822 protein-coding genes, 10 tRNA genes, 3 rRNA genes, 10 pseudogenes and 1 riboswitch (2 of these 846 only partly in view) are annotated in these 922,746 nt (G+C 66.1%); of the genes and pseudogenes, 486 read left to right on the top strand and 359 right to left on the bottom strand.

The genetic code is table 11. The features are described from left to right. A protein-coding gene (locus OHQ90_RS09505; RefSeq protein ID WP_328409196.1) for a non-ribosomal peptide synthetase crosses the window boundary here: on the top strand, nucleotides 1-1,837 show its 3' portion. It extends 1,679 nt beyond the left edge of the window; the window shows 1,837 of its 3,516 coding nt (coding positions 1,680-3,516); the start codon falls outside the window, past its left edge; the stop codon is at nucleotides 1,835-1,837. Nucleotides 1,838-1,921: 84 nt separating this feature from the next. Here OHQ90_RS09505 and OHQ90_RS09510 read toward each other — a convergent pair whose 3' ends face one another. Next, complete coding sequence (locus tag OHQ90_RS09510) at nucleotides 1,922-3,301, bottom strand: SagB family peptide dehydrogenase (protein WP_328409198.1); 1,380 nt, start codon at nucleotides 3,299-3,301, stop codon at nucleotides 1,922-1,924. 45 nt (nucleotides 3,302-3,346) lie between these two features. Next, entirely contained in the window at nucleotides 3,347-4,327 is a 981-nt protein-coding gene (locus OHQ90_RS09515) for an ABC transporter substrate-binding protein (protein WP_328409200.1), read from the bottom strand. A 195-nt stretch (nucleotides 4,328-4,522) separates the two neighbouring features. Between OHQ90_RS09515 and OHQ90_RS09520 the strand changes: the two genes are divergently transcribed. Next, nucleotides 4,523-6,310, top strand: a complete 1,788-nt coding sequence (locus OHQ90_RS09520) for an MFS transporter (protein WP_328409202.1) — start codon at nucleotides 4,523-4,525, stop codon at nucleotides 6,308-6,310. Nucleotides 6,311-6,336: 26 nt separating this feature from the next. On the opposite strand, the gene OHQ90_RS09525 is transcribed toward OHQ90_RS09520, so the two are convergent. Beyond that, nucleotides 6,337-7,320, bottom strand: a complete 984-nt coding sequence (locus OHQ90_RS09525; RefSeq protein WP_328409204.1) for an ABC transporter substrate-binding protein — start codon at nucleotides 7,318-7,320, stop codon at nucleotides 6,337-6,339. A gap of 341 nt (nucleotides 7,321-7,661) precedes the next feature. On the opposite strand from OHQ90_RS09525, the gene OHQ90_RS09530 reads away from it, so the two are divergent. Next, the gene (locus OHQ90_RS09530) at nucleotides 7,662-8,891 is read left to right on the top strand and encodes an NAD(P)/FAD-dependent oxidoreductase (protein WP_328412740.1); all 1,230 of its coding nucleotides are present in this window, start codon (nucleotides 7,662-7,664) and stop codon (nucleotides 8,889-8,891) included. Between the two features lie 288 nt (nucleotides 8,892-9,179). Then, entirely contained in the window at nucleotides 9,180-9,761 is a 582-nt protein-coding gene (locus tag OHQ90_RS09535; RefSeq protein ID WP_328409206.1) for a Uma2 family endonuclease, read from the top strand. Nucleotides 9,762-9,783: 22 nt separating this feature from the next. Here the strand turns inward: OHQ90_RS09535 and OHQ90_RS09540 are convergent, their stop codons facing one another. Further along, nucleotides 9,784-10,182, bottom strand: a complete 399-nt coding sequence (locus tag OHQ90_RS09540; RefSeq protein ID WP_328409208.1) for a cupin — start codon at nucleotides 10,180-10,182, stop codon at nucleotides 9,784-9,786. A 22-nt stretch (nucleotides 10,183-10,204) separates the two neighbouring features. Next, a complete protein-coding gene (locus OHQ90_RS09545; protein ID WP_328409210.1) occupies nucleotides 10,205-11,650 on the bottom strand; it encodes an MFS transporter in 1,446 nt (481 codons plus the stop codon). Nucleotides 11,651-11,719: 69 nt separating this feature from the next. Between OHQ90_RS09545 and OHQ90_RS09550 the strand changes: the two genes are divergently transcribed. Further along, nucleotides 11,720-12,430 (top strand): TetR/AcrR family transcriptional regulator, encoded by a 711-nt coding sequence (locus OHQ90_RS09550; protein ID WP_328409212.1) that lies wholly within the window; start codon nucleotides 11,720-11,722, stop codon nucleotides 12,428-12,430. Between the two features lie 15 nt (nucleotides 12,431-12,445). On the opposite strand, the gene OHQ90_RS09555 is transcribed toward OHQ90_RS09550, so the two are convergent. Further along, nucleotides 12,446-14,479 (bottom strand): M13 family metallopeptidase, encoded by a 2,034-nt coding sequence (locus OHQ90_RS09555; RefSeq protein ID WP_328409214.1) that lies wholly within the window; start codon nucleotides 14,477-14,479, stop codon nucleotides 12,446-12,448. A 95-nt stretch (nucleotides 14,480-14,574) separates the two neighbouring features. Beyond that, nucleotides 14,575-16,620 carry a M13 family metallopeptidase gene (locus OHQ90_RS09560; protein ID WP_328409216.1) on the bottom strand — a complete coding sequence of 682 codons (2,046 nt, stop codon included), beginning with the start codon at nucleotides 16,618-16,620 and terminating at the stop codon, nucleotides 14,575-14,577. A 346-nt stretch (nucleotides 16,621-16,966) separates the two neighbouring features. On the opposite strand from OHQ90_RS09560, the gene rplN reads away from it, so the two are divergent. The 13 genes from rplN to map all read left to right on the top strand — a co-directional run bounded on the left by rplN (nucleotide 16,967) and on the right by map (nucleotide 24,086). Then, nucleotides 16,967-17,335 carry a 50S ribosomal protein L14 gene (gene rplN, locus OHQ90_RS09565; RefSeq protein ID WP_040686591.1) on the top strand — a complete coding sequence of 123 codons (369 nt, stop codon included), beginning with the start codon at nucleotides 16,967-16,969 and terminating at the stop codon, nucleotides 17,333-17,335. A gap of 1 nt (nucleotide 17,336) precedes the next feature. Continuing rightward, nucleotides 17,337-17,654: a 50S ribosomal protein L24 gene (gene rplX / locus OHQ90_RS09570; protein ID WP_328409219.1), complete on the top strand. Its 318-nt coding sequence runs from the start codon at nucleotides 17,337-17,339 to the stop codon at nucleotides 17,652-17,654. A gap of 1 nt (nucleotide 17,655) precedes the next feature. Continuing rightward, a complete protein-coding gene (gene rplE / locus OHQ90_RS09575) occupies nucleotides 17,656-18,219 on the top strand; it encodes a 50S ribosomal protein L5 (RefSeq protein WP_328409221.1) in 564 nt (187 codons plus the stop codon). 2 nt (nucleotides 18,220-18,221) lie between these two features. Next, nucleotides 18,222-18,407 (top strand): type Z 30S ribosomal protein S14, encoded by a 186-nt coding sequence (locus OHQ90_RS09580; RefSeq protein WP_188829844.1) that lies wholly within the window; start codon nucleotides 18,222-18,224, stop codon nucleotides 18,405-18,407. A 132-nt stretch (nucleotides 18,408-18,539) separates the two neighbouring features. Continuing rightward, nucleotides 18,540-18,938, top strand: a complete 399-nt coding sequence (rpsH, locus tag OHQ90_RS09585) for a 30S ribosomal protein S8 (RefSeq protein WP_014981717.1) — start codon at nucleotides 18,540-18,542, stop codon at nucleotides 18,936-18,938. Nucleotides 18,939-18,952: 14 nt separating this feature from the next. Further along, nucleotides 18,953-19,492 carry a 50S ribosomal protein L6 gene (rplF, locus tag OHQ90_RS09590; protein WP_328409224.1) on the top strand — a complete coding sequence of 180 codons (540 nt, stop codon included), beginning with the start codon at nucleotides 18,953-18,955 and terminating at the stop codon, nucleotides 19,490-19,492. Nucleotides 19,493-19,494: 2 nt separating this feature from the next. Continuing rightward, the gene (gene rplR / locus OHQ90_RS09595) at nucleotides 19,495-19,902 is read left to right on the top strand and encodes a 50S ribosomal protein L18 (RefSeq protein WP_328409226.1); all 408 of its coding nucleotides are present in this window, start codon (nucleotides 19,495-19,497) and stop codon (nucleotides 19,900-19,902) included. 31 nt (nucleotides 19,903-19,933) lie between these two features. Next, the gene (gene rpsE, locus OHQ90_RS09600; RefSeq protein WP_328409228.1) at nucleotides 19,934-20,593 is read left to right on the top strand and encodes a 30S ribosomal protein S5; all 660 of its coding nucleotides are present in this window, start codon (nucleotides 19,934-19,936) and stop codon (nucleotides 20,591-20,593) included. Further along, nucleotides 20,594-20,773 (top strand): 50S ribosomal protein L30, encoded by a 180-nt coding sequence (gene rpmD / locus OHQ90_RS09605; RefSeq protein ID WP_062983142.1) that lies wholly within the window; start codon nucleotides 20,594-20,596, stop codon nucleotides 20,771-20,773. It abuts the gene before it with no gap. Nucleotide 20,774: 1 nt separating this feature from the next. After that, on the top strand, nucleotides 20,775-21,218 hold the full coding sequence (rplO, locus tag OHQ90_RS09610) for a 50S ribosomal protein L15 (protein ID WP_328409230.1): 444 nt from the start codon (nucleotides 20,775-20,777) through the stop codon (nucleotides 21,216-21,218). Nucleotides 21,219-21,382: 164 nt separating this feature from the next. Next, complete coding sequence (gene secY / locus OHQ90_RS09615) at nucleotides 21,383-22,705, top strand: preprotein translocase subunit SecY (protein WP_328409232.1); 1,323 nt, start codon at nucleotides 21,383-21,385, stop codon at nucleotides 22,703-22,705. Further along, entirely contained in the window at nucleotides 22,702-23,247 is a 546-nt protein-coding gene (locus OHQ90_RS09620) for an adenylate kinase (RefSeq protein ID WP_328409234.1), read from the top strand. Before secY ends, OHQ90_RS09620 begins: the two co-directional genes overlap by 4 nt. 38 nt (nucleotides 23,248-23,285) lie before the next feature. After that, nucleotides 23,286-24,086, top strand: a complete 801-nt coding sequence (gene map, locus OHQ90_RS09625; RefSeq protein ID WP_328409236.1) for a type I methionyl aminopeptidase — start codon at nucleotides 23,286-23,288, stop codon at nucleotides 24,084-24,086. A gap of 729 nt (nucleotides 24,087-24,815) precedes the next feature. Here map and OHQ90_RS09630 read toward each other — a convergent pair. Together OHQ90_RS09630 and OHQ90_RS09635 are read right to left on the bottom strand one after the other, a co-directional pair. Further along, entirely contained in the window at nucleotides 24,816-25,598 is a 783-nt protein-coding gene (locus tag OHQ90_RS09630; RefSeq protein ID WP_328409238.1) for a class I SAM-dependent methyltransferase, read from the bottom strand. A gap of 196 nt (nucleotides 25,599-25,794) precedes the next feature. Beyond that, entirely contained in the window at nucleotides 25,795-26,373 is a 579-nt protein-coding gene (locus tag OHQ90_RS09635) for a helix-turn-helix domain-containing protein (RefSeq protein WP_328409240.1), read from the bottom strand. 67 nt (nucleotides 26,374-26,440) lie between these two features. Here OHQ90_RS09635 and OHQ90_RS09640 point away from each other — a divergent pair, with 67 nt between their 5' ends. Beyond that, nucleotides 26,441-27,418 (top strand): alpha/beta hydrolase family protein, encoded by a 978-nt coding sequence (locus OHQ90_RS09640; protein ID WP_328409242.1) that lies wholly within the window; start codon nucleotides 26,441-26,443, stop codon nucleotides 27,416-27,418. 7 nt (nucleotides 27,419-27,425) lie between these two features. On the opposite strand, the gene dtd is transcribed toward OHQ90_RS09640, so the two are convergent. Both dtd and OHQ90_RS09650 read right to left on the bottom strand, forming a co-directional pair. After that, nucleotides 27,426-27,869: a D-aminoacyl-tRNA deacylase gene (gene dtd / locus OHQ90_RS09645; RefSeq protein ID WP_328412742.1), complete on the bottom strand. Its 444-nt coding sequence runs from the start codon at nucleotides 27,867-27,869 to the stop codon at nucleotides 27,426-27,428. 51 nt (nucleotides 27,870-27,920) lie between these two features. Further along, complete coding sequence (locus tag OHQ90_RS09650; protein WP_328409244.1) at nucleotides 27,921-29,393, bottom strand: hypothetical protein; 1,473 nt, start codon at nucleotides 29,391-29,393, stop codon at nucleotides 27,921-27,923. A gap of 671 nt (nucleotides 29,394-30,064) precedes the next feature. On the opposite strand from OHQ90_RS09650, the gene OHQ90_RS09655 reads away from it, so the two are divergent. From OHQ90_RS09655 to OHQ90_RS09740, 18 genes are all read left to right on the top strand, one after another. After that, on the top strand, nucleotides 30,065-31,675 hold the full coding sequence (locus OHQ90_RS09655; RefSeq protein WP_328409246.1) for a hypothetical protein: 1,611 nt from the start codon (nucleotides 30,065-30,067) through the stop codon (nucleotides 31,673-31,675). Nucleotides 31,676-31,683: 8 nt separating this feature from the next. Further along, nucleotides 31,684-31,968 carry a hypothetical protein gene (locus OHQ90_RS09660; protein ID WP_328409249.1) on the top strand — a complete coding sequence of 95 codons (285 nt, stop codon included), beginning with the start codon at nucleotides 31,684-31,686 and terminating at the stop codon, nucleotides 31,966-31,968. Between the two features lie 218 nt (nucleotides 31,969-32,186). Then, nucleotides 32,187-32,504 carry a hypothetical protein gene (locus OHQ90_RS09665; protein ID WP_328409251.1) on the top strand — a complete coding sequence of 106 codons (318 nt, stop codon included), beginning with the start codon at nucleotides 32,187-32,189 and terminating at the stop codon, nucleotides 32,502-32,504. 73 nt (nucleotides 32,505-32,577) lie between these two features. Then, on the top strand, nucleotides 32,578-33,096 hold the full coding sequence (locus OHQ90_RS09670) for a YbaB/EbfC family nucleoid-associated protein (RefSeq protein WP_328409253.1): 519 nt from the start codon (nucleotides 32,578-32,580) through the stop codon (nucleotides 33,094-33,096). Between the two features lie 18 nt (nucleotides 33,097-33,114). Next, nucleotides 33,115-60,693, top strand: a complete 27,579-nt coding sequence (locus tag OHQ90_RS09675; protein ID WP_328409254.1) for an alpha/beta hydrolase — start codon at nucleotides 33,115-33,117, stop codon at nucleotides 60,691-60,693. 73 nt (nucleotides 60,694-60,766) lie between these two features. Next, nucleotides 60,767-61,261 (top strand): hypothetical protein, encoded by a 495-nt coding sequence (locus OHQ90_RS09680; protein ID WP_328409255.1) that lies wholly within the window; start codon nucleotides 60,767-60,769, stop codon nucleotides 61,259-61,261. Next, nucleotides 61,258-61,545 carry a hypothetical protein gene (locus OHQ90_RS09685; RefSeq protein ID WP_328409257.1) on the top strand — a complete coding sequence of 96 codons (288 nt, stop codon included), beginning with the start codon at nucleotides 61,258-61,260 and terminating at the stop codon, nucleotides 61,543-61,545. Before OHQ90_RS09680 ends, OHQ90_RS09685 begins: the two co-directional genes overlap by 4 nt. A 201-nt stretch (nucleotides 61,546-61,746) precedes the next feature. After that, entirely contained in the window at nucleotides 61,747-63,729 is a 1,983-nt protein-coding gene (locus OHQ90_RS09690) for a hypothetical protein (protein WP_328409259.1), read from the top strand. Further along, nucleotides 63,726-64,511, top strand: a complete 786-nt coding sequence (locus tag OHQ90_RS09695) for an ESX secretion-associated protein EspG (protein ID WP_328409261.1) — start codon at nucleotides 63,726-63,728, stop codon at nucleotides 64,509-64,511. The genes OHQ90_RS09690 and OHQ90_RS09695 overlap by 4 nt, the downstream gene beginning before the upstream one ends. A gap of 208 nt (nucleotides 64,512-64,719) precedes the next feature. Further along, on the top strand, nucleotides 64,720-65,040 hold the full coding sequence (locus OHQ90_RS09700) for a hypothetical protein (protein WP_328409263.1): 321 nt from the start codon (nucleotides 64,720-64,722) through the stop codon (nucleotides 65,038-65,040). Beyond that, a complete protein-coding gene (locus tag OHQ90_RS09705) occupies nucleotides 65,037-65,351 on the top strand; it encodes a YbaB/EbfC family nucleoid-associated protein (protein WP_328409265.1) in 315 nt (104 codons plus the stop codon). The genes OHQ90_RS09700 and OHQ90_RS09705 overlap by 4 nt, the downstream gene beginning before the upstream one ends. 168 nt (nucleotides 65,352-65,519) lie before the next feature. Beyond that, nucleotides 65,520-65,774: a hypothetical protein gene (locus OHQ90_RS09710; protein ID WP_328409267.1), complete on the top strand. Its 255-nt coding sequence runs from the start codon at nucleotides 65,520-65,522 to the stop codon at nucleotides 65,772-65,774. Further along, nucleotides 65,771-67,117 (top strand): hypothetical protein, encoded by a 1,347-nt coding sequence (locus tag OHQ90_RS09715; protein WP_328409269.1) that lies wholly within the window; start codon nucleotides 65,771-65,773, stop codon nucleotides 67,115-67,117. Before OHQ90_RS09710 ends, OHQ90_RS09715 begins: the two co-directional genes overlap by 4 nt. A 12-nt stretch (nucleotides 67,118-67,129) precedes the next feature. Next, nucleotides 67,130-67,426, top strand: coding sequence for a PE domain-containing protein (locus OHQ90_RS09720; RefSeq protein WP_328409271.1), 297 nt, complete (start codon nucleotides 67,130-67,132; stop codon nucleotides 67,424-67,426). A 9-nt stretch (nucleotides 67,427-67,435) separates the two neighbouring features. Further along, entirely contained in the window at nucleotides 67,436-68,416 is a 981-nt protein-coding gene (locus OHQ90_RS09725; protein ID WP_328409273.1) for a PPE domain-containing protein, read from the top strand. A 38-nt stretch (nucleotides 68,417-68,454) separates the two neighbouring features. Beyond that, nucleotides 68,455-69,234 carry an ESX secretion-associated protein EspG gene (locus OHQ90_RS09730; RefSeq protein WP_328409275.1) on the top strand — a complete coding sequence of 260 codons (780 nt, stop codon included), beginning with the start codon at nucleotides 68,455-68,457 and terminating at the stop codon, nucleotides 69,232-69,234. Between the two features lie 85 nt (nucleotides 69,235-69,319). Then, the gene (locus OHQ90_RS09735) at nucleotides 69,320-69,616 is read left to right on the top strand and encodes a WXG100 family type VII secretion target (protein WP_328409277.1); all 297 of its coding nucleotides are present in this window, start codon (nucleotides 69,320-69,322) and stop codon (nucleotides 69,614-69,616) included. A gap of 37 nt (nucleotides 69,617-69,653) precedes the next feature. Then, entirely contained in the window at nucleotides 69,654-69,941 is a 288-nt protein-coding gene (locus OHQ90_RS09740; protein WP_328409279.1) for a WXG100 family type VII secretion target, read from the top strand. Between the two features lie 59 nt (nucleotides 69,942-70,000). Here OHQ90_RS09740 and eccE (OHQ90_RS09745) read toward each other — a convergent pair whose 3' ends face one another. After that, nucleotides 70,001-71,722 (bottom strand): type VII secretion protein EccE, encoded by a 1,722-nt coding sequence (gene eccE, locus OHQ90_RS09745; RefSeq protein WP_328409281.1) that lies wholly within the window; start codon nucleotides 71,720-71,722, stop codon nucleotides 70,001-70,003. A gap of 129 nt (nucleotides 71,723-71,851) precedes the next feature. Between eccE (OHQ90_RS09745) and eccB (OHQ90_RS09750) the strand changes: the two genes are divergently transcribed. Continuing rightward, on the top strand, nucleotides 71,852-73,309 hold the full coding sequence (gene eccB / locus OHQ90_RS09750) for a type VII secretion protein EccB (RefSeq protein ID WP_328409283.1): 1,458 nt from the start codon (nucleotides 71,852-71,854) through the stop codon (nucleotides 73,307-73,309). Between the two features lie 87 nt (nucleotides 73,310-73,396). Here the strand turns inward: eccB (OHQ90_RS09750) and eccA are convergent, their stop codons facing one another. Beyond that, nucleotides 73,397-75,214, bottom strand: a complete 1,818-nt coding sequence (gene eccA, locus OHQ90_RS09755; RefSeq protein ID WP_328409285.1) for a type VII secretion AAA-ATPase EccA — start codon at nucleotides 75,212-75,214, stop codon at nucleotides 73,397-73,399. Nucleotides 75,215-75,336: 122 nt separating this feature from the next. Between eccA and eccD (OHQ90_RS09760) the strand changes: the two genes are divergently transcribed. The 3 genes from eccD (OHQ90_RS09760) to eccCa (OHQ90_RS09770) are packed head-to-tail and all read left to right on the top strand — an operon-like array spanning nucleotide 75,337 to nucleotide 82,354. Next, nucleotides 75,337-76,809, top strand: a complete 1,473-nt coding sequence (eccD, locus tag OHQ90_RS09760; RefSeq protein ID WP_328409287.1) for a type VII secretion integral membrane protein EccD — start codon at nucleotides 75,337-75,339, stop codon at nucleotides 76,807-76,809. Between the two features lie 19 nt (nucleotides 76,810-76,828). Further along, nucleotides 76,829-78,271, top strand: coding sequence for a type VII secretion-associated serine protease mycosin (gene mycP / locus OHQ90_RS09765; RefSeq protein ID WP_328409288.1), 1,443 nt, complete (start codon nucleotides 76,829-76,831; stop codon nucleotides 78,269-78,271). Nucleotides 78,272-78,274: 3 nt separating this feature from the next. After that, entirely contained in the window at nucleotides 78,275-82,354 is a 4,080-nt protein-coding gene (gene eccCa, locus OHQ90_RS09770; protein ID WP_328409289.1) for a type VII secretion protein EccCa, read from the top strand. Between the two features lie 28 nt (nucleotides 82,355-82,382). Here the strand turns inward: eccCa (OHQ90_RS09770) and OHQ90_RS09775 are convergent, their stop codons facing one another. Continuing rightward, a complete protein-coding gene (locus tag OHQ90_RS09775) occupies nucleotides 82,383-83,051 on the bottom strand; it encodes a GNAT family N-acetyltransferase (RefSeq protein WP_328409291.1) in 669 nt (222 codons plus the stop codon). Continuing rightward, the gene (locus OHQ90_RS09780) at nucleotides 83,048-83,860 is read right to left on the bottom strand and encodes a GntR family transcriptional regulator (RefSeq protein WP_328409293.1); all 813 of its coding nucleotides are present in this window, start codon (nucleotides 83,858-83,860) and stop codon (nucleotides 83,048-83,050) included. Before OHQ90_RS09780 ends, OHQ90_RS09775 begins: the two co-directional genes overlap by 4 nt. Nucleotides 83,861-84,070: 210 nt before the next feature. Here OHQ90_RS09780 and OHQ90_RS09785 point away from each other — a divergent pair, with 210 nt between their 5' ends. Further along, on the top strand, nucleotides 84,071-84,532 hold the full coding sequence (locus OHQ90_RS09785; protein WP_328409295.1) for a DUF4254 domain-containing protein: 462 nt from the start codon (nucleotides 84,071-84,073) through the stop codon (nucleotides 84,530-84,532). 52 nt (nucleotides 84,533-84,584) lie between these two features. Here OHQ90_RS09785 and OHQ90_RS09790 read toward each other — a convergent pair whose 3' ends face one another. Together OHQ90_RS09790 and OHQ90_RS09795 are read right to left on the bottom strand one after the other, a co-directional pair. Next, a complete protein-coding gene (locus tag OHQ90_RS09790) occupies nucleotides 84,585-84,968 on the bottom strand; it encodes a hypothetical protein (protein ID WP_328409297.1) in 384 nt (127 codons plus the stop codon). 18 nt (nucleotides 84,969-84,986) lie between these two features. Next, nucleotides 84,987-85,454, bottom strand: a complete 468-nt coding sequence (locus OHQ90_RS09795; protein ID WP_328409299.1) for a VOC family protein — start codon at nucleotides 85,452-85,454, stop codon at nucleotides 84,987-84,989. A 119-nt stretch (nucleotides 85,455-85,573) separates the two neighbouring features. Here OHQ90_RS09795 and OHQ90_RS09800 point away from each other — a divergent pair, with 119 nt between their 5' ends. Then, a complete protein-coding gene (locus tag OHQ90_RS09800; RefSeq protein WP_328409301.1) occupies nucleotides 85,574-86,548 on the top strand; it encodes a GlxA family transcriptional regulator in 975 nt (324 codons plus the stop codon). 4 nt (nucleotides 86,549-86,552) lie between these two features. Here OHQ90_RS09800 and OHQ90_RS39355 read toward each other — a convergent pair whose 3' ends face one another. Next, on the bottom strand, nucleotides 86,553-88,172 hold the full coding sequence (locus OHQ90_RS39355; RefSeq protein WP_442941452.1) for a nucleotide-binding protein: 1,620 nt from the start codon (nucleotides 88,170-88,172) through the stop codon (nucleotides 86,553-86,555). Nucleotides 88,173-90,443: 2,271 nt separating this feature from the next. On the opposite strand from OHQ90_RS39355, the gene infA reads away from it, so the two are divergent. The 8 genes from infA (at nucleotide 90,444) to truA (ending at nucleotide 95,481) form a co-directional block, all read left to right on the top strand. Further along, nucleotides 90,444-90,665 (top strand): translation initiation factor IF-1, encoded by a 222-nt coding sequence (gene infA / locus OHQ90_RS09810; protein ID WP_003418601.1) that lies wholly within the window; start codon nucleotides 90,444-90,446, stop codon nucleotides 90,663-90,665. Between the two features lie 126 nt (nucleotides 90,666-90,791). Beyond that, nucleotides 90,792-90,905 carry a 50S ribosomal protein L36 gene (gene rpmJ / locus OHQ90_RS09815; RefSeq protein ID WP_011207363.1) on the top strand — a complete coding sequence of 38 codons (114 nt, stop codon included), beginning with the start codon at nucleotides 90,792-90,794 and terminating at the stop codon, nucleotides 90,903-90,905. A 242-nt stretch (nucleotides 90,906-91,147) separates the two neighbouring features. After that, a complete protein-coding gene (gene rpsM / locus OHQ90_RS09820; protein ID WP_014981767.1) occupies nucleotides 91,148-91,522 on the top strand; it encodes a 30S ribosomal protein S13 in 375 nt (124 codons plus the stop codon). Between the two features lie 9 nt (nucleotides 91,523-91,531). Beyond that, nucleotides 91,532-91,945, top strand: coding sequence for a 30S ribosomal protein S11 (gene rpsK, locus OHQ90_RS09825; protein WP_040731638.1), 414 nt, complete (start codon nucleotides 91,532-91,534; stop codon nucleotides 91,943-91,945). Nucleotides 91,946-91,966: 21 nt separating this feature from the next. Then, a complete protein-coding gene (gene rpsD, locus OHQ90_RS09830) occupies nucleotides 91,967-92,572 on the top strand; it encodes a 30S ribosomal protein S4 (RefSeq protein WP_328409306.1) in 606 nt (201 codons plus the stop codon). A gap of 152 nt (nucleotides 92,573-92,724) precedes the next feature. Beyond that, nucleotides 92,725-93,783 (top strand): DNA-directed RNA polymerase subunit alpha, encoded by a 1,059-nt coding sequence (locus tag OHQ90_RS09835; protein ID WP_040686662.1) that lies wholly within the window; start codon nucleotides 92,725-92,727, stop codon nucleotides 93,781-93,783. A 156-nt stretch (nucleotides 93,784-93,939) separates the two neighbouring features. Beyond that, nucleotides 93,940-94,464: a 50S ribosomal protein L17 gene (rplQ, locus tag OHQ90_RS09840; protein WP_328409309.1), complete on the top strand. Its 525-nt coding sequence runs from the start codon at nucleotides 93,940-93,942 to the stop codon at nucleotides 94,462-94,464. Nucleotides 94,465-94,557: 93 nt separating this feature from the next. Continuing rightward, nucleotides 94,558-95,481 (top strand): tRNA pseudouridine(38-40) synthase TruA, encoded by a 924-nt coding sequence (gene truA, locus OHQ90_RS09845; RefSeq protein WP_328409310.1) that lies wholly within the window; start codon nucleotides 94,558-94,560, stop codon nucleotides 95,479-95,481. Nucleotides 95,482-95,627: 146 nt separating this feature from the next. Here the strand turns inward: truA and OHQ90_RS09850 are convergent, their stop codons facing one another. Beyond that, nucleotides 95,628-96,071 carry an Hsp20/alpha crystallin family protein gene (locus tag OHQ90_RS09850; RefSeq protein ID WP_328409312.1) on the bottom strand — a complete coding sequence of 148 codons (444 nt, stop codon included), beginning with the start codon at nucleotides 96,069-96,071 and terminating at the stop codon, nucleotides 95,628-95,630. Nucleotides 96,072-96,229: 158 nt separating this feature from the next. On the opposite strand from OHQ90_RS09850, the gene OHQ90_RS09855 reads away from it, so the two are divergent. The 6 genes from OHQ90_RS09855 to OHQ90_RS09880 all read left to right on the top strand — a co-directional run bounded on the left by OHQ90_RS09855 (nucleotide 96,230) and on the right by OHQ90_RS09880 (nucleotide 102,982). Continuing rightward, the gene (locus tag OHQ90_RS09855; RefSeq protein ID WP_328409314.1) at nucleotides 96,230-97,063 is read left to right on the top strand and encodes an LLM class F420-dependent oxidoreductase; all 834 of its coding nucleotides are present in this window, start codon (nucleotides 96,230-96,232) and stop codon (nucleotides 97,061-97,063) included. Nucleotides 97,064-97,430: 367 nt separating this feature from the next. Then, nucleotides 97,431-97,775: a hypothetical protein gene (locus OHQ90_RS09860; protein ID WP_328409316.1), complete on the top strand. Its 345-nt coding sequence runs from the start codon at nucleotides 97,431-97,433 to the stop codon at nucleotides 97,773-97,775. A gap of 282 nt (nucleotides 97,776-98,057) precedes the next feature. Then, complete coding sequence (locus OHQ90_RS09865; RefSeq protein ID WP_328409318.1) at nucleotides 98,058-99,476, top strand: MFS transporter; 1,419 nt, start codon at nucleotides 98,058-98,060, stop codon at nucleotides 99,474-99,476. Nucleotides 99,477-99,538: 62 nt separating this feature from the next. Next, nucleotides 99,539-100,198 carry a response regulator transcription factor gene (locus OHQ90_RS09870; protein WP_328412744.1) on the top strand — a complete coding sequence of 220 codons (660 nt, stop codon included), beginning with the start codon at nucleotides 99,539-99,541 and terminating at the stop codon, nucleotides 100,196-100,198. Nucleotides 100,199-100,217: 19 nt separating this feature from the next. Beyond that, a complete protein-coding gene (locus OHQ90_RS09875; protein ID WP_328409319.1) occupies nucleotides 100,218-102,074 on the top strand; it encodes an ATP-binding protein in 1,857 nt (618 codons plus the stop codon). Continuing rightward, a complete protein-coding gene (locus OHQ90_RS09880) occupies nucleotides 102,074-102,982 on the top strand; it encodes a TAXI family TRAP transporter solute-binding subunit (RefSeq protein ID WP_442941453.1) in 909 nt (302 codons plus the stop codon). The genes OHQ90_RS09875 and OHQ90_RS09880 overlap by 1 nt, the downstream gene beginning before the upstream one ends. Before the next feature lie 8 nt (nucleotides 102,983-102,990). Here OHQ90_RS09880 and OHQ90_RS09885 read toward each other — a convergent pair whose 3' ends face one another. After that, nucleotides 102,991-103,152 carry a hypothetical protein gene (locus tag OHQ90_RS09885; RefSeq protein WP_328409323.1) on the bottom strand — a complete coding sequence of 54 codons (162 nt, stop codon included), beginning with the start codon at nucleotides 103,150-103,152 and terminating at the stop codon, nucleotides 102,991-102,993. Between the two features lie 104 nt (nucleotides 103,153-103,256). Next, nucleotides 103,257-104,159 (bottom strand): LysR family transcriptional regulator, encoded by a 903-nt coding sequence (locus OHQ90_RS09890; protein ID WP_328409326.1) that lies wholly within the window; start codon nucleotides 104,157-104,159, stop codon nucleotides 103,257-103,259. A 117-nt stretch (nucleotides 104,160-104,276) separates the two neighbouring features. On the opposite strand from OHQ90_RS09890, the gene OHQ90_RS09895 reads away from it, so the two are divergent. Further along, a complete protein-coding gene (locus OHQ90_RS09895; protein ID WP_328409328.1) occupies nucleotides 104,277-105,110 on the top strand; it encodes an NmrA family NAD(P)-binding protein in 834 nt (277 codons plus the stop codon). A 361-nt stretch (nucleotides 105,111-105,471) separates the two neighbouring features. On the opposite strand, the gene tnpA is transcribed toward OHQ90_RS09895, so the two are convergent. Continuing rightward, nucleotides 105,472-105,780, bottom strand: coding sequence for an IS200/IS605 family transposase (tnpA, locus tag OHQ90_RS09900; protein ID WP_328409330.1), 309 nt, complete (start codon nucleotides 105,778-105,780; stop codon nucleotides 105,472-105,474). 23 nt (nucleotides 105,781-105,803) lie between these two features. Here tnpA and OHQ90_RS09905 point away from each other — a divergent pair, with 23 nt between their 5' ends. Together OHQ90_RS09905 and OHQ90_RS09910 are read left to right on the top strand one after the other, a co-directional pair. Then, the gene (locus OHQ90_RS09905) at nucleotides 105,804-107,024 is read left to right on the top strand and encodes an RNA-guided endonuclease InsQ/TnpB family protein (protein ID WP_328409332.1); all 1,221 of its coding nucleotides are present in this window, start codon (nucleotides 105,804-105,806) and stop codon (nucleotides 107,022-107,024) included. Between the two features lie 10 nt (nucleotides 107,025-107,034). Continuing rightward, nucleotides 107,035-107,322: an anthrone oxygenase family protein gene (locus OHQ90_RS09910; RefSeq protein ID WP_328409333.1), complete on the top strand. Its 288-nt coding sequence runs from the start codon at nucleotides 107,035-107,037 to the stop codon at nucleotides 107,320-107,322. A 7-nt stretch (nucleotides 107,323-107,329) separates the two neighbouring features. Here the strand turns inward: OHQ90_RS09910 and OHQ90_RS09915 are convergent, their stop codons facing one another. Next, a complete protein-coding gene (locus OHQ90_RS09915) occupies nucleotides 107,330-107,674 on the bottom strand; it encodes a metal-sensitive transcriptional regulator (RefSeq protein ID WP_406236406.1) in 345 nt (114 codons plus the stop codon). Nucleotides 107,675-107,922: 248 nt separating this feature from the next. On the opposite strand from OHQ90_RS09915, the gene OHQ90_RS09920 reads away from it, so the two are divergent. Then, nucleotides 107,923-108,732 carry an S-methyl-5'-thioadenosine phosphorylase gene (locus OHQ90_RS09920; protein ID WP_328409334.1) on the top strand — a complete coding sequence of 270 codons (810 nt, stop codon included), beginning with the start codon at nucleotides 107,923-107,925 and terminating at the stop codon, nucleotides 108,730-108,732. 111 nt (nucleotides 108,733-108,843) lie between these two features. On the opposite strand, the gene OHQ90_RS09925 is transcribed toward OHQ90_RS09920, so the two are convergent. After that, nucleotides 108,844-109,686, bottom strand: coding sequence for an NAD(P)H-binding protein (locus tag OHQ90_RS09925; RefSeq protein ID WP_328409336.1), 843 nt, complete (start codon nucleotides 109,684-109,686; stop codon nucleotides 108,844-108,846). Nucleotides 109,687-109,943: 257 nt separating this feature from the next. Between OHQ90_RS09925 and OHQ90_RS09930 the strand changes: the two genes are divergently transcribed. Next, nucleotides 109,944-110,504 (top strand): NADPH-dependent FMN reductase, encoded by a 561-nt coding sequence (locus OHQ90_RS09930; RefSeq protein WP_328409338.1) that lies wholly within the window; start codon nucleotides 109,944-109,946, stop codon nucleotides 110,502-110,504. Here OHQ90_RS09930 and eccE (OHQ90_RS09935) read toward each other — a convergent pair. Next, nucleotides 110,492-112,144, bottom strand: a complete 1,653-nt coding sequence (gene eccE / locus OHQ90_RS09935; protein WP_328409339.1) for a type VII secretion protein EccE — start codon at nucleotides 112,142-112,144, stop codon at nucleotides 110,492-110,494. The two genes, OHQ90_RS09930 and eccE (OHQ90_RS09935), sit on opposite strands and share 13 nt — an antisense overlap. Nucleotides 112,145-112,256: 112 nt before the next feature. Between eccE (OHQ90_RS09935) and eccB (OHQ90_RS09940) the strand changes: the two genes are divergently transcribed. Both eccB (OHQ90_RS09940) and OHQ90_RS09945 read left to right on the top strand, forming a co-directional pair. Further along, nucleotides 112,257-113,741, top strand: a complete 1,485-nt coding sequence (gene eccB, locus OHQ90_RS09940; RefSeq protein ID WP_328409341.1) for a type VII secretion protein EccB — start codon at nucleotides 112,257-112,259, stop codon at nucleotides 113,739-113,741. Nucleotides 113,742-114,103: 362 nt separating this feature from the next. Continuing rightward, entirely contained in the window at nucleotides 114,104-114,388 is a 285-nt protein-coding gene (locus tag OHQ90_RS09945) for a hypothetical protein (RefSeq protein WP_328409343.1), read from the top strand. A 117-nt stretch (nucleotides 114,389-114,505) separates the two neighbouring features. On the opposite strand, the gene mycP (OHQ90_RS09950) is transcribed toward OHQ90_RS09945, so the two are convergent. Next, complete coding sequence (gene mycP, locus OHQ90_RS09950) at nucleotides 114,506-115,918, bottom strand: type VII secretion-associated serine protease mycosin (protein WP_328409345.1); 1,413 nt, start codon at nucleotides 115,916-115,918, stop codon at nucleotides 114,506-114,508. After that, complete coding sequence (gene eccD, locus OHQ90_RS09955) at nucleotides 115,915-117,381, bottom strand: type VII secretion integral membrane protein EccD (protein WP_328409347.1); 1,467 nt, start codon at nucleotides 117,379-117,381, stop codon at nucleotides 115,915-115,917. The genes mycP (OHQ90_RS09950) and eccD (OHQ90_RS09955) overlap by 4 nt, the downstream gene beginning before the upstream one ends. Before the next feature lie 171 nt (nucleotides 117,382-117,552). On the opposite strand from eccD (OHQ90_RS09955), the gene eccCa (OHQ90_RS09960) reads away from it, so the two are divergent. Beyond that, complete coding sequence (eccCa, locus tag OHQ90_RS09960; protein ID WP_328409349.1) at nucleotides 117,553-121,593, top strand: type VII secretion protein EccCa; 4,041 nt, start codon at nucleotides 117,553-117,555, stop codon at nucleotides 121,591-121,593. Then, nucleotides 121,593-123,050: a type VII secretion-associated protein gene (locus OHQ90_RS09965; RefSeq protein WP_328409351.1), complete on the top strand. Its 1,458-nt coding sequence runs from the start codon at nucleotides 121,593-121,595 to the stop codon at nucleotides 123,048-123,050. The genes eccCa (OHQ90_RS09960) and OHQ90_RS09965 overlap by 1 nt, the downstream gene beginning before the upstream one ends. 106 nt (nucleotides 123,051-123,156) lie before the next feature. On the opposite strand, the gene OHQ90_RS09970 is transcribed toward OHQ90_RS09965, so the two are convergent. The 7 genes from OHQ90_RS09970 to OHQ90_RS10000 all read right to left on the bottom strand — a co-directional run bounded on the left by OHQ90_RS09970 (nucleotide 123,157) and on the right by OHQ90_RS10000 (nucleotide 130,992). Continuing rightward, nucleotides 123,157-123,456 carry a WXG100 family type VII secretion target gene (locus OHQ90_RS09970; protein WP_328409353.1) on the bottom strand — a complete coding sequence of 100 codons (300 nt, stop codon included), beginning with the start codon at nucleotides 123,454-123,456 and terminating at the stop codon, nucleotides 123,157-123,159. Nucleotides 123,457-123,486: 30 nt separating this feature from the next. Next, nucleotides 123,487-123,822, bottom strand: coding sequence for a WXG100 family type VII secretion target (locus OHQ90_RS09975; RefSeq protein ID WP_328409355.1), 336 nt, complete (start codon nucleotides 123,820-123,822; stop codon nucleotides 123,487-123,489). Nucleotides 123,823-124,230: 408 nt separating this feature from the next. Further along, entirely contained in the window at nucleotides 124,231-125,808 is a 1,578-nt protein-coding gene (locus OHQ90_RS09980; RefSeq protein ID WP_328409357.1) for a serine/threonine-protein kinase, read from the bottom strand. A 151-nt stretch (nucleotides 125,809-125,959) separates the two neighbouring features. Beyond that, nucleotides 125,960-127,216, bottom strand: coding sequence for a DUF7373 family lipoprotein (locus OHQ90_RS09985; protein ID WP_328409359.1), 1,257 nt, complete (start codon nucleotides 127,214-127,216; stop codon nucleotides 125,960-125,962). After that, nucleotides 127,217-128,413 carry a DUF7373 family lipoprotein gene (locus OHQ90_RS09990; protein WP_442941358.1) on the bottom strand — a complete coding sequence of 399 codons (1,197 nt, stop codon included), beginning with the start codon at nucleotides 128,411-128,413 and terminating at the stop codon, nucleotides 127,217-127,219. A gap of 7 nt (nucleotides 128,414-128,420) precedes the next feature. Beyond that, complete coding sequence (locus OHQ90_RS09995) at nucleotides 128,421-129,626, bottom strand: DUF7373 family lipoprotein (protein WP_442941454.1); 1,206 nt, start codon at nucleotides 129,624-129,626, stop codon at nucleotides 128,421-128,423. A 163-nt stretch (nucleotides 129,627-129,789) separates the two neighbouring features. Further along, complete coding sequence (locus OHQ90_RS10000; RefSeq protein WP_328409364.1) at nucleotides 129,790-130,992, bottom strand: DUF7373 family lipoprotein; 1,203 nt, start codon at nucleotides 130,990-130,992, stop codon at nucleotides 129,790-129,792. Nucleotides 130,993-131,137: 145 nt separating this feature from the next. Here OHQ90_RS10000 and OHQ90_RS10005 point away from each other — a divergent pair, with 145 nt between their 5' ends. Continuing rightward, nucleotides 131,138-132,433: an FHA domain-containing protein gene (locus OHQ90_RS10005; RefSeq protein WP_328409366.1), complete on the top strand. Its 1,296-nt coding sequence runs from the start codon at nucleotides 131,138-131,140 to the stop codon at nucleotides 132,431-132,433. A 69-nt stretch (nucleotides 132,434-132,502) separates the two neighbouring features. On the opposite strand, the gene OHQ90_RS10010 is transcribed toward OHQ90_RS10005, so the two are convergent. Further along, nucleotides 132,503-133,948 (bottom strand): metallopeptidase, encoded by a 1,446-nt coding sequence (locus OHQ90_RS10010; RefSeq protein WP_328409367.1) that lies wholly within the window; start codon nucleotides 133,946-133,948, stop codon nucleotides 132,503-132,505. Nucleotides 133,949-134,054: 106 nt separating this feature from the next. Here OHQ90_RS10010 and OHQ90_RS10015 point away from each other — a divergent pair, with 106 nt between their 5' ends. The 5 genes from OHQ90_RS10015 to glmM all read left to right on the top strand — a co-directional run bounded on the left by OHQ90_RS10015 (nucleotide 134,055) and on the right by glmM (nucleotide 141,060). Further along, the gene (locus OHQ90_RS10015) at nucleotides 134,055-136,544 is read left to right on the top strand and encodes an FHA domain-containing protein (RefSeq protein ID WP_328409368.1); all 2,490 of its coding nucleotides are present in this window, start codon (nucleotides 134,055-134,057) and stop codon (nucleotides 136,542-136,544) included. Between the two features lie 64 nt (nucleotides 136,545-136,608). Then, the gene (locus OHQ90_RS10020) at nucleotides 136,609-138,363 is read left to right on the top strand and encodes a hypothetical protein (RefSeq protein WP_328409370.1); all 1,755 of its coding nucleotides are present in this window, start codon (nucleotides 136,609-136,611) and stop codon (nucleotides 138,361-138,363) included. Nucleotides 138,364-138,507: 144 nt separating this feature from the next. After that, entirely contained in the window at nucleotides 138,508-138,951 is a 444-nt protein-coding gene (rplM, locus tag OHQ90_RS10025) for a 50S ribosomal protein L13 (RefSeq protein WP_328409372.1), read from the top strand. Further along, a complete protein-coding gene (gene rpsI / locus OHQ90_RS10030; protein ID WP_328409374.1) occupies nucleotides 138,948-139,463 on the top strand; it encodes a 30S ribosomal protein S9 in 516 nt (171 codons plus the stop codon). Before rplM ends, rpsI begins: the two co-directional genes overlap by 4 nt. Nucleotides 139,464-139,683: 220 nt before the next feature. Then, a complete protein-coding gene (gene glmM, locus OHQ90_RS10035) occupies nucleotides 139,684-141,060 on the top strand; it encodes a phosphoglucosamine mutase (RefSeq protein ID WP_328409375.1) in 1,377 nt (458 codons plus the stop codon). 87 nt (nucleotides 141,061-141,147) lie between these two features. Here glmM and OHQ90_RS10040 read toward each other — a convergent pair whose 3' ends face one another. Beyond that, nucleotides 141,148-142,806: an ABC-F family ATP-binding cassette domain-containing protein gene (locus tag OHQ90_RS10040; protein WP_442941359.1), complete on the bottom strand. Its 1,659-nt coding sequence runs from the start codon at nucleotides 142,804-142,806 to the stop codon at nucleotides 141,148-141,150. A 156-nt stretch (nucleotides 142,807-142,962) separates the two neighbouring features. On the opposite strand from OHQ90_RS10040, the gene OHQ90_RS10045 reads away from it, so the two are divergent. The 5 genes from OHQ90_RS10045 to OHQ90_RS10065 all read left to right on the top strand — a co-directional run bounded on the left by OHQ90_RS10045 (nucleotide 142,963) and on the right by OHQ90_RS10065 (nucleotide 146,347). Continuing rightward, complete coding sequence (locus OHQ90_RS10045; protein WP_328409379.1) at nucleotides 142,963-143,154, top strand: PspC domain-containing protein; 192 nt, start codon at nucleotides 142,963-142,965, stop codon at nucleotides 143,152-143,154. A gap of 120 nt (nucleotides 143,155-143,274) precedes the next feature. Continuing rightward, complete coding sequence (locus OHQ90_RS10050; protein ID WP_328409380.1) at nucleotides 143,275-143,583, top strand: DUF6802 family protein; 309 nt, start codon at nucleotides 143,275-143,277, stop codon at nucleotides 143,581-143,583. Nucleotides 143,584-143,809: 226 nt separating this feature from the next. Beyond that, nucleotides 143,810-144,148, top strand: coding sequence for a hypothetical protein (locus OHQ90_RS10055; protein WP_328409382.1), 339 nt, complete (start codon nucleotides 143,810-143,812; stop codon nucleotides 144,146-144,148). A 37-nt stretch (nucleotides 144,149-144,185) separates the two neighbouring features. Next, complete coding sequence (locus OHQ90_RS10060) at nucleotides 144,186-145,946, top strand: WXG100 family type VII secretion target (RefSeq protein ID WP_328409384.1); 1,761 nt, start codon at nucleotides 144,186-144,188, stop codon at nucleotides 145,944-145,946. A 47-nt stretch (nucleotides 145,947-145,993) separates the two neighbouring features. Next, complete coding sequence (locus OHQ90_RS10065; protein ID WP_328409386.1) at nucleotides 145,994-146,347, top strand: hypothetical protein; 354 nt, start codon at nucleotides 145,994-145,996, stop codon at nucleotides 146,345-146,347. On the opposite strand, the gene OHQ90_RS10070 is transcribed toward OHQ90_RS10065, so the two are convergent. Continuing rightward, complete coding sequence (locus tag OHQ90_RS10070; protein WP_328409388.1) at nucleotides 146,320-147,177, bottom strand: dienelactone hydrolase family protein; 858 nt, start codon at nucleotides 147,175-147,177, stop codon at nucleotides 146,320-146,322. The genes OHQ90_RS10065 and OHQ90_RS10070 overlap by 28 nt on opposite strands. A gap of 36 nt (nucleotides 147,178-147,213) precedes the next feature. Between OHQ90_RS10070 and glmS the strand changes: the two genes are divergently transcribed. Beyond that, nucleotides 147,214-149,097, top strand: coding sequence for a glutamine--fructose-6-phosphate transaminase (isomerizing) (gene glmS / locus OHQ90_RS10075; protein ID WP_328409390.1), 1,884 nt, complete (start codon nucleotides 147,214-147,216; stop codon nucleotides 149,095-149,097). 73 nt (nucleotides 149,098-149,170) lie between these two features. On the opposite strand, the gene OHQ90_RS10080 is transcribed toward glmS, so the two are convergent. Further along, nucleotides 149,171-150,370, bottom strand: a complete 1,200-nt coding sequence (locus OHQ90_RS10080) for an MFS transporter (RefSeq protein ID WP_328409393.1) — start codon at nucleotides 150,368-150,370, stop codon at nucleotides 149,171-149,173. A gap of 137 nt (nucleotides 150,371-150,507) precedes the next feature. On the opposite strand from OHQ90_RS10080, the gene OHQ90_RS10085 reads away from it, so the two are divergent. After that, nucleotides 150,508-150,999, top strand: a complete 492-nt coding sequence (locus tag OHQ90_RS10085) for a MarR family winged helix-turn-helix transcriptional regulator (RefSeq protein WP_328409395.1) — start codon at nucleotides 150,508-150,510, stop codon at nucleotides 150,997-150,999. Nucleotides 151,000-151,157: 158 nt separating this feature from the next. Here the strand turns inward: OHQ90_RS10085 and OHQ90_RS10090 are convergent, their stop codons facing one another. Further along, on the bottom strand, nucleotides 151,158-151,583 hold the full coding sequence (locus OHQ90_RS10090; RefSeq protein WP_328409397.1) for a cupredoxin domain-containing protein: 426 nt from the start codon (nucleotides 151,581-151,583) through the stop codon (nucleotides 151,158-151,160). Nucleotides 151,584-151,686: 103 nt separating this feature from the next. Here OHQ90_RS10090 and OHQ90_RS10095 point away from each other — a divergent pair, with 103 nt between their 5' ends. From OHQ90_RS10095 to tsaD, 7 genes are all read left to right on the top strand, one after another. Next, nucleotides 151,687-153,174 carry an NAD(P)H-hydrate dehydratase gene (locus OHQ90_RS10095; protein WP_328409399.1) on the top strand — a complete coding sequence of 496 codons (1,488 nt, stop codon included), beginning with the start codon at nucleotides 151,687-151,689 and terminating at the stop codon, nucleotides 153,172-153,174. Nucleotides 153,175-153,551: 377 nt separating this feature from the next. Further along, nucleotides 153,552-154,679: an alanine racemase gene (gene alr, locus OHQ90_RS10100; RefSeq protein ID WP_328409401.1), complete on the top strand. Its 1,128-nt coding sequence runs from the start codon at nucleotides 153,552-153,554 to the stop codon at nucleotides 154,677-154,679. Next, nucleotides 154,676-155,776, top strand: a complete 1,101-nt coding sequence (locus OHQ90_RS10105; protein WP_328409402.1) for an alpha/beta fold hydrolase — start codon at nucleotides 154,676-154,678, stop codon at nucleotides 155,774-155,776. Before alr ends, OHQ90_RS10105 begins: the two co-directional genes overlap by 4 nt. Next, nucleotides 155,769-156,221, top strand: a complete 453-nt coding sequence (gene tsaE, locus OHQ90_RS10110) for a tRNA (adenosine(37)-N6)-threonylcarbamoyltransferase complex ATPase subunit type 1 TsaE (protein ID WP_328409404.1) — start codon at nucleotides 155,769-155,771, stop codon at nucleotides 156,219-156,221. The genes OHQ90_RS10105 and tsaE overlap by 8 nt, the downstream gene beginning before the upstream one ends. A gap of 77 nt (nucleotides 156,222-156,298) precedes the next feature. Continuing rightward, nucleotides 156,299-157,015, top strand: coding sequence for a tRNA (adenosine(37)-N6)-threonylcarbamoyltransferase complex dimerization subunit type 1 TsaB (gene tsaB, locus OHQ90_RS10115; RefSeq protein WP_328409406.1), 717 nt, complete (start codon nucleotides 156,299-156,301; stop codon nucleotides 157,013-157,015). Between the two features lie 5 nt (nucleotides 157,016-157,020). Then, nucleotides 157,021-157,530 (top strand): ribosomal protein S18-alanine N-acetyltransferase, encoded by a 510-nt coding sequence (rimI, locus tag OHQ90_RS10120; RefSeq protein WP_328412748.1) that lies wholly within the window; start codon nucleotides 157,021-157,023, stop codon nucleotides 157,528-157,530. Then, entirely contained in the window at nucleotides 157,527-158,570 is a 1,044-nt protein-coding gene (tsaD, locus tag OHQ90_RS10125; protein ID WP_328409408.1) for a tRNA (adenosine(37)-N6)-threonylcarbamoyltransferase complex transferase subunit TsaD, read from the top strand. Before rimI ends, tsaD begins: the two co-directional genes overlap by 4 nt. Before the next feature lie 18 nt (nucleotides 158,571-158,588). Here the strand turns inward: tsaD and OHQ90_RS10130 are convergent, their stop codons facing one another. Continuing rightward, nucleotides 158,589-160,151, bottom strand: a complete 1,563-nt coding sequence (locus OHQ90_RS10130; RefSeq protein WP_328409410.1) for an Hsp70 family protein — start codon at nucleotides 160,149-160,151, stop codon at nucleotides 158,589-158,591. A 672-nt stretch (nucleotides 160,152-160,823) separates the two neighbouring features. Here OHQ90_RS10130 and groES point away from each other — a divergent pair. Together groES and groL are read left to right on the top strand one after the other, a co-directional pair. Further along, the gene (gene groES / locus OHQ90_RS10135) at nucleotides 160,824-161,123 is read left to right on the top strand and encodes a co-chaperone GroES (protein WP_014981824.1); all 300 of its coding nucleotides are present in this window, start codon (nucleotides 160,824-160,826) and stop codon (nucleotides 161,121-161,123) included. A gap of 134 nt (nucleotides 161,124-161,257) precedes the next feature. Further along, complete coding sequence (gene groL, locus OHQ90_RS10140) at nucleotides 161,258-162,871, top strand: chaperonin GroEL (RefSeq protein WP_328409413.1); 1,614 nt, start codon at nucleotides 161,258-161,260, stop codon at nucleotides 162,869-162,871. 189 nt (nucleotides 162,872-163,060) lie between these two features. Here the strand turns inward: groL and OHQ90_RS10145 are convergent, their stop codons facing one another. The 3 genes from OHQ90_RS10145 to OHQ90_RS10155 form a co-directional block, all read right to left on the bottom strand. After that, nucleotides 163,061-163,312, bottom strand: coding sequence for an RskA family anti-sigma factor (locus OHQ90_RS10145; protein ID WP_328409415.1), 252 nt, complete (start codon nucleotides 163,310-163,312; stop codon nucleotides 163,061-163,063). 1 nt (nucleotide 163,313) lies between these two features. Then, nucleotides 163,314-163,889: a sigma-70 family RNA polymerase sigma factor gene (locus OHQ90_RS10150; protein ID WP_328412749.1), complete on the bottom strand. Its 576-nt coding sequence runs from the start codon at nucleotides 163,887-163,889 to the stop codon at nucleotides 163,314-163,316. A gap of 391 nt (nucleotides 163,890-164,280) precedes the next feature. Then, a complete protein-coding gene (locus OHQ90_RS10155; RefSeq protein ID WP_040704593.1) occupies nucleotides 164,281-164,574 on the bottom strand; it encodes a WhiB family transcriptional regulator in 294 nt (97 codons plus the stop codon). Between the two features lie 624 nt (nucleotides 164,575-165,198). On the opposite strand from OHQ90_RS10155, the gene OHQ90_RS10160 reads away from it, so the two are divergent. The 3 genes from OHQ90_RS10160 (at nucleotide 165,199) to OHQ90_RS10170 (ending at nucleotide 167,980) form a co-directional block, all read left to right on the top strand. Then, a complete protein-coding gene (locus OHQ90_RS10160; RefSeq protein ID WP_328409420.1) occupies nucleotides 165,199-166,065 on the top strand; it encodes a hypothetical protein in 867 nt (288 codons plus the stop codon). Nucleotides 166,066-166,200: 135 nt separating this feature from the next. Beyond that, on the top strand, nucleotides 166,201-166,779 hold the full coding sequence (locus OHQ90_RS10165) for a sigma-70 family RNA polymerase sigma factor (protein WP_328409422.1): 579 nt from the start codon (nucleotides 166,201-166,203) through the stop codon (nucleotides 166,777-166,779). Further along, nucleotides 166,772-167,980, top strand: coding sequence for an anti-sigma-D factor RsdA (locus tag OHQ90_RS10170; RefSeq protein ID WP_328409424.1), 1,209 nt, complete (start codon nucleotides 166,772-166,774; stop codon nucleotides 167,978-167,980). Before OHQ90_RS10165 ends, OHQ90_RS10170 begins: the two co-directional genes overlap by 8 nt. A 143-nt stretch (nucleotides 167,981-168,123) precedes the next feature. On the opposite strand, the gene OHQ90_RS10175 is transcribed toward OHQ90_RS10170, so the two are convergent. Beyond that, nucleotides 168,124-168,537 carry a DUF5319 domain-containing protein gene (locus OHQ90_RS10175; protein ID WP_011207424.1) on the bottom strand — a complete coding sequence of 138 codons (414 nt, stop codon included), beginning with the start codon at nucleotides 168,535-168,537 and terminating at the stop codon, nucleotides 168,124-168,126. Between the two features lie 281 nt (nucleotides 168,538-168,818). Here OHQ90_RS10175 and guaB point away from each other — a divergent pair, with 281 nt between their 5' ends. Both guaB and OHQ90_RS10185 read left to right on the top strand, forming a co-directional pair. After that, nucleotides 168,819-170,363: an IMP dehydrogenase gene (guaB, locus tag OHQ90_RS10180; protein WP_328409426.1), complete on the top strand. Its 1,545-nt coding sequence runs from the start codon at nucleotides 168,819-168,821 to the stop codon at nucleotides 170,361-170,363. Between the two features lie 356 nt (nucleotides 170,364-170,719). Beyond that, the gene (locus tag OHQ90_RS10185) at nucleotides 170,720-171,877 is read left to right on the top strand and encodes a GuaB3 family IMP dehydrogenase-related protein (protein ID WP_328409427.1); all 1,158 of its coding nucleotides are present in this window, start codon (nucleotides 170,720-170,722) and stop codon (nucleotides 171,875-171,877) included. 245 nt (nucleotides 171,878-172,122) lie between these two features. Here OHQ90_RS10185 and OHQ90_RS10190 read toward each other — a convergent pair whose 3' ends face one another. Further along, nucleotides 172,123-172,929: an alpha/beta fold hydrolase gene (locus OHQ90_RS10190; RefSeq protein ID WP_328409428.1), complete on the bottom strand. Its 807-nt coding sequence runs from the start codon at nucleotides 172,927-172,929 to the stop codon at nucleotides 172,123-172,125. Nucleotides 172,930-172,986: 57 nt separating this feature from the next. Between OHQ90_RS10190 and guaA the strand changes: the two genes are divergently transcribed. Then, the gene (guaA, locus tag OHQ90_RS10195; protein ID WP_328409430.1) at nucleotides 172,987-174,570 is read left to right on the top strand and encodes a glutamine-hydrolyzing GMP synthase; all 1,584 of its coding nucleotides are present in this window, start codon (nucleotides 172,987-172,989) and stop codon (nucleotides 174,568-174,570) included. Nucleotides 174,571-174,813: 243 nt separating this feature from the next. Here the strand turns inward: guaA and OHQ90_RS10200 are convergent, their stop codons facing one another. The 4 genes from OHQ90_RS10200 to OHQ90_RS10215 form a co-directional block, all read right to left on the bottom strand. Then, complete coding sequence (locus tag OHQ90_RS10200) at nucleotides 174,814-174,984, bottom strand: hypothetical protein (RefSeq protein WP_328409432.1); 171 nt, start codon at nucleotides 174,982-174,984, stop codon at nucleotides 174,814-174,816. Nucleotides 174,985-175,015: 31 nt separating this feature from the next. Next, the gene (locus OHQ90_RS10205; RefSeq protein ID WP_328409434.1) at nucleotides 175,016-175,234 is read right to left on the bottom strand and encodes an LPXTG cell wall anchor domain-containing protein; all 219 of its coding nucleotides are present in this window, start codon (nucleotides 175,232-175,234) and stop codon (nucleotides 175,016-175,018) included. Next, entirely contained in the window at nucleotides 175,227-177,185 is a 1,959-nt protein-coding gene (locus OHQ90_RS39360; protein WP_442941362.1) for a PspC domain-containing protein, read from the bottom strand. The genes OHQ90_RS10205 and OHQ90_RS39360 overlap by 8 nt, the downstream gene beginning before the upstream one ends. A 505-nt stretch (nucleotides 177,186-177,690) precedes the next feature. Further along, nucleotides 177,691-178,335 (bottom strand): MspA family porin, encoded by a 645-nt coding sequence (locus OHQ90_RS10215; protein WP_328409436.1) that lies wholly within the window; start codon nucleotides 178,333-178,335, stop codon nucleotides 177,691-177,693. A 320-nt stretch (nucleotides 178,336-178,655) separates the two neighbouring features. On the opposite strand from OHQ90_RS10215, the gene OHQ90_RS10220 reads away from it, so the two are divergent. From OHQ90_RS10220 to OHQ90_RS10230, 3 genes and pseudogenes are all read left to right on the top strand, one after another. After that, complete coding sequence (locus OHQ90_RS10220) at nucleotides 178,656-178,946, top strand: hypothetical protein (protein ID WP_328409438.1); 291 nt, start codon at nucleotides 178,656-178,658, stop codon at nucleotides 178,944-178,946. Nucleotides 178,947-179,267: 321 nt separating this feature from the next. Then, nucleotides 179,268-179,912, top strand: a complete 645-nt coding sequence (locus tag OHQ90_RS10225; RefSeq protein ID WP_328409440.1) for a DUF4097 family beta strand repeat-containing protein — start codon at nucleotides 179,268-179,270, stop codon at nucleotides 179,910-179,912. Nucleotides 179,913-179,992: 80 nt separating this feature from the next. Further along, nucleotides 179,993-180,400 (top strand): annotated as a pseudogene (locus OHQ90_RS10230) (alkaline D-peptidase); the annotation flags it as partial. Here the strand turns inward: OHQ90_RS10230 and OHQ90_RS10235 are convergent. Together OHQ90_RS10235 and OHQ90_RS10240 are read right to left on the bottom strand one after the other, a co-directional pair. Continuing rightward, nucleotides 180,397-181,386: an IS481 family transposase gene (locus OHQ90_RS10235; RefSeq protein WP_328399578.1), complete on the bottom strand. Its 990-nt coding sequence runs from the start codon at nucleotides 181,384-181,386 to the stop codon at nucleotides 180,397-180,399. The pseudogene OHQ90_RS10230 and the gene OHQ90_RS10235 sit on opposite strands and share 4 nt — an antisense overlap. A 149-nt stretch (nucleotides 181,387-181,535) precedes the next feature. Beyond that, entirely contained in the window at nucleotides 181,536-184,709 is a 3,174-nt protein-coding gene (locus OHQ90_RS10240) for a BTAD domain-containing putative transcriptional regulator (protein WP_328409442.1), read from the bottom strand. 382 nt (nucleotides 184,710-185,091) lie between these two features. On the opposite strand from OHQ90_RS10240, the gene OHQ90_RS10245 reads away from it, so the two are divergent. The 3 genes from OHQ90_RS10245 to OHQ90_RS10255 all read left to right on the top strand — a co-directional run bounded on the left by OHQ90_RS10245 (nucleotide 185,092) and on the right by OHQ90_RS10255 (nucleotide 187,478). Then, nucleotides 185,092-185,292 carry a ferredoxin gene (locus OHQ90_RS10245; protein WP_328409443.1) on the top strand — a complete coding sequence of 67 codons (201 nt, stop codon included), beginning with the start codon at nucleotides 185,092-185,094 and terminating at the stop codon, nucleotides 185,290-185,292. Between the two features lie 41 nt (nucleotides 185,293-185,333). Next, a complete protein-coding gene (locus OHQ90_RS10250; RefSeq protein ID WP_328409445.1) occupies nucleotides 185,334-186,560 on the top strand; it encodes a cytochrome P450 in 1,227 nt (408 codons plus the stop codon). Between the two features lie 252 nt (nucleotides 186,561-186,812). Then, nucleotides 186,813-187,478 carry a hypothetical protein gene (locus OHQ90_RS10255; protein WP_328409446.1) on the top strand — a complete coding sequence of 222 codons (666 nt, stop codon included), beginning with the start codon at nucleotides 186,813-186,815 and terminating at the stop codon, nucleotides 187,476-187,478. 70 nt (nucleotides 187,479-187,548) lie between these two features. Here the strand turns inward: OHQ90_RS10255 and OHQ90_RS10260 are convergent, their stop codons facing one another. Beyond that, nucleotides 187,549-188,346 carry an AAA family ATPase gene (locus OHQ90_RS10260; protein ID WP_328409447.1) on the bottom strand — a complete coding sequence of 266 codons (798 nt, stop codon included), beginning with the start codon at nucleotides 188,344-188,346 and terminating at the stop codon, nucleotides 187,549-187,551. Nucleotides 188,347-188,522: 176 nt separating this feature from the next. On the opposite strand from OHQ90_RS10260, the gene OHQ90_RS10265 reads away from it, so the two are divergent. From OHQ90_RS10265 to OHQ90_RS10290, 6 genes are all read left to right on the top strand, one after another. Continuing rightward, entirely contained in the window at nucleotides 188,523-188,825 is a 303-nt protein-coding gene (locus OHQ90_RS10265; protein ID WP_328409449.1) for a WXG100 family type VII secretion target, read from the top strand. Between the two features lie 5 nt (nucleotides 188,826-188,830). Beyond that, nucleotides 188,831-189,133 carry a WXG100 family type VII secretion target gene (locus OHQ90_RS10270; RefSeq protein ID WP_328409451.1) on the top strand — a complete coding sequence of 101 codons (303 nt, stop codon included), beginning with the start codon at nucleotides 188,831-188,833 and terminating at the stop codon, nucleotides 189,131-189,133. Then, a complete protein-coding gene (locus tag OHQ90_RS10275; protein ID WP_328409453.1) occupies nucleotides 189,134-190,399 on the top strand; it encodes a polymorphic toxin type 34 domain-containing protein in 1,266 nt (421 codons plus the stop codon). 95 nt (nucleotides 190,400-190,494) lie between these two features. Beyond that, complete coding sequence (locus tag OHQ90_RS10280; RefSeq protein ID WP_328409455.1) at nucleotides 190,495-191,259, top strand: HEAT repeat domain-containing protein; 765 nt, start codon at nucleotides 190,495-190,497, stop codon at nucleotides 191,257-191,259. 176 nt (nucleotides 191,260-191,435) lie between these two features. Continuing rightward, nucleotides 191,436-192,860 (top strand): PspC domain-containing protein, encoded by a 1,425-nt coding sequence (locus OHQ90_RS10285; protein WP_328409457.1) that lies wholly within the window; start codon nucleotides 191,436-191,438, stop codon nucleotides 192,858-192,860. A gap of 157 nt (nucleotides 192,861-193,017) precedes the next feature. Beyond that, nucleotides 193,018-193,653, top strand: a complete 636-nt coding sequence (locus OHQ90_RS10290; protein ID WP_328412751.1) for a response regulator transcription factor — start codon at nucleotides 193,018-193,020, stop codon at nucleotides 193,651-193,653. A gap of 6 nt (nucleotides 193,654-193,659) precedes the next feature. Here the strand turns inward: OHQ90_RS10290 and OHQ90_RS10295 are convergent, their stop codons facing one another. Continuing rightward, nucleotides 193,660-194,781 carry a serine/threonine-protein kinase gene (locus tag OHQ90_RS10295; RefSeq protein WP_328409459.1) on the bottom strand — a complete coding sequence of 374 codons (1,122 nt, stop codon included), beginning with the start codon at nucleotides 194,779-194,781 and terminating at the stop codon, nucleotides 193,660-193,662. 290 nt (nucleotides 194,782-195,071) lie between these two features. Between OHQ90_RS10295 and OHQ90_RS10300 the strand changes: the two genes are divergently transcribed. Both OHQ90_RS10300 and OHQ90_RS10305 read left to right on the top strand, forming a co-directional pair. Beyond that, on the top strand, nucleotides 195,072-195,860 hold the full coding sequence (locus OHQ90_RS10300) for a hypothetical protein (protein ID WP_328409461.1): 789 nt from the start codon (nucleotides 195,072-195,074) through the stop codon (nucleotides 195,858-195,860). Between the two features lie 236 nt (nucleotides 195,861-196,096). After that, a complete protein-coding gene (locus tag OHQ90_RS10305; protein ID WP_328409463.1) occupies nucleotides 196,097-197,716 on the top strand; it encodes a DNA polymerase Y family protein in 1,620 nt (539 codons plus the stop codon). On the opposite strand, the gene OHQ90_RS10310 is transcribed toward OHQ90_RS10305, so the two are convergent. After that, nucleotides 197,707-198,414: a class I SAM-dependent DNA methyltransferase gene (locus tag OHQ90_RS10310; protein ID WP_328409465.1), complete on the bottom strand. Its 708-nt coding sequence runs from the start codon at nucleotides 198,412-198,414 to the stop codon at nucleotides 197,707-197,709. The genes OHQ90_RS10305 and OHQ90_RS10310 overlap by 10 nt on opposite strands. A 223-nt stretch (nucleotides 198,415-198,637) precedes the next feature. Here OHQ90_RS10310 and OHQ90_RS10315 point away from each other — a divergent pair, with 223 nt between their 5' ends. The 4 genes from OHQ90_RS10315 (at nucleotide 198,638) to OHQ90_RS10330 (ending at nucleotide 201,716) form a co-directional block, all read left to right on the top strand. Beyond that, nucleotides 198,638-199,396: an alpha/beta fold hydrolase gene (locus tag OHQ90_RS10315; protein ID WP_442941365.1), complete on the top strand. Its 759-nt coding sequence runs from the start codon at nucleotides 198,638-198,640 to the stop codon at nucleotides 199,394-199,396. A gap of 97 nt (nucleotides 199,397-199,493) precedes the next feature. Next, nucleotides 199,494-199,694 (top strand): hypothetical protein, encoded by a 201-nt coding sequence (locus OHQ90_RS10320; protein WP_328409467.1) that lies wholly within the window; start codon nucleotides 199,494-199,496, stop codon nucleotides 199,692-199,694. Nucleotides 199,695-199,718: 24 nt separating this feature from the next. Continuing rightward, entirely contained in the window at nucleotides 199,719-200,810 is a 1,092-nt protein-coding gene (locus tag OHQ90_RS10325; protein ID WP_442941366.1) for a sucrase ferredoxin, read from the top strand. Between the two features lie 417 nt (nucleotides 200,811-201,227). Continuing rightward, a complete protein-coding gene (locus OHQ90_RS10330; RefSeq protein WP_328409469.1) occupies nucleotides 201,228-201,716 on the top strand; it encodes a hypothetical protein in 489 nt (162 codons plus the stop codon). A gap of 43 nt (nucleotides 201,717-201,759) precedes the next feature. Here OHQ90_RS10330 and OHQ90_RS10335 read toward each other — a convergent pair whose 3' ends face one another. After that, nucleotides 201,760-202,743: an SDR family NAD(P)-dependent oxidoreductase gene (locus OHQ90_RS10335; protein WP_328409471.1), complete on the bottom strand. Its 984-nt coding sequence runs from the start codon at nucleotides 202,741-202,743 to the stop codon at nucleotides 201,760-201,762. Nucleotides 202,744-202,877: 134 nt separating this feature from the next. Between OHQ90_RS10335 and OHQ90_RS10340 the strand changes: the two genes are divergently transcribed. Further along, nucleotides 202,878-203,333, top strand: coding sequence for a hypothetical protein (locus OHQ90_RS10340; RefSeq protein WP_328409473.1), 456 nt, complete (start codon nucleotides 202,878-202,880; stop codon nucleotides 203,331-203,333). 93 nt (nucleotides 203,334-203,426) lie between these two features. Next, complete coding sequence (locus OHQ90_RS10345; RefSeq protein ID WP_328409475.1) at nucleotides 203,427-206,771, top strand: error-prone DNA polymerase; 3,345 nt, start codon at nucleotides 203,427-203,429, stop codon at nucleotides 206,769-206,771. Between the two features lie 3 nt (nucleotides 206,772-206,774). Here OHQ90_RS10345 and OHQ90_RS10350 read toward each other — a convergent pair whose 3' ends face one another. Next, complete coding sequence (locus OHQ90_RS10350; protein ID WP_328409477.1) at nucleotides 206,775-206,936, bottom strand: nuclear transport factor 2 family protein; 162 nt, start codon at nucleotides 206,934-206,936, stop codon at nucleotides 206,775-206,777. A gap of 160 nt (nucleotides 206,937-207,096) precedes the next feature. Between OHQ90_RS10350 and OHQ90_RS10355 the strand changes: the two genes are divergently transcribed. Both OHQ90_RS10355 and OHQ90_RS10360 read left to right on the top strand, forming a co-directional pair. Then, nucleotides 207,097-208,140, top strand: a complete 1,044-nt coding sequence (locus OHQ90_RS10355) for a DUF4349 domain-containing protein (RefSeq protein ID WP_328409479.1) — start codon at nucleotides 207,097-207,099, stop codon at nucleotides 208,138-208,140. Next, entirely contained in the window at nucleotides 208,103-208,333 is a 231-nt protein-coding gene (locus tag OHQ90_RS10360) for a DUF167 domain-containing protein (RefSeq protein WP_328409481.1), read from the top strand. The genes OHQ90_RS10355 and OHQ90_RS10360 overlap by 38 nt, the downstream gene beginning before the upstream one ends. Before the next feature lie 33 nt (nucleotides 208,334-208,366). Here OHQ90_RS10360 and OHQ90_RS10365 read toward each other — a convergent pair whose 3' ends face one another. Together OHQ90_RS10365 and OHQ90_RS10370 are read right to left on the bottom strand one after the other, a co-directional pair. Continuing rightward, entirely contained in the window at nucleotides 208,367-208,831 is a 465-nt protein-coding gene (locus tag OHQ90_RS10365) for a tRNA (cytidine(34)-2'-O)-methyltransferase (protein ID WP_328409483.1), read from the bottom strand. 105 nt (nucleotides 208,832-208,936) lie between these two features. Then, nucleotides 208,937-209,482, bottom strand: coding sequence for a carboxymuconolactone decarboxylase family protein (locus OHQ90_RS10370; protein WP_328409485.1), 546 nt, complete (start codon nucleotides 209,480-209,482; stop codon nucleotides 208,937-208,939). Between the two features lie 300 nt (nucleotides 209,483-209,782). Between OHQ90_RS10370 and OHQ90_RS10375 the strand changes: the two genes are divergently transcribed. Beyond that, nucleotides 209,783-210,028 carry a DUF3017 domain-containing protein gene (locus OHQ90_RS10375; protein WP_328412754.1) on the top strand — a complete coding sequence of 82 codons (246 nt, stop codon included), beginning with the start codon at nucleotides 209,783-209,785 and terminating at the stop codon, nucleotides 210,026-210,028. A gap of 122 nt (nucleotides 210,029-210,150) precedes the next feature. Here the strand turns inward: OHQ90_RS10375 and OHQ90_RS10380 are convergent, their stop codons facing one another. Further along, nucleotides 210,151-210,798, bottom strand: coding sequence for a nitroreductase family protein (locus OHQ90_RS10380; protein ID WP_328409487.1), 648 nt, complete (start codon nucleotides 210,796-210,798; stop codon nucleotides 210,151-210,153). Between the two features lie 69 nt (nucleotides 210,799-210,867). Between OHQ90_RS10380 and OHQ90_RS10385 the strand changes: the two genes are divergently transcribed. Both OHQ90_RS10385 and OHQ90_RS10390 read left to right on the top strand, forming a co-directional pair. Then, nucleotides 210,868-211,245: a winged helix-turn-helix transcriptional regulator gene (locus tag OHQ90_RS10385; protein WP_328409489.1), complete on the top strand. Its 378-nt coding sequence runs from the start codon at nucleotides 210,868-210,870 to the stop codon at nucleotides 211,243-211,245. 173 nt (nucleotides 211,246-211,418) lie between these two features. After that, entirely contained in the window at nucleotides 211,419-211,751 is a 333-nt protein-coding gene (locus OHQ90_RS10390; RefSeq protein WP_328409491.1) for a hypothetical protein, read from the top strand. Between the two features lie 4 nt (nucleotides 211,752-211,755). Here OHQ90_RS10390 and OHQ90_RS10395 read toward each other — a convergent pair whose 3' ends face one another. Then, complete coding sequence (locus OHQ90_RS10395) at nucleotides 211,756-212,478, bottom strand: oxygenase MpaB family protein (RefSeq protein ID WP_328409493.1); 723 nt, start codon at nucleotides 212,476-212,478, stop codon at nucleotides 211,756-211,758. On the opposite strand from OHQ90_RS10395, the gene OHQ90_RS10400 reads away from it, so the two are divergent. Beyond that, the gene (locus OHQ90_RS10400) at nucleotides 212,468-212,755 is read left to right on the top strand and encodes a hypothetical protein (protein ID WP_328409495.1); all 288 of its coding nucleotides are present in this window, start codon (nucleotides 212,468-212,470) and stop codon (nucleotides 212,753-212,755) included. The genes OHQ90_RS10395 and OHQ90_RS10400 overlap by 11 nt on opposite strands. A gap of 63 nt (nucleotides 212,756-212,818) precedes the next feature. Here the strand turns inward: OHQ90_RS10400 and metX are convergent, their stop codons facing one another. The 3 genes from metX to OHQ90_RS10415 form a co-directional block, all read right to left on the bottom strand. Next, a complete protein-coding gene (gene metX / locus OHQ90_RS10405) occupies nucleotides 212,819-213,904 on the bottom strand; it encodes a homoserine O-acetyltransferase MetX (protein WP_328412755.1) in 1,086 nt (361 codons plus the stop codon). A 74-nt stretch (nucleotides 213,905-213,978) separates the two neighbouring features. Continuing rightward, nucleotides 213,979-215,328 (bottom strand): bifunctional o-acetylhomoserine/o-acetylserine sulfhydrylase, encoded by a 1,350-nt coding sequence (locus tag OHQ90_RS10410; RefSeq protein ID WP_328409497.1) that lies wholly within the window; start codon nucleotides 215,326-215,328, stop codon nucleotides 213,979-213,981. Between the two features lie 86 nt (nucleotides 215,329-215,414). Continuing rightward, nucleotides 215,415-215,525, bottom strand: a riboswitch (SAM riboswitch). 52 nt (nucleotides 215,526-215,577) lie between these two features. After that, complete coding sequence (locus tag OHQ90_RS10415; protein WP_328409499.1) at nucleotides 215,578-216,327, bottom strand: TetR/AcrR family transcriptional regulator; 750 nt, start codon at nucleotides 216,325-216,327, stop codon at nucleotides 215,578-215,580. A 134-nt stretch (nucleotides 216,328-216,461) separates the two neighbouring features. Here OHQ90_RS10415 and OHQ90_RS10420 point away from each other — a divergent pair, with 134 nt between their 5' ends. Next, complete coding sequence (locus OHQ90_RS10420) at nucleotides 216,462-217,955, top strand: MFS transporter (protein WP_328409501.1); 1,494 nt, start codon at nucleotides 216,462-216,464, stop codon at nucleotides 217,953-217,955. A 360-nt stretch (nucleotides 217,956-218,315) separates the two neighbouring features. Continuing rightward, the gene (locus tag OHQ90_RS10425) at nucleotides 218,316-219,533 is read left to right on the top strand and encodes an NADP-dependent isocitrate dehydrogenase (protein WP_328409502.1); all 1,218 of its coding nucleotides are present in this window, start codon (nucleotides 218,316-218,318) and stop codon (nucleotides 219,531-219,533) included. A gap of 146 nt (nucleotides 219,534-219,679) precedes the next feature. On the opposite strand, the gene OHQ90_RS10430 is transcribed toward OHQ90_RS10425, so the two are convergent. After that, the gene (locus OHQ90_RS10430; RefSeq protein ID WP_328409504.1) at nucleotides 219,680-220,573 is read right to left on the bottom strand and encodes an NAD(P)-dependent oxidoreductase; all 894 of its coding nucleotides are present in this window, start codon (nucleotides 220,571-220,573) and stop codon (nucleotides 219,680-219,682) included. Between the two features lie 124 nt (nucleotides 220,574-220,697). On the opposite strand from OHQ90_RS10430, the gene OHQ90_RS10435 reads away from it, so the two are divergent. From OHQ90_RS10435 to OHQ90_RS10445, 3 genes are all read left to right on the top strand, one after another. Next, nucleotides 220,698-221,699 carry a helix-turn-helix domain-containing protein gene (locus OHQ90_RS10435; protein ID WP_328409506.1) on the top strand — a complete coding sequence of 334 codons (1,002 nt, stop codon included), beginning with the start codon at nucleotides 220,698-220,700 and terminating at the stop codon, nucleotides 221,697-221,699. Between the two features lie 203 nt (nucleotides 221,700-221,902). After that, on the top strand, nucleotides 221,903-223,045 hold the full coding sequence (locus OHQ90_RS10440) for an MFS transporter (RefSeq protein WP_442941455.1): 1,143 nt from the start codon (nucleotides 221,903-221,905) through the stop codon (nucleotides 223,043-223,045). Nucleotides 223,046-223,263: 218 nt separating this feature from the next. Continuing rightward, on the top strand, nucleotides 223,264-225,195 hold the full coding sequence (locus OHQ90_RS10445) for a primary-amine oxidase (RefSeq protein ID WP_328412756.1): 1,932 nt from the start codon (nucleotides 223,264-223,266) through the stop codon (nucleotides 225,193-225,195). A 16-nt stretch (nucleotides 225,196-225,211) separates the two neighbouring features. Here the strand turns inward: OHQ90_RS10445 and OHQ90_RS10450 are convergent, their stop codons facing one another. The 3 genes from OHQ90_RS10450 to OHQ90_RS10460 form a co-directional block, all read right to left on the bottom strand. Next, complete coding sequence (locus tag OHQ90_RS10450; protein ID WP_328409510.1) at nucleotides 225,212-226,009, bottom strand: LysR family transcriptional regulator; 798 nt, start codon at nucleotides 226,007-226,009, stop codon at nucleotides 225,212-225,214. Nucleotides 226,010-226,147: 138 nt separating this feature from the next. Beyond that, nucleotides 226,148-227,302 (bottom strand): epoxide hydrolase family protein, encoded by a 1,155-nt coding sequence (locus OHQ90_RS10455; RefSeq protein ID WP_328409512.1) that lies wholly within the window; start codon nucleotides 227,300-227,302, stop codon nucleotides 226,148-226,150. 49 nt (nucleotides 227,303-227,351) lie between these two features. After that, nucleotides 227,352-227,990 carry a TetR/AcrR family transcriptional regulator gene (locus OHQ90_RS10460; RefSeq protein ID WP_328409514.1) on the bottom strand — a complete coding sequence of 213 codons (639 nt, stop codon included), beginning with the start codon at nucleotides 227,988-227,990 and terminating at the stop codon, nucleotides 227,352-227,354. 170 nt (nucleotides 227,991-228,160) lie between these two features. On the opposite strand from OHQ90_RS10460, the gene OHQ90_RS10465 reads away from it, so the two are divergent. After that, on the top strand, nucleotides 228,161-228,721 hold the full coding sequence (locus tag OHQ90_RS10465) for a TIGR03086 family metal-binding protein (RefSeq protein ID WP_328409516.1): 561 nt from the start codon (nucleotides 228,161-228,163) through the stop codon (nucleotides 228,719-228,721). A gap of 266 nt (nucleotides 228,722-228,987) precedes the next feature. Here the strand turns inward: OHQ90_RS10465 and OHQ90_RS10470 are convergent, their stop codons facing one another. The 3 genes from OHQ90_RS10470 to OHQ90_RS10480 form a co-directional block, all read right to left on the bottom strand. Further along, nucleotides 228,988-230,133 (bottom strand): epoxide hydrolase family protein, encoded by a 1,146-nt coding sequence (locus tag OHQ90_RS10470; protein ID WP_328409518.1) that lies wholly within the window; start codon nucleotides 230,131-230,133, stop codon nucleotides 228,988-228,990. Nucleotides 230,134-230,550: 417 nt separating this feature from the next. Beyond that, nucleotides 230,551-231,189, bottom strand: coding sequence for a hypothetical protein (locus tag OHQ90_RS10475; RefSeq protein ID WP_328409519.1), 639 nt, complete (start codon nucleotides 231,187-231,189; stop codon nucleotides 230,551-230,553). A 409-nt stretch (nucleotides 231,190-231,598) separates the two neighbouring features. Further along, a complete protein-coding gene (locus tag OHQ90_RS10480; protein ID WP_328409521.1) occupies nucleotides 231,599-231,760 on the bottom strand; it encodes a hypothetical protein in 162 nt (53 codons plus the stop codon). 858 nt (nucleotides 231,761-232,618) lie between these two features. On the opposite strand from OHQ90_RS10480, the gene OHQ90_RS10485 reads away from it, so the two are divergent. The 7 genes from OHQ90_RS10485 (at nucleotide 232,619) to OHQ90_RS10515 (ending at nucleotide 239,703) form a co-directional block, all read left to right on the top strand. Beyond that, the gene (locus OHQ90_RS10485; RefSeq protein WP_328409523.1) at nucleotides 232,619-233,440 is read left to right on the top strand and encodes a GNAT family N-acetyltransferase; all 822 of its coding nucleotides are present in this window, start codon (nucleotides 232,619-232,621) and stop codon (nucleotides 233,438-233,440) included. A 198-nt stretch (nucleotides 233,441-233,638) separates the two neighbouring features. After that, nucleotides 233,639-234,289 carry a TetR/AcrR family transcriptional regulator gene (locus OHQ90_RS10490; RefSeq protein WP_328409525.1) on the top strand — a complete coding sequence of 217 codons (651 nt, stop codon included), beginning with the start codon at nucleotides 233,639-233,641 and terminating at the stop codon, nucleotides 234,287-234,289. 483 nt (nucleotides 234,290-234,772) lie between these two features. Beyond that, nucleotides 234,773-235,978, top strand: coding sequence for a lipid-transfer protein (locus OHQ90_RS10495; RefSeq protein ID WP_328409527.1), 1,206 nt, complete (start codon nucleotides 234,773-234,775; stop codon nucleotides 235,976-235,978). A gap of 68 nt (nucleotides 235,979-236,046) precedes the next feature. Continuing rightward, complete coding sequence (locus OHQ90_RS10500; protein ID WP_328409528.1) at nucleotides 236,047-236,484, top strand: type II toxin-antitoxin system Rv0910 family toxin; 438 nt, start codon at nucleotides 236,047-236,049, stop codon at nucleotides 236,482-236,484. 31 nt (nucleotides 236,485-236,515) lie between these two features. Further along, a complete protein-coding gene (locus OHQ90_RS10505) occupies nucleotides 236,516-237,394 on the top strand; it encodes a MaoC/PaaZ C-terminal domain-containing protein (protein ID WP_328409530.1) in 879 nt (292 codons plus the stop codon). A 137-nt stretch (nucleotides 237,395-237,531) separates the two neighbouring features. Continuing rightward, the gene (locus OHQ90_RS10510) at nucleotides 237,532-238,401 is read left to right on the top strand and encodes an SDR family oxidoreductase (RefSeq protein WP_328409532.1); all 870 of its coding nucleotides are present in this window, start codon (nucleotides 237,532-237,534) and stop codon (nucleotides 238,399-238,401) included. A gap of 39 nt (nucleotides 238,402-238,440) precedes the next feature. Beyond that, on the top strand, nucleotides 238,441-239,703 hold the full coding sequence (locus OHQ90_RS10515; RefSeq protein WP_328409534.1) for an acyl-CoA dehydrogenase family protein: 1,263 nt from the start codon (nucleotides 238,441-238,443) through the stop codon (nucleotides 239,701-239,703). 101 nt (nucleotides 239,704-239,804) lie between these two features. Here OHQ90_RS10515 and OHQ90_RS10520 read toward each other — a convergent pair whose 3' ends face one another. Then, on the bottom strand, nucleotides 239,805-240,674 hold the full coding sequence (locus OHQ90_RS10520) for an alpha/beta fold hydrolase (RefSeq protein WP_328409535.1): 870 nt from the start codon (nucleotides 240,672-240,674) through the stop codon (nucleotides 239,805-239,807). A gap of 68 nt (nucleotides 240,675-240,742) precedes the next feature. Between OHQ90_RS10520 and OHQ90_RS10525 the strand changes: the two genes are divergently transcribed. Continuing rightward, the gene (locus tag OHQ90_RS10525) at nucleotides 240,743-241,588 is read left to right on the top strand and encodes an exodeoxyribonuclease III (protein WP_328409537.1); all 846 of its coding nucleotides are present in this window, start codon (nucleotides 240,743-240,745) and stop codon (nucleotides 241,586-241,588) included. A 290-nt stretch (nucleotides 241,589-241,878) separates the two neighbouring features. Here OHQ90_RS10525 and OHQ90_RS10530 read toward each other — a convergent pair whose 3' ends face one another. Then, on the bottom strand, nucleotides 241,879-242,994 hold the full coding sequence (locus OHQ90_RS10530) for an IS701 family transposase (protein ID WP_328409539.1): 1,116 nt from the start codon (nucleotides 242,992-242,994) through the stop codon (nucleotides 241,879-241,881). Between the two features lie 1,493 nt (nucleotides 242,995-244,487). Between OHQ90_RS10530 and OHQ90_RS10535 the strand changes: the two genes are divergently transcribed. The 5 genes and pseudogenes from OHQ90_RS10535 (at nucleotide 244,488) to OHQ90_RS10555 (ending at nucleotide 246,915) form a co-directional block, all read left to right on the top strand. After that, a complete protein-coding gene (locus OHQ90_RS10535) occupies nucleotides 244,488-244,613 on the top strand; it encodes a hypothetical protein (RefSeq protein WP_328409541.1) in 126 nt (41 codons plus the stop codon). A gap of 16 nt (nucleotides 244,614-244,629) precedes the next feature. After that, nucleotides 244,630-245,412: an SEC-C domain-containing protein gene (locus OHQ90_RS10540; RefSeq protein ID WP_328409543.1), complete on the top strand. Its 783-nt coding sequence runs from the start codon at nucleotides 244,630-244,632 to the stop codon at nucleotides 245,410-245,412. Between the two features lie 300 nt (nucleotides 245,413-245,712). Continuing rightward, nucleotides 245,713-245,838, top strand: a pseudogene (locus OHQ90_RS10545) (exodeoxyribonuclease III); the annotation flags it as partial. A 58-nt stretch (nucleotides 245,839-245,896) separates the two neighbouring features. Continuing rightward, nucleotides 245,897-246,409, top strand: a complete 513-nt coding sequence (locus OHQ90_RS10550; RefSeq protein ID WP_328409545.1) for a ribonuclease domain-containing protein — start codon at nucleotides 245,897-245,899, stop codon at nucleotides 246,407-246,409. Further along, nucleotides 246,409-246,915, top strand: coding sequence for a barstar family protein (locus tag OHQ90_RS10555; protein WP_328409547.1), 507 nt, complete (start codon nucleotides 246,409-246,411; stop codon nucleotides 246,913-246,915). Before OHQ90_RS10550 ends, OHQ90_RS10555 begins: the two co-directional genes overlap by 1 nt. A 65-nt stretch (nucleotides 246,916-246,980) precedes the next feature. On the opposite strand, the gene OHQ90_RS10560 is transcribed toward OHQ90_RS10555, so the two are convergent. Beyond that, on the bottom strand, nucleotides 246,981-247,610 hold the full coding sequence (locus tag OHQ90_RS10560) for a TetR/AcrR family transcriptional regulator (RefSeq protein WP_328409549.1): 630 nt from the start codon (nucleotides 247,608-247,610) through the stop codon (nucleotides 246,981-246,983). A 107-nt stretch (nucleotides 247,611-247,717) separates the two neighbouring features. On the opposite strand from OHQ90_RS10560, the gene OHQ90_RS10565 reads away from it, so the two are divergent. The 3 genes from OHQ90_RS10565 (at nucleotide 247,718) to yhjD (ending at nucleotide 250,857) form a co-directional block, all read left to right on the top strand. After that, complete coding sequence (locus tag OHQ90_RS10565; RefSeq protein WP_328409550.1) at nucleotides 247,718-248,686, top strand: oxygenase MpaB family protein; 969 nt, start codon at nucleotides 247,718-247,720, stop codon at nucleotides 248,684-248,686. 21 nt (nucleotides 248,687-248,707) lie between these two features. Continuing rightward, nucleotides 248,708-249,742 (top strand): tryptophan--tRNA ligase, encoded by a 1,035-nt coding sequence (trpS, locus tag OHQ90_RS10570; RefSeq protein WP_328409551.1) that lies wholly within the window; start codon nucleotides 248,708-248,710, stop codon nucleotides 249,740-249,742. Nucleotides 249,743-249,822: 80 nt separating this feature from the next. Then, nucleotides 249,823-250,857, top strand: a complete 1,035-nt coding sequence (yhjD, locus tag OHQ90_RS10575; protein ID WP_328412758.1) for an inner membrane protein YhjD — start codon at nucleotides 249,823-249,825, stop codon at nucleotides 250,855-250,857. A 164-nt stretch (nucleotides 250,858-251,021) separates the two neighbouring features. On the opposite strand, the gene OHQ90_RS10580 is transcribed toward yhjD, so the two are convergent. From OHQ90_RS10580 to OHQ90_RS10595, 4 genes are read right to left on the bottom strand one after another with little or no spacing between them, the layout of a single operon-like run. Continuing rightward, on the bottom strand, nucleotides 251,022-251,732 hold the full coding sequence (locus OHQ90_RS10580) for an ESX secretion-associated protein EspG (RefSeq protein WP_328409552.1): 711 nt from the start codon (nucleotides 251,730-251,732) through the stop codon (nucleotides 251,022-251,024). Beyond that, nucleotides 251,729-253,108 carry a hypothetical protein gene (locus tag OHQ90_RS10585; protein ID WP_328409553.1) on the bottom strand — a complete coding sequence of 460 codons (1,380 nt, stop codon included), beginning with the start codon at nucleotides 253,106-253,108 and terminating at the stop codon, nucleotides 251,729-251,731. The genes OHQ90_RS10580 and OHQ90_RS10585 overlap by 4 nt, the downstream gene beginning before the upstream one ends. Nucleotides 253,109-253,110: 2 nt before the next feature. Further along, nucleotides 253,111-253,743: a DUF3558 domain-containing protein gene (locus OHQ90_RS10590; RefSeq protein WP_328409555.1), complete on the bottom strand. Its 633-nt coding sequence runs from the start codon at nucleotides 253,741-253,743 to the stop codon at nucleotides 253,111-253,113. Continuing rightward, nucleotides 253,740-254,114 carry a hypothetical protein gene (locus OHQ90_RS10595; protein WP_328409556.1) on the bottom strand — a complete coding sequence of 125 codons (375 nt, stop codon included), beginning with the start codon at nucleotides 254,112-254,114 and terminating at the stop codon, nucleotides 253,740-253,742. Before OHQ90_RS10595 ends, OHQ90_RS10590 begins: the two co-directional genes overlap by 4 nt. A gap of 357 nt (nucleotides 254,115-254,471) precedes the next feature. Here OHQ90_RS10595 and OHQ90_RS10600 point away from each other — a divergent pair, with 357 nt between their 5' ends. The 4 genes from OHQ90_RS10600 (at nucleotide 254,472) to OHQ90_RS10615 (ending at nucleotide 256,304) form a co-directional block, all read left to right on the top strand. Further along, complete coding sequence (locus tag OHQ90_RS10600) at nucleotides 254,472-255,350, top strand: helix-turn-helix domain-containing protein (protein WP_328409558.1); 879 nt, start codon at nucleotides 254,472-254,474, stop codon at nucleotides 255,348-255,350. Then, a complete protein-coding gene (locus OHQ90_RS10605; protein WP_328409560.1) occupies nucleotides 255,347-255,550 on the top strand; it encodes a DUF397 domain-containing protein in 204 nt (67 codons plus the stop codon). Before OHQ90_RS10600 ends, OHQ90_RS10605 begins: the two co-directional genes overlap by 4 nt. Nucleotides 255,551-255,843: 293 nt before the next feature. Then, entirely contained in the window at nucleotides 255,844-256,098 is a 255-nt protein-coding gene (locus OHQ90_RS10610; protein WP_328409561.1) for a hypothetical protein, read from the top strand. An 8-nt stretch (nucleotides 256,099-256,106) separates the two neighbouring features. Next, the gene (locus tag OHQ90_RS10615) at nucleotides 256,107-256,304 is read left to right on the top strand and encodes a hypothetical protein (protein WP_328409563.1); all 198 of its coding nucleotides are present in this window, start codon (nucleotides 256,107-256,109) and stop codon (nucleotides 256,302-256,304) included. A 1,384-nt stretch (nucleotides 256,305-257,688) separates the two neighbouring features. Here the strand turns inward: OHQ90_RS10615 and OHQ90_RS10620 are convergent. Further along, nucleotides 257,689-258,987, bottom strand: coding sequence for a D-alanyl-D-alanine carboxypeptidase family protein (locus OHQ90_RS10620; protein WP_328409564.1), 1,299 nt, complete (start codon nucleotides 258,985-258,987; stop codon nucleotides 257,689-257,691). A gap of 153 nt (nucleotides 258,988-259,140) precedes the next feature. Here OHQ90_RS10620 and OHQ90_RS10625 point away from each other — a divergent pair, with 153 nt between their 5' ends. Further along, nucleotides 259,141-260,682, top strand: a complete 1,542-nt coding sequence (locus tag OHQ90_RS10625) for an MFS transporter (protein ID WP_328409566.1) — start codon at nucleotides 259,141-259,143, stop codon at nucleotides 260,680-260,682. Further along, nucleotides 260,672-261,295 (top strand): acyl-CoA-like ligand-binding transcription factor, encoded by a 624-nt coding sequence (locus OHQ90_RS10630; RefSeq protein ID WP_328409568.1) that lies wholly within the window; start codon nucleotides 260,672-260,674, stop codon nucleotides 261,293-261,295. The genes OHQ90_RS10625 and OHQ90_RS10630 overlap by 11 nt, the downstream gene beginning before the upstream one ends. Nucleotides 261,296-261,310: 15 nt before the next feature. Here the strand turns inward: OHQ90_RS10630 and OHQ90_RS10635 are convergent, their stop codons facing one another. Together OHQ90_RS10635 and OHQ90_RS10640 are read right to left on the bottom strand one after the other, a co-directional pair. Further along, nucleotides 261,311-261,988 carry an ester cyclase gene (locus OHQ90_RS10635; RefSeq protein ID WP_328409570.1) on the bottom strand — a complete coding sequence of 226 codons (678 nt, stop codon included), beginning with the start codon at nucleotides 261,986-261,988 and terminating at the stop codon, nucleotides 261,311-261,313. 231 nt (nucleotides 261,989-262,219) lie between these two features. Beyond that, nucleotides 262,220-263,107, bottom strand: coding sequence for a phenylalanine 4-monooxygenase (locus OHQ90_RS10640; protein WP_328409572.1), 888 nt, complete (start codon nucleotides 263,105-263,107; stop codon nucleotides 262,220-262,222). A gap of 260 nt (nucleotides 263,108-263,367) precedes the next feature. On the opposite strand from OHQ90_RS10640, the gene OHQ90_RS10645 reads away from it, so the two are divergent. The 6 genes from OHQ90_RS10645 to OHQ90_RS10670 all read left to right on the top strand — a co-directional run bounded on the left by OHQ90_RS10645 (nucleotide 263,368) and on the right by OHQ90_RS10670 (nucleotide 269,087). Continuing rightward, complete coding sequence (locus OHQ90_RS10645) at nucleotides 263,368-263,574, top strand: type II toxin-antitoxin system VapB family antitoxin (protein WP_328409574.1); 207 nt, start codon at nucleotides 263,368-263,370, stop codon at nucleotides 263,572-263,574. A 181-nt stretch (nucleotides 263,575-263,755) separates the two neighbouring features. Continuing rightward, entirely contained in the window at nucleotides 263,756-264,433 is a 678-nt protein-coding gene (locus tag OHQ90_RS10650) for a JAB domain-containing protein (RefSeq protein WP_328409576.1), read from the top strand. 143 nt (nucleotides 264,434-264,576) lie between these two features. Further along, entirely contained in the window at nucleotides 264,577-265,821 is a 1,245-nt protein-coding gene (gene trpB / locus OHQ90_RS10655; RefSeq protein ID WP_328409578.1) for a tryptophan synthase subunit beta, read from the top strand. Between the two features lie 712 nt (nucleotides 265,822-266,533). Further along, nucleotides 266,534-267,493: a DMT family transporter gene (locus OHQ90_RS10660; RefSeq protein WP_442941367.1), complete on the top strand. Its 960-nt coding sequence runs from the start codon at nucleotides 266,534-266,536 to the stop codon at nucleotides 267,491-267,493. Further along, nucleotides 267,490-268,593, top strand: coding sequence for a phosphotriesterase family protein (locus OHQ90_RS10665; RefSeq protein WP_328409582.1), 1,104 nt, complete (start codon nucleotides 267,490-267,492; stop codon nucleotides 268,591-268,593). The genes OHQ90_RS10660 and OHQ90_RS10665 overlap by 4 nt, the downstream gene beginning before the upstream one ends. An 83-nt stretch (nucleotides 268,594-268,676) precedes the next feature. Next, a complete protein-coding gene (locus OHQ90_RS10670; RefSeq protein WP_328409583.1) occupies nucleotides 268,677-269,087 on the top strand; it encodes a hypothetical protein in 411 nt (136 codons plus the stop codon). A 114-nt stretch (nucleotides 269,088-269,201) separates the two neighbouring features. Here the strand turns inward: OHQ90_RS10670 and OHQ90_RS10675 are convergent, their stop codons facing one another. Further along, the gene (locus OHQ90_RS10675) at nucleotides 269,202-270,203 is read right to left on the bottom strand and encodes a sigma-70 family RNA polymerase sigma factor (RefSeq protein WP_328409585.1); all 1,002 of its coding nucleotides are present in this window, start codon (nucleotides 270,201-270,203) and stop codon (nucleotides 269,202-269,204) included. 162 nt (nucleotides 270,204-270,365) lie between these two features. Between OHQ90_RS10675 and OHQ90_RS10680 the strand changes: the two genes are divergently transcribed. From OHQ90_RS10680 to OHQ90_RS10690, 3 genes are read left to right on the top strand one after another with little or no spacing between them, the layout of a single operon-like run. Next, nucleotides 270,366-271,088 (top strand): SDR family NAD(P)-dependent oxidoreductase, encoded by a 723-nt coding sequence (locus OHQ90_RS10680; protein WP_328409587.1) that lies wholly within the window; start codon nucleotides 270,366-270,368, stop codon nucleotides 271,086-271,088. Beyond that, on the top strand, nucleotides 271,085-271,567 hold the full coding sequence (locus OHQ90_RS10685) for an SRPBCC family protein (RefSeq protein ID WP_328409589.1): 483 nt from the start codon (nucleotides 271,085-271,087) through the stop codon (nucleotides 271,565-271,567). Before OHQ90_RS10680 ends, OHQ90_RS10685 begins: the two co-directional genes overlap by 4 nt. Continuing rightward, nucleotides 271,560-272,306, top strand: coding sequence for an SDR family oxidoreductase (locus tag OHQ90_RS10690; RefSeq protein ID WP_328409591.1), 747 nt, complete (start codon nucleotides 271,560-271,562; stop codon nucleotides 272,304-272,306). The genes OHQ90_RS10685 and OHQ90_RS10690 overlap by 8 nt, the downstream gene beginning before the upstream one ends. A gap of 150 nt (nucleotides 272,307-272,456) precedes the next feature. On the opposite strand, the gene OHQ90_RS10695 is transcribed toward OHQ90_RS10690, so the two are convergent. From OHQ90_RS10695 to sdhC, 4 genes are all read right to left on the bottom strand, one after another. Continuing rightward, the gene (locus OHQ90_RS10695) at nucleotides 272,457-273,230 is read right to left on the bottom strand and encodes a succinate dehydrogenase iron-sulfur subunit (protein WP_328409593.1); all 774 of its coding nucleotides are present in this window, start codon (nucleotides 273,228-273,230) and stop codon (nucleotides 272,457-272,459) included. Next, a complete protein-coding gene (gene sdhA / locus OHQ90_RS10700; RefSeq protein WP_328409594.1) occupies nucleotides 273,230-274,996 on the bottom strand; it encodes a succinate dehydrogenase flavoprotein subunit in 1,767 nt (588 codons plus the stop codon). The genes OHQ90_RS10695 and sdhA overlap by 1 nt, the downstream gene beginning before the upstream one ends. Before the next feature lie 93 nt (nucleotides 274,997-275,089). Then, entirely contained in the window at nucleotides 275,090-275,521 is a 432-nt protein-coding gene (locus OHQ90_RS10705; protein ID WP_328409596.1) for a succinate dehydrogenase hydrophobic membrane anchor subunit, read from the bottom strand. Between the two features lie 5 nt (nucleotides 275,522-275,526). Then, complete coding sequence (sdhC, locus tag OHQ90_RS10710) at nucleotides 275,527-275,925, bottom strand: succinate dehydrogenase, cytochrome b556 subunit (protein ID WP_328409598.1); 399 nt, start codon at nucleotides 275,923-275,925, stop codon at nucleotides 275,527-275,529. A gap of 302 nt (nucleotides 275,926-276,227) precedes the next feature. Between sdhC and OHQ90_RS10715 the strand changes: the two genes are divergently transcribed. The 3 genes from OHQ90_RS10715 (at nucleotide 276,228) to OHQ90_RS10725 (ending at nucleotide 279,596) form a co-directional block, all read left to right on the top strand. Continuing rightward, nucleotides 276,228-276,629: a cytidine deaminase gene (locus tag OHQ90_RS10715; RefSeq protein ID WP_328409600.1), complete on the top strand. Its 402-nt coding sequence runs from the start codon at nucleotides 276,228-276,230 to the stop codon at nucleotides 276,627-276,629. 98 nt (nucleotides 276,630-276,727) lie between these two features. Beyond that, nucleotides 276,728-278,017, top strand: a complete 1,290-nt coding sequence (locus OHQ90_RS10720) for a thymidine phosphorylase (RefSeq protein ID WP_328409602.1) — start codon at nucleotides 276,728-276,730, stop codon at nucleotides 278,015-278,017. A gap of 481 nt (nucleotides 278,018-278,498) precedes the next feature. Beyond that, nucleotides 278,499-279,596 carry an adenosine deaminase gene (locus OHQ90_RS10725; protein ID WP_328409604.1) on the top strand — a complete coding sequence of 366 codons (1,098 nt, stop codon included), beginning with the start codon at nucleotides 278,499-278,501 and terminating at the stop codon, nucleotides 279,594-279,596. Nucleotides 279,597-279,652: 56 nt separating this feature from the next. Here OHQ90_RS10725 and OHQ90_RS10730 read toward each other — a convergent pair whose 3' ends face one another. From OHQ90_RS10730 to OHQ90_RS10755, 6 genes are all read right to left on the bottom strand, one after another. Then, nucleotides 279,653-280,315, bottom strand: a complete 663-nt coding sequence (locus OHQ90_RS10730) for a hypothetical protein (RefSeq protein ID WP_328409606.1) — start codon at nucleotides 280,313-280,315, stop codon at nucleotides 279,653-279,655. Next, nucleotides 280,312-281,580 (bottom strand): primosomal protein, encoded by a 1,269-nt coding sequence (locus OHQ90_RS10735; protein WP_328409608.1) that lies wholly within the window; start codon nucleotides 281,578-281,580, stop codon nucleotides 280,312-280,314. Before OHQ90_RS10735 ends, OHQ90_RS10730 begins: the two co-directional genes overlap by 4 nt. A 26-nt stretch (nucleotides 281,581-281,606) precedes the next feature. After that, nucleotides 281,607-281,954, bottom strand: coding sequence for a YbaB/EbfC family nucleoid-associated protein (locus OHQ90_RS10740; protein ID WP_328409610.1), 348 nt, complete (start codon nucleotides 281,952-281,954; stop codon nucleotides 281,607-281,609). Nucleotides 281,955-282,021: 67 nt separating this feature from the next. Then, the gene (locus tag OHQ90_RS10745) at nucleotides 282,022-282,372 is read right to left on the bottom strand and encodes a hypothetical protein (RefSeq protein ID WP_328409612.1); all 351 of its coding nucleotides are present in this window, start codon (nucleotides 282,370-282,372) and stop codon (nucleotides 282,022-282,024) included. A 73-nt stretch (nucleotides 282,373-282,445) separates the two neighbouring features. Continuing rightward, the gene (locus OHQ90_RS10750) at nucleotides 282,446-283,594 is read right to left on the bottom strand and encodes a bifunctional WXG100 family type VII secretion target/C40 family peptidase (RefSeq protein WP_328409614.1); all 1,149 of its coding nucleotides are present in this window, start codon (nucleotides 283,592-283,594) and stop codon (nucleotides 282,446-282,448) included. Between the two features lie 4 nt (nucleotides 283,595-283,598). Further along, complete coding sequence (locus OHQ90_RS10755) at nucleotides 283,599-283,913, bottom strand: hypothetical protein (RefSeq protein WP_328409616.1); 315 nt, start codon at nucleotides 283,911-283,913, stop codon at nucleotides 283,599-283,601. A 158-nt stretch (nucleotides 283,914-284,071) separates the two neighbouring features. On the opposite strand from OHQ90_RS10755, the gene upp reads away from it, so the two are divergent. Beyond that, nucleotides 284,072-284,695, top strand: a complete 624-nt coding sequence (gene upp / locus OHQ90_RS10760; protein WP_328409618.1) for a uracil phosphoribosyltransferase — start codon at nucleotides 284,072-284,074, stop codon at nucleotides 284,693-284,695. A gap of 183 nt (nucleotides 284,696-284,878) precedes the next feature. Here upp and OHQ90_RS10765 read toward each other — a convergent pair whose 3' ends face one another. Continuing rightward, the gene (locus OHQ90_RS10765) at nucleotides 284,879-286,381 is read right to left on the bottom strand and encodes a phospho-sugar mutase (protein ID WP_328409620.1); all 1,503 of its coding nucleotides are present in this window, start codon (nucleotides 286,379-286,381) and stop codon (nucleotides 284,879-284,881) included. Beyond that, entirely contained in the window at nucleotides 286,382-287,161 is a 780-nt protein-coding gene (locus OHQ90_RS10770; protein ID WP_328409622.1) for a purine-nucleoside phosphorylase, read from the bottom strand. A gap of 1,170 nt (nucleotides 287,162-288,331) precedes the next feature. Here OHQ90_RS10770 and OHQ90_RS10775 point away from each other — a divergent pair. The 3 genes from OHQ90_RS10775 (at nucleotide 288,332) to OHQ90_RS10785 (ending at nucleotide 291,611) form a co-directional block, all read left to right on the top strand. Further along, entirely contained in the window at nucleotides 288,332-289,036 is a 705-nt protein-coding gene (locus OHQ90_RS10775) for an enoyl-CoA hydratase-related protein (RefSeq protein WP_328409624.1), read from the top strand. Nucleotides 289,037-289,173: 137 nt separating this feature from the next. Further along, nucleotides 289,174-290,355, top strand: a complete 1,182-nt coding sequence (locus OHQ90_RS10780) for a M20 family metallopeptidase (protein ID WP_328409626.1) — start codon at nucleotides 289,174-289,176, stop codon at nucleotides 290,353-290,355. 95 nt (nucleotides 290,356-290,450) lie between these two features. After that, on the top strand, nucleotides 290,451-291,611 hold the full coding sequence (locus tag OHQ90_RS10785; RefSeq protein ID WP_328412760.1) for a M20 family metallopeptidase: 1,161 nt from the start codon (nucleotides 290,451-290,453) through the stop codon (nucleotides 291,609-291,611). Between the two features lie 79 nt (nucleotides 291,612-291,690). On the opposite strand, the gene OHQ90_RS10790 is transcribed toward OHQ90_RS10785, so the two are convergent. Next, nucleotides 291,691-292,167, bottom strand: coding sequence for a gamma-glutamylcyclotransferase (locus OHQ90_RS10790; RefSeq protein WP_328409628.1), 477 nt, complete (start codon nucleotides 292,165-292,167; stop codon nucleotides 291,691-291,693). A 169-nt stretch (nucleotides 292,168-292,336) separates the two neighbouring features. Here OHQ90_RS10790 and OHQ90_RS10795 point away from each other — a divergent pair, with 169 nt between their 5' ends. The 4 genes from OHQ90_RS10795 to OHQ90_RS10810 all read left to right on the top strand — a co-directional run bounded on the left by OHQ90_RS10795 (nucleotide 292,337) and on the right by OHQ90_RS10810 (nucleotide 297,494). Continuing rightward, nucleotides 292,337-293,737, top strand: a complete 1,401-nt coding sequence (locus OHQ90_RS10795; protein WP_328409630.1) for an NAD(P)H-quinone dehydrogenase — start codon at nucleotides 292,337-292,339, stop codon at nucleotides 293,735-293,737. Nucleotides 293,738-294,063: 326 nt separating this feature from the next. Then, nucleotides 294,064-295,062, top strand: a complete 999-nt coding sequence (locus OHQ90_RS10800) for a hypothetical protein (protein WP_328409632.1) — start codon at nucleotides 294,064-294,066, stop codon at nucleotides 295,060-295,062. A 73-nt stretch (nucleotides 295,063-295,135) separates the two neighbouring features. Continuing rightward, nucleotides 295,136-296,221, top strand: coding sequence for a hypothetical protein (locus OHQ90_RS10805; protein ID WP_328409633.1), 1,086 nt, complete (start codon nucleotides 295,136-295,138; stop codon nucleotides 296,219-296,221). A 91-nt stretch (nucleotides 296,222-296,312) separates the two neighbouring features. Continuing rightward, nucleotides 296,313-297,494 (top strand): aminotransferase-like domain-containing protein, encoded by a 1,182-nt coding sequence (locus OHQ90_RS10810; RefSeq protein WP_328412762.1) that lies wholly within the window; start codon nucleotides 296,313-296,315, stop codon nucleotides 297,492-297,494. Nucleotides 297,495-297,923: 429 nt separating this feature from the next. Here OHQ90_RS10810 and glpK read toward each other — a convergent pair whose 3' ends face one another. Next, nucleotides 297,924-299,423, bottom strand: a complete 1,500-nt coding sequence (gene glpK / locus OHQ90_RS10815) for a glycerol kinase GlpK (protein ID WP_328409635.1) — start codon at nucleotides 299,421-299,423, stop codon at nucleotides 297,924-297,926. A gap of 276 nt (nucleotides 299,424-299,699) precedes the next feature. Between glpK and OHQ90_RS10820 the strand changes: the two genes are divergently transcribed. Then, nucleotides 299,700-301,433 carry a glycerol-3-phosphate dehydrogenase/oxidase gene (locus OHQ90_RS10820; RefSeq protein ID WP_328409637.1) on the top strand — a complete coding sequence of 578 codons (1,734 nt, stop codon included), beginning with the start codon at nucleotides 299,700-299,702 and terminating at the stop codon, nucleotides 301,431-301,433. A gap of 4 nt (nucleotides 301,434-301,437) precedes the next feature. On the opposite strand, the gene OHQ90_RS10825 is transcribed toward OHQ90_RS10820, so the two are convergent. The 10 genes and pseudogenes from OHQ90_RS10825 to OHQ90_RS10875 all read right to left on the bottom strand — a co-directional run bounded on the left by OHQ90_RS10825 (nucleotide 301,438) and on the right by OHQ90_RS10875 (nucleotide 313,383). Beyond that, nucleotides 301,438-302,748 carry a sensor histidine kinase gene (locus OHQ90_RS10825; protein ID WP_328409639.1) on the bottom strand — a complete coding sequence of 437 codons (1,311 nt, stop codon included), beginning with the start codon at nucleotides 302,746-302,748 and terminating at the stop codon, nucleotides 301,438-301,440. Beyond that, nucleotides 302,745-303,419 (bottom strand): response regulator transcription factor, encoded by a 675-nt coding sequence (locus tag OHQ90_RS10830; RefSeq protein ID WP_328409641.1) that lies wholly within the window; start codon nucleotides 303,417-303,419, stop codon nucleotides 302,745-302,747. Before OHQ90_RS10830 ends, OHQ90_RS10825 begins: the two co-directional genes overlap by 4 nt. A 95-nt stretch (nucleotides 303,420-303,514) precedes the next feature. Then, nucleotides 303,515-303,715: a hypothetical protein gene (locus tag OHQ90_RS10835; RefSeq protein WP_328409643.1), complete on the bottom strand. Its 201-nt coding sequence runs from the start codon at nucleotides 303,713-303,715 to the stop codon at nucleotides 303,515-303,517. Between the two features lie 98 nt (nucleotides 303,716-303,813). Then, complete coding sequence (locus tag OHQ90_RS10840) at nucleotides 303,814-304,476, bottom strand: TetR/AcrR family transcriptional regulator (RefSeq protein WP_442941369.1); 663 nt, start codon at nucleotides 304,474-304,476, stop codon at nucleotides 303,814-303,816. Further along, entirely contained in the window at nucleotides 304,473-305,834 is a 1,362-nt protein-coding gene (gene hpnE, locus OHQ90_RS10845) for a hydroxysqualene dehydroxylase HpnE (RefSeq protein WP_328409644.1), read from the bottom strand. Before hpnE ends, OHQ90_RS10840 begins: the two co-directional genes overlap by 4 nt. A gap of 70 nt (nucleotides 305,835-305,904) precedes the next feature. Beyond that, entirely contained in the window at nucleotides 305,905-306,738 is an 834-nt protein-coding gene (locus OHQ90_RS10850) for an MBL fold metallo-hydrolase (protein ID WP_328409645.1), read from the bottom strand. Further along, nucleotides 306,738-307,291, bottom strand: a pseudogene (locus tag OHQ90_RS10860) (TetR/AcrR family transcriptional regulator). Before OHQ90_RS10860 ends, OHQ90_RS10850 begins: the two are co-directional and overlap by 1 nt. 41 nt (nucleotides 307,292-307,332) lie before the next feature. Further along, on the bottom strand, nucleotides 307,333-307,653 hold the full coding sequence (locus OHQ90_RS10865; protein ID WP_328409650.1) for a hypothetical protein: 321 nt from the start codon (nucleotides 307,651-307,653) through the stop codon (nucleotides 307,333-307,335). 12 nt (nucleotides 307,654-307,665) lie between these two features. Further along, entirely contained in the window at nucleotides 307,666-308,442 is a 777-nt protein-coding gene (locus OHQ90_RS10870) for a DNA-formamidopyrimidine glycosylase family protein (protein WP_328409653.1), read from the bottom strand. A 99-nt stretch (nucleotides 308,443-308,541) separates the two neighbouring features. After that, nucleotides 308,542-313,383, bottom strand: a complete 4,842-nt coding sequence (locus OHQ90_RS10875) for an ATP-dependent helicase (RefSeq protein WP_328409654.1) — start codon at nucleotides 313,381-313,383, stop codon at nucleotides 308,542-308,544. Between the two features lie 142 nt (nucleotides 313,384-313,525). Here OHQ90_RS10875 and OHQ90_RS10880 point away from each other — a divergent pair, with 142 nt between their 5' ends. After that, a complete protein-coding gene (locus tag OHQ90_RS10880; RefSeq protein ID WP_328409656.1) occupies nucleotides 313,526-314,071 on the top strand; it encodes a histidine phosphatase family protein in 546 nt (181 codons plus the stop codon). Here OHQ90_RS10880 and OHQ90_RS10885 read toward each other — a convergent pair. After that, a complete protein-coding gene (locus OHQ90_RS10885; protein ID WP_328409658.1) occupies nucleotides 314,061-314,690 on the bottom strand; it encodes a TetR/AcrR family transcriptional regulator in 630 nt (209 codons plus the stop codon). The genes OHQ90_RS10880 and OHQ90_RS10885 overlap by 11 nt on opposite strands. A 69-nt stretch (nucleotides 314,691-314,759) precedes the next feature. Between OHQ90_RS10885 and OHQ90_RS10890 the strand changes: the two genes are divergently transcribed. Together OHQ90_RS10890 and OHQ90_RS10895 are read left to right on the top strand one after the other, a co-directional pair. Continuing rightward, nucleotides 314,760-315,707 (top strand): patatin-like phospholipase family protein, encoded by a 948-nt coding sequence (locus OHQ90_RS10890; RefSeq protein WP_328409659.1) that lies wholly within the window; start codon nucleotides 314,760-314,762, stop codon nucleotides 315,705-315,707. Next, nucleotides 315,704-316,543, top strand: a complete 840-nt coding sequence (locus tag OHQ90_RS10895; RefSeq protein WP_328409661.1) for an SDR family oxidoreductase — start codon at nucleotides 315,704-315,706, stop codon at nucleotides 316,541-316,543. The genes OHQ90_RS10890 and OHQ90_RS10895 overlap by 4 nt, the downstream gene beginning before the upstream one ends. A 23-nt stretch (nucleotides 316,544-316,566) precedes the next feature. Here the strand turns inward: OHQ90_RS10895 and OHQ90_RS10900 are convergent, their stop codons facing one another. Both OHQ90_RS10900 and OHQ90_RS10905 read right to left on the bottom strand, forming a co-directional pair. Next, nucleotides 316,567-316,941 (bottom strand): DUF3761 domain-containing protein, encoded by a 375-nt coding sequence (locus tag OHQ90_RS10900; protein WP_328409663.1) that lies wholly within the window; start codon nucleotides 316,939-316,941, stop codon nucleotides 316,567-316,569. Nucleotides 316,942-317,186: 245 nt separating this feature from the next. Beyond that, the gene (locus OHQ90_RS10905) at nucleotides 317,187-318,344 is read right to left on the bottom strand and encodes a lipase family protein (protein ID WP_328412766.1); all 1,158 of its coding nucleotides are present in this window, start codon (nucleotides 318,342-318,344) and stop codon (nucleotides 317,187-317,189) included. Between the two features lie 771 nt (nucleotides 318,345-319,115). On the opposite strand from OHQ90_RS10905, the gene OHQ90_RS10910 reads away from it, so the two are divergent. The 3 genes from OHQ90_RS10910 (at nucleotide 319,116) to OHQ90_RS10920 (ending at nucleotide 325,033) form a co-directional block, all read left to right on the top strand. Next, on the top strand, nucleotides 319,116-322,601 hold the full coding sequence (locus tag OHQ90_RS10910; protein WP_328409665.1) for an indolepyruvate ferredoxin oxidoreductase family protein: 3,486 nt from the start codon (nucleotides 319,116-319,118) through the stop codon (nucleotides 322,599-322,601). Nucleotides 322,602-322,844: 243 nt separating this feature from the next. Beyond that, nucleotides 322,845-323,972, top strand: coding sequence for an acyl-CoA dehydrogenase family protein (locus tag OHQ90_RS10915; RefSeq protein ID WP_328409667.1), 1,128 nt, complete (start codon nucleotides 322,845-322,847; stop codon nucleotides 323,970-323,972). Between the two features lie 269 nt (nucleotides 323,973-324,241). Next, nucleotides 324,242-325,033, top strand: coding sequence for an SAM-dependent methyltransferase (locus tag OHQ90_RS10920; protein ID WP_328409669.1), 792 nt, complete (start codon nucleotides 324,242-324,244; stop codon nucleotides 325,031-325,033). A gap of 30 nt (nucleotides 325,034-325,063) precedes the next feature. Here OHQ90_RS10920 and OHQ90_RS10925 read toward each other — a convergent pair whose 3' ends face one another. Beyond that, the gene (locus tag OHQ90_RS10925) at nucleotides 325,064-326,104 is read right to left on the bottom strand and encodes a hypothetical protein (protein ID WP_328409671.1); all 1,041 of its coding nucleotides are present in this window, start codon (nucleotides 326,102-326,104) and stop codon (nucleotides 325,064-325,066) included. A 418-nt stretch (nucleotides 326,105-326,522) separates the two neighbouring features. Here OHQ90_RS10925 and OHQ90_RS10930 point away from each other — a divergent pair, with 418 nt between their 5' ends. After that, on the top strand, nucleotides 326,523-327,359 hold the full coding sequence (locus tag OHQ90_RS10930; RefSeq protein ID WP_328409673.1) for an alpha/beta hydrolase: 837 nt from the start codon (nucleotides 326,523-326,525) through the stop codon (nucleotides 327,357-327,359). A 22-nt stretch (nucleotides 327,360-327,381) separates the two neighbouring features. Here OHQ90_RS10930 and OHQ90_RS10935 read toward each other — a convergent pair whose 3' ends face one another. Then, nucleotides 327,382-327,981 carry a TetR/AcrR family transcriptional regulator gene (locus OHQ90_RS10935; RefSeq protein ID WP_328409674.1) on the bottom strand — a complete coding sequence of 200 codons (600 nt, stop codon included), beginning with the start codon at nucleotides 327,979-327,981 and terminating at the stop codon, nucleotides 327,382-327,384. Between the two features lie 55 nt (nucleotides 327,982-328,036). Between OHQ90_RS10935 and OHQ90_RS10940 the strand changes: the two genes are divergently transcribed. The 5 genes from OHQ90_RS10940 to OHQ90_RS10960 all read left to right on the top strand — a co-directional run bounded on the left by OHQ90_RS10940 (nucleotide 328,037) and on the right by OHQ90_RS10960 (nucleotide 333,690). Continuing rightward, nucleotides 328,037-329,395 (top strand): flavin monoamine oxidase family protein, encoded by a 1,359-nt coding sequence (locus tag OHQ90_RS10940; RefSeq protein ID WP_328409676.1) that lies wholly within the window; start codon nucleotides 328,037-328,039, stop codon nucleotides 329,393-329,395. A gap of 282 nt (nucleotides 329,396-329,677) precedes the next feature. Next, nucleotides 329,678-330,199: a TetR/AcrR family transcriptional regulator gene (locus OHQ90_RS10945; RefSeq protein WP_328409678.1), complete on the top strand. Its 522-nt coding sequence runs from the start codon at nucleotides 329,678-329,680 to the stop codon at nucleotides 330,197-330,199. A gap of 68 nt (nucleotides 330,200-330,267) precedes the next feature. Continuing rightward, nucleotides 330,268-332,196: an alpha/beta fold hydrolase gene (locus OHQ90_RS10950; protein ID WP_328409680.1), complete on the top strand. Its 1,929-nt coding sequence runs from the start codon at nucleotides 330,268-330,270 to the stop codon at nucleotides 332,194-332,196. Between the two features lie 6 nt (nucleotides 332,197-332,202). Beyond that, entirely contained in the window at nucleotides 332,203-333,441 is a 1,239-nt protein-coding gene (locus tag OHQ90_RS10955) for an amidohydrolase (RefSeq protein ID WP_328409682.1), read from the top strand. A gap of 45 nt (nucleotides 333,442-333,486) precedes the next feature. Then, complete coding sequence (locus tag OHQ90_RS10960; RefSeq protein WP_328409684.1) at nucleotides 333,487-333,690, top strand: hypothetical protein; 204 nt, start codon at nucleotides 333,487-333,489, stop codon at nucleotides 333,688-333,690. Here OHQ90_RS10960 and OHQ90_RS10965 read toward each other — a convergent pair. Both OHQ90_RS10965 and amaB read right to left on the bottom strand, forming a co-directional pair. Continuing rightward, a tRNA-Met gene (locus tag OHQ90_RS10965) sits at nucleotides 333,672-333,745 on the bottom strand. The two genes, OHQ90_RS10960 and OHQ90_RS10965, sit on opposite strands and share 19 nt — an antisense overlap. Nucleotides 333,746-333,808: 63 nt before the next feature. Beyond that, nucleotides 333,809-335,338 (bottom strand): L-piperidine-6-carboxylate dehydrogenase, encoded by a 1,530-nt coding sequence (gene amaB, locus OHQ90_RS10970; protein WP_442941370.1) that lies wholly within the window; start codon nucleotides 335,336-335,338, stop codon nucleotides 333,809-333,811. 110 nt (nucleotides 335,339-335,448) lie between these two features. Between amaB and OHQ90_RS10975 the strand changes: the two genes are divergently transcribed. From OHQ90_RS10975 to OHQ90_RS10985, 3 genes are all read left to right on the top strand, one after another. Beyond that, nucleotides 335,449-335,901, top strand: coding sequence for an Lrp/AsnC family transcriptional regulator (locus OHQ90_RS10975; RefSeq protein ID WP_040732134.1), 453 nt, complete (start codon nucleotides 335,449-335,451; stop codon nucleotides 335,899-335,901). Between the two features lie 65 nt (nucleotides 335,902-335,966). Then, a complete protein-coding gene (lat, locus tag OHQ90_RS10980) occupies nucleotides 335,967-337,316 on the top strand; it encodes an L-lysine 6-transaminase (protein ID WP_328409689.1) in 1,350 nt (449 codons plus the stop codon). A gap of 543 nt (nucleotides 337,317-337,859) precedes the next feature. Further along, nucleotides 337,860-338,969: a YVTN family beta-propeller repeat protein gene (locus tag OHQ90_RS10985; protein WP_328409691.1), complete on the top strand. Its 1,110-nt coding sequence runs from the start codon at nucleotides 337,860-337,862 to the stop codon at nucleotides 338,967-338,969. A 1-nt stretch (nucleotide 338,970) separates the two neighbouring features. On the opposite strand, the gene OHQ90_RS10990 is transcribed toward OHQ90_RS10985, so the two are convergent. Then, complete coding sequence (locus OHQ90_RS10990) at nucleotides 338,971-339,339, bottom strand: hypothetical protein (protein WP_328409692.1); 369 nt, start codon at nucleotides 339,337-339,339, stop codon at nucleotides 338,971-338,973. After that, nucleotides 339,339-339,758 (bottom strand): DUF1707 SHOCT-like domain-containing protein, encoded by a 420-nt coding sequence (locus OHQ90_RS10995; protein ID WP_328409694.1) that lies wholly within the window; start codon nucleotides 339,756-339,758, stop codon nucleotides 339,339-339,341. Before OHQ90_RS10995 ends, OHQ90_RS10990 begins: the two co-directional genes overlap by 1 nt. A 323-nt stretch (nucleotides 339,759-340,081) precedes the next feature. On the opposite strand from OHQ90_RS10995, the gene OHQ90_RS11000 reads away from it, so the two are divergent. Both OHQ90_RS11000 and OHQ90_RS11005 read left to right on the top strand, forming a co-directional pair. Continuing rightward, nucleotides 340,082-341,767 (top strand): protein kinase domain-containing protein, encoded by a 1,686-nt coding sequence (locus OHQ90_RS11000; protein ID WP_328409696.1) that lies wholly within the window; start codon nucleotides 340,082-340,084, stop codon nucleotides 341,765-341,767. Nucleotides 341,768-341,958: 191 nt separating this feature from the next. Beyond that, the gene (locus OHQ90_RS11005) at nucleotides 341,959-344,067 is read left to right on the top strand and encodes a serine/threonine-protein kinase (RefSeq protein WP_328409698.1); all 2,109 of its coding nucleotides are present in this window, start codon (nucleotides 341,959-341,961) and stop codon (nucleotides 344,065-344,067) included. A gap of 112 nt (nucleotides 344,068-344,179) precedes the next feature. Here the strand turns inward: OHQ90_RS11005 and OHQ90_RS11010 are convergent, their stop codons facing one another. The 3 genes from OHQ90_RS11010 to OHQ90_RS11020 form a co-directional block, all read right to left on the bottom strand. Then, nucleotides 344,180-345,130: a patatin-like phospholipase family protein gene (locus OHQ90_RS11010; protein ID WP_328409700.1), complete on the bottom strand. Its 951-nt coding sequence runs from the start codon at nucleotides 345,128-345,130 to the stop codon at nucleotides 344,180-344,182. Nucleotides 345,131-345,237: 107 nt separating this feature from the next. Further along, the gene (locus OHQ90_RS11015) at nucleotides 345,238-347,046 is read right to left on the bottom strand and encodes an acetyl/propionyl/methylcrotonyl-CoA carboxylase subunit alpha (protein WP_328409702.1); all 1,809 of its coding nucleotides are present in this window, start codon (nucleotides 347,044-347,046) and stop codon (nucleotides 345,238-345,240) included. 155 nt (nucleotides 347,047-347,201) lie between these two features. After that, nucleotides 347,202-348,116, bottom strand: coding sequence for a sulfurtransferase (locus OHQ90_RS11020; RefSeq protein WP_328409703.1), 915 nt, complete (start codon nucleotides 348,114-348,116; stop codon nucleotides 347,202-347,204). A 166-nt stretch (nucleotides 348,117-348,282) separates the two neighbouring features. On the opposite strand from OHQ90_RS11020, the gene OHQ90_RS11025 reads away from it, so the two are divergent. Continuing rightward, the gene (locus tag OHQ90_RS11025) at nucleotides 348,283-349,095 is read left to right on the top strand and encodes a helix-turn-helix transcriptional regulator (RefSeq protein ID WP_328409704.1); all 813 of its coding nucleotides are present in this window, start codon (nucleotides 348,283-348,285) and stop codon (nucleotides 349,093-349,095) included. Here OHQ90_RS11025 and OHQ90_RS11030 read toward each other — a convergent pair. The 3 genes from OHQ90_RS11030 to OHQ90_RS11040 form a co-directional block, all read right to left on the bottom strand. After that, on the bottom strand, nucleotides 349,021-349,656 hold the full coding sequence (locus OHQ90_RS11030) for a Maf family protein (RefSeq protein WP_328409706.1): 636 nt from the start codon (nucleotides 349,654-349,656) through the stop codon (nucleotides 349,021-349,023). The two genes, OHQ90_RS11025 and OHQ90_RS11030, sit on opposite strands and share 75 nt — an antisense overlap. A 78-nt stretch (nucleotides 349,657-349,734) precedes the next feature. Next, complete coding sequence (locus OHQ90_RS11035; RefSeq protein ID WP_328409708.1) at nucleotides 349,735-350,061, bottom strand: acyl-CoA carboxylase subunit epsilon; 327 nt, start codon at nucleotides 350,059-350,061, stop codon at nucleotides 349,735-349,737. A gap of 139 nt (nucleotides 350,062-350,200) precedes the next feature. Continuing rightward, nucleotides 350,201-351,841, bottom strand: a complete 1,641-nt coding sequence (locus tag OHQ90_RS11040) for an acyl-CoA carboxylase subunit beta (RefSeq protein ID WP_328409710.1) — start codon at nucleotides 351,839-351,841, stop codon at nucleotides 350,201-350,203. Nucleotides 351,842-352,057: 216 nt separating this feature from the next. On the opposite strand from OHQ90_RS11040, the gene OHQ90_RS11045 reads away from it, so the two are divergent. After that, nucleotides 352,058-352,246, top strand: coding sequence for a hypothetical protein (locus OHQ90_RS11045; protein ID WP_328409712.1), 189 nt, complete (start codon nucleotides 352,058-352,060; stop codon nucleotides 352,244-352,246). 85 nt (nucleotides 352,247-352,331) lie between these two features. Further along, the gene (locus tag OHQ90_RS11050; RefSeq protein WP_328409714.1) at nucleotides 352,332-353,132 is read left to right on the top strand and encodes a biotin--[acetyl-CoA-carboxylase] ligase; all 801 of its coding nucleotides are present in this window, start codon (nucleotides 352,332-352,334) and stop codon (nucleotides 353,130-353,132) included. A gap of 54 nt (nucleotides 353,133-353,186) precedes the next feature. On the opposite strand, the gene OHQ90_RS11055 is transcribed toward OHQ90_RS11050, so the two are convergent. Continuing rightward, complete coding sequence (locus tag OHQ90_RS11055) at nucleotides 353,187-354,140, bottom strand: acyl-ACP desaturase (protein ID WP_328409716.1); 954 nt, start codon at nucleotides 354,138-354,140, stop codon at nucleotides 353,187-353,189. Nucleotides 354,141-354,345: 205 nt separating this feature from the next. Between OHQ90_RS11055 and OHQ90_RS11060 the strand changes: the two genes are divergently transcribed. The 3 genes from OHQ90_RS11060 to OHQ90_RS11070 are packed head-to-tail and all read left to right on the top strand — an operon-like array spanning nucleotide 354,346 to nucleotide 356,930. Then, nucleotides 354,346-354,903 (top strand): PH domain-containing protein, encoded by a 558-nt coding sequence (locus OHQ90_RS11060; RefSeq protein ID WP_328409718.1) that lies wholly within the window; start codon nucleotides 354,346-354,348, stop codon nucleotides 354,901-354,903. A 40-nt stretch (nucleotides 354,904-354,943) separates the two neighbouring features. Further along, nucleotides 354,944-355,621, top strand: a complete 678-nt coding sequence (locus OHQ90_RS11065; protein ID WP_328409720.1) for a response regulator transcription factor — start codon at nucleotides 354,944-354,946, stop codon at nucleotides 355,619-355,621. A 1-nt stretch (nucleotide 355,622) separates the two neighbouring features. After that, nucleotides 355,623-356,930 carry an ATP-binding protein gene (locus OHQ90_RS11070; protein ID WP_328409722.1) on the top strand — a complete coding sequence of 436 codons (1,308 nt, stop codon included), beginning with the start codon at nucleotides 355,623-355,625 and terminating at the stop codon, nucleotides 356,928-356,930. A 1-nt stretch (nucleotide 356,931) separates the two neighbouring features. Here the strand turns inward: OHQ90_RS11070 and OHQ90_RS11075 are convergent, their stop codons facing one another. After that, a complete protein-coding gene (locus OHQ90_RS11075) occupies nucleotides 356,932-357,474 on the bottom strand; it encodes a GtrA family protein (RefSeq protein WP_328409724.1) in 543 nt (180 codons plus the stop codon). Between the two features lie 232 nt (nucleotides 357,475-357,706). On the opposite strand from OHQ90_RS11075, the gene OHQ90_RS11080 reads away from it, so the two are divergent. The 6 genes from OHQ90_RS11080 to OHQ90_RS11105 all read left to right on the top strand — a co-directional run bounded on the left by OHQ90_RS11080 (nucleotide 357,707) and on the right by OHQ90_RS11105 (nucleotide 363,042). Continuing rightward, nucleotides 357,707-358,882 carry a 5-(carboxyamino)imidazole ribonucleotide synthase gene (locus OHQ90_RS11080; RefSeq protein ID WP_328409725.1) on the top strand — a complete coding sequence of 392 codons (1,176 nt, stop codon included), beginning with the start codon at nucleotides 357,707-357,709 and terminating at the stop codon, nucleotides 358,880-358,882. Beyond that, on the top strand, nucleotides 358,872-359,375 hold the full coding sequence (gene purE / locus OHQ90_RS11085) for a 5-(carboxyamino)imidazole ribonucleotide mutase (protein ID WP_328409727.1): 504 nt from the start codon (nucleotides 358,872-358,874) through the stop codon (nucleotides 359,373-359,375). The genes OHQ90_RS11080 and purE overlap by 11 nt, the downstream gene beginning before the upstream one ends. A 30-nt stretch (nucleotides 359,376-359,405) precedes the next feature. Then, nucleotides 359,406-360,068: a TetR/AcrR family transcriptional regulator gene (locus OHQ90_RS11090; protein ID WP_328409729.1), complete on the top strand. Its 663-nt coding sequence runs from the start codon at nucleotides 359,406-359,408 to the stop codon at nucleotides 360,066-360,068. 170 nt (nucleotides 360,069-360,238) lie between these two features. Then, the gene (locus OHQ90_RS11095; RefSeq protein WP_328409731.1) at nucleotides 360,239-361,399 is read left to right on the top strand and encodes an acyl-CoA dehydrogenase; all 1,161 of its coding nucleotides are present in this window, start codon (nucleotides 360,239-360,241) and stop codon (nucleotides 361,397-361,399) included. A 390-nt stretch (nucleotides 361,400-361,789) separates the two neighbouring features. Beyond that, complete coding sequence (locus tag OHQ90_RS11100; protein WP_328409733.1) at nucleotides 361,790-362,614, top strand: DUF6875 domain-containing protein; 825 nt, start codon at nucleotides 361,790-361,792, stop codon at nucleotides 362,612-362,614. 14 nt (nucleotides 362,615-362,628) lie between these two features. Further along, complete coding sequence (locus tag OHQ90_RS11105) at nucleotides 362,629-363,042, top strand: hypothetical protein (protein WP_328409735.1); 414 nt, start codon at nucleotides 362,629-362,631, stop codon at nucleotides 363,040-363,042. 63 nt (nucleotides 363,043-363,105) lie between these two features. Here the strand turns inward: OHQ90_RS11105 and OHQ90_RS11110 are convergent, their stop codons facing one another. Together OHQ90_RS11110 and OHQ90_RS11115 are read right to left on the bottom strand one after the other, a co-directional pair. After that, entirely contained in the window at nucleotides 363,106-363,390 is a 285-nt protein-coding gene (locus OHQ90_RS11110; protein ID WP_328409737.1) for a GNAT family N-acetyltransferase, read from the bottom strand. Nucleotides 363,391-363,454: 64 nt separating this feature from the next. Continuing rightward, a complete protein-coding gene (locus OHQ90_RS11115) occupies nucleotides 363,455-364,813 on the bottom strand; it encodes an FAD-binding oxidoreductase (protein ID WP_328409738.1) in 1,359 nt (452 codons plus the stop codon). 231 nt (nucleotides 364,814-365,044) lie between these two features. Here OHQ90_RS11115 and OHQ90_RS11120 point away from each other — a divergent pair, with 231 nt between their 5' ends. After that, nucleotides 365,045-365,356 (top strand): hypothetical protein, encoded by a 312-nt coding sequence (locus OHQ90_RS11120; RefSeq protein ID WP_328409739.1) that lies wholly within the window; start codon nucleotides 365,045-365,047, stop codon nucleotides 365,354-365,356. A 71-nt stretch (nucleotides 365,357-365,427) separates the two neighbouring features. After that, entirely contained in the window at nucleotides 365,428-365,910 is a 483-nt protein-coding gene (locus OHQ90_RS11125) for a GtrA family protein (protein ID WP_328409741.1), read from the top strand. A gap of 7 nt (nucleotides 365,911-365,917) precedes the next feature. On the opposite strand, the gene OHQ90_RS11130 is transcribed toward OHQ90_RS11125, so the two are convergent. The 3 genes from OHQ90_RS11130 to OHQ90_RS11140 are packed head-to-tail and all read right to left on the bottom strand — an operon-like array spanning nucleotide 365,918 to nucleotide 367,890. After that, nucleotides 365,918-366,556 carry a Type 1 glutamine amidotransferase-like domain-containing protein gene (locus OHQ90_RS11130; RefSeq protein WP_328409743.1) on the bottom strand — a complete coding sequence of 213 codons (639 nt, stop codon included), beginning with the start codon at nucleotides 366,554-366,556 and terminating at the stop codon, nucleotides 365,918-365,920. A gap of 6 nt (nucleotides 366,557-366,562) precedes the next feature. Next, on the bottom strand, nucleotides 366,563-367,402 hold the full coding sequence (locus OHQ90_RS11135; protein ID WP_328409744.1) for a maleylpyruvate isomerase family mycothiol-dependent enzyme: 840 nt from the start codon (nucleotides 367,400-367,402) through the stop codon (nucleotides 366,563-366,565). Then, the gene (locus OHQ90_RS11140; protein WP_328409746.1) at nucleotides 367,399-367,890 is read right to left on the bottom strand and encodes an HIT family protein; all 492 of its coding nucleotides are present in this window, start codon (nucleotides 367,888-367,890) and stop codon (nucleotides 367,399-367,401) included. The genes OHQ90_RS11135 and OHQ90_RS11140 overlap by 4 nt, the downstream gene beginning before the upstream one ends. A 405-nt stretch (nucleotides 367,891-368,295) precedes the next feature. On the opposite strand from OHQ90_RS11140, the gene OHQ90_RS11145 reads away from it, so the two are divergent. The 3 genes from OHQ90_RS11145 to OHQ90_RS11155 are packed head-to-tail and all read left to right on the top strand — an operon-like array spanning nucleotide 368,296 to nucleotide 371,197. Further along, nucleotides 368,296-369,414, top strand: a complete 1,119-nt coding sequence (locus OHQ90_RS11145) for a Re/Si-specific NAD(P)(+) transhydrogenase subunit alpha (RefSeq protein ID WP_328409748.1) — start codon at nucleotides 368,296-368,298, stop codon at nucleotides 369,412-369,414. Further along, nucleotides 369,414-369,764 (top strand): NAD(P) transhydrogenase subunit alpha, encoded by a 351-nt coding sequence (locus OHQ90_RS11150; protein ID WP_328409749.1) that lies wholly within the window; start codon nucleotides 369,414-369,416, stop codon nucleotides 369,762-369,764. The genes OHQ90_RS11145 and OHQ90_RS11150 overlap by 1 nt, the downstream gene beginning before the upstream one ends. 17 nt (nucleotides 369,765-369,781) lie before the next feature. After that, complete coding sequence (locus tag OHQ90_RS11155) at nucleotides 369,782-371,197, top strand: NAD(P)(+) transhydrogenase (Re/Si-specific) subunit beta (protein ID WP_328412769.1); 1,416 nt, start codon at nucleotides 369,782-369,784, stop codon at nucleotides 371,195-371,197. A 135-nt stretch (nucleotides 371,198-371,332) separates the two neighbouring features. Here OHQ90_RS11155 and OHQ90_RS11160 read toward each other — a convergent pair whose 3' ends face one another. Together OHQ90_RS11160 and OHQ90_RS11165 are read right to left on the bottom strand one after the other, a co-directional pair. Beyond that, nucleotides 371,333-371,578 (bottom strand): hypothetical protein, encoded by a 246-nt coding sequence (locus tag OHQ90_RS11160; RefSeq protein WP_328409751.1) that lies wholly within the window; start codon nucleotides 371,576-371,578, stop codon nucleotides 371,333-371,335. A 41-nt stretch (nucleotides 371,579-371,619) separates the two neighbouring features. After that, nucleotides 371,620-372,159 carry a TetR/AcrR family transcriptional regulator gene (locus OHQ90_RS11165; protein WP_328409753.1) on the bottom strand — a complete coding sequence of 180 codons (540 nt, stop codon included), beginning with the start codon at nucleotides 372,157-372,159 and terminating at the stop codon, nucleotides 371,620-371,622. Between the two features lie 85 nt (nucleotides 372,160-372,244). Here OHQ90_RS11165 and OHQ90_RS11170 point away from each other — a divergent pair, with 85 nt between their 5' ends. Beyond that, nucleotides 372,245-373,189 (top strand): TIGR03620 family F420-dependent LLM class oxidoreductase, encoded by a 945-nt coding sequence (locus tag OHQ90_RS11170; protein ID WP_328409755.1) that lies wholly within the window; start codon nucleotides 372,245-372,247, stop codon nucleotides 373,187-373,189. 1 nt (nucleotide 373,190) lies between these two features. On the opposite strand, the gene OHQ90_RS11175 is transcribed toward OHQ90_RS11170, so the two are convergent. Both OHQ90_RS11175 and OHQ90_RS11180 read right to left on the bottom strand, forming a co-directional pair. Continuing rightward, nucleotides 373,191-374,426 (bottom strand): MFS transporter, encoded by a 1,236-nt coding sequence (locus tag OHQ90_RS11175; RefSeq protein WP_328409757.1) that lies wholly within the window; start codon nucleotides 374,424-374,426, stop codon nucleotides 373,191-373,193. A gap of 163 nt (nucleotides 374,427-374,589) precedes the next feature. Beyond that, nucleotides 374,590-375,516, bottom strand: coding sequence for an SDR family oxidoreductase (locus tag OHQ90_RS11180; protein WP_328409759.1), 927 nt, complete (start codon nucleotides 375,514-375,516; stop codon nucleotides 374,590-374,592). Nucleotides 375,517-375,596: 80 nt separating this feature from the next. On the opposite strand from OHQ90_RS11180, the gene OHQ90_RS11185 reads away from it, so the two are divergent. Both OHQ90_RS11185 and OHQ90_RS11190 read left to right on the top strand, forming a co-directional pair. Further along, nucleotides 375,597-376,562 carry an AraC family transcriptional regulator gene (locus OHQ90_RS11185; RefSeq protein WP_328409761.1) on the top strand — a complete coding sequence of 322 codons (966 nt, stop codon included), beginning with the start codon at nucleotides 375,597-375,599 and terminating at the stop codon, nucleotides 376,560-376,562. Next, nucleotides 376,559-376,981, top strand: a complete 423-nt coding sequence (locus OHQ90_RS11190) for an acyl-CoA thioesterase (RefSeq protein WP_328409763.1) — start codon at nucleotides 376,559-376,561, stop codon at nucleotides 376,979-376,981. The genes OHQ90_RS11185 and OHQ90_RS11190 overlap by 4 nt, the downstream gene beginning before the upstream one ends. A 91-nt stretch (nucleotides 376,982-377,072) precedes the next feature. Here OHQ90_RS11190 and OHQ90_RS11195 read toward each other — a convergent pair whose 3' ends face one another. Both OHQ90_RS11195 and OHQ90_RS11200 read right to left on the bottom strand, forming a co-directional pair. Continuing rightward, entirely contained in the window at nucleotides 377,073-377,876 is an 804-nt protein-coding gene (locus OHQ90_RS11195; RefSeq protein ID WP_328409765.1) for an SDR family oxidoreductase, read from the bottom strand. A 157-nt stretch (nucleotides 377,877-378,033) separates the two neighbouring features. Further along, the gene (locus OHQ90_RS11200; protein WP_328409767.1) at nucleotides 378,034-378,567 is read right to left on the bottom strand and encodes an Lrp/AsnC family transcriptional regulator; all 534 of its coding nucleotides are present in this window, start codon (nucleotides 378,565-378,567) and stop codon (nucleotides 378,034-378,036) included. 145 nt (nucleotides 378,568-378,712) lie between these two features. Here OHQ90_RS11200 and pdhA point away from each other — a divergent pair, with 145 nt between their 5' ends. The 4 genes from pdhA to OHQ90_RS11220 all read left to right on the top strand — a co-directional run bounded on the left by pdhA (nucleotide 378,713) and on the right by OHQ90_RS11220 (nucleotide 382,926). Beyond that, nucleotides 378,713-379,825, top strand: coding sequence for a pyruvate dehydrogenase (acetyl-transferring) E1 component subunit alpha (gene pdhA / locus OHQ90_RS11205; RefSeq protein WP_328409769.1), 1,113 nt, complete (start codon nucleotides 378,713-378,715; stop codon nucleotides 379,823-379,825). Then, nucleotides 379,822-380,796 carry an alpha-ketoacid dehydrogenase subunit beta gene (locus OHQ90_RS11210; RefSeq protein WP_328409770.1) on the top strand — a complete coding sequence of 325 codons (975 nt, stop codon included), beginning with the start codon at nucleotides 379,822-379,824 and terminating at the stop codon, nucleotides 380,794-380,796. The genes pdhA and OHQ90_RS11210 overlap by 4 nt, the downstream gene beginning before the upstream one ends. A gap of 28 nt (nucleotides 380,797-380,824) precedes the next feature. Beyond that, on the top strand, nucleotides 380,825-382,189 hold the full coding sequence (locus tag OHQ90_RS11215; protein WP_328409771.1) for a dihydrolipoamide acetyltransferase family protein: 1,365 nt from the start codon (nucleotides 380,825-380,827) through the stop codon (nucleotides 382,187-382,189). Nucleotides 382,190-382,431: 242 nt separating this feature from the next. Beyond that, nucleotides 382,432-382,926 carry a nucleoside 2-deoxyribosyltransferase domain-containing protein gene (locus OHQ90_RS11220; protein WP_328409772.1) on the top strand — a complete coding sequence of 165 codons (495 nt, stop codon included), beginning with the start codon at nucleotides 382,432-382,434 and terminating at the stop codon, nucleotides 382,924-382,926. 3 nt (nucleotides 382,927-382,929) lie between these two features. Here the strand turns inward: OHQ90_RS11220 and OHQ90_RS11225 are convergent, their stop codons facing one another. Further along, nucleotides 382,930-384,192 carry a benzoate/H(+) symporter BenE family transporter gene (locus OHQ90_RS11225; protein WP_328409773.1) on the bottom strand — a complete coding sequence of 421 codons (1,263 nt, stop codon included), beginning with the start codon at nucleotides 384,190-384,192 and terminating at the stop codon, nucleotides 382,930-382,932. Nucleotides 384,193-384,604: 412 nt separating this feature from the next. Here OHQ90_RS11225 and OHQ90_RS11230 point away from each other — a divergent pair, with 412 nt between their 5' ends. After that, entirely contained in the window at nucleotides 384,605-385,423 is an 819-nt protein-coding gene (locus OHQ90_RS11230) for a sulfurtransferase (RefSeq protein WP_328409775.1), read from the top strand. A gap of 253 nt (nucleotides 385,424-385,676) precedes the next feature. Here OHQ90_RS11230 and OHQ90_RS11235 read toward each other — a convergent pair whose 3' ends face one another. Further along, the gene (locus tag OHQ90_RS11235) at nucleotides 385,677-386,039 is read right to left on the bottom strand and encodes a hypothetical protein (protein ID WP_328409777.1); all 363 of its coding nucleotides are present in this window, start codon (nucleotides 386,037-386,039) and stop codon (nucleotides 385,677-385,679) included. A 192-nt stretch (nucleotides 386,040-386,231) separates the two neighbouring features. On the opposite strand from OHQ90_RS11235, the gene OHQ90_RS11240 reads away from it, so the two are divergent. Then, complete coding sequence (locus OHQ90_RS11240) at nucleotides 386,232-389,162, top strand: DEAD/DEAH box helicase (protein ID WP_328409779.1); 2,931 nt, start codon at nucleotides 386,232-386,234, stop codon at nucleotides 389,160-389,162. Next, nucleotides 389,159-389,926 (top strand): SWIM zinc finger family protein, encoded by a 768-nt coding sequence (locus OHQ90_RS11245; protein ID WP_328409781.1) that lies wholly within the window; start codon nucleotides 389,159-389,161, stop codon nucleotides 389,924-389,926. The genes OHQ90_RS11240 and OHQ90_RS11245 overlap by 4 nt, the downstream gene beginning before the upstream one ends. A gap of 7 nt (nucleotides 389,927-389,933) precedes the next feature. Here OHQ90_RS11245 and OHQ90_RS11250 read toward each other — a convergent pair whose 3' ends face one another. After that, the gene (locus OHQ90_RS11250) at nucleotides 389,934-390,422 is read right to left on the bottom strand and encodes an LIC_13387 family protein (protein ID WP_328409783.1); all 489 of its coding nucleotides are present in this window, start codon (nucleotides 390,420-390,422) and stop codon (nucleotides 389,934-389,936) included. 74 nt (nucleotides 390,423-390,496) lie between these two features. Between OHQ90_RS11250 and OHQ90_RS11255 the strand changes: the two genes are divergently transcribed. Further along, on the top strand, nucleotides 390,497-391,027 hold the full coding sequence (locus OHQ90_RS11255; RefSeq protein WP_328409785.1) for a TetR/AcrR family transcriptional regulator: 531 nt from the start codon (nucleotides 390,497-390,499) through the stop codon (nucleotides 391,025-391,027). Between the two features lie 223 nt (nucleotides 391,028-391,250). Next, complete coding sequence (locus OHQ90_RS11260) at nucleotides 391,251-392,060, top strand: helical backbone metal receptor (protein ID WP_442941371.1); 810 nt, start codon at nucleotides 391,251-391,253, stop codon at nucleotides 392,058-392,060. Nucleotides 392,061-392,166: 106 nt separating this feature from the next. Here OHQ90_RS11260 and OHQ90_RS11265 read toward each other — a convergent pair whose 3' ends face one another. From OHQ90_RS11265 to OHQ90_RS11275, 3 genes are all read right to left on the bottom strand, one after another. Then, complete coding sequence (locus OHQ90_RS11265; protein WP_328409787.1) at nucleotides 392,167-392,574, bottom strand: DUF3224 domain-containing protein; 408 nt, start codon at nucleotides 392,572-392,574, stop codon at nucleotides 392,167-392,169. A gap of 251 nt (nucleotides 392,575-392,825) precedes the next feature. Further along, nucleotides 392,826-394,322 (bottom strand): flavin-containing monooxygenase, encoded by a 1,497-nt coding sequence (locus tag OHQ90_RS11270; protein WP_328409789.1) that lies wholly within the window; start codon nucleotides 394,320-394,322, stop codon nucleotides 392,826-392,828. A 136-nt stretch (nucleotides 394,323-394,458) separates the two neighbouring features. Then, nucleotides 394,459-394,779, bottom strand: coding sequence for a hypothetical protein (locus tag OHQ90_RS11275; RefSeq protein ID WP_328409791.1), 321 nt, complete (start codon nucleotides 394,777-394,779; stop codon nucleotides 394,459-394,461). Between the two features lie 24 nt (nucleotides 394,780-394,803). On the opposite strand from OHQ90_RS11275, the gene OHQ90_RS11280 reads away from it, so the two are divergent. Then, the gene (locus OHQ90_RS11280; RefSeq protein ID WP_328409793.1) at nucleotides 394,804-394,959 is read left to right on the top strand and encodes a hypothetical protein; all 156 of its coding nucleotides are present in this window, start codon (nucleotides 394,804-394,806) and stop codon (nucleotides 394,957-394,959) included. 71 nt (nucleotides 394,960-395,030) lie between these two features. Here OHQ90_RS11280 and OHQ90_RS11285 read toward each other — a convergent pair whose 3' ends face one another. Beyond that, a complete protein-coding gene (locus OHQ90_RS11285) occupies nucleotides 395,031-396,110 on the bottom strand; it encodes an amidohydrolase family protein (RefSeq protein WP_328409795.1) in 1,080 nt (359 codons plus the stop codon). A gap of 80 nt (nucleotides 396,111-396,190) precedes the next feature. Between OHQ90_RS11285 and OHQ90_RS11290 the strand changes: the two genes are divergently transcribed. After that, nucleotides 396,191-397,159, top strand: a complete 969-nt coding sequence (locus tag OHQ90_RS11290) for a DUF2157 domain-containing protein (protein ID WP_328409797.1) — start codon at nucleotides 396,191-396,193, stop codon at nucleotides 397,157-397,159. A gap of 285 nt (nucleotides 397,160-397,444) precedes the next feature. On the opposite strand, the gene OHQ90_RS11295 is transcribed toward OHQ90_RS11290, so the two are convergent. Beyond that, nucleotides 397,445-398,071, bottom strand: coding sequence for a TetR/AcrR family transcriptional regulator (locus OHQ90_RS11295; protein WP_328409799.1), 627 nt, complete (start codon nucleotides 398,069-398,071; stop codon nucleotides 397,445-397,447). A gap of 110 nt (nucleotides 398,072-398,181) precedes the next feature. Between OHQ90_RS11295 and OHQ90_RS11300 the strand changes: the two genes are divergently transcribed. Further along, nucleotides 398,182-398,583, top strand: a complete 402-nt coding sequence (locus OHQ90_RS11300; protein ID WP_328409801.1) for a Dabb family protein — start codon at nucleotides 398,182-398,184, stop codon at nucleotides 398,581-398,583. Between the two features lie 6 nt (nucleotides 398,584-398,589). Here the strand turns inward: OHQ90_RS11300 and icmF are convergent, their stop codons facing one another. Next, nucleotides 398,590-401,808, bottom strand: coding sequence for a fused isobutyryl-CoA mutase/GTPase IcmF (gene icmF / locus OHQ90_RS11305; protein WP_328409803.1), 3,219 nt, complete (start codon nucleotides 401,806-401,808; stop codon nucleotides 398,590-398,592). Between the two features lie 485 nt (nucleotides 401,809-402,293). On the opposite strand from icmF, the gene OHQ90_RS11310 reads away from it, so the two are divergent. Genes OHQ90_RS11310 through OHQ90_RS11330 form a run of 5 tightly spaced genes read left to right on the top strand, consistent with a single transcriptional unit; the run spans nucleotide 402,294 to nucleotide 407,732 of the window. Further along, nucleotides 402,294-403,793, top strand: coding sequence for a CoA-acylating methylmalonate-semialdehyde dehydrogenase (locus OHQ90_RS11310; protein WP_328409805.1), 1,500 nt, complete (start codon nucleotides 402,294-402,296; stop codon nucleotides 403,791-403,793). A gap of 4 nt (nucleotides 403,794-403,797) precedes the next feature. Next, nucleotides 403,798-404,937, top strand: a complete 1,140-nt coding sequence (locus OHQ90_RS11315; RefSeq protein ID WP_328409807.1) for an acyl-CoA dehydrogenase family protein — start codon at nucleotides 403,798-403,800, stop codon at nucleotides 404,935-404,937. Next, on the top strand, nucleotides 404,934-406,007 hold the full coding sequence (locus OHQ90_RS11320; RefSeq protein ID WP_328409809.1) for an enoyl-CoA hydratase/isomerase family protein: 1,074 nt from the start codon (nucleotides 404,934-404,936) through the stop codon (nucleotides 406,005-406,007). The genes OHQ90_RS11315 and OHQ90_RS11320 overlap by 4 nt, the downstream gene beginning before the upstream one ends. A 32-nt stretch (nucleotides 406,008-406,039) precedes the next feature. Beyond that, entirely contained in the window at nucleotides 406,040-406,900 is an 861-nt protein-coding gene (mmsB, locus tag OHQ90_RS11325; protein WP_328412771.1) for a 3-hydroxyisobutyrate dehydrogenase, read from the top strand. 46 nt (nucleotides 406,901-406,946) lie between these two features. Further along, entirely contained in the window at nucleotides 406,947-407,732 is a 786-nt protein-coding gene (locus OHQ90_RS11330) for an enoyl-CoA hydratase (RefSeq protein WP_328409811.1), read from the top strand. 53 nt (nucleotides 407,733-407,785) lie between these two features. Here the strand turns inward: OHQ90_RS11330 and OHQ90_RS11335 are convergent, their stop codons facing one another. From OHQ90_RS11335 to OHQ90_RS11345, 3 genes are all read right to left on the bottom strand, one after another. Continuing rightward, nucleotides 407,786-407,938 carry a hypothetical protein gene (locus OHQ90_RS11335; RefSeq protein ID WP_328409813.1) on the bottom strand — a complete coding sequence of 51 codons (153 nt, stop codon included), beginning with the start codon at nucleotides 407,936-407,938 and terminating at the stop codon, nucleotides 407,786-407,788. A 207-nt stretch (nucleotides 407,939-408,145) separates the two neighbouring features. After that, entirely contained in the window at nucleotides 408,146-409,213 is a 1,068-nt protein-coding gene (locus OHQ90_RS11340; protein WP_328409815.1) for an Hsp70 family protein, read from the bottom strand. Between the two features lie 119 nt (nucleotides 409,214-409,332). Next, nucleotides 409,333-409,881 carry a MarR family winged helix-turn-helix transcriptional regulator gene (locus OHQ90_RS11345; RefSeq protein WP_328409817.1) on the bottom strand — a complete coding sequence of 183 codons (549 nt, stop codon included), beginning with the start codon at nucleotides 409,879-409,881 and terminating at the stop codon, nucleotides 409,333-409,335. Nucleotides 409,882-410,025: 144 nt separating this feature from the next. Between OHQ90_RS11345 and OHQ90_RS11350 the strand changes: the two genes are divergently transcribed. Beyond that, a tRNA-Cys gene (locus OHQ90_RS11350) sits at nucleotides 410,026-410,097 on the top strand. A gap of 72 nt (nucleotides 410,098-410,169) precedes the next feature. On the opposite strand, the gene OHQ90_RS11355 is transcribed toward OHQ90_RS11350, so the two are convergent. From OHQ90_RS11355 to OHQ90_RS11380, 6 genes are all read right to left on the bottom strand, one after another. Further along, nucleotides 410,170-411,228, bottom strand: a complete 1,059-nt coding sequence (locus OHQ90_RS11355; RefSeq protein WP_328409820.1) for an ABC transporter ATP-binding protein — start codon at nucleotides 411,226-411,228, stop codon at nucleotides 410,170-410,172. Continuing rightward, nucleotides 411,225-412,778, bottom strand: a complete 1,554-nt coding sequence (locus OHQ90_RS11360) for an ABC transporter permease (RefSeq protein WP_328409821.1) — start codon at nucleotides 412,776-412,778, stop codon at nucleotides 411,225-411,227. Before OHQ90_RS11360 ends, OHQ90_RS11355 begins: the two co-directional genes overlap by 4 nt. A 2-nt stretch (nucleotides 412,779-412,780) precedes the next feature. Continuing rightward, the gene (locus tag OHQ90_RS11365) at nucleotides 412,781-413,803 is read right to left on the bottom strand and encodes an iron ABC transporter substrate-binding protein (RefSeq protein WP_328409823.1); all 1,023 of its coding nucleotides are present in this window, start codon (nucleotides 413,801-413,803) and stop codon (nucleotides 412,781-412,783) included. A gap of 205 nt (nucleotides 413,804-414,008) precedes the next feature. Continuing rightward, entirely contained in the window at nucleotides 414,009-415,424 is a 1,416-nt protein-coding gene (locus OHQ90_RS11370) for a metallophosphoesterase (protein WP_328409825.1), read from the bottom strand. A 16-nt stretch (nucleotides 415,425-415,440) separates the two neighbouring features. Beyond that, nucleotides 415,441-416,076: an Rv0361 family membrane protein gene (locus tag OHQ90_RS11375; protein WP_328409827.1), complete on the bottom strand. Its 636-nt coding sequence runs from the start codon at nucleotides 416,074-416,076 to the stop codon at nucleotides 415,441-415,443. Between the two features lie 115 nt (nucleotides 416,077-416,191). After that, nucleotides 416,192-416,695, bottom strand: coding sequence for a MarR family winged helix-turn-helix transcriptional regulator (locus tag OHQ90_RS11380; RefSeq protein ID WP_328409829.1), 504 nt, complete (start codon nucleotides 416,693-416,695; stop codon nucleotides 416,192-416,194). Between the two features lie 62 nt (nucleotides 416,696-416,757). Here OHQ90_RS11380 and OHQ90_RS11385 point away from each other — a divergent pair, with 62 nt between their 5' ends. Then, the gene (locus OHQ90_RS11385) at nucleotides 416,758-417,975 is read left to right on the top strand and encodes an amidohydrolase family protein (RefSeq protein WP_328409834.1); all 1,218 of its coding nucleotides are present in this window, start codon (nucleotides 416,758-416,760) and stop codon (nucleotides 417,973-417,975) included. A gap of 138 nt (nucleotides 417,976-418,113) precedes the next feature. Here OHQ90_RS11385 and OHQ90_RS11390 read toward each other — a convergent pair whose 3' ends face one another. Beyond that, nucleotides 418,114-418,572, bottom strand: a complete 459-nt coding sequence (locus OHQ90_RS11390; RefSeq protein WP_328409836.1) for an MmpS family transport accessory protein — start codon at nucleotides 418,570-418,572, stop codon at nucleotides 418,114-418,116. 85 nt (nucleotides 418,573-418,657) lie between these two features. Beyond that, the gene (locus OHQ90_RS11395; RefSeq protein ID WP_328409838.1) at nucleotides 418,658-419,350 is read right to left on the bottom strand and encodes a class I SAM-dependent methyltransferase; all 693 of its coding nucleotides are present in this window, start codon (nucleotides 419,348-419,350) and stop codon (nucleotides 418,658-418,660) included. A gap of 338 nt (nucleotides 419,351-419,688) precedes the next feature. On the opposite strand from OHQ90_RS11395, the gene OHQ90_RS11400 reads away from it, so the two are divergent. The 3 genes and pseudogenes from OHQ90_RS11400 to OHQ90_RS39365 all read left to right on the top strand — a co-directional run. Next, on the top strand, nucleotides 419,689-419,865 hold the full coding sequence (locus OHQ90_RS11400; protein WP_328409840.1) for a helix-turn-helix domain-containing protein: 177 nt from the start codon (nucleotides 419,689-419,691) through the stop codon (nucleotides 419,863-419,865). Between the two features lie 11 nt (nucleotides 419,866-419,876). Further along, complete coding sequence (locus OHQ90_RS11405) at nucleotides 419,877-420,188, top strand: Arm DNA-binding domain-containing protein (protein ID WP_328409842.1); 312 nt, start codon at nucleotides 419,877-419,879, stop codon at nucleotides 420,186-420,188. Nucleotides 420,189-420,298: 110 nt separating this feature from the next. Beyond that, nucleotides 420,299-420,730, top strand: a pseudogene (locus tag OHQ90_RS39365) (tyrosine-type recombinase/integrase); the annotation flags it as partial. Nucleotides 420,731-420,912: 182 nt separating this feature from the next. Here OHQ90_RS39365 and OHQ90_RS11410 read toward each other — a convergent pair. The 3 genes from OHQ90_RS11410 to OHQ90_RS11420 form a co-directional block, all read right to left on the bottom strand. After that, a tRNA-Arg gene (locus OHQ90_RS11410) sits at nucleotides 420,913-420,985 on the bottom strand. Between the two features lie 132 nt (nucleotides 420,986-421,117). Further along, nucleotides 421,118-421,969, bottom strand: a complete 852-nt coding sequence (locus OHQ90_RS11415) for a DUF305 domain-containing protein (RefSeq protein WP_328409844.1) — start codon at nucleotides 421,967-421,969, stop codon at nucleotides 421,118-421,120. Continuing rightward, on the bottom strand, nucleotides 421,970-422,968 hold the full coding sequence (locus OHQ90_RS11420; protein WP_328409846.1) for a DUF3105 domain-containing protein: 999 nt from the start codon (nucleotides 422,966-422,968) through the stop codon (nucleotides 421,970-421,972). A 91-nt stretch (nucleotides 422,969-423,059) separates the two neighbouring features. On the opposite strand from OHQ90_RS11420, the gene argS (OHQ90_RS11425) reads away from it, so the two are divergent. The 31 genes from argS (OHQ90_RS11425) to OHQ90_RS11575 all read left to right on the top strand — a co-directional run bounded on the left by argS (OHQ90_RS11425) (nucleotide 423,060) and on the right by OHQ90_RS11575 (nucleotide 456,634). Beyond that, nucleotides 423,060-424,712 (top strand): arginine--tRNA ligase, encoded by a 1,653-nt coding sequence (argS, locus tag OHQ90_RS11425; RefSeq protein WP_328409847.1) that lies wholly within the window; start codon nucleotides 423,060-423,062, stop codon nucleotides 424,710-424,712. Nucleotides 424,713-424,758: 46 nt separating this feature from the next. Continuing rightward, nucleotides 424,759-426,174 (top strand): diaminopimelate decarboxylase, encoded by a 1,416-nt coding sequence (lysA, locus tag OHQ90_RS11430; RefSeq protein ID WP_328409848.1) that lies wholly within the window; start codon nucleotides 424,759-424,761, stop codon nucleotides 426,172-426,174. A gap of 76 nt (nucleotides 426,175-426,250) precedes the next feature. Then, nucleotides 426,251-427,606 (top strand): homoserine dehydrogenase, encoded by a 1,356-nt coding sequence (locus tag OHQ90_RS11435; protein ID WP_328409850.1) that lies wholly within the window; start codon nucleotides 426,251-426,253, stop codon nucleotides 427,604-427,606. Nucleotides 427,607-427,700: 94 nt separating this feature from the next. Continuing rightward, on the top strand, nucleotides 427,701-428,795 hold the full coding sequence (gene thrC / locus OHQ90_RS11440) for a threonine synthase (RefSeq protein ID WP_328409852.1): 1,095 nt from the start codon (nucleotides 427,701-427,703) through the stop codon (nucleotides 428,793-428,795). A 43-nt stretch (nucleotides 428,796-428,838) separates the two neighbouring features. Further along, complete coding sequence (thrB, locus tag OHQ90_RS11445) at nucleotides 428,839-429,798, top strand: homoserine kinase (protein WP_328409854.1); 960 nt, start codon at nucleotides 428,839-428,841, stop codon at nucleotides 429,796-429,798. A 437-nt stretch (nucleotides 429,799-430,235) separates the two neighbouring features. Then, nucleotides 430,236-432,236: a transcription termination factor Rho gene (gene rho / locus OHQ90_RS11450; protein ID WP_442941372.1), complete on the top strand. Its 2,001-nt coding sequence runs from the start codon at nucleotides 430,236-430,238 to the stop codon at nucleotides 432,234-432,236. Between the two features lie 175 nt (nucleotides 432,237-432,411). Continuing rightward, complete coding sequence (locus tag OHQ90_RS11455; RefSeq protein ID WP_328409857.1) at nucleotides 432,412-432,738, top strand: hypothetical protein; 327 nt, start codon at nucleotides 432,412-432,414, stop codon at nucleotides 432,736-432,738. Nucleotides 432,739-432,995: 257 nt separating this feature from the next. Further along, nucleotides 432,996-433,238, top strand: a complete 243-nt coding sequence (gene rpmE / locus OHQ90_RS11460) for a 50S ribosomal protein L31 (protein ID WP_328409859.1) — start codon at nucleotides 432,996-432,998, stop codon at nucleotides 433,236-433,238. Nucleotides 433,239-433,400: 162 nt separating this feature from the next. Further along, nucleotides 433,401-434,417 (top strand): peptide chain release factor 1, encoded by a 1,017-nt coding sequence (gene prfA, locus OHQ90_RS11465; RefSeq protein WP_328412772.1) that lies wholly within the window; start codon nucleotides 433,401-433,403, stop codon nucleotides 434,415-434,417. Nucleotides 434,418-434,442: 25 nt separating this feature from the next. Further along, nucleotides 434,443-435,315 carry a peptide chain release factor N(5)-glutamine methyltransferase gene (gene prmC / locus OHQ90_RS11470; RefSeq protein WP_328409860.1) on the top strand — a complete coding sequence of 291 codons (873 nt, stop codon included), beginning with the start codon at nucleotides 434,443-434,445 and terminating at the stop codon, nucleotides 435,313-435,315. A gap of 860 nt (nucleotides 435,316-436,175) precedes the next feature. After that, nucleotides 436,176-436,841 (top strand): L-threonylcarbamoyladenylate synthase, encoded by a 666-nt coding sequence (locus OHQ90_RS11475; protein WP_328409861.1) that lies wholly within the window; start codon nucleotides 436,176-436,178, stop codon nucleotides 436,839-436,841. Nucleotides 436,842-437,046: 205 nt separating this feature from the next. Then, nucleotides 437,047-437,172: a hypothetical protein gene (locus tag OHQ90_RS11480; protein ID WP_328409863.1), complete on the top strand. Its 126-nt coding sequence runs from the start codon at nucleotides 437,047-437,049 to the stop codon at nucleotides 437,170-437,172. Further along, a complete protein-coding gene (locus OHQ90_RS11485) occupies nucleotides 437,169-438,323 on the top strand; it encodes an MraY family glycosyltransferase (RefSeq protein ID WP_328409866.1) in 1,155 nt (384 codons plus the stop codon). The genes OHQ90_RS11480 and OHQ90_RS11485 overlap by 4 nt, the downstream gene beginning before the upstream one ends. A gap of 10 nt (nucleotides 438,324-438,333) precedes the next feature. Next, a complete protein-coding gene (locus OHQ90_RS11490) occupies nucleotides 438,334-438,789 on the top strand; it encodes a hypothetical protein (protein ID WP_328409868.1) in 456 nt (151 codons plus the stop codon). A 249-nt stretch (nucleotides 438,790-439,038) separates the two neighbouring features. Further along, nucleotides 439,039-439,887 (top strand): F0F1 ATP synthase subunit A, encoded by an 849-nt coding sequence (atpB, locus tag OHQ90_RS11495; RefSeq protein ID WP_328409870.1) that lies wholly within the window; start codon nucleotides 439,039-439,041, stop codon nucleotides 439,885-439,887. 72 nt (nucleotides 439,888-439,959) lie between these two features. Beyond that, complete coding sequence (locus OHQ90_RS11500; RefSeq protein ID WP_040687112.1) at nucleotides 439,960-440,208, top strand: ATP synthase F0 subunit C; 249 nt, start codon at nucleotides 439,960-439,962, stop codon at nucleotides 440,206-440,208. Nucleotides 440,209-440,215: 7 nt separating this feature from the next. After that, the gene (locus OHQ90_RS11505; protein WP_328409872.1) at nucleotides 440,216-440,776 is read left to right on the top strand and encodes a F0F1 ATP synthase subunit B; all 561 of its coding nucleotides are present in this window, start codon (nucleotides 440,216-440,218) and stop codon (nucleotides 440,774-440,776) included. A gap of 19 nt (nucleotides 440,777-440,795) precedes the next feature. Beyond that, a complete protein-coding gene (locus tag OHQ90_RS11510) occupies nucleotides 440,796-441,605 on the top strand; it encodes a F0F1 ATP synthase subunit delta (protein ID WP_328409874.1) in 810 nt (269 codons plus the stop codon). Nucleotides 441,606-441,670: 65 nt separating this feature from the next. Beyond that, nucleotides 441,671-443,308 carry a F0F1 ATP synthase subunit alpha gene (atpA, locus tag OHQ90_RS11515; RefSeq protein ID WP_328409876.1) on the top strand — a complete coding sequence of 546 codons (1,638 nt, stop codon included), beginning with the start codon at nucleotides 441,671-441,673 and terminating at the stop codon, nucleotides 443,306-443,308. Between the two features lie 55 nt (nucleotides 443,309-443,363). Further along, nucleotides 443,364-444,335, top strand: a complete 972-nt coding sequence (locus OHQ90_RS11520; protein WP_328409878.1) for a F0F1 ATP synthase subunit gamma — start codon at nucleotides 443,364-443,366, stop codon at nucleotides 444,333-444,335. 16 nt (nucleotides 444,336-444,351) lie between these two features. Further along, nucleotides 444,352-445,794 (top strand): F0F1 ATP synthase subunit beta, encoded by a 1,443-nt coding sequence (gene atpD / locus OHQ90_RS11525; protein ID WP_328409881.1) that lies wholly within the window; start codon nucleotides 444,352-444,354, stop codon nucleotides 445,792-445,794. 6 nt (nucleotides 445,795-445,800) lie between these two features. Next, nucleotides 445,801-446,178 carry a F0F1 ATP synthase subunit epsilon gene (locus OHQ90_RS11530; protein WP_328409883.1) on the top strand — a complete coding sequence of 126 codons (378 nt, stop codon included), beginning with the start codon at nucleotides 445,801-445,803 and terminating at the stop codon, nucleotides 446,176-446,178. Between the two features lie 197 nt (nucleotides 446,179-446,375). Next, entirely contained in the window at nucleotides 446,376-446,798 is a 423-nt protein-coding gene (locus OHQ90_RS11535; RefSeq protein ID WP_328409885.1) for a DUF2550 domain-containing protein, read from the top strand. Between the two features lie 38 nt (nucleotides 446,799-446,836). Next, nucleotides 446,837-447,421: a cob(I)yrinic acid a,c-diamide adenosyltransferase gene (locus tag OHQ90_RS11540; RefSeq protein WP_328409887.1), complete on the top strand. Its 585-nt coding sequence runs from the start codon at nucleotides 446,837-446,839 to the stop codon at nucleotides 447,419-447,421. Between the two features lie 175 nt (nucleotides 447,422-447,596). Continuing rightward, nucleotides 447,597-448,856 carry a UDP-N-acetylglucosamine 1-carboxyvinyltransferase gene (gene murA, locus OHQ90_RS11545; protein ID WP_328409889.1) on the top strand — a complete coding sequence of 420 codons (1,260 nt, stop codon included), beginning with the start codon at nucleotides 447,597-447,599 and terminating at the stop codon, nucleotides 448,854-448,856. Nucleotides 448,857-449,364: 508 nt separating this feature from the next. After that, a 16S ribosomal RNA gene (locus tag OHQ90_RS11550) occupies nucleotides 449,365-450,881 on the top strand. Nucleotides 450,882-451,221: 340 nt separating this feature from the next. Beyond that, nucleotides 451,222-454,354 (top strand): 23S ribosomal RNA (locus OHQ90_RS11555). A 120-nt stretch (nucleotides 454,355-454,474) separates the two neighbouring features. After that, nucleotides 454,475-454,591: ribosomal RNA gene (gene rrf / locus OHQ90_RS11560) — 5S ribosomal RNA — on the top strand. Together the 16S, 23S and 5S rRNA genes form the textbook arrangement of a ribosomal RNA operon. Before the next feature lie 189 nt (nucleotides 454,592-454,780). Beyond that, nucleotides 454,781-455,509, top strand: coding sequence for a rhomboid-like protein (locus tag OHQ90_RS11565; protein ID WP_328409891.1), 729 nt, complete (start codon nucleotides 454,781-454,783; stop codon nucleotides 455,507-455,509). Nucleotides 455,510-455,566: 57 nt separating this feature from the next. Continuing rightward, nucleotides 455,567-456,253: an endonuclease NucS gene (gene nucS, locus OHQ90_RS11570; RefSeq protein ID WP_328409893.1), complete on the top strand. Its 687-nt coding sequence runs from the start codon at nucleotides 455,567-455,569 to the stop codon at nucleotides 456,251-456,253. Between the two features lie 78 nt (nucleotides 456,254-456,331). Next, nucleotides 456,332-456,634, top strand: a complete 303-nt coding sequence (locus tag OHQ90_RS11575; RefSeq protein WP_328409895.1) for an ATP/GTP-binding protein — start codon at nucleotides 456,332-456,334, stop codon at nucleotides 456,632-456,634. A 264-nt stretch (nucleotides 456,635-456,898) separates the two neighbouring features. Here OHQ90_RS11575 and OHQ90_RS11580 read toward each other — a convergent pair whose 3' ends face one another. Continuing rightward, nucleotides 456,899-457,900 carry a hypothetical protein gene (locus tag OHQ90_RS11580; RefSeq protein ID WP_328409898.1) on the bottom strand — a complete coding sequence of 334 codons (1,002 nt, stop codon included), beginning with the start codon at nucleotides 457,898-457,900 and terminating at the stop codon, nucleotides 456,899-456,901. Nucleotides 457,901-457,986: 86 nt separating this feature from the next. Further along, nucleotides 457,987-458,448 carry a methylmalonyl-CoA epimerase gene (gene mce / locus OHQ90_RS11585; protein ID WP_328412773.1) on the bottom strand — a complete coding sequence of 154 codons (462 nt, stop codon included), beginning with the start codon at nucleotides 458,446-458,448 and terminating at the stop codon, nucleotides 457,987-457,989. A gap of 347 nt (nucleotides 458,449-458,795) precedes the next feature. Between mce and OHQ90_RS11590 the strand changes: the two genes are divergently transcribed. The 3 genes from OHQ90_RS11590 to OHQ90_RS11600 all read left to right on the top strand — a co-directional run bounded on the left by OHQ90_RS11590 (nucleotide 458,796) and on the right by OHQ90_RS11600 (nucleotide 461,404). After that, entirely contained in the window at nucleotides 458,796-459,974 is a 1,179-nt protein-coding gene (locus tag OHQ90_RS11590) for an acetyl-CoA C-acetyltransferase (protein WP_328409900.1), read from the top strand. 151 nt (nucleotides 459,975-460,125) lie between these two features. Next, a complete protein-coding gene (locus OHQ90_RS11595; protein ID WP_406236717.1) occupies nucleotides 460,126-460,494 on the top strand; it encodes a DUF3817 domain-containing protein in 369 nt (122 codons plus the stop codon). A 61-nt stretch (nucleotides 460,495-460,555) separates the two neighbouring features. Further along, complete coding sequence (locus tag OHQ90_RS11600) at nucleotides 460,556-461,404, top strand: tetratricopeptide repeat protein (protein WP_328412775.1); 849 nt, start codon at nucleotides 460,556-460,558, stop codon at nucleotides 461,402-461,404. A 22-nt stretch (nucleotides 461,405-461,426) separates the two neighbouring features. On the opposite strand, the gene OHQ90_RS11605 is transcribed toward OHQ90_RS11600, so the two are convergent. The 5 genes from OHQ90_RS11605 to OHQ90_RS11625 form a co-directional block, all read right to left on the bottom strand. After that, on the bottom strand, nucleotides 461,427-461,798 hold the full coding sequence (locus tag OHQ90_RS11605; RefSeq protein ID WP_328409904.1) for a VOC family protein: 372 nt from the start codon (nucleotides 461,796-461,798) through the stop codon (nucleotides 461,427-461,429). Nucleotides 461,799-461,885: 87 nt separating this feature from the next. After that, the gene (gene glgB / locus OHQ90_RS11610) at nucleotides 461,886-464,057 is read right to left on the bottom strand and encodes a 1,4-alpha-glucan branching protein GlgB (protein ID WP_328409906.1); all 2,172 of its coding nucleotides are present in this window, start codon (nucleotides 464,055-464,057) and stop codon (nucleotides 461,886-461,888) included. After that, nucleotides 464,054-466,057, bottom strand: coding sequence for an alpha-1,4-glucan--maltose-1-phosphate maltosyltransferase (locus OHQ90_RS11615; protein ID WP_328409908.1), 2,004 nt, complete (start codon nucleotides 466,055-466,057; stop codon nucleotides 464,054-464,056). The genes glgB and OHQ90_RS11615 overlap by 4 nt, the downstream gene beginning before the upstream one ends. Nucleotides 466,058-466,095: 38 nt before the next feature. Next, complete coding sequence (locus OHQ90_RS11620; RefSeq protein WP_328409910.1) at nucleotides 466,096-466,737, bottom strand: LysE family translocator; 642 nt, start codon at nucleotides 466,735-466,737, stop codon at nucleotides 466,096-466,098. Nucleotides 466,738-467,043: 306 nt separating this feature from the next. Continuing rightward, nucleotides 467,044-467,640 (bottom strand): TetR/AcrR family transcriptional regulator, encoded by a 597-nt coding sequence (locus OHQ90_RS11625; RefSeq protein ID WP_328409912.1) that lies wholly within the window; start codon nucleotides 467,638-467,640, stop codon nucleotides 467,044-467,046. Nucleotides 467,641-467,718: 78 nt separating this feature from the next. Here OHQ90_RS11625 and OHQ90_RS11630 point away from each other — a divergent pair, with 78 nt between their 5' ends. The 8 genes and pseudogenes from OHQ90_RS11630 to OHQ90_RS11665 all read left to right on the top strand — a co-directional run bounded on the left by OHQ90_RS11630 (nucleotide 467,719) and on the right by OHQ90_RS11665 (nucleotide 475,468). Next, nucleotides 467,719-468,159, top strand: coding sequence for a VOC family protein (locus tag OHQ90_RS11630; RefSeq protein WP_328409914.1), 441 nt, complete (start codon nucleotides 467,719-467,721; stop codon nucleotides 468,157-468,159). A gap of 73 nt (nucleotides 468,160-468,232) precedes the next feature. Continuing rightward, the gene (glgP, locus tag OHQ90_RS11635) at nucleotides 468,233-470,836 is read left to right on the top strand and encodes an alpha-glucan family phosphorylase (RefSeq protein WP_328409917.1); all 2,604 of its coding nucleotides are present in this window, start codon (nucleotides 468,233-468,235) and stop codon (nucleotides 470,834-470,836) included. Between the two features lie 207 nt (nucleotides 470,837-471,043). Further along, nucleotides 471,044-472,405, top strand: coding sequence for an NCS2 family permease (locus OHQ90_RS11640; protein ID WP_328409919.1), 1,362 nt, complete (start codon nucleotides 471,044-471,046; stop codon nucleotides 472,403-472,405). A 113-nt stretch (nucleotides 472,406-472,518) separates the two neighbouring features. After that, the gene (locus OHQ90_RS11645; RefSeq protein WP_328409921.1) at nucleotides 472,519-473,058 is read left to right on the top strand and encodes a DoxX family protein; all 540 of its coding nucleotides are present in this window, start codon (nucleotides 472,519-472,521) and stop codon (nucleotides 473,056-473,058) included. A 168-nt stretch (nucleotides 473,059-473,226) separates the two neighbouring features. Continuing rightward, nucleotides 473,227-473,622 (top strand): RidA family protein, encoded by a 396-nt coding sequence (locus OHQ90_RS11650; protein WP_328409923.1) that lies wholly within the window; start codon nucleotides 473,227-473,229, stop codon nucleotides 473,620-473,622. Between the two features lie 12 nt (nucleotides 473,623-473,634). Beyond that, nucleotides 473,635-473,826, top strand: a pseudogene (locus tag OHQ90_RS11655) (Tn3 family transposase); the annotation flags it as partial. A 74-nt stretch (nucleotides 473,827-473,900) separates the two neighbouring features. Next, nucleotides 473,901-474,110: a Tn3 family transposase gene (locus OHQ90_RS11660; RefSeq protein ID WP_328409925.1), complete on the top strand. Its 210-nt coding sequence runs from the start codon at nucleotides 473,901-473,903 to the stop codon at nucleotides 474,108-474,110. An 8-nt stretch (nucleotides 474,111-474,118) separates the two neighbouring features. Further along, entirely contained in the window at nucleotides 474,119-475,468 is a 1,350-nt protein-coding gene (locus OHQ90_RS11665; RefSeq protein WP_328409927.1) for a phosphotransferase, read from the top strand. A gap of 72 nt (nucleotides 475,469-475,540) precedes the next feature. Here the strand turns inward: OHQ90_RS11665 and OHQ90_RS11670 are convergent, their stop codons facing one another. From OHQ90_RS11670 to OHQ90_RS11680, 3 genes are all read right to left on the bottom strand, one after another. Next, nucleotides 475,541-476,209, bottom strand: a complete 669-nt coding sequence (locus OHQ90_RS11670) for a site-specific integrase (RefSeq protein ID WP_328409929.1) — start codon at nucleotides 476,207-476,209, stop codon at nucleotides 475,541-475,543. A gap of 275 nt (nucleotides 476,210-476,484) precedes the next feature. Beyond that, on the bottom strand, nucleotides 476,485-476,652 hold the full coding sequence (locus OHQ90_RS11675) for a hypothetical protein (RefSeq protein WP_328409931.1): 168 nt from the start codon (nucleotides 476,650-476,652) through the stop codon (nucleotides 476,485-476,487). Nucleotides 476,653-476,850: 198 nt separating this feature from the next. After that, a complete protein-coding gene (locus tag OHQ90_RS11680; RefSeq protein ID WP_328409933.1) occupies nucleotides 476,851-478,896 on the bottom strand; it encodes an ATP-dependent DNA helicase in 2,046 nt (681 codons plus the stop codon). A 358-nt stretch (nucleotides 478,897-479,254) separates the two neighbouring features. Here OHQ90_RS11680 and OHQ90_RS11685 point away from each other — a divergent pair, with 358 nt between their 5' ends. After that, nucleotides 479,255-479,461 (top strand): hypothetical protein, encoded by a 207-nt coding sequence (locus OHQ90_RS11685; protein WP_328409935.1) that lies wholly within the window; start codon nucleotides 479,255-479,257, stop codon nucleotides 479,459-479,461. Here the strand turns inward: OHQ90_RS11685 and OHQ90_RS11690 are convergent, their stop codons facing one another. Continuing rightward, nucleotides 479,462-480,775 (bottom strand): nicotinate phosphoribosyltransferase, encoded by a 1,314-nt coding sequence (locus OHQ90_RS11690; protein WP_328409937.1) that lies wholly within the window; start codon nucleotides 480,773-480,775, stop codon nucleotides 479,462-479,464. A gap of 121 nt (nucleotides 480,776-480,896) precedes the next feature. Here OHQ90_RS11690 and clpS point away from each other — a divergent pair, with 121 nt between their 5' ends. From clpS to rdgB, 10 genes are all read left to right on the top strand, one after another. Then, the gene (gene clpS, locus OHQ90_RS11695) at nucleotides 480,897-481,217 is read left to right on the top strand and encodes an ATP-dependent Clp protease adapter ClpS (RefSeq protein WP_328409939.1); all 321 of its coding nucleotides are present in this window, start codon (nucleotides 480,897-480,899) and stop codon (nucleotides 481,215-481,217) included. A 23-nt stretch (nucleotides 481,218-481,240) separates the two neighbouring features. After that, nucleotides 481,241-481,810 (top strand): oxidative stress transcriptional regulator AosR, encoded by a 570-nt coding sequence (gene aosR, locus OHQ90_RS11700; protein WP_328409941.1) that lies wholly within the window; start codon nucleotides 481,241-481,243, stop codon nucleotides 481,808-481,810. Nucleotides 481,811-481,886: 76 nt separating this feature from the next. Beyond that, nucleotides 481,887-482,942 (top strand): P1 family peptidase, encoded by a 1,056-nt coding sequence (locus tag OHQ90_RS11705; RefSeq protein ID WP_328409943.1) that lies wholly within the window; start codon nucleotides 481,887-481,889, stop codon nucleotides 482,940-482,942. A 74-nt stretch (nucleotides 482,943-483,016) separates the two neighbouring features. Then, complete coding sequence (locus tag OHQ90_RS11710) at nucleotides 483,017-483,439, top strand: M67 family metallopeptidase (RefSeq protein ID WP_328409945.1); 423 nt, start codon at nucleotides 483,017-483,019, stop codon at nucleotides 483,437-483,439. A 36-nt stretch (nucleotides 483,440-483,475) separates the two neighbouring features. Continuing rightward, nucleotides 483,476-483,748 carry a MoaD/ThiS family protein gene (locus OHQ90_RS11715; protein WP_328409947.1) on the top strand — a complete coding sequence of 91 codons (273 nt, stop codon included), beginning with the start codon at nucleotides 483,476-483,478 and terminating at the stop codon, nucleotides 483,746-483,748. Between the two features lie 8 nt (nucleotides 483,749-483,756). Continuing rightward, entirely contained in the window at nucleotides 483,757-484,719 is a 963-nt protein-coding gene (locus OHQ90_RS11720; protein WP_328409949.1) for a PLP-dependent cysteine synthase family protein, read from the top strand. A gap of 140 nt (nucleotides 484,720-484,859) precedes the next feature. After that, complete coding sequence (locus OHQ90_RS11725) at nucleotides 484,860-485,618, top strand: rhomboid family intramembrane serine protease (RefSeq protein ID WP_328409951.1); 759 nt, start codon at nucleotides 484,860-484,862, stop codon at nucleotides 485,616-485,618. Nucleotides 485,619-485,687: 69 nt separating this feature from the next. Then, nucleotides 485,688-486,452 (top strand): cyclic nucleotide-degrading phosphodiesterase, encoded by a 765-nt coding sequence (locus OHQ90_RS11730; protein WP_328409953.1) that lies wholly within the window; start codon nucleotides 485,688-485,690, stop codon nucleotides 486,450-486,452. Nucleotides 486,453-487,036: 584 nt separating this feature from the next. After that, nucleotides 487,037-487,807: a ribonuclease PH gene (rph, locus tag OHQ90_RS11735; RefSeq protein ID WP_328409955.1), complete on the top strand. Its 771-nt coding sequence runs from the start codon at nucleotides 487,037-487,039 to the stop codon at nucleotides 487,805-487,807. Continuing rightward, nucleotides 487,807-488,415, top strand: coding sequence for an RdgB/HAM1 family non-canonical purine NTP pyrophosphatase (rdgB, locus tag OHQ90_RS11740; RefSeq protein WP_328409957.1), 609 nt, complete (start codon nucleotides 487,807-487,809; stop codon nucleotides 488,413-488,415). The genes rph and rdgB overlap by 1 nt, the downstream gene beginning before the upstream one ends. A gap of 12 nt (nucleotides 488,416-488,427) precedes the next feature. On the opposite strand, the gene OHQ90_RS11745 is transcribed toward rdgB, so the two are convergent. Both OHQ90_RS11745 and OHQ90_RS11750 read right to left on the bottom strand, forming a co-directional pair. Beyond that, nucleotides 488,428-488,778, bottom strand: coding sequence for a DUF3817 domain-containing protein (locus tag OHQ90_RS11745; RefSeq protein ID WP_328412777.1), 351 nt, complete (start codon nucleotides 488,776-488,778; stop codon nucleotides 488,428-488,430). A gap of 29 nt (nucleotides 488,779-488,807) precedes the next feature. Continuing rightward, nucleotides 488,808-489,266 carry a transcriptional regulator gene (locus OHQ90_RS11750; RefSeq protein WP_328409959.1) on the bottom strand — a complete coding sequence of 153 codons (459 nt, stop codon included), beginning with the start codon at nucleotides 489,264-489,266 and terminating at the stop codon, nucleotides 488,808-488,810. Between the two features lie 198 nt (nucleotides 489,267-489,464). Between OHQ90_RS11750 and OHQ90_RS11755 the strand changes: the two genes are divergently transcribed. The 5 genes from OHQ90_RS11755 (at nucleotide 489,465) to OHQ90_RS11775 (ending at nucleotide 506,088) form a co-directional block, all read left to right on the top strand. Then, a complete protein-coding gene (locus OHQ90_RS11755; protein WP_328409961.1) occupies nucleotides 489,465-489,929 on the top strand; it encodes an AMP-binding protein in 465 nt (154 codons plus the stop codon). A gap of 370 nt (nucleotides 489,930-490,299) precedes the next feature. Next, complete coding sequence (locus OHQ90_RS11760; RefSeq protein ID WP_328409963.1) at nucleotides 490,300-503,493, top strand: non-ribosomal peptide synthetase; 13,194 nt, start codon at nucleotides 490,300-490,302, stop codon at nucleotides 503,491-503,493. Then, nucleotides 503,490-504,464 carry an ATP-binding cassette domain-containing protein gene (locus tag OHQ90_RS11765; RefSeq protein ID WP_328409967.1) on the top strand — a complete coding sequence of 325 codons (975 nt, stop codon included), beginning with the start codon at nucleotides 503,490-503,492 and terminating at the stop codon, nucleotides 504,462-504,464. Before OHQ90_RS11760 ends, OHQ90_RS11765 begins: the two co-directional genes overlap by 4 nt. Continuing rightward, complete coding sequence (locus OHQ90_RS11770) at nucleotides 504,461-505,279, top strand: ABC transporter permease (RefSeq protein ID WP_328409969.1); 819 nt, start codon at nucleotides 504,461-504,463, stop codon at nucleotides 505,277-505,279. Before OHQ90_RS11765 ends, OHQ90_RS11770 begins: the two co-directional genes overlap by 4 nt. Further along, a complete protein-coding gene (locus OHQ90_RS11775; RefSeq protein ID WP_328409971.1) occupies nucleotides 505,279-506,088 on the top strand; it encodes an ABC transporter permease in 810 nt (269 codons plus the stop codon). Before OHQ90_RS11770 ends, OHQ90_RS11775 begins: the two co-directional genes overlap by 1 nt. Before the next feature lie 18 nt (nucleotides 506,089-506,106). Here OHQ90_RS11775 and OHQ90_RS11780 read toward each other — a convergent pair whose 3' ends face one another. Both OHQ90_RS11780 and OHQ90_RS11785 read right to left on the bottom strand, forming a co-directional pair. Then, nucleotides 506,107-506,475 (bottom strand): type II toxin-antitoxin system death-on-curing family toxin, encoded by a 369-nt coding sequence (locus OHQ90_RS11780; RefSeq protein ID WP_328409973.1) that lies wholly within the window; start codon nucleotides 506,473-506,475, stop codon nucleotides 506,107-506,109. Further along, complete coding sequence (locus tag OHQ90_RS11785; RefSeq protein WP_328409975.1) at nucleotides 506,472-506,666, bottom strand: ribbon-helix-helix protein, CopG family; 195 nt, start codon at nucleotides 506,664-506,666, stop codon at nucleotides 506,472-506,474. Before OHQ90_RS11785 ends, OHQ90_RS11780 begins: the two co-directional genes overlap by 4 nt. 92 nt (nucleotides 506,667-506,758) lie before the next feature. Between OHQ90_RS11785 and OHQ90_RS11790 the strand changes: the two genes are divergently transcribed. Then, the gene (locus OHQ90_RS11790) at nucleotides 506,759-506,983 is read left to right on the top strand and encodes a hypothetical protein (RefSeq protein ID WP_328409977.1); all 225 of its coding nucleotides are present in this window, start codon (nucleotides 506,759-506,761) and stop codon (nucleotides 506,981-506,983) included. Nucleotides 506,984-507,135: 152 nt separating this feature from the next. On the opposite strand, the gene OHQ90_RS11795 is transcribed toward OHQ90_RS11790, so the two are convergent. Both OHQ90_RS11795 and OHQ90_RS11800 read right to left on the bottom strand, forming a co-directional pair. Next, nucleotides 507,136-508,011 carry an oxidoreductase gene (locus OHQ90_RS11795; protein ID WP_328409979.1) on the bottom strand — a complete coding sequence of 292 codons (876 nt, stop codon included), beginning with the start codon at nucleotides 508,009-508,011 and terminating at the stop codon, nucleotides 507,136-507,138. 120 nt (nucleotides 508,012-508,131) lie between these two features. Beyond that, on the bottom strand, nucleotides 508,132-508,302 hold the full coding sequence (locus OHQ90_RS11800) for a hypothetical protein (RefSeq protein WP_328409980.1): 171 nt from the start codon (nucleotides 508,300-508,302) through the stop codon (nucleotides 508,132-508,134). Between OHQ90_RS11800 and OHQ90_RS11805 the strand changes: the two genes are divergently transcribed. Further along, entirely contained in the window at nucleotides 508,292-508,924 is a 633-nt protein-coding gene (locus OHQ90_RS11805; RefSeq protein ID WP_328409981.1) for a TetR/AcrR family transcriptional regulator, read from the top strand. The genes OHQ90_RS11800 and OHQ90_RS11805 overlap by 11 nt on opposite strands. 19 nt (nucleotides 508,925-508,943) lie before the next feature. Here OHQ90_RS11805 and OHQ90_RS11810 read toward each other — a convergent pair whose 3' ends face one another. Both OHQ90_RS11810 and OHQ90_RS11815 read right to left on the bottom strand, forming a co-directional pair. Next, nucleotides 508,944-509,912 carry a sigma-70 family RNA polymerase sigma factor gene (locus OHQ90_RS11810; RefSeq protein WP_328409983.1) on the bottom strand — a complete coding sequence of 323 codons (969 nt, stop codon included), beginning with the start codon at nucleotides 509,910-509,912 and terminating at the stop codon, nucleotides 508,944-508,946. A 101-nt stretch (nucleotides 509,913-510,013) separates the two neighbouring features. Then, nucleotides 510,014-510,328 carry a hypothetical protein gene (locus tag OHQ90_RS11815; RefSeq protein ID WP_328409984.1) on the bottom strand — a complete coding sequence of 105 codons (315 nt, stop codon included), beginning with the start codon at nucleotides 510,326-510,328 and terminating at the stop codon, nucleotides 510,014-510,016. Between the two features lie 109 nt (nucleotides 510,329-510,437). On the opposite strand from OHQ90_RS11815, the gene OHQ90_RS11820 reads away from it, so the two are divergent. The 6 genes from OHQ90_RS11820 to OHQ90_RS11845 all read left to right on the top strand — a co-directional run bounded on the left by OHQ90_RS11820 (nucleotide 510,438) and on the right by OHQ90_RS11845 (nucleotide 517,334). Then, complete coding sequence (locus OHQ90_RS11820; protein WP_328409986.1) at nucleotides 510,438-511,124, top strand: TetR/AcrR family transcriptional regulator; 687 nt, start codon at nucleotides 510,438-510,440, stop codon at nucleotides 511,122-511,124. A 128-nt stretch (nucleotides 511,125-511,252) separates the two neighbouring features. Further along, nucleotides 511,253-511,933: an alpha/beta fold hydrolase gene (locus tag OHQ90_RS11825; RefSeq protein ID WP_328409988.1), complete on the top strand. Its 681-nt coding sequence runs from the start codon at nucleotides 511,253-511,255 to the stop codon at nucleotides 511,931-511,933. Nucleotides 511,934-512,012: 79 nt separating this feature from the next. Then, nucleotides 512,013-514,049 carry an MDR family MFS transporter gene (locus tag OHQ90_RS11830; RefSeq protein ID WP_328409990.1) on the top strand — a complete coding sequence of 679 codons (2,037 nt, stop codon included), beginning with the start codon at nucleotides 512,013-512,015 and terminating at the stop codon, nucleotides 514,047-514,049. Between the two features lie 60 nt (nucleotides 514,050-514,109). Continuing rightward, a complete protein-coding gene (locus OHQ90_RS11835) occupies nucleotides 514,110-514,757 on the top strand; it encodes a PadR family transcriptional regulator (protein ID WP_328409992.1) in 648 nt (215 codons plus the stop codon). Between the two features lie 214 nt (nucleotides 514,758-514,971). Further along, entirely contained in the window at nucleotides 514,972-516,174 is a 1,203-nt protein-coding gene (locus tag OHQ90_RS11840; protein ID WP_328409994.1) for an FAD-dependent oxidoreductase, read from the top strand. A gap of 236 nt (nucleotides 516,175-516,410) precedes the next feature. Then, the gene (locus OHQ90_RS11845) at nucleotides 516,411-517,334 is read left to right on the top strand and encodes a LysR family transcriptional regulator (protein WP_328409996.1); all 924 of its coding nucleotides are present in this window, start codon (nucleotides 516,411-516,413) and stop codon (nucleotides 517,332-517,334) included. Nucleotides 517,335-517,608: 274 nt separating this feature from the next. On the opposite strand, the gene OHQ90_RS11850 is transcribed toward OHQ90_RS11845, so the two are convergent. Then, nucleotides 517,609-518,418 (bottom strand): helix-turn-helix domain-containing protein, encoded by an 810-nt coding sequence (locus OHQ90_RS11850; RefSeq protein ID WP_328409997.1) that lies wholly within the window; start codon nucleotides 518,416-518,418, stop codon nucleotides 517,609-517,611. Between the two features lie 132 nt (nucleotides 518,419-518,550). Between OHQ90_RS11850 and OHQ90_RS11855 the strand changes: the two genes are divergently transcribed. Together OHQ90_RS11855 and OHQ90_RS11860 are read left to right on the top strand one after the other, a co-directional pair. Further along, nucleotides 518,551-518,994, top strand: coding sequence for a hypothetical protein (locus OHQ90_RS11855; protein ID WP_328409999.1), 444 nt, complete (start codon nucleotides 518,551-518,553; stop codon nucleotides 518,992-518,994). A gap of 91 nt (nucleotides 518,995-519,085) precedes the next feature. Continuing rightward, nucleotides 519,086-520,105: a zinc-dependent alcohol dehydrogenase family protein gene (locus OHQ90_RS11860; RefSeq protein ID WP_328410001.1), complete on the top strand. Its 1,020-nt coding sequence runs from the start codon at nucleotides 519,086-519,088 to the stop codon at nucleotides 520,103-520,105. 108 nt (nucleotides 520,106-520,213) lie between these two features. Here OHQ90_RS11860 and OHQ90_RS11865 read toward each other — a convergent pair whose 3' ends face one another. After that, nucleotides 520,214-520,732, bottom strand: coding sequence for a hypothetical protein (locus OHQ90_RS11865; protein WP_328410003.1), 519 nt, complete (start codon nucleotides 520,730-520,732; stop codon nucleotides 520,214-520,216). A gap of 56 nt (nucleotides 520,733-520,788) precedes the next feature. Beyond that, nucleotides 520,789-521,568 carry an HNH endonuclease family protein gene (locus OHQ90_RS11870; protein ID WP_328410005.1) on the bottom strand — a complete coding sequence of 260 codons (780 nt, stop codon included), beginning with the start codon at nucleotides 521,566-521,568 and terminating at the stop codon, nucleotides 520,789-520,791. 708 nt (nucleotides 521,569-522,276) lie between these two features. On the opposite strand from OHQ90_RS11870, the gene OHQ90_RS11875 reads away from it, so the two are divergent. The 3 genes from OHQ90_RS11875 (at nucleotide 522,277) to OHQ90_RS11885 (ending at nucleotide 524,588) form a co-directional block, all read left to right on the top strand. Beyond that, a complete protein-coding gene (locus tag OHQ90_RS11875) occupies nucleotides 522,277-523,149 on the top strand; it encodes a haloalkane dehalogenase (protein WP_328410007.1) in 873 nt (290 codons plus the stop codon). Between the two features lie 206 nt (nucleotides 523,150-523,355). After that, entirely contained in the window at nucleotides 523,356-524,240 is an 885-nt protein-coding gene (locus OHQ90_RS11880) for an RNA polymerase sigma factor (RefSeq protein WP_328410009.1), read from the top strand. Between the two features lie 204 nt (nucleotides 524,241-524,444). Beyond that, nucleotides 524,445-524,588, top strand: a complete 144-nt coding sequence (locus tag OHQ90_RS11885; protein ID WP_328410011.1) for a hypothetical protein — start codon at nucleotides 524,445-524,447, stop codon at nucleotides 524,586-524,588. Nucleotides 524,589-524,608: 20 nt separating this feature from the next. On the opposite strand, the gene OHQ90_RS11890 is transcribed toward OHQ90_RS11885, so the two are convergent. Next, complete coding sequence (locus OHQ90_RS11890) at nucleotides 524,609-524,737, bottom strand: hypothetical protein (protein ID WP_328410013.1); 129 nt, start codon at nucleotides 524,735-524,737, stop codon at nucleotides 524,609-524,611. Nucleotides 524,738-525,867: 1,130 nt separating this feature from the next. Beyond that, a complete protein-coding gene (locus OHQ90_RS11895; protein WP_328410015.1) occupies nucleotides 525,868-526,299 on the bottom strand; it encodes an ATP-binding protein in 432 nt (143 codons plus the stop codon). A gap of 506 nt (nucleotides 526,300-526,805) precedes the next feature. Between OHQ90_RS11895 and OHQ90_RS11900 the strand changes: the two genes are divergently transcribed. Together OHQ90_RS11900 and OHQ90_RS11905 are read left to right on the top strand one after the other, a co-directional pair. Continuing rightward, nucleotides 526,806-527,183: a helix-turn-helix domain-containing protein gene (locus tag OHQ90_RS11900; protein ID WP_442941375.1), complete on the top strand. Its 378-nt coding sequence runs from the start codon at nucleotides 526,806-526,808 to the stop codon at nucleotides 527,181-527,183. A 583-nt stretch (nucleotides 527,184-527,766) separates the two neighbouring features. Continuing rightward, entirely contained in the window at nucleotides 527,767-528,588 is an 822-nt protein-coding gene (locus OHQ90_RS11905) for an alpha/beta fold hydrolase (protein WP_328410016.1), read from the top strand. 570 nt (nucleotides 528,589-529,158) lie between these two features. On the opposite strand, the gene OHQ90_RS11910 is transcribed toward OHQ90_RS11905, so the two are convergent. Then, entirely contained in the window at nucleotides 529,159-530,400 is a 1,242-nt protein-coding gene (locus OHQ90_RS11910; RefSeq protein ID WP_328410018.1) for a TDT family transporter, read from the bottom strand. Nucleotides 530,401-530,911: 511 nt separating this feature from the next. On the opposite strand from OHQ90_RS11910, the gene OHQ90_RS11915 reads away from it, so the two are divergent. After that, nucleotides 530,912-531,820 carry a LysR family transcriptional regulator gene (locus OHQ90_RS11915; RefSeq protein ID WP_328410020.1) on the top strand — a complete coding sequence of 303 codons (909 nt, stop codon included), beginning with the start codon at nucleotides 530,912-530,914 and terminating at the stop codon, nucleotides 531,818-531,820. 25 nt (nucleotides 531,821-531,845) lie between these two features. On the opposite strand, the gene OHQ90_RS11920 is transcribed toward OHQ90_RS11915, so the two are convergent. After that, the gene (locus OHQ90_RS11920) at nucleotides 531,846-532,508 is read right to left on the bottom strand and encodes a phosphate signaling complex PhoU family protein (protein ID WP_328410022.1); all 663 of its coding nucleotides are present in this window, start codon (nucleotides 532,506-532,508) and stop codon (nucleotides 531,846-531,848) included. A 126-nt stretch (nucleotides 532,509-532,634) separates the two neighbouring features. Between OHQ90_RS11920 and OHQ90_RS11925 the strand changes: the two genes are divergently transcribed. The 6 genes from OHQ90_RS11925 (at nucleotide 532,635) to OHQ90_RS11950 (ending at nucleotide 537,341) form a co-directional block, all read left to right on the top strand. Beyond that, nucleotides 532,635-533,438, top strand: a complete 804-nt coding sequence (locus tag OHQ90_RS11925; RefSeq protein WP_328410024.1) for a transglutaminase-like domain-containing protein — start codon at nucleotides 532,635-532,637, stop codon at nucleotides 533,436-533,438. Nucleotides 533,439-533,545: 107 nt separating this feature from the next. After that, nucleotides 533,546-533,908 (top strand): nitroreductase/quinone reductase family protein, encoded by a 363-nt coding sequence (locus tag OHQ90_RS11930; protein ID WP_442941376.1) that lies wholly within the window; start codon nucleotides 533,546-533,548, stop codon nucleotides 533,906-533,908. Nucleotides 533,909-534,135: 227 nt separating this feature from the next. After that, complete coding sequence (locus OHQ90_RS11935) at nucleotides 534,136-535,227, top strand: calcium:proton antiporter (RefSeq protein WP_328410028.1); 1,092 nt, start codon at nucleotides 534,136-534,138, stop codon at nucleotides 535,225-535,227. Nucleotides 535,228-535,329: 102 nt separating this feature from the next. Beyond that, nucleotides 535,330-535,494 carry a hypothetical protein gene (locus OHQ90_RS11940; RefSeq protein ID WP_328410030.1) on the top strand — a complete coding sequence of 55 codons (165 nt, stop codon included), beginning with the start codon at nucleotides 535,330-535,332 and terminating at the stop codon, nucleotides 535,492-535,494. Between the two features lie 145 nt (nucleotides 535,495-535,639). Next, nucleotides 535,640-536,437, top strand: a complete 798-nt coding sequence (locus OHQ90_RS11945; protein ID WP_328410032.1) for a hypothetical protein — start codon at nucleotides 535,640-535,642, stop codon at nucleotides 536,435-536,437. Between the two features lie 22 nt (nucleotides 536,438-536,459). Continuing rightward, nucleotides 536,460-537,341, top strand: coding sequence for an aminoglycoside phosphotransferase family protein (locus OHQ90_RS11950; RefSeq protein WP_328410034.1), 882 nt, complete (start codon nucleotides 536,460-536,462; stop codon nucleotides 537,339-537,341). A gap of 210 nt (nucleotides 537,342-537,551) precedes the next feature. On the opposite strand, the gene OHQ90_RS11955 is transcribed toward OHQ90_RS11950, so the two are convergent. Continuing rightward, complete coding sequence (locus tag OHQ90_RS11955) at nucleotides 537,552-538,178, bottom strand: TetR/AcrR family transcriptional regulator (RefSeq protein ID WP_328410036.1); 627 nt, start codon at nucleotides 538,176-538,178, stop codon at nucleotides 537,552-537,554. Between the two features lie 231 nt (nucleotides 538,179-538,409). Here OHQ90_RS11955 and OHQ90_RS11960 point away from each other — a divergent pair, with 231 nt between their 5' ends. Next, on the top strand, nucleotides 538,410-539,642 hold the full coding sequence (locus OHQ90_RS11960; RefSeq protein WP_328410038.1) for a cytochrome P450: 1,233 nt from the start codon (nucleotides 538,410-538,412) through the stop codon (nucleotides 539,640-539,642). Nucleotides 539,643-539,711: 69 nt separating this feature from the next. Here OHQ90_RS11960 and OHQ90_RS11965 read toward each other — a convergent pair whose 3' ends face one another. Further along, nucleotides 539,712-540,446 (bottom strand): SDR family NAD(P)-dependent oxidoreductase, encoded by a 735-nt coding sequence (locus OHQ90_RS11965; RefSeq protein WP_328412781.1) that lies wholly within the window; start codon nucleotides 540,444-540,446, stop codon nucleotides 539,712-539,714. A gap of 643 nt (nucleotides 540,447-541,089) precedes the next feature. Between OHQ90_RS11965 and OHQ90_RS11970 the strand changes: the two genes are divergently transcribed. The 3 genes and pseudogenes from OHQ90_RS11970 to OHQ90_RS11980 all read left to right on the top strand — a co-directional run. Beyond that, complete coding sequence (locus OHQ90_RS11970; RefSeq protein ID WP_328410040.1) at nucleotides 541,090-542,076, top strand: sensor histidine kinase; 987 nt, start codon at nucleotides 541,090-541,092, stop codon at nucleotides 542,074-542,076. Nucleotides 542,077-542,374: 298 nt separating this feature from the next. Then, nucleotides 542,375-543,043: a response regulator transcription factor gene (locus OHQ90_RS11975; protein ID WP_328410042.1), complete on the top strand. Its 669-nt coding sequence runs from the start codon at nucleotides 542,375-542,377 to the stop codon at nucleotides 543,041-543,043. Nucleotides 543,044-543,080: 37 nt separating this feature from the next. Beyond that, nucleotides 543,081-543,217 (top strand): annotated as a pseudogene (locus OHQ90_RS11980) (acyltransferase); the annotation flags it as partial. A gap of 63 nt (nucleotides 543,218-543,280) precedes the next feature. On the opposite strand, the gene OHQ90_RS11985 reads toward OHQ90_RS11980, so the two are convergent. Then, nucleotides 543,281-543,655, bottom strand: coding sequence for a DUF5313 family protein (locus OHQ90_RS11985; RefSeq protein WP_328410044.1), 375 nt, complete (start codon nucleotides 543,653-543,655; stop codon nucleotides 543,281-543,283). Continuing rightward, the gene (locus tag OHQ90_RS11990) at nucleotides 543,652-544,146 is read right to left on the bottom strand and encodes a MarR family winged helix-turn-helix transcriptional regulator (protein ID WP_328410046.1); all 495 of its coding nucleotides are present in this window, start codon (nucleotides 544,144-544,146) and stop codon (nucleotides 543,652-543,654) included. Before OHQ90_RS11990 ends, OHQ90_RS11985 begins: the two co-directional genes overlap by 4 nt. A 118-nt stretch (nucleotides 544,147-544,264) precedes the next feature. On the opposite strand from OHQ90_RS11990, the gene OHQ90_RS11995 reads away from it, so the two are divergent. Next, complete coding sequence (locus OHQ90_RS11995) at nucleotides 544,265-545,302, top strand: DUF418 domain-containing protein (protein ID WP_328410048.1); 1,038 nt, start codon at nucleotides 544,265-544,267, stop codon at nucleotides 545,300-545,302. 7 nt (nucleotides 545,303-545,309) lie between these two features. On the opposite strand, the gene OHQ90_RS12000 is transcribed toward OHQ90_RS11995, so the two are convergent. Further along, nucleotides 545,310-546,482 (bottom strand): cytochrome P450, encoded by a 1,173-nt coding sequence (locus OHQ90_RS12000; RefSeq protein WP_328410049.1) that lies wholly within the window; start codon nucleotides 546,480-546,482, stop codon nucleotides 545,310-545,312. A 100-nt stretch (nucleotides 546,483-546,582) separates the two neighbouring features. Beyond that, nucleotides 546,583-546,774 (bottom strand): hypothetical protein, encoded by a 192-nt coding sequence (locus OHQ90_RS12005; protein WP_328410050.1) that lies wholly within the window; start codon nucleotides 546,772-546,774, stop codon nucleotides 546,583-546,585. A gap of 112 nt (nucleotides 546,775-546,886) precedes the next feature. On the opposite strand from OHQ90_RS12005, the gene OHQ90_RS12010 reads away from it, so the two are divergent. Next, nucleotides 546,887-547,330 carry a hypothetical protein gene (locus tag OHQ90_RS12010; protein WP_328410052.1) on the top strand — a complete coding sequence of 148 codons (444 nt, stop codon included), beginning with the start codon at nucleotides 546,887-546,889 and terminating at the stop codon, nucleotides 547,328-547,330. 2 nt (nucleotides 547,331-547,332) lie between these two features. Then, on the top strand, nucleotides 547,333-547,488 hold the full coding sequence (locus tag OHQ90_RS12015) for a DUF6131 family protein (protein WP_328412783.1): 156 nt from the start codon (nucleotides 547,333-547,335) through the stop codon (nucleotides 547,486-547,488). Nucleotides 547,489-547,507: 19 nt separating this feature from the next. On the opposite strand, the gene OHQ90_RS12020 is transcribed toward OHQ90_RS12015, so the two are convergent. The 4 genes from OHQ90_RS12020 to OHQ90_RS12035 all read right to left on the bottom strand — a co-directional run bounded on the left by OHQ90_RS12020 (nucleotide 547,508) and on the right by OHQ90_RS12035 (nucleotide 551,749). Further along, a complete protein-coding gene (locus OHQ90_RS12020; protein WP_328410054.1) occupies nucleotides 547,508-548,242 on the bottom strand; it encodes a VIT1/CCC1 transporter family protein in 735 nt (244 codons plus the stop codon). Between the two features lie 10 nt (nucleotides 548,243-548,252). After that, nucleotides 548,253-549,845: a GMC family oxidoreductase gene (locus OHQ90_RS12025; protein ID WP_328410056.1), complete on the bottom strand. Its 1,593-nt coding sequence runs from the start codon at nucleotides 549,843-549,845 to the stop codon at nucleotides 548,253-548,255. A gap of 96 nt (nucleotides 549,846-549,941) precedes the next feature. Beyond that, nucleotides 549,942-550,559: a YdcF family protein gene (locus OHQ90_RS12030; RefSeq protein ID WP_442941456.1), complete on the bottom strand. Its 618-nt coding sequence runs from the start codon at nucleotides 550,557-550,559 to the stop codon at nucleotides 549,942-549,944. 173 nt (nucleotides 550,560-550,732) lie between these two features. Next, a complete protein-coding gene (locus tag OHQ90_RS12035) occupies nucleotides 550,733-551,749 on the bottom strand; it encodes an AraC family transcriptional regulator (protein WP_328410058.1) in 1,017 nt (338 codons plus the stop codon). A gap of 69 nt (nucleotides 551,750-551,818) precedes the next feature. Between OHQ90_RS12035 and OHQ90_RS12040 the strand changes: the two genes are divergently transcribed. Further along, complete coding sequence (locus tag OHQ90_RS12040; protein ID WP_328410060.1) at nucleotides 551,819-553,330, top strand: flavin-containing monooxygenase; 1,512 nt, start codon at nucleotides 551,819-551,821, stop codon at nucleotides 553,328-553,330. A 17-nt stretch (nucleotides 553,331-553,347) separates the two neighbouring features. Here OHQ90_RS12040 and OHQ90_RS12045 read toward each other — a convergent pair whose 3' ends face one another. Next, a complete protein-coding gene (locus OHQ90_RS12045; RefSeq protein WP_328410062.1) occupies nucleotides 553,348-554,565 on the bottom strand; it encodes an FAD-dependent oxidoreductase in 1,218 nt (405 codons plus the stop codon). An 82-nt stretch (nucleotides 554,566-554,647) separates the two neighbouring features. On the opposite strand from OHQ90_RS12045, the gene OHQ90_RS12050 reads away from it, so the two are divergent. Further along, nucleotides 554,648-555,121: a MarR family winged helix-turn-helix transcriptional regulator gene (locus tag OHQ90_RS12050; protein ID WP_328410064.1), complete on the top strand. Its 474-nt coding sequence runs from the start codon at nucleotides 554,648-554,650 to the stop codon at nucleotides 555,119-555,121. Between the two features lie 218 nt (nucleotides 555,122-555,339). Then, nucleotides 555,340-556,044: a hypothetical protein gene (locus OHQ90_RS12055; RefSeq protein ID WP_328410066.1), complete on the top strand. Its 705-nt coding sequence runs from the start codon at nucleotides 555,340-555,342 to the stop codon at nucleotides 556,042-556,044. Between the two features lie 46 nt (nucleotides 556,045-556,090). Here OHQ90_RS12055 and OHQ90_RS12060 read toward each other — a convergent pair whose 3' ends face one another. Together OHQ90_RS12060 and OHQ90_RS12065 are read right to left on the bottom strand one after the other, a co-directional pair. After that, nucleotides 556,091-556,564 (bottom strand): hypothetical protein, encoded by a 474-nt coding sequence (locus tag OHQ90_RS12060; protein WP_328410068.1) that lies wholly within the window; start codon nucleotides 556,562-556,564, stop codon nucleotides 556,091-556,093. A 35-nt stretch (nucleotides 556,565-556,599) separates the two neighbouring features. Then, nucleotides 556,600-557,673 (bottom strand): DNA polymerase III subunit beta family protein, encoded by a 1,074-nt coding sequence (locus tag OHQ90_RS12065; protein ID WP_328410069.1) that lies wholly within the window; start codon nucleotides 557,671-557,673, stop codon nucleotides 556,600-556,602. A gap of 139 nt (nucleotides 557,674-557,812) precedes the next feature. On the opposite strand from OHQ90_RS12065, the gene OHQ90_RS12070 reads away from it, so the two are divergent. Further along, nucleotides 557,813-557,886, top strand: a tRNA-Met gene (locus OHQ90_RS12070). A 77-nt stretch (nucleotides 557,887-557,963) separates the two neighbouring features. Here the strand turns inward: OHQ90_RS12070 and OHQ90_RS12075 are convergent. From OHQ90_RS12075 to argS (OHQ90_RS12085), 3 genes are all read right to left on the bottom strand, one after another. Next, nucleotides 557,964-558,668 (bottom strand): hypothetical protein, encoded by a 705-nt coding sequence (locus tag OHQ90_RS12075; RefSeq protein WP_328410070.1) that lies wholly within the window; start codon nucleotides 558,666-558,668, stop codon nucleotides 557,964-557,966. A 317-nt stretch (nucleotides 558,669-558,985) separates the two neighbouring features. After that, nucleotides 558,986-559,423, bottom strand: coding sequence for a DUF6196 family protein (locus OHQ90_RS12080; RefSeq protein ID WP_328410072.1), 438 nt, complete (start codon nucleotides 559,421-559,423; stop codon nucleotides 558,986-558,988). Nucleotides 559,424-559,668: 245 nt separating this feature from the next. Beyond that, entirely contained in the window at nucleotides 559,669-561,435 is a 1,767-nt protein-coding gene (gene argS / locus OHQ90_RS12085; protein ID WP_328410074.1) for an arginine--tRNA ligase, read from the bottom strand. A gap of 165 nt (nucleotides 561,436-561,600) precedes the next feature. On the opposite strand from argS (OHQ90_RS12085), the gene OHQ90_RS12090 reads away from it, so the two are divergent. Then, the gene (locus OHQ90_RS12090; RefSeq protein ID WP_328410076.1) at nucleotides 561,601-562,182 is read left to right on the top strand and encodes a TetR/AcrR family transcriptional regulator; all 582 of its coding nucleotides are present in this window, start codon (nucleotides 561,601-561,603) and stop codon (nucleotides 562,180-562,182) included. 17 nt (nucleotides 562,183-562,199) lie between these two features. On the opposite strand, the gene OHQ90_RS12095 is transcribed toward OHQ90_RS12090, so the two are convergent. Continuing rightward, on the bottom strand, nucleotides 562,200-563,216 hold the full coding sequence (locus tag OHQ90_RS12095; RefSeq protein WP_328410078.1) for a cation diffusion facilitator family transporter: 1,017 nt from the start codon (nucleotides 563,214-563,216) through the stop codon (nucleotides 562,200-562,202). 304 nt (nucleotides 563,217-563,520) lie between these two features. Between OHQ90_RS12095 and OHQ90_RS12100 the strand changes: the two genes are divergently transcribed. From OHQ90_RS12100 to OHQ90_RS12110, 3 genes are all read left to right on the top strand, one after another. After that, entirely contained in the window at nucleotides 563,521-564,330 is an 810-nt protein-coding gene (locus OHQ90_RS12100; protein ID WP_328410080.1) for an SAM-dependent methyltransferase, read from the top strand. Between the two features lie 33 nt (nucleotides 564,331-564,363). After that, the gene (locus OHQ90_RS12105; RefSeq protein WP_328410082.1) at nucleotides 564,364-565,662 is read left to right on the top strand and encodes a diguanylate cyclase domain-containing protein; all 1,299 of its coding nucleotides are present in this window, start codon (nucleotides 564,364-564,366) and stop codon (nucleotides 565,660-565,662) included. 240 nt (nucleotides 565,663-565,902) lie between these two features. Next, the gene (locus OHQ90_RS12110) at nucleotides 565,903-566,403 is read left to right on the top strand and encodes a CGNR zinc finger domain-containing protein (protein ID WP_328410084.1); all 501 of its coding nucleotides are present in this window, start codon (nucleotides 565,903-565,905) and stop codon (nucleotides 566,401-566,403) included. Between the two features lie 54 nt (nucleotides 566,404-566,457). Here OHQ90_RS12110 and OHQ90_RS12115 read toward each other — a convergent pair whose 3' ends face one another. Then, nucleotides 566,458-567,165 (bottom strand): TioE family transcriptional regulator, encoded by a 708-nt coding sequence (locus tag OHQ90_RS12115; RefSeq protein WP_328410086.1) that lies wholly within the window; start codon nucleotides 567,163-567,165, stop codon nucleotides 566,458-566,460. 238 nt (nucleotides 567,166-567,403) lie between these two features. After that, a complete protein-coding gene (locus OHQ90_RS12120; RefSeq protein ID WP_328410088.1) occupies nucleotides 567,404-567,856 on the bottom strand; it encodes a hypothetical protein in 453 nt (150 codons plus the stop codon). Between the two features lie 369 nt (nucleotides 567,857-568,225). Here OHQ90_RS12120 and OHQ90_RS12125 point away from each other — a divergent pair, with 369 nt between their 5' ends. The 5 genes from OHQ90_RS12125 to OHQ90_RS12145 all read left to right on the top strand — a co-directional run bounded on the left by OHQ90_RS12125 (nucleotide 568,226) and on the right by OHQ90_RS12145 (nucleotide 573,645). After that, nucleotides 568,226-569,488 (top strand): sugar ABC transporter substrate-binding protein, encoded by a 1,263-nt coding sequence (locus OHQ90_RS12125; protein ID WP_328410089.1) that lies wholly within the window; start codon nucleotides 568,226-568,228, stop codon nucleotides 569,486-569,488. A 10-nt stretch (nucleotides 569,489-569,498) separates the two neighbouring features. Continuing rightward, nucleotides 569,499-570,272, top strand: coding sequence for an ATP-binding cassette domain-containing protein (locus tag OHQ90_RS12130; RefSeq protein WP_328410091.1), 774 nt, complete (start codon nucleotides 569,499-569,501; stop codon nucleotides 570,270-570,272). Nucleotides 570,273-570,304: 32 nt separating this feature from the next. Further along, nucleotides 570,305-571,723 (top strand): sugar ABC transporter permease, encoded by a 1,419-nt coding sequence (locus OHQ90_RS12135; RefSeq protein WP_328410093.1) that lies wholly within the window; start codon nucleotides 570,305-570,307, stop codon nucleotides 571,721-571,723. A 26-nt stretch (nucleotides 571,724-571,749) separates the two neighbouring features. Beyond that, nucleotides 571,750-572,916, top strand: a complete 1,167-nt coding sequence (locus tag OHQ90_RS12140; RefSeq protein ID WP_328410095.1) for an ROK family protein — start codon at nucleotides 571,750-571,752, stop codon at nucleotides 572,914-572,916. 402 nt (nucleotides 572,917-573,318) lie between these two features. Next, complete coding sequence (locus OHQ90_RS12145) at nucleotides 573,319-573,645, top strand: Rv3235 family protein (RefSeq protein WP_328410097.1); 327 nt, start codon at nucleotides 573,319-573,321, stop codon at nucleotides 573,643-573,645. Between the two features lie 33 nt (nucleotides 573,646-573,678). Here the strand turns inward: OHQ90_RS12145 and OHQ90_RS12150 are convergent, their stop codons facing one another. Beyond that, on the bottom strand, nucleotides 573,679-574,116 hold the full coding sequence (locus OHQ90_RS12150; protein WP_328410099.1) for a nuclear transport factor 2 family protein: 438 nt from the start codon (nucleotides 574,114-574,116) through the stop codon (nucleotides 573,679-573,681). A gap of 111 nt (nucleotides 574,117-574,227) precedes the next feature. Between OHQ90_RS12150 and OHQ90_RS12155 the strand changes: the two genes are divergently transcribed. Continuing rightward, nucleotides 574,228-575,274: a helix-turn-helix domain-containing protein gene (locus OHQ90_RS12155; RefSeq protein WP_328410101.1), complete on the top strand. Its 1,047-nt coding sequence runs from the start codon at nucleotides 574,228-574,230 to the stop codon at nucleotides 575,272-575,274. On the opposite strand, the gene OHQ90_RS12160 is transcribed toward OHQ90_RS12155, so the two are convergent. The 9 genes from OHQ90_RS12160 to OHQ90_RS12200 form a co-directional block, all read right to left on the bottom strand. Beyond that, nucleotides 575,259-576,746, bottom strand: a complete 1,488-nt coding sequence (locus OHQ90_RS12160; protein ID WP_328410103.1) for a mannitol dehydrogenase family protein — start codon at nucleotides 576,744-576,746, stop codon at nucleotides 575,259-575,261. The two genes, OHQ90_RS12155 and OHQ90_RS12160, sit on opposite strands and share 16 nt — an antisense overlap. 137 nt (nucleotides 576,747-576,883) lie before the next feature. Further along, complete coding sequence (locus OHQ90_RS12165; protein WP_328410104.1) at nucleotides 576,884-578,308, bottom strand: WGR domain-containing protein; 1,425 nt, start codon at nucleotides 578,306-578,308, stop codon at nucleotides 576,884-576,886. A gap of 177 nt (nucleotides 578,309-578,485) precedes the next feature. Continuing rightward, the gene (locus tag OHQ90_RS12170; RefSeq protein WP_328410106.1) at nucleotides 578,486-579,097 is read right to left on the bottom strand and encodes a nucleoside deaminase; all 612 of its coding nucleotides are present in this window, start codon (nucleotides 579,095-579,097) and stop codon (nucleotides 578,486-578,488) included. A 37-nt stretch (nucleotides 579,098-579,134) separates the two neighbouring features. After that, entirely contained in the window at nucleotides 579,135-580,352 is a 1,218-nt protein-coding gene (locus tag OHQ90_RS12175) for a L,D-transpeptidase (RefSeq protein WP_328410108.1), read from the bottom strand. Between the two features lie 118 nt (nucleotides 580,353-580,470). Then, a complete protein-coding gene (locus OHQ90_RS12180; protein WP_328410110.1) occupies nucleotides 580,471-582,114 on the bottom strand; it encodes an LCP family protein in 1,644 nt (547 codons plus the stop codon). A gap of 176 nt (nucleotides 582,115-582,290) precedes the next feature. Continuing rightward, nucleotides 582,291-582,446 (bottom strand): hypothetical protein, encoded by a 156-nt coding sequence (locus tag OHQ90_RS12185; RefSeq protein ID WP_328410112.1) that lies wholly within the window; start codon nucleotides 582,444-582,446, stop codon nucleotides 582,291-582,293. A gap of 102 nt (nucleotides 582,447-582,548) precedes the next feature. Next, the gene (locus OHQ90_RS12190) at nucleotides 582,549-583,097 is read right to left on the bottom strand and encodes a YceI family protein (protein WP_328410114.1); all 549 of its coding nucleotides are present in this window, start codon (nucleotides 583,095-583,097) and stop codon (nucleotides 582,549-582,551) included. Between the two features lie 93 nt (nucleotides 583,098-583,190). Then, nucleotides 583,191-583,802 carry an FMN reductase gene (locus tag OHQ90_RS12195; protein WP_328410116.1) on the bottom strand — a complete coding sequence of 204 codons (612 nt, stop codon included), beginning with the start codon at nucleotides 583,800-583,802 and terminating at the stop codon, nucleotides 583,191-583,193. Further along, complete coding sequence (locus OHQ90_RS12200) at nucleotides 583,799-584,893, bottom strand: LLM class flavin-dependent oxidoreductase (RefSeq protein ID WP_328410118.1); 1,095 nt, start codon at nucleotides 584,891-584,893, stop codon at nucleotides 583,799-583,801. The genes OHQ90_RS12195 and OHQ90_RS12200 overlap by 4 nt, the downstream gene beginning before the upstream one ends. Before the next feature lie 171 nt (nucleotides 584,894-585,064). On the opposite strand from OHQ90_RS12200, the gene OHQ90_RS12205 reads away from it, so the two are divergent. After that, nucleotides 585,065-585,301, top strand: coding sequence for a hypothetical protein (locus OHQ90_RS12205; RefSeq protein ID WP_328410120.1), 237 nt, complete (start codon nucleotides 585,065-585,067; stop codon nucleotides 585,299-585,301). Between the two features lie 69 nt (nucleotides 585,302-585,370). On the opposite strand, the gene OHQ90_RS12210 is transcribed toward OHQ90_RS12205, so the two are convergent. Beyond that, complete coding sequence (locus OHQ90_RS12210; protein WP_328410122.1) at nucleotides 585,371-585,787, bottom strand: nuclear transport factor 2 family protein; 417 nt, start codon at nucleotides 585,785-585,787, stop codon at nucleotides 585,371-585,373. 339 nt (nucleotides 585,788-586,126) lie between these two features. Between OHQ90_RS12210 and OHQ90_RS12215 the strand changes: the two genes are divergently transcribed. Together OHQ90_RS12215 and OHQ90_RS12220 are read left to right on the top strand one after the other, a co-directional pair. Beyond that, nucleotides 586,127-586,585 (top strand): SRPBCC family protein, encoded by a 459-nt coding sequence (locus OHQ90_RS12215; RefSeq protein WP_328410124.1) that lies wholly within the window; start codon nucleotides 586,127-586,129, stop codon nucleotides 586,583-586,585. A gap of 302 nt (nucleotides 586,586-586,887) precedes the next feature. Then, nucleotides 586,888-587,856, top strand: a complete 969-nt coding sequence (locus OHQ90_RS12220; RefSeq protein WP_328410125.1) for a serine hydrolase domain-containing protein — start codon at nucleotides 586,888-586,890, stop codon at nucleotides 587,854-587,856. Nucleotides 587,857-587,863: 7 nt separating this feature from the next. Here the strand turns inward: OHQ90_RS12220 and OHQ90_RS12225 are convergent, their stop codons facing one another. Continuing rightward, the gene (locus tag OHQ90_RS12225) at nucleotides 587,864-588,571 is read right to left on the bottom strand and encodes a TetR/AcrR family transcriptional regulator C-terminal domain-containing protein (RefSeq protein ID WP_328410126.1); all 708 of its coding nucleotides are present in this window, start codon (nucleotides 588,569-588,571) and stop codon (nucleotides 587,864-587,866) included. A gap of 53 nt (nucleotides 588,572-588,624) precedes the next feature. Between OHQ90_RS12225 and OHQ90_RS12230 the strand changes: the two genes are divergently transcribed. Both OHQ90_RS12230 and OHQ90_RS12235 read left to right on the top strand, forming a co-directional pair. Next, on the top strand, nucleotides 588,625-590,082 hold the full coding sequence (locus OHQ90_RS12230; protein WP_328410128.1) for an MFS transporter: 1,458 nt from the start codon (nucleotides 588,625-588,627) through the stop codon (nucleotides 590,080-590,082). Nucleotides 590,083-590,379: 297 nt separating this feature from the next. Continuing rightward, a complete protein-coding gene (locus tag OHQ90_RS12235; RefSeq protein ID WP_328410130.1) occupies nucleotides 590,380-591,150 on the top strand; it encodes a hypothetical protein in 771 nt (256 codons plus the stop codon). On the opposite strand, the gene OHQ90_RS12240 is transcribed toward OHQ90_RS12235, so the two are convergent. Then, nucleotides 591,151-591,735, bottom strand: a complete 585-nt coding sequence (locus OHQ90_RS12240) for a TetR/AcrR family transcriptional regulator (protein ID WP_328410132.1) — start codon at nucleotides 591,733-591,735, stop codon at nucleotides 591,151-591,153. 54 nt (nucleotides 591,736-591,789) lie between these two features. Here OHQ90_RS12240 and OHQ90_RS12245 point away from each other — a divergent pair, with 54 nt between their 5' ends. From OHQ90_RS12245 to OHQ90_RS12255, 3 genes are all read left to right on the top strand, one after another. After that, a complete protein-coding gene (locus tag OHQ90_RS12245; RefSeq protein ID WP_328410134.1) occupies nucleotides 591,790-592,638 on the top strand; it encodes an alpha/beta fold hydrolase in 849 nt (282 codons plus the stop codon). Nucleotides 592,639-592,813: 175 nt separating this feature from the next. Beyond that, the gene (locus OHQ90_RS12250) at nucleotides 592,814-593,677 is read left to right on the top strand and encodes an NAD-dependent protein deacetylase (RefSeq protein WP_328410136.1); all 864 of its coding nucleotides are present in this window, start codon (nucleotides 592,814-592,816) and stop codon (nucleotides 593,675-593,677) included. A gap of 10 nt (nucleotides 593,678-593,687) precedes the next feature. Continuing rightward, nucleotides 593,688-594,527 carry a DUF72 domain-containing protein gene (locus OHQ90_RS12255; RefSeq protein ID WP_328410139.1) on the top strand — a complete coding sequence of 280 codons (840 nt, stop codon included), beginning with the start codon at nucleotides 593,688-593,690 and terminating at the stop codon, nucleotides 594,525-594,527. 172 nt (nucleotides 594,528-594,699) lie between these two features. Here the strand turns inward: OHQ90_RS12255 and OHQ90_RS12260 are convergent, their stop codons facing one another. Then, entirely contained in the window at nucleotides 594,700-595,071 is a 372-nt protein-coding gene (locus tag OHQ90_RS12260; protein ID WP_328410141.1) for a DoxX family protein, read from the bottom strand. Nucleotides 595,072-595,300: 229 nt separating this feature from the next. Then, a complete protein-coding gene (locus OHQ90_RS12265; protein WP_328410142.1) occupies nucleotides 595,301-595,768 on the bottom strand; it encodes a YybH family protein in 468 nt (155 codons plus the stop codon). Between the two features lie 516 nt (nucleotides 595,769-596,284). Between OHQ90_RS12265 and OHQ90_RS39370 the strand changes: the two genes are divergently transcribed. Continuing rightward, nucleotides 596,285-596,539 (top strand): hypothetical protein, encoded by a 255-nt coding sequence (locus OHQ90_RS39370; protein ID WP_442941378.1) that lies wholly within the window; start codon nucleotides 596,285-596,287, stop codon nucleotides 596,537-596,539. Here OHQ90_RS39370 and OHQ90_RS12275 read toward each other — a convergent pair. Both OHQ90_RS12275 and OHQ90_RS39375 read right to left on the bottom strand, forming a co-directional pair. Continuing rightward, nucleotides 596,517-597,794, bottom strand: coding sequence for an APC family permease (locus OHQ90_RS12275; RefSeq protein WP_442941379.1), 1,278 nt, complete (start codon nucleotides 597,792-597,794; stop codon nucleotides 596,517-596,519). The two genes, OHQ90_RS39370 and OHQ90_RS12275, sit on opposite strands and share 23 nt — an antisense overlap. A gap of 96 nt (nucleotides 597,795-597,890) precedes the next feature. Continuing rightward, nucleotides 597,891-598,448 carry a Scr1 family TA system antitoxin-like transcriptional regulator gene (locus OHQ90_RS39375; protein WP_442941380.1) on the bottom strand — a complete coding sequence of 186 codons (558 nt, stop codon included), beginning with the start codon at nucleotides 598,446-598,448 and terminating at the stop codon, nucleotides 597,891-597,893. Between the two features lie 160 nt (nucleotides 598,449-598,608). Between OHQ90_RS39375 and OHQ90_RS12280 the strand changes: the two genes are divergently transcribed. Continuing rightward, nucleotides 598,609-600,273, top strand: a complete 1,665-nt coding sequence (locus tag OHQ90_RS12280) for a tetratricopeptide repeat protein (protein ID WP_328410145.1) — start codon at nucleotides 598,609-598,611, stop codon at nucleotides 600,271-600,273. Nucleotides 600,274-600,367: 94 nt separating this feature from the next. On the opposite strand, the gene OHQ90_RS12285 is transcribed toward OHQ90_RS12280, so the two are convergent. From OHQ90_RS12285 to OHQ90_RS12300, 4 genes are all read right to left on the bottom strand, one after another. Then, on the bottom strand, nucleotides 600,368-601,405 hold the full coding sequence (locus tag OHQ90_RS12285; protein ID WP_328410147.1) for an LLM class flavin-dependent oxidoreductase: 1,038 nt from the start codon (nucleotides 601,403-601,405) through the stop codon (nucleotides 600,368-600,370). After that, nucleotides 601,402-601,917: an SRPBCC family protein gene (locus tag OHQ90_RS12290; RefSeq protein ID WP_328410150.1), complete on the bottom strand. Its 516-nt coding sequence runs from the start codon at nucleotides 601,915-601,917 to the stop codon at nucleotides 601,402-601,404. The genes OHQ90_RS12285 and OHQ90_RS12290 overlap by 4 nt, the downstream gene beginning before the upstream one ends. Before the next feature lie 78 nt (nucleotides 601,918-601,995). Continuing rightward, complete coding sequence (locus OHQ90_RS12295; RefSeq protein WP_328410152.1) at nucleotides 601,996-602,496, bottom strand: winged helix-turn-helix transcriptional regulator; 501 nt, start codon at nucleotides 602,494-602,496, stop codon at nucleotides 601,996-601,998. Between the two features lie 56 nt (nucleotides 602,497-602,552). After that, nucleotides 602,553-604,025 (bottom strand): putative glycoside hydrolase, encoded by a 1,473-nt coding sequence (locus tag OHQ90_RS12300; RefSeq protein ID WP_328410154.1) that lies wholly within the window; start codon nucleotides 604,023-604,025, stop codon nucleotides 602,553-602,555. A 244-nt stretch (nucleotides 604,026-604,269) separates the two neighbouring features. Here OHQ90_RS12300 and OHQ90_RS12305 point away from each other — a divergent pair, with 244 nt between their 5' ends. Both OHQ90_RS12305 and OHQ90_RS12310 read left to right on the top strand, forming a co-directional pair. Beyond that, complete coding sequence (locus tag OHQ90_RS12305) at nucleotides 604,270-605,274, top strand: polysaccharide deacetylase family protein (protein WP_328410156.1); 1,005 nt, start codon at nucleotides 604,270-604,272, stop codon at nucleotides 605,272-605,274. Nucleotides 605,275-605,780: 506 nt separating this feature from the next. After that, complete coding sequence (locus OHQ90_RS12310) at nucleotides 605,781-606,650, top strand: hypothetical protein (protein ID WP_328410158.1); 870 nt, start codon at nucleotides 605,781-605,783, stop codon at nucleotides 606,648-606,650. A 53-nt stretch (nucleotides 606,651-606,703) separates the two neighbouring features. Here the strand turns inward: OHQ90_RS12310 and OHQ90_RS12315 are convergent, their stop codons facing one another. The 3 genes from OHQ90_RS12315 to OHQ90_RS12325 all read right to left on the bottom strand — a co-directional run bounded on the left by OHQ90_RS12315 (nucleotide 606,704) and on the right by OHQ90_RS12325 (nucleotide 610,380). Further along, entirely contained in the window at nucleotides 606,704-608,092 is a 1,389-nt protein-coding gene (locus OHQ90_RS12315; RefSeq protein WP_412001041.1) for an aspartate aminotransferase family protein, read from the bottom strand. Between the two features lie 143 nt (nucleotides 608,093-608,235). Continuing rightward, nucleotides 608,236-608,721 carry an Lrp/AsnC family transcriptional regulator gene (locus OHQ90_RS12320; RefSeq protein WP_442941381.1) on the bottom strand — a complete coding sequence of 162 codons (486 nt, stop codon included), beginning with the start codon at nucleotides 608,719-608,721 and terminating at the stop codon, nucleotides 608,236-608,238. Between the two features lie 132 nt (nucleotides 608,722-608,853). Then, on the bottom strand, nucleotides 608,854-610,380 hold the full coding sequence (locus OHQ90_RS12325; protein WP_328410162.1) for a PucR family transcriptional regulator: 1,527 nt from the start codon (nucleotides 610,378-610,380) through the stop codon (nucleotides 608,854-608,856). Between the two features lie 133 nt (nucleotides 610,381-610,513). Between OHQ90_RS12325 and OHQ90_RS12330 the strand changes: the two genes are divergently transcribed. From OHQ90_RS12330 to OHQ90_RS12350, 5 genes are all read left to right on the top strand, one after another. Further along, nucleotides 610,514-611,944, top strand: coding sequence for a gamma-aminobutyraldehyde dehydrogenase (locus tag OHQ90_RS12330; RefSeq protein ID WP_328410164.1), 1,431 nt, complete (start codon nucleotides 610,514-610,516; stop codon nucleotides 611,942-611,944). A 13-nt stretch (nucleotides 611,945-611,957) separates the two neighbouring features. Continuing rightward, nucleotides 611,958-612,848, top strand: a complete 891-nt coding sequence (locus OHQ90_RS12335) for a universal stress protein (protein WP_328410166.1) — start codon at nucleotides 611,958-611,960, stop codon at nucleotides 612,846-612,848. Next, nucleotides 612,838-614,397: an APC family permease gene (locus OHQ90_RS12340; RefSeq protein WP_328410167.1), complete on the top strand. Its 1,560-nt coding sequence runs from the start codon at nucleotides 612,838-612,840 to the stop codon at nucleotides 614,395-614,397. The genes OHQ90_RS12335 and OHQ90_RS12340 overlap by 11 nt, the downstream gene beginning before the upstream one ends. A 180-nt stretch (nucleotides 614,398-614,577) precedes the next feature. After that, nucleotides 614,578-615,921 carry a 4-aminobutyrate--2-oxoglutarate transaminase gene (gene gabT / locus OHQ90_RS12345; protein ID WP_328410169.1) on the top strand — a complete coding sequence of 448 codons (1,344 nt, stop codon included), beginning with the start codon at nucleotides 614,578-614,580 and terminating at the stop codon, nucleotides 615,919-615,921. A 55-nt stretch (nucleotides 615,922-615,976) separates the two neighbouring features. Further along, nucleotides 615,977-617,431, top strand: a complete 1,455-nt coding sequence (locus OHQ90_RS12350; protein WP_328412787.1) for an NAD-dependent succinate-semialdehyde dehydrogenase — start codon at nucleotides 615,977-615,979, stop codon at nucleotides 617,429-617,431. 108 nt (nucleotides 617,432-617,539) lie between these two features. Here the strand turns inward: OHQ90_RS12350 and OHQ90_RS12355 are convergent, their stop codons facing one another. The 3 genes from OHQ90_RS12355 to OHQ90_RS12365 all read right to left on the bottom strand — a co-directional run bounded on the left by OHQ90_RS12355 (nucleotide 617,540) and on the right by OHQ90_RS12365 (nucleotide 625,345). Continuing rightward, a complete protein-coding gene (locus OHQ90_RS12355; RefSeq protein ID WP_328410171.1) occupies nucleotides 617,540-618,505 on the bottom strand; it encodes an isopenicillin N synthase family dioxygenase in 966 nt (321 codons plus the stop codon). Between the two features lie 174 nt (nucleotides 618,506-618,679). Continuing rightward, entirely contained in the window at nucleotides 618,680-624,862 is a 6,183-nt protein-coding gene (locus tag OHQ90_RS12360) for a non-ribosomal peptide synthetase (RefSeq protein ID WP_328410173.1), read from the bottom strand. Nucleotides 624,863-624,967: 105 nt separating this feature from the next. Further along, nucleotides 624,968-625,345 (bottom strand): VOC family protein, encoded by a 378-nt coding sequence (locus OHQ90_RS12365; protein WP_328410175.1) that lies wholly within the window; start codon nucleotides 625,343-625,345, stop codon nucleotides 624,968-624,970. A gap of 210 nt (nucleotides 625,346-625,555) precedes the next feature. On the opposite strand from OHQ90_RS12365, the gene OHQ90_RS12370 reads away from it, so the two are divergent. Further along, on the top strand, nucleotides 625,556-626,410 hold the full coding sequence (locus OHQ90_RS12370) for an alpha/beta hydrolase family esterase (protein ID WP_328410176.1): 855 nt from the start codon (nucleotides 625,556-625,558) through the stop codon (nucleotides 626,408-626,410). A gap of 111 nt (nucleotides 626,411-626,521) precedes the next feature. On the opposite strand, the gene OHQ90_RS12375 is transcribed toward OHQ90_RS12370, so the two are convergent. The 3 genes and pseudogenes from OHQ90_RS12375 to OHQ90_RS12385 all read right to left on the bottom strand — a co-directional run. Beyond that, on the bottom strand, nucleotides 626,522-627,085 hold the full coding sequence (locus OHQ90_RS12375; protein ID WP_328410177.1) for a TetR/AcrR family transcriptional regulator: 564 nt from the start codon (nucleotides 627,083-627,085) through the stop codon (nucleotides 626,522-626,524). Then, nucleotides 627,078-627,929, bottom strand: coding sequence for an alpha/beta fold hydrolase (locus tag OHQ90_RS12380; RefSeq protein ID WP_328410179.1), 852 nt, complete (start codon nucleotides 627,927-627,929; stop codon nucleotides 627,078-627,080). Before OHQ90_RS12380 ends, OHQ90_RS12375 begins: the two co-directional genes overlap by 8 nt. Nucleotides 627,930-628,008: 79 nt before the next feature. Then, nucleotides 628,009-628,341: pseudogene (locus OHQ90_RS12385) on the bottom strand (MFS transporter); the annotation flags it as partial. A 96-nt stretch (nucleotides 628,342-628,437) separates the two neighbouring features. On the opposite strand from OHQ90_RS12385, the gene OHQ90_RS12390 reads away from it, so the two are divergent. Beyond that, on the top strand, nucleotides 628,438-629,016 hold the full coding sequence (locus OHQ90_RS12390; RefSeq protein WP_328410181.1) for a flavodoxin family protein: 579 nt from the start codon (nucleotides 628,438-628,440) through the stop codon (nucleotides 629,014-629,016). 259 nt (nucleotides 629,017-629,275) lie between these two features. Further along, nucleotides 629,276-630,259 (top strand): aldo/keto reductase, encoded by a 984-nt coding sequence (locus OHQ90_RS12395; RefSeq protein WP_328410182.1) that lies wholly within the window; start codon nucleotides 629,276-629,278, stop codon nucleotides 630,257-630,259. A gap of 34 nt (nucleotides 630,260-630,293) precedes the next feature. Here OHQ90_RS12395 and OHQ90_RS12400 read toward each other — a convergent pair whose 3' ends face one another. The 5 genes from OHQ90_RS12400 to OHQ90_RS12420 all read right to left on the bottom strand — a co-directional run bounded on the left by OHQ90_RS12400 (nucleotide 630,294) and on the right by OHQ90_RS12420 (nucleotide 634,668). After that, nucleotides 630,294-631,727, bottom strand: a complete 1,434-nt coding sequence (locus OHQ90_RS12400) for an ATP-binding protein (protein WP_328410184.1) — start codon at nucleotides 631,725-631,727, stop codon at nucleotides 630,294-630,296. Between the two features lie 170 nt (nucleotides 631,728-631,897). After that, a complete protein-coding gene (locus tag OHQ90_RS12405) occupies nucleotides 631,898-632,752 on the bottom strand; it encodes a class II glutamine amidotransferase (RefSeq protein ID WP_328410186.1) in 855 nt (284 codons plus the stop codon). A gap of 14 nt (nucleotides 632,753-632,766) precedes the next feature. Next, entirely contained in the window at nucleotides 632,767-632,898 is a 132-nt protein-coding gene (locus OHQ90_RS12410) for a hypothetical protein (protein ID WP_328410188.1), read from the bottom strand. A 93-nt stretch (nucleotides 632,899-632,991) separates the two neighbouring features. Then, nucleotides 632,992-633,396, bottom strand: coding sequence for a hypothetical protein (locus tag OHQ90_RS12415; protein ID WP_328410190.1), 405 nt, complete (start codon nucleotides 633,394-633,396; stop codon nucleotides 632,992-632,994). Between the two features lie 78 nt (nucleotides 633,397-633,474). Next, the gene (locus OHQ90_RS12420) at nucleotides 633,475-634,668 is read right to left on the bottom strand and encodes a TetR/AcrR family transcriptional regulator (protein ID WP_328410192.1); all 1,194 of its coding nucleotides are present in this window, start codon (nucleotides 634,666-634,668) and stop codon (nucleotides 633,475-633,477) included. A 271-nt stretch (nucleotides 634,669-634,939) separates the two neighbouring features. On the opposite strand from OHQ90_RS12420, the gene OHQ90_RS12425 reads away from it, so the two are divergent. Next, nucleotides 634,940-636,322, top strand: a complete 1,383-nt coding sequence (locus OHQ90_RS12425; RefSeq protein WP_328410193.1) for a serine hydrolase domain-containing protein — start codon at nucleotides 634,940-634,942, stop codon at nucleotides 636,320-636,322. Between the two features lie 98 nt (nucleotides 636,323-636,420). Here OHQ90_RS12425 and OHQ90_RS12430 read toward each other — a convergent pair whose 3' ends face one another. Continuing rightward, a complete protein-coding gene (locus tag OHQ90_RS12430) occupies nucleotides 636,421-636,756 on the bottom strand; it encodes a LysR family transcriptional regulator (RefSeq protein WP_328410194.1) in 336 nt (111 codons plus the stop codon). A 426-nt stretch (nucleotides 636,757-637,182) separates the two neighbouring features. On the opposite strand from OHQ90_RS12430, the gene OHQ90_RS12435 reads away from it, so the two are divergent. Beyond that, nucleotides 637,183-637,692: a mycothiol transferase gene (locus OHQ90_RS12435; RefSeq protein WP_328410196.1), complete on the top strand. Its 510-nt coding sequence runs from the start codon at nucleotides 637,183-637,185 to the stop codon at nucleotides 637,690-637,692. 73 nt (nucleotides 637,693-637,765) lie between these two features. On the opposite strand, the gene OHQ90_RS12440 is transcribed toward OHQ90_RS12435, so the two are convergent. Beyond that, nucleotides 637,766-639,199 (bottom strand): FAD-dependent monooxygenase, encoded by a 1,434-nt coding sequence (locus tag OHQ90_RS12440; RefSeq protein WP_328412788.1) that lies wholly within the window; start codon nucleotides 639,197-639,199, stop codon nucleotides 637,766-637,768. Nucleotides 639,200-639,339: 140 nt separating this feature from the next. Here OHQ90_RS12440 and OHQ90_RS12445 point away from each other — a divergent pair, with 140 nt between their 5' ends. Continuing rightward, on the top strand, nucleotides 639,340-639,993 hold the full coding sequence (locus OHQ90_RS12445; protein WP_328410198.1) for a TetR/AcrR family transcriptional regulator C-terminal domain-containing protein: 654 nt from the start codon (nucleotides 639,340-639,342) through the stop codon (nucleotides 639,991-639,993). A gap of 104 nt (nucleotides 639,994-640,097) precedes the next feature. Here the strand turns inward: OHQ90_RS12445 and OHQ90_RS12450 are convergent, their stop codons facing one another. Together OHQ90_RS12450 and OHQ90_RS12455 are read right to left on the bottom strand one after the other, a co-directional pair. Further along, nucleotides 640,098-640,553 (bottom strand): lytic transglycosylase domain-containing protein, encoded by a 456-nt coding sequence (locus tag OHQ90_RS12450; protein ID WP_328410200.1) that lies wholly within the window; start codon nucleotides 640,551-640,553, stop codon nucleotides 640,098-640,100. Nucleotides 640,554-640,682: 129 nt separating this feature from the next. Continuing rightward, nucleotides 640,683-641,387: a flavodoxin family protein gene (locus OHQ90_RS12455; protein ID WP_328410201.1), complete on the bottom strand. Its 705-nt coding sequence runs from the start codon at nucleotides 641,385-641,387 to the stop codon at nucleotides 640,683-640,685. 234 nt (nucleotides 641,388-641,621) lie between these two features. Here OHQ90_RS12455 and OHQ90_RS12460 point away from each other — a divergent pair, with 234 nt between their 5' ends. Then, nucleotides 641,622-641,987, top strand: coding sequence for a MerR family transcriptional regulator (locus OHQ90_RS12460; RefSeq protein ID WP_328410203.1), 366 nt, complete (start codon nucleotides 641,622-641,624; stop codon nucleotides 641,985-641,987). A 375-nt stretch (nucleotides 641,988-642,362) separates the two neighbouring features. On the opposite strand, the gene bla is transcribed toward OHQ90_RS12460, so the two are convergent. From bla to OHQ90_RS12480, 4 genes are all read right to left on the bottom strand, one after another. Continuing rightward, a complete protein-coding gene (gene bla / locus OHQ90_RS12465) occupies nucleotides 642,363-643,283 on the bottom strand; it encodes a class A beta-lactamase (protein ID WP_328410205.1) in 921 nt (306 codons plus the stop codon). A 368-nt stretch (nucleotides 643,284-643,651) separates the two neighbouring features. Then, on the bottom strand, nucleotides 643,652-645,010 hold the full coding sequence (locus OHQ90_RS12470; RefSeq protein WP_328410206.1) for a DUF5933 domain-containing protein: 1,359 nt from the start codon (nucleotides 645,008-645,010) through the stop codon (nucleotides 643,652-643,654). Between the two features lie 307 nt (nucleotides 645,011-645,317). After that, nucleotides 645,318-647,570: a hypothetical protein gene (locus OHQ90_RS12475; RefSeq protein WP_328410208.1), complete on the bottom strand. Its 2,253-nt coding sequence runs from the start codon at nucleotides 647,568-647,570 to the stop codon at nucleotides 645,318-645,320. Between the two features lie 683 nt (nucleotides 647,571-648,253). After that, nucleotides 648,254-648,715, bottom strand: a complete 462-nt coding sequence (locus OHQ90_RS12480; protein WP_328410210.1) for a hypothetical protein — start codon at nucleotides 648,713-648,715, stop codon at nucleotides 648,254-648,256. A 478-nt stretch (nucleotides 648,716-649,193) separates the two neighbouring features. Here OHQ90_RS12480 and OHQ90_RS12485 point away from each other — a divergent pair, with 478 nt between their 5' ends. Then, entirely contained in the window at nucleotides 649,194-650,030 is an 837-nt protein-coding gene (locus OHQ90_RS12485) for a hypothetical protein (RefSeq protein WP_328410212.1), read from the top strand. Between the two features lie 33 nt (nucleotides 650,031-650,063). Next, a complete protein-coding gene (locus OHQ90_RS12490) occupies nucleotides 650,064-650,189 on the top strand; it encodes a hypothetical protein (protein ID WP_328410214.1) in 126 nt (41 codons plus the stop codon). Nucleotides 650,190-650,430: 241 nt separating this feature from the next. Here the strand turns inward: OHQ90_RS12490 and OHQ90_RS12495 are convergent. After that, nucleotides 650,431-650,515, bottom strand: a tRNA-Leu gene (locus OHQ90_RS12495). Nucleotides 650,516-650,903: 388 nt separating this feature from the next. On the opposite strand from OHQ90_RS12495, the gene OHQ90_RS12500 reads away from it, so the two are divergent. Together OHQ90_RS12500 and acpS are read left to right on the top strand one after the other, a co-directional pair. Next, nucleotides 650,904-660,260, top strand: a complete 9,357-nt coding sequence (locus tag OHQ90_RS12500; protein ID WP_328410216.1) for a polyketide synthase — start codon at nucleotides 650,904-650,906, stop codon at nucleotides 660,258-660,260. An 11-nt stretch (nucleotides 660,261-660,271) separates the two neighbouring features. Next, a complete protein-coding gene (gene acpS / locus OHQ90_RS12505; RefSeq protein ID WP_328410217.1) occupies nucleotides 660,272-660,709 on the top strand; it encodes a holo-ACP synthase AcpS in 438 nt (145 codons plus the stop codon). 18 nt (nucleotides 660,710-660,727) lie between these two features. Here acpS and OHQ90_RS12510 read toward each other — a convergent pair whose 3' ends face one another. Continuing rightward, nucleotides 660,728-661,348 carry a TetR/AcrR family transcriptional regulator gene (locus OHQ90_RS12510; RefSeq protein ID WP_328412790.1) on the bottom strand — a complete coding sequence of 207 codons (621 nt, stop codon included), beginning with the start codon at nucleotides 661,346-661,348 and terminating at the stop codon, nucleotides 660,728-660,730. A 409-nt stretch (nucleotides 661,349-661,757) separates the two neighbouring features. Between OHQ90_RS12510 and OHQ90_RS12515 the strand changes: the two genes are divergently transcribed. From OHQ90_RS12515 to OHQ90_RS12525, 3 genes are all read left to right on the top strand, one after another. Further along, complete coding sequence (locus tag OHQ90_RS12515; protein ID WP_328410219.1) at nucleotides 661,758-662,933, top strand: hypothetical protein; 1,176 nt, start codon at nucleotides 661,758-661,760, stop codon at nucleotides 662,931-662,933. A 305-nt stretch (nucleotides 662,934-663,238) separates the two neighbouring features. Further along, nucleotides 663,239-664,444, top strand: coding sequence for a cytochrome P450 family protein (locus tag OHQ90_RS12520; RefSeq protein WP_328410220.1), 1,206 nt, complete (start codon nucleotides 663,239-663,241; stop codon nucleotides 664,442-664,444). A gap of 54 nt (nucleotides 664,445-664,498) precedes the next feature. Then, entirely contained in the window at nucleotides 664,499-665,482 is a 984-nt protein-coding gene (locus tag OHQ90_RS12525) for an AraC family transcriptional regulator (RefSeq protein ID WP_328410221.1), read from the top strand. 277 nt (nucleotides 665,483-665,759) lie between these two features. Here OHQ90_RS12525 and bcp read toward each other — a convergent pair whose 3' ends face one another. Beyond that, nucleotides 665,760-666,239 (bottom strand): thioredoxin-dependent thiol peroxidase, encoded by a 480-nt coding sequence (bcp, locus tag OHQ90_RS12530; RefSeq protein WP_328410222.1) that lies wholly within the window; start codon nucleotides 666,237-666,239, stop codon nucleotides 665,760-665,762. A 79-nt stretch (nucleotides 666,240-666,318) separates the two neighbouring features. Between bcp and OHQ90_RS12535 the strand changes: the two genes are divergently transcribed. Then, a complete protein-coding gene (locus OHQ90_RS12535; protein ID WP_328410224.1) occupies nucleotides 666,319-666,540 on the top strand; it encodes a DUF3618 domain-containing protein in 222 nt (73 codons plus the stop codon). A 57-nt stretch (nucleotides 666,541-666,597) separates the two neighbouring features. Here OHQ90_RS12535 and OHQ90_RS12540 read toward each other — a convergent pair whose 3' ends face one another. Both OHQ90_RS12540 and OHQ90_RS12545 read right to left on the bottom strand, forming a co-directional pair. After that, nucleotides 666,598-666,891, bottom strand: a complete 294-nt coding sequence (locus OHQ90_RS12540; RefSeq protein ID WP_328410226.1) for an excalibur calcium-binding domain-containing protein — start codon at nucleotides 666,889-666,891, stop codon at nucleotides 666,598-666,600. A gap of 126 nt (nucleotides 666,892-667,017) precedes the next feature. Beyond that, on the bottom strand, nucleotides 667,018-667,995 hold the full coding sequence (locus tag OHQ90_RS12545; protein WP_328412792.1) for a pirin family protein: 978 nt from the start codon (nucleotides 667,993-667,995) through the stop codon (nucleotides 667,018-667,020). Nucleotides 667,996-668,055: 60 nt separating this feature from the next. Between OHQ90_RS12545 and OHQ90_RS12550 the strand changes: the two genes are divergently transcribed. After that, a complete protein-coding gene (locus OHQ90_RS12550) occupies nucleotides 668,056-668,520 on the top strand; it encodes a MarR family winged helix-turn-helix transcriptional regulator (protein ID WP_328410227.1) in 465 nt (154 codons plus the stop codon). Nucleotides 668,521-668,526: 6 nt separating this feature from the next. Here OHQ90_RS12550 and OHQ90_RS12555 read toward each other — a convergent pair whose 3' ends face one another. The 3 genes from OHQ90_RS12555 to OHQ90_RS12565 all read right to left on the bottom strand — a co-directional run bounded on the left by OHQ90_RS12555 (nucleotide 668,527) and on the right by OHQ90_RS12565 (nucleotide 670,562). Beyond that, nucleotides 668,527-668,838 (bottom strand): hypothetical protein, encoded by a 312-nt coding sequence (locus OHQ90_RS12555; RefSeq protein WP_328410228.1) that lies wholly within the window; start codon nucleotides 668,836-668,838, stop codon nucleotides 668,527-668,529. A gap of 102 nt (nucleotides 668,839-668,940) precedes the next feature. Beyond that, nucleotides 668,941-669,558: a transglycosylase SLT domain-containing protein gene (locus tag OHQ90_RS12560; protein ID WP_328410229.1), complete on the bottom strand. Its 618-nt coding sequence runs from the start codon at nucleotides 669,556-669,558 to the stop codon at nucleotides 668,941-668,943. A gap of 533 nt (nucleotides 669,559-670,091) precedes the next feature. After that, nucleotides 670,092-670,562 (bottom strand): MarR family winged helix-turn-helix transcriptional regulator, encoded by a 471-nt coding sequence (locus tag OHQ90_RS12565; RefSeq protein WP_328410231.1) that lies wholly within the window; start codon nucleotides 670,560-670,562, stop codon nucleotides 670,092-670,094. Nucleotides 670,563-670,638: 76 nt separating this feature from the next. On the opposite strand from OHQ90_RS12565, the gene OHQ90_RS12570 reads away from it, so the two are divergent. Beyond that, entirely contained in the window at nucleotides 670,639-671,013 is a 375-nt protein-coding gene (locus tag OHQ90_RS12570) for a cupin domain-containing protein (protein WP_328410233.1), read from the top strand. 74 nt (nucleotides 671,014-671,087) lie between these two features. On the opposite strand, the gene OHQ90_RS12575 is transcribed toward OHQ90_RS12570, so the two are convergent. Next, nucleotides 671,088-671,375 (bottom strand): antibiotic biosynthesis monooxygenase family protein, encoded by a 288-nt coding sequence (locus OHQ90_RS12575; protein WP_328410234.1) that lies wholly within the window; start codon nucleotides 671,373-671,375, stop codon nucleotides 671,088-671,090. 488 nt (nucleotides 671,376-671,863) lie between these two features. Continuing rightward, nucleotides 671,864-671,936: transfer RNA gene (locus OHQ90_RS12580), tRNA-Lys, on the bottom strand. Between the two features lie 306 nt (nucleotides 671,937-672,242). Here OHQ90_RS12580 and OHQ90_RS12585 point away from each other — a divergent pair. Continuing rightward, nucleotides 672,243-673,454, top strand: coding sequence for a L,D-transpeptidase (locus OHQ90_RS12585; RefSeq protein WP_442941383.1), 1,212 nt, complete (start codon nucleotides 672,243-672,245; stop codon nucleotides 673,452-673,454). A 77-nt stretch (nucleotides 673,455-673,531) separates the two neighbouring features. On the opposite strand, the gene OHQ90_RS12590 is transcribed toward OHQ90_RS12585, so the two are convergent. The 3 genes from OHQ90_RS12590 to OHQ90_RS12600 all read right to left on the bottom strand — a co-directional run bounded on the left by OHQ90_RS12590 (nucleotide 673,532) and on the right by OHQ90_RS12600 (nucleotide 676,161). Beyond that, the gene (locus OHQ90_RS12590; RefSeq protein WP_328410238.1) at nucleotides 673,532-673,837 is read right to left on the bottom strand and encodes a hypothetical protein; all 306 of its coding nucleotides are present in this window, start codon (nucleotides 673,835-673,837) and stop codon (nucleotides 673,532-673,534) included. A gap of 171 nt (nucleotides 673,838-674,008) precedes the next feature. Further along, nucleotides 674,009-674,383, bottom strand: coding sequence for a MoaF-related domain-containing protein (locus OHQ90_RS12595; RefSeq protein WP_328410240.1), 375 nt, complete (start codon nucleotides 674,381-674,383; stop codon nucleotides 674,009-674,011). Between the two features lie 23 nt (nucleotides 674,384-674,406). Continuing rightward, nucleotides 674,407-676,161 carry a 3-deoxy-7-phosphoheptulonate synthase gene (locus OHQ90_RS12600; RefSeq protein WP_328410242.1) on the bottom strand — a complete coding sequence of 585 codons (1,755 nt, stop codon included), beginning with the start codon at nucleotides 676,159-676,161 and terminating at the stop codon, nucleotides 674,407-674,409. 351 nt (nucleotides 676,162-676,512) lie between these two features. Between OHQ90_RS12600 and OHQ90_RS12605 the strand changes: the two genes are divergently transcribed. From OHQ90_RS12605 to OHQ90_RS12615, 3 genes are read left to right on the top strand one after another with little or no spacing between them, the layout of a single operon-like run. Beyond that, nucleotides 676,513-677,649, top strand: a complete 1,137-nt coding sequence (locus OHQ90_RS12605; RefSeq protein WP_328410244.1) for a 3-oxoacyl-[acyl-carrier-protein] synthase III C-terminal domain-containing protein — start codon at nucleotides 676,513-676,515, stop codon at nucleotides 677,647-677,649. A gap of 5 nt (nucleotides 677,650-677,654) precedes the next feature. Further along, complete coding sequence (locus OHQ90_RS12610; RefSeq protein WP_328412793.1) at nucleotides 677,655-679,202, top strand: AMP-binding protein; 1,548 nt, start codon at nucleotides 677,655-677,657, stop codon at nucleotides 679,200-679,202. A gap of 32 nt (nucleotides 679,203-679,234) precedes the next feature. After that, entirely contained in the window at nucleotides 679,235-687,547 is an 8,313-nt protein-coding gene (locus OHQ90_RS12615) for a type I polyketide synthase (RefSeq protein WP_328410246.1), read from the top strand. Between the two features lie 152 nt (nucleotides 687,548-687,699). Here the strand turns inward: OHQ90_RS12615 and OHQ90_RS12620 are convergent. Together OHQ90_RS12620 and orn are read right to left on the bottom strand one after the other, a co-directional pair. Further along, a tRNA-His gene (locus OHQ90_RS12620) sits at nucleotides 687,700-687,772 on the bottom strand. A gap of 171 nt (nucleotides 687,773-687,943) precedes the next feature. Next, a complete protein-coding gene (orn, locus tag OHQ90_RS12625; protein WP_328410248.1) occupies nucleotides 687,944-688,579 on the bottom strand; it encodes an oligoribonuclease in 636 nt (211 codons plus the stop codon). A 159-nt stretch (nucleotides 688,580-688,738) separates the two neighbouring features. Between orn and OHQ90_RS12630 the strand changes: the two genes are divergently transcribed. After that, nucleotides 688,739-690,535 (top strand): helicase HerA-like domain-containing protein, encoded by a 1,797-nt coding sequence (locus OHQ90_RS12630; protein WP_328410249.1) that lies wholly within the window; start codon nucleotides 688,739-688,741, stop codon nucleotides 690,533-690,535. A gap of 163 nt (nucleotides 690,536-690,698) precedes the next feature. Here the strand turns inward: OHQ90_RS12630 and OHQ90_RS12635 are convergent, their stop codons facing one another. Beyond that, nucleotides 690,699-691,997, bottom strand: a complete 1,299-nt coding sequence (locus OHQ90_RS12635) for a diaminopimelate decarboxylase family protein (RefSeq protein ID WP_328410251.1) — start codon at nucleotides 691,995-691,997, stop codon at nucleotides 690,699-690,701. Between the two features lie 152 nt (nucleotides 691,998-692,149). Next, on the bottom strand, nucleotides 692,150-693,496 hold the full coding sequence (gene lysA / locus OHQ90_RS12640; protein ID WP_328410253.1) for a diaminopimelate decarboxylase: 1,347 nt from the start codon (nucleotides 693,494-693,496) through the stop codon (nucleotides 692,150-692,152). Nucleotides 693,497-694,014: 518 nt separating this feature from the next. Here lysA (OHQ90_RS12640) and OHQ90_RS12645 point away from each other — a divergent pair. Together OHQ90_RS12645 and OHQ90_RS12650 are read left to right on the top strand one after the other, a co-directional pair. After that, the gene (locus OHQ90_RS12645; protein ID WP_328410255.1) at nucleotides 694,015-694,494 is read left to right on the top strand and encodes a hypothetical protein; all 480 of its coding nucleotides are present in this window, start codon (nucleotides 694,015-694,017) and stop codon (nucleotides 694,492-694,494) included. Then, nucleotides 694,482-694,787, top strand: a complete 306-nt coding sequence (locus tag OHQ90_RS12650) for a transcriptional regulator (RefSeq protein ID WP_328410256.1) — start codon at nucleotides 694,482-694,484, stop codon at nucleotides 694,785-694,787. Before OHQ90_RS12645 ends, OHQ90_RS12650 begins: the two co-directional genes overlap by 13 nt. A 315-nt stretch (nucleotides 694,788-695,102) precedes the next feature. Here the strand turns inward: OHQ90_RS12650 and OHQ90_RS12655 are convergent, their stop codons facing one another. Continuing rightward, on the bottom strand, nucleotides 695,103-695,576 hold the full coding sequence (locus OHQ90_RS12655; protein WP_328410258.1) for a hypothetical protein: 474 nt from the start codon (nucleotides 695,574-695,576) through the stop codon (nucleotides 695,103-695,105). Between the two features lie 151 nt (nucleotides 695,577-695,727). Further along, a complete protein-coding gene (locus tag OHQ90_RS12660; RefSeq protein WP_328410259.1) occupies nucleotides 695,728-696,285 on the bottom strand; it encodes a cupin domain-containing protein in 558 nt (185 codons plus the stop codon). 269 nt (nucleotides 696,286-696,554) lie between these two features. On the opposite strand from OHQ90_RS12660, the gene OHQ90_RS12665 reads away from it, so the two are divergent. From OHQ90_RS12665 to OHQ90_RS12680, 4 genes are all read left to right on the top strand, one after another. Continuing rightward, complete coding sequence (locus OHQ90_RS12665; RefSeq protein WP_328410261.1) at nucleotides 696,555-697,556, top strand: AraC family transcriptional regulator; 1,002 nt, start codon at nucleotides 696,555-696,557, stop codon at nucleotides 697,554-697,556. Between the two features lie 141 nt (nucleotides 697,557-697,697). Beyond that, complete coding sequence (locus OHQ90_RS12670; RefSeq protein WP_328410263.1) at nucleotides 697,698-698,000, top strand: hypothetical protein; 303 nt, start codon at nucleotides 697,698-697,700, stop codon at nucleotides 697,998-698,000. A gap of 295 nt (nucleotides 698,001-698,295) precedes the next feature. Beyond that, the gene (locus tag OHQ90_RS12675) at nucleotides 698,296-698,847 is read left to right on the top strand and encodes a dihydrofolate reductase family protein (protein WP_328410265.1); all 552 of its coding nucleotides are present in this window, start codon (nucleotides 698,296-698,298) and stop codon (nucleotides 698,845-698,847) included. 222 nt (nucleotides 698,848-699,069) lie between these two features. Further along, the gene (locus tag OHQ90_RS12680) at nucleotides 699,070-699,801 is read left to right on the top strand and encodes an alpha/beta hydrolase (protein WP_328410267.1); all 732 of its coding nucleotides are present in this window, start codon (nucleotides 699,070-699,072) and stop codon (nucleotides 699,799-699,801) included. Nucleotides 699,802-700,390: 589 nt separating this feature from the next. Here the strand turns inward: OHQ90_RS12680 and cmrA are convergent. The 4 genes from cmrA to OHQ90_RS12700 form a co-directional block, all read right to left on the bottom strand. Further along, nucleotides 700,391-701,194 (bottom strand): mycolate reductase, encoded by an 804-nt coding sequence (cmrA, locus tag OHQ90_RS12685; protein WP_328410269.1) that lies wholly within the window; start codon nucleotides 701,192-701,194, stop codon nucleotides 700,391-700,393. 343 nt (nucleotides 701,195-701,537) lie between these two features. Next, complete coding sequence (locus OHQ90_RS12690) at nucleotides 701,538-703,568, bottom strand: NADPH-dependent 2,4-dienoyl-CoA reductase (RefSeq protein WP_328410271.1); 2,031 nt, start codon at nucleotides 703,566-703,568, stop codon at nucleotides 701,538-701,540. Between the two features lie 9 nt (nucleotides 703,569-703,577). Further along, nucleotides 703,578-704,147, bottom strand: coding sequence for a PadR family transcriptional regulator (locus OHQ90_RS12695; RefSeq protein WP_328410273.1), 570 nt, complete (start codon nucleotides 704,145-704,147; stop codon nucleotides 703,578-703,580). Nucleotides 704,148-704,261: 114 nt separating this feature from the next. Then, nucleotides 704,262-704,906 (bottom strand): TetR/AcrR family transcriptional regulator, encoded by a 645-nt coding sequence (locus OHQ90_RS12700; protein ID WP_328410275.1) that lies wholly within the window; start codon nucleotides 704,904-704,906, stop codon nucleotides 704,262-704,264. Between the two features lie 258 nt (nucleotides 704,907-705,164). Between OHQ90_RS12700 and OHQ90_RS12705 the strand changes: the two genes are divergently transcribed. From OHQ90_RS12705 to OHQ90_RS12715, 3 genes are all read left to right on the top strand, one after another. After that, complete coding sequence (locus OHQ90_RS12705; RefSeq protein ID WP_328410277.1) at nucleotides 705,165-706,100, top strand: metal-dependent hydrolase; 936 nt, start codon at nucleotides 705,165-705,167, stop codon at nucleotides 706,098-706,100. Next, nucleotides 706,100-707,260, top strand: coding sequence for a hypothetical protein (locus tag OHQ90_RS12710; protein ID WP_328410279.1), 1,161 nt, complete (start codon nucleotides 706,100-706,102; stop codon nucleotides 707,258-707,260). Before OHQ90_RS12705 ends, OHQ90_RS12710 begins: the two co-directional genes overlap by 1 nt. 212 nt (nucleotides 707,261-707,472) lie before the next feature. Then, nucleotides 707,473-708,807 (top strand): MFS transporter, encoded by a 1,335-nt coding sequence (locus OHQ90_RS12715; RefSeq protein ID WP_328410281.1) that lies wholly within the window; start codon nucleotides 707,473-707,475, stop codon nucleotides 708,805-708,807. A gap of 118 nt (nucleotides 708,808-708,925) precedes the next feature. Here the strand turns inward: OHQ90_RS12715 and OHQ90_RS12720 are convergent, their stop codons facing one another. Then, the gene (locus OHQ90_RS12720) at nucleotides 708,926-709,543 is read right to left on the bottom strand and encodes a TetR family transcriptional regulator (protein WP_328410282.1); all 618 of its coding nucleotides are present in this window, start codon (nucleotides 709,541-709,543) and stop codon (nucleotides 708,926-708,928) included. A gap of 199 nt (nucleotides 709,544-709,742) precedes the next feature. Here OHQ90_RS12720 and OHQ90_RS12725 point away from each other — a divergent pair, with 199 nt between their 5' ends. The 3 genes from OHQ90_RS12725 to OHQ90_RS12735 are packed head-to-tail and all read left to right on the top strand — an operon-like array spanning nucleotide 709,743 to nucleotide 712,304. Then, a complete protein-coding gene (locus OHQ90_RS12725; protein WP_328410284.1) occupies nucleotides 709,743-710,801 on the top strand; it encodes a ferredoxin reductase in 1,059 nt (352 codons plus the stop codon). Nucleotides 710,802-710,834: 33 nt separating this feature from the next. Next, nucleotides 710,835-711,983, top strand: a complete 1,149-nt coding sequence (locus OHQ90_RS12730; RefSeq protein ID WP_328410286.1) for a fatty acid desaturase family protein — start codon at nucleotides 710,835-710,837, stop codon at nucleotides 711,981-711,983. Beyond that, nucleotides 711,984-712,304 (top strand): hypothetical protein, encoded by a 321-nt coding sequence (locus OHQ90_RS12735; protein ID WP_328410288.1) that lies wholly within the window; start codon nucleotides 711,984-711,986, stop codon nucleotides 712,302-712,304. Here OHQ90_RS12735 and OHQ90_RS12740 read toward each other — a convergent pair whose 3' ends face one another. Then, nucleotides 712,305-712,838 (bottom strand): DUF4254 domain-containing protein, encoded by a 534-nt coding sequence (locus OHQ90_RS12740; RefSeq protein ID WP_328410290.1) that lies wholly within the window; start codon nucleotides 712,836-712,838, stop codon nucleotides 712,305-712,307. Nucleotides 712,839-713,227: 389 nt separating this feature from the next. Between OHQ90_RS12740 and OHQ90_RS12745 the strand changes: the two genes are divergently transcribed. Continuing rightward, nucleotides 713,228-713,554 carry a hypothetical protein gene (locus tag OHQ90_RS12745; protein ID WP_328410292.1) on the top strand — a complete coding sequence of 109 codons (327 nt, stop codon included), beginning with the start codon at nucleotides 713,228-713,230 and terminating at the stop codon, nucleotides 713,552-713,554. Nucleotides 713,555-713,888: 334 nt separating this feature from the next. Here OHQ90_RS12745 and OHQ90_RS12750 read toward each other — a convergent pair whose 3' ends face one another. From OHQ90_RS12750 to OHQ90_RS12765, 4 genes are all read right to left on the bottom strand, one after another. Continuing rightward, nucleotides 713,889-715,094, bottom strand: coding sequence for an MFS transporter (locus tag OHQ90_RS12750; RefSeq protein ID WP_328412795.1), 1,206 nt, complete (start codon nucleotides 715,092-715,094; stop codon nucleotides 713,889-713,891). Nucleotides 715,095-715,138: 44 nt separating this feature from the next. Next, a complete protein-coding gene (locus OHQ90_RS12755; protein WP_442941457.1) occupies nucleotides 715,139-716,302 on the bottom strand; it encodes a PLP-dependent cysteine synthase family protein in 1,164 nt (387 codons plus the stop codon). A gap of 233 nt (nucleotides 716,303-716,535) precedes the next feature. Then, complete coding sequence (locus OHQ90_RS12760) at nucleotides 716,536-716,952, bottom strand: hypothetical protein (RefSeq protein WP_328410296.1); 417 nt, start codon at nucleotides 716,950-716,952, stop codon at nucleotides 716,536-716,538. A 53-nt stretch (nucleotides 716,953-717,005) separates the two neighbouring features. Continuing rightward, a complete protein-coding gene (locus OHQ90_RS12765; protein WP_328410298.1) occupies nucleotides 717,006-717,299 on the bottom strand; it encodes an excalibur calcium-binding domain-containing protein in 294 nt (97 codons plus the stop codon). Nucleotides 717,300-717,537: 238 nt separating this feature from the next. Between OHQ90_RS12765 and OHQ90_RS12770 the strand changes: the two genes are divergently transcribed. After that, nucleotides 717,538-718,221 carry a DUF4389 domain-containing protein gene (locus tag OHQ90_RS12770; RefSeq protein ID WP_328410300.1) on the top strand — a complete coding sequence of 228 codons (684 nt, stop codon included), beginning with the start codon at nucleotides 717,538-717,540 and terminating at the stop codon, nucleotides 718,219-718,221. Between the two features lie 32 nt (nucleotides 718,222-718,253). Here OHQ90_RS12770 and OHQ90_RS12775 read toward each other — a convergent pair whose 3' ends face one another. The 3 genes from OHQ90_RS12775 to OHQ90_RS12785 are packed head-to-tail and all read right to left on the bottom strand — an operon-like array spanning nucleotide 718,254 to nucleotide 720,806. Beyond that, entirely contained in the window at nucleotides 718,254-719,246 is a 993-nt protein-coding gene (locus OHQ90_RS12775; protein ID WP_328410302.1) for an ABC transporter ATP-binding protein, read from the bottom strand. Between the two features lie 2 nt (nucleotides 719,247-719,248). Beyond that, complete coding sequence (locus OHQ90_RS12780) at nucleotides 719,249-720,082, bottom strand: ABC transporter permease (protein ID WP_328410303.1); 834 nt, start codon at nucleotides 720,080-720,082, stop codon at nucleotides 719,249-719,251. Further along, entirely contained in the window at nucleotides 720,075-720,806 is a 732-nt protein-coding gene (locus tag OHQ90_RS12785) for an ABC transporter permease (RefSeq protein ID WP_328410305.1), read from the bottom strand. Before OHQ90_RS12785 ends, OHQ90_RS12780 begins: the two co-directional genes overlap by 8 nt. 357 nt (nucleotides 720,807-721,163) lie before the next feature. Here OHQ90_RS12785 and ectB point away from each other — a divergent pair, with 357 nt between their 5' ends. Continuing rightward, the gene (gene ectB, locus OHQ90_RS12790; protein ID WP_328412797.1) at nucleotides 721,164-722,405 is read left to right on the top strand and encodes a diaminobutyrate--2-oxoglutarate transaminase; all 1,242 of its coding nucleotides are present in this window, start codon (nucleotides 721,164-721,166) and stop codon (nucleotides 722,403-722,405) included. A 6-nt stretch (nucleotides 722,406-722,411) separates the two neighbouring features. On the opposite strand, the gene OHQ90_RS12795 is transcribed toward ectB, so the two are convergent. Beyond that, a complete protein-coding gene (locus OHQ90_RS12795) occupies nucleotides 722,412-723,914 on the bottom strand; it encodes an alpha/beta fold hydrolase (RefSeq protein WP_328410307.1) in 1,503 nt (500 codons plus the stop codon). Nucleotides 723,915-724,647: 733 nt separating this feature from the next. Between OHQ90_RS12795 and OHQ90_RS12800 the strand changes: the two genes are divergently transcribed. Continuing rightward, nucleotides 724,648-726,078 (top strand): lipase maturation factor family protein, encoded by a 1,431-nt coding sequence (locus OHQ90_RS12800; protein ID WP_328410309.1) that lies wholly within the window; start codon nucleotides 724,648-724,650, stop codon nucleotides 726,076-726,078. Nucleotides 726,079-726,109: 31 nt separating this feature from the next. Here OHQ90_RS12800 and OHQ90_RS12805 read toward each other — a convergent pair whose 3' ends face one another. The 3 genes from OHQ90_RS12805 to OHQ90_RS12815 all read right to left on the bottom strand — a co-directional run bounded on the left by OHQ90_RS12805 (nucleotide 726,110) and on the right by OHQ90_RS12815 (nucleotide 728,165). Further along, on the bottom strand, nucleotides 726,110-726,988 hold the full coding sequence (locus OHQ90_RS12805) for a TIGR03619 family F420-dependent LLM class oxidoreductase (RefSeq protein ID WP_328410311.1): 879 nt from the start codon (nucleotides 726,986-726,988) through the stop codon (nucleotides 726,110-726,112). Next, nucleotides 726,985-727,716, bottom strand: a complete 732-nt coding sequence (locus OHQ90_RS12810; RefSeq protein WP_328410313.1) for a hypothetical protein — start codon at nucleotides 727,714-727,716, stop codon at nucleotides 726,985-726,987. The genes OHQ90_RS12805 and OHQ90_RS12810 overlap by 4 nt, the downstream gene beginning before the upstream one ends. A gap of 254 nt (nucleotides 727,717-727,970) precedes the next feature. Beyond that, nucleotides 727,971-728,165, bottom strand: a complete 195-nt coding sequence (locus tag OHQ90_RS12815; RefSeq protein ID WP_328410315.1) for a hypothetical protein — start codon at nucleotides 728,163-728,165, stop codon at nucleotides 727,971-727,973. On the opposite strand from OHQ90_RS12815, the gene OHQ90_RS12820 reads away from it, so the two are divergent. Then, nucleotides 728,155-729,045: an alpha/beta fold hydrolase gene (locus OHQ90_RS12820; RefSeq protein WP_328410317.1), complete on the top strand. Its 891-nt coding sequence runs from the start codon at nucleotides 728,155-728,157 to the stop codon at nucleotides 729,043-729,045. The two genes, OHQ90_RS12815 and OHQ90_RS12820, sit on opposite strands and share 11 nt — an antisense overlap. A gap of 644 nt (nucleotides 729,046-729,689) precedes the next feature. On the opposite strand, the gene OHQ90_RS12825 is transcribed toward OHQ90_RS12820, so the two are convergent. Both OHQ90_RS12825 and OHQ90_RS12830 read right to left on the bottom strand, forming a co-directional pair. Continuing rightward, complete coding sequence (locus tag OHQ90_RS12825; protein ID WP_328410319.1) at nucleotides 729,690-730,055, bottom strand: hypothetical protein; 366 nt, start codon at nucleotides 730,053-730,055, stop codon at nucleotides 729,690-729,692. Next, the gene (locus OHQ90_RS12830) at nucleotides 730,052-730,408 is read right to left on the bottom strand and encodes a hypothetical protein (protein WP_328410321.1); all 357 of its coding nucleotides are present in this window, start codon (nucleotides 730,406-730,408) and stop codon (nucleotides 730,052-730,054) included. Before OHQ90_RS12830 ends, OHQ90_RS12825 begins: the two co-directional genes overlap by 4 nt. 365 nt (nucleotides 730,409-730,773) lie before the next feature. Here OHQ90_RS12830 and OHQ90_RS12835 point away from each other — a divergent pair, with 365 nt between their 5' ends. Continuing rightward, nucleotides 730,774-731,406 carry an XRE family transcriptional regulator gene (locus tag OHQ90_RS12835; protein WP_328410322.1) on the top strand — a complete coding sequence of 211 codons (633 nt, stop codon included), beginning with the start codon at nucleotides 730,774-730,776 and terminating at the stop codon, nucleotides 731,404-731,406. 82 nt (nucleotides 731,407-731,488) lie between these two features. Here the strand turns inward: OHQ90_RS12835 and OHQ90_RS12840 are convergent, their stop codons facing one another. The 10 genes from OHQ90_RS12840 to OHQ90_RS12885 form a co-directional block, all read right to left on the bottom strand. Continuing rightward, a complete protein-coding gene (locus tag OHQ90_RS12840) occupies nucleotides 731,489-735,595 on the bottom strand; it encodes a lytic transglycosylase domain-containing protein (protein ID WP_328410324.1) in 4,107 nt (1,368 codons plus the stop codon). 296 nt (nucleotides 735,596-735,891) lie between these two features. Then, nucleotides 735,892-736,692: a hypothetical protein gene (locus OHQ90_RS12845; RefSeq protein WP_328410327.1), complete on the bottom strand. Its 801-nt coding sequence runs from the start codon at nucleotides 736,690-736,692 to the stop codon at nucleotides 735,892-735,894. Further along, the gene (locus OHQ90_RS12850) at nucleotides 736,693-736,851 is read right to left on the bottom strand and encodes a hypothetical protein (protein ID WP_328410329.1); all 159 of its coding nucleotides are present in this window, start codon (nucleotides 736,849-736,851) and stop codon (nucleotides 736,693-736,695) included. Further along, nucleotides 736,848-737,030 (bottom strand): hypothetical protein, encoded by a 183-nt coding sequence (locus OHQ90_RS12855; RefSeq protein ID WP_328410331.1) that lies wholly within the window; start codon nucleotides 737,028-737,030, stop codon nucleotides 736,848-736,850. Before OHQ90_RS12855 ends, OHQ90_RS12850 begins: the two co-directional genes overlap by 4 nt. A gap of 5 nt (nucleotides 737,031-737,035) precedes the next feature. Then, nucleotides 737,036-737,377, bottom strand: coding sequence for a hypothetical protein (locus OHQ90_RS12860; RefSeq protein WP_328410333.1), 342 nt, complete (start codon nucleotides 737,375-737,377; stop codon nucleotides 737,036-737,038). Next, entirely contained in the window at nucleotides 737,374-737,607 is a 234-nt protein-coding gene (locus tag OHQ90_RS12865; protein ID WP_328410335.1) for a hypothetical protein, read from the bottom strand. Before OHQ90_RS12865 ends, OHQ90_RS12860 begins: the two co-directional genes overlap by 4 nt. After that, nucleotides 737,604-739,085, bottom strand: a complete 1,482-nt coding sequence (locus OHQ90_RS12870; protein WP_328410337.1) for an AAA family ATPase — start codon at nucleotides 739,083-739,085, stop codon at nucleotides 737,604-737,606. Before OHQ90_RS12870 ends, OHQ90_RS12865 begins: the two co-directional genes overlap by 4 nt. A 209-nt stretch (nucleotides 739,086-739,294) precedes the next feature. After that, nucleotides 739,295-739,639 (bottom strand): hypothetical protein, encoded by a 345-nt coding sequence (locus tag OHQ90_RS12875; protein WP_328410338.1) that lies wholly within the window; start codon nucleotides 739,637-739,639, stop codon nucleotides 739,295-739,297. Between the two features lie 247 nt (nucleotides 739,640-739,886). After that, nucleotides 739,887-740,306 (bottom strand): DUF6907 domain-containing protein, encoded by a 420-nt coding sequence (locus OHQ90_RS12880; protein ID WP_328410339.1) that lies wholly within the window; start codon nucleotides 740,304-740,306, stop codon nucleotides 739,887-739,889. 92 nt (nucleotides 740,307-740,398) lie between these two features. Further along, nucleotides 740,399-740,599: a helix-turn-helix transcriptional regulator gene (locus OHQ90_RS12885; protein ID WP_328410341.1), complete on the bottom strand. Its 201-nt coding sequence runs from the start codon at nucleotides 740,597-740,599 to the stop codon at nucleotides 740,399-740,401. A gap of 99 nt (nucleotides 740,600-740,698) precedes the next feature. Here OHQ90_RS12885 and OHQ90_RS12890 point away from each other — a divergent pair, with 99 nt between their 5' ends. Further along, the gene (locus OHQ90_RS12890; RefSeq protein WP_328410343.1) at nucleotides 740,699-741,196 is read left to right on the top strand and encodes a helix-turn-helix domain-containing protein; all 498 of its coding nucleotides are present in this window, start codon (nucleotides 740,699-740,701) and stop codon (nucleotides 741,194-741,196) included. Next, nucleotides 741,183-742,379 (top strand): site-specific integrase, encoded by a 1,197-nt coding sequence (locus OHQ90_RS12895; protein WP_328410345.1) that lies wholly within the window; start codon nucleotides 741,183-741,185, stop codon nucleotides 742,377-742,379. The genes OHQ90_RS12890 and OHQ90_RS12895 overlap by 14 nt, the downstream gene beginning before the upstream one ends. A 59-nt stretch (nucleotides 742,380-742,438) precedes the next feature. On the opposite strand, the gene OHQ90_RS12900 is transcribed toward OHQ90_RS12895, so the two are convergent. Together OHQ90_RS12900 and OHQ90_RS12905 are read right to left on the bottom strand one after the other, a co-directional pair. Continuing rightward, nucleotides 742,439-742,512: transfer RNA gene (locus OHQ90_RS12900), tRNA-Arg, on the bottom strand. Nucleotides 742,513-742,615: 103 nt separating this feature from the next. Further along, complete coding sequence (locus OHQ90_RS12905) at nucleotides 742,616-742,990, bottom strand: DUF4345 family protein (protein WP_328410347.1); 375 nt, start codon at nucleotides 742,988-742,990, stop codon at nucleotides 742,616-742,618. Nucleotides 742,991-743,146: 156 nt separating this feature from the next. Between OHQ90_RS12905 and OHQ90_RS12910 the strand changes: the two genes are divergently transcribed. From OHQ90_RS12910 to OHQ90_RS12940, 7 genes are all read left to right on the top strand, one after another. After that, nucleotides 743,147-745,114: a cytochrome c oxidase assembly protein gene (locus OHQ90_RS12910; RefSeq protein ID WP_442941458.1), complete on the top strand. Its 1,968-nt coding sequence runs from the start codon at nucleotides 743,147-743,149 to the stop codon at nucleotides 745,112-745,114. After that, a complete protein-coding gene (locus OHQ90_RS12915) occupies nucleotides 745,111-746,079 on the top strand; it encodes a threonine/serine dehydratase (RefSeq protein ID WP_328410351.1) in 969 nt (322 codons plus the stop codon). The genes OHQ90_RS12910 and OHQ90_RS12915 overlap by 4 nt, the downstream gene beginning before the upstream one ends. 316 nt (nucleotides 746,080-746,395) lie before the next feature. Then, nucleotides 746,396-746,920: a single-stranded DNA-binding protein gene (locus tag OHQ90_RS12920; protein WP_328410352.1), complete on the top strand. Its 525-nt coding sequence runs from the start codon at nucleotides 746,396-746,398 to the stop codon at nucleotides 746,918-746,920. 79 nt (nucleotides 746,921-746,999) lie between these two features. Beyond that, nucleotides 747,000-748,676, top strand: a complete 1,677-nt coding sequence (gene ettA / locus OHQ90_RS12925) for an energy-dependent translational throttle protein EttA (RefSeq protein ID WP_328410354.1) — start codon at nucleotides 747,000-747,002, stop codon at nucleotides 748,674-748,676. 419 nt (nucleotides 748,677-749,095) lie between these two features. After that, nucleotides 749,096-754,036, top strand: coding sequence for an NAD-glutamate dehydrogenase (locus OHQ90_RS12930; RefSeq protein ID WP_328410356.1), 4,941 nt, complete (start codon nucleotides 749,096-749,098; stop codon nucleotides 754,034-754,036). Between the two features lie 92 nt (nucleotides 754,037-754,128). Next, nucleotides 754,129-754,500 (top strand): acyl-CoA thioesterase, encoded by a 372-nt coding sequence (locus OHQ90_RS12935; protein WP_328412799.1) that lies wholly within the window; start codon nucleotides 754,129-754,131, stop codon nucleotides 754,498-754,500. Nucleotides 754,501-754,543: 43 nt separating this feature from the next. Continuing rightward, nucleotides 754,544-755,209 (top strand): hypothetical protein, encoded by a 666-nt coding sequence (locus tag OHQ90_RS12940; RefSeq protein WP_328410358.1) that lies wholly within the window; start codon nucleotides 754,544-754,546, stop codon nucleotides 755,207-755,209. Nucleotides 755,210-755,215: 6 nt separating this feature from the next. On the opposite strand, the gene OHQ90_RS12945 is transcribed toward OHQ90_RS12940, so the two are convergent. Next, nucleotides 755,216-755,536, bottom strand: a complete 321-nt coding sequence (locus OHQ90_RS12945) for an AzlD domain-containing protein (RefSeq protein ID WP_328410360.1) — start codon at nucleotides 755,534-755,536, stop codon at nucleotides 755,216-755,218. 86 nt (nucleotides 755,537-755,622) lie between these two features. Further along, nucleotides 755,623-756,324: an AzlC family ABC transporter permease gene (locus OHQ90_RS12950; protein WP_328410362.1), complete on the bottom strand. Its 702-nt coding sequence runs from the start codon at nucleotides 756,322-756,324 to the stop codon at nucleotides 755,623-755,625. A 79-nt stretch (nucleotides 756,325-756,403) separates the two neighbouring features. Between OHQ90_RS12950 and OHQ90_RS12955 the strand changes: the two genes are divergently transcribed. Continuing rightward, nucleotides 756,404-756,973 carry a helix-turn-helix domain-containing protein gene (locus tag OHQ90_RS12955; protein WP_328412802.1) on the top strand — a complete coding sequence of 190 codons (570 nt, stop codon included), beginning with the start codon at nucleotides 756,404-756,406 and terminating at the stop codon, nucleotides 756,971-756,973. A gap of 16 nt (nucleotides 756,974-756,989) precedes the next feature. Here the strand turns inward: OHQ90_RS12955 and OHQ90_RS12960 are convergent, their stop codons facing one another. Then, nucleotides 756,990-757,724: an HNH endonuclease gene (locus tag OHQ90_RS12960; RefSeq protein ID WP_328412803.1), complete on the bottom strand. Its 735-nt coding sequence runs from the start codon at nucleotides 757,722-757,724 to the stop codon at nucleotides 756,990-756,992. A 190-nt stretch (nucleotides 757,725-757,914) separates the two neighbouring features. Here OHQ90_RS12960 and OHQ90_RS12965 point away from each other — a divergent pair, with 190 nt between their 5' ends. From OHQ90_RS12965 to OHQ90_RS12980, 4 genes are all read left to right on the top strand, one after another. Beyond that, complete coding sequence (locus OHQ90_RS12965) at nucleotides 757,915-758,337, top strand: globin (RefSeq protein ID WP_328410364.1); 423 nt, start codon at nucleotides 757,915-757,917, stop codon at nucleotides 758,335-758,337. A gap of 134 nt (nucleotides 758,338-758,471) precedes the next feature. Further along, nucleotides 758,472-760,076 carry a glycoside hydrolase family 13 protein gene (locus OHQ90_RS12970; RefSeq protein WP_328410366.1) on the top strand — a complete coding sequence of 535 codons (1,605 nt, stop codon included), beginning with the start codon at nucleotides 758,472-758,474 and terminating at the stop codon, nucleotides 760,074-760,076. Nucleotides 760,077-760,146: 70 nt separating this feature from the next. Further along, nucleotides 760,147-760,422: an aa3-type cytochrome oxidase subunit CtaJ gene (gene ctaJ / locus OHQ90_RS12975; RefSeq protein WP_328410368.1), complete on the top strand. Its 276-nt coding sequence runs from the start codon at nucleotides 760,147-760,149 to the stop codon at nucleotides 760,420-760,422. Further along, on the top strand, nucleotides 760,409-760,873 hold the full coding sequence (locus tag OHQ90_RS12980; RefSeq protein ID WP_328410369.1) for a DUF5130 domain-containing protein: 465 nt from the start codon (nucleotides 760,409-760,411) through the stop codon (nucleotides 760,871-760,873). The genes ctaJ and OHQ90_RS12980 overlap by 14 nt, the downstream gene beginning before the upstream one ends. A gap of 404 nt (nucleotides 760,874-761,277) precedes the next feature. On the opposite strand, the gene OHQ90_RS12985 is transcribed toward OHQ90_RS12980, so the two are convergent. After that, nucleotides 761,278-762,294: a helix-turn-helix domain-containing protein gene (locus tag OHQ90_RS12985; protein ID WP_328410371.1), complete on the bottom strand. Its 1,017-nt coding sequence runs from the start codon at nucleotides 762,292-762,294 to the stop codon at nucleotides 761,278-761,280. 358 nt (nucleotides 762,295-762,652) lie between these two features. Between OHQ90_RS12985 and OHQ90_RS12990 the strand changes: the two genes are divergently transcribed. From OHQ90_RS12990 to OHQ90_RS13015, 6 genes are all read left to right on the top strand, one after another. Further along, nucleotides 762,653-763,198: a carboxymuconolactone decarboxylase family protein gene (locus OHQ90_RS12990; RefSeq protein WP_328410373.1), complete on the top strand. Its 546-nt coding sequence runs from the start codon at nucleotides 762,653-762,655 to the stop codon at nucleotides 763,196-763,198. An 84-nt stretch (nucleotides 763,199-763,282) separates the two neighbouring features. Then, nucleotides 763,283-763,849, top strand: coding sequence for an NADPH-dependent FMN reductase (locus tag OHQ90_RS12995; RefSeq protein WP_328410374.1), 567 nt, complete (start codon nucleotides 763,283-763,285; stop codon nucleotides 763,847-763,849). A 103-nt stretch (nucleotides 763,850-763,952) separates the two neighbouring features. Next, nucleotides 763,953-764,576 (top strand): pyridoxamine 5'-phosphate oxidase family protein, encoded by a 624-nt coding sequence (locus tag OHQ90_RS13000; RefSeq protein ID WP_328410376.1) that lies wholly within the window; start codon nucleotides 763,953-763,955, stop codon nucleotides 764,574-764,576. Between the two features lie 162 nt (nucleotides 764,577-764,738). Further along, nucleotides 764,739-765,902, top strand: a complete 1,164-nt coding sequence (locus OHQ90_RS13005) for an MFS transporter (RefSeq protein ID WP_328410378.1) — start codon at nucleotides 764,739-764,741, stop codon at nucleotides 765,900-765,902. Nucleotides 765,903-766,048: 146 nt separating this feature from the next. Further along, complete coding sequence (locus OHQ90_RS13010; protein ID WP_328410380.1) at nucleotides 766,049-766,915, top strand: alpha/beta fold hydrolase; 867 nt, start codon at nucleotides 766,049-766,051, stop codon at nucleotides 766,913-766,915. A gap of 107 nt (nucleotides 766,916-767,022) precedes the next feature. After that, nucleotides 767,023-767,826, top strand: coding sequence for an NAD(P)H-binding protein (locus OHQ90_RS13015; protein ID WP_328410382.1), 804 nt, complete (start codon nucleotides 767,023-767,025; stop codon nucleotides 767,824-767,826). Here OHQ90_RS13015 and OHQ90_RS13020 read toward each other — a convergent pair. After that, nucleotides 767,804-768,739, bottom strand: coding sequence for a LysR family transcriptional regulator (locus OHQ90_RS13020; RefSeq protein WP_328410383.1), 936 nt, complete (start codon nucleotides 768,737-768,739; stop codon nucleotides 767,804-767,806). The two genes, OHQ90_RS13015 and OHQ90_RS13020, sit on opposite strands and share 23 nt — an antisense overlap. Before the next feature lie 76 nt (nucleotides 768,740-768,815). Then, nucleotides 768,816-771,398 carry an aminopeptidase N gene (pepN, locus tag OHQ90_RS13025; RefSeq protein ID WP_328410385.1) on the bottom strand — a complete coding sequence of 861 codons (2,583 nt, stop codon included), beginning with the start codon at nucleotides 771,396-771,398 and terminating at the stop codon, nucleotides 768,816-768,818. A 128-nt stretch (nucleotides 771,399-771,526) separates the two neighbouring features. On the opposite strand from pepN, the gene OHQ90_RS13030 reads away from it, so the two are divergent. Continuing rightward, on the top strand, nucleotides 771,527-772,357 hold the full coding sequence (locus OHQ90_RS13030) for a phosphoribosylaminoimidazolesuccinocarboxamide synthase (protein WP_328410387.1): 831 nt from the start codon (nucleotides 771,527-771,529) through the stop codon (nucleotides 772,355-772,357). A 79-nt stretch (nucleotides 772,358-772,436) separates the two neighbouring features. Here the strand turns inward: OHQ90_RS13030 and OHQ90_RS13035 are convergent, their stop codons facing one another. The 4 genes from OHQ90_RS13035 to OHQ90_RS13050 form a co-directional block, all read right to left on the bottom strand. Beyond that, the gene (locus tag OHQ90_RS13035; RefSeq protein WP_328410389.1) at nucleotides 772,437-772,925 is read right to left on the bottom strand and encodes an NUDIX domain-containing protein; all 489 of its coding nucleotides are present in this window, start codon (nucleotides 772,923-772,925) and stop codon (nucleotides 772,437-772,439) included. Nucleotides 772,926-773,113: 188 nt separating this feature from the next. Beyond that, entirely contained in the window at nucleotides 773,114-774,346 is a 1,233-nt protein-coding gene (locus tag OHQ90_RS13040; RefSeq protein ID WP_328410391.1) for an RNA polymerase sigma factor, read from the bottom strand. 293 nt (nucleotides 774,347-774,639) lie between these two features. Beyond that, the gene (locus tag OHQ90_RS13045; protein WP_328410393.1) at nucleotides 774,640-775,041 is read right to left on the bottom strand and encodes a YciI family protein; all 402 of its coding nucleotides are present in this window, start codon (nucleotides 775,039-775,041) and stop codon (nucleotides 774,640-774,642) included. A gap of 119 nt (nucleotides 775,042-775,160) precedes the next feature. Then, nucleotides 775,161-776,375: an NAD(P)/FAD-dependent oxidoreductase gene (locus OHQ90_RS13050; protein WP_328410394.1), complete on the bottom strand. Its 1,215-nt coding sequence runs from the start codon at nucleotides 776,373-776,375 to the stop codon at nucleotides 775,161-775,163. Between the two features lie 198 nt (nucleotides 776,376-776,573). Here OHQ90_RS13050 and OHQ90_RS13055 point away from each other — a divergent pair, with 198 nt between their 5' ends. Beyond that, on the top strand, nucleotides 776,574-777,212 hold the full coding sequence (locus OHQ90_RS13055) for a mycothiol-dependent nitroreductase Rv2466c family protein (RefSeq protein WP_328410396.1): 639 nt from the start codon (nucleotides 776,574-776,576) through the stop codon (nucleotides 777,210-777,212). A gap of 60 nt (nucleotides 777,213-777,272) precedes the next feature. Here the strand turns inward: OHQ90_RS13055 and OHQ90_RS13060 are convergent, their stop codons facing one another. Continuing rightward, nucleotides 777,273-778,397, bottom strand: coding sequence for a M48 family metalloprotease (locus tag OHQ90_RS13060; protein ID WP_442941388.1), 1,125 nt, complete (start codon nucleotides 778,395-778,397; stop codon nucleotides 777,273-777,275). Between the two features lie 310 nt (nucleotides 778,398-778,707). Between OHQ90_RS13060 and OHQ90_RS13065 the strand changes: the two genes are divergently transcribed. Both OHQ90_RS13065 and OHQ90_RS13070 read left to right on the top strand, forming a co-directional pair. Continuing rightward, nucleotides 778,708-779,181, top strand: coding sequence for a ribose-5-phosphate isomerase (locus OHQ90_RS13065; protein WP_328410397.1), 474 nt, complete (start codon nucleotides 778,708-778,710; stop codon nucleotides 779,179-779,181). A 23-nt stretch (nucleotides 779,182-779,204) separates the two neighbouring features. Then, nucleotides 779,205-780,020 (top strand): Fpg/Nei family DNA glycosylase, encoded by an 816-nt coding sequence (locus OHQ90_RS13070; protein WP_328410399.1) that lies wholly within the window; start codon nucleotides 779,205-779,207, stop codon nucleotides 780,018-780,020. Nucleotides 780,021-780,064: 44 nt separating this feature from the next. On the opposite strand, the gene OHQ90_RS13075 is transcribed toward OHQ90_RS13070, so the two are convergent. Then, nucleotides 780,065-781,021: a GGDEF domain-containing protein gene (locus OHQ90_RS13075; RefSeq protein WP_328410401.1), complete on the bottom strand. Its 957-nt coding sequence runs from the start codon at nucleotides 781,019-781,021 to the stop codon at nucleotides 780,065-780,067. A gap of 518 nt (nucleotides 781,022-781,539) precedes the next feature. On the opposite strand from OHQ90_RS13075, the gene OHQ90_RS13080 reads away from it, so the two are divergent. The 4 genes from OHQ90_RS13080 (at nucleotide 781,540) to OHQ90_RS13095 (ending at nucleotide 782,925) form a co-directional block, all read left to right on the top strand. Continuing rightward, a tRNA-Gly gene (locus OHQ90_RS13080) sits at nucleotides 781,540-781,613 on the top strand. A gap of 48 nt (nucleotides 781,614-781,661) precedes the next feature. Then, nucleotides 781,662-781,735 (top strand) — tRNA-Pro (locus tag OHQ90_RS13085). Between the two features lie 298 nt (nucleotides 781,736-782,033). After that, on the top strand, nucleotides 782,034-782,450 hold the full coding sequence (locus OHQ90_RS13090) for a hemophore-related protein (RefSeq protein WP_328410403.1): 417 nt from the start codon (nucleotides 782,034-782,036) through the stop codon (nucleotides 782,448-782,450). Nucleotides 782,451-782,520: 70 nt separating this feature from the next. After that, complete coding sequence (locus OHQ90_RS13095; protein ID WP_328410405.1) at nucleotides 782,521-782,925, top strand: DUF1801 domain-containing protein; 405 nt, start codon at nucleotides 782,521-782,523, stop codon at nucleotides 782,923-782,925. On the opposite strand, the gene OHQ90_RS13100 is transcribed toward OHQ90_RS13095, so the two are convergent. Beyond that, a complete protein-coding gene (locus OHQ90_RS13100) occupies nucleotides 782,919-783,620 on the bottom strand; it encodes an NAD(P)-dependent oxidoreductase (RefSeq protein ID WP_328410407.1) in 702 nt (233 codons plus the stop codon). The two genes, OHQ90_RS13095 and OHQ90_RS13100, sit on opposite strands and share 7 nt — an antisense overlap. A 97-nt stretch (nucleotides 783,621-783,717) precedes the next feature. Here OHQ90_RS13100 and OHQ90_RS13105 point away from each other — a divergent pair, with 97 nt between their 5' ends. Beyond that, the gene (locus tag OHQ90_RS13105; protein ID WP_328410409.1) at nucleotides 783,718-784,440 is read left to right on the top strand and encodes a TetR/AcrR family transcriptional regulator; all 723 of its coding nucleotides are present in this window, start codon (nucleotides 783,718-783,720) and stop codon (nucleotides 784,438-784,440) included. A gap of 161 nt (nucleotides 784,441-784,601) precedes the next feature. Here OHQ90_RS13105 and OHQ90_RS13110 read toward each other — a convergent pair whose 3' ends face one another. Next, nucleotides 784,602-785,831: a serine hydrolase domain-containing protein gene (locus OHQ90_RS13110; protein ID WP_328410411.1), complete on the bottom strand. Its 1,230-nt coding sequence runs from the start codon at nucleotides 785,829-785,831 to the stop codon at nucleotides 784,602-784,604. Nucleotides 785,832-786,156: 325 nt separating this feature from the next. Between OHQ90_RS13110 and OHQ90_RS13115 the strand changes: the two genes are divergently transcribed. Next, complete coding sequence (locus OHQ90_RS13115) at nucleotides 786,157-787,068, top strand: cupin-like domain-containing protein (protein ID WP_328410413.1); 912 nt, start codon at nucleotides 786,157-786,159, stop codon at nucleotides 787,066-787,068. Nucleotides 787,069-787,148: 80 nt separating this feature from the next. Here the strand turns inward: OHQ90_RS13115 and OHQ90_RS13120 are convergent, their stop codons facing one another. Both OHQ90_RS13120 and OHQ90_RS13125 read right to left on the bottom strand, forming a co-directional pair. Next, nucleotides 787,149-788,063 carry a hypothetical protein gene (locus OHQ90_RS13120; protein ID WP_328410414.1) on the bottom strand — a complete coding sequence of 305 codons (915 nt, stop codon included), beginning with the start codon at nucleotides 788,061-788,063 and terminating at the stop codon, nucleotides 787,149-787,151. Further along, entirely contained in the window at nucleotides 787,994-790,462 is a 2,469-nt protein-coding gene (locus tag OHQ90_RS13125) for a phosphoketolase family protein (protein WP_328410415.1), read from the bottom strand. The genes OHQ90_RS13120 and OHQ90_RS13125 overlap by 70 nt, the downstream gene beginning before the upstream one ends. A 290-nt stretch (nucleotides 790,463-790,752) precedes the next feature. Here OHQ90_RS13125 and OHQ90_RS13130 point away from each other — a divergent pair, with 290 nt between their 5' ends. The 7 genes from OHQ90_RS13130 (at nucleotide 790,753) to OHQ90_RS13160 (ending at nucleotide 797,213) form a co-directional block, all read left to right on the top strand. Further along, entirely contained in the window at nucleotides 790,753-791,328 is a 576-nt protein-coding gene (locus tag OHQ90_RS13130) for an FKBP-type peptidyl-prolyl cis-trans isomerase (protein ID WP_328410417.1), read from the top strand. 194 nt (nucleotides 791,329-791,522) lie between these two features. Continuing rightward, complete coding sequence (gene tig / locus OHQ90_RS13135; protein ID WP_328410418.1) at nucleotides 791,523-792,899, top strand: trigger factor; 1,377 nt, start codon at nucleotides 791,523-791,525, stop codon at nucleotides 792,897-792,899. Between the two features lie 295 nt (nucleotides 792,900-793,194). Next, entirely contained in the window at nucleotides 793,195-793,782 is a 588-nt protein-coding gene (locus tag OHQ90_RS13140) for an ATP-dependent Clp protease proteolytic subunit (protein ID WP_328412806.1), read from the top strand. Nucleotides 793,783-793,857: 75 nt separating this feature from the next. Then, nucleotides 793,858-794,526: an ATP-dependent Clp protease proteolytic subunit gene (locus OHQ90_RS13145; protein WP_328410420.1), complete on the top strand. Its 669-nt coding sequence runs from the start codon at nucleotides 793,858-793,860 to the stop codon at nucleotides 794,524-794,526. Between the two features lie 463 nt (nucleotides 794,527-794,989). Next, nucleotides 794,990-796,270, top strand: coding sequence for an ATP-dependent Clp protease ATP-binding subunit ClpX (clpX, locus tag OHQ90_RS13150; RefSeq protein WP_328410422.1), 1,281 nt, complete (start codon nucleotides 794,990-794,992; stop codon nucleotides 796,268-796,270). 26 nt (nucleotides 796,271-796,296) lie between these two features. Beyond that, entirely contained in the window at nucleotides 796,297-796,605 is a 309-nt protein-coding gene (locus tag OHQ90_RS13155; RefSeq protein WP_328410424.1) for a hypothetical protein, read from the top strand. A 185-nt stretch (nucleotides 796,606-796,790) separates the two neighbouring features. Next, nucleotides 796,791-797,213 carry an STAS domain-containing protein gene (locus OHQ90_RS13160; RefSeq protein ID WP_328410426.1) on the top strand — a complete coding sequence of 141 codons (423 nt, stop codon included), beginning with the start codon at nucleotides 796,791-796,793 and terminating at the stop codon, nucleotides 797,211-797,213. A 60-nt stretch (nucleotides 797,214-797,273) separates the two neighbouring features. Here the strand turns inward: OHQ90_RS13160 and OHQ90_RS13165 are convergent, their stop codons facing one another. The 3 genes from OHQ90_RS13165 to OHQ90_RS13175 form a co-directional block, all read right to left on the bottom strand. After that, nucleotides 797,274-797,849, bottom strand: coding sequence for a carboxymuconolactone decarboxylase family protein (locus OHQ90_RS13165; protein WP_328410428.1), 576 nt, complete (start codon nucleotides 797,847-797,849; stop codon nucleotides 797,274-797,276). Nucleotides 797,850-797,955: 106 nt separating this feature from the next. Continuing rightward, nucleotides 797,956-798,333, bottom strand: coding sequence for a nuclear transport factor 2 family protein (locus OHQ90_RS13170; RefSeq protein ID WP_328410429.1), 378 nt, complete (start codon nucleotides 798,331-798,333; stop codon nucleotides 797,956-797,958). Between the two features lie 306 nt (nucleotides 798,334-798,639). Next, nucleotides 798,640-798,867, bottom strand: coding sequence for a dihydrofolate reductase family protein (locus tag OHQ90_RS13175; RefSeq protein WP_328410430.1), 228 nt, complete (start codon nucleotides 798,865-798,867; stop codon nucleotides 798,640-798,642). A gap of 575 nt (nucleotides 798,868-799,442) precedes the next feature. Here OHQ90_RS13175 and mihF point away from each other — a divergent pair. Together mihF and OHQ90_RS13185 are read left to right on the top strand one after the other, a co-directional pair. After that, nucleotides 799,443-799,757: an integration host factor, actinobacterial type gene (mihF, locus tag OHQ90_RS13180; protein WP_328410432.1), complete on the top strand. Its 315-nt coding sequence runs from the start codon at nucleotides 799,443-799,445 to the stop codon at nucleotides 799,755-799,757. A gap of 25 nt (nucleotides 799,758-799,782) precedes the next feature. Beyond that, complete coding sequence (locus tag OHQ90_RS13185) at nucleotides 799,783-800,193, top strand: NUDIX hydrolase (protein WP_328410434.1); 411 nt, start codon at nucleotides 799,783-799,785, stop codon at nucleotides 800,191-800,193. A gap of 51 nt (nucleotides 800,194-800,244) precedes the next feature. On the opposite strand, the gene OHQ90_RS13190 is transcribed toward OHQ90_RS13185, so the two are convergent. The 3 genes from OHQ90_RS13190 to OHQ90_RS13200 form a co-directional block, all read right to left on the bottom strand. After that, a complete protein-coding gene (locus tag OHQ90_RS13190; RefSeq protein WP_328410436.1) occupies nucleotides 800,245-800,778 on the bottom strand; it encodes a hypothetical protein in 534 nt (177 codons plus the stop codon). An 81-nt stretch (nucleotides 800,779-800,859) separates the two neighbouring features. Then, nucleotides 800,860-801,723, bottom strand: coding sequence for a formate dehydrogenase accessory sulfurtransferase FdhD (gene fdhD, locus OHQ90_RS13195; RefSeq protein WP_328410438.1), 864 nt, complete (start codon nucleotides 801,721-801,723; stop codon nucleotides 800,860-800,862). Between the two features lie 51 nt (nucleotides 801,724-801,774). After that, the gene (locus OHQ90_RS13200) at nucleotides 801,775-804,084 is read right to left on the bottom strand and encodes an FdhF/YdeP family oxidoreductase (RefSeq protein ID WP_328412807.1); all 2,310 of its coding nucleotides are present in this window, start codon (nucleotides 804,082-804,084) and stop codon (nucleotides 801,775-801,777) included. 306 nt (nucleotides 804,085-804,390) lie between these two features. Here OHQ90_RS13200 and OHQ90_RS13205 point away from each other — a divergent pair, with 306 nt between their 5' ends. Then, a complete protein-coding gene (locus OHQ90_RS13205) occupies nucleotides 804,391-804,564 on the top strand; it encodes a hypothetical protein (RefSeq protein WP_328410440.1) in 174 nt (57 codons plus the stop codon). On the opposite strand, the gene OHQ90_RS13210 is transcribed toward OHQ90_RS13205, so the two are convergent. The 3 genes from OHQ90_RS13210 to OHQ90_RS13220 form a co-directional block, all read right to left on the bottom strand. Beyond that, nucleotides 804,549-805,736, bottom strand: coding sequence for an FHA domain-containing protein (locus OHQ90_RS13210; protein WP_328410442.1), 1,188 nt, complete (start codon nucleotides 805,734-805,736; stop codon nucleotides 804,549-804,551). The genes OHQ90_RS13205 and OHQ90_RS13210 overlap by 16 nt on opposite strands. Before the next feature lie 167 nt (nucleotides 805,737-805,903). Next, on the bottom strand, nucleotides 805,904-806,740 hold the full coding sequence (locus OHQ90_RS13215) for an SDR family oxidoreductase (RefSeq protein ID WP_328410443.1): 837 nt from the start codon (nucleotides 806,738-806,740) through the stop codon (nucleotides 805,904-805,906). Between the two features lie 49 nt (nucleotides 806,741-806,789). Then, nucleotides 806,790-808,211, bottom strand: coding sequence for a DHA2 family efflux MFS transporter permease subunit (locus tag OHQ90_RS13220; RefSeq protein WP_328410445.1), 1,422 nt, complete (start codon nucleotides 808,209-808,211; stop codon nucleotides 806,790-806,792). A gap of 128 nt (nucleotides 808,212-808,339) precedes the next feature. Between OHQ90_RS13220 and OHQ90_RS13225 the strand changes: the two genes are divergently transcribed. After that, a complete protein-coding gene (locus OHQ90_RS13225; RefSeq protein WP_328410447.1) occupies nucleotides 808,340-809,011 on the top strand; it encodes a TetR/AcrR family transcriptional regulator in 672 nt (223 codons plus the stop codon). 20 nt (nucleotides 809,012-809,031) lie between these two features. Continuing rightward, complete coding sequence (locus tag OHQ90_RS13230) at nucleotides 809,032-809,559, top strand: GNAT family N-acetyltransferase (protein ID WP_328410448.1); 528 nt, start codon at nucleotides 809,032-809,034, stop codon at nucleotides 809,557-809,559. Here OHQ90_RS13230 and OHQ90_RS13235 read toward each other — a convergent pair. Together OHQ90_RS13235 and OHQ90_RS13240 are read right to left on the bottom strand one after the other, a co-directional pair. After that, nucleotides 809,556-811,109 (bottom strand): glycerol-3-phosphate dehydrogenase/oxidase, encoded by a 1,554-nt coding sequence (locus OHQ90_RS13235; protein WP_328410450.1) that lies wholly within the window; start codon nucleotides 811,107-811,109, stop codon nucleotides 809,556-809,558. The two genes, OHQ90_RS13230 and OHQ90_RS13235, sit on opposite strands and share 4 nt — an antisense overlap. A gap of 126 nt (nucleotides 811,110-811,235) precedes the next feature. After that, the gene (locus OHQ90_RS13240; protein ID WP_328412808.1) at nucleotides 811,236-811,895 is read right to left on the bottom strand and encodes a TetR/AcrR family transcriptional regulator; all 660 of its coding nucleotides are present in this window, start codon (nucleotides 811,893-811,895) and stop codon (nucleotides 811,236-811,238) included. A 166-nt stretch (nucleotides 811,896-812,061) separates the two neighbouring features. On the opposite strand from OHQ90_RS13240, the gene OHQ90_RS13245 reads away from it, so the two are divergent. Together OHQ90_RS13245 and OHQ90_RS13250 are read left to right on the top strand one after the other, a co-directional pair. Beyond that, entirely contained in the window at nucleotides 812,062-813,639 is a 1,578-nt protein-coding gene (locus OHQ90_RS13245) for an FAD-binding oxidoreductase (RefSeq protein WP_328412809.1), read from the top strand. Continuing rightward, nucleotides 813,636-814,595 (top strand): diacylglycerol kinase, encoded by a 960-nt coding sequence (locus tag OHQ90_RS13250; protein WP_328410452.1) that lies wholly within the window; start codon nucleotides 813,636-813,638, stop codon nucleotides 814,593-814,595. Before OHQ90_RS13245 ends, OHQ90_RS13250 begins: the two co-directional genes overlap by 4 nt. Here the strand turns inward: OHQ90_RS13250 and OHQ90_RS13255 are convergent. Continuing rightward, nucleotides 814,592-815,296 carry an AAA family ATPase gene (locus tag OHQ90_RS13255; protein WP_328410454.1) on the bottom strand — a complete coding sequence of 235 codons (705 nt, stop codon included), beginning with the start codon at nucleotides 815,294-815,296 and terminating at the stop codon, nucleotides 814,592-814,594. The two genes, OHQ90_RS13250 and OHQ90_RS13255, sit on opposite strands and share 4 nt — an antisense overlap. Nucleotides 815,297-815,373: 77 nt before the next feature. Then, nucleotides 815,374-815,967 carry a helix-turn-helix domain-containing protein gene (locus tag OHQ90_RS13260; protein WP_328410456.1) on the bottom strand — a complete coding sequence of 198 codons (594 nt, stop codon included), beginning with the start codon at nucleotides 815,965-815,967 and terminating at the stop codon, nucleotides 815,374-815,376. Between the two features lie 91 nt (nucleotides 815,968-816,058). On the opposite strand from OHQ90_RS13260, the gene OHQ90_RS13265 reads away from it, so the two are divergent. The 11 genes from OHQ90_RS13265 to OHQ90_RS13315 all read left to right on the top strand — a co-directional run bounded on the left by OHQ90_RS13265 (nucleotide 816,059) and on the right by OHQ90_RS13315 (nucleotide 831,454). Further along, nucleotides 816,059-816,994, top strand: coding sequence for an NAD(P)/FAD-dependent oxidoreductase (locus OHQ90_RS13265; RefSeq protein ID WP_328410458.1), 936 nt, complete (start codon nucleotides 816,059-816,061; stop codon nucleotides 816,992-816,994). 173 nt (nucleotides 816,995-817,167) lie between these two features. After that, nucleotides 817,168-819,846, top strand: coding sequence for a valine--tRNA ligase (locus OHQ90_RS13270; protein WP_328410460.1), 2,679 nt, complete (start codon nucleotides 817,168-817,170; stop codon nucleotides 819,844-819,846). A 92-nt stretch (nucleotides 819,847-819,938) separates the two neighbouring features. Next, nucleotides 819,939-821,309, top strand: a complete 1,371-nt coding sequence (gene folC, locus OHQ90_RS13275; protein ID WP_328412811.1) for a bifunctional tetrahydrofolate synthase/dihydrofolate synthase — start codon at nucleotides 819,939-819,941, stop codon at nucleotides 821,307-821,309. A gap of 27 nt (nucleotides 821,310-821,336) precedes the next feature. Further along, nucleotides 821,337-821,753 (top strand): DUF4233 domain-containing protein, encoded by a 417-nt coding sequence (locus OHQ90_RS13280; protein WP_328410462.1) that lies wholly within the window; start codon nucleotides 821,337-821,339, stop codon nucleotides 821,751-821,753. A gap of 69 nt (nucleotides 821,754-821,822) precedes the next feature. Next, nucleotides 821,823-822,239 (top strand): nucleoside-diphosphate kinase, encoded by a 417-nt coding sequence (ndk, locus tag OHQ90_RS13285; protein WP_328410464.1) that lies wholly within the window; start codon nucleotides 821,823-821,825, stop codon nucleotides 822,237-822,239. A gap of 571 nt (nucleotides 822,240-822,810) precedes the next feature. Further along, nucleotides 822,811-825,903, top strand: a complete 3,093-nt coding sequence (locus OHQ90_RS13290) for a translation initiation factor IF-2 N-terminal domain-containing protein (protein WP_328410466.1) — start codon at nucleotides 822,811-822,813, stop codon at nucleotides 825,901-825,903. Between the two features lie 370 nt (nucleotides 825,904-826,273). Next, nucleotides 826,274-826,585 (top strand): 50S ribosomal protein L21, encoded by a 312-nt coding sequence (gene rplU / locus OHQ90_RS13295; RefSeq protein WP_228002256.1) that lies wholly within the window; start codon nucleotides 826,274-826,276, stop codon nucleotides 826,583-826,585. A 38-nt stretch (nucleotides 826,586-826,623) separates the two neighbouring features. Then, a complete protein-coding gene (rpmA, locus tag OHQ90_RS13300) occupies nucleotides 826,624-826,890 on the top strand; it encodes a 50S ribosomal protein L27 (RefSeq protein ID WP_328410470.1) in 267 nt (88 codons plus the stop codon). 176 nt (nucleotides 826,891-827,066) lie between these two features. Next, nucleotides 827,067-828,524 carry a GTPase ObgE gene (gene obgE, locus OHQ90_RS13305; RefSeq protein WP_328410471.1) on the top strand — a complete coding sequence of 486 codons (1,458 nt, stop codon included), beginning with the start codon at nucleotides 827,067-827,069 and terminating at the stop codon, nucleotides 828,522-828,524. A gap of 334 nt (nucleotides 828,525-828,858) precedes the next feature. After that, complete coding sequence (gene proB / locus OHQ90_RS13310; protein ID WP_442941459.1) at nucleotides 828,859-829,974, top strand: glutamate 5-kinase; 1,116 nt, start codon at nucleotides 828,859-828,861, stop codon at nucleotides 829,972-829,974. Nucleotides 829,975-830,650: 676 nt separating this feature from the next. Further along, nucleotides 830,651-831,454 (top strand): hypothetical protein, encoded by an 804-nt coding sequence (locus OHQ90_RS13315; RefSeq protein ID WP_328410472.1) that lies wholly within the window; start codon nucleotides 830,651-830,653, stop codon nucleotides 831,452-831,454. A 573-nt stretch (nucleotides 831,455-832,027) separates the two neighbouring features. Here the strand turns inward: OHQ90_RS13315 and OHQ90_RS13320 are convergent. Next, nucleotides 832,028-832,402, bottom strand: coding sequence for a hypothetical protein (locus tag OHQ90_RS13320; RefSeq protein ID WP_328410473.1), 375 nt, complete (start codon nucleotides 832,400-832,402; stop codon nucleotides 832,028-832,030). Between the two features lie 83 nt (nucleotides 832,403-832,485). Further along, nucleotides 832,486-833,196 carry an ESX secretion-associated protein EspG gene (locus tag OHQ90_RS13325; RefSeq protein ID WP_328410475.1) on the bottom strand — a complete coding sequence of 237 codons (711 nt, stop codon included), beginning with the start codon at nucleotides 833,194-833,196 and terminating at the stop codon, nucleotides 832,486-832,488. A 206-nt stretch (nucleotides 833,197-833,402) separates the two neighbouring features. On the opposite strand from OHQ90_RS13325, the gene OHQ90_RS13330 reads away from it, so the two are divergent. From OHQ90_RS13330 to OHQ90_RS13365, 8 genes are all read left to right on the top strand, one after another. Beyond that, entirely contained in the window at nucleotides 833,403-836,141 is a 2,739-nt protein-coding gene (locus OHQ90_RS13330) for a phosphoenolpyruvate synthase (RefSeq protein ID WP_328410476.1), read from the top strand. Further along, entirely contained in the window at nucleotides 836,131-839,697 is a 3,567-nt protein-coding gene (locus OHQ90_RS13335) for an AMP-binding protein (protein ID WP_328412814.1), read from the top strand. Before OHQ90_RS13330 ends, OHQ90_RS13335 begins: the two co-directional genes overlap by 11 nt. Further along, on the top strand, nucleotides 839,694-839,960 hold the full coding sequence (locus tag OHQ90_RS13340; RefSeq protein WP_328410478.1) for an acyl carrier protein: 267 nt from the start codon (nucleotides 839,694-839,696) through the stop codon (nucleotides 839,958-839,960). Before OHQ90_RS13335 ends, OHQ90_RS13340 begins: the two co-directional genes overlap by 4 nt. Beyond that, nucleotides 839,957-841,087 carry an SDR family oxidoreductase gene (locus OHQ90_RS13345; protein WP_328410480.1) on the top strand — a complete coding sequence of 377 codons (1,131 nt, stop codon included), beginning with the start codon at nucleotides 839,957-839,959 and terminating at the stop codon, nucleotides 841,085-841,087. Before OHQ90_RS13340 ends, OHQ90_RS13345 begins: the two co-directional genes overlap by 4 nt. Then, nucleotides 841,084-842,040 carry a nucleoside-diphosphate kinase gene (locus OHQ90_RS13350; protein WP_328410482.1) on the top strand — a complete coding sequence of 319 codons (957 nt, stop codon included), beginning with the start codon at nucleotides 841,084-841,086 and terminating at the stop codon, nucleotides 842,038-842,040. Before OHQ90_RS13345 ends, OHQ90_RS13350 begins: the two co-directional genes overlap by 4 nt. After that, nucleotides 842,037-843,029 (top strand): ScbA/BarX family gamma-butyrolactone biosynthesis protein, encoded by a 993-nt coding sequence (locus OHQ90_RS13355; protein ID WP_328410484.1) that lies wholly within the window; start codon nucleotides 842,037-842,039, stop codon nucleotides 843,027-843,029. The genes OHQ90_RS13350 and OHQ90_RS13355 overlap by 4 nt, the downstream gene beginning before the upstream one ends. A 14-nt stretch (nucleotides 843,030-843,043) precedes the next feature. Next, nucleotides 843,044-843,661: a nitroreductase family protein gene (locus tag OHQ90_RS13360; protein WP_328410486.1), complete on the top strand. Its 618-nt coding sequence runs from the start codon at nucleotides 843,044-843,046 to the stop codon at nucleotides 843,659-843,661. Nucleotides 843,662-843,743: 82 nt separating this feature from the next. After that, entirely contained in the window at nucleotides 843,744-844,649 is a 906-nt protein-coding gene (locus OHQ90_RS13365) for a hypothetical protein (RefSeq protein ID WP_328410488.1), read from the top strand. An 84-nt stretch (nucleotides 844,650-844,733) separates the two neighbouring features. On the opposite strand, the gene OHQ90_RS13370 is transcribed toward OHQ90_RS13365, so the two are convergent. From OHQ90_RS13370 to OHQ90_RS13410, 9 genes and pseudogenes are all read right to left on the bottom strand, one after another. Further along, complete coding sequence (locus OHQ90_RS13370; protein ID WP_328410490.1) at nucleotides 844,734-845,828, bottom strand: methyltransferase; 1,095 nt, start codon at nucleotides 845,826-845,828, stop codon at nucleotides 844,734-844,736. A gap of 291 nt (nucleotides 845,829-846,119) precedes the next feature. Then, the gene (locus OHQ90_RS13375) at nucleotides 846,120-846,929 is read right to left on the bottom strand and encodes a DUF72 domain-containing protein (RefSeq protein WP_328410491.1); all 810 of its coding nucleotides are present in this window, start codon (nucleotides 846,927-846,929) and stop codon (nucleotides 846,120-846,122) included. Nucleotides 846,930-847,495: 566 nt separating this feature from the next. Further along, on the bottom strand, nucleotides 847,496-848,254 hold the full coding sequence (locus OHQ90_RS13380; RefSeq protein ID WP_328410493.1) for a MerR family transcriptional regulator: 759 nt from the start codon (nucleotides 848,252-848,254) through the stop codon (nucleotides 847,496-847,498). A gap of 104 nt (nucleotides 848,255-848,358) precedes the next feature. After that, nucleotides 848,359-849,858, bottom strand: a complete 1,500-nt coding sequence (locus OHQ90_RS13385; RefSeq protein ID WP_328412815.1) for a flavin-containing monooxygenase — start codon at nucleotides 849,856-849,858, stop codon at nucleotides 848,359-848,361. Nucleotides 849,859-849,863: 5 nt separating this feature from the next. Further along, nucleotides 849,864-850,790, bottom strand: coding sequence for a ferritin-like domain-containing protein (locus OHQ90_RS13390; RefSeq protein ID WP_328410494.1), 927 nt, complete (start codon nucleotides 850,788-850,790; stop codon nucleotides 849,864-849,866). Nucleotide 850,791: 1 nt separating this feature from the next. Beyond that, the gene (locus tag OHQ90_RS13395) at nucleotides 850,792-851,697 is read right to left on the bottom strand and encodes an SDR family NAD(P)-dependent oxidoreductase (protein WP_328410496.1); all 906 of its coding nucleotides are present in this window, start codon (nucleotides 851,695-851,697) and stop codon (nucleotides 850,792-850,794) included. A 1-nt stretch (nucleotide 851,698) separates the two neighbouring features. Beyond that, nucleotides 851,699-852,688, bottom strand: coding sequence for an alpha/beta hydrolase (locus tag OHQ90_RS13400; protein WP_328410498.1), 990 nt, complete (start codon nucleotides 852,686-852,688; stop codon nucleotides 851,699-851,701). Nucleotides 852,689-853,047: 359 nt separating this feature from the next. Further along, nucleotides 853,048-854,004: a D-isomer specific 2-hydroxyacid dehydrogenase family protein gene (locus OHQ90_RS13405; protein WP_328410500.1), complete on the bottom strand. Its 957-nt coding sequence runs from the start codon at nucleotides 854,002-854,004 to the stop codon at nucleotides 853,048-853,050. Nucleotides 854,005-854,180: 176 nt separating this feature from the next. Beyond that, nucleotides 854,181-854,798: pseudogene (locus OHQ90_RS13410) on the bottom strand (DNA polymerase domain-containing protein); the annotation flags it as partial. 32 nt (nucleotides 854,799-854,830) lie between these two features. Between OHQ90_RS13410 and OHQ90_RS13415 the strand changes: the two are divergent. Further along, nucleotides 854,831-856,507, top strand: coding sequence for a recombinase family protein (locus OHQ90_RS13415; RefSeq protein ID WP_328410502.1), 1,677 nt, complete (start codon nucleotides 854,831-854,833; stop codon nucleotides 856,505-856,507). A 731-nt stretch (nucleotides 856,508-857,238) separates the two neighbouring features. Here OHQ90_RS13415 and OHQ90_RS13420 read toward each other — a convergent pair. From OHQ90_RS13420 to OHQ90_RS13440, 5 genes are all read right to left on the bottom strand, one after another. Next, a complete protein-coding gene (locus tag OHQ90_RS13420) occupies nucleotides 857,239-858,051 on the bottom strand; it encodes a hypothetical protein (protein WP_328410504.1) in 813 nt (270 codons plus the stop codon). Between the two features lie 55 nt (nucleotides 858,052-858,106). Further along, nucleotides 858,107-858,352 (bottom strand): hypothetical protein, encoded by a 246-nt coding sequence (locus OHQ90_RS13425; protein ID WP_328410505.1) that lies wholly within the window; start codon nucleotides 858,350-858,352, stop codon nucleotides 858,107-858,109. A gap of 2,675 nt (nucleotides 858,353-861,027) precedes the next feature. Further along, nucleotides 861,028-862,218, bottom strand: a complete 1,191-nt coding sequence (locus tag OHQ90_RS13430) for a hypothetical protein (RefSeq protein WP_328410507.1) — start codon at nucleotides 862,216-862,218, stop codon at nucleotides 861,028-861,030. A gap of 72 nt (nucleotides 862,219-862,290) precedes the next feature. Beyond that, on the bottom strand, nucleotides 862,291-862,815 hold the full coding sequence (locus tag OHQ90_RS13435; protein WP_328410509.1) for a hypothetical protein: 525 nt from the start codon (nucleotides 862,813-862,815) through the stop codon (nucleotides 862,291-862,293). A 223-nt stretch (nucleotides 862,816-863,038) separates the two neighbouring features. After that, nucleotides 863,039-863,353, bottom strand: a complete 315-nt coding sequence (locus tag OHQ90_RS13440) for a hypothetical protein (RefSeq protein ID WP_328410510.1) — start codon at nucleotides 863,351-863,353, stop codon at nucleotides 863,039-863,041. Between the two features lie 1,292 nt (nucleotides 863,354-864,645). On the opposite strand from OHQ90_RS13440, the gene OHQ90_RS13445 reads away from it, so the two are divergent. Together OHQ90_RS13445 and OHQ90_RS13450 are read left to right on the top strand one after the other, a co-directional pair. Then, nucleotides 864,646-865,530, top strand: a complete 885-nt coding sequence (locus tag OHQ90_RS13445) for a helix-turn-helix domain-containing protein (RefSeq protein WP_328410512.1) — start codon at nucleotides 864,646-864,648, stop codon at nucleotides 865,528-865,530. Beyond that, the gene (locus OHQ90_RS13450) at nucleotides 865,527-865,736 is read left to right on the top strand and encodes a DUF397 domain-containing protein (RefSeq protein WP_328410514.1); all 210 of its coding nucleotides are present in this window, start codon (nucleotides 865,527-865,529) and stop codon (nucleotides 865,734-865,736) included. Before OHQ90_RS13445 ends, OHQ90_RS13450 begins: the two co-directional genes overlap by 4 nt. Nucleotides 865,737-865,866: 130 nt before the next feature. On the opposite strand, the pseudogene ligD (OHQ90_RS13455) reads toward OHQ90_RS13450, so the two are convergent. Continuing rightward, nucleotides 865,867-866,235 (bottom strand): annotated as a pseudogene (gene ligD, locus OHQ90_RS13455) (non-homologous end-joining DNA ligase LigD); the annotation flags it as partial. Nucleotides 866,236-866,275: 40 nt separating this feature from the next. Between ligD (OHQ90_RS13455) and OHQ90_RS13460 the strand changes: the two are divergent. The 3 genes from OHQ90_RS13460 (at nucleotide 866,276) to OHQ90_RS13470 (ending at nucleotide 867,296) form a co-directional block, all read left to right on the top strand. Beyond that, nucleotides 866,276-866,524: a hypothetical protein gene (locus tag OHQ90_RS13460; RefSeq protein ID WP_328410516.1), complete on the top strand. Its 249-nt coding sequence runs from the start codon at nucleotides 866,276-866,278 to the stop codon at nucleotides 866,522-866,524. Then, on the top strand, nucleotides 866,521-866,829 hold the full coding sequence (locus OHQ90_RS13465) for a hypothetical protein (protein WP_328410517.1): 309 nt from the start codon (nucleotides 866,521-866,523) through the stop codon (nucleotides 866,827-866,829). Before OHQ90_RS13460 ends, OHQ90_RS13465 begins: the two co-directional genes overlap by 4 nt. A gap of 233 nt (nucleotides 866,830-867,062) precedes the next feature. After that, on the top strand, nucleotides 867,063-867,296 hold the full coding sequence (locus OHQ90_RS13470) for a hypothetical protein (RefSeq protein ID WP_328410518.1): 234 nt from the start codon (nucleotides 867,063-867,065) through the stop codon (nucleotides 867,294-867,296). 72 nt (nucleotides 867,297-867,368) lie between these two features. Here OHQ90_RS13470 and OHQ90_RS13475 read toward each other — a convergent pair whose 3' ends face one another. Together OHQ90_RS13475 and OHQ90_RS13480 are read right to left on the bottom strand one after the other, a co-directional pair. Next, nucleotides 867,369-868,682, bottom strand: a complete 1,314-nt coding sequence (locus OHQ90_RS13475; protein WP_328410520.1) for a HEAT repeat domain-containing protein — start codon at nucleotides 868,680-868,682, stop codon at nucleotides 867,369-867,371. Nucleotides 868,683-869,111: 429 nt separating this feature from the next. Next, entirely contained in the window at nucleotides 869,112-871,235 is a 2,124-nt protein-coding gene (locus OHQ90_RS13480) for a RecQ family ATP-dependent DNA helicase (RefSeq protein WP_328410522.1), read from the bottom strand. 336 nt (nucleotides 871,236-871,571) lie between these two features. On the opposite strand from OHQ90_RS13480, the gene OHQ90_RS13485 reads away from it, so the two are divergent. Further along, on the top strand, nucleotides 871,572-872,054 hold the full coding sequence (locus OHQ90_RS13485) for a hypothetical protein (protein WP_328410524.1): 483 nt from the start codon (nucleotides 871,572-871,574) through the stop codon (nucleotides 872,052-872,054). Between the two features lie 155 nt (nucleotides 872,055-872,209). Here the strand turns inward: OHQ90_RS13485 and OHQ90_RS13490 are convergent, their stop codons facing one another. The 5 genes from OHQ90_RS13490 to OHQ90_RS13510 all read right to left on the bottom strand — a co-directional run bounded on the left by OHQ90_RS13490 (nucleotide 872,210) and on the right by OHQ90_RS13510 (nucleotide 877,372). Next, a complete protein-coding gene (locus OHQ90_RS13490; protein ID WP_328410525.1) occupies nucleotides 872,210-873,433 on the bottom strand; it encodes an RtcB family protein in 1,224 nt (407 codons plus the stop codon). A gap of 38 nt (nucleotides 873,434-873,471) precedes the next feature. After that, nucleotides 873,472-873,936 (bottom strand): hypothetical protein, encoded by a 465-nt coding sequence (locus OHQ90_RS13495; RefSeq protein WP_328410526.1) that lies wholly within the window; start codon nucleotides 873,934-873,936, stop codon nucleotides 873,472-873,474. Continuing rightward, nucleotides 873,933-875,033, bottom strand: a complete 1,101-nt coding sequence (locus tag OHQ90_RS13500) for an amidohydrolase family protein (RefSeq protein WP_328410528.1) — start codon at nucleotides 875,031-875,033, stop codon at nucleotides 873,933-873,935. The genes OHQ90_RS13495 and OHQ90_RS13500 overlap by 4 nt, the downstream gene beginning before the upstream one ends. Nucleotides 875,034-875,035: 2 nt before the next feature. After that, nucleotides 875,036-876,412, bottom strand: coding sequence for a glutamine synthetase family protein (locus OHQ90_RS13505; RefSeq protein WP_328410529.1), 1,377 nt, complete (start codon nucleotides 876,410-876,412; stop codon nucleotides 875,036-875,038). Between the two features lie 81 nt (nucleotides 876,413-876,493). Beyond that, on the bottom strand, nucleotides 876,494-877,372 hold the full coding sequence (locus OHQ90_RS13510) for a ribokinase (RefSeq protein ID WP_328410530.1): 879 nt from the start codon (nucleotides 877,370-877,372) through the stop codon (nucleotides 876,494-876,496). Between the two features lie 236 nt (nucleotides 877,373-877,608). Between OHQ90_RS13510 and OHQ90_RS13515 the strand changes: the two genes are divergently transcribed. From OHQ90_RS13515 to OHQ90_RS13590, 16 genes are all read left to right on the top strand, one after another. Continuing rightward, nucleotides 877,609-878,874, top strand: coding sequence for a glutamate-5-semialdehyde dehydrogenase (locus OHQ90_RS13515; protein ID WP_328410531.1), 1,266 nt, complete (start codon nucleotides 877,609-877,611; stop codon nucleotides 878,872-878,874). A 58-nt stretch (nucleotides 878,875-878,932) separates the two neighbouring features. Then, nucleotides 878,933-879,808, top strand: coding sequence for an AAA family ATPase (locus OHQ90_RS13520; RefSeq protein ID WP_328410533.1), 876 nt, complete (start codon nucleotides 878,933-878,935; stop codon nucleotides 879,806-879,808). A gap of 3 nt (nucleotides 879,809-879,811) precedes the next feature. Next, on the top strand, nucleotides 879,812-881,239 hold the full coding sequence (locus OHQ90_RS13525; protein ID WP_328410535.1) for a vWA domain-containing protein: 1,428 nt from the start codon (nucleotides 879,812-879,814) through the stop codon (nucleotides 881,237-881,239). Nucleotides 881,240-881,248: 9 nt separating this feature from the next. After that, nucleotides 881,249-881,590: an MmcQ/YjbR family DNA-binding protein gene (locus tag OHQ90_RS13530; RefSeq protein ID WP_328410537.1), complete on the top strand. Its 342-nt coding sequence runs from the start codon at nucleotides 881,249-881,251 to the stop codon at nucleotides 881,588-881,590. Between the two features lie 57 nt (nucleotides 881,591-881,647). After that, nucleotides 881,648-881,911, top strand: a complete 264-nt coding sequence (locus tag OHQ90_RS13535) for a hypothetical protein (RefSeq protein ID WP_328410539.1) — start codon at nucleotides 881,648-881,650, stop codon at nucleotides 881,909-881,911. A gap of 26 nt (nucleotides 881,912-881,937) precedes the next feature. Then, complete coding sequence (locus OHQ90_RS13540) at nucleotides 881,938-883,914, top strand: hypothetical protein (RefSeq protein ID WP_328410540.1); 1,977 nt, start codon at nucleotides 881,938-881,940, stop codon at nucleotides 883,912-883,914. Between the two features lie 29 nt (nucleotides 883,915-883,943). Next, complete coding sequence (locus OHQ90_RS13545; RefSeq protein WP_328410542.1) at nucleotides 883,944-884,348, top strand: RsiV family protein; 405 nt, start codon at nucleotides 883,944-883,946, stop codon at nucleotides 884,346-884,348. Nucleotides 884,349-884,438: 90 nt separating this feature from the next. Continuing rightward, entirely contained in the window at nucleotides 884,439-885,167 is a 729-nt protein-coding gene (locus OHQ90_RS13550) for an RsiV family protein (protein ID WP_328410544.1), read from the top strand. A 93-nt stretch (nucleotides 885,168-885,260) separates the two neighbouring features. Next, nucleotides 885,261-885,902, top strand: coding sequence for a nicotinate-nucleotide adenylyltransferase (gene nadD / locus OHQ90_RS13555; RefSeq protein WP_328410546.1), 642 nt, complete (start codon nucleotides 885,261-885,263; stop codon nucleotides 885,900-885,902). 28 nt (nucleotides 885,903-885,930) lie between these two features. After that, nucleotides 885,931-886,377, top strand: coding sequence for a ribosome silencing factor (rsfS, locus tag OHQ90_RS13560; protein WP_328410548.1), 447 nt, complete (start codon nucleotides 885,931-885,933; stop codon nucleotides 886,375-886,377). Next, complete coding sequence (locus OHQ90_RS13565) at nucleotides 886,374-887,033, top strand: histidine phosphatase family protein (protein WP_328410550.1); 660 nt, start codon at nucleotides 886,374-886,376, stop codon at nucleotides 887,031-887,033. Before rsfS ends, OHQ90_RS13565 begins: the two co-directional genes overlap by 4 nt. Nucleotides 887,034-887,979: 946 nt before the next feature. Beyond that, nucleotides 887,980-888,708 carry a diglucosylglycerate octanoyltransferase gene (octT, locus tag OHQ90_RS13570; RefSeq protein WP_328412817.1) on the top strand — a complete coding sequence of 243 codons (729 nt, stop codon included), beginning with the start codon at nucleotides 887,980-887,982 and terminating at the stop codon, nucleotides 888,706-888,708. After that, nucleotides 888,709-889,551 carry a DegV family protein gene (locus OHQ90_RS13575; RefSeq protein WP_328410552.1) on the top strand — a complete coding sequence of 281 codons (843 nt, stop codon included), beginning with the start codon at nucleotides 888,709-888,711 and terminating at the stop codon, nucleotides 889,549-889,551. It begins immediately after the preceding gene. 88 nt (nucleotides 889,552-889,639) lie between these two features. After that, nucleotides 889,640-890,128 carry a GNAT family N-acetyltransferase gene (locus OHQ90_RS13580; RefSeq protein ID WP_328410554.1) on the top strand — a complete coding sequence of 163 codons (489 nt, stop codon included), beginning with the start codon at nucleotides 889,640-889,642 and terminating at the stop codon, nucleotides 890,126-890,128. A 167-nt stretch (nucleotides 890,129-890,295) separates the two neighbouring features. Further along, nucleotides 890,296-891,003, top strand: a complete 708-nt coding sequence (gene lexA, locus OHQ90_RS13585) for a transcriptional repressor LexA (RefSeq protein ID WP_328410556.1) — start codon at nucleotides 890,296-890,298, stop codon at nucleotides 891,001-891,003. A gap of 100 nt (nucleotides 891,004-891,103) precedes the next feature. Then, nucleotides 891,104-891,598: an FBP domain-containing protein gene (locus tag OHQ90_RS13590; RefSeq protein WP_328410558.1), complete on the top strand. Its 495-nt coding sequence runs from the start codon at nucleotides 891,104-891,106 to the stop codon at nucleotides 891,596-891,598. A gap of 294 nt (nucleotides 891,599-891,892) precedes the next feature. Here the strand turns inward: OHQ90_RS13590 and ligD (OHQ90_RS13595) are convergent, their stop codons facing one another. Beyond that, nucleotides 891,893-892,843, bottom strand: coding sequence for a non-homologous end-joining DNA ligase (ligD, locus tag OHQ90_RS13595; protein ID WP_328410560.1), 951 nt, complete (start codon nucleotides 892,841-892,843; stop codon nucleotides 891,893-891,895). A gap of 607 nt (nucleotides 892,844-893,450) precedes the next feature. Here ligD (OHQ90_RS13595) and OHQ90_RS13600 point away from each other — a divergent pair. From OHQ90_RS13600 to OHQ90_RS13620, 5 genes are all read left to right on the top strand, one after another. Continuing rightward, the gene (locus OHQ90_RS13600) at nucleotides 893,451-894,323 is read left to right on the top strand and encodes a helix-hairpin-helix domain-containing protein (RefSeq protein WP_442941460.1); all 873 of its coding nucleotides are present in this window, start codon (nucleotides 893,451-893,453) and stop codon (nucleotides 894,321-894,323) included. A 132-nt stretch (nucleotides 894,324-894,455) separates the two neighbouring features. After that, a complete protein-coding gene (locus OHQ90_RS13605) occupies nucleotides 894,456-897,263 on the top strand; it encodes a ComEC/Rec2 family competence protein (RefSeq protein ID WP_328410564.1) in 2,808 nt (935 codons plus the stop codon). Between the two features lie 239 nt (nucleotides 897,264-897,502). Then, nucleotides 897,503-897,667 carry a hypothetical protein gene (locus tag OHQ90_RS13610; protein ID WP_328410566.1) on the top strand — a complete coding sequence of 55 codons (165 nt, stop codon included), beginning with the start codon at nucleotides 897,503-897,505 and terminating at the stop codon, nucleotides 897,665-897,667. Nucleotides 897,668-899,138: 1,471 nt separating this feature from the next. Then, the gene (gene holA, locus OHQ90_RS13615) at nucleotides 899,139-900,110 is read left to right on the top strand and encodes a DNA polymerase III subunit delta (RefSeq protein WP_328410568.1); all 972 of its coding nucleotides are present in this window, start codon (nucleotides 899,139-899,141) and stop codon (nucleotides 900,108-900,110) included. Between the two features lie 801 nt (nucleotides 900,111-900,911). Next, nucleotides 900,912-901,205, top strand: coding sequence for a hypothetical protein (locus OHQ90_RS13620; protein ID WP_328410570.1), 294 nt, complete (start codon nucleotides 900,912-900,914; stop codon nucleotides 901,203-901,205). A 9-nt stretch (nucleotides 901,206-901,214) separates the two neighbouring features. Here the strand turns inward: OHQ90_RS13620 and OHQ90_RS13625 are convergent, their stop codons facing one another. Both OHQ90_RS13625 and OHQ90_RS13630 read right to left on the bottom strand, forming a co-directional pair. Next, nucleotides 901,215-901,478: a DUF2798 domain-containing protein gene (locus OHQ90_RS13625; protein WP_328410572.1), complete on the bottom strand. Its 264-nt coding sequence runs from the start codon at nucleotides 901,476-901,478 to the stop codon at nucleotides 901,215-901,217. 165 nt (nucleotides 901,479-901,643) lie between these two features. After that, nucleotides 901,644-902,714, bottom strand: coding sequence for an aldo/keto reductase (locus OHQ90_RS13630; protein WP_328410574.1), 1,071 nt, complete (start codon nucleotides 902,712-902,714; stop codon nucleotides 901,644-901,646). A gap of 114 nt (nucleotides 902,715-902,828) precedes the next feature. Here OHQ90_RS13630 and OHQ90_RS13635 point away from each other — a divergent pair, with 114 nt between their 5' ends. Next, entirely contained in the window at nucleotides 902,829-903,656 is an 828-nt protein-coding gene (locus OHQ90_RS13635; protein ID WP_328410575.1) for a helix-turn-helix domain-containing protein, read from the top strand. 3 nt (nucleotides 903,657-903,659) lie between these two features. Here OHQ90_RS13635 and OHQ90_RS13640 read toward each other — a convergent pair whose 3' ends face one another. Beyond that, entirely contained in the window at nucleotides 903,660-903,923 is a 264-nt protein-coding gene (locus OHQ90_RS13640) for a hypothetical protein (RefSeq protein ID WP_328410577.1), read from the bottom strand. Nucleotides 903,924-904,195: 272 nt separating this feature from the next. After that, nucleotides 904,196-904,456, bottom strand: a complete 261-nt coding sequence (rpsT, locus tag OHQ90_RS13645; RefSeq protein WP_328410579.1) for a 30S ribosomal protein S20 — start codon at nucleotides 904,454-904,456, stop codon at nucleotides 904,196-904,198. A gap of 420 nt (nucleotides 904,457-904,876) precedes the next feature. On the opposite strand from rpsT, the gene OHQ90_RS13650 reads away from it, so the two are divergent. The 4 genes from OHQ90_RS13650 (at nucleotide 904,877) to OHQ90_RS13665 (ending at nucleotide 909,280) form a co-directional block, all read left to right on the top strand. Beyond that, nucleotides 904,877-906,424 carry a circularly permuted type 2 ATP-grasp protein gene (locus OHQ90_RS13650; protein WP_328412819.1) on the top strand — a complete coding sequence of 516 codons (1,548 nt, stop codon included), beginning with the start codon at nucleotides 904,877-904,879 and terminating at the stop codon, nucleotides 906,422-906,424. Next, entirely contained in the window at nucleotides 906,424-907,398 is a 975-nt protein-coding gene (locus tag OHQ90_RS13655; protein ID WP_328410581.1) for an alpha-E domain-containing protein, read from the top strand. Before OHQ90_RS13650 ends, OHQ90_RS13655 begins: the two co-directional genes overlap by 1 nt. Then, a complete protein-coding gene (locus OHQ90_RS13660; protein WP_328410583.1) occupies nucleotides 907,395-908,237 on the top strand; it encodes a transglutaminase family protein in 843 nt (280 codons plus the stop codon). Before OHQ90_RS13655 ends, OHQ90_RS13660 begins: the two co-directional genes overlap by 4 nt. Before the next feature lie 257 nt (nucleotides 908,238-908,494). Continuing rightward, complete coding sequence (locus tag OHQ90_RS13665; RefSeq protein WP_328410585.1) at nucleotides 908,495-909,280, top strand: aquaporin; 786 nt, start codon at nucleotides 908,495-908,497, stop codon at nucleotides 909,278-909,280. A 125-nt stretch (nucleotides 909,281-909,405) separates the two neighbouring features. On the opposite strand, the pseudogene OHQ90_RS13670 reads toward OHQ90_RS13665, so the two are convergent. Next, a pseudogene (locus OHQ90_RS13670) lies at nucleotides 909,406-909,840 on the bottom strand (DUF5360 family protein). A 2-nt stretch (nucleotides 909,841-909,842) separates the two neighbouring features. After that, nucleotides 909,843-910,421, bottom strand: a complete 579-nt coding sequence (locus OHQ90_RS13680) for a type II toxin-antitoxin system PemK/MazF family toxin (RefSeq protein ID WP_328410589.1) — start codon at nucleotides 910,419-910,421, stop codon at nucleotides 909,843-909,845. Between the two features lie 198 nt (nucleotides 910,422-910,619). On the opposite strand from OHQ90_RS13680, the gene lepA reads away from it, so the two are divergent. Next, on the top strand, nucleotides 910,620-912,479 hold the full coding sequence (lepA, locus tag OHQ90_RS13685) for a translation elongation factor 4 (RefSeq protein ID WP_328410591.1): 1,860 nt from the start codon (nucleotides 910,620-910,622) through the stop codon (nucleotides 912,477-912,479). 137 nt (nucleotides 912,480-912,616) lie between these two features. Here lepA and OHQ90_RS13690 read toward each other — a convergent pair whose 3' ends face one another. From OHQ90_RS13690 to OHQ90_RS13700, 3 genes are read right to left on the bottom strand one after another with little or no spacing between them, the layout of a single operon-like run. Beyond that, nucleotides 912,617-914,323 carry a sensor histidine kinase gene (locus tag OHQ90_RS13690; protein WP_328410593.1) on the bottom strand — a complete coding sequence of 569 codons (1,707 nt, stop codon included), beginning with the start codon at nucleotides 914,321-914,323 and terminating at the stop codon, nucleotides 912,617-912,619. Beyond that, nucleotides 914,320-915,012, bottom strand: a complete 693-nt coding sequence (locus tag OHQ90_RS13695; RefSeq protein WP_328410595.1) for a response regulator transcription factor — start codon at nucleotides 915,010-915,012, stop codon at nucleotides 914,320-914,322. The genes OHQ90_RS13690 and OHQ90_RS13695 overlap by 4 nt, the downstream gene beginning before the upstream one ends. A gap of 26 nt (nucleotides 915,013-915,038) precedes the next feature. Next, on the bottom strand, nucleotides 915,039-915,491 hold the full coding sequence (locus OHQ90_RS13700) for a hypothetical protein (RefSeq protein ID WP_328410597.1): 453 nt from the start codon (nucleotides 915,489-915,491) through the stop codon (nucleotides 915,039-915,041). Nucleotides 915,492-915,852: 361 nt separating this feature from the next. Here OHQ90_RS13700 and OHQ90_RS13705 point away from each other — a divergent pair, with 361 nt between their 5' ends. Together OHQ90_RS13705 and OHQ90_RS13710 are read left to right on the top strand one after the other, a co-directional pair. Further along, entirely contained in the window at nucleotides 915,853-918,141 is a 2,289-nt protein-coding gene (locus OHQ90_RS13705; protein WP_328410599.1) for a hypothetical protein, read from the top strand. A gap of 95 nt (nucleotides 918,142-918,236) precedes the next feature. Beyond that, on the top strand, nucleotides 918,237-920,033 hold the full coding sequence (locus OHQ90_RS13710; protein ID WP_328410600.1) for a dynamin family protein: 1,797 nt from the start codon (nucleotides 918,237-918,239) through the stop codon (nucleotides 920,031-920,033). A gap of 144 nt (nucleotides 920,034-920,177) precedes the next feature. Here the strand turns inward: OHQ90_RS13710 and OHQ90_RS13715 are convergent, their stop codons facing one another. Further along, on the bottom strand, nucleotides 920,178-922,106 hold the full coding sequence (locus tag OHQ90_RS13715) for a glycoside hydrolase family 15 protein (protein WP_328412821.1): 1,929 nt from the start codon (nucleotides 922,104-922,106) through the stop codon (nucleotides 920,178-920,180). Nucleotides 922,107-922,259: 153 nt separating this feature from the next. Here OHQ90_RS13715 and OHQ90_RS13720 point away from each other — a divergent pair, with 153 nt between their 5' ends. Then, on the top strand, nucleotides 922,260-922,511 hold the full coding sequence (locus OHQ90_RS13720) for a hypothetical protein (protein ID WP_328410602.1): 252 nt from the start codon (nucleotides 922,260-922,262) through the stop codon (nucleotides 922,509-922,511). A 125-nt stretch (nucleotides 922,512-922,636) separates the two neighbouring features. Here OHQ90_RS13720 and OHQ90_RS13725 read toward each other — a convergent pair whose 3' ends face one another. Beyond that, nucleotides 922,637-922,746: the 3' end of a M48 family metallopeptidase gene (locus OHQ90_RS13725; protein WP_328410604.1), read on the bottom strand. 967 nt of this gene lie beyond the right edge of the window; 110 of the gene's 1,077 nt are visible here — the last part of the coding sequence; its start codon lies off the right edge, out of view; the stop codon is at nucleotides 922,637-922,639.

The following is a 922,746-nucleotide window of genomic DNA, read 5'->3' on the forward strand; positions in this document are numbered from 1 at the left end:
GGTCAGCGGACGCTGCCTGCACCAGGGCTTCTTCGAGCACGCCGCGGCCGATGCCGATCTTCCCGCAGTGGTGTGGGGGCTCGGCGACGGCGCGGGCGCATGGAGCTACGGGGAACTGGCCGCGCGAGCGCTTGCGGTCGCGGGCGCCCTGCACGTCGAGGGGGTGCGCCCCGGTGACGCGGTCGCTGTTCAGCTGCCCAAGGGGCCGGACCAGATTTTGGCCGTGCTCGGCGTACTCGCTGTCGGCGCGACCTATGTGCCGATCGGATTCGATCAGCCGGTCGGTCGCCGCGCCGAGATCTTGCGCACCGGTGAGGTTGTCGCCGCGCTCGTGGTCGCGGGTGCCGATATGGGCGTGCCCATTCCGTGCGTGCCGATCAGCGCGGCCGGTACATATCCGCGACCGCTCGACGGGCCGGTCTGTCCGGATACCGAACAGATTGCCTACGTGCTTTTCACCTCCGGCTCGACCGGCGTGCCCAAGGGTGTCGAGGTCCCGCACCGCGCGGCGATGAATATTATCGATGCGATCAACGATTGGTTCGATGTGGGCAGCGCCGATCGGTCCTTCGGGTTGTCCGCGCTGGAATTCGATCTCTCGGTCTATGACATCTTCGGCTTGCTCTCGGTGGGTGGCGCGGTGGTCGCCGTCGATCCGCACCAGCGTGTCGAGCCGACCACATGGGTGGAACTAATTCGCCGCCACCGGGTTTCGATCATCAACTGTGTGCCGAGCATGCTGGACACAATCCTGCAGATCGGTGGGGACAACCTGGGTGACTCACTGCGCGCGGTCATTCTCGGCGGTGACTGGGTCGGCGCCGATCTGGCTCGCCGGTTGGCCCGCCAGGTGCCGGGCTGCCGATTCTCCGGACTGGGTGGCGCGACCGAGACCGCGATTCACAGCACCGTCTGCGAGTTCGTCGGTGCACCCCCCGCGCACTGGGTGACGGTGCCGTTCGGTGTTCCGCTGCGCAATGTCCGATGCCGGGTCGTCGCGCCGTCGGGGCGGGACTGCCCGGATTGGGTGCCTGGTGAACTCTGGGTCGGCGGTGCGAATGTGGCCACTGGCTACCGCAATGATCCGGAGCGAACCGCGCAGCGATTCGTCGAATTCGAAGGTGTCCGCTGGTACAAGACCGGCGACATGGCCAGGTACTGGCCCGACGGTACCGTCGAATTCCTCGGCCGCGCCGATAATCAGGTGCAGATCCGCGGCTACCGGGTCGAGCTGGGCGAGGTGGAGAGCGCGTTGCGCACTGTGCCCGGGGTCCGGCATGCCGTTGCGGCGGTGGTCGGTACGGGCGCGCCCAGGCTGGTCGCCGCGATCGCGGGTGATCCGGACGAGATCGGTGATATCACCACCGCTATGTCGGATCTGTTGCCGGGCTACATGATTCCGACCCGGATCGAATTCCTCGAACAGATGCCGCTGACCGTCAACGCCAAGCTGGACCGGCGGGCGGTGGTAGCGCTGCTCGAGCCCGGCGCCGCAGATCCCCACGACGGCGTCCCGGGCAATGACGTCGAGGCGGCGTTGATCGATATTGTCGCCGGGGTGCTCGGCGTCGATGCGGTGGGGGTGCACGACGACTTCTTCGGGCTCGGAGGTGATTCGGTGCTTGCCACCACGGTTATTGCCCGGGTGCGCGAATGGCTCGATGTCGATCACGCGCTGGTCGCGGACATCTTTGCGGCCCGCACCGTTGCCGGACTCGCCACTCGTTTGGTGGATCGGGAAGCAAGGAGTGGTGAGCCGGATCGACTGGCCGCGGTCGCGCGGTTGTACCTGGATATCGCGGCCATGAGCGACGAGGAGGTTCTTGCCCAGCTCTGAGGCTGTTGCACGACAAACAAACGAGGTCCCAGCGCCTGGGCGCTGGGACCTCGTTCGTTGTCGTCCTACTGGATTCGCGGCGATTCAGCGCGGCGCCGGGGAACCGATGAGCATGCTGCCGACGCTGCACTCCGCCAACTCGTCCACGCCCGCGGCGGCCGCGAAAGCCGCTGTGTCGCCGAAACCTTGGGCACACGTGCCCAACCCCATGGCGGTCACCGTCAGGTAGATCGTCTGCATCAGTACGCCGACGTGCTTGAGGATGTTGGCATAGGCGACCTGCTCGTAGGCCCACATCACCCGGCCGGAACGGGCCGCCATGACCATGAGTACCTGGGGCTCGGCGCCCTGGGCCAACGTTGCCGACGTGGACTTCAAGAGTCGCGTCACCGCAGGCGAATCCGCAGCGGCGACGGGGCGCAGCACATGCTCGAACGAGTCGTAGTGATACATCCCCGGTGTCAGTCCGTCGACATTGCGCACCACCGGGTAGAGCTCGAGTTCGTAGACGCTGCCGCCCGACGGGTACGGCCGTGAGACCAGTTCCTCACCCTCGCCCACGGGCTGGGTGCTGCGGGTTCTGGCTGTGCGGTACAGCAATTCGGCCAGTTGGTCGATGGTGATCGGATGCGCATCGTCGAAGGCCCTGGTCGAAACCCGGTCCTCCAAGACGGCCGTCAACGTCGGATCCTCGGCCCGCGTCACCGCCAGATCCGGGACCCTCAGCGCCACCGCCTCGCCCGGATAGCCGGCCTTGCGCGCGGGCGGCTGCGGGAACTGTCCCTTCGCCCACTTGGTCGGGCCGAAATGCTCCCAGGTGATGGTGCGCTCGCCGAGCGTGCTGCGCCGGTGGAACCACAGGTCGGGCAGACTCCAACTGCGCGTGCTGAATTCGCGGTCCTCGACGTCCGCGTCCGGCACCAGGAATCCGCACCAGTGCAGATCCTCGGCGAACTGCGATTTCACGGCGACAGGCAGATTCGCGTCGGCCGCGCCCGGTCCGTCCAGCAATGCGAGCAGTCGTGGATCGTGGATGCGCAGATCGCACCACGCCCGCGGGTGCTCTAGCACGAAGCCTTCGGAATCCCGGTGCAGCACCGCGAATTTCGACAGCGTCGCAGACCACGAGAGAGGAGTCGTCGGTCGCGGCGCAGGCTGTCCGAACGGGCGGATGGTGTAGAGGTCGCGTCCGCCGTCCCGCACGGTGACCGACAGCCAGCCGGCGTCGGCGAGCCGGTCCATCAGCCCGGCGACGTCGTCTCCGCCCGCGGCCGCCGACATCTCCGTCACCGTCGCCGGTCCCCGGTTCAGCGTCTCGAGCGCCTGGAGCTGACCGGCGGCCAGGCCGGTCAGCTTCTCGTTACGCGGCGGATTCAGCAGCACCGCGCCGGCCGAAGTCGTCAGGCAGGTGACACCGTCACGCAGCGCGAATCTGGTCTGGTCGGGATATGTGACGGCGGGCAAAACCGCGAACCTCCGCTAGTGGAACCGATAGGACTGACACGCTGCCTATTTCGCCGCTGCGGCGAAGGCAGGCTCGAGCTTGTCGAGGATGTAGGGCACCGAAAGCGCGGTCGGCTGGTTCACCGCGCTGATCTCCTGGGTGGTGAGGAATACGACGGAGCCCTTCTTCACCGCCGGCAGCTCGGCGTATCCGGGCAGCTGCCGGTACTTTTCGTCCAGGCCGGGGGAGTAACCGGCCAGCAGCACATCGGCGGTGAGCTCGTCGACGCGTTCGGGCGAGAGTGAGAGACGGCCCTGGTTGGCAGCATGGTCGGTAAGGTCCTTGGGGATGCTCAGGCCGAGCTGGCTGAACACCTTGGACGAGCCGTCGTTCGGGTCGATCAGCACCATCAGCTGCGTGGGGCCGGCCAGCCAGGTGCTCGCGAAGGTCTTGCCCTTCAGACCTGGGTTTGCCGTGGTGATCGCGGCGATCTTCTCGTCCACCTTCGCGATCACCTTGGTCGCGTCGTCCTGCTTGCGCAGTGCCTTACCGAGCGCGTTGACCTGGTCCTGCCACGGCGTGACGGCCTCCTTGGTCAGGCCGGGGAGAGTCGGCGCGACCCGCGAGAGCTCGTCATAGGTCTTCTGGTCGGCGATGAAGGTGTCGACGAGGATGAGATCGGGCTCCAGTGCGGCGACCTGCTCGGCCAGGTTGCCCGAGGTGTTCAAAGCCTTCGCGGACTCCAACGTTTTCGGCTGCCACGGTGGTGTGCTCTTGGAGGCGACCGCGACATTGTCGACGTAGCCGACCGGGGTCACGCCGAGCGCCAGCGCGGTGTCCAGCCACTGATTGCCGAGGGTGACAACCTTTTTCGGGGTGCCTTCGATGGTGGTCTCACCGCGCGCGTGGGTGATGGTGACCGAGGGGCTGTCCGAGTTCCTGTCGTCGCTCGACGATCCGCATGCGGTGACGCCGAGGGCGAGAGCCCCGGCAAGCACGGCCACCGTTGCACGCGCCCATCTGCGGGACGCTCGAACAGACTTCATCGTTGAACCCTCCTCCGTCGAGGAACTTCCCCGACTCGACTCCTTCGAGCCACCAGCAACAAGTCAGCCAAGGCTAACCTATCTTGCCGCCGGATTCGATGAGTGGGTGCGCGTCCGAAGGGCGGGACGGCGACTTGATCGTTACATCGGCTAACTATATAGTTTGCGGAGCTGATATCTCTGCAAGGGGCTGCCGTGACGAATCCATCCACCGACCTCGACCTCGGCGATGTCCGAACCATCCGCCGCCGGTTGCGTTACGACCGGGACCATCCGCGCTACAAGTGGATCGTCCTGACCAACACCACCCTCGGCGTGCTGCTCACCGCGATCAATTCTTCGATCGTGCTGATCTCGCTGCCCGCGATCTTCCGCGGTATCGGTCTGAACCCGCTCGATGCGGGAAATGTCGGCTACCTGCTCTGGATTCTGATGGGGTACCTGCTGGCGACGGCCGTGCTCGTGGTGATGTTCGGGCGGCTCGGCGACATCTTCGGACGCGTGCGTATCTACAACCTCGGCTTCGCGGTGTTCGCACTCTGCGCGATCGCGCTGTCCTTCGATCCGTGGGACGGCGGGTCCGGGGCGATGTGGATCATCGTCTGGCGGGTCGTGCAGGGTGTCGGCGGGGCCATGCTCATGGCCAACTCCTCGGCGATTCTCACCGACGCCTTCCCGGCGAATCAGCGCGGCACCGCGCTCGGCATCAATATGGTTGCCGCGGTGGCCGGTTCGTTCCTCGGCCTGCTTATCGGCGGCGTGCTCTCGGAGTGGGACTGGCGCGCGGTGTTCTGGGTGAGCGTCCCGATCGGCATCCTCGGCGCCGTCTGGTCCTACCGGTCGCTGCACGAGGTCGGTGTGCGTACGGAAGGCACGGTGGACTGGGCGGGCACCATCCTCTTCGGGCTCGGCTTGACTGCGCTGCTCACCGGCATCACCTATGGCATCCAGCCCTACGGTGGGCATGCCACGGGTTGGTACAGCCCGTGGGTGTTGTCGGCGGTGATCGGCGGCATCGTGCTGCTCGGGGTGTTCTGTGTGGTGGAGAGTCGGATCGCCGATCCGATGTTCAATCTGGCCTTGTTCCGCAACCGGGCCTTCGGCCTCGGCAACTTCGCCAACCTCATGGTTTCCATCGGCCGCGGCGGCATGCAGTTCATGCTGATCATCTGGTTGCAGGGCATCTGGTTGCCATTGCACGGCTACGACTTCGAATCGACCCCGCTGTGGGCAGGTATCTACCTGCTGCCGCTGACCGTGGGATTCCTTGCCGCGGGACCGATTTCGGGCTGGCTGTCGGATCGCTACGGCGCCAGGCTGTTCACCACCGGCGGCGCCGTGATCGCGGGGCTGACCTTCCTGTTGCTGCTGGTGATCCCGGTCGACTTCGACTACTGGCTGTTCGCGCTGATCATTCTGATCAATGGAATCGGCAGCGGGTTGTTCTTCTCGCCCAACACTGCCGCGATCATGTCCAGCGTCCCCGCCGCCCAGCGCGGCGCTGCCTCCGGCATGCGCGGCACGCTGTTCAATGGTGGCAACGCCCTGTCCATGGGAATCTTCTTCTCCCTCATGGTCGTCGGCCTCGCCGCCGGTCTGCCCGCGGCGCTCGACTCCGGGCTGCGCGCGCAGGGCGTCTCGGCCGACGCCGCCGCCCAGCTTGCCGGGATGCCCCCGGTGGCCAGCATGTTCGCCGCCTTCCTCGGCTTCAACCCGATTCAGGAATTGCTCGGCCCCTCCGGCGAATTGAGTAAGCCTGGTGTCGACGCCGGCACCCTGACCGGCCAGGAGTTCTTCCCGCATCTACTCACCGGGCCGTTCCACTCCGGTCTGATCGTCGTGTTCGTCGCGGCGGCCGCGATGATGTTCCTTGCCGCCGCCGCCTCCTACTTCGCGGGCGACAAGTACGTCCATGACGAGGGCGTCGAGCTCGCCGAGGCGGCCGCGCCGGCCGAGGTCACGGTGCCGGTCCCGGTGCGCTGACAGTGCGTCCCGGGCGCTGGCATTGCCTACTTGGCGGCGTTGGCGAACGCGGGCTGCAGCTTGTCGAGCAGATACGGCACCGACAGCGCGGTCGGCTGGTTGACGCCGCCGAGCTCTTGGATGGTCAAGAACGCGACAGCGCCCTTCTGCACTGCGGGCAGCTCACGGAAACCCGGCAGCTGACGGTAGGTTTCGTCCATGCCGGGGGAGTAGCCGGCCAGCAGCAGATCCGCGGTGAGCTCGTCGACGCGTTCCGGCGCCAGCGCCAGCCTGCCCTGACTGGCAGGTTGGGCGGCAAGGTTCTTCGGAATGCCGAGGCCGAGCTGGGTGAAAATCTGGCCGGCGACGGTGTTCGGGTCGGTGAGCACTATCAGCTGGGCCGGGCTCGCCAGCCAGGTGCTCGCGACGGTCTTGCCCCTCAGCCCGGGGTTCGCCTGCGTGATGGTCTCGACCTTCTTGTTCACATCGGCGATGACCTTGCTCGCCCGATCCGTCCTGCGTAGCACCGCACCGAGCGCGGTCACCTGATCCCGCCACGGCACGACCGTCTCATTGCTCAGCGCCGGCAGCGTCGGTGCGATCTTGGACAGCTCGTCGTAAGACTGCTGATCGGCCAGCAGCCCGTCCACGAGAATCAGATCCGGTTGCAGCGCCGCGGCCTGCGCGGCGATATTGCCGGTGGTGTTCAACGCCGTCGCGCCACGTAGCGAGTCGGGTTCCCACGGCGGGGTCGAGTTGGGTACCGTCGCGGCAGTATCGATATAGCCGACCGGAGTCACCCCGAGCGCCAAAGCGGTATCCATCCACTGATTACCCAGTGCGACAACCCTTTTCGGAGAACCTTCCACTGTGGTTGTGCCGCGTGTGTGGGTGATGGTGACGGGTTCGCCGCTGCCGGGGTCTTCGTCGTTGCTCGAAGGCCCGTAGGTGACGATTCCGAGGGCCAGCCCACCGACGAGCACCACGACCGCGGCCAGTGCCCAGCCACGGGGTATCCGAACAGACTTCATCGTTTGACCCCTTTCGCCCAGGCATGTCCCTGGCGGTGCCCAGTATCGGTCAGCCTAGTACTCCAGCCGGACTTCGTGATCATGGTGTGAGTCGGGATCGGTGCTGGTAGTGGCTGCGTCTATCACCAGCCTGGCGAGGGTGGCCGGGTGAGCGCCAAGCAGCGGTAGTAGGCCGGTCAACGGCTACGTTGCCGAACGTGGCCACCACCAATTCAGTTGTGTCCCACACAAACACAGCATGATCACGCAGTGGCCGCCCCACTTCCAGTGTCCCGGCCAGCAGCATCGACGATCACGAAGTCCGGCTGGAGTATTAGAATGACGATGTGCAGCGCGCTGCAGTGACCGATCCTTCGCGTGTCGTGGTTCTCGGGTCCGGGTTTGCGGGTCTGTGGGCGGCGCTCGCGGCGGCCCGGCGGCTCGACGAGCTCGATGTGGCGGTCGGAACCGTCGATGTCACGATGATCAGTTCCACGCCGTACCACGATATCCGCGTGCGCGACTATGAGACCGATCTGAGCACATCCCGCATCCCGCTGAGCGCTCTTCTCGATCCGGTCGGAATCAAGCACATCATCGGCGAAGTGACGGCGATCGATGCTCTGGCGCGGGTCGTGGAATCCACCGCGGGCGCTCACAGCTACGACCGGCTGGTGCTCGCGTTGGGCAGCCAGGTGGTCAAGCCCGATATCCCTGGCCTGCGGGAGTTCGGTTTCGACATCGACACCCATGACGCAGCGACCAGACTGCAAGCCCACCTGCGTCGGCTTGCCGAGGGCCCCGCTGACTCGGCGGCCACGACAGTAGTCGTCGTCGGGGCAGGTTTGACGGGGATCGAAGAGGCGACTGAGCTGCCCGCGATGCTCGCCGACGCCTTTGCCGCGCGTGCCGTCGCACCGCGGGTCATCCTGATCGACCGCAACCCGTTCGTCGGCTCGGACATGGGCGCATCGGCGCGACCGGTCATCGAGGCGGCGCTGGCCGACATCGGGATCGAGACCAAGTTGGGTGTCGGTGTCGTCGCCATCGACAAGCGCGGCGTGACGCTTTCCTCGAGTGAAGTGGTGACCGCCGCCACCGTCGTCTGGTGTGCCGGCATGCGGGCCAACCCGCTGACCGCAGAGTTCGGGGTCGACCGTGACCGGCTGGGTCGACTCCCCGTCGACGATTATCTGCGGGTCTGTGGTGTGCCCGGGGTATTCGCCGCCGGTGACGTCGCCGTTGCGAAAATGGACGACGAGCATATGTCGGTGATGTCCTGCCAGCACAGCCGCCCGATGGGCCGATGGGCCGGATACAACGTCATCGGCGATCTTCTGGGCAAGCCCGTGAAGCCGTTGCGGATCCCTTGGTATGTAACGGTTCTCGATCTGGGACCGGCAGGCGCGGTGTATACCGAGGGCTGGGACCGCCACGTGGTCGCGTGCGGCGAGGAGGCCAAAGACACCAAGCGCGCCATCAACACCCGACGTATCTATCCTCCGTTGAGCCGCGACCGCGACGCATTGCTGGCCGCCGCCGCGTCCGAACTGCAGGCCGCGCCCGAGCACGGACCCGAGTCCACCCATTGACTACCAATCGCGCTGAGGGATACATAATCCGACAGAACAGGCAACGATCTCGGTGGTGACGGGTGCCTTCGCCGCAGCATGTGTCTCGCCCCCGCGCTCGACAACCGAAGGTTCTTACAACACATCGCCGACTGACGGGCACACCCGGCAAGTGATCGCGCCCGACGCGGCCACTACCAGCACCGATCCCGACTTACACCATGATCACGAAGTCCGGCTGGAGTACTAGGTCGACCCATGGTCCTCGGACGGCAACGCATCGGGTTGCCGCCTGGGTAGGCTTCCACCATGACGATCGAACCGTCCGGCCACTTGCCGCACGAGATGACCGAGGAGCAGTACCGTCAGCTGCCCGAGGCTATGGCGCGCGAGATCGAGGTTGTGCACGGGCATGTGATTGTCTGCGAGTCCCCTGTACCCGAGCACAATCGGGTAGCGCGCAGACTGGCAGGCGCCATGGAGCAGCTGCCGAGCACTGAGCCGTGCATCCGGGTGGAGACCGATATAGATGTGGTGTTGTGGCGAGTGCCGAAGTTTACGTTCCGTCGGCCCGATGTGACGGTGTACCGGTGCTTGCCCGAACGCGGCGCGAAGCCGGAGGCCGGCGATGCGTTGATCGTGGTCGAGGTTTCGTCTCCGTCCACCGCGGCCGAAGACTTGCTGGACAAGAAGGCTCAATATGCCCGGGCCGGCATTCCGCTATACCTGGTCGTCGCACTCGACACCAAGTACGACATCGAAGAGGTCCGCGAGTTCAGGCTCGACGCCCATGCCGCCGAGTATCGGCTGCATCGGCTGCATCGCGATGGATTCCTGCAGCTCGAGCATGTCGTGCTCGGCGAGATCAGCTTCGCGGACCTCGTTCGATAGTCAGCGAGATTCCTGTCGAGAGCTACTCGGCCACCGACCTGGCGACTGGTTCTCGACGGGTGCCGCCGCGCAGCCCGATCGACATGATGTCGGAGGGTTGGTCGAGTTCGATGCGGTGCCAACGGCCGCGTGGCACAACGTAAGCCGTGCCGGAGGTCAGGTGGACCATGGTCTCGTCGTCGCCGGGGTGTTCCGGTCGCAGGTACAGGCGCATCGCGCCGGATAGGCAGCACACCGCCTCTTCGGAGGATGGGTGGACTTCCCAGTGGTCGGCGTGCACATCGGCGTTGGTCTCGACATGGAATGTGGCGAGCTGCCAGCCGTCGGAGCCGGTGCTCATTCGACGTTCGCCCGCACGGACATTGCCGTCGGGGCGAAAGTGCAGGCCGCTGTCGAACAGGTCGATCGGTGTCTGGCTCATGGGTTTCCTTCCTCGGGTACTGCTATGGACGTGCGGGGGAGAGTTCCTCGTGCAGAGGCGCTTTCGGGGCGGCCGTCGAGTCGCGGCGGGCGGCGGGCAGGACCACGGCGGCGACCAGGGCGGCGGTGCCGAACACGAGTGCCGCGATGCCGAGAGCGAGCGCGTAGCCGTCGTTGAGTCCGGCGGGATCGACGTGGGCACGGGAGCGGCTCGCGGCGATGGTGGCGAGTGCGGCGACGCCGACGCTGCCGCCGAGTTGTCGTGCGCTGTTGAATACGCCCGATGCCATGCCCGCTTCTGGTCCCGCGACGCCCATGGTCGCCGCGGCGGCGACCGGAGCCAGGCACAGTCCGAGGCCGAAGCCGCCGACCAGCGAGGGGCCGAGCACGTCGGTGACGAAGCTGCCATCGGGACTGATCAGCGCGAACCAGCCGATGCCCGCGGCAGTGAGCAGGCCGCCGCCGATGAGTGCGGTCCTGGGTGAGCGTCGCGCGCCGACCCGGGTGGCGACCACCGTGCCGATGATCACGGTCAGCGAGAACGGCAGAAAGGCCGCGCCGGTCGCGCCCGCGCTCATCCCCAACACCTGCTGCATATACAGCGACACCAGGTAGAAAGCGGAGAATTGTCCTGCGGCAGCGAGGAATACGAAAAGGTTCGCGCCGGTGACCCAGCGGCTGCGGAACAGTCCGAGGCGAACAAGGGGAGTGGCGACCCGCGCCTCCACGGCAAGGAAGCAGGCCAGCACGACGACGCTCGCGGTCAGCGTGGCAATCGTGACACCCGAGGTCCAGCCGTAGTGATCGGTGCGCACCACGCCGATCACCAGCAGGCCGATGCCCACGGTCGCGAGCACCGCGCCGAGCGCATCGAGGCGACCTGCGGCGTGGTCGCGACGATCGGCTGCCACGCCCGCCGCCACCGCCGCGAGCGCGATCGCGACGATCGGGATATTGATCAGCATTACCCAGCGCCAGTTCGCGTACTCGGTCAGCAGCCCGCCGACCAGCACGCCCATCGCGCCGCCCGCGGCATTCACCGCACTCCACACGCCGAGCGCCCGCATTCGGGCGGGTCCTTCGGTGAAGGTGGTGGTCAGGGTGGCAAGCGCGGCGGGCGCAACGGCCGCCGCCGCCATACCCTGCACGGCGCGTGCGGCCACCAGCTGCCACGGTGCCTGTGCGAAACCTCCTGCCATCGAGGCGATTCCGAAGACGACCAGCCCGGCGGCGAACAACCTTCGCCGTCCGAACAGATCGCAGGCTTTGCCGCCGAGCAGTAGAAACCCGCCGAAGGTCAGCGCGTAGATGTGCACCACCCAGGCCAGCTCGAGCGGCGCGAATCCCAGATCGGCGCGGATTGCGGGTAGCGCGACATTCACGACCGCCATGTCGAGGGCCACCATGAACTGCGCGACGGCCACGGCCGCCAAGGCGACTCCCGGCCGCCCACTCAAGTTTTTATACACGTATAAAAACTAACCGCAGAGCGGCCCCGTGTCCACACATCCGTTCGGCGATGGGCGATGATGGACCTCATGCCGAACCCGTCGCCGCAGCACAACCGCACCGGAAGGCCCCCGCGCATCTCCCTGCTGGAGATCCTCGCCGCGGCCCATGCGGTCATCGATGCCGATGGCGTCGAGAAGCTGACGATGCGTCGTCTCGCCACGGAACTCGCCTGCACCCCGATGGCGCTCTACCACCACGTGCACGACAAGGAAGACCTACTGCGGCTACTGCTGAACGACTACGCCGACCAGGTGGTCTGGCCGGCACTGCCGGATGCGCCACGCGAGCGAATCCTGGTCGCCGCCAACGCAATGCACGAGGTGCTCGCCGCACGCTCATGGATCGTCGAGGTCCTCGTCTCCGACGACCTCTTCGGCGTCTCGGCACTCTGGATCAACGAAACCATCATCGATGCCGCCATCGCGAGCGGCCTCGGTCCCGATCGGGCCGTGCAGGCCTACCGCGTGATCTGGCACTACACCGCGGGCGACCTCATAGTTCGCGCCAAATCCGAGCGCCGAGCCGCCGAAAACCGTCCCACCTACCGCGAATCGGTCTTCGCCGACCTCGACCCCGACACCCTGCCCCGCCTATCGGCTCTCGGTCCGCGCTGGGTCGAGCTCACTGCGGTGGACACTTACGAATACGGCCTGCGGGCTTTGGTCGACGGTCTGCTCGCAGGCAGCGAAAGCCGGCAGCCCGGCGTGCTGCCGGGCTGCTCGTCGGACGCTGGATAACCAACCTCGAAGCGCTCAGAAACTGACGCGCTGGTTCTCCGGCATGAACAACTTGTCGCCTTCCTTCACCTCGAAGGTCTTATAGAACTCGGCGAGGTTGCGCATCACCTGGTTGCAGCGGAATTCGTTGGGGGAGTGGGTGTCCTGCAGTTGACTGATGGTGGCTTCCTCGGTCTGCTTCTCGCGCCAGCTGCGGGCATGGGAGAAGAACATCTGCTGGAAGTCCGGCTCTTTGCCTTCCCGCTTCGCCGCGATGCGGTAGGCCTCCAGCGCGATCTGGAGCCCACGCAGATCGGCGAGGTTCTCGCCGACCGTGAGCGCGCCGTCGACGTGGTATTTGGGGTCGAGGCCCTCCGGGACAAGCGGGTTGTACTGGTCGATCAACTGCTTGGTCTTGGCTTCGAACGCGGCGAGATCCTCGGGGGTCCACCAGTCGCGCCGGTTGCCGTCGGCGTCGTACTTGGCGCCCTGATCGTCGAAGCCGTGCCCGATCTCGTGGCCGATGGTGGCCCCGACCGCACCGTAATTGACCGCTGCGGTGGCGTCCTTGTCGAAGAACGGCGGCTGCAAATAGGCGGCAGGGAAGGTGATCTGGTTATTGGTCGGGGAGTAATAGGCGTTCACCGTCTGCGGCGACATACCCCATTCGGCTTTGTCGACGGGGGTGCCGAGCCGGTTGAAGGCCTTCTTGGACTCGAAAGCATTGACCGCGCGCAGGGATTCGATCAACTTGCCCCTGGTGATCTTCAAGTCGGAGTAGTCGTCCCACTTGTCCGGGTAGCCGATCCTGGCCTCGATCTTGTCGAGCTTGACGATGGACGCTTCCCTGGTCGGCTGCGACATCCAGGTGGAATGGGTGAAGTTATCCTTGTACGCGGCCATGAGGTCGGCGACCATTTCCTTGGCGCGATCCTTGGCCTCCGGCGGAAAGTGCTCGGCGACATACAGTTTCCCGAGCTGGTCGCCGAGATTGTCGTCCACGACGCCGACCGCCGACTTCCACAGCTCCGGGCGTTCGTCGAGCCCGCTCAGCACCCTGCCGACGAAATCGAAGCGCGCATCCGCGATGGCCTTGGGCAGGAAGCGGGCGAAATTCGCCGTCACGCTCGTGCGCAGGTACTCCCGCCAGACAGCGATATCGACGTCGGCCCACAACTGCGCCATCCCCGTCACGAACGACGGCTGGGAAACCACGATCTTGTCGAACAGCTGGCGCGACCGGTCGGTATTGCCCGCCATCCAGGGCTCCCAGTCGAATTGCGGTCCGAGCGCGGTCAGCTCCGACCAGCTCATCAGGTTGTAGGTGGCGTCGGTGTTCCGATTGCGCACGCTGTCCCAATGCGCGGCCGCGATCTTGGTTTCCAGGTCGACCACCCGCTGCGCCAGGCCGATCGGATCGGCGAAGCCCGCGGCCGCGGCCATCTTTTCCACGTAGGTCTTGTAGCCCGCGAGCTGCGTCGTGTACTCGGGTTTGCGGTAGTACTGCTCGCCGAGGCCGAGGCCGGACTGGCTGATGGTCGGGATGTAGGCGTTCGAGTTCTTGCGATCAATGCCGATACCGATGCCGATCAGACCCGAGATGGGCAGTTCGGCCATCACCTTGGCCAGGTCCGGCTTGGTCGCGGCGCCGTCGATCTTGGCGTACAGATCGGCCAGCGGGGTCATCCCGAGCCGTTCGATCGTGTCGAGATCGAGGCGCGCGTCGTAGAGGTCGCGAATCTGCTGCGCCTCCGAGCCCGCCTTCGGATCGTTGATGCCTTCGATGATCGCCCGCAACTGGTCCAGCGTGCGGTCGGAAGCCTCGCTGATCGCACCGACGGCGGCCTTGTCCGGCGGCAGCTGGTACTCCCGCAGCCACTTGCCGTTGACGTGCCGGTACAGATCGTCCTGCGGCCGGATAGCGCCATCGGCGCCACCCAGATCGACACCGGTGAGCTGCACGTTGTCGTTCTTCGAGCACGAAGCCAACGCGATGGCGGCCGGTACGACCCCCAGCGCGACCAGGAAGGCACGACGATCCAGCTGGCCGGGACGACCGTTTGATGTCACGAGGATTCCTCTCCCGATGCGGTGTCCCGCATCCTCGTCAGGCGCGATATTGCTTGCCCGAGGCTACCTGTCTCCGGTGGCGCGGGCCCGGCGTATCAGAGCGTGACCCGCTGGTCCTCGGGCAGGAACAGCCGGTCGGCGGCGGTGACGCCGAAGGTGCGGTAGAACTCGGCGATATTGCGGATCACCTGATTGCATCGGAACTCATTGGGGGCGTGGACGTCCATGGCCAGGCGCAGCTCCTGCCGCTGCTCGGTCGACTTGTCCCGCCAGATGCGCGCCCAGGAAAGGAACAGCGTCGGGTAGTCGGGTTCGCCGGTGCCGTCGTGCTGTCCCGCGATCCGCAGGGCCGCCAGCGCGATGCTCAGCCCCCGCAGATCGGCGAGGTTCTCGCCGACGGTGAGTGCGCCGTCGACGTGCTTTTCCGGATCGAGGCCGACGGGAACGAGCGCGTTGTACTGCGCGATGAGCTGCGCGGTCTTGGCGTCGAACGCGGCCCGATCCGCCGGGGTCCACCAGTCGCGCAGGTTGCCGTCGGCGTCGTATTCCGATCCTTGGTCGTCGAAGCCGTGACCGATTTCGTGACCGATGATCGCGCCGATCGCGCCGTAGTTGACCGCAGCCTGAGCATCCTTGTCGAAGAACGGTGGCTGCAGAATGGCCGCGGGGAACGAAATCTCATTGGCGCTCGGGTCGTACATGGCGTTCACCGTCTGCGGCGATATGGCCCATTCGGACCTGTCGACCGGTGTGCCGAGTCGCGCGAACATCCGCTTGCGCTCGAAAGTTTCTGCCGCGCGTAGGGATTCGATCAGTTTGCCCCTGGTGATGTGCAGTCCGGAGTAGTCGATCCAGGTGTCCGGGTAGCCGATCTTCGCGACGATCTTGTCGAGTTTGGCGATCGACGCAGCCCTGGTCGGCGGCGACATCCACGACGAGTTGGTGAAGTTGTCCCGATAGGCGGCCATGAGATCGGCGACGAGCGCCTGTGCCTGTTCCTTGGCGATCGGCGGAAAGTACTTGCCGACATAGAGTTTCCCGAGCGGCTGGCCGAGCGTGTCGTCGACGGTGTCGATGCCGTCCTTCCACGGCTCTTGACGCTGTTGCTGGCCTTGCAACGCCTTGCCGATGAATTCGAAGGCGGCAGCGGAGATGACTTCGGGTAGTTCGGCCGCGAATTTCTTTACCACGGCCGTGCGCAAGTATTCCCGCCAGCTCGCGATGTCGACCTCGGCCCAGAGTTGCCCTGCCGCTGTGACGAAAGACGGCTGCCCCACCACCACCTTGTCGAACAGCCCCCTGGGCCGGTCGGTACTACCCGCCAGCCACGGTTCCCAGTCGAATTGTGGTGCGAGCGAAGTCAATTCGGTCCAGCCGAGCAGGTTGTAGGTGGCGTCGGGATTGCGCAGCCGAACGTCGTCCCAATACCCGGCGGCAATCCTCGTCTCCAGCGCGAGCACGCGCTGTGCCGTGCCCGACGGATCGAGGAAGTCCGCACCGGCGGCGATGCGCTCCAGATAGGTTCGGTAGGCCGCCAGCTGCTCGGCGTATTCGGGCTTCCGGTAGTACTGCTCGCCCATGGTCGGATCTATGCCGGATTGGCCGATCATGGCGATGTAGTCGCCGGAGTTCTTCTGGTCGACCGCGACCCCGAGCCCGATCAGGCCGCCGACCGGCAGCGTGCCCATCACCCGGGCGAGGTCTGCCTTGGTCTCGGCGCCGTCGATCGCGGCGAACAGGTCGGCAAGCGGAGTGCTGCCCAGTCGCTCGATCTCGTCGAGATCGAGCCTGGCATCGTAGAGATCGCGGATCTGCTGTTCGGTCGACCCCGGCTTCGGGTCGCGAATGCTGTCGACGATGTCGCGCAACTGTTGCTGAACACGGTCGCGGACCTCGTTGAACGAGGTATACGAGGGCCGGTCCGCCGGCAGCTGATAATCGCGCAGCCAAGTCCCGTTGACGTGCCGGTATAGATCGTCTTGCGGACGAATCGCCTGGTCGGCACCGCTCATGTCGACCCCGGTCGGCGGCGTCGCCGCATCCTTGGAGCAGGACGCCAGAACCGTGGTGGCGGGAATCACTCCGAGTGCGATCAGGAAAGCTCGACGATCGAATCGAAACGGACCGGCAGACGAACTCAAGAAACCCCTCTTCCAGCGGCGATATCGAATACTGGTGGCATTTTTGGCGATCATGCCCTGGACCGAGGGTAGTAACGAGAAGGCTCGCTGGCACTGATCGGCAGGGGTTTCACAGCTGAATGTCAGGGTTGCCGAAATGGACCCGATTTTGGGATGACCAGCGGATTCCCCTACACTGAACCGGTTGCCTGCGGGAGCTATGCCCGCAATCCGGCCGTGAACCCCCAGTGGTTGGGTCATCGAGATCCGCATAACCGCTGGCAGGCGCGCGTTCGGGTGGCAGCAGGACCATGCCCGTCGGGTCGGCAATCCGGCGTGCGTATACATCCAGGTCAAGGAGGCTGAAGTGATTCAGCAGGAGTCGCGACTGCGCGTCGCCGACAACACGGGTGCGAAGGAAATTCTTTGCATCCGCGTGCTCGGTGGCTCGTCACGTCGCTATGCCGGCATCGGCGACATCATCGTCGCCACCGTCAAGGACGCTGTCCCTGGCGGCAACGTCAAGAAGGGCGAGGTCGTCAAGGCCGTCGTCGTGCGCACCGTCAAGGAGCGCCGCCGCCCGGACGGTTCCTACATCAAGTTCGATGAGAACGCCGCCGTGCTCATCAAGGCGGACAACGACCCGCGTGGCACCCGTATCTTCGGCCCGGTCGGCCGCGAGCTGCGCGAGAAGAAGTTCATGAAGATCGTTTCGCTGGCCCCGGAGGTGCTCTGACATGAAGGTGCACAAGGGCGACACCGTTCTCGTCATCTCGGGTAAGGACAAGGGCGCCAAGGGCAAGGTCATTCAGGCCTACCCGGCGACCGGCAAGATCCTGGTCGAGGGCGTGAACCGGATCAAGAAGCACGTCGCGGACTCCGCGAACCAGCGTGGCGCCTCCTCCGGTGGCATCGTGACCCAGGAAGCCCCGATCCAGGTCTCGAACGTGATGGTCGTCGATTCCGATGGCAAGCCGACCCGTGTCGGTTACCGCACCGATGAGGAGAGCGGCAAGCGGGTCCGGATCTCCCGTAAGAACGGGAAGGACATCTGACATGACTACCTCTGAGAAGACCCAGCCGCGCCTGAAGGCGCGCTACCGCGCCGAGATCAAGGACGCGCTGAACGGCGAGTTCGAGTACGCCAACGTGATGCAGATCCCCGGCGTGGTCAAGGTCGTCGTCAACATGGGTGTCGGTGACGCCGCCCGTGACGCGAAGCTGATCAACGGTGCCATCAAGGATCTGGAACTGATCACCGGTCAGAAGCCCGAGGTCCGCAAGGCGACCAAGTCGATCGCGCAGTTCAAGCTGCGTGAGGGCATGCCCATCGGTGCGAAGGTCACGCTGCGTGGCGACCGCATGTGGGAGTTCCTCGACCGCCTGGTCTCCATCGCGCTGCCCCGTATCCGCGACTTCCGCGGCCTGTCGCCGAAGCAGTTCGATGGCAACGGCAACTACACGTTCGGCCTGAGCGAGCAGTCGATGTTCCACGAGATCGACGTGGACTCCATCGACCGTCCGCGCGGTATGGACATCACTGTCGTGACCACCGCGACGAACAACGAAGAGGGCCGCGCCCTTCTCAAGCACCTCGGCTTCCCGTTCAAGGAGAACTGACGATGGCCAAGAAAGCACTGCGTATCAAGGCCGAGGCCAAGCCGAAGTTCGGGGTCCGCGCCTACACCCGTTGCCAGCGCTGCGGTCGCCCGCATGCTGTCTACCGCAAGTTCGGTCTGTGCCGTGTCTGCCTTCGCGAGATGGCGCACCGCGGCGAGCTGCCGGGCGTGCACAAGAGCTCCTGGTAGCCACCACCAACTTCCGTCGTCCCGGCGCAAGCCGGGGCACGACGGGAAACTAACCCCAACTTCGTGATAGGCCCACGGGTCCTTCGGGCTCTTGCATGGGAACCGTTGCGAGAAAGGTAAACGGTCAAAAACATGACCATGACTGATCCGATCGCAGACTTCCTCACTCGTCTGCGCAACGCCAACTCGGCGTACCACGATCAGGTGAAGGCGCCGCACTCGAAGCTCAAGGCGAACATCGCCGAGATCCTCAAGCGCGAGGGCTACATCGCCGATTACCGGACCGAGGACGCGACCGTCGGCAAGAGCCTCGTCGTCGACCTCAAGTACGGCCCCAGCCGTGAGCGCAGCCTGCAGGGCCTGCGTCGCGTCTCGAAGCCGGGTCTGCGTGTGTACGCAAAGTCCACCAACCTGCCCAAGGTCCTGGGCGGCCTCGGCGTGGCGATCATCTCCACGTCGACCGGTCTGCTCACGGATCGCCAGGCGGCCAAGCAAGGTGTAGGCGGGGAAGTCCTCGCCTACGTCTGGTAAGGGGAGGTAGGACAATGTCGCGTATCGGCAAGAAGCCCATCGCAATTCCCGCGGGCGTCGATGTCACCATCGATGGCCAGACCGTGTCGGTGAAGGGTCCCAAGGGCACCCTGTCGCACACCGTCGCCGAGCCGATCACCGTCGCCAAGGGCGAGGACGGTCAGCTCGAGGTCGCCCGTCCGAACGACGAGCGCCAGAGTCGTGCACTGCACGGCCTGACCCGCACCCTGGTCTCGAACATGGTCGAAGGTGTGACCAAGGGCTACGAGAAGAAGATGGAAATCTTCGGCGTCGGTTACCGCGTGCAGGCCAAGGGTTCGAACCTCGAGTTCGCTCTCGGCTACAGCCACCCGGTCCCGGTCGAGGCCCCGGAAGGCATCACCTTCGCGGTGGAAACGCCCACCAAGTTCTCTGTGTCCGGAATCGACAAGCAGGCGGTCGGTCAGATCTCCGCTGTGATCCACGGACTGCGCAAGCCCGACCCGTACAAGGGCAAGGGCATCCGCTACGCCGGCGAGGTCGTTCGCCGCAAGGTCGGAAAGACGGGTAAGTGATCATGGCGCAAACCGAAAACCAGAAGGCCAAGCGCGTCCCGCGCGGCAAGGATGTGTCGACCACGCGTCGGCTGTCCAAGACGCGTCGTCACTTCCGTCTGCGCAAGAAGGTCGTCGGCACCACCGAGCGTCCGCGCCTGGTGGTCAACCGTTCCTCGCGTCACCTGCACGCACAGCTCATCGACGACTCGGTCGGCAAGACCATTGCCGCCGCATCCTCGATCGAGGCCGATGTGCGCGCCGTGGACGGCGACAAGTCGGCCAAGGGCAAGAAGGTCGGCGCGCTGCTGGCCGAGCGTGCCAAGGCTGCCGGTGTCGAGGCCGTCGTGTTCGACCGTGGTGGTCACGATTACCACGGCCGGATCGCCGCGCTGGCGGACGCCGCTCGCGAAGGTGGGTTGAAGTTCTGATGACTGCAAACATTTACGGAAGGAACGTCTGATGCCGGGACGTCAACGGCGTGACGGCGGCAGCGGACCCGCCGGACAGAATGGTGCGGCCCCCGAGGGCGGCCGCGACAACCGTCGCGGTGGCGGCGACCGTCGCGGTGGCGGCGATCGTCGCGACAATGCGGCCGAGAAGAACCAGCTCGAGCGTGTCGTCGCGATCAACCGCGTCTCCAAGGTCGTGAAGGGTGGTCGTCGCTTCAGCTTCACCGCCCTCGTGATCGTCGGTGACGGCAACGGTCTGGTCGGCGTCGGCTACGGCAAGGCCAAGGAAGTTCCCGCGGCCATTCAGAAGGGTGTCGAGGAAGCTCGTAAGAACTTCTTCCGTGTCCCGATGATCGGCTCGACCATCACCCACCCGGTTCAGGGTGAGGCGGCGGCCGGTGTCGTCATGCTGCGTCCGGCTTCGCCCGGTACCGGTGTGATCGCCGGCGGCGCGGCGCGTGCCGTGCTGGAATGCGCTGGTATCCATGACATTCTGGCGAAGTCGCTCGGTAGCGACAACGCCATCAACGTCGTGCACGCGACGGTTGCGGCACTCAAGATGCTGCAGCGTCCGGAAGAGGTCGCGGCCCGTCGTGGTCTGCCCATCGAGGACGTTGCCCCCGCGGGCATGCTGCGCGCACGCGCTCAGGCAGCGGGAGGTGGCAGGTAAATGGCAGATCTCAAGGTGACCCAGATCAAGTCGTCGATCGGCGCCAAGGCGAACCAGCGGGAGAGCCTTCGCACGCTCGGCCTGCGGAAGATCCGCCAGACCGTGGTTCGTGAGGACAATCCTCAGAACCGTGGGCTGATCAACGTCGTGCGCCACCTCGTAACAGTTGAGGAGGTCTGACATGACCATCAAGTTGCATCACCTGCGTCCGGCTCCCGGCGCCAAGACCGAGAAGACCCGGGTGGGTCGCGGTGAAGGCTCCAAGGGCAAGACCGCGGGTCGCGGTACCAAGGGCACCAAGGCTCGCAAGAACGTTCCGGCCGCCTTCGAGGGCGGGCAGATGCCGCTGCACATGCGGCTGCCCAAGCTCAAGGGCTTCACGAACCGATTCCGCACGGAATACCAGGTCGTGAATGTCGGCTCGATCGCCAAGTTGTTCCCCGAGGGTGGCGAGATCGGCAAGGCCGAGCTCGTTGCGGCCGGCGCGGTTCGCAAGAACCAGCTGGTCAAGATTCTCGGTGACGGCGAGATCGGTGTCGCGGTCCAGGTGACCGTCGATAAGGTCACCGGTGCCGCCAAGGAAAAGATCACCGCGGCCGGTGGCACTGTCACCGAGCTGGGCTGACGGTACTCTGCACATAGTGGCACCGGACGAGTGAAGGCTCGTCCGGTGCCACTGTTAGAGTTCAATTGTTGTCTGCCAAGCCTCGTCATGGGATACCGGCGCCTTCCGACCAGGACATCGCTGAAAAGTCCATGGCATGACCATGTCGTTCGCCAGGAGGATCTGTGCTTTCCGCCTTCGTATCGGCCTTCCGGACTCCGGACTTACGGCGGAAGATTCTCTTCACGCTGGGGTTGATCGCGTTGTACCGCTTGGGTGCCGCGCTGCCGTCCCCTGGCGTTGATTACCAGGCCGTCCAGGAATGTATCGACCTGGTGTCCGGCGGTGAGTCCGGCGGTATCTACCAGCTGATCAACCTGTTCTCCGGTGGTGCGCTGCTGCAGTTGTCGGTCTTCGCGATCGGCATCATGCCCTACATCACGGCCAGCATCATTATTCAGCTGTTGACCGTCGTCATCCCGCGGTTCGAGGAACTGCGAAAAGAAGGCCAATCAGGCCAGAACAAGATGACGCAGTACACCCGGTATCTGTCGATCGCCCTCGCGATCCTGCAGGCCACCGGTCTGGTCGCGCTCGCGGCCCGCGGTCAGCTTCTGCAGGGCTGCCAGCAGGACATCCTGGCCGACACCAGCATTTTCGGCATGATCATCATCGTGCTGGTGATGACGGCCGGTGCGGCACTGGTGATGTGGTTCGGTGAGCAGATCACCGAGCGTGGTGTCGGCAACGGTATGTCGCTGCTGATCTTCGCCGGTATCGCCGCCCGTATCCCGTCGCAGGGCAAGGGCATCCTGGACAGTCGTGGCCCGCTGGTCTTCGGTCTCGTCTGCGCCGCCGCGCTCGCCATCATTGTCGCGGTCATCTTCGTCGAGCAGGGCCAGCGCCGGATTCCGGTGCAGTACGCCAAGCGAGTCGTCGGCCGCAAGATGTACGGTGGCTCCTCGACCTATCTGCCACTGAAGGTCAACCAAGCAGGCGTCATTCCGGTGATCTTCGCGTCATCGCTGCTGTATCTGCCGAACTTGGTTGCCCAGCTGACGACGTCGAAGGGGTCGGCAGATCAGAGCTGGTGGCAGGAGATCATCCAGAAATACCTGGTGACCCCGAGTAATCCGGTGTACATCGCAATCTACTTCGGTCTGATCGTGTTCTTCACCTACTTCTATGTCGCGATCACCTTCAATCCGGAGGAACGCGCCGACGAGATGAAGAAGTTCGGCGGATTCATTCCGGGCTACCGCCCCGGTAGGCCGACCGCCGACTATCTCAATTTTGTGTTGAGCCGCATCACCCTCCCCGGCTCGATCTACCTCGGTCTAGTGGCAGTGCTGCCCAATCTGTTCCTCGAAATCGGCTCGTCCGGTGGTGCGCAGAACCTTCCGTTCGGCGGCACCGCGGTGCTCATCATGGTGAGCGTCGGCTTGGACACGGTGAAGCAGATCGAGAGCCAGCTGATGAATCGAAATTACGAAGGGTTCCTCAAGTGAGAGTTGTACTTCTCGGTCCGCCGGGTGCAGGCAAGGGCACCCAGGCCGTCCTGCTTTCGGAAAAGCTGGGCGTCCCGCACATCTCCACCGGAGACCTGTTCCGTGCGAACATCAGCCAGCAGACCCCGTTGGGGCGCGAAGCGCAGAAGTACATGGATGCCGGCGATCTGGTGCCCAGCGATGTGACCAACCGCATGGTCGAGGCCCGCGTTGCCGAGCCCGACGCCGTCAACGGTTTCGTGCTCGACGGCTACCCGCGCACGGTCGATCAGGCCGACGCGCTGGAGAAGATCCTCGCCGACATGGACACCAAGCTCGACGCGGTGCTGTGCTTCGTCGTTGCCGAGGACACCGTGGTCGAGCGGATGCTGGCCCGTGGCCGCGCCGACGACAACGAAGGTGTGATCCGCAACCGGCTCCGGGTGTACCGGGACGAGACCGAGCCGCTGCTGGAGCACTACGACGGGTTGGTCGTCACCGTGGACGGTGTCGGCGAGGTCGACGAGGTCAACGCCCGCGCGTTGCGCGCACTCGGCCACTGATGCCGCTTACCGCACCAGCGATGGGACACTGAACCGTCATGGTCTTCGGTCGTAAGAACAAGAAGGTGGTGCCGTTCCGCACCGCGGGCGAACTGGACGCCATGGCGGCGGCAGGCGCCGTCGTCGGCCGCGCGCTCGTCGCGGTGCGCGATGCCGCAAAGCCCGGTGTCAGCACCCTGGAGCTGGACGAGGTCGCCGAGCAGGTGATCCGCGATGCGGGTGCGGTGCCATCCTTCAAGGGCTACCACGGGTTCCCCGGTTCGATCTGCTCATCGGTGAACGACCGTGTAGTGCATGGGATTCCGGCCGCCGAGGAGATCCTGACCGACGGCGATCTGGTCTCCATAGACTGTGGCGCGATTCTCGACGGCTGGCACGGTGATTCGGCGTGGACATTCGGCGTCGGCCCGATCATCGACGCCGATCGGCTGCTCAGCGAGGCAACCAAGCTGTCCATGGAGGCCGGTATCGCGGCAATGCTGCCCGGTAACCGGCTGACGGACGTCTCGCATGCCATCGAGCTCGGCACCCGCGCCGCGGAAGAAATGCACGGTCGCGCCTACGGCATCGTCGACGGGTACGGCGGGCACGCCATCGGCCGCGAAATGCACATGGATCCGTTCCTCGCGAACGAGGGCGACCCGGGTAGAGGGCCGAAACTCGTTGTCGGATCTGTCCTTGCGATCGAGCCGATGCTGACATTGGGCACCACTCAGACCAAGGTGCTCGGCGACGATTGGACCGTGGTGACCATCGACGGCAGCCGTGCCGCACATTGGGAGCACACGGTTGCCGTCACCGAAGACGGACCGCGCATTCTGACGTTGCGTCCGGAATAGCCGACCGACTGGCCCGGTGGCCGAATGGCTGTGAAATACGTTGGGCGTCAGTGACATCGGCGATGGCCCACATTGGTGGCCTCGTGACATTATGCGGCGCCGAACTTTTGCGGTGCCTCGACATCGGCATGTCACGATCCTGTCGACATCGAACACGCTCCGACATCGACAGAGATATGGGATCGACGCCACTTCGACAATAATGAAGCGGCACATCGACTGATGCTCCGACGTTGACGGTGCACCGATGTCGATCATCCGCCGACATCGACGGACCCGGCGAGTCGATACCAGGGCGCACCGACACTGACAAAGCGCCGACATTCGGGGCGCTCCGACGTTGGCGTGCACCGACATCGACGACCGAGGGCAGGTGGACGTTACGCGGCGAGGCCCGATACGCACCGACGCCGCGGGTAGTCCGCAGGGCGATTACGCCTCGCGACACCCGCGTCGACGTAGTGGTCGATCAGCCGGTGTCACCGGGCGATACCCCAGCTCATCGCTGGATCGGTGACGTCGTTCCTTCCACCCGCGTCCGCACGTCCGGCTTCGCCTTTCGGTCGAGCGGTCGGTTCGAACGCTGTGGTGTGTCAGTGGTTTTCCTTCCGTGTCCGAGATGAACTTTTTGACGATGTAGAAATCGTATGTCGCATCGTCGACTACTCACCTGAGTAGGGAGCTACTCGAATTCCATTGGGCTGCGGCGGATCCGGATGGCGTAGCGCTTCATGTGCGCTGGGGCACCGGGGTTTCGGTCCTGCGGACGGCGCGGATGACGTCGGTGACGAGGGGCACGTCGAATTCGCCGTCGGCGGTCTCGGGCCTGCTGCGCAGGTAGTCGAGGATTCGGCCGAGCAGCTCGGTGCGCTCCGGTGCCGTGATCACCAACGTGTGCGAGTGGGTTCCGATTGTGGTCGTGAGGGATTCGGCGGTCCGCCGCTGTGCGTGCGGGAATTCGGCTCGCTCGAAGTCGAGGAACAGCGGATGCTTCGGGAGCTGGTCACCAGGCTTCGGCGGCGGAACTGCGACTCTCGGCCGGGAGACCGCCTGCAGGCCTATGATCCAGTCGACGGTGCTGTCGTCGGTGTTCCAGAGTGCGGCGAACACGCCACCGTCGCGCAGCACCCTGGCGATCTCGGGGAAGGCGCGCTTCTGGTCGAACCAGTGGAATGCCTGTCCGGAAAGCACCGCATCTACCGAATTGTCCGGCAGCGGAATGGACTCCGCGGCACCGGCGAGCGTAGTCACGTCGGGGTAACGCGCAATCAGTTCACTGCGCATCTCGGCGTCGGGCTCGACGGCGATCGGCTCGGCTCCCGCGCCGAGCAGACCTGCGGTGAGCTTGCCGGTGCCTGCGCCGAGATCGAGGACCACGAGCGAGTGCTGACGCCCGAGCGGCTCCAGAGCCCAATGAATTGCTGCCGCGGGGTAGTCCGGACGATGTTCGGCATACGCGGAGGCCTGTGCGCCGAATGAGGCGGCCGCACGGGCGTGTAGTTCGCCGTCCATCTCTCCACCATAGGACCTCGAGTTTGCTTGTCCGGTGGTATTCCGGGCTATCGTGCGGGTGCTGGCTGGAGGTCCCTGGCATGCTTGCCGGCACCGGCCTGGCCCGATCGTGTGGTTTGTCTGGGGTGCTCCACGATTCAGCTCGTGCACAGCGCACGGCCGTCGCCTGATCGGCTGTCCGATGTTCGCGCCGAAACTACGTGGTCTTGTGGGCTTTTCCTGCCGGCGCAACCTCGGTGGTCACCTCGGGCTGGTCGATCGGGAACAGGATCGGACTGAGCAGGTACTGCGAACGGCCCGGTGCGGGCGGGTTTTTCAGTCGGGGGATGATCGCGGCACGCAGCGCCGAAATCAGGTCGACGAGCTCATTGTGGTCGAGCCACATGGCGTGTTGCCGGTAGCCGACCAAATCCTCGGTCGGGTTCGCCTGGTCGCGATCGAGGTAGGAGTTGAATTCCGCGAGCAGCGTCGCCATCGCGGCGGCGAAGATCCTGCGATGGTCGTCGGTGGTCGCCGATGCGGCCGTGTCGGCGTCGATCACCGCGCGTTCCCTGCGCAGCCGGTAGTGGCGCTCGACCGCGCCGCGCACCCGCTGTTCGCTGTCGACCTCGAGGATGCCGCCGCCTGCCAGTAGTTCGACGTGGCGGTAGACGGTGGCCTTCGAGACATCGGGCATTCGGGCGCACAGTTGTGCCGTTGTCAGGGTTTGGCCACCCGACATTGCATGCACGATCCGCAATCGCACCGGGTGGACCAGCAGTTCCAGGGAGTCCATATCCGAATGTTCTCACTCATGATACCGTTCTCAAAGTTGAGAATGCTCAAGGGTTGTGGAGGACACGATGAATGGACCCGAGTCAGCCGTCACGGATGTGCCGTCGTGGCAGGCGCCGCAGTATGCGAATCCCGAGGTCTTCGATGAGCGGGCGGTGACCGTAGGGTCCGGGGAGTTCGCGGTGTCGGGCGTGCTGAGCATCCCGCATGGCGACGGTCCGCATCCCGCGGTGGTGTTGTTGGCCGGCGGTGGGCCGTTCGACGCCGATGGCACTGTGGGGCCGAACAAGATCTACAAGGATCTTGCGTGGGGGTTGGCGAGCCGCGGGATAACGGTGTTGCGCTTCGACAAGGTCACTTTCGCGCATGCGGAGAAGGTCGCTGCGACAACCGAATTCACACCGAGCGACGAGTATGTGCCGGCCGCGGTCGCGGCGCTCGAGATGCTGAGCGGACTGCGGGCCATCGACGCCGGGCGCGTGTTCGTGGTCGGGCACAGCATGGGCGGAAAGTTTGCGCCGCGGGTGGCCGCGGCAGCGCCATCGGTGGCGGGCGTGGTGATCCTCTCCGGTGATACGCAGCCGATGCAGTGGTCCATCGTGCGTGTCCTTCGGCGCCTCGCCGAGATCGATCCGGCGGCACTCGCGGCGTTGCCACCGCTCGAGACGGCCATCGAACAGGCGAAAATGGTCGACAGCCAGGAACTTTCACCGGCGACGCCGACAGTGCGGCTGCCGTTCGGCATGTCGGCCGCATACTGGCTGGACCTGCGGGCCTACGACCCGGTCGCGGTCGCGGCGACATTGCGCAAGCCTATATTGATTCTGCAGGGCGAGCGTGACTACCAGGTCACTGTGGCCGACGACCTGGCCGGATGGCAGGCCGGACTCGCGGACCGCGAAGAGGTGACCATTCGCACCTATCCCGCCGACGATCATCTCTGGTTCCCGGGGACCGGTCCGTCGCTGCCCGATGATTACACCCGGCCGCACCACGTGGATGCCGAGGTCGTCGCCGACATCGCCGACTGGCTGCTGTCCGCGTGAGCCGGCATCAGCCCTCCAAGAGCACGGTGACGGGTCCGTCGTTGGTCAGGTCGATATGCATATGGGCGCCGAAGCGGCCGGTGGCGACAGTGGCGCCCAGATCGCGCAATGCCTGGGCGAACGCCTCGACGATGGGTTCGGCGACCGAGCCGGGTGCGGCGGCGTTCCAGGACGGGCGGCGGCCCTTCGCCGTGTCGGCGTAAAGGGTGAACTGACTGATCACCAGGATGGGTGCGGCCAGGTCGGCGGCGGAGCGCTCGCCGTCGAGGATGCGCAGCCGCCACACCTTGTCCGCCAAGGCTTTCGCGGTCGTGTCGGTGTCACCGTGTGTGACGCCGACCAGGGCGAGCAGCCCGTGGGGCGCATGGTGGGCGGCAGGATCTATCCGGCCGACGATCTCCTCGTCGACCGTCACCTGGGCGGCGGACACTCGCTGTAATAGGACTCGCACATCGGTGATCATGCCGTGCGGTCCGGCCGAGGCAGCGGTGGGTGTGCCGTCTCAGCTCGGTTCGGGAGTTTTCACCTTCTTGAAGAACAGCAGGTCGGTGTGCGGCACTGTTTCGGCGGTTTGCCGAATCCCATTGGCAGGCAGGTGGGTCAGCTTGGCGAACATAGGGGAATTGCCGAACGCGGCGCGGACTTGGGTTTCGGACGCGTAGTCCGCGCCGTAGTCGGCCAGCGTCGCGAAATCCATGGGCGCGAGCGGCTCGTCGAGCGGCGCCTGTCCGCTCGGTCGGCCGAGGGCGGCGTACTGCGTGGCCTTGCCGCCCTCGTACCGGCACAGTTCATAGGCCATGTTCTCGGTGGCGGCCACGCTGATTACCGGCCAGCGGGTCGAAAGCTGCAGCGCCAGTGGATGTCTGCCGACATTCGCCAGCTCCCATTTCAGGCTCATCACGGTCACCGAGCCCGGGTAGGGCGCTTCGATGAGCACCATGTCATCGCCCAGCTCGGTCGCCGAGTTCAGTTCGAGATCGGCTGCGCTCCAGATGATTTCCACGCCGCCGAGATGGGTCGAGCCGATCGCGGGCTGCGCACCGTCGGCCGCATACGCGGCGATGACCGCGGCGCGGACCTGAGCGACGGCGTCACCGGCCGAACAGCGCACGCTCAGTGCCCCGAAGGTCGTGGCGATCTCGACCGGTCGCGACGGCGGATCGGGCATCGCGCCGGGGGTCAACGGCTTGATGCCGACCAGGGCCAGTTTCCAGTTGATCTCTTCGATCGTGGAGAGGTCGCCCGCGGTCTGGTAGAGGATCTGCTGCTGGGTCAGCCGTCCGGCGCGTTCGAGCGTCGGGCAATCCAGCTTCGCGAGGGCGCTATAGGACTTGACGGTGAGGTCGATGTCCTCGATGCGCGTCTGGCGCAGTTGTGTCGTCATTTCGGGCGAGGTCAGTGCCGCATATCGCTCGCGATACATCGCGATGGCCTGCTTGCGCTGTCTGCCGACCATGAGGGTGCGCAGCAGCGTGCTCAGACTGGCGAGGTACTTGCCGGATTGATCCGGATTCGCCGCGAACAGCCTGCTGCGGATCCGCACCGCATCCTCGGACGCGGCGACAGCGGTCTTCGGATCCAGCCTGCACAACCACACTCCGCACTTCGACAGCGCGTCGGCGCACACACCGGCCGCCTGCGGATGGGTGTGCGCCACTTGCCGATAGGCGCCACAGGCGCTGCGGATAGTGCTTGCCGCCAGTTCGCGGTGGCCGATGTGACGAGCGGCCTGTTCGAACACGCGCAGCGCGTCCTGTACCTCGCCCGCGAACTGTGCGGACACCTGTCCGGCGGTCAGCCAGTGCAGCCGAATGGCGACTGCTTCTTGCGCGGGCGCCAAGGCTTCGGCAGTCCGGTCGCGGCCGGAGCCGCTCTTCGTGGCGACCAACTCCTTGGCCAATTCGACCAACGACGTGGCCAATCGCAGCTGGGCTTCGATCGACCGGTCTCTCGCCGCCCCTCGATCCGCAGCCACTCGGCGCTCGATCGAGCTCAGATCCATCGCGATCCCAACTCCCGCATCAACCTTCCGCGTACGGTCGTCGATCGGCCGCATCCATGCCCGCCGAGTCTGCCATAAATCCGGGCAGCGTGCGCCGGTAGTCGCAGCTCGAACCGGGCACGGCAGAGCTATCGGTGGCGGCGCTGCGCGTCACTGCCACGGCACCTTCAGTTGACATCGTGCGGATAGCGACTACACCACCATGGAGTTCACCAATGTGGAGGCGCACACTCCTGTCCCTATCCGCGGTGGGCGAACGCGGATGCGCACCCGGACGACCTGATTGCCGCGGCCCGCATCGCCTTCGCCGGCCATTGGACTGCTCCACTCCGGTGCCAGGGAAGCCGACCTGATCGGCAAAATCGAAGAGTTCAACCACCGGGCAGCCCAGGAGGTCGGCCACCGTGCGACCGCTCGGGGCGGTGCTGCCCGCCAATGGATTCGGCGTCGCCGGTGCGCGGGTTGACGGGTCGCCGGTCGAGTCGCAGTTCGGACGCAGTACCGGCCGGACTCGCGGCTCCGGTTCGACAGATGCACGGCGTGTCGCTGTGCCAGTATGAGGGGGCAGTGACACAGCTCGGGCACAGCGGCAGCTTTCCCCACGCGGGTGCGGCCCCGTGCGCAGATGAGGAGATTGCGGCGACGTGACCAGTCCAGACGACGAGGCTCGCAACGACAAGGTCCAGAATCGTGCGGACGCCGGTGCTGCATTTCCCGGCAGTCGGGACCAGGAACAGGCGGTGCCCGGCGACCGGGTTTCCGACGAAGACTTCATACGGGAGTTCATGAGGAGCTTCGAAGAGAACAACGACGATCCCGACATCGACTTCACCCTCATCGAGGACGTGCCGGATACGGACGTCGCCGAGCAGGCCAAGGAACTCAGTCATCAGATCGCCAGGGAACTGACCGCGCTCGGTCCGCAAGGGTGGCGCCAGCTGGACGCGGTGTTCGCGATGACGACGTCCGCTGAGGTGGCACAGGTCGTCTTCTCCGACGACCAGCAGCGATCCGCGCGCATTCAGCCGACATCGGCGGTGCTCGAACTGGTCCGCGAACAACGGCGCATGTCGGCTCAGCTCAGTGACGGTCCGTGGTGGCGGTTTGTCCTGACACTGACCAATGCCGGCGAGATCGAAGTCGATTACGACTACGGTGACGAGCCGTTCCCGGACGATCAGCTGTTTCCGGCCGAGGTCTACGCCGCGGATCTGGAGGTGTACCCGCGTGATTCGCTTCCGGTCTGGTTGGCGGCCTATGTCGGTCACGGTGGCAGGCAGTCCCGGACCGCGCACGCGGCGGCCGCGCAGGCTCGTGCGGACCGCGAAGCGGGCGTGCGGGCCTCGGTGTCGGAGCGCGATTTTCCGGCGTTCCCGGTGATGTGGTCGCGGTGGGCGGTGATGGCGGCAGCGTTCGTGGCGGCCGGATCAGATTGGGGCCCAAGGGTGTTGCCCGCGCTCGGCTGGTTCGAGGGCGCCAAGCGAAGTGGTTCGACGTTGTACGTGCTGCCCGGTGGCCGGGCTGTACTGTCGGGCGGCATCTGGAACGCGCCCGAGCTGGATGCCACCTACAACGAGGGCGAGTCGATGCCGGCGCTGTACGCGGGCGCGCCGGAGTGGGTGGCCAATCCGGTGTTGAATCCGCGCGCGGCCAACGGTCTGCTGTCGTTCTGCTACTGGTGGGAGGGCGGTAGCTGGTATCGCGGTGAATCGCCGACCGCGGATCAGCTCAGTGATGCGGTGCCCGGTGTCTGGACTACCGACACTGTGGTGCAGGTGATCGCCGGCTTGGTGGCCGAACAACCAACGGACCGTCAGCGCGCGGCTGTGCTCGATCTGGTGTCCGCCGCCGAGGTCGGTCTTGTCACCCGTGACACTGTGGTCGATGTATTCGGCGAGGACGGCACGTTCGACGTCGACAGCGCCCACTACCAGCTGATGATGGCCGGGGTAGCGATGATGTTGCCCGAGCCGATGTCCGAAGTGGACGCGATCGCGCGGGTGCGGCAGTTCATTGTGGACCGGGGGATGGACACATCCGGGTATCCGCTGGAGGAGCTGCGCGCCGATCGGATCAGTGTCGGCTGGATGGTGTTCGTGCCGACCCGACCGGGCGAGATCTCGATCGGGCGCGCGATCTTCTATATCGCCGATGACGGTGTGCTGGAGCAGTCTTCGTCGTCGGTGGCGCCGTCGGTGTACATCGCCGAGTTCGAGCAGCGCTTCCAGCAGCGGCACGGTTCGGTAGAGGCCTGATCCGCTTTATGGTGCAAAGCCGATACCCCACCGAAGACGAGCTGCGCCGCAACTTCGAGCGCGAACTCGCCTCGGTCAGCTCCGGCGGCGGCCTTCGTTCGGAGACCGGGCTGGACATCGAGACGGATGCCGCGCTGGTCGAGATCGCCAAGGCCTACCCGAATGTGCCGGAAACGCTGGTCACGGCCGCCCGCGCGGCCTTCACCGGCCAACTGGACGGATCCAATGCGACGACCCGCCGGACCGAGCTGAAACGCATGCTTGCCGAACACAATCGGCGTAAGGGGCCCTAGTCGCCCCGTGACGCGAAACCGTTCCGGCGTTTCCGGGTCCGGGACAATCGGTACCAGCCATCATCGGATCATCTGTGTGGCAACAAGATCGAAGTAGCAGCATGGCCGAGAGAGTCGAAATCGAAAGCGGCCGTCTTCATTGACGGTTTACTGACCAGCGGCGTGCTTTTCGTGCGATCATCGGATGTGAAGGGTATTGCGAGAGCAGGAGCTTCGGCATGGGCAGATTCGAGAACTATGAAGAGAAGTTCCGTGCCGCCGGTGAAGACACCGCCAAGGTCCATGGTTCGTTGACCAGGTTGATTACCGCCGTGAACTCGGCGATGTCGGTCGGTTCGACCGCGTGGGGCCCGGACAAGTTCGGCAGCAAATTCGCGGACGGTCCCGAAGGTTTCGTCCAGTCGATGACGAATATGGTCGGTGGCACCCAGAGTATGGCCGATTCGTTCGCCAACATGTCCGAGGGGCAGTACCGCGCCGCGGAGACCGTCAAGAGGCATGAGCAGGCCTCGGAGGACGGCTTCGAGCAAGTCTGAGGCGAGTGTTCGACACCGACCGGGTCCGGTAGCTGTCGCCGGGCGAACCACCGGATGGTTGAAGAGGGTGGGTATGACAGAACAGCAAGACGAGGGGGATATGGCATCGGTTATCGATGCCTTTCACGAGCAGATGCACGCCATCGCGAAGGCGCAGCAGCAGCGGGTCAAGCTGATCGGCACGGCCACTTCGCGCGACAAGATGGTGACGGTCTCCGTGAACGCCAATGGTGTTGTCATCGAGACCAAGTTCTCCGCGAGCATCGGTGAGATGAGCTACGACGAGATCGCCAAGCTGGTGACCAAGACCGCGCAGGACGCCGCCGCCGACGTGACCAGGAAGAGTCACGCGTTGGCAGCACCGCTGGCCGACCGACGTGCGCGGCTGCCCAAGCTGTCGGAAGTGATCGAAGGCATGCCCGACTTCGAACGCGAAATACCGCTCGAGCCACCGGTTTCCACGGCGCCGCCGGGAGCGCCCGAGCGCACGGTCGAGGACACCGGCGCCGTTATGACATTCACTGATGTGGAGGACTTCGACCACAGCCGAAAAGCCGAGCCCACATCTGGGATCAGCGAATCCAGCTGGTAGGACTAGGGCGGCTCGGCTATGGCGATTATGATCCCCGGCTGGCTGCAATGGCTGGAGTGGGTCGCCGGCACGGACTGGCCCGAGGGCAACGAGGATCTGCAGAAGGCGCTCGGGGAAGCGCTGCTCGATGTCGGCGACGATCTGCGGAGCATGTCGATTCCGGAGGCGCAGGCCGCGATCAAGTCACTGCTTATCGCATACCCGGATGGTGAGGGCAAGGAGCAGATCGAGCGCGAGCTCAAGAAGCTCATCTCCGGCAAGGGTTCGATGGAAGACCTGGTCACGGCCTTCCAGCAGATGGGCAGATCGGCAAAGGATTTCGCGGGACAGATCCGGTCGAACAAACTCAATGGGATCTTCTCTCTCGCCTGGCTGGCCGCGGAGTTGGCCTATGCGCTGACCCTCGGCCCGGGAGCGCCGTTCGCGCAAGCCGGCGCGATCGCGGCCGTGCAGACCGCCTTTCGGTGGCTCGGTACCCGGCTACTCAGCGTCATCGGCTCGATCGTGGGTCGAATGGCTATCTCGCAGAGCGCGAAACTCATTCTCACCAAGCTCGTCTACGAGATCGTCCAAGAAGCCTTCACCGAGGTGATTCAGGGCACCTTGCAAGAGCTCGCCGTCCAGGGGCTCAATGTCAGCCAGGACTTCCAGGACAAGATGCACTGGGACCAGGTCGGGACGAACGCCTGGATCTCGGCGGTGGCCGGTGGTGCCGGCGGCGCAGCGGGTCACGGCATGCACGGTCTGATGCACCGGACGCCGCTGGGCGACGCACGCTGGCAGGGCATGTTCAAGGGCGCGGTCGTCGGCGCGGGCGCGGGTCTGGCGGGCGCGGGTGCGGCGTATGTGTCCACTGGTTTGTCGGGCGGCGGTTGGGAACTCGACCCGCGCATGCTCACCGGCGGCGCGCTCTCCGGCGTCGGTCCCAGCGCGGCGCACGGGTGGCGGGGATCGTCGAATTACGCGGGCGGCCCGATGGACAATGGGCGGGGGCCGGGTTCGAACGTCGGTGTCGCGACCCCTCGGACCGACGGTAGTACCCCCACTACGCCTTCGAGCGTCGACACCACCGGTGCGACAAACGCCGCCGCGACCAACCCGACGACCGATGCCGCCGCCAACGGTGCCGCCGCCAACGGTGCGGCCGACAGCGGCACGAGCAGCCTTGCCGCACAAGGCAACAGCGGCGGACGAGCGAACGGCTCGGATGGCGGCGGCGCGGAGACGGGTGACTCGACGTCGGCGCAGAGCGGATCGAACGGATCGGCCGAAACCGGAAACCGGAATGGTGCGAACACTGACCAGACAGGCTCTGCCACTACCGATTCTGGTGCGTCCACCAGTCAAGCGAGCTCGACCGGGAGTGATTCCGGCGGATCGGGCAGTCAATCCAGCTCTGCCACCAGCGATTCGAACACCTCCGACAGCGCGTCCGTGGCGAACGGCGCCGAAACAGGCACGGCTGCGAACGGTTCCGGTGTCGGCACCACAACTGGCGCCGACGTCGGTACCGGCGCCGACGGCAGCGCGACTTCGCCACAACCGGGCGGCCCGTCGGCTGACACGCAGCAGCCCGGTGCCACGCAGTCGAGTCCCGTCTCCTCGAATAGCGGCCTGACCAACGCGGGTTCGCCTACCGGGCCGATGGCCATGCCGAGCGCAGACACCCCATCAGCCGGCATGGCCGGCGCGGGGTCGGTTGGATCCGTGGCGAGTGGGCCCGCCGCAACGGGGGCGACCGCGAGCGTGCCATCGACCGCGACGCCATCGCAGGCAGGCTCGCCCGCCTCCACATCTACTGGGACATCGTCCGGATCCGCTTCGGTGGGATCGCCGCAGACCGGTTCCTCGACCGCGCCGAGCGCGGCGCGGCCCAACACCGGTGCCGTTGACAGCACTGCCGATACCTCTGTGTCAGACGGCAGCTCGCCGACGGCCGACATCGACGGCGCTCAATCGGCGCCCGACACCGGGCCGCCACGCGCCGGTGCCGCGGGTTCGTCCACCACGGGAAGGTCGGCGCCGGGCGGCGCAGGCGCTGTGCAGGCAGATACTGCTGATTCTGAAGCACCACAGGCACTTACACCCGAGTCGGACGCGGATGCCGATGCGGAGCTCGGTGCGAACGCTGACCCGTTGCTGCCCGAAGACGGTCTGGTTATCCCAGGTCCGCTCGGCGCTCCAGCAGCGGCCGACGGCCCGAACCGGGTGTCGGGTGACCGGGCCGGACGAGTCACAGCCGACAGCGATGCCGAGGGCGCGACCGACGCGGACGCCGACGGCGCGACCGATACCGATGCCGACGGCAAGGCGGATACCGACACCGACGGCAAGGCGGATACCGACACCGAAGGCAAGGCAGATACCGGCCGTGCCGCGCAGCGCCCCAGGGTGTTGCCGGAGAATTTCGCGCCGCCCTCCGACGTCGAAAGCGCGAACGCGCAGTCCGCGCTGGCCAAGCTAGGCGCGAACGCGAGCCCGCAGGACCTCCTACACGGCGATCCAGGACATCCCGACGCGACCGCGCGCGCCGAGGAACGAGCCCGTGCCAACGCGGAATGGTGGAATCCGCTCTCCGCCGACGAGAAGACGGGGATGGTGCGGGCGCATCCGGAGGTGATCGGCAACGCGCCCGGTATCGATGCAGTGTCGGCGAACGACGCGAACCGGCTGCAGATGGCCAGGAAATTGAGCGATCTCATCGGGCGTGACGATTTGACGCGGGCCGAACGCAAACAGTTGGCCAATCTCCGCGCCACGGTGCGCGCCTTGGCGGCGGCTCAGCTACAGGCGGCCGCGGTCGATCCGGACCTGCCGGTGCACGTGGTGGCCTACGACTCGACCGCGTTCGGTGGAAAGGGCAGGGCTGCGGTTGCTTTCGGCAATATCGACACGGCCGACCACCTGTCTTGGCATGTGGCAGGTAAGCACGGCACCGTCGCACAGCTCGGCGCGAGTTTAAGTGCCGCGCTGAATCAGTACCAGTCGTCGGTGGCCAAAGTTCGTACCGGCGAGTCGATCGCGTCGATCGCATGGGTCGGCTATGACGCACCTGCCGGGGGCAGGTTCGGAGCCGCTCGGCAGGCGTTCACGCTTGGGCACGCCAGGGCGGGTGCGAATCTGCTGCTGCGTGACATCGCCGCCTCCGACGCGGCTCGGGCGGTGCCGAGCGGGCCGGATGGAACGCCGACCAACAAGGTCATCGCCTACGGCTACGGCGTCGATGTCGCCGAGGCGGCGGGTAAGGGCGGCCGCCTGCAGGGCCTTGCCACCGATGTGGTCCTGACCGGTCTACTCGGTGAGCCGATCATCAAGGCTGGGCACTTCGGCAGTGCTGTCCGGGTCCATGCCGCTGCGTCGCCGAACCTGTTCAGCCGGCTCGACTCGCCGGTGCCGGACCGCGCGAATCCGCCGAGCGGCGTACCGACGAACACGCTGTATCGGATTGATGTGATCGCGGCCGACCGCGTCGGCACCACGGCGCATCAGAATCCCGACACCGATTCATCCGATCAGGCCCCGCCGCAAGCGGACACCGACCCGCCTCCCGTGTCGGAGAACAACTGCGCCGAGCGTGCGCTGTGGCGGGCGGCCAGGCAGACCGGCAACGAGGCGATCTCGGTGCTGGAGCCTGGCTCGATCGGCCCAGAAGGGTTGGGCTGGCGCGACCTGCAAGCCGCGGCCGGCGGTGATCTGACCCCGGTTTCCGGCACCAGGAAACGTTCGGCCCATCAGATGATCGCCGACGGCCTGAAGTATCTGCGCGGCAAGTCGACAGTGCTCGTCGTCGACGAGCACCACGGACCGGTCGACCAGCACGGTGTCGGCTCGCACGCCTACGCCATGTACTTCGACAAGGCCACCGGCAAGGTCATGGTGGACGATCCGCTGCGCAGCGACCAGCCGTTCGAGTTCGATCCGGACACCGCGCCCGACGTAAAGGGCACCTGGGGTGTCTTCTACGGTGCGGAGGGCGAGCTGTTGCGCCCGCTCGCGGCGGGCAGCGGCGCCGAAGACGACAGCGACCTGGTACGACCCGGATCGCCCATCGGTGAAACCGATCCCGCCGAACCTGGCGACACCATCCCCGGTCGGCCGCCGGTGCCGGACGGGCCGATCACCGATGCCGAGAACGACCTCGCGACGGCCGCGGTGGCCGCGCTCGGCGAGAACGCCGAACCCCAGCAGTTACTGCACGACGACTACACCGGTGATGTCGCTGCCCAGGCGCGCGCCAAAGCCGAGGACAATGCCGACTGGTGGTACAACCGCATCGGCGCCGAGCAGCGCGAGGCGATGATCCGGGTGCACCCGGAATTGGTCGGCAACGCCGACGGCATCCCGGTCGAGGCGCGCGACCGTGCGAATCGCCTTGCACTGGAACGTGATCTGACAAGCTACCGGATGCGGACCCCGGAGCGGCTCGGTGCTGGTCAGCTGGTCAATTCGGAGTTCAACCGCGCGGAGCCCGATCACCTGCGCAACTTGATCGCGACCAGGGAGGCGCTGCAGCGTGCGGATCGTCTTGCCGCCGCGCTCGATCCGATTGTCGCCGTCCCGGTCGTGCAGGTGCTGTCCTATAACTCATTGCTCTTCGGCGGCCAGGGTCGTGCGGTGGTGTCCTTCGGTGACCTCGACGCGGCGGCGGCGGTGTCCTGGCATGTGCCCGACAGCGGTGCCTCGCTGCGCAATCTGGGTGACCAGTTGCTCGAGGCCGCCGGCCACTACGAGGCGACGGCACACGCCGATCCACATCTTCCCGCCGCCGCGGTCGCCTGGCTGGGCGCCGAAGTTTCGTCCAACCATCTATTGCCTGGTGCGCGTAGGAATGCTGAAGCGGGCGGCCACCGACTGGTGGGGGACCTCGCCGGTTTCGACGCCACCAGGTCCGCCGCCGCCGGCCACGCCCGTGCCGAAGGCAACGAGGTGGCTGCGCCGCACACCAATCATCTCTTCGGGCATCGATATGGTTCCACCACAGTTGGTTTCGCTGGTGCGGACGGCAGGCTGGCCGGACTGGCCGGCAGCGTCACGCTCACCGGGACACGCGACGCTGGGCCGATCAGGACCGCACGGGAGTTCGGGATCGGTGACCACGTCTACGTGGCGACCTCGGCAAGAGACCGCACGGCCGCAGTGGCCGCCGCTCCCGGCAGGGTGGCCAGGTTTGTCGGGCTGACTTCGAGTGCGGACCCGACCGCTGCGGCGTTCGGCGCGCGACCTGTCGCGGTGGACAATCCGGGCAATCGCCGCGCGCCGTTGTCGGAGCTGTACTTCCACACCGATCCGGAAGGCCGAATCCCGACCGAAGCACTGCGGAACTTCGGCCGGATCGCGGCCGGCCGCGGTGTCGACGTGACTGTCCCCACGCGCACCGACGCGGAAGCTGTCGCTGATCTCGTGACGCCTCGCGACGGAACGGCGCCGGGCGATGCGGTGCAGCAGAATCGGCACCTGGGCGGTGTATTACCGCCGGACGCGCGGCCAGGCGACCGTGAATACGAACTGGCGAACGAGGCCGAGCAGCGGCTGCGGAGTCTGCTCAGTGCGCCCGAAGTCGATGTGGCGGAGCTGCTGGAGTACACCGCCCGGCCGGAGCTGGCGGCACGTCCCGACGTCAGGCTGGGAGCGCTACTGCAGCGCGCGGTGCCACCCGATGATGTGGTCGGCGCCGCCCAACGGCGCGCCACCCAGAACGCGACCTGGTGGCACGGGTTGAGCGACGTTCAGCGTTCCGCCGTAGTGCAGACCTACCCGCAGGTGATCGGCAACACCGATGGCATTCCGGCAGCGGATCGCAACGCGGCCAATGAGCTGGCGATGACTCGTGACCTCGAGCGGATCCTCCGGCTGGCCGACGACACGGACCGCCCCGCACTCACCCCCGCCCAGTGGCGCGAGCTGCGCAATATCGTGACTGCGCGAGATCAGTTGGCCGCCATGCGCCGTGGTGCCAACGCGACGATCGGTTCGCCGTCGGTGCAGGTGCTGTCCTACGACCCGAGGTCGTTCGGCGGCAAGGGCAAGATCGTGGTCGCGCTCGGCGACCTGGACACCGCGTCCTCGGTGTCCTGGCATGTCGGCGGCCGCGGCACGACGATGCAGAGTGTTGGCGACCGGATGTCCTTCGCACGCGGCCAGTACGAGGTGACCGCCGGTTTGTCTGCGGCGGATGCCGGTGTGGCGTCGATCGTCTGGATCGGATACAACCATCCCGACACGAAGCCGGAGGCCGGCAATCCACGCCGCGCCGCGGTCGGCGGATATCTGCTTGCACGCGATATCGCGGCACTGAACGCGACGCGGACCGATCGAATGCCGGACGGCAGTCCTGGCCTGACGAATCATCTCATCGGCCACGGATTCGGTTCGACGACAACGAGCTTCGCCGCTGCCGGCGGTCGGCTGACCGGTCAGATCGGCACCATCACCTTGGTCGGCCCGGCAGGTGCGGGCCCGGTGCGGACCGCAGCCGGATTCGGGATCGGCGAGCAGAACGTGTTCGTCGCGGCCGCACCGGGTGATCGGGTGGCGACGCCGGGACGCTTGGGTCAGGTCGGGCAGCGACGCCTCGGGGTGAATCCCGCGGCGGCGGAGTTCGGTGCCCGCCAGATTCTCGCGCGGTATCCGGATACCCGCGAGTTCGGCGGGCGGCGCGGTGCGCACCGCGGCTACCTCGGGCATACCGATCCGCACACCCGCACCCCCACTGCGTCGCTGGCCAATATCGGGCTCATCGCCGCGGGCCGCGGCGATGAGGTCGCTACCGCGGATCAGGCCGTCGCCCGGCCTGCGTCGAGCGCGCAGGTGGTCTCGGCCGCGGACGTCGGGCGGGCCTTTGCAGCGGTCCGGACAGCCGATCCCGCCACCGAGATTCCGACCGATGCCGGGCCCGACCGCACCAACCGCCGGTGGAGCAGGGACCGGACGCTGCCGCCGGACACCGCGGTCACCCAGGCGGACCGCGACGTGGCGCGCGAGGTGCTGAACAAGCTCGCACCGGGGGCCAGGGCGGATCGGCTGCTGCACGCCGCCGATCCGGAAGACCTGACCGGAGCGGCACGGCGTCGCGCCGAGGCCAACGCGCGGTGGTGGCGGTCGCTGACCAGCGACGAGCGTGGGTTGGTGCTGCGCGTGCATCCGCACGAGGTGGGTGACGCCGACGGAATCCCCGCCCATGTACGCGATTACGCGAACCGCCTGTCCATCGCCCGTGATCTGGCCGTGTTCGCAGGCAAGGTCCCCGAGGGCGCGGATCTCGAGCAGTGGATGCGCAAGGAACTCAGCGGTCCCGAGCGTCGGAGGCTGGAGAATCTGGTCTACACCCAGCGGGCGCTGATCCTGGCCGAGCAGAAGGTCGGCCAGCTGCACCGGAACGTCGAGGCCCCGCCGGTCCACGTGATCGGTTACAGCGCGACCGAATTCAATGGCGCGGGGCGAGCGCTCCTGTCGTTCGGCAATGTCGACACCGCGTCCTCGGTGTCCTGGCAGATCCCCGGCGTCACCACCACGATGCAGCACCTGCGAGCGCGAATGGGCAACTCGCTCAACTTGTTCGAAACCACTGCACGAATGAATCCGGACCTCGAACTCGCCTCGGTGGTATGGATCGGCTACGACGCGCCGAGCGGCGCCACCATGGCGACCGATGCGGCGTCGCAGGCGCACGCCCAGAAAGGCGCCAAGCTGTTGGCGCGGGATGTGGTCGCGTTCAATGCGAGTCGCGACTACTACGCGGACAAGGGTGGACCGGGGCGGCCGGAAAATCATCTCTTCGCACACAGCTATGGCTCGACGACCACGGGGTACGCGGGTGAAGGCGGCCGCCTCGCCGGTGAAGTGAGCACGATCACGCTGCTCGGCTCGCCGGGCGCCGGCCCGTTGACACACGCGGACGATTTCGGCATAGGCGCCGAGAACGTATATGTCGCAACGGGTTCGCAAGATCCGGTGACGTGGGTAGGTGCGAACATCGCCGGTGAGATGGGTCGGTACGCCGGGCGCGGCCAGGGCATCGATCCGTCTGTCGCGGCCTTCGGAGCCCAGCGCATTCGTGCCGAATTCCCGAATGTCCCGAGGTTCTCCGACAAGCTGCGCAATCACCGCCAGTACTGGCAGTACAGCGAGTGGGCGCACCGGACGCCGACCGAGGCGCTGGAGAACTTCGGCCTGATCGCCGCGGGTCGGGCCGACGAGGTCTCGCTCGCCCAGCATCGTCCCGGCGTGGAGAACCCGACCTGGTTGCAGCGTCGCGTCGGGTCGATGCCGAGGGACCCCGAGGCCCGTCGCGAGGCGACGATCCAGCACGGCTCGACCAAGTACCGACGGCCCGGCGATCCGGGACCGGCGCAGCCGCCGCCTGCCCCGGGGCCCGATGACGGCGGGCCGGGTGATCGCGCCGCACACCCGCGCACTGCCGGTGACACGCAGATACCGGGAACACAACCCGATGCCGAACCGATTGCGTCGCAGCAGGAACCGGTCGTCACACCGGACTCGATCGCGCCCGAGTCGGTCCGGCCCGAAGGGGACACCGACCAGGAGCCCGAAGAAGCCGCCGCGGACGATCGCGGCGCGGGAGGCCGAGGACCGAACGATCCCAACGCTGCGGCCACTCCGTCGGACCCGGACGACGAGGGCAACCGGCAGTTCGAGCGCGACGGCCTGCTTCCGGTGGATCGGCCGATCACCGATGCGGACCGACTGGCCGCTGCGGAGCTGCTGAACAGGCGCGCCCCTGGCGCGACGCCGGAACGGTTGCTGCACAGCGACTACACCGAGCCCGACACCGTCGCGTCGGCCAGGGATCGAGCATCGGGGAACGCGCACTGGTGGGATGCGCTGTCCCCGGCCGAGCGCAAGCTCGTGGTGCGGGCGCACCCACGTCACCTGGGCAACGCCGACGGCATCCCGGCGGTGGCCCGCGATTACGCGAACCGGCTGGCGATGGTGCGGGACGTGGCCGAGCTGCGCAACACCCATTCGAGCGAGCTGACCAAGACACAACGACGACAGCTGCGCAACCTGGAGACGACGCTGGCCGCCCTTGCCGAGGCCGACCGGATGGCAAGCGAGGTGGGGCAGGATTCGGACCGTACCGCACCGCCGGTCCACGTGCTGGCCTACGATGCTGTCGCCTTCGGTGGCAAGGGCCGCGCGGTGGTCGCATTCGGTGATGTCGACACGGCGGATTCGCTGTCCTGGCATGTGCCGGGGATCAAGACGAATCTGGGCAAGCTGGCCTGGAACGCGGAGTTCGCGCGCAACCACTACGAGGTCACCGCGGACCGCAACCCCAACCAGACGGTGGCCTCCATCGCGTGGCTCGGCTACAACGCACCTTCGGGATATCTCGGTGCGTTCCGTCTCGGTCCTGCCGAGCAGGGCGGGGCGTGGCTGGCCCGGGATATCAGCGCACTCAACGCTTCCCGTGCGGCCAGGGTTCCCGATGGTGGGCCGGGCCGGCCGAAAAACCATGTGTTCGGGCACAGCTACGGTTCGACGACGACGAGTTACGCCGGTGGCGCGGGTCGGCTGGCGCCGGAGGTCGCGTCGATCACGCTGGCCGCCTCGCCCGGTGCTGGTCCAGTCGGGCAGGCACGCGAATTCGGCATCGGGGACAACGTTTTCGTGGCATCGATGTCGACGGACAAGGTCACCTGGGTGGGTGGCAACCGGCCAGGTCGGTGGTCCCGGTTCCTCGGGGTCGGGATCGACCCGTCGATCGAGGCGTTCGGTGCGCGCCGGGTTGTCGCCCAGTACCCGGACACCGCCGAATTCGCCGACCCACGCCGCCATCACACGCAGTACTACGACTACATCGATGCGAGCCGGACAAGTCCGACAGAAGCGCTGGAGAACTTCGGCAGGATTGCCGCCGGTCTCGGCGACACCGTGACGCTGGAGACGCATCGGCCCGGCGCCGATGACGCGAATGTCTTCCGGCGCGTGTTGTTCGGCAAGGTGCCGAAGAACGATCCGGCCGCCACGGCCGGGATCGACGACGGCACGCACGGCCATCGGCCGGTGGATGGCCCGGTCGACCAGCCGGTCGGCCCGGAAGTGCAGGGGCATCGCGGCGGTCGCGGACGCTGGGCGGAGAACACCCTGCCGGGGTTCGAGGCGGCCATGCGGCTCGGTGTCGACGTGATCGAACTGGACGCGGGCTTGACCGTGGACGGTGTTCCGGTCATCCATCACGAGCAACGGATCGACTCGCACACCGTGCGTGACACCACTGCGGCAACGCCGGAAGATCCGCAGCACCCATACGTGGGCAAGCCGATTCGCGAACTCACTCTCGCCCAGGTGCAGACCCTCGACGCCGGGGTGGTGAATCCGAAATTCGCCGACACCCAAATCGCCGAGGTGGGCACTCCGATTCCGACGCTCGATCAGGTGGCCGCGCTGGCCGGCCGAATCGGCTGGGGCGGAACGCTGGCGCTGGAGATCAAGACCGACCCGTCCTGGACCGACGCCGACGTCCGGCAGTTGGTGGAAGCCGGCATCGCGGTGCTGCGACAGCACAGTGTCGACTTCCGGATTCTCGGATTCGATTGGCGGGTACTGACCTACGCCGCGGAACTGGCTCCGAATGTCGAGCGGGTCGCATTGGTCAGCGCGCGCACGGCGACCGAATCGTGGCTGGGCCGCGACCCGGGCATCTCCCGGTTCGGCCGGGCGCGCATGCTCTGGGCGCAGGCGACCGGCACGCCGCGCGATTCCGGTGGCGATCTCGCGGCCGCGGCGCGTGACGCGGGCGCGACGATTCTGTCGCCGGAGCGCTCGATGGTCACCGAGTCGCTGATCGCGCAAGCCCGCGCGGCGAGCTTGGCGGTCGCGGTGTGGACGGTGAACGACCCGGCCGATATGCACCGGCTCATCGAACTCGGCGTCGATGGCATCGTGACCGACTTCCCGGATCGCCTGCGCGAGGTCATGACTCATCGCGGCCGTCAAGTGCCCGGCCCGGTCGAAGGTCCAGATGAACAGCCCCCGGCACCAGTGCCCCGTGACCCGAGTGATGGCGGGCAGCCCGACAGCGACGGCGCGCAGGCGGTGCAGCCGCGCCCGCGCACCGACGAAGAACTCGCGCAGGCCGCCCTCGACAAGCGCGCGCCCGGTGCGACGCCGGAACGCCTGCTGCACACCGACTACGTCGACGCCGACACCATGGCGTCGGCTCGGGACCGGGCGGCCGCGAACGCACGCTGGTGGGGTGCGCTCGACGGCACCGAGCAGGCCGCACTGATCGCGGTGCACCCACACCAGATCGGCAATGCCGACGGCCTCCCCGCCACCGTGCGTAACGCAGCGAACCGGTCGGCCATTGCCCGGGATCTGGCTGCGCTACAGGCAATTCCCGAGCAGGAACTGACCACAGCGCAACGGCAACAGCTGCGAAACCTGGAGGTGACCAGCGCCGGGCTGGCCGATGCCGACCGGTACGCGACCGAGGTCGACGCCGATCTGCCGACGCCGTCGGTGCACGTGCTGTCCTACGACGCCGTGGCATTCGACGGCAAGGGTCGCGCGGTGCTGGCGTTCGGCGATGTAGACGGCGCCGATTCGGTGTCCTGGCATGTGCCCGGGATCAAGACCGATCTCGGCAAGTTGGGCTGGAACGCGGAGTTCGCCCGTAACCACTACGAGGTCACTTCTCGCAAGAACCCGAGCCTGCGAGTTGCCTCGATCGCCTGGCTCGGCTACGACGCGCCGGCCGGATACGCGACAGCGTTCCGGACCGGCCCGGCCCGGCAGGGCGGGGAGTGGCTGGCGCGAGATATCGCCGCTTTCAACGCCTCTCGCGAGGTACGCAGCGACGGCCTGCCCGCGCACCCGGTCAACCATGTGTTCGGACACAGTTACGGCTCGACGACGACGAGCTATGCCGGCAGCGTGGGTCGTCTCGCGCCGGAGGTGTCGACGATTACGCTGGCTGCCTCGCCCGGCGCGGGTCCGGTCGGCCATGCGGGCGAATTCGGCATCGGGGACAACGTTTTCGTGGCGTCGATGTCCCGCGACAAGGTCACCTGGGTTGGGGGCAACCGGACCGGGCGGTGGTCGCGCTTCCTCGGCATCGGCGTCGATCCGGCCATCGAGGCCTTCGGCGCGCGCCGGGTTGTCGCCCAATACCCGGACACCGCCGAATTCGCCGACCCGCGCCGCCACCACACCCAGTACTACGACTATCTCGACCCGAGCCGGACCAAGCCGACCGAGGCGCTGGAGAACTTCGGCCGAATCGCCGCCGGTTTCGGCGACACCGTGACCCCCGAACTGCATCGTCCCGGCATCGCGGACGCGGGCGTGCTGCGCCGAGTGATCCGTGGGATCGCCAAGATCGACCCGGCGGCGACAGCGCATATCGACGATGGGACGCAGGGCTACCGGCCGGTGGACGGCCCGGTCGACCAACCGGTCGGCCCGGAAGTGCAGGGGCATCGCGGTGGTCGTGGGCTCTGGGCGGAGAACACCCTGCCCGGGTTCGAGGCGGCCATGCGGCTCGGCGTCGACGTCATCGAATTGGACGTCGGCTTGACCGCGGATGGTGTTCCGGTTATCCATCACGAGCAACGGATCGACTCGCACACGGTCCGCGACACCGGACCCGCGACACCCGGCGATCCGCGATACCCCTACGTGGGCACACCGATTCGCGAACTCACCGCGGCTCAGGTGCGCACCCTCGATGCCGGTGTCACCCATCCGGATTTCGCCGACACCCAGGCCGCGACGTCCGGAACCAGGGTTCCCACGCTCGCTGAGGTGGCCCGGCTCCCAGTCGAAATGGGTTGGAGCGGAACGCTCGCGGTCGAGATCAAGACCGACCCGTCCTGGACCGACGCCGATGTCCGGCAACTGGTCGCGGCGACCGTCGAGACGCTGAACGGGCACGGTGTCGACTTCCGGATTCTCGGATTCGATTGGCGGGTACTGACCTACGCCGCGGAACTGGCTCCGAATGTCGAGCGGGTCGCGCTGGTCAGCGCGCGCACGGCGACCGAGTCGTGGCTGGGTCGCGATCCCGGAATCTCGCGGTCGGCCAAGGCCAGGATGTGGTGGGCCAAGGCCACCGGTACGCCGCGAACTCCGGGCGCTGATCTCGCTGCCGCGGCGCGGGACGCGGGTGCGACCATCCTGTCGCCGGAGCGGTCGATGGTCGCCGAGGCGTTCATGGCGCAGGCCGAGCAGGCGGGCTTGCGGGTCTCGGTGTGGACGGTCAACGACCCGGCCGATATGCACCGGCTCATCGAGCTCGGCGTCGATGCCATCGTCTCCGATTTCCCCGATCGGGTCCGCGAGGTCATGACGCACCGCGGCCGAGCCGTGCCCGCCCCCGCCGAAGGCAGGCTGCTCCCGCACGACCTCGGGTTCGGCGAGAGCGATGTGCGGCTGGCTGATCGCGCACTCGACATGTTCGAGGCGGGCGAGTCCGCGCGCAGGCTGCGGCACGGCGAATACTCGGCGGACACGGCGGTGGCCGAGGCGCAGGCCCGCGCCACCGAGAACCGGCAGGTGTGGGAATCGATGAGCCCGGCGCATCGGGACGCGCTGATTCGGGTGTATCCGCAGATCATCGGTGCCACCGACGGTATTCCCGCCGAGGTGCGCGACGAGGCGAACCGCCTGGCACATCGGCGCGCCTGGCGCGAACTGGGTGACCGCATCGCGGGGGTCCCACAGCTCATGGACCGCATCGTGAATCGGCCCCGGAATCTCGGCAGGCCGGAGTTCCAGCTGTTGCGCCAGTTGCTCTTCACGAACGACGCTGTGCCACTGAATTCTTCGACGCGGGTTGCGGACCTGAACGACCGCGCTGTCCGGGCGCTGCTCGGCAACCTCGACTCGGGCGACGTGGGCCTGCTGCGCAACCTCACCGCCATGACCGAGCTGCTTGCCCGCGCCGATCGTGACGCGGCCGGACTTCTCGGGTCTCCACCGGCGCAACTACTTGCCTTCGATCCGAGGGCCTTCCACGGCGATGGCCGCGCGGTGATCGCTTTCGGTGACGTCGACAGCGCCGCGCATGTCTCCTGGCATGTGCCCGGGCTTGCCGCCACCGTCCGGTCGATGAGCCAGAGTCTGGACGCGGCCCGCAACCACTACGACGTGACCGCACGCACCGCCCCCGACGCCGCGGTGGCTTCGATCATGTGGCTCGGCTACGACCCGCCGAGCGGTGACGCCATGTGGTCGGAGTATTCGAGGGCCGATCCAGCCCTTGATGGTGGGCATCGACTACTGCGAGATATCGCGGCCTTCAACGCTTCTCGTCGGCTGGGCGGCGCCGGTCTGCCGGACATCCATCTGATCGGGCACGGATACGGCTCGACCACAGTCGGATTCGCCGGGGTCGACGGCCGTTTGGCCGGCCAGGTTGCCGACGTTACCTTGATCGGTTCGCCCGGCGTCGGCCCGATCACCGAAGCCGGGCAGTTTCGGCTGGGTCCGGGCCGGGTGTTCGTGCTGACCGCGTCCTCCGATCGACTCACCTGGCGTGGTGCCGACACACCGACTCAGGTCGCCGGGCCACATGCCGCCGAACTGCTCGGCGTCGACCCGGCGACGGCGGCGTTCGGTGCGGTCCGGGTGGCCTCGGAGTTCCCCGTCGACCCGCGGTTCGCGAGTGTGCTCGCCGAACGCCACCAGTACTACGCGTTCACCGACGGCAGCCGGACAACACCGACGCGGGCGCTGGACAACCTGGCTCGTATCGGCGCAGGTCTGGGCGAGACGGTGACCACTGACGCGCACCGTCCGGGCACGCGGGAAACGGTCCAGTTCCTCGGCCGCGACGTTGTGGTGCCGGTCGATCCGGCCGCCGCCCAGACCGCGGTAGTTGCGCCGTCGGCCGCGCAGCTCGCCCTCGCCCGCACCGCGCTCGACAAGCTGGAGCCAGGGGCCGTGCCCGCGCTGCTCCAACCTGCCGACTACGTCGACACGGACGTGACCATCGAAGACCAGGCCCGAGCACATGCCGAGCGCATCGCGCGCTGGTGGCACGAACAGCTGGGTCCCGAGGAGCGCGCCGCGCTGGTGCGCGCGCACCCGTTCCAGGTCGGCAATTCCGACGGGATCCCTGCGGAGTTCCGGGACGAGGCCAATCGACTGCAGATCACCCGCGACTTCGATGCATTCCTGGCTCGCAGGCCCCAGCCCGGGCTCGGGCCCCAAGGCCGTTTGACCGCGGCGGAGATGCAGCAGCTGCGCAATCTGGTGGCCACCAGAGCCGCACTCGCCGAGGCCGACGCGCGCGCCGCACAGCTGGCCGACCACCCGCCGGTGCACGTATTGTCCTACGACCGAACGGAATTCGGCGGGACCGGGCGCGCGGTGGTAGCCGTCGGTGCGGTGGACACCGCCCAGTCGGTGTCGTGGATCGTGCCAGGCATCACCACCACAATGCTCAAACTGCCCGGCAACCTGCGCAGCGCGGTCGACATGTACGAGCTGACCACCAGGATGAATCCGGATCTGCGGGTGGCGACGGCCATTTGGATCGGTTACGACGCGCCCAACGGCGGCCGGATCGTGCTGGATACGGTCAGCACGGAACCGGCCAAGACGGGTGCGCGGATTCTGCGCAGGGACATGGCGGCCTACCGCGCGACCCGCCAGTACCAGGCGACCAGGTCCGAGACCGCCACGATGCCGCGCAACTACCTCTTCGCACACAGCTACGGCTCGGTGACAACCAGTTACGCGGGCGAGCACGGTCGGTTCGTCGGTGTGGTGGAGGCGGTGATGTTGCTCGGATCACCCGGTGTCGGCCCGATGCGCCGCGCCGCCGACTTCGGTATCCCGGTGTATGTCGCATCGTCATCGGGGGATCCAGTCACCTGGACGGGTTCGGATATCCCCGATCGCAACGGCCGGTTCGCCGGCCGTGGCCAGGGACTCGATCCCTCGACGCGGGTCTTCGACGGTGTGCGTGTCACCGCCGAATTCCCCTCGGGCATGGCGGGATTCGATCAGCATCGGGCCTACTTCAAATACCTGGACGCGGCCCGAACCACCGTGCCGGAGTCGCTGCGCAACGCTGCCCTGCTGGCAGCGGAGCGACCACAGGACATGATCCGGGCTCGGCGCCGCCCGGGCCTCGCCGACCCGAACTGGCGGCAGCGCCAGGTCAACATGCCGAACGATCCGGAGAGTGGACGCACTGCCGTCGAGTTCGGCAGCACCGACACGCGCGGCGCTGCCGAACAACGTCCGGCGCGGGCGATCTCGACCGCGGACGGCCGGGTCCCGCATCAGGAGCCGCAGTCGACCCCACGGCGCCGCTGGCCACTGCAGCGGCGCGGTGACCAGGTCCGCAGCGCGGAGTGCGGTCCGGATTCCGTACGGACGATCGCCGAGCTGCTGCCGAACGCCGATGTGCGGGTACCGATCGGGGAGGTCGGCCCGAACGGTATGACCGCCGCCGAGCTGGAAGCGGCTGCGGGCGGGCGGCTGCAGATGTACGACTCGCCCGCGCGGATCGCCGCGATGCTGAAGCGAATGGGCAACGGCGCGACAATGCTCGTTGTCGACGAGTACCGCGGTTTGGTCGACGAGCACGGTGTCGGCGCGCACGCCTACGTCCTGTCTTATCAGGACGGGCAGGTGATGGTGTACGACAAGACTCTCGGCGAATCACCGCAGAAGTTCCGGCGCAACCTGCTGCCGAAGGGCGTGCTCGCTACGCACGGCATTCTCTTCAACGTCGACGAACGTGCCGCTCGCCCGGTCGACCGGTTCGCGCCGAGTCCGCACCGGCCCGAGGTCGGTATCGGTCTGCCACAGCCGCAGTGGCAGCCGAGCTCCGCCGAACAGCGGATGCGGGATTGGGGTCGCGGAGTCGAGGGCGAGCTCGGCGAACGCACCACTTTCCCCGCGTTCCGGGTGGACTTCGGATCGGATCGTCTCGGGGTATACAAGCCCGACGCGACCGAAGCGGCGCTGGAATGGGGCATCGATATCCCGCCGTCGGGGATGCCGGTGCGGGCCGTCGCCTTCTCGCGTCTCGACGAACTGCTCGGCTTCGGCCTGGTTCCGACGACCACGCTGTATGAGGGCAGTGCGGGCGAGGGATCGCTGATCACCTTCGTGCCGGATCTGCATCCCGGAGAACCTACGAGCGAATACAGTGCGATCCAGCAAGATCAGCTGCTGGTCCTCGACTACATCGCCGGAAACTCCGACCGCCATGGCGGAAACTGGTACACGCGGTGGGCCGAGACCGATGCGGGCGAGCCGCTACGTGTGCTGGTGCCGATCGACAACGACTACTCCTTCCCGGTGAACCGGGACTCCTTCATCTTCATCGCTCCCGACGGGCAACGGGTCGCCGGCACCGCGACGGTGTTCGTCGAGGAGGGGTTGAACCGTCGGCTCCAGCCCTCGGTGTTGGCACAGGTGCTGGCACTGGATCCGGCGCAACTGGCCGTCATGCTCGAATCCCTCGGGATCGAACAGCAGGCGATCGATGGGGCGTTGAGCCGGCTCGCCGAGATCCAGCGCCATGGTGCGGTCACTGCCGAGGCGTGGCCCGATCTGGGCGGGCACCGGGAATCGGCGGGGCTGCCTCCCGAAATCAGCGACCATGCGGGCCACGCCGAAATGGACATCGTGCAGGGCGATCCGCTGCGCGTCGCGGAGGCGCAGCGGCTGGTCCGGGAGGCGATGGGGGACTGGGCGGATCAGGACCAGGTCGACGACGCGGCACTGATGACCGCGGCATTGGTGCGAAATGTCCTGCAGCACACGGATAGTGACGGTCTGTTCGTCGTGCTGGTGACCGACGACGCGGGGCATCGACGGGTGCGAGTGGAGGTCTTCGATAGAAGCGAAGTGGTCCCGGAGGTTCCCGAGGCGGGGGAGTCCGATGCGAGCGGTCTTGCGCTGCTCGACGAGTTCGCCGGCGACTGGGATATCGACCCGCACGGTCCTGGCCAGGGCAAGACCATCTGGTTCGAGATCGATGAGGGCGTATCGCAACCGCCGCCGTGGATCGCTGTCGACGAGGCGCTGCGGGCGAAGGGCCCGGTGCTCGGTTCCCCGGAATCTCTTGGGCAGCTGCGCCATGCCAACGAGGCCATGAAACTGAACTTCTCGGACGGCACTTCGTGGGTATACAAACCGGCCTCGGGCGAATCCGTGACGCCGGTCCATGTTCCACCCTCGGGCGCGGCGGTCCGCGAGGTCGGCGCTTATGCGCTGGATGCGCTGCTCGACTTCGGATTGGTCCCGCCCACCACACTGTTCGACGGCCCTCGAGGCGCTGGATCGTTGCAGCAGTTCGTCTCCTCCCGTCCGTGGGGCCGCCCGCTGGCCGACTACACCCAGGCCGATCGGGACATGATGGCGGTACTGGACTACATCGGCGCCAACCGTGATCGCAGCTGGAGCAACTACCTCGAGTCCACCGGCGGCACATTCGTTGCCATCGACAACGGGTACATGTTCCCGGATCGCAATGACACCACCGGAATTCGCTCCAGCTTTGTCGCCGACGCGTTGAACCGGGCGCTCGATCCCGGGGTGCTGGCCAAGGTCAGGGCGCTCGACCCGGCCCGGCTGGCACAGGTGCTCGCCGATCTCGGCTTGGAGCGAGAGGCCATCGACGGCGCCGTCGCCCGACTCACCGAGATCCGAACCGCGGGCAAGATCACCGGCTCGGCCTGGACCGGCGACATCCACGACGTGCGACGGCCACCGCCTGGTGTGGTGGCGCCATCCGCGCCCATGAACCCGGCCGAACAAGCCGTGCACGACCTGGGCCCGGTCGTCGGCCGGCCCGAACCGCTCGGGCGCTACGAGCACGTGAACGAAGTGTTCCGGGTGCAGTTCGGCGACAACAGCGTGTGGGTGTACAAACCGGTCGTCGGAGAACCGGTGTACGGCAGTGTGATTCCGCCCTCGGCCATGGCGCCTCGCGAGGTCGCGGTCTACCGCCTCGATCAGCTGCTCGGCTTCGGTCTGGTGCCGACCACCACGCTGTGGCGCGGCGATCTGGGCACGGGCTCCCTGATGGCGTTCGCCGCGGACGTCACCCCCGGTCAGGAGGTCGGCAAGTACTCCAAGGCGGATCGGGCCATGCTGGCGGTGCTGGACTACATCTCCGGGGCCAGCGACCGACACACCCGCAACTTCTTCACCGACCGCACCGGGCGGGTGGTTCCGTTCGACCACGGCGAGACCTTCCCCGTCGATCGACTCTCCTTCACTGAAGACGCCGTGAATTTTCCGGCGGATGCGACTCCATTGGAGCGCCTCGGCTTCCGGTCGGTGTTCGTCGCCGACGCGTTGGGCCGCACCCTGCCGCGCGAGGTGCTCGCCAAGGTGCGTGGTCTAGGACCGGCACAGCTGGAGATGATGCTGACCGAGCTCGGGCTGGAACGCCCGGCCATCGACGCCGCCTTGCGCAGACTCGACGAGATCCAGGTCAACGGAAAGATCACCGGCAAGGCGTGGCTGGATCTGGAACTGTCCGATCTCGACCGCGGCCTCCTCGTCGCCGCGGAAACCACCGGGAACGAGAGCCGGCCGACGGTGGACGCCGATGCCGACCGTCCCGGCTCAGTGCTGCGGCGGGTCATGGGCCGGTTCGGCTTCGGCCCCGACACCGCATCGGTCGAGAACCCGAATACCTGTGCGCCCGAGTCGATTCAGATAGTGATCGATGAGACCGGCAGCACGGTGGCCCGGGTGCCGATCGGCGACATCGGCCTGTCCGGGCTATCCGGAGCCGCGCTGGAAGGCTACGCGGGCGGTCGGCTGCAGAGCTTCACCTCGCGCGATGAGGTGGCGGCCCGGCTGCTCGACGAGAACGATCCGGCCCGGGTGGTCCTCATGGTGGACCAGTACCACGGGCAGTTCACCGCCGACGAAGTCGGTGCGCATGCCTACGTGATGGCCAACCGTGGCGGCACGATCATGGTGCGTGACCCCAACGAGGGAGCCTGGCGTCCGTACCAATGGGGCGAGTCGGGTCCGAATGTGGCCTCGGTGTCCGGCATCGTCTTCGATGCCGAAGGAAATCCGCTGCGCTCCAGTGATATCCACGGCCAGGACGCGGCCGCGCAGCCGATCTCTCGGATCGGCAGCAGCCGGGATGGCGACGAGTTCCGCGTGGTACGCGTCATCCCGCGAACTGACCTCGACAACATGTTCAACGACTACGGCGACACCGGCGGCGGTTGGACCGGCGCCGACAGCACGTACTCCCGGCGCCTGCCCGACGGCAGGCACCTGTGGATGTTCTCCGACACCTTTCTCGGAGCGGTCGATCCGGACGGCTCGCGCCCCGCGGACGGCGCGTTCGTCAACAACACCTTCGTGGTCGACGACAACGGGCAACTGTCCACCGTGCACGGCGGCACTCCGGCCGCGCCGGAGGCGGTGGTGCAGGACACCGAGGGCGGCTTCTATTGGCTCGGCGGCGGATTCGTCGCCGGATCGACGGTGAACGTCATGTTCGTCGGATTCGGCCGGACCGGAAGCGGCATGTGGGACTTCGCCTTCCGCGACAACCTGCTGGCCCGCTTCGACGCGGACGATCTCACCCAGGTCAGCCGCACGCCGATGCCGTCCGAGAGCGGCGTCAACTGGGCGTCGTGGGTGGAGTTCGACGGCACCCATACCTATATCCACGGGATGAAGGAGTCCGGGCCGACCAAGCATATGCACGTGGCCAGGGTCGACGGCGATGATCTCACCGGGGTGTGGGAGTACTTCGACGGTACCGGGTGGACCAGCAGTGAAACCGAATCCGCACCGATCATGCCCGGGGTCGCCAACGAGTACAGCGTGACCCCATGGCGGGGACGCTATTTGCTGATCACCCAGGACACGACCGTTGCGTTCAGCACCGAAATCGTTGCCTACGTCGCGGATTCACCGACAGGTCCGTTCACCGACCGGACGGTGCTATACCGGACCCCGGAGCCAGGGCCCAACGGCAGTTACGGCGATGCGAACGTCATCGTCTACAACGCCCACGAGCACCCCGAACTCCGCGACGGCGACAAGCTGATCATCAGCTACAACGTCAACAGCCTCGTCCCTGACGCCGTCGTCGCCGACGTCACGAAGTATCGCCCTCGCTTCATCGAGGTCGAGCTGGATTCCGGCTTCGGCCAACCGGATTCGGGCGGACACCGGACGCCGGCAATCGGCCCCGAGCGACCGGGCGGGCCCGCCGAACGGAGCCCCGCACCGGAGGCGTCGGTCGAGGCCGTGCGCTCGCAGCAGCCGGGACAGGGTGATGCTTCCGACAACGGGCCGTGGCAGGTGAGTGCGGCCGAACTTGCGGCGTGGGGTCCGGTGGTGTCCGAATCTCCCCTCGGGGAGTTCGGCAATGTCTTCCGCATCGAGTTCGAAGATGGGACGCTGCGGGTCTACCGGACCGAACTCGACGCGGACGAAGCCGACTTCGTCGGCATCCCGCGCACGGGTCTTGCGACGCGTGAGGTCGCGATGTCGGAGTTCGACCGGATGATCGGGGCGGGTCTGGTGCCGCGCGCGCAGCTGTGGGAAGGGCCGCACGGCCGCGGATCCCTGAGCGAGTTCATTCCGCACAGCCCACGACTCCCGGTCCGGGAATATCCGATCGAGCAGCGGCACATGGCGGCGGTGCTGGACTATGTGTTCGGGCACATCGACCGGAACCCGACCAATTGGGGCACGCTGCCCGCGACGTCCGGCCAACCCGACGCGCCGAAGCGGTTGCTGCTCTTCGACAACCCAGATGTGCTGCCCGAAGGGCCGGAATCGTTCACTTTCATCGACGAGGGCGACGAGCGCGGGTCCAGGATCGGTCGGATCCGGTCGCCGTTCGTGGTGGACGCGTTCGGCCAGCGGCTGGATCCGACTGTGTTGGAAAAGATCAGGGCGTTCGAGCCAGGCCGTCTTGCCGAGTTGCTACAGGAGTTCGGTGTCGAACAGCCCGCGATCGACGCCGCGGTAGCCAGGCTGACCGAGATACAGGACAACGGCCGGATCACCGGCACGGCCTGGCCGGGGCTCGGCGCGCCGGGCCAGGTGGGTTCTGCCTTCGCCTCGATTCCCGACGGCGAGACGATGAGCGAGCGCGAGGCCGCGGCGCACGAACTGGGCTACGGCGAGACCGCCGGCCGGATCGGTGACTTCGACCAGCTCAATGTGGTGCTGCGCGTGCGATTCTCGGACGACAGCGTCTGGGTGTACAAGCCCGAGGACGGCCAGTGGACCGACGGCATGAACCTGCCCCCGACCGGCATGGCGGTCCGCGACGTGGCCTTCGCACGCCTGGACGACCTGCTCGGATTCGATCTGGTCCCGACGACCACGCTGTGGGACGGCCCGGAGGGCACGGGCTCGCTGATGGAGTTCGCCGCGGCCACCGACCCGGCGCGGCCGGTCGACCAGTACACGCTGACCGAACGCAGCATGATGGCGGTGCTGGACTACATCGCCGGATCGCACGACCGCCCCAAGCGGAACTGGCTGACCCGCACCGACGAATCCGGTGCAGTCCGGGTGATTCCGATCGACCACGGCTACACCTTCCCGGTGGATCGTGAATCCTTCACGCCCGTGCCGGATCCCGAGTCCCGGGCGGATCCGCGGCTGCGACATCTGATTCATTCCGAGTTCGTCGCGCACATGGTGAACAAGGAGCTCGATCCGGCAGTGCTGGACGCGGTCCGTGCCCTGGATCCGGCGCGGCTGGAGGCAATGTTGGCGGGGCTCCAGATCGAAGGCACCGCTATCGATGGCGCGCTGGACCGGCTGCGTGAGATCCAGCTGCGCGGCAACATCACCGGCGAAGCATGGCTCGATCTGAGCGGGTCCAAGCTCGCGGCGGGTGTACTCATGCCTCTCGACCCCGGCGGCGACGGCAACGCGGCCACCGGTCGAGACGCCACGGTCACCGGCGGGCCCGATGCCTCCGACCCCGGTTCGGTGGAATCTGCTGCGGCCGTGCCTGATTCGGCGGACCCGCAGCCGCAGGCCGCACCGCCCGGGTCGGAACCGGTGGAATACGTCGCGCCGAGCAGACCCGCCGACGACTTCGCGCGCTGCCACTCGGCGTCTGAGGTGGCCGCGGTACTGACGGCCGCCCACGGTGTCACGGTCGAGGGATTCGATCTCGCCGGTGTGGATGTCGAGTCGGCCCGTGAATTCGCCAGGGCGGTCCGTGATCAGCTGGACGCGCACCACGAGATCGATCTGGAGATCGTGCGCATCGGTGCACTGGAGGATCCGAATCAGGTCGCCGAGGCCGAATGGATCATCGAGAACGGCCGAGTTCGTACCAAGGCGATCACCCTGAATCTGCGATTCGCCACCGATCCCGAGGCGCTGCGGCAGGCATGGGAGGCGGACGTGGCGGCCGAATTCCATGTGGGTCCACCGGATCGGCCGGTGTACGGCAATATCGTGCACGAATTCGGCCACGCCATGGAGCACGCGGGCGGGCTCCGGGCCGGAGACGAGGCGAGCTTCGCGCTGTTCGAGTACTACGGGCGCACCTACCAGGCCGACGCGGACCCCGACGCCGATTGGACGGACGAGTACGAGATCTGGTTGCGCCAGCAGTTCAGTAAGTATTGCTTCGACGAGCACAGGAACTACCGGCCGCGGGAGGCGCTGGCGGAATCGTATGCCGCGCTCGAGTACCCGGATGCGGAGGTCACCGAGGGCGAGGAACTGCTCCACGATCTGTTGCTGGTCCACGCCCGCGTGGGCAACCACATCGGCGCCCGCCCTGCCGACCTGCCGCAGCACGGCACGGACCGAGCCACGGTTGTTAATTCGCCCGACCACGGTACCGACCCGGACCCGAATCGCGCGGTAGCTACGGTTGCGGCCGAGCCGGAATCCCCCGCGGACACTGCCGCATCCGAATCCGATCCGGGTGGCGGTCCGATTGTTGCTCCGATGAGCGGGCGCGAGGTGGCGACCGGGGCCGCGGCCGCGGTGCCCGGGCCGGATCGGTGCACCGACGGTGAGCCGGTCGACATGTCCTCGGGCGCGGTGCTCTTGGAGAGTAACGATCTGCGGACCGCGGGTGTGCTGCCGCTGGAGCTGCGGCGCATCCATCTGTCGTCACTGCGGTTGGGTAGGCACTTCGGACCTGGGTGGCTGTCGACGCTGGACGAGCGGCTGGAATTCGATGCCGAGGGTGTCGTGCTGGTGTGTGCGGATGGCGCGGTGCTGAGCTATCCGCATCCGGAACCCGGTGGTGCGGAGGTGTTTCCGGAATCCGGGCCGCGGCGTCCGCTGTCGTTGGCCGACGGACGTTACCGGGTGCGGGACCTGGCGGCAGGCGTCATCCGGGAATTCGTCGCCGTCGAACATGCGGCGGTCGCCCCGATTGCTGCGTTGCGGCATCGGGGCGGTCAGGACCTGAGCTTCGAGTATGGCGACGCGGGTCTCGTTGCGGCGGTGCGTCATTCGAGCGGTGAGGTCTTGCGGGTGTCGGCCGGCCCTGGCACCGGCTGGGTGTCGGGGCTGTCGCTGGAATCAGCGGGCGAGACGATTCCGGTGGCCGGGTACCGGTATTCGAGTGTCGGTGAGCTGCTCGCAGTGGCCGACGCCGCAGGGGAAGAGCTGCGCTATACCTACGACGACGCTCAGCGGCTGACCTCGTGGACCGATCGCAACGGCGTGTCCTACCACCACCGGTACGACGCCGAGGGGCGCTGCGTGGCGCAGATCGGCACCGGCGGTGTATACGCCAACGCCTATGCGTACGGCGCGGACAGAGCCCCCGATGCCGCATCCGGCGGGCGCTGGGCGGCACTGATCGAAACTGTTCGCCCCCTCGATGATTCGCACATATCCGGCGCGCCGCAGCCCTTCGATGTCGAGGCCGCCCTGGACGCGCTGCAGGCGATGCCGGTTGTCGGGGAGATCCAGGCGGTCGGTCCGCGCGCGGTCGCCAACCGGTCCGTGGTGCGCGACGATCCGATCTTCGGCCACATCCGCGTGCTGATCTTCCGCACCGACGCCAACGGTGATGTGTGGCAGGTCGCGTCCCCGGGCGGTGTGCGCACCTTCGAGCGCGACGCCACGCACCACCTGGTGCGCCAGGTCGATCCGACCGGAGCGTCGGTGACTTACGAGCGCGACCTCTTCGGCCTGGTCACCGCCGTCACCGGACCCGACGGCGCGGTGACGCGGGTCACCCGAGGCGCCTGGGGTGAGTCGCGCTCCGAGACCGGCCCCGGCGGTCGAACCTGGACATACGATTCGGACGCCGTCGGCAACACCACAGCCGTCACCGGCCCGGACGGATCCCGCACTCGCTACGAATACGATTACCGCGCCACAGGTTCCATGTTGCGCCGGGTTATCGATCCGACCGGCCTCGGCACCACGGTCGACTGTGATGCGGCCGGACTCCCGGTGCGGGTCACCGCTCCAGGCGAGCGCACCTGGACCTATGAGCGCGACGGGTTCGGCCGCATTCGATCGGTCACCGACCCGCTCGGACGCACCACCACCCACACGTGGAGCGTCGACGGCAGACCGCTGACGCAGCGCAATCCTGACGGCACCACGGTCACCTGGACCTATGACGCGGAGGGCAACCAGCTTTCACGCACCGACGAGGCAGGCAACACCGCCACCACCTCCTACACGGTGCTGGACTCGCCGCTCGAGGTGACCGGGCCGGACGGCGCCCGCCTGCGCATCGGATACGACACGCAGTTGCAGATCACCTCGGTGACCAACCCGACCGGTCTGGTGTGGCACTACGAGTACGACAGTGCGGGCCGGGTGGTCGCCGAAATCGATTACAACGGCGCGCGCACGACGTATGCCCATGACTCGGCGGGCCGAGTCCGGTCCACCACCAACGCCGTCGGCCAGACCACCCGCTTCGTCTTCGATGTCGCGGGCCGGGTCACCGAGGAGCACACCGACGACGGCGTGACCGTCTACCGCTACGACCGGCACGGCGATCTGGTCGAGGCCGCCAATAGCGATGCGGTGGTACGGATCACCCGCGACGTGGCGGGTCGGGTACTGACCGAGCAGATCAACGACGTCACGGTGGCCGGCGCCTACGACAGCGCGGGCAAGCGGACCCAGCGGATCGTCGACACCAGGGCGGTGCCGGGCGCCGGGCTGGGCTGGCGCACCATGTTCGGCTACGACGACACCGGCTTATTGGTCACCGCCGCCACCGACGACGGGCACGGCCCGAGCGACGTACTGCGCTTCGGCTACGACCCGACCGGCAACGAGACCGCGCGCCGCATCGGCGCCGCCCGGATCACTCGGCGCTATGACAACCGGGACCGGATCATCGCCCAGCACGTGCAGAACCCGACTGGCACCGTCGCCGGACGCACCTGGACCTACCGCGCCGACGGCTACGCCACTGGTACAGATGACCTACTGCGCGGCCCGCGACATTTCGGCGTCGACTCGGTCGGCCGGGTGACCGCAGTGGCGGCGGAACGGTCGCCGGGGGCAGACGAACAGTACGGATACGACCCGGCCGGTGTGCTCACCCGCGCCTCCTCCGACGAGTCCGCGATGCCGAGCCCGGTGCTCTCGACGGGCACCCTCGTCACCGAATCGGGCAGACGCCGCTTCTGGTACGACGCGGCGGGGCGCCTCGTCCGGGTGGTGCGCGGCCGCCTGTCGCACAAGCCCGAGGTCTTCGAATTCACCCACACCGCCACGGGTCAGATTCGTACGGTGTCCGCGCCTGACGGCACCTTCTGGCGTTACGGCTACGACCCATTGGGCCGTCGCGTGTCCAAGACCCACACCGACCGCGCCGCGAACGTGCTGGAGTCGGTGATCTTCGGCTGGGATGGCGACGATCTCGTGTTCCAGCACAACGAGGCACCCGGCGCGCCGCCGTCGACCTCGAGCTGGTGCTGGACCCATCATCCCGAAACCCACGAGCCGCTCACCCAGTACACCCGCGCTACCGGGCCGACGCCGATTCCGGTGGCGCCGGGCGGCGCGGTACCGCAGGCCACCATCGACACCGCGTTCCACGCTATCGTCACCGACCTGGCCGGTGCTCCCACTGAACTGCTCGACCCGGGCACCGGGTCGGTCGTGGGTTGGGCGTCGACAACGCTGTGGGGTCAGACGCACTGGAACGGGCACGCCGGGACCGCGCTGCGATTCGCCGGTCAACTCCACGACCCGGAAACCGGTCTGCACTACAACCGACACCGGTACTACAACCCGGTAACGGCGACCTATACCGCGCCTGATCCGCTCGGCGTCGAGCCGAATCCGGACAGTGCCACGGCATATGTGCACAATCCGCACAGCTGGGTCGACCCGCTCGGCCTCGCGGGCTGCGCCGGCGGTTGGTGGCGTCGGATCAGAACGCTCGGGCCGATCGGCGCGGCCAGACAAGAGTATGTGGACGCCACCCGCGGTATCACTCTCGAAGGACTGGCAAGGGTAGAGGCGGGACAGGACCCGGAGACGACAGCCCGCTGGGCCATCGACCAGCCCAACGCGATGAAGCTGACGACAAGGGCGAGGCCACCGAGGATATTCAACATATGGGCCGAGCGACGGAACATGCGACACTACGGAGACCCCGGTTGGTCCGACGTTCGAGTTTCTCCGAGACGTGAAGGGTAAGACGCCGATGGACATCATCAACGCCGCGGGCCGGACCAGTCGCCGCATCAACCAGTTGCTGGGGGTTCGGTAAATGGCCGAGGACGGCGAACTGATCTGGCTGGCGCGCAACAACCGGTTCGAATGGGTTCAGTACGCCACTGCAACCGGACGTATCGTGCGGACGCTGCGCCCCGCCTCGTCGTCGGCGCCCACAGCTGGACTGATCGACAAATGCCTCGGCAAACTCGTCGCCTTCTCGGTGAACGCCGACCGCACCGGCTACGTCGTGCAGAGTGGCGCCACTGCCATCGAACTCGACGACCAGGCGACCGTCCGCTATTGGAAGACACGCCGAAACTACTTCGCCCACTTGTTGATCGAGCGCGGCTCGCAACGCATGAAGCTAAACGAACTCACCTTCGCGACCGCCGCCGACGAAACCGCCGACTACGTGAGCTCGAAGGACTTTCTCGGCACCATCAACGATTTCGTCACCAGGGAGGACCGCCGCCGTCACGGCCTCGAGGTCTGGTCGCGCGCCGCGGACCCGACCACCTCGCCCAGCACAGAGGAGACCGACCGATGAGCGAATCATCGACCCCGACCCGAGTTGTGCTGTACACCTACGCCAAAGACCTGCGCCCGGAGAAGGTGGCCGAGTTCACCTGGAGCACCGACGCGGGAGTGGCGCTGAGAATTATCGACGACGAGTGGGGCAGTCTGGCCCGCGAATACTATCGCGACGGAGTGCTCTCGAAAAGCGAACGGCGCGTTGTCCTTCCGTCGGAAGGACCGAGCTTCATGCGAGCTCTGGTGCAGCCGAGCCGATCGACGTACTACCGCTTCGCGGATGAGAGCGGAAACCGATGAAGAGCGCGAAAACAATTCGCCGGATGGTCGGCCTCCGGTCAGATGCGGTTCAGTGGGTGTCGGTAGCTGGTGAACGGCGGGTGCTGAAGATCCTTCCGCACGAAATCTGCAGTGCGACAGCCTTACTGGACTCGTGCCAAAATGGTCAACAGCGGTAACCGTGGTGTGCCAGGTGTTGCCGAGATAGTAGGAGCGTGATGTATGGGTGGCAACGAACAACCCCCAGTCGTCCCCGGCCAGCAACTCCCCATCAAGACGGGCAACCCATGGCCGGCACTGAAGACCGCGGCGGCGGAGGGTAAATACAAGTTCGAGCAGGAAGTTGCCTACAATCTCGCCAACGCGGCGTCGCTCATAATCGGTCAGATCCGCACTTTGCAGAATCAGACCACAATGGTCACCACCACGGTTCCTTTCGCCGACATGCCGTCCGGCATCGCCCTCACGAAGAAGCTGTCGGGCAAGGGTGATGAGCTGAAGGAACTCCTCGGCAAGCACATCGGCATCCTGCAGGACATGATCGATACCTTCATCGCCGCCGGCAAGAAGTTCGACGCCAAGGAACGCGAGAACGAGGCGATGTTCGACGCCATCAAGCCGTCGAAGATCGGGACGGCGCTGCCAGGTGCCCCGATGCCGATCGCTACCGAGAAACCGCCGTACTCGAAGGATCCCAACGTCCATTTTCAACCGCCGAGCGAAAATCTCAAGAATGCCAAGGGCTTCGAGCCGTCGACGATCATGGTGGAGAGCGCGGGCAGTCAGCCCTGGGAAGCCCTGTACACCCTTGGTGAGAGCATCAAGAACTACACGACTGTGCAGCGTGCGGCTAACTGGTCGGGTCGGTGGAAATGGATGGCCGAAATGGTCCAGCAAGTGTTCTCCGATTTTCTCAACAGGATCGACTCGGTGACCGCGGATCAATGGGAAGGGCCATCCAAGGAAATGATGGTCGCTGCGATCAAGGCCTATGCGGCATCGGTCCCCGCCTTGCAGCAGAGCATGAACCTGATCGGTGACAATCTCATGCTCACCTCCGGCTGGTTGGACTCGACACAGCTTTTCATGCCGACGACGCCGCACAATCCGGGTCAGCAGACTTACTCCATGTCCAATAGTGGTTTCGGCCCTTACTACTCGGGATCGAGCTACTCGTACACCGTTCCCGATCAGCTCCAGCAATACCGGGAATGGATGGCGAAGACCTACGCCGCGGGGCTGCCGCAATCCGCTAGCCAGGTCCCGTTGTTGGCGCACCCGGACGCGTCGTTCAAGGACATTCCGGCCGACCCGTTCAACCCGACCGGTCAGGATCTGACTAAGCAGACCTACCCGAGCGGTCCAGGCTCCCGGCCCACGTTGAGTGCGACAAGCCCGGGCCCGAGCGCCGCGGACACTCGGAAGGCGCAAGAACGGGCCGAGGCGCAACGCAAAGCGCAGGAGAAGTTCGAGCGTGAGCAGCGGGAGGCTACGCGCAGGCAGCAGGAAGCAGCGGAGAAATACCAGCGCGAGCAGCAGGAAGCGGGGCGTCAGCAGCAACAAGAGTCGGCCGAGTTCCAGCGCCAGCAGCAGGAGGCCGCGCGCAAGCAGCAGGAAGAGGCGGCCCAACGACAACAGCAACAGGCTGCGGAGCAGGCTACGCAACAGGCGCAGCAGACCGCGCAGCAGGCCGCGCAGCAGGCGATGTCGGCGGGACAGCAGGCTGCGCAGGAGGCGATGTCGGCGGGACAGCAGGCTGCACAGGAGGCGATGTCGGCGGGACAGCAGGCCGCGCAGCAGGCAATGGCGGGCGTGCCCGGGCTGGCGGGCCTCGGGCCAGGGGCGGCTTCCGCGCTCGAGGCGGCCAAGAACGCGGCGATGTCGGCGGGCAAGCCCGGTGGCCTCGGTGGCGCGGGCGCAGGCGCCGGCGCCGCGCCGGTGGCGAAGGAGTTGAGCCAGACCGCCAAGCTTTTCCCGCGCGCCGCCGCCGCCGCGCCGGCCGCATCCGCGGCAGGCCGGATGTCGGGGCTTGCTTCCCCGATGGGAGGTACGCCCGGTTCGCCTGGCGCGGCGGGCGCTGCGGGCCGCGGTGCGGGCGATAGCAACCAGAACCACAAGCGTGCGGCATTCCTCGATTCCACCGAGCACCTGGAGGAGGCAATCGGTGACGCGCCACTGGCCGTCAGGCCGGTAGTCGAGAAATGAGCCGTATCTGGAAATTCACCGATCTCGAGTTCGTCGTGCTCTGGGAGCAGATGCGTGAGGACGTCATGCCGCGTCCGTTCGTCTTCACCACCGACATTCCGCTCGAGGAGGACTACCAGCGCGAACTCCATCGCATCCGGGAGCGGCTGCGGTACACGATCGACCCGGCCGTCCCGCAGCTGATGATGGATATCGCCCGGCCGGACCTCAGCGTCCTGGTGCGAGGGATCGACGGCAAGAACCCCGACAATCCCGAGGGCAGCATTCGCATGATTGCGGCGCGCAGGGAGGATCGCGGCTACCTGCTCACCCAATTGCCGGGCAGGACCGTCCATCACAGCGAGGGCTTCACGATCACTGAATGCGATGTGCTGAGGCTGGCGGATGTTGTGGTCGCGGCGCTTCCGAAAGCTCCTGCGGGCAAACAGAATCGCGTCACATTACGAGTGCCCCCGGACCACGACGGGATGGACCACGGATACGGTGAATCCGGTCTGTGGGACTCCCACGAGGACACCGATGACGCACACTCGCAACGGTTCTTGACTACGGTGCCGGCCACCGTCGGTGGCATCGAGGTGTGCCAAGGCATTTCGCGCTTCGGGCCGCGAGGCAGGGTAGCGCGCTACCTCGAGTGGCGTGACCTGCCCGATGACGGGCGATACGTGATCACCCAGGACACACCGCCGATCGCGATCCCCGTCGATGCCAAACAGCTCACGGCGCAGATCAACGCCGAAATCACTTTCGTGGTGCGCGCGATAAGAGACGATCGGACGTAGTTCGGGTGTCCGGCCTGCGTTGTGGGCGTGATCTCGAAGGCGATGGCAGGTATGCGATCACGGTGGGGAACCCGCCGGTGGACCAAAAGCGGCTGGCCGCATTGATCAATGCCGAAATCGCGGAGGTGGTGCGGGCTATCAAGGATGAACGGGAGTGCGCGGGCGGTAGGCGGTCGTAGACTTTTAGGAGAGGACGAGCGGATGGGGGATGCCCATGTCGACAGCGACGTCACGCAGCGGCTCGATTTCGGTCGAGACCACCGAACAAGGGTTGCCGATCGCCGTTACCGTCGAGCGTGCCGAGCTGCGGCGGGATCCGAAGGAGTTGGCCGGCGAGATCCTGCGCTTATGCAAACAGGCAGCGAATCGGGCGGGTCTGGCCCGCCGGGCCGAGTTGGAGGCGGCGGGGTTGCACGGCGATGTGCTCGCCCTGACCGGGCTGCCGAAGCCGGAAGATGTTGCGCGCCAGGAGCTGGTCGAGGAACAAGAGTACGAGGTCGAGCCGGAGAGCTGGTTGAGGTCGATATGAGCGACGCGATGGACGAACTGGAGGCGCGTGCGCACCGCCAGCTGAATCGGATCCGCGAACTCGGCGAGCAGATGGCCGCCGTCCGGGTGCGCGAAACCTCGCCGGGCGGTGTGGTGACGGCTGTCGTCGACGGCAACGGCGCGCTGTGTGACCTCGAGCTGTCGGGCGCAGTGTCGGGGATGTCGCCGAGCGAGTTCGAGCAGGTCTTGGTGTCCACCGCGGCAAGGGCCGCGCACCGGGCGTTCGCCGCGCGGGGTGATCTTGTTATTGCGTTCAATCATGAAGCAACAGAAGAGATTGCACGGACGTAATTCGCACTTCCCTGACTGGCTTCCGGAAATTTCGCTGAGTAAGTGATCAGATGATCCGGTACATTAGTGAGTAACGGACTAATAGTCTTCCGGCAGCTGAGGTTTCCGATGAATGAACTTTCTGTTGTTTCAGATGCCCTTCGCCGATACGGAGATGCCTCCGCTGTCATGGCCACCGATGTCGCCGTTGCGGGTGCCACGAACCAGGCGGCAACCATTGCGGCCGCGATTCCGGTCTTTGGTTTGATCGGGCAAGATTTCCTTGCGGCTTTCGCGTACACCCAGGCCAACAACCTGATGTCGGTGACCGAGCTGGCCACGGTGCATGCCATGACCGCGGTCACCGCGCACGAGAGTGCGACCCTCTACGACGTGACCGAGGATGCGGCGGTAGCCGATTTCGGATCCCTAGACAAGCTATGAATGCGCCGCTGGATCAATCCATTCTGGACCTGCTTCGCCAGAGTGCCGTCGGCCCGATGCTCGACCGACCGGTGAACGACGTGCTCAGGGACATGGGTCTTCCTGCGCTGCCGGAGATTCCGGGTTTGCCGCCGCTGCCCGACCTGCCGCCGCTGCCGGTCATCGATCTTTCGCTGCTGGCCAAGCCGCTCACCGATCTGGCGAGCAGCTTCGGCACCGGCCAATTGCCGTCGGGGCAGCAGTCTGTGGCACCGTCCGAGCAGCAGGCGGCAGGGCAACCAGCGCAACCCGTCGTCGATCCCGCTCAAATGATGACCCAGGTCTCGACGGTGTTGCAGACGGCGATGACGCTCGGCAGCTCGGCGCTACAGATCGCGATGTCGTTGTGGCAGGGGATGGGCGCCTCCGCAGCGGCCGAAAAGGGCGGAGAGGCGGCGACGGACGGCGCGGCTGTTGCGACACAGAGCGCGCAGACCTCTGCCGGTGTCGGCGCGGCGGCCGGCGCGGTTTTCACGGGCGCCACCATGATGACCGCGATCATTGCCAAGTTCATGACCTCGCTGGCGGCCTCGGCGCCATTTCTCGCCACTCCGGGCGGACAGATGTTCCTGGTGGCGTTGACGACCGAGACCCTCGCCGAGGCGACCGCCGTGGTCGCGAAGACACGCGGCGAACTCACAGTGCACAGCGCGGCGATGACGGAAACCGGCACGAAGGTGCCAGTTACCAACGCGCCCAAGGGCGTCGACCCGATGCAGGCCGTCTCCCAGATCATGCAGATCCTGGGCCCGCTGACTCAGCTGACAACCACCGGCATGCAGTCACTCACCGCGGTGAACACGGCACTGAACCCACCGAAGTCGATCACCGACCCGGAAAAAGAAAAGCAGGACAAAGAGGCGAAGGAAGGGCTCGGCGCGGGCGGGTCCGCAGGCGTGGGCGGCGCAGCCACGGGTGGTGGAGCCGGTGGGGTGGGCGCGATCAATCAAACCCGGCAGCTGGCCGCATGGACGGGGGCTCGCGCGACGGGCTCGTTCGGTCCCGCGGGGGCGAGCGTGCCCAGCGCCGAATCCGCTGGCAACACATCGACTACGGCCATGCGCGGCGGCTCGACGTCGCCGGGCGGCATGATGCCGATGGCCGGCGCGGCAGGCGCCGCGGGTATGTCCAGGCCCGGCGGCGAGTCGAGTACCGATGGCCTGCGTGGCCAGTTGGTGACCGAACAACACGGCAACGAGGTCGTAGGAGATATCGAAGGGGCTTCGCTGCCGGTGGTCGGCGCCGCCGAACGTGTGTCCGAACCACTCGACTCCGAACCGCCGGACAAGGCACTCACCCTCTGACAGGAGGACGTCATGGAATTCGATCCGATCCAGTCCCGTAAGTCCGCTGCCGATCTGGACCGCCTGGCGAACCGGCTGGAGGCCGACCTCCACTCCAACCTTCCTGCGCTGAACGTGGATTCGGCAGGCTTGGACGAGGTGTCGGTGCGGGCCGCGGAAACCCTGGGCAGTGTCGCGAACTCCTACGACGAGTCAGCCACCCAGGGTATCCACGAGATACGAAAGTTGGCGGCCGCGTTGCGTTCGCAGTCCGATCTGCTCGTGCGGATGGACGACGACAACGCGAGTGAATTCAACGGGTCGAGTTAGCGAGTACGCATGGTCGAACCACCGGTAGTCGGCTTCACCGGGGTGATCTGGCAGGCCAGACCCACCGATCAGCTGGCGCGAGACCTCACGACGGGGCGCGGTGCGGCTCCGATGGCGGAGGCGGGAGCCGCGTGGGCGAAGCTGGCCGCGAGTTTCGGTGCCGCAGTCCTCGAATACGACCAGATCGTGGCGAAGATCCGGGAATCGTGGCGGTCGACCGAGAGTGAGGTCGTCATCGAGCGGATCACCACGCTGCGTGACTGGCTTGCCGACGCCGCCGTGGCCGCTGGTCAGAATGCCGGGCGGGCGGGCGGTCAGGCCGTGGCCCATGAGGTGGCCCGGTTGGCCATGCCGCACATTGCCGAGATCGCCGCGCTGGAAACGGCACGGCAGGGGATCGAACAGGCAGGCGCCGCGCTGGGCGCACCGCTGGTGGCGGCCGCCGCTGAGGTCGATACGCAGCAGGATCTGGTCAAGTCGAACGCGGCGCGGGTGATGCAGAGCTACGAATCGGCGACCGCGCCCCTGGCTACGCCGTGGCAGCACCGGCAGCCACCGGTCATCGCGTCCAGCGCGGCGCTGGAGGCCGAGCAGGCGGGCCCGGCGAGGACCACCGGCGCACCCGGACCCGGACCCGGTGTGATGGCCGCGGGCTTCGTCCCGCATATCGGCGCCATCGCGATGCCGCGGGAGAAGACCGCCTATCGTGCGCAGACTGTCGCGCAATCGGTGCCCGCCCCGGAAGTCGTTTTAGTGGAATCGACTCCGGTATCCGCCGATAACAACACGGCGAGCCGGATCGCACCGGGGGGCATGGCCCCTGCGGCGGCCATGGGAGAGGCCGAACGCACCGTTCGAGCAGGCGCCATCGCGGCGCGTCCTGGTGAGGGACTGGAGATCGAGGCGGGCGTCGAGGTGGCCCCGCCGGTACTCGGTGCCGCCGTCGAGCAGGCGCCGCGTCCGACAGCACAGGCGGAGGTTGCTTCGTGACATCACTTCCGCACTGTTAGGGGGATGTCGTGCCGGCGATGACCAATGATGGGCTGCTCGCAGTATCCGGTCTGTTGGGTGTGCAGACGCTGCCCTTGGTCCTCGGCGTGGGCCCGCAACAGGATTCGGCACAAGCCTGGACGATGGCACAGCAACAGGCTCTGGTCGGCCTGCGTGCTTCGGGGCTCGTCGACAGCTACGACGAAGTTGACCCGGATCTCGCTGTGGCGCTGCATGTGCTGTCGCAGCCGGAACGTGAGCTCGTGGCGCGAATCCACACCGTGGACCGACCTCGGCGAGTCTGTTTGGCCCGCCGGGGATCTCAGCACGCGGTGGCCACCAGGATCGGCGACGACTTCGATGTCCGCACCACATGGGCCGATGAAGACGGTGCCGCACTGGCGCGCCCGGTGCTCGACGCGCTCGGAACCTGCCCGCCCGCCGCCATCGCAAGCTTCAGCGCGCCGTCGGACGAGCTGCGCGAACGCCTCGATGGGGCCATCTCGTCCAGCGACTACGCCCAGGTGCTGTATTCGGTCGGTGTCGAGGAGCGCGATGCCATCGAGTTCGGGCTGACCATGTCCAGTTGCTTTGCGCACACCGAGATCGTCGCGAACGCCTATGCGGACGGCGCGGCAACTCGATCAGCCGGAGCGGTGGCCGTATACGACACTTCGCGGGGTCGTATCGCAGCCAGTCCCGGTGCATCCCCGGACCTGCGGATCTGGTCCACCTTCACCCCGGGCTCCGATCATCGGATCGCACAAGCGATTTCCGCCCTGATCGAATTACTTCCCGGAGGAAGGTGGATGCCCTAGCTCGCGCGTAGTCGAGAGCTGACTGTGCGAATTCTTGGCAACGTCAACCGAACACGATGAATGACAGACGAAGAAAGGTTAGAAGATGAGCAAGGTAAGTCTCGACGATGCCGCAGCCGCCGAGGTTGTGAACGATTTCATGGAAGCGGTCGGCGCCATCAAAAAGACGATCGCTGGTATCGAGTCCGATATCGAGAAGGCAAAGCCCGGCTGGCAGGGCGACGCCAATACCGCTTGCGGCAAGGCCGCCGTGGCATGGCAGGAAGAAGGCACCCGCCTGAACACGAAACTGGACAACATGACGTCGAGGATCTTCGAGGGCGGCGAGACAAAGAATCAGGTCGACGCAGACAACGTCGATTCCTTCACCAACCTGGTCTGACGCCGGGTGCGATCATCTCTCTTCGAAAGGATCCGACATGCTTTACGACCCTCATTTCTTGTTGCCGCTGATCGATGAACTCGACGGCCATTACAAGAACCTCAATACCCAGATCGAGCATCTCGAAGGTGCGGCAGGCAAGCTCATCAACGTCGCTTGGGAGGACAACGAATCGGCGGTTGGGTTCAAATCGGCGCATGACAAGTGGAAGGCTGAGTTCAGCGACACTGCCCAAATCCTCGAGCGTATGCGCGATGCCGTGGACCGAGCGCTCGGCAATGCTCAGTCGGCCGACAAGAAGGTTTACGACAGCTTCTCCGGCTGAACCTCGATCGGTGGCCCCGAACGCCCGTCCATGATCCACATGGACGGGCCACTGGGCTGCTACGCCGTAACTGGTTGCGGTGCACCGAGATAGGTCATCTCGGAGGGGGTGGCGACCATGTGCACCGTGGTCATTCCGGTGGTGGTCTGCACGGTGACGAGATTCGGGGTCTCGGCGTCTTCGGTCAATGTGACGTCGGGGTCGAAATGTCCGCCGCGACCTGCCGGTGATCGCAACAGGATGACGGTGGCATCGGAGTGATGTGTCGACGGCGGTACCCCGTCGTAGACGATGACGGTCGCGGATCGGTGCGAGTTCGCGTGCTGTGATCCGGCCGGCCAGGCGGCGAGCGACAATGCTTGCGGTGAATCGACATAGGCGACCATCTCTCGCCACGCGTCGTGCCGATCTGTGTGCACCACAACGGCTGCGCCGAGGGCAATCGCGCGCAGGATCACCTGTTTGGCGATGAGTAGAGCGCCGATGACTTCGACCCGCCGCACGTGCTGGCCGACCAGCGGCAGCGCAACCCCCTGTCCGGAGGAGTCCGCGCCGATCAGCTGTCCGCAGCCGGCGATGGGCATCGACAGAGCGGCCAGCGAATCCGGAGTGCCCACCGAGCCGTCGATGAGCAGCCCCGGGCGCTGGGTCTTGATCGGAAGACTGTGCAGCAGTGCTCGATATTGCTTGCCCCGCATGGGTATCAGCCCGGGCATCGCCACCTCCGCTGGAGCATGCCGGGTGTCGAAACGGACAGTTGCGGTGACTTCGATGGCGGGCTCTGGAAAGGGGGTCTTGATGTTTGTGCCTGGTGCGTGCTGGAGCCGCATCACGATCGTTGTCGCCAGGCTCTGGGTCGCCCAGATATCGGAAAATCCCCGTGGGCCGAGTTCGTCGAGGGCCATTCGGTAGGTGGCGGAATGGATTCCGTTGTGTTCGATACTGCGGGGTAACTCGGTCAACTGATCGAGCGTGGCGCCGCGAGTGAGCTGGTGCACCACGCCGGTAATGTCGGCGGCCGACAGCACAGATGCCGTGAGGTCGCGGGCCGCGAGCCGGTTCGCCACCCGCTGGGTCGCGACGATCGCCGACCGCAGTGTGCCGATCGAGCCACCACCGCGCCGATCCACCGCCGCCGCGTTCGCCAGCGGGTCCAGCCGCAGCACCACCCAGACGGTACGGTGCGCCACCGCGGGCAGCGGCCCGAGGATCTGGTCGTAGAGCCGCGCTACCGCGCCCGCGTCCGAGGTACGCGACCCGGTGCTGATCACATCGATCGAGGCGAGGGCGATGTCGAACTGGTTCAGGCAACGCGCGAGTTCCGGCAGCGGCACCATGTCGCCAGTGCTGAGCCCGCTGGGGCTCAGCCGTGTCACGAAGCGGGGTTGTGTGTCGATGCGCAAGATGGTGATCAGGTGAGTGCCGTCCCAGCGCATGCCGTAACTGCCACCCTCTGGCAGGGGAACGTCGAACGGCGGATGGTGAACACCGGTGGAACGGTTGCGGAAAGCATGCCACCGGAACGTAATTGCCTCGCCGATGACCGCAGCCGAAGATTTGCCGCGGAACCGAGTGAGACCGACAACGGCAATCACCGCCGCGCCTGCGGCCGCGGCCGGTGTCGGTGCGCCGAACGAGACCGCGACCAGGGCCGTTGTGATCGCCAGCAGCACAACCGGAATCACCAACCGCAGCGGGAACATTCGAAAAAGCCAGTAGTGCGGAGACTGCAGCGGCGGTGCCGACACCGCTGCGGCCCGGCCGGACGTTGTTGACGCCATGCGCACATAATGGACCGAAGTTCCGCACCTTCGCTACTGTTATCGGAGCAACCCAGCAGGGTATCTCGCGCGGGTCGAGTGGCTTGGTCTGCTGTGGCTCTGCGCTATCGGCGTCATTTCGGAGGTGTCGTGCCGGCACAGTTGACTACGCGAGCACAAGTCAATGGATACCGGTTCTTGTTGCGTCGCTACGAGCACGCGCTGGTCCGTCGAGATGTGCGGATGCTGCACGACCCGATGCGGTCGCAGACTCGCTCGCTGGTCGTCGGTGCGGTGCTCGGCCTGCTGGTGGTAGCGGGTGCGGCAATTCTTGCGTTCCTGCGGCCCCAGGGCTCGATCGATGACGCGAAGATCGTCATGGCCAAGGAAACCGGCGCGTTGTACGCCGTCGTCGACGGCATTGTGCATCCGGTGCTGAACCTGGCCTCCGCGCGGCTGATCACGCAGAGTAACGAGTCGCCGACCTCGATCAAGTCGTCCAAGCTCTCGGGGTTGCCGCGTGGGGCGCTGCTCGGTATTCCGGGCGCCCCGGCCCAGTTGCCCGGCTCGTCGACTGGCAAGAATTCGAGCTGGACGTTGTGCGATACGGTGTCGCTGTCCGCATCCGGTAGCGCGACGGCATCTCCTGGCTCGAAGACTACGGTGATCGCGGGCTCGCTCGAGTCGACGGCGGAATCAGTGGCCAGACCGATGGCCGCAGGGGAGGCGCTATTGGTTATCAAGGGAGACAAGACCTTCCTGCTCTTCGACGGCAAGCGCGCGGAGATCGACCCCAAGGATGCGGTGATGGCCCAGTCGATGACACTGCGCAACCACCAGGCCCGGCCGATCAGTACCGGACTGTTGAACTCCGCCACCCAGGTGTCCCCGTTGACGCCGCCGCCGATCGCGCGGCTCGGCGAGCCTGGGCCGGGGCGCCTGTCGAGTGTTCCGGTCGGTGGCGTGGTGCGGGTGCGTGGTGTGGCCACCGACGACCTGTATGTAGTGCTGGCCGATGGGGTGCAGCGGGTGTCACCGTTCGCTGCCGACGTGGTTCGCAATGCGAATTCCCAAGGCATGAGCGATATCACCACGGTGCCACCGGACCGGTTGGTCGGAGTGCCGGTGGTCAACCAGCTTGCGCTCGACCACTTCCCGCGCAGTACGCCGAAAATCCTCGCCGCCGAGGATGCTCCGGTCGGCTGTATCGCATGGTCCAAGGGCGCCGAAGATCCGGACGCTACGGTGACGATCCTGGCCGGCCGCAAGCTGCCACTTGCCGCGTCGGCTATCCCGGTCGGACTGGCTACTTCCGACGGTACCGGTGATCGCATCGACGCCGCCTACCTGCGGCCGGGTAGCGGGGAGTACGTCCAAGTGACAGGCATGGACCCGCAGAGCCCGCGCCGGGGTAGCTTGTTCTATGTGGGCGACACCGGCATCCGCTACGGTGTCCCGGACGCAGGGACCGCCGCGATCCTCGGCCTCGAAGAGAAACCTCGTCTGGCTCCTTGGGCGATCATCGGCCAACTCGTCCCGGGCCCCACGTTGTCGCCGTCGGAAGCTCTTGTCGCACACGACGTTCTCCCTACCGGCACCACACGCTAGCGGCTTGGACCGGGACGATCGCCGACCGAGCTCGCGGCGGCACACGCAGCGGCGCAACGAAATCGGATTCGGTAGTGCAGCGAGGACTCAGCGCAGTGTAGCGAGAACGTTGCCGAGAGCATTGCGCATGTCGTCGGCTTCGATCCGCATCAGCACGGACTCGTCGACCGCACTCAGGTCCAGATTTTCGTCGTTGGCCAGCCGGAATTCGCGTTCCTCCTCGGCTGCTTCGATGACATTGCGGATGAACCGGCCATTGCCGGCCAGATCGATGCCGCGCCGCGGCTGCCCGTTCTGGTCGGTGCTCTGCTTGTTGTAGAGCGTTGCGCACGACTCGACCAACAGCGCGCGGGCTTCATCGGAGACCTCCGAATCACGCTTGCGCGCAATGAATTGCCCGATCTCGCCCAGTTCGTCCGGGGTGTAGGAGTCGAACTTGACCCGCTTGGCGAAACGGGAGGCGAGGCCGTCGTTTGCGGCGAGCAATCGGTCGATCTCGCCGTCGTATCCGGCGATGATCACGACGAGGCGGTCACGGTCGTCTTCCATACGAGCCAGCAGAGTATCCACGGCCTCACGGCCGAAGGCGTCACCGCCGGACAGGCCGGCCTGGATCAGGGTGTATGCCTCATCGATGAACAGCACGCCATCCATGGCGCTGTCGATCAGCTTGGAGGTCTTGATCGCGGTGCTGCCCAGGTGCTGGCCGACGAAGTCGGCGCGCTTGGCTTCGATCAGGCTGTCGGTCTTCAGTAGCCCGAGCCCGCAATAGATTTTGGCGACAACTCGGGCGACGGTGGTCTTGCCGGTGCCGGGCGGGCCGGTAAAAGCAAGGTGCTGGCCGCGTGGCACGCTCGCCATGCCTTTCTCAGCGCGGATCCTGGCGAGTTGCGCGGTGGCTTGCAGTTTGGCGACCTGAGTCTTGACGGCGGCAAGACCGATCTGCTGGTCCAATTCTTTGCGGGCGGCCGCGAGGGTGCGCTTGGCTTTGTCGTCGCGCTCCTCGCGGCCCATCTGGTCGGCCGAGGGTGCGGACGCGGGATCCCAGCGGTTGGTCCGCGCCTCGATCTGTTCTCGCGAGGTGACTGTGATGCGGTATTTGCGATCCCGCATGGCTCCGGTGTTCGCCTCGAAATCCGGTGCCTCCGAGAACACTTTCTCGAACAACGCCTGCGCCTCGATCTCCTTGCCGGTCTCGCGTAAGCACAGGCCGCGGCAGAATCGCGCGGTCGTTGCGGCCGCGGGGATCGGGCCGACCTCGGCCAGCTCCATCCGGCGTATCGCTTCACCGAACAATCCGAGTTGAGCACAGGCCGTGCCGACCATCACGTTCGCGCCCGCGGCCAGGAAAGCGTCGTCCCACTCCGCGGAACCGGCCAGCAAAGTCATCACGTCAGGCCAGCGCTGAGTCTGGTAATGCAGCACACCTCGCACGTAGGCGCAGATGCGGTCGTGGATCTCGCGCTCGGGTTGCGACAGTTGAGATTTGCGGTACTCGGCGAGGTCGTCGAGCACCCGCTCCGCCTCGTCGAAGTCGCCCTCGGTGAGCAGCATCGAGGCCTGCGCCAACCAGATCTCGACGTAGCTGGCCAGCGGGTAGTCGATGTACTGGCCGACAACGAATCGGCCCGCCAGTGTCCGCGGCGCCAGCCCGAGCCTGCGTTGTTCCCGGAAAAGGGTTGTCGGGCTGGTCTTGAACAGGTTGAACAGAACTTCGCGAGTCACTTCGCCCGCGGCGGCCCGGCCGAGCCAGGCATCGCACATGCCGGGGTCCCACTCGGTTGCCCTCGTGAACGCCAGCTTGGCGTAGTCGAGGTCACGGACGGATTCCTGCCCGTCGATGGCGAGGCCCAACGACAAGATGCCAGCGTCGAAAGCGCGTTGTGCTTGGCGGTTTCCAGTCATGTGGGTAAGCCCCCAAAGCCTGCAGTTTTTGCGAGTTCCTGCCCAGCATACCGGCTGTGTGTGGGATACATTGTGTGCGTTGCCAAGCAACGCACAGTGCATATGTAGGGAGTGTGCAGCTCGTGACCGAGTCGTTGCCGAGCGGCTTGGGTGCCGTCGATCCGGAACTGTGCCGAGTGTCGGTGATCGGCGGCAACACCCAACTGGATCTTGGTTTGCCCGCGACCATTCCGATCGCCGCATTCATTACCGACGTGACCGAACTGATCGAGTCGCGCACTCCCGATCTGTCCGAGCACGAGGAGGGCGCGCCACTGCGGACCGTGCATTGGACGCTCGCCCGGATCGGCCGCGATCCGATTCCGCCGGATCAAACACTCACCGATGCAGAGGTGTTCGACGGCGAACTACTGGTGCTGCGCTCGGTGACGGCCAAGGAATCACCCGCGTTGTTCGATGATGTGATCGACGCGGTGTCCAAGCTGACTACCGAGACATTCCGCAGCTGGTCGGCGTCGTCGGCCAAGTGGATGGGTCTGATCGTGGCGCTGGTTGCGGTGCTCGCAGCGAGCGGGCTGCTCGTGGTGGCCAAGCAGGACGGCGCGGGGATCGAGATCGGTTTCATCCCACTGGGCACCGGCATCGGCGCGCTGGCGGCGGCGGCCATCGCGATGCGGAAGTACCAGGCGCGATTGGTCGCGGTCGTCTTGTCGCTGTACGGGATACTGCTGCTCTTCGCGGCTGCGGTGTTGTTCGTCCCGAACGAACTCGGCAGCCCACATCTGCTGCTGGCGTGGGTCGTGGCGCTCGTCGCAGCCGCGGTCGGCTACAGCGTGACCGGCGTGGGCGCGACGATGTTCGCAGCGGCCATCACCTCGGCGCTGTTCGGCGGCTGCGCGGCGTTCGTGCGCATGGTGTGGGACATCGACTCGCCCAAGATCGCCGCGGGTGTGCTCGTCGCGGCTTTGATCGTGATCACCATGGCACCCCGGCTCGCTGTCGCGGCCGCACGGTTGCCGGTCCCGCCGGTGCCGACGGCCGGCGCGGCAATCGACCCGGCTGACCACGAACCGCGGCCGACCATCGAGGACATCGGGGCAATCGGCGCCACGGCACTGCCATCGGCGGCTGGGCTGGAGTTGCGGGCGCGCGCCGCCAACCAATACCAATCCGGGCTGATCATAGGCAGTACCGTCGCCGCGGCAGTGGGATCGGTGCTCGCCGCTGATCCCCTTGGTGCAGCACGCTGGCAGGGCATCGCCCTTGCCGTGGTCGTAGCGCTGATCCTGTGCCTGCGCGGGCGCTCGTTCGCTGACCTCACCCAGGCAAGCACGCTGATTGCCGGTGGCGCTCTCACGCTGATCACGGTCATGATCGCGGTGGCGATCGGCAACGTGTCGTGGCTGATCCCGGTCGCGGGGCTGCTTCTCGCAGTCGCTGTGGCGATGGTGGGGTTCGGTGTGATCGGGCCGCACACCGAGATGTCACCGGTAACCCGGCGGATGGGCGAGATCCTCGAATACCTGTTGATAGTCACCATCATTCCGCTGGTGCTGTGGATCATGGAGTTGTACTCGGCCGCCAGGAACCTGTGATCGCGAGGTGATTTTCGCGATGAGCCAGCACATCCGACACCGGCATCGCCGCCGTGCGCCGCTACGGCTGGTCGGTGTCCTCACGGTTGTGCTCGGGATCGGCACGATCGGAGCTCCTGTCCCGGCGCTCGCGATCGGACCGCCCGCCATCGACGAAGCCGCGCTCGGTGCGGCGCTGGCGGTCAATGCCAAGGGCGGACCGCCCGACGAGACCGAGCAGCGAGCCGTATGCGCCGAGCCGAGACTGATGGGTGCCGCACCGAGTGAAGTGCCGCAACCGCAGCGAATTCTCGAGCTGCCTGCCGCATGGCAGTTCAGCCGCGGTGGCGGCCAGAAGGTCGCGGTCATCGATACCGGCGTGAACCGGCATCCGCGCCTGCCCGCGCTGCAGCCGGGCGGTGACTTCGTCTCGAACTCCGACGGCACGCTCGATTGCGATGGTCACGGCACCCTGGTCGCCGGACTCATCGCGGGGCGGCCCAGCCCGGAGGATGCCTTCTCCGGTGTCGCCCCCGACGCGGAGATCCTCGCCATCCGGCAGTTGAGCACCGCCTACGAGGCGAAGGACCGTACCCGCAACGAGGTGCCCGGCAAGATCGCCAGCGTCGGCTACGGAAATGTTCTGACACTGGCCGCAGCCATCGTGCGCGCGGTCGATATGGGCGCGACGGTAGTCAATATTTCCGAAGTTGCCTGCGCACCTACCGGTGTCGATACTGCGGATGGGGCACTCGGCGCGGCCGTGAAGCTTGCCTTCGACCGTGGTGTCGTTGTGGTCGCGGCCGCCGGGAACCTCCAGCAGGGCGGAGCCTGCGACGGCCAGAACGACGGGACCGGCTGGGCCTCGGTGCGCACCGAGGTCAGCCCGGCCTGGTTCACTCCGTACGTCCTTTCGGTGGCGTCGATCGAGGCCGACGGAACACCGTCGCCGTTCTCGATCAACGGTCCGTGGATCGGGGTCGCGGCGCCCGGCCGCAATATCGTCTCGCTGGACAGCAAACCGGGTGGGGCCGGGTTGGTCGACTCCCAGCAGACCAGCGAGGGCATGGGAAGCATTGACGGGACCAGCTTTTCCAGCGCCTACGTTTCCGGGCTCGCCGCACTGGTGCGGGCCAGGTTCCCGGAGCTGTCGGCACGGCAGGTGATGGATCGGATCACCCGTACCGCGCAGGCGCCCGGTGTGGGGCGCGACGACAGGCTCGGATACGGGCTGGTCGATCCACTCGCCGCGCTGACAGCGCAGCTGCCTGCCCAGCCGATCGGCGCGGGAGCCGATGTGGCGCGCCCTGTTTCACCGCCGGCGCCGCCGCCGTATGTCGATCCGATGCCGCGCCGCGTGGCCACGATCGGCACGATCGTCTTGCTGACGCTGCTCGGAATCGGATACGCGCTATCGATTCCGTTTCGCCGCGAACGCGCGGACGTCGACCCGGTGGACGCCGAGATCGGAAAAGGACTGTAGGACATGGCTACCGATGGGTTTGTGCGTAGGCCACGGATCGCTCCGCCACGGGCGCCGGGCGGCGAGGTGGCGCTCACCGCGCCGCCGGAGATTCCACGGCCGGTGCCCGCGGGCCTGTTGATGAAGCTGATGCCGATGGTCATGGTGGTCGCGGTGGTCGGCATGATCGCGATGATGGTCATGATGGGGCGCAACCTGCTGGCCAATCCGTTCATGCTGATGTTCCCGATGATGATGCTGATGTCAATGGTCGGGATGATGGCGGGCATGCGGGGCGCCGGTGGCCCGAAGAAGGCCGCCGAGCTCAACGAGGAACGCAAGGACTACTTCCGCTACCTGGACCAGGTCCGCAAAGACGTGCGTAAGACCGGCCGATCCCAGCTCGACGCGCTGGTGTGGAGTCATCCCGACCCCGCGGATCTGCAATCGGCCGCGGGTACGAGGCGGATGTGGGAACGCCGTCCCAACGACCCGGATTTCGGGCACGTGCGGGTCGGTGTCGGCAGCCACCGCCTGGCCACCAAACTGGCCAGGCCCGAGACGGGCCCGCTGGAAGACCTGGAGCCGGTGACGACGGTTGCCCTGCGCCGGTTCGTCCGTACCCACTCGGTAGTGCACAACCTGCCGACCGCGATCTCGCTGCGCGCGTTTCCCGCTATCAATATCGAGGGCCGGCCAGGCGATGCGCGCATGTTGGTGCGCGCGATGCTGATGGAATTTGCCGCCTTTCACGGACCCGATCACACCGCCGTCGCGATCATCTGCGCCGACCCCGACAACAAGACCTGGGCGTGGGCCAAATGGCTGCCACACGTGCAACATCCAGTCAACCGCGATGGCATCGGGTCGGCCAGGATGATGTACCGATCGCTGGCGGAGCTGGAGACGGCGATGGCCGCCGAACTCCTCGAACGCGGCCGGTTCATGCGCAATGCGCAGCCGACGGCGGGACGGATCCACCTACTCGTCATCATCGACGACGGATTCGTCAGCGGCACCGAGCGGATTGTCAGCGATGCCGGCCTGGATTCGGTCACCGTGCTCGACCTCACCGCGCCGCAAACCGGGCTGGCCGTGCGCCGCGGGCTCCAACTGGTGGTCGCGGACGGAATGGTGGCGGCGAAATCCGCTGCTGGCGTGGAGAGATTCGCGACCGCGGACGCCGTCACGCACGCCGAAGCGGAGGCCCTCGCCAGGGACCTTGCGCGCTACCGGGTGGCCACCGCCGCCCAGATTGTCAGCCTCGGCGACGAAACACGGGCGGTGCCGGGCCTCATGGCACTGATGAAGATCCCGGACGCCGCGCAGATCGATCCGGCCGTGGTGTGGCGTCCGCGCAGTGACAGGGAGCGGTTGCGAGTGCCGATCGGGGTCACCCCGGACGGCACCCCGGTCGAGATCGACATCAAAGAATCCGCTGAGAATGGTATGGGACCACATGGGTTGTGCATCGGCGCAACGGGTTCCGGCAAGTCGGAGTTCCTGCGCACCCTCGTGCTGTCGATGGTGACGTCGCATTCCCCAGATCTGCTGAACCTGGTGCTGGTCGACTTCAAGGGTGGCGCCACCTTTCTCGGCCTCGACTCGCTGCCGCACGTTGCCGCGGTCATCACCAACCTCGAGGAAGAACTCTCGATGGTCGACCGCATGAAGGACGCCCTGTCCGGCGAGATGAATCGCCGCCAGGAACTGCTGCGCTCGGCGGGCAATTTCGCCAACGTCACCGAGTACGAGAAGGCCAGGGCCGCGGGCGCCCAGATCGATCCGCTGCCTGCGTTGTTCGTCGTCGTCGACGAGTTCTCCGAACTGCTCTCACAGAAGCCGGATTTCGCCGACCTGTTCGTGATGATCGGCCGGCTGGGCCGCTCGCTACGGGTACACCTGCTGCTGGCGTCGCAGCGACTGGAAGAGAACAAGCTGCGTGGTCTGGACAGCCACTTGTCCTACCGGATCGGTCTGCGCACCTTCTCGGCCAACGAATCGCGCGCCGTGCTCGGTATCACCGATGCCTACCACCTGCCCAGTGTGCCCGGGTCCGGCTACCTCAAGAGCGACGCGGACGATCCGCTGCGGTTCAACGCCGCTTACGTGTCCGGTCCATATGTTTCACCGCGCGGCAGTCAGCGGGTCGACGGACGTGTGGTCGGTGGTCAGTCACCGGTAGTCTTCACCGCGAGTGCGGTCGAGGCACAGCCCGATCCGGAACCGGGCGTCATCGAAAGTGCCGTGACTCGTGGACTTCCCGAGCTGCCGCCTCCTCCGGGTGAGCTGGAGTTGCCTGCTCCGCCGGGCGAGGTCAGGCGCTCGACCGAGACAGTTCCTGCCACCTTGTTGCAGGTGGTGGTTCAGCGGCTGACCGGACACGGACGGCCCGCGCACGAGGTGTGGCTGCCGCCGCTCGACGAGTCGCCTTCGGTCGACATGTTGCTGCCCGATCCTGACTGGAAGTCGCCGGTGAACCGGCACGGACAGCTGTGGATGCCGATCGGCGTCATCGACAGGCCCTACGAGCAGCGCCGCGACGTGCTGGTCATCGATTTGTCCGGGGCGCAAGGGAATCTGGCCGTGGTCGGCGGGCCGCAGTCGGGCAAGTCGACCGCGCTGCGCACCGTGATCATGGCGGCCGCAGCAACCCACACCCCGGAACAGCTACAGTTCTACTGCTTGGACTTCGGTGGCGGCACGCTGGCCGGTCTGACGGGTCTGCCACATGTGGGATCGGTGGCAGGTCGGCTCGAGGTCGACCGGGTCCGCCGCACCGTCGCCGAGATGACCACGCTGCTGCATCAGCGCGAGGAACGATTCCGTGCGCTCGGCATCGAGTCGATCAACGAATTTCGCAAGCGCAAGGCCAAACTGAGCCTGATGACGGACGAGGAGCAGGCTGCCGACCCGTTGTCCGAGGACCTGTTCGGTGATGTGTTTCTCGTCGTCGACGGATGGCCGACGGTTCGTGCGGAGTTCGACGTGCTCGAGCCCGCGCTCAACGCGCTGGCCGCGCAGGGCCTGTCCTACGGCATTCACCTCATGGTCGCGGCCAACCGCTGGGCCGAAATCCGGCCCGCTGTCAAGGATCTCATCGGCACCCGGCTCGAGCTTCGGCTCGGTGACCCATCCGACTCCGAGATGGACCGGCGGACCTCAGTACTGGTGCCGCTCGGTAGGCCCGGCCGTGGTCTGAACCCGGAGAAGCTGCACATGCTCATCGCGCTGCCACGGCTGGACTCCGATTCCGATCCGCAGACGCTGTCCGACGGTGTCAGCGATGCCAAGCAACAGCTCAACGAGCTCTACGCTGGGCGAAAGGCGCCGCCGGTGCGCATGCTGCCCCTGAAGATCCCGCGTGAGCAGGTACTGGCCACCGCCCGCGCGCACGGCAACGTACTCGGACCGACCCGAGTCGTGGTCGGACTCGGCGAATCCGAATTACAGCCACTCGTACTCGATTTCGAGGCGCAGCCGCATTTCATGGCGTTCGCGGATGTAGAGGCAGGCAAGACCACGCTGCTGCGCAACATTGTCATGGGTGTGGTGGAGAACTCGAACGCTGACCAGGCGCGCATCATTCTCATCGACTACCGGCGCACCATGCTCGGTCTCGTCGAAGGAGACCAGCTCGCCGGATACTCGACCTCGTCGCAGACTTCGCTCGGCATGATCAAAGAGGTCGCGGGCTATCTCGCCAAACGCATCCCGGGCTCGGATATCACCCCCCAGCAGCTGCGTGAGCGCAGTTGGTGGCACGGACCCGAGATCTATGTCGTCGTAGATGATTACGACATGGTGGCGACCACCCAGAACCCCCTCGAACCGTTGCTCGAGTTCCTTCCGCAGGCCCGCGACATCGGCCTGCACCTGGTGGTTGCCCGGCGCTCCGGTGGAGCCTCGCGTGCGCTGTACGACAAGGTGCTCGGCAGGCTGAAGGATCTCTCGGTCGATGCCTTGCTGATGAGCGCGCCCAAGGACGAAGGCAAGCTGCTCGGCGACGTGCGTTCGACCAAACTGCCCGCGGGCCGAGGCACTCTGGTCAGTCGCAGTGGCGAGCCGCAGATGGTTCAGGTGTCCTACTTGTCGCCGATGTAAAGAGGGAGACCCTCGCCTGTCTGCGACTTCACGAACGCGGCGACCGATTTCGTGAGTACGTGGATAGTTCTTCCGGTACGTCCGGAACCGGTCCGGGCACACGGCCTCCGGTCCGCAACGCAACTCTTATGGCACCTGGTGGTGTGCTGGTGTCATGGGGCGGCGCGACGGCATCCCAGCTGTCGGAGAGACGTTCGAACAGTGCCTGGGAGGGGCCGGTCGCGGCGGGACCGGCGATGCGGGCCAGACGGAAGCCGGCTCTGCGATAGTAGTTGTGCAGCGCGATGTTGGTGGTCCACGCGTCGAGCCGGACCCAGGCGCGGTCCTGTTGTTGCGCAAGCATTCCGGCGTGTGTGAGTAGTCGGTGACCGATGCGCTGGCCGGCGAAGCGCAGGTCGACGATCATGAAGTGGACGATCAGCGAGTCGGCGAGTTCCCCGGCGGTCCACAGGCCCGGATCGGCGCGCTCGTTGACGGTGATCGTTCCGGCCGGTTCGCCCGCCACCTCAACGATCCAGGTTTCGCCCGCATCCAGTGCGCGGCCGGCGGCCCGCGCGAAAATCTCGATGGGCAGACCGCGGCCTGCCACCGTCCACTGGTCGGAGCCACGCGCGGTGAGCCACGCCGTCCGTTGGACCCGCAGGCGGCAGATCATGCCGAGATCGCCGGAGGTCGCCTGGCGAATCACGGTAGTCATGGCAACGAAATGCCTGGCTTGTACGAGGTTCCGAGCGTATGCCGGATGACCGAGGTGCCCTCGTCGTCACCGAGTTCGTAAGCCAGCCGGTTGCGGGTGGCGATAGACCGGTGTCGGGTGACTCGGGTGACTCGTTCGTGGTTGGCGCCGATCCGCAGGTGATCGAGCAGGATCGTGCCGGTGGCGACACCGAGGACGATGGCCTCCTCGGCGCTGGCGGGCCGGGCGACGAGGGTGTCGCGGTGTGCGGTCTCGGCGTGGCCGCGATCGGCAAGCCGCCTTGTTGTGCCCTCGGGAATGTCGTGTGGCGAGTCGATGCCAGTGCTTTCGGCCAGGTCCCTCGGATAGAAGCTGACCTCCCAAGACCACGGCTCGTTGTCGAGGTACTGAACGACCGTTCGAGCCAGTACCCACGAGTGCTCCGCCACGCCGAGCCACAACGCGACCTGTGGACTCGCCGGTTCCATTTTGGCGCTGAACTCCTTGGCCGGTTCTCGACGCGCCGCCCGCGCAATCTCCTCGAAGATGTCGTGCGGCGACTGCGGACGGTCCGGACGGATGTGGTCGGTGACGACCGATTCCAGCACTTCCTGGCTTCGAACAATGGTTCCCCGGGAAGTAGCTGTATAGACGAGATTTTCGGTGACAAGCACCTGAATAGCGTTGCGAGCAGTGGTGATCGAGACCTGCATCTGATCGGCGAGCTCGGTGTGACTGGGCAGTCGATCACCCGGATGCCACTTGCCTGCGCGGATCTCCTCGCGCAGGAGGTCTGCGATCCGGCGATACGTCGGACCGTCCGCCATCATGCTCCTCGGTCAGTCGTGCAGGTAACGAAGTATACTCTTCGTGACTCCCTACGGCCCGGTAACGCTTGACAGGTGCCTTCAGAGGTTTATTGTAATGAACGTCCTGATCCGGTGTTGTGCGGCGACGAACGGCGAGGCAACGTGGCAGGTTCGGAGATTTCGACAGTCGTTATGGCTCTCCCCGACACACCGCGGTGTGTCGACTCGGCAGTGCAGTCACTGACCCTCGGACTACTGCCTACTTCTGATCTACTTGTTCGGGCGTGTCGCGGGCACCGCGTGGTCGGCGGCCCGCTGCTCTGGTTCGCCCGTGACCTTGCGGTGCTGCACGAGCGCCGACTGGTGGGGCGTGGCGGCTCGGTGCCGACCGATCCGGCTACTGTGCTCGAAATCGATCGGCGCAGAACCGAATTGGTAATGGCCATTGACGACTGGGTGGCTCGCAGCGTCCCGCAGCATCGGCTCGGCGCCACGTTGCACACCGAGACCGTCGGCGCGGTTATCGACCGCATCGCCGAATCCTCGGTCCGTGCACACCACGCGCTGATGACGCTGGACGCACACAATGAACGGTTGCACTGCGCCTGGCATCATCTAGCTGAACTCGCCGACGCCTATGACGATCTGGTTCGCGATATCCAGGCGGGCCGCAGGCGCCTGCCGGAGTGGTGACCTGTCCGGTGCGTTGATCACCAAGTGCCAGTGACACATTGGGCGCCCGTTGTCATGCCGACCACAGTGTCGCGCATGGCAGCGGGGGCATGTCGGGGTGCACGTTTCGGTCGATGACGACTTCGAGGTCGGTGCGGGTTCTGTCCAGTATCGTCGCGAACTCTTCCGCAGCTGCACAGTCACATTGGAAGTCCAGGGGCGCCTCGAGATGCTGGAACGACACCTGCAGATGGCGGCGCCGTGAGTCGAGCACGTAACGTCCCGTGCGCACCAGGTAGTTCAACGCCGCTCGGCGTTGGGCACACGGTGATCCCATCCAATGTGCGTGGGTCTGCATGATCCGATGCGCGCTGGCTGCTGTCAGGTGATCGGGCGCAATGTCGCAGCGCCCGAGCCTGATCGACCATGCCTCGAGTTGTTCCGGCAGTTCATACATGACGGTGAAACCGGTCGGCTACGACGCCACTGATACCGGCGGTGTCCGGGTGCTCCCTAGCGGTGCGGTGAGTTCGAGATGGATGCCGTCCGGGTCGCTGAACGACAGGATCGCGATGCCGAATGCGTCGAGCGCGGTGACTTCGCCGTGTTCGATCCCGGCGGCGTCCAACCGGGCAGCCGTGTCGGCCAGCTCGTCCACCGACGACACGGCGAAGCTGAGGTGATCGAGCCCGACCCGCTCGGAGTCGAACCGGTCGGTGGTCGACGCCACGGGGCGCAGGCCGAACAACATCCCGTTGGTCTGGAAAACGACACCGCCGTAGAGCTGTGCCGGATCGGCGCGTACCTGCGGATCCTCCGGGCTGCCGGGCGATTGCGCGGCGATCTCGAAACCGAGTACATCTTGGTAGAACGTGCGGGAACGCTCCAGGTTCGTCACCGTCAGCCGAACATGGTGGATGCCGGTGGTTGCGATCATCGTCATGAAACTCCGCCGTGAGATGGCCAGGATACGACCGCCGGGTTCGGCGTCGTCAGGAACATTAGGGCGCAGATCACAGATCTTCGAGTGTCGGAAACGACACATTCAGTACTGTAGGCGACATGGATGTTGCGGTATTCGTCGTCGACGGGGTGGCCGATTTCGGGTTCGCCGCCCTGCTGGAAACGTTCAATACCGCGAATGCGCTGCGCGGCGAATGGGAAGCCTCCATCGACCCCTGGAACGTGCGGACCGTGTCACTGGGCGAGAGCGTGCGATCGGGCAACGGCTACCTCGTGCCGACCATGCCGCTGGCCGACCTACCCGGCGAATTCGATCTGATGATCGTTCCCGCGGTGAACGTACGGGATGCCGAAACCCTGATCAGGATGGTCTCCTCGGCACTCAATCTGCCTGTGCTGGATTTGATTACGCGAGCGCGCGGAGCCGGTGTCCACTTGGCTGCGGCCTGCACCGGCACTTTCTTCCTGGCCGAGGCGGGTGTGCTGGATGGTTCGCAAGCGACGACGAGTTGGTGGCTCGGCCCGGCTTTTCGCCGTAGGTATCCGCGAATTGTTCTCGACGAGGGCCGGATCCTGTGCCGTGGCGATCAGGTCACCACGGCGGGCGCGGCGTTGTCGCATCTGGATCTTGCCTTGTCCCTGATCGCCGCGAAGAGTCCGGCACTGGCCGAATTGGTGGCCAAATACCTGGCGTTCGGCGACCGAAATGCGCAGGCCGACTTCGCGGTACCCGAGGTGATCGCCAGGGGTGATTCGCTGGTCGCGGCTTTCGAACGTTGGGTCCGTGACCATCTGGCCGAGCAGTTCCCGATTTCCGGTGCGGCACAGGGGCTCGGCGTCACCGAACGCAGCCTGCAACGCGCAACCCATGCCGAACTCGGGATGTCCCCAAGGGATTTCGTCAACGAGATACGGCTGGAACGTGCCACGCACCTGCTGCGGACCACCCCGCTGACCATCGATTCGGTGGCCGCCAAGGTCGGATATCTCAACGCGGGAACCCTGCGCAGCCTCTTCCGTCGTCGACGTGGCAGGAGCATTGCCGATATCCGAGCCTCCCGGCTGTCCTGGTGAGCGATCAGTTCCGGTAGCGGCGGTGATCGACGCTGAATTCGTCGGCGACGGTCGCGGCGAGTTCGACATACGCGCGCTTGGTGGTCTTGTGCAGGCGATGCAGATCGATCTCGGCGCCCTCCGACAGATGCTCGTCATAGGGGATGACATGCACAGCACGGCAGCGCGACAGGAAGTATTCGCGCAGCTGCTGGATGCCGACATTCGGTGATCCCTCGCGCGGCAGGTTGATCACCACCACCGCATTGCGGACCAGGTGATCGTGGCCGTGCAGCGATAACCAGTCGAGCGTTGCCGCCGCGCTGCGAGCACCGTCGATCGCGGCCGAGGAGATCAGCACCAGGGAATGCGCCAGATCGAGCACCCCGCCCATGGCCGAGTGCATGAGCCCGGTACCGCAGTCGGTGAGGATGATGTTGTAGAACCGCTGCAGGATTCGGGCGACAGCACGGTACTCGTCGTCGCTGAATGCTTCGGAGGCCGCCGGATCCCGTTCGCTGGCAAGAACTTCCAGTCGACTCGTGCCCTGCGAGGTATGCCTGCGCACATCCGAGTACCGCTGGATCGCCGGATCCAGCAACAGATCACGCACCGTGGACCGCGTCTGCAGGGGTACCCGCTGCGAGAGGGTGCCGAAGTCCGGGTTGGCGTCCACCGCGATCACCCGGTCGCCACGGATGGACGAGAAGATCGACCCGAGACCCATTGTCGTGGTGGTCTTTCCGACGCCGCCCTTCAGCGAAAGCACCGCGATCCGGTAGTCACCGCGCACCGGCTGCCTGATTCGTGCGACCAATTCCTGCAGGCGAATCTCCTCCGCGGAGAGACCCGGATTGATTGCACCGCCGGAAACATGGTGCACGGCCTTGCGCCAGCCGCTACCCGGCGCTTTCTTGGCCCGCCGCAACGGAACATCGTCGAGCGACGGCTGCGGCATGTGCTGGTTGTACTGACCCGGGTGCTGCTGCTGCGCAGGCGCTCCAGGATGCGGCCCGGTCTGCGGCTGTCCCCACCCCGCGGCATCCGAGCCTGCCTCCACTGGAGGCTGCTGCCCCTGCCTCGCCGCGCCCTGCCACTGCTCGCTACCCGCCGCCGGTGGCTGGTTGCCGCCCGGTGCGTGCGACTGCCCGAATCCGGGGTCGCCGACCGGTGCCTGCGGTGCCGCCGGCGGCTGTCCCGAGCCGGCTGGATTGCCCCACTGGTCGCTGCCGGTCGACTGCGTGGACTGGCCGCCGCCTGCTGCATGCGGTCCCGTGGGTGGTCGTCCGAATCCTGCTGGGTCGCCGGCCGGTGCGGGTGCTCCGGTGGGTGGTTGTCCGAATCCTGCTGGGTCGCCGACCGGTGCGGGTGCTCCGGTGGGTCGTTGTCCGAACCCCGCTGGACCGCCGACCGACGTGTGCGGTCCAGGGGTTGGCTGCGTGAATCCTGTTGGGGCGCTGCCTGGTACGTACGGTGATGTGGGTTGCGCGAATCCCGACGGGGCGTTTGCGGGTGCTTGTGGCATCGGCTGGTCGCCGCCAAGAGGGTGCGGAGCAAGGCGATCTTGTTCCGGTGCGCGCGGCCCGGCCGGTGGCTGCGCGAATCCTGTTGGGCCCCAATGGCCGACGCTCGGCGCCTGCGGCATCGGTTGATCGCGGGTGTGCGGTCCCGTTGGTGGCTGGCCGAATCCTGCTGGGTTCTGCCACTGGGCGTTACCGGGTGCGTGCGGGGTCGGCTGATTGCCGCCCGGGGGGTACGGAGCAGGGCGATCTTGTTCCGGTGCGTGCGGCCCCACCGGTGGCTGTTCGAATCCTGTTGGGCCCCAATGGCCGCCGCCTGGTGTCGGTGACCCCACTTGGGGGCGCTGCCCGTATCCGGTCGGGTTCTGCCATGGTTCGCCGGTAGGTGCCTGTGCCGGCATCGAAGGCTGGGCGTATCCGGTCGGAGGCGGCGGGCCCGGCGTCGGTTGCCCGAGCGCCGCCGGGTTCTGCCACGGCTCACCCGGTCCTTGCGACATCGGCCGGTCGGATGCTGGTTGCTGACCGGGCATCGGGGTCCGTGACTGGTCGTTGGGCTCGACGGCCGCCTCGTCGGCGTCGATCTCCGACGCGAGTCGGTGGCGGCCCCGCACCGCAGACTCCGGGGCGGCAGGGCGTGCGGTCGACGGCTCGAAAGCGTTGGGGCGCTGGTCGAGTGTCGAGACGGCGCCGTGCGGTTGCGGCCACGGGGCCGACGCTATGGGCGTGGCACCGGTTCCGGCGGCCGATACTTCGTTGTCCACCGGCTCGCGCGTGGCGAATTCATCAGGGGGCGGGGGTAGTTCGGGGCGATGCCGCACCGGCGCGGACGGCTGCTCGGCAACCTGCTGACCGCCATCGGCGCGCTCGCCGCTCAGCCACGGTGGCGGACCGTCCGTGCTGTGTGGAACCGCCGACTGCGGGCGATCGTGCTGCGAGATGTCCGGCGCGCCGAGTTCGCCGCTGCGCGGTTCCGTTGCGGCAGTGGCTGATCCGTGGGCAGCATCCGCAGGAGCGGTGTTCGGTGCTTCGGGTTCGAAGCCGTGGCTGCCGTGCTCGGGCGCGACGGTCGATTCGGGTTCGTGCACCGGAGGAGCCGTTGGGCTTGCGAGGTTGCGTGGACCCATGTTCGGGGCACCCGGCTCGAATTCCGTACGGCTGTGGTCGGAACCGGGTCCGGCGAGCCACAGCGGCGGCCCATCGGGTTCCGGCATCGTCGGCATGCCATGGAGTTCGGCGGACGGTGTCGAATGGTCGGCCGGCGCAAGCGGTTGCTCGCCGGCCGTCGGCTGCGACAGCGCGGACGGCGACAATGCTTGTGCTACAGCCGGATCCGGCCTCGGTGGAGACGTCGGCAGATCGGGGTGCTGCTGGTAGCGCACCGTGGCCTCGGTCGAGGCCGGTGGCTCTCGGGGCGTGTCGACCGGCCGTGCGCCGAGCGGCTGGAAGCCCTGCGACGGCCTGCTCGGGTTGCGCGTCGGCAGCGGTGCCGACTGCCACGAGTTGTCGGGGTGTGGCGGCAGTTGGCTCGGCGCCTGCTCGCGCTGCTGCGGCGGCCAGGAGTCGTTCTGGCGGTGCGGGTTTGGTTGCGATGGCGGTCCAGGCCGCGGTTCCGGACCGCGCTGGAACTCGGGCCCACCTTGGAACTCTGGCCCGCGCTGCTGCTCTCGCCCACCTTGGAACTCTGGCCCGCGCTGCTGCTCTGGCCCACCTTGGAACTCTGGCCCGCGCTGCTGCTCTGGCCCGCGCTGGAAATCGGGACCACGCGACGGCTCAGGAGAGCCGGTGTGCGGCAGCTGATCCTGCTGCTGCTCCTCGCTGTGCTCGTCCTTATCCCGACGCCAGCCCTTGCGTCGTTTGTCCCGGCGTGCGGGATTGGGTTCCGGGCGATCGCTCTCGGGGGAGCGAGACTTGAAACGGCCGCGCCGGGGCGTTTCGTCGATGAGTTCTTGGTGTGGCAGGTTCTGTACTGGTGCTTCGTAGCCGACCTGTGTGACTTCGCTCTCGGATAGCCACGGTGGCAGCATGGGGAGGCCGTCGTTATTACGGCTCACGGCGTCTCCTCGCTAACGCTCGGTTCCGCCGTGCCCGGGGGCGCTGTGTCCATGGCTCGCTCGCTGCGCTCGCTCACCCATCCCCCTTGGATCTGCTGGACCGATTCCTGGACAGCGGCCAGTTTACGCGAAGGACGGCTGCCGTCGTTGGCAGGGACTTCCCCCGGGTCGGTGGGTTCTCAGGGAGCCATTTTTGCCGGATCCGGTACCGCCCGGTAAGCTGGAGCGGCGGTGCACCTATGCGCCGACTGCTTGCATGCCACCGTGCCGTTCGTCGACGGGTTCATACAAGCAGACACGAAGCAATCAAACCAGGTTTGAGCGTAAACCAGGATCGCGGAGGACATGGCGAAGAAAGACGGGGCCATCGAGGTCGAGGGTCGAGTTGTCGAGCCGCTGCCCAATGCGATGTTCCGGATCGAGCTCGAGAACGGTCACAAGGTTCTCGCGCACATCAGCGGGAAGATGCGGCAGCACTACATTCGTATCCTCCCCGAGGACCGTGTGGTCGTCGAGCTTTCGCCCTACGACCTGTCGCGCGGCCGCATCGTTTACCGCTACAAGTGATCGCGCCCGCTCCCGATGGAGCGCGACCACATGAGCCGCAAGGCTCACCCACAGAGACTTCCCCAGCCGTCGGCTGGGGAAAAACTGTGTTCACACCCGTGTGAACCATAAGAAGATTGGACGGACGTGAAGGTTCAGCCGAGCGTCAAGAAGATCTGCGAGAAGTGCAAGGTGATCCGCCGTCACGGGCGGGTCATGGTGATCTGCGACAACCTGCGCCACAAGCAGCGCCAGGGCTGATCCGACTCTTCGTAGTCGATCACCAGCCGGGCACCGATCACTGATCGGCTTGGCCACAAAAGAAGAACTCCCAGCTCCAGCCGCACACTGCGGAATTTCGGGTAGCGATGGTTTCGACAAACTGTCGAGGATCTCAATACCCGAAGGTGTGCGTGCCAACCCCCGGTTCGGAGGCCGGGGCCCCACCAAGACGAGGGGACGGACAGGGAGCAGACCTCCGCAACAGTTAAGGAACCTGCCACATGGCACGTCTCATGGGCGTTGATCTCCCGCGCGAAAAGCGCATGGAGATCGCGCTGACTTACATCTACGGCATCGGCCGTACCCGCTCCAAGGAGATCCTCGCGGCGACCGGCGTCAGCCCGGACCTGCGCAGCAAGGACCTCAGCGACGATCAGGTCACGCAGCTGCGTGACTACATCGAGAGCTCGCCCGAGCTCAAGGTCGAAGGTGACCTGCGCCGCGAGGTGCAGGCCGACATCCGTCGCAAGATCGAGATCGGCTGCTACCAGGGTCTGCGCCACCGTCGTGGTCTGCCCGTCCGTGGCCAGCGCACCAAGACCAACGCGCGTACCCGCAAGGGCCCGAAGCGCACCGTCGCCGGCAAGAAGAAGTAGGGATAACCGATGCCTCCGAAGTCACGGGCCTCCGGCCCGAAGAAGACCCAGAAGTCGCGTCGCCGGGAAAAGAAGAACGTCCCGCACGGCCACGCGCACATCAAGAGCACGTTCAACAACACCATCGTGTCGATCACCGATCCGGCAGGCAACGTCATTTCCTGGGCGTCGTCGGGCCACGTCGGCTTCAAGGGTTCGCGCAAGTCGACCCCGTTCGCCGCGCAGCTCGCCGCCGAGAACGCTGCCCGCAAGGCGCAGGAGAACGGCGTCAAGAAGGTCGACGTCTTCGTGAAGGGCCCGGGTTCGGGTCGCGAGACTGCGATCCGTTCGCTGCAGGCCGCAGGCCTCGAGGTCGGCACGATTTCCGATGTCACCCCGCAGCCGCACAACGGCTGCCGTCCGCCCAAGCGGCGTCGCGTCTAGCGGGAAAGGATTAGATAACAAATGGCTCGTTATACAGGCCCCATCACCCGCAAGTCGCGTCGTCTGCGTGTCGACCTCGTCGGAGGCGACCAGGCGTTCGAGCGTCGCCCCTACCCGCCCGGCCAGCACGGCCGCGCGCGGATCAAGGAGAGCGAGTACCTGCTCCAGCTGCAGGAGAAGCAGAAGGCTCGCTTCGCCTACGGCGTCATGGAGAAGCAGTTCAGCCGGTACTACAAGGAGGCCAACCGCCTCAAGGGCAAGACCGGTGACAACCTGCTGCGTCTGCTCGAGTGCCGACTGGACAACGTGGTGTACCGCGCGGGTCTCGCGCGTACCCGTCGTCAGGCTCGCCAGCTGGTCAGCCACGGCCACTTCACGGTCAACAACAAGAGCGTGAATGTGCCCAGCTTCCAGGTGACCCAGTACGACATCATCGATGTCAAGGAGAAGTCGCTCGGCACGCTGCCGTTCCAGGTTGCTCGCGAGACCGTCGGCGACCGTCCGGTTCCCGGTTGGCTGCAGGTGATCCCGGGCCGTCTGCGCATCCTGGTTCACCAGGTGCCGGAGCGCGCTCAGATCGATGTGCCGCTGCAGGAACAGCTGATCGTCGAGTACTACTCCAAGTAGTCATCGGGCGAGCCGTCCCGGATACCCTGGGCGGCATCGCGCACGGCTTCAGCGCTGCTGGTGTGTGGTCGCAAGCGACCGCTTGCGACCACACACAACCCCCAGAACGTGGGCGTCAAATAGTGGGCGCCCGTACAGGAGGATGATTCCTAATGCTGATTTCACAGCGTCCGACGCTGACCGAAGAGGTCGTCGCCGAGAACCGCTCGAAGTTCACCATCGAACCGCTCGAGCCGGGCTTCGGTTACACCCTCGGCAACTCGCTGCGCCGTACCCTGCTGTCCTCGATCCCGGGGGCCGCGGTTACGAGCATTCGCATCGACGGCGTCCTGCACGAGTTCACCACGGTTCCCGGCGTGAAGGAAGATGTCACCGACATCATCCTGAACCTCAAGGGACTGGTCGTGTCCTCGGAAGAGGACGAGCCGGTCACGATGTACGTGCGCAAGCAGGGTCCGGGCACCGTCACCGCCGGTGACATCGTCCCGCCCGCCGGTGTTGTCGTGCACAACCCGGACATGCACATCGCCACCCTGAACGACAAGGGCAAGCTGGAGATCGAGCTCGTCGTCGAGCGTGGTCGCGGTTACGTCCCTGCCGTGCAGAACAAGGCTTCCGGCGCGGAAATCGGCCGGATCCCGGTGGATTCGATCTACTCGCCGGTGCTCAAGGTGACCTACAAGGTCGAGGCCACCCGTGTCGAGCAGCGCACCGACTTCGACCGTCTGATCCTGGACGTGGAGACCAAGAACTCCATCACCGCACGGGATGCGCTCGCTTCGGCGGGCAAGACCCTGGTCGAGCTCTTCGGCCTGGCCCGTGAGCTGAACGTCGAGGCCGAAGGCATCGAGATCGGCCCGTCGCCGGCCGAGGCGGATCACATCGCTTCGTTCGGTCTGCCGATCGAGGACCTGGACCTCACCGTCCGGTCCTACAACTGCCTCAAGCGCGAGGGTGTGCACACCGTGGGCGAGCTCGTTGCCCGCACCGAGTCGGACCTGCTGGACATCCGCAACTTCGGCCAGAAGTCCATCGACGAGGTCAAGGTCAAGCTGCATGCGCTCGGCCTCTCGCTCAAGGACAGCCCGGCGTCGTTCGATCCTTCTTCCGTGGTGGGTTACGACGCGAGCACTGGAACGTGGAGCGACAGCGGCACGTTCAGTGACACCGATGGCGGCGAGCAGGACTACGCCGAGACCGAACAGCTCTAGGCCGCTGGGGTAGGCACCCCGGCTCGGCCTCGCACCTGCGGCGTGACCGACGCGCCCGGAGGCACAAGGTGGGAGCCGTCGACGCGATACTCCGCAAGGTGTACGCGCACACGCAGGGCGCCGGGAGCGCCGCAATAAGACACAGGAGAACAAACAATGCCCAAGCCCAAGAAGGGTGCTCGCTTCGGCGGGTCGGCGTCGCACCAGAAGGCGATCTTCGCCAATCTGGCGACGGCGCTCTTCGAGCACGGTCGTATTTCGACCACCGAGGCCAAGGCCAAGGCGCTGCGCCCCTACGCCGAAAAGCTTGTCACCAAGGCGAAGGCCGGCACTCTTGCCGACCGTCGCGAGGTGCTCAAGGTGATCCGCAACAAGGACGTCGTGCACGAGCTCTTCGCCACGATCGGCCCCTCGTTCGAGGGTCGCGAGGGTGGTTACACCCGCATCACCAAGACGCTGCCCCGCAAGGGTGACAACGCGCCGATGGCGATCATCGAGCTGGTTCGCGAGAAGACCGTGACCAACGAGGCCGACCGCGCTCGCCGTGTTGCCGCGTCCAAGGCCGAGGCGCCTGTCGCCGAGGTTGTCGAGGAGACCGCCGACGAGGCTGTCGCCGAGACCGCCGAGGTCGAGGCCCCGGCTGCCGACGCCGCTGAGGAGAAGGCCGACGACAAGGCCTGAGGCCGTGTTTCGTGAACGAGCCCGCCACCCGCAGTCTGGGTCGGCGGGCTCGTTCGGTTCGACCAGGAGATCGCTGTGAACGTGGAGGATTCGATGGATTCTGTTGAACCGTCACGGGATTCAGCTCAGCATCAGCAGGAGTCGGCTGAGTTCGGACCGGGTGCGGCAGTATCGGCTCCGGTGCCGGTCGGCGCAGCGGTTCGCGTGCGCCTCGATATCAGTTACGACGGTACCGATTTCACCGGCTGGGCGCGTCAGCCCGGGCTGCGCACCGTGCAGGGCGTGTTGGAAGAGTCGCTCAGCAAGGTGTACCGCGAGCCGGTGCAGCTGACTGTCGCAGGCCGCACCGATGCGGGCGTGCACGCCGAAGGGCAGGTCGCGCACTTCGATACGACCGCCGAGTTCGATGCCGGGAAACTGGTGCATCGGATGGCGCGCTTTCTACCGAAAGATGTGCGTATCAAGGCCGCTCGCGTTGCACCCCCCGAATTCGATGCCCGCTTTTCCGCGATCCGCCGGCACTACGCCTATCGCCTGACCACCGCGCCTTACGGCGCCGAACCGCTGCAGGCGCGCAGCGTGGTCGCCTGCCGGTCCGACGTCGATGTCGACGCCATGCGCGACGCCTCGCGAAAACTCCTCGGGCTGCACAACTTTGCCGCATTCTGTCGCCGCCGTGACGGCGCGACCACGGTGCGCGAACTTCAGCGCTACGACTGGGAGCGCGACGGTGACGCACTGACCGCTTACGTCAGCGCCGATGCCTTCTGCTGGTCGATGGTTCGCAGTCTGGTCGGCGCCGTGCTCGCTGTCGGGGAGGGACGACGCACGCCAGACTGGGTTGCCGATCTGCTGAACGAAACCGAGCGTTCGAGCTCGGTTACCGTTGCCCCGGCGCACGGCTTGAGCCTGATCGCCGTCGACTATCCGGCCGACGCCGACCTCGCGGCTCGTAATGCTGAGACTCGCGAAATGCGTTCGGTCCCAGTGCCGGACGAAGGCTGCTGCGGCGACTGATCAAATCCGGTCGCAGGGGCCGCGTCACCTGATCGCGCCGCGGATCCGCTGACCATCCAGCAGCCCGCGGTGTTCATGCTCGAGTCGTGAAAGGGCGCTCCCGCACCGCGAAGCACGATACGGCGCGGGAGCGGGAGACGGGTCTGTTACGACGAACCTGCTTCGATGGTCTTCGGCTGCGACGACGAGCCGGAGATTGCGATGCGGCGCGGCTTGGCCTTCTCGGCAATCGGGATCGTCACCGAAAGCACGCCGTTGTTGTAGGTCGCGCTGATCTTGTCGGCATCGACGTTGTCGCCGAGCGAGAGCTGGCGCATGAATGTGCCCGCGAAGCGCTCGGAGGCAATCCACTGGACACCTTCGTCGCTGGGCGTGCTGCGTTGCGCGCGCAACGTGAGTGTGCCGTTGTCGACACTGACGTCGACCGAACCGGGGTCGACTCCGGGCAGGTCGGCGTTCAGCACGTAATGGTCGCCTGCCCTGAACAGATCCATCGGCATGAATCGCGGAGCACGCGTGGTACCAGCGGCTTCGCCCAGCAATTGGCGGGCGACAGTATCGATGTCATGAAACGGATCGAATCTCAGCACAGCAATCACCTCCATCCCCGTTGGCGGCACTCACCACGGCGGTGAGCGCCGAAAGCTGTGCACCCACAAATTTAGCACTCTCCATTGGCGAGTGCCAGGTCTGCACACGTACGGCGGCGGGTGGAATAGGCGCCGCCTCATGGCCGTTCGCTTCAGATATGGCTATAGAGCAGCTCGGACGGTTCGGCGTATGGCGCGACTACACGGGGTTCGCCCCCGAGCAGGCGCGGGAGTTGGAGGAGCTGGGCTACGGCACCCTATGGCTGGGGGCCTCGCCGCCCGCCGAGCTGTCCGAGGTGGAGACGCTGCTGGACGCGACCGAGTCGATCACCGTGGCAACCAGCATCGTCAATATCTGGTCCGCACCCGCGAAGCAGGTGGCCGAGTCGTTCCATCGGATCGAGGCACGTTTTCCCGGCCGTTTCCTGCTCGGCCTCGGCGCCGGTCATCCGGAACAGGCAGGCAACTACAGCAAGCCCTATGACGCGCTCGTCGACTACCTGGATGAGCTGGACGAGGCCGGAGTGCCGAAGCAGCAGCGCGCCCTCGCCGCGCTCGGCCCGCGGGTGCTGAAGCTGGCGGCGGATCGCACCGCCGGCGCGCTGCCCTACTTGGTCACCCTCGCGCACACCGCGAGCGCTCGGCAGGTGCTCGGCGCGGACGCGCTGTTGGCGACCGAGCACAAGGTCGTGCTGGACACGGATCCGGTGCGGGCGCGCGCGACGGCTCGTCCGCGCGTCGAGTTCTATCTGGATCTGCAGAACTATGTTGCGAATCTGCGTCGCCTCGGGTTCGGCGACGAGGACCTCGCCAAGCCGGGCAGCGACCGGCTCTACGATGCGCTGGTCGCCCATGGCGCCGCCGATTCGATTGCCGATCAGCTGGGCGCGCATCTGCGCGCGGGCGCCGATCATGTTGTGGTGCAGGTGCTCGATGCCGACTCCCAGCAGACACTGCGCGCACTGGCGCCGGAGCTTGCCGCACTGTCCTGAGGCGCGCCTGCACATTTGAAATTTTGATGTTTGAACTATCGGCTATCGCCTGAGCTGCTGGTATCGCTATGGCTCCGTGGGTAATTCGGTAGCTATCGCTACCGTAGAGGTGCGATCGGCGGCGGAGACTCCGCCGCCGACGCGTTCGGTCGTCGGAGGTAGCGCCAAAGGTTCAGCCGGACTGAGGCATTCGAATTTGCTCGCTGACCTCATAGCTTGCTCGTTCGAGCGTGATCGCGAATGGCCACGTGTTGTGCTTGCGTTGCCACGTGTTGGAGGTTCTTCGAAATTGTGTGGAACCGAAAGGATCCCGGCGCCGTCCAACCCTTCAGAGTCAATCCGACTCATCGAAACGAAGGGGATCTCCATGTTCAACTCATCCGCGAAATTGATAGTCGGCGTCATCGTCGCGGTCGCCGGGTTCGGCGGTTCATCCGGAGTGGCATCGGCCGACACGTATGACGTCACCCCGGCGAACGGCTATCAGGCAGCCGATTCGGTGTGCGGCTTCCATGAAGAGTCGGGAGGGGCGCTCTGGTGGAACAATTGCAGTGATCAGAATCAGCTGATCAATATCCACCGCCCGTGGTCGGTGGATCAGACATACTGCGTGCCTGCCCACAAGGATGAATACGTGACCTCGAGCCAGGAGTTCAGCGAGTACCCGGTCGGATACACCAACGATCTGACCTACATCAAGGATGGTTGCTGATCAGAACCGCCCTGAGTGTGATGGGTGCGGCGCCGGGGATCTCGGAGTTGCCGCGCGTATCGGGGCAGGCTCGGTTGCACCGACGCGGATGTGGCCGAGCCGGGCAGCGACCTTGCGCATACAGGCACCGTTGCTCCCGCGGTAGCCCGCGACCAGGAAATTTCGCCGAGCTGATCGTCCTAAGGGACTGTAAGAAACCCACGGGAACCATTCCCCGGCGACTGTGACAGCAGACACACTCGATCCCAGCTGACGCGCTGACGCGTCGATGAAGGAGATCTTGTGACTACGACACAGCCCGTAAGCGAGCGCCGGGTGATTGCGAACGTGCTTCGCGGATCGATCGGCAATCTCGTCGAGTGGTACGACTGGTATGTCTACGCCGCTTTCAGCGTGTACTTCGCGAAATCATTCTTCCCCGCGGAAGATCCGACGGCGCAGCTGTTATCGGCCGCCGCTCTGTTCGCGGTCGGCTTTTTGATGCGTCCGATCGGCGGCTGGCTACTCGGCCGCTACGCCGACCGGTTCGGTCGCCGCTCGGCGCTGACCCTTTCGGTCAGCGTGATGGCGGCGGGCTCGCTGCTGATCGCGCTGACCCCGGGGTATCAGACGATCGGACTCGCCGCACCGATCATCCTGCTGCTGGCCCGACTGCTGCAAGGGTTGTCGGTCGGCGGTGAATATGCCACCAGCGCAACGTATTTGTCGGAGGTGGCCTCTTCCGGCAAGCGCGGGTTCTACTCGAGCTTCCAGTACGTCACCCTGGTCGCCGGCCAGTTGGTCGCGCTGGGTGTGCAGATCGTCCTGCAGCAGTTCCTCGACAACGCCCAGATGGACAACTGGGGCTGGCGGATTCCGTTCGTCATCGGCGCGGCCGGTGCACTGGTCGTGATGTGGCTGCGGCGCGGCATGGACGAGTCCGAGCAGTTCGAGGCCGTCATCGAGGCGGAGCGGAGCGACACGGCCACCGCTTTGCCGCACGGTCGAGACGCGGCGGCCGCGATGAGCGGCAAGCCCGCGCCGCCGCGTGGCTCGCTGCGGATGCTGTTGCAGTACCCCCGGGAGTGCCTGCTCGTGATGGGCCTGACCTTGGGCGGCACCGTGGCTTTCTACACTTACACCACCTACATGCAGAAGTTCATGATCTACACCTCCGGCATCTCCAAGCCGACGGTGGCGTGGATCAACTTCATCGCGTTGCTGGTGTTTGTGGTGTTGCAGCCGCTGGCCGGCGGGCTGTCGGACCGGATCGGCCGCCGCAAGCTGCTGATGTTCTTCGGTGTGGCAGGCGCCCTGCTGACCGTGCCGATCATGACCGTGCTCGCCCACACCAAGAACCCGATCGCCGCGTGGGCGCTGATGATGCTGGCGCTGGTCATCATCACCGGCTACACCTCGATCAATGCGATCGTGAAGGCCGAGCTGTTCCCGACCAAGATCCGCGCGCTCGGCGTCGGGCTGCCGTACGCGCTGACGGTCGCCATCTTCGGCGGCACCGCGGAGATGATCGCGGTCGCGCTGAAGAAGGCCGGCCACGAGTCGCTGTTCTTCTGGTACGTCGCGGGCTGCATCGGTATCTCGCTGATCACGTACTACTTCATGCGGGAAACGTCGAAGGAGTCGACCATCGACGCCGAGGCACCAGCGGCGGACACCGCGTCCGCGCCCGATGAACAGGAACTCGCGCCCGCGCGCGCCTGACGGCCGTGGCCAACGAGGTTATGCGCGCACGCGCCGATCGTCCCCTGTGGGAGGATCGGCGCGTGCGGCTTGCTGTGGTCGAAGACGACGACGGTGTTGGCGACGCCCTGGTAGAGGCGCTCAACGCCCGCGGATACCGCGCCGAGCGCATGCGAAGGGGCACGGATCTGCTGATGGCGCATCGCGGCTACGACGCGGTGATCCTCGATCTCGGCCTGCCCGACGCCGACGGGCTGCAGGTGCTGCGGCAGTTGCGCGAGGTGAGCTCGATACCGGTGTTGATCCTGACCGCCCGCAGCGACGAACGTTCCATCGTGCGCGGGCTGCGCGGCGGCGCCGACGACTACCTGGTGAAGCCACCGCGGATCGCCGAGCTGATGGCTCGGCTGGAGACGGTCATGCGGCGCGCGGCGGTGGCAGCGGAGCCGACGCGCGCGGAGGTGGTGACCGGGGATGTGCGGGTGGATCTCGCCGCACGGGTGGTCGAGGTCGGTGGGACGCCGATCGCGTTGACGCAGAAGGAGTTCGAGTTGGTGGAGGTGCTCGTCGAGCGGCCGGGCGCCGCCGTCAGTCGCCAGCAACTGATGGACCGCATCTGGGGTGACGCGTTCGTCGCGGTGTCGCGGTCGCTGGACGTGCACATGACCGCATTGCGCGCGAAGCTGGCCAGGCCCGGTCTGATCACCACCATTCGTGGCTACGGCTATCGGTGGGGACAATGAGCCGGGGAGCGGAGCCGGAATGCGTCGACGGCTACTGATCGCGTTGACAGTGTTCGCGGCGCTGGCGGTGCTCGCGTTCGCGGTGCCGCTGTCGCTGACCTTCGCCACCAGCCGGACCCAGGAGCTGGTGCTCGGCCGTTCCGGGGACGCCGATCGGTTCGCCACCCTGGCCGATGTCGCGGCCGCGGACGGGGATGTCCGTGCGCTGGCCGAGGAAGTCGGCCGCTACCACGAGCTCTACGACGAGCCCGTGCTCGTTGTCGACGCGCGCGGCGCACCGACGGTCAATGCGGCCGTGGATATCGATGATGCCGCCATTGTCGCCGCGGTGGCCGCCGCGCGCCGCAATCAGCGACCGCAGCCGATCGACCGGCTGACTCCGTGGGGCGCGCCGACCATGCTGGTCGCGCGGCCGGTCGGGACCGGCGTGCAGGTCAATGGCGCCGTGGTGATCGAGGCGTCCACCGCGCGGGCCCGCGCCGATATCGCGAAGGCGTGGGCGCTGATCGCGGCGGGAGCTGTCGTCGCCATGGCGGTGTTCACGCTGCTGGCACTGACTCTGAGCCGCTGGGTGCTGCGACCGCTGGCCGCGTTGTCGCATGCGGTCGCGGACCTGACCGCAACACTGCCGAAACCACGCACCGAAGTAGCCGCACCCTCGATCGCCCGCCGCCACGGCGGGCCGCCGGAAATGCGGGCCGTCGCGGAATCGTTCGACGCCATGGCGCTCGCCGTCGCCGACTCGGCGGACGCCCAACGTCAGCTCGTCGCCGACACCGCCCACGCCATGCGTAACCCACTGGCCGCTTTGACAATTCGTCTCGATTCGCTGGAGCCCGCCATCCCGGCGGCTGCGACCGCAACCTTTCATCGCGCGAGTGCCGAGGTCGAACGTCTGACCGCGCTGCTCGACGGCCTACTCAGCCTGGCCGTAGCCGAAACCCCCGCTGCCTTCGAAGCCGCACGCGCCGCCGGTGGCACCGAAAACCATTGCGACGCGGTACAAGTAGTCGCCGATCGGATCGATGCCTGGTATTCCGCTTTCGAGAGTGCGGGCATGCAACTGGGTGCGCGGGTCGAGCCGGTCGTTGGAGATGATGCCGCCGGCGGTGTGGAGGCCGGTGGATACTGTGCCGCTGGCGGTGTGGGGGTCGGTGGAAACACTGGCGCTGGCGGTGTGGGGGGCGTTGGAGACGATGCTGCCGGCGGTGTGGGGGTCGGTGGAAACACTGGCGCTGGCGGTGTGGGGCGCGTTGGAGACGATGCTGCCGGCGGTGTGGGGGTCGGTGGAAACACTGGCGCTGGCGGTGTGGGGCGCGTTGGAGACGATGCTGCCGGCGGTGTGGGGGTCGGTGGAAACACTGGCGCTGGCGGTGCAGGGCGCGTTGGAGACGATGCCGCCGGCGGTGTTGAGGTCGCTGGAAACAATGCCGCCAGCCGTGTGCCGGTCGCTGGAACCCACGTGACCAGCAGCTCGCGGGTCGCTGGATACGATGGTTCGACCGACTTGCAGGTTGATCGAAATGGCGCGGAGGTTGCGCTTCCCGCGGACGTCCTTGCGCAAATACTCGATGTGCCCCTGAGCAATTCGTGCCGCTACGCGGGTTCCGGCACACACACGACGATTACCGTCGACACCGAGCCCGGTTGGGTGACGGTGACCGTCCGCGACGACGGCGCCGGAGTGGCCCCTGAGGAGATCGACAAACTCGCCACCCGCTTCTATCGCGGCGCCACCGCACCCGCGGGTGGCTCTGGCCTCGGTCTCCCGATCGCCACTGCCCTGACTCAGGCCCGCGGCGGCACGTTGACCGTCGAGCCGGTCGACCCGCACGGCCTCGCGATCCGCATCCGGCTACCAAGGGTGGTCGAGTGATGCGCCGTCGGAACTTCTTGGCGCTGGCGGCTTTCGGGGCCGTTGCCGGGATGTCGGGGTGCGGCACGGATGCGGGTGGTGTCAACGTCCGGTTGGCTTCCGGTGAGGCGGGTGGGCTTTATCACGCGTTCGCGCGGCTGCTCGCGGCTGTTGCGGAGCAAGCGGGCGGGGTGCGGATCGAACCGGTGACGACCTCGGGCTCGCAGGAGAATCTGGCCCGCCTTGCCGCGGGCGAGGTGGATGCGGCGCTGACGCTGTCGGATTCGGTGGGGGAGCGCGATCGGGTGTCGGCGCTCGGTCGCGTCTACGAGAACTACCTGCAACTCGCGGTGCGGGCGGACAGTCCGATTCACCACGTCGCCGACCTGCGCGGCACCCGGGTGAACCTCGGAGCCGCGGGCTCGGGTGCCGCGGTCACCGGCGAGCGGCTGCTGTGGGCCGCGGGCTTGGATCCGGCGGTGGATGTGTCGATTGCGCATCGGCCGTTGCGGGAGGCGGTGGCGGCGTTGGACTTCGATGAAATCGACGCGCTGCTCTGGGCGGGCGGCGTGCCAACCAGTGCACTCGAGGTGCCGCGGCGGATGCGCCTGGTCGACCTGGGTGAGTTGGCTGTGCCGATGCGAGAGCGGTTCGGCTATCTCTACGACCGTGTCGAGATTCCCGCCGATGCCTATCCCGGCGGCCCCGCGGTGCACACGGTGGGCGTCGCGAATCTGCTGCTCGCCGCGCCGTCCCTGCCGGACGATGCCGCAGCGGTGATCGTCGACCTGCTGCTTTCCTACGCCGACGCGCTGGTCCCGGCCGAGGCCGCGGGCACCCAATTCCTGGATGCCCGCTCACTGATCGGAACTGGCTCGGTACCACTGCATCCCGGTGCGGCAGCGGTATATCGGCGCAGACACGGTTGAGATACGCGTCAGCAGGTAACCGACAGGCCCGCTGACCGCGATGCACGGCTGTTGGCCTTGCTGGTCTGCACGGCCGCCTCGCCGAAGGCCATGATCCGCGTGTTCACCCTGGCGACGTGCCAGACCAGTCGGCATTCCATGGGTCGCGCATCCTCGATGAGCGCGATCATTCGAGGCAGTATGCGCAGCACTGGGTCGAGTTGAAGGTCGGGCTCGTCGACCGGATGGCAGGCGAGCGCTATGTCGACAGCATCGCGTTGCTCAACCGCGGGGATCAGTGCTGACGGTTCTTGCTCGTTTCCATCGCGGCGTCGTTGAACGCCCGGACTCTGGCTGTCTCCCGGGAGACCCGCCACACGAACCCCCACTCGACGGGCGGGGCGTCGTCGAACGGGAGGTAGGTGACGTCCGGTCGGAGGTAGAAGCGGGTGACCTGGGCTCCGACGATGAAAGCGCCCTCGCCCGCGCCGATGAGGGTGAGGATTTCCTGGAAGGTCTGGGCGCGCCTGCCGTGCGCAATCGGCGCGCCACTCGGCGTGTGCGACGGGACCCGGTCCTGCACGACCGAGTCGGGCAGCGTCGTCGGCATCCGCAGCAGGGTGACCGCGGTGAGATCCTCCAGCGAGATCGAGGCGCGCCGGGCCAGTGGATGCCGGGAGGACACCGCGAGCATGCGCGCCTCACTGATCAGGGTCGGGCCGGTGACCAGGTCGGGCTCATCGATCGGACGGCCGATCAGCACCATGTCGAAAGCGTCGCTGCGCCAGCCGATGAGGCCGTCGCTGATCTGCACCTCTCGGATATTCACCTCGCTGCCGGGGTGCGCCGCGCGGAAGTGCTTGGTCGCCTCCAGAATCAGCTGACCGGCGGCGGCGCCGTTGAATCCGATGTTCAGCACACCGGTGACACCGCGACCTTCGGCGGTCGCGCGCTCGATGGCCTGCTGAATTCGCTGGTGCCCCGGTAGCAGATCCTCGCGCAGCAGTTGCCCGATGGGAGTGAGGGTCACCTTGCGGCTGGTTCGTTCGAAAAGCGTTGCGCCGATTTGGCGTTCGAGGCGTTGGATGATCTGGGTGATCCGGCTCGGCGACACCCGGAGCCGCTCGGCTGCTCTGCCGAAATGCAGCTCGTCCGCCAGCGTCAGGAACGCTTCGATCTCGTGCCGTTCCATGGCCATCCCGTCGATCGTTGAGTGGGCCTAAACGGTTGTTGCGTAACACGTCGTTGTTCCCAGGACCACCCTTCTTAATCCTTGAAAAGGCAGTTGTCCACGTGAATTGAGGAACACCGATCTATGAGTAAGAACTCCGAATACATCCTTGTGCTCGGTGGCACAGGCAAGACCGGCAGCCGGATCGTCGAGCGGCTACAGGCCATCGGGGCTCCGGTGCGCGTCGGCTCCCGCTCCGTCGACCCGCCGTTCGATTGGGACAACCCGGCGAGTTGGGCGCCTGCGCTGCTGGATGTGCACGCGGTGTATGTCTCCTTCCAGCCGGATCTCGCGGTGCCGGGTGCCCCGGAGGCGGTGCGGGCCTTCGGCGAGATGGCCGCGACCGCGGGCGTGCGGCGGCTGGTGCTGCTGTCGGGCCGCGGCGAGGAGGAGGCGCAGGCCGCGGAGCAGGCGCTCGCCGAGGTGGGGCTGGAGCTGACGGTGGTGCGGTCCAGCTTCTTCGCCCAGAACTTCAGCGAGGGCGAGTTCCTTGCCCCGCTGCGGGCCGGGCAGCTGGTGCTGCCGGTCGGGGCGGTCCCCGAGCCGTTCATCGATATCGATGACATCGCCGATCTCGCGGTGGCCGCGCTGACCGAGGAAGGACACGCCGGCCAGGTATACGAGGTGACCGGACCACGCATGCTCACCTTCGCCGAGGCGGTCGCCGAAATCGCCGCGGCCACCGGGCGTTCGATCGAGTACGTCCAAGTGTCGCCGGAAGACTACGCGGCGGCATTGGCCGAGGCTCAGGTGCCCGATTACCTGATCGAGTTCCTCGGCTATCTGTTCACCACCGTCCTGGATGGCCGCAATGCGTATCTCGGCGACGGTGTGCAGCGCGGCCTAGGCCGTCCGCCGCGGGATTTCGCCGAGTATGTGAAAGCAGCAGCGGCCGACGGCGTCTGGGATGCCGAATGAGGGCCGCCCGCAGGAGCTGAGCCGCGTCATGAAGGCTTTGCGATCGACCACACTGGTTCTTGCGGCGGTGACGGCCGGACTGATGGCCGGGCTCTTCGCCTGAAACGCAGCGGTGACGCCGCATTCGTCGAGGTCATGCGGAACATCAATGTGGCTATTGCGAATCCGCTGTTCATAACCATGCTCATGGTGGGCGGTCGCCGGACTCGCTGCGGTGGTGGGGAATTGGCGCTCCGGCGACGCCGCAGTGCGGTACTGGGCGATCGCCGGATTCGTCTGCTACCTGGTGTGGGCCTTCACCACCGCCCTTCAGGGTAGTGGTGAAGGCCCACACGGGATGCCCGCCGGGGTCGCGCGTGCTCTAGATCGGGCGGTCTTGTTGCTCGATGTACTGCCGCAGCACCGAGATCGGTGCTGCGCCGCCCGACCCGGCGAAGTACGACCCCGACCACAGCCTTTGGGTGCGCCGGTAGTGCCGAACCAGGTCGGGGAACTCTTGGCGCAGCCTGCGCGAGGACACGCCTTTGAGGGAGTTCACGGGCCGCGACAACGCGACCTTCGGCGGGAAGTTCACCAGAAGGTGCACGTGGTTCGCCTCCTCGTTGAACTCGACTAGTTCGCACTCGAAAACACAATGTCTGCCAGTGCGAATCTCGCTGTAGTCAACCAAACACCAATGGTTAGGATCATGGTGTGCAGCTGCGGTACCAGTTCCGTGTTTACCCGACACTCGGCCAGCGGGACTGTCTGGCACGGGCGTTCGGGTGTGCGCGGGTTGTGTACAACGATGCGTTGGCGGCGCGTGAGCAAGCGCGGCGTGAGGGGGCGCGGCATATTTCGGATGCGGAGTTGTCGAAAACGCTCACAGAGGTGAAGAAGACACCCGAGCGGGCATGGTTGTGCGAGGTCTCCTCGGTGGTGTTGCAGCAAGCGTTGGCGGACTTGAATACCGCCTACCGCAACTTCTTTCAGTCGGTCACCGGGAAACGCAAGGGTGCCAGGGTCGGGCCGCCGAGGTTCCGGTCCCGCCGTGACAATCGTCAGTCGATCCGGTTCACCCGCAACGCCCGATTTACTGTCACCGAGGGTGGCGAGCTGCGGTTGCCGAAGATCGGGGATGTGAGGGTGGCGTGGTCGCGGGAGTTGCCGTGCGAGCCGTCGAGCGTGACGGTGATCTCCGACAGTGCGGGCAGGTACTTTGCGTCGTTCGTGGTCGAGGTCACCGGCGAGGCGCTGCCCGAAGGTGTTTGCGAGGTCGGCATCGACCTTGGATTGAGGAGGTTCGCGGTGCTCAGCGACGGACAGGCCGTCGCCTCGCCGAGGTTCTTGCGTCGGGCTGAACGGAGGTTGCGGAAATCGCAACAAGCGTTGTCGCGCAAGGAGAAAGGTTCCAGTAATCGGGTGAGGGCCCGGTTCAGGGTTGCCAGGGCTCACGCCACGGTGGCCGATACGCGTCGCGATTTCGCGCACAAACTGTCTACGGCGATCATCCGCGAAAACCAAGCGGTGTATGTCGAGGATCTGTGTGTGAAAGGGCTTGCGCGGACGGGTCTGGCGAAATCTGTGCACGATGCGGGGTGGGGGATGTTCACCCGCATGTTGGAGGAGAAAGCTGCCCGGTACGGGCGGTATTTCGCGAAGGTCGACCGGTTCTTCCCGTCGTCGCAATTGTGTTCGGAGTGCGGGGTGATCGATGGGAAGAAACCGTTGTCGGTGCGGTCGTGGAGGTGCCGGTGTGGTGTGGTGCACGATCGGGATGTGAACGCGGCACGAAACATTCTCGCCGCCGGGCAGGCGGAGAGACGAAACGCTTGTGGAGCGCGGGTAAGACCGGTATCTGTTCCGGCTCTGCGTGTTGAAGCAGGAACCCGCCGAGAGCGCCGTTCAGCGCTGGTAGGGATCCCCTGCCTTTAGACCGGGGAGGATGTCAACTGGTGATGTTCCTGATCACCACCACAGCGGCGCGAACGTGCCCTTGAACGACAAGCTCGCCGCGGCGGGTGATCCGGCGACGATCGCGGATCCGGCCGCCGTGCGCGCCGAGTTCGAAGGCCCGTGGGTGGCCTGGAACATCGCGCGCGCGGTCGTCAATGTCGGTGCACTGACGTGTTTCGCGTTGGCGCTGTTGCGATCCGGCCGACAGGCCGGCGTCGAGGTGATCGCAGACCCACGTGCCGCGAAATTGTCACCGGCACGGCCGATGTCGCACTAGCGGACCGTCAGGAACGGACCAGGCGGGCGATGGCGTCGGTGGCCTCTTTGATCTTGGCGTCGGCCTCGGGGCCACCGGCGACCGCCGCATCGACGACACAGTGGCTGATGTGGTCCTCGAGCAGGCCCATCGCGACTGCCTGCAGCGCCTTGGTCATCGCGGAGACCTGGGTGAGGATGTCGATGCAGTACTTTTCTTCCTCGACCATGCGCTGTAGTCCACGGGCCTGCCCCTCGATCCGGCGCAGCCGCTTGAGGTAGTCGTCCTTGGCCGTGATGTAGCCATGGCTGGAGTGGTCGTCTGCGGCGTGATCCTGGGTGGCCGCGGTGTCGTGCGACGGGTGGGGTGTCACCGGCTGTCTCCTCGCTGCCTGCCGGATCTCCGGCCTGAACTGATTAATACCCCCCTAGGGTACAACGGATCGGGTGACTTGTCAGGTCAGCGCCCGGCCGGGCCCGTCGGGCGCCTGCAGGGCCGTCGCTGCGATGGTCGGAACGGTGTCGACGCTATGACGGGGCTCAGTGCGTCCGAGGTGCGCTCGGAGGTGCGGACGGGGACCCTTCCGGCCGGCGCACGGAGCCGGGCGGGACAATCATGTGCATGAGTTCGCATGCCCGGCCCGCGATCGCCGTCATCGGTGGTAGTGGCTTCTATGATTTCTTCGACAACGAGGCGACCACCGTCGAGGTCGACACCCCCTACGGCAAGCCGAGCGCGCCGGTCGCGATCGGCGAAGTAGAGGGTCGGCCGGTGGCGTTCCTGCCGCGGCACGGCAAGCAGCACGAGTACGCCCCCCACACGCTGCCGTACCAGGCCAATATGTGGGCGCTGCGCTCGCTCGGGGTGCGCCGGATCTTCGCCCCGTGTGCGGTCGGCAGCCTGCGCGCGGACTGGGGGCCCGGCACCGTCGCGGTACCCGATCAGCTGGTGGACCGCACCTCGGGGCGGCCGCAGACCTACTTCGACGGCGGCGGTGTGCACGTTTCCTTCGCGGACCCCTACTGCGAAGAATTGCGTTCCGCCGCGACGAAATCCGCGACCGATGAGCTGCCGATGAAGTCGTCGGGCACCATGGTGGTCGTGCAGGGCCCCCGGTTTTCCACCAGGGCCGAGAGCCGCTGGTTCGCGGCCCAGGGCTGGGAACTGGTGAACATGACCGGCCATCCCGAGGCGGTGCTCGCTCGGGAACTGGAAATGTGCTATGCCGCAGTCGCTTTGGTGACCGACCTGGATGCGGGCATGGAGGAGGGCCACGGTGTGCATGCCACCGACGTCTTCGCCGAATTCAAGAAGAACCTCGGTCCGTTCAAGGAGCTGATCCGCCGCTCGGTATCGGCTGTTCCGCACACCGACACCTGTGCGAAGTGCAGTGTGCACGGGGGCGTGACGCTGCCGTTCGAGCTGCCCTGAGGCATCGATCGAGAGGTTGTCGATCGAGGGGCGTTCGCCTCCGGGTGGAGTAGGCCGACCGAGCAGCGTCGGCCGGCCTGGCGGAGTGGGCCGAGGTTCGAACCGCTCCGCTCACGGTGTCGCGGCCTCGAAGGCGGCCACGAGGGTGCGGGCCCACTGTTCAAAGGTGCGTGGGTCGCGGCCGGTCACCTCGTGGACCGTGGGGTGGACCTTGGATTCGTCCAGTGTGCCGTCGACGAAGAAGCTGACGAACGCCTCGACGTATTCGCTGGGCATGCTCGCCTCCAGCTCCGCAACGGTCTCCTCGTTGGTCAGGTTCTGGCAGACCAGCGGGCGGTCGAGCACTCTGGCCAGCACCGCGACCTGATCGGCGGGCAGCAACGCCTGTGGCCCGGTCAGCTCGAGGACGCGTCCCTCCAGCCCGCCTCCGGTGAGCGCCGCCGCGGCGACGGCCGCGATATCGCCCGGATCGATCGCGGCCACCCTGACCTCGGAGAATTGGGCCCGCACCACGTCACCGACGGCAAGCTGCGGCAGCCAGCGCAGCGCGTTCGACATGAACGAGCGCGGGCGCAGAAATGTCCACGCGAGCCCGGATTCCCGAACATCCCGCTCGGACTGTGTCATGTACCTGGAGACCGCGTTGCCCATATCCTCCAGCGCCGCAGAACCACCCGAGAGCAACGCAACCTGTTGCACCCCGGCCTTTTTCGCGCGCGCGAGCAGTTCGTGCATGCCCGCATAACCCGGCATCAGAAACATCCCGTCGACGCCGTCGAGCGCCTCGGCCATGCTCTCCGGCTGATTCAGATCTCCCACCACGGCTTCGACACCGGCAGGCAGCGTCGCGCGCTGGGGATCCCGCACCAGTGCCCGCACCCGCTTCCCGGAATCACTCAACTGCGCAACCAACTCTGTGCCGATGTTCCCGGTAGCACCGGTTACCAGAATCATTTCGCCTCCTGCAGACTCGGGATCGGTCCACCCGAACATAGGACATGCGCCGCCCACAACGCGGGAAGTAGATCCCTGTTGACGGGAACACCTGCGAGGCCGGCGATTTCGTGACTTTCGTAGGCCAACCGTGGGCGTAGGCCTCGATCGGTAGCCGGGGAGTGGTGCTGAGTGGCTCATGGCTGCGGCAAACGTCGAGTAGCGCTCACGCTGGTGTGCCGCTCGTCGCTGCCATGTTGCGGCGATAGGCTCACGCTGTGGACAACCCGTTGCGGCTCGAAGTGATCGTGGCCAGTGTGCGGCCGGAGCGTTTCGCCCCGGTCGTCGCCGACTGGTTCCTGCGGACAGTGCGGGCGAATCCCGAATTCGATACGGGCGTTATCGATCTCAGGGAAACTCCGCTGCCGGTCGATCTCACCGATACTCCGACGGTCGAGGCATACCGCGCCAGGCTGGCCGCCGCCGACGCCTTCGTGGCGATCACTTCCGAGTACAACCACGGCTATCCGGCCTCGCTGAAAACCGCCTTCGACACGGCGAAACGGGAATGGCGGGCCAAACCGATCGGCTTCGTCGCCTACGGCGGCCTTTCCGGCGGTCTACGCGCCGTCGAACAGCTGCGTCAGGTAGTCGCCGAAATCCACATGGTCTCCATCCGCGAGACGGTCAGCTTCCATCAGGCGAAGAAACAGTTCGACGCAGCCGGGGAGACCCACGACGGTGCCGCCATCGACGCCGCCGACCGCCTGATTCGCCAACTGACCTGGTGGGCAAGAACATTGCGAACCGCCCGCACCACCGACCCCTACCCGGGCTGACTACCCACCATGGCACGGCGGCCGCGTGGGTGACCGATGTAGGTGGCCTCGCGGGGGATGGAGACCAGGGTGAGGTCGACCTGCGCGGTGCCGGTGCGCAGGATGACGTGGTTGCCGATGGCGCCGGGCTGGTGGATCGAGAGGTCGGGACGGGTGGCGGGCCAGCCCATCGGGTCACCGGTGACGTAGATCGTCGTGACACCGGCGTGCGGCGCGGGCGCGAGCACCCCGTCGACCACCGTGGCCGTGAAACCCGCGTCGGACTGGTGTGTTTCGACCGCGAGGGTGAGCCGCTCGGGGTTGGCGATGGTGTTCACCAGGTTCTCCCACGCGTGCGCCCGGTCGGTGCGGACCAGGATGCGCTCACCGACCGCGAGTGCGCGGAACACCAACTGCTGCGCCAGATATAGCTCGCCTGCGACATAGACGGTCGAGATGCCGGTGCCGACGATTCGCACCGCGACACCCTGAGCCTCGTCGTCCGAGCCGATGAGCTGACCACAGCCCGACGACGGCAGGTGCAGCGCGCCGATCACATCGATCGGGTATTCGGCCACCGGCACGGTGTCGTCCAGAGCCGGGATGGCCAGCGGGAGATGGGCGAGCAGTCCGTCGCGGTGGCGGCCGTTCATCGAGATGAGGCCCTTGAGATTGGTCCGCTCCGGCAGCTCGCGTGCGGTCAGCCGCCAGGCCGCGCCGATGCTCACCGACTCGGCCGAACTACCGGGACGCAGCCGCACCGCGACCGTGGTGCCGCGCGAGGGCGCCACCCACAGCTGGGAGAGCAGGTCGGAGCCGAGCCGCTTGGGGTCGACCGCACTTCCGATGTTCACGCTGTTGCCGATCTCCGCGTAGCGCCAGCGGTGGGTCAGCGTGCGCGGATCGAAACCGGCGGTGATCTGCAGGACCGCCTTGCGGATTTCCGGCGCGGTGAGGATGCGGGCGCTGCAGTCGGCATCCTCGAGCGTACGCATAATGCGTTGTGTCGCAATAGTTACCGCACGCGAGGCGCCCTCGTTGCCGCCGCCGCGGCGGGCCGTGGCCTCCGGGCAGGCGATCGCGTCGAAGCTGATGGCCAACCACACCGTGCGATGCGCGGTGGCGGGCAGCGGCCCGAGCAGCGATTCGTAGATCTTGCCCGCCGGTGTACCGGAGCGGCTGCGGTGTCCGTGGCTGATGATGTCGATGCCGCTGAGCAGGATGTCGTGCTGGTTGAGGCATTTGGCCAGCTCGGGGAGCGGCAGCAGGTGCGAGGCGTGCACCGTCGTGCGGGCGATGCGAGTCAGCCCACCCTTGGGGGCGAGCACCTCGACAACCGTGACAACCCGGGTCCCGTCCCAGTACAGCCCGAGCGAACGACCATCGGTGCCACGGAAATCGACGGTGTCGCCGATCTCGTAGTCACCGCGCGTGGCATAGCGCCACCAGGTGCTCATCCAGTCCAGCAGGGTCCGTTTGGCAACAGGGATGAGCGGCAGCAGCGCGGCGACGACGGCCACGGCGAGAGCGGGCAGCGCCGCGAGTCCGACGAGCAGCGCGAGCAGTCCGGCTACGAGTCCGATCGCCTGTGCAACAAGCAGATTCTGCAGCGAAATGCGCCCGAGGAGCGGGCGTGGTCCCGCGCCGGCAGATTCGGCCATCGTCGTCCCCCAAGTACCCGATATCGGCCGTTTCCTACCGGCCGAGCTGAACAAGAGTCCCCGGGAACTGTACTGTGTTCCGCGAACGTGAGCACTGTTCGGGGGAGGAAACATGCCTTCAAAACCCACTACTCGCTGGCAGGTCAGCGGCTATCGCTTCCTGGTCCGGCGGATGGAGCATGCGCTGGTCCGCAGGGACGTGCGGATGCTGCACGATCCGATGCGCTCGCAGTCGCGTGCGTACGCGGCCGGGCTGGTGTTGGCCATTGTCGTACTTGCCGGCTGCGGCGTGCTCGCGCTGCTGCGCCCGCAGGACAAGATCGGCAGCAACAAGATCCTGATCGGCAAGGAATCCGGTGGCGTCTATGTAGTCATCGATGACGTCGTGCATCCCGCGCTGAACCTCGCTTCGGCTCGGCTGGCCGCAGGGGAGCCCGCCAAGCCCGCGGTCGTCAAGGACTCCGAACTCGGCAAGAAGCCACGCGGCCAGCTGATCGGCATTCCCGGTGCGCCCGCCTCGCTGCGTTTCGAGAAGGACGGCAAAGGGCGCGCTTGGACGGTCTGCGATCAGCTGAAGAACGACGGCAGCAAGGACCTCACCACCTCGGTGCTCGCGGGTGACCCCGAGCTCGGTGCGAAGGCCTCGGTCATGGGCAAGGACAAGGCCCTGCTGGTGCAGGGCAAGGACTCGGCGTATCTGGTGTACGAAAACCGGCGGGCCAGAGTCGACATGACCGACCGTGCCGTCACCGATGCGCTGAACATCACCGGCATGGCTCCACGCCCGATCGGTGAGGGCCTACTCAACACGATTCCCGAAGTGCTGCCGATCATTCCGCCCACGATCAACGATCCTGGTGCAGCGGTGAACTATTCGGTCGCCAACCATCGGATCGGTGACGTGGTGGAAGTGCCCACCGAGCCCGGTAGCCACTATGTGGTCCTGCAGGACGGGTTGCAGCCGATTTCCCCCTTGACCGCCAAGATCATTCGCAACCGCTATCGGTCCACAGCGACCACCACCACGATCGATCAGATCGACAAGACCAATGCGAATATCTCGCACACTTTGCGCGTAGAGCTCTACCCGCACACCGCCCCGACCATCATCCAGTCCAAGGACCAGCCGGTTGGCTGCCTGTCCTGGAGCCCGATCGTCGCGGCCGCGGACAACAAGGACGGCAACCGTGCCGAGCTTTCGGTGATCACCGGTGTGGCGCTGCCGATTCCGGAGAAGGCCAAACTGGTGCCGCTCGCGCAGGCGGACGGCTCCGGCGCGAACGCCGACTCGGTGTACATCAAGCCGGGCACCGGCGCGTTCATCCAGAGCACCGGCATCGAACCGGACAGTCGCCGCAAGGACAGCATGTTCTACATCGCCGACACCGGAGTCCGCTACGGCATCAAAAACGCCGATTCGGCCAAGGCGCTCGGGATGGATACCGAGGCAGACGTGAAGCCCGAACCCGCACCATGGCCGATCGTCGGGCTACTCGCCTCCGGCCCCAGCCTCGGCAGGGAAGAGGCGATGGTCGCGCACGATGGCGTCGCTCCGGACCCGTCGCCTGCGAAACAGCCTGTCGCTTCATCGAAGTGAGCTGGGTTCGGCGAGGACTCCGATATTTGGGCACGGACCTGTAACACGGGAGCTCTGGCCCACGGTCTCTGCGGACTCCGCTTCGCATCTCGACGCATCTTCTGTGTGCCGAGCTCGATCGCGCGATCGAACAACGCACCGACCGGGCCTGCCAGGCCGATCGAAGAATGTTGGACTCGATGGAACCGATCTTGGTCGCGGCACGTCAATAGATAGTGACGGGCTGAGTTTAGAGCGGTGGGTTCGTGTGCAAGCTGGGTTCGGCAGCGAATCTCACAGCAGCACAACGGTCTTCACCGCTGCGCGCAACTCGTCCCCGGAGCGGCCTTCGCCGCTCAGGAGATCAACAGAGGGGATTGACAATGACCAAGATCTACCAGGCCGCCGCATCGCTTACGGCCGCGGCAGCGATCGGTGTGCTGGGCGCGGGAGCGACCGGAATTGTGGGCATCGCGGTGGCCAATGCGCAGGGTATGCCGTATGACCAGTGTGTCAACGAGGCCGCGCGCAAGCAGGCCGACTTCGACGCCAGCCAGGATCCGACGGCAACCCATGCCACGTACCCGCACTTCTATTGCGCTGAGGATGGTATCGACGTGAACGGGAACAAGCTGTATGTGGTGACGTATAGCTACAACCCCATTTAATCGGCTGCTCGGGCAGGTGTAGCCATCGAGAGGCTCACGCATCGCCTTCGAAAACTGTAGAGGGTTCCGGTGATTCAACACCGGAACTCTCTTCTGTGTCTGGAGCGGACGCAGGCGTCACATATCGTCGCTGGACACTCCGAACCTGCGGCGGATCGGGAACGATGCGAGATAGCCCAGAATCAGTGCGGCCGCGATGATTCCGGTGCCGATCAGTGCGACATTGCGGGCCCGGTGATCAGGTGGTGGGGCCGGTGCGGGCACCGAGAGCTGGGTGCTCTTGGCCTGGCTCGGGCGCTTGGGCGGCAGCGGGCCGGTGACCTCGTTGGTCAGCGCTGCGATCGGGTCGACCGCTCCGTACCCGAGATATTGGTTCCAGCCTTCGGCCGGTGCGTGCGCGGTGGCTTCGATGCGCTTGATGACATCCCGCGCACTCAGTTCCGGAAACCGCGCGCGAATCAGCGCGACAACGCCGGACACCAGTGGCGTTGCGAAACTGGTTCCGCTGACAGGATTCTGCTGGCCACGCTGGTCGGCGACGGTAACGGCGGTACCGCTCCCGCGTGGATTGAGCGAGGTCATATTCTCGCCCGGTGCGGCAACGCCGACCCAGGGACCGGGGATCGTGAACTTGGACGGAGCGCCGTTCGCATCGATCGACCCGACAGCGAGCGCATAGTCGTCCCAACGGGCCGGGCTGATATTCCACTTGACCTTGCTCCAGGGATCGGCGGTCGGGGCGAGCGGATCTATTACCTCGTTGTCGCCTTTACATTTGTCGTCCACATTGCCCGCCGCGACCACGACGACGACGTCCTTCACCACGGTGGCGTAATGGAGGGCCGCGCCGATCTTGTTGTCGGCGTCGGGGCTGGTCGTTCCGCACCAGACCTCGGAGATATTGATGACCGTTGCGCCACGGTCGGCGGCCCGCACGATGGCTGATGCCATGGTGTTCAAGTCGCCATAGCTGTCGGGGAACGCCTCGGGTGCTTTCTCCCTGGAGCGGCCTTCCTGCTGATACATCTTGCTGGTCTGCCGGATCGTCATGATCCGTGCCTCTGGCGCTACCCCTGAGAATCCCTGGCCGTCCACCTGAGATGCGGCGATGAGCCCGGCCACCAGCGTGCCGTGGCCATCGCAGTCCTCGGTGCCGTCGCCCGCATTGGCGACGAAGTCGCCGGCCGCTTCGAGTCCTCGGAGACGGGGATGCCGAGCCACTCCGGTGTCGATGACCGCGATGACCTGGCCGGCGCCCTTGGAGAATTTCCACGCGCGATCGAGGTCGAGTGAACGTTGAGCGGTGGGGATGGCCGGCCCGTCGCCGCCGGTGCCGACGTCGGCACAGTTCGAATTCGGTGGACGCTCGGTCTTTTCGGGCGGAGCGGCGGGGTCGCCCGGCGGTACCAGACCCGGGTTGACGGCGGGCGGCCGGTCGGCATGTGCGACGCCGTACCCCGAGCCGAGACCGAATGACGCACTAAGGCCCAGCGTTACGGCGACGGCCGCGACGCGCAGGGTCGCGCTCACAGCCCGCGAACGAGCGAGTAGAGCGAGGCCACCCAGAACACCAGCGGCAGTACGGCGGCGACGAACGCGTACTCGAGCAGTTCTACGCCGCGGCGCATCGGCGGCGTCGCCGACTGGTTCGGGATGATGATGCCGAGAATGAGCGCGGCGATCAGGATGACCATCGCGGCGCCGAAGACCATCAGCGGCTGCTCCATGCCGATGCTCGCGCCGATCAACATGATCAGCACGATGGCCGCGCCGCCCGCGATCAGCACCACGGCTTGTTCGGCGCCCGCGTAGGTGCGGCTGCGGAACATCAGCACGATCGCGCAGACCAGTGCGAGCGCGATGCCTTGCCAGTAGGGGCTTTCGGCGTCGGGGTCGGTGGCCGCCAGCGAACCCGCGACGGTGATGAGCGTGGTCGCCGCGACGAGTCCGCCGAGGTACATGCGGGCCCGTTCCGACTTGACCCGCAGTGCGTCCATGGTCGGCAGCGCGCGGTGGTCGTCCGGATCGTCCTCGGTCGGGTCGATCGGGGTGCCCGGCGAAGGCACCGGCGGCAGCGGCAGTTTGGCGAGCAGCATCGAAACCCGAGGCGCCAGCGAGAGACCGCCGAGTCCGAGTGCGGCGGCGACCGCGCCGATGGCGGGCAGCGACTGCTCGGTGAGCAGACCGACCATCGCGGCCGGAACGGCGTACACCGCAAGGGTGCTCGCTCCGATGAACAGCGCCAGGCCGACACCGGTGACGCGCCACGCGAGGATCGCGGTGGCGCCGAGCAGGACCGAGCCGAGCAGGATATGTGCCCAGTCGTATTCGTCGGGCACCAGCAGCATGCCCGCGGTGAACGCCGCGGGCAGCGCACAGCCGGCGAGCACAAGCGCGGTGCCGGTGTCGCCGTACATGCGGCTGAACACCATGCCTGCGACGACGAGCAGGATGGCGACCGTCAGCGCGATCGATCCGCTCACGTAGCCGGGCAGCGCGTCCTTGGCCAGCAGCAGACCGAGGCAGCCGACGATCATGGTGATCGCGGCGAGGATAGAGCCGGTGAGTCGCGCGACCTTCGGACTCCAGCTGCGGTAGTGGTCGGTGTCCGCGATCGCGACGTTGTACATGATGTCGTCGAACAGCGGCATCGGCGCTGTGTGCGAGGCACTTTCGAGCATCAGCAGCTCGCCGTCGCGGACACCGTGTTCGCCGAGGCTCAGCGAGTTGGAGAACGGCGGATGGCCGATACGGGCGAGCACCCACTCGGCGGGCTCGAAGCGTTCGCCCTGGTTGTCGAAATCGTTGGTGCGGCTGTGCTGGGCGACCATGTCGACGACGCTCGGAATCACCAGGGCGACGGGAACGTCGACCGGGATCGCCATATCCACCTGAGTGTGTTTGGCCAGAATCGTCACTCGAGCCAGGTCCGGTGCACGGACGATTCCGCGCGAGGACTCTTCGTCGATGTGGTCAAGGCGCGCGTGCGTCAAGCTTCCCCCAACTCGTCTTCTACCTCGTGTTTCCGCAACCGGCATACCCAGGGGCCGAGCTTGCGAACCCACGGTTCGGGCAGCAGAATGCTGGTCGAACTGTACGACATGTCAGCTGCCGGCTCTACACTGAGCCCGAAGTACAGCTGCGTAAGGGGGATTTCTCGTCTGATGAGTACCGTCCGGTTCCAGCGCCGTGCGCGACGAGAGATGCCGCGTTCTCCCGGCGGTGAAGTCACCTTGCAGCCGCCGCCCGAGATTCCCCGGGTAACGCCGGGCAGCTTGCTCAGCAAGATGATGCCGGTCGTGATGGTCGTCGGCATGGTCGGGATGATGGCCCTGATGTTCACCCAGGGCGGTGGCATCGCATCGAACCCGATGACCATGATGTTCCCGATGATGATGGTCTTCTCCATGGTCGGCATGTTCGCCGGTCAGGGCGGTGGCAAGGGGCAGAAGGCCGCCGAAGCGAACGAGGACCGCAAGGACTATCTGCGCTATCTCGACCAGGTGCGCAGGGATGTCGACGACACCGCAAGGCAGCAGCGCGCTTCCGTCGAATGGAGCCACCCGGAGCCCGGCCTGATCTGGATGCTGGCGGGCACCAGCCGGATGTGGGAGCGGCGTGCGGGGGACAAGGACTTCTGCCACGCCCGCATCGGTATCGGCGGCCAGCGCCTCGCCACGCGACTGGTCGCGCCGGAGACCGGTCCGGTCGAGGAGCTCGAGCCGATCGCCGCGGTGTCGCTGCGCCGTTTCGTGCGCGCCCACTCGACGGTCCCCGACCTGCCGACCGCGATCGCGGTGAAAGGCTTCGCGACCATCGCCCTGGACGGCGATCGGGTCGAAGCCAGGGAAATGACTCGCGCAATGTTGTTGCAGCTGTGCATGTTCCAGGCGCCCGACCAGGTGCTCGTCGCGGTGGTCTGCGGCCCGGACACGGCACGCGAATGGGAGTGGACCAAGTGGCTGCCGCACACCCAGCACCCCGACGCGCAGGACGGCATCGGCACCCAGCGCATGTTCTACGGCTCGATTCGCGAGGCCATGACGGGTCTGCATCCGTTGCTGGCCAATCGTGTTCGGTACTCCCGTAATCAGCCTGCCAACGTCAATCTGGTGCACATCGTCATCGTGGTCGACGGCGGTCTGCTCGAGGCCGAGGACGATCAGCTGCGTGAATCCGGCTACGAGGGCGTCACGCTCATCGACTTGTGCGGGTACGCACCGCGTTTGGCGGTATCGCGCGGCATCAAGATGGTCGTGGAGAACGGCGAGTGCGTCGGTCGCGGCGCCACCGGCAACCAGGAACGTTTCGCGCTGATCGACCGGATTTCCCCGCAGCAGGCTCAGCAGGTGGCACGCAGGCTCGCGCCGTATCGCGCGGCGACCCAGCGCAGCAGCGATGTCGAGGTCGACGACTCCGAGGTGATCTCGTCGTGGTCGCAGCTGATGAGTCTCGGCGACATCGGCACCTTCAATCCCGAACACGCCTGGCGCCCACGCTACGGCCGCGAGCGGTTGCGGGTCGCGTTCGGTGTCGGCGCGGACGGTCTTCCGGTCGAGCTCGACATCAAGGAAGCCGCGGAGAGCGGCATGGGCCCGCACGGATTGTGCATCGGCGCAACCGGTTCCGGTAAGTCCGAGTTCCTGCGCACCTTGGTGCTCAGCCTGCTCGCCACCCATTCACCGGACCAATTGAACCTGGTGCTCGTCGACTTCAAGGGCGGTGCGACCTTCCTCGGCCTCGACGGCGTTCCGCATGTCGCGGCGGTCATCACCAACCTCGAAGACGAGGCCGACCTCGTCGACCGTATGAAGGACGCGCTGGCGGGCGAGATGAACCGCCGCCAGGAAGTGTTGCGCCAAGCGGGCAACTTCGCCAACGTCTCCGAGTACGAGAAGGCCCGTGCCACGGGCGCGGATCTCGATCCGCTGCCCGCGCTGTTCGTCGTGCTCGACGAGTTCTCCGAATTGCTCACCCAGCACCCGGATTTCGCCGAGCTGTTCGTGATGATCGGCCGCCTCGGTCGCTCGCTGCACGTGCACCTGCTGCTGGCCTCGCAGCGCCTCGAGGAAGGCAAGCTGAAGGGCCTCGAAAGCCACCTGTCCTATCGGATCGGTCTGAAGACCTTCTCCGCCAACGAATCTCGCCAGGTGCTCGGTGTCCCCGATGCCTACAACCTGCCGGGCGTTCCCGGTGGCGGCTATCTGAAGTCGGACTCGGGCGAAATCCAGCGGTTCCAGGCCTCCTATGTCTCCGGCCCGTATGTCGGCGGCGGTTCGCAGCGCGAGGTCACCAGTGCGGGGATCGCGGGCGGGGAAATCGATGTGAAGGCGCGCCCGTTCGCCGCCGTCCACGTCGACTTCCGGCCCGCCGACCGGATTCCGTTGCAGACCACGCCCGCCAACGAGCCGGAGCAGCACTCCGACGACGGCGAACAAATTTCCAACGTGAACATGCTGGTCTCGCGCATCCGCGGCCACGGTCGTCCGGCACACGAGATCTGGCTGCCGCCGCTGGATGAGGCGCCCACCCTCGATCAGCTCATCCCGCGCTCCATCCTCACCGGCGAGTACTCGGCCGTCGCGACGTTGCGAGCCCCGATGGGAATTGTCGACCGGCCCTACGATCAGCGCCGCGATCCGCTGGTCGTCGATCTGTCGGGTTCACGAGGCAACGTCGCGGTGGTCGGCGGTCCGCAGTCCGGCAAGTCGACCGCACTGCGCACCATGATCATGGCGCTTTCGCTGACCCACACCGCCGAGCAGGTGCAGTTCTACTGCCTCGACTTCGGTGGCGGCACGCTGGCCAGCCTGCAGGGGTTGCCGCATGTCGGTTCGGTGGCAAGCCGATTGGACGACGACAAGGTCCGGCGCACGGTCGCCGAGATGGGCACCATCGTCCGGTCCCGTGAGGCGCGCTTCCGTCAGCTCGGCATCGAGTCCATGACCGAGTTCCGCCGCCTGCGGGCCATGGACCCCGCCAGCAGCCCGGCCGCTGCGGGCGCGCACGAGGATCCCTTCGGCGACGTCTTCCTGGTGATCGACGGTTTCGGATCCATCCGCCAGGACTTCGATCCGCTCGAGCAGCCGATCATGAACCTTGCGGTGCAGGGTCTTTCGTACGGTGTGCATGTTGTCATCGCACTGGCGCGGTGGGCCGAGGCGCGTCCGGCGCTCAAGGACCAGATCGGCACCAGGATCGAGCTGCGCCTCGGTGACCCGATGGACTCCGACCTCGGCCGCAAGTTCGCCGCGCTGGTCCCGCAAGGGCGGCCGGGTCGCGGTATGACACCCGAATGCTTGCACATGCTGACCGGTCTGCCCCGCATCGACGGCAGCGCCGACCCCAACAATCTCGGTGCGGCGGTTGGTGAGGCGGTCGCGACGATCGCCCGTCTCACGCCGGGCCGGCACGCGCCCGCGGCCCGCATGCTGCCGGAGATGCTGCCGCGCGAACAGCTGTTGCAGCTGGCGGGCAACTGGCCGTCGCAGGTCGACCCGGACCGCAAGAACATGCGTATTCCCCTCGGTATCAACGAATCCGAGCTCGCGCCGGTCTACATCGACTTCAACGAGAGCCCGCACTTCATCGTCATCGGTGACACCGAATCCGGTAAGTCGACATTGTTGCGTTCGCTCGTCGAGGGCATCGCCGCATCGAACACCCCGAATCAGGCGCGCTTCATCCTGGGCGACTACCGGCGCACCATGCTCGGTTTGGTGCCCGACGGGTACCTCGCGGGTTACGGATCGACCGCGCCGCAATTCACCCAGAACATGTCCGATCTCGCCGCCTATGTCGCCCAGCGGACGCCGGGGCAGGACGTTACGCCGCAGCAGCTGCGCGATCGCTCGTGGTGGAGCGGACCGGAGTTGTTCGTCATCATCGACGACTACGACCTGGTCGCCACCTCCATGGGCAATCCGGTGTCGGTGCTGGTCGAGCATTTGCCGCACGCTCGCGACCTCGGCTTCCACCTGATCATCGCCCGCCGCTCCGGCGGCGCGAGCCGCGCGATGTACGAGGCCACGCTGGCCAGGATGAAGGACCTCGGCTCGGCGGGCCTGATCATGAGCTGCAACAAGGACGAAGGCGTGCTCATGGGCACCACCCGTCCCGGCCCCAAGCCGCCGGGCCGCGGCACCTACGTCACGCGCAACACTGAGGATCTGATTCAGCTGGCGTGGATGCCGGCGGCGGAGTGATGTCCGTCGTCGACCTGGTGGTCACCGACACGCGTATCTGGGCGTGCGGTCCGGCCACCCATTGGGATGTGCCGCCGTCGGTTGTGCTCGGCAGCAACGGGAATCTGGTCGTCGGTGAGCCGTTGACGCCGCCGACCCAGGTCAGCTCCGCCGTCCAGTTCGTCACGGGGGAGCGGATCGCACTGCTGCCACGGGTGCCCGCCGTCGCCGAGGCGATGACAGCGATCGTCGGCACTGTGCTGCAGAACCTCGGCGTCGCCACCCCCTGCGGCCGGGTCACCGTCGCGTGTCCGACGGAGTGGGGCGCGCGACGGCGTGCGGTTCTCGAGGCCGCACTGCGCCGCTTCGCCAACGATGTCGTCTTCGAGGACATGGCCGTTCGCGCGGTGGCTGCCGATGAGGGCGCCGACCGCAGCAGCCGTACGGTGGTGCTGGAATTCGGCACGCTGTCGACCACCGCGAGCACCGTCGTGCGCAGCCATCAGGGCACGCATGTCGAATCATGTGAGCACGAACCGAATCTCGCGCTGGCCGACCTCGGCCCAGACCCGCAGGCCGCCGACGATCTTGCCGCGCTCGTCGGCCGGCTGCTCGCGGGCCGCCCGGCCGATGTCGTTCAGGTGGTGGGTGTTTCGGATCCGGCGAAACTCGAGGTGATCCGTTCGGTGGTTCCGCCGATCGCTGGACCGGCCGTCGAACTGCGGCCGATCGCAGGCGCCGACCTGGTGCGCGGGCCGCGGCCGGACCCCGACTATCGGACCGAGGCTGTCTCGGCGCTGCCGACCGCGGAGTGGATGCAGCCGCTTCGACAGCGTGCGGCCGCTGTCGGGGGCCCCGACCGTCGCCGCACCGGATACCTGGTCGCCGCGGTCGCCGGTGTTCTGGTGGTCGCCGCCGCCGCGGTGGGAGCGGTCGTCGTCCTCGGCGGCTCGCAGGACACTCCCGCGGTGCCTGCGGGAGCTTCGGCGTCGGTCCACGCCACCGCGCAAGCGACGGCCGACGGCCAGCCTGCGCCACCACCTGGAGGCGCACCGTCATCGGAAACCATTGGGCGCGTGCGTTTTCAGACACCGGCGGGCTGGCGTCTCGCGCAGGCTCCTGACCCGAGCAAGCCACGCGTCGACCTCGTACCGGAGGACGGCAGCCGCATGCGGATCACCGTGATCCAAACGCCGGTCGCCGCCGGGATCGGTTATGAGCAGGTGGCCAGGAGCCTCGAGGCGCAGATGCGGCAGAAGCCGAATGGTGCGTTGACCGATCTGAAGCATGACCAGGTGTTCGGCGGAAAGTCGGGCCTCGCCTATATCGAACGGCCGGGTGATGGTTCCACGGTGCGTTGGCATGTGCTGGTCGAACACGGGCTTCAGGTCAGCACCGGATGTCAGTTCCTCGGCGAGTGGGAGTCGATTGCGCCGGCCTGCGAACAGTTCGCGGCCTCGGTGCAGGTGACTCCGTAAAACGTTGTGCCCGTGGAGAATCAATCCATGGGGCATCGACACCGGATAAAAATTCGTGCCCCCGGCAGAATCTGCCGGGGGCGCGAATGGTCTGAGTTGTTCAGTGTCAGAAGAGGTTCGCCAGGGCGCTATCCGTGCTCTGCAGCTCGGAGTTGCCCTTGCTGACCAGCTGACCGGCACCGACCAGCGTCGCATTCAGCTGTTCGACATTCTGGTTCCAGGTGGTCTGCATCTGGCCGAATGCATCGTTCGCTGCACCCTTCCAGTTCTGCGTGATGAATTCCTCGATCTTCTTGTGGAAGGAGGTCAGTTCGTCTCGAATACCCTCGGCGCGCTTGATGATCTGCTGCGCTCCATCGGCGACTCCGTCGAAATTGGCGGAGATATTCTGCGAGCTACCGGCCATTCTTCAGGCTCCTTTGTTGCGAGTTTCGAATTAGACGGCGGGAAGGTCGAGGCTGGATACCTGAGCCTGAACCTGCCGGGAGAAGTCGGTGTCCTGATCTTCGAAGGACGAGCCGGCCTTGATGAGCTTCTCCGAGGTCTCCATCAGCTTGTCGTTGAGCTTGTCGGCCTGGAAGTAGTAGCGCTCCATGAAGGCGTTGAACGCGTCGCGCGCCTGGCCCTTCCAGTTGGCGCCGTTGGTGACATTGTCCTCGTCGGTCTTCAGCTGCCGGATGGCGAGCATCAGATTGTTGTGCTGCTCCTGGAACTCCTTCGCCTTCTGCGCGATCAACTCGGGACTAGCATCGAGATGCCCTGCTTCCGCCATTGCGGCTCCTCCTCTTTCTTCTCATGATCAACGTTGCAGGTGCCAGCTGACCTGTTCATAGTGTTTGGACGCGTGCTCTGCTCGATCGGTTCCATCGATTTCGAAAAATGTTGGCCGTCATCGAGTTTCGTCGCCCTGCGCGTTGTCGACTGGCTGCACCGTGGCCAGAGTGCCCTGGATGAGATCCCCCCGGACGTTCTCGACCGCGGTACCGTCGCATCGGTCGCTGCCAGCGCTCTGCTCCCCTCCTTCCCCCTGTGCTCGCTACCACCTGAAACTGGCGAGTGGGCTGGCTGGGCATCACCCTACCGAATGGCGTGCTGGAGCGCTACCGGCATCGATCAGGCGGCAGAGCGGCCGACGGTGCTCGGCTGGGACCTATCAAGGGTCGTCTTGCGTTGCGCAGGTTTACTTCACGACCTTCGCGATCGTGGGGACCATCTTGTCGATGAGGGCGCTCTGGGACTGATCGGTCCAGACTTGAAACGCCTGCACGGTCGAGGGATCGTCCACTACCACGATCTTGGCCGTACTCTGCAGTATGGAGTTCGGCAGGCCGCGCAGGCCGCCGTTCTTCGCCTCGCTGTCGGACCTCAGCACGATGACGACTTCGGAATCAATGTCGATCGAATAGCTACTGACCGACAGCGCTCGTGGTGACTTCTCGTCGCCGACCGCCTTGTACTTGGGGCTGTACTGGAAGCCGATGTTCTGCAGGAATTTGGCTTGTTGGCTGGGGTTGAGCGCCGCCGAGAGCGTGGCATTGCCGAAACTGAAGGCGGTCACCGTTTTTCCCGCGAATTGCGGGTTGGCACTGCGGACCAGAGCCAGCTGGTCGCCGTCGGCGCCGGCCTCCGACGCGCGGCTGGTGAAGAAGAAAGTGCCCGCCGCGACGGCGACGACGACGACGGCCAGGATCGCGGGCACCAGAAATCGGCGGGCCAACGATGGCTTGTGGTTGTTCCGCGTGGTCGCGACAAGTCGTTGGTCGGTGTCTTCCCGTTGCTGCGGTGCGTATCCGGCAAGGGGTGCGCGCGGATCGGTGGTAGGTCCGGTGATGGGAATGCGGGGATCGGTGACGGGTGCGATGTGCGGCATTCGCGTGTCGGTCGAATAGCCGGCCTCGGGCGCTCGGAACTGGTTGCCGTACAAGGCTGCTTCGGCCGCCTGAGTGAACTCCCGGCAGGTGGCGTAGCGGTGCGCCGGGTCCTTGGCCATCACCTTCTCGATCACGCCGTCGAGCGTGGCGGGCAGGCCGGGGCGAACCGAACTCAATTTCGGTGGCGGCTCGTGCAAGTGCCCCATCATGACCACTGCGGGCATGGTCGACGGGTAAGGGTTCTGGCCGGTCAGCAGCTTGAAGAAGGAGCAGCCGAGACTGTAGATATCGGCGCGGTGGTTCAGACTGGTCCCGACCAATTGCTCAGGCGGCGCGTAGGCGACGGTGGCCATGAAATTGCCTGTCGCCGTGAGGTCTTGGCCGTCATCCGAGGATTTCGCGACTCCGAAGTCGGTCAGCAGGATCCGCTCGTCGTCGCCTTCCTCCGCGGCGGAGAGCAAGAAATTGGCCGGCTTCACATCGCGATGCAGCAGTCCGCGCCGGTGGGCGTAGTCGAGTCCCTTGCCCACCTCGGACACGATCCGCAGGGCTCGCTGCGGGGTCATGACCGCCGGCCCCTTCTTCGCCTCCTCCGAGGCGTCCGTGCCCTCGACATACTGCATGGCGATCCACAGCTGACCGTCCTCTTCGCCACGGTTGTACACCGCGACGATATTCGGATGGTCGAGTCCTGCGGCCAGATTCGCCTCGCGCTCGAACCGGGCGCGGAATTCACCATCGGTGGACAGGTCGGCGCTGAGCACCTTCAAAGCGTCACGGCGGGGCAGGATCGGGTTCTGCGCCAAGTACACGGTGCCCATTCCGCCCGCGCCGAGGACCTGAAGCACCCGGTAGCCGCCAACGATTGCGCCGGGCCGCAACGCCATTCGGTCCTCCCTCAACGATGTCGAAAAGCCCGAACATGCGAGCCTCCGGAAGGAATCTAGCAAGTCACCGCCGGGTATTCGACTTGCATCCAGGTGCGGACGAGCGTGGCCGCGGCGACCAGGTGCAAGTCCTTGCCGCATGCGATCGTCCTCAGCTACTCGTGATCAGGGCATACTGCGCGGAAATCTTTTGATGGAGGTCCTGCAACTGTTTGCCGGAGGCCTGCACGAGGTACCGGTCGACATGAAAGCTGCAGATATTCATGACCACGGTCTGCGTCTCACCGGATTTGGCCATCTCGGCGTAGCATTCGACCTGCTGTGCTAGTGCGGAAGGGGAGTCGACCATCTTTTCATTCGGCTCGAGGGTGGTGGACGGCTGCCACTCTTTCCAGAGTGTCTCTGCACCCTTGTCGGATCGGCTTCGAAACACCACGGCGTCGCCGAACGCGACGAGGTCGACTTCACCCTGTTCCAATGCCGTCAGTGACGACGGACGGGCCCGCAACAGCGACAGTGTGCCGCGGCCGGTATAGACGCCGTCCGGTTCGGCGCGCAGTGGCGATTCGGGATTGCTCGGCAGGGTGCGCCCGAGTAGACGCTGTGGATCGAGGGCGACATGTTTCAGCTCGTCGGCGGGTGTCGGCTGGAACTTGTCGATCAGTGGAATCTGCACGTCGAGCATCCGCTCGACCTGGTTCGTCAGGGCCGGGAGGTCCGGCGCGGCGGTGTCGTCGACGACCTTGACGAAGATGACATACCGATCGTGCACGGTCCACGAGCCGATCGAGGAGATGTCCGGCCGCCAATGTGCCGTCGTGCTCGGATGTTTGGTGATCGGAACCGGCTCGTTGTCGCGGTTGTAGGTGAAGTCGTCGTGTTCGAGTGCCGGGCCGACTGCCGATGCTGTCTTCGCGTCCGGGAACATCAGCACCGCGACATTCAAGGTGCGGCGCTTGGCCTCGGGTTCGCCTCCGGTCTGCCAGGCATTGACCCAGCCGGCCACCAAATCCTTCGCGACATCATCGAAGGTGTCGTTGATGACGAGGTTGCCCAAGGTTTTTCGGTTGAGTACGACGTGCGGACGGATGAGCCACGCGTCCTCGACATAGGACGGATCGGCTTCGAAGGGCAGGGCGACATAGTCGGACAACCGCTGTGCTTCGCGGGCACGAGCCTGCCGGTCGCTTCTCGCGTTACCGATCTCGCGTGGCTTTGTCTGGTAATTGCCGACATCGAGCTTCGATACGTCGGACGGTACTCGCGTAGGCATTCCGGTCACCGCCGAGCCACAGGCGCCGATACCGATCGTCAGCGCCGCGGCCGTGAGCAGGATTCCGGCGGCTCGAACCGGCGTCGATCCAACGGCGAGCATCACGACCTTCCCCTTCGTTCGCGTAGTTCTCATCTAGTGTCCGTAGGCAAGTAGCTTGTACTGAGCCGCAGTCCGCTGATAGAGCTGCTGCACGCTGCTGGTCTGCACCCGCGCGGCGTATCGGTCATATCCGAAATAGCACACCGGCGAATAGCGGTCCTTGCTCGTTTTCGGATCCTTGGTGTCGAAACACTTCACCCCGGACATATGTGGTGGACCTTCGATTGCCTTATAGCCCTTGGCTTCCTGATCGATGAAAGCGGCGATCAAGCGCTCCGGGCTTTCGGTATCCCGGGTTCGATAGAGCTGACCGCCGGAAAACGCGACCAGATCGACGCCCGCGTCGTCGAAGGCGGCCTTGGTGAGATTGGGGTAATGATCGGTGTGTAGTGCTGCCTGCCTGGGCATCACCATCGACAGATCACCGCGGTCGGTGGGCTTCCCTTGGTCGTCCAGCGGCAGCGTGCGGCTGAGCAGGCCTTCGACGTCGAGTGGTAGCGATCGGAGTTGATCGACAGGGGTAGGCGTATAGCCCTTCAATCCTTCGATCTGCTTACTGAAGGTTTGTTGCGTCAGATCGACGAGCCGTGCCGTGTCCACGGGTTCGCTTACCGGATCGTCGACGTGAACGAGCAGGAGGATGGGACCGGCTACCAATTGCGAATCGAGATATCGACTTTTCGGATTCCATTTCGCACGGGCGTCGGGCCGTTCCGGAATTTTGATGGCCTCACCGGGGGAAGACTCTTGCTGGCGGTCCGCGATTCGTGCGGCAGCTGCCTGGGCTAGCGCGGCATTTTCGAATCGCAATGTGTACAAATCTAATACAGTACCGAGGCCGACTTGTTCGCGGCGCTGGCCACGCGATTCCCAGCCGGCGATGAAGCCGGGGGTGAGGTCATTGAAGTCTCTGCTGTTGAGTGACGGAAGTGCCGTGGGATCACCGGGAGTAATCCGTCGGTCCCAATATATGCTCGTTTTGAAGGCGAACTTTCCGTCTACGTCCGCTGGGAGGGGGGTTGCGTTACCGATTCGGATGGCTTCCTGGCGTGCTCCCGATATCTCCGTTCGGCTCGCTTCGATATCTCGCGGAACCGTCGCGTAGTTGCCGGAATCCAGCGCAGCCGCATCGATGGTTCGAGTGGCTGTGTCATTGTCACCGTCACCGCAGCCTGCGGATATACCGATCGCAGCGGTCATGATGACGCACCAGATATGTCGAGATCGCATCACGGCCTCACTCGCTCTTTGCCAGAATTGCGTACTGGGCGGCGGCTCGCTGGTACAGTGCCGGATCCGACCGCGCAGAGTAGGGTGCTTTCGACATCACCACGGCCACGTACCGTCCATAGACCACTGCGCACAGCTCGTCATACGACCGGAATGGGTCGGACGAGTCGAGTTTCAAACATCTGACATCGGGTAGTCCTGGCGGCGGGGCCAACTCCTCATCATTCTTTCCGGCCTTGACCAGCACGTTCTGCAGGTGGAACGCGGCAGCGAGATCGCGCGTCCGATAGATGATCCCGGCGCGTCGTCCGACCAGATCGACCCCGCTTTCTTCGAATGCTTTCCCGATTTCGACAGGGTTGCGCTCGAAATGAAGCTGTCCGGATGGTTCGTACGGACCGAAGTCGTGATCGAAGATGAACGGATCGCTGTAATCCTTCGCTTTGGGGAGCGCTCGTCGCATGATGCTGTCCGGATCAGTGGGGAGGTCCAGCACATCATCGAGCGGCGTGGGCTTTTGCTGATCCAAACGGGCGAGTTGTTGATCGATAGTCTTCCCGATAATGCTCGAAAGGGAACTCGGATTCGGTTCCGGGACCGCGGCATTGGCCAGAATGACATATGGGCCGTGTGACACGAACGAGATGGCCGTAATATCGTCTGCTGATGATGTCCTGGCATCCGGGCGGTTCTCGATCGGAATCGGGTGACGCCCGGGATCCGCGTTGGTGATCTGATCGAATTCTTCGGTTGCTTTTCGGCCGGCAGCTTCGGTGGGGAACCGTAGTACGGAAATGATCAACTTTTTCCGGTGCCGGAGGTCGCCGTTGGTTCGCGAAACATATGCGCCGGCAATCAGGTTGTTGTCGACAGCAGCAGGCCGATACTGCTGTGGAAATGTATCCGACGTGACCATCTGTTCGCCATCGAAGAACAGCTCTACATCGTTGAGGACGGTGATGTCACTGTCGATATCGGACGGATGCACCAGGTAGTTGAGCATCCGACGCGCCTCCACGAGGCGCAATTTGCCCGGAGTACTGATCTCCGCGTCATATCCGGTGGGTTCGGGCGAGTACGCCCCTACCTTCAATGTCGGAAGATCCACCGGCGTCAATCCCGGCTCGGGGCTTCCCGAGACGCTGGTCGAGCAACCAGCACTCGCCACAGCTACCACGATGACCAGCGCCGCCAGCCCGCCTCTGTACTTCATACTTCCCCCGTCCCGGCAGATCCCTCGCCATCGTCCGTTCGTCGGTCCGGGACGACGGCCAGCGTCACACCCACCCCTCGTTCTGTAGTTCTCGCGGGATACTACTTCACTCGCACGTGCCGCACCGAGATCAGTTTTCCAGCGGAAGCTTCGTTCGCTGGTATCAGAGACTGTTGGCGAGCAGCGCGTATTGCGCCGCGACCTTCTGCCGGACATCGGGCTCTTTGTCACTGGTCACCACGCCGACGTACTGCTTGTACGGCACATAGCACCGGTATTTGTATTCGCGGTCCGGATCGCCTTTGCCATTGAGCTCCAGGCACTTTGCGCCGGGAACATCGTTGGGTGCGCCGATCGGGTCGAACTGGCTGCCGGCGCTGCCGATGAGTCCGCTGATGAGTTTCTCGGCAGCGGCGGAATCGCGCGCCCGCGTCACGGAGCTGGCATCGACGATGGCGACGCGGTCGACACCGGTCTCCTCCATCAGGCGTTTGCGGACGCCTTCGTCCTCGGAGGAGCTGATCATGAAATTCGCTCCGTAGATGGCGAAGCTGATGCCGTCGGGGGTATGTCCCTTGCGGTCGGCGACCGCGACCCTGGCCAGTAGGCCGTCGGGGTCGACCTTCAGGGTGCCGAGCTTGTTCTGTGGAGTGGCCTGGAATTTGTCCAGCGCGGGGACCTGGGCGGCGAGGGTCTTGTCGACCCAGCTCAACAGGTCGGGGCCGTCGGCCTTCGGGCGCTGGACGAAAAGCGAGATGACGAATTCCTTGTAGGCCATGAAGGTGCCGATGGTGGGAACGCCAGGGCGCCAATGGTTATAGGAGTCGGGGAATTTCGTCGACTGGAGTTTGCGGTTGTCGGGGGAGACCGCGAGATCGGTGTCCTCCAACTCCCTGGCGGCGAGCTTCGCGGTGGCCTCGTCGGGGAAGCGGAGCACGACATTGGTGACGGAGGTGGCCTCCGGCGACGGCCGCTTCTCGCCGGGCGGATCCGGCCGGTCCGCGCCGATGGCGGCGTAGCCGACGACCATCTTGCGGTTCTCCAGGATCGGTTTGGACACGTTGGCCAGAAATTCGATGGCATCCTCGGCGGTGGCGAGCAGCGTGCTGCCGCGCCCGTAGCTGAGTACCGGGTCGATCCGCACGGTCGGGACTACGAACTCCGACATCCGCATGCCCTCGAGCAGCGCCCCGTTGCTGCCCGCGTCCTGTGGGTACTTGTGACGGTCGACCTGATAACTGCCGACCTCCAACTTGCGGACGTCCAGTTCCCCGGCGGTCGGCGTCCCCGGCACGCTGCATCCGGTCACGACACCCGCCAGTCCGATACAGGCCGCGGCCAGCGCAATGCGCGAAATCCGAACCATGACAGGCCCCTCATTCCTCCCGTTTGTACATGTGAAGTTACCGGAGTCACGCGCAGAAGGTTCAATAGATCGTGTCGCTCGTATTGCCATACTCTGGTGTCGTGAGGACGAACCCGCACTCCACAGCCGTCGGGGGCCGATACCGTTGAGGGATCGGCAGGTTGAGGTCGTCGCCGGAGGTCACGCGGTCGCCAGGGTCGGGGGCGCGGTGGTGGTCGTCGCCCATCGCGGGCCGGGCAAGCCGACTCCGCAATCACCTGCTGTGCTGGCCCTGGAATCGATCGCCGAGCTCATCCGTACGGCCGCCGAGCAGCAGCCCGCCGGGCCGGGCGCGCTGGTGGCACGGCAGGCCACCCGCTGGTTGATGAAGCACGCCGAACAGATCAGCCCGGGGGAGCCGATCGATTTCGGTGTGCTTTCCGCGGCCGAGGCCGGCGGGGTGGCGATTTTCCTGCACGGTTCGGTTACCGCGGTGCTCGCCGGAGACGGCACAGTCGAGCGATATCGAGGCAGCGACGCGGCCTTCACCGTCGATCGCGTCGCGAGCGTCCCGGCACGGGCGGTCGCATTGTTCGTCGACGATGCCAAGGGTCGCGTCCCCGAGCTGCCCGCCGAGCGGGGGATCGGCTGGCTGGTGGAGGGCATCGCACAGGCAGGCGGCGCCATCGTCTGGTCGGATCCGGTGCGCGGTAGGTCCGGCGGGGTCGGACCTACCGCCGGCCATCGGCGCATCGCGCCGCCGACCGCGCATATTGATGCGGCGCCCACGCCTGCCTCCGAATCGGATGCGGACCCGTATCCGACCGGCACACAGGCGTCGACGGCGATGCTCGATGCCGCCCAGGATCAGCACGGCATCGACCTGCACTACGCGCCCACTCAGGCAGGCGGCACCAACCCGGCGCCGCTACCGGATCCGGATCTGCAGCGCAGGCTGGAGGCCACCGCCAAGGCCACCGTCCTCACGGTGAAAGTGCTCGGATTCAAGTGTGCGCGTGCCCATCCCAGCGATCCGCGCTCGGCGTTCTGCACCGTGTGCGGGATGCCGGTCGACCAGACCCAGCAGTTGATCGAGGTGGTCCGTCCGCCGCTCGGCATGCTGATCCTCGACGACGGCAGGACCTACATGCTGGCCGCAGACGCCGTGCTCGGCCGCGACCCCGAGCATTCCGAGCAGGCACAGCGCGGCCTGATTCCGCTCGAGGTCAAGGACTCCTCCGGCGGTATGTCCCGCGCGCACGCCGAGATCATGCTGGTGAATTGGGATGTGTCCGTGGTGGATCGGGGATCCACCAATGGCACCCGCACCCGCCTGCCCGGCTACCGCGATTGGGTGCGGCTGCCACCGAATCAGCCGCTGGTGCTGGTGCCGGGCACCGAGATCCTGATCGGCAACCGCGTCCTGCGATTCGAACCCGCCGCCCCGCCGCCCTTCGGCTAGCGCACTGCGTGTACGAGTACTGTCACGCCCCGACCGGCGGCCAGGACGGTCAGCGGCTCGGTTCTGCGGTCACGAATATCGCGACATACAGGTCTTTTCGCCGTTGATGACGCCCGCGCGAAACGCGTCGACACGAGAGAATCCACTTCGCACGGTCTGGCCCTGGACGTCGCTTGCTGCCAGTCCGTCTGTCAGCAATCCTGATACTGCTTCGTCGAGATCGCCTGCGGCGAGGGTGATATCGCCCTGTGAGATCGGACGCCCCGCTTGGGCGAGTTTCCCGGTGACCACCCCGGACAGGCAGGCCGCACGCAATCCGGTCTTGGCGCCGACCAGCTGCTGGCCGTTGCTCTGCTGTACGGCAAGGGTGTATCGGGAGATGAAGACGACGTAGCCGTTGTAGTCGCCGGTCACCTTCAATGGCAACGGATTGTCGATGTCGGCGTTGGAGGTGCCGCGCTGCGCGAGTTCCGGGATATCGGTCGCGATGGTGTTCGCGGCGGGACAGTAGGAGACGGGTTCGGTGGTGACGCCGTCGCGGCAGTCGATCTTCGCGCCGGAGTAGTTATAGGTCGGTGTCTGCTCGATCGGCAGGATCGCGGCGAGCGCCTTGCTCAGCTCGATCAGGTTTTCCTTGGTGATCGGGTATTCGCCGCGGCCCTGGTCGCCGGTGAAACTCTGTGGCAGATTGCCGCGCCGCCGCGCGATCTCGTTGATATCAATAGCCTTGCAGGCCTTGGGTCCGTCGGTGAAACCGACCTGCACCGCGGTGACCCGTTCGAAGGCCGAGCCGTGCACGCTCTCCGGATCGTCGGGGTCGGCATCGCGGATCGCGACCGTCGCGGCGAGCACCGAGTTGAGGCCATCGGAGGTGTTGATGGTGAAATGCGCGGCGCCGCCCTCGGCCACATGCCGCATGAACGAGCCCGCGAAGCAGTCGGCCTGCTGTTCCTTGACGATCACCGGGTCCTTGGGCGCGACGATCTTCGCCATGCTCTGGATCGCGTGCCCGTATTCGTGAGCGAGCACCATGACCACCGACATTTTGCCGAAAGTGTCCTCCATGGTCGGCAGCAACACCGAACGGTCCCAGCCGATGGAGTTGTCCAGTCGGCAGTACGCGGCGTTCACGAGGTGATAGGTGGTTTCCTTACAGAACTCGGGAGCCTGACTCTTCTGCGCTTTCGCGCTCCAGGAGATGAGCTTGTCGACCGGCTTGAACTCGCCCTGGAATTCTTTGCCGAATTCGCCGCGCCAATAGGTTTGGATATCGTCGACGGCGTTGAGGGCGAGGGTGTCGGTCGCGCTGCCATCGCCGTTGGTTGCCGTGAGTCCGGTATCGGGGACGCCGGCGCGCGGTCCGCTCGGTCCGCTGGTGGTCGGCAGCCCCGCCACTTTGAATGGATCGTCGTAGACCGAGACCGCCCTGCCCTGCACCGAACGGGTGCAGCCGGCCAACAGCGTCACCGCGCACAGGACGGCCGTAAAGAGGGCGGTCGCTTGGAGTTTCGGCAAGGCTCCCCCTGGTCGGCCGGAAAGACGTTCACATCGGTCGCCGGATCGGGGTAATGGCGCATCGGGGGCACCGCCGATGTCCGGGTGATGGAATAGTATCCGCTGCATGTCTTCACCGGGGGCGCAGACCATCACCGTGCGCCATGATGGAACCGAACGGGTTTTCGATTCGAGCAATCCGATCACGATGGGCCGCGCGCCGGAAGTGACGCTGTTCGTCGACAGCCCGCTCGTCTCACGAGTGCACGCGACGCTGACCTGGCAGGGGAGTGCCTGGGTGCTGACCGACAACGGCAGCACGAACGGCGTTTTCGTGGATGCGCGCAGGCTAGGCCAGCCCGTTTCGATCGATCGGCCGACTCAGGTTCGGCTCGGTGATGCCATCAGCGGCCCACTGCTACATCTGCTTCCCGCTGTTCCCTCGCCCCGACAGGCGCGCACCCACTTGGCGCCGCCGCCGGGCCACCACCACCAGCAGCGGCAACCGCCGCAGTCGGGGCAGCTGCCGCCGTCCGCGCAGTTGCCGCAGTCGGGGCAGTTGCCACAGAACGTGCCGTCGCAGCAGCTCAATATCAATATGACGACCAGGGCCGACACCTCCTCACTGCCGCCGCTGCGGGCCAGACCGTCCACTTCGCAGATCGCCCGCGGCGACCGCCTGCCGCCCGGCGGCCTCGACATCGGCCGCACCACCGACAACCAGATCGTCGTCAACGACCCACTGGCCTCGCGCAAGCATGCCCGCCTCGTCGCAGCCAAGGAGGGGCTGACGATCGAGGACCTCGGTTCGGCGAACGGCACCTTCGTCAACGGCCGCCGCGAGCAGCGCACGGTGCTGCGCGAGCGCGACATCATCACCATCGGCAATATCGACTTCGTCGTCCAGCAGGGCACTTTGGTGCATCGGCAGAAGCCGGTCGCCGAGCAAGGCCTGCACGTGCACGGCGTCGGGTTCACCGTCGAGGGCAACAAGCAGCTGCTCGTCGATGTCAATATGCAGGCCGGGCGCGGCACGCTGACCGCGCTGATCGGACCCTCCGGTGCGGGCAAGTCGACGCTGTCCAAGCTGATCGCGGGCACCACCAACCCCTCCGGCGGTGTGGTCACCTTCGAAGGGCGCAACCTGCACGCCGAGTACGAGGCATTGCGTTCCCGCATCGGCATGGTGCCGCAGGACGACGTGCTGCATCGGCAGCTCACTGTGCGTCAGGCGCTCGGGTATGCCGCGGAACTGCGCTTGCCGCCCGACAACAGCAAGGCCGATCGCCAGCAGGTGATCGACGGTGTGCTGAAAGAACTTTCGCTCACCGAGCACGCCGACACCAGGGTCGACCGGCTCTCCGGCGGTCAGCGCAAGCGTGCCTCGGTGGCGCTGGAGCTGCTGACCGGTCCGTCGCTGCTGATCCTGGACGAACCGACCTCGGGTCTCGACCCGGCCCTCGATCGCCAGGTGATGGTGATGCTGCGCGAGCTGGCCGACGCCGGTCGCGTTGTCATCGTGGTGACCCACTCGGTGGCCTGCCTCGACATGTGCGATCAGGTGCTGCTGCTCGCACCCGGCGGCAAGACGGCCTTCTGTGGCCACCCGGCCGGGGTCGGTGGCGCGCTCGGCACCAGCGACTGGGCGGAGATCTTCGCCAAGGTCGCCGCGAACCCGGACCAGGCGTTCGCCGCCTACCGCTCCAGACAGGCCGCTGTGCCGCCGCCACCGCCGCCCGCGCAGACCGGGCATGCGGGTAGCCCACCCCAATCCAGTGGTGGCAAACAGTTCTCCACCTTGGCGCGACGGCAGGTGCGCCTGATCTTCGCCGACCGCGGATATCTGGCGTTCCTGGTGATCCTGCCGTTCATTCTCGGTGTGCTGTCGCTGGTGGTGCCCGGCCAGAACGGCTTCCAACGCGGCGCGCTCGCGGCGCTGCCGGACGGCACCTTCGCCCCGACCGGAGGTAGCGAGACCCAGCAGCTGTTGGTGGTGCTCATCCTCGGTGCCTGCTTCATGGGTTCCACGCTCACCGTGCGCGACCTGGTCGGCGAGCGCACCATCTTCTTCCGGGAGCGTGCGGTCGGACTGAAGCCCTCCGCGTACCTGATGGCGAAGATCGCCGTTTTCAGCGTCACGGCGTTCCTGCAGTCGGCGGTGCTCGTCGGCATCACCCTCGCGGGTAAAAAGGCGCCCGCCGAGGGGTCGGTGATCGCCAACGGCAGCGTCGAGCTGTACATCGATATCTCGTTGACCGCGGTCTGCTGTGTGGTCTTCGGCCTGCTGCTCTCCAGCCTGGCCAGGTCGAACGAGCAGGTGATGCCGATGCTCGTGGTGATGATCATGGCCCAGCTCGTGATGGCGGGCGGCCTGATCCCGGTCACCGGCCGCGTGGTGCTGGAGCAGCTGTCGTGGCTTTTCCCGGCCCGCTGGGGATATGCCGCAGGGGCGTCGACGGTGAATGTTCGCGAGGTCTTCCTCAACGCGCAACCGGACACGCTCTGGCAGCACAAATCCGACATCTGGGGACTGGACGTCGGTCTGCTCGTGGTGATCACGGTGATCCTGGCGATCTTCACCTGGCGCAAGCTGCGGCTGAAGAAGTCGGCGGCGTGAATCCCGCCGGTACCCGTGCCGGCGCCGACGCGCCGCGCATGTCGGACACGCACCAGGCACACTTATGCCTGTGACGGTGCGAGTAGGGGCGGTACATCTCGGTTGGGATGTGGTGTCCGTGGCTGCGGGCGGCGGCGGCACGCCGATCCGCCCGGTACAGGTGGAAGGTACGTATACGCCGCCCGCGTATCTGCTGGCGGATGCGTCGGGGCGGTTGCACACCGCCGGGGTGGAGCGGCAACGACCAGATCTGGGGATGGCCATCGCCGACGTGCGCGACATCCTCGGGCATCCGCAGATCGTGATCGCGGGCGCGACCTGGCCCGCGGAACTGGTGATGCGGGCTCGGATGTACAACCCGCTCGCGGCCGTCGGCAAATACCTGCGCGGTAAGCCCGACGTGGTGGCCCTGCCCTTCCCGGACAGCTGGCCCGACGAGAAGGTCGAGGTGTTCGCCGAACTGGTCGAACAGCTCGATGTCACCGTCGAGCCGCTGCCGGAGAGTGTCGCGCTGTCGGGGTACGTGCGTGCGCTGGGGCTGGTCCGCGCGCCCGACGAGCGCAACTCGCGCGGTATCGGCGCCACCGGCGTGTACTCCGACGGCAGGACCATGCTGGTTGTCGCGGTGCACGGCGACGACGAGCAGCCGACCGAATCGGTCGACGTCATGGTCAACGCGGAATCGATGCGTGATGCCCGCTCCGCGGACAACGTGGTGATCGAGGTGATGGCGGCGGCCCGCTCCATCGGCGCGGACACCTCGACGGTGCTGCTGTCGGGCAATGTGTGCTTCAACGACGCGCTGCGGCTGGCCTTCCAGAATCATCTCGGGCACCGGTTGCAGGTGGCCGATCATCCGATGCACGCGCTGGTGCTCGGCGCCGCGCACCTGCTGGCCACCGACAACGAAAACGGGGAGCCGGAATCGGCGGGCAGGCACGCGGAACCGGGGCCGCAACGGCAGGCCGGGCCGCAGCTGTCGGCGCCGCCTCCGGTGCAATCCGCGCAATATCAGGCCGAAGCGGCTCAGCAGCATCAACGTCAGGCGGAGCCACCGCAGCGTCAGCCCGAATCGGCGCAGCGCCAGGGCGAGGCGATGCAGGGCCGTCCCGACCAGTCGCAGCCACGACGGGACGCGGTTGTGCAGTACGGAGCCGGATACCCGACCGCCGGATCGCAGGACCCGAGCGAAGACGCGACCACCCGGGTCCCGCGCGAGGATGTTCCCCGCGGCCTGCCGCCGGGTTTGGCCGAGCTCGGCAGCCGTTTCACCAGGCCGCCCGGCCAGCAGCCCGACGAACAGCGCCCACAGAGCGCGCCGCCCGCACCCGCGCCGCCGCCCAGTGCGGGATCCGGTATCCAGGTGCCGCCGCTGGGTCCGCGTCACCCCTACGGGCCACCGCAGACCGGCCCGGAGCAGGTCCAGCACGGGCAGTGGCAGCCGCCACCGCCCGAATCGGACGACGACGGTAAAGCGCGCAAGGGCAAGCGGTGGAACAAGCTCAAGGACAACCTGTTCGGTGCGAACGTGGTGCTGGGTGCGGTGGCGTTGGCCGTCGTGGCCATGCCGTCCGACGGTGAGCAGGCCGGTCCGGTGCAGCTCGCATCGGCTTCCTGCACGCTGACCCCGCAGATCACCAACGAGCACCGGCCGGGCGTCGCCTCGGCGCGCGGACACCAGGTCGGTGCGCTGGAGCGCGGTGGCGCGGAGGGCGACGCCGACGAGCCGGACTGTGCACAACCGGGCATCGACACCCTGCGCTTCGTGGTGCCCGGCCCGCCGGGAGCCACCGACCCCGGTCCGCCCATCACGATCTGACCGGTTTCGGTTTGCGCTATCGCGGCTGGTATCGTGGCCCGTTGGCGTGTGGAATGTTCGTCGAGGTCCGGGTCTCCACCGGCCGCCGGAATCGCCTCGACCGCACGCTTGGCCGGCAACATCGACTACAGACAGGGAAGCACTGTGCCTACGTACAGCCCCAAGGCTGGTGACGTGACCCGCAAGTGGTACGTCATCGATGCCACTGACGTAGTGCTCGGCCGTCTTTCGGTCCAGGCAGCGAATCTGCTGCGTGGCAAGACCAAGCCGACCTACGCTCCGAACTTCGACGGTGGCGACTTCGTCATCATCATCAACGCCGAGAAGGTTGCCATCAGCGGCAACAAGAAGGCGGACAAGCTGATCCACCACCACTCCGGGCACCCGGGCGGCCTCAAGTCGCGCACTGTCGGTCAGGTGTTGGACACCCGCCCCGACCGTCTCGTGGAGAAGGCCATCAAGGGCATGATCCCGAAGAACAAGCTCGGTGACGCCATCGCGAGCAAGCTGAAGGTCTACGCAGGCCCGACGCACCCGCATGCCGCTCAGCAGCCCATTCCGTTCGAGATCAAGCAGGTGGCCCAGTGACCGCGCCCGAGGAATACACCGAAGAATTCGTCGAAGAGACCGTTGCCGAAGACGGCAACGTCGAGGTTGTCGACGAGGAATACGGCTACGAGGCCGAGCCCGCCACCTTCGCCCCGATCGTGATCGACCGTCCGGTGCAGACCGTCGGCCGTCGCAAGGAGGCCGTGGTTCGCGTGCGTCTGGTGCCGGGTTCCGGCAACTTCGTGCTCAACGGCCGCACCATCGAGGATTACTTCCCGAACAAGGTGCACCAGCAGCTGGTCAAGTCGCCGCTGGTGACCGTCGAGCGGGCGGAGTCCTTCGACATCTACGCTCGCCTCGTCGGCGGTGGCCCCTCGGGTCAGGCCGGTGCACTGCGTCTGGCGATCGCCCGCGCGCTGATCGAGGTCACCCCGGACGATCGTCCCGCCCTCAAGCGGGCCGGCTTCCTCACGCGTGACCCGCGTGCCGTCGAGCGCAAGAAGTATGGTCTGAAGAAGGCCCGTAAGGCGCCTCAGTACTCGAAGCGCTGATTTTGGCTACGTCGGCCGCCGTCTTCCGCCATCCTGGTCATGTCGGAGACGGTACGGTCGACGCGGCACCTGTGCGAGAGCAGGCTTCCAGCACGGCTGGGCGCCTGCTCTCGTGCTGTATCAACAACTTGCGGCGTTTGCGGGGCCCGGCGTGGTGACACAGGCTACCGTCTCCGGGGCCCGTCGCGTACGCCGCGGAGCAACCGATGAGGGGCGAGGTATGGGACGTTTGTTCGGCACCGACGGAGTCCGCGGGCTCGCCAACGAGTCGTTGAGTCCGGAACTGGCACTGCAGATTTCCGGCGCGGCCGCGCAGATCCTGAGTCGCGGCAAGAAGCGTGCGCTCGCAGTGGTCGGCCGTGATCCGCGCGCCAGCGGCGAGATGCTGGAGGCCGCGGTGACCGCAGGCCTGACCGCCGCGGGCGTGAATGTGCTTGCGGTAGGGGTACTTCCGACGCCCGCCGTCGCCTATCTCACCGGCCTGTACGACGCGTGCCTCGGCGTGATGATCTCCGCCTCGCACAATCCCATGCCGGACAACGGAATCAAGATCTTTGCCGCGGGCGGGCACAAGCTCGACGACGCGATCGAGGACCGGATCGAAGCGTTGATCGCCGAGGCGGCGCCGGTGCGCCCGATCGGCGCCGCTATCGGACGGGTGCTCAACGCATCCGGCGCGCGCGATCACGGCCTGGTCATTCCCGATCAGTACAGCGTGGCGGGCACCCACGAACGCTACGTCGAGCATCTGGTCGAGGCGACCGGGCAGGATCTATCCGGGCTGACCGTCGTGGTGGACTGCGCCCACGGTGCGGCCTCCGAAGTGGGTCCGGCCGCCTACCGCGAGGCGGGGGCGACGGTGATCGCCATCAACGCCGAACCCGACGGCCTGAACATCAATGACGGTTGTGGATCGACGCACCTGGACCAGGTCAGCCGTGCGGTACGTGAGCACGGCGCGGATCTCGGCATCGCGCACGACGGCGACGCGGACCGCACCCTGGCCGTCGATGCCGACGGCGCGATCGTGGACGGCGACGCCATCCTGGCGATTCTGGCCCTTGCCATGCACGAGGCGGGTGAGCTGGTCGAGGACACCCTCGTCGCCACCGTCATGAGCAACCTCGGTCTGCACATCGCCATGCGCGAGGCCGGAATCACCCTGCGCACCACCGCGGTAGGGGACCGCTACGTCTTGGAAGAATTGCGCCGCGGCGGGTTCAACCTCGGCGGCGAACAGTCCGGCCACGTGGTCTTCCCCGACTTCGGCACCACCGGCGACGGAATCCTCACCGGCCTGAAACTGATGGCGCGGATGGCACGGACCCGCCGCACTCTCGCCGACCTGGCGTCGGTGATCCAGACGGTGCCGCAGGTTCTGATCAACGTCCCGGTCGCCGACAAGTCGGTCGTCGCCAACGCGGCCGAGGTCCGCGAGGCAGTGTTGGAGGCCGAGCGGGTGCTCGGCGACTCCGGGCGAGTCCTGTTGCGCCCCAGCGGAACCGAGTCACTCGTCCGGGTGATGGTCGAGGCCACCGACCCGGTCCGAGCCCAGCAGCTTGCCGACGATCTCGCGAAGCGAGTGGCGTCGGTCTGATCTCGGCCTGCGCCGCAGTGGGCGGTCGATTCCGCACCATCGCTTCCTCAGGCACCGATGCAGTCGGCAAGCCGTAATTCCTGCCGGTCAGTCCTCGGTGAGGCGGCCGTTGTCCATGCGCCAGCGGCGAGTGGAGTGGACCGAGTCCAGCATGCGACGGTCGTGGGTGACGAGCAGCATGGTGCCGGTGAAGGATTCGACAGCCTGCTCCAGTTGTTCGATGGCGGGCAGGTCGAGGTGGTTGGTCGGCTCGTCGAGGACGAGCAGGTTGACGCCGCGGGCTTGCAGCAGCGCCAGTGCGGCGCGCGTGCGTTCGCCAGGGGAGAGGGTTTCGCAGGCTCGTGTCACATGCGCGCCGCGCAGGCCGAACTTGGCGAGCAGGGTGCGGACCTCCGCGTCCGGCCAGTCGGGCATCTCGATACCGAAAGTCTCTGCCAGCGGAGTGTTTCCGCGGAACAAGCCGCGGGCCTGGTCGACCTCGCCGATCTCGACACCGGACCCGAGTGCGGCAGTTCCGTTATCCGGCTGGATCTTTCCCAATAGCAGCGCGAGCAGCGTCGACTTGCCGGATCCGTTCGCGCCGGTCAATACGATGCGATCGGCCCAATCCACCTGCGTGGTGATCGGACCCAGCGTGAAATCGCCGCGCGTGAGGGTCGCGTTCGACAGGGTGGCGACCACCGATCCGCTGCGCGGCGCGGCGGCGATCTCCATCCGCAGCTCCCATTCCTTGCGCGGCTCCTCCACCACGTCCAGTCGCTCGATGCGGCGCTGGGTTTGGCGGGCCTTGGCGGCCTGCTTCTCGGTGGATTCGGCGCGCATCTTGCGGCCCGCTTTGTCGGAGTCGACCTTCTTCGGGTCGCGTACCTTGCGGCGGGCGTTGCGGACGCCGTGCTCGAGCCAGTTGCGCTGCATCTGTGCCCGAGCCTCGAGACCGGACTTGGTGTCCGCGTAGTCGTCGTAGGCCTCGCGGGCGTGCTGGCGGGCGATCTCGCGCTCCATCAGGTACGACTCGTAGCTGCCGTCGTAGATACCGACCTGCTGCTGCGCGAGATCGAGCTCGATGATCCGATTCACCGTGCGCGCCAAGAACTCCCGGTCGTGGCTGATCACCATCAGCGGTTCGCGGACGCCGGTCACGAACTGCTCCAGTCGCGCGAGTCCGTCCAGATCCAAGTCGTTGGTCGGTTCGTCGAGCAGCAGAATGTCGAAGCGGGACAACAATACCGAGGCGAGTCCGGCTCGCGCCGCCTGGCCGCCGGAGAGTCCGGTCATGGGGGTGTCGAGGCCGCTCGCGAGGCTGTCGGCGAGGCCGAGGTCGGCAGCGACTTCTTCGGCGCGCTGATCGAGGTCAGCGCCGCCGAGCGCAAGCCACCGCTCCAAGGCCGGCGTGTAGTCGTCCGCACCGCCGTCGGCAAGACGCTCGGCGGCGGAATCCATCGCCTGCTGCGCCGCGGTGACTCCGGTGCGGCGGCCGAGGAATTCGAGCACAGTCTCGCCGGGGACGCGTTCGGGTTCCTGCGCCAAATATCCGATGGTGGCATCGGGCGGGCTCAGCGTGATGCTGCCGGTGGCGCTGGCCCGGTCGGCCAGCATGCGCAGCAGCGTCGACTTACCTGCGCCGTTCACCCCGACCAAACCGATCACGTCGCCGGGTGCCAGGGTGAGATCCAGGTCCTCGAACAGGGTGCGTTCGCCGTGGCCCGCGGACAGTCCGCGGGCATGCAGAGTGGTGCTCACCTGCATAGTCTGCCGTGCCCGCTTTTTCGGTCGGATCGGGGTTGGACCCTGAGGGTGGGCCGGGGAGAAATCAGGGTCGGGATCGGTCATGGGACCGATGTGCCGACGGACGATTGCGCGGAAAGTGGAGAGTACCGAGATCGACACAAGAGAGAGAAGACCATGACCGCACCCGCTCGCCGCCTTACCCGCTCCACCACCGACAGCTGGATCGCCGGCGTCTGCGGTGGCATCGCCGAATACTTCGGCTGGAACGCCAATGTCGTCCGACTCCTTTTCGTGCTGTCCTGTCTGCTGCCCGGCCCGCAGTTCATCGTCTATCTGGTGCTGTGGCTGATCATCCCCAAGACGTGACAATCCTCAACAAGTAGGGCGTGGAGGCTGCGTCCGGGACTCGTGGATGACAGGATGGAGCGATACCCGCCATTCGGGTGAAATGCCGCACCATCACGCGAGTCTCGATGAGGAGGAGTCATGGTCACCTCGGGCGAATTCCCGGGCCTGGATCTACCGGGCGTCGACGCATCCTCCTCGCTGGAAGGTCTTGGTCCGGTAGAGCTGCACCACCCCACCCAGGACATCGACGGTGACGGCGCTCTCGACACCGTCACCACCTCCGGCCCCGAAGCGATGCAGGTCTGGTCGGACTATGACCACGACGGCGTCGCCGATCAGGTCACCGTCGTCGAAAAAGACGGCGACTATGCGGCATGGGAGTTCCACCACAACTCCGATGGCACCTCGGGGTGGGTGCGCACCGATCACGGGAAGATCGGTCAGTAGAGCCGGAGCCGCGCGTTGTCCTGGCGATGGGGCAGATGCATACGGGGTTCGGCTGGTTGTAGGCGACCGCGCTTGCCAGTAGGTTTTGCTGGATGCGACCTCGTCTGGGTCGGGGGTGGACTGGATGGAACCGAACGTGGGCCGGACGCGTCGAAGGAAGTATGGCGGTACTGGCGACCAGCGGTGGATCCAGCGCGGTGTACGCGCAGTGAGATGGAGGGTGTAGATGAGCAGCACGCCGAGCCGAGCATCCATGCTCGGTGTCAGCACTGGCGAGTTGGGGAACTTGGCCAACGATATTCGGACATCGGCCGGCGTGGTGCAGACCCAATCGAAGCGCGTGACCGACCACATGTTCGGTGTCGGTAACGACGAAGCCGGCCGAAACTATGCACAGGAGGGGATTGCCGTTCATGGGGGTTTCGAGACGATCGGTAATTGGCTCAGGAACTGGTCCGAGGCGGCGACTGCAATTGCCGACTCCGTCGGTGCTGCGGTGGTTGTCTACTCGACTACGGTCGAAGAGCATGCGAAACAGATCGCTGCTGCAGGCGACAAGAAATAGCACCCCGACGAACTCGGAATTGTGAGGGGCCGGCACTGTGGCATACGAATATGCTGGTAAGAAGATCGATGAAATCCTGGACTATGGCGTTCACGGTCTGGAGTACTGGCGCAAGTTCCTTCCACTCTATGAAAAAGCGTTCAACAGCGGGCCTGGACAGTTCGGCGATCTGAACAAGCTGCAGGCAAAGTACGACGAGCAGCGTCGTATGGATCTGCCCAAGCTGGAAACCGCGGCGTGGGAATTGACCATGGCATTGAACGAGGCGGACGGACAGCGCAACACCCAGCAAGGTCAACTCACGAGCATGACCGAGATGTGGCAGGGCGAAGCGGCCACCGCGGCGACAACCATGATGGGCGACCAACTGAAGCTTGCGCTCGACGATATCAACAAGGCGCGAGTCGCTGCTGTTGCTATCGCGGCGATGGTGGAACCGTTGCGAAAGTCTGTCTACACGAAGGCCGACATTACGCTCGGGCTGCTTGAAAACGGGGCAAGTGGGACGCGTGAGATCAAGATTCGCGGTAGGACTCCCGAAGACATCGAATTGATGATAGATGTCCGCAGTGCTACCGAATGGATCAGTGATGATCAGATCCGAAAGTTGGGTAGGGTTTTCGAAGAACTCGACGTCCGAAGCGGTCAATTGGAGGATGAGAACTATATAAGCACAGGAATTGGGCAGAAGAGTTGGGAGGCTTGTGATAGCTGGATCAAGGATGTATTCAAGAAGGACGTAGAAGACAAGCTTGTCCGCTATAACGCAGCCTGCGAGACAACCGACAAGCTGTTCAAGGATCAGTATCAGATTGCCGTGAAGGCAATGAATCAAGTTGCCGAAGTTGCTTATCCGAGGCCTGCTGCTGCGCCTTCGGACAAGCCGAGTACCCCTGGTACGCCGGGTACTCCTGGTACGCCGGGTACTCCTGGTACGCCGGGTACTCCTGGTACGCCGGGTACTCCTGGTACGCCGGGTACTCCTGGTACGCCGGGTACTCCTGGCACGCCGGGCACTCCTGGTACGCCGGGCACTCCGACAACCCCTGCCAGCACCCCGACTTCTACGAATCCGACGTCGACCAACTCGCTAACAGGTCTCGCTTCCCTCAGCCAGGTCGCCAGCACGCTGTCGCCGATCGCGACGCAGCTCGCCAGCGCGGCAAGTCAAGGACTGACCTCGCTGAGTGGCACCATCAAAGAGGGTCTCGACCAGGTGCTGCAGCAGATCGAGAAGACGATCGATCCGACCAAGGCTGAAGATAAGGACGGCGACGGGAAGCCCGACGAGAAGCCCGACGACAAGAAGGCCGGCAAACCAGCTGCCGAATTCGACCTGGCAGGCAGACACCTGAAGTTCGAGATGGGTCCGGACGGTCAATTGAAAGCGGTCGTGACCGACGCGGATGGGAAACCCCACGAGTACAGCATGAAGCTGGACGAGAAGGGAAACCCGGTCATCTCCAGCGGGGAGCCCAAGGGAGAAGACGGGAAACCGGCGTCACCGCCGGGGGACAACCCCGGCAGCCCCCTTGGTAACTCTGGCAGCCCGGGTGCGCCGGGCAGCCCTGCTGGCAACTCGGGCAACCCTGGCAGCCCCGGCGCTCCTGCCGGCCCCGCAGTCCCCGGAGGTGGTACGCCGCCGGAGAACCCGAATCAGCCCGGTGTTCCGACCGGTGCGCCGCCACCGCGGCGGGAGGAAGACGGTGAGCATCGCCCGCCTCCTATGTCCGCGCCTGAAGGGCAGCAACCGCCATTCGACAGTGGTGCCGAATTGGCAGAGGCCGGGCCGCTGTGATGTCGGTCGAATGCACCGAAAATCTGTGATTATCAAGGAGGGTCGGGATGGTTGACTACGTCGCCGAGGTCGAGCGCCTTGCCGAGGAGAGCCTTCGGCGGATGTCGGTGCTCCGAGAAGAACTCGAGGAGATCAAGCAGGAGACGGCTCGGCGAGACCAAGAATTCTCGGCGAACCTGGCCACCGCGATGAGTCAATTCTGGCAGGAGCACGCCGAAACCGAAGAGGCCGCTCGCGCCGAGGCCGAAGAGAAGGAACGTCTCGAGGCCGAAGCTCGCGAGCAGCGGGAGGCGATCGCGCGGTCGATCGCCGCTCGCAAAGCGCACGAACTCGTCACCCCCGTGGACGAGGATGACGATCCGGAGGGCGAGTACTACCGCCGCAAGAGCTGGCTGATCTGACCCACCGAGAGTTTTGGCTTCTTCTCCTCGTCCCGGGGGGCGTCGGGGTCGATGACTGTGGTGTGCGGGATTACCGCCTCGGGGTCGGCGAAGGGGGCGTAGGTCTTGTCACCGAGGAGTTTGTGGAGCAGATAACCGGTGAGCAGGGCGCGGGTGGTGCGGGCGGTTTTCGATTCGTGCCTGCCCGCGCCGAGGGCGGCAAGGGCGCGGCGGCCTTCGATGATGCCGTTATGGGAGGCGCCGTCGAGTTGGCGCAGGACAACAGCGCCGGCCCAGGCGGTGGCGAGGGGAATGGCATTGGAGCTGACGGAGTCGATGTCGGTGCCCGCGAGGATCAGGGCGGGGGTGTCGATGTCGGGGGCCAGGGTCTCGGCGGAGGGCGCGGTGGGCGCCGGATAGAGGGCGGCGACCGCGGCGACCTTGCGCTGCGCGGCGGCGATGACCGCGGCGCCCGCGCCCATGGCATGACCGGCGAGGGCGAGCCGGTCGGGGTGCACGCTGATCGTGCCGTCACCGAGTCGGACACGAGTGCAGATGTCCAGCGTGGTGAGCAGATCGGTGGCCAGGCCCAGATGTGACGGAATCGGCCCGCGCTCGGTATCAGGGGCCGCCACCACGAAACCCCAGGACGCGAGGTGCTCGAGCAGCCCGCGATAGTTCGAAGCACTGGTCAGCCAGCTGTGGCCGAACGCGACAGCGGGCAGGCTCAGCCCCGATTCAGGCGTGTACACCACCCCGGGCTGGCCTGCGATGGCCAGATTGCCGCGCAGCACCCGATGCGGGCCTTTGCTGGTCAGGGTGCTCAGAAGTGATTTCACAGACGCCGACACGACGAGAACGTTATCCGATAAGTACTCTGGTGAGCCATGTGCGGAATCGTGGGGTACGTCGGGTACCGGGACGCCCTCGGCGTTGTCGTTGACGCGTTGCGCCGCATGGAATATCGCGGATACGACTCGGCGGGGGTCGCGATCCTCGGTGGGTCGGGCGCGATCGCGGTGGAACGCAAGGCGGGTCGCCTGGCGAATCTCGAGGCGGAACTGGCCGAGAACGGCGTGGCGCGCTTCGCGGGCACCGCCGGTATGGGACACACCCGTTGGGCCACCCACGGCGCGCCTACCGACCGCAACGCGCACCCGCACCGTGACGACAGCGGCAAGGTCGCCGTGGTGCACAACGGCATCATCGAGAACTTTGCGCCGCTGCGTCGCGAGCTCGAGGAAGCAGGCGTCGAGCTGCGCAGCGACACCGACACCGAGGTCGCCGTGCACCTGGTCGCCCGCGCGTATGCCGCGGGCCCGACCGCAGGTGATTTCGTGGCGAGCGCGCTGGTGGTGCTGCGCCGGCTGGAGGGCGCGTTCACGTTGGTCTTCACCCACGCCGACCACCCGGACCGGATTATCGCCGCCCGCCGCTCCACCCCGCTGGTGGTGGGTGTCGGCCAAGGCGAGATGTTCATCGCCTCCGATGTCACCGCGTTCATCGAGCACACTCGCGAAGCGGTCGAATTGGGTCAGGACCAGGCCGTGGTGATCACCGCCGATGGCTACCAGGTCACCGATTTCGACGGCAACGACGCGAACGGACGCACCCGGCCGTTCACCATCGACTGGGATCTGGCCGCCGCGGAAAAGGGTGGCCACGACTACTTCATGCTCAAGGAGATCGAGGAGCAGCCCAGCGCCGTCGCGGACACCCTGATCGGGCATTTCACGCTCGACGAGACCGGTTCCGGTCGGATCGTGCTCGACGAGCAGCGGCTTGCGGATCAGGAACTGCGCGACTTCGACAAGGTCTTCGTCGTCGCCTGCGGCAGCTCCTACCATGCTGGCCTGCTGGCCAAGTATGCGATCGAGCACTGGACCCGGCTGCCCGTGGAAGTGGAGCTGGCCAGCGAATTCCGTTACCGCGACCCAGTTTTGGACCGGTCGACGCTGGTAGTGGCGATCTCGCAATCGGGGGAGACCGCCGACACGCTGGAGGCGGTGCGGCACGCGAAGGAGCAGAAGGCGCGGGTGCTCGCGATCTGCAATACCAACGGTGCGCAGATCCCCCGCGAGTCCGACGCGGTGCTCTACACCAGGACCGGCCCGGAGATCGGTGTCGCGTCCACGAAGGCGTTCCTGGCCCAGGTGGCCGCGAATTACCTGGTCGGGCTGGCTCTGGCGCAGGCGCGTGGCACCAAGTATCCGGACGAGGTGGCCCGCGAGTTCGCCGAGCTCGAGGCGATGCCGAAGCTGGTCGAGCGGGTGTTGGAGACGGGGCCGCAGGTCCGGGCGCTGGCCAGGCAGCTGGCGCACGTGCCGACGGTGCTTTTCCTCGGCCGCCACGTCGGTTACCCAGTGGCGCTGGAGGGTGCGCTCAAGCTGAAGGAATTGGCGTATATGCACGCCGAGGGCTTCGCCGCGGGCGAGCTCAAGCACGGCCCCATCGCGTTGATCGAGGACGGGCTGCCGGTAATCGTGGTGATGCCGTCCCCGAAGGGGCGCGCCGTGCTGCACTCCAAGCTGCTCAGCAATATTCGCGAGATTCAGGCCCGCGGTGCGCGCACCATCGTGATCGCGGAGGAAGGCGACGACACGGTCCGCCCGTTCGCCGACGATCTCATCGAGATCCCCTCGGCGCCAACGCTGTTCCAGCCGCTGCTCTCGACCGTTCCGCTGCAGATCTTCGCCGCCGAGATCGCCCAGGCCCGCGGCTACGACGTTGACAAGCCCCGCAACCTCGCCAAGTCCGTCACCGTCGAATAGGCCACCGCCGCAGATCTTTTCGCAGATGAGTCCGGCGGCGATCGGGGATCGCCGCCGGAGCCGGGGAGATGGGTCAAGGGTGGCCGGCGGGCACCAGTGCTTCGGCCGGCGTGGTGGATTCCCGGCGGTCGGCGGTGCGTTCCAGGCTGCCTGACAGCACGGCCAGTGCGAGTGCGCTGAGGGCGAGGATTACGCCGACCCAGTTGGGTGCGGTGTAGCCGAAGCCGGCCGCGATGACCAGGCCGCCGAGCCAGGCGGAGAGTGCGTTGCCGAGGTTGAAGGCGCCGATATTGACCGCGGAGGCCAGGGTCGATGCGCCTGCGGCTTGGTCGAGCACACGTTTCTGGAGCGGCGGGACGGTCGCGAAGCCGAGGGCGCCGATCAGCACCACGGTGACGGCGGCGGCGGGCTTGCTGTGGGCGGTGAGGGCGAAGAGGGCGAGCACGGCCGCGAGGGAGCCGAGTGCGACATAGAGCATCGGCATCAGGTGGCGGTCGGCGTAGCGGCCGCCGATCAGGTTGCCCGCGAACATGCCGATGCCGAAGAGTACGAGCAGCCAGGTGACGGAGGAATCCGCGTAGCCGGCCACCTCGGTCATCATCGGGGCGAGATAGGTGATCGCGGCGAAGACGCCGCCGAAGCCGAGCACCGTCATCGCCATCGCCAGCAGGACCTGCGGATTGCGGAACACGGCGAGCTCGTTGCGTAGCCGGGCGTCGTGCGGCGCCGGCTGCTCGGGGACCAGCGCGGCGACGCCGATCAGGCCGACCAGCCCGACCAGTGCGACCACGAGGAAGGTGAGCCGCCACCCGAAATGCTGGCCGAGCAGGGTGCCCAGTGGCACCCCGATGACGGTGGCGACGGTGAGTCCGGTGAACATGGTGGCGATCGCGCCTGCCTTGCGGTCCGGGTTCACCAGACTTCCCGCGACGACCGCGCCGATGCCGAAGAAGGCGCCGTGTGCGAGCGAGGCGACGATCCGGCCGGTCATCATGAGGCCGAAAGTCGGTGCGGCAGCTGACAATACGTTGCCCGCGACCAGTAGTAGCAACATGCCCAGCAGCATGCGCTTGCGGGAGACTCGGGTGCCGAGTCCGGTCATCAGTGGTGCGCCGACCACGACGCCGAGGGCATACCCGGTGACCAGCAGGCCCGCGGTCGGGATCGACACGGCGTAGGTGTCGGCGATGTCGGGGAGTAGCCCGACGATGACGAATTCGGTGGTGCCGATTCCGAATGCCCCGAGGGTCAGAGCCAGGAGTGCGAGTGGCATGGGTGGTGCCTCCACTTGTTGTTGCGCCTGAGCTTTACAGGCGTCAACAATAATTGCAGGCGCGTGTTAATTGCAAGCGCGGGCTATTGCGGAATTCGTCTATTCTGGAACTGCGACCACGACGCAGGAGGAACACCATGACCGCGGATGCCGCTCTGACCGGCCTGGCAGATGGCTGGTACGCACTGTCGCTGCTACACGATCGGATCGAGGCGCATATCGAGCGCGCCCTGCAAACCGGTCACAATCTGAGCGTGCGCGAGTTCTCACTGCTGGTCGTGCTCAGCCGTCAGCACGACGGGCCCGGGGGCCATCTGCGCATGAACCAAGTCGCCGACGCCGTCGTGCTCAGTCAGAGCGCGACCACCCGACTGGTGTCCCGGCTCGAAGATCGCGGCCTGCTCACACGCTATCTGTGCGCCGACGACCGCCGCGGCATCTACACCGATGTCACGCCACCGGGCCAGGAACTACTCGAGCAGGCGCGCCCCACCCACGACGCGGCATTGTCGACCGCATTGGGTCAAGCCGCCGCCGACCCGGAGCTCGCACCACTGGTCGCCGCTGTGGAGGCTATGAACACCGCGTCGACAGTGGGCCGGACAGTCGGGGTGTCCAGGCCGGTGTGATCAGCAGCTTGCGCGCCGGGCTGCTCGCCGAGTTCCGAGCCGAGTTCGGTAGGCAGGGATGTCGGCCTATCCGGCCGACTCTTCCTCATCGCTGTGCTCAGTTGGGGCAGTCGACATAGGCAGCCGGGCCTGCTTACTCCACATGAGCGGGTCTCGCGCTATTCGACAGTGACGCTGCCGCGCATCTGCGGGTGCAATGAGCAGAGATAGCGGTAGTTGCCCGGTGCGGTGAAGGTGTAGCTCCACTCGCCCTTGTCGAAGATGGGGCTGTTCAGGCCCATCGCCCGGTCGCCGATGCCCTGCACGTTGTGCGGCACGCTGTCGCTGAATTTCCAGGTCACGGTGTCACCGACCTTGACGGTGACCTCGGAGGGGGAGAACTTCATGTTGTCGGCATCGACGGTCACCGCGGCGGACTTCTTTTCGCCGGGCGCGGTGCTCGACGCGGCGGGCTCGGCCGACCTCGTTGTGGTCACCGTGGCGGATTTCGGCTCGTCCGAGCCGCAGCCGGACAGCAACATCGTCGCGGCCAGGCCGAGCCCGGCTACGACCTGAGTGGACCTCGCACGGCTGACCATCGGCATGACGGCCAAGCGTAGTCTGCTGACGGTGCGGGCTTACGCAGTGCCTGTGCGGCCGAGCCTGATCAGCAGCAGTGCCCGAGCAACGCAGTGGAGGCGAGCATCCATGTCCACCCAGCGGGGATTCTTCACCGCCGACGAAGTGCGGGCGGCCGAAGCCGAACTGTTCACCCGAGTCTCGGACGGCGTACCGATGCAACGCGCCGCGCACGGCCTGGCGACCGTTGTCGCGGGCGAGTTGCGGGCGCGGACCGGCGGGATCGCCGGGCGGTCGGTGACGCTGCTGGTCGGTTCCGGTGACAACGGCGGCGACGCGCTGTGGGCGGGCTCGATGCTGCGTCGTCGCGGAGTTGCCGTCACGGCCGTGTTGCTGAATCCCGAACGGGCACATGCCCGAGGGCTGGCTGCGCTTCGGAAGGCCGGCGGTCGGGTCCGCGACGCCGGTGGTGCGAGAACGTCGGCGAAGAGTCTGCGCGGCGACGTCGGCGCACCGGATCTGGTGATCGATGGCATTGTCGGGATCTCCGGACGTGGTCCGCTGCGTCCGAACGCCGCGGAACTCGTTGCCGCGCTCGACGCGCCGATTGTCGCCGCGGATCTGCCCAGTGGTGTCGACCCGGACACCGGTGCCGTCACCGGCCCCGCGGTCCGTGCGGATGTCACCGTCGCCTTCGGCGCGTACAAGCCGGTCCATGTGCTCGCCGCGCCGTACTGCGGGCGAATCGAACTGGTGCCCATCGGTTTACGGCTGCCCGAGCCGAACCTCGCGGCGCTGGATCCGGCGTCGGTCGGTGCGCTCTGGCCGGTACCGGGACCGCTCGACGACAAGTACACGCAGGGCGTCACGGGCGTCTGCGCGGGCAGCGGCACGTATCCGGGTGCGGCCGTGCTGTGCACCGGCGCGGCCATCGCCGCGACTTCGGGCATGGTCCGCTACGCCGGAACCGGCTCGGCCGATGTCCTCGCGCATTTCCCGGAAGTGGTTGCCGCCCAGAGCATCGCAGACACCGGTCGAGTCCAGTCCTGGGTGTTCGGCCCGGGCGCGGGCACCGACACGGACGCACACAAACGACTCGCCGAAGTACTCGCGACCGACCTTCCTGTCGTCGTCGACGCCGACGGCCTTACCCTGCTCGCCGCCGATCCCGATCTGCTTCGCGGACGCTGCGCACCGACCGTATTGACTCCGCACGCTGGCGAATTCGCGCGTCTGACCGGACACGAGGTGGGGCAGGACCGGGTCGCCGCAGTCCGCGAGCTGGCCGATTCCTGGCAGGTCACCGTCCTGCTGAAAGGCCGCGCTACCCTCGTCGCCGCCCCTGACGCACCAGTGCTCGTCAACGAGGCAGGCGGCTCATGGGCCGCAACTGCGGGCGCGGGCGACGTCCTCTCCGGCATCATCGGCGCCCTCCTCGCCGCGGGCCGAGACCCGGCCTGGTCCGCCACGGCCGCCGCCCGCGCACACGCCCTGGCCGCCAACCTTGCTGCCCACGAAAACCACCTCGCCGGAGCTCCCACCTCGGCAACCCCGCTTCTACAGCACGTTCGACCGGCCATCCGCACCCTCCGCACCTTCGCCCTCGGCGAGTACTGACTGCTGCGGAAATCTCGCGGCTACAGCAAGTTCGGCCGCGCCCACACCCGCCCTGCGCTGTGCTCGTCGTGCCCACGAGGTGCGGCGGCAAAGCAGCATCGACGTCGGACTCCGACTACTCACATAGCGGCGACCCAGTCCGCCAGTCCCCGATGAGCCGGTGATCATGGGGCAACCCGTACACGCCGATCAGGAACGTTGATCGTGCGGGTCGTTCACGTGCTGTGCTGGTGACCAAAGTGACACGTGTTATCACCAGAACGCGGGTAATCCACAGCTGGTACGCCGAGAACTCGGCCAGGTGCTCGACCGCGGGCTCGCAATGGCACGATCGATGCACACCACGACCGGCAGATGACGCGGAGAGGCGGACAAGCGTGAATGCGCAAGTGGAGGCGGTTGTCGACCTGAGTGCCATTGCGCACAACGTGCGGATCCTGCGCGAGCATGCCGGCGATGCCGCGGTAATGGCTGTGGTCAAGGCCGACGGCTACAACCACGGCGCGGTCGAGGTTGGGCGGGCGGCGCTGGGAGCGGGTGCGGCCGAACTCGGTGTCACAACGATCGATGAGGCCCTTCAACTCCGTGCGGCGGGCATCACCGCGCCGATTCTGTGCTGGCTCAACAACTCCGACGCCGACTTCGGCGCCGCCGTCGCCGCCGATATCGAGCTCGGTGTCTCATCGCTCGCGCATTTGCGGGCAGTCGAGGCCGCGGCGCGTGCCACCGGTCGGACGGCAACCGCGACGGTGAAGGTCGACACCGGTCTCAACCGCAACGGCGTCTCGGCGCTCGAATACCCACGGGTGCTCGCGGCGCTGCGCGAGCTTGTCGACGAGCAGGTGGTGCGCTTCCGGGCGATCTTCTCCCACCTCGCGCACGCCGACGAGCCACAGCATCCGATGATCGATGTGCAGCGCGACCGCTTCCTGGAGGCGATCGCGACCGCCAAAGAACACGGCTTGGAACCGGAACTGGTGCATCTGGCGAACTCGGCCGCCGCGCTGACCCGACCGGACCTGGTTTTCGACATGGTGCGCCCCGGCATCGCGGTGTACGGCCTATCGCCGGTACCGGAGATCTCCGATTTCGGGTTGCGCCCCGCGATGACCTTCCAGGCCAGGGTCGCCCTGGTGAAACAGGTCGCCGCGGGTGAGGGCGTCTCCTACGGGCACGAGTGGGTCGCGCCGCAGGACACCACCGTCGCGCTCATCCCGGCCGGCTACGCCGACGGTGTGTTCCGCAACCTCGGCGGCCGTTTCGCGGTCGCGCTCGGGGGCGCGCAATACCCCAATGTCGGGCGGGTCTGTATGGACCAGATCGTCGTCGACCTGGGGGACAACGCGGCGGGTGTCGCGGAGGGCGACACCGCCGTCCTGTTCGGAGCGGGCCAGGACGAACCCCACGCACAGGACTGGGCGGACGTGCTCGGCACCATCCACTACGAGATCGTGTGCTCCCCGCGCGGTCGCGTGGTCCGGCGACACGTCGGCGGCCTCGGATGAGACAGCAGAAGCCGGCGGGCCATCGCATCACCGTGCTGCGTGGCGGGCTGGCGACCGCGGGCGTCGTCGGCGCCCTCGCCGGTACGCACGCTCTGCGCAGAATGGGCGCCAGAGTGCTCTGGCCCGCGCGCCGCGATGAATACCGAGACGAGAACTTCGCGCTGTTCGACGACGACCGCTCCGGCGCCGTGCTCACCGAGGACAGCGTGCGGCTGGCCACTCGCGAATGCGGTCCCGCGGACGCACCGGTCACCGTGATCTTCGTGCACGGCTTCTGCAACACCATGGAGTCCTTCCACTTCCAGCGTCGCGATCTGGAAAAGCGTTGGAGCGCAAGGGCCCGGCTGGTGTTCTTCGATCTGCGCGGGCACGGCGGCTCCGGCACCCCGACCACCGAGAGCTGCACCGTCGCCCAGCTCGGCCGCGATCTGGCCGCGGTCATCGAGGCCTGCGTGTCGACCGGTCCCGTCATATTGGTCGGCCATTCACTCGGCGGGATGGCGATACTCGCCGCGGCCGCGCAGTTCCCGGAGCTGTTCGCGGCGCGGGTGATCGGCATCGGGCTGCTGTCCACCGCTGCGGCGGAGGTTACCTCCGCAGGCATCGCCCAACTTCTGCGCCACCCGGCCGTCGACGGATTTCGATTCGCCGTGCACACCGCGCCCGCGCTGGTCCAGGCGGGCCGCGCCACCACGCGGCACGTGATCGCCCCGATCCTGCACGTCAGCTCGTATCACGGGCCGGTGAGCTCGACGCTGTCGCGGTTCACCACGATGATGATCGACCGGACCCCGGTCGAGACGATCGTGAAATTCCTGAAAGCGATCGAGCTGCACGACGAATCGGCGGCCCTGCCCACGCTGGCGCACCTACCGGTGCTGGTGCTGGGCGGCGCCCACGATCTGGTGATCCCGTTCCGCAATTCCCGTGCCTTGGCCGCGGCGCTGCCCAATAGTGAACTCGTCCGGCTGGATGACGCCGCGCACATGGCGCACCTGCAATACCCGGATATCGTCAACGCCGCACTCGACCGGCTGCTCATGCGCGCCGGTGCTATCGAACAAACCGCAACCGAATCGGAGGTCCTCGGTGGCTGAACGGCAACAGCGCGTCTTGCCCACCGTCGCTGACACCGAGGCATTCGGCCGCGAACTCGCGGCCCAACTCGGTGCAGGCGATCTGGTGGTGCTGGACGGTCCGCTCGGTGCGGGCAAGACGGCGCTGACCCGTGGCATCGCCGCCGGACTCGGCGTGCAGGGCCGAGTCAGTTCACCGACCTTCATCATCGCGAGGCAACACCGGGCCGGGCAGCGTGAAGGTGCCACGCCGGTGCCGCTGGTGCACGTGGACGCATATCGGCTCGGCGGCGACCTGGACGAGCTCGACGCCCTCGACCTCGACACGGATCTGCATCAGGCGGTCGTCGTGGTGGAGTGGGGCAGTGGTGTCGTGGAACACTTGGCCGAGCATCACCTGTATGTGTTGCTGTCGCGCGAACCGGATTCCGAGGTGCGTACGGCGATCTGGGAATGGGTGCACTGATACGTGGCCGCAGCCCAGGTTGCTCTCGAGTAGCTCCGCACCGGCCGCACCTACCAACCGGTATCGTTAGGTCAATCATGCTTGTACTAGCCGTCGACACCGCGACACCTGCCGTTACAGCGGGATTGGTGGAACTGGAGCAGGTCGCCGCTAGCGACTTGTCGCAGGTCGCTCGAAACAACACTGCCGCTGGGGTACGCACCCTCGCCTCCCGGGTGCGGGTCGATCCCCGCGCGCACGCCGAGGTGCTCACGCCGCAGATCCTCGAATGTCTCACCGAGGCAGGCCGTTCCAGGGCCGATATTGCCGCCGTGGTGGTCGGCATCGGCCCCGGTCCGTTCACCGGACTACGAGTCGGAATGGCAACTGCCGCCGCATTCGGTGACGCGCTGGGGCTGCCCGTGTACGGGGTGTGCAGCCTCGACGCGATCGCCGCCGACGCCGCGGCCGACCTCACACCGGACAGTGAGCTGCTCGTCGTCACCGACGCGCGCCGCCGCGAGGTGTATTGGGCGCGCTACCGCGACGGTGTGCGCATCGCCGGACCCGATGTGAGCAAGCCGGGCGATCTGGATGCGGCGCACGCCACAGTGATTGCCGGATCCGCCTCCCATGTCGACTTCTTCGATCTGCCGGTGCTGCCGGTGGAGACCCCCTCCCCGGCCGGGCTGGTGCAGGCGGCGGCTGCCGAGTTGCTCGGGCATATTGTGCCGGAACCGTTGGTCCCGCTGTATCTACGCAGGCCGGACGCGGTCGAACGCAGCTACCGCACGCTCGACCGGACGGGAGCGTGATGATGCTGTCGATCCGAATCGAACCGATGGACGGGGCCGACATCGAGCGTTGTGTCGAACTCGAACAACTGCTGTTCCCCGAAGACGACCCGTGGCAGGCGGTGTCGTTTCGGTCCGAGCTGGCCGCACCACACAACCGGTACATCGTCGCCCGCGACGACGACGGGCGAATGGTCGGCTACGCGGGCGTCGCACTGCTCGGTGATGAGGAACACCCCGAGGCCGAGGTGCACACCATCGGCGTCGACCCGCACTGCCATCGCGCGGGTATCGGCACCGTGCTGCTCGAAGCGTTGCTCGCCGAGGCGGGCAAGCGCGGCGGACCGGTATTTCTCGAAGTGCGCACCGACAACGCCCCTGCGATCGCGATGTACGCCAAGCATGGCTTCCACATCATCGGACTGCGCAAGAACTACTACCACCCGAGCGGTGCCGACGCCTACACCATGCGCAGGCCCGCGCTGACCGGCGTGGGTGCGGCCTGGGACATGGCTCGCGGGGAGGTGCTGTCGTGATCGTCATGGGCGTCGAAAGCTCTTGTGACGAAACCGGAGTCGGCATCGTGCGCTGGCACGACGACGGCACCTGTGAGCTGCTCGCCGACGAGGTCGCCTCCAGTGTCGAGCAGCATGCCCGATTCGGCGGCGTCGTCCCCGAGATCGCCTCGCGCGCGCACCTGGAGGCCATCGTGCCCGCCATGCGCAGGGCGCTCGCGGCCGCGGACATCGCCAAGCCCGACGCGCTTGCAGTGACCATCGGGCCGGGCCTCGCCGGTGCCCTACTGGTCGGCGCGGCCGCCGCGAAAGCCTATGCGGCAGCGTGGGATGTGCCGTTCTACGCTTTGAACCACCTCGGCGGACATGTCGCGGTCGACACGCTGGAACACGGATCGATGCCGCCGTGCGTCGCGCTGCTGGTGTCGGGCGGGCACACTCATCTGCTGCACGTCACCGATCTGGCCGAGCCGATCGTCGAGCTGGGCAGCACCATCGACGACGCAGCAGGAGAGGCGTTCGACAAGGTCGCCCGGCTGCTCGGGCTCGGTTTCCCCGGCGGCCCCGCGCTCGACGCGGTGGCGGCCAGCGGCGACCCGAAGGCGATCGCGTTCCCGCGTGGCATGACGGGTCCGCGCGATGCGCGCTACGACTTCTCCTTCTCCGGTGTGAAAACTGCCGTCGCCCGCTATGTGGAGGCAGCCCAGCGCAATGGTTTCACCGCGGCCGAACTGCCGATTCCCGATATCGCGGCGTCCTTCCAGGAGTCGGTCGCCGACGTGCTCACCATGAAGGCGGTGCGTGCGGCCCAGGATGTCGGCGTCGACACGCTGGTCCTCGGTGGCGGCGCGACCGCCAACTCCCGAATCCGTTCCCTCGCCGAGGAGCGTTGCGCGGCAGCAGGATTGACGCTTCGGGTGCCGAAACCCCGGCTGTGCACCGATAACGGCGTGATGATCGCGGCGCTCGGCGCCCACGTGATCGCGGGCGGCGCGAAGCCGTCACCGCTGACGGTGGCGACGGACCCCGGCCTGCCGGTGTCGGTCAGCCAGGTCGGCTGACTGCGGCGGCGGATCCGGCTAGCGCGCTGGAACCAATTGTTGCGGTGAGTTACCGCCGGCAGAACCGGAATTCGCTCGCGGCAGCAGCGGAACCCGCGATTTCGCTGGTTCCTGGGTCGATGCCGGAGGCGGTGGGGTGGGCGCGGTAGACGGGGCCGCAGTCTCTTCTCCCGGCTGGCTGTGTTCCGCCGGGTTCGAGGAGGACCCTGCCGGTGGGGCCAGCGGGTTGCCGAACAATGGGCCGAGCAGCTCCGGGAACGGGATCGGCGGCAGGTTCGGATCGGGACGCAGCGTGGGCTGCGTCGGCGTGGTGCTCGCGGGTGTCGGTGTGGTGCTCACTCGCGTGGTCGGCTGGCCGCGGTCCTGGGTGATGGACGGGAGACTGCTGCCGCTCGGCCGGTTCGTGCTCTCTCGAATTTGCCCGGTCGGTGTCGGCGGAACCGGCGCCGATGCCGACGGCATCTGGGTGCTGCTGGTGGTGCCCGCGGGGGAGACGTCGTCGCCAGAGGTCGGTGCGAAGGTCTTCACGCCATAGCCGATGATCAGTCCGACCACCACGATGGCCCCGGCCACTGTGCCGACCACCTTGGTGAAGGTGCCGACCGGCGCGTCGGAGGTGAGCGCGTTGACCGGGAACACCGCGGGCTGTGCCGCGTCGGCGACCAACGCGGCGCCCTTGGCGATCACCGCCTCCGGTTCGGGGACCGTGTGCACGGGGATATCGAATTCATTGCAGAGCGTGGACACCACGGCGGGGATATTGGCCCCGCCACCGATCACCGTGACCGCCTGCGGGAACGTGGGCGCCCGCGCGAAGACCGCCGCGGCGTACACGCCGATCTCGCGCAGCAGATCAGCGATCAGCTCCTCGAAATCGGCTCGTGTCAGCTTGAGTGGCTGCCCGGCGACATGGTCGATGGTCACGGCAGGCGTGATGGACAGATGTTCCTTGGCGGCGCGGCCGCGATTGGTCAGCATGCCGCGGTTCGGGCGGGTGCCGCGCCGGGCGTAGTGCAGGTCGACCAGATGGTGGTAGATGAGTTCGTCGACGGCGTTGCCGCTGATCGCCGTGGTGCGCTCGCTGCGGAGCACGGTGCCGTCGGCCTGGTCGGCGACGGTGACGGTGAGACCGGACGCGCCGAGGTCGATGACGGCGACAGTTTCGTAGCGTTCCAGCAGACCGGTGTGGCGCAGGTAGGTCAGCGCTGCTGTGCTCTCCGGGATCAGCCGCAGGTCGCGCTGCTTGCCGGTCGCCGCGCGGATCAGTTGGGCCTGTTCCTTGCTGCGATAGGCGACCGCGACACTGGTCGGCGGCCGGCTGGAGGCCGATTCCAGCCCGATCGAGTGTGCGCCGGCGAACCGTGCGCCCACCGGGTGCACAACGTCGCGTGGTAGCTGCGTGGTCGGTAGCTGGGTCGTCATGAGCTCGATCGAGGACGCCACCAGATCGCCGAGATCGGAGTGGGCCGCGTCGGCGGAAACGACGCGGTAGTCGAAATTCTGGGCGCCGTTGGACGCGGTCGCGACCAGCGCCGAGCAAACGACCTCGTTCCCGGCGGAGATGCCGAGTGATGTTCGCATGTCACCTCCCTTCGAGCGGATGGTCATGTGCTGCTGACCATCTCGAATGGACTACCGAACTTCTCGCGTGGATTGCGAGCGATTCGGACTCGGGATCCGGCCGACCCGTTGTCCGGATGGGTCGCGGGGACCAGCCATGGATCACGTGTGGTCTTGCCCTCTGGTGAAGCTGGTTCTCTCAACGCTTGTACTGTGACGGCTGGGGCTACCGGGTACTGCTCGGCTTCCCCTGTGACGCTGGTTGTTTCATAGCTCTCCGTGCGCCCCCGATGACGCCGGCTCGTGATGAACGCAGCGCGCGGAGAACAACCGTCGTCCATACTGTCACAATCCGTTACCCGAACGTTACAGATTTGCTGATCTCTTGGGAAGTCTTCAGGCCCTTCGGCATGGCGTGACACCGGCCACCGATCCGACACGCCGTCAGAATTGGCACAACCCAACCTTGAGCGCTGGCACTCTCATGTATAGAGTGCTAGTCGGCACTGTGAGTAGTGCTTTAGTGCCAGTTCGACCACTGAGCAGGTGTCCCGGCACCCGCGACGACGGGGCTATGCGCAGGGGTCGACATAGCTAGCGACTGCTTACAGGTCGCGCGAAACAACACGACACCGATGGTCCGGGACAACAGTTCCGGACGACCGTATATCCCCTGAAAGTGGAGGGCTCAACGTGGCGAGCGTGAACATCAAGCCGCTCGAGGACAAGATCCTCGTCCAGGCCAACGAGGCCGAGACGACGACGGCCTCCGGCCTGGTCATCCCCGACACGGCGAAGGAGAAGCCGCAGGAGGGCACCGTCATCGCCGTCGGCGAGGGGCGCGTCACCGATAAGGGTGACCGCATCCCGGTCGACGTCAAGGAGGGCGACACCGTCATCTACAGCAAGTACGGCGGCACCGAGATCAAGTACCAGGGCGAGGAATACCTCATCCTGTCGGCGCGCGACGTGCTGGCCGTCGTCACCAAGTGACCGAGCTCCGCGCGGTCGGCTGACCGCGCTGCCCGGCCATTGCCGGGATCGAGTCGTCACGACACTGCCCCGGTTCCCCTGAGCGGGGCCGGGGCAGTGTCGTTTCAGCACTGGAACCCTAAGGAATAGGACTTATGGCAAAGCAGATCGAGTTCGACGAGAAGGCTCGCCGGGCTCTGGAACGCGGTGTCGACAAGCTCGCCGACGCCGTGAAGGTCACCCTCGGGCCGCGTGGCCGCCATGTTGTGCTCGCGAAGGCCTTCGGTGGCCCTACCGTGACCAACGACGGTGTCACCATCGCGCGCGAGATCGACCTCGAGGACCCCTTCGAGAACATGGGCGCGCAGCTGGTCAAGAGCGTCGCCACCAAGACCAACGACGTCGCGGGCGACGGCACCACCACCGCGACCGTGCTCGCGCAGGCGCTGGTGCGCGCGGGCCTGAAGAACATCGCCGCCGGCGCGAACCCGATCGCGGTGGGCTCTGGCATCGGCAAGGCCGCCGACGTGGTCTCCGAGGCGCTGCTCGCGCTGGCCACCCCGGTCTCCGGTGAGCAGGCCATCGCTCAAGTCGCGACCGTGTCCTCGCGCGACGAGGAGATCGGCGCCATGGTCGGCAAGGCGCTGACCACCGTGGGCAAGGACGGCGTCGTCACCGTCGAGGAGTCCTCGACGCTGCAGACCGAACTCGTCGTCACCGAGGGCGTCCAGTTCGACAAGGGCTATCTCTCGCCCTACTTCGTCACCGACACCGACAGCCAGCAGGCCGTGCTCGAGGACGCCTTCATCCTGCTGAACCGGGAGAAGATCAGCTCGCTGCCCGATCTGCTTCCGCTGCTGGAGAAGATCGCCGAGTCCGGCAAGCCGGTGCTGATCATCGCCGAGGATGTCGACGGCGAGGCGCTGTCGACCCTGGTCGTGAACTCGATCCGCAAGACCATCAAGGCCGTTGCCGTGAAGGCGCCGTTCTTCGGCGATCGCCGCAAGGCGTTCCTCGACGACCTCGCCGTCGTCACCGCGGGCACCGTGGTGAACCCGGACCTCGGCATCACGCTGCGTGAGTCCGGTCTCGAGGTGCTCGGCAAGGCGCGTCGCGTCGTCGTCACCAAGGACGACACCACCATCATCGACGGTGCAGGCACCGCCGAGGACATCGCGGCCCGCAGCGCGCAGCTGCGTCGCGAGATCGAGGCCACCGACTCCGACTGGGATCGCGAGAAGCTCGAAGAGCGGTTGGCGAAGTTGTCCGGCGGCGTTGCGGTGATCAAGGTCGGCGCGGCCACCGAGACCGCGCTCAAGGAGCGCAAGTACCGGGTCGAGGACGCTGTCAGCGCCGCGAAGGCCGCCGTCGATGAGGGCATCGTCCCCGGTGGCGGTACCGCGCTCGTGCTCGCGAGCGCCAAGCTCGGCGAGCTGCGCGATTCGCTCTCCGGCGACGAGGCGGTCGGTGTCGAGGTGGTGCGCACGGCACTGTCGGCGCCGCTGTTCTGGATCGCCACCAACGCGGGCGTCGACGGCTCCGTGGTGGTCAGCAAGGTCGCGGATGGGAAGGAAGGCTTCAACGCCGCCACCCTCACCTACGGTGACCTGCTCACCGACGGTGTCGTCGACCCGGTCAAGGTGACCCGCTCCGCCGTCGTGAACGCGGCGTCGGTGGCGAGGATGATCCTCACCACCGAGAGCGCCGTGGCGGACAAGCCTGCCGAAGAGGCCCACGACCACAGTCATGGACACGGCCACAGCCACTGAGTTCGGTTCGACATGCGAAGGCCCCTCGGAACATTCCGGGGGGCCTTCGTTTGTGAACTTTATGAACAGAACAATGGATTTCGTACGTTGAGTTCAGGGAAATTCCTGGGTTGCTTCCGAAATCGACTATGCACCGAACGTTGGTTCGCGCGTGTTCTTCCCGATGCGCTCCGGCGCCGGGAATGAACGCTAAGAGGCGACGGGCGGTTGCTCGGCGGCGATGGCCGTGAGCAACCGCCCACGCAGGGCAGGGGGCGGCTGAACCGCTGTCACCGCCGCGAATGCGGCGAGGGCGTCTCTCGTCTCTTGCACTTCGGCGAGGAATTCCGTACGTAGGGCGGGGTCCTCGCTATCGAGCAGGTTTTGTACCGCGTGATGGTCTTCGTCGTCGATCGATGCGAGCGCGACGGCGTGCGCGAGATCGATCTGGACTTCGTTCATCTCACGTCACCCCCAAACTTTTTTTCAGTCGTGTCAGTCCGTCCCGGATACGGGACTTAACGGTTGGTAACCCTACGCCGAGATAGGTGGCTACCTCTGCGTAGGTTCGCCCGCCGTAGTAGGCGAGCGAGATGGCCTCTCGCTGGGTCGGCGTCAATGTGGCGAGACCCGCGAGGACGGCCTGTTGTTCGAGCCTTCGCTCGACTTCTTCGGTGACCTCATCGAATTCGTTGCCGAGAACCCTTATCCCGTAGGCGACTTCGCGCTGGGTATGGGCTTGTTCGGCGCGAACCCGGTCGACCGCTCGCCGGTGGGCCAGCGTCATCAGCCACGTCACCGCCGACCCTTTCGCCGAGTCGAAACTCGCCGCAGTCCGCCAGATCTGCAGGAAGACCTCTTGGGTGGTCTCCTCCGCATATCCGGGATCATGCAGAACGCGGAGCACCAGACCGAAGACGCGCGCACACGTTCGGTCGTAGAGCTCGGCGAAAGCTTCCTGGTCGGACTGGCCGCAGCGCTCGAGAAGGGCGGCTAGCTCGATACTTTCGGCTGCGCGTGCCGATACCGCAGAATCCACACGAGGTGGGATGGCTTCTCTTCGGAACGAGTCGCCCTCTGCGGCCGTCGGCCGCGTTGTCACAACGCTCCATTCTGTGTCATCGGTCACTACCGTAGCGTGCCGCTATGACTACCCTTCCGGTGGGGTGGCGGCAATCTACGTGTGGTCCAGCAACTTCGGCACACCGGGCGACTCCCCGAGGGACACGCCGTGGCACGCCGATAATTGTCGCGAAACGCCGAACCGACAGCTGGGTGGCTTCCGGCCGTTGCTGCGGCGGGCATATCGCTGGTGACAGCTACCGCTTGCGCGCCGACGCGATCGAAGGTGTTGTATTGGCCGGTCGTTTGCTAGAGATTCGGCGTGCCGCGCCGCGCGGATGGGATCGGATTCCGCGTGGCGCACTCGGCTATACCGCCATACGGCGGCGGTTGCGGCGCGCGTGCATCTCGCGTTCCGTTTCCGACATTCCACCCCAGATGCCGTAGGGCTCGCTGACTTTCAGGGCGTGGCTGCGGCATTGCATCAGTACCGGGCAGCTCCGGCAGATTTCCTTGGCGCGCATCTCCCGTGCGGTGCGAGCGCGGCCGCGTTCGCCGTCGGGATGGAAGAACACCGCGGAATCCTGCCCGCGGCAAGACCCTCTCATCTGCCAGTCCCAGACATCGGCGTTCGGTCCGGGAAGGTGGGTCGGCATGGGCATGGTGAACTCCTCGTGGTGCGAGCTCGTCAGCGTTGTCGAGCAGTTGTTCTGCAAACAGTTGTGGCCACGGCGCTGGGTCGGCGGCGTGCCTATCGGCTCGCCCTTCGCGGTCGCTGTAATTTCGCGCGGCGCCGACCGTGGCGATGAGTTACGTTAGGTCCAGCCGCGAAATTACGTCAATAGTTCGACGCAGCAGTTTTCCAAATGTTGGGCTGCGAAATTTAACCTCTACGGTGTTTACTTTTGCATTGCTTCCGGTGATACTGGTCGGTTGATCGACGGCTCGCATCGAACCGTCTGGCTCGATCCGAGAGTATATCCGCAGGTGGGCGCGGTTTCGGCGGCTGGCTCCCCATGTCTGGGGAGCCATGGCTGCCGTGGGGGCGGTCACAGCGCCGATCGGGGCCGATCGGACGTCGGATCGGAGATGGCGGAATCAGGGCGCTGAGGTTAATTGCGCGAAACGCATGTGAATTCCTATCGCGCGTGCCCGTTGATTGCCCGTACGAGATTTACCTGATGGAAACATGATGTTGGCATTCAAAATGCTGGATGGTTGCCGGGATGTCTCGGCGATGTTTCCGGGGACCCGGGCGTGCTCGTGGCGCACGATAGAGTTCGGCCGTGTCCGCGTCACCTATCCTTATATACAGCGAGTCGACACCGCTCGCCGCCGCCGCTTTCGGCGATCGTCGTGCCCTCGGCGCTGCCGAGTTGCCGGTGCCGCGAAGCGCCCTCGATTCATGGCATCGGGCGGTGATTCTCGGCGGCGGGGGCCACTACGCCGCAGCCCGCGCCGAACTCCGATTACTGCGCTCGCGCACCACCGACCCGGTGCTGCTTTCGCTCGCCGCGAGCACCGAGGGTTCGCTGTTGCGCCAGCTCGGCTGGCATGCCCGCGCCGCGGTCGCCGACGGGCGGGCCGCGGCGCTCATCCTCCCCACTCGTGCCGAGGGCAGGAGCGGGGTCGGCCCGGACCGCACCGACGCTGTCTGCGATGCGCTGACCGGTCTCGCCGCCGATGCGCTCGGCACCGGCAGGCTCACGCTGGCCACCCATTTGCTGTGGCGCAGCCACGACGGCCTCGACCCCGAACAGCTGCGCTGGCGGCCTTGGGTGCGCTGGCACTGGGTTTCGGCGGAGACCGCCCTTGCCTCGGGCCGTGCCGACCCCGCGCGCACCCATGCCGAGGCCGCGGTGGAATTGGCCGAGCGTGGCCCCTCGATCCGGCACCGGATCAAATCCAGGCTGCTGGTCGCGGCGGCTGCCGCCGCCGGGGGCGACGCCGAGCATGCGCGTGTCCTCGCCGAGGCGGTCGCCGCCGAATGTCGCGAATACGGGTTGCTTCCGCTGCGCTGGGCGTGCGCCATGTTGCGTGCGGGCGTATCCGCCGACGCCGACGCCGCAACCGCTGCCGGCACCGAAGCCGCCGAATGTGCCGCGGCTATTGCTCGGCGTGGCGGGCGGTTTCGGCCCGCGGGTGTTGCCTAGGTCTTCCACTGGAGGCGACCCGTGTTGCCCGGTTCCCGGCATTGTGTAGCTATTGTTAGATCCGTTCCGCCCCACCGGCGGAAGCACTGGTCATCCCCGACCGTGCCACTTGTAACGCCAGGAATTTCTCTGACGATGACGAACATGGGCGAAGAGTTGGACCTCGCCGTCACTGCGGCTGCGCAGGGCGACAGATCCGCTTTAGCTCAGGTACTCGAAATGGTCCGCCCGCTGGTGGTGCGCTACTGCCGCGCGCGGATCGGCGCCGCGGAGCGAGGACAACTCTCTGCGGATGACGTTGCGCAGGAGGTATGTCTGGCTGTGATGACCGCCTTGCCCAGGTATCAAGACCAGGGCAGGCCCTTCATGGCCTTCGTATACGGAATCGCTTCGCACAAGGTCGCCGATGCTCATCGAAACGCCGCCCGTAACAAGGCGGAGGCGATGGCCGAAGTACCAGATGTCATATCCACCGACCATGGTCCGGAACAACGAGCTCTCGAATCAGAGACGAGCAGGCAGATGAACAGTCTGCTCGCGACTCTTCCTGAGAAACATCGGGAGATCCTGATCCTGCGATTGGTCATGGGTTTGTCAGCGGAAGAAACCGCAGTCGCCGTGGGCAGTACGGCGGGTGCGATACGGGTGGCCCAACACAGGGCACTCGCGAAACTGAAGTCACAAGTGGCGAGGGCAGGTGAAATGTATGGCTAGGGATGGCGAGCGCGGTCGGGGCGACTGGAAGGCGCGGCTTGGATCGCGAAATAGCGGTCCCTACGCCGAGAGCGTCGGTGACACCGGTCCGGTGGACATCGCAGCGGTACGCCGCGACGATGCGCTGATCGATGCCATCGCAAGCGATGGTCCGGTACGGACCGACAGCGCGGAGGAGTATCAGCTCGCGACGCTGTTGGCCGATTGGCGGGCCGAGCTGTTCTCGGAGCCGATGCCGGGGGAACCGAGCCTCGATGAAATCGTGGCTGCGGTCAACCAGGAGATCGGTGCTCGACAAGTCCGCATCGGCGCACAGACCGGCGGACGACTACGGCTACTTCGCCCGATCGCGGGGACGGCTGCCGCACTGGCACTTGTCATCGGCGGTATGACGGCGTTCTCCTACAACGCGGAACCCGGTGATCCGCTATGGCGGGTCAAGGAGGTCGTGTTCAGCGAACAGGCCCAGACCACCGTGGTTCAGCGTGCCGGCGACTACCTGACCGAGGCGCAGACACTGCTCGATTCGGGTAACCCCGAAATGGCGAAGGCCAAGCTAGAGGGCGCTCGGCAGAACGTGACTCAGGTCAACGACACCGATAAGCAGAGTGAGCTGACGGCGCGCTGGGAATCGGTCCTCGCCGAGCTGCGCAAGAAGGCGCCGGATATCGCGAGCTCGATCACGGCGACGCCGACGCGGCCCGCCGAGCCGAAGCCGAGCTCCGACACCTCCGGTACGAAGCCGACGACCGGCAACCCGCAGCAGACCATTCTGCAGTCGCCGGATACCTCGGGGACCAAGCCGCCGACGAGCGCGGACCTAACTGCTCCTGGCCTACCGTCGACTACAGTGCCGCCGGTGATTCCGCCGATCACGGCCGAGCCGACAACGCCCCCCACGCAGAATCCGCCATCGACGCAGGATCAAACACCCCCCGCCGTGCCGACCACGGTGGTCATCCAGCCGCCCGTTCCGCCAACGCAGCCCGCGACGCCTCCGTCGGCCGGCAACCCCGGATCTGTCGTGGTTCCCACCGGGACGGGCGGATCAACCGGGACGGGCGGATCAACCGGAACCGGCGGATCAACCGGAACCGGCGGGTCCACCGGAACGGGGGGAACCGGTGGAACTGGCGGGTCCACCGGAACAGGGGGAACCGGAGGTTTTGGTGGAACGGGCGGAGCAGGCCCCGCAACCTAGGCTCGAGAACAACAACCGATAAAAAGACATCAACCGATCGCCGACCGGCGGTCGGCTTTTTGTCTGTGTTCTTGCTTACAGCACGTCTGTGCGAGTCACGTGCTGTTCGCTCGGCTGGGCCGACCCTGTTGCTAACGGAAGGGTCAGCTGTCGAACCCGTCGAATCCGTCGCCGTGGAAAGCCTCGTTCATCGAGGCATCCGCGTAGCCCCTGCAATAGTCCCAGGTGACATACGCTTCCGGCGTCGGATCGTAGGCGGGCTCGTGCGGGCGCACGGTGCCGTCGACCAGCAGCTGAAGCAGGTTGGCGCGCAGCATATCCCAGTCGTGGTAGTGATCCTGCCTGCAGTCTTCGCAGCTGACCACGAGTCCACGGATACCGCGATGCGCCAGTAGTGCCTCATACACTGCGAGATCGGCGAGATCCTCCTCGACCGCAAGGCGCTCGTGGGGATCCAGCGGCTCGCCGGGCTCGATGGCATCGAGCGCGGCGGACGGGTCGGAGGGGTCTCCGGCAAACGGATCCGGCGGCAAGCCAGGTGGTAGATGGTCACGCACACCCCCACGGTACGCAGAACAGGGGGGTCTTCGCCAGCTATGCGCCACGCCAGTTTCGCCGGCGCGTCGAGTTGCGCGGGTGCGCGTCGCGAGTTGACCAGAGCCGCAGCCGCCCTCGCGCACCGCGATCGTGGGCGAGTTTGCGGGACAGATACCATGGGTGAAAGGCGCCGGCCAGTACCCGACCATTGGCGGAGCCGTCACCGTCCATCCCATCAGTTCTGCGCGACGCCGGTCGATCGGTGTCGGTCGCTTTCGACGTCCAGGAGGGGTCGATCCGAATGAGTAATCCCGTACCGGGCGAACGTATCGGAGTCCGCCCCCATACGGGTGGTGACGATCCGAACAAGATCGCCATGCTCGGCCTCACGTTCGACGATGTGCTGCTGCTACCGGCCGCTTCGGACCTCATCCCCAGCTCGGTGGAGACCTCCAGCCAGCTGACCCGCGAGATTCGGTTGCGCACCCCGCTGGTGAGTTCGGCGATGGACACCGTGACCGAAGCCAGGATGGCAATCTCCATGGCGCGCGCCGGCGGCATGGGTGTGCTGCACCGTAACTTGGCGGCCGCCGACCAGGCTGCGCAGGTGGAGACCGTGAAGCGGTCCGAGGCAGGCATGGTGACCGATCCGGTGACCTGTCGCCCGACCGACACCCTCGCAGAGGTCGACGCGATGTGTGCGCGCTTCCGCATTTCCGGCCTGCCCGTCGTGGATGAGACCGGCGAGCTTGTGGGCATCATCACCAACCGCGACATGCGCTTCGAGGTGGATCAGAACCGTCGCGTCGCCGATGTGATGACCAGAGCGCCGTTGATCACCGCGCAGGAGGGCGTCACCGCGGAGGCCGCGCTCGGTCTGCTGCGCAGGCACAAGATCGAGAAGCTGCCGATCGTCGACGGCGGCGGTCGCTTGCGCGGACTCATCACGGTCAAGGACTTCGTCAAGACCGATCAGTACCCGAATGCCACCAAGGACCGTGACGGCCGCCTGCTGGTCGGCGCCGCGATCGGTGTCGGCGACGATGCGTGGTCGCGTGCGATGACGCTGGCCGACGCCGGCGTGGACGTGCTGATCGTCGACACCGCGCACGGACATCAGGCGCAGGTGCTGCAGATGGTCACCAAGGTCAAGGCCGAGGTCGGCGATCGCATCCAGATCGTCGGCGGCAACGTCGCGACAAGGGCAGGCGCCGCCGCGCTCGTCGAGGCGGGCGCGGACGCGGTGAAGGTCGGCGTCGGCCCCGGCTCCATCTGTACGACCCGTGTCGTGGCCGGTGTCGGCGCGCCGCAGATCACCGCCATCCTCGAGGCCGTTGCCGCCTGCAAGCCGCACGGCGTTCCGGTGATCGCCGATGGCGGCATCCAGTTCTCCGGTGACATCGCCAAGGCGATCGCCGCGGGCGCGTCCACCGTGATGCTCGGCTCGGTGCTGGCCGGCACGGCCGAATCGCCCGGTGAGCTGATCCTGGTGGGCGGCAAGCAGTTCAAGAGCTACCGCGGCATGGGTTCGCTCGGCGCCATGCAGGGGCGTGGGCAGGCGAAGTCCTTCTCGAAGGACCGCTACTTCCAGGACGACGTGCTGGCCGAGGACAAGCTGGTGCCCGAGGGCATCGAGGGCAGGGTGCCGTTCCGCGGACCGGTCAACCAGGTGATCCATCAGCTCGTCGGCGGCCTGCGCGCCGCGATGGGCTACACCGGCTCGCAGTCGATCGCACACCTGCAGGAAGCCCAGTTCGTGCAGATCACCGCCGCCGGCCTCAAAGAGAGCCACCCGCACGACATCACGATGACCGTCGAGGCCCCGAACTACACCGGTCGCGGCTAGTCGGCCCGACGGTAATGTACTGGACCGGTCGGTCGGTGCATGATGGACCTGGCACGCGTGCCATTGCGGCGCCGAGCCAATAGTCGAGCGAAACGGTGGGTCAGGACATAGCGCCGGACCCACCGCCCACAAGTAACCAGCAAAGTCGCGAGCATTACCCCGAACACACCCACTCGCCACGACAACGTCTTCCGAGCGAAGCGAGACCGAGCCCTAGAGTTCGCGGCCCGTCTAGCTTCCGAGCGGCCGAAGCGCATGCGCCGAAGGCGCGAGTCTCGGCCGCTCGGAAGCGAGACCAAGGGGGCCGCGAACTCGCAGCGCCGCAGGCGCTGCAAATAAAACAAGGAGAACAGCCAGTGCGCGACATGGTCGAGATCGGCATGGGCCGGACCGCCCGGCGTACCTACGAGCTGGATGATGTCGACATCGTCCCGTCGCGGCGGACTCGTTCGTCGAAGCAGGTATCGCTGTCCTGGCAGCTGGATGCCTACCGGTTCGAGATCCCGTTCCTCGCGCACCCCACCGACGCGCTGGTCTCGCCGGAGTTCGCCATCGAGCTCGGCCGCCTCGGCGGGCTCGGCGTCATCAACGGCGAGGGCTTGTGGGCCAGGCACGCCGATGTCGCGGCGAAGATCGATCAGCTGGTCGAGCTGGTCGGCAAGGGCGGTTACGAGCGCGCCGTCGCATTGCTTCAAGAACTGCACGCCGCGCCGATGCAGCCGGATCTGCTGGCGGCCGCGGTGGCGCAGGTACGTGCCGCGGGTGTCACAGTGGCGGTGCGGGTGAGCCCGCAGAATGCCCGCGCTCTGACTCCGGCGCTGGTGCAGGCGGGTATCGACCTGCTGGTCGTGCACGGCACCATTATTTCCGCCGAGCACGTCGGTGACGGTGAGCCGCTGAACCTCAAGACCTTCATCTCCGAGCTCGATGTGCCGGTCGTCGCGGGTGGCGTGAGTGATCACCGGACGGCTTTGCACCTGATGCGCACCGGCGCGGCTGGTGTGATCGTGGGCTACGGCTCTTTCCCCGGTGCGACGACCACCGGGGAGGTGCTGGGCATCGGGGTGCCGATGGCCACCGCGATCGCCGACGCCGCTGCCGCGCGCCGCGACTACCTGGACGAGACCGGTGGTCGCTACGTGCACGTCATCGCCGACGGTGACGTCGCGACCTCCGGTCAGCTGGCCAAGGCGATCGCGTGTGGCGCGGATGCCGCCATGCTCGGTGTGCCGCTGTCGGTCGCCGCCGAGGCTCCGGGCCGCGGCTGGTACTGGCCTTCGGCCGCCGCGCATCCTTCGGTGCCGCGCGGCGCGCTGTTGCCGGTCGACGAGAGCTGGGTCGACGGCGAGGACGGCGACGTGGTCCGGCCGAGCCTGGAGCGAGTGCTGTTCGGGCCCTCCGACGACCCGTTCGGTTCGCTGAATCTCGTTGGTGGACTCCGTCGCTCGATGGCGAAGGCCGGTTACTCCGACCTCAAGGAATTCCAGAAGGTCGGGCTCAGCGTTCGCGCTTGATCGGACGCGCGGTTCGATTGCTCGAATGTCGCACTCGCCGAAGCTCGTTCAGCGTGCGTGACTCGGGGTGACTCGCTCACGCAGGAACCGCCGCATCGCGGTGTTCACCGGGTTGTCCGGTTCGGTGCCGGCGAGCCCCTGACTACACGGGCTGCGGCCGGCCACAACCAACAGAGTCGCGACAATCACCACCGACGTCCCTAGTCGCCCGGTGCCCCCTGTGGTGCGGTGAACTCGCGTCGCGCTCAACGAACTCGCGTCGGAACCGTGCGTTCACGCAGGAACTGCTGGATCGCATGGTTCACCGGTTCCGGGTGGGTCATGGTGACGGCCAGTCGCGCGCCCGCGATTTCGACGTAGGTCGATCCGGTCAGGCCCTGGGTGAGTTGTTGGGCGCGGTCGCGGGCGATGCCGCTGTCGGTGGCGTGAATCACCAAGGCGGGGCTGGTGATTTCGGGCAGTCGGTCCAGCACCGAATCCCGGCCGAGCAGGCAGCCCGCCGCGACCTCGATGCCGCGGCGATCGCGCACCAGCCAGCGTTTGGTCCAGATCGATCGGTACCACTCGTCGTCGCCGATCAACCAGTGCGCCAGCTGGTCGACCGCGTCCTGCCTGGAGCTGTCGTCGTACCATTCGTCCAGAAATTTCTGGGTCGCCGTCGACTGTTCGGGAGTCGGTCCGTGTGCTTCGGTGCTGATGAGAATCAGCGCCGACACCCGTTCGGGTGCGATGAGCGCGGCGCGCAAAGCGGTGAAGCCCCCTTGCGCGGTCCCGCCGACCACGGCGCGTTCGGCGCCGAGGTGATCCAGCACCGTCAGCGCGTCTCGCGCGGCGGTCCAATAGGTGAAGGGTAATCCCTGGTCCCTGGTGCGCCCGTGGCCGCGCGCATCCCAGGACACAATGCGGAATTCCGGTGCCAGCGCGGCCATTTGCGACGCGAACATCGTTCGGTCCATGAAGAATTCGTGCGCGAGTAGCACTACCGGACCGTGCCCGCCGCTGTCCTCATAGTGGATGTCGGCGTCGATCGCGCGGGCGAATGGCACGAGCATGAGGATAACGAGCGGTGCGGGGGTGCGCGGGACGATTTGCGCCCTCATTAAACTGTGATGGTGGCAGCTACTCAGAGACCGGTCCTTGTCGTCGACTTCGGCGCGCAGTACGCCCAGCTGATCGCCCGGCGGGTCCGCGAATCGAGTGTTTTCTCCGAGGTGATCCCGCATACCACCACGGTGGAGGAGATCGCGGAGAAGCAGCCGCTCGCGGTGATCCTGTCCGGTGGTCCCTCCAGCGTGTACGCCGAAGGCGCGCCGCAGTTGGACGCCAGGCTGTTCGATCTCGGCATCCCGGTTTTCGGCATCTGCTACGGCTTCCAGGCCATGGCGCAGGCGCTCGGCGGCACGGTCGCGCACACCGGCACCCGTGAATACGGCCGCACCGAACTCAGTATCGACGGCGGCCTGCTGCACGGCGGCTTGCCCACCATTCAGCCGGTGTGGATGAGCCACGGCGATGCGGTCACCGACGCGCCGGAGGGCTTCGAGGTCACCGGTACCAGTGCGGGTGCCCCGGTCGCCGCATTCGAGGATCGGGCCCGCAAGCTGGCGGGTGTGCAGTACCACCCGGAGGTACTGCACTCGCCGCACGGTCAGCAGGTGCTCAGCCGGTTCCTACACGACCTGGCCGGTATCCCGGCGACGTGGACCCCGGCCAATATCGCCGACTCGCTGGTCGCCGCGGTGCGCGAGCAGATCGGTGACGGCCACGCGATCTGTGGTCTGTCCGGCGGTGTGGACAGCGCGGTCGCGGCCGCGCTGGTGCAGCGTGCCATCGGTGATCGGCTGACCTGTGTGTTCGTCGACCATGGCCTGTTGCGGGCCGGGGAGCGCGAGCAGGTGCAGCAGGACTTCGTCGCCGCGACCGGCGCCAAGCTGGTGACCGTCGACGCGGTCGACAAGTTCCTCGGTGAGCTGAAGGGCGTCACCGACCCCGAAGAGAAGCGCAAGATCATCGGCCGTGAGTTCATCCGGTCGTTCGAGGACGCGGTGTCGGAGGTGGTGATCGCCGAGGGCGGCGCGATGTCGGACGGCTCGGGTCCCTCGGTCGAGTTCCTGGTGCAGGGCACGCTGTATCCGGATGTCGTCGAGTCCGGTGGCGGCGCGGGCACCGCGAACATCAAGAGCCACCACAATGTCGGCGGTCTGCCGGACGATCTGGAGTTCGAGCTGGTCGAGCCGCTGCGGCTACTGTTCAAGGACGAGGTGCGCGCGGTCGGTCGTGAGCTCGGGCTGCCGGAGGAAATCGTTGCGCGCCAGCCGTTCCCGGGTCCGGGTCTGGCCATCCGCATCGTCGGTGAGGTCACCGCGGACCGCCTCGACACCTTGCGTCAGGCCGATGCCATTGCCCGCGAAGAACTTACGGCCGCAGGCCTGGATCGCCAGATCTGGCAGTGCCCCGTCGTGCTGCTCGCGGATGTGCGCTCGGTCGGCGTGCAGGGTGACGGCCGCACCTACGGTCACCCGATCGTGCTGCGCCCGGTCTCCAGCGAAGACGCGATGACCGCGGACTGGACGCGGCTGCCCTATGAGGTGCTGGAGCGGATCTCCACGCGCATCACCAATGAAGTGGCGGAAGTCAACCGCGTGGTTCTCGATGTGACGAGCAAGCCGCCGGGCACCATCGAGTGGGAGTGATGCGCGCCTGATCGCGTTCGATCTCGACGGGTTCGGATCGTGTGGTCCGCGCGGTCCTGATCATGTTCGATCCCAACGAGGTTCGGATCGTGTGGATCGCGCAGTCCTGATCGTGTTCGATCCCAGCGGGATTCGTGGCGAGGCGGATCGCGGGTGGGTGCTGTTCGCAGTCGAGGGAGGGGCGGCCGTACGCCCCGCGTCGAAGGTGTCGCGCCCTATCGACCGTGCGGTTCGGTCGCCGCCTCACTCCATCACAGTGGGTCCCGCCGGCCTGCCGAGGATGAACTGGCCGAGCAGCAGGCCACCGCCGAGGTAGGACCGGGTCGGCGTCAGCGGGATGATCCGTCCCACCGGGGTTCCCTGGTCGGTCGGTTCGTCGTCGGCCTCGGGTCGGTCGAACGGGTCTGTGGTCATCGCTTTCTCCTCGGTCATACTCGGTGGTCGGTCAGCGGCGTCTGCGTGGGGAGACCACCAGCAGGATGCCGATGACGATGGCGGCGATCACCACGATCCAGCCGAGTGGAATCACGCCGGTCGCGGGCATCGAGGTCGGGCCGACGAAGGCCCAGACGCTGACCGTGAGTGCGAGCAGACCGACGATCAGCAGCGAGGCGGACGGTCCGCGGCGGTCGGTCGAGTTGTTGGTCTCGGATTTGTCAGCCACGACGCACCTCCGCATTGCCTGCCCGGACGTTGACCTTCAGATCGAGCACCGGTGCGCCGGGGGTGTTCGGGCCGGTAATCCCGGTGGGGCAGTTGACTTCCCCCATATTGACGGTGCAGACAGTGCGCACCGTCATGCCCGCGGGCAGCAGCACCTTGGCCTCGCCCATCTTGACCGCGAGATCTACGCTGCGGCTCTCGGTCAGATTCAGCGACCGCAGGTCCAGCGTGCCGGTTCCCATGGTCACCGCGTAATTCGCATTCAGCTCGGTTATCGACGCCGGCGCCCAGGTGCGCTCACCCATGGTGGCGTTGTCGAACTCGATCGGGCCGATCATCGAAGCCAGCATGACGAACCCGGCCAACGGGGCGGTCACCACCAGCAGGCCGTAGCCCCGCCGCAGGAACGCGCCGAGCACCATGCCGAGGCCGATCACCGCCAGCGCCACCGCTGCGATTCGCCCCGGCGTCATCCAGTCCACGCCCGAGGCTGCCGCCGCGCCTGCTCCCGCCGCGGCGAGGATGGCAAGGCCGAGCACCACTGGTGTCAGTCGGGAGCGTGGACGCTGCGGGGACGGCGCGACGATGGTCCGGGTGGGAGTCGGTTCGGGCAGATCCCAGGCGAGCGGGGCGACGCCGAGCGGATCCCAGGAGGGCGGAGTCCGGTCGCCGAAGGCGGCGTGGGTCGGCGTGCTCGTGGTCCTCGTCGGAAGCTGACCGGTCAGGGGCTTCGGAGTTTTTGTGCCGGAAGAAGTTTCGTCGGAGCCGAGGCTCTTGTGGACGGTTGCCGAGGCGGGCACCTCGCTGTCCGAAGCGCGGTCGGTGTCGGCGGGCGCGCCCTTGTCGAGCGACGGCGTTGCGCCCGAGCCGGATGGCGAGCCGCCTGTTTCGGGCGTCATCCTCGTCTCTGGTACCGGACCTCTGGTGTCGGACGACGGGGTCTCGGGCGTGGTGTTCGCCTCGGGTGTCGTGGAGTCCGACGGCTGGGTACCGGGCGTCGATGTGCCTGCGAACGGCGCTCCCTGTGGTGACAGCGTGCTCTTGTCGGACTGTGCCGTGTCGGCGCGCTTGTCGAGTGGGACTGTCTCGGCTCCGCTCTTGTCGAGCAGGACAGTGTCGGTGTCGTTCTTGTCGAGCTGCGCTGTGTCGGTGGTGGTCTTGTCCAGCAGCGCTGCCTCGGCGTTGTTCTTGTCCAGCAGGACAGTCTCGGCATCGCCATTGTCGAGCAGCGCCGCATCGGGTGCTACGCGTTGCGCCTGAGCGCCTGCGCTGCGTTGAATCGGAGTTGCGGTCGCCTCGTCCTGCGGGACCGGTGTCGTCTCGTGCTGAACCGGTGTGTCCGGGACGTAGGCGTCCGGCAGCTTGGTGTACGGCGTGTACACGCTGGTCGACGGGACATCGGGGGAGTAGAAGTCAGCGGTGTTCGTCCGCAGCGGGGATCCGGAGGGGAACACCGTGCCGGGATAGCCGGTCGCCGCGATGCCACCGTCGGCGACGAAACCGTCGAACGCGCTGGTGCCGGGCGGCGGTGTCGGCTGCCGCATATGCAGCATCCACCAGCCTGCCAGCATCAGTGCCATGCTGATCAGCCCCGAGCCGGCCAGCCCGACCCCGACCGGGCCCATGGTGCTCACCGCGATGGCCAGCGCCACGATCAACACGATGGTCTTGGTTTGGGACTGCGAACTCTGCCCCTTGCCGAACAGCGACTCTGCCGCCGACGCCTGATCCCCGGCTTCACTCAGCAGTAGCCAGGCCAACAGGTACAGCACGATCCCGGCCCCGCCGAAGATCGTCGACACCACGAGCGCGACCCGCACCAGCACCGGATCGACGTTGTAGCGCCGCCCGAAACCGGCCGCGACGCCCGCGATCGGACCTTGCCGCGGCAAGCGGACGGGCCGCGTGTGCCACATCTGCTGGAGTTGATCGCCGAAGCTCGTTTTCGTCATGTTTCCCATAGTGGGCTTGACCAGCACTTCGGCACATCGGGGGTAACCCTGAAAAATTCACTGATCCTTTTGGACCATTCGGTCTGTACCTCGCGCGCGATCTAATCCCCGAACACCGTGCTCACGGCATGTGGGCGCGCTCAGGCGCATGGCCTCCTACCCAGCTGCGGCAGGCCCGACGCCCAGCCTCACCTCGGGCGAAATGTGACACCTAAGCGTGGAGGAGCAGTCCCAGGTGGTGAACAGTTCTTCGAATTGGTCCACGATCAGGAGTCGGTGCGGGTCGTCGGACCAGTTGTCGAGTGCGGTGGCCTGCGAAGGGGTTTCCGGCGCGTGGTGATCGGATTTCCCCCGGTCTTCGGCGGTGGTGTCCCCGGTCACCACGTGCGCCCGCCACAGTTCTTGGGCAACACAGACATAGAGGCAAATCTAGCCGGTCGGCGGGGTTTCCACGCCGGAGCGGCGATGCGGTGGTGACCGCATCGCCGCTCGCAAACCGTCAGTCCTACAGGAAGATCGGGTCGCCGTAGATCGCGTCGCGGCCGTTGATCTCCCGCGATTGTGCTTCGATGATCGTGTAGGAACGGATGGTGAGCGGCCCGCCGCAGTTGTGCACGAGCAGGTGGAAATCGCGGCTGATCAGGTATCCCGTACTGCCCGGCGGCACCTCCTTCGTTCCCACCTCGAACTTCTCGATCTTTCCCTGGGCGATCGATAGATCGATGCCGGCGCCGGCATGCAGGCTCGGACCAAGGTCTGTGCTCATGCTCGAGGTCGCCGAATCACCACTTGCGTTGACCCCCACGTGGAATCCGGCGTCGATGCCGATACGGGCACCCAGCGTCACGGTCACGCTGATGTCGACCGCACAGGCGACGAGATATCCCGCTTTCAACGTGCCTGTCCCCGGGGCGTCGACACGGCCGTAGAAAGTGTCGTCCAGGAACACTTCTCGGTTGGTCGGCATGCCGTTGAGTGGGGCGATCGGATTGAAGGCCTCGTCGGTGTGACCGACGGTGAATTGGAATCCGTTGGGGCCGGTGACGGTCTTCTCGTGTGGCGCCATTCCACCCGCGTTGGCGAATGGTGTTGATGCGAGGGTGATCCCGATCATGGTGATCGCGGTGGCAAGTACCGACTTGATGTTCATTGCTTCTCCCCGATTTCCATTGCTCCCCCGGTGGAGCGAGTGCCGCATCCGTCTCTGGACGCGCCGCTCGGGCCGATGCTCTGGCCTGGAAGAAACGTATGGCCGCAAACCTCGCCGATCGATGTCCCTCGCGAGTCGGACATCGCGAAAAGGCTGGTAGAAGTGGTCGGCGGCAGTTATCCGGACCGGTCGAGCGTGCGCCGACGGTAGATCGGACGATCGTCCGATCCGGTCTGAGTTCGGTATCTGAGCCCTGCTGAAAACCACAGTTCAACAAGGCTTTCCTGTCCGGACCGGGCGAGGGGTTCCGGCGGATGGCCATGTCCGGAGCACATTTCGGGGCGGACGCCGCGTTCGTGACGGTGTGTCGAACGCCGGTCGGGCCGAGCTCGACCACTCCGGCCGGATCAGTAGGGGTGTGGACTCGTTACGAGCGTGATGCGCTGGGCAAGCTCTGTACAGTCGATCGGTCGGGTCGTGTCTACTACGACGATGGGCGTGATGCCGTGTGGCTCGGCTTGCTCGGCAGCTCGAAGACCGCGACCTGGGCCGCATCCCGCCCGTTGAATCAACGACTGAAACACGCGATTGGCGGCATCATCGTGCGCTGAACGCGGTCGAAAAGGGTTGGATCCGCTGCGATGAGGTGCCTTCGTCGGCGTGGGGCGTCCTGTCGGGCCGCACTGCTGCCGATGATCGGCGTGTAATACCCGGACCGGTGCCTGTCGACCCCTCTCTTTGTTCGCTGTGACCAGGCCGAACACCGTGTCAGTGAGCCTGTCAGGTCGGTGTCAGGTCGGTGTCAACCCGGCCGGTGAAAGTAACTCCTGTCAACAGCACAGCAACCGCAACCCCCGGGCCACCGAAGCCATCCGGGGACGAACCCAGTTCACACACCGCACCTATCGCACACGTTCAAAGGGAGTACAGCCATGCCCGCATTCGCGACACCGGAACCGATCACCCTCACCGTCGAGGTGCTCTCCGCTGAGGTCCGGGTCATCGCCTCCGACCGTAGCGACACCGTCGTCGAGGTCCGGCCGGCCGATAAGTCCAAGACCGGTGACGTGCGCGCCGCAGCACACACCCGGGTCGATTTCACCGCCGGCACCCTGACGGTGACAGCACCGAAGGATTGGCGGACCTACACCCCGTTCGGTGGTAACCCGTCGATCGAGGTGACCATCGAGGTGCCCACCGGCTCCCGACTGAAGGCCACCGCCGCGGTGGGCCGACTGCTGGGCACCGGTGGACTCGGTGAGTGCGACCTGGAGATCGCCGCCGGCGACATCACCGTCGAACGCCCGCTCGGTTCGGTGACAGCGAAGGCCGCCAAGGGCGACATCCGTATCGACGAAGCCTCACGCGGTGTGCTGCGGCTGGAAACCTCCATGGGCGAGCTGGAGGTGGGTATCCGCGCGGGCAGTGCGGTGCGGCTGGAAACGAACACCCTGCACGGCACCGTGCAGAACGTGATGGGACCGGTCGACCGGCCGCGGGACACCACGGACATTGTGCGGGTGGACGCACGTAACTCGTTCGGCAACATCATCATCCGGCACGCCACCGCCGTTTAGCACCGACCACCCAGCCGGAGCTCCCCGAGCCGCACGCCCACGCCTACTACCGGTACGAGGACGCCGGCGAGCACCAGACGGTCGACGTCACCCGTCAGAACCCTTCTTGGATCTCCAGCGGCGGTGACATTATCTCGACTACCCGCGACCTCCACACGTTCATCTCCGCGCTGATGGGCGGCGAGCTGCTGCCGGCCCCGCTGCTGGCCGAGATGTGCACGCCGGAATCCAAGGTCGGTTACGGCCTGGGGGTGTTCGTGCAGGACGCGGGCCCGAACGGCGGCACCGTCATCTCCCACAACGGCGGCATCGCGGGCCACGCGGCGCTGATGTACAGCACGCCCGACGGCGCCAAGACCCTGACCGCCTCGCTGAACTATGTGGACGACGTTGCAATGTCCCTGGCCGCGGCGTTCCAGAAGGCGACGCAGCGACTCGTCGAGGAGGTGTTCGGCGGCGGGCAGGCCGGGTCTGCTGACGCGGCCTAGCTGTACTGACCTGAGAGGTTAGTAACGCGGCTAGCGGGCGGGTGGCCTGCGAGTGCGGTGTGGCCGCGGTGGTGATTGTAGGTGTGGAGCCAGGTGGTGAAGGCTGCGCATCGTTCAACATCGCTGCGGTAGAGCCGCGCATAGGCCCACTCGTCGGCCAGGGTGCGGTGGAAGCGTTCGACCTTGCCGTTGGTTTGGGGCCGGTAGGGACGGGTGCGTTTGTGGACCACCGGCCCTAGGGCCTCGGCGAAGGTGCGGGATCGGTAGCAGGACCCGTTGTCGGTCAACACCTTTCGGGTGATGATGCCGTTGGCGGTGAACCAGGCGTTGGCGCGTGCCCAGAACGCGGCGGCGGTTTCCTTGCGCTCGTCACCGAGGAGTTCGGTATAGGCCAGCCGGGAATGATCATCGAGGGCAGTGTGCAGGTAGTGGTAGCCGTGCATCGGGTTGCCGTGAACATTGTTGACCCTGGTTAGCTTGTGCGCCTGGGAATTTCGGTTGCCAGCGGAACGGCCGAGCTTGCGCCAGCCACCGCCGTCGGGGATCTTGCCGAGTTTCTTGACGTCGATGTGGATCAGATCGCCCGGGGCATCGTGTTCATAGCGGCGTACCGGTTGGCTGGTGGCGCGGTCGAGCCAGCGCAGCCGTGCCAGCCGGTAGCGGGTCAGGACCCGGTGCACCGTCGAGGGATGCAAGCCCAGTAGGTAGGCGATGCGGGCCGGTCCCCATCGGCGCAGCACACGAACTTTGATGATGCGGCGTTCGGTGCGAGTCGGTGTCCGGCGCGGGCTGTGATGTGGTCGCGAGGACCGATCGACCATGCCCGCCGGGCCCTGCAGGCGATAGCGACCCGCCCACCTCGACGCGGTGGTGGCCGAGACCTGGAACCGTTCGGCCGCCCGGCGGAGCGGCCAACCTTCATCGACGACACAACGAGCAAGACGCAACCGGCCCAACTCCGTGAGCGGGGCATTACGGTGAGACACGAAGACCTCCGACAGGTGAATGCGTTCCTAGACAGCTCGCACTTCACTCGGAGGTCTTCGCCATGTCAGCTCGCCACGCCGTCACCAACGTCCATGGTCAGTACACCTAGCCGGCACAGCCGACGGGCTGGGCACCGCATGTGCCACGTTCAACAAGCGAGCGTAGACGCGACCAGCTCATGCCAGCTCGCTTGTGCACCCTCCCTCGTCGCCTCGGTGAAGCGCGCTTCACCGAGGCGACGTCGTGCTGTCTGCTCGATCCGGGCCACATCCGGTTGGGAACGATCGGGCAGTCCGCGCACTCCGGCACTCGCCGCGAGCAGCCGCACAGCCTGCTCGTTTTGGTCGTCACGTAGCGCTAGGTCAGCGATCCCGACGAGTATCTGAGCGACAAGAGGCGCGTGCCCCGCCGTGGTTGCTGCCCGGAAGGCCGCGGCATGTTGTTCCCGGGCTTCGTCGAGACCGCTTGCCAGATAGCCGAGCAGGTCATGTATCACCGCACTCATGTTCACCTGCTCCGCGTCGCTGCCCAGCAGCGTCGTCGCGACGTCGATCTGCTGGTACGCCTGCTCGGTATCACCGCTCCAGCGGGCCAGCTCCGCCTTCGCCAGAGCCAGTTCGGCCAGTGCGTTCGGCCAGGCGACCTGATCCGCGCAGCGCTGCGCCTCGGCCATAGCGGCCGCGCTCGTCTCCGCATTACCCAGCAGCCAGTACAGCTGAGCCTGCCGCGACCGCATCCGGACCACATCCTCGATCGCGCCGACCTCGGTGACCACCGCGATCGCCTGGTCGAGGTGCTCGCACGCACCGGCGAACTCGCCGCGCATGGCGATTCGATTCGCCAGCTCGGTCAGCGCGAACGACATCCCCCAGCGCTCGCCGAGGGCCCGGAACTCGGCGAGCGCCAGCTCGAGATACGCGTCCGCATCCCGCCCGTCGTGGCCGAGCACAATCCGCAACTTGCCCAGCTGCAGCCGGGCCAGTGCACGCACCCAGGGGTCATCGTCGGTGAGCAGCGATTCGAACGCGGGCAGATACTCGTCCGGCCCCTGCAACATGCGTTCCAGCGCGACAACGAACGCCAATGTCGGATGGCTGGCCCGACTGCCCCGGCTGAACTGGTACGCCTTGTGAATCCATTCCTCCACCTGGTACTCGTCATTCCGTCCGGAGCTCACGAAATGCACGACCAGCCCGTACACCGTCGCGCGGGTCCCGTCGTCCACCTCGCCGGGCGCGTCGGCGGCCGCGGTGATCAGTTCCAGGCCCTCGGCCTTGTGCCCGCCGAGCCACCAGTACCAGCCGGCGGCCGCCGCGAGCCGCAGCGCCCCGGTCGGGTCGCCGGCCGCGAGCGCGCCGCGCATCGCAACCGCGATGTTGTCGTGCTCGACCTCGAGCGTGGCGAGCCACTCCAACTGCTCGGCGCGGCGCAGATGCGGCTCCGCGGTGTCGGCGAGTCCGGTGAAGTACGAAAGATGCGCATGGCGCGCCGAATCCGATTCCCCCGCCTCCACGAGTCGGTCCCGGGCGTACTGCTTGATCGTGTCGAGCATCCGATAGCGCGGCCCGTTTTCCCCCGCGGTGTGCAGCAGCGATTTCTCGGTCAGCGTGGTCAGCAGCTGGAGGACCTCCCACTGCTCTACCGCCGCCCCCTGCCCTTCGGGCCCGCCCCCCGTGCCCGCGCAGACCTGCTCGGCCGCCTCCAGGCTCGCGCCGCCGGCGAACACCGCGAGCCTGCGCAGGACCATCCGTTCGGCGTCGGTGAGCAGCTCCCAGCTCCAGTCGACCACCGCTCGCAACGTCCGGTGCTGCGGCAGCGCGGTACGGCTGCCGCCGGTCAGCAGGCGGAACCGATCATCGAGACGGTTGGCGAGCTGATCGAGGGACATGGTGCGCAGTCTGGCCGCGGCCAGTTCGATCGCCAGTGGTATCCCGTCGAGCGCCCGGCAGACGCGCGCCATTGTCGACAGCGTGCGGGCATCGGCCGTGAGATCCTTGTGCACCGCACTGGCCCGGTCCCACAACAGCTGAATGGCCGGGGAGGACTCGATCTCGCCGGGGTCCGCGTCCTCGGTCGGCAACGCCAGCGGCTCGACCTGCCATAATGCCTCACCCGTGATGCCGAGCGGTTCTCTGCTCGTGGCAAGGATCCGCAGCCGCCGGCACTCCCCGAGCACCCGGTGGGCGAACGCCGCCGCGGACTCGATCACGTGCTCACAGTTGTCCAGGATCAACAGCGTTTCGCGCTCGCGGATCGCCGCGATGAGCCGGTCCATCGGTTCCGCATTCGGTGCGCCGCCGAGCAGCGCATCCCGGAGCCCGAGCGCGGCGAGCGCCGATTGCGCCACGTCACCACTCGCGCCGACGGACGCCAGTTCCACCACCCAGGCCCCGTCCGGCAGGTCGTCGAGCAGGGTCCGCGCGGTTTCCAGGGCCAGCCGGGTTTTCCCTGAGCCACCGGGCCCGGTCAACGTGGTGAGCCGATGGTCGGCGATGAGTTCGCGCACGACGGCGACGTCGGCGTATTTGCCGACGAAACTGGTCAACTCGGCCCGCAGGTTCGTCCTGCGGTCTTCCTCCCGCACTCCCACTTCGCCGCGCAACAGCGCAACGTGCAGTGCGGACAGCTCCGGTGAGGGATCCACGCCCAGCGTGTCGGCGAGTGCCTCCCGCGCACTTTGGTACACGATCAGTGCCTCGGCGCCACGACCCGCGGCGCCGAGCGCACGCATCAGCGCGGTGACGAGCCGTTCCCGTACCGGATGCCGGGCCACCAGCTCGGTCAGCTCGGTGATCAGCTCCGTACCCCGGCCGAGGCGGATCTCCGTTTCGTATCGATCCTCCAGAGCGGCGAGGCGCAGCCCCTCGAACCGGGCAACCACCGCGTCGACAGCCGCGTTGTCCCGCACATCGACGTCTTGCATCAGCGAACCGCGCCAGAGGTCGAGGGCTTCACGCAGCGGCTGGGCCCGTTGCGCGTCGTCACCGCCGCGGGCCTGGTCGAGAAGCTGTTCGAACCGCACGGCGTCGACAGCGTGGGGTTTCACCATCAGCCGGTATCCGCCCGCCTGCTTGTCGAGCGACCCGTCCGGCAGCACCCTCCGCAGTCGGGAGACCAGTGCCTGCAAGGCGTTCGCCGCATCGGAGGGCGGCTGCTCACCCCAAATCCAGTCGACCAGCGTCGCTTTCGGGACCACACGACCGGGTTCGAGCGCAAGAGCGATCAACAGCGCCCGTAATCGAGCACCCGGTACCTCTATCAATCCGCCGTCATCTACTCGGATCTCGAGCGGTCCAAGCATCCCGATCTGCACCCGGGCCATTCTGCCGTGGACGACTGGCAGTCAGCGGGCCGCCCCTCGGATGACAACCGCTCCGAACAACGACCGGCACAGCCCCGGCAGAGTAGACGCGTCGCGGCCAACGATTCGTCCGCTGCTTCCACTGCCGGATAGTCGGCAGTAGCGCATCCGAGGCACCGGGCGGAACATGTTGCCGGGCAAGCAATTCGATGCCCGATGCGACCAGTCGAACACCGTGTCAGGTCGGTATCAGGTCCTTATCGGCCGGGCTGGCGACAGTGTTCATATGAATAGTTCAGCAATTGCAGCTTCTGGCCTGCGGAAGGCGTACAGGGACAAGACGATCCTCGATGGCTTTTACGGCGTGCGCTTCCTCCCGGTCACCTGGGAGGAGGGGTAACTGATGGAACTCGAGGTGGACCGGGAGCGCTGCATCGGCGCCGGCATGTGCGCACTGACCGCCCCCGGAGTATTCGACCAGGACACCGAGGACGGCCGGGTGGTGCCGCTGGACCTCACACCCGCGCCCGAGCGGGAGCCGGCCGTCCGAGAGGCCGCCCAGGTGTGCCCGTCCGGCGCGATCACCATCGTCTCCGACGACTAGACCATGTCTCCGGCGCAACAACCGCTACGAAAGGAAAACCGATGACTCACACGGTTCCCATCCCCAACGGCCTCCCCTTGGAGCGCAATGCGGGCCCCTTCGACCCGCCCCGCGAGATCACCCGGCTGCGCGAGGCTCGCCCTGTCAGTCCCATGGTCTTCCCCGACGGTCACGAAGGCTGGCTCGTCACCGGCTACGACGCGGTCCGCCGGCTCATGGCCGACACCCGGTTCAGCTCCCGCCAGGACATCGGCGTTGTCCACGTGCCGTACGAGACCCCCGGTATGCCCGTCGCCACCGAGCCGTCCCCGCAGCTGCCGGGCTTGTTCATCGCCATGGACCCGCCGGACCACACCCGGCTGCGACGCAAGCTCACCGGCGCTTTCACCGTAAGACGCATGAAAATGCTCGAAGAGCAGATCATCGACATCGCCGAGCGGCAACTGGACGCGATGGCGCGCCTTACCCCGCCGGTCGACCTGGTCAAGGAGTTCGCGCTGCCGGTGCCTTCGCTGGTGATCTGCGAACTGCTCGGTGTCCCCTACGCGGACCGGGAGAACTTCCAGGTCAACTCCGCCAAGTTCTTGGTCAAGGACCAGTCGCTCGACGAGAAGATGGCCGCGTTCGGCGCAATGACCACGTACCTGGCCGAACTGGTCACGCACAAGCGCGCCGCCCCTGGCGAAGACATACTGTCCGACCTGGCCCGCCATGACGACCTCAGCATCGAGGAGCTGACCGGCATCGCCTTCCTGCTGCTGCTCGCGGGCCATGAGACCACCGCCAACATGCTGGCACTGGGCACCTTCGCGCTCCTCGAGTACCCCGACCAGCTGGCCGAACTGCGCGCTGAACCGGAGCTGGTCCCCGATGCTGTCGAGGAACTCATGCGCTACCTGTCCGTTGCCGATATCTTCTATCGCTACGCCACGGAGGACATCGAACTCGGCGGTGAAACAATCGGCAAGGGATCGACTGTCGTTGTCTCATTGCTGGCCGCCAACCACGACCCCCAGCGCTTCGACAACCCCGACACCCTGGATATCCACCGCAAGGCCCGCGGTCACCTGTCCTTCGGCCACGGTGTCCATCAATGCCTCGGCCAGCAGCTGGCCCGCATCGAGATGCGCGCCGGTTTCGACGGACTGCTGCGTCGCTTCCCGACCCTCGAGCTCGCCATTCCCGCCGACGAGGTCAAACTCAAGACCGACATGAATATCTACGGCGTCCACGAACTGCCGGTCACCTGGACGGAAACGGCCCGGTAGAACCGTCGGGCGAGCGCGTCACCTGGGTGGGAACGCCTTCAGGGCCTGTCTTGTGGATCATTCCGGCGAGCGGCGAAGCCTCACCGCGGTTCCACAGGACATGCCCTAGCGGATACCGGAAAAGCGCACTGACAGAACGCCTTGGCGTGGCGCGCTTCCCAGCCGAGGGGCTAGATCGACGGGTCATCGACGTACGCTGAAACTCAGCTCCTTCGGGCAATTCTTGTCGTATCCAGCAAAGAGGACCCCGGCATGAACGAACGATCTCAGGACTGGCTGTACACCGTGTCCCGCGATCACCAGAACATCGTGCTGACGAAGACTCCACTGGTCTCGTACCCCTTCGGGCGATTGAATGATTCGGAAACATCGGCCGGCGAAGGCGCCGCCGCGCATCCAGCGGCCGCCGGCAATCGTGTCTACGTGGACGATCCACGAGTCATACATGGCCGAGTGAGCCCGCTCCCGGCGGCGGATACTACTGCCAGCGCTGCGCAGGCAACACCGTCAGCGGACCAGCAGTACACCAATGATTCGCTGCCGTCGTCTCCAGAAGAGAACGGTCATGCCCAGGAGCGGAACCACACAGTATCTCCGGCAGCTATGGCCGAAGATACCTCTGTATATGACATCGATCCGATGCCGCAGGTGCAAGCGGTTGTGAATGTCCGCAAGTACATACTCAGCCGCAATTCCGACTCCGGTAAGTCCGCACCGGGACAGTTGGTGGCCGAGCGGCTCAGTGTGGGCTGGATCGTGTACACACCCGCAATTGGGCGTCATCGCGGCGATGAAGACCGCTTCTACTACGTTGCGGACGATGGGGAACTCGAAGAAACGTCCTCTTCCGTCAATCGATCGGAATACATCAAATCTTTCGAACAGCGGTTCAGGCAACGCCGGGCCCTGTTCGGGTAGGGCGATACATCGCGGTGCCGACAGCCTTTTGTCTCGCGGACCGGTCGAGAAAATCGGTCTCCGGTTGCGTTCAGCTCGTCCGGCGTGGACTTGCTGCGAGCTCGATTCGCTGGGCAAGAGCGGTGCAGTCGATTGGTTGGGTCGTGTCGACTACGAGTGTGGGTGTGATGCCGAGTGGCTCGGCTTGCTCGGCCCACACCTGCCAGTCGTCGACCAGGTGCTGCTGGTCCTGATACAGGGCTGGACGGCGTCTGCTCGCATAGCGGGCCCTTGCTACCTCGGCTGGGACGTTGCACCACACCTCGACAGCGCGGTCGGCCCGCGTCTGTTCGATGCCTGCCTCGGCGAATGGCAAGTCGCGTGGTTTGAACCACCACGAGTCGATGACAATGGTTGTCGGTGTTGCCCGCGCGAGTGCCCACACCGCGTCCATGGCGATCCCGCCGATTGCGGGGATGACGACCATATCGTCGATACAGTCGGCCAGTGCCTCCTTCACGACGTCCTTGGACAGGAACTGGGCCCCCAGCGTTGCGGCCAATGACCGGCCCAGCGTCGATTTGCCCGAGCCCGGCAATCCGTTGACCAGCACCAGAAGTTTGTCCACCGGGACATCATGACGAGGGCAGGCGGGGTGAATGAAGTAGCCGTTCCCGACATCGCTCATCACGACCTCTCCCACGTAACCGTAGAACGTGATCAGGTCGGCAGCGGCGATGGGAACGGCAGTCAGCTGACCTGTCGGATCCCCATCAGCCTTGTCAGCGAGACGAACCTTGTTCTCACCCGCTGGGTAGCCGAACCTCGCCTCGAACGAGGTGGACAACGTCTCCAATTCGGTCGCGAACTCGGCGCACCGCTGTGACAACTAGTTCCCGGTCATCTCCGCCCGGCTCATCGGCCCGAATCATTGCACGATGTGGCAGGTCGACGTCGCCCAGCGAGGAAGCCTACGTGCGAAATCTATTCCGGCACAACGAAGAACCGGCTGGTAGAGTTCGGAGTTATGAGTGCTCCAGGGGGACACCTGGTTCCGGCCAAGCGTTGTCAGTCGTTCCTGATCAAGTCCGTGACGTCGGTACCTACGTGTTCGGTCTCGCCGATGCTCTCGGAGCGGCGCTCGACTCCGCTGCTCGTGAGGTCGAATCCCTGACAACAAGCAGTTGGACCGGCGACGCGGCCACCGGTTTCAATACCGGGTGGAATGAAGTCAGCGACGGCGGCAGGCAGATCATCTCCGCCCTCACGGGACTGGCCGAGAAGCTCGGTGTCACGGCCGAAACCTACCAGCGCCGTGACGAATCCAATGCGGGTGCCCTATCCAACTCCAGCCTCGATCTGCCGTAACTGTCGTGACCAATCCTTTCGCCGTCGACCTCGACGAACTAGAGCAGATCATTGCCCGGCTGTCCGGGTTGGCCGCGTTTATCGCCGACCACCTGGATGAAATCGACAACCGGATCGCGACCCTGCGCGGCACGGGGTGGGAAGGTATTGCCGCACAGGCGTATTCGGATGCCCATCAGCAGTGGATTTCGGGTGCGCGGGAGTTCGCAGAAGGCATCCGCGACATGAGCGACGCGGCAAAGTCGGCCCACGGGGCGTATTCCGAAGCTGCGGAGGTTAACTCCAAGATGATGCGGGGCGAGTCGTAGGTGGCCGTCAACATCGATCCACAGACTTACTACGACGCCGCTGCCAAGTGCGGGAAGGTGAACAGTGCGGTCCTTTCCGCACTGTCGACGCTATGGAACTCGCTGCAGGATTCCGGGCAGATGGCGGGCAGTTATGACAAGGTGGCCCGTTGGGCTGCCGACTATGACGAGAACACAGCGGATCTTCTCAGCACCTGCGCGTCGTTGTCGAACGCTCTCGCCAATTTCTCCAACATTCTGAACACTGCGGGAAACAATTGGGTTTACTCGAACTGGAAGGCGAATCCGGACCCGGCGAAAGGCGCCGCGCCCTCGCAGCCCTTCCATGTTCCGCAGGGTATTGCGTTCCAAAACGACATCAGCCCGCCGCCGTCAGCTTTCGGCGGCTCCGCCAAAGGGCTTGATACCAGCGTGCCCGGCCTGTTGGATCAGATCGGATACACGGTGCCGAACGGCGACACCGATCGCGTGAAATCCGCCGCGGACGCTTGGAAGAAATTCGCCGAATCCCCGGCCGTCAAGAACGCGCAGGCTGATATCAAGGCGATCATCACCGACATCCACTCGGCCAAAACCGATGCACCGGATATTGCTGATGTTGAGGCCCACCTCACCACCTTGTCCAACGGCGCAGCCGCCATCGCGTCGGTATCGGTGGCTCTTTCCGGGTCGGTCGGTGATCATCACACGAATCTGGTGGCGTTCAGGTCGGACCTGGACGGTCACGTCAGCAGCTTGATGAAGGAGCTGTTCTGGATTGCGGCCGGCACGGTGGCCGTGATTGCCTTGACCGAGATCCTGACGGTGGGTCTGGCAACCCTGGGCCCCGCCGAAGCCGAGGCCGCCGCCGGGACTACCGCCGGGGCAGCTGCGATCGGCGCCGCTGCGACGCGGATTCGTAACCTATGGAACATCTGTAGATTGTTCCAGGCCCTCGAGGTCGGCGTGGGAATAGCCGCAGCCGTGAACGCTGCTCATCCTCTCGATATTCAAACATCGTTGGACGACATAGCATCACTTGTCGCCGCTAGTGTCGCCGGTGTTTTCGTCGCCGAAATGGCGAAGGGTGGAAAGCAGCGAGTGGCCGACTCGGGAATTGAGAACGAGATGCGTGCGCTGATTCAATCCGGTGCTGCCACCGGCGCTTGCGAGGCTCTAGCGAAGCTGTGGGACGAGGCAGACGGCGATGCCAAGCGGCGACAGCGGATCAAGAAAACGCAGAAGCAGTACGATTGCCGCCACTCCAGTGGCGGCGGTGGGCGATAGGCACAGCGGTGTCTGAGTAGTCCACTCAAATCGACCGTGATCGAAGAATGTGAGGACAGGTGGACGGCGGAAGTTCCCCGCTCGATTCGGCGCTGATGTCAGGTGATCCTGATCGGCAGGTCGGTGCGTTGATAGAATTGATCAAGCTCGGTGATGGTGCGGCTGTTGCCGACATTCTGCCGCTTGTCGGTTCGCGTGATGTCGCCGTTCGTAGTGAAGCGGTGCGGGCAATCGGATACCTGGGTGTGGCGCAGGTTCCGGTTGTCGGTCCGGTGCTGGTGCGGATGCTGTCGGATTCGGACGAGATGGTTCGCAACGAAGCGGCCGAGGCGCTCGGCATCGTTCGGTACGATCTCGCGGTCGACGTGCTCGTGGACCTGCTGCGCACCGAGACGTCGTGGCTGGTTCGCGCTTCGATCTCCGAGGCGTTGGGGGGCTATCCGGGGCGGGCGACCGCCGCACTGGTCGGGCGTGTGCGCGACGTTGAAGAACTCGGTTCGGTGCGGCGGTACGCGATTGGTTCACTGGGTCGTACCGGTGACCTGGGGCGTGCTGAAATGTCCGCTCTTGCTGAGGAATTCGGATTGGACGAGGAGATCGGACCGCAATTGCGAATCGCCGCCTATCGGTCAGGCGATCGATCGCAGTTAGAGGGGCTCACTCGCGACGCAGCTCGAATGGAAGAGGACGAATCGGCCCGCTTCCTCAACGACGTAGAGGATATGTTGCGGCCCCCGGTACCACCGACTTTGTCGGAGGACTCCATGCTCATCATGACCATCCTCGATCTGGTCGCGATGCGCTGGCCGCTGTACTCGCGGCAGGCCAGGCATATCCGCGACCAGCTGCCGACAGCTTGACCCAGCGGGCAGCTCGCTGTCGATTTCCACCTCACTTGTCACATATCGACCATGTCGATCTCACCGCTGGTGACGAATATGACCGGTATGCGACAACGGCCCTGTAGTCACAACCAGCGAAGATCAGGGTGTTTCCTGATGGTCGGGTGTCGGTGGGGCGTGCCAGTATCGAAAGCATGTACCCGCCTGTGCCCGCGTTCGATGCTGCCCGTGGGTTCGATGCTGCCCGGGGATATGACCCTGCTCGGGGGTTCGACCCTGGTCGGGGATTCGGCGTGCCCGGCGGATCGGGGTCGATACCGGTGTTCGATCCCAGGCTGTCGCCGTATCCGCGGCTGGTGCGGCGCTCGGGTGGGCGGATTGTCGGCGGGGTAGCGGGCGGTATCGCCGATCACTTCGGGATCGACGTTTTCAAGGTGCGGATGGCATTTGTGCTGCTGTCTGCGTTGGCCGGGGCGGGCATCGTCGGCTATGGGTTGTTGTGGATCTTCACCCCGGGCGGTGCGGATGCGGCTCGGCCTTCCGGTGCGGAGCGCCGGCAGGGGATCGGGCTCGCGCTGCTCGGGATCGGGCTGGCGGTCGCGGTGTCGTGGCTGCTCAGCGGGACCGCGGCGAAGGTGATCATGCCGATCGTGGTGGTTGCGGTCGGTGCGGCGCTGGTGTGGCGCGAATACGACACCGATGGTCCGCGGTCGCTGCTCGGGCTGCCCGCGCGTCCGTCGGTGGTGACCTGGTCGCGCATCGTCGCGGGGGTCACGCTGATCGTGCTCGGACTCGGTGTGGTGGTGCTGGCCAGGATCGATCTGAGTTCCCTCGGGTCCGCGCTGATCGCGGTGGCGGTCACCTTGGTGGGGGCCGGTCTGCTGACGGTGCCGCTGTGGCTGCGCATGATGCGGGCGCTGAATGCCGAACGCGCGGCCCGTATCCGCAATGAGGAACGCGAGGAGATCGCATCGCACCTGCACGATTCGGTGTTGCAGACCCTGGCCCTCATCCAGCGGCAGGCCGACGACCCGCAGGAGGTGGCCCGGCTGGCCCGCGGCCAGGAACGCGAACTGCGGAAGTGGCTTTTCGAGGATGCCGGCCCCGCGCAGTCGAGTTTGGCCGCGGCCTTGCGCACGATCGCGGGTGAAGTAGAGGACCAGCACGGGGTGAAGGTCACCCCGGTGACCGTCGGGGATGTCTCGATGGATCCCGGCGACACCGGAGCGGGCCTTCCCAAGGAGCATTTCACCGCCCTGCTCGGCGCGAGCCGGGAGGCCCTGGTGAACGCGGCCAAGCATGCCGGAGTCCCGGATATCGACCTGTTCGCGGAGACCGAGCCACACCAGGTGAGTGTCTTCGTGCGCGACCGCGGCGCCGGGTTCGATATCGCGGCCATCCCGCAGGATCGGCAGGGTCTGGCGAAATCCATCCGCGGCCGGATCGAACGACGCGGCGGGCAGGTGGAGATTCTGTCGAACCCCGGCCGGGGCACCGAGGTGCGGATCATCATGCCGCGCAATGACTCCGGTGGTCACGACGATCAGGATGACGCGTCCGCGCCGACCGCTGCCGAAATGGCAGACCGGGTTCGGCAGCCGGTGCATCCCGGAAAGTGACCCAGTCCGCGCGGTTGGTGTGTCGATTGTCGCGGATGGATCAGGAAGCCCGGGGGTCCGGGTGAGTCTTGTGGTACCGATTGAGTGCGGGCAGCCCGAGAGTGGCCGGCAGTCAGGGTGGGCGATCCACCGACAGGTAGAGGAGAAGTAGGTGGCCGTGCGGGTCTTTCTCGTCGATGATCACGCCGTATTTCGTTCGGGTGTCCGGGCGGAGCTGAGCCGCGAGCCCGATATGGAGGTCGTCGGGGAGGCCGGTGGAGTGGCCGAGGCGGTTGCCGGGATCAATACCGCCAAGCCCGATGTCGTGCTGCTCGATGTGCACATGCCCGAGGGCGGCGGGGTCGCGGTGCTTTCCGGGATCGAGGATGGGCCGGTGTGTTTGGCGCTGAGTGTGTCCGACGCCGCCGAGGATGTGATCGCGGTGATCAGGGCGGGCGCGCGCGGCTATGTGACCAAGACGATCTCGGGATCCGAACTCGCCGACGGCATCCGCCGGGTTGCCGGTGGCGATGCGGTGTTCAGTCCGCGGTTGGCCGGGTTCGTCCTGGACTCGTTCACCGGCAAGTCGCCGGTGCCGGAGCCGCCGCTGGATCCGGAACTGGATTCGCTGACGCCGCGCGAACTGGAGGTGCTGCGCCTGCTCGCGCGCGGCTACACCTACCGCGAGATCGCGGAAACCCTGTTCATTTCGGTGAAAACTGTGGAGACGCACGCCTCCAACGTGCTCCGCAAAACCCAGCAGTCCAATCGCAATGCGCTGACCCGCTGGGCGCACCGCCGTCGCATCGACTGAATGCGCTCACATCACCGCGATGAGAACGGCGATGATGATGATCAAGCCGATCAGCAGGCCGACGGCGATCGCCAGCGGTGCCATGCTCGGCTGCGGCGGCTTGGCGCGCTGGGGTGCCGGTGCGCTCACCCCCACTGCTGGGGTGCGATGCGGCCGCGGCAGCGGCGTCGAGTGCGGACTGCGCAGTCCCGATGCGGAATTCCGCGCCGCCCACGCCGGAATCGTGCCGTCCTCGGTGCGCACCGGAGCGCCGAGAATGTAGGGCCCGGTCCCGGGACCGAAAGCGGCGGTGAGGATTTCGTCCCTTGCCTGGGCCATTGTCGGCCGCCGCTGCGGTGCGGGTTCCATCATGTGCAGCAGGGCGTTGGTGAGCATGCCGCTGCGGGTCGGCGGAATGATCTGCGCCATCGCCGCGCGCGTGACGAGGACATCGGTGTCGTCGTCGAGACCGAACGGCGGCTGCCCCTCGATCGCGGTGTAGAGGGTGGCGCCGAGGGAGAAGACATCGCTCGCCTCGGTCGGCTGTGCGCCGCGCGCCACCTCGGGGGGTAGGTAGGCGGGGGTGCCGGTGATCACGCCGTCCGGGTCGTCGGAGCCTTCGCCCGCGCCGCGCGAGATGCCGAAGTCGCTGAGCTTGGCCATGCCGACGACCGGACCGCGGTCGGCGACGAGGATATTGCCCGGCTTGATATCGCGGTGCACGATGCCCGCGGCATGCGCGGCGGCCAATGCATCGGCGACCTGGGCGCCGATCTGCGCCACCTCGATCGGCGGCAGCGTGTCGACCAGCGACAATGCCTTCGCGACATTGCGCGAGGGCAGGTGCTCCATCACCAGCCATGGCTCGCCCGCTTCCAGCACCACGTCGTAGACGGCGATGGCGTGCTCGTGCGAGAGCTTCGCCGCCACCCGTCCCTCGTGCATGATCTGGCTGCGGATCGCGTTCGCCTCCGCTTCGCCGAGGCCGGCGGTGGAGAGCACCTGCTTGATGGCGACCTCTCGGTTCAGCAGCCGGTCGTGCGCGAGCCACACTGCGCCCATGCCGCCACCACCCAGCTTCGACTGCAGGCGGTAACGGCCGGCGACCAGATAATCCGGGCCGACAATGGGGCGGGGGCGATCGATCATGGGTGCAGGGTATCCGAATTCGGTGGTAGCTGGCCTGATTCGAGTCGAGAGTTCGCCAGCCACGGACGGTGATTTCAGCGCTCGTCCATACCGGGCTCGCAGTGCGCGTGACAGTACTCGCGGCGTGCTCTTGACGGATCCCGGGGGTGGGTTTCTACTAATGAAAGTATCGAACGTATATTCGATACTGATCGATAGCTGGATCGGTGCTGGCCCTTGCTTCCGCTGACAGGAAGGGGTTGCCCCGCATGCTTCGCCGTCGGGTCCATCGTGGGAAGTAGGTGGTAGAGATGGGTGCGGATGCGGAATCCCGAACGGGAGTCGGGCGGGATCGGACGCCGCCGGGCGTGGCGCGTGGCGATGCGCCGACGCTGGATGAGCTGCGCAGGCGAATGGCGGCGATACCCGGTCGTGGTGCGGCGGCGGCCGAGCGGATCCCGCTCGGCTCCGAACTGCGTCGTGAATCGCTTGCGGTTCCGCCTGCTCTTGCGGAGTTATTGCCCGATGGCGGCCTGGCCAAGGGCTCGGTCGTGGCCTACAACGGGACGAGTTCATTGCTGGCGGGCTTGCTGGCCGCGGTGACCGAGGGCGGTGGGCACGCCGCGGTGGTCGGGGTGCCACGGCTCGGTCTGCTCGCCGCGGTCGAGATGGGCGCTCAGCTCCAGCGGTTGGCGGTCGTCGCCGATCCCGGCCCCGATCCGGTGGAGGTGGCCGCAGTGTTGCTCGACGGCCTCGATCTGGTGGTGCTCGGCCTCGGTGGCGTCGCCGTCCCGCCCGCTCGGGCTCGCGTGATCGCCGCCCGCACTCGCAATAAGGGAGCCACTTTGGTGGTCACCAATGGCGGCTGGGCCAATCCGTCGCTTCGTCTGGACACCAGGGTCGCCGGATACGCGGGCCTCGGCGCGGGCCGTGGCAGGCTCCACTCGGTATGCCTGGAAGTCGATGTCCGTAGCAAGGCGGGACCGCCTCGCCGCGGTCGGATAGCGCTGCGCCCGCGCGCGGGCCGAGTGGAATGGGTGTCGCTCGAAACCCTCGACGCGACAGTGGAAACGCCGGACACGCGCGGTGCGGCATCGTGAGCGCGTACTTCGAGGGTGTGTCATTCGGGGCGGTAGATCCGGCAAGTGAGGTGACGCCCGATGTGCGTGGTGCGGCACCGTGAGCCGAGCGGGCCTGTGGTGTCGCTCGCTGATGCGAGGTCGGATACGCATGGCCGCGGCCCGATGTGCCGACCTGCACGCTGCCCGGCGCATCGGGACCGGGGCGTCGGGCCGCTTGGACGCGGATGGGCGAGGTCGGACGATACGGCCGATTCATGGGGCGTGGCACGGTGATTCAGCCGGGCCGGGTGCGCAGCGGTTCGCGGGTGCTGGCGCTGTGGTGCCTGGATTGGCCCGCGGTTGCGGCGGCGGTCGTGGCGCAGGTTCCGGCGACTCGCCCGGTGGCGGTGCTGGCGGCGGGCAAGGTGGTCGCGTGTTCGGCGATCGCGCGGTCCGAAGGGGTGCGGCGCGGGCTGCGGCGGCGTGAGGCGCAGGCGCGGTGCCCGAATCTTCTTATCGTGCAGTCTGATCCGGATCGGGATGCACGGTTGTTCGAGCCGGTGGTCGCGGCCGTCGATGCGACGGTGCCTGGGGTGGAGGTGTTGCGGCCGGGGCTGCTTGTGCTCGGTGCGCGCGGCGCGGCGCGGTTCTTCGGATCCGAGGAGGTGGCCGCGGAGCGACTGGTCGATGCGGTGGCCGCGGTTGGGGTGGAAGCTCAGGTCGGGATCGCCGACGAACTGTCCACGGCGGTGATCGCGGCACGGCGCGGCGTGATCGTGCCGCCGGGGGACGGCGCGCGATACCTTGCTCCACTGCCGATAGCCGAGCTCGCCGTCGAGCCGAGCTTGGCTGCGCCGGAGCGCGCCGACCTGGTCGATCTATTGCACCGCTTGGGACTACGACGGATCGGTAACTTTGCCGCGCTGACCTCGGTCGAGGTCGGATCGCGCTTCGGCGCCGACGCCGTGCTCGCGCACCGCAGCGCGCGTGGCGTGCCCGAGCGCCCGCCGTCGGCTCGTCGTCCGCCGCCGGATCTGACGGTGCAGTACCGCTGCGATCCGCCGATCGATCGAATCGATGCGGCCGCCTTCGCCGGTCGCATGCTCGCCACCCGATTGCACGCCGTGCTCGCCGCGGCCTCGGTGTCCTGCACCCGGTTGTCGGTATTCGCGGAAACTCAATCAGGCGAACAACTTTCGCGTATCTGGCGGTGTGCGGAGCCGCTGACTCCCGAGGGCACCGCCGACCGGGTGCGCTGGCAATTGGATGGCTGGCTCACTCGACGCGACGGTGCCAGGCCCACCGCGCCGATCACGCTGCTGCGACTGGAACCCGTCGAAGTGGTGGCCTCCGGTGCGCTCCAACTAGGGCTGTGGGGTGGGGTCGGGGAGGAGGACGAGCGGGCTCGTCGCGCCCTGATCCGGGTGCAGGGCCTGCTCGGCGGCGAGGCGGTGCAGGTCGGTGTGCTCAGCGGTGGTCGCGGCCCCGAAGAACGCATCACCATGGTCGCGCTCGGCGACGAGCCGGTGCCCGCCACCGACCCGGCCCTGCCCTGGCCGGGCCGCATGCCCCAGCCCGCGCCCGCGGTAATCCTGGTGAACCGTCCCGCGGTGCGCCTGGAAGCGGCCGACGGCACCCCGGTCCAGGTCACCGACCGTGGTCTGTTCACCGCGGACCCGGCCCGCCTGCACTGGGGGAGCCGGAACTGGCACTTGGCGGGCTGGGCTGGACCATGGCCGGTGGACGAGCAGTGGTGGACGCCCGAATCGCCCACCGTCGCGGCCGGCGTCGCGGCCCGCGCGCAGGCTCAACTCGCAGGCGAACCTGCCGACGTCCGCGTTCTGCTCCTCATCTACTACTCCGAAACCTGGCGCGCCGAAGGGCTTTACGACTGACCGGGCCGCGTCCAGACCATGGCCATGGTGAAGGGATGACCACGCAGGTCCGCCCATTTGGGCTTGGCCGCCAGCCAGGCGTCGTCCACAAGCGCCTCGACCATTTCGGTGAGCACCCAGCCCGCCGCCAGCGCCGCGGACATGTGCGCGCTTACCAGATGCAACTCGGTGCTGATCGCGACCGGCGCACCCGATGCGGTCGTGTAATGCGTCGGCATCCCGGTCACCATCATGAACTGGGGGTGGTAACTGACCATGACGCAGGAAGCGCCCGGCGCGGCCAGCCGCCATGCCTCTGCGTAGTAGGGCTCGAGTTTCGGCAGGTGCTCGTCGATCAGCGAGGAGATCACCAGATCGTAAGCGCCGCTGGGCAATCCGGTATCACGAACGTCTGCCCGCGCCAGCGTGGTGTGCGCACCGCGGGTCCTGGCCAGCTCCAACATGCCCGTGCTCATATCGACGCCGTCGATATTCGTGATCCCACGACCGCGCAGCCAAGCGCCGGTGCGGCCGGTCCCGCAGCCGAGATCGGCGGCGCGCCGCACGCGCGCCCAATCCGGATGGTGCAGCCGCGCCAGCAGTGCGAGGTCCATCTCGTCCATGACGGTCTGCTCGTAGGTCGGAGCCCACCCGTCGTATCCGGTGGCGACGTCGACGGTGGGATAGTTACGGCGGTCGAAATCCGCGAAGGACGGCATGGAGCGAAGTATTGCCCGGACCGTGCGGCACTCGCCAGCCGATTTCCGCCGGATGCGCGCGACCGATCGCCACGCGTAGCGAGTCCGCACTCGTCCTGATGATCAAGCCCCGGGCTGTTGCGGAGGTGCTCCTGGGACTCGGTGTGGTCGATGGTGCGTCTGGGAGTGATACCCGCAACAAGTCGGGAGTCGGTGCCTGGTGCCCTCGGTATCCTCGGAGATCGTGGATCCGACCGTGAGCCGGGCTGTGCTCGATGACGTACAGATCGCCTACCGGGATTTGGGGGCGGTCTCGCTCGATGCCGTTCCGGTAGTGCTCGTGCACGGCATGGGTGGGGATGGGCATACCTGGGATCGGTTCGCGCACACGTTGGTGCAGGCGGGCCGCCGGGTGATCATCCCCGACCTGCGCGGGCACGGCCGCAGTTCCCACACCGACTCCTACCTGTTCGGCGAATTCGGCGCCGATGTGCTGAAACTGTGTGACCGACTCGGTCTGAGCACCGTGGACCTGGTCGGACATTCGCTCGGCGGCTACGCGGTGTCCTGCGTTGCGCAGGAACGGCCGGAATTGGTACGACGTCTCGTCATCGAGGAATGCCCGCTGCCGCTGCGCTCCGGGGACGAAGAAATGACGCTGACCCGCCGCTTTCCGACCGTGCCCGAACTCTGGCACGCCGCTACCAGCCTGATCCGGCACCCACGCGCAGTGCTGGCTTTCGACCGTTCGATGACGCGGACCGCGCTGGAACAATTCCGCAAACCCCACCCGGAATGGTGGGACCGGTTGCGTGACATCACCGCACCGACCCTGGTGCTGCGCGGTGGCCCCGGCGGCATGGTCGACCCGGAGAAACTGGCCATCATGCGTACCGGCATCCCGGACTGCACAGTCACGGCGTTCTCCTGCGGCCACAGCATCCACCGCGACCGCTACCGTGAATTCGAGGCCGCCGTCCTTCCGTTCCTCGCGATGTACTGAGGAATCCATCCTCTTTCTCGCAGGAGTTAGTCAACAGAAGTTGCTTATTGCCGTCGATGCGGTATCGGCACTGCCAGGCAAGATCTACAGTAAAGCGATGTCCGCACTCGACCATTCGGTCTTGTTCTTTCTTGACGAGCAGTCGTTCCGTGCTCGGCTCGTGGACAACCACGCCTCGGTGGACGGGGTATGGCCGAGATTCGGCGACAAGGGACTGGTGCACGTTTCGCTGAACCAGATGCGAGCGCGGCGTATCGAGAAGTTCGTGCTGAAGTTCGCCGATGGCAAGCTGGGCTGACGTGGCACGGGTCGTGACGCGCCGATGAGCGGATTCGAGGGCATGTTGTGTTCGGCGGCGACCGCCGATATTCCATTGCCGGGTACCGCGACTCGGGTGACCGGCTGGCTGTGCGTCGAGCAGCCGGGTGCGTGGGGCCGCGATGTCATCGGTGACGAGGTGCTCGGGCCGGAGATCACTGCCGAACTGGCGGCCCGCACCAAGGCGGCGCAGGTCCGTCCGACGCTGATCCGGCGGCCGGGGCGCAGTGAATTCACCGGTGCCAGAACGGTTTTGATCGCAAGCTCGCGGCCAGAGGGTTCGTGGTGCGAACGCTTCGAGATCACCGATCTGAAGCAGCTGCTCGACCTGGATCTGCACTCGCTCAACGGTCCGCCACCGGGAATCGGTGCACCCGTCGACGATCCGCTCGTCCTGGTGTGCGCCCACGGAAAACGCGACCAATGCTGTGCGCTGCTCGGCCGCCCGATCGCCGCGAGCCTGGCCGCCGAATACCCCGGCCGCGCGTGGGAGTGCTCGCACACCGGCGGCCACCGCTTCGCCCCCGCTGTGGTCCTGCTGCCCTCCGGCCTGACCTACGGCCGTCTCGATGCCGCCGGCGCGAGGCAAGCGATCGAAGCCGCCACCCGCGGCGAGGTCTCGATGACCGGTCTTCGCGGCCGCAGCTGCTACAAGCCCATCGAACAGGTCGCCGAACTCGCTGTGCGCGAACAGATTTCCGCAGCTACCGACGAACTCGCCGTACAACTCGAGCCCACCGCAACTACCTTCGGCCCGATGGGTGCCTCGATGGAGTCTGCGTCGGGTTCTGTGCCGGTGGGTGCCTCGGCAGAGTCTGTGCCGGCCTCTGCGTTGGTCGAGGGCTCGGCAGGGTCTGTGTCGGCCTCCGCGCAGGTCGGTGCTCCGGTGGCGCCCACGACCGCCCCCACGGTGGCGAGTGCCTCGGCCGACCCGACGCTGGCAGGCGCAGCGGTGGTCACTCACCGTGATGGCCGTCGTTGGCGTGTGACTGCACGCTCGGTGGCCTTCGCTCCACGTCAAGCCAGTTGTGGCGCGGCGCCGAAGCCGGTGACCGCGGTGGTCGCCGACGAAATCCAGCTTCTCGCCGACGATTAACGCTCGGGATCGCCGAATCTCGAGTGGCGGGTAACCTACGGGCCGCTGGAGTGTTCGCCGAGGGAGGGCTTGATGACAAATCCAATGTGGGGGCCGAATATGCAAGGGGCACTGCCTCATCCGGGTGGACAGCACTCGCATCCCGGCGGAAATCCCGTGCCGCCGGGTTTTCAACCGCCGCCGGGATATGAGCAGCCTGTGCCCGGGCTCCAGCCGCCGCCCGGATACCAGTCGCCGCCGGGGTATCAGTCGCCGTCGCCCGGGTATCAGCCTCCTGCTCCGGGGTATCAACCGTCGCAGCCGGGGTATCAGCCTCTTGCGCCCGGGTACCAGCACCCCCCGCAACCTCCCGAGCCTCATGGTGCACCACCGCAGCAGCCTCCTGCCCTTGACCCCACCGCGACGGGGAGCCCGGCGGTGCAGGCGTATCTCGCGGCGGTCGCACATCACATGGCCGGTGGCCGGATGCAGATCTCGCAGAACTGGATCGGTCAGGTGTGGAGCCTGATCGGCATCGCCTCGGCCGTCGAAACGCCGGTCAATCCGATGACGCTCACGATCTGCGTCGCCACTGTGGCCGAGGTGTCGCCTGCCGCGCTCGCCGACTTTCCGCGCCAGGTAGACGGTTTCGCGCGGTCCCTGCGCAGGCAGAGCGTGTTCGGGGTGAAGGGCGGCACGATGGCCGTCGCCGCGCTGGTGTCCGAACGCGTGCATCCCGGCGTTCTGAAGAAGTTGACCAATAAGCCGATGAGTTTCGGTTCGATAGTCGTGCCCGCGGTGGTCGACCTCGGGGCCGGGCAGCTGCACATCGCCGCCAACACCCCGTTCTTCGGCATGGCTATGTGGGGCGCCGTCCGCGCGCAGGCGCGCAACTATCTCCCGGAACCGCGCCTGGTACTGGGCTGATCGCTGCGGCGCCATCGCCCCCTGCGCGATGGCGCGGCAGCGCTCACCAGTGGGTGCCGGGAACCCAGCGGGCGGCGCGGCGCAGCGCGGTGCCGGTGACGCGGCGTGCCGTCGACTGTGGACGTGGCTCGCGTTGGGGGGTAAGGGTTTCCGGTATTTCCTCCGGGTCGGATTCCATTTGCTCACCCTTGGCCGCGGGAGAGTCGGGCAGTGCGCGGTAATAGCGGTGCAGGATGCGGTCGCGGATCTTGGGGGTGAGCAGGGCGCCGTATTCGGCGAAGGTGCCCAGTGGCACATCGATGCGCTTGGGGCGTTCGGTGAGCGCGCGCACGATGGTGGCCGCCGCCCATTCCGGGGACTCGGCCGGGCCCTGATCGCCGCTCGGGGTGATCATCGGAGTGCGCACCAGCGGCATGTGGATGGTGGTGAAAGTGACACCGTCGGCCATGGTTTCGACCGCAGCCACCTCGGTGAACTTGTCCAGCGCTGCCTTGCTCGCGAGATATGCGGCGAAGCGCGGGGTGGCCACCTGCACACCGGCGCTGCTGATATTGACGATGTGGCCGAACTTGCGTTCCCGCATCTGCGGCAGCAGGGCAAGCGTGAGCCGCAGTGCGCCGAAGTAGTTGACCGCCATGGTGCGTTCGAAATCGTGCAGCCGGTCGGTGGAGCGGTGGATGGCGCGGCGGATGGAGCGGCCGGCATTGTTGACCAGCATGTCGACGTGACCGTGTTCGTCGAGGATGGCCTTGACGACCTGGTCGACGGATTCGGAATCGGTGATGTCGCACTGATATCCGTAGGCGATGCCGCCCTCGGCTCTGATTTCTTCGACCACGGTCGTGAGTTCGTCGCCACGGCGCGCGAGCAGGAACACGATGGCTTTCTTGTCCGCGACGGCAAGTGCCGCCGCCCGGCCGATGCCGGAGGAAGCGCCGGTGATGAGGATGTGTCGGCCGGTGAGGTCGCGGCGGTTGCGCCGGGCCGGACCGCGCGGGCCGGTGTCGTCAGCGGATGCTCGGGTCATCGCTGCTCCTTTGCAGGTCGATTTGGCACGAACTTACTCTTAAGTAAGTTTACCTGCCAAGTGGGGCCCGTCACAGCAGGGCTCGCGTTCGAACGCATCTCGAATCCTTCGAACATATGTGCGATACTCTGCGCATGGCGGACGATCGGATGGCGGAAGTATTTGCCGCGGTGCGGCTCGGAAGTGGGAACCCGGAGGCGGCCCGGCGGCTGCTCGAGGAGCTGTGGATCGAGATCGGTGCCGGCGGAGATCCCTTGCACCGCTGCCTGATTGCGCATCATCTTGCCGATCTGCAAGACACCGCCGACGGGGCGCTGCTGTGGGATCAGCGCGCGCTCGCCGCGGTATTCGGTCCCGGCGTTCCGCTCGACGAAGGGCTCCGCGGTTTCCTCCCCGCGCTGTATCTCAGCCTGGCTGACAGTCATCGCCGCGTCGGCGATTTCGACACCGCCCGTATGCAATTGGCCATCGCCCGCGGCCATCTCGACATCCTCGCCAACGACGCCTACGGCGCCGTGATCCGGGCCAAGCTCGACCGGGTCGGGGCCGCGCTGACCGCCGCGTCGAAAGAGTCGCTGCCGGCCGGCTGACCTGCGGCGACGGGTGAATCTCCGAGATCGCTGCCCCGTTGCCCCTTCTTAATCTTTCGAATGTATGTTCGAGAATTGAGGAGGTGATATGTCATGGGTTGGAGCAACGGTCCACCGACCTGGGCGGAGCTGGAGCGGGTGCTGTCCGGGCGTCCCGGCCGGACCAACCCGGAGGCGATGTACCCCGGCGACGGCGGCGACAGTCCGGCGTGGTCGCGCAAGCGCGGCGCGTATCGGGCCGAGCCGGTCGAACCCGCCGAGGGGCCGGTGGTGCCGTATGCGGAGTTGCACGCGCATTCGGCCTACAGCTTCCTGGACGGGGCGAGCCAGCCGGAGGAACTGGTGGAGGAGGCGGTCCGGCTCGGGTTGGCGGCGATCGCGCTCACCGACCACGACGGCTTCTACGGAACCGTGCGCTTCGCGGAGGCGGCCAAGGAATGGGGGATGCCCACGGTCTTCGGCGCGGAGCTGTCACTCGGTGCGCAGCGGCAGGCGGCGGCGCAGGCCGCAGGCGCGGATTCGGCGCCGCGCACCGGCTCGCCCGACCCCGCCGGTCCGCATCTGCTCGTACTCGCCAGGGGCCAAGAGGGGTATCGGCGACTATCGCGTGAGATCGCGGCCGCCCACATGGCCGCGGGGGAGAAGGGCATTCTCCGCTACGACCTCGACGCGCTCACCGCTGCGGCGGACGGGCACTGGCACATCCTGACCGGTTGCCGCAAAGGCCATGTCCGCCAAGCCCTCGAGCGTGACCTCGGTGCGGGCGACACTCGCCTCGCCGAGGCGGAAGCGGCCCTGCGCGATCTGATGGCACGGTTCGGCGCCGACCGGGTGAGCGTGGAGCTCACTCACCACGGCATTCCGGAGGACGACGAGCGCAACGCCCATCTCGTCGCGCTGGCCGACCGGCTCGGTCTACCCGTGCTGGCCACCACCGGAGCGCATTTCGCCGGACCCGGCCAGCGTCGCCGCGCCATGGCGCTCGCGGCGATCAGGTCGCGCCGGAGCCTGGACGAGATCGCAGGCTGGCTGGCTCCCACCGGCGGTGCACACTTGCGCTCCGGCGCGGAGATGGCGCAGCTGTTCGCCGCCTGTCCGCAGGCGGTGGCGAACGCGGTGGCGCTCGCCCGCGAATGCGCCTTCGATCTGAAGTTGATCGCACCGAGGTTGCCGCCGTTCGATGTGCCCGCTGGACACGACGAGAAGTCGTGGCTGCGTGAGCTGACACTCGCGGGCGCTGCCGACCGATATGGTCCACGAGCGGGAAATCCCCGGGCATACCAGCAGATCGAGCACGAGCTCGCCGTGATCGACAAGCTGGAGTTCCCCGGCTACTTCCTGGTGGTGCACGACATCGTCACCTTCTGCAAGGACAACGACATCCTGTGCCAGGGCCGTGGTTCGGCGGCCAACTCGGCGGTCTGCTACGCGATCGGCATCACCAATGTCGACCCCGTCGCCAACAATCTGCTGTTCGAACGGTTCCTCTCCCCAGAGCGCGACGGCCCGCCCGATATCGATGTCGACATCGAATCCGATCGCCGTGAGGAGGCGATCCAGCACGTCTACACCAAATACGGTCGTGACTATGCCGCTCAGGTGGCCAATGTGATCACCTACCGCGGTAAGTCCGCGGTGCGTGATGCCGCACGCGCACTGGGCTTTTCGCCGGGCCAGCAGGATGCGTGGAGCAAACAGGTGAGCCGCTGGACCGGCGTCGGTGGCGAGACCGGCACCGACATTCCCGCGGAGGTGCTCGAGTTGGCCACCGAAATCGAGGGTTTGCCGAGGCATCTGGGCATCCACTCCGGCGGCATGGTGATCTGCGACCGGCCCATCGCCGATGTCTGCCCGGTAGAGTGGGCGCGGATGCCCGGCCGCAGTGTGCTGCAGTGGGACAAGGACGATTGCGCCGCGGTCAATCTGGTGAAGTTCGATCTGCTCGGCCTCGGCATGCTCTCCGCACTGCACTACATGATCGATATGGTGCGCGAGCACAAGGAGGAGACGGTCGAGCTGCACAAGCTGGACCTGAAGGAAGCCGCCGTCTACGAAATGCTGTCGCGCGCCGACTCGGTGGGCGTTTTCCAGGTGGAGTCACGCGCTCAGATGGCCACGCTGCCCCGGTTGAAACCGCGGAAATTCTACGACCTGGTCGTGGAGGTGGCGCTGATTCGACCGGGTCCGATCCAAGGCGGCTCGGTACACCCCTACATCCGCCGCCGCAACGGGCTCGAAGAGGTGACCTATGACCATGAGGCCCTGCGGAATTCGCTCGCGCGTACCCTCGGCGTACCGCTGTTCCAGGAGCAGCTCATGCAGATGGCCGTCGATGTCGCCGGTTTCACCGCCGCCGAGGCCGACCAGCTGCGCCGCGCCATGGGTTCCAAACGCTCCCCGGAGCGCATGGAGCGACTCAAGGACCGGCTGTACGAGGGGATGCGCGAGCTGCACGGCATCACCGGCGAGATCGCCGACCGGATCTACGAAAAGCTCTATGCCTTCGCGAATTTCGGCTTTCCGGAAAGCCATTCGCAGAGCTTCGCCTCGATCGTGTTCTATTCGTCGTGGTTCAAGCTGCACCATCCCGCGGCGTTCTGCGCCGGTTTGCTGCGCGCCCAGCCGATGGGCTTCTACTCTCCGCAGTCGCTGGTCGCCGATGCCCGCAGGCACGGGGTGCTCGTGCACGGTCCCGACATCAACGCCAGCCGCGCCGAACCGACTCTCGAGCAGCGCGGCACCCAGGTGCGCCTCGGCCTCGCGGCAATCCGCCACATCGGCGCCGATCTCGCCGAACGCATTGTCGCGGCCCGCGGGTCGGTGCCGTACACCTCCTTCGTCGACCTCACCGGCCGCGTGGAACTCACTGTCACTCAAGCGGAGTCACTCGCCACGGCGGGCGCGCTCGGCAGCCTCGGCAGCACTCGCCGCGAGGCGCTCTGGGCGGCGGGCGCCGCCGCGGGTGAACGTCCCGATCGCCTGCCCGGCACCGGCGCCGCCACCACCGCCCCCGCCTTGCCCGGCATGAGCGAGCTCGAACTCGCCGCCGCCGACGTCTGGGCCACCGGCGTCTCACCTGGCAGCTACCCCACCGAATTCCTGCGCCCCCAACTCGACGCCCTCGGTGTCATCCCCGCCTCCGGCCTGCTCGCCGTCCCCGACGGCTCCCGAGTCCTGGTCGGCGGCGCCGTCACCCACCGGCAGCGCCCCGCCACCGCCGCGGGCGTCACCTTCCTCAACCTGGAAGACGAAACCGGCATGGTGAACGTCGTCTGCTCGGTGGGCCTGTGGACCCGTTACCGCCGCCTGGCCCAGGGCGCCCCTGCTCTCCTCATCCGCGGCCGCGTCCAGAACGCCGAAGGTGCGGTCAGCGTGGTCGCCGAGCATCTGCAGCGCATGGACCTGCGTATCGAGGCGAAGTCTCGCGACTTCCGTTGACGCTCAGAACATTCCGTTCTGGTTGACGGAATCCGCCGGGATCGGCTGGATGACATCCCAATGTTCGGCGAGCTTTCCGCCGTCGAGCCGGAAGATATCCATGATCGCCAGGCCGCCGCCGACGACGCGGCGTCGGTCACGCTCGATCTGCGTGCGGCAGTCCACGGTGCGGTATCGATCCGACTCAACCAGCCGGACCAGCCGTGGCCGCCGCTCACCGATCAGATCGAAAGGTTCCTCGTCAGGCTGGTCGGCGTCGCACCGGCGGGATAACCCGGGTGGCGAGCTCGGTGACCGAACTCACTGCAGCGGCTAGTCTTCGGTCATGCGCAAGCTTGCTGTCGTGATGACCGGCCTGCTGGGTTTGACGTTGCTCGTCGGGTGCGGTGACGACAACGGCAGCTCCGCCTCGGATGGGTCGACCATGGCCACCGCCGTCGCTCCCGCACCCGCGATCGCGCCGCCAGGGCTGCGCGAACAAGGCCCGGCGACGAAACAGGACAACCGTGGGCAAGGCGGTGCGTCGATCACGCTGCGTAAGGAGGTCGTCACCGGCAGCGTGTCCCTCACCGCGAGCGACCCGGTCGGCACCGCCGGCAAGGTTGCCGATCAGGTGCGGCTGCTCGACGGCCGGATCGATAGCCGCACCGAACAACCGGGCAGCGACGACGTCGACCCGAGCGCCACGCTCACGGTGCGGGTGCCCTCGGACAAGACGGACAAGTTCATCGACGGCCTCGGCGGCCTCGGCCGCGTCACCCAGGTGAGCACCAACCGCGATGACGTCACAATGCGGTGGGAAGACCTCGACGCGCGGATCAAGGCGCTCCAGGCCTCGGTCGACCGGCTGCGCGCACTCATCGCCGGCGCAACAAGCACCGCGGATCTCATTGCCGCCGAAAGCGCTTTGTCCAGCCGCCAAGGCGAACTCGACAGTCTCACCGCGCAGAAACGTCACCTCGACGACCAGGTCTCGCTGTCCACGTTGACCATCGACATCACCACCGCAGACAAGAAGTCCGACGACGACGGGCCGACCAATTTCTGGGACGGCATCGTCTCGGGTTGGCACTCGCTGATGGACTGGCTGAAGGACGCGGTTGTCTTCAGCGGCAAGGCAATTCCGTGGCTCGGTTTCCTCGTGGTCGTCGGCGCGGTGGTCTGGGGCATCGTGCGCATCGTGCGGCGGCCCGGCCGGAAACCAGGTGCGACGGCTACGGAAGAATCGGCCACGCCGAAGAAACCGGCGGTCGCGGCGGAATCGGTGCCCGAACCGAAGGCTGCGGCCACCTCGAAGAGCCCCGATACCAGCGGCGAGACAGGAGCGGCAGGTGTCGACAGTGGTAAGGGCGACGATAAAACCGAATAGCCGTAAAGGCCCGCTCGTCGAAACCCTCGACGACGGCACTCTGCAGCTGTACGTCCGCGCCCCCGCCGTCGAAGGCAAGGCGAACAAGGCCGCCATCGAGCTGCTTGCCGAGCACTACGGCGTTCCCAAATCCGCTGTCCGCCTGGCCGCCGGCGCGACCTCGCGCTTCAAACGCTTCGAAGTCGACCTCTGAAATTCGTGGGCTCCCGGATAAGGGACGAGGCGTTTACACCCCGCCGGGAAAACCGAGTTGCCGCCAAGCTTCGTACACGGTGACCGCGGCTGCGTTGGACAGGTTCATCGACCGCCGCCCCGGCAGCATGGGAATCCGCAACTGCTCAGTGATATGCGAGTCGGCAAGCACCTCCGTGGGCAGACCGGTTGGCTCGGTGCCGAACAACAGCACATCCCCCTTCCGATAGGTCACCTCGGTGTAGTGCGTCCGGGCCTGCGTAGTGAACGCGAACACTCGCTCGGGCCGCAGCGCCTGCCACGCCGCCGCCAAATTCTCGTGCACCGTCACCGAAGCCAGATCGTGGTAGTCCAACCCGGCCCGTCGCAGCTTCGACTCCGAAAGGTCGAACCCCAGCGGTTCGACCAAATGCAGCTCACACCCGGTCCCGGCGGCCAGTCGGATCGCATTGCCGGTATTCCCCGGGATGGCAGGCTCGTGAAACATCAATCGGAACACCAGGCCAGTCAATCAGGTTCTGTTGCAGCCAACTTGTTTGCCTACCGTCGGCGATCGCAGGATCGGCCATGCACGCGGGTGCGTCGGCTGTGCGCCGGAGAAGCCCTACTCGGCAGGCCGCTCCGGCAGGGCGCAGGCCATGCCGTCCGCCATTCCGGTTGGACGCACGCCGAGGCCCTGGTTGAGGCGGGCCCGTTCGTTCTCCCAGGCGATGGTGGTGGCCAACTCGGTGACCTGTGCCTTGGTCAGCTGTGCCAGCAAGGCGGTGCGCAGGTCGTCGAGCTCGGTGGCCGGGGTCGCGGTCATGGCTTCGGCGAAGGAGATGACGAGTCTCTCCAGGTCGCTGTAGGCGTCGCTGGTTCGGTAACGCGGCAGGTCGGTGAGTTGCTGCTCGGTGAGGCCGCTCGACCGGGCCACCGCGGAGCCGATGTCCAGGCAGAACTCGCAGTTGACAAGGCCGGCGGTTTTCAATTCGGCAAGGTCCTTGAGCTTCGGATCCAGTCGATTGCTGAACAGCATGGCCGTCTCGTACCCGATCGTGCTCATCAGGACCTGTGGTCGTCGGATGAGCCAGCCGAGTAGATCGGACCGGTTTCGCTTCGCCTGCCGAATCGCGAGCAGGGTTTGTCGAATCCGTGCGAATGCCTTCATTGCCGGGACCTCCTTGCGTCGGATCAACCCACCGTACCTCGAAACTACGCTCCGTAGTAGAAACTTTCCACGCTCCGAAACGGTGGTGCCGGTCGGCGGCGCGGCCTTGTTTACGCCGGACATCTCATCGAGGTCGAAGGCGTCGCCGTCGTCGAATAACTCACGGTGGGATGACCGCTGTCTGTGACCGGCCGCCTGGTGTCTGCAAGAATCGGTGCCGTGACCGACGTGGACGCCTCTGCCGCCGACCGGCAGTCCGGTAGGAACCGGGGTGAGCAGTTCCTGCGCTCTCACCTGCCGATGGTCATCGTGGCGGTGGTCATCGTGCTCGCGGTGATTTTTGTCGCCTCGGATCGCTGGCGTCGTGGGGCGCTGTTCTTCGGTGGCGCGACGCTGCTGGCTGCCGCCTTCCGGCTGTGTCTGCCGACGGCTCGGGTCGGCCTGCTCGCGGTGCGCAGCAAGCCCTTCGATGTCGCGACCTTGAGCATCCTGGGCACCCTGATCGTCTTCATTGCCGCGACGATCAACACCCTCGGCGTCGGCTGACGGGGCAGCGCTCGCGTCGGATTCGTGGCTGGGAGTGACGGAGCGGCATTTCAGGTGGGCGCAAGGTCGTTCGGTTGTCCTCGCCGATGTCGTCGGCGAGGACGACGCCCGCATCGGCTAGTTCACCGGTCGGCGGGGTAGCGCTCGGCGAACACGGTGTGCTCGCGCGGGCGGCGACCGGGGTGCGGTGGGTTGGCGTCGCTGTAGCCGAGGGTGACCATGACCGTGATGGCGAGGTCGGGGCGGTCGTCGATGCCGATGGCCTTCTTGACGAGGTCCGGGTCCCAGCCGTTCATCGGCGCCGAGGACAGGCCGAGGCTGGTGGCGGCGAGCATGACGTAGGTTGCCGCGATCATCGCATTCTTCACGGCGTTCTCGCGGATCAGCCCGCGTTGGTGCAGCGAGTGGAATTCGGCGCGGGAGTCGAACATCGCGGTGAACTCCGCGTTCCATGCGCCGTTGCGGCCCGCCAGTTCGGCGATGTCGGTATTGCTCGCCTCCCAGGCTGCCGTCTCGGCGACGAAGACCAGCACCACCGGCGCCTCCAGCGGTTGCGGCTGACCGAAGGCGGCGGACGACAGGTTGTGGCGGCCGGACTCACTGGTCACCACCACGATCGAACGGTCTTGCATATTCCACGCGGTGGGCGCCTCGACCGCCAGATCCAGCAGCTCCTCGAGCAGTTCCCTCGGCACCGGGTCCGGGCGGTAGTGGCGCGTGGTGCGGCGGGTGCGAATGGCGTCGGGAACCGAAAGTGTCTGTGTTGTCATGATTCTTACTATCGGAGAGTTACTCTCCAATGTGAAGACGGCACTTGAAAGTGCGTTACACTCGAAGACGTGCGTACGATCCATGAGGCCAGTGGGCTGCCTGCCGATGTCTACTCGGCGAAGTGTCCTACCCGGCAGCTCCTCGACCAGGTCGCGGGTAAGTGGACGGTGTTGATCGTGGATGCCCTCGCCGACGGGACCATGCGCTACACAGACCTGTACCGCCGCATCGATGGCGTCTCGCAGAAGATGCTCACGCAAACTCTGCGTCAGCTCGAAACGGACGGATTCGTCACGCGCACAGCACATCCCACCATTCCGCCGCGCGTCGACTACGACCTCACGGAGCTGGGCCACAGCCTGCGCACTCCGATCGCGGCGCTGCGCGAGTGGATCGAGACCAATATCAACCGGGTCGAGGAGGCCAGGCGTCTCGCGGCAGGCTGAGGCCGGTGCGGATATCGCGACCCGATCCACGCCAGGTGTCTCAGGTAGTAAACTGAAACCTCCGGCTCGCAATGGTTTTCATGAGCTATAGCTCGGATGCCTGGCGAGTCCGAGGCCGTCCGGGAACCCGACGGTCCGGTCCGATGCAGCGACTCCAGTGCAGGGGAAACGGCATGAGTGATACCGATGGCGGGAGCGGCGAGGCGCATTCGCTGTGGACCGTGGTGGCCTTCGACGACAACGGCCGCGAGGGCGCGCCGCTCGTGGGGACCGCCATGGCGGGCGATCTGGATATGGCGGCGGGGCTGGTCTGCGCGTATCTACCCGTCCTGGAACAGGATTCGAAGGGCTACTACCTGGTCGCCACGCGCAGCAGGGCGGGCGCGGGTCGGTTGGCCGGCTGCCCCGCGCGGCCTGCGTGGATCAGTAAGCCGTTTCGCAACGGTGCGGAATGGGCGACAGGACCGTGGAGCGTGCTGGAGGATGATCGCGCGCCGGAGGGGTAGTGCCCTATCTCGCTTCGGCCACGACCGCGCGTCCGCTGCGCGCACCGTAGCGGCTGCGCGCCTGTGCCGGTGTGATCGTCTCGAGCTCGGCGGGCGGTGCTCCCTTCAGGTGCTGTTCGAGGATCTGACCCGCCATCGGAGCGATGAACGGCGCCGAGGCAATGAGGCCGTAGGAATTGAACGCGGACGCGCCCCACACGATGATCCGCGCGGCGGGGCGGACCAGCAGATCCACGATGCGCGGCCGATCGAACCCGCCGAGCTTGCGCATCCACTTCGGCAGCGTGGCGACCGAAGCCAGCGACAGTAGCCTGCTGCCCGCGAAATAGCTGAGGCCCGCACCGTTGCGCAGTGAGGTCCACAACAGGTGGTGCATGCCCTCCTCGGCGCGCTCGGAGGTGCACAGTCGCGGGCGGACCCTGGCGAAGTACACGCGCACCTCCTCGCGGGAGTGCGGCACGTCTTCCGGCTTGCAGGTCTGCAGTTCGGCTGCGATCGCGCACTCGTGCCAGTAGCGCGTCTCCTCCTCTGGAGACAGCGGGCCGGGCCCGAACATTTCGTAGGCCTCGAGTACCGAGTGCCAGCCAGTGATGTGGATCCACAGCTGGCTCTCCGGGCTGTTGGCGCTGTAGCGCGTCCCGCTTCCGGTTGTCGCAGCCTCGGCGACGGTCGAGGCGTTCGTCGGTGTGACACTGGAGAATCCGACACGCTGGCGATTGATTCTCACCGCGCCGGGCAATGCTCCCGGCGAATACCGTGACGCGCTGCAGAATTCGCGTGCGGGCATCTTCGATCAGGCCGAGGCGCTGGTCCGCATGGGCACCGCGCTCGAGCCGCGGTGGGCGGGTGTGGATTCCGCGCTGCTCACCAACTCGCTGCTGACCATCGCCGAGATGCTCGGCCGATTGGCGGTCAGTGAGCCCGACGTCTATCCCAGAGAGCGGCTGCAGGCCTACGTGCGTTCCATCGTCGGTCTGCTCGTCGGCGCACCCGTCGCCGAATAGGCTTGGGACAAGGTATTTCGTATGCCCGGCAACCAGTGCCCGGGCTCGCCGAAATAACGGGTGTCAGTCGACCGGCTTGCGGTGCACCCGAGCCAGCCGCATCGTCTCGGTCAGCAGCTTCGACACCGCGGCCGCCTCGGTGAGGAACCCGTCGTGGCCGTCGCGCGAATGCACGATCTCCAGTCCATCGCAGCCGGGCAGCCCATCGGCGAGTTCCTGCTGGGTGCGCAGTGGATAGAGCCGATCGGAGTCGACGCCGCCGACCACACACGGCACCGGCGTCGCGGCAAGCGCGGCCTCGACCCCGCCGCGCCCGCGCCCGATGTCGTGCCGGTTCATCGCCTCGGTGAGCAAGACGTAGGTGGCCGGATCGAAACGGCTACAGAGCTTATCGGCCTGATGGTCCAGATAGCTCTGCACCGCATAGCGGCCGCCGCGCCACGGATCCTCGTCGCCCTGTGCGTTGTTCTCGAAGCGGTGATCCAGCTCGGACTCGGTCCGATAGGTCAGGTGCGCGATGCGCCGTGCGATGCCCATGCCGGTCGTCGGGGCGCGATCGGTGTCGTGATAGTCGCCGCCCTGCCAGTCGGGGTCGGCCTTGATCGCGGCGATTTGCGTTGTCTGCGTGCCGATCTGGTCGGCGGTGGCGCGCGCGCCGACGGCGAGCACCAGGGCGGCGCCGACCCGACCCGGGGTGCCGACCATCCACTCCAGCACTCGCATGCCGCCCATCGACCCGCCGACGACCGCGGCCAGCCTTTCGATGCCGAGCAGATCCATCAGCGCCACTTCCGCGTTCACCTGATCGCGGATCGAAATCTCCGGAAACCTTGCACCCCATGGCTTTCCGTCCGGAGCCAGCGAGGTGGGTCCGGTGCTGCCCATGCAGCCGCCGAGCACGTTCGCCGCGATGACACACCACTCGTCGGTGTCGATCGGCGCGCCGGGGCCGACCATGCCGTCCCACCACCCCGGCAGCGGATGGATGTCGTCCGGGCGTCCGATCACATGCGAGTCGCCGGTCAGCGCGTGCTCGACCAGCACCACGTTGTCCAGCGTGGGGGAGAGCTCACCCCAGCGCTGCACGGCCAGGTGCACGTCCTGGACGAGTGCGCCGTTCTCCAGCCGCACGTCCCCGATGGCGATCATGCCGAGCCGCCCGTCCGGCGGTGGCAGGGCCACCGCCGCGGCGGGTCGCACGGCACTCGGTTCGGCGCGCACGGTCACGTCGCCGCCGCCGCGAAACCGGCTCGCAGATCGGCGAGGATGTCGTCGATTCCCTCGATGCCCACCGCCAGCCGAACCAGCCCCGGCGTGACGCCGGAGGCCAACTGCTCCTCGGGTGTCAGCTGCGAGTGCGTGGTCGAGGCGGGATGGATCACGAGAGAACGCACATCACCGATGTTAGCGACATGACTGTGCAGGGCTAATGCGTCCACGAACTTCTTGCCCGCATCGACACCGCCGCTGAGCTCGAACGCAACAATCGCGCCCGGCCCCTTCGGTGCGAGCTGCTTGGCGCGCTCGTGCCACGGCGAGGACGGTAGGCCCGCGTAGTACACCGCTTCGACGGCGGGCTGGCCGGTCAGGAACTCGGCCACCGCCTGCGCATTGGCGACGTGGCGCTCCAGGCGCAGGCTCAGCGTCTCGACGCCCTGACTGATCAAGAAGGCGTTGAACGGCGACACCGCGGCACCGAGGTCGCGCAGCAGCTGCACGCGAGCCTTCAGCGCGTACGCGGGTGCGCCGAGGTCGGCGAACACCGCACCGTGATAGCTCGGGTCCGGTGTGGTGAAACCCGGGAACCGCGGCTCGCCCTGCTCGTCATGCACGGTCCAGTCGAACGTGCCGCCGTCGACGATCACACCCGCGACCGCGGTGCCGTGGCCGCCCAGGTACTTGGTCGCCGAGTGCACGACGATGTCGGCACCGTGCGCGAGCGGCTGGATCAGGTACGGGGTGGCGACCGTGTTGTCCACGATCAGTGGCAGTCCGTTGGCATGCGCGATCGCGGAGATTCCCGGGATGTCGAAGATGGCGCTGCTCGGGTTGGCGATGGTCTCGCCGTAGAACGCCTTGGTGTTCGGCCGGATGGCCGCACGCCACTGCTCCAGGTCGTCGGGGTCCGCCACGAAGGAGACCTCGATGCCGAGCTTGGGCAGCGAGTAGTGGAAGAGGTTGTAGGTGCCGCCGTAGAGGTGCGGACTGGACACGATGTGGTCGCCTGCCGAGGCCAGGTTGAGGATCGCGTAGGTCTCCGCGGCCTGTCCCGAGGCCAGCAGCAGCGCGGCGACGCCACCTTCCAGGGCGGCGATGCGCTGCTCGACCACGCCCTGGGTCGGGTTCATGATCCTGGTGTAGATGTTGCCCGGCTCGGCGAGGCCGAACAACGCGGCCGCGTGATCAGTGTCACGGAAGGCGTAGGAGGTGGTCTGGTAGATCGGGAGGGCGCGGGCGCCGGTGGCCTCGTCCGGGGCCTGCCCCGCGTGGACCTGCTTGGTCTCGAAGGACCACTGCGTCGGATCGGATGCGATCGGATCGAGATCGGCCGCGGACGCGATGGGGTCACTCATGTCTTGCTCCAAAGGGGTTGTTCGCCAGAACTACTTGCTAATGGGATGTGGGCGACGGACAACAACACATTGGGGGTACCTCCTGAAGTGCGCGCTTGCTCTCGACTTTCGAGAGCCCGGTCATCACCCGGAGCACCCCACCGCAGCTGGAGGGTTGCCGTCCAGCAAGCCGGGGCTTCGCGCTGGCACTCATGACCTGATCGGCATCATAGCTGGCGGTCGGTCGACGATCGAAATCGTCGTCGAAACTCACCGGGTTGCGGCGGCCAAGGGGACGCAGCAGATGCGTACGAACTCGTCGAAGGTGGAGAGGAACGCGGCGCGGCCCGCCAAGGCCGCCGCCGCCGGATCGTGTTCGTCGAAGATGTCGACCGAACATTCCATCCCGAGCTGTCCGATCAGCTGCCAGGTGCCGACGATCAGGCGCACCTGCAACGAGTCGGGCTGGGTGTGGAGTCGTTGCGCGAGCACCTCGGCGATCGCGGCGGTCTTGTTGTCGGCGTGCTCGAGGCTGCGCGTACTGACCGACGGACTGCTGCGCAGGATGCGCTGCATTTGCTGGAACTGCCGGAACGACAGCATCCTGTCATTTCCATCTACCGCCTGGTCGATGGTCCGTAGGAAGGCCTCACGCAGCGCTTGCAGCTCGTTGCCGGTGACCGGGAGTCCGCGCAGGGTCTCGGCGACGGTGCGGCCGAAGTCCTTGATCGGCCCGAGGATGATGTCCTCTTTGCTGTCGAAATACCGGTTGATCGTGCGGGGTGAGACGTCGGCGGCATTCGCGATCTGCTCGACGGTGGTGGCATCGAAACCGTGCGCGTCGCAGAGGTCGAGTCCGACCTCGATGATGCGCAACCGGGTTTGCTGCTTCTTGCGCTCGCGCAGGCCGGCAGGCGCCGGATTTACAGCCCGGTCCTGGTCCGGGTCCTGGTTCGACTCGGCGCTGGCAGGGGAGTCCGCTGCTGCGCTCGCGCCGGTCGGCGTTGATGACTCGAGCATCCTTCCACTGTATCGCAACCGGGACTTTTCGTGTCGTTAGCGGTCAAATGTCGGATTGCGACATTTTTCCCTTGACGACAAATGTCTGACAATGACAGGATGGCGTCACGACTTCGAGTTTCAAGGAGATCAAGGTGACCGAGACTGCGACAGCGGTAGACGTTCCGGGAAAACAGGGCAGTTCGGCGCGCTGGTGGGCCCTGGGGGTGATCGCATTGGCCCAGCTCATGGTGGTGCTGGATGCCACCATCGTGACCATCTCGCTGCCGTTCGCACAACGTGATCTCGACATCAGTGATGGCAACAAGCAATGGATGCTCACTGCCTACACGCTGATCTTCGGCGGTCTGCTGTTGCTCGGCGGCCGGCTCGCCGACTACCTCGGCAGGCGCCGGATCTTCATTGTCGGTCTCGTCGGATTCGCGGCGGCTTCCGCGCTGGCGGGTCTCGCGCAGAACGGTGTGGAGCTGTTCGCCGGCCGCGCGCTGCAGGGCGCCTTCGCGGCTTTGCTTGCGCCGGCGGCACTTTCGCTGCTCTCGGTCACTTTCACCGAGGCCAAAGAACGCGCGACCGCGTTCGGTGTCTTCGCTGGAATCTCCGCGGGCGGGGCCGCGCTCGGGCTGATCGCGGGTGGCGCGCTCACCGAGTACGCCTCCTGGCGCTGGTGCCTGCTGGTGAACACCCCGATCGCCATTCTCGCTCTGGTCGGTGCGCTGGCCTTTGTGGTGAAGGACATACCGGCCCCGCGCACCGGCGGCTACGACGTGCCGGGTGCCGTCACCGTGACGCTCGGCCTGATCGCGATCGTGTACGGCTTCAGCCGCGCCGCCGACGACGGCTGGCTGGCGGGCAGCACCCTCGGGCTGATCGTCGCGGGTGTCGCGCTGCTGATCGCATTCGTCGCGATCGAGCGTCGTTCCTCGAATCCGCTGCTGCCGCTGCACATTCCGGGTGAGATCAACCGCGGCGGCGCCTTCCTCGCCGCGCTGCTCATCCCGATCGCGATGTTCGCGATGTTCCTGTTCCTGAGCTACTACTTCCAGATCACGCTCGGCTACTCCTCGCTGAAGGCCGGCTTCGCGTTCCTGCCGTTCCCCGCGGGTATCGCGATCTCCGCCGGTGTCACCAGTGCGCTGCTGCCGAAGCTCGGCCCGCGACCGCTGATGGTGGCGGGCTCCGTGCTCGGTGTCCTCGGTCTGCTGTGGCTGGCGCAGTTGAGCTATGGCGACAGCTACGCGGCGAGTGTGCTGCCCGCGCAGGTGCTGATCGCGCTCGGCATGGGTCCGCTGTTCGTCGGCATGCAGACCGTCGCGCTGCATCAGGTCGAGGAAGAGGACTCGGGTGTGGCAAGTGCCTTGCTGAACGCCGCGCAGCAGGTCGGCGGTGCGGTCGGCACCGCACTGCTGACCACCATCTCGGTGCAGACGGCCAAGTCGTTCGCGGAGGGCAATCCGACGCTCGACAACTTGGTCGCCCGTGCCTCGATCCACAGCTACGACGTGGCGTTCTACGTCGGCGCCGGTTTCTTCCTCGCCGCGGTCCCGGTGATCGCGTTCATGATCAGGGACAAGCCGCAGAACCTGATCGAGGGCTCCGAGGACGGCGCTCGGGTCCACGTCGGGGTCTGAGATCTTCCTCTCACGGCATCGGAAGTCCGCGTATCGCCTCCGCTCGGCGGCGATACGCGGACTTTCTTTTGCCCGCCGCAGGACACGCCGTGGTGACGGGGGCAACGCCGCGTCGGTCGTCGGCCCGCGAGTGATCGGGGCCACTCCCGACCTACTTGTCGGTAACCATTTCGGGCGCGCTCACTCGGGGGGCTGCCCGCGCGGTGAGATCCTCACCAGCAGTACGCTTGTCTTGTTTGCACCACACGTTCCGCGGACAACGCGGGGCATATACGTTGTCTTTGGAACAGCTGGGGTCCGCTCACAAGTGTTCGCCTGGCCGTGCAATGAGGGCACCATCCTAGGAGGACACGAAGATCCATGTCCAAGATCAAGGTTGAAGGCACCGTCGTAGAACTCGACGGCGACGAGATGACTCGGATCATTTGGCAGTTCATCAAGGACAAGCTGATCCACCCGTATCTCGACGTGAACCTCGAGTACTACGACCTCGGCATCGAGTACCGGGACAAGACAGACGACCAGGTCACCATCGACGCCGCCAACGCCATCAAGCAGCACGGCGTCGGCGTGAAGTGCGCCACCATCACCCCGGATGAGGCGCGCGTCGAGGAGTTCGGCCTGAAGAAGATGTGGCGGTCGCCCAACGGCACCATCCGCAACATTCTCGGCGGCACGATCTTCCGCGCCCCGATCATTATTTCGAACGTCCCGCGCCTGGTGCCCGGCTGGACCAAGCCGATCATCATCGGCCGCCACGCCTTCGGCGACCAGTACCGCGCCACCGATTTCAAGGTGTTCGAGGCCGGTACTGTCACCCTCACCTTCACCCCGGACGACGGCAGCGAGCCGATCGTGCACGAGGTCGTGAAAATGCCCGAGGACGGCGGCGTCGTGATGGGCATGTACAACTTCAAGAAGTCCATCGAGGATTTCGCGCGCGCGTCGCTCAACTACGGACTCGCGCAGAACTACCCGGTGTACATGTCCACGAAGAACACCATCCTGAAGGCCTACGACGGCATGTTCAAGGACACCTTCCAGGAGGTCTTCGACGCCGAGTTCAAGACCCAGTTCGACGCGGCGGGGCTCACCTACGAGCACCGGCTGATCGACGACATGGTGGCCTCCTCCATGAAGTGGGAGGGCGGCTACGTCTGGGCCTGCAAGAACTACGACGGCGACGTGCAGTCCGACACGGTCGCGCAGGGCTTCGGCTCGCTCGGCCTGATGACCTCGGTGCTGCTGACCCCGGACGGGCGCACCTGTGAGGCCGAGGCCGCACACGGCACGGTCACCCGGCACTATCGCCAGCACCAGCAGGGCAAGCCGACCTCGACCAACCCGATCGCGTCGATCTTCGCTTGGACCCGTGGTCTCGAGCACCGCGGCAAGCTGGACAACACCCCCGAGGTGATCGGCTTCGCGCAGACTCTCGAGGACGTCGTCATCAAGACCGTCGAAGGCGGGCAGATGACCAAGGACCTGGCCGCGCTCGTCGGCGGCGACCAGAGCTACCTGACCACCGAGGAATTCCTCGGCGCGCTCGACGCCAATCTGGCCCGCGCCCTGCGCTGACCGGACTCCCACCACTCCCGGCGCTGGAACATTCCGGCGCCGGGCGCGAACAAACGGGCACCCGCACCACGCCGCGGACGACTGCAGGCCGGTCGCTCGGATCGGCAAGTGGTACGGGTGCCCGAACTGTTTGCGGCTCGAGCCGGTCAACTCCGCTCGGAGACAGCGGCGCCGAGTAGACCACCGACGACGCGGGTGAAGCTGTCGGCGCCGTTGCCCAGTTCCGCCTGCTCGTCGAACATGCGCTGCAAGGGGTCGAGCAGGTCTGTCGCGACGCCCTGATCGCGGCTGGCGGTACGGATATTGCGCAGACCGGCCCGGTTGCCTGCCAGGTCGGAGAAATTGACCTCGAACTGCCGCGAATCGATCTCCTCGGCCAGGGTCGGCAGCACGTCGATGATCGAGCGCAGCCACGGCATCAAGAACGCTGCGGTGAACTCGCCCGTGGGGAAGCCCGCGCTGCCGACCATCGCCGCCGCTTGGAAGAAACCGCCGAACAGCCCGTACATCCCGGCCAATACCGCCATGTCGTGCAGTGCGGCGAGGCCGGCGTCCGCGCCGAGGTATTTCGCGGTGCCGAGCTCGGCGATGATGTCGCCGTGCGCGGCCTGCGCTTCGGGCGAGCCGCTGTACATGACCATGGTGTCCGGCGTGCCGAGTGTCTGGGGCACGCCGAGGATCCCGCCGTCCAGGTAGTGCCCGTCGCGCTCGGCGATCCAGGACGCCAACTCGCGTGCCTCGTCCGGGCGGCCGGTCGCCAGATTGAGGACAGTGCGCCCGTGCAGCGCCTCGGGAGCGGACGCGAGAATCGCAGCGCCGGCAGGGGTGTCGGCCGCCGTGACCACGATCAGCGCACCGGCGGCCACGGCCGCCGCGGGCGTCGCGGCGCGCACTGCTTCGAGTTCGTCCAGATGTGCGGCCTTGCCCGATGACCGGTTCCACACGGTGGTCGGGTGCCCGTTGCGCAAGAAGATCTCGGCGATCGTCGCGCCGATGCGGCCGAGGCCCAACACGGTGACCGATGTCCGATTGTCGTTCACGATTCCTCCGTCGATTCCTGAGTTCGGTTGGTTGGGCGCCCGAACTCAGTCTTCGCGCTCCGACGGAAAAACATCAGTGGCAGAACTGACGACAAGCGAACGATTACTGCCATAACATCGACTCATGACCGGTCGAACTGTCGCGTTGGCCGTCTCTCCCGGCGCGCTGCATCCGTGGGATCTCTACGAGCTGGGAGTGGTGGCCTCGATCTTCGGCACCCCGCAGCCGGATCTCTCCGACTCCTGGTACGAGCTGAAGGTCTGCGCGGTGACGCCGGAGCAGCACACCCAGCCGATCGGTTTCGGCACCTACCTGCGGGCCGAACACGGTCTCGCCGATCTACTGGCGGCCGACACCGTGATCGTGCCCTCGGTGGCTCACGACTTCGTGACCGCTGAACGCGAAATACCTCCCCAACTCGTCGCCGCGCTCGCCGCGGCGCACCGTCGCGGTGCCCGTATGGTCGCGCTGTGCGACGGGATCTTCGCCCTCGCCGCCGCGGGCATCCTGGACGGTCGGCGCGCCACTGTGCACTGGGAGCACGCCGAGGTCCTGTCCAGGCGCTATCCCGGCATCGAGGTCAACGAGTCGGTGCTCTACGTCGATGACGGGGACGTGCTCACCAGCGCGGGCATGGCGGCCGCCCTCGATCTGTGTCTGCACCTGGTCCGCCGCGACTTCGGCGCGGTGATCGCCAACCGGTTGGCGCGACGGATGGTGATCCCGCCGCACCGTTCCGGTGGGCAGGCGCAATTCGTCGAGCTGTCCATTCCGCCGCGGGCCGACGACGGCATCGGACCGGTGCTGCAGTGGGCCATCGCCAATCTCGACCAACCACTCTCCGTGGACGCGCTCGCGGCGAAGGCGAACATGAGTCCGCGCACCTTCTTCCGGCATGTGCAGCAGGCGACCGGCGCGACACCGATGCAATGGCTGCTCGGCCAGCGGCTGTCGCACGCCCAATCCCTCTTGGAATCCAGTGATTTCGGCATCGATCGGATCAGCAGCATGTCCGGTCTCGGCACGGCGGCCAACCTGCGCCGTCATTTCGCGAGCGTCATCGGTGTGTCACCCGCCGAGTACCGGCGCACCTTCGAACGCCGCGAGCCACTGCATTCCGACTGAGCGCCGGATTGCCCGGTGGCTGCCCGAAGGAGGTGTGTGCGGGATGACCTGCGCGATGTATCGACGCTGAGGTGGGCGAACTCACGTTTGCCCGGGAAGCGGAAGGGTCGGGCGGGCGGTTACATCAATACGTGACCAGTTCCGTAGCCCCGCCGCCCACCGCACCAGTCGAGGCCGAACGGAGGGATTGGCACCTCCCGGCGATGCTGGCGCTGGCGCTCGGCGGCTTCGGGATCGGGACGACCGAGTTCGTCACCATGGGGTTGCTGCCCGACATCGCGAGTGCCATGGGTGTGTCGGAGCCGACGGCAGGGCACGCGGTGTCGGCGTATGCGTTGGGTGTGGTCGTCGGCGCTCCACTGATCGCCGCCCTGTGCGCCCGGGTGCCGCGCAAGCGTCTGCTCGTTGTGCTGATGGTGGCGTTCACCATCGGAAATGCCTTGACCGTGCTCGCGCCGACGTTCGCAACCCTCGTTGTCGCACGTTTCATCGCCGGCCTACCGCACGGCGCCTATTTCGGCGTTGCGTCGCTGGCCGCCGCGACCCTCGCCCCGGTGGGGCAGCGTGCCAAGGCTGTTGCTGCGGTTATGCTGGGTTTGAGCGCCGCCAACGTTGTCGGCGTTCCCAGTGCCACCTGGCTGGGCCAGCATCTCGGCTGGCGGGACGCCTTCGTCGTGGTCGCGGCGATCGGAGTGGCGACTGTGGCCGCCCTTCTGCGTTACGTGCCGGAGCTCACCGGCATCAGAACCACCAACCCGATGACCGAACTCGGTGCGCTGCGCCGCCCGCAAGTTCTGCTGACTCTGCTCGTCGGCGCGGTCGGCTTCGGCGGCATGTTCGCCGTCTACACCTACATCACCACCACGCTCACCGACGTCGCCGGTATGCGAGCGGGTCTGGTTCCGCTTGTGCTCATGCTCTTCGGCCTGGGCATGGTGGCAGGCAACATCGTCGGCGGCGTCCTGGCCGACCGTGGCGTCGATTTCGCGATCTTCGCCGCCCTCGGTGCGATGGTCGTCATCCTCGCGGGATTCGTCGCCGCCGCACACAACCCGTACTCCGCCGCCCTCGGCGCGTTCCTCATCGGCGCCTCGGGCGCGGCACTGGCCCCTGCCCTTCAGACCCGGCTGATGGACGTCGCCGCCGACGCCCAAACCCTCGCCGCTGCCCTCAACCATGCCGCCCTCAACATCGCCAATGCCGCGGGCGCCTGGCTCGGCGGCCTCGTTATCGCCGCGGGCCTCGGTTACACCGCTCCCGCGACCGTCGGTGCGGGCCTCGCGGTACTCGGCGTCGTGCTGTTCACCATCACCGTCTGGACCTCGCGGCGCACTGTGCACTCCTGACGTTCCGTCGTCCGGGCGAGCCCCGGGGCTGGGTGTGGAAACGCCGTGGGGAAGGCACTACCCGCTCATGGTCTGCTGGTGCGTTGCTGCCCGTCACGGCTGACGCCTGTTGCGGCGCGGTCCGAACAGTGCCGGAAGAGTTGCTCGGCGTCGTAGGGTCGTCGTAGCGAAGTTGCAGCGAGCCCGTCACACCGAGGACCTTCGACCGGTAGGGAGCAATCGTGGCCGATACGTTCCATCCGCTCGATCCGCTGTCGTCCGATGAGTTCCGTCGAGTTGTCGCCGTGCTGACCCGTACGCACGGCGTCGGCCCCGGCTGGCGGTACGCGTCGATCGAACTCGCCGAGCCGTCGAAGCCCGAGATAGCAGCGTTCGATGCCGACGCAGTGGTGCCCGACCGCAACGCGCACGTGGTGTGTTTCGAGCGGGCCGAGAACAAGACCTACAAGGCGCTCGTCTCGCTGACCACCGACACCGTGCTGTCCTGGACGCACCTGCCTGGCGTGCAGGCGAACTTCACCCTCGACGAATGGGAGGAGGCCGACGCGGCGCTGCGCGCGCATCCCGAGGTGATCGCGGCCTTGGCCGCGCGGGGTATCACCGATATGAGTCTGGTGTTCATGGACACCTGGACCTACGGTGACGCGGTGCTTCCGCCGCAGTATCGAGGTCGCAGGCTCGGCTGGTCCGATACCTGGGTCAGGGCCGCCGACGGCGCGAACCCCTATGCCGGGCCGGTCAACGGATTCCACTGCATCATCGACATGAACACCATGGAGCTGCTCGAGATCGAGGACACCGGCACGGTCGACACACCGGAGATCATGGGCGAGTACGTCCCTCGCCACATCCCGGACCGGATTCGCGCCGCGAGCACCCGGCAACCGTTGCGCCCCTTGGAGATAACGCAGCCGGACGGGCCGTCCTTTTCGGTGGCGGGCAATAAGGTCGAGTGGCAGAACTGGTCGCTGCGCGTCGGTTTCAACTATCGCGAGGGCATGACACTGCATGCGGTGAAGTACAACGATGGCGGCCGGATCCGCTCGATCGCGAACCGGCTCTCTTTCGCGGAGATGATGGTTCCGTACCGGGATCACTGCACCGACCACTACCGCCGAACGGCCTTCGACATCGGTGAGTGGGGCATCGGATTCATGACCACCTCGCTCGAATTGGGCTGCGACTGCCTGGGCGAGATCCGCTACCTGGATGCGGTGGTGCACAACAGCAGTGGTGAACCCGTCACGATCAGGAACGCCATCTGTCTCCACGAAGAGGACAACGCCGTCCTGTGGAAACACGTCGACCATCACGCGGGCGCCGAGGTGCGTCGAATGCGCAGGCTGACAGTGTCTTCCCACGTCACCGTCGCGAACTACGAGTACCTCGTCTACTGGCGCTTCTACCAGGACGGCAATATCGAGTGTGAGGTCCGTGCGACCGGAATCATGGTTGTCGGTCACTTCCCGGCAGGCGGTGCGCACCCGCACGGCACATTGGTCGACCAGCGCACCTACGCGCCGTTCCATCAGCACTTTCTGGTTGCCCGCCTGGATCTCGACATCGACGGCACCGAGAACACGGTCTACCGCACCGAGACCGAGATCGTCCCGATGGGACCGGATAACCCCTACGGACTTTCCTTGCGGCAGAACAACACTCCATTGCGCACCGAAGCCGAAGGAAAGCAGGACTTCGACTGGTCGACCCAGCGCGCCTGGAAAGTGGCCAACGACAACACCACCAACGGACTGGGCACCGCACCGGCCTACAAGCTGGTACCGGGGGGCGCGATTCCGGCTATGTTCGATCCCCGATCGCCGATCCTCGCGCGCTGCAAGGCAATCGAGCACACCTTGTGGGTCACCCCGAATTCCCCGGACGAGCGCTGGCCCGCAGGCGAATTCGTCACCCAGAGCAAGGTCGATCACGGGCTGCCCGAGTGGACGGCGGCGAACCGGTCCATCATGAACACCGACGTAGTGCTCTGGTACATCTTCGGCATCCACCACATCACCCGCCCGGAGGACTGGCCGATCATGCCGGTGGACACGGTGAACTTCTGGCTCAAACCTGTCGGCTTCTTCGACCGCAATCCCGCGCTCGACGTCGCACCGACTCCGCCGAAAGCCTGCCACCAGAGCCCATGACAGCGCTTCGGTCGAGTCAGCGGTGGTCGGGCCTGCCGAATTCGCCGACGATGCGCGCCAGCGCGCGGATCTGATCGGTTTCGGACTCGCTGTGCCAGACCAGCGCCCAGCGGAGCAGGTGTGCGTCGGTGATGGGGAGATAGCTGACGCCGGGCCGGTTGTAGTACCGGGGCAGATGGTCGGAGACGTTATGGATGGCGCCGTCGGAGCCCAGCACGGACGTGGACACGTTGTCACCATTCGACACCGTCGAGATCCGTTGGATGGAGCGGCCTTTGACCCCGGCCAGTTCACGGTTGTCCGACACCGCCGCGCCCATCGGCTCGATGAACAGCGTCGGCCCCACCGTGAGGTCGGGCTCCTCGACCGGCAGCCAGGCGATGACGACGTCGGTCTCACCGCGGCGCAGCGGGCCGAACGGGTCGGTGAACGAAATGGACCGGATCTGCAGCACGAATTCGGGGTGTCTGGTGCGGAAGGTCTGCCAGATCGAGCGGTAGTCGTGGGCGTTCCCGCCGATAATGCCGATGCGCAGCATCGTGGAGGCACTGCCTGCGGCCGACCGCGCCCGGTCCAGCGCCTGTCGGACATCGCGATACGCCGGAAGCAGGTCGGCGCACAATTGCGTGCCGAGCGGTGTCAGTCGGATATTGCGCGGGTTGGTGCGATCGACGAGAAGCGCGCCGAGACGCCGTTCCTGGCCCTTGATCGACTGACTGATCCGCGCCTGGGACAACTGCAATCGCTGCGCGGTGCGGCCGAAGTGCAGCTCCTGGGCCAGCGTCAGGAGAATCTCTATGTCCCGCAGTTCCACGGCATTGCCGCCTTCCGTTGTCACCCGGTTCGCGCACTCGTGCAACGCCGGGAGTGGGAGATCATTCCGAGCACCTGATGCGTCGCCGCCGGGACCGACCCCTCGAAGGTCGCGACGGCGAGCAGTGGCCGGGCGGTGTCAGTGCACCTTTGCGAAGAAGCCGCGGATGTCATCCAGCAGCAGGTCGGGTACCTCGTGGGCCGCCCAGTGACCGCCGATCTCATATTTGTTCCACTGCACGATGTTGGCGTGGTCGCGTTCGGCGAACTTGCGCGGCGGCGTGAAGTCGTAGCCGAAGGAGGCCAGTCCGATCGGCACGGTCGTCGGCGCGTCCGCGTCGCTGGTTTCGAAGGAGAACCGGGCCGAGGGCGCCGCGGTGCTGGTGAACCAGTAGATCGAAATATTGGTCAGCAGCTCGTCCGGTGTCATCGAATCGGTGAGCACCTGCCCGCTCCAGGTGGGTTGCCCGCTCCACGCGATCAGGGTTGCGGGCGAATCCGTGCGCGCCCGGCCAATGGCCTGCCGTTGTGCCCGCCATGCGGAGTCGTGGATGGCGTTTTTGAGGAACTGCTGCCCGAAACCCATCAGCTTCAGTTCGAATTCACTGAGCCCGTTCAGCTCGTCCGGTTCCCCCTTGGCGAAGGAGAAAATCTGGTCGACGTGCACGCCGATCACCTTGTCCGGAGCGAGTCTGCCCATTTCCGGTGCGACGATGGCGCCGCCGTCGTTGCCGTGCACGCCGAACCGGTCGTAGCCGAGTCTGGCCATCAGTCCGTTGAAGATGGCGGCGACCCGCACCGGATGCCAGCCGGCTCGATCCGCCGGCTTGGAGAACGCGAAGCCGGGGTAGGACGGGATGACGACATGGAAAGCATGGGCGGGGTCGCCGCCGTGCGTGCGTGGATCGGTCAACTCGTCGATCAGGCCGAGAAATTCGGTGAAGGAGCTGGGCCAGCCATGAACGAGAAGCAGTGGTGTCGCGTCCGGTTCAGGGGAGCGGAGGTGCACGAAATGAATGTTCTGTCCATCGATCTCGGTGGTGAACTGGGGAAAACTGTTGAGCCGCTGTTCTTGTGCGCGCCAGTCGAACCGATCGCGCCAGTATTCGAGAAGCGGTTGCACGTATGACCGCGGCCCCCGGTAGTCCCAGCTGAGCTGGACCGGCAGCTCGAGGTCGGCATTACCCACGAGCTCGTCGAAGGGAGCCTCCGACCGGGTGTTCGCCAGGCGCTGCGCCAGATCATCCAGGTCGGCCTGGGGAATTGCGATACGGAACGGTCTGATCTCTGACACTGCCTTAGCCTGCGAGAATGGCCTGTCGGGAACAACACCGAGTTCCCGATCAGTTTGGCTTATCGACCTGTCGCGCACCGAGGCGTCGGAGTCGGCGAATCACCCTGGGGTCGGCTGGGCTGGCGATGCTGAGCAGGCGGTCGACGAGAGTGTCGACATACTCGTCACGGAGGGGGGCGGTGCCGAACAGGGTGCGGGTGTACATCGGCGCCAGGATCATGTCGACGACCTCGAGCACCTCGGGGGCGGCTTCGCCGCGGGCGGCGGCCCGGTCGAGCATGCGCTGGATCTGATCGACGCGGTCGGCGAGGAATCGGTCGCGGGTTTCTTCGCCTGCCGCGCCGGTATCGATGAGCGCGAGGATCGTGCGCAGCAACGCAAGTCCGTTGGGGCCGCTCACATCTCGGGCCGCATTCGCCGCGTAGGCGCGCAGGTCGCCGTCGAGGGTTCCGGTGTCGGGGATCGCGGACTCGGTGGTGAGTCGATCGACCGTAACCTCCATGGCCAGCGCCTCGAGATTGCCCCAGCGGCGGTAGATGCTCGTATCGGCCACACCCGCGCGGGCCGCGACCTCGGCGACGGTGAAGTTCCCGTATCCGCGTTCGGCGACGAGTTCGGTGACCGCCCGGTGCACCGCCGCGCGGACGCGGGCGCTGCGACCGCCGGGGCGGCGGGTGCGTTCCTCCATGCCGACCACTTTAACGCAGTTAGCACTTGCGTTTACGCGATCGCAGTCGCTACTGTTCAATTAACGCCGTTACAAACTGCGTTTAGGAGCTGGAGTGCACCGACTCGGCACTCCTGACCGTCGTCCGGCGAACCAATCCTCTTGGCTGTCACCATCTTCTGGAGCATCACATGAACGCCATGATCAACCGCATAGACCACGCCATCGACATGACCGCCGCCGTCGTTGCGGGAATCCCTGCCGACCGCATGAGCGCGCCGACCCCGTGCGTCGAGTGGGACGTCCACTACCTGCTCAACCACCTGGTGGGCGGCATGAATATCTTCGCCGCGCAACTCGAGCGCGAGGACCTTGACCGAGACCACCACGACGACTGGCTCGGCGCAGATCCGCACGGGGCCTACGCCGCAGCGGCCGTCGCCGACAGCGCGGCGTGGCATCTCCCCGACGCGCTCGAACAGACCGTGCGCCTCGGATTCGGTGTCGTGCCCGGTCCCATGGCCGCGGTGATCCACCTGACCGAAGTACTCGTGCACGGCATCGACCTCGCGATCGCCACTGATCGGGAGCAGCTGCTCGACCAGCAATTATGCGGCGAGATGCTCGCGATCATGCGCGACATGGGTATCGAGAACTTCCGCACACCCGGCATGTTCGGACCCGAGCTCCCAGCATCGGGCGATGCCCCCGCGCATCGGAAGCTGTTCGCTTACCTCGGCCGGACGTGGTAGGCGGCTGCCTCGCCTCCGCTCGGCCCGGCGCGATTGTCGACGGACTGTGTCCGGCAGTGTCATCAGGCGGCTGCCTCGCCTCCGCTCGGCCCGGCGCGATTGTCGACGGACTGTGTCCGGCAGTGTCATCAGGCGGCTGCCTCGCCTCCGCTCGACCCGGCGCGATTGTCGACGGACTGTGTCCGGCAGTGTCATGGGGAGGCAGACTGTCCGACCAGGTCCGGGCGTGTCCGTCGGTGGGCCGAGCGCCCCCGTTATGTGGTTCTTCAGATCACCTTGGTGAAGAAGCCGCGGATGTCGGCGAGCAGCAGGTCAGGGGCTTCGTGTGCGGCCCAGTGTCCGCCGCGGTCGTATTCGTTCCACTGCACGATGTTGGCGTGGTCGCGTTCGGCGAACCTGCGCGGCGTTGTGAAGTCGGAGCCGAAGGAGGCCAACCCGATCGGCACGGTGGTCGGCTCGGTCGGCGCCGCCGCGTGATGGTTCTCGAAGTAGAACCGGGCCGAGGGGGCCGAGGTATTGGTGAACCAGTAGATCGACACATTGGTGAGCAGCTGGTCGGCCGTCATCGCGTCCGCGATCAGCTGGCCGCTCCAGGCGAGTTGTCCGGTCGGGGAATCCGACAGTGCATGACCGAGGGTCTGCGGCTGCGCCCGCTGGGCGGAGTCGTGGACGGCGTGGTCGAGAAACTTCTGCCCGAACCGCACCAGCATCAGCTCGTCCTCGCTGAGTCCGTCCAGCTCACCAGGCGCGCCCGTAGGGAAGGAGAAGATCTGGTTCACATGCACCCCGATGACCTGGTCGGCGGCGAGCCGGCCCATCTCGGGCGCAACGATGGCCCCGCCGTCGTTGCCGTGCACGCCGAAGCAGTCGTAGCCGAGCCTGTCCATCAGCTCGTTGAACGCCGCCGCCATCCGCACCGGATGCCAGCCCGCCACCTGGGTCGGGCCGGAGAAGGCGAATCCGGGATACGAAGGGATCACCACGTGGAAGGCGTCGGCTGGGTCGCCACCGTGCGCACGCGGATCGGTCAATTCGCCTACCAGTCCGAGGAATTCGGTGAAGGAACTCGGCCAGCCGTGCAGGAGTATCAGCGGGGTCGCATCCGGCTCCGGCGAGGTGACGTGCACGAAATGGATGTTCTGACCGTCGATTTCGGTGGTGAACTGCGGGAAGGTATTGAGCCACTGCTCTTGTGCACGCCAGTCGAAGCAGTCGCGCCAGTATTGGTGCAGCGGCCGGACGAACGACAGCGGGACGCCGTACTCCCATCCGGGTCGTATCGGGATGCCGATGTTCACCCGGCCCGCGACCTCTTGGGCGGGCAGCTCCGCGACGTATCTCGTGTGTGCGAGGCGGTAGGCGAGGTCGTCGAGTTCGGCTTGCTCGATGTCGATACGGAAAGGTGTGATCACGGGCAATTCGGCTCCAGGTGTTGTTCCAACGTCCCGGACCAGCCTCTGTGACGTGATGGTGCCGGAACAACGCCGAATTCGCTCGCGGCTGATCAGTTCTGCTTATCAGTCGAAGTGGATGGTGGAACGCAGCCGCATCCACTTCCAGGAAGCGGAGCGGGTTCCGACAGCGCAATGCGCGCTTCGGGGTGATCCGGCAAAGTTCGCTCTGACCTACTTCGCGGATCGGCTCCGGGTTTTCGGGCCTCTTAACCGTTCCGAGCCCGGTCGACCGCGGCAATTCCGGCTCGAAGATCCACATCGGCCGCCGCACATGTCTGCTTCAAGAAGCTTGTGAAAGCGAGTTCGACAACATGAGACGCGGTCTCAATGCTGCTGGGCACGAGCCAGTGGGTGCTGTTCGGGCGATTTTGTTGCTCAACCCCCGACAAGGTGAGCGTATCCATTGCTACGAAGCACGTGTCGTGCGAAATGGCTGTATACCGCCACGATTTCTACAGGAGACTCCGCGGCCCACCAGTGGGGGTTGCCTCGCAGATGGTCGCTACCGGTCACTACATCGCCAGGCATGCGATCGACGGCCACGACTCGGTGGCTGACAGCTCGAGACCTCACCTTGGCGGCTTCCAGGTCGATGCGGCCGAAGATGTCGAGCAGGTCGCCGGCCGGTGTGCGCACAGCACTGTGAACGGGCAGAAGTTCTCCGTTGACCATTCGGTCAATCGTCACGATGTCCCAACCGGTCATATGGTGCATCGCGGCGGCCAGGCTGTGGCAATAGTGATTACCGAGATATTCCTTGGCGTCCGCGTCGACAGTATTCGCGGTGAGGGTAAAGAAGGTTTGTCCATGAGAGCTGGGAAATTCAGTATTAAACGCTATTCGACCGTTGAACTCGAGGGTTGTGGGGTTGTGACGCCAGTTCGGGTCCAGCAGACCCAAAGTTTGTTCCGGCTCGGTCGGCCGCTGTAGTTCGGGTTTCCTCGTCGTATTGGATGGAACGTTCTCATCCATGGCGTGTTTCAGTCGTCGAGCGATCGACGCGTCGGCGTCCACGGACCCGTGCACCACGTCCCGAACAGCGCCCGCGCTAGCGGAAGGGGGACGCGCCGCTAATTCTGCGACATTGTCTGTGTTCTTTATCAATCTGCTGCAGAGAGTTGACCATGCCGCACTGAGGCTTCTTTCGAACATAGCGCCTCGCTCACTCCGAATGATGTGTGCGGTCAAGTAATTCGCATTCCTTCCGGTCGACGTTCCCATCTATGGGACCGGATGGTTGCGGGTGCCGGCCTTGATCCGGGCACCGCGCCCGGCTGCGTCGAGGCTGTCGATCTGATCGTCGAGCCGATCAGTATGGCGAGCGGCGGCCATAACGGTGTCGCCTGCGGCCTCGGCGATCCCGCAGCCGAAACCAGACGAAGCGCCGGTAGTCAGCCAAATGCGCGGGTTCTTCCGGGCGCGATCACTGCAACAGCCACAGTTCCTCGCACGGCATTCGACGGAAGTCGGTGCAACCGTCGTTGATCTCGACGACCGAGACATTCGGGTTGTGGCTCTCGGCCCACTTGTTCAGGAAGTTCTGAACCGCCGTCCAGCATCCGACGAAGTCGAATACGCCTGCCATCCCTATGAATCGGATGTGGGCGTCAGGTTCATCAGGTCGTGGCGAGAATCGTTCGGAATGCGGTTGGGCGGGCATCGGTGCTCACCTTCTCGACCGGTGTCTGAATCGCGTTCGTCACATCGTCGGAGGGCTCTGTCGGCGGACTCCCTCGCGCGCATGTTCCACGGTGAAGGTGTGTTGTTCACCGACGTTGAAGTTGGCCAGTCGCCCCGAATAAGCCTGGACCTGCGGGGGCAACGAGATCGGTGGATCTTGTGTTTCGGTCATTGGCCATGCTGCTACTTGAAGCTAGGTTCAAGTCAAGCTCAACAGGTCTGGGTGCGGGCGTCGGCGGCATCGAGCATGTCCACCGCATCTACGGTGACACCATAAGGGCGTGGAGCCGTGTGAGCGGGCGGATCTCGTTGCGGATGTGACCGGCCCGCCTCCGCTTGACTTGAACCGCGCTTCAACTGCCAGGCTGACTCCCATGGAGATTCCTCGCAACGCCACGCTCCGCCATCTGTATTTCTGGGTTCCCGACCTGGAGCAATAATCAAAACCTGTGGCTGATCGGGTAGGGAGTATCTTCCCGATGTTCTGAATTCGCTGGTTTTTGATCGAATTCAACGTGCTGACGCGAGCGAGAAGATGCCCCGCTGTTCGGCGTAGTTCAGGATTTCGTCGGGCTCAACGCAGGCGGAGGATCCGGTGTCCGTTCGTTGCTCGATGAGATCGTTCGTGACCGTTCTCGGTAGCTGCCTGCGGAACTGTTGTGGGTCGACGTCGCCGTCTGCATCTAGCGGTTCGCCGACCAATTCGACGCTTTCTGGCATTTCATAGGAAATCTGCGCACTTAATGTGGAGTCGAGCCGGTTTATGTCTGAAGAATTATCCCAGTTACGCCAGCAATTCGCAAAGATCCTGGCCGATATCCTCGACCGGGAAGCCAGGGCGATGGCCCGATCTGTCGAACGTTTCGGCGCAGAAGCCAGACAGGCGGCAAGAAGCCTTGATGAGACCAATAGTCGGGCCGCAGGCGAGATCGGCGATTCCGCAGAGCCCGCATCGGTGCGGCCGATGGGCTCGTCCGGTACACCTTCTCGATCCGCGATCGGTGCTGGCGACGACCGACTGCCGTCGGAATATCTGGACCCGACCCTGGACGGAGTCGGACCCGTAACCGTGGGACCCGCACAAGCGACGGACGGGCCGGGGATCGCTCGTGCGCACGTGCTGGCATCGCGCGTTGCCTTCCGCGATCTTCCGGGGGCCGCAGAGCACCTCGATGATTTCCTGTTGGGCAACTTGGGCCCGCGGAAGATCGTCGACTGGTCACGGCTGGCCGCGTCGGGCGAGCCGGGGCTGTGGGTAGCACGAACGGCCGACAATACGGTCGCGGGATTTATATGGGTGTCGACTCGCGACGATGGCGCCGGGGTGGTGAATGCGTGGTATGTGCATCCGAATTGGCACGGCACCGGAGTCGGCCGAGGCCTGATGCAGACGGCGCTCGACTGGTTGGGGGACGTTGATGTCTACACGCAAACTACCGTGGGCACCAAGGCGATCAGACGCTATAAGGAACATGGATTCGGCGTCTTCGGGGAATTGGAAGACACACCACTACAGCTGAAAGACGCAAAGCTGGATGCACCCCAGGTCGCGTTGAAACGCTTTGCAGGAGCGGCGGGAAGGTAACGTCGATCAGGTGATGGGCAGCGCTGAGATCGGCTTGCTGGATTCGATGGCAGCGCCTTGCGATTCCGGGGAGAGTCGGGAACAGTGCCGGATTTGCTTGCAGCTGACCACTTCTGCTGATCGGTGGCAACGGGGTGATGCGCCGGGGCCGACCGGTCTTGAACATACAGATCTGTATGCAAGTGTAGAATCGCCGAAATGACCAGGTCCGCAGCGCCCAAACAGCAGCGCCGCACGCAGGAGCAGCGTAGCAGCGAGATGCGTACGCGACTGCTCGACGCCACCATCGAGTGCCTGGTCGAGTACGGATACGCCGGGACGACGACACCCCGGGTCGCCGAGCGTGCCGGGGTCACCCGTGGGGCCCAGGTCCATCATTTCGGCTCGAAGACCGATCTGGTGGTGGCGGCCATCAGTCATCTGGCGCAATTGCGTGCGGAGACCGCGATGCGGGAGATGTCCAAGATCGAGAGCGTCGACGATCCGGTCGGCGCGGCCTTGGACTCGCTGTGGGAACTGCATCAGGGACCGCTGTTCATCGCGACCGCGGAGCTCTGGGTGGCGGGCCGGACCGACCGGGTGCTCGCCTCGGCCATGGAGAAGGTCGAGCCGTTCGTCAATAACGCGGTGCTGATGGCGGTCGCCCGGTTCGTGCCGGATGAGATGCGGCGCAAGGAGGCTCGGGACTTCGTCTACACCGCGATGGATGCGCTGCGCGGAATCCTGGTGTCCAACTTCATCGATCCGGATACCGAACGCGCGCATCGGCGTTGGCGGCGTGCTTCGGTGCATCTGCGGGAGATCGCAGCCGCCGCGCTTGCCGCGCACCGTCTCGTCGACAAGTCCTGATAGGCCACGGCCACCAGGCTTTTCCAGTCGATCGCTGTGTCGGTGGTGCTGCTGGGTGGTCGGGGTGCGCTGTCCTGGTGAGCGGGGCGGCGCCGGCGAGCTGATGTGCCGGATCTCGCCTGCCTCTCCGGCATTGTCGAGTCGATCGGGTCCGGCCTGTCGAACTTGGATCCGGTGGACATGGCGGGCCGGTGGGCGCGCGACGGATTGTCGTGCTCGTCGAACAGGGGCAGGTCGATTCCGTCGTCGCGATGGTGCGGCTCGATGGTGAAACATACGCGACTAGCTGTATGTCCGGACCGATCGGTCTGAGCTGACAATTGTGTCGAACGCCGGACTATGTCGGTCGTCAACCTTGCGGCCTTACATACAGCTCTGTATGTTTGTTTCTGTTCGGTCCGGACGGATCGGTCACTGTCGGCCGCCGCTTGCGGACCGCCACGGCCGAGTGCGCACCGGGGCAGGTGCAACGTGAGGAGTTCGATGGCGAACAAGGTCTACGTCGTCGGCGTCGGCATGACGAAGTTCGAGAAGCCGGGCCGCCGCAAGAACGAAGACGGCAGCGATTGGGACTACCCGGATATGGCTCGGGAGTCGGGGACCAAGGCGCTCGCCGATGCCGGAATCGCCTACGACCTCGTGGAGCAGGCCTACGTCGGCTACGTCTACGGCGAATCGACCTCGGGGCAGCGCGCGGTCTACGAACTGGGCATGACCGGCATTCCCGTCGTCAATGTCAACAACAACTGCTCGACCGGCTCGACCGCGCTCTACCTTGCGGCACAGGCGATTCGGGGCGGTCTCGCCGAGTGCACGCTGGCACTAGGTTTCGAGAAAATGCAGCCGGGCTCGCTCGGCTCCATCTGGGACGACCGCGAGCAGCCGATGGCCAAGCACATCATGGCGCTCGCCGAGATCTCCGAGGTGCTTTTCCCGGTGGCGCCGTGGATGTTCGGCGCCGCGGGCCGCGAACACATGAAGCAATTCGGCACCACCGCCGAGCATTTCGCGAAGATCGGCTACAAGAACCACAAGCACTCGGTGAACAACCCGTATTCGCAGTTCCAGGACGCATATTCACTCGACGACATCCTCGCCTCCCGAATGATCTACGACCCGCTCACCAAACTGCAGTGCTCACCGACCTCGGACGGCTCCGGCGCGGTGATCCTGGCGAGCGAGGACTTCGTGAACACCCACGACCTCGCCGCGCAGGCGGTGGAGATCGTCGGGCAGGCCATGACCACCGACTTCGCCTCGACCTTCGACGACTCCGCCAAGAACCTGATCGGCTACGACATGAATGTCCGAGCCGCACGCAAGGTTTACGAGCAGGCGGGCCTCGGCGCGGAGGACTTCCAGGTCATCGAGCTGCACGACTGCTTCTCCGCCAACGAACTGCTGCTCTACGAAGCCCTCGGGCTCTGCGGCGAGGGTGCGGCCGGACAGCTCATCGACGACAACCAGACCACCTACGGCGGCAAATGGGTCGTGAACCCCTCGGGTGGCCTGATCTCCAAGGGACACCCCTTGGGTGCGACGGGTTTGGCGCAGTGCTCCGAACTCACCTGGCAGCTGCGCGGCACCGCGGACAAGCGACAGGTCGACAACGTCACCGCCGCCCTCCAGCACAACATCGGCCTCGGCGGCGCCGCGGTCGTCACCGCCTACCAGCGGGCCGACCGCTGATCTGATTCATCGCCCCGGCGAAAGTTCGGGCGCACCAAGGCTATTCACCACTCGACGAGGAGCAACTCATGGGCCACATCGAAGCCACCAAGGACGTCAACGCCACCCCCGATGCGCTCTGGGCGGTCGTCTCCGACCCGAACAGCTGGGACAGGTGGTTCACCATCCACGAGCGCTTCATGGAGCAGCCGCCCGCCACTCTCACCGAAGGGGCCAAGCTGGTCGCGAAGATCGTGATGCTCGGCATGGCGAACAAGCTGGAGTGGACCGTCGTCTCGGTGCAACAGCCGAGCAGGCTCACCCTCGGCGGCACCGGCATGGCCGGTGTGAAGACCGAATTCACCTTCGATATCCAGCCCAACGGCGACGGCGGCAGCACCATCCTGGTCTCCGGGGACTTCGAAGGCGCGCTGATCAAGGGTGCGCTCGGCAAGGCGGTCGAGAAGGACGGTCGCAAGCAGCTGGACAAATCCCTCGAGCAGCTCGACGCGCTGGCCTCGGTCTGATGCCGGATCGCGTCGAGCGAAGGAGAGTGCGATGACAGCGGAGGCCGCCGCAGCCCGGTTGGTCGAGTTCGACGACAGTGGGCTCGAAACCTGGTGTGACGACGAGCGATTCGAGGTCACACCGGAGCGGATCGCGGAATACGCGGCCGCGACCAATGATCCGATCGAGGCCCATCTCACCGGCAAGTCGGCCGCGCCGGTCTTCAGTATCGTGCCGGTCTTCGAAGCCATGATGATGCCGGTGATCGATGTCGCGCCGATGGACATCTTCGGCCGAGTTGTGCACGGGGAGCAGGATTTCCACTTCCATCGCGCGATCCAGCCGGGAGACAAGCTGGTCTCGCGGGCCAAGGCGACCGGGTACACCAGCCGCTCGAACGGCACCGCCATCACCATCCTCATCGAATGTCGCACGGAGGATGGCGAGTTGGTCAATGAGCAGTATATGACCGCGTTCTTCCGCAACATCGACGCCGGCAAGACGGTCGGCGCCCCAGCGCCCGCACACAAGTTCGACGAGAGCCTGCGGGCGCAGGATCCGGTGGCAGTGGTGCCGCAGCACGTGGATCTCGACCAGACCTACCGCTACGCACCGGCCTCCGGTGATCCGGTGCCGCTGCATCTGGACGAGCAGGTCGCCAAGGATGCCGGATTGCCCGGCATCATCGCGCACGGCCTGTGCACCATGGCTTTCGCCTCGTGGGCCGTGCTCACCGAGGTCGCGGGCTCGGATGTGCACCGGCTGAAGCGATTTGCCGTGCGCTTCGCCAAGATGGTCTTCCCCGGCGACGATCTGGAGACCCGGATCTGGCAGGTCGGCTCCGAGCACGGCGTCACCACCTATGCCTTCGAGACCGTGCGCGGCGATGATGTCGTGCTCAGCGACGGCCTGGCGGAGATCGAGGACTGATCGCCGATGCTGCTCTGTCGTTTCGGACCGTGCGCCGGTCGATAGGGACGCCGACCAGCAGGTGTTTGCGGCTTCGGTCGGGAGCGCCGGGGGACAAGCGGAAACCGAACGCAGGGGACGAGGACAGGAGGCACCCCATGGGTGCATTGGAAGGACGGGTCGCCGTCATCACCGGCGCGGGTCGCGGCATCGGGCGTGAGCACGCCCTGCTGTTCGCTCGTGAGGGCGCGGCGGTGGTGGTCAACGACCTCGGTGGCAGCAATGCCGGTGAAGGCACCGATGTCGGTCCGGCGCAGGAAGTCGCGAACGACATCGTGGCCGCCGGCGGCAAGGCGGTCGCCAACACCGACAACATCGCGACGTGGGACGGCGCGCGCAACCTCATCGAGCAGGCCGTTTCGGAGCTGGGCGGGCTCGACATCGTCATCAACAACGCAGGCATTCTGCGTGATAGCTTCATCGCCGGCCTGGAGGAATCGCAGTGGGACGCCGTCGTCGCGGTGCACCTCAAAGGCCATGCCGCGGTGCTGCACCACGCTGCCGCGTACTGGAAGGCACAGTCCAAGGCGGGCAACCAGCCCAACGCCGCGGTCGTCAACACCGCGTCGGCCTCGGGCGTCACCGTGCCCAACGCCGGTCAGGCCAACTACGGGGCCGCCAAGGCAGGGATCGCGGCACTGACTCTGGTCGCCGCCGACGAGCTGGAACGCTACGGCGTACGCGTCAATGCGATCGCCCCGATCGCTCGCACCCGGCTCACGCTGGCCACCCCCGGCATGGGCGCGATCCTCGGCGCCGAGGTCGAGGAGGGCGAATTCGATGCCTTCAGCCCGGCCAATATCTCGCCGCTGGTCGCCTACCTCGCGTCGGATAAGTGCCCGGTCACCGGCAAGGTTTTCGCAGTGCAGGGCGGAGCCATCTCCGAGCTGGCAGGCTGGCACGACGTGAAGACGATCGAGACCGAAGGGCCCTGGCTCATCGACGATATCGCCGCCCGGCTGCCTTGATCTCGCGCTGTCCGGCTGAACAAGTTTAGGAGAACGACGATGTTCGAATGGTCCGAGACCGACGAGATTATCCGCGAGGCGGTGCGTACCTTCATCGACAAGGAGGTTCGCCCCAACCTCGACGCGCTCGACAGCGGTGCCATGTCGCCCTACCCGATCATCCGGAAGTTGTTCAGCGACTTCGGGATCGATGCCATGGGCGCCGATGCGGTCGAGAAGCTGCTCGCCAAGCAGCGGAAGAAAGAAGCGGCGATCGCGGCAGGCGAGCCGCTGCCGGAGAAGAAGGAAAAGCCCTCCGGTGGTAGCCCGTTCAGCGGTCAGGAATCGCTGATGGCGGTGCTCATCGGGGAACTCTCCGGCGTCTGCATGGGCATGGTCACCGCGATGGGCGTCAGCATCGGCCTCGGCGCGACGACCATTATGTCGCGTGGCACGCTGGCCCAGAAGGAGCGCTGGCTGCCCGACCTCGTGACCATGAAAAAGGTCGCTTCCTGGGCGATCACCGAGCCGGACTCGGGTTCGGACGCCTTCGGCGGCATGAAGACCTACGTGCGGCGCGACGGTGCGGACTACATCCTCAACGGGCAGAAGACCTTCATCACCAACGGCCCCTTCGCCGACGTGATGATCGTCTACGCAAAGCTCGACGAGGGCGACGGCGGCGACAAGCGTGAGCGCAAGGTGCTCACGTTCGTGCTGGACAAGGGCATGGAGGGCCTCACGCAGGGCAAGCCGTTCAAGAAGATGGGGCTGCACGCCTCGCCGACCGGAGAACTGTTCTTCGACAACGTCCGGCTGTCCAAGGACCGGCTGCTGGGGGAGACCGAGGAACACAAGGGCGGCGACGGCCGCGACAGCGCGCGCTCCAGCTTCACCGCCGAACGCATCGGCGTCGGCTTCATGGCGCTCGGCATCATCAACGAATGCCACCGGCTCTGCCTGGACTACGCCAAGAACCGCAAGCTCTGGGGCCAGGAGATCGGCCGCTTCCAGTTGGTTCAGCTCAAGCTGGCGAAGATGGAGATCGCCCGAATGAACGTGCAGAACATGGTATTCAACACGCTGGAGCGGGGTCGGGCCGGTAAGCCGCCCACGCTTGCCGAGGCCTCGGCCATCAAGCTGTACGCCTCCGAGGCCGCCACCGAGGTGGCCATGGAGGCGGTGCAACTGTTCGGCGGCAACGGCTACATGACCGAATACCGCGTGGAACAGCTTGCCCGTGACGCGAAGTCGCTGATGATCTACGCGGGCAGCAACGAGATCCAGGTGACCCACATCGCGAAGGGCCTGCTGGCCCGGTAGCCAGATCGGCCCGGGTGCGTCACAACGGCGTGCGCGCCCGGGTGTGGTTCCGAAACATATTTCGATCTGTGGATGACGCTGACCTGTGGATATCCGTCGAGTCAGACCGCGCGCAGGTGGGTGCGGCTCGCGTAGATGTGTTCGGCGATGAGGGTGGCTATCCGGTCGGGGGCCTCCAGCATCGGGACGTGGCCGACGCTGTTGACCAGGATTCGGTCGGCGGAGTCGGGGAGTTCCTTCAGGAAGCGGCGGGCGTAGACGCGGTTGGGTATCACCCGGTCGTATTCGGCCATCAGCAGCCGCACGGGGGTGGCGAGCGTCGAGAGGTCTTCCAGTGCGGGGGCGCGCAGGTTGCCGACGATGAAGGGCAGCATGGCATCGCAGTGCAGTATCGCGGCGATCATGGCGGCGATATCGCGGCGGGGTACAGCCGCGGCGTTCTTGCTCAATGCCAGCAGCGCGAATCGTTGCACCAGTACGTTGTGCACCGCGAATCCGCCGAGGCGCTTGCCGATTTCGACGATCGGGACCAGCGACAGGAACTTGAGTCCGGCCCGGAATTGGGTGAGCGATGGTGAGTTCCAGCCGCCTGCCGGTGCGATCGCGGTGAGCGTGCGGGCACGGCCGCGCCGCGCCAATTCGAAGCCGACCCAGGCGCCCAGTGAGTTGCCCGCGATATGGCACGTGCGCCAGCCGAGTTCGTCGAGCTGGTCCTCGATCCGGTCGGCCAGGGTGTAGACGTCGACCGACCAGCCCTCGACGCCCCCACCACCCCAGTGTCCGGCGAACGCGGGCGCGAACACCTCACAGTTCGAGGACAACCGGATCGCCACCTGTTCCCAGGAATGCGGCGACAGCAGGAACCCGTGCAACAGCAGTACCGGATCGCCGGAACCCAGGTGCAGGGCCTTGATCGGCTGGGGGTCGGTCGCGGACTTGGCGACAGCGGACGTGGTGGTGTGAGACGTCATCGTCGACACCCCTTCCTGGACGGCGGTGTCCGGGGAAATTCATCTGACCAGCATTGTACGGTCGTGAGGTGCCGACCATCATCTCAACGATCAACGTCAACGGCGTCCGCGCCGCAGCGGGCAAAGGCATGCTCGCCTGGCTCGCGTCCACCGAGGCCGACATCGTCTGCCTGCAGGAGACCCGCGCCACCGACGAGCAGACCAGAGCGGCGCTCGCGCCCGCACTGGCCGACGGCTGGTGGCTCACGCACGCCGAACCGGAGTCCAAAGGCAGGGCAGGGGTCGGCATCCTGTCCAGGCGCGAGCCGAAGGCTGCGCGAATCGGCTTCGGCAGCAACGAGTTCGGAGCCTCTGGTCGATATGTGGAGGCCGATTTCGATGATGTCACCGCGGCCAGCGTGTACGTGCATTCCGGTGATGCCGGCACGCCGCGCCAGGACGAGAAGTACCGCTTCCTGGCCGAGCTCGGCGCCTACCTCACCGGCCGCACCGGCGAATTCGTGGTGAGCGGCGACTGGAACATCGCACCGTCGGAGCTCGACATCAAGAACTGGAAGGGGAATCTGAAGTCGGCCGGATTCCTGCCGGAAGAGCGCGCCTGGATCCAGGAGTTGCTCGCCGCGGGTTATGCGGATGTGGTGCGCAGCCTGCATCCGGGCGTCGAGGGCCCTTACAGCTGGTGGTCCTACCGCGGCCGCGCCTTTGACAACGATTCGGGTTGGCGCATCGACGCCGTTTTCGCAACGAAGGGTATCGCATCCCGCGCAGTGTCGGCGCGGGTGGAGCGTGCAGCGACGTACGCGGAGCGCTGGTCCGACCATGCCCCGGTCACCGTGACATTTGCGGATAAGGAACGCGAACCGCTGGTCAGCGTCTCGCATCTAGCGCCCGGCGTATCAGCGATCGGCACCTAGTAGGCGGTCACGCCTTGGGGTCGAGGCTCGAGAACCGTTGGTAGTCGGACATCTCCGACCGTAGAGAGCGTCCCCGACGGCAGGCTCTGGCGAAACCAGGGCCTACTTCCCCAGCCGTAGTTTGTGATCCGGGCGCTTCGCGCCCAGATCGGCGCCGGTAGTGGCTGTTTTGGCGCGGTGTTGGTGGCGTCGCCGCCAGGTCGACCAGCGCATTCGGTGGGGCAGGTCCCTGATTGGTTGGAGGACGAGGGTAGCTAGTAGATGCCGGATCTCGTTGTGGGTCAACGGGATCAACTCGGTTGGTGGTGGTTCGGGTTGGTGTGTGGGTAGCGAGCACGGTGAGGAAGGCATGGGCGAGCATCGCGAGGATGGTCCGGCGCCGCCATGATTTCCAGCGGCGGACCTGCTGCTGGTCCAAACCGACGAGACTTTTGCCGGTCTGGAAGTTTTCCTCGGTGTGGTCCATCGGCGTACGGCGACGTGGACCAGGGTGACCATCGGCACCGGCCGGGGTGAGTAGCAGCGGTAGCCAGTTCCAGGGTGCGGGGGTGGCGTCGGATCAGCAGCCAGCGCTGCCCTGGGGGTTGTTTTGGGTGTCGTCGGCGTAGATCTGCACCCACGCCCAGTCGTATAGGCGTGGGCCTTTCGCGCCGGTACCGGCCGACAGTTGTTGCCACGCATTGCGCGGGACCTGTACGGCCGCGGCGTCGGCGCGTAGTTGCAATATCGGTGACCATGCGCCGGTCGCAGCCGATGGCCAGCACATATCCGATGCCACGCTGTTCGAGGGTGCGGCGCAGTTTCGGGTCCGCGCCGGCGACTTCGTCGCCGGTCGCCCAGTCGGCGTCGACACCGCCGTCGAGGGCTCGTGTGATCATCGTCGAGACCAGGGCCGGTTTGGTGGCGAATGCGACGTCGTTGGGCACGCCTGCTTCGGCGAGGCGGGCCGGGTCGTCGGTCCAGGATTTCGGCAGATACAGTTCGCCGTCGAGGAAAGCGTGTCCGGCGCCGCAGGTGTAGGTCAGATACACCGCGACCTGGGAATTCTCGATACGACCGGCGGTGCCGGTGTATTGGCGTTGCACTCCAACGGTTTTGGTGCTCTTCTTCACGTCGCCAGTTTCATCTACCACGAGTATCCGCAAGCCGCCGACGAGGCGGGACAACACATAGCGGCGCAAGTCGTCACGCACGGCGTCTTCGTCCCACACCGCCTGCGCGAGTAGGTTCTGCATGGTGTTGGGGGCTTGGTCGCCGGTGCGCTCGGCGAGGGTCCAGCAGTTCTTCGTCGGCAGCTCCGACACCAAGCCCGCCAGCATGTTCCGAGCTGTGGTGCGAGTCTCGACACGCCCGAACCTGCCCGCCACCAGGGTGATCAGCTCATGCCCGGGATCTGTGCTTTCCATTGCAGCCCAAGACCTTCCGGCGTGTCAACGGGTCACGTTACCCGGGCACTGATACCCGGAAAGACTCAGTGCCCGTGGTGTTGGCCGACAATATCGGCCAACACCCGGAAGTACGCCTGGAATTTCCTAACAGCTAATTCAATCTCTGCGACGGGCCGGGTCCGTAGCCATTTGGCGCACTCGACGAAATAAATCCACGCCAAGCGCTATAACTGCCATAGAGATAAGAACTAGCACAAACGGAGTCTTCGTGCTTCGAACTACCTCGACGCCCGCAACGAGCAGAGCTATGAGCGTAGTTGCAATTAGGAATAACGAAAATCGCTTCATGGCGCCCACTCCGGCTTTCGCGCTCGTTTCTCGTCTCGTTTTAGGTAGTTCCAGTGTCGTTAAGTGTAACTCACGCCACCTCGCCCTGCTTGTACACACCCGCCCTCGACGGGCAGGCGACCCTCTGCTGGGTGTCGAGAGAAACGCATGTAGCGTTGGCCGGGATATCGATGACCTGACCTTCCTCGAGCATTGGGCACTGGTCGAAAATTACCGCAGTCGCCGAGCTTGCACCTAGAAGGACGCCTACCGTCGTCAAGCCGCCGGTTGCGACAGCCGAAGGCGCGGCAGCGCCAGCCGCCCCCAGCCCCAAGAACCCTGCGGCGCAACCCAGTGTCGTTGCCTGGGCGGGTGCTGCTGTCAAGGTCGCGCTGACCGTAGCTCCTCCGAGTACAATCATGCTGGCAGCAATAGCCTGACGAAAGTGGTTCATTGCGTGTTCCTTTTCTGAGCGGTTGTGTTGCCAGCTGCGATGTGCAGCTGCTGGGGGTGGGGAGTTGCAGCTCCTCACCCCCAGGTCTTTGCCGTCGCACTTCCGACGGACTTCGGCGAGGGTTGAAATCTGTTCTGTTCTACATGGTTTGACGCCGAAGGAGCCGAATCGGTTCCATCAATCTCAAACTTCTTTTGTGGCTTTTCCCTAACGTCTGGGCGTTCCTGCGCCCAGACTCCAAGCGAGAAGTTCTGGGTGGTTCAGGAGGTTAGTACTCCAGCCCGACTTCGTGATCGATGGTGTTGGTCGGCTGGCTGGCGGTGGGGCGGTGACAGCGTGATCATGTTGTGTTCGTGAGTGGCACAACGGAATTGGTGATGGGGCATGGTGATTGTGTGGATACTGCCCGGTGGCGGGAGGGGTTCGGGGACCTGTCCGTGCGTGTGGGGGCGCGGTTCGGGTGGGTCGAGACCCGCAGCGCGGAAAATGCTGTTGGGCTTGGATAAGCATCGGCCCTGATGGTCACGACGCCCCTCTGCGCCGCGAACACCGCCTCGGATCGGATCCCTTCCACCCGCAACGAGATCCGGCACCTATTCGCGACTCTCGTGTTGGACCGCGCCCACGCTGTCATCGACCGGTGGCACTGGTCGATCTGGCGGCGGCGTCACCAGCATCGCGCCGGGATCAGCCACTACCGTCGCCGATCCGCGGCTATTACAGTGCCCGGGTGACCACCCGATCCGATGCGGCACTCGCCGCGGAAATCGAAGCCGACCTCGACCATTACCCCGACCAGCGCGGTGAGATCCTGCTCGAGGCCGCCTTCCACTGGCATCGAGCAGGGAAACCATGATCGCGCTGTCGAACTATTGACCCGGGCCATCGCACTCGGCGGCGAGGACGGCGCCCACGCCCGCGTGACGCTGGCCGAGGTGTTGTTCGACCTCGACCGCGCCGATGACGCCTGGACCCAACTCGATGGGTTGCGGCGCGACCGGATCGATTCCGCTGCCCCTTATCACCTGGCCGGCGAACTGATGGAAGAACGCGGCGACCACCGGCAGGCACTGACCTGGTTCAACATCGCCGTGTCCAGGCTCACCGACCAGGAAATGGCTGAACTCGACACCGAATTGGGATTCCTGTCCTACGCCAACAACGTCCTGGCCGGCCGGTTACGGGTCCGCAACGGCTTGGGCCTGCCCGCCGACGAACTCGACGACTCGGTCCAAGCCATCGCCGACCGCGCCGACGAACTCGCCCGCACCCTCACACCACCCGCACATCCCCGACAGATGCGAATTCTGTTCTGGCCCCGCAGCGAAATCCCGCGCGCGCATCAGACCTGGCCGCAACTGGCCGAAACCCTCGATGCCGACACCTTCGCCGCCGACCGGGAGAAAGCCAACCGCGAACTGGCCGAGGGCGGGATCTCCCACATCACCATGGTGCCGCTCACCGTCGGCAAACTCATCGACTACACCGCCCGCACCGGCAGCGACCCCACCGACTCCGACACCCGCCTGGCCTGCATCAACGAAATCGTCGACGAAGGCAAAGCGATCACCTGGCCACCCGCCCGCAACGCGTCGTGCTGGTGCGGATCAACCACCAAATACAAGAAATGCTGTGGACGCCCAACCCCTAGCTGACCAACCTAACCACCCGATCCAGCCAAGATCACGAAATCGGGCTGGAGTACTAGCTCGGGCCGGTCGAATGGTGAGTACTTGGTGGCGGACACGTCCAGGTCGGTTGCTGCCCCTGCCTCTGTCCATCCGCGAGCTTGCGCGGTGTTGCGTCCGTGCTCCAACTGCCGGGCGGGTGACGTAGATTCGTCAGTCATGACGGATAGCCGCGCCACCAGCAAGGCGCGTAACGGGGTCTGTGTCTCGGTTCCTTCCCTGTTCAAGGGTGATTCTATGGATTGTAGAACCGATTTGATCCGGTGCCGCATCGACTATCAACTCGCCCGCGGCGACCTGGCAGCCCGAGCCGAGCAAGCCGTCGTCGAGCGCGCCGCCGCCTACGATCAGCGCTGGTCGGACCACGTCCCGGTCACGGTGCAGTACCGATGAACGACCGGAATATGTGCCCCCACACCCTTGCCATCGGTACGGTCGGTAGGTGGTTGCGATGATCGCAGGAAAGCGTGGCACGTACACGGTGCTCGGCGTCCTGGCCGTACTGATCGCGGTCGTCGGACTCATCGCGCTCAATCGTGGCGGCGACGGCGGCTCGGTCCTCGGCTCGGCGACCTCGAGCGCCCGCAGTGCGCCTACGACGCAGGCCAAACCACCTGCCGCGGGCGGTACCACGAGACCGCTACTCGCGGGCACCACCGCACCGGCCGCGTCCCGCGCCCCCGGTGTGCCGGACCGCGCGTACGCGACCCTGGCCGAGATCGACGCGGGCCGCTGGCCGGACTCCGCGAACGCACCCGGCACCAAGGGCGGTGATCGGTGGATGAATCGTGCGGGCACCCTGGCCGCCAGGGATTCCGCCGGCAAGCCGATCACCTATCAGGAATGGGATGTGAATCCCAAGCAACGCAACCGATCCCGGGATGCCGAACGGATCGTCACCGGTAGCGACGGCTCCGCTTGGTACACCGGTGACCACTACGAGACCTTCGCGAGGATGCGCTGATGGCCGAGCCGATCCCGTTGTCGCAGTTCCTCGCCCGTCCCGGCGACGTCGAATCCGGTCCCGCCGCCGGTCCGGTCGCCGCGCCCGCACTCGGCGCGCTCGCCATCGACGCCGCGGAGCTGAGCGCACTGCGCTATCGCGCCCCCTCCGGCTATGTGGTGCGCGAACTGCGCGGACCGAAGATGCACACCACCATGGGTGTTTTCGATGAGTTCGCCGCCGCGTTCCAATTCCCCTACTACTTCGGCGAGAACAAGGACGCCTTCGACGAATGCCTGCGCGACCTGGATGATTTCGTCGGCGAGGCAGCCGGATACGTTGCTGTGATTCGGAATTCGTCCTCGATACTCATCGAGCAGCCGGACGAGCGTGAGTGGTTTGCCGAGGCCCTCGACGACTGCGCCGGTTACTGGTCGAGGAGGGACATCGTCTTCCGTGTCGTTCTCCAAGGCGAACCGATGCTTCCGCAGGCCGTTGTGCTGCGCTCCGATATCGCGACGCTCTGACATGTCGACGCCTCGGCACCGGCCCCGTCCCACTCGGTGACTTCGATGCGGGGACCGCGCCCCGGTCAGGTCAGTCGGCGCGCGAGATCCTCGCCGAGCAGCACGAAGACATCGGTCGTGTGCTCGATGAGTTCGTCGCGTGTCAGCGGCAGATCATTCTGTAGCCAGGCGGTCAGGGTCTGGACGAGCCCACCGACGAGATAGGTGGCGCGGAAGTCGATCGAGGGGTCCGGCGGGTCGGCGACACCGTAGAAATCGATGCCCTCCGCGGCCACGAGCCGGGCGAAAACGCGCACCGTCTGATTCGTGCGTGCGCGCAGTTCCGGCGTCGCCATGCCCGCGATCAGCGCGACCTTTGCCTTGCGCGGGTCGTCGGTGAGCAGGTGGATGCCCGCGGTGATCGCGGCGTGCGCCTTGGCACGCGTGTCGTCCGGCGCGGCGTGCAATGCCGCGACGATCGCGCCCGCCAATTCTTCGGCGATCCCGTCGACCAGCGCGCTCAGCACCGCGTCACGGCTGTCGAAGCTCTCGTAGTAGTACCGCTCGTTGAGCCCGGCCTGCGCACACAGTCCGGAGACGGTCAGCTTGGCGAGGCCATCGGTGCCGATGATCTCCAGCGCGGCGTCCAACAGCGCCGCGCGCCGTTGCGCGCGCCGCTCGTCTGCGGAGATTCCGCCGTAGGTCCGCTGTGCCACTGCTCGATTCTGACAGTGCCGGATCGCCCGCGCTGCAACGCGCCGGTATGGGATTGGTGTGGTCACAATTCTGGCATGACCCATTGCCAGAATTGAGATTCTGGTGGATGCTGTTGCCAGATGCGCTCGACGAGGAGGCAGCAATGTCCGCACCCGGTTATTTCGCCGACAATTCCATGGCACGGCGGGTCATGAGCAAGCGAGCGGTCGGGCTCACCTATGGGCAGCGTGCCCTGGTGATCGGGGCCGTGCACCCGCTGCTCTATGTCGGGACCTCCGAGAACACCGAGCATCGGATGACGCCCTACACCCGGCTCGCACTCACCGGCAAGCTGTTCGAGGCGGTGTTCCTCGGTAGCAGGGACGAGGCCGATCGGGCGCTGGCGTTCACCCGCAAGAAGCACGCCAAGGTGCGCGGGGCGCTGCCCGAAGACGCGGGTTCGCACCATCCGGCGGGCACCGGCTACTCCGCGTCCGATCCCCACCTGATGTTCATGACCATGGCGTTCGCCTTCGATTCCGCCGAGGTCATGTACGACCTGCTGGTCCGGCCGCTGACCGATGGCGAACGCGAAGCGCTGTACCAGGACTACGTGCGCTGGGCGGAACTGTTCGGCATGCCGCGCGAGGCAGCGCCGGGCAGCTACCCGATGTTCCGCAAGTATTTCGACGCCTACCTCCGCTCCGACGAGCTGTTCCTCACCGACGAGGGAAGACTGGTCGGCTCCTACCTGGCCGGGCAGCGAGTGCCCTATCCGCAGCGAATGCCGTTACAGCAGGTCACCTCCGCGTTCTTCCTGCTGGTGCAGGGCAGCCTGCCTGCGCGCATCCGCGATATGTACGGCATGCGGTGGGGGATCGCCGAGCAGGTCGCCTACGGCGCGCTCGCCACGGCCGTCCGCACGGCGCACATTGCTCCACCGTTGGTGCCGCCGGTGCTGCGCGGCACGTTGGCCGGTCCGAGTGCGCCGGTCTACCGGCTGGTGTCTCGGCGCGAACACGAACTGGCGCGTACCGGACGCCCGAGCATGCCCGGCGTCGACCCGCGCAACTGGGCGGCGCGAAATTCCGCTTGAGCGCCGTGCGAAGATCGACGCATGTCCAGTCCTGCTCAGACGACCCCGGCCGCTGAACGTAAACAGCGGGTGCTGTCCGGGATCCAGCCGACCAGCTCGTCCTTCCATCTCGGCAACTACCTTGGGGCGCTGCAGTACTGGGTGACCATGCAGGACGACTACGACGCGCTGTACTTCATCCCGGACCTGCACGCCATCACCGTGCCGCAGGATCCCAAGGAACTGCGCGCACGGACGCGGGGCGCGGCAGCGCAGCTGCTGGCACTCGGCATCGACCCCAAGCGCTCCACCCTGTTCGTGCAGAGTCAGGTGCCAGAGCATGTCGAGCTGGCCTGGGTGCTCAGCTGCATCACCGGCTTCGGTGAGGCGAGCCGGATGACCCAGTTCAAGGACAAGTCGGTCAAACAGGGCGCGGAGAACGCGACGGTCGGGCTGTTCACCTACCCGGTGCTGATGGCCTCGGACATCCTGCTCTATCGCGCACATCAGGTGCCGGTCGGCGAGGATCAGCGCCAGCATCTGGAGCTGACCCGAAACCTGGCCCAGCGCTTCAACACTCGGTTCAAGAGGACCTTCGTGGTGCCGGAGGCGCACATCACCAAGGGCACCGCCAAGATCTACGACCTGCAGGACCCCACCGCGAAGATGAGCAAGTCGGCCTCCTCCGATGCCGGCCTGATCAATCTGCTCGATGACCCGAAGATCACCGCCAAGAAGATCCGCTCCGCGGTGACCGACACCGAGCGTGAGATCCGCTACGACCTGGAGCAGAAGCCGGGTGTCAGCAATCTGTTGGTGATCCTGAGCTCGCTGAGCGGCACGCCGATCGTCACGCTGGAACAGGACTACGCCGGTAAGGGGTACGGCGATCTGAAGTCCGACGTCGCCGACGCGCTGGTCGAATTTGTCACGCCGCTGCGAACGAAGGTGGAAGAGTACCTGTCGGATCAGGGCGAACTCGACCGCATCCTCGCCGCCGGTGCCGAGCGGGCGCGTGAGATCGCCGGCAACACCCTCGCACAGGTATATGACCGGGTGGGCCTGCTGCCCCGCTAGTTCGCGGGCGGCTTCACCACCGGCGACTGCTCGCAAGTCGGTCGAAACAACCCGGCGGGGTCTCTGTGAAGGGGCAACTGGTGCAGGCGATCGACAACATCAAGGCGTGGCTCGAGCGGCGGATCCAGCGGCGCCCCTGGCTGGACCATCTGGTCCGAGCCGGCGGGCGCTACCAGCGGCAACGGGGTGACTTCTACGCGGCGGGCATCACATATTTCACGGTGCTGTCGCTGATTCCGCTGTTGATGGTCGCCTTCGCGGTCGCGGGGTTCGTGTTGTCCAGCCACCAGGAACTGCTCACCGAATTGCAGGACAAGATCGTGGAGAACATGCCGGGCTCGCTCGGCACCCAGCTCAACGATCTGATCGAGCAGGCGGTTCGTTCCAGGGGGACCGTCGGCACGCTCGGCCTGCTCGCCGGTTTTTACACCGGACTCGGCTGGATGGCCCATCTGCGGGCGGCGCTGACCGAGCAATGGGATCAGAAGAGCCCGGACAGCAATTGGTTCCTGACCAAGCTGTCGGACCTCCGTGCGCTCGTCGGGCTCGGTCTCGCCTTCGTGGTGTCGATCGGCCTTTCCGCACTCGGCTCCAGCACGCTCGGTGCGCGGTTGCTGATCAGTCTCGGTCTTTCCCATCTGCCCGGTGCTCGGCTGTTGCTGATCCTCGCGTCGATCCTGCTCGGATTCCTGGCGTCCTGGGCGGTTTTCGCCTGGATCATCGCGCGCCTGCCACGGGAACCGGTCACGCTGAAGAGCGCGGCCAAGGCGGCGGCGCTGGGGGCCGTGGTCTTCGAGATCTTCAAGTACGTAGCATCCATCTACCTGCAAAAAGTGCTGAGCAGCCCCGCGGGCGCTGCCTTCGGTTCGATCATCGGTCTGATGGTCTTCAGTTACGTCACCTATCGGATCATCCTGTTCGCCACGGCATGGGCCGCGACCGCGTCGGATAATCTGCGGGACGCGGAGATCTCCCCGCCCGCACCCGCGGTGATCGCACCACGGATGGCAGGGCCGGGCTCATCGATGAGCACTGTCGCTGCTTCTTTCGGTGCCGGTGCCCTTGCCGCCCTCGCCCTTTCGGAACTGCGCAAGGTTTCCGGCCGCCGTCGCTGACCCGCTCTGCACGCCTTTTGGTCGTAGCGGGCGGTCAGTAGGTGCGCGGGAGATGTTTGTGCGCCGGATACGGCTGGGCGGATAGCTGTTCGGCTGGTTGGCTTGGGGTGAAGGCGGCGGATAGCTGTTGTGCGGGTAGGTATTCGGTGGATAGGTGGTCGGCACTACCGAACGGCGTGTGCCAGGCGGCTTATTTCGCGACCTATCGTGGCCTGGTCGCAGGGCACGATGTGGAATTCGTTGTACTGGCGACGGTAGAGATAACGCCCGTCGCCGTCGACATCGAACCAGTTCAGGTACTCCGGTGTGGACGGTCGCGCACCGCGCAAGTCGCGGAGGGCTTCCAGGGTTCCGGACCCGGATCGGGGGGCGCGAAGCAGGCGGCAGATGCGGTCGGCCGCGGTTTCCTTTGTGCCGGTCCAGGATTCGAGGCCCACGCGCAGAAGCTCGAGGTCTTCGGCGATGGCGCGATGGCGACCGGGCGACACGTTGCCGAGCACGGCGGTGAACACCTTGGGCACGATCGCCGAGGTGCCGACCTCGATGACGACATTGCCACCGAAATCTTTTGTGGGGCTGGGGCGTTGGACCAGTGTGACGCCGATGTCGGCGTCGATCGCGCCGTATGCCCGTATCGGACGGGTCCGGGTTCCGGTGAGCGCCAACGATGTTTCGGGATCAGTCGCCACCCGCAACACGGCCGATAGGTCCGGGTCGCCGTGCGGCGGGAGACGTCGGTCGAGTTGGCGGGTGAGCTGTTCGTGTTCGTCTTCCCACCGCGTCGACGCGATCAGGCGAAGCGGGAACGGATATCGATCCGCGCCCGTCTCCCGCCAGATATGCATGAACTCGTCGGACGTGAACTCCCACATCATTGGTAGCGGTCTTCGTTCCTCGAGCTCAGCGGCAGACTTTGCTGGGCTGCCGGCGCGTCATCGCCGATCGTCTGCGGCACCAGCCGCTGGGGTGCGCCGAGTAGTTCTTCTTCACGATTTCCGATCAGGTAGTCGGGGATTTTACGAGCCGACTCGGAGTCGTCTTGCTTTTTCCCCGCACCGGCCGACGGCATGCCGGACATGCCGGGACGCCCGGCCGCCCCCGCGCGATTGGCCGCGGAAGCCGTTGCCGCGGCTGGACTTCCAGCAGTCGGTAGGCCGCTGATGCTGCGTCCTGGGCTCGGAGTGCCGATCCCACCGGGCCCGGGTGTGCCGGGTTTGGATGGGCCGCCACCTCCGGGTGGGGGTGTGCCGGGGCCTCCGGGTGGAGACGTGCCGGGGCCGCCCGGCTGCCCCGAACCGAGCGCTCCCGCGTCGGGAACGGTCGCCGCGGCGGGCGCAGTACTGGCACTGGGGGTGGTGGGGGTCTGCGCCGATTGCTGCTCAGCGCCCGAGTTCTGGCCGGACCCGGCGGGTTCCACCGATGTCGGGGGCTCCGATGTCGGTTGATCGCCCGGGTTGCCGCCACCGCTGCCATTGCCGCCGCCATTGCCGCTGCCGGGATCGCCGCCGCCTCCACCGTCACCCGGCAGCGCGACGGGCACGAAGGTTGGGACTCCGGTCCCGGCAGGCCCATAGGACGGTTTGTAGCTGTTGTTCATAGTGTCGATCGCCGTGCGGTAAAGCGCCTCCACACCGCGTTGATAGGCAACCTCAGAGCTGTCTCCGTCACCTACCAGCCCCGCACCCACCGCGGAGATGATCACCTGCGCCGGGTCCAGCGTGGTCGCCGAGCCCGCTTGCCCCTGCGCCGCGCTCGGCGGGGGCACCGACATCTTGATGACCTCGGCGGCGTGCGCCACGCCCTTGACCCGATGCCCACAGGTGCTGATCACCTGCTGGACATCGCTGGCCTGCTGGTAGAACTTCTGCGCAGCGGCGACAGCCGCGTCGGCCATCTGTCCCTCTACACCGTCGGCCAGGGCCTTCTGGATCGCGATATGCATGCCGAGCAGTCCGCCGCTCAGCGTGTCGGCGATGCTGATCCATGTGTCGGCCTGCTGATGCATGACACCCGGACTCATCTGCGTGACGTTGCGGTAGATCTCCTCGTGCGTGTGTCCCTCGAACTGTTCCATCCGGGCGATATACGCCGGATCGGCACCGTTGTCGGAAACCGACTGCTGAGCCCCCTCCGCGCCCTGCTGTTGGGCGCGTGACCGCGAACTCGGCTGGGCGACATCAGGTTTGGCGCCTGCGCCGAACGTGCTCAGTGCCGCCGGATTATCGTTGATATTGATATACGAGCCGGTCATCGTCAGTTGTCCTTGCCGATTTCCGGCTCGATGGTGTTTGCGACGTCCTGTATGCCGGTGCAGGGGTCGGTGCCACGGGCGGCCCGGTCGGTGAGATCGACTGCGATCTGTACGAAGCCCACCTTGGTTCGCACGTCGATCTGGCAGCCGCGCCGAACTTCTGGGTCACGGACGAGCAGGGCCTCGCGGCCGTTGACGGTGGTCGGCTCGCTGTAGGTGCCTACCTTTGCGAGGTTTTCGGCCCAGGTTGCATTTCCGGAGTCCACGGCGAGGTCTCGAAGCGGTGACGAAAAATTGCAGGTCAAAAAGCTGTACTCGGCGATCAGATCTCTACCGCGCTTCCGGGAGGTTGGATCGAATCCGGCCTTCTGGATGGTCCCGTCGCTGATCCACGTGCATGGATCGAAGACGATCTTGGGACGTGCCGTGCTGGAGGTGTATTTGTTGTCCTGCGGTGGCGGCTGGAGCTTCGAATCCGTGAGCGTCGGTCGAGGTGACTGTGTGGCAGCGGATGACGTGGTGGCCTGACCTGAGTTGGCAGGGGGTGCCACGTCGTTGTCGGGTGAGCAGCTCACCGCTAGCGGGGTGACGGTCACAACTAGCAGTGCCAGCACAGAATTGCGGATTCCCGTCATGACGACTGCACCTCCGAGGCAGCGGCGTTCATCGCGCGTGCGTTCATAGCGTCGGCTTCCTCCACCAATTGACCGGCTCGCAGGTAGGCTGCCGACATCTTCAGGGCTGCCTCTTTCATGCCGTTGAGCGCTTCCGTCGTCTTTGCCGCCTTGCCTGAGAATCCAGCCTCCAACTGTTGAGCGGAGTCGAACCCTCCGAATCCTTCGTGCCGGTGCAAGCTCCTCGACACGACGATCTGCGGATCCAGGGTTGTCTCGATGAGTCGGGTGTAGACCTCGGCACACCGTCGGGCGGCGTCGGCCTCCATCCGGAAAGTTCCCCCTACGGCCTGCTGGTACAGCGCGTTCGCCGCTGACTGCCCCACTTCCATCGACCGGCCCTCCCTTGGCATTTGCCCGCTCACTTTACTGGACGCACGACATAGGCGATCGGTTCCGTTGGGACGTGGGGGTCGGTTCGACCGGGATCGGTCCTGCGGTTTTGGTGCGTGTCGCCGCTCAATGCGCCGATGCCCACTGGGACCGCGTGCGGGGATCGAGTTCGTAGCGGATCGGACCGGCGCATCAAACGGGACGGTGCAGGTGCCCAACTGCGCAGCGGATTCGCTCTGGAATGCAACTCTTCCTGGGGCTATGCCCTGATTGCATGAGAATTCGCGGTGTTGCTGCTTTGCGAGATTGCGACGTGGTCTGCTGGTGCGAGCGATGAAACCTGATGGGAGGCGGGCATGTCGGAGGATGGATCGACCCTGGCGCGGCGACAGCTGGGTAAGTATCTGCGCAGTGGGCGCGAGGAGTGCGGGCTCACGCTTCAGCAGGCGGCCGAGTTGATCGAGCGCAGTGCCAGCACGCTGCAACGTATCGAGAAGGGGACCGTGGCACATCTGCGCGAGTTGGACCTCGCGGCGCTATGCAAGATCTACGAGTTCGGGAACGACCACACGGCGGCGATGAAAGGGCTTGCGGCACAGGGTAACGAGCAAAGCTGGTGGTGTGAGTATGGTGACGTAATACCGGCCAACTTCGACTTTTTCGTCGGACTGGAAGCATCGGCGCACCGGCTGACCACCTATGAGCCTGAACTCGTTCCGGGGCTTTTGCAAACGTCTGCATACGCGAGTGTGCTCATTCGATCTGTCTATCCTGAAGACGGTGCCGAGGAACACGCACGCAGGGTGCAGTTGCGGACGCGTCGACAAGCGAGGATCACACGTAAGCATAATCCGGCAACGCTCCGCGTCATACTGCGAGAGTCGGTCCTCCGAGGGATAGTCGGCGGGCCTAGGATCATGGCGACCCAGATGAAATACCTGGCAGATATGGCAACCCGGCCCAACGTGAGCTTGCAGATCCTCCCGTTCAGCACCGGATTCCCCCTTGGTGGCGCGGTTGGCCCATTCGTTATCGTGGAGTTCGGCGCGGACAAGCAGGGGAAGATGATTGAGCCGCCGGTGGTCTTCGCCGAGAACTTCACGGGGGGTTTGTATCTTGCGAAATCAAGCGCTGTGCAGCGCTACCATGACGCCTATGAGGGCCTCCGGCGATGCACGATGGATGCTGCTGCCAGCGGGGCTCTCCTCAGGCGGATGGCGAAGGAGTATGGATGAACATCGATCTGGCCGGTGCCGACTGGTTCAAGAGCAGCCGCAGCGGAGGTGACTCAAACTGTGTCGAAGTCGCCTTCCTCTCGAACAGCCTTGTCGGCGTGCGTGATTCGAAGAACCCCTCCGGCCCGGCGCTGACGTTCACCACTGCCGAGTGGTCGGCCTTCACAAGCGCGGCAACGCGCGGCGAGTTCGATAGGTGACAGCGGTGTCCGCGCTCTGCTGAGATCGATGGCTTCGAGTCCATTGAACCCTGACCCAAGCCCAAGCCTTCGGTTGTGGCGCAACGCCATCGGCCGTGCGTCGCATACCAGCGAGCGGCGATCGGCAGCACCGCCGTGTATGTCACACTCATCTCGCGCAGGACCTCTATGAAGTTGATCTTTCGACGGACCACCTTCATACCCGAGGTTCTGCGCTTCCTCGTTGCACCACAACCACTTCCGGCCTGTCGCCAACTCAGGCCACCTGGCCGATCACCACCCAGAGAGGCTCGATGATCATCTTCGAGTTCTCCCGCCACGAGGACAATCCCGACGACCTGGGTCCGATCGGGTTCGACTTCGGCGACATGGAGGTCGTCGGCGATCTGGGCAGTGCCTCGTCCAAGGACGATGGTGTGGGCCCCATGATGATCTTTGTTTCTGTCGGGGTGTTGCTCGACGAGTTGTGCACGCTGGTCGAGCGGGGACGCGGCGGATTCGACTACACGGGAAGTTCTCGCATTTCTCGCTCAACTTCACCCTCATGAAACGGAGGATGAGTGTTCGCGCCGGCCGCGTCAAGATCGCCGACACCGACGCCGCGCAGGTCCTTGACGCTGTCTGGCAGGCCGTCAATGAGTTCGCCGCTCGAGAGCTGCCGCTGCTCGACGTGGAAGACGCCGGGCGGACTGACTTGGAGGGCTCTATGGCGGAGTTCTCACGGGCCATCCAGCGGCACGCAGAAGCCGAGTAGGACCGCAAGAACTCTTTCTACCGATACTCTGCTTTCCCATTGCACTACAACCCCTTCCGGCGTGTCGCCAGCTCGAGCCACCGAACCGACCACTACCCGGAAAGGCTCACTGAGACCCGCTGTTGTCTCTGGTAGTGGTAGGAAGAAACGCCGTTCACCATAGGATTTACTCATCCTCGCAACGACCCGCCGCCCAGCGAGTCGCTGCGACAATTGCCCTCAGGGCAGGATGAAAAGGCTCATCTGCTACCGAGCGGCTTAGTCGGTTTGACACAGCGTTCATACAAAACGTGGAGGGTAGTGATCTGCATAAGGTAGACCAGGGCTGACAGGGCTTCCCAGTTCTCGTCTCGGACGTTGAGAATCGCCGCTACTGCCACCGCCGCATGTGTAGTGAAAAAAGCGCTGCGAACTACAACGAGAAGTCGGCCATGAGGCGGCTCTCGTCGGCTGATCACGATTACAATCGGCTGTACTGCCAATGCTAACCAGAGCGCAACCCGCTGGCCGGGACCGACTCCCGCCCACTCACTGAATGGGAACATGAGTCCCAACCCGATAAGGGTGGGCGGGGCCGCTCCGAGAACGAGTCCGAACAGGCGGATCCCCCGTTCCCAATTAGTCACGCTCCGGGGCCGTTCAATGGACACTGATTACACGATCTTCCAATTAGATTTGTTGTCCCCTTCAACCGAGGCATCGCTAAAACTCGATGCCTGCGAGTCCGGCCACTTCCTGTCCGGAAAGGACCTATCGAGCTCACTAAATGCTTTTGCCTGGGGTGTCAGGAGGGGGAGGCGGACTGAACGGGGGAGGCGGGGCAGCGGGACGAGGAGGCGTCGCCAGAGGGGGCGGGCTGACCGGACGGTGTGGAGCCGAGGCCGCAGGAGAGGCTTTGGGCTTCCGTTCGAGGGGGGAATCGTCCCAGTGCTCGTCGGGGTCGTCGTAGTGGTTGTAGAACCCTTGGCCTGCCATCACTGCACCTCACGGCAACCGCTGGCCGTCGACGCGGACGGCGTTCTCTTCTCTGGAATCGGCATCAAACCCCCACTCGCGATACCTGCCGCCAATCCGGCGGACGCTACCACGCTCGCTAGCGTCGTTCGGTTTGTCAATCGTGCCGGCGCGGTGCCGCGGCACGAAAGCCTTTGTAAGCCTTACCTTGTGCGGAATCTGTTTCGCGTGTCGTTGCGGGTGGTGGCTGGTTGACGTCGTCGGAACTGCGCAAGGTGCCCGGCCGCCGTCGCTGGCCCGCATCGCAGCAGATCGCTGAATCGATGGAACCAAGATCGTTGTTCGTGCGTCGAAACCAACGAACAAGAAAATTCCCGATCTGATCCGCTGCTACTGGTGCCCAGAGGGGTGGCACCAGTAGCCGCAATGGTCAGAATCGCGACCTGTTCCTGCGGCGGGCGCCGAGGAGCAGGGCAAGTACGACCACGATGCCACCGACCACGAGCAGTGTCCTGGTGCCCGCACGGTCGTTGTCCTCGGCACTGGCCTGTACCTCCTGATCGGTGTCCTTCGGCGGTGGGGACGCCAGCACCGCACCGGTTTTCGACGGCTTGGCGCTGCTGTCGGGGAGTTGCCCGACGTCGGCCCCCTTGGGGAGGGCGAAGCCGTAGTCGAGGAGGCGGGCGGCCTGGAGGAAGGGACGTAGCGGCTTGACGTCGGCCTTCAGCAGCGTCACCGCGAGCCTGCGGCCGTCGCGTTCGGCGGCGGCGACGAAGGTCTGCCTGGCGTCGTCGGTGAAGCCGGTCTTGCCGCCGATCGCGCCCTCGTATTCGTACAGCAGGTGGTTGTCGTTGCCGATGGGGAAGCCCGGGTGGTCCTTGTCGTCGGGGTTCTCCGGGCTCTTGGGGTAGCCAGGGAAGTCGACCTCCTCGGTGTGGATGAGCTCGGTGAACAGCGGGATCGACATGGCCTCACGGAACAGCACCGTCAGGTCGTAGGCGGAGGTACTCATCCCGGGGCCGTCGAGGCCGGATGGGCTCGCGGTGCGGGTGTCCAAGGCGTGCAAAGACTTTGCCAGTTCGTTCATCTGCGCCACCGCGCCCGCATCCCCGCCGAGCTGAGCCGCGATGGCGTGCGCGGCGTCATTGCCGGACGCCATGATCAGCGCCTGCATCAGCTGCCGGTTGGTGTAGCGGCCGCCGGGACCGATGCCGACCTTGGTGCCGTCGACGTTGGCGTCTTCCTGAGTGCCGGTGACCACCTTGTTCAGATCGAGTTTGCGCAGCGCGACCGTCGCGAGCAGCACCTTGATGGTGCTGGCCGGGCGGTAGCGGCCGTGTGGATCCTTGGCGGCGAGCACCTCGCCGGTGTCCAGATCCGAGACCAGCCAGGCCGTCGCCGAAATATCTTGTGGCACCGGCGGCGCGCCCTTGGGGATCACCACACCGCATTCGCCCATCCGCGCGCCGCCGAGCGGAGGGGAGGGCACGGGCAATGCCGACGGCGTCGGCTCGCCGGGCGAGGGCACCTCGGACTCGTCGATCGGCGCGGGCGGTCTGATCTTCTGCGGGCAGCCGTCGGTGTTCGGGGTGCTGAACGGCGCGGTCGTCGTGCTGCTCGGCGGTGTCGCGGGCGCCGGAGCCGCGGTGGCGCCCCCGGTCACGGCCGCAATGGTCAGTGCGGCGCCGAGGCACAGCGCGGTGCGGAGGTGAAAGTCCCGGATGCTCATCGGCAGAGAGCCTAATGGGCGCAGGCGGGCTCGGTTCGGCTATGACTCGCCGGACCGCGCGGAGTGTGTCAGCGCGCCGCCCCAGGTATTGACAGACACTAGTAAATGAGAGCTACTATCAAAAAGATGTAACTACCATTTAATGGAGCGTTTATGAATACGGACTCGACCCGCCGCTGGCTGGCGCTCGGTGCGCTGGCGGTCGCCATGCTGACCATCGGCCTCGACATCACGGTGCTGACCGTCGCGTTACCCACGCTGGCTGTCGACCTGAATGCGAATAACGGTGCGCTGCAATGGTTCAGCACCTCCTACACGCTGGCGCTGGCCGCGGTGATGCTGCCCGCCGGCGCGCTCGGGGATCGGTACGGCCGCAAGAAAATCCTGCTCGGGGCGCTGGTCCTCTTCGGTGCGGCCTCGCTGGCCTGCGCATTCGCCGCGACCGCCGGTCAGCTCATCGCGGCACGGGTGGTGCTCGGTGTCGCGGCGGCGGCCATGATGCCGCTGTCGTTGGCCGTGCTGCCGGTGCTGTTCCCGAACTCCGCCGAGCGGGCGCGGGCCATGAATATCTGGATCACCTCGACGGCATTGGGGTTGCCGCTCGGTCCGATCCTGGGCGGCTGGCTGATCGACAATTTCTGGTGGGGCTCGGTCTTCCTGATCAATGTCCCGATGGTCGTGCTCGGCGCGGTCGCAGTCGCGGGTCTGGTTCCGGAGTCACGCAACCCCGACCGGCTTCCGCTGGATCTGCCGGGCACGGTGTTGTCCGTGGCCGGAATGCTCGGTGTAACTTACGGATTCATTCGTCTCGGCGATGAGGGCTGGGGCAACGGGCTCGGCTGGGGCGCGCTGATCGCCGGTGTGATTGTGCTCGCGCTGTTCATCGGATGGCAGCGCAGGACGGCCTTCCCGCTGATCGATCTCGGCCTGTTCACCAGCCGTGGCTTCCGCTGGGGCGCGGTGTTCGCCGTCCTTATCACCTTCGGGATGTTCGGCCTGTTCTTCACCGTGCCGCAGTACTACCAGGCCGTGCTCGGCACCGACGCGCTCGGCAGCGGACTGCGATTGCTGCCCCTGATCGGCGGCCTGCTGGTCGGATCGCGGCTCAGTGACCGGCTGCTGCCGAAGCTCGGTGTGCGACTGATGGTGGCGGCGGGCATGGTGGTGCTCGCGCTCGGCCTCGGTCTCGGCGCGCTGACCTCGGTCGGCACCGAGTACTGGTTCACCGCCGTCTGGATCGGCCTGGTCGGTGCGGGCATGGGGCTCGGTCTGCCGGTGAGCATGGCGGTCGCGATGGACGACCTCGAGGTGGCCCGCGCGGGCATGGGCTCGGCACTGTTGCAAGCGTTGCGGCAAGCGGCGGGCACGATCGCGGTGGCGCTGCTCGGTACGGTGCTGGCCACCGTCTACCGCAGCGAACTCGGCGACCTGAACGTCGACCCGATCAGCGACAGCGTGAATTCCGGTGTTGCCGTGGCAAAGTCGACCGGCGAAGCGGCCATGCTCGAACACGTGGAGTCGGCATTCGTCAGTGGCATGGGAGCGATGCTGTGGGTGTGCGCGGCCATCAGCGCCGTCGCGGTCCCGCTGGCACTCTGGGTGCTGCCGCGTCGATCGGTCGCGGTCCCAGCCGCCGAAGCGGTGCCCTCGGCGCTCGCCGACGTCGATGCGACAGAATCGACACATGTCGGTTGAACTACCCGGTGACGGGCCCGCTGTGCCCGGACTGCGGGAGCGGAAGAAGGAACGGACCCGCCGGACGATTCGTGTCGAAGCGTTCCGGCTATTCCGTGAGCAGGGCTACGGCGAGACCACGATCGAGCAGATCGCCGCGGCGGCCGAGGTCTCGCCGAGCACCTTCTTCCGCTATTTCCCGACCAAGGATCAGTTGGTGCTCGCCGACGACCTCGATCCACTGATGATCGACGCGCTGCGAGCGCAACCGCTGGACGTTCCGCCACTGACCGCCTTCCGCAATGCGGCCGCCGGGGTGTTCGCGAATCTGCCCGAGGCGGAGGTGGCGTTCGAGCAAGAGCGGCAGGCGCTGCTCTATCACGTGCCCGAATTGCGTTCGGCCATCGGAGCCGAGTTCGAGCGCAGTATCGAGTTGATGGCGGGCATGCTGGCCGAGCGGATGGGCAGGGACCCGATGGACTTCGAGGTGCGGGTGGCGACGGGTGCGATCGCGGGCGCCGCATTGGCGATCGGGACCACATCCCCCCTCAACGCCGAGAACCTCACTCGCGCACTGGATTTCCTCGAGGCAGGGTTGCCACTCGGCAAGAATCAGCCGACCGAGCGGCCCTGACGTGCCTGCGCGGAACTAGGAGGACTTCGTCACCGGGCAGCCGTGGGCCAGGGGGCCGAGCAGCTTGTTGTTGTCATAGAAGTGCTCCAGCTCGAGGATGCGCAGATCGTCGGAGACCCTGGCGATGGTCACGCCGAACATCTCGATCTGTTCGCCGGTCGGCTGGTGGTCTTTGTAGGCGCCGTCGTAGTTGCCCCAGTGGCGCCAGCGGAAGGTGACGGCGGGCGGGCCCGCCAGTACCTCGAGGACCTCCCAGAAGAAGCCGTTCGGGAATGCGGTGTGGAACGTCTGGTGCGAGGACTCGAAGGTCTCGGCATCCACCTCGTAGTACGGGTTGTCGCCGATGAGGATGTTGTAGCTGCCGATCCTGGCGAACTCCTCGGCGTTCTGCCATGGGCCGCCGTTCACCCGGCCGCGGTAGTGCGCTGCCACCAGCGAAACCCAGGTCGCCGGATCCTTCTTGTGCGAGACCTCCATCTCGAACACCCGCACCAGGTCCTCGACGATGGCCTCCAGTGAGCCCGCCTCGTGGTTGGTGGTGCGCTCGCGCGGCACGATCTGATTGGTCAGGTGGTAGTCCGGCGGCGCGCCGCGCCAGTCTTCGGCGGGCGTCGCCGCGACCACGGCATCGCGGCCTTGGAGCCACAGTGGTGTTTCTGCCTCAGGTGTGGAATCTGTTGTATCAACGGACATTTCGGCTTCCCGCCCCTTTCGCGTGCGATCAACGCGTCGAAGGTAACAGCCGCTCGATCGGTTGTCTCGGCATGTTTCGGGGCGTGCGACGGCAATGACCCCTGGCGCGCAGCGGTGGCCAGGGACGATGTCACGGCTTGTGTAATGTCACAGTGTCATCGGTGGAAAACCGTTGGGGGTGAATGCTTTCCATGTGTCGGCGGGTTCGGGACCCACACCGACCCGCTGATTTCAACGGGAATGGGCCGCGGCTCGCAGCGGAGTGTCGTCGTCCATGGTGGCGAAGAAGCCGCCGATCACATCCTCGATCTCGGACACCGATTCGGCGCAGTACAGCACGGGCTGGTAGTGGGTGATGTCGTAGGTCGCGGTGCCCATCGCGACCACGTCGAGCGGGCGCAGATCAGCGTGGCGGAACTCTTCGATCTCGCCGTAGGACGACAGCAGTCCGGCTCCGTAGCACCGGAGTTCGCCGTGCTCGCGGACCACGCCGAACTCCATCGAGAACCAGAAGACATCGGCGAGGAACTTCAACGCGGTATCGGTGCCGAGCCGGGCGACGGCCGCGCCGACCGCCTCGTAGATCGCGGCGAAACGCGGGCTGGCGATCTGGTTGGCGTGACCGATGATCTCATGGATGGCGTCCGGCTCCGGGGTGTACAGCGGAGCCGAGTGGTGCCGAATGTACTGGGTGGAGTGGAAGGTGCGATCGGCGAAGGAGCCGAAGAACTCGCGCAGCGGCACCAGCCCTGCGGCCGGGACGTAGCGGAAGCCGGTCAGCGGGGTCAGCGCGGCGGAGACCTCGTCGAGTTGGGGGATGCGGTCCTGCGGGAGCCCGAGCCGAGCCGAGGCCTCCAGGACTTCCGCGCAGGCGTACCGCTCGTGCTTGCGGGCCAGTTCGGCCGAGACGATGCGCCACACTTCCTGTTCTTCTGCGGTGTAGTCGACCCGCGGCACCGGCTTGCCGGGTGCGTAGTCCAGCGCCTGCGCGGCGATCGCATTCCGGCGTGCCCGGTAGTCCGGGTCGTGCACGCCGGGGTGCTCATCGCTCAGGTGCACCGTTACGTCGCCCGCGCCGCTGCGGGTCACGGGCGAATACAGCTGAGCCTCGGTGAACATGCCTCCAGGCAAGCACTGCTTGGGCCCTCCGACAACAAAAGCCCATGCAGATGCGCAAATTGCCTAGCTGGAGGGCTTTGGGACGCTCTTCCCGGCGCCGATGGTGGCTTCGGGAGGTGTTTCTGATCAGTAGTGACCGGAGCCGCGATTGCTCGTGCACGCACCGGCCCTGCGGGCTGACGCGGCAGATGACTATGTGCGATTCACCGGACATGATCATCCTTTATGACGCAAGATGGCGAATGTACGAAGGAGGACGCATGAGAACCGTGCGGATCGATCTCGACCAGAAGTTGTTGGCCGCGGCCGCCTCTATCATGGGCACCTCATCCAGCAACGCCACCATCAACGAGGCCCTGCGCCGAATTGTGGTGCACGAGCGACAGCTTCATCATCTGGAGCGGCTGGCCGCGGGTGTGTTGTCCGCTCTGCCGGGACCGGAAGTCATCACTGTGGCCGACGGCTAGCCCGGGCGCGGGCGGCGGAGTTCGGTCGCCGCGAAGGAAGTAGACGTCCAGCCGGTGTGGCGGACGGTACCGGATCGATCAGGGAGTGACTGTCCCGCATCCCGGCAGGTATCGGCAGTGGGCAACATGTCGGTGAGCACTGGCATGATCCGAGGATCGCACCGCGTTCGAGGGGGATCTGATGTCGGTACCCATTGCCAACCTGCCCTATGGTCAACGACCACGCGAGCGGCTGCTCGCGCTCGGTCCGCAGGCGCTCAGCGACGGCGAGCTGCTCGCGTTGTTGCTTCGCCAGGGTCGGTGCGGTGAGAGTGCGCTGGAAATGGCCATCGATCTGCTCGCCGAATACGGCGGACTGACCGGCCTGGCCGGAGCGCGCCCCGAGGAACTGTCCCGCCGCACCGGAGTGGGCGTGGCAAAGGCCGCTGCGGTGGTTGCCGCTTTCCACCTCGGTTCGCGAGCGCGGAACAGCCCTGAGGTCGTATGTCGTTTGGACGGCGCTGCGGATGTCGTCCGGGTCGCCGGGCCGCTGTTCGCGGGCGCCCGTGTCGAGCGGCTCCTCGTGCTCGTCTGCGATGTCCAGAATCGATTGCGGCAGAAGGTGTTCGTCGCGGAGGGCGCTATCGACCAGGTGGCTGTCCCGGTCCGCGAAATCCTCAATACTGTGCTGCGTCACGACGGTCGAGCGTTCGCCCTCGTGCACAATCACCCCTCCGGCGACCCGGCGCCGAGCTTCGACGACCGGCGTGCCACGTCGTTGCTCACCGAAGCCGCCGCGACTGTCGGCTTGCGATTTCTGGCGCACGTGGTGATCGCGGGGGAGCGGTGGGCGAGCGTTCCGGCGCTCACTCGCAGCTGAGGGCTTCCCAGTCCCGGTAAACCGGTCGGTTGCTCAGCTGGAGGATCTGGGTTAGACCGAGTGTTTACCAGGCCGTTGCCGAACGCTCGTCTCAGTAGCACAGACTCGGTGCCGGATCCTCGACAGCGAAAGCGTTGGTGCTGATGACTATTGACCACTTCGCGGCACGAAACGCCTATCAGCATGGGGTATTTCCGGACGATCACGGCAGGTTCGGCGAATTCGGCGGTAGGTACGTTCCGGAAGGTCTGATGGCCGCGTTGCTGGAGTTGGACGAGGCCTACAGTCTTGCCCGCATCGATCCCGGCTTCGTCGACGAGCTCGCGGCTTTGCTGCGCGACCGGGTCGGCCGCCCGACGCTGTTTCACCAGGTGCCGCGATTTGCCGAATCGCTTGCGGTGCCGGGGCTGCGGGTCTATCTGAAGCGCGAAGACATGGCACACACCGGCGCACACAAGATCAACAATGCGCTGGGGCAGGTACTGCTGGCCAAACGGATGGGCAAGAGCCGGATCATCGCCGAGACCGGTGCGGGCCAGCACGGTGTCGCGGTCGCGACGGTGTGCTCGATGCTCGGCCTGACCTGCGTGATCTACATGGGCGCCGACGATATGAGACGACAGGCATCCAATGTGGTGCGGATGAGCATGCTCGGCGCCGAGGTGCGCGCGGTGCACACCGGCAGCCGCAGGCTCAAAGACGCGATCAGCGAATCGGTCCGCGACTGGGTGGCGAACGTGGAGACCACCTACTACCTTTTCGGTACGGCGGCGGGCCCGGCGCCGTACCCGAAGATCGTGCGCGATTTTCAAACGGTGATCGGCATCGAGGCCAGGGCTCAGATCTTGAAATCGGAAGGGCAACTGCCCGACTACGTCATGGCCTGCGTCGGCGGCGGCAGCAACGCCATCGGTCTGTTCCACTCGTTCGCCGACGATCCGCAGGTCCGGTTGATCGGTGTCGAGGCCGCAGGCCGGGGCATCGAGACCGGCGAACACGCGGCCAGTCTCAGCGCGGGCAGCCCCGGCGAAATGGACGGCGCCTACAGCTATCTCCTCCAGGACGAAGACGGTCAGATCAGCCGAACCCACAGCATCGCGGCGGGCCTCGACTACCCGGGCGTCGGTCCCGAACTCAGCTACCTCAAGGACACCGGCCGTGTCACCTACCGAGCCGCGAACGACGAAGCAGCGCTGCGGGGCATGCAGGCACTCGGTCGCAGTGAAGGCATCATCGCCGCCCTCGAATCCGCCCATGCCGTGGGGCATTTGATGGAAATGGCCGAGGACGGCGAGCTGCCTGCGGATTCGGTGATCGTGCTCGGCCTGTCCGGTCGCGGTGACAAGGATCTGGCGATCGCGGCACAGCGATTGGGTATCGGAGCCTGACGGCGGTGTATGCCGCCTGCCGTTCGACCGGTCTCACCGTCCCGTGCCCGCGGTGCCGCAGTGCCGCGGTGGATCGAGCCAAGGCATCGGGTGATCGCGAATAGCGACCTGGCGCCACAGTTCCGGACCCCAGCACGACGAACGCGGTATCGGCTGGCGCCGATACCGCGTTGGTCGATTCGATTTCGCCCGAAAGGCTTGTGATCCGCGGTTTCTCTGTGTCCGTGCGGAACGAGAACTACGGGTGCCGTTAAGGATCGTGTCACCTGGTACATGAAGGCTCCGAAAACCCAGTTGCCGGAGGGTCTGTGCAGTGTAGGTTTCGCGCGTGATGAGGGAGCTCGACCAGGATGAGCTGATCGACCAGTAAACGCTGGTCGGTAAGGAACTGAGGCTGGTTGCCACCAAGCGGGGCGCAGCGAAACTTGGGTTCGCCCTGATGCTGCGGTTCTATACCGAGCGGGCCCGGTTCCCTGGGGGCGCAGCGAGATCCCTGATGACGCAATCGAGTACGTAGCCCGACAGGTCGGAGTTGAGCGAACCGAGATCGCGTTTTGGCGACGCCGGCTCGTCTGTGGCCACCCGTCGATGGGAATGCGCTGAAGCCGGCCCGGATGGGGCGCGGGCGATCATGAACGATCACCCGAAGGGAGACCGATCTGTGTCCGAGCACGCCAAATCTGTTGTGGTACCTGCGAATCCGAGTGTTGTGGTGCGGAATGCATCTCGTGTTGCCGTTCTGTTGGTCGCGACGGTTGCAGCGGGAACGCTCAGTCCGCTGCAATCGGCTGTCAACGGGGCGCTAGGCAGCACGGTGGGGGACGGAAACGCTGCCGCGGTCGTTTCCTTCGGTACCGGGCTGCTGATCATGACCGCTGTTGTGGGTGCTCATCGGCGATGGCGTGCCCAGGCGCTGCGGCTTCCCCAGCTCATGCGGAGCGGCACCCTGGGCTGGTGGAATTACCTCGCGGGCTTGTGCGGGGCGGCGGTCGTGCTGTCCGAAGGTGTCTCGGTGGGATCGCTCGGTGTGGCCGTGTTCCAGATCTCGTTGATCTGCGGACTGATCATTTCCGGCGTGGTCTGCGACCGGATCGGTGTCACGACGGCGGTACCGCAGACCCTGTCCGGTGTTCGGATCCTGGGAGCTGGCTTGGCCGTGGTAGCGACCGCTGTGGCGATCTCCCCGAACTTCCATGTACCGCATGCGATCTTTCTTGCGGCATTGCCCTTCGGTGCGGGCCTGCTGGCCGGATGGCAGCCCGCCGGCAATGCGGCGGTGGCCCGGCACAGCGGATCACTGATCGTCGCGATAGCCTTCAACTTTCTTGTCGGTTTCGGCGTGTTGTCGGCGGGTCTGCTGATCCGATTGGCCGTGGGGACGGCGCATTTCAGCCTGCCAGCCGTGTGGTGGATGTACACCGGCGGAGCACTCGGGTTGTTGTCCATCGGGTTGATGGCGCTGCTGGTGCGCGGCCTCGGGCTGCTGCTGCTCGGCCTGGCCTCGATCGCAGGCCAGCTACTCGGCTCACTGCTGTTCAACGGAGTCGTGCCCGGAACCTACGCGTCGCTTCATGTCGTGACAGTGGTCGGGACCGTCCTCGCGCTCGCTGCTGCCGGGATCGCCGCGATTCCGGCGCGCACCACTGGCCACCGCGCAGGAGCAGCCCGGTGACCGCTGTGCAGACAGTCACCGGCCCCGTTCCGGTGAGCGAACTCGGGATCGTGCTGCCGCACGAGCACCTGTTCAACGACCTGGCCGGTGCTCGCGATCAACCGAGCCACAAGTTCACCGAATTCCTCACCACAAGCACCGTCGCCGCCGCTGCCGCGTGGGCGCTGCGCCACGACCCGTACTGTTGCCTCGACAACCTGACCGCCAAACCCGTTGACGAAGTCGTCGCCGAGATCACCAAGTTCGCCGATGTCGGCGGGAGAACCATCGTCGACGCCACATCCAGCGCCGCCATCGGACGCAACCCGGACGCTCTCGTGAAGACCGCGCGGCGAACAGGGCTGAATATCGTGATGGGTTGCGGGGCATACCTCGAGAAATTCGAAGGGCGACGGATCACAGCCACCACCGTCGATGCACTGGCCTACGCCATCGCCGACGAGCTGGCCCACGGCGTCGGACCCAACAGTGTGAAACCCGGCATCATCGGCGAAATCGGTGTCTCCCCCGGGTTCACCCCAGCCGAACACGCTTCGCTGCGCGCCGCAGCGCTGGCACAACTCGACCATCCCACCCGCGCCCTCATGATCCACCTCCCGGGTTGGCAGCGACGCGCACACGAGGTACTCGACATCGTGCTCGACCAGATCGGGGTAGCACCACAACGGGTCGTCCTGGCCCACATGGACCCGTCCGCCGCCGACACCACCTACCAGCTCAGCGTCGCCGAACGCGGAGTCTGGCTCGAATTCGACATGATCGGCATGGACATCATCTTCCCCCACGAAGGCCGCTCACCGGACCCCGATCTCATCGCAGCCGCGGTCGCGGACCTCGTGACACGGCATCAGGATCAAATCCTGCTCAGCCACGACGTCTTCCTCAAACAAATGTGGACCCGCAACGGCGGAAACGGATTCGTGTTCGTCCCGACCGTCTTCGCAGACATGCTCACCGCGCAGGGAATCAACCCCACCCTGATCAACACACTGCTGCAACACAACCCCGCCCGGATGCTGTCCGGCCACAACCAGACTGAGACCTCCCCATCGCTGGGATCTATTCCGTCGATCGCGGGATCGACGGGAAACCAGATGTAGCCCAGGGGATTTGCCTTTCACGGTGGTGAGCGACAGCGGCCTGCATCGCTGTGACCGGCCGGGCCGATGGCAGGATGGCGATCATGACCAATCGACGACTCGGACTGGCCGGATTGCTCGCCCTACCCGTACTGGCGGGAACACTCGCCTTCGGCGCCACTGCCACCGCTGCACCGGGGGCTGAACCCCCGACGATCGAGGTCTTCACCCTGCCCGGAACCGTATCGGCGACATTCCACAACCCGAACGACCGGGGCGTCTGCTGGGCGTTCAACGAAGCCACTGGAGAGATATTCGGCGGTAACAACCCCACCTCCTTCGCCGAAGCGGGTCAGACGGTCCAGTCCTCGCTGGGCGGGCTCCCGACCGGACAGGTGCGAGTGCGTGGTGCATGCGCCTGGTCGCGCCCGACCGGCAACCACGACTATGCGTCGACGACAGAGGTGATCATTGTCGATGTGACCGGCAAGCCGCCGACCGGCAGCTTCGGCTGACCTGCGCAGGGGGTGGAGCAGGGACGGCTTTATCAGAGATACTCGGCCGAATTTACGACACCTACCGAGCCGACACCGGACGCGTCGTCCCCGGCCTCTGGTGAATGCCGAGCATCAGTTGGGGAGTGATCGAGGCAACCCGAACCGTGGGAGCACGCTGTTGTCGAATCGGGTGATGGCGCAGATCCGGTCGCCGGTGAGGGTGAGGACGATGATGCCGGTCGCGTGGCGGATGCCGTCGGGAGCGCGGAGGTAGGCCCCGAAGGCAGGCTGACCATTCGCCCGCGTCGGCACGAAGTCATAGGTCCGGCCCTGGCCGATGATGCTGGCGTAGAAGCGGGCCACGGCGTCACGGCCGTGGTATTCGAGGGGAATCGGCGGCATGGAGACGCGGACATCGGTGGTGAGCAGTGCGACAAGCGCTGTGATATCGCCGGCCTGGTAGGCGCTGACGAACTTTGCCGCGAGTGCTTGCTCGGCAGGTGAGTGCGGCGCGGGCGCCGGATCCTCGCTCGGCGGCAGCCGCTGCTGAAGGCCCGCGCGGGCTCGTTTGAGGAGGCTGTTGACCGAACCGACGGTCACATCGAGCATGTCGGCCACCTCGTCGGCGTGGTATCCGAGCACCTCTCGCAAAATGAGGACGGCCCGCTGGCGGGCAGGCAGGATCTGCAGCGCGGTCACGAAGGCCAGGGATATCGATTCGGTCTGTTCGTAACGCGCCTCCGGGCCGAGGGGCACGTCGATCCCGCCCTCGAGGAGAGCATCGGGATACGGCTCCAGCCAGACGACTTCGCCGAGCCGATTCGGCTCCGGCGGCTCAACTCCGGGAATGTCCCACTCCTTGGCCGGGCGTCGGCTGGCCGAGCGCAACGCGTTGAGGCAGCGGTTGGTGGCGATCCGGTAGAGCCAGGTGCGGATCGAGGCGCGGCCCGCGAACCCGTCGAGGCCTTGCCAGGCGGCCAGCAGCGTGTCCTGCAGTGCGTCCTCGGCGTCCTGGAAGGACCCGAGCATGCGGTAACAGTGCACCTGCAGTTCGCGACGGTGCGGTTCGGTCAGCTCTCGGAACGCGGCGCCGTCTCCGGCCCGCGCCCTGGCGATCAAGTCGGCGCTCACCACGTGCCATCACTCCACCCTCGCGTCACATCTTTCTCCAGCTCTCCTAGTCGACCTCTGTATAGACACCGGCCGAGTCGCGAACTGGGCGGTGGCGGCGCGCCCAGTTTCTCGACGGCGTGGTGTCTACCTCTTCGACAGTGTGATTCGTTGCTAGGAGTTTGGATGACAATCGCCGACAAAGTGGTGCTGGTGACCGGTGCCAACCGCGGTATCGGAAAGGCGCTGGTCGAGGAGGCCCTGCGCAGAGGCGCCCGGCGGGTGTACGCGGGGACACGCCAGCCCATGGACCACCCGGACGCGCGCGTCACGCCGCTGACGCTCGACGTGACAGACGCCGAGCAGATTCGCGCAGCTGTCGAGAGCGTCGAATCCCTCGACATTCTCATCAACAACGCGGGCGTGTGTTTGTACGACGAGGTGAGCGATCGTGCCGCGATCGACCAGTCCCTCGCCGTCAACTTCTACGGCATGTATGACGTGACCCTGGCCTTCCTGCCCCTGCTCACCCGTTCTGGCGGCGCCATCGTCAATGGTCTTTCGCTGGCCGCCTTGGCCCCGTTGCCGGTGATTCCGGCCTACTCGATCTCCAAGGCGGCCGCGTTCTCCCTGTCGCAATCGTTGCGCGCCCTGCTGGCAGGTCAGGGCGTGCGCGTTCATGCCGTCCTGACCGGCCCCGTCGACACGGACATGAACGCGGCCTTCGACATTCCGAAGGCCGCGCCGGAGTCCGCGGCACGAGGCATCTTCGACGGACTGGAGAAGGGCGAGGAGGACATCTTCCCCGATCCGATGTCGGCGTCCGTGGCCGAGGGTTGGCTCGGCGGTGCCGCCAAAGCGCTCGAGCGTCAGAACGCGTCTTTTGTCGCAACACCCGTTGTGGCATGAACAACACCCGGCACGACCAGGAAATGGAGCGAACCATGAATGCGGAAAGCTACACAACCACCTTCACGGTCGATCGAACACCGGAAGAAGTATTCAGTGCCATCACCAACGTTCGCGGCTGGTGGCCGGGGGAGATCGAAGGCGGTACCAGCGAACTCGGCGATGAGTTCACCTACCGCTACCAAGATTTACACCATTCCAAGCAGCGGATTACGGAATCCATCCCCGGCGAACGGGTCGTGTGGCTTGTTGTCGAAGGCGGCCCAAATTTTGTCGAAGACAGAACCGAGTGGAAGGGCACAAGGATTTCTTTCGAGCTGTCCGAGAAAGATGAAGGGACACAGGTTCGCTTCACGCACTTCGGTTTGGTCCCGGAGTACGAATGCTTCGATGCCTGTTCGGATGCGTGGGGCTCCTATATCAACGGCAGTTTGCGGAACCTGATCGTGGCCGGGACTGGGCGGTCGGGCCATGAGTGACCTGTCGAGCCGGACCACACTCGTAGTCGGCGCCGGTCGCGGCCTGGGGCGAGGGATCGCTGCCGCATTCGCCGAGGCGGGTGCTCCCGTGGTCGCCGTCGCCAGGACCGGCTCTGAACTCGCCGAGCTGGCCGCGACCAATGCCGGCGTTCGGACCGAAACCGCGGATGCGGCAGACGCGACGGCGGCATGGAGCTTGCTGGACCGATACGAGCCGGAGGTCCTCATCCTGGTCGCCGGCGCCAACCCGGTCATGCGTCCGCTCCAGCACCAGACGTGGGAAACCTTCTCCGTGAACTGGCATTCCGACGTCAAGATCGCGTTCACCTGGCTTCGGGAGGCACTGCTGAAGCCACTGCCGCCTGGCAGCAGGGTGGTGGTGGTGAGCAGCGGTGCCGCCATCAACGGATCACCTGCCAGCGGTGGTTACGCCGGGTCCAAGGCCACTCAGCGTTTCATCGCGGCGTACACACAAGATGAATCGCGCCGTGCCGGCCTGGACATCACCGTGACGACGATCATGCCCAGGATGACTCCACACGGAGACGTGGGCAGACGAGGCTTTCGGGCCTACGCGGCCCGCAGCGGTCGCACCGAAGAGGAATTCCTGCAGGCATCGGGCGACCTGTTGACCCCCGAGATAGCGGGATCCGCCCTGGTGGAACTGGTTCGGGCCGACCCCGGGACCAGCGCCCCCGAGTACCTGCTCACCGCCGCCGGGCTACAGCAGTTGCCGTGACCAGCGGCGCGGGAGGCGATACCCGTCGGTTCCGCGCCGCCCGAATCCCTTGTTCCCGCTGTGGAGAGCGGCCCGCTTACGGGAACGACGAAGGCCGCCTTCATCTTTCGATGGAGGCGGCCTTCGTTTTACGGAACCGGTCGGGAAGGACTAGCGGGCGAACAGCAGTGCGCGCTTGACTTCCTGGATGGCCTTGGTGACCTCGATGCCGCGGGGGCAGGCGTCGGTGCAGTTGAAGGTGGTGCGGCAGCGCCAGACGCCTTCGACGTCGTTGAGGATGTCGAGACGTTCGCGGGCGGCTTCGTCGCGGCTGTCGAAGATGAAGCGGTGGGCGTTCACGATCGCGGCCGGGCCGAAGTAGCTGCCGTCGGTCCAGTACACAGGGCAGGAGGTGGTGCAGCAGGCGCAGAGGATGCACTTGGTGGTGTCGTCGAACCTGGCGCGGTCGGCCTGGCTCTGGATGCGTTCGCGGGTCGGCTCGTTACCAGAGGTGATCAGGTAGGGCTTCACCGCACGGAACGCGTCGAAGAACGGCTCCATGTTCACCACGAGGTCCTTCTCCACGGGCAGGCCGCGGATGGGCTCGACGGTGAGGGTGATGGACTTGCCGTCCTTGGGCAGCATGTCCTTCATCAGCACCTTGCAGGCCAGCCGGTTCACACCGTTGATCCGCATGGCGTCGGAGCCGCACACACCGTGCGCACAGGAGCGCCGGAAGGTGAGCGTGCCGTCCAGGTAGGACTTGATGTAGATCAGCACGTTCAGGAACCGGTCGGTCGACAGGACCGGCACCTGGAACGACTCCCAGTGCGCGCCCTTGTCATCCTCCGGGTTGAACCGGGCAACCTTGACGGTGACCATGACCGAACCCTCGGGGATCGGCGCGGGCTTCTGTGATGAGGGTGCTTCGGCTACAGCAGTCATCAGTACTTACGCTCCATCGGCTCGTAGCGGGTCTGCACTACCGGCTTGAAGTCCAGGCGGATATCGGAGATGAGCTCCGCGCCCTCCTTGTAGGCCATCGTGTGCCGCATGAAGTTCACGTCGTCGCGGTCCGGGTAGTCCTCGCGGGCGTGGCCGCCGCGTGATTCCTTGCGGTTGAGCGCACCGACCACGGTGACCTCGGCCAGCTCGAGCAGGAAGCCCAGCTCGACGGCCTCGAGCAGGTCGCTGTTGTAGCGCTTGCCCTTGTCCTGCACCGTGATCCGCTTGTAGCGATCCTTGAGTGCATGGATATCGGTGAGGGCCTGCTTGAGGGTGTCCTCGGTGCGGAACACGGCGGCATTCATGTCCATCGTGTACTGCAGCTCGGTGCGGATGTCGGCGACGCGCTCGTTGCCGTGGTCGGACAGGATCAATGCGAGCCAGTCCTGCACCATCTGCGCCGGGTTCTCCGGCATGTCCACGAATTCGGAGCGCTGCGCGTACTCCGCGGCGGCGATGCCCGCGCGGCGGCCGAACACATTGATGTCCAGCAGCGAATTGGTGCCGAGACGGTTGGAGCCGTGCACCGAGACGCACGCGCACTCGCCCGCCGCGTACAGGCCGGGCACCACGTCGGTGTTGTTGCGCAGCACCTCGCCGCGGATCTTGGTCGGGATGCCACCCATCACGTAGTGACAGGTCGGCATGACCGGCACCAGCTCGGTCACCGGGTCCACACCCAGGTAGGTGCGGGCGAACTCGGTGATGTCGGGCAGCTTCTCCTCGAGCACGTCCTCGCCGAGGTGGGTCACGTCGATGTAGACGTAATCCTTGTTCGGTCCCGCGCCGCGGCCCTCGAGCACCTCGAGCACCATCGAGCGGGCGACGATGTCACGCGGCGCGAGGTCCTTGATGGTGGGGGCGTAGCGCTCCATGAAGCGCTCACCGCTGGCGTTGCGCAGGATGCCGCCCTCACCGCGGACGGCTTCGGAGATGAGGATGCCGAGTCCGGCCAGACCTGTCGGATGGAACTGGTGGAACTCCATGTCCTCCAGCGGCAGACCCTTGCGGAACACGATCGCCATGCCGTCACCGGTCAGCGTGTGCGCGTTCGAGGTGGTCTTGTACATCCGGCCCGAACCGCCGGTGGCGAAGACGATCGACTTCGCGTGGAAGACGTGGAGGTCGCCGGTGGCCAGCTCGTAGGCGACGACGCCGGTCGCGATGGGGCCGCGGTCGGAGTCGGTCAGCACCAGGTCGAGCACGTAGAACTCGTTGTAGAACTCCACGTCGTGCTTGACGCAGTTCTGGTAGAGGGTCTGCAGGATCATGTGACCGGTGCGGTCGGCGGCGTAGCACGCGCGGCGGACCGGGGCCTTGCCGTGATCGCGGGTGTGCCCGCCGAAGCGGCGCTGGTCGATCTTGCCCTCGGGCGTGCGGTTGAACGGCAGACCCATCTTTTCCAGGTCCATCACCGCGTCGATGGCCTCCTTGGCCATGATCTCCGCGGCGTCCTGGTCGACCAGGTAGTCACCACCTTTGACAGTGTCGAAGGTGTGCCATTCCCAGTTGTCTTCTTCGACGTTGGCCAGTGCGGCGCACATGCCACCCTGCGCCGCACCGGTGTGGCTGCGGGTCGGGTACAGCTTGGTCAGCACGGCGGTGCGCGTCCGGGGCCCGGCCTCGATCGCCGCGCGCATGCCGGCGCCACCGGCACCGACGATCACGACGTCGTAGCGATGCTCCTGAATCCGCGATTCACTCATGCCTGCACCTCGCTGCGCTCAGTTCCGGCATGTGTGAAACACGCCGTGTCGATGATTCGTTCGCTGCGCTCACTCATCGGAGGTGGCCTGTTCCTAACTGATGTTGGGGTCGAAGGTGAAGATGACGTAGGTGCCGACGCCAACCACGAGGACCATCGAGATGGCCAGCGCGGTGTTCAGCCAGAACCGGGTCGAGTCCTTGCGGGAGTAGTCCGCGATCACCGTGCGCAGGCCGTTGCCGCCGTGCAGCTGAGCCAGCCACAGCATGGTGAGGTCCCAGAGCTGCCAGAACGGGCTGGACCAGCGACCGGCCACGAAGGCGAAGTTCAGTCGCTTCACGCCGCCGTCGAGCAGCAGCATGATCGCCATGTGGCCGAGCACGAGCACGATCAGCAGCAGGCCGGAGAACCGCATGAACAGCCACGCGTACTTCTCGAAGTTGCCGTTCGACCGCGACCGCGGGGACCGCGGCAGATCGAGGCTCGCGGGCCGGTCATAGGACTTACCGATAACGGGTGCGCTCATAGTGATCAGTGCTCCGTGAACAGGTAGAAGAACTGACGCCCGATCGCGGGTACCGCCAGCAGGAACCAGACCGCGAGGATGATCCAGAGCATCAGACGCTGGTACTTCGGTCCCTTGGACCAGAAGTCGACCAGGATCACGCGGACGCCGTTGAGCGCGTGGAACAGCACGCAGACGACAAGGCCCATCTCCATCAGCGCGACGATGGGGTTCTTGTAGGTTTCGATCGCCTCGTTGTAGGTATCGGGGCTGACCCGAACCAGTGCGGTGTCCAAGACGTGCACGAAGAGGAAGAAGAAGATGGTGACACCGGTGATCCGGTGCAGCGCCCAGGACCACATTCCGGGGTCGCCTCGGTACAGCGTCTTCCGCTTCGGCTGTGCCGGAGCTTCTATCGTGGTCATAGAGTGCGGTCGCCTCCAACGTCGTTGATGGACCCGGTTACAGATCCGACGCCGGCATGCAAAAAGGGGCGAATGCCCAGGTGGCTGCGTTTTGCTGTGCCAAAGAGCTAACGCGGGGCCCGCCGCCGGGAACCTGAACCGATCTGTTGTGGACTCTAATCCCCTCGCAATGCCGGAACTAATTCGGCGTGCCGTGCGTTGCGCGACATTCCGGAGAGTTAGGTTTACCTTTCTTGATGCGTGAAGGGTTGCGCGGCAGTCCTCGCGCGGCCTGATTCGGGCTGGTTCACGGGAGGTCGTCGATGTCGGAAATCGACTGGAATATATTGCGCGACAATGCAATTCGAGTTATGCGCAACGCCTATGCGCCGTACTCGCGGTTCCCGGTCGGCGCGGCGGCGCTCAGCGCCGACGGTCGAATTGTAAGCGGATGCAATGTGGAAAATGTCTCATATGGGTTGGGCCTGTGTGCCGAATGCGTACTCATCGGTAACTTATTTTCGGGTGGTGGCGGCCGCTTGATAGCGGTCTCTGTGGCCGATTCTCGCGGCGAAATCCTGATGCCCTGTGGGCGGTGCCGGCAGTTGCTCCATGAGCACGGCGGCGCCGATCTTTTGATCGACCACAAGTCCGGACCCGTTGCGCTGCGAACCTTGCTGCCCGATGCCTTCGGTCCCGACGACCTGGACGCCGGGCAGCAGTAACTATCGGCCCCAGCCCTCGAACGAATGATGCGGCGAGGCTATCGGAGGCCACCGGCAGGAACCAGGGCTCGAACGTGTCCCGTGCCAGACTGGCGGCTGTGACGGCATGGGACGCGGTTTCGATCATCACCACCAAGCGGGACGGCGGGGAGCTGTCGGACGCGCAGATCGACTGGGTGGTCGACGGATTCACCAAGGGGGCGGTGGCTGACGAGCAGATGGCCGCGTTGGCGATGGCCATTGTCTGGCGGGGGATGACGCGGCGCGAGACCGCGCGCTGGACCGCCGCGATGATTTCCTCCGGCCGTCGGATGGACTTCACCGATCTGCCGCGGCCGACGGTGGACAAGCATTCGACGGGCGGCGTCGGGGACAAGATCACGCTGCCGTTGGCGCCGTTGGTCGCGGCCTGTGGTGCGGCGGTGCCGCAGCTGTCCGGGCGTGGGCTCGGCCACACCGGCGGCACGCTGGACAAGCTCGAGGCCATCGCGGGCTGGCGGGCCGATGTGACAGTGCCGCGGATGCGCGAGATATTGACAGATCCCGACATCGGCGCCGTGGTGTGCGCGGCGGGCGCCGATCTGGCTCCCGCGGACAAACGGCTCTACGCGTTGCGCGATGTCACCGGGACCGTCGAATCCATTCCGTTGATCGCCAGTTCGATCATGAGCAAGAAGATCGCCGAGGGCACCGCCGCGCTGGTGCTGGATGTGAAGGTCGGCGCGGGCGCGTTCTTGAAGACCATCGAGGGCGCACGCGAATTGGCGACGGCGATGGTCGAACTCGGCACCGACGCGGGCGTGCGAACGGTCGCGCTGCTGACCGCGATGGACACTCCACTCGGACGCACCGCGGGCAATGCGCTCGAGGTCGCCGAGTCGGTGGAGGTGCTCGCGGGCGGCGGTCCTGCCGATGTCGTCGAGCTGACTCTCACCCTGGCTCGGGAGATGGTCGCGCAGGCCGGGCTCGACGTCGACCCCGCCGATGCACTGGCCGACGGCCGCGCCATGGACCACTGGCGCGCCATGATCCAGGCACAGGGCGGCGACCCGGACGCGCCGCTACCCCGCGCGAAGCACACCGAAATCGTGCGTGCCGAGCACGACGGGGTGCTCACCGGCCTCGACGCCATGGGTGTCGGTATGGCCGCATGGCGGCTCGGCGCGGGCCGCGCCAGGCAGGGCGACCCGGTGCAAGCCGGTGCGGGCATCGAGATGCATGCCAAGCCGGGTGATTCTGTCACCGCGGGCCAACCCGTGCTCACCCTGCATACCGATACTCCGGAGGCGTTCTCCGGCGCTGTCGCGGCGCTGGAAGGAGCTATCACGATCGATGAGGTGGGACCGAAGCTGGACACGCCGTTGATTCTCGGACGAATCGGTCACTGACTCGATCGGCATCTCCGGGGCCGACCGTGATCCCGTACCGAGTGTCGCTACCAGCCTTGCCGCGCCCGCGCCGACGTGGGCATCGCCATGCCGCCGACCACATGGTTGCGCTTGCCGGGCTGCCCACCGTCGCTGCCCGCCTGACTTGTCGGCCCCGGAACAACAAGTCTGCTCCGCCACCATGATCATCGGCGGCCTCCTGATGTGCCGACGTTGGCACGCATATCGGTCGAATGCCTTGGCTGCCAAGGGAACCCGTCGTCACCGCAACCGGATGCCGGATGCGGCCGGTCGCGAACGCCATCACGTCGGCGGCGGTTTCGGTGCGTGGCCCCAATTACCGCACCCGGCGGCGAACGGCCACTCGAGCAATGAGGATGAGGTCGACGTCTCTACGGCGGCGCGCCCGAGAGGGCAATCACAAGTGACGACGCGCACCAAGTGGGCTGCCGCAGCGGTGACATGCAGCTAACGTGTGGTCATGACAGGACCGATGCCTTTGACCCTTGCCTCGATCCGCCAAGCTCCCAAAGCGCTGCTGCACGACCACCTCGACGGTGGCCTGCGACCCGCGACGGTTTTGGAGCTCGCCGCCGATTGCGGTTACGACGACCTACCCGCCTCCGACGAGACGGCGCTGGCCGCGTGGTTCCGCGACGCGGCCGACAGCGGTTCGTTGGAGCTCTATCTGGAAACCTTCGCCCACACCGTCGCGGTGATGCAGACACCGGAGGGTTTGCGCCGGGTCGCTCGCGAATGCGCGGAAGACCTGGCCGCCGACGGCGTGGTGTACGCCGAGGTGCGCTTCGCGCCCGAACAGCACCTGGAGCGCGGCCTGACCCTGGACGAGGTGGTCGAGCACACCCTGGCCGGCTTCCGCGAGGGCGAGGCGGCGGCCGCGGCGGAGGGCCGCCCGATCGTGGTGATCTGCCTGCTCACCGCCATGCGGCACGCGGCGCGCTCGCGGGAGATCGCCGAGCTCACCGTGCGTTTCCGTGATCGTGGCGTCGGCGGTTTCGATATCGCGGGCGCGGAAGCGGGTTTCCCGCCGAGTAGACATCTCGATGCTTTCGAATACATGCGCGCCAACAGTGCGCACTTCACCATTCACGCGGGTGAGGCCTTCGGTCTGCCCTCGATCCACGAGGCCCTCGCCTTCTGTGGTTGCGACCGGCTCGGCCACGGCGTGCGGATCACCGACGACATCGCTGTGCCGGGCGCGATCGAGGACGCCAGCCTCGGCCTGGTCGCAAACTATGTGCGCGATATGCGGATTCCGCTCGAGTTGTGTCCGTCGTCGAACGTGCAGACCGGTGCGGTCCCCTCGCTGGACAAGCATCCCTTCGACCTGCTTGCCCGACTGCGTTTCCGCGTCACCGTCAACACCGACAACCGGCTGATGAGCGACACCAGCATGAGCAAGGAGATGGCGAAGCTGGTCGACACCTTCGGCTACGGCTGGAGCGACCTGGAACGTTTCACCATCAACGCCATGAAGTCGGCCTTCATCCCGTTCCCGGAACGTCTGCGCATCATCGACGACATCATCAAGCCGGGGTACGCAGTTTTGCTCGGATAGCCAGGGTGGCAAGGGCTTTCGCGCGGGTCCGGCTTGCCGGGCGCGCGCGGTCCGGCTCAGTTGAGGCGGATCCAGATCTGCTCGGCCCGGCCGAGTAGTCGATCGTCGGCACCGTACACGGCCGTCGAAGCGAAGGACTTGCGGCCTTGTTCGCCGTGATTCTCGCCGACGGCCACACACCGTTCGCCGATCTCGGGCAGTGCGTGCACGGTGGCGGTCATCGAGCCGAGCACCGCGGGCCGCTCGAACATCCCCGGCAGCGACCAGCCGCCCGGGCAGTCCATCGCGGCCCACAGCACGGCGGTCTCCAGCGGCAGCGAATCGTCGGGAACCCATGGTGCGGCGACCAATCTGTCGCCGACAACGCCCGCCTGAATCCGCAGGCCATCGGTGCGAGCGCTGCCGCAGACGAAGCAGTGCGCGAACAGTTCGTTGCTCTGGTAGGAGCTGGCGGCGGCCTCGGCGTCGTCGAACGACACGCGCTGCGGGGCGTCCCGTTCGAACTCACCCGCTCGCGATTCGGCGAGCAGGGTGTCGCCGTCGTACAACCGGCCCGCACGCATCTGCAGCGCGGTGTCCAACGGCGGCGGGCTGCGCAGGATCACCGTCACCGCGGCATCGTCGCGCTGCGCGGCAAGCAGCCCACCCACGTAGCCACCGTTGCCGGAGCCGGGCGGGCCGTTGAATCGAGCGGGAATTTGGAGCGTTCGAACGGTCACTGCGGTGCGAGCCGACTCTCGAAGTTGCGCTCCAGCTCCCGCCAGCTCTGGGCTTCGGCGGTGAACGGTGGGTTGGGGGCCATCCGGTTCGGGTCCGGGTTCAGCAAGTAGGAGACGTACCAGCCGAGCGGGTTGGACTGGGCGAGCGCCTGCTCCACGGTGTCGTCATCAGCATAGTCGGCGGCGTCGGTGAACAGTTCGACCGCGAGATCGAGCTGCTCGACATCGACCGCCTCCGGGCCCTCGGCCAGATCGTCGGCCAGGCCGGGCAGCACGTAGACATTCTCGTCGGTGACCTCGACCTCGAGCGAGCCGTCGACGGCGGCGGTCTGCACATCGGTGTAGGTGCTCACCCGCGACAGATCGTGCTCGTGGTCATCGGCCAGGTAGCGAGCCAGCGCCCGCTCGGAGCCGAAGACGGTGATCGAGCCGTTCTTGCCGAGGAAGATCGGCTCGTCGTCGAGGTAACAGCGCAGCGTGAAGTAGTTGCCGTCGGCGGTGACGATCTTGACCGGGTCGATGCCGACCTCGTGCCAGAACGACTCGTCCTCTTCGTCCTCGTCTTCGTCCTCTTCGTCTTCGTCGTCCGCGTCGAGGTCGACGGTTTCGAACTCTTCCTCTTCCTCGCTGTCGGCCGCGTCGTCGGCGTCGACGACGTTCTCCTCGGCGGCGAGCAGCTCCGCCTCCGCGACAGCGACGGCCTCGGGGTCGACATCCGGGGTCTGCACCACGGAGTCGATGGCATCGAGGACGTCGTCCCAGCCCTTGGCGATGGCGGCGCCGATCTGATCCCACAAATCTTCGCCGTCACGTCCGACGAAGGCGCTCACCCCACCCGGCAGCGCGCCGAGGACGGGGTGCGAACCGAAGAACTTGGTCACCGTCTCCAGTTCGCACACCTCGCCGATGTTGCGGACCATGGCGAGGGTGTCTTCCAGCTCCGCGATGGTATCGACATCGGGATCGCCCGCGGCCAGCTCCGGCACCGCGACCAGATCGAAGGTGAAGTTCTCCTCCGGCTCCAGCTCCACCGCAGAAAGACCGGCGACGACCTTCCACGACGGATGGTCGATGAGGTCGTTGTCGGAGTTGGTCCGGATAAAGGCGGCCAGCTCCGCGACGGTTTCGAAACCGTAGAGGGAGTCCTCGTGTCCGAGGAACGCCTCCCACTCGTCGTCACCATCGCGCCAGCGCGGTGCCCACAGGGTGACGAGATCGCCGTCGGTCAGGCCGAGCTCGATCGGGACGATGTCTCCAGAAGCCATGAGCGGAAGCCTATCGACCTTCCGCGTCAGGCACTATCCGGCCCGCCCCCAATTGTTCCCTGAGCCCCCTCGGCGGCCGGGACAAACGACTCGTTCAGTGTCGCAACGACCTTCGAGCGCTGGGTGCCCGCGTCCTCCGCGGCCTGCTTACAGGCCCAGACAATGAGCTGGCCGACCTCGGCGGGAGGCAGCGTGGTGACCGATTCCGACAGGGTCAGCGCGACCAGCGCGCCATCGCTGTCGACCTCGGCGCTGACCGCGCCGTCCTCGGTGCGGAACCGGCCGCGCACCTGCTTGAGGCCGTAGAGCGCGGCCTCCAATGCCTCCAACTTCTGCGTCGCGTTGGCGACGAGAGCGTCCATCTCCGCGCTCATGACTGCGCCTCCCCGGCGCTCGGTTCCGTCATGATCGCAGGGGCGACGGTGTCGATGCTTCGCTCACTCATACCGGCCTCATCCAGCTCGTGGGTCCCGTGTCGGCGTCATCGATCCGGTCGAGTTCGTCCACCGCAGCCTGGCGGGTCGGTAGGTTGAGCCGGTCCAGAATGTCGGCGGGCAGGCCGGCCTCGGCGAGTACTTCGCGCCTGCGGGCGCGGGCAGCGACGGTGGAGCGCTTCGTCAGCCGCAGGATTTCGTCCGCCAGAGTCTGTGCGCCGTAACGGTATTCGCTGCGCTCGAACTTGATCTCCACCGGCATGCCCTGATCGGTGGCGCGCACCGAGATGGTGCCGGACCGGTTGGTGCTCGCCGCCACCGTGACATTGGGGACGGCCGGGGGCTTCGGTTCGGTCATGACTGCGCCTCGCCGGCGATCGTCTCGGTCATGCCCGATGGCGCTGTGTCATTGATTTGCTCGCTGCGCTCACTCATGTGGTCGGCCTGTAGAAGCCGTAGAAGTCCATGCCTATGTTCTCCGTTCGAATCGAGCTGATCTGGACCGGGTCACCCGCCTCGACGAACTGCCCGTTGCCGATCACCATGGCGACATGGCCGTCCCACACGGCCAGGTCGCCGGGCATGAGGTCACCGGGGGAGACCCCCATGTGCCCATTGCCCTGTTCTTGGGCAAGTCGGGGCAGCTCGACGCCTGCCTCGCCGTATGCATATTGGGTGAGCCCGCTGCAGTCCAGCCCGCCGCCCGGGCTGGTGCCGCCCCACACATATGGCGTGCCGACGGCGCCGAGCGCGGAGCGAACCGCCTGCGCGGCCTGCTCGTTCGGCGCCTCGACGACGCTGCCGTCCGGCAGCGTGACCTTCACGCCCTTGCCGTCCGGCGTCTGGCCCGCCGAACCACTGTTGGGTTTCTGCTGGCCAGGTGTGCTGGGCGACGAGCCGGATTTGGATGGTGTCGAGCCGGACATCGACGGGGTCGCCATGCTGGTGAGCATGCTGCCCGCGGAACCGCCGACACTGGTCAGCGTCGAGAGCAGCTGCTGCGCTCCCGAACTCGCACCGCTGGCCAGCGCACTCGCACCGCCTGCCAGACCGGCGGGCAGCGTCGCGGGCGCCGTCGACGGTGGCGGGGTCAATTCGGTCATGCTCGCGGTCTGGGTATCGAGTTCGCTGCGCACCCGCCCGACCACGTTCAAGCCCTGGCCGAGATGGTCGATCGCGGAGCCGACGAGCACCGCGAGACCTTCCGGCGTCGCGATGGTCGGACCGAGAGCGGACGCCGTGTTCACGAACGACTCGACGATTGCGCTCAGTTCCTTCTGCCCGGTCTCGACCTGGGCGGCAGCCTGATCGACCACCGTGGCCATGTCGTTGCCGCGATCGGAGATGGTCGCGGCGGAGGTCTGCACACGCAACGCCTTCGCGGTGGCGGAATCGGCAGCCCGACCGTCCCACGCCTCGTTCATGCTGTTGATGCTGTTGCGGCCGAACGCGTGGATCTGGTCGATGATGCTCGAGGTGGACTGCAGCTGACCAGAGGGGCCGTCGGTGGGCAGGACTCCCGAGCCGAAGCTGGAGAGCAGGTCGAGCAGTGGCTTGGCCAGCACGCTGATATCGATCATCGGGTCACTCGCCCAGTCCGGAATCTGCGCTGTCGATCGCGGCGGCATTGGTCTGGTCGGTTTCGCCGAGGACGACAGCAGCGCCGGTCGCGGCCCCACCCACGGTCGTCAGCACGGCCGACAGTTGGCCGATCGCCGCGACGTGCCCGGCATGGGCAGCGGCATAGGCGGCCATGAAATCACCGCCGATCAAGCCCATGATGGGACCGAGTAAGGCGGGATCGGCGCCCGCCGCGCCCGCACTGGCCGCCGCCATCTCCGCGGCCATGGTGTGGGCGGACGCACCATAGGCTGCGATGCCCTCGGTGTCGGCCGACATCTTTCGCATAGTGCTTCCCCCATCTGTTTTCTTCCCAGGCAGAGTACGTCATCCACCTAGTTCGACGCGCTGCCTTCCGGATCGGTTCCAGCCCCATCGAAAAAATTTCCCCGCCGGAGGTTCGACGTCGAACTCGTCGCCAACCTTATCGTTCACTCATGCACACGCACACCGTGGACCACCCACTCGCCGCCGCCCTGCTGACCACGATGCGCGATGCCAGGACGGCCAACCCGGCCTTCCGCGCCGCACTGCGTGATCTCACCGGAATCCTGATCTACGAGGCGCTGCGCGAAGCCCCCGTCGCCCGATTCGAGGTGGCCACCCCGGTGGCGCCGGTCGAGGGCATGCGCTTGGCGAAACCGCCACTGCTGGTGCCGGTCCTGCGCGCGGGCCTCGGCATGATCGACGCGGCCGCCGAACTGATTCCGGATGCCAGGGTCGGCTTCGTCGGCATCGCCCGCGACGAACAGACCCACCAGCCCGTCCCCTACATGGAGTCGTTACCGGAGGACCTCTCCGAGCTCCCGGTCTACGTGCTCGACCCGATGCTGGCCACCGGCGGCTCGATGTGCCACACCCTGGGGTTGCTCGCCGCTCGCGGCGCCACCGACATCACCGCGGTCTGCGTCGTAGCTGCACCTGAAGGCGTTGCCGCACTGGAAGATTCAGGGTTCCCGGTCCGTCTCGTCACCGCCGCCGTAGACGCAGGCCTGAACGCCGACGCCTACATCGTGCCCGGCCTCGGCGACGCCGGCGACCGCCAATTCGGCCCGCGCTGACCCCTCCCCCTCGAGTGTGCAGAACAGTTCACCTTTGTGAATTGATCGGCTGAAGCTGGGTGGCGTGCCCGGTTCGACGTGCGACTGGCTGTGGTTGCGCTCCACGCACTCTCGGCGGCGAGCGTAGTGGAATGGTGGTTGGTTCGGGGGTGGGAGCACCCATTCCACTGCGCTCGCGTGCAGCTAGTGGGCGAGCTGTTCGCAGAAGGTGCGCAGGGTGGAGAGGTGGTGGGCTGCGGCGGTTTTGGCGGCGGGCAAGGCGGGGCGGGTGGGGGCGGGGTGCACTACTTCGAGGTAGCACTTGAGTTTGGGCTCGGTGCCGGAGGGGCGGACGACGATGCGTGCGGTAGCGCTCTCGAAGATCAGTGCGTCGGTACGCATTCGGCCGCGGGCCTGTAGCAGGTCGGTGTATTCCATCGGGTCGCCCGCGATCTCGCCGGGCGGGGCGGCGCGTAAGCGGTCGACGACGGCGGCGGCCGCGGCCGCGTCGGGAAGGCGCAGCGACACCTGATCGACCGCGTGTACGCCGAATTCGAGCGCGTAGTCGTCGAGTTCGTCGGCCAGGGTGCGGCCGACGGCCTTCAATCGGGCGGCCAGGTCGACGGCGAGGACGGCCGCGGAGATGCCGTCCTTGTCCCGCACCGTGGCCGGGTCGACGCAATGGCCGATGGCCTCTTCGTAGGCGTAGACCAGGCCGTCTCCGGCTCGGGCCAACCACTTGAAGCCGGTCAGGGTTTCCGCATAGCGTGCGCCGCGGGCGGCGGCGAGCTTCGAAAGTAGTCGCGAGGAGACAATGGTGGTGGCCACCAGCGAGTCCGGTGGTGCGGTGCGCAGCACGTAATCCCCTAGCAGCACTCCGGTTTCGTCGCCGCGCAGCATGCGCCAGCCGCCGCTGCCGTCGGGGATGCCGACGGCACAGCGGTCGGCATCCGGGTCGAGGGCAATGGCGATGTCCGCGCCGATCCGCTCGGCGGTGGCGAGCAAAAGGTCGGTGGCGCCCGGCTCTTCGGGGTTCGGGAACGCGACGGTGGGGAAGTCGGCGTCGGGCGCGAATTGCTCGCCGACGACGTGCACGTGGGCAAATCCGGCGTCCGCCAAGGCTTTCACCGCGGTATCGCCGCCGACACCGTGCAACGGGGTCAGCACGATCCGGATATCGGAGCGCTCACCGGGACCGCCGATGAGTTTCGGCAACTGGGCCACCCGGTCGAGGTATCGGCGCACAAGATCATCATCGGCGGGGGTGACCGAGGTCCTGGCAATCGGTTCGGTGACCGCCTCGATGCAGCGTTCGATCTCGGTGTCGGCCGGTGAGATCAGTTGCGAGCCACCATCCAGATACACCTTGTAGCCGTTGTCGGTCGCCGGGTTGTGCGATGCGGTGATCTGCACTCCGGCAACGGCTCCCAGCTCCCGAACCGCGTATGCGACGACCGGCGTCGGCAGTGGGCGCGGCAGCAGCGTCACCGGAAAGCCGGCGGCGGCAAAGATCTCCGCTGTCGCGATCGCGAATTCGGCCGAGCCGTGACGGGCATCGCGACCGACCACCACCGCACCGCCACCGAGACAACGGTCACGCAACCATGCGGTGAGACCGGCCGTCGCCCTGCTGACGGTCGTCGGATTCATGCCATCGGGCCCATCCTGCAATGGCCCGCGCAGCCCGGCCGTGCCGAAGCGCAGCATCTACAGCCGTTCCAGCACGCCACGCAGCAGCTTGCCGAGGCGCGGCGCGGCCGCATGCCCTTCGGCGAGCACCTCGGCATGCGAAAGGTGCGCGCCCGTGACACCGGCGGCCAGATTGGTGACCAGCGAGATGCCGAGCACCCGTGCGCCGAGCGCGCGGCACGCAATGGCCTCGAGCACCGTCGACATGCCGACCAGATCCGCGCCGATCGTGCGCAGCATCCGAATCTCGGCGGGCGTCTCGTACTGCGGCCCGGTCAGTCCGGCATACACACCCTCGGTCAGGCTCGGGTCGATTTCCCTTGCCAACGTACGCAATTCGGGATCCCAAGCGTCCACGAGATCGACGAAGGTCGCACCGGTCAGCGGCGTGCGACCGGTCAGATTCAGATGGTCGCCGATCAGCACGGGCTCACCGACACGCAATCCGTCACGGATGCCGCCGGCTGCATTCGTCAACACCACCGTCTCCGCACCGGCGGCAATGGCCGCGGTCACCGGATGCACGACCTCAGCAGGCTGATAGCCCTCGTACAGATGCTGGCGGCCCATCAACAGCAGCACCGGCGTCTCGCCGACCGCAACGGAATGAACCATGCCGACATGCCCCTGCGCGCTCGGCGTCCCGAACCCCGGTAGCTCCGGCATCGGCACCGACGCAGTCGCCGCCCCGATCTCCGCGGCCGCCTCCTGCCACCCCGACCCCAGCACCACCGCAACCCGGTGACGCTTGACTCCCGTACGTTCGGCGATCGCCTCGGCGGCCTGTTCGGCAAGCATGAAGGTCACGATAGCTGTGTTTGTTTTGCAGCGCCTGCGGCGCTGCGTGTTCGCGGCTGTGTTTGTTTTGCAGCGCCTGCGGCGCTGCGTGTTCGCGGCCCCCAAGGCTCGCGTCCGAGCGGCCGAGACTCGCGACTTCGTCGCATGCGCTTCGGCCGCTCGGACGCGAGCCGGCCGCGAACGGTCGCTCGTAAGGCTCGCTCCGTGGTGGGTGCTTTGGTGGGGAAGCTTGCGACTTTGGTGTGTTCAATCGCTGGTGTGGGTGCTGGCTGTGGGCGGTCGCTCGTAAGGCTCGCTCCGTGGTGGGTGCTTTGGTGGGGAAGCTTGCGACTTTGGTGTGTTCAATCGCTGGTGTGGGTGCTGGCTGTGGGCGGTCGCTCGTAAGGCTCGCTCCGTGGTGGGTGCTTTGGTGGGGAAGCTTGCGACTTTGGTGTGTTCAATCGCTGGTGTGGGTGCTGGCTGTGGGCGGTCGCTCGTAAGGCTCGCTCCGTGGTGGGTGCTTTGGTGGGGAAGCTTGCGACTTTGGTGTGTTCAATCGCTGGTGTGGGTGCTGGCTGTGGGCGGTCGCTCGTAAGGCTCGCTCCGTGGTGGGTGCTTTGGTGGGGAAGCTTGCGACTTTGGTGTGTTCAATCGCTGGTGTGGGTGCTGGCTGTGGGCGGTCGCTCGTAAGGCTCGCTGTGTTGTGGCTTTGGTGGGAGGCTCATGACTTCGGTGCGTTGTATCGGTTGTGTGGGTGCTGGCCGCGAGCCGCCGCTCGGATGGCCCGTATGTGGTGGGGTGGCTCGCGGCTGTGCTGCGCCGATTCGGTTATTGGGGTGTGGGCGGTGAACGGGCGCTCGTCCGGGCTCGGCGCTGCTCGCACATTCCGGCATCCGCGAAGCGGCGGTGATCGGTGCCTCCGATGTCGATCTCGGCCGGCGGCTCTGTGGCGGGGACGCTCGTGACTTCGGCGCGTCGCTCGGATCACGTGGGTGCGGGCGGCGGGGCGCTCGCGACATCGGTGCACCGCTTCGGTACCCCGGGACGGGCCGCGAGCTCGGCTTGTAGAGCGGCTCCGCCGAGGGTGCTCATGTGATGCTCGCAACTGGGCGCTGTGCGGTGTCCACGCACCCCGCCGGCGCAAGCTACCCGCGAGTAGGGGTGGTGCTCCGCACCCGATACGCTGCACGCATGGCGTATCTGTCACGTGAAGGAGATGTGTTCGTGGTCTACCTCGGGAACGAGGGGCAGACCAATAGCGAGAACCGCTTCCATCCTGATTGGATCGACGAATTCCACGGTCTGCTCGATGAGGTCGAAGCGTCCGAGGGGCCTGCCGCGCTGGTGACCACCGCGACCGGGAAGTTCTACAGCAACGGTCTCGACACCGACTGGTTGTTCGGCAATCTGGACAAGATCCACGGCTACCTCGACCGAGTGCACTCGCTCTACACCCGGCTGCTCGCCTTCCCGATGCCGACGGTGGCCGCGATCAACGGTCATGCTTTCGGTGCGGGTGCGATGCTCGCCACCTCGCACGACTTCCGCGTGATGCGCGCCGACCGCGGCTTCTACTGCCTGCCCGAGGTGCACCTCGGGATGCCGTTCACCGTCGGCATGAATGCACTGCTCACCGAGCGGCTTTCCAACCAGGTCGCCTTGCAGGCCATGACAACTGGCCACCGCTACTCGGCGGATCAGGCGATCGCCGCGGGCATCGTCGACGACAAGGCCGACGCCGAGGCGTTGCTGGGGGCTGCCATCGCGCGGGCCGCGGCACTGGCGGGCAACCGCAAACCGAACCTGCCGGTGATCAAGCGTGCACTGCACGCCAACGCGCTTGCCGGCCTCGCTACCCCGACCACCCCGGAGAATCTGGCATTCGCCGCCGGATAACCCGTGATCACGCCCTGATGTGAGCAGTCGGACCGACGCGGCCCGCGCCCTGTAACCGGCGCAGTGCGACACTGTGTTCCATGCCACCACCGCGTAGCGGGCTCCCTGAATCGCGCAGCGACCACCACGCTGGGCGGATGGGTGCGGTCGAGGCGGCGGATGCCGCGATCCATGCCGCGGCCGCCGAGCTGATCGGCCTGTCGCACGCGATCCATGCCGAACCGGAGTTGGCGTTCGAGGAAACCAGAAGCGCCGCCAAGACCATCGCGCCGCTTGCCGAGCGCGGTTTCGCGATCGAAACCGGCGTTGCCGACCTGCCGACCGCCTTCCGTGCCACCTACGGCAGCGGCGAGCTGACGATCGGCATCTGCGCTGAATACGACGCGCTACCGGAGATCGGACACGCCTGCGGACACAACATCATCGCGGCGTCGGCGGTCGGCGCTGCGATCGGTCTCGCCGAGGTCGCCGATGCGCTCGGGATCACCGTCGTGGTATTCGGGACGCCCGCCGAGGAGAGTGGCGGCGGCAAGGTGCTGATGCTGCAACGCGGCGTCTTCGACGACATCGCGATGGCGATGATGGTGCACCCCGGCCCGTTCGACATTGTCGGCGCGCGCTCGCTGGCCCTTGCGGATCTGTCGGTGACCTTCCACGGGCGCGAGGCGCATGCGAGCGCCGCGCCGGAATTGGGTCGCAACGCCGGTGATGCGGTGACGGTCGCACAGGTAGCTCTCGGGTTGCTGAGACAGCATCTTCTGCCTGGTCAGCAACTGCACGGTATAGTCAGCGACGGTGGCGTAGCCCCCAACATTGTGCCCGGACGTGCGGAATTGCTGTATTACCTACGTGCAGCCGACTCCGCATCTCTCGACAATTTGATGCAACGAGCAGCGGATTGTTTCGAGGCGGGCGCTCTGGCGACCGGCTGCACGCACGAAATACGGACGGTTGCGCCGACATATACCGAGCTAACTCCCGATCCGGGATTACTGTTTGCCTATCGCGAGCAGATCGTCGAATTGGGCCGGGTGCCGATCGCACCGGAGCTCGAGGCGCAGCGACCGCTCGGGAGTACGGACATGGGCAACGTCACCAACGTCATTCCGGGCATCCATCCGGTCATCGGCATAGATGCCGGTGGGGCGGTGACACATCAGCCCGGCTTCGCCGCGGCGAGTATCAACGCCTCGGCGGATCGTGCGGTCACCGACGGCGCACTAGCGCTCGCGCGTACCGCTATTGCCGTCGCTCGCGATGATGTAGATAGAGACAAGTTGTTGCAACGGCTCGTTCAACGACAGGAGGACATCCGGTGAGCAATACCAGCCGTTTGGCGGCCCCGGCGTCGGGCCCGCAAGCGGTGGCCCCGGCAACCACGGAGAGTTCGGCGAGCGCCGCATCGTCGGACACCGTGCGAACCGGGCAGGAAGCGGTCGAGACATGGTTGGCCGAGCACACGGTCGACCTCGTCCAATGGCGCAGGCATATCCACGCCAACCCGGAGCTTTCTCGAACCGAGTTCGCCACCACCGAGTTCGTCTCGGCGTGGCTGACGAAGGCTGGGCTTTCGCCCCGACGGCTTCCGGGCGGCACCGGGCTCATCTGTGACATCGGACCGGATGGACCGCGGATCGGATTGCGCGCCGATATGGACGCACTCCCGCTACAGGAGTTCACCGGGCTCAGCTTCGCCTCCACTGTGCCGGGCGTGTCGCATGCCTGTGGGCACGACGCGCACACCACGATTCTGCTCGGCACCGCGCTCGCGCTCGCCGACGCCGATCTGCCGCAGGGCGTGCGGCTGGTGTTCCAGCCCGCCGAGGAGGTTATGCCGGGCGGCGCGATCGACGTGGTGGCCACCGGCGCGATGGAGGGTGTGGAGCGGATCTTCGCGCTGCACTGCGATCCGCGGCTGGAAGTCGGGCGCATCGGAATCCGCGTCGGGGCGATCACCTCGGCTGCCGACACGATCGAGCTGGTGCTCGATTCGCCGGGCGGCCACACGTCGCGTCCGCATCTGACCAGTGATCTGGTCTATGCGATCGGCACCGTGATCACCGGGTTGCCCGGTCTGCTGAGCCGTCGCATCGATCCACGCACCAGCACCGTCATGGTGTGGGGCGCGGTCAGCGCGGGCAAGGCACCCAACGCGATTCCGCAGACCGGCATGCTCACCGGCACCGTTCGCACCGGCGACCATGCGACCTGGTCGCTGCTGGAGCCGATGGTGCGCGAGATCGTGGACGGCCTGCTCGCCCCGACCGGCGTGCGATACCAGCTGAACTACAAGCGTGGCGTGCCACCGGTGGTCAACGACGAGCAGTCGACACGGATGTTCGAGGACGCGATCCGCGAGATCGGTCCGGACGCGCTCGCCGACACCATGCAGTCCGGCGGCGGCGAGGACTTCTCCTGGTATCTGGAGGAAGTGCCCGGCGCGATGGCGCGGCTCGGCGTCTGGTCGGGTCACGGCGAACAGCTCGACCTGCACCAGCCGACGTTCGACCTCGACGAGCGGGCGCTCGCGGTCGGAGTCCGCGTGCTGAGCAACATCGTGCTGCAAGCGGGCTGAGCGACCGGACATTGCGCAGACAGCTGCGGCCGGACCAATGGGTCCGGCCGCAGCTGCTTTTGTCGGAGAGAGCGTCGGGTCAGCCGAAATTGCCGGGACCGACATTGCGGCTGTTGCGGGTGCGCAAGGAATGCACGTAGTCCTCGGGCGCGCCTGCCTTCTCGGCCGCGTCCGCGATCACGCCGATGTATCGCGCGGAGGGCAGGCCGCCCTCGTAGGCGTCGAGCACGTACAGCCAGGCGAGGATCGGCTGGGCGCCACTGCCCGGATTCGGCGAGACGCGTAGCCGGACCTTGCGATGGATTCCGAAGTCGGAGCCCTCCCAACGGTCCAGCCGCTGCTCGTCCTCCGGTGAGACGTCGTAGAGCACGACGAAGACCCGGGACCCCGGCTCTTCGACGACGGTGGCCAGCGGCCCCTCCCAGCCGATGTCGTCGCCACTGAAGGTCAGACGCCAGCCCTCCAACCAGCCCGTACCGGACATGGGGGAGTGCGGACAGCGCTCGAGCATCTGAGACGAGTCCATGTTCGACCCGTAGGCGGCGTAGATCGGCACCAGCAAAGGGTATCCAATAACCGCCGCACATCGACTCCATCCCGGCAGATGTCCGTGTTGTGCGCGCCGCCACTACGGCCGCAACCACGCGTAGCAGCGGCAAACTGCCCCAGCTAACGTTGTCCGAGGTACCGGAGATCCCGGTCGAACTGCTCGAGCGGAGGTATCCATGACCCGCATAGCGATCATCGGTGGCGGGCCGGCCGGCTACGAAGCGGCGCTGGTTGCGGCGCAGCACGGCGCATCGGTGACCCTGATCGATTCCGATGGCATCGGCGGCGCGTGCGTGCTGTGGGACTGTGTGCCCTCGAAGACCTTCATCGCATCGACCGGCGTGCGCACCGACCTGCGGCGCGCCCGTGACCTGGGCATCACCCTGGACCCGAGCCAGGCAACCATCCAGCTGCCCGAGGTGAACGGCCGTGTGAAAGCGCTTGCGCTCGCACAGTCTTCGGATATTCGCTCGAAGCTGCAGACCGTCGGGGTGACGGTGCTCGCAGGACACGGGCAGCTGATCGATGCCGCGACCGGTCTCGCCGCGCATCAGGTGCGCGCGATTCTCGACAGCGGTGAGGAGCGGATCGTCGAGGCCGAGGTGGTGTTGATCGCCACCGGTGCGAGCCCGCGCGTGTTGCCCGGCGCCGAGCCGGACGGTGAGCGCATCCTGAACTGGCGTCAGCTCTACGACCTGCAGGAGCTGCCGGAGACGCTGGTCGTGGTCGGTTCCGGTGTCACAGGCGCCGAATTCGTCTCCGCGTACACCGAAATGGGTGTGCATGTGAAGCTGGTGTCCAGCCGCGACCGGGTGCTGCCCGGCGAGGACGCGGACGCCGCGCTCGTGCTGGAGGACGCGCTCGCCGAGCGCGGCGTCGAGCTGGTCAAGCACGCGCGCGCCGACGCGGTGGAGCGCACCGCCGACGGCGTCGTGGTCAAGCTGTCCGACGGCAGGACCGTCACCGGCACCCATGCGCTGATGACCGTTGGTTCGACGCCCAATACCGATGGTCTCGGTCTGGAGCGGGTCGGCATCGAGCTCGACCGCGGTTATCTGCGGGTGGATCGGGTGTCGCGTACCTCGGTGCCCGGCATCTATGCCGCGGGTGACTGCACCGGCCTGCTTCCGCTGGCCTCGGTGGCCGCGATGCAGGGTCGCATCGCGATGTATCACGCACTGGGTGAGGGCGTGAGCCCGATTCGCTTGAAGACTGTGGCTTCCGCGGTGTTCACGCGCCCGGAAATCGCGACGGTCGGCGTGAGCCAGACCGCCATCGACAATGGTGAGACGCCCGCCCGCACGGTGATGTTGCCCCTGAACACCAACCCGCGCGCCAAGATGTCGGGTTTGCGACGAGGTTTCGTCAAGATCTTCTGCAGGCCCGCGACCGGCGTGGTCATCGGCGGCGTGGTGGTGGCCCCTATCGCTTCGGAGCTCATTCTGCCGATTGCCCTTGCGGTGCAGAACAATCTGACCGTCAACGATCTCGCCCAGACCTTCTCGGTGTACCCGTCCCTGACCGGCTCGGTTACCGAAGCCGCCCGCCTGCTGATGCGCCACGACGACTTGGACTGACAGCCGGTTCTCGGCCCCGGATCGGTCGAGGTGGGGAGCGCTGATCGCGGCTGCGTGAGTGTTCCTGGCGTTGGGCATATTTCATTGCATTGCCAGTGCGGCCCACATGTGGTTCACTTCCCGCAGAGATGCGATCGGCGGGCGGTCGCGAGGTTTTCTGTATGGGGGGCTTGCTCCTTTCCAAACGGGATACGGCGAACGGCCCTGAAGCCGTTCGGCGGCCGTGCGTCTCACCAGAGACAACTGAGTGCGGTCGGTTCGGTCGCACCCGGGAAAGGGATTGGCGAAAAGTGAAACATCGTAAGCCGAGTCGGGCGCAGCGAGCGATGGCGAGTACATCGTTGCCGCTGGCCACTGCGGCCGCTGTGGCCACTCTCTTCGCGGCGCCGGCGGGGGCAGTTCCCAACGAGCCGACCACACCGACCACACCTGCACCGGCACAGCCGGGCACCGATGCGCCTGCGGACCAGGGGCCGGAAACCACCAAGCCGGAGCCGAACAAGCCGGAGACCAAGCCGGAACCCGGTAAGCCGGAGTCCAAGCCGACGCCGAGCCAGCCGGGTGTCACCACGCCGGACCCCAACCAGGTGATGCCGAATCCGAAGGATCCGAAGCTCGCCGCGCCGACCCAGCCGGGTGTGACCAGCCCGCGGGTTGCGCCGCTGCCGGTTCCCGGTCAGCAGCCGCCCGCTCAGCCTGTTGTCGTGCCAGATCCCGCAGGCACCGACGCGAAGCCGGTCCAGCCGGGTGCGACCCAGCCGGGCACTCCCGGCGCCGCACCGGGCAGCGAGGCGAATGCCGAGGCGGCACAGCCCGAATCGCAGACCCTGGTGCAGCAGCCGCCGCGCTGGCAGGCGCCGCGTCTGCAGGCCGCGCCCGCAGCTCCGGTCGTCGAGATGACCGGTCCGCACGCGGAGCTCGGCGCGAACATCGACGGTGGTGGCGCGCTGCCCGGCTTCGCGGCCAACACCCACCACTTCAACAACGCGGCGGGCTATGTCGGCACCGTCGGCTACCACACCCCGACCGGTGCGGGCGAGGCCGGCGTTTCGGTCGAGTACGTCGATGCCAACACCATCAAGCTCACCAGCTACACCGGTGGCGAGGGCCTGGCCGACAACAAGAACACCGTCGTTCTCGACACCACCGAGCTGAACAAGGCGAAGGCAGCCGTCGAGCACTGGATCGCGGCACAGCCCGGTGGCGCGGCTGCCCTCGAGGCGGCAGCGCAGGTTAAACTTCCGGTGCAGCCGGGTGAACTGCTTCCGCAGACGGTCAACATTGCTGGTGTCACGACTCAGTGGGGTGGCTCGCTCCAGTACTGACACGAGCTGATTCGACGGGTGGGGCGGTCGTTCGCGACCGCCCCACACGTGTGTCCTGGGGAAAGGATTTGGTGTGGGTTCCGAGGACGATGCGAAGGGCAGAGAATCCGGCCAGCCCAGGTCGGAATTCGGTCCACCGATGGGCGACTTCGGCCCGCCGGTATCGGAATTCGGGCCGCCGGTCGGCGAATTCGGCCCTCCCATGGGTGACTTCGGTCCGCCCGTGGACGATTTCGGTCCGCCGACGAGTGGTCAACCGCCGCAGTGGTCGGAGCCCGCGACCGATCATCCCGAGCTGATCTGGCGTCCGGCGGACGAACCGCCGGCGATGCCGCCCCCGCCCGCGCAGTATCGAGCGCCCGACACCACGGTCTTCCCCGATGCGCCGCCGCCCGTGCCGCCGGTCCAGCCGGCGCCGCAGCCTCCGGTCGATGCGAACGAAGATCTCACCGCTCCCGGTCCACCGGCGGCGCCGCCCGGTGTCGAACGCGACACGTGGTGGAATCGGCCCGCCGACGGCGGCGGTGTCCCGACGCCGCCGCCGGCTTCCGAGCCGGGCCTGTCGTGGTCGGACGATCCCATTGCCAAGCGCCTGGCTCCCACCACCATCCCGACCCCGGTGTTCACGACGAATCGGCAGAAAAAGGGTTCGCGTGGCCGCTGGATCGCGCTCGGCTCGGTCGCCGCGGTGGCGGTCGTCGGAGCGCTGGTGGCGACCATCGTCGCGGTGAACCGCGATAGCGGCGGCGGGTCCGCCGCGCCGCCGCCTGTTACGCCGACGGCCGCGCTGAGCTGCCCGGCAAGCAACGACGGCAAGGTGACCGTCGGCAACGGTGCCGGTGATACCAATAGCGGAGCAGGCGCGATTCTCGGTTTCCAGTACGCGTACTTCGTCCAGCGCAGTGGGGAGCGGGCCCGCAGCTACCTCGCGCCGGATGCGGAGTACTTGTCGCCCGCGGAAATCCTGCAGGAGGCCATCAACGAGGAGATCCCGGTGGGCACCACGCATTGCGTGCTGATCGCCGAGACCGCCCCTGACACCTACGATGTGGACTTGACCACGCGCCATGCCGACGGCACGACCATCGTGTACCCGCAAACAGTCACCACGGTCGACCGGGACGGCAGGAAGTTGATCTTCGCGGTCCGGAAACGTTGACCCTGTCCCAGAATATGGGAAACAGTTTCATATTCTGGTACTTGATCTGGGACAGTTGGGTCACGTGTCCATGGTGTCCCCGGAGGTGCGCATGCCGCCGACTATCCCACCGCTCGCAGGCAAGCTCGGCAGTCTGCAGAGCTCAGCGATCCGCGATCTGCTGAAGCTCACCACCCGAGCCGACGTGATCGGCCTGGCAGGTGGCCTGCCCGATGCCGCGCTGATGCCGCGCGAGCGGATCGCCGCCGCCGCGGAGACCGCGCTGAGCGATTCGAGCTGCCTGCAGTACACCGAATCGCCCGGCTGGGCGCCGCTGCGCGCCGTACTCGCCGAGCGGGAGTCGGCCCGGCTCGGCCGCGTCGTCCCGGTCGACGAGGTGTTCGTCACCCACGGCTCGCAACAGGCGCTGTCGCTGCTTGCCGAGGTACTGCTGGATCCCGGCGCACTGGTAATTGTCGAGGATCCGGCGTATGTCGGTGCGCTACAAGTGTTTCGGGCCGCTGGGGCGCGGATCATCGCGGTGCCGCTGGACGCCGAGGGTATGCGGGTCGACGTGCTCGCGGAGCTGCTCGGGCGCGGCGAACGTCCCGCATTCGTGCACACCGTCAGCAACTTCCACAACCCCGGCGGGGTGACGATGAGCCGACAGCGTCGTCGCGAACTGGCGGAGCTGGCCGATGCGCACGGCTTCTGGGTGATCGAGGACGATCCCTATGGCGAGTTGTGGTTCGACAGCCCCGCCCCCGAACCGGTTGCCACATACTCGGGCAACGTGATTCGGCTTTCCAGCGCCTCGAAGATCCTCTCACCCAGCCTGCGCGTCGGCTGGATGGTTGCACCGGACCAGGTCTGCCGCGGGGTGGAATTGCTGAAACAGGGGGCGGACCTGTGTGGTTCGGCACTCACCCAGCAGATCGCCGCCGAGCTACTCGCCGACGAGACCTGGCTTACCGCCCACGTCGACAACGTCCGCACCGCCTACGGCACCCGGGCCAAGGCCCTGGTGCACGCCGTGCGCAACCGTTTCGGCGATCGGATCGTCTGCACCGACGCGACCGGTGGCATGTTCGTCTGGGCCGACTTCACCGACGACACCGACACCCAGGCGCTCCTCCCGCGCGCACTGGCCGAAGGTGTCGCCTACGTCCCTGGCTCCGCCTTCGCTGTCGACGGCGGCTACCGCAACTCGATGCGCATGTGCTTCGCCACCTCGGACGCCACGACGCTGACTGAGGCTATCGACCGCTTGGCACGTGCTGTCGTGAATCCGTGACTGCCACATCGTCTTTCGGACTGCCAAGCTGATCGATCCTCTGGCTGTGGAGTTAACCGCCGCGGTAGCGTCCATATCGGATCTCAAAGGGAGGGAATCAATTCATGATCGCGAAATTCATTACGGGTGCGCTGATTGCCGGCGGCATGGTGTTTCTTGCGCCGAGCATTGCCACGGCGGGTCCTTGTCAGCCGGTGACAACCGACTGTCCGCCTCCGCCGCCGCCCTGCCAGCCGGTGACGACGTGGTGCCAGCCCGCCGCTCTGCCGTTGTCCGAGTTCTAGTCCACGATCAGCGCGAATCACCGCGGCGTAGCGGTGGGTTGCCTCGCAGAGCGCGAGGTAGCCCACGGCTCCTGCATCTGAAATGCCACGGCTGGATTAGCTTGCTCGCCGCCGAATAGGTTGTGCCACTGGCGGTTCGGGTCGCTCAAGAGGCCCAGTTATAGGTTCGTTCCACAGCCTTGTTCCACTCTGCCAGGTGATGGTCGCGGTCCTCGGCAGACATGGTCGGTTCCCAGGTCTTGTCGGCCGCCCAATTGGCGCGGATGTCATCGGTATTCGGCCAGTAGCCGACCGCGAGTCCGGCGGCGTAGGCCGCGCCGAGAGCGGTGGTTTCGTTGACCACCGGGCGGACGACCGGGACGTCGAGAATGTCGGATTGGAACTGCATCAGCAGGTCGTTGCCGACCATGCCACCGTCCACCTTCAGTGTCGTAAGTTCCAGGTCGAGCTGTTCGGATTCGGCATCCGCGCGCATGGCGTCCACCACCTCGCGGGTCTGAAATGCGGTGGACTCCAGCACTGCTCGCGCCAGGTGGCCTTTGTTGACGAAGCGGGTGAGGCCGGCGATCACGCCGCGAGCATCCGGCCGCCAGCGCGGCGCGAACAGCCCGGAAAACGCGGGCACGATATAGGCGCCACCGTTGTCGTCGACGCTGCGGGCCAGCGGTTCGATCTCCTCGGCCGCCGAGATGATGCCGAGGTTGTCCCGGAACCACTGCACCAGTGAGCCGGTGACCGCGATCGAGCCCTCGAGCGCGTACACCGCGGGCTCGTTGCCGAGCCGGTAACACGCGGTGGTGAGCAGTCCGTGCTTGCTGACCACCGGCGTCGTCCCGGTGTTCAGCAGCATGAAATTGCCGGTGCCGTAGGTGTTCTTGGCCTCGCCGGGGGCCAGGCAGGCCTGGCCGAAGGTTGCCGCCTGCTGATCGCCGAGGATGCCTGCGACCGGAATACCGGCCAGTGGGCCCGCCGTGATCGCCGCGTACACCTCCGACGAACTGCGGATCTGCGGCAGCATCGCCTGCGGCACGGCGAATTCCGCGCAGATCTGTGGATCCCATTGCAGCGTGCGAAGATCCATCAGCATGGTGCGCGACGCATTGGTCACGTCGGTGATGTGCTCGCCGGTGAGGTTCCACAGCACCCAGCTGTCGATGGTGCCGAAACACAGCTCGCCGGCCTCGGCGCGTGCTGCCGCGCCCTCGACATGATCGAGGATCCAGCGCAGTTTCGGTCCGGCGAAGTAGGTGGACAGCGGCAGGCCGGTGCGGTCCTGATAGCGGGTCGCGCCGTACTCGCCGCCCAGTTCGGTCACCAGCCGGTCGGTGCGGGTGTCCTGCCAGACGATGGCGTTGTAGATCGGCTTGCCGGTGGCGCGTTCCCACACCACCGTTGTCTCGCGCTGATTCGTCACGCCGACGGCCGCGATGTCGTCCGCGCCGAGACCGGTAATCTGCAAAACCTCACCGAGGACGAATTCGGTATTGCGCCAGATGGTTTCCGGATCGTGTTCGACCCAGCCCGGCCGCGGGAAGATCTGCTCGTGCTCCCGTTGGGCGACGCCGACCACGCGGCCCTGCCTGTCGAACACGATGCACCGACTCGACGTTGTGCCTTGATCAATGGCGGCCACATAGCGACGCATTCGTGCAGGCTACTAAATGCGGTGCGCGCTGCGGGTCGAACGACGCGACACGGTGGGTGTCGAGCGCGCTGTGCATTGCCTCGCGTGGTGGGTGTCGCCGGACTACTGTGGACCTCAGTTACCGGCGGGTAGCTCCCCGGCGACACGGCGGGCGCCACGGCCGAGGATTCGTCCTCGACTCGCATAGCCTGTACCCGGAGCAGCTCGATCGTGTGCCCGTGAAGACCCACAACGTCGTCTACACCCGACGCCGTCGTCGGCTGGAGGAGTCGAGCAATGACCAAGAATCCGCAATCGCAGTTTCTCGGCCCCCAGCAGCGCGCGGCGGCATGGGAGCGGTTCGGCAAGGATCACTTCGATGTCGTCGTGGTGGGCGGTGGCGTGGTCGGGGCCGGAATCGCGCTGGACGCGGCGACCCGCGGCCTCAGTGTTGCCTTGGTCGAGGCGCGTGACCTCGCCTCCGGTACCTCCAGTCGGTCCTCGAAGATGTTCCACGGCGGCCTGCGGTATCTGGAGCAGTTGGAGTTCGGGCTGGTGCGTGAGGCGCTGCGCGAGCGCGAACTCGCGCTGTCCACGCTGGCGCCGCACCTGGTGAAACCGCTGTGCTTCCTCTACCCGCTGACCCGCCGTGCCTGGGAGCGCCCGTATGTGGCGGCTGGTCTGGTGCTCTACGACACCATGGGTGGCTCCAAATCCGTTCCAGGGCAACGTCATCTGTCTCGTCACGGCGCACTGCGGTTGGCGCCGGGCCTGCGGCCCGATTCGCTGATCGGCGGCGTCAGCTACTACGACACCGTCGTCGACGACGCCAGGCACACGATGACCGTCGCCCGGACCGCCGCGCACTACGGTGCGGTCATCCGCACCTCCACCCAGGTCGTCGGCTTCCTTCGCGAGGCCGACCGCGTCGTCGGAGTGAAGGTCCGCGACAGCGAGGACGGCCGCACCGGCGAAGTCCGCGGCCATGTGGTCATCAACGCGACGGGTGTGTGGACCGACGAGGTGCAGGCGCTCTCGCACAATCGCGGCCGATTTCACGTGCGCGCCTCCAAAGGCGTGCACATCGTGGTGCCCCGCGACCGCATTGTCAGCGATTCCGCCATTATCCTGCGGACCACCACTTCGGTGCTGTTCGTGATTCCGTGGGGCGCGCATTGGATCATCGGAACCACCGACACCGACTGGAATCTGGACCTCGCGCATCCCGCGGCGACCAAGGCGGACATCGACTACCTGCTCGACCGGGTGAACCGGGTGCTGGTCACGCCGCTCACCCCCGCCGACATCGATGGCGTGTATGCGGGTCTGCGGCCCTTGCTCGCGGGAGAGAGTGATTCGACCTCGAAGCTCTCGCGTGAGCACGCCGTCGCGCGGGTTGCGCCGGGACTCGTCGGCATCGCGGGCGGCAAGTACACCACCTATCGGGTGATGGCCTACGACGCGGTCGACGAAGCGGCGCACGATATTCCGGCCCGGGTGGCACCATCGATCACCGAGAAGGTCCCGTTGCTGGGCGCCGACGGCTATTTCGCGCTGATCAACCAAACGGTGCAGCTGGCCGAGGCCTACGGCGTGCACCCATACCGGATCGAGCACCTGCTGGACCGCTACGGCTCGCTCATCGACGAGGTGATGGCCATTGCCGACGGCAAACCCGAACTACTGCAACCGATTACGGACGCGCCGTCGTATCTGCAAGTGGAGGCCGTCTACGCGGCGGCGGCGGAGGGCGCGCTGCATCTGGAGGACATCCTGGCCAGGCGGACCAGGATCTCCATCGAGTATTCGCACCGCGGCGCGAACTGCGCCGAACAGGTGGCCGGGCTCGTCGCGCCGATACTCGGCTGGGACGACGACGACATCGACCGCGAGGTGAAGACCTACCAGGCCAGGGTCGAGGCCGAGATCCGCTCGCAGACCCAGCCCGACGACGCCTCGGCCGACGCACTGCGCGTCGCCGCTCCCGAGCCACGCCCGGAGATTCTGGAACCGGTACCGCTGGACAGCTGAGCCGTCAGGCGTGGCCGAGCGACGGCGGCGGCAGAGCGATCGAGACGATGGTGCCGCCACCGGCGGCCGGTTCCATCGATGCGTTGCCGCCGTGCAGGTCCGCGATCCAGGCCACCAGCGCCAGGCCGATGCCGCTGCCGCGTCCCGCGGTCACGCCGCGCTGGAACGGATTGCTCGACAGCTGCGGATTGATGCCTGCACCATGATCGCGGACGCTGACGCGACCGTCTGCCACGTGCACCTCGATCGGCGCGCTGCGGTTCACCGCGCCGTGCACGATCGCATTCTCGATCAGATTGCGTACCGCGAGGCTCAGGAGGCCTGGGTCGCCGATCACCACCGTCGGATGGGCCTGGATAACGATATTCGCCTTCGGAAACTCCTCGACGACCGATTCGGTGAGCTGATCGAGCAGCAGCTGTATCTTCTCCATCGTGGTGACGCCTGCCTGCATGCGCGCCCTGGCGAGCAGACCGGCGACGATGCGCTCCATCCTGTCCCCGAGGGCCCGCGCGTCGGTCAGCGCCCGCTGATTCTCCTGCGGCGCGCGTTCGCGTGGCTCGGTGACCAGCCGCAGCGTGGTCAGCGGGGTGCGCAGTTCGTGGGCCGCATCGCCGAGGAACCGCTCCTGCTCCTCGACCATCACCATGGCCTGACGCATGCTGCGGCCCGAAAGCAGGTGTCCCGCGATGGCCGAGAGCGCGACGAGCGTGGCGCCGCCGACGACGAGTCCCCAGATCAGCAGCGCTCGATCACGGTCCCACAGGCCAGGATTCGTGCCCGCGATGACGACCGCCTGGATTCGGGAGTCCTCCCACGAGATCGGCGTCGCTGCGATACGGACGGGTCGGCCCATATTGTCGAAGCCGTTGCGGAACACCGTTTCCCCCGCGAAGACGGCGTCGTCGGCCAGGGCGGCGGCACCGTCGTCCGCGGGCAACCAGGTGCGCAGGTGCGCATAGCTCTCTGTCCACTTGCCGTCGCCGTCGGAGCTGACGATCATGACCGCGGTTTCGCCGTTGGCGAGGGCGTCGTTCTCGAGCTGGCTCAGGTCGATAATGTCCTCGCCGGGCGGCAGGTTGACGGCTCGGTACAGCCCGGTCACCACGCGGTCGAGGGAATTGTCGATGGCGTGATCGCGCGACCGCGAGTCGATCGTCGCCGCGACCAGCCCGAGGATGATCAGCGACGTAGCGGTGATCGCGGTGATCAGCGCCGTCAGCTGCCAGCGGGTCCGGCGCAGCCTGGCCACCGCGGGTCGGTCGGCGGCCGTGCCGATGGACCTGCCGCCGAGGGTTGCGGGCAGCGAACTCACGGTGCGAATGGTGCACTTCCGATCAGGAAGCCGGTGCCGCGAACGGTCTCGATCACCGGTGGCGCCCCGAGCTTGCGGCGCAATTGCGCGACCACCACGTCGACCACGTTGGACGCGGGTTCGGCCATTTCGTCCCAACAGCATTCGATGAGCTCGGAGCGGGACACAACACTGCCCGCGCGGGTGGCGAGCAGTTCGAGCACGGCGAATTCCTTGGGGGTCAGCGAGCGCAGGATGCCCGCGCGCTGCACGCGGCGGCGCGGCAGATCGATGTCGATGTCGCCGAGCACGATCCGTGCGGGCGCGGGCTGCTCGCGCCGACGACACAGGGCGCGCACCCGCGCGGCGAGTTCGGCCAGCGCGAAGGGCTTGACGAGGTAGTCGTCGGCGCCGTTGTCGAAGCCCGCGATCCGGTCCGCGAGCCCGTCGCGCGCGGTCAGTATCAGCACCGGCACGCGCAGGCCCACGGCGCGCTGGGCGGCGACGAGGTGCAGGCCGTCACCGTCGGGCAGCCCGCGGTCGACGACGAGGCAATCGTAGGTGTTGACGGTGATCTTGAGATCGGCGTCGGCCAGGTGGTGTGCGAGGTCCACCGCAAAGCCCGCCGACCGTAGTCCCGCTGCCACCTCATTGCCGAGACCCTCATCGTCCTCGATCACCAAAACCCGCACGAGGTCTGAGAATAAGGCACTTCAGACACCGCGTGCGGGCCGGAGTCCGACCGGCCCGACCCCTCCGGGCCGGTCGGTAGTCGGAACTCGATCGATCAGAAGGTGTGCAGATCCCAGCCTTCGGCGACCTCGACGCACTGCCACTGGGTGCCACCGGTCTTGGGGGAGTTGCCGTCGGCCGCGCAGGCCTCATAGGTCGCGTAGTTTCCGATGAACTCGGCGTTGGCGACGCCGGAGCCGGCGGCGATGGCGCCGAGGGCGAAAATTCCTGCGGCAATGGCGGTCTTGGTCTTCATGGTTTGGATTTCCTCTCGTTTCCCCGCGCGGTTCTCCGCGCTGGAACAAGAAAACCAATCGCACTGTGAGGATTTCGTGATGATGACGAAACCGCAGGTCAGAGGGTCTTGTCAGGCGCTTCGGCGTCCGCGGCCCATGCCACCAGCGAGCGCAGATAACGCAGCACCATGGTGTCCGGGTACCGATCCCGGTCGGTCAGATGCAGCCGAGCCAGTTCTTCCAAGGCCGCCAACATGATCCGCTCGGTCGCGCCGTCCGGGTCGACGGTGACTCCGGTGAAGCGCGACAGGTGACGCGCACCGATCGCGCGCGCATAGGCGCGGCCGAGCTCGAGCCGTTCGCGCAGATCGGGCGGACCGCCGTCGGGCGGGCTCAGGATGATCTGCCAGCTGGTCGGTGCGGCGTGTAGATAGGCGAGCACGCCGCGGCCGACCTCGTCGATGTCGTAGTCGGTGCCCGACCAGTCGACGCTGCTGACGCCGGCCAGCGCGACGGTCGTCTCACGTTCCAGCAGCGCGGTCATCAGGCCCGACAGGTCGGTGAACTGCTGATACACCAGAGCGCGGGCCACCTGGCTCTCCCGTGCCACGCGATCGATACTCACCGCGCCGAATCCGTCGGCGGCCACGATGTCGCGCGCCACATCCAGCAACTGCGTGCGCCGGTCGGCCGCGGACATGCGGCGCTTCGGCGTGGTATCGGGCTCTGCGGTGCGTGCCCGGGCCGCGCGGTGCTCGGATGTGGAGCGCTCCGTGGTCACAACACAGACGGTAGCGCAAGCAGCTGGTCCACAGCCTTCGCGGCGCTCTGGACGGCGCTTTCCATAGTGGCCGACCAGTCGGTGGCCGTCCAGTCGCCTGCGAGCACCAGTGTCGGCACCGATGTCCGCTGGTCCGGCCGCAGCCCATGGGTGCCGATCACCTGGGAAAAGGTGGCCTTGGGCATCCGAACCACATGGCCCTGAATCACTTTCGCGTCCGCGGCAGCGGGGTAGTAGCGGCGCAGCAGCTCCATCTGCTCGGCGACGATTGCTTCGTTGGTCTTGTGGATCTGCTGGTAGGCGCCGCTTGTGGTCAGGCAGTACAGCCAGGCCTTGTCGGCGTTGCGGCCGGTCATCCGCTGCCGATCGAAGACCTCGTCGATGACGCCGGTGCCGCCGATCAGCGCCTCGAACTGCGACGTGGTGTCCAGCGGGCGGTCCAGGTAGAGATTGGTGCTCACGATCGGGGTGTAGCCGAGTTTGTCTGCGGCCGCGTAGATCTCGGCGTGCTCTGGTAATTCGTCCAGTAGGCCGCCCACGTTGGAGTTGGGGACCGCGCACACCACCGCGTCGGCGGGCACCACGGTGCCGTCGGCCAGCGCAACGCCGGTCACCACGCCGTCCACGATGTGGATTCGCCGGGCCACCGCGCGGCGGCGGACTTCGACTCCGTGCCGCTGGAAGACCTTTTCGGCGCCGGTGATGAAGAGTGTGTCCAGGTCGGTGGTCGGATAGCCGATGGTGGCAGGTTGCCGATGTTTGATGCCGAGCCGGATTCCGGTGGCCAGCACGTCGGCGAATACTTTCGCCGATTCCTGCTGGACGGGCTCGGCCGCGACGCCGAGTGCGAGCCAGTCCCACAGCGCCTCGCGCGCGGTGGCGGGCATGCCGATCCGTTGGAACCACTGCTCGGTGGTGAGATCGGCGAGATCGGCAGGCTGGTGTAGGCATTGCCAGCCGAGGCGCAGGGTGGCGCGCGCCGCACGCAGCCGGTCGAGCAGGCTCGCGTCGGGGTGGGCGCCGAACAGAGTGCGCAGTGCGCCGATGCCCTTCGTCGCCATGGTCGCGTGGCGACCATCGGGCCAGCGCAGCGTGGCGTGGTGCGGGAAGGCGACGAACTCGCGGGTTCCGATGCTGGTCAGATACCGGAACAGGTGGTCGTAGCCGCTGGCGATCACACGCTGGCCATTGTCGGGGAGATCGTCGACCGCATCGACCCTCATGGCGTGGGTTCGACCGCCGAGCCTGCCTCGACGCTCCAGCAGGGTGACCTGCTTGCCTGCCTCGGCCAGCCAGACGGCGGAGGCGAGCCCGGCCAGCCCGCCTCCGATGACCACATACCGTCGCGGATCGTTCACGGTGTACTCCCTCGATTAACTTACAAAATGAAAGTTAATCGGAAGGGTGTGCAGCGTCAAGGGTTTCGAGTCAGGCCGGCACGTTCTGGAGGGCGCGCAGTTCGGCGGCGTTGTGCGCGGAGAAGGTGGTCACCTCGTCGCCGTGGTCGCGCACCAACTCGCGCAGGCGCTGCTGGTTTTCGATGCGGGGACCAGGCAGCGTCTGCACGCTGCGTTCGAAGATCGAGACGCCGATCGGCTGCTGTGGACGAACGTGGTCCAGCGTGCCGGGATGGAAATACGAGTCGCCCGCCGAGAGCAGCCAGCCGTTGCCGGTGTCGACCGCGACGCCCGCATGTCCTCTGGTGTGCCCGGACAGCGGGATCAGCAGAATCTCCGGAGGTAGTCCGGTCAACTGTCGTACCGCGTCGAATCCGAACCAGCTTTCCCCGAGGTCGGAATACGCTTCCCAGCGCGGGCCGTGCCTGAACTGCGGGGCCTTGTAGCGGAGGCGTTCCTGGGGTCCATGAGCGCCTTCGAGGGAGCGCAGTTCCTCGGCATACACGTGCACCCGCGCATTCGGGAAGTCGGCGAGGCCGCCGGCATGATCGAGATCGAGGTGGGTGAGCACGATGTCGCGGACATCCTCGCGGCGGAAGCCCAGTGCCTCTACCTGGTGTGCCGTCGTCTGCTCGAGTTCGAGGACCGGGTTGGTAAGGAGTAGGAACTTGCTGCCCAGCCATTCCTTGGGGTGGCGCACCGACTGTTCGCCGATTCCCGTCTCGACCAGGACAAGCCCGGAATCGAGCTCGATCAGCAGGCAGTGGCAGACCATTTCGGCGCGGCGCAGCAGGCCGCCGGTGCCGTCGACGAGTCGGCCGCCGAGTGGGCGCATGGTGCCGCCGTTGAGGTGATGGATTCGCATCAGGAGAGCTCTCGTTCGAAGGTGGCGTGGAGATGGTCGGCGACCGCATGCAAAGGCGCGGGGTCGCGTTGGGTCTTGGCGAGCAGCAAGGCGCCCTCGATCATGGCGAGCGCGACGGTGGAAAGACTGGCCACCCGCTCGGCTTCGATGCCCTTGTCCCGCAGGAACTTTCGATTGTTGCGCGCCATGGCTCGAAACCGGCGACACAGGCTTGCCGGATCGGTTCGCTGTCGGCTGAGGCGTCCGGCGCGATGGGGCAGCCGCGCTCGAAGCCGGAGTCGACCAGGATTGCGGTCAGCGCGTCGAAGACGGTGGTCAGGTCGCCGCCGCCGAGGATGGTGTCGACGGCTTCGCGCAGGCGGTCGCCGGACTGGGTGAGCGCCTCGGCGGCGAGTTGTTCCTTGCCGCCGGGGAAGTGGAAGTAGAACGAGCCCTTCGGGGCGCCGCCCGCGGCGACGAGCTGGTTCGAGCCGGTGGCGTGATAACTCTGCGTATAGAAGAGGTCGGCGGCGGCATCGAGGAAGCGCTGTCGCGAGCCGGTGCGTGGTGCCATGCTCCGACGGTAGCAGTAATTATGACGACCGGTCTAGTGAATCAAGGAAGGCGCTCGCCGAGATCCTCGGTGGAGATCGAGGGCGGCCGTGGGTCGGGTGTGGTCGAATCGCCCGTCGGCGCAGTCGAATACAGCAGGCAGTAGGTGAACGCCACGGTGGCGGCGATGGCCGCGGCAGCAACGAGCAGCCGAACGGCAATCGCGAATGGCTGCGACCTTCTGGTCGGCCCGCTCATCATTTGCCTGCTCTCGTGGTGCTCGCTGACGCCTTCCGATGAAGTTGTCGCGCGGCGGTAGAGAAGTATTAGCAATGAAATGGCAAGTAGCACCGGCAGCAGGGCTTTCTGCGTGTCGGTGCGCACTCGGCGGATCCGTCAGACAGGTGGCGGCTGGCAGCGCGGGCAGAAGTAGATACCGCGCTCTCGTTGGGTGATGCGGTCGCCCGGCCCGGTTTCGCCGAGCAGGTGGACCACGATCGGGGTGCCGCAGCGTTGGCAGGGGCGGCGGGTGCGGCCATAGGCCAGCGGGCGCCACGGCGGTTCGGTGGCGGCCTTGGTGAGCACCCGATGCGCCTCGTTGACCAGTGCCAGCAGATCGGGAACATCGGCGACGGCGGTGGCCGGGTGCACCCGGCGCAGGAAGCAGATCTCGCTGCGGTAGATATTGCCGATGCCCGCCAGGTTCCGCTGGTCGAGCAGCGCGAGTCCGATCGGTTGCGCGGGGTGCTCGGTCAGCCGCCGCATCACCTCGGCGACGTCCCAGTTCGCGCCGAGCAGATCGGGACCGAGGTGATCAATGGTGGTGTGCTCGTCCACACGGCGCAGCACCTCGACAGTGCCCAGGGCGAAGCCGACCGCCTCGGTGTCCTCGGTGCCGAGTACCAGGCGTGCGGTCACCCGCGGCCGGGTCCAGCGTTCCCCGGTGCAGTAGGTGCGCCATTCGCCCTCCATTTTCAGGTGGGTGTGGACGCTGACCTCCGGTGTCCTGATGAACAGGTGCTTGCCGTAGCTGCCGATGCTCTCGATTTGTTGTCCGCGCAGATCGACGGTGGCGTAGCGGGGCACTCGGAAATCACTGCGGGTCAGCGTCTTTCCGTCGAGCGCGAGGCGCAGCCTGCTCGCGGTCAGGAAAACCGTGTCGCCTTCAGGCATGGGCGGACGGTCGGGCGGTCGACGCGCGGTGGGTCGCGGACTGGTCGGTTGCAGAATGGGCGGGTGCGGAGTGGCTGGAGCTGGTCACGACGTAGTGGGTCATGGTTGCCTCCGCAGGCGGAGACCGCGTGGTGTTTGTGCGAAGCCTGCCTCGGCGAGAAAGCCGGCGAAGGTGTTGCCGTGCACGGATTCTCCGTCGACCTTGTCGATCACCAGCGAGTCGACGCGGCGGTCGCGGACCAGACCGGCCAGCGCGGTGGCGGCGGTCTGGCGCGCGTTCGGATCCTCGGTGAACGTGAGCAGCGTCTTGCCGCCGCGTTCCAGGTAGAGGGTCAGCTCGCCATCGATCAGTACGACGATCGCGCCCGCCTTCCGGCCGGGCCGGTGGCCCGCGCCTTCGGCTGATCCCTTGGGCCATGGCAAAGCTGCGCCGTACGGATTGGCCGGATCGCTGGCCGCCAGCGCGAGCGCGGAGCCGGTGTGCTGCCGGTCCTTGGTGATGTGCGAACGGTCGGTATCGAACGAGCGCAGCCGGTCGACGACATCGGTGGTGGAGAACTGCGCGCCGCCCAGCGAATCGATGAAATAGCCGCGGCGACAACGTCCACGGTCCTCGAACTCGGTGAGCACCCGATACATGAGCGCGAATCCGCCGGGCACACCTTCGTTCTGGACCGAACCACGGGTCAGCACGCCGTAACGCTCCAACAACATGTCCGCCGTCGCATGCGCGCGAACGGTGTTGTCCGACACTCGATCCGGCAGCAGCGACCACCGGCCCGCGACCGCGGGTGGCCCGGACCGCGTCGGCGTGCTCGGTCGTGGCAGGTAGACGCGGCCCCGTGGCGCGCGGCGTGGCATACGGTGCGCGGTAGTCGTGCGTGCGGTGCCGGACAGTAGTGCGCGGACCGGCGCGAAAGTGTCACCCGCGACGACGCCGGCCCACACCAGCTCCCACAGTGCGGCAGCCACTTTCGCGTCATCCAGCAGCCCGGTCGAGTCGGAGAGGTGGCGGAAGAAATACGCGCCGCCGCCCTGCGATATCGGCGGCAGTCGCAGTGACGGCGAGCTGCCGTCGGCCACTGCACGATGTCCGGCGGCCGTGTCATCGGCCGATACCGTTGGTTCGACCGATGCTGTGGCCTCGATCGGCGTCCACGGTGCGATCGATGCGCCGAGTGCGGTGAGCAGGCGCAGGTGCACCTCGGACAGCTCGATGTCGTCGGTGGGCGGCAGTGTGAAGGGTGCTTGGTCGGCCAGGTGCAGGGCGATCCAGCCGTCCTTGGCGGTGATGGCGCCGTGACCGGACCAGATCACTTCGCCGGCGGCCATCAGTTCGTCGAGCATGGCGGGGGAGTAGTCGCGGACCCGGGCGGGCAGGATCAGCGATTCCCAGGCCGAGGCGGGGATCGGCACGCCCGCCAGTTGTTCCACCACGCTGGCGACGCCGTCCACACCGCGCAGTTCGCCGGTGCCGATGTGCTGCCAGGCCGGTAGGAAACGTCCGAAGGCCGCGGTGGCGACCGGCTCGACCTCGTGCCGTGCTGCGGCCAGTGAGCGGCGACGCAAGCGGCGAAGGACCTGGGTGTCGCACCATTCCGAGCCGCTGGCCGCCGGGGTGAATTCACCTTCCACCACACGCTTTTCGGCAACGAGGCGATGCAGGGCGGTGGCGGCGACGGCGGTGCCGATGCCGAATCGGGCGGCCACCGCCTCGGTGCCGAACGGCCCGTGGGTGCGTGCGTAGCGCCCGACCAGATCGCCGAGCGGGTCGGCGACCGGTTCGATGAAGGCCGCGGGCGTGCCGATCGGCAGTGGCACCCCGAGCGCGTCGCGCAGCCGAGCGGCGTCCTCCACCGCCACCCACCAGGTGCGGCCCGCGAAGGTAACCTCCAGCGCCCGACGCGCTTTCACCAGTTCGGCGAACCATTCGGCGGGGTCGGTATCCGATCGGGCGTCATCGGCGCGAGAGCTGCTCGCTCGGTCCGGATCGGTATCCGGATCGGTGTCGTGTGCGCGGACGCACCGCGCGGTCGCCTCGTCGGCGGTGAGCGGCCCGAGCAGGCGCAACAGGTCGGCCAAACCTTCGGCATCGCGGGCTCGGCGTTCCGGGGTCAGCCGTTGCAGTTCCCGCTCGGTCTGCTCGATGATCGCCGCGTCCAATAGTTCGCGCAGCTCTACCCGGCCGAGCAGTTCCGCGAGCAGGCTGGAGTCCAAGGACAGTGCCGCGGCGCGGCGCTCGGCGAGCGGGCTGTCGCCGTCGTACATGAACTGCCCGATGTAGTCGAACAAGAGGGCGTTGGCAAACGGCGACGGCGTCGCGGTCTCCACCTCCACCAGCTGCAGTTGGCGGCGCGCCACCCGGCCGAGCAGATCGCGCAGTGACGGCAGATCGTAGACGTCACGCAGGCATTCACGCACCGTCTCCAACAGGATCGGGAAGTCGGGGAACTTGCGCGCCACATCCAGCAGCTGCGCCGAGCGCTGACGCTGCTGCCACAGCGGGGCCCGCTTGCCGGGATCGCGCCGTGGCAGCAGCAGCGCCCGCGCGGCGCACTCCCGGAAGCGGGAGGCGAACAGCGCGGAACCGCCGACCTGCTCGGTGACGATCTCATCGATCTCGTCGGGCTCGAACACGAAAAGCTCTGCGCCGGGCGGATCATCGGTGGTGTCGGGCAGCCGCACCACGATGCCGTCGTCGGAGGAGGTCGGGCTGGCGTCGACACCGAATCGCTCGCGCAGCCTCGCGCCGATGGCCAATGCCCATGGTGCGTGCACCGGCTGCCCATAGGGCGAGTGCAGCACCAGCCGCCAGTCCCCGAGCTCGTCGCGGAAGCGTTCCACGATCAACGTTCGATCGGTGGGCAGTTGACCGGTGGCGGTGCGCTGCTCCTCGAGCAGGGCGAGCAGGTTGGTCGCCGCGTTGTCGTCGAGGCCCGCGCCCCGCACGATCTGCGCGAAGCCTGCGCCTGCGCCATTGTGCGACGAATCGGCCACACCCGCCGCCGTCGCCGCGACACCGGTCTTACTGCGCGACGGTCGCTTCCGAGGCGCGTCGGCAGTAGCGGTGGTGCGCTGTGCAAGGGCCGCGGTGGAGTCTTGTCCGGCTTTGCGGATGAATTCGCCCAATGCCGCGCCGAGTTCCGCAGGGCGGCCGAGTCCGTCGCCGTGCCAGAACGGCAGGCGGCCCGGCTGCCCGAACGCGGGGGTCACCAATACCCGGTCGAAGGTGATCTCCTCGATCCGCCAGCTGGTCGCACCGAGGGCGAAGACATCGCCGACGCGGGATTCGTACACCATCTCCTCGTCGAGTTCGCCGACCCGGGAGGCCTTTTCGCCGACCATGTACACCGCGAACATGCCGCGGTCGGGGATCGCGCCACCAGAGGTCACCGCGAGTCGTTGCGCGCCCGGCCGCCCGGTCAGTGTGCCCGCGTCCCGATCCCACACCACTCGCGGTCGCAGCTCGGCGAACTCGTCGGAGGGGTAGCGGCCGGACAGCAGATCCAGAACCGACTCATAGGCCGAGCGCGGCAGCGCCGCGTAACTGCCGGTACCGCGCACTGTTTCGAACCACCCGTCGACGTCGATCGATTCGAGCGCGCACGCGGCGACCGTCTGCTGCGCCAGAATGTCCAGCGGATGCGCTGGGATCTGGATCGCCTCGATCTGTCCTGCGGTCATGCGCTGCGAGGCGACCGCGCAGTGGATCACGTCGGTGCGATGCTTCGGGAACAGCACGCCGCGGGAGATCTCCCCGACCTGGTGTCCGGCGCGCCCGATCCGCTGCAAGCCGCTGGCCACCGAGGGGGGCGCCTCCACCTGCACCACCAGATCGACTGCGCCCATGTCGATGCCGAGCTCGAGACTGCTGGTGGCCACCACGCAGCGCAGTCGGCCGCTCTTGAGGTCGTCCTCGATGAGCGCGCGTTGCTCCTTGCTCACCGAACCGTGGTGCGCCCGCGCAAGTAGTTGCCCGGCGCCATGGATCACTTCCGTGGACGCCCCGAGCAGCGCGGGCGGCTTGTGCTCGGTTTCGACGGGCTCGCCGATGCGCGCCGCGTAGGTTTCGTTGAGCCGCGCGGTGAGTCGTTCGGCCAGGCGCCGGGAGTTCGCGAAGACGATGGAGGAGTGGTGCTCGAGCACCAGGTCCACGATCGCATCGTCCACATGTGGCCAGATGGAACCCGGCTGATCGGAGTCGCCCGGCTCGGTCATGTCCGCCACCGGTACACGCACCGACAGATCGAAGGTCTTCGGCGCGGGCGGCGACACGATGGTGATCGGCGCATTGCCGACCAAGAATCGTCCGACCTCCTCGGGCGGCCGCACGGTCGCCGAGAGACCGATCCGCTGCACCGGGCGCTCGGTTATCAGATCCAGCCGGGCCAGCGACAACGCCAGATGCGCGCCACGTTTCCCACCCGCAATGGCGTGCACCTCGTCCACTATCACCGTGTGGACATCGCTGAGGGTTTCGCGCGCCGCGGAAGTCAGCATGAGGAACAAGGATTCCGGTGTGGTGATCAGGATGTCCGGCGGTGTGCGCTGCATCGACCGCCGGTCTGCCGCGCTGGTGTCGCCCGACCTGACCCCGACCGTGATGGCAGGCGGATCGAGGCCGAGCCGTCCAGCCGTCTGCGTGACACCGACCAGCGGCGCGCGCAGGTTGCGTTCCACATCGACCGCCAGCGCTTTGAGCGGTGACACATAGAGCACCGAGGTGCCGCGGCCAGCGGGCTTGCCTTCAGGTTTCGGCCGGCTCGCGAGCTGATCGATCGCCCACAGAAACGCCGACAACGTCTTTCCGGACCCGGTCGGCGCCACCACCAACGTGTGCTCACCTGCCGCGATGGCCTTCCATGCGCCCAGCTGAGCGGCGGTCGGCGCGGGAAAGGCCCCGTCGAACCACTCCTGGGTCGCGGTGGAGAACTGAGCCATGGCACCAGTCTGCACCCGGGCACCGACAACTCATCCGGCCGTGCAGGTAACCCGGCGGCGACGTCCCCGTCCTGCCAACTGTCCGAGCGAAGGCGGAGCAATCGAATAACGGCCACCTCCACCGCGCCGTACGCTTCCATCCGTGCAAAAGGTGCTCAGACTCGACCTGGTCAGCCATGGTATGACCGAGGCGATGCGAAAGGCACGCTTTCCAGTCGACGAGTCGCTCACCGAGGCGGGCCGCAGGGCAATTGCCGCGTGCGGGCCGCTCACCGCCGCCCGAGTCCTCACCGGCCCCGAACGCAGGGCCGTGGAAACCGCGGCCCTGATGGGACTGCCCGGCGAGGAGGACACCCGGCTGCGCGACCTCGACGCGGGGGCGTGGCGCGGTGGCGAGTTGATGTCGGTGCCGCAGGACGAGCTATACGCCTGGCTGACCGACCCGCAGTTCCGCGGCCACGGCGGTGAATCCGTGGTGGACGTGGTCGAGCGGACCAGATACTGGATGGCCGAGATCGCCTCCGAGGGCATGTCCACCATCGCGATCACCCATCCGGCGGTGATCAGGGCGGCTTTGCTCGTCGCCCTCGACGCGCCGCCGAAATCGTTCTGGCGGATCGACATTCCGCCGGGCAGCGTCACCCGGCTGCACTACCGCGGTGAGTGGACGCTGCACTTCACCGCGTGAGCGTGCGCGGTTGCGCACGCAGCGCCCCGCCGCCGGAGGTCACCAGTAGCCGCACGGCATCGGTGATCAGCCGGGCCGGGATCGATGGATCGATGGCGCGCTGCATGCCGAGGCCGATACCCATGCTGAGGATCGCGCTCGCGGCTTCTTCCGCGGGCATCGGCAGCGGAATTCCGACCGTGTCGGACAGACTCTGCACTTGCGTGGCGACGGCGCCGCGCACCATGGTGAGGCTGGACACCAGCGCGGCCCGCAGTTCGGGATCGTCGCGAGCGACCGTGGCGAACTCGAATTCCAGCAGGGTCCAGCCGACGTCGCCGATGGTCCGTTCGGCCCATTCCTGGAAGCGCTCCAGCTGATCATCCAATGTGTTGCCCGCCGCGATCAGGTCGGTGACCTCTTGGAATTTGGTGGCATGGATGAGCCCGAGCACTTCGAGGCCGAGTTCCTTCTTGGTGCGGAAGTTCGAGTAGACCGCGCCCTTCGAATAGCCCGCTTCCTCGGCAACCCGCTCCAGGCTGGTCTTCGCGTAGCCCTCGGCCAGGAAGAGGTCGCGTGCGGTGGCGATCAGGTCCGCGCGGGTGCGGGCCTGGCTCTCGGACCGGGTCAGACGTGCCATGCGGATGATTCTACGTACCGATGGATTTCGGATACCGCAGGTATTTGGATTCTGCTAGTGTTTGGAACTATGGGTAACAAAAACGGGTCACAGCGGCGTGGCCTGGCCATCGGATGCGGTGGCACACTCGGCGCCGCCTGGATCGTCGCCGCGCTCGCCGCGACCCGTGACGTACTGGACTGGGATCCGCGTGCAGCGGACGTGTTGATCGGCACCTCCGCGGGCGCGGAGATGATGACCATGCTCGGTAGCGGCATCGGGGTCGACGAGCTGGTCGCGATGCAACGCGGCACCTCGACGAATCCGATTCTGTTGGCGCACATGCGGTCCGAACCCGGGCGCTTTCCGCCGCTGCCGCGCCCGCGGCTCGGCTCGCTGCGACTACCCTTACGCCGCAGCGAGTCCGGGCAGGCGCTGCTCACCGCGGGCAGTGGCCTGCTGCCGGTCGGTGGCGGTGACCCGGGTTGGTTGCAGCAACTCGCCGAGCGGTTGAACCCGGGCCGCACCTGGGTGCCGCACCCCGCGACCTGGCTGGTCGCCATGGATTACGCCACCGGGGAACGCGTCGCGTTCGGGTCGCCCGACGCGCCCGAAGCCACGCTGGGCGAGGCGTTGCGGGCGTCGTGGGCCGTGCCCGGCTGGTTCCCGCCGGTCCCGATCGCGGGTCGCCGCTTCATCGATGGCGGCGCGGGTTCGACGGCATCGGTGGACCTGCTCATCCCGGACAAGCTGGACGAGGTTGTTGTGCTCGCCCCCATGGCCTCGACCGGGAAGATTCCGGCAACCGGACCCGGTCACTTCCTCGAGCGGCAGCTGCGAAGCCGCATGAGCGCCCAACTCGATGCCGAGGTCGCGGCATTGCGCGCGGCGGGAACCACGGTGCTGCGCATCGACGCCACCGCCGAGGATCTCGCGGTGATGGGCCCCAATTTCATGGACGGCCGCCGCCGTCTCGACACCTTCGAACACAGTCTGCGCAGCACGCGCCGGGCGCTGGAACAAGGAGCTTTCGCGTGAGCATTCTCGGACACGGTTACCCCGACTTCGACCTGAAGGGCGCCCGGGTACTCATCACCGGGGCGGGCCGCGGCATCGGCCGATCCGCGGCAGAACTGTTCGCCGCCAAGGGCGCCGAGATTGCGATCGCCGACGTCGACACCGCCGCAGCCGAATCCGCCGCGGCCGCCATCGGCGCGCGCGCCTACGAACTCGATGTACGGGCACGCGACCAATGGGACAAGGCGATCGCCGACTTCGGTCGCATCGACATCCTGGTCAACAATGCGGGCGTCATGCCTGCGGGCGCCTTTCTCGACGAACCGGATGCCGTCGGCCGTGCCACCATGGATATCAATGTGTGGGGCCTGATCAACGGCATGCGCGCCGTGGTCCCCGGCATGATCGAGCGCGGCCACGGCCACGTCGTCAATGTGGCCTCGCTGGCGGGCAAGATCCCGGTGGCCGGTCTCGCCGTCTACAACGCGAGCAAGTTCGCCGCCGTAGGTCTCTCGGCGGCAACGCGTTTGGAGTTCACGCCGCACGGCGTCAGTGTGAGCTGTGTGCTGCCCTCGGCGGTCCGCACGCGTCTGTCGTCGGGTTTGACCCTCGGCAAGGGCATGCCGACCGTCGACCCCGAAGATGTCGCCGCCGCCATCGTGCACACCGTCCACACCCGCAAAGCCGAGGTCGCGGTCCCCAATTACCTCGGCCCCATCGACGTCGCCCTCGCGGCCGCCCCCGAACGCGCAGTCCGCGTGGTGCGCAAGCTCTTCGACGGCGACCGTGCCCTGCACCCCGCCGACAACGAGACCCGTGCCGAGTACGAGGAGCAGGTCCGCTCGATCACCGAGTGACCCGCCTGCCGGCCTGGATGCGGTCAGAGCCAGGTCGCAACCTCGCCGTGGCCCGAGCAGGTCCCGGAGCGGTTCTTGCTGAAGCTGTAGGTGCCGTCCTTGCACCGTGCCGTCGCTCCCGGTGGTGGGGCGGCAGCCGATTCCGGGCGGTGCACGCACTGGTCGTAGGAATTGAGGTAGGAATTCGGCCCGCACGCGGCCGGACCGTGCTGCGGCGCGGGCAGGATCGCCGCGGGCGGGAGGTAGTCCGTGGTTGCGGGTGGCGTGGTCGGCGGTGTCGAATCCACTGGGCGAGGCGCTGTGGGAACGGTCGGCGACGGCACCGCGGCGGTTGCCGTAGTAGTCGGTGCGGCGGTGGTTGTCTGCGGCGCGACGCCGGCGGACGAAGCGGTTGTCACGCCGCTTGTCGAGGTCGCGGGAGACGAACAACCGCCCAGCAAGAGCGCGAACGACCCGGCGACGGTGACACTCGCGAACACGAGCGTGCGAAAACTGTGCGACATGTCTTCTCTACTAGGAACTCCAGGCCGGTCGACGAATGCTGCGATGCCTGGGGTACCTGCTTCATCGACCTGGACGACGGCTCGTTACCAACGAAAAGCGGCCCCGGAGAACGTCTCCGAGGCCGCCTCGTGGTGAGTGCTCAGCAGCTGGTCGGTACCGGGTCGCCGCGGAAACGGGCTTCCACGTAGTTCCACGCGTCGAGGAAACCGGCGACGGCCGTGGTCATGTGTTCGGCGATGTCGTAGGGGCGGAACTCGACCGGGGCTCCGGCGCGACAGTATCGGTCGGCTACCTCGGCCACCGGGTTGAAGAAGGTGAGCTCGTCGAAGCGGCCCTGCCATATGTATGTCGGAACCGTCGGGATGCCGGGGAAGTGGCGCAAGCTGTTCTCGCGCAGGACCTCCCGCGCTTCGGGGCTGTCCATCAGGCTCTTGGACGCCGCCATCTGCTCGGCGCTGCGGAACGCGCCGTGGAAGAGCAGGAATCGGCGGCAGGCGTCGTGGGTGAATTCCCGGAACCACAGGCCGTTCGGGTTGAGCTGATCGGAGATCGGCAACCGGTTCGGGTATTCGCGTTCCAGGCCCATGGCCGCGGCGAAGGCCAGGCCGAATCCGGGGTGCGGATTGAAGCCGAGTGACAGCGCCATCTCTTCGAGGTCGGCGGGGATGCCGCCCGCGACCGCGGCGGTGAGTTTCAGGTCGGGGGCGTAGGTGGGCTGCAGTGCCGCCGCCCACGCGGTGGCCATGCCGCCGCCGGAGTAGCCCGCGATGGCGACCGGTGAGGTGGACAGACCGAGTTCGGTCACTTTCTGCACCGCGCGGACGCTGTCCAAGGTCATCATGCCGCTGAGCTTCGCGGCGCCGTAGGCCGAGGTGGGGCCGAGGTAGTCGGGCAGCGAGACCGCCCACCCGCGACCGATGGGGAGCATGGCGCCGGGCGCGTCCTGTAATTCGCCGTTGAACAGCGATCGCGACGGGTTGCACTGGGTGCCGAGGGAGTTGATCAACGCCTGGTAGGAGACCAGCGGCGGGTTCTTTATACCGACGGGAAGCAGGACGGTGGTCACCCCCATGACGGGGCCGCCCTGCGAGTTCGTGGAGCGGAACGCGACCTGCCAGCCCTCGGTTCCGATGTAGAACGCGGTGTCGATCTTGCGGGTCCGGACCACGTCGCCCGGGTGCAGCGCCTCCAGTTCGGATGGCGCCGTGTAGAAGGGATCGGGATCAGGGGTGGGATACAACGGCTGGGCATTTGCGGGCACACCGAGCAGGCCGAGCGAAACGATACTCAACAACAGGACCGCAATCCTGAAGGGAACTCTGGACAAGGCATTCCTTCGATGGGGCAGCCGCCGCGGCGAAGCAGACCTCAGGCAGCAACGCCCCAGGGCTCAGCGCATCGGACGGACCGGCATTACACGGGGAAACGCAGCGAACCTCTGCGTTCACTGCGTAGACGGAAAGGAGGAACCGGCAGCCGGACCGAACGAGCCGATCGCGGCAGGCTGTCGCACCTCCTTCGGCTCGTGGGCTGCCGGTGTCCGCCGTAGGCGACACCATCCGATGCGACAAGTTATCGTCGACCCGACGAAAACGACCACACCGTGCTGCTGAAACTGTCAGTTTCACAACCTAACCCATGTGAGCTTGGTCAAGATCACATGGAGGCCGAATAGTTGCCTAGTTGTGGCAGCCGTGGCCGAGTTCCGCTCGAAGCCGGGATGGTCGGTCGAACCGACCGCGCAGCGCCGACGAAATCAGCGTGCGGTGTCCCTGAGATAGCCGAGTGTCGGCTGCGGCTCGAGATCGGCCGCCACGGATGGCGGTGGGCCAAGCACGGGGTTCCACGCGGCTGCGACGAAAATCCGCGGTCCGTGCGTAGCGTGGTCACGGTCACACATACCTCACATCCTGCATAGGCCGCGCCCACTCTGTATTGGTGAGATTGCGCACTTTGCTCAACTTTTTTCACCACTATTGTGCGTTTGGGCCTTCGAAGACAGGATGACGGCACCAAGTGCTCAACGAAGCGAAGCGCCTGATCGGCGCTGAGCGGATGGGTGGACTGCATGACCGAGCTCGCTGACCGCGAACTGATCTCAGCCCCGTACGACCTCGCCGACCGCTACCGGGTCGGCGCCGGAACCGTCGTCCTCACCGGCGTCCAGGCGATTGCCAGACAGCTGGTCGAACAGCATGTGCGCGATCTGCGCGCCGGGCAGCGGGTCGGCACCTTCGTCTCGGGGTATCAGGGCAGTCCGCTCGGCGGCGTCGACAAGATGTTGAACGGCATGCCGAACGTTCTTGCCGAGCACGATATTTCCTTTGTGCCGGGGCTGAACGAGGAAATCGCCGCCACCTCCGTGTGGGGGAGCCAGGCCGATCTGCCCGCGGGCACCGCGACGCATGACGGCGTAGTCGGGGTCTGGTACGGCAAGGGGCCCGGGCTCGACCGGGCCACGGATGCGTTGCGGCACGCGAATATGTACGGGGTGAATCCGCGCGGCGGCGTGCTGCTGCTGGTCGGCGACGACCCCGCCTCCAAATCGTCCACCGTGCCCGCGGTCAGCGAGCGCTCGCTGGCAGCTCTGAATATCCCGGTGCTGTTCCCGCGCAATGCGCGCGAGATCGTCACCATGGGTCTGCACGGTGTCGCACTGTCCCGCGCTTCGGGATGCCTGGTGGCGCTGAAGATCGTGGCGGATGTGGCCGACGGTGCGTGGACGGTCGACGGCTCGGTGGGCGATATCGCTATCACCGTGCCGGAAATCGACTGGGAGGGTAGGCCGTTCACCTATCTGCAGCGGCCGATGGCGGCACCGGCGGACAGCGTGATCGCCGAGGCAGATCTGTACGGCCCGCGCTGGGAAATCGTCAAGGCCTACAGCGCACTCAACGAGCTGGACGTCATCGAGGTGAACCCGGCCCGCGCCACCCTCGGCATCGCCGCAACGGGAACCACCTTCGACGCGGTGCGTCAGGCCCTCATCGACCTCGGCGTCGACGATGCCGCGCTACAGCATGCCGGCGTCCGGCTGCTGCGCATCGGGATGCCGTATCCGATTGCGCCCGAACGGGTCCGGCAGTTCGCCGATGGTCTTTCGCGCATCGTGGTCGTCGAGGACAAGACCGCCTTCATCGAAACTCAGATCCGGGAGATCCTGTACGGCACACCGGACGCGCCGCAGATCATCGGCAAGCGCGATGCCGATAACCGGCCGCTGTTCAGCCAGGACGGAGAACTCACCACCGGCCGCATCGTTGCGCCACTGCGCCGTGCGCTGCAGGGGCAGCTCGATATGAAACGACCACTGCCGCAACCACTGTCGCTGTCGGTGCTGCCCGCCAAGCGGGCCGCCTACTTCTGCAGCGGCTGCCCGCACAACCGATCCACCGCGGTGCCGGAGGGCTCACTGGCCGGTGGCGGCATCGGCTGCCACACCATGGTGACCATGTCGGGTCGCGACGACAGCAAGGTCACCGGGCTGACGCAGATGGGCGGCGAAGGCTCGCAATGGATCGGCCAGGCGCCGTTCACCGACGTGCCGCACCTGTTCCAGAACATCGGCGACGGCACGTATTTCCACTCCGGGCAGCTCGCCGTGCAAGCCTGCATCGCCGCGGGTGTCAACATCACCTACAAACTGCTCTACAACGACGTCGTCGCGATGACCGGTGCGCAGGACGCGGAGGGCGCGCTCGCGGTGCCGATGCTGACCCACAAGCTCCGTACCGAGGGCGTGCGGCAGATCATCATCTGTGCCGACCAGCCGAAGAAGTACCGCAAGCGCGATCTCGCCGCGGGCACCCTGCTGTGGCACCGCGATCGGCTCGACGAAGCACAGCGCGCGCTGCGGGAAGTCCCCGGCGTCACGGTGCTCATCTACGACCAGCACTGCGCCGCCGACGCGCGCCGCCGGCGTAAGCGCGGCACCCTGCCGGTTCGCCGCACTCGGGTGGTCATCAACGAGGCGGTCTGCGAGGGCTGTGGCGACTGCGGCGTCAAGAGCAACTGTCTGTCGGTCCAGCCGGTCGACACCGAATTCGGCCGTAAGACCACAATCGATCAGACCTCCTGCAATACCGATTACAGCTGCATGGACGGCGACTGCCCTTCGTTCGTCACCGTCGAGCTCCCGGAGCCGACGAAAGCGAAGCGTGCCGGGACCAAGCGCGCCGAGACCAAGCGCGCCGAGCCGCCGGTGCTGCCCGAACTCCGGGACACGACACCGACGACGACCCAGAATGTCTTCCTGGCCGGCATCGGCGGCACCGGCATCGTCACGGTCAACCAGGTGCTCGCGACTGCCGCGCTGCGCGCAGGCTACGAGGTGGCGAGCCTGGACCAGATCGGTCTGAGCCAGAAGGCCGGACCTGTCGTGTCACACCTGCGGTTCGCGTTCGGCGAGCTGGAGCCCGCGAACCGGCTGACCCCCGGTTCCGCGGACTGCATCGTGGCTTTCGACCTGCTCACCGCCACGGACAACAAGAACCTGGCCTATGGCTCGAAGGCGACCACCGTGTCGGTCGCTTCGACGAGCAGGACTCCGACGGGTGACATGGTCTACGACAAGTCCGTCGCGTACCCCGATGAGGGCACGCTGCTGTCGCGGCTCGAGCAGGTGTCGCGCTCGGTGCGTTCGTTCGACGCACTCGCCGCTGCGGAGGTGCTGTTCGGCAACACCTCCGCGGCGAACTTCCTGATGGTCGGCGCCGCCTATCAGATCGGCGGCCTGCGCCTGCCCGCCACGGCGATCGAGGAGGCCATCGAGATCAACGGCGTCGCCGTGGCCGCCAACATCGCGGCATTCCGCTGGGGTCGGGTTGCGGTGGAGCGCCCGGATGTTTTCACGGCCGCCACCACTCGCAAGCAGCGCAAGCGTGCCGAGATCGACATCCCCGCAGACCTTTTCGACGGCGTGACCGCGACGGGGGAGACCAGGCGTCTGCTCGAGCTGCGCGCTGTCGAGCTGATCGGTTTCCAAGGTGTCCGCGTCGCCCGTGCCTATGTGCGAACGGTGCAAGACATCTGGGACGCGCAGCACCGCGTCACCGACCGCACCGAATTCAGCGAGCAAGTTGCCCGTGGCCTGTACAAATTCACCGCCTACAAGGATGAATACGAGGTCGCCCGCCGCCTCACCGACCCGGCGTTCCTCGACGATGTGGCCGACCAGCTCCCCGAAGGTGCCAACCTCACCTACCGCCTGCACCCGCCGGTGCTGCGCGCCATGGGCCGTAAGAAGAAGATCGGCCTCGGGCCACGTAGTCACCTGGTGCTGCGTGCGCTCGCCAAGGGAAAGCGGCTGCGCGGCACCAAGTTCGATCCTTTCGGCTATGCCCACGTCCGCCAGGTGGAACGCGCCCTGCTCGCCCACTACACCGAGATGGTGACGGCGCTCGCCGCCGACCTCGACCCGGCCGGCTACGACCGGGCCGTCGAAGCGGCCGCCCTCACCGACATCGTTCGCGGCTATGAGGACATCAAGCTCGCCAATGTCGAGCTGTATCGAAATGGCCTGCGCGAACTCGGCATCGAGCCGCCGCAGGTGTAGTAGGCAACGAACTGCTGCCTTCCGACCGTTGACGGCCGGTCCGAGGCAAGCAGGTAACGGCCCAGGCCGGGCGGTGTGCAGCCGTCTCGCCTGGGCCGTCACGGTAGCGGAGCTCCGCGGGTGTCGGGCCGCCGGACAAGCGGCGGGTTTCTCGATTTCCCGCTCTCCGGTGCACTTGCGCTGCGTACCCTGATCGACGAATCGCCGCGCGATCGCGGAACCCGTACTACCGGAGAGTGTTTCGTGACCACTGCGCAATTCCCAGGCCCGCTGCGCGATGTCGAGCGCAAGATCCTCGACCGGATCGTCGAGCTGGCCGTCGATTTCGATGCCGCCGCCGCGGACTACGACGAGCGCGCCGTGATCGCGGTCGAGCATCTGGACGCACTCCACGACGCCGACGTCGATCGGGCGGTGTTGCCCGAGCAGGTGGGGGGTCTCGGCCTGAGCTACCTGGCTTTCGGGCAGTTGGTGCGCATACTCGCCAAGGCCGATCCTTCCACGGCGACGATCTGGGTGATGCACGCCGGAGCGGGTGTTGCGCTCGCCGAGTTCACCCGGGATTCATTGGGCTCGTTCTTTGCCGACGAATTCCTCGCCGGCAAGCGGTTCGCGAACGCGTTGTCGGAGCCGGCGAGTGGAAACCGTTTCCTCAATCCGCAACAGGAGGCCGTCCCTGTCGACGGTGGCTGGTCGATCACCGGCGCCAAGCGCTTCGTCTCGGCCGGCGAGATCGCCGATTATCTGCTGGTCAATGCGCGTGTCGACGATGTGCCGACCTTCTTCGGCGTGATCCCCGACGCCACGGTGTCGGTCATCCCGATCTGGGACACCTTGGGTCTGCGCGCGACCCGCAGCCAACTGCTCTCCTTCGACAACACCGTGCTGCGCGCCGAATATCGTGGCCGCGCACCGGGTCCCGGCGATTTCGCGGTCATCCCGGCGGGACTGCCCGCGATCTCCCTCGGCATCGCCGACGCCGCGCTGGACGCGTTGATCGCGCACGCGCGGTCGCGAGTGATCATGGGCAGGCCACTGTCGCACCAGCAGTGGGTGCAGTTCGACGTGGCCGACGTCGAGATCCGGCTCGCCGCCGCACACGCGCTCTACGACCGTGCCCTCTGGGAGGCCGACAACGGCGTCCCTGCCTTCTTCCCGAACTTGGCCCGCGCCAAATATCTCGCCAACAAGGTGGCGGTGGACGTCGCGCAACTGGGCGTCCGTATCGGTGGCGCTTCCGGTTACCTCAAACAGTCTCCGATCCAACGCCATCTGCGGGATGCCGAAGCAGGCCAGCTGATGGCCTACTCGACCGAGGTCCTCGCGGGGGTGGTGGGCAAACAGATTCTCGGAGTGGCCGAAGACGAGTGAGTATGTGTGCGTCACAGTCGCGGAATGGTCTGCCCGCCCGGTGCTGAGGGTCCGCCCGTTGCCGTGCACGCGGAGAGGACCCGCAGGCCGCTGAGACGGCCCCTTGTTCTGGGTGGAAATTGCTCGAATGTTCACCACTGCTTGCGGTTTCGGGATTGCTTCCGGTATTCGGTGGATGCGGCGCACCTCGTGACGTGGCGAAGGTAGTGTCGGCTCACCGAGCATTCCGGGTCCGCGGTAGCGCTCGTCGAGATATCGAGGGAGGTGTTGTGCCGGAGGCTGAGCGAGTGCCGTCGGGTGCCGACCCCACCAAGCCGAATGCGGCCCGGGTGTACAACTACCTGCTGGGCGGCAAGGACAACTACGAGGTCGACCAGATGGTCGCCCATCGCATGCTCGCTGTCGCGCCGGACACCAGGACGCTGGCCTGGTTCTGCCGTCAGTTTCTGCTGCACTCCGTCCAGTCGGCTGCCGAGGCCGGTGTTCGACAATTCATCGATATCGGCGCAGGCATCCCGATTTCACCCAATGTGCACGAGGTAGCCCAGCAGGTCGATGCATCGGCACAAGTGGTGTCGATCGACTACGACCCGGTTGTGTACGCGCACGGCAACGCGCTGTTGGCCGGTGTGCCGGGCGTATTCCCGATGCTGGGTGACATTCGCCGTCCGAACGACATCATCGAGCGGTTGCGGACCGAGGCCCTGATCGATTTCGACAAGCCGGTCGCGATTCTCATCGTTGGCGTGCTCCACTTCGTGATGGATGACGAACATCCGGCCGAGATCATCAGGGTGCTGCGGGACGTGCTGGCGCCGGGCAGTTACCTGACTTTCACGCATGCATCGGACAACACGCACGCGGACTTCATCGAGCGGTCGTCGAGTGACACAGTCGGTAGTTCCGCTCAGGTCCGCTATCGCTCGCCGGCCACCGTGGCCACCTTCCTCGATGGTTTCGATGGGGTCGGACCTGGTCTGGCGCCGGTCCAGGAATGGCTCGGCGACGACCTCCCGAGCACCCGGGTGGTGATCTTGGGTGGCGTCGGTCGAAAACGCTGAGGCTTGCAGCGACAGCGCACGACCATCCCACTAATCTGTGGCGGCAAGCGTGTCGGAGCGTGCCACCAGCGCATCGGCTATCGGGCGTGGACGGCGGCCGAGGCCGCACGCGGTGGCAACGCCGTCGACCGGACGGCCCAATGCCTTCTCGATCATGCGCAGTGTTTCGATTTGTGCTGCGAGGGCGGGGCTTTCGTGCACGAAACCAGCGAAGAACCTGGTGCCCGCGCCAAGAGACAAGCCCGCGAGCGGTGCATAGAATTCGGGTTTCGTAGACGGCGGTATGTCTCCCGCCGCGAGTGGGCCGTGAATGTACTCCAGCGGGCGCCCCGAAGGCCAATGTCGGACAATGGAATTCGCCAGATACACGAATGGTCGGGCATCACGCATCGTGATGCGTGCCTTGTTGCGCATGCTGCCGAGGCACATGTGCACGCCGAATCGAGTTCCCGCCGGGGCCTTCGCGGCCAGTGCCGCGATGCCCTTACCTAATCCCAACGCCGCGTTGATCGGCTGCTGGAGCGGCTGTGCCTGTGCCATGAGCACCATTTCGGCAGTGGCTTCCAATTGCACGACGACGTCGTCTCCCGCTAGGTCGTGGACGGCGGCGATGTCCCGCAAGGTTGCGTCGCTGAACGCTTGCCGGTGCGACCGGATACCGGAGGCGCCCATCGCTATGAACGTCAGTGTGAAATCGGTGGGCATCCCGACCTGAAGTGCGAGCTCGGGCAGGCCGCGGGCCGCCCGTAGCCGTTCGAATATCGGAAGTGCCTCTGTCGCCTCTTCCAGATACCCGAGGCGCATCATGTCGCCGGTCAGTTCGGCGCCGCGCGCAGCACGATGGATGGTCCGGTCTCGACTCGAGCGCCAGGTTCCGATCTTCTTCACTTCCAGCGCGCCCTGTGACACGAGCTCCTCGATGATGGGCTGGATGTACCACTCGTAACGACGAGTCTCACCCGTCGGCAGTGTCAGCAATCGAGCACCCGCGCCGTCGAGCATCGCCCGCATTGCGGCGTCTGTGCTCTCGGCCGGAAAACTGCCAACGAAATGCGCGGTCCGCACGCTCATGTCGTGCATCGTAGAGCGCACGCTGAGGGCTTGTCTGCCAACCGGATTCGAACCGGACGCGTAGCGGATTTCGGATGCGGTGACAACGGTGTTCGATGCGACATCACCAACTTCCATGATGTCGCGGCTGCCCTTGCGTGTCGCCCGCAGCGCGCTATACCGTGCCTGATTGATAGCCGAGCAAGGATGTCGGTCGGCGGTCCTTGCGCACCGCCATAAGGGAGCGCGTCGCGTGCGAATCTCAGTCCGGGCACTGGCCACAGCAGCGGCGGCGACACTGATGTGTCTCACATCCGGTGTTGCTCGTGCCGATCAACCTGCGCCGTCGGACCACTGTCGGGAAATCTCGTTTCCGGCAGCGCAGGGCACGGTGGCCGCCACGTTGTGCTTGCCATCGGACGGACCTACGGACACCGTCATGGTGTTGATGGCGGGGTCCAACTACAACCACACGTACTGGGACTTTCCCTACGCGCCAGAGAATTACAGTTTCCGGCGCGCCATGAATGCGGCTGGTTACGCGACACTGGTTGCCGATCGGCTCGGAAACGGAGCGAGCAGTAGGCCGCCGAGTGGGTCACTGACCGCCACCGCCACCGCGGAAGCCCTGCACGGCTTGGTCCAGGGCCTACGTCGTGGACTTTCGAGCGCGCAGCCCTTCGGCAAGGTCGTCATCGGCGGTCATTCGCTGAGCTCCGGTACCTCGGTCATGGAGGCCACCGCCTATCACGATGTCGACGGTGTACTGCTCACCGGGTACTCGCACGCGCTGAACATTCCCGAAGTCCTCGGCGTGATCAGCACCTACCATCAGGCTGCGGCAGATCCTGAATTCGCGGGCCGTGGACACGATTCGGGCTATCTGGTCACCCGACCGGGCGCCCGCGAACGCGATTTCTTCGGGCCGGGCAATGTCGACCCCGAGGTGCTCGCCGTCGATGAAAAGACCAAGGAAGCCTTCTCGCTCACGGAGTATCCCGACGGCTTGACCTCTACTCTCCCCGGCATGTCCAGCTTCATCACCGCGCCGGTCCTGCTTGTCAACGGCAGCATGGACCGTTTGTCGTGCGGTCCTGGTTACTCGGTGTGCGTCGATACCGCGACACTGTTGGCCGCGGAAGCGCCGTACTTTGGTCCCGCAGCGCGGCTACGGACCTTTGTGCTGCCGGGTAGTGGCCATTCGGTCAATCTCGCACGCAACACTGCCGACTACCACGCGGCCGTGATCGGCTGGATGAAGTCCATCGTCGGGTGAGTGCGGTTAGCTGGGTTCATCGTCATTCGGCTTCGCGGCGTAGCGAGCTGATCATGCCGAGCGCGATCTGGCCCGCTTCGCGTCGCAGTTGATCGTCTGTGGTGTCGGCGAGGCTCCAGGCCAGTTCGGTGAGCAGCCCGTAGATGGCGCGGACTGTGAGCTCGGGCGATCGAGGTCGGAAGACACCGGCTCGGATCAGCTCGTCGACCAGGTTGCGGATCAGGCCGACCATGTACCGCTCGTCGAGTTCGCGCCATCGGTCCCAGCCCAGGGCGAACGGCCCTTCCTGCAGCACGATGCGCTGATAGGCCACGTCGGTGCATTCGTCGAGGAACACGTTCAAGGCGCGGACCGCGGTGTCCCAGGGGTTGCCCGGTTCACCGAGCGCACTCGTCAAACGTTCGGTCAGCTCCTGTTCGACCTGCTCGAACACGGCCTCGAACAATCCTTGCTTACCGCTGAAGTGGTGGTACACGGCTCCGCGCGTCAGGCGGGCGGCCCGAGCGATCTCGTCGGCGGACAGTTCCGAGTACCGCCGTTCGATGAATAGCCCGCGGCCCGCCTCCAGCAGGGCCGATCGGGTGGCTTCGGCGTATTCCGCACGTCGTCCCTTGACAGTCACGGCGACAAGACTACCCTCACATACATCGTGTATCTGAAATGTAAGGTGTATGCGAATGTCGGATCTCAAAGATGTGATCGTGGTGGGGGCCGGGGCGGCCGGACTGACAGCAGCCCGCGCGCTCACGGCGGCCGGACGCGATGTCGTGGTGTTGGAGGCCCGGGAGCGAGTAGGTGGACGAACCCGCAACGTCGAGGTACCGGGCAGTGACATGTACGTGGAAGTCGGCGGCATGTGGGTCGGCCCCGGCCAGGACCGGGTGCTGGCATTGCTGACCGAACTCGGGTTCGCGACGTACCCGACGCACGATCAGGGCGCGAACATCGGCGACTTCGGCGGTCGCGTCAGCCGCTTCCGGGGCCGAATGCCCCGGCTGAACCCGCTCGTGCTCGCCGATATCGGCCTCACGCAGCTGCGACTCGATCGCTCGGCTCGACGCGTACCCCTGCAGGCACCGTGGACGGCGCCCCATGCCCGGGAACTCGACGGTCAGACCTTCGGCACGTGGCTGCGCAAGCACTCGCACACCGCCACCGGACGCGCGTTCTTCCGGCTGGTCACCCAGGCGATCTGGTGCGCCGAACCGGACGAAATGTCGGCTCTGTGGGCGCAGTTCTACATCCATTCGGGCGGCGGCGTCGACTCATTGATCAACACGACCGGCGGTGCGCAGCAGGACAGGGTCGTCGGCGGCACACAGCGACTGTCGATCGTCATGGCCGAGGAGTTGGGCGACCGGGTCGTCCTCGGCGCCGCGGTGACCGAGATCGACTGGAGCGACGACGAGGTTCGGGTGCGGGCCGGGCGGCGGCAGTGGCGGGCACGGCACGCGATCATCGCGGTCCCGCCTCCGCTGGTGAGCCGAATCCGATTCACGCCGGACCTGCCCGCCGAGCGCGCCCAACTGCTCCAACGTCTGCCGATGGGCTGGACGATCAAGGTCAACGCGGTCTACGACGAGCCGTTCTGGCGCGCACAGGGTCTGTCCGGGCAGGCCAACAGCGACCGGCGCGCGCTCGGCACCGTCTTCGATGCCGGTCCGCCCGGCGCCGACCCCGCAGTCCTGGTCGGATTCCTCGAAGCCACCCATGCCCAAGCCGCGGCTCGCCTGGCGCCGAAAGAACGCCGCGACGCGGTTCTCGACGACCTCGCAGCATATTTCGGCCCCAAGGCGCGCAGGCCGGTCCACTACATCGAGCAAGACTGGGCCACCGAAACCTACAGCCGCGGCTGTTACGGCGCCTTCGCGACCCCATCGACTTTGACGCGCTTCGGACCGGAGTTGCGCCGCCCGACGGGCTCGCTGCACTGGGCCGGCACCGAAACGGCGACCCGCTGGGCCGGATACATCGACGGCGCGGTCGAATCCGGGCAGCGCGCTGCGCGCGAAATTCTCACCGCAACCAATCCGTGAGCATCCCCAGCCGATCGAACGGCCACCGCAATTCACCGACAAGTCAATCGGTTTCACCAATAAGTCGATACCAATGACGCCTGAGCGGACACCTTGCAGCCGATGCCGACCACGGTGCTGCTCCAGCAACAACACCAACAGGGCGCCGCCGACTGCCGACTGCTGCTCTATCCCTCGGCCACATCATGAGTGGTTGACATAATTATGCAGACCGGTCTAGCGTGTTGTATGGCCACAAAGGGAGATACGACGCGAGCGCGGATGGTTGAAGCGACTCGATTGATGGTCGAGGCGAATGGATACCACGGCACCGGACTGAAGCAGGTGCTCGAGCTGGCCGAGGCTCCCAGAGGCTCGCTCTACCACCACTTTCCCGGCGGTAAGGACGAGCTGGTCGGCGAAGCCCTCGCCGTGGCGGGCAGGGATGTCGATCGCATGGTCAAGGAGTTGGCGCTACAGGCGCCCACCCTCGGCGATCTCGTGCGAGCGATGCTGGAAACACTGGCAGACAGGATGGTCGCCGCCGATTACAGCAAAGGCTGCCCAGTGGCCACCGTGGCGCTGGAGGTAGCTGCCACCAACGACGCCCTGCAACCGATCTGCGGCGGCATCTACGCAGGCTGGCAAACAACGCTGGCAGATGCCCTGCGCGCCGACGGCCACGACCCGGCCGAAGCGGATGAACTCGCGACGACAGCGCTCGCCCTAATCGAAGGTGCGCTGGTGCTAGCGCGTGCCAGCCGCAGTCGGATCCCCGTTGAGCGGGTCGGACGGCGCATCGCCAGGCTACTCACCAAAGACTGACGATCGCACGGGATTGGCGACGTCTTCAATTTCAACATAATATGTAGATCGGTCTAGATAGGAATGAGATGGAAGAGACCTTGAATAGCGCTCCAGACGCGGTGGTATTCGGCGCGACGGGCCTTATCGGCAAGTGGACAGTGCTACATCTCCTGGATCAGGGCCGTGCGGTCGCTGCCGTTATTCGCAATCCGGCTCAGAGACGCACGAATACCGAGAGCGAGCCGATAGGAAGCCGGGAGGACGAATTGCGCGTGTGGCTAGGCGATCGTGGCGTGGTCGCCGACCGACTCACGGTTGTGTCCGGCGATTTCACGAAAGGCACAGACCTGGGACTGAGTCAGGCGGATGACGATCGACTGGCTGGTATCCGGGATGTTTTCAACGTTGCCGGTATATATCGGTTCGGGCTGCAACGTGAGGAGGCAAGTGCTGTAAATGTCGCGGGTGCTCTCAACGTGTTGTACTGGTCCGCGACCCGTCGTGCCCTCCGTCGACTGATCCATGTGTCCGGCTATCGAGTCGGATCCGACCCTGAACCGCGGTATCCGCTTCCCGAAGAAGAATTAGCGAAGCTCTACCAGGGCAAAGGAGCCTATGAAGGTTCCAAGACCGAAGCGGATGCCGCCATGCGGGTGATCGCGGCGCAATCGGGTGTCCCACTGACTGTGGTGAATCCCAGCAGCGTGATCGGTCATTCAGAGACCGGCGAGGTCGGTCAGTACCTTGGTTTGGCTGAAGTGGTCCGCGATCTGTGGATGGGGAAACTCCCAGCGCTTCCTGGAACCGCCCGTACCTTCGTGCCCGTGGTCGCCGTCGATCATTTCGCAAAGTTCATGGCCGCGATTCCCGATTACGATCCGGAGCCTGGCGGTCTGCACTGGGTGCTCGATGCGAACACGCCCAACCTGCCCGATATGGTGCGGCTGCTGGCCGGCCATCTGGGCTTGCGTGCACCCAAAATGCAAGTGCCAGTCGGGCTGATCCGCCGCCTGCCAACCGCATTGACCGGTGCAAACCCCGAAACACTGTCATTCCTCTCCGAGGACCGTTACGACACGACCTCGACCGATAAGGTCGCCCGAGCCGCAGGGCTCCAGCAGCCCCGAGTCGAGACTGTCCTGCGCCGCTGGGCCGACCGGTTGGTATCGGATGGCTTCGGGGCGACGCCGACGGATTTTCCCGGCGGCTTCCATGAAGTCGGCGGATCTCGGACTTTTGTCGCCGGAGACAGAAATTCGCCCGATTTCGTTCTCCTGCATGGAATTCCCCTTGACAGTGATTCATGGCAGGGAGTGATCCGCGAATTGGACAACGAGCGCGTTCTCGTCGCCGATCTGCCCGGACTCGGCCGTTCGACCGCTACAGCGGCGACACCGCTGGAGTGGGTCAGCGACCTGCTGAAGCCGGTACGAACCCGCCCCATTCTTGTCGCCCACTCAGCGGCCGCCGCGCCGGCACTGCGCTATGCCGCCGCCCATCCCGAACGCATCACGGCCGTGCTCGTTATCTCCCCGTACTTCCTCCAAGCGCGGCCCAACTGGTTGCTCCGTACACCAGTGCTCGCCGCACCACTCCTCAGGAGGATGTCGGCCGACCGTTTGGCGAGCACTCTGCTCGGCGACAGCGGTGCCCTTTCCTCAGAACACATTCGTCGGGCCATCGAAAGCGCGCAAAAGCAACTGCAACGACCTGGCGTCGCCCGCCGAGTAGCCGACTGGCTCCGGGCTGCGAACCAACGCCCGGAACGCGCTGCTCTCCAGGCACTAATCGACGGAACCGCACCGTTCCCTGTCCACATCATTGCCGGATCTCTTGATCCGCTGATCGGTGATTCCAGCGAGGCCACCGTCGTGACCGTCACCGACAGCGGGCATTACCCGCAACTCACGCACCCTTCAGACATTGTTGCCACGATGCGGAGCATTGCCGACCGCTCGATCCGCAGTTCTGCGTCCAGCCCAAGTAGATCAATCCCCGTCGAATCGCAGGATTAGACCGACATGACACGAACAGTTGTCGTGGACGAACACTGGCAGCAGGTCTACCGGCACCTGCACGCGCACCCCGAGTTATCGGGGGTCGAAGACGCTACTGCGGACCTGGTGGCCAAGGAGCTGCGGTCACTGCCCGGCTGGGAGGTGACGGCCGGTGTGGGCGGCACGGGAGTGGTTGGTGTTCTTCGAGGAGTCCCTGGACCGGTGGTCTGGCTGCGGGCCGATATGGATGCGTTACCGGTCCAAGAGGACACCGATCTCCAATACGCCTCAACCGTGCCCGGGGTCATGCACGCATGTGGCCACGACTTCCATGTCGCCGCACTGCTGGCCGCCTGTGCCGAGTTGGGAGCCTCGGACGCGTTACCCGGCACAGTCGTTGCGATCTTTCAACCCGCCGAGGAAACCGGCTCCGGAGCCACGGCGATGCTCGACGACGGTTTGCTGGAAAGGGTTCCGCGGCCCTGGATCTGCCTCGGGCAGCATGTGAGCCCGTTGCCTGCCGGGCTGATTTTGACCCGAGGTGGTCCATTGATGGCTGCCGCCGATTCGGTGCGGGTGTCGCTGACCGGTGTGGGCGGGCATGCCTCGACTCCACACCTGGCCGTCGATTCACTCGCGATGGCGGCCTCTCTGGTGCTGCGGCTGCAGGCGTTGACTGCCCGGCAGACCTCACGGTCGGCAGCTCCAGTCCTCACTGCTGCGGCGCTGCATGCCGGACAACGCGCCAACATCATCGCCGACAGTGCGGAACTACTACTGAGCTTGCGGACGTTTACCCCTGGCTCACGTCGGGACATGCTGGAAGCGATCGACCGAATTGTCACAGCGGAAGCCACAGCCGCCGGCGCACAACGTGAGCCGGTAGTGGAGGTCTTCGACAGTTTCCCATTGACCGTTAACACCCCCGGCGCCACCGAGCGCGTCATGACGGAGCTCACCGCAGGCGGACTGACAGTATTTCCATTGCCCGAGCCGATCACCGGGAGCGAAGACTTCGGCCTGCTCGGCGCGGCGGCGGGCTGTCCGTCGGTGTTCTGGCATATCGGCGGCGCCGATCCCAGCCGGTTCACCTCGGAAGACCAAGAATTGCTACTTACTGAGGGGAGTCTGCCGTCGCGGATGCCCGTCAACCACTCGCCACGCTTCGCCCCGGACCCTCGGCATGCGTTGCCTGCGGCTGTCGCGGCCTTGGTGAGCGCGGCACGCGCGGAACTCGAGCCCGCAGACAAACGCCCGTCTTGATCGCGGTGACCAACCGGATCGGATTCTGCAACAGGAATCATCCTGATGACCGGGCACGTCATCCGCGTGACCGGAGTCGGGCCGGTGCGAGAAAGCAACCAGGACAACCCCGACGATTCGAAGCTGGCCGAAGTCATCCAGAACGCCGTGTTCCCGAACCAAAACATCCAGGATGCCGAAAAATGGCCCAGGCCAGAGAGATCGAAAATCTCTCTGGCCTGGGCCGCTTGTAGCGGGGACAGGATTTGAACCTGCGACCTCTGGGTTATGAGCCCAGCGAGCTACCGAGCTGCTCCACCCCGCGTCGGGTAGCCATAAGACTACGCATGGGGTGGCTGTCCGACCTAATCGCGAGGTCAGAGGTCTGTCAGCCGAACTGGATGCCTTGTGCGAGGGGGAGTTGGTCGGAGTAATTGATGGTGTTGGTTGCGCGGCGCATGTAGGCCTTCCACGAGTCCGAACCGGATTCGCGGCCGCCGCCGGTCTGCTTCTCACCGCCGAAGGCGCCGCCGATCTCGGCGCCAGAGGTGCCGATATTGACGTTGGCGATGCCGCAGTCGGAGCCGTCGGCGGCGAGGAAGCGCTCGGCCTCGCGTTGGTCGGCGGTGAAAACGGCGGACGAAAGTCCTTGCGGCACTGCGTTGTGCAACGTGATCGCGGCGTCGAAGTCGTGATAGGTCAGCACGTAGAGGATCGGGGCGAAGGTCTCCTCGCGCACGACCGCGGTCTGTGCGGGCATCCGCACGATCGCCGGACGCACATAGAACGCGTCGTCGCCGAAACCGTCCACCCGTTCCCCGCCGCACACCAGCTCGCCGCCGTCGGCGAGTGCCCGATCCAGCGCGGCACGCATCCCCTGGTAGGCCCGCCCGTCGATCAGCGGGCCGACCAGCACCCCGTCCTCGAGCGGATTGCCCACGCGCAGTTGCTGATACGCACCCGCCACGCGTTCGAGCAGTGGTCCGACGACATCGGCGTGCACGATCAGCCGTCGCAGCGTCGTGCAGCGTTGGCCTGCCGTGCCCGCTGCGGCGAACACGATGCCGCGCGCCGCCAGTTCCAGATCCGCCGACGGCGTGACGATCGCGCCGTTGTTGCCGCCCAACTCCAGCAGACACCGACCGAAGCGCGCGGCCACCCGCGGTGCGACGATGCGCCCCATCCGCACCGAACCGGTGGCGCTCACCAGCGCGACGCGCTCGTCGTCGACCAGCCGTGAACCGACCTCGGCGCCACCCTGGATCAGTTGGTGCACTTCGGGATCCACGCCGACATCGGCCGCAGCGCGGCGCAGCAGGGTATGACAGGCCAGCGCCGTCAACGGCGTCGTCTCCGACGGCTTCCACACCACCGTGTCACCGCAGACCAAGGCGACGGCGGTATTCCACGCCCACACCGCGACCGGGAAGTTGAACGCGGAGATCACCCCGACCACACCCAGCGGATGCCAGGTCTCCAGCAGCCGATGCCCCGGCCGCTCCGAGGGCATGGTCTTGCCGTACAGCTGTCGCGAAAGTCCGATCGCGAACTCGCAGATGTCGATCATTTCCTGGACTTCGCCAAGTGCCTCCGGGCCGATCTTCCCGGCCTCCAGCGTGACCAACTCGCCGAGTTGGGACTTGTGCACAGTGAGCAGTTCGGCCAGCCGCCGTACCACCGCGGCCCGCACGGGTGCGGGGACGGTACGCCACCCGCGGAATGCCAGGGCGGCACGGTCGATCGCGGCGTCGACGTCGTCGAGGGAGTCAACGGCCAGCGTCAGGAGCTGACCGCCGGTAATCGGTGTGCGGGCAGGCAATGCGCCCGCTGCCGGCGACTCGGCGCCGAGCTCGCGCAACAGCGCCGCCGCACGGGCTGCCAGGTCCATGGTGAGGTGATCGTCGAGCGTATGTGTCATCGATTGCTCCGCTGTCGCTTTGGGCATTCGCACAATGGCTGTGCTGTTACGGGAAGTGAACGAGTAGAGGTTTCCGCCACGAGTCGCGCTTGCTGAGTTAGCCTTCGCTGATGGCGGATACACCGGCAAGACCCGCACTCGATGACATCGATCGCCTGCTGATTCGGGAACTGATGGCCGACGGTCGGGCCACGTTATCGAACCTGGCAGAGAAGGCGAGCCTATCGGTCTCCGCGGTGCAATCGCGGGTACGCAGGTTGGAGGCGCGTGGGGTGATCCGGGGTTACACGGCTCATGTCGACCCCGAGGCACTCGGTCAACTGCTGTCGGCATTCGTCGCGATCACTCCTCTCGACCCCTCGCAACCGGATGACGCGCCTGCCGTTCTGCAACATATCCCCGGTATCGAGGCATGCCATTCGGTGGCCGGTGACGAGAGCTACGTGTTGTTGGTGCGTGTGGCCTCGCCACGGCACCTCGAGCAGCTGCTGCAGGAGATCAGAGCGACCGCCAACGTCAGGACCCGAAGCACCATCATCTTGCAGACATTCTATGACAGATAACAATTGGCCGTAATTAGTACGAAGAGATGTAGAGATTCCGTAAATATTTCCGTACCCTGACCGGTGTGACCCTCGAACTGGACCGCACCCGCACGGACGGTGACATAGCACCGGTCACCCCCGCGACCCGGGTACACGAGATCTTGTCGGCGCACCTGCTGGCCGACGGATTCGACTTGGTGCTCGACCTCCGAAATTCGCGTGGCTGCCGGATCGTCGACGAACGAGACGGCAGCTCCTACCTCGACATGTTCGGCTTCTTCGCCTCGAACGCGCTAGGGATGAACCATCCCGCGCTGGCCGAGGACGAAGTCTTCCGCGCCGAACTCGCCGCAGCCGCCCTCAACAAACCGAGCAACTCCGACATCTACACAGTCGAAATGGCCCGGTTCGTAGAGACATTCGCGCGGGTGCTCGGTGATCCACGGCTACCGCATCTGTTCTTCATCGACGGTGGCGGACTCGCCGTGGAAAATGCGCTGAAGGCGGCCTTCGACTGGAAGAGCAGGCACAACGAATCCCATGGCCGCGCACCGGAACTCGGCACCAAGGTGCTGCACCTGACCGGAGCATTCCACGGCCGCACCGGCTACACCATGTCGCTGACCAACACCGATCCGGTGAAGGTCGCGCGCTTCCCGAAGTTCGACTGGCCCCGCATCGAGGCACCGTATCTGTGCGACGACCTCGACATCGACGTTGCCGAGGCGAACGCGTTGGCCCAGGCGCGGCGCGCCTTCGACGAAAACCCGCACGACATAGCATGTTTCATCGCCGAGCCGATCCAAGGCGAGGGCGGTGACCGGCACCTGCGGCCGCAGTTCCTGCAGGCCGTACAGCGACTGTGTCACGAGAACGACGCGCTGTTCGTGCTCGACGAGGTGCAGACCGGGGTCGGCATGACCGGAACCACCTGGGCCTACCAGCAACTCGGGCTCGAGCCGGACGTGGTCGCGTTCGGGAAGAAGACCCAGGTGTGCGGCGTGATGGCGGGTGGGCGTATCGACGAGGTGCCCGACAATGTGTTCGCCGTCAGCTCCCGGATCAATTCCACCTGGGGCGGGAACCTTACCGACATGGTGCGCACCAGGCGGATTCTCGAGGTGCTCGAGCAGGACCAATTGATAGAGGGGTCTCGAGAGCTCGGCACGCATCTGTTGCGGCGACTGGAAGGGCTCGCCGCGGTGCACCCGAGCATCACCGAACCCCGTGGACGTGGCCTGATGTGCGCGGTCACAGTCGCTTCGGCGCAGCTGCGCGACCAAGTGCTGGCCGAGCTGTGGGCGGACGAGCATGTGCTGATACTCGGCACCGGTGAACGGGGCATCCGCTTCCGGCCGCCGCTCACCGTCAGCGCTGCCGAATTGGATGCGGCGGTCGACGCCCTGGATCGGGTTCTCACCGGCCTCGGGTAGTTCGCCATTGATGTCCGGATGGCAGGACCGGCTTCGACTGACCGTCGCGCGGATTGCGTTCGGCCAGGCGGTCGACGCTGTGGCTCGAGGTTCGACGGGCCTCGGTTAGTCCAGCCGCCGATGTCCGGACGGCCGAACCTGCTTCAGTGGATCCGGCGCGGATTGCTGCGGAATCCGCGCCGCCCCGGACCTGGGCTACGCGCCTTTGTCCGGTGCGGCGGCGGACACCGCGGACCGGGGCTCTGACCAGCCTCGGAAGAGTTCTGTCGCGAATGTCCGGGTGGCAGAATCTGCTTCGGTGGATTCGGCGCGGATTACCGCGGAATCCGCGCCCCACCACCTAGGCTTCGCACCCATGTCATCTCGTCTTCACCACCCCCTGGCATGGTGCAGCGCGTGAACCGGCAGCGCATGTTCCGCAGCTGCGCACCATCCGCTCGACCGGACCGACGTCCGGCCGCGGCCCCCTATCAATTCATCGCATGCCTAGCCGTAGTAGCGGCCGTGGCGGGGTGCGCCTCCAGTGGCGCGGGTTCGGCAGGCGTGTCGCAAGCACCGAGCTCGGTTGTTGCCGCGCCGACTACGAGTGCGGTGGCTCCGGATCTACAGAACCTGCTACCGGGTATGCCGCCGCCGCTGTCACCGACCGATGTGTACGCCGCGAACCGCGAGCTCAGCCCGGCGGTGGCCGACCATCGGGCGCTGGTGTACGTGCCCAATAGTCAATCCAACACAGTCTCGGTGATCGACCAGGCCAGCTTCCAGGTGATCGACACCTTCCGGTCGGGCGGCTCGGAACCGCAGCATGTGGTGCCGTCCTACGACATGCAGACGCTGTATGTCACCAACGATCTGCCGATCGGCGCCGGCAGCCTGCTCGCCATCGATCCGAAGACCGGCCGGCCTGGTTCGGCGTTTCCGGTGCGCGACCCCTACAACATGTATTACACGCCGGACGGCCAGTTCGCGCTCGTCGTCGCGGAAGCGGACAAGTCGCTGGATTTCTACGATCCGTACACCTGGCAGAAGCTGCACTCGATGGCGGTGCCCACGTGCGCCGGCATCGATCACATGGACTTCACAGCCGACGGCCGGTTCGCGCTGGCCAGTTGCGAATTCGCGGGGCGCATGCTGGTTTTCGACGTTGCGACGCGCACCGAGGTCAAGACCATCGACCTGCCCGGCGGGCGCTCCGGTATGCCGCAGGACGTCAAGCTCTCGCCGGACGGACGTACCTTCTTCATCGCCGATATGGCCGCCAACGGTGTCTACACCGTCGACGCCCTCCGCTTCGAGAACACCGGCTTCATCCCCACCGGCAAGGGCGCGCACGGCCTCTACGTCACCCGCGACTCCCAGCAGATGCTCATCACCAACCGTCACGAGGGCAGCATCTCGGTGTGGGATTTTGCGGCGAACAAGCTGGTCAACAAGTGGTACATCCCAGGAGGCGGCAGCCCCGACATGGGCAATATCTCCGCTGACGGCCGGGTCTTCTGGGTCTCTGGCCGCCATCACGGCGAGGTCTACGCCGTAGATATCGTCAATTGGAACCTGTTGGCTCGCATACCGGTTGGCCGAGGGGCACACGGGTTGACCGTCTGGCCACAACCCGGCCGCTACTCCACCGGGCATACCGGCGTGATGCGTTAGCTCAGGAAGCGGCCGGATCACTCCTGGAGTGGGTGTTCGGCCGCAATCCGAGCCCGCCCTCGACGAATCGCCGGACGGAGGTCAGGCCGGACTCGAGCGCGGCTTCGTAGCCGGGCCGGGCCCACCCGGTGATGTCGGCGGTGTCATCGGTCCCGGGGGTCACGCCTATTTCGGCGACCATCTCCGCGGTCGTAGGTTCGCAGACCGCCCACGAATAATGGGTTTCGTTGTCCCACTGCGTCGTACGCAGTGAGACATAGTCGGGGTCATCGATGCCGCCCTCGGCGAGGGCCGGACGGTCGTCGATGCGTTCGTCGGCGCGCAGTGCGCGCAGGTACCACGTGCCCGCGTTGATCTCGACCGGTTCCATCAGTCCTCCGCGCGCCGACCCCGACCCCGATCTCGACCCCGGCGCCGGTCCCGCCCGCGATCGCGCCGATTGCCGTACAGCAGCGCGCCCATCAGCGGAATCGCCAGAAACCACAGCCAGCTATGCGTGAGGAAGAACAGAATGACAGCGACGATCGGAATGACCGCCATCACTCGCTCCGGCCATTCGGCCATGAACCCCGTGTCGTGCTTCGCGGGCACCGCGGTAGCCGCGACGGGCTCGGGAAGATCCACGAACACCGTGTCCAGATCACCGCGGGTCATCGCCGCCGCGACCACCGCGCTGCGCTCGTCGAACTCGGCGACGCTCAGCCGACCGGCGGCGAAATGGTCGGACAGCCGTTGCATCGCCTGCTCACGCTCCGCGGTGCCGATGCGGATCTCGGGCACGTCACTCATACCAGCAAGGCTAGCGGTTGTCGATGACGATGCGGCCGCCCCGCCGTTGCTCATCGACCTGGATCGGGTGCCGGCTCGGGCGGCCCGCCGCACCGGTGTCTGTTGGTGGGCGGCCGGGGCGACCGGATGTGGACTGTCGGGACCGACGTGGCACCTGTGTGTTGACGGACCGAAGTACGTCGATGGATCCGGTGCGGGGTGGTGGAAGAATTCCGTCCCCCGAAGGTGGCGGGTTGCGAAATGATGGATGGCTGTCGCGTTGGGTTCTCGATTTTGTAGTGCCGGTGAGGATTTCGGGTACCTGTTCGAGGGAGAGCAGGCTAGTGAGAGGTTTCGATATGGGCGAGGTGTGGTTCGGCCACTACCGCCTCGACCGGTTGCTCGGCAGTGGGGGCACCGGGCAGGTCTGGCTCGCGCACGACAGCGTCACACAGCGTGACGTCGCGCTGAAGCTGTTGGCCGCGGTGCATGCCGTCGACGCGATATACCGGCAGCGGTTCACCAGGGAGGCCCGGCTGGCCGCCCAGGTTCGTGGTCCGCATCTAGTGCCGATCCACACGTTCGGCGAACTCGACGGTCGCCTATATATCGACATGGAGTTCATCGAGGGCACCAATGTCTCTGGTCTACTCCGACGCGACGGGCCGATGTCGCCGGCCAGGGCAGTGGAGATCATCGCGCAGACCGCGGCGGCGCTCGACCTCGCCCATCGGGCCGGGCTGGTGCACCGCGACGTCAAACCGTCCAACATCATGGTGAGCCCCAGCGGATTCGTCCATCTGATCGATTTCGGCACCGCCCACCGGATCGACCAGCCCACGATCACGGCCAGTACCAACGTGGTCGGCACCCTCGCGTATATGGCGCCGGAGCGGTTCACCGGCACCTGCGACGGCCGCGCCGACCAATACTCACTGGCCTGCGTGCTCTACGAATGCCTCACCGGCCAGCGCCCCTTCGGCACCGTCGATTCCACACAGCAATTGCGCGCGAATCTGATGACCGACCCACCACGAGTCGCCGCCGTGAATCCCACCGTGCCCGCGGCATTGGATGCCGTCGTCGCCCGCGGCATGTCCAAGGACCCGGACCAGCGCTGGTCCAGCGCAGGCGAAATGGCCTCCGATGCGTATGCCGCGGTCACGGGTCGGGAGACAGCGACGGTCGAGATCACTGCGGCGAGCGTGGCCACGCAAGCAGTGCCGCCGGAATCGTGGCGCGCGGTCGACTCGCAGCACGGTGTCGATTCGGTGCGTGCTGCCGGATCGATGCGTGGAGTGGAGTGGTCGGGTGAGGCCGGCTCGCCGCGCAGAGTCGGGTCGTTGCGTGGAGTGGAGTCGTCCGGTGGGGCTGATTCGTTGCGCGGGATCGAGCCGTTGCATATGGCCGAATCGGTGCGCGCAGCGCAACCGCCGGGCAATCACGAGCCGTCGCGGATTCTGGGTACAGGTCTCGCTGCCGCGGCCCTCTCGACCCTCCTTGCGATGGTCGGGATGGCGCTATGGCTCGGGCGCCCGCCGGGCACCGAGACCGATTCGGCCGCACCATCATCCACACCGACCTCGGCCAGTCCGACGCCGCGGCCGCAAGCGCCGATCGGACCGACGTCAGCACAGCCACCGATCGCGTTCGTCCCCGCCGCAGGGCAGCCATGCAACCCCGCCGTCGACGACAGCACGGTCGGAGGTGACGGCACCCCGCTCGCCTGCCTGCCCGCCGACGGCCACTTCGCCACGTGGATTCCAGCCCAGCCCCATGTCGACGCGCCGAAGCCGACCAACGACAAACCGGCCATGGAGAACTCTGGCAACAGCCAGAACACGCCGGGCAGCGACAGCCCCCTGGGCAGCGACAACTCCGACGCCGGCAGCAACTACGACAGCAACGCGGACAACAGCCCCGGCAACTCTGGTAACGCCGGTCACGGCAACGACAAGCCGCACAACGACAAGCCGCACAACGACAAGCCGCACAACGACAAACCCGGCCACGGCAAACCCGGCAAGTAGTGGTCGGCGGTACTCCGCAGTGAGCGCATTCGTAGGGGTGTCGGCGGCTTCGGCGGTGAGGTAGTGCTACGTAGGGGACATCACACTGTGCGGGGGTGGGTGGCGGGGCTAGGGTCGGAGCAGGTTCGGGCAATTCGGGGTCGCCGGGTTGCCGCCCCACCCGCAGCGGCGCGGTTACCGGGAGGTCAGCGATGGGGGAGGAACAGTTCGGGAAATACCGGCTCGACCGTTTGCTCGGTCGGGGCGGGATGGGGGAAGTGTGGCTCGCGCGCGACACCGATGGCGGGCGCGAGGTTGCGCTGAAGGTGTTGTCGGCGAACCTGGCTACCGATGGGGAGTATCGGCGGCGGTTCGAGCGGGAGGCCAGGCTCGGTTCTACCCTGCGCAACCCTCACATCGTGCGCATTCACGGCTTCGGCGAGCAGGGCGGCCGACTGTTCATCGCGATGGATTACATCGACGGCATCGATCTGGCCGAAATGCTCGGCCGGGTCCGCACACTGGCCCCGGCCGCGGCCGTCGACTTCGTGACGCAGGTGGCCTCCGGACTGGATGCCGCGCATCGGGCGGGGCTGATCCATCGTGACGTCAAACCGTCCAACATCCTGATCGACAACCGCGGGCACGCGTACCTGATCGATTTCGGTATCGCCAAGGGCATGGGGCAGACCGCCGTCACCGCAACGGGTATGGCGATCGGCAGCTGGCCCTATATGGCACCGGAGCGCTTCAACGGGACGGTCGACGCACGCTCCGACATCTACTCGCTGGCCTGCGTACTGTACGAATGCTTGACCGGCCGTCGCCCGTACGGCGACACCGACCCACCCCGCCAGATGCACGACCACCTGATGGCCACGCCGCCGTGCGCGGCCTCGGTGAATCCGTCGGTACCAGCGGCGTTGGACGCGGTCATCGCCTGCGGCATGGCCAAGGATCAGGCCAGGCGCTACTCGAGCGCCCGTGACTTCGCGGACGCCGCCCGCGCCGCCGTCGGCTCGGAACGCTCGAATCTGCGCGCCGGGAATCGGTTGGTCACTCCGCTCGTGCCGCCGCAGTCGGCAACACCGAAGCCTCCCACGAAGCTGCTCGAGCAGCCGGGACCGACGCCGACAATGGTGGCGACGGGTCGATCGGAACCGGCGGCACCGCTGCCACCGCCTGCTGCACCGAACGGTCCGACGCCGGATCCGTCGTTGGTGGCCGGTGCGCAGCCGCCGATACCGCCCGCGCCTCGACATCCGACACCGACGAAGGTGATGCCGGAGCCCGGCCCGACACCGACGTTGGTGGCGACGGGGCAACCGTCGTCATCTCCGTCGCCGTGGAAAGCGCCTGCTGCTTCGAGCAAGTCGCCGAACTCGGCGGTCGATGCGCGATCATCGGTCCCCGCGCCGAAACATCCTGTGCCGACGAAGGTGATGCCGGAGCCGGGGCCGACACCGACGTTGGTGGTGACCAGGCTCGCGCCACCGCTTGTGCCGTCGCCGGTAAGAGGTGCTGTCCCGCAGCAGAATTCGCGATATGCGCCGTTTGCGCCTGCGCGGCGCGGTGCGACTTTCCCGCCGCCGGTCCCGGCGAAACGGCCTGCCTATCAGCCGAAGTCGAAGCGGCAGCGCGGTGCGTCGGTGGCGCCGCTGCGGTGGTCGATGTCGCGGGGGCGTCCGTGGATCGCGTCGCCGCCCGCGGCCCCACGTCGAGGCCGTCGACGGTCGGGTGGCGTGCTCACCAAGGTAATCGGCGCGCTCGTCGTGGTGTTCCTGACGCCGTTCGTGCTCGCGGCCGGGTGCGTCGCGCTGTTGGCCTCGGGCAGCCGGGTCGGCGATTCGAGCGGTGGTTCGGGCGCCGCACGACCGACGGCGGCGGCCGAAGAACATCCCGTACCCCCGCCGGATCCCGGTCCGGCCGGCCCCGCGCCTGCGCAGTCAGCGGTGCGCGACGGGAAGTTCGAATTCGTGGTCACCAGTGCCGATTCCGGCATCTCCCCCGTCGGATTCCAATCGGCCCGTGGTTCTTTCACGATCGTCACGGTCACGGTGAACAACATCTCCGACCAGTCGAAGTGGTTCCTGCCATTCGGTCAACACCTCATCGATACCCGGGGCCGCGTGATCGACCACGACCCCGCCGCCACCATGTGGCAGACCACCCAAGGCCGCCACAACTACTCCTTCGAACTGCACCCCGGCCAATCCGCCACCACCCAACTGGTTTTCGACGTCGCCCCCGACTCCACCCCGAGTCACCTCGACCTACACGACTTCCCGCTCTCCCAGGGCGTCGCAGTGATGGTGGGTTGACCAACGGCGGCCGCGCGGGACGGTCGCACATCGTCGCGGTCGCTGTGCTCGCGGTTTGGTCCGAGGTGGGCACTGTGGCCTATTCGTACTGCTCGACCAGAGCGGACCTCTGTCAGGCGGTTTCGCTGCTGATGTCCAGGGCGGCGGCGAGGCTGGAGTGGACGGCCCGTCGGCCGATCTCGAGTGCTCGGGCCAGCAGGGTGGTGTCCCGGGCCGCGCTGTCGATGTCGGGGGAGCCGAGCGGGGGGTGGATTTGGAGGGCGGTGTGGCCGAGGCCGGTGAGGAATCGGTCTTCGACGTGTTGCTGGAGTGGGCGCTGCAACCAGGCCCGGTAGGCGCCCGGGGCGCGGACGCGCAGGTAGCTGCTGCCGACGATCTGATGTAGCCGGGAGGCGGGCGGGCGCTGTTCGTCGGTGCGGCGGGTGCGCAGGACGAGCGCGTGGGTGGCGCCGTCACGGACTGCGGTACGGATGGGCACGGTTTCGGCGAGCCCGCCGTCGAGGTAGTGGGAGTCGCCGAGCGGGACGGGAGGTCCGGCCAGAATCGGCAGCCCGGCCGAGGCGCGCAGCGCGGTCATCAACGTCCGCTTATCGACGATGTGGCGGCGCAGGTCGACCGCGAGGCCGGTGCGGATATCGGTGCCGATCGGGTGGAAGGTGGTGGGGTTGGCCAGGATCGCAGGGAAGTCCATCGGTTCGACGCCGTCGTACACCTGATGGACCAGGTAGTTCAGGTCGAACGCGGGTCGTCCGCGCAGCAGCCGAGCCGGATCGACAGCGCGTCGCATGATGGCTGGATCGGTCCACGACCGCATACCGGGCAGCGCCCGCCCGCACAGCAGCCATGCGCCGTTGATCGCGCCCGCGGAGGTGCCGTAGACGGCATCGAAGATCGAGGCGAGACCGAGCTCCTCCAACGCCTGCACCATGCCGCTGGAATAGACGCCGCGGCTGCCTCCGCCCTCGATAACCAGTGCGAGGCGATGCCCGTCGCTGCGGCTCGCGGACTCACGACGGCCGCGGATGACCTCGGCGACGGTAGCTGCAACGGGCGAACTGGTCACCCGATCCACCATACGACAGAGCGGGCGTGGACGTCTGGGTCCAGCGCCCGCTCCAGCGGTTGCTCATGTGTAGTTAACGGGACACAACCTCGGCTGTGCGCAGCCGTTTACTTGATCTCGGCGAGCACAGTGCCCTGGGTGATGGCGGCGCCCGCCTCGACCGAAAGACCGGTGACGACGCCTGCCTTGTGCGCGTTGACCGGGTTCTCCATCTTCATGGCCTCGAGCACCACGATCAGGTCGCCCGCCTCGACGGACTGGCCTTCCTCGACCGCGACCTTGACCACGGTGCCCTGCATGGGCGCAGTGACCGCGTCACCGGAGGCCGCACCGGCACCGGCGCCACCACGCTTGCGCGGCTTGGGCTTCTTGCGCACCACACCGGCGCCGTTGCCCCCGGTCGAGCCACCGCCACTGCCACCGAGGCTGAACTGACCGGGCAGCGACACCTCGACGCGACGCCCACCGACCTCGACGACGACCTTCTGCCGCGGCAGCTCCTCGTCCTCATCGGCAGCGGCGCCACCCGGGGTGAACGGCTCGACGTTATTGACCCACTCGGTTTCGATCCACTTGGTGTAGACGTCGAACTTCTCGCCGTCGCCGACGAACGCCGGGTCTTCGACGATCGCGCGGTGGAACGGGATGACGGTGGCAAGACCGTCGACATGGAACTCGGCAAGCGCGCGCCGCGCCCGCTGCAGCGCCTGGGTGCGGTTCTCGCCGGTGACGATCAGCTTGGCCAGCATCGAGTCGAACTGTCCACCGATCACGCTGCCTTCGACCACGCCGGAGTCCACGCGCACGCCGGGGCCGCTCGGCTCCTTGTACACCGAGACCGGGCCGGGCGCCGGCAGGAAGCCGCGACCGGCATCCTCACCGTTGATGCGGAACTCGAAAGAGTGGCCACGCGGTGCCGGATCTTCCTCGAGCTCCAGCTCTTCGCCGTTGGCGATGCGGAACTGCTGGCGCACCAGGTCGATACCTGCGGTCTCCTCGGTGACCGGGTGCTCGACCTGCAGACGGGTGTTCACTTCGAGGAACGAGACGGTGTCGCCCTGCACCAGGTACTCGACGGTGCCCGCACCGTAGTAGCCGGCCTCCTTGCAGATGGCCTTGGCGGAGGCGTGGATCCGCGCCCGCTGGTCGTCGGTGAGGAACGGGGCCGGAGCCTCCTCGACCAGCTTCTGGAAGCGACGCTGCAGCGAGCAGTCACGGGTGCCCGCTACGACCACGTTGCCGTGCTGATCGGCGATGACCTGCGCCTCGACGTGGCGGGCCTTGTCGAGGTACTGCTCGACGAAGCACTCGCCGCGTCCGAAGGCGGCGACCGCCTCGCGGGTCGCCGACGCGAACAGTTCGGGGATCTCCTCGATGGAGTACGCGACCTTCATGCCGCGGCCACCACCACCGAAGGCGGCCTTGATCGCGACCGGCACGCCGTACTGCTTGGCGAACTCGACGATCTCGTCGGCGTTCTTGACCGGGTCCTTGGTGCCCGCGGCCATCGGCGCGTTCGCGCGCTCGGCGATGTGGCGCGCGGTTACCTTGTCACCGAGGTCGCGGATCGACTGGGGCGACGGGCCGATCCAGATGAGCCCGGCGTCGATGACGGCCTGGGCGAAGTCGGCGTTCTCGGAGAGGAATCCGTAGCCGGGGTGAATGGCGTCGGCGCCGGACTTGGCCGCCGCGTCGAGGATCTTGTCGAACACGAGGTACGACTCGGCCGAGGTCTGACCGCCGAGGGCGAAGGCCTCGTCGGCGAGCTTCACGAATGGGGCGTCGGCGTCCGGCTCCGCGTACACCGCGACGCTGCCGATTCCGGCATCTTTGGCCGCCCGGATCACGCGCACGGCGATCTCGCCTCGGTTAGCTACGAGTACCTTCGTTATCCGCGCGCTGGCATGGCTGGGCACTGAGCCTCCTGTGTGCAATCTTTTGGTCGCCCCGTGGTCGATCAAACTTACGTCTCGGGCGAGTGTAGGCAGTCTGCCAACAGACACTGCACTCGGATAGCCCTACTGAACAGTAGGTCGCACATCACACCAGGGCGTCGGGTGTGGCGTAGGCCTTATCTGCCGCGGGTCTTACGTGATGTACCGGCCGGAGCCTCGCCTGGTTCAGCTCCCTTGGCAATCGGCATTCGTACCGAGTTGCCCCATTCGGTCCACGAGCCATCGTAATTGCGCACCGTGCCGAATCCGAGCAGGAACGTCAGTGCGAACCAGGTATGGCTGGACCGCTCGCCGACCCGGCTGTAAACGATCAGCTCGTCTGGTGCGGCCAGCGCGCCGTAGACCTCGTCGAGTTCGGTGCGGGAACGGAATCGGCCGTCGGAATTGAAAGTCTCGGTCCACGGGATATTCACAGCGGTCGGGATATGTCCACCCCGCAGCGCGGCATCCTCGGGATTGATCGGTGGCTGGATGAGTTCGCCGGAGTATTCCTCCGGGGAGCGCACGTCGATCAGCGGCCTGCCGAGGTGGCCGAGCACGTCCTCGCGGAAGGCGCGCGCGGTGCTGTCGTCGCGGCGCACGGTGGGGTATTCGCTGCGCGTGAGATATGGCAGATCGAAGGTGGTGTCGCGTTCCTCGGAAATCCAAGCGTCGCGTCCGCCGTCCAGCAGCCTGACATCCTCGTGCCCGAAGAGTGTGAACAGCCACGCGGTGTGCGCCGCCTGCGCATTGCCCCGGTCTCCGTAGATCACCACCGTGTCGTCGCGCTCGATTCCTTTTGCGCGCATAAGCTCGGTAAAACGGACACCGTCGATATAGTCACGAGTGACCGGATCATTCAGGTCGCCACGCCAGTCGATCTTGGTGGCGCCGGGTACGTGTCCGATGTCGTAGAGCAGTATGTCCTCGTTGGACTCGACGATCTCGAGTCCGCGGGTGCCCAGGTTTGCCGACAGCCACTCCGTGGTTACCAGTCGGTGAGGCTGAGCGTAGGAACCGAATGAGGGATGAGGGTCCTTGGCAACGGGCACGGTCTGGGTCCTTCACGCGTGGTAGACGGTGGTTACAGCGGTTCGGGTCTCACAGCGATGGTAGGTGTGAGGCGATAGTGACTCTCGTTTCAGATCACAAATCGGCTTAATGGGCGAATAAATCGCACCCACATCCGATAAAGTCTCCCAGGAGGAGGGGTGAGCTATGTCCGATTCTTGGCCGCGGCGGCGACTGCTCGCGATCCTACGTGGCGCCAGTGAGCCGCTCGACGCCCAGGAACTGGCCAGAATCACCGGACAGCACGTCACCACGGTTCGGTTTCATCTGGACGTGCTCACCAAGGAATCCCTGGTGCGGCAATTCCAGCAGCCACCCCGTGGCCGCGGGCGCCCGCGTATCGGATACAGCGCGGTGCAGCGATCGGTCGGCTATCAGGAACTCGCGCAGGTACTCGCCGACCAGCTCGGCCCCGATCCGCGACGTCGTTCGGAGGCGGCCATCGCCGCCGGGCGTGCATGGGGCGCCAAGCTGGATGTCGGTGACCAGCACATCGAAACGCTGGAGGAGGCCAAAGACCTCGCGATGACGCTGCTTTCGGAGCTCGGCTTCGCGCCGGAACGCGAACAGGCCACCGATGCCGACGAGCAGGCGCCGATCAGACTGACGGCCTGCCCACTGCGCGAACTCGCGCGCACGCACTCCGAGGTGGTGTGCGGAGTGCATCTGGGCCTGATCAAAGAGGTGCTCGATCGTGGCGGGGACCGCGGTGCGGTGAATGTGCGGCTGCACCCGTTCGTCGAGCCGGAGCTCTGTGTGGTGCGACTGGAGCTCATGGCGCAGGAGATGCGACGGGAGCCCGACACCGGCCGGGACGCGCCCGTGGTTGCGACGACGGTGCCGGTCGGTGCCGAGGCCGCCGCCGGGCCGCGGATCGCGACACCGTCAGCGGGCCGCGTGGCCCCACAACTGCGCAATGCCGATCCCAATGTCGCCAAGCAGTCGGCGCAGCAGTGGTAGACCGATCCCGATCACGCTGGACGGATCGCCGTCGATGCGATCGACGAACCAGCCGCCTCTGCCATCGAGGGTGAACGCACCCGCCACCTGGAGTGGCTCACCGGTCGCGATGTAGGCGTCCAGTTCCTCGGGTTCGGGCTTGGCGAAATGCACTGTAGTGGAACTGCAGTCGACAGCCTCGGCGACCACCGCTCCGTCCCGCATGCGCAGGACGCAATGTCCGGTGATGAGATCCGCACTCCGCCCGGCCATCTCGGCCCAACGGGTCCGTGCGACCTCGGGAGTGTGTGGCTTGCCCTGTAGTTCGCCATTGACCAGCAGCATCGAATCGCAGCCGACCACCACACAATCGGTGGCGAATTCGGGAATCACGGCGGCAACCGACATGGCCTTCGCCCTGGCCAGCTCGACCACGACGACCTGCGGTCGCGTGTTGTCCGGCAGCGCCGCGGCGACGGCGTCCTCGTCCACATCCGACACTCGCACGATCGGGTCGATGCCCGCCGAGCGCAGCACTTCGCGGCGGGCGGGCGAGGCGGACGCGAGAACCAGCCGGGTCACGACCGCGCTCCGTTGCGTTCGGTCGCGACATGCTTCGATGCGGTGGTGTCGATGGTCGGCTCGGTGCGTCGATGCACGTCAGTCGCGCAGGTGCGACAGCTGTGGGAAAGCGTAGGGCGAGAACGGTGAACTGCCGCGATGCATGAAAGTTGGTCGGCCCCAGTTGTCGGCCGGGCCGGTCGAGCGGGCGGCGGCGCTGTTGGCGGCCGCGGTCAGCACGCAGACCAGTGCCGCGACCTCCTCGTCGCTCGGCGAACCCTTGACGATGCGAATGAACGGCTGTCCGCCCGATTCGGCGGCCGGAGCGACCAGATCCACGGCCACCTCGATCTCGTCGGTGATCGGGTCGACTGTGAGCTCCAGTTCGACGGCGGTCAACACATCTTCCTCTGCCACGGTCGTCACAGTGCCAGATCCTTTCTCTATATCGGTCGGGCCTATTCCCCAACTCGATGTCGAACCGATGAAATGATCTTCCTCTGGAAGCGACTGAATTGCAGCTCTATCATCCAGTGTGCGCGGCCCTTGACGGTTTATCGCTTCATCACAGCGGAATGTTGCCGTGTTTCTTCGGCGGCAAGGTGACCATTTTGCGCTCGAGCAGGCGCAGCGCGGAGACGATCTGACCGCGGGTGTGCGAGGGCGGGATGACCGCGTCCACATAGCCGCGCTCGGCGGCGATGTAGGGGTTCACCAAAGTGTCCTCGTACTCGTTCTGCAGCTCGAGCCGCAGCGCATCGACGTCGTTTCCGTTCTTGGCGGCCTCTTGCAGCTGCTTGCGATAGACGAAGCCGACGGCGCCGGAGGCGCCCATCACGGCGATCTGAGCAGTCGGCCAGGCCAGGTTCACATCGGCGCCCATGTGCTTGGAACCCATGACGTCGTAGGCGCCGCCGTAAGCCTTACGAGTGATGATCGTGATCTTTCCCACAGTGGCCTCGCCGTAGGCGTAGAGCAGCTTCGCGCCACGCCGGATGATGCCGTTGTATTCCTGGCCGGTGCCGGGCAGGAAGCCCGGCACATCCACCAGAGTGATGATCGGGACGTTGAAGGCGTCGCAGGTGCGCACGAAGCGCGCGGCCTTCTCGGAGGCGTCGATGTCGAGGCAGCCCGCGAACTGGGTGGGCTGGTTGGCCACGATGCCGACGCTGCGGCCGTCGACGCGTCCGAAACCGCAGATGACGTTCATCGCACGCTCGGCCTGCACCTCGAGGAACTCGTCGTCGTCGAGCAGGCGACGGATGACCTCGTGCATGTCGTAGGGCTGGTTCGGCGAGTCCGGGATGATCGTGTCCAGTTCGCGGTCCTCGTCGGTGAGCGAGTCCTCGATGGCGCCGTCGATCGGGTCGGTCGGCGCCGTGCGCGGCGCCTCGGCGCGGTTGTTGCTCGGCAGGTAGGACAGCAGATCCTTGACGTAGTCGAGCGCGTCCTGCTCGCCGGAGGCGACGTAGTGCGCCACACCGGACTTGGTCATGTGCGTGTGCGCGCCGCCGAGGTCCTCCATGGTGACGTCTTCGCCGGTGACCGTCTTGATGACGTCGGGGCCGGTGACGAACATCTGGCTGGTGCCGTCGACCATGACCACGAAGTCGGTGAGCGCGGGGGAGTACACGTGACCACCCGCGGCCGGGCCCATGATCAGCGAGATCTGCGGGATCACGCCGGAGGCCTGGATATTGCGGTGGAAAATCTCGCCGTAGAGGCCGAGGGAGACGACGCCCTCTTGGATACGCGCGCCGGCGCCTTCGTTGATACCGACGAGCGGGCGGCCGGTCTTCAGCGCCAGATCCATCACCTTGACGATCTTCTCGCCGTAGACCTCGCCGAGGCTGCCGCCGAACACGGTGACGTCCTGGCTGAAGATGCAGACGTCGCGGCCGTCGATGGTGCCGTAGCCGGTGACGACACCGTCGCCGAGCGGACGGTTGTTCTCCAGGCCGAAGTTCACGCTGCGGTGGCGGGCCAGCGCGTCGAGCTCGACGAAGGAGCCCTCGTCGAGCAGCGCGAGGATGCGCTCGCGGGCGGTCATCTTGCCCTTGGCGTGCACCTTGTCGACTGCGGCCTCACCCATCGGGTGTTTGGCTTCGTCCAGCCGATTCCGCAGGTCAGCCAGCTTCCCAGCGGTGGTGTGGATATCGGGGGAGCCCGCCGATTCCGAGGAGGGCTGCTGCTGGACACTCGTCATGGCTCCGGAGTGTAACGAGTACCAGTGGCTTGTACGAAACGAGTACCGGCTACCAGTGAGTAGAAAACCGCAGCTAGATCACGTTGCGTTGTGACATCGGACAGAAAATTCCTGGTCGATTACCGCGTTTCCCTACAAGAAAATAATTGGTGCCGCGTGTGGATGCCCAGATAGCCTGAAGGCGTCCGGTTTTCGGCTCAGGGGAGGAGCAAAACAATGTGGGAATGGGGTAGGACCGTCGCCGAATATGCCACCGCGGCGACGTGGACGAGCTGGCAGACCACGCCTCCGCAACCGACCGTCGTCGACCCGGAATTCTGGGCCGAGGCGGACGAAGGGGAAGGCGACGAGGCGAATATCTCCGGTATGCGAGCACCGATTCGCGAGTACGACCTCGTCTGCTGACCGCAGTATGCGTCGGCTTACCTCGATGGTGACGGCTCCGCCGACCTATCGGGGTAAGCCGATCGGCACCGAGTAGCCTGCCGATGTGCACAGGCCACCGTTGGATGCAGAACAGTTGCGGCGCAGTCTCACCGACTCGCCCGAGCTGTCGTTCTTCTCCCGCATCGATGTGCTGGAGTCGACCGGGTCCACCAATGCCGACCTGATTGCGCGAGCCGGAGAGCCGGATGCGGATCGCAGCGTGCTCCTGGCGGAAACTCAGGAGCACGGCCGCGGCAGGCATGCCAGATCCTGGGTGAGCCCGCCACGGGCGCAGCTGTCGATGTCGCTGTTGGTGCGCTTGCCCGGTGTTGCCCCGGCGGCACTCGGCTGGCTGCCGCTGCTCACCGGGGTCGTGGTGGTCGATGCGTTGCGCTCGACGTCGGGCGTGGCCGCAACTCTCAAGTGGCCCAACGATGTATTGATCGACGGCCGTAAGGTCGCGGGCATTCTGGCCGAGGTCGCGGCGGGCGACGGCGCACCCACCGTGGTGATCGGCATCGGCCTGAATGTGAGCCTCACCGAGGCGGAACTGCCGGTGCCGCACGCCACTTCACTGACGCTGGCCGGTGCCGCCGACACCGACCGCACGCTGCTGGTGCGGTCGCTGCTCACCGAATTCGCTCGACGCTTCACGGCGTGGCAGGACGCGAACTGGGCGACAACCGATCTGATCGCCGCCTACCGGGAGCGGTGTTCCACGCTGGGCGCGCGGGTGCGCGCGGAGCTGCCCGGCGGGCAAACGCTGACCGGCACGGCCACCGACGTCGACGCCACCGGGCGCTTGTTGATCGGCGATCAGGCGGTGTCCGCAGGCGACGTCACCCACCTGCGCGCCGAGGCCTGAGCCTTCCGTCCCACTGTGGGACCCCGGCTTTCGCCGGGGCCGCGAACAGTGAACTCACACCGGCTGCATGATGCCTTTGGCGGCTTCCCGCGCGAACATTCGATCGCGCTGCTCCTCGAACTTGAGTACATCGCCCGCCAGCTTCTCCAGGTATTCGCCGAGCCATTCCCTCGCGGCCTCGCCGCGCGGACCGAAGTCGTTGCGCTCGAAGATGTTCCACTTCTTCAGCACCGGCTGCACCACTTCCTCGAGGTGCTGGCGCAGGTCGTAGATGCCGTGCTTGGCCATCAGCACGCCGTTGCGGCGGAAGTTCGGCATGCCGTGGCCGGGCATGACGAAATTGGCGAGGATCCCGGTGATCGCCTCCATGGCCTGGTCGGGGACCAGATCCAGGCCCGCGCCGCACAGGTTGCGGTAGAAGATCATGTGCAGGTTCTCGTCGGTGGCGATGCGCTGCAGCATGCGGTCGGCGATCGGGTCGTTGCAGACCCGGCCGGTGTTGCGGTGGCTGACCCGGGTGGCCAATTCCTGGAAGGTCACATACGCGACGTTCACCAGGAACCCGCTCCAGTACTCGGGGGAGTGCACACCCTTGGTCATATGGATCATCCTGGCCTCTTCGAGCGCGACCGGGTCCACGCCGCGGGTGACGACCAGGTAGTCGCGCATGACGATGCCGTGCCGGTTCTCCTCGGCGGTCCAGCGGCCGACCCAGGTGCCCCATGCGCCGTCGGCGGAGAAGTGCTCGGAGATCTCGCGGTGGTAGGAGGGCAGATTGTCCTCGGTGAGCAAATTGGTGATCATCGCGGCCTTGGCGACCTCGTTCAGCTTGGACTGCTCCGGCGCCCAGTCCTTCCCGCCCATCGCCGCGAAGTTGCGGCCCTCGTCCCACGGGACATAGTCGTGCGGATGCCAATCCTTCGCCATCGACAGGTGCCGGTTCAGGTTCGCTTCGGCTACCGGTTCGAGTTCGGTCAGGATTTCCAGCTGACTCAGATTCTTGGTCACTGACGCCTCCACGGTCGTATCGACAGTTTGTCTAGCAGGACTTGGCTTTTCCGCAGGTAGAGCGTTCAGAGCTAGGTCGAGCGGACATCACTTGAGCGAACGGGAGAATCTCGGGCGCGACGGGGGCTGTGCGAGGTGACGATTGTGCATGACGGCGCGCCCCGGTGTCCAGGCATTCTGCAGTCTGCCACGGTAGGGTTCCGGCATGGGTTATCCGGAGGAGGTGCTCGCGCCGGACGAGCAGTTGATACTCCATCGTCATCCGCATTGGAAAATGCTGTTCTGGCCGGCGGTGACGTTGATCGTTGCCACCGCGGTGGCCGGTTTTCTCGGTGGCCTCGCCTGGCGGAACACCGAAGCCACCACGCGGTCGATCCTGCTCGGCGTCATCCTGGTCGCCTGGCTCGGCATCCTCGGATGGCGTTGTGTCGCACCGGTTCTGAGTTGGAAATCGACCCATTTCATCGTGACCGACCGACGGGTCCTCATTCGTCAGGGCGTGATCACGCACACCGGCATCGATATTCCGATGAGTCGTATCTCCAGCGTGCAGTTCCGGCACGGTCTTTTCGACCGGCTGCTCGGCACCGGCACGCTGATCATCGGCTCTTCCTCGGAAGAACCACTCGAATACGACGACATCCCGCAGGTGCAACAGGTGCATGCGCTGCTATATCGCCAGGCGTTCGAGGAGTCGCAGGACCATGGGGACCGGTGGGACGATCGCGGTCGCCACGGCACACCCGGCGGCGGCTACCGATGAGATGCCCGGTCGCTGTCGCGCCGATCCGTAATCTGGGGTCATGACCGCTGTACTCCTGGCCGAAGACGACGAGGCCATTGCCGCGCCGCTGTCCCGAGCCCTTGGGCGCGAGGGGTATTCGGTGACGGTCGAGCGCTTCGGGCCCGCCGTGCTGAAGCGCGCGTTGGAGGGCAACCACGATCTGCTCATCCTCGACCTCGGCCTGCCCGGTATGGACGGGCTGGAGGTGTGCCGCCAGGTACGCGCTCGCGGCGCGGATCTGGCCGTGCTGATGCTCACCGCGCGCACCGACGAGGTGGATTTCGTCGTCGGACTCGATGCGGGCGCCGACGACTACGTCGGCAAACCGTTCCGCCTCGCCGAGCTGTTGGCTCGCGTGCGAGCCTTGTTGCGGCGCAGCGGAATCGGTGACGACGTCGTCGAGGTCGGCGGTATCAGGCTGGAGCCCGCAGCCCGCAGGGTGCTGGTGAACGGCGTCGAGATCGGTTTGGCCAACAAGGAATACGAACTGCTCAAGGTGCTGATCGATCGCGCAGGCCAGGTGGTGCCGCGCGAGACCATCCTGCGGGAGGTCTGGGGCGACGCCGAGCTGCGCGGTTCCAAGACCTTGGACATGCACATGTCGTGGCTGCGTCGCAAGATCGGCGACGAGGGCCCGATGGCCGAGCGGCGCATCGTCACCGTCCGTGGCGTCGGCTTCCGGCTGAACACCGACTGACATGCGCCGCAGAATTCTGCGATCCATCCTCACGGTGCTGACCATCACCACGGTGGTGCTCGGCGTTCCGCTGATCTACACCGCCTGGCTGTGGGTCGAGGACATCACCCGCAACGATCTGCAGAGCAGGCTGGAGCGGATCGCCGCGGAGGTCATCGTGCAGGAGCACGGCGACGGCATGGTGACCAACCAGTTCGACGAGCGATCGGTGGGCCCGCTCGTCCCCGCGGGCGGCAGGCTGACCATCGTCTATCCGGCCCCCAAGGACAACGCCTCGCGCCTGGACATCGGCGTGGACCGGGTCTCCGACCCGCTGGTGGAGTCGCTGTCGATGGGAACCGCGGGCTCGCTGCGCCTGGAGGTGCCGTCGGGGCCGATGCACGTCAGGCAGCGACAGGCCGTTGCCGTGGTGGCGCTTGCGGTGCTCGCTTCGCTCGGTGCGGCGGTGTCGGTCGCGATGGTCACCGCGGGCCGGGTGGCCGATCCGCTGCGCGACGTGGCGGCACGGGCCGCACGGCTGGCCAAGGGCGACTTCCGGCCCGATCCGCGCAGGCACGGCATTTCCGAACTCGACCGGGTCTCCGATGTGCTCGACTCGGCCACTGTCGAGATCGCGGGCCGGCTGCAACGCGAGCATGCCTTGGTCGCGGACGTGTCGCATCAGCTGCGCAGCCGGTTGACCGCGGTGCGGCTGCGCTTGGACGAGTTGTCCGCCCACACCGATCCCGATGTCGTGCACGAGGCCGAGGAGGCGATGGCGCAGGTCGACCGGCTGACCGAGGCGATCGACGACCTGGTCCGCGCGTCGCGGGACGAGGACGCGGCGGACCGTGATCCGGTGCCGGTGATGGCCGAGTTGCGCGGTGTCGTCACCGAATGGACGCACCCGTTCAGCGAGGCGGGCCGGACGTTGTCGCTGATCGGTGACGAGTCGCTGTGCGCGCCGATCACCGGGTCGCGGTTGCGCGAGGCGGTCGCGGTGCTCGTCGACAACGCCCTCATGCACGGCGGCGGCACCTGCACGGTGTCGGTGCGCACGGTGCGCCCAGGGCGAGATCGGGAGCCGCTGGTGTGTGTCGAAGTGGCCGACGAGGGCGAAGGTGTGCGTGACGAACTCGCGCCGCACATCTTCGATCGGGGATTCTCGGCAGGCGGATCGACCGGTGTCGGGTTGGCCTTGGCGCGGGCGCTGATCGAGGCCGACGGCGGGCGCTTGGAGTTGCAGCGGCGCAGGCCCGCATTATTCGCGGTGTTCCTCGGGGCGACCACGCCCATCCGGTCGGCGAGCGGAGTGCCCGAACCGCGCTGAATCAGCTGTGGCCGAGCTGCTCTTCCTCGAGCAGATCCTCGAATTCCTCGACGATCTCCTGCATTTCGTCGGGGAAAACCCAGCGGCGCATTGCCCAGAAGCGGAAGGCCATCTGTAGCAGATTGCCGATGATGAAGGCGCTGATGAAGTCCGCGATGTTCTCGACGGTGAAACTCACCTCGGGCTGGCGCAGATCGAAGACATAGCTCGACACCCACAGCGGCAGGAAGGCGAGCACGACGCCGACACCGCTGACACCGAAGAACAGCAGCGCCTCGTGATGGCGCTCACGCCCGCCGCGATTCTTGAACGACCATTCGCGGTTGAGGATGTAGGACGCGATCACGGCGATGACACCGGAAATGATCTTGGCGGTGACCGGCTTGGTATCCAGGACCGTCCACTTCAGCGCATAGAAAATGCCGCTGTCGATCACGAAAGTGGTAGCGCCGACGATGGCGAATTTGATCAGCTCATGGTGGCGGTACGCGATCTCCCGCAGCGGTTGGGGGAGGACGTTGACCACGTCGTCGACGAATGACACAAGGCCCGAGTGTACCGGTAGCGGTTATTCGGGCTCGACGTGACAAGATTGTCAGACGTGAGGGAGCGAACCATCGACACAGCAGCCCGGCTCATGACGGAGCCGAGCGTCAGCGAGGCGCAGTCGTGAGCGAGCGCAGCGAGCGAACCCTGGATGCGGCGCGCGGGCGCACGACGGAGCCGAGCGTCAGCGAGGCGCAGTCGTGAGCCCACGTTCCTTTGATCCGTCTGTCATGCCCACCGTCACCATGATCGGTGGCGGCCAACTTGCGCGCATGACCCACCAGGCGGCCATTGCCCTGGGGCAGCGTCTACGCGTGCTCGCCGAGCGCCAGGACGATCCGGCTGCGCAGGTGAGCCCGGAGGTCGTGCTCGGCAGCCACACCGATCTGGCTGCGCTGCGCAAGGCCGCTGTCGGCTCGCACGCGCTGACCTTCGACCACGAGCACGTGCCGACCGCCCACCTGGAGGCGCTGGTCGCCGAGGGCGTGAATGTGCAGCCGCCGCCGCAGGCGTTGATCTACGCGCAGGACAAGCTGGCCATGCGCACCAAGTTGTCCGAGCTGGGGCTGCCGGTGCCCGCGTTCACGCCGGTGACCACGGCGGCCGACGCGGTGCGCTTCGGTGCCGAGCACGGCTGGCCGATGGTGCTCAAGGCGGTGCGTGGTGGCTACGACGGCCGCGGTGTCTGGATGCCCGAGACGGCGGCGGAGGCAGAGGCGATCGTCGATGACCAGCTCGTGCACGGGGTGCACTTGCTCGCCGAGGCTCGGGTGGACCTGAAGCGGGAACTGTCGGCCATGGTGGCGCGCTCTCCCTACGGTCAGGCGGCGACCTGGCCGGTGGTGGAGACGGTGCAGCGCAACGGACAGTGCGCGGTGGTGATCGCACCCGCGCAGGAGCTCGCGGAGGATCTGGCGGCCGAGGCGGAGACGCTGGCACTGAACCTCGCGAAGGCACTCGGGGTGGTCGGCGCCATGGCCGTCGAACTGTTCGAGACCCACGACGGCGCCCTGCTGGTGAACGAATTGGCCATGCGCCCGCACAACTCCGGGCACTGGGGCATGGACGGCGCCCGCACCGGCCAGTTCGAACAACACCTGCGCGCCGTGCTCGACTATCCGCTCGGCGATACCAGCCCGCTGGCCCCGGTCACCGTGATGGCGAATATTCTCGGCGCCCCCGAGGCGCCGACGATGTCGATGGACGAGCGTCTGCACCATCTGTTCGCGCGGATGCCCGATGCGAAGGTGCACCTGTACGGCAAGGGTGAACGCGAGGACCGCAAGATCGGGCATATCAACGTGCTCGGCGACGACGTCGCGGTGGTGCGGGAAAAGGCTGAGCGCGCGGCACGGTGGATGTCGCACGCGATGTGGACCGACGGATGGGATCCCCATGGCGAATGAACCGCAAGTAGGCCTGATCATGGGCAGCGACTCCGATTGGCCGACCATGGAGGCCGCGGCGGAAGCCTTGGCGGAGTTCGGTATTCGCTTCGAGGTCGGCGTCGTTTCCGCGCACCGCACGCCCCAGCGCATGCTCGACTACGCCCGTGACGCGGCGGGCCGCGGTCTTCGGGTCATCATCGCGGGCGCGGGCGGCGCGGCCCACCTGCCCGGCATGGTCGCTTCGGCGACCCCGCTCCCGGTGATCGGCGTCCCTGTCCCCTTGAAGTACCTCGACGGCATGGACTCCCTGCTGTCGATCGTCCAGATGCCTGCAGGCGTCCCGGTGGCCACCGTCTCCATCGGCGGCGCCCGCAATGCCGGGCTGCTCGCTGTCCGCATCCTCGCCGCCGCCGACCCGGCCCTGCGGGCCCGCATGGCACAGTTCCAGGCCGGTCTGGAAGAGATGGTCCTGCAGAAGGACGAGGCACTGCGCACCAAGCTGCTCGGGTAGTCGGTCGACCCGCCTGACTACGGTGGTCCGGTGGCAAACGACGACGATACGGCCAGGTTCCGGCTGACGGTGGTTGATCATGCTCTGCGGCTGTTCGCTGAGCAGGGGTACGAGGCGACGTCGGTGGACGAGATCGCCGAGGCGGCGGGGATTTCGCGGCGGACGTTCTTTCGGCAGTTCCGGTCGAAGGAAGACGTGATCTTCGCCGATCACGAGTCGCAGTTGGCGCAGGCGGCGGAGTTCCTCGCCGCCGCACAGGGGGATCCTTGGGAGGCGGTGGGTGCCGCGGTGGTCCAGGTGTTCGAGCGGTTCACGCAGTGGCGGGAGATCGCGGAGCGGCGGTATCGAGTGGTGCGGCGGGTGCCCGCGCTGCGCGAGCGGGAGATCGTGACGGTGTTCCGTTACGAGCGGCTGTTCACGGACTATCTGCGGGAGCGGTTGCCCGAGGTGCCTGATCTGATGCGGGTGCAGTTCGCGGCGACGGTCACGGCGACGCACAACTATCTCTTGCGGCGGATGGTCCGTGGGGAGTCCGACGCGGGCGCCGTGGACCTGCGGGTGGAGCTGGCGGCGATTCCCCGGGGTGCGGGGCGTGCGACGGGCGCCGAGGACATGGTGATCGCGGTGTTTCCGCGTGACATGCCGCCGCGACAGGTCGCCGATCTCGTGACCCGCCGGCTGAGTAATCTGTGATGGGAATCACGGTATGTAAATGATGACACTCAGTGCCATCAGATAGCTGCACTTGGCGCGGAGCTGGGGCGTATACTCGACAATAATCTGGCACTGAGTGCCGAGGAGCTGGACGTCCCGTATTGCTTCGGGACGCAGTGATCACGACCGACGACCAGGAGTGTGCCCCCATGGCGGGAAACCCCGATTTCGACCTGTTCAAGCTCGAGGACTTCCACGACGAGCTGCGCGCGGCCATCCGCGGGCTCGCGGAGAAGGAAATCGCCCCGTACGCCAAGGACGTCGATGCCAACTCCCGCTTCCCCGAGGAGGCGCTGACCGCGCTCAACGCCTCGGGTTTCAATGCGGTGCACGTGCCGGAGGCCTACGGCGGCCAGGGTGCGGACTCGGTCGCGACCTGCATCGTGATCGAAGAGGTTGCGCGCGTTTGTGGTTCGTCGTCGCTGATCCCGGCCGTCAACAAGCTCGGAACCATGGGCTTGATCCTCAACGGTTCCGAGGAACTCAAGCAGAAGGTGCTGTCGGACATCGTCGACGGCGAAATGGCCTCCTATGCGCTGTCGGAGCGTGAGGCGGGCTCCGATGCCGCGAGCATGCGCACCCGTGCCAAGCAGGACGGCGACGACTGGGTGCTCAACGGCTCCAAGTGCTGGATCACCAACGGCGGCAAGTCTTCCTGGTACACCGTCATGGCGGTCACCGACGCGGACAAGGGTGCCAACGGCATCTCGGCATTCCTGGTGCACAAGGACGACGAGGGCTTCGTGGTCGGCCCGCTCGAGCACAAGCTCGGCATCAAGGGCTCGCCCACCGCGGAGTTGTACTTCGAGAACTGCCGGGTGCCGGGTGACCGCATCGTCGGCGAGCCGGGCACTGGCTTCAAGACCGCGCTGCAGACTCTCGATCACACCCGTCCCACCATCGGCGCGCAGGCCGTCGGCCTCGCGCAGGGCGCCCTGGACGCCGCGATCGCCTACACCAAGGACCGCAAGCAGTTCGGCACCGCTATCGCCGACTTCCAGAACACCCAGTTCATGCTCGCTGACATGGCGATGAAGATCGAGGCGGCCCGCCTCATGGTCTACACCTCGGCCGCCCGCGCCGAGCGTGGTGAGAAGAACCTCGGCTTCATCTCCGCGGCCGCCAAGTGCTTCGCCTCCGACGTGGCCATGGAGGTCACCACCAACGCCGTTCAGCTCTTCGGCGGCGCGGGCTACACCACCGACTTCCCGGTCGAGCGGATGATGCGCGACGCCAAGATCACGCAAATCTATGAGGGCACCAACCAGGTCCAGCGCGTCGTGATGTCGCGCGCGCTGCTGCGTGGCTGAGTAGCCGCATTCATTGGGGGTGGCCCGGGGCGTTCGCCTCGGGCCGCCCTGTTTTTCGGGACATGATCCCCCATCGAAATAATTTCGACGCCGATCGGTTGCCGACTTGTATCCTCGGCAAGAGCTATTTGAAACATATTCGGAGCACGGATAGTTCGAAACCGAATTCGGACCGGTCGCGCTGATTTGCGCTTGAAGCAATCGCGATGTTTGGTCGCGCTGACGGAAAGGCGCCATCTATCTATATCGCCGCAGGTCCGGGTGGCGTTATCAGTTCTTTCACTTGATTATGCGTCCCGGCTGCCTCGGAAATTTTTCTATCCAAATACCTAGTAAAAACTTGTAGGACAGGTGCAGACTGGACCTCGTGACGTGAGACGAGGTGAATTTATGACAAAGATCGTTATCGGACCGCGGTCGGGGATGAATTGGATCCAGCTGTCCACTGGCGAAATTGCATGCCCGTTCGCGAGGTCCACCATGGATGTCGTCAAGACCTGGGCACAAGGTCATTTGACCGTGACGCATCCTGAGCCCGGTCGCGACGGCCCGGTGTGCCCCTCTGTCGGGCCATCCTTCCGCAGCGATCTGATGTGGGTCGGCCGAATATCCGGCACGCTGCCGCGGCCGTCGTTCGTTCGATCGGTGCTATTGGACGCGATGGAGCTGCTCCCCACCCTGCCGCCCACCGAAGGCCCCGCGGCGGTGCTGCGCACGCTGCTCACCGTGCTGCCGGACGTGCGGGACTACGCCCTGATCGATGACCTGCACGACGAGCTCAGGTCGGCATTTGTCGAACGCGGCACGATGCTCGGGCAGTTCTATCCGGGATGCGACCAGCCCGGCCTGTGGAACAGGAACCGCCCGCTCGACGCTCCGATTCCGATATTTGTCGTGCGCAGCATGGTGGCCACCGATTTTCCGTTCCTGCTGGAGCGGCCGGAGTGGATGGCGGCCTACGTCAATAAGTTCGCGCCCGCGCTGCCCGCCTACGTGCGGGAGACGGTGGTGAGCCGGTTGACCGCAAGTTCGAGCACCGATGTCCTGACGTGCCAGTTCGAGGCAGCGCCTGCCGCCGGATCCGACGGCAGCACGACGGTGGTGGACCGGCCGGCAACGGACCGGACAGTGACGTCCAGCAGGGCGTCGGACAGCAGGACCAATGGCAGGGCCAACGGCAAATCCGTGTCCACTGGGCCGAGACCGGCCTCCTGACCGGAGAAACTGCTATGACGCTCGGATCTTCGATCGCGGCGGCCGCACTGGTAGATGGGCTCGGCTCCGCCGACTCGGAGACGGCGGTGCGGGACCTCGAATATTTCCTCGACGATGAGCGGCGGCTGCACAATGGCGTGCACGGGCCGGAGGTTCCCACACTGCGATTGCTGTCCGATGTGCTCGACACCGGGCAGCGCGCGGCCGGTCCAGCAGCCCCTGCGGTGGTGTGCGGTGCTCGCCCGCTGACCGACGGGGAACTGGACCGACTGTCGAATCGCTTGGCACACGGACTGATCGAATCGGGTGCGGGCCCGGGGGTCGTGGCATCTACGGCCTGCAATCACCCGGTGTTGCGGACGGCAAACCGGCCGCCGGTCCGCTGGCCGAGCGCGCGGCCCGGTACAGCCCGCAGGGCCTCGAGGTGATCGGTCCGATCCTCGCGCGGTATCTGCGGGGGAGTAGGCGTCGGCCGTCGGCCGCGCCGGGAACTAGGCGACCAGGTCGGCGTATTCGCGATGCTCGGCGATGTACTTCTCGACATACCAGCAGGTGGGGATGACCGTGAAGCCCGCACCGCGCGACTCGTTCAGCGCGTACTCGACCACCTGGGCGGCCACGCCGCGGCCGCGGAATTCGGGGAAGGTCATGGTGTGGTGGAAGTCGCGGACCTTGGTGTCCTCGGCCTCGGCGTAGTCGGCGTACCCGGCGAGGGTGTCGTCGATATAGATCTCGAAGCGGGTATCGGCGGCGTTGTGCTCGAGCCTGGTGGTCATGATCTGGTGAAACTCCTTCTCGGCCGGGAATGTTCCTGCGGCTGTGGTGTGGGTCTGGCCTGGTCTACAGAATCGAGCCGGGATTGAGAATGCCATGCGGGTCGAGCGCGTCCTTGATACGCCGGGTCAGCGCCATCACGTCGGGGCCGAGCTGATCGGGCAGCCACGCCTTCTTCAGCCTGCCGACTCCGTGCTCGCCGGTGATGGTGCCGCCGAGCGCGATCGCCAGATTCATGATCTCGCCGAAGGCGCGGTGTGCGCGTTCGGTCATGGCGGCGTCGGTCGGGTCGTGCACGATCAGCGGGTGGGTGTTGCCATCGCCCGCGTGCGCGATCACCGAGATGATCACGTCGTTGTGTGCCGCGATCGCCGCGACGCCGTTGATCAGGTCACCGAGGCGCGGCAGCGGCACTCCGACGTCCTCCAGCAGCAGCGGTCCCAGCCGCTCCACCGCCGGAATGGCGAAACGTCGTGCGGCGGTGAAGGCTTCGCCCTCCTCGGGGTCCTCGGTGTGGAAGACCTCGGTGGCGCCCGCCTGCTCGCACACGGCCACCATGATTTCGGCCTCGTGGCGGGCGAATTCGCCCGGTGCGTCCGAGCGCGCGACCAGCAGGGCCGCCGCGTTGCGGTCCAATCCCATCCGCATCTCGTCCTCGACCGCGTTGATCGCCACCGCGTCCATGAACTCGAGCATGGACGGCCGCAGCTTTCCGGTGATGCCGAGAATGGCATCGGTGGCGGCGGTCAGCGTCGCGAACGAGGCGACCACCGTGCTCTGCGGCGGTTGCGCGGGCAGCAGCCGCAGTGTCAGTTCGGTGATCACGCCGAGGGTGCCCTCGCTGCCGACGAACAATTTGGTCAGCGACAGTCCGGCCGAGTCCTTGAGTCGGGGACCACCCAGACGCACTACGGTGCCGTCGGCGAGCACCACCTCCATACCGAGCACGTAATCGGTTGTCACGCCGTACTTCACGCAGCACAGACCACCGGCGTTGGTGGCGGCGTTGCCGCCGATCGAACATATCTCGAACGATGAGGGGTCCGGTGGATACCACAGTCCTTCCTCGGCGACCGCGCGCTTGACCTCGGCATTGAGCAGTCCGGGCTGCACCACCGCGGTGCGGGTGACCGGGTCGATGGCGATGGCACGCATGCGCTCGGTGCTCAGCACGATGCCACCCTCGACGGCCGTCGCGCCGCCGGATAGTCCGGACCCGGCGCCGCGCGGGACCACCGCGATCTTGTGCTCGTGTGCGAAACGCAGCGTCGCGGCGACATCGTCGGTGCTGGTGGCGCGCACGACGGCCAGCGGAACGCCGGCATCGGGCTCGCGCGCCCAGTCCTGTCGATAGCCTTCGAGCAGATCGGCGTCGGTAAGCACCGCACCGTCGGGCAGCCGAGCGATCAGGTCATCCAGTTCCACACAGGTCACGGTATCTGCTCGACCGTGGCCGGACCCGGCGCCGTGCGCTCAGGCAGCGGGCGGCATGTTCGGCCGGCCGGGTTTGCGGCCCGCGCCGTGCCGGGCAGACCTGCGCATCGGCTGGGGCCGGGCCGGCTGGCGGTGGTGCCCTCGCCGGTGGGGAGGGGTGCTCGGGCCCAGTGGTGGTAAGAATCCAGGCGAGGGAGCGTTGGGCGTTTGGAGGAGGCACTGATGCAGGTCGTTTCACCGGACTACCGCGAGCTGGTCGCGGCGATGTTCTCGCACGAGTTCGTCGACGGTGGCATCGATGCGAGCGTGCTGAGCCGAATCCATGCCGGCCAGTTCGGCGAATGGCTCACCGCGCTGGATCGTTCCGGGGTCTTCGACAAAGCGGCGTTGACGACCGTCGCCGAGCAATGGCGGCAAGACCCGCTCGTCCTGCTCGACGCACTGCTGGAGGAGGCCGACGACGTGACTCGCAGGCGCTGTCTGGCCGCGTGGTCGGCGCTCGACCGCCGGCCTCCGCTCACCCGGATCGGCTGATTGCGGCCGTTCGACCTGCCGGTTTGCCCGGCGATCACTTCGTGGACACCTGCCGCTGCCATGCTGGCGGCGTGCCAGGCCTTGCCACGACCACCGACACCGTTGCCGATAGGTTCACCCGCTGGTGCGTCGCCGTTGTCGCGCGCCTGCCCTGGGGCCTGAATGGTCTTGTCGCCCCGACCTTCCTCGGCTTCGCGCTGATCAACGGCTGCACCTTCGGCGTCGACCTGGTGTTGCTGACGGTGTTCCACGGTTGGTGGGGGCTTCCGGTCTGGCTGTCGGTGACGGTGGCCTACGTGTGCGCCTTCGGATTGAGCTTCGTGCTCAATCGCACCTTCAATTTCCATTCGCATGCGCCGGTCGGCAGGCAGGCGGTGGTGTATACGGTGGTTGTCGCGATCAACTATGTCGCGTTCATCCTCGGTGTCGGCAGTGGGCTCACCGCCCTCGGCCTCGAGTACCACCTGTCGAGGCTGCTGGCAGGTGGTTGCGAAGCGGTCTATATGTACAGCGCGATGCGCTGGGTGGTGTTCCGCCGCACGGACGCGCCCTAACGTCCGGCTAGCGCAGCACCTCGGTCTTGTCGCCATCGATAACTACGACATCGTCATCGGCGAGCGCCCAGTGCGCAGTGCCCTCGGCCCGGTAGCGCGCGGCGAGCCGGTTGCCGTAACCGTCCGGGTCCGTCGCGGAGTCGATGTGCGGCACGATCCGGCGATCGACCAATCCCATACCGTCCCACCGGGGTTCGACACCGCAGGTCGGTGCCACTTCGGCGGGATCGTCCATCTCGTCGAGGCCGTGCAGATCCGGGGCCATGATGCACGCCCCCGCGCTGTATCCCGCGTACACGAGCGCGTCGGCGGCCAGTAACTTCCGCAGCGCCAGATCGGCTCCGCTGCGGGCGAATTGGGCGCGCAGCACAAAAGTATTGCCGCCACGTACCCACACCAGTGGGTATTCGGCCAGCGTCCGCTCCAATTCTGTTGCGCGTCCGACGTAATCGCGCAGGTCGAGCGTCTCCGGTGTATAGCCCAGCTTGCGTAGCGGCACCGTGTCGCTGGTGACCGCGCCCGCCCATGCCGCGGGCCAGGCATCACAGGCGTTGGGAATCACCGCAACCCGGCCCGGTTTGCCGACGAGCTCGGCGAGCCGGTCGTAGTGCGCCCCGAATCGGTAGCTCGACAGGAACAGTCGCACCGCGTCTCAGAGCGTGAAGGCCAGATTGTGCACCAGTTGCCGGCCGAGCTGTTCGTCGCCGCTGATGGCGATCGCGTCGAGGTGCTTGTCGGCGGTGGTCCTTCCGCCGCCGAGGCGGACGAAAAGCCCGGAGTCCAAGCGGATCTCGACGTCCGCAGGGGTGTCGAACGCGTCCACGTACGCCGCCCGGCCCGCCACCTGGATGTGCAGCGTCCTGGCCAGCGGGCCGGTCAGCTCGAAGGTGATCCGCGCACCGTCCTGTGCCTTGCCGCGCTTGACGACCACTCGCGGGATCGCACCGGCGAACTCTGCGAACGCCAGTTCGCCGCGCCTGCCGCCCTCCTCGACGGACACGCCGAGCGCGTCGGCGATATCGAATTCGTGCATCCAGCAGTCGAACAGCCGCACCCGCATGAAACGGCCGTAGCTGACCTGGCCGATCGGGGAGGGGGTTTCGGCCTGCCATTCGGGGTCGCCGAGCGCCGCGAGCGCCGCGCGCCTGCGGTCGATGACATCGTGGTAGAGCCCGAGCAGCCGGGGACCCGACAGCGGGCGCAACCGGTCGACCCAGATCTCATTGAGGACGGCGGTCTCGTTGCGCACGTAGGGGAGCGCGCGCACATCGGTCTTCTCCCTGGTCGGATCGTGCGCGGGCGGGCGCTCGCCGAGCAGCCACGATTCGGTGCCGATGACATGGGCGACCACATCGAACACCGTCCAGCCCGGCAGCGCAGACGGTGTACGCCAACGGTCGTCGTCGAGATCCGAGACCAGCGTCGCGATGGCATCCCACTGGTCGGACAGCGTGCCGATCAGCTCGGTCCGGTCCAGGGTCGGGTCGGTCATCGTTGTGGTCCTTTCTCGGCGCGGCCGGTCGGCGCTGCCTCGTCGGTGCTCGGCTCTTCTTCGTTGACCAGTGCCGCGATCCCGCCCTGGATGGCCACGGCGGTGGTCGCGGGGTCATGCGGTCGGCGCAGTAGCAGTCCGGCCGCGAAGCGAAGCTTGTCGCCGTGTCTGCGCGGTATCACGTGCAGATGCACATGCGGCACGGTTTGGAAGGCCGCGGTGCCGTCGTTGAGAACGAGATTGGCGCCGTCGGCGGCCAGGCTGCTGCGGCGAATCGCCAGGGCCAGGCGGTGTCCGGCCCGGAAGATGTGTGCGCCGAGCTCGGCGTCCAGGTCCTCCAGCTCGGTGGCGTGGCGCTTCGGGATCACCAGCGTGTGGCCGCGGGCGATGGGACGGATGTCGAGGAAGGCGCACAGTATGTCGTCCTCGTAGACCTTCGTCGCCGGGGCTTCGCCCGCCGCGATGCGGCAAAAGACGCAGTCGTTCACATCGCCGACCATACGGCGTACGACGAGCGCGGCATACCCCGAATGCGGCATTCGGCATGATGCACGTCACTGTCGGTCGGTGTGTCGAGCCGCTGACCAGTTCTCGAACCTCGGGGTAGGTAAAGGACTTCTATGTACGGTCTTGTCGCGTTCACCTGCGGCGACAACTATCAGAGCGGGTAAGTCCCGATCAATCGCCAGTGCCGGAGGTACCGACCATGTCCGCCCCAACACCCCGAAACCGGCATACCGGCGGAATCCGGCAACAATATGTGACGGGCATCTCAGCTACGCTCACCGCGAGCCGGGTACAGTTGCGAGGATTTGGACGAACTTACTCTGAAGTAACATCGTCCGGCCGTCGTCCGGTTGCTTGAAGCTCAGCACGAGAAGGAAGTCTGACAAGTGGAGACAACGCAGAGCGTAGGCGATCAGTCGCCACGTGGCGCGCGGGTCGGAGTCGTTCGCGAGTCAAACGCGGGCGAACGGCGTGTCGCATTGGTGCCGAAGATCATCCCCAGCCTGCGCAAGCACGGCGTGGACGTGGTGGTCGAATCGGGCGCCGGTCTTGGCGCACTCATTCCCGACGCCGCCTATGTCGAGGCAGGCGCGACGATCGGCGACCCGTGGTCGGCCGAGGTGGTCGTGAAGGTGGCCCCGCCGAGCGACGCCGAGGTGCAGAAGCTGTCCAGCGGACAGACCCTCATCGGCTTCCTCGCCCCGCGCAACGCCGAGAACCAGATCGGTGCGCTGAAGTCCGCTGGGGTGCAGGCCTTCGCGGTCGAGGCCATCCCGCGCATCTCGCGTGCCCAGGTGATGGATGCGCTGTCCTCGCAGGCCAACGTCGCCGGTTATAAGGCTGTGCTGCTCGCGGCGTCGGAATCGACGCGCTTCTTTCCGATGCTCACCACCGCGGCGGGCACCGTGAAGCCCGCAACCGTGCTGGTGCTCGGCGTCGGTGTCGCCGGACTGCAGGCGCTGGCCACGGCCAAGCGCCTCGGCGGCCGCACCACCGGCTACGACGTGCGGCCCGAGGTCGCCGATCAGGTGCGCTCGGTCGGTGCGCAGTGGCTCGACCTCGGCATCGACGCCGCCGGTGAAGGCGGGTACGCCCGCGAGCTCACCGACGAGGAAAAGGCCACCCAGCAGCAGGCTTTGGAAGACGCCATCAAGGGCTTCGACGTAGTGATCACCACCGCGCTCGTGCCCGGCCGCCCGGCACCGCGCCTGGTCACCGCCGCGGCAGTCGAGGGCATGAAGCCCGGCAGCGTGATCGTCGACCTGGCCGGTGAGACCGGCGGCAACTGCGAGCTCACCGAGCCGGGTGAGGTTGTGGTCAAGCACGAGGTCACCATCGCCTCGCCGCTGAACCTGCCCGCCACCATGCCCGAGCACGCCAGCGAGCTGTACTCGAAGAACATTGCGGCACTGCTGGAACTGATGCTGGTCGACGGCAAGATCGCGCCCGACTTCCACGATCAGGTGCTCGCCGATTCCTGCGTGACACGTGAGGGTGATGCCTGATGTACACCGAACTGCTCGCGAACATCGCGATCCTGGTGCTGTCCGGGTTCGTCGGTTTCGCAGTCATCTCCAAGGTGCCCAATACTCTGCACACCCCACTCATGTCGGGCACCAACGCCATTCACGGCATCGTCGTGCTCGGTGCGCTGGTCACCCTCGGCAATGTGCAGGATCCCTCGATCCTGACGCAGATCATTCTGTTCGTCGCCGTCGTGTTCGGAACGCTGAACGTCATCGGTGGTTTCGTAGTCACCGACCGGATGCTCGGCATGTTCAAGGGCAAGAAGGCCACGGGAGCGCAGCCTGCGCAGCGACCCGGGGACTCTGCGCCGGTAAAGGCGGATAAGTGATGCACACCTTCGACAATGTGACCTATCTGGTCAACGGCCTCTACATCGTGGCCTTCGGCATGTTCATCTACGGACTGATGGGCCTGACCGGTCCGAAGACCGCGGTGCGCGGCAACCTGATCGCCGCGGTCGGCATGTTCATTGCGGTTGTCGCGACCCTGATCTCGGTACGCCACACCAGTAACTGGATCTTGATCATCGCCGGGCTCGTGGTCGGTATCGCCCTCGGCGTGCCGCCCGCGAAGTTCACCAAAATGACCGCGATGCCGCAGTTGGTCGCCGCGTTCAACGGTGTCGGCGGTGGCACGGTCGCGCTGATCGCGTGGTCGGAATTCATCAACAGCCAGGGCTTTTCGAGCTTCGATGAAGAGCCGACCGTGCACATCGTGGTCGGTTCGCTGTTCGCGGCGATCATCGGCTCGATCTCGTTCTGGGGCTCGCTGATCGCCTTCGGCAAGCTGCAGGAGATTCTGCCCGGCCGTCCGATCGGCCTCGGCAAGCTTCAGCAACCGCTGAACCTGTTGCTGCTGCTCGGCGCGATCACGGCGGCCGTGGTGATCGGTATCGGCGCCACCGATGACGGTGTGTCGCAGCTGTGGATGATCGCGGTGCTCGTGCTCGCCGGCGTGCTCGGCCTCGCGGTCGTGCTCCCGATCGGTGGCGCGGACATGCCCGTGGTCATCTCGCTGCTCAACGCGCTCACCGGATTGTCGGCTGCCGCAGCGGGTCTCGCGCTGAACAACACCGCGATGATCGTGGCGGGCATGATCGTCGGCGCGTCCGGCACCATCCTCACCAACCTGATGGCCAAGGCGATGAACCGGTCCATCCCGGCCATCGTCGCCGGTGGATTCGGTGGCGGCGGAACGGCTCCCGGCGCGAGTGGCGACGGCGAGGCCAAGCAGGCCAAGGCCACCTCGGCCGCCGATGCCGCGATCCAGATGGCGTATGCCAACCAGGTCATCGTGGTACCCGGTTACGGTATGGCCGTCGCCCAGGCGCAGCACGCGGTCAAGGAGATGGCGGAGCTGCTCGAGGCCAAGGGCGTCGAAGTCAAGTACGCCATCCATCCGGTGGCGGGACGCATGCCCGGCCACATGAACGTGCTCCTGGCGGAGGCCGAAGTCTCGTATGACGCCATGAAGGAAATGGACGACATCAACGGCGAATTCGGCCGTACCGATGTCGCCCTCGTGATCGGTGCGAACGATGTCACCAACCCGGCCGCGCGGGAGGACTCGTCCTCGCCGATCTACGGCATGCCGGTGCTGAATGTCGACCAGGCCAAGAGCGTCATCGTGCTCAAGCGTTCGATGAACTCCGGTTTCGCCGGTATCGACAATCCGCTGTTCTACGCCGATACCACCTCCATGCTGTTCGGCGACGCCAAGAAGTCCGTCGGCGCGGTGACCGAGGAACTGAAGGCGCTGTAAAGACGGCAAAAGCGCAGCATTCGCACTGCTCCAAACCCCTGGTGCACAAGCTCTCTCAGGCCGCACCGGGATCGGGAAAGCCCGTTTCCGTTCGCGGAGACGGGCTTTCCCGGCGTCATGGACTTTGCTGCGGCGTCAGCGGTGCCGGAGCTGGTGTTCGCGCGCCTCCACCGCCTCCTTGGCTTCCTTCAACCCGGCGCTCGGGTCGAGTTCCCGATAGCGCTTTATGGCCTGGATCTTCTTGCCCTGCAGGATGAGTTCATCGATCTCGGTGTTTCCGAGCGTCGCGGCGGGGTCGGGGATGCCCAGATGCTTCATGATCAGATCGAGCTTGCGTTCGAGCCGTTCGATCTTGCGCTCGAGTCTGTTGTTGTCGAACATGCTACGAACATACCGAGGTCGCCGCCGGCTGCGGCACAACACTATTCGCGTGGTCGCCGCAGCGCGTCCAGTACGAGCTGGAGTAGTCGATCGGGTTGGTCGGGGTCGGTGCTGTGCCGGGCCGCCAAGGCGATGCCCGCAATCAGCTGGATCACATCGTCGATGGTGATATCCGTGCGGATTCCACCGGCTGCCTCGGCCTTGGCAAGCAATACCGCACCGGCCTGGTGGATGGCCAGCTGGCAGTCGAAGCCCAGCTCGACCGGCCCGGCCAGGACCGCGCCGCCGAGGCCGTGATCGGTGCGGGCATGGATCAGTAGGGCGCGCAGCCAGCTGGTGAGCGCGGAGATCGGCTCGCTCGGACTCAGTTCCTCGGCGTAACCGCACAGCGTGTCGATCCGCTCGCGCAGCACGGCCGCCTGCAGCGTCTGGCGGTTGGGGAAGTGCCGGTAGAGGGTTCCGGGGCCGACCCCGGCGCGGCGGGCGATGTCGTTGAGCGATGCCTCGGGGCCCTCTTCGGCGAACGCGCGGCCTGCCGAGGCGAGCACCCGCTCGTAGTTCCGTTGTGCGTCGACTCGCATGCACACCCCTGGTGATCCGGAGAAGTTCTCCGTATCGTACCGTGCAGTAAATGGAGAACCTCTCCGTTTGATTGTGTAGGAGACGATGATGGTGGAACGGGCACTCGGCAGCGTGGGTATCTGGACCTTCGCCTTCGACAGGCAACCGGCGAGACTGGTCCGAGACGCCGCCGCGGAGATCGAGGAACTGGGCTACGGGGCCCTTTGGTTCGGCGAAGCGTTCGGCCGTGACACCGTGGGGCAGGCGTGGCTGTTGCTCGGTGCGACCGAAAAGCTGGTGATCGCCGCGGGCATAGCCAATGTGGCACTGCGTGATCCGATGGCGCTGGCCACCGCCGAGCGCGCGCTCGGCGAGGCGTTTCCCGGCCGATACCTGCTCGGGCTCGGCGGCCAGCGGGTCGGTGGGCGTTCGGTCGACGCCGGCGGATACACGATTCCCTCGGGCGGCAAACCATTGGCGCTGATGCGCGGATATCTCGACGCGATGGATGCTGTTCCGCAGTACGGGCCGACGCCCGACCCGCCACCGCGACGGGTCCTCGCCGCTTTGGGGCCCAAGATGCTGGCGTTGGCGGCCGAACGTACCTGGGGTGCGCACCCGTACCACGCGCCCGTAGAGCACACCGCTGAGGCGCGGCGGATCATCGGGTCGGATGCGTTCCTCGGCGTCGAGCAGGTCGTCGTCCTCGACACCGATCGGATGCGGGCCCGTGCGGTCGCCCAGGCGCATATCGCGGGCTATCTCGATTCGGCGCCACACCAGGTGGCCAATGTCCGGCGGCTGGGTTTCGGTGACGCGGACATCCTGGGCGGCCCGAGCTCACGCCTCGTCGACGCGATCGTGGCGTACGGCGATGTGGACACGATCGCCGACCGGGTGCGCGGACACCTGGACGCGGGGGCCGATCACGTATGCCTGCAAGTGCTCTCGACAGATCCCGCGGCATTGCCACTGCCGCAGTGGCGGGAGCTGGCTGCGCTTGCTCGACCGACAGCTCTCGGGGGACCGGCCATGATGTCGCCGACTTAAATCAGTTCCGTTGCGGGACAGCAACACTCGCGTAGCGGCAGCATAGGAGTACCGCGATGAACGGGACGGCCATCGCGACCGTGAGGGGTACGAGGGCGGTCAGCCAGCCGATAACCGCGGGGCCGGCGAGCAGGCCGAAGTAGCCGAGGCTGAAAACGCGGGACATGTCGGTGGCGGCGGTGTCGGTACCGAGATTGCCTGCCGCGGTGAAGATCTGGGGGACGGTGCCGGACAGGCCGAGTCCGGCGACCGCCCAGCCGAGCAAGGACAGCGGCACCCAGCCGGACACCATGATCAGGCCCATGCCGAGGGCGGCGAGTGCGCTGCCGTAGCGGACCAACGTGACACGGCCGAACGCGCCGCTGATGCGGTCCGCGGTGAATCGGCCCGCGGTCATGGTGATCGAGAAGGCGCTGTAGGCCAGTGCCGCGGTGGCCTCGTCGACACCGAGGTGCTCGCGCATCTGTAGCGTGCTCCAGTCGTTGGCCACGCCCTCGGCGAGCAGCACGCCGAAGGCTATAGCTGCCAGCGCCAGCACCTTTCGGCGCTGATCTGCACGACTCGGCTGCTGCCCAGCCTGCGCTCCGGGGCCGTCGATCGGTTCCGTTCGGCTGCCGCCGTCGGGCGGTGCGGGGGACGGTTCGGGAGTCCTCGATTCGGATCGGGTATCGCGGAGCAGTTGCGGGACGACCGCGGCGGTGACGATCAAGCCGGCGATCGCCGCGAGCGTCAAGGTCGGTCGCGCGTCCCAACCTGCGCGCAGCGCCGCCGCACCGATCAGGGATCCGAGGAGTCCGCCGCCGGAGAACAGCGCGTGGAATGCGGACATGATCGGACGTCCATAGCTGCGTTCCACGTGTACCGCTTGGGTATTCATCGACACGTCCAGCGCTCCGTTGCCGAAACCGAAGCAGGCCAGCGCAATAGCCAGCGTGACAGGGCCGTTGGCAAGGCCGGGGCCGAGCACCGCGACCGACGCGATGGCCGCGGCCACGCCGACCAGGGTGCGACTGCCGAAGCGGTCCGCGAGCGGGCCGGCGATCCGCATGCCGACGATGCCCGCGCCTGCCATCAGCAGGATGAACATGCCCAGCGTCGACTTCGAAACGCCGGTGTGATCGGTGACGGCCGGAATGTGGACCACCCACATGGCCAGCAGGAAACCGTTCAGTGCGAACACTACGAATACTGCGGCACGAGCGATACGGGTCGCGGGGTCGATTGTCGAGGTTGCCACCGATTCGACGGTACCGACGATAATTCCGATGGGCGAGCGGTCTGCTCGCGACCGCGTCGCGGGCTGTTCGGACTGCGCGGTCACCACGGACGCCGGCGTGCTCGTCACCTCCCCGTTGGGTGCGGGAGTCCCGTTGGGCGTGGGAGCCAAGTCGCGTCGGGCATCACTCGACTGCCGAAGAACGATGGGGCTGCCGGTACTTCCAGACACATGCCTCCGCGTTGTCGCAGTAACAACCTGTCACCGGGCCCGGTGTGTTCCAGACTCCGGAGACCGCCGCATCCCGGACGTACTCGGAGAAATCTTTCGGCTGCCTGCCGAGCGCGCGGTGCACGCCGTCCGTGGTTGCGGAGTTCCTGCCGTCCAGCACCGTGCCGAACAGGTAGTCGAGCAGGCTGACCACATCGGCGGGGAATTGGTATTCGGTCAGTGCCGCAATGAAATCGGTTCGGGACAGCGGGATATAGGCGATCTCGCGCGCGGTTGCCGCCGCGATCTCGGCGACGGCCTCGGCGAAGGTCAGCGCGCGCGGTCCGGTCAGCTCGTAGACCTCGCCCTTGTGCCCGTCCTCGGTGAGCGCGGCGACAGCGACGTCGGCAATATCGTCGACGTGCACAAACGGCTCGGGAACGTCACCGTTGGGCAGCGCGACCTCACCGGCGAGCACATAGTCGGTGAAGGCGCCCTCGCTGAAGTTCTGGGCGAAGAAGCTGCAGCGCACAACGGTCCAGTCGACGCCGGAATCCCGCACGATCTGCTCACATTCCAGTGCTTCCGGTTCGCCGCGGCCGGACAGCAGCACGAGCTTTCTGACGCCGGCGGCCTTGGCCGCGGCGGCGAACCGGCGAATGGCGATCGGGGCGCTCGGCACGGCGAGGTCGGGCTGGTACGCGATGTACACCGCGTAGACGCCGCTCAGCGCCGGAGCCCAGGTGTCGCGATCTTCCCAGTCGAACGGGATGGTCGCGGTGCGAGAGCCGATCCGGACCGGATGCCATGATTGCCGTAGCCGGGTCACGATGCGGCTGCCCGTCTTGCCGGTGCCGCCGGTGACGAGGATGAGGGGCCGGCGACCGGTGCTGTTTGTCATGTTTCAAGTACATCGGCGCAGGCCGAGCGCAGACATAGTTCAGCGGCTCATGATCATGTGCCATCGTCTACTGTTGTCGTGTGGATGCGCTCGCCAGTCTGCTCGAAGGTCCACGCGCCAGAGGTGCGTTCGTGATGTGTTCGCTGCTGGCACCACCGTGGTCGCTGCGTATTCAGGACCAGGCTCCGCTGACGGTCGTATCGATGATCCGAGGCTCTGCGTGGGTGATGGCCGAGCCGGGCGGAAAGCCTGCCGCGCCACGGCAAATCAGAGCGGGCGACATCGCGATCTTTCGCGGGCCCGACCACTACACACTCGCCGACGACCCCGCCACCGAACCGCAGATCTATATCGATCCCGGCAATGTCACCAGGACTCCTGACGGTGAAATCCTTTGTGAGACATTGAGTCTCGGCACACGTCAATGGGGCACCGACGCGGACGGCACCACCATGATGGTGACAGGTACTTACGAGTCCGCAGGCGCGGCAAGCCAACGACTGCTGCGCGCTCTGCCGCCGGTCGTCGTATTGTCGCGCGGTGACCTCGACACCCGGCTGCTCGACGTGCTCGTCGACGAGGCCACCAAGGACGAGCCCGCCCAGAACGTGGTCCTGGACCGGCTGCTCGATCTGGTGCTGATCGCCGCGCTGCGCGCCTGGTTCGCCCGCAACGACGCACCCGCGTGGTATCACGCCTACAGCGACCCACTGGTCGGCAAGGCGCTGCGGCTCCTGCAACACAACCCGGCGCACGGTTGGACGGTCGCCAGCCTGGCCGAGGCGGTCGGCGTCTCACGAGCCGCATTGGCTCGCCGCTTCACCGATCTGGTCGGCGAACCGCCGATGGCATTCCTCACCGAATGGCGTCTCGCACTCGCCGCCGACTATCTCCAGGAGTCCGACGCCACCATCGAATCGATCGCCCGCCAAGTTGGCTACGGCAGCGCCTTCGCATTGAGCACCGCATTCAAACGCCACTTCGGCGTCAGCCCTCGCGACCACCGTCAGGGCGCGACCCCGGCTGAGCTATCGTCGGCCGGGTGACGCAGCAGTATCCAGTCCTTTGGCCGGTGCCGACCCGGTGGGCCGATAACGACCACTACGGGCACGTGAACAACGTGACGTACTACTCGTATTTCGACACCGCGGTCAATGCGTGGCTGATTCAGGCCACCGGCACCGATATTCGGGAGCTGCCCGCGCTCGGTGTGGTCGCCCAGACTTCCTGCCAGTACCTCGGGTCGCTGAGCTTTCCCGACCGACTCCAGGTCGGCTTGCGCGTTTCCCGGCTCGGGCGCTCCAGCATCACCTACGACCTGGCGATCTTCCGCGAAGACGGCGACGCTCTCGAGCTTGCCGCCACGGGCAGCTTCGTGCATGTCTACGTCGACGCCGAGACCCGCAAACCGGTAGAGATTCCCGAGGTCATCCGTGCTGCTGCCGCCACGCTCGTCACCGAGTAGGCCTTCCGGCAGGCGCGGGCCGTCGGGCTGTCGGCGCTAGTGAAATTGGGGCAGGTCTCCGGGACCACCATTCGACTGCCCTCGATACCGGCTAGCTCTGTAGGGCGGATTGGAAGCGGCGCATGCCTTCGAGCCAGCGGTCGTAGTCGGCGCCCTTGTGGCGGTACATTTTCAGGACCTCGGGGTGGGGGAGGATCAGGAAGTGTTCGGCGTCGACACCTGCGAGGATGACCTCGGCGACCTGCTCGGGTGTCAGCACGGCACCTGCGGTGGTGACGGCTTTGATGGCGAGTTCGCCGGCGGCGGCGTCTTCGGGGATGAGCCCGCCGCGGAGTAGCTGGGTGTCGACGCCCATCGGGCATACGCAGCTGACACGGATCCCTTTGTCTCCGTAGGTGACCGACAACCATTCGGCGAAGCCGACGGCGGCGTGCTTGGTCACCGAATAGGGTGCGGAGCCGATTTGGGTGAGTAGTCCGGCCGCCGACGCGGTGCTGACGAAATAGCCGCTGCCGCGCTCCAGCCAGTCTGGCATCAGCAGTCGCGCGGCCCGCACATGGGCGAGCACATTGACTTCCAGCGCGGCCGACCACTGCGCATCGGTGCTGTCGAGCCCTGGTCCGCCGCCGATTCCGGCGTTGGCGAAATACAGGTCCACCGGACCGAATTCGGCGACGGCGCGATCGATCAACCCCTGGATCGTCTGCTCGTCGGCAACATCGCCGCCGACCGCCACCGCGCTCGCGCCGATCGAATCGGCGACGCCCGCGACGGCGTCCGCATCCAGGTCGGCGAGCACCACCCGCGCACCGTTCGCGGCCAGCCCTCGCCCCAGCGCAGCCCCGATGCCCGCACCCGCGCCGGTGACGATCGCAACCTTGCCCGAAATCTCCATGCCCGCACCCTAGAACTCGGCGACCACCTCGTACAGCGCGGGATTGGCGGTCACGTAGGTCGGCGCCGCGGCAAGGCGCTGCTGGAAAGCGGGATTCGTCCCGGGCCGCCCGCCACGCCTCGGCGCTGTCCCACCGCGCCACCCGGGCGCGTCGTCGTTACGGACGGATGCCGGGTTCCAGCGCCGACCGCGGGTAGGAGCCCGACCCGGCCAGCCGGTCGAGCAGCGGAGCGGTACGCGGCCCGACCAATTCCCGCATCACCAGCGCCATATTGGTCCGTTCCACGCCGGGGATCTTCAGGATTTGCCCGGCGATCCGGTACAGGTCGTCCGCGTCCTGGGCGACCACCCGGACGGTCAGGTCGGTCGGCCCGGTCATGCCGCACACCTCGGTCACCTCCGGCACCTCGGCAAGTTCGTCGACCACCGAATCCAGCTGATGCTGATCGACGACGACCGCGACGAAGGCCGACAGCGGATAGCCGAGAGCTCGCGCGTGGACCCGCCGCTCGAAGCTGCCGAGCACACCGCTCGCCTCCCAGCGCGACAGCCGAGCCTGCACGGTATTGCGGGACAGCCCGAGCCGGGTGGCCAGCTCCACACCGGTCGCGCGTGGATTGGCGACGAGCTCCAGCAGCAGCCGCGCATCGGTGGCGTCCAGGGTGGCGTCGACGGGTTCTCTACTGGACATACAACGCAGTATGACATTGCTTGCCCTGCCGGAATTGGGCATTCTGCTCACTCGCGTGCCGAACGCTTGCGCAGATCGACATCTGAGGCATGCTGTGTGATATAGGACACACGCGCTCGGCGCCCGTGGTGAGGAGGCGATCACGATGCCAGACAAGTCTGCGTATCCCATTCAATTGATCCAGCCCGACGGTCGTCGCGTGTTCGACCGGGAGTATGCCGCGCTGGTCGCCGATATCGGGCCCGAGCAGCTGCGCGACCTGTACGAAGATCTGGTCGTCACCCGCAGGATCGATATCGAGGCCACCGCACTGCAACGCCAGGGCCAACTCGGACTGTGGGCCCCGATGCTCGGCCAGGAGGCCGCCCAGATCGGCTCGGCGCGGGCACTGCACCCCGACGACTACGCGTTCTGCAGCTACCGCGAGCATGCCGTCGCCTACTGCCGCGGCGTCCATCCCACCGAACTGACCCGGCTGTGGCGCGGCGTCGCGCACTCGTGCTGGGATCCGCACGCGGTGAACATGACCAACCCGAACATCATCGTCGGCTCACAGGGTCTGCACGCGACCGGCTACGCCTACGCCGCCCACCTCGAGGGCGCGGAAATTGCGACCATCGCCTATTTCGGCGACGGCGCAACGAGCCAGGGCGATCTCGCCGAGGCGCTCGGCTTCGCCGCGAGCTGGAGCGCGGCGGTGGTGTTCTTCTGTCAGAACAACCACTGGGCGATCAGCTCCCCGGTGCGCATCCAGAGCGCGACGCCGATCGCGCGCCGCGCCTACGGTTACGGCATTCCCGGACTCCAGGTCGACGGCAACGATGTGCTCGCGGTGCTGGCGGTGACCAGGCAGGCCATCGCACGGGCCAGGTCGGGCGGCGGCCCGTCGTTCATCGAGGCCATCACCTATCGAATCGGCCCGCACACCACCGCCGACGATCCCACCCGCTACCGCTCCGCCGCCGAGACCGAGGAGTGGAAGCGCCGCGACCCGATCGACCGGCTGCGCAAGCTGCTGGAACGGGAGTCGCTGTGGGACGAGGCATTCGAGCGGCGAGTTGCCGCCCATGCCGACGAGGTCGCGCATCAAGTGCGATCCGCGACGATCGATATGCCCGATCCGGCGCCGATGGAGCTGTTCGAGCACGTCTATGCCACCCCGCATCCGCTGATCACTCAGGAGCGGAGCGAGTACGCGCAGTATCTGGCCGGCGATCCCGGCGATGCTGCGGTGCACCAGGAAGGAGTCCACTCATGATCACCACCTTCGCGGCCGCGCTCAACGCCGGGTTGCGGCGGGCGCTGGAAGACGACCCGAAGGTCGTGCTGATGGGCGAGGACATCGGTCACCTCGGGGGCGTGTTCCGGGTGACCGACACCTTGCAGAAAGACTTCGGCAACAACCGCGTCGTCGATACTCCGCTCGCCGAGTCCGGCATCATCGGAACGGCTTTCGGCATGGCGCTGCGCGGCTTTCGGCCGGTCTGTGAGATACAGTTCGACGGCTTCGTGTATCCGGCGTTCGACCAGATCGTCTCGCATGTCGCCAAGATTCACTTTCGGACGCAGGGCAAGGTGATCGCGCCCCTCACGATTCGCATTCCGTTCGGCGGCGGGATCGGTTCGGTGGAACACCATTCGGAGTCGCCGGAGGCCTATTTCGCGCACACCGCCGGACTGCGGGTGGTGACACCGAGCAACCCGGCCGATGCGTATCTCATGATCCGCCAGGCGATCGCGCTGGACGACCCGGTGATCTTCTTCGAACCCAAGCGGCGCTACTGGGACAAGGCCGACGTCGACTTCGCCGCGATCGACGACATCCCGCTGGACCGGGCGCGAGTGTGCGTACCCGGCGCCGACGCGACTGTTGTTGCCTACGGCGGCACCGTGGGGACCGCGCTGACCGCGGCGAAAATCGCTGCCGAGGAGGGGCATTCGCTGGAGGTGATCGATCTGCGCAGCCTCTCGCCGATCGACTTCGACACCATCGAGGCGTCGGTCACCAAGACCGGCCGGCTGGTCGTGGTGCACGAGGCGCCGGTTTTCGCGGGGCTCGGCGCCGAAATCGCCGCGCGCATCACCGAGCGCTGTTTCTATCACCTGGAGGCGCCGGTGTTGCGCGTCGGCGGGTTCGACATCCCCTACCCCCCGGCTAAGCTCGAAAAGTACCACCTGCCCGACCCCGACCGCATCCTGGCGGCGGTCGATCGCTCGCTCGCCGCCTGACCTCGCCCGCTCAGTGAGAGGTGCCTCCGTGGCAGATCTGGAATTCCGGCTACCCGACCTCGGCGAAGGGCTCGCGGACGCCGAACTGGTGTCCTGGTCGGTGGGCATCGGCGACACGGTGGAGTTGAATCAGACGATCGCGGAGGTCGAGACTGCCAAGGCCGTCGTCGCGTTGCCGTCGCCGTTCGCGGGGACGGTCGTCGAGCTGCTCGCCCAGCCGGGCGACACCGTGCTGGTGGGCGCGCCACTGATTCGCGTGCGCACCGAGGCGGATGCCCCCGTGCCGACCGCCGCGGAACAAGACAACTCGGTGCCGGACGGTTCGGCGAACGGCACCGGACGCACCGCCGTGCTCGTCGGCTACGGTCCCGAAGGGGAAACGGTTTCCCGTCGCCGCAAGCCTGCTCCCGTCGCGGTGGAACCCGACGCGCCGCAGGATAATACGGTCGCACCGGTACCGCAGACCGCCCGAGCCGCGGCGACACCAGCGGCCCGCAGGCTCGCCCGCGAACTCGGGATAGACCTCTGGTATATCGCGGGTTCCGGACCTGACGGCGCGGTGACCGTCGAGGATGTCCGCGACGCCGTCCCGGTCTCCCAGCCGCGCCCGGCGGCCACCCACACACCGGCTCGGGCAGCGGCGGCTCCGCGGTCGGACAGCGATCAGCACGGCGGCCTGATCCGGCCTGCCGCCCGCGAGGAACGCACCCCGATCAGTGGCATCCGCAAGCGCACCGCGGCGGCCATGGTCGCGAGCGCTCGCACCATCCCGCAGGCGAGCACCTTCGTCACCCTCGACTTCACCGCATCGATGGAGTTGCTCGACCACTTGCGCACCACGAAGTCGTTCCAGGGGCTGGCGCTGACTCCGCTCGCGCTGATCGCCAAGTCCGTTCTCGCCGCCCTCGCGGAATTCCCCGATATCAATGCATCGTGGGATGAAGCGAAGCAGGAGATCGTCACCAAGCATTATGTGAATCTGGGCATCGCGGTAGCCACCGAACGCGGCCTGCTGGTGCCCAATCTCAAGGAAGCTCAGGCACTGAGTCTGCGCGAGCTGTGCCAGGAGATCGGCTGGCTGGCCGAAACGGCCCGGTCGGGCAGCGCGACGCCCGCCGATCTGCGTGGCGGCACCTTCACCATCACCAATGTCGGAGTGTTCGGTGTCGACATCGGGGTACCGCTGGTCAATCCCGGCGAGGCGGCGATCCTGTGCCTCGGCTCGATCCGCAAGCGGCCCTGGGTGTTCCGCGACGAGGTGGCCGTCCGCTGGGTCACCACCCTCGGCATCAGCTTCGATCACCGCATGATCGACGGTGAGCTCGCCTCCCGATTCCTCGCGACCGTCGCAGGTCTCCTCGAGGACCCGCTCACTCTCCTCGGCCGCATGTAGTCACACATTCGCCGATGCACGGGTGCGCAGCCGCCACGTCACCGCGACGAGCGGGGGTAATCCTGGTGGTGCTCGGCGTGCTGCCGCGTTTCGGACGGATCTGCTCACCGGCGGCGTACCGACCTCGGAATCCGACCCGGTGCCCGTCTCCGCCTGAGCCGCAACCACTTACCCGCTCGCTGATCAGGTCTGTGGTCTCATAGGACCGGTCCCCGAAAGTAAGGCATGGAGGCGGAACGCGCATGAACGACCGAGTCACTGTGATCTGGGCGCGCGAGCCCATCCCGGCCGGGCCGAGTGTGTTCCTCGCCGGCCCGACGCCACGGGACGCCGACACGCCCTCCTGGCGTCCGGCTGCCATAGCCGCCATCGAAGCGTACTGGCAAGGTCCTGGACCGCTGCTGGTGCTTGCTCCGGAAACCGGGGGCGGGCTGCGGGAATCGGACTACGACGATCAGGTCGACTGGGAGGTCGCCGGACTCGACAGCGCCAGCGCGATCCTGTTCTGGATCCCGCGGGATATTCGGCGGCTGCCGGGCTTCACGACCAACGTGGAGTTCGGCCTGTATGCCCGCTCGGGCCGGGTCGTCCTCGGGTGTCCGCCGGATTGCCCGAACCCGGAGCGCAACCGCTACCTGGTGTCGACCGCGCGGCGTTATGGGGTGCCCGTGGTCGAAAACCTCATGGACACAGTCACTTCGGCGCTCGCAGTGGTCGGCGCCGCATCCGCGCGCTGAGGTTCAGGACCGAGCCGTGCGGCGGGTGAGGACCTGCCGGACCACCAGTCCGGCGATCAGCGCCCAGAAGGCCGCGCCGATGCCGAGGAAGCCGACGCCGGACGCAGCGATCAAGAAGGTGACAACGCCTGCTTCGCGGTGCTGCTCCGACTTCAGTGCGCCTGCCAATGCCGCGGCCAGGGTGGCAAGCAGAGCAAGGCCCGCAACGGTTTCCAGGGTGCCCTTCGGTGCGGTGGCGATCAGGGTGACCAGTGCGGCCGAGCCGAGCGCGAGGATCAGGTAGGTGACGCCCGCGGTGAACGCCACGATCCAGCGTCGTTTGGGGTCCGGGTGCGCTGCGGGTGCGGCCGACAGGGCGGCGCTGATCGCGGCCAGATTGATCGCGTGGCCGCCGGCGGTAGCGCCGAGGATGGTGCCGATGCCGGTCACGCTCATGGCCGCGCGCCATGGCACTTTGTAGCCGAAGGAACTCATCACCGCGATGCCGGGAAGGTTCTGCGAGGCCATGGTGACGATGTAGAGCGGGATCGCGACGCCGATCATCGCCTGCCAATTCCAGTGCGGCAGTGTCAGTTCGATCGAGGGCGCCATCGCGGCGAGATCGAGGTGCTTGTGCTGCACCGTGATGCTGATCCCCGCACCCACGGCCGCGGTAGCGAACGCCGCGATCACCGCCCACCGCTTGGCCACGCGCTGCAGCACCAGCCAGACGACGATCACCGGAACCACCACCGCCGGACTGGTCTGCACCGCTTTCACGGGAGCCAGGCACAGGGGCAAGAGCACCCCCGCCAGCATGGCCTGTGCGATCTCCACCGGAATCGCGGCAACCAGCCCCCCGAGCCGCTGCCACAACCCCGTGATCACGATCAGTACACCGGCGAGGGCGAACGCGCCGACCGCCGCGGCCCAGCCGCCCGCCACCGCGCCGGTGCTCGCGAGCAGCGCGGCCCCCGGCGTCGACCACGCCAGCGTGATCGGCATTCGATACCGATAGCTCAGCAACATCATGCCGACGGCTTGGGTGACACAGATCGCGAGCAGTCCCGACGCCGCCTGCGCCGAGGTGGCCCCGACGGCGGTCAAACCACCGAGCACGACCGCGAACGAACTGGTGAACCCGACCAGAGCGGTGACCACCCCGGCCCCGAGCGGGTGTGCGAGCCCTGTTTCGGTGGACCCTCCCTCGGCCTCGGGCCACCCGATCGGCTCGGGTGACTCGCTCGAACTGGTCGGCTCGGGTGAGACGCTCGAAGCGGTCGGCATCGTCGGCTCCGGTGAAACGCTCGACCTGGCCGGCATGGTGGGCTCCGGCAGCACGCTCGAACTGGCCGGCGCTGTGTGCTCATATGAGTCGGTCGGGTCCGGCGAAACCGTTGATCCGGGAAGTGCCGCAGGTTTGTGCGGCATCGTCGAATCCGGCATCGGATCGGTCGTTTCGGACGCCGGGGAAACCTGGGACATCTCCGGGATACTGCCGTCACCCGCCACCGCATGTCACCAGCCAGTGGTCCGGAACTGGACTGAATTCCGGCCGCGATGTGGGCAAGACCACGGATACGGGGCAGATCGGTACTACCGGCGAGTACTTTCGATCCGCGCGGACACCGCCACCCGCAACTGCGTAGGGTGGGGAAAGTCGGTGCTCGAGGGTACGGATTCTGAACGAGGAGCTGTGGTGGGCGCGGTACTTATCTCGGCAGGGGAGTTGCGGGAAACCTTGGCGGACAAGCGAGTTCGCCTGCTCGATGTGCGCTGGGCATTGGGTGACCCGGACGGCCCGCAGCATTATCTCGACGGCCACATTCCCGGCGCGGTGTTCGTCGACTTGGAGACCGAACTGGCCGCGCCGCCTTCGCCGGCGCGTGGACGTCATCCGCTCCCCGAGGTCGCGCAGCTGGAGAAGTGCGCGCGCAGCTGGGGGGTGCGGACCGGTGATCCCGTCGTCGTCTACGACGCGACCGGCGGCATGGCGGCTGCGCGGGCCTGGTGGCTGCTGCGCTGGGCCGGGATCGCCGATGTGCGGATCCTCGACGGCGGACTGCCCGCATGGACGAGTGCGGGCGGTGCGATCGCCGCCGGCAGCGAGCCGGATCCCGAACCCGGCGATGTGCAGCTCAGCCCAGGGCACCTGCCGACCATCGACGCCGACGCGGCGGCCAAATGGGACGGCGTGCTGCTCGATGCGCGCGCAGGCGAGCGCTTTCGCGGCGAGGTGGAGCCGATCGATCCGCAGGCGGGACATATCCCCGGCGCGCACAGCGCGCCGACCTCGGCAAACCTGGATGCCGCCGACCGCTTCCGAGCGGCGGACGAATTGCGCAGCCGCTTCGCCCAATTCGGTTCCGGGCCGGTCGCCGTGTATTGCGGTTCCGGCGTCACCGCGGCCCATCAGGTTGCGGCACTCGCGGTCGCCGGTGTGCAGGCCGCCCTCTATCCGGGTTCGTGGTCGCAATGGTCGAACGACCCCAAGCGTCCGGTCGCCACCGGTAGCTGAGGTTCGATCACGGGCAGGTGCAGGCGACGTCGTTCGATGCGCGTTGTCGGTGGTGGTCACCGGCAGGTTGGATCGGATGGCGACGGTGTTGTATTTGCCCGCGTAGGCAGTTGCCTGCACGGGCGGGTGGCAGCCATGCGCTGAGAGCAGCGGCAATCGCCGAATGTCAGCAGGGCGTCGGATCTACCCGCGCGAACCGACATTCGTAGAATCCGGAGATCGTGCGCCCGGCAAAAATTGCCGCGGGCCGACCTCATAACCAGGCGCGAGCCAGTAACTCGTCGTCGGTGACCTCGCTCGAGCGTGGCGGGAACCTGGTGGCCGCGATCGATTCGACGCGCACGCCGTCATGCCCGATCAGCCACGATCCGCCGCGTTCCTCGCACTCCGCGATCTTGGCGAAGGCGGTGAGCAGGAAGGTGATCGCGTCACGCGGATCCAGTGTGCGGGCCAAGCGCTGTGATTCACCGGGGCGGGACAGGTCGAGCCACACGCCGCACTGTCCGTCCAGTCGCATACCGACGATCTTGGTGGTATTCACGAAGGTGAATCTGCGTCGTTCCCACGGCGTCGTAGGCGTGAAGCTCTGCTCGAGTGCCTGGAGCAGAATCGTCATGCTGCTGCCCTCCGCTTTTCATAGATACCTAAAACTCTGTGGTAGATACCTAAGCTTCCCGCTGGCACCTAGTTCCGATTCAGCCGCAATGACCAGGGGATATCCCAGTATGTTCCGACCGCGCTCAGAAATCCAGGAATCCGGCGCGACGGCCGACGCAGGAGCGTCGGACCCGCCTGCTTGGATAGATTGATGCTGCACGGTCTGTGGTCGCCGGGATCGGGGTTGCTGCTCTGGCAGCACTCGCCGGTCGTCGCGCTATCCGATCCGCTGGGCAGTGTGCTGCGGACGTCGCGATTCCGGCATCGGGCCGAGGTGCTGGTGATCGGGTCGGATGCGGAGCAAACGCCGGTGCCCGGAGTGCCGGCCGAGCGCGCACATGGGGTGGCCACCGGGCAAGCGCGTGGACACACGGCGGCGCACTCGCATGCGCACGAGGCGCCGACCCAGCAGGTGCGCGCGCACGCCATGGCACCGGTCGCAGCGGCGGGCGCGTTGCGGCAGCGGTTGCCCGCCGAGGCGGTCGCGGGGGATCTGCGCTTCCTCGCCCATGTCGCGCACGGCATCGAATGCTGGGCGCGGGCCGGCCGGATCGTGCCGGAGCTGCGCCGCGACGATGGCCAATGGTGGGTGCGCTGGCGGCTGGTCGGCGGCGAGCGGCAACGCGCCTGGCTCGCCGAACTTGCCGTGGCCATGCCCGCCGCCCTTCGCGTTGCCGGTCGGCCCGGTGCAGTGCTCGACGACATGGTCGCCGAACTCACCGATCCCATTGCCAGAGAACTGCTCGACCTCGGGGAGTCCACCCATCCGCTGGTGGCCGCACTGCTCGGTGATGTGGCTCTGGACGGCGGAAGTCACCGGCTGGCCGAGGCACTCGAACGGTGGCGCGCGAGCCTGACCGGTGATGAGCCGAATCTGGTGTTGCGGCTACTGGAGCCGGACGGCGAACTCGGCACCGAGGACGAGGCGGTGGCCCTGTGGCGCTTGGAGGTGTGCCTGCAGACCGAGGGCGAGGCCCCGAGTCCTGTACCGCTCCACGGTGATCCGAGTCTGGTTCGCACCGCGGTGGAAAAGCTGGGGGTCGCGCAACGCGCCTATCCGCGGCTGCGCGACCTGCCGAGTGACCCCCGCGCGCTGGATCTGTTGCTGCCGACCGAGGTGGTCGTCGACCTGGTCGCCCATGGTGCGCACGCGCTGCGGGCGGACGGCATTCGACTAATGCTGCCGCGGGCCTGGAACATTTCGTCCCCGACCATGCGCATGCGGGTGGACAGCGCCGTGCCTGCCGCCGAGAGCACGGTCGGTATGCGCGGACTCGTGTCCTACCGTTGGGAACTCGCGCTCGGCGACACCGTGCTGACCAAGGCCGAGATGCAACGACTGATCACCGCCAAATCCGACCTGGTGCAGCTGCGCGGCGAGTGGGTGCAGGCCGACCACAAGGTGCTCGCCGCCGCGGCCCGCTACGTCGCCGCCCACACCGACGACACCGAACTCACCTTCGCCGATCTGATCGGCGAACTCGGCGCGGGTCATGTCGCGAAGGTGCCGATCACCGAAGTCACCGCGACCGGCTGGGCCGCCGAACTGCTCGATCAGGCGCGCGAACCCGAACCGGTGCCAACGCCGATCGGACTGAAGGCGCAACTGCGGCCCTACCAGGAGCGCGGCCTGTCCTGGTTGGCCACCATGAGCCGGTTGGGTTGCGGCGCAATCCTTGCCGATGACATGGGGCTGGGCAAGACGGTGCAGGTACTCGCCCTGCTGGTGCATGAGCGCGAAGCGGCGGGCGGCTGGCCTGGCGATGGTGGAGAGTCGGGCGATGGTTCGCCCGGTCCGACCCTGCTGGTGTGCCCGATGTCGGTGGTGGGTAACTGGCAGCGCGAGACCGAGCGGTTCGCGCCGGATCTGCGGGTGTGGGTGCATCACGGGGTCGGGCGGCTGGCGGGCGAGGAGCTGGACGCGGCGGTAGCGGACGCGGATCTGGTGATCACGACCTACGCGCTGCTGGCTCGGGATGCCACGGAGCTGGGACGCAGGCAGTGGGATCGGATCGTGCTCGACGAGGCGCAGCACATCAAGAATGCGGCGACCAGGCAGGCGCGGGCGGCACGGTCGTTGCGGGCGCGGCATCGGCTGGCGCTCACCGGAACTCCGGTGGAAAACCGGCTGGAAGAGCTGCGGTCGATCATGGATTACGCGAACCCGAAGCTGCTGGGCACACCGCAGTCCTTCCGTGCGCGGTTCGCCGTGCCCATCGAACGGGAGCGTGACGAGAACGCGGTCAGCCGCCTGCGCATGATCACCCAGCCGTTCGTGCTGCGCCGGGTGAAGACCGATCCCACCGTGATCAGCGACCTGCCGGAGAAGCTGGAAATGACGGTGCGGGCCAACCTGACGGTGGAGCAGGCGGCGCTGTATCAAGCGGTGGTCGACGACATGATCGACAAGATCAGGGACGCGAAGGGCATGGCGCGCAAGGGCGCTGTGCTCGGGGCGCTGACCCGCCTCAAGCAGGTGTGCAACCATCCGGCGCATTTCCTCGGCGACGGTTCCGGCGTGCTGCATCGCGGCAGCCATCGCTCGGGCAAGCTGGCCCTGGTGGAGGACGTGCTCGACGCCGTGCTCGCCGACGGCGAGAAGGCATTGCTGTTCACCCAGTTCCGCGAATTCGGCGACCTCGTCGCGCCCTACCTCGTCGAGCGTTTCGGCACCGAGATCCCGTTCCTGCACGGCGGTGTGCCGAAGAAGCGTCGCGACACCATGGTGACCCGGTTCCAGGAGCCCGGCGGCCCGCCGTTGATGCTGTTGTCGCTCAAAGCAGGCGGCACCGGACTGAACCTCACCGCGGCCAATCACGTGGTGCACCTGGACCGCTGGTGGAATCCGGCGGTGGAGAACCAGGCCACCGACCGTGCGTTCCGCATCGGTCAGCAGCGCAATGTGCAGGTGCGCAAGCTGATCTGCGTCGACACCATCGAGGAGCGAATCGACGAAATGATCAGCGGCAAGCGGCAACTCGCCGATCTGGCTATCGAGGCGGGGGAGAACTGGATCACCGAGCTGAGCACCGACGAACTGCGTGATCTGTTCGCCCTCGGGTCGGAGGCGGTGGGCGATTGAGTCCCTACACCGACTACAGCAAGTACGGCAAGCGCCGCCCGGTGTCGGGTGGGGTCGAGGCGCGCAGCCGCCGTGGCGCATTCGGGCACACGTGGTGGGGGAAGGCACTGATCGAGGCGGTGGAGGCGATGTCGGAGCCGGGTCGGCTGGCCCGCGGCCGCACCTACGCCAGATCCGGGCAGGTGGTGAGCTATCGGATCGAGCCGGGCGCGGTGACCGCCGAAGTGCAGGGCAGCCAGCCCCGTCCGTTCACGGCAGTGTTCACCGTCCGACCGCTGCGGGATGAGGAACTGGCGCTGCTCATCGAGACCATCCGCACGGCACCGGGAATGCTCGCCGAGATCGCTTCCGGCGCCTTGCCGACAGGACTCGGCCCGCATCTATTGCCGACCACGGCCGCGGATCTGGATTTCGCCTGCACCTGCCCGGATCCCGGCTGGCCGTGTAAGCACGTCGCCGCGACCTGCTACCTGCTCGCCGAACGGCTCGACGAGCGCCCGCGCGAGATTCTGACGCTGCGTGGGCTCGATCTGGATACGCTCATCGCGGGCATCGAACGGGACCCGAATCCGGCGCAGTCCGATGATCCCTACGGCGACCGGACCGAGCTGCCGAAGCTCCCGAAGATCGAATTCCATTCGGCCATGGATGATTTGGATCCGGTGCTATTGCGACGAGCGTTGCGCATGACCGCCGAGGACGAACAGATCGCTGCCGCCGGACTGCGTGATCTGCGCACGCTCTACGACGAGCTCGGTCGCTGACGGCGCATCACCGCGATCGAACGCTTCGGCTTCCGGCCACGAACACCGCGGCGAAGCACAGGGTGGCCAGGGCGGATATCACGATGACCGGTTCGGGGAAATACAGCAGGGCGATCCAGAAGACGCCCGCTGCCGCGACGACGCAGACGCCGTTGAACAGTGACCAGCGGGCAATCAATTGCGGGGCGGCGCGGACGGCGGAGATCACCACTAGCCCGAAAAGCATGCCGAGCAGCCCCATTCCGACGCTGTAGCCGGTGTTCAGGTCGAACACGCTGAGCTGTCGGCCACCTTCGATCAAGGTCGTTGTGGTCCGCGCCGACAGCTCGTTGATTGCTTCCTCCGCCGGCGTATCCGCGCCGCCGAAGGCATGCACCACGAGCAGGTGCGCTAGGCCGATCGCACCGAGCAGTGCCGCGCCGGTGAAATGGGCCGGTGCGGCCCATCGTGCGGAAGTAGTGCCGCTCGATGCGGACGAGGTTGTTATCGCGGTCATCGCGACCTCCATAAACGCGGAAACTGGGGGTGCTCCCAGGAACAGAACAAAAGTTATGTTATAGGCTGAGCGATGTGGCAGGCAAGAGTTCATGGTTGGAATCGGGGCTGGTGATCCTCGGCACAGCGGGGCCGACCGGCCTCACCATCGACAAGTTGGTCGCGGCGACCGGGCTCAGCACCGGGTCCTTCTACCACCACTTTTCGGGCATGTCCGGCTACAAGACCGCGCTGCTCGCGTACTTCGAGGACATGCACACCACCCGCTACCTGCGCGAGGTGCGGGCGGCCGCCGAGCGGCTCGATGGACGCGGCCGCCTCGAGCTGTTGATCGACTTGGTGCTCGAAGACGATGAGCCGGCCAACATAGAAATGGCCGTGCGGGCATGGGCACTCAACGACCCGATCGCCGCAGCGGCCAAGGAACGCGTAGACAACGCTCGGCTCGGTTTCCTGCGGATCCTTCTGATGGAGTCCGGATATGCGGAGACCGATGCACACGACATCGCGCAGATCCTCTACCTGCTCGTGCTCGGAGCAGGCAGTGTGCTCCCCGCAGTGCCACCGGAGCAGCTTCGCGAGCTCTGTCGTCGGATCGTGGGATGAGCATCGACCGGCGGGCCGGTCGCGAATCAGGCTGTGGCGCAACCGGTTCGGGAGAGGTGATCTCGGGCGTGGACAATCCGGGCGTGATGGGGAGGTGGTTCGTTGGCGATGGCTGCGGATGGCCTGGGCCCGATCGGGTGATGGAGGGTAGTTCGGTGATCTCGGGCGTGGACAACCCGGGCGCGATCGGGTGGCGGCGGGTGGTGCTCAGGTCGCTTCGGGCGTGGACAGCCCGGACGTTGTTTCGGTGGCAGCGGGCGGTGATTCGATGACGTCGGTCGCCGACGACCTCGGGGTCGAAGTCGTGCTCGCCCGACGGGTACGGCGGGTAGTGTCCCTGGTGCCCTCGCTGACCGAGGCGGTGGCAGCCACCTGCCCGGAAACCCTTGTCGCGGCGACCGATTGGTGCAGCCACCCGGCCGATCTGAATGTCGAGCGTGTCCGAGGAACCAAGAACCCGAACGTTCGCCGCATTGTCGAGCTGGCCCCCGACTTGGTGCTGTGTAATCAGGAGGAGAACCGCCGCATCGATGTCGAACGTCTGCGCAGCGCAGGAATCCCGGTGTGGGTCACCAGGATCGAGACGGTGCCCGCGGCCATCACCTCGCTGACCAGGCTTTTCACCGTTGCTCTCGGCGTCGCGGTGCCGAGCTGGCTCACCGAGGCCGAATCTTCCTGGGCCGCAATGCCACCCGCGCCCGCCCGTAACGCCGTGATCCCCATCTGGCGCAACCCGTGGATGGTAGTCGGCCGCAACACCTTCGCCGGCGACCTCGCTCGCCGCCTCGGCCTGAACCTGGTGCACGCCGACCGCCCCGACCGCTATCCACGCCTCACCGACGACGAACTGACCGCCGACATCGACCTGGCCGTACTCCCCGACGAGCCATACGTCTTCACTGAAACCGACGGCCCCGACGCCTTCCCCGGCATCCCCGTGGCCTTGGTCGAAGGTCGCGCACTCACCTGGTACGGCCCCTCTCTCGCCACCGCCCGCGCTGTGCTCGCCGATCGAATAGACCGTGTGCGTTGATGGCTGTGCGAGGTGATCGCCGGCAGCTGGCGGCGGTGCGCTGGGTGCCGCGCGGTCAACGCTGCGTGAGCTGAACGTCGAGCGGTGACCGCGGCGGTGGGGTGTCTCAGCCGAGCTCGTAGTCGAACCAGAGGTGGTGGGTGCCGTCTTCGTCCACGGTCAGGCCGCCGGTGCCCTTGATTCCTGCCAGGTCGCCGGTGCCGCTGGCGGGGACGATGATGAAGAACTCGGCCCCGCGGTCGGTCCCGAGTGTGGTTGCCGAGTGGGCGAAGTTGAATGTCCCCGCGGCGCCGTTCAGAGTGCCTTCGAAGGACTCCATCGCAACGTAGGTGCCGGCACCGGTGGCCTGGTCGAACGCGGCGGTGAACAACGTTGCCGAGCGCCCCTTGATCTCACCCTCGAATTCTTTCTGGATGTGCGCGATGCCGACTGGTAGCGCGGTGGTGATGGCCGGGTCGGGTACGACATCGGTCGGTACGAAGGACGAGACGGAAAAAGTGCCGGTTGCTTTCATGCGGCAGATGGTAGCGACCGGCACCGACAAGTGCCGGGCTGCTCGGGCCGTCCGTGCCCTCGCATGCGCTGGTCCCAGAACAGACCTAGTGGCCGCTGCGGGGTCGAGGGCTCGGATCAGGATCGCCGGCGAATTGTCCACGGCTGATCGCACCCGGAAAAGGTCCGATCCTGTCGACTATCGATGGGCCGGCTGCACACGCCTGAGCCCCAGCTCGACGCACACCGAAAGGCGAACCCCATCTGCGGGACTTATCGGCCACCCGTGGCGAATCGGTAATCGGCCATGTCGAAGTGGCCGCTGCGCCAGGCGGCCTCGACGGTGGTGGACGGACGCAGCGGGACGTCGCCGTGCGCGTCGAAGTAATAGCTGTTGGCCAGCGCACAGCTGTCCTGCCAGAAGACCTGGCCGTCGCGACGCGCCAGCATTTCCTGGAAGAAGCGGTCGTTGGCTGCCTTGGTGACCTCCACGAGGGTGGCGTTGGCCGCACGGGCCTGTCGCAGGCAGCGCAGGATGTGCCTGACCTGATACTCGATCAGTGCAAAATACGACGAGCCGTTGTAGCCGTAGGGTCCGATGATGGAGAAGAAGTTCGGAAAGCCGGGCACGCTGACGCCCTCGTAGGCCTGCAATCTGTTGTCGTCCCACCACTTTTCGAGATCGCGGCCGCCGACGCCGCGCAGATCGTAAGTCGGCATATTGCCCGATTCCATCACCTTGAACCCGGTCGCCAGAATGAGCACGTCCGCTGGGTGCTCGATGCCGCTCGACGCGCGGACGCCGGTGGCGATGATCTCCTGGATCGGGTCGGTTTCCAGCACGACATTGTCGCGGTTGAAGGTGGCCAGGTAGTCGTTGGAGAAGCCGGGCCGTTTGCAGCCGAGACCGTAACGCGGCGTGAGCTTTTCACGGATGACGGGATCGGCGACCTGGCGCCGCAGGTGCGCGAGCCCCGCCCGCTCGGCGAGCTTGGCCATCGGTAGCGTGCCGTAATAGTGCGCCGAGATCGGGAAGGTGAACTCCACGTAGGTCTGGCTGACCAGCCGGGTCAGCGTCCGTCCACCCGGCACGCGTAGCGCCAACCGGACCGGCAGCGGCAGCGGCAGATCCGGTCTGGGTAAACACCAGATCGGGGTGCGCTGAAACACCGTCAGTCGGTCGACCGCCGGTGCGATCTCGGGAATCACCTGGACCGCGGACGCGCCGGTCCCGATGATCGCGACACGCTTGCCGCGCAGATCCTGCCCGTGATCCCAGCGCGAGGTGTGCATGGTGACACCGTCGAAATCGGCGACGCCTGGGATATCGGGCAGCTTCGGCCTGGTCAGCACGCCGGTCGCGCTGATGAGGAAGCGTGTGGTGAGCTCGGTGCCGTCCCCGGTGTGCAATCGCCAGCAGTGCCGGTCTTCGTCGAACTCGGCCTCGGTAATCGTGGTGCCGAACCGGATCCGGGACCGCAGCTCGTATTTGTCCACGCACGATTCGGCGTACGCCTTCAGTTCCCGCCCCGGCGCGTACACCCGTGACCAGCTCGCCCGCTGATCGAAGGAGAACTGGTAGCTGAACGACGGTATGTCGACGGCGACACCGGGGTAGGTATTCCAGTGCCACGTCCCGCCGACCCCATCGGCTTCATCCACGATCAGGAAGTCGTCGAACCCCGCCTCCCGTAGCTTTATCGCCGCGCCGATCCCGGAGAACCCGGCCCCGACGACGATCACCTCGTGATCGATCGCGTTGCTGCTCATGCGACCTCCTTTGGCCTGCGAGCTCACCTCGCCCCCCGCGTCACACGGTCCGAATCCTCGGCGCAGTCGACGCCGTGCTCGATGCCATCCACGGTACGGCCTGCGCCCACGGTCAACCAGGCGATCGGCCGGCTGATCACTCGACGAGCAGGACCTCAGCGTGCAGCTTCTCGATGTTTGCCGCAGCCGTGCCCCTCGCCTCCCAGTCTCGCCAGCCGCTCGAGTCGAGAATCGAGTCCCAGGTCAGGTAGGGGAGTTCGGGATGACGTTGGTGGACTATCTCGCCCGCCAGCATGCCGGGGAGTGCCTTGCGGGGGTCGGCAAGTGCTTGGTTTCCAATGGAGGTGGTGAGCGCACGGGTGGTGCCGAGCCGTGGATGGGCTGCGCGCACGCGATCGGCGTAGCCCGGCGGCAGGTCCGCGGGGCTGCCACCGACGTCGAGTCCGATGCCTTCCACGGCAATCCGCGCTCTGTCAGTTGGGTGAAACCGATCCTGCCCTTCGTCAACCCCGACCAGGGCGGACTGCTGCTCGCGGTGGCCTCCCTCATCAGCTGGGGCTGGGTATCAGTGCTCGCACTGCGCCACATGCCCGCCTTCGCAGCCCACGTCAGCTGGGGCGCACCCCACCCCGCCTGATCCCCGACACACCGAATCGGCCGTCACAAAGATCCTCGTGACAGCCGATTTCCTGTTTGGGTTGGGGGAACTCAGGTTGCGGTATCGATTCGGTACAGCTGTAGCGCGGTCGTTCGGAAGATCTGTTCGAGTTCGGGTCTGCCGCCGCCGTGGCCGGTGATCGCGGCGGCTATCACCTCCACACTGTTGCCGATACTTGTAATCGGTTTGTCTACTGGGAAATTGGAGCCCCACAGGAGTCGGTCGGCGCCGAAGACGTCGAGTGCGTGTTCGACGAGTGGGCCGATCCGGTCCAGGAGTGCGAGGACCGGTGTCGGGTGACCCCGACGGGGGACGGGATGGCCGAGAACGGGCATCATCAGGCCGCTGACCTTCGCGAACACGTTCGGATTCGCGGCAAGCGCGGTGAGATTGTCGCGCCAGCGGATGAACAGTTCGCGGCGCAGGCTCGGATTCGTGCCGGTGTGCTTGCCGACGGGGCCGAAAATGCCTGCGGGAGTGCCGAGATGGTTCAGCACGATGGGCACCTCGGGATATCGTGCGGCCAACGCGGTGACATCCGGCAGTGCGTGCGAATACACCCACGCCTCGAAGCAGAGACCGCGCTCTGCCAGCGCCGCGAAGCCGTCCAGGAATGCCTTCGTGGTGAGGGCGCCTTCGGTCCTGGTGAACGAGCGCACATCACGGTCGGGGTGGTGGGCGACCATGGCGCGAATGCCGCGCAGCAGGGGAGACGCTGCGCGATGCGCGTCGAGCAGCTCGGCGAAATTCGGTGCTGCGGGATTCGCGTGGCCGAGGATCGCGCCGAGCGCGGGATTTACGCCGCCGAACGGTAGCTCTGTGACCCAACGGGTTTCGTCGGCCGCGGCCAGCGGTCCCGCTCCCGACCACCCGACCTCGATGTGCACGATCGCCTCGACGGGAGTCGCCTCCGCATCCGCGCGATAGTCCGCCGGCAGGTAGGGATGCGCGAAAAATGTTGGATCACCGACGAATTCGCGGTCCCGCCGCGGCGCGAGCCGGATCGCGATCTCGATCGGCAGCGGCAAATACTTGAACAGCCGCGCCATCGCGCTGAAGTCTCGTGGCGTCGCCAGCGGATCCCACTGGTGGATGTGCGCATCGATGATGCGAATGCCTGTGAGGTCCATGGTGCCCGTCCCGTCGACGCCGACCGTCCGCTCCGGCGATTGTCACATGTCACCGCGGGAGCGGGGGCGATAATCACCGGGTGCAAGCAGAGCATCCGACGTCCGCCGCTTTGCAGCGGCTGGTCGACGAGGGGGTGTTGACCGCGGCCCAGCTCGAGGCGGTCGCAGCGGCGCTGGCTGCCGAGGAATCCGGCAATAGGCCGCCGCCGGGCAAGCTGCTCGCCGAGATCGCCGCCTATATCGGTGCCGGCTTGCTCTTCGGCGGCGGTGGGCTCGTGCTCGCCGGATCCTGGGAGGACATGGCGCGTGCCGCCCGGATTGTCACCTTCGCGGTGGTGACGATCGGGCTGACGGCCGGTGGGATCGCTGTGGCCGGTGGATTTTCTACACTTTTCCACCGCGCGGTCGACGGAAGTACCGCGCGGCTTCGGCTCGCGACAGTATTGTTCGCCCTTGCCGCGGGGGCAGTGACCGTGACCGTGGGCACCGCGATAGGTAACGGCGACAGCGCCGCCGGGTGGGTCGGTGCGACCGTCGCGGGGACACTGGCGGCCATCCTCGGCTACCTCGCGCTTCCTTCGCTGACCGGCTTGCTCACCTGCGCTGTTTTCAGTGCCTGCATGGTCCCTGCGGTGCTCGATGTGACCTTCGGCATCGACGAGCCGTGGATCGGCGTCGGCTTGTTCGGGCTCGGCGGAATCTGGTTCGCGCTCACCCGAATCGGCGCATTCGCCGAGCTCTGGGCCGGCTACTCGGTGGCGATCCTGATCTCGCTGCTCGGCGCTCAACTGACCGGGGACCACAATTTGACCCCGGCCTACTTACTCACCGCCGTGATGGCCGTCGCCTGCTTCACGCTCTATGCCGCGCAGCGCTCGGCCGTTCTGGTCATCGGTGGCGGCGCCGCGGTTGCCCTGGCCGCGGCGGAGGCGGTATGGCAGTGGACCGACGGAGCAGTCGGCGCGGCGGGTTCGGTATTGGCCGTCGGCGCAATAGTTCTCATCATCGGCGCGGTACTGCTCGCGCGCGCGTCGAAAACGTCCTCGTAGCCGTCGCTGCTCAGCGCGGTAGGTCGCCCGCGCAGTTCGCAGGTGGCCTCGGCTGCGGCGTGCTCATGTGCGGTGGTCGCTGAGCCGGCGTGGTTCGGTGGTTTCGGCTACGGCGCACTCAGCTAGCAGTGTGTTGCCGAGTTCGTGTCGTTCGGTGGTTTCGGCCACCGCGCACTCGGCCATTGTACGTCGCTGAGGTGGTGGGTTCCGTGGTTTCGGTTCAGTGTTGTCGGCTGTCGTAGGTCGTTGAAATGGTGTAGCGCAGTGGTTTCGGCTGCACCACACTCAGGTGCCGTAGGCAGCCGAGAAGGTGCGCACGGCGGCTTCGGCGACGGCGCGCAATTCGGTGTCCGGCACGACTCGGGCGCCGAGTTGCGAGCGCCGCTCCAGTGGGCCGGTGAGCAGTGCGAGCAGTTGTTCGGCGGCGACGGTGGGGTCGCACGGGCGCAGTCTGCCTGCCAACGCCAGTCGGGCCAGCCGGTCGGCCAGTGCCTCTGCGACGCCCTGTGCCGTGCGTTCCAGCACGGTTGTTGTCAGGTCGGGCAGATTGGCGTGCTGCGCGTAGGTGAGCCGTCGCAGGTCGCGGGCGCGCTCGCCCGCGCAAACCTCGAGCAGTCGATACGCGGTGTCGGTGAGGGCCGCGGGCAGGTCCTCGCCCGGATCGCGCAATCGTTCGACGATGGCGAGGATCTCGGCCGACACCGCGTCGGCCGCCGCGAGAATGGCGTGCCGAAAGAGCGTCTCCTTGTCGGTGAGGTGGTTGTACACCGTCGGTTTGGCGACGCCCGCCTCGTCGGCGATCTCCTGCACACAGGCCTTCTCGTACCCGCGCCGGGCGAAGACAGTGAATGCCACATTCAGGATGGCCTGCCGCTTGTCGATGCGGCCCCGCGCGGCCTTTGCTCCCGTCACTCCTGCATGGTAGCGCCCGCGCTCTCCCGAATGAACTCATAGGTTCAGACTTGTGCATCTACTAGTTCGTTTATTAATTTGAACTAGTCGGTTCAAGTGAGGAGATGGTCATGATCGTTCACCTGTTGCGTTTCGGATTCCGGGACGAGGCCACAGACGCGGATCGGGCAGCGGTGCTCGCCCTGATGAAGCGGACCGCCGCCGTGGAGTCGGTGTCGTTCTCGTCGGTGGGGCAGAACCTGGGGGATGGCGCCGACGGGTTCACCCATGCCTACTGCGTCGGCATCGAGGATCTCGACGCACTGGAGCGCTATATGCACGACCCGGTGCACCTCGACGGTGATCCGCAGATCATCCCGCACCTCGCGAAAATCGCGATCGGGCCGGATGTTTCGGATGACACGGATCCCGAACTGCGCGACAAGATCATGGCGCTGAACGCGGCGAAGGTCGCGAAGTATCCGGAATGGGCGCGACTCATGGAGTCGGTCCCCGAGGTGCGGATCTTCTGAACGGTCCTACACGTTGCGGCGGTATTGGCCGCCGACGGTGAAGAAGGTGTCGGTGATCTGCTGCAACGTGCAGACCCGGGCCGCGTCCATCAGGACCTCGAAGATGTTGTCATCGGTGCGGGCCACGGCGTCCAGGCGTGCAAGGGCGTCGTGGGCCTCGTCGCGATGACGCTGCTGGAATTCGCGGACCCGGTCGAGTTGCGACTTCTTCTCCGTTTCGGTGCCGCGGGCGAGCTCGAGTTCACGGTGCGGTTCGCCGTGCGGATTGCGGAAGGTGTTGACACCGACGATCGGCAGCGAGCCGTCGTGCTTACGGCGCTCGTAGAGCATGGATTCGTCTTGGATGCGGCCGCGCTGGTAGCCGGTCTCCATCGCGCCGAGCACGCCGCCGCGCTCGCTGATCCGCTCGAACTCGGTGAGCACCGCCTCCTCGACCAGGTCGGTGAGTTCATCGATGATGAAGCTGCCCTGCAGCGGGTTCTCGTTCATCGCGAGGCCCCACTCACGGTTGATGATCAGCTGGATGGCCAGCGCGCGACGCACCGATTCCTCGGTGGGGGTGGTGACCGCCTCGTCGTAGGCGTTGGTGTGCAGGCTGTTGCAGTTGTCGTAGATGGCGATGAGGGCCTGCAACGTGGTGCGAATGTCGTTGAAGTTCATCTCCTGCGCGTGCAATGAGCGGCCCGAGGTTTGAATGTGATATTTCAGCTTCTGTGAGCGGTCGTCGGCGCCGTACTTGTCGCGCATGGCCACGGCCCAGATGCGCCGTGCGACACGGCCGATCACCGAATACTCCGGGTCCATGCCATTGGAGAAGAAGAACGACAGGTTCGGCGCGAACTCATCTATCCGCATGCCGCGCGCGAGGTAGGCCTCCACATAGGTGAAGCCGTTGGCGAGGGTGAAGGCCAACTGGCTGATCGGGTTCGCACCCGCCTCGGCGATGTGATAGCCGGAGATCGAGACCGAGTAGAAGTTGCGAACTCCGTTGCGCACGAACCACTCCTGAATATCGGCCATCATGCGCAAGCTGAATTCGGTGGAGAAGATGCAGGTGTTCTGGCCCTGGTCTTCCTTGAGGATGTCGGCTTGCACCGTGCCGCGTACCGTGGCAAGGGTCCTCGCCCGGATATCGGCGGCCTCGTCGGCGGTGGGTCGGCGCCCCTCGGCAGCCGAGAACCGTGCCAGCGCTTGGTCGATGGCGGTGTTGAGGAAGTAGGCGAGGATGGTCGGCGCGGGTCCGTTGATGGTCATCGACACCGAGGTGGTCGGTGCGGTGAGATCGAATCCGTCGTAGAGGACCTGCATATCGTCGACCGAGGCGATCGACACCCCCGAGGTGCCGACCTTGCCGTAGACGTCGGGGCGTTCGTCGGGGTCGCGGCCGTAGAGGGTCACCGAGTCGAAGGCGGTGGAAAGCCGGGTCGCCTCGGCATGTTCGGAGAGCACCTTGAAGCGGCGGTTGGTGCGGAACGGATCGCCCTCGCCCGCGAACATGCGGGCCGGATCTTCGTTGTCGCGCTTGAACGGGAACACGCCCGCGGTGAACGGGAAGTGGCCGGGCAGGTTCTCCGAGCGCAGGAAGCGCAGCAGCTCACCGTGATCGGTGTAGCGCGGCAACGCGACCCGGGCAATGCTGCTACCCGACAATGATTCCCGACGCAATGGCGTCCGAATCTCTCGATCGCGCACCCGCACCACCTGCTCGGCGCCGCGGTAACTTTCGGCGACGGCGGGCCAGTCGGCGAGCAGAGCCGCGTTCTCGGTGGACAGTTCCGAACGGGCGTTGTCGAGCAATACGGCGACCGCTGTGTCGTCGGGGAGTTCCGCCAGCACCTGTTCGAAGCGCTGAACCCGTTGCGCGGCACGCACCTGCTGCTCGGTGTCGGCGTGATAAGCGCGTACTGTTTCGGCGATCTCGGCGAGGTAGCGCACCCGGGCCGGCGGGATGATCTGGGCGAAGCGGGTCGATGCGCGGGTCTCGACCCTGGGCAGCGTCCCGGGTTCCAGTCGCAGGCCGTGCTCGCCCAGTCGCGCGGTCAGGTGCTGGTACAGCGCGGTCACGCCGTCGTCGTTGAATGTCGCAGCGCTGGTGCCGAATACCGGCATATCGTCCGGGCTTGCCCCGAACGCCTCACGATTGCGCATCAGCTGGCGCGAGACATCGCGCAGTGCGTCGGCGCCGCCGCGGCGTTCGAACTTGTTGATCGCCACCACATCCGCGTAGTCCAGCATGTCGATCTTCTCCAGCTGGGAGGCGGCGCCGAATTCCGGTGTCATCACATACATCGACACGTCCACGTGGTCGACGATCGCGGCGTCGCCCTGGCCGATGCCCGGCGTCTCCAGAATCACCAGGTCGTATCCGGCGGCTCGGCAGGCCGCGATGATCACGTCGATATTCTGCGGCAGTTCGTGATTGCCGCGCGTGGCCAGTGACCGGAAGAAGATGTGGTCGCCGTCCAAGGCGTTCATCCGAATGCGGTCGCCCAGCAGTGCGCCGCCGCCGCGGCGTCGAGTCGGATCGACAGCGAGGATCGCGACACGAACCTTGTCCTGCTGATCCGAGCGCAGTCGGCGAACCAATTCATCTGTGAGAGAAGACTTTCCGGAGCCGCCCGTGCCGGTGATGCCCAGCACCGGTACGGCGCGAGCAGCCGCCGCCGTGGTCAGCGCGTCGCGTTCGGCAGGAGTGAGGCTGTCCTGTTGCAGGCAGGTGATGGCCCTGGCCAGCGCAGTGCGTTCGCCCGCGAGCACCGCATCGATCGAAGGCCGGTCGGTCGACAGATCGACGTCGCACTGTCGCACCAGTTCGTTGATCATGCCGGGTAGGCCGAGCCGCTGTCCGTCCTCGGGCGAGAAGATCGTCACGCCGGATTCGGCGAGCCGCGCGATCTCCTCGGGGACGATCACGCCGCCGCCACCGCCGAAGATTCGCACCTGCCCCGCCCCGGCCTCGCGTAGCGCGGTGGCCAGGTATTCGAAGTACTCGAGGTGCCCGCCCTGATACGAGCTGACCGCAACGCCCTGCACGTCTTCCTCGACGACCGCGGCGACGACCTCGTGCACCGCTCGGTTGTGGCCGAGATGGATCACCTCGGCGCCCTGTGATTGCAGGATGCGCCGCATGATGTTGATCGCCGCGTCGTGCCCGTCGAACAGGGCGGCGGACGTCACGAGTCGGACGGGGTTGGCGGGCGTGTGAAGCGCGCTGCTATCGGCCACGGTGGTCCTCCGTCGAGTCCTTTTGGCGCCCGATACTAGGACGTCAAACTAATCTTACGGTGATGGCAGTCACAACGCCATGCGGCTCGCATGGCGGCACGTGTGGCGGTTGCGTGGACGTTGCGCGGATGTTTGCGGTCGAAAGTGCTGCGGCAGCGGCTCATCCATCGGGGGCCGCCTCGCGTGATCCTGTCAGCCGGCGCTGTGGGTGGCCCCCATGTGCGGAACGGCGACTTTCGGCGCGGTGCGGTGCGGCGCGGGTGGTCGCACCGCCATCACTGCCCCGTACTGGAACCCTGGCCCAGCGCCCGCGGCACTCGCTTTGAACCCCTGGGCTGGCCCTTCTATGTCTGACCTGCGCTTTTGGAGAGTGGTATATCCCACATCCGCACCCTCGCCCTGGATTTACTTGGACATCCAACTATAGGATGACCTTAAATCTGGCGTGGATTCCACGCCGCCGCTGTCGACACCTGAGGACTGGCATGGTTCGCGAACTCACACACTTCATCGGCGGGCAGCACGTTGCCGGCACGTCCGGCAGGTTCGGCGATGTCTTCGATCCGAACATCGGGGCGGTGCAGGCGCGGGTGCCGCTGGCGAGCAAGTCGGAGGTCGAGGCGGTCATCGCCGACGCCGCCGAAGCGCAGCAGGTGTGGGCCGCGTTCAACCCGCAGAAGCGGGCGCGGGTGTTGATGAAGTTCCTGACCTTGGTGCAGGACGAGATGGATTCGCTGGCCGCGTTGCTGTCGAGCGAGCACGGCAAGACCATCCCGGACGCCAAGGGCGATATTCAGCGCGGCCTCGAGGTGATCGAATTCGCCACCGGCATCCCGCACCTGCTCAAGGGCGAGTACACCGAGGGCGCGGGCACCGGTATCGACGTCTACTCGATGCGGCAGCCGCTCGGTGTCGTCGCGGGCATCACCCCGTTCAACTTCCCGGCCATGATCCCGTTGTGGAAGGCCGGTCCGGCGCTGGCATGTGGGAACGCGTTCGTGCTCAAGCCTTCCGAGCGCGACCCCTCGGTGCCGCTGCGCTTGGCCGAGTTGTTCCTGGAGGCGGGTCTGCCTGCGGGTGTGTTCAATGTGGTCAACGGCGACAAGGAGGCCGTCGACGCACTGCTGCACGATCCGAGGATCAAGGCCGTCGGGTTCGTCGGTTCTACGCCGATCGCGCAGTACATCTACGAGACCGCGACTGCGAACGGCAAGCGCGCGCAGTGCTTCGGCGGCGCGAAGAACCACGCGATCGTGATGCCCGACGCTGACCTCGACGACGTCGCCGACCAATTGATCGGCGCCGGTTACGGTTCCGCGGGCGAGCGCTGCATGGCCATCTCGGTCGCGGTGCCGGTGGGCGAAGAGACCGCGGATCGCCTGGTCGCCAAGCTCACCGAGCGGGTGCACAAGCTCAATATCGGTCGCTCCGACGATCCCGGCGCCGACCTCGGTCCGCTGGTCGGCCAGGACGGCGTGAACCGGGTGAACAACTACGTCCAGATCGGCATCGACGAGGGCGCGGAACTGGTCGTCGACGGCCGCGGGCTGACTGTGGAAGGCGGGGAGAACGGCTACTTCGTCGGCGCCACCCTGTTCGACAAGGTCACCCCGGAGATGCGGATCTACAAAGAAGAGATCTTCGGTCCGGTGGTCAGCGTGGTGCGTGCCAAGGATTACGAAGAGGGCCTTCGCCTGGCCAACGAGCACGAATACGGCAATGGCGTAGCGATTTTCACCCGCGACGGCGACACCGCCCGCGATTTCGCCGCCCGCGTCCAGGTGGGCATGGTCGGCATCAATGTCCCGATCCCGGTCCCGATCGCCTACTACACCTTCGGCGGCTGGAAGCGTTCCGGCTTCGGCGACCTGAACCAGCACGGCCCCGATTCGATCCGCTTCTACACCAAGACAAAGACGGTGACGCAGCGTTGGCCTTCCGGACTAAAGGAGAGCAACGCCTTCGTCATCCCGACGATGGACTGAGGTCATGTTCGTACTCGACGACGACGAGAAGGCGATCTCCGAGACCGCCCGCTCCTTTGCCGACGAGCTACTCGCCCCGAATGCCCTCGAATGGGATGAGCAGAAACACTTCCCGGTCGATGTGGTGCGCAAGGCGGGCTCGCTGGGCATGGGCGGCATCTACGTGGGCGAGGATGTCGGCGGCTCCGGGCTGCGCAGGCTCGATGCCGTCCGCATCTTCGAGCAGCTCTCCACCGGCTGCCCGGCCATCGCCGCCTATATCTCCATCCACAACATGGTTTCGTGGATGATCGACAGTTACGGCAACGAGCAGCAGCGCCACCGCTGGCTGCCCCGGCTCACCTCGATGGAATGGCTCGGCAGCTATGCGCTGACCGAGCCCGGCGCCGGATCCGACGCGGCCGCCTTGAGTACCAAGGCCGTTCGCGACGGTGACGACTATCTGCTCACCGGGGTGAAGCAATTCATTTCCGGCGCGGGCAGCACCGACGTGTACGTCGTGATGGCGCGCACCGGCGATACGGGTGCGCGTGGCATCTCGGCGTTCATCGTCCCCGCGGACACGCCGGGAATCTCTTTCGGCGCCAACGAGAAGAAGATGGGCTGGCACGCACAGCCCACCCGTCAGGTGATCCTCGACGAGGTCAGGGTGCCGGCTGCGAATCGACTCGGCCTGGAGGGCAACGGTTTTCGGATTGCCATGAACGGGCTCAACGGCGGACGATTGAACATCGCCGCCTGCTCGCTCGGCGGAGGTCGCGCGGCACTGGACAAGGCGGTTGCCTACCTGGGCGAGCGCAAAGCCTTCGGCGCCCGACTGTTGGACAACACCGCTCTGCAATTCGAGCTGGCGGATATGCGCACCTCGTTGGAAGCGGCTCGCACGCTACTGTGGCGTGCCGCGGCGGCGTTGGATGCCGATTCCGACGACAAGGTCGAGTTGTGCGCCATGGCAAAGCGATTCGCGACCGACGCCGGTTTCGATGTCGCCAACAAAGCGCTTCAGCTGCACGGCGGCTACGGCTACCTGGCCGAATACGGCGTCGAGAAGATCGTCCGCGATCTGCGGGTGCATCAGATTCTCGAGGGCACGAACGAAATCATGCGGGTGGTTGTCGCCCGCTCGGTGGTAGGAGCGGCATGACCGAAACGGAACCCGACATCCTGATCGACAAGCGCGACGGCCTCGGCCTGATCACGCTGAACCGGCCCAGGGCCATCAATGCGCTGAATCACGAGATGGCGCTTGCCATGTCGCGCGCACTGCACGAGTGGGGCGAGGACGACGAGGTGCGCACCGTCGTCGTCACCGGCGCGGGGGAGCGCGGGCTGTGTGCGGGCGGCGACATCGTCGCCATTCACCACGACGCGAAGGCCGGCGGCGATGCCGCCACCAGCGCGACGGCCGCCTTCTGGCGCGACGAGTACATCCTCAACGCGCTGATCGGCCGCTACACCAAGCCCTACGTCGTTGTCATGGATGGCATTGTGATGGGCGGTGGTGTCGGTATTTCCGGCCACGGCAGCCATCGCATCGTCACCGAACGCTCCAAGATCGGCATGCCGGAGGTCGGCATCGGTTTCGTCCCCGACGTGGGCGGCACCTACCTCTTGGCTCGCACCCCCGGCGAGATCGGCACGCACGTCGCGCTGACCACCGCACGGATGAGTGCGGGCGACGCCATCGCCACCGGCTTCGCCGACTACTACGTGCTCTCGGAAAACATTCCGGCACTGCTGGAAACGCTGCGCTCGGAGACGGCCGAGATCGCGATCGCCAAGTTCGCCACGGACGCACCGGAATCCGAATTGGTCGCCCAGCGGGACTGGATCGATGCCTGCTACAGCGCGGACTCCGTCGAGGAGATCGTGGCCCGACTGCAGGCGAGTGATTCCCCTGCTGCGGTCAAGGCCGCTGCCGATGTGCTCGGCAAATCACCTGTCGCGCTGAAGGTTACGTTGCGCTCACTGCGTGCGGCCCGCGCCGCGTCGAGCCTGGAGGCGGTGCTGAACGAGGAGTACCGCGTTTCGGTCGCCTCGTTGGCCTCGCATGATCTGGTCGAGGGCATCCGTGCGCAGGTGATCGATAAGGACCGAAACCCGCAGTGGTCGCCCGCGACGCTCGCCGACGTCACGGCGGCGCAGGTCGACGCATACTTCGCCCAATTGGGCGAGTACGAACTGGGTGCGATGATTCCGGAGGGACAACAGTGAGTAAGAAGATCGGCTTCCTCGGCCTCGGCCACATGGGCGGACCCATGGCCGCCAACCTGGTGCGAGCGGGCTACGACGTCATCGCCTTCGACCCGGTCCCCGCCGCGCAGGAGCAGGCGCGTAAGGACGGCGCCACCGTGGTGGACACCGCCGCCACGGCGGCCGCCGACCGCGATGTCGTGATCACCATGCTGCCCAACGGCAAACTGGTCCTCGACGTCTACGCGGATCTGCTCCCCGCCGCCGCACCGGGCACGCTGTTCATCGACTCCTCGACCATCGATGTCGCCGACGCCAAGGCCGCGGCCGTGCTCGCCGTCGGCGCGGGTCATCGCGCACTGGACGCCCCGGTGTCCGGCGGTGTCGCAGGCGCTGCCGCCGGCACGCTGACCTTTATGGTCGGCGGCGGTGCCGCGGACTTCGCCGACGCACTGCCGGTGCTCGAGGTCATGGGCGGCAAGGTCGTGCACTGTGGTGGCCCCGGTGTCGGCCAGGCCGCGAAGATCTGCAACAACATGCTGCTCGGTATCTCGATGATCGGTTTGTCCGAGGCACTGGTGCTCGGTGAGAAGCTGGGCCTGAGCCACCAGTCGTTCTTCGATGTCGTCTCCACCGCGTCGGGCCAGAGTTGGGCGCTGACCAACTACTGTCCGGTCCCCGGTCCGGTGCCGACCAGCCCGGCCAACAACGACTACCAGCCCGGTTTCGCCACCGCGCTGATGACCAAGGACCTCGGTCTCGCCGCGAACGCCCTGCGCGACAACGGCATCGACGGCCGGCTCGGCATGCTCGCCGCCGAGATCTACACCCGGTTCAACCAGGCCGAGGCCGGAAAGGACTTCTCGGCTATCGTCACCGATATCCGTAACCGTTCCGACCAAGAGGGTGCCTGAAAAGATGGACGCATCGCGAAGCGATTCCGTGGGGGATGGGGGTCGGGTGACGGGAGGGCCAGACTTCGAGACGATTCTGCTGGAGCGCAAGGGCCGGGTCGGCTGGATCACGCTGAATCGCCCGAAGGCGCTCAATGCGCTGAATGCGCAGGTCCTCGACGATGTCATCGCCGCGCTCGACGAACTGGAGCACGACGACGCGATCGGCGCCATCGTCATCACCGGCTCGGAGCGTGCTTTCGCGGCGGGCGCCGACATCAAGGAGATGCAACCCAAGTCGTACATGGACATGTTCATGAACGACTATTTCGCGCGCTGGGATCGGCTTGCCGCATTCCGTAAGCCCACCATCGCCGCGGTCGCGGGGTACGCACTCGGTGGTGGCTGTGAGCTGGCCATGATCTGCGACATCCTGCTCGCCGCCGACAACGCCAAGTTCGGCCAGCCGGAGATCAAACTCGGTGTCATCCCTGGTATCGGCGGCTCGCAACGCCTGACTCGCGCCGTCGGCAAGGCCAAGGCCATGGACCTGGTGCTCACGGGCCGCAATATGGACGCCGAGGAAGCCGAGCGTGCCGGCCTGGTTTCCCGCATCGTGCCTGCCGCCGATCTGCTCGACACCGCACTCGAGGTCGCCGAGACCATCGCCTCGATGTCGCTGCCGGTCACCATGATCGCCAAGGAAGCCGTCAACCGCTCCTTCGAAACCACCCTCGCCGAGGGTCTGCGCTTCGAACGCCGAGTCTTCCACTCGCTCTTCGCGATCGAGGACCAGAAGGAAGGCATGTCCGCCTTCGTCGAGAAGCGCCCCGCGAAATTCACCAACCGCTGACCACAGCCGATGAGGGAGGCCCGGCCGAGCATTTCGGCCGGGCCTTGTGGTTTTCAGGCCCCGCGGAAAAGACCGCGACAGTTGGCGTCGGCGAAGGCTACCGGAGCTCGGCCGTCGACGGCGAGGCGGTAGAGCGCGGTTCGGTAAATACCGGAGACCGCGGTGACAACGGCGGCCGTCAGCAGCAGCCAGACGATGGCGACCACAGCATGGCGTACGCCATCCCTGTCGACACTGGAAACAGCGCCAACTCCTTGTGCGACTTCAACACGGTGGCAGAGGTCTTGAACATCTGCCGAGAATGCGCGAATCCCACCCACGACCCCCTCGGCTTCGGGTGCTGACGTGCTTATCGTAGCGAGGGTTCCCATGCGGTGCCGTGCCCGACTTCAGCCGTGCGGCGCGGCAGGCGCTCAGCCGAAAGGCGTTGCGGGGATACCGGCTACCTCCACCGAAGTCGGCGCGATCCCCCCACCGGGGGGCTGCGCCGGATTCTTGTCCATAGCAAGCAATCCGGCGATGGTTGCGCCGAGTGCCACGGTGACCGCTACGGCGGCGATGAGTTTTCTTCGGCCGACGGTGCGCGAGGTGAGGGTGGGCAAGGTTGCGCCGGTGCGGATTCGGGCCATGCGGACGTCGCCGGTGGGGCGTTCGGCGGCGAGCAGGACGGCGCCGCGGGCGGAGACGTATTCGGGTTCGGAGTCGTAGATGATCGGCAGGTCGGTCATTTCGCCGAGCGCCTCGCGGATGCTCGGGTTGCGGGTGCAGCCGCCGAGCAGGACCATCGCCTCGGGCTGCACGCCGGTTTCGTCGATGAGCTGACGGACGAACGACGCCGAATGATGGATGCTCGCCGCGCACAGTTGGGCGAGGTCGCTGCGGGTGACAACGGCTCGGCCGCCGGTGGTGGGGTCCATCGCTGTCACCACCCTGGCGCTGCTCAGGGCTTCGCGGTGTCTGCGGCTTGTCAGTTTGTCGGTGAGCACGCTGCCCCTGGCCAGTTGCCAGCGCAGCAGTGCGTCGTAGCCGTCGCCGCCGAGCACGGTGCTGCGTTTGCTGGACAGGATGGTTTCGGTCCGGCAGTCGGCGTGCGTGATGGTCAGGCCGGAGCTGCCGAGGTCGTAGAGGATCACCGAGCCGGTGTCGGGGAGCAAGCCGGTGAAGCGTAGATACCGCAGCTGGGCGAGTGGTTCGTCGACGATGGTGAGCCGGCTGCGGCCCGCCGCGGCCCGGATGGACTCAATGTGCAGTGGGCAGCGGCAGGTTACCGCGGTTCCGGTGATCAGCTCGTCGCGGCGCTCGGCGGATCCGCGCATCTGACGAATCGCCTCGAAAACAGGCTCGTCGACGCCGCCGCCCGCGCGTCGCGGCACCTGGCAGCGATCGATCGGGGGGAGGTGCGGCTGATCGGAATGTGTCAGCATCGCGCGCGCGCCTCCAGTACCCGCCGATACCCCCAAGACCAGCACCATGGACTCCATGGTGAACCTTTTCCGCGCCGCTGCCAAGACGACAGGGCTGGGAATTCGCTAGTTGGATGCCGGACCGTTACAGGGCGGTCGTTCAGTTCGGGTAGTACCAACCAGTTCTCGTGCGGAAGTCAGCGATCGGTCGCAGTCCAACGAGCCGGTTCGTCTTCGGTGTCGAAGTCGCCTGCGGCATGCCGGAATTCTGCGAGCAACTGCAATAACGTGTGCAGCCGATCCGGCTCCAGCCCGGGTACCGCGAACACCTTCGCATTGAGCTCCTCGGTCGCTTCGGCGACCAATTCCCTACCGGCATCGGTGATTTCGATCAATGTTGCCCGCCGATCGCTGGGATGCGGCACTCGCTCGACGAGCCGCGCGGCTTCTAGTCGGTCGACGGTATTCGTCACGCTTGTCGGGTGCACTTGAAGTCGGGCGCTCGCCTTGGTCATCGGCAGCGCGCCGGTCTTGCTGAAGTTCAACAGCATCAGAAGTTCGTAGCGCGAGAAGGTCAGACCGGTCGGTTTCAGAGCCTCGTCGACTCGGGCCATGACGATTTGCTGGGCTCGCACCAGAGAGGTTACGGCGGCCATTCCGTCGGCGACATCACCCCAGCCGTGGTCGACCCACTGGCGATGGGCCTCCTCGATCGGGTCCAGTGGGAGAGGGCGTGGCCGAGACATGACCTCGATCATTCCATGCGCACGGCCACCATTCCGCCATCCCGCCACATCCGGCCCGGCTCGGCGAACGCGCGAACCCACTTCGAATCAGAGTGAGCGCAAGGGTGGGCGCGCTCGGCTCGAAACGGCACTATTCAATGCGAGGCGGGCGTGGCTGAGTGGTTGAGGCAACGGTCTGCAAAGCCGTTTACGCGGGTTCAATTCCCGCCGCTCGCTCTATGCGGTCAAGTGTGCCGCCTGGGTGCTCGGCTCGGTGAACACCATCACCGAGCCGAGCAACCTGCTGGTTCAGGATTCGTGTACTACTTCGTAGGCGACTGCGGCGCCGAGCACGTCCAGGCGCACGCGCTGGCCGGTGATCGGGGCCGCGGCGCTGGCGCGGCGCACGCGCACCGGGTCGGTGTTGCCGTTCAAGGCGATGGTCAGCATGACATCGGCGCCGCGGAATTCCACCTCGTGCACCACGCCGCTGCACTGTTCGGCATCCGAAACCACATCGGCCACCAGCTGTTCCGGGCGGATCATGATGGTCACCGGGCCGGAAGGCGCCGCCTTCTGCACCGGAATTCGCCCGAGTGCGCACTTGGCGACATCCGCGTCGACGATCGCGTCGAGCAGTACGCAGTCACCGAGAAAGCGGGCGGTGAACAGATCGGTGGGCGCGGCGTAGACCTGTTCGGGCGCACCGACCTGGGTGAACCGGCCCTGCCGCATGACCGCGACCTGCTCGGCGAAGCAGAGCGCCTCTTCCTGGTCGTGGGTGACCAGGATGCTCGTCATGCCTGCCGCGCGCAGCGTCTCGGCCACAGCCTGCCTGGTGGTGGTGCGCAGGCCCGCATCCAAGGCGCTGAACGGTTCGTCGAGCAGCATCACGTCGGGTTTGCGTGCCAGTGCGCGGGCCAGCGCGACGCGCTGCTGCTGCCCGCCGGAGAGTTGGTGCGGGCGCCGATCGGCGTAGGAGGGGTCCAGCGACACCATCTCCAGCAGTTCGCCTACCCGGTGCTTGCCGCTGCGCATTCCGCAGAATCCGCTGCGCAGACCGTAGGCGATGTTCTGGCCGACGGTCAGATGCGGGAACAGCGCGCCATCCTGCGCGACGTAGCCGATGTTGCGTCGCTGCGGCGGCACCGAGAATCTATCCCGGACAACGGTTTCCGTGCCGATGGACACCGATCCGGCATCCGGCGACTCGAAGCCTGCGATCACCCGGAGCAGGGTCGTCTTGCCGCAGCCGGACGAGCCGACCACCGCAGTGGAACTCCCATCGGGAACCTCCAGGGTGATCCCGCCGAGAACCTGGGTGTGCCCGAACGTCTTCGCGACGTCGGCCACGACAAGTCGGCTCATACTCCCGCCGCCTTCCTGGATTGGGTGAACAGCAGATACGTCACCGGCACCGCCGCGACGATCATGATCAGCGCGTAGGGTGCCGCGGCCGCGTAGTCCAATTCGCCCGACAGTGACCAGAAGCGCATGGCCAGCGTGCGAGTTCCGCTGGGCGCCAAGAGCAATGTCGCGGTGAGTTCGGTCGCGACGGCAACGAACACCAGCGCGCCCGCGGACGCCGCGGCGGGTGCGGTGAGCCGCAACGTCACTCGCAGGAAGGTGGCCACACCGGACTGCCCGAGCGAGCGCGACACTTCCTCCAACCCGATCGGCACCTGCGCCAGCCCGGCTCGCACGCTGACCAGCGCCCGAGGCAGGAACATCAGCACATATGCGGCCACCACCATGGTCACCGTCTGGTAGAGCGGCGGTGCCCACCGGATGGTGACCGTTACCATCGCCAGGGCGATAACGATGCCGGGCAGCGAGCTGGTGATGTAGTTTGCGCCCTCCACAATTCGGGCGAACGTCGAGGTGGAGCGCACCGCGATCCAGGCCACCGGGAACGCGCAGAGAGTGGTGATCAGGGCGGCCATGGCGGCCAGCGCTACGGTCTGCCCGAGCGCTTGGCCGATCTCGCCGAGATCCCACACCTTCGCACCGCCCGACCGCAGCCAGCGCACGATCGTCCACAGCGGCACCCCGAGCGCGCCGGCGGTCACCGCTGTCAGTGCGACGAGCACCGGAATTGCGCCGAGGCCGAGTCGAACCCGCGTCGCGGCGCGCGGCGCGCCGCTGCCGATCCGCGCGTAGCGCGCACTACCGCGGGCCGCCGCCTCGCCGGCGAGCAACACCAGGCAGCACAGCACGAGCACACCGGCAAGCATGCTGCCTGCGGGACCGGCGAAACTGGATTGATACTGCTCGAAAATTGCGGTGGTGAAGGTGTCGAATCTGACCATCACGAACGCGCCGTATTCGGCGAGCAGGTGCAGCGAAATCAGCAGCCCGCCACCGAGAATCGCCAACCGCAATTGTGGAAGCACAATGCGCAGGAAAACCGCGACCGGTCCGGAACCCAGGGCACGCGCGGATTCCTCCACCGAGGGGTCGAGGCGACGCAGTGTCGCCGCCGCGGGCAGGTAGACCAGCGGAAAGTAGGACATGGTCGAGATGACGACACCGGCCGACAGTCCGTGCATCGTCGGGAAAGCACTCACCCAGCCGTAGCTGTTCACGAAGGCGGGCACGGCGAGCGGAGCTGCGAATACCGGACCCCACCAGGCCGCGCCGGGAACCGCCGTGCGCTCGACCACCCAGGCGAGTCCGACCCCGAGCACCACGCAGATCGGCACGGTGAGCACCACCAGTCCGGCCGTATTGCGCAGCAGTTCACCGACTCTGGGCCGGAACACCAGATCTGCAGCCTGATCGAGACCGGTGGAGAAGATCGTGGACACGATGTAGCCCAGCGGTACGAACGTCGCCGCGACAAGCAACACGGCGACGGTCGTGACGAGAGGCCCGGGTCTACCGACCCGGGAGGAAACGACGGCGGTCCGAACGGCCACGGTTAGAGCAGACCTGCCTCGGTCATCAGCGCGGTCACCTTTTTGGCGTCGAGCTTGCTGGGATCGACGGACGGCGCCTGCAGATCGGCGAGCGGCGGCAACGCCGGGTTGGCCGCGACGGCACTGGCCACCGGGTACTCCATGGAGTTGCCGTCGCGCAGGATCTCCTGCCCTGCCTCGGCGGTGATGAACGCCAAAAACTTCTGCGCCGATTCCTGCTTCTTGCTCGACTTCAGCACGCCGCCGCCGGACACGCTGACGAAGGCGCCGGGGTCCTGGTTCTTGAAGTAGTGCAGCGCGGTGTCGGCGCTGCTCTCCTTGGTGTTGGCCTGGTCGCGGTACCAGTAGTAGTGGTAGATCACGCCACCGTCGGGCCGGCCGGAATTGACGGCCTTCATGGTGGCGACGTTGTTCGGGAATGCGGTGGCGTTCTCCTTCATGCCCTTCAGCCAGGCGCGTGTGGTGTCCTCGCCCTTCAGTGCGAGCAGGCCGGCAACGATGGCCTGGAAGTCGGCGCCGGAGACACCAGCGCCCCAGCGGTCCTTCCACTGCGGCTGCGCGAGGTCCAGCAGCGACGCGGGCAGCTGATCGGCGGCAATCTTGTTCTTGTTGTAGACGAAAACCGTTGAGCGGGCGGCGATTCCGGTCCACTTGCCAGTGGAGGGGCGGAACTGCGCAGGCACCTGATCGAGAGTCTGCTTGTCGACGTCGGCGAACAGGCCCGCGTTCTCGACCAGCGCCATGGCGGGGGAGTTCTCGGTCAGGAAGACATCGGCGGGGGAGGCGGCGCCTTCGGCGACGAGCTGGTTGCCCAGCGCCGTGTCGCCACCTTGACGCAAGGTGACCTTGATGCCGGTCTGCTTGGTGAACGCATCCACCCACTCTTTGGTGAGCGATTCGTGCTGTGCGTTGTAGACCGTGATTTCGTTGGTGTCGTCCGAGGAATTGGAGCAGGCTGTCATGCCTAGTGCCGCGACCGCGACCGCGACCGTCGCGGAAACCGATTTCCATCTGACCGACACCATTATCTGTCCTTCCGACGCGTACTAGGCCCGCCTACCTATGATGAGGCTTACCTAAGCAACATACCGCGTTCGACGTGCGCGGATCGTATCGGTCCTGCTGTGGCTGCACCGTGCGACGGCCGCCGGTGACTGCCTGCAGGTCGGGCGAACAACACCGCCTACGACGGCTTGCAGGTCACTCGAGCAACGCCCTTATTCCGGGCTGTTATCCGAGTCCCGAGAAATCACGCAGCACAACGTGATTGCGATCGGCACACGTGCCGAGCGTGTAATCCGGCAGCAGGCCGAAGTATTCGGCTCTGGTCGGCGCGCTCCATTGCTTGGCCGCGGGTGTGCGGGTTTTGTAGAAATTCACCATGTACCCGCCCTCGTAGAGTCGCAGCAGGCTGTAGCCGCCCGGATATTCCTTCACCGCGGCCACTTCCAGGAATTCGACCGCGCACGTCGCATCCGGGCGGGTGCGTCTGTTGCGGTGAGTGTGGCCGCTGTGCTGCAGAAACACGCCGGGAGCCCGCTCGTAGAGTGACTGCAGTTCGGCGCTGTCGGGGCGGTTCAGCACGAAACCGGGTCCTGCGGTGTTGGTGAGTCCGGACTCGATGGTCACCGGATGGTGGCCGAACACCAGCGTCGGACGGTCCGGGTCGGCGCGCAGCAGCCCGGCAAGGTGCTCGAATTGCGGGCGTTCGATGCTGCCGCCCGCGCCGTCGAGCTCGCTGGTGTCCAGGCCGATCACCCGCAGCCCGCCGACCTCGTGCTCGATCAGCTGCTGGCGTGGGGTGAATTCTTCGCCCCAGCAGTCGTGATGGTCGGCGGCCGCGGGTGTGCAGGATTGATAGTCCGCGCCGAGATGAGGCCGGTCGTGGTTGCCGCGCGCGACGAGGTAGTCACGCCCCAGCGTGCCCCACCGATCCAGGCGGGCACGTACGGCGCGGGACTCCACAGCCGTCGCCTCGCTGGTGAGGTCGCCCGCGATGATCAGCCGGTCGGCGTCGCGGTCAGGACGGCGCAAGTCGTCGAGCAATGCCGCGAGCATCACCTCCGGATACGGCGGCAGGTCGGGCTCCTGCCGGAATCCGGGCGGCAGGTCGCCGATGACGAGACCGCTGACCTGCTCGCCGTAGTGCACGTCGTTGGCCAGCGCGAGGGTGTGCAGCGGGCGGCCCGGTGGCGGCACCAATGTGGTGAATTCGCTGGTGGATTCGGGACTGCCAGGGGTCAGCGTGGTCAACGAGAGTGCGGGGCTCGCGTGCACGCCGTTCGACACCGCCTCGAATCGATAGCGTCGACCGGGTTCGAGGTCGTTGATTTCCGCGTAGTGGAACGGGGTGGGGTCGGCGTCGGCGTAGACCGGTGTCACGGCGCGTGGTGAGTCGGCGGGGACGAGGCGGACTTCGGTGTCGGAGTTCGCAGGCACCAGCCGTCCCGAGGGATCCGGCGTCACCGTGGTCCACGTCAGGATTACCGATCGATCGGTGATCGTGACTACTTCCAGGTCGGTGGCGACCAGCAAATTCGGCTGTGCCCGAGCCGAACTCGACCGGATCGTGCCTGTGATGGGCAGTAGCGTGGCGAGGCCGATGGCGGCGAGCAGGTTTCGGCGCGAGGGGCCGCGGCAACTCATAAACGACTGTGCGCGTTCAGTTCTTGCCCGCTTCCGCCGAACAGACCCGCCACTTCCCGTTTTCCTTCCGTAAATGTTCGTTGGTGCTGTCATCGGTGTTGGGCGTCTCGCCAGGGAGCGTGAGCGTGAGGTGTCCGACGATGTGCGCGGTCGCCGTGTCTCCGGTGACCACAATGTCCTCGATTCTATTGATGGTCACCGACACCTGAGCCGCATCGAAGGCCTGCTTCTGCTCCTGGCTCAGCGAGTCGAAATCGGCCCGATCCGACGCGCACGCCTTCGCGGCCGCCGCTCGGAAGCCGTCTTTGCCGAGGGCGTCATAGAACTCGTGGATAGCCGCCTCGATCTTCTTCTCGTCGGAGGCGAGCGGTGTCTTGCCCTGAACCGTCAGCACCACACCCGCGGCAACCCCGCCTGCGATGATCAACACCAGCACCAGCAAACCTATGAACAGCCCCGTCCGCTTCTTCTTCGGCGGTGGTGGATACCCCTGCGGCGGATATCCGGGCGGCGGGTAGCCCATGCCGCCCTGCGGCGGGTACCCGTAGGGCTGCGGCGGCGGGTACGACCCCTGTTGTGGATACCCGTGCTGACCTGGCTGTTCCGGGTACTGCGATCCGTACGGGGGCTGCCCGCTCGGCGGATATGTCATCGTCCCATCCCTCCGCTCACCCCCGGTTTGCCACGAAGATTACGGCACTGTGCGGGCTGGCGAACGGAACCGGGACAACGCTGGCGATGACGGCCCGAGGGCGGGCCGGTGCTGGTCAGCGGGAGCGTCGTCGGCCGACAATTGCGTTGATGTCGCGTAGCGCGTCGGCGGCTCGGCGTACCACGTCGTCGGGTACGCCGCCCATCACCTGCTGGTGCACGCGGCCCGCGGTCGCCACCGCGGCCTCGGCGACGCGCAGGCCCTCGGGCGTCAGCTGGACCCATCGGCTGCGTCCATCACCCGGGTTGTCGGCGCGTTCGATGCGGCCTGCGGAGGTGAGACGGTGCAACACGTTGCTGGTGCCGCCCGAGGTCAGAAACAGTGCGCGACTGAGCTCGCTCGGCTTGAGTCGATGTGGGGCGCCCGCGCGCAATAGTGCTGCCAGCACATCGAATTCGGCATAGGTGAGTTCGAATTCGGCAATCTCCGTCCGGATCGCCTGCTGCATCACCCCGTCGAGTCGCGAGATCCGCTTGCTCAGCTCCAGCGTCGCGATCAACGAGTCGGACAGGCCGTTGGCCTGCCATCCCGGCACCAGTTCGTCGACGTCATCCTGCACAGCGGGGAGTCTACTAGCTTTCACTATTGCTTTCTGAAAAGCTTTTAATCTAGCCTTGGGACATGAGTTCGACACTTCTTCTTCGCGGCGGCATCGTGCTGGACACCGAGCCACAGTCGCGGGTCACCGAGCACACCGACGTCTTGATCGAGAACGGTCGAATCGCCGCTCTCGGAACGGGATTGAGCGCACCCGAGGTGCTCGACGTCAGTGGTCACATCGTGATGCCGGGATTCGTCGACACTCATCGGCACACCTGGCAGGCCGCCATCGGCGCGACCATGGCCGACGCCACCCTCGGCGACTATCTCGCGAGTGTCCTCGGTGGTTACGCACCACGCTATCGACCTGCCGACGTTCGCATCGGCAACCTCGCAGGAGCATTGGACGCGCTGGGTTCCGGTACGACCACGCTGCTCGACTGGTCCCAGCTCAATGCCACTCCGGACCACACCGACGCCGCGATCCAGGGACTCTGCGAGTCGGGCATCCGTGGCGTATTCGCCTATGGCGGTGCCGCTCCCGCGTCGGTCACGCCTCGGCTGACGTTCGCCTACGCCGCGATGGGGCCCGAAATCGCCGGAGCGGACGAGGGGGTTCGAGAGTGGCGCGAAGCCAGAGAGCTCGGACTACCGATCACCGTGCACATGGGCGGCAATGGAAGAGAAAGCGCGGCAATGGGATTGGCCGTGCTGGCGGCGAACGACCTGCTCGGGCCGCGAACCACCTATATCCACCCCAACTATTTCTCCGACGACGAACTGCGGCGGATAGCCGACACCGGCGGCACTGCGTCGATCGCACCGATCAGCGAGGCCGGCCTGCACATCGGCTACCCCGCAACCGGTCGCCTGCGCGCGGCCGGTATTCCAACCTCGCTCAGCACCGACTCCGTCACCAGCGGCCCTGGCGACATGTTCAGCGTGATGCGGGCCGCCTACTTACTCGAAAGAGCACGTCCAGGACTGGAATTCACCACTCGCGACGTGCTGCGCATGGCCACCCTCGAAGGCGCGCAGGTACTCGGCCTCGGCGATGTCACGGGCTCGCTGCGCCCAGGCAAACAAGCAGACCTCCTCGTGCTGCGCACCGACAGCCTCGGCATGAGCGCCCTACTCGACCCGATCGCCGCGGTTGTCCTTGCTGCCGGACCTGCCGATATCGACACTGTGTTGGTCGGCGGCGAGATCGTCAAACACGGTGGGCGACTTGTCCGTCACCGAATCGATGCGGTGCGGGCCGAGCTATTGGTGTCGGCCCGCCACGTGGCGACGGTTTGAATTGTCATCGTGGCTTCAACAGGCCGGCCAGATCACGGCTCGAGATAGAGCTGTTCACACGGCAGCCGAGCCAGGCCGTCGGTGTCGTCGGCCACTATGGAGACCCTGTCCAGGGCTCTCGAGCTCGAGGTTACGCGCTCAGATGGTGCTGCCCGAGCAGTTCACCGCGGCGTCCTTGCCGGTAGCGGTTTTCTCGTCCGTCACCGTGCCATCGACGATGGCCCGGCACGTTACGGATGTTCCGTTGGTCTGCGCGCCGACGCCGACAATCACGATCCCCAAGTTGTTCGTGACCGATTTCGACCACGGTGCCGCCACTTCGGCTTCCCGCTGTAACTCGGAGTTGTGGTCGAAGTAGGTGACCGAATTCAGTGTCGGTGCATCGGAGACGATCTCGTACACAAGCGTTATCCCAGTCTGCGGTGCCGCAATCACCGGCGGGATCGTGACATCTGGGATCTGTACAGGGCCGGGCACCGACGCCAACAATGTCGCTGCCGCCTGGATGGAGGAGTTTGCGGCGTCGACGGCTTCGCTGATCTCCTTGCCCGCGGTACCGATGATCGCGACGCAGCCACCGAACACCAAAACGACCACCCCGAGCAGCACCCACGTGCGGGCCAGTCGGCTCCAGCGGCCGGCCCGGCCGACCTGGGATCTGTTGATCTCGGCGCAGCATCCGCTATCCGATGACCCGGATGATCTCGTCGTCGAATACTTCTTGCGTGTCGAAGGACACTCCGGAGTCGAGGAGCCAGGTGTGAAGTGCGGATCGCCAGGGCCGCGGGTCGCCCCACGTTCCGTAGAGCTTCCACGGCGAGAGGGCGACGATTCGCAGACCGTCTCGGGCGGCGGTCCACGCCGCAGCCGCGACGCCGGGTGTGTGTTCGGACCGATAGTCGTCCAGCACGGCAATACCGTTGCCCACCAGTATATTTCGCGCTGTTTCGATATCGTCCCGCACAGTTCGATAGAGGTGGGATCCGTCGATATGCACGAAACGGTAGCGGCGCTGCGCCAAGATCGGGCGGGCTGCGGAGCTGTCCATTCGCAGGATTCGCGGTGGTGACGAATGGAACCGCGCATAGTTGGCTCGGAATGCCGATTCGGTCAGATCGCCGTAATCGCGGCGGTTCTCGGTGAAATTGGCCAGGTTGGGCGCGGGGTCCTCGAACAGATCGACGACCGTGAGCTCTTCCCCGCTACGCCGGTATTCGCCGATGAGGACCGAGGATTTGCCGAAGCAGCAGCCGATTTCGGCGAGATCGGCAACCCCGCATCTACGCTCCGAGAGCTCGAGGAAGAACCGGAACAGCATCGGATCGGGGGGATAAAACCATCCGGGTATCCGGTCGAGATCAGCGTCCGTGATCATCCGCACCTCCTGCGAACGCAGGCTCCTGCAGATATCGGGCATCGATTCCTTCGAATGCCGGCACGGGGTAACCGAGGGTAGAGGGTCGCACTGTCCACGGGCAGATTGAACCATGATCGACCCGGACGCGCTGTCCGGAAGTGTTCGCCTCACGATCGAGTCGAGCGTAACGGCGATCTGAGCGGCGCAGCGTCATGCCACCGCGAAAGTCACGGCCGCTGCCCTACTGAACGAACGGCATGGCGGGCGGAGTACACCCGGGCCCGGTCGGCTGCCGCTCCACCTGGTGCGCAAGAACTTTCGGCAACTTGGCAAGCGGCATAAGAAGGCATGGGGACATGGCCGGACTCTTGACCGAGGAAGAAGCTCGGGAGTTGATTCCGGTCGGGCACAGCAAGTATTACGAGCTGATCGGGACGGGGGAGCTGCGGTCGGTGAAGATCGGTCGGCGGCGGTTCGTGAGCGAACAGGCGGTAGCGGATTACATCGCCGGTCTCGATCAGGTGGCGGCATGACCAGGTAGCAGTTGCCATCTCAGATCACCGAGATCAACGTGACTGACCGGCGCACCGGGAAACAGGCTGTTCGCTATCAGGTGCGGGCCGATGCTGGGGTCGATCCGCAATCCGGCAAACGACATCAGGTGCGCCACCGGTTTCGAACCGAGAAGGAAGCCCATCTGGATACTTTGGTGGCGGCGTCGAAGCAGGGCGGGACGGTCACCGAGCAGGGTCGGGTTCGTCGGCCGTGGGTGGCTCGATCGCTGAAGCGGACGATCGAAACGACGTCGATGGTTTGGACTATGCGATTGAACGAAAATGGTTGTCATACAGCGTAGCTCGTGCGATCAAGCTCAAATCGGTCAAGAAGCACAAGGCCGCAGACCTACAAGCCTGAGGAGGTGGCGAAGGTGCTGGGCAGTCTTGATGCTGACCGTGACGGGCACTTGTGTTTCTCGCGTTGTCTGGCTCGCGGCGTAGCGAGCTGGGTGGATTGCGCTGGAGCGAAGTCGATTTCACGCGCAAGGCAATTGATATACAGATCGGTCGTGCCCCGGCGGGCGGCAAGGCGGTAGAGGACGATCCGCAGACCGAAGCGTCGGTTCGAACCCTTCCGATGGATGACGAGATGGTGGAGGTGCTGCGGAAGGCGTGGCGGCGGCAGGCAGCGGATCGGCTCCGGCTAGGGGAGGCGTACCGAGACGGTGATTACGTCGCCTGCAATGAGAATGGTGCGCCGTACCACCCGGACACGCTCACACACCGGTGGGCGAAGGTTGTTAAGAAGGCTGGCGTCCGCCCCATCCGATTGCATGATGCTCGTCACATTGGCGGCACAACGATGCATCTGCGGAAGGTGCCGATGGCAGTGATCGCTGCGTGGCTGGGGCATGCCGATGCCAGTGTCACCGCCAGGATTTACACCCATTCCCAGGACGAGGCGTTGAGGGCAGCGGCGAAGACTTTGGGAGAGGTTGTGTCATCTCGTGTTCGAGGCCGGCTGAGTCAGAAAACGAAGAAGGCCCCGACCAGGAATCTACTGGTCGGGGCCTTTTCTATGCGTGCCCTCGGCAGGAATCGAACCTGCGGCCTTCTGCTCCGGAGGCAGACGCTCTATCCCCTGAGCTACGAGGGCGGGATAGATCTCGGTCGAACGCCGGGTGGGGCGGCCGATCGGGCGGGGCAAGCGTATCGCATCGGCAGCCGTCCGCCAAAAAGTGCGCCGGGTCGGGCGGTTTCGCGGGTTCGAACCCGGCGCGGACGGGGGTCAGGTCACCGGTAGGGGTGTTGCGCCTCGGGTGGTGAGCATGGTGGTCATCAGCTGGGCTTCGCCGCGCTGGGTTGTCTCCATGGTGCTCGCCAAGCTGCGCACGGCGGTGGTTTCGGCGTGCTCGGCCGCGGATCGGATCATCGACATGCCGCCCTGATGGTGGCGCAGCATCAGCTGCAGGAACATCGTGTCCAGGGACGGGCCGGTGGCCTGGCGCAGCGCTGTCATCTCCGCGTTGGTCGCCATGCCGGGCATGGTCGGCATCGGGCCGGACATCGGGTGGCCCGCCGTGCTGCCCGTGCCGGCGTGGTCGTGGCCGGCGCCCGCGGGTTCGGTCATCCAGCCCATGTAGCCGTCGACGTCTTGCATCGGCTTGCCCCACAGCTGCAGCCAGCCCTGCATCCTGCCGAGCTGGGCCTGCTGAGTGGTCAGGATGTCGTAGGCGAGCCTGCGTACGTCGTTGTCGGTGGAGCCGATGAGCGCGACGCCCGCCATGTCGACTGCCTGGGCATGGTGGGCGGACATGTCCTGGCTGAAACCGGTGTCCACGGCGTTCGGGTCGGGTTCGGCATTGCGGTCCAACGGAATCCGAGCGAGGGCGCCGACGGCGAAACCGATCAGCAGGATGCCGATCGCACCGATGACCAGCAACGCGGTGCGCTGACGGCGGAACTGTGCGCCGAAACCGGTGCCGTCGTCGTCTCCGGATGCGGCGGTCGGGTTCTGTTCGGTCGACTCGGCACCGGCGTCATTGCCGGGGGCAGCGGCCAGGTCCTGTTCGATCGGACCGCCACCGGCGTCACTGCCGGAAGTGGCGCTCGAGTCCGGCTTGGTTCCTGTGTCGGCCATCTACTGGCCCGTCGTCGGTTGACCGGGGGCGGGTTGCGTCGGGATCTGCGCACCGGGCAGACCAGGAGCACCGGGCAGACCAGGAGCACCCGGCAGACCAGGAGCACCCGGCAGACCGGGAACACCGGGCAGACCAGGAGCACCCGGCAGACCGGGAACACCGGGCACGCCCGGGATGCCGCCGGGCAGACCCGGCATGCCGCCACCGAGCTCGGTCGGATCGGGTTCGAGGCCCTTACCGTCCATCGGCACCGCATTCGGTCCGGGCGGGCTGGGGTCGAACGGCAGCGGGTTGTTCGCGTCGAAGGACGGGTTGGAGCAGCTCGCGCCCACCTCGGGGTAGGCGCCGTAAGGGTTGCCACGCAACGCCGTGAGGAACTGGTTGACCCGCTTGTCGTCGGGGCTGTCCACCGTCAGCCGATGGCCCCAGGACTGCAGCGACACCGCCGATGTCAGGCCGGGGTACGGCGACATCAGGGTTTGCTGTTTGCCCTCGACCTTCTTCTTCAGGGTTTCGACTCCCGCGGCGTCCACCTTGTCCGGGTTATAGGTGATCCATACCGCGCCGTGCTCGAGCGAATGCACCGCGTTCTCCGCCCGGATCGGCTTGCTGTACACCACGCCGGTGCAGTTCGCCCAGGCCTGATCGTGTGGGCCGCCGAACGGTGGGCTCTGGTCATAGGCCACCCGCTGGGCGCCGGAGACGTGCAGACCGGCCGGGTACTCCTGCTTGGTCACGCCCGAGATCTGATCGGAAGGGTCTTTGCGCTGGGCGCTCGGCGTGTATTTCTCGAGGTCGGCCTTGTCCCGGTACTTCGGGACCAGACTGTAGGCGAGGACACCGACCAATGCGATGATGACCGCGGCAGCGCCGATGGCCAGCCACGGAATCTGGCGCTTCTTGCCGAGCGGGCTCTTGCCACCGCCCCTTTTGCGCGAAGACGACGACTTCCCGGCGGCCTGTACGGCCTTGGCCGATTTGGCACTTGTGCTCGGCATTGCTCGTTGTGCTCTTTCGACGTGATGGATCCGCTGGCAGTGCGGTGCCCACTCGAGGTGCACACCCGCCCAGACCATAGGATAGAGACTCGTGACTCCAGCTGACCTTGCAGATCTCCTTCGCGCAACTGCGGCGAAGGTGCTTGTCGAACGTGGACTGGACCCTGCGGTCCTGCCCGACGCGGTCAGTGTTGAGCGCCCCCGTAATCCGGAACATGGTGACTATGCCACGAATGTGGCGATGCAGGTCGGCAAGCGGGCCGGAACCAATCCACGCGAATTGGCAGCCTGGCTGGCCGCCGCGCTCGCCGCGACCGACGGCATCGACTCCGCCGATGTGGCGGGTCCCGGCTTCCTGAACATCCGGCTCGCCGCGTCCGCACAGGGCGCGATCGTCGCGCAGGTGCTCGCGGCAGGTGCGGGGTACGGCACGTCGGAAGCGTTGACCGGAACTCGCATCAACCTGGAGTTCGTGTCGGCCAATCCGACCGGCCCCGTGCACCTCGGCGGTACCCGCTGGGCATCGGTCGGTGACGCGCTCGGCCGGATCCTGGCCGCGCAGGGCGCCGACGTGACCCGTGAGTACTACTTCAACGATCACGGCGCGCAGATCGACCGCTTCGCCAAGTCGCTGGTCGCTGCCGCCGCCGGCGCGCCGACACCGGAGAACGGGTACGCGGGCGCCTACATCACCGAGATCGCCGACAAGATCGTCGCCGGGCATCCCGATGCGCTGACGCTGCCGGAGGCCGAGCGGCTCGAGCTGTTCCGTACCGAGGGTGTCGAGCTGATGTTCGCCCAGATCAGGGCATCGCTGCACGAGTTCGGCACCGACTTCGACGTCTACTTCAACGAGAGCTCGCTGTTCGAGTCCGGCGCGGTGGAGCAAGCGGTCACCACACTCAAGGACTCCGGCGATCTGTACCAGAAGGACGGCGCGTGGTGGATCGCCAGCTCGGATTACGGTGACGACCAGGATCGTGTGGTCATCAAGAGCGACGGCAACGCGGCCTACATCGCGGGCGACATCGCCTACTTCCAGAACAAGCGGGCCCGCGGCTTCGACCTGTGCATCTACATGCTCGGCGCCGACCATCACGGCTACATCGGCCGGTTGAAGGCCGCCGCCGCCGCGTTCGGCGACGACCCGGCCACGGTCGAGGTGCTGATCGGGCAGATGGTGAATCTGGTCAAAGACGGCGTCGCGGTGAAGATGAGCAAGCGCGCGGGCACCGTTGTCACCCTCGACGACCTCGTCGAGGCGATCGGTGTCGACGCGGCCCGCTATGCGCTGGTACGCAGCTCGGTGAACTCGAGCATTGATATCGATCTGAACCAGTGGACCAGCCAGAACAACGAAAACCCCGTCTACTACGTGCAATACGCGCACGCCAGGCTGTCGTCGTTGGCGCGCAACGCGGTGGATCTCGGGGTGAGCGCCGCGAACCCGGACTTCGGGTTGCTCGCCACCGAGCACGAAGGCGAACTCATCCGCACCATCGGCGAGTACCCGCGGGTGGTTGCCAGCGCCGCGAGTCTGCGTGAACCGCACCGGGTCGCCCGCTATCTGGAGGAGCTCGCAGGCGCGTACCACCGGTTCTACGGCGCCTGCCAGGTGCTGCCCAAGGGCGACGAGCAGTCGATGCCGCTGCATACCGCACGGCTCGCGCTGTGTGAGGCCACCCGTCAGGTGCTCGCCAACGGCCTCGGGCTGCTCGGCGTCAATGCACCGGAGCGCATGTGAACGGGCTATCGGGCTTCGAGACGAGCAGCATGAGGAAGGTAGTTCAGTGAGCGCGCATCCAGCCGGACCCCGGCACGCCGAGATTCCGCACGCCCCCAGCCTGGCCGAGCGCCCGCGTGACCCGAAGCAGATGATCGATCTGCCCGTAAATGTGTGGCCGCGCAACGCTTCTCGCGATGGCGACGGTGTCGTGCAGCTGGCCGGTGTGCCGGTGCACGAGCTGGCCGCACAGTTCGGGACCCCGCTGTTCGTGGTGGACGAGGACGACTTCCGTTCCCGCTGTCGCGATATGGTGCGCGCGTTCGGCTCGAATGCGCGAGTTCACTACGCGTCCAAGGCATTCCTGTGTGGCGAGATCGCCCGCTGGATCCGCGACGAAGGGCTCTCGCTGGACGTGTGCTCCGGTGGCGAGCTGGCCGTCGCGCTGCACGCGGGCTTCCCGGCCCAGCGAATCGCGTTGCACGGCAACAATAAGTCGGTTCCCGAGCTGGAGGCGGCGGTCGCGGCGGGCGTCGGGCACGTGGTGGTCGACTCGCTGATCGAGATCGATCGCCTCGAGGTGGTCGCGGGCCGCGCGGGCGTGGTGCAGGATGTGCTCGTTCGTGTCACCGTCGGTGTGGAAGCCCATACGCACGAATACATTTCGACCGCGCACGAGGATCAGAAGTTCGGCTTCTCCATCGCGGGCGGCGACGCCATGGAGGCGCTGGCCCGCGTCTTCGAGGCCGACAACCTGCGTCTGGTCGGGCTGCACTCGCACATCGGGTCGCAGATCTTCGAGCTCGACGGCTTCGAGATCGCCGCGCGCCGGATGCTCGGACTGCTGCGCGCCGCCGTCGACAAGTTCGGTATCGAGCGCACCGCCCAGATCGCCACCCTGGATCTCGGTGGCGGCCTTGGTATCTCGTACCTGCCGAACGACGACCCGCCGCCGCTGGACGAGTTCGCGACGAGCCTGCGCAAGCTGGTCGGCGAGGAAGCGGACCGAGCCGGACTGCCGGAGCCGACCATCGCGGTGGAACCGGGTCGCGCCATCGCGGGACCGGGCACTGTGACGTTATACGAGGTCGGCACGATCAAGGACGTCTCGCTCGACGGCGGACTTACCCGCCGCTATGTCAGCGTCGACGGCGGCATGAGCGACAACATCCGCCCCGCGCTGTATCAGGCGGACTACGATTGCCGGCTGGTCTCGCGCTCTTCGGACGCCGACCCGGTGGTTGCGCGCGTGGTCGGAAAGCATTGCGAGAGTGGCGATATCATTATCCGGGACACCTGGATGCCCGCCGATGTCGGCCCCGGCGATCTGGTCGCAGTGGCGGCCACCGGTGCGTATTGCTACTCGATGTCGAGTCGATACAACCAGCTGACACGTCCCGCGGTCGTCGCAGTGCGCGACGGAGTTCCGCGACTCATTCTGCGCCGGGAAACGGTGTCGGACCTGCTCAGCCTGGAGGTGTAATGAGCAACACCGACGCAGCCTCGCTCATCGGAGCCGATCGAGTGCGGGTATCCCGCACTAACACAGAGGTGGAATCATGACCAATGCCGCGAAGCATGGAACCTGGGGAACCGATCGTCCGATCGGGGTCGCGGTCCTCGGGATGGGCAATGTCGGCACCGAGGTGGTGCGCATTTTGCGCGACCACGCCGATGACCTGCGCTCGCGCGTCGGCGCACCGGTCGTGCTCCGCGGTGTCGCGGTGCGCAACCTCGACACCGACCGCGGCCTGCCCGCCGAACTGCTGACCACCGACCCGGACGCGCTCGTCGCCCGCGACGACGTCGACCTGGTTGTCGAGGTCATCGGCGGCATCGATCCGCCGCGCAGACTGATCCTGGCCGCGCTGAATGCGGGCAAATCCGTGGTGACCGCCAACAAGGCGCTGCTCGCCGACTACACCGGTGAGCTCGCCGCGGCCGCCGAGCGCAGCCGCGCCGACCTGTACTTCGAGGCCGCCGTCGCCGGCGCCATCCCGGTGGTGCGCCCGCTCATCCAGTCGCTGGCCGGTGATCGGGTCAACAAGGTCGTCGGCATCGTCAACGGCACCACCAACTTCATCCTCTCCGCGATGGACGAGACCGGCGCCGACTACTCGGACACGCTCGCCGAGGCCACTCGCCTCGGGTACGCCGAGGCCGACCCGACCGCCGACGTCGAGGGCTACGACGCTGCCGCGAAGGCCGCGATCCTGGCCTCACTGGCCTTCCACACCCGGGTCACCGCTGCCGACGTGTATCGCGAGGGCATCTCGAAGATCTCCGCGGAGGACCTGGAGACCGCTTCCGAGCTGAACTGCACCGTCAAGCTGCTCGCCATCTGCGAGCGCGTCGACTCGGGCCCCGGCGAGCCCGGCCCGGAAGAAGGCGGCAAGGAGCGTGTCTCGGTGCGCGTCTACCCGGCCCTTATCCCGCGCAAGCACCCGCTGGCCGCGGTCAGCGGTGCGTTCAACGCGGTGGTCGTCGAGGCGGAGAACGCGGGACGGCTGATGTTCTACGGTCAGGGCGCAGGCGGCGCTCCGACGGCGTCTGCGGTGCTCGGTGATCTGGTGATGGCGGCGCGTAACAAGTTCTACGGTGGCCGTGCTCCCGGCGAATCGGTTTATGCTGAGCTACCGATTGCGCCGATCGGCGATACGCCGACCCGTTACCACGTGAACCTGCAGGTCGAAGACCGTCCTGGGGTTCTGGCCAAGGTTGCGGGCGAGTTCGCCGTGCACGGGGTGAGCATCTCGACCGTCCGCCAGGAAGGGCACGGCAACGGTGCGCGCCTTGTTGTCGTGACCCACCACGCGGTGGAGTCGGCGCTCGCGGACACCGTGGCCGCTCTCGCGGAGATGGAGTCCGTCACGTCCGTGACGAGTGTTCTGAGATTGGAAGGCACCGAAGAATGAGGACGAATGTGCGGACAGTCGCCGACATTCGAGGCGATATGTCCACAGGTTTCCGGTGCGCACCTGCTCCCGGTCCGACGCAGGGAGCGCTGGCATGAACACCGCAGGCGTCGCACCGCAGACCGGAGTGCATTCGCGCTGGCCGGGGCTGATCGCGGCCTATCGTGATCGGCTCGCGGGCGCAGCCGACTGGGAACCGGTCACCCTCTTCGAGGGCGGCACCCCGCTGGTGCCCGCGCCGCACCTGTCCGAGCTGACCGGGTGTGATGTGTATCTCAAAGTCGAGGGGCTCAACCCGACCGGTTCGTTCAAGGACCGCGGCATGACGATGGCCATCACCGACGCCAAGTACCGCGGTCAGACCGCTGTGCTGTGCGCCTCCACCGGCAACACCTCGGCATCGGCCGCCGCTTACGCGACCCGCGCCGGCATGACCTGCGCCGTGCTGATCCCGCAGGGCAAGATCGCGATGGGCAAGCTGGCCCAGGCCGTCATGCTCGGCGCGAAGATCATCCAGGTCGAGGGCAATTTCGACGACTGCCTGGAGCTGGCCCGCAAGGTGACCGCGGAATTCCCGAGCATCGGTCTGGTGAACTCGGTGAACCCGGCCCGCATCGAGGGGCAGAAGACGGCCTCGTTCGAGATCTGTGATGTGCTCGGCAAGGCGCCGGACGTGCACGTGCTCCCGGTGGGCAACGCGGGCAACATCACCGCCTACTGGCGCGGTTACCGCGAGTACTACGCCGACGGCATCACCACGCAGCTGCCGCGCATGCTCGGTGTGCAGGCCGCGGGTGCCGCGCCGCTGGTCAACGGCGCTCCGGTCAAGGACCCGGAAACCATCGCCACCGCCATCCGGATCGGCGCGCCCGCATCCTGGAACGGTGCGATGGAAGCCAAAGAGCAGTCCGGTGGCGCATTCCGCGCCGCCACCGACGAGGAGATCCTGGAGGCGTACCGACTGGTCGCTGCCACCGAGGGCGTCTTCGTCGAGCCTGCTTCGGCGGCCAGCGTCGCAGGTCTGCTCGCGGCCCGCAAGGAGGGCTGGCTCGACTCCGGCCTGACCGTTGTGTGCACCGTCACCGGCAACGGACTCAAGGATCCCGATACCGCGCTGTTGGGAATGCCGCAGGTCCAGGCGCTCGAGGTCGACCCGGTCGCGGTGGCCGCCGAACTAGAGCTGGCCTGAGTTGAGTGCTCGGGAAAGTCAACTGCATGAGCGGGCAGCAGCCATGACGCGGACGCTGCCCGCTGGGTTGTCCGTGCTCGCGCGGGTGCCCGCCTCCAGCGCGAACCTGGGTCCCGGATTCGATTCGCTTGGTATGGCATTGGGCATCTACGACGAGATCGAGGTGCGCACTACCGATTCCGGCCTGACGATCCGGGTGGAGGGTGAGGGCGCTGACGACGTGCCGTGGGGCCCTTCGCATCTGGTGGTGCGTGCTATCGAGCGCGGCCTGGAATCTGCCGGCGTATGGGCCGACGGCCTCGATGTGGTGTGCCGCAACGTGATTCCACATTCACGTGGTCTGGGTTCGTCGGCCTCCGCGGTGGTCGGCGGGCTGGCCGCCGGCTGTGCGCTCGCCGCGAAATTGGATCCGGCACTGGCCACCGGCGCGGACCAATTGGTGCAGCTGGCATCGGAATTCGAAGGTCATCCGGACAACGCGGCCGCCAGCGTGCTGGGCGGTGTGGTGGTGTCCTGGACCGAGACCGACCGGCCCGCCGATGCGGGCGCGGACGGCACCGCGGCCGCGCCGACCAGGATCTACCGTGCGGTGCGCCTCGAGCCGCATCCCGACCTGCGTGCGGTGGTGCTCATTCCCGAGGAGCGCTCGTCCACCGCGCACACCCGTGGTCTGCTGCCCGAGGTGGTGCCGCATGGCGACGCCGCGTTCAACGTCAGCCGGGCCGCCCTCGCGGTGGTCGCACTGACCGAGCGCCCGGATCTGCTGCTGCCCGCGACCGCGGATCGGCTGCATCAGGGCCAGCGTGCGCCCGCCCTGCCGCTGACGACCACCTGGATCCACCGGCTGCGGGCCGCTGGTATTGCGGCGACGGTTTCCGGCGCGGGCCCGACCGTGCTGGCCCTCGTCACCAGCGAATTCCCCCAGGAACTCCGCGAACTGGCAGCCGCGGAAGGTCTGCGGGTGGTCGAACCGGGACTCGCAGAAGGCGTCCAGGTCGACTGACGGCGAGTCTGCCTTGCCGAGGTTGACAGTTGCCAGCTATCCTGAGCGAGTCCGTACATCGTGCGCATCAGACGCCGGTGCTTCATCAGGGCAATCGCTCCAGCAGGCTCCAGGCTCGAGCCTCCAGGCCATGGGGGTGCTGCGTAGCTGCGCAACTGGAATGATCTCTCCCACCTTTCACAAACTGGTGGCGAAGCCGCCGGTCCGGCGGGGCAGGTGATACGGCACAAAGCGACCGGCAGGACGGATGTCCTGCGGTTGTACTCCGAGTTCGGCACAGTGCCCGAACTGCGGAACAAACCCTCGAAATAGCACACGGCAATCGAGGGAAGGAAAGGATTTCCGTGACAGATACGGACCTGCTCGCGACACCCGGGGTGGAATCCAACCCAACGACCCCGGGCGACCGCGAAAGTGACTCCGGACAGATTTCGAAGATGAGCGAACAAACCGACGTCGCACGATCGGGGCTGACTGGAATGTTGTTGCCGCAGTTGCGCGCGCTCGCGGGGGAGCTCGGTATCCGAGGCACCTCCGGAATGCGCAAAGGCGATTTGATCGCCGCTATCAAGGAAAACCAGGCCGGAAAGTCGGCGAAGGCAGAAAAGTCCGCGCGTGGCGAGGTGAAGTCCGATGCGGACACCGCCAAGGCGGTGCCGGTGCAGGCAACCCTGGATGTGACGCCCGCGGCTCCTGCCGCGGCGAACGAGGCTTCCGCTCCGTCGAATCAGGCTCCCGCCGCGGCTCAGTCGAATGAGGCTCCCGCGGCCACGTCGAAGTCCGCTCCCTCGAAGTCTGCTCGATCCGAGCAAACGCAGGCCGACTCGGCGCAGGCCGAGGCCGCGCCGACCGAGACCACCGAGGATTCCGGCCGCGAGCCGGGTCAGCGTGGTCGTGGCAGGCAGCGTCGCGGACGTGACCAGGCCCGCTCCGGCGGCGAGACCGCGTCGGCGGAATCGCGGGGTGACGAGCCGAAGCAGGATCAGGAGCAAGGCGAACGCCGCCGCGAGCGGAGTCAGTCCGGCGAGCGGAGTCAGTCCGGCGAGCGGAGTCAGTCCGGCGAGCGGAGTCAGTCCGGCGAACGCGGCCAGTCCGAGCGCACCAACCAGAACGGGAGCGGCAATCGGGACCGTGGCGGCGAAAGCCGCGGCGGCGACAGCAACCGTGGCGGTGACGAGGACGAGGGCGGTCGCGGACGGCGTGGACGTCGCTTCCGTGAGCGTCGTCGTGGTCGTGACCGTGAAGGCGGCCCGAGCACGGGCGAGGCCCGTGAGCTGGAGATCCGCGAAGATGACGTGTTGCAGCCGGTCGCGGGCATCCTCGACGTGCTCGACAACTACGCGTTCGTTCGGACCTCGGGCTATTTGGCCGGACCGAACGACGTGTACGTCTCGATGAACCTGGTTCGCAAGAACGGCCTGCGCCGCGGTGACGCGATCACCGGTGCGGTGCGCGCCCCGCGTGACGGTGAGCAGAGCAACCAGCGGCAGAAGTTCGATCCGCTGGTGCGGTTGGACACCGTCAACGGCGGTGACGTCGATGCGGCCAAGCGTCGTCCCGAGTTCAGCAAGCTGACCCCGCTCTACCCGAATCAGCGACTGCGTCTGGAAACCACGCAGAACAAGCTGACCACGCGTGTGATCGACCTGATCATGCCGATCGGTAAGGGTCAGCGTGCGCTGATCGTCTCCCCGCCCAAGGCGGGTAAGACCACGATCATGCAGGACATCGCGAACGCGATCGCCATCAACAACCCCGAGGTCTACCTCATGGTTGTGCTGGTCGACGAGCGTCCGGAAGAGGTCACCGACATGCAGCGTTCGGTGAAGGGTGAGGTCATCGCCTCCACCTTCGACCGGCCGCCGTCAGACCACACCTCGGTCGCCGAGCTGGCCATCGAGCGGGCCAAGCGCCTGGTCGAAATGGGCAAAGACGTTGTGGTGCTGCTCGACTCGATCACCCGATTGGGCCGTGCGTACAACAACTCCTCGCCCGCCTCCGGCCGCATCCTCTCCGGTGGTGTCGATTCCACCGCGCTGTACCCGCCCAAGCGGTTCCTCGGCGCGGCGCGCAACATCGAGAACGGCGGCTCGCTGACGATCATCGCCACCGCGATGGTGGAGACCGGTTCGACCGGTGACACGGTGATCTTCGAGGAGTTCAAGGGCACCGGCAACGCGGAGCTCAAGCTGGACCGCAAGATCGCGGAACGGCGTGTGTTCCCGGCGGTGGACGTCAATCCGTCCGGTACCCGTAAGGACGAGCTACTGCTCAGCCCAGACGAGGCCGCGGTGCTGCACAAGCTGCGCCGCGTACTGACCGGCCTGGACTCGCATCAGGCGATCGATCTGCTGATCGACCGACTGAAGAAGAGCAAGAACAACCTCGAGTTCCTGATGCAGGTGAGCAAGACCGCGCCAGGCGCACTCGACGAATGAGCCAGTTCGCCTCCCCGCGACTTCAGCACACAAATAAGTGCCGCGAGAGTCGCACGGCGGGCCGGCGGTCGAGTACTCGGCGACTTCTGGGCGTACCCCAGGAGTTACCCAGGTACTCGCGAAATCAGTAGTTGTTCCAGCAATCTCAGGGGCTCCGTGCACACGGGGCCCCTGAGTGCTGCATGGACCGAAGAACACCAGCCCGATGGCGGCAGCGCCGATGATCATGCAGCCGATGATCATTGCGGTCGTTGCTGTTGAGTCGGAGGCGGTTGCGGTGTTCACGGGTTCGAAGGCCGTCGTGGTCGGCTCCGTGTATACGGCGGTCGAGGTGTGCGGGGCGTCGGGTGCGGCAAGCCAGCCCACCGCGACAGTGAGAATCAACAGGGCGAAGATCGCGAGTGCGATTCGGCTGTTCATGAGTTCTCCTTTCTGTCTCGGCACGGCGTTGTGCTACCAGGGCTCAAACTCTATGAACAGCAGTGTTCGCATTCCTGAGTAGCGGACTACTCGACTTAAGGGTTCGGTAAGAGTGTGGGATTCGCGTGCCCGGACTTCTATGGGCGGGAAAGGCGGGGGAGTACTCGCTGGCCGGGAACAAACCCGTACCGGGATGCGTTTTGGGAGCGTAGCGGCAGTTCTGGCATACTGAACGGTCGTTGCGTCTGCTCACCGAGCAGACCTCCCGCCTAGTCGGCTCCGGTTCACGCTCTCGCGATCTGCAAGGGCGACCCGGCGGCCAATATCGAGAGGACACCCATGAAGGCAGGAATCCACCCGACGTATGTCGACACCACGGTCGTCTGTGGTTGCGGCAACACCTTCCAGACTCGCAGCACCAAGGAGTCGGGACACATCACCGTCGAGGTCTGCTCGCAGTGCCATCCGTTCTACACCGGCAAGCAGAAGATCCTCGACACCGGCGGCCGTGTGGCCCGCTTCGAGGCCCGCTACGGCAAGCGTGCCGGCAAGAAGGCCGAAGCCGAAGCCGACGCCAAGTAGCTTCCTCGCCGACGCCCGGTCCTGCTTCTGCAGGCCGGGCGTCGGTGCTTTTGTGTGGTCCCGGTCTTCGCCCGGGATGGCGTGGAAAAACGAGAGGAAGCAGCTACCGTGACGCAACCGTCCGCGATCGATGACATTCTGGCCGAGCACTCGGGCTTGGAGATGCAGCTGTCCGATCCGGCGCTGCACAACGATCCGGGCGCTGCGCGCCGGGTCGGCAAGCGGTTCGCCGAGTTGGCCCCCATCATGGCCACCTACAACAAACTGCAGACTGCCCGCGACGATCTCGCCGCCGCCAAGGAACTCGCGGCCGACGATGCGGCTTTCGCGGCCGAGGTGCCCGATCTGGAACGCCAGGTCGTCGAGTTGGAGCAGACGCTGGCGGATCTGCTCGCTCCGCGCGACCCGCACGACGGCGACGATGTGGTGCTCGAGGTCAAGTCCGGCGAAGGCGGCGAGGAATCCGCGCTGTTCGCTGCGGACCTGGCCCGCATGTACATCCGCTACGCCGAGCGGCACGGGTGGAAGGTCGAGGTTCTCGACGTCACCATCTCCGACCTCGGCGGCTACAAAGACGCCACGCTATCGATCAAGAGCAAGGACGCCGCACGCGACGGTGTCTGGTCGCGATTCAAATTCGAGGGCGGTGTGCACCGGGTGCAGCGCGTCCCGGTGACCGAATCGCAGGGCCGCATCCACACCTCGGCCGCGGGCGTGCTCATCTATCCGGAGCCCGACGAGGTGGAAGAGGTGCAGATCGACGAAACCGATCTGCGCATCGACGTCTACCGCTCCTCCGGCAAGGGCGGTCAGGGCGTCAACACCACCGACTCGGCTGTTCGCATCACCCACCTGCCCTCGGGCATCGTGGTGACCTGCCAGAACGAGCGTTCCCAGCTGCAGAACAAGGCACGTGCTATGCAGGTGCTCGCCGCACGGCTGCAGGCGCTCGCCGAGGAGCAGGCCGACCAGGAAGCCGCGGCGGGCCGAGCCAGCCAGATCCGCACGGTCGACCGGTCCGAACGCATCCGCACCTACAACTTCCCGGAGAATCGGATCGCCGACCACCGCATCGGATTCAAGGCCCACAACCTGGATGCTGTGCTCGATGGCGATATGGACGCATTGCTCGATGCGCTGGGCAAGGCGGATCGCGAGGCCCGAATGGCCGCCGAATAGGCCTCGATCGGGCAAAGTCAGCGCTATGAGTCGTGAGCCGTTGCGTCCAGTCATCAATGAAGCCGTAGAGACCCTGCGGGCGGCCGGGGTACACAGTCCGCAGGCAGACGCCGAACATCTCGCGGCGCACGTGCTCGGCGTCGAGCGAACACGACTGGCGCTGACGCCTCTGGTCGAGCCCGAGAAGCTGGCGCAGTACCGCGCGCTGGTCGCCAAGCGTGCGGAACGAATCCCGTTGCAGCACTTGACCGGTACGGCCGCGATGGGTGAGATCGACCTGGCGGTCGGGCCCGGCGTTTTCGTGCCGCGACCGGAGACCGAGCTGCTGTTCGCCTGGGCATTGGGCCAGCTGGAGAAGCTGCCGCACGATCACACGCCCATCGTGGTCGACCTGTGCACCGGTTCCGGCGCGCTCGCCCTGGCCATCGCGCACGCCCGCCCCGATGCCGACGTGCACGCCATCGAGATCGATCCGTCCGCGCTGCAATGGGCCCGCCGCAATGCCGACCTCCGTATTGCCGACGGCGACACCCCCATCACCCTGTACGCCGACGACGTCACCGACCCGAACCTGCTGTCCGAGCTGAACGGCCGCGTCGACCTCGTGGTGTCCAACCCGCCCTACATTCCGGATGCCGCCGAACTCGACCCCGAGGTCGTCGACCACGACCCGCATCTGGCCCTGTTCGGCGGCCCCGACGGCCTGGAGGTCATCCGCGCGATGATCCCCACCATCACCCGCCTGCTGCGCCCCGGCGGCACCACGGCCATCGAACACGACGACACCAACGGCTCGGAACTGGCGGCCCTACTCGGCAAACAGGGCGAATTCACCGACATCGTCGAACACCCCGACCTGGCCGGAAAACCGCGCTTCGTCGCCGCCAACCACACATGACCGCCCCGCCAAGCTCTTGATCCGGTCCAGTTCGACAGCTGCGCTACACGCCGAGCGCCCTACCCCCACGGCCCGAGTTTCGCGTGCCGAGCGCAGCTGGATCCAGCACTAGAGCCTGCGGCCTATCCCACCACCTGAGCAGCCCAACCGCATACACCACGGTGTCGTCGTGCCAAGGGGTTGTTGGTGAACTCGAAAGACGATGTCGTGCCGAGGGGTGCGTAGAACTGATGCTCGCGACCTTGTCGTATGCCTTTCGACCAGTCGGATTTCGGCCAGCAGTAGATGCCGCTTGTAGCTACCGATGCACCCTATCGGCACGATGACACCTTCCGAGCGCAGCGAGACCGAGCCCTAAGAGTTCGCGGCCCGTCCCGCCTCCGTAACCGAAGCACGTCGACCGAAGCCGCAAGCTCAGCTACCGACGCACGTACTCAGCACGATGGCGCCTTCGAGCGAAGCAACATCCAGCACTGGAGTACGCGACCCCGTGCACAGCCGTCGAAGCGCATCCACCAACGCCGCAAGCTCAGCTACCGACGCCCCCACTCGGCACGATGACACCTTCCGAGCGAAGCGACACCGAGCATCAGAGTTCGCAGCGCATCCCACCTCTACAGCAGCCCGAGACCATCCATCGAAGTCGCAAGCTCAGCTACCGACGCCCCCACTCGGCACGATGACACCTTCCAAGCGAAGCGAGACCCGAGCACTAGAGTTCGCGGCCCGTCTCGCTTCCGAGCCGTCGAAGCGATGCGCCGCAGGCGCGAGTCTCGACGGCTCGGAAGCGAGACCAAGGGGGCCGCGAACACGCAGCGCCGCAGGCGCTGCCAAAAAAACACTGTGACAGGATGAGGGGCGTGAGTACCGTCTACGACTGCGCGGATCCCGACTCCCGTGCCGCCGGACTGACCGCAGCCACGAGCGCCTTGAAATCCGGGCGGTTGGTCGTGCTGCCCACCGACACGCTCTATGGCCTCGCCGTCGACGCGTTCGATTCTTCGGCGGTCGGTTCGCTGCTTGCGGCCAAGCGACGCGGCAGGGACATGCCGGTGCCGGTGCTGGTCGGATCGTGGCACACCATCGACGGCTTGGTCTTCTCGGTGCGCCCACAGGCCCGCGAACTGATTCGTGCGTTCTGGCCCGGCGGACTGAGTCTGGTTGTGCAGCAAGCCCCTTCACTTGCGTGGGATCTCGGCGACACCCGAGGAACGGTGATGCTGCGGATGCCGCTGCATCCGGTCGCGCTCGAACTGCTGCGTGAGGTCGGCCCGCTGGCGGTGTCCAGTGCCAATGTTTCGGGACAGCCGCCTGCCAAGACCGCCGCCGAGGCTCGCGATCAGCTCGGCGACCTGGTCGGGGTCTACCTCGACGGCGGACCGTCCGAGCATGCCGTCGCCTCCACCATCGTCGATCTCACCGCCGACCAGCCGCGCGTTCTGCGCGAGGGCGCGGTGGCGGTCGCCGATATTGCCGAGGTGCTCGGGATGTCGCCGGAAGCCCTGACCGGCGCTGTGTCGCGGTAAGTTGCTCGACCCGGATGCAGTAAAACCTGGATGTCGGACCGCAAGCCGAGGCGCTGAGCTCTTGACCTCGGCATCGGAGGTGAAGCGGCTTTCCGTCCCATGCGGTCGGTCGCGTGGCACATGTCGACCGCAGGCGTCGGTATGGTCGCGGAGCCGAACCGGGCCGGTGTGGGTCGCCGCTGCTGCCTGGCCCGATCAATCTGGGATGCGTGGTGTTCAGGTGATGGATGCGATGATGGTCGCCGTGAAGATGGTCCGGGACAACATCTATTTCGATGGTCGTTTGCTGGGGACGGGCAGGGCGCTTCTGGTGGATGAGGGGCTGCGGTGACCGGTCAGGGAGCTGTGGTCCCCCTGCGTGAGCTACTGCTTGTGCTGCTGGTTGCCTCGACCGCGACGTTCCTGGCGACCGGAGGGGTTCGGTTGATGGCGATTGCCTTCGGTGCAGTCGCGGTGCCGCGTGAGCGGGACGTCCACGTCAAGCCGATCCCCCGCATGGGTGGGGTCGGCATCTATGTCGGGGTCGTCGCCGCGATCCTCTTCGCTCAGCAGTTGCCCGCGCTGCGTCGTGGGTTCGAGTGGCAGCATGATATTTCAGCAGTTCTGGTGGCAGGGACACTCATCGTGTTGGTCGGCATTGTCGACGATCGCTGGGGTTTGGACGCGCTGACAAAGTTTGCCGGGCAGGTGACTGCTGCGGGAGTGATGGCCGTTATGGGTTTGAGCTGGGTTATCGTCTACGACCCGTTCAACAACGAGACGGTGGTTCTCGATAGATTGCTGGGCGGATTGATTACTGTCGGCATCACCGTCGTGATGATCAATGCAATGAATTTTGTCGATGGTCTGGACGGCCTGGCGGCGGGCCTCGGCTTGATCGCGGCCTTGGCTGTGTTCGTCTTTACTATCGGATTGCTGAACGAGCAGGGTGGAGCAGCTGACACCTATCGGCCGGCTCTGCTCGCTGCGGCGCTGGCCGGTGCGTGCTTGGGTTTTCTTCCGCATAATTTTCAGCCTGCGCGAATCTTCATGGGCGACTCCGGCTCGATGCTGATCGGGTTGATGCTCGCCGCAGTGTCCACCGGAGCGTCCGGGCGGATACCGCTGAACGGCTTCGGGCCTCGTGATGTAGTCGGCTTGCTGTCACCTCTGTTGCTGGTCGGCGCAGTGATGTTCATTCCGGTGCTGGATCTCGTGCTGGCGATTGTGCGTCGTGTCCGTGCCGGGGTCAGTTTCTCGACTCCGGACAAAATGCACTTGCATCACCGATTGCTGCAGATCGGACATTCGCACCGGCGCGTGGTTTTGCTTATCTATTTGTGGGTCGGTGTGCTCGCCTTCGGCGCGGTCGGCACCGCGCTGATGGACCGGCGGCTGGTGGTGCTGCTGATGGCGGGCGGACTGGTTTTCGCCCTCGTTGTCACCGCGATCCCTGGTCTGCGCCGCGGGGATGCCGCGGGTGACCGGACGCCGCCCGGGTAAAGTTTTGGTCGTGAGCTTTACTCCGACACCTGTCCCCGGTCCCGAAGCGCCGCTCAGGGCGGCGCTGCGCTACGGCGCGATCGGGTTGATCGTGTTGGTCGTGCTCGCCGTGGCGATCGCCTCCTCGGCGGCCGGTATGCCCGGCTTCTGGGGTGCGCTGATCGGCGCGGCCATCGGTGGCGGTTTCATCCTCACCACGGCGGTCGTCGTATTGCTCGGCGCGAAGCTGCCGGCGAGCACTGCGGGCCTGGTCATGCTGGTCAGCTGGGTCGGCAAGCTGCTGGTCGCGATGGTGGTGGTTGCGGTGCTGCAGAACTTCGATTTCTACAGCCGGATGGCCCTGTTCCTGACTGTGGTGGGCGGCCTCGTCATCGTGCTCGGAGCGGAGACGTATGGCGTTCTGCGCCAGAAGGTTCCGTACGTGACGGCGCCCGATGCCGAGCCCGAACCGGGTACTGGTCAGTAATAAATCCCACCCACCTACACACTGTCGTAGATAACTTGGTAAAGTGTTGGTAAGCAAGCAACCAAGCGAGGGGGGATCACCCCGATCCCGCTGAGTGCCGCTATGCTTACTGCCGTGCCGGGCTCCGAGGGTTCCGGTTCTGCATGTCGACGATGTCGCCGACACACGTACAGACGCCAGGTGGAGTCCATCCCACCGCACAGCTGCTGACGAAATTCGAGCCGACCTGAGTCGACTAATTGATCGTCAATGTCCGATCGAACCGTGGGTACGACCGAACCCACGGCCCGAACACGGGAGAGAACGCTGAGCGTCACCACTTTGGCGGGCGAGTTCCACGCGCCATCGCTGTCCGACTTCTTCCCTCCAGCTGTGCTGTTCGAGGGTACGCCGTTCGAACTCGACCGACTGATGCTGATTCGTCTGATCATGACGGCAGTTGTTGTCATTGTGATGGTGTTGGCATTCCGGAGTCCCCGCATCGTCCCGCGCGGCCTGCAGAACGTTGCCGAAACCGGATTGGTCTTCGTCAAGGAACAGATTTGCGATGAGGTTCTCGGTAAGGAATCCGGCCGCAAGTTCTTCCCGCTGATCGCGACGATCTTCTTCACGGTCCTCTTTCTGAACTTCTCCGGCATCATTCCAGGGTTGAACATCTCGTCGAACGCCCGAGTCGGCATGCCGCTGGTACTTGCCCTGCTTGCGTACATCACGTTCAACTACGTGGGTATCAAGAAGTACGGATTCCTCAAGTACATGCGCAGCAGCATCGTGGTCCCGAATGTTCCGCTCGCATTGCACGGGTTGCTGATTCCGATCGAGTTCATCTCGACGTTCGTGCTCCGCCCGTTCACGCTGACCGTCCGACTCATGGCGAACATGCTCGCAGGGCACATCATGCTGGTGCTGTTCTTCAGCGCAACCTGGTTCTTCCTGTTCGACGCCACCCCGTGGATGAAGGTGTTCTCGCCGTTCTCGCTGATCGCGGGACTCGGGTTCACTCTCTTCGAGATCCTGGTCATCTTCCTGCAGGCCTATGTGTTCGCCCTGCTGACCGCGGTCTACATCGGACTCGCGCAACACGCTGACTCGCACTGACCCGCAACAACTACCGGAAACCTGCTACATCACGCCGACCGGCGGGTGAGCAATAGAAAGGGAATGGAACTCATGAGCCTCGCGTACCTGGCCCAGGAAGCTGCAACCACCTCCGAGAAGTTCAAGGGCTTCGGCGCCATCGGCTACGGTCTGGCCGCCATCGGCCCGGGCATCGGCGTGGGCATCGTCGTCGGTAAGGCGATCGAGGGCATCGCCCGTCAGCCCGAGCTGCAGGGCACGATCCGCACCAACATGTTCCTCGGTATCGCGTTCACCGAGGCGCTCGCGCTGATCGGCCTCGTCGCCGGCTTCATTTTCTGAGTTTGCGATGACCACGCTTTCTGTGCTCGCCGCGGAGACAGGGGAAGATATCAACCCCCTTATCCCCGAGACATACGACATCGTGTGGTCGGTGGTCTGCATTGCGATCATCGGCTTCGTTTTCTACAAGTACGTAATTCCGCGCCTCATGAAGGTGCTGGACGAGCGTGCCGACAAGATCGAGGGTGGCATCCAGCGGGCCGAGGCCGCGCAGGAAGAGGCCCAGCTGACCCTGCAGCAGTATCAGCAGCAGCTGGCCGAGGCCAGGCTCGAGGCCGCGCGCATCCGTGAGGACGCACGCACACAAGGCCAGCAGATCCTCGCGCAGATGCGCACGGAAGCTCAGGCCGAAAGCGACCGCATCGTCGCGGCAGGCCACAGCCAGCTGGAAGCCCAGCGGCAGCAGATCCTCACCGAACTGCGTGCCGAGGTCGGACAGACGGCCGTCGATCTGGCGGAAAAGATTATCGGACAGTCGGTTTCGGACGAGGCCAAGCAAGCGGCTTCGATCGAGAGGTTCCTGTCCGAGCTCGACCAGTCGAATGCCGGCATCGGGGTCGGAAGGTAGCGACGCGAAAGTGAGAAGCATGTACGCAGCGAGCCGCGAGGCAAGCTCCCGGTCCCGGGAGGCGCTTCGGGCCGCTCTGACCGGAAGCGACAGTGTTGCGGCCACGACGGGGTCGGAACTGTTCGCCGTTGTCGCCGTGCTGGATGACCAGCGTTCGCTGCGTGTTGCGCTCGCGGACGTTTCGGTGCCCGGCGCGGTTCGCGCCGAGCTGAGCGAGCGGGTCTTCAGCGGCAAGGTCAGCGCTGCCACGCTGGCGGTGCTGACCACCGCAGTGGCCCAGAACTGGTCGCGCACTGCCGATTTGGTCGACACTCTGGTGTTGCTCGGGCAGGAAGCGCTGCTGGAGTCGGCTGCCGACAGCGGGCGGATCGACGCGGTCGAGGACGAACTGTTCCGACTCGGCCGGATCATCAGCGACAACCCCGAGTTGGAGCAGGCACTGTCGGACCACGGGAAGCCGGCATCGGCCAAACGTGAGCTGACCAGCCGTCTGCTCACGGGCAAAACCGACACCATCACCCAGACCCTGGCGGACCAGGTGGTCACCCGGTCGAAGACGGGCATCGGCGAAGCATTCGACGAGCTGTCCGATCTCGCGGCCGCGCGGCGCGAGCAGATCGTCGCGCATGTTCGCGCGGCGATCGCGCTGACCGACCAGCAGCGCGGCCACCTCGCGGCGTCGTTGCAGCGCATCTACGGCAAGCCGGTCACTGTGCACGTCCAGGTCGATCCGAGTCTGCTGACCGGCGTCGTCGTGCACATCGGCGACGACGTGATCGACGGCAGCGCCACCGGCCGACTGGAACGGCTGCGTCGGGCCCTGGCTTGATGTCACAGCCTGACGACTCCTAATCCCCCCGACATTCGAGACCAGACAGCGAGAGCAGGAAGACTATGGCGGAGCTGACGATCTCCACCGATGAGATCCGTAGCGCGATCGAGAGCTACACCCAGAGCTACACCCCGGAAACCTCCATCGAAGAAGTCGGTGTTGTCACCGACACCGGTGACGGTATCGCCCACGTGAGCGGTCTGCCTTCGGCGATGGCCAACGAACTGCTCGAGTTCCCCGGTGGTGTGCTCGGCGTGGCGCTGAACCTCGAGGACCGCGCCATCGGTGCGGTTATCCTCGGCGAGTACGCCACCCTCGAAGAGGGCCAGGAAGTCCGCCGTACCGGCGACGTGCTCTCGGTTCCGGTGGGCGACAAGTTCCTCGGCCGCGTGGTCAACCCGCTCGGTCAGCCGATCGACGGCCTCGGCGAGATCGAAGCCGAAGAGCAGCGCGTGCTCGAGCTGCAGGCCGCGTCGGTGCTGCAGCGCCAGCCGGTCGAGGAGCCGATGGCCACCGGTATCACTGCCATCGACGCACTCACCGCGATCGGCCGTGGCCAGCGTCAGCTGATCATCGGCGACCGCAAGACCGGCAAGACCGCGGTCTGCATCGACGCGATCCTGAATCAGAAGGCCAACTGGGAGTCGGGCGATCCGACCAAGCAGATGCGCTGCATCTACGTCGCGATCGGCCAGAAGGGCTCCACCATCGCGGGCGTCAAGACCGCGCTGGAGGCGCACGGTGCGATGGAGTACACCACCATCGTCGCGGCCCCCGCTTCGGACTCCGCCGGCTTCAAATGGCTTGCGCCCTACACCGGTTCGGCTCTCGGCCAGCACTGGATGTACCAGGGCAAGCACGTCCTGATCGTGTTCGACGACCTGAGCAAGCAGGCCGAGGCCTACCGCTCGATCTCGCTGCTGCTGCGCCGCCCGCCGGGCCGCGAGGCGTACCCGGGTGACGTCTTCTACCTGCACTCCCGTCTGCTGGAGCGTTGCGCGAAGCTGTCGGACGCGATGGGCGCGGGCTCGATGACCGGTCTGCCGATCATCGAGACCAAGGCCAACGACATCTCGGCCTTCATCCCGACCAACGTCATCTCCATCACCGACGGCCAGGTCTTCCTCGAGTCCGACCTGTTCAACAAGGGTGTCCGTCCGGCGATCAACGTCGGTACCTCGGTCTCCCGCGTCGGTGGCGCCGCCCAGACCAAGGGCATGAAGAAGGTCGCCGGTTCGCTGCGTCTGGAAATGGCGCAGTACCGTGAGCTGGAGGCGTTCTCCGCCTTCGCTTCCGACCTGGACGCGGCCTCCCTCGCCCAGCTCGAGCGTGGCGCCCGCTGGGTGGAACTGCTCAAGCAGGACCAGTACTCGCCGGTCCCCGTCGAAGACCAGATCGTTTCGATCTTCCTGGTCGACGCCGGTTACTACGAGTCGGTCCCGGTTGCCGACATCCGCCGGTTCAACGCCGAGCTGATCGAGGAGCTGCACCGCACCGCCCCCGAGGCGTTCGAGTCGATCGCCGGCGGCAAGGTGCTGCAGGGCGACGCGGCCGACGCGATCAAGGTGGCCACCGACAAGTTCAAGCAGGGCTTCCTTGCCTCCGACGGCAGTCGTGTGGTGAACGAGGACGGAGCGGGCGAGCTCGAGTCCGAAGAGGTCGAGTCGCTGACCGTGACCCGCAAGCACGTCGAGAAGTAGCGCGGGCGAGCATGCGTTATTGGAATCTGGCGAATGAAGGGAGAGTGAACCGCTGATGGCAAACCTGCGTGAATTGCGCTCCCGCATTCGTGGTGTGAATTCGATCAAGAAGATCACCAAGGCCCAGGAGCTGATCGCGACTTCGCGAATCACCAAGGCTCAGGCCCGGGTTGCTGCGGCCAAGCCGTACGCGGAGGAGATCACCAAGGTTCTCGGTGAGCTGGCGAGTGCGTCGAAGAACCTCTCGCATCCGCTGCTGACGGAGCGCTCCAACCCGCGTCGCGCCGCCGTGCTGGTGATCACCAGTGACAGCGGTATGTGTGGTGGCTACAACTCGAACGTGCTCAAGCGCGCCGAGGAGCTCATGACCACGCTGCGCGGCGAGGGTAAAGAGCCGGTGGTGTACGTGATGGGCAACAAGGGCCTCATCTACTACACCTTCCGCAACCGTGCGCCGCGTGCGTCGTGGACCGGGTTCTCCCAGCAGCCGAAGTACACCGATGCCTCGGCCGCGTGCCGGCACCTGGTGGACAGCTTCATGGCGGGCTCCGAGGGCGAGGTTCCTGCTCCGAACGGCACCGGCAATATCGCCGGTGTCGACGAGCTGCACATCGTGTACACCCGGTTCGTCTCGATGCTGACGCAGACCCCGGAGGTGCGCCGGTTGGCGCCGATCCAGGTGAGCTACGTCGACGAGAACTTCGACCTGGGCGAGGACAGCCTGTCCGATTCGGCCACCGCCGATGTGCACGCGCAGTACGAGTTCGAGCCCGACGCCGATGTGCTGCTGGCGGCGCTGCTGCCCAAGTACATCAACACGCGTATCTACTCATCGTTGCTCGAGGCAGCGGCATCCGAGTCCGCGGCTCGGCGCACCGCAATGAAGGCCGCCACCGATAACGCCAATGAGCTGTCGAATGTCCTTACCAGGCAGGCGAACTCGGCGCGGCAGGCCCAGATCACGCAGGAAATCAGTGAAATCGTGGGCGGCGTGAACGCGCTGGCTTCGAGCTCGGACCGCGACTAAGCGCAGGAAGAGAATAATGACCGCAGCAGTCACGCAAGAAAGCCGGACGGGCGCGACAACAGGCCGCGTCGTCCGTGTCATCGGCCCCGTCGTGGACGTCGAGTTCCCGCGGGGTTCCATCCCAGAGCTGTTCAACGCTCTGCACGCCGAGATCGCGCTGGCGTCGGTGGCCAAGACCCTGACCCTCGAGGTTGCCCAGCACCTCGGCGACAACATCGTGCGCACCATCTCGATGCAGCCGACCGACGGCCTGGTCCGTGGGGCCAAGGTCGCCGACACCGGTAAGCCGATCTCGGTGCCGGTCGGTGACGTCGTCAAGGGCCACGTGTTCAACGCCCTCGGCGATTGCCTCGACACCCCCGGCCTCGGCCGGGACGGCGAGCAGTGGGGCATCCACCGCAAGCCACCGTCATTCGACCAGCTCGAGGGCAAGACCGAAATCCTCGAGACCGGTGTGAAGGTCATCGACCTGCTGACCCCGTATGTGAAGGGCGGCAAGATCGGTCTGTTCGGTGGCGCCGGTGTCGGCAAGACCGTGCTGATCCAGGAGATGATCACCCGTATCGCGCGTGAGTTCTCCGGCACGTCGGTGTTCGCCGGTGTCGGTGAGCGCACCCGTGAGGGCACCGACCTGCACCTGGAAATGGAAGAGATGGGCGTCCTGCAGGACACCGCCCTCGTCTTCGGCCAGATGGACGAGCCGCCGGGCACCCGTATGCGCGTCGCTCTCTCGGCCCTCACCATGGCCGAGTACTTCCGCGACGTGCAGCACCAGGACGTGCTGCTGTTCATCGACAACATCTTCCGGTTCACCCAGGCCGGTTCCGAGGTGTCGACGCTGCTCGGCCGGATGCCCTCCGCCGTCGGTTACCAGCCCACGCTGGCCGACGAGATGGGTGAGCTGCAGGAGCGCATCACCTCCACCCGTGGTCGGTCCATCACCTCGCTGCAGGCCATCTACGTGCCCGCCGACGACTACACCGACCCGGCTCCGGCGACCACCTTCGCCCACCTCGATGCGACGACCGAGCTCTCCCGCCCGATCTCGCAGAAGGGCATCTACCCGGCTGTCGACCCGCTGACCTCGACCTCCCGCATCCTGGAGGCCTCGATCGTCGGTGCGGAACACTTCCGGGTCGCCAACGAGGTCAAGCGGATCCTGCAGAAGTACAAGGAACTGCAGGACATCATCGCCATCCTCGGCATGGACGAGCTCTCCGAAGAGGACAAGGTCCTCGTCGGCCGGGCCCGTCGCCTGGAGAAGTTCCTCGGCCAGAACTTCATCGTGGCCGAGAAGTTCACCGGCCAGCCGGGTTCGGTGGTGCCGCTGTCCGACACCATCGAGGCGTTCGACCGCGTCTGCAAGGGCGAGTTCGACCACTTCCCGGAGCAGGCGTTCAACAGCTGCGGTGGACTCGACGACGTCGAGGCCGCCGCGAAGAAGATCGCCGGAAAGTAGTCACCGATGGCGGAAATGTCAGTTGATCTCGTCGCGGTCGAGCGACTGCTCTGGTCCGGCCAGGCGTCGTTCGTCAGCGCGCAGACCACCGAGGGCCAAATCGGCATCATGCCGGGCCACGAGCCGCTGCTCGGCCAGTTGGTCGAGGGCGGCACCGTGACCATCGTCGACACCGATGGGCAGCGCATCGTCGCTGCGGTGCACGGCGGTTTCTTCTCGGTGACCGCTACCACGGTCCGGGTGCTCGCCGAGTCCGCGGAGTTCGCCGGTGAGGTCGACGTCGAGGCGGCCCGCCGGGTGCTGGCCGACTCGGACGCCACCGAGGAACAGCAGCGGGCGGCTCAGGCCCGAGTGCGCGCGGTCGAGCAGAACGCGAACGCGTAGTCACGCACCACCATTGCGCACGACGCTGTCGGCGGCGAAACGTATTCGCCGCCGACAGCGTCGTTTCGGGGTTGGTACGAGCTGCGGGGCAAAAGACATGGCCCCGCCATTTGTAAACTCGGGTCCGTGGTTGAATGACCGCGAGGTGTCGCCGAGACGGCGGCGGAGCGAAGGGACGAACGGCATTGCAGACCGGGATGGTTCTCCTGATCATTCTGGTGCTCATGCTCGTTTTTCTGGCGCTGGCTTCGACCTACCGTCTGATCATGCTGCGTCGAGGTGGCACGGCCGCGTTGCTGCGGGTGCTGCCCGCGCGCGGTGGCCAGGGCTGGCGGCACGGCCTGATCCGATACGACGAGGATCGGCTGGTTTTCTACAAGCTGTCCAGCCTCAAACTCGGCCCCGACTCCACCATTCGACGCCAGGGCATCGAGATCGGTGACCGTCGCGGCCCGCGCGGCGACGAGTTCGACATCATGACCGAAGAACTGTCGGTGACCGCGGTGTCCGATAGCGACGGCGCTTTCGAACTCGCCTTGGACCGCGGTTCGCTCGCGGCCTTCCTTTCCTGGGTCGAATCCCGTCCGTCCGACCGCACCCGCAGGCTTCCAGGCCTCTGAACGGTCAGTCGTTCGGGTCCGACATCTAAGGTGGTCTTGTGAGCGTGCATCTGACGCGGATATACACGCGTACCGGGGACGACGGGACCACTGGACTCAGTGACTTCTCCCGGGTCGCCAAGACCGATCCCCGACTGGTCGCCTACGCCGATTGTGACGAGACCAATGCTGCCATCGGTGTTGCCATCGCACTCGGCAGCCCGACGTCGGAACTACTCGCGGTGCTCCACCAGATTCAAAACGACCTGTTCGACGCGGGCGCGGACCTGTCCACCCCCGTCGTCGCGGAGCCCAAGTACCCGCCGCTGCGGATCACCCAGCCCTACATCGACCGGCTCGAAGCCTGGTGCGATGAATTCAATGCCGAACTGGCGCCGCTGAATTCGTTCATCCTGCCCGGCGGCACTCCGCTTGCTGCGCTGTTGCACACCGCGCGCACCGTTGCGCGCCGCGCCGAGCGCGCCGCATGGGCTGCGGTGGAGGCACACCCGGACGACACGAACGTGCTGCCGGCCAAGTACTTGAATCGTCTATCGGATCTGCTGTTTATCCTGAGCCGGGTTGCCAATCCTGGCGGCGATGTGCTCTGGAAGCCGGGCGGAGACCAGGCGGGTGCATCATGATGGACGCGAACGCGGACTCGATGGGCTCGACACGCAACGGCTGATTTCGTGACTACATGGGTAACTCGCCGGGTACGCCCGGAACTGAGCCAGGCATCTACCGCCGGCCCGAAACGCAACTATCGTGGCACTCAATAGTGCGCTGAATATCCGGAGAGGCGGACTGAGAGGCGGCATGGAGAGGTTTTTGGTTACCGGCGGGAATCAACTCGTCGGTGAGGTCGCGGTCGGGGGTGCCAAGAACAGCGTCCTCAAGCTGATGGCCGCTGCCCTGCTGGCCGAGGGCACGACCACCATTACGAACTGCCCGGACATCCTCGATGTGCCGCTGATGGGTGATGTGCTGCGCGGCCTGGGCTGCGACGTGACGATCGATGGTTCGGTCGTCATCATCACCACTCCTGCGGAACCGAAGTACCACGCGGACTTTCCCGCGGTGACACAGTTCCGCGCGTCGGTTTGTGTGCTCGGACCATTGATGGCGCGGTGCAAGCGGGCCGTTGTCGCGCTGCCCGGTGGGGACGCAATCGGTTCGCGTCCCTTGGATATGCATCAAGCCGGCCTGCGCCTGCTCGGGGCGACCAGCGAAATCGAACACGGTTGTGTGGTCGCGCGGGCGGATGAACTGCGCGGTGCGCGGATCAGGCTGGACTTTCCGTCGGTGGGGGCGACCGAGAACATCCTCATGGCGGCCGTGCTGGCCGAAGGGGAGACGGTCATCGATAACGCCGCACGTGAACCGGACATCGTCGACCTGTGCAACATGCTGGTTCAGATGGGCGCCCGTATCAGTGGCGCCGGCACGTCGGTGCTGACGATCGAGGGCGTCGAGCGCCTTTCGCCGACCACGCACCGTGTGATCGGTGATCGCATCGTCGCCGCCACCTGGGGGATTGCCGCCGCGATGACTATGGGCGACATCCGGGTGACCGGCGTCAACCCGAAGCATCTGTCCCTGGTGCTGGACAAGCTGCGCTCGGCAGGAGCGCGGATTTCGTTCGAACCGGACGGTTTCCGTGTGGTCCAGGCCGACCGGCCGCGTGCGGTCAACTTCTCCACATTGCCTTTCCCCGGGTTCCCGACCGATCTGCAGCCGATGGCTATCGGCCTCGCGGCGATCGCCGACGGCACCTCGATGATCACCGAGAACGTCTTCGAAGCGCGGTTCCGCTTCGTCGAGGAGATGATTCGGCTCGGTGCCGACGCGCGAACCGATGGACACCACGCTGTGGTGCGCGGAATTCCGCGGTTGTCGAGTGCACCGGTGTGGTCGTCGGATATTCGTGCAGGCGCGGGACTCGTGCTCGCGGGTCTGGTTGCCGATGGTGTCACCGAAGTGCACGACGTCTTCCATATCGACCGCGGCTACCCGAATTTCGTCGAGCAGCTGCAGGCATTGGGTGGCCAAGTGGAGCGGGTCGGCGCGGCTGATTGATCTTGTCCGCCAGGAATGGACGGACACAATGATCACGTGTCGTCGAAAACCGTTCCTGACCAGGCGATTTGACATCATGCACGCAGACACGTAACTTTATTCAAGTCAGAGCGACACGGACACCGACCCGGAGCCGAGAAGCCCAGCGGAAACGCTGAGCGGAGGCGAGGGAAACGAGGTAGTACGAGGAGCGCCTGGCGATCACACTGGCTCGGTCGAGACTCTGGTTTGCGCCTGGGTATGTGACTGAGCTAAGCTTGAAAAGTTGCCTCACCGATCAATCAGAGTAAATCTAGGCGATGGTGTGTGCGTGTGTTCTTTGAGAACTCAATAGTGTGTCGATGAATGTCAGTGCCAATTATTTAATTGGTTCCGGCCTTACATACCCCCCGGTTGTAGGGTTGGACATTTAGTCAGCAAATCTTTTTGCTGGCGTTTTGTTTTGCTAGGTTTTCGGACTCTAGTTATTCTTCTGATTGCATCCCTTTGGGGGTGTGGTTGAGAGTCTTCAACGGAGAGTTTGATCCTGGCTCAGGACGAACGCTGGCGGCGTGCTTAACACATGCAAGTCGAGCGGTAAGGCCCTTCGGGGTACACGAGCGGCGAACGGGTGAGTAACACGTGGGTGATCTGCCTCGCACTTCGGGATAAGCCTGGGAAACTGGGTCTAATACCGGATATGACCAAGAGCTGCATGGTTTTTGGTGGAAAGATTTATCGGTGCGAGATGGGCCCGCGGCCTATCAGCTTGTTGGTGGGGTAACGGCCTACCAAGGCGACGACGGGTAGCCGACCTGAGAGGGTGACCGGCCACACTGGGACTGAGACACGGCCCAGACTCCTACGGGAGGCAGCAGTGGGGAATATTGCACAATGGGCGAAAGCCTGATGCAGCGACGCCGCGTGAGGGATGACGGCCTTCGGGTTGTAAACCTCTTTCGACAGGGACGAAGCGCAAGTGACGGTACCTGTAGAAGAAGCACCGGCCAACTACGTGCCAGCAGCCGCGGTAATACGTAGGGTGCGAGCGTTGTCCGGAATTACTGGGCGTAAAGAGCTTGTAGGCGGTTTGTCGCGTCGTCTGTGAAAACTCACAGCTCAACTGTGAGCTTGCAGGCGATACGGGCAGACTTGAGTACTTCAGGGGAGACTGGAATTCCTGGTGTAGCGGTGAAATGCGCAGATATCAGGAGGAACACCGGTGGCGAAGGCGGGTCTCTGGGAAGTAACTGACGCTGAGAAGCGAAAGCGTGGGTAGCGAACAGGATTAGATACCCTGGTAGTCCACGCCGTAAACGGTGGGTACTAGGTGTGGGTTTCCTTCCACGGGATCCGTGCCGTAGCTAACGCATTAAGTACCCCGCCTGGGGAGTACGGCCGCAAGGCTAAAACTCAAAGGAATTGACGGGGGCCCGCACAAGCGGCGGAGCATGTGGATTAATTCGATGCAACGCGAAGAACCTTACCTGGGTTTGACATACACCGGAAACCTGCAGAGATGTAGGCCCCCTTGTGGTCGGTGTACAGGTGGTGCATGGCTGTCGTCAGCTCGTGTCGTGAGATGTTGGGTTAAGTCCCGCAACGAGCGCAACCCTTATCTTATGTTGCCAGCGCGTAATGGCGGGGACTCGTGAGAGACTGCCGGGGTCAACTCGGAGGAAGGTGGGGACGACGTCAAGTCATCATGCCCCTTATGTCCAGGGCTTCACACATGCTACAATGGCCGGTACAGAGGGCTGCGATACCGTGAGGTGGAGCGAATCCCTTAAAGCCGGTCTCAGTTCGGATCGGGGTCTGCAACTCGACCCCGTGAAGTTGGAGTCGCTAGTAATCGCAGATCAGCAACGCTGCGGTGAATACGTTCCCGGGCCTTGTACACACCGCCCGTCACGTCATGAAAGTCGGTAACACCCGAAGCCGGTGGCCTAACCCTTGTGGAGGGAGCCGTCGAAGGTGGGATTGGCGATTGGGACGAAGTCGTAACAAGGTAGCCGTACCGGAAGGTGCGGCTGGATCACCTCCTTTCTAAGGAGCACTTCTGCATCGCACCCCGAAGAGTCGGGGATGGTAAACGTTGATGCCAGAGACCGTTTCGGAAACATACGTTTTCCGGCGGACGCTCATGGGTGGAACGCTGGCAAGTTTTATCGCATTCGGTCAATCCTCAAGTGGTTGGTCGCGGTGAATATATCGACACACTGTTGGGTCCTGAGAGAACACGCGAGTGTTTCCTCTTAGGCAAGATAACGACAAGGCTGGATCTTCAGTCATACCGCGAGGGTTTTCGGATTCTCGGCTGGTGCTGAGTCAGGGTTTGGCCTTGTGTGTTGTTTGAGAACTGCACAGTGGACGCGAGCATCTTTGTTAGTAAGTGTTTAAGAGCGTACGGTGGATGCCTTGGCACCAGGAGCCGATGAAGGACGTAGGAGGCTGCGATAAGCCTCGGGGAGCTGTCAACCGAGCTGAGATCCGAGGATTTCCGAATGGGGAAACCCAGCACGAGTGATGTCGTGTTACCCGCATCTGAATATATAGGGTGTGTGGAGGGAACGTGGGGAAGTGAAACATCTCAGTACCCACAGGAAGAGAAAACAACAGTGATTCCGTGAGTAGTGGCGAGCGAAAGCGGATGAGGCTAAACCATGTGGATGTGATAGCCGGCAGGCGTTGTCCATGTGGGGTAGTGGGGCTCATTTTCTTATCACTGCCGTGATGAGCGAGAGTAAGAAACCGTTGGGTTAGTCGAAGTGGTCTGGAACGGCCTGTCGTAGAGGGTGAGAATCCCGTAGACGAAAACCTGGCGGCTCTCGTAGTGAGTGCCCGAGTAGCAGCGGGCCCGTGAAATCTGCTGTGAATCTGCCGGGACCACCCGGTAAGCCTGAATACTCCCTGGTGACCGATAGCGGACTAGTACCGTGAGGGAAAGGTGAAAAGTACCCCGGGAGGGGAGTGAAATAGTACCTGAAACCGTGCGCTTACAATCCGTCAGGGCCTGCGCCAACTTCGGTTGGGTGGGTGATGGCGTGCCTTTTGAAGAATGAGCCTGCGAGTTAGTGGCATGTGGCGAGGTTAACCCGTGTGGGGTAGCCGTAGCGAAAGCGAGTCCGAATAGGGCGTTTCCAGTCGCATGTTCTAGACCCGAAGCGGAGTGATCTACCCATGGCCAGGGTGAAGCGACGGTAAGACGTCGTGGAGGCCCGAACCCACTTAGGTTGAAAACTGAGGGGATGAGCTGTGGGTAGGGGTGAAAGGCCAATCAAACTCCGTGATAGCTGGTTCTCCCCGAAATGCATTTAGGTGCAGCGTCGCGTGTTTCACACCGGAGGTAGAGCTACTGGATGGTCTAGGGGGCCTACAAGCTTACCGAAATCAGCCAAACTCCGAATGCCGGTGTGTGAGAGCGCGGCAGTGAGACTGCGGGGGATAAGCTTCGTAGTCGAGAGGGAAACAGCCCAGATCGCCGGCTAAGGCCCCTAAGCGTGTACTAAGTGGAAAAGGATGTGGGGTCGCGAAGACAACCAGGAGGTTGGCTTAGAAGCAGCCACCCTTGAAAGAGTGCGTAATAGCTCACTGGTCAAGTGATCCTGCGCCGACAATGTAGCGGGGCTCAAGTACACCGCCGAAGCCGCGGCATTCACACAATACATCCGCCATTCCCTGCGGGGGGTGGTGCAGTGGTGTGGATGGGTAGGGGAGCGTCCTGTAGCCAGGGAAGCGGCGGAGTGATCCAGCCGTGGAGGCTACGGGAGTGAGAATGCAGGCATGAGTAGCGAAAGACGAGTGAGAAACTCGTCCGCCGAATGACCAAGGGTTCCTGGGCCAGGTTAATCCGCCCAGGGTGAGTCGGGACCTAAGGCGAGGCCGACAGGCGTAGTCGATGGACAACGGGTTGATATTCCCGTACCCGTGTATCCGCGCCCATGATGAATCAGTTGTGCTAAGTGTCCTGAACTTCCGAGAAGACCTTCGGGTCTCGAGTGGAGGGATGCACATGACCCTGGCTGGTAGTAGTCAAGCGATGGGGTGACGCAGGAAGGTAGCTGGGCCAGTCAGTGGTTGTACTGGTGTAAGCCTGTAGGGCGTTGTGTAGGCAAATCCGCACAGCATGTGCCTGAGAGGTGATGCGTAGCCGATTGAGGCGAATTCAGTGATCCTATGCTGCCGAGAAAAGCCTCTAGTGAGTTGGTACACGGCCCGTACCCCAAACCGACACAGGTGGTCAGGTAGAGAATACTAAGGCGATCGAGAGAACTGTGGTTAAGGAACTCGGCAAAATGCCCCCGTAACTTCGGGAGAAGGGGGACCCGGTCTGGTGATGAGATTTACTCTCGGAGCTGGGTTGGGTCGCAGAGACCAGAGAGAAGCGACTGTTTACTAAAAACACAGGTCCGTGCGAAGTCGTAAGACGATGTATACGGACTGACGCCTGCCCGGTGCCGGAAGGTTAAGAGGACCGGTTAGCGCTTCGGCGCGAAGCTGAGAATTTAAGCCCCGGTAAACGGCGGTGGTAACTATAACCATCCTAAGGTAGCGAAATTCCTTGTCGGGTAAGTTCCGACCTGCACGAATGGCGTAACGACTTCTCTGCTGTCTCAACCACAGACTCGGCGAAATTGCATTACGAGTAAAGATGCTCGTTACGCGCGGCAGGACGAAAAGACCCCGGGACCTTCACTATAGCTTGGTATTGGTGTTCGGTACGGTTTGTGTAGGATAGGTGGGAGACTGTGAAGCGGGCACGCCAGTGTTCGTGGAGTCATCGTTGAAATACCACTCTGATCGTATTGGACCTCTAACCTCGGACCATGATCTGGTTCAGGGACAGTGCCTGGTGGGTAGTTTAACTGGGGCGGTTGCCTCCTAAAATGTAACGGAGGCGCCCAAAGGTTCCCTCAGCCTGGTTGGCAATCAGGTGTCGAGTGCAAGTGCACAAGGGAGCTTGACTGTGAGAGCGACAGCTCGAGCAGGGACGAAAGTCGGGACTAGTGATCCGGCACCGGCAAGTGGAAGCGGTGTCGCTCAACGGATAAAAGGTACCCCGGGGATAACAGGCTGATCTTCCCCAAGAGTCCATATCGACGGGATGGTTTGGCACCTCGATGTCGGCTCGTCGCATCCTGGGGCTGGAGTAGGTCCCAAGGGTTGGGCTGTTCGCCCATTAAAGCGGCACGCGAGCTGGGTTTAGAACGTCGTGAGACAGTTCGGTCTCTATCCGCCGCGCGCGTCAGAAACTTGAGGAAGGCTGTCCCTAGTACGAGAGGACCGGGACGGACGAACCTCTGGTGTGCCAGTTGTTCCGCCAGGAGCACTGCTGGTTAGCTACGTTCGGAAGGGATAACCGCTGAAAGCATCTAAGCGGGAAGCCTGTTCCAAGATGAGGTTTCTCACCACCTTTGAGTGGTTAAGGCCCCCCACAGACCATGGGGTTGATAGGCCAGAACTGGAAGCTCGGTAACGGGTGTAGGTGACTGGTACTAATCGGCCGAGGACTTACCAACGAAGAGGCTACGCGTCCACTGTGCGGTATCTGAAACAACACACAGATACAGAAGCATCCTTGCATGATCCGGGTAACTGGTGATTGTTTGGTGTGCTCTCTGTGGATAGTTTCATAGAGTTACGGCGGCCATAGCGGCAGGGAAACGCCCGGTCCCATTCCGAACCCGGAAGCTAAGCCTGCCAGCGCCGATGGTACTGCACTCGACAGGGTGTGGGAGAGTAGGACACCGCCGGAACATCATTCGCGAGAGCCCCCCGACTTCGGTCGGGGGGCTTTCGTCGTTTACTGACGAGATACACAGAACGAAGTGGTTTCGCAGCAATCTCGCAGGGAACAGCCAAGGTAAGCAGAGCACCGGCGTTGATCATGAACGTAGACATATATCATCGGTGGGACGGATAAGCCGAGAAGCATGGAGGTGCAGATGGTCGTGGCAACGACAACGGCCGACCGGGCGCCCAGTGATGTCGGCGCACCGACCCGATCTCGCTCGTGGCCGAGATTGCCCGCGACGGCCGGCTACCTGGCTGCGCTCGTCATCGTCACGACGTTCTTCTCGGTACTGAGCGATTCGGACCGGTCGAAGATGGTGCTGCACGCGAGCACCAACCTCCATAATCTGCTGAACGGGCACGTCGGCACCCTTTTTTCGAGCGCCCTGGTGATCGGTGATGTGAGCGCAGCCTGGGCCATCATTCCCTTGCTCGGCTGCCTGCTCGCCCTTGCCGAATTGCGCTTCGGCGCGGTGCACCTGGTGCGCGTCTTCCTTGCCGGGCACCTCGGAGCCACTCTGCTCGTCGCCGCAGGTCTCTGGGTCGCCATCGATGTCGGCTGGGTGCCCGCGAGTATCCGCTGGGCGGAGGATGTCGGCGTCAGCTACGGGGCCATGGCATTGGTCGGCGCCCTCGTGGTCGCGGTCCCGCACCGCTGGCGGATCGCCTGGGCCACCGCATGGTTCATGATCGCCGCAGAGGGTGTCCTGATCGAGCGGACCTTCACCAGCGTCGGTCATCTGCTCTCGTGCTGCATCGGATCGGCCGTGGGATTCGGCATGATTCGGGCCAATGCGACATCCACCCACAAGCTCACCAGGGTCGAATCGGCTCTGCTCGCGGTGAGCGTACTGCTCGCGGCCATCATGCTCATGGGCTGACCGGCGGCGCGACGGGCTGGCGACAGGGGCGGCCGGGCACTCGCCTACAGTGCTTGGGTGCGCCTAGTGATTGCTCGCTGTCAGGTCGACTACGTGGGGCGACTCACCGCCCATCTCGCAATGGCCCGCCGGTTGCTGCTGATGAAAGCGGACGGTTCGGTTCTCGTGCATTCCGACGGTGGCTCCTATAAGCCGCTGAACTGGATGAGCCCGCCGTGCTGGCTGGAGGAACGCAGCGGTGACGAGGTGCCCGACGGCGCGAAGGCGCTGTGGGTCGTCACCAATAAGGCCGGCGAAGAATTGCGGATAACTATCGAGGACATCGAGCACGACTCCTCGCATGAGCTCGGCGTCGATCCCGGTCTGGTGAAAGACGGCGTGGAGGCGCATCTTCAGGAGTTGCTCGCCGAGCACGTGCAGACCCTCGGTCCCGGCTATACGCTCATCCGCCGTGAGTACATGACGGCCATCGGGCCGGTGGATCTGCTGTGCCGTGATGCCGACGGCGCCACCGTGGCCGTGGAGATCAAACGCCGCGGTGAGATCGACGGTGTGGAACAGCTCACCCGGTACCTCGAATTGCTCAATCGCGACCCGCTGCTCGCTCCTGTCGCCGGGGTCTACGCGGCGCAGCAGATCAAGCCGCAGGCCCGTACGCTCGCCGAGGACCGTGGAATCCGATGCCTGATCCTCGATTACAACGCCCTACGCGGCACCGAGAGCAACGAATTCCGCCTCTTCTGAGTCGAGTAGCCGACCGATGGCTCCGATCGATCCAGACGGGCGCAAAGAGCGCGTTCGGTCGAGGCTTAGGCTGGGTGCATGCCGCGTCGGAAGCCTCGCACCGACCGCCGCGCGGGTCTGCCCGCGGGCGGTGGGCTCGGCGACGTCTTCGGAAGTACCGAGCCGGGACCGGACAGTGACGACCTCTACACCGTCCGGACCATCCCAGGTAGCCGGGCGATCAAGACATATCGCTGTCCGGGCTGTGATCACGAAATCGTCCCCGGCGTAGCCCATGTCGTCGCCTGGCCCGCCTATGGCGGTGAGGACGATCGCAGGCACTGGCATCGGGGCTGCTGGAACGGCCGCCAGACGCGCAGGATAACCCGTCGCTGGTCGTGAATGCCCTTGCGGCCGAACGTGTTTTCCCGGAGACGCAGGCCCTGTTCGTGCTGGAACGACTGATTTCGCGGGCACGTCGAGTAACTCGTAGGGCACGCTCGCGACTGGTTCGGCCCGCCGCGGGTCCTGAACGCAAGTGTCGTAGCAGCGAACGAGTACAGCCTGTGTACGCGCAGTGGCGGTCGGAGAATTAGGAAGGCCGCCCCGGTCGGGGCGGCCTTCAGTGTGTTCAGTGGGTACCGCGTGTCGCCGCGTGGTCCGACGTCAGTGCGTGATGTCGGCGTTCTCGCGCTCTTCGTCCACGATGTCGTCATCCTCGGTGGCGACCTCGGGGATCGCCTTGGTGCGCGAGCCGGTCACCGACTTGGTGTTGCCGCCGATCGACTTGCGCTGGTCCGGAACCCCGTCCAGCAGTTCGCTTTCCCGGTTGACCGCAGCGAGCATGGCAGGCACCGAGTCGAGCTGGCCGCGGATGCCGAGCAGCTGGGCGAGCACTCGGCCGCGCAGCACGCGCATCTCCTCGGCCAGTTCCTTCGCGTGCGCGATCTTGCGCTCGGAGGTCTGGGTGGCGGAGGTGATGAGGCGGTTGGACTCGTCGGTCGCGTCCTTGATCCGCTGTGCGGCCTCGGCGCGGCTGGTGGCCTCCAGCTCCTCCATGGCGCGGGTGAGCTTGGTGCGACGCTCGGCCATGGTGACCTCGAAGTCCTGCTGGGTCGCCTTGCGCTTGGCGTCGGCTTCCTTACCGAGGCGGTCGGCCTCGGCCTGAGCGGCTTCGATGATCTTGGCGGACTCGGTACGCGCATTGGCCAGGGTCTGCTCGAACTCGATCTCGAGTGCTTCGCGCTTTTCCTTGGTCTCGGCAAGCAACGACTCGTACTTGCCACGCATTTCCGTGGCTTGCTGCTCCGCAATCGACACCATTTCCGCAGCCTCGGCCTGCGCCAGGGCGCGGACCTCGGAGGCCTCGTCGGAGGCCAGGCGGAGCATGCGGGAGATGCGGTCGGACATGCCTTCCGCAGTGGTCGGCGGAACCGAGAGGCGGTCGACCTCCTTGCGGAGCTCGTCGATCTCGTCCCGCGCGTCCTCCAACTGGCTCGCGAGGTTACGGGCTTGTGCCGCAGCAGCATCCCGGTCAGTGGCGGTGACCCTCAGCTCTGCATCGAAGCGGTCGAAGTAGTTGCGTACCTCGTCTTGCGCATAACCCTTGCGCACAACGGTGAAGGGCAGTGCAACGAAGCGATTGCGATCGGACTCAGGTGACGACATGGCCAACAAACTACAGCCTACCGAGACATCATGGTGACTCGACCGCGAATGTGATTCTGAAGAGTTTTTCGGGCCCGATCTTGATACTAGTGCGTAACATTCGCGTTCGGTTCGACCAACTCGATCAGCACACCGCCAGCATCCTTCGGGTGGATGAAATTGATGCGGGAATCGGCGGTTCCGTGCCGTGGCGCCTCGTACAGCAAACGCAGACCTCGATCGCGCAGATAGGTCGACACCGCATCGATATCGGTGACGCGGTAGGCGAGTTGCTGCAGGCCCGGTCCGCTGCGGTCGATGAACTTGGCGATGGTCGAGTCGGCGTTCAGCGGCGCCAGCAACTGCAGGGCAGTCGCGCTGTCCGGTGCGCCGGGCAGCGACAGCATCGCCTCGTGCACGCCTTGGCTCTCGTTGACCTCGCGATGCGTCTCGATCATGCCGAGATTCTCGGCATACCAGGCAATCGCGGCATCCAGATCGGGCACCGCGATGCCGACATGATCGACGGCGATGACGTAGTCGCCGGGGATGAAGCTCGAAGGATCCATAACGTTGCTCACCACTCGAACGTAGCGTCTGCCCGACCCGGCCGGATGGAGACCATCGATAGTTCTGTACTCGGTCGAAGACACTGCTTGCTGAGACGCAGTCGGATGGGGTCCATCCGCAGCCCAGCGCTCGGCCGAGCGCAGGCGAGGCCACCGCTTGGTGGGGCGCAGTCGGACGACGTCCATCGGTAGTCCCGTGCTCGGACTAGCGCAGGTGAGGGCACCGCGTACCTGGCAGGGGTCGACTCGGACGGACAAGCTACCGTTGAGTACAAGATTCGACGCCGCGCCCGGGCGCGGCCGTTGGCGATCCAACGAATGCTGCTGTGAGGAAAAGAGGGCTCGTCGTGACCACTTCCGTGATCGTCTCCGGTGCGCGTACCCCGGTCGGCCGGCTGCTCGGAGGGCTGAAGGACTTCAGCGGGTCCGACCTCGGCGGCTTCGCGATCAAGGCGGCGCTGGAGAAGGGTGGCGTCGCGCCCGAGCAGGTCGATTACGTGATCATGGGGCAGGTGCTCACCGCGGGCGCGGGCCAGATCCCGGCTCGGCAGGCGGCAGTGGCCGGCGGTATTCCGATGGACGTGCCCGCGCTGACCCTGAACAAGGTGTGCCTGTCGGGCATCAACGCGATCGCCCTCGCCGACCAGCTGATCAGGGCGGGCGAGTACGAGATCGTCGTCGCCGGTGGCCAGGAGTCGATGAGCCAGGCACCGCACTTGCTCGAAAAGAGCAGGGAGGGTTTCAAATACGGCGATGTGGCGCTGCGCGATCACATGGCCTACGACGGCCTCTACGACATCTTCACCGACCAGCCGATGGGTGCGCTGACCGAACAGCGCAACGACACCGAGCCGATCAGCCGCGCGGACCAGGACGCGTTCGCGGCCGCCTCGCACCAGCGGGCCGCGGCGGCGTGGAAGAACGGGCTTTTCGATGCGGAGGTCGTTCCGGTCGCGGTGCCACAGCGCAAGGGTGACCCGGTGCTGGTCTCCGCGGACGAGGGCATTCGCGCGGACACCACGGCGGAGTCGCTGGCCAAGCTGCGTCCGGCCTTCCGCAAGGACGGCACCATCACCGCGGGCACCGCCTCGCAGATCTCCGACGGCGCGGCCGCCGTCGTGGTGATGAGCAAGGCCAAGGCCGAGGCGCTCGGGCTGAGCTGGATCGCCGAGATCGGCGCCGCAGGCGTGGTGGCAGGTCCCGACTCGTCGCTGCAGGACCAGCCTGCCAATGCGATCGCCAAGGCTTGTGCGCGCGAAGGTATTTCGCCCGCGGAGCTGGATCTGGTCGAGATCAACGAGGCCTTCGCGGCGGTGGGCATCGCCTCCACCCGCAAGCTCGGCATCGACCCGGAGAAGGTCAACGTCAACGGTGGCGCGATCGCGATCGGTCACCCGCTCGGCATGTCCGGCGCGCGGATCCTGCTGCACCTTGCGCTGGAGCTGAAGCGTCGCGGTGGTGGCATCGGCGCTGCCGCGTTGTGTGGTGGCGGCGGTCAGGGTGACGCCCTGATCATCAAGGTCTAGCCGACCGGTGCCGGGCATGGTGGTCTGATCAGGGCAGTCGCCGTGATCAGCACGCCTGCGCCGGCGATGGCGACGAGCAGGTTTATCCGCACCGCCGTGGTGTGACGGGTTCAACTACGGACCGTCGTAGGAGTCCGGCACAATGGTGGCCATGGACAATTTCTTCGACCTGAGCACCGTCGCCAAGCGCTTCCGCTTCATCGCCGTGCTGGAGGCTATTTCCTGGGCCTTCCTGATTGTCGGCATGGTGTTCAAGCGTCTCCCCGAGCCGGTCCTGTGGCCGGTCAAGGTGTTCGGGATGACGCACGGCATCATCTTCGTGCTGTTCGTGATCGCTACGATCGTCGCGGCCCGTGAGCTGGGCTGGACGGTGAAGACCACGGTCCTTGCGCTGCTGTCGAGCATTCCGCCGTTCTGCACGATGCTTTTCGAGGTGTGGGCGGTGCGGACGGGTCAGCTGGGTGAGCTGAGCAACGCGCCGTCGGTCGACTCCGGGGCTCCCGCATCCGTCACGCCGTGACAAACTGGAAGCCGTGACTCGACCTGCTGCCCGCCGTCCTTCGCCCGCCGTCGCCGCCGCTATGTCCGGTGCGGTCGATCTGTCCAGTCTGAAGCAGCCCCCGGCCGGTGCGGCCGGTCCGGCCGGTGGCGACTATGCGGTGAACGAGACGGATTTCGAGACGAAGGTTTTGCGCCGCTCGATCGCGATGCCGGTGGTCGTCGCGCTGTACTCGCAGCGCAGCCCCGGCAGCGTCGAGCTGGTCAAACTGCTCGAGCGACTTGTCGTCGAAAACGGCGGCAGCTGGGCTTTGGCCACTGTCGAGGCCGAGGCCAATATGCGGATCGCGCAGGCCTTCGGCGTGCAGGGCATTCCGACGGTGATCGCGGTCGCCGGTGGCCAGCCGCTCGCGGATTTCCAAGGCGCACAGCCGGAATCGCAGGTTAGGCAGTGGCTGAACGCGGTCATCGACGCGGTGGCGGGCAAGCTCGACGGTGAGGCCGCCGAGCCGCAGCCCGCCGAGGATCCCCGTTTCGCCGCTGCCGAGGCGGCGCTGGAGCAGGGTGACATGGCAGCCGCGGAGGCCGCCTACGAGGCCATCATCGCCGCGGAGCCGAACAACGAAGAGGCCAAGGTCGCGCTGCGTCAGCTGCGTTTCCTCGGTCGTGCCCAGAACATTCCCGGATCGGCGATTGCGACCGCGGATTCCGATCCGGCCGATGTCGGTGCCGCCTTCGACGCCGCAGACCTCGAGCTGTTCAACCAACAGCCCGAGGCTGCGTTCGACCGGCTGATCGCGTTGATCAAGCGGACCGCCGGTGATGAGAGGACACAGGTCCGCACCCGCCTGCTGGAACTGTTCGAGCTCTTTGATCCGGCCGATCCGGTCGTCGTCGCGTCCCGCAGGAAGCTGGCCGCCGCGTTGTACTGAGCGCGCCCGCTGCCGGGTGCGCTCAGGCCAGCGCCTCGACCTTGCTCGCATCGAACTCGACGTACTCGACGATCGCACCGCCCGGGTGCCGCACCGTCAGATTGCGCCCGGTCGGGACGTCGTTGGGTCCGTCGAGTGTCCGCCCACCCTCCCGCTCGACCACCGCGAGGACTTCCTCGAGGGTGTCGACGATCGTGGTGGCCTGCACATTGCGGAAGGGGGCGAGGCTCGCCGGGGTCCCGGCGACCAGGAGGAAGTCACCGATTCCGGCCAGCTCCACATCGCGATAGGCGAAGCGCAGACCCGGCTGCGCGCCGGTCAGAGCGGTGAAGGTCGGCAGGGCGGTGTCGAGATCGTCGACGTAGATGCGGGCGAAGGTGTTGCGAACTGCCATGACGCATTCCATTCATTTCGATAATTGCCGAAGTATCGAAATGATCGTATAGGCAACGATACCGCTCCGCTCGCCCGATGGCGTCGGCTAATCCGGCGCGAGCCAGACCGCGCTGTTGGGGGCCAGGGCGACGGTCGCCGACGCCGGCCTGCCGTGCCATGGCTCGTCGAGCGCGGTCACGGCGCCGAGGTTGCCGATGCCGGAGCCGCCGTAGGCGATGGCGTCGGTGTTGAGGATTTCGCGCCAGCGGCCGGTGGCGGGCAGGCCGACGCGGTATTCGTCGTGCACCGAACCGGAGAAGTTGTAGACGCAAGCGACCATCGAGCCGTCGGAGCCGTAGCGCAGGAAGGCCAGGACATTGTTGGCGCGGTCGTCGGCCTCGATCCAGGAGTACCCACCGGGTGCGGTGTCCTGCGTCCAGAACGCGGGGTGCGCGCGATAGACCGCGTTGAGGTCGCGCACGGCGGCGGTGATGCCGAGGTGCAGCGGATTGTCCAGCTCGTGCCAGTCCAGGCCGCGATCGTGCGACCATTCACGAAACTGGCCGAAATCCTGCCCCATGAACAGCAATTGCTTACCGGGATGGGCCCACATATAGGCCAGCAGGGCGCGCACGCCCGCGGCCTTGGCGAAATCGTCGCCGGGCATCCTGGTCCACAGGGTGCCCTTGCCGTGCACGACTTCGTCGTGGCTGATCGGCAGCACGTAGTTCTCGCTCCATGCGTACACCAATGAGAAGGTGATCTCGTTGTGGTGCCAGGAGCGGTGGATCGGATCGCGGCCGAGGAACCCTAGGGTGTCGTGCATCCAGCCCATGTTCCACTTCATGGTGAAACCGAGGCCGCCGACGTCGGTGCCCCTGGTCACTCCGGGCCAACTCGTCGATTCTTCGGCAATGGTGACGACGCCGGGGTGGTACCGGTGCACGGTGTTGTTCAGGTCCTGGAGGAAATCGACGGCTTCCAGGTTCTCCCGGCCGCCATACACATTCGGCTCCCAACCCCCTTCGGGGCGTGAGTAATCCAGGTACAGCATGGAGGCCACCGCGTCGACGCGCAGGCCGTCGATGTGGAACTCCTCGATCCAGTACCTGGCGTTGGCGACGAGGAAGTTGCGGACCTCGTTGCGGCCGAAGTCGAAAACGTAGGTGCCCCAGTCGAGTTGCTCGCCGCGGCGCGGGTCGGGATGTTCGTAGAGCGGGGTGCCGTCGAAGCGGGCCAGCGCCCATTCGTCGCGCGGGAAGTGCGCGGGTACCCAGTCCAGCAGCACGCCGATCCCCGCGGCGTGCAGGCGATCCACGAAGGAGCGGAAGTCGTCGGGGGAGCCGAAGCGCGCGGTGGGCGCGTAGTAGGAGGTGACCTGGTATCCCCAGGAGCCGCCGAACGGGTGCTCGGCGATAGGCAGCAGCTCGATGTGGGTGAATCCGGCCGCGCGCACGTAATCGGCCAGCTGGTCGGCCAATTCGCGGTACCCGAGACCGGGATGCCAGGATCCGAGATGGACTTCGTAGACGCTCATCGGCGCGCGCGTCGGATCGGTGCGTTCGCGAGCGGCGACCCAATCATGGTCGGACCACGCGTAATTGCTCTCGGTGACGACCGACGCGGTGGCAGGGGGGAGTTCCGTCGCGAACGCCAGCGGATCGGCGTGGTCCACCGTCCGGCCGTCCGCACCATGTACCCGGAACTTGTATTTGGCGCCGACGCCCACACCGGGCACGAACACTTCCCATACCCCGGATGAGCCGAGTGCGCGCATCGGTGCGGTGTTGCCGCTCCAGCTGTCGAAATCACCGATCACGGTGACGCCGCGGGCATTCGGAGCCCAGACCGCGAACGAGGTGCCGCTCACCTCGCCGTCAAGGGTGGTGTAGTGGCGCGGATGCGCGCCGAGCACATCCCACAGGTGTTCGTGGCGGCCTTCGCCGATGAGATGCAGATCGAGCTCACCGACGGTGGGCAGGAAGCGGTACCCATCGGGGGTGATGATCTGCTGGCCGCCCGGATAGGTGGTCACGAGGCGATAGTCCATGACATCGGGGTAGGGCAGCACTGCGGCGAATATCCCGTGCCCCAACGACTTCAGTGGATGGTCGGCACTGCCGACGCGTGCCGACACCGTCTCCGCGTGCGGCCGCAGCGCCCGGATGACCGTGCCGTCGCGGTGTGGGTGCGCACCGAGCACGGTGTGCGGATCGGTGTGGGTTCCGGCCGCGAGCAGCATCAGGTCGCGGCGTTTCACCACCGTGGCATCGCTCATCGGAAGGTCCTGCGATAGGCGAGTTCGGCGCGAACCTGCTGCGGCACCGGCGGCAGCGCCAGAATGTGAGCGACCGAGTTGGCCGGATCCAGCCGCACGTAATTCGTTTGCGCCCAGTGGTATTCCTCGCCGCTGACCTGGTCGTAGACGACCGGATGGTCGTGCCATTCGTGCCCGATCGCGGGCAGGTCGAGCGAAATCATGCCCTGCTCGGCGCCGAAGGGGTTGAGGTTCACCACGATCAGCACGGCGTCGCCGCTGACCGGATCGATCTTCGAGTAGGCGATCAGCGCGTCGTTGTCGACGTGATGGAAATGCACGCAGCGCAGCTGCTGGAGGGCGGGGTGCGCGCGACGGATCTCGTTCAGCCGAGTGATCCACGGCTCCAACGATTCTCCGCGCGCCAGCGCCTCGGCGAACGGGCGTGGGCGCAGTTCGTACTTCTCGGAATCCAGGTACTCCTCGCTGCCCGGTCGCACCGCCTGGTGCTCGAACAATTCGAATCCGGAGTAGATGCCCCAGGTAGGGGCCAAGGTCGCTGCGAGGACCGCGCGAATGGCGAACATGCCAGGCCCGCCGTGCTGGAGGCTCTCGTGCAGGATGTCGGGGGTGTTGGTGAACAGGTTCGGTCGGGCCTCGTCCGCTTTCGCGGCCAGCTCCTTGCCGAATTCGGCCAGCTCCCATTTGGCGATGCGCCACGTGAAGTATGTGTAGGACTGGCTGAATCCGCGTCTCGCGAGGCCGTACAGCCGAGCCGGCCTGGTGAACGCCTCGGAGAGGAAGATCACCTCGGGGTCGGTGCGTCGCACCTGCGCGATCAACCATTCCCAGAAGTCGGCGGGTTTGGTGTGCGGGTTGTCGACACGGAAGATCTTGACGCCCGAGCCGATCCAGTGCCGCACCACACGCAGGATTTCCGCGTACAGCCCGTCGGGATCGTTGTCGAAGTTGACCGGATAGATGTCCTGGTACTTTTTCGGCGGATTCTCGGCGAAGGCGATGGTGCCGTCGGGCAGCGTGGTGAACCACTCCGGATGCGTCTGTACCCAGGGATGATCGGGTGCACACTGCAGGGCCAGATCGAGGGCCACCTCGAGGCCGAGTTCGGAAGCGGTGCTGACGAACTCGGTGAAGTCGGCTTCGGTGCCGAGTGCCGGATGGATCGCGTCGTGCCCGCCGTCCTTCGACCCGATCGCCCACGGCGAGCCGACATCGTCCGGCTCGGCGGTGAGCGCGTTGTTGCGGCCCTTGCGGTTGATCTCGCCGATCGGATGGATCGGCGGCAGATAGATGACGTCGAAACCCATGCCCGCGATGCGCGGTAGTTCCTTCGCCGCCGTGGTGAAGGTGCCGTGGATCGGGTTGCCCGCGGCGTCCCGGCCGCCGGTCGAGCGCGGGAAGAACTCGTACCACGAGCCGTACAGTGCGCGTTGACGTTCCACCTGCACGGTGTGCTGCGCGCCTCGGGTGACTATGTCCCGCAACGGCGTCGTGCGCAGGATCTCGGAGATCTCCGCGCCGAAGGCCGACGCGACCCGTGCGGGCAGCTGTTCGTTGCTGCGCAGCGCGGTCGCGGCCGCTCGGAGGCGCTCGAATTGTTTCTTCGGCACGGCTTGGGCCGCGCGCTCGAACAGTCGGGCGCCGAGCTCGAGATCGTTGGCCAGATCCACGGCGCTCTGCCCGACGGCCAGTTTTGCCTCGACCGCCGCGCGCCAGGTGGCGATCGGATCGCTCCAGCCCTCGATGCGATAGGTCCACGCGCCGGGCAGGTTCGGGACGAATGTCCCGTTGAATACGTCGGGCTCGAAATCCGGCGCCATCCGAATCCTGGTGATCCGTGACGTGCCGGGAGCGCGCACCGCCAGCGTGGCGGCAACCGCGTCGTGCCCCTCACGCCAGACCACGGTGCGCACCGGAAAGACCTCGCCGACCACGGCCTTGGCCGGTCGGCCGCCCGCGATGGACGGGGCAGTGTCATCGATAGCGATGCGGCCGGTCACGGGACCAACCGTACCGTTACCTCGCGCCGAGGCGTTGCTCAGCGCGCGTCGGCGGCGAGGCCGAAGCCGAGTGCGACCAGCACCGCACCGAGCGCCCGCTCGATCCGCTGCCGGATCCCGGTTCTGCGCAGCCAGGCCCCGGCCCGGTCGGCGGCCACCACAACGCCGACGCACCAGGCGGTGTCGATGGTGAGCTGGATCATGGCCAGGACCAGCACGGTCGGCAGCACCGGTCCGTCGGCGGGCAGAAATTGCGGGAGGATCGTCAGTCCGAAGACCGCGGCCTTCGGGTTGGCGGCGATCGAGATCAGCGAGGCGCGGAAGGCCGCGGCGGGCGTCCGTCCGGTAGGCAGCATTTTCGTCATAGTGGCGCCGAACTCGTCATCGCCGCGTGCCCCGCGCCAGGCCTGTACGCCGAGCCAGATCAACACCACGCCACCGACGATGTGCACTGCGGTATTCATGAACCGGTTCGCGACCAGCAGCACCGACAGACCCGCCCCGCCGGCCAGCGTCCACCCGAACACTCCGATCTCGTTGCCCGCCACCGCCGCCAGCCCCGCCGCGCGCCCGTCGCGCACCGCGCGTTGCAGGAACAGCGCCGTGGCCGGGCCGGGCAGCGCGGCAAGAATGAGGCAGGCCAACAGAAATTGGGGGAGGACATCGACCCAGTGCGGCATCAGCCGATGCTGTCACGAACCTGGGTGGTCGGCCACTGGAATTCGGGTGCACGAGAACTGCCTCGACCCGGGCCTCAGCGCCGCACTACCCGAGCTCGGCCGCCTCGGGAGCGGGCTCGCAACCCGTCCGGCCGCATTGAATCGGCCTTGCCGAACGTGGCTCCGGCGGGTGCCGGGGGCGCGGTCGGCGATTCGGTTGTGGGACGCGAGCCCGATACGCAGGGCCGAGCCGTCGGAGGCTCGTGCAGGAAGCCGTGCGCCCATGTGACTACTGACGGCCGGTGCGGTCGACGGCTACGCGGGTGGTCACGGCTTTCGGGTGCGCATCGCTTCGAGTAGTCGGCGCAGTGCCGCGGTCGTGTCGGCCAGGGCGCTGGGGTCGTCGGTGCTCGCCAGCCACAGCGCGGCTTCGTTCATGGCACCGGACAGCAGGTGGGTGAGGGGTGCTATCGGCTGTGGTGTGAGTACGCCGTCGTCGATGAGCAGGGCCAGCGCTTGGGCGAGGTGCCGGGCGGAGGCGGCCTCGTCCATCGCGCGCCATTCGTGCCAGCCGAGTACGGCGGGACCGTCGATCAGCATGATGCGTTGGATCTCCGGGGCGGTGCAGGTGGTCAGGAAGGTCTCGCAGCCGACCATCAGCTGCGTCCAGGGGTCAGTGTGGGCTTCCGCGGCCGCCGCGACTCGTTCGCCGACCTCGTGCTGTAGCTGTTCGAGCACCGCGCGGAACAGTTCGGCCTTGCCTGCGAAGTTGTGGTAAAGCGCACCCTTGGTCACTCCGGTAGCCGCCACGATCTCCGATAGGCCAACGGCACCATAGCCTTTCGTCGCAAACAAGCGCCGGCTCTCGCGGAGCAGCGCGCTGCGCGTCTCTTCGCGCTGCTGGGTCCGCATGGTGCTCGGCATTGCTGTCCTCTCGTTGACATACCGATGGTATGTCGACTAGCTTAACTCGCATACCAACGGTATGTGAAAGGCGAGAACATGGAACTGAGCAGCCTCTACCCCGTCATCGGCACTGATCGGCTCACCGAAACCCGCGACTTCTACACCAAGTGGCTCGGCTTCGAGATCACCTTCGAGGCCGACTGGTATCTCAGCCTGCGCCGGCCGGGCACGGTGAACTACGAGCTCGCGCTGCTCGACTACACCCACGAGACCGTGCCTGCGGCCTACCGCAAGCCAGTGCGGGGTCTGCTGCTGAACTTCGAGGTCGTCGACGTCGACGCCGAGTGGGAGCGGATGGTGGTGCAGGGTGGCATCGAAGCCGAGCTGGAAATCCGCACCGAGGACTTCGGGCAGCGGCACTTCATCGTGGCCGATCCCAGCGGTGTGCTGATCGATATGATCACCGTGATCCCGCCGTCGCAGGAATACGCCGAGCAGTTCAGCGACGAGTACATTGCCGAGAAGTTCACCGCATGATCACTGCGCCGGTGCGCAGTGACCCGGGCCGCCCTGACAGTCGAGCGCGCGATTGTTCGGTAGGGTTCGCCTGGTGAAGGCACTTCGTCGATTCACCGTCCGTGCCCATCTGCCCGACCGTCTGGCGGCCCTGGGCGAACTGTCCACGAACCTGCGCTGGTCATGGCATTGGCCTACCCAGGACCTGTTCGCCGAGCTCGATCCCGAGCTGTGGCGCGAGGTCGGACGCGATCCGGTGCGGATGCTGGGGGAGGTACCCGCGGCGCGGCTGGACGAGCTCGCTGCCGACGCGGACTACACCGGGCGGGTCGACGCCACGGCCGCGGATCTGCGCGACTACCTGACGCGGCCCGGCCGGTTCCAACGGCAGACCGACGCGCCCGCCGTGCGCGGCATCGCCTACTTCTCCATGGAATTCGGTGTTACCGAGGTGCTTCCGAACTATTCCGGCGGCCTCGGCATCCTCGCTGGTGATCACCTGAAAGCCGCATCCGATCTCGGCCTGCCGCTGATCGGCGTCGGATTGCTGTATCGGTCCGGCTACTTCCGGCAATCGCTGACCGGCGACGGCTGGCAGACCGAGCACTATCCGGCGCTGGACCCGCAGGGCCTCCCGCTGCGCCTGCTGACCACCGACGATGGTCGAGCGAAGCCGGGGCGGTCGGATTCGGCGCCGGTGCTCGTGCACGTGGCAATGCCCGATCGGCGAGTGCTGCGGGCACGGGTGTGGATCGCACAGGTCGGGCGGGTGCCGTTGCTGCTGCTGGATTCCGATATCGCCGAGAACGATCCGGAGCTGCGAGCGGTCACCGACCGGCTCTACGGCGGCGACCAGGACCACCGCATCAAGCAGGAGATTCTGGCAGGCATCGGCGGTGTGCGCGCGGTGCGCGCCTACACCGCCGCGACCGGGCTGCCGGATCCCGACGTATTCCACATGAACGAGGGGCACGCCGGTTTCCTCGGTGTCGAGCGGATCCGCGAGTTCGTCTCGGCGGGAGTGGATTTCGATACCGCGCTGGCCGCGGTGCGGTCCGCAACGGTATTCACCACGCACACTCCGGTGCCCGCGGGCATCGACCGGTTCCCGATGCCGCTCGTGCGCAGGTACTTCGGCGGTGGCCACGGTGAATCCGAGTCCGCCATGCTGCCGGGACTGTCTGTCGACCGGATCGTGGCCCTCGGACGGGAGGCCGATCCGTCGGTCTTCAATATGGCGCACATGGGCTTGCGGATGGCTCAGCGCGCCAACGGTGTCTCCCAGCTGCACGGTGCGGTCAGCCGCGCGATGTTCGCGCCGCTGTGGCCGGGCTTCGACGCGGCCGAGGTGCCGATCGGTTCGGTCACCAACGGTGTGCACGCCCCGACCTGGGCCGCACGCGAATGGTTCGACAAGGCCCGCGAATACATCGGCCCCGAGCTGGTCGAAGAGGCGCGCGGCTGGGAGAAGCTGCGCGACGTCGACCTCGGCGAACTGTGGTCGACCCGTAACACCTTGCGCGCCACCCTTGTCGACGAGGTGCGCCGCCGAGTGCGCGCATCCTGGTTGGAGCGCGGCGCCGCGTCGGCCGAGTTGAGTTGGGTCGAGAGTGTTTTCGATCCGAATGTGCTGACCGTCGGTTTCGCCCGCCGGGTGCCGACCTACAAGCGGCTCACCCTGATGCTGCGCGACCCGGAGCGGTTGCGTGCGCTGCTGCTCGATCCCGAACGGCCGATGCAGCTGGTGGTCGCGGGCAAGAGCCATCCCGCCGACGACGGCGGCAAGGCGCTGATCCAGCAGGTGGTCCGCTTCGCCGACGATCCCGAGGTGCGCCACCGCATCGTCTTCCTGCCCGACTACGACATGTCGATGGCCCGCTACCTGTACTGGGGTTGCGATGTGTGGCTGAACAATCCGCTGCGGCCGCTGGAGGCGTGCGGCACCTCCGGCATGAAGTCCGCGCTCAACGGCGGACTCAACCTGTCCATTCGCGACGGCTGGTGGGACGAGATGTACGACGGCGAAAACGGTTGGGCCATTCCGACCGCCGACGGCGTCTCCGACGAGCACCGTCGCGACGATCTGGAGGCCGGTGCCCTCTACGACCTGTTCGAACGCACCGTCGCCCCGCGCTTCTACGACCGTGACCGCAACGACATGCCGGTGCGCTGGGTAGAGATGGTCAGGCACACATTGCAGACCCTCGGCCCGAAGGTATTGGCCTCACGCATGGTCCGTGACTATGCCGTCGAGTACTACGCTCCCGCCGCGGCCGCGGGCCTGCGGGCAAACGCCGACGAATTCGCCGCCGCTCGCGCGAGCGCCGACTATCGCCGCCGAGTGGAAGCCGCATGGCCCTCGGTCAAGGTGATCCAGGTCGACAGTGCGGGCCTGCCCGACACCCCGATCATCGGCGCGGAATTGTCCCTGGCCGCCCGCATCGACCTCGGTGGCCTCGGCACGTCCGACGTCACTGTTCAGGCCGTGCTCGGCCGGGTGTCGCCGACCGATGACCTGTCCGATGTCACCACGTTTCCGATGACCCACACCGGATCGGATTCCGGCGTCGAAATTTTCACCGTCGAAACTCCGGTGCCGCTGTCCGGCGCCGTCGGCTATACGGTGCGGGTGCTGCCCCACCATGAGCTGCTGGCCAGCGATGCCGAACTGGGGCTGGTCGCCGCGCCGAGCGCCTAGCGATTCCGGGCGCGTCGCGGTGCGAGAACGCCGGAGGTAACCCGAGGTCAGCGGGCTCGGGACGGGTGGGTGTTGCGGGCTGCGGGACGGCAATGGTGACGCTGCTCACGAAGTGGGCGGTCGGGACATCGACCGAGTTCTCTTGTTCAGTGAATTGTCGGCTACCGTGCCCTGGCACCCCCGTACCCATTTCCGACTGGAGAGCCCATGGTCACCGACGTTCTGACGCGCACCCGAGGACGCCTCGATGCGTACTTCGGCATCAGTTCGACCGGCTCGACCGTGAAGCGCGAATTGATGGCGGGCACGATCACGTTCCTGGCCATGTCCTATGTGCTCGCGGTGAACCCGTCGGTGCTCGGCGATGAGGGCGCGCTCGGTGACAAAGGCATTCCCATGCAGGCGGTATTCACCGCGACGGCCGTCGCCGCGGTGTTCGGCACGCTCGTCATGGGGATCTGGGCCAGATATCCGATCGCCCTCGCGCCCGGTATGGGGCTCAACGCATTCTTCGCGTACTCGGTGGTGCTCGGGATGGGGATTCCGTGGCAGGTGGCGCTGTCGGGGACCTTCCTGTCCGGCGTGATCTTCTTCGTGCTCGCGATCACCAAGGTGCGCGAACGCATCCTCAATGCCATTCCGATGCAGATGAAACTGGCCGTCGGGGCCGGCATCGGCATGTTCGTGGCGTTCCTCGGCTTGAAGAACGCCGGCATCGTGGTCAACAGCGAGGCGACGCTGGTCACCCTCGGTGATTTCACCAAAGGCACCACGCTGCTCGCGCTGTTCGGTCTCGTGGTGACCGTGGTGTTCCTTGTCATCGGCTGGCACGGCGCGGTGCTGTACGGCATCGTGCTCACAGCGCTGGTCGGCGTCATCAGCGGTCTGGTCGATCTGCCCGCCGGCGTGGTGTCGATGCCGAAGGGGCTGGAGCACACCTTCGGTCAGGCAATCATCCATCTGCCCGACGCGTTCACCGGACAGCTGGCCGTCGTCATTCTCACGATGTTGTTCGTCGATTTCTTCGATTGCTCCGGCACCTTGATCGGCGTAGCCAACCAGGCCGGGCTGCTCGACAAGGACGGCAAGCTGCCCCGGGCGGCAAGCGCGCTGGCCGCGGACTCGGTGGGCACCATGGCGGGCGCGGTCATCGGAACCTCCACAACCACCGCCTACGTCGAATCGACGGCGGGTGTCTCGGCGGGCGGGCGGACCGGCATGACCGCCGTGACCACCGCGGGATGGTTCTTGATCGCCATGTTCTGCTACCCGATCTTCGCGGTCGTCGCGGGCTCGGCCTCGATCACCGCGCCCGCGCTGATCGTGGTCGGCGTGCTGATGGCACGGGCACTCGGCGAGATCGACTGGAATCGGCTGGAGTACTCCGTCCCGGCCTTCATCACCGTCATCATGATGCCGCTGACCTACTCGATCGCGAACGGGCTGGCGATGGGGATGCTGTTCTACCCGATCGTCATGGTTGCCAAGGGGCGCGTCAAAGAGGTGCACCCGGCGATGTGGGCGCTGATGGTGATGTTCCTCGGATACTTCTTCTTCCTCGCGGAATAAGGCGGCGGTCTGGCCGGTTGGCCCCAATCGTGCGACAATCGGACCGCAGTCCACTTCGTCGCCGAGGCCAATGAAATGTTCTTTGGAATCGAATTGCAGGGATGAGGACCAGCATGACCACCAACAGCACGCCCGAGCGCGCTACCAGCGCAAACGATCCCGATACCTTCTCCGCCGACATCGGCCTGCTGTTGCTGCGGGTCGTCTTCGGCGGGCTGCTTGCCGCGCACGGCACTCAAAAGCTGTTCGGCTGGTTCAGCGGATACGGCTGGAGCAAGAACGCCGCTGTCTTCGATTCCATGGGCTACAACCCCGGCAAGCTCTTCGGCACCCTCGCCGGGCTCAGCGAGCTGACCGGCGGTCTGTTGCTGCTGCTGGGCCTGCTGACTCCGCTGGCAGCGGCCATCGTGCTCGGCACCATGATCAACGCCGTCAACACCACCTGGAGTGGCGGTCTGCTGACCGGCAAGGGCTACGAAACGGCCCTGCTGTTCGCCGTCGTCGGCGCGACCATCGCGTTCACGGGTCCGGGTAAGTTCTCGCTGGACAGCGGCCGTCCGTGGCAGCGGCAGGGCTTCGTCTGGGGCGCGGGCGCCGTGGTGCTGGCCGTGGCCGCGGCGGTGCTCACCCTGATCTTGAAGTGGGAGCTCTGATCTCGACGCGTTCGGTGCGGACGCACAATTGAATTCGTCGATGGTGGCGCGGTGACCGAGGGGTCGCCGCGCCACCGGTGTCTGTGATCGTCGTCATGTCACACTCGGGCAACTTGCATCGTCGTTGTAGTTGTTGCGGGACAACAGGTGACGATGAAGGAGACGACGATGACGATCGAGATCAGTAACCCGGCCGAACTGCACGACCCCACCGCGTTCGGCTACAGCCACGTGGCACGAGTGACGGGCGAGCTGGTTCTGATCGCCGGGCAATATGATTCCGACGCCGACGGGCACACCACCAGCGACGACTTCGCCGCTCAGGTCGACCGTGCCTTCGCCAATCTCGGCACCGCGTTGCGCTCGGCGGGCTTGGATTACGCCGAAGTGGCGCAGTTGCGGACGTTCATCGTCGACCACGATCTGGACAAGCTCGCCGTGCTGGGGAAGAAGATCGCCGAAATCTGGGGCGACAAGCCACCGGTACAGACGTTGGCGGGGGTTGCCGCGCTGGCGCTGCCCACGATGCTTTTCGAGGTGGACGCCGTCGCCGTGCGCGGCTGACGGCGGGCATGGATGGTTCACGACGCTCCCGCGACGGCAACCCCACCAGCCTGGGGCGGGCCAATCGCCCACTACGGTCGCATCTTCAAGACCCTGCACATCCTGCGGCTGGCCGACGACGAACCCTACCGGCGCGAGGCCAAGGCCCAGGACAATCTCCAGGAGGGCCGACACGACTTGGGCCGCACCGTCTTTCACGGCAAGAAGGGCGAGATCACCCGCGCCTATCTGGACGGTATGGAAGACCGGCTGTCGGCGCTCGGCCCAATTCGAACTGTGTGGTGCTGTGGAATTCGGTGTACCTGGACCGCGCGCTCGACGAGCTGCGCGCCCAGGACTATCCGGTGCGCGACGAGGACGCCGTCCGCCTATCGGCGTTCAGCCGCAAACACATCCGGCTCGAAGGCCGCTACAGCTTTCACCTCCCAGACCTCGGGGGCAGCCATCGGCCGCTACGAGAGCCCGACGGCCCGGACGAGGACGACTGAACCTGCCTATGCCTTCCCCGTTCTACAACGAGATCGCTCACGAATTCACCCATGTTGCGTCCGGGCTCGTCGACACCTTCAGCAAAGCCACCGATGACCTGGCCGGGCGCAGCAGAATCGGTCCGCAACTGAGCGACGGGGTCAACGAGTTGGTCGACGGCGACCTCCGAGGCTACAGCCAGGTCGAAGGAGCGGCATCGCAACCCGCCCATCCGTGGGCAACGCGCACACCTGCCGGCATGTGGCGAGAGGACCCCATCGCTGAACGGGCCGAGAACCTCGGCACCCACGAATTCGAGCAGAACACGCGTCGCGAGGTAGAGAATTCCTCGATTACAGATCCGGAGCAGCCGAAGGCGCCCGGGGTGGGGAGTGGCCGCCGATTCGAAATATCTCCGGAAGAGGCCCAGGAATTGTACGACCAGGTCCGGGATCGGGAATCGGACTTCGCCGGGACCGGCAACAGGATAAATATGGTTGACACGGGCTCAGGCCCAGCGGTGGTCAGATCCAAAAAAGAACAACCGACCGTGACTTTCTTGAAGAAATGGATGCCTGAGAACACGGCCATCGAATACGCACGTGAGCGCGGCGTGAGAACACCTGAGATTCTCTATGCCGGAGTGGACTCGTCTACTGGCACGGAGTTCACCATCATGCAGTATATTCCCGGTGAAACCCGGACTTTCGATGATCCAGATCTGCTGAATTGGCTACCTGATCTTTTGGATCAGGTGCAGTCGATGTCCTCGCACCCCACACCGGCAGGAATGGAAATGGACATTCCAGGGTGGCAGCAGCAGATGATCCAGCATGCCGACGACGCATATCACAACCTGCCACAGGATCAGCTGTCGAAGCTCCGCGAACTCGGGATCGGGCCGTTGTCGGAGCATGTTCAGCCGGACCATAGTCGTTCGGGCGAACCGGCTGTCTTTGCCCACAACGACCTTTACCCGCTCAACCTCCGGCTCGATGACCAAGGGAAATTGTGGATTTTGGATTGGGAAAATGCTGGACCCAGTGATCCACTCTGGAACGCAACGCTCTTCCTCGAGCGTATGACAAAGGGGGATGAGGCGACCCATGCTCAGGCCACTGCGATGTGGATCGAGCGGATTTCGTCTACGAATCCTGCCGTTGATAGCGAAGCAGCCCTTCGCATGTACGGCAAGGTCGAAGACTGGAGACAAGCAGTGCTGTACATTGACGAAATGTCGCGTAACGTTGCCGCGGACCCAAGCCGCCTCGAGATATGGGTCAACTGGTACCATAAGCGATTGTCTCGACATTCCGAACCTTGGCCTGACATTTCACTGGATGAATTGCGTGCAGTGTTCCGCAGATGGGCTGAATGAGCCTGAATGAGCAGACACCACCAGCGTCGCTTCATGGGTGCCCCGTCAGCGATGATCCCGTTGGGGGCGGATTTACATACGTTCCATCTGCGGGCTGTAGGTGACCTGAGCCGTACTCCCGCAGCGTTGCCAATCCTGTTTCGCTGTCACCGCGCCATATTTCGCGTCATCCCGCCGCTTGCGCGCGGGGTCGGTCTGGGCCTGCCCCGGATCAGCGCCGGACGGCCGCGAGTACCTGCCGAGGGGCCGCACCGAGGTGTGCCTACTCAACCGCATCAGCATCAGCATCGGCGTCGACGCCCCGTCCTCGGCGGCGTGCGTGAGCTTGGAATGACGGAGTTGATGCAGCGTGAACGGTCCGCGCGGGACGTCGCTGGTGTGGTGCTCGAACAACTCTGCCGCTCGCCGGTACGACAACCGCCCGCGCAGCGTCTTCGGGTCGATATCGTCCACGGCCACACCGGGTTTTGCCTTGCAGTCGGTCAGGAACACCGGCCCTTTCTTCCGCCCAGCCAGTAGTCGCGGCAGCAGCCGCGCAGCTCCGGTCTGCCATGCGACCACATCCCCGGCCCCGCCTTTGCGGGTCACCGCAGCGCATCGGTTCGCCATGTCCAGGTCCGGGATGTCGAGCAGCAGCACCTCGTCGGTGTGGGCCGCGGTCTCGTACAGCATCGTCCAGAGCACCCGCTCCCGCGGCGGCACATCCTTCGCCGGCAGCCGACCGACCTCATCGCGGGTCATCGCCCGCGAATGATCCGGCGGCACCAACCGAGCCAGCGGATCGCCGACCAGCCACTCCTGCTTGCGCCAGTACTCACACGCCCCACGCGGCGAGGCGAGGCGGGTGTTGAACGTCTGCGCCGACCGGCCGCCCCAGAAATTTCGTTGGATTTTCGGCGCGCTGCCGACCCGGGAAGTTCGTCACCAGATGTCAGCAGGCGCGTCACGGGATGTCAGTAGTGCGCGGCAGCGACCGAGTGCCCACGGATGCCGACCGACCCGTTAAACGTGACTTTTCACGTCACTGGACCCCACATGCCGAAACTTGCTGCGCCGCCGGAGCAGCCGAGGATTCGACCTTGTAGGTCGGTTTCGGTGAGCTCGAAAATTGCTGGGTATTCATCCAATGACCTTGCGCTGGACAGGAATTCACCGAGGGTGTCGAGATCGGACTGGTGAGTCATCCGGCACGGTCTCATGTTGGGGTGCTGTGCAGCAGGCGATTTGGGTTCAGCCGCGCGCGAAAAGTTGGTGTCCCCGCGCCGCGTGCAGGGCTTGGCGCGGGGACCGCCGATACATCCGTGTGGGAATTGGGATTCCATCGGAGTATCAACGCCCAATTTACTTCTGTCTGGAAGTAATCGCCCGCTTTGTGAGTGGCATCACAGTGACGTGGCGGTGAGTCGCTCCAGCGCCTTGGTCACCACATTCGGGTCCGAGGTTTCCCAGTACGGCGGCAGCGAAGCACGCAGGTAGCCGCCGTAGCGCGCGGTGGCCAAGCGGGAATCGAGGATGGCGACCACGCCGCGGTCGTCGACGCTGCGCAGTAGCCTGCCGGTGCCCTGGGCGAGCAGTAGCGCCGCATGGTTGGCGGCGACGGTCATGAAGCCGTTGCCGCCGCGTGACTCCACCGCGCGCTGTCGTGCCGTCAGCAGCGGATCGTCGGGCCGGGGGAACGGAATCCGATCCAAGATCACCAGGCTCAGCGACGGGCCCGGCACATCGACGCCCTGCCACAGCGACAGCGTGCCGAACAGTGAGGTCTCCGGATCGTCGGCGAACTTGCGCACCAGCGCGCCGGTCGAGTCGTCGCCTTGGCAGAGCACCGGTGTGTCGAGCCGCCCGCGCAGCGCCTCGGTGGCCGCTTTGGCGGCGCGCATGGAGGAGAACAAGCCGAGCGTGCGGCCGCCCGCGGCGCGGATCAGCCGCTCGATCTCATCGAGGTAGGCAGGCGCGAGTCCATCGCGACCGGGCGCGGGCAGATGCTTGGCGACATACAGGATGCCGGACTTGGCATGGTCGAACGGCGAGCCGACATCAAGTGAACTCCACCGGACCGTCTCCACATCCGACGGCGCGACGGCACCGTTCGCGGTGGCCGAATCCGTGCGGCTCCCCGACTGCGCGGGCAGGCCCCACGTGATCGCGAGGCCATCGAACGAACCGCCGATCTGCAATGTTGCCGAGGTCAAGACCACCGTCGCGGTGCCGAACAACCTGCTGCGCAGCAGGCCGCCCACCGAAAGCGGCGCCATCCGCAGTGTGCGCCGGACGACCCCGCGTATCTCGTCGGCAGCGAGCCAGATGACATCGCGCCTGCTCGCGGGATCGGGTTCGTCGAACGCCGTCAGCGCGCGTACCGCGCTGTCGTGCACCTCGTCGATCGCGGCGAGCGCTTGGGTGCGTGCGGCGGCGCTCTCCGGGTCACCCTGCGCAGACGTGCCGCCCTGTGGGGCCAGCGCGGTGCGCACGTTCCATGCCGCGTCGCGGACCAGGGCGAGCACCGGGGCGACACCATCGGGCAGCGCGTCCCACCGGGCGGCGGGCAGCTCGTCCAGGACGTTGTGCCAGGCCTCCGACGCGCCTTCGAGACGGTCGACCTCCTGTTCGTCGACGAGCTTGGCGCAGCGGCGCGCCGCCGCGCTGATGGCCGAGGGCGCCAGTTCCGCGGTGGCCACGCCGGTCACCCGGTCGACCAGCTCGTGCGCCTCGTCGATGACGACGACATCGTGTTCCGGCAGCACCTGGATGCCGCTGATCGCGTCGATGGCGAGCAGGGCGTGATTGGTCACCACCACATCGGCCTGCGCCGACTCCGCCCGCGCCCGTTCGGCGAAGCAGTCCTGCCCGAACGGGCAGCGCGACTTGCCGAGGCATTCCCGCGACGACACGCTGACCTGCCGCCAGGCGCGATCGGTCACGCCGGGTGCCAGTTCGTCGCGATCGCCGGTCTCGGTGTCGGAGGCCCACTCGTTGAGCCGCTGCACCTCCCGGCCGAGCCGGGAGATCGCGAACGCGTCGAACAGCTCTGCCTCGGCGGGCTCGTCCGGGATCACGCTATTGATCTTGTTCAAGCACAGATAGTTGTTGCGGCCCTTGAGGATTGCGAACTGGGCCGTGCGCCCGAGCGGCTTGCTCAGCGCCTCGGAAAGCCGTGGCAGGTCCCGGTCGACCAGCTGGCGCTGCAAGGCGATCGTCGCGGTCGACACCACGACCGTCCGTCCGGTCCGCACCGCGTGCCGCAGGCTCGGCACCAGGTATGCCAGCGACTTCCCGGTCCCGGTTCCCGCCTGCACGGCGAGATGTTCCTTGGTATCGATCGCGTGGTCCACCGCCGCGGCCATCGTCACCTGCCCGACCCGCTCTTTCCCACCGAGCGCCTGCACGGCAGTGGCCAAAAGGTCGGAGGTGGGCGGCAGTTCGGGCACGCGAGCAGCCTACTGGTTGGGACCGACAGGGATCACCGTCCATCGGGGTCGCCGGAGCCGGGCGCGGGCCCCGCCGCCACCGGTTCGGCGCGTCGTTCGGTAGGTCGGGCTACGTGGCGCCGGCTGTGGTCACTCGACGACGGTGCCCTCGAGCCCGCCGCGCGCATGCGGTCGATCGCTGATCCGCTCGGCGACCGCGAGTGATCCGCCCTCACAGAAGTCGTTCTACACGTCGACGATGATCAACGCTCGGGACATGTCGACCTCCCTTTCCCCCGGATGTGAACGCCTGGGCTACCGCGTGCGGATTACATTGTGCCGCCTGATCGAACGGGCGGGCCGGGCACAGGAGGGTCACGTGAGCAGTACCGTCAGAGTTTCGATCGCCGTGTTCATCGGCTATCTGGTTTACCTTGTCGCCGCATTGCTGGTCGGCATCCGCCCCGATGACGTGGGCGACTGGATAAAGCTCCTGGTCAAGGGATTTCTTGTCGCGACATTTGCGGTGGCGACCGTCGAATGGGTCACCAAGCGCCGCGCTCGGGCGTCCGAGCCCCGCCGCTGATCAGCTCACGAATGTCGTCGGAATCGCCGGGTCGCCGTCGGACAGCTTCAGGCCCTCCCACGGCAGGCTGACCAGCCCGCGCGACACCAGTTTGCGGCTGTCGGCGAGCACCGGCAGACCATCGACCGCCTTGCCGCCGCGCACCAGCGGAACCAGCAGCTCGCGGGCCTCGAATCCGTTCGTGGCCGGTGCGGTGCCCGCGGCCGGGTAGATGATCTCTTCGACGATGGTGCCGGTGTGCCGCGCCAGCCGGATCGCTTTCTTGGTGCCGCCGCGCGACTGCTTGTGGCTGCTGCGCTTGGCCACCGGCAGGCCGTCTACCTCGACCAGCTTGTAGACCATGCCTGCCGTCGGCGCGCCGGAACCGGTGACCAGCGAGGTGCCGACGCCGTAGACATCGACCGGCTCGGCCCGTAGCGCGGCGATGGCGTACTCGTCGAGATCGCCGGACACCACGATGCGGGTGTTGGTGGCGCCGAGGCCGTCGAGCTGATCGCGCACCTGTCCGGCCAGGACGCCGAGATCACCGGAATCGATGCGCACGCCACCCAACTCGGGGCCGGCGACCTCGATGGCGGTCGCGACGCCCGCCGTGATGTCGAAGGTGTCCACCAGCAGCGTCGTCCCGACACCGAGCGCGTCGATCTGACTGCGGAACGCGGCCGCCTCGTGTGCGCCGTCGGCAGCGCTGTGCAGCAGGGTGAACGCGTGCGCACTGGTGCCCGCGCCCGGCACACCGAAGCTGCGCACCGCCTCCAGATTCGAGGTGGCGTCGAAGCCCGCAAGATAGGCGGCTCGTGAGCTGGCGGGTGCGGCCAGCTCGTGGGCGCGCCGCGAGCCCATCTCGATCATCCGACGCCCGCCTGCGGCGCTCACCATGCGGGCGGCAGCCGAGGCGATGGCGCTGTCGTGGTTGAGGATCGAGAGCGCGAGCGTCTCCAGCAGGACGCATTCCGCGAAGCTGCCACGCACCGAAAGAATCGGTGAGCCAGGGAAATACAGATCGCCCTCGGCGTAGCCGTCGATATCGCCGGTGAATGTGTAATCGCGCAGCCACTCGATGGTCGCGGCGTCCGAGAAGCCCGCGATGGTCGCCAGTTCCGGTTCGCCGAATCGGAAGTGCGCCAGCGCCTCCAGCAGCCTGCCGGTGCCCGCGACGACACCGTAGCGCCTGCCGTGCGGCAACCGCCTGGCGAACACCTCGAAGGTGCAGCGCCGGTGCGCGGAACCGTCGGCGAGCGCGGCGGCGAGCATGGTCAGTTCGTACTGGTCGGTCAACAGTGCGGTGCTGCCGACGCCGTCGCGGATGTCCACGAAGCCACTCTAGACAGCGGTGGCGGGCATGATAGGCCGGTGTGGTCGGGATGTCTCCCGAACGTCGAAACGATCGTGGACGGGTGTTGTGATTTCGGGGTCGAGTCGTACCCTGAGTGTTATGGGCTTGTGCGAAGCGAACGCGGCACTGTCGGCGGCACAGGCGACTCCGGAGGCGGTCGAGTACACCGAGATTCTGGAGGCCGAGGACCGTCCGTGGGTCACGGTCGTCTGGGACGACCCGGTCAACCTGATGCATTACGTCACCTACATCTTCCAGAAGCTGTTCGGCTACACCAAGGCGAAGGCCACCGAACTGATGCTTCAGGTGCACAACGAGGGCAAGGCAGTGGTGTCCTCGGGCTCGCGGGACAAGATGGAACAGGACGTCAGAAGACTGCACGCCGCGGGACTCTGGGCGACCATGCAACGGGACGACTGACCAATACGACTACGCTGACGTCAGTGCGGAAGTGGAGCCGAAAGAACTCACTGAGCGGCCTCAAATTGCGCTCCGAGATGGACGCGCGTGAGGCGAGCGTGTTGCGTTCCCTGGTCGGCTCGGTCTCCGGGCTGCTGACCGAACGGGCCAATTCGGCCCCCGAAGACGATCTCGCCGCACTGACCGGGCTGCGTACCGGCAATTCGAGTCCGCCCGATGACCCTCGGCTGCACCGCCTGCTACCGGACTTCCACCGCAGTGAACCCGGTTCCCCCGACGCCGATCGCGCCGATCTCAACAGCGCGCTGCGCGGCCTGCACGAGCCGGAGATCATCGACGCCAAACTGGCCGCGGGCTCGGTGGTGCTGAACACGGTGCCCGCGGACGGCGGCCGAATCCTGCTGACCCCGGAACAGGCCGACGCGTGGTTGATCGCGCTCACCGATGTACGACTCGCCCTCGGCGCGGTGCTCGGCATCGATGCCGATACGCCCGATCATCTGGAAGCCGACGACCCGCGCGGCCCACATCTCGATGTGTACCACTGGCTGACCTGGATGCAGGATTCGCTGCTGCAGGCACTCGCTCCGTAACCCCGTCCGGCCGAGGGATGTCACCACTTCGCCGCAACGGAGACGATTCCGTGACCGACAGCCAGGAGGTGTTGTTATGAACGGCCGACCCGGACAACGTAATTCGATCACCGATGTGCCCGGGCTGCTGGTGGGGCACCATCACGAGCTCGATCCGGACGCGACGCTCGGCTCCGGTGCGGCGACCGGCTGCACCGTGGTCCGCGCGCCGGACGGTGCGACCGCTGCCGTCGATGTGCGCGGTGGCGGGCCCGGCACCCGGGAGACCGATCTGCTCGACCCGGCAAACACTGTGCGACAGGTGAATTCGATCCTGCTCTCCGGCGGCAGCGCCTACGGCCTCGCGGCCGCCGACGGCGTGATGCGCTGGCTGGAGGAGAACGGCGACGGCATCCCGATGGATCCTGCCGACCCGAGCCGGGTGGTGCCCATCGTGCCCGGTGCGGTGATCTTCGATCTTCCGGTGGGGGACTGGGGGATTCGGCCCACCGCCGAGTTCGGGTACCTGGCCTCGGATGCCGCCGCGGTCGAGTTCGAGCGCGGTACGGTCGGTGCGGGTGTCGGCGCGCGGGCCGGATCGATCAAGGGCGGCGTCGGCACCGCGAGTGTGGTGCTCGACACGGGCGTGACGGTTGCCGCGCTCATCGTGGCCAATCCGGTCGGCTCGGTGTTCGATCCCCGCACCGGTTTGCCGTGGGGGACCGGGACCGATGGTCCCGAATACTTCGGGCTGCGCCCCGCCGACCCCGAGGCGCTGGCAAGGGCTAACGCGCTCGCGGTCAAAGGCACCGTCCTCAATACGACCATCGGCGTCGTTGCCACCGATGCGCCGCTGGATCCGGCGGGCTGCCGCCGGATGGCGGCCACCGCGCACGACGGTATCGCCCGCGCGATCCGCCCGGCGCATTCCCCGCTGGACGGCGACACCTTGTTCGCGTTGGCCACCGGAACCGCGCGACCGGCGACCTTCCCGCTGCCGCCCGCGTTTCCGCAGGACCTGCTGGTGCTCGACGAAGTGTGCACGGCCGCCGCGGTCTGCGTGGAACGCGCGATCGTGGACGCCATCCTGGCCGCCCGATCCATCGCCGGGATTCCCGCATACTCCGACCTGTTCGCAGCCGCCGGGGAATAGCCGAATATTCTGGCTCGTTGTCGAGTGCGATAGGTCGGCGACTGCTACGCCGAATTTGCGGAAGGGTTTGACTCGTGCTGGTGATCAGGGCCGACCTTGTCGAGGCGATGGTGGCGCATGCCCGCGCCGATCACCCGGACGAGGCCTGCGGCGTCATCTCGGGGCCGGAAGGCTCCGACCGGCCGGAGCGATTCCTGGCCATGGTCAACGCCGAGCGCTCGCCGACCTTCTATCGGTTCGACTCCGGTGAGCAGCTGAAGGTGTGGCGCGAGATGGACAGTGCCGACGAGGAGCCGGTGGTGATCTATCACTCGCACACCGCGACCGAGGCCTACCCCAGCCGCACCGATGTGTCCTACGCGTCCGAGCCGAATGCGCACTACGTGCTGATCTCCACCCGCGATCCCGAGCAGCACGAGTTGCGCAGCTACCGGATTCTCGACGGCGAGGTCACCGAGGAGCCCGTGCAGATCGTCGACGCCTACGCCCCCGCCTAGCCCCTTCCCCTTATTTGTCGAAATCGAGGAGTCCCCATGTCGGTAACCGTGTCCATCCCGACGATCATGCGTGGCCTGACCGGCGGTGAGAAGCGGGTCGAGGCCAATGGCGCCACATTGTCCGCACTGATCGCCGATCTGGAGACCAACCACCCCGGCCTGGCCGAGCGGCTGCTCAAGGACGGCAAACTGAACCGCTACGTCAACATCTACGTCGACGACGAGGACGTGCGCTTCTCCGGTGGCCTCGCGGCCGAGGTGCCCGCGGATGCCTCGGTGACCATCCTGCCTGCCGTCGCGGGCGGCTGAGCGACCCCGTGGCGCGCTATGAATCGCTGATCGCGACGCTGGGTAACACCCCGCTGGTCGGACTGCGCAACCTGTCTCCGCGGTGGGACGGCGAGAACCCGGTGCGGTTGTGGGCCAAGCTGGAGGATCGCAATCCGACGGGGTCGATCAAGGATCGCCCCGCCCTGCGGATGATCGAGCAGGCCGAGGCCGACGGTCTGCTGACGCCGGGCTGCACGATTCTGGAGCCGACCAGCGGCAATACCGGGATCTCGCTGGCGATGGCAGCCAAGCTCAAGGGCTACCGGCTGGTCTGCGTGATGCCGGAGAACACCTCGGTGGAGCGGCGTCAGCTGCTGACCATGTTCGGTGCGCAGATCATCGATTCCCCGGCCGCCGGTGGCTCGAATCAGGCGGTGGCCAAGGCCAAGCGGATCGCGGCCGAGAATCCGGACTGGGTGATGCTCTACCAGTACGGCAACCCCGCCAACGCGCTGGCGCACTATGAGACGACCGGCCCGGAGATCCTGGCCGATCTGCCGGAGATCACCCATTTCGTCGCCGGGCTCGGCACCACCGGAACCCTGATGGGGACCGGGCGTTTTCTCCGCGAGCAGGTGCCCGATATCGAGATCGTCGCCGCGGAGCCGCGCTACGGCGAACTCGTCTACGGACTGCGCAATATCGACGAGGGCTTCATCCCGGAGCTCTACGACGAGTCCGTGCTGACCTCCCGGTTCTCGGTCGGCCCGTTCGACGCGGTCAAGCGCACCCGCGAATTGGTCCTGGAGGAGGGCATTTTCGCGGGCATCTCGACCGGCGCGATTCTGCACGCCGCGCTCGGGGTCGCGCGCAAGGTCCTCAAGGCAGGCGGCCGCGCGGACATTGCTTTCGTGGTGGCCGACGGCGGCTGGAAGTACCTCTCGACCGGTGCTTACGACGGCACGCTCGAAGAGGCGGAGCAACGCCTCGAAGGCCAACTCTGGGCCTGACTCGCCGTCGCGTCGACCAGGGGCTTTCGGTCTTGCCTACCGCTTGGTGGCGATATGCACCGGTACTCTCGAAGAGGCGGGGCACCGGCTCGCGATCGGACCTTCGCGACCGCGATGCCTTGCTCGACGAGGAGGTTGCGATGACCGGCGGTGCGGGAATCGGATCGTCGTTCGATCCGGATCGGATTGCCGCGCTGCGCGCGCAGCTGGGTAACCCGGTGGGCTCGACTCCACCGAGCGCGCCGCTGCCGGGATCGCCTGCGCCGAGCCCGGCCGAGACCTCCGGCAACCTCGGGGTGGTCAAACAGCTCTGGCTGCGCGCCGGAGTTCTGATATCCGGATTCGTCGTGCTGCTGTACGGCATCGAGGGTGTCGATCAACTCGACGACACCCAGCTCGATCGCGCGGGCATCGAGCCGCGCACCGCGGACGGCCTGTGGGGCATCCTGTGGGCTCCCGTCCTGCACGGCGGCTGGGACCATCTGATCGGCAACACCCTGCCGGTGCTGGTGCTGGGCTTCCTGACGCTGCTCGCGGGGATCGGGCGTGGGCTGGCCGCCACCGCGGTCATCTGGGTCGTGGCCGGGATCGGAACCTGGCTCACCGGAGCAAGCGGATCGGTGCATCTCGGTGCGTCCGCCCTGGTTTTCGGCTGGTTGACCTTCCTGATCTCGCGCGGCTGGTTCGCCCGCAGTATCGCGCAAATCGTGGTCGGACTCGTCGTTTTGGCCGTGTACGGGTCGCTGTTGTGGGGCGTATTACCCGGACAACCTGGAATCTCTTGGCAGGGACATCTTTTCGGGGCGATGGGTGGAGTGCTGGCGGGCTGGGTACTCTCTGGTGATGAACGTCGACACCGTCGCGGGGATCGAGCCGGAGTCAGTGCGTCGCCACGGTGAGCGTGCGGCGCGTCGGGAAATGTGGGGGATCCTTCCTTGAGCGAGAATTCGTCGTGGCAGCATGGGGGAATGCGCCTTACCGTCCTCGGGTGCTCGGGCAGCGTGTCCGGCCCGGACGCCCCTGCGTCGGGGTACCTGCTGAGCGGCCCCGATATGCGGCCGGTGGTGATCGATTTCGGACCCGGCGTGCTCGGCGCATTGCAGCGCCACGCCGATCCCGGTGAGGTCGATATCTTCCTGACCCACCTGCACGCGGATCATTGCCTCGATCTGCCCGGACTGCTGGTGTGGCGGCGCTACCATCCGACGCCACCGGTGGGGAAGGCGATCGTGCGCGGTCCTTCCGACAGCGCGTTGCGCATCGGCAATGCCTCCGCGGAGATCGGCGGGGAATGCGACGACTGGTCGGATGTCATCGATCATCGGGCCTGGGGTGAAGGCGAGGCGGTCGAGTTCGGGCCAGGACATACGGTGACGGCGCGGCGGATGTACCACCCGCCGGAGTCCTATGGGCTGCGGATCGTCACCGCCGCCGGCCGGACCTTCGTCTATACCGGTGACACCGCGATGTGCGGGGCTGTTCAGGAACTGGCCCAGGACGCCGACATTCTGATGGCCGAGGCCTCGTGGACGCACGATCCGGCGAATCGGCCTCCCGGGATTCACCTTTCGGGCACCGAGGCGGGCATGATCGCGGCCCAGGCCGGGGTGAAAGAGCTGCTGCTCACCCATATCCCGCCGTGGACCTCCCGTGAGGACGTCATCGCCGAGGCGAAGGCGCAATTCTCCGGCCCGGTGCATGCGGTCGCACCCGGGGAAACCTTCGACATCTGACCGTACGTCCAACGCCCGGATTCCCCCTCCGGCCCAACCACTGCGGAGCGAGTCTTACGAGCGACCGCGCGCAGCCGGCACCCACACAACCGATACAGCGCACCAAAGTCGCGAGCTTCCCCACCAACGCACCCACCACGGAGCGAGTCTTACGAGCGACCGCGCGCAGCTGGCACCCACACAACCGATACAGCGCACCAAAGTCGCGAGCTTCCCCACCAAAGCACCCACCACGGAGCGAGTCTTACGAGCGACCGCGCGCAGCTGGCACCCACACAACCGATACAGCGCACCAAAGTCGCGAGCTTCCCCACCAAAGCACCCACCACGGAGCGAGTCTTACGAGCGACCGCGCGCAGCTGGCACCCACACAACCGATACAGCGCACCAAAGTCGCGAGCTTCCCCACCAAAGCACCCACCACGGAGCGAGTCTTACGAGCGACCGTTCGCGGCCGGCTCGCGTCCGAGTGGCCGAAGCGCATGCGACGAAGTCGCGAGTCTCGGCCGCTCGGACGCGAGCCTTCGGGGCCGCGAACACGCAGTGCCGCAGGCGCTGCAAATCAAACACAGTAGGCTGGGCCCGTGTCGAGACGAGCCGATGGCAGGGCGGACGATCAACTCCGCGAGGTACGGATCACCCGTGGATTCACCGCACACCCAGCCGGTTCGGTGCTGGTGGAGTTCGGGCAGACCCGCGTGATGTGCACCGCGAGTGTCACCGACGGTGTGCCGCCGTGGCGGCGCGACTCCGGCCTCGGTTGGCTGACCGCCGAATACGCGATGCTGCCCGCGGCCACTCACACCCGCAGCGGGCGGGAATCGGTCAAGGGCAAGGTCGGCGGCCGCACGCAGGAGATCAGCCGGCTGATCGGTCGATCGCTGCGTGCTTGCATCGACCTCGCGGCTATCGGTGAGAACACCATCGCCCTCGACTGTGATGTGCTGCAGGCCGATGGCGGTACCAGGACTGCCGCCATCACCGGCGCGTACGTGGCGCTCTCGGATGCGGTCACCTATCTGGCCGCTGCAGGCAGACTCAACGATCCGCAGCCGATCTCGTGTGCGATCGCCGCGGTGAGCGTCGGCGTCGTGGACGGCCGGGTACGCCTGGACCTGCCCTACGAAGAGGATTCGCGCGCTGAGGTCGACATGAACGTGGTCGCCACCGACACCGGCACCCTGGTGGAAATCCAGGGCACCGGCGAGGGCGCGACGTTCCCGCGCTCCACCCTGGACAAGATGCTCGACTCGGCGCTCGCCGGTTGCGAGCAGCTGTTCGCCGTGCAGAAAGAGGCGCTGGCGCTGCCCTATCCTGGCGTGCTGCCCGAGCCGACCGAGTCCAAGAAGAAGTAATGACTCGACGCGTTCTGGTTGCCAGCCGTAATGCCAAGAAGCTGAACGAGCTGCGGCGCATCCTCGACGACGCCGGTGTCGCGGGCATCGAGATCGTCGGGCTCGACGATGTGCCCGCTTACGACGAGGCGCCCGAGACCGGCGCGACGTTCGAGGAGAACGCGCTGGCGAAGGCGCGCGACGGTGCCGTGGCTACCGGATTGGCTTGTGTCGCAGATGATTCCGGTATCGCGGTGGATGCGTTGAACGGGATGCCCGGCGTGCTGTCGGCGCGCTGGTCCGGTGGCCACGGCGAGGACGCGGCCAACAATGAGCTATTGCTTGCTCAACTCGGCGATGTGCCCGACGAGCGGCGTGGTGCGCAGTTCGTCTCCGCATGCGCGTTGGTGGTTCCCGGTGGGAGCGAGATCGTGGTTCGCGGCGAATGGCCCGGCTCGATCGCGCGCAAATCCGTCGGCGACGGCGGTTTCGGCTACGACCCGCTGTTCGTTCCCGCGGGTGGGGTCGGCACCGCCGCGCAGCTCACGCCCGAGCAGAAGAACGCGGTCTCGCATCGTGGGCGCGCATTGGCCCAGTTGGTTCCCGCGCTCGCCGCGCTCGCGGACTGATTCGCCCGCGGGTCAGAGGTTGAAGTCCGCCTTGACCTTCTTGGCGTTGACATGCTCGACGAAGAAGGACAGCAGCGGGACGGTGCCCGCGATCAGGGTGCCGACGGTGCGCAGCAGCGGCCAGCGGACCTTGACCGCGAGGTCGGCGGTGACCAGCAGGTAGGCGAAATACACCCAGCCGTGCACGACGGCGATCCAACTCGGGGTGTGCACGTCGAAGCCGTATTTGGCGATGATTTCGCCGGTCAGCAGCAACAACCAGAGACCGGTGACCCACGCGAGCACCCGATAACGCAGCAGCGCGCCCGTGATCTTGCCGATGTTCGTCGGGGCGCCGGCGGCCGCCGGCGCGCTTTCGGTCAGGGTGGGCTCGGTCGAGTTCTCGCTGGTGGTCAACCGGCGCTCCTCTCGGTATCGCGGGCACGCAGGCCCGCCTCGCGGACGTGCTGGTCGATGTCATTGGCGTGTAGCTCGGCGAGATACCTGTTGTACTCGGCGAGCACTGGGTCTTCGTCGCGAACGGCCTTCGGCCGTTCCGGCAGCAACCCTTCCGGAATCTCTCGTGGCGCAACGGGTTTCGGGGCCCGCTTCGGCTTTGCAGGCGCCTGCTCCGCATGGTCTCCGGTCTCGGCTTCGCGTTCCAGGCGCACGAAACGGAAGTAGGCGAACACCGCGAATCCGGCGAACAGCGGCCACTGCAGCGCATAACCGAGGTTCTGGCCGGTGCCGCTCGCGGACTCGAACCGCTGCCACTGCCACCAGCCGAGGGCCAGACAGCCGAGGGCAGCAACGATCACCAGCGCAATAAGGGCTGGGCGATTGTGTGCCGAGCGGCGAGGTGGAGCGGACACGGCTACCACGGTACCCGTCTACTACACGACACGTAGGAGGCAGGTCCACTCGTGGACGTCACACCAAGGTGTGAGAAACGCACACCCTCGGAGGGTGGAGGCCAGTACTGGGGTTCCTGTCGAAATGAGGCTCCGGCGACGAGATTTATAGGCATACCGAAGACGCCACGGACCAAGATTTTCGAGAGAGAGACGAACATGACCACGCTGATCGAATCGCCTGCTGAAACAGTTGTCCAGCTGCGGCCGAGCGCTGTGTCCGCGCATGCCGTGAACGATCCGACCGCCGTCGCCGTGTCCGCCGCCGACTGCGAGCTCACCTATCGTGAGCTCGACCTCTGGTCGAACCGTCTGGCCCGGCTGCTGCTTGCCCGCGGCGCAGGCCCTGGTGTCCGCGTCGCGGTGGCCGTCACCCCCGCGGTCGAGGCCACCGTGACCGAGTGGGCCATCGCCAAGACCGGCGCAGTCGCCGTCGCGGTCGCTCCCGGAACGGCCGTCCACGGCGCCACCCTCGGTGTGACGACCAAGGCGCTGCGCGGCGAGCTCGCCGATTCGCTCAACTGGCTCATGCTCGACGACCGCTCGACCCTGGTGCATTACATGACCGGTTCCGACGCGCCCATTACCGACGCGGACCGCGGCATCGTGCTCGAGATCGCTTGATCCGACTTGTCACCTACGGGCGGATCTCGGCTTCCACGCCGGGATCCGCCCGGCTTCTCGCCATCAGGATTTCGCTATTCAACGCTGTGAGCTGGGGAAACGAGGCGCTTCGCCGATAGCCCTCGCCAGCTGGGATAGGGGAGGGCACCGACAACTCATGCCCGATGGTGCCGAGATCACCAACATTCCGAAGACGCCACCTGTCGACACCATCGAGGGGAAAATAGCGATGTGCAAGCCGGTCGAATCATCCGTATCAGCAGTCGTTTCGATGTGGCCTGGCCTGGTCGGCTGACGCGAGGCGAGCACCGAGGATCGACCATTGCTCGACCAGCGGACCGAGGTCCACGATCAGCATGCAGGAATACCCATGCAGCAGCAATCCCGCTCGCCCATCGTGGCGAGCAACGGTTTGCCCGCGGGTGCGTTCGCGCTGTCCGCGGCCCAACGCGGAATCTGGTTCGCCCAGCATTTTGCTGGTGACAACCCGATTTCCATCGCCCAGTACGTCGAATTCGTCGGATCGGTCGACGTCGACATACTGGCAGATTCGGCGCGTCGGGCCGGGCGCGAGTTCGGTACCGGCTATCTGCGCCTGATCGAGGTCGACGACGCCCCGTTCCAGGTCATCGACACCACCTTGGACGACCGCACCACCATCCACGACCTGCGCGCCGAACCCGATCCGGCGGCGGCGGCGCAGGCGTGGATGCGGGCGGAGTACACCGCGCCGCTCGACCTGCTGCGCGATCGGCTGTGCGAGGTCACGATGCTGCGCCTCGCCGACGACCACTGGTACTGGTATTCGCGAATCCATCACATCGTGCTCGACGGCGTCGGTGCGATCACCATGCTGCAGCGCACGATGGATCTCTACAACGCGGCCATCGAGGGGCAGCAGCCACCAGAAGGCAAGGCCGAGGACCTGCGCAAGATCGTCGACGCGGACGTGGCCTATCGCGACTCGGGGCGTTTCGAGGCCGACCGGCAGTACTGGCGTGAACACCTGGCCGGGATGGCGGAGCCGGTGAACCTTGCGGGCCGCTTCGCCGCGGTCGACGCGCACCCGCGGCTGGTCAGCGGCGCACTGTCGTCCGAAACCGCCGAACTGCTCGATGCCGTCGCGAAGGCGAGTTCGTCGAGCATGGCACCGGTGATCGTGGCCGCGTTCGCCGCGTATCTCGCCGCCATGACCGGTGCGCCCGAGGTGGCGCTGAGTCTGCCGGTATCCGCCCGCACGACCGCGTCGCTGCGGCGCTCGGGCGGCATGGTCGCCAATGTCGTGCCGCTGCGCCTCACCCTGGATCCGACCGCGACGGTGGGCGAGCTGATCCGGGCGACGCAGAGCGAGCTCACCGGCGCGCTGCGGCGACCGCGCTATCGGCAGGAAGACATCGTCCGCGATCTCGGCTGGGCGCTGGACGAGGCGGCCTCGTTCGGTCCGACGGTGAACCTGATGATGATGGACTCCCGGATCCGCCTCGGGTCGGTCACCGGTCGCCTGCATGTGCTCACCTCCGGGATGATCGAAGACCTGTTCGTCAACGTGTATCCCGGCGTGGCGGGCGAGCGCACCCACATCGATTTCCAGGCCAACCCGAATCTCTACAGTGACACCGAGCTGGTCGCACACCACGGCCGTTTCGGCGCTTTCCTGTCCCGCTTCCTCGCAGCGGGCGCGGATGCGGCGCTGTCTACGGTGCAGGTCGTTTCCGAGGCCGAGCAGGCCGAGCTGGTTCCCGCGTATGGTCCGAACGGGGTTGCGCCGCAAACGCTTCCGGACATCCTGGCCGCGGGCGCTGCTATCGAACCCGGCGCGGTCGCCATCCGGGCGGGCGAGGTCGCGATGACCTACCGTGAGCTCGACGAACACTCGAATAGGTTGGCCCGCCTGCTGATCGCGGCGGGTGCGGGCCCGGAGCGCACGGTGGCGATCTCGATTCCGCGCTCGCTGGATTCCGTGGTCGGGTTGTGGGCGGTGGCCAAGACCGGTGCGGCGTTCGTGCCGATCGACCCGAACTATCCCGCGGACCGTATCCAGCACATGGTCGGCGACAGCGGGATCGTCGCCGGTCTCACCGTCGCCGCGGCACGGGAATCGCTGCCGGACCGGGTGATCTGGTTGATCATGGACGACGACGCGACCGATCGCATGGCCGCGATGCGGGATTCGTCGCCGATCACCGATGCGGAGCGCACCGCGCCCGTGCTGCTCGACCAGACCGCCTACGTCATCTACACCTCGGGATCGACGGGCCTGCCCAAGGGAGTCATGGTGTCGCATCGTGGGCTGGCGAATCTGGCTACCGGCTCCGGCTCCAGCTTCGGTGTGACGGCTGATTCCGTTGTGGCGCATGCTGTCTCGCCGAGTTTCGATATTTCAGTGGAGGAACTGCTCGTCGCCTTCGCCGTCGGCGCGACGGTCGCGGTGGTGCCGCCGTCGGCATACGCGGGCGAGGATATGGCGCAGGTGCTGCGCACGCACGGCGTTACCCATCTGAATGTGACTCCCGCCGTGGTGGGTTCGCTCGATCCCGCGACCCTGCCCGCGCTGCGCACCGTCATCGTCGGCGGCGACGCCTGCCCGCCGGAGTTGGTGGCGAAGTGGTCGGATCGCAGACTGTTGAACGGGTACGGGCCCACCGAAACCACTGTCACCACGACCCTGAGCGCACCGATGGCGCCGGACGCACCCGTCACGATCGGCAGCCTGATGCGTGGCGTCTCGGCCGTCGTGCTCGATCCCTGGTTGCGGCCGGTGGCCACCGGCACGATCGGGGAGCTGTATTTGGCAGGCGACGGCGTCGCCCGTGGCTACCACCAGCGCAACGGGCTCACCGCGAGCCGATTCGTCGCCAACCCGTACGAGCCGGGCGCTCGCATGTACCGCACCGGAGATCTGGCGCGCTGGCATCGGCGTGCGGGGCGGCTCGAGCTGGACTATGCGGGGCGCAGCGACTTCCAGGTGAAGGTGCGCGGTTTCCGCATCGAACTCGGTGAGGTGGACGCCGCGCTGCAGCGCCACCCCGACATCGACTTCACCCTCACCATCGGCGCGACGACACCGTCCGGAGCCACCGCGCTGGTGTCGTATGTGCTGGCGAAGCCGGGCACGCGGGTGCACCCCGAGGAATTGAAAACATTTGTCGGCGAGACACTTCCGGCCCACATGGTGCCGACTGTCATCATGCTGCTCGACAGCTTGCCGCTCACCCCGGTCGGCAAGGTGGATCGACGGGCGCTGCCCGCTCCGGATTTCACCGCTCGCAGAGCTGTGAAGCGCGCGCCGAGCACACCGAACGAAGAAGTTCTCGCACCGCTGTTCGCCGAGGTGCTCGGGTTGGACGAGGTGGGTGTCGACGAGAACTTCTTCGCGCTCGGCGGCGACAGCATCGTGTCCATTCAGCTGGTGTCACGGGCACGGGCGGCAGGTCTGTCGTTCAGCGCGCGAGATGTGTTCGAGCGCAAGACCGTTGCCGGACTGGCCGCCGTCGCCACCGACGCGGCCGCACATCAGGTGCGCGAACTGCCCGGTGGCGGTGTCGGCCCGGTCGAGCTCACGCCGATCGTGCACGCGATGCTGCAGCACGGCGAGCCGTGGCAGCGGTTCAGTCAGGCCGTACTGGTCGGCCTGCCCCGCGGCGTCGAGCGAGCACAGCTGACCAAGGCCCTGGCGACGCTCATCGATCACCACGATGTGCTACGCAGCACCCTGCGACAATCGGCGGCGGGCTGGGAATGGGTTGTCGGCGCGGCTGGTTCGGTCGATGCCGACAACCTCATCGACGTCGTCGCCGCCGGTTCGGATCCGACCGAGACCTACGAGCGCGAGTTGCAGCGCGCGGCCGATCTGCTCGATCCGGCCGCGGGCGTCGTGGCGCGCGTGGTACTGATCGAGTCACCGGACGTGGATCCGCGGCTGTGGCTGGTGCTGCACCATCTTGTGGTCGACGGGGTGTCGTGGCGAATTCTGTTGCCGGACTTGGTCACTGCCATGATCGGCGGGAAGCTGGAGCCGGTCGGCACGTCGATGCGGCGCTGGGCGCACGGCCAGGTCGAGGTCGCGGTCGGCCGAGCCGGTGAGCTCCCGGTGTGGCAGCGGATTCTGGCCACTCCCGATCAGGAACTCGGTGCCCGCGAGCTGGATCCAGCGCTGGACGTAGTCGCGACCATGGCGGATGTGCGCACGACGGTACCGGCCGAGGTGGCGAGTGTCGTGCTCGAACTGGTGCCGGACCGATTCCACTGCGGCGCCGACGACGCGCTGCTCACCGCGCTCGCCATGGCCGTATGCCGCTGGCGTCCGCGTACGGCTGTGCTGCTCACGCTGGAGGGCCACGGGCGCGAGGAGGCCGTGCTGCCGCACGCCGCCGTCGACCGCACCGTTGGCTGGTTCACCAGTGTCTATCCGGTCGCGATCGACCTGACCGGCATCGACCTCGACGACGCCTTCGCGGGCGGCCCCGCCGCGGGGGCCGCCATAAAGGCCGCAAAGGAACAGTTGCGCGCGATTCCGGACAAGGGCGTCGGCTACGGCATGCTGCGCTATCTGAATCCGGAAACCGCTGCAGCCCTGACAGATACCGGGACCCCACAGATCAGCTTCAACTATCTCGGACGCGCGGCAACCGGAGGCGCGGGCGCAACCTGGCAGCCGGAGCGATTCGCCGCGACCAACGACGACCGCACGCCCTTGGCGGCTGTCGTCGACATCAACGCCATCATGGGCGACACCGAGCTCGAGGCGACCTGGGGCTACGCGTCACGGATTCTCGACGAGGCACAGGTGCGTGAGCTCGCCGAGCTCTGGGCGGACGCCCTGCGCGCCCTGGCCGCGCATGCGCGGACCGCAGGTGCGGGCGGCCACACACCGTCGGATTTCGACCTCGTCGGGGTGACCGCAGGCCAGCTGGACGGCTGGGAGCAGAGCTACCCGAATCTGACCGACGTGTGGCCGCTCTCGCCACTGCAGTACGGCCTACTCTTCCACGCCTGGTACGACTCCGACACCGCCGACGGATACACCGTGCAGACCAGACTCGCCCTCGCCGGTCGCGTCGACGCGGCCCGTTTGCGTTCGGCCGCACAGGCATTGGTCGAACGGCACGAGAATCTGCGGGTCGCCTATGTGGATACCGACGACGGTCCACGCCAGCTCGTGCTCGCGACCGCCGAGATACGGTGGTACGACCTGGATCTGAGCGCGATCACCGACAACGCCGAACGAGAACGCGAACTGGAACGCCTCATCGAGGTCGACGCGAGCACTCGCTTCGACCTCACCCGTCCGCCGTTGCTGCGCTTCACCCTCGTCAGGACCGCCGCCGAGGACTACACGCTGGTGATGACGAATCACCACCTGGTGCTCGACGGGTGGTCGACCCCGCTGCTGGTGCGCGAGCTACTGGCGATCTACATCACCGCCGGCGCGGCAGGGCAGCTCCCCGCGCTGCCGCCCGCCCCCTCCTACCGAGAGTTCCTGTCCTGGCTCGACAGACAGGACAGCGCGGCCTCGATCGCGGCGTGGCAGCAGTCGCTGGCCGGGATCGACGCCCCGACGCGCGCGGTGCCGACACTGGCAGGGATCGAATCCACCGAATCCGGCATGGTTTCGGTGGATCTGCCCGCCGATTCCGTGGCGCGGCTGGAGAAGTCAGCGCGCGAGGCGGGCGCGACGGTCAACACCTCGGTGCAGGTCGCGTGGGCGCTGCTGCTCGCGATGGTGACCGGCCGGAGCGATGTGGTGTTCGGCGGCACGGTCTCCGGCCGGCCGCCGCAGCTGGCGGGCGTCGAGGACATGGTCGGACTGTTCATCAACACGCTGCCGGTGCGGGTGCGCCTCGAGCCGGGCGAGCGGGTCGTCGATCTGCTGGCTCGCGTCCAGTCCGAGCAGGCGCGGCTGCTGGATCACCAGCATGTCGGGCTCGCCGCGATCCATCAGGCCGTGGGGCTTGCCGAACTGTTCGACACGCTCACCGTTTTCGAGTCCTACCCGATCGATCGGGAGGTGCTGTCGCAGTCGCTGGATATCGCGGGCATGCGGGTGCTCGATGTGACGGGGACCGACGCGACGCCGTATCCGTTGAACCTCATGGTCATTCCGCTGCCCGGCGGGCCTGCGGGCGACAGCATGCGGATCACCGTGAAGTTCATGGCCGACCAGCTGGCGGCGCCCGCGGCGCGCCGGTTGCTCGACCGCTTTGTGCTGCTGCTGACACAGATCGCCGAAAAGCCGCAGCAGGCGGTGGCACTGGTGCAGCACTGCGATCGCGACGAACGCGCTGCCTTGCTGCCGGTCCGCGGGGCCGCCCCGATGCCGCTGCGCACGCTGCCCGACATCCTGACCTCCGGTGCGGCCATCGCCCCTGATGCCACTGCTGTCAGTGCCGGCGGCGTGTCCATGACCTACCGCGAACTCGATGCCTGGTCGAACCGATTCGCCAGGGTACTGCTGCGTCGCGGTGTCGGCCCCGAAGTGTTCGTCGTGCTCGCGCTCACCCGCTCGGTGGAGTCGGTGGTCGCGGTGTGGGCGCTGGCCAAGACCGGCGCGGCCTTCGCGCCATTGGACCCGAGCTATCCGCCGGAGCGGATCGAGCACATCCTCACCGACTCCAAAGCGCCGATCGGCGTGACGGTCTGCGCGACCGGCGACACCTTGCCCGGCACCATCGACTGGCTGCTGCTGGACGATCTCAACACCATCCGCAAGGTGATGACGGTTTCCGACGCGCCCATCACCGACGCGGATCGTGGCCGCGCCATCGACATCGAGCAGATCGCCTACCTGATCTACACCTCGGGTTCCACCGGGAAGCCGAAGGCTGTGTTGCTGAGCCATCGCGGCCTGGCGAACCTGGTGACGACCCAGAGCAATTCGCTCGATCTCGACCCGACCGCACGCGTATTGCAGGTCGCTTCACCGAGTTTCGACGCATCGGTGTTCGAGCTGCTGATGGCGCACGCAACCGGCGCGAAGCTGGTGCTGTCACCGCCGGATGTGTACGGCGGCAGTGCGCTCGAGCACTTGATCCGCGACGAAAAGATCACCCATGCGGTCATCACGCCGTCGGTGCTCGCCACCATGGATCCCAGCGACCTCATCGAGCTGCGCATGCTGTCGGTGGCCGGTGAGGCGATCAGTCCGGAGCTGACGGCCCAGTGGGCACCGGGTCGCCGACTGGTGAACCTGTACGGCCCAACGGAATTCAGCATCTGGGCGACAGGACCGAGCGAGCTTCGAATCGGCGAACCGGTCACCATCGGCGGACCGGTTCAGGGCGCGGCGGTGATGGTGCTCGACCCATGGCTGCGTCCCGTCCCGGTCGGCATCACCGGTGAGCTGTACCTGGCGGGGCCGGCCCTGGCGCGCGGCTACTTCAATCGGTTCTCGATGACCGCGGGACGATTCGTCGCCAACCCGTACGGTGCGCCGGGGGAGCGGATGTACCGCACCGGTGACATGGTGCGATGGGTGCCGGATAAGCCTGGTGAGCTGGACTACCAGGGCCGCAGCGACTTCCAGGTGAAGATTCGCGGCCTGCGTATCGAACTCGGCGAGATCGATGCGGTGCTCACCGCCGACGAACGGGTGGAATACGCGGCGACGATCGGCCGCACCGGACCGGCGGGAGAGACCGTGCTGGTGTCCTATGTGGTTCCCGTCGCCGGGGTGGAGCTGGACACCGAGCAGTTGCGCAACCAGATCGCCACCACCCTGCCCGGGTATATGGTCCCCGGCTATCTCATCGCACTCGACGAGGTTCCGCTGACCCCGGTGGGCAAGCTGGACCGCAACGCGCTGCCGGTGCCCGATTTCTCGGTCTCGCGACGGGCCTATCTCGCGCCGCGCACACCCGTCGAGCAGGCCGTCGCGGAGGTGTTCGCCGACGTGCTCGACACCGAGCGGGTCAGCATCGACGAATCGTTCTTCGAGCTCGGCGGCAACTCACTGAGCGCAACCCGGGTCGTCGCCAGGATCAATGCGGCACTCGGCGCGCGGATTGCACTGCGCGACCTCTTCGATGCCCCGACCATCGCCCAGCTTTCCGCGCGGATCGTGCCCGCCGCCGATGGCGATCGGAGCAGGTTCGTGCTCGCGCCGCGGATCCGGCCGGACCGGATTCCGTTGTCGCCCGCGCAACAGCGCATGTGGGTGCTCAATCAGTTGGATCCCGGTTCACCCGCCTACAACATCGCGGTGGCGCTGCGGCTCACCGGCACGCTCGATATCGATGCCTTGCGGGTGGCGGTGGCCGATGTCGTCGACCGGCACGAAAGTCTGCGCACCGTGTATCCCGCCGACGCGGAGGGGCCGCGGCAGGTGGTTTTGCGTGGTGCGGCAGCGCTGCCCGCGCTCACCGTGGTAGACACCGAAGACGGTGTGCCGCTGCATAATCGGTTCGCCGAGCTGACCGGTACCGGATTCGACATCGGCACCGCGCCGCCGCTGCGGGTTGGATTGCTGCGTGTCGCGCCCGAGGTCCTCGTGGTGGTCCTCGTGGTCCAACACATCAGCGCCGATGGTTCGTCGATGGCGCCGCTGGCCGGTGACCTGATGACCGCCTATGCCGCGGGCACGGCGGGACCGCCACCGGCCGTGCAGTATGCCGACTACGCGCTCTGGCACCGAGAGCTGCTCGGTGACGAGCGCGATCCCGAGTCGATGGCCGCGCGCCAGATCGGTTACTGGACCGGCGCGCTGACCGGCGCACCCGACCTGCTCGAACTCCCCGCCGACCGACCGCGGCCCGCCGTGCAGACAATGCACAGCGCCGATGTGGATTTCGAGATCGACGCGGCACTGCATCGGGCCATGGGCGAACTCGCGGCCACGGCCGACGTCAGCCTGTTCATGGTTGTGCACGCCGCGCTCGCGGTGCTGCTCGCCCGCCTCGGCGGCACCGACGACGTAGTGATCGGCACAGCGATCGCCGGTCGCGGCGAGGCGGCCCTCGACGGGCTGGTCGGCATGTTCGTCAACACCCTTGCCCTGCGCACATCGGTCGATCCGAGCACGGGCTTCCGTGAGTTCCTCGCGACGGTGCGCTCGACCGACCTCGACGCGTTCGGCAACGCCGATGTGCCGTTCGAACGGCTCGTCCAGGTGCTGAATCCGACGCGGTCGACGGCGCACCACCCCATCTTCCAGGTATCGCTGTCGCTACAGAACTTCGTCGAGCCGACCCTCGAATTGCCCGGTCTGCGCATCGAGGTCGAGAACCTCGACCGGGACGCCGCGCAGTTCGACCTGACTCTCGATCTGCGAGAACATCTCTCGGGGACCGAACCGGCCGGGCTGAGCGGCGTGCTGTCCTACGCGACGGACCTGTTCGACGCGGCCACCGCGGCGACACTGGTGGCCCGGTGGCAGCGCGTGCTGAACGCGGTGGTCGCCGACAGTGACCAGGCAATCTCCGATATCGATGTGCTCGAGGAATCCGAGCGCGAGACACTGGTTCCCGTGCGCGGGCCCGCCGGCGGCGGGACCATGACGCTCGCGCAGGTCCTGGCTGCGTCGGCGTCGACGCATCCGGAGCGACCTGCGCTCGTCGTCGACGGGCGCACCACTACCTACCGCGCGCTGGACGCCCGCGCCAACAAGCTCGCTCGAGTCCTGATCGGTGCCGGTGCCGGGCCGGAAACCGTGGTCGCGCTCGGTCTCACCCGCGGGGCCGAACTGCTCACCGGCATGTGGGCGGCGGCCAAGGCCGGTGCTGCTTTCCTGCCTGTCGATCCGAACTACCCGGCCGAGCGCATCGAGCACATGCTCACCGATTCCGGCGCGGTGCTCGGACTCACCGTGGCCGCACATCGAGCCCAATTGCCGGACGGCGCACAGTGGCTGGTACTCGACGATGCCGAGTTCACCGCGCGCATCCAGCCGATGGGCGAGGATGCCGTGCGGGCCGACGAGCTGCGTAGCCCGGTTCATCTGGACCAACCCGCATGGATGATCTACACATCAGGGTCGACCGGAACACCGAAAGGTGTCTCGGTGTCGCATCGCGGCATCGCCGATCTGGTTGCGGCGCAACAGGAACAGCTCGCGCTCGACGAGAATTCGCGAGTCCTACAGGTGGCGTCACCGAGTTTCGACGCCTCGGTGTTCGAGGCGATGATGGCGTTCGGCTCGGGCAGTGCGTCGGTGGTCGCGCCGCCGGATGTTTTCGGCGGCATACCGCTTGCCGAGCTGATCGGCGCCGAGCAAGTGACGCATATGGTGATCACCCCGTCGGCGCTGGCAACGATGGACCCCGCGGCGGTGCCGAGCGTGCAGCTGCTCGCGGTGGTCGGTGAGGCAGTCGGCGCGGAACTGGTCGAGCGGTGGGCGCAGGGGCGCACCATGGTGAACCTCTATGGACCCACCGAATCCACCATCTGGACAACGAGTTCCACCGCAATGGCCGTGGGTGCTCCGGTGACCATCGGCCGCCCGATTCGTGGTTCGGCGGTCCTGGTGCTCGACGATCGGCTACGCCCGGTCCCGGTCGGGGTCGCGGGCGAGCTGTACATTGCGGGATCCGCGCTGGCCAGGGGCTACCACGGCAGACCGGAGCTGAACGCAACCCGGTTCGTCGCCGATCCGTTCGGCGCGCCGGGCGAGCGGATATACCGCACCGGTGACCTCGTGCGGTGGACGCGCGACCGGCAGCTGGAGTACATCGGGCGGACCGATTTCCAGGTCAAGGTGCGCGGGCAGCGTATCGAGCTCGGCGAGATCGATGCGGTGCTCGGGCGCGCCGACGGTGTGGAATTCGCGGTGACGCTCGGTGTGCGCGGGCCCGCGGGCTCGACGGCACTGGCAGCCTATGTGGTTGCGGCGGCCGACCACACGCTCGACCTCGCGCAACTGCGCGCCTTCGCTGCGGAAACCTTGCCCGCGTACATGGTTCCTGCCGCGTTCGTCGTCCTCGACGAGATCCCGATCAACGCGGTCGGCAAGCTCGATCGCCGCGCGTTGCCCGATCCGGTGTTCGACGATGTCGAGACCGAATACCGCGCGCCGCAAACACCTTCCGAGGAGCGGCTCGCGGAGATCTTTGCGGAGCTGCTCGGCCGCGAAAAGGTGGGCGTGCACGATTCGTTCTTCGCTCTCGGTGGCGACAGCATTCTCGCGATCCAACTGGTGTCGCGGGCGCGGATGCACGGCCTGGTGCTCACACCGCTGCAAATATTCGAGCACCGCACCGTCGAAGCGCTTGCGGCGCTCGCCGACGCCGCAGGCGAGGTGGTGGTTCTGGAGGAGCTGCCCGGCGGCGGCGTGGGTGCGCTGCCGCTGACGCCGATCGTGCGATACATGATCGAGCGGGGCGGGAACTTCGACCGGTTCGCCCAGACCGCGGTCCTCGAGCTGCCGGTCGGCATCGAGCGCGCGCAACTCGTCGCGACGCTCGCGGCCGTCGTCGACCGGCACGACATGCTGCGCACCAGGCTGTCTCAGGACGCCACGGCCGAATGGCAGGTGCAGGTCGGCGAGCCCGGCTCGATCGAGGTGGACGCGCTCGTGCACCGCATCGAGTTCGACGCCGATGCCGACACCGTGGATGTCCGCGAATACGCCATCGCGGAAGTGGATTCCGCGCTGAACCGACTGGACCCGGCCAACGGTGTCGTCCTGCAGTTGATCTGGCTCGATCCCGTCGGCGACGCGGGTGCCCGGCGCAGGCCCGGTCGGCTGATCGTCGTCGCGCACCACCTCGTCGTGGATGGTGTGTCATGGCGAATCCTGGTGCCGGACTTGATCGCCGCATGGGCCCAGGTCTCCACCGGCGGCACCCCGATCCTCGCCGAAACCGGAACTTCCATGCGTCGTTGGTCGCACGCGCTGACCGAGGAGGCACACCGGGAGGCTCGCACGGCCGAGCTCACCTACTGGCGTGACGTCGTCGACGGGCCCGACCCGCTGATCGGCTCACGCGAGCTCGACCCGGCCATCGATCAGGCGCACACCATGCGGATGGTCGAGTTCGATGTGTCCGCGGAGGCGACCACCGGACTGCTGACGACACTGCCCGCACTCTTCCAGGGGGGCGCCGACGACGCTTTGCTCGCCACGTTGGCCTTGGCGCTCATGCGCTGGCGGGGGCGCGCGGAATTCGAGGGTGACGCCGGAATTTCGCCGACGGACTCCGCCGGTGCGAGCAGCTCTGCGCTCATCCGGCTCGAAGGACACGGTCGTCGAGAGGAGGTGGTTCCCGGCGCCGATCTTTCGCGGACTGTCGGATGGTTCACCAGCATCTACCCGGTGCGATTGGATCTCGCCGAGATCGACCTCGACGCCGCGTTGTCCGGTGGCGCGGCGATGGGTTCGGCGATCCGCGTGGTGAAGCACCAGTTGCGTGCGATACCGGACAAGGGCATCGGTTTCGGACTGCTGCGTTATCTGAACTCCGCTGCGGCGGAGCAACTGCCGAAACGGCTGCCGGGGCGGGTCGGCTTCAACTATCTCGGCCGCTACGCTACGGCGAGTATTCCGGCCGGGTTGGAAGGGCTCGGCTGGCTGCCGACCGACGAGTTCGGCGACCTGCACGCCGCCGAGCATCCGGACGTGCCGTTGATGTCCGAGATCGACATCAACGCTGTCGTTCTCGGCGATCGACTGCACGTGAGCATCGGCTACCCCGAAACCCTGTTGGACCGCGCTGATGTCGAGGAGCTGGCGCGGATATGGACCGAGGCCCTCTGCGCGGCAGCGGAATTCGCGCAGACGCCGGAGGCGCAGCAGGCGGCCGCCGAGGAGGCTGCCCTTGCCGCGCAACCGGTCGCCGAGGCCGGGCCGGGCGGACTCGGACTCGACGTGCTGCTGCCGATCCGGCTCGGCGGGGACGAACCGGCATTGTTCTGCATCCACCCGTCGTCCGGAATGGCATGGACCTATCTCGGGCTGGCGGACGCACTGGCGCCGGGCCGTCCGATCTACGGCCTGCAGGCTCCGGATCTCAGTGGCGCACCGTCGGTTCGGTCCATCGAGGAGTTCGCCGACCACTACGTCGCCGAGATCCGCCGGGTGCAACCCGACGGCCCCTACCACCTGCTCGGCTGGTCTTTCGGTGGGCTCATCGCGCAGGCGATCGCCACGAAGCTGGAGCAGGCCGGCGCATCGGTCGGGGTGCTGGCGTTGCTGGATGCCGACACCGCCGACATCGACGGTGACAGCATCGAGCGGCTCACCGCGGGCGCCTTCGTCAACACCTTCGGCGCGGTCTTCGGTATCCACGATGTTCCCGCCGAGGCGACCGCACAGGAGGCGGCGAATCTCATCCGCGATCGGATGGGTGGCGTCTCGATCATCGGTGCGGACACCCTCGAACGAATGGCAGGCTCCTACAACGCGTCGGCGCGCACCAGGACCGGCTATCAGCGCCCGACCTACCACGGCGACGTGCTGTATTTCCACGCCACTGTGGACACTTCGGACATTTTCGGTCCGGATGGCTGGCGACCGTATGTCACCGGCGAGATCACCACCGTCGATGTCGACGTGACCCATGACGAACTGACCGCACCACACGCGCTGGCAACCATCGCCCGCGTGCTCGACGAGCAGCTGGGAGGCAGGCGATGAGTTCCGACACCGGAGTCCTCGTCGAGGGCATCGAGAAATCCTTCGGCGCTGTGCAGGCATTGCGCGGTATCGATTTCACGGCCGCCGAGGGGGAGGTGCTCGGCATCCTCGGACCCAACGGCGCGGGCAAGACCACTATGGTCAACATCCTGTCGACGCTGATCGTCCCGGACAAAGGCCGAGCCATGGTCGCGGGGCACGACGTCGTCGCCGATCCCGCGGCAGTGCGCAAATCCATCATGCTGACCGGGCAATTCGCCGCACTCGACGACATGCTCAGCGGCTACGAGAACCTCGTGCTGTTCGGCAGGTTGATGGGGCTGCGCAAGGGGGCCGCCAAGGCGCGCGCGGATGAGCTGCTCACCGAATTCGATCTGGTGGGCGCTGCGAGTCGCCGAGTCGGCACCTATTCGGGCGGCATGCGCAGGCGCATCGATATTGCCTGCGGTCTGGTGGTCCGACCTGATGTCGTGTTCCTCGACGAGCCGACCACCGGCCTGGATCCGCGCAGCAGACAAGGAGTATGGGACCTGGTGTCCAGCTTCAAGAAGAACGGCATCACCACCCTGCTGACCACCCAGTATCTGGAGGAAGCCGACGCACTCTGCGATCGGATCATCGTCATCGACCACGGGGTGGTGATCGCGCACGGCACCGCCGACGAGCTGAAATCGCGGACCGGCGGTAGCTACTGCGAGGTGGTGCCGCTGGATCTCAAGGATGTGCCCGCCATCGTGGCGGCGCTCGGATCACTGCTGCCGGAAGAGACTCGCACCGCACTGACACCCGACTCGGACCGCATCGCCATCCCGGCGGTCGACGGCGCCAAGACCCTCGCGGAGGCGCTGCGACGGTTGGACGGCGCCGGGATCGAATTGGTCGACATCGCGCTGCGCAGGCCGTCGCTCGACGATGTATTCCTGCAGCTGACCGGTCATCTCGCCTCGGTAGACGGTGAGGCGGGGTCATGACGGCGGGTACCTGGCTGACCTCAGCCCGCGCGACCCCGGCCACCGTGCAGCAGTGGTGGGTGCTCACCTCGCGGTTGATCGTGCCATCGGTCAAGACCGGCGAAGTGCTGGCGTCGATTCTCGCGCCCGCGGCCTTCACCGCCAGCTTCTACATCCCGTTGAAGACGGTGATGACTTTCTCCGGCAATGGCTTCAGCAGCTACGCGCAGTACATGATGCCGCTGGTGATCCTGCAGGCGGCGGCCTTCACGGCCATCTCGGCCGCATTCCGCGCCGCCTCCGACGCTGTCGCGGGGTTGGACCGCCGGTTCGGCTCGATGCCCATTTGGCCGCTGGTACCCGTCGCGGCGCGCATGTCCGGCAATTTCTTTCGACTACTCCTCGCCTTGGCCGCCGCGGTGGTGTGTGGGCATGTCATCGGCTTCCGTTTCCGTCTGGACACCGTCCACACGCTCGGTTTCCTGGCGTTCTCCTTGCTCATCGGCATCGCGTTCACGCTCGGCGCGGATGTCATCGGGACGGTGTCGAAGAGCCCCGAGACCGTCACGCAGGCGCTGGTGTTGCCGCCGTTGATCTTCGGCATGCTGTCGACGGGGCTGGCTCCGGCGAGCCAATTTCCGCACTGGGTGCAGTGGTTCGTGCGCAACCAGCCGGTCTCGCAGTTCGCCATCGCACTGCGGGCGCTGGCCGGCGACACCAAAGGCAACGCGGGTGAGGTGACCTGGTCGCTGATGGGCCCACCACTGTTGTGGGCGTTGGGAATCCTGGTCGTGTGTATTCCGATCGCCGTGCGGCTGAGCTCCAGGAGGGCGTGATGACACTGTTTGCCACGCCCAGCGTGCGCGGCTCCGAGACATCACCGGTGTCGCTGGTGCGGCACACGATTCTGCAGACACAGCGACTGCTGCTGCGTTCGGTGCGCCATCCGGTTGCCCTGCTCGAGACGCTGATCATCCCGTGTCTGCTGCTGTTCATGCTCGACACCGTGATCGGCGGTCAGATCGAGAAGTTCACCGGTGGCGATGGGCTCTACGGCTCGGTGCCGATGGTCGCGATCGTCGGCGCGCTATCCGGCGCGGTGGCCAGCGGCGTGATGCTCGGGCGCGAACGCGACGCTGGTCTGCTCGCCCGGTTCTGGGTGCTGCCGGTCCACCGCGCCTCCGGCCTGATGGCCAGGATCCTCGCCGAGGGTTGCCGCATCCTCGCCGGAACCGTCATCGTCGTCGTTGTCGGGCATCTGCTCGGGTTCCGCTTCCAGCAGGGTGTGCTCGCGGCGCTGGTGTTCCTGTTGGTGCCGGTGCTCTTCGGCCTCGCCTTCGCCACAATCGTCACCGCCATCGCGGTCTACACCGCGAAAGCGACTCTCGTCGAAGGCATTACGATACTGAGCTCGCTGCTGATGTTCTTCAGCACCGGCTTCGTCCCGCTCGTTGCCTATCCGGAGTGGATTCAGCCGGTGGTGCGCAACCAGCCGCTCTCGGTCGCGGTCGACGCGATGCGGGCGCTTGCGCTCGGTGGCCCGCTCGCCAGGCCGCTGACCATGACGATCATCTGGTCGCTCGGCGCGATCATCGTGTTCGCCGTTCCTGCCGCGGTGGGCTATCGACGCGCCAGCCGGAGATAGATTCGGGCGCACTCGAAGTCATTTGATCCATTCTTCCAGCAGCGTAGCAATCTCGGGCACTTCCATATCGCCTTGCGCAATCGCATTCATGGCTTTTTCCTGGGCCTCCGGGAATGCCTTGACATGCTCGCCGTTGATCCGCAACATAATCGCCGCCGCGAGGAATGCGGTCCTCTTGTTGCCATCAACGAGAGCGTGATTCCGTGCAATCGAATGCAGCAGTGCCGCCGCCTTGTCGATGAGACGTGGATACGCCTCGTGCCCGAACACCGTGGTGCGGGGACGTTCCGCCGAGGCAGCCAACAAGCCTGCGTCGCGTACGGCGGCATGTCCGCCGTTCACTGCGGTAGCAATGGCCAGTAGTTCCTCGAGGGTGAGATATTTCATGCCAGCCGCTCGAGCAGTTCGGCGTGCTCGGTCATAGTTTCGGCGAGTAGTGCGTCGAAGGCTTCGGCGCGGCGTGTCAGGTGAAGGTGGATCGCCTCTTGGGCAATCTCTTGCTTGCTACGGCCTTCCCGCTGAGCCTGCTCGGTGAGTGCCCGGTCATCATCGTCATTGAGTCTGAGTGTCATAGCCATATGGGCATGATACCTCGGTGGTATCACCTGTTCTTGGTATCGGCCGGATGGCTGTAGGTCGCTCCGTGTGACTGGACAAGATCGAGTGTGGCGTGATCCTGCCGTTTGTTGGCTTTCTTGTCACCCGTCGCGTGTCATCGAATCCGGAAATCTTGTTGCCGCGCGACTGGTGCGCCAGGGAACGGTCCGGAGAGCAGGAGATGTGCGATCCGCGCTATCGGTCAGGACGCATTCGGTGGGCCGAGGTGCTGCGGGTGGTCGAGCGGCCGGAGCCGGGCCGGGTCGAGGTGCTCGTCCGGATGCGCGCGGCGGGGTGAACCCGACCGATGTCTGGCACCGGGCCACCGGCGGCCTGGCGGGCAAAGGCGATTCGGCTGGCAAGATTGTGTGTCGGTTCTGAGCTGATCGGGATCGGTGCGGCCCGCCGGCGCTGTGGCCGACGGGCCTTCCGCTGCCGAATTCACCGGTCTCAGAACTTGTAGGAGATCCCGGTCATGCGTTCGGATTCCTCCCAGAGCCGACGCTGTAGGACGCGGTTGTTCGACAGCTTGCTCGACGGCGCCGCCTCCACCGGTCCCTGGGTCTGGAAGAACTTGGTCGGGCCCCAGTAGGTGTTCGGGTCGGCGTCCGCCATGGTCGCTGCGAACAGCGTCGAGTGCGCGGCCTTGGCCGGGGAGTGGCCGATGAGGCGGATGAAGGGCTTGCTGACCCAGTCGATCGGGGTCTCGGTCTTGGCGAACAGGTCGGTGGCCGATACGCCGGGGTGCACAACATAAGAGCGCTTGCTGCTACCGGATTCGGCCAGTCGGCGCTGTAATTCCCTGCCGAACATCAGGTTCGCGAGCTTGGACTGGGCATAGGCCAGATTGCGTTGGTAGCGACGATTTTCGTAGTTCAGGTCATCGATCCACAGCTTCGGGGTCTGCTTGTGGGCGATGCTCGCGAGGCTCACCACCCGATCGCGCATCCGGTCCAGCAGCAGCCCGGTCAGCGCGAAGTGGCCGAGATGGTTGACGCCGAACTGGGTTTCGAACCCGTCCTTGGTGCGGGAGAAAGGCACGTTCATCAGGCCTGCGTTATTGATCAGCACGTCGAATTCGTCGGTACTGTCGGCGAATCGGCGTACCGAGGCCAGGTCCGCGAGATCCAGCACGGCGACACGGACATCGCCGTCGATGCGCTCGGCGATTGTCTTGGCCTTCTCCGCGTTGCGGCAGGCCATGATCACCGTGCCGCCTTTGGCCGCCAGCGCCGTGGTGGTCTCGACGCCGAGCCCACCGTTGGCTCCGGTGACGATAAAGGTGCGCCCGCTCTGGTCGGGTACTTCTTGTGGTTTCCACGCCATGGCCCGACCTTACTCCGGAGTAAGTTTCGTGGGAAGGGCGACACGGGTGTGTAATCCGAGCGTCTCGGACGCCAAGGCCCCGCGCGGCCGACAACGCTCGGATACGCGGGGTGAAGTACGTCAGCGCCCGCTGCCGATCGGCTGCTGGAACGCCGCGGCCAGGCTGGCGTCCACCGTCTCCTCCCAGACCTTCCAGGTCGCCGGATCGAGCATCATCGAGCCGACATCACTGGTGGAGCAGCCCGCCGCGACCGGAGCGGGCTTCGCTACGGTGGTGGGCGTGACAACCACGGTGGGCAGGCAATACGGCGGTCGCGCCGTGGCCGAGCGGAAGGCCGAGCGCCGCCTGCGGTTCCTCGACGCGGCGACCAGGATCTTCGCCGAACGCGGTTACCCCTCGTGCTCGCTTGCGGATGTCTGCGCCGCGGCAGGATTGTCCAAGCGGCAGTTCTACGAGGAGTTCCAGACCAGGGAAGACGTATTGATCGCGGCCTATGACCGCATCCAGGACGAGGCCGCGGCGGCCATCATGGCGGCACTCGAGCAACTCGATCCGAGGTTCGACATCACCGCCGCGATGACCGCGGTGCTCGCCGCGTATCTCCAGTCGGTCGGCTCCGACCCGTACCGGGCCAAGGTTGCGTTCATCGAGGTGGTCGGCGTCAGCGAGCGTATGGAACGCCACCGGCGCGAGCGCCGCCACTCCTGGGGGACGGTGCTGGAATCCCTGGTGGTGCCCGCCGTCACCGCGGGCGGTCTAGTGCGCGGTGGACCCGGGCTCAGCATCAGCGCCCTGATCGGTGCGATCAACGGGCTCGCCCACGAGTGGCTGCTCGCCGACCCGCGCCCACCGGTCGAGGCGCTGGTCGAGGTGCTCGTCCCGGTGGCGGTGGCGTTGATCGAAACGCCATGACCGCCACCGGGATACCGCGCTAGGCGAGCATGCCCTCCAGCGTGCGGGTGCACGACGGCCTGCGCAATTTGCCCATGCCCTTGGCTTCGATCTGCCGCACTCGCTCGCGGGATACACCAAGGGTGGTGCCGATTTCCGCCAAGGTCCGCGGCTGGCCGCGATCCAGGCCGAAGCGCAGCCCGATCACCTCGGCCTCCTTGGCGGTCAGCGTCGCGAGTGCCGCGTCGAGCTGAACACGCATCATGCCCTCGGCTACCACATCGGCAGGGTCGGGAACATCGTCGGCCAGCAGGCCGCCGAGTTCTGTGTCGTCCTCCGCACCTACCGGGGTGTGCAGCGAAATCGGTTCGCGCCCATGGCGCATCACCTCCTCGACTTGGTTGACCGCTAGGTCCAGCTCGGTGGCCACCTCCGCGGCGGTCGCCGCACGGCCCAGTTGCTGCGACAGCGCGTGCCGGGTGCGGGTAACGCGGTTGAGTACGTCCACCACATGCACGGGGATGCGGATGGTGCGGCCCTGGTCGGCCAGCGCGCGGCCGATCGACTGGCGGATCCACCAAGTCGCGTAGGTGGACAGCTTGAGACCGCGCCGGTGGTCGAATTTCTCCACCGCACGGATCAATCCGAATGTGCCCTCCTGGACCAGGTCCAGCAGCGACATGCTGGTCGGCGTCGGGTAGCGCTTGGCGACCGAAACGACAAGGCGCAGGTTGGCCTGGACCATGTGCTCCTTGGCGCGGCTGCCGTCCGCGGCGGTGCGCCGCAGCGTACGCCGCTGTGTGGCGGTGAGTTCGATTCCCGCGGAAGCGCTTTCGTCGAGGCGCCGCTGGGCGAGCACACCCGCCTCGATGCGCTCGCCGAGCTCTACTTCCTGCGTTGCGGTCAGCAGCGCGGTCTGCCCGATCTTCCGCAGGTAGTCCTTGATGGGGTCCACGCTGACCATGCCCTGGGCCGTGCGGGTGGAGCGAGTGGTGCAGATCTGGGTCACGGGTGCGCCTTTCGGTCGAGCGAGGGGAGAAGCCGGTAGTCGATGCCGATGGGCCGGATCGACTACCGGCTGGGTTGTGCGGATTCAGCGGCGGTGCGGATTCAGCGGCCGAGAATCCGCAGCGGACGCCGTGGCTGCGTACGGAATCCTTGTCCTTTCGGTGCATTCCTCGACTGACGGCCGCGCCTGCTATTGCCGCCGGGGAAACCTGTTGTAGTCCGGATCCGTTGGGCGGCAGCGTCATTCGCGGATCGTGCCGCCGCGGGCTCGCCCGACTTCGGCGAAGAGCTCTGCTCGAGCATGCCGCGGATCGCCGCGTCCAGCGTGCTGTGGTACTCGGCCATGGTGGCTGCTCCCTCGTGGCTGGTCTGCATCGTGTTGCGGGTCGGGGCTGCTACGTCGTGACCGTGGGGCATCCGTTTTCTCCTTCGTCTTCGTCGTCTCGCGGCGACGAGAGCAAACTTAGAACAGACCTAAAAATATGTCAAGCATAAATTTATGACGAGATCATGTAGTCTGCTCGACATGAGTGCACAGACCGTCGACACGGGCGCCGAGCAGGGACTTCGGGCCAAAAAGAAACAGCAGACGAGGGAGAAGATCTCGTACCAGGCCACGCTGCTGTTCCTGGAGCGAGGCTTCGACAAGGTGACGATCGCGGACGTGGCCGCGGCTGCCGAGGTCGCCAAGATGACGGTGACCAACTACTTCCCGCGCAAGGAGGACCTCGCGCTGGATCTGGGCGAAGTGTTCGTGGACCAGCTCGGCCGCACCGTCCGCGAACGCGTGGCGGGGGAGTCCGCGCTCGCCGCGTTGCGGCGCGCCTACCTGGCGGCGGTCGCCGATCGGGATCCGGTCATCGGATTCTCCGGTCCGGAATTCGCCGGGCTGATTGCGGGCAGTCCCGCGCTCGTCGCCCGGTTGCGCGAATTCCACGAGGAGCGGGAGGCAGCGCTGGCGCGAACCCTTGCGACCGAAACCGATACTGCGTCAGGCGACATCACGCCGCGGGTGGCCGCGGCGCTACTGGGCGGGGTACATCGGGTGCTGTTCGACGAGACGATGCGCCGCACACTCGCCGGCGAGTCCAACGACGACATCGCCACGGCACTGCACGGGTACATCGAGGTCGCCTTCGCCGCGCTGGAGCCGTCGCTGGCCGACTACGCGGTGCGGGCCGCTGACCGAAGCGAGCCGGTCACCATCGGGTGAACACCGAGACTCTCGGCGATTGCCGAGCGCTATGACGATGCTTGCGGAAAGATTGCCCGCAGCGTTTCCCTAGTTCGTGTGTGTTGTTCGGCATGCTCCCGATTACCCACGATTCCGGAGGTCCCGCAATGGTCAACATCCTGCTCGTGCACGGTGCTATCGCCGACGGCTCGTCCTGGTCCGGTGTCATCCCCACGCTCCAGGCCGCCGGCCACCATGTCGTGGCCGTGCAGCAGCCGCTGTCCTCGATTCCCGACGATGTCACCAAGGTGCGTCAGGCCCTCGACATCCTCGAAGGCCCGACCGTAGTCGTCGGGCATTCCTTCGGCGGCTGCGTCATCACCAATGCCGCGCACGGAGCCAGGAATGTGAAAGCGCTGGTCTACGTCGCGGCGTTCGCGCCGGACGAGGGGGAGACGGTCACAGCGCTCGGTGAGCCGTTCGGTCAGCCGCCCTCGGCGCAATTCTTCGTGACCGACCCGCAGGGCAGGGTGACGTTGCCGCAGGACAAGTTCGTCGAGTATTTCGCCTTCGATGTCGATCCGGTGCAGGCGCGCGTCATGGCCGCGGTGCAAGGCCCGAGCGACGCGGCGCGTTTCGGCTTCGTCTCGGGTCCGCCCGCCTGGCGCGAATTCCCGAGCTGGTACATCGTCGCGGGCAACGACCTGATCATCGGCACGCGGCTCGAAGAGGTGCTCGCCGAGCGGATGAGCGCGAAGACCACCAAGGTCGCAGGCGCCAGCCACGCGGTCATGGTGTCCAACCCGGAGGCGGTCGCCCAGGTGATCCTCGAGGCGGCGGCAGGCTGAGCGCCTGGCCGGTTGCCTCCCGTTTGCCTGGGCTCGTGTCGCACCGTCCCGACCGTCGAAGTCGGCACATACTGAACCGATGACCGGTGCAGTCGCTGTCGCCGACACATCCGCGCCCGCGCCCTTGAGCAGGGCACGGACCAACATCGTGTTCGGCACCATCGTGCTCGGCATGCTGATGGCCGCGCTCGATCAGACCATCGTTTCCACCGCACTGCCGACGATCGTCGCCGATCTCGGCGGTGCGGGGCACCTGGCCTGGGTGGTCACGTCCTATCTGCTCGCCGAGGCGGTGGCGACGGCACTGGCGGGCAAGCTCGGCGATCTGTTCGGCCGCAAGCTGGTGTTCCAGCTCAGCGCGCTGATCTTCATCGTCGGCTCGATAGTCGCGGGCCTGGCCAACGGCATGCTGTTGCTGATCATCGCGCGCGCCGTTCAGGGCCTCGGCGCCGGAGGTCTCATGGTCACGGCGATGGCACTGATCGCCGACATCATCCCGCTGCGCGAACGCGGCAAGTATCAGGGCGCGCTCGGCGCGGTCTTCGGCGTCACCACGGTGATCGGCCCGACGCTCGGCGGGTTGTTCACCGACCATGCGAGCTGGCGCTGGTGCTTCTACGTCAACGTGCCCGTCGCGATCGTCATGATCGCCCTTGCCGCGCGCACCATCCCGCGGGTGCGGGCCGCGATCAAGCCCATCATCGACTATGCGGGCATCGGGTTGGTCGCGCTCGGCGTCTCCAGCCTCATCCTCGGACTCGAATGGGGCGGCACCGAATATCCGTGGGGCTCTGGGCAGATCATCGGCCTGTTCGTCGCCGCGGTGCTACTGCTCGCGGCGTTCGTCGCGGTCGAATTGAGAGCGACCGAACCGATGCTGCCGATGGGATTGTTCCGCAGCAGAGTGTTCACGGTCTGCTCGATCCTGAGCTTCATCGTCGGCTTCGCGATGCTCGGCTCGATAACCTACCTGCCCGCGTATCTCCAATATGTGAACGGGGTGTCGGCCACCGCGTCCGGCGTTCGGACGTTGCCGCTGGTCGCGGGATTGTTGTTCACCTCGATCCTGTCCGGGCAGATCGTCGGAAAGACCGGTCGTTACCGGTACTTCCCGATTGTGGGCACCGCGGTGATGGCGGTCGGTCTGTATCTGATGTCCACGATGGGCCGAACTACCAGCATCTGGCTGGAATCGCTGTACATGCTGATTCTCGGTCTGGGTATCGGCCTTGCCATGCAGGTGCTGACCATCGTCGTGCAGAACACCGTGCCTTACACGCAATTGGGCACGGCAACTTCGGGCGTCACCTTCTTCCGCACTCTCGGTAGCGCTTTCGGCACCGCGATATTCGGCACGTTGTACACCAACCAGATTGCCACCGATCTGACCGCGGCCCTGACCGAGGTGAAGGTCGTGCCACCCGCGGTGGCGGCGAATCCGCAGCAGCTGCGGGCCCTGCCTGCCGATGTCGCCGCGCCCATCATCGACGCCTACGCGAGGTCCATCGACCACGTCTTCCTGTGGGTGGTCCCGGTCGCGCTCGTCGGTTTTGTTGTCGCGTGGTTCCTGAAGGAAATACCGCTGCGTGACAGCGTCCGGGCCGGCGCTTCCGATGTGGGCGAGGGCTTTTCGGTGCCCGATTCCCCGGACCGCCTAGTGCTGCTGGAGCGCGCGGTCTCCGGTGCGATGCGCAAGGCACACGCCGAGGGGCCGATCGGACCGCGCATTCTCGCGGACTCGGGGTCGAAGCTGAGTCCGGGCCGGGCGTGGGCGCTCGGCCAGGTGTACATGCACACCCGGGTTCGCGGTGTGGCCACGCTCGAGGCCATCGCGCACGCCCACAAGATGCCGCCCGAAGTAATCCGCCCGATCTACGTGCAGGTGATCGCCGCGGGCTATGTCACCGCCGACGATGGCCGCGTTCGACTCACCGATTCCGGCCGTGCCGAGGTCGACCGGATCCATGCCTCGTGGCGACATTGGCTCGATACCCAGCTCGACGACTGGGACTACCGCGACCCCGCCGACCGTGCGCTGCTCGATCAGGCGTTGGAGAACATCGCTACCAAGCTCCTCGACGAGGAGGCTCAGGAGCGCGAACCCGTTGACGCTTGATTTCCTTGCCCTCGATTACTCGTAGACGTATATTCGTAGACGAGTAATCGGGAGGTAGTCATGGCTACGAAGCGCAAGGTGGACAACCTGCTGGCGCTTGCGGTGCTCTCGGTGATCGTCGCGCGGCCGATGCACCGATACGAGATCGCGTCGACGCTGCGTGCTCGCGGCAAAGACCGCGACATGGACATCAAATGGGGCTCGCTGTACACGGTCGTACAGAATCTGGAAAAGGCCGGCTTCCTCGAGATCGTCGGCAGCGAGCGCGACGGGGCACGCCCGGAACGCACGATCTACCGGATCACCGACGCCGGTCGCACGGAAATGGCCGACTGGACAAGAGAATTGATCGCCACCCCGGAACCCGAACACCACCGGTTCACCGCGGGACTCTCCATCGCGGCGGCGCTAGCACCGGACGAGGTGGCCGAGTTGCTTTGCAGGCGCATCGAGGCGCTGGGTCACATCATCGAGGCTGTGCGCCGAGAACTCGACGGGCTCGCCACTACGCTGCCACGGCTGTTCATCATCGAGTCCGAGTACGGGCTCGCGATGCTGGAAGCTGAGCAGGCCTGGGCGCGGTCGTTCCGCGACGAACTCATCTCGGGGAGCTTCCCCGGCGTGGACTGGTGGCGGCAGCTGCATGCCGAGGGTGCGGAGCCCGCGGAAGTCGCAAAGCTCGTCGAAGGGGGGAACGCGCCGCTATAGGGCGCCATTGTCGGATCGATGTCATCGTCGGATCGAGACCAGGCTCGGCGGGGTGCGGCAACACCGCCGCCGAGCCCGATGTAACCGTCTCGAACCGTGCCCGCATACGCGCACTCGGCCACGAGGTTGGCAACCACAGGATAACTGGGTGAGCGGCAGGCGGGTCGGTTCGGGGATTCCACCCAACCCGTATCGCACAAACCTGGAGACACCCATGTCCACAACACGAACCACACTTGTCATCGGCGGCGGCGTCGCCGGACCCGTCACGGCCACCGCGCTGCGCAAGGCGGGCATCGACGCCCGCGTTTACGAGGCGTACCCCGGCCCGACCTTCGGCGTCGGCAGCGGGCTCGCGCTCGCTCCGAACGGCGTTGCCGCACTGGACATCATCGGCGCGGGTGATCGCATTCGAGGAATGGCCTCGCCGATCACCGATGTGGCGATGTCGGTCGGCGGCAAGCACCTGCACCTGCCAACGCTGCCGGACACCCTGCTGCAACTGGTCGATCGCAACGAGCTGCATCAGGCGCTGCACGATCACGCGGTCGCCGCGGGCGTTCCCTTCGAATACAACAAACGACTGGTCGGCGTCGACGAGCACGAGTCGGGCGTTACCGCGTATTTCGCCGACGGCACCAGCGCCACCGCGGATGTGCTGATCGGGGCCGACGGCATCCGCTCGACCGTTCGCGGCCTCATCGATCCGAAGGCGCCGGGACCGGACTACACCGGCATGCTCGGTTTCGGTGCGATCGTCGACAGCGATATCGACATCGAGCCGGGGACAATGACTTTCGCCTTCGGAAAGCAAGCGTATTACCTGTACGGGGCGGTCGAGCCGGGCCGGATCATGTGGGGCGCGAACCTCCCGCACAAGGAGTACATGTCGCTGAGCGAGGCACGGGCGGTCCCGGCCGAGCATTGGCTGAAGATCTTGCGCGAGACCTACGCCGAGGACACCCCCGGCGGCGAGCTCGCCCGCAATACGACCGTCGAAACCCTCGAAACGACCGGAGCCCTGCACATCATGCCGCCGGTTCCGCAGTGGTACCGAGGTCGCATGGTGCTGGTCGGCGACTCGGTGCACGCGCCGTCCAACAGCTCCGGCCAGGGTGCGTCACTCGCCATCGAGAGCGCCGTCCAACTGGCACGGTGCCTGCGAGATCTGCCGGACCCGGCATCGGCCTTCGCCGCATACGAGCGGTCGCGGCGCGCGCGGGTGGAAGGCATCGCCGCGCGGGCCGCGAAGATCAACCACAGCAAGACGCCGGGCCCGGTGGCGCGCAAGGTGATGCCGGTGATGATGCGGGTGATGGTCAGATTCATGGACCTGGAGAAGACCATGGGCGCCGAGCAGCGCTACCGCATCGACTGGGATGCCCCCGCGGATCAGGAGCCGGTGGCGGTCGGCTGACCCGAAACTCGGCCGTGGCGCAGCGGCTGCCACGGCCGTGGCGGTTCCGACCGGACGGCGTAGATACGGTGAGAACGGTCTGGGCGAGGATCGGACAGTGTTCAGGATTTGCAGCAACTTCGCCCGCACCGCCGTCGCATGGTGGGTGGTGTGTGGGCCGGGCGGGTGCCCGAACTGCTCGTCACCGCGTCGTGCAACCCCAGCTGATACCAGGCCTATGTCAATACACTTGGTGGGTGACCGATAGGAATTTCGATGGCAATCTGGATTTGAACCAGTTGCGCACCTTCCTTGCCGTGCACCGTGCGGGATCCATTACCGCGGGTGCACGGCTGATCGGTTTGTCCCAGCCGACGGTGACCACGCAGCTGCAAGCGCTGGAGAAACGGCTCGGCTATCGGCTGTTCGACCGGCTGCCGCGCGGGGTGGCAGCAACCGACGCCGCCGTCGAACTCGCCGCCAGGGTGGCCGGCCCGCTGGACGCGCTCGGCGGCATTGTGGGCGACACTGCACCAGCGCAACCGATCACACAGCCGCCGGTCCGCCTGGCCGGGCCCGCCGAAATGCTTGCGGTGCATGCACTTCCCGCGCTGGCCCCGCTGATCGCCGGTGGCGTTCGGCTGAATGTGACGGCAGGGCTTTCGGAGGAACTGCTCGCCGGGCTGCGTGCCGGGCACTACGACCTGGTCGTGTCCACCGTCCGGCCGCGTGGCAGGGCGGTTGTCGCCGAACCGCTTGCCGACGAGGAGTTCGTCCTGGTTGCCGCACCAGCTATCGCGGAGCGGATCGATGTCGCCCGGCTGCGTGCCGAGGGGCCGCCGGCGCTGACCGGCGTCCCCTTGGTCAGCTACGCCGCGGATCTGCCGATCCTGCGGCGGTATTGGCGGCATGTGTTCGGCGTGCGGCTGGCCGCCGACGCTGCGGCGGTAGTTGCCGATCTCCGCGCGGTCGCGGCCTTGGTCGCCGCAGGCGGCGGCATCAGCGTGCTGCCGCGCTACCTGTGCACGGCACGTCTCGCCACCGGCGCCCTGGTCGCACTGCTCGAACCCGAGGATCCACCGATCAACACCGGATTCCTCGTGCGCAGGCCCGGCGCCACGACTCGTCCGCACATCGATCTGGTCCACGACCAGCTACTAGCGGTGCGCCGCGAGTGGTGAGCCCGTCACACCAGGTAGCTCGGGACCTCGTGCCTGCGCCAGCCGCCGCACCCTCGGTCGGGTCGACTGTTCGGCTGAGGATGCAGATGTCGTGCCATGTACCGAGGTCGTCGCGCCTGCGCACCTGCGCGACGACCTCGAGCACACTCGTTGCGGCGTTGCGGCGTTGCGGCGTTGCGGCGTTGCGGCGTTGCGGCGTTGCGGCGTTGCGGCGAGGGTGCGCGGGTCGCGCATTCGGGCCAGCGGCCGACGTATGGTCCGGCTTCGGTAGTCCTCAGTCGGTTTCGGCGCCGCCTCGGCGTTCCGCGTGGCGGCGCAGAATGTCAGCTGTCTGTTCGTCGGCGGGCAGGAACGCCTCCAGATGCAACTCCGAGAGGGTGATGTCGACGGCGGTGGCGAACGAGGTGATAGTGGTGATGAGTCTGAGTTCGCCGTCGTCGCTGTGCAGCCGCAGCGGCACCGCGAAGCCGAGGTGGTCCGGGCCCGGATTCACTTCTGGGAGATAGCCTTCCAGCTCGGCGATGAAATCGTCGAGGCCGGCATCGGGGCTGCGCATGGCCTTGCCGCGCAGGCTTTCGGTGACGTGTCTGCCCCACTCCGGCAGGTTCACCACGCGCCGCGCGAGACCATGGGGATGCAGCGCGAGACGCAGCACATTGATCGGAGGCCTCAGCAACTCCGGCGCGACACCCTCGGTGAGCACATCGAACGCCGCGTTGGCGGCCAGCAGAATTCCGTAGGGCCGCACGACGACCGCGGGGTAGGGCATATGCCCGTCGAGTATGCGCACCAGCGCATCACGTACCGGGCCCAACGCTTCGGTGTCCATATCCGATTCGGGGAAGACCGGCGCGAACCCGGCCGACAGCAACAGTCCATTGCGCTCGCGCAGCGACAGCTCGAGCGATTCGGCCAACCGGACCACCATGGTCCGGCCGGGCCTGGATCGCCCGTGTTCCAAAAAGCTCAGATACCGCTGACTGGTATCCGCGCGAATCGCGAGGTCGAGCTGGCTCACTCGGCGTTGGGTTCGCCAGTGCCGTAGCTGCGTGGCGAATGGGCTCGGTTCTAGCGCCGTCGTCATGCCTCCAGTGAATCCGACGGAGCTGTTCCGCGCCATTCCTCGCAGGGAATTATCGGGGTGCACCTGCGGCTCATACCGATCATTCCCAGCTGGGAATCGCACCCCTGCTCGGCTTCGGCAAGGCTCTGTCTCATGAGCAAGCAATTCGATGAGAACGAACTGGCCACGCTGACCGAGCGCTACGTCGCCATGTGGAACGAGTCCGACGCTGAGAACCGCAGTAAAATGATCCGCGAACTGTGGGCGATCGACGGAGTCCAGGTGCTGGTCGACCCGCCGCAGGAAATCCGCGAGGCGGCCGCGGCACTCGCCTTCCCGATTCCGACCATGGAGGTCCGCGGGCACGACGCCCTGGATCGCAGGGTCACCCGCGCCTACGAAATGTTCGTCGCAGCGGGCGAGCACATCTTCGCCGCCAGCGGTCAGGCCACCCAGCTGTCGGTGAATCTCGTCGGCATCACCTGGCTGATGGTCTCGCAGGCCGATGGTTCGGTGGTGGGTGGCGGCTACGACGTGCTCGCCCTCGACGAGGACGGGCGCATCCAGTCAGACCACCAGCACATCGGCGTCGCCTGACAGCGGCGGACAGCGTTCCCACAACGAGTTCTCCCACGACAGAGTTTCCGCACCACCGAGTTTTCGCACCATAGAGTTTCAGGAGTACGTCATGAATGCGATTGCCTACCACCTCGATCCGCTGCGCGGCCTCGAAGGGCTGACGGCACGGGCGCAGGAGGTTCCCGAGCCGGGACCGAATCAAGTTGTCATCCGGGTGCGCGCGGCCTCGATCAACCGACGCGACCTGATGCTGTTGGACGGCGTCTACCCGCTCCCGGCCACCCCCGGCATCATCCCGCTGTCGGACGGGGTCGGCGAGGTGATCGCCGTGGGCGACAAGGTGACTCGCGCCGCGCTCGGCGACCGGGTGACCGCCTCGTATTTCGTGCGGTGGATCGACGGGCCGCAGCGGTTGGCCCAGGTTGCCGAACAGTACGGCGCCAACTTCAACGGAATGCTCGCCACCTACGCGGTGATCGAAGGGGACTCGGTGGTGCACGTGCCCGAGCACCTCACCGATGTCGAGGCGGCCACGCTGACCTGTGCGGGTGTCGTCGCGTGGGCGGCATTGACCAAGCCGCAGCCGGTCGGACCGGGTGAGACGGTGCTGACCGTCGGCAGCGGCGCGGTTGCGCTCTACGGCGTGCAGCACGCCAAAATGCTGGGCGCCCGCGTCATCTCGATCACCTCGGGCCCCGACAAGGCCGAGCGGCTGCGCAAGCTCGGTGCGGATGAGGTCGTCGACCGGAACCGGACACCGGACTGGGACGAGGCGGTGCTGGAGCTCACCGAGGGCCACGGTGTCGAACATGTGCTAGAAGCTGTTGGGCTGCCGACCCTGTCGAAGTCGGTGAAGTCCGCCGGGTACAACGCGATGATCACCATGATCGGCGCTACGCAGATGTCCGAGGGCCGGCCGTTCGAGAATCCGTTCGTCGGACCGTATCTCGGCATCCGCCGCATCGCCGTCGGCAGCCGTACCGATTTCGAGGCGATGAACCGTGCGATCACCGAACACCGGATGCACCCGGTCATTGATCGGACATTCCCACTCGACCAGGCCGTCGAGGCCTACCGCTACTTCCGCGATGGCAACCCGTTCGGCAAGGTCGTCGTCACAATGCCCTGATCAGGGCTGGTCGTCGAGAACCGCTGTCATGGCGACCTTTCGGCTGGTTGCACCCAAGGCCGATGGGTCGCTTCGACGGGGATCTTGCTGGCCGCTTCGACGGTCTGCCTACTGGTTGCTGTCAGCCGGCGGGTTGCTTTGGTTGTCGGCTGAGCCGGTTCGGGTGTCGGCTGGTGGGTTGCTTTGGTTGTCGGCTGAGCCGGTTCGGGTGTCGGCTGGTGGGTTGCTTTGGTTGTCGGCTGAGCCGGTTCGGGTGTCGGCTGGTGGGTTGCTTTGGTTATCGGCCGAGCCGGTTCGAGTGTCAGTCGGATGGCCGCTCTGGTTGTCGGTCGGCTGGTCGATATGACTGTCAGCAGACTGGCCGGTGCCAGGGGATTGGTTGCCGCGGTCCTCAGCAGGCGGGCCGTTCTCGGCTGTGGCCGGTGTCGCCTCGAACGGCACGATATTGCCTGCGGCGTCACGCGTTCCGATACCGGCCTCGACAGCGGCTGCCAAGTCGGCGACGGTGGCCCAGGAACGAGGGGGCTCGGCCTCGAGGTTTCCGATGGTGTACCAGCTGTCGTTACCTCGGTAGCGGACCAGGCCCTTGCCGGTCTCGTCGACGGTGACATCGAGGTCGCCGGACACCGTCCCTTCCTCTTCGGTCAGGACAGCTGCCTTGGCGGAAATCTCGATGATGTCGCTTATTTGAACTCTCCTCGACGGACGCAGTCCTCGACTGCGGTGCGCAGTGCGACGTGCTCGGCGGGATCAACGGTCAGCGCGTATTTTACCTTGACCTTGATGTATCGCTCGATATAGGCGCACCGGAAAGTTCCGGGAGGCAGATAGTTTGCGGCGTCTTGGTCACCCTTGGACCTGTTGGCCGACGGATCGGAGGCCTCCAGGTTGACCGCGTCGTTGGCGATGCGGCGGCGCGTGTCTTCATCACGCTTGTCGGCGCCCGACCGCCATGCCTCGGCCAGCGCGACGATGTGTTCGGCATCGACGGATGCCGGATCGGTCATCCACTTGTACGGCTTGAGTTTTCCGGTCTTGGAGTCGAGGAATCCGTACTCGTCGCGCCAGCCGCCGTCACGGCCGACCTTCAGTTCGCAGGTTTTCGGATCGAGTGTGACCGAGCCGGTGGCGTCGCGAAGCATCATCACATCACGGCTGGTGCAGCGGCTGTACTGCGCGAAGTCGGGGCCGAAACCGTGTTCGGGCTTGTTGGAATCCCAGTGCGGGAACTTTTCGCGGCTGTATCCGGCCATTGCCGCCTCGGGCGCGTCGACGAGCTGTCCGAGCAGCTCGGTGGCGTCCTTGCTGGAAACCGTTGCCGCGCCGGCCGACCCGGGTCTGCCTCCGTCGCCGCCGGTCGGCTTGTCGATATAGGAGTAGGCAATGGCTACGAGCACAGCGAGGCAGATGGGCGCACAGACGGCGAAGATGCGACGCACGGTGCGGGAGGAGAACACATTCACGAGAACACCGACATCATCGAACTTCCTTACACGAACACCGAACTGAGAACGGGCGTCAAGCTACCGGGTTCGGCTCGTTGTGGAAGTCATTGTCCGTTATGACCTTCGGCACAGTCCATGAGAAACTTCGTGTGCGCCAAGGGGGCTGGAAACGCAGAACACCCCCGAGCCGCCGTGCCGGCGCCGACTCAGGGGTGATCGATCACGATCGAGCGTTTGTTCTGTCATGTGACGGGGGAGCGGGCCGGTTGTCCAGACCGGGGTCCGTGCCCAGCGTTCGAGGCCGATGAGGGAGGTCTCGGGCGCTTGTCGCACGACCGGCTCGTCGTGACGGTTTACGGATAGCTGTCGGGCGGCGAAGTGCGCGGATCTGCGTGTTGCCGATGCACCGCGTACCTCCGTTCAATCGCCCCGCTTCCTACGTAGGTAGATAGTAGATACTCATGGATATCTTTGCAATAACATTACCTTCTGGGTGACTGTGCCAGGTGGGTGGCGGTAGAAGTTGAAATTGCTACTATCTGAGTGCGGAAATACCGCTCATCTGCGGATGCGTGCATGGCGGTAGCGGCGGGGCCGGCCACCATTGCTCGCCATTGAGTGATGAGCATCACAGTGGAGCTGCGAGTAAAGCGGTCACAGCAGCCCGAAGTTGTGTGTCCAAACCAGGTGAAGGCAGAAAAGCCGGATCCAGGAAAGGCGCACATCATGGCTACCGTCGACGTTCTCGACTCGTTCATCAACTACATCGACCTCGGCACCGGCTCGGTTCCGGTGGTGTTCCTGCACGGCAACCCGACCTCATCGCACCTGTGGCGCAAGGTGATTCCGCATGTCAGCGACCAGACCCGCATCCTGGCGCCGGATTTGATCGGCATGGGAGCGTCCGGAAAGCCCGATAGCGACTACCGCCTCGTCGACCATGCTCGTTACCTGGACGCATGGTTCGACGCGCTCGGGCTGGACCAGGTGATCGTCGTCGGCCACGACTGGGGCGGTGCGCTCGGTATGGACTGGGCGGCGCGCCATCCCGGCCGGGTTCGCGGCATCGCGCTGATCGAGACGTTCCTGCGGCCCATGCGCTGGGAGGAGATGCCACCGCTCGGCGCCGAACTGTTCCGCAAGTTCCGCAGCGCGGAGGGGGAACGCATGGTGCTGGAGGAGAACACCTTCATCGAGTTCAACCTGCCGAAGGGCGTTGTCGATCTGTCCCCCGAGGACCATGACGTCTACCGTGCCCCCTTCCCGACTCCAGAGTCGCGCAAACCGCTGCTGGTGTGGCCGCGCGAGTTCCCGCTCGACGGCGAACCGGCCGATGTCGTCGCCATCGTGGAGAACTACGACCGCTGGATGGCGCAGTCGCCCGAGGTGCCGAAGCTGGTGATGGCGCTGGACAACGGTGTCGGCCTCGGATCGTCCGAAGCTGTTGCCTGGGCGGCGGAGACATTCGCTGCGGTCGAGGTTGTTGCGGTGGGCGCTGCGGGCCATCACGCTCCGGAGGATCAGCCCGACGCCATCGGCGGCGCGGTGTCCGCCTGGATACGCAAGCACGCGTTGACCGAGGTGCCCGCGAAGGCGTGAGTGCCGATCGTGATCGGCCCGGATGTCGTCCGAAGCGTTCGGTGGGTCGAGTTCGATGGATCGGTGCCGGGGTCTCGCGGATGGGGACGGATCGCTCGGCCAGGGGACATCGGTGCGACGGTCGTGGCACCGATGTCGCCTGATCCGTGCTGTTTGGTGCGCCGGGATTGCTTGCGCGGAGTCGGTGTCCAACGAAAGATTGTGAGGTGGACACCGAGCTCGACACCGATTCGCCCGCCGCCGACGAGGTCGCCCTTGCCAGGGAACGAGAGCTGGTCGCGCGCGCGGTGGCCGGTGACAGCGCGGCGATTTCCGATGTCGTCCGCCAGTTGCAGGACCCGCTGTATCGGCTGGCTTTGCGCATGGTGTGGCGACCGGCCGAGGCGGAGGACGCGACGCAGGAGATCCTGCTGCGGGTGGTCGGCAATCTCTCGACTTGGCGCGCCGAAGCGAAGCTGCTCACCTGGGCCTACCGCATCGGTGTCAACTATCTGCTGAATCTGCGCAGGCAGACCCCGCAGGAGGCAGCGCAGCTGAGCCTCGACACCTTTCGGGAAGGCTTGGCCGACGGGCTCGCCGCCGAGGACTATCGCGGGCCGGAGTCCGCGTTGCTCTCGGCCGAGGTGCGCCTCAACTGCAGCCAGGCCATGCTGCAGTGCCTGGCCCGTGACGAGCGCATCGCCTTCGTGCTCGGCGAGGTCTTCGAGCTGAGTTCCGCCGATGCCGCGTGGATCCTCGAGGTCACCGCACCCGCCTATCGAAAGCGGTTGGAGCGGGCCAAGAAGCGCATCGGCACCTTCCTGAACGCAACGTGTGGGGTCGCGAATCCCGAGGCTTTCTGCCGCTGCTCGCGGCGGGTGAACAGGGCGGTGGAACTCGGCAGGATCGATCCGCGCCAACCGCGGTTCGCGATGCATTCGATCAGTGCGGGCGGCCGCACGGTGACCGAGGCCGAGGATCAGATGATCCGGCTGCACGACGCGGCCGCGGTACTGCGCGCGCATCCCGATTACGCCGCGCCGGAGGCGAAAATGCAGGCGATTTCCGGGTTGCTGGACTCCGGGCGGTTCCCACTGCTCGATATGAAGTGACGTAGGTCATAGCAGTGCCGTGTCGGAGTCGGCCGACATCGTGTGTCGAAACGAGTGCAGGCAATAAAAGCCGAATCACTCCGAAAGGGGGTCGCCGTAGTATTCGCCGAAGATCGGGCGGATATCGCGTAGACGCAGGTGAAGCCGATATGCAGTGAGGAGGCCGGAACCGTGGTTCCGGGCCTCACTCGTTCCGGTTCAGAGTTGGCGCAGCTTCGCGACGATATCCGGGTCGGCGATTACTACCGGGACCCGAGGACGCCCGAGCGCTGCTCACCCCCGGCCGAGGGCATCGGCTACCCGTTCCCGATGCCCGTCGCCGCGCTCGTGGCCGACGACGCCGAGTAAGACATGGCCTGAGGCGTCGGTCAGTTGCCGAGCAGTTCCAGTGCCGCGATGACCAGTGGCAGCGTTCCTGCGGCGAGGCGGTATTCCCGAATCGGCTCGGCCAGCGAATTGCACTTATGCCGCGACTCGACCAGTGACGGCCGCGACACCCTGTCGGTTGTGTGGTGGCCGGCACGGCGCATGTTCGAGGTCAATTCTCCCAGGTTCTTGACGCCGATAGCTCGTTTGAGTTGGTCCGGTGTCGCAGTGCCCCCCCGGCAGCGACCAATGCTCGAATCGCCCGTAGGCCGGTTGGGCCGAGATTGCCTATGAACCGCTGTACCGTGACCTCGTCCCACACGAACTCGTCCTCTTCGGCGATGCTTCCGGGCAGCAGCGTGCCGTTGGTTCGCACAGTGGCAGGCGCTCGGCCAGCCGACCTGTGCGGTGAGCAGGCCCAGCTGCAACCGCATCTCGAGGGTCATCGGTACCGAGTTGGCAACCATCGCGTAGTGCAGCTGCTCACGTGCCACTCGCGGGGCATCGATCTCCATCGGCATCACGATAGGCCAGATCGCCACTGGTCCAATCGAATTCAATCCGACCGGACCCTTGAACGCGGGCACCCCATCGGCCGAGATCACCTACAGCGAGGGGGTGTCTCCTGTTGGGGAGTCTTGCGGTCAGCAGGACGTCTGGAACGGGAAGCACGGCTGCGGCGGGGCAGTCGGCTGCGCGGGCGCGACGGTCGACGGCACCACGGCGGTGTCGGCCGGCCTGTCGGTGGATCTCATGTCGGTAAGGGTCAGCACGACCAGCAGGAGGATCACGCCGCCCACGAGCGCCCCGAGGGCCCACAGGATCGGCGTGGGCGATGCACTGCGGTAGCCGTGGAAGTACGGAGACCGGGTTGCGCCCCCGTCGGGGTGCGCGTCGGTCAGTGAAGCGGACGGACCCCCTCACGTGACTCCCGCCTACCCGTCCCCTCCGAGAATGCGGCCGCACGGCTTCATACCCATGACCGCCAGTATGGCGCGAGGGTCCGACACGATCGGCCGGTCAGCGAGCCGTGAGAGGGTGTTCATCCGTCGATAAGGTTCACGTACCGCTGAGTCCGGCTGTGCCGCAGACCATATCGCTAGTCTCTGCCCAGGCGCCGGTGTTGATGAAGCTGTCGGGACATACCTCGGTATGCAGCCTCGCGAAGTACGCGCGGATCTCCGACCAGGGACTGCGACGCTATCGGGCCGACGGCGACCCGGCGGCGCGTCGGCGGTCGGGTCGCTGATCCGAGCGCCGGTCACCCTGGATGCCGGTACCGGTCCACAGCGATCTCGGCCCACACGGTCTTGTGTCCGTGGTAGCGAGTGTGGGCCCATGCTGTGGCGAGTCGGTCGATCAGGATCATGCCGCGCCCGCCAGTGCGGTCAGGGGTGCGCAGGTGGGGGACACCGGGGCCGGTGTCGTCTACTTCGATGCGCAACAACTGCCGGTCCGCACGCAGTGATACCCGGGCTCGCCGTGGTGCCAGTCCGTGGCGGCGGGCGTTGGCGGCCAGCTCGTCGAACACCTGGATCGCGTCGATGACCACCATCTCCGACAGCGGCGCCAGCAACTCGCGCACCATCGCCCGCGCCCGCGCGGGCGCGATCAGGTCGAGATCGAGATCCATCGCGACGCCGCGATCCCGGGCGCGGTGCAGATCATCGAGCACCGGTGTCGTCATGACCATCACCCCTCCTGCCTCGCTAGCCGAGTGCACCGGGTCTACCCCGGTCGGAATGATCCGAAACCGTCTACCTCATGCGAAATAACCCCCTGCACTGGTAGATGAAAATCTGTTGTGTCGGGTGTAGACATTCCGCGAGGGTCGGTATACAGTCGCTGTCGTTCGAATTGATGAGTCCAGAGGCCGGGCAGGTGAACTGCCCGGAACATGAAGTTCCACCGTCCCCTCCGGCGGAGAAGAAAATTCCGGTGCAGTCGGCCGGACCGCCGGAGGGGGACGAAGAAGCACGACCGAGAAGTAACAGCGAACAAGCAAGACCGAGAAGTTACGCGGATAAGACCCGGCAATCCAGGAGGTGGTGCTCACTGAGTAGTCATTTATCAGTTCCGCGGCCCGGGAAGTGTCGGGTGCGGTGTAGTACATCGGCCCGCTCGGCCGGTGAACAGAGTTGATATCGATCCCCCCTTCGTAGATCTCAGGCCCCGGCGCGCATGCGCCGGGGCCTGTCGATGTTGAACCCGAGAGGTGCTGTGCAGCAACTGAACACCAATCCCGCCGACGGTCCCAGCGCCGCGGACAAACTCGATGACGAGGATTACGCCGCCTACAGCATGGGACGTGCCACGGAGATCCTCGGTGTCACCCAATCGTTTTTGCGCGGCCTCGACGCTGCCGAACTTTTGACCCCGCAACGTTCGGCGGGTGGGCACCGCCGCTACTCGCGCTACCAGCTGCGTATCGCCGGGCGGGTGCGCGAGCTCGTCGATGCCGGTAACGCCCTCGAGGCGGCGTGCCGCATCGTGATCCTGCAAGACCAGCTTGCCGAGGCCCAACGCCTCAACACCGACCTGCAGCACGCCCTCGACGAGCGCACCGACCCTGACTGAACCAGGGTACCGACGCCGACTGAAACCGAGAAGTGAACGTGACCGAAACACGCACCGGCCAGCTGAACGTCTTCCTTCCTCAAGCGATGGCCCCGGCTGCACCTCGCCTTCGCCGGACGCGCCCTCCGTCGTTCGAGTTGGGCTGAGAGCCGGGTGGTTAAAGATCGACCGTGGGGCTCGCACTACCCGACACCGAGGCCACCCACTCACCTGAGCTGCGGGTGAATGGGTGGCCGGCGGCTACGCGCCGCGGGGGAGTTCGCACCCTTCTGTGCCCGGACGTTGCATCTGTCGAAGACTCCCGACGACACCACTGGTGCACCGAGCCATCATCGTAGGAGCCTGGCGACCCACACGTTGCAGTGGCCGATCTACAGATTCTGAGACTTCAACCGGCGCCGGTTCTCCTTGCGCCCTAGCGCCGCGCACAAATCCGCGATTGGTCAATGACAGGCCTGGTCAGGGCAGTCTTCTCAGTGAATCGTTGATTTTACCTCGCACGTAATCGTTTTCATTCACACGCTGCGCCATAATTTGTCAGCAGCCAAGAGCACTGAACGAAATTCTAAGGAGCGCAACCGATATGCCTTACTTCCAGACCACCACGGACGGCACCACCCTCGCCTACGAGGAGTACGGAACCGGCGCCCCGATCGTATTCGTCGCGGGCTGGTCCCTGTATGCGGACATGTGGGAGTACCAGTTGCACTACTTCGTGGAGCAGGGCTACCGCTGCATCCTGCTGGACCGCCGCGGGCACGGCCGCTCGGACCGCCCGGCCACCGGCTACGACGTGAACACTCGCGCGGACGACCTGGCCGCCCTCATCGAACACTTGGACCTGCGCGATGTCACGCTGGTGGCGCACTCAGCCGGCGGTGGCGAGGTGGTTCGCTACCTGAGCCGCCACGGTCAGGAGCGGGTGAGCCGAATCGCCTTGCTGGCGCCCGCGATTCCGTTCCTGTGCCAGACCGACGACAACCCGGTCGGTGCGCCGAAGGCGGCCCTCGAGGCGTCGATGGCGCAGTTGCGGGCCGACCGCCCGCAGTGGTTCGCCGCTCGGGCGCAGGCCTACTTCGCCACCCACCTACGGCCAGGTACCTCGCCGGCGATCATCGATATGGAGATCCAGCGCTGCCTGTCGGCCTCTCCGTACGCCACCCTGGCGGTGCAGCGGGATCTGTTCAACTCCGATCACCGCCCCGACGTCGCCGCAGTGACCGTCCCGTTCCTGCTGCTGCACGGCCTCGCCGACCAATCGATCCCGATCGACATCAGCAGCCGGCAGGCCGTTCGGCTGGCCCCGCACGCGGTGTTGAAGGAGTACCGGGATGCCGGGCACGGCCTCTACATCACGCACGCGGCCGAGGTGAACGCCGAAATCCTCGAATTCCTGAAGAACTGAGCGAAAGCCGCGTTCCTCAGGCGAATTTCAGCGCCCGCTTGCCGGAGAACGCGGCAGACAGAACTGATCGGCTCCGCCATCACCGACCGGTGCGTCATCTCTCGGGTTCACCCGCGCAAGGGTGGAAGCCGAGCGCTGGACCGTGTTCCGGTCGCATCTGGCCCTGGAACCGTTCTCGACCTTGTCGTGGCGATGGAAACCGCGCCGTGGTCCGCTTTTCAGGAGCGAACGTGCGCAATACCGGCAGCCAACCAAACCCCCACTTGATCGCAATCTCCCCGCGCCCAGAAGCTACGGCATACCCGTCCGTTTTTCGGCCGATGCGACGGCTACCCCGAAAGAACACACATCATGGCTACCGTCGTCGTTCTCGCCTCGTTCATCAACTACAGACACCGGTGTCGGTGACATCCCCGTCGTCTTCTGCACGGCAATCCGACCTCCTCGTACCTGTGGCGCAACGTGCTCCCGCACGTTACGGCCAGGCGCGCTGCCTCGCACCCGATCTCATCGGCATGGGCGAATCGGGTAAGCCGGACATTGATTACCGACTTGACGACCACGCCCGGATCAGGCGGTGACCGGGGCGGGGCGGAGCAATGTTCCGGCCAGCAGGCCGCGGGCGGTCCGCACTGCCACTACTGCCCAAGCGCCGACCAGCACGATGTACAGCGCCACAGCGGCGGCCGCGAACAGGTTGGCGCCGGTGTGGCTGTAGAGGATGGTGCTGCCGCTGATGCAGGTGCCGAGGGGGAAGGTGAAGCCCCACCAGGTGAGGTTGAATTTCAGTGTGCCCGCGCGGGCGGTCTTGGCGGTGACCGCGACAGCGAGCGCCAGCCACAGCATGGCGAAGCCCCAGGTGACGACGCCGAAGATGACCGAGAAGACGGTCAGGCCCTTGGCGTAGAGGTCGGGCAGGGCGGCGGGGGCGGCATTGGCCAAAAGACCTGCGGCGGTGATGGATTGGCCGAGCGGGCCGAGCACGAGCCACAAAGTGGGAACCATGCCCGTTTCGGGGATGCCGTAGTGCACCAGCCGGGACCAGATCATGGTGATGGTGACGAGCGCGGCGAACAGGCTCATGCCGAACATGGCCAGGCACAGCACAATCATGGTCAGTTGGAGCTGGCCGGCAGGGACATAGGGCACCAGCAGCGCACCCATGCCAGCCGACACCATCGGCGGCACAACGGGCATCAGCCAGCCGCCGAACGCGGCGTTCGGCTCGACGTGGTGATGGGTGAACATGCGGTAGGGAATCACGCAGGCGGTCAGCAGCCCGAGCGCGGTGCCTGCCGACCACAGCACCCAGTCCACGGTTAACGCCGCCGACAGGCCGATCACATCGCGACCGAGCAGCAGCGTGCCCGCGCCGACCGTCAGCAGCGCCATCGGGGGAGCACCGAAGAATTGCGACATCACCGGGTGGTTCCAATGATCACGCGCCGATCCGGGAAAGCGCACCCACTGCACCACCCACGCCGAACTCAGCATCACGAGCAGCAGTGCGGCCAGCACCCACACCACAGTGGCCGCACCCCGCAGCCCAGGGAACTGCAAGGGCAGTGTGGCGGCAGCGTTGCCGACAATCCCGGTCCCCATCACAGTCGCGAACCAGTTCGGGCCGAGATGTCGCAGCCCCGCCCGGCGGCGCAGCCGTTCCTCCCGCAAGGCACTGAGCTGGTGCTGCCCGGCAGCGCCGAGCATGTCTTCGTGCACGGCTGCGAGGCGGCCGCGACGCGTGTCGTCGTGGTCGAGCTCGCCGAAGAGACGCCGCGATCCGGCGGGGTGAGGAGTCACTGTGGCGGTCATGTCTCCAGCGTCGCCGCTGGCGGACGTTGCGAGTAGGCACCGCGCTCCTATGGATACATAGACTCGTTCTATGTCCAGCCGTCGCGATGGCCCAGCGTGCGAAGAAGTTGGCGATAGATAGCCACATTTGGACGTTGTAGCTCACCATTTGTCACAAGACGACCGCACAGGTGGTTGAAACTGCGGCACCCTGACAGCTCGGCGAATTAGAGCTGTCAGGCGCATGATCACCGTTCCACTGCAAGCGGTCTTTGCGGACACCGAAGTAGTAGCTGACCCCTGCGGATGTGGCACCTGTGACGATTGCAATCGCAGCACTGTAGAGCGCAAGCGCGGCTAGAGGTTACGTGGTGCCGTGCGATCCACGGTGTCGGACCACCTGCACCGCAAGAGGATTCGCGCGTACGCCGCTCGCATCGACGGCATACCCTGGTGTGAGCACACTTCGCTGCTGCGTGCTGCCAATTGCGTTCCGAAGGGTTATCGGACACCGATGACATAGGCTCGATCTATGCCGCTGTCGCCGCGCGTCCCAGATCTGGCTGCCCTCGACCTGCTGCTCTCGGTAATCGAGCTGGGCAGCCTGGGCCGGGCGGCAGAGGCGCACGGCATTAGTCAGCCGTCGGCGTCCTCGCGCATCCGCTATCTGGAGAAGCTCGTCGGCCTGCCGGTGCTGGAGCGCACGACTCTCGGCTCCCGGCCCACACCAGCGGGTGCGCTCATCGCTGAATGGGCGCGCACCGTGGTCGACGCCGCCGGGCAACTCGACGCGGGCATCGACACTTTGCGGGCCGAACGTGACTCCCGCCTTCGCGTTGCTGCCAGCCAGACTGTCGCGGAGTACCTGTTCCCCGGCTGGCTGATGACCTTGCGCGCCGCCGCTCCCGAGACCACCATTGCCTTGGAATCCGGCAATTCCGTCGAGGTCGCGCACGCCGTGCTCGACGGCAAGGCCGCCATCGGGTTCATCGAGAGTCCGCAGAACTTCCGCGGCATCGAAAGTCATACCGTCGCGCGGGACCACCTGGTCGTCGTGGTGGCCCCGCAGCACGGCTGGGCCCGGCACGGCGCGGTCGCCCTCGAAGCACTCGCCGAAACCCCGCTGATCCAGCGCGAAGTCGGGTCGGGCACCCGAACCTGGTTCGAGCATGCGATCTCGCGCAGCATCCCGGGCTGGCAGCCGACCGTTGCTTTGGAGCTGTCCTCGACGACTGCCATCAAAACCGCGGTCGCCTCGGGGGTAGGTCCCGCAGTCCTCAGCTCGTTGGCCGTCGCCGCGGAGATCACCGCAGGCACCCTGGTCTCGCCTACCGTGACCGGCCTCGATCTCGCCCGCACTCTGCGTGCCATCTGGCCGAGCGGTCAGCGCCTGACCGGCCCCGCCCGCGATCTCTACACCATCGCTCGCCGCACCCAGTAGCGCTGCTGCACAGTCGAGGCCGAAATCAGGGGGCATCCTCGGGCTGCGCCGTCGGCGGAATCCCGGTGTCCAGGAAGCGGATCAGTCGATCGATACGGGCGGTGTGGTCGACGCAGCGTTCCAGGTGATTGCCGACGAGGGCGATATCGATGGAGGCATCGGTGGGCCCGGACCACACCGGGCCGGTGAGTGCCGCGTGCAGTTGCTGATGTAGTTCGTCCATGGTGGGTGCGTCGGATGCCGGTTCGGCAGGCGGTTGATGGCCGGTGGCGACCGCTTGGCCGGCGATGGCGGTGCGGTGCGCGGCGAGCCGGCCCATGGCCATCAACAGGTCCATGATGGGCCGCGGGGCAACGGGTTCAGGGTGGGATTTGTAGACCTGCTCAGCGGCGCGGCTGATCAGCGTGCCGATTCTGGACAGTTCGCTGGCAATCTGGATGGCGGTGACCACATGGCGCAGGTCTCTGGCGACCGGCGCTTGCAGCGCGAGCAACACCACGGTCCGCGCCTCGCAGGCGCTGTACATCTGCTGTAGCTGCTCGTCGAGCGCGAACACTTCGTAGGTGGCGGTGAGGTCGGCGTCGGCGAGCGCATCGGTGACCCGCTCGGCGGCATCGTGGGCGAGCCTGCACATCAGCGTCAAGTCATTGGTCAACGCGACGAGCTCGCGAGTGAACTGGGTCCGCACCGGCAAATTGTCGCCTATCCGCGCCCAATCGAGTACTCGAAAGGTTATTCGGCCGCCGCATCGGCCGGAACTCGCAGGCTGTGGCATTAGAACTGGAAAGATTCGCCGGGTGCGGGAGACTGTGGAATGAAGCGTGACGTCTCGGCGCAGCTGGAAATCGCGGTCTCCGGGCCGACCACCCTCGAGTTCCAGATCGCCGTGGCCCGACAGCCAGGCATCGAGCTGACCGAGTCGCTGGTATTCGACCTCGACGGCCGCAGGATCGCGGCGCAGGAAATCCTCGGTCCGCACGGCACGCGCATTCACAAATTCGAGGTCGGCACCGGCGCGCTGCAAGTGCGCTACAGCGCAACAGTCTTCGGTACCGCGATAGCCGAACCGATATCGGACTACGACCTCGCGGTATACCTGCGGCCGAGCCGTTTCGTCGAGTCCGACAAACTGCTCGGATTCGCCGCAGCCGAATTCCCCAGCGGCGCAACGCCTGCGGACATTGCTGCCATCGTGTCGTCGTGGGTCGGCCGTCGTGTCCGTTATGTCGCCGGCAGCAGCGACCCCATCGATGGCGCGGTGGAGACACTGCTGGCCGGGGCAGGCGTGTGCCGCGACTTCACCCATCTGCTGGTGGCATTGTTGCGGGCGCTCAAAGTGCCTGCGCGCTTGGTGTCGGTGTACGCGCCGGGGCTGTTTCCCATGGACTTCCACGCCGTCGCCGAGGCATACATCGATGGCGGATGGCGGGTTCTCGATGCCACCCATCTCGCCCCGCGCTTGTCGCTGATCCGCATCGCCACCGGCAGGGATGCCTCCGACGCCGCGTTCCTCGACAATCACGGCGGCGAGGTCTATGTGAGCAATATGCAGGTGAGCGCCACCATCGACGGCTACCTGCCCTTCGACAACGGCACCGCCCCTGTCACGCTCTGGTGAGCATGGACCGGGCGGTCGGTGCCGCTGCCCGTGATCCGGCACTCTGCCGAGGCCGGATTCGGTGTTACCGTCGACATGTGCCGAAACGCGATATTCAACATCGAGTGGTGACGGCTTTTCAACGGCGGATCGGCAATCCGATCCTGCGCAGGCTGCCGAGTCAGCAGCTGCTCGAGACCACCGGCCGGGTGAGCGGTCAGCCGCGCAGCACGCCGATCGGTGGACGGCGGATCGGCACCGAATTCTGGCTCGTTTCGGAATTCGGCCAACGCTCCCAGTACATCCGGAATATCAACGCGAACAACCGAGTCCGAGTGCGCCTGCACGGCCGGTGGCACACCGGCACCGCGCACCTTCTGCCCGAGGACAACGCCCACGCCCGCCTGCGCCAGCTGCCGAAAGTCAACAGCTCGGCCGTCCGATTGGTCGGCACCGACCTGCTGACCGTCCGTATCGATCTGGACGACTGAGGTCGAAAAGTATGGCTTGACGGGCCGGAGCCAGCAGGTGTCGAGGTGTGGGTGTTTCGACCGCTCGGAAGGTCGATGCTCCAGCGTCGAACATCGCGGTTGAGCGGGTGATCCACACCACTTGCGCGGGGAGTCGCGGCTGCCGGAGCTTGTTCCGAACCTCGGGTAAGTAACCGGATCCTGAAGTGCGGTCCGAGTGCGGACAATTTGCTGACACGATGGTTGGCATGATCCGTGCGTTGAGTTCCCGCTGGACCGTGTTCGTACCGCTTCTTGCTGCCGCTGCGCTGGCCCTGACCTGGGGGCGAAGTCTGTATTCGGTGGGTGTGATCATCGTGGTCGCGGCGTTGATTGGTGCGGTTCTCGCGGCGGTGCGGCACGCTGAGGTGGTTGCGCATCGGGTGGGCGAGCCGTTCGGATCGCTGGTGCTGGCGGTCGCGGTGACGGTGATCGAGGTGGCGCTGATCGTCACGCTGATGAGTTCGGGCGGCGAGAAGACCGCCTCACTTGCGCGCGACACGGTGTTCGCGGCCGTGATGATCACCTGCAACGGGATCTTCGGTCTGTCGCTGTTGGTCGGCGCGCTGCGCAGGCGGGTCGCGGTGTTCAACGCCGAGGGCACCGGTGCGGCGCTGGCCACGGTGGCGACGCTGGCCACGCTCAGTCTGGTTTTGCCGACGTTCACCACGAGCAAGCCGGGTCCGGAGTTCTCGACCGCTCAGCTGGCGTTCGCCGCGGTGGCCTCGCTGGCGCTGTACGGGTTGTTCGTCATGGTGCAGACGGTGCGTCATCCCGACGACTTCCTGCCGGTCGAGGGCGACGGCGTGGTCACCGACGACGACGTCTGTGACGAGCGGCCGTCGGTGCGTGTCACGCTGATCAGCCTTGCGTTGCTGCTCGTTTCGCTGATCGGTGTCGTCGGGCTTGCCAAGGTGGTGTCGCCGTCCATCGAGTCGACGGTCGCGTCCGCCGGGCTGCCGCAGTCGGCGGTCGGTGTGGTGATCGCGCTGCTGGTGCTGCTGCCGGAGACCCTCGCCGCGGTGCGGGCCGCCCGTCGCGACCAGGTGCAGATCAGCCTGAACCTCGCGCTCGGTTCGGCGATGGCGAGCATCGGCCTGACCATCCCGGCGATCGCGCTGGCAAGTATCTGGCTAGAGGGACCGCTGGTGCTCGGTCTCGGTGCCACCCAGATGGTGCTGCTCGGTCTGACGGTCGTGGTGGGTGTGCTCACCGTCGTGCCTGGTCGGGCGACGCTGCTCCAAGGTGGCGTTCACCTGGCGTTGTTCTCGGCTTTTGTGTTCCTGGCCGCCAGTCCGTAGCGGCCGCGACCGGAACCATGAATAACTTGGCCGCTCGTGGTCAACGACGAGTAAGTGGCGAGGGGTCACGTCGCACCGCTGCTGAACATCTTTATCATTTGGATGGCGAAGGTCGGTCCGGAGCTGAAGTCGCTGATGCCGGGGTTGCGGCCGCTGACCGATGCCGTCACCACCACCGCGCCACGCATCGACCTCGGCAGCCTGATCGGTCAGGCCCTGCACGAGACCGGTGACGACTCGATCAAGGTCCGCGTCACCGTCAAGTAGTCGGCGAATTTTCGGCATCCTGGCCTTGATGGCTTCTACCTGCGGCGACACGGCGTGTCGAAGTTGATCTTTTGCTGCGCAACTTTCGGTAACCTGCCACCTGGCGAGCTTTTCGTGACGGTGTAGTCCCAACGAAGGCGGTGCGATGGTGGAACCCGGCGGCAGTTCGGAGCCCGGCGGCGGAACCGACAACACGCGGCTGTTGGCCATCGCGGCCGTCCTCACCGCGGTGCTCGCATTGGTGGTCGCGGCCGCACTGGTCCTGCGCGCCGATCAGCAAGCCGATGACGACAAGAACACTCCGTCGGCGACGTCCACCTCGACCACGGCGCGGCCGACTGCAACGTCCGGGGCCAGGCCCGTGCTGCCGCGGGTCAAACCGGTGCGTCGGATCGGTGATGACTGCTCACACGACAACGTCGTCGCCCAGTGGCATCTGCGCGATGGGGTATGGGTGTGTACCCCGCAGGAGCAGGGGCCTGCAGAACATCGGATCGCTGACGACTGCTCACACGACAACGTCGTCGCCCAGTGGCATCTGCGCGATGAGGTATGGGTGTGTACCCCGCAGGAGCCGGCCCCTGCAGAACATCGGATCGGGGACGACTGCTCCGCGGGTGGCATTGTTGCCCAGTGGGGCCTGGCGCCCGATGGGATATGGGTGTGCGCCCGGAAGGAACAGGGCACTGCAGAACATCAGGTCGGGGACGACTGCTCCGCGGGTGGCATTGTCGCCCAGTGGGGCCTGGCCCCCGACGGGCTATGGGTGTGCGCCCCGCTGCAGCAGGGCCGCGAAGAACATCGGATCGGTGACGACTGCTCGCACGGTGATGTCATCGCGCAGTGGGGCCGCACCCCGCAGGGGCGTTGGGTGTGCATTCCACCAGCGCATGGCGGCGAGGAGCCCGCGCCGCCGCCCGCGGTATCAGGCGAAATTCGATAGACACGGCTGAGATGCTCGATGGGTGATTGTCGTCCCGGATTTCTTTGCCAACCGCTTAGTCGACATGGAACCAGAGGCCGAGGCCTGGCTCGATCGGCTGCCCGAACAAGCCGCCGAATACGCCGACCGCTGGCAGGTGCGCATTGTCGGTGAGCCGATGCACGGATACGCGGGCGTCGTACTGCCGGTGCTCGCAAGCGACGGCACTCCCGCCGTCCTGAAGCTCAGCTATATCACCCCGGAAACCCGCGACGAGCCACTTGCCCTCGCCGCTTGGCAGGGGCAGGGCGCGGTGCAGTTGCTCGACAGCGACCCCGAACACGGTGTGCTCCTGCTCGAGCGCCTCGACCCCAGCCGGTCGTTGGAAACCGAGCCGATCGATGTGGCGGTGCCGATCATCGCGGGCCTGCTGCGCCGCCTCGCCATCCCCGCGCCGTCCGGACTTTCTCGCGACCTCAGGACCGAGGCCGCCCGCTGGGCCGAGGAATTGCCGAGCGAATGGGAGCGACTCGGCTCCCCCTTCCCACGAAAGATGCTCGACGCCGCCATCGAGGTGTGTCGTCAACTGGGACCGACCGCGGACCGCCTACTGGTGAACGAGGACCTGCACTTCGAGAATGTTCTCGGCGGTTTCCGCGAATCCTGGCAGGTCATCGACCCGCAGCCGCTCGTCGGTGACCTCGAATTCACTATGCTCTCGCTGCTGTGGAACCGCCGTACCGAGTCCGTCCTCGACGACCGCTTCACCGCCATCGTCGCTATCGCGGGCCTCGACGCCGAACGCGCCCGCGCCTGGACCCTGTTCCGCGCCGTCCAGAACTGGCTCTGGTTCGTGGCGGACGAGGATACCGAAGACTTCGGCTGGCCCGCTGTCCAAGCCATCGCCCCCTGGGCGATGCGCTGAACCCCCGGCAATGAAACGAAAGCTGGCCCGGCACATCACCCGCCCGGCCCCCGCCCCGTCGCGTAATCAGTTGCGCGCGAACACAACCGTGACCAGACCGCCCGACAAGTCTGCGACCCGCCGCCTGATTCGCCGCCGGTGAGCTGTGCGTGGGCCGCCATCGTCGAAACTTGCCCGAGTCGGTATTGCCGGTAGGCCCCTACCACGGCTTCACCGGGTGAAGGCGGGGCTGACGAATCGGTCGACGAGGGTGCGTTCGGTGGTGGGATCGCTTGCGGGCCAGAACAATAGCGACAGCACCACGCGGACGATCCATTGTCCGGCGGCCGGGTCGTCGGCGGTTGCGGTGAGGGTGGTCGCGGCGTCCGCGAGTCGGGGGTTGCCCGCTAGGAAGGTGTCGACTTCCTGCGGCGTGGTTGCGGCGAGGAAGGCGACTGCTACCGGGTCGGCACGGACGGCGTCGAGGGCGGCGAGGATGGCTGCCGCGACACGATCGGGGCCGGTGAGTGTGGCGATCGAGTGCTGGATGGTCGCGGCGATCCGGGTGGTCGCGGCCGTGAGCACGGCCTCGCGTAAGGCGGACTTGCCGCCGACGTAGCGGTAGACGGTGGCACGGGAGCAGCCCGCGTGCGTGGCGACGTGGTCGATGTTGAGTCCGGCCATGCCGTGGCGTGCGATCAGCTCGGCCGCGGCCGCGTGGATGCGTTCGCCGGCGAGCGCGTTGCGGTCGCCGCCGGCCAGCCAGTCCGGCGGTGGCCCCGAACGGACACTCTTGGAGGCGACCGACAGGGATCGGCGCGTTTCGGTAGAAGGTGTCCGGGTCGGCCGGTCGGGCATCGCCGAGCTCCTGTTCTGCGGCAGATACGGTTGAACAATTTTGTCTCACATTGAGACATTTCGAAAGTAGTATCCCCGGTGGTCCGCAGGTGGGCGATCTGCCTGAGAAAAGGTGTGACCTGGTGATTCGAGGTTCTTTTCGCAGTTTTCCGAGGCTATTGACGAGGGTGGCCGGGGCGCGAAATCTGGTGTGTGAAAGCAGATATCGAGCGTGGAGGAAAGGCGGATCGGATGACCCGTGCGTTGGATGAGATCGATGTGTTCGACCAGGGGTTGCTCGACGATCCGTACCCGCTGTACGAGCGACTGCGCATCACCGCACCGGTGCACCGAGTCGCCGATACCGATTTCTACCTGGTGAGTCGCTGGGATCTGGTCATGGAGGCGACCACCCGGGTCACCGACTTCTCCTCGAATCTCACCGGCGCGCTGGTGCAGCAACCCGACGGCACGGCCGCGGTGTTCGACCTGGACGGCGGCGGCGGGGCCGTGCACGTCTTGGCCACCGGCGACAATCCCACCCACATGGCGCATCGCAGGGTGGTCCTGCCCGCCCTCGTCGCGAAACGTATCCGAGCATTGGAGCCGGCGATCGCGACGAACGTGGATCGGCTGTGGGAGGACGGTTTTCGCGACGGTCGCATCGAATGGATGTCGGCACTGGCCGACCGGCTGCCGATGATCATGGTGGCAGGCCTGATCGGTTTGCCCGACGAGGATATTCCGCAGCTCGTGGCCTGGGGTTACGCCAGCACCGAGCTGCTCGGTGGTGTAGTGACGACCGAGCGTCTCGGCGTCGTCGTCACTGCTGCTACCGAACTCGCCGGATACCTGCATCGACAGTTCATGTCCGCGTGCGCCCACCCCGGTGACAACCTGCTCGGCGACCTCGCGAAAGCCTGTGCCGCAGGCGAACTCGAGACCGAGGTCGCCGTGCTGATTCTCGTCCAGCTGGTCGGCGCGGGCGGCGAATCCACCGCGGGCCTCATCGGAAACGCCGCGCGACTGCTCGCCACCGATCCCACCCTCCAGCACCGGCTGCGCGAGGACCAGGACCTCCTCGTGCCGTTCCTGGAAGAGGCCCTCCGGCTGGAATCGCCGTTCCGTGCCCATCACCGGCATGTCGTCGCCGACACCACCCTCGGCGACGTCGCCCTACCCGCAGGTAGTCACCTGCTCCTACTCTGGGGTGCCGCCAACCGAGACCCCGCGGTCTTCCCTGACCCCGACGAGATCCGCCTCGACCGCGCCACCCGCAATCACCTCGCCTTCGGCAAAGGCATCCACTTCTGCGTCGGCGCCACTCTCGCCCGCCTCGAAGCCGAACTTGCGCTGCACACCCTCCTGACCCGCACCGCCTCGTTCCAGATCGCCTCGGAACATACAGCCGCCCAATGGGTCCCGAGCATCTTCGTCCGGCGCCACCACAGATTGTCCCTGGTGATCGATCGAAACCTGATGTAGCCGAACGACTTCCACAGATCGGCTGTCCTGCGGCAAGACGCGCAACCAATCACGGGCGTGGCGTGTGGGTCAGGCGTGGGCGGTCTTGCCGCCATCGATGACCAGTTGGGCGCCGGTGAGGTAGGGGTGCTCGTCGGACGCGAGGGTCAGTGCGAACGAGGCGATTTCCTGTGGGGTCGCCAGGCGGCCGAGGCCAGGGACGTTGGACTTGGCCCACTGTTTCATCAGGACCTGCCAGGCATCGTCGGGGAGGGCTTCCATGCCCGCGGCGCGGCGGACCAGCTCGGTGTCGGTGGTGCCGGGGATGAGGGTGTTGACGCGGATGCCGTCGGCGGCGTAATCGAGGGCGGCGGATTGGACCAGACCGGCGAGGCCGCGCTTGCTGGCTGTGTAGGCGGCGCGGCTCGAGTCCGTGGCGAGGGCGTTGCTGGACGCGGTGACGACGATGGTGCCGCCGCCCGCGCGCAGCAGGTGCGGCACTTCGTACTTGATCGCGAGGAAGGTGCCGCGCAGGTTGGTGTGCAGCACCCGGTCGAACTCCTCGGCGCTGTATTCGTGCAGCTTCTTCTGAATGGTGATCCCGGCATTGTTGAACGCCACGTCGAGGCGACCGTAGGTGCGCACCACAGCGTCGACGAACTCCCGCACATCGTCTTCTACGAGAACGTCGGCACGAAAATAAGTGGCCTCACCGCCGGCCGCGCGAATCTCCTGCTCCACCGCCCGGCCGCGCTCGATCCGCCTGCCGCAGAACGCGACTCGGCCACCCTCCGCTGCGAACAGTCGAGCGGCGACCGCGCCGATCCCGGACGTCGCGCCGTGATCAGCACAACCTTGTTCTCGAAACGGCGCAACCCCGACGGACGAAAAGCGGGCGGATTCGAATTCGCGCCGAGCGCCACCCCGCCCGCCAGCCCGGCCGTCGCACCGACCACCAGCCCGGAGGCGGCAGCCAAGCCGAACAGCTTGCGCCGGTTGGGCTTCCCCGAGGACACCTCGGAAGTTGCTGTGCCGATGTCATTCGCGTCGTATGTCATGCCACAACCGTCGCCGACACGCGCGCCGACCGATTCCCTCGATGAGCCCGAGTCGCGGCCTCGAGTAGGGCGGGCGGCTCCTCCCACGGAAGGAGTCGGATCGGTTGACTGTGGACGGCCGCATGGGTTGCCGAGTTGGCGGGGTTTCGACGACATGTCGGCCGGTAGGAGGAGCGATACTCCTCCAGCGGGAGGAACCGGGTGGCGCGGATGCAGGGCATCATTGTTGGCGTGGTGGATTCGGCAGATGTGACTCGCGGGGTCGAGTGGGCCCTCGATGCGCGGTCGCTGCCGGTGCGGTTGATCGCGCTGGGTGGGGCAGCGGTGGGGTGCCTGCTGCTGCTTTCGGATGCACCTGGGCCGGTGGACTGGGTGATCGGCCTGCTGGCGGTGCTGGCCACGGCGGGGGTGTGGGCTGGCCGCTGGTCACTTCGCTCGTCACGACCGGGCTGCTTGCTGTCGGGTTCGAGATCGGCCAGGTGGGGCCGGTTGTTGCCAAGGTCGCTGCCGCCATCGCCCTGATCGAGCTGGCGGCGCGGCGGGGCGGTTGGCAACCCCTGCTGGCGTCAGCGGCATTGGGTGGCGCGTATCTGTTGCATCCGGCGGGGGTCCTCGCCGCGACCGGTTATCGCGCACTCGTCATGGCTGGTGCGCCGCTACTGATCGGCAGTTTGCTGCGGACGGCGCGTGAGGGTGCGGAACGGGCCAGGCGGGAGGCGGGGGAGCTGACGCTGCGCCGCGAGTCCGATATCGCGGCGGCGCGGGCGTTGGAGCGCACCGCCATCGCCAGAGAGCTGCACGACCTTATCGCCCACCATGTTTCGTCGACCGTGCTGCGGGTTGGAGTGGCCAGGCATGCGGTCGCCGATGCGCCGCCCGCTGTGCGCGAGGTACTCGACGACATCCACGCCAGCGGCACCGAAACCCTCGCCGACCTGCGGCTGCTCGTATCGATCCTGCGCGATCCGGCCATGGTAGGCGAATCCTTCGTCGCACCGACGGATTTGCCCGCCGCTCTGACCGGCGTCGCAGACCGCGCCGCACAACTGGGCCACACTGTCGAGGTGCACGTAGACGACGCCGTCACCACCGTCGACGCGCTCCGCGCGCTGACGCTATTGCGCCTCACTCAGGAAGGCATCGCGAACATTGTGAGACACACGGCCCCGGGCACGAAAGCACGGCTGGCCATCGATGTCATCGATGACGGCACCGTCGATTTCGTGTTATGCGACAGGGGGATGCGCACCGAACCGAACGGAACCGGCCACGGCCTCGGCCTGGTTGGGCTGCGCGAGCGGGTCGAACTACTCGGCGGTGAGTTCACCGCGGGGCCATGTGATATGGGGTGGCAGCTGGTCGCACGACTGCCCGCCGCAGCACGGGTGTCGACGTGAGTGTGTCGTTTTGGAGGGCGATTTGGTGTCTGGTTGTGCACCTGTCCCGGCTTGACGCCGGTGGCGATGTGAGCGTGCACCTCTGGAGGGTGATGTGGTTGCCACGTTCGTCGGTGCGGTGGTGGCGATCGGCTGCGTTTGCCGATGGTGGCGTGGTGAGTGTGCGGTTGCGGAAGGTGACTTCGCTGTTCGATCGGGCGATGGTGTGGTGGCTGGTTTTCCGCTCGGGTGTTCGCCGCAGCGCAGGTGATGGCTTGGCATCGGCCGCGGGGCGACGTGCTGTGACAGGGTGCGGGTCATGACCATTCGGGTGCTCATCGTCGACGACCAGCAGTTGGTGCGGGCCGGGTTGCGGATGCTGTGCCAGACCGATGGTGAGCTCGAGGTGGTCGGGGAGGCAGCCGGTGGTGGGGACGCGGTTCGGCTGGCCGAGCAGTTCGCGCCGGATGTGGTGCTGATGGATCTGCAGATGCCGGGCATGGATGGAATCCGTGCCACCGAAAGGATTCTCGCGACTCGCCCCGCGATCCGGATCGTCGTGCTGACCACCTTCGACGACGACGATCACCTCTATCCGGCGCTTGCGGCGGGCGCCTGCGGATTCCTCGTCAAGGATGCGTCTCCGACCGACCTGCTCGACGGCATCCATCGCGCGGCTGCCGGCGAATCTCCATTCACCCAAGCCATATTGCAAAGATTGGTCGGCTCTGCAGTGGCGGCGCGTGTGGCGACTAATGCGGAAAGCCGGGCGAATTCCACCGCGCCTCAGGGGCTCACCCCACGCGAGGCCGAGGTGCTCGCCCTTGTCGTCACCGGTCTCTCCAACGCCGAGATCGCCGACCGACTGCACCTGGGTGTCACCACGGTCAAAACCCACATCGCCAACCTCATGGCAAAAACCGGCGCCACCAATCGAGTTCGACTCGCCGTGCTCGGCACCCGGGTCCACCAGCCAGGTCCGGAGTAGCGCCAGCGGTGTCGATTTTGCTCGGTACGTGTGCTAGGTGCACATCGGCGACGGCAATGCTATTCGCTGCCATGAGGATTCGCTGCGCATCGGCGACAAGGTGGCCTTTGACAAGGGCAACATCGTCTCACCGACCTCGACAACGAGATCGGTGAGTTGACGCTCGTCTCGGACCGGTGACCAGCAGGGCGTTCGATCCTCATCGGGCCGGCTCGTCCCGCGCGCTGCCGATAGCGCTCAGTGTGGGTGCTGCGCAGCGTATTTCGCGCGTTCGACGGCGCGCCGCCGTGCGCGTTCCGGGTTTTCCAGATCGGCGGGCAGGCCATGCTCGGCGAGCCGGTGGGCGCGGTTCATCGGCATGAAGGCTGCGGTGTAGAAGAGCGCGAGCAGCATTGCGAGCAGGACCATCGAGCCGCGGAGCCATAGTTCGCCTGGAAACAGCAGGAACACCGCGAACAGTGGGGTGAAGGGGACCATGCCGCGCAGGAGATGGCGTGGGGCAGCGTATTTTCCGGTGAGGTCGTTGCGGACCCAGCCGCGCAGGGAATCCGGGAGGCGGCGGCCGAAGGCGTAGCCGATCCATTGGATCGGGTTGGGGCGTGCCTGGCTCATCGGCGGACTCCTGTCGTTGTGCCGGAAGGCTTTTCGTCATCACCAAGCAAAGCTCGCCGGGCGGCCTCGTTGACCCGGTTGAGGACGTCGCGCAGTTCTTCCAGATCCGACATCGGTACGCCGAGGCGCGCCACCACGGCCGGCGGGATCTGCTCGGCCTGCTTGCGCAATGCGATACCGGCTGGGGTCAGGTCGACCAGCAGGTTTCGCTCGTCGCGCAGATCGCGGGTCCTGGTGATCAGGCCGGCCGCTTCCAGTCGCTTGAGCAGCGGAGACAGTGTCGGGGAATCCAGCTGGATCGCTTCGGCAATCGCCTTCACCGGCATCGGCGCCTCGCCCCACAGCGCAAGCATCACCAGATACTGCGGGTGGGTCAGCCCGAGCGGTTCGAGTAGCGGGCGGTAAACGCCGAGCACTGCGCGGTTGGCGACGGCCAGCGCGAAACACACTTGGCGATCCAACTGCAGTGGGTCGTCGATCTGGGTCTCCATTGGTCCTCCTGGTTCCCCCGACATGTTAGCGCATTAATAGTTAGCGCATGAAGTAAATGTGCGCGACACCTCAGCGCCGCAGCGCCGGCAACACGCCGGATTTCGATAGCGTGTGCGCATGAGTGACGACGCTGTCACGCCGCGTCCGCGGATCCATGAGCTCGACGCCGTGCGCGGGCTGGCGCTGTGCGGGATTCTGGTCGTCGATATCTGGCAGATCACCGATATGTCGGCGACCGTCGCACCGGGAGTCATCGATCCGGCCCGGCATGTGCTGTCGGTGCTGTTCGAGGGACGGTTCTTTCCGATCTTCTCGTTCCTGTTCGGGTTGAGTTTCGCGCTGTTGCTCGACAGCGCGGCGCAGCGCACCGATCGGCCGCGACTGGTGTTGGCGCGCAGGCTGGTGGCGCTCGGGGTGCTCGGCGCGGTCCATCACGTGTTCCAGCCCGGTGAGGCGCTGCTCCCATATGCGATGGCGGGGTTGGTGATCTTGCTGCCCGCCGCGGGGCTGCCGAGGTGGACCCTGCTGATTGCCGCAGCGGCGGGGACCGTCGGTGTCGCGCTCACCCTCGGCGGCGGGCTCGGCCTGGTGCCGGGACTGTTCTTGCTCGGCCTGGCCGCCGACCGCTTCGGCATCCTCGACCAGCTGCGTGATCGAGGCCGGCTACTCGCCCTTGCCTTTGCGGTGTCGTCGCCTGCCGCCGTGTTCGCGGGGATGTGGGAGTTCCGCACGCCATATCTGGAACTGTGGACCAGCGTCGTGGCACCGGTCGCCGGGCTGCTCGGCGCGCTGGCCTACTTGACCGGCTTCCTGCTGTTCTTGCGCACCGACACCGGGGAACTGTGCTCCGAGGTGCTGGAGCCGATGGGCCGGATGGCGCTGACCAACTATGTTTCGGCCACCGCGCTGATCCTGGTCGCCGACCCGTGGCTCGGCCTGTCCGGCTCCACCCGCTACGGATCGCTGCTCGGTTCGGCGGCCGCGATCATCGTGGTGCAGGCGCTGTTCAGCTACTACTGGCTGCGCTGGTTCCGTTACGGCCCGATCGAATGGATCTGGCGTTGCCTCACCTGGTGGCAGCTCGTGCCCAACCGGTGCACCCGCGACGAACGACGGCAACGCGCCGGCATGGCCGGTGTGCCGCAGCGGTGGTGACGTGCCGTCAGCCGAGCTTCACCGGCAGCGTCAGCGGACCGCGATGCCTGAACCCGGAGCGCCACACTATTTCTCGTGGTGACACCGTAAGTGTTGTGCCGGGCCATCGGGTGAACACCGCGTCGAGGGTGGCGCCGGTGATGGTGCGCACCAACGCGGTGCCGAGACAGGAATGGATGCCGTAGCCGAGGCCGAGGTGTGGGTTGCGCTTGCGGCCGAGATCCAATTCGCCCGGCCGCGTGAAGACGCGGGGATCGTGGTTGGCCGCGGCCAGGCACAGCAGCACCGTCTGACCGGACCGAATCGTGTAGTCGCCGAACCCGATGTCGGCGGTCGCGAAGCGAGGTCCCGCCAGCACCTGCGGCGACAGGTACCGCAGCAACTCCTCGACGGCGGGCTGCCTGTTGGATGCGGAGTGCAGTGCGGGCAGCTGGTCGGGGTGGTTCAGCAGCGCGAGGATCGAACCGGCGAGTAGATCGGTGAGCACCTCGTACCAGACGAACAACAGGTAGAACAGCAGTCCGGCAAGCTCTTCCGTGGACGGCGACCCGGTGTCGTCATGGGCGGCGACCACTCTGCCGAGCAGGGTGTCGGCCCGCTCCGCCCGCGCCTGCTCGGTTGCCGCGGTGATGATGGACTGCATCGTCGCAAGCGTGTCCCTGGCGCGTGGGGGAGCGGCGGAGGCGAGCAATGTCGAATTCGCCCACGCCGCAAGCGCTTCCCGCTCGTCGGACCCGAGACCGAGGAGTTCGCCGAGCACCGCGGCGGGCAGCGGCACCGCAAGCCGTTCGACCAGATCGACTTCCGTATCGGAATCCACTTTCCGCAGCAGCGATTCGACCAGCAATGGGGCGAGTCGGTCCCACTCGGTCAGCCGTCGCGGCGAGAGTTCGCCGGTCACCAGCTTGCGCAGGCGCGCATGATCGCCGGGTGCCGTGACGAGCAGTGCGTCCAGTGGTGGCGGGACCGCGAAGCCCCGGTAGTCCGTGCGGCCCGCGGTGCGAACGTCGCTGGTCAGCCGGTCATCCAGCAGGCCGGCCCGCACATCGTCGTATCGCGTCACCAGCCATGCGGGCGGACCGTCCGGTGTCCGCACCCGGTGCACACCGCCGTCGCGCCGCAGCCGGTCGAGCACCGGCCACGGGTCCGCCGCGAACTCGGCATCGAAAACTTCTTGCACCAGTCACCATCCCCGTTGTCCGCCAACATTTCCCGTCGGCGCCCGACGCGGACCAAAGTACACGCGAACGCGCCGCCTCGATCTCGGGCGACGCTGGTCGTTACCTGGCGGCCACGCCGGCCGAGCGGATCGCGTCCAGGACTTCGCCGTAGCTGAGTGTCGAGTTCACGGTGATCGTTTCCGCCACCCGGTCGACGTCGGCGGAATCCACCCCGCCGAGGCCGAGCAGTGCCTGTTCGGCAACCTTGGCGTCTTGGTCGGAGTAGTTGGGCAAATCGAACGTGTAAGTCATGTGACGGACTTATCCCGACCCCGAGTGCTCAAACATTTCGACGTCTGTTGTTTGACTCCTGAATTACCGGGAATAGCGGAGTTGTAACACCAACCAGCGCATCGGGATTGTCATGATCATACTTATCGGACTCGTCGTATTGATAGCCGCGGTAATCATCGGCGTTGCCGGGGTCGCGGCCAATATGGGCGAAGTAAGCACGTCCACGAATGATTTCGCCATGTTCGACTATCACTTCACCGCCGACGCAGGCCAGCTGTTCGGCTACGGAGCTGCCGTCGGGGCCATCGGGATGCTCGGGCTGAGCCTGCTGTTGGCCGGTGTCTGGCGCAGTTCTCGCCGTGGCATGGCGACGCGACGCGAGCTGAGGCAGACCCGCAAGGAGGTGGCTGCGGTACGCCGCAACGCGCCACCTGACGCCACCCCACCGCCGCCCGCAGCACCGCCTGCCTCGCGACCGGCAAGCCCGCCGCCGAGCGGTAAGCCGGCCTGGAGCTGGAACCGGTTCATGCGCCAACCGTCCGGGGACGCCCCGGTCGAAACAGTAAGGAAATGACCATGATTGTTTTAGGGCTTATTCTGCTTGTCGTCGGATACCTGCTCGGTATTCCATTGCTCACCACCGCGGGAATCATTCTGCTGATTATCGGAGCGGTGCTCTGGATCGCCGGATCGGTGGGTCGCCCTGTCGGCGGCCGGCGTCACTATTACTAGAACGTCGACCGGCGGCGATTCAGATCCCGGACACACCGGCGAGCTGGCCAATGGCATAGGTGACTGCCATGGCCAGCGCGCCGCCGATGACAACACGCACAACGGCCCGGCCGCGATGGCTGCCGCCGAGGCGGGCGCTGACCGAACCGGTGATCGCCAACGCCACCAGCATCGACCCGAAGGTCACCGGAATCCGAGCCGTGGTGGGCGGCAACATGATTGCCAGCAGCGGCAACACCGCACCGAGGATGAACGAGATCGCCGAGGAGATGGCCGCCTGCCACGGATTGGTCAGCTCGTGTGGGTTCAGCCCGAGCTCGGCCTCGGCGTGCGCGGTGAACGCGTCGTGCGCGGTCAGCTCCGCGGCGACCTGACGCGCGGTGGCCGCCGACAAACCCTTGGCCTGATAGATGTCGGCCAGTTCGGCAAGTTCGAAATCCGGTTCATCCCGCAGTTCCGTGCGCTCTTTGGCCAACAGCGCGCGCTCGGAGTCGCGCTGGGTGCTGACCGAGACGTACTCGCCAACCGCCATGGAGATCGCGCCCGCGCTGAGTCCGGCGATGCCCGCGGTGAAGATGGCCGACGGACTTGTCGTCGCCGCGGCGACGCCGACGACAAGACCCGCGGTCGACACGATACCGTCGTTCGCGCCGAGCACGCCCGCGCGCAGCCAGTTCAGCCTCGACGCCAGGCCCTCGGCGTGCGGCTCGTGCGGATGCGGCGCACCTCTGCCCGGCCCGGTCGTCTCGTCCATGAGCCGCACACTAGTTCAAAGTCCGCAAAGTATCAGCCAGCCGAACCGCCAGCGCCACGATGGTCAGGGTCGGATTGGCGTGCCCGGTGGTCGGGAACACCGAACTGCCTGCAATGAACAGGTTGTCCACGCCGTGCACCCGGCACTCGACATCGACGACGCCGTCGCGGGGGTCCACCGACATCCTGGTCGTTCCGGTCGGATGCGCCCAGTCGGTGAGCTGCGGCGGCAACGCGCTGGCTTCGCGCGCCCAGTCGTAGAGCACGGGTGCCGGGAAACCGAGACGAGTGAATTCGTCGATCGCGAGTGCGGCCGCGCGGCGAACTGTGGAGTCCTCCTGTGCGTTGACCCGCCAGTCGATCCGAGCCAGCGGCATGCCGAGCCGATCGGTGCGGTCGGTCAGCATGACGCGGCTGTCCGGGTTGGGTGCCTGTTCGACCATGCAGCGCAACTCGATTCGGTCGAGTTTGTGTGGCAGCCCCGTGTGCTGGATGAGCCTGCGCCGCGCACCGGACAGCAGCAAACCCGAATGGGCGAGTGCCACCTTCGCGTCGTGCGCGGTGCCGCGGCCGCGCAGTAATTGCTTCACCGAATCCCATGGATCGTCCTCGGCGGGGACCTCTTGCAGCCACAGCGCGCAATTGAGCAGGCCCTCGGTCGCCTGGACCTCGGGTGACAGCGCGATACCGTGCAGAAAGGTGTGTTTGCCGTGCGGTGTCTTGACAACGTATTTGCCGAAACGCTCCAGCGCACTGTCCGCGACCGCCGGGTCGAGCGCACCGACCGCGCCACAGCGGTGGTCCATCAGATAGCGCCCGACCAGGTTGTGCCGGTTGCCGATGCCCTCCGGCCGGACGCGCCGCGAGGCGAGCAACAGGCGTGGATTTCCGATGCCGCCGGTGGCGAGCACGAACATCGCGGCCCGCACCGTTCGCGGTCGCGGATCGGCGCCCGCGACCTGCAACGAATCCACCCGAGCGCCATCCTGATCGGTATCGATATGGGTGACAGTGGCGTTGACGAGTACGCGGACATTCGGCGCGACAAGGTCTTTCACATGCGCGCCGAATCGCTTGCAGTCGAACGGGTCCACCGGATCCCGGCTGATCTGCCAGAAGTAGGGGCGCAAGCGCGTCGGATCCAGTGCATCGGACGGCTGTGGGCGACCGGCCAACTGCCAGAACGCGTCATCGGTGAAGCCGCTGCCATAGCCGATCCCGATGTGCTCGGCGGCCCGCTCCAGGAACGGTTCGAGCTCACCTGCGCCGATCGGCCAGCCCGAGTTGGCAACCCAGGGGCGGTCGCTGAAATCGAGCTCGTCGAGTAGCCCGCAGCGTCCGCTCCAGGTGTGCGACGCGCCGCCCAGAATCCGATCGCCCGCGACCCGCGTCGACTGGGCTCGGCGCGCACCCACATTATCGATATCGGCGAGTGCGTCCACCTCCTCGGACAATTCGAGGCCGCCGCTCTCCACCACCAGCACTCGCCGCGGTGTGCCGGCCAGCTCGGCAGCGAGGGTCAACCCTGCCGGGCCGGACCCGACGATGCATATATCAGCGGACAATTCGTTGTCCCCGACCGATCGCAAATCATCGATACGCAACGGAGGTCCTCTCCCGCAAAACACCCCGGCCACGAACCCCCCTGGCAGGCTCGCGTCCGTTCACTGTAAAAGCCGGGCCGGACTTTTGCCGGTGCTTCAGCAGCCCCCGCTGAAGAACGCGCGTATATAGCCCGCGGACTGTCGGACATACATCCAGGTCCAGAACTTCACGCCGGAGTCGCTCGGGCTCGCCACCATGGTCAACTCGCCGCCGAAGCACTTGCTCACGATGTACCTGGCCCGCGACACATGCGGGGTGTAGGTCACCACGATGATGTGGCGCCAGCCGAACAACTGTGCCCGGCGCCGGATTTCGCGTGCCTCACCGTCGGTCGTCCACGGATACGGGACGAAACAGTCGACCTGGAAGTCGAATCGGCCGGCGCAGTACTTGTCCATCGCGTGGTCGTTGATGCCGGTCGATCGCGAGATCAGCAACTGCGGGGCGTATCCGCGCCGCGCGAGATCGAGACCCATATCGAAGCGTTCGTAGGCTGTCCCGCCGAGGACCACGATCGCATCCGCCTTCCGCAGCGGATCTGTCTGCGGATGGATATAGACCGGCACGCCCGCCAGCCCGAGAACGACGACCAGGGCGAGCAGCACACCCCACCGCAAACCAGCTCGTCGAAGGCCGGGCCTGCGTCGACGATACTCGAGCTCGGGCAGTGGACGGCGCTGTAAATACGTGGCTCGGAACGAGTATGACCTGATCCGCGGCTTTTCGGGCGTCGGTTGTGGTAAGGGCTCGGGCCGGGCGTCGCGGTTCAGCTCGTCGTCGGAGACAGCGGTCATACCGACCAGCGTGCCATCGGGTGCGACAGTGCGGGCCGTTCGCGCTGGCAGGCAGGCTTCGGCTTTGCCACAACGGCTCCCGGTCGGTGGGGCTAGGGCCGGCCGGGGGTGCCGTCGCGGCGGATGGCTGTGGGGGTGGTGGCCCACCAGCGGCGACAGCTGCGGGTGAGGGTGGCTTGTTCGGAGAGGCCGATGAGGGAGGCGACCTGGCTCATGGGCATGTCGGTGGTGGTGAGGTAGCGGCGGGCGGCGTCGCGGCGGACGTCGTCGAGGATGGCGGCGAACGAGGTGCCCTCGGCGGCGAGGCGGCGTTGGAGGGTGCGGGGGTGAGCGGTCAAAAGTCTAGCTACGGCGCCGATTTCGGGGGGCGTGGTGCCGAGTAGCTGCTGGACGGCGGCGCGCACCTTGGGGACCAGGGATGCGTTCGCGCCGCCGGACTGCTCGGCAAGAAAAGCCATCGCCAGGCGGTGCAGATTTTCGTCGCCACCGCTGAGCGGACGTGTTGCGAGGCTGCTCGGCACCCGCAGGACCGCCGCGGGACGGTTGATGCGCACCGGCGCTCCGAAGAGTTCTTCGTAGGTATGCAGCGGCGCCTCCGGGCGGTAGGGGAGTTCGACCGAGCGCAGGCCGTAGCGATCCTCGACCAGGCGTTGAATCGTGCGGTGCACGAATGCCAAGCCGAGGTCGGTGCCTTGAATGGGGGTCGGATCGCCGGGCGGCACGCCGTAGCGCAGGGCAATCACCCCGCGATCACCGTAGGGGTCGGGTTCGAGGATCAGGCTGAGTGAGCGGGCGTGCAGGAACAGGTAGCGCGAGGAGCATTCGACGACATCGGCCAGGGTCGGTGAATTGCGGATGGCCAGTGCCAGCGGGCCCAGCATGTCGAGATCCTGGCGGCGCGCGATGCGCAGGCCGAGGTCGGGGCAGTCGAGCCGATGCGCTGCCAGCTCCAGGACCGCCGCGACGGCCTGGTCGGGTACCAGCAGGTCGTCGGCGTCGAGTGCGGCAATGGGCAGGCCGCAGGCGGTGGCGAACTCCTCGGCGTTTCCGCCCAGCTCGGCCACCGTGGCGCGAAATCCGCGTAGACCCGCGGATCGAATCACCGACATGTCGCTCAGAATCAAATACTTGTCGTGCAAAGTCAAGAAGCTGCCCCTGAACCCTCCCACACTGGAGTCATGACCGAGACTGTCGTAGCTCCGGAACACCTCGATGTCGTGATCGTCGGCGCAGGGTTGTCCGGAATCGGCGCCGCCTACCGGCTGCAGGCCGAATGCCCGACCAAGACCTACGCGGTCCTCGAGGCGCGCGACGCACTGGGCGGCACCTGGGATCTGTTCCGCTATCCGGGTATTCGCTCGGACTCCGACATGTTCACCCTCGGCTATCCGTTCAAGCCGTGGCGCGACGCCAAGTCGATCGCCGACGGTCCGTCGATCCTGCGCTACGTCCAGGAGACGGCCACCGAGTTCGGCATCGACCGGAATATCCGCTACGGAACCAAGGTCGTCGCGGCCGACTGGTCCACGGACAGGGCCCGCTGGACGCTCACCCTCGAATCTCGCGACGCCTCGGGCGGCACCGAGCGACGCACGCTGACCTGCGGCTTTCTCTATGCCTGCGCCGGGTACTACAACTACGACCACGGTCACGCCCCCGACTTCCCCGGCGCCGACACCTTCGCCGGACAGATCGTGCACCCGCAGTTCTGGCCCGAAGATCTCGACTACGCGGGCAAGCGGGTGGTCGTCATCGGCAGCGGCGCCACCGCAGTCACCCTGGTTCCGTCGATGGCCGACCAGGCCGAACTGGTGACGATGCTGCAGCGCTCACCGACCTGGATCAGCGCCGTCCCCGGCCGGGACAAGCTGGCCGACCGCCTCCGCGCGACGCTGCCGCCCAATCTGGCGCACCGCCTGATCCGTACCAAGAACATCCTGTTCAACATCGGCTTCTATCAGTACTGCCGACGCCGCCCGGAGGCCGCGCGCAAACTGCTCACCGGTCTGACCACGCGCATCTTGAAGGACGAACAGGCTGTTGCCGAACACTTCACGCCGACCTACGACCCGTGGGATCAGCGCCTGTGCGCAGTGCCCAACGCCGACTTCTTCAAGGCGATGAAGAAAGGCAAGGCCGAAGTCGTCACCGATCACATCGATTCCTTTGTTCCCGAAGGCATCCGGCTGAAGTCCGGCCGAATTCTCGAGGCCGACATCATCATCACCGCGACCGGTCTGCGACTACTGGCCTTCGGCGGCATCGCCCCGCAGGTCGATGGCGAGTCGGTTGCGCTGTCGGATCAATTCGTCTGGCAGGGCGCAATGCTCACCGGCGTCCCCAATTTCGCGGTCTGCATCGGCTACACCAACGCCTCCTGGACCCTGCGCGCCGACCTGACCTCGCGGCTGGTTTGCCGGGTCCTCAACCACATGGACAAGAACAGCTACGCCGCGGTGGTGCCCAAGCCCGACGGAAAGCTCGACGAACGCCCCCTGCTCGACCTCGCCTCCGGATACGTCCAACGCTCGATCGGCGACTTTCCCCGCCAAGGCGACCGCCACCCGTGGAAGGTCAGGCAGAACTACCTGCTCGACTCCGCAACCACCATGCGCACCAGCCTGCACAAGACCCTCGAGGCAACCCCGAAGTCCGCAGTGCGCCACCGCGACTTGTCGGTCACCGGCTGATCCGGTGCGCCTCAGCGTTAAACCTGCTGGGGCTCCCAGCTGATCCGGTAGTCGAAGATCCAATTCAATGGTGCGACACCGGCTTTCGCGGCCTTCTTCAAGAAGTACGGCGTCAGCAGTCGCACCAGCAGTCGCCCGAGCCCGCTCGAGGCCTTGTCGCTGCTGGTCTCCGCGCCGTAGGCGACCACCCGTTCGACGCGCGCTCTGCGACGGTCCTCGTAGGCGGCCAATGCCGCGGCGGTGTCGGGGATGTCGCGCAGGCACGTCGCCAGCGTGACGGCATCCTCGACCGCCATCGACACGCCCTGGCCGGAGGAGGAGGCCACGGCATGCGCCGCATCTCCGACGATGACCATATTGTCGTTGTGCCACGTCGTGACCGTCGGCAGGTCGTATTGGTTGAAGCCGGGCACGAAGGTGTCATCCGGGGTTGCCGCCACTATGCGCGCGGCAGGTCCGCGATCGGCAGACAGCAATTCGACGAGCTGATCCCGCCACTGTGCCTGGGTGGTGCTTTCGCCAGCGGATTGCGAGAGTTCTTGCGAACGAGGCATGTTCGCGAACCACCAGATTTCGCCGTCCGGTGCGACGAGGTAGCCGAAGAACGCCTTCTTGCCGAAAATCATGCTGTAAATACCGGGGCGTAGCCCGAGTTCGGCGTGCAGCGTTCGGTCGGTGACGAATCCGCCAAGACCGTAGATCCCGAGAAAATGTGCTTTCGGTGCGGCCGGGTCGATGATTTCCCTGGTGTGGGAACGGATTCCGTCGGCCCCGATCAGCACGTCCGCCTCGAGGGTCGACCCGTCGGCGAAGGTTGCGCTGACGCCGTGGCCGGTCGACACCGCGCTCACCAGCCGCTTGTTGTACTCGTAGCGCACGCCCCGCCGGGTTGCCTCGGCATTGAGCGCCCGGTACATGTCGCGTCGCTTGATGCTGTGGGTGACGGTGCCGTCGGGAAGGGTTCCGCCGATCGGCATGTCGGTGATGTGTTTGCCGGAGCTGGTCGAAAACGACAGCGTGCCGGTCGGGTATCCGATCTCGGTCACCACGTGGTGGGCGTCCAGCAGCGCCAGCGCCGACAGCCCGTTCACCGCCACGGTCAGGTAGGCGCCGATCTGCTCGGCGGCGGCCTCGTTGTACGCCTCGCAGACGATCGGTTCCAGCCCCGCCCGCAGCAGAGCCATCGCGGTCACCGGTCCGGCAATCCCGCCGCCGATGATCAGTGCCTTCTTCATGGTGTGTCTCCTCCAGCTCGTTCTCGATCGTGATGTATCTTGATAATCAAGACATAGATAGTTTGAACATCGAGAGGTTTGAATGTCAAGAGAAGAGTTGGATGAGCTCCGTGCACAGGTCGGGCGCGAGTCGCAGGCCCTGCAAGCGGCCGTCGACTCTGTCGACCAAGCCGTCGCGGTGGTGCTCGGTATCAACCGAACCGATCTGCGCTGCTTGGAAGTTCTCTGGCACGGCGACTCGACTCCGGGTGAACTCGCCGCCGAGCTCGGCCTCACCAGCGGCAGCGTCACCACCATGCTCGATCGTTTGTCGAAACTCGATTACGTCGTGCGCCATCCCGGGTCGGGCGACCGTCGCAAGGTGCTCATCCGCATCACCGAAATCGGACTCGCTCGGATAATGCAGATCTACGACCCGATCGTGCAGGAAGGCTCCGAGGAGATCGCCCGCTACACCACGGCCGAACTGCGCACCGTCATCGATTTCCTGCGCTGCTCCCGTGAACTCCAAGAGCGCCACCGAATCCGCATCGCCGCTCTCTCCGAGCGGGCCTGATACTGCAACGGCACTCAGATGAGTGGGCGGCCGCAACGACTGTTGATCCTCTCGGGCAGCGATGCATCGTTGGCGATCCATTGTTGCCAACCTCGGGAAGCGTGCGCTCGGCAGTATCGCGAAAGGCCCAGTGTGACAGGGGTATTGCTCGATCGCGGAGTCTGGTCATCGTGACGTTCGCGACACCCGTCCCCGCGGGTTCGCTTACGCTCTGATTCATGGCCGCCCAGCAGACTCCGTGGTCAGATCCGCCCAGGATTTGGTCCAGCGAGCGGCGCCGTGCCCCGATCTCGGGGCCGACGCAGGTCGGTGTCGGCGGTGGACGACCAACGCCGGGCGGCGGTTCTCCGGTCGGCGATCCCGGTCAGGCGCCGGAAGCGTCAGCGGTATTCGGCCCGCCGGTGCCGTATTCGCCCGGCGACGAGGCTGCCCGCCGAGAGCTGTACGGCCCGCCGACCGAACTCAGCGAGACTCCGCCGCCGCAGCATTCGCAGCCCGAGCCGCCGAACAGAACTGGATTGTTGATCGGGGTCGGCGTGGTCCTGCTGATCATCATCGGCCTGCTGCCAATGATACTGCACGACAACTCGACCTCGACAAGCAGCTCATCGAATGTCAAAGCGTCGCAGGCTATGACGACGAGCGTCAAGGTCGGACCGGCGGCATCCGCTGCCAAGTTCGTCCGCGGTATTGCCGTCGGCAGGGTCGCTGCCAACGACGGATCGACACTCACGGTCGAAGGCGTGCTGGGCAGCGTGGCCGTGGTGCGTATCGACACACGCACTCGGGTCCTGATGTTGGCCGCGGTCCGTGCGGCCGACGTAAAAGTCGGCACGATGGTTATCGTGCAGGGGGACAAATCATCCGATGGCACCATCGAGGCGAAATACATCGTAGGTGACGGCGCTCCCTTCAGTCGATGATCAGGTCGTCGCGGCACTCGTGGCGGGTAGCGGATCACCCAGTGTTTCAACGCCCGTCGGGCGCGGAACTTCTGCGCGCTGTTTCCCGCACGCGAATAGACTGGGCGACCTCGTCCACCGCCTTGCGAACGATCGCTCCGTAAGCGTCGTCACCGAGGGTGTGGAGACTGTTGCGGGCCGCGTCGATCTCACGTTGCGCGGCATCGAAGGAGCCGAGTCGGCGATAGTTGTCTGCCAGGTTCAGGTGCAGTGAGGGGTAGAAGCTGCGCACGTCGAGTTGGGCGTCGTATCGACTGGCGCGGTCGGCGGTCATGCTGTCTGCCGCGTCCAGCGCGCGGATATCCCACGAAAGCGCCTGCGCCGCATCCTCGTACAGATCCGCCAGGTAGTGCGCAACAGTGCAGCGGTGCAACGGCTCACCCTGTGGCCCGAGGGAATCCCAGATCTCCCGCAGCGCAGTGCGGGCGGCGTCCGGAGAATCTTCGCGCCCGAGGGTGATCGCGCGAGTGATCGCCGCCATCGTTTCATCCGGCGATCCTGCTGTGGCCGAGGCGGTCATACTTTGTGCCCCTTCGAGTTCGGGTGGGCTGTGGGCATTACCAGCGTGGTGAGGTCGCCGTCGGTCGCCGAACGGATGAGGACCGGCAAGTCGGGCGCGGCGATGTCGAGCATGATCTCCGGGCCGAGCGCGGCACGGATCGCGGGCGACAGGGTCGTGGCGGCGAAGGCGAGATCGATGCCGGGGCCGGTCAGCGTCACCGGCAGCCGTTCGGTGCGGCCGTCGGCGCGCGACAAGATCAGCTCCGCCGCTTCGACGGAGAAGATGATCGTGCCGTCGTAGCCTTCGGTCATGTCCAACAGCCGGTCGCGTATCACCAGCACGCGCGTCCGCACCGGTGCCAGCCCCGCCAGCATTGCTCGATAGTCCGGGAACGAATCATCGATTGTGCGGCATCGGTGTTCGATGTCGCCGGCTACGAGGACGAGCGCTCCCGCCGCGGGGGCCACGGTGACCTCCTCGGCCTCGCGAAGCCAGGAACCGATCGACGCGAGGTCGGTCGCGTCGACAACCAGCGACCAGTCAGCGGCCGGTCGGCTCAGTGCCATTGTTCGTGTCGAAAGCCGATACCGGTCGGTTGCCGTCAATGTCAGCAGACCCGCGCTCGCCTCGATCAGAACACCGGCGAGTACTGGTATTTCGCCGGTCCGGTCCGCGGCGGAACGCACTTGGTCGATTGCCGCTGCGAGCGTCGCGGCGGACAAGACAGTCTGCCACGTGGCCTCATCGCCGATCGTGCTCTTGATCCTGCGAGCAACCACCGCTGCCTCATCCGCTTGCCGCCGCAGCTCCAGCACATGCGCGTCGAGCAATCGCGCTGCCTGCTCGACATCTCCCGCCAAGATCTCCGAAATAACCTCGAGCGGCACCGCGATCCCTCTGAGCTGCCGAATCATCACCGCTCGCACACACTGCGATTCGCGGTAATACCGGTACCCAGTCGCACCATCGACCCGCGCGGGAACCAGCAGCCCGCAGTCGTCATAGAACCGCAGCGCACTCGGCGTGAGCCCACTTGCCCGTGCCAGCACCCCGATGGTGATCAACTCCTCCGACCCGATTTCCGTCACTCGGCCATCATGGAGCTTCAAGTAACCCGAAGGTCAACACCGGTGCCCTCGCCTGCCGCGAACCACCTGGCCGGTCTCGGGCATGGCCCGGCCGTTGGCAAAACCGTCTCCAGAAGTCGAGTAGACTGGCGACTACCGACGCGGGGTGGAGCAGCTCGGTAGCTCGCTGGGCTCATAACCCAGAGGTCGCAGGTTCAAATCCTGTCCCCGCTACTAGGAAACGGCCCGGAACGCAATGTTCCGGGCCGTTTCACTGCCATGCGGGAGCACTTCAGGAACCTTGGCTGAGCTCAGGGTGCTGGATCCAGCGATGGTTTCGGGTCGGTGTCGAGCTTTGGAGCTTCGGTCAACGGGAGGCCATCCGAGACACCCAACCGCAATCGGATGGCGCCGCTCGGGCGCTTGCGTGACCATTGAGCGATAGCTATCACGGCAGAGCTCACCGCCGTCACGCCCGCGAACCACGCCTTGGAGGTGAGACCGGCAGTGGTATAGGAAACCTGGCGGCTTCCGGGCACCGGTGGTGGGCCGCCGTTGCCGGAGGCCCAGCGCATCATCAGCCCGGCTTGGCTGCCTAGATCTCTAAAGGAGCCGTACCCGAGCATGCCTCGCACATCGGACACTTTGCCGTTCATGTGGACGAGAGCGAAGACAACGAAAAGCGCTACTGCTACCGAGGAAACCGCAGTCAAATGAAAAAGTGCCTTGGTACGTGCACGAAGGTTCACCAGTACGGTGCAGATGGTTACGCCGATGGCTACGCAGGCGAGGACGGGCCACGTGCCGTTGATCTTCGCGGCGGGCGGCGCAGATCCCGACCAAAGGCCCACGAGCGAACTGGATATCTGGAATTTCCCGAAGGCGTCCGATTTGATGGAGTCAGAGCCAAAGTTGATGTCGATCCACGGCTCGAAGAGTAAGCCGAATGTGACGACGTTCCCGGCTGCAGCGCATAGATAGCCCCAGTTCTCACGGAGCGCGGTGCGGACTTTCACGACTTCGGCCCGATGTCGTCGGGCACGGCTCGGCGGGTCGACCTGTCGATGTTCGGCATTGCCCGCCCGCCCGCTAGTTGGTCGCATCGCTGTCCTCGTTCGAGAGCGGTGCAAGTAAGTGTCAACGCTCGCCGGGTACTGAAACTTATACGCACACAGTACCGTCGTATGCAGGTGCGATGTCGTGATTTACCTTGCGCGAGTGTGGAACTCATGCGTTCATGTGTCGTCACCGGCACCGCCGACGCCGTCCTCGTCCGAATAGGACGTGGCGTAACGCGGCGATATGCCGACGGCATCGGCCCGTTTTTCGCGGGTCAACCGTTGGTGCGCAATTCGTCGATCACCTGGGTGGCCTGATCGAGCAGATCGGCAGGGCAGCCCCAGTAGTCGTAGATGCCGCCGCGCTCGTGATTGCTGCCGCAGACCACGAAAACGCCGGTGCCCAGTTGTGTTTTGAGGTGGGTGGCGAGCCAGCCGACGAAGCCGCTGTTGTCGGCGTTCGGGGGGAAGTGAAAGGACCACAGGCCGAATCGTTCTACGCCGGTGTCCGCGAGTGGTGCGGGACGCAGGCTGCTCCAACTGGTTTCGTCGCGGACCACCGCGAGGGTGTCGGGGGTCAGTGTCGGCGGCTGATCGATCGGGGTTTCGTGGAAGGACCAGACGCCTTCGTGCACGACGAACTCGGCGGCCGCGATGACGCGACGCAGCCGTTGTTCGGTCTGCTCGCGGGTTTCGACACTGACGTTGACCATGGTGTCGAGGGTATTCCCCGCGCGGGCCGGGCCATTCGATTCACCGGGGTGCATGCTCGGGACATCGGGCGCTATTCGTAGCTGGTCGCCAGTAGCTGGCGCGCAAGTCGACTCGGTTGCTCGACCACTGTCAGCTGCGTCAAAGCTGTGGCAACACGGAACGCAGGCGCTTGGTGCTGGAGGCGATCGCGTGGGTCGGCGGAACATATCGCGCGGTCCGCCCGACGACCCGATCCGATTGCGGTTCACATGCGTTCGGGTGCGGCGATGCCGAGTAGCCCGAGGCCGTGTTCGAGGGTGCCTGCCGTGAGCCAGCACAGTGCGAGCCGGTTTCCGCGGGTGGGTTCGTCGGCGGTGAGGACGGGGCAGTTGTCATAGAAGGTGGTGAAATCGCGAGCGAGATCGTAGAGGTATCCGCAGAGTCGGTGCGGTTCGAGAGTCGCACCGACCTCGGCGAGCGCCGCACCGTAGTTGTCGAGCTCCAGCGCCAGAGCCCGTTCGGCAGGCCGCAGCGCAATGGTCGGATCGATGACGGCATTGTGGTCTTCGGCCTTCCGAAGGATGGAACGGATCCGGGCGTGCGCGTACTGGAGGTAGACGCCGGTGTTGCCGTGCAAGGCGACCATGCGGTCGAGGTCGAAGGCATAGTCCTTGACGCGCGAGGTGGACAGGTCGGCGTACTTCACCGCGCCGATGCCGGACTGCTCGGCAATGCTGTCCAGGTCCGCACAAGGCATGCCGGGGTTCTTTTCGGCGACTACCGCTCTGGCAGTGGCGACTGCTTCGTCGAGCAGTTCTGTCAGCCGTACGGTGCCGCCCGCCCGAGTTTTGAAGGGTCGTCCGTCCGGCCCGAGAACTGTTCCGTAGGAGACATGTTCGGCATCGATGACATCGGTCAGCCACCCGGCCCTGCGTGCGGTTTCGAAGACGAGTCGGAAGTGCAGTGCCTGCCGGGAGTCGGTGACGTAGAGCAGCCGATCGGCACACAAGGTTTTGATGCGGTAGCGGATGGTGGCCAGATCGGTGGAGTCGTAACCGAATCCGCCGTCGCGCTTGCGGACCATCAGCGGCACGGGTTGGTCGTCGGGGCCGGTGACCTCCTCGGAGAACACGACCAGTGCGCCTTCGCTGTCGACAGCAATGCCTTTGCCCACGAGCTCGGCGATGGTCTCGGCCAGCAGCGGGTTGTAGAACGACTCGCCGACATAGTCGTCGGGGGTGAGCAGCACGTCGAGGCGGCGGTAGATGTCGCCGAATGCCTGCTCTGATTCGGTGACGATCTCGCGCCACCTGGCCAGCGTGGCGGGGTCGCCGGATTGCAGCGCTACCACACGGGTTCGGGAACGGTCGGCGAAATCGGAGTCGGTATCGAAGGCGGCACGGGCTGCCTTGTAGAGCCGATCCAGTGCCGAAACCGCTGAGGTGTCGACGGCGAGGTCGGTATGACGCCAGTGCGCCTCTGGGTGTTCATCGAGGTACTGGATGAGCATTCCGAACTGGGTTCCCCAGTCGCCCAAGTGATTCTGTCGGATCACGTCGGCACCGAGGAATCCGAGTACCCGCGCCAGACTGTCGCCGATGATCGTGGTGCGCAGATGCCCGACATGCATGTCCTTGGCGATGTTGGGAGCCGAGTAATCGACTACCGTGCGCCGCCCGAGTTCCGAAGCGGTGACGCCGAGGCGATCGTCGGCCAGCCGCGTTGCCACCTGTGCCCAGACCACGCGGTCGGGCACCGTGATGTTGAGGAATCCGGGCCCGGACAACTCCACCGACGCGAGGAGATGATCGGCTTCCGTGGCCAGTGCCTCGACGAGCTGTTCAGCGAATTCGGCCGGCTTCAGGTGGAGGCGTTTGGCAAGTGCGAGAGCCGCATTGGATTGGAAGTCAGCGTGCACGGATCGTCGGACAACCGGGTCTGCGCCTGTCATGTCGGGTCGCGTCTTGCTGATCGCCTCGGCGACGACAGCAGCGACCTGACCGAGCAGCGGCAGCACTCCGGGGTTGTACACAGACGATGTCCTCCTGGCTCGTAGGAAAGCGCCATTGTCTCCGGTGGGTCCGAATTGTGCAGGTGGTTTATTGCCGGCCCGAGTGATGGTTGCGCCAGCGGGTCTACCGGTCCCCTGGGCAGGCTCGGCGTTAATCTCTGGTCAATCAGCTCAATGGGAGGCGATATGGCGCGCGGACGGATCCGTGATCCGATTCGGACGCGGGCGGTGATCATCGATGCGCTGCTGGCCGCCTTGGACGCGGGCGAGGTGGCGCCGACCGCGAAGAGTATTGCCGAGCGGGCCGGGGTTTCGCTGCGCAGTATCTTTGTCCATTTCCCGGACCTGGACGAGCTCAAGGCCGCCGCGACGATTCAGCAGACCGATCGTGTCGAACAGCTGATCACCGGTGCCGACCCGGAGTTGCCGTTGCGCGACCGGGTGGATGCGGTAGTAGTGCAGACCGCGCAGGTGTTCACCCTGCAGCGCCGGATCCGGGTGACCGGCCTCGTCGAATCGCCGAGTGTGCCCATTATCGATGAGCGGATGCGGCGTGGGGATCGCTTGCTGCGCGAACAGCTCGCCCGCACCTTCGCCGACGAGCTCGAGCAGCCCGACGGCGCCGTCGACGAACAACTCCTCGATCTGGTCGAGGCCACGACCGCGTGGAGCTTCCGCCACCATCTCGTCGACCGGTGCGGGAGGTCACCCGAGGTGGCCTCCGATGCGGTGCGCCGGACCCTGCTGACGCTGCTCGACGGGACGTGATGGGCCGCGGCTGGTGGTCAGGATCGGTGGATCGGCCCGTGGGAATCCGCGCAGTGCAGGTCTGCCGGGGATGGATCGAGGTCCGAGACATGGTCGACCTGCAGCGTGGTGTGTGCCAGGCCGAACTCGTCGTGCAGGGTTGTTTCGATCGTCGAGCGAGCCGCGTGGCAGTCGGCACCGTCGGTGACGAGGACGTGTGCCGACAGCGAGGGCTGACCGGAGGTGATCTGCCAGACATGCAGGTCGTGCACCTCGGTCACCTGCGGGATGGTGACGATGCGCGCACCGATGGCGTCGGGGTCGAGGTGTGCGGGTGCGGCCTCGAGGAAAATGCGGCCGGATTCACGGACCAGCGACCAGCCCGCCTTGGCCATCAGGACGGCGACGACCAGTGCGGCGATGGCATCGGCGCGGGCAAAACCGGTCAGCCACACCACCGCACCCGCGATGGCGGTGCCGATGAAGGCGTAGAGGTCGTTGAGGATGTGCTGGAAGGCGCCTTCGATGTTCAAACTGGTGCGGTTGGCGCGGCTGATGCTCCAGGCCGCGGCGATATTGACGACGATCCCGACCAGCGCGGTGATCAACACCAGCGGACCCGAGACGTCGGGCGGCTCGATCAGCCTCCTGATGCCCTCGTACACGAACCACACCGCGAGCAAGAGCAGGGTGATCCCGTTGGCCTGGGCGGACAGTATCTCGACGCGCTTGAACCCGTAGGTGAACCGGCCCGCCGCGGGCCGCCTGGCGAGCCGGATAGCGATCATGGCGAGCACGATCGATGCGGCATCGGTGAGCATGTGCCCGGCATCGGTGATCAGCGCCAGTGAGTGGGCCAGGATGCCGACGACCACCTCGACCATCATGAAGGCGACGATCAGCCCGAGCGCTATGGACAGCCAGCGTGGGTCGGAATTCGCCGAAACGCCATGGTCGTGTCCGTGCGAGTGGTCATGCGAATGGCCGTGACCGGCCTTCGCGCCATGATCGTGGCCGGAGTGGCGGACTGTCTCCACCGACCGCTTCGACGACACGCACTGCTCTCCCATGGTCGAACGTCCCTTCTGTTTCACCGGGCCTGCCGCAGGATAGGGTAACCCATCTTGCACGCATGCGCATGTATGAATATTAAGCGCGTGTCATGCCGTCGCGCCAGGCCTGAAGGTCGGGTGCCGCGGTCCGGCTCGTGCGTTTTCGTGATCATGTGTGGTGCACCGGGATTCGCCGGTCCGGCTACTATGCGGACTGCGCCTTTCGGGTGATCGAGAACACCGCATCCGGACGGGGCGGGCGGCCCGGAGTCGGGAAGGTCCGATCGCGAGCGTAGAGGGGTTTTCGATGGATAGGCCGGCGTGGGCGCCCGAGGGCGTGGATATGCAGCAGGCGAGCCCGGCGCGGATGTATGACGCCCTGCTCGGTGGCTCGCACAACTTCGACATCGATCGCAAAGCCGCGGAGATGGGTAAGCAATTGGTGCCCGACCTGCCGCGCTTGGCGTTGAGCAACCGCGCCTTCCTGCGGCGGGCGGTGCGTTTCCTGGCCGATTCGGGCATCAGGCAATTCCTCGACATCGGCTCGGGCATCCCGACCGCGGGAAATGTCCATGAGGTCGCGCAGGACATCGACCCGGAGTGCCGGGTGCTCTATGCGGACATCGACCCGGTCGCGGTCGCGCATTCGCGGGCGATCCTGCATGGCAACGACAATGCCACCGCGATCGAGGCCGACCTGCGCAAACCGGACGAGCTGCTGGCTCGCGTCCGGGAAACCGGTGTGATCGACTTCGACAAGCCCGTCGGCGTGCTGCTGATCGCGGTGCTGCACCTGCTCTCGGACGAGGATCGACCCGCCGAGATGGTCGCCCGGCTTCGCGGGGCCGTCCGCACCGGCAGTTATGTCGCGATCTCCCATCTGACCTCGGCGCTGCGTCCCGAAGACGCGGGCAAGCTGGGCGCCAACGCGGCCAATGAGAGCCGGATCGGCATCCACTTCCGTTCTCGGGACGCCATCGCGACTATGTTCGAAGGATGGGCGTTGGTGGAGCCCGGGGTGGTCGAGCTGCCCGCGTGGCGGCCCGAATCCGAGCGCGATCTGCACGAGGCGCCGGGCCGCTCGCTCGGCTTGGCGGGCGTCGGCTTCAAGGTCTGAGAGGGCGAACAGAACCGGCAGGGGGTCAGTGGCGTGGGGTTGCGTGAGTTGGCGGTGCGGTGGGCCGACGCGCTCGATGGCGTCGTCGCGCCGACGCTCACGCGAACCCAGATCGAAGGATTGCTCGCCGAGCAGGCCGAGGCGCTGGTGGCGGCGGTGCGGGGGACGGCCGATGTCGCGGTCGCGCACGATGCCGCGGCGGCGCTCGTCGCCGCCAACTACCGGGATCCGGTGGCTGTCAGCCGCTCGATTCCGGTGATCTGCCAGGACATGGTCCGTGAGATCCGCCCGACCCCCACAACCCCCGACTACGAGCAGATCCGGGATCGGGCGATCGTTGTCGCCGCCGAGTTCGCCGCGGGCTTCACCTGGGCGCTGCGCAGTGCGGCGTTGAATGAACAGGAAACAACGCTGGCAGCCGTGCTGTCGGCTGCTCAGGACGCCGAGGTGCGGAGCCAGTTGTCGGAGGCCAGGTTCGAGGCTGTCTTCGCGGGCGCGTCGGTCGGCATCGGCACCGTCGACATCACCGGCCGCGTGCTGGACGTGAACGCGGCTATGGCCGAAATGGTCGGCATGCCGGCGGCCACCATGCCCGGTCGTTCGGCGGCCGAGGTGCTCGGTCCGCAGAATATCGGACCCGCTTACGCGCAACTGGGGCGAATGCTCAGCGGAGCGATCGACCGCTTCCGTCTCGAGACCGACCACGTGCGCCCGGACGGCACCGTGGCCCGCATCGACCTGTCGATGTCCACAGTGCGCGACAGTAGCGGCCGGGTCCGCTTCCTCATCGGCGTCGCCGTCGATGTGACCGAACGCAAGCAGCTCGCCGATCGCCTGTGGCACGACGCGACCCACGACAGCCTCACCGGCCTGCCGAACCGGGTGCTCTTCTTCGATCGGCTGGCCCATGCCACACCGCCGATGGGGATGTGCTACCTGGATCTCGACGGCTTCAAGAAGATCAACGACGAGTGGGGCCACACCGTCGGCGACCGAGTGTTACGCGACGTCGCGCAGCGACTACAGGCTTCCGTCGAACCGGTCGGCGGCCTGGTAGCCAGAATCGGTGGCGACGAATTCATCGTGCTGGTCGAAAAGTGTCCCGGCCGAAAAGAATTGGACACAGTCGCGGGCGTCCTACTCGCCGCGCTTGCCGCGCCGATGCAGGTTGCCGGCCGCCCAATTGTCGTCGGCGCCAGCATTGGCGCGGTATTCGTCGAGGACCGGCCGACGGAGGTCGACGAGCTGATGCATGCGGTCGACACGGCGATGTATCGGAACAAGGCCGCTGGGGGAGCGCGGGGTCGAGGCCAGGGTTTTCAGCTGCCGTAGTGGGTGATTCGTAGTCAGTGGTCTGGAAGTGCCACCGGTGCACTGTATTCCGCGACGCGCGATTCGCTGAACACGCTCCTTCCCGCGGTCGCCACCACCGCGCCGCCCTCGCTGACCAACCACTGGCCACATACGCAGCGCAGGTAGCGAACAGAGCCGTGTGACGACACGAGGGCCGGGGCGGGCCAGGAGCACGAGGGGCAGGTGGCGATCATGGGTCCAGCCTGCTGTAATGAGTCAGTGCATTTCAACCCTTACGGAGGCGCGGCGGCCGAACTCGCGGCCCGATTGGTGAACGCCGACCCGGACCAGGATCTCCTCGCGTTGCTCGACGAATCCGGATACAAGCCGCTGAGCACACTGAATGCTCGCCAAGACGCAGAACTGCGCCGTTGGATCGCCAAGCTCGGCGCGGCCTTCTCCGCGCCGAGCGTCGAGCTGCTCAACGCACTGCTGGCCGAGACGACGAGTCAGCCGTACATCTCCACCCACGACGGCAGGAAGCCACACCTGCATTTCGCCCGCGAGACCGCGCCCATCGATGAGCGGGTCAAGGCTTACACCGCGGCCGGCTTGGCGGAGCTGTTCTGCGCGGATCCGGCTCGAATCGGACGCTGTGCTCGGGCCGGGTGTGGCCTGGTCTTCGTCGACACCTCCCGCAACGGGCGGCGACGGTTCTGCTCGACGCGCTGCTCGAACCGCGTGCATGTGGCCGAGCATCGAGTTCGTCGTTCGGCCTGACGACGGGTAGGGACCGCGCCGAGGGTGTCCGTGTGGCACGCACACTGCGATACGTCATTCACGGTGCGTCAGATAGGAATTCAGCTCGGCGGCACCGGCCAGCATTGCCCGGCCGCGTTGCGTGAGACGGTCGCGCCAGTCGCCCAGCGTGGCCTCCAGTGGTGCCAGTCCGCCTGCGGTGCGCACTTGGGCGAGGAGCGGGGCGATCTGACTCAAAAGGTATCCGCCACGTCGCAATTGGTGAGCCAGGTGGACGTCGCGGACATCGTCCGGTGTGTAGACGCGATAACCGGTCTCGGGATCGCGGTCCGGCGTGATCAATCCGGCCTGCTCCCATTTCCGCAGCGTCGCCGGTCGGATGCGCAGTTGACGGGCGAGTGGGCCGATGAACATCGCTCCCGTGGGTGGCGATCCCCGCAGATGCGGTGACGTCAGGTCTCGCAGCGCCTTGTCGACCAGGTCGAGTGTCATGCGGTCTTCCAGGAGTTGCGCATGGCTCGCGTCGACCAGCGCGAGCGCGGCCGCGACGGCGTTGTCATTAACGGCCCGCATGATCGCCGTCGCAGTCTGGTGGCCGTGGGCGGGCACCAGAGCGGCGAATGCGCGCAGCGCCTCGGCGTGCAAGGGCGTATAGACGCGGTATCCGGTGGGCGTGCGTTCGGCAGGCGGGAGGATGCCCGCTTCCTCGTAGTTCCGGATCGCCTGCGTGGACAGGCCCTGTGCCCGCGCGAGGTCGACCGGACGCAGTCGTCCGCTACCCATTTCTGTTTGAAGGTTCTACGCAGAGATCCGTGCTATTCACGAGACAAGTTTATAGAAAGTTCGACAATGTGGTCGAAGGCAATCGAGCTGCGGAATGCGGGAACTGTGACTCACACGTCGATCATTACTGCCGGATGGGACCTCGCCGACATCGGTGTCACACTCACCGGCTGTCCAGGGAACGGCTGCCGCGCGCCGACGCCCCGGGACGATCAGGGCGTCGGGTGCGGCATTCGGCTCAGACGGAGATGATCCCGCTGTAGATCGAGAAGCCACGCCCCTTCGTCCGGCAGGTGAAGCTGCCATGGAACCCGGCTTCACACTTGGCCCCGGCGTGCTCGATGAACGGGCCCCACTGGCCGTCGCCGGTCCTGACGTCGTAGAGGGTCGGGTTGCCGCCCGGCACTGTGCGCGGCGTGCCGCTCATGAAAGTGGGGTGGGCGGGCAGCGACGGCTGGTCGATCACAATGTCGCGCACCGGGAAGAGGAACGGCAGGAACGAGTATTGGATCTGCATGGAGTTCGTCAGATCGCAGCCGACGGTGCCGTCGCCGGTAATGGAGCACTGCATAACGCCGTTGCTGAAATGCACGGTGTTCCCGTCATCGGCCTGTGCGGTACCAGCCAGCAGGGCCGGGGCCACCACCGCGGCCGCGAACACAACGGCGAACCTCTTGATGATGCGCTTCATGCAATCTCCTCGATGATTTCGATGGGTGCAGATAAACGAACTCCCGGGTCTGTCGATCGTCATGAAGTATTCGTTTCGGCCATCAGTGAAGATTGCGCGCAGTCCCACTCGCGCAGTAGAGCGGGCGCGCACTCGGCGATTGCTTCGCGGAATGCGGTACGACTCACCGGGGCCGGGTGATCGGCGAAGACTTGATGTTCGAGCCGCTGTCCACGCCGGGGGCGGCCGGTTGTCCGAGCTTGCTATCCCCACCAGCATCGCGGCCGATGGGCAGCCGTCGTGTTGGTGGCGTAGTGCGACGAAGGCGCGTTGTGAGCGACTCGCGCCGACATGTCCACTGTTACCAAACCGTGATGCTATCCGCGCACCGTGGCGTTGCCCATCGGCATATGTTGTTGCCCACAACATATTAGCTCGACGCAGTGCCGGAGTCCTTCCGACGGGTCGTCGGTTGTTCCAGGAAGGTTCCTCCAGATGCAGACTAAAAGCCAGGTCTCGTTCGGAAAAAACAGGCACGGACGGGCACGGGTCGGGGCTCTGGCGGTGGGGTTGGTCGGAGTGTTGGCGCTCACCGCCTGCGGCGCGAACTCTTCGCGTAATGACGGGGACACCGAGACCAAGTCCGGCGGTGGGAAGAACGGGACGATCGGGGTGATCCTGCCCGAGACCGCGACGTCGGCCCGGTGGGAGGGCTTCGACAAACCGATGCTCGAGAAGGCTCTGAGTGCGCAGGGGTTCGATGCCGATGTGCAGAACGCCCAGGGCGAGGTGCAGAAGTTCACTACCTTGGCGGACGGCATGATCGCCAAGGGCGTGAAGGTTTTGATCATTGCGGCGATCAACAGCGAAGTCGGCGGCGCGGTTGCGGCCAAGGCGAAGAAGGCCGGGATTCCGACGATCGACTACGACCGGCTCAACCTCGGTGGATCCTCGGACTACTACGTCTCGTTCGACAATGTGCGGGTCGGGCAGTTGCAGGGGCAGGGGTTGGCAGATGCGCTGAAGGACAAGCCCGGCGGGCAGGTGATCGAGATCGAAGGGGCCCCGACCGACAACAACGCCACGCTGTTCCACGACGGGCAGCGGAAAGTTCTGCAGCCGCTGTACGACTCGGGCGCGCTGAAGCTGGTCCAGAGCCAGCCGATCGATGGATGGAACAACCAGAAGGGTGGCACCACCTTCGAACAGATACTGACCACGAATGTCGGCAAGGTCGATGGCGTGGTCGCCGCCAACGACGGTCTTGCCGGTGCGGTGATCACTGTGCTCAAGAAGAACGGGCTCAATGGGAAGGTGCCGGTGACCGGGCAGGATGCGACAGCCGAAGGACTGAAGGCGATCCTGCGCGGGGACCAGTACATGACCGTGTTCAAGCCGATCCAGCAGGAGGCCGATGCTGTCGCCAAACTTGCTGTCGCACTCGCCAATAACGACAAAGCGGCGGCGGATGCCCTTGCCACCGGCGTGAGTCAGGATGCGAAAGGCAAGCGTGAGGTCAGGTCCGTGCTGCTGGAGCCGTTCACGATCACCCGGCCGAACGTCAAGCGGGTAGTCGCCGAAGGCTATGTCCCGGCGCGCGAGATCTGCGGCGGCGACCTGCAGGCGGCCTGCACCGAGCTCGGTATTTCCTGAGGCGCCGAGCATGAGTGAGCCGCTTCTTCAGATCACTGGTCTCAACAAGAGTTTCGGACCGGTCCATGTCCTGCACGATGTGGATTTCACGGCGCCCGCCGGTGAGGTCACCGCCCTCGTCGGGGACAACGGTGCAGGCAAGTCCACATTGGTGAAATGCATTGCCGGCATTCACGCTTTCGACTCCGGGACGGTGCGGTACCGGGGCGAGCCGGTGCACATCCGCGGTCCGAAGGACGCAGCGGAGCTCGGCATCGAGGTCGTGTACCAGGATCTCGCGCTGGCCGACAATCTCGACATCGTGCAGAACATGTTCCTCGGCCGGGAGCGCGGACGTCCGTGGCTGCTGGACGAGGCGAGCATGGAGGAGGCGGCGCGGCAGACGCTGGCATCGCTGTCGGTGCGCACCGTGAAATCGGTGCGCACCCCGGTGTCGGCGCTGTCGGGCGGGCAGCGTCAAACGGTCGCCATCGCGAAATCGGTGCTCTGGAACAGCAATCTGGTGCTGCTCGACGAGCCGACGGCCGCGCTCGGCGTCGCGCAGACCCGGCAGGTCCTCGACTTGGTCCGGCGGCTCGCCGAACAGGGGCTCGGCGTGGTGCTGATCAGCCACAACATGGCCGACGTCTTCGAGGTCGCCGACCGGATCTCGGTGCTGTATCTGGGGCGGATGGCGGCCGAGGTGCACACCAAGGACGTGACCCACAGTCAGGTCGTCGAACTGATCACCGCGGGACGTTCCGGTGATCTGGGGCTGGCTCGACCGGAATCCGCGGTGCTGTGAACGAGCGTGCTGTAAACGAGAAAGACAATGTAATGACGAATACTTCCGTGGTCCCGACGACAACGGCGGTCGCCGACTTCGGGATCGACACCACCACGCAGTCCACCGCGGATGCGGTCCGCGAGTATCTGTCCCGGCTGCGCGGCGGCGATATCGGCTCGCTGCCCGCGCTGCTCGGACTTGTCGCGCTCGTCATCATGTTCTCGGCGTTGTCGGATGTGTTCTTCTCGCTCAACAACATCGCGAACCTGCTCGCGCAGGGCGCGGGGCAGACGATCATCGCCATCGGGATCGTCTTCGTGTTGTTGATCGGGGAGATCGACCTGTCGGCGGGCACGGCGTCGGGCGTCGCGGGCGCGGTGCTGGCGATGCACTATGTCGAGAACGGAAACCTGCTCGCCGGCATGGGTTCGACGGTGTTCATCATCTTCGTCGCAATGCTGATACTGGCGGCCGTCCTGGCCGGGCTGCTACGGATCTGGCCCGGCGTCGCGGTGTCGCTGCTCGGTCTCGCGCTGACCGTGTCGGGGCTGGAAGCGAATCCCTGGATCGAGATGCTGCTCGCGGTGTGCGTCGGCACGGCGATCGGCTGCATCACCGGGTTCCTCATCGCCAAGATCGGCATGCCGTCCTTCGTGGTGACCCTCGCGCTGTTCCTGGCGTGGCAGGGTGTGATTCTGCAGCTGATCGGTGAGGGCGGCGTGCTGGGCATCAGCTCCTCGACGGTGCTGGATCGGGTGGCCAACGGCAACCTGTCGACGGTGGGCAGCTGGGCGCTGTTCGTCGTGGCGGCAGGGGGGTATGCGGCGCTCACCATCGGCAGACATGTCTTGCGTTTGCGACGTGGTCTGGTGACCCAGCCGACGCCGCTTGTGGTGGTCAAGGTTTCGGTGTTGACCGTCTTGGCGGCGGTGGCCACCGCCCTGCTCACGATCAACAGATCGCGCAACGACGCCATCGAGATCCGTGGTGTGCCCTACGTTGTGCCGATTGTCTTGGCACTGTTGGTCATCGGGACCTATGTCCTCAACAGGACGACCTATGGCAGGCACATCTACGCGGTCGGCGGCAATCGCGAGGCCGCGCGGCGGGCCGGCATCAATGTCACTCGGATCCGGGCGAGCGTTTTCGTGGTGTGCTCGTCGTGCGCGGCCGTCGGCGCGATCGTGTACTCGTCCAAGGTCGGCTCGGTCGACCCGCAGGCGGGCGGGCTCAACACTTTGCTGTTCGCGGTCGGTGCCGCGGTGATCGGCGGCACCTCGCTGTTCGGCGGCAAGGGCCGGGTCGCGGACGCGGTGATCGGCGGCACGGTGCTCGCCGTCGTCGCCAATGGGCTCGGGCTGCTCGAGCAGCCCGCCGCGGTGGTCGCCATCGTCACCGGTCTGGTGCTGTTGCTGGCCGCAACCGTCGACGCGCTGACGCGCCGCCGTGCGGCCACTACGGAAGGTTGAGTGCGGGTGATGGTATCCCTGAGGGCATGACCAGCCCCGCCGTCGCCCGCCCTGACGAGTTGCGACGCGTCAACCGGGCGATCCTGCTGCGCCGGTTGCACGCGGGCGGCCCGGCGACGCGGGCGGCCTTGGCAACGGAACTCGGTCTCAACCGTTCCACCATCAAGATGCTGGTGGACGGGCTTGCCGAGACCGGAGTGGTGGAGGAGCGGGTGCCTCGGCTCGCGCGTGGTGCGGGCAGACCGTCACTGCTGGTGCTGCCGCAACCGCAGGCGGTGGTCGTGCTGGCGGTGGATGTGCAGGTGGAGCATGTCGGGATCGCGTTGATCGGGCTCGGTGGCCAGATCCTCGGTCGCGACAGCTGGAATCTGCGTGGGCGGCAACGGGAATCGAGCGAGGTGATGACCCATGTCGCGGAATCCGCGGCGCTGCTCAGCAGCGACCTCGACCTACGCCCCGCCGCCGCCGGTATCTCGGTGCCGGGCGTGGTGCGGCGCTCCGACGGGTATGTGCACGATGCGGCCAACCTCAATTGGGTCGATGTCGCGCTCGGCGATCGGATGACCACGCTGCTCGGGGTTCCCGTTGTCGTCGGCAACGATGCGGAGTTCGGTGCGCTGGCCGAGCATCTGCGCGGCGTCGGGCGTGGTGTTTCGGACGCGGTCTTCGTGTCGGCGGACATCGGCGTCGGTGGGGGACTGATCGCGCAGGGTTCGCTATTGCGCGGTGCGGCAGGGTATCTCGGCGAGATCGGCCATATGACCGTGCGGCCGGGTGGCCGCCCGTGCCACTGTGGCAACGAGGGCTGCTGGGAGACCGAGGTCGGCGAGGCCGCGCTGACCAGAGCGCTCGGCCTTGCCGCGGACAGCCCGCGCGGCGCGATTGTCGCGGAACTGCGTGAGCTGGAACGCAATTACGACGCGGTCGACCGACTCGGCGAATACATCGACTGGCTCGCTCTCGGTCTGGTGAACGTGGTCAACATCCTCGGCCCCGAACTCGTCGTCCTCGGCGACCTGCTCACCGCGTTGCCCGACGCCGTTGTGGAGCGGGCCGCCGAGCAGGTGCGTCGCCGCAGCATGGTGAGCCGGGCGATCGGTGGCGTTCGAGTCGAAAAGTCTTCTCTCGGACCGGATCTGAAACTTCTCGGTGCGGCGGAAGCGGCATTCGAGGGAGTTCTCGGCACGGTCTGAGCGCCGCTGCGCACCGCTGTGACCGGCCGGCTCGTCGGCTGCTCGAATCAATACACCCGAGTGTCAACGCCTTCGGCCGACCCCGCACCCGAGCGGTCGCTTGGCCTGCTGACCTGCAGCTTTACTTGCATCGAGATCCGTGACATGCTATCGCGATTCGATCGCGGGGGTCGCGATCAGGGGCGAGGGGGTTGTTGTATGGACAGGTATCCCAGGTCGTTGTCGCGCGCGCCACGAAGCGAGCCACCGCTGCGGCCGTGCCGGCCATCGCGTCGAACAACGGGATTCGATGAGCTGCCATCGCCGCCACGCGAGCGGATGTGCCGTGCCCGCCCTTCGGTGGATCCGGCCGGTGCCCGCCGGGCAGCCGGTCTGTCGGCCGCCGAGAGCACGATTCTCGAAGTGGATTCGGCGACAAAACTATTCGCGGATCGAACACTGCGGCTCACCCTCGAAGTGCTCGATCACCGTCGACCGGTCGCACAGCTGGCCGCGGTCGCCGAGCCTGCGGTGCTGTCCGCGGTGCGGACTCTGGTCAGAGCCGACCTGGCGCCAGGGCGCACCCTGGGCGCGGCGGTGCTGACCAGAGTGGACGTGGTCATGGTCGATGCCGCCGCCGCGGAAGTGTGCGCCGCCTACGACCGCGGCACCCGCCACTTCGCGCTGGCTGCCCGCATCACCCGCACGCGTGCCAAGGGCTGGCGTTTGAGTGCGCTGCGGCTGTTTTGACCGCAAACCGATCGAGGAGCAGGGCACAGAGCTTCAGCCGTTCTGCCGGAAACCGTTGCCGTCGAACATTTCCTGAGCGCGTTGCGTGTCCATGTACTCGCGGACCCGGTGGATGCGGCCGTCGGAGAGTTCGAAGATGAAGCAGTAGTCGTTGTCGTAGGGGCGGCCGTTCATCAGGGTTGCTCGCATTCGGGTCTCGACTACGACGGTCGTGTCGGTCGCGGTGACTGCTGTGAAGTCCACTTGCCGGTCGGCTACGAACACCGCGGGGAATTCGGTGGTCAGGAAATGCACGACGCGGTCTCGGCCGATGAGGTGGCTGATGCCGTCGAGTGCGCGGGCGGTGGCGTTGTGGGGCGGGGCCAGCCATTCGATGTCGGGGGTGAGGATGGCGGCGATTCGTTCGGGGTTTCGGGTGGCGAACTCGCGCCAGGCCCGCAGGATGAATTCTGTGCTCGTCGTTGCGTCCATGCGGGCAATCCTGGGTGGTGTGCGGCTACCGATCTCGCCATATTCGGACACGGTGGCAGGCGTGTCCGAATATGTCTGGTCGGTGGGCCGGGCTGCGTGCAGACTTCGGATATGGGAGCGTTCCAGGCCGTCGTCACGACGGGCATCTACTGCCTGCCGCCGTGTCCGGGACGTCCGCTGCCGTCGAACGTCGTGCCCTTTCCCTCGCAGGCCGGAGCGGAAGCGGCAGGCTTTCGCGCCTGCCACCGCTGTAGGCCGTATCGGGCCGCGGCCGAACCTGCGCAGACCTCCGAATTGGTGTGCCGCGCCATCGATCTCATTGCCGAGGGCGCGCTGGATGTGGGCAGCGAGGCAGCGCTCGCCGCCCAGCTCGCGGTGTCGCAGCGGCATCTGCGTCGGATGTTCCACGAACAGGTCGGCGCAACACCCGATCAGCTCGCGCGCTCCCGGCGGGCACATTTCGCCAGGCGACTGCTGGACGACACCGACCTGTCGGCCACCGATATCGCCTTCGCCGCCGGTTTCGGCAGTCTCCGCCAGTTCAATCGAGTCATGACCGCGACCTTCCGCGCCGCGCCGCTCGAACTGCGCCGCCGCCGACGCCGTGCGGATCGGCTTGTTGCCGACGGTGGACTCGCCCTCCGTGTGCCGTTGCCCGCACCCGTCGACCTCGGCCGACGGCTTTCGCAGCTGGCTTGCCACACGATCCGCGGCGTCGAGAAGGCCACGAAGACGGTCTACCGGCGTACGGTGCGCGTCGACGGCGATCCGGGAGTGATCGAGATCAGCGCGGCCGGGCCTGCCGATGCGCTGCTGATCGCCCACCTACCGCGTATCGAGGGACTCATCCATCAGGTGGACCAGGTGCGGCGTTTCCTCGATGGACGCGCGTGGGATCCGTTCGAGGCCGGTGTCCGCGCCATCGTGGCCGACCACGTCGGCGCGGCAGCGGCTCCGGCCGTCCTCGGTGAAATCGTCACAGAGTACGGCGCACCGGTCGCCGGGCTGGGACAGTTCGGGCTCGGACGCCTGTTCCCGACGCCGGCCGATCTGCGGGAATTCGGCGGCGTCGACGTCGAGTGCGCGCGGGCTATACGCGACCACAGCCGGCATTTCGGCCCGGAGCGGACGGCAGCCGCTTGTCACGGTGTCCGTTGATCGCGCAGCAGTTCGACGACGGTGGCGCGTGCGCCGCGGGTGTGCAGGCTTGCCAATGCCGCGCGGTAGGCGGCGACGAAGCGGGGCTCGTCGATCAGGTTGCCGAATACCGATCGGTCGGAGAGGAATACGGTCGGGTCGTCGCGCTGGCGGCGGGCAAGCGCCATCAGGCGATCGCGCAGCGGATCCACGACATCGATCGGTGCACCGCCCTCATCGACTCCTTCGCAGTAGCGTGCCCACCCCGCTATTACTGTTGCGGCGCAAGCTATTGTGCCGTCGGTGGCCAACTGGCTGCGCAGCACCGGCAGCAGCCACTTCGGTATCCGGTCGGAAGACTCCGCGCACAGCCGGGCCACAGTGTCGCCGATCGCGGCATTGGAGAACCGTTCGATGAGAGTGTCCCGGTAGGTGTCGAGGTCGATACCGGGGACGGGAAGCAACGTCGGTCGGGCTTCCTCGTCCATATATCTGAGCAGGAACCGCCGGAACGCTTCGTCCTGAACCACCTCGTGCACCAGTCGATATCCGGTCAGATGCCCGAGATAACACAGCGCCTGATGGCTGGCGTTCAACATCCGCAGCTTCATCAATTCGTAGGGCGCGACGTCTTCGACCAGCTGCACGCCGACCCTGCCGAAATCGGGGCGGCCCAGCGTGAACTTGTCTTCGAGCACCCATTGGAGGAACGGCTCGGTCACCACCGGCCACCCGTCTTCGATGCCGAAACGGTCGGTGAGCTCGGCCCTCATGGCAGCGGTTGTCGCCGGGGTGATCCGATCGACCATCGAATTCGGAAACGCGCCTTCGCGGTCCAGCCAGTCCGCCAGTGCCGGATCGCGTAGGCGGGCGAAGGCGGTGAAGCAGTTTCGAGCAACATGGCCGTTACCCTGAATGTTGTCGCACGACATGATCGTGAATGGCGCCGTGCCACGTGCCATGCGCCGCGAAAGTGCCTCGGTGACAAGGCCGAACACCGTCGCCGGGACGGCTCCCGGCGCGAGATCGGCGCGGACGGCAGGATTCGCCGCATCGAACGCGCCGGTGGTCGCGGAGATGTTGTATCCACCCTCGGTGATGGTCAGCGAGACGATGCGAGTGGCCGGGTCGGCGAGCTTCTCGACGACCGCTTCGGGATCGTCCGGGGCGAAGAGGTACTCGATAATCGAGCCGACGACCCGCGGCGTCCAAGCGCCGTCGGGTTCGGTGACGCACAGGGTGTACAGGCAGTCCTGCTCGGCCATCACCTCGCTCATCCGGCGATCCTTGGCGAGCACGCCGACCCCGCAGATTCCCCACTCCCGGGCGGCACCCGATTCGAGGAGCAGGTCGAGATATCGCGCCTGGTGGGCCCGATGAAAGCCGCCGACACCGAAATGCACTATGCCGGTGCGTATTTCGGTGCGTTCATAAGTGAGTGTCGATATCGCAGCGCCGAGATAGGACAGAGTCTGCGAATTGAGCCCGGTCATTACCTGAACCGATCCGGTGTCGTCTGCGTCACATAATGAATGATAGCGGCCGGTCTGCTACCGAGCTCGGACTGCGCAGCTCGCCGGGCGAACCAGGTGTCGCGGGCGCATCCGGCACGCCTGGTTCGCCACCGGTGTCAGCTCAATCGCCGGATATCGCCACGGACCCGGTAGAAGCCGCCGCGTGCCGACTCGGCGACGGCATCGACGACGTAGCGAACGCCCGCTTCGCGAATATCGCGGGGGAACTGGACGTTCCAGGCGCGTTGGTAGCCGGGAGACACGACATGCACCCGCAGATTGCCGCCGTCCTCGACGCACTCCACGACGATGCCGGAGCCCGCGTCCACGGCCACTTCGACGGTCCTGCTCGGAGTTACGGCGGAGATCTCCGGCGCTTTGACCGACAGCGTCTCGGGCAGGACGCCCTGCTCCGCATTGTGGATGGCCGCCTCGCTGACGTCGAGGCAGGCCAGCGTTCCGTTCGTGGTGACCAGGTACAGCTTGTCGTCGTGGTACTGCATGGAGTACGCCGAACCGCAGCCGGTGGCCAGTTTCCACAGGCGTTGACCGCTGGAATCGAAGCAGTAGACCGAGGAGTAGTTGTCACCGGCGAAGACGTAGCGGCCGTCCGGCGAAGTGGCGCAGGAGAATACGGCGGCATCGCACTGATAGGAGCGTTCGGATCGGCCGTTCTTCGCCACCATCCGCACCTGGCGGGTGCTGGTGCCCGCGTAGACCGCGTCGGTCTCCTGCCAGCCGAACAGGACCGGGCCGCCGGTGCGGACATGCCACTGGTGGTTTCCGGTGGTGAGACCATATTTGGTGACGCCGTCGGAATGGCCGTGATAGACGCCGTCCTGGTCGATGCGCACCATCCAGCCCGAGTTCCCGGTGCTACGCCGAGTCCAGAGCGACTCCTCTTCGTGGTCGATCACGGTGATGCCGCCGTCTCGATCGGAGACGCCGAGGATGCCGTCGTGGATGTCGAGCCAGTAGATGTCGACATCGGCGGCGATGTCGTATGCGGCGCGCGGCACCTTGCCGGAAAGGTCGTACACCCTGCCGTCGTCGCATCCGGCATAGATCCAGAAATCATCCGCCACAATGCATTTCACGGCATCGGGCAGACGGAAGCGGCCGGTTACGTCGCCGGCAGGTGTCAAGGTGAACACGTCGCCGTGCTCGTTGCCGACCCAGCAGCGGTGCTCGTCGACGAAGATGCCGAACGCGGCCGCGCCCGAGTCGAAGGTCCACAGCACCGGCGCCGACTTTGCGGTGGAGCGCTGGCTGACGATCGCGCGCCGGGTGACCGGGCGCTTGGTTCGCGCACCCATCACCGCGGGCGCATAGCCTCGCCGCACCTTCGCGCCGACCTTCTTCGCGGCGGCGGCGGCCGCTTTCTCCGCGGTGGTAAAGGAACTCACCTGTATTTGCCCCTGGTCGCCGATGCGCCCGTACCGAATGGTCACCTCGGTGCCCGTCACGGCGACTTCGTAGAACTTGTGTGCCGAACCGCCGTCTTCGGACAGTTCGAGATAGGTAGTGCCCCCGATGGTCATCGCATAGCCCCGCTTTTTTCGTGAGATCAGAACATCTCGAAAGTTAGCAAGGGGCACCGACATTCCCGTGTGACCACCTGCGGCCGACTCGTCATCGGCGTGCGGCCCTGGGTAGGTGGCAATGACGTACCCGGCGTTGTATGGGGCGGGGTGCAGGAGCGATCGAGCGGGCTTCGGCTAGCGGGTGCCGCGCGCGTTGTAGACGGTGAGCCCCTGCTCGGCAGCCATCCGGCCGTAGGCGGCGAAAACCTCGAGTGCCTGCTCGCGCGACACATCGGAGACCACCTCGATACCGCGGTCGTGGAACTGCTCGGCCCAGTCCTCGCGCATCGGGCCCTCGTCGAAGCCGGTCAGCTGCTCCAGCTCCGGTCCTGCACCGGCAACGACCAGGCGTTTCACTCTCGACCACAGGGCGGCGCCATAACACTGGGCGCACGGCCGCCAGTTGACGACGAGCTCACGGTTCGGAGCGCCCGCCGCACCGAGATCCCAGCCCCCGATCCGGGTCTGAGCGAGTGACAGTGCGACGACCTCGGCGTGCGCCGCCGAAAGACCGCTGGCAAGAACGAGATTGACGCCCGCCGAGACGACTTCGCCGGTATCGGTGTCGACGACGAGTGCAGCGAACGGGCCGCCGGAGCCTTCGGCCGGGTTACGTGCGGCGAGCTTGTGCACCAACGACATTCGTTCCTCGTCGGTGCTCAGCGTGTCGGGCGTCGCGCGCAGCTCGTCGAAGACCCAGTCCGGCACGGTGACGCCGTAGGAGCGCGGCATGGTCGAGACGTCCAAGTCGGTGCCCTTCCGCTCGAAGCTGCGGCCGACGAGCTCAGTGCAGTGCGCTGCCCTGCTGCCACTGGTCCCACGGCAGGCCCCAGTCGCCGTTCTGCCAGACCTCGAGCGGCGCACCACCGGTATTGCGGACCTCGACGATGTCGCCGGGTGCCGCGAAGTTGAAGAACCACTGCGCGTTCGCGGGGCTGAGGTTGAGGCAGCCGTGCGAAGTGTTCGTGTTGCCCTGGGCCCACACACTGGACGCCAGCTCGTGCAGATAGATGCCGTCGGTGCTGATCCGGGTCGCCCAGTTGATGGACTCTTTGTAGCCCAACCGCGAGTTGACCGGCAGCCCGAAGGTGGAGGAGTCCATGATCACCGGGTTGGCCTTGTTCATGACCGTGTACACGCCGGGCTGGGTCCAGAACGTGATCGTCTTGCCGCCGACGACCTCGCTGCCGCCCATGCCCATCGAGGTCGGCATGGTGCGGATCAGATTGCCGTTTTCGAAGACCTGGACCTGCTTGGTGTTGTCGTCGGCGATCGACACATGGGAGGGTCCGATGGTGAAGGAGGTTTTGCTGTCCTCCTGGCCGAACAGGCCCTTGCCGAGTTCGGCGCCGAAGATGTTCGCCGCGACGGTCACCTTGGTACCCGGCGCGTAATACTGCTGCGGGCGCCAGTGCGCATTGCGGTTGTCGACCCAGTACCACGAGCCTTCGACGACAGGGGTGGTCGTCACCACCAGCCGTTTCTCCGCGGCGGCCCGATCGGGGATGTCCTCGTCGAAGTGCGCGACGATGACGGTGCCGACGCCGAAGGTGCCACCGTCTGTCAACGGGGTGCCGGCGGTGGTGTTCAGATACGCCTTGGTCTGGTTGTTCGGGGTCAGCGTGGAGAAGGTCGCTGTGGTCGGACCCGTGCGGCCGGTGATCGTGAGCGCCTCGGCGGTGACGGTGTAGGTGTGGCCGTAGCCGAGCGGCTCGGCGGGCTTCCAGGCGGTCTTGTCCGGGGTCAGGATCCCCTCGACAGCTTTGCCCTGCTCGTTCGTCATGGTCACCGAGGTCAACTGACCGTCGCCCGCGCTCACCCGGACCGGGCCGAGCGGGTCGACCTTGCTCGCGCCGTCCCCCGGACTGATGGAGATCCCGGCGGGTGCCTGCTCGGCGGGTCCTGTCGCCTGCGGTGCAGACGAAGAACACGCGGCAACGACCAGAGCCGTCACCAACACAACACCCGCGGCAACACTCGATCGGAAGCGGCGACTCGACATGGATCTCCTATATATCGCCGTACATTCCCAGCGGCGCAGCTCTGGTTACTGTCCCCATCCGTAGTTTACCGGCCGCTGAGGGCTGCCTTTGCCGTCGACAACCGCCCTGAACGATGACTTAGTTCACACAGGGCACCGTGCTGCCGATCTGGGTCGCGACCGGCCTGCCCGAGTCGGGGACGGGCAGATCCGGTGCGATGGTCGGCGCGGCCGAGGCTGTGGCCGAGGCCGGGGTCAGCTCGGTGGGCATCGAGAAATCACTGCCGATGACGACCGTGATGTGGTCGGTCGCGGTGGCCGGCGAGGCCGTCGCGGTCAGTCCGAGGGTTTCGGCCAGCTGGGTGGCATCGGCCTCGGCGCCGGGCCCGTAGCTGATGGTGGATGCAGAACCGTCGGCGTAGGTGCCGTTGCCCACCGCGCCCGGCCGGTAGCCGCGCGTGGCGAGTGCGGCGGAGAGCTTGGCGGCCTGACCGGTTCGGCCGCTCGCATTGTGGACGTCGACGGTGCTCGTCGGGCGGCGGGCCGGGGTCGGCTGCGCCGCGTCGAAGCCGAAGGCGGCCCGCACTTCTTTCTTGATGGCGACCGGATCGACAACGTTGACGTCCTGGCCGTCGACATTGTCGTAGCGCAGCACTGGCAGGGTGCGGAACTCGACCGACATCGAGCCCGCGGACCCGAGGTCGCGGGCGAAATCGAGCAGGTCCCAGCCGCCCGACAGCACCACGTCGCGATGGGCGACCTCCATCAGCTCCGACAGCTTGCCGAGGTTTGTCAGGGTGCCGGTGTCCCTCATCGACTTGGCGACCGAGGTGAGAAAGGCCTGCTGACGATGGGTGCGGTCGAGATCGCCGTTTTCCAGGCCGTGCCGCTGGCGAACGAAGGCGAGTGCGTCGGAGCCGTTCAAGTGCTGCGGGCCCGCGGGAAAGGACGCGCCGGAGTAGTAGCTGTCGTCGACCGCGTGATTCAGACAGACATCGACACCGCCGAGCGCGGTCGCCAAGTCGTAGAAACCGGCGAGCGATATTTCGGCGAACCGGTCGATGGGCACGCCGACGAGGTTGCGGACGGTCTGCACAATGGACGCGCGGCCCGCCTCGCGGCCCTGTCGCTCCAGCGTGACCTGGTCCTTTTCGCCGTTGTTGATCAGCTTGGCCTGGGCGGCGGCCTTTTTCAGGCCGTAGGCCTCCTTGATTTTGGCGTGGTCGTAGCCAGGAATGCCCGACACCGCGACGTAGTCGTCGCGCGGGATGGAGAAGGCGACGATCTTCTTCATATCTGCCGGAATGTGCAGCAGAATCAGCGAATTCGCGTTGTATCCACCGTTGTCGCCGTCGCCCGCGTGTAACTGGTCGAGGATTGCCTTGGGTAGGTCGTTGCCGTTCAGGTCTTTTCGAGTGTCCAGGCCGATCAGCAGGATATTCATGTCGCCACCCGGCGAACGCGGTGCGTCTTCGGGGATGGCTTCGGTGCGGGTGAAGCCGTGCTCGAAATCGGTCTTGGCGGACCAGGCGAATCCGGTGCCGGACAGGACAGCGAGCGCGGCGGCGCAGGCGACCGCTCGGGTCGCGAGCTGCGCGGCGCGGCGACCACGTCGTGGGGGTTCGGTGGCTCGACGAGCCCGTGGCGCGGGTTCGGCCGCGTGCCGCCATCGCGGGGACTGTGCCGCACGCCGGTGCGCCGCCTGCCGGTGCCGGGAGCGCGGCGGGCGCTGCGGCCATCGGCCGTCGACCTCGGCGCCGGGAACAGTGTCGTCGTCCATCATTGCGGCAGCCTTCGTGGCCGGGTCATTCGTCGCCGCCTCAACTTTCGTCTCGACTCGTTCGACACTGCGCACGAGCCGGTGGCTGACCATCCGCGGATGGTTGCCACACTCGATCGATCCAGTGTCACCCGGTCCTGCGATCGTGGCAAGAATCGGACACTGCGCGAGCGACGGCCTTATGCGGTGCGCACGCCGCTGTCGAAATCACCGTCGAGCAAGGCCGCGCCGAGTGTCGTCACCTCGTCGCCGCGCCCGAACGCCTCGGCGGCATTCTGTAAAGCGTAGGAACGGCCGACGGTGCGCGCACCCACATTCGGCTGGGGCCGAAACACCCGGCGTGGTCGGTAGCAACCGCCAATCGGCGCCGGGCTCCACGAGTGGGGCTCGGCGCCGATCGGAAGCCGTTGCGGCGGATTCGGCTTCGAGAGGATTGATCAGCCCTGCAGGCCGACCTCGACCTCGAGGGTGAGGGTGATCTTGTCGCCGATCACGGCGCCGCCGTCGGGCAGCGGCATGTCGATGGTGATGCCGAAGTCCCGGCGGTTGATCACGGTCTTGGCCTCGAAGCCTGCGACCGGGCCGTTGCCCATACCCGGGTTGACGCCGAGGAACTCGACGTCCAGGGAGACCGGCTTGGTGACGCCGCGGATGGTGAAGTTGCCGTCCACCACGAAGCCGTTGCCGTTGACACGGAATCCGGTCGAGGAGAACGTCGCGACGGGGAAGTCCGCGGCGTGGAAGAAGTCCGCGGTGCGCAGGTGGCCGTCGCGCTGCTCGTTGTCGGTGGTCACCGAGTCGACGCGGATCTCGGCATCGGCTTGCGCGGTGCCGTCCTCATTGATGACCAGCTTGCCGGAGAAGTCGGCGAAGCGGCCGCGCACCTTGCTCACCATGAGGTGGCGAACCGAGAAGCCGAGGGTGGAGTGGGCGGAGTCGATCGCCCAGGTGCCTGCGGTCAGGGCGTTGGCGGTGTTGGTTGTCATGCTGTCTCCTAATATGGTTGATTTTTCAATTACTGCGGTGTGAACAGGTGTCCAGCGGTGGTGCTGGGGGGCGGTGCGCCGTTGCACCGGTGGTCAGCTCGCGGTGCCTCCGAGCAATTGCGCGAACGGCACCGGCTCGTCATAGGGATCGGACGGGCGGTCATGGCGAGCTGTGGCCAGTGCATCAGCGAATTCCACTGCTGCACGGTCGATTCGGGCGCTGAGTCCGTCTGCGTCCGCGGACGCCCAGTCTTCGGAGGCCGCGTACACCGAGGTCGGCACTACGACCGAGCGCAGATAGGTGAACATCGGCCGCACGGCGTGCTCGAGTGCGAGCGAGTGGCGGGCGGTGCCGCCGGTCGCGCCGATGAGCACCGGCATTCCGGTGAGCGAATCCGGCTCCAGCACGTCGAAGAAGGTCTTGAACAGGCCGCTGTAGGAGGCATTGAAGATCGGTGTCACGGCGATGATGCCGTCCGCGTCCACAACCGTGCCGATCGTCTCCCGGAGACCGGCCGCCGGGAACCCGGTCACCAGGTTATTGGCCAAATCGAGGGCGTGGTCCCGTAATTCGATGACATCGAACTGCACGGCCCGACCGGACGCCGTCAGCGCCCGATCGGCCGCCGCTGCGAGGCGATCGGCAAGCAGCCGCGTCGAGGACGGTTGCGCCAGCCCGGCCGAGATGACGGCGATGCGAGTCACTGCGCGACCTCCACTTCCGCGTTTCGGGCAGCGACGAGAGCAGCGTGGGTCGGTGCCGAGGGCACATGCTCCGGGCGCAGCGCGTCGAATTCCTTGCGCAGCACGGGGACTACCTCTTCGCCGAGTAGATCCAGTTGTTCCAGCACCGTTTTCAACGGTAGGCCCGCGTGGTCCATCAAGAAGAGTTGGCGCTGATAGTCGCCGAAAGAGTCGCGGAAGCTCAGCGTCTTATCGATGACCTCCTGCGGGCTGCCCACGGTCAGCGGTGTCTGCTCGGTGAAGTCCTCCAGCGCTGGGCCGTGGCCGTAGACCGGCGCATTGTCGAAGTACGGACGGAATTCGCGCACCGCGTCCTGAGAGTTCTTGCGTATGAACACCTGTCCGCCGAGGCCGACGATCGCCTGGTCGGCGGAGCCGTGGCCGTAGTGTTCGTAGCGCCGCCGGTACAGCTCGATCAGCCGCTGGAAGTGTTCCTTCGGCCAGAAGATGTTGTTGGCGAAGAACCCGTCGCCGTAATAGGCAGCCTGCTCGGCGATTTCGGGGCTGCGGATCGACCCGTGCCACACGAACGGCGGCACGCCGTCGAGCGGGCGGGGCGTCGAGGTGAACGACTGCAGCGGCGTGCGGAACTTACCCTCCCAATCGACCACGTCCTCGCGCCAAAGCCGGTGCAGCAGATGGTAATTCTCGATGGCAAGGGGGATGCCGTCGCGAATGTCCTTGCCGAACCAGGGGTAGACCGGCCCGGTGTTGCCGCGCCCGAGCATCAGGTCGACCCGGCCGTCGGCCAGGTGCTGCAACATGGCGAAGTCCTCGGCGATCTTCACCGGATCGTTGGTGGTGATCAGCGTCGTAGAGGTGGACAGTTGCAGCCGCTCTGTCTGTGCGGCGATGTAGCCGAGCATGGTGGTCGGCGACGACGGCACGAACGGCGGGTTGTGGTGCTCACCGGTGGCGAACACGTCGAGGCCGACCTCTTCGGCCTTGCGTGCGATCGTCACCATCGCCTTGATGCGCTCGTGCTCGGTCGGCGTACGACCGGTGGTCGGATCGGTGGTCACGTCCCCGACCGTGAAGATTCCGAACTGCACGACACCTCCTCAATCCAAGTCTTACATCCAGTTGGTGGATGTGGCAACCAATGGAACATGAACGACGGGCCTGCTATTCCGTAGAGCGAGAACGTGGCCCACGTCACTCGAGATGCCGCCGATAAGCAACCTTGGTTGACTGGAATGAAACAGTCAACTAGGGTTGCTTGCATGCCTGATGTTGAACCTCCCGATGCCCAGGGCCCGGCCGATGCGCTTGCGTCGGTTGCGGCGTTGCGTCGCTTGGCCGATCAGGTCGAAGACGCTGCCGTCGAACAGGCGATGCGGGAGGGGTGGAGTTGGCCGCAGGTTGCCGAGGCACTCGGGGTCACCAGGCAGGCGGTACACAAGAAGCATGCCAAGCGGCTCATTGCCGCCGGCGTCGAGTTGCGGAGGCGGGACGCGTAATCGGCGCGGCCCAGGGTCGGGGCGGTGTGCGTCCGCAGGGAGAATCGACGAGCGGGCGCGCATCGGTGCCTATGCGCCGGCGGCTTCTCGCTCGATCTGCTCGGTGGCCTCGCGTTGGATCCGGTCGAACTGTGCGCCCATGGCGGCGGCGAGCGCATTGGCCGCCGACAGCGGGCGGACCATGACCATGAGGTCATCGATCTTGCCGTCGGCATCGAGGTGGATGAAATCGCAGCCGGTGAGCTGTTTGCCGTCGACCTTCGCCTCGAAGACCAAGGCGTGGTCGAGCCCGTTGGTGTCGGTGATCTCGCGAATGTAGTGGAAGTCTTCGAAGACTCGCATCACGCCACGGATGATGGCGGCGGTGATGGCCCGGCCCGGGTACGGCTTGAACGCCACCGGGCTGGTGAAGACGACGTTGTCGGCCAGCAGTGCCTCGATGGCGGCCGCATCGCCGGCTTCGACGGCTTTCCGGAACGGGTGCATGACCCACCTCTCGTAGTCGATGTGTTGAGTATCCGAATCGAACGCTAGCGGGTGCTGCCCCACCGAGCGACTGCATTCGATCACCTCGGCCGGGCGCGCAGCGTTGCACGCCTTCGCAGTCGGCGCACCGAAACCGACCGTGACCGGCGACGAGCTGATAGTGCAGGTCCAACCCCTCGACGCGGAAAACGCCGACGCGATCCGTGCCTCGATGGCCGTGGGCTTGCAATGGGCGCAGGCGGCGGGAGAACATCCGCCGACCGGAGTTCGCGCTGACCGTCATCGACCGTCGCGTCACTGCCCGGTCCTGGTGCGCACGCTCGGTGATAGCGTTCGAACATGCACGATAGCGTGACGATTCGGATGGCTGCGCCTGCCGAAGAGATCTGGGAATTGGTCAGTGACATCACCAATACCGGCCGGTTCAGTCCGGAGACCTTCGGCGCCGAGTGGCTCGGTGGCGCGACCGCACCTGCCGTCGGCGTCAAGTTCCGTGGCCACGTCAACCGCAATGGCTGGGGCCTGAAGTATTGGACGGTCTGCCGGATCGACGCCTGCGAGCCGGGCCGGGAGTTCACCTTCACCGTGCTCGGTCCCGGCGGGGCGGCGCTCAACACCTGGAGCTACCGGTTCGAGACGGTCGATGGCGGCACCGATGTCACCGAGTCGTTCCGGCTCGCCGATATCGTCGGGCTGCGGCTGTACTGGCTGGTGGCCGGTCGGGCGCGCGGGAAGACCAATCGTGATGGAATGCGGAAAACGCTGAGCCGTATCAAGGAGTTCGTCGAGCAGAAGTGAGGCCGCATTGTCGGTGGTTGCAGTACGGCGTCGGTTCGAACCGAACGGGACCCGTCCGGGTATTGCCGCACGCAGTACTCGAACTCCAGCCACGAATGATCGCCTATCCGCGGGACGGTCACGGGCCGAACCGGATGAGGCCCGGATGAGACGGTTTGCGATGACGGCGGTTTCGGCTGTGGCAGTGCTGGTTTCGCCATTGGCCCTGGCATCGGCGTCGAGTGCCGATCCGGCATTCTCGATGCGGGCCCAGGTGTTGCAGGTCGGTCTGGACGAGCTGGTCAAGGACACCTTGGTGCCTGGTGCTCACCGAGCACGGAACCGACACCCAGATCAATAGCGGTGTGGGAGATGTGGCGACCGGCGCGGCTTTCCCGGATAACGCTCAGGTGCGGATAGCCAGCAATACCAAGGCTTTCGTCGCGACGGTGGTGCTGCAATTGGTGGCCGAACATCGAGTGGAACTCGACGCTCCGCTGGAGCGGTATCTCCCGGGTCGGGTCTACGGGCCAGGTGGCGACGGTCGTGTGATCACTGTTCGAAATCTCTTGCAGCACACCGGTGGTATTCCCAACTATCTCGCCTACCTCGACCTCGGTTCCGCTGACGCATTGCGGCGGTCGCGGCCGGCCGACGAGCTGATCCGGCTCGGCCTCGACCATCCGGCCGAGTTCACCCCCGGCTCGGCCTTCGGCTACTCCAACACCAATTATCTGTTGGCAGGGGAGCTGATCGAGCAGGTCACCAGGTCCCCGGTCAGCGTCGAGATCGCCCGCAGAATCCTGGTGCCGCTGGGGCTGGGGCATACCTACTGGCCATTGTTCCCGGTGGAGAACGTGATTCGGCAACCGCATCCGCGCGGGTATCACAACTTCGGTGGCACCCGCGTCGACATCACCGACATCGACCCAGGTTGGGGCCTTTCCGATGGCGCACTGGTGTCCACCGGTGCGGATCTGAACCGATTCTTCATGGCCTTGGTGTCCGGGCGGCTGCTGCCACCTGAAGTGCGGAACGAGATGATGCACACCATCCCCACCAACGAGCCGACCCGGCCCCGCGAGGCGGGTCTGGGCCTGTTCCGTCGCATCAACAGCTGTGGCATGGAGACCTGGGGCCACGGTGGCGCCATGAACGGCTTCCTCGTCTTCGGCGCGGCGACCACCGACCGCGCGGTGACCGTCAGCACGAACGAGCTCACCGGTTTCTTGGTCATGGGCGTATACCTGGGCGCCATGAACGCCCTCGTCGATGCCGCCCTCTGCGGGTAGCGGCGTATCAGGATTTCGGCGCGGCGCGCAGCCGCGCTTCGAGGCCGTCCATGACGCACAGCAAGCCGAAGTCGAAGGCCATGGCGCGGGCGACCTCCGGGTCGGTCGGGACGGTCGTGCGGTAGTCCGCCATCATCTCGGGGTAGTCGTGGCCGATCTGCTCCATCACCTCCATCACGTTCTCCGGGTTCAGGTCGCCGTCGAATGCTTTGTCCGCCGTGATCGCCGGAATGATCTGGCCGAGAACAAAACTCATCACCGTGCTGGTCGCGAGGTGGACGTCAACGCCGGTGAAACCCGCGCAGAGGAAGGTGCGGCGCAGTCGGTCGCCGAGGCGGAACGAGTTCGGGCCGATGCTCGGCATCTGGACCGCCATGGATGCCACCCACGGGTGGGCGAGCATGGTGACGCGCAAGCTGTAGGCGAAGGTCGTCACCACTTCGCGCCACGAGGTTTCGTCGGGCTCCGGGGTGTCCACCAGGCCCCAGATTTCGTCGAGGGCCAGTTCCAGTAGTTCGTTCTTGTTCGCGACATGCCAGTAGAGGCTGGTCGCGCCCGCGCCGAGTTTGGCGCCGAGCTTGCGCATGCTCAGCGCCTCCCTCCCCTCGGCGTCCAGGAGTTCGACTGCGGCAGCAACGATCTGGTCGCGGCGCAAGCCCGCCGTTTTGGGTTGGCGGGGCTCGCGGGTCCACACCGAGGTGAACTGCTTGGTCATCGGGCCAGCATAATTCGCTCGCACATTGTTCGATTCTATCGTACGGTGTGCGAGTGGAATCGAACGTCGTACGAGACCCTCGCCGTTGGTGGATTCTCGGGGTCCTCTGTCTGTCCCTGCTGGTGCTGATGATCGACGGCACCGTGCTCAACATCGCTATCCCGTCACTCATTCGCGAGCTCGGCGCCTCGCCCTCGGACGTGCAGTGGATCCTGGACGCCTACGTCCTCGTCTTCGCGGGTTTGCTGCTCACCGCGGGCAGCCTGTCGGACCGGTTCGGCAGGCGTCGAATGCTGATCGTCGGCCTTGCGGTGTTCGGCGCGGCATCCCTGTTCGCCGTGCTGGCCACCGAACCGTGGCAGGTCGTCGCCGCGCGGGCCGCCATGGGCGTCGGTGGCTCGCTGCTGATGCCATCGACGTTGTCGATCCTGATGACCACCTTCGCCGAAGATGAGCGGCGCAAGGCGATGGCCGCCTGGTCTACCGTCTCGATGGTCGGCATCGTGCTCGGGCCGACGCTGGGTGGCTTTCTGCTGCAACACTATTGGTGGGGCTCGGTGTTCCTGCTCAATATTCCGGTCGCGGCGGCGGCGATCGTCGCCGCGATCGTGCTGATGCCGGAATCGACGGGGGAGCAGCGTCCGGTCGATCTGCTCGGCGTGGTGCTGTCCATCACCGCGCTCGGCGCCACGGTCTACGTGATCATCGAGCGTGAGTGGAACATCGGGATGATCGTGCTGGCGATCGCGGCGTTCATCGCGTTCGCGGTCTGGGAGAGCCGATCTGCACACCCGATGCTGCCGCTGGCGGTTTTCCGCAAGCGTGACTTCACCGGCACGGCGCTCACCCTGCTGCTCATGGTGTTCGGTATGGGCGCGCTCATGCTGATGCTCACGCAGTATCTGCAGTTCGTGCTCGGCTACGGGCCGATGAAGGCCGGTCTCGCGCTGCTGCCGTACGCCGTGGCCGCCGCGGTGTTCAACGGTCTCGGCGCGACTCTGGGACAGAAGCTGAGCAATAAGACACTCATCGTGGCCGGCCTGCTCGTGATGGGCGTTGCCTTCGGCATCCTGGCCCTCGGCACCGGATACTTCGCGGTGCTGGGAAGCATGCTGGTGATGGGCATCGGCGGCGGCCTTGCCGGTCCCGCCGCCTACGCCGCAATCATGAGCGCCATCCCGCTCGAGCACGCCGGCGTCGGCTCGGCCATGAACGACACCCTGCAGCAGGTCGGTATGGCGATCAGCATCGCGATTCTGGGCAGCGTGCTCGCGGGGGTGTTCACCTCGAACATGCCTGCGGATGCCCCTGACGCGGCGCGTGAATCCATCGGCGCGGCTTTCCAACTCGGCTACATCGAGCCGGCGAAGACAGCCTTCACGACCGCCATGTCCACCGGTGCCTGGATCAGCGCGGGCTTCAGCGTCGCTGCCGCGCTACTCGGGCTGGTGCTGCTGCGGGCGCGCCCGGCCGAGCCGGCGAAGGAAACGGAGGCGGCTACCGTCGGGTAGGGCGGTGCCCCGGCCGGTGCCGTTCGGCGAATGGCACTGGCCGACACCGCGAATCGAGCCGCCGTCGCAGGGTTCTCTGGGGAATAGCCACTCGCATCTCGCGGACCGCTCGGCTATGCTCCCCTCTGCCTCCTCGTTGTGCATGTCGGCGCATTCGATCGGGGAGTATCGCGAGTGCGGAACTGGTTCGAGCATCGGTGTGCAGGACGCGGCAAATCAATTGCCCTGGTGACGGAATGGAAAAACGCAATGAGGCTTTGTGACAGCGCTACAGCGGCCGTCCTGGTTATCGGCGCCGTGACCCTTGGTACAGGCATCGTCCACGCCGAACCCGTCGTGGAGCCCGCGCAGCCCAACATCACGTACTCGGTCAAGCTGGTGGACAAGGCCGTGGTGACCACCGTGAAGGGCGGCACCTTCGAGCTGTCGAAAGCGCTCGCGGGTGTGCTGGCCGCGGGTGGTGACGGTCGTCTTGTCGAGCGGGACGGCAAGCTGGTCGACGCCACGGGCAAGGCCGCCGATATCGCCGACGTGGTCGACGTGGTCGATCTCGAGGACAGCGCTGGTCACACCGTGCTGACCCTGCCGCTCGACTTCCGTATCGCGCAGACCTCGATTCCGGTCGAACCGGTCGTGCAGAAGGACGGCACGGTGCTGGAGTTGACGCCCCGGAAGCCGGCGGGGCTCGTTGTCTCGCAGCCGGTTGCCGTCAAGCCGGTGGCGTCGATGCTCGAGAACGAGCGCGCCAGAAACCAATTCGCCACCCAATTCGGCCTTGCCACTGCGATCGGCGGCTTTATCGGGACCGCGGTCGGCGCGACCATCGGTTGCGTGGTCACCATCGCCGCGGGCTGCATCGCCGGGTTCCTCGCCGGAGCCGGCATCGGCGGGATCATCGGAACCACCATCGTCGGTGGCCCCGTCCTGATCGTCGCGGGTATTGATCTGGTCAACACGATGGTGGCCGCCGACGGCACGACGCATTGGGCGGACAAGCCGAAAGTCGTGCAGCCGCAGCCGCAGCCGCAGCCGACCCAGGCGCAGCAGACACCGGAACAGCCGCGGTAGCTAGACGGTGTCGTCCACCAGCTGAGCTGCCAGGGCGCGACCCGCAGCCCGCAGGGGTTCGGTCGAATGCAGGGTGCGGCTGAGGATGAAGGCTCCCTCCAGTGCGCTCAGTAGTGCGAGGGTGAATTGGCGCGCCGGGGTCGCATCGAGCCCGCGCCGCACGAAGTATTCGGTGCCGCGAGCGATCCACGAGTCGAGAATTTCGGCGGTGACTGCCCGCAGTGCTGGTTCACTGTCGGCGATTTCGCCCGCGATCGTGACGACAGGGCACATATTGAGCCAGCCCGCTTGCTCCATCTGTTCGGCGGCGTCCGTGAAGGCGGCGGTCACCGCTTCGCGCAGATCCTCGTGCGGATCCATCAGCATCGGCAGCAGCTGGATGTAGGCCGCGCCCGCCGCCCGCAGCGCTTCGGCCGCGATCTGTTGTTTGCCCTGTGGGAAGTGGTGATAGAGCGAGCCCATCGGTGCCTGCGCCAGCTCGCTCACCTGCTTGACGGTGGTCGCGCCATAGCCCTGCGTGCGCATCAGCTCCGCCATCGCTGTGCGGATCCGTTCCCTGGTGCTGGTTGACATCTTCTCGGCCACTCCGTAAGACTAGAGCAAATGCTCTAGAGCGACTACTCTAGCGGAGGTACTGCGATGCCTGCAGTCGATATTGCCGCCGGTCGGATCCACTATGTCGAGCGTGGCGACGGCCCGCCCGTGGTGCTGCTCCACGGTCTTTTGATGAACCACACCGTGTGGGATCGGGTGATCGACCTGCTGCCCAGTGGATTCCGCTATGTGCTGCCCGACTTACCGCTCGGCGCGCACGCGACGCCGATGAATCCCGGCACGGACCTCTCCCTGCGTGGGCAGAATCAGATCATTGCCGATTTCCTCGACGCGCTCGATCTGCGCGAGGTGACATTGGTGCACAGCGACTGGGGTGGGGGACTGTTCCTCACCGCGTACGGTCTCGATCAGCGGGTGGCCCGGCTGATCGCACTGCCGTGTGAGGCGTTCGAGAACTTTCCGCCCGGACTGCCGGGCAAGATGGTCGCCATCGCGGTGGCGATTCCCGGCGGTGTCGCACTTGCGTTGCGGCAGTTGCGGATCCGCTTCTTGCGCAACTCGCCGCTACTGATGGGAATGATGGCGCGCGAGCCGCTGCCGGACGACCTGGTGCGCGAGTGGACCGAACCGGCGCTGCACGACAAGGCAATTCGGCGGGATCTGATCAAATACGCCAAGTCGGACTTCCGTGGATCCGAGCTGATCGCGAATACCGAGGCATTGCAGCACTTTTCCGGTGACGCCCTCGTGCTCTGGTCGTCGGCGGGCAAGGTGATGCCGAGGGACCACGGTCGTCGGCTCGCGGAGTTGCTGCCCAAGGGCAGGCTCGTGGAGATCGACGATGCCTACGTCTTGTCCATGCTCGATCGACCCGACGTGGTCGCCGAGGCTATGGCGGCCTTCCTGACCAACCAGCGGACCGGGGCGGTCTGAGGCGCGAGTCACCGCATCGCGCTGTCGAAATCGGCATCGCGGTTGTCGTCGAATTCCGCGTCGGTGCCCACCGGCGCGGGCAGCTGCGGCGGAATTCCCGGACCGACAACCGCCTGGCCACCGCTAACGAGGACGTGCCGGTTCGGGTGTGGCGGGCCGCCGTACTCTGATTTCCATGTCGGTAATCGCGGGACCGCGCCTCGATGCGGACTTCGACCGGCTGCTCGAGCTGCTCAACGGCCGCCGGGTGGCGGTGCTGACCGGTGCCGGTGTGTCGACCGACAGCGGCATCCCCGACTATCGCGGTCCCACTTCACCGGCCCGCAATCCCATGACCTACCAGCAGTTCGTCGGTGATCCGGTCTTCCGCCGACGGTATTGGGCCCGCAACCACATCGGCTGGCGTGCCATGGACGGCTCCCGCCCCAATTCCGGGCATCGCGCGCTGGCCCGACTCGAGTCGATGGGCGTCGTCACCGGGCTGATCACCCAGAACGTCGATCTGCTGCACACCAAGGCAGGCAGCCGTCGGGTGATCGACCTGCACGGCACTTACGCGCGAGTGCGCTGTCTCGGCTGCGAAGCGCTCATCTCCCGCATGACGCTGGCCGAACGATTGGAAGCGGCGAACCCGGGTTTCGCGGCCGATGCCACGGCCAGCGGGGTCGAGGTGGCGCCGGACGCCGACGCGGTGATCGCCGATACCGAAAGCTTCCGCATGGTCGACTGTGCACGCTGCGGCGGCATGCTCAAACCCGACATCGTGTACTTCGGCGAGAACGTCCCCAAGGATCGCGTCGCTGCCGCCTTCGACCTCGTCGACGACGCCGAGGTCCTGCTGGTCGCCGGTTCTTCGTTGACCGTCATGTCGGGCCTGCGTTTCGTCCGTCACGCGGCGAAACACGGACGGCCCGTTGTCATCATCAATCGAGGCGCAACCCGGGGCGACGAATTCGCCGCACTCACCCTCGATGTGGGCTGCTCCACCGCGCTGACCGGCCTTGCGGACGCGGTCGCCGCTGTCGGTGGTCTGCGTTAGCGTCGTGGGTATGCGGCTACACGTGGGATGTGCGATGTGGACGCACGCCGCTTGGCAGCAACGGCAGCCCATCGCGGGCGAGAAGTTGCGGTCCTATGCCGAGTGGTGCAACGCGGTGGAGGGCAACACCACCTTCTATGCGACGCCGCAGCGGCGGACGGTGCAATCGTGGGCCGAACAGGTCGGGCCCGACTTCCGGTTCGTGGTCAAACTGCCGAAGACGGTCACCCACGAGCGCAGGCTGGCAGGTGTCGACGCGGAGATGCGCGCGTATCTCGACGCCATCGAGCCGCTCGGGACGAACGCGCACGCGCTGTGGGTGCAGTTGCCCGGCTCCTTCGGCCCGAACGATCTCGGCGCGCTTGCCGCGTTCCTGCGCAGACTCCCGCGCTCGTATCGATCCGCTGTCGAGGTCCGGCATCCCGCGTTCTTCGAGAACGATTCCGCCGCACGGCAATTGGAGACCGTGCTCGCGCTCGTCGATGCGGAGTGGATACCTTTCGACACGACAGTGCTTTTCGATGGCCCGGCGACCAGCCCGGCCGAGGCCGAGGCGCGGTCGAAGAAGCCGCGCCTGCCGCGCCGTATGCGGGCGCTCACCGAGTTCCCGATCGTTCGGTATCACGGGCGTGACGCGGAAGAACGAACGATCGAGGGCTGGCAGCCGTGGCTCGATACCGTCGTCGAGTGGTTGCGAGACGGTCGATCGCCGACGGTGTTCCTCCATACCCCAGACAACGCAAGCTCTTTGGATCTCGCGCGCCGGTTCTACGACGAGATACAGGCGCGGCTCCCGGAATTGGCGCCGCTGCCCGAGCCACAGCCGGTCGAACCGATGACCTTGTTCTGACCGGCGATTCCGTCGATCCATCGCCCGGATTTGCCGGTGAACAGCGGCCTTGCCCCACCTGACGGGCAGTTTCGTGATCAGCAGTGCGCCGAACATGTGGATGATCATCGGAATCTCTGACAGTCGCGCGAGCAGCCCAGCGAGGATGATTGAGCCCAGATGTATCGGTCGGTCACCAGCCATAGGGGCTGAACCGGCCCCATGCGATGACGGCGGCGAGCACGAACAAGACCGCGACTATCACCACGCCGCGGCATTCTTTACGGCGGATGTGCAAGATCGCCGCCAGCAGCGCGAATACTCCCAGACCGACCGCGGCGATCGGGGTCAAGATGGGAGCGATCCCGGTCGCGGCCGGTGCGATCAGCCCGATCGCACCGAGTATCTCCACCACACCGATGAACCACACGGTCGTTTTCGAGAAGTCGTGCGCCCACGGATACTGTTCGGCCAGCTTGTCCTTCGATTGGACAAGCTTCCCCACGCCGGACATGCCCACCAGGGCAGCCAGGATCGCCTGCAGGATCCACAAGAAAATACTCATTGACGTGCCTTCTTTTATGGTTGTTGGTCTGGGTTCAGCGCTTGATCGCTGTGGTCACGGACGGTTTTCGGGAAGCACACCGAGCTGTCGCATCTGCGAAGCCACGGCGACCACCCCCAGGTCTCCGCAATTCGACCGTCCGCAATTCGACCGTCCGCGATACGGACGATGAAGATCTCGTTGTAGGAGATGGCCTAGCAACGGCTCTCGACAACACTCCTGCGACCTGTCAGGGCTCGAGGTCGACCACGCCTTTGCCGCTCAGGATGTCGAGCGGCACCGACACCTGGTCGTGCGCGATCAACCAGGTGTCGTCGACCTTCCGCATGCCGTACGTGACCCGGACCCACATACCGCTCGTTTCGGCCCCGTTCTTCAGCGTGCCGCGCAGACGTGCAAAGGCGTGCCCGAATGCCACATCATCGCCTACGGTGAACGTCAGGTCGCGAGCCTCATAGGTCACACTCTCGAAGAACATGAAGACTTTCGCCCAGTTCTCGAGTTTCGCCGCTATCCCGACATGCTGGAGCGGCTGCTCGACATCGAAGGACACGACGTCGGTTGTGTACAGCTGTTTCAGGGCCTCGAGATCCTTGGCTCGCAGTCCCTCGACTACCTTGTCGATTTGCCGGCGAATCTCGACTTCCTCTACCTCGATACGGTCGGCGCGTGACTGAAAGTCGTTCGGCGTCGTCATGATTGGTTCCTTCGGAGTTGATGTGCGGGGTATCGGTGGCGGGCCGCCGTAGCGGCGCCAGGGCGGTGCTCCATGCGATGAGCTGATCCAGCAAGGTGTTCAGCGCTGTGATGTGGCGGTCGCGCGGTGTGAAGGTGGTGTGGTTCTCGAACCAGTACCCGGCCCAACCGCAAAGGCCCGCAGGTCACGCTGTGGGTGCTGGACTCGGCGGCGCGGCGCGGCGACGCCGAGTTCGAACTGATCGATCTGCGCGACCATCCGCTAGCCGAGGATGATGCCGATTCTGGTCATGTCCGGAACTCCTGTTTCCCTGAGAGGGTCATACCCTTCCGACGACACAGCCGTCCGGAATGTCAGGCCGCATCACCAATCGGGTCGCCGATTCGTCGATTCTGGTAAGGACGTACCGACCTAGGAGTCGACCATGACCGACCCGGACCTGGGCACAGTAATCACCGAGCGGCGTCAGCTGATCAATCTCGCCTACCGGCTGCTCGGCTCGTCGTGCTGGATTCCATGACGCCGGCCGAGCGCATGACGTTCGTCCTGCACGACGTCTTCCGCTACTCCTTCGCCGAATTCGCCGACATCGTCGGGCACACCCCCGCGTTGCGGCCCAGCCGGTCCAGGGTGCAGACCACGATCGTGTCGCCCGAGGATTCCTGGGCCGGCCAGGGTGCGAAGCCTGGTGCGGGGATCCCCGCCTTGTCGAACCGGCCGGTGCCCAATGTTTCGGGGCGCAGGAACCTCAGGATGGGTTGGAACCGGTGATGAACTTGCGGCGGACGGTGTAGATCGCGGCGCCGAGGGCGACGACGGCCGCGCCTGCCAGCACCGATGTCATCGGCAGCGTGCATGCGAGGAGGAGGCAGCCGAGCAGGCCGATCGCCGGGATCAGCCGCACCGGCCGCCCCTCGGTCGCGGTGAGTGTCCATGCGGCCGCGTTGGCGACGGCGTAGTAGAGCAGCACGCCGAAGGAGGAGAATCCGATCGCGGCACGGACATCGGTCGTCGCGGCGGCGACGGCCACGATGACGCCGACGGCGACTTCGACGCGGTGCGGCACCGCGAATCGGGGATGCACTGCTGCGAGCGCGTGCGGCAGGTGCCGGTCGCGGGCCATCGCCAGTGTCGTACGCGAGACACCGAGGATCAACGCCAGCAGTGACCCCAGCGCCGCCACGACGGCTCCGGCCCGCACCACCGGTTCCAGCCGGTCGACGCCGGCTGCCCGCACCACGGCCGACAGCGGCGCGCCCGCCTCGGACAATCCCTGCGGCCCCAGCACCATCAGCGACGCGACCACGACAACCGCGTAGACGAGCAGGGCGCAGCCCAGGGCGAGCGGGATCGCACGGGGAATCGTGCGCGCCGGGTCGCGAACTTCCTCACCGAGCGTGGCGATCCGCGCGTATCCGGCGAAGGCGAAGAACAACAGACCCGCCGCCTGCAACACCCCTGCCACGGTGATGTCGGAACCGAATTCCAGCCGTGCGACGTCAGAGGCGTGAGAGGTGAACGCTGCCACAACCACCGCGGCGAGCACAGCCAGCACGATCGTCACGATCACCCGGGTCACCAGAGCTGATTTCTGTACGCCGCGATAGTTCACCGCCGTCAACGCGACGACCGCCGCGACAGCGACGGCGTGTGCCTGCTCCGGCCACGCATACGCGCCGACGGTCAGCGCCATGGCCGCGCAGGAGGCGGTCTTGCCGACCACGAAGCACCACCCCGCGAGATACCCCCAGAAGTCGCCGAGCCGTTCGCGCCCATACACATACGTGCCGCCGGAGGACGGATACCGCGCGGCCAACCGGGCCGACGAGGTCGCATTGCAGTATGCGACCACCGCCGCTATCGCAAGCCCGAGCAGCAGCCCCGACCCCGCCGCCCGCGCTGCCGGAGCCAGGGTGGCGAAAATCCCCGCCCCGATCATGGAGCCGAGCCCGATCACGACAGCATCGGTCACTCCTAAGCTCCGACGGAGCTCGTCCGGTGTACCCGTCTGCGTTGTCTTCGACACCACGCTCCTGTCACACAGCCGATCCGGCTAGTTCGATCGAATTCAATTGATGAATTCGGTGCTTATGACAGCATCCAGCGAACACGCCGACGTCCGCTACCTCGTCGAATCAGGCAGCTGTCCAGCTTCTACACCGACCACCTCGGCTTTGCTTGCGCACCAGCGTTGCACCCGCCTTCGCCGACGCGGTGCGCGGCCCGCGGCGGCTATTGCTGTCGGCCTGATGCGACTGGCGCGGAAACCGGGACCTGGGCTGCTGAATCCGGCGCGGAAGGGGCCAGAACACGCAAAGATGCCCTGTACCTCAACCATCAATCGAGGTGCGGGCACTATCTCCGTGTTTGTTCTACGGGCGCTTGAACTTGCCGTCTCGCACGCCTGCGGTGAAGGCATCCCACTTGCTATCTTCCGCAGCAGGTTTCTGCTGCTGACCTCATCCAGCGATGCTCCCTGGATGCGATCATGCGCTTGCGTATACCGATGAACGGTACCCACCTTCTCGCTGTACATGTCCCCGGTGTAGTTCTCGGCATACACGATTGTCGGTTCGATCGGCTTGGGGAACAGCCACAACCTGAACGGTCGGACTCGATCAGCAACGGTTAGCACCGCAGCCGCGAGGCGGCGTGGGAGCGTGAACGTGTGGATGAGCATGAGCGGGACCGGATTCGCGGGCGGGAAGTCGGCTGACGAGGTCGAGCGAACGAGGAGGGACGTCGGCTCCCTCGCACGGGGGACCCTGCCACGGTGCGGGCGGCCGATGGCACGATCATCGCCAATGCTGTGCTCGACTCGTCGTGGGGGCCTGGAGGAGATGGCTGTGGATTACTACGATCTCGGGAAATACACGCGACCGGTGACGACGCCCTCTCTTGCCGCGCAGCGGTGGTTCGACCGGGGTCTGATCTGGACCTATGCCTTCAATCATGAAGAAGCAGTTCGATGTTTCGCCCTGGCGTCGGACGAGGATGCGGGCTGCGCGATGGCCCATTGGGGCCTGGCCTATGCGCTGGGCCCCAACTACAACAAGCCATGGGAGTTCTTCGACGAGACGGAGCTGGCCGAGACCGTCACCCGCACCTTCGAGGCGACGCGGCGGGCGCTGGAACTCGTAGGCTCGGCGGCCCCGGTCGAACGCGCACTCATCGAATCACTCGCAATGCGCTACCAGCGCAACCGGCCCGACGGCGATGGCTCGGCGTGGAATCGCGACTATGCCGATACGATGCGTGCCGTCTACGAGCGGTTCTCCGACGACATCGACGTGGCCGTACTGTTCGCCGACGCCTTGATGAACCTGACGCCGTGGGGCCTGTGGGATCAGCACACCGGCGAACCGGGCGCGGGCGCCGTGGAGACCAAGGCGGTGCTCGAGCGGGCATTGCGCAGCGAAACCGGCCGGGCGCACCCCGGTGTGCTGCACATGTACATCCACCTGATGGAGATGTCTGCGACGCCGGAAGCCGCGCAGCCCGCTGCCGATCGGTTGCGCGGGCTGGTGCCCGATGCCGGTCACCTCGAGCACATGCCCTCGCACATCGACGTGCTGTGCGGTGACTATCGGGCCGTGGTCTCGTCCAACTCGGCGGCCATCGTCGCGGACCGGAAATATGCGCAGCAGGCGGGCGAGATCAACTTCTACACGCTGTATCGCGCCCACAACTATCACTTCAAGGTCTACGGCGCAATGTTCCTCGGACAATACGACGTAGCACTGAGAACGGTGGCGCAGCTGGAGAACTCGATCCCCGAGGATCTGCTGCGGGTACAGGTTCCGCCGATGGCCGATTGGCTGGAGGGTTTTCTGTCGATGCGGGCGCACGTCTTCGTCAGGTTCGGCAAATGGGCGGAGATCATCGACCTCCCGCCGCCGAAAGACCAGGACCTGTACTGCGTCAGCACGGCAATGCTGCACTACGCCAAGGGCGTCGCACATTCGGCGACCGGCGACATCCCGCAGGCACACCAGCAGCAGCGCCTGTTCCATGCCGCGCTCGACCGAGTCCCCGAGACCAGGACGCTGTTCAACAACACCTGCCGCGACATCCTCGCCGTCGCCTCGGCGATGCTGGAGGGTGAACTGCACTACCGAAAAGGCAACTACGACGACGCCTTCGAAGCCCTGCGCCGATCGATCGAACTCGACGACCACCTGCCCTACGACGAACCGTGGGGCTGGATGCAGCCGACCAGGCACGCTTACGGCGCGCTGCTGCTCGAACAAGGTCACGTGCGCGAGGCCGAAGCCGTCTACCGCGCCGACCTCGGCATCGACAACAGCCTGCCGCGCGCCGCGCAACATCCCGCGAATGTGTGGAGCCTGCACGGTTACCACGAATGCCTGAGGCGGCTCGGTAAGACCGGCGAAGCCATGATCATCGGCCAACAGCTGAAACTGGCTGCTGCCGTGGCGGATGTCCCGATCGAAGCCTCGTGCTGCTGCCGATTGTCGGTCGCCTCGGGCGAAAACCGGGAGTAGATCACCCGCGTGCGACTCCCCTCCGGCAGCCGTGAACATGGTTGCCTCCAAGGCTTCCGGCAGAACATTCCGCCACCGCAGGATCAGGCGGAGATCAACCGACCTCGGCGACGAGTTCGATGGCCCGGCCGAGGGTGGCGAGGCGGTCCTGCAAGGTTGCGCCGGCGGGATATAGCCGGACGGTGTCGATACCCGCGTCGCGCCAGATCCGGAGCCGGTCGCGAACCATGGGTTCGGTGCCGATCAGCGTGGTGGCCAAGACCATGTCATCGGTGACCAGTGCCGTGGCGCCGTCGCGGTCACCTGCCTGCCAGCGTTCGCGGATCTCGCCGGTGACCTCGGACCAGCCCTGCCTGCTGTAGGCGGCGTTGTAGAAGTTGGTGTCGGCGCTGCCCATGCCGCCGATGCTGAACGCGAGTTCTCCTTTGCGACTGCGGATGTGGGACCCCAGCAGTTCGTCGTCGTCGAAGAGGGCGACCTCGGCGCCCTGGCAGGTGTCGAGGTCCGCGCGGGTGCGGCCGGCGTTGGCGAGTCCGGCATCGAGGTGGTCGAAGTAGGCGGACGCGCCCTCGGGCACGAAGCTGGTGCCGAGCCAGCCATCGGCGATTTCGCCGGTCAGTTCCAGCATTTTGGGGGAGAGGGTGGCGAGGTAGATGGGGATGTCGGGGTTCGCGGCCTTCGACAGTCGCATCGGCCGGGCCGCGCCCGGCAATGGGATCTGGAATACCTTGCCGGAGAACGTGATCTTTTCCCCGGCCCATGCTCGGCGGATGATCTGCACCGTCTCGCGCATGCGGGTCAGGGGCCGATCGAAGCGCACGCCGTGCAGGCCCTCGATGACCTGCGGACCCGAGGCGCCGAGCCCGAGCAGGAATCGCCCATCGGACAGGTCGGCGAGGGTGAGCGCGGTCTGGGCGATGGCCACCGGTGTTCGGGTGCCGAGTTGAATGATGCCGGAGCCCAAGAGGATTCGATCGGTACGGCCGGCCAGGTAGCCGAGCACCGACGGGGCGTCCGAGCCCCAGGCCTCCGCGACCCAGCAGATGTCGAGGCCGAGCTTCTCGGCCTCGAGCACGAAGTCCAGCGTCTGCCCCGCGGCGTCGGACGCCTCGATCGTCGTCGCGGTCCTCACCGGTGACCCGCCGATTCTGCGCGCTGCTTGATGGCGGCGACCGTTGCGGTCATTGCGGTTTCGAACTCCCGCATCCGGACGAAGACGATTTTCTCTTCCTTGTCCGGCATCTGGTCGATCGCCTGCGAGAGCCCGGACCGGCCGGGACCCATGCGGACCCACTGGCGCAGCTGGGTGCCGCCGTCGCGGGCCTGCAGGGTGAAGCGCCAGGTGGCCGTCGGGTTGTCGGGATCCTGTACCGCCCAGGCGAATACCTGCTCCGGGTCGCATTCGACCACGTAGGAGGTCGTCGACCACTCGCCGAGCGCCGGGTGACTGTTCGTACCGACGAACGCGCTGCCGACGGCGGGCCCCGCCGCGTCGAGCCAGTTCGCCGATTGCAATTCCGTACTCATCTGCGGCATCGACTCGACGTCGGTGACGATCTCCCAGACCCGCCGCGGCGCAGCATCGATCCACGTCTCGACCTCCGCCGTCGGGCCGTCGGCGTACTTGGCGCCCGTCCACTCCATGGCAACCATCTCTCTGTGACCTGCCTCGTGACGGATAGTCCCGTAGATAGACTCAGCATGTCAACCAACTGAAGTGGGTCACTCCGCCGTGAACCGTCGGGCGATCTCGGGCCGCTCGGCCAGATGCGGCGGGTATCCAGGCCCCATCCGCATGCGGGACTCCTCGATCGGGACGGGGTCGCCGCAGTGTGCGCAGACAACGTTCACCTGGGTCTCGTGACCGCACCGGGTGTGGTGCAGGACGACCGGCGGTCCATCCTCGGGGGCGAGCCACCGATCGCCCCACTTCGACATGGCGAGCAACACGCTCCAGAAGTCGGCGCCCTTCTCGGTGAGCAGATACTCGTAACGCGCCGGCTCGTGCTGGTAGGCCTGCTTTTCGAGCAGTCCTTCCTCGACCAGCCGGTGCAGCCGTTCGGAGAGCGTGGTGCGGGCGATCCCGAGCTCGTGGCGGAACTCGTCGAAGCGCCGAATCCCATAGAACGCTTCACGCAGCACCAGCGGCGTCCACCAGTCGCCGAGCAGATCCATGGTCCGTGCGACCGAGCATGGCCAGCCTGCGAAAGAAGTCCGTCTCATGACCTCAGCATAGGGGTCCTATGTTGAGACTCTGCTGATAGAAGTACTTCGGAGTGTCAATTCGGGCTGAGTGCCCCGGAGTGGTAGCGGGTCGCGGCGTTCCACAGGAAGAAGCTGGTGTCGCCCGCGGCCGCGGCGGCATCGATCTGGGCTCGGACCTCGGCGTCGCTGTAGTTCACCCCGAGGCTGAAGTCCTGCAACCACGGGATGACATCGGCGTGCGTGCCCGCGGTCAGCATGTTGAAGTCCGCCAGTGAGCGGAACACGATGTCGTAGGGCTGAGAGTTGGGGTTCGCGACGTCGTATTCGCCCGGGTTCCAATGCGACGGGTAGAGCATCGGCGCGACATAGTCGACGTACCGGGCGATCATCGGAATGTCCTGGGCGATCGCGTCCGGCCGGGTCGAGGCGATCCCGAAGACCGCGGCACCGAGATGAGCACCCTTGTCCCGCACCGGGTCACGGCTCTCGCGCAGGAACTGCGCGATCGACACGCTGGGCGTGTCGATCAAGCCGGGGAATTGCATCTGCGACAGGCTGCCGTCCGGACGTCGGACGTAGTCGTACATGATCCCGTCGAAGCCGAGTTCGGCCGCTTCTATGGCGAGGTCGATGTTGTATTTCCGGATCTCGGGATCGGCGAAGTTGGTGAAGGCGATGGGGCCGTAATGACTGGAATACGGCTCACCGTAGGGGTTCTGGATGACCCAGTCCCGATGTCCCTCGCGCCAGGCCCATTCCGCCATCGTCGGATCGCGGAATGCCACGATCCGGCCGACCACGCTCAGGTTCATGTCGTGCAGCTGCTGCAATGCCGCGCGGGCGTCGTAGATCCCGGCGGCCGCGCCCGATGCCCGGGCGAGCGGCACTTGGGAGTCGTAGCCGACGATGCCGTCCTCGTCCTTGATGTCGAGTTGGACGGTATTGATGCGCCCTTCGCGCGCCATGTCGAGCACGCCGGCACGCAGACCCTCGTGCATCCACGCATAGGCGGTCACGTGCACCGCCTTGATTCGCGGCAGGTCGACCGCGGCGTTGATGGCCTTGGCGGCCGTGTTGCCCGCCGCGTCGACGGCGATCATCTCGGCGTCGACCGGCGCGCGTGGCAATGTGATCTCGAAAGATCCGTCCGCGGCGGTCGGCACCGACTGCGCGCCGACCGAGACGTGGTCGGCACCGGTTGCTCTGCCGCGCAACACGACCGACTGGCGATAGGAGGGCACGCTCGTGGGCTCGCTCAGCTCCACCGTCGGCGGCTCGGTGTCGACGGTGAAGGTTTTGGTGACTCCGGGTCCGGCCTTGAGGAAGCTGGACAGGCCGCCTGATCGGATCTCGGCGGTGAACTTGTGGGTGCCGTCGGCGAGGTTGTCCGGCCGGTAGCTCACGACATTGCCCGCTACGGCACCGGTGACGGGTTTGCTGTCGAGCTCGAGCTGCATATCGTTCGGATCGTGACCGCGGGCATCCACCCGTAATTCCAGCGCGGCCATGGCTGCCGCGCCCACAACGCCCTCCGGGAGCCCCGTCACCGTTAAACCCTCGGGTTCCGCGCGGAACGCGCCAATGGTTACCGAAGCGACCAGAATTGATAAAACTGCGATAACCGCTATTGCCAGCAACCGACGTCGTCCTGTAGGCAAGACCGATTTGTTCAACGCGCACCAACTTTCGTTCATCGCTCTCCCTTACTATCCACCGCGGGACGCTGGAAAGCAGGCGCTATTTCCACGTTCTCGCAGCCGAACTTGCCTGCCGACACGTAATGTTGGATCGGTGACGCCGAATGCTCGCATCGGGATCATCATTATCGCGTCGGCAGTGGTATTCGCCGCAGTTCCCGCCTGCGAAACGCCGAAAGATCCCGTTGCCGCTGCTGTCGAAAGCATGACGCCGCCGACGAGTTCGCTGCCCGATGCGGCAGCGGTCGCGGCGAATGAACTCGGGCTGGTGCCCGTCCTGATGTACCACCAAATGACGCCGTCGCCGGTCAGTGAATACGACCAGACGGCAGCGGAATTCCGCCTCGAACTCGAACGCCTCTACCGCGAGGGTTACCGCCCCGTGACCGCTGTCGATTACATTTCCGGCCGGATCGACCTCCCCGCAGGCACTCATCCTGTCGTGCTCACCTTCGACGACTCGACCATCAGCCAGGTCCGGTTCGCCGATGACAGCACCCTCGCCCTGGATTCCGCGCTCGGCATTCTCACGGAATTCGCCTCGAGGAATCCGGATTTCACACCAAGAGCCACCTTCTACATCAACAACGAACCTTTCGGCAACGACCTGCGAGTGCTGCCGTGGCTGGCCGAACACGGATACGAGATCGGCGCGCATACCGCGACCCACGCCAACCTGGCGAGTCTGGACGCCATCGGCGTGCAGCGCGAATTGGCGGAAAACGTCCGCGCCATCGAAACCGCCGCACCTCGGAATGGCGTGCGCACCATGGCATTGCCTCTCGGCATCTTTCCGACCGACCACGCCCTCGCTGCCGGAGGCAACTGGGACGGCACCCCGTACACCTTCGACGCGGTGATGCTGGTCGGCGCCGAGCCCGCCCCTTCGCCGTTCAGCACGATCGACCCCATGGGCGTCCCACGCATCCGATCCGGCAAGGGCGAGGTCGCTTTCGACTCGGCCTACTGGCTCGATTGGCTCGCAGACCACCCCGATCAGCGCTACACCTCCGACGGCGATCCGACCACGGTCAGCTTTCCCAAGAGCCTGGCAGGAGAGCTGAGCTCACCGCGATCGCATCGCGCGAACGCCTACTGATCGGCAGTGAGTCCTTTTGCGCAGCCCGCCGACGCGGTATTCGACGAGTTGCCGGCGGGCGTGGAACGCTCCTACATGGCACGTCGGTTTCCGGCATCGGACCTGGTCGTGCGTGGCACAATTTCTCTGCGCTCGAACACTCGGCTACGGGTAGGAGATAGTGCAATGAAAAGTCCGGCAGCGGGTATCGGGCTGGCTGTCGTAATAATGGCGTGCGTCGTTGTCGGCGGATGTTGGGATAAGAGCGATGTCGAACCGACACCGAGTAGTCCGACATCGGTCGTCGGTGTTTCGACACCCGGTTCGGCATCTTCGTCAACCCCGGGCTTGTTACCGTCGACGGCTTCGCCGTTGACGCGCTCGGCCGAAGCCTCGTCGGGCTATGTGGGTCCCCCGTCTACGTTGCCCACTCGCCCACCGACGACACCACTATCGACGGCGCCACTGACAGCACCACTATCGACGATGCCGTCGCCGGCACCGTGACCGCATCCAACGCGCCGAGTATGCCATCGACGATCTCCGTGATCGGCGCGCTTTTGTCCCAGGTCGCGTTCGTAACAGGTGTGCTCTACTACTTCGGGTGGGCCTACAGCCACGCCTACTTCGCATACTTCGGGGTGGACGCGGGCGCACTCGGATTCACGACCCAGGAATATGTATTGCGCAGCGTGAACAGCCTGTTTCGTCCGGGCATGTTCACACTGTTGGCGGTCTTGGTGCTCTTGGCCGGGCGGTGGCTTCCTGAGCTTCATGCCCGGTGGAGTCGGCGCCCGCGGCGAACATTGCGTCGTTGGGTCGGGGTAACCGGGGCGATCGGCGTCGCTCTCACGGTCGCGGTGGTGATCGCCATGTTCGTGCCGACAAACGTTGCGGGACCGGTCGGCATCTACGCGCCATTCGTACTGCTCGCTGGAATGGTGTGTTCGGGATTCGCGAGCAGGCTTCGTTGGAAGTACCGCTCGCTGCTCGGCATCCACGCACCGCGAACGGCGGCCGACGTGGTTGCGTCGAAAACGCGGATGTTGGTGTTGATCGCGATTGGCATGGTGGCCTACGTGTGGGCTGTCGCTGCGTACGCCGACCGCCGCGGCCTCGATGACGCACAGCGCGCGGCCAGTGATCACTTCATCGATAAACCGTCTGTCCTTCTTTTCAGCGTCGATCGACTCGGTATCGACGGCGCGGGCGCACAGGTCGGTGAGATCATGATGCCAGGCGAAAAGTATCGCTACGTCTACAGCGGCCTGTGGCTACTGGCTCGCACGACAGATCGGTACTACTTGCTGCCCCAGCTGTGGCAGGCGAAAACGGATCGAGTCTTCGTGATCAAGGATGGCGACACTATCCGCATTGATATCGCGCGGAACCCCTAGGCGTGCCCGCGATCCGCCGATATCCCCGCGGCGGTCGAGCCGCCGTGCGTGGCTCAGAGCTGGGCCCACGCTCCGGTGAGCGCGTGGCGCAGGATCTGTTCCATCTCGTCGAACTGGGTTTGATCGCAGATCAGCGGCGGGGCCAACTGGATGACCGGTTCGGCGCGGTCGTCGGCGCGGCAGTGCAGACCCGCCTCGAACATCGCCTTGGAGACGTAGCCCTTCAGGATGCGGTTGGCCTCCTCGTCGGTGAACCGCTCCTTGGTGTCGCGGTCCTTGACCAGCTCCACCGCATAGAAGTAGCCGGTGCCGCGGACATCGCCGACGATGGGCAGGTCGGAGAGCTTTTCCAGGGTGGATCGGAAGGCGGACTCGTTGGCGAGCACGTGCTCGTAGATGCCGTCTCGCTCGATGAGATCGAGGTTGGCGAGTGCGACCGCGCAGGAAACGGGGTGGCCGCCGTAGGTGGAGCCGTGCATGAAGGTGGCGCCGTGCTGGAACGGTTCCATCAGCCGGTCGCTGACGAGCACCGCGCCCAGCGGGGCGTACCCGGATGTGAGTCCCTTCGCGGTGGTGAGGATATCGGGCTGGTAGCCGAAGCGCTTGGCACCGAAATCGTGGCCGAGGCGGCCGAAAGCGCAGATCACCTCGTCGGAGACGAGCAAAACGTCGTGCCGATCGCAGATCTCTCGGACGCGCTGGAAGTATCCCGGGGGCGGCACGAAACAGCCGCCGGTGTTCTGCACCGGCTCCAGGAAGACCGCGGCCACGGTGTCGGCGCCCTCGAATTCGATGGCCTCTTCGATCCGGTCCGCGGCCCACCGGCCGTAGGCCTCGTAATCGTCGGTGTGTTCGGTGGCGCGGTAGAAGTTGGTGTGTGGCACCCGCTGGGTGCTCGGCACCAGTGGCTCGAAATCGGCCTTCGCGCCGGGGATTCCGGTGATCGACAGTGCGCCGAGCGAGGTGCCGTGATAGGCCATCGAACGGCTGATCACCTTGTGCTTGGTCGGCTTGCCGACGAGCTTGAAGTACTGCCTGGCCAGCTTCCACGCGGTTTCGACCGACTCGCCCCCGCTGACGGTGAAGAACACCCGGTTGAGATCGCCGGGTGCGGCGTTGGCGAGACGCTCGGCGAGTTCGATCGCCGTCGGGTGGGCGTAGCCCCAGATCGGGAAGTAGGCGAGTTGGCGAGTCTGGCGGGCCGCCGCCTCGGCGAGTTCCTCGCGGCCGTGGCCGACCTGCACCGCGAATAGGCCCGCGAGTCCGTCGAGGTACCGCTTGCCGTGGGAGTCCCAGACGTAGGCGCCCTCGCCACGCACGATGACCGGAACGTCCGCGCCGGTCAGGCCGGTGTGCGGGGTGAAATGCATCCACAGGTGGTCGCGGATGACACGGGAGGCATCCGGGGCGGCAAGAGGATGGAAGTCGATCGTGGCAGTCATGTGCGGGCTCCTCGGAGGCGGGACTGGTCCACTCGGTTATTCCATACCGCACGGCGCATCGCAACTAAATCTATTGTCATTTGCATGATTGACCACGAATTAAGATCATTTTGGTCCACGCTGCTACGGATTTCGTTGTACGGTCAGCGAGTGCTCCACTTGTAGGTCTGCTTGCGCAACTTGAGGTAGACCATGATCTCCGCATGCCGTACGTCGGGCAGCGTGCGCAGCCGGTTGGAGGCCAGGTCCAGCAGCGCCGCGTCATCGGTGCAGACCGCTTCGCACAGGATGTCGTAGCGCCCGGCGCACTCGACCACATAGCTGATCTCGTCCATGGCGGTGAGGGCGTCGGCCACCGGCTGCAACGGTCCGTCGACGGTGATCGCGATCATGGCCTGGCGAAAAAGCCCGACCTGCAAGGGATCCGAGACGGCGACGATCTGGATGACGCCGGCGTCCGACAGCCGCTGCACCCGCTGCCGGACGGCCGCCTCCGACAGTCCGACCGCCTTGCCGATGGTGGCGTAGGCCCGGCGTCCGTCCTCCTGGAGCTGGGCGATGATCCGCTTCGAGATGTCGTCGAGCACCGGCGCGGGCCGGTAGTTCTCCTGGTCGCTCACACGCTGCATCCTTCCTCGAGGGTTGTGGTGAAAGCATCGGATGCGTCGAAATCGGACGCTTCGAACAACGAAATCCGTCGAATTTTACGATTGGCGACCTTTATATCGCAGTGACGCCCGCAGGTGTCGGGTCATCGTGGCTCAGGATCCGCGCGCCAGCAGCGCGAGCAGCAGCTCCGCGCGCACCCGGGCATTGTCGAGATCGCAGCCGAGCACACTCTGCGCCGTGGCGATCCGCTTGCGCAGCGTGTGCCGATGCGCCCCCGTCACGGCCGCCGCCGATTCCCACTGTCCGTTGGACTCGAGGAATGCGCGCAGCGAGCTCAGCAGATCGGTGCCGTGCGTGCGGTCGTAGTCGGCCAGCGGGCTGAGCATGGTGTCGGCCATCGCGTTCAGCACCTGCCTGGTGGCGTCGAACGATAGCAATGAACGACCGGCCAGTTCGGTGAATTCCGCAGGGGGACCGCCACGTTCGGCGGCGGAGGCAGCGAGCTCGGCATTCGCCAGCATCGCCGTGAGATCGTGCGGGGGATGCGCGCCGCTCAGTCCGAGACGGACCAGCTTTCTGGTCGCAGCATCGATCTCGGTCGCGAGCCTGCCGGCCAGCGCCGTGCCCTTGGCGGCGGGCAACACGACAAGCACCCGGTGTTCGAGGACGTGCATGAACAGGGGAAGTCCGGCGCGGACGAGCGCTGCTTCCAGTGTTACCCGCACTCCGGCGACCGCGCCCGTGGCGTCGCACTCGGCGACCAGGACGCGGATGCGGCCCTGTGCGTCGGCGGCCTGGGCCAGCTGTGCCCACGCCGGAGTGAGGTCGGCGTCGGTGCCGAGCAGCAGCCCGAGCGCGGTGCTATTGAGCAGGTGCTGTGCTGCTTGCAGCCGTGCAGGCTTCTCGAAATCGAGCGCGAGCAGCGAGTTGGCGTGCCCGAGCAGGATCTGATCGACAGCGCCGAGCGGTGCCGGGCTGACCACCACCAGATCACCGTAGGAGCTGCGGCCGACGCTGATGCGCTGGTGCGTGATCGACATCCCCGAGGTATCGGTGTGGACGCTGCTCACCGATGCGGCCGGGTCCGCGGCAAGCGCCGCGCGCACCGTACGCAGCAGGTTGTCATCCGGCACACCCGGATGGCATTCGGTGACGGCGCCCGCCGAATCCAGCATCAGGACCTTCGCACCGAGCGATACGGCCAATTCGCGGACGATGGCCTGCGCTCCTGCCTTGACCAGTGCTCTCGTCATGCGCGGTTGGGCGCGCGAGGCGCGCAGCAGTGCGTCGTGCTGTAGCTGTGCCAGCCGCGCGGTCACGCGTTCGACGATGGCCGCGAACGGCGTCGGCAACGGCACCTCGAAGAGCGGAATACCGATCGCGTCGGCCGCTTCCGCGAGATCCGCGGGCACCTCGGCGTGGGTTAGTCCGGTGCCGAATCCGACTGCGGCGACACCGCATTCGTCCAGGCCGCGCAGATACTCGAGTCGGTCGCCTCCCGTGGCAGGCAGCCGCATCCCGGTGGTGAGCAGTAGTTCCCCGCCCGATAGCCAGCGGAACGGGCTTTCGAGCTCGGAGGTGACGACGAGGTCGATCTCGCGGCCGACGCCTGCCGCGCCGCCTTTCAACCGCACCGCGAGATCGGGCTGGGACAACACCCAGCTAACAGGAACCGCCATCGCTGGTGAGTGTACAGAATGTCGAAGAATCGCCGGCGTCTTATCCATCTTGGCAGGGTGTCCGCGATGTGCCGCGGGGCACACTGACCTAGGCAAACCCCGGACAACGCACCGAGAGATGGACGGAAAACTAATGTCGAGGCCTGCGCTCCAGAACTATATCGACGGCGAATTCGTGGCTTCGTCCGCCATCGAAACCCTCGACCTGGTGAATCCGGTGGACGAAACCATCGTCGGGCAAGCCCCGATCTCGAACAGGGCCGATATCGATGCCGCAATGGCGGCCGCGCAGCGAGCCTTCGAATCCTGGGGCCGGACCACCCCGAGTGTGCGGCAGGCGGTACTGCTGAAGCTGGCCGATGCCATCGAGGCGCACAGCGATGAACTGGTGGAGGCGCAATGCCGCAACACTGGACAGCCGAAGGCGGTCATCGCCGCCGAGGAGATCGCGGTGAGCGCCGATCAGATCAGATTCTTCGCAGGCGCCGCCCGAATGCTGGAGGGCAAGTCGGCCGGCGAGTACATGGCGGGCTTCACCTCCTACGTGCGTCGCGAGCCGATCGGTGTGGTCGGTCAGGTGACACCGTGGAACTACCCGTTCATGATGGCGATCTGGAAGATCGGCCCCGCGCTGGCCGCGGGTAACACCATTGTGCTCAAACCGAGCGACACCACCCCGGAGAGCACCCTGGTGCTGGCCCGGCTGACCAAGGGCATCCTGCCCGATGGCGTGTTCAATGTCGTGCTCGGCGACGGCGGAACCGGCGCCGAGCTGGTCGGCCATCCGACGCCGGGGCTGGTCTCGATCACCGGATCGGTGCGCGCGGGCATCGCGGTCGCCGCGACGGCGGCACAGCAGGTCAAACGCACACATCTCGAGCTCGGCGGCAAAGCGCCCGCCGTGGTGTTCGGCGACGTCGATATCGAAACGGCCGCAAGCGGAATCGCCGAAGCGGCGTTCTTCAATGCGGGCCAGGACTGTACTGCGGCCACCCGCGTGCTCGTGCACGAGTCGATCCACGACCAGTTCGTGAACGCGTTGGTGAAGAAGGCGGAAATGCTGAAGCCCGGTCTGCCCGAGGATCCGGACACGTTCTACGGCCCGCTCAACAACATCAACCACTTCACCGAGGTGCTGCGCAAACTCGATGCACTGCCCGCGCACGCGAAGCTCGCTACCGGTGGAAAGCGCATGGGCGACAAGGGCTTCTTCGTGGAGCCGACCATCATTACCCAGGTGCTACAGGACGACGCCATCGTCCAGGACGAGACTTTCGGCCCGGTGCTGACGGTGCAGCCGTTCCGCGACGAAGCCCAGGCCATCGAATACGCCAACGGTGTCCGCTACGGGCTCGCGGCGAGTGTCTGGACCAAGGACCATGCCAGAGTGGAACGACTCACTCGCGCAATGGATTTCGGCGCGGTATGGGTGAACTGCCATATCCCGCTCGTCGCGGAGATGCCGCACGGTGGGTTCAAGCACTCCGGCTACGGCAAGGATCTCTCGGCCTACAGCGTGGAGGAATACACCCGCGTCAAGCACGTGATGAGTTCGCACGAGTAGGGCGGGCACACAGATGAGGTTGGTGGTCGGTTACCTCGCCACCCCGAGCGGCGCCGACGGTGTGGCGCTTGCCATCCGGCTTGCTCGGACCTTGGATGCGCAGCTGGATATCTGCATGGTGCTGCCGCCGGATCAGGTGGCGGCGGGCGCGGTGCCGACCGGCGGATATGAGGATGTGCTCGTCGAGCAGGCGCAGCAATGGCTGGCCGAAGCGGCGGCAGCGGTGCCGAACGACATTGTGGTCGAGACACATATCAGCTTCGACGAATCGTTCGCCGCCGGTCTGATCGAACAGGCCGAGAAATTGGCTGCCTCGGCGATCGTCATCGGCGCCGCCGGTGACGGCCTGATCGGCCGCCACTCCCTCGGTTCGGTCGCCGGCGACCTGCTGCATTCGGCGCCGGTCCCGCTGGCCTTGGCGCCGCGCGGCACCCGTCATTCGACGGTCGATCGGGTGCGCGAGGTGACCTGTGCCATCGGCGACCGCCCCGGCGCGGATCTCCTGCTCGACATCGCCGTCCGCGCCAGCAGAGCGGCGGGCACGCCGCTGCGGCTGGTCTCGCTGGTCGCCCTGGATCCGATGCACGGCTCCCGCCGCGCCGACGATCTGCCCGCCGCGGTCCGCAACCGCGCGCTCGAACACGCACGAGAAACCCTCGACAGCGCGAAATCCGAACTACCCGAAGACTTTCCGGTGACGTCCTCGACAACCGACGGTCCGACGGTCGAAGCCGCCGTCAACAAGCTCGAATGGCACGACGGCGACCTGATCATGGTCGGCTCCAGCCGACTCGCCCAACCCCGCCGCCTGTTCCTCGGCTCTACCGCCGCGAAGATGCTGCGGGTCCTCCAGGTACCCATGGTCGTGGTTCCGAAAGAGGGGGTAAACGACCATGGCCGGTGACACTGCTGTCCCACCGCCCGTTGCCTCCGGTCCGATCGTGGCAGCATCCGCCGAGCCGTTCGTCGACAAGGGGCTGGCGGCGGGCAAGGTCGGCACCTTGGCCGGTGCGGTACTGGGTATTTCGTGTGTAGCGCCCGGGTACACGCTGACCGCGAGCATCGGCCTGATCGTGGCCGCCGTCGGCTTGAAGATGCCCGCCATTCTCATCGCGGGCTTCATCCCGATGTTCCTGACCGCCTACGCCTACCGCGAGCTGAACTCGCGAGTGCCCGACTGCGGTGCGTCGTTCACCTGGTCCACCAAGGCCTTCGGTCCCTATACCGGGTGGATGTGCGGCTGGGGCATGGTGATGGCCTCGGTCATCGTGCTGTCCAATCTGGCCTCGATCGCCGTGGAATTCTGCTATCTCTTCTTCGCCAGGATCTTCAGCGATCCCGGCATCGCCGATCTCGCGGGCAATAAGGGCATCAATATCGCGACGACCCTGCTGTTCCTCGCCGTCGCCACCTTCATCGCCAGTCGTGGCATCACCACCAGTCAGCACGTCCAATACGTGCTCGTCGGCTTCCAGATGATCGTGCTGCTCGCCTTCGCGGTGGTCGCGCTCGTGCACGTCGGCCGGGGCGCGGCACCGGGATCACTCGGCTTCAGCTTCGACTGGTTCAATCCGTTCACCGGAATCACGTTGAGCGCGTTCGCCGTCGGCCTCACCGGCTCCATTTTCGCCTTCTGGGGCTGGGACACCTGCCTGACCCTCGGCGAGGAGTCGAAGGATCCGACCAAGGTGCCCGGGCGTGCGGGGCTGCTCTGCGTGCTTTCGATCCTGTTGACCTACTTGCTCGTCGCGGTCGCCGTGATGATGTATGCCGGTGTCGGTGCCAGTGGTCTCGGCCTCGGCAACGAGGAGAATGCCGGCAATGTTTTCGGTGCGCTCGCCGATCCGGTGCTCGGTGGCTGGGCCGGGCCGCTGCTGATGCTCGCGGTCCTCGCTTCTTCGGCGGCGAGCCTGCAGACGACGTTCCTGCCCGCCGCCCGGACCATGCTCGCGATGGGCGCCTACGGTGCGTTCCCGAAGAAGTTCGCCGAGGTCGGCCCGCGGTTCCTGGTGCCGTCGTTCAGCACCATCGTCGCGGGCGTCGTCACCGGCGTCTTCTACACCGTGGTCACGCTGCTCTCGGAGCACACACTGCTGGATACCGTTGCGGCACTGGGCATCATGATCTGCTGGTACTACGGCATCACGGCCTTCGCCTGCGTGTGGTACTTCCGCGAGGAGTTGTTCAGCAGCGTCCGCAATGCCGTCTTCAAACTGCTGTTCCCGCTGCTCGGCGGGCTGATGCTGGCGACGGTGTTCGTGATCTCCGTGCGCGAGAGCATGAACCCGGACAACGGCAGCGGCGCGTCGGTGGGCGGTGTCGGACTGGTGTTCTTCATGGGCTTCGGGATGCTGTGCCTCGGCGCGGTGCTGATGTCGGTGATGCGGTGGCGCAACCCCGAGTTCTTCCGTGACAACACGCTCACCGGACAGACCCCGGTCATCAGCGATTGACGCCGTAGTGATCCGCGTGGACAAGCGGTAGACCCGAGCGCCGGCGGCATAGGCCGCCCTTCCGCGTGCAACGACGAAATGGCGCGTATAGGGGTGGCGCATGGCCGAAGTGGCGCTGGTTCGGCGAGCCGATTGCGCCGAGACTGGATAGAGACATTTCGACTGGACAGGAGCCCGAAGATGATCGCCATCGGCCACCGGCTGGCGCAGCAGCGCACTATCGTCACCGCCATGCCAGGGCCGCGGTCGACGGCGCTGGCCGACCGCCGCAAGGCCGCGGTCGCGGCGGGTGTCGGTTCGTCGGTGCCGGTGTATGCGGCCGATGCCGACGGCGGCGTCATCGTCGATGTCGACGGCAACTCGTTGATCGACCTCGGTTCCGGCATTGCCGTAACCAGCGTGGGGGCCTCGCATCCCGCGGTCGCGGCGGCGGTCGCCGAGCAGGCGGCCCGGTTCACCCACACCTGCTTCATGGTCACACCGTACGAAGGCTACGTGCGGGTGGCGGAGGAACTGAACGCGCTGACACCCGGTGACCACGAGAAGCGCACCGTACTGTTCAATTCCGGCGCGGAGGCCGTGGAGAATGCGATCAAGGTGGCGCGCTTGGCCACCGGACGCGCCGCGGTCGTCGCGTTCGACCACGCCTACCACGGGCGCACCAATCTCACGATGGCCCTGACCGCGAAGTCGATGCCGTACAAGACGAACTTCGGGCCCTTCGCTCCGGAGATCTACCGGATGCCGACCTCCTACCCGTACCGCGACGAGGCCGGGCTGACCGGGGCACAGGCGGCACAGCGCGCGATCGCGCGCATCGAGGCACAGCTCGGTGCCACTTCGGTGGCCGCGCTGATCATCGAGCCGATCCAGGGCGAGGGCGGGTTCATCGTCCCGGCACCGGGTTTCCTTCCGGCACTGGCGGAGTGGGCGCGCAGCAACGGCATCGTCTTCATCGCGGACGAGGTGCAGACCGGGTTCGCGCGCACCGGCGCCTGGTTCGCCAGCGAGCACGAGGGTGTGGTGCCCGACATCATCACCATGGCCAAGGGGATCGCGGGCGGTATGCCGCTCGCGGCCATCACCGGACGGGCCGAACTGCTCGACGCGGTGCACCCCGGCGGTCTCGGTGGCACCTACGGCGGTAATCCGGTCGCGTGTGCGGCCGCGCTCGCCACGCTGTCGGTGATGCGTGAGCTCGATCTGCCCGCGCGGGCGCGGGCCATCGAGGCCGCCGTCGTGCCGCGATTGCGGGCGCTGGCCGAGGAGGTCGGCGTGATCGGCGAGGTGCGTGGTCGCGGTGGCATGCTCGCGATCGAGATCGTGCGGCCGGGCAGCACCGAACCGGATCCGGCGCTCACCAAAGCCGTTGCCGCGGCCGCGCTCGCCGCCGGTGTTGTGCTGTTGACGTGCGGGACCAACGGCAATGTCATCCGGCTGCTTCCGCCACTGGTGATCGGCGCCGAGCTGCTCGACGACGGCATCGATGTGCTGGCCGACGCGCTGCGCCGCCTGGCCGGCTGACCGACGCCTTGCACTGACGACAAACCCTTTCGAAGTGATCGAGGAGAACCTGACGATGCGTGATGTGGCTGCCCTGCTCGCCGCGGTGCCGACCGGACTGTGGGTTGCCGGCGAGCAAGTGCCCGCGGAAGGCGGCCGCGCCTTCCCGGTGCACGATCCGGCGACCGGAGCGGTACTCGTCGAGGTGGCCGATGCGGCCGCTGCCGACGGCGCACGCGCATTGGCGGCCGCTGCTCGCGTGCAAAAGGACTGGGCCGCAACATCATCCCGGTCACGCTCGGAAATCCTACGACGCGCTTGGGAACTGGTCATCGAGCGCCGCGACGATTTCGCGCTGCTGATGACCCTGGAGATGGGCAAGCCGCTCGCGGAGAGCTACGGCGAGGTCACCTACGGCGCGGAGTTCCTGCGCTGGTTCGCCGAGGAAGCGGTCCGGGTGAACGGCCGCTACACGCACTCGCCCTCGGGCACCGGCCGCATCCTGGTCACCAAGCAACCGGTCGGTCCGACCCTGGCGATCACGCCGTGGAATTTCCCACTCGCCATGGGCACCAGGAAGATCGCGCCCGCCCTCGCGGCGGGCTGCACCATGGTGGTCAAGCCCGCCGCCGAAACGCCGCTGACCATGCTGCTGCTCGGACAGGTGTTCGCCGACGCCGGACTGCCCGCCGGTGTGCTGTCGATCCTGCCGACCTCGCAGGCCGCGCAGCTCACCGACCCGATGTTCGCCGACGACCGGCTGCGGAAGGTGACCTTCACCGGCTCGACCGGCGTCGGGAAACTCCTGCTCGCCCAGTCGGCGACACGCGTGCTGCGCACGTCCATGGAGCTCGGCGGCAACGCGCCGTTCGTGGTGTTCGCGGACGCCGACCTGGACGCGGCGGTGGACGGCGCCATGGCTGCCAAGATGCGCAACACCGGCGAGGCATGCACCGCGGCGAACCGCTTCCATGTCGATAATGCGGTGCGCGAACAGTTCACGGCGATGCTGACCGCAAGGATGCGCGCACTGAAGGTCGGGCCGGGCCATCTCGACGGTGTGCAGGTGGGGCCGCTCATCAGCGAGAAGCAGCGCACCACGGTGGCCGAGCTGGTGCGCGATGCGGTCGAGAAGGGTGCGGTGGTGACCACCGGCGGCGCGAATACGGAAGCAGAGGGCTACTTCTACGAGCCGACGGTCTTGGCGGATGTGCCCGCCGATGCGCGGATCCTGCGCGAGGAGGTCTTCGGACCGGTGGCCGCGATCACCGGATTCGACGGCGAAGCCGAGGGTATCGCCGCGGCCAACGACACCGAATTCGGTTTGGCCGCATACATTTACACGAAAGACCTGGACCGCGCGCTGCGGGTGGCCGAGGCGCTCGAATCCGGGATGGTCGGGGTGAACCGCGGCATCATCTCCGACGTCGCCGCGCCGTTCGGTGGTGTGAAGCAATCCGGCCTCGGCCGCGAGGCGGGCAGTGAGGGCATCGAGGAATACCTCGAGACCAAATACATCGCGTTGCAGTAGCGATCACCGCACGGCAGACGGTGGCGGCGGAGTCGGCCCGCACCCGCGGCGAAGATGAGGGGCCGCGCGAGCGTTTCCGGCTGATCTCCGCCGAGACCTGCCCGGCACTCAATCGGCGTCCGCGTAGTTCTGCGGATCGGCTGCGAATGTTCTCTGCATCTTGCGTGAGATCCATTGTCCGGCAGTCGATACGCCGATCGAATCCGGATAGTCCGTGCCGGTGAATGCGGCGATCGGGTGCAGGACCGCATCATGGTTGGGCAGGTAGAAGAACGGCATCGACAAGCGTGCGGACGTGTCTCCCGGTGGCGGGTTGACGACCCGGTGCTTGGTCGATGCCCACCGGCCGGCAGTCCACAGGGCCATGAGGTCACCGATATTGACGACGAACCCGCCGGGAATGGTTGGGACGTCACACCATTGGCTCGCGCCCTGGCGGACCTGTAGACCTCCTCGGTCGGTGTCTTGGTAGAGGATGGTCAGGCTTCCCCAATCGGTGTGTTCGCCACGGCGTAGCTGCCCGGGCAGCGGTGTTCGCTGTTGCGGGTAGTAGTAGTTGACGGCGATCGAGGAGACGTGACGGTCGAATTTGTCGTCGAAGAAACGTTCGTCGAGTGCGAGAGCCAGGGCGAACAACCGCATGAGGTCGGCTGACAGGTACGTCAGGGCCGCCATGTACTCGTGCCACGTCCGCTCGAAGTTCACCGGGAATCGCGGCCACACGTTGGCCAGTTTCCATGATGCCCAATAATCACCGAGACGGGCGCGTTCCTGGTCGCTGAGGTCTCCGGTCACATGCGCGGAGAACACTTCACACAGATCGGGTGGGGTTTTCTGGTCCAGGCTGTGTGCGGTCGATCCGCCCATTCTGCGGAACCCGGATACGCCTGGCCGGTGCGCCACCGCGTCCTTGGCCGTGTCCGGCAGCAGGAAGAACTCGCGCGTGGTCGAGCACATACGGTCGATGAGTTCCGTGGGAACACCGTGGCCGACGATGTCTGCATCGGGTAGCGCGACGTTCAGTTTCGAACTCTCACCGGTACTCCACCGCCTCGAGCAAGCTGGCGCACTCATGACAGGCAACATTCTCGCGCATCCGAAACCTATGGCCGCCCGGGCACACCGTCCCCGGTCGTCACACCCATCTCGATGAGATGACCTTCCCGAGGACTACCGCTGTCGATTCTTGCGCATAGCTTTGGCATCTCGATCGCCGTTCGGCGGCGCGCCAGCGGATGCGCTCGAGCGCTATCGCGACGGTAGGAACCCCGATGCGATGAACTCCCTGATGTAGGTGTCGAGTATCGGGCGAGTGAGGGGCGGGCACTCGATGCCGGTGTCCGCCAAGGCGGTACGGCTGTGGGCGTCGTCCCAGTCGAGATGTCCGGCGAGCCCGGCGAAGTTCGCGCTGAGCAGCGCCGCGCGGACGAGCGAATCGTCGCCCGCGTCGTTGCGCAGGCGGGACTCGCGGTCCAGCTCGGCGCGGACGGTCTCCAGCGGGGCGGTCGCGACCGGGAGGCCGTGGTCGCGCAGCGAGTCGAAGATGTCGCGCACCGCCACCGGAGTGCGGTTGACCAGGTGATACACGATATCCGACGCTGAGTGGGCCGAGATCTCGACGAGCGCGCCCGCCACGTAGTCCACCGGAACCAGTGACACCGTCGCGTCGCCGACATCGGGTGCGATCCCGAGGATTGCGGCGGCGCGGATCATGTTCCAGATCGAATCGTCGGCGCTGTTCACACCGATTCGGGTGTCGCCGCTGATCGTGCCGGGACGATAGACGGCGACCGGAACCCCGCGCTCGCCCGCCTGCCGAACCAGTTCTTCGGCGACCCACTTGGAGGTGAGGTAGCCGTTGGCGGAGACCTGGTCGGCCCGCAGTCGAGTGTCCTCTTCGACGACGCCGGATTCCGGCGTGGTCGAGACGGCGGCGCCGATAGTGGAGACGAAATGGACGGGCTTGGCCCGCCGCGTCGTCGCCAGGCGCAGCACATCCTTGGTGCCTTCGACATTGGCGGCGCGTAGTCGAGCATAGGGATCGACGTGATTGACGCGAGCGCCGTTGTGGTAGATGACGTCGATGGTGTCGGCGAGGCGGTCGTAGTCGGCATCGGAAAGGCCCAGGCGCGGCGCGGCGAGATCGCCGGGGACCGCGATGATCCGATCGGCGACGGCATCGTCCCACAACCGGTAGCGGTGCAGCGCCAGCCGAATCCGGTTGGCGCCCTCGACGTCGGTGTTCGCCCGGATCAGGCACCACACTCTGGCGTCGGTGCGGTGCAGCAGTTCCCGCAGCAGGTGGGCGCCGAGGAACCCGGTCGCACCGGTCAGTAGCAGCTCACGCGGCGGTCCGGTATGAGCGGCGGCGATCCCGTCGACAGCGATTGCGGCGTCGAGCACGGCGTCCTCGGCCGACGCCGGCGTGTCCGTTCGCGTCGGCCCCGTGGCCTCGGTGAGCTGCGCGGCGAGGCCGCCCACCGTGGGTGTGGCGAGCAACACCGACATCGGCACCTCGCGGTCCAGGCGGGACGAAAGTCGTTGGTGAAGTGTGAAAGCCATCAACGAGGACCCGCCGAGTTCGAAGAAATCATCCTCGACCCCGATCGGTGACACCGCGAGGACCTCGGCGAACACCTCGGCGATCGCGTGTTCGAGCGCGGTCGACGGCGCGACACCGGCCCGTGCGGTGAACACCGGCAGTGGCAGCGCCGGACGGTCGAGTTTGCCGCTGGCGTTGACCGGCAGCGCATCCAGGGGCAACACCGCCGCGGGCACCATGTACGAGGGCAACACCCGAGATACCGAGCGCCGCAAGCCATCGGGGTCGACTGCCGCACCGGGCGCTGCGACGACATAGCCGACGAGCTGGTCCCCGTCTTGCGCCGGTTTGACCGCGGCAGCCGCTTGACCGACGGTGGGGTCGGCGAGCAACGCGGCTTCGATCTCGCCGAGCTCGATGCGGTGACCACGCACCTTCACCTGAAAGTCGCTGCGCCCGATGTAGTCCAGTGCACCGCGCGGCGTCCACCGCACCAGATCGCCGGTCCGATACATCCGGTCGCCGGGGCCGCCGAGCGGATTCGCGACGAACCGGCCCGCCGTCAGCGCGTGGGCGCCGTGATATCCGCGGGCGAGTTGGACTCCGGCCAAATAGAGTTCACCCACCGCGCCGACCGGCACCGGTCGCAACCGGGTGTCGAGGACGAAGCTCTGGGAGTTCCCTTCCGGTGCACCGATCGGCACACGCACCGAGGTCAGGTCGGTGGCCTCGACCCGGTGATGGGTGATGCTCACGGCGGCTTCGGTCGGACCGTACAGATTGTGCAGTTCGGCGCCGCAGACGGCGGCGAACGCCCGTGCGGTCTCCAGTGGCAGCGCCTCGCCGATAGCGAAAACCGCACGCAGTGACGTCAATTCGGTCGCGCTGGCGTGCGCGGCAAACATCGCGAGCATGGCGGGCACGAAATCGGTGAGCGTAACGCGGTGCGCGGCGATGAGCCTGCCCAATGCTGCGGGGTCGCGGTGCTCGCTCGGTCCGGCAAGCACCAGCCGGGCGCCGGCACGCAGCGGCAGGAAATACCCCCACAGCGAGACATCGAACGTCGCGGGAGTTTTCTGCAGGTACCTGTCGGCACCGCTGACACGGTACTGCTGCTGCATCCAGATGAGCTGGTTGACGATCGCGTCGTGGCTGACCACAACGCCTTTCGGTCGACCGGTGGAGCCGGAGGTGTAGATCACGTAGGCGGGATGGTCGCCGCGCAGTGCGGCGCCGCGCTCGGCATCGAGTACCGGTTCGGGACTCAGCTGCGAGAGATCGAGGGTGTCGACGGTGTGCGCGGGAGCGACGGTGAACGCGTCACCGCTGGTGGTCACGACGCACCGCGGTGCGGCGGAATCGAGTACCGACCGGATCCGCTCGTCCGGATGATCCGGATCGATCGGCACCCAGGCCCCGCCTGCTTCGACGATCGCGGTCAATGCGACGACCTGATCGATGGACCGCCGCATGGCCACCGCCACTACCGTGTCGGGTCCGACGCCTTGTCGAATCAGCCACCGGGCCAACCGATTACACCGGTCTTGCAGTTGCGCGTAGGTCAGTGCCTCCGCTCCGCAGACCACCGCGACGGCGTCGGGTGTCGCGAGCGCATGCCGCCACAGCGCGGTGGTCAGGGTCTCCGGCGCGACCGGGAGGTCCGGTCCGGCCGACCAGAACCGGATCCGCCGCCGCTCGAGCGGTTCCATGATGTCGATATCACCGACCGCGCCGATCGGATCGGCGGCCACTTCGTGCAGGATGCGCAGATAGCTGGCGAGAAATCTGCGCACTGTCGTTTCATCGAAAAGGTCTGTGGCATAGCCGAATCGGATGTCGATCGGGCCCGGGGCGCCGTCCTCGTCGTGGGTGTCGACCACCGCGATGTGCAGGTCTGTCTTCGCGGTCCTGATGTCCGCGTCGTAAGACGAGAACGTGAGGCCCGACAGTTCGACATTGGCCTCGGCGAAGTTCTGGAACGCGAAACCGACCTGATACAGCGGATGCCGTCCAGGGGACCGCACCGGGTTGACGGCATCCACGACCAGTTCGAACGGCACCTCCGAGTGCGCGAAATTCACCATGTCCCGATCGCGGGTCCGGGTCAGCAGATCCGCGAAGCTCTCGGCGGGGTCGATCCTGGTTCGCGACACCGTGGTGTTGACGAACATGCCGACGACATCCGCGAGGGCGGCCTCGGCGCGATTGGTCATCGGCACGCCGATGGCAATGTCGGTGCCGCCGGACAGGCGGGCCAGCAGGACGGCCAAGGCTGTCCGCATCACCATGAACAACGTGGCCCGATGGGTCCGCGCGACGGCGAGCAGGTCGCGATGCAGCGCGGCGGACACCGTGCGCTGCTCGCCGTCGCCGCGCAGCGAGGCCACCGCCGGTCGTGGGCGGTCGGTCGGCAGGTCGAGGTCGTCGGGCAGCTCTGCCAGTTCCTGTGTCCAGTAGGCGAGCTGCCGGGACAATGGCGAATCCGGGTCGTCGCGCGACCCGAGCACGTCCTGTTGCCACAGTGCGTAGTCGGCGTACTGCACCTCCAGCGGTAGCCAGGTCGGTGCGTCGCCCGCGATCCGCGCGGCGTAGGCGATGGCGACATCACGCGCCAAGGGGGCCAGGGAGGAGCCGTCGGCGCAGATGTGGTGTGTCGCGCAGGCCAGCACGTAGCTGCCGTTCACCCGGAGCAGCCGAGCGCGCAACGGCACTTCCGCTGACACGTCGAAACCGCGCCACAACGTCTCGCGCACCCGCTCGTCCACCGCGTCGGGGTGCGTGTCTTCGGGCACGAAATCGGCAACAGCACTTGATGTTTCGAGTATCAGCTGGTGCGGTCCGATGGCGTCCGCCGGGTACATCGTGCGCAGCGCCTCGTGCCGCTCGACGGTGTCGGCGAACGCGGCACGCAGCGCCTCGACATCGAGGTCACCCGACATGCCGAGTGCGAACCCCACGTTGTCCACCGAGGTCGTGGTGTCGAACTGGTTGCGCAACCAGAACCGAAGCTGGGCGGGGGACAAGGGAATCCGCTCGGGTCTCGGACGAGCGACCAAGGCCGGTCGGGCCGTGGCCAGTCGCTGCGTCTGGAGTGACTTCGCCAGCAGGGCCACCGTTGGGTGGTCGAAGACCAGCCTGGTCGGGATCTGGGCCTGCCATGTCTCGCTGAGCCGGGCGGCGACCTGGGTGGCGAGCAGCGAATTGCCGCCCGAAGTGAAGAAGTCGGAGTCCGGCCCGAACTGCTCGTGCCCGAGCACCCTGGCGAACACCGCGGCGATCAATTCCTCGCCGAGACCCGACAGCGGTCGATGGACGAGGCGGTCCTCGGATCGGGCACGTAGCGCGGCACGATCGGTTTTGCCGTTGGGGGTCAGCGGGATTCGGTCCACGATGGTGATCGAGGTCGGCAGCATGTACCGCGGCAGCCGCTGCGCCAAGGTGTCGGCAAGGGCGGCCGGGTCGGGCGATCGCCCCGGTACTGGCACGACATAGGCCGCCAGCGTGGTTTCGCTCGCGGCGGTCCTCCGGTCGACGGTGACGGCCGCGCGCACCTCGGGATGCGTCGTGAGGATCGCGTCGATCTCGCCGAGCTCGATCCGGAAACCGCGGACCTTGACCTGGTCGTCGGTGCGGCCGAGGTAGTCGAGATCACCGCCGGTGGTCCAGCGGACGAGGTCGCCGGTCCGGTACATCCGAGTGCCGGGCGCGCCGTGCGGGTCTGCGGGAAAACACTGCGCGGTCAGCCCGGCGCGACGGTGATAGCCGCGGGCAATGGCGAGACCGGAGATATACAGCTCGCCCGCGACGCCGACGCCGACCGGGCGCAGTTGCCGGTCGAGCACGCGCAGGCGCATGCCGCGCACGGCCGATCCGATGGTCACCGGCGCCTCGGGCGACAGCGGCGCGCTGATGGTCGCGACGATGGTGGATTCGGTGGGCCCGTAGGCGTTCCAGAATCGTCGTCCTGCCACCGCCCAACGGCCGACCAACGCGGGGGGACACGGCTCGCCGCCGACGATGATGCCCTGCAGGAAGTCCAGTCCGGTCGGCTCGACCGAGGCCAGCGCCGACGGAGTGAGGAAGGCGTGGGTGACCTGATGGTGCGTGATGAGCTGCGCCAGCTCACTACCGCCGTAGATCGTCGGCGGGGCGATCACCATGGTTGCGGCCGCGCCGATGGCAAGTAGCAGTTCCAATATCGAAGCGTCGAAGCTGGGTGAGGCGAAGTGCAGGATCCGCGCGTCGCGGGAAATCGAGTGCCGCGTGGTGAGTTCGGCGCAGAGCCCGGCCAGGCCGGCGTGGGTGACCGTGACGCCCTTGGGCAGGCCGGTCGAGCCGGAGGTGTAGATCAGGTAGGCCGGGTTGGTGTCGCGCATCGGCGTCCGGCGGTCGAGGTAGGAGATCGGTGTCGGCGACTGCGCCGTCACCTGTGCCTCGAAGTCGGGAGCGTCCAGCGCGAGCCACCGAACCTCACCCGGCAGTACCGCGGCGTACTGCTGCCTGGTAAGCCCGAACTGCGCACCGCAGTCGGCGACCTGGAATTCGATGCGTGCCGAGGGGAAGCCTGGATCGATGGGTACGAACGCCGCGCCGGTCTTGGCGACCGCCCAGACCGTGAGCACCGAGTCGATCGATCGGGGCAGGGCCACCGCGACGGTGGTTTCCGGGCCGATCCCCATCGCCAGCAAAACTCTGGCCATCTGCGATGAGCGCGTGTCGAGGGCACGATAAGTCAATGTGGCGTCGTCGCAGACGACGGCCGCGCCGTCGGGATTGTGCTCGACGGCCGCGGCGAGCAGCGTCGCCAGCGTGGGCGCGCTCGACCCGGAAGCCCGACGTGAACGTCCACGGCGCGAAGACGAGGAAGCCTGCCGGGTACCACTGGTCAAGTTCTCGTCCTGCCGCGCGATGTGAACAAACGGGGCCGATGTTATAACGCGATACTCAGCTGCGCCACCGGTGGGAAGTAAGGATCCAGCTACCGCCTGCCCTGGCTATCGGCCTTCGCGCTCGGCCTTGCTTCGCTCGATGCAGAACTCGTTTCCCTCGGGATCGAGCAGCGTGACCCAGCCGAGCCCATCGGCGGTTCGGTGGTCCTCGTACAGTGTCGCTCCCATGCCGATGATGCGCTCGACCTCGTCGTCACGCGTCCGCTCGGTTGGCATCCAATCGAAGTGCAGACGGTTCTTCACCACCTTGCCCTCGGGCACGCGAATGAACAGCAAGCCCGGCGCAAGCGCGGGCGCCTCGACCAACACCTCGTCGTCGCCTGGCTTATCCTCCTCGGACACCGGCCATCCGGTGACGGCGCTCCAAAATAACGCGAGCTCATACGGATCGGCGCAATCGACGGTCACATTGCGAAGGATCATGCCGCCGAGCCTAACCAGCGGCCCGGCCGCGCGGGGTCGATCGCCGGCGCCGGTCGCTCACCTATGCGAGTTGTCCACATCTGCGATATCTATTGCTACTCAACCATTCTCGAATGTTCGCAGTCTTGACAACGGCGCATCGATTTCGTGCCATAGTGAGACCGTGTTCTGGCTTCGTAGTGTCGCCATCGCCATTGCCTGTTGTGCCCTGTGGGTCACGGCCTGCCAGAGCCCCGTCGCGCCACCGACATCGCCGAGCGGCCCCGCCCCCCTACACAGGACGACAAGCCCGGCTCGGGTGACCAGCGGATCACCATCGAATTCGGTGGCAAGACCCGCTCCTATGTGGTGCATGCGCCGCCGAGCTACGACGGCAGCACCGCCCTGCCACTCGTGGTCGCCCTGCACTTCTATCCCGGTGACGCGGCGCGGATCGCCACGACCAGCGGCTTGAATGCCAAGGCGGACAAGGAAAACTTCCTCGTCGTCTATCCGGAGGGGCACGCTTCCGGATACAACGCCTTCGTCTGCTGTGGTTCGGAAGACGATGTCGGCTTCGTCAAGACTGTCCTCGCCCGAATGACCAGCGCCTGGAAAGCCGACCCGAAGCGCGTCTATGCCGCAGGCATCTCGAACGGCGGCGATATGTCCTTCAAGCTCGCGGTGGAACTACCCGGCACCTTCGCCGCCATCGCCGCGGTCAGCGGGGGGTTCTTCGGTTCCGCCGCGGCGGAACCGTCCTACAAGCCGACGACGCCGGTTTCGGTTATCACCTTCCTCGGTGGCAAGGACCGCTACTTCGGTCGATTCGACACCGGGATCACGCAATGGCAGGAGCGACTCGCCTGCGCTCCCGGGGGAGCGCACGCCGACCTGGCCAATGGCATCACCGTCGCGACGGCCACCTGCGCCGACGGCAGCACGGTCGAGATCTACCGGCTTCCCGAGATGGGACACTCGTGGCCGGGCGCCGCGCAGGGCGAACTCTCCGATGCGCAGGCCGGGGTGAACGCGACCGACCTCGCGTGGGACTTCTTCGAAGCCAACACAATCCACGGTCGATGAGGCTTCAGGCCCTGGACGCGACCTGCTCCGCGGGGGTGATGGGGACTGGGCGGCGGGGATGGTCGGCCCGGCCGTGCGGGGTCGATCACGCGGCGCCTCCCCATCCGCTCTTCACCGCCCACGTAGTCCACGGTCGATGAACCGAATCATCCAGTCGAAGCTGGCTTCCGGATCGCCGGTCCACTGGAAGCCGCCGGATACCTGTAGGGACGCGAATCCGTGGAACATCGAGCGCAAGGTGCGCAGGGCGTGATCCGTCTCGACGTCGGGAATGTCGTAACCGCGCAGCACTGCCACCATCGAATCGAGCACGCGGCCACTGGATTCCAGCAGGGGATCGTCGGGGCTGGTGAACTCGGCTCCGACGGTGGCGGCGTAGCGGCCAGGGTGCGCGACGACATATGAGCGGAATGCGCGGGCGAAGGCTGCCAATGCTTCGGTGCCGGAGCGGCCGTGCATCGCGTCGCGAACGGCGCGGTCGAGTTCGGTCATCGCGAGCACGGCGATGCCGTGCTGCAAATCGGCCAGGTTGGCCACGTGCTTGTACAGGGAAGGTGTTCGGACGCCGAGCTTTTCGGCAAGCAGACCCATGGCCAGGTTGTCATAGCCGACGTCGTCGGCGAGTTGGGCACCCGCACGGACGACGTCGGCTGGGGTCAGCCCGACCCTAGGCACGAGCCTGCTCCGCGAGGAACCGCAGCGCGAGTTCGGCCACCCGGTCCGGCGCGTCCGCGTGCGGGTAGTGCCCGGATCCCTCCGCCACCGCGACGGTGCCGAGACCCGCGGGCATGAGAGCGACGATGGCGTCGCCTTCGGCTTCGGGGTTCGCGAAGTCGGGGTCCTCGGTGCCCATGATGATCAGCGCGGGGCTACTGATGTTCGGCAGCTGCGCCTCGGCGTCGGCGGGAGTCGACTTGCCGGTCTTCATGAATTCCGCGAACCGGCCCGGTTCCTGCAGCTTCGCCGACAATTCGGCCATGTACTTGTCGTAGTCGGCAGGCTTGATCGGGTAGGCGACGTTCAGGTAGCGCATCCACTGTCCGAGGCTCTTGAAGATCATGGTGTTCATCAGCGGCACCAGCCCCTTGCGGTAGCGCGGGACGGTGAAAAGTGCGCCTGCGGCGAGCTTCTGGGTCTTGGTGAACGGGTTGAGTTCGATAATGGCGCTGACAAGTTCGGGCGCTTGTGCCGCAGCGATGGTGGCGGCACCGCCGGAGATGGAGTGTCCGATGATGACCGCTGGACCGCCGAGGTGGCGGATCAGCGCGAGCAGGTCGCCCGCGACATCGGTCCGCGAGATCGCGTCACTGCCGTCGTGGGACTTCCAGTTCATGCTGGACTCTCCGTGTCCGCGCAGGTCCGCCGCCGCGACCCGGTAGCCGGCGGCGATCAGCTTCGGCGCGAGCAACCGAAAAGCCTGGCGCCGGTCGCCGATGCCGTGCGACAGCACGACCAGTGGGCCATCGCCGGTCACGTCGTAGGCGATCTGTCCACCGTCGATGGTCAGGTACTCGGTCATGTCGAACTCCCGTTGCGCTGGTAGCTAATGCTGATAGCCATAAAGCTAATGCAATTAGCCAACCGTGTCAACACTCGCTTCAGGCCCTGGATGCGACCTTCGGCGCGGTGTCGACGGGGGAGTGGGGAGTGGGGGTGGTCCGGCGGTACGGAATCGTTGCGGTGATGGCCGCGGCGGCGAGGGCGACACCGCAGCCGATCAGCAGGCCGGTGCGGAAGCCTTGCTCCGAGGGCAGGGTGTGGCCGCCGAACCGAATGCTCATCTGGGACAGGACGACACCGACCATTGCGGCGGCGAACGAGGTCCCGATGGAGCGCATCAGGGTGTTGAAGCTATTGGCGGCGGCGGTCTCCGACTGCGGCACCGCACTCATGATGAGGGCGGGTATCGCGCCGTAGCCCACCCTCATTCCTTGTATCCCACGCCCGATAAGCATTCGATTCGGGCTCGTTCCGGAAACGGCAACGATAGTTGCCGGCCGGTATGGCCGGAGAACATCCTTGGCGCCGTGAATGAAGAAACATCAGCAGTGAAACAAATAGCCGTGGTTTATCACAGCGGCCATGGGCGTACGGAATACTTCGCAAAGCATGTCGTCGCAGGCGCCAGGAATGTGGCAGGTGCAGAGGTTAGTCTGCTGAAGGCTGACCAGCTCGTCGCCTCGCCTGCTCGGTTGGCCACCTACGATGGCATCATCTGGGGTTCTCCCACCTATTTCGGAGGCGTCTCCGGGCCCTTCAAATCGTTCATGGATTCGACATCGCCCCTTTTTCGCACTCAGGAGTTGCGCGGAAAACTTGCCTCCGGCTTCACGGTCTCGTCGTATCCATCGGGCGATAAACAATCAACCCTGATGTCCATGGTGGTTTTCTCGATGCAGCACGGGATGTTGTGGGTCGGCAATCCGCCGAACTTCGAAAACAATGCCGGCGCGACTACGGACCCAGCTGTCGATCGACTCGGATCATGGACCGGCGCAATGGCGCAAATACATCACAAAGCTCCCGTGGATTCCTTCGACAAGGGAGATCTCGAGACCGCGAAACTCTTCGGTGTGAACTTCGCCAGAACGTTGCATCGGATCTGAAGTCACACTCGGGCGGCTCGGTTGTTTCGGCGACCGGGTGTCCGAGGTCGAGTCCCCGGTCATCGCGACACCGATCCACATCGGCCACGCCGTCGAGGAGTCTCGATGACGTGGCCGGCTGTCTGTATGTTCCGCCAGCGTCGGCGGGCCCGTACTTGACATGGAGTGCACTCCAGGCCGTAGCGTCGGATCTCGGTAATCACGACCCGGACCTGCCGCTGGACATCGCATCCGGCGTGCTGAAGGAGGAGATCCCGCAATGATCCCGACCAGGAAACTCGGCGAACTGACCGTAGGTGCGCAGGGGCTCGGCTGCATGGGGATGAGCCAGGCCTATGGCCTGCGTGATAACGACGACGAGTCCATCGCGACCATTCATCGCGCGCTCGATCTGGGCGTGACCATGCTCGACACCGCCAATGTGTATGGGCCCGAAACCAATGAGCGGCTGGTCGGGCGCGCTATCGCCGATCGCCGTGATCGGGTGGTGCTCGCGACGAAGTTCGGCATCGTGTGGGGCGAGGGCGGCACCTTGGGCGCGCGCGGTGACGCCGCCTATGTCAAGCAGACTTGCGACGAGTCGCTGGCCCGTCTCGGTGTCGACCACATCGACCTCTACTACCAGCATCGGGTGGATCCGAACGTCCCGATCGAGGAGACCTGGGGCGCACTTTCGGAACTGGTCGCCGCGGGCAAGGTGCGCTACCTCGGCATCTCCGAAGCCTCGGCCGCAACCATCCGTGCCGCGCATGCCGTGCACCCGATCACCGCGCTGCAGAGCGAATGGTCGCTGTGGACACGGGACATCGAGGCCGAGGTGCTGCCGACCTGCCGCGAGCTGGGTATCGGCATCGTGCCGTTCTCCCCGCTCGGCCGCGGCTTCCTCACCGGCGCCATCACCTCCACCGCCGAACTCCCCGCCGACGACATGCGCCGCCAACTACCGCGTTTCGCCGACGACAACCTCGACCGCAACCTCGCCATCGTCGCCGCCCTGCGCGAGCTGGCCGCCGAAAAGAACATCACCGCAGGCCAATTGGCCCTGGCCTGGGTCATGAGCCAGGGCGAGGACGTAGTCCCCATCCCGGGCACCAAGCGCCGCACGTACCTCGAGGAAAACGTCGCAGCCGCCGACATCGCCCTGACCGCAGACGATCTCGCCCGCATCGACACCACCGCCCCCTCAGGGGCTTTCGCGGGCGCGCGCTATCCGGAGCGCCTTGCCCGAGTCGTCGGCCGCTGACCCGACCGCTTACCCCGAGCAAGCCTTGGGTCATTCACTGCCATGCGGCGACGAGATCTTCAGGGCCCCAACGCATCGCGAGTGGAAGGTCGGATTCGATGCCGGAGCGGGACACGGCCACCAACGGCGTGTGTATGTCGGTGCCCGGCACCGACAGGATCGCTCGGGTGAGAGCGTCGTAATCGTGGCGGTCGAAGGTGCGGTCCTCCAGCCATTTGATCGATCCGATGAAATGGACCGCACCTGCGACAGGCTCGCGGTCGGCACCGACGAGGTCGATTTCAGGGTTGTTCTGCCGATTCCACCAGCCGCCGATCGCTTCGGTTTCGGGCCATCGGCCGCTGGGCAGCAGGCGTAGTAAGGATTCCCGGATGAGAGGTTCGACGGCACGTCCGCGCCAGGCGGTCCAGGAGCGCTCGATGCGAGTGAGGGCAAGATCTCCGCGTCCGCGTTCGATGAGGGGAATGCCTCGCTGGAGGAAGGCCAGCCAGAACCGGAGGTAGGAATCGGCGATGCGATACCGCTTGTTCTTGGTGTCGGGCTTGGTGGACAGCGGTAGGTCCGTGGCGATAGTTCGCTTGGCTTGCAGGGCGTTCAGGACTGGTGTCAGGGTTCCCGAGGGCAGTGCGCCAGTGCCTCCGGCCTGTGCGGCGATGGCACCGAAGGTGCGCTCACCACTGCCAACGGCCTCCAGCACAGCGCGCGAGCGTGATGATTCCGGAAACTCGCCGAGCAGAGACAGCTCGCCGGCAACCAGCAGCGGTGACAGCGGGTTCGCCGCCGAAGTTCGGAGGAAATCGGTTCTGCTCATCCCCGGCCGCCACGACTGGACGATCTCCGGGAAGCCCCCGGTGATCAGCCGGGCGTCGACAGCATTGGCGGCGTCGAGATCTGTCATTGTCTGCACATCGGCCAGATTCAGCGGCTCGACAGTCATCTTCGTTGCGCGCCCGAAGAATGGGCGGTCGCGGGACTGCAACGCTTCCATGACCGAGATGTCGCTGCCGACCAGCACGAGTAGCACCGGCTTGCCGGATAGTTGGCGATCCCACACAGTCTGCAGTGCGCCTTCGAACTCGGAGTCCTGTTCGGTGAGCCAGGGCACCTCGTCGATAACGGCGATACCGGGCACGTCATCTGGGAGGGCGATGGCAAGGGCGCGTAGGGCCTGGTTCCAGTCGGATGCGTGTAACCCGGCAACCAACTCGGCCCCGCCTAACGCGGAGTGCGTGATGGTGGCGATGAAATCGTCGCGCTCGGCCACCGGGTTGCGTCCGCGAGTGGCCTGAAAGACGACGTACGCCCTCCCTGACCGATCGCAGAACTCCTGGATGAGCCGCGATTTACCGACACGCCGTCGACCGGTCACGATCACTGCCCGGCCACGTGTCGCACCGCACCCCTCGGTCACCAGGTCCAGCTGTTGAGCGAGCAGGTCCAGGTCGGCTGCCCTACCGGTGAACTCCATCGTCAGTTCCTTGGTAAACGTAGATTGATTCTTACGTAGATCGAATATTACGTAGATTGAATCTACCTTGAGAAGGAGTGTCTGCCCCAGTTAGTAGGCATGGCTTCCGTGCGCCCGATCTTCGGCTCCGGCCGGGGACAGGGCGCGTTTCGGTGAGTGAAGCGGTGCGGTCAGCGGGTGAGTTGCGAGGCGGCGGCTTCGGCGCTGAGGTCCGACAGTGACAGCAGGTGGGCCGGTGGGCGATCGAGTATCGGGCTGCTGTCTGTGTGCAGATCGGGGTGGACGTGCAGTAGCTCGCCGGGGGACATGCGACGCCAGCCGGGGTCGGTGTCCATCGGCTCGCTGGCGATGACCACGGTCGGGGTTTCGGCCGAATCGGCTGAGTGGACGCGGATGGTTCCCTTGCTGCCCGCATGCCGGAGTTGTTCTCCTGCTTCGCGTTTCAGCATGTAGAGGTCGTGGGTATCGGGGTAGCGCAAGGCCCACAGCTCGGTGGCGGTGGTCAGGATCAGGTTGATCGCGAAGATCGGCAGCTGGTCGGCGACCCATCGGGTGGCGTCGGTAATCCCGGCGGTGATGTCACCGCCGTGCGCATCGATGTGTTTGGTGATCAGCGCGAAGAATCGTTCCGAGTCGGTGTCGCCCTGCACCAGTGCACGGTAAGGGCCCAGCTGCTCGTCGAGTAGTGGGAGATCTTCGATGACGCCGTTGTGGGCGAAGATGCGTCCATTCTGGGTGAACGGATGGGTGTTGTTCACGGTGCGGGCACCAGTCGATGCGTGGCGGATGTGGGCGAGGAAGGTCGCCGACTCGCGGTGTTTGGCTTCGGTGGCGAACTGGCGGTCCGCGTAGGCGGCCAACGGCTGCTTCTCGACCAACGGCCTGCCGTGTGTGTCGAAGGTGCCGAGGCCGGTGCCGTCGGGGTTCGTCTCGCTCTGGTGGTCCAGGCTGTCTTCGGCATCGAGGAGCCAGAAGGTCGCCTTGACTCGCTGTGGGGACGCCGTCATTCCGAAAAGTCGGCACATGCCGGTCTCCTCCGTTATCCGAGCGCCGTGGCCGGTTTCGTAACGGCGTGCCCATAACGGTCCGACAGCTCGCCGGGCACTAACAGTTCGGCCCATTGCGCGGTCAGGTCGAGCACCTCGGCGGCGCAAGAGTGTCGTTCGGCCATGCGCTCAGTGTTGCGCTGGAAACCGCGTTGCCTCGACCGACACGCCCGACCGACTTCCTGGGTAGGTACGGATGGCCGACTTCGCTGGTTCGGCTACGGCCCGATGCGATCCAGGAGCCAGCGTGGACCGACCGTCACGGCCCCGAGCGCCTCGACTCGATCACGCAGTCCGCGATCCGCCGTCACGACGGTGATCGACCGGCCGCTGTCGGGCGCAGCGGCTGCCGCCACCACACCGACGATCGCGTCATCCCCCGATCCGTCCGCTGACACCACGCGCAGGTCGTCCAAGTCCGTTTCCTCGACGACTGCGCTTTTCGCCGCCCCCTCGAGCACGACCACCACATCGGTCGGTTGCTCCAAGTGTTTTTTCAGTGAGGTCAGCTGCGTGAGTAATCGCCGGGCCGCGCCCGCACGGTCGCGCCACCAGCCATCGGGCCGCGAGCCGACGACATTGGCAGCATCCACCACGATCAGCGGAACTTCGTCCTTCGTCACGCCCTCAGTCTCCTCCGCGCGGAATCCGGGGACGTTCGGTCTATACGGGACGGTAGAGCTCGTGGATGGGCGAGCCGGTCAGTCGTCGGAGATCGCGAGCAGCCGAGCGCCGATCGCCAGCAGTGCCGCATCGACACCGGGGCGGGATCGCAGGTGGGGCATCAGCGCGATGTCGTTCATCATGGTCTGCACGGCCTGCACCCGGATTCGGGCACTGATCGGATCCCAGTCGGGGTGCACCTGAGTTGCCAGGTGCACCCACTCCGCGATGTAGGAGTGCTGAGCCGCTCTGGCTCGGTGTCGGTCGGCGTCGGGTAGGTGCATGGATTCCGAGACGAGCAACTGGACCAGGTCGGGGTCCTCGAAGGCGAACGCGCGGTAGCTGTGCAGCAGTCGGAACATGCCGTCGCGGGCGTCCGCGGCCTGTGCGAACGTGCGGTTCATCTCCATCTGCATCCATTCGTCACCACGCGACATCGCGGCGACCAGGATGTCGGATTTGGTCGGGAAATGGTTGTAGACGCTGGGGCCGGAGATGCCGACGCCGGCACCGATATCCTCCATGCTCACGCCGGCGAATCCGTTGCCTGCGAAGAGTCGTGTTGCCTCGGCCAGGATGGCCTCGCGCCGTGATTGCCGGGTCAAAGACCCGAGGTGCTCCGTGCGCGCGGCGGACCGATCGGACAAGACGATCGGCGCGTCGACGATGGTCGTAACGACTTCCCCGATCAGGGCGCTGAACCCGGGCTCCGGAAGCGAAAGACTATGGAAGGAAAGGCTGTTGCCGGTCGCGAGCGCGCACCAGGCCAGCAGATCGGCCGCCGCCGTATCCAGCTCGGGCCTGCGTTCGCTGATCAGCTCGGCGAATCGCGTGCCGATGCGTTTGGTCACCGCGCGTAGCGCCGCGCGATCATCGACGGACAACTGGCGCGATTCGCGGCGCACCAACACACCGACCCGCCTGTTCTCCAGCATCGCTGTCACCACCGTGGCGATGAGGTTGTCGGCGGTGGCTGTCACCAGCACACCGTCCAGGGTGTTCAGCGCTTCGCCGACGACGGTGGCCAGCAGATCCTGCTTGCCACGGAAATGCCGGTACAGCGCCGAAGGGCCGATGGCCACCGCCTCCGCCACATCGCCCATACCGACCTTGGCGTAGCCCTTCTCGTAGAAGAGATTCGCCGCCGCACGCAGAATCAGCTGACGCCGATTCGCGGGCCTGGTGCCGCGGATGGGGTCGCTGAGCGTGCGCTCCTCTGACCCGCGCACCATGCCTTTTGCCTCCGATCATCGCCATATGGCGAGCGTGTGATGTTACCGCCTCGGCCCATTGCGTGCGGCCGCCGACGCTGCGAGGCGCTCGTTGTCGGCTGGATCTGACGGCGACCGGGCAACTGTCGAAAGGTAAGCCGCGCAGACCCTGACGCCGCGTGTCAGCGCCGTGTCAGCGGAGGCGGGCAACGTTCCCCGCATGCCGGACGCACGAGGTACCGAATGGCAGGGACTCGGCGTCGTGGCCAAGAGCCGATCGAAAGGGATAGATATGTCTGATACCGCATTGTCCGAATTCGTCGAGGCCACGGCGACCGAGCTGGACATCCCCGGTGTCGCGGTCGGAGTGTGGGTCGGCGGTAAGGAGGTGTTCGCTTCTCATGGCGTGACCAGCCGCGACAATCCACTGCCCATCGAAGCGGACACCCTGTTCCTGCTCGGCTCGGTGTCGAAGACCTTCACCGCGACCGCGCTCATGCGGTTGGCCGCGGAGGGGCGGATCGACCTGGACGCGCCGGTGCGGCACTATGTCCCCGAACTGGAGCTCGCCGACGAGCGGGCTGCGGCGGAGATGACTGTGTTCAATCTGCTCAATCACACTGCGGGACTTGGTGTGCGGCTCATCGTCGAAACCGGTGACGGTGACGACGCGCTTGCCGGGTATGTGGCGCGCATGCGCGAGCTGGATCAGATCGCACCGGTCGGCGCGCGGGCCTCCTACAGCCAGGCGGGATACAACCTGCTCGGGCGGATTATCGAGAAGGTCACCGGTCTCACCTTCGAAGCGGCGGTCGCGTCGCTCGTCCTCGAGCCCGTTGGGCTGTCGAACACTGTCTACGCGCCTGCCGATGTCATGGTTCGGCGGTTCGCGGTCGGTCACAACCTAGGCGCCGACGGCACCCTCGCCGTCGCGCGGCAGTGGAAGGACACCCGCGGCAACAACCCCGGTGGCGGTCTCGCGTCGTCGGTGTCGGATCAACTCCGTTGGGCGCGTTTCCAGCTCGGTGACGGCCGGGCGGAAAGCGGCTTCGATGTGCTGCCCTCCGATGCGCTGGCGCGGATGCAGGAACCGACGGTCGCGTTGAAGGGCAGCACGCTCGGCGACGCGTTCGGCATCTGCTGGTTCCTGCGTGCGGTGGACGGTGTGCGCACCGTCGGGCACGGCGGGTCGGGCAACGGCCAGTTCGCCGAGCTGCTCATGGTTCCCGAACACGCCTTCGCCATCACCGTCATGTCCAACTCGGGACCGGACGACGGCATCCTGTTCAACCAGGCGGTCGTGCGCTGGGCACTGAAGCACTACCTGGGAGTGATCGATCGGCAGCCGGTGCCGCTGCCCCACGACGAGGTGCGAGCACGAGAAGTGGTGGGCGACTACGACATCGATGTCATGCGGCTCACCATCGATACCGATGGCGAGGGGCTGACGGTCGCGGTCGGCATCAAGCCGGAGATCCGCGCGGCATCCGACACCGAGCTCCCTCCGGACCTGCCCGCGGCCGGCCTCGGACTGCTGCCCGACGACGAGTACGTCGTCACCGGCGGCGGGCTCCAGGGTCAGCGCGGTTACTTCACCCGCGACGAACACGGCGCGATCGTCGGGGCCGACCTCGCAGGTCGGCTGTTCACCCGCGCGCCCGACGCCGCCCAGTAGGCGAAACAGGGGCGATCCAACCCGCCGGCACAAGACCAACGGGACCTGGTGGCGGACGTTTCGGGCGCTGACACCAGGTCTCGTCGATCGTTCTCTGGTCAGGATGGGGCGAGCGATTCGGCGATGGCGGTACGACACAGACGGCTCGACCGCCTTCCTGACCCCGGCATATCCATACCCGAGCAGGTAGCGCGCTGGACGGCCCGCTTGATCTGATCGTGTCCGGGCCGGAGGTCATCGCGCAGTTGCCGCCCGATCGGAGTCAACGCCACCCGGCGGCTGGTCCGTTCGAACAGCGCCGCGCCGAGGCGGCGCTCCACCAACTGGATGGTCCTGCTGACCCCGCTCGGTGACATTCGCAGCTGCTCGGCGGCTCTGCCGAAGTGCAATTCGTCGGCGACGGTCAGGAATGCCTCGATCTCATGCCTTTCCATGGTTTCATGCCGTCCCACACCGGCGGGACCGACGATCGTCGCGTGCGAGACGGTCCACAGTATTCAGACCGTCCTCAGCACGGAGACCGGTGCGGCCATCGCGGGCACGGCGAGCCTCGGGCACATCGTGCCGACCGTCGGTTGTTTGATTCTGTTCCTTATCAACCTGGGGAAGAAGGTCACCGAATCCCCTGCTGCACAGGGGACTCCGGAAACCCCCTCGATCGATAGCGAGGCAGGGGTCGGCCTCCGGTCGGTATGAGTGCGTTCGGTCGGTCACTGTCGGTGTCTTCCTTGTCTGGTGTTCGGCGGTAGGCATACGACGAGTAAGTCGATCGAGTTGTGACAGTGCGGCCGAGAACGCGGCGGCCCGCGCCCGGTGTGAGTACGGTCGAAACCACGACATCGACGGACGGAGCCGACAAGATGACGAGTGCCGACGTACTCGCCGATGCTTACGGGCGTATTCAAGAGGTGGTGCACGAGGCGGTGGACGGCCTGACCGAGGACCACCTGGCCTATCGGATCGACCCGGGCGCGAACTCGATCGCCTGGCTTATCTGGCACCTGACACGGGTGCAGGACGATCACGTCGCCGACGTGGCAGGCGCGGAGCAAGTGTGGACCGCGCAGGGCTGGTACGACCGGTTCGGCCTGCCGATCGACACACGCACCGTCGGATACGGCGACCGTCCCGAGAATGTCGCCGCCATCCAAGCCCCTGCCGACCTGCTCCTCGGTTACTACGACGCGGTCCACGAGCAGACCCTGCGGTTCGTCCGAGGTATCACCGATGAGGACCTCGGCCGGATCGTCGACACCAGATGGGACCCGCCGGTCACCCTCAGCATCCGTCTGATCAGCGTGATCTCCGATGATCTGCAGCACGCGGGCCAGGCCGCCTACATTCGCGGAGTGATCGAGCGGACGAAGTAGAGCGTCCGGTGCGCACTACCGCGCGCTGAAAAATCAGACCGCCCACCGTAGCTTTCCTACCGAACCGAGGGCATCAGGCCGGTGCGCCGACCCAGGCGGTGAGGGCTTCGGTCAATTCGGCGGTGGTGGGTTCGTCGGCGGCCCAGGCGACGTAGCCGTCGGGACGCAGCAGTGCCGCGGCCGGGGTCGCAATGTCGCCGACGCCGGGGACGGTCCAGCGATCGGTACGGCTTTCGGCGGTGACGATATCGACCCGGTCGTGCCATTGCGGTATGGCCGGAACGTCGTTTCCGTCAAGTACCACGAGCACCGGCCGACGGGAGCGCAACAGAGTGTGGACTCGGGTATCGCCGCCCTTGGTCGTGAGGTCGGCGTCCGGCACGCGGCGTCCGGCCAGTGGATGGTCGACTTTGGTGTCGTAGCGGATATCGAGGGCGGTGATCATGAGGCCGAGGCGGTGGCGCACCTGGTCCATGTCGATCAGGTCGCTCATGATGTCGCGCAGCGCGTCGGTATGCGGGCCGGACCGTGACAGTGCCGTCTGGGCTCTCGTGTTGTGCAGGACGCGGGCGGCGATGGGGTGGCGCTCGGTCTCGTAGGTGTCGAGCAGTTCGTCGGATGCGTTGCCGCGCAGGGTCGCAGCGAGCTTCCAGCCGAGGTTGACCGCATCCTGCACGCCCAGATTCTGGCCCTGGCCGCCGGCCGGGTAGTGGATGTGGGCGGCGTCGCCCGCCAGGAACACCCGGCCGACGCGGTAGCGGTCGGCCTGTCGCGCGGCGTCGCCGTAGTGCGTCACCCAGCGCGGGCTGTGCATACCGAAGTCGGTGCCCGCGAGCTCGATGAAGTTGTCGCGGAAGTCCTCGAAGGTCAGCTCGGCGCCGCGCTCGAGGACACGGTCGTGCCGTTGCACGACCAGCCGGTACCCGCCGGGCTCGAATTGCACCGCCGAGAAATCGCCCGCACCGCCGCGCTGACCGAAGAAGGGCTGCGCGGGCGGATCGGTGAGTTCGACGTCGGCGATCATGCCGGTCACGGTCGCGTCGGTGCCTGCGAAGTCGATGCCTGCGAGCTTGCGGACCGTGCTGCGGCCACCGTCGCAGCCGACGAGGTAGGCGGCGCGAATCCGGCGGGGCCCCGCCGGTCCGCCGACCTCGACCTCCACACCCGTCGCGTCCTGGTGGAATCCGACGACCGGCGATCCCCACTGCACCAACGCGCCCAATTCTGTTGCGCGCCGATCGAGTTCGCGCTCGATCACCGATTGCAGCACGGCGAGGGTGTAGGGGTAGCGGGTATTGAAGTCGCTGAAGTCCAGGGGTAGTCCGCCGAAGTGTCCGGCCTGGATGCGGCGGCCCTGCGGGAGCAGGTCGTCGAGCAGGCCGCGCTGGTCGAGGATCTCCATGGTGCGGGCGTGGATGCCGCCCGCCCGGGATTCGCCGGTGCGCGCCGGAAGTCCGTCGAGCAGCGCCACCTCGACTCCGGCGAGTCGCAGTTCGTAGGCCAGCATCAGCCCGGTCGGTCCGGCGCCGGCAATTACCACATCGGTCGTGTCCACGACCACCTCCTTAACAACGTTAAATCCATTAACGTTGTTAAGGAGACCAGAACATTGTTAAGCTGTCAAGCAGTCGAACGTAGGAGGTGACGATGAAGCTCGATGCCACAGCCATCGCCGAGGCCGCGCTGGGATTGCTCGATGAGGTCGGCCTCGATGGGTTGACCATGCGTAAGGTGGCCGCGGCACTCAATGTGCAAGCGCCCGCGCTGTATTGGCATGTCAAGAACAAGCGGGAATTGCTGGATGCGATGGCGCAGGCCGTCTTCGTCGATGCCGTCACCGGGGTCGAGGCGCCGCGGCAAGGCCAGAGCTGGCAGGACTGGCTGATCGCGCTGGCCGGGCGGTTGCGCGGGTCGATGCTGCGCTATCGGGACGGCGCAAAGGTCCTGGCAGGCACCTACATCAGCGACGAAGCCATGTGGCGCACGGTGGAATTGACCTTGCGGATGCTCGAAGACGCGGGTTTCTCCAAGGCCGATGGCGGCCGTGTCTTCCCGATCATGCTGCACTACACCGTCGGCTTCGTCATCGAAGAGCAGTCCCGCACCAGCATCGAATACGCCGACGCCAACCCCTACGAGCCCGACCGCCTCGAACAAGTCGTCGACCCCGTTCGCTACCCCCGCACTGCTCAGTTGGTGGCAGACCTCTTCGCCGGCGATGTCGACGCGGAGTTCGATTACGGCCTCCGCGTCATCCTCGCCGGAATCCTCGCTACCCGAACGGTTCCCGAGCGCTCGTAACGAGATGCGATCACTGAAATGGTGATCTGGAAAACTCGGCTGACCGGTTCGCTATCGGCTGTGCTGACGGGTTGCTCAACAATGTGCTGTGCTGGGCTGCGATGTCAGTACCAGTGATGTTCCTGCCAGAATGCCCATGCGCCTGCGGGGCTGCCATACGCCTTTTTCATGTAGTCATATGTCCAGCGGATTTGGGTCACTGGATTGAACAGCCAGTCGGCGCCGTGGGTGGCCATCTTTTGCGGCGGCAGGGCCTGGCCGAGCCCGTACGCGCCGCTGGCTGGGTTGACGGCCAAGAAGTCCCAACTGCTTTCGCGCATGACGACATTGTCGAAGGCCCAGAAATCGTAGAGCGGCACAATCGACATTGCCATGAGTCTGGTGGCCGCACGGACCGGCGACAAACTGGAGCCGACCCGCGTTTCCGCGGAGCCGGAGGGCAACGTGGAATCCGCATGGGGGACGGTGGCATCGAACTGTGCGGGTGTGGCAGTGGCGGGAGCGACCCCGATGGCGAGCGCGCAGCTGGCCGCTGCGAGGGCAGCTTTGACGTGCGGCACGACTTGCTCCTTCGCGTCCGGTGAGTGAAGCTCGAAGCTGGTAACGCCACAGTCAGCAAATCACTGGTCAGCCCCACCGTGCGGCATACCGCCCGGAGTGTCGGCGAAGGAGACGTACGCGGAAGTGGGCTAGCGGTAGTCGGGGTTCTCGAAGTCGAACCGGCATCCCGCGTCCCACTCGGAGCGCTGATTGCCGTGCGCGGGAATGCCGCCGTTGTCCTTCAGCATGCGGGCAAGGTGCAGCAGATTCCAGGTCATGAAGGTGGTATTGCGGTTGGTGAAGTCATTGTCGGGACCGCCTGAACCGGGATCCAGATAGGACGGCCCCGGTCCCGCTTCGCCGATCCAGCCCGCGTCGGCCTGCGGTGGAATGGTGTAGCCGAGATGTTGGAGGCTGTAGAGGATATTCATCGCGCAGTGCTTGACGCCGTCCTCGTTACCGGTGATCAGGCACCCGCCGACCCGGCCGTAGTAGGCGTACTGGCCGCGCTCGTTGAGTATCGAGGAATTGCCGTACAGCCGCTCGATCACCTGTTTGGTGACGGAACTGTTGTCGCCCAACCAGATCGGTCCGGCCAGCACCAGGATGTCGGCGTCCATCACCTGCCGCTGCAATTGCGGCCACTCGTCGGTGGCCCACCCGTGCTCGGTCATGTCCGGCCAGACCCCGGTCGCGATGTCATGGTCGAGGGCGCGAATATGGGAAACCTGAACCCCGTTCTTCTCCATGATTCGGGCGCTCACGTCGATGAGTCCCCGGGTGTTGCTCGGTTCGGGCGACCGCTTCAGTGTGCAGTTGATGAACAATGCCCGTAGATCGTCATAGCTGGTCATAGTGGTCTCCTCGGGTACCACGACATGCGGAATCAGCCGGATCCGGATAGCCACAGGTCGGCAGGGCATCGACCTGAGAATCGAACGATAACCCGCTCCGCACCACTCGGCAGCCGCTCGAGTGGCACCGTCACCATCTCGTCATGGACCTACGCGGCGGTCAGTCGAAGGTGTCATACCGTCACACTAGGGTTTCACACGGATGTCAGGGGCAACCTGTTGTGAGGTGATCGCATGCGAATCGGAGAACTGTCCACGCAGACCGGAGCCAGCCCGCGCCTGTTGCGCTATTACGAAGAACAGGGCCTGATTTCGGCCGACAGAGAAGGCAACGGATACCGCAACTACGGTGCAGATGTGCCCGTGGTGGTGCGGCAGATCCGTGCATTGTTGGCGGCCGGGTTGTCGACCGAGGTGATTCGCGACATACTGCCCTGCGCGCACGGGTCCGCACCGCAGCTGGAACCGCATCCCGACATGCTCGCATTGCTGCGCAGGGAACTCGACGCCCTCGAGGCCAAGATGGACTGCCTTGCCGAAACGCGGGACATCCTGTCCTGCTACCTGAATGCGACCACCGCACTGCGCGATCGGTGCTGAACTGATCGACGGTGCGCTTGCCGTCAAATCGGGATGCGCGCAGTCGGAGCGCGACGCAGCAGTGCTGTTGGCGCCCCGCTGATCCAGGTCGTGGCCGTTCCCATGCCGTGGTGGGGGTTGGCCTCGGACCCTCGCCGAATCCGCCGCACTGGATCGGTGCGCGACGGATTCGCCGATGTGGCGCCGTGATCAGGTCACTGGTTCGAGGCTGGGTGGTTTCCAATCACCCTCGGTGATCTGAAAGTCATGTGCCATGGTGTGGATACTGAGCAGCGGCACCGACAGCAAGCGGCTTCCGAACGCTCGGGGGCGATCCGCTGGACGACTGCGGCGGGTCGGCGCGCCGGGCGGGCCGCAATCGTCCGGCATCGGCGATCACTTCAGCATGTCGACGACCTGTCGGGTGGTCTCGGCGACCAAACCACTGTCCGCTTGCGCCGTGGGATCGGAATGTGTTGTCAGCACCGCTATTACGATCGGCGCCGTGCTGCCGACCGGCCAGGTGACGGCGACGTCGTTGGCCGATCCGTAATCGCCGGTGCCGGTTTTGTCGCCGGTCTTCCACTCGGCGGGCAGGCCGGCGCGAATGCGGGTTGCGCCGGTGGTACTGGCGAGCAGCCAGGTCGTCAGCTGTCGTCGCTCCGGCTCTGCGAGCGCATCGCCGACCGTCAGCGCCCGATAGTCGGCGGCGAGTGCGGCGGGGGTCGTGGTGTCGCGCTCATCGCCGGGTATGGCGGTGTTGAGGTCCGGTTCCCAGCGGTCGAGATGGGTGACCTGGTCGCCGAGGGTCCGGAGGAACTGGGTGAGGGCCTGCGGGCCGCCGAGCAATTTCAGCAACTGGTTGCCTGCGGCGTTGTCGCTCTTGGTGATTGCGGCGTCGCACAACTCCGATACCGACATGCCACTTTCGACACGAGGGCCGGTGACCGCCGAACCGCCGGCGGCCGCGACCTCTGCTTCGGTGAAATGGATGATCTGATCGAAGTATCCGGTGTCGAGCGGATGTTCGCGCAGCAGCGCGGCGCAAGCGAGTGTTTTGAAGGTCGACAACATCGGAAACCGTTCGTCCTTGCGGTACCCGACGGTCTTACCCGAGCCGGTGTCGATCGTGAACATCCCGAGCCGGGCCTGGTGCTGCTGTTCGATGCCTGCCAGCCGGGTGTCGGGGGGCTGGACGGTGGATGCGGGAGCCGGGCCCTGCGTGGCGGACTCGCATGCGCCGAGCACTGGCAGCAGCGCCAACGCCAGCACGGCAATCCGCGAGCGGACCGGTGCACTCCTGTTGAGCTGTCTCATGGGGGCACCACATCACAGAGCTGGTGCGGCTGTCCAAGACCAAAAGGTGCGAGAACCGATATCCGCGTCGATATCGTTGCACGTCGGATGGGTCGTCGCGGCGGGCCCTGCGATATTCGTCCCTGGTCCGGCAATCCCGGCCCGCACGCCGGGGAACACACAGGCTGGTGCGGGCCGCGGTGAATCACGCGCTCGGCAAGCGGACGGCGATGAACCGGCGCCGGGAAACCTATGTCGGCCAATGGCTTCCCGAACCGGTGGTCACCGCGCCGGGCGAAGACGATGCCGCGGATGCGCTGATCCGCACCGAATCATTCTCCATGGCGCTGCTGCGGGCTCGGCAAGGCCGCGGGCCCAAGACCGCGCTGTCAGCGATGCTCGAGGTCGGCGTGTTCGGCTGCGGGCGCCTGGACGTCCGCGCCGCGCGCCGGGGCGAACCAAGTTGTGTAGAAGGTGATCGCCAGTGCGGCGAAAGCGCCGAGGATCGCGATGCCGAAGGGGACCGGGTAGTTCGCCATCGGAAGGGCAAGGTAGCGGATGCACAGCAGCACCCCCGCGAACAGGCCGATACCGAAGGTCACCAGCCGGATCCGCGCGCGATCCCAGCCCCGGTCCGGATCGCGCAATGTGGACTCGACGGTCAGGCACAGCGCGGCGCCGACGACGAGGTCGATGCCGTAGTGCGCGCCTAGCCCGAGCGTCGCGGTCAGGGTGCACACCAGCCAGAATGCGCCGCCCCAGCGCAGCCACAGCGGTCCGCGCCGGGAGTGGATGAACAGCGACAGCGCCCACGCAGTGTGCAGTGACGGCATGCAATTACGCGGCGTGAAATCGTCGAACGGCATGGATTCGACCGAAGCCGGCACCAGCGGAACGCTATTGGGCCACACGTTCGCCAGTTCCATACCGTGGCCCCACGACCCGAATGCGAGGATCGGCCCGACGACGGGGAAGACCACGTAGAAGATCGGGCCGATGAGGCCGAGTGTCAGGAACGTGCGCACGAGGTGGTGCCGCGGCCACAGACCTGTGGTGACACCCCGCAGCTGCCAGATGGCCACGACGATAGCGGCGACGGGAAGCTCGAAATACACCCAGCGCACCAGGCCCAACGGCACCGGTCCCGCCACGTCGAGGGCGTGGCCGACGAGCCACGACGGACTGCCGAGTGCACGATCAGCCAGTTGCACATAGGGATCGAGGACTCGCGGGCACGTCCATGCGGTGATATCCAGCCAGATCTCGCCGACCTTCGTCGCGAGAATGAGCAGCGCGCCGAGTGCGATGGTGTGTAGTGCCGTCCGACGCCGCGTGCCGGTCCACCGCAGTGCGGCGATAACCGCCAGTAGCGTGAGCACGATGGTCGGGCCATTGCCGACAGTGAACGGTCGACCCTCCAGCGTGCGGATGGTCACGAAGACCAGGTCGAGGCCGACCGCGGCGGCGAGGGCGGTCACGCGGACCCGGGTGGTCATGCCGACCAGCGCGAGCAGGAAGCCCGCCCACGGTGTCGTCGCGGACTTGGGTGTCCCGGCGTAGTCGCGGAAAAGGCTGGTCAGCGGGCCGAGAGCGTGGATATGGGCGGCTACGATCTGGCCTGCGACGAGCACCGATATCGCAGCGACGATGCCGCACCAGACGGCCGGCGCTCGACGCTGCTGGAACCGCGCAAGACCCACCCGCTCGGGAGGTGAGGTCGAACGGCCCTGCGCGTCGTGAATAAGCATTCGGTCATCGTAAACACGATGTGAACACGACCATGCGGGCCGGTTAACAGAGTCCGATCTCACCCACGATCGCGAAAACCCGTGGCTGCCTGCCGAAGCTGGTCGGCCCCGAGCCTATCGCGGACCGCGCAGCTGTTGTCTCGGTGACCCGGATCACGATCGGACCGTATCGCTTCGACGCACCGGACAGCGTGACGTGGTGCCTACGGCCGATGCCACTGCCCGCGGAAGTAATGCGTCGGCAGTAGCCCGCGCCGCGCTGTCCGGCGCTGCCGTCGGGTGCGCACGATGACGCGAATCGCGTGCGCTACACGGCAGCGGTGATCAGCTCACGCGCCGGTTCCTCCGACCGACAATCCTCGGGCGGACAATCCTCGGGCGGGAGTAGCGGGCGGCGGCGCGTTCGCCGGTACGCCCACTGCAGCAGACCGATTCCGGCGATTCCGGCCACCGCGGTCGCGACGCTGACCTGCCAGCCCGGCGGGGCCCAGGTGAGCGTCAGCGCGGCGTTGTCGGTGCCTGCCGGAATGTCGGCGGCGAGGAAGGTGCGCGCCACCGTTTTCGCAGGGATCTCCTTGCCGTTCAGGGTGATTCGGTGGCCGGGCCAGGCGAGCCGCGCAAACACCACACGACCGCCGCCGGACGAGGTGACCCGGGCATCGCTGCGGAAACTGCCCTGCGAGATCGACGTGGCGGTCACGTCGCGGGTATCGGCGATCACGCCGTTCACGGTGGAGATGCGGCCGCTTTCCCGTTCCAGTACCCAGATATAGCGTTCGTGGCCCGGATAGTCGACCCACTTCCAGCCGGACGGCGCGGCGTGGTCGCGGACGTCGGGATATTGAGCGCGTTGCAGCACCACCCGGTCGACCTTCATCAGGTCGACAATCGTTTTGCCGGTGGACGGTTCGGTGGCGAAGGCGCGGCGGAACGCGTCGGGACAGGTGCTGCCGTCCCAGGCCATGCACACCAGGTCGCTGAACGGTCCGTGACCGATGGGGGTGTAGCCGTTGACATAGTGGAGCCCGAGGTTCTTCGCATAGCTGCCGATGGACAGTGAGCCGTAGGCGCCCGCGAGGCTCTTGTCCTCCGGTCCCACCAGCACGCGGTCGGCGAGTTGCAGTGTGACACCGTCGAAATCGGGGAAGGCGGCGACCATCGCCGAACGTCGTTCCGGGAAGTTGTAGGACATCGGGGTCGGCGGCGCGCCCCGGACCTGGGCGTAGGCAATCGGGAACATCGCCACGATGATCAACACACATGCAGGCGCCGGTCCCCGGGTGCGGGCGAGCCACACCACCGCCGCGCCGATCGCAGCCACCACCACGACTGCGACGAGATGCCGCACGATGAGCTCCGGAGCAGCCGAGGAGGAGCGCACGAACAGCAGTCCGATCAGGACAGCGGCGGCGATCGCACGCCGGCGCGACGACGCGAAAGTGCCATAGCGGCTGAGCAACACGCACACCAGCACGAGCAGTGCCAAGGCGACCATCGGTAACACGCGGGCCGGCCAGCGCAGCGGACCGATCACGCCGGGGCCCGCGGTCCACATGAGCGCCGCCGTGGCGAAGAACGCGATCCCACTGAATTCCCGCACCGACGGCCGCGCCGCATGCCAGCCGACGAACGCCAGCGCCGGAATCAGGAACCACGCTATGTAGACCATCGGCAAGGGCTGGACATGCCCCCACCAGGCAGTGAATGCAGGCGTCGTGCTCGGCAGGCTCGCGTTCAACGACTCCGACCACGGCACCGTCAGGAATGGATCGTTGTGGATCTCGGCGCTGCCGCGCCAGGTCACCTGTGAGGACAGGATCCCGGGCAGGTTGGCCACCGCTGCCGCCAGCGCAGCACATCCGGCCGCCGCGAGCAGTCGCATCGATGGGGCCCAGCGCCGCTGATAGACGACCTCACCGGCGGCGATCGTGACGATCATCAACCCGGATTCGACTGCGGGGAAAGCATATTGGACCGTCAGCGCCAGGTAGAGGAAGACGAAGACCGGGACCGGTCCACTGCGGCCGCGCGTGTAGTGCACCGCCGATGCCCAGGCATGCACCAGCCACGCAGTGGCGGTGTGTGAGGTCACCCAGCTGGCCTCGTCGAAGAACAGGAACCAGCCGCTCAACGGGAACGCGACCGCCGCGACCGCTGCCCACGGCGTCCGGGCGCCATAGACCAGGCAGATCCGGAATACCCCCAGCGCGGCGATGATCGAGAAAATCAGCTTCACCGCCGTGGCGAACACAGCGAGGTTGTCCATCGACGGCGCGAGCAGATAGATCAGCAACTGGGGCGGGTTGTACAGCCCCGCCTCTTCCAGGGCGTAGTTGCCCGCCATCCACTCCCACGGCGCCAGTAGGGGGAAGTGACCCTCACGCAGTTGGTTGCCGAGCATGACCCACATCGGGGCGTATTGGGCTTCGGTGTCGTCGGTGTAGAAGTGCCGAACGTTGGCCAGCAGGACCGCTACGTACCCGGCGATCACTCCGACTGCGGTAACCGCCCCCCACTTGTATCTGTCTTTTCGCGCTTCGATTGCCGCACTACCGCTCACGAACGTCGGACGCTATTCGAACCGCGTAATCGGGGCAAGGCGAAGAGATGACCGAGGGCGTCGGCTCGGTGACACTGTCCGTTGCCGCCGGGCCCCTGCGGAGCGGATGAGCAGGGGGAATGAGGATTTCGGCGGAGGAGGCGGGTCAGGCTGGATTCGTAGTCCGCGGGCAGCCGCCGAGCGGTGGTGGCGACGGCAGGAGCCGTGCAACACATCCTGAACAAGCTCGGCTTCGTCAACCGCAGCCGGAACGCGGCCTGGGCACCACCAGCCTTCTCCGCCAATACTTTCTGGAGGGACCGAGTTGGGCAACACGGCCTCCGACGACATCGCGGCAGTCACCCGCGCCCTCAACACCATGCCCGCGAAAGCCCCTCCGCCGGAGAACCCCATGCCGAAGCCTTCAACGATCACCTGCGCTCACTTCAACAGGGCAGTGTTGCGAAGACCGTTCGAGCCCGAGCAGTACACCACTATCGCCTTCGCGGAAACCTTAGTGTCAGATCGGATTGCGGCCTCGATCTCCTGCCGGAGTAGCGGGCCGGGCAACTCGAGAGGCGGCTCGTACCTTGACGGCCTTGCGGAACCGTCCGTGTGTTCGGTCACCGGCAACGTATTCAACCGGGAGGCCTGGGCGAATTGCGGACAGGTCGCCCTCGAATTCGTGCTCGGAGAACCAGACGTCACCAGACTTGTCGGCGATCAGTCCGACGAACCAGTAGCCCAGCCACCACCGGACTACACCCTCGAGATCGGTGTCGGGGCTGCGCCGACCTGGCGTGACCGTAGGGGACCAGCACGGTCGGGTCGCTCTCGCTGTACCAGCCTTTGTCGCCGGGGACCAACGGCTGGTCGTCGTGGCCGGGATATGCGGGCCAGATCATGCTGGTGCGAGACAGGATGTCGTCTTGGATGTGGGTCGCTAACTGGCAGGCCACCGAATCGGGGGTCACCGCCGGGGCCGGTCCGTAGCCCATCTCGATATCCAGCGCGGGGACTCGGAGGCTGATCCACCCTCCTGCCCGGTCTGCTTTTTCCGTCAGGTGAGCGGGGGCGCTGTCGTCCGTCTGGACGTCATAACCCAGCGCTGTCGCAATATCATCCGCGAGAAGCCGCGCCCCCGTAACCGCATCAGAGTTGGTCACTCCGTCATTGTGCTCGGACCAGCCTGTGAACTAGCTGGGGAAACTTCCGGCAGATTTGCCCGCTTGGTTGTCGGTGAAGGTATCGCGATGGTGGTGTTGGCGCGATGACCTGCGCTGCTGCGATCGTGGCGCTCGACGCCGTGCCCTTGCAATCTGGCAGATGGGCGTAGTTTGGTGCCCGTCCAAGATTGGTCGATGCGTTTTCGCGGCGCTGGATGGGGCGCGGCCCCTGGGCGGCGATGGCCATTCGGCCGCGATCTTCGGAAGAGTCGGATTACCATGCATGGCGATGCGTAGGTCCCCTGGTGCCGGTGTCGGTGCTGTTGGCGTTCACGTTTCGGCCACCGGATAGGACCCGGTCCATGGAAACTCCTGCAGCACAAGTGGTCTGCCTGCCCGGTGAGGTGGCCTCGGCCACGGTCACGACCGAACGCAACCGCGCCAGTGGCTCATTTCGGGTGTTGGCGGCCAAAGCAGGATGAATATATCGATCGCCGAGAGCGTTCAGGCTGCCACCCGGAGGCTGGCCTCTGCGTTCCGAGACGCCGCTACTGCGCTCTCCACGCGTTACCGGGCGACCGATTCCGACCTGCGCTCGGGTGTCGCCGGCCTGGCCGCCGCCGACGCCCGAACACAAATCCTGGTGAAAGCTGCCGCATTCGGTGTCGGTGTCGGTCTGGCTGTCGACATCGGAAGCGAACTCGCCGACGACCACGCACCGAGCGACGACTCGGCGCATCTGGGTCCGGAGGTGGACCGGCTGATCGCGATGTCGCCCACCTTGTCGAAAAACGTGCGGGAACTTCAGGCCGCGGGCTGGACGATCGGTTACGGCTCGATCGACGCCGGTGGCCTCACCTTCCGAGGCGAGAAGAAGATCCTCATCAACCTGGAAGGAAAGAACGATCCGCTGCTGATCACAGCGGAATTGGCGCACGAGACCGGCCATGCCACCGCTGGCTCCGAATACACCTACTCGATCATCGCGCCCGACCCCGGCGAGCAGTATGGGCACTGGCGCGAAAAGAATCTGTACAAGGCGTATCAAGGCGAGTCCAATGCGGGATTGATGACCGCCGAGGTGCGGCGGGAAATCCTCGGCAACGGCGGGCCGGATATCGGCCACATCGACGACGCCACCAAGGCCGCCGACAACAGTTACGCCGCAGGGGATTTGACCAGGTCGACTGCGGTCGGCATAGTGGCCGACTATCTGCATGATCATCCCGGCGGGTATCTCGAATACTACGGAAAAGGCCTGGACAGTGCGTGGAAGGAGCTCACCGGGACGCCAGCGCCCAAGCCCTACCGTTAAAGCAGAAGGCAGCCCGCGATCCGCCTTCATCAGATGATGAGCCCGACCCGAGCTCTGGACGCCACCGAACCACTCGCCTTCGACGGCGGCGCGCTTGATCCGATCGGTGGCGGTGGCGCTCTGGTCGGCGTCAGCACCGAAGAATTCCCGTCGGGATAGGCGACAGAGCAAGCGCGTACTGCTGAGGTTGTAGCTGAGCTTTTCGGATTTCCGTCATCGAACCCGTGGTTGCTGCGAAGTCTGCGACGTGTGTTCGCGAGATTCGCACGGGGTGTCGGGAACGCATTTTGGCGAACGCGTAGTGCGGGATGCTGGATTGCTCTAGCGTGCGTCACGCCTAGATGAGCGGTCTCGCCGAGGGATGCACCCCGATGTCCGTTGTGGACACCGGGGCGGTGGGTGGTGCGCGAGAGGGGACTTGAACCCCTACGTCCGTGGACACCAGAACCTAAATCTGGCGCGTCTGCCAATTTCGCCACTCGCGCGTGATGGTACGACCGTCCAAAGACTACCGGGCTTGACCGCGATCGCGAAGCTCTGCCCGGGCGTGGCGTACTCGCCGGTAACCCCACCTGGGATTATAACGATTAAGTAACGGACAACATGAGGAGCGCTCATGTTTCCTACGCGTTAGTAACCGAGTGGACCAGCGGGTTCAAACATGAGGGAGGGTCATGTTCCTGAATATTCTGGTACGGGAGTGCCTAAATACTCGGTGGTACAGGAGGTCGCGCGCAGCAAACGTGAGGATTTCCTCATGATTTTGTGCCAAGCTCGCCCTTATCAAGCCCATTGGTTGAGGAACACCTGCGCACCGGAGGGAGCGGCGTGTCCGCCTAGGGCATGTCGCCAGGAGAAGGAAGTCGAAGCGCCTTGACGATCAACGAGAGCACCGAAGCCGGGACTGCACGGAGCGCGAAGGTGGCCGCCCCGACCAAGGCGGGTGGGGCGCGGTCCCCGCTGCTGGATCGTTTGCTCGGCGGCACCCCCTACGCTTTGGCCTTCGGCGGCCAGGGCGCACAGTGGCTGCGTGAGCTGGAGGAGATCGGGCGCGACAGCGCGCTGGAGCCCGAGCTGACCGCGTTGGTCAACGAGGCGGCCGCGCTGCTGGAACCGGTTGCGGCACAACTGCTCGTGGTGCGACCGGTCGGTTTCGATCCGGTCGGCTGGATGCTCGAGGAGGAGCTCGCCGACGGTGACGAGGGAGAGGCCTCCGCAGCGCCCTCCGAACAGGTGTTGCGCTCGGCCGTGGTGTCCATGCCGGGCGTGTTGTTGACGCAGCTCGCGGCGCTGCGGGCGCTGCGCCTCCAGGGGCTCGATCCGGTCGAGAATGCTCCGGTGGCGGTCATCGGCCATTCGCAGGGTCGCCTCGCCGCGACGGCGGTGGAGACCGGCGGGCAGCGCGACGCCGAACTGTTGGCGATGGCGCAATTGATCGGCGCCGCGGCGGGTTTGGTCGCACGGCGGCGTGGGCTGATGCCGGTCGGTGAGCGCTCGCCCATGGTCGCGGTGTCGAATGTGGACCCCGAGCAGCTGCGCGCAGTAGTTGCCGAGGTGTCCGAAGGTGTGGATCCTGCTGCGGCAGCGGTGGTTTCGATCCGCAACGGACGGCGCAGGGCGGTGCTGTCCGGTACCCCGACCCAACTGGAGCGGGTGCGGCAGCGTTGCGCGCAGATCCACGATGAACAGTCCCGCGAGCGTGACGCGAAGACACGCGGTGGCGCGGTGTTCGCGCCGGTCTTCGAGGACATCGCCGTCGACGTTGCGTTCCATCACCCGGCGCTGGCCGACACGGTGGATCTGGTGGCAGGCTGGGCAACCCAGTGCGGCATCGACGCGGAACTCGCCGGTGCACTGGCACAGCAGATCCTGGTCGACCCGATCGATTGGGTCGAGACCGTGGACGGCGTGGTAGCCGCGGGCGCGCAATGGATTCTGGACCTCGGCCCCGGCGATCTGCTCAGCAGGCTCACCGGCGGCTCGCTCAAGGGCACCGGTGTCGGCACCGTCGCGGCCGCGACGCGCGCGGGTCAGCGTGAACTGCTGACGCCCGGCGCCGCACCCGAGGTGGCCGCGCCGTGGGCGTCGTTCGCACCGCGGCCGGTGCGACTGCCCAACGGGCGCATCGTCGTCGAGACCGCGTTCACCAAGCTGACCGGCCGCTCGCCGATCCTGCTTGCCGGCATGACACCGACCACGGTCGACGCCAAAATCGTTGCGGCGGCGGCGAATGCGGGCCACTGGGCGGAGCTCGCCGGTGGCGGCCAGGTGACCGAGCAGATCTTCGCCGACCGGGTGGCCGAGCTGAAGACGCTGCTGCACCCGGGGCGGTCGGTGCAGTTCAACTCGCTGTTCCTCGACCCGTACCTGTGGAAGCTGCAGCTGGGTGGCAAGCGCCTGGTGCAGAAGGCCCGTGTGGCGGGCGCGCCCTTCGACGGCGTCATCGTCACCGCAGGCATCCCCGAGCTCGAGGAAGCCGTCGCGCTCATCGAGGAGCTGACCGAGGTCGGCATCTCCCACGTGGCCTTCAAGCCAGGCACGGTGGCCCAGATCCGCGCCGTCCTCCGCATCGCCGACGAGGTGCCGAACTACCCGGTGATCATGCACATCGAGGGTGGCCGCGCCGGCGGACACCACTCCTGGGAAGACCTGGACGACCTGCTGCTCGCCACCTACGCCGAGCTGCGCAACCGCGACAATGTGGTGATCTGTGTCGGCGGCGGCATCGGTACGCCGGAGCGCGCCACCGAGTACCTCACCGGCGAATGGGCGGTGCCGCACGGCTATCCGGTGATGCCGCTGGACGGCGTGCTCGTCGGCACCGCGGCGATGGCAACACTGGAGGCCACCACCGCGCCCGAGGTGAAGCAGCTGCTGGTCGACACCCCCGGCACCCCGGACTGGGTCGGTGCGGGCACCGCCAACGGCGGCATGGCCTCGGGCCGTAGCCAACTGGGTGCCGACATCCACGAGATCGACAATGCGGCCTCTCGCACCGGCCGCCTGCTCGACGAGGTCGCGGGCGATGCCGACGCGGTCGCCGAGCGCCGCGACGAGATCATCGCGGCACTGAACGCCACGGCCAAGCCGTACTTCGGCGACCTGACCACGATGACCTACCTCGAATGGCTCGAGCGCTACGTAGAGCTCGCCGTCGGCCTCGACCGGCGCAAGGACTTCGACTGCGGCAGCGACCTCGGTGACGCCTTCCTCGAGGCCACCCGCTCGGTGTGGCTGGACATCACCTGGCGTGATCGGTTCGCGGACATGGTGCGCCGCACCGAATCTCGGCTCAACCCGGCAGATCGCGGCGAGATCGAGACACTGTTCGCCGGCGACGACGCCTTCGAGAGCCCGGTCGAGGCGCTGTGCACGCTGAAGCAGCGCTACCCCGCCGCCGAGGAGACCCTGCTGCACCCGGCCGATGTGCCGTTCTTCATCTCGCTGTGCAAGACGCCGGGCAAGCCGGTCAACTTCGTCCCGGTCGTCGACGGCGACGTGCGTCGCTGGTGGCGCTCGGATTCGCTGTGGCAGGCGCATGATCCGCGCTACTCGGCCGACCAGGTCTGCGTCATCCCCGGCACGGTGGCCGTCGCGGGTATCACCCGGGTCGACGAGCCGGTCGGCGAGCTGCTCGACCGATTCGAGAAGGACGCCGCCTACTCGCTCGTCCGTGCGGGTGTGGTGCCGGTCGCGATCGACGGCCGCCGCACCGCAGGCGTGACCTCCGGGGCCATCGACACGGTGCTCGCGGCTCCAGATGTCGAATGGTCCGGCCGCACCACCATCAACCCGGTGCACCGGCTCGGCGATATCGCCGAGTGGACCGTCGACGGCCAGGGCGCGCTGCACCCGCCGACCGGCGCGACCCTCGTCGAGACGACAGGGCCGGATGTCGAGGACTCCTACCTGGAGCTCAGCGTGCCGCTGCTGGGGCGCGACGCTGTGCGCATCCGGATCACCGTGCCGGTCACCACCTTCAACGGCGGCGCTCCCGTCGTCACCGAGGCCGACGCCGACGCCGCCATGTCCGCGTTGCTCGCGGTCGCTGCGGGGCAGTCGCTTCCGGAGATGAAGAGCAAGGTTGCACACCTGAATGTGGCGTGGACCCCCGACCTCATCGCCGATCATGCGGGTGTCACCGGCTCCGGCCTGCCCGCAACCCTGAGCACGCTCGGCCGTACCGTTCCCGACGTCCTCGTCGGCGCCTGCTGGCCCGCCGTGTTCGCGGTGCTCGGCGCGGCGCGCAGCGCGTCCGGCGACAGCGTTATCGAGGGCATGCTCGACCTGGTCCATCTCGACCACCAGGTCGCGCTGATCGGTGAATTGCCCACCGAAACCAGTGTTCTCGTGGTCCGCGCCGAGGCGGGCGAGACCATCGACACCGACCTCGGCCGCGTGGTCGAGGTGCACGTGAAGATCACCGGCATGCTCGACAAGCCCGAAACCGGGATGTCCATGCCGACCCTCGCGACGCTCACCGAACGCTTCGCCATCCGCGGCCGCAACGGCGCGGGCGAGCTGACCGACCCGCCGCGCGCCGCGGGCACGTTGTCCGACGCGGCCACCGACACTCCGCGCAGGCGCCGCCGCGACGTCACGATGGTGGCGCCGCGCGCCATGCACGCCTTCGCGGCGGTCTCCGGCGACCACAACCCCATCCACACCAGCGTCGCCGCAGCCAAGCTCGCCGGCCTCGGCAGCCCGATCGTGCACGGCATGTGGCTCTCGGCCGCCGCGCAGCACGCGGTGTCGGCGCTCGACCCGTCGGCCACCGTGCCTGCCAGGACGCTGACGGCGTGGACCACCCGGTTCCTCGGCATGGTGCGTCCCGGTGCGGAGATCGACGTACGGGTCGAGCGGATCGCGGTCGACGCGGGCAGCGAGATCGTCGAGGTGTCCTGCCGGACCGACGGCGACCTGGTGATGACCGCGACCGGTCGCACCGCGGCGCCCAAGACCGTCTACGCCTTCCCGGGCCAGGGCATTCAGCGCAAGGGTATGGGCTTGGATGCCCGCGCCCGCTCCAAGGCCGCCAAGGACATCTGGGAGCGCGCCGACAAGCACACCCGTGCGGCGCTCGGCTTCTCGATCCTCGCGGTCGTGCGCGACAACCCGACCTACCTCAAGGCGCGTGGTGTCGAGCACCGTCACCCGGACGGTGTGCTGCACCTGACCCAGTTCACGCAGGTCGCGATGGCGGTGCTCGGTGTCGCCCAGGTCGCCGAGCTGCGCGAGGCGGGGGCCTACGTCGAAGGCGCCATGCTGGCCGGACATTCGGTCGGCGAGTACAACGCCCTCGCGGCGGTCGCGGGCGTGCTGCCGCTGGAGGCGGTGCTGGAGGTTGTCTTCCAGCGCGGTTCCGCCATGCACGAACTGGTGCCGCGTGATGCGCAGGGCCGCAGCGACTACCGGATGGCCGCTATCCGGCCCTCGCAGATCGGGCTGCCCGACGACGAGGTCGTCGGTTTCGTCTCCGGCATCGGTGCACAGACCGGTGAGTTCCTCGAGGTCGTCAACCTGAATCTGCGCGGCTCGCAGTACGCGATCGCGGGCACCGTCGCAGGTCTCGAAGCCCTCGAGACCGAGATCGACCGGCGCCGTGCGGAATTCGGTGGAAAGCGCGCGTTCATCCTGGTGCCCGGCATCGATGTGCCGTTCCACTCCACCGTGCTGCGCGAGGGCGTTCCCGAGTTCCGGCAGAAGCTCGAGCAGCTGCTGCCGGAGGATCTGCACCCGGAAATCCTGCTCGGGCGCTACATTCCGAACCTGGTGCCCAAGCCCTTCTCGCTGGAGCAGGCCTTCATCCAGGAGATCGCGGATCTGGTGCCCTCCGAGCCGCTCGCCGCGGTGCTCGCCGACTTCGACAGCTGGGCTGCGCGGCCGACCGAGCTCTGCCGAGTGGTGCTGGTCGAGCTGCTCGCGTGGCAGTTCGCCAGCCCGGTCCGCTGGATCGAAACCCAGGACCTGCTGTTCGCCGACGCCGCACACGGTGGTCTCGGTGTGGAGCGCTTCGTCGAGATCGGCCTCGGCGCCACCCCGACGGTGGCGAACCTGGCCAGTCAGACACTGAAGCTGCCCGCCTTCGCCACCGCGACGGTGGAGGTGCTCAACATCGAGCGCGAGGCCGGCGTCGTCTACTCGACCGACACCGATCCCGCGCCCGTCGACGAACCCGCCGACGAGCCGACCGCATCCGCGTCGGTGGCCACTGCTGCCGCCGCCGCGCCGGTCGCCGCGCCCGCGCCGAGCTCGGGTGGCCCGCGTCCGGACGACATCGCCTTCAGCGCGGCCGACGCGACTCGGGTGCTCATCGCGCTGTGGACGAAGCTGCGGCTGGACCAGATCGGCCCGGTCGACACTATCGAGGGTCTGTGCGACGGTGTCTCCTCCCGGCGTAACCAGCTGCTCGTCGACCTCGGCTCGGAGCTGTCGCTCGGCGCCATCGACGGCGCGGCGGACGCCGATATGGGTGCGCTGTCCGCGACCGTCGAGCGCCTGGCCCGCACCTACAAGCCGTTCGGCTCGGTGCTGTCGGATTCCATCGGCGACCACCTGCGCAAGGTGTTCGGCCCGTCCGGCAAGCGGCCCGCCGCGATCGCCGAGCGCGTCAAGAAGGTCTGGGAGCTCGGCGACGGCTGGGCCAACCATGTGACCGCCGAGGTGTCGCTCGGCACCCGTGAGGGTGCCAGCGTGCGCGGCGGTGAGCTCGGCGGGCTGGTGTCCGGCGCGCTGAGCGACGCGGCGTCGGTCGACGCGGCGATCGACTCCGCGGTCCAGGCCGTCGCGGCCCGGCGCGGTGTCGCGGTGTCGCTGCCCAGCGCAGGCGGCGGTGGCGGTGCCACGGTCGACGCGGCCGCACTCGGCGAGTTCACCGAGCAGATCACCGGGCGCGACGGCGTGCTGGCGACAGCCGCTCGGGTGGTGCTCGAGCAGCTCGGCCTGACCGAGCAGGTCTCGGCACCGGAGGCGAGCGACGATTCGCTGGTCGACCTGGTCTCGGCGGAACTCGGTTCGGACTGGCCGCGACTGGTCGCCCCGGCCTTCGACGCGCGCAAGGCGGTGCTGATCGACGACCGCTGGGCCACCGCACGCGAGGACCTGGCGAAGCTGTGGCTGCTCGATGACGCCGGCTCGGGCGAGGGTCCGGTCGTCGGATTCCTCGGCGCGGGCGAAGCTGTTGCCGCACAGGCGAACTGGTGGCGTGAGCGGGCCAAGCACGAGGCGCGCTCGGTGCTCGCCCGGCTCTACGAGCGCATCGCCGAGGCCGCGCTGAGCACCGAAGAGGCCGGCCTGTGGTCGTCGGACATCGCCGTGATCACCGGTGCGAGCAAGGGATCCATCGCGGCCTCGGTCGCGGGACGGCTGCTCGGTGGCGGCGCGACCGTCGTCGTCACCACCTCCGGCCTGAACGACGAGCGGCTCGGCTTCTACCGGAAGCTCTACCGCGAGAACGCCAGGCACGGCGCAGCTCTGTGGGTCGTCCCGGCGAACATGGCCTCCTACCAGGACATCGACGCACTGATCGACTGGGTCGGCACCGAGCAGGTCGACAACGCGGGCGGCGCGAAGATCAAGACCAAGGACGCCATGACGCCGACCCTGCTGCTGCCGTTCGCGGCGCCGCGGGTGGCCGGTGACCTCGCCGACGCGGGCGCCCGCGCCGAAATGGAAATGCGTGTCCTGCTCTGGTCGGTAGAGAAGCTCATCGGCGGGCTGTCCAAGCTCGGCGCCGACCACGACGTCGACGCGAAACTGCATGTGGTGCTTCCGGGTTCGCCCAACCGCGGCATGTTCGGCGGCGACGGCGCCTACGGCGAGTCCAAGGCGGCGCTCGACGCGGTTGTCGCCAAGTGGCGGGCCGAGAAGTCCTGGTCGGCACGGGTCACCCTGGTACATGCGCTGATCGGCTGGGTGCGCGGCACCGGGCTGATGGGCCACAACGATCCGATGGTCGAGGCGGTCGAAAAGGCCGGCGTGCAAACCTGGTCCACCGCGGAGATGGCCGACGAACTGCTCAAGTGGTGCACCTCGCGGGCTCGTCAGGTGACTGCTACCGGCCCCCAGCAGATCGACCTGACCGGCGGACTCGCGCGGGCGAAGCTCGACCTGCCCGCGCTGGCCAAGCAGGCACAAACCGAATCTTCCCCCGAAACTGAACAACCACATTCGACTTCCATCGCTGCCTTGCCTGCGCCGCCGACTATGACTTCGGCCTTGCCGGTGCCCGAATGGGGAACTGTCACCGCCGATCTCGCCGACATGGTGGTCATCGTCGGCGCCGGTGAGCTCGGCCCGTACGGGTCTTCGCGCACCCGGTTCGAGATGGAGGTCGAAGACGAGCTCTCGGCCGCGGGCGTGCTGGAGCTGGCCTGGACCACCGGCATGGTCAGCTGGGAGAACGATCCCAAGCCCGGCTGGTACGACGCCGAATCCGGTGACTACGTGCCCGAATCCGAGCTGGCCGAGAAGTACCACGACGCGGTGGTCGCGCGCTGCGGCGTGCGCCGCTACGGCGACGACGGCGCCATGATCGACAACACCTCGCCGCTGATGACATCGGTATTCCTCGACCAGGACCTGTCGTTCACCGTTGGCAGCGAGGCCGAGGCCCGCTCCTTCCATGCCGCGGACCCCGAGCACACCGTGATCGTGCCGGCGCCGGAATCCGGCGACTGGACGGTTACCCGCAAGGCAGGCACCGAGATCCGGGTGCCGCGCCGGGCGAAGATCTCGCGGACCGTCGGCGGTCAGATCCCCACCGGCTGGGATCCGACTATCTGGGGCATCTCGGCCGATATGGCGAGCTCGGTGGACCGGGTGGCGCTGTGGAACATCGTCACCACCGTCGATGCGTTCATCAGCTCGGGGTTCAGCCCGGTCGAACTGATGCGCTGGGTGCACCCGTCGATGGTGGCCAACACCCAGGGCACCGGTATGGGTGGCATGTCCGCGATGCGCTCGCTGTACATCGACTCGCTGCTCGGGGAGCCGACGCCGAACGACATCCTGCAGGAGGCCCTGCCGAATGTGGCGCTGGCGCACGTGGTTCAGTCCTACGTCGGCAGCTACGGCGCGATGGTGCATCCGGTGGCGGCCTGCGCGACCGCCGCGGTGTCGGTCGAGGAAGGCGTCGACAAGATCCGGCTCGGGAAGGCCGAACTGGTGGTGGCCGGCGGGTTCGACGATCTCGGCATCGAGGGCATCAAGGGCTTCGGTGACATGTCCGCGACCGCCGACTCGGCGGCCATGAGCGCCAAGGGCATCAGCGACCGGTACTTCTCCCGCGCCAACGACCGTCGTCGCGGTGGGTTCGTGGAATCGCAGGGTGGCGGCACCGTGCTGCTCGCCCGCGGTGACGTGGCGGTGGAAATGGGCCTTCCGGTCCTCGGCGTGGTGGCCTGGGCACAGTCCTTCGGCGACGGTGTGCACACCTCGATTCCGGCACCTGGCCTCGGCGCGCTCGGCGCGGGCCGCGGTGGCCGGGAATCCCGGTTCGCTACCGAGCTGCGCAAGCTCGGCGTCGGTCCGGACGACATCGCGGTGATCTCCAAGCACGACACCTCGACCGCGGCCAACGATCCCAACGAGTCGGAGTTGCACGAGCGGCTTGCCGATGCGATCGGTCGTTCGGCGGGCGCACCGCTGTTCGTCGTCTCGCAGAAGAGCCTGACCGGGCACGCCAAGGGTGGCGCGGCGGCCTTCCAGCTCATCGGCCTGTGCCAGGTGCTCGAGCAGGGTGTCATTCCGCCGAACCGCAGCCTGGACTGCGTCGACGACAAGATGCAGGCTTACCCGCACCTGGTGTGGGCGCGCGAACCGCTGCGCTTCGGCGACCGGTACCCGCTCAAGGCCGGTCTGGTCACCTCGCTCGGCTTCGGGCATGTGTCGGGTCTGCTCGCGGTGGTGCATCCCGAGGCCTTCGTCCAAGCGATCGAGCCGAAACAGCGTGCGGAGTACCAGCGTCGGGCGCAGGAGCGGCAGCTCGCGGGAAGGCAGCGGATCACCGAGGCCATGTGCGGTGGCGCCGCGCTGTACGAGCGGCCGGCCGATCGGCGCCTCGGCGCAGATGGCACGCCCGCCAAGCAGATTCGGCAGCTGGAGGCCGATGTGCTGCTGTCCGCGGAGGCACGCCTCGCGGCCGACGGCACGTACCGTGCCGACGGCTGGGGCTGCAATACCGGCCGGGGCGCGGATGATTCGCGCGCGGCCGGGCGCGCGGAGTCGTAGGCTTCGCCCCTGTGACGATCCTCGGTATCGGCCTGGACTTGGTAACCATCTCCGAGTTCTCCGAACAGCTGCAAAGGTCCGGAACCACCATGCTCCGGGAGAGTTTCACCGCGGGTGAGCGGCGCTACTGCCAGAGCAAGGGAACCGACCCCGCTCGCAGTTACGCAGCACGGTGGGCGGCGAAAGAGGCGGTGCTCAAGGCATGGGCATCGTCTCGGTTCGCCCGCCGCCCGCAGATCGGGGACAACCCGTACCCCCTGATCGAAGTGGTCAACGACGCGTGGGGAAGGCCGAGCATCAAGCTGCACGGCCTCGCCGCCGAATTCCTGCCCCGGGTAAGGGTTCACCTGTCGTTGACCCACGACGGCGACACCGCCGCCGCCATGGTCGTCCTGGAAGACCCGGGCGAACTGGCCGATCTCATCGATGGCCGCGAAGCGAGCGGCTAGTCGCGATAACCCGCTCCGCTAGCGTTCGCTGGCGGAGCGGGATTCTTTTTCGGCGACCAGCAGGTAGGCGACCATCAGCCGCTTGAGCTCGGAGACGGCCTCGGCATGGCTTTGCTCGTCCTGAACAGAGAAGTTCAGCATCGAGTACACGACGTGCACGAGCACCTCGGCCATCATGGAACGCCGCGACCGCGGGGTGCGCGGGGTCAATGGCCGCAGCATCCGGGAGATGACTTCGGCGAATTCTTTCTCGTGAATCGCACCGGTGGCTCGCGTCGACGGTGTCGACTGCATGGCGAGCCAGACCTCGCGCCGCGACGGGTCGGTCATCCACAGGTTGGCCAAATGGTCGACGAACTGGTTCATGTGCCGCAACCAGTCCAGCGACGGAATCTCGCCGTGGAAATCGGCTAGTTCCTGGGAAACGGCAACGAGGTCTTGGCGATTCAGCTCGCAGACGATGACATATTTGTTGGCGAAGAACTGATACAGCGTGCCGATCGGCACCTCGGCCCGCGCCGCCACCTCTTCACAGGTGAACGACTCGAACCCGACCTCGACGAGCAGTTCACGAGACGCCTGCAACAGTGCGTCGAACTTGCGTTTGCTGCGTTCCTGCGTCGGTCGACGCCGCGGCATGAGCTCCTGTGGGTCGTCCTGCAGGTCCAGCGCAGGGTCCAGACGTCGCTTAGACCTGGCCTCCGTGCGTACATCCACGTATCCAGGCTAGCGGTAGGGACACACGCGCGACACGCGCACGGCGTCTGTGTGTTGAGGACTGTCACATTTCACCACCCATCCAAAGCCGGATGTGGCTGCGAACACATAAGCGAGCCTGCGTGCATCTTCATCGCGTTACTGCGCAGTGCGTCCCCCGCGCAGGCGGGGAAGGACCCGTTCGTGAGCTCGGCAAAACAATGGGAAGGCGTGGTCTGTGGTAGCTCGATCTGTGGTAACCCTAGGCGTTTCCACCGAACGCGGCGCTGTTCACGCGGTAGCTCTCGCCGATTCCAGCGAGAGACTACCTGAGCGCGTGCTGCTTCATCGGGTGGTAAAGACAGGCGGCGACAGCAAGGCGGAATTGGCCGACGCCGTCGAGATAGCAATGGATGTACTGGCCGCCGAACTGGGCCCGGAGCAGGAGATCGGCGGTGCGGCTGTCACTTACCGCGATGCCGCCGAACGCCGGGCCATCGTCACCAGGCTGGCGTCCGGGCAGTGGCACTCGGCCTCGTTGGTGTCGGCGAAGGCCGCGCACCTCAACGTGGCAGGCGCCATGACGTGGCTGAACGAATTCGACGATCTGCTGATCTGCGATGTAGTTCCCGGCCATCAGGCGTTCACGCTGATCGACCGAAAACGCACCAGGGTTCTTGCGGCCAACAGCCACACCGGAGGTGCCGCGACCGCCGAGTCGATGGGTGCGGCTGTGACAGCCGCCTGGGATCAATTCGAAGCGGCCGAGGTACGACCGGATGCGGTGGTGCTGATCGGATCGGGTGCGCGTGCGGCGGCGGTCGTCGCCGCGGCGGACGGATTCGGTGCGCCGGTGATTGCGTGCAAGATCGCGGCATCCGCGTCCGCGGTGGGTGCGGCGCTGTCCGCGATAGTCGACGTGGAGGCGTCCGGCCCAACGGTCGAGCGGGTGCACGACGTCCGTGGCGTTGTGGCGCTGTTCGCGGCGGCCAGTGTGCTTGCGGGTGGACTGGCCGTCGGCGGCATCTACGGGGCGGGCGGCTTCTCGCGGACGGCCAACAGCGCTGTCGTCGCGGATGCGAGGGTAGCCGCGGATACGCGCGCGGTCGGCGGCGGGACCGGATCGACGAGTGGATCGACTGCGGGCTCGTCGGTAGCGCCCGGCGTGTACGACTTTCGTGATTCGGTGGGCCGAGGCCGGGGATCCACGATCGGTGAACTCGGCCTGAATCCGACCACGGTCGCGCCGGATCAGTACTCGGTGCAGCGATGGGGCAGCGGCCAGCAGGATCGTCCGCTGTCGCTCACACCGTCGGAGTCGGTCGCCGAGACCGAGTCCGGGGCGCAGCTGCTGCCCGGGGCGGGCATTCCGGCCGCCACCACGAAGGTCGGCGCACCGAACGCCACGATGTTGTTCCCGGGTGAGAGTCCGCCGCCCGCGGCGTTCACACCCGAGTCCTATCACTGGTGGGACAACCACTTCCGCTTGATGCTGCAGTGGGCGTCGCAGCGGCTGCTGTCCACCTAGGCGGCACTGCACCACAAGCGGAAACCACGAAAGGTCCGGCGCTGCCAGCGTCGGACCTTTCGCTTGTTCAGTCCGCGGTGCGGCGGCCGGAACAGGACGCCTGCCGCGATGAACCCGGCCAGCGCGATGCCTTCTAGTCAGGTCCGCGCCCAAGGGTGTGCTGACATTTTGGATTCGCGCCAGCGGATTTCGCTGCGAGGCAGAGAATTCCGCTCGAGTCGATGCGGTCACCCGCCTGGCAGCACAATCGTCGAGCACGCATCGAAACGCGCCGTCAGAGGCCGATTACGCCACCGGAGACCTGCATGACCGAGTCACTCATTCAGCTGCCCACCGCTGGAGAATCTGTTATCGACACCTTCGACCGGATGATCCGGACCGGGCCCATCGTTCCCTACGAGCTGCCGGGCGGAGTTCGGGCCTGGATGGCGGTCAGCCATCAGGCGGTCGGCGAGGTCCTTGCCGGTGACGGCACGCTTTTCAGCAAGAACGCGAAGAACTGCCCCGTGATGCACGACGGGACCGTCCCGGCAGACTGGCCGTTACGTGTCCTGACCGATGCCGATCACCTGCTCAACAAGGATGGCGCCGACCACATGCGGATGCGGCGGGCCATCGCCCGCGCATTCACCCCCGCCCGGGTTGCCCAACTCCAACCGCGCATCCAGCGGCTCACCGACGACCTGATCGACAGATTCGCCGACCTGCCGGAGGTCGATCTCGTCGAGCACTTCACAATGCCGCTGCCCGTCGGGGTGATCTGTGAGTTGTTCGGCGTACCGGCGGGTGATCAGTCGAAGTTCCGCGGATGGACCGCCACGCTGGTATCGCACACCAGCACCGGTGAGCAGACCCAGGCCGCCATGCAGGAAATGGCCGGCTACCTGACAGGGCTGGTCAGCGACAAGCACGCCAATCCCGGTGACGACCTGACCTCGGACCTGGTGCGGGCCCAGACCGAACACGGACTCGCCGACGCCGAGCTGGTCGAAATGCTGTGGATCATCATCGTGGCTGGACACGAGACCACGATGCATCTGCTCGGCAATGCGGTGGTGGCTCTGTCCGCCAATCCCGACCAGCTCGCAGCGGCCAAGGACGGGGACCGGTGGGCCGACGTCGTCGAGGAGACTTTGCGCTACCGGAACGCGGCCTGCGCCATGTTCAACCGGTACGCCTTGAGTGATGTCCAGATCGCCGGTGTCGATATCCCTGCGGGTGCGATCGTGGGCTGGTACGCGGGCGTCGGACGCGATCCGCGGAAGCATACGGATGCCGACGTCTTCGATATCGACCGCGATCATTCTGATCAGCTGGCATTCGGTCGCGGTCCGCACTTCTGCCTCGGCGCGCATCTGGCCCGGCTGGAATCTCGCATCGCACTGGCCACCCTGTTCGGCCGGTTCCCGCAGCTGCGGCTCGCGTGTGATCCGGCCGAGATCCCTTACGCGCCGCAGTTCATGACCAACGGCCCACTCTGTGTGCCGGTGCAGCTCCAAACCGTCGACTGATCGGGCACGCCCTCTGGGCGGGAAGCTGTCAGACTTATGTCGGAACCCCACCGAGTGAATAGTGGAGATGAGCATCAGACCGACAGAGCAACCGTCGTGCAGTATTCCGAGCTGACCGTCGCTAGCGCAGCGGTGTGGACCGAGGTCACCGACCATTTCCTGACGGCGGACCACCGCTACCGTGATCCGGCTAACTGGTGGGCCCGGATCACGGCTCAGGAATCCTCGGGCTACACCCTGCTGCGCACACAGCAACGTGGCGACCATCTGATGAACCGCAGCCGCTCACATATCCGGCGTGGTCCGACCGATCACTGCTGGATCGTGTTCCCGAAACGCGGCGAATACGTCATCCAGGAGCCGGACCGGCTCACCAAGGTACCGCCACATCGTGGGTTCGTCCTCGAGCTGGACCGAATCTGCCGAGTGCTGCTACCCGGATCGACGGCCTACGCACTACGGCTCCCCCGCGCGCAGTTCAATCAACGGCTGCCCACCCGCGACGTATCGCGGACGGTGCTCGATATGTCATCGGGTCTCGGCCGGGTCGTGGCGAGCATGCTCGCCACCACACATGCCGGGCAATCGAACCTGACGACGCTGGAATTCGACGCCGTCTGTGACCGCATCACCGAACTGTTGTGCCTGATGTTCGTCGGCGACGTCGGGCCACAGCAGGCCCATGTGGCCGAAACCGTCGATGCCATCAGAGCATTCGTGCGTGCGAACATCGGGTCTGGTGACGTGCGGCTGCCCGCGGTGGCTCGTGCGCTCGGCTGGTCACCCCGCCAACTGCGGTCGGTATTGCACCAGACCGGCATCACCTATCGGGAGCTCCGGCGGACCGAAGCACTGCGCACCGCACGCGATCTGCTGGCGTGTCCTGGCCCGCTTTCCATCGGGGAGGTGGCCGCACGCTCCGGATTCACCAGCGCCGGATTCTCGACGGCGTTCAAATCCGAATACGGCGAAACGCCGAGAGATTTTCGGCGCCGCCGCCGGTCCGATCAACTCGCCGTGACACCACCCGGTTCCTGATCCGTCGTGCCGCGGCCGACACCGTTCGCGACTTCGTCGATGCCGACGATGACACGGCAACTGAGGGACCCGCCAAGAAAAAGCCCCGCAGCTGGTGCTTGGATCTCGGGTTCACGCGGTCGTCGCACCACTCTCGATGTGAGGGGTCGCGGCGACCGTGTGAAACCGAGGTGAGCTGCGGGGCCTGATTCGTTTCTGAGCCACCCCGTCGTGCAGGAGACCTGGAAGTCGCAGGTCAGCATGGATGCGGAGCGCTCCGTCGTGGTTGCCGAGGCCACTACTTTCGTTTTCCCAAGATTCTTTCGATCTTTGTTGTCGTATGTGCAGCCTTGACGTTGTACTGGGCGACCTCGATCTTGCCCGCCTCGTCCACCAGGAAGGTGGAGCGGATGACCCCGGTCACCGTCTTGCCGTACATCATCTTCTCGCCGAACGCGCCCCAAGCGGTGAGCACGGTGCGGTCGGGATCCGAAAGCAACGGGAAGGTGAGCTTTTCGGCGTCGCGGAACTTGACCAGCTTCGCGGGCTTGTCCGGTGAGATGCCGATGACCTCGATGCCCGCACCCTCCAGTTCGGCGAGGTTGTCGCGGAAATCGCAGGCCTGCTTGGTGCAGCCGGGTGTGCTCGCGGCGGGGTAGAAGTAGACGATCACCTTGCGGCCGCGGTAATCCGACAGCGCCACGTCTTTGCCGTCGGCATCGGGGAGTGTGAAATCGGGGGCGGTATCACCAGGGGAGAGTCGTTGGTTGTCGGTCACGCCTTGCACGGTAACCGAAGGCCATGACAGTGCGTAGATGATGGCTAGACTCGTGGCAATCAGACACAGGAGGAGATACGTGGCTAGGGATACCGAGCAGATCGAGCGGGAGATCGAGGCCGCGCGAACACAGCTCGCGAGCACGCTCGACGAACTTGCCGTGCGGGCGGATCCGCAGCGGATCGCAGACGAGACCAAGCACATCGTGCTTGCCAAGCTGAACGAGCCGAAGGTGAAGTACAGCCTGATCGGTGCGGGCGTTGTCGTCGTCGGGCTGGTGCTGCTCAAGATCTTTCGCTGACGGAAAACGAAACACCCGGTGGGCACTGCCACACCGGGTGTTTCGTTTTTTCGGGCTTTAGACCGTCGGGCAGGCGAATCCATCGCCGTCGGGGTCCAGGTGTGGGCCATAACCGGGTTCGCCACGGAAGATCGGCGCCCGGCCGGCCGCACGGGCCGCGTCGCAGTTGGCGAAGGCGCCACCCGCCGAGCCGGTCTGCGACATGCCTGCCGAGCCGGTCGCGGCCGAGCCGGTGTCGATGGCGGACGATCCTGTTCCTGCGGAACCGGTGGGAGCGGCCATGGCGGCGGGCGCCGCAAGGAAGGTCAGACCCGCGACGGCAGCGCTGACGGTGAGCCGGCGAACGTTCATGTATTCCTCTATGTGTTTGCTGCGGTGGATTGGCGCCGAAGGAGGGAGGCGCCGCATCCACTGTTGTGACGGGCCGCTCGGTTGTCAACCGGGCTGCATGCGAATGTTGTCCGCGCAATGCCGCAATTACGTGCCGAGGTGCTTTCCCACCACGTGTTCGGCCGGGATATTTCCCATTCGTCCGGCTTGGAAATCCTCGACGGCTCGGATGATTTCGGCGCGGCTGTTCATCACGAAGGGGCCGTATTGGACGACGGGCTCATTGATGGGCCGGCCGCCGAGTAGCAACACCTCGACATCGCCGGTCCGATCGTGCTGTCGGGCATCGGCCGAGACAGTGATCGAGTCGCCGCGACCGAAGACCGCGAGCTGGCCCTCGCCGATCGGCCTGCGTTCCGCGCCGACGGTGCCGCTGCCGGACAACACGTATGCCATCGCCGTAAATTGTTGCGGCCATGGTGTTTCCAGCTGTCCGCCAGCGCTGATGGAGGCGTGCGCGTACGCGATGGGGGTGTAGGTCGAACCGGGGCCCGCGAATCCGCCGATCTCGCCGGCGATCAGTCGTACGAGCGCGCTGCCGTCGTGGGAGCTCACCAATGTCAGCTCGGAACCGCGCAGATCCTGGTAGCGCGGTGCGGCCATCTTCAGCGCACGCGGCAGGTTCACCCACAGTTGGACGCCGTGGAACCAGCCGCCGGAGGCGACCAGCTCTTCCGGCGGCACCTCGTCGTGCAGGATGCCGGAACCCGCGGTCATCCACTGGGTGTCGCCCTCGCTGATGACGCCGCCCCCGCCGTTGGAGTCGTGGTGCACCATGGTGCCGTCGAGCATGTAGGTGACGGTCTCGAAGCCGCGGTGCGGATGCCACGGCGCGCCTTTGGCCTCGTGCGGCTCATAAGCAACCGGACCCATCTGGTCGAGCAGGATGAACGGGTCGGCCGAGCGCAGATCCATGCTCGGGAACGGCCGTCGGACTTCGAAGCCCGCGCCTTCGCGCTGCTTTTGCGCGGTGCTGATGCTGCGCACCGGACGCTTGCGCGTCGGCTCGGTCGGCCTGGGCAGGCGGGGCAGAACCATGATGTCGGGGACGGTGATGGCGGGCATGTGCACCTCCTGGAAAGTTTTGGTGTCCATGTCAACCAAAGACTGGTTAGGATAATTCCCGTGGTCCGATGGTTGAGCGATGACGAGCAAACGACCTGGCAAGCCTTCATCCGGCTGCGCCAGCGAATGGACGCGGCGCTGGCCGCGGGCTTCGCCCAGGACGGCTTGTCGCCGGCCGACTACGAGATCTTGGTGCCGCTGTCGGCCGCGCCGGACGGCTGCCTACGCGCCAAGGAACTCGGCGCGGAGATCTGCTGGGAGAAGAGCAGGCTCTCCAAGCATCTGGCTCGCATGGCCGCCCGTGGGCTCGTCGAACGCCGCACCGCGCAGGAAGACGCCCGCGGCATCCTGGTGGAACTCACCGCGGCCGGGCGAGAAGCGCTCGAACGCGCCGCACCGAACCATGTCGATCTGGTCCGTCGCCTGTTCATCGACGTGCTGACGCCCGAGGAGGCGAGGGCGCTGCGGGCGCTCGCGGACAAGGTGGTGGCCGAGGCCGAGTGCAGCACCGGCCTCAACCTCTGAGCGCCGTCACCACGGTGTGATCGGCGGTTTCACCCACATCAGCTTCTCGTCGGTGTGGTTGCGCTGTGCCGCAGCGTGATTCGGATGGTGCCCGGCCCAGGCGTCCTTGTCGTCGAGGAGTCGGGCGACGGCCGCCCAGGTCTCGTCGGTACTCGGCGGATTCGTTGCCGCGGCACGCGCGAGCTTGCGCCGCAGCGCCGCAGGCATGGCCAGCAGTTCGGCTCCGGTGATTCCGCGATCCCAGATGTAGCCCGCGAGCCGGCGCGCCTTCTCGGCGCGACTCTTCGACGCGGAGTCGGAGTGGGCGTAATCGGTCATGGCGCATTCCGCATCGGTGGTGGTTGGTCCCGGTCGACCCTAGCGGACGACAACGCCTCCCCGGCTATCGCCGGGGAGGCGTTGTTCTTGCGTGCTGTCGGATCAGTAGGCCGAGTTCACGTTGTCCATCGAGCCGTACCGGTTGGCCGCGTAGTTGCAGGCCGCGGTGATGTTGGCGACCGGGTCCCAGATGTCGAAGGGGGTGCCGTCGACGTGGTAGGAGTTGAAGGTCGGGTCGATGACCTGCAGCAGACCCTTCGAGGGGATGCCCGCGGCGGCGTTGGAGTCCCACAGGTTGATGGCGTGCGGGTCGCCGCCGGACTCGCGCATCACATTGCGGTAGATGCCGTCGTAGCTGCCGGGGATGTTCCTGGCGTGCATGATGTCGAGGGCCTGCAGGATCCAGCCGTTGAGGTTGTTCTCGTAGACCGGAGCGGGCGGCGGCGGGAGCACTTCGGGCATCGGAGGCAGGGCGGGCAGCGCGGGCAGGGCAGGAAGCTCGGGCAGCGCGGGCAGTGCCGCCGCATCGGCCACTGGGGCGGCGGCCACGGGGGCGGCCTGCTCCTCGGCGACCATGGCGACGCGAGACGGGACGCTGTCGTCTGCCACGGACACTGCGGAAGAAGCAGCGACGGCGATGATGCCCGCTGCGGCGATCGCGAAGGTGAAGCCTTCGCGGAGTGAGGGACGGTGGAAGGAGAAGAAGCGTCTGTCATGCATTGCGAAATCGGTTCCTTGTTCGGGGACTGGGGTTCGATCCGGGCATGCCTGGCAACACGGATCCATGGCGGGCGTCAGGTGTAGTTGCTCGCCGAATTCGGTTTTTATGCGGTTTTCGGATTTTGTTGTGAAAGACGGGGATTCGGTTCCCCGTGCGGGCGGCTCAGGTACCCGGGGCAATGGCCCCACGGGTGCCGCTGTCATCGAAAGGGAGTATTGCGGTACCCTTCGGTGCCGCGCGGTACTCCAGTGACCGCGAGTGAACATCTTGCTGTTGCGGTCGTTTTCCGAATGTCCGTGGATTACTCCGCGGCCTAACCAAACTGCCGGTCTGTTCTTGACCTGATCTCAGGATGGTCACGACTGGTTAACAGAGGGTAAACGAAAGATGAATCGGGGGATTTTTCGATCTTGGATGACCAAGATCATGCAGGTCGACACCCTATGTATGCGGGGAGTTTGCCCCTAAACTCAATGTGATGCAGGTCACGTAAATATAACGGTAACGCACGACACCTTTATCGTTTTGTGCCCTACCAAGACGCCGGACGCACCCTTCCGGGGGCCACGACGCGAGCCAATGCGTTACGTAATTCGGTGATCTTGGAATCGCCGAGAACGGCCGTCCATTGTGCGGCGAAATTCGCCGCAGCGGCATCGGCCGCACGCGTGCAGGCCCATCCTTGTTCGGTCAATGTGATCAGTCGCGCGCGGGCGTCGTCGGGATGCGGATTGCGTTCGGCGTATCCCTTGCGCACCAATTCGTCCACCAGTTGACTTGCCGCCTGCTTGGTCACCGCGAGGTGCTCCGCGAGCTCGCCGACGGTCGCGCCATTCGGTGCCATTCGTACGAACGCGAACCCATGGGCGGGTCGTACATCGTCGAATCCGGCCGCTTGGACGCCGTTGTGGATCGCATCCGTCGCCGCCGCGCCCGCCGCGAGCAGCAGCAGGGCGAGATCCTGCCCCGGGCGCGGTGTCGAAGCGGGCTTCGGGTCCGTCATGAATTCCATCTTGACACATGTGGTCAACATGCTTGACTATCTAGTCAATCTAGTTGACCAAATTGAGGAGCAAGACATGCCTGTGATCCGTGCCGCCGAAGCCCAGGTCCACGAAATGCACAACGCCCGCTTCACCTCCTACATCCGTCCCGAGACGGGCAGCACCGAACTGTGCGTCTGGCAGACCGGAATCGATCCGGGCACGGTGGGAGTAGGCCACAAGATCCTGCGTGAGGAGGCTTTTGTCGTCATCAGGGGCACGGTGACGCTGCACATCGACGGCGAGGCGTCGGCGCTGGAACCCGGTGACGCTGCCATCGCGCCCGCAGGCTCGACCATCAGCCTGGACAACACCGGATCGGAGCCCGCAGCGCTGGTGGTGACCGTTCCGGTCGGATTCGCCGCAGAGCTCGCCGACGGCACCCGCCTGACCCCGCCCTGGGCGAGCTGAGGCCCCTCGGCACGAGTGGGGGGCGGGTGGCGGCCTGGCAATCCAGCACCTGGATTGCCAGGCCGTCGAGGTAATCAGGCCAGGGTGCCGAGCTCGTCGCTCACCAGGCCGGAGATCGTTGCGAAGAATGCAGCGATGCCGGGCAGGTTCGGGCCCTTGGCGCGGGAGGCGGTGAAATCCGCCTCGGAGCGCCACTCCACCACGTCGAGCCACTCGTCATTCGGCAGGCGAACCAGCCGGGCTCCCAGGAACCCCTCGCGGTCGGCATCGAAATCCGCGACCATCCCCGGCCTGGCGGCCAGCATCTCCTCGACCTTGTCCGGCGCCACCGTGAAACGGGTCAGCTCTACCGTTACTGCCATTACTGCCTCCTTGTCGTAGCAACGGTGCTCAACCCTGGCCGCGGCCGAACTGTTCCGCGGGTGTTCAGCGGCCGATGAGCTGTGGGCCGTGGGGCAAGGCGGATGGGAGGTGGTGATCGCGGCCGGTCATTCACCAGGAGCGCATTCAGCACCGCTTCTTCTGCGCAGTGCGTGACGGCCTCGTGGAACAGATTCATCCGATGCCACGGCATGGTCGTGTGGAGCTCCAGCTCCGCCTCCGAAATCGACTGCGGTGGCAACGATGTCGATGTCTCGCGGTCATTGGCGGTGGAGAGTGGCGATCGTGCTCGAACCAATCGGTCGTCTCCACGCGGTGATATCGAGATCCGGTCCGCGCGCGGTCCCATTCCCGGCTGATCGCACCCGATGGTGTCGTGCGTGGCGAAGGACACACCCGGCGTGATCTGATTGTTGGCAACAAAAAATCCCCCGCCGACATGGTGTCGAGGAGGGATTTGGTTTTGCTGTGCGCCATCAGGGACTCGAACCCCGAACCCGCTGATTAAGAGTCAGCTGCTCTGCCAATTGAGCTAATGGCGCTTGCTCCGTGTTCCGGTGCGGGACAGACATTAACAGGCCGAGGGCGCAGAAGTGAAATCGATATCCGGCCGGGGGCGTCGGTCGAGTTCGCGAGGGGTGTTAACGCCCGGTGGGGTAGTCGGGATCTAACCGGTGGACTCGCCTGCGTCGACGCTGCGTTCGCGTTTGTTCGGGCTTGCGGAGCTGGCAGAATATCGGGCGTGGTCTCGACCGATCCCGCCGGCGCGGTGGGTTGAGCTAGCAATCGGTTGGATCCGAAGCCATCGGTGCGCTTCTTGGCGCACCGGGACTTGAAACGGGGTTGAGATGAGCGTTGCGCAGGGTCGACATCGGACGATGGGGAAAGTCACCGCACCTCTGGTCGTGTTCGCTGTGTTCGCGCTGGTCTTATCGGCGTGCTCGTCGGGCAGCGCCGACAGCTCGCAGGTCGCCATCGATCGCAACCCCATCACCGAACTGATCAAGCCGAAGCTGTTGTCCCCGGTCAAGGACGGTGACGTGGGGGTTTCGCCGGGTATGCCGATGGTCTTCAAGGCCGACGACGGCAAGTTCACCGCAGTGACATTGCTCAACCCGCAGGGCGAGTCGGTGAGCGGCAAGCTGGCCGCCGATGGCCGGTCCTGGGAGACCACCGAGGTGCTCGGCTACGGCAAGGCCTACCGGCTGCGCGCCGACGCCATCGGCCTCGGCGGGGCGAACTCCACCACCTTGAGCTTCACCACCAGTTCGCCGGACAGCCAGACCCATCCCTACCTGCTGCCGGGTGAGGGTGAGGTGGTCGGCATCGGGCAGCCGGTCGCGGTGCAGTTCGACGAGAACATCCCCGACCGCAAGGCCGCCCAGAATGCGATAAAGATCACCACCGAGCCCGCGGTGGAGGGCGCGTTCTACTGGGTGAACAACCGTGAGGTCCGGTGGCGGCCCGAGCACTTCTGGGCGCCGGGTACCAAGGTCACCGTCGAGGTGAATGTCTATGGCAAGAATCTGGGCAACGGCCTGTTCGGCCAGGACAACATCCACTCCTTCTTCACCGTCGGTGACGCGGTGGTCTTCACCGCCGACGACAACACCAAGCAGGTGACCGTCGAGCAGAACGGCCAGGTCGTGCGGACCATGCCGACCTCGATGGGCAAGTCGAGCACGCCCACTGACAACGGTGTCTACATCGTGAGCGACCGGTTCGAGAAGATCATCATGGACTCCTCGACCTACGGCGTTCCGGTGGGTTCGTCCGCTGGCTACAAGACTCCGGTCGACTACGCGACCCGCCTCTCCTACAGCGGCATCTTCTTCCATTCCGCGCCGTGGTCGGTCGGTCAGCAGGGGTATTCGAACACCAGCCACGGCTGTCTGAACCTGAGTCCGGCCAACGCCCAGTGGGTCTATCAGAACGCCAAGCGCGGCGATATCACCATCGTCAAGAACACGGTGGGCGGCACCCTGTCGGGTGTCGACGGCCTCGGTGACTGGAACATTGCGTGGCCGGAATGGAAGGCGGGCAACGCCGACGTCCGGTGACGAAGGAGAAGGCCCCCGGCGATCGCGTGAACCTAGGTCGCGCCGGGGGCCTTCTCATGTCCTGGGTCGGGCGGAAATCAGGGGATGACAGGTCCTGGCGTGCCCGGGCAGGTGAGATTCGCGTTGATCGCGCTGCCCAACGCGGCGCACAGCAGTGGGCCGCCGAAGAGGAGCTTTTCGAAAGCGGCCAAGGCCGCGCCCGCGGACCCGGTGCCCGAGGACCCGGTTGTGGTCACCCCGCCCGCCGATCCGGTGCTGCCCGATCCGGTCGAGGACTCCAGTCCGGTCGACTCCATCGGTGTTCCGGGATCCGCGGCGGCCGTTGCGGTGGCTCCGGTCAGCAATGTTGCGCCGACGAGGGCCGCGATAACTGTGGCACGCATCACGAACTGTTGTCTTTCTTGTCAACCAGGGCGATGCCTGGCGACATCTCCCTCGCGCCGCAGTCTACGGAGTGAAACGGAGGTCTGTCAGACAATCGGCGAAGTCGCCGTTCTCGACGACGAGGGGGCTGCGGGACAGCGAATCTGCCTGTCGCGCAGGGTGGTCAGCGCTCAGGACGCGCGCTCTGCCTGAAGGATCTCGCCGATATCGAAGAATTCCCACTGGTTGGGCGGCATCATCGCGGTGACGTGGACCTGCCGCTGCTCGAAATCCAGCAGCAGTGCCACATGGATGCCCGGCTTCAGGGTCCAGCAGACCAGGTAGAAGTCCTCGCGCAGCTTGCGCGCACGGTAGGAAATTGCGTCGACCGCGTGCCGGTTGGGGTCGCTGAGCAGGACGAAGCCGAGGCTGTCTGCGGTGAATGTCATGCGGTAGTGGTTGCCGGTCGTGTACCGGTACTCGATAACCGTTCCGGCCAGCTCGGTGGTGGACGGACCGCCGATCAGATCGGGGTGGCCTGCGGTCTCTTGCGCTATGTCGGTCATTTCTCTCTCTATGGAAAAGGGCTTCAGGACGCGATGCTGGGAAGGGAGTAGAGCTCGTCGTGCGCGATGGTGACGCAGTGCAGCGCCTGGGCGGGGTTCAGCCGCCGCGACACCGCCAGGCGCAGACCGCCGGGGATCACGCCCACGCGCCGACATGCGTCGAAGAAACCGTGTATTTCGAGGGCGATCGCCTCGAAGTCGGTGGTCTCGAGTCCACGGCCGGTGCGGTGAGCGGCGGCGGGCATCGGATCGCAGACCCAGGCGACCGGCACTCCGGTGGCCGTGGCGGCCGCCAGCAGCGGCGGCAGCAGCGCGGTGTCGAGGCGGGCGATCAGCGTGAGTCTGCCGGGGATCTTGTCGGGATTGAGCCGCAGGCACAGCGCGGCTATGTCGTCCGGCTCGGCCGTCGGTCCGACGGTGACGGCGATCGGGTTGTCGATCGCGGTCGCGAGCCGCAGCTGAGCCTCGCTGCCGGTGTGGTCGCCGACCCACAGTAGGTGGGCGGAGCCTGCCCACCAGCGGCCGTCGTCATGGCGGCGCGTCAGCGCGTGTGCGTAAGGCAGCAGCGCCTCGTGTGAGGTCCACAGCCGTGGCACCAGACTGTGCAGCTGGCGGCCGCCGGGCGGTGCGGTGGTGGCGCCCGCGAACATGTCGGCAACGTTGCGCAATAGTTCCGCCGACAACGGATTCGGGCCGGCGTCGGCAGCGTGATCCAATAGCGCGACCGCCGGTGCCGGCGGCGCCACCGGATGGGTCCGAAGGTGATTGAGCGTCGCTGCCGCATGGAGATACGTCGACAGCATCTCCTGAGGATCGGGGTTGGGCGCAGACCATGGCCGTGCGCGCTGATCGGCGATCCGGCTGATCGTCACGATGCGCCGACCCGATCCGAATGCCAGGACCGCGGCGGCGGCCGCCGCCATCGCCTGGCCGGCAATGAGCGTGCCTGCGCGGCCGTTGGCGGGTGTTTCGACAGAGTCGCCCACATGCAATGCGAACGCTTGTCCGGTCGTCACCATGGCGAGTTCGGATGTGAGAGCGTCGCATTCGTCGACACTTACGAGCGGGGGCAGTTCGCGCAGCTGATCGGCATCGGCACGGGCGGCGTCCAGCCATAGCGGTGCTGTGGTCGGTTCGCCGGTCCAGCGCGACGGCGATACCGGCTCGTCATCCCATGGCAGCTCGGGATATTCGACGAGGAGTTCGGGTGAGATCAGGCCAGGATTGAAGCTCTCCCGGATGTAGCACAGTGGGCCCGTGTCGACCCGCATGATGTAGGACCGAGATGCGCACACCCGCTGATCAGGCCATCGTGCCAAGCCCGCCCGCAGCAACTCGCGGCGTTGGGCGACCTGTCGGGCCTGCAGGCTGTGTCCGATGGCGGTGTCGACGCTGTCGAGCTTGTGCTGCGCGCCCACACCTACGGCGCTGACGACGTAATTGACCGATACCGGAATCGAATCCGGGTTGAGCAAGCATGATCGCCGGACCATCACCTCGGTGCCGGACGGTAACTGCAACGGTGCTCGAACGGTGTCGGGCAGCCGATCGGCGGACATGATGTCCTGGCGCAGCACCCGCACCCGCAATGTGGTGTCGAGCGCTGCTTCCAGCGCCGGTGTGGTCAGGTTCGTGTTGGTGACGAGCATTCGAGTGGTCGGATCGGCGAACCGTGCTCCACCAGTCGGTGCCGCCAATTCGGGCTGGCCGAGACGCGGTCGGCACCGCGCCGCGCCGATGGGATTCTTCTCGCGGGGAAACGCGGTCGCGGCTTCCATCTCATGCATTGGACCCAAACCCGTTTATCTTTTTGATGATTCGCCCCTTGCGGCATCATCCTGCACCTATTTCTTTGATCTGTCTACTCGAGATAGCGGCAGAATCGACTTCTGGGTGCGCAAAGAATTGGTCATATCTAATACGTATCGTTAACTTTTGGTTATCGAAGATGTCGGTATGCGTACGTATGCGAATTCATGTGTCGGACATCACGATTGAGTGGGGTTATCGTCGTGTTCTGTTGGTTGACAGTGCCGCACTGGAGGGTGATTATCAGATCCCATACGTTCGACGATCGGGTATTCGTCAAACACTTCGCTACGTCTGTACAAAGGCATAGGTGAAAAGGCATGACCGCGGCCGTAATTGACCCATACCTCGTTGCTATCGCCACTGAGGTTCCCCCTCATCAATATTCGACCGAGGAGTTACTCGCCGCCAGTCACGGGCATTTGTCCGACAAGCTCGGGGCAATGCTCGGAAGCCTCGGCATCGAGCAGCGGCACTCGGTGCTCGCCAACTATCCGGATGTGCTGTTCGGGGGCGCCGAACCGCAGCTGGACATCGCCGCAGCCGATCTCGCGGTCCGGGCGGCTCGCAAATGCCTTGCCAAAGCTGATGTTTCGCCCGACTCGATCGGCCTCGTGCTCGGCGTGAGCAGTACTCCTGGGCGACTGCTACCGAGCTTGGTTTGCGACATATTCGCGCGGATGCCGGAACTGCCGCGGACCGCGCCGAATCTGAGCATCGAATATATGGGCTGTTCGGCAATGGCGAAGGCCGTCGAGACGGCGAGATGGTTCCTCACGTGCAACCCGGAGAAGCGGGTCCTGGTCTGCTTCATGGAAGCGATCACGCCATTGTCTCCGGTGCTTCCCGGCTTCTACTCACATTTCTCGGAAGTGGGACCGCAGCAACGTCAGGGCACCGTGGACGTCATGCACGGGTTTCTGTTTGCGGACGCGGCCGTGGCCATGGTGTTCGGCGCGGAGGGCGACGGGCCATCGTTCGGCCCGGTGGCCAACCTGACCAACGAGCTGGCGTCGGACGCCGAACTCGGCACCGTTCCGGACGGCGGCTCGGACATCCCGGTGGTGTACGGGCGTCGCATCTACACACTGAGTCCCGATGTCACACCGCGTGGCGCCCACTACGCAAGTGAGACGGTGCGCATGACACTGGAGGACGACTCCTGCGAGCTGTCGAAGCCCGCTGACGCCTCGGCGCTGCTCTTGCATACCGGCAGCATGCGCATCGTCGACGCACTGTGCGCCGAGTTCGGCGTCGACAAGGACAGCGAGGCTGTCGCCTCGTCGTATCGAGTGCTGCGCGACCACGGCAACACCCTCGGATGTTCGGTTCCCCTCATGGTGGCGGAGCCGGTGCACCGCCCGGCCGGACAAGGCCTGCTCGTGGCTTTCGGGCTGAGCTTCAGTTGCGGTGCGTTCACGATGACGATCCCCGAAGGTGGATGGAATCCCCAGTGAACGCAATGGATTTCGATGTCGCCGCTGCCGTCGGGCAGCGCAACCTCGCCGAATTCGTGTGGGGAGCCGGTGACCGGGACGGTGTCGCCCTGATCGAACACTCGACCGGCCGGACCTACCGTCATCGCGAACTCATCTTCGCCGCAAGGCGATTCGCGGCCGCGCTGGTTCAGCGCGGGCTGCACCCCGGTGCGAATGTGGCGGTGATTTGCCCTAACGGCGCCGAGTTCATCGCCGCGTACTACGGAGCGTTGCTCGTCGGCGGTGTGGTTCTTGCGCTGGATCCGTTGGGCGCCACCGACGAATGGGAGGCCGCGCTCGCCCGTACGCCGGCCGGCTTCGCCGTCGTGACCGGTGCAGTGTGGCATACGCTCGCGCGAGAGCGCTTGGCGGAGCGATTCGAGCACGTGGTGGTGATCGACGACGACGGCATGGTTCCGGCGCAGCGGAGCGCCGACGTGGTCGGGTGGGGCGTGATGCTCGCCGAGGCCACGACGACCGTTCCCGCGGCCGTCGGCGGTGACCGTGCGGCGATGCTGATCGCGTCGAGCGGGACCCAGGGCGAGCCCAAGCAGATCGTGCTGACTCACCGTAATATCGCCGCGAATCTCGTGCAGATCGATCTCGCGCACCGGCTGACGGCGCAGGACGTCGTGCTCGGTCTCACTCCGTTCCGACATGTGTACGGGATGCTCCATCCGCTGAACAGCACGCTGCGGGTCCGGGCGACGGTTGTCACGGTGGCCACTCCGTTCACCGCCGCGGACCTGCTCGACACCATCCAACGTCGGCGCATCACCGTCGCGTACCTGGTGCCGAGTGTGCTCGCCGAACTTGCCAGGTTCCCCGACGTCGAACGCTACGACACCAGCAGCGTGCGGCTGGTCTACTCGGGCGGTGCGCCACTGCCCGTCGAAGTCGCGGCGACTTGCGCACAAATCCTGGGAGCCCCGGTTGTGCAGGGTTACGGCATGACCGAAGCCTGCTGCACCTACGCCCCGCCCGACATCGATCCAGGCCCGGCGGGATCGATCGGTCTGCCGGTGCCGGGAACACAGACCCGATTCGTCGATCCCGACACCGGCCTCGATGTCGACGAAGCCGATCCCGGTGAGATCTGGATCCGCGGTCCACAGGTTTCGCCGGGCTTCGTGCAGGGCGACGGCCAGATCGTTCCGGTCACCGACGAGGACGGCTGGCTGCACACCGGCGACATCGGTCGCCGTGATGCCAGGGGATACGTCACCATCACCGGTCGGGCCAAGCAGCTCATCAAGTACAAGGGGCATCAGGTTGCGCCCGCCGAGCTCGAAGCGATCCTGCTCGGTCATCCGAACGTCGCCGACGCGGTGGTGGTGGGAGTGCCGGACGAGATCGCCGGGGAGATCCCGGTGGCCTACGTGGTCCTGAACGCCGATGTCCCGCTCGATGACGTGTCGGCCTACGTCGCCGAGCGGGTGGCGCCGTACAAGAAGATCCGCCGCATCGAGGCGCTTACCACCATTCCTCGGTCCGCCATGGGCAAGCCGCTGCGCGGCAGCCTCGGGCACTGATCACCGCCGCACCGATCTCATCGGGAGTATCCATGCGTCACACACTTCCGTCGCTGTTCGAAGCCGCCGCCGATGCCGGGGGTGCGCAACCGGCGGTCTTTGTGGACGGCGGCTACCGGTCCTGGGCGCAGTGGCGCGCCGAGGCCCATGCGCTGGCGCGTGGATTGCAGGATCTCGGCATCGGTCAAGGCGACGTGGTCGCCGTGCACCTGCCCAACTGCTGGGAGTTCCTCACCGTTCATGTCGCCGTCGCCGCCGCGGGCGCGACCATGCTTCCGCTGCACATGGGCCTCGGGGCCAACGAACTGCGCTCGCTACTCGCCAGGACTCGGGCAGCCACCTTGGTCGGCACCGCCGATCGCATGCACGGACTGCTCGCCGAGCTCCGTGCGGGCTCCCCGGCGCTGACGCACGTGCTGGTTGTCGGGGACGCGGACTTCGCACCGAATGATGTTCTGGCACTGGAGGATATGGCGCGGCGGTGGGCGGGGACGACCCCGCTGCCGGTGCAGGTCGGCCCGGACGACCCCTTCGTGCTGCTCCCGTCGTCCGGTACGACCTCGTTGCGCCAGAAGATCTGTGTGCACACCCATGACGCCCTCATATCGAACGCCGTCACGGTGGCTGCCGACGGTCGTGCTCGCGGTACCGACACGATCATCAGCGCCAGCCTCTTCACCCATCTGTTCGGGCTGCTCTCGGTGCACGTCAGCCTCGTGACCCGCGGGCGCCAGGCCTTGCTGCGCGGCTGGGACGTGCGGGAATTGCTGCGGCTGGCAGCCGCGAGCGAGGCAGGGGTGCTCTACGCAGTTCCGGCGCAGATCCGAGACATCGTGTCCCAGCTGGGAGCGTCCGGCGACGACGGTGGGATTCGGCTGACGGAGGTGCGGGCCAGTGGCGCGGCCATCCCCGCCCCGCTCGTCGAAGACGCCCGGCGGCTGCTCGGTGCACGCGTGATTTCGCACTGGGGCATGTCCGAGGTGGGCGCCGGCCTGTACACGCGGCCCGATGATCCCCTGCATGCGGCGACCAGCGGGGTCGGCCGTCCGGTTACCGGTGGCCAGGTTCGGGTCGTCGACGAAGCCGGAAATCCCTGCGGTACAGGCGAAACCGGGGAGCTCCAATTCCGCGGCCCCTCGATGTTCACCGAATATTTCGAGGAACCGGAACTGACGAGGAACGCGCTGACCGTCGACGGATGGTTGCGCACCGGAGACCGTGCCGTCCTGAACGAGGACGGCACAGTCGCCTTCCGCGGCCGGGACGCCGAAGTGATCAACGTCGGTGGTGTGAAGTTCAGCGCATCCGAGATCGAGATGCTGCTCGATGACCTGCCGGGGCCGCGGCTGCTCGCCGTGGTCGGGCGCCCGGACGACCGTCTCGGCGAATACCCCTGTCTCGTAGTGACTTTGCGCGCGGGCGCGGCGCTCACGTTGCGTGAGGTCACCGCGCATCTGGCGGCCAAAGGTGTTGCGGAGTACAAGATTCCGGCCGAGCTGATCGTGCAGGAGGAGATACCGTGCACGCCGACCGGCAAGATCGCCAGGCGCAGACTCGCCGCGATGCTGGACGGTGATGTTTCACGCGCGCAGTCGGTCTGGGTGCGCCGCATGCTGGCGTTACCGCCGTCCGAACGGCTGCGGCACGCCCTCGACCTGGTTCGTGAACAGGTGCGTGTGGTGCTGGGAGATCCCGGATCGATCGGGCCCGACCAGGTTTTCACCGATTTCGGCATGAAGTCCCTGACCGCGGTGCGATTGCGTGCCGCCGTGTCCGAGGCCATCGGATTCGCCCTGCCCGCGACCACCGCCTACGACCTACCGACCCCGAACCTGCTCGCTCGGCACCTCTGTGAGCTACTGGCCGAAAAGTCGCCGGTCGGCACCCCGGCCACCTCGAACCACGCACGACCGGCCGCCCAGGACCCAGTGGTCGTCGTGGGCATGGGATGCCGGTTGCCCGGCGACACGACGTCTCCCGATGAGTTCTGGGAACTGCTGGTGGCGGGACGGGAGACACTCGGCGAGTTCCCCACCGATCGCGGCTGGGGTTTCGACCCGGACGCCACCTTCACCCGGCGGGGCAGCTTTCTGCGCGACGCTGCCTGGTTCGACTCCGCCTTCTTCGGGATCTCACCGCGCGAAGCCATGACTATGGACCCGCAGCAACGACTCCTGCTGGAAACGACATGGGAGGCACTGGAACACGCCGGGATCGACCCGAACTCGTTGCGGGACACCGAGACCGGCGTCTTCGTCGGTGCCATGGCCTCGGACTACCTGCCACGCACCTATGAGTCGGTCACGAATTCCGACGTCGGTGCGATGACCGGCAATGCGGGCGGCGTCGCCTCCGGCCGGATCTCCTATGTGCTCGGGCTACGCGGCCCGGCGCTCACCGTGGACACGGCATGCTCCTCCTCCCTCGTCGCGCTCCATCTCGCGGCCCGATCGCTGCGGGCCGGGGAATGCTCGATGGCGTTGGTCGGCGGTGCGACGGTGATGTCGACGCAGGCCACGTTCGCGGAGTTCGCTCGACAGGGCGCCCTCGCGGCCGACGGGAGATGCAAGTCCTTCGCCGCCGCGGCCGACGGGACGGGCTGGGGTGAAGCGGTCGGCGTCCTCGTCCTCGAACGGCTCTCCGACGCGCGCCGGGCCGGCCATCGTGTGCTCGGCGTCATCCGCGGCAGCGCCGTGAACTCCGACGGCACCTCCAATGGGTTGACCGCGCCGAACGGCCATGCACAGCAACGAGTTATCCGTCGGGCACTGGCCGACGCCGAGCTGGATCCGTCCGATATCGACGCGGTCGAAGCGCACGGCACCGGCACCACGCTCGGTGACCCGATCGAAGCGCAGGCGATCCTGGCGACGTATGGGCAGGACCGCGAGCGGCCGCTGCTGCTCGGTTCGATGAAATCGAACCTCGGGCACGCACAGGCTGCCGCAGGCATTGTCGGCACCATCAAGATGCTCATGGCAATGGGGAACGGGCTGGTGCCCAAGACATTGCATGTGGACGAGCCCTCCCCGCACGTGGACTGGGCTGTCGGCGCGGTGCGCCTGGCCACCGAAGCAGTGCCGTGGCCGGAGACCGGAAGACCGCGCCGCGCGGGCGTTTCCGCGTTCGGAATCAGCGGCACGAACGCACACGTCATCCTCGAACAAGCTCCGTCCGAACGGGACGGGCAGGGACGGGACGGCGCCGAAGGGGACGGGCCCGGAGGCGGTGACACCAGACAGCGCGGTACCGAGGGGGACGGGCCCGGAGGGGGTGCCGCCGGACAGCGCGGTACCGAGGGGGACGGGCCCGGACGGGGTGACACCGGACAGCGCGGCACCGAACGCGGCGACCGTGATCTGCGCGGCACCGGACGCGGCGACCGTGATCTGAGTGGCGCTGGACACCGCAACCGGGGCTCGGACAGCACCGGACAGGGTGCCACCCGACGGGACGATCGTGGACATCACGGCACCGAGCGGGGCAGCGGAACGGATGAGCGCTTCGCGTGCCCGCCGAATCCGGTTGTGCCGCTGGTCTTCTCGGCATCGACAACAGCGGCTCTGGCAGCTCTGGCGGGACGGCTCGATGCCCTCCTGAGCGCAGGCGCGGTACCAACGGATGTCGGCTACTCCCTGACCACGACCCGCGCGACGTTCGAGCATCGGGCGGTCGTGCTCGACGCCGATCGTGACGACCTGGCCGCGCTGATGTCGGGGATACCCGGCGCCGCGGTCACGGGGCATGCCGACCTCAGCGGGGGAGCGGTGTTCGTTTTCCCGGGGCACGGGGCCCAATGGGCCGGGATGGGGGCCGAACTGCTCGCTTCGGCCCCGGTCTTCGCGGCCGCGATGGCCGAGTGCGAGGACGTGCTGTCGGAGTTCGTCGACTGGTCGTTGACCGAGGTCATCGCCGATGAATCAGCCTTGCGCCGAACCGAAGTCGTGCAACCGGTGCTCTTCGCAGTCACGGTTTCGCTGGCCCGGCTGTGGCAGCACCACGGCGTCGAGCCTGCCGCCGTGATCGGTCATTCTCAGGGCGAGATCGCTGCCGCGCACATCGCAGGCGTCCTGTCCTTGCGTGACGCGATCCGAGCCGTCGTCCGCCGAGGCGAACTGTGCACCGAGTTGAGCGGCATGATGTTGTCGGTCGGATCGGTCGAGGACGTCGAGCACTATCTTGCCGCTTACCCGGCGGTGAGCATCGCCGCGCGCAACAGTCTCTCCTCGACCGTGCTGGCGGGAGATGCCGAATCTCTCACCGCACTGGCGAAGGATTACCGCGATACGGGCAAGTCGGCCCACGTTGTGCCGATCGGCTACGCGTCGCACTCGGCGTATGTCGAGCCCATCCGTGACCGGCTGCTGGCAGACCTGGCCGAACTGAGCCCGCAGCCGGCGCACATTCCCTGGTATTCGACGGTTACCGGCCAACCGATGACCGGCCGCGATGCCGACGCAGGCTACTGGTACGACAACCTGCGCCGCCCGGTGCAATTCGCCGCGACCGTGGAATCGCTTGCGGCCGCGGGGTTCAACCATTTCATCGAGGTCGGGCCCCACCCGGTGCTGACCACCGCGATGCAGGAGACAGTCGGCGAGGGCGGCCTGGCAGTCGGTACCTTACGTCGCGGCCATGGCGGCCTGCGCCGGTTCGCCGGTTCGCTCGCTCAGGCGTATGTCCGTGGGCTGCCGGTCGATTGGACGAGATTCTTCGACGGCAGCGATGCTCGACGCATCGACCTGCCCACCTATCCGTTCCAGCGTGGTCACTACTGGGTCGGTCGAACGAGACAGTCGAGCGCGGCCGGGCTCGGCCAACAGGACATCACGCATCCGCTGGTGGCGGCACTCGTCGAGCACCCCGGCCGGCAGGGTGTGACCTGCACGGGCCTGATCTCGCTGGCCGAGCAGCCCTGGCTGACCGATCATCGGGTGCACGGCGCGGTTGTGGTGCCGGGAACGGCCTTGGTCGAGCTGGCCGTACACCTCGGCCAACGGTTCGGCTGCCACCGGGTCGACGAGCTGGTCATGCCTGCCCCGCTGGTGGTGCCGGAGGGCGGCAGCGTCCGACTCCAGCTGCGGATGACAGAAGAAGAGGACAAGCGCGTCGTCGTGGCGGTGCACTCGCAGATCACCGGACAGGAATCCTGGACCGAGCACCTGACCGGTGCGCTCGTGCCGGAAACGGACACCGCGGTATCCGGGTTCGGGTCTGCCATCTGGCCGCCGCAGGGAGCGCAGCGCATCGATGTCGACACCGTGTACGAGTCGCTCGTCGAGGCGGGTGTCGCGCACGGCCCGGCATTCCGTGGGCTGAGTGCACTGTGGCGGCGCGACACCGAACTCTTCGCCGAAGTCATACTGCCCGATGACCTTTCGACCGGGTCTTTCCTGTTGCATCCCGCTCTGCTCGACGCGGCGTTGCATCCGATCGTGGTGACGCAGGACCACACCGATACCGCGGTGCAGTGGCCCGGAGCGGGTGCCGCTCGTGGACAGGGCGAGTCGGCTCCTGGCCCACGACCAATGCTGCCGTTCGCCTGGCGGGGTGTGAGCCTCTTCGCGACAGGGGCGACGGCGTTGCGAGTGCGGTTGCGTCCCGAGGCCGATCGACAAGGTGAGATCGCCCTGGATATCGCCGACGACCTCGGCAGGCCTGTCGCACGAGTGGAGTCGCTGATCTGCCGCCGCACCGACGGCATGCCACCGGGTAGCGCCATCGCGCCGAACACGCTGTTCCGGATCGGCTGGAAGCACGCGGGCCAACGGTCCGGCGACGACCGTGAGCTGCTCGACGTCAGCGCCGTGCCCGAGCTCCGAACCGCGCTGAATCTCGTGCTGACCGCTCTGCAGCGCAAGGTAGTCGAACAAGCCGGATTGCTCGTGCTGACCAGGAATGCCGTGGCCACGGCGGATTTCGAGGACACCGATCCCGTGCAGGCCGCCGTATGGGGCCTGGTTCGCTCCGCCCAGCGGGAGCATCCGGGCCTGTTCGTCCTCGCCGACACCGACGACCCGGCCGCATTCGAGCGGGCAGTGCCGGTGGGGGAAAACGAGTTCGCGGTTCGCGCCGACTCGGTTCTCGTCCCTCGCCTGATCAGGCAGCGAGCAGTCCGAACACAGACAGCCGCGAATGCCGGCCGCGCTGCGTTGGTGACCGGTATTGCGCTGGTGACCGATGATGCTGCGCTCGTGACCGGCGGCGCTGCGCTCGCTACCGGTGGCGCTGCGTTGGTGACCGGTGATGCTGCGTTGGTTGATGGTGCTGCGTTGGTGACCGATGGTGCTGTGCCTGCTATGGGTGGCGCCGCATTGGTGGTCAGTGATCCCGCGCTCCTGCCCGACGGCGCCGCGTTTGTCACCGATGATGCTCTGCTCACGACCGACGGCACTGTCCTCGTGACCGGCGGGACCGGTGGCCTCGGGCGGCGGATGGCCAGGCACCTGGCCGAGCGGCACCGCGTGCGGCACCTGGTGCTGATCTCACGGAGCGGATCCGATGCCCCCGGTGCGCAGGCGCTGCGTGCCGAACTGGCGGATCTCGGTGCCGACGTGCGCATCGTCGCTTGCGACGTGGGCGACCGTGCCGCCCTCGCGGAAGTAGTGGCAGGCATCGATCCACAACACCCGCTGACCGGTGTCGTACACGCGGCGGGGATCGTCGACGACGGGGTGCTCGGTGCGCTGAACGCGGATCGAATCGAGAAGGTGCTGTGGTCGAAAGCCGATGCGGCGCGGCATCTGCACGAGCTCACCCAGGACCTTCCGGTCCGAGTATTCGTCTTGTTCTCCTCGATCGCCGGTCTGCTCGGCAGTCCCGGCCAGGCCAATTATGGTGCCGCGAACGCCTATCTGGACGGATTGGCAGCACATCGCCGGGCGCGGGGTCTCCCCGCGGTTTCGGTGGCCTGGGGTCTGTGGCCGCAGGCCACCGGGATGACGAGCACGCTGACCCCCGCTGATCACGCCAGAATGTCGCGCAACGGCATACTCGCACTCTCCGACGCGGACGGTCTCGCGCTGTTCGATGCCGCACTCACCGCCGGTCCGGCGCTGTTGGCAGCGATGCGCGTCGATCTCGCCGCGATCGGCTCGACACCAACGGCGCCGATCTGGCGCGAGCTCGTCCGTCCCGTGCCGGAGTCTGCCGTCCCGGCGACCCGGTCCGTGGCGACTGCCGCTACATCATCGGACTCGCTTCGTCGCCAACTCACCGGACTCGACAGCGCCGATCAGGTTCGGCTCATCGAGGACCTGGTCACGGGTCGCGTCGCGGCGTTGCTTGGCTACCGAAATGCGGCGGCGGTGGCGCTGGATCGCAAGTTCCTGGAGATCGGCTTCGACTCGCTGTCGGCGAAGGAGTTGCACGACGCCGTGAACAAGGCGACCGGCCTCCGCTTACCGCTCATGGCCGTGTTCGACGCCGAGACCCCCGGTGCGCTCGCGATGCGAGTGTGGAATGAGCTGATCGGGCCGCCGCGCACACCGGAGACCGAGCCGGTCGCGACAGTATCGCGGTACGAGGAGTCGGTCCGAGCGGTCGTTCAGCACGCAGTCGCCGCAGGCAACCCGGATGCGGCCTTCAGCGTGATGCGCGCGGCCGCGGACCTGCGGCCATCCTTCACCGACAGCGCCGATCGTGGCCCGCTACCTGCGGCAACCACCTTGACCGACGGACCGCACCGCATCCGGCTGATCGCCCTCAGCTCGCCGATGGCCAATGGCGGTGTCCACCAGCATGCCCGGCTCGCCGCGCATTTCCGGGACGCAGTGCGTTTCTCGGCAGTGCCGTTGCCCGGCTTTGCGTCCGGCGAGAAACTGCCTGCTTCCGCTGAAGCCGCTCTCACCGCGGTCGTGGACGGCGTGCTCGGTGCCGCAGCGGACGAGCCCTTCGTACTGCTCGGCTACTCGTCGGGTGGTGCGCTGGCGTATGCCGCCGCGCGTCGCCTGGAACGCAGCCCCGAGGCTCGGCTGGCCGCGCTGGTGATGATCGACACCTTCCCGATCGATGACCCGGCGGTCCCGATCGAGACGATTCTGCGCGAGATGTTCGTGGATGAGACCGGTATCGCCGGACCCACCGGTGACCGGCTCTCGGCCATGGGCCGCTGGCTCGCGGTGATGTCCGGCATGGACTTCGCCCCGATCGAGGTACCGGTGTTGTTCGTTCGGGCCACGGAGCCGTTCGCCCCCGGTGCCGGGGACCCGGCCCGCTGGCAGACGCGGCCGTTCCACGACACCCACGATCTTCGGATCGTGCGATCGGATCATTTCGGTCTGGTCGGCCGGGATTCCGAGCACACTGCGCAGGTCGTCCGCGAATGGCTCGACGAGCGTTTGTGACCGACGGCTGAGGTGCCGGATAAGGCGGACGTGCTCGATGATTATGTGCCTGCCGCCCCGCCACCTGCGGGCCTGAATACTTGCCATGGTTGCTCGTGAGTCGACAAAAAGGGCCAGGTCAGAATGTTTCCGCTCTGACCTGGCCCGTAGAGGGTGGCTGACGGGACTCGAACCCGCGACAGCCAGGATCACAACCTGGTGCTCTACCAACTGAACTACAGCCACCATCGCCGGTGAATCACCGGCGCGGTAGATATTAGCGTGTAACCCCCTGGAGTCCCTAATCGGTTATCGGTGTGCCGTTTGTACTGGGCTTTTGGCGCGCCGCGGGGTTTGCGGTGCGCCCGGCAACACCGGGCCATTCGCGATTCCGCCGATCCGGTGCCGGCGGCGGGGTTACTCGGCGTCGGGCTGGGCGGCCGCTGCGTTCTTGTTGTTGCCGAGTTCGTTGGCGATGGCGGAGATCTCGGCAGTCGACGGGCCGGGTGCGGCGACGAACGCGGTGCGGCGGTAGTACTCGAGCTCGCGGATTGATTCCTTGATGTCGGCGAGGGCGCGGTGGGTGAGCCCCTTCTCGGGCTGGCCGAAGTAGATGCGCGGGTACCAGCGGCGGCACAGCTCCTTGATGGAGCTCACGTCGATCATTCGGTAGTGCAGGTGGGTATCCAGCAGCGGCATGTCGCGGGCGATGAAGCCACGGTCGGTGGCGATCGAATTGCCCGCGAGCGGGACCGTGCCCGCGAGCGGCGCGTACTCACGGATGTAGTCGAGGACCTGCTGCTCGGCCTCGGCGAGGGTGACCGTGGAGCGGCGCACCTCTTCGGTGAGACCGGAACGCGCATGCATTTCGGCGACCACCGGTGGCATGGCGGCCAGCGCCTCGTCGTCGGCGTGGATGACGATATCCACGCCCTCACCCAGAATGTTGAGGTCGCTGTCTGTCACGAGTGCGGCCACCTCGATCAGCTTGTCGCTGTCGAGACGAAGGCCGGTCATCTCGCAATCCATCCACACCACGAATTTGTCGGACACCCGAGCAACACTAGCGGTGTCCTCCGGTGGTGGCTGGGTTGAGCCCTCTGTACGCGACCAGCGGCGATAGAGTTTGCGGGAGTTCGGCGTAGGCGTTTGTGGCACGACAGCTAACACTGCGAAAGCAGTCACAGTCAGACCAAAGACGGAGGACGCGCGATGACCACTCCCCAGGAGAAAGCGGCCGCTGCCCGCAAGGCCGCGCAGGAGGCGGCGCGGGTCGCCGCGGAAGCCGCCGCCGCGGAAGCCGCAGAGCGCGAGTTGGCCGAACAGGAGGCCGCGGCCACCTCGGGTGCGGCCGATGGCGCCGATGCGGTGGCGGTGGCAGCCGAGTCCCGGGCAAAGGCCGCCGCCACGGCGGAGACCGCTGCCGTGACCGCCGCGGTGGCCCAAGCTACGAAAGCGGCAGCATCCGACACCGCGATTTCGGCGGAGCAGTCGCCCGCGCAGCAGATCGCCGCTGGCTACGCGTTCGACGGCGAGGCGCTCGCGCTCGGCTCCGTGATTGTCGACGGGGAAGTCGATCCGACTGCGCTGGTGCGGATTCCGATGCGCACATTGAACCGGCACGGCCTGGTCGCGGGCGCCACCGGCACCGGTAAGACGAAGACGCTGCAGGGCATTGCCGAGCAGCTCTCGCGCGCCGGAGTGCCGGTGGTGCTCGCGGATGTCAAGGGCGACCTTTCCGGTCTTTCCCAACCCGGTCAGCCGAACGAGAAGCTGAGCGCGCGGGGGCTGGAAACCGGTGCGGGGCAATGGCAGCCGTCCGGATTTCCGACGGAGTTCGTCTCGCTCGGCACCGGTGGCATCGGGGTGCCGATCCGCGCGACCATCACCGCCTTCGGTCCGGTGTTGCTCAGTAAGGTGCTCGGACTCAACGAGACTCAGGAATCGACGCTCGGACTGATCTTTCACTGGGCGGACCAGCAAGGGCTGGGTCTGCTGGATCTGAAGGATCTGCGCGCGGTCATCACTCATCTGACCAGTCCGGAAGGCAAGGAAGACCTCAAGGGCATCGGCGGGGTCTCGGCGGCGACCGCCGGGGTCATCCTGCGCGCGCTGGTGAACCTGGAGGCCGATGGCGGCGACACCTTCTTCGGTGAGCCGGAACTGGATCCGGCGGATCTGCTGCGTGTCGCGGGCGGGCAGGGCGTGATCACCCTGTTCGAGCTCGGTGCCCAGGCGGCGCGGCCGGTGATGTTCTCGACCTTCCTGATGTGGGTGCTCGCCGATCTGTTCCAGACCCTGCCCGAGGTCGGCGATGTCGAAAAGCCCAAGCTGGTTTTTATTTTCGACGAGGCGCACCTGTTGTTCGCCGACGCGTCGAAGGCCTTCCTGGAGCAGGTGGAGCAGACGGTCAAACTGATCCGTTCCAAGGGCGTCGGCGTGTTCTTCTGCACCCAGCTGCCGACGGACATCCCGAATGCCGTGCTCTCCCAACTGGGTGCGCGTATCCAGCACGCGCTGCGCGCCTTCACACCCGCCGATCAGAAGGCGCTGTCCAAGACGGTGCGGACCTATCCCAAGACCGGCACCTACGATCTGGAGCAGGCGCTTACCTCACTGGGCACCGGCGAGGCCATCGTCACCGTGCTCTCGGAGAAGGGTGCGCCGACTCCGGTGGCGTGGACCAGGATTGCGCCGCCGCGCTCGCTGATGGACACCATCGGCGACGAAGCGATCAAGTCCCGCGCGCTGTCGAGTTCGCTGTTCGGCAAGTACGGCCAGACCATCGACCGCGAATCGGCTTACGAGATGCTCGCCGCGAAGGTTGCCGCGGCACAGGAGAATGCGGAACCGCCCGCGGCGCCCGGGCGTTCCACGAGGGCCGCCGAGGAGGACTCGGCCGCCGAGCGCATCATGAAGAACCCGGCCGTAAAGAGCTTCCTGCGTTCGGCCGCTACCGTGGCGGGTCGCGAGATCAGCCGCAGTATCTTCGGCACCCGCAAACGCTGAGCGGGTTGTGTTCAGGTAGCCGGCAACCCGCTGCGCATCGGGCTGGGGGTAGCAGCAGCAGGATCGGAATGAGCAGCGTGCCGAAGCTGGTGCAGTCCGTCGGCCGAGCCCGGAGCGCGAGTGCCGGTCGTGACGTTGGTCAGCGTCTGGTCGGCGCAGTGGGTCAGCCGGCGTCGCGATCGAGCATGTCAGGTTCACGGCGTACGAGTTCGACGCAGCGGCCGCTGTCGACGGCGATGACGGGCAGTCGTGCGGTGTCGGACTGGGCGTGGCCATGCTGATATGCGCCGCTGCACGGCACCGCGAGCAGGTCACCGGGGCGCAGGTCGGCGGGCAGCCGGATATCGGTGGCGAGGATCTCGTTTCCGGCTCGGCCCGCGACGCTTGCGGTTCGGTGCGGTCCGGCGGCCCGCCGATTCGCCAGCACCGTGGCCGCCGGCGCGGCGGGCCGCGTGCCCGCGCGCGCACCGCTGTCGACAATGACGCAGGTGTGCCCGCCGTCGTGGTGTTTGACCGAGCACACCCGCAAAAGCGTCACGCCGGCGCGAGCCACGATCCCACGGCCGGGTTCGAGGGCGATATTCGGGCGCGGGAAGCGTTGTCTGGCACAGGCCGCATCGAGTGCGTCCTCGAGTATGGCGGCGAGTTCGTTCAGGTTCATCTCGGCGTCGCCGCTGCGATAGGCGACCGCGTGCCCGCCACCGAGATCGAGGTCGGTGAGGATCCGGCCGTGGTCGTGGCGCACCTGCGCCATCTCCGCGACCATCTGCCGTATCGCCTCGCCGTAGTAGTCGGGATTGTAGATCTGGGAGCCGACCTGGCAGTGGAAGCCGATCAGGTCGAGCATCGGCTTGCTCAGCACCTGCTCGACAGCGGCAGCAGCCGCGGCACCGACCGGGAAGTCGGGCCGTCGAGCAATGTCCGTCGGCTGACCATCGACGTCGATATCGGCGGATAAGCGCAGCAGCACTCGCTGCGGGTGGGTGGCCACCGCCGCGAGCAGATTGATCTCGGCGAGCGAACCGGCCACGATCCGCCCTACGTGGCAATCGACCGCAGTCACCAGCGCGTCGAAGGATTCCCGGTTGCCGTGCATGATGATTCGCTTCGGGTCGATGCCCGCGGCCAGAGCGACGTCCAACTCGTCGGATGAGTGCACAGCCACCGAAAGACCTTCGTCGGTGACCCAGTTCACGACGGCGCGAACCAGCAATGCCTGTCCGGCATAGACGATCTCGGTCTCCGGGAAAGCCTTCCGATACGCACGGCAGCGGCCCCTGACCTCGTGCTCGTCGAGGACCATCGTTGCGGTGCCGTACCGCTCGGCGATATCGGCGAGCGCGACACCGCCGACCACGATCCGGCCCGACTCGTCGTAGTGCGAATCGCGGGGCCAGATCGCGGTGTCGAGGCGTGTGGCCGGCACCGACGGGGTGGACGAGAAGAGATCGAGCAGCGTCACGGTGTTCTCCTGTGTGCGCCCGCTGGCGATAGCTGCGGGGATACTCAGGTGTACCTCGCCAGGAGGGGCGCTCGACCTGTCGTTAGCGCAACCTTGACCACCCGATCGGCGATCTTGACGAATCACTGACATGCCGTGGTCAACGCCGTTTCTCAGCGGCCGATATCCCTGCTGAGCAGGTCGGACAGAGTTTCCCGGCGCACCAATTCCCGGGAGATACCCTTGCGCACCGCGACGATCGGCGGCCGGCCGACGCTGTTGTAGGAGGACGCGAGGCTGTGGTGGTAGGCACCGGTGCACGGCATGGCCAGCACCTCGCCGGGCCGCAGATCCGCGGGTAGCTGCACATCGGTGGCGAGGATGTCGCCCGCCTCGCAGAACCGGCCCGCGACGGTGGCGGTCATCTGTGGGCCGGTCGGATGCCGGTTGGCGACGACCACGCTGTACTGCGCGCCGTACAGCGCGACCCGTGGGTTGTCGCTCATCCCGCCGTCGACCGTGACATAGGTGTGTCCGCCGTCGATGTGCTTGACCGAGCGCACCCGGTACAGCGTGACACCTGCGCGGGCGACGATGGCACGGCCCGGTTCGATGGCGATGACCGGGCGCGGGAAACCGCGGCGCGCGCAGGCCGCGTCGAGGGCGTCCTCGACGATCGCGGACAGTTCGGCAAGATTCATTTCGGCGTCGCCGCAGCGGTAGGCGACACCGTGTCCGCCGCCGATGTCCAGATGGGTGAGCAGGTGGTCGTGCTCGTCACGGACGCGCGCCATCTCGGTGACCATCCGTCGAATGGCCTCGCCGTAGTAGTCCGGATCGCAGATCTGCGAGCCCAGATGGCAATGGAAGCCGACCAGCCGCAATGTCGGCTGGCGCAGAATGCGGGCGACGGCTTCGGCGGCCGATTCGCTACCGAGCGGGAAACCGAACTTCTGATCGGTGACCCCCGTGACAACGGCGGGATGACCGTGCACGTCGATGCCGGGGGACAGCCGCAACATGACCTGCTGCGAGCCGGTGGCCAGTGCGGAGAGCAGCGTGATCTCGGCGAGCGAATCGACCACGATCCGGCCGACGCCGACCTGGACAGCGGCCTCCAGTTCGTCGAAGGATTTTCCGTTGCCGTGCAAGATGATTCGTTGGGGATCGACGCCCGCGGCGAGCGCGACGGCGAGTTCGCCCGCCGAGCAGACATCCACGGATAGTCCCTCCGAGGTGACCCAGTCGGCGACCGCCGTGATCATCAACGCTTTGCCCGCGTAGTAGATCTCGGCGTCGGGGAAGGCCGCTCGATATGCCCGGCAGCGCTGCCTGACCTCACGCTCGGCGAGCACGTATGTGGGCGTGCCGTACTGGTCGGCGATATCGGCGAGCGCGACACCTCCAACGGTTATTCGGCCGGCATCGTCGTAATGCGTGTCCCGTGGCCAGATCGCGGAGTCGAGCCGCGGGGGCATTCCCCCCGACCGCAGCGACGGGAAGATTTCGAGCAGCGTCACGATGTCTCCTGTGTCGCCCCCGCTTTCTCCACCTGCGGGGCCGTTGTCAGGACTACGCCGATTTCAGCTGCCCGAACCACCGGCATATGCGACCTTGACGTATCGCCGCCTGATCTTGACGAGATCGCAACAGGCCGCCGACCAGGCGCTTACCTGAAGCCCAATCGCTGGGCCCGGCGTCGTCGGTACCTGCGATCGGGCGGTGTGAGCGCACGTCTTGCGCTTTCCGCCATCCACGTGACGGCAGAGTTTTGACCTGCCTTCAGCGATCAACCACAGCCACCCGGAACCGGTGTCCACCTTCTCGAATATCACGATGCCGCCCTGGAGGTCACCGATTACAGGTGTTGCTGTTTGTCACTGAGTCTGCATGGGTCCGCTGGCGGCACCTCGGAAGATCAACGAGCTGGAGGCATCTGGCGTCGGCCGACGTGCGCTACCGATGGGCGGCTCGAGATGTGAGGTCCAAACTGGGAAACCAGTTGCCAAATGGAAACCGGTTGGCGTACGGTCGGCTGATGCAAGACGCGCAGACTCCACAGCAGGCACTGGACATCGCCGCCGCCGCGACTCGGCAGGCACACGAGGCCGCTGCCGTGCCCAGCTGGGGACCCAGCGTGGCCGGTTTGCTCACAGCGCTCACTGTGATGCTGCTCGACACCGCAGTCGAGGAAGATCTGGGTACAGTGCCCACAGCGATCCTCATCATCGCCGGAATCGCCACGAGCTTCGCGCTTTTGAAGGTTGCGTTTTGGATGCGCGCCACCCGGCGTGCGCGCGGCATCATCCCACGCCCGCCGTCCCAGTGGAAGGACGAAGCGGTGTCGTGGCTGGCGATAGTGATAGTGCCGTGCCTCGCTGTCCTGCACTCGGGGTTGGGCGTATGGCTACGACTGCTGGCCAGTGTGATTCTGGGTGGATGGGTCTGGTACTCGCAGTCACGACCACAGACCGCGCCGTGGAAGACGCGACCGCGGACCGCGCCATGGAAGAACTGAACGAGCTGTTCGCCTCCCTGCCGCGCCTGAAACTCGTCGCATTCCTCGACGGCTGCGCCGAAGCCGAATTCCTGGTCATCGCCGACCTGTGTGAACTCAACAAATCCACCCTGTCCAAAGCGATGACTCTGCTGGAGAACGCCGGATACCTCGAAGTCACCAAGGGCTACGTGGGCCGCAAACCGAGAACCTGGCTCGCCCTCACCCCCAAGGCCCGCACCGCCTACCATGCCCACCTCGCTGCCCTCGCCGCGCTCACTCGCAAGGGCGGCGAGACCACGCCCGAATCCTGACCGAATCTCCATACACGCGGCCGAGAGTGATGCCATGGATGCACCCACACATGTTGCGCCACACCTTCGTCACCACCATGCGCTACGACCGCGCCCGCACGAACCTCGACCGACACCCCAACTACATCCTCGCCGCTTACACGGCCTAGGGCACATGACAACTCGACGTACGCAGCTAGCCGATTACCGTGCAGGCCGGCTCGGTACCCGGTCAGAGGCGATTGTCGGTGAGATGTTCGCCGACGACGGCAAGCATGTCGGTGGCCGGTTCGACGAGTGGGCAGGGGCGCGCTGCTGGGACAGGCTGAAATCCTCCTAGCAGCTGGCCAGACCGAAGGCGCTGGTCAACTCCGTCGCCATCGGTATCGCGCCGCGCCCGAGAACCGAATCTGCGAACATTGCACTGGCCGAACGGATGTCCAGGGAAGCTGAATCCGGCACCCGGTGAACATCCCTGGAGGCGGATACGGTGATGGAAGGCAAATCCCATCGCCGCGCCGATATTTCGGCCCGCGAGGCGACCTTCCATCCAAACGGCATCAGGTGGACGCGTTCCCCGTATTCCTCCAGTCGTTCGGCGAAATCCGAAAGCACGTCGAGTGTGTCGGCGACGTGGGTAAGGATATCCAGTTGATTCGCGGCCGGCGTAAATCGACTACCCGGGGTCGCGAAGTGCGGGATTCCGGCGAGGACGATATAGGCTGCCTCGCTCTCGGCGCATAGGTACCGGATCGCGTGAACGGCCTCGTCGGTCAAGGGATAGTCGCCGGGTTCGACGACGACTCGCACTACCAGGCAATCGAAGAACATCGACGTCGGCCCCACTGTCGAGGGATCGACAGCTACGGCGCACGGACTGTCCGCCACCAGCGTGTATTCGAAGCAGTGCCACCGACTTCCGACGAACCTCATCCAGGGGACCTCCGCTGCTGGGGGTGAGTCATGGTTTTGTCGGCACATTCCGGTCGGCGACGCCGCAGAGGGTGTAACTGAAGACGAATGGCACCGCACCGTCGTTGAACCATGCGTGTGGTGTGCCGTTCTGGATCAGGCAATCGCCCGATCGCAGCGAGACATCGACACCGTCGCCCAGGCGCATTCGGCCTTGGCCGCTGAGCACGACAATGAAATCGATGCTCGCGGTGCTGTGCATGCCAGGCGCAGCGGGGTCGAAGGCCGCCATCATCCCAGGTAGTTTCGTCTCCGCTTCCGCGGTGACGGCGGCTAGTGCTTCCTCGGACAGGTCGGCGTCGGGCTCATAGGTCAGCCCAGGAGGTATGGAGATGAATCCGAAACGCAGCCCGCCCGGGACGGGGAAGTAGCGCGTATCGGTCTGCGAAGGCATCCGGTCGACCGGCAGATCGGGTAGCTCGTCGAGTTCCCACATCCGATGTATCTCAGCGCCGGGCAGCAGCGCCAGTGTGAGCGGGTCGATACTGTCGTCTGCCAGTACCCGCCCCTGTCCGGTTCCGTCGTCGCCGACCACGATTCTGCGCATTTGAACTCCTTATTATCGTCCGCAACCAGCTGAATCGGGTCGGCACCGATAGCCACACCTGCCGATCCGGGCATCAGCTATTCGGACCGTAGCCACCGCCCACGCAAACCCGCTTGTCTCGGAACGCACGAGCATTGTCCGAGTGCGCAGAACTCGAAAAGCGGCACTGCTGATCCGGCTGTGGTCCGCGCGGGTTCCGCCGTACACTTCTTCTCGAATTGGGTTGGTGTCCAGGCCACCAATGATCGCCGAGCCGGGAGACGGTATTCATGGACCAAGCGGCTATTGCCGACTCGGCCACGACAAGTGTGGTGGATCCACATGAGCGCGCCGACTACTGGGCCCATCTGATCAACATGTACCACTGCCGACTGGGCTACCGGTTCCCGAGCCGCACCGACTTCCAGGGGCACACTCGACTGCGGCGCACGGACGCCTACCAGCTCGTCGGATGGGAATCGGACGCCGTCACCTACCTTCGCACCCCGAAGCTCATCCGTGCCGACCCCGATGACGACTATCGGCTGATCGTTCCTCTCGCTGGGCGGCTGACCTTCGGCTCCGACGACGGGCACGGGATCCTCACTCCGGCAACGATGTGCCTGGTGGCCATCGACCAGCCCTTCGCGATGTCCATGCCCGACGGCACGCGAGGGCTGATCATCACCATTCCGCGGCAGGAGATGCAGCATCGCCTCAACCACGTCGCGCCGCCCACCCGCCCGCTGGATCTCACGACCGGACTCGGGCGCGTGACGGCGGGGATGGTCAGCGGCCTGTACACCGAATGCGCCGCACTCACCGACCGCCAATTCGACACCGTCTCCGAACGGTTGGTAGATCTGCTGTGCATGCAGATTCTCGGCGATCCGGCGAGCTCATCCACCCAGCTCGCCGATGTGGAAGCGACCGCCCGTCGGTATATCCACAACCATGCCGGCGACCCGGACCTCACCGGCACGCGCGTGGCCGGTGCGCTCGGCTGGTCACTGCGTCAAATTCAACTGGCGTTCAGCGCCGCAGGCACCACGCCGAGCGAAGTCATCCGGGAAGAACGCCTGCAGTTGGCGCACGACCGCCTGCGCAGCCCCGCCTACCAGCGTTGCAGTATCACCGATATCGCCTCGGACCTGGGCTTCGGTTCGGCCAGCAGCTTCAACAAGGCCTTCCGTCGACGCTTCGACACCACGCCGAGCCAACTCCGCGAGGGACTGGCGGGCCACGTCCGAGGCAGCCGTACCCCAGGCGCTATTTCAGGGACAAGCAGCTAGTGTCCTGCGCCTGAAATCCGTTGAACGAGTAATTCGATGATCTCTTCGGCGGTCTCTGTGCTCGCCGGTGTGACCCTGCTCCGCGATTAGTTCCAGGGTCTATACAACAATCGGCACCGGGTATTCGGAAGGGGTGACCTCGTGACGGCGGACCGTCCAACCGACGAGCAACTACGGCAATGGCTGTACGACGCCGAATACGACTGGGATGTCGAGGGTTTCGACCGACCGATGCCGTCGAACACCTTCCCGGTCTATTACGACGACGCCTACCAAGCGACCCTCGCAGCGCTGTTTCGGGAGCTGCTGGAGTATCGCAGGAAAGCGCGCAGAGACCATCTCGTCGAGGAAGCCGTGAATAACCCCGATCCGTCCATAGCTGGTCGTGCCGCTGTCGAACTGCAGAAGCTGACCCGAGAAGGCGACTCAGGACCGACAGCATGACGGCAACTATCCCTATCCCAACAACGACAACGGTGACATCGCCTGCGTCGCGCACCAGTACGCGTACTCGATGGCGTGTGCGCAGAACAGCAACCGGACCCTGCTGGCCTACGTCGCCAACAGCGGCCCCGACCCGACCAAAAAGCTACTGGCGACTACCCCGAGGTCGCCACGAAGCCTTCCTCGGCCTCGCCACCTGCGTCATCTGCTACCGCCATGTCCGACGAATTTGTCAGGACCAGTTTTGTCCGATGAGCGCCGATGAGTTTCGCGCGCGTAGGAGGCCTACCCGGTCATGAGGAAACTGATCTACGGGTTCAGCGTGTCCCTGGACGGCTACATCAACGACCGCGACGGCAACATCGACTGGACCAACCCAGACGAGGAATTGCACCAATTCCACAACGACCGTTACCGCGAGATCGAGGTCTCGCTGCACGGCCGTCGCCTGTACGAGCTGATGGCCGAGTACTGGCCGCACGTGCCCGAGGACGCGCCGCGCATCGAGCGTGAGTTCGGCAGGCTCTGGACGGAGAAGCCGAAGGTCGTCTTCTCCCGGACGCTCACCGAGGTCCACTGGAACAGCACGCTGATCAGCGAGAACGCGGTCGAGGAGGTCCGCAGGATCAAGGCTGGAGGCGATGGCGTCATCGAGGTCGGTGGCGCGAGCCTCGCGGCCTCGCTGATGCCACACGGGCTCATCGACGAGTACCAGCTGTTCCTCTTGCCCGTAATGCTCGGCGGCGGCACACCGCTGTTCCCATCGCTGAACACCCGCATCCAGCTCCGACTGGCCGAGACGAGGCACTTCAACACCGTGGTGATGTTGCGCTATCTCGCCGACTGAGATCCGTTCAACCGCAGCAGCCCCTGCCCCGGCCACGGAGCCTCCGCAAAAACCCGTTGCCGGACCACGGCGACCACTGCTACTTTTCCGGAAGCCGTGCGAGAGAACGAGGAGGTGGTACCCGTGAACGCAGTATCGACATGGGTGCTCCCCTCTGGGGTCACGGTCGGGCGATAGGTCGTCCGGGAGCGCCGTTCAAGAGCACTCCCGAAAGGCACGACCATGCAATTCACTTCTGAACAGCGCCTCGACGACGGCGTCCTCGAGCGCGAATTCACCCTCGGCGAGATCCCCGGCATCCTGTGGACGCCCGGATCCGCATCCGCACCGGCGCCGCTGATCCTGGTCGGCCACCCGGGCGGACTGCGTCAGATGTACCCCCGACTGGTGGCCCGGGCCCGCCACGCCGCGGCGGAGGGGTACGCCGCGGCCACCATCGAGCTCCCCGGGAGCGGTGACCGGCCCCGTTCCGCCGCCGCCGAGCAGGCCCGCGCCGACCTGCGCCGGGCGCTGGAGGCCGGTGAGCCGGTCGACGACGAGATCGTCGACCGGCTCGTCCTCCCGCTGGTCGAAAAGGCGGTCCCGGAATGGCGGGCCGTCCTGGACGTCCTCCTTTCGCTGCCCGAGATCGGTGGTCCGGTCGGGTACTCGGGAGGGGTGATCGCCATCGGCCTCCGGCTGGCGGTGGTCGAGCCGCGGATCTCGGCCGCCCTTCTGTTCGCCGGGAGTTTCGTGCCCCGAACCATGTTCGAGGAGGCCCGGCAGATCACCATTCCGCTGCAGGTCCTGCTGCAGTGGGACGACGAAGGAAACGACCGGCAACTGGCCCTGGACCTGTTCGACGCCTTCGGCTCCAAGGAGAAGACGCTGCACGCCAATATGGGCGGGCACACCGGCGTCCCGCAGTTCGAGGGGGACGACGGGAACCGGTTCTTCGCCCGGCACCTGAAGTGAGGCCGGCCCGTCAGACCGGCAGCAGACGATAGGAGCTGTCGGCCAGGATGCCGCTCATCGAGGACAGGTCCCGGCCCTCCTCGATGGCGGTGGCCAGCAGCCGTAAGTCCGACATTACCTGGTCATGGTCCAACTTCCCGATAGCGAATCTTCCTACCGTGTAAGTGCTTTCAGGTGCGTGCTAGGCGCGACCAATTCGGCCGCGCCTGCTGCTCGAGGTGGGCGTCCGCATTCGTGACAACCAGAGCCACGATCTACCCCGAGCGCGAATCGGCCCGGGACTGTGCCCGGTTCAGTCGCTGTGGCCACGGTTCCTTTCCGGTCCAAGTCTCGCGTCGCTCGAAGATATCGAGGGCAGCAATGAGATTCGCCAAGGTCACATAGCGTGGCGTTCCTCGGCGCGGTCGGTGGTGAGGTCGATGTAGTAGCTCTGGGTGCCGATGGTGGAGCCGGTGCTGTCGCGGAGCCGGTCTGCGACGACGAGGGCGCGGTGGACCTGGTCGCAGGTGTCGATGATACTCAGCCCGGCGCGATCGTCGTCGGCGATCCGTTGTCACCGGCCGGTATGCGAGCGAACAGCAGCCGAAATCTAGCCGCCGAGCTTCCGGTAGAAAGCACCGGCGATGGGCGCGGTGAACGAGCGGGGTCCGTACTGACCCGCCACACTCATGCCCTTGCTGATCAGACCGGGAACCACGCGCATCTTGTTGCGGGCCAGGGCATCGATGGACACCTTCGCCGTGTATTCGGAGGTCACCCACATGAAGTCCGGAACCATGCGGTCCACGATCGATGCCTCGGACGGGTCCGGCGTTTCGGTGCGCACCGGGCCGGGCGCGAGCAGGGTGACGTGCACACCGGAGTCCTTCAGCTCGCCGCGCAGCGATTCGGAGAAGGTGTTGGCGAAGGCCTTGCTCGCCGCGTAGGTGGCGTTGTTCGGGATGGGCATATTGCCCGCCGCCGAGCCGCTGATCAGGATGCCGCCGCCGCCGCGCGCGATCATGCCGGGCAGCACGGCGAGCGTGAGGTCGTGCACCGCAACGGCGTTCAGTTCCATCTGCGCACGTTCGTAGGCCATATCCAGTTCGGCGACGGCCCCGAACGTGGCGATGCCCGCGTTATTGCACAGGATCGCGATATTGCGCGCGGCCAGCTCTTCGACGAGGGCGCCGCGCTGGGTCCGGTCGGCCAGATCGACCGCGCGCACCTCGGCGGTGATGCCGTGCGCCAGCGTGAGCCGCTGGGCGAGTTCGGTGAGCAGGTCACCACGCCTGGCGACGAGGATCAGGGAGTAGCCGCGCGCGGCGAGGTCGGCGGCCAGCGCGGTGCCGATGCCGGAGGAGGCGCCGGTGACGACCGCGCGATTCTCGGAGGTGGGGGAGGGCAGGCTCACGAGTGGAGCCTAGGCGATGCGACCATCCTGATCGACGAGCACCATCATCGATCCGATGCGTGTCGAGTGGTCGGCGACTCTCGTGCGGCCGCACACATCGCGTCGGCGGGGCGATGCCTTGCGTCCGTGCCGCCCGATCGCCGGAGGGATACCGGCCGGGCGGTCACCGCCACCGTCGACCGGCATCCCGGCACCGACCGGGCCGAGAACAGCATGCTCACAGCCGTCGAGGCCGCTGTCTGCTCGGTGTCGTGAATCCCCGGCCGCGGCCTCGGACGTGGTCGATCGAGTCGGTGCGGTATCGAGTTTCGCCGATGCCGCACCGGCTCGTGTATCGGTGGGATCAGAGGCGGGCGGCCAGGCGGGTGCCCTGGTCGATGGCGCGCTTGGCGTCCAGTTCGGCGGCCAGTTCGGCGCCGCCGATCAGGTGCAGGTTGATGCCTGCCGCGCGCAGCGGGTCCTCCAGTTCGCGCACCGATTCCTGGCCCGCGCAAATGATGATGTTGTCGACCGGGATCAGTTGCGGGCGTTGGCGTTTCTCACCGAAGCTGATGTGCAGGCCGTTGCCATCGATGCGCTCATAGTTCACGCCGCCGACGTGCTCGACACCCTTGGCCTTCAGCGCGGCGCGGTGCACCCAGCCGGAGGTCTTGCCGAGGTCCTTGCCGAACGGGGTCGACTTGCGTTGCAGCAGTACGACTTCGCGAGCCGCGGGCGCGGGCTTGGGGGTGGTCAGCTGGCCGCGGGCCTGCTCGTCCTCGGAGTCGACACCCCACTCCTCCTTCCACTCGTCGAGCTTCAGGGTGGGATGGCCTTCGACGGTGAGGAATTCGCTCACGTCGTAGCCGATGCCGCCCGCGCCGATGACCGCGACACGCTTGCCGACGGGGCGTTCCTCGCGCACCAGCTCGGCGTAGGACAGCACCATCGGATGGTCGACGCCCGGGATGTTCGGAATGCGCGGGCGCACACCGGTGGCCAGTACCACCTCGTCGTAGCGGGCGGTGATGAGCTCCTCGGCGGTGACCAGCTTGTTCAGGTGCACGGTCACACCGGTGACCTCGAGCATCCTGGTGTAGTAGCGGATCGACTCGTTGAACTCTTCCTTGCCCGGGATGCGGCGCGCGATGTCGAACTGGCCGCCGATCTTGTCGTCGGCCTCGAAAAGGTCTACCCGGTGGCCGCGTTCGGCGAGGCTGACCGCGGCCGAGAGCCCGGCCGGCCCCGCGCCGACAACCGCGACGCGCTTGGTGCGCCGGGTCGGTAGCAGCTTCAGCTCGGTTTCGTGGCCCGCCCGCGGGTTGAGCAGGCAGGACACGGTCTTGTGCTGGAAGGCGTGATCCAGGCAGGCCTGGTTGCAGGCGATGCAGGTGTTGATCTCGTCGACCCGGTTGCCCTTGGCTTTGTTCACCCACTCGGGGTCGGTGAGGAATGGCCGGGCGAGCGAAACCAGTTGGGCGTCACCACGAGTGAGGATTTCCTCCGCGATCTCGGGCATATTGATCCGGTTGGACGCGCAGACCGGAATGTGTACCTGCTCGGTGATCTTCGCGGTGAACTCGACAAAGGCCGCGCGGGGCACCGAGGTGACGATGGTCGGCACGCGCGCCTCGTGCCAGCCGATATCGGTGTTCAGGATATTCGCGCCCGCGGCTTCGAGTTCCTTTGCCAGGGCGACGATCTCGTCGAAGGTCTGCCCCTTCTCGACCAGGTCGGCCATGGACAGCCGGAACACGATGATGAAGTTCGGGCCGACCGCGGCGCGGGTGCGGCGCACGATCTCCACCGCGATCCTGCGGCGGTTCTCCGGCGAGCCCCCCCATTTGTCGGTGCGCTTATTGGTGCGCGGCGCAAGGAACTGATTGATGAAATATCCTTCACCGCCCATGATTTCGCAGCCGTCGTAGTCGGCGAACTGGGCCAGCTTCGCACAGCGGGCGTAGTCATCGATGGTCTGCTCGACACCCTTGGCCGAGAGCTTGCGCGGCCGGAACGGGTTGATCGGGGCCTTGATCGAGGACGCTGACACGCTGCCGGGCAGGTAGGAGTAGCGGCCCGCGTGCAGGATCTGGATGGCGATCTTGCCGCCCTCTCGGTGCACGGCCTTGGTGATCGTCCGGTGCCGATAGGCCTCGGATTTGTTGGTGAGCTTCGCACCGAAGGGCAGCAGCCAGCCGGTGCGATTCGGGGCGTAGCCGCCGGTGATGATCAGACCGACACCGCCACGGGCGCGTTCGGCGAAGTACGCGGCCAGTTTGTTGGTGTCCCAGGCGCGATCCTCCAGGCCGGTGTGCATCGACCCCATGATCACGCGGTTGCGCAACGTGGTGAAGCCGAGGTCGAGTGGCTCGAACAGGTGGGGGAAGGAACTCATCTGCGAGTCTCACCTTTCTCCGGGTTCCGGGTGCGGGGCTGTCGCACGCGGTTGCAGGGCTTGCAGAACTTCGTCGCACCATTCGACGAACCCCGCCTCGACGCGGATGCCCGCGCGCAGGACGAGGTATTGGTGCAGTGGCGTACCGGAGAGTTGATCCGGTGCGGGGAAGTCTCGTTTCTCGATGAGTCCGAACAGCTCGAGTCGCTGGTTGTGCTGGTCGCGGTGCCTGGCGACCTCGTCGCAGAGCGCACCGATGTCACCGTGCGCGGCGGCGCGGACCTTCACGCCGAGTTCGTTGCGCGGCATGCTGGTGTCGCTCGGCTCGGCGATCCATCTGGCCAATTCGACGCGACCGGCCTCGCTGACCGAGTAGACCTTCTTGTCGGGCCTACCCTCCTGGGTCACCGATTCGCCGGTCAGCCAACCGGATTCCTCCATGCGCTTGAGCACCCGGTAGATCTGCTGGTGGGTGGCGCTCCAGAAGAAGCCGATCGACTTGTCGAACCGGCGCGCCAGCTCATATCCGGAGCCGGCCCGCTCGGTCAGCGATACCAGCAGGGCATGCTCGAGGGCCATGCGGCCAGAATAATCGTTACACGCGGTACTATGCAACTGGGTGCATAGTGACGGGTGGGTGGCGGGCAGGTCTATCGATGTGACTCGCGGGGGGCGACCCACTGATGTGGGCTGCTATCGCGAATCGTGCTGGGGCGGTCCAGGTGTCGGGCGTTGCTCGAGTTGGGCGATGATCGAGGCCCCCATCCAGCGGGTCAGATATCGCCGCAGATCCTCGTCGCTGCGAGGTGGATTGCCCGGTGAAACGAAGAACGACTGCATCGTTCGCAGGACGTATTCCACGAGCTCGTGTAGCGCTGTGTCGTCGTACCCGTAGCGCTCCCAATCGACGTCGAAACGCCTGATCATGAGCATTCCGAAGGTTTGCGCCTCTTCGGAAGTGAGGCTCTCGGGGTGGACGTTCGAATACGTGCTCGAGAGCAGGATGCCGAGATGGGGTGTCCGGTGCACCTCGGTCAGTGTGTAAACCACACCCTCGGTCATCGCTGCGACCGGGTCTTCGATACCGCTGACCTGCTGCGCCAGCCGATCGAGAAAGCCGTCGACCGACGCGATCGCCGCGGCCCTCATCAGGGCATCGGCACTGGGGAAGTATCGGTACACCGTCTGACGGATGACGCCGAGTGACTCCGCGACGTCGGCAATGCTGATCTCCGAACCCGTTTGTCCGATCAGATCGACAGCAGCGGCGACAATTCGACGAGACGCGTCTTCATCGTTGTCCGGTGGACTCCCGCCCCATCCGCGCCTTCCTGCCACTGCTCGCTTCCTCGGTTCGAACTGTGCGTCCGTCGCGTGTGAATTCGACCGCGTGGGAACCCCATCGACGGTCCCGATCGGGGGCTCGACGGTACCACGGGGCCGTCCCATCGTCGTTCTCCCAGCACGGGCCTGCGTCGATAATTGTGATCATACACAGAAGCGATTCTGTGTATGATCACCTCACTATGGCATGGCTTCGGCGAATCCGAGCGGGCCATCAGGTCAGACCACTTCCGAAATTCGAGGTATAGCCAAGTGACCGATCTGCAAGTCCGAAAGATGCGGTTCGCCTTCGCGGACTACGACGTGCCCTTCGTCTGGAACGAAGAGAATCCGGCCTTCTCGTCCATGGCCAATGCGGTGTCCTTCCTGGCCATCGGCTTCGAGAAGATGATCGTCAACATGATTCGCGAGGCCATGCCGCGGATAACCGATCGCGCGATTGCGGAGGAAGCCGACGCGTTTGTGCGTCAGGAGGGGCAGCACTCGACCGCCCATCGCCAGCATGCGAATGCACTGATCAGGCGATTTCCAGGTCTTCAGGAAACGCTCAACGACGTCATCGCGGAATTCGACCGCCTCACCGTGAACACATCCCTCGAGTACCGGCTTGCCTATACCGCCGACCTGGAGGCAACGTTCACCCCGGTGTTCAAACTCATGCTCGACAACGATTCGTCCCTCTTCCAGCCCGGAGACGACCGGGTCGCGTCGCTGTTCATCTGGCACTTCGTCGAGGAAGTCGAACATCGAAGTTCCGCGCTCATCATTTTCGATTCCATGGTCGGAAGCGACACCTACCGGATGCGTATGGCCCCGTCGATATTCCGGCATGTGATGAAGGTGATCAGGTTGGCGTGCGACGGCTTCAACAAGCATGTCCCGCTGGAGGATCGGAAGATCGACGCACTGTCGATGTTCGCGACGCACCGGCACAAGCACAAGCTGCGAAAGTGGCTACGGCTGCCCGGGGAGGACAACGGTCCGATGCTGCGCGCCTTCGACGAGCTACCACTCGGTGAGCAACTCGTCGCGTTGGTCGGTGTCATTCGCAGTCAGTTACCGAAGCACAACCCGGACCACGAGAAGCTGCCCGCACTCGCCGATGTGTGGTTCGAGCGCTACGACGCCGGATACGACGTCTCGCACTGGTACACCGCGGGTACGGTCGCATCGCGCCAGGCGGACTGATGGCCGATCATTGCGCACCCACCTTCGAACAGCTGGCGAAGGCGCTCGGCTTTACCTGTGCGGAGGCCGGTGGACTTGTCGAGTTGCGAAACCCTGTGGGGTTGGAGAACTGGACCCTACCGGTCCTCGAGTTCACTATCGTGCTCGGCGCGGTGCTCGCGCTGATATACGCGATCGTGCGCTTGCGTCGGCATGGTGATCCGACCAACCTGGTGGTCTGGTTCGGTGCGACCGCATACCTGTTCATTATCGAACCGCCGCTGTACTTTCCCGCGGCCTTCGGCATCGACGCACACGTCGACACGATGTTCGCGCACAACGTCTTCACCGTGGAGTTCCTCTGGGGTCGACTCCCGCTGTATATCGTCGCGATCTACCCGTTGATGGCCACACTGGCCTTCGAAATAGTCAGAATGCTGGGGGTTTTCCGCCAGTACGGAGTACTCGTCGGGGCCGTCTGTGTGGGCTTCGTCCACCACGCCTTCTATGAGATCTTCGACCACCTCGGACCGCAACTGCGGTGGTGGGAGTGGTCGACCGAGAACCCGCTCAATCAACCGATGTTCGACTCGGTACCGCTGCCGAGTGTGGTTGTGTTCGCGGCTTTGTGGCCGATGTCGCTTGCGTTCTGTGTCCAGTTGTTCGTCGGTCGTCACGTCGACCAGGGCCACACTTTCTCTGGACTGCAGTTGGTCTGGCGGACCGTTGTCATCGGCTTACTGGGATCTTTGGGTACAGCCGTGTTGCCCATCCCTGCAACTGTTTTCGGCACGGGGAGTACCACGCTGCGGGGATTCCTCTATGCGGCCGAACTGGTCATCGTCACCATTGTCGCTGTTCCGATTCTCGCTCGCCAGTGGCTCCGGCTACGGCGAGACCAGGGGAATACTCCGTGCTACGCCAACAGCTTCGTCCGGATCTACAGCCTGGTGTATCTGTGCGTGATGGCGTTGCTCTGGGCGACCGCGTTGCCCGACTTCTTCGACGCCGTCGACGGTTCGACAAGCGAGGGAGACCCGGTCGGGAATCTCTGGTACACACTGTCATGCTTCATCGTCGCGATACTCTGCGCAGTCGCCATATTCACGGTGCCGCACAGAAAAGTCGACGAGACCGACATGCGTTTCGTCAGCGTAGATGCGGTGACTCACACGTCATAGCCGACCAGTCCTCGCCTACGGCGGCAACGCATGATGAACAGCCGGTGCACTGCGGGCGGAATGGGTGTGCATCGGGCGTGCTGATCTCGATGCCCGCCCGACCGGTCGTCGGCACGTCCGCGCGGCTGCGACGGCAAGGGTGATCGCGAGCCGGGACGGTCGTCTCGAGTGTTGTCCCGACGCGGCGGCGGATCCGCATTAGGCTGCGCGACATGACCGAGGTGGACGCGCGGGCGACTGTCGGGCAGGCGGCCGGGCGCGGACAAGTGGTGGCGTGGGGATTGTGGGACTGGGGGTCTTCGGCCTTCAACGCGGTGATCCTCACCTTCGTCTTCTCGGTGTATCTCACCGACAAGGTGGGTGACGATCTGCCCGGCGGGATCTCGGCGAGTGCGTGGCTGGGCTGGGCGCTCGGCATTGCGGGCCTGATCGTGGCGGTGACCGCGCCGATCAGCGGGCAGCGCTTCGATGCGACCGCGAAACGTAAACGCTCCCTTGCGGTTCTGACGGCCCTGACGATCCTGGCGATGGCGTTGATGTTCTTCGTGCACGACGACTACCACGATCTGTGGATCGGACTGGTGCTGCTCGGGTTCGGCTCGGCCTTCTTCGAGCTGGCGAGTGTTCCGTACAACGCCATGCTGCGCCAGGTGTCCACGCCGGCGACCGTCGGCAGGGTCTCCGGATTCGGCTGGGCAATGGGCTATTTCGGCGGCATCCTGCTCCTGCTGATCTGCTACTTCGGTTTCATCTCCGGTGACGGCGACAGCCGCGGTTTGCTCGGCGTGCCCACCGATGACGGACTGAACATCCGGCTGGTCGCGATGCTGGCCGCGGTGTGGTTCGCCGCCTTCTCCCTTCCGGTGCTCTTCGCCGTGCCGGAACTACCGCGCACCAGCGCCGATCCCGGCGCGGCCAAGGCGGGCTTCTTCGGGTCCTACCGGGTGCTGTGGCGTGACCTGCGCGAGCTGTGGTCTGTCGACCGTGGCACCGTCGGCTTCCTGGTGGCCAGTGCGATTTTCCGGGACGGCCTCGCCGGTGTCTTCACCTTCGGCGCGGTGCTCGCCGTCCGCGTCTACGGCATCGCCGACTCCGATGTGCTCCTGTTCGGCATCGCCGCGAATGTCGTCGCGGCCCTCGGTGCAATCGTCGCGGGTCGATTCGACGACCGCGTCGGCCCGAAGATCGTCATCGTCATCTCCCTCGGCGCGATGCTCCTGTGCGGACTGGCGCTGGTCATCGTCTCCGGCCCGCTGATGTTCTGGATCTTCGGCCTCCTGCTCACCGTCTTCGTCGGCCCGGCACAGGCTTCCGCCCGCTCCTTCCTGACCCGGCTTGCCCCGCCCGGCCGCGAGGGCCAGATGTTCGGCCTCTACACCACTACGGGGCGCGCCGTTTCCTTCCTCGCCCCAAGCCTTTTCGGCCTCTTCGTCTGGCTCTTCGATGCCGACCGCGCCGGCATCGCCGGTCTGCTGGTCGTGCTCGCCGTCGGCTTGGCCGCGCTACTGATGGTGCCGGGACCGCGACCAGCCCGAGCGAACACCTAGAGCGTGTTTCCCCAACATTGAGTTCGCCGCCAGGAGCTAGCCGTTCGATCAGCCGGGATCGGACCGGATGGCCGCGTTCGGCGCCTCGGCGAACAGGCGGGCACAGCCACAAACGGCTTCAGTCCTGCGTCGGCCGCCACGCACCCATGCCGAGGGCGATGAGGCGGACCTGCTGGACGGTGCGGTCGACGATGAACCGCTGGTCGCGTGGGGTCGCGGCGACATAGGCGGCGATGCCGTCGGTGACCGTGGCGACCAGGAGGTCGGCGGCGATTTCGAGGTCGTCGGGCGGCCAGGAATCCAGCGCGCGGATGCGGGAGAGGTCGGCGACCAGTTCGCGGACGATCAGTTGCAACTCCATGGCGATGGCCCGGCGCAGCGCTGCCGAGCCGCCGTGGCGCTCACGAGTGAGGAAGCCGAAGATCTCGCGTTTGGCCGCGACGTGTTCGAAGACGAACCGCACCGTGTCCGACAGGCTGGCGTCAGGGGTGCGCCGCACCTCGCGCAGTGCGAGGCGCAGTGCTTTGACGCCCTCGTCGACCAGTGCGGCACCGAGATCCTCCAGTGCGGAGAAGTGGCGGTAGAACGCGGTCGGCACGATCCCCGCCGAGCGGGCGATCTCACGCAGGCTGAGCGCGGCGAACCCGCGTTCGGCGGCCAGGGCGAGAGTGCCGTCCAGTAGTGCCTGGCGGGTCCGCTCCTTGCGTTCGCCTCGGGTTGCTGCCTGCTCGCTCATCACGGTGAGCATACATCCGTTCACCATTCACCCTATCGAGAGATGTAGTTCGGGTCACACGTTTTGCTGGTTGACATTGGACCCCCGTCATCGGTCACACTAGTTGAGTGTACAGACGTGCACTGAAATTTTTGGTCGCACGTCCCGAGCCCTGACAAGCAGGGCCCCGGCTCCCGACAAGCAAGGCACGGAGAACCGAATGGTGGATCTCATCAACCTGGTGCAGACCCTGACCACGCCGCACCCCCTCGATCGGTACTTGGAACTCATTCGCCCGACGCTGACAACGCGGGTGATGCGGGCCGAGATCATCCACGTGCGCCGCTCGGTGCTGGGGTCGGTGACGCTGACCCTGCGCCCGACCAGACAGTGGACCGGTCACGCACCCGGGCAGTACGTCCAGATCGGCGTGGTGATCGACGGCGTCAGGCACACCCGCTGCTACTCGCCGGTGAATGTGGCCTCGCGCCGTGACCGGCACATCCAGCTCACCGTCAAGGCGCACCCGGACGGCCTGGTTTCGCAGTACCTCTACCACCGGGCGCTGCCGGGAATGGTGGTCGACCTCACGCCCGCCGCGGGCGTATTCCAGCTGCCCGAGCCGCGCCCGGAGCGGATATTGCTGATCAGCGGCGGCAGCGGTATCACGCCGGTGCTCTCGATGCTGCGCACCCTCGCCGACGAGGGTTATCCCGGTGAGGTGGCATTCCTGCACTACGCGAAATCGCCCGAGGTACAGCCGCATCGCCCGGAACTGGCGGAGATCGAGCGGGCGCACCAGAACTTCCGCATCGAATCGCGTTATACCAGTTACGGTTCGGGCTACTTCGATTACGACGAGCTGGAGCGGGTCGCGCCGTGGTTCGCCGACGCGCAGACCTTTGTGTGCGGCCCGCCCGGACTGATGGACGCGGTGCGCAAGATCTTCGAGGCGGAGCAGCTGGCCGACCGGCTGCACGCCGAGGAGTTCACCCTGTCGGCCGCCCCCGTGGCGGTGGGCGAGGCTTTCGGCACGGTGCGCTTCGCGGCGAGCGGGGCCAGCGCGCAGAACAACGGCGCGGTGCTACTCGAGCAGGCCGAAGCGGCCGGTCTGACACCGGAATACGGCTGTCGGATGGGTATCTGCTTCTCCTGCACCGCGGTTCGGCGCACCGGGTGCACGCGCAACGTGCGCACCGGCGACACCGACAGCGACCCCGATCAGCCCATCCAGCTGTGCATCAGCGCGCCCGTCGGCGACGTCGAGATCGACATCTGAGCAATTGATTTTCACTACAAGGGGAGTTGAGCAATGACTATTTTGACCGAAACGAAAGACGGCCCGCTGGTACTGACTCCGGACCAGGTCGAGGAGCTCGGCAGGCAGCTCGACGAGCTGCGCGCCAAGGTCGTTGCCGACCTCGGCGATCGCGACCGCGAGTACATCTACTCGATCATCAAGGCGCAGCGCGGTTTCGAGGTCGCGGGCCGTGGCCTGATGTATCTCGGCTTCCTGCCGCCGTTCTGGCTGGCCGCGGTCGCCGCGCTGAGCGTGTCGAAGATCCTGGACAATATGGAGATCGGCCACAACGTCATGCACGGCCAGTACGACTGGATGCGTGAGCCGGATCTGAACTCCCGCGAGTTCGAGTGGGACAACGTCTGCCCCGGCGATCAGTGGCGGCACTCGCACAACTACATGCACCACACCTACACCAACATTCACAATAAGGACCGCGACATCGGCTACGGCATCCTGCGCGTGGACGAGGGACAGCAGTGGAATCCCTTGCGACTGGGCAATCCGCTGTACGCCTTCGGCCTGATGGTCCTTTTCGAGTGGGGCGTGATGGGCCACGACCTCGAGATCGAGAACATCGTGCGCGGCAAGCGGAAGTGGGCCGATGTCAAAAAGCTGTTGAGCGGCCAGTGGCGCAAAGCGAGCAGGCAGGTGCTCAAGGACTACGTGGTCTTCCCGGCACTGTCGGGTCCGCTGTTCCTCAGCACGCTTGCCGGGAACGTCACCGCGAATCTGGTTCGCAACGTCTGGTCCTTCTCCATCATCTTCTGTGGCCACTTCCCGACCGGCGTACAAACGTTCACCGAGGAGGAGACGGAGTTCGAGACGCGCGGTGAGTGGTACGTCCGGCAGATGCTCGGCTCGGCCAACATCACCGGCGGTCGGCTGTTCCACATCATGTCCGGCAATCTGTCGCATCAGATCGAACACCATCTCTTCCCGGACCTGCCCGCGAACCGGTATCCGGAGCTGGCTCCGGAGGTGCGGGCGCTGTGTGAGAAGTACGGCCTTCCGTATAACACCGGCTCGTTCAGTAAGCAGATCGGATCGGTGTGGGGAAAACTTTTCAAGCTCGCACTGCCGCCGTTCTTGGTCCGGAAGGAGAGCGCGCCCGGTGTTATCGTGATGCGTCAACAGCAGCCAACTGAAGTGGGCGTGTGAATGATCGGGAAATTCGAAAGCAACAAGGATTTGATCCAGGAATTAACGACTTCCGGTGCACGGCATGTCGGTAATATTGCGTCGATCATCACCGGCACAGTGCAGGAAGTCACTCGGGAGATCGGTGAGTTCATCACCGATGCCATCGAGATGAACGAAGCCGCGGCGGCGGCGCGGCGCGATGCCGAGTCGCCGCACAAGGACGAGTTCGCCGAAGATCTGCTCGATGAAGGCCCCGGCGTTTCCTACGATGCGGATGTGAAGCCCGCCGCGTTCGTCGAGGCCGAGGTGGTCGAGCCGGGGGCCGAAGACCTCCGGTGATCACCACACCGGCAGTCGGCGCCGGTGTTCGTTCACTTCGGTGATCAGATCCCTGTAGCCGTCGGCAAGCTCGGCCAACCGGCACCACTGCAGGTGGGCTTCCCCGTCCACTTGCAGTGGGTGTGGGTCGACGGATGCTGTGATTCCTAAAGCCTGTTGTGCCGCAATCCATTTCGCGGCCATTCGATCGACGACAGCGCCGAGGGTCTCGGTGTGCAATGAGGCGCCGGTGCGGTGCTGGACATTGTCCGCCACCCAATGGTCGATGCGGCCGACCAGTTCCGCGCGGTGCCCGTCGATGTCCTCGATCAGCTGTGTACACGCCGCGACGCGTCCGCTGGATGCACCGGGGGCGTGCGCCGCTTGCTGGGCGCGGTGCCTGCGTTCATGGCATTCGACCAGTTCGCGCGCCGCAGCCAGGACCCGGTGTTGTCGGCGATTCGAGTTGTCGGGCTCGCGGAATGCGCGCAGTAGCGCTGACGGTGGTGGCAGCTCTCCGGTTCCGGTACGGCTTGCTACGTATTCGGTAGGCATGATGCATACCCCTGCGGTAACGATTGCGATATCTGGATACGCCAGGGCCGAGGGGGATTTCGGGGAGGGGCACCCCTCGGCTCCGGCGCAGACCCGCGCTCGGAGCGCCACCCCCACAGTCCACCAGCACGGCAAAGAAACCGGGAAATCCGCGACGTTGCGATGAGGAAGACGGCCCGAGAAATCGGGACTCTTTCAGGAAAGCTCGATAGTCGGATCTGCGCAACCGTATGGTGTAAAAAGAGAGAACCTGCCTGGAAATTGTTATGGTCCGTTACGGATCGGTCACATAAAGGTGGCATCGATGTCGTGGCGAAATCCGTGAGCGCATGGGCAGCAACCTGTTCCGGCGCGGGAGCTGCGCAGCGCCCTTCCATCGGCTAGCCTCGATGTTCGTGCCTGCCTACGTGTCCTCGCCCGAGTTGACATTCGGCTTCATGTTCGCCCTGGAAGACCCCGAGCGAATTGCGGAGGTCGTGCGCAACCTCATCGTCCGCAAGACTGTGTCGGTGTTTCGACTCGCGCGACTGTCCGACGACGACGGCCCGCCCGAACGATATGTCGTGAACTGGGCTGTCATCCCACAGATTTCGATCACCACCAGCGCTCCCGAACCGGACGAGATGGCGGCCAACCGCACCATGCTGGTGAACGCCTTCCTCAGCGAGGACGGTGAAGTGAGCCTGTATTCGGCGACCGGTCAAGCGCCGAGCTGACCCGCGTCGACCTGGATGTCTGAAACATCTTCCCTTCAAAGGTCGCTCTCAGCAAATGATCAGTGATCTATCAGAGCGGCTCGGCAAGGTGGCTGTCGCCGGGAACCCCAGAAGGGCGCCCGGCGATGTGAACCCAACAAGGAGGTTGTTTCATGATTCCGGTCATCATCGACACTGGTAGTGCCGCCCTGTCCGGCCTGTTCAACACGGCTAGTGCCGCTTTTGAGGGCATTTTCAACACTTTGTTTACGGGTTCCTTCGGCGGATAAAGTTTTCCGCGAAAGTTGCCATCCCGCCCCGGGCATGTTGTGTGTCCGGGGCGGGATTTCGTTTGCTACATAGATGCTCGACCGGTGGGTAGCGGCGCGTCCAGCCGTCCGGACTGTGCGAGCGCATACAGCCCGCTCGCCGCGGCCGCGCCGATCGCGATCAGCCCGGCCCACGCAAGCGAACTCATGCCTGCGCCGCGCGCCGCGTCCAGGATCGTCCCGGTGCCGAGATTGCCGAGCAGAATGCCGATACCGACGATGGTGTTGTAGCCGCCGTAGTGGGTGGCGACCAGGCGACCACCGCACAGCGCGACCACCGTGTCCATCTCGAACGGGAACACCGCTGCCGCACCCACACCCAGCACCGCGGCAGTGACCAGCAGTGCGCCGACGGCAGTCCAGGTTCCGAGTCCGTCGCCCGGCACCAGCAACAGCGGGACGAAAGCGGCCGCCAGCACCGCCACGCCGAAGACCAGGCTGTGTGGACGACCCCACCGCCGGGTGAACCAGCGGGTAATACGCAGCTGGCCGGCGATCGCGATCACTCCGGACACCACAAACACCGCCGTCATCACCACGGACGCCGAATCCGCACCGACGATGCGGGCGGCCTGCATCGGCAGGGCGAGATAGACCTGGAACGACAGCACATAGCAGCCGATCATCGCCAGCGCGAAGAGCAGGAACGGACGATTGGCCAGCACCACCCGCCAGTCGTCGAGCACCGACGCGGTTTTGGGTTCGGCCCGATGCTGCGGCAACGCGCGCAGCTGGGCAAGGGTGAGCAACCCGAAAACCACGGCCGCGCCCGTCGCGGTCGCCCGGAAATCGAAGGCCATCAACGCCAGGCCGACGATCGGGCCGAACAGAATGCCTGCCTGATAGAAAATGTTGAATACCGCGAACGCCTCGACCCTGCGCTCGGCCGAATCCACCGCGAGGTAGGCCCGTACTGCGGGGTTGAACAGTGCGCCCGCGAAACCGGTTGCCGCCGAGGCGATCAGCAGCGCGGGCAGCGAATCGGCGACGGCGAGCACCGCGAAACCACCGGTGCGCAGCAGACACCCGGCCACGATGAGCGGCTTGTAGCCGAGCCGGTCGGCCAAGGTGCCGCCCACCAGGAACATGCCCTGCTGGGAGAAGTTCCTGATGCCGAGCACCAGTCCGATTGCCCAGGCGGCCAGGCCGAGCGGACCGGCCATATATCCGGCGAGATATGGCATCAGCATGTAGAAGCCGGTGTTGATGGCGAACTGGTTGATCATCAGCATCCGGCTCGGCCGGTTGAAGGATCTGTAGGTGGCGTAAACGTTGGTCACCGGGTGACCTCCGGTGCTGCCTCGCCGGCCGGCGATGGTGCTGCCGCTGCGCTGTGCGACTGTGCGGCCGGATCGGCGCGTCTGCTCGGCTGCGGTGCCGTCGGATTGCCACGTCCTTCGCGATTGCGGGGATCGAGGACAGTGGTGCACCGGGTCCACGAGTCGACAACGGCCGCCGCCGGATGGGCGATGGTCGCCGGTTCGCTCGGCGCGGCGATGCCGAGCAGCCCGTTCGCACGGCAGTACTCGTCGTTGTACACGGTGTCGAAGTAGCGCAGCGGACCATCCGGGAAGACCGCGGCGATGCGCACGTCCCGGTCGCTGGTGCGGGCCAGCCAGCCTGCGACGAGCGCGACAGCGCCCACGCTCCAGCCGCCGCTCGCGTGATGCGTCGCGGCCAGCGTGCGGCACGCCCACACGGCCTCCGCCGGTGCGACCCAATGGATTTCGTCGAACGCCGGATAGTCGACATTGTCGGGATGAATACTGGAGCCGAGCCCGCGCATCAGCCGCTGACCCGCAGGCTGCCCGAATATGGTGGACGCGACGGTGTCGACGCCGATCAGCCGCAGGTGCGGGAAGTATCGGCGCAGCACCCGGGCGATGCCCGCGGAATGGCCGCCGGTGCCCACCGAGCACACCAGCGCATCGACCCGGCCCAGCTGCGCGACCAATTCCATGGCAAGTGGCGCGTAGGCATCCCGGTTGTCGGGGTTGCGGTATTGGTCGGGGCACCAGGCCCGCGGGTCCTCGGCGAGTAGTGCGGCCACCCGGTCACGCCGTGCCTGTTGCCAGCCTCCGGTCGGATGCGGTTCGGTGACCATCTCCACTTCGGTGCCGTAGGCGGCCAGCATGTGCCGCATCAGCGGTTCGAGGCCGGGATCGGTGACGAGGCGGACCGGATGCCGGTACTCCATGCCTGCCAGCGCCAGGCCCAAACCGAGTGTGCCGCTGGTGGATTCGATGATCGGTGCGCCCGGCGTCAGCTCACCGCGGGCGGTAGCGCGCGCCACCATGTGCAGGGCGGTGCGGTCCTTCATGCCGCCGGGGTTGGCGCCCTCCAACTTGGCCCAGAACCCGTGGCCGTCCGGTGTGTGTGCCGAATCGGTTGCGGGAGAGAGTGGTTCAGTGATCCAGAGGACGGGGGTATTGCCGACCATCGTGGCGGGGCGTTGGCAGCGATTCGCCGTCGTCAACAGGCTCGCCGGACTCGGCAGCGCGGCCGTGTCGGTCGGGAGAGCGGGCTCTAGCAGGTCGTGCGTGCGCACAGCCAGGTGCTGCATGGGAATCGTCGATTCTGTTCGGTCGCTGGTGGACAGCGAGCGGGGTGTGAGTGCGGGAAACGCACGAACACCGGCCGGGCCCCGGCAAGCTCCGGCCTGACGCTGGCCGATCAGATTCTGGCGATGCCGATTCGAAGGAGGATGTCTCTGCCTCGACAGGCAGGCAGCAGGGATGGCGGTGCGCGGAGCCCGCCGCCGAGGGCGGCGGGCAACGGCAGCGCGAATATCAGTGTTGCGGCGAGGACCAGCAGGCCGAGCATCGACGCCGCGCCGCGGGGCAGCGTGACGGCTATGACATCGTTGGAAAGATGCTGGTCCGGCGCGGCCGCGTGCTGATGACGATCGATCCGGAACTGGACCGGCGCAGGTGAGGCCACCGACGGATCGACCGATTCGATATGCGCGTGATTCGTGCTCGTCTGCGGGAAGAGGTGACATTCCGGCAGCGCCAGCGTCAGCGCCCAGAGGGTGAACGCGAAAGCGATCACCACCCGGGTTCCCGGGAAACGCACCGCGCTGAACGTCACGTTTCCCGATAGTACAAGCCGCGCCGCGGATGTCACGGGCTGATGTGTCGGTCTCAGCGGGTCGGGCGCACCGCGCAGGCGATTCCGTCCTCCGCGCCGTCGAGCTTGTCCAGCGTGATCGAGTAGCCCTTGTCGGTACGCCGCAGCGGCGGCTTGCCGATGGCCCACGCTTCGGTGCAGTCCTTGAACGGACGCTGTGGGGTGCTGGTGACGGTCGAGGTCGCGGCCGGTCGGGACGAGGTCGAGCTGCGGCGCTTCTTGCTCTTGCCGCAGCCGCTCATCGACAACACCAGCACGGCAACGAGCAACGCGCCGATTACGAGCACGAAAGGACGAGACTTACGCATTGGATTACCCCCGTGGTAATACGATTGGACAAACGCCGCCCAGTGTTTCGCGCCGTGGCGTCGTGGTGCAACGTGGCGTTGCCACGGGCGGGGACGGTGGGGTATGTGCACCCGGGTGGGGATTCGTTGGCGTGTCGGTATCCGAACGTAGCTTCGGAGCCTCTCCGGTACGGGACAATCAGGACATTCCGCAACCCGATGCGTTGCGTGTGTCGAAGCACCCGAAGGAGCGTCGATCATGGAACCCGAAAATCCTGTCGATCTGGGTAAGTCCGTCGAACCGGTACGTATCAGAGGAGATCTCGACCCAGCGCTGTCGCGCTGGATGTGGTTGGTCAAATGGATCCTGGCCATCCCGCATTACATCGTGCTGTTTTTCCTGCATATCGCATGGGCCGTTGTCACCGTTATCGCCTTCTTCGCGATCCTGTTCACCGGCAAGTATCCCCGTGGGCTGTTCGACTTCGGTGTCGGCGTGCTCCGCTGGAGCTGGCGGGTGGGGTTCTACGCTTGGTCACCGCTGGGCACCGACAAATATCCGCCGTTCAGCCTCCAGCCGAGCGCGGACTACGCGGCCGATATCGAGGTGGATTATCCGGAGCGACTGCATCGCGGTCTCGTTCTGGTGAAATGGTGGTTGCTTGCCATCCCGCACTTCCTGGTGGTCTCGGCATTCGTCGGTGGCGGATACCTGGCCTTCGGTGACGACTATGGCGTCTCCTGGGTCCCCCTGCTGCCGATTATCACGCTGATCGCGGTGGTGGCGCTGCTGTTCACCGCGGTCTATCCGAAGGGTCTGTTCGATTTCGCGATGGGAGTCAACAGGTGGGTGCTGCGGGTACAGGTGTACACCTCGCTGCTGCGTGACGAATATCCGCCTTTCCGGCTCGACCAAGGTGCGCGGGAGCCCGAAAACAACTGAACAGCACGGCAATAGAGCCGGGCATCGAGCGACTACCAGGTGGCGGATTCGTAGATCCGCCGGACCACGTCCTCGATGTCCGGCTCTTCGATGGAGAGGTCACGTACCACGGCACGATCCGACACCTCCGCGAGAAGTTGTGCAGCCGTGGTTCTTTCGGCATCGAAGGCCAACCGTTGGCGAATCCCGTCGCCTTCGCTGGTCAGGAGCTCGGCGCCGGGCAGATTATCGAGATCACCGGTCGGCTCGGCCAGGTCGACGGCGAGCACGCGTCGGGCGCCGACCCGGACCGCCAGTCCGTTCACCGATCCGTCGTAGACCAGGCTGCCGCGATCGACGACGAGAACCCGATCGCATAGTCGCTCGATATCGCCCATGTCGTGGGTGGTGAGCAGCAGTGTAGTGCCGCGGTCGGCCCGCTCGGCGCGGAGGAACTCGCGTAGCCGTTGCTTGGAGAGCACATCGAGTCCGATGGTCGGCTCGTCGAGGATCACCAGCTCGGGTGAGTGCAGCAGCGCCGCAGCGACCTCGGCCCGCATCCGCTGGCCGAGCGACAGCTGTCGCACCGGAGTGTCGAGCGTTTCGGCCATCTCGAGCTGTTCGACCAGTTCGTGCGTGCGTTTGTGCGCGACGTCGGGCTCCAGCCGGTGAATGGCGGCCAGGATCGAAAACGATTCGCGCAGTGGCAGATCCCACCAGAGCTGCGAACGCTGCCCGAACACCACCCCGATACGGGCGGCCAGATCGCGCCGCTGCCGGACGGGTTCCAGACCGCAGGTGCGTACGGTGCCCGCGGTGGGGACCAGGATGCCGGTCAGCATCTTGATGGTGGTCGATTTGCCCGCCCCGTTCGCCCCGATATAGCCGACCGCGGCGCCGCGGTCGATACGGAAGGTCATCCTGTCGACGGCAGTGAGTATTTCGCGGCGTCTTCGCCAGCGGTGCCCATTTTTGCGATACAGGATGAATTCGCGTGTCAGGCCTCTGATATCGATGATTGCTTCCGGTAATTCACTGTCCGCCATGCTTATCCGCCGCCTCCCTGATAGTGCCGAGTACCGATTCGCCACAAGCCGAGCGCGAGCAGCCATACCCATATCGCCGCTAGTGGGGTCAGCCAAGCCAGCCAGGCCGGCAGCAGCGGCGGTCCAGGCAGGTCGAGCAGTGCGATGGTGGGTAGATAGGCCGTGAACGAAACCGGGATGGCGAATCCGAACAACAGCTTCAGCGGGGTCGGAAACACCGACGCGGGTTGCATGGCGGCGAACGACCCGCCATAGGTGAAACTGTTGGTCAGTTCGGATCCGTCGATCAGGAAGAACTGTGCGCCGGCGGCGCACACGAACAGGCCGCCGAATACGGCGATACCACTGGTCAGTGTAGCCGCCAGGAGTGCCAATGTGTCAGGGCCCCAGCAGATATCGTTACGAATCAGGCCGAGGCCGAGCACGACGATCGCGACCGAGGCGCGGGCGAGGCGGCGCAGCGAGATATCACTGGTGATGAGCTGCAGCAGCAACGGCTGCGGACGTAGGTAGTAGGCGTCGATCGTGCCCATCCGGATGAGGACCGGCAGTGAATCCAGGTGGCCGAACAAGACCTGAGCCAGCGCGAAACTCGTATTGCTCAGCCCGAACAAGAGCAGCGCGCCGTCCAGGTCGAGGCCGCCGAGCACCCGGACATTGTGGAAGATGACCCACACCTCGGCAAACTCGACGAGCCCGATCAGGAAGGCGCTGAATACCTCACTGGCAAAGGACAATCGGTATGTTTGCTGAGCGCGGATCCGGGACGCGAGCACGGCCGCATACGGTGTGCACCAGGTGCCGGCGGGTGCGGGCACGAACGGCGGCTCAGCCACCTTGCACCTCCAGCCTGCGGCGCCCTGCCGCGAGCAACACCCGGCCCATCGCGCCGATCAGGAGCACCCAGAACACCTGTGTGGCAACGACCGTCACCGCATCGATGCCGGTGACCCGGCCCGACAGGATGTCGATCGGGGACTGCAGGATCGACGGAAACGGGGTGATATGCGCCATCGTGCGCAGCCAGCCCGGGAACATGTGCACCGGCACGAACAACCCGGCCAGAAACGTGCCGCAAATCTGGTACAGCACTCGCAGGCCACGTGTTTCCACTACCCAGAATCCGATCAGCCCGACCGCGAACAGGCACAGGAAAGACAACGCCACGGCAAGCAGCACGCTGAGCAACCCGAGCAGATAGGGAGCCGGCGTGTTCGGCATGGTCATTCCGAAGGTGAGCATGCCGACGAGCACGCTGGGCACGCCGCGCGGCAGGATGGTGGCCGCCGCCCGGCCGAGATCGGCAGCCAGATAACTGAATTGGACATCGACCGGTCGCAAGAAGTCGATCGCAATATCGCCATTCTTGACCCGGTCGACGAGTTCCAATGGCGGACCCATGAATTGGGTTGCGCCCAGCAGCCCCTGAGACAGCCAGACATAGGCGCCGATCGTGCCCTCGTCGTAACCGCCGAAGCCGTCCGAGGCGCGGACCGCGGCCATCATGACCGCGGCCCGGACGAATCCGAACACGCAGTTCGTGAAGAGCCCGGCGAACATCGCGAGTTTGTACTGTGACTGCCGCCGGAAACCTGCTCTAGCGAGGCGTACATACACCATAATCGCCCGCCGAAGGTGCACTGCTACGGCGAGCCAACCTTCCCCCTCCGCTCTGGCGTGCACAAACAGTCAACTCTAGAGGGGGCGAGCGGACGCGCGGAAGGTCTGCGCGCGATTTTTGGAAAAGTGCTGCGAACTCGGTGCGCCAGTGTTAGAAACACAGTCACTTCAGATCTGTCGTCGCCGCCACCCGACGGAGCTGCTCGTGCACGACAGGAAGGATCGTCGATGACTGTCACCGCTGCGCAGGTCGGTCCGACCGGCGACTGCTTACCGGTCGATCGAAACAACACCGAGATGACCGTTTTCGAGGAACTCGAGTCGAATGTCCGTGGGTACTGCCGGTCCTGGCCCACGGTGTTCGACACCGCGAGCGGGGCCTGGCTGCGCGACGAGAACGGCAAGGACTACCTGGACTTCTTCGCGGGCGCGGGGGCACTGAACTACGGCCACAACAATCCGGTCCTCAAGCGTGCCTTGATCGATTACCTGGTGGGCGACGGGATAACCCACGGGCTGGACATGTCTACGGTCGCCAAACGCCGACTGCTGGAAACCCTGCGCGACACCGTCTTCGCCCCGCGTGGCCTCGACTACAAGGTGCAGTTCCCCGGACCCACCGGTGCCAACGCGGTGGAGGCGGCACTGAAGCTGGCCCGCAAGGTCACCGGTCGGCAAACGATTCTCAACTTCACCAATGCTTTTCACGGAATGTCGCTCGGCGCGTTGTCGGTCACCGGCAATGCCGCGAAACGTGCAGGCGCAGGGGTGCCGTTGGTGCACGTGACACCGATGCCCTACGACGGCTACCTCGATGCGGCCGACGAACTGGGCTGGATGCGCCGCGCCCTCGACGATCCTTCCTCGGGCGTGGACCAACCCGCCGCGGTGATCGTGGAGACGGTGCAGGGCGAGGGTGGGGTCAATGTGGCACGCGCGGAATGGCTTCGGCAGCTCGCCGAACTGTGTGTGGCCCGCGGCGTCATGTTGATCGTCGACGACGTGCAGATGGGCTGCGGCCGCACCGGCCCGTTCTTCTCCTTCGAGGTCGCGGGCATTACCCCCGACATCGTCACCCTCTCGAAATCGATCGGCGGCTACGGCTTGCCGATGGCGCTGGTGCTGTTCAAACCGGAACTCGATCAATGGGCGCCCGGCGAGCACAACGGCACCTTTCGCGGCAACAACCCGGCCTTCGTCACGGCCAGGGTGGCACTGGAGCACTACTGGTCCGACGGTGCTCTGCAGAAAGCTGTGCTGGCCAAAGGGGAGCGCACAGCTCAGGCGCTGGTCGAGCTCGTCGCCCCCTTCCCCGGCCTCTCGACCCGCGGCCGCGGCCTGGTGCACGGCGTGGTGTTCGAAGACGCGTCGCACGCGGTCAAGGTATGCCAACTGGCTTTCGAGCGCGGCCTGCTTGTCGAAACCTCCGGCTCGGCCGACGAGGTTGTGAAACTCCTGCCGCCGTTGACCATCACCGACGACGAACTCGAACGCGGATTGGCGCTGCTCGTCGGGGCGGTCGAGGCGATCTGCGGCTGACCGGCGTCAGTCGAACGGGGACTTATCGATAGCGCAACCGGTGCGCTCCGGCGGCAGCAGGCCCGAGAACAGGTACTCGCGTTTGACCTGTTCGGCGCAGGTGCTCTGCACGTACATGCTGCTATGGCCCGCGCCCTCGATCACCACCACCTGTGCCGTGGCCAGTTCCGCGGCGCCCGCGTAGGCGCCACGCAACGGTGTCGCGGGATCCGATCTGCTGTTGAGCACGAGAATCGGTGCGGCGGTGCGGCGGTTCCACGGGCCGGTGTACCGGTCGGCGTCGTGGCCCTGCCAGAACGCGCAGGGGAGCGCGTCGAAGACACCGATGCGCCCGAAGTATTTCACTCGCTGGTCCTCCGAGGCCGCGGCGCGACTGTAGACGGCGGGATCGGTCGGGACGACGGAATCGCTGCACTGGATCGTGTAGAAGGCTTCGGTGCGATTGCCCAGGTAGGTGGCTTGTTGTGCAACCGGCCGCACGCCGGGGATAGCGGTGCCCGTATCGAACAACTTCTGCAGCAGTACGGCGAGGTCGGGGTAGTCCGACGGCTTGGATAGCTCGGCGGCGGCGTTGATGACCGCCGCGTAGTTCCATGTCTGACCGTCGACCTTGATAGGGGCCAGCCGCGCTCGCTCCGCGAGCACTGCCCACTTGAGCTTCGGGTCGCCGGAGGAGAAGGCACAGCGCGGCCCGGCGGCCGAACAATCTCGCAGGAATGCATCGAAGGTCGCGGCGATGCCGCCCGCGACATCCTGCCTGGTATCGAGCGGAACCGTCGGGCCTTCGCCGCCATGGCCGTTGGTGTTGCCCTCGAAGTCCATCGATCCGTCCAGCACCAACGCCCGCACTCGGCTCGGGAACATGTTCGAGTAGACCGCGCCGAGCTGGGTGCCGTACGAAATACCGTGATAGGTCAGTTGTGGATCGCCGACCGCGCGGCGCAGCAGGTCCAGGTCACGTGCGGTGTTGGCGGTCGAGGCATGATCGAGAATCGGGCCTGCCAGCTGCTTGCAACGATCGGCGAGCTCGGCGGAACTGGCGAAAAACGCTGCCTCGCCGCTCGCATCGGTGGGCATGTCCGGAAAGGACCCGAGGAACGCCTGTTGTTCGTCGATATCGCGAAAGCATCTCGCGGCCGCGCTGCGCGCCACCGATCGCGAGTCCCAGGAGACGATGTCGAACCGAGCCCGCAGCTCATCGGAGAACAGCCACGGCCACCGCGCCCGCTCCCGCAGCCGGTCGACGCCGGACGGGCCCGGTCCACCGAAGTTGACGAACAGGGTTCCGATCCGTCGGCTCGGATCCGCGGCGGGCAATTTGATCGTCGCCAGCTCGATCTGTTCGCCGTTCGGCAGGTTGTAGTCCAGTGGAACCTGTGCGGAGGCGCACTGGAATCCGTCCTGGCAGTCCGACCATGACAGTGTCGGAGTGGCCGCTGCTTCGGCGAGACGATCGAGGTAGGGATCCGCTCCGTCATCCGCCGATGCCACGGCGGGGACACCGAACATGCTCGCTCCGAGGGCGAGCGCAGTCAGGGCAGCCCGGATTCGGTGAGACCTGTTGCGTGCCAAGCGTGAAGCCAATCCGACGCCTCCCTGCGCACAGCCAATCGAGTCGGCTGGATCCTTCCAGCTCCTCGAGCTCAAATGTTCCCACTCATGGAAAGTCTTGTCCGGGAACGCAATTGCGGCAGCAATGGTTCCAGGCGATCGGACTCCGGTCGCAAACCAGAAGGGGCACCTGGCAATCGGAAAGGGCTGACACCGATGACGTTCACGACTTTGCAAGGCCGGTTCTGGCCGCCACAGACTGTACAGGATTGCCGATGGTGGCCCAGCTGGGCTGCTGACGTTCGTTTCGCAGGGGCTCTCGCCGCCTGCCGGACGGTCAGTCGGCGATGGGCAGGGTTCGACCGGGGGAGGCTGGTTCAGCTGATGTCGAGTACCACTGCATGGCTGTCCGGTTTGCATGCGTGGAATGGGCTGCCTTCGAAGGGGCGGGAGAAAGCCTCATCGACCTACTTCCCGATGCTGTTATGGATCGGTGTCGGGTAGGCAGTACCGAGTACCGATGAGCTCGCCGATCCACGGCATGGGCCTCGCCCTGCGCTGAGTTTGCCCGCCCGGTTCCCGGGTACCGCCCAGGTATGACACCAGTCGGTGATCTACCGTGTACAGCCGCCGCGTCGGGTTTGCCGGATTCGATCTCGGTGGTGCTGGAGGCGGTGTGGGGGAGCGGGCAATGATGTCCTTCACCGAATCCGAGTACTGGTTGGGCAGGCTGGTCTTCCAGCACGGCCTGGGCGTCATCTATCTGATCGCTTTCCTGGCGGCCGCGCGGCAATTCCGAGCGCTGATCGGTGAGCGGGGGATGCTGCCGGTGCCGCGGTTCGTGCGCCTGGTCTCGTTTCGCCTGGCCCCCAGCATCTTTCAGTTCTACTACTCGGATCGGTTCTTCGCCGTCGTCGCCTGGTCCGGCGTCGTGCTGTCGGCCGCGATCGTGGCCGGAGCGCTTGATCTCGTGCCGCTGTGGGCGGCGATGCTGCTGTGGGCGGTGCTGTGGGTGCTGTATCTGTCGATCGTCAATGTGGGGCAGGCGTGGTACGCGTTCGGATGGGAGTCGCTGCTGCTGGAGGCCGGGTTCCTCGCGATCTTCCTCGGCAATGATCAGGTGGCGCCGCCGGTGCTTGTGCTGTGGCTGGCGCGATGGCTGTTGTTCCGGGTGGAGTTCGGCGCGGGACTGATAAAGCTGCGCGGGGATTCCTGCTGGCGGGATCTGACCTGCCTGTACTACCACCACGAGACCCAGCCGATGCCCGGTCCACTGAGCTGGTTCTTCCACCATCTGCCCAAGCCGATGCATCGAGTGGAGGTAGCGGCCAACCACTTCGCTCAACTCGTCGTGCCCTTCGGGCTGTTCGCACCCCAGCCGGTAGCGAGTGTGGCGGCGGCGTTCCTCATCGTCACCCAGCTGTGGCTGGTGCTGTCCGGAAACTTCGCCTGGCTGAACTGGGTGACGATTCTGCTGGCCGCCACCGCGATCGATGGATCGTCGGCCGCGGCCGTGCTGCCCGTGCCGGACGCGCCGTCATTGCCCGGCGCACCACAGTGGTTCGCCGGTCTGGTGATCGCGTTCACCGTCGCGGTGGTGGTCCTGAGCTACTGGCCCGCGCGCAATCTGATCTCCCGGCATCAACGAATGAACACGTCCTTCAATCCTTTTCGCCTGGTCAATGCTTACGGGGCCTTCGGAAGTATCGGCCGTATCCGCGAGGAGGTGGTGTTCGAGGGCACCGAAGACGCGGAGATCACCGAGCGGACGCGGTGGCGGGAGTACGAGTTCAAAGGCAAGCCGGGTGATCCGCGCCGATTGCCGAGGCAATGGGCCCCCTACCATTTGCGGTTGGATTGGCTGATGTGGTTCGCCGCGATCTCGCCGATGTACGCCCGCGGCTGGCTGTTCGCCTTCGTCGAGCGACTGTTGCGAAACGACCCCGCCACACTGCGACTGCTGCGCCGGTGCCCCTTCCCCGACGCTCCGCCGCGGTTCGTGCGGGCGCGGATTTACGTGTACCGATACACAACCCGCGACGAGTTGCGGCGCGAACGACAATGGTGGCATCGCGAGCTGGTCGGCGAGTACCTTCCACCGATGACGACCACGGCCACCTGACGCGGAGCCCGTCGGCAGCGCCGCGCGCGGATCATCGTGGTGAGTTGGCGATAATGGTCTCCGCGTATTGCTCCAGCCGGTCGATTTTTGCGGCCAGCGGCTCGACGTCGAGTCCGTGCCGGTAGGAGGGGCGGAACCCGACGATGACATCGGTAACGCCCCGATCCTCCAGCCGTTTCACCCCATCGAGGGAGTAGGCATCGGGTGCGACGACGTGGATTTCGAATGGAGACCTCGGATCATCACGCTCGCTACGCAGTTCATCGACCCGGTCGAGTAGCCGGGTCAGCTCCGCATCGTCGCCGCCCGCGTGCATCCACCCGTCGCCGAGCCGCACGGCCCGGCGCAATGCCGCATCGCTGTGCCCGCCGACCAGGATCGGCAGTGGCTCGGTCGGCGTGGGCGTCAGCTTGATCCGCTGGATGTCGTAGAACTCGCCGTGGAACTCGAAGTAGCCGCCCGCGCACAGCCCGCGGATGATCTGCACGCATTCGTCCATCCGCTTGCCGCGGCGTTCGAACGGGACGCCCATGATCGCGAAGTCCTCTGGCCACGGACTGATTCCGACGCCGAGCCCGAATCGATTGCCGCTCAAACAGGCCAGCGAACCGGCCTGTTTGGCGACCAGCACCGGCGGCCGGATTGCCAGCTTGAGCACGAACGGCAGCACCCGAAGCGTTGTGGTCGCGGCTGCCAAAGCCGACGACAGCACCAAGGCCTCGACGAACGGTTTGTCCTCTAGGAATTCGCGATTACCGTCGCGGGAGTACGGGTAGGTCGAGTCGGACTCGGCCGGATAGGCGATGCTGTCGGCCACAGACATGCTGGTGAACCCGGCCGCCTCGGCGGCCCGCGCCAGCGGCACATAATGTGCCGGATCGGTCATCGCCTGCGAGTAGGTGAATCTCATGCGTCGGTGTTCTTCTGTACCGCAGCGGGATTCGTCACAACGAACGGGTTTCGGACCGGATATCTGCTCACCGACACGGTATCGAGGTTGCGATCGGCCCCGATCCGCGCGACCGACGCCATCATCCGCCCGACCCGATCCTGGAACTCGGCCGCGTCCCGGGCGCCGTACCAGCCCATCGGATCGGTGAGCGCCGCGGCCGGAAACTGTTCCTCGACAATGGCATCGATGACCGGCGCGTCCGGCGTGATCGCCCGGACCACTACGTTCTGCGTATAGCCGAACGTCGATTGCGTCTCGACCGCCACCGCGGTGTGCTGCCCCTGCCAGCGGCTCAGCCATTCCTCCGGCGTGAGCTCGGCGGGCCTGCGCAGGAATGCCAGGTTTCCGAAGCCTTCGGTCCGCGCCGGGATCGAATCGTCCAGCCGTAGCGGCACCGACTCGGTCACCAGATAGCCGTGCACCGCGGCAGAGACCTCGCCGAGGGTGTCCGCCGCCTGGACGCCGTAGCTCTGCTCGACCCAGACCGTGACGACCGCGGCGATCGGCGGATCCATCGTTGCGTAGCGCATCAGCGCGCCGTGCACCGCAGCATCGCGGACGTAGACGGTGACACCCGCCGCCCCGAGTTCGACGAGACGGTCGGCCACGGTGGTGCGCAGTGCGGTACACCACGACTCGGTGGCATCACTATCGGTATGCCGCAGGACGAAGACCAGTTTCTCCACCTCGCCGAAAGTACGGTGGCGGGCCCGGCTGCGGGAGGGAATTGCCCGGTCACCGGGACCGGTTCGGTGCAGCCGTCCCGCTCAACCGCGGCGCCGGCACGCAGATTTTCGGCCAGGGCTCGAGCCGGTCGAAATTCGCGCCCACGCCGGCCCATCGTGCCAGGAAGAAATGGATGCTCGACCGATGTGCCGCCGCTGCGTTCATGGGCACCGCTGCCGCACAGTGAGTCACTGTGTGCTGAATCACATTTCACCTAACCGGTGCAGCGATGAAGTTCGAACACGACCGCCGTCATTGCTGATGACACTTCAGTGGCGATGGCCGAATGGTCATCGGAGGAAAGGCGCCGGATATGGAAAGCATCATGACTCCAGCGGGCGTAGCACTCACCGGCATCGCGGCATAAACCCCGGCCATAAATAGCAAAGGCAATCTCCATGAAAATCACGAAGCCGTTCTGCGCCATGGCCGCTGTGGCCGCGCTGCTCATCACCGGATGCGGTACCGAAGAGAGCCAAACTGCCTCGAGCCCCACCACTTCGGCGGCCGCGCCCGACCGTGCGAGTGCCGACGGAAAAGGCTTCTACGCCCCGATCAACGGCCTCCAGCTCTACTATGAGGTGCACGGCGCGGGCCGGCCCCTCGTGCTGTTGCACGGCGGCCTCGGCACCGCTGATACCACCTTCGTCGCCCTGCTGCCCGAACTCGCCAAGACCAGGAAGGTCATCACGGTCGACCTGCAGGCGCACGGGCATACCGGCGATATCGATCGCCCCCTGCGCTTCGAGCTGATGGCCGACGACATCTCCGGTCTGATCACCCATCTCGGCCTCGGGAAGGCCGACGTGCTCGGCTACTCGCTGGGCGGCGGCGTCGCCCTGCAACTGGCCGGCCGCCACCCGGAACTGGTCGGCCGGCAGGTCGTCATCTCGGCGCCGTTCCGCAGTGACGGATGGACGCCGGAGGGGCAGGCGGGCATGGCGGCGTTGAACCCCGACACCATGCTGGAGACCCCCATCCACGCGCTCTACACCGCCACCGCCCCGAATCCGGCCGACTGGTCGGCGCTGGTCACCAAGACCAGACAACTCCTTACCGAGAGCTATGACTGGACCGCGCAGGTCGCGGCGATCAGGGTGCCGACGCTGCTGGTGCTGGCCGAATCCGACGTCGTCCGCCCACAGCATGCCGAGGAACTCGGTGCTCTGCTCGGCGGCGCTCGCATGGTAGTCGCGCCGGGCACAACCCATTACGACATGATGTACCGCGCAGACCTGCTGCTCCCGGCGATCACACCCTTCCTGGAACAGGCCACGACTCCGAAATAGGCGACCGATCGCCCGTCGTCCGGCGATGGGGCGCGGCCGATCATCGGGGTGTCCCGTCGAGCCGCGAAATCTGTTCCCTCGCACTCGATCAGCAATTTTTGGAGCACTTCGATGCGAGGCATCTATATCGGCTTGTTCGGGACGGTCGGCCGGCGCACCTCGAGGAACGGATCATCCGGTAGGAGGTCCTCGCGGACGAGGTACTTGCAGAACTGCTGGACGCTGCGGTAGCCGCAGCTGGCTACGCCGGGTGACTGGGCGGCCGGCACCGCGAGTGGCGGGTGTGTTCCACCCGGTAGCAGGGCCTATGCGTCTGATATCCGTAGGTGTTTAAGCATTGTGCGCTTCGGGTATTCCCGCTGTGGCCTGCAGTTTATGCAGGTCACAGCGGGTTTTGCGCCCCCGGCAGGAATCGAACCTGCGACCTAGGGATTAGCAGACCCTACGTCTGATCGACTCCGAACGATTCGCATCCGCGCTGCACCGCGCCCATATTCGGCCGCTGTAAGGGCCTAACGGTTCTGGGCGGTTCTTATCGGTTCCGACGCGTATCCGTTGAATAAACGATGGCCCACTGGGCGAAGCAAAAGACGCTCGTACCAACGTGGTACGAGCGTCTTTGCGTCCAACTGTGGCCCCTAGGGCTACGGCTGTTCGGTGTCGATGACCGAGGTCGCTTCGATGTTGATCGCGGCGGCCGGAAGCTCCACGGACAGGACATCCCCTCCAGAGTTGGCGGCAGCGTTGATTTCCTCCGTCCAACCCTCGTTGTCGACGGTGGCGAGTCCGCCGTCTTTGGACTGCATGATTCCCCGCGGGCGATCGGTGTCCGCGTCCTCGATGAACCCGACAGCTGCGGCCAATCGCAGGCAGTCCTCCGGTGTACAGGTTCCGCGCTCGGAGTGGATCTTCACGATCCCCCACGCGCGCTCGATGTCGAGGGTGTGGGGAACGCGGTCGCAGCGGTCCATAGCGCGCGCCTGCTCCCGAGAGAGCTCCGGAGTGTTCATCGCTCGACCCTCGCGTCGGGGACAGCATGGCCTGCGTCGACGAGCGTCCAGAACGCCGAGTGCTTCGCGGCACACAAGTCGGTGCCGCAATCGCGATGCTGCTGCATGGCGATGTGCGCCTGCTCGGGCGTGTATGGATCGCTCGGTGCCCGGTGCGACGGCTCCAGCTGCCAGGAGTCGGTGCGCAGCGAGCCTTCGGCGGCGACCCGCTCGAGGATGTCCACCGAGTGGACGGCCCCCTCTGGAACCGCGGTGTCTCTGTCGAGCAGCCACGGCAGTAGGTAGCGGACGGCCAGCCACAGCAGGGCTATGGCCGCGGCCACGAACAAGAGGGCGATGGACTGAGCTGGCATGGGCGTGCCGCCTTGGGGTGTGTCGTGCGCGTCGGAAGGGAAGACCCGACGCGCCGAGGGGCCCTCGGCACCGGCTTGTCGTGGGACAGAAAGGCCGGTGGCGCTTCGGGAGCTTCGAGAACTCCCCGGCGCGCCGGGCACCTTCCAGCGTGTTCCGGCGCGCCTTGTCCAAGCGACGACACGGACGGCGTCAATCGGCCAATATTTAGGGCGACATTCCGGCGTCATTCCGTTAGCGTGTCGGCATGGGCAACACACCGAACACGGCGCTACGTGCGGCCCGCAACGCACGCCTTATGAGCCAGGACGACCTCGCACGAGCACTCCGCGAAGTTGGCGGATGCAAAAGCGCGACAAAACGACTCGTGCAGAGGTGGGAAGCGGGCACCACCATGCAGCCGCGGCCGTCTCATGCTCGAGCCCTCGAGCGGGTGATGGGCCTGCCCATCGAGACGCTTGGCTTCGGCATGGTCATGGCCGGACACAGCCTCTCCGACAACGACGACGGCACCGAAGTCGAATCGCCTATCGGCGATATCCCCGATCAGGTACACCCCGTAAAGAGTCCAGCGCGGACACAGCAGGCCAACGGCCACAACGGCGTGTGGTTGAGCAGATACGAGTATTACTCCACCGGCAGGGACGCGACGTTCACCGCGGTGCACCACGTCGTGGTTCTCCAGCACGACGACAGGCTGACGGTTCGCAGCCTGCCCGGCTCGGCGGCGTCGAGTCTGGAGATGGATCTAACTGTCGACGGGAACGTCGCGACGGGCACGTGGTCGGAGCGGACCGCGCCGGAAGGCTACTACCGAGGTGCCCGCTACCACGGCGCAATACAGCTGCTCGTCGAGCTGACCGGTACCCGCATGGCGGGCAAGTGGGTCGGGTTCGGCAAGAGCTTCGACATCAACAGTGGGCCATGGGAACTCGTGCTGCAGGACCCATCGACATCGAAAGCAACCGTCGACGCATTCAACCGGCCGCCCGAGCTGTAACAGCGGGTACTCAAGCGCGAGTACCCCCGGCTTGCTGGCGCCAGCAAGCCGGGGGTAGCACGGATACTCCGGTCACCGGCGCTCACATGAGCGCCGCCGACAGCCCGATGGCCTGCTTGCTTTGATGCCTGTCAACCGCATCTATGAAGTCCTGCGGATTCATCACGTAGGTGTCTCCGAAGTTCATGGAATGGTCACGGTTCACCGACGGCGCGTCACTGCTACGGGCACTGAGACCCTGGGGCAATGCGGGTGCGCGCATCGACAATCCGGAGTTGATCGCCTGCAGCCAGTCCGCATTAGCGGCCGCCGCTTGCGCGTTGACGACGAACTCGCCGTGCGACAACCGCGCGTCAATCGAATCCGAGGTGCCGGTGCCGGGCCCGAACGCCCACCCGCCGTCGGCGTATCCGTGCCCTTGGCCCCACACGCCTTCCGGTCCGCCGTAGCGCGCGACGGTATACCGCAGGGCCGCAGCAATGTTCGCGCCCGGATCCCAGATATCCGACGGGTACAGAGCGCTCTTGTACGACTGGAAGGTCGGGTCGATGACCTGCATGAGCCCCTTGCTCGGCGTGCCCTTGGCGGCGTTGGAGTCCCAGTTGTTGATGGCCTTCGGGTTTCCTCCGGACTCGGTGCGCATCTGCGCGATGCCGAGACTGAGCCACCCCGCGGGCATACCCAATGCCGACAGGACGCCCGCGAACGTCGGCCGCCACTGCTCGGCGCCGCCACCCGACTGGAACTCGTGCGAACTTGCGTCGGAGCTCGAGGTTTCAGTGCTGCTCGATTCGCTGTCGCTGGACTTCTTCTCGGGATCCACCGGCAAGTTCTTGGGCTGGTATTCGTAGCCGCCGGTCGAGCCTGACTGCTGCTGGCCCTGACTCAGCCTGCCTCCCAGCGTGTTTATGGCCTGGCTGTAGTAGCCGCTGTCGGACAGGATGGAGTTCTCGAGGCCGAAGAAACCCAGCAACCCCGTCGTGAGGATGCCGGCCGCACGGGAGGCTATGCCAGGGAGGGTGTACTGCGATGGCAGTACACCGGAGCCGAGGTCCGTCTGCTGCTTGCGCGTGCTTTCGAGTGAGTTCTGCGCGGAGAGGTAGTCGTTGTCGGCCTTGAGCTTCTGCTCCTGAGTCGAGGTGGGGTCGCTGTAGATCCTGTTGCGGGCGGTGTTGGCTTGGTCGACGGCCTGCTGTGCGTTGAAGTTCTGGATCTCTTGCTGAGACCGACGATTCGGCAACGGCACTTGCGGCAGCAGCGTCGCGCCCGGAGCGCCGGTCGTCTTGCGGCCCTCGAGTTCGGCGACCTTCTGCTTGGCCTTCTCGATCTTGAGGTCGGCCTGCCGCTTGTCCGCGTCGCTGGCCTTCTTGTTGAAATCGAGTGTGGCGCGGCGTTCCTCGGCTTGGGTGACCGCGGTGATCGCCGATTGGAGCTTGGTTTCGTCCTCGGCGCTCCAGCCGACCGCGCCGCCGTTTGCGAACCGGCCGACCATTCCGGACTGCAGCGCGGCACGGAACCGGTAGACACCGGCTTGTCCGCCGAGCTTGTCGACATCGGAGGTGGTGAAGACGTGCTCGCCGGGCATGAGCAGCGAGGGCACTGAGTCCCGCCCGGCGACACCGCCGCTGACTTCGCCGCCGAGCGCGCGACCGGGAAGCGGCCTCGGGTGCGATTCATCGCCCGCGGTGATCTGGCCGGTACCGGTGAGGGTGACGGTTCGGACCTCGACGGTCTTGACCGCGGGCGCGGCAATCTCCTTGATGTCAGCCTTGGCTTGGTCGGCGTTCAGCGTGACCGTCACGGTCTTGTCTGGCAGTCGGTCGGCAGTGAACCCGAGCTCGCGGAGCTTGGCGATCTGCTCATCCGTGGCGGACTTCAATAGGACGGTGTTTTGGCTGGTGACCTTCTCCACAGTCACACCGAACGCGGTGAAGTCCGCGCGGCCGGACTCGGTCAGTTCGTGAATGCCGTCGCGGGCCTCGGCGATCTGCCGTGCTTCCTCGCCCAGCTTGGCAAGGCTCGAGTTGGTGTCGTTCATCTTGCCGCCGAGGGTGGCCGCACTTTCGCCGATGTCGTTCAGCGCTGCCTTCAGGACCTGAAGGTTCGGCAGGACTTCATCGCCGCCTTGCGCGTTGATCTTGGCTTGAGCGGCAGCGATCGCGTCGCCGTACTTCGTGACCGCCTCTGGCACGCCCTGCAGCGCTTGCGCGATGTCCTGATCGTTGAGCCCTCCAACCTTGGCTTGATTCCAACGGCCACCAGCAGAGCCTTGCTGCTCGAGGATGATCTGCGTGAGGCGTTCGTTGATCGCAGCCTTCGCGTCGGGGTCGATACCCGCGGCGGCGCCAGCGAGGGCCTTCTTGTCCACGCCGAGCGTGTCGGCCCGGGTGAGAAACCCTTCCTTGCCGAGCGTTTCAGATACCTGCGCGATCGTCTGCTCGGTGACCTTGCCGGTCTGCTTGTCCAACGTTTGCCCGAGCGCCTCGAGGGCGATCCGCTGTTCCTCGGCAGCCTGCTTGGCTTCCTGATGCCGCTGCGCGAGCAGACCGATACCGACCGCGGCCGCGGCCACACCGACCGTGACCAGCCCGCCGGGGCCGAGCATTGCGCCGATCCCCGACAGGCTGGACCGGAACGCGTTCGCACCGCTGACGCCTGCGGTTGCCTGCGCCGAGTTGAACCGTGTGAGAGCGCCGTTGGCGCCGGTGATCGCAGCCTGCAGGCCAGTGAAGATGGGCGAGAGCGTCTTGAATGCCAAGTAGGAGACGAGCGCGGTCTTCAAGAGGCCGTCGTGACCGCTGAGCAAACTCGACGCCGCTTGCAGGAACGGCATCAGGATCGCAGACCAAGCCTGCGTAGCCTCGTACACCGACTTCAGGATGCTTCCCAGCGATTGGAGGATCGGCACCCACTGATCCAGCTGCTCGCGGCCTTCATGGAAGAAGCTCCGCAACTGCTGCTGTCCCTCAGTCGATTTCAGCCACTCGGCCATGCGGCCGCTCAGTCGGTCAACAGTGACGAGGAACCCTTCCCCGTCGCCCTTGACGGCGCGGAAGACCGAGTTGAGCGAGGAGCCAAGGTTTCCGACTACCGAGACGAGATCGCCTGCGGCATCGGTGCCTTCACGCATCCACCGCGACAGGTCACCGGAGTCGTTCGAGCGAGTCAGGAACGCATCAAGGCGCGTCGTGAGGTTGGTGACCCCTTGTGCGAGTTGCGGCAGGAATGTCGAGCCGGTGACACCGAGGGTGCGGACACTCGAGATCGCCGGTACAAGTGCGCCATTGAGGACCCCCACCGCGGTAGCGGTGTTCGCGAAGCCAGCCTCGAGGGCGGCCTGCGATTTGCTATTGCCCAGCTCGGCGAACAGGCTTCCGAAACCAGTGTTGAACTGGGCAGAGATCCCCGTCATGCTGCGCGCGAGGACTGGCAGCTGGTTACCGATGAGGCTCTTGAGAGGATCTGCCAACCCGTTGAGGGTGGTGGATTGCACCGATTCCTGAACGCGCGTCCACTGATCACCGAAGCCCTTGGTGACATCGACGAGCGCGCGCCCCTCCTGGGTGAGCCCTTGGTAGGCGGCCTGCGCCTTCTTTGGAGAGTCGGAGAACGAGTCCTTCAAGCCTTGCCCAGCGACGACGAGCGTCCCGATTCCCGCTGCGGCGCCACCGAAGATGCCGGGCAGTAGCGCGCCAGTCTGTGCCAACGACTGCAGGTCGGCGCCCATCGACGCCAGCCCGAACCCGGCGGCCGGAAGGTTCCCGATGCCGAGCGCACCGAGGTTCAACAGGCTGGCAGAGCCGATGGACGACCGCAGGCTATCGAGGGATCCACGGTCGGCGCGAACGTTGACGTCGACCGTCGTCCCCCGCAAGCCAGCGATCTGCGCTGCCGCCGCCGAGGTGTCAGCGTCGACGTCGATCGTCATTTGCTGACCGGCCAACGCCCGCAACGCTGCGATCTCATCGGCCGCAACCCGCGTATCAGCACCGACCTGGATATCGACACTGATGCCTCCGAGGCGACGACGAATCTTCTCCTCGGCCGCGTCGAGACTGGCGTCGTCGACGCCGATGCTGACATCAAGCTCGGCCTGGACCCGGTCGAGGTCTGCGCGGAGTTTCCGCACGAAGCCATCGAAATTGGGCTTGATGTCGACGCTGGCTGTTCCGGCACTGTAGTCAGGCATCCGCTCTCTCCCTCGTGGTTACTTCGCGATGTGTAACGACTCGCATAGCCTGATCAGCGCGTTTGCAACGCGTCCAATCTCCGCCAACAACGACCCCGGCCGATAACTCTCTGACCTGCGGATGCTCGGCTTCGGATCCCGTACGGACAGGCAGGGCCTATGTGCTTCGCCAGAGCCGACGAGCCGGGTCGGGGTCACCCCCCAGGGGGCAAATGCTGGACGCGGCGCACGCATGGGACGCGGTGCTATGTGTACCGCCGTGCGCTGCTGACCAGGTCGGAGTGACCCCCCACCCGTCATGACGCGAAGCTGTGGGTGGCGTCGTAGTGGCGCTGTGCAGCTTCTGCAATCGCCGCGGTGTGGTGGTCGACTATTTCGCGAGCACGGCTCACGGTGTTCAGCTTCATCTCGGTCGAGGTGAGCAGGCGCAGCCAGCGGCCACCGCGGCCGCCGTTGTGCTCTGGGGTGATGGCGCGTGCTGCGCGTTCGATGTCGGTGTTCTCGCTGGGCACGTAGAACGCGACGATGAGGGTCCAGATGGGAACCTGCATCCACGGTTTGACGCCGATGACATCGAACTCATGTGTTGCGGCAAGGGCGCTGATGACCTGCTCGTGGATCGCGTCGAGAACTCGGCGGTGTTCGACGATGTCCTGCCATGCGGCTACAGCCTCGGCGCCCATCTCGAGTACCTGGTCGGCGGTGGTGTCGACAGTGAGCCCAGCATTGGCAGCGGCGCGGACTCCGGCGCTCGCGGTCTCGAATGCTGGTCGCAGTCCTTCGATGATGGCGTCACCGGCGGAGCCCCTGACCGCTTGACGGAACTTGAGGGCGAGCTGCTGCTCGGCGACTCTGCGCACTGCGCCGGACTCCACCGAGGGCGCGGACAGGGCGGCATCGAGTAGGGCTGCGGCGTTCTTCGCGGTGAACTTGCCGCTTGCGATGGCCGACTCGACGTTCGGCGGTGGGGTGGGCGACCACGCCGCGACGGCATCGAGGCTGGCGATGATCTGTTGCAGCTCGGCGGGGACGGTGCCGCCCACCTGGGTAACAGCGTCGGCAAGGCGTCGGCACTGAGGCGTTGAGATATGAATCATCTATCCACGCTCCTTACGGGTCGGTGGCTTCCAGATCAGCGGGTACTTGGGGTCGGTCGAGTAGGTCGCCTCACCGAGTGGAGACTTCAATCGGCCCGAGCGGAGCAGGGACAGCGCCCGCTCGCCCTTCGTGTCGTCATCCTCGGTCTGGCCCGTCATCGGGCCTGCGGCTTCCAGATCGCCGGATACTCCGCGTCGGCGGGTTCGGCCGGCGTCGACTCGGGTGCGGGCTTCTCGCTCGGTTCGCGCACTGCGGCGGTGAACGAAGCGAATTCGGCGTCGGACATCGACGCCGCGAACGCATGCAACGCGTCGGTGATGATGGTCTGGTCTGCCATGTCACTCACTCCTTGCGAGCTTGGGTGTAGGTGGTGACGACGGCCCGGTCGAAAACCCATGCACGGCCTACGCGTTGGCCGTCGAGGTCGGCGGCCAGGCGGCGAACGTGGCGGGTACTGCATCCGAGGATGCGAGCGGATTCAGCCGCGCCGATCACTTCCGAGTCTGGTACAGACGTCCCATTACTTGGTCCGTTCTCGGACGCTGCTTGCAGTAGCTCGGCGTCGAGTCGTTCGTGTAGGCGGCGCAGCCATTGCGGGATGGGAGCTCCGATCCGGCGCCGGTATCGGATGGCTTCGGCGACGGTGTAGCGACAGGCGCGCATATCAGCAGAGTCGAGGCTCACGACGCATCGCCCATCCCTTCATCGGTGGGGGCTCCGCTGCGAGTCCGGCGGCGCGGCCGATAGCCAGCAAGGTGGAACCGCAGACCCGTACGCGGGCAATGACCGGGCGAGCGCGGTGGTACCCAGTGCCGCACGCCGCACCACGGGCAGCGGACGCGCACCACCGGGTCGCCGTCGCGCCGCTTGCCGCGCTCGAGGATCTCGACGATCGGAGTTGATGCCGCGCTCATGCGCTCTCGCTCCGTCCTCCGGCGAGCCGGTACACGACCTTCCGGCCGTCTTCTCGGGAGCTGATCTGTCCGGCTGCGGTCAGCAACCGCAGAGCAGCATCGAGACCGGTCCTTGTCTCCTTGGAGATTCGGCCACCGCGCATCTCGCGCGCGGTCAATTCCGCGCCACCGGCGAGCAGTTCAAGCACCTTCGCTCGCGCCCGGTCCACCGGTCCACCGATCTGCGTGACGGTCGCAACGGGCTTGCCCGAACCGAGCCACTGACCGACGCTGCGACCGGGCGTACGGACTTCGTGCGCCAGTGGGGTCACAGTGGGCTCATTCACGTGAGCGTGAGCCGACTGATAATTCGGCTCAGTGGGCTCACTGTGTTTGCGCTGGTCACGTCCAGTCGGCTCAGTGGGCTCATTCGGCTCATGTGTAGGTAAGCCCTGATCCCACTGAGCCGACTGGAGGCGCCATACCGAAGTGCGCGGGAACCCCGCTATGTCGTAGGCGACACCGATGGATTTCGCCGCACGCTTGACCGTGGCGTCCGAGAATCCCTGCTTGCGCGCCTCGGCCTTGACCACCTTCGCGGGTGTCTGGCCGTGCTCGGTGAGGTAGTCCTCGAGCCACGCCTCGGCGGCCGTGCGTTCCTCGGTGTCCGGCGTGGCGTCTCCGGCGAGAAGGTCGCGGGCGTCGCGGTCGGATTCGCCGAGCCAACGCAGCAACCCAACCTCGGCGTCACCGTCCTCGGTGGGCACCGTGGCCGACTCGATGACGGCCTCCATGGATCTGGTGCGCGGTGCGAGGTTGCCCTTGGTGTTGGTGATGATCAGGTTGCCCGAGTCGTCATCCTTGGCGACCGAGAGCACCGAGCGCGCGACCTGGGACCAAGCGATAGACCCGAGGATGAGCTTGCCGGTGTCGTTACCGTCGCGCTTGCCGAAGTGGCACAACCCGAGGACAACGCAGTCACGCCGTGCGGCGAGTTGTGCCAACGGCTCGAGAAACTGGCGCACCTGCCGATCGTCTTTGCCTGACAGCTCCGATGACATGGCCGAGGTAGCGGCGTCCAGAACGATCAGCGAGACGCGCTCGGCGGCAACGAGATCGTCCAGCGCCAAAGTATCGGCTGGCAGAATCATCGTGCCGTTCTCGGTCAGGTCGGTATGCACGTCGACGAACAGCACGCGCTCCATGTCGGCGCCAGCGGCGCGAAGTCGGGGCGCCACCGTGAATTCGCGAGCGTCTTCGGTGTGCAGGTACAGGACGTTGCGGCGCTGGCCGACCCATTCACCATCGTCGAGCGCACCGCGGGTGACCCGGGCGCACAACTCCACAGCGATGGTCGACTTGCCGAGACCTTCCCGACCAGCGAGCAAGGTCAATGCGCCCGCAGGTATCCAGTCGGGGACTACCCATCGAACACGCTTGGTCGTGACATCCGATCCGCGGGTGACGACCAACCGGCGGCCCGCCCGCTGCTCTGTCATCTCCCAGTCCGGGGATGGTTCGTTGTCCTGATGCTCCATGAGTGGCTGGGCTTGCTGCCGATGCTGCCACGCGAGTTGTTCGCGGTAGAACTCTTTGCACGAGAAGCACACTGGGTCGTACCGGTCGTGTCGTGCGCAATGGGCGGTGGGTGCTGGCAAGACGCCCGTAGGCGCAGCCGAAGCTGCGCCCTGGGTGTTTTCGTAGTTGGTCACACACCACCGCCGAGGGTGGCCTGCGCGTAGTCCCGGCTCTCGCGGAGCTTGGCCCGTAGGTCGATCTCGGGAGCGACCGTCGCGAGCACGTCCAGCAGCGGCGCCACGACGTTTCGCACCATCAGCGAAAGCGTTGTGGCCGAGATGAGACCAGCGTTGTCGGCATCGACCGACTCGAGCCACGCGGCTACGAGACGGTTGAGTTCCTTGTTATCGCCCGCGACTGCGGCCAATTGGTACATCAAAATGGTTGACCTGCACTGTATTTCGGTCAAGTCGACGACGCCCAGGGGTGCGCCGTCGGCACCGAAAGTCATGTAGCGACCGGATGTGTCGGTCATGCGAAACCTCCGTTTTCGTGAACGTTTTCGGCGAGGGTGCGCTGCTGTCCGCCGCGGCGGTACATGGCGCGGAGCACCTCGGCGGGGACAACGGGCGTAGCGCCGTCTGACAGAAGGTGGCTGACGGCGTGGCACCACGCCTCGAGCTGCGTTGGGGTGGGTTCCCCGTCCTCGTGAACACGGCGCCACGGGTCGCCGCCTTCGAGCCGGTGTGCTGCGCCGGCTCGGCGTCGCAGTTGCGTCGACATCAGTCCACATCCACCCGGTCGGCGATCGTGAGCAGCACAGCCGCCAGCTGCCGGGCTTCGGACACAGAGAGGTCTATGTCCGTTCCGAAGAGGTGCTGCCAGCACACATAGACAGAGTCGACACCGCGCGCGATCTGCCGCCGTGGCGATATCTCAAGGGAGGGAATCAATGCCAGGCCGGGACTCGGTTCCAGCGACAAGGGGATGACCACTTCCGGTCCCCAGCAGACGGCGTCGTCGAGAAACAGCGCGTCCGAATGCTCACCCTCTGCGCACCAGCTTGCGCAGCCGGGGGCGCGGTTCTGGCACGGCTGGCACTGTGCCGGGCCGCCGAGCGGTACGGCGATACGGCAGATGAACGCGCCGCAAGAGGAGCAGTTGAGGTCCGTCCAGTCGGTGGCGTTCTGTATGGTTGTCATGAGCATTCCTTTTGGTGGGTGTGTTTCGTTGGCCCGGTACGCGGTGGGCGCCGCGTCCGGGTCGCTTTCGTTTCGGGGGGCTGCTCGTTGCATCAGGCGGCGTCCGATCCGCCAATCAGCTGGGCGTTCTCCCACGCCTCGACGTCGATCAGGCGATAGCGCGAGAAACGCCCGATCTTCGCGAAGCGCGGACCCTTGCCCTTGTGAGCCCATTCGTCGAGCGTCCTGGCGGGGACCTTGAGGCGGTTAGCCAATTCCGGGCGGCTCAGCCAGTAGTCCTCTGAGGTGTGCATTCCTTCTCCTGAGTGTCATTCCGACATTTCGCCATGCCGGTAAGACACAAGTTAGCTACCGTGTTGTCCAGTGTCAATCGGACATGAGAGAGTGTCGTTATGACACAGTCCAAACCGTTACGAACGATCACGCCTCATCAGGCCGTCAAGCAGGCCGTCACGGCCCTGCGCAAGAAGCAGGGGTGGACCGCCGATGAACTCGCGACCGAGTGCGAACGTCTGGGTATGCCATCGCTGAATCGCTCGGTGATTGCGAACATCGAATCAGGACGTCGCAAGTACGTATCGATCGACGAACTCTGCTGTCTCGCATTCGCTTTGGATGTCGCGCCGGTTCATCTCCTGATTCCGATCGGTGACGAAGAGGTTGACTTCTACTCCGCTACCCCGCAGGCGATGCTGCCGATTCGCAAGGCTCGTCAGTGGGTTCGAGGGGAATGGGTCCCCCCCGGCCGTGATCCGCGGCTGTACTTCGCCAACGTGCCCGCTGAGGAGTTCGAGGTCATCAAGGCGGCAGACACGGGGAAGGCGCGGCGCGATCTAGAGCACCGGCTTGAGGGCAAGTCACCGAAGAGGTACGACGATGCCGAGGGGTAGACCACCGCTGCGCATCGGTGCGCACGGGAAGATCAAGAGAGTCAGTCTCGGCGGTGGGATCTGGTTGGCGCGCTGCCGATTTCGTGACGACGATGGCGTTACCCGGATCGTCGAGCGTCAGTCACCCCAGGGGCAGTACGACCAGCGCGGCCAGCTCGCCGAGGATGCGCTCGTGGTCGCGCTCGAGGCGCGCCGCACTGGCGGTGGAGATGAAGTCACGGGGGAGACGACCGTATCGGTGTTGTGCGCGCAGCACATTCAGAACCTCGTGGACAAGGGCCGAGCAACCCGCACCATCGACACCTACCGCGACGTCGTGAAGGCGATCGAACCGCGGGCCGGTTCGGTGCGCACCCGTGAGGCGACTGCCGGGCGGATGAACAAGGCCATTCAGGCGATCAGTGACCGGCACGGGTACTCAACCGCGAAGCAGGCGCGGACCGTGCTCCGCGGCGCGCTTCAACTGGCCGTCATCGCTGACGTGCTCCCGACCAACCCCATCGACAGTGTGTCCCGCCTTGAGCGCAAGGCGCCCCCGAAAGGCGCCCCGTCGATCAACGCGCAGGGACTCGCGCAGCTGCTCGCCGATCTGCGGGACAGTGAAGTGCCGTGGCGGGCGGGGCGGACCGTCGCCGACTACTGCCGCACGGCGGATCTCGCCGACCCGATCACGTTGCTGATCGGGACCGGTATGCGTCGCGGCGAACTGCTCGGGTTGCGGTGGCGCGACATCGACCAAGCAACGTCGGTCGCAACGATCTGCGGGAAGGTGGTGCGCAAGCGCGGCGGCGGGCTCATCCGGGAGCCGTTCGCGAAGAGTGATGCGGGCAACCGGTCCATCATCCTGCCGGGGTTCGTCATGGAGATGCTGAAGCGGCGGCGCACGGAACCGCATCCCAGCATCGACGGGGTTATCTTCCCCAGCTCGACCGGGACACTGCGCGACCCGGACAACTTCAATCAGCAGTGGGCGAAGGTGCGCGAACGACTCGGCGTACCGGACGTGTCGAGCCACAGCTTCCGGAAGGCGCTGGCGACACTGCTCGATGATGCGGCACTGTCCGCGCGCGTCGGTGCCGACCAGCTAGGGCACCGACACGTCTCGATGACACAGGATGTTTATTTCGGGCGCGGACGGATACACCAGGCAGTGGCCGACGTACTCGACCAGTTGTCTTCGTAAGCGATGGATAAGCGATGGATAGGGCGTCAGGGACCGTACTAAATACGGTCCCTGAGCTGCGCCCCCGGCAGGAATCGAACCTGCGACCTAGGGATTAGAAGGCCCTTGCTCTATCCAACTGAGCTACGGAGGCAGTGGCATCCACCATGGCCGACATTGGCCGCGCTGTCCAGCGCAGCAAGTATAGCGACTGTCCAGATTGCTAGATTCTTAGCGTTAGCAACATTCCAGTCACCTCAGTCGACACCTACGGCGATAACCAGCATTCCGGCCATGATCAGCTCCAGGATCAGGAAGAACCACACCGGATAGAAGGCGGAGGGGCGTTCCACGAAGGCCGACCACACCCGGCCGAACGCCATACCGCCGAGCGCAGCCGCCATGGCGAGGCATGCTCCGTATCTCAGGTCACCGACATCGGCGGCGGCGAACCCGAGGACCGCGGCGATCGCGATGCCGAAACCGCCGTAAACGGCACGCACTTCGGCACGAGCATCGGGACGATCGGCGAGCAGGCCGAGTGGATCGACCAGCTGGCTGGGCCGCAACAGCCCATAAATTCCCATGCCGGCGAAGAACAACGCCACCACGGCAATCAACACGATCGACATCGCACCTCCGGGTCCGCGCCCCACAGTATCGGCCCAAACCCCACCGGGCTACGCATTACCGACCGAACTACGCTCAGTTGTATGTCGTCAGCGCAGGACCCGCCATTAGAACTCGACGTCGAGACGGGTAAGTCGGGTTCCTGGTCGGCCTTCGCGATGTTGACCGCACTGGCCGGTGCGACGGCGGCGGTGGTCGCCGCACTGGTGGTCGGACTGTCCGCGGCGCAGGCGCTGAGCCTGCTCGGCATTCCTGATCCCGGTCCGCTGACTACCTACGGTCTGCCCGCGATCCGCGCGCTCGCCGACCTGTCCGCGGCGTTGACCGTCGGCTCGCTGCTGTTCGCTGCATTTCTGGTACCGCCGCAGGCCAACGGGTTGCTGGATGTCGGCGGTTATCGCGCGGTGCGACGTGCATCGAATTTCGCCGTCGTCTGGGCCTGCTGCGCGGCGCTGCTGATCCCATTGACCGTCTCGGACACGACCGGTCAACCGATCGCCGATGTCTGGCGGCCCGAACAGCTGTGGCGGGCGATCGGACAGATCGACTTGGCCGAGGCCTGGCGGACCACAATGGTGTTCGCGCTGGTCGTCGCGGTCGGCTGTCGCCTTGCCCTGCGCTGGGGCTGGACTCCCGTGCTGTTCGGCGGCGCGATCCTGACCATGATGCCGCTGGCGCTGACCGGGCATTCATCCTCCGGCGGTGCGCACGATCTCGCCACCAACAGCCTGATCTTGCACCTGGTTTCCGCCGCGGTGTGGGTCGGCGGACTGTTCGCATTGGTCGCGCACGCCGTGCGCGACGGCGCGCACACCGATATCGCCGCCCGGCGATTCTCGATGACCGCCACGATCGCATTCGTCGTGATCGGGTTCAGTGGTGTGATCAACTCGTGGGTCCGGGTGCCGAGCTGGGATGAACTGTTCACCACCACCTACGGCCGGCTCGTGCTTGCCAAGGTCGCCGCGCTGGTCGCGCTGGGTGCGTTCGGCTATCTGCAGCGCCGTGCTTCGCTGCCTGCGCTGGCCGCGAACCCACGTGATCGCGCGGCACTGGTCCGGTTCGGTGGGGTAGAGGCATTGGTGTTCGCCGCGACCATGGGACTGGCCGTCGGCCTCGGCCGCACACCTCCGCCACCGCCGACATCGGTGCCGACACCCGCCGAAGTGGAGCTCGGCTACAACCTCGCCGGGCCGCCGACGGCCATGCGATTGCTGTTCGACTGGCGCTTCGACCTGATGTTCGGCACGCTGGCCATCGTGCTCGCGGTGCTGTACCTGCTCGGGGTGCGACGGCTGCGTGCTCGAGGCGATGTCTGGCCGATCGGTCGAACCCTGGCCTGGATGTCCGGGTGCGCGGTGCTGTTGTTCGCCACCTCCTCGGGCGTCGGGCGTTATTCGCCCGCCGTGTTCAGCGTGCACATGGGCCAGCACATGGCGTTGTCGATGTTGGCGCCCATCCTGTTCGCGCTCGGCGGCGCGGTCACGCTGGCGTTGCGCGCGCTGCCGCCGGCCGGGCGCGGTGGCACTCCAGGGCCGCGGGAATGGATCCAGGCTGCGGTGCACAACCCGGTGTCGCGCTTGCTGACCCACCCGATCGTCGCGTCGGTGATCTTCGTCGGCGGTTTCTACGCGCTGTACATGGGCGGAATCTACGACTCGTTCGTCGACTCGCACGCCGCGCACCTGCTGATGAATGCGCACTTCCTGCTCAGTGGCTATCTGTTCTATTGGGTGGTGATCGGCATCGATCCCAAGCCGCGCCAGGTGCAACCGCTGACCAAACTGGGCATGGTATTCGGTTCGCTACCCTTCCACGCCTTCTTCGGAATCGCGCTGATGAGCATGACCACTGTCATGGGCGGGTGGTTCTTCCGTAGTCTCGGCCTGGGCTGGAACAACGATTTGCTCGGAGATCAGCGCACCGGCGGTAGCCTGGCATGGGCCAGCGGTGAAGTGCCGTTGGTTGTCGTAATGCTCGCGCTGCTGATCCAGTGGTCGCGCAGCGATGCGAAACTCGCGAAGCGGACCGACCGGGCCGCCGACCGTGACAACGACGCGGACCTCAGCGCACACAACGCGATGTTCGCCGAGCTGGCAAAACGTGACCGAGAGGTGCGCAAGTGATCGAGCGGGCTTTAGTTGAGCCGCAGCACCGAACGTCTCGGCGGGTATTCCGATCGGATGTCCGTGCCGCGCGTAAGCGGTTGGCCGGGCAGACCCGCAAGACGCCGGTCTTCCACACCACCGTCTCGGGTCCGCACGGACCGGTACCGGTGACATTGAAACTCGAATACCTCCAGCACGGCGGTACCTTCAAGGTGCGGGGCAGTCTCAATGCGCTGCTCGAGTCGGGTGCGGACGTCGAACAGGTGGTCATTGCCTCCGGTGGCAACGCGGGCATCGCCGCCGCGCTGGCCTCGGCACGCCTCAATAAGACGTGCACCGTGGTCGTGCCGGAATCGGCGCCGCACACCAAGGTGGCTGCGATGTGGGCATACGGCGCCGAAGTGCTGTGGCACGGAACCACATACGCCGAGGCGTACCTCTATGCGACCGATCTGGCCGCCGAGCGCGCGGCCTTGCAGTTGCACGCCTACGACCTGCCCGCCGTCGTAGCGGGCGCAGGTGTCGTCGGCCTGGAGCTCGAGGAGCAGGTACGCGGCAGGCCGCCGGTGCTCGTCGCGGTCGGCGGCGGCGGACTCGTCGCCGGGATCGCCGCTGCAGTCGGTCGCCGCCAGCAGGTGATCGGCATCGAGCCGGAGGGCATCCCCACATTGCACGCCGCGCTCGTCGCGAACCGGCCGGTGGATATCGATGTGTCGAGTGTTGCGGCGGATTCCCTCGGCGCCACCAGGATCGGCGATATCGCCCTCGATATCGCCCGCCGTCACGAGGTGCGTTCGGTACTGGTCACCGATGATGCCATCACGACCGCCCGGGAGTATCTGTGGCGGGAGTTCCGGGTCGTTGTCGAACTCGCTGGGGCGACCGCGTTGGCCGCGGTGCAGAGCGGGGCTTATGTTCCTGCGGAAGGTGAGCGACCGATAGTGGTGCTGTGTGGGGCAAACACCGATCTGGCGGTCCTGTAGCGCTTGGCTGCCCCGCTATCGTGCGGAAACCGGTCGCTCCGAACGGATCCGGGCGGATCGCGAGCGCGCCCATGCCGATGCCGCGGTTTCCTCGCTGGGCGAAGTCGGATCGCTGGATCGTTGCGGGAGCGTCCGGTTTTCTGCCGACAATGCTGGAAATGGCCGTTGTCCACATAGGGGAAAGTTGTCCACAGCTTCGGAATTCGGGGGTCCGCTCGCGCTCGGGATCGGTCAGGCTGGAGGTGCCCTCCTGGCGGGGGAGGCAGCGCCCGAGGCGGATGGCCGAGGGGCGAAACATGAATGAAGGGGCGGGATCATGTACGAGGCAATGGCAACGGTGATCGGCAATGTGGTCACCCATCCGGTCAAGCGGGATCTGACGAACGGGGAGCAGGTGGTCACTTTTCGGATGGCCAGCAATTCCCGCAGGCTCGACCCCGCGACCGGGGAGTGGGTCGACAGTGGAACGCTGTATTTGACCATCAGCTGCTGGCGCAGGCTGGTGGCCGGGGTCGATGCGTCGATCCGCCGGGGTGATCCGATCATCGTCTACGGCCAGCTGCGGTCGCACGAATACCGGACCAAGGATGGCGTCGAACGGCGCGACCTCGAAATGCGAGCCAGTGCGTTGGGCCCCGACCTGTCGCGCTGCACCGCGCAGCCGATCCGCCGGACCGAAGCAGGCCGTTCATTCGGCCCGGGTAATCTAGGGCGCAATACCTGTGACCGATCGAGCGCAGAAGACCGTGCACGGGTCGACGGCGAGGCGCTGGGGGAGGGCGTGCCGCCCATGCCTGCTGTACCGGCCCGGATCACCGAATCCGCGTCGGCAGACGCCTGACTGCACGGCTGATTTGCGCTCGGCGGCAGTGGTAGCTCTGCTTCGTTCCACCAAACCTCACACCGATAGGCTTGTGTATATGGCTGAGTTCATTTACCAAATGAAGAAAGTTCGTAAGGCGCACGGTGACAAGGTCGTGCTCGACGACGTCGTCTTGAACTTCCTTCCAGGCGCCAAGATCGGCGTCGTCGGCCCCAACGGCGCCGGTAAATCCAGCGTGCTGAAGATCATGGCCGGACTGGACCAGCCGAACAACGGCGACGCCTTTCTCGCGCCCGGCGCCACGGTCGGCATCCTGCAGCAGGAGCCGCCGCTCAACGAAGACAAGACCGTGCGCGGCAATGTCGAGGAGGGCCTCGGCGAGGTCAAAGTGAAGCTGGATCGCTTCAACGAGATCGCCGAGCTCATGGCCACTGATTACTCCGACGAGCTCATGGACGAGATGGGCAAGCTTCAGGAGTACCTGGATCACGCCGATGCGTGGGATGTCGACTCACAGCTCGAGCAGGCGATGGACGCGCTGCGCTGCCCGCCGCCGGACGAGCCGGTCACCAACCTCTCCGGTGGTGAGCGCCGCCGCGTCGCGCTGTGCAAGCTGCTGCTGAGCAAGCCGGATCTGCTGCTGCTCGACGAGCCGACCAACCATCTCGACGCCGAGAGCGTGCTCTGGCTGGAGCAGCACCTGGCCGCGTACGCGGGCGCCGTGCTCGCCGTCACCCACGACCGATACTTCCTCGACAACGTCGCCGAGTGGATTCTCGAGCTCGACCGTGGTCGCGCCTACCCCTACGAGGGCAACTACTCCACTTACCTGGAGAAGAAGGCCCAGCGGCTCGAGGTCCAGGGCAAGAAGGACCAGAAGCTGCAGAAGCGGCTCAAGGACGAGCTGGCCTGGGTGCGCTCGGGCGCCAAGGCCCGCCAGGCCAAGAACAAGGCCCGCCTCGGCCGGTACGAGGAGATGGCGGCGGAGGCCGACAAGCACAGGAAGTTGGACTTCGAGGAGATCCAGATCCCGGCCGGTCCGCGTCTGGGCAATGTGGTGGTCGAGGTCGCGAACCTGGACAAGGGCTTCGGCGATCGGCAGCTCATCAAGGATCTGTCGTTCACGTTGCCGCGCAACGGCATTGTCGGCGTCATCGGCCCGAACGGTGTCGGTAAGACCACGCTGTTCAAGACCATCGTCGGGCTGGAGGATCCGGACAGCGGCATCGTGCGCGTCGGTGAGACGGTCAAGCTGAGCTATGTCGACCAGAACCGGGCGGGCATCGACCCGAAGAAGAACGTTTGGCAGGTCGTTTCCGAGGGCCTCGACTTCATCCAGGTCGGCAACCAGGAAATGCCGTCGCGCGCCTACGTCAGTGCGTTCGGCTTCAAGGGGCCGGATCAGCAGAAGCCCGCCGGTGTGCTCTCCGGCGGTGAGCGCAACAGGTTGAACCTGGCGCTCACCCTCAAGCAGGGCGGCAACCTGATCCTGCTCGACGAGCCGACCAACGACCTCGATGTGGAAACCCTGAGCTCGTTGGAGAATGCGCTCGAGCAGTTCCCCGGCTGCGCCGTGGTCATCTCCCACGACCGCTGGTTCCTCGACCGCACCTGCACCCACATCCTGGCGTGGGAGGGCGACAACGACAACGACGCCAAGTGGTTCTGGTTCGAGGGCAACTTCGAGGCGTACGAGGCCAACAAGATCGAACGCCTCGGCCTGGAAGCGGCCCGCCCGCACCGGGTCACCCACCGCAAGCTCACCCGCGACTGAGCGACGGCTCGACAGGCCGCACTCGCGGGTGCGGCCTGTCGAGGCGGTTGAGCAGACTGGCGAGTAACTGCCGACTCTGCCGAAGGAAATACGGACAACTCCGCCGGAACGGACCAGTTGCCGAAGGAAATACGGTCGGCCCGCGCCACGGATCGGATCTGGTTAGGGTGGGTCTGTGCATGCGAAGGCGCAGTCCGAGGACTGGTTAGGTCTTATCGCCGACGCGGCAACATAACTTCGTCGGTCCGATCGGTTGCCGTGCCGGGATCGTCGACTGCGGCAATCGAGTGGCGAACCTCGCGTTCGCGGTGAACACCCTGGGTTCGAAAGGGAATTCACCCCTATGTCCGCGACTCGCAGCTACTCTCGGACCGGCGTCACTTTGGTGCGGAACCGAATCCGAGGGAGTTGGCGAAAAAATGACGGTCTCGTCCGAATTGTCCAGTGCGGCGTGGGCCGCGAGTTTGCCGCAGGCGTTGCGCGGCGACCTCGGGCCACTCGAGGAGGCGTATTTCCGCCACGTCGACGCGGGCGATGTGGACTGCGCGATCACCGGTATCACCCAGATCTTCCGGCGGCACACAGAGCTGGCGATGACCCGCCCGGCCGGTCGGGCGCTGGTTCGGGTGTATCACCCGGACGACGCATCTGGGCTGGGCGCCGCGGTGCAGCTGGTCACCGACGATATGCCGCTGCTGGTGGAGTCGATCACCTCGTCACTGAGCCGGATGGGCGTCAGCGTCAGCGAGGTGATCCACCCGATCTTCGAGGTCGAGCGCGACGCGGAGGGCCGATTGCTCAGGGCGGTGCCGCACGAGGTCGACGGCAACGGCAATACCGGGCTGCAGGAATCATGGATGCACATCCAGCTGCATCCCTCGACCAGCCGGGCGCTGCTCGACCGGATCGAGGGGGCGATGCCGGATGTGATCGCCGATGTGCGCCAGGTGACCGGTGACACCGAAGCCATCCGCGACGTGCAGAGCAAGCTGGCCGACGAGCTGGAAATCGCGGCCAAGGCCGGCACCGCGCCCTTCTCCGGCACCGACCTGGTGGACTGCGCGAACCTGTTGCGGTGGTTGGCCAGTGGCAATTTCACCGTACTCGGTTATGCCCGTTACCGGCAGAGCACCACGGAGGGCCAGACCGTGTCGGCCGCACTGCCGGGCACCTGCCTCGGCGTGCTGCGTCCCGATGTCGGCACTGATTTCCGGGTGCCCGTCAACGCGGGCGAGCGGCCACTGCTGATGTTGACCCAGGGCTTGGTGCCCGCGACGGTGCATCGCTCGGTGTACCCGTACTTCGTCGGCGTCGCGGACTTCGACGAGGCGGGAACCATCATCGGTGAGCATCTGTTCATCGGTGTCTTCACCGTGACGGCGGTGCACGAGAACGTCCTGGACATTCCGGTCATCGAGCGCAGGGTGCGTTCGGTCATCGAGGAGAGCGGGTTCGATCTGGACTCCTTCTCCGGGCAGGCGATGCTCGAGGTCATCCAATCGTTCCCGCGTACCGAGCTGTTTTCCTCGAACGTCGAGACGATGCGCAGGACCGCGACCGCGGTGCTCAATGTCGGCCTGCGCAGACAGGTTCGGCTGTTTCTGCGCTCGGACGGCTACGGCCGGTTCGTCGCCTGCCTGGTCTATCTGCCCCGGGACCGCTACACCACACGGGTGCGGTTGGAGATGCAGGAAATCCTGGTGCGTGAACTGGGCGGCGTCTCCATCGACTATTCGGCGCGGGTCAGTGAAAGCGAGCTGGCCAGCGTTTATTTCACGGTGCGGATGCCGGAGGCCGAGTTCGGTGTGCCGCGCACCTCCGAGGCGGTTGCCGACACCTCCGAGGACAACCGGCTGCGCATCCAGAAACTGCTCGCCGAGGCGAGCCGGACCTGGGACGACCACCTCAATGATGAGGTGAGCACCTCGACGGTGCTCGATCCCGGTGTTGTCCAGCGCTATGCCGAGGCCTTCCCCGAGGGGTACAAACAGGACTTCACACCGGACCGTGCGCTGTTCGACGTCGTCCGGCTGGAGCGGCTCTCCGAAGGTTCCATCGACCAGAACCTGTATCGCCGTGCGGATTCGGACCCGGGTTCCTGGCGGTTCACGCTGTACATCGGCGGCACCGGGGTGTCGCTGAGTCAGGTGCTTCCGGTACTGCAGAGCCTCGGTGTCGAGGTGGTCGACGAGCGGCCGTACCAGGTCCAGCTCGACGCACCGCCCAGCGGCGATCAGGCTGTCGAACGCTGGATCTACGACTTCGGCCTTGTCGCGAGGCCCGAGCTGCTGCGCAGCTCCCTGGATCGAGACCTGGACGCGGAACTGCTGGAGTCCTCGGCCCGCGTCGCCGCCTTGGCATCGGAGGTGCGTGGCCTGCGCGAGCGGTTCACCGAGGCCTTCGAAGCCGTCTGGTACGACCGCGCCGAAGCGGACGCGCTCAATGAACTCGTGTTGCGCGCCCGGCTGCCGTGGCGTTCGGTGTCGATTCTGCGCATGTACTCGAAGTACTTGCAGCAGGCGGATTTTCCGTACAGCCAGGCGAATATCGCCAGGGTGCTGCTCACCTACCCGGACATCGCGCGGCTGTTCGTCGACCTGTTCGCGGCCCGATTCGATCCGGACACCGAAACGTCGTTGCATGTCGGCGACTTGGAGGCCCAGGTGCGCGGCCGCATCGACGAGGTCGTCAGCCTCGACGCCGACCGCATCCTGCGCGCCATCCTCTCGCTGATCAAGGCGACGTTGCGGACCAACTATTACGTGACCGACGCCGAGGGCACACCGCGGTCGTACATATCGGTGAAGGTCGAGCCGCGCGAGATCGCCGAATTGCCCAAGCCGAGGCCGCAATTCGAGATCTTCGTGTACTCGCCACGGGTCGAGGGCGTGCACTTGCGCTTCGGCGCGGTGGCGCGCGGTGGGTTGCGCTGGTCGGACCGTCTGGAAGATTTCCGCACCGAGATCCTCGGTCTGGTGAAGGCGCAGGCGGTGAAGAACGCCGTCATTGTCCCGGTCGGCGCCAAGGGCGGTTTCGTGGTCAAGCAGCCGCCTACTGCCACCGGGGATCCCGGCGTGGATCGGCAGGCAATGCTCACCGAGGGCGTGTCCTGCTATCGCACCTTCATCTCCGGCCTACTCGACGTCACCGACAACGTGGATCTCGCGACCGGCGCTGTGCTGCCGCCCGAGCGGGTGATCCGCCGCGACGGCGACGACACCTATCTGGTGGTCGCCGCGGACAAAGGCACCGCGACGTTCTCCGACATCGCCAACGACGTCGCACAGCGCTACGGTTTCTGGCTCGGTGACGCCTTCGCCTCCGGTGGCTCGGCGGGTTACGACCACAAGGCGATGGGCATCACCGCCAAGGGCGCGTGGGAGAGCGTGAAGCGCCACTTCCAAGAGATGGACATCGATACCCAGACCCAGGACTTCAGCGTCGTCGGCGTCGGCGATATGAGCGGCGATGTGTTCGGCAACGGCATGCTGCTCTCCGAGCACATCCGCCTGGTCGCGGCGTTCGACCACCGGCACATCTTCCTGGACCCGAACCCGGATGCGGCCAGCTCCTTCGTCGAGCGGCAGCGGATGTTCGAGCTGCCCCGCTCCTCCTGGGCCGACTACGACACCTCGCTCATCAGCGAGGGTGGTGGCGTGTGGGACCGCACGGTGAAGTCCGTGCCGATCAGCCCGCAGGCGCGCAAGGCGCTCGGCCTGGCCGACGGGGTGGCGGCGTTGTCACCGCCGGAACTGGTGCGCGCGATCCTGCTCGCACCGGTCGGGCTGTTGTGGAACGGCGGCATCGGCACTTACATCAAGGCGAGCACCGAAACCAACGCCGAGGTCGGCGACAAGTCCAACGATCCGGTGCGGGTCAATGGAAACCAGTTGCGGGTCAAGGTGATCGGCGAGGGCGGCAACCTGGGCGCGACCGCGCTCGGCCGCATCGAGTTCTGCCGCAACGGCGGCAAGATGAACACCGATGCCCTGGACAACTCGGCGGGTGTGGACTGCTCCGACCACGAGGTCAACATCAAGGTACTGCTCGATGGGGTGGTCAGTGCGGGCCAGCTGGTCGAGACCGACCGCAATCCGCTGCTCGCCTCGATGACCGACGAGGTCGCGCAGATGGTGTTGCAGGACAACGTGTCCCAGAACTACCTGATGGGCATCTCGCGGGCCGAGGCGCCGCGCATGATGAATGTGCACCATCGGCTCATCGAACACCTGCAGGAACGCCGTGGCATCGACCGCGAGTTGGAAGCGCTGCCCTCGGATGCCGAGATCAAGCGCAGGATGGAGGAGGGTTCCGGCCTTGCTTCCCCCGAGCTCGCCAATCTCATGGCGCACGTAAAGCTTTCGCTCAAGGCCGATCTGCTCGACACCGACCTGCCCGACAGCACCTACTTCGCGGCCCGGCTGCCCGGCTACTTCCCGACGCCGCTGCGCGGCCGGTACGGCACCGCGATCAAGAAGCACCGGCTGCGGCGCGAGATCGTCACCACGGTGGTGGTGAACGAGATGGTCGACTACGGCGGGATCACCTATGCACACCGGCTGAGTGAGGAGATCGGCGCGACCACGACCGACGCGGTGCGCGCGTTCGCGGCGACCACCGAGATCTTCGACTTGCACGACGTATGGCGGCGAATCCGCGCCACCGACGCCTCGGTCGCGGTCCGTGACGAACTGGAGCTGGAAACCAAGCGCATCCTCGACCGTGCCTCCCGCTGGCTGCTGAGCAACCGGCCGCAGCCGATCGCGGTCGGTGCGGAGGTCAACAGGTACAGCAGGGGCGTGCGGGAGCTGGCACCGCAGGTCCCCGGCTGGCTGCGCGGTCACCACGTCACGACGCTGACCGATCAGTCGGCGGAAGTGATCGCCCGAGGCGCGCCAACTGATCTGGCCACCGAGATCTTCGGCCTGCTGAATCTTTTCCCGCTGCTGGATGTGTTGGATATCGCAGACATCACCGATCGTGGCGGCGACGAGGTCGGTTCGCTGTACTACGCGCTGAACGAACACCTGAAGATCGACTGGCTGCTGCAGGCCGTCAGCCACCTGGAACGCGGTGATCGCTGGCATGCACTCGCCCGGCTGGCACTGCGCGACGACATGTACGGCTCGCTGCGCTCGCTGACCCTCGACGTGCTCTCCGGCGGTGACCCGGAAGAGACTGCCGACGAGAAGATTGCATACTGGGAGTCGAAGAATCAGTCTCGGCTCGGGCGTGCCCGTGCCGCACTGTCGGAATTGTTCGAGTCCGGAACCCACGATCTCGCCACGTTGTCGGTTGCAGCGCGGCAAGTGCGAAGCATGGTGAGCGGGGTGGGCGCCCAATCGGAGGTACCACGTTGACGAGTTCGTTGAACGGTAGCGGGCCGGCGCACGGCAGCAGCATCGTGCTGCCGAAGCGCTTCCACGCCAAGGTAGACGTCAGGTGGTCGGATATGGACGTGTTCCAGCACGTCAACCATGCCCGGATGGTGACGCTGCTGGAAGAGGCGCGGATCCCGTGGCTGTTCGAGGACGGCCGCCCGACCGCGCCATTGCGAGAGGGCTGCGTGCTCGCCGACCTGCGGGTGCGCTATCGCGGCCAGTTGCGCCACGAGGACACCCCGCTCGATATCGCCATGTGGATCGAGCAGCTGCGTGCGGTCGACTTCACCATCGGCTACGAGGTACGCGCGGCAGGCGCCGCGCCGGACTCACCGCCGGCGGTGATCGCCTCGACGCAGATCGCGGCATTCGACATCCAGCAGCAGCGGCTGCGCCGGATCACCGACACCGAGCGCGATTACCTCGCCGAGTGGATGGAGTGAAAGGTCGCGCACTCGGTGACAGCTGCGTGGTGACAACAGCGTGATGTCCGGGCAACGTGTGCTGGAGGTGTCCGATCCAGCCGAGCGAGAGAACCTCGCAACTTTTCTCACCAGGGCGGTGCGCCTGGACCCCGCGGCCGTGGTGCGATTGCGCCGTCGCGGGGATCGTTTCGTGTCCGGCTGGGTGGCAACGGGTTTCGAAGCGTTGGCGGTGCGCACCGTGGTCGCCGAGCTCGGCGTCGAGGATGTCACCGTCGGCGCCGACCTGGTGCTTGCGGGCTTGGCCACCGGAAGTCCCATCGACCTGGGTTACTCGATGGACTCGGCCTGGCGCGGCGCCCTGCCACCCACCGGCGGTTTCGTCCACGTCGATGATGTGCCCGCCCGCACCCTGGTCGAACTCGCCGAACAAGGCGCGCAATTGGCCAAGGAGCACGGCAGCAGCCACGGGCCGCCCGCCGCGCTGCTCGACCAGACGGTGCTGACCGTCTCTGCCGCAGATCTGCAGGTGGAGGTGCCGATGCGAGTCGTCTTCGCCCTCACTGCAATGGATTTCATCCCACACTCCGGTGACAAGGCCGACTCCCGTCGCATCCTGCCCACCGAAATAGTCCGCGTCCGCGCCACCAAAACCTGGTTGCGCATCGATGCCCGCTATGGCTCGGTCGCCCGCCGCATGGGCGGCGCCATCCCGCTCACCCCCAGCTGACTCATATCAGCTGACGCCCACCAAGCGAAGCAGGGCGGTTGTGCCCGCCGCCGCGAGGATGACCACGAGCATGGGTTGGCTGCGCCAGGCCAGCAGGCCGCCGACGAGAACCCCTGCGGGCAGGGCGAATCCGAGGTGGCCGGATCCGACGGGCAGGGTGGTGATCGCCACCAGTGCGGTGAGCAGAACAACCGCGCCCGTATCGAGCAATGCCGTTGCCCGAGCGGGGAATCGGATCCGAGTCCGCAACGCAGGCCCGGCCCACCGGAACGCGTAGGTGCCCACCGCGAGCACGAGTGCGGCAGCAAGCAATAACGGCGACATCATGTGCACATCCGCCTATCGAGCCGCGCGCTGTCGAAAGCTATTGTTATCCAACGGGTTCGGGTCGAACGTGAGTGCCGAAGGTGCACTCATTCGATGCTCGGTTCCGGCGCGTCGGCTTCGCCCCGGTCCCACGCGGCGAAGACGACGCCGATCAGTGCGACGAGTACCGGCATGCCCGCGGGTAGAAACAACGAGCTGAGCACGGCGGCGGCCGCACCGAACAATGCCGCGCGCATGGTCGCCGCTCTGGCCCGCAGCGCAGGAACGACCAGTGCAAGCAGCACCGCGGGGAATACCGCATCCAGTCCGATCACCGAGGTGTCGGGAACCACAGTCCCGATCACCGCGCCGATCGCGGCGCCGCCGGGCCAGGCCAAGAGCACGCCGAGCCCGCTGATCCAATACGCGGCCCGCCTGCGGGCGACGTCGGGCTGTGCCATGGCCAGCGCGACGGATTCGTCGTTCATCACATGCACGCCGATCGGCCGCCGCCAGCCGGTGCCGACCACGTCCGGAATCGATAAGCCGTAGGGCACATGCCTGGCATTCACCAGCAGCCCGGCCAATGCCGCTGCGATCGGACTGCCGCCCGCGGCGACGATGCCGATGAACAGGAATTCCGAGCCGCCCGCGAGAATCAGCACACCGAGCACAATGGGAAGCCAGAGTGGAAAACCTGAGGTCACGGCCGTTGCGCCGTAGGAAACACCGATCAGTGCGACCGCAACGCACACCGCCGCGATGCCGGAGAGCGTGCCCCGATCGAGTGTTCGCCATATCGAACGCATGTTTCTTATACTGAACATGGTCGAGCGGTTCGTCAATATGGTTTTCTGTTGGGCGGTCTTCTACTCGACAGGAGCGGGCATGGTGCCGGAAGAATCGACGGTGGCGACGCCGCAGGCGGTGATCGCCGCCTCGTTGCGCCGGGAACGCACGCGGGCCGGCCTGTCGCTCACCGAGGTGGCGAGCCGGGCGGGCATCGCGAAATCGACACTGTCCCAACTGGAATCGGGCACCGGCAATCCGAGTCTGGAGACGCTCTGGGCGTTGTGCGTCGCGTTGGATATGCCCTTCTCGCGCCTGCTCGACCCGCCGCGCCCCAACGTTCAGGTGATTCGTGCGGGGGAGGGGCCGGTGGTGGTCGCCGAACAATCCGACTACCGCGCCACACTGCTCGCGGCGGCGCCGATCAGTTCCCGCCGCGACCTGTTCCGGATCACGGCCGAGCCGGGGCATGCACGCCGATCCGACCCGCACATTCCCGGTGTCGTCGAACACGTGTTGCTCGCCACCGGCCGGGCGCTCGTCGGGCTCATCGACGCGCCGGTGGAACTGCATCCCGGCGACTACATCTCCTACCCGGGCGATGTCCCGCACGTTTTCGAGGCACTCGAACCGGGCACCTGGGCAATTCTGGTGGCCGAGTACACCTGAGCCGAGCGGCTCCCGCTCAGGCGGCGCCTTCGCCGAGATACTGCAGCCACACCGGGTCGAGATCGGCGGTGGTCGACAGCAGCCGCCAGTGCGGACCCTTCGGTGAGACCAGCGGTGAGCGCAGCGTCCAACCCAGTTCGCTGAGCAACTTGTCGGCCTTGCGGTGATTGCACGGTGCGCAGCTGGCGACGCAGTTCTCCCAGGAATGCTCGCCGCCGCGACTGCGCGGGATGACGTGGTCGATGGTCTCCGCTTTGCCGCCGCAATAGCCGCAGCGGTAGCGGTCGCGGTGCATGAGGGCGGCGCGGGTCATCGGAACTCGGGCTCGATAGGGCACGTGCACGTAGCTGCGCAGCCGGATCACCGACGGAATGCTGACGGCAGCTTCGGCGGAGTGGACTACAGAGCCCTCGGGATCGTGGTGGACGGTGTCTGCCTTGGCGCAGATCAGCAGGACGACGGCGCGGCGTGCGGACAGGGCGGTGAGCGGCTCGTAGGTGGCGTTCAGAAGCAGCACCCGGCGCTTCAACCAGTTGGTGCCGTCGCTCGGGACGGAGGCGAGATAGTGACCATGCTCACCGTGATGGGAGGGGTCACCGTGATGAGGAATCTCATCGGTGCGATGTGCACCCGGATAGTGATCGGACAAAATGTGCAGCGGAGTAGCCCCCGACCCACGATTGTGGACGTCGGCGGGCTGGAGTTGTCGGTGCGTCCTGGCCTCGTGTGATCGGCCGTGCCGCTGCTTCATGGGGACCCCGATTTCGTCGATTTCAAGATCATGTGGTATCTCGGCAGACACTGCCACCCAGTTGACCATGGAACGACGGCTATTGCACGGTGATTTCGCACAATGTCGGATGAACTGTGGTTGAAGGGCCGCGTATTCGTGACGCGGGCACAATGGACTGCGGTGGATTCGGACCGATCGAGAGGACCTGATGACTTCCGGCGAGCAAGCGGCGGGTCAGAAAACGGCACAACAGTCGTTCTACGAGGCGGTCGGTGGTGCGGAGACGTTCCAGCGGATCCTCGCCGCGTTCTACCGCGAGGTGGCGACCGATGAGGTGCTGCGCCCGCTGTACCCGGAGGAGGATCTCGGTCCGGCCGAGCGGCGACTGCGGATGTTCCTCGAGCAGTACTGGGGCGGTCCACGCACCTACTCCGAGGAACGCGGGCACCCGAGGCTGCGGATGCGGCACATGCCCTTCACCATCGGTCCGGTGGAACGCGACGCATGGCTGCGCTGCATGCACATCGGCGTGGCGGAGATAGAGCCCGCGACGCTCGACGACGAGCATCGCAAGGCGCTGCTCGATTACTTGGAGATGGCGGCGAATTCGCTGATGAACGCCACGTTCTGAGGCGGTTCCTGTCGAGTATGAGGATGGCGGCAGGGTTTTCGACCCGCGTCGGTGAATGCTGGTGATTTGCCCGATGTCGAGGACACTGCTCCGCCTGAGCGATTTTGCCGCATAGTTTTGGCACTATTGCGGGTGTGACTGATACACCAGCCGTTCCGGCGCCGGTGGATCGCACCACGCAACCATGGTGGCGGTCGGCCGTGTTCTACCAGGTTTATCCCAGATCCTTCGCGGACTCCGACGGTGACGGCATCGGTGATCTCGGCGGTGTCCGTGAGCGGCTCGGCTATCTGGAACTACTCGGCGTCGACGCGCTGTGGATATGTCCGGTGATGCGCTCGCCGATGGCCGACGGCGGCTACGACGTGGCCGATCCGCGCGATATCGACGCGTTGTTCGGCGGCATCGCGGCGATGGACGCGCTGATCGCCGAGGCGCACGGCCGCCACCTCAAGGTCACCATGGATCTGGTGCCGAACCACACCAGCAACCAACATCCCTGGTTCATCGCGGCACTCGCCGCCGCGCCCGGCAGTCGGGAGCGCGCCCGCTACATCTTCCGTCCCGGTCGAGGTCCCGATGGCGCGCAGCCGCCCAACAATTGGCCGAGCATCTTCGGTGGGCCGGCCTGGACTCGGGTCATCGAGGCCGACGGCATGCCAGGCGAGTGGTATCTGCACATCTTTGCGGCCGAGCAGCCCGACCTGAACTGGGAAAACCCGGAGGTGGCCGCCGACTTCGAGGAGACGCTGCGGTTCTGGCTCGATCGGGGCGTCGACGGTTTCCGGCTCGATGTCGCGCACGGGATGGCCAAGCCGGATGGACTGCCGGACATGGCGCTCATTCAGACCAAACTGCTGGTCAACGACGATAGCGACCCGCGTTTCAACAATCCGAGTGTGCACGATATTCACCGCCGCATCCGCAAGGTGCTCGACGAATATCCGGACGCGGTCTCCATCGGCGAGGTGTGGGTGGACGACAACATCCGCTTCGGTGAATACGTGCGTGCGGACGAACTGCATCTGGCCTTCAACTTCCGGCTCGCTCAGACCCTGTTCACGGCCGATGCCGTGCGTGTGGCGATCGACAATTCCCTTGCCGCGGTCGCGCCGGTCGGCGCAGCGCCCACCTGGACCCTGTCCAACCACGACATCGCCCGCGAGGTCACCCGCTACGGCGGTGGTTTCGAAGGCGTGGCGCGGGCCAGGGCGATGTTCATGGTGGAACTCGCGCTGCCCGGTGCGGTGTTCATCTACAACGGCTCCGAGCTCGGCCTGCCCAATGTGGACAATCTGCCCGAGGCGGTGCTGCGGGACCCGGTCTGGGAACGCTCGGGGCATACCGAACGCGGTCGCGACGGCTGCCGGGTGCCGCTGCCGTGGGAGGGGAGCGCACCGCCGTTCGGATTCACCACCGCCGCGACATCCTGGCTGCCGATCCCACCCCAGTGGGCGGCGCTGACGGTGGAGGCGCAGCTGGAAGAACTGGGTTCCACCCTGTCGCTCTACCGGATGGCGATCGAATTGCGCGGCGTGCGACCGGAATTCGCGGGCCCGCGGATCGAGTGGTACGGCAGCCCTGCGGGTTGCCTCGCCTTCCGGCGACCTGGTGGGCTGGTCTGTGTGCTGAACGCCTCGGCCGTCCCGATCTCGTTGCCGCCCGGCGACGTACTTCTCGCGAGCGCGCCACCGGAGAACGGACAGCTGCCCCCCAACGCCGCGGCCTGGCTGGTCTGACTTCGACACGAACGGCAGGCGGTGTCGACCAGAAGGCGATCTACTACACGCGATCGTCTACCGTTGGTCCGTGAGCATTCTCGAGACAGTGTTGATCTTCGTCGGCATCCCGCTGGTGATCTACGGCGCGATCGCCGGATTGTCGTTTCTCGGTAAGCCACTGGCCGGCGAGAAGCCGGCCCACTACGACCTCGGTCAGAAGTGGACACAGCCGCCGGTGCTGTGGAGTGCTACCGACGAGGTGACCACCCAGGGTCACCACGCTGAGACCCCGCATGGCTCCCATGCGGCTATCGAATCCGCACAGGCGGAGCTGATCGGAGGCCGGGCAAGTGGCAAGTTCTAATTGGCCCGCGGTGGTCGAGGCCGATCTACCGCACGGGTACGTCATCACCACGAGCGGCCGGGTTTCCGGCGTGCACGAGGCGGGCGATGTATTCAAGGAAGCACCGTTCAGCGATGACGAGCGGCTGACGGTGGACAATGTGCTCACCGAGGCGACCAGGGCGACCAAGGTCCGCTTCAACGTCTACATCGGCGACCTGGGCGAGGACCCGGCCGCAGGCGTGGACGCGATCTTCCCCACGACTCCCGAGGCGGCGCTTTCGGTGCTCATCGCTGTCTCGCCCAACGATCGCGCGATCGAGGTCCGTTCCGGCAGCGATGTCGCCGACCGCGCCAACGATCGCGTCTGCCAGCTCGGCGTGACCGCAGCGCTGAGCTCCTTCCGCCAGGGCGAGCTCATCGACGGTCTCGTCTCCGCGGTCCGCGTCATGGCCGCGGCCATCGGTCGCTGAATCCTGAAGGCGCGGAACGACTCACCCGTTCCGCGCCGACACGGAACGTTCGATTCTCGTGACCCGCGCCGCGGCCCGCGCGGCGAATGCGTCACGGTCGCCTCCAGCTCGGCGCGTCTGGTGCTGAGCGTAGTGCGAGATCTCGGGATGGATCGAGGTCGGTTCGCCGAGCTGCCGATCTGCGTCCGCAGGTGCGAATATCGCAGACGCGTCGAGTTGTTTCGACACCTCGCGCATCGACTGCGAGGCCGGCCGACTCCATCACGCTGCTCGATGAGGACACCCGCCCCGCTACCGCAGGCGCAGCCCGGTCTCGAGGAGATTCTGCAGCATCACGCCGAGCTACAAAGGTTGCCGCCGTTGGCGGTTCGCGATGGGCTCGCCTCCGGCTGATCTCGCCCTCGTCAGGCCTCGGCGGTCATCGCGACCGCTCGGCGAAAGGCGTCGGGACTCTGACCGGTCCACCGGTGGAAGGCACGGCGCAGCGCGCGGGCATCGGTGTAGCCGAGCCGAGCAGCCACCGACTGAATTGTTAGTCCGGTATCGCGCAGCAGTGCGGTGGCGTGTGCGTGCCGGACGGCCTCGACCTCTGCACGCCAGCTGGTGGCTTGCTCACCGAGGCGGCGTTGCAGCGTGCGCGGGCTCATGGCCAGCTGGTGCGCGACGACGTCGAGGCTCAGCTGGTCGCGGATCAGGGCGTCGGTCATGGCGGCGCGGAGCTTGTCGTGCCAGCCGGGCGCGGTCTTGGCGGCGGCGATGGTCAGCTCGGCGTGCTGCCGAATGATGCGGCCGAGATGGGGGTCGGCTCCGGTGGGCAGTGATCCGGCGTCGAGGAACGTGAGTTCGCTGTGCTGTGCGCCGAAGTCGATACGGCCGGTATCGAATGCGTCGATAAGGTGCTGGTACCTCCCGTCCGCCTGATGGCCGAAGGTCACCTGGACCGGAACGAGCGGTCGGCCGGTGGCCTCGCGGATCCGCCGCAGCAGCAAAGAAAGGACGAACTCTTCTGTCGGCGCGACGATGTAGTCGGGATCGATCCCGATGTAGCGGACGGTGAGCAACCGACCGGTATCGATCACCTCCACGCCGACGGCGGGATCGGTGATCGCGGCGTGGAAGTCGAATGCGGCCTGGAGACCAGCGCCGAGGGTGGCCCCTGACGTGAACAGGTAGTCCCAGACGTGCAGGCTGCCGATGTTCGCGCCTGCCGCTACCCGCAAACCGGAACCCCGCCCGGCGCGGGCGCCGATCAGCTCCCAGATCCGGAAGGCTGTTTCGACCGGCACCCGCATCAGGTCATCACCGAGCAACTCCGGGGTCAGCCCCGGCAGGTGGGCGAGTTCTTGCGGTGCGACACCGGCCTGCAAGGCGGTCGTTCGAAGCAGTCGAGTCAACTGGGTCGACACCGTGCCGGCTATCACCGGCGTGAGCATATCCGGCCCCGCCGGGGCAGCTGATCCGGGATATCTGGCGTGAAAAGTCCGCATCCCGGTCGGTCGGGTCGGACCTGCCCTGGGGTTGCGGGGTCGTATGGCGTTCTGCTCGGTGCCCCGTGTCGTGTTCGGTCCGCATCGCGGCGTCTCGGGTCCGCAGGGCGGGGTCGCTGTGCGCCCTAGATTCATGGATGTCGGCCGAACGGCCACACGTGCGAAAAAAAACTTCTACGGAATGGGAATCAACGGGATGGTTCTAACCTTTAACATAATCATGAACGGTTAGTCCTGCGTTTGTTGCTCAACCGGTCATCACCCCGCCTCTGCTTCGGCGAAAGGTTTCCTCATGTCCCGTTTGCCGCTCATCCAGTCCGATGTCGCCGCTGGTGCGGCCGCCACCCTGCTCGCACGCGTGCAGCAAGCGCTCGGTGTCACCCCCAACATGACCAGGGCGATGGCCAACAGCCCCGCCGTGCTCGAGGCCTACCTCGGCTTCTCCGGTGCTCTGGCCGGCGGTGAGCTCTCCGCCGCGACCCGGGAGCGGATCGCGCTGCTGGTGGCCGAGGAAAACGGCTGTGACTACTGCCTCTCGGCGCACACCTACATCGGCGCCAACATCGCCGAGCTCGACGCCGAAGAGATCGAGCGCAGCAGGCGCGGCCGGTCCGCCGATCCGAAAGCCGAAGCCGTGCTGGCCTTCGCCACCGCGGTGGTCCGCACCCGCGGCGGTGTCGACGAGGCCGACCTGAAAGCCGCGACGGCCGCCGGTCTGACCGATGGTGAGATCACCGAAGTCATCGCAGGCGTTGCGCTCAATGTGTTCACCAACTACCTGAACAAGGCCGTCGACACCGATATCGACTGGCCGGTCGTGCGCCACCACCAGCACTGACCATCGGCCCGCTGGGCCTTGCTCACGAGGCGAGACCCAGCGCGCCTGCTGTTTTCGACCAAGTACGAACAACAAGGAATGACAATGACCGCCTTCAAGATCCTTGCCATCTCCGGCAGCCTGCGCGCCGACTCGCACAACACCGCGCTGCTGCGCGCGGCGCAGAAGTTCAACACCGGCCTGGATATCGAGATCTACGAGGGACTTCGCGAAATCCCGCCGTACGACATGGATCTGGACGGTCCGCAGAACCGGCCCGCCGTAGTCGCGGATCTGCGCAGGCGGATCAACGAGGCGGATGGTCTGCTGATCGCCACACCGGAGTTCAATTACTCCATCCCCGGTGTGCTGAAGAACGCCATCGACTGGGTCAGCACCGACTGGACCAAGACCGAGGGGCTGCCGCTGCTGCGCAAGCCGGTCGCGATCCTCGGGGCCGCGCCGACCAACTTCGGTTCGGTGCGTGCGCAACTCGCGCTGCGTCAGGTGTTCGTGTGGACCGAGAGCGACGTCGTGGTGAAGCCCGAGGTGATCGCCTTCCGCTCACACGAGCGTTTCGACGACGAGGGCAACCTCGTCGACGAGACCACCATCGAGCTGCTGCAGGGCCTGCTCACCGCACTCGCCGTCAAGATCGAGCGCGCGAGCTAGCGTCGGCCGCTGCGGCGAGTCCGTGCTGAACGCGCGCGAATAACCGCTTCCGAGAAGGGAATCCGGACATGTCAAAGATTCGTCCGCAGCGAAAGTCGTCGAGATGACCGGGCATTACGCACAGGTGGCGTTCACCCCGGCCGTCCGTGAGCATCAGCGCAAGCACGGCAGCCTGCGCAGTTACGAGCGGATGGCCGAGGTGCCCGCGGTGGCCGACCGGATCGGTCAGGACGAGGCGTGGTTCATCGGGGAGCGCGACAGCTTCTACCTGGCCACGGTCGGCGAGACGGGCTGGCCCTATATCCAGCATCGGGGCGGTCCGAGGGGGTTTCTGAAGGTCATCGACTCGTCGACGCTCGGGTTTGCCGACTTCCGTGGCAACCGGCAGTACATCAGTCGCGGCAATCTCGATCATGACGACCGGGTGGCGCTGTTCCTGATGGACTACTCGGCCAAGGCTCGGATGAAGATCTTCGGACGGGCCAAAACTATCGAGGCGGTGGACGATCCGGAGCTGATGGCGGCGCTGGCTGTCGACGGCTACCAGGCGCACGTGGAGCGAGCGGTGTTGATCCAGGTCGAGGCGTTCGACTGGAACTGCCGTCAGCACATCCCTGAGCTGTATCCGCGCGAAGAAGTCCTGGACGCTGTCCAATCGCTGCGGGACCGGATCGCGGAGCTCGAACGGGAGAACGCGAAGCTGCGGGGGAGTATCGGCTGCGAGTGATGGACCGCCGCGACCGAACTGGGCCGCGCTGAGCTGCGGCGTGGCACGCATCGGCCCTGGCGTTCTGTGACGCGGCGGTCACGAGGGTATTGATATTGCCGCACAAGTGGTCTCGCACCGCTTGCTATAACCGTTAAACAATGTTTAGGTAGTTAGGAAGTGATGAGCATGCGACACGAACAGGTCGCTTGGGCCGGGTTGGCGGCAATGACCGTGTCGTTCGGCTTGAACTTCTCGATGGGTGTGTTCTTCGCGCCGACCGCCGCGTCCTACGGGGTGAGCGCATCGGTGCTGGCGATCGCTGCCGCATTGGGGACCACGGTGACAGGGTTCGCTCAGCCGTTCGTCGGCAGGCTGCTCGACCGTGTCGGTTCCACAGTGGTGTTGATCGGCGGACTCACGCTCATCTCGGGCAGCTACCTCGCACTTGCGGTAGTGCGTGAGACCTGGGAATTCGTTGTCGCCTACATGCTGCTCGGCGGGCTCGGCTTCGCGGCCTCGTCCACGTTGACGGTCACCACGCTGATCGGGCGATCGCACGGAAACCAGGTGGGGCCCGCCCTCACCCGCGCGGCGGTCGGCATCAACCTGGGTCAGCTGCTCGGGCCGTGGGCGGCGACCGTGCTGTTCGAACCCGTCGGCGTCCGAGCGACCTATGCCCTGCTCGGTGCGGTCGGGCTCGCGGTCACCGGAATCCTGTGGGCCATCCTGCCCGCCGATCGAGTCACCAATACCGTTGCCAGGCGCGGGGAGTCACTGGCCGGCCGGGGCAAGGTGCTGATGTCGTTCGGACTGCACTCGGCAACCCTGTACGTGGTGATCTTGATGCTGCCCAAGCACGCCGTCGAGGCGGGCTGGTCGGTGGTCGGGGCCGGACGCCTGGTGGCCTTGGCCGCGCTCACCGCCGGGATCACCTCCGCGGCCATGGTTCGGCTGCAACGTCGACACTCACAGGAGACCTTGCTCCGCAATCTCTATCTCGTGCGCATAGTCGCACTGACACTTGCTGTTTCGTCCACCGCACCGGCCGCGCTCATTGCGGTTGCCGCGCTGTTCGGTGCGGCGTCCTTCCCGATCGTTCCACTGACGATGGCCGTCATCTCGCGTGGTCTCGACCCCGCTCGAATGGGGCGGACACTGTCACCCGTCTGGGTGATCCACCAACTCGCCGCCGCCGCGGGACTAGCGGTCGCCGGTCTCATTCACGCCCAAACCGACAGCTACCGAGGCTATTTCGCACTCGGGCTGTCCTTCAGTGTGGCCGCGGCATTACTGCTCACCCCCACCAGGAAGCCCGAAATCGAACCAGTCGCCAGCGCGGCCTGACGGCCGGAACCCGAGGAAATCCATGAGCGCCACCGAGGCCAATGCGCCGCCGAGCACCCGGTCACGCGGGTCGAGGTCGTCGAGACCGCTGACCCACCGATAGACCCTTCCCGATCAGAAACAGTTCACACCAACAGGAGAATGACATGACCAACGTTCGCCACAACACCATCGAGATCCAGGGCCTGCCGGTCTTCTACCGTGAAGCGGGCGACCCTTCCAAGCCGACACTTGTTCTGCTGCACGGCTTTCCGACCAGCTCGGCCATGTTCCGCAACCTGCTGCCCGAGTTGGCTGCGGATTACCATCTGATCGCGCCGGACCATATCGGCTTCGGCCAGTCGGCAATGCCGTCGGTGCTCGCCTTCGATTACAGCTTCGAGAAGCTGACCGAGATCACCCTGGAACTGCTGGACACCTTGGGCATCCAGCGGTTCGCCCTCTACATCCAGGACTACGGCGCTCCGATCGGGCTGCGGATCGCTTCCCGCAACCCCGCGCGCGTCACCGCGATCATCACCCAGAGCGGCAATGCCTACCTGGAGGGTTTCACGCCGTTCTGGGAGGTGCTCTTCGCGCACGCCAACGACCGGGCCACCCACGAACCCGCCGTGCGCAAGCTGCTCGATCTCGACGCGACGAAATGGCAGTACACGCATGGTGTTCCGGCCGACCGGCTGGCGCTGGTCAGCCCCGACACCTGGACTCTGGATCAGCACTACCTGGATCGCGCCGGCAACAAGGAGATCCAGCTCCAGCTGTTCGCGGATTACAAGCTCAACCTCGACGGCTACCCGGATTTCCAGAAGTACTTCGCCGAACACCGGCCGCCGGTCCTGATCGCCTGGGGCGAGCACGACGAGATCTTCGGTCCCGACGGCGCCCGCGCTTTCCTGCGTGACCTGCCCGATGCCGAACTGCACCTGCTGGACGCGGGCCACTTCGCACTGGAGACGCACGGCCCCGAGATCGCCGCGCTGATCCGCGACTTCCTCGGCCGCAAGCTCGGCTGAGTCGAAAGACGAACGGGGCGTGCTCATCACGAGGGTGGGCACGTCCCGGTGTCTGCCCGCGAAAGTGCCCCTTGCGCGATGCCCGGCAACCTGCGAACAGTAGGGAGATGAAGATTCTGGTGACCGGCGCGACCGGGAACATCGGCCGAATGGTCGTCGATCATCTGCTGGCCGCTGGGGCCGAGGAGGTACGGGCGCTGACCAACAACCCGCGGCGCGCTGCACTTCCCGCCGGTGTCGAGGTCGCCGACGGCTACCTGCGCCGCGTCTCGTCGCTGCCCGCGGCCTTCGCCGGTGTGGACCGGATGTACCTCGCCCCGGTGCTCGAGACCGTGGACGAGGTCGTCGCGCTGGCAAAGGATGCGGGCATCCGGCACATCGTCGACCTCTCGGGTGACGAACACACCGAATGGCAGCCGATCGCCACCGCCGTGGCGAAGTCCGGAGTCGACTGGACCCACCTGTACGCCGGCGAATTCACCGAGAACACCCTCATGTGGGCGGACCAGGTCCGCTCGACCGGTGAGATCCGCGAGCCCTACCCCGAGGCCGCGAACGCCCCGATCACCATGGACGACATCGCACGAGTGGCCGCCACCATCCTGCTGTCCGACGGACACGAAGGCCGAATCCACCACCTCACGGGCCCGGAAACCCTGACCAGAGCCGACCGGGTCCGGCAGCTCGCCGAAGCTATCGGTGGCCCGATCGACTTCGTGAAAGTGTCACGCGCAGAAGCGATCCAGCGGCTGACGCCGACCATGGGCGAGTACGCCGAATGGTATGTCGACGGCCTCGAGATGATGGTCGAGCATCCGCAACAGCCGACCACCGCGGTCGCCGACATCACCGGGGCTCCCGCCACTACCTTCGCTCGGTGGGCAGCGGCTAACGCCCACCTGTTCCGCTGACGATCTGTCCGGCGCCGACCGCGCCGGGGAAGTCCGCGGCGACCTCCAGGATCGTCTGAACGAAGGTTCGGATGTAGACATTCTCGGCCGACGTGAGCCAGGTGAGTCCGAAGTCTATTGTCGGGGCGTCGTGAAAAGGGACGAAGGCGAGTTCGGGGCGGCTGTAGTAGTCGGCCGAGTGAATGGAGGTGGGGCAAACCGCTTTACCCGCGCTCACGAGGGAGAGGACTTCCTGCCACGCCGTGGTCGCCGGGCCCCGCGGGATGGGTCGGCCCAAGGGAGTGCGGCGCGGCAGGTGGAAGTCGAGAAAATACTGCGGCGGCCCGTCGATCGTGATCAGGGGGTAGTCCGCAAGGTCCTCGAGAGACACCGATTCGCGACCGGCAAGGGGATGTGCCGCCGGAACGGTGAGTGCGCGCGGATGAGAGAAGATGACGGGGCCGGTCGTGACATCAGGTTCGTCGGCAGGAAATTCGGTGAGCTGAAGGTCGAGCTCACGAGTACGCAACGGCCCGAAGCGGTCGTTGAGCGCCGCCTCTTGGATCTGAATTTTGCATGCGGGGTAGCGCGTCTGGAACAGATTACCCGCCGCGACGATGAGGTTGCCGCACCAGGCGCCGGAGAAGCCGACCCGCAAGACCCCGGTGATGCCGTGCCCGTTCGCGGTCGCTTCGGCGATCGCCTGTTTGATCCGCTGGTAGCCGGGGGCCAGATCGTCACGCAGCTGACGTCCGACCGGCGTGGGTGTCACCTGACGGCTGGTGCGCACGAACAACGGTGCGCCGACCCGGCTTTCCAGCTGTTTGATCACCTGGCTGATGCGTCCCGGGGATACCCCGAGCCGCTCTGCTGTCCTGCCGAAGTGCAGTTCATCGGCCAAGACCAAAAATATCTCGATTTCGCGAAGCTCCACGCTGCTCCCGACGAGCGTGCTCGCCCACCGCTGTGGTGGACGAGCACGCCTCGTTTCGCCGATCCGCCGTTGGTCTCTACGACTCGACGTCGAACGCGCGGGCGCGCAGCGAGCGCTCGATGCCTGCTTTGCCTTCGGTGACCAGGCGGCGCAGTGCGGGCGGGTGATCGCCCGCAAGGAATTTATCGGCCGCGGCGACGGCGTCCGCGCTGATCGCCCAGGCCGGGTAGAGGCCGATCACCACGGTTTGCGCCACCTCGCTGGAGCGCCGCTCCCAGACACCGGGGACCTCGGCGAAGTACCGGTCCACATAGGGCGTCAGCAGCTCGTTCTGACCGGCCGGTGCGAAGCCGCCGACAATCGAGCGAGCGGTGATGTTGGCGACCGAATCGTCGCCCATCACCGTCGCCCAGGCCTGCTCTTTCACCTCGGCGATCGGTCGCGCCGTCGCGGCGGCGGCGGCCTGCCGCTTGCCTGCTGCGGTCGGGTCGTTGGCCAGTTCCTGGTCGATCACCGGGGTGCCCGTGCCGTCGGCGTCGATTTCGCCCGCGGCGGCGAGTGCGGTGACGATCCGCCAGCGCAGGTCGGTGTCGACGGTCAGGCCGGGGAGGCCGACCTCGGCGGGATCGCCGTCGAGCACCTCGCCCAGCACCTCGGTATGCCAGGCGGACAGTTTGGCGCCGGTGAGTGCGTTGACGAAGGCGAGTTGGTGGTCGGAGCTTGGCTCGGCCTCGCGGGCGAGCTCGAGCAGACGGTTGGCGAACTCGGGCCAGCCGGTGGTCGCGGCCCAGGTGGGATCGGCGTAGCTGCCGATGGCGGTGTTGGCCTGCATCAGCAGCCTTTGCACCACACCGATTTCGGTCTCCGCTCCGATGCCGCGCTGGACGAGTGCGACGAAGTCGCGCGCCCGCATCTCGGCCTGCCGTGTCATTTCCCACGCGGCCGACCACGCCAGGGTGCGGGGGAGTGGCTGTGCGATATCGCCGATGCGGTTCACCAGCACGTCGAGCGAATCGGGGTCGAGGCGCACCGAGCAGTAGGTGAGGTCGTCGTCGTTGACCAGCACCAGCTTGCCGCGCGCAACGCCGACGAGTTGGGGGACCTCGGTGCGCTCGGCGGCATCCAGGTCGATTTCGATGCGTTCGGTGCGGACCAGCTTTCCGTCCTGGTCGTCGTAGACGCCGATGGCCAGACGGTGCACGCGCCGCTCGCCCGCGCCGGGCGCCGCGCCTTCCTGGACGACCGCGAACGAGGAGAACGAACCGTCGGCGGCCACTTCGAAGTCCGGGCGCAGGATATTGAGGCCGGTGGTCTTGAGCCACTGGGTGCCCCAGGTCGACAGGTTACGGCCGGACGACTTCTCCAATGCCCGCAGCAGGTCGTCGAAAGTGGCATTGCCGTAGGCATGTTCGGCGAAGTACGCGCGCAGCCCGGCCAGGAACGGCTCGAGGCCGACGTATGCGACGAGCTGCTTGAGCACGCTCGCGCCCTTGGCGTAGGTGATGCCGTCGAAGTTCACCTCGACCGCCGCCAGATCGGGGATGTCCGCGGCGATCGGGTGGGTGGAGGGCAGCTGGTCCTGCCGGTAGGCCCAGGACTTCTCCACATTCGCGAACGTGGTCCAGGCACTGGTGTATTCGGTGGCGTCGGACTGGCACAGCACCGAGGCGAAGGTCGCGAACGACTCGTTGAGCCACAGGTCGTCCCACCACTTCATGGTGACCAGGTCGCCGAACCACATGTGCGCCATTTCGTGCAGCACCGTCTCCGCGCGCCGCTCGTAGGAGGCGCGGGTGACCTTGGACCGGAAGACGTAGTCCTCCAGGAAGGTCACCGCGCCGGCGTTCTCCATGGCGCCCGCGTTGAATTCGGGCACGAACAGCTGGTCGTACTTGCCGAAGGCATACGGCACGCCGAAGTTCTTGTGGTAGAAGCCGAATCCCTGCTTGGTCTCGGTGAAGAGCCGGTCGGCGTCCATGTACTCGGCCAGCGAGGCGCGGCAGTAGATGCCGAGCGGGATGGCGCCGTGGTCGTCGGTGTAGACATCGGTCCACGCGGTGTACGGTCCGGCGATCAGCGCCACCAAGTAGGTGCTCATCTTCGGGGTGGTGCGGAAGATGTGCTTACCGGGGTCGGCGGCAAGGGTTTCCACGACAGCGCTGTTGGAGATGACCTTCCAGTCGACAGGCGCGGTGACCGAGATGTCGAAGGTGGCCTTGAGATCCGGCTGGTCGAAGCAGGCGAACATACGCTTGGCGTCGGCGGTCTCGAACTGTGAGTACAGGTAGACGGTGTCGTCGGTCGGATCGACGAAGCGGTGCAGGCCCTCACCGGTGTTGGAGTACTCGCAGTCCGCCTCGACCACGAGCTCGTTGCGCTCGGCGAGGTCGGTCAGCGTGATCCCGGTGGACTCGTCGTAGTCGGCGACATCGACCGGCCGGCCGTTGAGGACCGCCGAGCCGACCCCGCGCGCCACGATATCGATGAAGGTGCTCGCACCAGGGGTGGCGGTGAAGGTGACCGTGGTGCGGGAGGAGAACGTCTGCTCGCCCGGTTTGCCCGCCCCGTCGGTCAGGTCGAGTTCGATGCGGTAGTTCTCGACCGACACTGTCGAGGCGCGTTCGATCGCCTGGTCACGAGTCAGGTTGGGTGCAGACATGAGTCTCCTTCGTTGGTCGAAGAACTGTGCCCGGGCAGGCACGACAGTGACCACAATGCCACCTCGGTAAGGTTGCCCGCGCGGGACTTTTTCACATAGACCCTATCGACCAGGATCGGAGCTGCGACGTGAAGCACATCCACGCGGGAAAGGTGCGCGACCTCTACGAGGACGGCGATACCCTGCTGCTCGTGGCCACCGACCGGGTGTCGGTGTACGACGTGTCGCTGCCCACCCCCATCCCGGACAAGGGCAAGCTGCTGACCCAGTTGTCGAACTGGTGGTTCGAGTTCTTCGCCGACATCCCCAACCATGTGCTGTCCACCACCGATGTGCCCGCCGAATTCGCAGGTCGCGCCATCCGGGTCAAGCCGTTGAAGATGGTGCAGGTCGAATGCATCGCACGCGGCTACCTGGTCGGCATGGGGCTGCGCGAGTACCAGCGTGACGGCGCGGTTTCCGGCGTGCGGCTGCCCGCGGGTCTGCGCGAGGGCGACAAGCTGCCCGAGCCGATCTTCACTCCGACCACCAAGATCTCCGATACCGGTCACGACGAGTTCATGACCTTCGACGATGTCGTGAATCAGGAGGGCCGCGAGGTCGCCGAGCGGCTGCGCGATCTGACCCTGGACCTGTACTCCCGCGGCGCGGCGCACGCGGCCGAGCGCGGTGTCATCGTCGCCGATACCAAGGTCGAATTCGGCTGGGACGGTGAAACGCTGACGCTCGGCGACGAGGTGCTCACGTCGGACTCGTCGCGCTTCTGGCCTGCCGCCGAGTGGGAGCCGGGCCGCCCGCAGCGCTCCTTCGACAAGCAGTTCGTCCGGGACTGGTCCACCTCGACCGGCTGGGACAAGGAGCCACCCGGCCCGGAAATCCCCGCCGACATCGTCGAAGCGACCCGGCAGCGCTATATGCAGGCCTATGAGTTGATCACCGGAAAGACCTGGAGCGCGTAGCGCGTAGCGCGCAGTTGCGGCGCGGGCGGGCGCCGTTCAGTTCCGTGGTGAACGGTGGGATGGGTGTGCAGGTGTCTGCTCAGGCCGGTGGGCCGGTGAGATGTTCGGCAAGGCGGTCCACATACGGCCGCTGGCCGGTGCCCAGTTTGTCCTGTGCGGTGGCAAGGTCGAACCATGCCGCGCGGTCGATTTCCGGGAACAGTGCCATCCGACCGGAACGTGGTGGCCACTCCATCTCGAATGTTCCCGGCACCACCTGTGCCGGATCCAGGTCCGCCTCGATCGCCCACACGGTGAGGTTCTTTGCGCTCTTGCCGCTGCCGTAGCGCACTTCACCCAGCGGTATCCACTCACCGTCCGGCACAGGCAGACCGAGCTCCTCGGTGAACTCGCGACGCGCCGCAGCAGCGGCGTCCTCGGTGTCCGGTTCGTACTCGCCTTTCGGAATCGACCAGGCGCCGTTGTCTTTACGCGCCCAGAACGGTCCACCCATATGTCCGATGAGGACCTCGGTTTCGCCCGAGGTCCGGCGGAACAAGAGAATTCCCGCGCTGTATTTGCCTGCCACAGCAAGCAGTCTGCCCTGCACTGTCGGGACGCTCCGGTCGGACACGGCGGTTGCGGCCCCCGCATCGCAGAGCCGCGTTCGCGCTTGCCTTCTGATAGGTGTTCCGCACCCGTCGGGAACCGACGCCGCTGATAGGTCGAGAGGCGGGAAGTCGACGAGCCGATCATGATGCCGACGAGTTCGGCCGGTCAGTGCTCTGGAGGCATGCGGCGGAGTCGGGCGGCGCGGATGGTCAGGTAGTCGCGCTCGGGGGTGCTGGTGGTGCGGCCCGCTGCGGCGGTGTACGAGGTGATGGCGGCGTCGACATCGCCTGCCATTTCGTAGAGGTGGCCACGGACGGCGTCGAGCCGGTGGTTGCCCGCCAGTTGGTCGTCGAGGGTGTCGGCCAGTTCGAGACCGGCGGTGGGGCCGTGCACCATGGCGGTCGCGACGGCGCGGTTGAGGGTCACCATCGGATTCGGGGCCATGCGTTCGATCATGTTGTAGAGCACGAGGATTCGGGGCCAGTCGGTGTCCTCGGGGCGTAAGGCCTCGGCGTGCAGGACGGCAATCGCGGCCTGGAGTTGGTAGGGGCCCGTGAGGCCACGTGCGAGGGTGCTGGTCGTCAGCGTCATACCTTCGGTGATCGCCGCGCGGTCCCACAGCGCGCGATTCTGCTCGGTGAGGGGAATCAGTTCGCCATGCGCCCCGGTGCGCGCGGCGCGGCGGGCGTCGGTGAGCAACATCAGCGCGAGTAAGCCGGTGACCTCGGTGTCCTCGGGCAGCAGCCGATGGATGGACCTGCTCAGGCGAATCGCCTCGGTGGACAGATCGGTGCGATGCAGATGCGGACCCGAGCTGGTGGTGTGGCCTTCGCTGAAGATCAGATAGAGCACGTGCAGCACCACGCCGAGCCGTTCCCGCCATTCGGCGTCGCCCGGTCGCGCGAAGGGGCGATCGACAGTGGACAACCGCTTCTTGGCGCGCGAGATACGTTGCGCCATAGTGGTCTCCGGCAACAGGAAGGCGTGGGCGATCTCGCTCGTTGTGAGACCCCCGACGGCGCGCAGCGTCAGGGCGATCGCGCTCGCGGAGGATAGTGCCGGATGGCAGCACAGGAAGAACATGGCAAGCGTGTCATCGCGATCGACTGCTTCCGCGCCGGACACGTCTCGCTCGAAAACCGTTGTCTCCCTGCGCCGCCGGGTCACCTCGGCGCGCACCACGTCGGTCATCCGGCGCTGTGCCACCTGGATGAGCCAGCCGCGCGGGTTGTCCGGCAGTCCCTCGGTCGGCCATTGCGTCGCCGCCGCGATCATGGCCTCCTGCAGCGCGTCCTCAGCAGTGTCGAAGTCACCGAATCGGCGCACCAGGACGCCGAGGACCTGCGGTGCGAGTTCGCGCAACAGATCCTCCGTGCCGACAGGCAGTGTTCCGGTCACTGTGCGATTGTCCGCGACGCGACGATGTGGGACAAGATCACAGCGCACCTGTCCGCCTGGTAGGTGCGCAACGATGTGAAGTGCCCTCGCCAGTCGCTGTGGTGAGCCGAGCGGTGGTGTTCCCGGCTCGGCTGGTCATGCGGTCCTGGCGTCGGGGTTTTCGGTGGTGTCGCCGGCTCGGCCCGTCGTGCGGTTCTGGCGTCGGGTTGTTCGGTTTCGGCGCTGGGTGGTGCCGTCTGCGCCGCGGGGTTCTAGTGCAACGCTGATCCGGACGGCCGCCGCGCCGGGTCCGGTCACTGCTCGCTGGCAGGAGCGCCCATCACCGCACGCACCTCGATGTGCTCGCCGATCGGCTTGCCTCCGGGGCCGGGGGCTGCCGATGCTTTTGCGGCGATCTCCACTGCGCGCTCGGGGCTGTCCACGTCGACAATCCAATACCCGGCCAGGAACTCTTTGGTCTCCGGGAACGGTCCGTCGGTGATCACCGGCGCGGACCGCCCGTCCGAGCTGACCAGCTGCGCCTGGTCGGGTCCGGCCAGGCCCTGCGCGTCGACGAGCTCGCCGGACTTGGCCAGCTCCTCGCCGAGCATCCGCTGGAAGTCGATGTGCGCCTGGATCTCCTCGGGCGTCCACTCGGTGATCGGGGTGTCGCAGTGGGCGGCGGGGCTGTAGGTCTTCAGCAGCATGTACTTCATGGCACGGCTCCTTGCCGTTCGGTGCGTCCATGCGACGCTCTCGAGGTGAGGTCGGAGCCCGCGGTCCCGGTTCGACATATTCTGGGTGTTCGAAATGTGATTCGCATCACAAGAATTGGTCAGAGGGGCGTGGAGGTGTCGGCGAGCCGTTCCGGGTCGACCTGTTCGCCGATCAGGTCCTTGATCCGTTCGGTCACATCCCAGACATTGACGTTCATCCCGGCGAGCACCCGGTTGTCGGCATCGAGCCAGAACGCGACGAACTCGCGCTTCGCCAGATCGCCGCGCACCACCACGCGCGCGTAGTCGCCGGGTGCGGCGTACCCGGTGTACTCCATGCCGAGGTCGTATTGATCGGTGAAGAAGTAGGGCATGCGGTCGTAGGACGCGGACTTGCCGAGCATGGTCGCGGCCGCGACGGCGGGCTGGTTGAGCGCAGTCGCCCAGTGCTCCACCCGAATTCGGCGCCCGAGCACAGGGTGCTGCTGCTCGGCGATATCACCGACGGCGACGATATCCGGGTCGCTGGTGGCGAGGCTCGCATCGACGAGCACCCCGCCGTCGACGGCGAGCCCGGCATCGGCGGCCAGTTCGATGTTCGGCCGGGCGCCGACCGCGACCAGCACCGCGTCGGCATCCACAACGCTGCCGTCGCCGAGCCGTACCCCCGTGGCTGTCTCGTCGTGCGTGACGATCTCGGTGACCTGAGTGTCGAAGCGGAAATCGACTCCGTGCGCCCGGTGCAGATCCGCGAACGCCGCGCCCATCTCCGGTCCGAGCGCCCCGAGCAACGGCAACTCGGCGGTTTCGACAATCGTCACCTCGACCTGGGCCGCGCGCGCCGCGGCGGCCACCTCCAGCCCGATCCAGCCCGCGCCGATGATCACAATCCTGCGGGCCTTGCCGAAGAGGTCGATGAGGGTGTCGGAGTCGGCGATGGTGCGCAATGTGTAGACGTTGGGGGCTTCGGCCCCCGGAATCGCCACCCGACGTGGCGTCGAACCGGTCGCCAATGCCAGCTTGGTGTAGGGCAGTGTCGAATCGTCCGGCAGCGTGACGGTCTTCGCCACCGGATCGATCGCGGTGACGGTGGTGCCGAGCCGCAGATCGATGTGGTGGTCGCGGTACCACTGCGCCGGATCCACGGTGAAATCGGCGAGCGCTTTCTTGCCTGCCAGATGTTCTTTCGACAGCGGTGGTCGTTCGTAAGGCAGGTGCTCCTCGGCGGCGATCACTGTGACGGCCCCATCGAAATCGTTGTCTCGCAGCGCTTCCGCGAGCTTGGCCGCGGCCAGCCCGCCGCCGACGATGACGAAACGCCGATCAGAGGTCATTGCGGACTCCTTGTCGAGAGGGAACCGGACTCCTGCGCTTTCACCCTACTGGGACAGGTCGTCGTCGTTCTCGAAAACGACCCACCGGAAAAATGGACCCGAAGTCGGGAACGAATCGCGCGATCGGGTGGTTGGCCCAAATGGCGGCGAGGCGAATTTCCGCCGCGCTACGAGCATGCGATCGAGAGGAAGCGACCTGTGAGCGCCGAAAAGGATGTTGCCGACTTCTGGTTCGACCCGCTGTGCCCATGGTGCTGGATCACCTCGCGCTGGATCCTCGAGGTCGAGCAGGTGCGCGATATCGAGGTCCGATTCCACGTCATGAGTCTGTCGGTGCTGAACGAGGGCCGGGATGGTTTGCCGGAGCAGTACAAGGAATTGCTCGCCACCGGCTGGGGCCCGGTCCGGGTCGCGATTGCCGCGGCGCAGGAGCACGGCGACAAGGTGCTCGCGCCGCTCTATGCCGCCATGGGATCACGCATCCACAACCGGCGCGCGGAGTACGAGCGGGAATCGCAGGCGGAATTCCTCGCCGCCGTGATCGCCGATTCGCTCGCCGAGGTCGGCCTGCCCGCCGAGCTGGCCGAGGCCGCAGAAAGCACCGACTACGACGAGGCGCTGCGCAAGAGCCACCACGAGGGCATGGACAAGGTCGGCCCCGACGTCGGCACCCCGACGATTCACATCAACGGCAACGCCTTCTTCGGCCCGGTGCTTTCCCGGATCCCGCGCGGCGAGGAGGCGGGCAAGCTCTGGGACGGCGCGGTCGCGTTGGCGTCCTACCCGCACTTCTTCGAGCTCAAGCGCACCCGCACCGAAGACCCCGCCTTCGACTAGACGAGCTGCTCGCCGTCGATCGGTGGCAGCGCAGCATGCGATGCCACCGATCGCACCCGGTTACGGCACGGGTTTCGGCGGTAGCGCCGGGACTTCGCCGTAGCTGCTCGGGTAGTTGGCCGCCGGGGGAGCGCCCGCGGGTCGACTCGGACGCAGGAACATATTGCCGTGCCTGCTGCGATCACGCAGCGCCCACATGCGCCAGGTCAGCACCGGGTGCGAGGACATGGCGTTGACGATCCAGATGAAGAAGCCCTTCTCGACCGCCGCCCGGTCGGCCATCTCGTCGTAGCCGACGAGGGTGTTCATGTACTTGCCCGCGGCGAGGGTGCCCATGGCCGTCGGCGCGCCGAGGTGCCGGTAGCAGTAGCCGTGATTGTCGGCGGTGTACTCCTGTGCGCGGATCAGCGAGCTGCCGAGGATCGGCAGGAACGGCACCAGGTACATGCCGAGCTGCCGCCAATAGGACACATGGCCCGCGGCGATATGCCCGACCTCATGGCCGATGATGAAGGCCAGCGCATCGGGTTCCCGCGCCGCCCCGCCGACTTCGAAGAGATCGCTGTAGACCGTGACGAAGCGGCGAAATCCGTGCCCGGAGGCGAAGGCGTTGATCTGGCCGTTGCCGAGCAGCACGTAGGCGTCGGGCACCTTCTTCATACCGAATCTGGCTGCCGCCTCGACCACCATCCGATAGCCCTCGGGAAATTGGGTCGGCGACATCTTGACGCCGTTGACCCGCAGACTCGCGAAGGTCTGACCGCGCACCAGCCACACCAGTAGCGGCGCGGCGAGAAACAACAGGATGTACTGGTTGATGGTGCCGAGCGCCGCGAACAGGATCGCGAACATGAACGTGACAACGGTGAGCATGACGACGACGACCAGCAGCGGAATCTCCCAGCTGTGCCGAGCCGGCATCCCGAAGGGCGACAGCCCGCGCGGCTGCTGTTGCGGCGGCACCGCGGGCGGCATCGGGGCCCCGCCGTACGGTGCGGGGCCGTAGGGAGCCGTGGGATAAGGACCGGTGGGGTAGGGCACGCCCGGATAGGGATTGGGCAGCGGCGGATACTGCGTCGAGCCGTAGGGTGCCGCGTTCAGGTCCTGAGCCTGTGCCCACCCGGCCTGCTGCGGGGTGTAGGGGTCGTCCGGCGGGCCTGCCTGCTGGGGTTCGTGCGGCTGCATGGGAAGAACTCTATTCAGAATCCGGTCGGCGGGTCCGGCCATCGGTTCCGTCGACCGGTGGGCCTCGATCGGTGGCCGGCCCGGCTCGGGCGCTGGATCAGCCTGTGGCCGAGGATCGTTGGGCATGGGAAGCTACTCTGTCCAGTCGGCCGGATGGGCTTGCCGTATGCGGTGTCGGGCGACCATCGGCGCCGGCGCGCATCGTGCACGAATTGGTTTCGGGGGAGGGCGGTGCGGGTGTCGACCCGTGCCGTGTCGTCTCCCGATCCCTCTCGCGACCCCGCCGAAGCGGCCTGACACAATCGCTGCCATGCGCGTATACCTGGGTGCCGACCATGCCGGTTTCGAACTGAAGAATCTCGTCAAGGCCCATCTGGAGCAGGCGGGCCACGAGGCCGTCGATTGCGGCGCCCTCGAATACGACGCTGTCGACGACTACCCCGCGTTCTGCATCGAGGCGGCCCGCCGCACCGTCGCCGACCCCGGCAGCCTCGGGCTCGTCTTCGGCGGCAGCGGCAACGGTGAGCAGATCGCCGCGAACAAGGTGCCCGGCGCCCGCTGCGCTCTGGCCTGGAGCGTCGAGACCGCGAAGCTGGCGCGTGAGCACAACAATGCTCAGCTGATCGGCATCGGCGGCCGCATGCATTCCACCGAGGAAGCACTCGCCATCGTCGATGCCTTCCTCGCGGCCGAGTGGTCCGATGAAGAGCGCCACCAGCGCCGCATCGACATCCTCGCCGAGTACGAAAAGACCGGTGTCGCACCGGCCGTTCCCGCGTACTGATCCGGGCGCGGTCGTCATCAACTGTGCCTGAGGGACATACGCTGCACCGTCTCGCGAAGCTGCATCAGCGGCGCCTCGCGGGCGGTGTGGTGCGGGTGTCGAGCCCGCAGGGGAAGTTCGCGGCCGGGGCCGCGCGGGTCGATGGCCAGCTGCTGGTGCGGGCCGAGGCGTGGGGCAAACACCTACTGCACCACTACGAGTCGGGGCTCGTCGTGCACGTGCATCTCGGACTGTACGGGAAGTTCACCGAGGCGCCGGTGCCGATGGGGGAGCCGGTCGGGCAGGTACGGATGCGGATGTTCGGCAGCGGATCGGGCGAGCTGCCCGGCTTCGGCACCGACCTGCGCGGCCCCACTGCCTGCGAGGTGTACACCGACGCCGAGGTGGCGGCGCTGACCGATCGGCTGGGCCCCGACCCGCTGCGGCGCGGCGCCGACCCGGATCGGGCCTGGCAGCGAATCCATCGCTCGCGCAGGCCGATCGGCGCATTGCTGATGGATCAGCAGGTGCTCGCCGGTGTCGGCAACGTCTACCGGGCGGAACTGCTATTCCGGCACGGCATTTCGCCACAGCGGCCAGGGACTGCGCTGAGCGCCGACGAGTGGGCCGCGATGTGGACCGATCTGGTCGCGCTGATGCGGGTCGGTGTGCGGGTCGGCAATATGGTCGTCGTCCGGCCCGAACACGACCACGGTGAACCGTCCTACGCGGTCGACCGGCCACGGACCTACGTCTACCGCCGTCCCGGCTCGGCATGCCGTGTCTGCGGCGCTCCGATCCGGCATGCCGAGCTGGAGACGCGAAACCTGTTCTGGTGCCCCAGCTGCCAAGCAGGCTGACCCACAGCCGCGGTGCGGATGTAGAAACGCTGCGCGGGTCATCCTCAGCCTGCGACGGCCGTCTTGATCTCCGGTTCGTCGGATTCGGCGAGTGCGAACCGCTTGCCGCCCGCGGTCTTCGCCGAGTACATCGCGCGATCTGCCCGGCGCAGCAGGTCGGTGAAATCGCAGGGGCTGCCCGGTGCGCAGTAGGCGGTGCCGACGCTGGCCGAGACCGGCACCGGCCCGGCCGTCGACCACACCGGGTCGCGCAGCGCACCGACGATCTGGTGCGCGAGATCGCCGAGGGTGTTGTGATGTGGATTGGTAGCGAGCACGAATTCGTCGCCGCCGTAGCGGCAGATCACGGTGTCCGGCGGACAGATCTCACGCAGCCTGCGCGCGAGCTCGACGAGCACCTCGTCACCGACCGCGTGGCCGAAGCCGTCGTTGATCTGCTTGAAGCGGTCCAGGTCGATCAGCAGCAGGCCGACGCCGCGGGTGGGATCGGCCGCCATCAGCCGGACCTGGTCCTGCAGCAGTGTGCGGTTGGCCAGATCGGTCAGCGCATCGTGGGTCGCCTCGTGGCGCAGCCGATGCTGCAACGCGGCAATTTCCTGCACCCGCAGCGACACCGCGGCCGAAATATGTTGTTCCTGCTGCGCGAGTGCGCGCTCCTGTAGGGCCTGGGCATAGCTGTCGATGGCTTGGCTGGCGACCAACGGCCAGCGCGTGGCGACCAACGATCCCGGTGCGCCCGCCGGGAAGCCGAGCAGCCACCTGGTGGCCTGCGCCAGCATCCTGGTCCTTTCGAACGGGGCCTCGACCAGCCGGGCGCCGAGCATCCGCGCCTCTGGCACGGGGAACGGCTCGGACTTGGCCAGTTGCAGCAGTCGTTCGATGATCTCGATCAATACCGGCTCCAGTTGCCTGGGTGCCGCGTGGGAACCCGGCTCGGCGCAGACAGCACGCGCCCAGGCTCGGGCCATGGCGGCTACCGGGGGCTCGATGTCGGTCGCCATCGCACTCACCCGGCACAGCTCGAGTCGGTAGCGCGGTGTGTTGAACCCACACCGGCGCCGGCCTCACCCCGATCGTTCCCACTGCCATGCGGCTGTGTCCACCTTGCCTGGTGCACGCTCACCGCCCCCTTTCCAGATACCCCCGTCCGGCAAAAAGGATCCTAGCAAGCCACCCGGCTTCGAAAAACGCTGTTTTACAACGTGTTCCCGAACCTATACGAATGGCGATCGGGTATGTCATCGCTATCGATGCTCGGACGTTACACACGAATCTCGTTCGCTGGGAAGTCGCGAACCGACACGCCGACGGCGCGCCGGAGCGGGTCCGAAGTAGGAGCGAACCCACTCTGCTCGTCGGCTATAGCCGCGACCTACAACCAGTGGTCAACGCGGGGCGGTACCGGCGAGAACGATTGCGGCGCACCGGTCCGCGTGGGGCGATTAGCGCTTCCGAAGCGACGTTCGGTACAGTCGGTACGCACACGGCATCGTGGCGATCCCATTGATGTCGTATGCCTGCGGGTGTAGTTCAATGGTAGAACCTCAGCCTTCCAAGCTGATGGTGCGGGTTCGATTCCCGTCACCCGCTCCACACAGGGTTATTCATCCTCTGCGGCGGCCGATACCGCCGCGAGGGCAACGGGGTGTAGCGCAGCTTGGTAGCGCATCCGCTTTGGGAGCGGAGGGTCGCAGGTTCAAATCCTGTCACCCCGACAACAGTTCGACAGCAATGTTCTCCGGCCTGTCGGCCAGGGCGTTGCCGTGATCGGCCACCACCACCCGGTTCCGGCAGCGGGTCACCCCACCCCTCGGTTGTAGCTGTTGGGCGTGCTGGGAAGAAGCGGTGCGGTAGCGGCCGGTGCATTCGGCGTCCCGAGCTATCTGTTACCGACCTCGGGTTCGATACGGATGTGGTTCGCAGCTGGTTCCCAGGCTGGTCTTAGAATTCGCGGGTTCGATCCCAGGTGTCGTTGATCGACATCGGATTCACCCACTGGGAGAGGTTTCGAACATGAGGTCCACATCGAGTCGTATCCGGATCGCCGTGGCGGGCGGCGTGTTCGCCGTCGGTGCATCGGCGGCGCTGCTGGTTCCCGGAATCGCCGCGGCAGCGCCGGGCGGGCCGGGCCACCTGCTCGCCGAAACGACGTGCTCCTTCGCTCAGGTGGATGCCGCGCTGCACGCGGCGGCCCCCGAGTTCGCTGCCCGCCTCGACGCCAACCCGGAGCGCAAGGCGAAGCTGGAGCAGTTGCTGAATCTGCCGCCCGAGCAGCGCAAGGCCGCCATCCAGCAGCGTCTCGACGATCCCAAGGTCAAGGAGCGCATCGAGGAGCACCGCGGGAAGATCGAGGAACGCCGCAACGACCCGCGCTTCACCGAAATGCGCGACAAGATGCAGACCGCGGCCGACACCTGCCACAACTACTGAGCGCGAACACCCGCCGTCGCCTGCCGCAACACGGCACGCGCCGGCGGGTGTCTGTGTTTGGATTATTTGCATGTCCTATAAGGCCGACCCACGCGTCGACGCTTATATCGACGCGCTACCCGAGTGGCAGCAGCGGATCTGTCACGAGGTTCGCGAACTGGTGCACGAGGCGGACCCGGAGGTCGCCGAGACGGTCAAGCGGACCGTCCAGCCGTATTTCGTGCTGGATGGCAATATCTGCGCGCTGCTCGCGGCGAGACTGCACGTCAATGTGTTCCTCTACGACGGCGCCATCGTGCCGGACCCCGAGGGCATCATCACCGCAGGTCACGACAACAAGACCGCGCGCACGGTGGCGATCCGCGAGGGGGAAACCCTCAATGCTCCGGCGCTGTTGACCATGGTCCGCCAGATCATCGCCAACAACCGCGCCGGTGGGTGGCGAAAGCTGAAGGCGCAGGAGTTGGGTCAGTAGCCGATCGTGAAGCGTCGCTGCACGAATCGCGGCAGCTCGGCCTCATCGAGCAGCGCGATGGCGGCGTCCTCGATCGAAATGCGGCTGTGACCGTCGGCATCGAGCACCGGCTGATCGCCGCCGACGCGGTAGCGGCCGGTGCGTTCGCCCGGTGCGATCAGTTCGGCGGGGCTGAAGTAGGTCCACCACCGGTTCGAACTACGCAGCACGGTCAGTGCGTCGCGGTGCCCGCGCACCGCCGCCGCGTACTCCCGGGGCAGGCCGACGCTGTCGAGGGTGTCGGTGAGGCGCTGGTCGTCGTCGGCGGTGACCCGGCCCGGCGCGAATTCCAGGCTGCCCGCGCCGCCCACGACGATCAGGCGGGTGCGTGGATGGCTGCCGAGCGCCTGGACCAGCGAGCGAGCCGCGGTCGCGTAAACGGTCGGGTCGGCGATCGATGTCGCCACCGTGCCCGCGAAGTCCGTTGCGGCATTGCCTGGCTGATAGCAGCTGATCAGCACGTCCATCCCGGGCAGGGCGGCCGCGACGGCGGCGCTGTCGAACACGTCGAGGCTGCGCCAGGCGACGTTCGGCTGATCGGCTGCCTGTCCACTCGCATCTCTGCTGAACGCGGTGACGTGATGGCCGCGGGCTACGGCTTCGGCGTGCACCCGCCTGCCGATAGTGCCGGTCGCGCCGATGATTCCGATGAACACGGTTCTCCTAGAGCTGTTTGGTACGGCGTGTAAAAACTATACGCTGTGAAGTTTCTATGCAACGTATAGTTTCTGCACGCCGCTGTAAAGTGGCTCCGTGGCCACTGCGGCGCCGAAGAGGCGGGAACTGCGACGTTCCGAGACGACAACCGAGATCAAGCAGGTTGCCCTGCGCCTGATGGCCGACGGTGGACCCGGCGCGATCACCCTGCGGGCGATCGCCCGTGAGATGGGCATGACCGCCAACGCGGTCTACAGCTACTTCGCCACCCGCGATGACCTGGTCACCGCGCTCATCAACGACGTGTACAGCGAACTCGCCGACACCGTAGAAGCGGCGCGGGACGCCTGCCCGCCGGCCGACCCCGCAGGCCGAATCCTGGCCTGGGCCTGCGCCTTCCGCGAATGGGCTTTGGCCAATTCCGAGGGTTTCCGCCTCATCTACGGCGATCCGGTGCCCGGCTATCAGCCACCGGCGGGCGGTGCGGCCCCCGAGGCCGAGCATCGAGTGTGCGCGGGTCTCACGGGCCTGGCGGCAGGCGCTTGGCCGCATGCCGAAAAGCTGTACGCGGACAGCGGCTTCGAGTGGTCGGACTTCGACGACGAACTCGTCGGCGAGGTCGCGCAGGACTTCCCGGGATTGCCCCCGGCCGCCATCGCGATCGCGCTACGCATCTGGGGCCACCTGCACGGCCTGGTTTCCTTGGAGATCCTCGGCCACCTGCGCTCACAAACAAACGCCCCGGACAAGCTCTACCGCAACGAAATCGGCCACCTCGTGCGCTCCCTCGGCCTCACACTGCCGAAACAGCCGACCTGACCGGCCGTCGACCTCAGGGGCCTCCGCAGCAGACCGTGTATCCACGCCGAGCAGCGTCCTGTCGTTGCCGACGGTCGGACTGGTCAGCTCGCCGCCGCGGTGGTGCCGAGGTGACCGGAGGTGCTCGGTGTCTGCCGAGGCGGGCGGCGGGCTCGGACCGGTCAGCTCGCCGCCGCGGTGGTGTCGAAGCGACCGGAGGCGCTGTCGGTGTCTGCCGAGCGCGCGGCGCGCTCGGACATGGCGGCGAGCATGGGTAGGCGGGCGTCGCCGAGTGACATGGCGTGGTTGCCGAGGTGGTTGGTGACGAAGCCGATCGATAGGCCGAGTCGAGGTACGGCGATGCCGCCGGAGCCGCCGATGCCGAAGTGGCCCAACGCATGCCTGGTGAGTTTGGCGCCGACGATGGCGCGGTGGTAGCCGAGGGCGAAATGGGGTGCGGCGCCGAGGACGTAGTCGTAGCGGCCGTTCGGCGGCATCTCGGCGATGCGGCGGGTGGTCTCGGGCCGCAGCAGGCGGCGGTGGCCGACCATGCCGTCATTGGCGATGGCGCCGTACATCTTGGCCAGCGAGCGTGCGGTGAAAACGCCATTCCAGCCGGGCATCATGGCGTCGTAGGGACGCCGGCCGAGGGTCATGTCGGCCCAGCCGTCGTAGATGGCGCTGCGCGCCGAGCGGACGATTCGCACCGCCGCGAACGGGGCGATCAGCGTGTCGAAGGGCACCCCCGCGACGCCGAGGCGGGGTGCGAGCCGGGTCAGGCGGTGACGCTGATGCTCGGGCACACCGAACCAGAAGTCGTTGTCGCCGAGCGGTTCGGCGAGTTCGTTGCGTACCACCTCAGGAAAGCTGCGGCCGGTGGCCCGCTGGGCGATCTCCGCGACGAGTGTGCCGAAGGTCAGGCCGTGATAGCCGGACGCGCGCAATCGCATCGGGTCGGGCGCGGAGGCGGCCATGGCGGCCGCGACGGCGTCATGGTCGAGCAGGTCGTCCAGGTTCTCGACCAGGCCGCGGGTGCGCTGCAGCCCGGCACGATGGTTGAGCACTTCACGAATCGTGATGTCCGCCTTGCCGTTCGCCGCGAACTCCGGCCAGTAGGTCGCCACCGGCTCGTCCAGGTCGAGCACGGCGCGTTCGACGAGGCGATGTGCGATGGTCGCCGCGACGCCCTTGCCGGTCGAGTACGACAGCGCCATGGAGTCCGCCCGCCAGCGTCGGTCGGTGTCGGCCCAACCCGCCCAGATGTCGAGGACAGGCTCGCCGTGCAAGTAGACCGCAAGCCCGCCCCCGCCCTGACTCTCGCGGCGAAACATCGAGAAGAACTTGGCGGCGACCGTGGTGAACCGGTCGTCGATCACCATGTGGCCTGGCGCGTCGATGCTCGCAGCGGGCATGGTCAGACTCCTTTGTCTGTCAAAAACGCCTGCAAGCTGGCATGTAACAGTTGCAAGCAGCGTGCTAACGCAAACTGTAACGGGTGTCACTTACGGGCGGCAATGGTCGCTTGCTCAACCGCGGTCGAGACCGCTGCCGCCCGGCGGCACGATGCCGCGAGCCCCGGCACGGAGTAATCACGCGTTTGCTGTCCTCACCAGTGGGGCTTTCCCGCAGTCCTCGTCTGCTGCAGCGGATGTAGCATCGGCCGAGGGCGCGCCGATAGTCGCGTCGAGCAGCCGGCCGACAGGCGGTGGGCACCTGATTTTGTTGGAAGATTGGGACATGACCAAGGGTTACGACGAGAGGCCGGCGACGCTGGCACCGATTTTCTTCGCCAGTTTTGCGTTCTGGCTCGGTCGGAGCGTCCGAGATGCTGTGCAGCCGTCCACGGGCGGTCAACAGAATATCGAGGTGCCTGCCAAGGACTTCCTGCTCGAGGAGGTCTTCGACAAGCAGACCCCGGTCGTCTTCCGTGGTGTCGCCAAGACCTGGTCGGTCTTCGAGAACTACCAGCCCCAGGAGCTGCGCAGCAAGTACGGCAGTGAGAAGGTGGCCGCGCTGACCAGCACGACCAACGTGTTCACTCAGGAAACCTCGCCGGTCGAGGTGCTCGAGTACCGCGAGGTCATGGACGCCGTCTTCGACCAGCCGAAGCCGGGCAAGAACTACTACTCGCGCTCCGCGGCGGATCCGCGTCCCCTGGCCGATCAGCTGCCCGCGCGCGTCGGCAACCGCGCGCAGAGCACGGCGGCCAGCAGCGTGTGGATCGGGCAGCAGGGGAACCTGACTCCGCTGCACAACGATCCGTGGCACGGCCTGCTGATCCAGTTGCACGGCCGCAAGCGGGTCCGGTTGTTCCCACCGAACGAATACCGCAATGTGTACGGCAAGGTGCCGTTCAAAGCCTCGGATCCCTACACCGGGCTGCCCGACGAGTTCGAGCCGGATCGCAACAGCTTCGAGAAGCTGCGGCACGCGTCGTACTACGACGTGGTTCTGGAGACCGGTGACATTCTCTACATCCCGATGTTCTGGTGGCACCAGGTCGAATCCGTCGACCCGGCGATCTCGTATGTCGCCCGCTATAACCCGAACTACTTCGAATTCATGAAGGCGGCCTTCTTCCCGATGGCCATGCGCGGCCTCCTGCGCATCGTCGACAGTGTCAAGGGCGTGTTCCGCAAGAAGAAGTGATGTCCACCGCCGCGGCGACCAGCGACTGATTCCGGTCGCTACCCGGCTTCACCGGGTAGTGACCGGCTTGTTTTCGGCGGTCAGAGCCGAGGATCGACCGGCTCGGCTTCGAGGGCGAGGACCGCGAAGACGGCTTCGTGGACACGCCACAGCGGTTCGCCCGCGACGAAACGATCCAGCGCCTCCAGGCCGAGTGCGTACTCGCGCAGCGCCATCGACCGCTTGCGGCCGAGGCCGCGAGTGCGTAGGCGTCGAAGGTTGTCTTCGCGCAAGTACTCCGGGCCGTAGATGATCCGAAGGTACTCGGGTCCACGGCATTTCACGCCCGGCTGGACCAGCCGGTCCGCCGCGGTGCGCACCAGCGCCTCGACCGGCTTGACGACCATGCCCTCACCGCCCGCAGCGGTCAGCTCCGACCACCACGCGGTGGCCGCTGCTTCGCAGTCGGGCTGTGCGAGGTCGACGATCATCCGTGCGGTCGCGGCGAACAGATCGCTATCCGCCGCGACCAGTCGGTCGACCCGCTCCAGGTGCCAATCATGGTCGCGCACCGCGTAGTTGACGCCGTCGGCGGCCAGGACCTGGAACGGGGCGAGCCGGAGTCCGGCCAGCCCGTCGACCGGCCAGCAGTACCGGCCATAGGCGGTGGTGAATGCGTCCGCGTCCGACTTGCGGGCGGCAGTGCGATCCGCGGGGTCGGCGATGTCGAGGCCACGGCCCGCTCCTGCGGCCAGCAATTCGGTGGCCGCGCCGAGCGAGGCCCGTGCCGACGCACCTACCGCCGCATATTGGTTGCGCAGCAGGCCGGCCGCCTTGGCCGACCACGGCATCAACTCGGTGTCCAGCAGGAGCCATTGACTGTTGAGCTCCTCAGCCGGGCAGGCGCCGCAAGGAAGTTTCGCGGTCCCGGCGGCCGTATTCTGCGTCAGAGGCTGAGCTTCGGCCAGGTCCAGTCGGCGACAGCGGGGATGTCCTCGCCGTGTTCGCGGGTCCATGCACGCGCATTCCAGCGGGCGTCGACCATCTCCTGACGCAGGCCCGCTGCCTTGTCCCGCAGTGTCGGCACCCGATCGACGACATCCATCACCAGGTGGTACCGATCGAGGTCGTTGAGCATGACCATATCGAAAGGAGTTGTCGTGGTGCCTTTTTCCTTGTATCCACGCACGTGCATTCCGTCATGGTTCGCGCGACGGTAGGTCAGGCGGTGGATCAGCCAGGGATAGCCGTGGAAGGCGAAGATCACCGGACGGTCGCGAGTGAACAGGGTGTCGAATTCGCTATCGGGCAGGCCGTGTGGATGTGCGTCGGGCGGCTGCAGCCGCATCAGGTCGACCACATTCACCACCCGGATGCGCAGCTCGGGCAGCCGCTCGCGCAGGATGGCCGCGGCAGCAAGGGTTTCCAAGGTCGGCACGTCGCCTGCGCAGGCGAGTACGACATCCGGTGTGGTGCCGGGATCGTCGTTGTGCCCGGCCCAGTCCCAGATGCCTGCGCCGCGGGCGCAGTGCACGGCGGCATCGGGCACCGAAAGCCAGTCCGCCTGTGGCTGTTTGCCCGCCACCACCACATTGACGTAGTGCCGCGAGCGTAGACAGTGGTCGAAGGTAGACAGCAGCGTGTTCGCGTCCGGTGGCAGATACACGCGCACGATCGATGGCTTCTTGTTCAGCACCACGTCGAGGAATCCGGGGTCCTGATGAGTGAATCCGTTATGGTCCTGACGCCAAACATGCGACGACAAAAGGTAATTGAGGCTGGCGATGGGACGTCGCCACGGAACTTCCGCACTGGCGTCGAGCCATTTGGCGTGCTGGTTGAACATTGCGTCGACGATATGGATGAACGCCTCGTAGCAGGTGAAAACTCCGTGCCTGCCGGTGAGCAGATAGCCCTCGAGTAGGCCCTGACACATGTGCTCGGACAGCACCTCGATCACCCGGCCGAACCGGTCGAGGTCGACGTCGAATTCGCCCACCTCCGCCTGCCAATTGCGCCCGGTGACCTCCAGGATGTCCTGCAGCCGATTGCTGGCCAGTTCGTCGGGCGCGAAGGTGAGGAAGTTGTCTGTATTGCCCGCGGTGACGTCGCGCAACCAGCCGCCGAGCACTCGGGTCGCTTCGTGACTGCTCGCGCCGGGTGACTCGACCTCGACGCCGTAGTCGCGCCAGTCCGGGAGCCGAAGATCGCGAACGAGCGTGCCGCCGTTGGCAATTGGATTGGCGCTCATCCGTCGATCGCCGCGCGGCACCAGCTCGCCGAGCACAGCCACCGGTCGGCCCGCTTCGTCGAACAACTCTTCCGGTCGATAGGAGCGCAGCCACTGTTCGAGCACCGCTCGGTGCCGGTCGTCGGTACGCGCGGCGGGCAACGGCACCTGATGTGCACGAAACGTGCCCTCGACCTGATTGCCGTCGACCACCGGTGGGCAGGTCCAGCCCTTCGGTGTGCGCAGCACGATCATCGGCCAGATCGGGCGCACCCCGTCGGCACCCGCGCGCGCGGCACGCTGGATCTGCCGGATGCGGTCCAAGCAGTCGTCCATGGCGGCGGCCATCGCCTGATGCACGGCCGCCGGATCGTCCCCCGAGACGACGATCGGTTCGTAGCCGTACCCACGCAGTAGCATCAGCAGCTCGGATTCCGGAATGCGTGCCAGGACCGTCGGATTGGCGATCTTGTACTGGTTCAGCGCGAGGATCGGCAGCACCGCGCCGTCGCGGCCCGGGTTGAGGAACTTATCGGCGTGCCAGCTGGTGGCCAGCGGACCCGTCTCCGCCTCGCCGTCGCCCACTACGCAGAAAACGGTGAGATCCGGATTGTCGAGCGCCGCGCCGAAGGCATGCAGCAGCGAATAGCCGAGTTCGCCGCCCTCGTGAAAGGAGCCAGGCGTTTCGGGCGCGCAGTGACTCGGCACGCCGCCGGGAAAGGAAAACTGCGCGAACAGCGCACCCATCCCCGAACCGTCCTGTGGCACATGGCTGTAGAGCTCGGAATACGTGCCCTCCAGCCAGGCACACGCATTCGGGCCCGGCCCGCCGTGCCCGGGCCCCGCGACGAACACCGCGTTCAGATCGCGCTGCTGGATGGCCCGATTGGCGTGCGCCCAGACCAGATTCAAGCCGGGCACGGTGCCGAAATGTCCGAGCAGCCGCGGTTTGACGTGCTCGGCCCGCAACGGTTCCCGCAGCAGCGGATTGCTCATCAGATAAATCTGGCCGACCGCGAGATAGTTCGCCGCCCGCCACCACGCGTCGATCGACTCCAGTTCGCCGCGGTCGAGCGGACCGGGCACTTGCGCCAGCCGATAGGGCCGCGGCGCGATCGTCGCACCGCCACTGCTGTCGACATTGTCGGCCGAGGTATCGCCCCCGACATTGGCCATCTGCGTCATACGCCGACTCTCCTCACGCTCGGGGCATCGGGAGCGGTACCGGAGGAACCGCTGTCGCCGGGTCCTGCACGGTTGTCGAAGAACGATCGACAACACCGGATGGAGAATTCCTCGTCAGGCTACCGGCAGTCGGACGGCAAGTCAGGGGTCTGTGCACGGCATCGGCTCCCGTGCCCGCCGTAGCCGCCCAAACTGCGGGCTTTGTCCCTGCGTGACTGTCGAGCGTTCGACCCGCCGTGTGGTCAGGGCGGCACGATGCCGGTGGCCGCGCGTGGATTAGGGTGCGCCGCATGCAAATACTCGGCAGGATCATCGGCCTCGGCGCCATCGCCGCGGCTGCGTTCGCACTGACCGCGTGTGGGTCGGGGGACGACAACAACTCGGCGTCCGCGACGACCACCGCGGCGGCGAAGACGTCCTCGTTCGCGGCGGGCGCGCCGCAGAGCAAGGGTCGCGAATGCACCGCCGACGACATCAAGGTCGACGGTGGGTTCGGCGCCAATCCGAAGATCACCATCCCCGACGATTGCGACCCGCCCAAGCAGCTGATCGTCAAGGACCTGGTCGAGGGCAGCGGACCGGGCGCGGTCGCGGGCCAGCAACTCACCATGAACTATTCGCTGGTCACCTGGTCGGACAAGAAGAAGCTCGACAGCTCCTTCGACCGGGGCAAGCCGTTCCAGCTGCCCCTCGGCGCCGGGCAGGTCATTCCCGGCTGGGACCAGGGCTTGGTCGGTGTCCAGCAGGGCACGCGGCGGCTGCTGATCATCCCGCCGGACCTCGGATACGGCGCGGGTGGCAACGGCATCAAGCCGAACGAGACTCTCGTTTTCGTCACCGACGCGGTCACCGTTCCCAAGAGCTGATCTTTCGCCTGCGACTCGCAAGCAGCCGCTGGGACGGTCTAGGACGGTGCTGCCCGCAACCCGCCGCGACCGGTCAACTAACCTTGTCGGGATGCGTGCGCGTGGGCGCGCTGCGTCCATGTCCATGAGAGCAAGGCGCCCATGTCGATGAGAAGCAAGTCGACCAGAACCACCAACGAACAAGGAGCATGTCCGTGAAGAGCACCGTCGAGCAGCTGAGCCCGACCCGGGTCCGGATCAACGTCGAGGTGCCCTTCGAGGAACTGAAGCCCGACTTCGACAAGGCGTACAAGGCACTGGCGAACCAGGTCCGTATCCCCGGCTTCCGCCCGGGCAAGGCTCCGGCCAAGCTGATCGAGGCCCGTGTCGGCCGTGGCGCGATCCTGGAGCAGGTCGTCAACGATGTGCTGCCCGCGCGCTACAGCGAGGCCGTCACCACCTCCGAGGTGAAGGTCATCGGTCAGCCCGAGATCGAGATCACCAAGATCGAGGACGGCCTGGAGCTCGCGTTCACCGCCGAGGTCGACGTGCGTCCCGAGATCACCCTGCCCGCCTACGACGGCATCGAGGTGTCGGTCGACGCGTTCAGCATCGGTGACGAGGACATCGAGGAGCAGCTGCAGTCGCTGCGCCAGCGCTTCGGCACCCTGACCGGTGTCGAGCGTCCGGTCGAGGACGGCGACTTCGTGTCCATCGACCTGTCGGCCACCGTGGACGGTGCGGATGTGCCGGAAGCCGCCACCACCGGCCTGTCCCACGAGGTCGGTTCCGGCCAGCTGATCGAGGGTCTCGACGAGGCGCTGACCGGCTTGTCGGCCGGCGAGTCCGCCGAGTTCACCTCCACGCTGGTCGCCGGCGAACACGCGGGCAAGGAAGCGGTCATCACCGTCACCGTCGGTTCGGTCAAGGAGCGCGAGCTGCCCGAGGCCGACGACGACTTCGCTCAGCTGGCCAGTGAATTCGACACCCTCGAAGAGCTGAAGGCCGACCTGCGCACCCGCGTCGAGCGGGTCAAGAAGGTCGAGCAGGCAGGCGAGATCCGCGACAAGGTGCTCGAGGCGCTGCTGGAGCAGGTCGAGGTGCCGCTGCCGGAGGCCGTCGTCAAGGCCGAGATCGACGCCGTGCTGCACGATGCCGTGCACGGCTTCGACCACGACGAGGACGCCTTCGCCGCCGCGCTCGAGGCGCAGGGCAGCACCCGCGAAGAGTTCGACAACGACACCAAGGAGTCCGCCGAGAAGTCGGTGAAGACCCAGCTGCTGCTGGACGCCATCGCCGAGGCGGAGAACACCCAGGTCGGCCAGGAGGAGCTCACCGAGCGGATCCTGTTCCAGTCGCAGCGTTACGGCCTGTCGCCGGAACAGTTCATCCAGCAGGTGCAGCAGGCGGGCCAGCTCGGCGCGGTGTTCGCCGATGTGCGCCGCGGCAAGGCGCTCGCCGGTGTCGTCGGCCAGGTGAAGGTCACCGACTCCGAGGGCAACTCGGTGGACACCGCCGAAATGTTCGGCGCCCCTGAGGGTTCCGCGGCCGAGGCCGACGCCGAAGAAACCGCCGCCGCGAGCGCCGAATAATTTCATGGAATGCCAGCGTGATCGACGGCCGAGTGGTTGTGTGATTGCGCAGTGAGCGAGCGTAGCGAGTGAACCGCGGACACAGTGCGCCCTCGCGCACAGCGCAATCGAGCGCTGGCGAGATTGCGCTGTGAGCGAAGTAGGGCGGTGCCGGGAGTTCGGTGCCGCCCTGTTTCGTTAATGTTTGTGACAGCGAACGGTGATGGCTCTGTAGCAATCAGCGCTGTGTAGGTTTCAGTGACAAGCCGGTGAGAAGAGAAGGCAGGTATCCGTGACAATCAACCAGGCAGGGGTCATGACAGCCGCTACTGCTGGTCTCAACCTCAGTGATTCGGTGTACGAGCGCCTGCTGCGTGAGCGCATCATCTTCCTCGGCACTCAGGTCGACGACGACATCGCGAACAAGCTGTGCGCCCAGATCCTGCTGCTCTCGGCGGAGGATCCGGTCAAGGACATTTCGCTCTACATCAACTCGCCCGGCGGTTCGGTGACCGCGGGTATGGCCATTTACGACACGATGCAGTTCGCCGAGTGCGACATCGCCACCTACGGCATGGGTCTGGCGGCCTCGATGGGGCAGTTCCTGCTCACCGCGGGTACCAAGGGCAAGCGCTACGCGCTGCCGCACGCGCGCATCATGATGCACCAGCCTTCGGCAGGCATCGGTGGTTCCGCGGCCGATATCGCGATCATGGCCGAGCAGTTCGCGCACACCAAGCGTGAGCTGAACGAGTTGCAGGCGCAGCACACCGGCAAGTCGGTCGAGCAGGTCACCATCGACGCCGATCGCGACCGGTGGTTCACCGCGACGCAGGCGCTCGAGTACGGCTTCATCGACCACGTGATCAGCCACGCGAACCAGGCGGGGAACGGCACGAAGTAGCCGACCATTTCGAGCGACCTGCAACCAGTCGCAACGGCTGAGAACCGCTCACCCACTCAGACTTTGGAGACGAAGATGGCCAACCTGATCGACCCACGCGCCGGCCTCGGCGGTATCGCACCGCAGAGCCCGCAGGCGCGCTACATCCTGCCGTCGTTCATCGAGCACTCGAGCTTCGGTGTCAAGGAGTCCAACCCGTACAACAAGCTGTTCGAGGAGCGCATCATCTTCCTCGGCGTGCAGGTGGACGACGCCTCGGCCAACGACATCATGGCGCAGCTGCTGGTGCTGGAATCGCTCGATCCCGACCGCGACATCACCATGTACATCAACTCGCCCGGTGGCTCGTTCACGTCGCTGATGGCCATCTACGACACCATGCAGTACGTGCGTGCCGACGTCGCGACGGTCTGCCTCGGTCAGGCGGCCTCCGCGGCCGCCGTGCTGCTCGCCGCGGGCACCCCCGGCAAGCGTGCCTGCCTGCCCAACGCCCGTGTGCTGATCCACCAGCCGTCGCTGGAGGGTGGCATCCAGGGGCAGGTTTCGGACCTGGAGATCCAGGCCGCCGAGATCGAGCGCATGCGTCGCCTGATGGAGACGACGCTGGCCTACCACACCGGCAAGGACGCGGACACCATCCGCAAGGACACCGACCGCGACAAGATCCTGACGGCCGCGGAGGCCAAGGACTACGGGATCATCGACACGGTGTTCGACTACCGCAAGCTCAGCGCACAGAAGTAATCTCCGCGCGCGATCGGGTGTCAGGCAGTGATTCTGGGGTACGCCTTGGATACGGGTTGCGCCGGTCGCTCGTATGTTGCTGTTAGTCAGGTAAATCCGGCCGGGACAGGTGCCGCTCGGCATCCGTTCCGGCCGGATTGCTTCGATGGAACCGACCGACCGGAAGGGTGTCCGGCGGGATAGGCCACGAGGCAGGCGGCCGGACCTGGTTTCGGCCGCAGCTCGGGGAGAACGTGTTCTAGTGCCGTGAGAACTCGCGCAACCCCGGCGAGAAACATGCTCGAGTTGTCGACCTCCGTCGCGCACACCGGGTACGGTCAACCTAGGGGCCTTTGCTCCCGGTTGACGGCAGTGCTCGACCCGCCGGAACGCTCGAGGTGTTCGTGATTACACCCGAGGGTGGCGGATTGCCGGCAACCTGGACGGACGGTTGCACGCGGACAAGGAAGTAGGGACCCACGAGATGGCGCGCATCGGAGACGGCGGCGATCTGCTCAAGTGCTCGTTCTGCGGAAAGAGCCAGAAGCAGGTCAAGAAGCTCATTGCGGGACCAGGGGTGTACATCTGCGACGAGTGCATCGATCTATGCAACGAGATCATCGAGGAAGAGCTGGCCGAGTCCAGCGAGGTCAAACTCGATGAGCTGCCCAAACCTGCCGAGATCCGGGACTTCCTGGAGAACTACGTGATCGGGCAGGACACGGCCAAGCGCACGCTCGCGGTGGCTGTCTACAACCACTACAAGCGCATCCAGGCCGGCGACAAGGGTCGCGACAGCCGTGGCGAGACGGTCGAGCTCGCCAAGTCGAACATCCTGATGCTCGGGCCGACCGGTTGCGGCAAGACCTACCTCGCGCAGACCCTGGCCAAGATGCTCAATGTGCCCTTCGCGATCGCCGATGCCACCGCGCTGACCGAAGCCGGGTATGTCGGCGAGGACGTCGAGAACATTCTGCTGAAGCTGATCCAGGCCGCCGACTACGATGTGAAGCGGGCCGAGACCGGCATCATCTACATCGACGAGGTGGACAAGATCGCTCGCAAGAGCGAGAACCCTTCGATCACCCGCGATGTCTCCGGCGAGGGCGTGCAGCAGGCGCTGCTGAAGATCCTGGAGGGCACTCAGGCCAGCGTGCCGCCGCAGGGTGGACGCAAGCACCCGCACCAGGAATTCATCCAGATCGACACCACCAACGTGCTGTTCATCGTGGCGGGTGCGTTCGCCGGGCTGGAGAAGATCGTCTCCGACCGCACCGGACACCGCGGCATCGGCTTCGGCGCCGAGGTGCGCTCCAAGGCGGAGGTCGACACCTCGGATCACTTCGCCGAGGTGATGCCGGAGGATCTGATCAAGTTCGGTCTGATCCCCGAGTTCATCGGCCGCCTTCCTGTCGTCGCCTCGGTGACCAATCTCGACAAGGAATCCCTGGTCAAGATCCTCTCCGAGCCGAAGAACGCGCTGGTCAAGCAGTACATCCGACTGTTCGAGATGGACGGCGTCGACCTCGAGTTCACCACGGACGCGCTGGAGGCGATCGCCGATCAGGCCATCCTGCGTGGCACCGGCGCGCGCGGTCTGCGCGCCATCATGGAAGAGGTCCTGCTGCCGGTGATGTACGACATCCCCAGCCGCGATGATGTCGCCAAGGTGGTCGTCGACGCCGACACGGTCAACGACAACGTGCTGCCCACCATCGTGCCGCGCAAGGCGCAGCGCACCGAGCGGCGCGAGAAGTCGGCGTAGTCGCTTGACAGCAGGGGGATTTCAGGGTGCAACCGCAGCCACTGCTGCATCCGGCGGGGCCGGGTCAGCTGCTGGATGTCCGCGGCGTGCTCAGTGGCACCGTCGACATGCGGACCTATCAACACACACATCTCGTGGTCTTCTCGCGCACTGAGGGCGGCATGCTCCGGGACCCGGGCCCGGATCAGCAGGGCCTGCTGGCGAGGCTGACAACCTGTGTCGAATGGCTCGACGAACACTTCGGGTTCGAGCTGGTGAGCGTTTTCACCAACCCGCTCGAGATGCAGTACATCTACTACGCCATGCTGCGTCGTCGTAGTGGAGGCCAGCGGTAGTAGAGGCGACGTGTCCTCGCCCATTGGTGGACATCAGGTCATATCAGAGGTGTACAGACCTGTCTGTTGGGGTAATACTTATCCAGGGTTGAGCAACCAGCCCAGTCCTGGAGCTGAGGCATCCGGGCGAAACTGAACGCCGGCAATGTTTCGAGCGTGCCGCGCGCGACCGGACCGAGGTCCTTATGTCGACTGTTGTTGCTACTTCCAGCCAATCCGCCACTCACTTCGCGCAGCCGTGGCCGTCCGGTCGTGGTCCGTCCGACCGCCTGCGGGTCACCCTCATGACACCTACGGATTCGGTCACGCTGTGTGCCCTCGTTGGCGAGGTGGACTACTACAGCGCCGATGTCTTCCGGAGCAGTCTGATCGGATCCCTCGGGACCGCCGGGTCTGTGGTGGTGGTCGATCTGTCCAGGGTGACGTTCTTCGGCAGCGCAGGTCTGCGGGTATTGATCGAGGCCGAGGCGGTGGTGGGGCCTGCGGGAGGCAAGCTCGTGCTGATCACCGGCCGACGCTGTGTCGACCGATTGCTCGCCGCCGCTGGCAATGTGGCGGTTTTCCAGACGGTGACCAGCCTGGCCGAAGTGATAGCCGACGCCGCATAGCGGCTTTCCCGTGCCGCCCGTCGACATTGTTCGACGGGCGGCACGGTCGTTTCGCGGGGGTCAGTCCTGGGTCCAGGGAACTCGGCAGGAATCGGTGCTGAATCCCTGTGTCGTGATTCCGAGCGCGGAGTTGAAGCGTGAACGCATGTTCTCCAGACCGATCTGGTAGGTCAGTTCGATGACACCCGCACGGCCGAAACGCTTTTCGAGGTCGGCGACCTGATCGTCGGTGACGGTGGTCGGGGTCGCGGTGAGGGCGTCGGCGTAGGCGATCGCGGCGCGTTCGTCGGCGCTGTAGAGCGGTGAGGTTTCATACTCCGCGATGTGCTCGAGGCGGTCGACATCGAGGTTGCCGTGCCGCATGAGCATGGCGCCGAAGTCGATGCACCATGAGCAGCCGACGATCCAGGCCACGCGGTATACGGCGATCTCGCGGATGGCGGCAGGCAATTTTGTGCATGCTCGTTCCATCAGCACTTCGTGAATACCGCTGGCGGCCAGCAGCTTTCCGTGGTTGGCCGTCACCGCGAACGGTTCGGGCACCGCGCCGAAGCGTCGCTCGGCAATGCGGTACAACAGTTTGGTGAGCGGCCCCGCCTGCTCGGGGGTGACGGCGGGGATACGGGTTGTTTCCATCACGGTTCTCCTTCGATCCAACGTTGTCCTGTTACTCGGACGAGGAGGGATCATGGAATGTGACGGGCAGCCGGGTGTGATCCACCGCACGCGTTGGCCCGTCGGGCTACACCGCTTCGGTGTGCATATCGTCAGGGCTCCAGTATGCGCGCATGCTGATGATCTTGCCGTCGTCGTCGAACTCCATCACGTCGATGGGGGTCAGCGTGAAGCGCTGGTCGCCGAACTTGGTGATGATGCTGAACATGAAGGCAGCGTGATTGCCTCCGATGCGGATGGTCTCCGGCTTCAGTTCGGTTTCCCGATCGAGGTTGGCGATCACGTCATAGAACTCACGGATGGCAGCGTGGCCCTGTTTGACCTCGGAGCCGATGGGATCCTCGACGGTCGCGCCTGCGGCGTAGAGGTTGACGATCTCCTCGGTCGGACCCGAGCCGACCAGCTTGACGTACTGCTCGACCACATCGCGGATCTGCTGTGCCATGGAAACTCCTGCCGAATTGGAACATGTTCTAATTCGGAGCGTAGCAGTGTCCATGATGCCGGAGTCGATGATTGCACTCTCGATACCTACCGGATCGGCCGCCGAGCGGATGCGCGCGCCGACGGCCCCGGAACTCCCGGTGCGTAGCACCTTCGGGGACACGGTGACGATCGGCCGGCTGCTGCCGTTCGATCGCGCCCGGGGTCGGGGATCGCCGTTGATCCGCCTGGTTCGCCATTGAACCTTCGTCCCATTCGGGTGCTGTCGTTGATGGTGTCGTACGCGGGGCCTTCGATGTTACGCCCGTCACTTATTCAAGCGATCCGTACCTCGGGCACCCGCATTGCGGTAGGTCGCGATGACAACGCCCGAAGCGGTGGTGCGGGGATCGGTGAGGTCGAATCCGGTGGGCTGCACATCCTCGGTGAACAGCCGCTTCCCGGTGCCGAGCAGCACCGGGAAGGTAAGCAGGTGCATGGTGTCGATCAGGCCCGCGGCCCGCAGACCCTGCGCCGGATTGCCGCTCCCGTGCACCTGCCGTTCGCGACCGGGCTTCCTCGAGTGCGGTCACCTCCTTGACCAGGTCGCCGCGCAGCATCTCGGCGGGCCCCCATCCCGCGCTGTCCAGGTGGGGGCTCAATACGTACTCGGGAAGCGAATTCAGTGTGGTGGCAATGGGATCCGTCGGGTCGGTGGCCTTGGGCCAGTAGCCCGCGAAGATCTCGTAGGTGCGCCGACCGAGCAGGAAGACGTCAACCTGTTGGAACACCTCGGTCATGGAAGCGCCGAAGTCCTCGTCGCCGTAGGGCGCCGACCAGCCGCCGTGGGTGAACCCGCCGCTCGGGTCCTCCTGTGGTCCGCCAGGCGCTTGATAGACGCCATCAAGGGTGATGAACTGGGTGAATGACAACTCCATGGCGGGGGTTCCTTTCGCCCTTGCCGCCCGCCGTGCGCGGGCCTCTTACCTGATTCGACGGCGCGGGCTCGGGAAACTCATCGCTATTTCCGCCGGTCGCGCCCCGGTGTGTCGGACTTGCGCTGTCGGCGACGTGCTGTTGAATCGGTCCGGTCAACCAGATGTTCGAGTGACGAGTGAAAGCGGAGGAGACATGGCACTGCCTACCATGACCGCGGAGCAGCGCACTGAGGCGCTGGCCAAGGCGGCTGCGGTCCGCAAGGCGCGCTCCGAACTGATCGGCAAAGTGAAGGCTGGCAAGGTTTCGGTTGCCGATTTGCTGAAGAAGGCCGATAGCGACGAGCTGGTCAAGAAGACCAAGGTCGCGGCCGTGATCAAGGCCCTGCCCGGCGTCGGCCCGGTGAAGGCCGCCAAGCTGCTGGACCAGGCCGAGATTCCCGAGGACCGCCGCATCGGTGGACTCGGCGCTCGCCAGCGTGCCGCATTGCTCGAGGCACTGGACGCCTGATCGCGTCTCAACTGTCGAGGTAACCATGATCGAGGAACGAACGCTCACGTCGGTGGCGTGGTTGTGCGTCGAGTACGGCCGCTTGCTTGCGGTCCGCACCAGAGGACGTGACGCCTTCTACCTACCGGGCGGCAAGCCCGAGCCGGGTGAAACCCTGGCGGGAGCGCTCGTTCGTGAAGTTCGAGAAGAAGTCGGCGTCGAGTTGGAGGCGCATCGGATCGAGCCCGTGGTGACCATCACCGCTCCTGCCCACGGGCGTCCCGGCACTCTCGTCGAAATGCACTGCTTCACGGCGCCGGGCCACGGCAACCCAGCGCCAGCCGCGGAGATCGCGGAAATGACGTGGCTCGGTCCTGCGGACCATCATTTATGCGCCCCGGCCGTCGGCAAGGCCCTGGACCACCTCACCTCCATCGATGCTTGGGGCTCGCCGTAAGTCGTTCGGCTACTCGGTAGCAACGGTCCGCAAACGAGTGGTGCCGATCGATCAACGCGGGCGGCGGCGCGGGAACCGGATGTCCATCGGCGCCGGGTCGGACATGGGGATGTCGCCGCGCGGCGGGATGACTACACAGCCGAGGCCGAGAATGACCAGCACGGCGGCGGCGAGCAGGCTGAGCGTGAAGCTGCCCGCGCCCATCTCGGCCGGTTTGTGGAAGGCGTGGTAGATGAAGTGCGGTAGACCGAACGTCAGCCAGCCGATTCCCGCCACTCGGGCGACCGCGGTGCCGTTGATGACGAGCGCGGCGATGGTGATCGCGGTCAAGGCGAGGAAGAAGGCGCCGACGTCACCTGCGAGGTGATGGTTGTATGGCCCGTCCACCGAGATCCAGTGCATGCCGAAACCGGGGAAGCTGGTGTACCAGGAGTGCGGTGCGAAGACCGCCCACAGACCGACGATCGCGCCCTGAACAGCAAGGATCGCCAGCATGATCCGAACGATCAGCAGCCGCCGTCGAAACTGTTCGAACCGCATGCGCACGCGCACGCCGCCGGACTTGCCTTCCACCGAAATCCGCATCGGGCGCTCCGTTCAAGCCGAATTCTGGATCGGGTGAAGCAACCGTAATTCGGACATCGGGAACGGGCAATAGGCGCACCGTCAGGGGCGGGTCCCAACGTTGGTGGGCACAATCGGCGCATCGCTGACCGACGTGCGGTCGAGCCGGTGCGAGCCGGTGTAGATGTTCATGGTCCGACCGCGCAGGAATCCGACGAGGGTGAGGCCTGATTCGGCTGCCAGGTCGACGGCGAGCGAGCTGGGTGCGGAGACGGCGCCGAGCATCGGGATGCCTGCCATCACCGCTTTCTGCACCAATTCGAAGGAGGCTCGGCCACTGACGATCAGCACCAGATCGTGGGCCGGGATGCGGTTTTCGCGCAGTGCCCAGCCGAGCACCTTATCGACGGCATTATGTCTGCCGATGTCCTCGCGGACGGCGAGGGCGGTGCCGTCCGCGGTGAAAAGGCCCGCCGCGTGCAGACCGCCGGTGGCGTCGAAAACGCCTTGGCGGGTGCGCAATTCGCCGGGCAAGGTGGTAAGGGTAGCGATGTCCACGAGGAGGCCGTCGGCGGGTATCGGGAATCGGGTGCGGGTGTGCACATCATCGAGTGCGGTCTTGCCGCAGAGCCCGCAGGCGCCGGTGGTGAGGACGTGGCGGCCGCGCACCGGGACCGGCGTGCGCAAGTGGACGTCGAGGACATTGTAGGTGTTGTGCCCGTTTTCGTCGGTGCCCGCGCAGTAGCGTGCGCTCACCACATCGTCGGTGGCGCCGATGATGCCCTCGCCCAGCAGAAATCCGTGCACCAGGTCGATATCGCTGCCGGGAGTGCGCATGGTGACGGTGAGTTGCTCTCCGCCGAGGCGGATTTCGAGCGGCTCCTCCACCGCGAGGGTGTCGGGCCTGGTGATCTCACCGTGGGAGGTGATGCGGATCGTCGGACGGCGCGCGGTCACTCTACTCACGACGGCACCCCACTGCTCTCGGCAGGCGATCGGTGGCGACGGTCTGTGCGGTCACGATGGCTGCCCGACATGCGTGTGCCGCTCGAGCCGGATGGTCACGGCTTTGGACACCGGGGTATTCGACCGTGCCGCAACATGATCCAACGGAACCAGCGGATTGGTCTCCGGGTAGTAGGCGGCGGCATTGCCGCGTGGGGTCGAGTAACCGATGATGCGGAAGCCGGTCACTTTGCGTTCGGTGCCGTCGGTCCACTCGGAGATCAGATCCACCAATTCGCCGTCCGCGAAACCCAATTCGGCGATGTCCTCGGCGTTCACCAGGATCACCTTGCGGCCCCCGTGCACGCCGCGGTACCGGTCGTCCAAGCCGTAGATGGTGGTGTTGTACTGGTCGTGGCTGCGCAGCGTCTGCAGGATCAGCCTGCCTTCGGGGACCGGAGTCCAGGTGAGATCGTTCACCGCGAAGTTGGCTTTACCTGTGGTGGTGTGGAATTCGCGGGAGTCGCGCGGCGGATGGGGCAGCACGAAACCGTTGCGCTGCCGGACCCGGGCGTTGTAGTCGGCGCAGCCGGGCACCACGCGCGCGATCGCATCGCGAATCTTGTCGTAGTTGCGCTGGTACTGCGCCCACGGCACCGGGTGGTCGGCGCCGAACAGGCTCTGCGCGAGCTCACAGACGATGGCGACCTCGCTGCGCAGCTGGTCGCTCACCGGCTTCAGCCGTCCGGTGGACAGATGCACCATCGACATCGAATCCTCCACCGACACCTGCTGTTTCACGCCGTCTTGCAGATCTTCGTCGGTGCGGCCGAGGGTGGGCAGGATCAGCGCGGTCTGCCCGTGCACAACGTGGCTGCGGTTGAGTTTGGTGGAGACCTGCACGGTGAGCGCGCAGCCGCGCAGCGCCGCCTCGGTGACCTCGGTATCGGGCGTCGCGGAGACGAAGTTGCCGCCCATCCCGAAGAACACCTTCGCCGTGCCCTCGCGCATGGCGCGGATGGCATCGACGGTGTCGAAGCCGTGCTTGCGCGGGCTGGTGATGCCGAACTCGTGATCGAGCGCGTCGAGGAAGGAGTCGGGCATCTTCTCCCAGATGCCCATGGTGCGATCGCCCTGCACGTTCGAGTGGCCGCGTACCGGGCACACACCCGCTCCCGGCTTGCCGATCATGCCGCGCAGCAACAGCAGGTTCGTCGCCTCCTCGATGGTGGCGACGCCGTGCTTCTGCTGGGTGAGGCCCATCGCCCAGCAGATGATGATGTTCTGCGATTCGGTCAGCAGCCGGGCGGTGCGGCGGAGTTCGTCGTCGGTCAGCCCGGTTGCCGCGCGGACGGTGTCGAAATCGACGGCCCGCACCTTTTTTTCGTACTCCGTGAAGCCCGCGCAATGTGCGTCGACGAATTCGCGGTCCACCACCGTTCCCGGCGCGGCGTCCTCGGCCTCGAACAACAGGCGGCCGAGCCCCTGGAACAGCGCCATGTCACCGCCGAGGCGGATCTGTAGGAAGTCGTCGGCGATGGACACGCCGCTGGTGAAGCCCTTGACGGTCTGCGGATCGCGAAAGCCCAGCAACCCGGTCTCCGGCAGCGGATTGACGGCGATGATCGTGGCGCCTTTTGCCTTCGCCCCGGCCAGTGCGCTCAGCATCCGCGGATGATTGGTGCCCGGGTTCTGGCCTGCGACGATGATGAGGTCGGCGGCATCGAAGTCGTCGATCGAGACCGAGCCCTTGCCGATGCCGATGGAACTGGTCAGCGCGGCGCCGGAGGATTCGTGGCACATGTTCGAGCAGTCCGGCAGATTATTGGTGCCGTAGCTGCGTACCAGCAGCTGATACAGGAACGCGGTCTCGTTGGCAGTGCGCCCCGAGGTGTAGAAAAGCGCCTCGTCCGGAGTCGTCAAGGCACGCAGCTGCTCCGCGATCAGCTGGTAGGCGTCGGCCCATTCGATGGGGGAGTAGTGGGTGGCGCCGGGGCGCAGCACCATCGGATGGGTGAGCCTGCCCTGCTGACCGAGCCAGTAGCCCGACTTGTCGGCCAGCTCCTCGATGGAGTGCGCGGCGAAGAATTCGGGGGTGACGGTGCGCAGCGTCGCCTCTTCGGCGACCGCCTTCGCGCCGTTCTCGCAGAACTCTGCAGGGCGACGATGGCCGGACGGCTCGGGCCAGGCACAGCCGGGACAATCGAAACCGTGTACCTGGTTGACCCTGGCCAGCGTGCGGGCGGTGCGGACCACGCCCATCTCCTCGACCGCGCGTTTGAGCGCGACGGCGACGGCCGTGACCCCGGCCGCCTGCTCCTTCGGTGCGGTCACGCTCAGCGCGGTCTCGTCGATGTCGCGTGTCGGCCCATTACGGTGCATGGTCGTCATTGTCCTCTCCGCAGGGAGGCTGTCTCGGCGGGGCCGAGATCAGCCTGTCCGATCGTGCGTACCCGCCGCAGGTCCGCTCCGCAACCGGGGCACGCAAGAAGGCCCGGTTGCGTGCGTGTGACATGACCCCCGACTGCGGCAAGGAAGATGACCCGACAGCGGTATGCGGGGAGGTGCGACTGGGACGCGTGGAAAGGCCTGAGTGCGGCACGCGGGACGGCTTGGGCAGCGCGTGACGTGTGACCGCGGCACCCGGCAACGGCTCGGCCGCGGTACGTGGGATGGTGCGACTGCGGCTTGTCAGAGGGCAGGGCAGTCGGTGCGACCGTGCTCGGCCATCACCCCGCCGATCTGGCCGCGGCTCAGCATGCGGTGCGGCATCGAGTCAAGATTCCCGGCGACGCACTGAACGACCTTCGCGCGGGCGACTGCTCCGCACTGGCCTCCGGCGGCGGTCACGACGAACCGTGAGCCCGGCGTTCACCGGAGATCTCCGTGGCGTCCTTGCGCCGTTCTTCGATGCGATGGGTGGCGATTCGCGCACCGATGCGGACACTCCAGCCGGGCGGGAGTTCGATGGGTGCGGTGCCGACGCGGGTCCATTGCTCGGCGCCGGGCGCCGCGATGAAAGTTCCCGCGGGAGTGGATGCGTCGCGAACATAGACCTTGCCGCGTTCGAGCGAGACATAGGCGTGTATGCGCGAGACATGCCGATCGCGCGGGACAGCGATAGGTGAGGCGGCGGCGGTGCGCACCGAATCGTCGGACATGGGGCTGCGGCCGATGACGTATGGGCGGTCGAGTGGGTAGGCGGCGCCGTCATCGAAGACGAGCGCGCCGGTGGCCGGACCGAGTGTCGAGGTTGCCGGCGCCGGTGCGCTGCCGGTGGGACGCACGCGCCGCGGTCGCGCGCCGCCCTGCGTCGGAACCTTGTCCAGCGCAATAGGTTGCGGTCGCGGGGAGGTGGTCGGCCGGGTCGCGTCCGATGTCTCGGACCAGGCCAATGGCCCCGCCCGGGTGCCGATCTCCGCACTTGCCCGAGCTTCGTGGCTCGACGGGGTATCGGATTCCGACAGCGCGACCATGCCGGCCGGAGCCGTCGGTGGTGGCTCGTCCCCGGCCGCGGACTGCGGTGCGGCGGGCGCCGGGCGCGCGGCCTTCCCGTTTTTCCGCACCGCGACACGAAACACGAAACCGCCTCCGGGAACCACGCCGTCGCGCAAATTGCTGCGTGGGTGCGTGGTCAAGGGAAGCGCGGTGTCGGCGCCGACCGAAATCTGCCGCACCGGCTCGCGCACGATCTCGTCGACCCAGGTGAACGCACGCGCACCGGCCAGCCGCCTGGTCCCCTCCGCGCCCTGGATCTCGGCGCTCACCGGCCCGCGCAACAGGATGACCGTGCCATCGCCGGTGGGCGCGACCACGCCGAACGGCGGTGGCTCCGACCCACCGCCGAACACCACCGCGGCCAGGCGCTGCACAATCGCCGCGCCGGGATGCTCGCCATCGGCGACGGCTTCGATCGCACCGAGTATGCGGTCGGTGGAAGACGTTTCGCCGGCCAAGTACACGACGACCGCACCGAAGCGTGCGATCAAACCATCGCCCGGCGCGATTCCAACGGTGGACGGGTCCTTCGGCACCCGTGCCCTCCTTCCCGGCGCACTACGGCCCTCAGCATAGAGCGTGGACGACACCCGGAACGGGCGCGGCGAACAACCGAAGGGCGGGCACGGAATCGTCCGTGCCCGCCCTGTAGTCGGTGGTGTGGGAGGTGGCGCTATCGAGTCATCCTGCGTGCGTTCGCAGTTCAGGCGGCGAATACCGCGGCGTTGTCACGAATCCAGTCGGCGAAGGTGCGTGCCGGGTGGCCGGTGAGGGTGGCGACCGTGTCGGTGATCACGGTGGGCACCCCGTCGCAACGCCGCCAGTAGTCGAGCAGGCCATCGGCATAGTGGGCGGGGATGTACTCGGCCATCTCCTGCCGCCAGGTGTCGGGGGTGACGTGGTCGATGGTGACGCTGCGGCCGGTGAGCTCGGCGATCAGATCGAGTTGCGCGGTGAAGGTCAGGGTCTGTGGGCCCGTGAGGTGGTAGACCGCGCCACGGTGCTCGGGCTCGGTGAGCAGGGCGTGGACGGCCTCGGCGATGTCGAGTTCGTGGATCGGGTCGGCGTAGGCGTTGGGGTAGGGCAGGCTGACCGGGCGGTCGGTCTTGATCGAGAACGACCAGCCACGGGCATTGCCTGCGAAAGCACCTGGTTGCAACACGCTGACGGCCATCGGCGCGTCCGCGAGTCCGAGTTCGGCATCGAGGTGCGACTTCGCGACCGGATTGGTGGCGGCGTCGGGGTCGAGCACCGAGGACGAAGACAGCAGCACGATATGCTCGACCCCGGCTTCGGTTGCGGTGGTGACGAATTCGGTGATGTACGCGGGCTCGGCGTAGAGGAACACCGAGGTGACGCCGGCCAGCGCGGCGGGGAAAGTCGTCGGGTCCCGCAGGTCGCAGGTGACGGCGGATACCCCGTCGGGGAGTTCGAGCTGGTCGGGTCGGCCGGAGCCGACCCGGACGGCGTGGCCGTCGGCGAGCAGCAGGGACAGCAGGTTGGTGGCGACCGCGCCGCGGCCTCCGGTGATGAGGATCATGACAACTCCGTGGGGTCGTGCGGTTGATGATGTTCGATCGGCGTGCCGATCAGTGGTCTGCGGCCGGTGCTCGCCGCGGAAGCAGCTGGACAATGCCGCAGCTGACCAGCGTGATCGCGGCGACGACGAGGAGGCTGACGGTCAGCGCGTGCGCCTGCCCGGAACCGACGGTGCGGAAATAGACGGTGGTGACGGCGGCCGCACCGATGGCGTTGGCCAGTTGCTGCACGGCCGAGAGGGAACCGCTGCCGCTGCCGGTCTCCGCCGGGTCGATATCGCCGATGGTGATCTGGAAGATGGTGCCGAAGCAGGTGCCCATGCCGACACCGAGAATGAAGACGGGTACGGCGAGAACCCATGCGGTGATATCGGTTCCGGCGGTCAGCGCGAGGGCGAGCAGCAGGCCGGTGCCCGCCAGGGTGATCAGCAGCCCGATAAGGATGAGGGTGCGGCCGAGTTTCGCAAGCAGTTGATGTGCGGCGACCGAGGCCACGATGATGCCGGCGGCCAGTGGCGCGAGGCCGAGTGCGGCGCCGGTCGGGGTGTACCCGAGGCCGGTCTGCATGAACAGCGAGAGCACGTAGAGCAGACCGGACACCGCGGCGAAGAACACCAGGCCCAGCAGCAGGCCCGAGGTGAAGCCGCGGTTGGCGAACAGTGACGGCTCGATGAGCGGATTCGTCGCGGTGAGTTGGCGGCGGGCGAAGAGTGCGAAGGCCACCGCGGCTGCGGCGAGATAGCCGAAGGGTGCTGCGGTCCAGCCGTTGGCCGAACCCTCGATGAGGCCGAACAGCGAGCCGAACATGGCCGCGCCGAGCAGGGCGGAGCCGAGCGCGTCGATGGCGACGGTGCGATCGCCGTCGTCGGCGGGCAGCAGGCGGTATGCGGCGGCGAAGGCGAGCGAGCCGAGCACGATATTGATCAGGAACATGGCTCGCCAGCCGAGGCCGAACAGGTCGGCGTCGATCAGGAAGCCCGCGAGGATCGGACCGCCGACCGCGGAAAGGCCGAGGGCAGGGCCGAACACGCCGAACGCTTTGCCGAGCTGTTCGCGCGGGAAGACCTGGGTGAGGATGCCGAAACCCTGCGGGATGAGCAGCGCGCCGAACGCGCCCTGGACAAGTCGTGCGGTGACGATCGAGGTCGGGTCGATGGCGAGGCCGCAGGCGACCGAGGCCACGGTGAAGCCGGCGACGCCGATCAGGAACAGGCGGCGTTTGCCGAACCGGTCGCCGAGTCTGCCGCCGACGACGAGTAGAACGCCGAGTGCGAGGGCGTAGCCCGCGCCGAGCCACTGGATCAGTGACTGGCCGCCGCCGAGGTCGTTCGCGATGGTCGGCGCGGCGATATTGGTGATCGTCGAGTCGAGCAGATCGAGGACGTCGGCCGCGAGGATGACGGCCAGTATCGCCCACATGCGGGCTCCGACCTTGGTGTTTGCCGCCGTTTCCGGATGCGTGATGGTGGACATGAGGTTCCCCTTCGAGGAAGAAATCGATCGAACATCGATCGTGACGAACGGTGTTCGGTTGATTGAAAACTTAGATGACGAACGGTGTTCGTGTCAAACGGTGTTCGTTGCGGCGTATGCTCGGTGTCATGAGCTCCGCACCTGTCAGCCGCCGGGCCCGTCCCGCAAAGGCTCCACTCAGCCGTGATGTCATCGTCGAAACCGGTCTGCGCATCCTCGACAACGACGGCCTGTCCGCCCTCACCATGCGTCGCGTCGCTCAGGACCTGGATACGGGTGCGGCGTCGCTGTACGTCTATGTCGCCAACCGGGACGATCTGATGGCCGCGATGCTCGACCATGTGCTCGGCACGGTGCCCGAGCCGGCCGGTGGCACCTGGCGCGAACGGCTCGGCGACCTTGTCGCGTCGACCGTGGCGGCCATGAGCAAGCACGAAGGTCTGGCGCTCGTCGCGCTCGGCTCGATTCCCACCAGCCCGAACGCGCTGCTGCTCATCGAACGGATGCTGACGCTGCTCGACGAGGGCGGTCTGGACAAGAGGACCAATTCCTGGGCCGTCGACCTGCTCTACCTGCACATCACCGCACAGGCCGCGGAGCAGAGCGCCTACAACGTTGGGGGGCGCGTGGAAAGCGACTACGTCGCCGAGGTCCAGCGGGACTTCGCGGAACTGCCTGCCGACCGGTATCCGATGCTTGTCGGCCTGGGCGAAGAAATGATGAGCGGCAACGGCGACGACCGTGAAGTATGGGCGCTGCGGGTGCTGATCAACGGCATCCTGGCCACCCCGGCCGAGTGAGCCCCGCGCGAGGAGCGGCAATGCAAGCAATTCGACCGGCGACCGAGGAGGACCTGCCGGTCCTGCAGGATATCGAGCGCGCGGCGGGAAAGCCGTTCGCGGACATCGGCATGACGGCCGTCGCCGACGACGATCCGCCGCCATTGGACACCCTGCGCGAGTTCCTGCACGCGGGGCGCGCGTGGGTGTACGCCGATGACGCCGACCGCCCGATCGGTTACCTCATTCTCGGAATCGTCGACGGCGACGCACATGTCGATCAGGTGTCGGTGGATCCCGTGTATGCCGGCAACCGAATCGGCAAGCGACTCATCGACCACGCGGTGCACTGGGCGAAAGCGCAAGGGCTGCCTGCCATGACCCTGACCACGTTCACCGACGTCGCCTGGAACGGCCCTTACTACGAGCGGCTCGGTTTTCGCTACCTCACCGCCGCGCAAGAGACGCGGGGACTGCGCGAGATCCGCGCCGCCGAGGCGGCCAACGGGCTGGATCAATGGCCCCGCGCCTGCATGCGCGCGGAGCTGGTGGGCTGGGTGTCCGACTAACCGCGAGCCTGGGCGAAGGCGGCTTCCGCCGCGGGAAGGGCGGCAGCCCGGTCCGTGGCGACCAGGCCGATGCGGGTGCGCCGGTCGAGGAGGTCGTCGGTATCCAGTGCGCCTTCGTGGGTGATGCCGAAAGCGAATTCCGCGGCAGTCACGTCGATGCCAGGGGCGACCTGCTCGAGCGCGGCCGAATTGTCTTGTGCGACAGCGAGAACGGTGGGCGCTTCGCTGCCGTAGCGTTCGACGAGGACCGGTGGGGCGGCGATATGGTCGCGTGCGGCTCCCGACACCGCGCCGACCAGCGGGAGCCGCTTGGTGCGGCAGGGCCCCGCGGCGAGGCCGCCGTGGGCGACCGCGGCATCAACGGCGTCCTCGGCCATCTGGCGGTAGGTGGTGAGCTTGCCGCCGACGATGGTGATGACGCCGGTGGGGGAGTGCAGGACCGCGTGCTGACGGGAGATGTCGGCGGTGGCGTTGTCCGCGGTTTTCAGCAGCGGGCGCAGTCCTGCGTAGGTGCCGCGGATATCCGCGCGGGTCAACGGCTCGCGCAGTGCGGTGTTGATGGTGTCGAGCAGGAAGTCGATCTCGGCCTCGGTGGGCTGCGGCTCGTCCGGAACCGGGCCGGGGGCGTCCTCGTCGGTGAGGCCGAGATACACCCGGCCGTGCGCGGCCGGGAATGCGAACACGAAGCGGCTGGTGGTACCCGGAATTGGCACCGTCAGGGAGGCGGTGAGGCCGCCGAAGGATTCGGCGTCGAACACCAGGTGGGTGCCGCGGCTGGGGCGTAGCTCGATGCTCGGGTCCACCTGGTCGGCCCAGACGCCGGTGGCGTTGATGACGGTGCGGGGGCGAATGGTCATCGACTCGCCGGTCAGCGTGTCGCGCAGGGTCGCCGAATTACCTTCGACAGCAACGGCTTCCACCCGAGTGAGCACTGTTGCCCCGTTGGCCGCCGCGGTACGGGCGAGCGCGACCACCAGTCGGGCGTCGTCGACGAGCTGTCCGTCCCAGGCCTGTAGACCGCCGCGCAGACCATCGCGCCGGACAGTCGGCGCCAGCCGCAGCGCTTCCGCGGTGGCGACGCGACGCGAACGGGGCAGGATCGCGGCCGGGGTGCCTGCGGTGCGCCGCAGCACATCACCCGCGACGAAACCGGCCCGAATCAGCGTGCTCTGCGCAACGCCGATCTCCGGCAGCAGCGGCACGAGCTGCGGCAGCGGACGTACGAGATGCGGTGCGGTGGTGCCGATCAGGATGCCGCGCTCGACGGCGCTCTCGTGCGCGATGCCGACCTGACCGCTCGCCAGGTAGCGCAGTCCACCGTGCACCAGCTTCGAGCTCCACCGTGAGGTTCCGAACGCCAGGTCCTGCCGTTCGACCAGCACCGTGCGCAGGCCGCGCGCGGTGGCATCGAGTGCGGCGCCCGCACCGGTGACACCGCCGCCGATCACCAGCACGTCGATTTCGGTGTCATCGCCGAGCTGTGCCAGCTCGCGGGAGCGCCGGGCGGCGTTCAGGGCGGAGTTGCCGACGGTGGCCGAATTAGCGGTCATCGCAGTCTCTTTCCGAGGTCGGACCTGCCGCCGGTGCGGAGGTTATCGATCGTTGACGATGCGGATCGGGCGTCAGGGGACTGCCGTCGGCGATGGCGGGCGCGGTGCTGCCCGAAGTCCGCTCGCTCATGTCCGCTCCTCATGTGCGGCGTCCGACGATTCGACACCGCTGGTGTCGGCCGCGGCCGACACCAGCGGTGGAACAAGGTAACCGTCGATAGCGCGCGTCAATTCGGCGTCGAGTGCTGCTCCGTCGAGTAGGGCGGCGACGGTGCCCGCCGACTGCACCGCGGACTGGGCGATCAGCAGCAGCATGGTCGCCATCTGCTCGGCGTCACCGTCGCGGATCGACGAATCCTGTTGGCCCTCGCGGATTCCCGCGGTGAACAGCTCGATCAGGTGGCGTTGGTTGCGGCCGAGGCGGCCGAACACGTAGGTGAGCATCAGGTCGGTGTCGGTGCGGAAGATCTTGCCGAACAAGGGGTTTTCCCGGATCGCCGCTGCGCCGGTGACAATGCCTCGGACCAGGCGGGTGCGGGCCGGCCCCCCGGCCGGCATGGTCGCGGTGACGATCGCACGCAATTCGCGTACCAGCAGTTCGGCCACCAGAGCGCCGGTATCGGGCCAGCGGCGGTAGACAGTGGGCCTGCTTACCCGGGCTCGCCGTGCCACCTCGGTGAGGGTGGTCCGGCGCACGCCGAATTCCTCGACGCAGTCTCGCGCGGCGTCGAGAATCGCAAGGTCGGTGGCCGATAGTGCGGTGTCGGGCTCTTCGGGGGCAGGCATTCGGGTGTCACCGCCGGGTGTCGAAGTGGGCAAGCGTCGTTACTCCTTGACAGTATATGTCAAACTGTAACGCATGGTCGAGACGCAACAGCATGCCGACGAGGATTCGGCGCCCCGCTCGGACGCCCACGTGGCAAAGCCGGGCGTACCGGAGCACGCAGCAAGTATGGTGTGGGACGCCTGGGGTATTCCAGCCGGACACAAGCCGCTTTCGGCACAGATCCGGGGCCTGCTGGCGCAGGTTTTCGGAGTGTCCGGCGACCCGGCGCCGCGCCGCGATGAGGGCGATGTACCGCTGCGCGAGTCGGTGCTGACCCCGGCCCGACGAGACGGGTTGGTCGAGGTGGTCGGCGCGGACAACGTGTCGCTCGCCCACCGCGATCGGTTGCTGCACGCAGGCGGAAAAAGCACCCCGGACCTGCTGCGCCGCCGCGTCGCCGAGCCACAGGAAGCACCGGATGCGGTCGTGTTCCCCGCCGGCCACGAGCAGGTGCTCGCGGTCCTGGCCTATTGCGCCGAACACGCCATCGCGGTGGTTCCCTTCGGTGGCGGCACCAGCGTGGTCGGCGGTGTCGACCCGGTGCGCGGCCGCTTCGAGGCGGTCATCGCGCTGGACCTGCGTCGCCTCGACACCGTCTCGGACATCGATCCGGTGAGCGGAACCGCCACGCTGGGCGCCGGTCTCACCGGCCCGCGCGCCGAGGCATTGCTCGCCGACCGAGGACTTTCGCTCGGCCACTTCCCGCAGAGCTTCGAATTCGCGAGCATCGGTGGCTTCGCGGCCACCCGGTCCTCCGGACAGGCGTCCGCGGGCTACGGTCGCTTCGACGATATGGTCCAGCACCTGAAGATCGCCACGCCGAGCGGCACGCTGGAGCTCGGCCGTGCCCCCGCTTCGGCCGCAGGTCCGGACCTGCGCGAACTGTTCGTCGGTTCGGAAGGCGCCCTCGGTGTGATCACCGAGGTCACCCTGCGGGTGCATCCGGTGCCGGAAACCATTGCCTACCGGGCCTGGTCGTTCCCCGACTTCGCCACGGGCGCAGCCGCACTGCGCTCGGTGGTGCAGACGGGCGCGGCGCCGACGGTGCTGCGCTTGTCCGACGAGGTCGAGACCGGCATCAACCTGGCCCGCTCCGGTGATGTCGGCGGCACCCCGGTGTCGGGATGCCTGGCCATCACCACGTTCGAAGGCACCGGAGCCCACGTCGCATCGCGCAGCGCCGAGGCGGGTGCGCTCTTGGCGGCGGCGGGCGGCACGGACTTGGGTGCGACTCCTGCCGGGGAGTGGGAGCACGGCCGCTTCGCCGCGCCCTACATGCGCGACGCGCTGCTCGACGTCGGAGTGCTGTGCGAGACGCTGGAGACCGCCACCACCTGGTCGAATCTCGACAACCTCAAGGCGAAGGTCACTGCGGCACTGACGGATTCACTGGGCGGACAGGGTACGCCGCCACTGGTGATGTGCCACATCTCGCACACCTACCCGACGGGCGCCTCGCTGTACTTCACGATCATCGCCAAGCAATTGGACGATCCGATCTCGCAGTGGGGCCTCGCGAAGAACGCGGTCGGCGACGCCATCGTGGCCGCAGGCGGCACCATCACCCACCATCATGCGGTCGGCACCGACCACCGCCCCTGGATGTCCGCCGAGGTCGGCGACCTGGGTGTCCGGGTATTGCGCGCGGTGAAACAGGAATTGGACCCCGCAGGAATCCTCAATCCTGGAAAGCTGGTCCCGTGACGCAGGACTCGACACGCACCATCGGTGCGGTCACCGTGGTGACCAACCCCATGTCCGGGGTCGGCCGTGGGCACGACGTCGCGGCCGCCACACTGGCCCGATTCGCCGAGCGTGGTGTCGCGGTCACCGAGGTGCGCGCACCATCTGCCGCCGAATCTGTTCGCCTGGTGCGGGATTCGATTTCCCGCGTGGATCAGGTACCGGACGCGGTGGTGTGCATCGGCGGGGACGGGCTTGTCAACGTCGTCCTCGAGGCACTGGCGCAGACCGGAGTGCCGCTCGGGCTCGTCCCCGCGGGCACCGGCAACGACCTCGCCAGGGAACTCGGTGTCCCCACCGATGATCCGGTGGCCGCCGCGGATCTCGTACTCGACGGCCACACTCGCACCATCGATCTCGGCCGGATCGAAACGCCCGGGTCGGAGCCGATGTGGTTCGCCACCGTGGCCGGCACGGGGTTCGATGCCCGAGTCACCCTGCGCGCCAACGGCATGCGCTGGCCGAAGGGGCCACTGCGGTACACGTTCGCGGCGCTGGCCGAGATCTCCGGTCGCTTCACCGTGCCCTATCGGATCGAGCTGACCGGGGTCGCGCCGGGCGCATTGGACAATCCGGCGATGGACACGGTCGTGGAGACGGCGGCGGTCATGGTCGCGGTGGGCAACACCCGCACCTACGGCGGCGGCATGTTGATCTGCCCGGACGCGATCATGGACGATGGCCTGCTCGACCTGACCGTGGTCGGCGCGGTATCGCGACTGGACATGCTCCGGCTGCTTCCCGCCCTGTCGGCGGGCAAGCGGATCGACCATCCGGCGACCAAGCAGTATCGAACCGCGCAGGTGACGTTGACCGCCGCAGGCGCCCCGGCCACCGCCGACGGTGAACCAGCGGGCACGCTGCCGGTCACGATCAGTGCCGTACCCGGCGCGCTCACCGTGCTGGTTCGTCGTTAGTCGTCGGATCTCCAGGCGGCGAAGCCGACTCGTCTGATCCGGTCGACATTGGTTCGATCGATGATCACCGTCGAGGCCGGTGCGGGCTGTGGCACGCGGCCCGCACCGAGTTCGCGGATCAGTCGTCGCCATCGATGGCAGTGCAGGGTGAACGCGGGCCCGTTGATCCGGCGCCCGCGTGCGAACTGGCCTGCGCGGGCCGCGGTGGCAGGCACATCGAGCAGGATCACGTGCACTTCCCGGTGGTACCCGGTGGCCCACCGTGTGAGTAGTCGGCGCGTCCATCCGAAGGTCGCGCAATCGTGAATCACCACCGGTCCTGCATTGTCGCGCAGCGCATTTCGGATCCGGACGAAATGCGCGATGTGCACCACCGGTCGCCACAGGAGATAGGGCAGCCAGCCGACCCGGCGTCGCCACCAGTTGCGGGTCTGGTTCGAATCGAGCACGACCGAACCCTGCGGTCCCTTCGTCGCCTGATCGGCATCCGCTGTCGCACCGAAGAACATTCGCAGCGCGGTGCTCTTGCCCGCGCCGGGCACCCCCGCGACGATCAGCGCGGCCGTCGCCGGATACCGCAACTCATCGACGATCAGTCCGCGCAGATCGTGGACGGAATCCGGTGCGATGACAGGGAATTCGGCGAGTGACGGCCGCGATTGCGCAGCGGCGAAGGGCGGCCCGTCGAGCGGAGGGTTCACCCTTTCCAGCGTCGCGGGCCGAATTCGATTCGGCAACAGGGAAAACCCTGATTTCGGCTGAGAATTCCCTGATGATGCTAGGTCGTCGCGCGGCCGCGGGAGCGCGCCCGCAGATGCATGCGCTCGCCTTGACTACCGAACAGGCTCAGTATCTCCACCGGCCCGCGCCCGGCACTGCCGAACCAGTGCGGCTGTCTGGTGTCGAATTCGGCGGCTTCGCCGGGGCCGAGGACGACATCGTGTTCGGCGAGGACCAGGCGCAATCGGCCCGACAGTACGTAGAGCCACTCGAAGCCCTCGTGGACCCGGGGATCGGGCTCGGTGCGCTCGGCCGGGATGACCATCTTGAACGCCTGTAGCGGACCCGGCTGCCGGGTGAGCGGAATGATCGTGGTGCCGTTGATCTTCCGCGGATTGGAGTGCACGCGCGGGTCGGCGATCTTCGGTGCGGCGACGAGCTCGTCCAGCGGCACCTGATGGGCGAGCGCGATCGGCAGCAGCAGCTCCAGGCTGGCCTTGCGCTGGCCGGACTCCAGGCGCGACAGGGTGCTCTTGGAGATCCCGGTGGCCTCCGACAGCGCCGTCAGCGTGACGTTGCGGTGCGTGCGCAACGCCTTGAGTCGCGGACCGATGTCGGCGATGGCCTGGGTGATTCCCGGCTGAATCTTCATCCCACCAGTGCACCGCTGATTCCCGGAATCAGCAATATTTGTTGCCGAAATCGCGCGGACGGCGGCATGGTGACCGCGGAGGTGATCGCAGATGAGCGAAACATATGACGTAGTGATCATTGGTGGCGGTGCGGCGGGACTGTCCGCTGCCCTGGTGCTCACCAGGGCGCGGCGGCGGGTTGCCGTGGTGCGCGGTGGTGCGCCGCGCAATGCGCCGGCCGAGCACATGCACGGGTTTCTTTCCAGGGACGGCATGCCCCCCGGTGAGTTGATTGCCAGCGGCTCGGCCGAGGTCGCGGGATACGGCGGTGAGCTGATCGACGATATGGTCAACAGCGTCGAAAAGACCGGCGAGCCAGGTGATTTCACGGTGCGACTGGCGAGCGGGCGGGAACTGCGTGCGCGCAGGGTGCTGGTGGCGACGGGTCTGCGCGACGTGCTGCCCGAACTACCCGGCATCAGGGAGCGCTGGGGTGCCGACGTGCTGCACTGCCCGTACTGCCACGGCTACGAGGTGCGTGACCAGCCGCTCGGGATCCTGGGCGGAACGGAGCCCGGTGCGAGTGCCAGAGCCCTGCATGTCGCGTTGCTGTTGCCCCAATGGTCGGCCGACGTGATCTTCTTCGCGCACACCATGGCGCTGTCGGAGGCCGACCGGGCCAGGCTCGCCGGTCGTGGCGTGCGTGTCGTGGACGGGCAGGTCGCGCGGCTGGTCGTGGCGGACCGGCTGCGGGGTGTGGAACTGGTCGACGGGCGCGCGGTGCCGCGAGCGGCGATGTTCGTCGCGCCGACCTTCGTGCCCAATGCCGATGTGCTGCTCGCGCTCGGCTGTGACGTCGACGGCAACGGCTGGGTGCACACCGACAAGTCGGGCCGGACCAGCGTGCCCGGCGTCTGGGCTGCGGGCAATGTGGCCGACCCGACAGCGCAGGTGATCTCTGCCGCGGGCGCGGGATCGGCCGCCGCTATCGCGATAAACGCCGATCTGGTGGAGCAGGACACCAGCGTGTTGGCAGCCACGCATTGAATGCGCAAAGAAGCTGAGAATTACTTATGGATTCCGGGGCCTGCCCCGGATCGACGGTAAGCTCTCACCTGTAGGCGGAGTGTTCGGTGTCCCTCATCCACCGAAGACTCCGCCTTTTTTCTATGCCTGGTGGGCGGTGTGAGCGCGCCGAACTCGGCCACTAGAATCGTCGGGTGACCAGCGCAGCCTCTGACAACTCGCGTAATCGTGCCGATGCCCTCCCCAAAAGCTGGAACCCCAGCGAGGTGGAGGCCGAAATGTACGAGCGCTGGGTAGCCGCCGGTTATTTCACCGCCGATGTCGCGAACGACAAGCCCGGTTACTCGATCGTGCTGCCGCCGCCGAACGTCACCGGCAGCCTGCACATGGGCCACGCCCTCGACCACACCCTGATGGACACCCTCTCCCGCCGCAAGCGCATGCAGGGCTACGAGGTGCTATGGCTGCCCGGCATGGACCACGCGGGCATCGCCACCCAGACCATCGTGGAAAAACAGCTCGCGGTGGACGGCAAGACCAAAGAAGACTTCGGCCGTGAACTGTTCATCGACAAGGTCTGGGACTGGAAGCGCGAGTCCGGCGGCGCCATCCAGTGGCAGATGCGCGCGCTCGGCGACGGCGTCGACTGGAGTCGCGACCGGTTCACCATGGACGACGGCCTGTCCAGGGCCGTGCAGACCATCTTCAAGCGGCTTTTCGACGCGGGCCTGATCTATCGCGCGGAGCGGCTGGTCAACTGGTCGCCGGAACTGCGCACCGCCATCTCCGATATCGAGGTCAAGCACGAGGAGGTGCCGGGCGAGCTGATCTCGCTGCGCTATGGCTCCCTCGACGACAACGAGCCGCACGTGATCGTGGCGACCACCCGCGTGGAGACAATGCTCGGCGACACCGCCGTCGCGGTGCACCCGGACGACCCCCGGTACCAGTCCTTGATCGGCACCACGCTGTACCACCCGATCACCGGACGTCAGATCCCGATCGTTGCCGACGACTACGTCGACCCCGAATTCGGTTCCGGCGCAGTGAAGATCACCCCCGCGCACGATCCCAACGACTTCGAGATGGGGCTGCGGCACAACCTGCCGATGCCGACCATCATGGATGAGCGCGGCCGGATCGCCGACACCGGCACCGAATTCGACGGCATGGACCGGTTCGAGGCCAGGGTCAAGGTGCGCGAGCGCCTGGCCGCCGAGGGCCGCATCGCTGCCGAGAAGCGGCCCTACCTGCACAGCGTCGGGCACTCCGAGCGCAGTGGCGAGGCGATCGAGCCGCGCCTTTCGATGCAGTGGTGGGTCAAGGTCGAGGCGCTGGCCAAGGCCGCCGGTGACGCAGTTCGCAACGGCGACACCGTCATTCACCCGGCCAGCCAGGAGCCGCGTTGGTTCGACTGGGTCGACAACATGCACGACTGGACCATCTCGCGACAGCTGTGGTGGGGCCACCGCATCCCGATCTGGTACGGCCCCGACGGCGAAGTGGTGTGCGTCGGGCCGGACGAGACCGCGCCGGAAGGCTGGGTGCAGGACCCCGACGTGCTCGACACCTGGTTCTCCTCGGGGCTGTGGCCGTTCTCCACCATGGGCTGGCCCGACTCCACCACAGAACTCCAGAAGTTCTATCCGACCAGCGTGCTCGTCACCGGCTACGACATCCTGTTCTTCTGGGTGGCCAGGATGATGATGTTCGGCACGTTCGTTTCCGACGACCCGGTGCTCACGGCGGGCAAGGACGGCGCGAAGCAGGTGCCGTTCAAGGATGTGTTCCTGCACGGTCTGATTCGCGATCAGTTCGGTAAGAAGATGTCCAAATCGCGCGGCAACGGCATCGACCCGCTGGACTGGATCACGTCCTACGGTGCGGACGCGCTGCGCTTCACCCTGGCGCGCGGCGCACAGCCCGGCGGTGACCTTTCGGTCGGCGAAGCGCACGCACTGGCCTCGCGCAGCTTCGTGACAAAGCTGTTCAACGCCACCAAGTTCGCGCTGATGAACGGCGCGCACACCGGTGAGCTGCCGGCACGCGCCGAGCTCACCGATGCCGATTGCTGGATCGTCGACCGGCTCGAAGAGGTTCGCGCCGAAGTGGATTCAGCGTTCGACGCCTACGAGTTCGGCAAGGCCTGCGAGGCGCTCTACCACTTCGCGTGGGACGAACTGTGCGACTGGTACCTGGAATTGGCGAAGGTGCAGTTCGCCGCGGCGGGCTCGCGCGCCGAGTCGACCGCCGTGGTGCTCGGCAACGTCCTCGACTCGGTGTTGCGACTGCTGCACCCGGTAATCCCATTCGTGACCGAGTCGCTGTGGCAGGCGCTGACCGGCGGCGAGTCGGTCGTTATCGCCGCGTGGCCGCAGGCCAGCGGTGTGCCGACCGATGTGGCTGCGGCGCAGCGTATTTCGGACGCGCAGCGGTTGATCACCGAGATCCGCCGGTTCCGCAGCGATCAGGGCCTCGCCGACAAGCAGAAGGTCGCAGCCAAGCTGATCGGCCTCGACGCGGCGGGCCTCACCGAGCAGCAGTCGTCGGTGGCCAACCTGGCCAGGCTCACCGAGCCGGGCGTGGATTTCGCGGCGACCGCATCCCTGGAGATCCGGCTCAGCGCGGCAACCGTCACTGTGGAACTGGACACCTCCGGTGCGGTCGACCTTGATGCCGAACGCCGTCGTCTGGAGAAGGACCTGGCCGCCGCCGAGAAGGAATTGGCAGCCACCACGGCCAAACTCGGCAACGAGGCCTTCCTCGCCAAGGCGCCGGAACCGGTGGTCGACAAGATCAAGGGCAGGCGCGATGTCGCTGCGTCCGAAGTCACCCGCATCAGCGCCCGGCTTGCGGAATTGAGCGGCAAATGAACACCGAGCCGGAACCACAGTACGACGACGACGGGTCACCGATCCCCGCCACCCGGCTCGGTGCCGGGCCCTCTCCTGTCGACCTGGCCGAAATGGCTCTGGTCGAGGCAGAACTCGATCGCCGCTGGCCGGAAACCAAGATCGAGCCGTCGCTCACCCGCATCGCCACCCTGATGGATCTGCTCGCCTCACCGCAGCAGCACTATCCGGCGATCCACGTCGCGGGCACCAACGGCAAGACCTCGGTGACCAGGATGATCGATGCACTGCTCACCGCGCTGCACCGGCGGACCGGCCGGATCACCAGCCCGCACCTGCAATTGGCAACCGAGCGGATCAGCATCGACAACAAGCCGATCACGCCCGCCCAGTACGTGGCGACCTATCGTGAGCTGTTGCCCTACATCGAGATGATCGACAAGCAGTCCGCCGCCGCGGACGGCCCGGCGATGAGCAAGTTCGAGGTGCTCACCGGCATGGCCTTCGCGGCCTTCGCCGAGGCGCCGGTCGATGTCGCGATCGTCGAGACCGGCATGGGCGGCACCTGGGATGCGACCAATGTGATCGACGGGCAGGTCGCGGTGATCACCCCGATCGGCCTCGACCACACCGACTACCTCGGCCCCGACCTCACCGCCATCGCAGGCGAGAAGGCCGGGATCATCAAGCGTGCGCCCGACAGCCTGATTCCGCGCGACACCGTCGCGGTGATCGCCGAACAGGAGCCGGAGGCCATGGAGGTGCTGCTGCGGCGCGCCGTCGAGGTCGACGCCGCGGTGGCCCGCGAGGGCTCGGAGTTCCGGGTGCTGGCCAGGCAGATTGCGGTCGGCGGTCAGCAGCTCGAATTGCAAGGTCTCGGCGGGGTGTACGACGAGATCTTCCTGCCGCTGCACGGCGAGCATCAAGCGCGCAATGCCGTGCTCGCCCTCGCCGCAGTCGAGGCGTTCTTCGGCGCGGGCGCGGACCGCCAGCTCGACATCGACGCGATCCGAGCCGGTTTCGCGAGCGTCACCAGCCCGGGCAGGCTCGAGCGCATGCGCAGCGCGCCGACCATCTTCATCGACGCCGCGCACAACCCCGCAGGCGCAAAAGCCCTGGCCGCGACGCTCACCACCGAGTTCGACTTCCGCAAACTGGTCGGCGTGGTCGGGGTGTTCAGCGACAAGGACGCCGCGGGCATCTTGGAGGCGTTGGAGCCGGTCCTCGACGAAATCGTCGTCACCAGCAATGGGTCGCCGCGCGCCATGGACGTCGACACCCTCGCCAACTTGGCCGTGCAGCGTTTCGGCGACGAGCGGGTCGTCACCGCTGAAACGCTGCCCGACGCCCTCGAAACGGCTATCGCACTGGCCGAGGAGGTCGGCGAGCCCGGCGAGATGGTCTCCGGCGCCGGTGTCGTGGTGACCGGTTCGGTGGTCACGGCGGGCGCGGCCCGCGCGCTGTTCGGAAAGGATCCGGCGTGAGGGATCGATCCACCGCAAGGAGACAGCATGAGTGAGTCGACCGACGGCGACCAGGCCGCTGCGCCCTCTGCCCCCGACCCATGGAAGGGGCTGCGCGGTGTCATGGCGGGCACGCTGATTCTCGAGGCGATCACGGTTCTGCTCGCGTTGCCCGTCGTCGGGTCGGTCGGCGGCGGGGTGGGCTGGTTCTCCGGCAGCTACCTCGTGATCTTGGCGTTGGTCATGATTCTCGGCGCGGGACTCCAGCGCCGCCCGTGGGCGATACCGTTCAACCTCGCCCTCCAGGTGCTGTTGATACTCGGAGTATTCGTGCACGTCTCCATCGGGGTGATGGGGATTCTGTTCGCCGTGGTGTGGGGCTTCATCCTGGTCTTGCGTCACGATGTCAAGCGCCGCATGGAGCAGGGATTACTGCCGAGTCAGCGCACTCGGCGCTCCGCCTAGCCGCCCGTCCGGCCCGCTGCGCAGTTGCCCGTTGAATACTTCGCCCGACCGCCGGTTAGGCTGTGCGCCGTGACTGAGCAGACGTTGGTACTCATCAAGCCGGACGGCGTGGCCCGTGGCCTGGTCGGCGAGGTGCTGGCCCGGATCGAGCGCAAGGGGCTGAAGATCGCCGCCCTGGAGCTGAAGCAGGTTTCCGAAGAGGTGGCCCGCGGCCACTACGCCGAGCACGCCGAGAAGCCGTTCTTCGGCTCCTTGATCGAGTTCATCACCTCCGGCCCGGTCGTCGCGGCCATCCTGGAGGGCCCACGCGCCATCGCGGCATTCCGGCAGATCGCCGGCGGCACCGATCCGGTCGAGAAGGCCGTGCCCGGCAGCATTCGCGGTGACCTTGCCCTGGAGACCCAGGAGAACCTGGTCCACGGCTCCGATTCGCCGGAATCGGCCAAGCGCGAGATTGCCCTCTGGTTCCCCGAGTTCCCGGCCTGACCCAATTCCTCCACGCGTCACGTCCGCAGTGCGCGCAACCATGAGCACAGCGCCCTCGGCCTGCGACGAAACCGCGCGAATGCGGGGTCGAGTCGTGCGGGAGCGTAGCGAGCGCACCGGTGGGCACAGCGCCCTCGGCGTACGACGAAACCACGCGAATGCGGGGTCTGGTCGTGCGCCGATGGCGAACTGTTGGCGCACGGTGTGGGATACTGGCATCGGGTGCAACCGATATCGACTGTTCGCGCTGGTACGTGAGCGATCGGTGACGGAAGCAGCCGGATGACACCGCGGTTCGATGCCGATCATCGCTGCCACGGACAAACAGCCCGGTTGTTGGGGGTTGATTGTTCGCGTCGGCACGCTGGATGAGCGCTCGCTTCGTGGAGTTCAGCCAACAGCCAGGCGCCGCGTGACCAGTTAGCCCGACGAACAACCAGGTGATAACCGGGCATGCGGGGCGAGACCAGATGACCTTGCGTCAACCGCGTGAGGCGAACGATTAGTGCCCCCGCGTCGGCCGCGTCACTTCTGCCAGGAGGGACGCGCCCGGGGGTCCCGAGGAGACTTCGTGGCCGATCAAGAGCCGCTGGAAACAACATCACAGGATGCCGAACAATTGCCGGAGCGAATCCGAGTTCACGCGCTTGCCAAGCTGCTGGGAGTGACGAGTAAGCGCATCCTGGCCAAGCTCACCGAGTTGGGGTCCGATGCGCGCAGTGCGCAGTCGAACGTCGACAGAGCGGTTGCGGAGACTGTCCGCGACGCGTTGGTCGAGCCCGACGCCACCGTCACCGCGCCCGAGGCAACGCCTCCCGCGCCGGAGCCCGAGCCTGCTGCCCCGGCCCGAGAGCCAGGGCTGCTGTTCTCGGCACCGGACCCGGTGATCGATCAGTCCGGTTCGGCGGCTACCGGTGCGGTCCAGCCCGCCCACCAGCCGTCGGTGCAGCTGTTCACACACCTGGACCGGGAGGAGCCGCACGTCGCAGCGCCCGCGGTGTTCGAGGCCGCCGTCACGGTGCAGGCACCGTTGTTCCTGCCACCGGACGCTGCAGCCGCCGAACAGACGCGGCGTAAGCGTCGCGTCGAGCGCGATACTCGTCGCACCGAAGAGCCGCCGGCCGAGGTGGTCGAGGACGAGGTCGAGGTCGAGGTCGACACCACCGAAGACGATCAGGACTCATCCGACCAGCAGGGTGATGTCGACGGCCAGCCGCGTCGCAGGCGCCGTGGTCGTCGTGGTCGTGGTCGTGGTCGGGGCGAGCAGCACAGTGATGCCGAAGGTGACGAGAACGACACCGCGGACTCCGATGCCGACACCGAGGACGAGCAGCCGGCAGAATCGCGTGACGCCGTCGCCGAGCCTGCCGATGCCGACGAGACCGCCGAGTCCGATGACGACGAGGCCGACCTGCCGGAGGGCTCGACCCGCCGTCGCCGTCGCCGCCGTCGCCGCAAGGTGGCAGGGGAGGGCGCCGAGTCCGAAGCCGTCTCCGAGGACGACCCGCCGAACACCGTCGTGCACGAACGTGAACCGCGGAACAAGAGCCGCAACCGCGCCGCCGCATCCGACGAGGTGCAGGGCATCACCGGTTCCACCCGGCTCGAGGCCAAGCGGCAGCGCAGGCGGGACGGCCGCGAGGCCGGTCGCCGTCGGCCGCCGATCCTGACCGAATCGGAGTTCCTGGCCCGCCGCGAGGCGGTGGACCGGGTGATGGTCGTGCGCGAGAAGGCGTTCCCCGATCTCCCCACCGCCACCCAGGTCGCAGTGCTCGAGGACAACATTCTGGTCGAGCATTTCGTCACCAGCACCGGTTCCGCGTCGATGGTCGGCAACGTCTACCTCGGCAAGGTGCAGAACGTACTGCCCAGCATGGAGGCGGCGTTCGTCGATATCGGCCGTGGCCGCAACGGTGTGCTGTACGCCGGTGAGGTGAACTGGGAGGCCGCCGGACTGGGCGGCAAGGAGCGCAAGATCGAGCAGGCGCTCAAGCCGGGCGATCAGGTGCTCGTCCAGGTGAGCAAGGACCCGGTCGGGCATAAGGGTGCCCGGTTGACCACGCAGATCAGCCTGGCCGGCCGCTTCCTGGTGTACGTGCCGGGCGGTTCGTCCACCGGCATCAGCCGCAAGCTGCCCGACACCGAGCGCAAACGCCTCAAGGAGATCCTGCGCGACATCGTGCCCGCCGACGCCGGCGTGATCATCCGCACTGCGTCGGAGGGCGTCGACGAGGACGAGCTCGCCCGCGACGTCGAGCGGCTACAGGCGACCTGGCGCACCATCGAGAAGGCTGCCGACAGTAAGGACTCCGGCGGGCCGAAGACCCTGTACGAAGAGCCCGACCTGTTGGTCAAGGTCATCCGCGATCTGTTCAACGAGGACTTTTCCAAGCTCGTCATCGAAGGTGACCGGGCATGGAGCACCGTCGAGAAGTACATCGGTACCGTCGCACCGGACCTGCTCGCCAGGGTCGCCCGGCACGAGAACAACGGTATCGACGTGTTCGAGACCCACCGGATCGACGAGCAGCTCGCCAAGGCGCTCGATCGCAAGGTGTGGCTGCCCTCGGGCGGCACCCTGGTGATCGACCGCACCGAAGCGATGACGGTGGTCGACGTCAACACCGGCAAGTTCACCGGCGCGGGCGGCAGCAACCTCGAAGAGACGGTCACCCGCAACAATCTGGAGGCGGCCGAGGAGATCGTGCGCCAGATGCGGCTGCGCGATATCGGCGGCATGATCGTCGTCGACTTCATCGACATGGTCCTCGAGTCCAACCGCGACCTGGTGTTGCGTCGACTGACCGAGGCGCTCGGCCGCGACCGGACTCGTCACCAGGTCTCCGAAGTGACCTCGCTCGGCCTGGTGCAGATGACCCGCAAGAAGCTGGGCACCGGACTGGTGGAGGCCTTCTCCACCACCTGTGAGCACTGCCATGGCCGCGGCATCCTGGTGCACGCCTACCCGGTGGAGTCGTCGTCCGCCGGCGAGGACGGCGGAGCGAAGAGTCGGGAGACCGGTTCGCGTCGACGCAGGGGCCGGGACAAGGGTGCGGCCGCCGCACCCGCTGCGACCAACGGCACTGCGCCGGTGACCGAGGCCGTCGAGGAGGATGCCGCCGTCAAGCGGGCGCATCCGGTCGCGTTGGCAATGGCAGCGCATCACGGTGACACGACCGAGGCCGACGCCGAAGCGGTCGACGTGGTCGAGGCAGAAGCTGCCGACATCGATGCTGTGCTGACCGAGGCCCTAGCCGAGGAGCCGACCGAAACAGCTGCGGCAGTGATCGAGGAGGCCGTGGCGACCGAGGTCGAGCCGGTCGAGGTGGCCGCCGAGCCTGTTGTAGCCGTGGTGGAGCCGGAAGCCCCAGCCTCAGCCCCTGCTGCACCGGAGCCGGTCGCCGTCCGGGAGCCTGCTGCCCGAAACGGTGTTCCCGAGCCTGCCGCACCGCGGACGGCCGGTCGCAGGCGCAGGGTGGCCCGTTCGGCCGCGGCGCCCGCAGCCGACAGCAGCGGTGCGGTGTTCGTGCTGTCGGCGGATCAGCCGCCCGCAGCGCCGGTCGTGGACTTTGCCGCCGAGGCTCCGGTAGCGGTGCCCGTGCGCAAGACGCGCCGCCGGACCGCGGGACGTCCCGCGGGGCCGCCGGTGGACGAGGCGAACTGACCGGTCCGAGCTGATCGGATCGTGCCGAACGACCGAGACCCCCGTCACGATGGTGGCGGGGGTCTCGTATTTCGGGCGTGCCGGACTACCGTGCATGGCCGGAGCGAAGGCGGAGGTACGCCTGTTCGGGAGACGCCGGTTTGGACCCGGTGGTAGGCGTCCTGTAATCTCGAACAGTCGCTGCCCGGCGACAGCGCTCGACTGCGCTGTGTTTGTGACTCGGCCCCGAGGCCGAGGGCCTTCAGGTTACTGAGGCGGCGGTGACTACCAGACCAGAGTGCTGTGGTTTCCAAGCGGATTTGTCCGGGTGGGAGCATGCAGCCGCGTGAGCATCAGCCGCGCGCATTACAGGAAGAAGGGCAGCCGACCGATGGCAACGTACGCGATCGTCAAGACCGGCGGAAAGCAGTACAAGGTCGCGGTCGGTGACCTGGTGAAGGTCGAGAAGATCGAGGGTGCGCCGGGTACTTCCGTGGCGCTTGCTCCGGTTCTCGTCGTCGATGGCGCCGAGCTGACCACCGATGCGGCCAAGCTGGCCAAGGTCTCCGTGGCCGCCGAGGTCGTCGAGCAGACCAAGGGCCCGAAGATCCGCATCCACAAGTTCAAGAACAAGACCGGCTACCACAAGCGGCAGGGCCACCGTCAGCCGCTGACGGTCATCAAGGTCACCGGCATCAAGTAAGCCTCCTCGATTTCGAGTTACTTCACAGGAGTTCAGAAATGGCACATAAGAAGGGTGCGTCCAGCTCCCGCAACGGTCGCGATTCGAACGCCCAGCGACTCGGCGTCAAGCGCTTCGGCGGCCAGGCCGTCAAGGCCGGCGAGATCCTGGTTCGTCAGCGCGGTACCCACTTCCACCCCGGCGTCAACGTCGGTCGTGGCGGTGACGACACCCTGTTCGCCCTCGCGGCGGGCGCGGTCGAGTTCGGCAGCAAGCGTGGCCGCAAGACCGTCAACATCGTCGTCCCGGAGCCGGTGCAGGCCTGACCGCCTGATAGGCGTCCGTCCACCGACTGCGCCGACCGAGCGCAGGCGAGGCAGCCGCCTGCTACTCCAGACAACAGCCGAGCGGGTCAGGGTGACACACCCTGGCCCGTTTTCGCGTTTTCGAACGATCGCGTCGGCACCGACAACCACAACCACCGAGGAGGATGATTCGGCTTATGTCCAAATTCATCGACCGTGTCGTATTGCACGTGCATGCGGGCAAGGGTGGTCACGGTTGTGCCTCCGTGCGCCGCGAAAAGTTCATGCCGCTCGGCGGACCCGACGGTGGTAACGGCGGTCGCGGTGGGGATGTGGTCCTCGAGGTCGACCCGAATGTGCACACCCTGCTGGACTTCCATTTCCATCCGCACGCCAAGGCTGGCAACGGCAAGCCGGGCGAGGGCAGCAACCGTGACGGTAAGCAAGGCAGCGACCTGCTGCTGAAGGTGCCCGACGGCACCGTGGTGCTCGACAACGACGGCAAGGTCCTCATCGACCTGGTCGGCGCGGGTAACAAGTTCATCGTGGCCCGCGGTGGTCGTGGCGGCCTCGGCAATGCGGCACTCGCGTCGAAGGCACGCAAGGCTCCCGGCTTCGCTCTGCTCGGCGAGGACGGTGAAGAAGGCGACCTGGTTCTCGAACTCAAGTCGCTCGCCGACGTCGGTCTGGTCGGGTTCCCGTCGGCGGGCAAGTCCTCGCTGGTGTCGGTGCTGTCGGCGGCCAAGCCGAAGATCGCGGACTACCCCTTCACCACGCTGGTGCCCAACCTCGGCGTGGTCGCCAGTGGCGACACCACGTTCGTCATCGCCGACGTGCCGGGACTGATTCCGGGGGCCAGCGAGGGCCGCGGGCTCGGGCTGGAATTCCTGCGCCATCTGGAGCGATGCGCGGTGCTCGCGCATGTCGTCGACTGCGCCACGTTGGAGCCAGGTCGCGATCCGGTGTCCGACGTGGACGCGCTGGAGGCGGAGCTGGCGGCCTATAAGTCCATGCTCAACGCCGACACCGGCCTCGGCGACCTTGCCGATCGGCCCCGTGTGGTCATCCTGAACAAGATCGACGTGCCCGATGCCGCCGAGCTGGCGGAGATGGTGACGGCGGAGTTCACCGCGCGCGGCTGGCCTGTGTTCGAGATCTCCGCGGTGAGCCGAGCAGGGCTGCGGCCCTTGACCTTTGCCCTCGCGGACCTGGTGCTGAAGTACCGTGAGGCGCATCCGAAGGCAGCGCCCGCACGCCCGGTGATCAGGCCGATCGCGGCGAACGAGACCGGTTTCAGTGTGATCGCCGATCCCGACGAGCCGGGCGGCTTCATCGTGCGTGGCAGCCAGCCCGAGCGCTGGGTGCGCCAGACCCAGTTCGACAACGACGAAGCGGTGGGCTACCTCGCCGACCGGCTCGCCCGCCTCGGTGTCGAAGATGCCCTGGTGAAACAGGGCGCCGAGCCCGGAGCGCCGGTCACCATCGGCGATGTGACCTTCGAATGGGAGCCGCAGATCTCGGCGGGCATCGATATGGTGCCGACCGGCCGCGGCACCGACCTGCGGCTGGAACAGAACGACCGGATCGGCGCCGCCGAACGCAAGCACGCGTCCCGAGTGCGCCGTGGTCTGGTGAAAGAGGACGAGGACCAGTGATGTTGCCCGGGGGCGCGGGAACTGCGACCTTGTCGGTGCGGCGCACGCCGGAATTCGACGGTGTGCGTTGGGGTTCCGGTGCTTCCGGTGTGGATGCGGTGCGGTCGCGCGCTGTTGTGGCGTGGCGGGGTATGACGGGATTGCCCGGTACGTGTTGGGGTTCCAGTGCAGGCGTCGTGCGTGTGCGAGCCGTCTGGTCGTCAGGGCGGAAGTTGGAGTCTCGCGATGCCGTCGGTGTCGTTCGAGCCCCGGTGTTCGGCGGGGCGACGGTGTGTTCTGGTGTGGTGCAGGGAGTTCGGTTGCTATGCAGGTGAGTTCTGGTATGGCCGAGGCGATGTCGCAGGATGGGCTGAGTGAGGCTCGGCAGGCGATCGCTTCGGCGCGAAGTGTGGTGGTGAAGATCGGTTCGTCCGCGCTCACCAGCCTGAAGGGCGGGCTGGATACCGCGCGTCTCGATCGGCTTGCCGACGCGGTGGAGGCGCGCATGCGCGCGGGATCCGAAGTGGTCGTAGTGTCTTCGGGCGCGATCGGCGCGGGGATCGCGCCGCTCGGGCTGACCCGCCGCCCGCGTGATCTGGCCACCAAGCAGGCTGCCGCCAGTGTCGGCCAGCTGGCGCTCGCACATGCGTGGGGCACCTCCTTCACCAGGTACGGACGCACCGTCGGACAGGTGCTGCTCAGCGCCGACGACTTCTCCCGCCGGGAGCACCACCGCAACGCCCAACGCACCCTGGACCGGTTGCGCTCGCTCGGTGCGGTCGCCGTGGTGAACGAAAACGATACTGTCGCAACGGAAGAGATCCGCTTCGGCGACAACGACCGGCTCGCAGCGCTGGTGGCCCACCTGGTCGGCGCCGACGCGCTGATCCTGCTTTCCGACGTCGAAGGCCTCTATGACGGCGACCCGCGCAAGGGTGCGGCGAACTTCATTCCCGAGGTCCGCAGCAGCGCCGATCTGGACGGCGTCATCGCAGGCAGTGGTGGCGCACTGGGCACCGGCGGGATGGCCTCGAAGTTGTCCGCGGCCCGCCTTGCCGCCGACGCGGGAGTGCCCGTACTGCTCGCGGCCGCCACCGAAGCCGCCACCGCACTGACCACCGGCACCGTCGGCACGGCCTTCGCCGCCCGCCCGGTCCGCCTGTCCGCCCGCAAGTTCTGGGTCCGCCACGCCGCCGACAGCCGCGGCGCCGTCCTCATCGACGAAGGCGCGGTCCAAGCCGTGGCCCACCGCCGCCGCTCCCTGCTGGCCGCAGGCATCACCGGCGTCCGCGGCCGCTTCCACGGCGGCGACGTAGTCGACCTCGTAGCCCCCGACAACCATGTAATAGCCCGCGGCGTAATCGAGTACGACAGCACCGAACTCGCCGGCATGCTGGGCCGCTCCACCGCCGAACTCCCGGACACCATGCAGCGCCCGGTAATCCACGCCGACGACCTCGTCAACGTCTGACCCGCACTCCGCAAGATCCGCACCTTGCCTCCTGATCCCGTAGGGCACCTCGTTAAGTGGGTGCCCGGTGACGCGGGGGATGGGGTCGGGCGGAGTCGAATGGCGGTTGCCGAGGAGATTGCGACCGCCATTCAACTGCGCTCGGCGACTGCGGTGCTGATGAGCGTGTGCCCGACTTCGATCAAATGCGGGGTTGGGATGGAGGATTGTGTGGCATCGACCTGTTACGCCCTTCGTCCAGCAGTCGCGATCGAATCATCTTGCGGTGCTGCGACTTTAGTGAGCACTCGTTTTGTATTTCGGTGAGTCATTTGGTGGTTCGAGGCTGTGGGTGGGCCGCCATTCGACACCGTTCGGCGCCTGCTGTGCGGTTACTGCGGGTTGGGGGTGTGGGTGTGCCCGACACCTGATCGAAGGCGTCGTCGGGATGGAGGTTCGAGTGCATCGACCCTCCGTGGTTTGGGTATGTACGCGTGCGTGGGAGTGCTGTCGGTGGCCTACTTGTGGGGTGTGGGGATGACGCCGGGCTGGTTGGTGGTCGAAGGTGACTGGTCTTGGTCTTCTGTGATGGGGCCGGTGACGCCGGGCTGGCCGCCGGGGTCGACAAGTGGGGGAGTGGGTTCTCCCGGCTGGGGGGCCGGTGGTTCCGGTTGCGGGGCGGCGGGGGGTGGCTCCGGTGGCGGTGCTTGTTGTGTCGGCGGGGCAGGTATGGGTGTCGGAGCTGATGGTTCCGGCTGTGGGGACGGCGGCGGCTCCGGTGGTGGTGCTTGTTGTGTTGGCGGAGCAGGTTGCGGAGTTGGTTCGGCTGGGGAGACCGGTGGTTCGGGCTGTGGGGCTGGTGGTGGTTCTGGTGGTGGTGCTTGTTGTGTTTGCGGAGCAGGTTGCGGAGTTGGTTCGGCTGGGGAGACCGGTGGTTCGGGCTGTGGGGCTGGTGGTGGTTCTGGTGGTGGTGCTTGTTGTGTTTGCGGAGCAGGTTGCGGAGTTGGTTCGGCTGGGGAGACCGGTGGTTCGGGCTGTGGGGCTGGTGGTGGTTCTGGTGGTGGTGCTTGTTGTGTTGGCGGAGCAGGTTGCGGAGTTGGTTCGGCTGGGGAGACCGGTGGTTCGGGCTGTGGGGCCGGTGGTGGTTCCGGTGCTTGCTGCGTCGGTGGAATGGGCTCCGGTGCGGGAGAGGGTGATTCCGGCTGTGGAGCCGGTGCTGGTGCGGGCGGCGGGGTTTGCTGGGTCGGCGGAGGGGTCGGCTCCGGCGTGGAGCTGGGGGTTTGCTGCGGGTCGGGCGCAGGTGCAGGGGTCGACGGTGCTGGAGCTGCCGGCGTCGATGGTGTCGGGGTGGACGGTGGTGTCGGAACGGGCTGGGGGGCTTGTTGTTCCGGTGTCGACGGCGCAGTGGTGCCGGGTGGCGTCGGGGCGGGGGTGGACGGAATCGGGGTGGTTGGCTGCTGATCCTGTTGCGGCAGTGGGGGTTCGGAGTATTCCGGTGTGATCTGTCGTGGGCTGCTCGGCCGCGGTGCTATCTCGCCGGGCAGCTGTGGGGGTTCGGGAAGGGCGGGAACGCCGGTGCCTGCCATGTTGTAGGCCGGTTTGTACACCATGTTCATCGCGAGGACGGCTTCCTGGCGCAGTGCTTCCGCCGCCATCTGTGCGTCGATAATGCCGCCGGCCTCCAGCAGTTTCGCGATCGCGCCGACCGGGCCCGAGCTGCCGGGGGGAACCACGGCAATCTTTACTGCCTCGGCGGCCGCGGCGACCCCACCCAGCCGCGCGCCCACCTGGCCCATGATGGCGGCGAGCTCGTCGACCGACTCGGCGTAGCTGCGGGCACTGGCGTATGCCGCGTCGGCCGTGGCGCCCTCCCACTCCATCGAGTTCATCACTCGATCCGAGCTCGCGCGGGTCAGCGGGAACGAAGTAGCAAGTGTGCCTGCCACTTCCAGCCAGGTGACCGAGGCACTCAGGATCTGCGCGGCGTCGATTTGCTGAGTCTTGGCGTAGATCTCCTCGTGCCGCATCGACTCGAAATGCTCCATCGAGCTGATGTAGTCGGGGTCGTTCCCGTTCACCGCGGCACCCTCGTTTCGATGGCCCGCAACGCGGCGGCATTCGCGGCGTCGGCCTCCTCGAGCAGTCCGCCGCTGATCAGGAACGCCTCCTTCATCCGGTAGGCGGCCTCGATGTAGTGGTCGAGTAGTGCGGCGGCGTCGCGGGCCTTGTGGCTGAAACCGGCCTGGAGCTGCTGAGCGGAGACGAACCCGCCGAAGCCCTGTGCTTCGGACGCGGCTTCGAGGCGTTGTTGCAGATAGATCAGTCGATCGGCCTGATCGTCGTACATCTCGGCACAGCGCCGTGCCGCGGCCGGATCGAACTTGACTGTTCCTGCCTGTGCCTGCTGCTTGAACCGGGCGATTTCGGCTCGGCTGGTCTCGATCGTCATGCGCACCCCTGAGATCGGTCGGTCCGACCCAGACTAACCGGAAGCCAAGTCCCCGGTCAGTAATAGTTACCCGTCGGCGCTAGTCATCCGGCCTGCGCTGGAACGCGTTTCTGCAGCTGAGCGGCGAGTTGGTCGGCCGAAGCGGGCACAACATGCACGGTCGAACCCGCCTTGATCAGGTAGCGCCCGTCGCCTTCGACATCGATCCAGGTGTAGTGGATCGGGGGCGCCGGTTCCGCCCGATCCAGCCGTGCCTCGATCCGGATGTGTCCCTCCGCGGTGTGCGGCTTCAGCAACAGCCTGCGGATCGGCGGCGCGGCCGGTCGGTGCGCGACTAACTCTTCGTCGCGGATGGTGTCGGCAGGTGCGGCTCTGGCCGGTTCCCGCCCCGGCGGGGTCTTCGGCAGCAGCGCCGCGATCCTGGCGCCGAGTTTGGCGCTGTGCCCGATCGAGATGCGCACTCGGCCACCGAAATCCGGGCTGGTGCCCGGCTCCTGCAGAGCGAGCACGGCATGGTCGAAGATCGCACCCGCCAACAATCGGATCTCGGTGCCGGGGCGGTGCGCCCCACCGATCGCCACTATCCGCGTGTGCGGTTGGGCCAGGATCCGCAGACACGCGGTCAGGTCCGGATCGCTGCCGGACGGCAGTCGCTCGTCCAGCCGGGCGCGCAACGCATCGGCGTCACGCTCCGTGCGCGGTGTCTCGAGGATTCGGATGGGGTAGGGATGGCGATCTACCTTGGTTTCCTGCCAGACATGAGCGAACTCATCCGGGGTGAATGTCCAACCCACGCAGACTCACATCCTCACCGAACCCACCGAATCAGCCTGAAGCTTAGCGGCGGGTCGAGGGTTGCGACCAACTCGTCGGCAAGCGAGCCCGCAGGATTGCGGGCTAACGTCGAGGTGAATTCTCGGATATATCCAAACAGCTCTTTTGTTTTGTTCGGCGTGCCTTGTGCCGGAGCATCCGACTCCTGCCCGGTGCCGAGGGGGCGATGGGAGACACCTTGCAGGTACTTGGACCGTGGACCGATACAGCGACGATCGCCGCGCTAGCGGGAGGTAAAGCGCGCGGATTGCACAGCTTGCACACCAGTGGTTTCCGCGTGCCGGAATGGGTCGTGCTGGGTATCGACGCGTTCGAGCAGGTGCTGCACGCGGGCGACCTCACCGAGGAGCTGACGGCTTTTCTCGCCATCAACGACCTGGAAAGGGCGTTGGCGGCGGGGGCAGCGCTGCGCACGCAGGTCGCCGCCGCGGCGCTGCCGCCGACGGTCCTCGCGTTGATCATCGACGCCTACGACCGGCTCGACGGCGGCTCGATCGCCGTGCGCTCCTCGGTGGCCGCTGAAGACGGCCCCAGCCACTCCTACGCGGGCCAATTCGACTCGTTCCTGAACGTCAACGGCCTCGACGCGGTGACATCCCGGGTGCGGGCGTGCTGGGCGTCGGCGTTCTCCGAGCGGTCCATCCGCTACGCCTTCGCGCACGAGCTGCCGCCTACCGGCGCTGCTGCCGTTGTCCTGCAGCGATTGATCTCCGCGCGGACCAGCGGCGTGATGTTCACCGCGAACCCGATCACCGGCGCGGCGGAGGAGTTGGTGATCAGTGCGGTGTACGGGCTCGGTGAAGGCCTCGTATCGGGCGCGGTGGACGCCGACTCGGTGATCGTCGACAAATCCTCCGGCGCGGTGCTGGAAACGGTGCTGGGGGACAAGGAGCGGTCCTACACACCCACCGGTGACCAGGGCGTCGCGGTTGATGAGGTGGATCAGGAGCGTCGCAGCCGTGCCGCGCTGTCGGATGCCGAGCTCATCGAGGTGGTCGAACTGGGGCGCAAGCTGGAGGCCGACCTCGGCGCGCCGCAGGACGTCGAGTGGGCGATCGACGACGACGGGCTCTGGTTGCTGCAGACACGACCGATCACCACCGCTGTGCGCGACACCTCCCGGTCCGGTGACGCGCTGTTGCGCGGCGCCGGTGAGGTCCTCGAAGACGACGAGCAGCGGATCTGGGACAACTCCAACATCATCGAGAGTTTCAGTGGCATCACCTCGCCGTTGACGTTCACCACGGCGGCCGACATCTACGGCCGGGTCTATCACGGTTACGCGAAATCGTTGCGGGTGCCCGATGAGCAGTTGCGCCAGACCGATCGCTGGACTCCGGTGCTGCTGGGCTACTTTCACGGCCGCGTCTACTACAACCTCCTGCACTGGTACCGGATGGTTGGCATCGCGCCCGGCTACCCGTTGAACAGGAAGGTGCTGGAGGCGGCGCTCGGCGTCGACGAACCGCTCGCCGACGAGCTCGCGAAGACGCTGCGGCCGTTCACTTTCCGAACGCAATTCGCCCGGCTTCGCTCCAGGACCGTCACCACGGTGACCTATCTGCGGCGGCTGTTGGGAATCGACGATATGGTCGAGCAATTCATGACCGAGTTCTATCGCGTCTACGACGAATACGACGCCATGGACTACACGACCCTGTCCGGTGAACAGGCCTACGCGTCCTACCGCACCGTCGACCGTGACCTGGTGCAGCGCTGGGGCCCGCTGATGGTGCTGGACGCGATCCTGCTGACCTGCACCGGATTGATGTTCCTGCTGACGAAGCTGCTGCTGCCCAAGGCGCCGGAGTGGTTCCTGTACGCCGTGGTGGGCCCGGGTGCCGATGTCGAATCGGCCGAGCCCGCGCGCGCGATGACCGAGCTGGCCCAGTTCGTGCGCGCCGAGCCGGAACTCGTGGCATTGGTCAATTCGACTCCGCCGGAACAGATCTACCCGGCACTGCGCGGATCGGAGCGCACCGAATTCCTGGCCCACGTCGATGCCTACATCGATCGCTACGGCTATCGCAGTCTCGACGAGCTGAAGCTGGAGACGCCCGATCTGCGGGAAGACCCGGCCAGCCTGTTCGTCATGCTGCGCAGCGCCATCGGGCGGGTAGGAGACGCCGCACAGCACAGCCGCAGCGCCGAGGCCGACGACTATCTCGACGCGCACCTGCACGGCTTGCGCCGTCGGATCTATGAACGGTTGCGCGCCAAGGTGAATCGTTGCGCCGCGCACCGCGAACGGCTGCGCTTCTGCCGGACGCGAGCCTTCGGCATGGTGAAGCGGATGATCCGGGTGATGGGCCGCGACCTGGTCGAGCGCGAGGTCATCGACGAGTTCGGCGACGTGTTCTTCCTGACCGTGCAGGAATTGCGCGGCTGTTATGAAGGCGCGCAGACCGAGACGCTGCGCGATCTGGTAGCGGCGCGAAAAGCCCAGCGCGCCAGGGACGGTGAGTTGGTCGCGCCGGCTCGCTTCGTCACAGCGGGTCCGACCTTCGGGCGGGCCGAGCTTGCGGCTCAGGGCTGGGTGCCGGTCACCGACACTCCGGCCGCAACGGTCGGAACAGTGCTGCCCGGAACGCCTTCGGCGTCGGGAATTGTCGAGGGCACGGCTATCGTGGTCGACGAGCCCCGCGACGTCGCAGGCGGCATCCTGGTGGCCTATCGAACCGACCCCGGCTGGGTGGCTGCGCTGCCTTCGGCGTCGGCGCTGGTGATCGAGCGCGGCAGCCCCCTCACGCACGTCGCGATCGTGGCGCGGGAATTAGGAGTCCCCACCGTGGTGCAAGTCAAGGACCTCACGAAAAAGATACGGTCCAGTATGCGGATTCGGGTCGATGGAACCAATGGGACGGTTACCGTGCTGTCCGAAGGAGACCTCCGTGATGGAGCATGACAAATATGTTGCGGCAGTGCGTAATTGGCTTGCCGAGCCCGCAGTGGACGCCGGGGTATACCTGGCCGACGAGGCCGACGGCTGGACCTATCGCAGCTATCGCGACCTCGCCGACACGACCTGGTCCATCGCCGCCCTGATGCGGGCACACGGCATGGGCAGCGGCGACGGCGCGTGTGTGATCATGCCGACCGGATTCCCTTGTGCCGCAGCGTTCTACGCCGTGTGGGCCTGCGGCGGGGTCTTCACGCCGGTCGCCCCGCCCATGTTCGGCGACCTCGACCAGATCGTCGCCCACATCGCGGCGATCCTGGCGCAGGCCCGCCCGCGACTGGTGGTGACCTCGACGGAGTTCGAGCAACTCGTCCGCAGGGCGGCGATCGAAGCGGGCCGCATCGACGAGCCACTGGTGATCAATGCTCAGACCCTCGGGCCACCACCCGCGGTGCGTGAGTTCGGCGAGCCGGACGAGTGCGCGCTGCTGCAATTCACCTCCGGCTCCACCGGCACGCCGCGCGGCGTGCGTGTCAGCTGGCAGAACCTGGCCAACAACATCGCGATGATCTCCACCCTCGTCGACTGGCGGCCCGGCGAGGCCATGGTCTCGTGGTTGCCGCTCTATCACGACATGGGCCTGGTCGGCGCCTTCCTCACCACCGTGACCAATCAGGGCGACCTGTACCTGATGCGACCCGACCAGTTCGTCCGCGACCCGGTGCGGTGGCTGCGTGCGATGACCCATGCCCAGCACTCGCCGTCACCCTCGTTCGCGCTCGGCTATGTGGCGCATCGGGTGCCGCAGGAGGACATCGCCGAGCTCGACCTCTCCGGCTGGCGCACGCTCGCCGTCGGCTCCGAACCCGTCGAGGTCGCCGATCTACAGTCGTTTGCGAATCTCGCAGGCAAACAAGGCTTCTCGACCAAGGCGTACACGCTGGCCTATGGGCTCGCGGAGGCAACGCTGATGGTGACCTCGTCGGCACGCAACCGCCCTGTCACCGCGCTGCGCCTCGACAACCCGAGTCTGCGCTTCGGGTCCAGGATCACGATCCTGGACGAGCAACTGCTCGACGACACCCGTCGGGTCGAAGGCGCGGGATGGATTACCGGCCTGGGCTATTCGACGCCGGAGTCGACGGTCACGGTGGTCGACGAGGACGGTCGCGAGCTCCCCGACGGCACCCTGGGCGAGATGGTCGTAGTCGGCGATTCGGTGGCGCTCGGGTATTCGGTGACGGATTCCGGCGAGCCCGCAGCGGGTTCGTCCACCCGGATCACCGACGGCAGGCTCTACACCGGTGACGCGGGATTTCTGTATCGCGGTGAAGTTTTCGTGCTCGGCCGGATGGGATCGAGCCTGAAGGTGCGCGGTCGGTCGGTGTTCATGGAGGACATCGAATCCCGGGTCGCTGAGGAGACCGGGATCACCAAAGGCAAACTTGCCGCGGTCACCATCAGCGAGGCGGGTGCGCAGGGCATCGCCTTGTTCGCGGAATCTGCGCCGGGTGACTGGATCTCCGAGGCACGCAGCATTATTCGCGGTGAGCTCGGCCCCGCGCAGTCCGTCACCATCGTCACCGGACCGCGCGGCACCATTCGCCGCACCTCCAGCGGCAAACCGCGCCGCCGCCATATGTGGCAGCTGTTTCGCGATGGAGTCCTCGACGGCGCCATCGCCCACGAGACAGACACCACCGGCGCCGGCGGGGCAGACAACATCGAAGCCGGCGATGGCCGCGCCGCTCAGGACATCGCACCGGAGCCGACGCTGGCTGCGGAGCGGGTGCGGCAGCTGCTCGAGCGAGCCTTGGAAACCGTAGTGGTACCACGGGATTCGGCGGTGCTGTTCGAAGGGTCGCTGGCCGAGGGGTTCGGCAACGAGGGATCCGATGTGGACTTCCTCGTCCTCGCGCCCGGCGACGAGGAGATGCCGACACTGCCGACGGTGCTGTTCATCGATGGGCGTCGAGTCGAGGTGCGCACCCGGTCGCAGGCACAGCTGCGCAGACAGTTGGCGCAGGTCGCGGCGGCGGGAAACCCCACAGAACTCGACGAGGACCTGCTCAACCGGTGTCAGCGATTCCTGCGGGCGACGGTGGTCCGGTCGGGCACTCCCGACGTAGCCGAATTGCGCTCGCTGCTGCCCTATTCCGGATTCACGGAGCTGATGGCGCACTGGTGGACCGCGCGGGCCACCCAGGCATTGCGATTCGCTGTGGCACTGCGCGCGCTGGGAGCGCACGCCGAAGCGGGTGGTTGGGCGCGCGATGGTCTTTTGCAGGCGATGAAGGGGTGGGCGGCGCGGCACGGCGAAAGCTATCTGGAGACCAAATGGCTGCCGCAGCAGCTGGACCGGATCGGGCGCGACGACCTCATCGATCGCTACCGGGACACCAGTGATCCCGCCGGCTGGGCGTTCGACGACCACGCGCGGAAGGTCGGCGACGCGGAACCAGGTTCCGGAGCTGAGCACCATGCCGTCCCAGTGTCGGTAGCTGAAGCCGATCGGCCTGGCGACGCGCAAGCCGGAGCAGCGGCCGAACAGCTGACCTGGCAAAAGGTGTGGGAACTGGCCGCCGCACTCGGCGTGCCCGCGGTGGCGGACGATACGCATCAGATCTTGTTCGCGCGCCGCCCCCGCGTCACCACCTGGACGATCGGTGGGCGCGTGCATGTCGTGCGCGACGATCGGGATGTCTTCGTGCTCTCGGACCCGGCCGCGCGGGTCTGGCGGTCGGTGGTGTTCCGGCATTCGGTGCGCGACGTGCTCGCCCGCGCCCAGTCCGACATCGCCGCCGAGCTGTCCGAGTTCATCCGGCTCGGTTTCGTCGGATTGCAATGGCGCGGCGGCGAACTCATCGAACCCGCCTTGGCAATGTGCAAGCCGGTGCAGCCCTACACGCCGGTGCCGAGTACGAGCGCCCCTGCGCTCGGCGTGACCGGAGCCGCGGGAGACGATCCGATCGTCACCCTTTCTGCACTGCCCGCGACCAGATTCACCGAATGCGCACTGAATCTGGTGTGGTCCAACATCGTTCTGGAGAATGCCAGGGAGGATCTGGCCGGTGCGGTGAAGAACTCCCAGGGCGCAGTCGCCGACATCGCCGCCCACCGTCTGATCGCGATGGCTGTTCGGGTCGTGCTGTCCGCCTTCGGTATTCATCCACTGCCCGCCGACGTGGCACCCGCCGAAACCGTGCTGCGCATACTTCCATCGCACGCGTCGGGTCGCGATCAGCTGCTGACACAGCTGAAATCGGCGCAACAGGTGTGTTTCTCGGACATCCTCCGCACGAGCGGTGACATCAGCGCTGGCCTTGCGGTCCTCGATGATTTCGTCGCCCTGGTGCGGCGGATCGCCGGCGGCTCGGAGTCCGCGACCGGTTTCCCCGCCTCGTTCGATTCGCGCGAGCAATGGCGTCGGACCCTGGCGATCGGTTACGACTGGCTGCGCCTGGCCGGTTACCTGAACACCGACCTGCCGCTCGACGAGGCTCGCGATCTGCTGACCTCCGGTGGCCACCAGCCTCATCTACGGGAAGGAGAGTCGGCATGACCGCTGTAGCCGATACCGCGATCGCCGAGCAGGTCCGCCGCCTCGTCCTCGCGATGGCGCCACGACCATCGGCGACCGACGACGAGAAGCGGCTGGTCGAAGACCTCGGCTTCGATTCTCTGCGCCTGATGGAACTCACGGTGGTGCTGGAGCGCTCCTTCGACCTGCCGCGCTATCGCCCGGAGCAATTGATCGGTGTGCGTCGCGTCGGGCAAGTGATCGCCCTCGTCTCGGGGACGCTGGCCGAAGGCAGCCCATCATGAGCGAGCAGGCCAGGGCTGACCGCCAGCGCGGTGCGATCACGAGCGCGCGCGACACCGTGCTGGTCACCGGCGCGACCGGATTGGTCGGTGCCGAAGTCGTGGCGCGGCTGGCCGCCGCCGGCCGACCGGTGGCTGCTGTGCTGCACAGCAATTCGAGCATTGTCCGCAACGACGGCACAGTGCTGGAGGCGGGCACGCCGGTGGCGGGCGATATTCGGGCGCGCGGTTTCGGCATGTCGGAGCGCGACACCGCCGACCTGGCCGAGCGCGTCGGCGCCATCGTGCACTGTGCGGCGACCACCGCGTTCGACGCGCGAGATTCCGATTACGAGGAACTGAATGTGCGCGGTACCGTGCACGCCATCGCGCTGGCCAGGCAGTGGGATGTTCCGCTTGTGCATGTCAGCACCGCGTATGTGTGCGGACGGCGCGGCGGCGTGGTTACCGAGGACGAGCTCGACGCGGGCCAGTCATTCGGGAATGGATACGAGGACAGCAAGTTTCGTGCCGAACAGTTGGTGCACGCGGCAGGTGAGCAGGGCCTGCGCTGGGCGATCGTACGGCCCGGCATCGTGACCGGCGTCGGCGACTCGGGCGCGATCCGCGAATACAAGAACCTCTACACCGTCGTGAAACTCATGGTGGAAGGCAAACTCCGGGCACTGCCCGGCCGCTACGACGCGACCCTGTCGCTGGCCCCGGTGGATCACGTCGCCGACGTCATCGCCGCGGCCGTCCTGGATTTCGACTCCGCGCACGGTCGCACCTTCCACGCGCTCGGCCGAGACACTTTGTCGTTGCGCGAGGTATCGGATGTGCTCGCCGAGTATCCCTCCTTCGAGGTGGCCACGTTCGTGCCGGAAGCGACCTTTGCCGAGGACGACCTGGACCCGGTAGAACGGGAGTACTACCGGCGCATCGGCTCGCTCTACACCAGTTACTTCCAGCGGCGCTTGATATTCGACACCGCCCATGCCGAGGTACTACTGGGCAAGCCGTCGCCACCGAGCGGCAAGGACTACCTGCGTCTCCTACTCGACTACTGCCTGGAATCGGGATACCTGGGCGTTCCGCTGCCATCGATCGAAGATGTATTGGCGAGCAACGACTTCGGAGGCGGGCGATGAGCAGTGGATCACCGGGTGAGCGCGACGGGATCGTCGGCGATTCGCTGCGTGAGCTGCTGGCGGGTTCGACGCCCTCGGCGGAGAAAGCCGGTGTCTACCTCGACGACACCTACGTGCAGGAGTCGGTCGACCAGCTCGACCGGTTGGGTGTCGACGCGGCGAAATTCGCCATGCAACATTCGCTGCTGCTGCTCAAACCCGATGCGATCCTCGCCCGCGCCGTCGAACCGACGCTGCAATGGCTGGCCGACAACGGTTTTCGTGTGGTCGGCGCCTACCGCGTCCCGGTAGATCGACACCTGGCCCGTGCGCTGTGGTACTTCGCATGGAATATCGCCTCACCCGAACGCAGGCGGCTCGCGGATCTGCTGGTCGGCATCTCGGATGTGCTTGTCCTGGTGGTGCACGGTCCCGACGGGGAGCTGCCGGTCTCGGTGCGGCTCACCGAGGCCAAAGGCGCGACCGATCCACGTAAACGCCGGCCCGGCGAATTGCGGTATCTGCTCGGCAGGCACAACTATCTACTCAATCTGGTGCACTCACCGGACGATCCCGCCGATGTGCTGCGCGAGCTCGCCATCTACTTCGACGAGCGGACGCGGGCGGCGGTGATCGCGCAGGCAGGCGCGGGTGTCGACCGCTCGGCCGATGCCGTCGCGATCGCTCATGACCTGTACACCCACGCTCCTGCCCGCAGCTTCGATCGTACCGACGCACTCGCACGACTGTTGAGCGATCTCGACCGCGCAGGTTTCACGCTCCCGCCGGAGCTCGACCTCGAATCCGACACGGGCTGCGCGCAATTGCTGTACTCGGCATGGGCCGCTGACCAGGATCTGGATCCGTGGTCGGTGATCGTGCTCGGCTCATACGTTCTTCCCATGCGGACCGGCACTCAGCCGCAGACCTTGCGGCCCGTGTCCGCGACAGATTGGTTGGAGGGTCGATCGTGACCACAGACGCAGCACCGGTACGGGCAGCAAGCCATGTCCGCACCATCTCCCGCGAACTAGCGCATCGCTGCGCGGTCTCGGAGGTCTTCGTGACCTCGCTGGATACCGCGGCACCGGACGAGTTCGTCGCGGGCGCACAGCTACCGAGAATGCACGCCTACTACGGCGACCACCACGGTTCGCTCGCGATGCGACACGATCCGCTGCTGGTGATGGAGGCGGGCAGGCAGGCGGCGATCGCGCTGACCCATGAGTTCTACGGTGTACCGCCCGAAATGGCGTTCGTTGTCAGGACTTTCAACGGCACCGGCTCCGATACCACGGCCTGGGAAGTCCGCACCGCGCCCGCCGACCTCGTGATGCGGGTACGGGTGCCACAGCAGCACCGCCGCGGTGGCGTGCTGCACGGCCTCGATATGGTGCTGGATATCGAGTGTGCGGGCGAGCCGATGCTGACCGTCGACGGTTCCTTCTCCTGGGTCACCTCGAGACAGTGGTCGGGCCTGCGCTCCGCGTTCCGGGACAGTCTGGGGCTCGGGCCTTTCCACGGCGCCTCGGCACTGACCGAACGCGCCGTGCCTGCCGCGGTGGGCCGGGAGAACTGGCGCAACGTCGTCATCGGTCCGCCGCGCCGGGACGGCGCAACCGCGCGGGCCGCGTTGGTCGCCGACCTCGGCCACCCGTTCTTGTTCGATCATCAGCTCGACCATGTCCCCGGTAGTCTGCTCATCGAAGCGTGCCGCCAGACCGCACTATCGATGATCGTCGACGAATTGCCGCGGTTGGAGTGTGTAGCAAGTACTTTCGATCGATTCGTCGAACTCGACCTGCCGGCCGAATGCGTGGCAGAGATCGTCGAACAGGGTGCGGGCACCGTGGTGATCCACTGCGAGATCCACCAGGCCGGTGCCGTCGCGGCCCAAGTAGATCTCGAATTCGCGGAGGACACACTGGATCCCGAGGCCGAACCGGACTCGGGAATCGTCTGATGGACAGGAGCCCGATGGGCAACGATCTGCTGACCACCACCAGGGCCTTCCGGCGCCGCCTCGACCTCACCAGGCCGGTCGCCAGGCAGGACCTGCTCGCCTGCCTCGACGTCGCGGTGCACGCCCCGAGCGGCACCAACCGGCAGCCGTGGCGTTTCCTCGTGGTCGAGGATTTCGATACCAAACAGCAGATCGCCGAGTACTACCGAAAAGGCTTTGCCGCCTACCTGTCCGCCCGCACTCCACGCCCCGATCAACTCGGCGACCTCGCCTCCGGCCGCTACCTCGCCGCCCACCTGCACGAGGTCCCGGCGCTGGTGGTCGTCTGCTCGCTCGGTCGCCCACCCGCGAACGCCGCAGCCCTCCAACTCGCCAGCTTCTACGGCTCCATCTACCCGGCGGTCTGGAACTTCATGCTGGCCCTGCACGACCGCGGCCTCGGATCCACCATGACCACCGCCCACCTGGTATATGAGCAAGAGATCGCCGACCTCCTCGGCATCCCCTTCGACCAGATAACCCAGGTCGCTATGCTCCCGGTGGCCCACCTGCTGCCCGGTACCAGAAGTCGAGGCCCGCGCCGCATTCCGGCCGCCGAGGTGACGATGTGGAACCGCTGGAGCGAGGAGTGAGGGGCGTAACGGTGGGTGCGGCCAGGCGCGAGTATCGGGGCGCGGAATGAGCAGTGCAGCAGCAACAGCGTCGACTCCGCGCGTGCTCGGATCCCTCGCGCGCATCGCCCGATTCACCGTGGTGATGTACAAGCCGCACTACCTGCTGTACGGCGTGCTCTGGGTGCTCGCACTCGAAGGCACGGCAGCTCTTGTCTCCCAGCCCGATTCGTCATGGCATCCGACCGCGTCCACTGTTGTCCGCATCGTCGTGGTCGCCTTCGTCCTGCTGTACCTGCGCATGGTCGACGAACAGAAGGACCTCGACTACGACAGGGTGCACAACCCCGACCGCCCCCTGGTGACCGGCGCGATCAGCGCGAACGAACTGCGCAGCGCGATGGCGGTCATCGCGGTGGGCGCCATCGCCGCCAGCCTGACACTCTCGATCGGTTCGGCGGTACTGATCGCCGCCGTACTCGCCTACGGTCTTGTCCTCTGGGGTCTGGAGAATCTTTCGACAACCGTGCGCACCGACATCGTGCTGAACCTGGCTATCACCTACCCGGTCCAGCTACTCGTCACCGCGTACGTCGTCGTTTCTGCGATCGGAACCGGCGAAGTCCGATCCCGTTGGCAGGCAGCGGCCGTCGCGATCATCTTCGCCGGTGCTTTCCTCCAGTTCGAATTCGCCCGCAAGACATCCAAGTCGCCGCGCCCCGGCGAGATGTACTACTCGAATGCCTTGGGTGCCAACGGCAGCGCGACTGCTGCGCTGGTGTGCGCCGCCATAGCGGTTTTCGGCGACCTCGCCCTGGTTCGGCCGTGGACCTACTCCGGGCCGCAAGCTCTGATCGCCTGGATTCCTGTGGTGCTCTTACTGATTCCAGCCACGGCAGCATCGAAGTTCCGACGCGCGAGCACACCGGACTACCCGGTCTTACCCGCGGTCCTGTTCATTCTTGCCCTCTACCTCGTGCTGATCGTTCAGGCGCTGGTCCTGACCTGATCACCGAGGTCAGTCGAACACCACAGGCCGCATTTGGTGGAGTGCGTCTCTCGACGTTTGCCGCAGCCAGGTGCCACTCGGCACCTAACTGGGGCGCACTTCGAGGACATTGTCGGGGGCTACGGTGGGGATACGGCGCACGAGGGTGAATCCTGAGGCGGCCAGGAAGTCTCGGTATTGGTCTTCGGTGCGTTCGCGGCCGCCTACGTTGATGAGCATTTCCAGGTCGATGAATTTTCCCGGGTGCGGTCGATTATCTTCGGGGAGAACGAGTTCGATGAGCAGCAGCGTCGCGTCCTCGGGCATCTGCTCGCGCAGGGTGTGCAGGATCTGCTTGGCTTTGTCGTCGGACCAGTCGTGGATGATGTGTTTGAGAATGTAGGCGTCGCCGCCCTTGGGCACCGTCTCGAAGAAGGAGCCGCTTTCGACCGTGCAGCGGTCGGCGAGGCCGAGTTCGGCGAGGCGGGCGGGCGCCGACGCGACCACTTCCGGCAGATCGAACAGGATGCCGCGTGATGTCGGTGTGCGGGAGAGGATTTCGGTGAGCAGGGTGCCCTGTCCACCACCTACATCGACAATCGTGCCGTACTGGCCGAAGTCGTAGGCGGCGAACAGCGGTTCTGTCGCCAGGGTGCCGATGCTGGTCATGGCGCGGTCGAACAGTTCGCCGAGCTCGCGGTCTTTCCGCACGTAGTCGAAGAACGACATGCCGTCCAGATCCGTGCCGACGGTTTCACCGGTGCGCACCGCGTCGACCAGATGCGTCCAATGATTGCGGTGCATCGGCGAGCCGAAGAAGAGCACGGTATCGCGCAGCGAAACGCTCGTATCCCGACGCAGCGCCTGTGCCATCGGGGTGAGCGTGTATTTGCCGTCCGATCGGCGAGCGAAGATGCCGTGGCTCGTCAGAAGCTGTAGCAGGCGATGTAGCGCGTCCTCGTTCGCGCCGGTGGCGCGCGCCAACTCCGCACCGTTGCGCGGACCATCGGCAAGTGCGTCTGCCACACCGAGTGCGGCGGCCGCGTGGATCGCCTGGGTCAAGAACCCGGCAACGATCATTTCCAGCAGCGCGATATGCCCTGGCACAAGTCGCCGGTGCAGCCCCGCCATCGAATTGCGGGCGAATTCGATCACCCGCAACAGCGCCTGCGGTGGAACTTTCGATCGGTTGGATGCCATCGTGCCTCCATCCCGTCGGGTATCGAGAAGTTTTCTATCAGGAGGCTACGTGGCGATTCGCCGCTCGCGCGGCTAAATGAGCAGCAACGCCGCCAGCGGCGTCGCCACCCAGATCGCGGCTCCCGCGAGCAAACATCGGCCGTGGGCGGGTGGTGCGCCCTGCACTGGCCGGACCACCGCTGATGACGTGAACTTGCTTGTCGAGACGGGCACGCTACCCGGCTTCGGCCGACCGGTACACGGGGCGGTATCGGAGGTGAGCCGCCTCGTACCGCGATGCCGACTGCAGGGTCAGCCGCCGAGGCGCGCCTGGAGTGCGAGGGCGTCGCGCGGTGCCATGACCTTCGCGTCGTTGTCGAAGTAGACGAATACATCGCGGTCCGCGGCCCACCAGCGGATCTTCTCCGCCCACATGTCGAGGCCATCGTCGGTGTAGCCGCTGACGTAGAGCTCGTCGTGGCCGTGCAGCCGGATGTAGACGAAATTCGAGGTGACTTCCTCGATGAGCGGGTATTTTCCTGCCGCGTCGGCGACGACCAGTGCGATGTCGTGTGCGGCCAACAGTTCGGTGAACTGCGGCGTGACGAAGCTCGGATGTCGGATCTCGAGCGCGTACCGCATCGGCCGTTCGGCGTCGGTCGTGGTGAATCCGGGGTCGACCCGATGGTCGTGCTGTGCCGCGATCTCGGCCGCCCGTGTCGTCGTGCGGGGCAGGTGGCCGAAGAATTCGGCTAGTAGGACCGGATCGAAGGCGAAGTTGGGAGGCAGCTGCCAGAGGATCGGCCCCAGCTTGGGGCCGAGCGCAAGCAGACCGGACGCGAGGAAGTTCGCCAGCAGGGCGTCACCGTCGCGCAGCCGCTTCATATGGGTGATGAACCTGCTGCCCTTCACCGCGAACACGAAGTCCTCCGGCGTCTGGCTCGCCCACTTCTGGTAGCTCGACGGACGCTGCAAGGCATAGAACGAACCATTGATCTCGACGCTGTCGAGTTGCTGCGATAGATAGGCGAGCTCGTTCTTGTGGGTCACCCCTTCGGGATAGAAGGTGCCGCGCCACGGCGGATACACCCACCCCGATGTGCCGATCCGGATCTCGCCCACGCTGTCCATCGTGGCAGACACAATCCCTGCGAAGACGCAGGCCGCACCCCTCGTCGTTGTCGGGGTTGGGGCTGCCAGCCTCTGAAGGCCAGCGAACGGGACTCGGCTGTGGCACACCCCGCCCCCACTCGGCACGATGATGTCTTCCGAGCGCAGCGAGACCGAGCACAGAGTTCGGGGCGCATCCCACCTCTACAACCCCCTGAGCGCCTAAACCAAAGTCGCAAGCTCAACTACCGACGCCCCCACTCGGCACGATGATGTCTTCCGAGCGAAGCGAGACCGAGCACAGAGTTCGGGGCGCATCCCACCTCTACAACCCCCTGAGCGCCTAAACCAAAGTCGCAAGCTCAACTACCGACGCCCCCACTCGGCACGATGATGTCTTCCGAGCGAAGCGAGACCGAGCACTAGAGTTCGCGGCCCGTCTCGCTTCCGAGCCGTCGAAGCGCATGCGACGAAGTCGCGAGTCTCGACGGCTCGGAAGCGAGACCAAGGGGGCCGCGAACACGCAGCGCCGCAGGCGCTGCCAAAAAACACAGCGCCGCAGGCGCTGCCAAAAAAACTCAGCGGTCGGCGTGGCGTTGGCGTTCGCGCTCGGCGGCGGTGGCGAGGTAGTCGCCGAGTTCTCGGCGCAGGGTGACGTCGAGGGAGCGGGCCAGAGTGGTGTGCACCGAGGCGACAGCCAGCTCGCGCATTTTGTTGAGCATTGTTGTGGTGTCGGCGATTTCGCTGCTGGTCTCGGGGAGCCAGCCGGGGCCGTGTTCATCCACGATGTGTTGTTTGGCCGCGGTGATCATGAGCTGGGTGATGTCGTCGATCCGGTCGGCCACCTTGGCGTAGATCTCGATGAGGGTGCGCAGTTCGATGCCGTACTCGTGCAGTTCGGCGAACGAGGCCAGCAGTTGGGTGTCGGTGAACACCACGGTGTCGCCCTCGAACCGAACCAGTTTCATCTCCGCGAGCCGGTCGACGAGTTCGTCGGTGTCGGTGCCGAGGATGGTGCCGATGAGCTCGCGTGACACCTCGAAGGTCTCGTCCTTGGCCCAGGGGGCCGCCACCGCGTGCTGCAGGCCGAGCACCTCGGTGAGGTCTTTGCCGGTCTCCCAGCTGGTGATGAAGTCGGCGATGTGCGCGGTGGTGAAGCCGCGCTGCAGCAGCGCGTCGATCAGGCGCAGCCGCTCCAGGTGCGCGTCGTCGTAGATGCTGGCCCGCCCGTCTTTGCCCGCGGGCGGCGGCAGCAGGCCGCGTTCCTGGTAGGCGCGCACGTTGCGAGTGGTGGTGCCCGCGGCGCGAGCAAGGTCATCGATTCGGTACTCCGGCATCGACCTCACCTCCCTCGCCCACAGCGGCGCCGGTCTGCCGGCAGCCGAACAACACAGTCATCGATCGACCGAGTCTAACGTTCCGGCGGCCGGCGACCGCCACCTCAGGAGACCGCCGCGATCCGTGGCGTCCGTGTATCGGCGGGCACGACGTTGTAGTCGTCGAGGTCGACCGTCCGCAGCTGATTGACGTACTGCGTCGCGAAGCCCGGGTACATGGTTGCGTTGAATCCGTCCTCGGTGAGATACCAACTGCGGCAGCCCGAGTTCCACGTGGTTCCGGTGAGCCGCCGCTGCATTCCCGCGTTGTAGCGGTCCTGTCGGTCGCGCCGCACATCGAGTATCCGCAGATTCCTGTCGAGAATGGTCTCGATCGCACCGACCAGGTAATTGATCTGCGCTTCCATATAGACCAGCGCCGAGTTGTGGCCGGGGCCGGAATTCGGGCCGAAGGTGAAGAAGAGGTTCGGATACCCGGATACCGCAATGCTCTTGTACGCGTAAGCGCCGCGCTGCCATTCCTCGGCGAGCACCCGGCCGTCGCGTCCGGTGATCGGGATCGGTGTGCCGGTTTTGGAGACATCGAATCCGGTGGCGAAGACGATGCAATCCGCTCGGTGCTCAACACCTTCCGCGGTCCGAATGCCGTGCTCGGCGATACGGGCGATCGGCCAGGTGATCAGTGTGCAATTGTCCTGTTGCAACGCCGGGTAGTAGTCATCGGTCATCAGCAGTCGCTTGCAGCCCGCTCGGAAGTCCGGGGTGAGTTGTCGTCGCAGCCACGGATCCTTCACCTGCCGATGCAGCTGGGCCCGGCCGACGAGCTCGACCGCCCTGGTCAACGGCGTATTCCAGACGACACCGAGCGCGACCGACTCGTGCCCGTAGAACCAGGCCCGCCTGGCCAGGTTCTCGGCGGCGGGCACCCGCCGGTAGAGCTCTTTGGTCAGTGCGTTGGTGCGCCGATTGACTCGCGGCAGCACCCAGCCCGGCGTCCGCTGGAACACCTTCACCGAGGCTGCCTTGTCGACGAGTTCCGGAATGATCTGCACCGCGCTGGCCCCGGTGCCGACCACCGCGACCTTCTTGCCGGTGAAGTCGTAGTCGTGATCCCAGCGAGCGCTATGGATTTTGTGGCCCTGATAGTTCTCCAGCCCGGGAATGGCGGGAAAGCTGGCATTGGCCAGTGGTCCGGAGGCCAGCACCACCGTGCGAGCATGGACGGCATCCGGCCGGCCCTCGACGGTGATGTCCCATCGCCCGGCCGTTTCGTCGAACACGATGCCGGTGATGTTGTGGCCGAACCGGAAATGGCTGTGCAGCCCGAACTCCGCGGCCATCGACTCGATGTACCCGAGGATCTCGTCGCTCCCGGAATACGTGTGCGACCAGTTCGGGTTCGGCGCGAAACTATAGGAGTACAGCCGCGACGGAATGTCGCAAGCCGCACCGGGATAGGTGTTGTCGCGCCAGGTGCCGCCGATCGCCGTGCCGCGTTCGAAGATCGCGAAATCGCTGATCCCGTACTGCTTCAAGCGAATTGCGGTGCCGATGCCGGCGAACCCGCCGCCTATCACAGCGACGTCGAGGGTCTTGGTGCTCATTGTGCTCACGCCGCAGGCTCGTAGGTGAGTTCCTTCGACCAGGTCGGCTGCGGCCGCAGCAGCCGCTCGGGGACCCGGGCAGTGATCTTGACCAGCGCGTCGGCCACCAGATGGTAGGGATGATCGCGGTTGATCACCCAACCGCCATGCATCTTGACCAGCTGGTACATCGGCAGCCGTCGTGCGAATTCGCTACGCTCACCGACATTCGCGTAACGCTTGAGTGCGGCGTACAGCTTCTCCTCGTCGACACCCATCTCCACGATGTTGTCGCGCATCTTGTTCAGCAGCGGCACGTAGCTCAATACTCCGATGAGCAGCGAAGGCTTGGCCCAGCCACCGACCAGATCGACGAGCAGTTTACGCAGCGTGGCGTGGCCGAGCAGATCCATCACCGCGAAATCCACGGCGAGATGCCGTGATTCGTCGGCATTGATCTTCTTGAACACCTCCTGGCAGATCGGGTCCTCGATCTCGTCCATGATGAACTTGACCAGCGCGCCGTCCAGAGTCACCTCGAGCATCGGGATCACGGTGCCGAGGAACGACAACGACATGTCGTCGGAGTACTTGTCGAGGAAGTCGATGACCAGCTTGACGTTCACATTCGGCTGCGGGATCTTGTCACCGTCGAGCATGCCCCAGCGCCGCATCAGCGCGAGCTCGGCATTGGCGTGCTTCTGCTCCTCGGCGTGGAAGTAGCGGTAGATCTCGCGCAGCGTCTCGGTGGGCGCCTTCTTCGCCATTGCCGCGAAGCCGCGCGCGCCGACATTCTCGATCCACATCAGGTCGGCCATGAAAGGCTGGAGCTTGGCGTGCAGTTCGGGCGAGATCGTCTCCGCGCCGGGGGCGTCCCAGTCGATATCGGCCAGCGCCCACTGCCGATCCTTGATCTTGCGGAGCATGTCGTCGAAGTCCATAGCGGTCGCCATGTCAGACTCCTGTCTTGTCGGTGACCGTGACACGGTCGGTGGTGGTCGAGTTCTCCTGTGGCAGTAGTCGATCCAGGAGGCCGAGGGCATAGGTGTATTGGGCGGGGAAGTAGCGCTTGAGCCGCCACACGAGGTGTGCGTCCAGCTGCGGAAGCACATACAGCTGGCCGCGGTCGTGCGCGTCGAGGGTGGTGCGCGCGACCTGCTCGGGGGAGAAGCCGGTCCAACGCATGAGGGTGTCGGCCAGTCGGGTCGCCTCCTGCGTAATGCGACCGTCGCGAGCGACATTGGTCTTGACGAAGGTCGGGCACAGTACGGTGACCGCAACGCCGGTGCCGCTCATTTCGGCGGCCATCGTCTCCGACAGTGACATCACCGCGGCCTTGGACGTGTTGTAGACGGCCATCGAGGGGGCGGCAGCGAACCCGGCCGCCGAGGCCACGTTGATGATGCCGCCGCGTCCGGCCGCGCGCAGTTGCGGCGCGAAGATCTCGCAGCCGTGCACGACGCCCCACAGGTTGATGCCGAGCGCCCATTCCCAGTCGTCGAATCCGATATCTCCGACGTGCTTTCCGCCGATGCCGACGCCGGCATTGTTGATCACCAGCGTGACAGGGCGCTCGAAGAGCGATTCGGCGAAGCGCGCAAGGATCTCCACGTCTTCCCTGCTGGCGACATCGCATCGGAACGCATGCGCCACACCAGGGTGTTTGCGTTCGATGAGGGCGACGGTCTCCTCCGCACGTGCCTCATCGATGTCGGCACAGATCACTTGCCCACCGCGGTCGGCGATTTCGAGCGCGAAGGCGCGGCCGATGCCGCTGCCGGCGCCCGTCACCACGGCTTGGGCCCCGTGGGTGCGGCGCGAGCGGATACCCAGGGGAATGAGTCTCTCCAGTCCGAACATGTCAGCTCACCTTTTCCGAGACGGTGGTGGGGAAAACCATTGCGGCGCGCAGGAAGTCGGCGACCCGGTCCAGTGCACGGTCGGCCTCGGGAGCGAGCAGCGGCAGAGCCTGGAACACGTGCACCTGGCCCGGCCAGATCTCGAGTTCGCAGCTGCCGCCCGCGGCGCGCACCATGTCGTGCAGGTGTCGCGCGTCGGCACTGAGCATTTCGGTGCCGCCGGCCTGCACCAACATCGGTGGCAGCGCCGTGCCGGGTGGCACCCGCAACCGCAGCCGGGGTGCGTCGGCGGGCAGGCCTCGGGTGTAGGCGTGGGGCAGCCTGCTCGCCGCACGTGCCGAGATGATCGGATCCCGTTGGCGCCGTTCCTGTTCGGCGGCCAGCCCGAGGGTGAGATCGATCAGTGGCGAGAACATGGCGACCGCAGCGGGCTGTGGCCTTGCCCGGCGGCCGTTTTCGATCAGCAGATCGAGTGCCAGATGCCCGCCCGCCGAATCGCACGCGATCACCAGATCTCGCGGGGCGATGCCGCGGTCGAGCAGCCACCGATATCCTGCCTCGACATCGTCGGCGGCGGCAGGAAACCGATGCTCCGGCGCAAGCCGGTAGTCGGTGAGGAAGACCGGCAGCCCGGTCTTCTTCGACAGCTGCGAGGCAAGTCCGCGATGGGTGCGGGCCGAGCACAGCACGTATCCGCTGCCGTGAATGTAGTAGATGGCACGCTTGCCGAAATCGACGCCGGGCGCTCGCACCCATTCGCCGCGGACCGCACCGGATCGGACCTGGGTGACGGCGGTGCCGCGCAGCGGTGGCCCCGCCGCGGCCATGACGGTCGCGATCAGCTTCCGGGCGAACCAGATGCCGGGGGCGTTCATCGGCACCACATTGTTCAGTGGCCGCATCCCGATCTCCGCTGCCGTGGCAGCGAGCCGGGACCGCGCGGACGGCGCCGAGGGAACGCCGGGGACCGAGGTCCTCATTGACCTTGTCATGCATTGAGAGTCATCTATGAATGTGCCAGTTGTCAATGGTACATTCAAAAAAGGCTGATTGTGGTGGTTGGGCACAACTGTGAGGCTGCCCGGCATCGGCTGGGCGCGGCTTCAGGGCATCAACGTGTCGAGTCGGCTCGCCGCCGCAATGTCGACGGCGCTCGACAGCACCCGCCTGTGCGCCGCCTTCCGAACCGGTCACAGGCCGCGAGCACGGCCGACCCGCCGCAGGCCGGCGGGTGGCCGCCGAAAAGAGTTCAGCCGCCGGCTTCTCGAATAACAGGCCTGGTCGTCGCCGTCACTCGTCGTCCAGGCCGGACCACGTATCCCCAGGTGATGGGCGATCCGTCGGGTAGGCCTCAGTATCCGCGCTCGGTATCGATCGGGGCGAGCAGATCTCTGCCCTCGACGAACCGTGCGACATTCGCGGCGACATGGTCGGCGAAGGCCGCCAAGCGCAGTTGCGGCGGGTTCGAATCATGCGGGGTGACAATGGCATTCGGCAGGACCCAAAGCGGATGGCCGTCGGGCAGCGGTTCCGGGTCGGTGACATCGAGGCCCGCGCCCGCGATCGCGCCCGATGCCAGCGCCGCGACCAGCGCGTCGGTGTCGATCAGGCTGCCGCGGGCCACGTTGATGACCCAGGACGACGGCTTCAGCCGAGCCAGTTCCTCCGCACCGACCAGTCGCTCGGTGGCAGGTGTCGCCGGAGCGGCGATCACGACATGGTCGGTGCGCGACCATACCTTCCCGAGTTGGTCGGCGGCGATAGTCTCGATGGTGTCGGGGATCCCGGGGCCGGTCACCGGGCGGCCGGAACGGTTGACGGCGATGATGTGCGCGCCGAGCGGCACCAGCATGGGAATCAGGGCGCGGCCGATACCGCCTGCGCCGATAATGGTGACGGTCTTGCCGCGCAAGGTGCCGACGTGTGGGAAGAAGTCCTGCTGCCGCCAGCTCGCCGCATGCAGGTGCTCGGGCAGGTAGCGCACGCCGGCCAGCAGCAGCATCAGCGCGTGCTCGGCCACGCTGGCGGCGAAAGCGCCTGCGGCGGAGGTGAATCGAATATCCGGGTGCCTGGCGAAGATGCCAGCGGTGAACCAGTCCTCGATACCGGCTGCGGGCAGCTGCACCCATTCGATGCGCTCGGGCAGTTCGTCGGGGAATTCGCCGGGGCCGCCGACCCAGATCAATCCTCGGGCCTGCGCCAGTTCGGTCAGGGTGGCCCCGCCTTCGACGACTGCCTTCTGCAGCAGTGTCGGGGCGGGGGCGGCCGGGCCGATCGCGACTGGCACCGGGAACTCGGGTCGGCTCATCTCGAGACCTCCTGCAGTAGGTACGACGGTGCGTTCGCGGTGAGGGTGGCGGCCCGCGGACTATTCGCGGGTGTCCAGAAGCGAAGGTAGCACCCGAGGCCGTCGGACCTCAGCGACAGAATCCGCGTGATCGTGATGGTCCCGGCGCTGGGGTCGTCCCGGGTCGGATCGGTCCGCTACTGTTCGTCCAAGTCGACGTCGACGCCGTCGCGTTCCGCCCACTCCAGCAGCGGCTCGATGCGGAATATCGCATCGTCGATGCCCGCATGTAGGTCGCCGAGTTCGGCGTAGCGGGCGGGCACCGATTTCATGGTGAAGTCGTGCGGATCGACATCGGGGATTTCGTCCCAGCTGATCGGTGTGGACACGGTGGCCTCCGGCACACCGCGCACCGAATAGGCGGCCGCGATGGTGTGGTCGCGGGCATTCTGGTTGTAGTCGACGAACAGCAGTTTCGGATCGCGGTCTTTGCGCCACCACGTGGTTGTCACGTCGTCGGGCGCCCGCCGCTCGACCTCTTTCGCGAACGCCAGCGCGGCCCGGCGCACCTGCTTGAAACCGAATTCGGGTGCGATGCGGACATATACGTGCAGACCCTTGCCCCCGGAAGTCTTCGGCCAGCCGACCGCGCCGAGCTCGTCGAGCACCTCGTGCACGACACCCGCCACGCGCTGGACCCGCGACCACGGACAATCCGGCATCGGATCGAGATCGATCCGCCATTCGTCCGGGAGCTCGGTGTCGGCGCGCCGCGAATTCCACGGATGGAACTCGACCGTCGACATCTCTGTTGCCGGACTTATACAACATCTGACACCATATCCGTGTGAGCAACGAGCATGTAGGTAAGCGGGTACTTGGCCGCATCCGGCTGAGCCGGGAAGCAGACGACGCAGGTACATCCGCCGAACGCCAGCGTGAGGCCATCGAAGCATGGGCCAAGATGCACGGCGCAACGGTGGTTGGTTGGGCTGTGGACCTTGGCATATCAGGTGGCACCGACCCGTTCAAAACCCCGGAGCTGGGTGCATGGCTCAAGCCAGAACGGCTGATCGAGTGGGATGTGTTGGTGGGCTACCGGTTAGACCGCATCTCGCGCCGACTCATCCCCTTGTCCACGCTGATCGAGTTTCTCCGCGACCGAGGTAAGTCCTTAGCCTCCACCTCCGAAGCGATCGACCTAAGCACTTGGGCCGGTCGCTTGGTGGCTACGGTGCTCGCGATCGTCGCTGAAGGCGAGCTGGAGGCAGCGACCGAACGCAATCGGGGATCGCAAGCTAAGACCAGGCAGCTAGGCCGTCTGCATTCCGGGGTTGTGCCTTACGGCTACCAGCGTGTGAAGCTAGCCGAAGCTGATGAGATCTGGGGTGATGTAACCGCAGAGACCGCAGGTTGGTACGCGGTTATGGACCCTTCTCAGGCTGAGGTGATCCGCACACGGATGGTTGCACCACTGCTAGCCCGCAATTCTCCTAATTCGATTGCTACAGAACTCAACTCGGCTGAAATCCCAACTAAGTTCGGTAACCGCACCCGTGAAGGTGCGGACCACTCGGGCAAGTGGGATTCAACCGTAGTCCGGCGCATCCTCAGCTCTCCGGCTTTGCTCGGCTACGGGGTCCACAAAGGCAAGCCGATCACAGATGACGACGGGGTGCCGATCCAGCGTGCGGAGCCGATCCTTACCCGTGAGGAGTTCGACCGGGTACAAGCTGCGCTGGAGTCTCGCAGCATCCGCCAATCACCTAGGGATCAGTCCACCAACCTGCTGTCCGGGGTGGCGTTCTGCGCCTTGTGTGACGGACCGCTGTATCGACAGGTCTATCGGACACGGAACGTCACGTACTACCGGTGCCCCAATGCCCAGGGCAAAGACTCCGAATGCGGATACAAGAACGTCCGGGCAGACAAGCTGTACGAGCACGCCGAGACAGCCTTCATGGAAGAAGTGGGAGACCTCGAGCGCGAAGACAAGGTGTTTATACCCGCCAGCGACCACACAGAGGCCCTAGAACGTGTCCGGGTAGCTCTCGCTACGGTTCGGCGCGAGAACGAGTTAGGACTGTACGAAGGTTCTCCAGATGAATACCTGGAGCGGGTACAGCGGTTGGTGGAACGAAAACGGCAGTTGGAGACGCTCCCAGCCGAGCCTGCACGGTTCGAATACCGTGGACTAGGCGAAACCTACGCCCAGGCATGGGAACGCATGTCGATTGAAGAACGTAGGGCGTTGATGATTGATGCAGGGTTCAAAGTACAGGCCGCCAACCCCTTCACTGTCGGACATTACCTACCTCTGGATATTCGGCACCGAGTACAGAACGATGGGAAACCGTCAGATTTACCAATGGAACAGTTGCGAGCCGAGTACGACGCTCGGACAGCGGAGAAGTACGGCCAGCCGCTAACGCCAGAGGAAGAAGAACTAGCGCAAAACCCGCACCCCGAATGGGACGCGTTCGCTTGGGAAAACCGACACAAAGCTAGGAATAAAAAACAATAACATTCTCAACGAGATGCATCTGATTGCCGAAGATATACCCCCATAGGTTCGTCCGCACCGGTTCATATGGGGGGGGACGGCAAGTCGGCCTCTTGCGGGTCCGCGTAGCTGGCGCTGGCCTGAATGGGGGTGGACGAAATTCAGATGAACTGAACCAAGAAATGCCCCCCTTATCGGAGGGGGCATTTTCATGTCCGGGGAACCTGGGCCTTAGCCCGCATCCGTGCCGTGAACTCATCGAGCGGCGTATCCGGCTTAGGCCGGTCCGGCGCTTCTAGTTCGTCAATCTGGTCTAGAACCTCCACAAGCACCTTCGCTACGCCGGAAGCGGCGTAGTCCGGCGCAGAATCCATGCGCCGGGTTAGATTATCGCGGAGAGTCCGTAGACGTTTTAGGCGATCACTCATTTAGTCACCTCCTTTAGGTTACGAATTCGTCACGGCGATTGGGGGCTCTCTGTAGAACACCCTTTGCCGGTTTGTTTCCGCATGTTGCGGGTTTTTTCGAGAAATCGACGGAGGGGGATCAGCCTTCTTGCCCTGAGGCAGGCCGACAAGGGGTGAGGGGGAGCATCCCCCTGGGTACCCCATTGCCCTCACTCATCCTAGATATGAATAGAGCCCGCTAGCTTCAACGCTGCGGGCTTTTTATGATCAATAGCAATCCTTGGTCTACCCCTAGAATTCTAGAGGCTTACAGGCGCGAGATATTCAGTATCTCGCTACACGCACCTATTCGACAGGGCTACCGTCTTCAGCATCGACCCATGTCTGACGGATACCCCAACCGTCATGCTCTACCTTGTTAACCATCTGAGGCCGTCCATACGTGCGGTACTTCTGCACCGAGTCGATAGCCTTTACCTCGATACCCGCAGCAAGCAATGCACCATATCGGCCGGTACGCCCGTCCGTGTCCCACGCAGCCCACACAGCACGACGTGCCTTACCCACTCCATCGGTAGGGCACACCAAACCAATCAGCGCATCTTTACCGCTGATACGCGCACCTGCCAGGTTGGCGGCAGCAGCAAGACCAACCAGGGTCTTGTCCAACTCGGCTGCGACCTCGGCAGCCTTAAGCCATGCCATCCGAGCCTCATCGGGGGCACTGATCAGAGACTCGGCTGTAGCCTCCACATCGACCTGTTCAGCCAGCGCCCGGAGTTGCTGAGACTTAAGATTGAACTGTGCGGCAACAGCTTTCAAGTTCTCCCCTGCAACCTTGGCGTACTCCACAATCAGAGCCGCAGCGACCTTGCGGCGTACCTGTTCATTGATCAGAGCCTCAGCAGTACCCGAGTGGGAGACGGTCGAGCCGACAGCATCGGCAAGCGTGCGAGCGTGAAGCTCATTCAACCGGTCTTCAGGCTCACCGTTGATGACCGCCTGCGAGAGATCATGCAGGAAGTTGGATTGCCGGTAAGTGTAGTTCTCGTAATTCTGGTCAATCTCCAGCCAGCGATTAGGCAAGGTGCCACCGTTAGCGGCAACAGTCCGCGCCTCAGCGGTGTGGATAGTAAGTGCGTCGTTAGAGTAGTCCATTAGTCATCTCCTTAGGTATAAGAATGGCCGAGCTATGCCGGCCGTGGGTTAAGGCTTAGCTGTTGTATTCGCTGAAATCATGATTCAGAGAACCGGGTCCAGCCAGGCGAGCAGTGAGCGCATTACCTGCACCGGGGGTGTATTCATCCGATTTCCGTTCCTCGGCGTTGCCTTGGAGAGCGGCCATCATTGCCGCCTTCAAGTCCCTACGGGACACAGCCGTAGCCTGGTTGTCGTCTGCATCCGTCTCAACAACATTCAACATGCCCATGAGCATGTTCTTAAGCTCGCTAGAGTTCATTACCTTCTCTCTTTCTTTTATTTCGCAGCTGCTCCGGTGTGGAAATTCCCATACCCAAGTTTCGGGCTAAGTTCACGCCATGCAGCTTTAGCCGACCGGTTCGATGGCACCGGTTTACCCAGGAGGTTGGTTCGCTTCTTACGGCCAACATCGTGTTTCTGCTTACCCATTGCTCTAATCCGACCAAAGGTCAACCGGCTTGCGGTATCGCTTGAACCAGGTAGCCCGAATCTCGTCCTCGGACCGCATAGCCGCTTGGTACTGCTTAGATTCCGGCTTAGCTTTCTCAAGTACCGCTAGCCGGTACGGCTCGTAGCTGTTCTCTCGCCAAATCCGATACGCAGTCTCCCGGTCGTCCGCAGTGCTGGCTCGGTGGTAGTGGTAGAACGACTCAGCCATGGTTGACCTTATGGGCAGATTCGATCAGTCGGGCCAGCTGCTCGTGTTGCTCGGAGGTTATGGCGGACTCTAGCGCTCGCATAATCGCTGTGCCATATTCGTCTTCGGTCATTGCTTCTTCTCCTCGGCATAAAAATGACCCCCAGCGTCCACGCTGCGGGCCTAAAATAGGTCTCGGTATGTTCGGGTATGAATAGCTAGCTGGAGCCTCTACAGGCTTGTTTTTCCCTGAGGGCTTGTGAAGCCCTATGCCGGTAGTCGCGGCTACGCTCTTTCTGGCATTCTTTGCAGTGCCCCGACTTGTATCTGTCTTGCGTCCCTCGGATCGGATGCCCTCGGGAACAGGCAAGCTTCATGGAACCTCCATTGATGACGTTATCTATCTAAGACAAAAGAGAATGCCCCCAGAACAGAAGCCCCGGGGGCCGTACCTAAGAGAACCAAACGACCGGTGATCCGAATACCGATGCCGTAGGGGCGAACCCCTTACATAAGTAGCGTATTAAGCGTGGAACACAAGTGGAGGCCAGAAGGGGTGAACGTATCGTTACCCCCTATTCCCCTAGGCGGATACCTTGCCGAACTGGCGGAAGCCCAAGACGCTTGAACTGCTCATCACGGAACTGTCGGCGTGTGCGCCGCAATTCAGCCATCCGGTAGCGGGCCCCCTCGTTGTGCCTCTCCATACGCTCACACTGGTTCCGATTTCTGCACCCTTCACACAGCGCAGGCCAACGGCCTAGCTGAGTCATCCCCCAGTTGTATGCCTGGATGTTCCTGCGGGTGGTCACAGGGGTACCGCAGTCACGGCACCGACCGCAGTACACGCGGAACCCTCCGAACTGGATCACATGCCCGTGCGCTGTATCCCAGCGCTTCACGTCCTCGGGGTTCTCTCGTCTCCACTGATCACACTTCGTCTTGTATGGCTTCACAGTCATAGTCATTCCTCCAGGCATCAAAAAGCCGCCTAGGTTGCCCGTAGGCGGCTCAGAATCGGTTTTAGGCACTCGGGTGTGGGTCGAGGCTTTTAGCCCCAGAGAAACGATGGATTCTCTGAGAATGGATCTAGACCTGTTCGCCTAGCGGAAATCTCTGCCCAGGGGTCTTCGTCCCGCCGCAGCGGCTTAGGTGCCGAGTAGTCCACTGCGAGAACCGCACTGGCAGGGTCCGGCAAAATAAGGGGGTCATTTATGACACCATTGAACTCAGTAGTGGTTGCATCAACGGAAGGATGCTCCGACCATGGGTCGGTGTCTGCGCAGACGGGTTCAATACCCGGCTCCGGGTTGTTCAACCCGTCTCCGGATGTGGTGACACGGATGTCACCACTCTTATTAGTAGTTAAAGTATCAGTAGTTAAAGAACTTCTCTTGGGAGAAGTTCTAAGAGTAGTAGGTGTGCCATCCGTGTCACCGTTAGGTGTCATATCTGACACCATCTCCGGATACGTCAGCTCGTACGAGTTCGACCAACCGGACGAGTTACCGCGCTCCGCAATCTTCAGCCACCCCGCTGCGATGTTCTGGGCTATCTGACGCTTAACCGTCCGAAGGCTAAGCCCCGTTGCCTTAGCTAGCGTCTCTTGCTTAACCCACCCCTGCAAATTGTGGTTGTCCATGTAAATCCGGATAACATTAACCACGTCTCGGGGCAGCTCACGGTTACCGTTGCGGTTGTAAGACTGATCCCATCGAATGATGGCGGGGGTTTTATCAGTTCGGTCTGTCATTGGCGATTGCCTCCAAGGCAGCATTAATTTGGTTTCGGAGTTCGGTTAGTTCTTCAAGTTCCATCAGCAGATAGGCTGATGTGCCCTCGCGTGTGAGCTTGTAGTACGCCGATCGTTTGTCGTGGTCGTACCTGATAGAAACCTTTGGCCTACGCATTTCCGCCCATGTTTAGTAGACCTTTCGGTGCCGGTGGGATACCGGCACCGAAAGTTTCCATTCGCTAACCTGCATCGCCTTCGTCCCCTTAGGTCATTGTCAAGTTTGACGCCATATCATCTGTGTCCGGTGGACGCAATTTGACAATATCAGCTGTTACTAACGTGTCAAGTGCTGCTTAGGCCCCTTACCCATGGCTTAGCTATTCGTAAGCTAGGGCTTAGATGTGTTTGAGCTGGTCACGGCCCATTCGTTCACTTCCACGAAGGCGCATAAACTTCCTGCATATTCTCCCGGTACCGGCGCTTTGGTGGGCTACGCAACGCTTAGACTCCCACCCCCCGGGTGTAGCGGTTGTCGCCCATCTCCGAGACACAGCCACGTTCGTCATTGGCGGCCTTGCGCCTCTATCCCCAGCGACTTCGCTCGATCACGCTCATGGACACGCTCACGCGCTCGGGCTTCCTCGCGGTTGCGGTGCTCGTCGGCCGCTGCCGCGTCCACAGATTCCGGCTGACGCTGTTCCCCCGGCTGATCCCACTGGAGTTGCACAACGCGTACCGAATCCAAGATGCCTGCTCGCTCGGCACGTTCGCGTTGCGCCGCAAAGAATTCCCGGTGTTGTTGGACCCGCGCCACTGCTTCGGCTTCCCGCGCCTTGTCGGCTTGCTCCGGAGCTGGGCCCTCCGCTTCTCGTGCCTCGCGAGCCTTCTCGGCCGCGTCACGGCCAGCCCGAGCCTTATCAGGTTCCCCAGTGTCGACGGCCCTCCCCAGGAGCCAACTGGGTACAGGGAACTCTCGCGCCGCTCGTTCGGCGGCTTCCCGCTCAACCCGCGCGCGTTCGGCACCTTTCGCCGCTTCCGATGCTTCGCGTGCTGGCTTAGCCAGCACGACAGGTTCGGCTGCCTGACGAGCACGCTCGGCCTGTACCTGCTGTGGTGCTTCGGCCCGGCCACGTGCAGCGGCTTGGCGGAACACTTCCATCGCGCGGAACTTCTCGGCCCGCTCGCGTGCCCTTGCCAGCTGAGCGATCGTCTCCCGCCGCTTTTGTAGCTCCTGCGCCTTCTCCTCCCGGGCCTTTTCCCCGACACCTGGCAATTCAAGCTGCTTACCACGCTCTTCTAATTCGAGCTGTTTACCCCGCACCAAATCCCGACCCAAGGCCCAAATTGTACGGGCGTCAGCTCGAGAGATTTCTAGGTGTGTGAATCTATCGGGAAAGTCTCGCTTCAGACCATTGATGAGTTCCTGGCACTCTTTTGAAATCGACTCGCCTTCTACGGAACGCAGCAGATGCTTATGCTTTTCATTGCTCTGAAGAAGTTCCCGCAGTGCCATAAGCTGCGTTATATCTTTATCGCCATCGATTCGTCCGGATTTATCCTCAATGGAGAAGAGGTGGTCGTCTACTTCTTTCACATGGTCGAATTTGATTCGACCTTCCGACGTCTCGTATATTCGAGAACCGTGACTATAGCCGTTCTCGCGGTCGCGAAAGAAGTTGCTTGCTCCGTGCTCGAATATGCTTCCGCGCACGTGGGGCTTGTAACCCTTGCGGTCGTTGTCGTAGTCGTCCATCGCTGGCCACACCCCCCAGTGTGCGAAATCTGTTGATCAACAGCATCGTGTGGTGAGCCGTCGCGGAGAAGGTCAAGCTTCTTCGTCGAGCTTCTCTTGGTGATAGCTCGCATACTCACGAAAGATTGCGGCTGCTTTCGAGAACATCCCGTCATGATCTCCGGGATGAAATTCGATCACACCTCGCATCAATCCCCATACGGTTCGTTCGTCTTCGTCTAGCGTGTCGAACCGTAGGGCTGGATTTATGTGATCATAAAACGACTTCTCGCGGCCGAACCATTTGTATTCGATCCATTCAGCGCCCGCGAACATAATGAAGCATTCGCCGATGAAACATATAAAGGCATCGGCCATATCGGCATTCTCGGGTGCCATCGCGGTCGGCATATCCGGGAACAGTTCCGCGACAATAGGGTCGAGGCGTTTAACCTCCGCCGAGCCTTCGGGCCACGGCTCCGAAGGGAAGCGGCTTATACCTGCATGGTCCATGAACTTCTGGGCTTGTGCTTTGCGCCGCTCGGGGTCTATCCATTTCCCCCATGCGGTCTGCTCGACCGGTACGCCGAGGTCCATCGCCATCTGTTCGTCGTCCACTGGCCGGGCCTTCCCCTCGTGCTGGCTGCCTGATGTCATGGCGCATCGAATCTAGTCGGCTCGTCGGTGTCGCAGCGGTGAGACGCCGCCTTTTGAAGGCGGGCGGCAGCCGTGTTGTATGCATCCGCGAGTGGCCCGGTCGGGGGAAGGCCCCCGTCATGAAACGCATCCGAGGCGCGCCGGAACCCAGCAAGGGCGGCTTGGTATTCGGCGTCTGGTGTGCTCATGACATGCCTCCTCGTCGGTCAGGGGATGTGCAGGGGATGCGGTGGGTCGGGGTGATGAGGTCGCACGCTATCGCGATGGCGCGGGCGTGTTTGATGTGGTCGACGCTCGGCGCGATAACCATGGTGGCACCCATATTGTGTGCTGTGGCGACGATGAGGGTGGTCGGCATGAACGTGTCGTGCGCGATGGTGACCAGCCGTGTCAGGGTGTATCCGTGCTTGTCGGCCAACTCGGTGATGACTCGTTCGTCTCGCAACAGGTGCGGGCCGCTGACATCGAGCAGTAGCAGCCCGATCGCTTTGACAGTCATCGGGGTTCGCCGTTCGACGGGTCGGCGGTCACGTCTGGTTCGATGGGAGCCTGTGCCGGTGGTCGGTGGGCTCTATTCGGCCATGCGATCCCTAACACCTCACGGTCATCTTTCACCCGGACATCTGTCCATCGGCACCGTTGCAGCGGATCGCCACCGGTGTGCATCTCGATGCGGCCATCGAGCAGCGACACCCATTTCCGGCACGAGTGCTGGGGGCATATCACCTTGATCAGTGCGCCGTCTGCACTGAAACCACTTCCGCCGCAATGAGACAGGTTGATCTGCGGGCCGCAACCACATTCAGGCATACGACACCTCCCGCACCTTGCCCGGTCCCAAACACGCACGAACCGAGACGATCACGGCAAGCCCGGACGGCCGGAACGTGTCTCGTGGTGGCTCTACCCAATAGCGGACTTCGCTTAACCGGGCAGTGGGTGACGGCAACGCGATCGTGCCACCGTCACGGATAACGGACACGTTGTTCCGAAACAAGTCAGCGAACACAGCGGCATCGTCGGGGACATCCGCGCGGATGAGGTACAGCCACTGGTCCGACCTGGGAAGCGCCAGTATCGGACCGACAGCCGCACCTCGACGGCTCATGTCGTGTCTGACCGCTTGCCCGAGCGGCACAGGCATTCTCACCGCCCACACGTGTGTCGCTTTCATGATGATCCGGCCCAAGCTCGGTGGGTCGACTGTCGCGGGCAGATCGCACACCCGCCGATAGAAGATGCAGCGCGACATCGGAGTATCCCCAAACGGTATGTGTTCCATCGGGTTAAACCTCGGCGTGCATTGACGGCGGTGTGGTGCGCCCGATGGCGGGGGGCTCGTCACCCCGCCACCGGGACGATTCTGTGGAGGCAGGCGGCGGGCCTGCCCACTCCCGAACTGCGGCCACGAACTGTCCGAAAAGTTCAGTGGCGGATTCGCCTGCGCGCGCTTCGCCCACTTCGAAGGTGATTGTGTAGGCGGGGGGCGGCCCGACAAGCGGGTCTCGTTGTGGAAGCTCGTTGTTCGGCATCGGCCGACCTCCGGTGCATCGACTGCGGTTGGGTGCGCCCGGTGCTCCTGAAAAAACTGTCCTTTGATAAGGGGAAGGGGGACGGTTTGTCCTCCCGGACGCAGATCCAGTGAAACACTGAATGATGTATGTGAGGAGTACTCCAGAGGTATTGCGCTCGATCTAAATTCACTCCAGACAGGCTGAATACTCCAGGCAGGCTGACTATTCCAATCAGCTTGGTATGGCCTCAAGGCTCAGCAACGAAAGGCGACTCTCTGTGTCCACTGAATCGAACAACACCACGCTGCCGCGCCGGGTTCTGGGCCGACGGCTACGAGAGCTGCGCGAGCAGAGCAAACTGAGTAGGGCGCGTGCTGCTGAGGAGTGCGAGATGGGGTCACAAACGTTGTGGCGCTTGGAATCTGGACGCAGCAGCGAAGTCAAGAAGATGGTGATCAACGCACTGTGCGACTTGTATAGCGCGAGCGACGACGACCGGCGTGTGCTGATCTGGTTGGCCCAGGAATGCCGTAAGGATGGGTGGTGGCAGTCGTATACCGATGCCATGGTCCCGGAAGTGGAAGTGTTCGTCGGGCTCGAACAGTCGGCGAGCGGCATCACTTCATGGCAGTCGACGACGCTGCCGGGTTTGCTACAGACGCCAAGCTATCGCAGGGCGATGTGGGAAGTCTCCAAGTCGCAGGGGCGACGCGTCGATGTGGAGCGAGAGATTGATCTGACCGCCAAACGCCAGGACCGAATCTACGATTCGGAGAACTTCACCCTGACAGCTCTGCTGAGTGAGTCCGTCCTACGGCATCACATCGGTGGTGCCGCAGTGATGGCAGACCAGCTGAATCACCTGTTGGAGGTTGGGAGCCTGCCCAATGTGTCGATACAGATCGCCCGGTTCAATGCGCCGAATCACTTGGGTCTGACGACGAGAGATTTCGTCTACGTCGAGTTCCCGGAGCACACGAACCCAGCGTTGACAGAGCCGCCCGTTGTCTACGTGGAGGGCTTCACTGGCGACCTGTATCTAGACAAGCCCACTGAGCTGGAGCAGTATCGGGCAGCGTGTGCTGACATCCGACGGGTAGCGTTGGGTGAGAACGACACACAAAGTCTGATCAAGGCAATAGCGAAGGAGTACAACGCGTGAACATCGACCTGTCCGGTGCTCGGTGGTTCAAGAGCAGCCGTAGCACTAGCGGTAAGGACTGCGTCGAGGTGGCGCACCTTGACGGCGGACACGTCGGCGTCCGCGACTCTAAGAATCCGACCGGCCCCGCGCTGGTCTTCACTCCCGGCGAGTGGGACGCCTTCACCGCTGGCGTGAACGACGGAGAGTTCGACAGCTCCCGATAGCGCCGTTCAGCCTGCCGAGCCCGGTCCGTCCATTCGGACCGGGCTCGAACTATTTTCGGGGGACTGTTGCCCCAATGCGGCATGGTTTCCGCATTTCAGGCTAGGTTTCTAGAGTGTGTATTAATAGATCGGTTGAGATTTGCACTGCCCAAATGACATCGGCGAGCTCGCGCACGCACAGCTCGTCGGCATGTCTTCCATAACGCGGGAAGAAGACTCGTACGGTCGGAATCCAGTCCGGCGCGCCTGCGGGCAGCCGCTTCTGGTGCACCTTGGCACCCGCGAGCCCCTCCGGGAACCGGTGCAGCATGCACGGCCGGTCGCGCAGCGCGTTGACGATGCCGTCCCCGACACTCAGGTAGTACTGCACCAAATCGAGCTTGGTCGCGCCGGACTCCGGGAAGTAGACCCGGTCCGGGTTGGAGATACGAATCGTGCGGTCGCCGACATCCAGCTCGATGGCGGGCGTCGCAGATTTGCTGGCCACGAGTCCGACCATAGCTGATCCACCCTGGCGCCGAACTGGTATGCATTTCGGTATGAGCAAGGCGAAGCGCGTGACGGTCACGTTGGACCCGCAGGTGGCCGTATGGGCCGAACAAGCGGCCGACCGGCAGCAACGCAGCCTGTCGTCGGTGATCAACTCCGCGCTGCGCACCGCATTGGTGCACGACAGCCTGGCGAAGCTGGTGGTCGACGACGACGCCGAGCTGGCGGCCGCCTACGCCGAGCTGGACCACACCAGGGCGGCCGAGTCCGATGACCGCGGCCCGCGCGGCGCGGCATGAGGCGCGGCGAAATCTGGCGCTACGCACCGACGTTGCGTGACGGCACGCCTTTTCCGCGGCAAACCAGAGTTGTGCTGGTATCCGATACCGCGGTGATGACCTCGCCCAACCGCTGGCTGAGCGCCGTCCCGCTGATGGACGACGATCCCGGCCACGTCCTGGCCGCCGAGACCGCACACGGCTGGGCCGATGCGTTGGAGCTACACCGCATCTACCGCCCCTGGTTGGCCGAGCACCTCGGCGAGCTGACGCCCACGGAAACCGACTCCCTGGATGCCCGCCTGCGCGCCACACTCAGCCTCTGAACCGCCGAGGGGCAGGCCGGAACACTCGGCTCGCTGACTCGGCAGTCCCGAAGTCAGGGCGCGATATGCCGCGCACTCTCGGACTCGCCACATCGAAGCGGTCGCCCGCGATCACGCGTCCCGCGCCGCCGGGCCCATCTCCATCGTTCCCCCACAGGTCGCAATGGCTGCTGGCCGCTTCGCTACCTGCGAAAACTCTCGGCCCGGCGGTGTTGCGCGAGCACACTGGAGGAATGAAGCAAAAACTGATGCGGGCGATCCGCAGACTGATGGGCAGGAAGGTACCGGCCGGAAACCCCGGTGGCCGCGACGGCCCCGACAGCGGCGGCACGGCAGGCGTAAGAGAGCCACGCCGACCAATCCCACCGGAAGACCCATTGAGCGCGACCCGCCCCTTCACCCCAGACCCCGACCCCAAAACCATCATCCTGCCGGACCCCAACAGTGACATCCCGCGACCACTGTGAATCCGCACCGGACACCTCGTCCTCGCATCCAGTACAGCGGTGTCGGCTTCAAGGCGGGGTGTGAGCTCAGCGTCATGCCGAAGAGTCCAAGGACGCATCCACAGCCAGTCCGCATGCTGGAAGCCGTGGGCCTGCTTGCCCGGACGGGGTATCCGTCCACGCGGAGATGACGCGGCGAAGGTTGATCAGGACATAGGTGTCGGTTTCGGACCGGATCATGTGTTGCAGGATCGGGAGCAGTACCCGGTTGTCGCGTTTCTCTGCCGCCTGGATCGCTTGACGGCGTACTTGCGGTTGTTCGTCGGCGAGAGCACGTGCGATCAGATCCGTTGCGTCACCGCGTGCTTCGGCAAGGCGGTACAGGGACAATTCGCGGGCGCGTGCATCAGGTCGTGCGGCCAACGGGGCAAGGTCCGCGACCGTCAGGTCCCCGCTGTCGGCCAATGCCCACAGCGCTCGCCACATCACCTCCCGGTCGTGGTCCTCGAGTAAGGCGCGGGCTCGTTCGGCGAGATCGGGTGTGCTCAGAACTCGCAACACACTGATGGCCTCGGCGCGGACCGAGGCGTCCAGATCGTTCAATGCCGCTCGCGCCGCCGCATCGATCGGGATCCCGGATCTCCAAGCGCATCCCAGCACGGTGGCCCGCACCAGCGTGGAAGGGTCTCCAGCCGCAGTCGCCAAGGCCTGAACAGCTGTCGGAGAGAGCTGGGGGAGACATTGCAGTGATGTGGCTGCGCGCGCACGTCGCTCGGGCGACGGATCGGTGGCCAGGATCCCGAGCAGTGTGGCTTCGTCTCCAGGAAGCTTCTGTCCGAACCCGGCGACGTCATAACCAGCGAGCAGTTCATCCACCCAGCGCTCGTACCAGGTCAGGAAGTCGGGATCTTCCTGCACATAGGGAGCCGGGACACCGTTGAAATCGATGGCAACCAGTCGGCCGCGCCCAGGTCCGGATATCACCAGCTGGGTGCAGCTGGTGCAGCCGTGATGAACGATGGACAGCGTTCCCTGTATCGGGTCCGGGCGGTCCTGTGGTCCCTGGAACCGGTCCCACCAGTCATCGGAATACACAATTCCGGGCACGAACGGGCTCGGCTCGGTGAGGTGTCCGGCGAAGCAGTCCGCGAACATATCGTGTGCGTCGGCCAATGTGAGCAAACCATAGCTCGGCCCGGCACCGCCATCTGCGACCTCGAGCAGGAAACGGCGATAGCCTTCGGGTAGCACAACACCATGTTCGGTTTCGAACGCCGCGACGGTCGACTCCGACAGCGGTGGGTTCAGTCGGAAGCCATGTTTGTGTGCACCGAAGGATTCCAGCAGTCTCGGGTCTGCTGCTGCCTGCGTGAGCTTGTCTGCGATCCGCGACAGCTGTGCGTCCACTGTGTTTATTTCAACCCTCTTCCTCTTGCATCCGCCCGACGTTGCACACCTGGGCGTGTACCAGGGGAGCACTCTCGCGACGGCAGCACCCGATCGGCAATCAACTCCGCCAATGCATACGCAGCCGTGGACGGGTCGGCACGGAATACGGCGGCCTGAATGAGTAACAGCTCCACCGTATCGCGTGTCGAAGACCAACTCCGAGAACGAGAACCGGGTGCCGTTGCGGTACGAGGCCATGACAGGGCTGACCATGGATCAACTGTCTCGGGCTGGATCACAGCGAGCCCGCACCGCTCGCCCGGCCGTGTCCAGCAGTCCTCGAGCGGCCAGGGTTCAGCGGCACCTTGCCGGGGCCCGTACTCGTTGCGGCTGCGCTGAAAGGATCTGGATTCCTGAGATGAGGTGCGGATCTTGCGTCTGGGCCTGTCAGGTGGGTGTCGCCAGGGCGAAGGGGAGTACTGCGGGTGCGCCTGCGGTGCGGAGGGCATGGGTGGCGAGGGTCATGGTCCAGCCGGTGTCGGTGAGGGTGTCCACCAGGAGGATCGGACCGTCTATCGAGCTGAGGTCGGGGAGCAACCAGGAGTCGTAGAGGGCGGCGACGCGGTGGGCAGAGTTCGCGGCCGAGACAGGTGGGCTGTCGGGGCGGGTTGGCAGGGTGCCGAGGTCGCGGAGGCGGCCGACTTCGGCGAGGCGGGCAGCGAGGGTGGCGGTCAGTACGGGGTAGCGGGGGGATTCCAGGGCCATGACCGAGGTGGGACGGGTGGTCCAGTTCCAGTCGCGCAGCACGGCGATGCAGGCATCGAAGACCGCGTCGGGGATGGGGTCGTCGGGGGCGTCGAGCAGGGCACGAAGGCGCTGGCCCCAGCCGAGATCGGTGAGCCTGCCCAGGACGCGGCCGGTTTCCGCGCCGTCGGAGATCTTGCCGGACAGCGGAATTCCGAGCTTCGCCATGCCTGTCGGCCACTGTTTGCGTGGCGCGAGATCGAGGCCGGGGCGGTCGAGTCGGGCCCGGGTCGCGGCGATGGCCGCGGCGTCGACCGTGACGTCCGGCCGGGTGCCCGTGCAGTTGTCGCAGCGGCCGCAGCCGGGAGAACTCCCTTCCAGAGCAGGGAGCCCCGGGTCGTCGAGCTGACGGCGCAGAAACTGCATCCGGCACCCTGACGTGGACTGATAGTCGATCATGGCCTGCTGCTCGACCTCGCGAGCCGCGGCGAGGCGCTCGTAGCGTTCGGTGTCGTAGGCCCATTCCTGACCGGTCGCGATCCAGCCGCCGCGGACCCGGCGCACCGCGCCGTCCACGTCGAGCACCTTGAGCACCATCTCCAGCCTGGAGCGGTTCAATTCGACCAACGGCTCCAGGGCCGCGGTCGACATGGCCCGATCGAAATCCAGCGCATCCAGCACGGCACGCACGATGTGCTCACGTGGAAAAGCGACCGAGGCGAAGTAGCTCCAGATCCTGGCGTCCTCTGGGCCGGGCAGCAGCACCACCTCGGCGCGCTCGGTTCCGCGACCCGCACGACCCACCTGCTGGTAGTAGGCGATAGGCGAGGACGGCGCGCCCACATGCACGACGAAACCCAGATCCGGTTTGTCGAAGCCCATCCCGAGCGCGGAGGTCGCGATAAGCGCCTTGACCTCGTTGTTCAGCAGCGCGGTCTCGAGCGCTTCGCGTTCAGCGGTATCGGTCTGCCCGGTATAGGCGGCCACATTGTGCCCGTGCGAATTCAAGACGTCGGCGAGATCGTGTGCAGCGGCGACGGTGAGGGTGTAGACGATGCCGGAGCCGGAAAGCTCGCCGAGGTGTCCGCTCAACCAGGCGGTGCGCTCGACCGCGTCGGCGAAACGCACCACCGACAGGTGCAGCGATTCCCGGTCCAGGGTGCCGCGCAGCACCAGGGTGTCGGTACCGATCTGGGTGGCCACATCGGTCACCACCCGATCGTTGGCCGTCGCGGTGGTGGCCAGGACCGGAACGTCGGAGCCGAGATCGGCGATCAGTGTGCGGATCCGCCGATAGTCGGGCCGGAAGTCGTGCCCCCAGTCGGAGACGCAATGTGCTTCGTCGATGACGACGAGTCCGGCGTCGGCGGCGAGTTTCGGCAACACTTGGTCGCGAAAGTCCGGGTTGTTCAGCCGTTCGGGGCTGACCAACAGCACGTCGACATCGCCCGAGGCCACCTGATCGTGGATCTCGTCCCATTCGGTGACATTGCCCGAGTTGATGGTCGCCGCCACCACGCCGGCCCGTTGCGCGGCCGCGACCTGGTTGCGCATCAGCGCGAGCAGCGGCGACACGATCACCGTCGGCCCGCGCCCCGCCCTGCGCAGCAGCTTGGCCGCGATGAAATACACCGCCGACTTACCCCAGCCGGTGCGCTGCACCACCAGCGCCCGGCGCCGCTGCACCACCAGCGCCTCGATTGCCGTCCACTGGTCCTCGCGTAGCCGCGCCTGCGGCCCCGCGAGTTCGCGCAGCAGTTCTTCGGCACGCTCGCGCAGATCTGGCGAGGTGAGGTCGATCGCTTCGCTGTGCGCGGCCGTGGTCATGGGCTCCATCGTGCCGGATGGCACCGACAGCGGTTCGGGCCGCGTCGTCGGCCGCCTTTCCGGGGGTAGTCGCCGCGGATGTGATCCGAGCCGACATGTGTCGCTGCGCGCGAACCGGTGCGCGCCGACGCCGACGCAAGAAACACCTCTGCCCGGTGCCTGCGGGCACTCGCGTGCCCGATGGCGACCAGGGCGAGTGTCGGATGGTTGCAAGGATATGCGCGGGCACTGCTTTGTCCTGCGCCGATCCCGTTACGAAACGTGAAATCCCGCTGGACACCGGACAATAGGATGAGAGGATTTCCTCGGCACCGCGGGACCGCGCAGGAGGCAACCATGTCGAGCAGCTATCAGCCACCGCCCGGTTGGTCGCCGCCCGGCGCCCAGTTCCGCACCAGCGGCAACGCCTCACGGACCGTGGTCGGCACCGTGATCGGCTTGGTGGTGACGCCGATCGGGGTCGGGCTTGCCGCACACGGGGCACTGGACACCCGGCAATGGGTCATCTTCGGTGATGTGGGCTCGCGGTGGGGATCCACCTTCCAAATGGTCGGCGGGGCGCTACTGCTGTTCTTGTTGGCAACCTTGGCGGGCTATTCCCCGGCAGGCACCGTGATCGCCGGCCTCGTCTGGGGCTTCATCCCGGGCGTCGCACACTTGACCTTCCCGGACGACACCTGGCGAATCGTCGAAGACCTACCCCGTCTGTCCGGCGAGATGCACCAAGCGCTGCACGCCTGGCTGATGAACGGCTTCGCCCTCATCACCGGCATGATGCTGGTCGGCTCCGGCATCGCAGCCACCATGAGACGTCGCTGAACCCGGCACCACCCAGCTCACGGCTGCCCTCGCGGTTGCCTCGGACAGCCGGGCCGGCTGCTGGTGGCGAAACGAGAAGCCGGCGATCGGAATCCAGCACGCTTGCCCTGCGAGCCGGGCCGGCCGCGCCCACACTCGATGGGCGCGGCCGCCCGTCAACCCTTGACGCAGAGCACCTGACGCAGCGTGGCGACAATATCGACCAGGTCCCGCTGCGCCGCGATGACCTCGTCGATGTCCTTGTACGCGGCCGGGATCTCGTCGACCACGCCCGCGTCCTTGCGGGACTCGACGCCCTCGGTCTGGGCGATCAGGTCGGCGACGGTGAACTGCTTCTTGGCCGCGGTCCGGCTCATCCGCCGTCCCGCACCGTGCGAGGCCGACTGGAACGAGGCGGGATTTCCCTTGCCGCGCACCACATAGGAGCGGGTGCCCATCGAGCCTGGGATCAGCGCGAGGTCGCCCGCCCCGGCGCGCACCGCGCCCTTACGGGTCACCAGCATCGGCACGCCGTCGATCGTCTCCTCGGCCACATAGTTGTGGTGGGCAGAGATCGGGTCGTCGAAACGCACCACACGTCCGGCGAATTCGTTCCGGACCGCGCGACAGACCAGCGACAGCATCACCGCGCGGTTACGTGCGGCGTACTCCTGCGCCCAGGTCAGATCGCGCCGATAGGCATCCATCTCCGGTGTGCCGGAAAGGAATACGGCCAGATCGCGATCCGGCAGGTCGGCGTTGTGCGGCAGCCGCCGCGCGACTGTCATGTGCCGCTCGGCGAGTTCCTTGCCGATATTCCGGCTGCCGGAGTGCAGCAGAATCCACACCGAGTCGTTCTCGTCCAGGCATACCTCGATGAAGTGGTTGCCGCCACCGAGCGAACCGATCTGCCTGTGCGCCTTGGACTCGAGCGCCTGCACTCCCGGGTCCAGCGATCCGAAGGACGACCAGAACCGATCCCAGCCCGTCTTGTACCGCGCGAGGTCGCCGTGCGATGCGGCGAATTCCGCGCCGAGCCGGGTGATATCGACCGCGTCCTTGTGCGCCTGGAAACCGACCGGCACCGCCGCCTCGATGCGCGAGCGCAGCGAATGCAGATTGTCCGGTAGGTCGGCGGCGGTGAGGTCGGTCTTCACGCTCTCCATTCCGCAGCCGATGTCGACACCAACGGCGGCGGGCGCCACCGCGTCCCTCATCGCGATGACCGAGCCGACCGTCGCGCCCTTCCCGAGATGCACATCCGGCATTACGCGGACGCCGTGCACCCAGGGCAGTTGCGCGATATTTCGCAGTTGCCGCAGCGCGGCCTGCTCGATGTCGTGCTCGTTGGCCCACATCAGCGTCTGCGCCCTGGTACCGCGCAGCTCGACGGGAAACATGGGAACGTCCTTCTCTCGATTGATCTGTTCCCACAACGCTAGAGGTCGTTGCGCCGACCTCGCATTCCATTATCCGCCGTTCGGCTCCATGAAGTCGGCCGCGAGGCCACATAATTTTCCAGCCCCGGCCTCGGCGCGCCATCGTCGGCGGTGTAGTCGATGTCCCTGAAGTACTGCGGGTATTTGCCGCGCACATCGGCGAACGCCTCGTGCGCGAGGAATCTCGCCGAATCCGGTCCGGGCGACTCCGGTGATCGTGCAGGTGAAACCGGTGTCGTCGAGCACCGGGCCGATCCGTCGTATTGCGGTGTGTACTGCATGATCAGCGCGCCGACCGATGCGAACGTCTCGGGGCACGCCAGCGCGCCGAACTCCTGCCACCGCTGTGCGTCGGCGGTTGCGACCAGCTCGTCGACCGCTCGAACCAGCGCGGGGTCGATGCCGGCCGGATTGCCCTTGTCGTCCGCGGCGTCCGGTGCGTTGAACACCACGGCCGAATTCATCCAGAATGAGTGCTCGACGTCGGTCCGTGATGCGGGATGGGCGGGTAGTGCTGCTTCGCATTGCCGTGCGCGACAGCGGCGACCAGCCGTTCGGCGTCGGCGACGGTGATCGCGTCCGCGGCCAGCCATTCGTCGAGCAGTAGGCCGAGACCGCGGCGCCAGAGTTTCGCACCGAGATAGTGCAGTTCGGGCAGTCCGTAGCCGTCGGAGGAGTAGCACAGCGATCGGAACGGCGCGAGCTCGAGCGTCTCGGCCAGCACAGCCGAAGAGCGATGTCCCACATAGGGAATCGCCAGTCCGACGTCCATCAGCACATGTGGATACGCATGCGCGAGATACGCGGCGTTGCGGTGGAAGGGCCAGCAGTGCAAGAGCACGACGGTGAGCCCGGTATCCGCGGTCGAACGCAGGAAATCTGTGAGCAACAGGGGATCGGCGCGTGTCGAGCGCAGGTCGGTGTCGCCGAATCCGGTGTGGAACTGTAGCGGGAGACCCAGCTCGGCGCCGAGGCGCGCGCCGAGTCCGATAAGGCGGCCCAGTGTCTGCGGATCGGTGAGGCGTTGTTCGGAGGTGACCGTAGTCGGGTCCGTGTGCACGAGTGGAAAATCCAAGCCGCACCGGTAGGCGACTATCGTCTTGAAGCCGACAGCCCGTCGGGCTCGCTCGCGCAGTGCGGCTTCAATATGATCGAATAGTGTTGCGGGCGTGCCGATCTCGGCAATGACCTGTTCGGCGACCTGTTCGAGGCGCACAACCTCGCCGACCTCTCCCGCGGCGAGCTCGGCAAAGGCCGCCAGGTCATCGGACCCGAAACCGGTGTCGAGGAACCATCGAGTCGTGCCGGCCGCACGCAATAAGCGCGCCGAGACCTCGCGCCAGCCCAGTTCGGCGCGACGGGTCAGATAGTCGTCCGGTTCGGCGTGCGGCGGCAGGTCGAGCACGGGCGCACACCAGCGCCGCACCGCGAGTCCGATCGATGACTCGAACGTTCCGCGCTGCCCTTCGCCCAGCAACTCCTCGAAGTGCGGCAGGTCCAGGTCATCGGTGACTACGCCGTGGCAATGGTGGTCGGTGAGCGGGACACCGTCGGTGAGCATCGCTAGAACCGCCAGCGTGTGAGCTCGACCAGGTCTGCCGCGGAGGTGTCGCGATAGCGCTTGGCCTCGGCACGGCGCACGGTGAGCAGCGCGTCGTGCAATTCGGGTCCCATGGCCTCGGCGAGCACGGCCGAGTCCGCAAGTCGATCCGCGGCCTCCGACGGCGCGGTCGGCAGTCGGCGCACACCGGAGATCATCAATGCTTCGGCATCGAATGTCGCTGGGTCGCCGGTGATTTCGGCGGGCAGTCGGAGTTCGTCAGCGATGCCGGCGAGGCCGGCGGCGATGACCGAGCCGACGATCAAGTAGGGGTTTCCGGTCGCGTCGAAGCATTTGACCTCGGCGTTGGCCGCCCACGGTTCGGTGCCACGCACCCCGGTGACATAGCGCAGCGCCGCCTCCCGTGTTTCGCGGCCCCAGCATTGCCACACCCCGGCCCACCGGGACGGTTCCAGACGCAGGAAGCTCGCCGGATTACCCGCGCCGACGGCGACCAGGGCGGGTAGTTCACGCAGCACACCGGCCAGGAACGATTCGCCGGCGTCGCGCATACCGTACGGGCCATGGCCGCCGACGAACAGCGAACCATCCTCGTCGTGTGCCGAAAGGTGGAGGTGGGCACCGGAACCCGCGCCGCCCGGTTCGATACAGGGCGCGAGCAGTGCGCGCCAACCGTGTTGCAGGCTGACCTGCCGGATGGTGTGCCGGACCAGCACCGCGTCGTCGGCGGCCGCGACCGGATCCTTCGCCGCGACCGATAATTCCAATTGTGACAGCGCATATTCGGGATGGAACTGCTCGACCATGACCCCTTGCCGCTGCAGCGCGCTGACCAGGTCTCTTGCGTAGTCGGCGACCTGGCCGAACCGAATGATGCCGTAGGCGGGGCCGGTCACGGCGGGAGTGAAACCGTGGCCGTCGGGATCGTCCCGTCCGACCGACCACTCGGTTTCGAAGGCCATCGACATCCGCATACCCACCCGTTGCGCCGCCTCGGTCTGCCGCGCCGCAAAGGCACGCTGGCAGGCGGTGAACCGCATTCCATCCTGGGTGAACTTATCGACAGGCGCCCAGGCCCAGCCGGTCTGGCAGGCAAGCTCGGTGAGCCTCGACAAATCCGGAACCAGACGCAGATCGCCGTCCGGGCCGCCGAGATACCGCCCGACGGCCATCAGATCGTCGAACGCGAACGTCTCGAAGCATGGCGACACCCCGACGCCATAACGCGCCGCATGCGCGAGCTGGGATTTCGGCACCGTCTTGACTCGGGTGATACCGGCGTTGTCCACGAACGACAGCACGACCATATCGGCACCCAGCCTGCTGATGACGGCCTCCGCGTCGTCGTCGGCGGGTATGCGTTCCGGCATGGTTGGCATGACCCGCAACGATAGTCGGCGACGGCCGCGGTCGGCGCAGACTCGGCGGCAGCGTGTTCGATATCGGGCAGCTCGGGTGCGCTACCGCGGCGGGAGCGCCGCCTCGATCCGTTCCTGTGTCGGTATCGAAGAACTCGCGCCGAGTGTGGTCGTTGCCAGCGCACCGGCAGTGCTCGCCCATGCCAATGCGGCCTCGGGGCCACGGTGCCAGGCCGCGGCGAGAGCACCGGTGAAGGTGTCGCCCGCACCGGTGGTGTCGATCGCCTCGACTCGGGGGCTGGACTGTGACAGCTCCCTGCCGTTGGGTCCGCGGTAAGTGGCGCCGTCCGCGCCGTGGGTGATCACCAGATGCGCGACGGGCTCGAGATCGGAGCCGAGGTGTCTGGCCTCGCCCGAATTCACCACCGCCACATCGACATGTGCCCACAGGTCGGCCATCAGATGTTGTGCCGGAGAAGGATTCAGCACCACAACGGTCCTGTTCGCGCTGGCATGCATGACCGCGGCTGCCACGGTGTCTACCGGAATCTCCAACTGGCACAGCAGAATATCGGCGGCCGCGATCACGGCCAGATCCGCGTCGGTGAGTGCCGTCATGGCGGCATTGGCCCCGCCGACCACGATGATGCTGTTCTCGCCGCCCGCATCGACCACGATCGCGGCGATTCCGCTCGGACCGGTGACGGTGCGCAATCGCCCGGTGCCGACGCCCGAATCGTTCAGCACGCCCCGCAGCGCCCCGGCGAAGACATCGTCACCGACCGCGCCGAGGAATTCGACAGCCCCGCCTGCTCGCTGAGCCGCGATCGCCTGATTGGCGCCCTTCCCGCCGGGCACCATGGCGAACCCGGTGCCGAGCACGGTCTCCCCAGGAGCGGGGCGCTGCTCGGTGGTGGTGACGAGGTCCATATTGATGCTGCCAAGCACGGCGATTGCGGGCTTGCTCGGGTCGGCGGTCATACGCGCGACGGTAGTCCCAGCCCGCGCAGCTACGTGTCACATAGGGGTGCGGCGTGTGCCTCGGCACCGGCGACCCGGCCGGTGTGAGGTCCCCAGTGGGTTCAACGTGGTGGGCACGGCGTTGCCGTTCGCGCGCTACCCCGGCTTTGTATCGCCCTCTAACAAGTGGCAGCGCAGCTGTACCGGGGCCTCGAGTGGGTGAAACCGGTGCAAAACCGGGTGCGTAGGCTGTACCCATGACGTCAGGTACGACGACCGAGCAGGATACTCGCGAAGTGGTGCACGAGGCCGCGCGCAAGGCTCGCGTCGCCTCCCGTGCGCTGGCTCGTCTGACCACTGCGCAGAAGGATGCCGCGCTGCATGCCGCGGCCGATGCGCTGCTCGCCACCACAGACCGGGTGCTCGACGCCAATCTCGAAGATCTGCTGGTCGCGAAGTCGTCGGGCGTGGAGGAGTCGCTGCTGGACCGGCTGCGGCTGACCAAGGCCAGGATCGACGGCATTGCCTCCGGGCTGCGGCAGGTCGCCGGGCTGCCGGATCCGATCGGGACAGTGGTGCGTGGTTCGACGCTGCCCAACGGGCTGGAGATCCGCCAGGTGCGGGTGCCGCTCGGCGTGGTCGGCATGGTGTACGAGGCGCGGCCGAATGTCACCGTCGACGCGTTCGGGCTGGCGCTGAAGTCCGGCAATGCCGTGCTGCTGCGCGGCTCGTCCTCGGCGGCGCATTCGAACAGCGCCCTTGTCGCCGTGCTGCGGGAAGCGCTTGCCACGCAAGGCATTCCGGAAGACGCCGTGCAGCTGCTGCCCAGCGCCGACCGCTCCAGCGTGACGCACCTTATCCAGGCGCGAGGCCTGGTCGACGTGGTGATCCCGCGCGGCGGCGCCGGTCTGATCAATGCCGTGGTCCGCGACGCGACGGTGCCGACCATCGAGACCGGCACCGGCAACTGCCACGTCTACGTGCACGCCGCCGCCGACCTGGAGATGGCCGAGAACATCCTGATCAACGGCAAGACCCGCCGCCCGAGCGTGTGCAACGCCATCGAGACGGTGCTCATCGATGACGCGATCGCCACCACCGCGGTGCCACGCCTGATCGAGGCGCTGGAACGGCACGGCGTCACCGTCCACGGTGACCTGCCCGGTCTGGTGCCCGCCAACGAGAAGGACTGGGGCGAGGAGTACCTGACCCTCGACATCGCGCTGAAGGTGGTCGACGACCTGGACGCGGCCGTCGAGCACATCAACACCTGGGGCACCGGCCACACCGAAGCCATCGTCACCGGCGAGGTCGCCGCGGCCCGCGAGTTCACCAGCCGAGTCGACGCCGCCGCGGTCATGGTGAACGCGTCCACCGCGTTCACCGACGGCGAGCAGTTCGGCTTCGGCGCGGAGATCGGCATCTCCACCCAGAAGCTGCATGCCCGCGGCCCGATGGCGTTGCCGGAACTGACCTCCACCAAGTGGATCGTGTGGGGCGACGGCCAGATCCGGCCGGTTTAGAGCTCTGGTAGATAAGGAGTGCGGCGGCTCGTTCCGCGCACCCGAGGAAGGACAACCCGTGGCGGAAGTACCGCAGCAGCCGATTTTCACGTCGGTCGACGATGTGATCGAACGGCTCGCGACCACCGGCTACTTGGCCGACAAGGCCACCGCCACTTCGGTTTTCCTGGCCGACCGGCTCGGCAAGCCGCTGTTGATCGAGGGTCCGGCCGGTGTCGGAAAGACCGAGCTGGCCAGGGCGGTCGCGCAGACCGCAGGCGCCGAATTGGTGCGCCTGCAGTGCTATGAGGGTGTCGACGAGGCCCGCGCACTGTACGAGTGGAACCACGCCAAGCAGATTTTGCGCATCCAGGCCTCCAGCGAAAACGACTGGGAAGAAACGAAAGCCGACGTCTTCACCGAGGAGTTCCTGCTCACCCGGCCACTGCTGACCGCGATCCGGCGCACCGAACCTACGGTGCTGCTGATCGACGAGACCGACAAGGCCGACGTCGAGATCGAGGGTCTGCTGCTCGAGGTGCTCAGTGATTTCGCGGTCACCGTCCCGGAATTGGGGACCATTACCGCCGAGCGCAAACCGTTCGTGGTGCTGACTTCCAACGCCACCCGCGAACTGTCCGAGGCACTCAAGCGTCGCTGCCTCTACCTGCACCTGGACTTCCCGGACGAAGAGCTGGAGCGCCGCATCCTGGCCAGCCGGGTGCCGGAGCTGTCCGCCGCGGTCGCTGCCCAGCTGGTGCGAATCGTGCACGTGCTGCGCGATATGCAGCTCAAGAAGCTGCCCTCGGTCGCCGAATCGATCGACTGGGGTCGCACGCTGCTCGCGCTCGGGCTGACCGACTTGGACGACAAGACCGTGCGCGCCACGCTCGGCGTCGTGCTCAAGCATCAGGCCGACCACCAGCGTGCGGTCGCCGAGCTGAAGCTGGCCTGAGCCATGTCTACGGGATCGATCCCTGCGGACGCCGCGCTGATGAGTGCGCCGCACGGATTACCCGGGCACCTGGTCGGATTCGTCGAAGCGCTGCGGACGCGCGGTATTCCGGTGGGTCCGTCGGAGACCGTGGACGCGGGCCGGGTGGTGACCGTGCTCGACCTGATGGACCGTGACGTGCTGCGCGAGGGGCTGGCGTGTGCGTTGCTGCGCCGCACCACACATCGCACGACCTTCGACGGGCTGTTCGACCTGTGGTTTCCGATCGCGGTGGGTGAGCGCACCGCGGTAGGCGACGAGGTCGAGATTCCCACGACGGCCTCGGGCGAGGTAGACATCCAAGCCCTGCGGGAATTGCTCGCGGAACTGCTGGCCCAGGAATCGGCCGAGGCACAGCTGGAGGCGCTGGCCGCCCAGCTTGTCGAGCAGCTCGGTCAGTATCAGTCCGCGAGTGGGTCGTCGTTCTCGGCCTACAAGGCATTGAAAGACGTGCAGCCGCAAACCTTGCTTGCCAAGATCCTGGCCCGCTTGGCGGCCGGGCCGGACGCCAGCGCGTTCGACACCGAGATCACCAGGCGGGCCGCTCGCGGGCGCATCGACGGGTTCCGTGCGTCGGTGGAAGCGGAAACCCGGCGGCGGGTGGCCGAGCGGATCGGCCGCGAACGCGTCGCGAGCTACGCCGTCTCGCGGCAATCCGAGGACGTCGATTTCCTGCGCGCCTCGGAATCCGAGCTGATCGCGATGCGGCGCAGCACCCAAAGACTCGCGCGCATCCTCGCCTCTCGACTCGCGGTGCGGCGCAGACATTCCCGTCGCGGCGAGATAGATCTGCGCAAAACCCTGCGGAAGTCGATGTCGACCGGTGGCGTGCCCATCGACCTGGTGAATCGCAAGCCGCGGCCCGGCCGTCCGGAGCTGGTCCTGCTGTGCGACGTGTCCGGCTCGGTGGCCGGCTTCAGCAACTTCACCCTGCTGCTGGTCAACGCGCTGCGCGAACAATTCTCGCGAGTAAGGATTTTCGCGTTCGTCGACCAGACCGATGAGGTCACCCGATTCTTCGATCCGCGCACGCAGCTCGACACTGCGATGACCCGGATCTTCACCGAGGCGGCTGTCGTCGGCATGGACGGACACTCCGACTACGGCAACGCGCTGGCCGGATTCGTCAGAGACTTTCCCGATGCCGTCACTGCCCGCAGCTCACTGCTGATCCTCGGTGACGCACGCACCAATTACCGTGACCCCGAACTGGATACGTTGCGGTCGCTGGTGCGCACCGCCAAGCACGCGCACTGGCTCAATCCGGAGATGCGAACCAACTGGGGTTCCGGCGATTCCGCCGCCGACAAGTACCAGCAGGTGATCGAGATGCACGAATGTCGCTCCGCCAGCCAGCTGACCGCGGTGGTGTCTCGGCTGCTGCCGGTGTAAGGAGCCGACATGGATGAGACGAAACTGCTGGAGTATTGCCTGGCGAAACCCGGCGCCTGGCAGGACGAACCGTGGGAGGGCGATATCGTCGCCAAGGTCGGCGACAAGATCTTCGCGTTCCTGGGCTCGACCTCGGTCGGGCTCAAATGCGGCCGCAACCGGGAGGAAGCCGACGAGCTGATCCGGGTCTACCCGCAGGACGTAGCGGCCTCCGCCTACATCGGCAGGTACGGCTGGAACAGTGTCGAGCTCGGCGGCGCGGTTCCCGACGACGAGCTCACCGAACTCGTCGACCAGTCCTATGACGCCGTCGTGAGCAAGCTGCCGAAGTCGAAACGCCCCACCGCCTGAAGGTTGTCAAGCTTTCGTTAAGCCGACCATTGGCGGGTAGCAGCACTATCGGTCGCCATGGTGAACAGAACGCCGGGCTGCTCGCCTGCCTCACGGTGGCCGAGACCTGTGGTCCGCGGACTGAGCCGAATCGCCGACCCCGCCCTCGCCGTGGCGGCGATCGAATCCCGCTACGGCCGAGCGCTATCGATGACCTACCGTCCGCTGCGTCCGGCCGACACTCTGCTGGTCAACCGAGCTTTCGGTGAATTCCTCGACTGGGCGACACAAGGCTCGGTCGGTGGGCCGCGGCGGAGTGAGGTTGAGGTGGCGTGTGGGTGATATGAGACAGGTAGGGGAGGCGTGAGATGGACGCGACAGAGATCCGCAGCGCATTGGCGCTCAGTTGTTCGCTGCCGGACGGGCGCGGGCGAACGCAGCGATTGGAGATGCTCGCCGCGGCCGCTGAGGTAGGGCCGGACCGGGCCTTGGAGGGGGCGGTGCTGCTGGAGTTGGCCAAGGCGTACGCGCAAGGGGGCGAACGGGATCTGGCTCCGGTCGTCTACGCCAGATTGTTGCGGATCCACGATGACTTTCCTGCCGAACTCGGCGCCATCGCGCCGTCGGTGCACTGGTATCTGAAGTGGATGACGTCGGGATTGATCGGCAACCCCGCGGTGCCGCTTCCGACAACCTATCGGTGGCTCGATGAGCTCGAAAACCGTTATCGCCAGCACGGATACAGTGCCCGTCCGGTGCTCGCGCTGCGCTCGGATCTGGCTCGGGAACTGGGCGAGCACGAGCAGGCTGCGCGCCTGCTCGAGGCCGCGATGGTCGCGCCGCGCGACGGCATGTCCGACTGCGAAGCGTGCGAACGCAACGAATGGGGCGTCAATAGCGCCCGGGCCGGTGACGACGAGGCCGCACTCGCCCACTGGCGGCCGGTTCTCGACGGTGCGCGCAGCTGCGCGGAGCAGCCGCACCAGGTGCTCGCGCACGCATTGCTTCCGCTGGTGCGCACCGGCCGCACCGCGCAAGCGCGCAATGCGCACTTGACCGGGTATCCACTGGTCCGACACAGCCCCGATCTCCGGCACTCGGTCGCCGAACACATCGAGTTCTGTGCTCTCACCGGCAACGAAGCGCGCGGCCTCGACATCCTCACCGCGCACGCCGCGTGGCTGACCGATCGGGGCGCCGACGCCGCCGCCCGGCTGTCGTTCACGGCGGGAGTGTCGGTGCTGCTACGCAGACTCGAAGCCCTCGGCCTCGGTGATCTCGCCATCGGCGCCGGAACGGTGTACTCGGTGCGCGCAGACCTCGAGATCGAGATCGGTGAGCTGTCGGACCGCTTCGATGCCCGCAACGACAGCACCGTTGTCGGTGCCCGCGTCGCGACGCGACTGGCACAACAAACGTTGCTCGAACACCTTCCCCTGGGTCTGCTCAACACATTGCCGCGCCCAGCCCGCCCCGCCACCGCAGCAGCGCGGGTCACCGCTGCCACCGAACGGGAGGCCGAGGCACTGTGGCTGGCAGGTCTGGCCGCGGCCCGGCTCATCGACCGGCCTGCGGTCGCCGAACGGCATCTGCGGCGGGCACTGTCGATCGGCGCGACCGTATTGCCTGCCGAGCACCTGGCGCGGCTGAGTTCGCAGCTCGTCATGGTGTTGTCCGGGCAGCCGGGGCGCGAATCCGAATTGGCCGATGCGGCCCTCGACGCCGTCGCGCGATGGGAGGGGATTTCCGACGCAGACGCCGTGCATCTCACCTTCGTCGCGGCGCGTGCCTTCCACCGGGCCGGACGGCACGGCGAGGCCGCCGCATTGTTCGAGCAGCCGATTGCCGCGGGAAAGGCGCCCTACCCGGCCGCCGAGATGGCCGTGCTGCGCAGGCAGTATGCCGAATCACTGCGCAGGCTCGGCCGATTCCGCGCTGCGGCACGGCAATTCGTCGAAGCCGCACGTTTGGTTCAAGACGACCCCGAACGCATCGAGCTACAGGCCGACCTTGCCTGGGCGGCGGCCACCGCGCTGGAAAACTGCGACGAAGACGACCAGGCGCTGGTGGCCTATCTGCGTGCCGCTCAGCTCTGGGGCGCGCTCGGCCGAGTGGGTTCGCGGGCCAGGTGCCTGCGCTCGGCCGCCTGGGTGCAGGTATGGAGCCGAAGCGCGGAATCCGACGAGCGACCCTGGCTGGCGACGATGGGTGGGTTGCTCGCCGAACTGGAACAGCTCGCAGGCACCGCGCCGTCGGCCGAGGTGACCAACGAACTCGCGCACACCCACAGCCAGTTGGCGGATATGCGGCGCGAAGTCGACGACACGGGTGCACCGGACTCCTGACGTCCATTACTCCTTGATTAGGGGAATCTGTGCACATCGGCACGCACGTCCTCAGCGGCGAGCTGGTCGTCATCGTGTACGCGCAGGGCGCCGCGCATCCGAACAACTTCTACGGGACCCACGTGACGAACGTGGACACTGGTCAACCGATCACGCTGACCACCCTGTTCACCGACACACGCACGGGTTTGGAGGCACTGTCGGCGCAGGCCGCGCTGCTGGTGCCGAAGGCACGGGCCGGCGCGGACTACCGCAAGGAAGCCATCGCCCCCGAGGAGCGGAACTACGAGAACTGGCTGGCCACTCCAGAGGGCATGCGGATCGTGCTCGGCGAAATCAGGCCGCACGCGTTGGGCAAGATCGAGATCACGGTGCCGTGGTCCGAGCTGGACAGTGTGCTGAAGCCGGGCATGCGGGCGGTCGTCGGCTCCTGATCGCTGCTGCGACATGCGGGCAGTCGTCCACCGACGATCCGGCCGCGAATCACTAGGCTGTACCGGGCATCGTCTGGGAGGGTTCCGCGAATGAAGAAGACCGTCGCCGCCATCGTGGCCGCAGCGCTGGCCGCCGTGCTCACTGCGTGTGGATCCACCGATCAGGCCGCCCCGGCCACCACGGTGTCCGCCACGTCCGCCGCTGCTGGGTCGCCCGCGCCCGACACGACCTGGGGGTTCACCGCGACCACGGTGCGCTTGGAGGGCGTGGGATACAGCGTCGATCTGCCGCAGGTCGCCGGTGGGAAAGAGGACGCGCGAACCGAATTCGACAATGGGATGCACGCCGAGGCTGACAAGTTCATCCGGGACGCGGGCCCGGACATCAAGGTCACCGGGTTCCGCAGCGAGGTCGCCCGAATCGGCCGTCATGTGCTCAGCGGCGTGCTGGGGATCGAGGTCGACACCGGCGGCGCTCATCCGGCCACCTACAAGGCCACCCACGTGACCAATGTCGACACCGCGACGGCGCTCACCCTGCCCGATCTGTTCACCGACCTGCAGCAGGGACTGAACGTGCTCTCTATACAGGCGGCGGAACTGCTGCCGAAGACGCGGGTCGGCACGAATTTCTACTTCAAGGAAGATCTCGAGCCGAGGGTGCAGAACTATGAGCGCTGGGTCGCGACCCCGGCGGGTATGCGCATCTATCTCGGCGAGATCGCGTCGCACGCGATGGGCTACATCGACATCACCGTGCCGTGGTCGGCGCTCGACGGTGTGCTGAAGCCAGGTCTGCGGGCAGTCGTCAGCAGTTGACAGCGGATCGGTGCGTCGCGCACCCGCTCGTGCAGCCGGTTCCGTGCACGCTCGACGACCTCGCACGCGGGTAACCCGTTAAGCTCGGCACTCATGCACGAGACAGGTCGGCGCCAACGCAAGCTAGGCGTGATGGGCGGCACATTCGACCCCATCCATCACGGTCACCTGGTCGCCGCCAGCGAGGTCGCGAATCGATTCGACCTCGATGAAGTGATCTTCGTCCCGACCGGACAGCCATGGCAGAAAGCAGACAAACAGGTCAGCCCGGCCGAGGATCGCTATCTGATGACAGTGATCGCGACCGCCTCCAACCCGCGATTCTCGGTCAGCAGGGCCGACATCGACCGGGGAAAAGTCACCTACACCGTCGACACCCTGCGTGAGATGCGCAGCAAGCATCCGGACGCCGAGCTGTACTTCATCACCGGAGCGGATGCTCTGTCCAACATCCTGACATGGCAGGATTGGTCCGAACTGTTCGAACTGGCGAAGTTTGTCGGGGTGAGTCGACCGGGGTATGAGCTGAATGCCGATCATCTCGCGGAGCATCTGCGCGACCTGCCGGTCGACGCGGTGACCATGATCGAAATCCCGGCCTTGGCGATCTCGTCGAGCGAATGTCGTCGCCGCGCGGCCGAGAATCGGCCGGTGTGGTACCTCGTCCCCGACGGGGTTGTGCAGTACATATCGAAGCGGCACCTTTACGTGACCGCAGGAGCGGAAGGTAGCTGAACGTGAGCAAGCACAGCGAGGTTGCGGCATGAGCGCATCTGTCGAATCGGTGGAGATGGCGCAGGTTGCCGCACGTGCGGCCGACGAGAAGCTGGCTTCCGACGTCGTCGTGCTCGACGTCTCCGAGCAGTTGGTGATCACCGACTGCTTCGTGATCGCCTCCGCGCCCAACGAGCGGCAGGTGAACGCCATCGTCGACAATATCGAGGAGAAGCTCCGCGAGGCCGGGCACAAGCCGGTCCGGCGCGAGGGCACCCGCGAGGGTCGCTGGGCGCTGCTCGACTACGTCGACGTGGTGGTGCACATCCAGCACAACGACGAGCGCAATTTCTATGCGCTGGAACGGCTCTGGAAGGACTGCCCGGTGGTTCCCGTGGCCGGCATCGGCGCGCCGCAGCAGCTGCCGGTCGCGAGCAATGGTGAATCCGTGAACGGCGAGCCTGTGCGCGGTGAAGCGGGGGACGACTCCGAGTGAGCAGACATGCCGGCGTCCGCACCCTGATCCTGTTGCGGCACGGGCAGACCGAATGGAACGCCACCGATCGGATGCAAGGCCAGATCGACACCGACCTGACCGAACTGGGCCGCCGCCAAGCGAAAGAGGCTGCCCGTGAGCTGGTCTCGCGCAACGCGATCGCGATCGTGTCCTCCGATCTGCGGCGTGCCTTCGACACCGCCTCTGCGCTGGCCGAACACACCACGGTGCCGGTCGTCAAGGATGCGCGGCTGCGCGAAACCGACCTCGGCGACTGGGAGGGCCTGACCCACCTCGACGTGGACGCCGACTACCCCGGTGCCCGCGTGGCCTGGCGATTGGACGCGACGTACACCCCGCCCGGCGGTGAGAGCAAACTCGAGGTCGGTGCGCGGTCACTTCCGGTGGTACAAGAATTGTTTGCCGACCGGCAGGATTGGCCGGGCCGGACTATCATCCTGGTGGCGCACGGCGGGCTGATCGCCGCCCTCACGGCCGCGCTGCTCGACCTGCCGCCGCGGAACTGGCCTGCCCTTGGGGGCTTGGCCAACACCAGCTGGGTGCAGCTGAGCAGCCACGGCCCGAGCATCGATCAACCCGGTTGGCGCCTGGATGTGTGGAACGCAGCGGCGAAGGTGGCCCCCGATGTCCTCTGAAGAACCGATTCGACAGGTTCCGGATGAACTGTTCCGGCGCATATCGGCCAAGCCCGAACGGGCTGTCCCCGATGCGCTGTTCGGACCCCCTCCGGTCAAGAAGCCTGTCGAGCCGGTCGAACCCGTAGCCGCCGCGGAGGCCGAGGCGAACGCCGCGGAGTCCGCGCGTGACGTAACCGAGATTGCGTCCACCGCAGCAGAATCCGCGTCCAGCGCCGGTGGTGCAGTCGAATCCGCATCCGGCGCTGCCGGTTCGGTGGCTGGTGCTGGTGAGTCCGTGTCCGGTGCTGCTGAGGCGGTAGCCCGTGCCGCGAAACCTGTGTCCGACGCTGTTGGGTCGGTGTCTGGTGCAGGTGAGTCCGCATCCGGTGCAGCCGAATCCGGGGGAGGTGCGGTCGCGCCCGCTGCCGGAGAACCTCCAGGAGCCACCGATTCCGTAACTCCCACGGCGGATTCGGTGGCTGCTGCCGTCGACCCTGCGACTTCTGGTGGAGAGTCTTCCTCTGCCACAATGAAATCCGCACCCAACCCGGTATCGGTGGCCGACGCGGTCAGGTCGGATGAGGGTGCAGGCGCGCCTACCGAAACCGCCGCGGCACCATTGAACGACGCGGGCTCGGCGGCCCCGGCTATCGACGCGGCGTCCGCGGTAGCGGGAACCGCCCCGTCCATTGCCGAGGTTTCGGATACCGAATCCGATACCACAGCAAGCGAATCCGGCAGTTCCGCCGCAGCCGTGCACACTGTGGCTGCCGGCGCGGCCTCCGATGCGGCTACTGGGCCTGGCTCGGCCGCGTTGGCCGAGGTGGACTCCGCCGTGGCGGTCGAGAAGTCATCTGTGGCTGCCGGCGCGGACTCGGCTGGAGCTGCCGGGGTCGACGCGCCGGCGGCTGCTGGTGCGGACTCGGCGGATGCAGATGCCGCTGTGACTTCCGGCACGGACTCGATCGTCGCGGCGAAGCAGTCTGCGGCGCGGCCGGTGTTGCTGGTGATCGCGGACTCGCTGTCCTACTTCGGCCCGAAGGGCGGGTTGCCTGCGGATCATCCGCAGATCTGGCCGAACCTTGTCGGCGCCGAACTCGATTGGGATGTCGAGCTGGTCGGACGGATCGGCTGGACCTGCCGGGATGCGTATTGGGCGCTGATCGGCGATCCTCGGGTGTGGGCCGCGGTCCCGCGTGCGGGTGCGGTGGTGTTCGCGGTCGGCGGGATGGACACGCTGCCGTCACCGCTGCCGACCGCGTTGCGTGAGTTGATCCGCTACGTGCGTCCGCCTGCCATTCGCCGCGCGGTGCGCGGCACCTACAACTGGCTGCAGCCGAAGCTATCGAAGCTCGGCCGTCCGGTGGCGCTGCCGCCGAGGGTGAGCGTCGATTACCTGGAGCAGTCGCGGGAAGCGCTGTCGCACTTGCGTCCCGACCTGCCGGTCGTCGCGGTGTTGCCGTCGGTGCACAACTGCGCTGCCTACGGTCGCGTGCACTCGGGCCGCGAGCGCGCGGTGCAGGCGCTGCGCCGATGGTCGGCCAAGACCTCGGTGCCGCTGGTCGATCTCGGCGAAGCGGTGCGCGACAACATCTTCTCCGGTGAGGCCAACCCCGACGGCATCCACTGGGGCTGGGCCGGACACACCGCGGTGGCCACTGCGATGGTGAAGACCTTGCAGGAGGTTCGGTAGTTGGCCGTTGTGGTCGTCACCGATTCCTCCGCCAGCCTCCCCGCCGAGCTCGTCGACGAGCTGGACATCGCCGTCGTACCGCTGCATGTCCTGGTGGGTGATCGCGCGATCCGTGAGGGCGTCGACCCCATCGATATCGACTACTCCTCAGACACCGTGACCACCTCGGCCGCCTCGCCCGGCGAACTGCGTGTGGTCTACGAGCAAGCGCTGGAGCGCAGCGGTGGTGACGGTGTTGTCGCGGTGCATATTTCGCGCCAGCTCTCGGGGACCTGGGAGGCGGGCAGGCAGGCGGTCCGCGATATGGACGCCGCCGACCGCGTGCGTCTGGTCGACTCGCTCGGCGCCGGCCTGGCCACCGGGCTGCCTGTGCTGGCGGCGGCCCGCCGAGCCCGCGGTGGCGCCGCACTGGACATCGTCTACGACACCGCCGTTGCCGCGTCGAGCCGCGCACGCACCTTCATCTTGGTGAACCGCACCGAACAGCTGCGCCGTGGCGGCCGATTGAGCAGCGCTGCCGCATTTTTCGGCAGCGAACTGGTCACCAAACCCTTGCTGCAGATCGTCGAGGGCCGTCTCGAGCTTCGCGAAAAGGTCCGCACTCGCTCCAAGGCCTATGCCAAACTCGTCGCGGCAGCAGTCGATGCGGCAGGCGACGACGGCGCCGCGGTAGCCGTCCAACATCTCGGCGCGGAAGAAGTGGCCAACACCGTTGCCACCCAACTCCGCGACCTCGTCCCCGGCATCCGTGAACTCATCATCGCCGAATTCGGCCCCGCCCTCGGTGTCCATCTCGGCCACGGAGCCGTCGGTGTCCTGGTTGTCCCCGGCGGCTGCGCCTGAATCACCCGCCCGTCGGCCCTCGGTGAGTAAACCAATCTGCTTGATCGCAAAGGGGTTCAGTGGAGGTGGGGTGGGTTAGGGTCGCGATATGACGAGCTCTGCGAAGCCGCCGACCCGTCCGCCGCTGACTGTGGAGTCGACGGACTGGGAGCATCAGGACGCGGTAATCCTTCGTGCGGAGATGGCTGCCGAAGTCGGCCCCCGGTATGCCTATCTGGCCGAGCAGTTGCGCGTCAATCCGCAAGCGGTCGATCCCGCGACGGTGCACCGGACATTCGTCGCCTATTCGGGCGAGCCGGTCGGGCATGCCGCGGTGCGATGGAATGCGGGCGACCTGGAGTTGAAGCGCATGTTCGTGCGCCCCGCCCACCGCGGCTCGGGCGTCGCCGCCCGCCTGCTCGCCGCCGCGGAAGCTGCCGCACGCGAACTCGGCCAACCTCGCCTGATCCTGCAAACCGGCCACCTCCAGCCCGAAGCGGTCCGCTTCTACGAACGCAGCGGCTACCACCGAATCCCCCTGTTCTCCCCCTACGAACCCCTCCCTCTCTCCAACTGCTTCGCCAAAACCCTGCCCTGACAGACCTCCGCCACGACGATCCATTGGCGAATGGGCCGTGACTGCGGCGAAGCGCGAGGATTGCCCGCCGTGGTGCCGTTCGATGCCGCGTGGCCAGAGGTCGGCGGCGCAGGAGTGGATGCGGAGGGAACTCGGTGGTAGGTCGGCGACACGCCGATGGTCGGTCCATGCTGTGCGGCTGGTGGGTTCGGTGTGCCATCTACGATTTCCGGGTGACCGGATCCGACCACCTCGACGCGTTCGAGCACCTCGACACCTCGACGCTGCCAGTGCGACAGCAGCAGATTCTCACCACGATTCGGGACTGCGTTGTCCGGCACGGGTATCCGCCCAACACACGGGAGATCGGCGATGCGGTGGGGCTGCGTTCCTCCTCGTCGGTGTCCAAGCATCTGAAAAGCCTGGAGGACAAGGGTTTCCTGCGCCGCAGCCAGATGATGTCGCGGCCGATCGATGTCCGGATGTTTCTTGCTGCTGCCGCGCCGCGGGAGTCGTCGGACGACTCGGTGGCCGTGCCGGTTGTCGGTGACATCGCCGCGGGCAGTCCCATCCTCGCCGAGGAGCACACCGACGACATGATGACGCTGCCGCGCGAACTCGTCGGCCGCGGTGCGGTTTTCGGTCTGCGAGTGCGCGGTGACTCGATGATCGACGCCGCAATCTGCGACGGTGACATCGTGGTGATCCGGAAACAGCATGAAGCCCACTCGGGTGAGATCGTCGCCGCGATGATCGACGGCGAGGCGACCGTCAAGGTGTATCGCCGCCGCAACGGCCACGTGTATCTGGAGCCGCGCAACCCCGCCTACGCTGTGATCGACGGCGACGAGGCCGTGGTGCTCGGCAAGGTGGTCTCGGTGATGCGCCGGGTCTGACCCGGCGCCATGACCGGGAAAATTCCTTTGTTCGATGCTGCGACCAGCTGTAACGTCACTTCGGTTTGTCAACCGATCAACCGAAGGAGTCGATGCTCTCATGAAAGCCGTCACCGAACGCGACATCAGGTCGTCGTTCGTCAACTGTTCCAAAACCACCGCCAAGAAGCTGCCCGCACCTCGGGACCTGGACGATCGTCCATGGGATGACCTGGACTTCCTCGGCTGGGGCGATCCGTCGCTGCCCGGACGCGGCTACCTCGTCGTCCCGCAGGAAGATGATCGCCTCATCGGTGTCGCACTGCGCTACGAAACCGGTGGGTTCGGCCGAGCTCAGATGTGTGCGATCTGCATGACCACGCACACCAGCAAGGGTGTCTCGTTGATGACCGCGCACAAGGCGGGCGAGTCCGGCCGCCGCGGCAACTCGGTCGGCACCTATATGTGCACTGACCTCGCGTGTTCGTTGTATGCGCGCGGCAAGAGAACGCCCGCACTCGGTAATCGGTACCGCGAAGACCTCATTTCCGTGGAAACCAAGGTCGAACGGGTCCGGGACAACATGAACGCCTTCATCGCGAGGCTCTACACCTAACCGCAATCCGACCCCGATCCATCAGGCAGCACGTGCTGCCGACCCGAAACGGAGGTAGATGCCATGCGCCGACACTCAGCGGCCATGCCACCGGCGCACCCCGAGTTCAGCGACACCGCAACCGAACTCGGGGTGTACAGGGTTCCTCTCCGGTTGAGACGGCCCGGACGATGACCGGACCACCCCATCCGGAGGGGAACCCCTCGAATCACCGGCCTCGGTATCCGTCGCCGGCACCCCTGCCGACGTGGACTTCGCTCCGGTTCGAATTCCCTGACGTCGAGCAAGTTGCATTTATTGCAATGGAGGCGCAATGACTTCACGCGGTGACTTGTCGGGGCGCAGCCCGCGCCAGGAGGGGTGTCGGAGTCGGCCGTCGCCGGTCCATTCGGCGAAGACGACTTCGCCGACGAGTTCGGGCTCCACCCAGACCGCATCTTTGACATCGGCCGCCACGGTGGCCGTTTTGCGTTGCAGGGGTAGAAGTCTCGTCTGCAGTGCATCGAGCATCGTGTCGGTGAAACCGGTACCGACACCTCCGGCGTAGACCAGCTTTCCGGTGGCGTCGTGAACTCCCATCAGCAGCGAGCCGATACCTCCTGCGCGGCGACCGGTGCCCGGTCGCCACCCGACGATCACGATTTCTTGATCGTGAACATTCTTGACCTTCGTCCATAATTCGCTGCGTCGTCCAGAGAGGTAGGGGCTGTCGAGGCGTTTGCAGACGATGCCTTCCAGTCCGCGGCGCTTCGATTCGGCGAGCTCGTCGGCACCGGCGCCGGGCAGGCGGGGTGGGACCTGCCAGTGCGGGCCGTCGAGGCCGAGCTGTTCCAGCAGCTGCCTGCGCTGCTGGTAGGGCAGGCCGATCAGCGATCGATCACCGATGTGCAGTAGGTCGAAGATCAGGTACGTGACCGGGACGGCCTTGGCGAGCGCGTGGATCTTTGCGGGATTGCGCTGGTGCATCCGAGGTTGCAGGGCCTCGAACGAAGGTCTGCCGTCGGCCGTGAAGGCGACGATTTCGCCATCGACGACGAATCGAGGGGCTGCGGGAGCGATGTCTGCGATCTCGGGCCAGGCTGCGGTGATGTTCTTGTCGTTGCGCGACATCAGTCGCAGGTCGTCCTCGATGTAGCCGATGGCGCGAATGCCGTCGAATTTGGCTTCGTAGGCCCAGCCCTGTTCGTCGCTGGGGAGGACACCCGCCATCGCCAGCATCGCCGCGTAGTGCGGCAGTCGTGTCACACTCGCCTCGCCGACATCGGCCGGTCCCTTCGTGAACTCGAACGCTGTGCTGGCAACCCTCTGAATAGTACCGACCGGTCTGTCTTCGTCGGTTTCGTTCGCGGCGCGGTTGTCCACAGCCCCGCGGTTATCAACAGACCCATCGAATCCGCTGTTCAGCGCGGATCCCAGGAATTCGAATCGCAATACCGTCACCGCCATGTCACGACACGACGAACGCCGGCGAGTCCGCCAGCGCCTCAGCGAACTGACGAGCCGGGTCGGCGCGAGCAGGACAGCCGGGTTCGGGATTCGCGGCGCGGTCGAGCCCACACCGTCATCGAGGGACGGCAGTCATACGCGATTGTCGGCGACAGAGATCGCCGCAGCGGCGAGCGAGGGCGAGCTGGTCGGAGAAAACGACCCGGCAGAAGGTCGTGGGCGGCCAAGGGGTATCGCGCTGCCCGTAGCCCATGGGCGATCGGAAGGCGGCGAGCGGGCACGGGAGACACAGTCCCCAGGTGGAGTGCAGCTATCGAGAAAGGCGCAGCGGGTGGGGCAGATCGGGCGGGTAGAGGGTGTGCGCGGCGGCGGGCGATGGGATGACGACCGGTTGCCGGCGAGAGAAATGGAGTCGGATGGGTCGGACGGTGAGCCCGGTGGCGAACACGACCTGGCAGGCGGGGACGGTGAGGTCCGCGTGCCAGGGTGGCTGGCGGAGGCAGGGAGTCGCTCGATGTGGCGGGACCGGATTGTGCCAGAGCGGTTTCGGGGTGCGCGGTTCGATCCGGGCTGGCGGGGTGTGGTGACTTTGGCCTTGGTCGGGCTGGCGGCGGTGCTCGCGGCGACGGTGGTGGTGTTGCGGGAACGGCCTGTCGCGCAGCCCGTTCCACCGATGCCCGCGGTACGCACGACGACCGGTGTTCGCGCCTCGGCACAGCTGACCTCGGCGCCGATTGTGGCTACGCCAGCCGGTGCAGCGGCGGTCTTGCCCGACGGCCCCGAGGGCGTCACCGGCGTCGAACTGGTCGTCAGTGTTGTCGGTCTGGTGCACAACGGCGGCCTGTTGCGGATACCGAACGGATCTCGAGTGGCTGACGCCATCACGGCGGCGGGCGGTGTGAAAGAAGGCGCCGATCTCAGCGGGCTCAACCTGGCCCAGCGCTTGCAGGACGGCGATCAGGTGCTGGTCGGCGCCATCGGCCCAAGTCCTGGGCCGATGCAATTGGGCAGCACCACCATCAGCGCCGGCCGCACCGCTACCCGCCCGGCGCCGCATGTGGGTTCCGCATCGTCATCGTCCACCGCCGCCCGCATAGATCTCAACATCGCGACCGAGTCCGACCTCGACGCGTTGCCCGGCGTCGGGCCGGTGACCGCCCGCGCAATTATCGCCTGGCGCACCAAGAATGGCCGCTTCACCGATATCGAACAGCTCGGCGAAATAGACGGCATCGGACCCGCTCGACTTGCCCGCCTGCGCGGGTTGGTGAAGGTATGAGGCTCGAGGGGAGCGAGCCGGTCGGTCGAGCACGGGGATTATGCAGACCCAGGACTACAGACCGGCAGTGTCCGCCGGTTTCACAACGCGGCGAGAGGCCCTCCGCGGCGGCGCATGAGAGGTGCATGTCCGATGAGTAGCGGGCCTGGGGTAGACCGTCGACCAGGCGACAGCGACAACCGGGACGAAGATCGGGATGACGAGCCGCAGGTGCTCGATGCGAGGCTGCTGCCTGCGACGCTGTGTTGTTGGGGTGCAACGATTGTGGCGGTCACCGGTGGGTGGGTGGTTGGGCTTGTGGTCGCGGCGGGGTTGTCGGTGCTGGCGATCGGGTTGTGGGTGTTGTTGCTGTGGGCGGTTGCGCACCGCAGTGAACGTTGGCGGGTCGTCGCGGTGGTCGCGCTCGCGGCGGTGTTGCTCGGGATGGGGTTCGCGATTGCGGGGGCGTGGCGGGAGCATCGGGTGGCCACGCATCCGTTGCGGACAGCGATCGGTGCGTCGGTGCGGGTTGTGGCGACACCGATCGATGATCCGAAACCGGTGCGCATCAATTCGTTCGCGGGCGAGCGGCGGTGGACGTTGCGCGCGGAGCTGCGCGAGTACCGGCAGGGTGAGGTGACCGTGCGGACCGGTGGTGTGGTGGTGATTCTGGCTTCGGGTGTGGAGTGGGCGCAGCTATTGCCCGGCGGGCCGGTCGAATTCCGCGCGCGAATAGATCAGCCGTGGCATCAGGATCTTTCGGTTGTCACGTTGCGGGCACTCGGTCGGCCGGTCGTGGTCGGAAGGCTGCCGTGGTGGCAACGCGTGGCCGCCGCGGTGCGTACGGATTTCGCTGCCTCTGCGTCTCGTGCCCTACCTGCGGATCCAGCCGGACTGCTGCCCGCACTCGTCGTGGGGGATACTTCGGCATTGCCTGAGGACGTGCGGGAAGAGTTCAAAATAGCTGGGCTGCAACATCTGTGCGTCGTCAGCGGCGCGAACTTCACTATTCTGCTCTCGGTAGTGCTGCTCGTAGTGCGTGCCCTCACCCTCGGTCCACGTCTTGCCGCGACGGTCGCAGCGGCGGCGTTGCTCATGTTCATTGTGCTGGCGCGGCCGGATCCCAGTGTGTTGCGGGCCGGTGCGATGGGCGCGATCACCTTGTTGGCACTGGTCACCGGTCGCAGGAAGCAGGCGTTGCCCGCGTTGTGCGCGGCGGTTCTCGGACTGCTTGCGATATGGCCCGAGCTGGCCGTGCGGGCCGGTTTCGCGCTGTCCGTTGTCGCCACGGCCGGCTTGATACTCCTCGCGCCCAGCTGGGCCGATTGGCTGCGCGCCCGCGGTTGGTGGCGGATGCCTGCCGAAATCGTCGCCGTGTCGGCAGGCGCGTTCGTGGTGACCACTCCGCTCATGGTCGCGCTGACCGGACAGCTCAGTCTTGTGGCAGTTCTCGCGAATGTTCTTGTCGCACCTGTTGTCGCGCCGATCACGGTGATCGGCGCAACCGGTGCTGTGTTGTCGTGTATCTGGCAACTGCCCGCCGAATTGGTTCTGCGCTGTGCGGGACCACCGATGTGGTGGCTGCTGACGATTGCCGAACACGCGGCAGGAATACCCGGCGCGACGATCGACCTTCCCGGTGGCTTGTTCGGCGGCTCGATCACCGCCGCAGTCGTTGCGGTATTCGTGTGGTCCCTACGGTCGGCCATCGTGCGCCGACTCGCGGCCGCAATATTTCTCGGGATAGCGGCCGTCTTGTTTCCCCTCCGGATCTGGCACCCATGGTGGCCACCATCCGGCTGGGTACTTGCCGCCTGCGATGTCGGACAGGGAGACGGGCTAGTCCTGTCGATCGGCGATGGTGCCGCGATAGTGATCGACGTCGGCCCGGAACCCCGTGCCATCCGCACCTGCCTCGATCGCCTCCATATCACCCGAATCCCCCTGCTTGTCCTGACCCACCCGCACGCCGACCACATCGGTGGCCTCACCGGCGCACTCGAAGGACGCTCGGTCGCAGCACTGGCCGTCGGCCCCGGCGAACTCCCCGCAGTACCCGGTTCGCGTCACATCGCGGCCAGCGTCAACGGCGGCACGGGTGATGACACCGATAGTTCAGCGCCTGCGGCCAACTCGCACGTCACCCCCGGTGACCTGTGCGGCTCGATCAGCGACCCGCGTGCCGCGACCGATGGCCCGCGCGCCTCGCCTAGTGAACGGTGTGCCTCGATCGGCGACCAGTGCGGCATGACGGAGGGCTGCCCACACGCCACAGTCGGCGACCCATGCAGCGCGACCGACGATCCGCCTCCGAGAACCGCCGGCTCATGCGCCATGACCGGTGATCCGAGTGCGACGACGAGTGGGCCGCGTGCCTCGTCTGGCGATCCGCACGGTTCGACCAGTAAGCCGCGGGCTCCGACCAGCCACGCGCGTGCCGCAACCAATGGGCCGGTCCAGGTCGCAACCGCTGCCGCGCGGGCAGGTGTTCCTGTTGTGGAACTGTCGGCGGGATACGTAATGAGCTTCGGCGCAGTCGAATTGATGGTTCTCGCGCCGACAGCATCTCTGCGAGCGTCAGCGGGCACCGCGGCAGCCGACGACGCCAACGACCGGTCGGTCGTCATCGCCGCCACCACGCCCGCGGGCCGGATCCTGCTGACCGGCGACATCGAGGCTCCCGCCCAACACCGCCTATTGAACTCCGGAGCCCCGGTCCAGGCCGACATCCTCAAGGTCCCACATCACGGATCACGAACCACCGCAGCGGAATTCTTGGCCGCCGTCCACCCTCGCCTCGCGATAGTCAGCGTCGGCGCGGACAACACCTTCGGTCACCCGCATCCCGGCTTACTCGCTGACTTGGCACGCGCCGGCAGCGGCGTGATCCGCACAGACCAGTTGGGCGACGTCGTGATCACCGGTGCAGGATCGAAAATGCAAGTGGTGACATTGCGCTGAATTGTGGCTCGGTTCTCTCCGCCATGGTGGTCGGCAGCCCTCAGCGAATCCAATCGCACTCGGAGACGTTGTCCGGAGATCTTTCTGGGCCTTCATCCAGTGCGTTTACGCACTGGATGAAGGCCCAGGATGGACTACTTTCGACCCACCTCTGCGGGCTTCTCAGGCGGTGGCCTCAGATGCACCAGACGACACTGCCGAGAGGGAAGCACAGTGCGATTGAGCCACCGGTGGTTGGAGTGGCCGAGGTCGACGTGGGCTCAGCGGATGGAATCGTGCTGGCCGAAGCGGCGGGAGCTGCGATCACACCCAGCGACAAAGCCATGGCGGTCGCGGCGAGGATTTTTACGGTTCTGGTAGCCATTTTGCTTCCTTTGGTTTGGATAAACTTCTTACTTCAATAACTCATCACCCTCCTCAGTGTGGCCCCGGCAGTCGACGAATGCCAGACTGCGTCAAGAAATACCGCTGACCTCTTTTATCCCCTATAGTCTGGCCGAAGGTGATCACCTGGGTTCGGTGTATGATCGTTGCGCACTGGAGACCGAAGCTTATTCGGAATGTTGCCGAGCAAACTGAAAAGAAACACTTTCTTCATCCTTTGCTCGCACCTCGCGATAGTCGGCGTCGGTGTGGACTACGCCTTCGGTCACCCGCGTCCCGGCCTACTCGCCGCTCGGCGCCGTCGGCAGCGGCGTCATCCGCACCGATCAGTCGGCGACATTGTGATCATCGGTGCAGGATCGAAAGTGCGAGTGGTGACATTGCAATCGGTCAGATCTCCTTAGTAACGAGGAGGCGGCTCGGCATGCGGGAGCAACGAAGAAAGCTCAGCATGTGGGAGCAACGAGGAGGTAGCTCGGCATGCCGGAGCAACGTGAATGCGGCTCAGCATGCGGGGCTGAGCATTCGGGTATCACAACCGCAGACCACAGCCGAAACGATAGCTGGACCAGCAAAAACGGCGAAGTTGTGCGCCGAAGTGCATATGCGGAGATGATCGCATCAGCCCCGCCTCTGCGGGCTTCTCAGGCGGTGGCCTCAGATGCACCAGACGACACTGCCGAGGGGGAAGCACAGCGCGATTGATCCATCCGTGGGTGTGGCCGAGGTCGACGTGGGCTCAGCGGATGGAACCGTGCCGGCTGATGCCGCGGGAGCGGCGATGACACCCAGGGACAAGGCCATGGCGGTTGCGGCGAATATTTTGATGGTTTTGGTAGACATTTTGCGTCCTTCGGTGTGGATATATTTCCGACTGTAATAACTCATCACCCCTCTTCAGTCTTCACCCAGCCGATGACGAATGCCAGCCGGGGAAAGAGATACCGTTGACCTCTTTTATCCCCCGAAAACCGGCCGAAGGTGACTACCTGAGTCCGGCCTTGATCGTTGCGCATTGGATACCGAAACTTGCTCATAATGTTTCTGAGCAAAACTGAAAAGAAACACGGTCGGCTCGGCTGGCGTCTACCCGCGTCTCGCGATAGCCGACAATCGCTGGACCGGCCACTACACCAAAGTTGCGAGCTGGCGTGCTGACAATCTGACGGACAGCTTGGATCAGAGGCATGTGTGACAAACGTCGGGGGGTTGATCGGGTGTTGCTCGTCTGGGCCCGGGCTGCTCTCTTTTGCCGTCGGTGTCGGCAGCTCTGGCCGGGACAGCGCGCAGCGTGGTCATGGCAAAAGCTGTCGGTGGCGGACCGTAGGATCGGGCCCGTGAGCGAGCGCGGCGAGCCAATCAGGGACATGGCGCCTTCGGGTGCGCTGGAGCCGAGTGCCGGCGAGGTGCGGTCATGAGCGAGTGCAGCGAGCGGATCATGCCGCGGTCGGTTGCCCGCACCAGGGAGCTCAGCGTCAGCGGGGTGCGGTCGTGAGCGAGCGCGCTGCGGCGGTGCACTTGGTTCTCGGCGAAGAAGAGTTGTTGATCGAGCGGGCGGTCGCGCAGATCGCTGCGCAGGTTCGGGCGGGTGCGCCGGATGGTGACGCGGTGCCGGTTGATCGGTTGCGGGCGGGGGATGCCAGCACTGCTGAGCTGGCCGAGTTGTTGAGCCCCTCGTTGTTCGCCGAGGAGCGGTTGATCGTGTTGGAGTCGGCGGCCGAGGCGGGGAAAGATGCCGTCGCGGTGATCACCGAGGCCGCCGAGGATCCGCCCGAGGGTGCGGTGCTGGTGGTGTTGCATTCGGGAGGCGGCCGGGCCAAGGCGCTGGCGCCTGCGCTGCAGAAGATGGGCGCCGAGGTGCACAACTGCGCCAAGCTGACCAAGGCGACCGAGCGGGTCGAATTCGTGCGCAACGAGTTCCGGGCCGCGGGGGTGCGGGTGTCGGGCGAGGTTGTGCAGGTGATGTTGGAGGCGGTCGGTTCGGAGCTGCGTGAGCTCGCCGCCGCGTGTTCGCAGCTTGCCGCCGACACCGGCGGCAAGATCGACGTCGCGGCCGTTCGCCGCTATTACTCCGGGAAAGCGGAGGTTTCCGGCTTCGACGTCGCCGAGTTGGCCGTCGCGGGCGACCGTCCCGGCGCGATGGAAGCACTGCGCTGGGCCAATGATCGCGGCGTCCCGCATGTCCTCCTCGCCGACGCACTCGCCGACTCCGTACACACCATCGCCCGTGTCGGCTCCGCGGGTCGCGGCGACCCCTTCAAGCTGGCCCAACAGCTGGGCATGCCCCCATGGAAAGTGAAGAAAGCCCAAGCCCAGGCCCGCGGCTGGAGCTCGGCAACCATCGGCTCCGCCCTCCAAGTGGTCGCCACCCTGAACGCCGACGTCAAGGGTGGCGCCGCCGACCCCGACTACGCCCTGGAACACGCTCTCACCCGGATCCTGGACCTGCACTCCGCAGGTTGACCGAAGCGACGCGCTTTTCCGGCCGGTCTAGTGAACGGGGCTTCGGCCTGTTCAGCGCATCGGCCATCGTGGCCACAGCGGCATGCATTTCCTTGATAACCCGCCGGACACTCGACGTCTGTGGGGAGATGCCGAAATCCCGGCGAATGGCCGCGTGAAGGCGACGTTTTCTCCTCGACCACCAATCGATCGCGCCGCGGAAGTAGTTGACATCTATCGAAAGCTCCCCGCCGCCGCCCACCCCGACCCTGATGGACGTCGCGCACCGCGATGTCGTGCTCTCCGACCGACCGCGTGAACGGGCTTTGGCCTGTTCAGCCCGACGGACCGGCCATCGTTGCCCAGGGCGACATGTTTTCCCTGATAGCCGCCGGACGCTTGTGTGCTCCGATGGCCGGGACTTCCTGCGCACCTCCGGCTCGTCCGACAACCCGACCGTCGAATTCCGCACTCTCCCGGTGCTGCACTACGACGTGCGCGCCGCCTTCGGCGCGCACGTCCCGACCACCAGGTCGAGCACCCGTCCACAAAGCCCGCCGATCAGGCCACCGACACCGCCTCGACCACTGGATCGGTCACCACCACGCCGGATGTCGGCACGCCGTCGACGGCACCATCGCCGGCGATGCCGTCCCCTGCGTCAACTGGCCGGTCGGCCATGGCGAACGTCCGCTGGGCCGAACGATCGTGTGCCGATCGCCCGCGGCATGGACAGCGAACTACCGACTCCACCGACGGTGCGCTGGTCCTCGATTATGCGAGTACTGTCGACGTCGTTCGATTCCATCCTGGGGGTTTCCTATGTTGATTTGGGGCTGGCGGCGCACCGTCCAGCAACTCGCCATGCTGACGCTGGTATGCGGCAACTGCCACAATCCGGCGGCGCACGCTCTGCGCAAACTCGTCACCAAGTTCACGCTTTTCTTCATTCCGCTCTTCGCGCTGAAGACCAAGCACACCGTGCAGTGCACGTGGTGCGGAGCGGAATCGGAAGTGCCTCACCAGCGTGTCCCCGAACTGCTGCACCAGGCGCAGACGGCGGGTGCGTGGCAGCCACCTGCCCCGGCGACGCCGGATCAGCATTATCCGAGGTAAGGCGTTGCCTCACACCACTTTCGGTGCCTGCACCAGTGCCGCCGTGGCCCGGCGTACCAGCGGCAGCACCAGGAGCAGGGTGGGGAAGGCGATGGGCCAGGACACCGCCCACGAGCGCAGCCACATCCCGACCGCGAGGCCATCGCTCATCAGGGTGCTGATCAGGGAGACGATGCAGGTCATCAGGATCGACAGCAGCATCGGCAAGAGCACCGACGCATAGCGGGCGGGCAGCTTGAAACCGGTGCGGGAGTTGGTGTTCGCGGAAGTCATCGGTTCACTCCGTAAGGTCGTCACAGCAGCGATTCCGCCGGGCGGCAGAACCGGTGCGTTGGTTGACGTGAACGCTTACGGCGACGCGATGTCGCGGCACCGAGCATAGGGCAGCGGTTCGCGGCGGTGCGAGCCAGCTCTGCACCGCCGCGAACCGTGCCGAATTCAGTTGCGCTCTTGCACCTTCAGGTCGCCGAAGGTGACGCTCTGCGTCATCGGCCTGGCCAGGAACTCGTGCGGGAAACCGAGGTCGATAGCGCTGGCCTGTTCCAGCCGAGCCACCTGCGCCGGGTCGAACTCGACATCGAGGGCACCGAGATTGTCCTCGAGCTGTGCGGCTGTGCGGGCGCCGATGATCGGTGCGGTAACTGCGGGGTTGCGTAGCGTCCAGGCGAGCGCCACTTGCGACGGCGCCTTACCCAGTTGCGCCGCAACCTCTTTCACCACATCGGCGATGGCAAGACCGCGCGCGGTGAGCGAGCCGTTGGCGGCGGCCACATTCTTGCGCGAGCCTTCCGGCGATGCCTCCGCATCATCCGCCAGGTCGGCGCTGCTGTACTTGCCGGTCAGCACGCCGCTGGCCAGTGGCGACCACGGGATCACACCAAGACCCATTTCCTGCGCCATCGGAATGAGGTCGCGCTCGACGGTCCGTTCGATGAGGCTGTATTCGATCTGCAGCGCAATCAGCGGTGACCAGCCCCGCAGATCCGCGATGGCCTGCATGCGCGAGACCTGCCACGCCGGTGCGTCGGAAATGCCGACGTAGAGCACTTTGCCCGCACGGACCAGGTCGTCCATCGCGCGCAGGATCTCCTCGACCGGGGTGCGGAAATCCCAGGCGTGCAGGTACAGCACGTCGAGGTAGTCGGTGTTCAGCCTGCGCAGGCTCGCCTCCACCGAAGCGAACATGCTCTTGCGGTGGTTGCCCCCGGAGTTGGGGTCGCTCGGTCGCCGCAGCATCGTGTATTTGGTTGCCAGCACAAGGCTTTCGCGATTGTCCGCGGTGAACTCGCCGAGCAGCTGCTCGGAGGTGCCGTTGGTGTACTGGCTGGCGGTGTCGATGAAATTGCCGCCACGCTCCACATAGGTGTCGAAAATCTTGCGGGCTTCGTCCTTGTCGGCGCCCCAGCCCCAGTCGGCGCCGAAGGTCATGGTGCCGAGGGACAGCGGGGAAACCCGCAGCCCCGAGCGGCCGAGCAGCCGGTAGGTGTCGAGGGTGAGGCCTGTGGACATGTCGGGCTCCTGTCGTCGTTCGTTCGACAGCAAGTCTGGAACGGCGCGAGGCCGACGATAAGGGAAGGTTCTTCCTGGGAAAGCCAGTACCACCCAGTCGTAGGATCGAAGGTGATGACTGGCACGGTGAACGCGACACAGGAACTTGCGGCCTTCCTGCGGGCCCGGCGGGAGCGCCTCACCCCCGGCGACCTCGGGCTGCCCGAGCGCAGGCAGGCCCGCCGCACGCCCGGCCTGCGGCGCGAGGAAGTCGCCGAATTGGCAGGGGTCAGTATCGATTACATCGTCCGCCTGGAGCAGGGGCGGGGCCTACGTCCGTCCGCCGACGTGCTGGAGGCGCTGTCGCGTGCGTTGCGGCTGGACACCGACGAGCGCGCCTATCTGTTCGACCTGGCCCAGCAGCGTCAGCCCGACACGGGCAAACCGAGCACGGTGGCCGCGCCCGAGCTCGTCATGCTGGTCGAGGATCTTTCCCCGCTGCCTGCCATGCTGGTCAATCATCGCTACGACATTCTGGCGTGGAACCGGGAAATGGCCAGGTTGATCGTCGATTTCGACACCTTGCCGCCGGGCCAGCGCAACTCGATGTGGCTGTGCCTGATGCACCCTGATATGCGCGACTTCTATGCCGACCGGGAACGGATCATCCGAGAAGGCATCGCTGACCTGCGAGCCGCATGGGCGGCGCACCCCGACGATCAGGCCCTTGCGGACCTGATTGCCGAGTTCACCCGCAGCGAGGAATTCGCACGGGCCTGGGACAGGCATGATGTGCGGGTGAACGGTCGCGGCCGGAAGCCATTGCGGCATCCGGTGGTGGGGCCTTTGGTCGTCAACTACGAAGTACTGATGCCGATCCAGGACCCCGACCAGCGGATCATCATCTATCGAGCCGCGGACGCCGATTCCCGAACGGCGCTGGACCGGTTGGCCGAGTCCTGAGAACTACTCGACGGAGGCGAGCGTCAGCTCGTCTTCCTCGTCGGAGTCCTCGTAGCGGCCGTCCCATTCCTCGTAGAACGGCACGTCGTCGTCACGGGTGACGATCCACTCCAACGAGTACGCGCCCTCACCTGCGGGAACCATGATGTTCTCGATCTTCAGACCGATCTGGAGAACGTCGGCAGCCCGGATGACATCGGGCAGGTCCTCGGACCGAACCACGGTCTGGTTGGCATACAACGTAATGGTGTTGCGGTCGCCGTCCAACGGTAACTCCAATCATTGGTGAAAACATTGCTGACGAGTGCCCTCGCCTGGCAGACACTACCGCCGATTCGGAGGACGCCGGGCGTTTGCCCGAAACCGTTCACACACCATTCTCCTGCCGCGCTCGTCCCCGCAGATCACGGCCTCGGCGGTGCGCCGACACGGCGTCGTGTGGCCGTCTCGTGTCGGTGGGCACGACAAAAGCCGCCGTGGTCATCGAGGCCACGGCGGCTGCGTCAAAAGCACATGCGGTATCTCGCGATACCGGCGGACTAGATCTTGTTGAGGGCCAGCGCGAGCGCCGACTTCTTGTTGGCAGCCTGGTTGGCGTGAATGACGCCCTTCGAGGCAGCCTTGTCCAGTTTGCGGCTGGCGAACTGCAGCTGCTCGGCAGCCTTGTCCTTGTCGCCTGTGGCCGCGGCCTCGCGGAAGCTGCGGATCGCAGTGCGCAGAGCGGACTTGACCGACTGGTTGCGCTTGCGCGCTTCCTCGTTGGTGCGGATCCGCTTCATCTGGGACTTGATGTTGGCCACGCCTGTTTCCTCGTGTTCCTGTCGCTGAATGGACTGTGCTGAAAAGTTTGCGAGCGTGCGACACACCCGAAGTAAATCGGTAACGCAACGCCGAAGATCGAGGGTACCAGCCACGGCTTGGCACACGAAATCGGTGCATCCGGCGCCCGAGCCACCGCTGCGGGACCCGCCAGTTTGTCGAACAGAATTTTCACCCGCAACGCGGGAGTGATGCAAGAAATTTACCTGTGTCTCACACGGCAAAGCCGCTGCATGGCGCACGATTCTTGCATGACCTCCGCCTCGCCGCCGCGATCGGCCCGATCTCCTGTGCCGCCGCCGGTCCGGTCGAACGGACGTGCGCGTGGCCATGAGCGAGCACCTTCTACCGGACTGTTCGAGGGCTATCGACCCGGCCGTTATGACCAGGCCTTCGACGAGATGTTCGACAGCTCGGGCCGGGTCCGGCAGCCCTACAAAGGCATCTTCTCCGCGCTCGCGCCCATCGACGTCGCGGATCTCGCGGCGCGTTCGGACGCCCTCGATCGCGCCTTCATCAATCAGGGCATCACGTTCTCGCTGTCGGGTCAGGAGCGGCCGTTCCCGCTGGATCTGGTGCCCAGGGTCATCGCGGCCGCCGAATGGAACAAACTCGAGCGCGGCATCAAGCAGCGGGTGACCGCGCTGGAGCTGTTCCTCGCCGATATCTACGGCGAGCAGAACATTCTGCGCGAGGAGGTGATCCCGAAACGCCTGGTCACCTCCTGCCAACATTTCCACCGGGAGGCCGCCGGGCTGGTGCCGCCGAACGGCGTGCGCATCCACGTCGCGGGCATTGACCTGGTCCGCGACCAACACGGCGAATTCCGCGTCCTCGAGGACAACCTGCGTTCCCCATCAGGTGTCTCCTATGTAATGGAGAATCGCCGCACCATGGCACGGGTCTTCCCGGACCTGTTCTCCTCGCATCGGGTGCGTGCGGTGGGTGACTATCCGAGTCATCTGATGCGGGCGCTGCGCGCTTCGGCCGCGCCGAACGAGGCCGATCCGACGGTCGTCGTGCTGACCCCCGGCGTTGACAACTCGGCCTACTTCGAGCATTCGCTGCTGGCCAGGCAGATGGGCGTGGAGTTGGTCGAGGGCAGGGACCTTTTCTGCCGGGACAACGTCGTATACATGCGCACCACGGCGGGGGAGCGGCAGGTCGACGTGATCTACCGGCGCATCGACGACGGTTTCCTCGACCCGATGCACTTCCGCCCCGATTCGGTGCTCGGCGTCGCGGGTCTGCTGAATGCCGCACGCGCGGGCAATGTCGTCGTCTCCAGCGCGATCGGCAACGGCGTCGGCGACGACAAGCTGATCTATGCCTATGTACCGACGATCATCGAGTATTACCTCGGCGAGAAGCCGGTGCTACCGAACGTCGACACCTACCGCTGCTGGCTGGACGACGAGCGTGCGGAGGTGCTCGACCGGATCGGTGAGTTGGTGGTCAAGCCGGTGGAGGGGTCCGGCGGCTACGGCATCGTCATCGGACCGGACGCCACGCTGCGCGAGTTGGACGCCGCCCGTCGCAGGATCAAGGCGGACCCACGTGGCTGGGTCGCGCAGCCGGTGGTTCAGTTGTCCACCGTGCCGACCAAGATCGGCAACGAACTGGTGCCGCGCCACGTCGACCTGCGGCCTTTCGCGGTCAACGACGGTGACGACATCTGGGTGCTGCCCGGCGGGCTGACCCGGGTCGCGCTGCCGGAGGGCTCCCTGGTGGTCAACTCGAGTCAGGGCGGCGGCAGCAAGGACACCTGGGTGTTGTCCGGACGCGACTCGCTCGCCGACCGGGAACTGGCGGGTGCGGAGCTGGTCAGCGAACCGCCGCAATCGGATTCGCGTGAACTCGGCCGGGAACTGACTGCCGAGCAGTCGAATCAGCAACAGCAGCAGCAACAACAAGAGCAGCGACAATCCGGTACGAGGGCGGTGCGCTGATGCTGGCCCGCAATGCCGAATCGCTGTACTGGATCGGACGCTACGTCGAGCGCGCCGACGACACCGCACGCATCCTCGACGTTGCGGTGCATCAGCTGCTGGAGGATGCGACGGTCGATCCGGACCGTACTTCGCGAGTGTTGTTGCGGGTGCTCGGTATCGAGCCGCCCGCGGGCGAACTCGATGTCTGGTCGGTCACCGATCTGGTGGCGTTCAGTCCCGAGCACGGTGCGTCGATCACCAACTCGATCGCGAATGCTCGCGAGAATGCCAGGGGCGCAAGAGAAGTCGCCTCCAGCGAAATGTGGGAGTGCCTGAACGCCACCTATATCGGGCTGGCGGCCGCCGAACGCGCCGCCCGCAGCCTCGGGCCGCACGAGTTCTTCCACTACATCAAGGACCGGGCGGCGATGTTCGCCGGACTGTCGGATTCGACGCTCAGTCGCGACGACGGTTACCGGTTCCTGCTGCTCGGCCGCTCCATCGAACGTGCGGATATGACTGTGCGGCTACTGCTTTCGCGAGCTGGTGACCGCACCTCGTCACCGGCCTGGGTGACGGTGCTGCGCTCGGCGGGCGCGCACGACACCTATCTGCGCACCCATCGCGGTGCGCTCGACGCCAATCTGGTGGCCGAATTCATTCTGCTCGACCGGCTTTTCCCGCGGTCGCTGTTCCATTCGGTGCGGGTTGCCGAGGACTGTCTCGCCGAACTCGACCAACGGCCGACCAGCCGGGTCGGCGCACGCCACGAGGCACAGCGACTACTCGGCCGGGCCCGCAGTGAACTCGAATTCCTGCCGCCCGGTGTGCTGCTGGAGGACCTGCAGAATCGGTTGCTGCTGCTGCAGCGGAACTTCCGCGAGGTCGGCGAGGCGATCGCGCTGCAATATTTCCATGCCGCGCCGTGGGTGGCGTGGACCGATCTGCGCAGCAGTCACGACAACCACGCGCAGGTGGAGGGAGAACTGTGAGCTGGCGGATTCGGGTGGTGCACACCACCGGTTATGTGTACGACGCGCCGGTCACCCGGTCGTTCAACGAGGCCCGGCTCACCCCACGCGCCGACAGCAGGCAGAACGTCATCCTCAATCGGGTGGAGACGGTGCCCTCGACCCGCTCCTACCGCTATACCGACTATTGGGGCACCGCGGTCACCTCCTTCGACCTGCATGCGCCGCACACCGAATTGGAGGTCACCGGCTCCTCGGTGGTGGAGACCGAGCCGTTCGCCGGTCCGGCCGAGGAACTGGGCTGGGAAGAGCTGCGCCGCGAACAGATCGCCGATCGGTTCGACGAAATGCTCGCCGCCACCACCTATGTGCCGACGGATCGGAAACTGGCGACCGTCGCGCGGCAGCTGGCGCGCGGGGTGCCACCGGCGAAAGCTGTGGTGCGAGCAGCTGAATGGGTGCATCAGGAGATGACCTACCTGGCCGGAACCACCTCCGTGCACACCTCGGCCGTGCAGGCGTTCGCCGAGCGGCAAGGCGTCTGCCAGGACTACGCGCACCTCACCCTTGTCCTGTTGCGCAGCATGGGCATACCGAGCCGCTACGTCTCCGGGTACCTGCATCCGCATCCGGAGGCCGAGATCAACACCACGGTGGCCGGTCAATCGCACGCCTGGATCGAGGCATGGACCGGCCAGTGGTGGGGCTATGACCCGACCAACAACATCGCCATCAACGAACAGCACGTATCAGTCGGGGTCGGCCGCGATTACGCGGATGTGCCGCCGCTGAAGGGAATCTTTTCCGGTGGCGGCTCCACGGACCTCGAGGTCGTCGTGGAGATCACCCGTCTCGCCTAGACCGCGGCCTTTTCGCGCTTTATCCAGTCGCCGATGCCCGCGAATCGGCGATCGGCCAGGTTCTGGGCGCACCCGGCGAGCCACCGAGGTGTCCGGGAAATCGGTCGTCGCAGGTCGAGGGTTGTTGTGGAGCACTACTACCTCGCGTAACGTCCCGAACGGATCGACTACTTCGGCACTATCGAACGCAGCAGGACCTCAGGCAGAACCAGTGTGCTCCCCGTGCACGCGGGGTGTTCTCTCGGAAGGTGACATGTATGCCCACTGCTCAGGAAGTCATCGAGGAAGCCACAGAGCTAGCACCGACTCCCGACTCCAAGAAATGGGCCGCCGAAGCGCTCGGCACGTTCGTTCTTGTCATCGGGGGTGTCGGCACCGCGGTGCTGGCCGGTCAGCGGGTAGGTGCGCTCGGTGTGGCGTTCGCCTTCGGGCTGACCCTGTTGTTCTTGGTGTATGCGATCGGGCCGATCTCGGGCTGCCACGTGAATCCGGCGGTGACCGTCGGTCAGCTGCTGCTCGGCCGGTTGTCGGCGCTCACCGCGGCAGGCTACGTGATCGCCCAGCTCGTCGGCGCGTTCCTGGCCGGTCTCGTGCTGTTCGCCCTCGCGAAGAACCTGCCGTCCTACGATCGCGCGGCCGACGGGCTCGCCGCCAACGGCTGGGGTAAGCACAGCCCGTCGGCGAAGACCGGTCCGCTCGGCAAGGTCATCATCGAAAACGGCTACGGCCTGGCCGCGGTGATCATCATCGAGGTGATGCTGACGGCGCTGCTGGTGTTCGTGGTGCTCGCCTCGACCGACCAGCTTTCCGACGTCCCGCTGGCCGGCCTCTCGATCGGCGTCACCCTGACCGTCATCCATCTGGTCGCGATCCCGGTGGACAACGCGGCGATCAACCCGGCCCGTGCCCTCGCCGTCGCGCCCTATCAGGACGGCGCGATGGGCCAAGTCTGGGCCTTCGTCGTCTTCCCACTGATCGGCGGCGTCCTCGGTGCGCTGGTCTACGGCCTGCTCTTCGGCCGCTCTCGCGAAATGATCAGCTGAGCATCCGGCCTACCGAACAACCCGAGCCCGGGTCGCACGTTCCGATGGACGCGTCGGCCCGGGCTCGTGCGATGCCGGGCCGCTCCCGCGAAGTGATCAGCGGAGTTCGTTCGGTGAGCACGTCGCTAGCGGACCGCTCCCGATTCGGCCGCAGCACCGGATCGAGGTGCCGCGCCGCAGGTCAGCGTGACCAGGGCGGGGATCGGGAACAACAGCAGGAAGAGGTTCGGGATCCACCAGGTGAGGCTGAAGTCGCCGCGCAGGGCCCAGAATGCGATCGCCTGGAGTCCCGCGGTGCTGGTCAGGGTGAGCGACACCGTCATCAGCGTTCGCGAGCCGTTGCCGCGGCACAGACTGGCGAGGCCGGTTGCGCTGGCGGCCAGGTCGAGCGCGACGAACGAGAAGTTCCAGTCGCTGAGCACCGGATCGGTGTAGTCCTAGTCCTTGTACGCGAATTCCGGCGGGATCAAATGGGCGAAGGCGATCGCCCAATAGATCAGAAAGCCGATGTCGGTGATCAGCATGGCGACCTTGGTCGGCCCGAGGACCCTGTCGATCATTCTCAGCTCCAGTGGTATTCGATCACCAGCCGGTGTGCGACCAGGTCGAATGTCTTGCGTTCCACGATGGCGCCTTCTCTACGGATGCCGTCCTCGGGCACGTCGAGCACCCGATCGAGGCGGACCCAACTCGGCCTGCCCGCGTGATCCCAACTGCCGCTGCCGATCCCGACCCAATTGCGGTCGTGCGCCCGCTCCGGATTCGACGAAAGCATCAGCCCGAGCAGGGTCTTGCGATCGCGCCCGACGACCAGGACGGGACGGTCCTTGCCGTTATTCGGGTCCTCTTCGTAGGGAACCCAGGTCCACACGATCTCGCCGGGGTCGGCGCGGCCGTCCAGCTGTGGTGCGTAGACGATCTGCCTGGCGCGCTCGGCCGTCGGTACGGGCCTGGAGGCAGTGGGGCGCACGGCGACGGCGGGTGTCCTGCGTTGCGCGATCGAGCCGACCGCGCGTTCCAGCAATGACGAGCGTCGCAGCTTGTCGACAAGCTGCGGTCCCTGCTGTTTGACGATCTTGGGACCCTGTTCCTTCGCGATGAGGCCTAGCTGCTTGCCGAGAGAGTTCCAACTTCGGGCCATCTCTGGAGAATAACGGCGCGCCGCCGTTCTCACATCCGCGCGGGAATTCGACTGGTACGGCGGCGAATGTGCCGATCGCGCGGCGCAACGGGGACACCTGATGGCTCGGACAGATCGACTGTGACCTGGACAACGGCCAACCGATGGCGATCGCTCTACACCGCCCATGGGACGATAGACGACAGTTTGCCGATACCAATGAGGAGTGGAGTGCCCGCCAGCTTCGCCGACACGACGTTCACCGATCCCGCGCGGATCCGGAACTTCTGCATCATCGCGCACATCGACCATGGAAAGTCGACGCTGGCCGATCGCATGCTGCAGCTGACCGGTGTGGTCGAAGAGCGGCAGATGCGCGCCCAGTATCTGGACCGGATGGATATCGAGCGCGAGCGTGGTATCACCATCAAGGCCCAGAATGTCCGGCTGCCGTGGCAGGTGGACGGCACCGACTACGTGCTGCATCTGATCGACACACCCGGCCACGTCGACTTCACCTACGAGGTGTCGCGGGCGCTCGAGGCGTGCGAGGGCGCGGTGCTGCTGGTGGACGCGGCGCAGGGTATCGAGGCGCAGACGCTGGCGAATCTGTATCTCGCGCTGGACAAGGATCTGACGATCATCCCGGTGCTGAACAAGATCGACCTGCCCGCCGCCGACCCCGATCGCTACGCCAGCGAGATCGCGCACATCATCGGCTGCGAACCCGACGATGTGCTCCGCGTTTCCGGCAAGACCGGCGTCGGTGTCGCGGAGCTGCTCAACGAGGTGATCAAGACCGTCCCCGCGCCGGTCGGCGATCCGGATGCGCCCGCCCGCGCGATGATCTTCGACTCCGTCTACGACACCTACCGTGGCGTGGTCACCTACGTCCGTGTGGTGGACGGCAAGATCGTGCCGCGCGAGAAGATCAAGATGATGTCCACCGGCGCGACCCACGAACTGCTCGAGGTCGGCATTGTCTCCCCGGAACCCAAGCCCACCCAGGGTCTCGGCGTCGGCGAGGTCGGCTACCTGATCACCGGTGTGAAGGACGTGCGCCAGTCCAAGGTCGGCGACACCGTGACCGCCGCTCGCAACGGCGCCACCGAACCGCTCACCGGTTACCGCGAGCCGCGCCCGATGGTGTACTCGGGTCTCTACCCGGTGGACGGCTCGGATTATCCCGATCTGCGTGACGCCCTGGACAAGCTGCAGCTCAACGATGCCGCGCTGACCTACGAGCCGGAAACCTCCGTAGCGCTCGGCTTCGGCTTTCGCTGCGGCTTCCTCGGCCTGCTGCACATGGAGATCACCCGTGAGCGGTTGCAGCGCGAGTTCGATCTCGACCTGATCTCCACCGCGCCGAACGTGGTGTACCGCGTGGTGATGGAGGACGGCACCGAGCACATCGTGACCAACCCCTCGTACTGGCCGGAAGGCAAGGTGCGCACCGTCTTCGAGCCGGAGGTGAAGTGCACTGTCATCTCGCCGAGCGAGTTCATCGGCTCGATCATGGAGCTGTGTCAGCAGCGCCGCGGCGACTTGGGTGGCATGGACTACCTGTCGGAGACCCGCGTCGAGCTGCGCTACACCATGCCGATGGCCGAGATCATCTTCGACTTCTTCGATTCGTTGAAGTCGCGCACCCGTGGCTATGCCAGCCTCGACTACGAGGAGTCGGGCGAGCAGATTTCACAGTTGGTCAAGGTGGACATCCTGCTGCAGGGCGAGGCGGTGGACGCGTTTTCCGCGATCGTGCACAAGGACGCCGCCCAGGCCTACGGCAACAAGATGACAACCAAGCTGCGCGAGCTCATCCCGCGTCAGCAGTTCGAGGTGCCCATCCAGGCCGCCATCGGCTCGAAGATCATTGCCCGCGAGAACATTCGCGCCATCCGCAAGGACGTGCTCGCCAAGTGCTACGGCGGTGACATCAGCCGTAAGCGCAAGCTGCTGGAGAAGCAGAAGGAAGGCAAGAAGCGGATGAAGACCATCGGTCGCGTGGAGGTTCCGCAGGAAGCCTTCGTCGCGGCGTTGTCTTCGGACGCGGCGTCCGATAAGCCGAAGGGCAAGTAGTAGTAGACGGGGTCGGGGCGCATAAGTACACAGCCAGCCCGATGGGGATGGCTACTACCAGGACACCCACAGCTATGCCTTCGGACGTGAGGTGACGCTTCCCGCTCCGGTCGACATCACGCTGGACACCACGCCGCTCAAAGACTGGGTCGATTGAGTTCCGTCTGGGACTCCGGTGTTGCGATCCATACCCGAAGACGGGTCCCACCGAGCGGGCTGTGGTCGAGTTCGGCTGTGCCCGAATGAAGTTCGGCTTGCTGGCGGACCAGTGCGAGCCCCAGACCCGAACCGTGGGAGCCAGGACCTTTGACGAAACGGTCGAAGGCGTCGGGGCGCAGGTCGCTGCGGATGCCGGTGCCGTCGTCGTCGATGAGGATTTCGACGCCCGCGGTCGGATCGTCCGTGTTGGGATCGCCCGTGGTCGGGGCGGCATAGTTCGTGCCACCCGTGGTCGAGCTGGTGGCGCTCGGCTTGTCTGCACGCAACCGGCGGGCCGCGACGGTGATGGTCCGCGCGTGGCCGTGCTGCACCGCGTTGGCGACCGCATTGGTGACGATCAACATGAGCCCGCCCGGCAGGCCGGTCACCAGAGTTGGGCTGCATTCGGTGAGGTCGATCTGCACCTCGGGATGCCTGCGTCGAGCATTCTGGACCGCGCGGTCGAGGGTTTCGCACAGCTCGAACGGTTCGAAGGCATCGGATTCGGTGAGTTCGCCGACGGCAAGCCGTTCCAGATCGGTGAGGGTGTTCTCGATCTGGCGCTCGGCGAGCAGCACGTCGGACAGCACCGTGCGCTGCTGCTCGGCCGGTAAGTCCTTGGTGGCCAGCACTTCCAGGTCGGTGCGCATGGCGGTGAGCGGAGTGCGCAGCTCGTGTGCGCAGACGGCGGCGAAGTCGCGGGCACTGGCCAGGGCACGGTTGGTCGCGCCGTGTGCGGCCTCCAGCCGGGTCAGCATTCGGGTGATGGCGTCGGAGAGTTCTTCGGCTTCGCGCGCTCCGCGACCCGACAGCGGTGGCAGCTGTTCCAGGGTCTCGATGCCGTGCGTCGCGGTGGCCAGTCTGCGCAGCGGTCGGGCCGCGTACCCGGCCAGGAACCAGCCGAGCACCGCGGCGACGAGGATGCCTGCGAGCCCGATCGCCAGTCCGGTCAATTGGCTGCGCCGGATTGCCGAGTCCACCAGTGAGCGGTCGGGTTCCAGTCGCACGATCAGTCCCGGCATGCCCTCGACCGTGGTGCGGACGTCGCCGGGAGCCGCGATTGCCGGTGCGGGCAGCGGGAATCCCGGTAGGGCGGATCCCGGTGGCGCAATGACTGGTACCGCTGCCCCCGGCGGCGGAAGGTCTGCTACAGCGGATCCCGATGGCGCGCCGCCGGGCACCACGGCTCCCGGCGGTGAAAGGCTCAGTACCGCGGCTCTTGGCAGTGGAAGGCATGGGACAGCGGATCCCGATGGCGCGTCGCTGGGCACCGCGGCTCCCGGCGGTGGAAGGCCTGGTATCGCAGCCCCGGGCAGCGGAAGGCTTGGTACCGCGGCTTCTGGTGGTAGAACGCCCGGCAGCGCGGCTCCCGGTGACCGAAGCTCCAGGAGCGGCGGAATCCGCAGGTGCGGTGGGATTTCCGCAGGTTGTGCCACCGCGACGCCCATGCTCGACACCGTCTCGTCGAACTGCCGGGAGCCGGTGGTGTCGAGTAGGGCAGTGTAGGCGATGCCGAGGGTGACGGCGACGAGCGCGGCGACGACGCCGGAGACCAGTGCCACCCGAGCCTGCAGTGAGAGCGCTGCGCCGCTGTTCCGGATGGTCGCGACGACGCGCGTGGCGGTGTCCTCGAGGCGATCGTTCACGGCTGCTCCCGCAACACGAACCCGACACCGCGCACAGTGTGGATCACTCGCGGCGCACCCGATGCCTCCAACTTCCGGCGCAGATAGGAGACGAATACATCGACCACATTGGTGTCGGTGGTGAAGTCGTAACCCCATACCGCCGACAAGATCTGCTCGCGGCCGAGCACGATGCCGATGTTTCTGGCGAGCAATGCGAGCACCTCGAATTCACGTTTGGTCAGCTCCACCGTCGCGCCGTTCGACCGCACCCGGTGTCCGGCATGGTCGATGTCGACCCGGCCGACGCGGCACAGATCGGCGGGCTGTTCGGCGATCGGTGGTCTGCGGCGCAGCAGCGCGCGCAACCGCGCGACCAGTTCACCGAGATCGAAGGGCTTGGTGAGGTAGTCGTCGGCGCCACGTTCCAGACAGGCGATGCGGTCGGTCACCGCGGTGCGGGCGCTGAGCACGCAGATGGGGATGTCGTTGCCCATGGCGCGCAGCGCCGTAACCACGCCCGCCCCATCGAGATTCGGCATGTTCACATCGAGCACCATGGCGTCGGGCGCGGCTGTGCGGACCATCGTCAGCGCTGCCGCGCCGTCGCCCGCGGTGATCACTTCGAAGTCCGAGAGTTCGAGCCCGCGTTGCAGGGACGCGAGAACTCGAACCTCGTCGTCCACGACCAAGATGCGTTGTCGGGTCATGGGGCCACCATAGAGCCGCTGATCGATCAGCTGCCGCTACTGCCGGTCGGCGCGATCCGCGCAGGTTGTGCGGGTTGTACGTAGCCGACGCCGGATTCGCCTGGTCTGCCCCTTTCGATAATCACCTGCGGCCCACCGGGCTCCGCAGGCCGGACCGAAATGATGCCGTGCGGGTCGATATCGGGGCAGTCCGGGAGGGCAACGCCCGGCGGCAGCGGTTCGGCGCGTTCGATGCGGACGTGCGGGCCCGGCTCGGTGGGCAGTGGTTCGACCTGCTCGATGCGGACAGGCCCGGAAGGCAGCGGCATATCCGGCGGGGCCTGGATAGTGCAGACAATGGTGGGGCCGCCGGGTTCGGCCGGCGGCGGTGGGTGGGCGGACGCGACGCCCGCGACGATGGCGGCCGCCCCGCCTGTGAGTGCCGTCCCGGTCAGGACGGCGGCGATGCGGGCTCGGCGGCGTCCGGTGAGTGCCGTCATGCTGAGGTCTCCTTCGCTGCGATGCCGCCGACCGATCGACGGCGCGAGATCGAAGGTAGGTAGTGGATCTTCAGCGCCCCTTGAGCATTTGTTAGAGATCTCTTAATCTTCGTCGACACGACTTCGGTGCACGTGCGCGAGGGGGCGTCCGCGGTTGGGATCGGCCCCGGTAGCGGCACATATTTTGAGGCTGCGTCCGGTTTGGAATGCCCCGGGAAAAAGGGCTTCCGTTCTGGTAATTGCCATGGCAGGGTGGCCGGAGAATGTGACAGCTGTGATTTCCGGAAATATCGTTAGGTGATCTTCACTCGGGTCTGCCCGGCGTTGGTGAGGATGCTGGAACCCCGAGAGTGGAGCTTGCATGACGAGTGACCTGCCCTTCGACAGCAACGACACCGAAGCTGACGACCGCGCGGGCGATACCGCGTACCGCATTGCCACCGGCGTAGCGCGGGTGGCGAGGGCGGGCGCCTACGTGACCGGCGGCGCCCTGGTGGCGTCCAACGGCGGTGGCGCACCCTCCCATCCCGGTTCGCAACGGCTCGACAGCTGGCACACCGGTTGGGCTGCGGGCAGCAGCGATCCGGAACCCGATGCGCCGAGCCCGGTGGTGACTTTCCCGGAGCCGGACCCGCATTCGATCCCCGCGCCGCCGCTCGCTCGCGACAGCCACCACGGCTTCCAGCTGCCGTCCTTCCCGACCGCGCCGGTGGCTCCCAACGGACACGCGCCGTCCAACGGCCCCTACATCCGGGTGGGTGCGCCCGAGGGGCACACCCCCTCGACGCCGAACTGGTCGGAGTCCACCAAACCGAATTGGTCGGAATCCGGCGACGTACCCACGTTCCGCGCGCCGTCCACTACCGAATGGGGTGACCCGACACCGCAAACGCATGCACCGTCGGGTCTTCCCGGATTCCAACTGCCCGAGTGGCACGCGCCCAGCTGGTGGGACGCGATCACCGGCGGCAAGGCCGACAAGTCGGAAGAAGACGATTCGACCGAGAGCGGACCTGGTTTCGGGCTGCCCGGGCAGGGGTTGGGCCCCTCCGGTCATGGCTTCGGCCTTCCCGATGGCGGTGGTTTCGTCCCGCCGGGGAACGTGTTCGGCCTGACCAGGGTTCCGGTTGCGGAGAGCGCGAAAGTGCAAGCGGTCAGCGATAAAGCGACGGACGCCGTGCCGGGCCACATGTACGACGAAACGCCGAATGCGGTGCCGGGCCACATGTTCGACGGGATGTCCGGTCACTACCTGGACGGGATGTCCGACGGGGCGTCGGGCCATCCTTTCGACGGAGTCGGCAACGGCGACTTCGGCATATACCTCGGCGCGCAAGCCGGGGTACGGGTGCACACCGAGTTCACCGTGGACGTCGGCATCGGCCCCAAGGGTGCGTATATGAGCACCGACCTGAAGGTGGAAGCCTCCGCGGATCTGAAGGTCGTCGCGGCCGCGGGTAGCAACGTCGGTGATCAGGTCGATCGGTTCAACGACTGGTTCGACCACGGCGGTCACGGCACGCACCCGGCGGGCCCGTCCGGGCGCACGACGGCGGATCAGCACGGAAGTAGTTCGGGCACTTCGGGTCTCGGCAACAGTGGGGTAAGTCATCAGCCGGTGGCTCCTGCCGCTGCCCCTGCGGTGGCGCCGCCCGCGTTGTCCACGGTCGCGGCGCAGCCGATCGCGCCGGTGCCCGCGCCGATCGCGCCGCCCGCACCCGTGGTGAATGTCGTGCAGCCGGTGGCGGCCACCCCGCTGCAGACCACCATCCAGCCGGACGCGGCGAGCACGCCGATCGCCAATGTGCTTGCGCCGCCACCGGGTCCGTCGCCGCTGACCGCGCCCGCCGCGGTGCTGCCCACACTGTTCGACCAGCCTGTGCCGCCGGTTCCGGTGAAGCCGGTGGTGGACCTGCTGCCCACCCTGACCCTGGTGCCGACCGCGACGCTGCCGACCATCCCGACCACCATCACCCTCACCGTGCCGACCCCGGGCAACGTCATCACCGATCCCGGCACCACGGAGCTGCCCGACCTCGGCACCACCAAGCTGCCGACGGCGGTTCTCACGCCGACGCCGGGCGCGGGCACCGGGATCGACGTGACCAAGACACCGGGCCTGCCCGGCACCCAGACCCCGGGCACGACCGTCGTTCCGACGCGCCCCACCACGCCGGACGACGACATGACGCTGCCGAGCACCGGCGGCGGCGCGGGCACCGGGCAGACCACCCCTTCCACACACACTCAGCCGAGTGCCGAGATCCCGACGGTGGTCGTACCGACCCAGCAGCCTTCGCTGCCGCAGCCGACGGTCTCGCACGCCGCGCCCGCGCCGACGATGATCCCGATCACGCCGACGATGGACGTCGAACTGCCGACCGCGCAGAACCCCCTCCCGGCCGGAGCGGGGCCTGTCACCCCGATGAAGCCTCCTATGAGCTTGGACCCGAAGCCGCACGGGATCGCGGGCGAGCTCGACGACCCGATGAGCGCGTTGCTGTCACACACCGATCCGTCGATGTACTACGACCCTTCGGCGTTCACGCTGCTGTCCGCGGGCGGCCTGTCCACCCCGCTGATGCCGGAGGCGAGCATGCACGACGCGCACCACCAGCTGGCCGGCGGACTCGACAGCGCGCTGCTGTAGTCGGAGCGCATCGAGAGCGCGATACGGGGTGCGTGCACGAGCCCGCGCACCGTCATGTCATCGTTGAGCGAAGCGAACCACAGTCAGGAGGAGTGTTGTCTGCCGCAGCCGGGCTGGAGGCCGTGACGGTGAAACACCCGGACGCGATGGCGCCACTCATCCGGATTCTCGACGAACTGCGGGAGATGACCAGATCCGCCGGTCGCGAAGATCTCGGTGGGCGCCTCAATATGGTGCGGGCCAGGGTCAGCGATCCCCGGGTTCGGCTCGTGGTGGTCGGTGATTCCAAGAACGGCATGAGCACCCTGGTCAACAGCCTGGTCGGGGCGCAGGTCAGCGCAACCGACAGTGCGCTGAGCGTTCCGGTGATCGCGGAGTACGCGCCGGAAGCCTCTGCGACCCTGGTGAAGTCGGTCGGCAATGGTCGCATCGAACGCCAGGCGGTCGATCCGCTCGACCCGGTCCCCGCGCTCAACGCCGAGGGCGTGATCCGCGCCGAATTCACCGAGCCGAGCCCGTTGCTCGCCGACGGTGTGGTGGTGATGGATGCCCCCGGCACCAATGGTGAGGACCACACCACCTGGTCGATGATCGCCGCCGCCGACGCCGTGCTCTACGTCGGCGCGGCGAACGCCGAACTCACTGCGCATCAGATCGCCCATTTGCAGCGCATCCAGCAGGTGTGCCCGACGGTGATCTGCGTGCTCAACAAGATCGACCTGTACCCGCAGTGGGCGCACGTTCAGCAGCGCAACCGGGAGCTGCTCGACGCGGCGGGGCTCGGCTTCGCGGTCGCGCCGGTGTCCGCGCAGCTGCATCGCGAGGCGGGTAATTATCAGCGCGACATCGAGTCCGGCGTCCCGCAGCTCATCGATCACCTGCGCGACTACGTCGTGGCGCGGGCCGACACCGTCGCGATCGACGCTGCGGTGCAGGACATCCGCCTGGTCACCGATCACCTGGCCATGACGCTGCGGACCGAGGCGGAAACACTGCGTGATCCGCGCAAGCGTGCCGAGATCACCGAACGGCTGGTCATCGCCCGCGACCAGGCCGACCAGCTGCGGCAGCGCTCGGCGAACTGGCAGGTCACCCTGGTCGACGGCAGCACCGAACTGATGGCCGACATCGAGCACGACCTGCGGCATCGCCTGCGCAGCCTGGTCCGGGACGCCGAGGCCGAGATCGCCGAGACCGATCCGGCCCGCCGGTGGAAAGAGTTCGGCACCGATCTCGACGCACGCATCTGCGAGGCCGTCGAAGAGAATTTTGTGATGGCGCACTACCGGGCAGTCGAGCTGTGCGAGCAGGTCGCCGCGCGGTTCCCCGCCGACAATCGCGCCCCATCGCTGCCGGATCTACGGCTGACCAACCCCGGGGAAGTACTCGGGCCGGTCGCACCGCTGGAATCGCTGGTGAGCGCGAAAGCCGGCGTGTTCACCCAACTGCTGACCGCCATGCGCGGCTCCTACGGTGGTCTGCTCATGGTCGGCCTGCTCACCAGCCTGCTGAAAATGCCACTGGTGAACTGGTATTCGGCCGCGGCCGCCGTACTGCTCGGCGTCAACGCGCTGTGGGACGACCGCAAGGCCCGCAAGCAGCGCCGCCAAGCCGAGGCCAAGGTCGCGGTCGCCAGACTGATGGACGATGTGGTCTTCCAGGTCGGCAAGGAATCGCGAAACCGCTTGCGCGCCATGCAGCGCACCCTGCGTGACCACTTCACCGATATCGCCACCGACGTGCTGCGCGCGGCCGATGAGGCGTTGCGCACCGCCGAGGAAGCATCGGGAAAGTACGGCGACCGCAGAGAACAGCGGATCGCCGACCTCGACCTCCAACTGGGCAAGCTGCGCGGACTGCGCTCGATCGCAGACGATCTCGCCCCGGCCTAGCGAAAGTCCCGCTTCCGGGGTTGCGAAGGTCGGCTTCGGCCGGGACTTCGAACCCCGCTCAGCCGGGGAGGCGGGGTTGGAATGCGCCGGTGTGGCGTGATTTTTCGGCGTGGTTGATGTGTGTCACCGCGGTGAGTTTTCCGCTCAGCCGGGGTGGCTGGCGGGGGTGTGGGCGGGTTGGAAGCCGCCGGTGTGGCGTGATTCTTCGGCGCGGATCACATGCATGACCGCGTTGATCAGCGCCAGATGGGTGAATGCCTGCGGGTAGTTGCCCAGGTGGCGGCCGCTGCGCGAATCGATCTCCTCCGCGTAGAGCCGTAGCGGGCTCGCGTAGCCGAGCAGTCGCTCGCACAGGTGCCTGGCTCGCTGTAACTCACCGATCTCCACCAGCGCCGACACCAGCCAGAACGAGCAGATGGTGAAGGTGCCCTCCTCGCCGCTGAGCCCGTCGTCGGTGGTTTCGGTCCGGTAGCGCAGCACCAGGCCGTTCTCGGTGAGCCGGTCGGCGATCGAGAGCACGGTGGCGCGCACCCGATGGTCGGTGGGCGGCAGGAACCGCGTCAGCACCACCAGCAGCAGTGAAGCGTCCAAGGTGTCGCCGCCGTAGGTCTGGGTGAACACTCCGTTGGCGGTCACGCCGTTGGCCAGCACGTCGGCCTTGATCTGCTCGGCGATGGTGTACCACTCGGTGGCGTGCTCGAACTGGCCGTGCAGTTCGGCCAGTTTCGCGCCGCGATCCAGCGCCACCCAGCACATCACCTTCGACGAGGTGAAATGCTGTGGCTCGCCACGTACTTCCCAGATACCCCGGTCGGGCTCCTGCCAGTGCATGATGGCCGCGTGCACCTGGCGTTCCAGCAGCGGCCACAGCGTCTCCGGTACCTGCTGGCGCGACTTCACATGCAAGTACACGGCGTCGAGCATGGTGCCCCAGATGTCGTGCTGGTCTTGGTTGTACGCACCGTTGCCGATGCGAACCGGTCGGGCCCCGTCGTAGCCGGACAGATGGTCGAGGGTGGATTCGGTGATCTCCCGTTCGCCTCCGATGCCGTAAAGCACCTGCAGTGGAACGGGTTCGCCGTTTTCGCCGGTGGTGGCGTCGTTGAGGAAGGCGAAGAAGTCGTCGGCCTCGCGGTCGAGGCCGAGGGTGTAGAGGCCCCACAGCGCGAAGCTGGAGTCGCGCACCCAGCTGTAGCGGTAGTCCCAGTTGCGTTGGCCGCCAGGCGTTTCGGGCAGCGAGGTGGTGGCGGCGGCCATCAGCGCGCCGGTCGGTGCGTAGGTGAGGCCCTTCAAGGTCAGCGCGCTGCGCTGCAGGTAGTTGCGCCACGGATGGTCCGGGAACTTGCCGAGGGTGATCCACTGCCGCCAGCATTCGGTCGTCGCCCACATCTTCTGGGCCGCGTCCTCGAAGGTGCGTGGCGCAGGCAACTCCGACCAGGTCAGTGCGACGAATATCTCGTCGCCCTCCTTCATCCTGGTCCTGGCGCGCGCCTCACGGCCTTCCAGCCCCAGCCGTAGATCGGTGGTCAGCACCAGCGTCGGACCCGCGCCCGGGTCGACGGTGCGCACCGCGGTGGCTTCCTCGTAGACCTTGCCTGTGTACTGCCAGTTCACCGTCGAACGGTGGTAGTCGAAGGCCGGTTCGCAGCTCATCTCGAGCTCCACCGTGCCGTTCACACACTTCACTGTGCGCAGCAGGATGTGCTCGGCATCCCAGTCCATCGGGGTACGGCGATGGGTCTTGCTGCGCTGATCGTTGTTGTGCCACGGCCCGAGTACCAGGGCGTCGCGCACGATGATCCAGCCGGTCTCGGTCTGCCAGGTGGTTTCCAGGATCATCCCGCCGGGCAGATACCTGCGCGCGGCAGGCACATTGACGCCGTACGGACCGATCCGGAAATGCCCGGCACTGCGATCGAGCATGGAGCCGAAAATGCTCGGTGAATCCGGGCGCGGCACACACATCCACTCGACTGCGCCATTGCTCGCGATCAAGCAGGTGGTCTCGCAGTCCGACAGGAACGCATAGTCGTCGATCGGCGGATAGGTGGCGTGGTGCGTTGACACCGTCATCGGACTCAACGACGGCAAGCCATCGGGTTCCTGGACGGTCAGATCATCGTAAGACGCCATACCTCATCTTCGTTCCAGCTCGCCCACACGTCCACCGGCCGCCCAGCCGCGCTCGTTTATGGCTCGTTTATCCGGCGTGAGTAGGCTGTCGCTGTGCATGCGATTGCTGGTTGGTGGGACGGGTTCGAGCTCTGGGTGGCCGGGTTGCCGTTCATCCCGCAGTTCCTCGTTGTCCTGGTCGGCATGGTTCCGACCAGCTTCGCCATCGCCTACGGCCTCGATCGCGTCCTGCGCGCCGCCATGCACGCCCTCGGCCGCGACCGTGTGGTAGCCGCCGCCGCGCTCGAAGAGCCGGCCTTCCCTGTCACCGAAGTGCGCGAGCCGGCCCAGAGCGGAGCCCGTTGATGCCCCGCTCACGCGTTCAGCTAGCCCTCGTCGCCCTGCTCGTTCTCGTGCTCGTCGCCTGGCTCTTCACCCGCTGACCCCTCTCTCGGGACGGTTGGTGTCACGTCGACTCGAGCGCTATCGGCTTAGTCTGTCGGTGGTTGGTTGTCGCGTTCGCCGGTGCGCCAATCGTTGAATCGTCTGCCGATCTTGGACACCGTTTCGCCGACCTCGTGGCCTACTGTGCTCACGGCGG

Source organism: Nocardia sp. NBC_00403 (genome assembly GCF_036046055.1).
Classification (GTDB): domain Bacteria; phylum Actinomycetota; class Actinomycetes; order Mycobacteriales; family Mycobacteriaceae; genus Nocardia.

Coding starts and splice junctions, on each gene's coding strand:
- OHQ90_RS09515 (WP_328409200.1), bottom strand. CDS start 4,327: ATGAAGTCTGTTCGAGCGTCCCGCAGATGGGCGCGTGCAACGGTGGCC.
- OHQ90_RS09525 (WP_328409204.1), bottom strand. CDS start 7,320: ATGAAGTCTGTTCGGATACCCCGTGGCTGGGCACTGGCCGCGGTCGTG.
- OHQ90_RS09535 (WP_328409206.1), top strand. CDS start 9,180: ATGACGATCGAACCGTCCGGCCACTTGCCGCACGAGATGACCGAGGAG.
- OHQ90_RS09540 (WP_328409208.1), bottom strand. CDS start 10,182: ATGAGCCAGACACCGATCGACCTGTTCGACAGCGGCCTGCACTTTCGC.
- OHQ90_RS09550 (WP_328409212.1), top strand. CDS start 11,720: ATGCCGAACCCGTCGCCGCAGCACAACCGCACCGGAAGGCCCCCGCGC.
- rplX (WP_328409219.1), top strand. CDS start 17,337: ATGAAGGTGCACAAGGGCGACACCGTTCTCGTCATCTCGGGTAAGGAC.
- rplE (WP_328409221.1), top strand. CDS start 17,656: ATGACTACCTCTGAGAAGACCCAGCCGCGCCTGAAGGCGCGCTACCGC.
- OHQ90_RS09580 (WP_188829844.1), top strand. CDS start 18,222: ATGGCCAAGAAAGCACTGCGTATCAAGGCCGAGGCCAAGCCGAAGTTC.
- rpsH (WP_014981717.1), top strand. CDS start 18,540: ATGACCATGACTGATCCGATCGCAGACTTCCTCACTCGTCTGCGCAAC.
- rplF (WP_328409224.1), top strand. CDS start 18,953: ATGTCGCGTATCGGCAAGAAGCCCATCGCAATTCCCGCGGGCGTCGAT.
- rplR (WP_328409226.1), top strand. CDS start 19,495: ATGGCGCAAACCGAAAACCAGAAGGCCAAGCGCGTCCCGCGCGGCAAG.
- rpsE (WP_328409228.1), top strand. CDS start 19,934: ATGCCGGGACGTCAACGGCGTGACGGCGGCAGCGGACCCGCCGGACAG.
- rpmD (WP_062983142.1), top strand. CDS start 20,594: ATGGCAGATCTCAAGGTGACCCAGATCAAGTCGTCGATCGGCGCCAAG.
- rplO (WP_328409230.1), top strand. CDS start 20,775: ATGACCATCAAGTTGCATCACCTGCGTCCGGCTCCCGGCGCCAAGACC.
- map (WP_328409236.1), top strand. CDS start 23,286: ATGGTCTTCGGTCGTAAGAACAAGAAGGTGGTGCCGTTCCGCACCGCG.
- OHQ90_RS09630 (WP_328409238.1), bottom strand. CDS start 25,598: ATGGACGGCGAACTACACGCCCGTGCGGCCGCCTCATTCGGCGCACAG.
- OHQ90_RS09635 (WP_328409240.1), bottom strand. CDS start 26,373: ATGGACTCCCTGGAACTGCTGGTCCACCCGGTGCGATTGCGGATCGTG.
- OHQ90_RS09640 (WP_328409242.1), top strand. CDS start 26,441: ATGAATGGACCCGAGTCAGCCGTCACGGATGTGCCGTCGTGGCAGGCG.
- OHQ90_RS09660 (WP_328409249.1), top strand. CDS start 31,684: ATGGTGCAAAGCCGATACCCCACCGAAGACGAGCTGCGCCGCAACTTC.
- OHQ90_RS09665 (WP_328409251.1), top strand. CDS start 32,187: ATGGGCAGATTCGAGAACTATGAAGAGAAGTTCCGTGCCGCCGGTGAA.
- OHQ90_RS09670 (WP_328409253.1), top strand. CDS start 32,578: ATGACAGAACAGCAAGACGAGGGGGATATGGCATCGGTTATCGATGCC.
- OHQ90_RS09675 (WP_328409254.1), top strand. CDS start 33,115: ATGGCGATTATGATCCCCGGCTGGCTGCAATGGCTGGAGTGGGTCGCC.
- OHQ90_RS09680 (WP_328409255.1), top strand. CDS start 60,767: ATGGCCGAGGACGGCGAACTGATCTGGCTGGCGCGCAACAACCGGTTC.
- OHQ90_RS09685 (WP_328409257.1), top strand. CDS start 61,258: ATGAGCGAATCATCGACCCCGACCCGAGTTGTGCTGTACACCTACGCC.
- OHQ90_RS09690 (WP_328409259.1), top strand. CDS start 61,747: ATGGGTGGCAACGAACAACCCCCAGTCGTCCCCGGCCAGCAACTCCCC.
- OHQ90_RS09695 (WP_328409261.1), top strand. CDS start 63,726: ATGAGCCGTATCTGGAAATTCACCGATCTCGAGTTCGTCGTGCTCTGG.
- OHQ90_RS09700 (WP_328409263.1), top strand. CDS start 64,720: ATGCCCATGTCGACAGCGACGTCACGCAGCGGCTCGATTTCGGTCGAG.
- OHQ90_RS09705 (WP_328409265.1), top strand. CDS start 65,037: ATGAGCGACGCGATGGACGAACTGGAGGCGCGTGCGCACCGCCAGCTG.
- OHQ90_RS09710 (WP_328409267.1), top strand. CDS start 65,520: ATGGCCACCGATGTCGCCGTTGCGGGTGCCACGAACCAGGCGGCAACC.
- OHQ90_RS09715 (WP_328409269.1), top strand. CDS start 65,771: ATGAATGCGCCGCTGGATCAATCCATTCTGGACCTGCTTCGCCAGAGT.
- OHQ90_RS09720 (WP_328409271.1), top strand. CDS start 67,130: ATGGAATTCGATCCGATCCAGTCCCGTAAGTCCGCTGCCGATCTGGAC.
- OHQ90_RS09725 (WP_328409273.1), top strand. CDS start 67,436: ATGGTCGAACCACCGGTAGTCGGCTTCACCGGGGTGATCTGGCAGGCC.
- OHQ90_RS09730 (WP_328409275.1), top strand. CDS start 68,455: ATGACCAATGATGGGCTGCTCGCAGTATCCGGTCTGTTGGGTGTGCAG.
- OHQ90_RS09735 (WP_328409277.1), top strand. CDS start 69,320: ATGAGCAAGGTAAGTCTCGACGATGCCGCAGCCGCCGAGGTTGTGAAC.
- OHQ90_RS09740 (WP_328409279.1), top strand. CDS start 69,654: ATGCTTTACGACCCTCATTTCTTGTTGCCGCTGATCGATGAACTCGAC.
- eccE (WP_328409281.1), bottom strand. CDS start 71,722: ATGGCGTCAACAACGTCCGGCCGGGCCGCAGCGGTGTCGGCACCGCCG.
- eccA (WP_328409285.1), bottom strand. CDS start 75,214: ATGACTGGAAACCGCCAAGCACAACGCGCTTTCGACGCTGGCATCTTG.
- mycP (WP_328409288.1), top strand. CDS start 76,829: ATGAGCCAGCACATCCGACACCGGCATCGCCGCCGTGCGCCGCTACGG.
- eccCa (WP_328409289.1), top strand. CDS start 78,275: ATGGCTACCGATGGGTTTGTGCGTAGGCCACGGATCGCTCCGCCACGG.
- OHQ90_RS09775 (WP_328409291.1), bottom strand. CDS start 83,051: ATGACTACCGTGATTCGCCAGGCGACCTCCGGCGATCTCGGCATGATC.
- OHQ90_RS09780 (WP_328409293.1), bottom strand. CDS start 83,860: ATGATGGCGGACGGTCCGACGTATCGCCGGATCGCAGACCTCCTGCGC.
- OHQ90_RS09790 (WP_328409297.1), bottom strand. CDS start 84,968: ATGTATGAACTGCCGGAACAACTCGAGGCATGGTCGATCAGGCTCGGG.
- OHQ90_RS09795 (WP_328409299.1), bottom strand. CDS start 85,454: ATGACGATGATCGCAACCACCGGCATCCACCATGTTCGGCTGACGGTG.
- OHQ90_RS09800 (WP_328409301.1), top strand. CDS start 85,574: ATGGATGTTGCGGTATTCGTCGTCGACGGGGTGGCCGATTTCGGGTTC.
- OHQ90_RS39355 (WP_442941452.1), bottom strand. CDS start 88,172: ATGCCGCAGGCGCCGAGCGTCGGCCATTGGGGCCCAACAGGATTCGCG.
- infA (WP_003418601.1), top strand. CDS start 90,444: ATGGCGAAGAAAGACGGGGCCATCGAGGTCGAGGGTCGAGTTGTCGAG.
- rpsM (WP_014981767.1), top strand. CDS start 91,148: ATGGCACGTCTCATGGGCGTTGATCTCCCGCGCGAAAAGCGCATGGAG.
- rpsK (WP_040731638.1), top strand. CDS start 91,532: ATGCCTCCGAAGTCACGGGCCTCCGGCCCGAAGAAGACCCAGAAGTCG.
- rpsD (WP_328409306.1), top strand. CDS start 91,967: ATGGCTCGTTATACAGGCCCCATCACCCGCAAGTCGCGTCGTCTGCGT.
- OHQ90_RS09835 (WP_040686662.1), top strand. CDS start 92,725: ATGCTGATTTCACAGCGTCCGACGCTGACCGAAGAGGTCGTCGCCGAG.
- rplQ (WP_328409309.1), top strand. CDS start 93,940: ATGCCCAAGCCCAAGAAGGGTGCTCGCTTCGGCGGGTCGGCGTCGCAC.
- truA (WP_328409310.1), top strand. CDS start 94,558: ATGGATTCTGTTGAACCGTCACGGGATTCAGCTCAGCATCAGCAGGAG.
- OHQ90_RS09855 (WP_328409314.1), top strand. CDS start 96,230: ATGGCTATAGAGCAGCTCGGACGGTTCGGCGTATGGCGCGACTACACG.
- OHQ90_RS09860 (WP_328409316.1), top strand. CDS start 97,431: ATGTTCAACTCATCCGCGAAATTGATAGTCGGCGTCATCGTCGCGGTC.
- OHQ90_RS09875 (WP_328409319.1), top strand. CDS start 100,218: ATGCGTCGACGGCTACTGATCGCGTTGACAGTGTTCGCGGCGCTGGCG.
- OHQ90_RS09880 (WP_442941453.1), top strand. CDS start 102,074: ATGCGCCGTCGGAACTTCTTGGCGCTGGCGGCTTTCGGGGCCGTTGCC.
- OHQ90_RS09885 (WP_328409323.1), bottom strand. CDS start 103,152: ATGATCGCGCTCATCGAGGATGCGCGACCCATGGAATGCCGACTGGTC.
- OHQ90_RS09890 (WP_328409326.1), bottom strand. CDS start 104,159: ATGGCCATGGAACGGCACGAGATCGAAGCGTTCCTGACGCTGGCGGAC.
- OHQ90_RS09895 (WP_328409328.1), top strand. CDS start 104,277: ATGAGTAAGAACTCCGAATACATCCTTGTGCTCGGTGGCACAGGCAAG.
- OHQ90_RS09910 (WP_328409333.1), top strand. CDS start 107,035: ATGTCAACTGGTGATGTTCCTGATCACCACCACAGCGGCGCGAACGTG.
- OHQ90_RS09920 (WP_328409334.1), top strand. CDS start 107,923: ATGAGTTCGCATGCCCGGCCCGCGATCGCCGTCATCGGTGGTAGTGGC.
- OHQ90_RS09925 (WP_328409336.1), bottom strand. CDS start 109,686: ATGATTCTGGTAACCGGTGCTACCGGGAACATCGGCACAGAGTTGGTT.
- eccE (WP_328409339.1), bottom strand. CDS start 112,144: ATGGCCGAATCTGCCGGCGCGGGACCACGCCCGCTCCTCGGGCGCATT.
- eccB (WP_328409341.1), top strand. CDS start 112,257: ATGCCTTCAAAACCCACTACTCGCTGGCAGGTCAGCGGCTATCGCTTC.
- OHQ90_RS09945 (WP_328409343.1), top strand. CDS start 114,104: ATGACCAAGATCTACCAGGCCGCCGCATCGCTTACGGCCGCGGCAGCG.
- eccCa (WP_328409349.1), top strand. CDS start 117,553: ATGAGTACCGTCCGGTTCCAGCGCCGTGCGCGACGAGAGATGCCGCGT.
- OHQ90_RS09965 (WP_328409351.1), top strand. CDS start 121,593: ATGTCCGTCGTCGACCTGGTGGTCACCGACACGCGTATCTGGGCGTGC.
- OHQ90_RS09970 (WP_328409353.1), bottom strand. CDS start 123,456: ATGGCCGGTAGCTCGCAGAATATCTCCGCCAATTTCGACGGAGTCGCC.
- OHQ90_RS09975 (WP_328409355.1), bottom strand. CDS start 123,822: ATGGCGGAAGCAGGGCATCTCGATGCTAGTCCCGAGTTGATCGCGCAG.
- OHQ90_RS09980 (WP_328409357.1), bottom strand. CDS start 125,808: ATGGCGTTGCGGCCCGGCGCAATCGTTGGCGGCTACCGGGTGCTTCAG.
- OHQ90_RS09985 (WP_328409359.1), bottom strand. CDS start 127,216: ATGAGAACTACGCGAACGAAGGGGAAGGTCGTGATGCTCGCCGTTGGA.
- OHQ90_RS09990 (WP_442941358.1), bottom strand. CDS start 128,413: ATGCGATCTCGACATATCTGGTGCGTCATCATGACCGCTGCGATCGGT.
- OHQ90_RS09995 (WP_442941454.1), bottom strand. CDS start 129,626: ATGAAGTACAGAGGCGGGCTGGCGGCGCTGGTCATCGTGGTAGCTGTG.
- OHQ90_RS10000 (WP_328409364.1), bottom strand. CDS start 130,992: ATGGTTCGGATTTCGCGCATTGCGCTGGCCGCGGCCTGTATCGGACTG.
- OHQ90_RS10015 (WP_328409368.1), top strand. CDS start 134,055: ATGTCTTCACCGGGGGCGCAGACCATCACCGTGCGCCATGATGGAACC.
- OHQ90_RS10020 (WP_328409370.1), top strand. CDS start 136,609: ATGCCTGTGACGGTGCGAGTAGGGGCGGTACATCTCGGTTGGGATGTG.
- glmM (WP_328409375.1), top strand. CDS start 139,684: ATGGGACGTTTGTTCGGCACCGACGGAGTCCGCGGGCTCGCCAACGAG.
- OHQ90_RS10040 (WP_442941359.1), bottom strand. CDS start 142,806: ATGCAGGTGAGCACCACTCTGCATGCCCGCGGACTGTCCGCGGGCCAC.
- OHQ90_RS10045 (WP_328409379.1), top strand. CDS start 142,963: ATGACCGCACCCGCTCGCCGCCTTACCCGCTCCACCACCGACAGCTGG.
- OHQ90_RS10050 (WP_328409380.1), top strand. CDS start 143,275: ATGGTCACCTCGGGCGAATTCCCGGGCCTGGATCTACCGGGCGTCGAC.
- OHQ90_RS10055 (WP_328409382.1), top strand. CDS start 143,810: ATGAGCAGCACGCCGAGCCGAGCATCCATGCTCGGTGTCAGCACTGGC.
- OHQ90_RS10065 (WP_328409386.1), top strand. CDS start 145,994: ATGGTTGACTACGTCGCCGAGGTCGAGCGCCTTGCCGAGGAGAGCCTT.
- glmS (WP_328409390.1), top strand. CDS start 147,214: ATGTGCGGAATCGTGGGGTACGTCGGGTACCGGGACGCCCTCGGCGTT.
- OHQ90_RS10080 (WP_328409393.1), bottom strand. CDS start 150,370: ATGCCACTCGCACTCCTGGCTCTGACCCTCGGGGCATTCGGAATCGGC.
- OHQ90_RS10085 (WP_328409395.1), top strand. CDS start 150,508: ATGACCGCGGATGCCGCTCTGACCGGCCTGGCAGATGGCTGGTACGCA.
- OHQ90_RS10090 (WP_328409397.1), bottom strand. CDS start 151,583: ATGCCGATGGTCAGCCGTGCGAGGTCCACTCAGGTCGTAGCCGGGCTC.
- OHQ90_RS10095 (WP_328409399.1), top strand. CDS start 151,687: ATGTCCACCCAGCGGGGATTCTTCACCGCCGACGAAGTGCGGGCGGCC.
- OHQ90_RS10105 (WP_328409402.1), top strand. CDS start 154,676: ATGAGACAGCAGAAGCCGGCGGGCCATCGCATCACCGTGCTGCGTGGC.
- tsaB (WP_328409406.1), top strand. CDS start 156,299: ATGCTTGTACTAGCCGTCGACACCGCGACACCTGCCGTTACAGCGGGA.
- OHQ90_RS10130 (WP_328409410.1), bottom strand. CDS start 160,151: ATGCGAACATCACTCGGCATCTCCGCCGGGAACGAGGTCGTTTGCTCG.
- groL (WP_328409413.1), top strand. CDS start 161,258: ATGGCAAAGCAGATCGAGTTCGACGAGAAGGCTCGCCGGGCTCTGGAA.
- OHQ90_RS10145 (WP_328409415.1), bottom strand. CDS start 163,312: ATGAACGAAGTCCAGATCGATCTCGCGCACGCCGTCGCGCTCGCATCG.
- OHQ90_RS10155 (WP_040704593.1), bottom strand. CDS start 164,574: ATGCCCATGCCGACCCACCTTCCCGGACCGAACGCCGATGTCTGGGAC.
- OHQ90_RS10165 (WP_328409422.1), top strand. CDS start 166,201: ATGACGAACATGGGCGAAGAGTTGGACCTCGCCGTCACTGCGGCTGCG.
- OHQ90_RS10170 (WP_328409424.1), top strand. CDS start 166,772: ATGGCTAGGGATGGCGAGCGCGGTCGGGGCGACTGGAAGGCGCGGCTT.
- guaB (WP_328409426.1), top strand. CDS start 168,819: ATGAGTAATCCCGTACCGGGCGAACGTATCGGAGTCCGCCCCCATACG.
- OHQ90_RS10190 (WP_328409428.1), bottom strand. CDS start 172,929: ATGCTCGTGCCATTCGCCCGCGCGATCGACGCCGACATCCACTATGAG.
- guaA (WP_328409430.1), top strand. CDS start 172,987: ATGGTGGCAGCTACTCAGAGACCGGTCCTTGTCGTCGACTTCGGCGCG.
- OHQ90_RS10200 (WP_328409432.1), bottom strand. CDS start 174,984: ATGACCACAGACCCGTTCGACCGACCCGAGGCCGACGACGAACCGACC.
- OHQ90_RS39360 (WP_442941362.1), bottom strand. CDS start 177,185: ATGACGAAAACGAGCTTCGGCGATCAACTCCAGCAGATGTGGCACACG.
- OHQ90_RS10215 (WP_328409436.1), bottom strand. CDS start 178,335: ATGAACATCAAGTCGGTACTTGCCACCGCGATCACCATGATCGGGATC.
- OHQ90_RS10220 (WP_328409438.1), top strand. CDS start 178,656: ATGTCCGGAGCACATTTCGGGGCGGACGCCGCGTTCGTGACGGTGTGT.
- OHQ90_RS10225 (WP_328409440.1), top strand. CDS start 179,268: ATGCCCGCATTCGCGACACCGGAACCGATCACCCTCACCGTCGAGGTG.
- OHQ90_RS10240 (WP_328409442.1), bottom strand. CDS start 184,709: ATGGCCCGGGTGCAGATCGGGATGCTTGGACCGCTCGAGATCCGAGTA.
- OHQ90_RS10245 (WP_328409443.1), top strand. CDS start 185,092: ATGGAACTCGAGGTGGACCGGGAGCGCTGCATCGGCGCCGGCATGTGC.
- OHQ90_RS10250 (WP_328409445.1), top strand. CDS start 185,334: ATGACTCACACGGTTCCCATCCCCAACGGCCTCCCCTTGGAGCGCAAT.
- OHQ90_RS10255 (WP_328409446.1), top strand. CDS start 186,813: ATGAACGAACGATCTCAGGACTGGCTGTACACCGTGTCCCGCGATCAC.
- OHQ90_RS10280 (WP_328409455.1), top strand. CDS start 190,495: ATGTCAGGTGATCCTGATCGGCAGGTCGGTGCGTTGATAGAATTGATC.
- OHQ90_RS10285 (WP_328409457.1), top strand. CDS start 191,436: ATGTACCCGCCTGTGCCCGCGTTCGATGCTGCCCGTGGGTTCGATGCT.
- OHQ90_RS10295 (WP_328409459.1), bottom strand. CDS start 194,781: ATGATCGATCGCCCCCGCCCCATTGTCGGCCCGGATTATCTGGTCGCC.
- OHQ90_RS10300 (WP_328409461.1), top strand. CDS start 195,072: ATGGGTGCGGATGCGGAATCCCGAACGGGAGTCGGGCGGGATCGGACG.
- OHQ90_RS10305 (WP_328409463.1), top strand. CDS start 196,097: ATGGGGCGTGGCACGGTGATTCAGCCGGGCCGGGTGCGCAGCGGTTCG.
- OHQ90_RS10310 (WP_328409465.1), bottom strand. CDS start 198,414: ATGCCGTCCTTCGCGGATTTCGACCGCCGTAACTATCCCACCGTCGAC.
- OHQ90_RS10320 (WP_328409467.1), top strand. CDS start 199,494: ATGTCCGCACTCGACCATTCGGTCTTGTTCTTTCTTGACGAGCAGTCG.
- OHQ90_RS10325 (WP_442941366.1), top strand. CDS start 199,719: ATGAGCGGATTCGAGGGCATGTTGTGTTCGGCGGCGACCGCCGATATT.
- OHQ90_RS10335 (WP_328409471.1), bottom strand. CDS start 202,743: ATGACCCGAGCATCCGCTGACGACACCGGCCCGCGCGGTCCGGCCCGG.
- OHQ90_RS10340 (WP_328409473.1), top strand. CDS start 202,878: ATGGCGGACGATCGGATGGCGGAAGTATTTGCCGCGGTGCGGCTCGGA.
- OHQ90_RS10345 (WP_328409475.1), top strand. CDS start 203,427: ATGGGTTGGAGCAACGGTCCACCGACCTGGGCGGAGCTGGAGCGGGTG.
- OHQ90_RS10355 (WP_328409479.1), top strand. CDS start 207,097: ATGCGCAAGCTTGCTGTCGTGATGACCGGCCTGCTGGGTTTGACGTTG.
- OHQ90_RS10370 (WP_328409485.1), bottom strand. CDS start 209,482: ATGAAGGCATTCGCACGGATTCGACAAACCCTGCTCGCGATTCGGCAG.
- OHQ90_RS10375 (WP_328412754.1), top strand. CDS start 209,783: ATGGTCATCGTGGCGGTGGTCATCGTGCTCGCGGTGATTTTTGTCGCC.
- OHQ90_RS10380 (WP_328409487.1), bottom strand. CDS start 210,798: ATGACAACACAGACACTTTCGGTTCCCGACGCCATTCGCACCCGCCGC.
- OHQ90_RS10390 (WP_328409491.1), top strand. CDS start 211,419: ATGAGTGATACCGATGGCGGGAGCGGCGAGGCGCATTCGCTGTGGACC.
- metX (WP_328412755.1), bottom strand. CDS start 213,904: ATGATCGCCATCGGGGACGTGCGGCTGGAGAACGGCGCACTCGTCCAG.
- OHQ90_RS10410 (WP_328409497.1), bottom strand. CDS start 215,328: ATGAGTGACCCCATCGCGTCCGCGGCCGATCTCGATCCGATCGCATCC.
- OHQ90_RS10415 (WP_328409499.1), bottom strand. CDS start 216,327: ATGCTCGAGTCATCAACGCCGACCGGCGCGAGCGCAGCAGCGGACTCC.
- OHQ90_RS10425 (WP_328409502.1), top strand. CDS start 218,316: ATGTCCAAGATCAAGGTTGAAGGCACCGTCGTAGAACTCGACGGCGAC.
- OHQ90_RS10435 (WP_328409506.1), top strand. CDS start 220,698: ATGACCGGTCGAACTGTCGCGTTGGCCGTCTCTCCCGGCGCGCTGCAT.
- OHQ90_RS10440 (WP_442941455.1), top strand. CDS start 221,903: ATGCTGGCGCTGGCGCTCGGCGGCTTCGGGATCGGGACGACCGAGTTC.
- OHQ90_RS10460 (WP_328409514.1), bottom strand. CDS start 227,990: ATGGAGGAACGCACCCGCCGCCCCGGCGGTCGCAGCGCCCGCGTCCGC.
- OHQ90_RS10465 (WP_328409516.1), top strand. CDS start 228,161: ATGAACGCCATGATCAACCGCATAGACCACGCCATCGACATGACCGCC.
- OHQ90_RS10480 (WP_328409521.1), bottom strand. CDS start 231,760: ATGGCAGGCGTATTCGACTTCGTCGGATGCTGGACGGCGGTTCAGAAC.
- OHQ90_RS10485 (WP_328409523.1), top strand. CDS start 232,619: ATGTCTGAAGAATTATCCCAGTTACGCCAGCAATTCGCAAAGATCCTG.
- OHQ90_RS10490 (WP_328409525.1), top strand. CDS start 233,639: ATGACCAGGTCCGCAGCGCCCAAACAGCAGCGCCGCACGCAGGAGCAG.
- OHQ90_RS10495 (WP_328409527.1), top strand. CDS start 234,773: ATGGCGAACAAGGTCTACGTCGTCGGCGTCGGCATGACGAAGTTCGAG.
- OHQ90_RS10500 (WP_328409528.1), top strand. CDS start 236,047: ATGGGCCACATCGAAGCCACCAAGGACGTCAACGCCACCCCCGATGCG.
- OHQ90_RS10505 (WP_328409530.1), top strand. CDS start 236,516: ATGACAGCGGAGGCCGCCGCAGCCCGGTTGGTCGAGTTCGACGACAGT.
- OHQ90_RS10510 (WP_328409532.1), top strand. CDS start 237,532: ATGGGTGCATTGGAAGGACGGGTCGCCGTCATCACCGGCGCGGGTCGC.
- OHQ90_RS10515 (WP_328409534.1), top strand. CDS start 238,441: ATGTTCGAATGGTCCGAGACCGACGAGATTATCCGCGAGGCGGTGCGT.
- OHQ90_RS10520 (WP_328409535.1), bottom strand. CDS start 240,674: ATGACGTCTCACACCACCACGTCCGCTGTCGCCAAGTCCGCGACCGAC.
- OHQ90_RS10530 (WP_328409539.1), bottom strand. CDS start 242,994: ATGGAAAGCACAGATCCCGGGCATGAGCTGATCACCCTGGTGGCGGGC.
- OHQ90_RS10550 (WP_328409545.1), top strand. CDS start 245,897: ATGATCGCAGGAAAGCGTGGCACGTACACGGTGCTCGGCGTCCTGGCC.
- OHQ90_RS10555 (WP_328409547.1), top strand. CDS start 246,409: ATGGCCGAGCCGATCCCGTTGTCGCAGTTCCTCGCCCGTCCCGGCGAC.
- OHQ90_RS10565 (WP_328409550.1), top strand. CDS start 247,718: ATGCTGTTGCCAGATGCGCTCGACGAGGAGGCAGCAATGTCCGCACCC.
- trpS (WP_328409551.1), top strand. CDS start 248,708: ATGTCCAGTCCTGCTCAGACGACCCCGGCCGCTGAACGTAAACAGCGG.
- OHQ90_RS10580 (WP_328409552.1), bottom strand. CDS start 251,732: ATGATGTGGGAGTTCACGTCCGACGAGTTCATGCATATCTGGCGGGAG.
- OHQ90_RS10585 (WP_328409553.1), bottom strand. CDS start 253,108: ATGACCGGCTCGTATATCAATATCAACGATAATCCGGCGGCACTGAGC.
- OHQ90_RS10590 (WP_328409555.1), bottom strand. CDS start 253,743: ATGACGGGAATCCGCAATTCTGTGCTGGCACTGCTAGTTGTGACCGTC.
- OHQ90_RS10595 (WP_328409556.1), bottom strand. CDS start 254,114: ATGGAAGTGGGGCAGTCAGCGGCGAACGCGCTGTACCAGCAGGCCGTA.
- OHQ90_RS10600 (WP_328409558.1), top strand. CDS start 254,472: ATGTCGGAGGATGGATCGACCCTGGCGCGGCGACAGCTGGGTAAGTAT.
- OHQ90_RS10605 (WP_328409560.1), top strand. CDS start 255,347: ATGAACATCGATCTGGCCGGTGCCGACTGGTTCAAGAGCAGCCGCAGC.
- OHQ90_RS10610 (WP_328409561.1), top strand. CDS start 255,844: ATGATCATCTTCGAGTTCTCCCGCCACGAGGACAATCCCGACGACCTG.
- OHQ90_RS10615 (WP_328409563.1), top strand. CDS start 256,107: ATGAGTGTTCGCGCCGGCCGCGTCAAGATCGCCGACACCGACGCCGCG.
- OHQ90_RS10620 (WP_328409564.1), bottom strand. CDS start 258,987: ATGAGCATCCGGGACTTTCACCTCCGCACCGCGCTGTGCCTCGGCGCC.
- OHQ90_RS10625 (WP_328409566.1), top strand. CDS start 259,141: ATGAATACGGACTCGACCCGCCGCTGGCTGGCGCTCGGTGCGCTGGCG.
- OHQ90_RS10630 (WP_328409568.1), top strand. CDS start 260,672: ATGTCGGTTGAACTACCCGGTGACGGGCCCGCTGTGCCCGGACTGCGG.
- OHQ90_RS10635 (WP_328409570.1), bottom strand. CDS start 261,988: ATGTCCGTTGATACAACAGATTCCACACCTGAGGCAGAAACACCACTG.
- OHQ90_RS10640 (WP_328409572.1), bottom strand. CDS start 263,107: ATGTTCACCGAGGCTCAGCTGTATTCGCCCGTGACCCGCAGCGGCGCG.
- OHQ90_RS10645 (WP_328409574.1), top strand. CDS start 263,368: ATGAGAACCGTGCGGATCGATCTCGACCAGAAGTTGTTGGCCGCGGCC.
- OHQ90_RS10650 (WP_328409576.1), top strand. CDS start 263,756: ATGTCGGTACCCATTGCCAACCTGCCCTATGGTCAACGACCACGCGAG.
- trpB (WP_328409578.1), top strand. CDS start 264,577: ATGACTATTGACCACTTCGCGGCACGAAACGCCTATCAGCATGGGGTA.
- OHQ90_RS10670 (WP_328409583.1), top strand. CDS start 268,677: ATGACCAATCGACGACTCGGACTGGCCGGATTGCTCGCCCTACCCGTA.
- OHQ90_RS10680 (WP_328409587.1), top strand. CDS start 270,366: ATGACAATCGCCGACAAAGTGGTGCTGGTGACCGGTGCCAACCGCGGT.
- OHQ90_RS10685 (WP_328409589.1), top strand. CDS start 271,085: ATGAACAACACCCGGCACGACCAGGAAATGGAGCGAACCATGAATGCG.
- OHQ90_RS10690 (WP_328409591.1), top strand. CDS start 271,560: ATGAGTGACCTGTCGAGCCGGACCACACTCGTAGTCGGCGCCGGTCGC.
- OHQ90_RS10695 (WP_328409593.1), bottom strand. CDS start 273,230: ATGACTGCTGTAGCCGAAGCACCCTCATCACAGAAGCCCGCGCCGATC.
- sdhA (WP_328409594.1), bottom strand. CDS start 274,996: ATGAGTGAATCGCGGATTCAGGAGCATCGCTACGACGTCGTGATCGTC.
- OHQ90_RS10705 (WP_328409596.1), bottom strand. CDS start 275,521: ATGAGCGCACCCGTTATCGGTAAGTCCTATGACCGGCCCGCGAGCCTC.
- sdhC (WP_328409598.1), bottom strand. CDS start 275,925: ATGACCACGATAGAAGCTCCGGCACAGCCGAAGCGGAAGACGCTGTAC.
- OHQ90_RS10715 (WP_328409600.1), top strand. CDS start 276,228: ATGTCGGAAATCGACTGGAATATATTGCGCGACAATGCAATTCGAGTT.
- OHQ90_RS10725 (WP_328409604.1), top strand. CDS start 278,499: ATGACAGGACCGATGCCTTTGACCCTTGCCTCGATCCGCCAAGCTCCC.
- OHQ90_RS10735 (WP_328409608.1), bottom strand. CDS start 281,580: ATGGCTTCTGGAGACATCGTCCCGATCGAGCTCGGCCTGACCGACGGC.
- OHQ90_RS10740 (WP_328409610.1), bottom strand. CDS start 281,954: ATGAGCGCGGAGATGGACGCTCTCGTCGCCAACGCGACGCAGAAGTTG.
- OHQ90_RS10745 (WP_328409612.1), bottom strand. CDS start 282,372: ATGACCGAACCGAAGCCCCCGGCCGTCCCCAATGTCACGGTGGCGGCG.
- OHQ90_RS10750 (WP_328409614.1), bottom strand. CDS start 283,594: ATGATCGATATCAGCGTGCTGGCCAAGCCACTGCTCGACCTGCTCTCC.
- OHQ90_RS10755 (WP_328409616.1), bottom strand. CDS start 283,913: ATGTCGGCCGACACCGAGGGCATCGCAGCCTATGGTGCGTCCGCCCAC.
- upp (WP_328409618.1), top strand. CDS start 284,072: ATGCACACGCACACCGTGGACCACCCACTCGCCGCCGCCCTGCTGACC.
- OHQ90_RS10765 (WP_328409620.1), bottom strand. CDS start 286,381: ATGCTGCGCTTCGGCACGGCCGGGCTGCGCGGGCCATTGCAGGATGGG.
- OHQ90_RS10770 (WP_328409622.1), bottom strand. CDS start 287,161: ATGCTTGCCGAACAGGCCGCCGAGGCGATCGCCGAACGTACGGGAGTC.
- OHQ90_RS10775 (WP_328409624.1), top strand. CDS start 288,332: ATGGCGTATCTGTCACGTGAAGGAGATGTGTTCGTGGTCTACCTCGGG.
- OHQ90_RS10780 (WP_328409626.1), top strand. CDS start 289,174: ATGGGTGCGGTCGAGGCGGCGGATGCCGCGATCCATGCCGCGGCCGCC.
- OHQ90_RS10795 (WP_328409630.1), top strand. CDS start 292,337: ATGACCCGCATAGCGATCATCGGTGGCGGGCCGGCCGGCTACGAAGCG.
- OHQ90_RS10800 (WP_328409632.1), top strand. CDS start 294,064: ATGGCGAGTACATCGTTGCCGCTGGCCACTGCGGCCGCTGTGGCCACT.
- OHQ90_RS10810 (WP_328412762.1), top strand. CDS start 296,313: ATGCCGCCGACTATCCCACCGCTCGCAGGCAAGCTCGGCAGTCTGCAG.
- glpK (WP_328409635.1), bottom strand. CDS start 299,423: ATGCGTCGCTATGTGGCCGCCATTGATCAAGGCACAACGTCGAGTCGG.
- OHQ90_RS10820 (WP_328409637.1), top strand. CDS start 299,700: ATGACCAAGAATCCGCAATCGCAGTTTCTCGGCCCCCAGCAGCGCGCG.
- OHQ90_RS10835 (WP_328409643.1), bottom strand. CDS start 303,715: ATGAAGACCAAGACCGCCATTGCCGCAGGAATTTTCGCCCTCGGCGCC.
- OHQ90_RS10850 (WP_328409645.1), bottom strand. CDS start 306,738: ATGCGAATCCATCACCTCAACGGCGGCACCATGCGCCCACTCGGCGGC.
- OHQ90_RS10870 (WP_328409653.1), bottom strand. CDS start 308,442: ATGCCTGAAGGCGACACGGTTTTCCTGACCGCGAGCAGGCTGCGCCTC.
- OHQ90_RS10875 (WP_328409654.1), bottom strand. CDS start 313,383: ATGGCTCAGTTCTCCACCGCGACCCAGGAGTGGTTCGACGGGGCCTTT.
- OHQ90_RS10885 (WP_328409658.1), bottom strand. CDS start 314,690: ATGGCACGTCTGACCCGGTCCGAGAGCCAGGCCCGCACCCGCGCGGAC.
- OHQ90_RS10890 (WP_328409659.1), top strand. CDS start 314,760: ATGGGTAACAAAAACGGGTCACAGCGGCGTGGCCTGGCCATCGGATGC.
- OHQ90_RS10910 (WP_328409665.1), top strand. CDS start 319,116: ATGACCGAGCTCGCTGACCGCGAACTGATCTCAGCCCCGTACGACCTC.
- OHQ90_RS10925 (WP_328409671.1), bottom strand. CDS start 326,104: ATGAGCGTGCGGACCGCGCATTTCGTTGGCAGTTTTCCGGCCGAGAGC.
- OHQ90_RS10930 (WP_328409673.1), top strand. CDS start 326,523: ATGGTGTTGATGGCGGGGTCCAACTACAACCACACGTACTGGGACTTT.
- OHQ90_RS10940 (WP_328409676.1), top strand. CDS start 328,037: ATGTCGGATCTCAAAGATGTGATCGTGGTGGGGGCCGGGGCGGCCGGA.
- OHQ90_RS10945 (WP_328409678.1), top strand. CDS start 329,678: ATGGTCGAGGCGAATGGATACCACGGCACCGGACTGAAGCAGGTGCTC.
- OHQ90_RS10950 (WP_328409680.1), top strand. CDS start 330,268: ATGGAAGAGACCTTGAATAGCGCTCCAGACGCGGTGGTATTCGGCGCG.
- OHQ90_RS10955 (WP_328409682.1), top strand. CDS start 332,203: ATGACACGAACAGTTGTCGTGGACGAACACTGGCAGCAGGTCTACCGG.
- OHQ90_RS10960 (WP_328409684.1), top strand. CDS start 333,487: ATGACCGGGCACGTCATCCGCGTGACCGGAGTCGGGCCGGTGCGAGAA.
- amaB (WP_442941370.1), bottom strand. CDS start 335,338: ATGACACATACGCTCGACGATCACCTCACCATGGACCTGGCAGCCCGT.
- OHQ90_RS10975 (WP_040732134.1), top strand. CDS start 335,449: ATGGCGGATACACCGGCAAGACCCGCACTCGATGACATCGATCGCCTG.
- OHQ90_RS10990 (WP_328409692.1), bottom strand. CDS start 339,339: ATGGAACCGGTCGAGATCAACGCGGGCACGTGGTACCTGCGCGCACTG.
- OHQ90_RS10995 (WP_328409694.1), bottom strand. CDS start 339,758: ATGAGTGACGTGCCCGAGATCCGCATCGGCACCGCGGAGCGTGAGCAG.
- OHQ90_RS11005 (WP_328409698.1), top strand. CDS start 341,959: ATGGGGGAGGAACAGTTCGGGAAATACCGGCTCGACCGTTTGCTCGGT.
- OHQ90_RS11025 (WP_328409704.1), top strand. CDS start 348,283: ATGTCCGATTCTTGGCCGCGGCGGCGACTGCTCGCGATCCTACGTGGC.
- OHQ90_RS11040 (WP_328409710.1), bottom strand. CDS start 351,841: ATGACGAGTGTCCAGCAGCAGCCCTCCTCGGAATCGGCGGGCTCCCCC.
- OHQ90_RS11045 (WP_328409712.1), top strand. CDS start 352,058: ATGTGGGAATGGGGTAGGACCGTCGCCGAATATGCCACCGCGGCGACG.
- OHQ90_RS11060 (WP_328409718.1), top strand. CDS start 354,346: ATGGGTTATCCGGAGGAGGTGCTCGCGCCGGACGAGCAGTTGATACTC.
- OHQ90_RS11065 (WP_328409720.1), top strand. CDS start 354,944: ATGACCGCTGTACTCCTGGCCGAAGACGACGAGGCCATTGCCGCGCCG.
- OHQ90_RS11070 (WP_328409722.1), top strand. CDS start 355,623: ATGCGCCGCAGAATTCTGCGATCCATCCTCACGGTGCTGACCATCACC.
- OHQ90_RS11080 (WP_328409725.1), top strand. CDS start 357,707: ATGCCCACCGTCACCATGATCGGTGGCGGCCAACTTGCGCGCATGACC.
- purE (WP_328409727.1), top strand. CDS start 358,872: ATGGCGAATGAACCGCAAGTAGGCCTGATCATGGGCAGCGACTCCGAT.
- OHQ90_RS11095 (WP_328409731.1), top strand. CDS start 360,239: ATGGCGGGAAACCCCGATTTCGACCTGTTCAAGCTCGAGGACTTCCAC.
- OHQ90_RS11100 (WP_328409733.1), top strand. CDS start 361,790: ATGACAAAGATCGTTATCGGACCGCGGTCGGGGATGAATTGGATCCAG.
- OHQ90_RS11105 (WP_328409735.1), top strand. CDS start 362,629: ATGACGCTCGGATCTTCGATCGCGGCGGCCGCACTGGTAGATGGGCTC.
- OHQ90_RS11110 (WP_328409737.1), bottom strand. CDS start 363,390: ATGACCACCAGGCTCGAGCACAACGCCGCCGATACCCGCTTCGAGATC.
- OHQ90_RS11120 (WP_328409739.1), top strand. CDS start 365,045: ATGCAGGTCGTTTCACCGGACTACCGCGAGCTGGTCGCGGCGATGTTC.
- OHQ90_RS11135 (WP_328409744.1), bottom strand. CDS start 367,402: ATGACCGACCCGACCCTGGACCGGACCGAGCTGATCGGCACGCTGTCC.
- OHQ90_RS11150 (WP_328409749.1), top strand. CDS start 369,414: ATGTACACCGAACTGCTCGCGAACATCGCGATCCTGGTGCTGTCCGGG.
- OHQ90_RS11160 (WP_328409751.1), bottom strand. CDS start 371,578: ATGTTCGACAACAACAGACTCGAGCGCAAGATCGAACGGCTCGAACGC.
- OHQ90_RS11165 (WP_328409753.1), bottom strand. CDS start 372,159: ATGCGAGTCGACGCACAACGGAACTACGAGCGGGTGCTCGCCTCGGCA.
- OHQ90_RS11170 (WP_328409755.1), top strand. CDS start 372,245: ATGATGGTGGAACGGGCACTCGGCAGCGTGGGTATCTGGACCTTCGCC.
- OHQ90_RS11180 (WP_328409759.1), bottom strand. CDS start 375,516: ATGACAAACAGCACCGGTCGCCGGCCCCTCATCCTCGTCACCGGCGGC.
- OHQ90_RS11195 (WP_328409765.1), bottom strand. CDS start 377,876: ATGGAGATTTCGGGCAAGGTTGCGATCGTCACCGGCGCGGGTGCGGGC.
- OHQ90_RS11200 (WP_328409767.1), bottom strand. CDS start 378,567: ATGTCCAGTAGAGAACCCGTCGACGCCACCCTGGACGCCACCGATGCG.
- pdhA (WP_328409769.1), top strand. CDS start 378,713: ATGCCAGACAAGTCTGCGTATCCCATTCAATTGATCCAGCCCGACGGT.
- OHQ90_RS11210 (WP_328409770.1), top strand. CDS start 379,822: ATGATCACCACCTTCGCGGCCGCGCTCAACGCCGGGTTGCGGCGGGCG.
- OHQ90_RS11220 (WP_328409772.1), top strand. CDS start 382,432: ATGAACGACCGAGTCACTGTGATCTGGGCGCGCGAGCCCATCCCGGCC.
- OHQ90_RS11225 (WP_328409773.1), bottom strand. CDS start 384,192: ATGCCGACCGCTTCGAGCGTCTCACCCGAGCCGACCAGTTCGAGCGAG.
- OHQ90_RS11235 (WP_328409777.1), bottom strand. CDS start 386,039: ATGACGATTCTGCTCCAGGCACTCGAGCAGAGCTTCACGCCTACGACG.
- OHQ90_RS11240 (WP_328409779.1), top strand. CDS start 386,232: ATGCTGCACGGTCTGTGGTCGCCGGGATCGGGGTTGCTGCTCTGGCAG.
- OHQ90_RS11250 (WP_328409783.1), bottom strand. CDS start 390,422: ATGACCGCGATAACAACCTCGTCCGCATCGAGCGGCACTACTTCCGCA.
- OHQ90_RS11265 (WP_328409787.1), bottom strand. CDS start 392,574: ATGAAAGCAACCGGCACTTTTTCCGTCTCGTCCTTCGTACCGACCGAT.
- OHQ90_RS11270 (WP_328409789.1), bottom strand. CDS start 394,322: ATGAGCAGCAACGCGATCGATCACGAGGTGATCGTCGTCGGGGCCGGG.
- OHQ90_RS11285 (WP_328409795.1), bottom strand. CDS start 396,110: ATGGACCTCACAGGCATTCGCATCATCGATGCGCACATCCACCAGTGG.
- OHQ90_RS11300 (WP_328409801.1), top strand. CDS start 398,182: ATGATCGTTCACCTGTTGCGTTTCGGATTCCGGGACGAGGCCACAGAC.
- OHQ90_RS11310 (WP_328409805.1), top strand. CDS start 402,294: ATGGTTCGCGAACTCACACACTTCATCGGCGGGCAGCACGTTGCCGGC.
- OHQ90_RS11315 (WP_328409807.1), top strand. CDS start 403,798: ATGTTCGTACTCGACGACGACGAGAAGGCGATCTCCGAGACCGCCCGC.
- OHQ90_RS11320 (WP_328409809.1), top strand. CDS start 404,934: ATGACCGAAACGGAACCCGACATCCTGATCGACAAGCGCGACGGCCTC.
- mmsB (WP_328412771.1), top strand. CDS start 406,040: ATGGGCGGACCCATGGCCGCCAACCTGGTGCGAGCGGGCTACGACGTC.
- OHQ90_RS11340 (WP_328409815.1), bottom strand. CDS start 409,213: ATGGAGTCCATGGTGCTGGTCTTGGGGGTATCGGCGGGTACTGGAGGC.
- OHQ90_RS11345 (WP_328409817.1), bottom strand. CDS start 409,881: ATGTCTCGGCCACGCCCTCTCCCACTGGACCCGATCGAGGAGGCCCAT.
- OHQ90_RS11355 (WP_328409820.1), bottom strand. CDS start 411,228: ATGAGCCGACTTGTCGTGGCCGACGTCGCGAAGACGTTCGGGCACACC.
- OHQ90_RS11365 (WP_328409823.1), bottom strand. CDS start 413,803: ATGGTGTCGGTCAGATGGAAATCGGTTTCCGCGACGGTCGCGGTCGCG.
- OHQ90_RS11370 (WP_328409825.1), bottom strand. CDS start 415,424: ATGAGTTGCCGCGGCCCCTCGCGCCGAAACCTGCTCGCCGCCATCGGC.
- OHQ90_RS11375 (WP_328409827.1), bottom strand. CDS start 416,076: ATGACATATCCGCCGAGCGGGCAGCCCCCGTACGGATCGCAGTACCCG.
- OHQ90_RS11385 (WP_328409834.1), top strand. CDS start 416,758: ATGAGTTCGACACTTCTTCTTCGCGGCGGCATCGTGCTGGACACCGAG.
- OHQ90_RS11395 (WP_328409838.1), bottom strand. CDS start 419,350: ATGATCACGGACGCTGATCTCGACCGGATACCCGGATGGTTTTATCCC.
- OHQ90_RS11400 (WP_328409840.1), top strand. CDS start 419,689: ATGGCCGGACTCTTGACCGAGGAAGAAGCTCGGGAGTTGATTCCGGTC.
- OHQ90_RS11415 (WP_328409844.1), bottom strand. CDS start 421,969: ATGGCCGACACAGGAACCAAGCCGGACTCGAGCGCCACTTCCGGCAGT.
- OHQ90_RS11420 (WP_328409846.1), bottom strand. CDS start 422,968: ATGCCGAGCACAAGTGCCAAATCGGCCAAGGCCGTACAGGCCGCCGGG.
- OHQ90_RS11435 (WP_328409850.1), top strand. CDS start 426,251: ATGACCAATGCCGCGAAGCATGGAACCTGGGGAACCGATCGTCCGATC.
- thrC (WP_328409852.1), top strand. CDS start 427,701: ATGAACACCGCAGGCGTCGCACCGCAGACCGGAGTGCATTCGCGCTGG.
- thrB (WP_328409854.1), top strand. CDS start 428,839: ATGACGCGGACGCTGCCCGCTGGGTTGTCCGTGCTCGCGCGGGTGCCC.
- rho (WP_442941372.1), top strand. CDS start 430,236: ATGAGCGAACAAACCGACGTCGCACGATCGGGGCTGACTGGAATGTTG.
- rpmE (WP_328409859.1), top strand. CDS start 432,996: ATGAAGGCAGGAATCCACCCGACGTATGTCGACACCACGGTCGTCTGT.
- prfA (WP_328412772.1), top strand. CDS start 433,401: ATGCAGCTGTCCGATCCGGCGCTGCACAACGATCCGGGCGCTGCGCGC.
- prmC (WP_328409860.1), top strand. CDS start 434,443: ATGAGTCGTGAGCCGTTGCGTCCAGTCATCAATGAAGCCGTAGAGACC.
- OHQ90_RS11480 (WP_328409863.1), top strand. CDS start 437,047: ATGCGTGGTGTTCAGGTGATGGATGCGATGATGGTCGCCGTGAAGATG.
- atpB (WP_328409870.1), top strand. CDS start 439,039: ATGTCCGATCGAACCGTGGGTACGACCGAACCCACGGCCCGAACACGG.
- OHQ90_RS11500 (WP_040687112.1), top strand. CDS start 439,960: ATGAGCCTCGCGTACCTGGCCCAGGAAGCTGCAACCACCTCCGAGAAG.
- OHQ90_RS11505 (WP_328409872.1), top strand. CDS start 440,216: ATGACCACGCTTTCTGTGCTCGCCGCGGAGACAGGGGAAGATATCAAC.
- OHQ90_RS11510 (WP_328409874.1), top strand. CDS start 440,796: ATGTACGCAGCGAGCCGCGAGGCAAGCTCCCGGTCCCGGGAGGCGCTT.
- atpA (WP_328409876.1), top strand. CDS start 441,671: ATGGCGGAGCTGACGATCTCCACCGATGAGATCCGTAGCGCGATCGAG.
- OHQ90_RS11520 (WP_328409878.1), top strand. CDS start 443,364: ATGGCAAACCTGCGTGAATTGCGCTCCCGCATTCGTGGTGTGAATTCG.
- atpD (WP_328409881.1), top strand. CDS start 444,352: ATGACCGCAGCAGTCACGCAAGAAAGCCGGACGGGCGCGACAACAGGC.
- OHQ90_RS11530 (WP_328409883.1), top strand. CDS start 445,801: ATGGCGGAAATGTCAGTTGATCTCGTCGCGGTCGAGCGACTGCTCTGG.
- OHQ90_RS11535 (WP_328409885.1), top strand. CDS start 446,376: ATGGTTCTCCTGATCATTCTGGTGCTCATGCTCGTTTTTCTGGCGCTG.
- murA (WP_328409889.1), top strand. CDS start 447,597: ATGGAGAGGTTTTTGGTTACCGGCGGGAATCAACTCGTCGGTGAGGTC.
- OHQ90_RS11565 (WP_328409891.1), top strand. CDS start 454,781: ATGGTCGTGGCAACGACAACGGCCGACCGGGCGCCCAGTGATGTCGGC.
- OHQ90_RS11575 (WP_328409895.1), top strand. CDS start 456,332: ATGCCGCGTCGGAAGCCTCGCACCGACCGCCGCGCGGGTCTGCCCGCG.
- OHQ90_RS11580 (WP_328409898.1), bottom strand. CDS start 457,900: ATGTCGTCACCTGAGTCCGATCGCAATCGCTTCGTTGCACTGCCCTTC.
- mce (WP_328412773.1), bottom strand. CDS start 458,448: ATGGATCCTTCGAGCTTCATCCCCGGCGACTACGTCATCGCCGTCGAT.
- OHQ90_RS11595 (WP_406236717.1), top strand. CDS start 460,126: ATGGACAATTTCTTCGACCTGAGCACCGTCGCCAAGCGCTTCCGCTTC.
- OHQ90_RS11600 (WP_328412775.1), top strand. CDS start 460,556: ATGTCCGGTGCGGTCGATCTGTCCAGTCTGAAGCAGCCCCCGGCCGGT.
- OHQ90_RS11605 (WP_328409904.1), bottom strand. CDS start 461,798: ATGGCAGTTCGCAACACCTTCGCCCGCATCTACGTCGACGATCTCGAC.
- glgB (WP_328409906.1), bottom strand. CDS start 464,057: ATGAGCGATGCCACGGTGGTGAAACGCCGCGACCTGATGCTGCTCGCG.
- OHQ90_RS11620 (WP_328409910.1), bottom strand. CDS start 466,737: ATGCCGCACTGGGTCGATGTCCTCCCCCAATTTCTGTTGGCCTGCCTC.
- OHQ90_RS11625 (WP_328409912.1), bottom strand. CDS start 467,640: ATGCCGAGCACCATGCGGACCCAGCAGCGCGAAGAGACGCGCAGCGCG.
- OHQ90_RS11630 (WP_328409914.1), top strand. CDS start 467,719: ATGGAACTGAGCAGCCTCTACCCCGTCATCGGCACTGATCGGCTCACC.
- OHQ90_RS11640 (WP_328409919.1), top strand. CDS start 471,044: ATGGTCACCGACGTTCTGACGCGCACCCGAGGACGCCTCGATGCGTAC.
- OHQ90_RS11645 (WP_328409921.1), top strand. CDS start 472,519: ATGACCACCAACAGCACGCCCGAGCGCGCTACCAGCGCAAACGATCCC.
- OHQ90_RS11650 (WP_328409923.1), top strand. CDS start 473,227: ATGACGATCGAGATCAGTAACCCGGCCGAACTGCACGACCCCACCGCG.
- OHQ90_RS11665 (WP_328409927.1), top strand. CDS start 474,119: ATGCCTTCCCCGTTCTACAACGAGATCGCTCACGAATTCACCCATGTT.
- OHQ90_RS11670 (WP_328409929.1), bottom strand. CDS start 476,209: ATGACCCGCGATGAGGTCGGTCGGCTGCCGGCGAAGGATGTGCCGCCG.
- OHQ90_RS11675 (WP_328409931.1), bottom strand. CDS start 476,652: ATGACTCACCAGTCCGATCTCGACACCCTCGGTGAATTCCTGTCCAGC.
- clpS (WP_328409939.1), top strand. CDS start 480,897: ATGGGCTTGTGCGAAGCGAACGCGGCACTGTCGGCGGCACAGGCGACT.
- OHQ90_RS11705 (WP_328409943.1), top strand. CDS start 481,887: ATGAACGGCCGACCCGGACAACGTAATTCGATCACCGATGTGCCCGGG.
- OHQ90_RS11715 (WP_328409947.1), top strand. CDS start 483,476: ATGTCGGTAACCGTGTCCATCCCGACGATCATGCGTGGCCTGACCGGC.
- OHQ90_RS11725 (WP_328409951.1), top strand. CDS start 484,860: ATGACCGGCGGTGCGGGAATCGGATCGTCGTTCGATCCGGATCGGATT.
- OHQ90_RS11730 (WP_328409953.1), top strand. CDS start 485,688: ATGCGCCTTACCGTCCTCGGGTGCTCGGGCAGCGTGTCCGGCCCGGAC.
- rdgB (WP_328409957.1), top strand. CDS start 487,807: ATGACTCGACGCGTTCTGGTTGCCAGCCGTAATGCCAAGAAGCTGAAC.
- OHQ90_RS11755 (WP_328409961.1), top strand. CDS start 489,465: ATGACCACGCTGATCGAATCGCCTGCTGAAACAGTTGTCCAGCTGCGG.
- OHQ90_RS11760 (WP_328409963.1), top strand. CDS start 490,300: ATGCAGCAGCAATCCCGCTCGCCCATCGTGGCGAGCAACGGTTTGCCC.
- OHQ90_RS11765 (WP_328409967.1), top strand. CDS start 503,490: ATGAGTTCCGACACCGGAGTCCTCGTCGAGGGCATCGAGAAATCCTTC.
- OHQ90_RS11770 (WP_328409969.1), top strand. CDS start 504,461: ATGACGGCGGGTACCTGGCTGACCTCAGCCCGCGCGACCCCGGCCACC.
- OHQ90_RS11775 (WP_328409971.1), top strand. CDS start 505,279: ATGACACTGTTTGCCACGCCCAGCGTGCGCGGCTCCGAGACATCACCG.
- OHQ90_RS11780 (WP_328409973.1), bottom strand. CDS start 506,475: ATGAAATATCTCACCCTCGAGGAACTACTGGCCATTGCTACCGCAGTG.
- OHQ90_RS11785 (WP_328409975.1), bottom strand. CDS start 506,666: ATGGCTATGACACTCAGACTCAATGACGATGATGACCGGGCACTCACC.
- OHQ90_RS11795 (WP_328409979.1), bottom strand. CDS start 508,011: ATGGCGTGGAAACCACAAGAAGTACCCGACCAGAGCGGGCGCACCTTT.
- OHQ90_RS11815 (WP_328409984.1), bottom strand. CDS start 510,328: ATGCCCCACGGTCACGACGTAGCAGCCCCGACCCGCAACACGATGCAG.
- OHQ90_RS11820 (WP_328409986.1), top strand. CDS start 510,438: ATGAGTGCACAGACCGTCGACACGGGCGCCGAGCAGGGACTTCGGGCC.
- OHQ90_RS11825 (WP_328409988.1), top strand. CDS start 511,253: ATGGTCAACATCCTGCTCGTGCACGGTGCTATCGCCGACGGCTCGTCC.
- OHQ90_RS11830 (WP_328409990.1), top strand. CDS start 512,013: ATGACCGGTGCAGTCGCTGTCGCCGACACATCCGCGCCCGCGCCCTTG.
- OHQ90_RS11835 (WP_328409992.1), top strand. CDS start 514,110: ATGGCTACGAAGCGCAAGGTGGACAACCTGCTGGCGCTTGCGGTGCTC.
- OHQ90_RS11840 (WP_328409994.1), top strand. CDS start 514,972: ATGTCCACAACACGAACCACACTTGTCATCGGCGGCGGCGTCGCCGGA.
- OHQ90_RS11850 (WP_328409997.1), bottom strand. CDS start 518,418: ATGACGACGGCGCTAGAACCGAGCCCATTCGCCACGCAGCTACGGCAC.
- OHQ90_RS11855 (WP_328409999.1), top strand. CDS start 518,551: ATGAGCAAGCAATTCGATGAGAACGAACTGGCCACGCTGACCGAGCGC.
- OHQ90_RS11860 (WP_328410001.1), top strand. CDS start 519,086: ATGAATGCGATTGCCTACCACCTCGATCCGCTGCGCGGCCTCGAAGGG.
- OHQ90_RS11875 (WP_328410007.1), top strand. CDS start 522,277: ATGGCTACCGTCGACGTTCTCGACTCGTTCATCAACTACATCGACCTC.
- OHQ90_RS11895 (WP_328410015.1), bottom strand. CDS start 526,299: ATGGTCATGACGACACCGGTGCTCGATGATCTGCACCGCGCCCGGGAT.
- OHQ90_RS11900 (WP_442941375.1), top strand. CDS start 526,806: ATGTTGAACCCGAGAGGTGCTGTGCAGCAACTGAACACCAATCCCGCC.
- OHQ90_RS11905 (WP_328410016.1), top strand. CDS start 527,767: ATGCCTTACTTCCAGACCACCACGGACGGCACCACCCTCGCCTACGAG.
- OHQ90_RS11910 (WP_328410018.1), bottom strand. CDS start 530,400: ATGACCGCCACAGTGACTCCTCACCCCGCCGGATCGCGGCGTCTCTTC.
- OHQ90_RS11915 (WP_328410020.1), top strand. CDS start 530,912: ATGCCGCTGTCGCCGCGCGTCCCAGATCTGGCTGCCCTCGACCTGCTG.
- OHQ90_RS11925 (WP_328410024.1), top strand. CDS start 532,635: ATGAAGCGTGACGTCTCGGCGCAGCTGGAAATCGCGGTCTCCGGGCCG.
- OHQ90_RS11935 (WP_328410028.1), top strand. CDS start 534,136: ATGATCCGTGCGTTGAGTTCCCGCTGGACCGTGTTCGTACCGCTTCTT.
- OHQ90_RS11940 (WP_328410030.1), top strand. CDS start 535,330: ATGGCGAAGGTCGGTCCGGAGCTGAAGTCGCTGATGCCGGGGTTGCGG.
- OHQ90_RS11945 (WP_328410032.1), top strand. CDS start 535,640: ATGGTGGAACCCGGCGGCAGTTCGGAGCCCGGCGGCGGAACCGACAAC.
- OHQ90_RS11955 (WP_328410036.1), bottom strand. CDS start 538,178: ATGCCCGACCGGCCGACCCGGACACCTTCTACCGAAACGCGCCGATCC.
- OHQ90_RS11960 (WP_328410038.1), top strand. CDS start 538,410: ATGACCCGTGCGTTGGATGAGATCGATGTGTTCGACCAGGGGTTGCTC.
- OHQ90_RS11975 (WP_328410042.1), top strand. CDS start 542,375: ATGACCATTCGGGTGCTCATCGTCGACGACCAGCAGTTGGTGCGGGCC.
- OHQ90_RS11985 (WP_328410044.1), bottom strand. CDS start 543,655: ATGAGCCAGGCACGCCCCAACCCGATCCAATGGATCGGCTACGCCTTC.
- OHQ90_RS11990 (WP_328410046.1), bottom strand. CDS start 544,146: ATGGAGACCCAGATCGACGACCCACTGCAGTTGGATCGCCAAGTGTGT.
- OHQ90_RS11995 (WP_328410048.1), top strand. CDS start 544,265: ATGAGTGACGACGCTGTCACGCCGCGTCCGCGGATCCATGAGCTCGAC.
- OHQ90_RS12005 (WP_328410050.1), bottom strand. CDS start 546,774: ATGACTTACACGTTCGATTTGCCCAACTACTCCGACCAAGACGCCAAG.
- OHQ90_RS12010 (WP_328410052.1), top strand. CDS start 546,887: ATGATCATACTTATCGGACTCGTCGTATTGATAGCCGCGGTAATCATC.
- OHQ90_RS12015 (WP_328412783.1), top strand. CDS start 547,333: ATGATTGTTTTAGGGCTTATTCTGCTTGTCGTCGGATACCTGCTCGGT.
- OHQ90_RS12020 (WP_328410054.1), bottom strand. CDS start 548,242: ATGGACGAGACGACCGGGCCGGGCAGAGGTGCGCCGCATCCGCACGAG.
- OHQ90_RS12035 (WP_328410058.1), bottom strand. CDS start 551,749: ATGTCGGTGATTCGATCCGCGGGTCTACGCGGATTTCGCGCCACGGTG.
- OHQ90_RS12040 (WP_328410060.1), top strand. CDS start 551,819: ATGACCGAGACTGTCGTAGCTCCGGAACACCTCGATGTCGTGATCGTC.
- OHQ90_RS12045 (WP_328410062.1), bottom strand. CDS start 554,565: ATGAAGAAGGCACTGATCATCGGCGGCGGGATTGCCGGACCGGTGACC.
- OHQ90_RS12050 (WP_328410064.1), top strand. CDS start 554,648: ATGTCAAGAGAAGAGTTGGATGAGCTCCGTGCACAGGTCGGGCGCGAG.
- OHQ90_RS12055 (WP_328410066.1), top strand. CDS start 555,340: ATGGCCGCCCAGCAGACTCCGTGGTCAGATCCGCCCAGGATTTGGTCC.
- OHQ90_RS12060 (WP_328410068.1), bottom strand. CDS start 556,564: ATGGCGGCGATCACTCGCGCGATCACCCTCGGGCGCGAAGATTCTCCG.
- OHQ90_RS12080 (WP_328410072.1), bottom strand. CDS start 559,423: ATGGTCAACGTCAGTGTCGAAACCCGCGAGCAGACCGAACAACGGCTG.
- OHQ90_RS12090 (WP_328410076.1), top strand. CDS start 561,601: ATGGCGCGCGGACGGATCCGTGATCCGATTCGGACGCGGGCGGTGATC.
- OHQ90_RS12100 (WP_328410080.1), top strand. CDS start 563,521: ATGGATAGGCCGGCGTGGGCGCCCGAGGGCGTGGATATGCAGCAGGCG.
- OHQ90_RS12115 (WP_328410086.1), bottom strand. CDS start 567,165: ATGGGTAGCGGACGACTGCGTCCGGTCGACCTCGCGCGGGCACAGGGC.
- OHQ90_RS12120 (WP_328410088.1), bottom strand. CDS start 567,856: ATGAAGCGCATCATCAAGAGGTTCGCCGTTGTGTTCGCGGCCGCGGTG.
- OHQ90_RS12130 (WP_328410091.1), top strand. CDS start 569,499: ATGAGTGAGCCGCTTCTTCAGATCACTGGTCTCAACAAGAGTTTCGGA.
- OHQ90_RS12135 (WP_328410093.1), top strand. CDS start 570,305: ATGACGAATACTTCCGTGGTCCCGACGACAACGGCGGTCGCCGACTTC.
- OHQ90_RS12140 (WP_328410095.1), top strand. CDS start 571,750: ATGACCAGCCCCGCCGTCGCCCGCCCTGACGAGTTGCGACGCGTCAAC.
- OHQ90_RS12150 (WP_328410099.1), bottom strand. CDS start 574,116: ATGGACGCAACGACGAGCACAGAATTCATCCTGCGGGCCTGGCGCGAG.
- OHQ90_RS12155 (WP_328410101.1), top strand. CDS start 574,228: ATGGGAGCGTTCCAGGCCGTCGTCACGACGGGCATCTACTGCCTGCCG.
- OHQ90_RS12160 (WP_328410103.1), bottom strand. CDS start 576,746: ATGACCGGGCTCAATTCGCAGACTCTGTCCTATCTCGGCGCTGCGATA.
- OHQ90_RS12165 (WP_328410104.1), bottom strand. CDS start 578,308: ATGACCATCGGGGGCACTACCTATCTCGAACTGTCCGAAGACGGCGGT.
- OHQ90_RS12175 (WP_328410108.1), bottom strand. CDS start 580,352: ATGTCGAGTCGCCGCTTCCGATCGAGTGTTGCCGCGGGTGTTGTGTTG.
- OHQ90_RS12180 (WP_328410110.1), bottom strand. CDS start 582,114: ATGATGGACGACGACACTGTTCCCGGCGCCGAGGTCGACGGCCGATGG.
- OHQ90_RS12190 (WP_328410114.1), bottom strand. CDS start 583,097: ATGACAACCAACACCGCCAACGCCCTGACCGCAGGCACCTGGGCGATC.
- OHQ90_RS12205 (WP_328410120.1), top strand. CDS start 585,065: ATGCCTGATGTTGAACCTCCCGATGCCCAGGGCCCGGCCGATGCGCTT.
- OHQ90_RS12210 (WP_328410122.1), bottom strand. CDS start 585,787: ATGCACCCGTTCCGGAAAGCCGTCGAAGCCGGCGATGCGGCCGCCATC.
- OHQ90_RS12215 (WP_328410124.1), top strand. CDS start 586,127: ATGCACGATAGCGTGACGATTCGGATGGCTGCGCCTGCCGAAGAGATC.
- OHQ90_RS12225 (WP_328410126.1), bottom strand. CDS start 588,571: ATGACCAAGCAGTTCACCTCGGTGTGGACCCGCGAGCCCCGCCAACCC.
- OHQ90_RS12245 (WP_328410134.1), top strand. CDS start 591,790: ATGCCTGCAGTCGATATTGCCGCCGGTCGGATCCACTATGTCGAGCGT.
- OHQ90_RS12250 (WP_328410136.1), top strand. CDS start 592,814: ATGTCGGTAATCGCGGGACCGCGCCTCGATGCGGACTTCGACCGGCTG.
- OHQ90_RS12255 (WP_328410139.1), top strand. CDS start 593,688: ATGCGGCTACACGTGGGATGTGCGATGTGGACGCACGCCGCTTGGCAG.
- OHQ90_RS12260 (WP_328410141.1), bottom strand. CDS start 595,071: ATGAGTATTTTCTTGTGGATCCTGCAGGCGATCCTGGCTGCCCTGGTG.
- OHQ90_RS12265 (WP_328410142.1), bottom strand. CDS start 595,768: ATGACGACGCCGAACGACTTTCAGTCACGCGCCGACCGTATCGAGGTA.
- OHQ90_RS39370 (WP_442941378.1), top strand. CDS start 596,285: ATGACGCCGGCCGAGCGCATGACGTTCGTCCTGCACGACGTCTTCCGC.
- OHQ90_RS39375 (WP_442941380.1), bottom strand. CDS start 598,448: ATGCTCATCCACACGTTCACGCTCCCACGCCGCCTCGCGGCTGCGGTG.
- OHQ90_RS12280 (WP_328410145.1), top strand. CDS start 598,609: ATGGCTGTGGATTACTACGATCTCGGGAAATACACGCGACCGGTGACG.
- OHQ90_RS12290 (WP_328410150.1), bottom strand. CDS start 601,917: ATGGAGTGGACGGGCGCCAAGTACGCCGACGGCCCGACGGCGGAGGTC.
- OHQ90_RS12295 (WP_328410152.1), bottom strand. CDS start 602,496: ATGAGACGGACTTCTTTCGCAGGCTGGCCATGCTCGGTCGCACGGACC.
- OHQ90_RS12310 (WP_328410158.1), top strand. CDS start 605,781: ATGCCATCGACGATCTCCGTGATCGGCGCGCTTTTGTCCCAGGTCGCG.
- OHQ90_RS12315 (WP_412001041.1), bottom strand. CDS start 608,092: ATGACTGCCACGATCGACTTCCATCCTCTTGCCGCCCCGGATGCCTCC.
- OHQ90_RS12320 (WP_442941381.1), bottom strand. CDS start 608,721: ATGCAGCGTGTGAGCGACCAGGAGAACTACCGGCCCGCGCCGGTGCTC.
- OHQ90_RS12325 (WP_328410162.1), bottom strand. CDS start 610,380: ATGGCGGTTCCTGTTAGCTGGGTGTTGTCCCAGCCCGATCTCGCGGTG.
- OHQ90_RS12330 (WP_328410164.1), top strand. CDS start 610,514: ATGTCGAGGCCTGCGCTCCAGAACTATATCGACGGCGAATTCGTGGCT.
- OHQ90_RS12335 (WP_328410166.1), top strand. CDS start 611,958: ATGAGGTTGGTGGTCGGTTACCTCGCCACCCCGAGCGGCGCCGACGGT.
- OHQ90_RS12340 (WP_328410167.1), top strand. CDS start 612,838: ATGGCCGGTGACACTGCTGTCCCACCGCCCGTTGCCTCCGGTCCGATC.
- gabT (WP_328410169.1), top strand. CDS start 614,578: ATGATCGCCATCGGCCACCGGCTGGCGCAGCAGCGCACTATCGTCACC.
- OHQ90_RS12350 (WP_328412787.1), top strand. CDS start 615,977: ATGCGTGATGTGGCTGCCCTGCTCGCCGCGGTGCCGACCGGACTGTGG.
- OHQ90_RS12355 (WP_328410171.1), bottom strand. CDS start 618,505: ATGAGTGCGCCAGCTTGCTCGAGGCGGTGGAGTACCGGTGAGAGTTCG.
- OHQ90_RS12365 (WP_328410175.1), bottom strand. CDS start 625,345: ATGATCCTTCGCAATGTGACCGTCGATTGCGCCGATCCGTATGAGCTC.
- OHQ90_RS12380 (WP_328410179.1), bottom strand. CDS start 627,929: ATGACCGAGTACCTGACCATCGACGGTGGACAGATCGCCTACGACGTG.
- OHQ90_RS12395 (WP_328410182.1), top strand. CDS start 629,276: ATGATCCCGACCAGGAAACTCGGCGAACTGACCGTAGGTGCGCAGGGG.
- OHQ90_RS12400 (WP_328410184.1), bottom strand. CDS start 631,727: ATGGAGTTCACCGGTAGGGCAGCCGACCTGGACCTGCTCGCTCAACAG.
- OHQ90_RS12405 (WP_328410186.1), bottom strand. CDS start 632,752: ATGTGCCGACTTTTCGGAATGACGGCGTCCCCACAGCGAGTCAAGGCG.
- OHQ90_RS12410 (WP_328410188.1), bottom strand. CDS start 632,898: ATGGCCGAACGACACTCTTGCGCCGCCGAGGTGCTCGACCTGACCGCG.
- OHQ90_RS12420 (WP_328410192.1), bottom strand. CDS start 634,668: ATGGTGCGCGGGTCAGAGGAGCGCACGCTCAGCGACCCCATCCGCGGC.
- OHQ90_RS12425 (WP_328410193.1), top strand. CDS start 634,940: ATGTCTGATACCGCATTGTCCGAATTCGTCGAGGCCACGGCGACCGAG.
- OHQ90_RS12430 (WP_328410194.1), bottom strand. CDS start 636,756: ATGGAAAGGCATGAGATCGAGGCATTCCTGACCGTCGCCGACGAATTG.
- OHQ90_RS12435 (WP_328410196.1), top strand. CDS start 637,183: ATGACGAGTGCCGACGTACTCGCCGATGCTTACGGGCGTATTCAAGAG.
- OHQ90_RS12440 (WP_328412788.1), bottom strand. CDS start 639,199: ATGCTGGCCTACGAACTGCGACTCGCCGGAGTCGAGGTGGCGCTGCTC.
- OHQ90_RS12445 (WP_328410198.1), top strand. CDS start 639,340: ATGAAGCTCGATGCCACAGCCATCGCCGAGGCCGCGCTGGGATTGCTC.
- OHQ90_RS12455 (WP_328410201.1), bottom strand. CDS start 641,387: ATGACCAGCTATGACGATCTACGGGCATTGTTCATCAACTGCACACTG.
- OHQ90_RS12460 (WP_328410203.1), top strand. CDS start 641,622: ATGCGAATCGGAGAACTGTCCACGCAGACCGGAGCCAGCCCGCGCCTG.
- bla (WP_328410205.1), bottom strand. CDS start 643,283: ATGAGACAGCTCAACAGGAGTGCACCGGTCCGCTCGCGGATTGCCGTG.
- OHQ90_RS12470 (WP_328410206.1), bottom strand. CDS start 645,010: ATGCTTATTCACGACGCGCAGGGCCGTTCGACCTCACCTCCCGAGCGG.
- OHQ90_RS12485 (WP_328410212.1), top strand. CDS start 649,194: ATGAATATATCGATCGCCGAGAGCGTTCAGGCTGCCACCCGGAGGCTG.
- OHQ90_RS12490 (WP_328410214.1), top strand. CDS start 650,064: ATGATGAGCCCGACCCGAGCTCTGGACGCCACCGAACCACTCGCCTTC.
- OHQ90_RS12510 (WP_328412790.1), bottom strand. CDS start 661,348: ATGCCGCGGCGTCGACCGACGCAGGAACGCAGCAAACGCAAGTTCGAC.
- OHQ90_RS12520 (WP_328410220.1), top strand. CDS start 663,239: ATGACCGAGTCACTCATTCAGCTGCCCACCGCTGGAGAATCTGTTATC.
- OHQ90_RS12540 (WP_328410226.1), bottom strand. CDS start 666,891: ATGAACGTTCGCCGGCTCACCGTCAGCGCTGCCGTCGCGGGTCTGACC.
- OHQ90_RS12545 (WP_328412792.1), bottom strand. CDS start 667,995: ATGCCCGCCATCACCGTCCCCGACATCATGGTTCTGCCCCGCCTGCCC.
- OHQ90_RS12555 (WP_328410228.1), bottom strand. CDS start 668,838: ATGACCGATTACGCCCACTCCGACTCCGCGTCGAAGAGTCGCGCCGAG.
- OHQ90_RS12560 (WP_328410229.1), bottom strand. CDS start 669,558: ATGCATGACAGACGCTTCTTCTCCTTCCACCGTCCCTCACTCCGCGAA.
- OHQ90_RS12565 (WP_328410231.1), bottom strand. CDS start 670,562: ATGACGGACCCGAAGCCCGCTTCGACACCGCGCCCGGGGCAGGATCTC.
- OHQ90_RS12570 (WP_328410233.1), top strand. CDS start 670,639: ATGCCTGTGATCCGTGCCGCCGAAGCCCAGGTCCACGAAATGCACAAC.
- OHQ90_RS12575 (WP_328410234.1), bottom strand. CDS start 671,375: ATGGCAGTAACGGTAGAGCTGACCCGTTTCACGGTGGCGCCGGACAAG.
- OHQ90_RS12585 (WP_442941383.1), top strand. CDS start 672,243: ATGAGCGTTGCGCAGGGTCGACATCGGACGATGGGGAAAGTCACCGCA.
- OHQ90_RS12590 (WP_328410238.1), bottom strand. CDS start 673,837: ATGCGTGCCACAGTTATCGCGGCCCTCGTCGGCGCAACATTGCTGACC.
- OHQ90_RS12595 (WP_328410240.1), bottom strand. CDS start 674,383: ATGACCGACATAGCGCAAGAGACCGCAGGCCACCCCGATCTGATCGGC.
- OHQ90_RS12600 (WP_328410242.1), bottom strand. CDS start 676,161: ATGGAAGCCGCGACCGCGTTTCCCCGCGAGAAGAATCCCATCGGCGCG.
- OHQ90_RS12605 (WP_328410244.1), top strand. CDS start 676,513: ATGACCGCGGCCGTAATTGACCCATACCTCGTTGCTATCGCCACTGAG.
- OHQ90_RS12610 (WP_328412793.1), top strand. CDS start 677,655: ATGGATTTCGATGTCGCCGCTGCCGTCGGGCAGCGCAACCTCGCCGAA.
- OHQ90_RS12615 (WP_328410246.1), top strand. CDS start 679,235: ATGCGTCACACACTTCCGTCGCTGTTCGAAGCCGCCGCCGATGCCGGG.
- OHQ90_RS12630 (WP_328410249.1), top strand. CDS start 688,739: ATGACCACTCCCCAGGAGAAAGCGGCCGCTGCCCGCAAGGCCGCGCAG.
- OHQ90_RS12645 (WP_328410255.1), top strand. CDS start 694,015: ATGCAAGACGCGCAGACTCCACAGCAGGCACTGGACATCGCCGCCGCC.
- OHQ90_RS12650 (WP_328410256.1), top strand. CDS start 694,482: ATGGAAGAACTGAACGAGCTGTTCGCCTCCCTGCCGCGCCTGAAACTC.
- OHQ90_RS12660 (WP_328410259.1), bottom strand. CDS start 696,285: ATGCGCAGAATCGTGGTCGGCGACGACGGAACCGGACAGGGGCGGGTA.
- OHQ90_RS12665 (WP_328410261.1), top strand. CDS start 696,555: ATGGACCAAGCGGCTATTGCCGACTCGGCCACGACAAGTGTGGTGGAT.
- OHQ90_RS12675 (WP_328410265.1), top strand. CDS start 698,296: ATGAGGAAACTGATCTACGGGTTCAGCGTGTCCCTGGACGGCTACATC.
- OHQ90_RS12680 (WP_328410267.1), top strand. CDS start 699,070: ATGCAATTCACTTCTGAACAGCGCCTCGACGACGGCGTCCTCGAGCGC.
- OHQ90_RS12690 (WP_328410271.1), bottom strand. CDS start 703,568: ATGAGTTCCTTCCCCCACCTGTTCGAGCCACTCGACCTCGGCTTCACC.
- OHQ90_RS12695 (WP_328410273.1), bottom strand. CDS start 704,147: ATGGCCCTCGAGCATGCCCTGCTGGTATCGCTGACCGAGCGGGCCGGC.
- OHQ90_RS12710 (WP_328410279.1), top strand. CDS start 706,100: ATGGCCGATCATTGCGCACCCACCTTCGAACAGCTGGCGAAGGCGCTC.
- OHQ90_RS12715 (WP_328410281.1), top strand. CDS start 707,473: ATGACCGAGGTGGACGCGCGGGCGACTGTCGGGCAGGCGGCCGGGCGC.
- OHQ90_RS12720 (WP_328410282.1), bottom strand. CDS start 709,543: ATGAGCGAGCAGGCAGCAACCCGAGGCGAACGCAAGGAGCGGACCCGC.
- OHQ90_RS12725 (WP_328410284.1), top strand. CDS start 709,743: ATGGTGGATCTCATCAACCTGGTGCAGACCCTGACCACGCCGCACCCC.
- OHQ90_RS12730 (WP_328410286.1), top strand. CDS start 710,835: ATGACTATTTTGACCGAAACGAAAGACGGCCCGCTGGTACTGACTCCG.
- OHQ90_RS12735 (WP_328410288.1), top strand. CDS start 711,984: ATGATCGGGAAATTCGAAAGCAACAAGGATTTGATCCAGGAATTAACG.
- OHQ90_RS12740 (WP_328410290.1), bottom strand. CDS start 712,838: ATGCCTACCGAATACGTAGCAAGCCGTACCGGAACCGGAGAGCTGCCA.
- OHQ90_RS12745 (WP_328410292.1), top strand. CDS start 713,228: ATGTTCGTGCCTGCCTACGTGTCCTCGCCCGAGTTGACATTCGGCTTC.
- OHQ90_RS12750 (WP_328412795.1), bottom strand. CDS start 715,094: ATGCTGATGATCAACCAGTTCGCCATCAACACCGGCTTCTACATGCTG.
- OHQ90_RS12755 (WP_442941457.1), bottom strand. CDS start 716,302: ATGGTCGGCAATACCCCCGTCCTCTGGATCACTGAACCACTCTCTCCC.
- OHQ90_RS12765 (WP_328410298.1), bottom strand. CDS start 717,299: ATGCGTAAGTCTCGTCCTTTCGTGCTCGTAATCGGCGCGTTGCTCGTT.
- OHQ90_RS12770 (WP_328410300.1), top strand. CDS start 717,538: ATGGAACCCGAAAATCCTGTCGATCTGGGTAAGTCCGTCGAACCGGTA.
- OHQ90_RS12775 (WP_328410302.1), bottom strand. CDS start 719,246: ATGGCGGACAGTGAATTACCGGAAGCAATCATCGATATCAGAGGCCTG.
- OHQ90_RS12785 (WP_328410305.1), bottom strand. CDS start 720,806: ATGTTCGCCGGGCTCTTCACGAACTGCGTGTTCGGATTCGTCCGGGCC.
- ectB (WP_328412797.1), top strand. CDS start 721,164: ATGACCGTTTTCGAGGAACTCGAGTCGAATGTCCGTGGGTACTGCCGG.
- OHQ90_RS12795 (WP_328410307.1), bottom strand. CDS start 723,914: ATGTTCGGTGTCCCCGCCGTGGCATCGGCGGATGACGGAGCGGATCCC.
- OHQ90_RS12800 (WP_328410309.1), top strand. CDS start 724,648: ATGATGTCCTTCACCGAATCCGAGTACTGGTTGGGCAGGCTGGTCTTC.
- OHQ90_RS12805 (WP_328410311.1), bottom strand. CDS start 726,988: ATGAGATTCACCTACTCGCAGGCGATGACCGATCCGGCACATTATGTG.
- OHQ90_RS12820 (WP_328410317.1), top strand. CDS start 728,155: ATGAAAATCACGAAGCCGTTCTGCGCCATGGCCGCTGTGGCCGCGCTG.
- OHQ90_RS12825 (WP_328410319.1), bottom strand. CDS start 730,055: ATGAACACTCCGGAGCTCTCTCGGGAGCAGGCGCGCGCTATGGACCGC.
- OHQ90_RS12830 (WP_328410321.1), bottom strand. CDS start 730,408: ATGCCAGCTCAGTCCATCGCCCTCTTGTTCGTGGCCGCGGCCATAGCC.
- OHQ90_RS12840 (WP_328410324.1), bottom strand. CDS start 735,595: ATGCCTGACTACAGTGCCGGAACAGCCAGCGTCGACATCAAGCCCAAT.
- OHQ90_RS12845 (WP_328410327.1), bottom strand. CDS start 736,692: ATGATTCATATCTCAACGCCTCAGTGCCGACGCCTTGCCGACGCTGTT.
- OHQ90_RS12850 (WP_328410329.1), bottom strand. CDS start 736,851: ATGACGGGCCAGACCGAGGATGACGACACGAAGGGCGAGCGGGCGCTG.
- OHQ90_RS12855 (WP_328410331.1), bottom strand. CDS start 737,030: ATGGCAGACCAGACCATCATCACCGACGCGTTGCATGCGTTCGCGGCG.
- OHQ90_RS12865 (WP_328410335.1), bottom strand. CDS start 737,607: ATGAGCGCGGCATCAACTCCGATCGTCGAGATCCTCGAGCGCGGCAAG.
- OHQ90_RS12870 (WP_328410337.1), bottom strand. CDS start 739,085: ATGACAGAGCAGCGGGCGGGCCGCCGGTTGGTCGTCACCCGCGGATCG.
- OHQ90_RS12875 (WP_328410338.1), bottom strand. CDS start 739,639: ATGACCGACACATCCGGTCGCTACATGACTTTCGGTGCCGACGGCGCA.
- OHQ90_RS12880 (WP_328410339.1), bottom strand. CDS start 740,306: ATGACAACCATACAGAACGCCACCGACTGGACGGACCTCAACTGCTCC.
- OHQ90_RS12885 (WP_328410341.1), bottom strand. CDS start 740,599: ATGCACACCTCAGAGGACTACTGGCTGAGCCGCCCGGAATTGGCTAAC.
- OHQ90_RS12890 (WP_328410343.1), top strand. CDS start 740,699: ATGACACAGTCCAAACCGTTACGAACGATCACGCCTCATCAGGCCGTC.
- OHQ90_RS12895 (WP_328410345.1), top strand. CDS start 741,183: ATGCCGAGGGGTAGACCACCGCTGCGCATCGGTGCGCACGGGAAGATC.
- OHQ90_RS12905 (WP_328410347.1), bottom strand. CDS start 742,990: ATGTCGATCGTGTTGATTGCCGTGGTGGCGTTGTTCTTCGCCGGCATG.
- OHQ90_RS12910 (WP_442941458.1), top strand. CDS start 743,147: ATGTTGACCGCACTGGCCGGTGCGACGGCGGCGGTGGTCGCCGCACTG.
- OHQ90_RS12920 (WP_328410352.1), top strand. CDS start 746,396: ATGTACGAGGCAATGGCAACGGTGATCGGCAATGTGGTCACCCATCCG.
- ettA (WP_328410354.1), top strand. CDS start 747,000: ATGGCTGAGTTCATTTACCAAATGAAGAAAGTTCGTAAGGCGCACGGT.
- OHQ90_RS12930 (WP_328410356.1), top strand. CDS start 749,096: ATGACGGTCTCGTCCGAATTGTCCAGTGCGGCGTGGGCCGCGAGTTTG.
- OHQ90_RS12935 (WP_328412799.1), top strand. CDS start 754,129: ATGGACGTGTTCCAGCACGTCAACCATGCCCGGATGGTGACGCTGCTG.
- OHQ90_RS12940 (WP_328410358.1), top strand. CDS start 754,544: ATGTCCGGGCAACGTGTGCTGGAGGTGTCCGATCCAGCCGAGCGAGAG.
- OHQ90_RS12945 (WP_328410360.1), bottom strand. CDS start 755,536: ATGATGTCGCCGTTATTGCTTGCTGCCGCACTCGTGCTCGCGGTGGGC.
- OHQ90_RS12950 (WP_328410362.1), bottom strand. CDS start 756,324: ATGCGTTCGATATGGCGAACACTCGATCGGGGCACGCTCTCCGGCATC.
- OHQ90_RS12955 (WP_328412802.1), top strand. CDS start 756,404: ATGGTGCCGGAAGAATCGACGGTGGCGACGCCGCAGGCGGTGATCGCC.
- OHQ90_RS12960 (WP_328412803.1), bottom strand. CDS start 757,724: ATGAAGCAGCGGCACGGCCGATCACACGAGGCCAGGACGCACCGACAA.
- OHQ90_RS12965 (WP_328410364.1), top strand. CDS start 757,915: ATGACTTCCGGCGAGCAAGCGGCGGGTCAGAAAACGGCACAACAGTCG.
- OHQ90_RS12990 (WP_328410373.1), top strand. CDS start 762,653: ATGTCCCGTTTGCCGCTCATCCAGTCCGATGTCGCCGCTGGTGCGGCC.
- OHQ90_RS12995 (WP_328410374.1), top strand. CDS start 763,283: ATGACCGCCTTCAAGATCCTTGCCATCTCCGGCAGCCTGCGCGCCGAC.
- OHQ90_RS13000 (WP_328410376.1), top strand. CDS start 763,953: ATGACCGGGCATTACGCACAGGTGGCGTTCACCCCGGCCGTCCGTGAG.
- OHQ90_RS13005 (WP_328410378.1), top strand. CDS start 764,739: ATGAGCATGCGACACGAACAGGTCGCTTGGGCCGGGTTGGCGGCAATG.
- OHQ90_RS13010 (WP_328410380.1), top strand. CDS start 766,049: ATGACCAACGTTCGCCACAACACCATCGAGATCCAGGGCCTGCCGGTC.
- OHQ90_RS13015 (WP_328410382.1), top strand. CDS start 767,023: ATGAAGATTCTGGTGACCGGCGCGACCGGGAACATCGGCCGAATGGTC.
- pepN (WP_328410385.1), bottom strand. CDS start 771,398: ATGTCTGCACCCAACCTGACTCGTGACCAGGCGATCGAACGCGCCTCG.
- OHQ90_RS13045 (WP_328410393.1), bottom strand. CDS start 775,041: ATGAAGTACATGCTGCTGAAGACCTACAGCCCCGCCGCCCACTGCGAC.
- OHQ90_RS13050 (WP_328410394.1), bottom strand. CDS start 776,375: ATGACCTCTGATCGGCGTTTCGTCATCGTCGGCGGCGGGCTGGCCGCG.
- OHQ90_RS13060 (WP_442941388.1), bottom strand. CDS start 778,397: ATGCAGCCGCACGAACCCCAGCAGGCAGGCCCGCCGGACGACCCCTAC.
- OHQ90_RS13065 (WP_328410397.1), top strand. CDS start 778,708: ATGCGCGTATACCTGGGTGCCGACCATGCCGGTTTCGAACTGAAGAAT.
- OHQ90_RS13075 (WP_328410401.1), bottom strand. CDS start 781,021: ATGGCGACCGACATCGAGCCCCCGGTAGCCGCCATGGCCCGAGCCTGG.
- OHQ90_RS13090 (WP_328410403.1), top strand. CDS start 782,034: ATGAGGTCCACATCGAGTCGTATCCGGATCGCCGTGGCGGGCGGCGTG.
- OHQ90_RS13095 (WP_328410405.1), top strand. CDS start 782,521: ATGTCCTATAAGGCCGACCCACGCGTCGACGCTTATATCGACGCGCTA.
- OHQ90_RS13110 (WP_328410411.1), bottom strand. CDS start 785,831: ATGCCCGCTGCGAGCATCGACGCGCCAGGCCACATGGTGATCGACGAC.
- OHQ90_RS13115 (WP_328410413.1), top strand. CDS start 786,157: ATGACCAAGGGTTACGACGAGAGGCCGGCGACGCTGGCACCGATTTTC.
- OHQ90_RS13120 (WP_328410414.1), bottom strand. CDS start 788,063: ATGGACCCGCGAACACGGCGAGGACATCCCCGCTGTCGCCGACTGGAC.
- OHQ90_RS13125 (WP_328410415.1), bottom strand. CDS start 790,462: ATGACGCAGATGGCCAATGTCGGGGGCGATACCTCGGCCGACAATGTC.
- OHQ90_RS13130 (WP_328410417.1), top strand. CDS start 790,753: ATGCAAATACTCGGCAGGATCATCGGCCTCGGCGCCATCGCCGCGGCT.
- OHQ90_RS13140 (WP_328412806.1), top strand. CDS start 793,195: ATGACAGCCGCTACTGCTGGTCTCAACCTCAGTGATTCGGTGTACGAG.
- OHQ90_RS13145 (WP_328410420.1), top strand. CDS start 793,858: ATGGCCAACCTGATCGACCCACGCGCCGGCCTCGGCGGTATCGCACCG.
- clpX (WP_328410422.1), top strand. CDS start 794,990: ATGGCGCGCATCGGAGACGGCGGCGATCTGCTCAAGTGCTCGTTCTGC.
- OHQ90_RS13160 (WP_328410426.1), top strand. CDS start 796,791: ATGTCGACTGTTGTTGCTACTTCCAGCCAATCCGCCACTCACTTCGCG.
- OHQ90_RS13165 (WP_328410428.1), bottom strand. CDS start 797,849: ATGGAAACAACCCGTATCCCCGCCGTCACCCCCGAGCAGGCGGGGCCG.
- OHQ90_RS13170 (WP_328410429.1), bottom strand. CDS start 798,333: ATGGCACAGCAGATCCGCGATGTGGTCGAGCAGTACGTCAAGCTGGTC.
- mihF (WP_328410432.1), top strand. CDS start 799,443: ATGGCACTGCCTACCATGACCGCGGAGCAGCGCACTGAGGCGCTGGCC.
- OHQ90_RS13185 (WP_328410434.1), top strand. CDS start 799,783: ATGATCGAGGAACGAACGCTCACGTCGGTGGCGTGGTTGTGCGTCGAG.
- OHQ90_RS13190 (WP_328410436.1), bottom strand. CDS start 800,778: ATGCGGATTTCGGTGGAAGGCAAGTCCGGCGGCGTGCGCGTGCGCATG.
- OHQ90_RS13200 (WP_328412807.1), bottom strand. CDS start 804,084: ATGCACCGTAATGGGCCGACACGCGACATCGACGAGACCGCGCTGAGC.
- OHQ90_RS13215 (WP_328410443.1), bottom strand. CDS start 806,740: ATGATCCTCATCACCGGAGGCCGCGGCGCGGTCGCCACCAACCTGCTG.
- OHQ90_RS13220 (WP_328410445.1), bottom strand. CDS start 808,211: ATGTCCACCATCACGCATCCGGAAACGGCGGCAAACACCAAGGTCGGA.
- OHQ90_RS13225 (WP_328410447.1), top strand. CDS start 808,340: ATGAGCTCCGCACCTGTCAGCCGCCGGGCCCGTCCCGCAAAGGCTCCA.
- OHQ90_RS13230 (WP_328410448.1), top strand. CDS start 809,032: ATGCAAGCAATTCGACCGGCGACCGAGGAGGACCTGCCGGTCCTGCAG.
- OHQ90_RS13235 (WP_328410450.1), bottom strand. CDS start 811,109: ATGACCGCTAATTCGGCCACCGTCGGCAACTCCGCCCTGAACGCCGCC.
- OHQ90_RS13240 (WP_328412808.1), bottom strand. CDS start 811,895: ATGCCTGCCCCCGAAGAGCCCGACACCGCACTATCGGCCACCGACCTT.
- OHQ90_RS13245 (WP_328412809.1), top strand. CDS start 812,062: ATGGTGTGGGACGCCTGGGGTATTCCAGCCGGACACAAGCCGCTTTCG.
- OHQ90_RS13260 (WP_328410456.1), bottom strand. CDS start 815,967: ATGAAGATTCAGCCGGGAATCACCCAGGCCATCGCCGACATCGGTCCG.
- OHQ90_RS13265 (WP_328410458.1), top strand. CDS start 816,059: ATGAGCGAAACATATGACGTAGTGATCATTGGTGGCGGTGCGGCGGGA.
- folC (WP_328412811.1), top strand. CDS start 819,939: ATGGCTCTGGTCGAGGCAGAACTCGATCGCCGCTGGCCGGAAACCAAG.
- OHQ90_RS13280 (WP_328410462.1), top strand. CDS start 821,337: ATGAGTGAGTCGACCGACGGCGACCAGGCCGCTGCGCCCTCTGCCCCC.
- rplU (WP_228002256.1), top strand. CDS start 826,274: ATGGCAACGTACGCGATCGTCAAGACCGGCGGAAAGCAGTACAAGGTC.
- rpmA (WP_328410470.1), top strand. CDS start 826,624: ATGGCACATAAGAAGGGTGCGTCCAGCTCCCGCAACGGTCGCGATTCG.
- obgE (WP_328410471.1), top strand. CDS start 827,067: ATGTCCAAATTCATCGACCGTGTCGTATTGCACGTGCATGCGGGCAAG.
- proB (WP_442941459.1), top strand. CDS start 828,859: ATGTCGCAGGATGGGCTGAGTGAGGCTCGGCAGGCGATCGCTTCGGCG.
- OHQ90_RS13320 (WP_328410473.1), bottom strand. CDS start 832,402: ATGACGATCGAGACCAGCCGAGCCGAAATCGCCCGGTTCAAGCAGCAG.
- OHQ90_RS13330 (WP_328410476.1), top strand. CDS start 833,403: ATGGGAGACACCTTGCAGGTACTTGGACCGTGGACCGATACAGCGACG.
- OHQ90_RS13335 (WP_328412814.1), top strand. CDS start 836,131: ATGGAGCATGACAAATATGTTGCGGCAGTGCGTAATTGGCTTGCCGAG.
- OHQ90_RS13340 (WP_328410478.1), top strand. CDS start 839,694: ATGACCGCTGTAGCCGATACCGCGATCGCCGAGCAGGTCCGCCGCCTC.
- OHQ90_RS13345 (WP_328410480.1), top strand. CDS start 839,957: ATGAGCGAGCAGGCCAGGGCTGACCGCCAGCGCGGTGCGATCACGAGC.
- OHQ90_RS13350 (WP_328410482.1), top strand. CDS start 841,084: ATGAGCAGTGGATCACCGGGTGAGCGCGACGGGATCGTCGGCGATTCG.
- OHQ90_RS13360 (WP_328410486.1), top strand. CDS start 843,044: ATGGGCAACGATCTGCTGACCACCACCAGGGCCTTCCGGCGCCGCCTC.
- OHQ90_RS13370 (WP_328410490.1), bottom strand. CDS start 845,828: ATGGCATCCAACCGATCGAAAGTTCCACCGCAGGCGCTGTTGCGGGTG.
- OHQ90_RS13380 (WP_328410493.1), bottom strand. CDS start 848,254: ATGCCGGAGTACCGAATCGATGACCTTGCTCGCGCCGCGGGCACCACC.
- OHQ90_RS13385 (WP_328412815.1), bottom strand. CDS start 849,858: ATGAGCACCAAGACCCTCGACGTCGCTGTGATAGGCGGCGGGTTCGCC.
- OHQ90_RS13390 (WP_328410494.1), bottom strand. CDS start 850,790: ATGGCGACCGCTATGGACTTCGACGACATGCTCCGCAAGATCAAGGAT.
- OHQ90_RS13395 (WP_328410496.1), bottom strand. CDS start 851,697: ATGTTCGGACTGGAGAGACTCATTCCCCTGGGTATCCGCTCGCGCCGC.
- OHQ90_RS13400 (WP_328410498.1), bottom strand. CDS start 852,688: ATGACAAGGTCAATGAGGACCTCGGTCCCCGGCGTTCCCTCGGCGCCG.
- OHQ90_RS13405 (WP_328410500.1), bottom strand. CDS start 854,004: ATGAGCCGACCCGAGTTCCCGGTGCCAGTCGCGATCGGCCCGGCCGCC.
- OHQ90_RS13420 (WP_328410504.1), bottom strand. CDS start 858,051: ATGGACTACTCTAACGACGCACTTACTATCCACACCGCTGAGGCGCGG.
- OHQ90_RS13425 (WP_328410505.1), bottom strand. CDS start 858,352: ATGAACTCTAGCGAGCTTAAGAACATGCTCATGGGCATGTTGAATGTT.
- OHQ90_RS13430 (WP_328410507.1), bottom strand. CDS start 862,218: ATGGACGACTACGACAACGACCGCAAGGGTTACAAGCCCCACGTGCGC.
- OHQ90_RS13440 (WP_328410510.1), bottom strand. CDS start 863,353: ATGACTGTCAAAGCGATCGGGCTGCTACTGCTCGATGTCAGCGGCCCG.
- OHQ90_RS13460 (WP_328410516.1), top strand. CDS start 866,276: ATGAGCAAGGCGAAGCGCGTGACGGTCACGTTGGACCCGCAGGTGGCC.
- OHQ90_RS13465 (WP_328410517.1), top strand. CDS start 866,521: ATGAGGCGCGGCGAAATCTGGCGCTACGCACCGACGTTGCGTGACGGC.
- OHQ90_RS13470 (WP_328410518.1), top strand. CDS start 867,063: ATGAAGCAAAAACTGATGCGGGCGATCCGCAGACTGATGGGCAGGAAG.
- OHQ90_RS13480 (WP_328410522.1), bottom strand. CDS start 871,235: ATGACCACGGCCGCGCACAGCGAAGCGATCGACCTCACCTCGCCAGAT.
- OHQ90_RS13485 (WP_328410524.1), top strand. CDS start 871,572: ATGTCGAGCAGCTATCAGCCACCGCCCGGTTGGTCGCCGCCCGGCGCC.
- OHQ90_RS13490 (WP_328410525.1), bottom strand. CDS start 873,433: ATGTTTCCCGTCGAGCTGCGCGGTACCAGGGCGCAGACGCTGATGTGG.
- OHQ90_RS13495 (WP_328410526.1), bottom strand. CDS start 873,936: ATGAATTCGGCCGTGGTGTTCAACGCACCGGACGCCGCGGACGACAAG.
- OHQ90_RS13500 (WP_328410528.1), bottom strand. CDS start 875,033: ATGCTCACCGACGGTGTCCCGCTCACCGACCACCATTGCCACGGCGTA.
- OHQ90_RS13505 (WP_328410529.1), bottom strand. CDS start 876,412: ATGCCAACCATGCCGGAACGCATACCCGCCGACGACGACGCGGAGGCC.
- OHQ90_RS13510 (WP_328410530.1), bottom strand. CDS start 877,372: ATGACCGCCGACCCGAGCAAGCCCGCAATCGCCGTGCTTGGCAGCATC.
- OHQ90_RS13515 (WP_328410531.1), top strand. CDS start 877,609: ATGACGTCAGGTACGACGACCGAGCAGGATACTCGCGAAGTGGTGCAC.
- OHQ90_RS13525 (WP_328410535.1), top strand. CDS start 879,812: ATGTCTACGGGATCGATCCCTGCGGACGCCGCGCTGATGAGTGCGCCG.
- OHQ90_RS13530 (WP_328410537.1), top strand. CDS start 881,249: ATGGATGAGACGAAACTGCTGGAGTATTGCCTGGCGAAACCCGGCGCC.
- OHQ90_RS13535 (WP_328410539.1), top strand. CDS start 881,648: ATGGTGAACAGAACGCCGGGCTGCTCGCCTGCCTCACGGTGGCCGAGA.
- OHQ90_RS13540 (WP_328410540.1), top strand. CDS start 881,938: ATGGACGCGACAGAGATCCGCAGCGCATTGGCGCTCAGTTGTTCGCTG.
- OHQ90_RS13550 (WP_328410544.1), top strand. CDS start 884,439: ATGAAGAAGACCGTCGCCGCCATCGTGGCCGCAGCGCTGGCCGCCGTG.
- nadD (WP_328410546.1), top strand. CDS start 885,261: ATGCACGAGACAGGTCGGCGCCAACGCAAGCTAGGCGTGATGGGCGGC.
- rsfS (WP_328410548.1), top strand. CDS start 885,931: ATGAGCGCATCTGTCGAATCGGTGGAGATGGCGCAGGTTGCCGCACGT.
- OHQ90_RS13580 (WP_328410554.1), top strand. CDS start 889,640: ATGACGAGCTCTGCGAAGCCGCCGACCCGTCCGCCGCTGACTGTGGAG.
- lexA (WP_328410556.1), top strand. CDS start 890,296: ATGCTGTGCGGCTGGTGGGTTCGGTGTGCCATCTACGATTTCCGGGTG.
- OHQ90_RS13590 (WP_328410558.1), top strand. CDS start 891,104: ATGAAAGCCGTCACCGAACGCGACATCAGGTCGTCGTTCGTCAACTGT.
- OHQ90_RS13600 (WP_442941460.1), top strand. CDS start 893,451: ATGGAGTCGGATGGGTCGGACGGTGAGCCCGGTGGCGAACACGACCTG.
- OHQ90_RS13605 (WP_328410564.1), top strand. CDS start 894,456: ATGAGTAGCGGGCCTGGGGTAGACCGTCGACCAGGCGACAGCGACAAC.
- OHQ90_RS13620 (WP_328410570.1), top strand. CDS start 900,912: ATGTTGATTTGGGGCTGGCGGCGCACCGTCCAGCAACTCGCCATGCTG.
- OHQ90_RS13625 (WP_328410572.1), bottom strand. CDS start 901,478: ATGACTTCCGCGAACACCAACTCCCGCACCGGTTTCAAGCTGCCCGCC.
- OHQ90_RS13630 (WP_328410574.1), bottom strand. CDS start 902,714: ATGTCCACAGGCCTCACCCTCGACACCTACCGGCTGCTCGGCCGCTCG.
- OHQ90_RS13635 (WP_328410575.1), top strand. CDS start 902,829: ATGACTGGCACGGTGAACGCGACACAGGAACTTGCGGCCTTCCTGCGG.
- OHQ90_RS13650 (WP_328412819.1), top strand. CDS start 904,877: ATGTTCGACAGCTCGGGCCGGGTCCGGCAGCCCTACAAAGGCATCTTC.
- OHQ90_RS13655 (WP_328410581.1), top strand. CDS start 906,424: ATGCTGGCCCGCAATGCCGAATCGCTGTACTGGATCGGACGCTACGTC.
- OHQ90_RS13665 (WP_328410585.1), top strand. CDS start 908,495: ATGCCCACTGCTCAGGAAGTCATCGAGGAAGCCACAGAGCTAGCACCG.
- OHQ90_RS13680 (WP_328410589.1), bottom strand. CDS start 910,421: ATGGCCCGAAGTTGGAACTCTCTCGGCAAGCAGCTAGGCCTCATCGCG.
- lepA (WP_328410591.1), top strand. CDS start 910,620: ATGAGGAGTGGAGTGCCCGCCAGCTTCGCCGACACGACGTTCACCGAT.
- OHQ90_RS13695 (WP_328410595.1), bottom strand. CDS start 915,012: ATGACCCGACAACGCATCTTGGTCGTGGACGACGAGGTTCGAGTTCTC.
- OHQ90_RS13700 (WP_328410597.1), bottom strand. CDS start 915,491: ATGACGGCACTCACCGGACGCCGCCGAGCCCGCATCGCCGCCGTCCTG.
- OHQ90_RS13705 (WP_328410599.1), top strand. CDS start 915,853: ATGACGAGTGACCTGCCCTTCGACAGCAACGACACCGAAGCTGACGAC.
- OHQ90_RS13715 (WP_328412821.1), bottom strand. CDS start 922,106: ATGACGGTGTCAACGCACCACGCCACCTATCCGCCGATCGACGACTAT.